Below are 922,746 nucleotides of genomic sequence, written 5' to 3' on the forward strand. Positions count from 1 at the left end.
GCCCAACGCCGCGGTGCTGAATGCGCCCCCGCGCTTCGAGCGACTCCCGATCCCCCTGCTCGGCGACATCCCCATCATCGGTCCGGTGCTCTTCAAGCAGACGATCATCGTCTACATCATGTACGTGGCCGTCGCGGCGGTCTACGTCGGGCTGTTCCACACCAAGTGGGGCCTGCGCCTCCGCGCGGTCGGGGAGCACCCGCAGGCCGCGGACACCGTCGGCATCAAGGTCAACAAGACCCGGTTCTGGAACGTGGCTCTCGCCGGCGCCATCGCCGGCCTCGGTGGAACGTTCTTCACCATCGGAACCGGAATCGCCTTCAACAAGGAGATGACGGCTGGTGCAGGCTACATCGCCCTCGCCGCCGTGATCTTCGGCCAGTGGGACCCGATCAAGGCCACGCTCGCCGCCCTTCTGTTCGGCTTCGCGTCGAACCTGCAGAACACCCTCAGCGTGATCGGATCGCCGGTGCCGAGCGAATTCATGCTCATGCTGCCCTACGTCGTCACGATCTTCGCCGTCGCCGGCCTCGTCGGCAAGGTGAGACCACCGGCGGCATCAGGAAAGCCATACGTGAAATCATGACCGAGCACACAGCATCCGTTCCCGAGATCGACTGGGCGGCGCTCCGCTCCGCAGCCGTCGAGGCCATGGGCAAGGCGTACGTCCCGTATTCGGAGTTCCCCGTCGGTGCGGCCGCCCTCGTCGACGACGGTCGCATCGTCTCCGGCTGCAACGTGGAGAACGCCTCGTACGGCGTCACCCTGTGCGCCGAGTGCACGCTCGTCTCCGGACTCTTCATGTCGGGCGGCGGGAGGCTCGTCGCGTTCACCTGCGTCGACGGCAACGGCGAGACCCTCATGCCGTGCGGCCGCTGCCGCCAGCTGCTCTACGAGCACTCCACCGAGGGAATGCTGCTCGAGACGGTCTCGGGCATCCGCACCATCGACGAGGTGCTGCCGGACGCCTTCGGCCCGCGCCAGCTCGCCGAGTACCGGGGCTGAACGCCCCCCCGACGGACCGGACGCCGACGACCGAGCTCTGCGAGCGTCGGGTCGGCGATGCGGGCCGAGCGAACCGAAAGTAGGACACCATGGCCGTTGAAGCCTTCGACGTCGTCGACCTCATCCACACCAAGCGCGATCGGGGATCGCTGACGAGCGCCCAGATCGACTGGCTGATCGATGCGTACACGCGCGGCTACGTCGCCGACGAGCAGATGTCGGCCATGACCATGGCCATCTTCCTCAACGGCATGAGCCGTACCGAGATCCGTGACATGACCATGGCGATGATCGCCAGCGGTGAGCGGATGAGCTTCGACGCCCTGCCGATGCCGACGACGGACAAGCACTCGACCGGAGGGGTCGGGGACAAGATCACCCTGCCGCTCATGCCCCTCGTCGCCGTGTTCGGAGTTGCCGTGCCCCAGCTGTCCGGCCGTGGCCTCGGGCACACCGGCGGCACGCTCGACAAGCTCGAGTCGATCCCGGGCTGGCGCGCCAACCTCAGCAACGAGGAGATGTTCGCCCAGCTGCGCGACCACGGCGGCGTCATCTCCGCCGCCGGAAGCGGCCTCGCCCCTGCCGACGGCAAGCTGTACGCCCTGCGCGACATCACCGGCACCGTCGAGGCCATCCCGCTCATCGCGTCGTCGATCATGTCGAAGAAGATCGCCGAGGGCACCGGTGCCCTGGTGCTCGACGTGAAGTTCGGATCCGGTGCGTTCCTCAAGGACATCGACCGGTCCCGGGAGCTCGCCCGCACGATGGTCGAGCTGGGGGAGGACGCCGGAGTGGCCACATCCGCCCTCCTGACGAACATGAACGTGCCGTTGGGCCTCGCCATCGGCAACGCCAACGAGGTGCGCGAGAGCGTCGAGGTGCTGGAGGGTGGAGGTCCGGCCGACATCGTCGAACTCACCGTCGCCCTGGCCAGGGAGATGCTCGCCCTCGTCGGCAAGACCGATGTCGACGTCGAGGCCGCCCTGCACGACGGCCGCGCCATGGACAAGTGGCGCGACGTCATCAGAGCGCAGGGCGGGGACCCGGATGCCGCCCTCCCCGTCGCGCGCGAGACGCACACCGTCGTCGCCGACCGGGACGGCGTACTCGTCGAGCAGCAGGCGCTGCCGTTCGGCATCGGCGCCTGGCGCCTGGGAGCCGGGCGAGCCCGCAAGCAGGATCCCGTGCAGCACGCTGCCGGAATCGACCTGCACGCGAAGCCCGGCGACGCCGTCACGGCCGGCCAGCCGTTGTTCACGCTGTCGGCCGACGAGCCGGAGCGCTTCGCCCGGGCCCTTGAGGCCGTCGAGGGCGCATGGCGCATCGGCGACGTCGGCGAGCCCGTGCAGGACGGCGGCCCCCTGATCGCGGAGCGCATCGAACGCTGACGGCCGCGCCCCGTCGCTCGCCGGCCTGGAAAGCGAGGACTTTCCGCTCCTCGGCGGCGTGAAGCGGCGGTGAAACGTGTCAGCGGCGCGATCCTCCTCGCTTTCCAGCGGGGGGATCGGGCCGACGCGCAACAAATCAGCGCCCCCGGCGGCCCGGCCGCACCGGTAGATTTGACGACGTGAACACGATTCCGACGGACTACCTCTTGCCTGGCGGTGGCACGAGCATCAACTCGCTGCCCAAGGTCTCCCTGCACGACCACCTCGACGGCGGCCTGCGCCCCCAGACGATCATCGAACTGGCCGATGCCATCGGCATCGACGTGCCGGAGACGGATGCGACCGCGCTGGCGAGCTGGTTCGCCGACCAGGCCGATTCCGGGTCGCTCGTGGAGTACCTCAAGACCTTCGACGTCACGACGGCGGTCATGCAGACCACCGAGGGCCTCGAGCGGGTCGCCCGCGAGTTCGTGCAGGACCTGGCTGCCGACGGCGTCATCTACGGGGAGATCCGCTGGGCCCCCGAGCAGCACCTCGCGCGGGGGCTGACCCTCGACCAGGCCGTCGAGGCCGTGCAGGCAGGCATCGAGGCCGGAATCGACGACGTGGCGTCGGGCACGGGCAACGGCATCCGCATCGGCCAGCTCGTCACCGCCATGCGCCACGCGAACCGCGGCCTCGAGATCGCCGAGCTGGCCGTGCGCCACCGCGACCGCGGCGTCGCCGGCTTCGACATCGCCGGCGCCGAGCTGGGGTTCCCGGCGCGCAACCACCTCAGCGCATTCGACTACCTCGCCAAGGAGTTCCTGCCCGTCACCGTGCACGCGGGCGAGGCCGACGGCATCGACAGCATCCGTGGCGCACTCTTCGACGGCCGGGCGCTGCGTCTCGGGCACGGCGTCCGCCTCGCCGAGGACATCTCGATCGAGCGCGAAGACGACGACAACACCTACGTGACGCTCGGTCCTGTCGCCCAGTGGGTGCGCGACCGTGAGATCGCCCTCGAGCTCTCGCCGTCCTCGAACCTGCAGACCGGTGCCATCGCCGCCTGGGGAGACGAACTGGTCGACCACCCCTTCGACCTGCTCTACCAGCTCGACTTCAGGGTGACCGTGAACACCGACAACCGCCTCATGAGCCGCACCACCATCAGCCGCGAACTCGCCCTGCTGGCGGATGCCTTCTCCTACGACCTCGACGACTTCGAGGTCTTCCAGCTCAACGCCGCCTCGGCCGCCTTCCTCCCGCTCGAGGACCGCGACGAGCTCATCGAGCAGATCAGCGCTGGATTCGACGCGGCCTGACCCGCTCGCCACAGCAGTCCCCGAACGACAGAGAGCCACCACCGTGCTGCCCCCACTTCCAGAGCGTGCCATCAGGCTCGGTGCGACCGCGACGGACTGGCGGGGCGCCGTACGGATCTGCGGCGCGGCCCTCCGCGACTCCGGTGCGACGACGGATGTCTACACCGAGCGCATGATCGGCGTCATCGAGGAGTTCGGTGCCTACGTGGTCATAGCGCCGGGGTTCGCCCTCGCCCACGCCCGACCCGGCAGCGACGTGAAGACCGACGGCCTGGCCGTCGTCACGCTCGCCGAACCTGTGCGGTTCGGTCACCCGCACAACGATCCGGTGAGTGTGATCATCGGACTGGCGGTCACGACGACCGATGAGCACGTCGGCGCCGTCGCGACTCTGGCGAACGTGTTCAACGACGGGGCGGTCATCCCCGCCCTGGCCGCCGCGAGCGATGACGAGACCGTCAGGGAACTGCTGGGGTACACACCATGAAGATCGTCGCCATCTGCGGAGCCGGAATCGGCACGTCGGCCATCCTCAAGCTCAACGCCGAACGCGCTCTGGAGCGACTCGGGGTCGAGGCCATAGTGTCTGCGACCGATGTCGCCAGCGTGGGGGTCGCGGCATCCGACGCCCAGGTGATCCTCACCTCGCCCGAGCTCGTGAAGCACATCGGACCGACCAACGCCGACATCGTCGTCATCGACAACTACTTCGACGTCGACGAGATCACGACCAAGCTCGAGATCGCCGTCGGCTAGCGGGCGGCCCTCCTCGCCGGTCGGGTGGACCCGCTCGCGGGCTGCCCGACGCGCCGGGGAACGGCCGCCTAGCCCACCAGTTCCCGCATGCCGGCGTCGAGCGCCGCGACCGAGGCCGCTGCAGCCGCCGTGCGCTCCGCGACGCTGCCCTCGTCGCTCGAGGAGTCGATGTAGACCTTGAGCTTCGGCTCGGTGCCACTCGGACGCACCATGATGCGCGAGCCGTCCGTCAACTGGATGCGCAGCACGTCGCTCGGCGGAAGGCCACCGAAGCCGTCGGCCAGGTCTTCGATGCGATCGACCCTGATGCCGCCGATCTGCGACGGCGGCAGGTCGCGCAGCCTCTGCATGGTGCTCGCGATGCGAGCCAGATCCGTCACGCGGATGGAGATCTGCGAGGACGCGAATGCGCCGAAGGTCTCGGTGAAGGCGGAGAGGTGGTCTGCGACAGTGCGGCCGTCGGCCTTCAACTCGCTGGCGAGGGAGAGGAACGCGACCGCGGCGGAGATGCCGTCCTTGTCGCGCACGTCGTCGGGATTGACGAGGTAGCCCAGCGCCTCCTCGAAGCCGAAGATGAGACCGGGTGCGCGCGAGATCCACTTGAATCCCGTGAGGGTGTTGGAGAAGTGCAGGCCGTAGTGGCGGGCGATGGCGGCGAGTCCGGGGGAGGAGACGATCGAGCAGGCGAGGGTTCCGTCGCCCGGTGCGCGGCTCGCCGCGTTTCGCTCCGCGGCCCACCAGCCGAGCAGCAGCCCGACCTCGTTGCCGGACAGGCGCCTGTAGCCGCCGTCGGCGGCGGCATCCGGGATTGCGATGGCGAGGCGGTCGGCGTCGGGGTCGTTGGCGATCACGAGCTCGGCCTGCCGGGCGCGGGCCTCCTCGGTCGCCAGGTCCATGGCGCCCGGCTCCTCGGGGTTCGGGAAGGCGACGGTCGGGAAGGCGGCGTCGGGCTCGATCTGGGAGTGCACGATGTGCGGTTCGTCGAATCCGGCGGCCGAGACCGCGCGGGCGAAGGTCTCCCACCCGACGCCGTGCATCGCCGTGTAGACGACGTTCACCTGGGCACGCGGGACAGGGGCGATGGCAGCGGTGGCCTCGACGTAGGCGTCGACGACGGATTCGTCGGCGGTCTCGAACCCGGCGCGCGGAAGCTCGAGCACGTTCGATCCCGCGGCCACCAGGAGGATCTCCTCGGCGATCTCGACGTCTGCCGGCGAGACGATCTGCGAGCCCTTGTCGCGTCCGCCGAGATAGACCTTGTAGCCGTTGTCGTTCGGAGGGTTGTGCGATGCCGTGACCATGACCCCGGCATCGGCATCCAGGTGCCGCACCGCGTAGGCCAGCACCGGGGTCGGCAGCAGGCGGGGCAGCAGGACGGCCTTCACGCCCGCGCCCGCCATGATCTCGGCGGTGTCGGTCGCGAACACGCGCGAGTTCTTGCGCCCGTCGTATCCGATGACGACGCTCGGCGCCTCTCCGATGGCAGCGTGGTTCAGGAGGAACCGGGCGAGTCCGGCGGCGGCCTGGGAGACCAGCACGCGGTTCATGCGGTTCGATCCCGCAGCGATCTCGCCACGGAGTCCGGCGGTGCCGAAGGCCAGCCGGACGTCGAACCTGGCGTGCAGCTCGGCGACGGCCTCCGTCGACCCGGCCTCGGCCTCGTCGATCAGGGTGCGCAGCTCTGCGCGGGTCTCGGTGTCCGGATCCTGGGCGAGCCAGGCGCGGGCCTGGTCGAGCACGTGCGCTGCCGCATCGGTCGTCATGGCGTCGGTCACAGTGCGTTCGCGATCCGGGCGAGCAGGGCGCTGATGACGGCCTCGGCGTTCTGACCGGCCTCGATGACCTCGGCATGGCTGAGCGGCGTCTTCTGGATGCCGGCAGCGAGGTTGGTGATGAGGCTCATGCCGAGGATCTCCATGCCGGCCTGGCGTGCGGCGATCGCCTCGAGGGCCGTCGACATGCCCACGATGTGGCCGCCGATCGTCTTGGCCATCTGCACCTCGGCCGGCGTCTCGTAGTGCGGGCCGCGGAACTGGCAGTACACCCCCTCGTCGAGCCCGGGGTCGATCGTGCGGGCGAGATCACGCAGGCGTCGGGAGTAGAGGTCGGTGAGGTCGATGAAGGTCGCACCCTCGAGCGGCGAGTCGGCCGTCAGGTTGATGTGATCGCTGATCAGCACCGGCGTTCCGGGGGTCCACGACTCGCGGATGCCGCCGGCTCCGTTGGTGAGGATCATCGTGGTGGCACCGGTGGCCGCCGCGGTGCGCACGCTGTGCACGACCCTGCGGACTCCGTGGCCCTCGTAGTAGTGGGTGCGCGCTCCGATGACGAGGGCGTGCTTGCCGTGGGGCAGGGCGATCGAGCGGAGCATCCCGCCGTGGCCCTCGAGGGCAGGCTTGCTGAAGCCGCTGATCTCGTGTGCCGGGATGACGGCCGTGGTCTCTCCGATGAGGTCGGCGGCCTTTCCCCATCCGCTGCCGAGGGTGAGGGCGATGTCGTGGCGGTCGACGCCCGTGCGCTCTGCGATCTGCTCGGCGGCCCGCGTGGCGATCTCGAAGGGGTCGGTTCCGGGCTCGTCGAGGGGATTCGTCGTCGAATTCGTCATCCGTCCACTCTAGAGGCGGCACCCGCGCGCGACCCAGTCGGCAGACGGCGAGCGCCGCCTCCCCGGACGATGCTGGCTGACGGCGGCATCCGCTGCTCATCTGCGCGGCGCACAGCGGATCTTGAGGTTCGCGTGCATCTGCGAGAATGGAAGGCATGGCCCACGAGTTCGAGACCACCCAGCGGATCGCAATCCTCGGTGGGGGGCCCGGCGGCTACGACGCGGCCCTCGCGGCCGCCCAGTTGGGAGCCGAGGTCACCCTCGTCGAGCGCATGGGGGTCGGCGGTTCGGCCGTGCTCACCGACGTGGTGCCGTCGAAGTCGCTCATCGCAACGGCCGAGGCGTCGAACGCCATCAAGGAGGCCGCCGATCTCGGCGTGCAGTTCTACGCCCGCGGCGAGTCGGGCAAGCCGCTGCGCCCCGAGGTGGCCATCAACCTCGCCGCCGTCAACAAGCGCCTGCTGAGGCTCGCCCGCCAGCAGTCCGAGGACATGGCGGCGAACCTCGAGAAGGCAGGCGTCCGCCTGGTGCAGGGCGAGGGGCGCCTCGACGGCGCCGGAGCCATCATCGTCTCGACCGCACTCGGCGACGAGGGGACCGACTTCGACCGCATCGAGGCCGACACCATCATCATCTCCGTGGGCGCGACCCCGCGCATTCTCGACTCGGCCGTTCCCGACGGCGAGCGGATCTTCACCTGGACGCAGCTCTACAACCTGAAGAGCGTTCCGGAGCATCTCATCGTCGTCGGCTCCGGCGTCACCGGCGCAGAGTTCGCTTCGGCTTACCGCGCTCTCGGCAGCGAGGTCACGCTCATCTCGAGCCGCGACCAGGTGCTGCCGGGAGAGGACGCCGACGCCGCCCGCGTGCTCGAGAACGCCTTCCGCCGCAACGGCATGACGGTGCTGTCGAAGTCGCGTGCCGACAAGGTCGAGCGCACGGCGACGGGCGTGAAGGCGACGCTGTCCGACGGTCGGATCGTCGAGGGCTCGCACGCGCTCATGGCCGTCGGCTCCATCCCCAACACAGCGGGCATCGGTCTCGAGGCCGCCGGCGTGCAGCTCACGGCGAGCGGCCACATCCGGGTGAACCGCGTGGCACGCACTTCGGTGCCGAACATCTACGCCGCCGGCGACTGCACCACCTTCACGCCGCTGGCATCGGTGGCGTCGATGCAGGGCCGTACGGCCGTGTTCCACGCCATGGGCGACATCGTGAACCCGCCCGAGGAGCGCAACATCACCTCGAACATCTTCACTCAGCCCGAGATCGCGACCGTCGGCTGGACCCAGAAGCAGATCGAAGAAGGCATCGCCCAGGGCGAGATCTACAAGCTGCCCCTCGCCACGAACCCCCGCGCCAAGATGATGGGCATCAAGGAGGGCTTCGTCAAGATCTTCGCCCGTACGGGTTCCGGCACCGTCATCGGCGGCGTGATCGTCGCACCGAAGGCCAGCGAGCTCATCCTCCCGGTGGCGCTCGCCGTCGTGCACAGGCTGACGGTCGACCAGGTGTCAGAGGCGTTCCCGGTGTACCCGTCGCTCTCGGGATCCATCTCGGATGCCGCACGGGCGATGCACATCGTCAACAGCTGAGCCCTCTCGCCGAGGCCCGGGCGCAGGCCACGGCCGGAGGGCCCGGTCAGTCGCGCCCGATCGAGCTGCGCCCACCTGATGCGCTTCGGGCGGTCGCTGCGCTCGGCCTTCAGCGGGCGAAGCGTCAGTCGGCGATGCTGAGCAGCAGGTGGCCCGAGGCGACGGTCGAACCCACGGCGGCGTTGATGTTCTCGATGCGGCCGTCCTTGTGGGCGGTCATCGGCTGCTCCATCTTCATGGCCTCGAGCACGACGATGAGGTCGCCCTTGACGACCTGATCGCCTTCAGCGACGGCCAGTTTCACAATCGTGGCCTGCATGGGCGCCTTCACGGCGTCGCCCGTCGAGGTGCTCACCGAGTGGTGCGTCGCACGGCGGCGCGGAGCCGGCCCGCCGGTCTTCTCGGCGGACGAGCCCGGCAGCAGGCGCACGGGCAGGCTCACCTCGATGCGGCGGCCGTCGACCTCGAGGGTGACGGTGTTGCGCTGCTCCGGTGCGGCCGGCGTCTCCGCCTCGCCGCTCCACGCCTCGATGGTGTTGTCGAAGTCTGTCTCGATCCAGCGCGTGTAGATGGAGAACGGCTCGCCGTTCTCCGGTGCGAAGGCCGGGTCGCGCACGATCGCACGGTGGAAGGGCAGCACGGTGGGCAGACCGGCGACCTCGAACTCGTCGAGTGCACGGCGAGCGCGCTCGAGCGCCTCCTCGCGGTCGGCGCCGGTCACGATGAGCTTGGCCAGCAGAGAGTCGAACGATCCGCTGATCACGTCGCCGGCCTGGATGCCGGTGTCGACTCGGATGCCGGGGCCGCTCGCGGGGCGGAACACGTGCACTGGGCCCGGCGCGGGCATGAAGCCGCGGCCGGCGTCCTCGCCGTTGATGCGGAACTCGAAGGAGTGACCGCGCGGTGTCGGGTCCTCGTAGTCGAGGATGCCGCCCTCGGCGATGCGGAACTGCTCGCGCACGAGGTCGATGCCCGTGACCTCCTCGGAGACGGGGTGCTCGACCTGCAGGCGGGTGTTCACCTCGAGGAAGGAGACGGTGCCGTCCTTGCCGATGAGGAACTCGCAGGTGCCGGCACCGAGGTAGCCGACCTCCTTGAGGATCGCCTTCGATGCGCGGTACAGCTCGGTGTTCTGCTCCTCGGTGAGGAACGGCGCCGGCGCCTCCTCGACGAGCTTCTGGTGGCGGCGCTGCAGGGAGCAGTCGCGGGTCGAGACGACGACGACGTTGCCCTCTGCGTCCGCGAGGCACTGGGTCTCGACGTGCCGGGGCTCGTCGAGGTACTTCTCCACGAAGCACTCGCCGCGCCCGAACGCCGTGATGGCCTCCCGAGTGGCCGAGTCGAACAGCTCGGGGATCTCCTCGCGGGTGCGGGCGACCTTGAGGCCGCGGCCGCCGCCGCCGTAGGCCGCCTTGATGGCGACGGGCAGTCCGTGCACGTCGACGAAGTCGAGCACCTCTGAGGCGTCGGAGACGGGGTTCAGCGTTCCGGGCGCGAGGGGGGCGCCCACCTTCTCGGCGACGTGGCGGGCCGAGACCTTGTCGCCGAGGCGCTCGATGGCCTCGGGTGACGGGCCGATCCAGATGAGGCCGGCGTCGATGACGGCGCGGGCGAAGTCTGCGTTCTCGGCGAGGAAGCCGTATCCGGGGTGCACGGCGTCGGCACCTGATCGCCGGGCGATCGAGAGCAGCTTGTCGATGACGAGGTAGGTGTCGGCGCTGGTGCTTCCGTCGAGGCCGTACGACTCATCCGCGAGGCGGGAGTGGAGGGCGTCGCGATCCTGGTCGGCGTAGACGGCGACGGACCTGATGCCGCTGTCGCGGGCCGCTCTGATAACGCGGACGGCGATTTCGCCCCGGTTGGCGATGAGGACCTTGGAGATACGCGACATGATTTCACCAGCCTATTGCCGCGCACCGCATCCCTTTTAGGTGCCTCCTCCAAAAATGCGGTCCGACCGCTTCGGAAAGGTACAAGGAACGGACGCGACGGTCAGTGACGTTCGCGATTCCAGAGGGACGGCCACGCGATGCCGAGTTCCCGTACGAGATCGCGCAGTGTCGAGAGCGACAGGCCGATGACGGTGCTCGGATCGCCGTCGACGGAGCGGATGAACGGACCGCCGAGGCTGTCGATGGTGAACGCTCCCGCCACCTTCAGCGGCTCGCCGCTGGCGACGTAGGCGTCGATCTCCGCCTCGTCGACCTCGGCGAAGGTGACACGAGCCGATGCGACGGCTCCGACGGCGGCATCCGCCCGCCCGCCCCGGTGATCGATCAGCCAGTGGCCGGAGAACAGCTCGCCGCTGCGGCCGCTCTGGCGGCGCCAGCGCTCCCTGGCGACCTCGGGGAGGTGCGGCTTGCCGTAGACGGCTCCGTCGAACAGGAAGGCGGAGTCGCCGCCGAGGATGATGCCGTCGATCGGCTCCCCGTCGATGCTGGCACCCACCACGGCTTCGGCCTTCGCTCTGGCGAGAAGCTCGACCATCTCGGCGGCGGGGAGCTGGGATCCCCGGTCGGCCTCGACTGAAGCGACCAGGGCCTCCTCGTCGACGTCGGGGGAGATGGTGACGGGCTCGATGCCCGCCGCCCGGAGGGTCGCGAGCCGGGCGGGGGAGGTCGAGGCGAGGTAGAGGCGCATGATGCTTTCGTGCAGAGTCGTGTGGAATGCTCGGACGATGGCCCAGAATCCGAACCGCACCCCGTCCGCCGAGCCCTCCGGACGCCGCGGCACTGCCGGGACCAGAACCCGATCGTCATCGGCGCCGAAGACCGGTGGCGGAGCGGGAACCACCGTCGAACTCGACGTCACCAACGTAGCCCACGGCGGGGTCTTCGTCGCCAGGCACGAGGGCCGAGTGGTCTTCGTCAGCGACACCCTGCCCGGCGAGCGCGTCCTGGCGCACGTCAGCGATGACGCGCACTCGAGCTTCTGGCGTGCGGAGACCGTCGCCGTGCTCACGCCGGCCCCGCAGCGTCGGGACCATGTCTGGGCCGAGTCCTCGGTCGACCGGGCACCGGGTGAGAGGGCCGGAGGCGCCGAGTTCGGACACATCGACCAGGACTTCCAGCGCGAGCTCAAGCGCCGCGTCATCACCGATTCCTTCGCACGGATGGCGAAGATCGACACCGACGTCGAGGTGGAGGCCATCCCGACGGCTCCGGATGCCGGCCCCGACGCCGCAGCCACGGGCACGGGCTGGCGAACGCGCGTGCGCCTGCAGGTCGCCCCTGACGGCCGAGTGGGCCCGTTCGCAGCTCGATCGCACCATGTCGTGCCCGTGACGTCGCTGCCCCTGGCGACCGGGGCGATCGAGGGGATCGCGCCGTTGTCGCAGCGTTTCCCGGGTGCGACCCACGTCGACCTCATAGCCCCGAGCGATGCCGTCGCCCGCATCGTCGTCTCCGAGGCCGATCGCCGCGGCAAGCCGAAGGCGCCGCCCCACGCCATCGTGCACGAGGTCGTCGGGGAGCGACGTTTCAGGCTCGAGGCCGGCGGATTCTGGCAGGTCCACGCCCGCGCCGCCGAGACGCTCAGCCTCGCCGTGCAGGAGACCATCGACGGCGACGAGTTCGACCCGCGGGCGGCCAACCTCGACCTCTACGGAGGCGTCGGACTGCTCGCCGCCGCGGTCGGCGATCGCTTCGGGTCCACCGTGCGCATCACGACCGTCGAGAGCGATGCGCGCGCCACGGACCACGCTGCCGAGAATCTCGCCGAGTGGTTGGGCGCCGCCGCCGTCACCGCGCGCGTCGATCGGTTCCTGCGGGAACTCGGCGAGGCCCCTGCCGCAGAGCGTCGCCGGCTCGAGGGCGCCACGGTCGTTCTCGATCCGCCGCGCTCCGGTGCCGGGCGTGAGGTCGTGGACTCGCTGGTCGCGCTGCGGCCGCGGCAACTGGTCTACGTCGCCTGCGATCCCGTCGCCCTGGCCCGGGATGCCGGCCTGCTGCGTGAGCGCGGCTACGAGCTCCAGACGCTGCGCGCCTTCGATCTGTTCCCGAACACGCACCACGTCGAAGCCGTGGCGCGCTTCATGCGCACCTCCTGACGGCCTGTCGACGCCGTAGTCTGGGACCACGCGGCTCGGGTGTCGCGTCAGCGGAGGGACAACGCACGTGACGGAGTCGAATGCGGGTGCGGCATCAGCCATCCAGGTGGCCATCGTCGATGATCACGAATCCGTGGTCCTCGGGCTGAAGGCGGCCTGCGAGGCGGCCGGCTACGACGTCATCTACACGACGGCGCGCGCCCAGGACCTCATCGACAACGTGCTCGGTCGGCCGTGCGACGTCGTCGTGCTCGACCTCTCCCTCGGCGACGGCTCGAGCGTGACCGACAACGTCAAGGCCGCGCAGGCGACGGGGGCCGCCGTTCTGGTCCACTCCATCGCCGACAGAGTCGCCAGCGTTCGCGAGGCGCTCGCTGCCGGTGCTGCCGGGGTCATCCCCAAATCGGCCCCGACGGCCATGGTGCTGGCGGCCATAGCCACTGTTGCGAGGGGAGAGGTGCTCAACAACCTCGAGTGGGCGTCAGCCATCGACGCCGACGCCGACTTCGGCAAGGCGCAGCTCGGGCGGCGCGAACGCGACGTCCTGCACCTCTACGCATCCGGCCTGCCGCTCAAGACCGTCGCCCTGCAGCTCGGCATCGCCCACTCAACGGCCAGGGAGTACCTCGACCGCGTCAGGGTGAAGTACGTCGAGGTCGGGCGCCCGGCGCCGACCAAGGTGGACCTGCTGCGCAGGGCGGTCGAGGACGGCATCCTGCCCGGCCTCGAACAGGACTCGGCTGGATGACGACGGCCCCATCGTCCCGCACGACCGAGCGGGGCGAGCGCCTGCGCAGTGCTCTGCCGACCACGTCCGAGCCCCGCGCGGCGCTGAGCGCCCGCCGCATCAACGTCGCCCTCGCCAGGGCCACGGCCTTCTTCGGCCTGGTCTTCGTGGTGCAGACGGTCCCGGTGATGCTGCAGCAGCTCCCGGAACTCATCGCACCATGGTCGTACATCGTCGGCGCCACGGTCTTCGGCGCCCTGATCGCTGTCGCGGTCTCGGCGTGGGTGAACCGCGCCCACCGTCTCGTCTTCGGATTCTTCGCCGTCGTCTACCTGCTGGCCGTGCTCGTCTGGCCGTTCACCGTGGGCGACCCGGCGGACTTCGCGGAGAACACTCCGTGGATCTGGTACCTGGTGACCGTGGCGACGACCAATGCCGCCATCGCCTTCAGGCTGCCCATCGCCGTCGTCTACACCGTGGTCACACCGCTCGCCTACGGGATCATCAGGGTCACCCCAGCCGGCGGCGACGTCGGATTCACGCGGGCGAGCCTCGACACCGTGTACGCCATCCTGCTCAGCTCAGCCGCCCTCATCATCTTCACCTCACTGAGGCAGGCCGCCGAGGCCGTCGACGACGCCCAGGCCGGAGCGCTGGCGAAGTACGCGCAGGCCGTGCGCCAGCACGCCACCGACGTCGAGCGGGTGCAGGTCGATGCCATCGTGCACGACAGCGTGCTCACCACCCTGCTCTCGGCTGCCGGTGCAGACAGGCCAGAACAGAAGGAGCTCGCGGCCCGGATGGCCCGCACGGCGCTCGAGCACCTCGAGGTCGCAGCGGATCCGCCGGTCGACGACGAACAGGACGTGCCCCTCGACAGGCTCGCCCGCCGCATCCGCTCGTCGGCGACGGCATTCTCGGCGCCCTTCGTCATCCGCGCTACCAGGGTCGTCTCCCGTGCTGTTCCCGTTCAGGCGGCAGAGGCGTTGTACTCGGCATCGGTGCAGGCGATGGTCAACAGCATGCAGCACGCGGGCGGTGCGGCCACGCTGGTGCGCCGACGCCTCACCGTGACGGGGACCACCGACGGATGCCGCATCGTGGTGAGCGACACCGGACAGGGCTTCGACGCCGCTGAGATCCCTCAGGAGCGCCTGGGCATCAGGGTCTCGATCATCGAACGGATGCTCAGTGTCGGGGGCAGCGCCCGGATCGAGTCGTCTCCCGGCGCCGGCACGACGATCACCCTGCAGTGGCCGGCGGACGGGGCGACGGATGCCCTCGTCACCGAGGACGACCCGGAGCGAGCATCGGTCGGCCGGAGCGGAGTCGACGCATGATCACCATTCCCCGGCTGCTCATCGTCGCCCTGGCGGCCGTGTTCTCGGCCTACCACGTCGTTCTGGCCATCACGTCGCTCGGCGTGCCGGACTCCCCGGTCGCCCCCATCATCGCCATCTGCCTGTACGCGCTCGCGACCCTGTTCAGCCTGTGGCCGTCACGCCCCGGCCGGATGCCGCTCTGGGTGGCCGCCTTCGATCTCGCGGCGAGCATCGCCATGCCGTTGCTCGTCTGCTCGACGCTCGATGCGACCGCCGACAACGGCTACGCCACCTGGTACGTGGCGGCGATCGGCACGCTCATGACGATCACGGCCGTGCGAGGACGGCTGGTGGTCGCCTGGGTCGGCGTCGGCTTCCTCGTGCTCCAGACTCTCGTCTGGGCAGGTCCGGCCGCCCTCGGGTTCATCGGGGTCATCGGCAGCGTGGTGTGGGTCGGCGTCGCCCACTTCGGTGCCCGTGCGCTGTCGAGGGCATCCCGCGAGGCGCGCTCCTACAGCCTCGCCGAACGGGAGGCCGCAGACTGGCAGGCCGCCCAGGACGCGCACCTGCACGAGCGGCAGGTGCGGCTCGCGACGACGGATCGGATGGCGGCTCCGATGCTGCGTCGCATCGTGGAGACCGACGGACGGCTCAGCGACGCCGAACGCCTCGAGTGCCGCCAGCTGGAGGCGGCTATCCGCGACGAGATCCGAGGACGCATGCTGCTCGATGACGGAGTGCGGACCGCCGTGCGCGACGCCAGGCAGCGGGGCGCCAGCGTGACGCTGCTCGACGAGGGCGGGATCGACGATCTCGACGACGACCATCGCACGCGCACCCTGGCCACACTCCGCGATGCCATCGTGGGGACGTCCGCCGATCGCATCATCGTGCGCACGGTCTCGGACGAGGAGGTCGCGGTGACCGTCGTCGGCCTGCGGGGAGGCGACCAGCGCACCGCCGCTCTCGGTGACGGCGGTGCCGGGGTCGCCGTCGATGACGACGACGACGAAGAGGTCGACCTCTGGCTCGAGATCCCGCGCTGAGCGGAGCGTAGGTCTGCGCCGGGTATGACGAAGGGGAGCGTGTCCGAGAACCTGCGCCGGGTATGACGAAGGGGAGCGTGTCCGCTGGTGACGGTGCGTCCCGCTCTCGCGGGAACTTGCCCCGRGTATGACGAAGGGGAGCGTGTCCGCTGGTGACGGTGCGTCCCGCTCTCGCGGGAACTTGCCCCGNCGGTGCGTCCCGCTCTCGCGGGAACTTGCCCCGRGTATGACGAAGGGGAGCGTGTCCGCTGGTGACGGTGCGTCCCGCTCTCGCGGGAACTTGCCCCGGGTATGACGAAGGGGAGCGTGTCTGAGACCCGCTCCCCTTCGTGTATCCGAGTCGCGGCGATAACCCGAATATCGCCCTGACTCGTCCCTGCCGCGGCCTGCTGAAACAGCTGGCCTGCGGTGGGAGGTGGCCCCTAGCGGGATCACCTTCGATATCTAGTGTGACGTACGCGCAACTCCGGGAACAGTCATCATTTCGGGGGACACGGATGAGGACACGCGGCGAAAGCGTCTTGCTGCACGCCGCACAACGGCACCAGCCCCCAGAACGGGTGATGGAGTGCAGGTGAAGATCCAGGGGTACATCGGCGGTCTGCCGGGGTGCTCAGCCGGCGAAGCCGCGCCACTGGCCGGCTCCCGGAGTGAGCGGCTGCCGCAGCGCACGCTGAGAGCGCTGCCACGCGCTCTGGCCGACAGGCCGGGCGGTTGCGGCGCCGTCGGCCTCCTCCGCGAGCATCGCCGACAGCACTGCCGTGACCGCCGCGGCCTCCTCGTCGGTCACTCCCTGCGTGAGAAAGGTGATGCCGGTGAGCTCCGGTGCGTCGTCCGGACGATCTGTTGCAGCATGCCTGCCCATCAGAGGGGGATGTTCCCGTGCTTCTTGGCCGGCAGGCTCGCGCGCTTGGTGCGGAGGGCGCGCAGCGCCTTCGTGATCGACACCCTGGTGGCCGCGGGCTCGATGATGCCGTCGAGCTCCCCGCGCTCTGCGGCGAGGAAGGGGCTGGCGACGTTGTAGGTGTACTCGTTGGCGAGCTTCGTGCGCACGGCGGCCACGTCCTCCCCGGCCTCCTCAGCACGCTTGATCTCACCGCGGTAGAGGATGTTGACAGCGCCCTGCCCGCCCATGACGGCGATCTCGGCCGTCGGCCAGGCGAGGTTGATGTCGGCGCCGAGCTGCTTCGAGCCCATGACGATGTAGGCGCCGCCGTAGGCCTTGCGCAGGATCACGGTGACCAGTGGCACTGTCGCCTCGGCGTAGGCGTAGAGGAGCTTCGCTCCACGACGGATGACGCCGGTCCACTCCTGGTCGGTTCCGGGCAGGTAGCCGGGAACGTCGACGAGGGTGACGATCGGGATCGAGAAGGCGTCGCAGAACCTCACGAACCGGCTGGCCTTCTCGCCGGCGTCGATGTTGAGGGTTCCGGCCATCGCGTTGGGCTGGTTGGCGATGATTCCGACGGATCGTCCTTCGACCCTGCCGAAGCCGATGACGATGTTGGGCGCGAACAGCGGCTGCACCTCGAGGAAGTCGCCGTTGTCGACGACGCCCTCGATCACGCTCTGCACGTCGTACGGCTGGTTGGGGGAGTCGGGGATGACGGTGTTGAGGCGCCTGTCGGCATCCGTGATCTCCAGCTCGGTCCCGGTGTCGTAGACCGGCAGCTCGGCGAGATTGTTGTCGGGGAGGAAGCCGAGCAGCGTGCGGGCGTAGTCGAGCGCGTCGGACTCGTCACTGGCCAGATAGTGCGCGACACCGGAGACCTTGTTGTGGGTCAGGGCGCCGCCGAGCTCCTCCATGCCGACGTCCTCGCCGGTGACGGTCTTGATGACATCGGGGCCCGTCACGAACATCTGGCTCGACTTGTCGACCATGATGACGAAGTCGGTCAGGGCGGGGGAGTAGACCGCGCCACCGGCCGCCGGTCCGCAGATGATCGAGATCTGCGGGATGACGCCGGATGCTCGCGTGTTGAGTCGGAAGATCTCGCCGTACTTGCCCAGGGCGACGACGCCCTCCTGGATGCGGGCTCCGCCCGAGTCGAGGATGCCGATGATGGGAACGCCGGTCTTGAGGGCGAGCTCCATCACCTTGATGATCTTCTCGCCGGCCACCTCGCCGAGGGAGCCGCCGAAGACAGTGAAGTCCTGGGAGTAGACGGCCACCTGGCGGCCGTGGATGGTGCCGACACCGGTGACGACGGAATCGCCGTACGGCTTCTTCGCGTCCATCCCGAAGGCGTGGGTGCGGTGGCGAACGTATTCGTCGAGCTCAACGAAGCTGCCGTCGTCGAGGAGTTCGGCGATGCGCTCGCGGGCCGTCATCTTGCCCTTGGCGTGCTGCTTGGCGATGGCGGCGTCGCCGCTGGCCGTCACGGCTTCGTGGAAGCGGTTCTTGAGGTCGGCGAGCTTGCCTGCCGTCGTGGTCATGTCGGGGGCCTGCGCAGCGCTGTTCTCGGTCACGCGGTTCAGCCTATCCGGGGCACCTCCCCGCCGCCCGTTGACGGATGCATACAAAGATCACCGCGAACCATCGTGATGAGCACCAACCGCTACTCTGAACCCGACGAAGGGATGCCGTCATGGAATTTCCGCGGAGCACGGCGCTCGCCGCCAGATTCGAGTACCTCGAGGAGGCCGGATCGACGAACGACGAGATGGTGCAGAGGGCCGTCGGCCCGGATGCCGCGGCCTGGCCGGACCTCTCGGTTCTCGTGACCGGCAGCCAGACCAGCGGCCGGGGGCGCCTCGGTCGCACCTGGTCTGCTCCGGCCGGGCGCTCGCTGGCCATCTCCCTCCTCGTTCGGCCGCGTCTCGCCGACGGTTCGGCCCTGCCGGCCGACAGCCTCGGTTGGCTGCCGCTGCTCACGGGCGCTGCGATGACACGAGCCGTGCGCGCTGCCGTGCGGGATCATGCCGACAAGCTCGCCGGGACTGCGGACGAGGACGGCGCGCCGGGTTCCATCGACGTGTCGCTCAAGTGGCCGAACGACGTGTTGATCGACGGATACAAGGTGAGCGGCATCCTCGCGGAACTGCTTCCGCCGGCGGTGGGCGAGGAGCCTGGGGGTGTCGTGATCGGCGCCGGCGTCAACCTGGCCCTCGACGAGCACGATCTGCCGACCATCACGTCGACGTCGATCCTGCTGGTCACCGGGGAGGCTCCCGACGCCGATGCTGTGCTCGCGCTCTACCTCGACGCCTTCATGGAGTTGTACCGCTCCTTCCTCGCCGCCGATGGTGATCCTGATGCCAGCGGACTGCACGCCGAGGTCACTGCACTGTGCGGCACGCTCGGACGCGAGGTGAGGGTGGAGCTTCCCGGCGGCGACGTGCTCATCGGGACCGCCGCGGCGATCGACGGCGACGGGCGCCTGGTGGTCGAGGATCGCGACTCGGGCGACAGCCGCGCCGTCTCCGCCGGTGATGTGACGCACCTGCGGTACTGAGACAGGGTGACGAGCGGGCCGTACGGCGGCCCCGCTCGGCGCATCAGAGGGCCGCGGATGCTCCCACGCTTCTTCCAGAATCCCGTCCCGTAGGATACCTATCGGCCTGAACGGGCCGGTCGATGTCCCTGCGTGGGAAGTAAGAGAGCACTACGTGACAACGGAAGACCTCACCGGATTCCAGACTCCGGGCCGTGGGCGCGGCATCCTGGACATCTTCCGGTGGCACTACCTGCTGCGCCTCCTGATCCGAAAAGGAACCTCGACTCGCTACCGCAACTCGGTGCTGGGCTGGACCTGGTCCTACGTCAAGCCTGCCGCCCAGTTCCTCGTCTACTACTTCGTGATGGGCGTGATCTTCCAATTCCATAAGGACATCCCGAATTTCCCCATCTATCTCTTCTCGGGAATTGTCGTGATCAACCTCTTCAACGAGGCCTTCGGAAACGCGACCCACGCCATCGTGGACAATCGCTCGCTCGTCAAGAAGATCTACCTGCCACGAGAACTGTTTCCCATCGCGTCCATTGCCGGCGCAGTGCTGCATTTCGTGCCGCAAGTACTCATCCTCTTCGCGGTGTGCCTTCTCGTCGGCTGGGCACCGAGCTTCGCGGCGGTGGGGGCGTTCCTGCTCGGAATCGTGTTGATCCTGGCACTGTCTCTCGGGCTCGGTTTGTTCTTCGGGGCCTTCAATGTGCGCTACCGCGATGCCCAGAACTTCGTCGAGATCATTCGGATGCTGTCGACATGGACAGCGCCAGTACTTTACGGCTGGGCGATGGTGCAATCAGCGCTGCCCGGCTGGGCTTTCAACATCTACATGCTCAACCCGATCAGTGTCGCCGTCGAATACTTCCACTTCGCGTTCTGGGATCAGACGGTTGCGCACGGCGCGGGTTTTCCCCCGCATATTTTCGAGTACACGATCGGAGCATCGGTGTTCGCCCTTGCGACGATCGTGGTCGGGCAGTTCACCTTCAAGCGCCTCGAGCGCAGCTTCGCGCAGGACCTGTAATGGAGAAGACCATGGACACGCGTCCGCGCATCATCGTCGAGGGCGTGCGCAAGGATTTCCTGTTGCGTCACACACACTCCCTGAAAGAGGCGTTCGTCGCTCGGATCCAGAAGAAGAATGCGGCCCCCACCACCTTCCAGGCCCTCGACGGGGTGAGCTTCGAGGTGGGCGAGGGGGAATCGGTCGCCGTGCTCGGCCTCAACGGCTCGGGCAAGTCGACCCTGCTCAAGCTCGTCTCGGGCGTTCTCGAGCCGGATGCGGGGACTGTTCTGACCCGCGGCCGCGTCGCCGGTCTCATCGAAGTGGGTGCCGGCTTCCACCCCGATCTCTCGGGTCGAGAGAACGTCTACCTCAATGCAGCCATCCTGGGCATGAACGCCGCCGAGACCGACGCGCGTTTCGACGAGATCGTGGCGTTCTCAGAGATCGGCGAATTCATCGATCAGAAGGTCAAGCACTATTCATCGGGAATGTTCGTGAGGCTGGCCTTTTCAGTGGCCATTCACGTGGAGCTCGACGTGCTCCTCGTGGACGAGGTCCTCGCCGTCGGCGACGCGCCGTTCCGTGAGAAGTGCACCAGAAAGATCAAGGAGCTCGCAGAGCAGGGCAAGACCATGCTCATCGTCAGCCATAGCATTGGAATGGTCAAGGATCTCTGCGACCGCGGTGTCGTCCTCCGTAAGGGCAAGAAGATCTTCGACGGCCCCGTCGAGGAAGCCATCAAGGTGCTCAAGGGCTGAGCTGATCCCGTCCGTGACCCGCGGCAGCACACGCCCGGGCAGCGCTTCGGTCTGGGGTAAGAATGACCTATGAGCATCGCAGGCGAACCGCCGACCGGCACGACGGGTCCCACCGTCCCGGCCGAGCGCATCGTCGCGCGCCTGCGCAGGCACTCGCGTGCGCTGTTCTGGCCGTCGCTGCTGCTCATCGTCGCGTGCGGCGTCGCGGGTTACGGCCTGCCGCGGCTGACCGAGCCCTGGGCGCACATCGCCGCATGGTGCGGGTTCGGGCTGGTCGTCGTGTTCGGCTGGGTGTTCCCGCTCCTGTGGTGGCTCGGCCAGCGGACGACGGTGACGACACGTCGGGTGATCGTGCGCACGGGGTTCTTCGTTCGCGTGCGCCAGGAGGTGCTGTACTCGCGCATCTACGACGTGAGCGTGCGCACGTCGTGGCTGCAGAGCGCCTTCCGTAGCGGCGACGTGCTGATCAACACCGGCGCCGACCGCCCGGTGGTTCTGCGTGACGTGCCGGGAGCTGCCCTCGTGCAGCGCTCACTGCACGACCTGACCGACGCGGCCCACGGCAGCGGTACCCGCATGAGGTGGCAGGAGGAGCCGTCAGCGCTCCCCGACCAGTCCGTCGTCTGGGGCGGCCGGTAGCAGGGCGACGGTGGTCGATGCCGTGCGGTGCGGTGCGAACACCCAGAGGCGGTAGGCGACGAACCTGAAGGCGGCGCCGAGGGCGAGGCCGATGACGTTCGATGAGATGTTGTCGGCCAGCACCGAGGTGAAGCCCAGCACATAGTGGGAGAGCCAGAGGCAGGCGAGGCCGATGACCATGCCGATGATGCTCACGACGAAGAACTCGATGCCCTCCCGGGCGGTGCTCGTCGAGCGCCTGTCCGAGAAGGTCCAGTAGCGATTGCCCATCCAGTTGACGAAGATGGCGAGCACGGTCGAGATGACCTTGGCGATCAGCGGACCCGTGTGCACCTCCTCCGGGGAGAGCACGGTCGCGCGCAACAGGTTGAACACGCCGACATCGACGAGGAACCCCACGGCCCCGACCGCGCCGAACCGGGCCAGCTGCGATGCGAGCACGCGCCAGCCGCCTGTCGTGGTCGTTGTCATGACGGCATCCAAGAGGAGAGGGGATGGGCGAAGATAGACGTGCGCAGGGAAGTCTAACCATCGCGCAGCAAGCCAATCTGAATGCCGGCTGCGGATGCGAGAGCCGTGAGCCGAGAGCCTGGAGAGACGTGACGATGATCGTTGGTGTGATCGGTGCGGGCCAGCTCGCCCGCATGATGATTCCCGCTGCAGTGGAGCTCGGCATCGAGTTGCGTGTGCTCGCCGAGGCCGACGGGATGTCGGCTGCACTCGCTGCGGTCGGCGTCGGAGACTACCGCGACCGAGAGGCCGTGCTGGCGTTCGCCGACACCGTCGACGTGCTCACCTTCGACCACGAGCACGTTCCGCAGGAGATCCTGCGCGAGCTCGTGCAGCGCGGAGTCGCCGTGCACCCCGGCCCCGACGCCCTGCTCTACGCGCAGGACAAGCTGCTCATGCGGGAGAAGCTGGCCGAGCTCGGCCTGCCCATTCCCGACTGGGCCCGCGTCGAGAACGCCGAGCAGCTGGCGGCGTTCCTGGCGGACCACGGCGGCCGGGCCGTCGTGAAGACACCCCGGGGCGGCTACGACGGCAAGGGCGTGAGGGTCGTGCGGGGCGCCGACGAGGCCGAGGACTGGTTCTCCGCGCTCGCCGACGGCGATGCGCTCCTGGTGGAGGAACTCGTCGACTTCAGCCGCGAACTCGCCCAGCAGGTCGCCCGCCGCCCCTCGGGCGAGATCGTCTCGTGGCCGCTGGTCGAGACCGTGCAGACGGATGGCGTCTGCACCGAGGTCATCGCGCCGGCTCCGCATTCGGCAGGACGTCTCGCCGACCTGGCCACGCAGATCGCCGTGACGGTCGCCGAGGGCATCGGAGTGACGGGTGCGCTCGCCGTCGAGCTGTTCCAGACCACGGACGGACGACTGCTCGTCAACGAGCTGGCTATGCGCCCGCACAACAGCGGCCACTGGTCGATGGACGGATCGACGACGGGTCAGTTCGAACAGCACCTGCGCGCGGTCCTGGACCTCCCGCTCGGGTCGACGGACACCCACGGCGAGTGGTCGGTCATGGTGAACATCCTCGGCGGTCCGGCCGAGGGCTCGCTCGCCGACAGGTACGCGAACGCCATGGAGCAGCATCCGTCGGTCAAGGTGCACAACTACGGCAAGGCGCCGCGCCCCGGCCGCAAGGTGGGCCACGTGACGGCGGTCGGCGCCGACCTCGACGACGCCACCTACCAGGCGCGGGCGGCCGCAGCGTACTTCGGCGACTGACAGGGGCGCGCCGTGACGGCTTCTCCCAGCCGCCCGATCTAGGATCGACGGGTGAGTGAAGCAAGCCCGATCGTCGGTATCGTCATGGGATCAGACTCGGACTGGTCTGTGATGAGCGACGCAGCACAGACCCTGCGCGAGTTCGGCGTGCCATTCGAGGTGCAGGTCGTCTCGGCGCACCGCACCCCGCGCAAGATGATCGACTACGGCACGGATGCCCGCGGCCGCGGCCTCAAGGTCATCATCGCCGGCGCGGGCGGAGCCGCGCACCTTCCCGGAATGCTCGCCTCGGTCACGGTGCTTCCCGTCGTCGGAGTCCCGGTGCCCCTCAGCAGGCTCGACGGACTGGACTCGCTGCTCTCGATCGTGCAGATGCCTGCCGGAGTTCCCGTCGCGACGGTGTCGATCGGCGGGGCGAAGAACGCCGCCCTCATCGCGGTGAAGATCCTCGCGACGGCCGACGACGCACTGGCGGACAAGCTGGCCGCCTACGCGGAGGACCTCGCCGCCCTCGTGGAGAAGAAGAACACGGACCTGCAGTCACAGCTATGAGCACCATGACCTCCGTGGCGAGCCCGATCCGCTACCCGAACACCACGTCATCCGAGGTGATGACCCGTCGTGCCTGGTGGCTCGTCGTGCTCAACTTCCTCATCCCCGGCACGCCGCAGGTGCTCGCAGGCAACCGCAGGCTCGGACGCTTCGGCCTGGTCAGCACGTTCGTGCTCTGGGCGATCCTCGCGATCCTCCTCGGCCTCTACCTCGGGGCGCGCACCACGCTGTACACGCTGTTCAGCACGTCGATCACGCTCTGGATCGCTGCCATCGTGCTCGTCTTCTACGCGGTCGTGTGGCTGATCCTCTCGATCGACACCCTCCGTCTCGTCCGCCTGGTGCGCACCGCCCCATCGGCGCGGGCCTGGATCGGCGGGCTGACGGCCCTGCTCATGATCTTCCTCAGCGGCGGCGCCGTCTACGGGGCGTACATCGCCACCTCCGCGAGCGGATTCCTGTCCACGGTGTTCCAGGCCGGTCCGAGCGTTCCGCCCGTCGACGGCAAGTACAACATCCTGCTCCTCGGTGGCGACGCCGGCCCCGACCGCGAGGGCATGCGCCCCGACAGCATCTCGGTGGTCAGCATCGACGCCACCACAGGACAGGCCGTCACGATCGGCCTGCCGCGCAACCTCATGTACGCGCCGTTCTCGCCGGGTCCGATGGCCGACAAGTACCCGAACGGCTACGGCTGGGACGACGAGTGCGACGTCGACGTCTGTCTCCTCAACTCGATCTACACCGAGGTGGAGCTGAAGAGCCCGGAGATGTATCCGGATGCCGAGAAGAACGGAAGCGAGCCCGGCATCGAGGGCATGCGCGACGCCGCAGAGGGCGTCACGGGCCTCACCATCCAGTACTACGTGCTCATCGACATGCAGGGCTTCTCCGACCTGATCGACGCCCTCGGCGGGGTCGACATCACCGTGGACCAGCGCATCCCGATCGGCGGGGACGAGGACCTGAACGGTGTCGAGGGCTGGATCGAACCCGGCGCGCAGCACCTCGACGGCTTCCATGCGCTCTGGTACGGACGCGCGAGGCACGGCACCAGCGACTACGACCGGATGGCCCGCCAGCGGGTGCTGCAGGACGCGATCCTCTCGCAGTTCAACCCGGCCAACGTTCTGACCAAGTTCCAGGCGGTGGCCAGCGCGGGTGCGCAGGTCGTCAAGACCGATGTGCCGCAGAGCATGCTGGGCTACTTCGTCGATCTCGCCTCGAAGACCAAGGCGCTGCCCGTCACGAACGTCGAGCTCGTCCCGGCCAACGGCATCGACCCGTCGGAGCCCGACTTCGACGCCATCCATGCGATGGTGAACGCCGCCGTGTACCCGCCGACGGCGACGCCGGCACCCGAGGGCTGACCTCTCCGGCAGCCGACGGAGTCCGTGCCTCGGCGATCGGGGCTCAGAGGTCGGCGTGCAACTGCCAGATGCGCTCGCCGGCATCCCCCCAGGTGAAGGCCTTCGCACGGTCGGACCCCACGATCCGAAGCACGCCGGCTCGGTCGTCGTCGCTCAGGATCGTCGTGACTGCGCTGCTCAGCCGCTCGGGATAGCTGTCGGCATCATCCCGTTGCACGGAGATGCCGGCCTCGCCGACGAGTTCGACCAGCGCCGGAGCGTCGGAGTGCACGACGGGCAGCCCGAAGCGCAGGGCGTCGATGATGGGGGCGCCGAAGCCGGCCTCGATGCCGGGGAAGACGAACACGGCGGCCCGGTCGAGCACCACCGCGCGATCCTCGGGTGCGAGCTCGCCGAGCAGGCGCACGCGGCCTGCTGCGACATCCGCTCGCAGCTCGTCGTGCTCTGCGCCGTCGGGAATGCTCGCGTCGGCTCCGTGCACGAGGAGCGGCAGCCCGGGGTCGCTCCGGCGGAGGCCGGTGATGAGGTCGGTGATGCCGTCTCCGGCATCGAGCGAGCCCTCGGCCAGGATGAAGCGCGTCGGGAGGTCCAGTGCGACGGCCCGCCGATCGGCATCCGGGGGCAGGGCCAGTCCGATGCTTCCCGCGCCGGCGATGACGCGGATGCGGTCGCCGAAGTCGGCGATCTCGGCCAGCTGGTCGGCCACGGCGTGGCTCGGCACCACGATGGCGTCGGCGAAGCGTCGCGCCCTCCGCAGGAAGGCCTTCCTCACGGCGACGGCGTCGCGACCGATGGTGGACGGGGAGGTCCACGCGAGGGTGTCGTGAACCGTCACCGAGATCTGGTCGCCGCGAGCCCGATCGTGCGAGCGGAGCGGCGCGCGCAGCCCAGGAGCGTGGACCAGTCCACGGCCGCTGGACGCGATCGCGCCGATGCTCCAGGCGACGGCGAGGCCGCGCGTCGAGAGCGAGGTGGGCTGCACCTCCGAGAGTCCGGCCAGTTCGGCGCGTACCTGGCTGACGAGGTCGTCGGAGCCGCCGGGAACGATGGCCTCGACGTCGCAGCCCTCCGGCGTCGTCGCGATGATGGCGCGCGCGATGGCCACGGAATATCCGTCGGGGACATCGGTCGGGCCGGCGATGAGGTGGTCGGCGATGACGCGCAGTGTCGTCATACGCCTGCCGCCTTCCCTGTCGTCGCGCGCTGAGGTACGTCGAGCCGCTGACCGGTCCGGTCGTCGTCCATGGTGTCCCCGATCGATTGTCCACCTCGATTCTCGCGGTTCCGAGCGCCGGATGCGAACGCAGTCGTCACGGCGGGCTGCTGCGGCGCCCGTGCCGACGGCATCCGCCTGCCCGCCCGCGGATGTCCGGCTCAGGAATTAACGGCAAGATAGGGGTCTATGTCTTCAGCCGCCCCAGCCCCAGGTTCGACGGACTCCATCCGGGTCGTCGCCGTCATCGTGGCGTACAACCGCAGCGAACTCCTGCGCGAGGCCATCGAGGCGCTGCTCGGCCAGGAACGCGCCGTGCAGGCGATCGTGGTCGTCGACAACGCGTCGACGGATGACACGGCAGCGGTCGTCGCTTCGTTCGGGGCATCGGTCGACCTGGTCTCCCTCGACCGCAACACGGGCGGAGCCGGTGGATTCGCCGTCGGAATGGCGCGGGCCCTGCGTCACCACAGCCCCGACTGGCTCTGGATCATGGACGACGACACCGTCCCCACCTCGACCGCCCTCGGCGCCCTTGTGGCGGCCGTCGACGGATCCGATGTCGTCGTCGCGGGCTCCCGCGTCGTGTGGACCGACGGCCAGGATCACCCCATGAACACGCCGCGCCGGAAGCCGTTCGTGTCGGCCGTCGAGAACGAGCAGGCGGCGGCCCGCGGCACCCTTCCTGTTCGCAGCACCTCGTTCGTGTCGATGTTCGCCCGCGCCGACGTGGTGCGGGAGGTCGGGCTGCCGATCGCCGACTACTTCATCTGGAACGACGACTTCGAGTATTCGACCCGGCTGCTGCGCGGCCGCCGCGGCGTCTTCGCACCCGGCAGCGTCGTCGTGCACAAGACGAAGATCCTCGGCTCGACCGACATCGACCCCGGACCCAGGTTCTACTACGAGGTGCGCAACAAGCTCTGGATGCTGCGGCACTCGCGGAGCCTGAGCAGGAGCGAGAAGCTCCTCTACGGTGCGTCGAGCATCCGACGCTGGATCCGCACAGCCGCGAAGTCGAGCGACCGCTCCGTTCTCCGTGACGGATTCCGCCGCGGCTGGCGAGACGGCTTCAGCACGCGGCCGCGCGCCAACGGGGACGCCCTCGCCGGTTTCGCCGAGGCGTCAGCCGACGTCGTCGCGGTCGAACGCACGTCGGCATGAGCGACGCGACCCCGGCGGACTTCTCGCTGCTGCTTCCCGTCTACAGGGCGGACGACCCCGCCCATTTCATCAAGGCGTTCACGAGCAGCGTCGCGGCGCAGACCAGGCGCCCGGCACAGGTCGTCGTGGTGCAGGACGGCCCTGTGCCTGCTGAGCTCACCGCGGCCATCGATCAGGTCGTGGCCGAGAGTCCCGTGCCCGTCGTGCACCAGGTGCTCCCCGAGAACGTCGGCCTGGCCACGGCCCTCACGAGTGGACTCTCCGTCTGCGCCCACGACATCGTCGCGCGCATCGACGCTGACGACATCTCGCTCGCCAGTCGCTTCGAACGGCAGCTTCCCCTCATCGAGAGTGGACTGGACCTCGTCGGAACGGGCATGTACGAGTTCCTCGACGACGTCGGGTCCATCGTCGGCCAGCGTGTTCCGCGCACGGGCCAGACGGAGATCGAGGCCTACGCGCGGTTCCACGATCCATTCAGCCACCCGACGGTCGTGTACCGACGGAGCGCCGTCGATGCGGCCGGCGGCTACCAGGCCATGGGGCTCATGGAGGACTACTGGCTGTTCGCCCGCATGATCGCATCCGGGGCCAAGGTCGGCAACGTCGCCGAGCCCCTGGTCATGTACCGCGTCGGCGCCGGCGCCTATGCCCGTCGCGGCGGGCGCGAGCAGTGGCGCAGCGAACGGGCCCTGCAGAAGGCCCTCCTCGGCATCGGATTCACGACCCGGGGCCAGTACCTGCGCAACATCGCGGTCCGCGGGGCCTACAGGTTCGTTCCCGAACCCGTGCGGCGCGTTGCGTATCGGCGCCTCATCGCTCGCGGACCCGGCATCGTCCGCACCGTCGAGCACTGATCTGCTCGTTCTCGCATTCGATCGGCGTTTCCTTCGGCCCGGTTCCTCCCACCGCCGAGCCTGCGGGATAGTGTGGAACGCGACGGGCAGCGGTCGGGCGCTGGCCGCGCACCGCGCTTGGAGTACCGCACCATGAAGTCTGCCGTCGCCATCCTCCTTGCCGTCGCTCTCGGGGTGAGCATGCCCGGCATCGTCGCCACGTCGGCCGTCGCGGCTCCCCAGGCGTCGTCGACCCCGGCTCCCACCGAGTCGCCTGACGGCGGATCCACGGAGGCCGCGGCACCAGTGGCGACGCCCGATCCGAGTGCGGAGCCGACTCTCGAGCCATCGCCGGAGCCGGAGCCGACCCTCAGCCCAGAACCGACGTCCGAGCCGAGCGCCGAGCCGACAACCGAGCCGACGCCCACCGAGCAGCCGAACTCCGAGCCGACCCCAACCACTGATCCGACGCCCAGCCCGACGCCCACGCCCACCGACGCGCCCATCACAGAGGCACCCGTCGCCCCTGAGAGCGACGCACCGGCTCCTCAGCTGTACAGCGAGGTGCAGACCCTCGCCGCCGGGAGCTTCAACCCCGCCGCCATCATCAGCGACTTCAACTTCTTCAACTCGTGGGCGATGACCGAGGACGAGATTCAGGCCTTCCTCGAGCGGCAGATCGACGCCCAGGGCGGCTGCCAGAACTCGAACTGCCTCGCCGCGTTCCGGATGAACACGCCCAACGCCTCATGGAGCTTCGGCACCTGCGCCCCCTACAGCGGCGCCAGCGGCGAGTCTGCAGCACGCATCATCTATCGCGTGCAGCGTCTCTGCGGGCTGAGCGCGAAGGTCATCCTGGTCACGCTCCAGAAGGAGCAGGGACTCATCACCTCCCAGTCTCCGAGCGATGGCGTCATGCGCAAGGCCATGGGCATGGGCTGCCCGGACACCTCGGTCTGCGACTCGCAGTTCTACGGATTCTTCAACCAGGTCTACGCCGCCGCGCGCCAGCTGCTCTGGTACACCAACCCCGGCAGCTCCATGTACCAAGGCGGCAGGTTCCGCGTCGGCCAGCCTCGGCCGATCCAGTTCAACCCGAATGCCGCCTGTGGCTCATCTTCGGTCACCATCCAGAATCTCGCCACTTCGGCGCTCTACTTCTATACGCCATACCAGCCCAACGCGAACAGCCTCGCGGCCGGTTGGGGTGCCTCGTGGGACGGCTGCGCCTCCTATGGCAACAGGAACTTCTCGCTCTACTACAACGCCTGGTTCGGGAACCCGAACTCGACCTCCCCGATTCCCACCACCCGTCTCGGCGGCAACGACAGGTACGAGACGGCGGTCGCCATTTCGCAGGACACCTACAAGTCGGCTGGAGTTCCCGTCGTCTACGTGGCGTCAGGTTCCGGATTCGCCGACGCTCTGTCGGCAGCACCAGCCGCGGCGACGCAGGGTGGCCCCCTCCTCCTCGTCGCCCAGACCGCGGTGCCATACTCGACGCTGGCAGAACTGAAGAGACTGAAGCCGAAGAACATCGTCATCGTGGGCGGCACCGGCGTAGTGACGGCACAAGTCGCCAAGGCCCTCTCGGCCATCGCCCCGGTCAAGCGCATCGCAGGAGCCGACCGCTTCGAGACGTCCCAACTGATCGCCGCGACGGTCTTCCCCGCAGCCACCTCGGCATTCCTCGCCACCGGCTGGGACTTCGCGGATGCCCTGTCGGCGGGCGCCGCCGCCGGAGCGTCGAAGACACCAGTGCTGTTGGTGGACGGAAAGGCGAGGACCGCCGACGAGCCGACGCTGCGCGTACTGCGAACGATCGGCGTGACGAAGATCACCCTTGCTGGCGGGACAGGAGCCATCAGCCATGGCATCGCCGTGAGCCTGAAGTCGGCGGGTGCAACAGTCGTGAGACGTGCGGGTCTCGACCGGTATGCGACGAGCGTCGCCATCAACACCGCCGCCTTCGGCTCCTCGGCGACAGCGTACGTGGCTGCCGGCATGGCGTTCCCCGATGCGCTCGCTGGTGCTGCGGCGGCTGCGAAGTCCGGCATGCCTCTCTATCTCAGCTACAGGGACTGCCTACCCAAGGCTGTACGGGAGAGCATCACGGCCAAGGGCGCGAAGAGACTGGTGGTACTGGGCGGCACCGGCGCCATGACTGACCGGGTCCGCTTGATGATGTATTGCTGAGACCACCACCTCGCTCCCGGCGTTACGCTATGCGCAGGCAACGCGTGTGTTCGCCGTCTACACTGTCCACGTGTCTGTGTTCCACTCTCCATCTCGTCTTGACCTGAACCCACGCTGATGGACATGTGGCTCGAGGCCGTGCCGGCCTTGCTCATTGCGCTCGCCTGGATGCTGGTTCCCGGTGCGGCGTTCCTGGGCGCTCTCGGCGTACGTGGACTCTTGCTCATCACCGCCGCGCCGGCCGCCAGTGTCGCGCTCATCGCCGTCGTCGCCGTCGCACTCTCGCGTCTCGGGATCGAATGGAGCCCACTGAGCGTCGTCGTCGTCGTGGTGCTGCTCGCCGCAGCCGCATGGCTCCTGCGCCGCTTCGTGTTCCGCCGGCCGATACAACCAGGAGTGCGGAAGTCGTGGGCGTCCATCGCCATCCCCTGGGCTCTTGCTGCCATGGCCGTCCTGGTGCAGCTGGTCATCGTGTGGGGTCGGCCCGATGCGATCTCCCAGACTTTCGACAACGGCTTCCACCTCAACGCCGTGCGATACATCCTCGACACCGGAAATGCATCATCGCTCTCGCTGACCGGTGTGATCTCGTCAGGCGGAGCCTATCCCGCCGCCTGGCACGACCTCGTCTCCCTCGTCGCGATGACCCCGGGTATCAGCATCCCGCTCGCCGCGAACATGATCAACGTCGTTGTCGCTGCCGTCGTCTGGCCAGGCGCATTGCTGCTGGTCGCCCGCGTGATATTCCCCGGCCGTCTCGCTGCCCTTATCGCCGCGGCGGTGCTCAGTGCCGTTCTGCCCTGGTTTCCGCTGCTCATGCTCACCTTCGGAGTTCTCTTCCCGTTCTTCCTCGCCACAGCACTGCTCCCCGTGGCGCTGGCCCTGGCGTTCTCGCTGTTCAGAGTCGGTTCCGACCTCGGGACATCGATCCCTCTGCGTGTCATCACAGCCGGATGCGCGCTTCTCGCCATCGGCTTGGCGCAGCCGGCAGTCGCCTTCTTCGCCGTGGCAGTCGCTCTGCCTGCGTTCGGCTTCTTCGTGGTCGCCGCGGCCAGGAGTGCCGCTTCACGCGGCCGGATGCTCGCCATCGTGACCGCTGCGGTGATCGCCGTCAGCGCCTTCGCTGCCGCCTGGATCATGGTCGGACGCATGGGCATGTACGCGCCGTGGGGGCCCAAGGTCGGGGACAGATTCGGCCTGGTGGAGACCTTCCTGCTGTTCCGCGACGGTCAACCGCCTTCCTTCGGTCTGGCGTTGTTCGTGATCGTCGGCCTCGTGCTCATGATCCTGACGCGAACCAGGCTCTGGCTGGTGGGCTCGTGGGTCATCTCGGCACTGCTGTTCTTCGTCGCCGAAGCCGTGGGGTCGCCCGAGATCCGTGTGCTCTTCATCGGCCTGTTCTACAAGGACCCGCCACGCCTGGCTGCGCTGTTCGGCGTAGTCTGCGTCGTTGTCGGCATCGTCGGCGCGGTGAAATTGTGGGACGTCGTCTCCGTGCGCTGGGACAGGCGCTTCCCGGGACGTCCCATCACCGGGACCGCCGGACGGATTCTCTCGGTCGCGCTTTTCGTCGTCGCCGCAGCAGCCGGCCAGATCCCGGCCCTCGACGCCGCGTCGAGCGCGGGACGGTATGCATGGGGAGCGGGGGAGTGGGCGCCGATCCTCTCGTCCGATGAACGCGTGCTGCTCGAGCGGCTCACCGGCACCACAGATCCCGACGCAGTCATCGCAGGGAACCCGTGGACGGGAACGAACCTCGCATACGCCATCGCGGATCGCCGCGTCCTGAATCCCCACTTCAACTTCTCCCAGGATCCCGACCACGTCCTCCTGAACTCGCGATTGAACGAGGTCGCCTCGGACCCTGAGGTGTGCGCGACGGCCGAACGCCTCGGGGTGGAGTATGCGCTGGACTTCGGCTCCTACTTCGGCGATGCGGCCAAGTTGCTGAGCTTCGATGCGACCGCCGCCTATCCGGGCCTGCTCGACCTCGACACGGCACCGGGCTTCGTCGAGATCGACCGCGTCGGTCCCGCGGCTCTGTACCGCGTGCCGGATTGCTCGTCCTGATCGGCCGGAGCGGATGCTCAGCGCTGCCGTCGATCGTCATGGCACGCCTTGACCCTCCGGTGCGGTTGCATCGTCTCGACCGAGGTGGCAGCCGGTGCTGGCCCTCTGTCAGGCTTGAGGTCGCTCGATCCCGGCGTCCTCGGCTGCGGCCCGGGCGAGTGCGACCTCACGCGCCAGTCTTGTGATGCGTCGATTGACGGCAACGTTGCGGCGATAGGTCGTCGCCACGAAGACGAGGAACGCCAGCACGAGGGCGTAGAGCAGCAGGTCGGCTCCGCGGCCGACGCCGATGAGGTTGGCGAGCCAGCTCAGCCACTGCGGGAAGATGATCGACACGATCGCGACGACGACGAAGCCGGCCATGAACAGGCGACGCAGCGCGAGGTGGCTGTCGCTTCCTCCGGGACGGGCGAGGAACAGCCCGACGACGACGACGCCGATGACGAGGAGGATCTGGATCCACATCAGCGCACCAGCAGATCGACGAGGATGTTGACGGAGTTCAGCACCGATTGCCCCTTGGCCTTCGAGTAGTCGGTGTAGAGCAGTTCCACGGGGTATTCCTTCCAGGGCAGCTTCGTGCGGCCGAGCTTCAGCACGATCTCGGTCGCATGCGCCATGCCGTCCTGCTCCAGCTCGATCATGCCGGCAGCATCCGTGCGGATGACGCGGAGTCCGTTGTGGGCGTCCGTCAACCGCAGGCCCGTCGTCAGGTTGGTGACCCAGACGGCGGTCTTGAGGATGACGTGCTTCAGCCAACCGGGATTGGTGCGATCGTCGAGGAACCTCGAGCCGAACACGATGGCGAGGTCATCGTCCTTGGCGAGGTCGAGCATCTCGACGGCGTCGCTCACCCGATGCTGGCCGTCGGCGTCGAAGGTGACCAGGTAGCGGGCATCCGGATGCGCCTCGACGTATTCGAATCCCGTCTGGAGGGCGGCACCCTGCCCCAGGTTCACGGGGTGGTGCACGACCCGCGCTCCCGCAGCCGCCGCCACGGCTGCCGACCCGTCGACACTGCCGTCGTCGATGCAGACGATGTGGTCGAAGTGCACCTGCAGGTCGACGATGACCTGCTGGATGACCGTGCGCTCGTTGTAGAGGGGAATGACGATCCAGGTGTCCGCAGCGTGTCGCCGGGGGTCGACGGCGGGGCTGGGGGCAGGTGCGTGCATCCGACCATTCTTGCAGAACGCGATAGGCTGAACGCGGCAGCGCATGCCAGTCCCAGATCCAGGAGGAACCGCACAGTGCCGACGAGCCCCGGCGTCCGAATCGTGGATTCGGCCGATGTCGCCGACGATGTGACCATCGGATCAGACAGTTCCATCTGGCATCTCGCCCAGGTGCGTGAGACAGCGGTGCTCGGTGAGAACTGCGTCATCGGACGCGGTGCCTACATCGGGACCGGCGTCGTACTGGGCGACAACTGCAAGGTGCAGAACTACGCACTGGTCTACGAGCCGGCCGTGCTCGGTCACGGCGTCTTCATCGGGCCGGCCGTGGTGCTGACGAACGACACCTACCCACGGGCGGTCAACCCAGACGGCACGCAGAAGAGCGCGCACGACTGGGAACCCGTCGGGGTCACGATCAGGGATGGCGCTTCCATCGGCGCCCGCGCGGTGTGCGTCGCACCGGTGACCATCGGCGCCTGGGCGACTGTCGCCGCCGGCGCCGTCGTCACGCGCGACGTGCCCGACTTCGCCCTCATGGCCGGTGTGCCAGCGCGCCGGTTGGGCTGGGTCGGCAGAGCAGGACAGCGACTCGTCGAAGACGGTTCGTACTGGGTGTGCCCGGCCACGGGAACCCGATACAGAGAGAACGAAGGGGCGCTCGAAGAGCTTGCCGAACATGACTGATACTTTCATCCCCGCAGCGAAGCCGATCATCGGCGACGACGAGCGAGCAGCCGTCGACCGCGTACTCCTCTCAGGAATGGTGGCCCAGGGCCCCGAGGTCGCTGAATTCGAGCGCGAGTTCGCGGCCGAGATGGTGGAGGGACGCGCGAGCGTCGCCGTCAACTCCGGCACCTCGGGACTGCACCTCGGCCTGCTGGCCTCCGGAGTCGGAGCGGGCGACGAGGTCATCGTTCCGTCGTTCACCTTCGCCGCCACGGGGAACTCCGTCGCGCTCACCGGAGCCACCCCGGTGTTCGCCGACATCGAGCCCGACTACTTCTCGCTCGATCCGCGCGCCGTCGAGGCCGCCATCACCCCGCGCACCAAGGGCATCATGCCCGTGCACCTCTACGGACACCCCGCCCTCATGGCTGACCTGCGCGCCGTCGCCGACCGCCACGGCATCGCCCTGTACGAGGATGCCGCCCAGGCCCACGGCGCGGAGATCGACGGCCACCGGGTGGGCACGTTCGGCACCTTCGCCATGTTCAGCCTCTACCCGACCAAGAACATGACCAGCGGCGAGGGTGGCATGGTCAGCTGCGCGGACGAGACCATCGTGCGCAACGTGAAACTGCTGCGCAACCAGGGCATGGAGAAGCAGTACGAGAACGAGGTCATCGGGTTCAACAACCGCATGACCGACATCCACGCAGCCATCGGCCGCGTGCAGCTGACCAAGGTGGGCGGCTGGACCGCGACCCGACGCGCCAACGCCGCGTTCCTCGATGAGAACCTCACCGGCGTCGTGATCCCTCCCGTCGCCCCCGGCGCCCGTCACGTCTACCACCAGTACACGGTTCGAGTCCCCGAGGACCGCGACGGCTTCGTCGCAGCGCTCCGCGAGGAGTACGCCATCGGCTCCGGCGTGTACTACCCGATCCCCAACCACCGCCTGCCGTCGCTGGCCGGATTCGCCCCGGCCCTCGAGCTGCCCGAGACCGAGCGCGCGGCATCCGAGGTCGTCTCGCTGCCCGTGCACCCCTCGCTCTCGCAGGGCGACCTCGAGCGCATCGTCAGTGCCGTCAATGCTCTCGCAGGAGCCGGCGCCTGATGGCCGACACGCTGCGCGCCGGCCTCTTGGGCGTCGGCGTCATGGGGCGCCACCACGCCCGCGTGCTGCGAGAAGTGGACGGGGTCGAACTCGTCGCCATCGCAGATCCCGGTGGCGACCCTCACGGGGTCGCCGGAGCACTCGAGGTGCTCCCCGACATTCAATCGCTCATCGCCGCGGGGCTCGACATCGCGGTCGTCGCGGTCCCCACGCAGTTCCACGAGGATGCTGCCCTTCAACTTGCCGCTGCAGGAGTTCACACCCTCGTCGAGAAACCCATCGCCCACAGCGTCGAAGCAGGCAACCGCATGGTGACCGCGTTCGCCGAGGCCGGGCTGGTCGGCGCGGTGGGCCATGTCGAGCGGTTCAACCCTGCCCTCCAGGAGCTTCGTTCCAGGTTGGCCGCAGGCGACCTCGGCGAGGTGTACCAGATCGTCACCCGTCGCCAGAGCGCCTTCCCCACGCGCATCGCCGATGTCGGTGTGGCGAAGGACCTTGCTTCCCATGACATCGACCTGACCTCGTGGGTGGCGCAGAGCACCTATGCCTCTCTGTACGCGCAGACCACCTTCAAGAGCGGTCGCAACCATGAGGACATGATCGCCGTGACCGGGCGTCTCGCGAACGGTGTGATCGTCTCTCACCTGGTGAACTGGCTCAGCCCCATGAAGGAGCGAGTCACCGTCGTGACCGGCGAGCGCGGCGCCTACGTCGCCGATACGTCGACCGGCGACCTCACCTTCTTCGCGAACGGCACGATCCCGCTCGAATGGGAGTCCGTGTCCTCGTTCCGCGGGGTCTCGGAAGGAGACGTGACACGGTTCTCCTTCGCCAAGCGCGAGCCACTGCGCGTGGAACACGAGGCCTTCCGTGACGCTGTACTCGGCCATTCGAACGACATCGTGACTCTCGAGCAGGGCCTGCGAACCCTCGAGGTCGTCGAAGGTGCGCTTGAGTCGGCACGCAGCGGGTTGCCCGTCGTCTTCTGAAATGCAAGTAACCCTCGTCAGCCGGATCTTCTCCCCAGAGGCGGCCGCTGCATCCTTCCGACTCCGGGCTCTCACTCAGGCGCTGGTGGCTGGGGGAGACCGGGTCGATGTCCTCACGAGCGCTGTCCCGCCGTTCCTCCGTTCGGATTCCGAACCGGAGGTACCGGGAGTGCGCGTCCGACGGGCTCCGGTGCTGCGCGACCGGCACGGCTATGTGCGGGGCTACCTGCAGTATCTGAGCTTCGACGTGCCGGCGTTCTTCCGCGTGTTGTTCGGGGCGCGCTGCGACGTCGTGGTCGTCGAGCCGCCGCCCACGACTGGGCTTCTCGTCCGCCTCGCGTGCGCAATTCGCCGTCTGCCGTACGTGTACTACGCGGCTGACATCTGGTCGGACGCGACGGCCGCCACGGATGCCCCCGGCGTCGTCGTACAGGGAGTTCGCTGGATCGAGGCCCGTGCGCTGCGCGGCGCGCGTCGAGTGATCGCGGTGAGCGACGGAGTGCGGGCCCGCGTGCTCATGTTAGCTCCGAATGCCGATGTCGTGGTTGTTCCGAACGGCATCGACACGGAGATCTTCACTCCAGACGGTGACGTCGACGTCGATGCGCCTTGGGGAATCTACGCAGGGACGACGAGCGAGTGGCAGGGCGCTGATATCTTCATTCGGGCCATGCCGGCAGTGCTGGCGGTTCACCCGAACGCCACGATCGCGTTCCTCGGGCAGGGCAGCGCGTGGGCGGCGCTGGAGGCGCTAGCGGCAGTCGTGGCGCCGGGAGCGGTGAAGTTCCGTGGATCCGTGCCGCCCGCCCAGGCTGCGCGGTGGCTTCGTTCGGCTCGAGCAGGGCTCGTGAGCCTCATGCCCGGACAAGGTTACGATTTCGCGCTGCCGACGAAGATCTTCGCATCGAGCGCGACGGGTACTCCTGTCGTCTTTGCAGGCCCCGGCCCTTCGCGACACGTCATCGCCTCGGGCCGTCTTGGGGTTGCCGTGGACTACGACGCAGAATCCGTGGCGAACGCGCTGATCGACGCCTTCGGACAGGCGGAGGACACCAGGGAACGAGGCCGACGCGCGCAGTGGGTGGCCAAGAACGCTTCGAGCGCTGCGCGCGCCAGCGAAGCGGCGGGTGTCGTGCGAAGCGCCGCCGCGTTGGGGAGAGAATGAACCCCGTCGCGAGGATGATTGCCTGGGTGCGACGCTCAGCCGGCGCGGTTGTGTTGTCCCTACCCGAGCCCGTTCGGGTCCGGCTCATTCCGCACACCCTCGGCTACAGCTCCGCCGACCTGCCGCCTGTCATCAGCCCGCCGCCAGGCGAAGTGAGGCTCCTCGTGGCTCCCGCCAACTACGCCGGCCAGGGCTACGAGTGGGCCCGCGCGGCCGAACGCCTGCCGGGGGTGGGTGCGGCCAATCTGGTCGTCGCACGGGGGACCGACTGGGGGTTTCGGGCCGACCATCGCGTGGTCGAGAACGTGGCAGTCGATTCGGCGTGGTGGTACAGACGCCATGCGACGTCGGTGCTGACTGGATTCACCCACGTACTCGTCGAGTCCGAGCGGCCTCTTCTTGGGGGATATTGTGCCGGCGACGTGCGCCGTGAGGCTGATGCGCTGAGGACGGCCGGCATCGCCGTCGGCTACGTCTCCCATGGAAGCGACCTCAGGCTTCCCAGCCGGCACGCGGACAGGGAACGGTGGTCTCCGTTCCGCGACCAGGACTGGCCCCTGCTGCCCGTCCTCGAAGAGACGGCTCGTGCGAACGCCGCATTCCTCGCCGAGCAGGACGCGACGGTGTTCGTGTCGACTCCGGAACTGGTTCTGGACTACCCGGGAGCAGTCTGGCTTCCAGTGGTGATCGACGGCGCCCGGTGGGCGAACCCGACCCCGGCCCTGCTGAGGGCCACCCCGGTCGTCGTGCACGCTCCGACCAATCCGATCATCAAGGGCACGGAACTGATTGAACCGACGACAACCCGGCTTTCCGATGAGGGCGTGATCGACTACCGACGGATCGAGGGCGTTGCCGCCAGCGACATGCCCACCATCGTCGCCACCAGCGACGTCGTCCTCGAGCAATTCAGGCTGGGCATCTATTCAGCGACGGCTATCGAGGCGATGGCGGGTGGGCGACTCGTGGTCGGCTATCTCAGTGAGCAGGTGCGGGAGCACGTGCGCCTGGTCACCGGCCTCGAGATCCCGATCGTGCAGGCTAGCGTCGACACCCTCGAGTCCGTCCTGCGGGATGTCGTCGCTCGTCCGGAGCAGTACCGGGCCCTCGCCGAGCAAGGCCCGCGTTTCGTGGCAGCTGTGCACGACGGCGCGTTGTCAGCCGCCGTGCTCGAGCCGTTCCTCCGCTCGGCCGACCGGCGCCGGAAGGCGCCGGGTAGTCTGGACGAGCACCGAACCGCTAGACGACGAGGCCGAACCGCATGAAGACCAGACTGCTCATCCTCTCGTTCTCCCCCATCGCGGCGGATGCTCGGGTGCTCAAGCAGGTCGAGGCTTTCCGCGACGAATACGAAGTCACCACGTGCGGGTACGGCGAGGCTCCGGACGGAGTGGCGCGCCACATCCGCATTCCCGATGACGTGCTCCACAACGTGCTCCACGACGGACGAGTCACGAGGAAGCGCTACAAGCGCGCCTACTGGTCGCTGTGGTCGGTGAACTGGGTCCGCCGCCACCTCAAGCCGGGCCGATGGGATGTCGTGCTCGCGAACGACGTCGAAGCAGTCCCGATCGCCCTGCGCCTGAAGCCAACGAAGGGCGTACACGCCGACCTTCACGAGTACTCGCCGCTGCTCCACGAGGACTGGGAGGGCTGGAAGCTCAAGATCACGCCATACGTCGAATGGCTGTGCAGTACCTATGTCAGTCGAGCATCATCGTGGAGCACGGTCAGTGCGGGCCTTGCGCGGGAGTACGAGCGCGTCTTCGGATTCCGTCCGGTCATCGTCACCAACGCAGCCCCCTACGTCGAGACGGAACCGCGAACGGTGGCCGATCCCGTCCGACTGGTGCATTCCGGCGCGGCGATGCACGACCGTCGCCTGGACGACCTGGTCTCCGGGGTGATGGCGTCCACTTCGGGAGCCACGCTCGACTTCTATCTCACTCCGAATCAACCGGCGTTCCTCGACCACCTGCGCGAGCGTGCCGCGGAGTCGGACGGGCGGGTCCGCGTGAACGATCCGGTGCCGTATGCGGAGCTTTCCGAGACGCTGCAGCGCTATGACGTTGGCGTGCACTTCCTTCCACCGACGAATTTCAACAACCGCTGGGCGTTGCCGAACAAGCTGTTCGACTACGTCCAGGCTCGCCTCGGCGTGATCATCGGACCGTCACCGGAGATGGCCGAATACGTCAATGAGTTCGGACTCGGTGTTGTCGCCGACGGCTTCGCGCCTGATGATCTCGCTGCCGTCCTGGATGGACTGACGACCGACGCCGTCGAGCAGTGGAAGATCAATGCGAACTCCAGTGCCCGCGAGCTCTCGGCCGAGTCGCAGGTAGCGATCTGGAAGAAGGCCATCGCGGCACTTGCCGCGGCCTGACCCGAGCGGAACTCGAGGCCCACGGCCCTTGAGGCGCTGATCGCCTTTGGGCTTCCCACATGTTGCGGATGGTAGTGTCATCACGCCATGAAGCTCCTGTGGAAAACGCTCCGAGACCTCCTGCCTCTTCTCCCAGCGGGAGCGAGGAATTTCTTCGCGCTCTACGTCGTGCTCACCAGCGCGATCACGTTGCTCGATGTCGGAGCCATGACCCTTCTCGCGCTGATCATCACGCCGATCGTGACGGGCTCCCCGATCACTCTGCCGATCATCGGGCAGTTCCCCGCTTCTGCGGCGCCGTGGCTCGTCCTGGCGGCCTGCGGCCTTATCATCCTGAAGAGCCTGCTGTCTGTAGGGCTGCACTGGGTGGCCACGCGCCGGTTCGCGCGCTATGAGCTCGAGATCGGGCAGCGAATGTTCCGCGCATACATCCACTCTTCGTGGGAGGAGCGCTCGAAGCGCAGCGTCGCAGAGGTCACCCGTATCGCCGACGGCGGCATCGCGAACACGATCATGGGCTTCATTCTGCCGCTCGCCCTCATTCCGGGCAGCCTGCTGACCTTCGTCCTGATCCTCGTGGTGCTGGTCGTCGCCCAGCCGCTCACAGCCATCATCGCTTTGCTCTACCTCGGCCTCGTCGCCTTCGTCGTCAACCATTTCGTCACGCGCCGCGCCCTGCTCGCCGGACGGGTCAATCGCAACGCCAGCTACAGGGTCGCCATCTTCATGACCGAGATGGTCGAGGCACTGAAGGAGATCACCCTCCGCAACCGTCTCGACCAGGTCTCCCGGGTGGTCACCTCTGAACGCATCCGCGCCGTGCGAGCGCGGGCCAACAGCTCCTTTCTGAGCGTCATCCCGAAGTACGCCTTCGAGGCCGCCCTCGTCGGCGGGTTCCTGCTCATCGGCGGTGCGTCCTTCCTCATCGCAGGGCCGGATCAGGCCATCATCTCCGTCGCGCTGTTCGCGGTGACGGGATTCCGGCTGATTCCCGCTATCAATGGCGTGCAGAGCGGCATCATCCAGGCATCTGCCACCATCCCGTCAGCGCAGGACGTCATCGATGACATCACCCGCTCGGAGAACGACGTCAACGCCACCGAGATCGGCCAGGATCGGGCCACGCTGCCGGCCTCGCCGAGGGTGCTGAGCCTGCACCAGGTGAAGTTCCGCTACCCGACGACGACTGGACTCGTGCTGCGCGGCGTCGACATCGACATCCCGTTCGGCAGTTCCCTCGGCATCGTGGGTCCGTCTGGTGCCGGAAAGTCCACCCTGATCGATATCCTCCTCGGCCTCAGTACGCCCACGGAGGGCCGCCTCACCATCGATGATCTTCCCCTCGGAGACGTGCTGAGAGCGTGGCGTGGGCGCGTTGGATATGTGCCCCAGCGAGTCGCTCTCTTCGACGGCAGCATCGCGCAGAACGTCGCGCTCACCTGGGACGACGACTTCGACCCTGAGCGGGTCGAGCGCGCTCTCGAGATGGCACAGCTCTCGGCGGTCGTCGACGCCCGGGAGACTGGTATGTACTCCAAGATCGGCGAGCGCGGAATCGCCCTGTCCGGAGGTCAGCAGCAGCGCCTGGGCATTGCGCGGGCGCTCTATGCCGATCCGCTGGTACTGGTGCTGGATGAGGCGACCAGTTCGCTCGACACCAAGACGGAGGACGACGTCACGAAGGCCATCCGCGGTCTGCAGGGCGAGCTCACTGTGATCTCGGTCGCGCACAGGTTGTCGACGGTGAAGGATTACGACCAGATCTGCTATCTCGAGGACGGCCGGGTGCTGGGTCTCGACACCTTCTATGGTCTCGCGACCACGCTCCCCGCCTTCGGTGAACAGGTCGCACTCGCCGGACTCGGACGGCCGACCGCCACGACCTCGTGAGTGCAGGAGAACCCTTCGTCGACGTCGTCATCGCGGTGCACGATCCGCGGCGTCGTATCGATCGTGCCGTCGGCTCGGTGCTCGCCGCATCCCCGTCGACGGCTGCGCGGGTCACTGTTGTCGCCCACGGCATCTCCGCCGGGGTCCTGGCAGACGCCCTCGCCCCGTTCGCAGGGGATACGCGGCTCCGCGTCGTCGAATACGCGGACGGGCTGCGCTCCCCGGCCGGCCCCTTCAATCACGGTCTTGGTATGGCGACGGGGACCTACGTGTCGATCATGGGATCGGACGACTTCCTCGAGCACGGCGCACTCGATGCATGGGCCGAACACGTGCGCTCGCACCGAACCGACTACCTGATAGCCCGACTGCGCGACCAGTCCGGAGCAGTATGGCGTGATCCGCTCACGCGGCCGTTCCGGAGTCGGCGACTCGATCCTGTGCGTGACCGGCTGAACTACCGCGCCGCGCCCCTCGGCCTGATACGAAGGTCATATCTGCAGAGCACCGGCGTCGCGCTGACGGCGGGGTTCGCCACTGGTGAGGACATCGAACTCGGCCTCGCATTGCTCAACGGGCGGGCTCGAATAGATTTCGGAAGCCACCTCCCCTGCTACGTGATAGGACACGACGCACCAGAACGGGTGACGCTGCTCGCGCGCTCCACCGCGGCAGAGTTCGAGGCACTGCTCCACTTGGCTGCGCAATCCTGGTCGGCGACGCTGCCCCCTCGCCGTCGTCGCGCGATCGCCATCAAACTCTGGCGCATGAACATCATTCCGGCGGTCCTCCTTCGCCAGCAGACCTCGGATTGGGCTACGGACGACCTCGACGCACTTCGCCGGGTGTCCGAATGGCTACTTCGACTGGACAGCAGTGCCGTGCGTTCCCTCTCACGGTCCGAGCGTCTGATCGTCGCTGCTGCGGCTGACCCCGACGCTGATGGCGTTGTGCAGGCCATCGCAGGGGTTCGGGCCGCAGGACCGGCTGATCGCCTGCGCACTGTCCGTCTCCTGGACTCCCTCGCGACAGACTCGTTGCTGCGGAGGGTCGTGCGCCTTCGACTGCCGCTCTGACATTCAGCGAGCCGGCCGCCGACGACGCCTTGACGGCGCCGTGAGAGGATGAGAGTGCTATGGGCATTGTGAACCGAGTCATGAGCTGGCCGCGGTCCGTCGTCGATCGCACGTTGCGCAATCGCACCCGTCTGCCTCGCTTCGCGAACCGCGTGATCGACTACATTGCCGACAATCCCGACAGCCCGCTCGGCCGGATCGCTGCGCGTTCCCTCGGCACATCCGACCCCGACGAACTGCCGGCTCCGGCGGTGCGGCCCGACGCTGCAGCCTCGGTGTACATCGGGCCGACGAACTATGCGGCGCAGGGATGGCTCTGGGCGAGAGCGATCGACGCCGATCCTCGCGATGTTCGAGCGCTCAACATGGCCGTCGACGTCCCCGGCGGGTTCTCGTTCGCCGCTGACATCGAGGTGCCCGTTCCCGTCTACAACAATTCGAGAGCGTGGCAGGAGGCAGAACTCGCCGCGGTCTCCACGTTCTCGCATGTCCTGTTCGAGGCAGAGCGGCCCCTGTTCGGGCGCCTGTATTCCCGTGATGTCGCCGCAGAGTCCCGTGTGCTGGCCGAGCGGGGACTCTCCACCGCCTTCATCTGCCACGGAGCCGACATCCGCCGTCCCAGCAGGCACCTGTCCCTCACGCCGTGGTCGCCTTTCGCGGATCACGACACCTACGTCGACAAGCTGGAACGGGATGCCGTGCGCAATCGGGCGCTGCTCGATGAACTGGGCCGTCCGACCTTCGTCTCCACGCCCGACCTGCTCGTCGACGTACCCTACGCCACCTGGTGTCCTGTCGTGATCGACCCGGCCCGCTGGAAGGGCGAGGTCGACGATGTGGAGCGGCGCCGTCCCGTCGTCGTCCATGTCCCGAGTAAATCGACTGTGAAGGGAACGCATCTCATCGAGCCATCCCTGCGCCGCCTGGACGCCTCTGGGGTGATCGAATACCTGACCATCACGGGTGTCCCATCGGCGCAGATGCCAGCGGTGTACGGTCGGGCGGACATCGTGCTCGACCAGTTCCGCCTGGGATCCTACGGTGTCGCTGCCTGTGAGGCCATGGCCGCTGGTCGCGTGGTCGTCGGACATGTCCTCGACTCGGTGCGCGACGTCGTGGTGCGCCAGACCGGGCGTGAGCTGCCGATCGTCGAGGCGACCCCCGACACGCTCGAGGATGTGCTCGTGGACCTCATCAACGACCCTGCTCGTCGGGCGGCTGTCGGGCGGGCAGGCTCCGAGTTCGTGCGCATCGTGCATGACGGCCGGCTGAGCGCGAGCGTGCTGCTCGACGGATGGGTGCTCGCCTGATGCGCCTGCCCAGCACGCTCGAGCTCTGGCGGGCAATGCCGTCTTGGATCCAGGATCCGCTCTCAGTCGCCATCGCGCGCTTCAAAGGCGAGAGGGTGCCCGGGCCCCCGAGCCCTGCCGACCGGCCGATCCGTCTGATGATCGCCCCAGCCAACTATGCCGGTCAGGGATATCGCTGGGCGCGGGCCGTCGAGGCGAACCCGCGAGTCGCGGCGATGAACATGGTCTACGACTCCATCAATCCGTTCGGCTATCCTGTCGACTACCCTGTTCCCGGCCGGATCGCAGGGCATTCAAGACGTTGGCAGAAGGCTCAACTCGCCACAATCATCCAACGCTTCACCCACATGCTCATCGAGGCGGAGATGCAACCCCTCGGCAGTCTCTTCGGCGGTGACGTGGTCGCTCAGGCCCGTGCTATCCGCGACGGTGGGGTTCGGATCGGCATGGTATGCCACGGTTCGGATATTCGCCTGCCCTCTCGCCACGCTGCAGCCGATCCGTGGTCGCCGTTCCACAATGACGAATGGGTGCCGGTCGCTGCTCTCGAGAAGGTAGTTCTGGGAAACCTGCGTGTACTCGGTGACCTCGGCGCGCCGACCTTCGTGTCGACTCCGGGCCTCCTGCTCGACGTCCCAGACGCGCATCTGCTTCCTGTGGTCATCGACCCCGAGGTCTGGGTGCAACCCACGCCGATCCTCGAACGCGTCCGACCTCGTGTGCTGCACGTCCCGTCGAACCCGCTGGTGAAGGGCACCGCCGAGATCACTCCGACTCTCACCCGCCTGCACGAGGAAGGGATCATCGAGTACGCCACCGTCTCGAACGTCACCCACGCTGAGATGCCCACCCTGTTCGGCGGAGCTGACGTAGTCCTGGACCAGTTCCGTCTCGGCGATTACGGGGTGGCGGCATGCGAGGTTATGGCTTCCGGACGCCTGGTCGTCTCGCACGTGAGCGAGCAGGCCCGAGCGGCGGTCGTGGCCGAGACCGGTATCGAGCTGCCCGTCGTGGAGGCGGACATCGGGTCTCTCGAGGGTGTACTCCGCGACGTCGTGGCGCGACGTGAGCACTATCGATCTGTCGCAGCTGCAGGGCCGAGCTTCGTTCGGCAGGTACACGACGGCCGGATGTCTCGCCGCGTCCTGGAGAACCGCCTGCTGTTCGCGTCAGGGGAGTCGGTACAACCCTAGCGCTTCGCCACACGCCAGCGACGGGGAACCTCGGCGAGCGCGAGCGCTGATGCCGCTGAGAATCGGATGGGGGCCTCGGCGTGCATCAGTCTGGTGAGTCGTCGCGGAATGAGGGAAGCGACGGCCAGGCGCTTCCTTCGACGGATTGCCAGCGTTCCCAGGGCACGCGCGGAAGAGGACGCATCGAGGATCGCATCGAGAAGGTCGCGATCGGCCCGGGAGAGCATCTCCTCGATTCCGTGCCCGGCTGCGAGCAGGACCTTGGCCACTCCTGCCAGTTCACGCCTGTCCGTCGGGGACCAGAGAGCCGGGTCGGGTCGGTTGGATACTGCGCCGAAGAGGTGGATGCGCAGGAATTTGGCGACGAGTGAGGACTGGGCGGGGGGAGACAGGTGGCCGAACCACGAACTTCCGACAGTCGAGGCCAGGAAGGAGAATTCGTCGCCGATCGATCGCGTCGTGCGAGTCACGCGATCGCTTGAGTCGTCATTGAGTCGATAAGCCGGGGCCGAGCGCGCCGAGGAGATGCGCCTGCCGGAGAACCATATGCGGGAGACGTACGGAAGGTCCTCGCCGGACTGCACGCCTTCGGCGAACCGAAGTCCACCGAAGGCCGCGCGCGACACCAAGCCGAGTGGAGCGCTGCGATAACTCAGGCGATCCTTCACGGGGTCGAGACGGCTTCGTCGGAACGGGCGCGTCGGCGGCGTCGGGACTGCAGATCCGTCGGCATGCCTTAGGCACGCGATCACGACATCGGCCCGATCGCTGTCCGCCACAGAAAGCCATGCATCGATCGCGCCGGGCTCGAGTTCGTCGTCGGAGCCGAGCACGGACGTGAACGGCGCCGTGGAGTGGTCGAGGCCGAGGTTGAACGGTCCTGCCGGGCTGGCGATGCCGTCGTGGAGTTCGAGGATCCGGAGACGGGTGTCGCCGATGTAATCCGACAACCGGGCGACGACGAGCGCTGCCTCCGTGTTGTGGACCACCACGCTGACCCGCACCGGCGCCGTCGTATGGAGGAGCACGGAGCCGACGGCGCGCTCCACGGGTCGGGCGGGACTGTGCACGGCGACCACGACATCCACGGACGGGGACGCCACGTCGTCATCCTCCGGTGGCAGCACATGTCAAAACTATCAGCCCCGCACCGGCCCGCATCTTCCACCATGTCGCGGTGTCGGCTGGGAACGAGACTGATGTTCGGCCGGCCGGAATAGACTCGGGCATCGTGAAGATTCTCAGCGTCGTGGGTGCCAGACCCCAGTTCGTCAAGCTCGCTCCCATCGCCCATGCTGCCGGGGCGGCGGGCGTGGAACACGTCATCGTGCACACCGGCCAGCACTATGATCCGATGCTCTCGGACGTCTTCTTCGACGAGCTCGGCATCCCCGCTCCCGCGGTACATCTCGGCATAGGCTCCGGATCGCACGGCGTGCAGACGGGTGCGATGCTCTCGGCGCTCGATGCAGTACTCGACGAGCATCGGCCTGATTGGGTGCTCGTATATGGCGACACGAACTCCACCATCGCCGCCACCCTATCGGCGGTGAAGATGCATGTCCCGGTGGCCCACCTCGAAGCCGGCCTGCGGTCGTTCAACAGGCGCATGCCCGAGGAGCACAATCGCGTGCTCACGGATCATGCAGCCGATCTGCTTCTCGCCCCGACGGCTGTCGCCGTCGCTCACCTCGATCGCGAGGGCCTGAGCGACCGCACAGTGCTGGTCGGAGACGTCATGACCGATGTGCTCCTCGCTGAGCGCGCCCGTCTGTGCGGTGCCCCATCGGCTCTCGCGATGGAACTCGGGCTCACGCCCGGCCGCTTCTCCGTCGCCACCATCCACCGCGCCGAGAACACCGACGACCCGGTGCGCCTGGCGCAGATCGCCGATGTCCTCTCCGCACTTGATCATCCTGTCATCCTGCTCGCACACCCCCGTCTGGTCGCGAGGGCGGCGGAGCACGGCATCTCCTTGACCCGTGGTTCGCTCCTGGCCCATCCTCCGCTCGCCTATTCCGAACTCATCGCTGCGGCGATCGCCAGTCGCGGAATCATCACGGACTCCGGTGGACTGCAGAAGGAGGCGTTCCTGCTGCGTGTTCCGTGCACGACGATTCGCACCGAGACCGAATGGGTCGAGACCGTCGAACTGGGGTGGAACGTGCTGGCGAACTCCGCCCAAGAGATCGCCGCCGCCGTTGGGCGCGAATTCCCGCCTGCCACCGACGCCGCACCGTACGGTGACGGTCACGCTGCGATCCGAGTCATCGGTGAATTGGTGTCGCGCTCAGCACGATGACCAGCGGCGCATCGAGGAGTTCAAGCCGATCTCAGCCCTCGGCGATGGCTGGATTCCGCCGCGCCCGTCGAGCCGTCACCAGGCCTTGTTGCCAGCGTCGAAGTATGCCCTCCACTGGCTTCTCGACCCAGAGGTGGAGCGCGGCAGCGGCGGCGACGGCGAGCAGGAGCAATACGGCGAACCATCCCAGGTTCGCCCATCGTGCCGGTTGCGGCCCGAGGAGGCTCAGCGCTGTGTAGATGATCGTGGCGTGGACCAGGTAGAACGCGAACGACCACTCGCCGAGGGCCACCATCGGGCGTGATGCGACCCAACCGGCTCTTCCGCGCAGGTTGGCACTCGCGGTGGTGACGATGAGCACCGCACAGAGGACGGTCACGAATTCGCTCGTATACGGCGACACCACGATATAGGCGGGCCGGAAGGTCTCGACTCCCTCCAGCCCGACGATGACGAGGAAGTAGGCGACTATGGCGATCGCGCCAACGACGGGATGCAGGCGCGGGCGCCAGCCCTGACGCATAGCCCATGCCAAGCACATACCGAGCACGAACTCATTGAGGCGCAGGACGGGCCACGGCAGCTGTGCGAGCCAGCTGGTCGGGTCGAGTTCGATGGCGACCCGCGTCGCAACGGCGAAGACGACGACTCCGCCGGCCGCCACGAGGGCACCTCGCTTGCCGAGACGCGATAGGAGCGGTGAGATGAACGGATGCAGCGCGTAGAAGAACGACTCGATCGTGAGGGTCCACGCTGCCGGATTTCCAGAGAACAGGATCACGGGGTCGCGTGACCAGCCCTGCAGGAGAAAGACCGAGAGCAGCAGTATCCCGAAGCTGAAAGGCTTCACCCACCACTGGGCGGGGTCAGGAGTTGAGCTGTAGAAGACCGGGACGGCGATCAGGAGGGTCACGAAGGCGAGAGGCCAGATCCGAGCGAAACGACGCCAGTAGAACGTGCTCTTCGCAGTGCCAGGACGCATCGACCAGGTGAGCACGAAACCCGAGAGCACGAAGAAGAACGTCACTCCGAAGAACCCGAACTGCAGGAAGCTTGATGCGATCGGGGGCAGAGGAGCGAAGACCAGCATGTGGTAGCCGAAGACGACGAAGGCCGCCCACCACCGCAATCCGGTGATGGCGTCGAGCCGCACGGCGTGCGCGGTACCGGTCTCAGGGGTCACGGTCGCCCAGTTTACGCGAGGCCGGCTGAGGAGGCGGCATCGAGGATGCCCTCCTGCTGGGACAGTAGACTCGAGCCCGTGCGTATCGCTGTCATCGCCCTCGGTAAGATAGGGCTTCCCCTCGCTGTCCAGTTCGCCGAAAGCGGCCATGAGGTCGTCGGCGTCGACGTGAATCCCGAGGTCGTCCGCCTCGTGAACCGAGCTGAGCAGCCGTTCCCGGGAGAGGCGCAGCTGCAGGAGAAGCTTTCAGTTCTGGTGCCGTCCGGTCGTCTGAGGGCGACCACAGACTACGCGGACGCTGTGCCCGACGCCGATGCCGTAGTGGTCGTCGTTCCTCTTTTCGTCGACAACGACAGTTGGGAGCCCGACTTCGGGTGGATGGATGGCGCCACGCGATCCGTCGGGGACCACCTCACCGCTGGGACACTGATCTCGTATGAGACGACCCTCCCAGTCGGCACCACACGGAATCGGTGGAAGCCCATGCTGGAGGAACATTCAGGACTGGTCGAGGGAGACGACTTCGACGTCGTCTTCTCCCCGGAACGGGTGCTCACCGGACGCGTCTTCGCAGACCTGCGGAAGTATCCGAAACTGGTGGGAGGACTGAGCGCCGCCGGTGCCGAGAAGGCGCGAGCCTTCTACGAAGCTGTGCTGCAGTTCGACGACCGAACTGATCTTGCGCGTGCCAACGGCGTCTGGGATCTCGGAAGCGCCGAGGCGGCCGAGATGGCCAAGCTTGCGGAGACCACCTACCGGGATGTGAACATCGGCCTCGCCAACCAGTTCGCCCTCTTCGCCGAGCAGGTGGGTGTCGACGTCTACCAGGTGATCGAAGCTTGCAACTCGCAGCCGTACAGTCACATCCATCGGCCCGGCATTGCGGTCGGCGGCCACTGCATCCCCGTGTATCCGCGCCTGTATCTAGCCACCGACCGCGAGGCGGACATCGTGCGTACCGCCCGACTGCTGAACGCCTCGATGCCGGCACGGACCGTCGCCAACGCGGCGGGGATCCTCGGAGATCTCACGGGGCTCCGAGCAGTCGTGCTCGGCGCCGCCTACCGTGGCGGCGTCAAGGAGACGGCGTTCTCCGGCGTCTTCGCGACGATCGAGGCACTGCGTGAGCACGGTGCATCCGTTCTCGTGCACGACCCCCTCTACACGGACGATGAACTCCGCGCCTTCGGCTGGGAGCCGTTCGCGATCGGCGATTCGGTCGACCTGGCCATCGTTCAGGCCGACCATGCCGACTACAAGGACCTGGCACCGGCGGACCTGCCCGGAGTGCGACTGCTCGTCGACGGCCGCAACACCACGGATGCCGCCCGTTGGGCCGGTACTCCGCGCCTGGTCATCGGTGGTGGCGGGGTCCACTAGCCGACATGCTCGTTGGAGCCCCGACGTAATCCGCTTGCCCTGCTCGCTCAGACCCGGACGCAGCCCCCGGCCGAAGCGCACGGGATCGCCTCGGACAGCAGGGACGCTTCGAGCGGTCGCTGCGCTCGGCTCTCTACGAGCGGGTCGGACCCCGATGCGAACCATCACTCCGGCGTCGAGAACTCCCCGGGCGGGAAGATCGTCGGCTTCTCGAGCGGGTCGGCTCCGTCGGCCAGGGGGCGTTTGAACGCCTTTCGCAGCGCCACCAGCTGCACCAGAAGCACGGCGACCTCCGAGAGCGCGAGGCCCCAGGCCAGCCCGACCACGCCGAAGGCGAAGGTGAGCGGGATCATGAGCACGGTGCCGATCACGGCGCCAACGATGGTGCTGCGCGCCAGCACGCGCGCCAGGTCCAGCGCGGTGAGACAGGCGAAGCCCGTCAGCTGCGACGCCAGCAGGGCAGCGAGGTTGACGCCCATGGCGGCAGCCAGCGCGTAGCCGATGGCGAGAGTCCCGCCCGAGAGCAGGTCGCCAATCCAGGGGCCGAGCAGGGCGTAGACCAGCCCGCCGACCAACCCGAGGGCCAACGCGATGAGGGTGACGCGCTTGGCACGTCGCACCAGCTGCGCAGGATCAGGGGAGGGCACGTAGCCCTGGGCGATCTGCACCACGGGCCGGGTCGAATACAGGGCCAGGCGCACGATGCGTTCCGCGAGGGCGTAGACGGCGGTCGCGCTCGGGATGAACAGCTGCACGATGACGATCGGCACGTTCACGTAGAGCGACGTCGTGGCGGCCATGGTGACCGGCGCCGCCTGGCCGCGCAGGTTCCTGGCGGCTCGGATGGGCGAGAGGGTGAAGCGCCAGCCACGATTGCGGCGCAGGATGTCGCCGGAGCCGAGGGCGGCGGCGAGCACGACGCCGGCCAGCTGCAGTCCGGCGAACCACGTCGCGTCGCCCGTCGCTATCAGCACCCCCGCTCCGACCACGGTGCCGATGATGCGGGGCATGGTGTCGATGACGAGGAAGCGGATCGGGCTCTTCTCGCCCACGTAGAACCATCCGGCGCCGAGCGCCACCAGGATGCCGCTGGAGACCGTGAAGGTCGCCAGCCACGGATCGCCCCGGGAGAACAGGATGGCGAGCGGGATCGACACGATGAGCATGGCCAGGCTGAGCCAGGAGCGCGACAGCACCGAGTCGAAGAAGTACTGCCCGCGCAGTGCCGGCTCGCGACTGGCGACATCCGTCGGACCGGTGACTCCCCAGCCGAAGACGGCGATGACGAAGGAGAATCCGGCCACGGCCTGCGAGACGGCGATCGTCGTCCAGGCCTCCTCGCCTGCAGCGATGATGACGGTCGGAATCACGGCGATGCTCACGATTCCGCTGATCGCGACGGAGAGCCCGTAGGCGCTCGTCGCCGTCAACAGTCTGCGGCGATTCACCGAACGTGCTCCCATCGTTCTCGATCCGGCGGCGAATCGACGTGAGCAAACCTACCCCGCCGCGCGTGGGCGATCCAATCGACCAGACGTCAGGAGAAGACGCCGAGTGAGGATGCCTCGTCGAGAGCGGCACGCCAGTCGCGCATCGGCGGCAGGCCGGCCAGAGCCCAGCCGTCGTGCCCGAGCACCGAGTACGCCGGTCGGGGCGCAGGACGCCGGAACGACGCGCTGTCGGTCGGGGTGATCCGCTCCGGATCGAGGCCAGCGTCCTCGAGGACGGCCCTGGCGAACCCGTACCAGCTCGTCGCTCCGCTGTTCGTGCCGTGGTAGATCCCGGCGGGGGCGTCGGAATCGAGAAGCTCCACGGTGCGACGCGCCAGGTCGCGGGTCCACGTCGGCTGACCGACCTGGTCGTCGACGACGCTCCAGGTCTCCCGCTGGGCGGCGATGGCGAGCATCGTGCGTGCGAAGTTGGCGCCGTTCACGCCGTAGAGCCAGGCCGTGCGGATGATGACGGTGCCTGCCGGATGCAGCTCGAGGGCCGATCGCTCGCCGGCCGCCTTCGTGCGACCGTAGGCCGACACCGGACGCAGCGGCTCGGACTCCGCGTAGGGCGATGTCGCCGTCCCGTCGAAGACGTAGTCCGTGGAGAACTGCACGAAGCGTGCCGAGAGCTCCGCCGCGACCCGGGCCAGGTTCGCGGCGCCGAGGGCGTTCACGGCGTGCGCGTCCTCCTCATGGGTCTCGGCGTCGTCGACCGCGGTGTAGGCGGAGGCGTTGATGATCACGTCGTGCCCGGCAGCGGCTCTCCGCACGGCGGCGAGGTCGGTGATGTCGAGGTCGGCGCGCGTGAGCGCCGTCGTGTCCCGACCATCGAGGGCGTCGACGAGGTCGTGGCCGAGCATGCCGGATGCCCCGGTCACGAGGTAGCGGGTCATCGGAGCTCCGCGCGCGCCTTCAGGGGTTCCCACCAGTCGCGGTTGTCGCGGTACCACTGCACGACATCGGCGAGGCCCTGCTCGAACGGCACCAGCGGCTCGTAGCCGAGCTCGGCGCGGATCTTGGAGATGTCGACCGAGTAGCGGAGGTCGTGGCCGAGACGGTCGGCGACGCGGTCGACGAAGGACCAGTCCTTGCCCGTCGCGTCGAGGAGCAGCTGGGTGAGCTCGGTGTTGCTGAGCTCGGTTCCTCCGCCGATGTTGTAGATCTCGCCGGCGCGGCCGTTCACGAGCACCATCGCGATGCCGCGGGTGTGATCGTCGACGTGCAGCCAGTCGCGGATGTTCTCGCCGGTGCCGTACAGCGGCACGTGCCTGTCGTCGATGAGGTTCGTGACGAAGAGCGGGATGACCTTCTCGGGGAAGTGGTACGGCCCGTAATTGTTCGAGCAGCGGGTGATCGACACGTCGAGGCCGTGCGTGCGGTGGTACGAGCGGGCGAGCAGGTCGCTCCCGGCCTTCGATGCCGAGTACGGGGAATTGGGTTCGAGAGCCCGCTGCTCATCCCACGACCCTTCCGCGATGGAGCCGTACACCTCGTCGGTGGAGACGTGCAGGAAGCGCGGGAGGCCGTGGCGCAGCGCGGCGTCGAGGAGTTGCTGCGTACCGAGCACGTTCGTCTCGACGAAGATGCTCGCGTCGCGCACTGAGCGATCGACGTGGCTCTCCGCTGCGAAGTGCACGACGGCGTCGAGGCCGGGGAAGAGCTCGTCGAGCAGTGCGCCATTCCGGATGTCGCCGTGCACGAAGCTGTAGCGCGGCGAGTCGGCCACCGGAGTGAGATTCGCCAGGTTGCCCGAGTAGGTGAGGGCATCGAGGACGACCACGTCGGCGCCCTCGAGACCCGGATACGCGTCCTGCAGTGTGCGCCGCACGAAGTTCGAGCCGATGAAACCGGCCCCACCGGTGACGAGGATCTTCATGCGCGGTCCATCCGTTCTGTTGTATACCTCGAGGATTCTACAGACGACAAGAGGCGGCTGAGGAGGCGACGCCTGTACCTGCGACCGCGCCACTCGTACCATGATGACGACACTCTGCATACGGTGACTGGCTGAGGAGGCTCACATGGGCGGTATCGAACCGGATGCACAGCGCGCGTGGATTGACGAGACGTCGTACTGGTCGCCCAAGTGGTTGGTGCCATCTGCTTGGCACGAGCACGCGCCGTTCGCGTTCTGGCTCATCAACGCAATTCGTCCCGCTCGCCTCGTTGAACTGGGAACGCACAACGGGTTCTCGTTCTTCGTATTCTGCGAGGCTCTCAAGCGTCTTGGGCTCAGCGCCGAAGTCAATGCACTGGACACTTGGGTGGGTGACGAGCACGCAGGTCGCTACAGCGAGAGCGTCTTCGAATCGGTGAGTCGCATCAGCGCCGACGACTATCCCGATCTTGCCATTCTCAAGCGTGGTTTTTTCGACGATTTCGTCGATCAGACTCCGGATCGGAGCATCGACCTTCTCCACATCGACGGTCGCCATCGACTCGAGGATGTGAGGCACGACTTCACCACGTGGTTGCCCAAGATGTCGAGCCGCGGTGTGGTGGTCTTCCACGACACCGCTGAGCACAAGGCCGACTTCGGGGTGTGGAAGTTCTGGGCGGAGGTGAGCGCCCTTTATCCTGCCTTCCAATTCGACCATGGGCACGGGCTCGGAGTTCTCGCAGTCGGGTCAGACGTGCCGGTCCCGCTGGGCGCATTCCTCTCCGCTGCACGCACCGATCGTGACGTGATCATCTCCACGTATCACGAACTAGGCGCACGGGTCGGCCGGTCTGCGGCGATGAAGCGACAGCTTGCGATCGCCCGGTCTGAACGGGACGGGCTCAACGTCGAGGCGGAAGACCTCCGTCGCGACGTCGAAGCTCTCAGTCGCGAGATCTCGGAATTGCGGTCGAGCACGAGCTGGAAGTTCACTGCACCGATGCGCGCGGTGTCAGGCTACCTGCGGCCGGGCCGGAAGTAGGAAAGGAATCGTCTGGCTAGACTTCGTGCGTGCAGATCCGTGAACTCAACGTGCCCGACAGCTACGAAGTGATCCCGAAGATCTTCGGTGACGATCGCGGCGTGTTCCTCGAGTGGTACAGGTTCGACAGGCTCGAGGAGAGGATCGGGCATCCACTCTCCCTCGCCCAGGCGAACACCTCGGTGTCGAAGCGAGGTGTTGTGCGCGGCATCCATTTCGCCGACATCCCGCCCAGCCAGGCGAAGTACGTGACCGCGACCCATGGGTCGGTGCTCGACTTCGTGATCGACATCAGGGTCGGATCGCCGACCTTCGGCGAGTGGGACTCCGTGCTGCTGGACGACGTCGACAGGAAGGCGATCTACATCTCCGAGGGACTCGGACACTGCTTCGTGGCGCTCACCGAGAACGCCACCGTCAGCTATCTCGTGACCGCGCCGTTCGCGGCGCAGCGCGAGCACGGCATCGACCCGCTCGACCGTGAGATCGCGCTCGACTTCGGTCTCGACGCCGACTCCCTGCTGCTGTCGCAGAAGGACACGGATGCGCCCAGCCTGGCCGAGGCTGCGGCATCCGGCCTGCTACCCAGTTGGGACGACGCGCGGAGCTTCTACGAGTCGCTTAACAGGGGAGTCTGAGCATGCGCGGCATCATCCTCGCCGGCGGTACCGGGTCTCGCCTCTGGCCGATCACCAAGGGCATCTCGAAACAGCTCATGCCCATCTTCGACAAGCCGATGATTTACTACCCGCTCTCGACGCTCATGATGGCCGGCATCAGGGAGATCCTCATCATCACGTCGCCGGAGCATGCCGATCAGTTTCAGGCCCTCCTCGGAGACGGCGCCGACCTCGGGCTGCGCCTCGAGTACGCTGTGCAGCCGTCACCGGATGGCCTGGCGCAGGCCTTCATCATTGGTGAGGAGTTCATCGGCGACGACTCCGTCGCCCTGGTGCTCGGTGACAACATCTTCCACGGAGCGGGACTGGGCACGGCGCTGCAGGCCAACGCCACCATCGACGGTGCGCTCATCTTCGCGTACCACGTGATGGATCCCGGTGCCTACGGCGTCGTGGAGTTTGACGACGAGATGCGTGCGGTCTCGATCGAGGAGAAGCCCGCCGCGCCGAAGAGCAACTATGCCGTTCCCGGTCTCTACTTCTACGACAACAGCGTTATCCAGATCGCGAAGTCGATCACGCCGAGCGCACGCGGAGAACTCGAGATCAGTGCCGTGAACGAGCGCTATCTCTCGGAGGGGAGGCTGAGCGTGCAGATGCTCGACCGCGGAACGGCCTGGCTCGACACCGGGACCTTCGCGTCGATGATGCAGGCCTCTGAGTACGTGCGCGTGATCGAGGAGCGACAGGGCTTCAAGATCGGCTGCATCGAGGAGATCTCCTGGCGCGCAGGCTGGATCGACGACGACAGGGTGCGCCGGCTCGCCGACGGCCTCGCCAAGAGCGGCTACGGCATGTACCTTAGTCGCCTGCTCGGCGACTGAGCGTCAGTCCTGGGCGAGCGGCTTCTGCGCGGCCTTGCTCGCGGGCGGCTTGCGCTTGGCCCGCGGCTTGACGACGGCGGCGGGAGCCGCATCGGCGGTGACGGTCGATGCCGCATCCGCCACGGCCTTCGCCCTGATCGCCTCGAGGTCGACGCCGAGTGTGTCGGCCCAGGTCTCGGCTGACACGATGGTGTCGAGGTTGGCGCGGTAGTCGGCGCTGAGGGCGGCCCACTCGCTGCGGATGCGGCGGTTGCGGCGCACGCTCGAGCTGAGCAGCGACCGGAACGTGGCGCGATCGCGCACGTGCCAGGTGACGCCCGACCCTTCGGCGTTGCTCATCAGGAAGCTGTCCAGCGACGGCATCTTCCACCACGGGGTGTTGTGGGGGAGGTGGGTCTGCGGATTCTGGACGGCCCGCGGGTCGACCTTGCGGAACCAGTGCCTCGTGCTGTTGCGGGCGACGACGCGCAGGAGCTTCGATCCAGTCGGGCGCGTGCCGTCGTTCATCGGGTTCGGGCCGAAGAACGCCGTCGGCGGGAACTCGGCGAATGCCGCCGGGTCCTTCTCCGCCACCGACTCCCGGAACTCTTTGGCCCGGCCGCGGATGGAGGGCAGACGGGTCTTGAGCTCGCCGTGCAGGGAACCGGGGCCGGCGAGAACGCTCTCGTACGCGAGCTGGCGCAGGGTGACCGCGTAGTAATCGAGCGTGAGCACGTACCTGATGTCGTTCGCCAGGTTGCTCATGACGAGCCTGCCGCCCTTCTTGTGCGGCGAGTGCAGGAGGGCAGCGACCAGGCGGTTGCGGGCGTGGAAGAACGCCTGCCAGTCGTGCGAGTCGTCCTTGTCCACCCACGACACATGCCACACCGAGGAGCCGGGCAGGCTCACCGTCCGATAGCCGTGGTCGGCCGCGCGCAGAGAGTACTCGGCGTCGTCCCACTTGATGAAGACGGGCAGGGACAGCCCGATCTCGCGGATGATCTTCATGGGGATGAGGCTCATCCACCAGCCGTTGTAGTCGACGTCGAAACGGCGGTGCATCCACGTCGTCTGGCGGAGGTTCGACGAGCTGAAGTCGTGGCGGTCGGGGGTGGCCGGGTTCCACATGAACGTCCAGCGGTCGACGACCTCGGCGAAGGCGTGAAGCTTGGTCTTGTCGTACATGTCGAACATGTGGCCGCCCACGATGGTGGGGGAGGAGCAGTAGCGCGCGAACTGCAGCGCTCGCCGGATGCCTTCGGGCTCGATGGCGACGTCGTCGTCGAGCAGCAGCAGGAAGTCGGAATCGCCCTTGGTCGACGCCTCGAGCATGCCGCGCGAGAATCCGCCGGAGCCGCCGACGTTGTCCTGTTCGATGAGTCTGAGTCGCCCGCCCAGGGCCTTCTCCGCCTCGCCGAAGCGGGCATGGTCGCGGATCTTGTCGCTGCCCTGGTCGATCACGAGAACCTCGTCGATGCCGAGCAGTGTGTCGGCGTCTCCACCGATCGTCTCGAGCAGCCCCACGCAGTACGCGGTGCGGTTGAGCGTCGTGATCGACACCGTGAGGTTGCCGCCCGTCGTGGGCGCCGGAGCGTTCTCGGGCGCCCGCCAGTCGGCCTGGGTGAGCGAGAACGGGGTGCCGTAGGAGACCAGGTCGAACCAGTACCAGCCGCCGTCGAGGAAGTTGTCGAGGGCCAGGTCGAAGCTCGAGGTCACGCCGTCACCGTCGACGTGGGCCGACGCGACTGTCTGCACGACTCCGCGCGCGTTCGACCTGTAGACCGAGACGTCGCCGACGCCCGTGGTCTCGACGGTGAGTCGGATGCCGGTCAGAGTGGTCCAGCGCTGCCAGTAGCTTGCCGGGAAGGCGTTGAAGTACGTGCCCAGGGAGACGCGCAGCCCGGCAGGCACCGTGATGCCGCGACGGCCGTCGATCATGGTGACGGCGTTGATGTGCGAGATGCGCAGCGGGGTCGTGAACGTCTCGGCCGGAACCGGTCCGCGGCGGTGCTTGACCGCTGCAGCCTCGGGCTGGCGCTCCTCGCGCACGTCGGTCCACTCGTCTGCGTCGATGTACAGCGGGATGACATCGGGGTCGGCGGTGGTCGGGAAGACGACCTTGTGGAGGACGACGGAGTCGGTCACTGATGGATCCTCTGGGGTTTCGAAGGAGGGCTGGAGCTCAGGCCCGGGTGGATGCGAAGTGCGGGACCAGCTTGTTCTGGAACATCGACAGCGCCGAACCGATGGCCATGTGCATGTCGAGGTACTGGTAGGTGCCGAGGCGTCCGCCGAAGAACACGGCATCCTCCCCGGACTGCAGCTCGCGGTAGGCCAGGAGCGCTTCGCGGTCGGCCGCTGTGTTGACGGGGTAGTACGGCTCGTCGTCGTGCGACGCGAAGCGCGAGTACTCCCGCATGATGACGGTCCTGTCCTTGGGGTACCAGTCGCGCTCGGGGTGGAAGTGGCGGAACTCGTGGATGCGCGTGTACGGCACGTCGGCGTCGGCGTAGTTCATGACGGGGGTGCCCTGGAAGTCGCCGGTCTCGACGACCTCCCGCTCGAAGTCGAGCGTGCGCCACGACAGCTCGCCGCCCTCGTAGTCGAAGTACCTGTCGATGGGGCCGGTGTAGACGATGGGAAGGCGACCCACGGTCGCCGCCTTGTTCCACTCCTGCGACTCGTCGAAGAAGTCGGTGTCCAGGCGCACCTCGATGTTGGGGTGGTCGGCCATCTTCTCGATCCACGCGGTGTAGCCGTCGACCGGCAGGCCCTCGTAGGTGTCGTTGAAGTAGCGGTTGTCGTAGGTGTACCGAACGGGGAGGCGGCTGATGACCTCCGCCGGCAGCTCGGTGGCCGGCGTCTGCCACTGCTTCGAGGTGTAGTCCCGGATGAAGGCCTCGTAGAGCGGACGCCCGATGAGCGAGATGCCCTTCTCCTCGAGGTTCGCGGCGTCGGCGGTGGAGAATTCCTTCGCCTGCTCGGCGATGAGCGCGCGCGCCTCGGCCGGCGAGTGGGCCGATCGGAAGAACTGGTTGATGGTGCCGAGGTTGATCGGCAGCGGGTAGACCTCGCCGTGGTACTCGGTGTAGACGCGGTGGCGGTAGTCGGTGAACTGGGTGAAGCGGTTGACGTAGTCCCACACCGACTTGTTCGAGGTGTGGAAGAGGTGAGCGCCGTACTGGTGCACCTCGATGCCGGTCTCCGGATCGGGTGCACTGTAGGCGTTCCCGCCGATGTGAGAGCGACGATCGATGACCATCACCTTGAGGCCGAGCTCTTCAGCGGCCCTCTCGGCCACGGTCAGTCCGAAGAATCCGGCACCGACGACGAGAAGATCGACCTGCATGGAGTTGGTTCCTTTGCTTGATTTCCGAGGGAGGGCGCGCGCGAACAGGCCGCGGAGCCGACGTTCAACCTTAGCCGATCCACCCTGAGCGCCCTCGGAGCGCGCGTCCCCGACATGGAACGCACTCGCGTGCGCGTGTGCGCACGGAACCCGCAGGGCGGGATGGGATACTCGAACAGCTTTGCAGCGCCGGGTCGGTTGTCTGCGCGACTGACCGAAGGACGGGGCGGATGAGCTGGTTGGAGGCGTTGCCGGCGTTCCTGGTGACGATCGCTGTTCTCGTGGTGCCCGGTGCAGCCATCACCGTCGCCTTCGGGGTGCGAGGGGTCACCGCGGTCGTGCTCACCCCGCTCGCCAGTGTGTCGGTGATCGGGCTGACGACGCTTCTCGGCACGGTTCTGCCGCTGCCGTGGAGTGCACTCCCGATCGTCATCATGACGATCCTGCTGTGCGCGATCATCGTGGGACTGCGGCTTCTGCTGCGTCGGCACTGGAGCATGGGGCCGGTCGTGCGCGACGGCCGCCGGTACGGCTGGGCCTTCACGGCCGCTGCCGTCGCTGCGTTCCTGCTCGTCGCCTGGCGGGTCATCGACGCCTTCGGCCAGCCAGGCAACATCTCGCAGACATTCGACAATATCTACCACCTGAACGCCGTGCGCTACATCCTCGACACCGGCGACGCCTCACCGCTGCACATCGCCAGCCTCACCTGGAACGTCGACCACATCTCGGCGTACTACCCCGACACCTGGCACGCCCTCGTGGCGACGGTCGCCCAGCTGAGCGGTGCGGCCATTCCCGTGGCCGTCAATGCCGCGAACATCGCCATCGCCGCTCTCATCTGGCCGCTCGGCTGCCTGCTGCTCAGCCGCGTCATCCTAGGCAACCGCCCGATCGCCGTGCTCGCGGCGGGGGTGCTGTCCGCCGCCTTCGGGGTCTTCCCGCTCCGGATGCTCGACTTCGGCGTGCTCTACCCGAACCTGCTCTCCATCTCCCTGCTGCCCGGAGTGCTGGCCATCGTCGCGGCGGGCTTCGGCCTCGGCATCCGACCGGCCCAGTCCCCGCTCGTGCGGTGGCTGCTCGTCGCCGCCGCCGTGCCCGGCCTCGCCCTCGCCCACCCGAGCACCCTCGTCGCTCTGCTCGGCTTCACTGTGCCCATCGCCGCCGTCGCAGGCGTGCGTCTCGTGGGGCGGATGCGGGCCGCGCACGCGAAGCCGCTCGACTACGTCGTTCGCGGGTTGATCGCCGCCGTCGTCTTCGCCGGTGCCGCCCTCCTCTTCGTCAAGGCGCGCCCGGCCTCCGAGCTCGCCTTCTGGCAGCCGTGGCAGAACACGCCCAAGGCGTTCTGGTCGGCCGTCAGTTCCAGCATGCAGAACATGCCGGTCGACTGGGTCATTGTCGTGTTCACCGTGCTCGGCATCGTCGGCGCCTTCGTCATGAAGCGCGGGCGGTGGGTCGTCTTCAGCTACGCGATCGCCGTGTTCCTCTACGTCGTGGTCTCGAGCTTCCCCGACAGCATGTTCCGCTACCTGTTCACGGGCACCTGGTACAGCGACTCGAACCGACTCGCCGCGCTCATCCCTGCCGTCGCGCTGCCCGTCGCGGCCATCGGAGTCGTCTGGCTGTATGACCTGATCGGCGCCCTGCTGGTGCGATTCGGGATGCGGAGCGCGCCAGCGCCTGCCGGTTCGACGGATGCAGCGGCCGTCGTGGACGACGCCGCCCACTCGGGGCCCGCCACTCGCCGGCCGACGACTCCCGTGCGCGCCGTGGTCGGCGCCGTGCTCCTCGTGGCGATCACCCTCGCCACCCAACTCGGTGCTCCCCTCGCCGCGGCATCGGCCTCGGCGCGCGGTGCCTACGCAGCCGGCGAGCAGGCGCCGGTGCTCTCGAACGACGAGATGGAACTGCTCTCGCGCCTCGACGACAAAGTTCCGGCCGGTGTCGTCGTGGCCGGCAGCCCGTGGACCGGAGCATCGCTCGTCTACGCCTACGCCGACCGGAGCGCTCTGCTGCCCGCCATCTTCGGCGACCGCAGCGTCGACACCGTGGCGATCATGGAGGGCCTGCGGAACGCCGACGCGGATCCGATGGTCTGCGATGCTCTCCGCGACACCAACACCTGGTACGTGCTCGACTTCGGGCCCCGTGAGGTGCACAACGGCGAGCACGTCTTCTCGGGCTTCGCCGACCTGGAGGACTCCGGTGCCGTGAAGCTGGTCGACGAGGAGGGCGACGCCCGCCTTTACGAGGTCACCGCGTGTCAGTGACGCCGGACCCCACTCCGGCCGTCGCCTCAGGCGGCGGACGGATGCGGCGGGCCCTGCTCTCCGGCGCGACGCCCATCCTCGCCGCGACAGTCGTGGCCGGAGCCAGCGGCTACCTGGTCACCACGCTGGTCGGAGCAACCCGCCCGCCGGCCCAGTACGCGGGCTTCGCCGTGTTCTGGTCGACGCTCTACCTCGTCATAGCCGCCCTGTCGGGCCTGCAGCAGGAGATCACCCGCGGCACGCACCGCCGGTCGGCCGACTCGGGTCGGGGGCCGCGTTTCCCGCTTGCCGCACGTTTCGCAGCATCCGTCGCCGCGATCACCGCCGTCGTCGTGCTGGCGGCGACACCGTTCATCACGGGCCTGATCCCCGGGCAGGGCGTCACCCCGGCGCTCGCCATCGCCCTCGGCACGGCCAGCTACGTGGTCGTGGCCGTGCTCGCCGGCACCCTCTACGGGCTGGCGCTGTGGCCGGCCATCGGCCTGATGATCGCCATCGACGGTGTGCTGCGTCTGGTGGGCGTCGTGATCGTCATCCTGGCCGGCGGCGGCATCTCCGAGCTCATGTGGGCGGTCGTGCTGCCGTTCCCCATCACGCCGCTGGTGCTCTGGTGGTTCCTGCGCCGCAGGGTCAGAGGCCGCTCGCAGCTCGATGTCGGTCCCCGGCGCCTCACCTGGAACATCGCGCGCACCCTGGCGGCTTCGGTCTCGACGGGCATCCTGATCAGCGGCTATCCGCTGCTCCTCAGTGCGACATCGGTCGGCGTGCCCGCCGCCAGGCTGGGCGCCCTCGTCTTCGGCATCTCGCTCGTGCGGGCTCCGCTGGTCATCGTCGTGCTGTCGCTGCAGAGCTTCCTCGTGGTGCGCTTCCGCGACAACGCCGCACACGCCTACAGGCTGTTCGTCAGGCTCGCGCTGCTCATCGCCGCCGTCGCAGCGGTGCTCGCCGTGATCGCCGCCTTCGTGGTGCCCGTGATCGTCGACGCCCTGTGGCCCGCGTACCACCTCGACGGCTGGACGGTCGCCGGTCTCGTCGCCACCAGCGGGGTGCTCGGCATCCTGTGCGTGAGCGGTCCCCTCACCCTCGCGCGAGGACGCCACGGCGCGTACACGGCCGGCTGGGTCGTGGCGGCTGTCGCGACCATCGGCCTGCTCCTGGTTCCGCTGGCGATCGAGGAGCGCATGGTGCTCTCCCTCGCCATCGGGCCGATCATCGGCGTCATCGTGCACACGATCGCCTCACGGCATCCGGGGCCGATCGATCCACGGGACGAGGTCGTCGGAAGTGCTGATGCCGCTGCTCAGTCGACGGGCGAAGCCGGCGGTGCCGGCGGAGCTGCCTGAGCCGCCTTCTCGAGTTCCTCGATGCGCAGCGTCAGCAGTGCCGTGCGCTGAGCGAGGATGCGCGACTGCGACTCGAGCGCGGTGAGCTCGGAGCTGTGCTGCAGGCAGACCAGGAACAGGATCGCCACGCTCACGAAGAAGATGAGGTTCGTGGGCACTGCGACGCCGACGACCTCCGCCGCCCAGGCCAGCACTCCAGGGAAGACGCCGACGACGAGAGCGAGCACGCCCGCGATGAGCCACCAGATGGCATGCCGCTCGCGAAGGCGTCGGCGTCGGAGCATCTCGATGACGACGCCCAGTGTGATGAGGGCGGCGAGGATGCCGAGGATGTAGCTCGCAAGACTCATCGGACGTCGATGCTCCCGGTGGTGAGGGCGATCGGGGGTCGCATCAGGGCGAAGACCAGGGCCATCATGGCCCGGCCGAGGTAGGTGGCAGCCTTCAGCGGGTTGTGCGAGGGGATGCCGGCGGCGCGTGGACGCATGGCCACGGGGACCTGTCGGATGACGCAGCCGGAGCGTGCGGCGATCACGAGCGACTCCACGGTGTCGCCCAGGTACTCCGAGGGGTAGTGCTCGGCGAACAGCACGACGGCGCGCGGTCCCGTCGCCCGGAAGCCCGATGTCGTGTCGGTGAGCCTGGTGCCGGCGACCCTGCTGAGGATGCCGGACAACAGCACCATCGCCCAGCGGCGGGGCCCGCTGGCGTCGTACTCGCCCTTGCCCGCGAAGCGCGCGCCGAGCACCAGGTCGGCGCCCTCGAGTTCCTGCAGGAGTTCGGGGATCTCGGACGGGTCGTGCTGTCCGTCGGCGTCGACCTGGATCACGGTCGAGAAGCCGTTCTCGATGGCGTAGTTGAATCCGAGGCGCATCGCCCCTCCGACACCGATGTTGAACGGAAGGCTGGCGACATGGGCTCCGGCCCGAGCGGCGACCGCGGCGGTGTCGTCAGTCGATCCGTCGTCGACGACGAGGCAGCTGATGCCGGGATTCGAGCGCAGGACCTCAGCGACGACCTCGCCGACCGCACCCTCCTCATTGAGGGCGGGAAGCACCACGAGGGTGCGGGCGATGCGCTCGCTGATGGGGCTGTCCGCCATTCACTTGCTCCGCAACGCGTCGATGTGCTCGAGGTACCACGCGTAGGTGCGCTCCAGGCCGTCGTCGAGCCCGGTCGGGGCGTCCCAGCCGAGGTCGTGCAGGCGGGAGACGTCGAGCAGCTTCCGGGGTGTGCCGTCGGGCTTCGACGTGTCCTGGGAGATGCTGCCCGTGTAGCCGACGGTGTCCGCGACGCGCTCGGCGATCTCGCGGATCGGGGCGTCGAGGCCGACGCCGACGTTGATGGTCTCGGGGGAGTCGTAGTTCTCCAGCAGGAACAGTGATGCCGCGGCGAGGTCCTCGACGTAGAGGAACTCGCGGCGCGGAGTTCCGCTTCCCCAGATCACCACGTCGTCGGCACCGGACTCCGCCGCCTCGTGGAAGCGACGCATGAGCGCGGGGAGCACGTGGGAGTGCTCGGGGTGGAAGTTGTCTCCGGGGCCGTAGAGGTTCGTGGGCATCGCAGAGATCCAACGGCGGCCGTACTGGCGGCGGGTGGCCTGCACCTGCATGATCCCGGCGATCTTGGCGATGGCGTACGCATCGTTCGTCGGCTCCAGGATGCCCGTGAGCAGCGAGGACTCCTTGATCGGCTGCTCGGCGAACTTGGGGTAGATGCACGAGGACCCGAGGAACAGCAGGCGGTCGACGTCGGCCTCGTTGGCCGCGTCCATGATGTTGACCTGGATCTGCAGGTTGTCGCTGAGGAACGAGGCGGGGTATGTGTTGTTCGCGAGGATGCCGCCGACCCTGGCCGCGGCGTCGATGACGACGTCGGGCTTCACGCTCGTCACGTAGTCGAACACGGCGTTGCGGTCGCGCAGGTCGACCTCGCTCGAGGTGGCGCCGACGAGGTCGGTGAAGCCCTCGTTCTCCAGGTGGCGCCAGATGGCGGAGCCGACCATTCCACGGTGCCCGGCGATGTAGACGCGCGAGGAACGGTCGAGGGCCTGGGGTGAATTCATAGTCGTTATACTCGCTTGATCGTGGTGTTCCGGATGCAACTCGTCATCCGCCACGAGAATTCCGCTCAGGCGCGATCATCTCGTCCCTGCATGCTAGCAATCCCTCGAAACGCGAAAGCACAACCACGATGCCCCACGCCGACGTCCTCGTCATCCTGCCCACGCTCGGCGACCGCATCGACATGCTCGCCGTCACGCTGAAGACCGTCGCCGAGCAGCGCCTCACGACGAAGCTCACCCTCGTCGTCGTTCTCCCCGCCGCCGCGCACACCGCCCGTGCCATGGCCATCGAGGCCGGAGCCGTCGTCGTGGACGATCCCAAGACCGGCATCTCCGATGCGATCAACTGCGGACTCGCCCAGCGGACCGACGAGCAGTACTACGCGTGGATCGGCGATGACGACCTCTTCCGTCCCGGTGGGCTCGCGAAGCTTCAGAGACTGCTCGAGGCGAACCCGAAGGCGGTGCTCGCGTACGGCGGGTGCGATTACATCGACCCGAACGGCGCCACCATCGCCACGAGCAATGCAGGCAGGCTCGCGCAGATCCTGCTGGCATGGGGCCCCGACCTCATCCCGCACCCCGGGACCATGATCAGGCTGGACGCCCTGCAGGGCATCGGCGGCTTCGACCCCCAGCTCAAGTACGCGATGGACCTGGACGCCTTCCTCACCCTCCGCAGCGCCGGCTCATTCACCTACACGCGCGAGACCGTGTCGGCCTTCCGGTGGCACCCCGATTCGCTCACGGTGGCCGGCCGGCTCAACTCGAGCCTCGAGGCCGAATCGGTCAAGCGTCGCCACCTCCCCAGGGCGATCCGGCCGATCAGCCCGCTGTGGCACCTGCCCTGGCGGTGGGCATCGGCCTACGCGGCCAAGCGGGTGAGCCATCAGGCCCGCAGGATCGCCGCGTCCGCGGCATCCGTCGGCGCGGAATAGCACCGCGCCGTACCGAACCCCCGCGAAATGCGCTGCGCTAGGCTGGCAGCGATTTCGTCTGACCGGGCGCCCGTGCGACACGACGCCCTCGACACCCCACGTGGAGTAACACCCTCATGACCGAAAGCCAGACCAAGCGCGCGCTCATCACCGGCATCACCGGACAGGACGGCAGCTACCTGGCAGAGCTGTTGCTCTCCAAGGGCTACGAAGTGCACGGCCTCATCCGTCGATCGTCGACCATCAACACCAGCCGCATCGATCACGTCTACCAGGACCCGCACGAGTCGGGTGCCCGCCTCTTCCTGCACTACGGCGACCTGACCGACGGCTCCCGTCTCGTCACCCTCCTCGACCAGATCAAGCCCGACGAGGTCTACAACCTCGCCGCCCAGTCGCACGTGCGCGTCAGCTTCGACGAGCCCGAGTACACCGGTGACACCACGGGCCTCGGCTCCACCCGTCTCCTCGAGGCCATCCGGATGACCGGGCTGCACTGCCGCTTCTACCAGGCGTCGAGCTCCGAGATGTTCGGCGCCACCCCGCCGCCGCAGAACGAGGACACCCCGTTCTGGCCGCGCTCGCCCTACGGCGTCGCCAAGGTCTACTCGTACTGGATCACGCGCAACTACCGCGAGGCGTACGGCATGTTCGCCGTCAACGGCATCCTGTTCAACCACGAGTCCCCGCGTCGCGGCGACACCTTCGTGACGCGCAAGATCACGCGTGCCGTCGCGCGCATCGCAGCCGGCACGCAGTCCGAGCTGTTCATGGGGAATCTCGACGCCGTGCGCGACTGGGGCTACGCACCCGAGTACGTCGAGGCGATGTGGCGGATGCTGCAGCACGACGAGCCCACCGACTACGTCGTGGCCACGGGCACGAACTACACGGTGCGCGACTTCCTGCAGCTCTCGTTCGAGCACGTGGGACTGGACTGGGAGAAGTACGTGCGCTTCGACGAGCGCTACCTGCGTCCGACCGAGGTCGACGCGCTCGTCGGCAGCGCCGCGAAGGCGGAGGAGCTCCTCGGCTGGGTGCCGAAGGTGCTCACCCCCGAGCTCGCCCGCATCATGGTCGACGCCGACATCGCCGCTCTCGATGCCGGCGGAACGCCGTGGATCGATCGAGTCACGTTCGCGTGAGCACCGAGCCCGGCGGCTCTCAGCACCCTCTTCGCGTCGCACTCTCGATGATGACCCTCGTGCCGGGCGGCATGGGGGGCAGCGAGACGTACGCGCGGGCCATCACCCGGCAGCTCGCGACCACCTCGGTGGTCGAGGCGACGGCCTACGTGCCTGAGTCCGCCAGCGGTTTCGCTGGAGCCCTGCCGGAGCGGGTCGTCCGTTCCCTGCCCTCCGGCTCGTCGACCACCGACCGCCTGCGCACCGTGGCGAGCGTCACCCGGCGCGCGCCGGAGCTGCGCAGGCTCATGGCCGATGCCGATGTCGTGCACTACCCGTTCACGGTCCCGGCGCCGAAACCGGCCAGGCGACAGGCGTCGGTGCAGTCACTGTTGGACGTGCAGCACCTCGAGCTCCCGCAGCTGTTCAGCCGGGCGGAGCTGCTCTACCGCCGCGTCTCCTACGAGGGATTCGCCCGCAAGGCCGACGCCGTGGTCACCATCAGCCACTTCGCCAAGGCGCGCATGGTGGAGCTCCTCGGGCTCGATGCCGACAGGATCCACGTCGCTCACCTCGGCGTCGACACCGCGCGCTTCACGCCCAACATCGGTGACCGCGAGAACTTCGTGCTCTACCCGGCCCGCGGTTGGGCGCACAAGAACCACGCCAGGCTCATCGAGGCCATGGCGATCGCGCGCACGACCAACCCGTCGCTGAGGCTCGTCCTGACCGGTGGCGGGCTCGACACCCTCGGCGACCTGCCCGACTGGGTCGATCGCCGCGGCCTGGTCTCCGAGGAGGAGCTGGCGACGCTGCTGCGCACCGCCGGCGTGCTCGCGTTCCCGAGCCTCTACGAGGGCTTCGGTCTTCCGCCTCTCGAGGCCATGGCATCCGGATGCCCCGTCGCAGCCTCGAACGCCGGTTCCATCCCCGAGGTGGTCGGCGACGCCGCCGTGCTGTTCGATCCGCTCTCGCCGGAGTCGATCGCCGACGGCATCCTGCAGGCTCTCGCCGACGGCCAGCGACTCTCCATCGCCGGGGTGGAGCATGCAGCGACCTTCACCTGGGAGAGCTGCCTCGAAGCGCACCTGCTCGCCTATGCCGCCGCTGCACGCACGGCCGAGGCTCGGCGATGACCGCGGCGAACGCTCGGGAGCGCGTGCTCGTGACCGGTGCGAACGGTCAGGACGGCACGTACCTCGTGCGCGCGCTGCTCGCCGACGGTCACGCCGTGCACGGCATGTGCCACTCCGAGGCCGGGGCAGCGCGTCTGGTCGCGGACTTCCCGGACGCCACTGCCCACGTCTGCGATCTCGGCGACGCCGTCGGCATCACCCGCATGATCGACGAGATCAGCCCCACGCACGTCTACAACCTCGCGGGCAACACCTCCGTCGCCCGCTCCTGGGAGTTCCCGGCCGAGACGGCCGACGTGCTGGGCACGGGTCCGATCCGCCTGCTCGAGGCCGCGTGGAAGCTGGGGGAGCGCACCGGCGAGGTCGTGCGCTTCGTGCAGGCGTCGAGCGCCGAGATCTTCGGCGATGCATCCGTGGTTCCTCAGGACGAGTCGACGCCACGCGTTCCGGTAACTCCGTACGGGGTGGCCAAGACCCTCGCCCACGAGATGGCCGGGGTCTACCGCGAGCGCGGCATGTTCGCCAGCACCGCGATCCTGTACAACCACGAGTCGCCGCTGCGGCCGCCGACGTTCGTGGCGCGCAAGATCTCGCGTGAGGTCGCACGCATCGCGACCGGGCAGTCCCAGCAGCTCACCCTGGGGAACATCGACGTCCGCCGCGACTGGGGCTACGCGCCCGATTACGTCGACGCCATGCTGCACATCGGCCGGGCCGGGCATCCGGGCGACTTCGTCGTCGCGACGGGGCAGGCGCACTCGGTGCGCGACTTCGTCGACGCGGCGTTCAGGCACGTCGGCATCGACGACTGGGACCGCTACGTGTCGATCGATCCGGCGTTCTACCGCCCGGCGGATCCGCAGGAGCTCGTGGGAGACTCGTCCAGACTTCGCGAGCTCGGCTGGACCCCCAGTGTCGACTTCGGACACCTCGTCACGCTGATGGTCGACCACGACCTCGAGCTTCTTCGCCGGACCGAGTGAGCATCCGCTCCTCCATCACCTGAAAGGCACCAACCATGCCTCTGCCCAGACTCGTCGCCTTCGATCTCGACGACACCCTCGCCCCGTCCAAGTCGCCGGTCGATCCGCGTATGGCGGACCTCCTCGTGCGCCTGCTCGCCGGCACCGAGGTGTGCATCATCTCGGGCGGCCAGATCGCCCAGTTCCGTGCCCAGGTGCTCGACAACCTGCCCATCGCGGAGGAGACCACCTTCTCCAGGCTCCACCTCATGCCGACCTGCGGAACGCAGTACTACCGTCGCCAGGACGGCGAGTGGGCTCAGATCTACGCCGAGAACCTGACGACCGATGAGCGCGACCGCGCCCTCGAGGTCGTCGAGCGCGTGGCGAAGAGCCTCGGCTATTGGGAGTCGGAGACCTGGGGTCCGATCCTCGAGGACCGCGGGTCGCAGATCACGTTCTCGGCCCTGGGCCAGGCTGCGCCGGTCGCCGCGAAGGTGGCGTGGGACCCGACCGGCGACAAGAAGAACGCACTGCGCGACGCCGCCCAGGCCGAACTGCCCGACCTCGAGGTGCGCGGCGGTGGCTCGACCTCCGTCGACATCACGCGTCGTGGCATCGACAAGGCCTTCGGGATGAAGCGTCTCGCCGAGATCACCGGTGTTCCGCTCGACGACATGCTCTTCGTCGGCGACCGACTCGACCCGACGGGCAACGACTACCCGGTCAAGGCTCTCGGCGTCGAGTGCGTGGCCGTGCACGGCTGGGAGGACACCGCCGACGTCATCGAGAAGCTCCTCGCCGACGCGTAGCAGTCCGCGGTCCGTCGCTCGCTCGCCAGCTGTGGCCGCATGGACCGCGCCCGCTCGCCAGTTGTGGCCGCCCGGCGCGCTTTCGCGCGACCACAGGTGGCGATCGGATGTACGGATTCGGCGTAGCGGTCGGCGGGGAGTGACCGCGGACACGACTCGATGAGCCGTCCCTACTTCGGCGACGGCTCCAGCGGCACCGGGTCGCGCTTCGGGAGCGCGTCGCGCCAGCTCATGCTGCGCGACGCCTTGACCGCGCAGATGATGAGCAGCATCCAGCCGCTCTCGAACAGGGTGGAACTCTCGGCGAGCGAGACCGCGGCGAGGGCGACGAGGATGAGCGCCGGCCAGACGTAGACGATGCTGCGCTTGTTCGAGGCGAGCAGCCAGGAGCGCACGAGGGCGAGTCCCACGAGGGCGACGAAGGCGAAGAATCCGACCAGGCCGAGCTGGAACCACACGTCGAGGTAGGCGTTGAGGCCGGTCGAGTTGTCGCGACCCGTGGCGAGGTTGATCCAGAGGAACGGCGGGTTGTCGGGCCAGGTGCCCACCCATCCCCATCCCTGCAGGCCGTCCTGGCTCTGGTAGCTCATCATCGACCGCCACAGCCTGTAGCGCACCTCGAACTCGCTGCCGGCGTTCAGGAGCTCGATCACCCGCAGACGGGCGATCCAGATGATCACGCCCAGTACGGCGAGGCCCGTGACCAGGCCGACCTGCCAGATCCAGCGTGACGCGGCGGGCACCCGGCGCAGGCCGAACAGTGCCAGGGTCGCAGCCACGACGACGGCGACGACGCCGATCGCCACCGGGGACCGCGACAACAGGAGGCTCGCAGCGGCGAGCAGCAGCGACCATCGACCGACGCGTCGGGGGATGGAGTTCGTCGCGGTTTCGATGGCGAAGGTGATGAGTGCGATGACGGCGATGAACCCGAGCTGGTTGCGGGTTCCGAACACGCCCTGGATCGGCCCGAGGGTGGCGATGTTGCCGTCGATCCTGAGGAACCTGATGGGCTGGTCGATGAGCACGCCCGAGAGCACCTCGAGGACGAGGGAGATCACGAGCAGGATACGCAACGCGTCGCCGACGGCTCGCACGATCTGGATGGTGTCACGGAGCACCGCGACGTAGAAGCCCAGGAACCCGAATCCCAGCAGGTAGACCAGTCGCATGCCCGTCGCGATCGTCGTGTCCGACCAGAACACCGACAGCACGGCCCAGCCGACGAAGACGACGACCGAGATGGGCAGGGTGCCATGCCACTCGAGATGGGTGCGGCGGTACCAGAGCGACACCAGCGCTGCGGCGATCAGCCCGGCGATGATGCTGAGCAGTCCGGGCCAGCCGATGAGGGAGCGGATGAGCTGGGTGCTGAATGCGGTCAGGAAGATGGCCGTCGTCACGGCCGACGCGAACACGGCCGACCCGAGGAATGCCTGCCCGCCCGCGGGGAGCAGCGACCGACGCTCAGCCACGGCTCACCGCATCCGTCCGACCGGGGCGAGCGCGGGGGCTGCATCCGATGCGTCGATCGCCGTGTACTGGGCCCGCTTCGTGATGATGCAGATGGCGACGACGAGCACCCACCCTCCCTCGTACAGGATGCGGCTCTCGGCGAGGCTCTGGGCGAGCAGTGCGGCCAGGATGAGCAGCGGCAGGAGCGACCGCGCCGTGTAGGGATCGGTGTCTGCGATGCCCGTGCGGGGACGATCGACGGCGGCGAACCAGCTACGCCAGAGCGTCGAGGCGATGAGGGCAGTGAAGATCACGAGCCCGATGATGCCGACCTGCAGCCAGACGTCCAGCCAGGCGTTGTGGGCCTGCAGATAGGTCACGCCCTTGCGCACGGCGAGACCGTCGAACGGCTCCACCCACGGCGCCCAGTAGCCCATCCAGCCCCACCCGGCCACGGGTCGCTGCTGGGCGAGCCCGATCACGGCGTTCCAGATGTCGAAGCGCCCCGTCAGGTCCTCGCTCTTCCCGAAGAGCTTCAGCAGCGCGCCATTCAGGGTGACGAGCAGCACGACGACGGTGACGACGGATGCTGCAGCCGTGATGTACACCGGCCGACGGCGTTCGGCGCCCCGTGACCGGGCCCAGAGCGCGAAGGCGAGGGCCGCGGCGACCACGACGAGGGCGAGGATCACCGTGGTCGAGCGCGTGAGGGCGAACACGAGCGCCGCGACGACCACCCAGAAGATCGCCCAGCCGCGACGGACGGTGCCTTCGACGAGCTGCACCACGAAGACCAGGAGGGCGAGCAGTGCGATGAACCCGAGGAGGTTGCGGTTGCCGACGATGCCCTCGATCGGTCCGCCGTCGAGGAGCAGCCCGCGAGACCAGTAGAAGGCCTTCGGGTATGGCGGCTCACCGTAGTCGACCCAGAACGGCAGCACAGGTCCGCGCACGACGATCGCCACCCAGGCCTCGAACACGAGCGACAGCGCGAGGATCCAGCGGAAGGCCGCTGCGAGCGCTCGAATGAGCTCGGCATAGCTGAGGCAGAGAGCCAGGAACACACCGGCCACGGCGGTGCCCAGCTGGATGCCGACTCCGATCAGCGATGCCGCCGGGTAGAACGACCACGCGATCGAGAGGGTGCAGAGACCGACGAAGGCGAGCAGGGCCTTGGGAACCCTGCGCCATTCGAGGCGGGGGCGCAGGACGGCGATGGCGATGGCCGCCCCGACGACGCACAGCCCGGCGATGATGCCGAAACCCCACCAGTCGAGCAGGTTCCGCCAGAACTGGCCGGCGAAGGCCGTGAACACCGTCAGAGTCGCGAGCAGGCGCACGAGAGTCCTGCTGCGGGTCGATGCCATGCGTCCAGATTAGTCGGCGCGCGTCTCCGCGGCCTGCAGGAGGGCAGGGGAAGCCGCGCGATGCAGGCACTGCAAAGCACCGCCCTATAGTTGTCAACTGAACGATCGTTGAGCGGGGGGTGACGAGTGGGCACGAGTCTGGGCCAACGCGGCATCCAGTTGACCATCGCCGAGATCGGTCGTCACACGACGGTGTCCGTGCTCATCGACGGGCATCGGGTCTGGTCGGCAAGAACGGCAGAGGCCAAGGAGTACGGCCGGCCCGGATCGCTCCTCCTCGCCTGGCCCGACGCTCTGCGGGTGAGACTGCACGGCACCAGCGACTTCTCCGTCATCGACACCGACACCGACGAGACCCTCGTGCGCCGCCGTCTGCGATTCGGAACCTCCGCCGCACCCATCCTCGTGGTCGACAGCTCGGGTCGTCGCCTCTCCGTGAACAAGTGGGGCCGCCTGTCGGCGAGCTTCGACGGCGACGTCGAAGGCGACATCCAGGAACGCGTGCTCGCCAGCACCCAGCGGGTCATCAGCGCCGTGGAGGATCTGGGCAGGCCGACCTTCATCGTCGGCGGCACCCTTCTCGGCGCCATCCGCTCGGGAACCTTCCTCCCCAACGACGACGACGTCGACCTCGCCTACCTGAGCGAGCACTCCCATCCCGCAGACCTGGTCCTCGAGAGCTACGCCATCGAACGCGACCTGCGCGACAGGGGCTTCGAGGTGCTGCGGCACAGCGGAGCGCACCTGCAGATCCTGTTCCGGCTGCCGAACGGCGAGACCGACCACTACGTCGACATCTTCACCGCGTTCTTCAAGGACGGCGAGTTCTTCGAGCCGATCCACATGCAGGCCGAGCTTCCCCGCGATGCGATCACGCCGCTGAGCACCGTGAGCTTCGCCGGGCTCGACCTTCCAGCCCCGGCCGACCCCGACGCGTGGCTCGCCGCCTGCTACGGGCCACAGTGGAGGACTCCGGATCCGTCGTTCCGGTTCCGAACGCCCCGCGCCACGCGCAGACGCTTCTACGGCTGGTTCGGCGAGCACAGCCTGTTCCGCAGCCTCTGGCTCGACCAGTACGCCGCTGCGGCTGCCGGGACCGTGCAGCCCGAGAGTGAACAGGCGCGCCGCTTCGCGGAGCAGCTCGCGCCCGGCTCCCTCGTCGTCGACGTCGGATGCGGCGACGGAGCCGACGCGCGATACTTCGCGTCGCTCGGCCACAGGGTGATCGCCTTCGACTTCGTGTGGCCGGCGATCGAGCGCGCCCGCGCCCTGGCGACGGATGCCGGAGTCGACGTCGACTTCAGGGTGTTGAACGTCGCCGACCGCCGCGACATCCTCGGACTCACCGTGGAGCTGGTCGCGGGGGGAGACTCCGTGAACTTCTTCCTCCGGCACTCGCTCGACGGCCTGGTCGACAGCGACAGGCTCACCATCCTCGAGCTGATGCGTCGCACGATGCATCCGGATTCCATCGGGTGGCTGACGACCTTCGGCGACTCGGCCGACGGCTTCAGCCCCGTCGACCCCATGAGCTGGCACATGCCATTGCGTGATCAGATGCGCTTGGCACTGGAGAACGATCTCCACCTCGAGTTACTGCACACCGAGGCGGCCGAGACGCCGTACGGTGAGCGCGTGGTGCTCGAGTCGATCCTGCGAAGAAGAGGTGCACGCACATCATGAAGGACAGAACCAAGAAGCGGATGATCCGCATGGGCTGGAAGATGTCACCGGAGACCATGGCAGCCATGGAGGAGGTCCACGCTTTCCGTGAGGAGGTCGCCGAACTGCGGAAGGCCGTGGCAGACCTCAAGCGCGAAGTCGATGAGTCGCGCCGGGACAGCCTGCGCATCGCGGAGTTGACCGACGTCGTCGTGCAGAAATTGGCGGAGTTTGAGACACGCACGGAGGGTGGCGGTGTCTCTGCTGGTTCTTAGTCCTTGCCTCGCACCACGTTGATGACCTGCCCTGTGAGATCTGTCGTCAACAGCTTCAACGTCACGTTCGCGACTGTCTCCGCCTCGAGCAGAGTTCCGGCAGGCTCCTCGCCGAATGCACGAGTGCGCATCGGCGTGCTGGTGCGCTGAGGATTCACGCAGTTGACCTTGACGCCGGCGTCGGCCCACTCGTCGGCGAGGGCCTGAGTGAGATTGACGATGCCTGCCTTCGTGGCGGAGTACAGGCTGTAGCCGGCGCGCCCGCGGGTGTATGAACTCGATGTGAAGTACACCAGTTGGCCCTGGGTCTCTTCGAGGTAGCTGTAGGCCTCCTGGGCGATCTTCGCCGGGGCTGCGAGATTGACATCGAGAGTACGACGCAGGTCGCGGCGCTTCGTCTCGTTGAGCGGTGCGATCGAGAGGATGCCGGCTGTCACGATGACGAAGTCAATCCGGCCCGTCGCTTCCGCAGCTGTGGCCAAGGCTGCCCGAACGGCCTTGCGCGAGGTGATGTCCGTTCCCGTGGTCGAGCGGCTGAACGCGAAGACGTCGGCTCCGAAGGACCGCGCACCGTCGACGATGCTGGCTCCGATGCCATAGCTGGCGCCCAGCACGACGACAGTCTTGCCGGTGAATTCGTCGGGAGCCGGCCCACCTGGGGACGAGAGGTCTTCGGTCTGGAGTTGGAAGATCTTGTCGGCGATATGGATGTCGAGTGGCTCGGTGACCTTCATGTTCTCCGGTGTCCCGTCGACGACGTAGATAGGCACCTCCGGCGTGTACTTGAACACCACTCCGCAGTCATCAGTCGCGGCGAAATCGGGGTCGTCTGCGGCGATCGCATAGGCGCGTCGGATGGCCGAGATGTGGAATGCCTGAGGTGTTTGGCCGCGGCGCAACGTAGAACGCACGGGGATGCCAGTGATGTGGCGGCTTTCGTCGACCTCGATGATGGTGTCGGCTGACGGGATCGCCGTGTCGACAGCTTGATATTCCTCCAGTGCAGAGACGCAATCGGCGATGATGCGATCGTCGATGAACGGCCGCACCGCATCGTGGAAGATCACGTTGATCTCCTCATCGGCGGGCAGCGCATCTAGGGCGAGTTTCGTGGTGTCGTTGCGGGTGTCCCCGCCTGGCAGCACCGCAGTCAGCTTGTCGTAACGCGGATCATCGCGGATGTAATCGAGTTCGCGAATCGAGGCGGCATTCATCATCACGATGACCTCGTCGATCAGTGGGTTGTCGTTGAGGGTCTCGAGCGTGTGCTCGACGATCGCCTTGCCCGCGATACGGATGAGCTGCTTCGGAATGCCGAGTCCGACACGTACACCGACGCCTCCGGCAAGGACAACAGCGACGTTTCTCGGTCGAACGGTTGACACGTTGCGACTCCTCTCGTGTCTTGGCATCATCGCGATGACGCGGGGGGCGCAGAGCCCGCGTCAGTCTATCCGGTGTGTCCGGCCCGGCTCTGACTGGCGCGCTGGACACAACTCACCACCTCGGCTCGAGGCCGCCCGCGCGCCGCGGGTGCAGCGCCCGGAGGGCGCTGCACCGGTCAACCGCCGGATGGAGTTCCTGCCGCCGTCATCAGGTTGCGTCGCCACGCGGTACGAACACCTCGTCGACGAGACGCCCGGCCGCGTGCCCATCGTCCTTCTCCATGAAGCGGCGACGAAACTCTGCCACGGCCGCGCTGTACTCCGCGGCAACGGAGTCCAGGTTCTGAACGGCGTCCAGGACCTCTGCCGTGGTTGTGAGCCAAGGCCCGGGTGCTGTGCCCTCGTACGGGATCATCGGCTCGCGACTATCGAAATACTGCTCTCGGTCAGGCGTGAAGAAGATCATCGGCTTTCCCGTGAGGGCGTAGTCGAAGCGCAGCGAGGAGTAGTCGAGGATCGCTGCATCTGAGGCGAGGATGAGCTCGGTGATCGAGGGGTGGTCGGTGACATCGATGATGCTCGCCCCCTTGACGTTGTATCCGACGCGAGAGTTCATCACATGACCGCGCACAAGGAAAGTGTGAGTGTCGCCGAGCTGGCGGGCCAGTCCGCGCACGTCCAGCGCCGTCATGGGACGAGCCCGGAACTCGTCGAGCGAGAGGTAGTCACGATATGTGGGACCGTAGAGTACGACGGTGTGATCGTCGGGGATGCCGAGGCGCCGTCGTGTCGCCAAGCCGATCTCGGAGGCTTCAGGCGCGAGCAGTGCATCGTTGCGCGGGTATCCGATCTCGAGCATGGTCCCGGACCACTCCTCCTTCTCGGGAAGGAACTCTCGGAGGAGGTCCGATGCATACGCCGACGGGCTCAGTAGGTAGTCCCATTCGAGTGCCCGCTCGTAGAACGAGGCGACACGGCTTTCGGGAAGCTTGCTCGCCGCCCAGTGTCGACGACCCGCCAGCTTGAACGGATAGCCGTGGAAGGTCTCGATCAGCACCTGGCCTTCGTTCTTCTTGAACCAATCGGGCTGATGAACGTTGACCATGACGTATTTGGACTCGGACATGGCACGGTAGAAGGCTCCGGACCCTTCGATGACTCGGCGCCCGCCCTCCGGAATGGGCACCGAGGTCGTCTTCGTCGCCCACAGCAACTGCAGGGCACTGCCGCGTCGGCGCAGCTCGTGATGCACGGCCTCAGCGGTGTCGTTGGCCACCTCGCCATAGAGGCAGCGGAACAGGACAGCCCGCTGGCCCGGGCGATCGTTGACCTCGAGCTCTGCGGCATCCTGCTTCAGGACGGCCTGGTTGTACGGACCGATCTCGTAGTTCGCGAGCGGTGGCTCCACGATGACGTTGAGGCGACCACTCGGAGATCGCTGTGCGCTCACTCTGGCGCGAGGGAACAGCGTGGTCGTCGGCATCTCGCGCGACAGCTCGCCGGAGACCAGAGGGAAGACGGTCGCCTTCGAGTCGAGCACGGCCACGTGGTAGTGGTCCGTCGGAATCGTCGTCGGATCGTTGCCCCAGAATGCCTGTTCGGTGCTGACAGTGGCCGACAGGAGCCCAGGCCCGATCGGAGCGAGCTCGGCATCGAATTGGAATTTCGACGACCGCAGCTGCACCTGCATCTTCGACTCGTCCATGCCGGTGGACCGGACGGTCAGCGTGATGGCATTCTCAGTCACGTCGACGCCCACGATCTCGGCGCATCGGACGCGCTCGACGAGGAGGGTGGCGGAGCCGGGTAGATAGATCCTGCCCTCCCGCCCGATATTGGCGCGATCCTCCAGGAGGGAACCGCCGACTCGGCGCTCCAGCACCAGATTCTGGGCCAGGTCCCTGGATGCCGCACGCAAGGGGACGGTGACGGGAGAAATGACCGGGATCCAAGATCCGTCTCCCGTCTCAACCTCCACGCGCCAGACGCGCTGGGTGTAGTTGCCACCCCAGGCGACAGGTCCTTCAGCGGGGACGACGATGGTGGCGGTGTACTCGCCGGGAGTTCCGGGGGCGCTCTTGAGCGGAGTCTTCCCGAGTGGAACTGCGAATCGGTCGTCCGTGCGGACGATGGCTATGGATTGAAGGTCCTGTCCGGTGATCGTGATCCCGATCCGGCGCCCGGAGTAGGTGTAGCCGTGAACCGATGCCCTCGGTTGAAAGGCGCGGACCGCGAGGTATCCGAGGCGGTCTTCGGTGAAGTCGATGAGAGCACCGTTCACGAGGCGCGCTTCGGATTCACCGCCACGGCGGTGGAAATGAAGTGCCCGCGTGCGGGAAAGTCTCGCGCAGGTCAGAGTGAGGATGATCTGATACTCATCGGGTTCCGCGGCGAGGACGGCCGCGTCGAACCGCAGCGCGAAGTGCGCCTTGCTGCCGTCCGTGTTGGCTGTGGAGAAGGCTGAGCTCTGCAGTGGATCGAATGCGAAGTCCACGGCGGCCGGATGACGCACACCTGTGTTTCGACCGACGATTTCGGCCGAGATGTCAACGCGATTCACCGCCGGGTCGACGTTGGAGATGGCGGCCCAGCCCTGGATTTCAACCTCGGTATCCGAGCTCCAGGAGACTTTCTGCGTCTCGGAGCGGAGCCGAGTCTCGAAGTCGCTGAGCTCGAAGACCTCGTCGGGCAGGTCCGCAAGGAGCGTGCGGCGCAGTGGCGCTTCGACGCGGACGCGTTCGCCGGCGACCTCAGTCGGGTATGCATCCTGTCGCCATCCTCCAGCCGCCAGAAAGGCCTCGAAGTCGGCGCGACGGTCGTTGCGGATGAGCTCGAAGGCGATCTTGTTCCTGGCGGGCACGTGCCGCCAGACCGATGGCCGGTCATCGGCGCGATCCAGAAGCCGCTTCAGGGACGCGGTGAACGTGTCCCACTGCTCGTCGTCCGCATCCGGCAACAGGACGAGGGGGTGGGAGTAGTCGTTGGTGAGGAGCTGTTGGAGTCGTACATCGCGTGCTTCGAGGAGCCCTTCGTGCTCGAGCGTGTCGAGGGAGGTGAGGGCGACCGCGATGTGGTCCTCGACGTTGCGCGTCGAAAGCACGGACTGCGAGATAGACGTTCCGTCCTCGCGCACGCGCCAGTTGACCGTGGGAGCCGTCAGCACATCGATGCCCTTGGCCAGCGCGTATGCCCGGGTCGACACCGGCTGGTCCTCATAGAGGATGCCCTCCGGGAAGGCCAGGTCGTTCTCGAGCCAGAATCGGCGGCGGTACACCTTGCTCCAAGCGACGGCGTTCGCCTGGATCTCGGGAAAGTCGATCAGCCTGGTTCCGAGTCGCTCGATCTCATGCGCGCGGTAGATCCACGGACCCGCCGCGTGCTCCTGGCCCCGTACCAGACGGCGGTAGGGAGAGACCGCCATGTCCGACCCTGACTCGCGAAGTGCCGCGATCACCGGTGTGAAGGCGTGTCGCGAAACCGTGTCGTCACTGTCGATGAACGCGATGAACTCGCCGTGGGCGTGGTCAGCGCCGGTGTTCCGCGCGGCGCCGAGCCCGCCGTTCTCTCGATGCACGATCCGGATGCGCGGGTCCAACCTCGCCATGCGTTTTGCTATGTCCACACTCCCATCGGTGCCGCCGTCATCGACCACGATCACCTCGATGTCCCGGTACGTCTGCTTGAGCAGGGAGTCGAGCGCTGCCCGGATGAACTGTTCCACGTTGTACACGGGAACGACGATCGAGAGGAGGCCCGGCTGAATGGCCTGCGGGCGCGCGATGATTCGTGTTCGGCGTACAGCACCGGTCGCCCAGGCTCGGGACTTGCGCGCTGCATCGCGCGCGGGAAGGAGGCTCGGACGACCGAGCACTTTCAGGGCGGCGTACTTGAGATTCACGACTTCCTCGGATTCGCTCGCTGCGCGAAGTGACGCGGAGCCGACAATAGGATATCCGGTGTACAACCGCGGCGAGGTCGTGGCGCAACTAAGCGAGAGCGACGTGACGTACACCTGCTCCTGTGTCTCTCAGGTTCATCGTCGTGCCGCACGTTTAGAGTTATGTCTCGCGCACCCGATCGGGTGGCATCGCCAGGCAAGGAACAGACATGACAACTGACGGCAAGCGAATTCTGGTGCGATCGGGCAAGGCCCCGCACGTCGTGGTCTCACCTGAAGCGTCGCTCGCGCGCAACGGCTGGGGTGTGTTCGGTGCCAACGTGGGCAACCTGCTCTTCACCAACTCGGTGTTCCGAGCGGTCAACGTCCGCGGTGCGACGACGGTGTCCGACTCGCTCCTGACCGAGCTGCCCGGGGGGCAGGCGGACGAATACATCGACCGCATCAACAACGAATTCGATCTCTTCGTCATTCCCTTGGCGAATGCCTTCAGGCCGCAGTATGAGGCATCCCTCAAGCGCCTCACCACTGTCATCCGACGCCTCAAGATCCCGGTCGTGGTCACCGGCGTGGGCGTACAGGCGCTTGAAGTCTCAGAAGGCGGTCTCTCTGCCGGGCAGCAGCTCGACACGTCGGCACGCGAGTTCATGACCGCGGTGCTCGAACGGTCGGCATCCGTCGGTGTCCGCGGTGAGCGCACTGCCGCCTACCTGTCGGCCCTTGGATTCGGACAGCGAAACGTCGAGATCATCGGATGTCCCTCTCTCTACGACCAGGCTGTGGCGGCTCCCATGGTCAAGCGAGTCGACGCCATCACCGAGACTTCGCCTCTCGCGATCAACATCACACCCAGTGCGCCAGGCATCGGCGGCGTCGTCCAGCACAACGTCGAGAAGTATCGCGACCTTGTCTACGTCCCGCAGGAACACCATGAACTGGGGATGCTCCTCTGGGGTGACAAGATCAAGCATTCCGATGCGCGTCTGCCGCTGCATGCCGATCATGAGCTCTATCGCGAGGACCGCATCAGGTTCTTCGTCGACCCAGCGTCCTGGTACGAGTTCATGCGGGGACGTGACTTCGCCTTCGGGACGCGAATCCACGGAACCATCGCTGCGCTCGCCGCAGGCACTCCAGGTGTGCTCATCTCGCATGACGAACGCACGCGCGAGCTCGCCGACTACCATCGCATCCCTTATCACCAGGCGGACGACTCAAGCGTCTTCGACGCGGCCGCACTGTACGAGGGCGCGGACTTCTCTGAGTTCAACGCTTTCCGGGCCGAGTCTTTCCAGCGCTACACAGAGTTCCTCGAGCACAACGACGTTGCGCACATCTTCACGCCGGGCAACGAGAATCCAGACTATGACGCACAGCTTGCAGCGACCGCCTACCCCGAAGGTGTCGGACCGATCGGTGCCGCGGGAACGGACGCAGTCGCCCAGCTGATCGACCGGGTTCGCTGGTTGAGGCAGGGCGCAGGTGCCGACAAGAAGCGCGGACACGGAGGATATGTACCGCCTTTCCGTCCGGCTCCCGGAAGGAACCCCGACCAGAAGATCATCGCCCTCCAGAAACGATTAGACGCAGCGATCGCCCGGATCGAGAAGCTGGAGGCAGAGCCGGAGGCCGAACCTCCCACAGTGCGGAACCGCATCTCTGCCGCCGCGAAGAAACTCAGATCAACCAAGTCCGATTAGGGAGACACGGTGAAAGTGCTGTCGCGGGTGTTGGTGTGAGGCGCGCGATGATGGCGCTGCGGTCGCTCCTCGGATCACTGAGCCGCAAGGCTGAGGTGAGGGAGGAGGCGGAGGCGCCGCGCCTCGGCGACATCGTCCACGAATGGGTTTCAGCTCTGAGTCAAGACGGCAGCGGGCGCGTTGTCGTCTTGAGCGGTCAAGACGATGACGAGCATGCCCGCCTGATCGCTGAGGCCCTTCCGAACGCCTCGGTCACGGCGATCGCATTCGGCGCTGCCGGTACTGGCGCGCATGCCGATGTGGGAGAGTACCCACGGGTCGATGCCGTGTATGCAGCAGACGCAGAATCTGCGTGGATTCGCGTGATTGCCGGAGTAGAGCCCGTTGTCATCCTTCACGGGGGCGGCATCGATCCCGAGCTGGAGATCGCGATATTCAAGGCTCTGTACCCGACTCTGCGGAACGGCGGAAGCTATCTCCTCGAGGGAACGATTCTCGACTCATCGCGACCTGCGACCAACTCGAGATCAGTCGGTGACTACCTCAAGAGGATCATCGCGATTCGGGAGCTGTCCGACGGGGCAGCTCGTCGAGCTATTCCCCTCGAGGATCGTGCACTCGGTGACGCCATCGAGGACGTGCGTGCTTTCGGGGACAATGTAGCGATAGTGAAGCGGTTCACCCATGCGATCAAGTTGAGCGAGGAGATTGCGGAGGAGGTGATACTCGGGAGGATCGGATCTGCGCGAGTTCGCACGATCAAGGAGATCCCACCTCAGTCGATCACGTCCCGGACCGTCGTCTCGAGCAATCGTCCTGCCTTGTCGCGCCGGTTTCCGTCGGTGTTGCACGTCCCGAAGCTCCTGCTTCGAGAATACGATCGCGTCGTGTGCGCGCCTCGCCAGGTGAGCATGGTCGACTGGCTAGTCCTCCCGACCTCGTTCCACCAACCCTGGTATCGCCCCCTCAGGACACGCGGCCTAGTCGACGCCGGTCCCCGCTTCACACGAATAAAGCCCGAGATGCGCAAGCCCCCACGGCTGGCCGGTGCGTTCTTCCATCTCGACAACGAATGGGCCGGACACTATGGCCACTTCATCACGCAGGACCTGTCGAAGCTGTGGGGTTGGCAGGACGCCCTCGCTTTGCACCCGGACTTGAAGATACTCATCAGCGCACACGACGGGGCACCGGACTTGCACGGGTTCCAGATCGAGATGTTGGCGGCGTTGGGGATCGACGCTGAACGGATCCATGTGATCACGGCCCCTGTTGTGGTCGATCATCTCATCACAGCCACTCAGGCGTTCCAGAATCCTCGGTTCATAAGCCCCACGATGTCCGATCTATGGCGTGATATGTCCGTCAGACTGGCGCGGGGCACCGAGTCCGACGTCGTACCCGATAGGGTGTTCGCCGCACGAGGAGGCGAGTTCAAGCGCGCCTGTCGCAATGCTCGAGACGTCGAGAAACTGTTCGAGGACCACGGCTTCACCATCATCTACCCCGAATCGATGTCCATCGCCGAGCAGGTTTCGACGTTCAGCAGGGCACACGTCATCGCCGGCTACACAGGATCGGCGCTTCTGAACCTGATCTTCTCGTCCACTCCTGGCGTTCGTATCCTGATCGGGTCGGAATCCTACACATCCGTCAATGAATACTTGATCTCGGCCCTCCAGGGTGACGAGTTCCATTACTTCTGGTGCGAGCCCGACATCCATCACCCAGACGGCGGCCGGTCGGGGAAGGCTTTCCACTCGGACTTCGAGTTCGATTTCGATCGCGATGGCCCTGCGCTTGTCTCACTCCTAGAGAGCATCTGAACGTTGGGTTCACGCGCTATCAGCAATTGGCGCAGGCTCGCGTGCCTCGGAACAGGATCAGGGCGCAGAGCCGAGTCTGCTCGGCACGAACAAGCGCGCTTACTGAACGTCGATTGACCGCACCAGTGCGTCACGCGTCACGCGGCAGCAGCCGTGACGCAGCGGATCCGGGTGCTCGCACTGAGGTGCGGGACTCGCTGACGGAGTACGGCTGGAGGGGGTGGCGCTGGCCGCCCGAACCGTCTGAAGCTTGGGGATCGATGCCGTAACGCTCGACTCCTCCGGCTTCGTCAGCTGAGGAGTGGAACAATGAGAAAGTCACTGGTCGTCGTTGTCGGTGCGATCCTGACCGCAGGGATCCTGGTCGCGGGAGTCGGGACCGGCGCTGCGATGGCCGAGACGCCTCCGCCGGACCAGCCCGCTGACGCTAAGGCCGAGGCGCCGGCACTCGGACCCGCCGTGCCATTGCCAGCGCAGCAGCGCGCCGTCTACACCCCCATCAACACCTGTCGGATCGTCAACACCACGGCAGGCCTCGGGAAGATGGCGAACAATCAGGTTCGCGCCTTCCGCGTTCGCGGTTCCGGGAGCATGACCGGACAGGGCGGAGGTGGTACCGGATGTGGCATTCCACTGGGGGCGTCATCCATCACAGCCGTCGTCACGACATTGGACTCGATAGCCGGAGGACGATTGATCGGCTACCCGACCGGGGCTCCCTCCGTCTTCCGATTCGCTTCCTACGTGAAGGGCGAGGGCACTGCGACCGCGACCCTCACACTGGCCGCTCGGGGGGTCGCGGCGCCGCTGTCGATCAAGAATATTGGTGGACCGACCCATCTCGTGATCGACGTGACCGGGTACTTCCTTCCGCAGATATCGGCGAAGGTCAGCGGCACCGGGGACCTGACCACTGCGTCCAGCCGAGTGCTCAGTGCGACTCAGTTCTCGACGGGGATCTTCCGGGTCACACTCGATGCTCCGGCTGACGGTTGCGTCGCCGTCGCCTCACCCGACGGATCAGGAGCCTTCACGGCGAGCGCGATCATCATCGGTTACACCGTGACCATCTACGGGTATTCCACGGTGTCCGGGGATCTGGTCAATATCCGGACGTCCCTCGCTGTGATCTGCTGACGTGTGCGGTCTCGTGGGCACCGAGTGTCCCCCTGAAAGTGATCGTCCCGACGTTGTTGGCGACGGAGCCAGGACCGGGTGACACCGGCCGGGACGCACGCCGGAACGACGATGGCCCCGCTCCATCCGGAACGGGGCCGTCGAACGCCGAGCCGCCGATCAGACGAACGCGGCCTTGCCCGTGATGGCGCGACCGACGATGAGGGTGTTCATCTCGCGGGTGCCCTCGTAGGAGTAGATGGCCTCTGCGTCGGCGAAGAAGCGGGCGACGTCGTAGTCGACGACGATGCCGTTGCCTCCGAGCGACTCCCGCGCCCACGCGACGGTCTCCCGCATCCGTGCCGTCGTGTAGGCCTTGGCGAGAGCTGAATGCTCGTCGCGCTGCTCGCCGCGGTCGAGCATCTCGGACACCCGGACGACCATGCCGATGGAGGCGGTGATGTTGCCGAGGCACTTCACCAGCAGGTCCTGGATGAGCTGGTGCGATCCGATGGTCTTGCCGAACTGCACGCGCTCGCCGGCGTACTTCACGGCCGCCTCGTAGGCGCCGCCGGCGGTTCCGACGGCTGCCCAGGCTACCTCGGCGCGGGTCAGGCGCAGCACCTTGGCCGTGTCCTTGAACGAGTTGGCGTTCGCCAGCCGCAGGCTCTCGGGAACCACGACGTTCTCGAGGGTGATGTCGGCGTTCTGCACCGAGCGGAGGCTGATCTTGTTCTCGATCTTGGTGGCCGTGTAGCCGGGGGTCGAGGTCGGCACGATGAATCCCTTCACCTGGCCGTCGGCCGTGTCCTTCGCCCAGACGACGGTGATGTCGGAGAAGGTCGCGTTTCCGATCCAGCGCTTGGAGCCGTTCAGGGTCCAGGTGTCGCCGTCGCGCGTTGCCGTTGTGCGCAGGCCCTGGGCGCTGTCGCTTCCGGAGAGCGGCTCGGTCAGGGCGAAGGCGCCGATGACCTCGCCGCTGGCGAGCTTCGGGATCCATTCGTCCTTCTGCTCCTGCGAGCCGCCGACCGAGATCGCACCCGTGGTGAGGCCGTTCTGCACGCCGACGAAGGTGGCGACGGATGCATCGATGCGGGCGAGTTCGAGGGCGACGAAGCCGCGGAACACCGCTGAGTTCTCGAACGGCTTCGTCTCGGCCCAGCCGAAGCGGAAGGTGTTCAGCTCGGCCAGCGGCTTCACGATCTGCATGGGGAACTCCGCACGGTTCCAGTAGTCGCCGACGATGGGCCTCACCTCGGTCTCGAGGTAGGAGCGGATGGCGCCGAGCGCCTCCTGCTCCTGCGGGCTCAGAAGGCTCTCGTAGCTGTAGAAGTCGCTGGCGAGGATGTCGAACGTCATGTCTGCTCCAGTGCATACGGCGACCCCCGCGGGACGGGGGTCTGGAATCCTCGGGCCACGATACGCCCGGCATCCGGGCGTCCAAACCCGTTGGTAGTTTTGAGGCAATCGCCATCGACAAGGACGCAGCATGTTTGTAGCCATCAGCAACACCCCGCGCGATTACGCCTGGGGCTCGACGTCGGCCATCGCCGGCCTGCTCGGGACTCCGGCATCGGGTGGGCCGGAGGCTGAGCTGTGGCTCGGCGCCCACTCCGGTTCGCCGAGTCGCATCGACGACCCGGCGCAGACCGGGGGAGCCGACGACCTGGCCGACTGGATCGAGACGGATGCCGCCACTGCCCTGGGTACCGAGAACGTTGCCAGGCACGGAGCCAGGCTGCCGTTCCTGCTGAAGGTGCTCGCCGCCGGAGGACCGCTGTCGCTGCAGGCGCATCCGTCGCCCGAGCAGGCGCAGGCCGGATTCGCGCGGGAGAATGCGGCGGGGATCCCGCTCGATTCCCCGGAGCGCAACTACAAGGACGCCTTCCACAAGCCAGAGCTCGTCGTGGCGGTGAGCCCGACGTTCGACGCCCTGTGCGGTTTCCGTCCGCTCGCAGAGGCACGCGACATCGTGAAGGAGCTCACCGTCCTCGGGTGGGCCGATGACCCAGACCCGACGGTCTTCGATCCGTTCTGGGAACGCCTCTCGGATGCCGATCCGCTGCGGAGCGCCGTGGAGTGGCTACTGCGTTCTGGGCGTGAGAGCGGCGCCGTCGACGCGCTCGTGCGCCGCGTGGTTCAGCTCGCCGGCTCCGCGCCCGAGACGAGCCGTTTCGCGGTGGAATACGCCACGGTGCGTTCCCTCGCCGAGAGCTATCCCGGCGACCCCGGCATCGTGCTCTCGCTCCTGCTCAACCGTGTGACGTTGCGGGCTGGCGAGGCGCTGTACCTGCCAGCAGGGAACATCCACGCCTACCTCTCCGGTCTCGGCATCGAGCTCATGGCGGCGTCGGACAACGTGCTGCGCGGAGGGCTCACTCCGAAGCACATCGATGTCGAAGAACTGCTCGACGTGCTCGATTTCACTCCCGTCGACGAGCCACAGCTCGCACCGGAGACGCCGTCGGCCGGAGTCCACGTCTTCAGGCCGGATGTGCCCGACTTCGTGCTCTACGACGTCGATGCGTCGGCCGGGACCTCGGCGTCGGTTCCCCTGTCGGGAGCGGCAATAGCGCTGTGCACCGAGGGAACCGTCGCGATCGACGGCGCCGGGTCATCCGTCACGATCGGGCGCGGTGACGCGGTGTACGTCACCCCCGACGAGGGAACGCTGACCGTGACCGGAGCCGGACGGGTCTACCTCGCGACAGTCGGGGCCTAGCCACCGCCCTCGAGAGACGCCAGGTCGAGCTTGGCCGCGAGCTGCTGGGACAGGGCTCGTGAGTACGTAGCGGTCAGGTGGTCCCGGTCGCGGTAGACGAGGTAGGAGCCGATGACAGCCGGACACTTCTGGGGCCCGCAGACGTAGTCGTTCATGTCGACCCAGCCGATGCCATCGACGGTGCGCTCACGCTCTTGGAGTTCGAGGTCGATGGCGTCGTCCCGGTCGACGGCGCAGGCGTCGGCGTCGTCGAGGTGCGCCGACAGGCAGATCGAGGGGGTGGCCGCCTGGTGCGGGGTGTCGGTGATCCACTCGATCGGCACGGCGGGGAGGGCGGCGACGGTCTTCTCGAGCGCGGTCTGCCACTGCTCGGCGTATCCGGCCGCCGAGACGTCCGCCGGCCGATAGTGCTCCGAGTAGCTGGCGAGGACGATGAGCGCCGGAGGATCGGCGTTCAGTCGCTCGATCACGTCGTGACGCCAGCGGTCGCATTGCGGATAGGGCTCGACGTTCTCGGGATCGACGAGCACCGACGGGCAGTCGCTCTTGGTGTCAGTCTCGAGCAGGACGGTCCCGGCCTCGGCCAGGGGCAGCAGCGCCGGGAACCACTGGGCGCCGTGCGAATCCCCGAACAGCACGACCCTCGGCGCAGCAGGATCGCTGCCGAAGGTGCAGGCGTCGGCATCGGTGCTCGGGATGTCCCGGTGGCAGCCGTCGTCGTAGATCGCCGGGTTGTCATCCGAGGTCAGGCGCAGCGCTGGGCTGATGTTCGAGGCGACGAATTCCGTGCCGACCGGGTGCATCCGTGGCGCGCTCACCGGGGCGGCTGTTCCGGAATCCAGGCGCTGTGCCGAGCTCGCCTGGGCAGCCGTGGCCGAGAACACCACGACGACGACGGATGCCGCTCCTGCGAGCAGCAGGCTGCGACGAGGCCTGGCCCTCGCCAGCGCCGGCGGGTTGCGGAACGGGGTCTCGACGAAGCGGTAGAGCAGAGCTCCGAGGGGAACGCTCGCCGCTCCGAGAGCCAGCAGCGCCCACGACGGCACGGGCGCCGAGGGCGGGGCCGCCTGCTGCGGGATGACGATGAGCGGCCAGTGCACGAGGTAGACCGAGTAGGAGATGAGGCCGAGCATCTGCAGCGGCTTCGCACTCAGAGCGCGACCGGGCGACCAGGATGTCGCGACGTCGCCGCCGGCGATCATGAGCACCGCGCCGAGCACCGGGAGCAGGGCGGCGTAGCCGGGGAACAGCGTGGTCTCGTCGAAGATCAGCGAGGCGCAGATGATGGCGGCAAGGCCGAGCCACGCGGCGACCCCGGCTGCGCGCGAGCGCACCCAAGCCGGATCCGTGCGCATCACCATGGCCAGCAGTCCGCCGGCGCCCAGCTCCCAGGCGCGCGTCGGCAGGGAGAAGAAGGCCCATGGCGGGTTCGCGACGGTGAGGATGAGACCACCGAGGAACGACGCCGCGACGATCACGGCGATCACGACGAAGAGGCCGCGGGTCGAGCGACGGCACAGGGTGAAGCCCACCCAGAGCAGTGCCGGCCAGATCAGGTAGAACTGCTCCTCGACCCCGAGCGACCAGTAGTGCTGGAAGACCGAGGGAGCGGTCTCGGCCAGGTAGTCCGTCCCCTGCACGGCGAACAGGATGTTCGGCACGTAGAGCGCTGTGGCGATGGCCCCCGTGAACACCTGACGCAGCATGAGCGGCGGCACCCAGAGGATCGACGCCAGAACCGTGAGCGCGACGACCACGAGCGATGCCGGCAGGATGCGCCGGGCCCGCCTGGCGTAGAAGTCGGCGAAACGGATGCCGCCGTCGCCGGTGAGCGAACCCAACAGATGCGTGGTGATGAGGAATCCCGAAATGACGAAGAACACGTCGACGCCCACGTAACCGCCGGGCAGCCATGGCACGCCGCAGTGGAACAGAACCACGATGCCCACAGCCAGGGCACGCATGCCCTGGATGTCAGTGCGCTGCCCCCGACCCGCCATGCCCCAACGCTAGGGAGTCGGTGTTTCCTCCCCGTGTCCGTCGCGTGAGCATCCGGTGTCACCTGTTCGGGGGTCGGGCTGCGTTTCTGGAAAGCGAGGACTTCAGACGCGTGGACGGCTCTCGAAGCGCACAGGGGCCTGTCCCGGGCAGAAAGTCCTCGCTTTCCAGACCCCGGCGGGGGCTCCTTCACGCCGAGCGGACGGTGGTCGGCTCTCCTCAGGCGGGCCTGTGGCCCCTGCCGCATCCGGATGCGGTCCAGCATCGCGGGATGACGATCCAGCGGCACGAATCCGTCTCGTCCGACTCGGCCGGCCCCGCTCTCCGCGCGAGGTCGGACACCGGAGCAGGTTCTCCTCGGGTACGGGGGAGCAGGAGCGCCTCGCGGCCGATGCCCGGGTGCGCCATCGCCGGCGCGGGGGCTCCGTCGGTGGCGGGATCGGTTCGGGAAGACGGTCTCTTCGTGCCGAGGCGGGAGCTCCGCAGGCGCGGCTTCACGGATGGCGCGATCGATGCCGCTCTCTCCGAGCACCGGATCTTCCGTGTGAGGCAGGGGTGGTTCAGCGTGCCTGACGCCCCCGCCGCTGCAGTGGAGGCCGTGCGGATCGGCGGTCGTCTCACCGGCGAGGCCGCGCTCGAGACCTACGGGATCTGGGTCGACCCGGCGCATCGCGTCGAGATCGTGGTGCGTCCCAACGCCAACGAACTGCGCCGCCCGGGAGATCGCAGAGCGCGCAGGGTGGCGGCCGACCGTGGGCGGTGGCGCGTCTTCTGGTCGGATGTCGCGCCGTCCGGCGAGACCTGGTGGGTCACGATCGAGCAGGCGCTCGGCCATCTCCTCGCCACCGCCGACAGGCTCACCGCCATCCGCTGCATCGATTCGGCGCTGAATCGCGCGAAGAACGGCTCTCCCGGCATCGACGAGGCCGGACTCGCCCGCGTCTTCGCCGCCGCGCCGCGCAGGGTGCAGGCGTGGCGTGATGACGTCGATGGGAGAGCGGAGTCCGGCGGCGAGACGCAGGCGCGCCTGCTCTGCCGGGACAACGGCCTCGAGTTCGAACCGCAGATCGAGGTGCCCGGCGTGGGCAGGCTCGACGGAAGGATCGGACCGCACTCGTACGTCGAGGTCGACGGCGAGCGGTGGCACGACACCGAGTCGTCGTTCCGCCGCGATCGTGAGCGCGACGTGGCCAGCACCATCCGCGGAGACCGGGTGCTCCGCCTCAGCTATCCACTGCTTCGAACCGACCCGGCGCGCTGCCTCGCCGCGATGGTCGCCCTCGTCGAGCGGGATCGCCGGGAGTCGGCAGGCTCGAAAGCGAGGAGAAAACGGCGCGGACCTGCGTAAGGGCGCCAGGTCGGGCGATCCCGGGCAGAAAGGCCTCGCTTTCCAGACCCCGGCGGGGCGGCCGAGCGGAGCGCGAGCGCCGCGAGCCGAGCGCGAGCCCGGCGAGCGGATGCCTCAGGCCAGCTGGCGGGCCCCGAAGGTACGGCGGTACGCGGTCGGCGTGGTCTGCAGCACCTTCATGAAGTGGTGCCGCATGACCGCAGCTCCACCGAACCCGCAGTCGCCGGCGATCTCCTCGAGGCTGAGGTCGCTCTCCTCGAGCAGCTGCTGCGCTCGCAGCAGGCGCTGACGGTTGAGCCACGCCGTCGGGGTCGTGCCGAGCTCGGCGCGGAACCGGCGGGCGAAGGTGCGGCTCGACATCAGCGACTTGCGGGCGAGCTGGTCGACGGTGAGGTCCTGGTCGAGGTTCTCCAGCATCCACTCGGTGACGAGCGCGAAGGAATCGCTGCGGCACTCGACGACTGGCGTCTGGATGAACTGCGACTGGCCGCCATCGCGCTGCGGTGGGACGACCATGCGACGGGCCACGACGTTGGCGGCCGACGCGCCGAGCTCCTTGCGCACGATGTGCAGGGCGGCATCGATGCCCGCGGCGGTTCCAGCACCCGTGACGACGCGGCGGTCCTCGACGAAGAGCACGTCGGGGTCGACATCCGTCAGCGGATACTCGGCGGAGAGCCTGTCGGTGTACATCCAGTGGGTCGTCGCCCGGCGTCCGTCGAGGATGCCGGCCTCACCCAGCAGGAACGCGCCGCTGCAGACGCTCATGACCCAGGCTCCGCGCGCTTCGGCCTCGCGGATGACCCTGACGATCTCGGGGTGGGCGCTGCCGTCCCCGAGGTAGGCGGGCACGGCGATCAGATCGGCATCGTCTGCGGCGCTCAGGTCCTCGTGCACGACGATGTCGAAGCCCATCTTCATCGGGATGGGGCCGGGCTCTGCAGCCACGATGTGGAAGTCGAAGATGGGTCCGCCGTGCTCGCGCCGATCGATGCCGAACACCTCGCAGATCACGCCGAACTCGAACGGCGCCATCCCGGGGATGGTGAGGCAGACGATCTTCTTGAGGGCCATGGCAGGTTCTCCGATTGGCAGGAATGTACCGAACAGTGTCCACTCTGCCACTCGTGGCGGTAACGCGCAAACCCTAGATTTACTGCCATGTCCATCATTCTTCTCATCGCACTGGTCGCCCTCGTGTTCTGGGGCGCGTTGGCCACCATCCTCGGTCTCGACAACGACGGCTACGGCCGGCCCGAGATCCGCGACCGCACCCGGCACGCCGGTCACGGCGAGCGCTGGGACGCCCGCTGGGAGTGACGTCCGTCGACGCGCCGTCGCCCGCGCGCCGATAGTCTGGAGATCCCGGTCGGATGCACCGGAGACATCAGACGAGGGAGGCGCCCATGGCGTGGTTGGTCACGGGTGGAGCTGGCTACATCGGATCGCACGTGGTACGGGCATTCACCGAGGCCGGCACCGACGTCGTCGTCATCGACGACCTGTCCAGCGGCCACCGCTCGTTCGTCGCGGATTCCGTGCCGTCCTATGAGGGAACCATCCTCGACGGCGAACTGCTCGCGCGCATCTTCGTCGAGAACGACATCACCGGAGTCGTGCACGTCGCTGGCTTCAAGTACGCCGGGGTGTCGGTGCAGCGCCCGCTGCACACCTACGAGCAGAACGTCACCGCGACGGCAGTGCTGCTGGGGGCCATGGCGGATGCCGGAGTCGGGCGCATCGTGTTCTCGTCGAGTGCGGCGGTCTACGGCACTCCGCACACCGATCTCGTCACAGAGGACACGCCGAAGGATCCGCAGTCGCCGTATGGCGAATCGAAGCTCATCGGGGAGTGGCTGCTGCGCGACCAGGAAGTGGCCACGGGACTGGCCCACACCTCCCTGCGCTACTTCAACGTCGTGGGTTCCGGTGCCAGCGACCTCTACGACTCCAGCCCGCACAACCTCTTCCCCATGGTCTTCGAGGCTCTCCTCGACGGGCGCACCCCGCGCATCAACGGCACCGACTACCCGACCCCGGACGGGACGTGCGTGCGCGACTACATCCACGTCGCGGATCTGGCGCAGGCTCACGTCGTCGCGGCCCAGCGGCTCGACGCCGGAGAGCCGATCGAGGCCGTCTACAACCTGGGCAGCGGCGACGGCGTCTCCGTCGGCGAGATCATGAGCACCATCGCCAGGGTGACGGGCATCGACTTCGAGCCGGAACGAGCGCCTCGGCGGCCGGGTGACCCCGCCCGCATCGTGGCATCGGGGGAGAAGGCGGCCCGCGACCTGGACTGGCGGATGCGCCACACGCTCGAGGAGATGGTGCAGAGCGCGTGGGACTCACGGAGGCGGGCCGCATCCGGAGTCTGAGCGATTTCGGAGGTTCAGTTCCGTCGTGGTGATAAGAGCCCCCGGCCATTCGCCACGACTCGCCGGGACGCACTCGACTGGTGCCCACGGCGCCCCGCCTCGAAATTGACCCCTCAACGGGGATAACCCCCTCTGGGGAGTTGTGGCGGCGTGCGCGTTGCCGAGTTTTCCGCGGCGCGTCGCAACTCTCGACGGTTCGTTGAGGGTTTACGATTTGCGACTTGACTCGGGCGAGTTACACCGGTGTAATTACTTCAGACACGCGGTTCGCAGGTCGGAAGAAATAAGGCGGGTGACGATATGGCAGCCAATGACTATCGTGCTGGGGTACCCGACGACTGGTTCGTCGATCCGATCACGCTGGGGGTTCCCGGTGTTCGGCAGAACGTCGACGACGACAACCCACTCGCGTGGCAGTCCGACTCGCTCTGCGCCCAGACCGACCCCGAGGCCTTCTTCCCGGAGAAGGGCGGATCGACGCGCGATGCGAAGAAGATCTGCACCTCCTGCGAGGTGCGCACCCAGTGCCTCGAGTACGCGCTGTCGAACGACGAGCGCTTCGGAATCTGGGGCGGCCTGTCGGAGCGCGAGCGTCGGAAGCTCCGCAAGCGCGCGGTCTGATCGACGCTGCCCGACTGCAGGGCGCCGATCTCTGGCACCCCAACGGGCGACACGATCCGGGGGAATCGGATATCGGCCACGCCCGGCGGCACGCGATGCGAGTCGGCGAGCGCAACTTAGGCTTTCCCCGATATGTCACCCAGAGTCACCGCCATCATCGTCGCCCGAAACGGCGCGGAGCACCTTCCGCGGACTCTCGAGGCTCTCTCCCTCCAGACCATGGCCCCCGACGCCGTCATCGCCGTCGACTGCGGGTCGACTGATGGAACCAACGCGCTGCTGGCGGAGTTCGGTCCGACGCACCTGATCACCGCGGATTCGGATCTCACCTTCGGTGGGGCCATCGCCACGGCCGTGCGAGTGACCACTCCGCCCACGGCGCCGAACGAACTGCTGTGGCTCATCGCGCAGGACACCGCGCCTGAGCCGACGGCCCTCGCCGAGCTCGTGGCCGCGCTCGAGACGGCGCCATCCGTCGCCATCGCCGGACCGAAGCTGCTCGACTGGGAGCGCGGAGAGTTCATCCGCTCGCTCGGGGAGTCCCTCACGACGCAGGGCGCGACGGTCGCCCTCGTCTCGGACGAGCTCGACCAGGGACAGCGCGACTCGCTGAGCGACGTGCTCGCGGTGGTGGCCGGCGGCATGCTCGTGCGCCACACGGTCTGGGACGCCCTGGGCGGGTTCGATCCCGGGCTGCCCGTCGTCGACGACGCGCTCGACTTCTGCGTGCGCGCCCGCCTGGCCGGACACCGGGTGTCCGTCGCTCCGGCCGCGCGCGTGGCGACAGCAGGAGACGGTGTCGCCGGAGCGAACACATCGCACAAGGGCCGCATCCGTCGACGTCGCGCTCGTCAGCAGCGCGCCGCGCAACTGCATCGCCGCCTCGTGTACGCACCGGCCGTGCTGGTGCCCGTCCACTGGCTGTCGCTCGTGCCGCTCGCGATCCTGCGCTCGATCGTCGCGTTGCTCGGCAAGCAGCCCGGCCGGATCGGCGGGGAGTTCGCCGCGGCTTTCACCGCGGCATTCACGGGAATCAAGACGGCGGCCGCCCGCCGCAGCATCGCACGCACCCGCAGCAATCCCTGGTCGGTCATCGCGTCGCTCCGCGTCACCCCGGCCGAGATGCGTCGCCGTCGTGCTCTCGCCCGCGAGGCGCGCATCGCACGCGCTCGCGGCGCCAGGCACGAGATCGGCTTCCTCACCTCCGGGGGAGCCTGGACCGTGCTCGCGGCGGTCGTCGTCGGCCTCATCGTCGCGGCACCCCTCGTGGGATCGGCAGCGGTCGGTGGCGGCGGACTGCTGCCGCTGAGCTCGACCCCTGCCGAGCTCTGGCAGAACATCGGCTACGGATGGCGCGATCTGGGTGCCGGATTCGTCGGCGCCGCCGACCCGTTCGCCGCCGTGCTCGCCGTTCTCGGCTCCCTCGCGTTCTGGTCGCCGTCGGCCGTGATCCTCGCGCTCTGGGTCGCTGCGGTGCCGTTGGCGGCCCTCGGAGCCTGGTTCGCCGCGACGCGTCTCACCGATCGCGGAGGCCTCAGGGCCATCGCCGCCGTGCTCTGGATGCTGGCGCCGACCTTCCTGACGGCCATAGGAGACGGTAGACCGGCCGCCGTGCTCACGCATCTCCTGTTGCCGTGGCTCGTGTTCGCGGGCTTCGCCGCGGCCAGGTCCTGGTCGGCATCCGCCACCACGGCGCTGATCTTCGCGGCGATCGTCGCCTGCGCGCCATCGCTGACGCCCGCGCTCCTCGTCATCTGGATCGTGCTGCTCATCATCAGCGGGCGCGGCTTCTTCCGCATCGTCGGCATTCCGATTCCGGCACTCGCCCTGATCGCCCCGCTGGTGCTCGACCAGGCCCTGCGGGCCAACTGGATCGCGCTGGTCGCCGATCCCGGAGTGCCCCTGGCCGGAACGCCGGCATCGGTCTGGCAACTCCTCCTCGGGTTCCCCGGTGGCGGATTCGGCGGCTGGGACCAGGCTCTGGCTCTGATCCCGATCGACGGCCTCCAGCCGCAGATCGTGGTTGCCGTGCTCCTCGCGCCGCTCGCGATCCTCGGGCTGCTCGCCCTGTTCCTGCCGGGCTTCCGGAGCGCAGCTTTCGCCCTCGGGGTGTCCCTCCTCGGCTTCGCGACGGCCCTCGCCGCCACGCTCATCGTGGTGGCCACCACGGGATCCCAGCTGGTTCCGGTGTGGGCGGGGACAGGCCTCAGCCTGTACTGGCTCGGCATCGTCGGCGCCGTCACCATCGGCCTCAACGCCATCCCGCGGTACTCACTGGTGCCCGCCATCGTCGCTGCTGTCTGCTTCGTGGCTGTCGCAGCCCCTCTCGCCCTCGCTGTTCCGCTCGGACAGTCCGCCGTCGATGCCACCACGAACCGCATCCTGCCGGCCTTCGTCTCGGCGGAATCCGCGGGCGATCCGCGCGCGGGAACCCTGGCTCTCGTACCCCAGCCCGACGGCGGCATCCTCGCCGACCTGCAGAGAGGGTCGGGAACGACGCTCGACGACCAGTCGGTGCTCGCGTCGACCGACCGAGACGTGAGTGCGTCGCAGGAGGAGATCGCCACGCTGGCCGGCAACCTGACGTCACGCAGTGCCTTCGACGCCGCGGCCGAGTTCGACGCCAACCGCATCCGCTTCGTCCTGCTCGAGCCCGCCGTTCGGATCGATGGCGCCGCGCCGACCGCCGCCGCCGTCCAGGTCACCCGTCGCGCCGCAGCAGCCCTCGACGGCAACTCCACCCTCGTTCCCGTCGGCCGCACCGACTACGGCATGCTCTGGCGGGTCGACACCGACGAGGATGATGCCGCGTCGGCCGCGATCCCCGCCGACGCCGGCGGGTGGATCGGCACGGCATCGTTGATCCTGGCCGCCGTCGTCTTCGGCGCGACGCTGCTGCTGTCCATCCCCACGGGGGTCGGCCGAGAGCTTCCGCCCGAGTCCGCGCGGCGGCGCGCGGCCAGGGAGCGCCGCGAGCGTCGAGCAGGCCGCTCGCCCCGTCGGGCTGCCGCTGGTGCGATCATCGCCGAGGAGGACCTGCCCGAGGACGGCGTGACCGAGGAGTCGACCGGCGATGCCGCTGCGGCTGCCGACGTCGCCGAGGCCGACGCCGACGCAGACGCCGCCCAGGGCGCGGCGGAGTCGCCGAGCGACGGTGAGGCGGCCACCCCGGGTGCCGACGCCGCTCAGCCGGATCCCGTGCCCGATCCCGAGGCTGAGGCTCGGTCGGATGCGGATGCGGATGCGGATGCGGATGCGGATGCGGATGCGGATGAAGCTCCAGCGCCGGATCAGGAACCGAGCCCGGCCACCGAGACCGAATCGACGAACGAGACCACGACGAACGAGACCACACTGACGAACCCGACCGAGGAGAAGCGCGATGTCGACTAAGCGCAGAATCGCCGTCGTCGGCGGGCGTTCGATCGCCGGGCTGGCCGGGGTCGCCATCGCAGTCGGAGCGGTCGCGGCCGCCGTCCTGGTGCCGTGGCCGAGCTACTCCGTCACTCCTGTTGCACAGCGGGTCGTCCCGGTGCCGACCGACGCCCAGCGCGTCTGCCCCGGCCCCATCCTGGCCCTCGCCGAGGACGCGACCCAGGCGACGGCGGCATCGTCGATCGGCAGCGCGAACGTCACCGCCGCCGCGGCATCCGGCGAGCCCGATCCCGAGGAGTCCAGCCTGGAGGCGCCGGACAACGATGCCGCAGACTCCGATGGCGGGCCGACGCTCGTGACGGTTCCGGCACCGGCGGACGCGACGGAGCCGCCGCTGGTCGCGGCGAGCCAGTCGCAGGTCGCGTCGACCGACACGCAGGCCGGCCTCGCCGTCGCAGCGTGCACCGAGGCGGTACCCGACGCCTGGCTCGTGGGCGGCTCCACCGAGATCGGACGCACCACTCTCGTCCTCCTGAACAATCCATCCAGCGTGCTGGCCACCGTCGACCTCGCCGTCTACGGCGAGTCCGGCCCGATCGACGCCCCCGGGTCGACAGGCATCCTCGTGCAGCCGAACTCGCAGCGCGTCGTCTCTCTCGCCGGCCTCGCACCGGATGTCGCGTCCCCTGTCGTGCATGTCACGTCGAGCGGTGGGGAAGTGGCTGCATCCCTGCAGCAGAGCACCGTGCGCGGTCTCGAGCCCGGCGGAGTCGACATCGTCGGCCCCACCGCCGACCCGGACACCACGGCGCTCATCGCGGGCCTGACGGTCTCATCGTCGACGGCGGCCGACCCGGGAGCCCAGCCGGGCGCCGAGGAGGGCTACTCGGACGAGCAGCCCGGCCTGCGCCTTCTCGTTCCCGGTGACACCGGAACGCAGGCGACGGTCAGCGTCGTTGGGGAGAAGGGAGCGGCGGGAACATCGTTCACCGTCGACCTCGAACCCGGCGTCACCGTCGAGGCACCCCTCACCGAACTCGGCCCGGGCGCCTACACCGTGCGAGTCGACACCGACCAGCCCGTCGTGGCGTCGGCCCGGTCGGCGGTCAGCGGGAACAGCGGCCGCGACTTCGGTTGGTTCACGGCATCGTCTCCGCTCACGGACGAGCCGACCCTCGTGGCGGCGGCCCGCGGTGCGACCCCGGTGCTGCACGTCTGGAACCCGGGCGAGGATGACGCGACTGTTGTGCTCACCTCGGCGCGCGGCACGACGCGGGAGCTCGACGTCCCTGCGGCGACGGCCCTGTCCTTCAAGATCGACGCCGGTGCCGGCTACGAGATCACCGACGCCGCCGGCATCATCGCGTCGATCGGCTACGAGACCTCGGTCCGACTCGCGTCGTTCGCCGTCAACCCGGTCGGAGGCCTCGCAGCGCCGGTGACCGTCTACACGCGCTGACGGTCGGCACGGCGCCGTCCGGCTGACGACCGGGCGGCCTCAGATGCCGCGGTAGCGATCGGGATCGAGATCCCAGGGATCCTTGCCGATGAGGTCGGCGACGGCCCGGAAGACACAGCTCTCGACCATCATGCGCTGATGGAGGTCGTCGTTGCGGTGCAGTTTCGCCATGCGCTGGATGGGAACCCTGTAGAGCACCACGCGGCGCTCCTCGAGGTTCACGTGCCACCGATCGACGTGGTCTCCGTGCAGAGCCTCGGCGGGAGCGGCCGCGATCTCGAACTTCACGTCGTCCAGTTCTGGCCAGATGCCGCGGAGGTACTCGGCCGTCGATGCGACGGTGGACTCGAAGAGGTCGATGCGGCCGCGGATCATCGGCAGGTACGGCCCCGTCACTGCGGACCGCAGACCCCGGCCATGACGGTCGAGGATTCCCCGTCGCGCCGAGGGCGCGGTGCGCGGCGTGCGTCGTGATCGGGGCATGTCGCCATCCTAGTTCGCGCGAGCGCGCGGGTAATCTGAGGGGGATATGAACAGATCCTGCTCGCGGGTGGCGTGCACTGCTGACGCGGTGGCAACGCTCACCTACGTGTACGCCGACTCGATGGCCGTCCTCGGCCCGCTCGCCATGAGTCACGAGCCTCACAGCTACGATCTCTGCGTGCGTCATGCCGAGCGGCTCTCCGCGCCCCAGGGCTGGCAGGTCATCAGGCACAAGGTGCTGGGAGAGGCCGGATTCGGCGCCTGAACGCCGGCGCCGACGCTCTCACCCCGCCCGCCACGATCATCTGCGGCATCCGAGCGCCGCGAATGACAGAATGGCTCTCATGACCTCCACTGCCACCGCACTTCCGTTCAAGGTCCGTGACCTCGGCCTCGCCGAAGCCGGCCGTCACCAGCTGCGTCTCGCCGAGAACGAGATGCCCGGACTCATGGCCCTCCGCGAGGAGTTCGGTCCGACGCAGCCGCTCGCCGGTGCCCGCATCGCAGGCTCGTTGCACATGACCGTGCAGACCGCAGTGCTGATCGAGACGCTCACAGCACTCGGGGCCCAGGTGCGCTGGGCGAGCTGCAACATCTTCTCGACGCAGGACGAGGCCGCCGCTGCGATCGCCGTCGGCCCGACCGGAACCCCCGAGGCCCCCGCCGGCGTTCCGGTCTTCGCCTGGAAGGGCGAGAGCCTCGAGGAGTACTGGTGGTGCACCGATCGCATCTTCGACTGGAGCGCGGAGGCCGCTGAGGCCGGTGCCGACTGGGTCGGACCGAACCTCATCCTCGACGACGGCGGCGACGCCACGATGCTCGTCCACAAGGGTCTCGAGTTCGAGAAGGCCGGGGCTGTTCCCGAGGCGACGGATGCCGACAACCACGAGTACCGCGTCGTGCTCGACACGCTGCGCACCTCGCTCGGCCTGTCGTCCGACAGGTTCACCCGCATCGCAGCCGAGCTGCAGGGCGTGACCGAGGAGACCACCACCGGAGTGCACCGCCTGTACGAGCTGCACTCGGCCGGGCAGCTGCTGTTCCCGGCGATCAACGTCAACGACTCGGTCACCAAGAGCAAGTTCGACAACAAGTACGGCATCCGCCACTCGCTGCCGGATGGCCTGAACCGCGCCACCGACGTGCTCATGGGCGGCAAGGTCGCTCTCGTCGCCGGCTACGGAGACGTCGGAAAGGGCGCAGCGGAGGCCCTGCGCGGCCAGGGCGCTCGCGTGATCGTGACCGAGGTCGACCCCATCTGCGCTCTGCAGGCTGCGATGGACGGCTACCAGGTCTCGCGTATCGAGTCCGTGGTCGGAGAAGTCGACATCTTCGTCTCCGGCACGGGCAACATGAACGTGATCACGCTCGAGCACATGCTCGCGATGAAGCATCTCGCGATCGTCTCGAACGTCGGACACTTCGACAACGAGATCGACATGGCCGGCCTCGAGTCGCTGGCCGGTGCGGAGAGGATCGAGATCAAGCCGCAGGTGCACGAGTGGCGCCTGCCCACGGGTCGCTCCATCCTGGTGCTCTCCGAGGGTCGCCTCATGAACCTCGGCAATGCGACGGGCCACCCGTCGTTCGTGATGAGCAACTCGTTCACGAACCAGGTTCTCGCTCAGATCGAGCTCTGGGTGCGCCCCGAGGCGTACCCCATCGGCGTCTACGTGCTGCCGAAGCACCTCGACGAGAAGGTCGCCCGTCTGCACCTCAACGCCCTCGGCGTCGAGCTCACCGAACTCACCCCGGAGCAGGCCGGCTACATCGGCGTGCCCGTCGACGGCCCGTACAAGGTCGATCACTACCGCTACTGATGCTCACTGCCCGCTGAGGGCCGGACGCAGTCCGCGATCGAAGCGTCGCTTCGGCCGCGACTTCGTCGGGCCTCGGCGGGCGAGCGCGGAGCGCCTCAGCGCTCGGGGAAGCCGTGCGGCAATCCGGCGAGCACCGGCTCCAGCGCAGCCAGACGCTCCTGCTCGAGGCGCAGGGCTGTTGCCTCCCGTTCACGGCGCAGGGTCGCGACTCCCCACAGGAAGGTCTCGGCGGCCACCTCGGGCAGCGGGGACACGTGGACCGACGCCTCACGAGCCAGTTGTTCCGCAGTGCGTGCTCGAGTGGCGGGCACCAGGGCATCGACCTGCGACAGGAACTGCGCGATCCGCCGTGACAGGGGATCGGGGAGACGCGCGACATCGGCCACCTGCGCCCACTGGGTCAGCATGGGCGGCATGCCCTGCCGCGGAGGCACATAGCGGGGAACGCGTTCGATCTGGCTGTGGGTCCCGGCGAGCAGATCTCCCAGGCGCTTCGACCGCTCGTTGAGCAGTCCGGTCATGGCGGCGATCGCGCCGAACGTGAGGTAGATCTCGATGACGCCCATCAGGGCGCGCACGAAGGAATGCCGGAGGGCGATGGCGCCTCCGTCGTCGCGCACCACGCGGGCACCGATGGCGAGCCGGCCGAGTGACCGGCCGCGCGTGGCGATCTCCACCACCATGGGGAGGACGAGCAGGAACAGCACCAGGCCGACGATGCCGAGGGCGCGCAGTGCAGCCTGGTCGAGTCCGGCTGAACCGTACTCCACCACCAGCCAGGCGACCCCGAGCAGGAGACCGACGTAGAGCAGGGCATCGATCGCGGTGCCGGCACCCCGCAGGATCACGCTCGCCGGTCGAACGTCCAGTGCGACGGCCTCGCCGGTGACGAGACCGGAATCGTCGGGTCCACTCGACGCGGTGCGCTGCACGACGGGGTCTGCCATGCCAGTATCTAATCAGATGGATCTCGACGCATATTCGACCGCCCACGGCGCGGAGTGGGACAGGCTCTCGGAACTGGCCAGAAGCCGGCGACTCTCCGGCGAGGAGGCCGACGAGCTCATCGCCGGCTATCAGGCGGGCGCCACCCAGCTCTCGGTCCTTCGCACGGCGGCGGGCTCCACGATCCCCGGGGACAGGCTCTCCGTGTCGTTGTCACGCGCGCGGCTGCGGTTCACCGGGGCGAGCGGCAATGCGGTCGCCATGCTGCCGCGGTTCTTCATCCTCCAGCTTCCGGCAGCTCTCTACAGGCTGCGCTGGATCACGCTCGGCGTCATCCTCGCCACAGTGCTCGTCTCGACCCTCTATGCCGTCTGGGCCCTGGGTGACCCGCAGGTCCTGGCATCCTTCGGAACCGATGCCCAGAGGCAGGCGCTGGCCGACGGCGATTTCGTCGACTACTACTCCGAGAACCCGGCCGCCTCCTTCGCCGGCATGGTGTGGACCAATAACGCCTGGGTCGCAGCCCAGTGCATCGCGCTCGGCATCACCGGCGTCTTCGTTCCCTACGCCCTGCTCGGGAACGCCCAGAACGTCGGCGTCTCGGCGGCCATCATGTTCTCCTACGACAAGGGAGACGTCTTCTTCGAGTACATCCTGCCCCACGGTCTCCTTGAGCTCACCTGCGTGTTCGTGGCCGGTGCTGCGGGCCTGCGCATCTTCTGGGCGTGGATCGCGCCCGGTGCACGCACGCGCGGTCAGGCGCTGGCCGAGGACGCCCGGGCGCTCTTCACCGTGGCCATCGGCCTGGTCGTCTGGCTCTTCATCTCGGGCATCATCGAGGGCTTCGTGACCCCTGCTCCGTGGCCATGGGCCGTGAAGATCTCGATCGGCGTCATCGCTGCCGCGGCCTTCTACGCCTACATGCTCATCGTCGGCGGTCGAGCGGCGCGGGCGGGCGAGACCGGCGACCTCGGCGAGTACGAGGCCGGTTCCCGCCGCATCATCGCCGCGTAGGAGCGACCGGGTACCCCAGCCCGCTGGTGCGGGCCCAGCGAGAGGGCGGCAATGGCGGAGAAGCCGCCACGACCGGGTCGTGGCGGCCTCTCCGGGAGTCGGTTGCTAGGCGCCGACGCCGACGAACTCCGCGGCCTCGTTCGGCGACTCGTCGCCGGTGGCGAGGTTGGACCGCAGAGCCGCGCCGAGGGCAGCATCCACGTTGGTCCAGTACTGGATCGCCCGCTCTCGGATCTCGGGGATCGTGACACCCCCGACAGCACCCGTGATGGTCTCGAGGAAGCGTGCCTTGGCCGCGTCGTCGAAGACCTCGCGGTAGAGCGTTCCGGCCTGGCCGAAATCGCTGTCCTCAGCGTGCAGCGTGGTGGCGCTCCGGACGAGTTCGCCGTCGGACTCCCAGCTGCCGCTCCCGGCGATCGCAGGGTCTGCGACGGGCCCTCCGAAGGAGTTGGGAGCGTAGACCGGAGCTGAGGCCGGCTTGAAACCGTGCCGGGCAGCGCCGTCCTGCGAGTAGTTGTGCACGGGCGACTTCGGCGCGTTGACCGGAATCTCGTTGTAGTTCGTTCCGACGCGGTAGCGCTGCGCGTCCGGGTAGGAGAAGACTCGCGCCATCAGCATCTTGTCGGGACTGATGTCGATGCCCGGGACCGTGTTGGCCGGCGAGAACGCCGCCTGCTCGATCTCTGCGAAGAAGTTCTCCGGGTTGCGGTTCAGCGTGTGCGTGCCGATCTTGACGAGCGGGTAGTCCGCGTGCGGCCAGACCTTGGTGAGGTCGAACGGATTGAACCTGTAGGTCTTGGCGTCCTCGTACGGCATGATCTGCACGTGCAGGTCCCACGACGGGTGGTCTCCGGCCTCGATGGCCTCGTACAGGTCTCGTCGGTAGTAGTCGGCGTCGGCACCGGCGATGCCCTCGGCCTGGGCGCCGCCCATCTCGACGTTGCCCTGATTCGAGGTGAAGTGGTACTTCACCCAGAAGCGCTCGCCGGCCGAGTTGATCCACTGATAGGTGTGAGATCCGAAGCCGGGCATCTCACGCCACGATCGGGGCAGGCCGCGATCTCCCATGAGGTAGGTGACCTGGTGGGCGGACTCCGGCGAGAGCGTCCAGAAGTCCCACTGCATGTCGGCGTCGCGGAGGCCCGAGCCGGGGAGTCGCTTCTGGGAGTGGATGAAGTCGGGGAACTTGATCCCGTCGCGGATGAAGAAGACGGGCGTGTTGTTCCCGACGATGTCGTAGTTGCCCTCTGACGTGTAGAACTTCACCGAGAAGCCGCGGACGTCGCGCCAGGTGTCTGGAGAGCCCTGCTCGCCGGCCACGGAGGAGAAGCGCGTGAGCGTCGGTGTCACCGCGCCCGGCTGGAAGACTGCCGCACGGGTGTACTCCGACACGTCGCCGGTCACGACGAACTCACCGTGAGCGCCACCGCCCTTGGCGTGGACGACGCGCTCCGGGATCCGCTCGCGCGCGAACTGGGCCAGCTTCTCGACGAGGTAGCGGTCGTGCAGTGCGGTGACACCGTCCGCCCCGGCGGTGAGGGAGTGGGCGTCGCTGGGTACCGCGGAACCGGTCTGGCTCGTCGTGTACTGGCTGTCAGTCATGGATCTCCTTTGTGTGTGCTTCGTGCATCTTCTGGCAGGGGGCGCAGAGGCCCCAGAAAGTGATCTCCGCTGTCGTCAGCGCGAAGCCGGCCGTGTCGGAGGGCGTGAGGCATGGGGCATGGCCGACGACGCATTCGACGTCGGCCACAGCACCGCAGGACGTGCAGACGATGTGATGGTGGTTGTCCCCGACCCTGCGCTCGTAGAGAGCAGCCGAATCGGCCGGCTCGATGCGCCGCAGCAGGCCTGCCGCGGAGAGGTCCGCGAGCATGTTGTGCACGGCCTGGATCGAGCTGCCGACGCCGGAATCGACGAGATGCCGGTGCAGCGTGGCGGCATCGCTGTGGGGAAAGCTGTCGACGGCGTCCAGGAGGGCGAGCCGACCGGCCGTCACCCGGAGCCCGGCCACCCGGATCTCTCTCTCGCGGCTGGACGACATCCGACGACACTACCAGTTATCGTGAATGACTCAATATAAGGACACGCGACCGCATGGATATCACGACAGGCGTCGGCGACTACAGCCGGCCTGCCGCCTTCAGCGCGATGTAGCGATCCGCCAGTGCCGGGGGCAGATCTGCCGGCGCTCCGGTGACGACCTCGCCCCCCAGGCGCCGGATGGCGGCCGAGACCCTGGCGACGTCGAGCAGCGCACGCTCGGCGGCCGCTGCCCTGTAGACGGCCTCGAGGTCGTCGCGGTCGGCGACGGCGGCCAGGGTGCCCGGGTCGGTGACGGATGCCACCACCACCGTGTGGCGCCGCGTGAGCTGCGGCAGCATGGCGAGCAGGGCTCCGGACGCTCCCGGGGCGTCGATCGAGGTGAGCAGGACGACGAGCGCGTGGCGATTGGTGACGCCTCGCACAAGCGCGGGCACCCCGGCCCAGTCGGCCTCGATGAGCTCGGGTTCGATGACGGCCATCGAGTCGACCATGCGCGAGAGCAGCTCGGCACCGGCAGCGCCCTGCACCCGGCCGCGCACTCGACGGTCCCAGGCGACGAAGTCGACCCTGTCGCCGGCATGCGATGCCAGGGCGCCGAGCAGCAGCGATGCCTCGAACGCCGTGTCGATGCGGGGTTCGTTCTCGATGCGCGCCGCTGCCGTCCGAGCCGAGTCGACGACGATCACGACACGGCGATCGCGTTCAGGTCGCCAGGTCCTCACCATCAGTCGCTGCGCCGCGGCATCCGACACCCCCTGACGCGCCGTGGCGCGCCAGTCGATCGAGCGCACGTCGTCGCCGCGCACGTACTCGCGCAGGCTGTCGAATTCCGTGCCCTGGCCGCGCAGCATCACGGCGGTGCGCCCGTCGAGTTCGCGCAGGCGAGCGAGCCGCGACGGCAGGTGCTTGCGCGCGGTGAACGGCGGAAGCACCCTGATGCGTCCCGGGGCGAGCAGGCTGGCCTGCCGGGCCGCGAGACCGAGGCGTCCGAAGCTGCGCACGGTCACAGTCTCGACCCGCCGCTCACCGCGCCGGAACGGCGTGAGGCGGATCGAGACCCGCCGCCGCTCCCCGGCCGGGATGTCGACCCTCGATCGGCTGACGGATGCGCCCGCCGACGGCTGCCAGGCGTCACGCACGACGCCCCGCAGGCGCCGGGCACCGGCGTTCGTCAGGTACAGCTCGGCGGTCACGCTCTCGCCGAGTCTCACGCGAGCCGGAAGTTCCCGGCCGACGCCGACGGCACGGGGAGAGGCCGCCGTGGCCAGATCGATGCCGGCGAGCACGACTGCCAGCAACACCCAGCCGAGGAGGACGAGCGCGGCGGAACCCGGGACCGCGCTGTCGACCAGGATGATCGGCAGCACCCCGAGGGCGAGCAATGCGACGAAGCGACCGGAGAGAGTCATGGATCAGATCGGAACCTGGACCTGCTGGACGATGGAGGCGAGGATCGCATCGACGGCGACCCCTTCGAGCTCCGCCTCCGGCCGCAGCTGGATGCGGTGGCGCCAGACCGGCACCACCATCGCCTGCACGTGGTCCGGCGTGATCGAGTCGTAGCCCGAGAGCCAGGCCCACGCCTTGGCCGACGCGAGCAGGGCTGTCGTTCCGCGCGGGCTCACGCCGAGCTTCACCGATGGGCTGCGCCTCGTCGCGCGCGCGAGGTCGACGACGTAGGCCAGCACGTCGGCGCTCACTCCGACCGAGGCGACGGCGTGCTGGGCGGCGGCGAGCTCCTCGGCCCCCAGCACCGGCGTGACTCCTGCTGCGGCGAGATCGCGGGGATCGAAGCCTGCCGAGTGCCGGCGCAACACCTCGACCTCCACGTCGCGGTCGGGCACCTCGAGCACGAGCTTCAGCAGGAAGCGGTCCAGCTGAGCCTCCGGCAGCGTGTACGTGCCCTCGTACTCGATGGGGTTCTGCGTCGCGGCGACGAGGAAGGGCTCCGGAACGGGGCGCGAGATGCCGTCGGCGCTCACCTGACGTTCCTCCATGGCCTCGAGCAGGGCGGACTGCGTCTTCGGAGGCGTGCGGTTGATCTCGTCGGCGAGGAGGATGTTCGTGAACACCGGACCCTCGCGGAACTCGAAGTCCCCGGCCTTCTGGTCGTAGACGAGCGACCCGGTGACGTCCCCTGGCATCAGGTCGGGCGTGAACTGGACTCTGCGGGTGTCGAGCGAGAGCGCGGTGCTGAGGCTCCGCACCATCAGGGTCTTCGCCACGCCGGGTACCCCCTCGAGCAGGACGTGGCCCCGGGCGAGAAGGGCGATGAGCATGCCGGTGACAGCGCCATCCTGACCGACGACGGCCTTGCCGACCTCTGTGCGCACGCGGGCGAGCGACTGGCGCAGGTCCGCGGGCTGGCGGGGGACGGGGGAGGACGGATCGGTCATGAACCCATTCTTTCTGTGGAGGGTGGGGCGGATGTCGGAGCGGCTGCGGCAGCGGCTGCCGCCCCGACCTCGGTGGCGGCGGTGACCGCCCGTTCGAGGTCGACGAGCCTGCCCGACAGGTCGACGAGGGAGCGGTCGGAATCCGGCCGGGTGTCGATGAGGAGGCCGCGCACGTCGGAAACCTGACGACCGGTGGCAGCGGCCGCGGCACCGACGACCTCATCGACGGACGCGGTGCGCGCCAGACCGAGCCTCGACGCGAGCCGCCCGATCGTACCGATGCGGAGCGCATCAGCCGCGCGCAGCCGGGACGAGGTGCGCGCGTACAGCCTGGCTCGACCCTCGCGGGTCTCGCCGGCGTGCACCGTCACCGGGAGGTTCTCGACGACGAGGGAGCCGAAGCGGCGGCCCTGCCAGACCGCCGCTGCCACCACGACCAGCCCGAGCAGGGCGACCACCGGCGTGACCCAGTCCGGCGAGAGCTCGCCGAGCGACGGAGCCGCGCCGCCGACGACATCGGCGAGGGTGGGCTGGTACCAGATCAGGGTGGGGTGCTGACCGAGCAGGGACAGGGCCAGCGCGGCATTGCCCTCCGCCGCGATGGTGTCGTTGCGCAGTTGCGAGCCGTCGGCCAGCAGCGAGAGGGTGCTGGCATCCGACTGCTGCTGCAGCAGGGCCCAGGAGTCGCCGCTGGCGAAGCATCCGGCCCAGTCGGTGCTGACGTCAGCGATGGCGAGCGATTTCTCGCCGAGGGTGGCCGTTCCTGCCCGCTCCGCCGCCGGCACGGAGCAGCGGGCATCGGCCGTGACGGCGTCGGGGACCCCGCCGGCACGGACTACTCCATCGGTGACCGCCTGCAGCGCGGCGAAGTCCGGATCGGCGACGACGGTGTCGGCGGCGAGGTCGACGATCTCGCTCAACTGGTCGACGGCCAGGTAACCGCCCGGGTCGGAGAAGAACAGGGTGGCGTCGGGGCCGGCGGCGTCTCGGGCGGCGTCGAGAGTGCCGACCGGGATGACATCGACTCCGGAGTCCCGCAGCACCTCGACGATGGCCTGGCTCCCGGCGAGGCCGGCGTTGTCGGCCGCGAGCGGGATTCCGGCGGAGCCGACGCCGCCCCGCAGGAGGGCCGTCACGATCACGAAGCCGACAGCGATGATGGCCAGAACGACCCAGAACACTCCGCGACGTGCCGCCTGGCGAACTGTCGGAGTGACGGATGCCGTGCCGTCAGCGGCATCCGGGATCGTCGTCCGCGGATCGGTGAGCGTCATCGCGGAGCCGCCGCACCGACGGGGTCCTGCACGGGCGCCGGACGCAGCGCCCGGATCTCGTCGTCGAGGTCGACGAGCAGGGCGTACTCGGCCGAGCTGCCGCCTTGGCCGAGATACCTGACCCCGTCGAAGACGCGGGCAGCACTATTCAGTCGGGCTTCGGCGCCGGGGAAGGCGCGAGCTGCTCGCCTGGCGAAGTCGTCCGCCGTCGTTCCCGGGTGCACCGACACTGCCGCGCGGTCGGATGCGGTGCGGGCGATGGCCCGGAAACGTTCGACGATGGCGGTCGCGAAATCGGAGTCGGCTGCTGCGGCGGCCGATGAACGACGGATGGCGTCGGCGGTGCGGGCGTCGTCGTCGCCGAACAGGACCCCGATGTCCCGCTGCGCACGGCGGTTCAGTCGGGGCAGCCCGTAGATGACGAGGGCGCTGACGAGCGCCGCGACCACCAGCACGACCAGGATGGCTGGCAGTACGGCTCCGACGCCGTCTCCGCCGCCGGAGAACAGGCTCAGGAACCAGTCCCGCACCGCTTGGGACAGCTGGTCGAACCAGGTCGGGCGTGCCGCCTGGTACTCCGGCTTGGCCAGCTCGTCGAGCAGCAGTCGTCTCGCCTCATCGGCGCTCGGGTCGACGGGCACCTCGATGGCCGGCTGCAGGCCGGGACTCATGCTGCAGCGGGGGAGAGCCGGTCGGTCGGGAGGTAGGGGTCGGCGAACTCGTCGCCCGACTCCCGGGCCTCGACTGCGCGCTGGAGGTCGAGGTCGAGGGCCTCGGTGCGGATGCGCCTGTCGATGTAGAGGAAGGCCACGGTTCCCGACTGGACGACCGACGCCACCGCCCCGATGATGATGGTCACGAAGAGCACCAGCCCGTTGCTGATGACGAGGAAGGCCATCTGGTCGCCCGATCCGTTCGGGTCGAGAAGGGTGGTGCCGAATCCGACCAGGAGCGAGAGCGGTGCGGTGACGACCTGCGCGATGGCGTTCACGATGACGGCGACCAGGAGGTTCACGCCGAACACCTTCCAGAACGCTCCCCGCACCAGCACCCATGACCGCTTGATCGCGGCGAAGAGACCGAGGCGCTCGAGCACGATGGCGCACGGCACGAGCAGGGTCTTGGTATAGATCCAGACCGAGAGCACGAGCAGCCCGAGGCCGCCGAGCACCGAGTACGCGATGCCGAGCCCCAGGAACGACTCGCCCTGCGCGAAGATCAGCACGGCGACGAGCACGATCAGGGCAAAGGCCACGATGAATCCGATGCCGAGCAGCAGCAGCCAGCCCACGAGCGGCAGCACGCGGGGAAGCACGCGCTTCCACAGGGCTCCGAGAGGGAGCTTCTCGCCGAGGGTGGCGCGGGCGGCCTCCAGGACGATGACCCCCTGCAGCAGCGCCGAGGCGAGCAGCGAGACGGCGAACAGCACGACGCCGACGAGGATGCCGAGACCGACGGAGCCGGCGACCACGGCCGACTGGTCCTCTGCGGAGGCGTTGTCGACCCTGGCGACGATCCAGAGGGTGAAGGGCACGATCGCCGCGATCGTGGCCACGCCGACGATTCCCTGGATGAGCAGGGCACTGCCGAAGGTGGCCTTGGGGTTGCGCTTCAGCATCTGGAACGGCGCGCCGAGGAGGGTGCCGAAACTGAGCGGACGCAGAGGGATGATGCCCGGCTTGGGCGGGGGAGTCCACCCCGGGGCTCCGACACCGGGCTGCTGCATTCCTGGCTGCTGCCAGTCGGGCTGACCCCAAGCCGGCTGCCCGTACGGGGCCTGGCCGTACGGTGCCTGTCCATAGGGGGCCTGGCCGTACGGTGCCTGTCCGTTGGGCGCCTGCGCGTACTCCCCGTACTGCGGCTGCGGAGGCTGCTGTTGCCCGTAGGCGGGCTGGCCGTAGGCCGGCTGCCCGGATACCGGTGCAGTCGGTCCGTCGGGCACAGCGGCATCCGGAGTCGCCGGAACCTCGTCCTGTCCTGAGTGCTTCTGGGCGCCGTCCGTCACCCGTCCATGCTCGCATACGAGGACTGTCGCGCCGTTGCGAGGCGCGACCCATGTCTCTCGACTACTCTGTGACTGAAGATCGCGCGGTCGGCGACGAGAAGGATCGGATCGACCTCAGTGGAAAACGGAACGATGAACGCACGCATTCTGGTCGTCGACGATGACACGGCCCTGGCAGAGATGATCGGCATCGTGCTGCGCGGCGAGGGCTTCGAGCCCTTCTTCTGTGCGGACGGGGCGCTCGCGCTCGAGGCGTTCCGGGCGTCGAAGCCCGATCTCGTGCTCCTCGACCTCATGCTGCCCGGTCTCGACGGCATCGAGGTCTGCACCCTCATCAGGGCGGAGTCCGGCACGCCCGTCATCATGCTCACGGCCAAGTCCGACACGGCCGACGTCGTCAAGGGTCTCGAGGCCGGAGCCGACGACTACATCGTCAAGCCCTTCAACCCGAAGGAGCTCATCGCCCGGGTGCGCACCCGGCTGCGGCCGACGCAGGCATCGGAGCCGACGCACCTGCAGATCGGCGACCTCACCGTGGATGCCGCCGGCCACGAGGTGCGACGCGGGGACCGCCGCATCAACCTCACCCCTCTCGAGTTCGACCTCCTGCTCGCCCTCGCATCGAAGCCGCACCAGGTGTTCACGCGCGAGATGCTGCTCGAGCAGGTCTGGGGCTACCACTACAAGGCCGACACCCGCCTCGTGAACGTGCACGTGCAGCGCCTGCGCGCGAAGGTCGAGGACGACCCGGACAACCCGCGCATCGTCACGACAGTGCGCGGCGTCGGGTACCGGGCCGGCAGCGTGGCCTGACCCGTCATGGCCGATGCTGCGGCCGAGCCGCGACTGCTCGGCATCGACTGGGCGAGCTGGCGCACGTGGCCGGCGCGTACGGCACGTCTGTGGCGCAGTTCGCTGCAGTTCCGCACCACTCTCATCACCCTGGGCCTCTCCGGTCTCGCCATCCTGCTGGCCGGCGTCTACCTCTCGGTGAGCGTAAGCAACAACCTGTTCCAGTCCCGGCTGGAACTGGTGCTCTCCGATTCGAGCCGTGCCACGGAGTCGGCCCAGCGCATCCTGGACGCCTCGGATGCGTCAGAGCGTGGAGCCGTGCAGGCCGTCCTCAGTACGGCGCAGGCATCGATCAGCGCCGCCTCGTCGAGCCGGCTCATCGCCATGTCGCGGGCCCCGGGCCAGCCGCCGTCGGCCGACGCCCCGCTCGACTTCACCACCAACGAACTGCGCGGCGACGTCATCTCCACCGACCTGCGCCGCCAGGTGCAGTCGGATCGCACCGGGCAGTACTGGCAGTCCGTGACACTGACGGATGCGGACGGGCAGGCCGAGCCGGGCATCGTGGTCGGTTCGCAACTGCTGCTGCCCTCGGCAGGCTGGTACGAGGTGTACATCGGGTACAACCTCGCCGACGTGCAGCAGACCCTGTCCTCGGTGCAGCAGACGGCCGCCGTCGCAGCTCTCGCCCTGCTGCTGCTCATCGCGGGGGTCACGTGGGTGGTGGTGCGCCTCGTCGTCGCGCCCATCATGGTGGCAGCCGAGACCAGTGAGCAGCTGGCAGCCGGCGACCTCGAGGTGCGCATCCCCGAGAAGGGGGAGGACGTGATCGCCACGCTGGCGCGATCGTTCAACGGCATGGCCGACAGCCTGCAACTGCAGATCAAGGAGCTCGCCGAGCTGTCCGAGGTGCAGCAGCGCTTCGTCTCCGACGTCTCCCACGAGCTGCGCACGCCTCTCACCACCATCAGGCTCGCGGGCGACGTGCTCTACGACCAGCGCGATTCCTTCACACCCGTGGCCGAGCGCACCGTCGAACTCCTGCACACCCAGGTCGAGAGGTTCGAGGTGCTTCTGGCCGACCTGCTCGAGATCAGCCGCTACGACGCGGGATCCGTCGACCTCTCACGGGAGCCGACGAACCTCGCGCATCTGGCGGCGGATGCGGTCTCGAGCATGCAGTCGCTCGCCGATCGGAACGGGTGCGAGCTGCAGCTGGTCGCACCCGGCGGACACGTCGACGTGCTCGTCGATCCGCGGCGCATCAGGCGCATCCTGCGCAACCTGCTGGGCAACGCCATCGAGCACGGCGAGCACCGCCCGATCGTCGTGTCGGTCGACTCCAACGCCACGGCCGTGGCCATCGGCGTGCGCGACTACGGCGTCGGGATGACAGCGGAAGCGGCCGCCCACGTCTTCGACAGGTTCTGGCGCGCCGATCCATCACGCCAGCGCACCATCGGCGGAACCGGCCTCGGCCTCGCCATCGCCCTCGAGGACGCCGTCGTGCACGGCGGTGTCATCGAGGTGTGGTCAGAGCCCGATGCCGGCAGCAACTTCCTCATCGTGCTCCCGCGCACGGCCGACTCGCCCCGCGGCGACAGCCCGCTCCCGCTCGTGCCGGACGACGCCGGGGCGACGGAACCCGTGCCGCCCGGCGATCGCGTCGATGGTCCGGCATCCGCCCAGCTGATCGGAGGTACCGATGCGTAGATCAAGACGGCCCGCGATCGCCGCTGCCCTGATCGCGGTCGCGCTGCTGACGGGCTGCGCCACCATCCCCGTGTCCGGACCCGTGCAGGAGGGATCGGCGGGCTCCGGCGTCGACGACGCCCTCGAACTCGACCTCATCGCCCGCGGCCCGACCAAGGGCGCGTCGAAGGAGGAGATCCTGAGGGGCTTCATCGACGCCGCGGCCACCCCGCAGGACCGCTATGCCGTGGCGCGCGAGTACCTGACCGGTGAATTCGACGACTCCTGGGACCCGGATGCCGGAACCACGATCGACGAGGGCGACGACAGGGAGTTCTCCGAACCGAGCGACCTGACCATGTCGGTGTCGGTGATGCCGCAGGCGGCCGTCGACCAGCACGGCGACTACACGGAGGACGTCCCGTCGGCGCCGATCGCGCTGCCGTACGAGTTCAAGCAGGTGCGCGGGGAATGGCGCATCAGCAAGGCTCCGCAGGGCACCCTGATCGACCGGACCACGTTCCCGCAGGTCTTCAACTCCTATCCGCTGTACTTCTGGGACCCGTCCTATGTCGACATGGTTCCCGACCTGCGCTGGTTCCCCCGCCGACTCTCCACCCCCACCCAGATCGTGCGCGAGCTGCTCGCTGGCCCGAGTGAGTGGCTCGTGGGCGCCGTGGTGTCTGCCTTCCCCGAGGGTGCCACGCTCACGGCCGACACCGTCACGGTGCTCGCGCGCGACGCCCAGGTGCCGCTCAACAGCGATGCGCTGCGCGCGGACCAGGCGACCCTGCAACGCATGCAGGCGCAGCTGAAGGAGAGCCTCTCGGGAGTCCCCACCATCTCCAGCGTGACCATCCTGAACAACGGGATCGCGCAGGACATCCCCAAGGTGGCGCCGTACGTGATCCCCCGCGTCGACTCCCGCGCGCTCATCCTCCGCGACGGCGTCTTCGGCTACCTCCCGGCATCCGACGACACCCTCGTTCCCATCGAGGGCCTCTCCGAGACCATCGCATCGATGTCGCCGACGGCGGTGACTGTCGGGGACAGCAGGTCGGCCGCGGTTCTCGCGGACGGCGTCGTGTACAGCGTGCGCAAGGGCGACGAGCCGGTGTTCCTGGATGATCGTCCCGACCTCATCGCCCCCTCCATCGACACGGCCGGCTATGTCTGGACCGTTCCCGGGGACGATCCCGGCGCCATCCGCGCCTACGGCCTCGACGGGACGATGAACGAGGTCGCCACGAGTTGGCCGGACTCCACGGGCATCGTCGCCCTGAGGCTCTCGCGCGACGGAACCCGTCTCGTCGCCGAGCTCGTGAGCGAGGGACGCAGCCGTTTCGTCGCGGCCGCCATCATCCGCGACAACGGCGCACGGAAGTCCGCACCGGTGAAGCTCGGCGACTGGATCCCGTTGCCGTCGGCCGAGGGGCTGCCGCTCGACGCCTCGTGGGTCGACGATCTCACCGTGGCATCCCTCGGGAAGGCGTCGGACGGGACACCGACGATCGTCACGCAGCAGATCGGCGGCCCGAGCTCGAGGATGGATGGCACCGACACCGCCGTCAAGGTGTCGGGTGGGAACACCGTGCGCGACCTGCGGCTCCTGCTGGCCGACGGCACCCTCGAGCAGCGGCAGGGCATCGGCTGGCAACCCCGCATCACCGGGGTGCAGGTTCTGGCGACCCAGCAGAGATCCTGAGCGGGCTCCTCCCGCCGGACGTCCGGCGGGAGCGGTCCTCCCGGGTTCAGCGTGGAGGGACACCTCGCGCGCTGATCCAGCGAGAGTGGCTCCATGACCTCCAGGCTGCCGCTTCGTGTCGTGACCGAGTCCCTGCGCGACGCTCTCGCCCTCGTGCTGCCCGTCGAGTGCTGCGGATGCGGCGAGCCGGGCCGAGTGCTCTGCGCTGCCTGCAGCGCCCTCCTCGTTCCCGACGTGCACAGGGCCGACCGTGACGGACTGATCGTGCACTGCGCCCTCGACTACGACGGCGTCGCGCGAAGAGTGATCGGAGCGTTCAAGGACGGCGGGCGGCCGACCCTCGCCGGAGCTCTCGGTTCCGCCCTGCGTGAGGCCGTGCTGGCCGCCGTCGTGGAGGCCGATCCCGACGTGACGTCGGCACGGGTGCACCAGGACGCCCGTGGCATCGAGATCGTCGCCGTGCCATCGTCGCGCGCTGCGTACCGTCGACGGGGCTTCAGCCCCATCGGCGTCACGCTCGCCTCGGCAGGGTTGCGGTCCGGTCGGCTGCTGCGCGTGGTGGGCGTGCACGCCGACCAGGCCGGTCTCGGTCGCGAGGCGCGCGGCGCCAATGTCGCGGGCGGGCTGGCCGCGCGCCGGGGCGCGTTCGGGAGACCGCATCCGCTGGCCGGACGGCGGTTCATCGTCGTCGACGACATCCTCACCACGGGGTCGACGATGCGGGAGGCCGTGCGCGCCGTCGAGGCCGCCGGCGGCACGGTGATCGGGTGCGCCGCCCTTGCCGAGACCCGTCTGCGCAGCCGTCGAGGGTAGTCCCCGTACCTGTGTGAAACAACTGGTGACATCTCCTTCAAGGCGGGATACCGTGGGCCTAAAGGCGTGAACGATTCGCCCTCGCACCAGCCGGGTGACACGCCGGACAACGGGGAGGTCGACATGGAGCTGAACATCGTCGGACGAAACGCGGGTATCACGGATCGATTCCGGGAATACGCCACGGAGAAGGCCGACAAGGTCGCCCACCTGGCAGACAGGGCCGTCGCGCTCGAGGTGAAGGTCTGCCGTCATCACGAGACGAACGGAACGAGTGGGAACGACCGCGTCGAATTGACGCTCATCGGCAAGGGACCCGTCGTTCGGGCCGAGGCCGACGGATCAGACAAGTACGCGGCATTCGACGTCGCCTACGGACGACTGCTCGAGCGAGTGCGCCGGGCGAAGGATCGTCGCAAGATCCACCGGGGCCAGCACCGCCCCACGTCGCTGCGCGAGGCGACAGACGGCGGCTTCGAGGCCATCCACATCGCGCCAGCCTCATCCGAGGTGCTCGAGCGCGTGCGCACGGGATCGATCCCCGTCGTCGACGGCGCCGAACCAGCCGGGGAACCCGAGAGCGAGTACGACTACAGCCCCGTGGTGATCCGCCGAAAGCTGTTCGCCTCGGTGCCGATGTCGATCGACGACGCCCTGTACAACATGGAGCTCGTCGGGCACGACTTCTACCTCTTCTTCGACACCGAGACCAACCGTCCGAGTGTCGTCTACCGCCGCAAGGGTTGGGACTACGGCGTGATCGGGCTCGACGAGAACGTCGAAGCGGCGAGCTGAGACGCAGCGCGCCTCGGCATCCGTTCGGGGGTCGTGGGTCAGGCGAATCTCAGTTCGCCTCCGTCTACCATTGGTAGGGTTGCCCGTTGGGTGATGACCCGCGCATCCGAGCGGATGCGAGGCGTGCGTGCACGCCGTACTGACTATCTGGAGTGCATTCGTGGCCTCAATCCTGGAAAAGGTCCTTCGCGTCGGCGAGGGGCGCACGCTCCGCCGCCTGGAGAACTACGCGAAGGCGATCAACGCCCTCGAGGACGACTTCAGGGCCCTCAGTGACGAGGAGCTCAAGCACGAGACGGTCGAGTTCCGTGAGCGCTACGGAAACGGCGAGTCGCTCGACGACCTGCTGCCCGAGGCCTTCGCCGCCGTGCGCGAGGCGGCGCGGCGCACGCTCGGCCTCCGGCACTTCGACGTTCAGCTCATGGGTGGCGCAGCCCTGCACCTCGGCAACATCGCCGAGATGAAGACCGGCGAGGGCAAGACGCTCGTCGCGACGACGGCCGCCTACCTCAACGCCATCACCAGCCGCGGCGTCCACGTGATCACCGTCAACGACTTCCTCGCCAGCTACCAGTCCGAGCTCATGGGCCGTGTCTTCCGTGCCCTCGGCATGACGACCGGATGCATCATCGCCGGGCAGACGCCCGAGGTGCGTCGCGAGATGTACGCGGCCGACATCACCTACGGCACGAACAACGAGTTCGGCTTCGACTACCTGCGCGACAACATGGCGTGGCAGGCCTCGGACATGGTGCAGCGCGGTCACTACTTCGCCATCGTCGACGAGGTCGACTCGATCCTCATCGACGAGGCCCGCACCCCGCTCATCATCTCGGGACCGGCATCCGGAGAGGCCAACCGCTGGTTCAACGAGTTCGCGTCGCTGGCCACCCGCCTCGTTCCCGGCGAGGACTACGAGGTCGACGAGAAGAAGCGCACAGTGGGTGTCCTCGAGCCCGGCATCGAGAAGGTCGAGGACTACCTCGGCATCGACAACCTCTACGAGTCGGCCAACACCCCGCTCATCTCGTTCCTGAACAACGCGATCAAGGCCAACGCGCTGTTCAAGCGCGACAAGGACTACGTGGTGATGAACGGCGAGGTGCTCATCGTCGACGAGCACACGGGCCGTATCCTCATGGGGCGTCGCTACAACGAGGGCATCCACCAGGCGATCGAGGCCAAGGAGAAGGTCGCGGTCAAGGCCGAGAACCAGACCCTCGCCACTGTCACCCTGCAGAACTACTTCCGCCTCTACTCCAAGCTCTCCGGCATGACCGGTACGGCCGAGACCGAGGCAGCCGAGTTCATGTCGACCTACAAGCTCGGAGTCGTGGCGATCCCCACGAACAAGCCGATGGTGCGCATCGACCAGTCCGACCTCGTCTACAAGAACGAGGAGATCAAGTTCGCGCAGGTCGTCGAGGACATCGTCGAGCGTCACAAGGCCGGCCAGCCCGTCCTCGTCGGTACGACCAGCGTCGAGAAGAGCGAGTACCTCTCGCGCCTGCTCGCCAAGAAGGGCGTGCGGCACGAGGTGCTGAACGCCAAGAACCACGCGCGGGAGGCTGCCATCGTCGCCCAGGCCGGGCGTCTCGGCTCCGTCACGGTCGCCACCAACATGGCCGGCCGTGGTACCGACGTGATGCTCGGCGGCAACGCCGAGTTCCTCGCCGTCTCCGAGATGAACGCCGCGGGTCTCAGCCCTGTCGACACTCCCGAGGAGTACGAGGAGAAGTGGGACGAGGTCTTCGCCCGCGTCAAGGCCACCGTCGACGAGGATGCCGCGAAGGTCGTCGAGGCAGGCGGACTCTACGTGCTCGGAACCGAGCGTCACGAGTCCCGCCGCATCGACAACCAGCTGCGCGGTCGCTCCGGGCGTCAGGGCGACCCCGGTGAGAGCCGCTTCTACCTGTCGCTCACCGACGACCTGATGCGTTTGTTCAACTCCGGTGCGGCCGAGGCACTCATGTCGCGGGGCGTTCCGGATGACGTCGCCATCGAGTCGAAGGTCGTCAGCCGCGCCATCCGCAGTGCGCAGTCGCAGGTCGAAGCCCGCAACGCCGAGATCCGCAAGAACGTGCTCAAGTACGACGACGTGCTGAACCGCCAGCGTGAGGCCATCTACTCCGACCGACGCCACATCCTCGAGGGCGACGACCTGCACGAGCGCACCCAGAAGTTCCTGGAGTCGGTCATCGATGAGGTCGTCGACCAGCACACCGGCGAGAGCACCGGAGACGACTGGGACTTCGACGCCTTCTGGGCCGAGCTGAAGACGCTCTACCCCGTCGGAGTGACCATCGACGAGGTCGTGGCCGAGGCCGGGGCGAAGGGGCGCATCAACCGCGACTTCGTTCGTCGCGAGATCCTCTCCGACGCCCGCATCGCCTACCAGAACCGCGAGGCCCAGCTCGGGTCCCCGGCCATGCGCGAGCTCGAGCGCCGCGTCGTGCTCTCGGTCATCGACCGTCGCTGGCGCGAGCACCTCTACGAGATGGACTACCTGAAGGACGGCATCGGCCTGCGCGCGATGGCGCAGCGCGACCCGCTGGTCGAGTACCAGCGCGAGGGCTTCGCGATGTTCCAGCAGATGATGGGCCAGATCCGCGAGGAGACCGTCGGCTTCCTGTTCAACCTGGACGTCGAGGTCAACCAGGGCCCCGGCGAGGTGTCGACCCCGCGCGTCGCGGCCAAGGGCCTCGGTGGCATGGAGGCTCCGGCGGAGAAGCTCAGCTACTCCGCTCCCAGCGATTCCGGCGGAGTCGAGGTGCGCAACCAGCGTGGTCAGATCCAGCAGGCTGCGACCGAGCGCGCACGCCGGCAGGTCGCAGCCTCGCAGCCGGCGCCTGCGGCCGACGAGCCGGCAGGACGTGGTGCTTTCGGGCAGAAGTCCGCCGCCCCGGATGCCGCACCGGGCAACCGCGCCGAGCGACGCGCCCAGGACAAGCGCAAGGGCTGAGCTCCCGCTCTTCTCGAGAACGAGTGCCGCCCCGCATCCGCTGCAGCGGATGCGGGGCGGCATTCGTGCGTCTACAGCACGTTGATGCTGCTGGCCCGCCAGCGGTTATCGAGGCCCTCGAGCCTGATGGCGACAGCTCGGGTGCGCGACCGGCTGTGCACCATGACGACGGCCTCGACGACGCCGTCGCGTGGTTCGGTCACGATGATGCTGCCGATCGAGATCGTCGGACGCTGCGCCTGCTGCTTCTTGACCGCACGGGCCCTCGAGGCGAGCACGACGCGCTTCAGGAGATGCCGGTAGACGTCGTCGGTGACCCACCGGCTGAGCTGGTCGAGCTCCCGAGCGCCCGCGAGCACCTCCATCACGCAGCGGGTGAGGTTCGAGAGGAGGGGCTGAGGGTCGGGCAACGACCTGCGCGGGGTCGGCTGAGCCCCGAAGAAGTCATCGTCGAGATAACGACCGAGTGCGGTCGCTCCGATGAGAGGCGCCGGTGACGAAGACGGCACTGCTGCGTTCTCGTCCGGCGTCGGGGGACGTGCTGGATCTGGGCTCATGGCGCCGCTTCCAGGATTCGGGACCGGGTGGGCTCACCCCCGTCCGGGGGTGCCTGGGGAGACTCAATCATGATGAAGCCTCAGTTGTCCAGTCTCACCTCGTCGCTGTGGACAACTCCCGTGCCGCCCCGGGGGACTGGCTAACGTTCCGCACATGCGCTTCGACGACCTGTTCGACGACCTCGAGGGCCAGCTCGAACAGGAGTTGCACGCCGAGGAGGCCGACCTGCGCATCGAGGAGGAGCGCCTGCGGCTCGGCAGGCTCGGACTGCGCGACAGGCTGATGGCGCTGGCCCGGGAGCGGCCGACGGGCGCGGTCACCGCGCTGCGGCTCGAACTCGTCGGGGGAACCGTCATCGTGGTGCGTCCGAGGACGTTCGGGAAGGACTGGCTGGCCGGCGATCTCATCGACGGCTCGCCGTGGCATCCGCAGGGCATAGTCCCGCTCGCCGCCATCGCCGCCCTGGTGCTCGACAGGGCGCAGGTCGACCCCAGCCTCGAACCGTCTGGCGCGACGCGGGATCGCCTGATCGATCGCATCGGCCTCCCGTTCGTCCTGCGCGATCTCGGGCGGCGTCGCAGCTCCGTCGAACTGGTCACGGCGACGGGCTCACTGCATGGAACCATCGACGGGGTGGGCCGCGACCACCTCGACCTCGCCGTGCACGAGGCGGGCACTCCGCGCCGCGATCGGGCCGTGCGTCAGTACAGGGTCGTCCCGTTCGCCCACGTGCGTCTCGTGCGCCTCGTCGGCTGAATCGCGCTCACTCGGCCTCGGGTTCCGGCTTCTGCCGCAGGATGCGCCCCTCGGAGAGCTCGGGGATGTCGGCGTAGGCCGATTCCTGCCACAGCGACATGCGCCGCGCCTCCTCGTACTGGCCTTCGATGAAGGCCTCGAGCACGACCCTCTCCACGCGCCAGGCGCTGCCGACCCTGATGGCGGGCAGCTCGCCGGTGCGCACGAGCTCCGCGGCCTCGGCGACCGTGATCGCGAGGATCTCGGCGGTGTCGGCGAGCGAGAGGAATCGCGCGACGTCGCCATCGGGAGGTACGGGGGGCATCTGACCATTATCGTCGCCGTCGTCCCGTCGACAGCCCGCGGGACGCCTTGTGGATAACTCCCGCCCGCGACTCGGGGGACTCGGCATGATCGGGGACGGGCTCCGACGTCGGAGATCCGGGGAGGGTGCTCATGGGGGTCGCAGCCACGCGGGCCGGCTCCCGCTCGTTCTGGATCGACCCTCGATTCATCGTCGGGCTCGTCCTGGTGCTGGGTTCCGTGATCGGCGTGTACGCCGTCATTGCAGCCGCCGACCGCACGACCGAGGTCTACGTGGCCCGCGATGCGCTCGTCGTCGGCCAGGCCGTCGACGCCGACGACCTCGTCATCACCAGCGTGCGCCTCGGGGACGGCGCCGACGTCTACCTGGCCGCGACCGCCCCACCGGCCGACGGTCTCGTCATGACCCGCTCGGTGCTCGCCGGCGAGATGATCCCGGCGTCCGCCGTGTCGACGACGACGCAGGCCGGGCTCACCAGCGTGGTGGTGACAGTGAGCGGGCGCCTGCCCGAGAGCGTTGCGACTGGCTCCGTCGTCGACCTCTGGGCGGCGCGGGCCTCGAAGGCTGACGGGTTCGATCCGCCGGTCGTCCTGGTTCCCGGCGCGACCGTGGCCGCGGTGCGCGAGGCCGACGGCTTCCTCGCCGACGGCGACGGCCGGGCCGTCGAACTGCTCGTGCCCCGCGATGACATCGCCCTCGTGCTCGAGGCCATCGCCGACGACGACGCCCTCTCCGTCGTGCCCGGGGACGGCTGAGCATGGCCGCGATCGTCCTGATGCTCGATCGGGCCGTCGAGGACGCCCTGCTCGCGGACGTGATCGAGCACGGCCACTCGGTCGTGGCCAGGGCGGCGTCAGCCCGGGAACTCCTGCCCATCCTCGACGGCCTGCAGTTCGACGTCCTCGTCGCGTCGGCGGCAGGCATCACCAGCGAGCTCCTCGCCGTCTGCGATCGCCGGGGAGTGCGGGTGATCGCCATCGCGGCGAACGACGGCGCACGCCGCCATGCCGCAGATGTCGGTCTCCTCGAGGTGCTCGACGCCGACGCCGGCTGGGACGACGTCGAGAACATGCTGGGTCACAGGGGGCCGCCGCCGGTCGGCCTGCCGGAACCGCTCGTCGACAGGGGCGTGTCGGGCGTGATCGCCGTCTGGGGACCCACCGGCGCCCCGGGTCGCACCACACTGGCCGTCAACGTGGCTGCCGAGATCGCGGCACGCGGGTACTCGGTGCTGCTCGCCGACATCGACCCGTACGGCGGTACGGTCGCGCCGATGCTCGGACTGCTCGACGAGGCCCCCGGGTTCGCCGCCGCCTGCCGTCTCGCGGGCGCCGACAGCCTCACCCGGGCGGAACTGGATCGCATCGCCCAGCGCTACGGCAACCGGGACAGCTCCTTCCGGGTACTGACCGGCATCAGTCGTGCCACGCGCTGGCCGGAACTCGGAGGAAGCCGCGTGACGGCGGTGCTCGACGCCTGCAGGCGCTGGGTGGACGTCGTGGTGATCGACACCGGGTTCAGCCTCGAGTCCGACGAGGAGATCTCGAGCGACCTGTTCGCCCCGCGGCGGAACGGCGCCACCATCGCCGCCCTGCGCGCGGCCGACCACGTCATCGCCGTCGGAGGTGCCGACCCGATCGCGCTTCCGAGGTTCCTGCGCGGCTACGCCGACCTGACCGAGGCCATCGAGCCGATCAGGGTCAGCGTCGTGATGAACAGGCTGCGCGCCAGCGCCTCGGGCGTGGGGGCTGCCGGCCACGTGCTCTCGACCCTGCGCCGCTTCGGGGGCATCGAGGGGGCCGATATCGTGCCAGACGACCGACGCGGCGTCGACGCGGCCGTGCTGGCCGGCGCCACGCTCAGGGAGGTGTCACGGCGGTCGCCTGCGAGGCTCGCCATCGAGCGGTTCGTCGAGGACCGGGTACTGCCGACGCCGGATGCGGCACCCCGACGCACCCGGTGGCGGACGCGCTCGGCATCCGCTGCAACATCCGCTGCTCCCTCGATCGCGGGATCCGGTCCGGCGTCCGGACGCTGAGTCATCCCCGCTACGCTGGGAATCGTGTCGACGCTCAGTGATCTCGTACTCGCGCAGGGGCGCGGCAGCCAGGCCGATGTGGATTGGCTGCACATGCTCGTGGCCGACGGTCAGCTGATCGCCGACCTCGCCTTCGCCGACCTGGTCGTCTGGGTGCCGACGGCGGCCGGCAGCTTCGTTGCGGTGGCGCATGCGCGCCCATCGAGCGCCGCGACCCTGTTCTACCGCGACTTCGTCGGGCAGGAGATCAGGCAGGAGTGGGTCGCCCAGGTCACCGAGGCCTTCGAGACTGCACGCATCGTCGACTCGTCGACCCCGGCCTGGTACGAGGAGACGCCGACGCGGGTGCGGGCGGTCCCCGTGATGCGTCGGCTCTCTCCGACCGGCTCGAGCATCACCGACGAGCCGATCGCCGTGCTCACCCGGCACACCAACCTCAGCGAGACGCGCACCCCGAGCCGTCAGGAGCTGACGTTCAACGAGTGCGCCAACGACCTGTCGGCGATGATCGCCTCGGGCGACTTCCCCGATCTGGGCGCTCCCACGGGTCCGCGCCGGGGTGCGCCCCGCGCCTCCGACGGCCTGATCTGCCTCGATGTCGACGGCACGACGACGTTCGCGAGCCCCAATGCGCTGTCGGCCTTCAACCGCATGGGCTTCGCCGACGAACTGGAGGGCGAGTCACTCGCCGAGGTCACCACGCGGGTGCTGAGCGGGTCCCTCGTCGCCGACGAGTCGCTTCCCCTCGTCGTCACCGGCCGAGCGCCGTGGCGGACGGACATCGAGGCCAGGGGAGTCACGGTCTCGCTGCGGGCCATCCCGATCCGCAACAGGGGAGAGCGCATCGGCGCCATCATCCTGAGCCGCGACGTGACGGAGCTTCGACACCAGGAGCGGGAGCTCATCACGAAGGATGCGACGATCCGCGAGATCCACCATCGGGTGAAGAACAACCTGCAGACCGTCGCGTCGCTGCTGCGCATCCAGGCGCGACGCACCCACTCCGACGAGGCCCGCGAGGCACTCACGCAGGCCATGCGCCGGGTGGCGGCCATCGCCGTGGTGCACGACACCCTCTCCGAGGGGCTCGCTCAGAGCGTCGACTTCGATGCCGTGTTCGATCGGGTGCTGCTGCTCATCGCCGAGGTCGCATCCGCCCACAACACGACGGTGCATCCGAAGTCATCAGGTAGCTTCGGCGTGCTGCCGAGCGAGTACGCCACGCCGTTGGCCCTGGCGCTGACGGAGCTCGTGACGAATGCCGTCGAGCACGGGCTGGCAGGACGCGAGGGCGATGTCGAGATCATCGCCTCCCGCACCGACGACACCCTGAGCGTCAAGGTGCGCGACACCGGATCGGGCCTTCCGGAGGGCAAGGTGGGCTCCGGTCTCGGCACGCAGATCGTGCGCACGCTCATCCAGGGCGAGCTGAGCGGAACGATCGACTGGCACACGGTCCTGGGGAGCGGTACCGAGGTCACCATCGACATCCCGCTGCGCTGGCTGACGAAGCCGTAGCACCGCAGTCGGACAGCAGAAACGCGCCCCCGTAAGACGAGGGCGCGTTCTGCTGTGCTGGTCTAGGAGGCGCGACGGGCGCGAGCGGCGCGGCGCTTGAGTGCGCGGCGCTCGTCTTCGCTGAGGCCACCCCAGACGCCGGAATCCTGACCGGTCTCCAGGGCGTACTGCAGGCAGATCTCGGTGACGTTGCAGCGCGAGCAGACGGTCTTGGCCTTCTCGATCTGGTCGACCGCAGGTCCGGTGTTGCCGACCGGGAAGAACAGTTCGGGGTCTGCGGTGAGGCAGGCGGCCTTGTCGCGCCAGTCCATGGGGGTGCTCCTTTGTATTGCGGGGGTGCATGGCCGTATGGCCTCAGAATGCAACGGGGGGTGAAGGTCAAGTTGCAGGAAGTAAACTCAGGAGTGAACAGCTCACGACCCTGTGAGCAAAACTTGACCTCAAATATGGTCGCATAGTAAAAGAATCGGATCAATAGTTTTGAATGGGATAACCCTGTGAATGCCCGTCCTGTTCGGGGGCCAGAAGCTGAGGATTCCCCCCAGATCCCGGTTCGGAATGGCGCGTTGATCGCGGTTCTGCGGGTGCTGCTGTTCGCTGAGGCGGCTCTCGTCATCGGTGTCGCCGTGTGGTTCCTCGTGGAACTGCTGACGGCGGAGCCGGCATCGTTCACGAGCGCCGTGGCCATCTTCGTCATCGTCGTCATCGCCGCGGTCTTCGTCACGGCGATCGCCATCGGTGCTCTCCGCAGCAGGCCGTGGATCCGCGGCGCTGCCGTCACCTGGCAGGTGCTCCAGATCGCCGTGGCCGTCGGATGCTTCCAGGGCCTCTACGCGCGACCGGATATCGGCTGGGCCCTGCTGCTGCCGTCGCTGGCCGTGATCGTGCTGCTGCTCGTCCCCGGGGTCCGGGTGGCGTTCACGCACGAGTCCGAGCGCCCCGCCTACTGATCACAGCGCGGCGTGCCCGGGAACGGATGGGCTACTTGACCGGCACCTCGATGACGGCATCGAGGACGCGCACGGTCAGCGGCTTCGTCGTCGTGGTCTTCAGCGGCGTCCAGAACACAGTGGTGTGCGGGACTAAGTCCATGGTGCACGGCTGGTCGGGCAGAGGAGCCACGCTGACCTCCACCTCGTTCCCCTCGTCCGCCGTCTTCAGCACCGAGATCTCGGTGCCGACGTACGGACAGGTGGAGCTGCCCCACAGGATCACGGCGAGTTCTCCACCGTCGTTCAGGTAGAAGGCCTGGGGAGCGCCGTCAGTGTCCTCCGGGATCTTCTCGGACGTGGTGATGTCGTCGGGGACGCCCGAGAAGTTCTCCACCGGGCTCCCGCTGGGCGTACACCCCGTCAGGAGGACGAGCAGGAGTGCGGCGCCGGCGGTGGCGATGGCGTGTCGTTTCATCTCAGGTGTCTCCCATGTCACGCAGGCGATCGAGCGTTCCGGTCGAGGCCGGCGCCTCACTGCGCCCGGCTGGTCCCCAGCGTAGCGAGAAGATCGGTCTCCACATCGGGAAATTCGTCGCGCCCCGCCGAGATCAGTCGATGCCGAGCTTGCGGCGCAGCATCGAGATGTGCCCGGTCGCCTTGACGTTGTAGAGGGCGTGGCTGATGACGCCGGCCTCGTCGATCACGAAGGTCGAGCGCAGCGTCCCCGTCACGATGCGACCGTAGGAGTTCTTCTCGCCCCACGTGCCGTAGGCGCGGTGCACGGCGAGGTCCTCGTCGGAGAGGAGGGGGAAGGGGATCGAGTCCTCCTCCTGGAACCGCTTCAGCTTCTCGACGGCGTCCTTGGAGATGCCGAGCACCTGATACCCGGCTCCGGCCAGCGATGCGAGATTGTCGCGGAAGTCGCACGCCTGCGTGGTGCATCCGGGAGTCATCGCCTCGGGGTAGAAGTACACGATGACCCGACGTCCCGCGTAGTCGGCGAGCGAGACGGGCGAGCCGTCCTGGTCGAGGAGGGTGAAGGCGGGGGCTGTGTCGCCGGTCTGCAGGCGGAACGGTTCGGTCATTCCTCCATCCTCGCGCACCGGAGCGACGGGCTAGAACGTCGGTCGCTCGGAGAACGTCGTCAGCAGCCGCTGGAGGGAGTCGAGGCGAGCGACGCCCTGTTCGCCCAGCTCTCCTGCGGCCACCGCCTCGTTGATGGCGCAGTCCGGAGCATCGGGGAGGTGCGTGCAGCCACGCGGACAGCGCTGCGCGATGGCATCGAGGTCGGTGAACGACTTGAGGATGTTCGCCGTGTCGACATGGCCGAGTCCGAACGAGCGCACTCCGGGGGTGTCGATGGCCCAGCCGCGGCCGGCCGGCACATCGATGCGCAGCGACACCGTCGACGACGAGGTGTGCCGACCGCGACCTGTGACGGTGTTGACGACGCCTGTCGCCCGGTTCGCGTCGGGGACCAGGGCGTTGACGAGAGTGGACTTTCCGACGCCGGAGTGGCCGACGAACACGGTCTCGTGGCCGATGAGGTCTGCCGTGATGAGGTCGAGCGGGATGTCGTCGCTGCGGCTCGTGAAGACCGTGAGGCCGAGGCCGGCGAAGTTCGCGAGGAACTCGGTCGGGTCGGCGAGGTCGGTCTTCGTGACGACGAGCATCGGGCGGATGCCGGCGTCGTACGCGGCGACGAGGTAGCGGTCGACGAGGCGCACTCGCGGCTCGGGATTGGCGGCCGCGACCACGATGAGCATCTGATCGGCGTTGGCGACGACGACGCGCTCGATGGCATCGGTGTCGTCGGCGCTGCGCCGCAGCAGCGTCGTGCGCGGCTGGATGCGCACGATGCGGGCGAGGGTGCCCTCGTCACCGGTCGAGTCCCCGACGATGTCCACGCGATCACCGTTGACGACGGGTTGCTTGCGGAGCTCCCGCGCACGGGCGGCCGTGACCACGTGCTCGGTCTCGAGGTTCTCGTCGACGAGTACGGTGTAGCGCCCGCGGTCGACTCCGAGCACCCGGGCTGTGATGGCCTGCGCGTAGGCGGGCCTGGTCTTCGTGCGCGGTCGGTTGGCCTTCGGATTCGGGCGCACGCGGATGTCGGCCTCGTCGAACTCCGGCTCGTCCTCGTCGTCGTCGGTCTCCCACCAACTCATGCCAGGGGATCCGTCCCGGGTTCGGGGAGGTCGACGCTGGTGTCCGAAGTGGCCATTGCCGCTGCATCCGTGCCGAGCATGGCGTGCCAGAGCTGGGGGAACTGGGGGAGCGTCTTCGCCGTCGTCGCGATGTCGTGGATCTCCACGCCGGGCACGGCGAGGCCGATGATGGCTCCCGTCGTCGCTATGCGGTGGTCGGCGTAGCTCTTCCAGACGCCGCCGTGAAGTGGTGCCGGCTCGATGCGCAGCCCGTCCTCCAGCTCGGTCACCCGTCCCCCCAAGCCGTTGATCTCGGCGGCGAGGGCGGCGAGTCTGTCGGTCTCGTGGTGACGGATGTGGCCGATGCCCGTGAACTCGCTCGGCCCGTCGGCGAGGGCTGCCAGGGCGACCAGGTTCGGAACCAGCTCGCCGCCGGTCGACAGGTCGAGGGTGACTCCGCGGATGCCGTCTCCTCCGGTGACGGTGACGCTGTCACCGGTGCGCTCGACCGTCGCTCCGAACAGGGGGAGCAGGTCGAGCAGGTCGTTGCCGACCTGCGTCGTCTCAGCGGGCCAGCCCGGGATGGTGATGCTGCCGCCCGTCACGAGGGCAGCGGCGAGGAAGGGCGCCGCATTGGAGAGGTCGGGCTCGATGGCGACATCGGCCCCCGCCACGGCACCCGGCGCGACGATCCAGTGGCCGAGCTCCGGTTGCTGCACGACGACGCCGCGCTGCGCGAGCGTGGCGATCGTCATCTCGATGTGCGGCTGGCTGGGAAGGCGTTCGCCGTCATGACGCAGATCGAGGCCGTCGTCGAATCGGGCGGCCGCCAGGAGCAGGCCCGAGACGAACTGACTGGTGAGCGTCGCATCGATCGTGATCGCGCCGCCGGCGACATGGCCGCTGCCGTGCACGGTGAACGGAAGCGCGGCGCGGGAGTCGTCGTTGATGTCGACGCCGAGCTCGCGGAGAGACGAGATGGTGGTGGCCATCGGCCGACGACGTGCACCCTCGTCACCGTCGAAGGTCGTCGGGCCGAGGGCCAGGCCGGCGACGGGCGGGAGGAAACGCATGACGGTTCCTGCGAGCCCGCAGTCGATGGTGGTGGAGCCGGTGAGCTCGTCAGCCGGCGTGATGACGAGGTCGGGGCCGAAGTCGCCGCCACCGGGCGTCTCCTCGACGCCGACGCCGAGGGAGCGGAGGGCCTCGATCATCAGGGCCGTGTCGCGGGAGTGCAGGGGCGCTCGCAGGCGGGAGGGGGACTCCGCCAGTGCCGACAGGACGAGTTCGCGGTTGGTCAGCGACTTCGACCCGGGAAGGGCGACCACGGAGTGCACGCCGGCGGTCGCCACGGGGGCGGCCCAGAGCACGTCGGGGTCGTCTGGGCTTTCATCGCCGTAGGGATTGAAGTCCGGTGCGGAATATCGCGAGATGAGCATCGGTTATCACGATAGTCGGTGAAGAAAAGACGGATGGAGGCATCAGTGAGTGTGACAGGCGTGCTCGAGCGCGATTCGGCAGTGGCCGTATCGGTCTCCCCGTCGACCCTCACCGAGCGTCAGCATCTAGGATGGCCGGTGATGAATCCGGAACCAGTCGAGGAATCCGAGCCCGCCCTCGGAACACTGTTCGAGCAGCAGGCCCTGCCGTTCATGGACCAGCTGTACGCAGCGGCCATGCGCATGACCAAGAACCCGGCCGACGCCGCGGATCTTGTCCAGGAGACCTTCGTGAAGGCGTTCGCAGCCTTCAAGCAGTTCGAACAGGGCACCAATCTGAAGGCATGGCTCTACAGGATCCTGACCAACACCTTCATCAACACCTACCGCAAGAAGCAGCGTGAGCCCTACCAGGGCACGATCGACGAGCTCGAGGACTGGCAGCTGGGCGGTGCCGTCTCGACGACGGCCATGTCGAGCCGGTCGGCCGAGGCCGAGGCGATCGACCATCTTCCGGACAGTGCGGTGAAGGATGCCCTCCAGGCCATTCCCGAGGACTTCAGGCTGGCGGTGTACCTCGCAGACGTCGAGGGCTTCGCGTACCAGGAGATCGCCGACATCATGAAAACCCCGATCGGCACAGTGATGAGCCGCCTGCACCGTGGCAGGCGAATGCTTCGCGAGTCGCTTGCCGAATACGCGGCGGAGCAGGGCATCGGCACGACGCCCCCCGCCCAGACCAGGAGCAGCAGATGACCGACTGTGGATGCGACAAGGCCAAGGCCGAACTCGAGGAGTACCTGCACAACGAGTTGTGCAGCGCTGACGCGCAGGACATCAGGGACCACCTGGCGAACTGCCCGGACTGCACGTCCGAGCACCACGTGGGCCGGGTGCTGACCGAGGCCGTCCAGCGCGCGTGCAAGGAGACGGCTCCCGAGGAACTGCGTGCGCAGGTGCTCGAGAGCCTGCGCTCGCTGCAGTCGACGCACTAGTCCTCTCCGTCCCGCCGTCGGACACCGACCACTGAGGGAAAACTCGTTTCGTCACAGAGAAGCTAACTCGGTTAGCATTGCCTCGTGAGTCCTTCGAAGAAAACCGCGTCAGCGTCGCCCTCCCGAGTTCCGGTGTGGTTGAGGGCGACCCTCCCCGCCGTGCTGATCCTGATCTGGTTCGGCCTGTTCGGGGCCGGTGGCGCATCGTTCGGCTCACTCAGCACCGTCGTGGAGAACGACCAGTCCCAGTTCCTCCCGGCCGACTCCGAGGCCACGCAGGTGCAGGAGCTCCAGGAGGGCTTCCGCGACGCCGACGTCATCCCGGCGATCGTCGTCTACCAGCGCGACGGCGGGTTGACGGATGCCGACGACTCGGCGATCGACGCCGACGCGGCGGCCTTCCAGGACATCGACGGCGTCATCGCCGACGGCGTCTCACCGGCCGTGGTCTCCGAGGACGGCGAGGCTGCCGAACTCTTCGTGCAGATCGATGCGAGCGCCGAGACCAAGGACGTCGTCGGAGAGATGCGCGACCGCATCGCCGACACCGCCGTCGACGGGCTCACGGCATCCGTCACCGGACCGGCCGGATTCACCACCGACCTGGCAGGAGCCTTCTCCGGCATCGACGGGATCCTGCTCGGCGTCGCCCTGCTGGCCGTCTTCATCATCCTGATCATCGTGTACCGCTCGCCGCTGCTTCCGGTGATCGTGCTCGGCACCAGCCTCTCCTCGCTCTGCGCGGCGGTGCTCGCTGTCGTCTCGCTGGCCAAGGCCGACATCCTGCTGCTGAACGGCCAGACGCAGGGCATCCTGTTCATCCTCGTGATCGGCGCGGCCACCGACTACTCGCTGCTCTACATCTCGCGCTACCGCGAGGCGCTGCACATGCACGAGCGCAAGTGGGATGCCACCATCGCAGCGCTCAAGGGCGCATGGGAGCCGATCCTGGCGTCGGGCGGCACCGTGATCGCCGGTCTGCTCATGCTGCTCTTCAGCGAGTTGAACTCCAACAAGATCCTCGGGCCCGTCGCCGCCATCGGAATCGTGTTCGCCGTGCTCGGATCGTTGACCCTCCTGCCGGCGTTGCTCCTCTGGGCCGGCCGCGTCGCCTTCTGGCCGGTTCGCCCGAAGGTGGCCGCCCACACGGCGGCCGATGACGAGATCGCGAAGAAGGGCGTCTGGCCGTGGGTCGCACGCCTCGTCGCCCGGCGCCCGCGTCTGATCTGGATCGTCTCGACCCTCATCCTGATCGTGCTCTCGCTCGGCGTGACCCAGTTGAAGGCCGACGGCGTTCCCACCAGTGAGTTCGTGCTCGGTGAGTCGCAGGCTCGCGACGGACAGGCCGTCCTCGGCGAGCACTTCCCGGGTGGATCGGGAACCCCGGCCGTGATCATCGCACCCGAGGACTCGCTCCAGGAGGTCGCCGACATCGCCCTCGGTACCGACGGAGTCTCCGACGTGACGGTGATCTCGGAGGACTCGCCGAGCGGGTCGCTCCCCGTGACAGCGGACGGCATCCAGCCCCTGGGCCCTCCGGGCACCCCCGCGGGAGAACCCACCGTCGTCGACGGGAACGTGCAGCTGAACGCCACGCTCGACTACGCCAGCGACTCGGACGATGCCGAGGCCGTCGTCGCCGACCTGCGCGACCAGCTCGCCGACGTCGGCACCGACGCGGATCCCGTGCTCGTCGGCGGCGCCACCGCTGTGGCGCTCGACACCAAGAACGCGGCCATCAACGACCGCAACCTCATCATCCCGCTCGTGCTCGGCGTCATCCTGCTGATCCTGATGCTGCTGCTTCGCTCCATCGTCGCTCCGCTGCTCCTCATCGGCACGGTCGTGCTCTCGTTCGGTGCGGCCCTCGGTGTCTCTGCGGTGGTGTTCAACACCGTGTTCGGCTTCGCCGGGGCCGATCCGACGGTTCCTCTGTTCGGCTTCGTCTTCCTGGTGGCCCTGGGCGTCGACTACAACATCTTCCTCATGACACGGGTGCGCGAGGAGTCGATGCTGCACGGCGCTCGCGAGGGTGTCCTGCGCGGCCTCGTCGTGACCGGCGGCGTGATCACCTCGGCCGGACTGGTGCTGGCCGCCACCTTCGCCGCACTCGGCGTCGTGCCCATCCTGTTCCTGGTGCAGTTGTCGTTCATCGTGGCGTTCGGCGTGCTGCTCGACACCTTCCTCGTGCGGTCGCTGCTGGTGCCGGCACTGTCCTACGACATCGGTCGGGCGGTGTGGTGGCCGTCGAAGCTCTCGCGCGCCGAGCAGCCGGACACAGTCGCGCGGCGATAGATTCGCTCCCATGAGCTCCCGCGTCGTCGCCATCGTCTTCCGCCTCCTGGTCGCCGCGCTGTCGCTGACGGCCGTGGGGGTGCAGTTCTTCGCGGTGACGATTCCCCAGGGTCACAGCATCCTGAACTTCTTCAGCTACTTCACCAACCTGTCGAACATCATCGTGAGCGTGGTGCTCATCGTGAGTGCCCTCAGGTTGGCTCGGGGAGTCCCGGCCAGCACAGCGGATGTCGCCGTGAGGGGAGCGTCCGTCGTCTACATCGTCTTCGTCGGCCTCGTGTTCAACACCCTGCTGCGCGACGTCGAACTCGGCGGCCTCTTCCCGTGGGTGAACGCTGTCGTGCACTTCATCGTGCCGATCGCCGCTCTCGTCGACTGGGTCGTGTGGCCGCCGCGGCGCCCACTGCCCTGGCGGGTCGTGTTCGCCTGGATGATCTTCCCGGCGGCCTACGTCGCCTACTCGCTGATCCGTGGTGCTGCGATGGGCTTCTACCCGTACCCATTCTTCAGCCCCGTGCTGCAGGACGGGTACGGGGGAGTGGCCGCCTACTGCGTCGGCATGCTGGTGGGGTTCCTGGTCCTGGCCGTGCTCATCCGCTGGCTGGGCAACGCCCTCGGTGCGCGGCGGGTGCGGCGGGAGGCATCCGTCGCCTGATCCTCGGAACGAGGCAGAGACAGAAGCGAGAAGCACGAGAAGAGGCCGGCCCCGAACGGGACCGGCCTCTTCTCATACCGGGCGCAGCGTGCCCGGCTACAGCGTGAGCGCCTGCTTGATGAGCTCGGCCTGCTCGACGGCGTGACGCTTCGCCGACCCGGCAGCAGGAGCCGCGGATGCGGGACGCGAGATGACGCCGACAGGCCGGGGACCCAGCTTGCTGGTCTCGAGGATGAAGTACGGCCAGGCACCCTGGTTCTCGGGCTCGTCCTGGATCCAGTACAGCTCGGCGTTCGGGTACTGCGCGGCGACGTCCTTGATCTCCGTGGCAGGCAGCGGGTAGTACTGCTCCAGGCGCACGAGCGCGATCTCGGGGTTCGGGTTCTTCTCGAGCTCGGAGCGCAGGTCGTAATAGACCTTGCCCGCCATGAAGAGAACGCGCTTGACTGCCGCCTTGTCGTCGATGCGGACGTCGTCGATCACAGGCTCGAACCGGCCACTGGTGAAGTCGGCGATCTCGCTGGTCGCACCGCGCAGGCGCAGCATCGCCTTCGGCGTGAACACCACGAGCGGACGACGCGGGCGCATGTAGGCCTGTCGACGCAGCAGGTGGAAGTACGACGCCGGAGTCGAGGGGCGCGCCACCGTCATGTTGTTCTCGGCGCAGAGCTGCAGGAAGCGCTCGATGCGCGCCGACGAATGGTCGGGTCCCTGTCCCTCGTAGCCGTGCGGGAGGAGGAGCACCACGCTCGAGCGCTGGCCCCACTTCTGCTCGGCGGAGGAGATGAACTCGTCGATGATGGTCTGGGCGCCGTTGGCGAAGTCGCCGAACTGCGCCTCCCACAGCACCAGGGCATCCGCCCGCTCGACGGAGTAGCCGTACTCGAAGCCCATGGCCGCGTACTCGCTGAGCAGCGTGTCGTAGATCCAGAACCTGGCCTGGTTCTCCGACAGGTTGGCCAGTGGCAGCCACTCCTGGCCGTTCGTGCGGTCGTGCAGCACGGCGTGGCGCTGCACGAAGGTCCCGCGGCGCGCGTCCTGCCCGGCGAAGCGGACGGGAGTTCCCTCGGTGAGCAGGGAGCCCAGCGCCAGCAGCTCTCCGAAGGCCCAGTCGACCCCGCCGTTGCGGCTCATGTCGAGGCGCTTCTGCAGGAGCTGCTGGAGCTTGTTGTGCACCGTGAAGCCCGATGGCTTGTTGTTGAAGGCGTCGCCGATGAGGTGGACGACCTGCTCGGACACGCCCGTGGTCTCGGGCTCGCCGGATGCGTCGCTCTGGTCGTCCTCGCTGATGGCGGTCAGCGGGGTGGTCTGGGCGGCGTGCGTCTCCTGGAAGGCGCGCTCGAGGCGGTCCTGGAAGTCCGCGTGAGCCTGCTCGTACTCCTCCTCGGTGATGTCACCGCGACCGACGAGGGCCTCGGTGTACAGCTTGCGGACGCTGCGCTTGGCCTCGATCAGATTGTACATCAGCGGCTGCGTCATCGAGGGGTCGTCACCCTCGTTGTGGCCGCGGCGACGGTAGGAGATCAGGTCGATGACCACGTCGCGGTGGAATTCCTGGCGGTAGGCGTAGGCGAGCTGGGCCACCCGCACGACGGCCTCAGGGTCGTCGCCGTTGACGTGGAAGATCGGCGCCTGGATGGTCTTGCCGACATCCGTCGAGTAGATCGACGTGCGGCCCTCGGTCGGCGGCGTGGTGAAGCCGACCTGGTTGTTGACGACGAGGTGGATGGTTCCGCCCGTGCGGTAGGCGCGGAGCTGCGACATCTGCATCGTCTCGACGACGACGCCCTGACCGGCCATGGCCGCATCGCCGTGGATGAGGATGGGCAGCGTCGAGAAGGTGCCGACGGGCTTGCGGTCCTGCTTGGCGCGCACGATGCCCTCGAGCACCCCGTCCACCGCCTCGAGGTGCGACGGGTTCGCGGCGAGGTAGACGCCGATCTCCTCGCCGTTGGCGCCGGTGAAGGTGCCCTCGGTGCCGAGGTGGTACTTGACGTCACCCGATCCGGAGCCGGCCATGTGGCCCTCGAACTCCTGGAAGATCTGCCCGTAGGTCTTGCCGGCGATGTTGGTGAGCACGTTCAGGCGGCCGCGGTGGGCCATGCCGATGGCGACCTGGTCGAGGCCGTCCTCGGCCGCGCCCTGCAGGATCTGGTCGAGGAGAGCGATCGTGGACTCGCCGCCCTCGAGGCTGAAGCGCTTCTGCCCGACGTACTTGGTCTGCAGGAAGGTCTCGAATGCCTCGGCCTCGTTGAGCTTGCCCAGGATGCGCATCTGCTCGTCGTGCGTCGGCTTCTCGTACTTGCGCTCCACCTGAGCCTGCACCCACGCGCGCTGCGCCGGGTCCTGGATGTGCATGTACTCGATACCCGTGGTGCGGCAGTACGAATCCCGGAGCACGCCGAGGATGTCGCGCAGCAGGGCGGAGCGCTTGTCTCCGAAGCCGCCGGTGACGAACTCGCGGTCGAGGTCCCAGAAGGTGAGGCCGTGGCTGGAGATGTCGAGGTCGGGGTGCGAACGCTGCACGTACTCGAGCGGGTCGATGTCGGCCATGAGGTGGCCGCGCACGCGGAAGGCGTTGATGAGCTCCTGCACGCGAGCGGTCTTGTCGATCGCGCTGGCGATGTCGACGCTGATGTCGGGCGCCCACTCGATGGGCGCGTACGGGATGCGCAGCGCCGCGAAGATGTCGCTGTAGAAGGTGCGCTTGCCGGTCAGCAGTTCGTGCACGATCTTCAGGAACTCACCGGACCCAGCGCCCTGGATGACGCGGTGGTCGTAGGTGCTGGTCAGGGTGATGGTCTTGCCGATGGCGAGGCCAGCGAGCGTCTTCTCGCTCGAGCCCTGGAACTCGGCAGGGTACTCGAGGGCGCCGGCGCCGATGATGCAGCCCTGGCCGCGCATGAGGCGGGGGACCGAGTGCACGGTTCCGATTCCGCCGGGGTTGGTCAGCGAGATCGATGCGCCCGAGAAGTCGTCGGCGGTGAGCTTGTTCGCACGCGCCCGGGACACGAGGTCCTCGTAGGCCGAGAGGTACTCGCCGAAGGTCATGGTGTCTGCGCGCTTGATGGCCGGAACCAGGAGGGCGCGTGAGCCGTCGGGCTTCGGGATGTCGATCGCGATGCCGAGGCCGACGTGTGCGGGCTTCACGATCGACGGCTTGCCGTCGACATCGGCGTAGTAGACGTTCTGGCTCGGGAAGTCCTTGAGCGCCTGGATCAGCGCCCAGCCGATGAGGTGGGTGAAGGAGATCTTGCCACCGCGCGAGCGCTTCAGGTGGTTGTTGATGACGATGCGGTTGTCGATCATCAGCTTGGCTGGAATGGTGCGCACACTGGTCGCCGTCGGGACGGTGAGGCTGGCGTCCATGTTGGTGGCCAGGCTCTTGGCCATGCCGCGGAGGGGGGAGACCACGTCTTCCGGGGCCTCGACGACGCCGTCCTTGATGACGGACTGAGGGCTCGTGATGGGCACGTCGGCCGGAACCGGAACGGGCTTCGGCGCAACGGAGGTGGTGCGAGCGGCCGGCTGCGAACCGATGATCGGGATGGGGGCCGTCAGCGGACGGGGCTCGGAGACTGCAGCGTCCTGGCCTGCGGGCGCTTCCGGCGCTGCCTGGGCTGCCGGCGCTGCCTGGGCGTCCTGAGCTGCCGGGGCGGCGGATGCTGCGGGCACGGGCTCCGCGGCTTCTCCCGTCGGGGGAGCCTGCTCACCGGTCGCGGCGGCTGGAGCTTCTGCTGACGCCCCGTCGGCGGCATCCGCCTTGGCCTGCATCTGGTGGTGGTAGGTCTCGAGAACCGGCCACCACGCCGGATCGACGGAGTTCTTGTCGACGACGTACTGCTCGTACATCTCGTCGACGAGCCACTCATTGGCTCCGAACTCGGCCGATGCCGTCTCGTCTGAACTTGCCCCGGTCAATTGGCTCGACACAGCCGATCGCCCACTCTCTCCGTTGATTCTCTGCAACTTGTCACCCGCCGTTCCAGACGACGAGTACGCACCGTGACAAGCCTAATCCCCTTTGTCGGCGGCTCGGTTCCCCCGAAAGAGGCATCTCGGGCTTCGAGGCTGCAGGAGACAGTGTCGAGGTCTACCGTGGGAGGCATGGAGTTCTATCGGACCGCGCCGACCCACGACCTCACCTACTCTGACGTCTTCCTCGTGCCCAGTCGTTCGGAGCTGAAGAGCCGGTTCGACGTCTCCCTGGCACCCGATGACGGCACCGCTGCGACCATCCCGGTGGTGTCGGCGAACATGAACTCCGTGACGGGCCCCCGCCTGGCCGCCACCCTCGCCCGACGCGGCGGACTCGGCGTTCTTCCCCAGGACATGAACCTGCAGGAACTGGACGCGGCCATCCGCTGGGTCAAGGACCAGCCGGTGGAGTTCGACACCCCTCTCGTCCTCAGCCCGGATGACACCGTGGCCGACGCGCTCCTCAGGGTGCCGGCAGTCCAGGGCCACGGGGTCGTCCTCAACGACCAGAGCGGCGCCTACCTCGGAGCCATCCCCGCCGCCCGTCTCGAGACTGCGCTGCCGGATGCCCGCCTCGGCGACCTGCTCCACGGCCGCATCACGGCCATCGACGCCGAGGACGTCGGTGGTGCCCGTGCCGCATTCGACCTCATGCTGGCCGCCGACGTCGAGTTCGTGCCCGTGCTCAGGCACGGCGCAGTCGTCGGCACGCTCAGCCGCAAGAGCGCCCTGCGCGGCACCATCTACTCGCCGACCCTCGACGCCGACGGACGTCTGCAGGTCGCCGTCGCGCTCGGCATCAACGGCGACATCGCCACCAAGGCGAAGGCCTTCGCGGCGGCAGGCGTCGATGTGCTCGTCATCGACACGGCGCACGGTCACCAGGCCGGCATGCTCGAGGCCATCCGCACGGTGAAGGCTCTCGGCCTCGGCCTGCCCATCGTCGCGGGCAACATCGTCACGGCCGACGCTGTGAAGGACCTCGTCGACGCGGGTGCCGACATCCTCAAGGTGGGAGTCGGTCCGGGCGCGATGTGCACCACGCGCATGATGACCGCCGTCGGTCGTCCCCAGTTCTCGGCCGTTCTCGAGACGGCTGAGGCCGCTCGCTCGCACGGCGCGCACGTGTGGGCCGACGGAGGGGTGCGCTACCCGCGCGACGTGGCGCTGGCGCTCGCCGCCGGAGCGTCATCCGTGATGATCGGATCGTGGTTCGCCGGCACCATCGAGGCGCCGGGTCAGCTCGCCGTGGACGGCGGCGGACGCCTGTACAAGGAGAGCTGGGGGATGGCGTCGACCAAGGCCGTGCGCGAACGGTTCGGTCGCCTCGACGCCTTCGACCTCGCCCGCAAGGAGCTCTTCGCCGAGGGCATCTCCTCGAGCAAGATCTACCTCGACCCGCTGCGGCCCTCCCTCGAAGACCTTCTCGACATGATCACCTCGGGGCTGCGCAGCTCGTTCACCTACGCCGGAGCCAGTTCGCTCGCCGAGTTCTCCGAGCGCGCCCTCGTCGGCATCCAGTCGGCCGCGGGCTACGAGGAGGGCAAGGCGCTGCCGGTCAGCTGGTAGCGGGCGGGCGCTTGGGCGGGGGCGAGCGGATGCCGCGCGGTCATTCCTCCGCGACGCTGTCGTTCTTTCAGGCGCGCCGGCGAGAATCGACGGCGCCGTCGGCAGCGGGCCTCCGCCTGGGCGACCTTCCACACAAGCCCGATATACTCGGCTGACAATGGATGACCCGCCCAGTAGCACCCCCGGCCATAGACCCTCGCCCGTGAACTGCGGAGGTGCTGCCCGTGTCTGAGTGGATCATGCTCGGCATCGGCCTCATCCTGACCGTCGGCACGGGCTTCTTCGTTGCCAGCGAGTTCGCGCTGGTCAACCTCGATCGGGCCGATCTCGAAGCCCGCCGCGAGCGCGGCGAGACCCGGCTCCAGATGACCATCTCGGCCCTGGCGCAGACGTCGACGCACCTCTCGAGCGCCCAGCTCGGCATCACCATCACGACGCTGCTCACTGGCTACATGTTCGAGCCCGCGATCAGCTCGCTGCTGGCTCCCACGCTCGAATCGTGGGGGATTCCGGATGCCGTCGCCACGGTCGCGTCGACCATCGTGGCCGTGACCCTGGCCACGCTGCTGTCGATGATCCTCGGCGAGCTCATCCCCAAGAACCTCGCCCTCGCGCTGCCCCTGAAGACGGCGAAGTTCGTCATCCCGTTCCAGACGATGTTCACCTGGGTGTTCAAGCCGGCGATCATCGTTCTGAACGGCAGCGCCAACGGCATCCTCCGCATGGTTGGAGTCGAGCCGAAGGAGGAGCTGTCCGGCGCGCGCACGGCCGAGGAGCTCTCGAGCCTGGTGCGCCGCTCGGCGAGCGCCGGCGTGCTGGAGCGCGACACGGCCAGCCTGCTCAACCGCACCCTGATGTTCGCCGACCACACCGCATCCGATGTCATGACGCCCCGACCGCGCCTGGTCAGCATCCAACGCTCGGAATCGGCGCATGCCGTGCTCGAGCTGGCATCCCAGACGGGTCACTCGCGGTTCCCGGTGATCGACGAGGACGTCGACGACGTCGTCGGCTTCGTGCACGTCAAGCAGGCCATGGCCGTGCCCCGCGCCCGCCGGGCCGACGTACCCGTGTCGGCGCTCCAATCCGAGGCGCTGCGCGTTCCCGAGACCATGCGCCTCGACGTGCTGCTCGCAGAGCTCCGCGGCCGCGGCTACCAGATGGCCGTCGTCGTCGACGAGTACGGCGGAACCGCCGGCGTCGCGACCCTCGAGGACCTGGTGGAGGAACTCATCGGCGAGGTCGCCGATGAGCACGACAGGTCACGCGCCGGCATCGTGCGCCGTGGCCGCGCCATCAGCTTCCCGGGCATGCTTCGCCCCGACGAGCTGCGCGAGAGCACCGACCTCATCGTTCCCGAGGACGGCACGTACGAGACCGTCGCCGGCTACGTGATGAGTGAGCTGGGTCGCCTTCCGGTCGTCGGCGACACCGTGCTCATCGAGAACGGCGAGCTGACGGTCGATCGTCTCGACGGGCGCCGCATCGACAGGTTGCGGTTCACCCCGGATGAGTCGGAAGTGATCCCGGTTGCGGATGTCGACGGTGTGAAGCCGGCGAAACCCGCCAAGCCCGCGGTGGTCGATGTCCCGGCGCGAGCCGCCGACAGGAAGGGGGCGCGCTCATGAGCGACTGGGCCGGAATCCTCTGGCTGGCCATCCTGCTGGTCGTCAACGCCTTCTTCGTCGGGTCCGAGTTCGCCGTCATCTCCGCGCGCCGCTCTCAGATCGAGCCCCTGGCGGAGAAGGGCAGCCGGCGCGCCAAGACGGCACTCTGGGCCATGGAGCACGCGACGCTCATGCTGGCGGCCTGCCAGCTCGGCATCACCGTGTGCTCGCTGGTGATCCTCAACGTCTCGGAGCCCGCCATCCACCACCTTCTGGAGGGCCCGCTGGGCCTCACCGGCTGGTCGGAGGAGGTCATCGGAACTGTCGCCTTCATCGTGGCGCTCGTCATCGTGACGTACCTGCACGTCGTGCTCGGCGAGATGGTTCCGAAGAACCTCTCGTTCACCGCCCCCGACAAGGCGGTGCTGCTCCTCGCCACGCCGCTGGTGTTCATCGCCCGGATCTTCCGTCACGTGATCGGCGCGCTCAACGCGATCGCGAACGGATCGCTGCGCCTGATCGGTGTCGAGCCCAAGTCGGAGGCGAACAGCACGTTCACCCTCGAGGAGGTGGCCACCATCGTGAGCCAGTCCAAGCGCGAGGGAGTGCTGAAGGACTCGAGCGGTGCACTGAACGCGGCTTTCGAGTTCACGACGAAGAAGGTGCGCGACGTCGCGGTTCCGCTGGAGGAGGTCGTGAGCCTTCCCGAGACCCTCACGCCGACCGAGCTCGAGCGCGCCGTCGCCAAGCACGGCTTCTCCCGCTACCTGGTGATCGACGAGGATGGGACGCCGGCGGGCTACCTGCACCTCAAGGACGTCATCGACCTCGACATCACGAGCGACGACCAGCCCGAGCGCCCGGTTCCGCCGAAGCGCATCCGCCAGCTGGCGTCGATGTACGAGGGGACCGACCTGGAGGACGCCCTGGCCTCGATGCGCCGCACCGGCGCCCACCTGGCCCAGGCCTTCGACGCCGACGGCCGCACGACGGGGGTGCTGTTCCTCGAGGACATCATCGAGGAGCTCGTCGGAGAGGTCCAGGACGCCACTCGGAGGAGCCGCTGAGTGGTGACGGGCGTACAATCGACGCGGGGCTCAACAGAAGGAATGCTCATGTTGAATGCGAAATCCGCTGCCGCCGTCCTCCCCGCAACAGACCTCGATCGCGCGCGGCAGTACTACGACGACAAGCTCGGCTGGAAGCCTGACGGCCAAGACGCCGGCGGACTCATGTACACCGTCGGCGGCACCTCCGTCTACGTGTACGAGACGACGTACGCCGGAACGGCCCAGAACACGGCCTTGATGGTGGAGGTGGACGATCTCGAGTCCGCCGTCGCGGAGCTGCGCGCGGCCGGCGTCGCCTTCTCGGACTACGACCTGCCCGGCCTCACGACCGTGGACGGAATCGCCGACCTCGACGGCGAGAAGGCGGCCTGGTTCACGGACAGCGAGGGCAACATCATCGCGCTCGGTCAGCGGACCGGCTGACTACCAGGTGCCGCCGCTCACGGCGGGCTTCGCGCGCAGGTACTGCGGCGGCCAGTAGTCCAGCTCGACACCCAGCTCCTCGGCGGCGCGCAGGGCGAAGTGCGGGTCGCGCATGAAGGCCCGGCCCAGCAGCACGGCATCCGCCTGCCCGGAAGCCACGATCGACTCGGCCTGTTCGGCGGTCGTGATCAGGCCGACGGCCGCGACGGGTACTCCGGCCGTCGTCTTGACGTATTCGGCGAACGGCACCTGGTATCCGGGACTCAACGGGATGCGCACCTTCGCGATGTTGCCGCCACTCGAGATGTCGAACAGGTCGGCTCCGGCCTCGTGCGCCCAGCCGGCCACCACGGCGGTCTGCTCCTCGTCCCAGCCGCCGTCGGCATAGTCGCTGGCCGAGAAGCGAACGAGCACCGGGTACTCCTCGCCGACGGCGTCCCGAACCGCTGCGACGATCTCGAGGAGCAGGCGGGCGCGGTTCTCGAGCGACCCCCCGTACTCGTCGGTGCGCAGGTTGCTGAGCGGCGAGAGGAACTGGTGCACGAGGTACCCGTGCGCCGCGTGGATCTCGACGAGGTCGAAGCCCGCCCGCTTCGAGCGAGCGGCGGCCTCGGCGAAGGCGTGCACGATGACGGCGATCTCGGGGCGATCCAGGCCCTCGGGTGCCGCGTACTCACCGAAGGCGACGTCGGAGGCCGACACCGTCTGCCAGCCTCCATCGGCCGGAGCCATGCTGCCGTGCTGGTCGTGACCCCATTCGGGCCAGACCGACGCCTTGCGCCCGGCGTGGGCGAGCTGGATGCCCGCCGCAGCGCCCTGGGTGTGGATGAACGCCACGATGCGCGCCCAGGCGGCTGCCTGCTGGCCGTTCCATATGCCGGTGTCCTCGTCGGAGATGCGGCCGTCGGGAACCACGGCCGACGCCTCGGCGATGACCAGGCCGGCTCCGCCCATGGCCATGGCCCCGAGATGCGCCAAGTGCCAGTCGTGGGGCACTCCGTCCTTCTTCGTGACCGAGTACTGGCAGAGCGGAGGCACCCAGAGACGGTTGCGGATCGTGAGCGAGCGCACGGTGATGGGCTGGAACAGTGCTGACAAGGGAACTCCGGAGGTCGTGGCGAGCTGTCGGACGGGATCGAGCAGGGGAACGGATGGGGTCAGGCCGCCAGCTCCTCCAGGAAGCTGCGCAGCTCACCGGCCGAGGTGAACACGTGGCCGGTGATGCCGAGAACCTCGGCGCCGGCGATGTTCTCGGCCTTGTTGTCGATGAACACCATCTCGGCCGGGGAGATTCCGAGCACGTCGAGGGTGTGACGGTAGATGGCGGCATCCGGCTTCACGAGCAGGATCTCGCCGCTCACGACGACCTGCTCGAAGAGGGGGCCGAAGGATCCGTTGCGGAAGTAGCTGGAGAAGTCGCGCCCGGCGTTGGAGAGCAGCGCCAGCCTGGTTCCGCCGGCCGCGAGGTCTTCGAGCACCGCCGCGGTTCCGGGGTTGACGCTCAGCCACCCGACGAAGTCGATCGCCCAGATGGAGTGCAGCTCGGCACGGGACCACGAGGCCCCGGTGGCTGCCGCGATGCCGGCCCAGTAGTCGGCGATGGACAGCGTTCCCTGGTCGAGGGCGTGGCGCCCGGCGTTGTATGCCGTCCAGAACGCTTCGGCCCGCTCCTCATCGATTCCGGCCACGGCGAGCAGGTCACGGCGGTTCTCGGGCGTGGGGGAGAAGGAGATCACCTCGCCGTAGTCGAAGACGACGACGCGGCCGGGCAGGTGGATGGGGTTCGAGGCTGTTCCATTCATCCTGTGCAACCTATCGTGAGAGCATGACCGGTTCCGCAGAACACCTCATCTGGACGGCTGACGACGCCCGCGAGTGGGTCGCGGTTCCGACAGCGGACGACGACAAGTACTCCCGCGGAGTGCTCGGCGTGATCACGGGATCGCACGACTACCCCGGTGCCGCCGTGCTCGGCGTGGAGGCGGCCGCGCGCACCGGGGTCGGCATGGTGCGCTACACGGGTCCGAAGGCCGTTGGCGCGGTGGTGCTGGCCCGGCGCCCGGAGATCGTGACACAGGCAGGACGCGTTCAGGCCTGGCTCATCGGCTCGGGGATGACCGCCGGCCGACGCACCTTCGTGCTCGGTGGGGAAATGCATCAGGCGCTGGTGCAGGGCCTGCCGACGGTGATCGACGCCGGTGCCCTCGACCTGACGCCCGACGCGACAGGACCCACCGTCATCACCCCGCACGCCGGCGAACTCGCCGCGATGCTCTCGCCCCGGAACACCGAGGGAACGCTCGAGCACATCCGTGCCGATGCCTCGACGTGGGCGGCCAGGGCGGCCGACGAGTTCGGCGTCACCGTTCTGCTCAAGGGATCGACCACCCACGTCGCTGCGCCGGGGTCGCCGACCTATGCCGTGACGGATGCGCCGGGCTGGCTCGCGACGGCGGGAACGGGTGACGTGCTGGCGGGCATCCTCGGCGCCCTGCTCGCCACGAACACCGAACGCATAGCCGAGGACCCGGCGCGAGCTCTGCCGGCCCTCGCCGCGACGGCGTCGTTCCTGCACTCGCGCTCGGCCGAGCTGGCCTCGGGCGGCGGCCCGATCACAGCTCTCGACGTCGCCGAGCACGTCCCGGCCGCCATCGCGCGGCTTCTGCGCGGCTGATCTCGCCTTTTCCACGGCTGCTCACGGGTCCCCCCGCGGATGCACCTAGGTGCACGTGGGTGCTGCTCACTACCGGAAGACTCGTCGAAGAGTCACAGCCGACCCATAGGGAACATGCATACGGTCGAATGGAACCGGGACCGACGGCGTGATCCCGAGCACGTCGCCCTTCGGGGCGAGCAGAAGGTGAGTACCCATGAACGCACGCATCGGAAGAACAGCGATCGCCCTCGCATCGGGAGCCGTCGTCATCGGCTCGCTCGCGGGCTGCGCCACCGACCAGTCGGCTGAGGCCGACACCGCGCCGTCCACCGACGACTCCCAGTCCTCGCAGACCACCGCGCCGTCGACGGATGCAGGTGCCGACGGGGCGTCGAGCACCTACACCGACGGCGACTACACGGCGACAGGGGAGTACTCCACTCCCGGCGGGCGCGAAGACGTTACCGTCACCGTCACCATCGCCGACGACATCGTCACGGCCGTCGACGTGACGGGATCCGCCACCAGCGGCAACTCGAAGCAGTACCAGAGTGCGTTCATCTCGGGCATCTCGACGGAGGTCGTCGGCAAGGACATCGACTCCCTCGACGTCTCGAAGGTCGCCGGCTCGTCTCTCACCAGCGGCGGCTTCAACGCCGCCATCGACACGATCCGCGACGATGCGAGCTGAGCCGGGAGCGGTGGCGTCCCTCAGCTTCGACGCGATCGGAACGGCCTGGCAGATCGACACCCCCGCACCGATCCCGGCCGCAACCGTGAGTCGGATGCAGGCGCTCATCGAGGACTTCGACCGAACCTGGTCGCGCTTCAGGTCCGACTCCCTCGTGGCCGAGGTGGCGACGACTGCCGGCGACTGGGTCTTCCCGGCGGAGGCCCCTGCCCTCGTCGGGCTCTACTCCGCCCTGCACACCGCGACGCAGGGCGCCATGTCGCCCCTCGTGGGCGGCTCCCTCACCCACCTCGGCTATGGGGCGGGCTATTCGCTCGTGCCGGGGAGCGGGAGCATCGCTAGCCCCGACTGGCAGGCGATGGACTGGGACGGCACACGACTGCGCACCGAGGAGCCGATCGAGCTCGACGTCGGTGCCGCGGGCAAGGGACTGCTCGTCGACCTGGTCGTCGAACTGCTGGAGCACGACGGCATCGAGCAGATCGTGGTCGACGCCAGCGGAGACCTGCGCCACGCCGGGGGAGACCCCGTGCGCGTCGCCCTCGAGCATCCGTACGACACGACCAAGGCGATCGGCATCGCGACACTCGCAGACGGCGCGCTCTGCGCCTCGGCGAGCAATCGCAGAGTCTGGGGATCGGGCCTGCACCATGTGCTCGACGCCCGCACCGGGATACCCGTCGACGAGGTCGTCGCCACCTGGGTGAGTGCCGACACGGCGATGCTCGCCGATGCGATCGCCACAGCGCTGTTCTTCAGCCCGGCCGAGGATCTGGCCGTCGTCGCCGAGTTCGAGCACGTGCGCATGTTCACCGATGGTCGAGCCGAGATGTCGGCGGGCTTCCCCGGGGAGCTGTTCCGATGAGGCGCCGGCTCGATTCATCGCTCGGTCGGGTGTCCGGCTATCGCCTCATGACCGTCGGCCTCAGCGCCATCGCCGTTGTGGCGTTCGTGCTCTCGGCCACGGGCCTGCTGTTCTACACGCCGACCCAGTTGGCGCTCAGTCTCGTCGTCGCCGTCGGCTCCGTCGCGGCAACGGGGTGGATCGCCGGCCGCATCGTGCACTCGCCCGCCCATCTCGAGTCGTCGGTGATCACCGGACTGCTGCTGTTCTTCCTGTTCTGGCCGACGGAGGATCCCGCCCAACTCGGCGTGCTCGCCCTCACCGGAACGCTGGCGACGGCGTCGAAGTACCTGCTCGCCGTGCGCGGGAGGCACATCTTCAATCCGGCCGCGATCGCAGCGGTCATCATCGCGTTCACGCAGCTCGGCTCGTCGGTGTGGTGGGTGGCGAACTCCTTCCTGCTTCCCGTCGTGCTGATCGCGGGCTTCCTGGTGCTCTGGCGAACCCGCCGCTTCGCCGTCGCCGGAGTCTTCGTTGCCGTCGCAGGCGCGCTCTGCACCGGACGCCTGATGCTGGAGGGAACGGATGCCGGCACGGCCGCGTGGACGGTGCTCGCGTCGTTCCCGATCGTGTTCCTGGCCGCGTTCATGCTGAGTGAGCCTCTGACCCTGCCGCCTCGGCGCTGGCAGCAGCTCATGGTGGCCGGCGTCGTCGGGGTGCTGTTCTCGATCCCGTTCGCCGTCGGCCCCTTCGCCATGACACCGGAACTCGCCCTCGTCATCGGCAATGCCATCGCGTTCGCGTTCGGCCAGCGCCGAGCCGTGAGGCTCCGGCTCGTCGAGACGCGGCATCCGACCCCGAGCATCGTGGAGTACGTCTTCGCGCCGCTCCGGCCCGTGGCATTCCGGGCCGGGCAGTCGCTCGAGCTCGCGGTTCCGCACCGCCGAGCCGATTCCCGCGGTACGCGCCGGGTCTTCAGCATCTCGTCACCGCCCGATGAGCCCGACCGCATCACGATCGCCATGCGCATGCCCGAGAAGCCGTCGACCTTCAAGCGTGCACTGGGGTCGCTCGAGCCCGGCTCCATCGTGCGAGCGACCTCCGTCGGTGGCGACTTCCTGCTGCCCGATGACGACTCGGAACCGGTGCTGCTCATCGCCGGCGGCATCGGCATCACGCCGTTCGCCAGTCAACTCGCCTCCGACAGCGTGGCCGGCCGTCGTCGCGACGTCGTGCTCGTGTACGCCGCAGGGTCGGGGGAGATCGCCTACCGGGAGGTCATCGCCGAGTCGGCGGCCGAGGTGGTCGTGCTGGGCGCAGGCGGGTCCGAGCTGCCGGACGGCTGGAGCGCGCACAGCGGTCGCGTCGATTCAGCCATGCTCGATCTCGCGGTGCCGGACTGGCGTACCCGGCGCACCTTCGTGTCGGGCTCGCCCGCCATGGTCGACAGTGTGCGATCGGCCCTCGCCCGCCGCGGCGGCCGCTCGGTGACGACGGACGCGTTCAGCGGCTACTAGAGAGCGGCGGATCCTACGCCGTGAAGCGCGCCAGGAACTCGCGGGTGCGCGGGTTCTCGGAGTGTTCGAACAGCTGTGCCGGCGGGCCGGCCTCCGCCACCACACCCTTGTCGAGGAACACGACCCTGTGGGCGACGTCGCGGGCGAAGGCCATCTCGTGCGTCGCCATCAGGATGGTGGTGCCCCCGCGCCCGAGCTCGCGCACGAGGTCGAGAACCTCGCCGACGAGCTCGGGGTCGAGGGCGCTCGTGATCTCGTCGAGCAGCAGGAGCTCGGGATCGGTCGCGATGGCGCGCACGATGGCCGCGCGTTGCTGCTGGCCGCCCGAGAGCCTGTCGGGGAAGTCCTTGGCCTTGTCAGCCAGCCCGATGGAGGCGAGCAGCTCGAGGCCACGTCGCTCGGCATCCGCCCGGGAGGTACCGTGCACCGCCCGGCTCGCCAACGTCACGTTGTCGAGAACGCTGAGGTGCGGGAACAGGTTGAAGTGCTGGAACACCACGCCGATGCGCGAACGGATGCGGTCGGCACGTGCCCGCGGGTCGCTGATGTCGTCGTCACCCAGGAAGATCTGCCCGTCGTCGATCTGCTCCAGCAGGTTGGCCGTGCGCAGCAGCGTGGACTTGCCCGAGCCGCTGGCGCCGATGAGCGCGACGATCTCGTGGCGATGCACGGTGAGGTCGATGCCGCGGAGCACCTCGGTGCCGTCGAAGGACTTCCGGATGCCGACGAGTCTGAGCACGGCAGCCGGATCAGGGGCGGGCACCGGGCCGGGCACGAGGCTGGAGCCGGGAACCGGGCCTGGGCTGGGCGCGGGAAGGGACTCGGGGGAGCTCATACGATGCTTCCCATCTGCTCGCGGCGCCGCACGCGGGCGGTGTACCAGTCGGTGAACCGGATCATGGGCAGCGCCAGCAGGAAGAACAGCAGTCCGGCCACGACGTAGGGCGTGAAGTTGAAGTAGGCCGCCGTCTCGATCTGGGCGGCGCGCACGGCGTCGACGGCTCCGAGCACGGAGATGAGCCCGACGTCCTTCTGCAGGGCGACGAAGTCGTTCATGAGCGCCGGCGTCACCTTGCGCACGGCCTGGGGGAGGATGACCCTCCGCATGCTCTGGCTGTAGCTGAGGCCGAGGGAGCGTGCGGCGAGACGCTGCGACGGATGCACTGCCTCGATACCGGCGCGGAACACCTCGGACACGTAGGCGGAGTAGACCGTCACCAGGGCGATCGTTCCCCAGAACTCGGCCGGCATCCTCGGGAAGACGCCGAGGCCCGGGATGCCGTAGCCGACCAGGTAGAGCACGATGATGAGCGGGATGCCGCGGAACAGGTCGGTGTAGCCGGCCGCGAGAGCTCGCAGCGGGAACCAGATCGGACCACGGAGGGTGCGCACCGTCGCGAGCACCAGGCTCACGATGCCCACGCCGATGACCGAGTAGACGAGCACGCGCACATTGAGCCAGAAGCCCTCGATGACCCTCGGGAACGAGGCCACGGCGACGTCCCAGTTGAGGAAGGTCTGCTGGACTCGGCTCCAGCCGGGAGTGTTGATCACGAAGATCCACACCGCGGCGGCGAAGACCACGGTGCTCACGATGGCGATCACAGTGGACCGCGTCGTCTGCTGACGACGGAATGCCCGGCGGTCGAGTTCGATCGAACTCGGCGGCCGGGCATCGATCCCGGTGGTGCTCATGCGCTACAGAGTACTGGGGAGTCCGTCTACTTCAGGACCGGCGCCGTGTCCTCGGAGCCGAGCCACTTGGTCGCCAGCTCATCGAGGGTGCCGTCCTCCCGAAGGGCGTCGACGGCCTCGGAAACGCTCGTCGTGAGCGGGCTGTCCTTGGCGAGCACCAGACCGAACTGATCGCCCGTTGTGCCCTCGGCCTGGGGGAGCTGGCCGATGATCTTGCCGCCGTCGAGCTCGGCTCCGGTGAGGTAGAAGGCCGTGGGCAGGTCGACGACGATCGCATCGACGGTGCCGTTCTGCAGTGCGAGCTTCGCGTCGTCGTTCGAGTTGAACACCTGCGCCTGCGAGTCGGGCGCGATCACGTTCTCCACGGCGGTGAGGCTCGTGGTTCCGGTCTGGGCGCCGATGGAGAACTTCTTCAGGTCGGCGATCGACGTGGCACCGGCGGCCGGCGACGATGCGATGGTGATGACGGTCTGGGTGGTCTCGTAGTACGGCGAGGAGAAGTCGACTGCCTGCTTGCGCTCGTCCGTGATGGAGAACTGCTGCAGGTTGAAGTCGAAGTCCTTCGGGCCGGGCGCGATTGCCTCGTCGAAGGTGGAGCGCACCCAGACGACGTCGGAATCCGCGAAGCCGAGCTGTCCGGCGACGGCGTAGGCGACTGCGGATTCGAAGCCCTCTCCCGACTCCGGCTTGTCGTCGATGACCCAGGGGTAGTACGCGGGCTCGGCGGTTCCGATGGTCAGCTTGCCGTCCGTGACGTAGCCGCTCTCCGACGTCGAATCCGAGGAGGCACCGGCACATCCGCTCAACGCGACGATGCCCGCAGCGACGACGGCGAGTGCGAGGGCACGGGTGCGGATGGTGCGTAGGGGCATGGCTGTCTCCTGGAGAAATCGAGGGGGAGTCTCAAGCTTGCCGCATCCGTGGAAGCGCGATGACGAATCGAGTCGTCCTGTGACACAAGTGATATCGAAGGCACCGGGTGCGTGGCGCAGGCGGCCGGATGCCGCGGGATAGCATGAGCGCCATGGCCGGCACCACAGCATCCGTTGCTCCGCCGGCTCCTCGGTGGACCGCGCGCAGAGTGCTCGGCAACCGTCTGGCGCTGTGGACCGCGTTCGTGCTCGTTCACGCGGAACTGCTCTGGATCGCCCTGACCGGACCCGGCCTGCCCCTCGGCGACGTCACGCTGGTCTACACCACCTGGATGAAGACCGCCGCCTCCAGCGGCTACGTCGTGGGACTCGACGGGCCGTTCGTGTATCCGATCCTGGCGATCCTGCCGATGGGGCTGGCCGCGATGTTCGGCTTCGACCTGTACGTGTACGCCTGGCTCGGGCTGGTCGTGCTGCTGAACGCCGGCGGCTTCGCGGTGCTGATCGGACTGCGTCGCGGCCCCGTGACCCGGTTCGTGCCAGCCTGGTGGTGGTTGGGGTTCCTGATCCTGCTCGGCCCGATCGCCGTCGGCCGCATCGACGCCGTCACGGTGCCCATCGCCCTCGTCGCGGTGTTGCTGGTCGCCGGGCGTCCGCGGCTCGCGTCGGTGCTGCTCGCCGTGGCCACCTGGATCAAGATCTGGCCGGCCGCCGTCATCGCGGCCCTGCTCATCGCCTCGCGGGAGAGGCTGCGCATCTTCCTGGCGGCCGCCGCGACGAGTGTGCTGATCGTCGTGGTCTGCCTCGTGCTCGGCAGCGGGTGGAACGTGTTCAGCTTCATCACCGAGCAGACGGGACGCGGGTTGCAGATCGAGTCGCCCGTGAGCACCATCTGGCTGTGGCAGGCGGCGGCGGGGAGTCCGACGTCGTGGGTCTACTACGACCACGACATCCTCACGTACCAGGTCACGGGCCAGGGAACCGAGTTCGCGAGCGCCGTGATGACGCCGCTGCTCCTCCTCGTGGTCGGCGTCATCGTGGCCATCGGCATCAGAGCCCAGCTGCAGCGCGCGCCGTTCGTCGCGCTCTTCCCGCCGTTGGCCCTGGCCCTCGTGACGGCGTTCATCGTGGTGAACAAGGTCGGCTCACCGCAGTTCATCTGCTGGCTGGCCGTGCCCGTCGTCGTCGGCCTCGTCTACAGGGGACGCCGTTTCGCAGTCCCGGCCGTCATGACTCTCGTTCTCGCCGGGCTCACGCAGCTCATCTACCCGTTCTTCTACGGCTGGCTTCTGGTCGCGAACCCGCTGGCGGTCTCGCTGCTCACCCTGCGCAACCTCCTGGAGGTCGCGCTGCTGGTGCTGGCCGTCGTCATGGTGTGGCGCAGCGGCTCGCACGCGGAGCCCGCGGCCGATGCCGATGCGGATGCGGATGCGGGGGAGGGCGATCCCGTCCTCGGCGCCGCATCCGGCGCAGCATCCGGGGCCGAGGTCTGGAAGAGTGGAAGCCGGTCGCCGGACGCGGCCGACTGAGGCTCGGGAGGCCATCATGCTCGTCGCATTCTCCGTCGCTCCATCGGGAACCGGCCGCTCCGACGGCTCGGTGCATGACGCCGTCGCCGCGGCCGTGCGCATAGTGCGGGAGTCCGGCCTGCCGAATCAGACCGACTCGATGTTCACGACCATCGAGGGCGACTGGGACGAGGTGTTCGCGGTGATCAAGGACGCGACGGATGCCGTCGCCGAATACGGGTCGCGGGTCTCGCTGGTGCTGAAGGCCGACATCCGCCCGGGGTACTCGGGCGAGCTCACCGCCAAGGTCGAGCGTCTCGAGGCCGCGATGGAGAACGACGGCTGACCCTCCCCGGCCGCCCGCCCCGCCCCGCCCGCCCTGCCCGCCCCCACTCGGCGAGTCGCCCGTCTTCGTCGCATCCGGCGACTCCCACCCGTCCGTTGGCGACGAATGTGGGCGACTAGCGAGGGTGCTCGGCCGAGTCGAATCGATTCGATTCCCACGCTAGGGTTGACGGGTGACCCTCGATGCTGCCGGGCCGACGACTCTGTCGCCGGCCCGTACCCGTTTGGCCCTGCTCGCTCTCGCACTGGGCGGCTTCGGCATCGGCTCGACCGAGTTCGTCGCCATGGGGCTGCTGCCGAATCTCGCGAGCGACCTGCTTCCGGGGCTGTACGGCTCCGACCCGGCGGCCGCGAACTCGCAGGCAGGGCTGCTCATCTCGGCCTACGCCCTCGGTGTCGTGGTGGGCGCTCCCACCATCGCCGCCGCCGCAGCACGCTGGCCGCGCAAGCAGCTCCTGCTCGCGCTGCTCACCGCGTTCACCCTCGGCACCATCGCCTCGGCCGTGCTGCCCTCGTTCCAGCTCGTGCTCCTCGCCCGCTTCGTGGCCGCGCTTCCCCATGGCGCCTACTTCGGCATCGCCTCGCTCGTCGCAGCCAGCCTCATGGGTCCGGGCAAGCGGGGGCAGGGCGTCGCCTTCGTGCTCAGTGGCCTCACCATCGCCAACGTCATCGGTGTTCCGAGCATCACCTGGATCGGACAGCTCTACGGATGGCGCACGGCCTACCTCGTCGTGGCCGGCATCTTCGCTCTCACCTTCGTGGCCGTCGCCCTCGCCGTTCCGTGGCAGGCGGGCGACCCGAAGGCCACGATGAAGAACGAGCTCAAGGCCTTCACGCGCCTGCAGGTGTGGTTCGCCCTCGCCATCGGGGCCATCGGCTTCGGCGGACTGTTCGCGGTCTACAGCTACGTCGCCCCGATGGCCACAGACGTCACCGGACTGCCGGCATCCGCCGTCCCCCTCGTGCTCGTCGTGTTCGGCATCGGCATGACCATCGGCAACATCGTGGGCGGGCGCCTCGCCGACCGAAGCGTTCGGCGCTCGATGTACCTGTTCTTCGCCATCCTCATCGTGGCGCTCGTGGTGATGGGCTTCACGGTGTCGAGCGTCGCCGGGCTGCTCGTCGGCGTCTTCTTCGTCGGCGGCACGTCGGCAGCGCTGTCGCCGATCATCCAGACCCGCCTCATGGATGTCGCACGCGACAGCCAGTCCATCGCAGCGGCCCTCAACCACTCGGCCCTGAACATCGGCAACGCGCTCGGAGCGCTTCTCGGCGGAATCGCCATCGGCGTCGGCCTCGGCTACGTCGCCCCCATCTGGATCGGCCTCGGCCTCAGCGTCGCCGGGCTGCTCCTGGCCGTCGCGACGTTCTCCATCGACCGGGCCCGTCGCACGCGCGGGGTCGAGGTGCCGTACGGCACGGCGTCTCTCAGCGCGATCCGCGAGCCCGCGTAGCAGTAGGCCCGCGTAGCCGTAGGCCCGCCTACCAGTAGCCCCGTGTGGCAGTAGCCCGGCGCAGCCTCGGCCCGCGTGGCTCGACGAGCGGCATCCGCTCGCCCGAGAACAGGCCGAAACGACGAGAGCAGGCCCAAGGGGCCTGCTCTCGGTGTATTCGTGCGTTCGGGCCTGTTCTCCGGTGAGGGAGCGACCCGTCGCGATCAGTCGGTCTGCAGCAGGATGCCGTCGTGGATGGCGCGCTTGCGGAGCGCCACCTTCGTGCCGACGTCGTAACCGGCCTGGCGGTACTTCTCGCGGATGCGCTTGAGGTAGCTCTTGGCCGTCTCCTCGGAGATGCCGAGCTGGTAGGCGACGGCCTTGACCGGCTCGCCGGCACCGTAGAGCGCCATGACGCGCCGTTCCTGGGCCGACAGGCGTGGGGCGTCGCCCGCGGAGACGGAGTTGATGGCGAGGTCGAGTTCCTCGGAGATATAGGACTCCCCGACGTAGGCTGCGCGGATGGCCTCGGCGATCATGTTCGCCTCCTCGCTCTTCACGAGGTAGCCCAGCGCGCCGGAGTCGAGCGCCTGCCGAACGACGGCGGGCTCGGAGTACGTGCTCATGAGCACCGTGCGCACGCCCGTGGTCTTCAGGGTCGCGAGCTTGAGCGAGATCGGGATGTTGTCCTTGAGGTCGAGGTCGAGCAGCACGACGTCGACGGGGAAGGCCGAGTGGGTGAGGAGCTCGGGCCACGTGGTCACGGCTGCGACCATGTCGATGTCGTCGGCAGCGTTGCGGATCCACTCGGTGAGCGCACCCAGCAGCATGCGGTGGTCGTCGACGAGTGCTACCCGGATCGGTCCTGTACTACCCACTGTGTCCTCCTCATGGTCCGCCTGCCTCGCGGCGAATCCGTCACTACCCTATGTGTCCGACGCGCCGTCGACTGTGCAGTCGATCTCGACACGCAGACTCCCGTCGCGAACGGAGTCTATGTGCGGGCCGACGATTCCCATGGCCTCCCACGCTGCGGCATCCACTCGCCGGCGCATCACGCCCGTCGTCTCGAGCACGATGGGGAAGCGCACTGTGCGGTAGGCGCCCATCCTCGGCGGATGCGTCGGCCCGAAGATCAGGTGGACCGTCGCGCCCCAGCGGTCGGTGTCGCTGACGAGCAGCCACAGCACGAGGAGCAGCGCGTCCCGCTGGGGCGGCGTGAGCACGCCGGCCAGGCTCGACGGGTCGTCGATCGTGACGGCCGGAGCCAGGAACTCGCTCTCGGAGACGGCGTGACGCAGCCAGGTCTCCTTGCGGCCCTCGATGAGATGCAGACGCAGTTCGGTCGCGAGCGAGGCCGCGCGCGTGGATGCGTCGAGCGGAAGGGGCAGGGGCAGCCGACCGCCGGCGACGTCGTCGAAGAGTTCCTCGGCGTCGTCGTCGAGGCGGGTGAGCTCCTCGGAGGCGAGCATGCCGACGGTGAGCTGGGGAGCCTGCACGGTGCTCTGCACCAAGACCAGGTCGAGTTCGAGCTGCACCATGCGGCGGTAGGAGTGGACGACGGCCACTCCGAGCAGCGCCGGTCCGACGCCGATGGCGATCATCATGAGCTCGGGGGCCAGGGTGAGCACGTCGGGGCGGTCCTCCGCCGCGGCGGCGAGCAGGAGCACGATGCCGATCGCGACGTCGGCGATGAGGATCTGCACGGTCTCGCGCAGCGTGACGATCGCCAGGAGCAGGGCGGGGACGGCGAGGGCGGCCGTGGGGATGACGGAGGCCGACTCCGACCCCCAGACGCCGTAGAGGTCGAGGCCGATGACGGCAGCACCGCCGACCAGGTCGGCAGCGAAGAGCCAGTGCGGCATCTGCCTCGACAGACCGTGAACGATGGCCGTCGTCGATGCGACGATGACCAGCAGGAGTCCCCAGGCGACGACGGAGTAGCTCGCATGCTCCATGCGAGAGAGCTGGGTGAGGAACAACCCGAGCAGGAACACCGTGATGAGCGCCGCCCCGAGGCTGGTGCCGACAGTGAGGTGACGCCCGCCCAGCGCGTGCTGGTTCGCTCTGGTCGTGCTGACCGTGCGTTCCGGACGCCGGAAGGCGCGGGTGCGGCGCGGGAGGTTCTCGCGTCCGACGACGACGCCGAGGGTGTTCTCTTCGACGCTGGACATCACTTCGGCACCTCCAGGACGACAGTCGTGCCCGATCCGGGCGACGAGAACAGTCGGGCGTTGCCGCCCACATCCTGCAGGCGGGCGACGACGGACTCGGCGAAGCCGAGACGCTCGGCCGCCACTTGGTCGAGCGCGAATCCGACACCGGCATCCGTCACCATGGCGCGCACCGTGGTCTCGTCGTCGGTGATGGTGACGTCGGCCTCGGTGACCTCCGCGTGCCTGCGCACGTTCTCGAGGCATTCGCCGAGAGCACCCAGGAAGGAGTCGAGCACGTTGCTCGGGAGCAGCACCTGGCCGTGGCCGTGCCAGTTGACCTCGAGGCCCATGCGGCTGAAGCGCTGCTTGACGGACTCGAGGGTCGTGCCCAATGCCGTCTCGGCGACGGGTTCGAGGGTGTAGACGCCGGAGGTGCGGGGCATCGGCTTGCCGCCCAGCCGGAGCTGCCTGAGCAGCCTGGCGTCGTCGGCGGCCTGCAGACGCAGGGCGTTCTCGCTGACGCCGACCCCGGAGTGGGCGAGCAGGGTGAGTGTTGCGAGCACGGTGTCGTGCAGCAGTCGGGCATCCTGGCGGCGTTGCGCCTCGCGTTCGCTGGCCTGCCGCTCGCTGCGGTGCGCGCGGCCGACGCTCGCGATGCGGTGCATGACGCGCGGCACGCTGAGGCCGAGCCACCAGCCGAGCAGCGTGGCACTCAGCCATCCGGCCACGACGAAGACCTCGACATAGGGAAGCGTGAGACCGAGCCCGACCGTCGACATCGCGGCGAGCCCGATCGTGAGGAGGAACGAGACGGCGAGCACGGCGACCCGGCGTCCGCTGACGGGCAGCACGATGGCGCCCGAGGAGATGACGCCTCCGCCGATGATGGCGACCGCGGTGAGTGAGGCTGCATTCGCTCCGAGGGTGCTCGAGTTCACGGCGTAGATGGCACCGAGCCCGGCGACGAGCACGAGCCAGAACCACCGCAGGCGCCCAGACACGCCCAGCAGGTAGTGCCCGACCGTGATGACGCCGAGGAGCGACAGCGCGATGCCGAGTGCGACGGTGTCCGCCGCGCCGGGGATGCACAGGGTGAGGATCGCGACCGCTGTGCAGATGAGCCCGCTGAGCCGGGCCGTCCTGCGGAGCAGTCGATCCCGTTCCTTCAGGATGCGCTGCATGACACCTGCCTGGCTGTGAGGGATGGGTGGAACATCCACACCCTATCGTCGGGCGGCAGTCGCATCCAGAAGGCGCAGGAGGTGTCGGCCGACGGCATCCTCCTCGATCAGGAAGCCGTCGTGGCCGAAGGGGGAGTCGATCACCACCGGACTCCGCCCGTCGAGGGTGTTCGGCACGGCACGGGCGATGAGCTCCTGACCGGCGAGGGGGAACAGCCTGTCGCTCGAGATGCCGAGCACCAGGGTGAGAGCGGTGATTCCGGAGAGGGCGGATGCCGCCCCTCCGCGGCCGCGGCCGACATCGTGCGAGTTCATGGCGTCGACGAGGGTGATGTAGCTGTTGGCGTCGAACCGGCGCACGAAGCGGTTGCCGTGGAAGTCGAGGTAGCTCTCGACCGCGAACCTGCCGCCGTCGCCCAGGGGGGAGATTCCGCTCTGCCAGCTACGGGCGAAGCGGTCGTTGAGCTCCGAGGAACTGCGGTAGTTGAGCATGGCGAGCCGGCGGGCGAGCGCCAGTCCGGTCGCCGGGCCCTCGTCGCCGTCGTAGTAGTCGCCGCCGCGGAAGTTCTGGTCCATGCGCACGGCTTCGAGCTGGAGCGAGTTGGCCGCGATCTGGTCCGCCGTGAGCGCCGGCGGAACGGCGAGCACGGCGAGGCGCTCCACCCGCTCCGGATGGGTGATCGCCCACTCGAGCGCGTGCATGCCGCCCATCGAGCCGCCGACGACGGCCCCCCACCGCTCGATGCCGAGGGCGTCGGCGAGGGCGGCCTGGGCCGCCACCTGATCGCGGATGGTCAGGTACGGGAAGCGCGATCCCCACTCCGTGCCGTCGGGTGCGAGGGAGGCCGGACCCGTCGACCCCTGGCAGCCGCCGAGGAGGTTCGGGGCGACGACGAACCAGCGATCGGTGTCTATGGCCCGTCCGGGACCGACGACGCCGTTCCACCAGCCGCTCGTGATGTGGCCGGCGGATGCCGACCCGAGGACGTGGCTGTCCCCGGTCAGCGCGTGCAGCACCAGCACGGCGTTGTCGCGGGTCGGCGACAACGTGCCCCAGGTCTCGTAGGCGAGCCGCGCGAACGGGAGCGTGCCGCCGCGCTCGAGCTCGAGCGTTCCGACCGGGAGGAATCGCCGATCCCCGGGGTTCGCGCCCTCGTGCCAGGCCCCGGTCACCGGCGGCTTCCCGGCGAGCGCGCGAGCCTGGGCCTCGGTGATGAGGCTCGCGGTCTCGAAGTCAGCCGGGGTCTGCCAGTCCATGCTCTCCAGTCTGCCCCGTGCCGATCGGGTGCCGGCGTTTGTTACGGGGTACTGAAAAGCGAGGAGTTTCTCGCCTGAACCGGCCGTCCCGGGCGTTCCGGGGCCGATTCGGCGAGGAACTCCTCGCTTTCCAGCCGCTAGGGCGTGCGGATGCGTCCTAGCGGTCGGCGGCGATCGAGGCCACGGTCACGCTGCGGGCTGCGGCGAGGCCGGTCTCGAGGTCGGCGATGAGGTCGGCCACGTTCTCGATGCCGACGGAGAGGCGCACCAGGCCGGGCGTGACGCCGGTGGTGAGCTGCTGCTCCGGCGTGAGCTGCGAGTGGGTTGTCGACGCGGGGTGGATGACGAGCGAGCGCACGTCGCCGATGTTGGCGAGGTGGCTGAACAGCTCGAGGTTGTCGACGAGCGCACGACCGGCATCGACGCCGCCCTTGAGCTCGAACGACAGCACGGCACCGACACCCTTGGGGGCGTACTTGTTCGCCGCCGCGTACCAGGGGCTCGACGGAAGTCCCGAGTAGTTGACCGACGCGATCTCCGGGTGGTTGTCGAGCCACTCCGCGATCTCCTGCGCGTTCTGCACGTGACGCTCGATGCGCAGCGACAGCGTCTCGATGCCCTGGATGAGCTGCCAGGCGCTCGCCGGGGCGATGGCCGAGCCGAGGTCGCGCAGCAGCTGCACGCGGGCCTTGATGATGTAGGCCAGGCCGTCGCCGACGGCGGCCGTGTAGCTGGCTCCGTGGTACGAGGGGTCCGGCTCGGTGAGCCCGGGGAACTTGTCGACGTTCTTCGACCACTCGAAGGTTCCGCCGTCGACGATCGCGCCGCCGATGACGGTGCCGTGGCCGCCGAGGAACTTGGTCGCGGAGTGCACGATGATGTCTGCGCCGTGCTCGAACGGGCGGATCAGGTACGGCGTCGCGATCGTGTTGTCGACGATGAGCGGGATGCCGGCCTCGTGGGCGATGCCCGAGACCAGGGAGATGTCGAGGATGTTGATCTTCGGGTTGCCGATGGTCTCGGCGAAGAACAGCTTCGTGTTCGGACGCACGGCCCGACGCCACTCCTCGGCGTCGTCCTGGTTCTCGACGAAGGTGGTCTCGATGCCGAGGCGGGCCAGCGTGTACTTGAACAGGTTGTAGGTGCCGCCGTAGATCGAGCTCGACGACACGATGTGGTCGCCGGCCTGCGCGATGTTGAGCACCGCGAAGGTCTCAGCGGCCTGCCCCGAGGCGACGAGGAGGGCTCCGGTGCCCCCTTCGAGCGCGGCGAGGCGCTCCTCGACGACGGCCTGCGTCGGGTTCTGGATGCGGGTGTAGATGTTTCCGAACTCGGCGAGGGCGAAGAGGTTCTTGGCGTGCTCGGCGTTGTTGAACACGTAGGACGTGGTCTGGTAGATCGGGGTGGCGCGTGCATTGGTGACGGGATCTGGCGCCGCTCCGGCGTGCACCTGCTGCGTCTCGAATGCCCAGCCGGCCTTGTCGTTGCTCATCGGGTCTCTCCTTCGAGGCCGGTGGTCCATCCACCGCTCGCAGCGAGCCTAGGAGCGCCACCCGCCACCGGCAATGACACCTGACACACGCGGTAACCGGATTCGAGGCATCCGTTCAGGAAGCGGGCGGCGGCCCGGGCGGCGCAGCCGGTGGAGGGAGGTGCAGGGTCTCCTTCGGTGCCGAGGCCGATGGGGCCTCGCGCCGGAACAGCCACGTGACCCTCGGCTCGACCAGCGGCCGGAACACCCGGCGCACGAACCGCTGCGAGAGCAGCAGGGCGATGGACAGGCAGAGCAGGATCATGCCGGGCAGCACCCACCACGGCTGGGGGCCGTCGAGCACGCCGGACTCCCGCAGCGGGAACAGCAGGAACGAGTGCAGCAGGTAGATGTACATGGTCGCTCCGCCGAGCGCCGTGAACCAGGTGGGCTTCCGCGGAAGCAGCATGAGGAACGCAATGGCCAGCACCATGGCGAAGAGCATGAGGCCGAGACGGATGCCGCCGGCCCACCACTCCGGATAGCCGATGGTCGGATACGGCTCGTCGTAGAGCAGGAAGCGGCGCACCTTCAGGTCGCGCAGGGGTTCGATGAAGACGGCGATCGACACGGCGAGGGCGAGGAACAGTGCGAGCGCTCCGGCCCGCCAGCGCCAGATGACCCGCGGCGGCAGTGCCAGCCAGCGGCCGGTGATCTGGCGCTGGCGCAGGGCCCAGCCGAAGACGAAGAACGGCAGCAGGCCGATGGTGCGCGACAGCGCGAGCGTCGCATCGATGGCGGCGAAGTAGCCGGCGAAGACCGAGATGGCCATCGTGATGATGAGCGGGTAGCGGAGCACCGCGAGGTAGGGGAGCAGCACCCGCCAGAGGGCGAGGGCGATGAGGAACCAGAGGGTCCAGCTGGCTGTCGCGTAGTCGAGCACGAACCTGCCGCCGAGCAGCCAGCGGATGGTCGTCCAGATGGTCTCGAAGATGATGTACGGAACGACGATGTCGGTCAGGAGCCGCTTGATCTGCCTGGTGCCCGGCGACGTCGCCTTGGCCATGTATCCGCTCACGGCCACGAACACCGGCACATGGAACGAGTAGATGAAGAGGTAGACCGCGTAGGCGGCATCCGAATCGGCGATCAGCGGCAGGATGCCGTGACCGACGACGACCAGCGCGATGGCGAGCCAGCGAGCGTTGTCCCACAGCGGAACGCGGTGCGGGGCACGCGGCTTCCGGTGCGGGGGAGCAGTCACGGTCATCCGTTCATTCTTGCAGCGCCGGATGCCGCGCAGTGGCCCTCGACAGTGCTGACAGACTATGAGCATGCAGATGAGGCGAGTGGTTGTCACCGGTGCGAGTTCAGGGATCGGAGCGGCGACCGTTCGCCGGTTCCGCGCCCATGGCTGGGAGGTCGTGGGCGTCGCCCGCCGAGCCGACCGCCTGGAGGCGCTCGCCGCCGAGACCGGTGCGTCCTACGTCGTCGCCGACCTCACGAAGCAGGCCGACGTCGACGCACTGCGCGACCACCTCGCGGCAACGGGCCCGGTGCACGCCCTCGTCAACAACGCGGGCGGGGCCAAGGGCCTCGACTCTGTCGAGAACGGCGACCCCGACGACTGGGCGTGGATGTTCGAGATCAACGTGCTCGGCGTGCAGCGCGTGACCAGTGCGGTGCTCCCGCTGCTGCGTTCGAGCATTGCTGCCGAGGGCGGAGCGGCGACCATCCTCACCGTGACGTCGATCGCGGGCCACGTCGCCTATGTCGGAGGCGGCGGCTACAACGCCGCCAAGTTCGCGGCCCACGCCATGACCGAGGTGCTGCGCCTCGAACTGAACGGCGAGCCCATCCGGGTGATCGAGGTGGCGCCGGGCATGGTCAAGACCGACGAGTTCGCCCTGGTGCGCTTCGACGGCGACCAGGAGCGAGCGGATGCCGTCTATGCCGGCGTCGAGAACCCGTTGAGCGCGGAGGACGTCGCCGAGACCATCGTCGACGCCGTCGAGCGGCCCGCCCACGTCGACCTCGACCTCATCGTCATCAAGCCCGTCGCCCAGTCGGCGCCGCACCTGGTGGCTCGGGGCCCGCTGAGCGTTCGCGAGGGCTGACGGGCATCGGCATCCCGCTGCGCGTCGGGGCCGGCTGCGGTCGGTAGTCTCGACTGCATGACCTTCGATGCGGGCGATGCCGGAACCGACCAGATCGAGCGCGAGGTGCTCACGTGGGATGCGTTCCACCTCGCATCACGCGGACTCGCCGAAGAGGTGCTGCGCAGCGGCTTCCAGCCCGAGGTCGTCATCGCGATCGCCCGGGGCGGGCTGCTGCTGGCCGGCTCCATCTCCTATGCGCTGGGCACCAAGAACTGCGGGTCGATCAACGTGGAGTTCTACACGGGAGTCGATGAGCGACTGCCCGAGCCGGTCCTGTCCGGCCCGATGCTGGATGCGCCCTCTCTCGCGGGCAAGCGCGTTCTGCTCGTCGACGATGTGTCCGACTCCGGGCACACCCTCGCCAAGGTGGTCGGGATCCTGCAGGAGACCGGATGCGAGCTCCGCACGGCAGCGCTGTACACGAAGCCCCGCACTGTGCTCGTGCCGGACTTCTCGTACAAGGCGACCGACCGCTGGATCACGTTCCCGTGGTCGGCCGAGCCGCCGGTCACCGTCTAGCTGCTGGCGACCGCTACTGCTCCCGCTCGCTGGGGCCTGGCGGAGTCGGCGCCCGAAGCGCGCATCCTCTCGCCGCTGATCGAGCTGCGGATCCCGACATCGAGTCCGCAGTTCCCGTGAGTGCCGCGGGCTTTACACCCGCAAGAACTTCGGTCTGGGTCCACGGCACCCACGTGAACAACGGAGTCGACGAGACCGGCGACGGTTGGTCCAGCGCCGTTAGGCTCGTGGCATGAGTGTTCATCTGGTCGGCGGCGGTTGGTCGCCTGATTCCGCGCCCGAGGTCTACGGGGCCTTCATCATCGAGGCGCTCGAGCGCGGACTCGGCAGTGGACGCGAGCACCCGCGCATCGCGATCATCGCCGTGCGCACCGGCGACGCCGAGGAGCACGCCGAGAAGCTCATCTCCGTGCTGTCGGCATGCGGCACCTTCGACGCCCACGTCACCGCCGTCGCCGAGGGTGCGCAGATTCCGGCGACCGCCCTGACCGACGTCGACGGCATCGTCATCGGCGGTGGGCTCACTCCCGCATACAACGACGCCGTCGCGCCGCTCGCCGGGGAGATCCGGCGCCAGGTCGCCGCGGGCGTTCCCTACCTCGGATTCTCCGCAGGCGCAGCCATCGCGGCCGAGCGGGCGCTGGTCGGCGGATGGCGCATCGGCGACGTCGCCGTCTGCCCGGAAGACGCATCCGAAGACCTCGACGAGGTGACGGTGCAGCAGGGCATCGGACTGCTCGACGTCTCCATCGACGTTCACGCCGCCCAGTGGGGCAGCGTCTCCAGGCTCATCGCCGCAGCAGAGGCCGGGCTCATCGACGGCGGACTCGCCATCGACGAGGACACCGTGCTCGTCGTGGGCGAGGGCGGACTGGTCGTGTCGGGCGCCGGCAGCGTCTGGCGTGCCATCCCGTCCGAGACCGGCGTGCTGGTGAGCACCCTCGGCGCCTGAGTACCGTCTCCGGGGGATTCGCATGACCGACGGCGCGCTGTCGCTTCCCGAGCTGGCCGAAGCCGGGCTCGTCGACGCGGGCTGGGCCGCGGCTCTCGCGCCCGTCGCCGACGACCTGGCCCACCTCGGCGGTTTCCTTCGCACGGAGACAGCGGAGGGGCGTGGCTACCTCCCGGCGGGCGAGAACGTGCTGCGGGCGTTCCGGGCGCCGCTCGCCGAGGTGAAGGTTCTGATCGTCGGCCAGGACCCGTACCCGACGCCCGGGCATCCGATCGGCCTGTCCTTCGCCGTCGATCCGCACGTGCGTCCGCTGCCTCGCAGCCTCTCGAACATCTACACCGAACTGCGGGACGACCTGGGCATCGCGACACCGCCCCACGGAGACCTGTCGGCGTGGAGCGACCGCGGCGTGCTTCTGCTCAACAGGGTGCTGACCGTGCGCCCGGGGGAGGCCGGATCGCATCGTGGGCGCGGCTGGGAGCGGGTGACCGACTGCGCCATCAGCGCCCTCGTCGCCCGACGGAGCCCATTGGTCGCCGTGCTCTGGGGGCGGGATGCCGCCAGCCTGGCTCCGCTCCTCGCCGAGACCCCGATCATCGAGTCGGCGCATCCGAGCCCCCTGTCGGCACGACGCGGGTTCTTCGGATCGAAGCCGTTCAGCCGGGCCGACTCCCTGCTCGTGGAACAGGGCGCAGACCCCGTGGACTGGACCCTGCCCGCAGCCGCGACGGACGGTGCGGAACCGGCTCTGTTCTGACCCGCCGGCGGTAGCCTGTCATCATGCTCGAAGAGGAATACCAGCCCCGGCGCACCCTCCCGCCGCACCTGCGCAAGCCGGCACCCGACGAGCCGCCGTTCGAGTACTCGATGCGCGACGCGAAGCCGGCCGACCTGCCCCACGTGCGCGAGATCTACAACTACTACGTGGCCAACAGCACGGTCACCTTCGACACCGAGGCCATGACCCTGCGTGCGTGGAAGGCGAAGTACGCCTACCTGGCGAAGCTCGGCATGCCGTTCATCGTCGCCGAGTCACCGCGCGGGGTCATCCTCGGCTACGCCCTCGTGGCGCCGTGGAAGCAGAAGCGCGCCTACAGGTTCACCGTCGAGAACTCGATCTACCTCGGACCGGCAGCCGCGGGCAAGGGACTCGGGCAGGCGCTGCTGGCCGAGCTCATCGAGAAGTCCAAGGCAGCGGGCCTCAAGGAGATCATCGCGGTCATCGCCGACCAGGGAGCAGGGGCCTCACTGCACCTCCACGAGAAGTTCGGCTTCAAGGAGATCGGCCGCATGGGCCGCGTCGGGTTCAAGTTCGACAGGTGGCTCGGAACCGTCATGCTGCAGAAGAGCCTCAAGTAGCGAGACAGGGACGGAGAGGTCGATGACCGACGCCACAGGCGATGCGACAGGCGACGCGACACGCAACGACACTGGCGAGGACACGGGCAAGCCGGCGCATCCCAGCCCTGACGCAGCGACGGATGCCGCCCCTACCCCCGCCGGTCGCGTGCTGCAGCTGCGCGTGGTGGTCGAGGCCGAGGACTTCGAGCAGGCGCTGGCCTTCTACCGCGATGCCCTCGGCATGCCGGAGCAGGAGGCCTACGAGGCCGACGGCGGAGCGCGCGTCGTCATCCTCGATGCCGGCCGCGCCACCCTCGAGATCGCCAACCCGGCCCAGAAGCGCATGATCGACGACGTCGAGGTGGGCCGTCAGGTCGCCCCGCACATCAGGCTGGCCTTCGAGGTCGCCGACGCCGCCACGGTGGCCGACGAGCTGGCCGAGGCCGGGGCATTCGTCGTCGCGCCGCCCGTCAGAACCCCGTGGGAATCCCTCAATGCACGCTTCGACGCGCCGGGAAGCCTGCACATCACCGTCTTCGAGGGGCCGTGACCATCACGCCCGCGACGTCGGCGCCGTCGCCCGCTTCGGCGATGTAGCGCGGCCCAGCGCCGTCAGGAGCGATCGCTTGGGAACGAGCCCCACGAGCGAGGCTCCGGCAGCGTTGCCGGCTCCGCTGACGATCGACGGCGGGGTCGACCGGGCGTCGAGCGCCCTGAAGGCCGTCTCGATGACCTGCGCGGCCGTCTGCGGGTTGCGGAAGAACAGGTCGCCGTTGCCGGCCACCTCCGTGAACTCGGTTGCCGTCGGGCCGGGGCAGAGCGCAGTGACCTTGAGCCCGGTGCCCTTCGCCTCGTACCAGAGCGCCTCGGTGAGGCTCAGCACGTAGGACTTGGACGCCGCGTAGACGGCCATGAACGGCACGGGCTGGAACGCCACGACACTCGCGATGTTCACGAGCGCGCCGTTGCCGGGCGAGGTGCGGCTGTGCGCGGTCAACGGTCCCCAGAACGCCCGGGAGAGCTGGGTCAGGGCGGAGACGTTCAGCTGCACTTCATCGTCGAGACGCGCACGGTCGATATCGCCGAATCGGCCGTAGCTGGCGAAACCGGCGTTGTTGACCAGGCTCCCGACGCGGATGCCGCGGGTCTCGATGTCGCGCACCAGCTCGTCGACGGCATCCGGAGCCGTCAGGTCGAGCGGGATGACGGTCGATTCGGTGCCGTAGCGTTCGGCGAGGTCGACGGCGAGGGCCTCCAGCCGCTCCTGTCGTCGCGCCACGAGGACCAGATCGGCGCCGCGTCGGGCGAACTCGTGCGCGAACTCCACCCCCAGACCGCTGCTGGCGCCGGTGATGACGGCTGTGGTTCCCATGGGGTCGAAGTGCTGGCGTGCCATGTGTCGAGCCTACGGTGGCCTCGGACGCCATCGCTCGTCGGCCCGGCGCCACGGTGCCCCCAAGGCGAGCAGCAGTAGGCTCGGCCGTGTGGGGGAACTGCATGAATACACGGCACTGCACCAATGGACGCTGCTGCAGTCCGGGGAGACGTCACCGACGGAACTGGCAGCGCACTACCTCGAGCGCATAGCGCGCATCGACGGGGAGATCGGCGCCTTCGTCACGGTGACTCCGGATGCCGCCCTCGAACGCGCTCGTGCCCTCGAGGCCTCCGACCGTCGCACGGCTCCCATCTGGGGTCTGCCCATCGGCGACAAGGACCTCTGGCAGCGAGCGGGAGTGCCGACGGGGTTCGGCTCCAGGCTGTTCGCCGACTACATCCCCGAGGAATCGGACGCAGTCGTGGAGGCCATGGATGCGGCGGGCGGCGTGAGCCTGGGCAAGACCGCCAGTCCCGAGTTCGGCCTCCCCGCCTACACCGAGAGCCTGGCCGCGGGTGCCACGCGCAACCCGTGGAACACCGCGCTCGGCGCGGGCGGGTCCAGCGGCGGCGCAGCGGCCGCGGTCGCGGCTGGACTCCTGCCATTCGCCCCTGGCTCCGACGGGGGTGGCTCCATCCGCATCCCCGCAGCGGCCTGCGGCCTCGTCGGACTCAAGCCGTCGCGCGGCCGGGTGCCGTCGCAGAGCGGCATCGACTCTCTCGGCGGACTGGTCGTCGCCGGTCCCATCGCCAGGACCGTGACGGATGCCGCCCTGCTGCTCGATGCGCTCGTGACGCCGGACGGTTCGCGACCGGCGCATCCGTTCGCCCTCCGTGCCCCGGAGCAGGACGGGCCGTTCCTCGCAGCGGCGATCAGGGGCGAGGGTCGTTTCCAGCTCGGCGTGATGACCACGTCGGCGTGGGACAGTGCCCACGACGTGCTGGTCGAGGCCGAGGCGCTCGCGGCCCTCGACCTGGCCGTCACGATGCTCGGCGACATGGGACACGGGATCGAGCAGACGGCGCTCGAGCCCGACGAGAGCTACGCACCCGCCTTCCGCACGCTCTGGCAGGCCGGAGCCGCCTCCATCCCCGCCGAGACCCCGGAGCAGCTCGCGCTGCTCGAGCCGTTGACCCGCTGGCTCGTCGGCCGAGGCCGGTCGCTCCAGGCCCGGGAACTGGCCGAGGCCCTCGGAGTGCTCACCGCGTACGAGAAGTCGCTCATCCGGCAGCTCTCCAGCTTCGACGCCGTGCTGACTCCCGCGCTCGCCATGACACCCCGACCCGTCGGCTGGTACGACGAGTCCGATGGTGATCGCAACTTCGTGCAGCAGGTGCTCTACACCCCGTTCACATCGATGATCAACGTGTCCGGCCTGCCGGCGATCGTGCTGCCCGTGCACCAGACCGAGAGCGGCCTGCCGATGGGCGTGCAGATCATCGGACGCCCCGGGGGAGAGGCGACGCTGCTGGCGATCGGCACCCAGCTCGAGCGGCGGCTGCGCTGGCAGGATCGGCACCCGCCGGTCTGGTGAACGGCGCCCGGTGAGGGCCCGGAGGACAGCGGCGCGCGACGCGCGCCTCGGGCGGTGACCGGGCTCGGCCCGCTTCAGGGTGCAATGCGGTCGCACAGTGCACCGCTCAGCGAGCGCCAGACGAGTGTGTAAGACTTAGGTAATGCTTACCTCACAGAGTCCGGTCGAGGCGGTCGTCGAACCGCGGCCCGCCTACCGTGCCTTCTCCGCCACAGTGAGCGGCATCCGGCGACTGAGCCCGCATTTCGTGAGGCTCACGCTCACCGGTGACGAGCTGGCCGACTTCGGCACGGCCGGTCTCGACCAGCGCGTGAAGATCGTGCTGCCGCTCGCCGACTCCGGCTTCGCGCACTTCCCCCGCACCGTCGACTGGTACCGCGACTGGCGCGAGCTGCCCGAGGAGCACCGCAACCCGTTCCGCACTTACACCGTCCGCGCCGTGCGGCCAGAGCTGCGCGAGCTCGACATCGACTTCGCCATGCACGGTGAGACGGGCCCGGCCTCGGCGTGGGCGGCGTCGGTCCAGCTCGGCGACGAGTCGCTCGTCGTCGGACCGGATGAGCGCAGCCCGGGTCGCACGATCGGCATCGACTGGCGCCCCGGCGACGTGCGCACGGTGCTGCTCGCCGGCGACGAGACAGCGGCCCCGGCCATCTGCGCCATCCTCGAGAGCCTCCCGGCCGACGCGCAGGGATGCGCCATCATCGAGATCCCGACCCCGGGCGACGCCCTCATCGTCGATGCCCCTGCCGGCGTCTCGGTGCGCTGGCACCCGCGTGGCGGCGGCATCCCCCAGGGCGGAGCCCTCATCCCCGCCGTCCGTGACTGGACTGTGCGCAAGGTGCAGGGCCACCCGGATGATGCCCCATCGCCGCTCGACGACATCGACGTCGACCGCGAGATGCTGTGGGACGTGCCGGAGGGTCACAGCCTCGACGGCGAGTTCTACGCCTGGATCGCGGGAGAGGCCTCTGTCATCAAGACGCTGCGTCGCTTCCTCGTGAGCGAGGCCGGTCTCGACCGCCGCTCCGTCGCCTTCATGGGCTACTGGCGCCTCGGTCGCGCCGAGCTCGACTGACGTGACGACGACAGACACCGCGGGAGCCGCTCCCGCCATCACTGGCGCGCGCCGACGTCGCGGCCTGCGCTGGATCGTGTTCGCGGCATCCGTCGTCGTGCTCATCGGTGTCGTGGTCGCCAGCCTCACCATCGGCGCCAGGGCGGTGTCGCTGACCGACGTGTGGAACGGGCTGGTCGCACCCGTCGCTGGCAACGTCGATCACCTCGTGATCCGGGAACTGCGGGTACCGCGCACGGTGATCGGCATCATGGCCGGAGCGGCGCTCGCCCTCGTCGGTGCCGTGATCCAGGGCGTCACGCGCAACCCGATCGCCGACCCCGGGCTGCTCGGCATCAATGCCGGCGCCTCGCTCGCCGTCGTCGTGGCCATCTCCGTACTCGGCATCTCCACCCCTGACGGCTTCATCTGGTTCGCCTTCGTCGGGGCTGCCCTGGCCGCAGTCATCGTGTTCGTCATCGGATCGAGCGGACGCGACGGCGCGACACCGGTGAAGCTCGCCCTCACGGGAGCCGCCGTGATGGCCACCGCGACTCCGCTCATCACCCTGCTGCTCATCTCCGACCTCGACACCCTCAACCAGTACAGGTTCTGGTCGGTCGGCTCGCTCGCGGGACGCGAGCTCGCCACGGCCGGCGCACTCTGGCCGTTCCTGGTGGTCGGGCTCGTGCTCGCCCTGCTGCTCGGGCGGCGACTCAACCTCCTCGCCCTGGGGGACGACGTGGCTCGCGGACTGGGGGAACGTCCGGCTGTCACGCACGTGCTCGCGGCGCTGGCCGTCATCGTGCTCGCCGGAACCGCGACGGCGCTCGCCGGCCCCATCGCGCTCGTCGGCCTCGTCGTGCCCCACGTGGCCAGGCGCATCACCGGGCCCGACTACCGCTGGATCCTCGCGTACTGCCTCACTCTCGGCCCGATCCTCCTGCTCGCGGCCGATGTGATCGGACGCGTGCTGGTGGCACCGGCGGAGCTCGAGGCGGGCATCGTCGTCGCCTTCATCGGCGCCCCCATGCTCATCGCGATCGTGCGCCGGGCGCGTCTGGCGGGAATGTGAGTGCCGCGACCGGCGTCGGGGCCGGAATCATCGAGCAGGGCATCACCCTGGTCGCGGGTGGGCGGATGCGCCGACGCCGACGCTCGGTGGTCGTCGGCATCGCGCTCGGCGTCGTGGTGCTGCTCGGGGTCATCACAGCCCTGTCCCTCGGGGCATCCGGACTCTCCCCGGCCGACATCATCACCACGCTGGTCGGACAGGGCACGCGCGTGCAGGAACTCATCGTGTTCAGGCTGCGCCTGCCCAGGGTGACGACGGCCCTCATCGCCGGTGTCTCCTTCGGGCTCGCCGGGGCGCTCTTCCAGACGACGTTGCGGAACACCCTGGCCAGCCCCGATATCCTCGGCGTCACCGGGGGAGCCAGCCTCGCAGCGGTCTTCACCCTGCTCGTGCTCGGGCAGTCGGGTGCGGCTCTGGGAATCGCGGCGTTCATCGGCGCCCTCGGCATCGCAGCCCTCATGTGGGCTCTGGCCTGGCGCGGCGGGCTCGTCGGCTACAGGTTCGTGCTCATCGGCGTCGGGCTGGCCGCCCTGGTGCAGGCCGCCCTCGGCTACCTGCTGACCCGCGCCGATGTGCGCGGTGCGTCGCAGGCCCTGGTCTGGATGATCGGCGGCATCGGCGACACCAGCTGGCCGGAGGTCGCCGCCGCAGCCGCGAGCCTGGTCGTGCTGCTCGTCCTCGTGCTCGTCCTGTCGCGACGGATGCCGATCCTGCAGCTCGACGACGACACCGCGCAGGCGCTCGGCGTCGACAGCACGCGTTCCCGGGCCGCTGCTATCGTGCTCGGCGTCGCGCTGGTCGCCGTCGGCACGGCCATCGCCGGTCCCGTCGCGTTCGTCGCGCTCGTCTCGGCGCCCATCGCCCGCTCGCTCGTGCGGAACGGGGGAGCAGGACTGGTGGCATCCGCCCTCGTCGGTGCCGCCGTCGTGGTGTTCGCCGACATCGTCGGCCAGCACCTCCTTCCCGGCGGCCTGCATGTTCCGGTCGGGATCATCACGGGGCTCATCGGAGCCCCCTATCTGCTCTGGCTGATCGCAGCCGGCAACCGGAAGGGATCCGACGGATGACGTCACCCCAGTCTCCCGACCCGCGTCTGCCCGAGCGGGCCGCACCGGCGTCCGAGCGGCGCAGGCACGTCCTCAGCGCCGATCAGGTCTCGCTCGGCTACGACGATCGCACTGTCGTCGACGGACTCAGTCTCGCCCTTCCCGACGGTGCCATCACCGTCATCGTCGGACCCAACGCCTGCGGCAAGTCCACCCTGCTGCGCGGGTTCGCCAGGCTCCTGCGTCCGAGCGCCGGCAGCTTCACGCTCGACGGCCGCGACCTCGGCAGCCTCTCGCCGCGCGAGGTCGCGAAGGTGGTGTCGGTTCTGCCGCAGCAGCCCATCGCTCCGGACGGCGTTCTGGTGTCCGACCTCGTCTCCAGAGGGCGCCATCCGCACCAGGGCTGGTTCCGATCCCGCTCCAGCGACGACGACCGCATCGTGGCCGAGTCCCTGGCCGCGACAGGCACGCTCGAACTGGCCGACCGCCGGGTGGAGGAGCTCTCGGGCGGTCAGCGCCAGCGGGTGTGGATCGCGATGGTGCTCGCGCAGCGCAGCGACATCGTGCTGCTCGACGAGCCCACCACCTTCCTCGACGCGACGCACCAGCTCGAGCTGCTCGACCTGCTGACCGATCTCAACCGTGATCGCGGGGCCACCGTCGTGATCGTGTTGCACGACCTGAACCTCGCCGCCCGCTATGCGGATCACCTCGTCGTGATGTCCTCAGGCAGCATCGTCGCGCAGGGCGCTCCCGCCGACGTCATCACGGCCGACATCGTGCGCACGGCGTTCGACCTGGACTGCGTCGTGACGACGGATCCCGTCGCCGGATCCCCGCTCGTCATCCCCATCGGGCGGCACCACCGCGCCGAGGAATTAGGGTAGGCTACCCTAAACACCCCCCACTTCTACCGGGAGACCTCCATGCCCTTCAGACCCCGCGTCCGTCACGTCGCCCTCGCTGCAGCCGCAGCGACCGCCCTCGTGCTCTCCGGCTGCTCCGCCTCCCCTTCGGACACCGATGAGACCACCGCGGCCTCGAGCGACGCCTTCCCCGTGAGCTTCGAGTCGAACTTCGGCACCGCCGAGATCGACGAGGCGCCCACCCGCGTCGCGACGTGGGGATGGGGGAGCACCGAGGCGGCGCTCGCCGTCGGCGTCGTTCCCGTCGCGATGGCCCAGCAGAGCTACGGCGCCAACGCCGACGGAGTTCTGCCCTGGGTCGCGAAGAAGCTCGAGGAACTGGGGGCCGAGACCCCGACCCTGCTCACCGATGACGGCGAGACGGTTCCGTACGAGGAGATCATCGAGGCTGAGCCCGACGTCATCCTCGCCCCGTACTCCGGCGTGACGCAGGAGCAGTACGACACCCTGAGCGACATCGCTCCCGTCGTCGCCTACACCGGCGATGCCTGGACCACCCCGTGGCGCGACGTCATCTCCACCGTCGGCGAAGCCCTGGGCAAGTCAACGAAGGCCGACGCCGTGCTCGCCGACCTCGACAAGACGCTGGCCGACCAGGCCGAGGCGCACCCCGAACTCGACGGCAAGACCATCGCGGCGGTCTGGGATGTCGGCGGAACCTTCTACGTGTACAAGTCGGCGGACCCCCGCGTCGAGTTCCTGTCCGCCCTGGGGCTGAAGAACGCTCCTGCGGTCGACGAGCTCGACAACGGGGAGGCCCCGTTCTTCTACACGCTGAGCTACGAGCAGCTCGACAAGCTCGACAGCGACATCATCCTGAGCTACTCCGACACCCAGGAGGAGGCGGATGCCTTCCTCACCTCGCCGACGACGAAGGCTCTCCCGGCCGTCGGCCGCGGTGCAGCCGCTCAGGTCGTCGGGACCGAGTTCATCGCCGCAGTCTCACCGCCCACGGCGCTCTCGCTCACCTGGGGTCTGGACGACCTCGTCGCCTCGCTGAGTGCGGCGGCCGCGAAGGCCTGATCGGCCGTTCTGCGCTGATCGCGTAGCCCGCGAGCGCAGCGAGTCGGCGTATCGAGATCACCCATGAGGGTGGTCTCGATACGTGTCCTCGCTTCGCTCGGTCATCACTCGACCAGCGGTGACTTCCGCTACCGCAGGTAGCCACCCTTCTCGAGCCCCGCCTCGATCTCGAAGCGGTTCTTCAGGGGGTCGCGACCTGCGAACAGGTAGAGCACGGGCATGAGGAATCCGTAGCGCTGCCACTGCCTCTTGTGCACGGCCTCGTGCTCGAGCACGGCGTCCGACACGTTCTGGCCGGTGAGATAGCAGCCGCCGACGCAGACGCCGCCCCGACGGTAGGCCCAGCCGGGAAGTCCGCGGAAGACCCAGAGTCCCTCCCGCTTCTCGACGCGCCCGGTGCTCCAGATGAAGCCCCATGTGAACCCCACCGTGGTGCCGTAGAGATAGCCGAGGCGGCTGAATCGGGAGTCGAAGAGGAAGCGCTTCATGGCCTCAGCCTAGGCGTGGCAGGCGGAGGACTTCAGTCCTCGGCGGTCGGTCTTCCGTAGGCCTCGAGCAGGCGCAGCCAGACCTCGCTCATGGTGGGGAAGGCCGGCACAGCGTGCCAGAGACGCTCCATCGGAACCTCGCCGACGATGGCGATGGTGGCGGCGTGCAGCATCTCGGCGACATCGGGGCCGAGCAGGGTCATGCCCACGAGCACCTCGCGGTCGAGATCGACGATGGCGCGCACCTGGCCCGTGTAGCCGTCGGCGTGCAGGCCGGAGCCCGACACGGTGCCGAGGTCGTAGTCGAGCACCTTCACGCGCAGGCCGGCCTTCTCGGCGGCATCCGCGGTGAGGCCGACCGATGCGACCTCCGGCTCCGAGAACACGACCGACGGAACGGCGCGGTGGTCAGCCGTCGCGGCGTGAACGCCCCACGTGCCGCCATCCTGCGCGAGTCCTCGGGCCCGGGCGACGATCACGTCGCCGGCTGCCCGGGCCTGGTACTTGCCCTGATGCGTGAGCAGCACGCGATGGTTGACGTCGCCGACGGCGTAGAGCCAGCCGCCGTCGAGCTGCGGGTTCCCCTGGGAGCGGACCCGCAGGGTCTCGTCGACGTCGAGCCAGCTGCCCGGCTTCAGTCCGATGGTCTCCAGGCCGAGGTCCTCGCTGCGCGGAGTGCGCCCGGTGGCGACCAGGAGCTCATCGGCCACCAGCTCCGTGCCGTCGTCGAGCGTGTACAGCACCTCTCCGGAATCCGCACGGGTCGCCGAGGCGATGGATCGTCCGAGGTGAACGGATGCCCCGGCGTCGCGGAGCGCCTGCACCACGGCTTCCCCGGCGAAGGGTTCGAGGCCGCCCAGGAGTCCGCTGCGAGCGATGAGAGTGACCTCGGTGCCGAACGACACGTACGCCGTGGCCATCTCGGCCGCGACCACGCCGCCGCCCAGGATCGCGAGGCGCTGCGGAACCGTCTGGACTCCCGTGGCCTCGCGGCTGGTCCATGGCTCGATCTCGGCGAATCCCGGGATGTCGGGGATCAGCGCCGCCGAGCCCGTGCTCACGACGACAGCGTGGCGGGCGAGAAGGGACGTTGTCGTCCCGTCGGGGCCGGTCACCGACACGGCCCGAGGCCCGGTGATGCGGCCGTGACCGCGCACGAGGTCGACGCCGACGCCCTGCAGCCACTCGACCTGTCCGCTGTCGTCCCAGTCGCTCACCCAGTAGTCGCGTCGCTTCAGCACTGCTGCCACGTCGATCGAGCCGTTCACAGCCTCGGCAGCTCCTCCCACGCGGCGGGCGGCGGCGATGGCCGCGCCGGGGCGCAGGATCGCCTTCGAGGGGATGCAGGCCCAGTACGAGCATTCGCCGCCGATGAGTTCGGCCTCCACGATCACGACCGAGAGTCCACCGGACGCGGCGCGATCGGCCACGTTCTCTCCGACAGGTCCGGCTCCGATGATGATGAGGTCGTACTCACGCGTCGTCATGTCGGCAGCCTAACCGGCGACCGGCGGGCGGGGGACCGGTTGACAGTGCTCTCAGCCGCGCGTGAGCGAACCGATGATGCGCAGGATCGCGGGAAGGTCCTCGGCCGCATCCGCCGGCGCCGCGGGAGCGAATCCCGCGATGGTCGCACCGACGACCGTCGCCTGCGATCGCACGGCGCCGATCAGGGCGGTGAGCGTCTCGACGGAGAGTCCGAACGGCACCGGATTGTCGAGACCGCTGATGGCGGCCGGGTCCAGGACGTCGAGGTCGATGTGCACGTAGACGCGGCTCGCATCGGTCGCAGCCAACGCAGCCACCAGCGCCTGGGGATCGAGGAGCTCGTCGACGGTGAGCGAACGGATGCCGTTTCCGGCGATGTACAGCTCCTCGCCCAGATCGACGTCGCGTACGCCGGCGAGCACGAGGCGATCGGTGCGCAGGCGTGATCCCTCCGGAGGAACGAGTTCGGCCGGACCCTCGCCGAGGATGGTGCGCAGCACCATGCCGCTGAAGCCTCCCGACGGGCTGGACTCCGGTGTGTTGAGGTCGGGGTGGGCGTCGAACCAGATGACGGCGAGGTCGTCAGCGGATGACGCCGCCCGCTCGACGGCCGCGAGAGACACCGCGCAGTCACCGCCGATCACGACAGTCGGTCCGTCGAGCTCGGCCAGGGTCTCGCGCAGGAGATCGCGCACGCGCAGCAGGGAGGAGAAGCGTGCGACACCGGTCTCGAGCGCCTCACCGGCGCCGACGGGAACGTCGACCGATCGCGTCGCGGACGAGGGCAGATCGCCGCGGATCGCATCCGCTCCGTCGATGAGTCTCATGGCGCGGGCTGAGACCGAGCCCTGCCACTGGGGAACCACTACGAACGTCGCCGGCACGATCCTCAGTATGCCCCCTCGGCACACGGAGCACAGTAGCTGTGCCGTCGAACCGACGCGCGAACCCACGCGCGAATCGCGTGCTCGCGACTCGTCACCTCCTCCGGCGCCTGCTCTCCCGTCGTCGGCGCGACAGCCCCGCCTCGCCGATCAGCGGCACGAACAGCACGGGGCCGAGGCTTCTGCGGCTCAGGACCCCATCGTCGCCGAGGGAGGCGACGATGAGCTCCTGCTCTCCGGAGGCCGACTCGATGGGCAGCACGATGCGCCCGTGCGGAGCGAGCTGGGCCACCCACGCGGGAGGAATGTCCGGCGCGGCCGCCGCGGCGATGATCGCGTCGAACGGGGCGTACTCCGGTGCGCCCAGGGTGCCGTCGCCGACGAGCACGGTGATGGCGGTGCGGCCCAGTGCGCGCAGGCGGCCGGCCGCGGCATCCGCCAGCTCGGGAATGCGTTCGATCGAGACGACGTCCTGCGCGAGTTCCGCCGCGACGGCAGCGGCGTAGCCACTGCCCGTGCCGACATCGAGAACCCGGGTCGTTGCTCCGAGCTCGGCCGCCTCGAGCATCCGCGCCACGATGTAGGGCTGCGAGATGGTCTGGTCGGAGCCGATGGGCAGCGGCCTGTCGTCGTGGGCGTGGCCCACCAGTTCCCGGGGCACGAACGCCTCACGGGGAACCGTGCGCATGGCGGCGAGCACGGCGGGGTCCCGGATGCCGCGGGCCTCGAGTTGCCGCGTCACCATGTCATCGGAGGAGATGTACCCGTCCACGGTGCCTCTCCCTCGATTCTGCACCGGATCGAGTGCTTCTGCACCGGATCGAGCCGGAGGACGCGAGGAGGCGGCCGTGGCGGCTCGGAACGAAAGAAACGCCCGATCCTGAACGGATCGGGCGTCTCGCGACTGTGCCCCCGGAGGGATTCGAACCCCCGACCTACGGTACCGGAAACCGGCGCTCTATCCCCTGAGCTACGGAGGCGCACTCGAACGAGAATACCCCATGGCCGACGGTGCCGACGCCGCAGACCGGGCTCCTCGGTCGGCCGCTACGGGAGGTGCGACATGGCGGGCGTGATGATGCCGACAGCGTCGCCGGGCTCGAAGAACGCCGTGGACCGCGCCACCAGCCAATAGCCGGCTTCGGTGAAGACCTGCACAGTGCCCGTGTCCTGCGACTGGGAGAAGAATCCGTCGACGGCCGGGGGAGTGCCGTAGGTGGGAACGGCGTTCATCGTGGCCGCAGCGTTCTGCTTCAGCGTGACGAGCTGGTCGGGGTCGGGCTGGGCCACGGCGACCTCGATCAGTTCGCCGCTGCTCTGGTTGGTCCAGCCGCAGGCGAGCCCGTTGTCAGCCGCCACATCCGCGACGACGGAATCGACGGTCGGGGTGTAGTCGGGTGCAGCCCCGACATTCGGGTTGAAGGCGTAGACGTCGTCGGTCGTGAGCAGTTCGTCGCACCCGATGGTGATCGGGGTGCCGGCGGCGACAGTATCGGTGGGAGTGCTCCCTGGGTCTGTCGTCGGCTCCGTGGAGCCACCCGTCGCGGAATCCGACGGGACCGACGCCGAGGGGTTCGGCGTTCCGGCGTCTGGAGTGCAGCCGGCCAGCAGACCGACCGCCAGGACGGCGGGAAGGAGAGCGACGATGGAGGCGCTGTGCAGACGGCTGGGCATGGGCAGAACCCTACCAACGCCGATCTGCACTGAAGCTGAGCGAACCGCGCCCGACGGTAAGATCGATGCTCGTGACTCCGCTCGAACTCTCCCAAGCCCTCTTCGACCAGGTGAACTCCCTGCTCGAACGACGACGCGAGGCCGGTTCCGACTCAGACGTGAGCGTCGAACTGTCGGATGTCACGCTCGAGCGCCCCAAGAACCGCGACCACGGCGACTGGGCGTCGAACATCGCCATGAAGCTCGCGAAGCGCCTCGGCATGAACCCCCGCGACTTCGCGGCGGAGCTCGCCACGAGCATCAGCCACGTCGACGGCATCGCCTCGGTCGAGGTCGCCGGTCCCGGCTTCATCAACATCCGTCTCGATGCCGCTGCCGCCGGTGCGCTCGCCAAGACCATCGTCGACGCCGGTGCGTCGTTCGGGCACAGCACGGCGCTGGCCGGCCCGGCGATCAACCTCGAGTTCGTCTCCGCCAACCCGACCGGACCGCTGCACATCGGCCACACCCGGTGGGCCGCCCTCGGCGACTCGATCGGCAGGGTGCTCCGTGCCGCGGGTGCCGATGTGTCCAACGAGTACTACATCAACGACGCCGGCAACCAGATGGACACCTTCGGCCTCTCCATCCTGGCCGCGGTGAAGGGCGAGCCGACGCCGGAGGGCGGCTACCCGGGCAGCTACATCGCCGACCTCGCCACCCGCGTTCTCGAGCGCGAGCCGAAGCTGCTCGAGCTCGACGACGCCGATGCCCTGCACGTGGCGCGTGAGATCGCCTACGAGCTGCAGCTCGGCGAGATCCGGGCGTCGCTCGAGCGCTTCAACGTGCACTTCGACGTGTTCACCAGCGAACGCCGCCTCCACGCCGTCGACGATGCCGGGATCAGCGCCATCGACACGGCCGTCGAGCGGCTGCGCGCGCAGGGCCACGTCTACGACGAGGACGACGCCGTCTGGGTGCGCACCACCGACTTCGGCGACGACAAGGATCGCGTCATCCGTCGCGGAAACGGCGTCTACACCTATTTCGCCGCCGATGCCGCGTACTACCTCGACAAGGGCGACCGCGGCTTCGCACACAAGATCTACCTCCTGGGCGCCGACCACCACGGCTACGTCCACCGCCTCAAGGCACTCGCCGGTGCCGCCGGCGACGACCCGGAGAAGGACGTCGAGGTGCTCATCGGGCAGCTCGTCAGCATCAACGGGGCGAAGCTCTCCAAGCGCGCCGGCAACATCATCGAGCTCGACGATCTCCAGGCCTGGTTGGGCACGGATGCGCTCCGCTACACGCTGGCGCGCTACCCGGCGGACTCGCCCCTGACCATCGACCCCGAGATCCTGCAGCGCCGCACGAACGACAACCCCGTCTTCTACGTGCAGTACGCCCACGCCCGCACCGCCGCCGTCGCCCGCAATGCCGCTGGCTCCGGAGTCGACCGCAGCGTGTTCGCCCCGGAACTGCTCGAGCACGAGACGGAGTCGGCCCTCCTCGGCGCCCTCCAGGAGTTCCCGCGCATCGTCGCCCAGTCGGCGGAGCTGCGGGAGCCGCACAGGGTCGCCCGCTACCTCGAGGAGGTCGCGGGGCTGTATCACCGCTGGTACGACAACTGCCGGGTCATCCCGTTGGGAGACGGCGCCGTCGAAGACGTGCACCGCACCAGGCTGTGGCTGAACGACGCCACGGGCATCGTGATCCGCAACGGTCTCGACCTGCTCGGCGTCTCGGCGCCCGATCGCATGTAACGTTCGACTCGACACGGGGGGACTCCATGACCGCAGCAGCAGAAGCACCGAAGACCCGCAGGCGGTGGCCCATCGTGCTCGCGATCGTCGCCGTGGTCGTGGTCGCCGCCCTCGTCGCGGCCTTCTTCATCGCCGACTCGATCGCGCGCAGCACGGGCGAGAGGCTCGTCGCCGAGAAGTTCGCCGAGAAGCTGAGTTCGGAGGAGGGCACGACGGTCTCTCCTGACGACATCGACGTGAGAATCGGCGGGGCCAGCGTCATCGCGCAGTACCTCGGCGGATCGTTCGAATCTGTGCACGTCGATGCCGACGGCATCGCCTTCGACGGCACCCCGCTCGACGTCGCGATCCAGGCCAACGGAGTGCCGACCGACATGAGCAAGCCCGTGAACACCGTCACCGGCAGCGTGTCCTTCGACCAGGCCGGGCTCGACAGCCTGCTGCAGAAGAACGGCACCGACGCCGACATCAAGCTGGGCGACGAGACCGTCACGTACACGGCGTCGCAGACCTTTCTCGGCGTCCCGTTGAGCTTCACCCTCACCGCCGAGCCGTCGACGACCACGGACTCCCTCGTCTTCACGCCGACCTCGGGCGAGCTCGCCGCCGGGTCGGCTGCGATCGACGTCTCCGGCCTGATCGACGCCGTGCTCGCCGACAACACCGTGTCGTTCTGCATCGCCGACCAGATCCCGGCCGGGGTCGATCTCAGCGGCGCCGATGTCGCCCCCGACTCCGTCACCGTGCGCTTCCAGGCGAGGGACCTGATCATCGCCGACCTCGCGCAGACCGGAAGCTGCTCCTAGCCGTCGCCGCGGAACCTCGGAGCTCTCAGCGCTTCTCGCAGGCGATGCCGTCTCCTTTGCCGGGCGTGCACACAACGATCCGGCCCGGAGCCACCGCGTAACGATTGGCGGCACCGACCGTCATGGATTCGTGGGCAGCGAAGCCGACTCGATAGACTCCTCGGGTACTGACGCCCTGTTCGATCGGGCGACTGCCGTCACGGCTTCAGGGACCAATCCGGGTTCGCTCGCCGCGCAGTGTCATCCGTCTGTCATCCCACTGCGAGGATCCTTCAGTGACCACCCGTCCCTCCGCCCCCGCGTGGCTCGACGTGCCCGCAGACGCCAACGCGTTGGCCGCCGGCGTCTGGCCGGACTCGGCGACGCGCGACGGAGCCGGGCGACTCGTCATCGCCGGTGTCGACGCCGCAGAGCTCGCCGCCCGCTATGGAACCCCGCTCTACGTGACCGACGAGGCGCAGGTGCGCGCCCGCGCCGCGCGCGTGGTCGAGGCCTTCGATTCCGCCTTCGCCGGCGTCGGCGCATCCGTCGCCGTGTACTACGCGGGCAAGGCCTTCCTCTCCACGGAGGTCGCCCGCTGGGTTGCGGAGGCCGGGCTCAACATCGACGTGTGCACAGGGGGAGAGCTCGCCGTCGCGCTCGCCGCCGGCATCGACCCCGCACGCCTCGGATTCCACGGCAACAACAAGTCGCTGGCCGAGATCGAGCGAGCCGTCGCCGTCGGCGTCGGTACCATCGTCATCGATTCGAGCATCGAGATCGACCGGGTCGCTGACGCAGCGGCCAGAGCCGGGCGCGTCCAGTCAGTGAGGCTCCGCGTCAACAGCGGAGTGCACGCCCACACCCACGAGTTCCTCGCCACAGCGCACGAGGACCAGAAGTTCGGTGTCCCGCTGAGCGATGCAGCCCGGTTCGTCGCCGACATCCGCAGTCACGACTCCCTCCGCTTCCTCGGGATGCACTGCCACATCGGTTCGCAGATCTTCGACGCCGGCGGATTCGCCGAATCGGCCTCGCGGCTGATCTCCGTGCACGCGGAGCTGCTCGAGGGCGGCGACGTTCCCGAGCTCAACCTGGGCGGCGGCTTCGGCATCGCCTACACGGCCGCCGACGAGCCGACGCCCATCGAGCAGATCGCCGCTGGCATGGCCGATGCGGTCGGTGCGGCGTGCGCGAGCCACGGCATCCCGGTTCCCCGCATCGCCATCGAACCGGGCCGCTACATCGTCGGCCCGGCAGGCATCACTCTCTACGAGGTCGGAACCGTCAAGCCGGTCCAGGTCGACGGTGGCGTGCGCACCTATGTCAGCGTCGACGGCGGCATGAGCGACAACGCCCGCCCGGCGCTGTACGGAGCCGACTACACGGCACGCATCGCGAGCCGGGTGACGGATGCCGCCCCCGCCCTCGTGCGTGTCGCCGGCAAGCACTGCGAATCCGGCGACATCGTCGTGGACGCCGACTACCTGCCCGGCGACGTGCGGCCGGGCGACCTGCTCGCCGTCGCGGCGACCGGCGCCTACTGCTGGTCGCTGGCCAGCAACTACAACCATCTCGGCCGTCCGCCCGTCGTCGCCGTGCGCGACGGAGCCGCGCGCATCATCGTGCGCGGCGAGACCGAGGCCGATCTCCTCTCGCGCGACGCCGGCATCACCGTGCCGGTGCCGGACGAGACGGACCCACTCGAGGGAGCCCGATGATCGCCTACCGTTCACTGCGCGTCGCCCTGCTCGGCGGAGGATCCGTCGGAGCTCAGGTCGCACGATCGCTGCTCGAGGACCGGGACGAGCTCGCGCACCGCGTGGGTGCCAGCCTCGACCTCGTCGGCATCGCCGTGCGCGACGTCGACGCCGTGCGCAGCGTCGACCTGCCGCGCGAGCTGTTCACCACGGATGCCGAGAGGCTGATCCTCGGAGCCGACGTCGTGATCGAGCTCATGGGCGGCATCGAGCCGGCTCGCACCTACATCCTGCAGGCACTGAACTCGGGGGCCGACGTGGTGACGGGCAACAAGGCCCTGCTGGCCACCCACGGCCCGGAGCTGTTCTCCGCGGCCGAGCAGGTCGGCGCCCAGCTCTACTACGAGGCTGCGGTCGGCGGGGCCATCCCGATCATCCGCCCGCTGCGCGAGAGCCTCGCCGGTGACAGGGTCAAGCGCATCCTCGGCATCGTGAACGGCACCACGAACTACATCCTCGACCGCATGGACACCCAGGGCGACAGCCTGGAGGACGCGCTCGCGACGGCTCAGGAGCTCGGCCTCGCCGAAGCCAACCCCAGCGCCGACGTCGACGGGTTCGACGCCGCGCAGAAGGCGGCCATCCTCGCGAGTCTCGCCTTCCACACCGAGGTGTCGGTCGACGACGTGCACCGGGAGGGCATCACCGCCGTGACGGCCGCGCAGATCGCCTCGGCGGCGCACTCGGGCCACGTCGTGAAGCTCCTCGCCATCTGCGAGCGCCTGACGGACCCCGAATCGGGTGTCGAGGGCGTCTCGGTGCGGGTCTATCCGGCCATGGTGCCCCGCAGCCACCCGCTCGCCGCCGTCCATGGAGCCAACAACGCCGTGTTCGTCGAGGCCGAGGCAGCAGGAGCCCTCATGTTCTACGGCGCCGGCGCCGGGGGAGTCGAGACCTCATCGGCCGTGCTCGGCGACCTCGTCTCCCTCGCCCGCCGCCACGTCATCGGTGGTCCAGGACTCACCGAGTCGAAGCACGCCGGACTTCCCGTGCTCGAGATCGGCAAGGCGACGACACGCTACGCCGTCACCCTCGACGTCATCGACGAACCCGGCGTCCTCGCCACCATCGCCGGCGTCTTCGCCGAACACGGCGTCTCGGTCGAGACCGTCGAGCAGTCCGTCGCCACGGCGGCTCCCGGCGGAGAGTCCACAGCCATCCTCGTCATCGGCACCCATCAAGCCCGGGAGGCCGCGCTCGCCGCGACCGTCGCGGACCTGGCTGCCAACCGCGTCGTCGCCCGCGTCGCATCCGTCCTCCGAGTTGAAGGAGCGTAACCACCATGAGCACCACCCCGCAGATCCGCGAGTCCCGTCAGTGGCGCGGAGTCATCCGCGAGTACGCCGACCGCCTGGACGTGACGGATGCCACCCCCATCGTCACGCTCGGTGAGGGCGGAACACCGCTCCTCCCGGCACCGGCGCTGTCTGCGCGCACCGGCGCCGACGTCTGGGTCAAGTTCGAGGGCATGAACCCCACGGGCTCCTTCAAGGACCGGGGCATGACGATGGCGGTCACCAAGGGCGTCGAGGCCGGAGCCAAGGCGATCATCTGCGCCTCGACGGGCAACACCTCCGCGTCAGCAGCCGCCTACGCCGCCCACGCCGGCATCACGGCGGCCGTGCTCGTGCCAGAGGGCAAGATCGCCATGGGCAAGCTCAGCCAGGCCATCGCCCACAACGGTCGCCTGCTGCAGGTGCGCGGAAACTTCGACGACTGCCTCGAGATCGCCCGCGAGCTCGCAGACAACTACCCCGTCCACCTCGTGAACTCCGTCAACAACGACCGCATCGAGGGTCAGAAGACCGCGGCGTTCGAGGTCGTCGAGGTGCTGCGCGAGGCTCCGGACTTCCACATCGTGCCCGTCGGCAACGCCGGAAACTACACGGCGTACCACCGCGGCTACAGCGAGGAGCTGCAGCGTGGCGTCACGACCAAGATGCCGCGCATGTTCGGCTTCCAGGCGGCAGGCAGCGCCCCGATCGTCGTCGGCCACGTCGTGAAGAACCCCGACACCATCGCCAGCGCCATCCGCATCGGCAACCCCGCGTCGTGGGAGCTCGCCATCGCGGCCCGGGAGAACAGCGACGGCTACTTCGGTGCCATCGACGACGCCCGCATCCTCGAGGCCCAGCGCATCCTCTCCGCCGAGGTGGGCATCTTCGTCGAGCCTGCATCGGCCATCAGCGTCGCCGGCCTGCTCGAGCAGGCCGAGGCCGGCGTCATCGGCCGCGGCGCCACAGTCGTGCTCACAGTCACCGGTCACGGCCTGAAGGACCCGCAGTGGGCTCTCCGCACGTCCGACGGCTCCGACATCCAGCCCGAGAGCGTCGCCGTCGACACCGCCGAGATCGCCGACGTGCTCGGCCTGGCGAAGGCATGACCGCCGCCGTGACGCTCGACGCCCTCGCGCCAGAACTCGTCGGTCGCCGGATCTCCGTGCAGGTGCCTGCGACCAGCGCGAACCTCGGCCCCGGTTTCGACACCCTCGGCCTCGCCCTGGCGCTCTACGACGAGCTCGTCGTCGAGGTGCTGGCAACCTCCGGCGTCGACATCCACGTCGAGGGCGTCGGAGCCGGTGAGGTGCCGACGGACGAGTCGCACCTCGTCGTGCGCTCCATCGCCCACGTCCTGGCGCACTACGGCTACGCTCTGCCCGGGCTCCGGCTCGAGGCTCGCAACCGCATCCCGCACGGACGGGGGCTCGGGTCGTCGGGCGCGGCCATCGTCTCGGGCGTGATGGCGGCCAAGGGCATCCTCGAGGGCGTCGTGGAGATCTCGGACAACGACGCGCTGGCGCTGGCGACCGAGCTCGAGGGGCACCCCGACAACGTGGCACCCGCCCTGTTCGGCGGCCTCACGATCGCGTGGACCACCCCGGAGGGCCCGCAGCACAAGAAGCTCATGGTGCACCGCGGCGTCTCTCCCGTTGTGTTCGTTCCCGAACACGTCATGTCCACGGCACTCGCACGCAGCCTGCAGCCGGACTCCGTCCCGCACGAGGACGCCGTCTTCAACGTCTCGCGATCCGCGCTGCTCGTCGCCGCGCTGATCCAGAGCCCCGAGCTGCTGCTCGCGGCAACGGAGGACAAGCTGCACCAGAACTACCGGGCCGCAGCGATGCCCGAGACCAACGCCCTCATCGTCGCCCTCCGGGCCGCAGGCTACCCGGCCGTGGTGTCGGGTGCCGGCCCATCGATCCTCGTGCTCGCGAGCGATCCCGGCCAGCGACTCGGTGCCGCCGACCTGGTGGCATCGGTGTCTGAGACGCCATGGCAGGCTCTCCACCTCGCGGTCGATTTCAAGGGTTCGATCAACGCGCCGGCCTGAGCATCGATCGATGACCCGCGTTCGCGTGTCAGGTGATCCCTCGGCACGGTGTTAGACTGAGCCAGTACCCGTCGCGGTTCCGCACAGCAAAGCGAACCGACTGGACCGGTGCAATTCCCCGCAATTCATTTGCTTCCATCGCGCCACCCGCCTGTCGCGTTTCCATGTCGAAATCGCGACACGCAGCTCGGTGACAAGCTCCCCCTGGACGGATACCCGCCAGGCGAAAGGACCAGAACTCCCGTGACTACTGGAAACGCCACCCAGACCGTGGCAACCCGCACCCAGCTGAACACGCTGCGCGTCGCCGAGCTGCAGGCTCTCGCGACCCAGCTCAGCATCCCCGGCGCCTCGAAGCTCCGCAAGGGCGAGCTCGTCGACGCCATCGTCGACGCCCAGCCCTCCGATGGCCAGAGCGCCCCCGCTGCCACCGAGACCGCAGCTCCGGCCGCGACCGAGGCACCGTCGACGACGACGGATGCCGCGCCGGCCGAGCAGTCGGCACCCGCGCCCACCATCGAGCCGGCCACAGCCCCTGAGGCGGAGCAGGCATCGGCCCCCGCCGCCGAGGAGGCTCCGGCCGCCGCGCTCACAGTGACCGGCGCGCCCGCCGTGACCCGGGGCCGCGGCTCGCGCCGCGCCAGCACCGCCACGACAGCAGCCGGCTCGCACGTGAACACCGCAGGCGGCACCGGCCTAGACAGCCTCGTTCCCGCGCTCGACGCCGTCGCCGCACGCAACAACAACGCCGAGAAGGCCCAGGACGGCGAGGCCCCCCGCGGCCAGCGCCGCAAGCAGGTCAAGGTCGCCCCCCAGGCCACCGAGACCGCCGAGACCAGCGAGGCTCCCGCCGCGCCGTCGAACGACGGAGCCGAGCAGGCCGACGAGAAGCCGCAGGGCGAGCGTCAGGGCCGCAGCCGCAACCGCAACCGCGGCGGCCGCGGCGAGAACGCCCAGAACGGCAACGCCCAGAACGGCAACCAGAACAACGGCCAGAACGGCAACGACCGCGGCAACCAGAACCAGAACCAGAACCAGCAGAAGCAGGGCAACCAGCCCGCAGAGCAAGGCCAGCAGAAGCTCGACGTCGACGAGCGTCAGGGCGGCAACGGTCAGCAGAACCAGCGCGACAGCCAGCGTCAGGCAGCAGAGGGCGAGGCCCGCTCCGGCCGCAGCCGCTACCGCGACCGCAAGCGTCGCGGCGGTGCTGCAGGAGACGAGTTCGAGCCGGAGCTGAACGACGACGACGTGCTCATCCCCGTCGCCGGCATCCTCGACGTGCTCGACAACTACGCCTTCGTGCGCACCAGCGGCTACCTGCCGGGCCCGAGCGACGTCTACGTCTCTCTCGGCCAGGTCAAGAAGTACAACCTGCGCAAGGGAGACGCCGTCGTCGGCGCCATCCGCCAGCCGCACGAGGGCGACGGCAACGGCCGCCAGAAGTACAACGCGATCGTCAAGGTCGACTCGATCAACGGCCAGTCCGTCGACGAGGCCGCTGCGCGTGTCGACTTCCAGAAGCTCACGCCGCTCTACCCGCAGGAGCGCCTGCGCCTCGAGACCGAGCCCACGAAGCTGACCCAGCGCATCATCGACCTGGTGTCGCCGATCGGCAAGGGCCAGCGCGGCCTCATCGTCGCGCCGCCCAAGGCGGGCAAGACGATCGTGCTGCAGCAGATCGCCAACGCCATCGCGATCAACAACCCCGAGGTCCACCTCATGGTCGTGCTCGTCGACGAGCGTCCAGAAGAGGTCACCGACATGCAGCGCACGGTGAAGGGCGAGGTCATCGCCTCCACCTTCGACCGCCCGGCGGAAGACCACACCACCGTCGCCGAGCTCGCCATCGAGCGTGCGAAGCGCCTCGTCGAGCTGGGCCACGACGTCGTCGTGCTGCTCGACTCGATCACCCGCCTCGGCCGCGCCTACAACCTGGCGGCTCCGGCTTCGGGCCGCATCCTCTCCGGCGGCGTCGACGCGTCGGCGCTCTACCCGCCGAAGCGCTTCTTCGGTGCCGCACGCAACATCGAGAACGGTGGATCGCTCACCATCCTCGCCACGGCCCTCATCGAGACCGGGTCCAAGATGGACGAGGTCATCTTCGAGGAGTTCAAGGGCACCGGCAACTCCGAGCTGCGCCTCTCGCGTCAGCTCGCCGACAAGCGCATCTTCCCGGCCGTCGACGTGAACGCCTCCGGCACCCGCCGCGAGGAGATGCTCATGAGCGCCGACGAGGTCAAGATCACCTGGAAGCTGCGTCGTGCCCTCGCCGGCCTCGACCAGCAGCAGGCCCTCGAGGCCGTTCTGGGTCGGCTCAAGGAGACCCAGTCGAACGTCGAGTTCCTCATGCAGGTCGGCAAGAACGGCACCAGCGGCCACACGGGCGAGCACTAGCGTCTGAAGGAGGTCCTGCGCATCGGAACGAGAGTGGCCGACGCGCAGGACCTTCGGCTTTTCCCCCGCCACTTCCACTCTCGCGCAGGTGAAACAACAGGAGTCTCGAGATGTTCGATTCGGTGAAGGTACTGCTCGACGAGCACGCGGATCTGCAGGAGCAGTTGGCCGACCCGGCGCTGCACGCCGATGCGGCCCGTGCCAAGAAGGTCAACCGTCGCTACGCCGAGCTCTCGAGGATCGCCGCGGCCAACACCGCGTGGATCCAGGCTGGCGAGGACCTCGCCGCAGCTCGTGAACTCGCCAAGGAGGACGAGGCGTTCGCCGAGGAGATCCCCGCCCTCGAGGAGGAGCTCGCCACGACCCAGGAGAAGCTGCGGCGACTCCTCATCCCGCGCGACCCCGACGACGGCCGTGACGTGATCATGGAGATCAAGGGCGGCGAGGGCGGAGCCGAAAGCGCGCTCTTCGCCGCCGACCTGCTGCGCATGTACATGCACTACGCCGAGTCCAAGGGCTGGAAGACCGAGCTCCTCGAACGCACCGAGAGCGACCTCGGCGGCTACAAGGACGTTCAGGTGGCGATCAAGTCCAACGCGACCGATCCGTCGCAGGGCGTCTGGGCGCACCTCAAGTACGAGGGCGGCGTGCACAGGGTGCAGCGCGTTCCGGCGACGGAGTCGCAGGGCCGCATTCACACCTCGACGACGGGCGTGCTCGTCTTCCCCGAGGTGGATGCTCCCGAGGAGGTCGACATCAACCAGAACGACCTGAAGATCGACGTCTACAGGTCGAGCGGACCCGGTGGCCAGTCCGTCAACACGACCGACTCCGCCGTGCGCATCACGCACCTCCCGACGGGCATCGTCGTGGCGATGCAGAACGAGAAGAGCCAGCTCCAGAACCGCGAGGCCGGCATGCGCGTGCTGCGCGCCCGCATCCTGGCGCGACGCCAGGAGGAGCAGGCCGAGCTCGACAGCGCCGCCCGCAAGACCCAGATCCGCACGATGGACCGCTCCGAGCGCATCCGCACCTACAACTTCCCTGAGAACCGCATCGCCGATCACCGCACCGGCTACAAGGCCTACAACCTCGACTCGGTCATGAACGGCGCGCTGGAACCCATCATCGAGTCGGCCATCCAGGCCGACGAGGAGGCCAGGCTCGCCGACATCGGCGACCAGGGCTGATCACGCCCCCGCTGATCGAGTAGCGCCGGACGAAGTCCGACGCCCCCGCTGATCGAGTAGCGCCGGACGAAGTCCGACGCGTATCGAGATCACCGCACCGCCGACCTCAGACGTCGTAGACAACGCCGCGAGCCGACTCCGTGGCGTCGGGATCGGCCTGCCTGATCCTGGCCGGAATCCCCGTCAGCAGCGAGTTCGGCGGGGCGTCCTTGGTCACGACGGCGTTCGCGCCGACAGTCGACCACGCTCCGAGGGTGATGTCGCCGAGCACCTGCGCCCCGGCTCCGACCGTCACGCCGTCTTCGAGCGTCGGATGCCGCTTCTCGTCGCGCCGGTGGTGACGGCTCTTCCCGCCGAGAGTCACGCCGTGGTACAGCATCACGTCGTCGCCGAGCACTGCAGTGGCGCCGATGACGACGCCCATGCCGTGGTCGATGAACAGCCGCCGGCCGATGGTCGCCGCCGGGTGGATCTCGACACCGGTGAGGAACCTGAAGAACTGCGAGAGCAGGCGAGCCGGCAGGCGGGCGCCGGCCAGCCAGAGCCTGTGGGTCAGTCTGTAGCCCCACACGGCGTGGAGTCCGGAGTACGCGAGGAACACCTCGACGCTGCTGCGCGCAGCCGGATCATGCGAGCGTGCCGTCGCGACATCCTCACGAAGCGCGGCGAAGAATCCCATGGCCCCAGCCTACGGCCGCCGCAGGATGTCCGATCGCCACCCGATCAGTCGACGAGACCCTCGAAGAGCACCGTCGACAGGTACCGCTCGCCGTAGCTGGCCACGATCACGACGATGGTCTTCCCGGCATTCTCGGGGCGCTTGGCCAGCTCGAGCGCCGCGTGCACCGTGGCTCCCGAGCTGATGCCGGCGAGGATGCCCTCCTCGACGGCGAGACGGCGGGCGACCTCGACCGACTGCGTGATGTTCACGTCGATGATCTCGTCGTAGACCTCGCGGTCGAGGATCTCGGGCACGAAGTTCGCCCCGATGCCCTGGATCTTGTGCGGGCCGGGTGCTCCTCCGTTGAGGATCGCCGATTCCTCGGGCTCGACGCCGACGACCCGCACTGAGGGCTTGCGTTCCTTCAGCACCTGACCGGTTCCGGTGATGGTGCCGCCGGTGCCGATGCCGGACACGAAGATGTCGACCTCGCCGTCGGTGTCGTCCCAGATCTCGACGGCGGTGGTGCGGCGGTGGATCTCGGGGTTCGCCTCGTTCTCGAACTGGCGGGCGAGCACCGCGCCCGGGGTCTCCGCCGCGATCTGCTCCGCCCGCTCCACGGCGCCGCGCATGCCATCGGAACCGGGGGTGAGCACGAGTTCGGCTCCGTAGGCGCGCAGGAGAGCCCGGCGCTCCTTGCTCATGGTCTCCGGCATGGTCAGGACGACCTTGTAGCCCCGAGCGGCTCCCACCATGGCCAATGCGATTCCGGTGTTGCCACTGGTGCCCTCGACGATCGTGCCGCCGGGCTGCAGGGCGCCGGATGCCTCGGCGGCGTCGACGATGGCGACACCCAGACGGTCCTTGACGCTGGCAGACGGGTTGTAGAACTCCAGCTTGGCCAGCACGGTTGCTCCGGCGCCCTCCGTGATGCGGTTGAGGCGCACGAGCGGCGTGCGCCCGACGACATCGGTGATGCTCGAGTAGATCTGCGACATGGAGGTGACCTTTCCCTGGCGGCACCGGCGCGCCGACGGCGCGGAAGGAACGAAGCGCGGCTTCGTTCAGACTACGACCGCCCGTCGCGCTCAGGCGAGTGCGTTACATTCCTTCACGTGAATATGACGAAAAGCGACGACGGCCTTCCGCTGGGCGCGCTGGTCGACGAGTCCGTCGCCGTGCTCGACGCCGCCGGTGTGGTCTCGCCCGAGATCGACGCGCAGTTGCTCATCGGGCACGTGCTCGGACTCAGCCGCGGTGCTCTGCAGGCCCGTCTCATCATGGGAGCCACCGTCGCGGCGACCGATGCCGCCGGCATCCGTTCCCTCGTCGCCCGACGGGCGTCGCGCGAGCCACTGCAGCACATCACGGGCCTGGCTCCGTTCCGAGCGCTCGAGCTGCATGTCGGACCCGGCGTGTTCATCCCGCGCCCCGAGACCGAGATGGTCGCTCAGCTGGCCATCGACGCGCTGCGTGCCGATGCCGCGCCGATGCCGATCGCCGTCGACCTCGGGACGGGCAGCGGCGCCATCGCCATCGCCATGGCGAGCGAGGTGCCGAACTCCCGGGTCTACGCCGTCGAACGCTCCGCCGAGGCACGCGTCTGGGCCGAGCGCAACATCCGCGACTTCGGCGGGGACAACACCACGCTGGTGGCCGCCGACCTGGCCGACGCGCTGCCAGAGCTCGACGGCACCGTGAGCGTCGTGGCGTCGAACCCGCCCTATGTGCCCGAGAGCCTGCGTCCGCTCGACCCGGAGGTCGCGGTGCACGATCCGGATGAGGCCCTGTACGGCGGCGATGACGGACTGTCGGTCATTCCCGCCCTGTCGCGCACCGGGCGCCGTCTGCTTCGGGCCGGGGGAGTGCTCGTCATCGAGCACGCCGAACACCAGTCGGCCGCCATCGCAGCGATCCTGCTGGCCGACGGCTGGCGCTCCATCGCCCACCATCGCGACCTGACCTTCCGAGACCGGGCGACGACGGCGTTGCGGTAGCGGCACGGCTGCCGCGGCATCCGTCCCATTGCTAGCCTCGTCACCATGCCTGCACCCACCGACTGGATAGAGCACCGCCGCGGGGACCGCGAGCTGCTCGGGTGGATGCTGCCAGACGGCGACGGCTTCGTGGCGATCGACCTGCTCGGTCGCGCGGTGACCGGCTCCGTCGACTGGCTCGCCGCCGAGGAGGCCATCGAGTCGACGGGCATCGGCTACCTCGCCGAGCCCTTCGAGCTGCTGCTCGACGACTCCGGCGCCGACGGCGCTCCGTCGGAGGGTTCCGGCCACTGGGTGCGGGTGCGCGTCGTCGAGGTCTCCACAGACAGGGTGCTGGTCAAGAAGGAGGACTGGGGCGACGTGACGGCCACCGCCGTGTACTACAGCGCTCCGTTCCCCGTCGCGGACAGGCTGCGACCCTTCGCTGGGGACGTGCATGTCCTCCCCGCGGCCTCGGACTCCACCGACCGCCCGACGATCGAGCGCTAGCCGCTGGTCAGGACGACGAGCCGCTGGGTGGCACGCGTCATCGCCACGTATCGGTCGACGGCTCCCTCGATCCCCGTGCCGAACGTGTCAGGGTCGACGAGCACCACCAGGTCGAACTCGAGGCCCTTCGCCAGTTCCGGTGTGAGCGAACGGATGCGGGGAGTCGAGGTGACAGCGGCCCCGCCCAGCGGGCTGCTGGTGATGACGCAGGCGGTTGCATCGCCGGGTCGCGCGAGCCAGTCTCCCAGGATCGCGTCGAGGTCGGCCACGGACCCGTGCAGCACCGGGACGCCCGTGCTGCGCACCGAGGTCGGCACGTTCGCATCGGGCAGGACCGCCCTGATGACGGGTTCGGCCTCCGCCATCACCTCCTCAGGGGTGCGGTAGTTGATGCTCAGCGAGGCGATGGCGACGTCGGCGATGCCGACGCGCTCCAGCCGCTCGCGCCACGACTCGGTGAACCCGTGCCTGGCCTGGGCGCGGTCGCCGACGATCGTGAAGCTGCGTGACGGGCAGCGCGCGAGCAGCATCTGCCATTCGGCATCCGTCAGCTCCTGCGCCTCGTCGACGACGACGTGCGCGAATGGGCCGGCGAGAAGGTCGGGATCGGTGCCCGGCACCGCCGATTCGTCGGCCATGCTGTTCTGCGCGTCCTGCTCGCGCAGCATCATCATGAGCTTGAGCTCGGAGTCATCGGCGGCGATCAGGTCATCGACGACCCTGTCGCGGTACTCGCGGTCCGCTGCGAGGGCGGCCTCACGCCGATGTCTGCGGCGCGACGCGTCCGGGTCTCCGATACGACGCCTGGCCGCGTCGAGGACAGGGAGATCCGACAGCGTCCACGCCCGCGGGTCTGCTCTGTGCAGTGCCGCGACCTCGGCTGCCGTGAGCCAGGGTGCACTCTCACGCAGATAGCCCGGGACGCTCCACAGGTCGGCGACGACTCCGGCCGGGTCGAGCAGCGGCCAGGCACTGCTGAACGCCTGGCGCAGCCCGGTGTTCTGCTCGAGAGCTCGGCGCACGAGGTGCGGCGCGACGTCGTCATCTTCGTGGTTGTCGATGAGGATGCCCAGCAGCTCCTCCCAGACGATGTCACGTGCGTCGTTGTGCGAGACTCCGCCCTCGGGCGCTGCGAAGGCATCCGCCCAGTCGCCGGGGGTGAGGATGACGTCCGCCCATGGGGTCTCGACCGTCACGGTGCGAGCCGGCGGCCGCTCGTAGTGACCGACTGCGGCCTCGACTGCCCGCAGCAGTCCGGCCGATGCCTTGAGGGCCGCCACGCGGGCATCGCCCTCTGGCACGGCGGCCGCACCCTCCGCGACCAGGCTGCGCAGCGTGCAGGTCTCGACGCCGTCCTCTCCGAGGCCGGGAAGCACGTCCGACACGTAATCGAGGTAGGGCAGGCTCGGACCGACGAACAGGACCCCGCCGTGGTGACGGGTCAACCGGGGATCCGAGTACAGCAGGTACGCGGAACGGTGCAGCGCGACGACGGTCTTGCCCGTGCCCGGGCCGCCGTCGACGACGAGGGCACCCCGTGAGCCGGCCCTGATGATGGCGTCCTGGTCGGCCTGGATGGTGCCGAGCACATCGCGCATGCGGCTGGATCGTTCTGCGCCCAGGCTGGCGATGAACGCCGACTGGTCGTCGAGCGCTGCACTCTGCACTCCTTCGGTGTCGGCCAGTCCCTCCGGCGTGAACACCTCGTCCCAGTAGTCGCTGATCGAGCCGCGCATCCAGCGGTACCGACGACGGCTGGACAATCCCATCGGGGCGGCGTGGGTGGCGGAGAAGAACGGTTCGGCCGCCGGCGAGCGCCAGTCGACGAGCAGTCGTCGGCCTGCGGCATCCGTGAGACCCATTCGGCCGATGTACACGGGCTCCGACTGCTCCGCGCCCACGATGCGACCGAGGCACAGGTCCAGCCCGAAACGTCGGAGCGTGCGCAGGCGTGCCGTGATGCGATGAATCTCGAGGTCGCGTTCCAGAGCGGCCTCTCCTCCACCGCCCGGCAGGAGTCGGGTCTCGTCGAGCCTGGCGGAGAGCTCGGTGATGGCCTGGTCGAGGGTCTCGGACATGGCGGCGAAGTGACGCTCGTCGTCGGCGATGAGCGCCGGATCGGCCTTGGCGGAGAGGTGGTCTGGGAGGTCGAAGACAGGGCGGGTGATCTCGATCAGGGCTGCTCCAGGTTCAGGGGACTCGGCTGGGATCGACCAGTATGCGCCGCCGAGGGGTCCTTGCGGCAAGGCCCCATGCCCCGTATATTCTGAAAGTGGAGAGCGATGGTGTCGCTCTCCTTTTCCATGCCCGGATGTCGCCGGCGCGGCGACGGCCGACGGATGACGCCGGCAGGCCGATCGGCCTGCTAGTCCCTGGCTGCGCGTTCCCGCGCCCTCTTGATTTCCTCGCGCTCGCGCTTCTTCGCCTCGCGCACCTTCGCCTCGGCCTCACGACGCGCCTTGGCGGCCTCGCGCACAGCCTTGTCGCGGGGGATCTCGAGGGAATCGAGAGCCGGAGGCGCCGCCACGACCTCGGCTGACGTGTTCCCCATGTGGTATTCGATGCCGTCGAGGATGCGCTCGAGGCCGAAGGTGAAGTCGTCGGCGACGCCGGGAACAGGCGCCCCCGTGTACCCGCCGTCGGCCACGATGCGGCTGAGATCGGGGAAGCGCTCGGGGGTCACGAGTGCCGAGAGGGCTGCCTGCATTCCGGCGGTCTCGGCGATGCCGGCCGCGGTGGCCTCGGTGAGGTCGGCCTCCAGGGCCGCCGTCGCGCGCACATAGCTGGTGAGCAGCAGGAGGCTGGACATCCTCTCGCCGTCATCGAGCGGGAGCGGACGGAGTTCTCTCAGGAGCCAGTCGGCTGCGAGCATGCTGTTCGGCGTCATCGGTGCGCCGCTCACCGGAACCCGCGCGATCCAGGGGTGATCGCGGTAGACCCCCCGAACGGCGAGCACCCAGCGTCGAACGCCGTCCCGCCACGGCACGACGTCATCCTCGGCCGGGATGGCCATCTCGGAGGCCGTGTCCTCCATGAGCACGAGCAGGTCGTCCTTGCTGGTCACGTAGCGGTACAGCGACATCGTCGTGAAGCCGAGCGTCGTGGCGACCCGACTCATGGAGACCGCGCCGAGGCCCTCGGCATCCGCGATCTCGATGGCGGTCTCGACGATCCGCTCGATCGACAGCTCGCGCTTGGGCCCCCGCTGCGGATTCTCCGCGACGCCCCACGTGAGCGCGATCCCACGGGGGAGCGCTTCTTCGACATCGGCCACGGTGCGCCGCCTTTCGACTGGAGGGTTGACACTCATCCTAGAACTGTGTATCACTTAAACAAACGTGTACTGCATACACACAAGAGTACGGCGTACACACGCAGTTTATTGGATACACGGAAAGGTTGTGAACATGAATGCACCAGCCATCGAGGTGCGAGGCCTGCGCAAGAGCTACGGCGACACCACGGTGCTCGACGGCGTCGACCTGAGCATCGAGGCGGGCAGTATCGTCGCCCTCCTCGGGCCCAACGGCGCGGGCAAGACCACCCTCATCAACGTCCTGGCCACCCTCACCGGACCAGACTCCGGCACCGTCATGGTCGCCGGTGCCGACCTGGCCACGGATCCGGAAGCCGTGCGGGAGGCCATCAGCCTGACCGGCCAGTACGCGGCCGTCGATCAGGTGCTGACCGGTGCGGAGAACCTGCGGATGCTCGCCAGGCTCTCCGGCTTCACCTCCGCAGGTGCGAGGCAGCGCGCGGGCGACCTGCTGGACCGCTTCGAGCTGACGGATGCCGCAGCCAGGCGCGTGGGCAGCTACTCGGGAGGCATGCGGCGACGGCTCGACCTCGCCCTCGGCCTCGTCGCCGATCCGCCGGTGGTGTTCCTCGACGAGCCGACGACCGGACTCGACACCCGGAGTCGACAGGAGTTGTGGCGGATGATCGCCGAACTCGCCGAGCGCGGCACCACCATCCTGCTCACGACCCAGTACCTCGAGGAGGCGGATGCCCTCGCCGACCGCATCCTCGTCCTCGACGGCGGCAGGATCGTGGCCGAGGGCACCCCGGCCGAGCTCAAGGCCAGGGTCGGGGGAGAGGTCGTCGAGCTGCACGATCTCGACGACACCCTGCTGATCGAGATCCCGACCGACGGCACCGTCGCCGGGCTCGAGGCCGCGATCGCCGGCATCGCCGCCGATCGGGAGACCGGGTCACTGCGCGTCGTCGTGCGGAAGCCCAGCATGGATGACGTCTTCCTGCAGCTGACCGGCCACCGAGTGGCGGATGCCGGAGAGCGGGACGACGCCCGGACCGAAGCTGCCGCCGACGACCGAGAGGGGATGCCGGCATGAGCACCGCGACCATCACGAGGACCGCCCAGCCGCAGCTTCCCACCCGGGCGGGCCGCCGACCGTCGGCATCCGTCACCACCACGACGATGATCGTGCGGAGCCTGCGTCACACCATGCGCAACATCGACGCCCTCATCATGGCGATCGTGCTGCCGACGATCCTGATGCTGCTGTTCACCTTCGTGTTCGGCAACGCCATCGAACCCGACGGAGACTACGTCGACTACGTGGTGCCCGGCATCATCCTGCTCTGCGCGGGTTTCGGGGCGTCATCGACGGCCGTCGACGTTGCGAACGACATGACCGACGGCATCATCGACAGGTTCCGCGCCATGCCGTTGCGCGCCATCAGCGTGCTCACGGGTCACGTCGTCGCGAGCCTGGCCCGCAACCTGCTCGCGACCGCCGTCGTGATCGGGGTCGCTCTCGCCCTCGGTTTCCGGCCGACGGCCGACCTGGTCGAGTGGATCGCCGCCATCGGGGTGATCGCCCTGTTCATCCTCGCCATCACCTGGCTGTACGCGGGGATCGGTCTCGCGGCCGGGAACGTGGAGGCGGCGAGCGGCTACGGGTTCGCCCTGCTCTTCCTGCCGTATCTGTCGAGCGCCTTCGTGCCGACGGACACCATGCCGGAATGGCTGCAGTGGATCGCCGAGAACCAGCCGATCACCCCGATCATCGAGACCATCCGCGGCCTGCTCATGGGCACGGAGCTCGGCACCGACCCGTGGTGGGCGATCGGATGGTGCGTCGTCATCATCGCGGCTTCCTATCTCTGGGGCACCTGGTTGTTCACCCGCCGAGCGCGCCGGCACTGAACGGCCCCCATCGACCCCAGCGGCCGTGATCCGATCATTCCGGGCCACGGCCGCGAGGGCGTTCGCGTGATGGCAGGATGCTTCGACCGATGGCGGACCCGCGCCTGTCCGGTGGCGCCGGGGAGCGTCGCGTCGGCACCCGTCAGCCTCACGTCCTAGAATCAGTGCCAAATGCCTGAACGCGTCTTCGACTGCTCGGTCGACTCAGAACTGCTCACCGGAATGCGCCTCGCCCGCGCGGCCATCGGTCGCGGCGGTCTCGTCGTCATCCCCACCGACACCGTCTACGGCATAGCGGCAGACGCCTTCGATCCGAAGGCGGTGCAGAAGCTGCTGGACGCCAAGGGGCGCGACCGCACCTCGCCTCCGCCCGTGCTGATCCCGGGCATCCCCACCCTCGACGCCCTCGCGGCCGACGTCCCCGAGGAGGTCCGTGCGCTCGTCGAGGCGTTCTGGCCCGGGGGACTCACCGTCATCCTCACGGCGCAGCCGTCGCTGAACTGGGATCTCGGCGAGACGAGGGGTACCGTAGCGCTCCGGATGCCGGCCAACACCATCGCGCTCGAACTGCTGAGCGAGACCGGTCCGTTGGCGGTGTCCTCCGCCAACCGCACCGGAGAGCCGTCGGCCCTCGACGCCGCGACGGCCTCAGCCGCCCTCGGAGACTCGATCGACGTCTACCTGGACGGCGGCCCTGCCGGCACCGCGTACGGCACGGAGGGCATCGCGACCGCGGCCTCCGGATCCACCATCGTCGATGCGACGGCACTCCAGCGGGGCGGGAAGCTCCACATCGTGCGCGAGGGCGTCATCTCACGGATGGCCGTGCAGTCCATCGTCGGCGACGCTCTCGCGGATGCATCCGCCGCTCCGGAGGCAGCCGACGCTGCCGCAGAGGCAGCACCTCCCGGCGACGAGCCGGTGGAGTAGACCGTGACTCTGTTCATCGTGTTGGCGCTCGTGGCGGCCATCGTCACGTTCGCCCTCTCGATCGTGGTCTACAGGCTGAGCCACAAGTACCGGCTGTATCCGAAGATCCGCGAGCGCGACGTGCACACCCGCCCGACGCCCAGGCTCGGCGGCGTGGCGATGTTCATCGGGATCGTCGCAGCGTTCGGGGCGGCCTGGCTGGTCTCGGCGCGGTTCCCGACCCTGCGGATAGTGTTCGCCAATCCCGAGCAGATCCTCGCGATCCTCGGGGCCGCGCTGCTCATCGTGCTCATCGGCGTGGCCGACGACATCTGGGACCTCGACTGGATGACCAAGCTCGCCGGTCAGTTCATCGCGGCGGGGCTGGTCGCCTGGAAGGGCGTGCAGATCTACTCGCTCCCCATCGGCGGCGGCATCACCGTCGGTTCGAGCTGGATGAGCGTCATCATCACGATCTTCGCCATCGTGCTCGTCATGAACGCCATCAACTTCATCGACGGGCTCGACGGACTGGTGGCCGGCGTCGCGCTGATCGCCAACGGCGTGTTCTTCCTGTACTCCTACCTCCTGGTGCAGCAGACGTCGCCGCTCAACTACTTCAACCTCGCATCGCTCATCGCGGTGCTGGTCGTGGGGGTCTGCGCCGGGTTCCTCCCGCTCAACTGGCATCCGGCGAAGCTCTTCATGGGCGATGCCGGTGCGCTCCTGGTCGGGCTCCTGATGGCGACATCTGCCGTCGCCGTCACCGGACAGATCGACCCGGCCCAGCTCGGTAGCGCCCAGCTGCTGCCCGCGTTCATCCCGATCATCCTGCCGTTCGCGGTGCTCATCATTCCGCTGCTGGACTTCGGGCTCGCCGTCATCCGCAGGCTCAGGGCCGGGAAGTCGCCGTTCAGCGCCGACCGCAAGCACCTCCATCACCGTCTGCTCGACATGGGGCACTCGCATCTGCACGCCGTGCTGATCTTCTACAGCTGGACCGCCGTCGCCTCGATCAGCTGCCTGCTCTACTTCGTGCTGCCGACGTTCTTCGGGCTCTCCACGCTCTGGGCGACGCTGTTCCTCGTCGGCGGCTTCTTCGCCTGCACCCTGTTCACCCTCGCCCCGCTCAGTCGCCGCAAGGCGATCGAGGCTGCCAGCCAGTCGGCTGAGGCCGACACCCCAGAGGCCGAGGAGCTGGCTCCCCAGGATCCGCTCGACGAAGCGGCCGAGACGAGCGATGCCGGCGACCCGGACGTCCTACCCGTCCGCAGCACCACGGCGTCGTCCTGACGTCCTGACCGCCCGATTCGGCACGGCTCCCCGCGGCTCCACCCGGGCCGGACGCCCAGGAACCCGCCGGTACACTGGACCGACCCCCGATTCCCCGAGGATGCCATGAGTGATTCAACGCCCGCGCCCGCTTTCGTCTCGCCGACGCCGAATTCGGTGCTTCGCCGAGCACTGGTCTGGGGGGTGGCCGTCGCGGCCACCGTGGCGGTCGTCGGAGCCATCATCTCCGGCCTGATCTTCGGTCCGATCGGAGTCTGGAGCGCGCTCCTCGGAGGCGGCCTGGCCCTGCTGCTCATGGGCATCACGATCATCACGATCCTGGTGGCCAACCGCTACGCCTCCGCTCCCGACCTCATCGGCCTCTACTTCGGCATCGTGATGGGCGGATGGATGGTGAAGTTCGTCACCTTCCTGGTCCTGGTGTACTCCCTGCGCACCCAACCCTGGCTGGAGCCGATCACCGTCGCCTTCTGCCTCATCGCAGGCGTCCTCGGCTCGCTCATCGTCGACGTTGTCGTGTTCGTGCGCGGGCGCATCTCCTACGTCGGCGAGGCCGAACTCCGCCGTTGACGGGCGTTCCCATCGGGCCGAACGGTTCGGGGGATCGCCGAAGTATTGCTAGAGTAGAGAACGGTTCCGCTTCTCTTCACTCCTTTCGCCTGCATGGCACCGGAGTCGTTCGGAATCACCCCCATCATTCGTCGTCGCGAGAGCCGAGCTCCACGCCCCGAAACAGGAGATAGCGCTGCTAGTTACCGCTGTGAACCTGCTGGTTCCGTCAGCCACCGACGATGGTGGATTCCACGGTCCGTCATTGGACGAGTTCTTCCCGCCCGGCTTCCTGTTCGTCGGAACGCCTTTCGAGATCAACCGGATCATCGCGATCCGCATTCTCGTCACCATCGTGATCCTGGTGCTGTTCTGGCTCTGGACGCGCAAGATGACGATCGTCCCGCGACGCGGCCAGAGCATCGCCGAGATGCTCCTCGGCTTCATCAGGGTCAACATCGCCGAGGACCTCCTCGGCAAGAAGGACGGAACGCGCTTCCTGCCGCTCCTGACTGCGATGTTCATCATGATCGTCGCCATGAACTTCACGGGCATCGTTCCCGGCCTGAACATGGCCGGAACCGCAGTGATCGGTCTTCCGCTCCTCCTGGCCCTCATCGCCTACGTCGCGTTCATCTACGCCGGCGTGAAGAAGCACCCCGCCGCATTCTTCAAGAACGCGCTCTTCCCGCCCGGAGTGCCGTGGCCGATCTACTTCGTGGTGACGCCGATCGAGTTCATCTCGACCTTCATCCTCCGACCGGTCACGCTGGCCCTTCGACTCCTGATGAACATGATCGCGGGCCACATGCTGCTCGTGCTCTGCTTCTCGGCGACCTCCTTCTTCCTGTTCACCGCAGGTGGATGGTTCAGCCTGTTCAGCGTCGGCACGTTCGCCTTCGGGTTCGCGTTCACGATCTTCGAACTCTTCGTCGGTGTGCTGCAGGCCTACGTCTTCACGCTTCTCACCGGCGTCTACATCCAGCTCGCTCTGGCTGAAGAGCACTAAAACCGAAGCCGACACCCGTCGACTTCTCCCACCACGGAAGGAACTCCACACATGGACCCCGTATCCATCCTCGCCGACATCAACGGCAGCATCGCCCCGATCGCCTTCGGTCTGGCTTCCATCGGATCCGCGATCGGCGTGGGCATCGTCGTCGGCAAGACGATCGAGTCCGTCGCGCGCCAGCCTGAGCTCCAGGGTCGCCTCAGCACCCTCATGTTCCTCGGCATCGCGTTCACCGAGGCACTCGCGTTCATCGCCATCGCCGTCGCGTTCATTCCGTTCCCGGCGTAATCCCTCTTAATCGAAACGGAGTCAGGAATGCACTCGCTGCTCCTGCGCGCTGCTGAAGAAGGCGAAACGGTCAACCCGTTCATCCCTGAGCTGTACGACATTGTGTGGTCGGCGGTCTGCTTCGCGATCATCCTTGTGTTCTTCTGGGTGAAGATCCTTCCCACGGTCAAGAAGCTGCTCGACGAGCGCGGCGAGGCCATCGAGGGGAACATCGCCAAGGCCGACGAGGCCCAGCGTCAGGCCGAGGCTGCTCTCGAGCAGTACACGGCCCAGCTGGCCGACGCACGTGCCGAGGCCGGCAAGATCCGCGAGTCCGCTCGTGAGGACGGCAAGAAGATCGTCGCAGAGGCGAAGGACTCGGCCTCGGTCGAGGCCGCGCGCATCACCGCGACGGCCCAGGCCCAGATCGAGGCCGAGCGCCAGGCCGCCGTCGTCTCGCTCCGCTCCGAGGTCGGCACCCTCGCGATCGACCTCGCCTCCGGCGTGATCGGCGAGAGCCTCGCCGACGACGCCAAGGCCAGCGCGGTCGTCGATCGCTTCCTCGCGGACCTCGAGTCCAGCGAGTCCGCCTCGGCAGGAAAGAAGTAGTCCCATGGGATCAGCGACCAGAGAGGCCCTCGTCTCGGCGAGGGCTGCCCTGACCGCTCAGGGCGGAACAGCCGACCTGGCGACGGGTGAGGCGCTCCTCGCGTCCGCCCGCGTCATCGGCTCATCACCGCAGCTGCTCACGGCTCTCTCCGACAACGGTGCTGAGCCCGAGGCGAAGAAGGCGCTCGTCTCGAGCATCTTCTCCCCGACAGTGACGCCGGCAGCCCTCGCCCTCCTGGGCGATGTCGCCGCTGCGCGCTGGTCGGATGCCGATGACGTGCTCGAGGGCATCGAAGACCTCGGTCTGCGCGTCGTCGCCGCCTCCGCCCCTGCTGGAACCGACGTCGACGCCGAGCTGTTCTCATTCGGTCGCACGGTCTCCGGCAACGCCGAACTCGAGCTGGCTCTCAGCTCGAAGCTCGGTTCCAACGAGGCCAAGGCGGCCCTGGTCGACACCCTGCTCGCGGGCAAGGCGTCGCAGCAGGCCGCCGTGATCCTCTCCCACCTCGTGCAGCAGCCGCGCGGCCGTCGCATCGGCGAACTCGTTCGCTACGCGGCATCCGTCGTCGCTGCCGAATCCGGCTACGCGGTGGCCACCGTCACCTCGGCGACGGTGCTCAGCGACGCACAGGTCGCCCGGCTCGCCGCCGGCCTGTCGGCCAAGTACGGCCGGGACCTGCGCATCAACCAGGTCGTCGACCCGAGTGTCATCGGAGGCCTGCGCGTGCAGGTCGGCGACGACATCATCGACGGCAGCGTCGCGAAGCGTCTCGACGACGTGCGACTCCAGCTTGCCGGCTAGCCCTCGGGCCCGCCGGAGGACAACAGAACAACGACGCTCTCCTTTCAGAACGTCGAACAGTCAAGAACCTGTACGCCTCGTGCAGAAAAGGGAAGATCATGGCAGAACTCACCATCAGCCCCGATGAGATCCGTGACGCGCTCAAGGACTTCGTCAAGGCATACGAGCCCGGCGCTGCTGCAGCGACCGAGGTCGGCCACGTGACGGATGCCGCCGACGGCATCGCACACGTCGAGGGCCTCCCGAGCGTCATGGCCAACGAGCTCATCCGCTTCGCGGACGGCACGCTGGGCCTCGCGCTCAACCTCGACGAAGACGAGATCGGCGTCGTCGTGCTCGGCGAGTTCTCCGGCATCGAGGAGGGCATGGAGGTCACCCGCACGGGCGAGGTCCTCTCGGCCCCCGTCGGCGACAACTTCCTGGGTCGCGTCGTCGATCCTCTCGGCAACCCCATCGACGGTCTCGGCGACATCGAGGCCGAGGGCCGTCGCGCGCTCGAGCTCCAGGCGCCCGGCGTCATGCAGCGCAAGAGCGTTCACGAGCCGCTGCAGACCGGAATCAAGGCGATCGACGCCATGATCCCCGTCGGGCGCGGCCAGCGTCAGCTGATCATCGGCGACCGCCAGACCGGCAAGACGGCCATCGCGATCGACACGATCATCAACCAGAAGGCCAACTGGGAGTCCGGCGACGTCAACAAGCAGGTGCGCTGCATCTACGTCGCGATCGGCCAGAAGGGCTCGACCATCGCCTCGGTGAAGGGCGCCCTCGAGGACGCCGGAGCGATGGAGTACACCACGATCGTGGCGGCTCCCGCATCCGACCCCGCAGGCTTCAAGTACCTCGCCCCGTACACGGGCTCGGCAATCGGCCAGCACTGGATGTACGGCGGCAAGCACGTCCTCATCATCTTCGACGACCTGTCGAAGCAGGCAGAGGCCTACCGCGCCGTGTCCCTCCTCCTCCGTCGTCCGCCGGGACGCGAGGCATACCCGGGTGACGTCTTCTACCTGCACTCGCGTCTGCTCGAGCGTTGCGCCAAGCTCTCCGACGAGCTGGGCGCCGGCTCGATGACCGGCCTGCCGATCATCGAGACCAAGGCCAACGACGTCTCGGCCTACATCCCGACCAACGTGATCTCGATCACCGACGGCCAGATCTTCCTGCAGTCCGACCTCTTCAACGCCAACCAGCGTCCCGCTGTCGACGTCGGAATCTCGGTCTCGCGAGTCGGTGGTGACGCCCAGGTCAAGTCCATCAAGAAGGTCTCCGGAACGCTCAAGCTCGAGCTCGCCCAGTACCGCTCGCTCGAGGCGTTCGCGATGTTCGCATCCGACCTCGACGCGACGAGCCGCCGCCAGCTCGCGCGAGGCGCCCGCCTCACCGAGCTGCTCAAGCAGCCGCAGTACTCGCCGTACCCCGTCGAGGACCAGGTCGTGTCGATCTGGGCCGGAACGAACGGCAAGCTCGACGAGGTTCCGGTCGAGGACATCCTGCGCTTCGAGCGCGAGCTGCTCGACTACCTCGGTCGCAACACCGAGGTGCTGTCCACGCTCCGCGAGACCAACGTGCTCTCGGACGACACCACTGCGGCTCTCGAGTCCGCGGTCGACGCCTTCAAGCTCGAGTTCCAGACCGGTGAGGGCAAGCCCCTCGCCTCGGTCGGCAGCGAGAAGTTCGAGGCCGTCGCCGAGGAAGACGTCAACCAGGAGAAGATCGTGAAGGCCAAGCGGTAACGCTGGCCCCCGATCCGACCGACTGACGAACCCTAGAAACCAGGAGAGACATGGGAGCGCAACTTCGGGTCTACCGGCAGAAGATCAAGTCTGCCCAGACGACCAAGAAGATCACCCGTGCGATGGAGCTGATCAGCGCATCACGCATCCAGAAGGCACAGGCGCGCGTCGCAGCATCGACGCCGTACTCGCGAGCGATCACGCGCGCGGTCTCCGCCGTGGCGACCCACTCGAACGTGGACCACGTGCTCACGACCGAGCCCGAGAAGATCGAGCGCGCAGCCGTCGTCATCTTCTCGAGCGACCGCGGCCTCGCCGGCGCGTTCAACTCGCAGGTGCTCCGCGAGGCCGAGCAGCTCTCCGAGCTGCTTCGCAGCCAGGGCAAGGAGGTCTCGTACTTCCTGATCGGCCGCAAGGCCGTCGGCTACTTCGCCTTCCGACGCCGCTCGTTCGAGCAGCAGTGGATCGGCGGGACGGACAGCCCCGAGGTCGAGGTGGCTCAGGAGATCGGCGAGGCGCTTCTCGAGGCGTTCCTGCGCGATGCCGAGGATGGTGGCGTCGACGAGATCCACGTCGTCTACAACCGCTTCGTGAGCATGATCAGCCAGGTCCCGCAGATCGTCCGGCTGCTCCCGCTCGAGGTCGTCGAGGGTGTCGAGGAGCCTGACGACGGTGTCGTCCTGCCCCTCTACGAGTTCGAGCCCGACGCTGCGACAGTGCTGGACTCCCTGCTCCCGGTGTACATCGAGAGCCGCATCTTCAACGCCATGCTGCAGTCCTCGGCCGCGAAGCACGCTGCGACGCAGAAGGCCATGAAGGCCGCGAGCGACAACGCCGATTCCCTCATCCGCGACTACACGCGTCTCGCCAACGAGGCCCGTCAGTCCGAGATCACCCAGCAGATCGCCGAAATCGTGGGTGGAGCCGACGCGCTCTCCTCGAAGTAACGCATCCCACACGACTCTTACGTACACGTACCCAGAAGGAAGAGAACAATGACTGACACCGCTACCGCGCCAGTCCAGGCAGAGGCCACGGGCGGCGCCATCGGGCGTATCGCCCGCGTCACCGGCCCTGTGGTCGACATCGAGTTCCCGCACGACTCGATCCCGTCGGTCTACAACGCTCTGCAGACCACCATCACGCTCGAGGGCGAGACCACGACGCTCACGCTCGAGGTCGCTCAGCACCTCGGCGACGACGTCGTGCGTGCCATCGCCCTGAAGCCCACCGACGGCCTCGTGCGCGGCCAGGAGGTCACCGACACCGGAGCGGCCATCTCGGTCCCCGTCGGCGACGTCACCAAGGGCAAGGTCTTCAACGTCATCGGCGAGGTGCTCAACGGCGAGCCCGGCGAGACCATCGAGATCACCGAGCGCTGGCCCATCCACCGCAAGCCCCCGCGCTTCGACCAGCTCGAGAGCAAGACGCAGCTGTTCGAGACCGGCATCAAGGTCATCGACCTCCTCACCCCGTACGTGCAGGGTGGAAAGATCGGCCTCTTCGGTGGAGCCGGCGTCGGCAAGACCGTCCTCATCCAGGAGATGATCCAGCGCGTCGCGCAGGACCACGGTGGTGTGTCCGTGTTCGCCGGTGTCGGTGAGCGCACCCGTGAGGGCAACGACCTCATCCACGAGATGGAGGAGGCTGGCGTCTTCGACAAGACGGCCCTTGTCTTCGGCCAGATGGACGAGCCGCCGGGAACGCGTCTGCGCGTCGCCCTCTCCGCGCTCACGATGGCGGAGTACTTCCGCGACGTGCAGAAGCAGGACGTGCTGCTCTTCATCGACAACATCTTCCGCTTCACGCAGGCAGGTTCCGAGGTCTCGACGCTTCTCGGCCGTATGCCGTCCGCCGTGGGCTACCAGCCCAACCTCGCCGACGAGATGGGTGTGCTCCAGGAGCGCATCACCTCGACCCGTGGACACTCGATCACCTCCCTGCAGGCGATCTACGTGCCGGCCGACGACTACACCGACCCGGCTCCGGCGACCACGTTCGCGCACCTCGACGCCACGACCGAGCTCTCTCGCGCCATCGCGTCGAAGGGTCTCTACCCGGCCGTCGACCCGCTGACCTCGACCTCGCGCATCCTCGACCCCCGCTACCTGGGCGAGGACCACTACCGCGTGGCCACCACGGTCAAGCAGATCCTGCAGAAGAACAAGGAGCTCCAGGAGATCATCGCCATCCTCGGTGTCGACGAACTCTCCGAGGAAGACAAGATCACGGTCTCGCGCGCCCGTCGCATCGAGCAGTTCCTCTCGCAGAACACCTACATGGCGAAGAAGTTCACCGGTGTCGAGGGTTCGACGGTTCCGCTCAAGGACACCATCGAGTCGTTCGATGCCATCGCCAAGGGCGAGTTCGACCACGTGGCCGAGCAGGCGTTCTTCAACGTCGGTTCGATCAGCGACGTCGAAGAGAAGTGGGCTCAGATCCAGAAGGACAACGGCTGACCATGGCTGTCCTCAACGTCAGTCTCGTCTCGGCGGACCAGGAAGTCTGGTCCGGCGAGGCGAGCATGGTGGTCGCGAAGACCGTCGAGGGCGAGATCGGCATCCTGCCCGGCCACGAGCCCCTGCTCGCGATCCTCGCCCACGGCGAGGTGCGCCTGACGCTGGCCGGAGGCGAGAAGCTCGTCGCCGACGCGTCCGACGGGTTCCTCTCGGTCGAGGGCAACGCCGTGCAGGTCGTCGCCCGACGCGCTGCGCTCGTCTAGGCCGCAGAACGTCGGAGATGTGACTGTGTCAGACCGCCAGTTCGGCGACCTCAGCGTGGCCCAGCTGGTCGTCATGGCCGGCCTTCCGGGCTCCGGGAAGTCGACCATCGCCGAGATCATCGGTGCGCGCATCGGCGCGACCGTCGTCTCCGTCGATCCGATCGAGTCCGCCATCCTGTCAGCGGGCATCGACGCCGATCAGCCGACCGGCCTGGCGGCCTACCTGGTCGCCGAGGCCATCGCCGAGTCCGTGCTCGTCGCGGGGCGCAGCGTGATCATCGACGCCGTCAACGCGGTCGAGCCGGCGCGGATGCAGTGGCGTGACCTCGCTGCCCGCACCGAGGCCGTGCTGCGCGTCATCGAGGTCGTGTGCTCCGACGAGGAACTGCACAGGGAACGCCTCGCCAAGAGGGTGCGCAACCTCCCGCATGTGGAAGAACTCACCTGGCGCGCCGTCGAGCAGAGTGTCGAGGGCTACGAGGCGTGGACCGGGCACAGCGCCGCCATGCCGCGGGTGACCGTCGACAGCGTGCAGTCGCTCGGCTCGAACGTCGACGCTGCCGTGGCGTTCATCACCGGCTGACTCGGGTGCTGATCCTCCTTCCGCCGTCGGAGACCAAGCGCGACGGAGGCGCCGGCGCGCGTCTGGACGTCGCGTCACTCGCGTTCCCCAGGCTCGCGCCGCAGCGGCGCTCCCTCATCCGCGCGCTGCGCTCACTCGCCAGAGACACCGAGGCGAGCGTCACGGCCCTCAAACTCGGTCGCACCCAGCTGGGGGAGGTGGCCCGCAACCGTGCCATCACGACCTCGGCCACGATGCCCGTCATCGATCGCTACACGGGGGTCGTCTTCGACGCGCTCGACGCCCGGAGCCTGACCGAGTCGGAGCGGGCCTTCGCCCATGCGCACCTCGTGGTGCACTCCGCGCTCCTCGGCCCCGTCGCCGCTCTCGACGGCGTTCCGGCCTACAGGATGTCGCATGACTCGCGCCTGCCGGAGCTCTCGCTCAAGAAGCACTGGGGCGATGCCATCGCGCGGCAGCTGAGGCCTGTCAGCGGTCTGATCCTCGACCTGAGGAGCGAGGGCTACGCCGCCCTCGGCCCGGCGCCCGAGCGCGCCGAGTCCGTGTACCTGCGGGTGCTTACCGAGGGGGATGACGGTCGGCGACGGGCCCTCAACCACTTCAACAAGCACGCCAAGGGCGCGTTCACCCGGGCCGTCCTCCAGGCGGGAATCGATTTCTCGAGCGTGGATGAACTGAGGGAGTGGGCCGCGAGCGCCGGCTGGACGCTCGATCGCCTCGACGGAAGACCCCGCGAGATCGCCCTCGTGGTCTAGTCGTCGGCCCGGAAGCATCCGGCGATGTGATCGTCGACCATGCCCGTCGACTGCATCAGCGCGTACATCGTCGTCGGTCCGACGAACCTGTAGCCCCGCTTGCGCAACTCCTTGCTCAGGGCCGTGGACTCCGCTGTGACGGCAGGCACGTCGCTCCATGAGCGCGGGCGCTGACATCCGGCGGCATCCGGAGCGAATCCCCACATCAGTTCCGAGAGGCTCTCGCCGAGCTCGAGGGTGGCACGGGCATTGCCGATGGTGGCCTCGATCTTGCCGCGGTGGCGGATGATGCCGGCATCCTGCAGCAGACGTTCGACATCGGGCTCGCCCATCGCGGCGACCTTCTCGGCGTCGAAGTCGAAGAACGCCGCCCGGAACGCCGGGCGCTTGCGGAGGATGGTGATCCACGAGAGCCCGGCCTGGAAGCCCTCGAGGCAGAGCTTCTCGAAGAGGCGTCGCTCGTCGTGGAGGGGCACTCCCCATTCCTCATCGTGGTAGCGGCGGTACTCGGCGTCGTTGGCGCCCCAGGAGCAGCGCGCCAGGCCGTCGTCGCCGACGACGACCGTCGGCGGAACGACGGGAACGGGTGAGGCGCCGAAGCTCACGAGGCCACCGGCGTCGACTCGGCGGCATCGACGAGGGGCGTTGGCTCGGTTCCGGGCAGCGGGGCCGGCGCCCCGGCGACCTCGGTGTGGCCGATGCTCTCGTGGTCGAGCAGCCACACCTTGGTCGGGATCCCCTCGCCGGCGCTGAAGCCCGTGATGCGGCCGGTGCTGGAGAGCACCCGATGGCAGCCCACGATGATGGGCACGGGGTTCGCCCCGACCGCGCCGCCGATGGCACGACCCGACCCCGGGCGCCCGATGGCGGCTCCGATCTCGCCGTAGGAGGTGAACTGGCCGAAGTCGAGCTGCTGGAGCTCCGCCCACACCGCCCGCTGGAACTCCGTTCCGGCCAGCCGCACGGGAAGATCGAACTTGGTGCGTTCCCCGGCGAAGTACTCGCCGAGCTGGCGGACGGCCTCGGAGAGCACGGCGGTGGACGCAGCCTCCTCGTGGTCGTGCGGCAGCCGACCGTCGCGTTCGATGGAGAGCGAGGTGATCTGCTCGCCGTCGCTCGTGATCTCGATGCGGCCGATCGGGCTCTCGACGCGCTCGATGTAGAGGGTGTCTGTGGTCATGAGACGAATCTACCTGCGGCACAGCGACCCCTCTCGCGGGAAACGGACACGGTGGGGATGGCGATCGAGCACGTCCTGCCTGGGGAGGAGCACGGTCCGTCGTCATCGGCCGCGGGGCCCTCGGCCGATGGTCGGATCGGGTCCGTAGGATCGGACCATGCCCTCATGGAACGAGATCGCCGACGGCCTGCTCGTCGCCCGCTACGAGCCGCTCGACATCTCCGTCACCGTCGTGCGCGGCACCGACGGTCTGCTGCTGGTCGACACCCGCTGCAACCCACGCGAGGCGGCCGAGATCGCGGCCGACGTCGCCGCGCTCGGCATCGGCGCTATCCGCTGGGTCGTCGACACCCACGCGCACTACGACCACAGTTTCGGGAACCAGGTGTTCGCGGGCACCGCGACGATCATCGGGCACCAGGGGATCCCCGCGCACTTCGCCGAGTTCGAGGCGCCGCGACTGGCTGCGTGGACGGCGGACCCCGCAGCTTCGCCCCAGTACGACTGGACCGGCGTCGAGCTCACACCGCCGCACGTCCTCGTCGCCGACGAGCACCTGCTCGATCTGGGCGGACGCCCGGTGCGCGTCATCGCCCTGGGACCCGGCCACACGGACACCGATGTCGTCGTGCACGTTCCGGATGCCTCCACCTGGATCGTCGGGGACGTCGTCGAGGAGTCCGGGCCGCCGATGTACGGGTCAGGGTCGTTCCCGCTGGGCTGGCCGCTTGTTATCGCCGATCTGGCCGAGCGCATGGGGGAGGGTGACCTCGTCGTTCCCGGCCACGGCGCCGTCGTCGACCGGGCCTTCGTGCACGATCAGGCGCACAGGCTGCAGACGGTGGCCGACGCCATCAGCGTCGGCTTCGCCCACCACGAGCCCGTGGAGTACGTCTCCGAGCGAGCTGCCGGTGCCTCGCGGATGCCGCTCGAGATGGTGGAGCCTGCGGTCATCCGCGGGTACACGCAGCTCGCCGCATCCTGACGCCGCACGACGTCGACTCCGGACACCCGGCGATGGGCGCGGCCTAGGCTGGATGCATGGCCTCCATCGAACACCGCACCCTCGGGCCATCCGGCCTCGTCGTCTCGACCGTCGGCCTCGGCTGCAACAACTTCGGGCGGACCGGGACGGCGAGTGAGGACCAGGCTGGAACCAGCGCCGTCATCGACGCCGCCATCGACGCAGGCGTGACGCTCTTCGACACCGCCGACATCTACGGCGCCGAACGCGGGCTCAGCGAGACCCTCATGGGGAATGCGCTCCGCGGAGGCAAGCGCGAGAAGATCGTGCTCGCCACGAAGTTCGGCATGGACATGGGCGGCCTGAACGGCCCGGATTGGAACGCCCGCGGTTCCCGCCGCTACATCCGGCTCGCCGTCGAGGCGAGCCTGCGCCGTCTGCAGACCGACTGGATCGACCTGTACCAGCTGCACCAGCCCGACCGGAACACGCCCATCGAGGAGACGCTCGCCGCACTCGACGACCTCGTGACGGCCGGGAAGGTCCGCTACATCGGATCATCGAACCTCAGCGGCTGGCAGATCGCGGAAGCGGAGTTAACGGCACGGCTCGGTTCGCATCCGCGTTTCATCTCGAGCCAGAACGAGTACAGCCTGCTCGAGAGGACGGCCGAGACCGAGGTGATCCCGGCCGTCGAGCACTTCGGGCTCGGCTTCCTGCCCTGGTTCCCGCTCTACAACGGTCTGCTGACGGGCAAGTTCACGCGCGCCGGCGGTCCGGAGGACAGCCGCATCATGCGCATCCGCAGGCACCTCGCCGATTCCGCGCCCTGGGGGACCATGGATCGATACCAGGAGTTCTGCACCGAGCGCGGCATCACGATGCTGGAGGCGACCTTCGGCTGGATGCTGGCGCAGCCGGCCCTCACGAGCGTGATCGCCGGCGCCACGCGGCCGGAGCAGATCATCCAGAACGCAGAGGCCGCCACGTCCTGGCAGCCGACGACCGATGATCTCGCGCAGATCTCGGCGCTGTTCGACCCGACGGCACTCGAGGCCTGAGCGGCGTCTCGGGCCCGGATCGGTGCGGTGCGGGGTGCCCAGCGCTCCCGGACCTCGGACGTGTGGTTGCATGGTGTCGTCGGATCAGCCGGCGTTCGAGATTCAGCCGGAGGATGCGTGCCCAGAAGGAACGACCAGCAGCAGGTCGAGGGATACACGGAGTGGAAGGGCTGGTCTGGAGGGTCGTTCGGTCGCGTCGGCCCAGCCGACATCGACTACTTCTCCCGCGAGATGCGGCGGCTGAGGCCGGCCACTCCGATCCGCGACGTGCTGGAGGTCGGCTTCGGGAACGGAGAGTTCCTGGGCTACTGCCGTTCGCGCGGCTGGAACGCCACCGGCGTCGAACTGCTCCCCGAACTGGTGGAGCATGCTCGCAGTGCCGGGTTCACCGCCCACCCCTCCGACGAGCTCGACACCCTCCCCGACGCGTCGTTCGACGTCGTGGCTGCCTTCGACGTGTTCGAGCACGTTCCGCCGGAGCACTCCATCTCCTTCCTCGCCGACCTGCGCCGCAAGGTGCGTCCCGGCGGCACGGTGATCCTGCGCTATCCGAACGCGGACAGCTGGCTCGGCAACCCGTTCCAGAACGGCGATCCGACGCATGTGAACGCCATCGGCGCGCTCAAGATGGAGTACTACGCTGGTGAGGTCGGATTCAGCATCCGCTCCTTCCATGCTCCGATCCGTCGCGGCTTCCACAGCTCGATGATCCACGGAGTGCACGCGATGACAGCCGGCGTCCTGGCGAGGGCGGCCGGAGCCGTCGCCAAGGCGATCTACTTCCCGGATCTGCGCGTGGTGCTCTCCAGTGGCAACGTGGTCTGCGTGCTCGATCCCGTCGAGAGCGCAGGGACCGCCGCGACCCCGGGTACCGTCGCTCCCTAGCCGGCGCTCCTTCCCACTCCCGGGAGCCGGCAGCGCTCTCCACAGCCCGCCGGCTGCCGAGTTCCCCCCACGCGCGTCCGACGATGCTGGGCGCATGCCAACAGTGATCAAGGCCGACGCCGGCCAGGACTTCCTCGCCCTCCTCCCACGGCTCACCGGCTACCAGCCCCACAACAGCGTCGTGCTGGTCGCGTTCCGGGGCAAGCGCACCTGCGGAGCCATCCGGTTCGACCTGCCCCAGCCTGCTCCGCTGGCGGTGCTGAGGCGATTCGCCACCTCGATGATCGGCATGCTGTGCAAGATCCCCGAGGTCGATGCCCTCGTCCCCGTCGCATACACGGACGAGAGCTTCGGTATGACGGATGCCGTTCCACAGGCCCTGTTCATGGACGTGCTGGTGCACAGGGCCGAGATCAGCGGATTCCATGTGCGGGACTCGCTCTGCGTCGCGGCGGACGGCTGGGCCTCGTACCTCGACCCTGACGTGCCCGCGGGCGGGCATCCGCTCGCCGCCATCACGGAGTCTCCGGTGAACCGCCTCGCGGATGCCGAGGGGATGGACGTGCACGCCGACGTGCGGGGCGACATCACGCTGCCGGCCGTCGACCTCGCCCGATCCGAGAGGGTCGGGATGCGATTGCGCCGCCTGCGTGACGACCCGGGCTCTGCTGCTCCGGTGGCTGCCGGCGCCTATGAGCTCGCCGATCTCGCCCTCCCCGAGTTCCTCGAGTACCTGCTCGCGCACACTCCGGACTCGCTGTCGCCCGAGATCATCGCAGCCGTGCTGTGGGTGCTCGAGCGCCCCGTGTTCCGCGACGTCGCGATCATCCAGTGGGCCTTCGGCCGCGTGGCCGGGCTTCAGGCGCTCGACGATCAGGTGCGCAGCGCCCTCGATGCCGCAGCGGAGGAGACGGCGACGGGCCTGTTGCTCTGGGGGGACGGACCGAGGCCCGACCCCGAGCGCGTCGATGCGGCGATCGCCCTGCTGCGCGTGCTCGCAGCGAGCGCTCCGCGGTCGGCGCGAGTGGCACCGCTCACCATGCTCGCCTGGCTGAGCTGGGCTCTCGGACAGAGTTCCCGGGCTTCCGTCTTCGTGGCCGCAGCCCTCGAGATCGATCGGGACTACGGCCTCGCGTCGCTCGTCGGCGCAATGATCGACGGTGGGCGCCTCCCCGAGTGGGCCTTCGAGGTTCCGATCGTGGACGAGTCGACTCTGCGCTACGCCACGCGGAGCAGGGTCACCTGACCGGCAGTCCGACCGCGGAACCCTAGGCTGTGCGGAGTCTTATCAGGAGGCCCCATGACTTCGCACCCCCAGTCGTCCATCGACGCAGGCTGGTTCGCCGATCCCTACGACCCGTCGGGCCTCGTGCTGCGCTGGTGGGACGGTACGCAGTGGACCGCGCAGACGCACCGCGCGGACGTCGTGCCGGGGGCGACGGCACCGCGGGAGGGTGCCCCCCTCTACACGATCTGGATCTGGGCGCTGGTGATCCTGCCCCTCCTGTCGTCGCTGACGATCTTCACGATCGACTTCCGCGCGTACCTCGAGGACGCCATGCGGGTGGGCACGATGGGGAGAGCTCGGGCTCGGCCACCATGATGATGACGTCACCGGCGTACCTGCTGATGTCGCTGCTCGGCTGGCTGTTCTACGGCGTCTCCGTGGTCTTCGCCTACCTCGATCATCGCTCGCTCGTCGCCGACGGACACCGGCGTCCGTTCCACTGGGCGTGGGCGTTCCTGTCCTCGCTGGTCTACGTGATCGGGCGATCGGTGCTCGTCAAGCGTGCCCTCGGTCGAGGAACCGCGCCGATGTGGGTGGCGATCGCGGTGACCGTCGTCACGTTCGTCGTCGTCTTCGGCTACGTGATCGCGATCGTCGTCGGCGTGATCCAGGACTCGTATACCAGCGCGTTCACCAGCACTCTGTAGGCCGACGACAGAGCGCAGACCCGTCGTGGCCGGCCGATCGGATGTCCTCAGTGGCCGGTCAGCGGGGCGATGAGCCTGGCCGCCAGTGACGGGCGTCTGGTCGTGCGCTGCTCGATGTCGGCGACCTCCATGCCCAGGAGTCCCAGGTTGGCGCCCACGAAGCGCAGAGGCTCCGGCTCCCACAGGGGGGAGCGATGGTTGACCCACGGCAGGGCGGTGAGGTCGGTCGATTCCTCCCGGATGAGGTCGCTCAGAGTGCGGCCGGCCAGATTCGTGGTGGACAGGCCGTCGCCGACATAGCCGCCGGCGAACGCGACGCCCGTGCGGGGGTTGAAGGCCGCGGTGGCGTGCCAATCCCTCGGAACGCCCAGCGGGCCGCCCCAGCGGTGGGTCACCCGGGCGTCGGCAGCCTGAGGGAACAGGTCGACCAGGGTGTCGTACAGATGGGTGAACACCCTGTCGACCCTGTCGTAGTCGGGGCTGATGCGGCTTCCCCAGTGGTAGCGGGCGCCGCGCCCGCCGAAGGCGAAACGGTTGTCGGCGGTTCGCTGGCCGTACACGAGCAGATGGCGGTAGTCGGTGAAGGTCTGCCCGTGTTCGATGCCGATCTCGTCCCAGACGGCATCCGGAAGCGGCTCCGTCGCGATCATGAGCGAATAGAGGGGGAGCACGCGGCGTCCGACGCGGGGAAGCCCGGCGCCGTAGCCCTCAACGGCGATGACCACGGTCGGAGCGATGACGGTCCCCTCGAACTGTTCGCCTGCGGCATCCGACGACGTGAATCTCACCCTGTGAGCCGCCCAGTCGTCGACCTCGGTGTTCTCGAAGATGTCGACGCCCAACTGCTCGACCACCGCGGCGAGGCCGCGCACGAGCTTGGCCGGCTGCACGCGGGCGCAGGACGGGTCGAAGGACGCACCGAACGCACCCGGCCCCCGTGACCCCGACGGCTGCGCGACAGCGGTGGCACCGAAACGGGCACGCACGGCCGCTGCGTCCCAGTGGACGAGGTCGTCGACTCCGAATCTGCGGGCCTCGGCGACCTCGGCACGCGCGGCCGAGTCCTGCACGGCGTCGCGAGCCAAGGCGACGGTGCCGCCTTTCACATAGTCGCAGTCGATGCCCTCTGCTGCGGCGACACGACCGACCTCGTCGACGGTGTCGACCATCGCCCGGCGCATGGCGACGGCGGCATCCCGCCCGTGGGCTCGCTCGAGCGATGCGGCGGATCGAGGGAACAGGGCTGAGCACCAGCCGCCGTTCCGACCGGAGGCGCCGAAGCCGGCGATGTGCTTCTCGAGCACCGCGATGCGCAGCGACGGGTCGCTCTTCGCGAGGTAGTAGGCCGTCCACAGCCCGGTGAGCCCACCGCCGACGACGCAGACGTCGTAGCGGGCATCCCGGCGGAGCCCGGGACGTGCCACCAAGGTGTCAGTCCCGGACTCCGCGAGGGAATCGAACCAGAAGCTCAGCTGCCTGTGGTCTGTCGGCATCGGGCTCAGAGCCGGGTCCAGGCCTCACTGAGGACGCCGCGCAGGATGCCGGTGATCTCGGCGAACTCCGCGGGTCCCGTGGTGAGCGGGGGAGCGAGCTGCACCACAGGGTCGCCGCGGTCGTCGGCCCGGCAGTACAGGCCGGCGTCGAACAGCGCCTTGGAGAGGAAGCCGCGCAGCAACCGCTCGGACTCGTCGTCGTCGAAGGTCTCCTTGGTCGCCTTGTCCTTGACGAGCTCGATGCCGAAGAAGTAGCCGTCGCCGCGCACATCGCCGACGATCGGCAGGTCGAGGAGCGTCTCGAGTTCGGCGCGGAACAACGGCGAGTTCTCGCGCACCCTCTCGTTCAGCCCCTCCTCCTCGAAGATGTCGAGGTTCGCCAGCGCCACGGCGGCCGAGACGGGGTGCCCGCCGAAGGTGTAGCCGTGGTAGAAGGCGGTGTCACCGTGACGGAAGGGCTCGTAGATGCGGTCGCTGATGATGGTCGCGCCGATCGGGGAGTACCCGCTCGTCATGCCCTTGGCGCAGGTGATCATGTCGGGCACGTAGCCGTACTCGTCGCAGGCGAACATGTGGCCGATCCGACCGAACGCGCAGATCACCTCGTCGCTGACCAGCAGCACCTCGTACTTGTCGCAGATCTCGCGCACCCGCTGGAAGTATCCGGGAGGAGGTGGGAAGCATCCGCCCGAGTTCTGCACAGGCTCGAGGAAGACCGCAGCGACGGTGTCTGGACCCTCGAACTGGATCATCTCCTCGATGCGGTTCGCCGCCCAGACCCCGAACTGCTCCTGCGGGTCGACGCCGGAGTCGACGGCGATGAAGCCGGCCTCCTCCGCCCTGTAGGAGTTGGTGTTCGGCACGCGGAATCCACCGGGAGTGAGCGGCTCGAACATCGCCTTCATGGCCGGGATGCCCGTGATGGCCAGTGCACCCTGCGGGGTGCCGTGGTAGGCGACCGCGCGGGAGATCACCTTGTGCTTGGTGGGCTTGCCCTGCAGCTTCCAGTAGTACTTCGCCAGCTTGAACGCCGTCTCGACGGCCTCGCCGCCGCCGGTGGAGAAGAAGACCCGGTTGAGATCGCCGGGCGCGTAGTCGGCGAGCCTGTCTGCGAGTTCGATGGCGGAAGGATGCGCGTACGACCAGATCGGGAAGAAGGCCAGTTCCTCGGCCTGCTTGGCGGCGACCTCGGCGAGCCGCCGGCGTCCGTGGCCGGCGTTGACGACGAAGAGGCCGGAGAGCCCGTCGATGTACTGCTTGCCCTTCGAGTCCCAGATGTGGTGGCCCTCGCCTCGCGTGATGATCGGCACGCCGGATTCCTCGAGGGTGGACTGCCTCGAGAAGTGCATCCAGAGGTGATCCTTGGCCTTCTGCTGAAGGTCGGCCTCGTCGTAGGAGGCCGGTGCTGTCGTTGTGGTGTTGAGTGTCATCGTGTTCCCCAGTTGTAGAGCTGCTTGTGGAGTTTGAGATAGACGAAGGTCTCGGTGCTGAGCACCCCTTCGAGACTGCGGATCCTCGAGTTCAGAAGTGCTATCAGCTCCTCGTCGTTCTCGCACACGACTTCGACCAGGATGTCGAAGCTCCCCGCGGTGAGAACGACGTAGTCGACCTCGGGGAGCGCGGCCAGTCTGTCGGCCAGGTCACGGGTGTCTCCGGAGGCGCGGACGCCCACCATCGCCTGTCGGTAGAACCCGAGTTGCATCGGATCCGTCACGGCCACGACCTGCATGACACCGGAATCGGTGAGCTTCTGCACCCGCTGGCGCACGGCGGCCTCGCTGAGGCCGACGGCCTTGCCGATCTCGGCGTAGGAGCGTCGTCCGTCGGTCTGCAGCTGCTCGATGATTGCCTTGGAGACGTCGTCGAGATGCATGGGCTTCGGCGGCGTCGCACGGGGCTGGGTGCTCATTGCTCGATTCTGGCAGTGTGGCAGGTCGACAGCAAGGGAATCCGTCGATATCGCCGAGAGTTGCTGCGGATTCCATGCTTCACGCCGATATGAATGATGACCCGCCCGCTAGCATGAGCTCATGAGTGTGCGCGCACAGGGGAGGGTCATCGTCGACCATCGGGCGGAGTGCTGAGGTGGGGACAGCCCATGTCGTGCACGATGCCAGGCAGCCGAACTGGATCTTTCTCATCGGAGAGCATTTCGTCGCCGCCGTTCCGGATGCAACCGCTCCGGCCGTGGTCGCCGCCATCGCCGAGAGGACCAGCCGCGCCGTCACCGTCGAGGAGCTCGTCTCGCTGATTCCGCTTCGAGGCGACGACGCCGTCGAGAGCTTCGCCCTGATGGTCGCCGGTGCCCCGACGGACGGCGACGGCGTTCCGGTCTCGGGGGTCGTGCGCGGTGACGTGGCCGTCGACGTGTACTCGGTCGGCGGATCGCGTCGCTTCAGCGATCGCGGCATCAGGCCGTGGCTGCTGGCCGACTTCAGGGCGGTGACCGCCGTCAGCATCGCGCAGGACGGCGGCTCGGTGACCGGGGTCGCCGAGCTCGGAACGGGAGAGCCCGTCGGGATCGGTCCGAGCCGGGCGAGCAGGCTGCACTGGCTGCCGGGGGAGTCGTCGGCCGTCGATGCCGTCGATGCCGACGACACCGTGCTCCGTCCACGCGGGCGCGCCGAGCACGACACCGTGCTGCGGCCCAGGCACCACGAGCTGGCATCGGATGCCGGAGGAGGGCTGCCGGAGACGGGCGACGTGCGGCAGATCGAGCCCGAGCAGCGCCCCGTGGTCGAGCAGCGCCCGGCGGCCGATCGACAGCCTGAGACGCAACCGACCGAGGAGCAGCATCCGGAGCCTCGGCCGCGGTTCGGCCTGAGGATCGGGCAGGGCGAAGAGCGCGAACTCGACGCCGTGTACCTCATCGGCCGGCGTCCTCGTCTCGGTCGAGTGCCCGCCGTCGGGGAGCATGTGCGCCTCGTCGACGTGCCGTCACCGAGCCGCGAGGTGTCCGCGACGCACGTGGAGATCCGTCGTGAGGGCGACGTCGTCGTGGTCACCGACCAGCGTTCGACGAACGGCACCTTCGTGGTTCCACCCCATGCCGACCGCATCCGTCTGCGCCCCGGCCAATCGATGGTCGTGGGCGCCGGAACGATGGTGCACATCGGTGACGATACAATCGTCACCATATCCGCGCTGAAGGATCCTCCAGAGCGCTCCACCGACCCCCGATGATGAGAAGGCCCAGGACGTGACGCAGATCGGTCAGGGCACGCCCGAGTTCACAGCGCAGATCCCCGGCGCCGTGGACGCTGCCGTGACGCTCTCGTGGGCCGCGATCACCGACACCGGCCACCGCCGGGAGGCGAACGAGGACAGTTACATGGCGCAGGCGCCGGTCTTCGCTGTCGCCGATGGCATGGGCGGCCACACCGCGGGTGATTTCGCCAGCGCCGCCGTCGTCACTCGCCTCGCCGAGCACGGCGGCCGCCCGACGGCCGACACCGCCGGCATCGAGCAGTCCCTGCGTCTGGCCGTCGACGACATGGGCCGCGGCGGCGGAGTCACGGATTCGGGCACGGGGACCACGGTGACGGGCGTCGCCCTCACCCAGACCACCGCCGGCCTGGCCTGGCTCGTGTTCAACATCGGCGATTCGCGCGTCTACCTGCTCTCGCACGGGGTCCTCGAGCAGCTCACCACCGATCACTCCATCGTGCAGGAGCTCGTCGACGCCGGCCACATCTCGCGCGAAGAGGCCGAGACCCACCCGCACTCCAACGTCATCACCCGCGCGGTCGGGTTCCACGAGGCCCCCATCCCCGACTACAGGCTCATCGCCGTCGAGGAGGGATCGCGCATCCTGGTCTGCTCCGACGGGCTCACCAAGGAGTTGACGCCATACGGCATGCGGCACTTCCTGATGTCGACGGAGACTCCGGCGGATGCCGCGAAGCAACTCGTCGACGCCGCGCTGGCCAACGGCGGCCGCGACAACGTGACGGTCATCGTTGTCGACGTCATCGGTGTGTCCGGGGCCGCCCCGAACCCTCACGACCACTGACGATGCGACAGGGTCTTGCGCCCCGTTCGAGGGGGTCTGCGGCGACGAGCGGGTGCCTACACTGGGGGGGAAGCGGGCGCACGCGCGGCGGGGGTGCTGCGTCCTGTGGCCGCCGACCTGAGCACGGGAGGAGGGGGCCACGATGACGCGTCGGCTTCCATCGACTCCTCCCACTCTGCCCGGGTTCTCCTACGTGCACGTGCTCGGCTCGGGGGGTTTCGCCGACGTCTTCCTCTACGAGCAGTCGATGCCGCGTCGCCAGGTCGCCGTCAAGGTGCTGCTGAGCGAGGTCGTGAACGACCAGGTGCGTCAGATGTTCCAGGCCGAGGCCAACCTGATGGCGCAACTGAGCTCGCATCCGTCGATCCTCACGGTCTACCAGGCCAGCGTCTCCAGCGACGGCCGCCCGTACCTCGTGATGGAATACTGCTCAGCCACCCTGACGACGCGCTACCGCGCCGACCCGCTCCCGGTTCCCGAGGTTCTCGCGATCGGCGTGAAGATCGCGAGCGCCGTCGAGACCGCGCATCGCGCCGGCGTGCTGCACCGGGACATCAAGCCGTCGAACATCCTGATGACCGCGTACGGGCATCCGGTGCTCTCGGACTTCGGCATCGCGGCAACCCTCGGAGAGGCCGAGACCACGGAGGCCGTCGGTCTCTCGATCCCGTGGTCGGCCCCGGAGGTCCTGCACGACGACGTGTCGGGGACGGTGGCATCAGAGGTGTGGTCGCTGGGCGCGACGCTGTACTCGCTCCTGGCCGGCCGGTCGCCGTTCGAGGTTCCCGGCACCGAGAACTCCGCTGCCGAACTCATGGGGCGCATCATGAAGGCCCGCTACGAACCGATCGGGCGCGCCGACATTCCGCACCGGCTCGAACTCACGTTGTCCCGGGCGATGTCGCGGCGTCCCGAGAACCGCCAGCGCAGCGTGCTCGAGTTCATCCGGGAACTCCAGGCCGTCGAAGCCGAGCTCGACCTGCCGCAGACGCCCATCGAGGTCGCCATGGACGACTGGGCCATCGCGACCGCCGTCGACATGGAGGAACGCACCCGCATCAGCGGTGCGAACGTGATCACCGCCGGAACCGGCCGGCGCGCTCGAAAGCAGTCGACGAGCCGCTCCATGACCGTGACGCCGACCTCGATCGGCCGCAGCGGCAGCACCAGTGGCGGCGACGCCCCGGGGAGGGCCGCCGCCGAGCGTCGCAGTCGGAGGCTGGTCTGGGCGATGCTCGCCATCTCCGTCGTCGTGCTCGGCCTCGCCGTCACGGCCACCGTCGCCATCGTGCGGTCGACGTCGTCGGACATCCCGACCGTCACCGACATCGCCGGTCAGGCGTCCGGCCGCTCCGTCGACTTCTCGTGGGAGGACCCCGGCCTGCGCACCGGCGACAGCTACCTCGTGACGGTCACCGGCGGCGGATCCAGTGCCCAGAGCGGGACGAGCTTCAGTGCGGATGCGGCGACGGGCGCCGAGCAGGTCTGCATCACCGTCTCCGTCAGCCGAGAGGGTCGCACGGGAGCGCCGAGTTCTGAGAAGTGCGTCGCCGTCGAGGAGGACGACTCGCCATGATGCGGGCCTGGCTGGCCGCGCACCGTTCCGGGGTGATAGCGGCGACCAGTGGGACCGTCGTGACGGCCCTCATCACGACTGTGGCCATCGTCTCCGGCGGCTACTCGGCACAGCGCATCGACCTGGGTGACGGGTCGGTCTGGGTCAGCAACTCCTCGGACGAGGTCGTCGGGCGGGCGAACACCCAGGTGTTCCAGCTCGATTCCGTCATCGGAGCCGCCAGCCCCGATATCGACATCGAGCAGTCGGGGAACACGGTTCTGGTGACCGATCGCCGCACAAGTTCCATCGACATCATCGACCCGGCGACGAGCACTGTCGCCGAGACCGTCCCGCTTCCGCCTGCTGAGGACTCCGAGGTGCGGATCGCGGCCGACGACATCGTCATCTCGGCGGACGGCGACGTGTGGACGATTCCCGTCGACGATCTCGACGACTTCGACGCCTCGGCGGATCCCGAGCTCACCCTCGGCCCCGGCACTGTGACGAGCGTCGACGATCTCGGCCGCATGACGGCATTCACCCCTGCCACCTCGACCCTCTCCGTCGTCGACACGCGCAGCGGCACCGTGGTGCAGACCCAGCGGCTGCCGGGTATCGCTGCCGATGCCGACGTCGCCGTGACGAGCGTCGGCGGCGCCTGGGCCGTGCTCGACCGCTCGGCCAGGTCTCTCACCCTGGCGACGGGGACGATCGCCCTGGAGCCGTACCTGGCCAGCGGAGCCGGAGCGCGCCTTCAGCAGTCGTCGAGCACGGGCACCGCCATCCTGCTGGCCCACCGCGGCGGGTTGCTGTCCATTCCGACGAGCAGTGGGAGTCCGGAAGTCATCCTCGACGACAGGGCCGGAGCGCCCAGCGTTCCCATCGTGGCCGGCGGATGCAGCTACGCGGCGTGGTCAGACGCCAGCGCCTGGCGCGACTGCGGCGCCGCGAGAGACCAGACCAGGCAGCTGAGCGGCGCGTCGGGGAACCTCACGCTGCGCTTCCGGGAGAACGCCGGTGTCGTCGTGCTCAACGACTCGGCGTCTGGCGACACGTGGGCGGTCCAAGACGACTACAGGCTGATCGACAACTGGGACGAGCTGATCGACCAGACTCCGAAGGAGCAGACCACCGAGCAGCCGGACCCGGACGAGGAGCCGGAGTTCGAGAAGACCCAGCAGGAGCCGGTGGCCGAGGACGACGAGTTCGGCGCGCGGCCCGGACGATCGACGACGCTGCCGGTGCTCGCGAACGACTACGACCCGAACGGCGATGTCCTGACGGCGAGCATTCTCACAGCTCCGCCCGAGGACACTGCTCGGGTCGACGTCGTCAGCAGCAGCCAGCAACTGCTCCTCACGCTTCCGGCGACGGCATCCGGAACCGTGACATTCGAGTACGCCGTGAGCGACGGACGTGGTGGGCGCGACGAGGCCACCGTCACTGTGACCGTGCGGGGCGACGAGGAGAACTCGCCGCCAGAGCAGCTTCACGACACCCGGGCCGCCGTGCCGGACAAGGGTCGCGTCTCGACCCAGGTCCTGACCGACTGGTTCGATCCGGACGGCGACGCCATCTTCCTCTCCGAGGCGATCGTCCCCTCACCGGACAGAGTCGCGTTCAAACCCGACGGCACCGTCATCTTCAGCGACTACGCCGGCGGCACCCGGGAGGTGCAGATCGGCTTGGCGGTCTCGGACGGGCGCGCGACGGGCTCCGGCACGCTGGCCGTCAAGGTCATGCCGGCGGGCACGGTGCCGATCATCGCCGATCCGTTCGTGGTCGCGGGCCACGTCGGAGAGAGCTTGACGGTGCTGCCGCTGCCGCACGTCCACGGCGGCACCGGAGCCGTGAGGCTCGCCAGTGTGCCGGCCAAACCCGGCGTCGAGATCGTGCCGGACTTCGACGCGGGCACCTTCCAGTTCACCTCGGACAAGGCCGGCACGTTCTACGTCGACTACGGAGTCACCGACGGGGTGAAGACGGCATCCGGCATGGTGCGCATCGACGTGGCGATCCGGCCGACGGACTCGCTCGTGCCCATCACGGTTCCGCACACCGCGTTCGTCAGGGCTCAGAGCGAGGCGACGATCGACGTTCTGGCCACCGACATCGACCCGAGCGGCGGTGTGCTCCTCCTCACCGGCGTGCTCGACCTCCCCAGTGAGACGGGCATGCGGGTGGAGATCCTCGAGCAGCGCCTCCTGCGGATCACGCTGACGCGTCCGCTCGAGAACGCGACGGCTTCGTTCGGCTACAGGGTGAGCAACGGCCTGGCCGAGGCGGACGGCCGCGTCACGGTCATCGAGGTTCCGCAGCCCGATCGCAGACAGGTGCCCATCGCGAACCCGGACACGGCATCGGTCAGGGTCGGCGACGCCATCGACATCCCGGTGCTGGCCAACGACGAGCAGCCGGACGGCGATCCGTTGACCCTGGACGCCGAGATCCAGAAGCGTCCCCGGGGGAGTGGCCTCGCCTTCGCCTCAGGACAGACCCTGCGCTATCTGGCTCCGGACACACCCGGCAACTACACGGTCGTCTACAGGGTGAACGCGCCCGACGGTCAGTTCGCGAACGGGGAGGTGACGATCTCGGTTCGCGAGGTCGACCTCGCGTCCAACCGTCCGCCGGTGCCGCGCGTGGTCACGGCCAGGGTGCTCGCCGGAGACACCGTGCGGGTCACCATCCCGCTCGTGGGCGTCGACCCGGACGGCGATTCCGTGCAGTTGCTCGGAGAGGACTCGAATCCGGAGAAGGGTGCCGTGACGGATGCCGGTGCCGACTGGCTGGAGTACTCATCGGGGGAGTACAGCACCGGCACCGACACGTTCACCTATTCCGTCATCGACGCTCTCGGCGCCAGGGCGACCGGAACAGTGCGCGTCGGCATCAGCGCCAGGCTGGACGGCTCCCGGAATCCGATCGCGGTGCCCGATGTCGTCATGGCGAGGCCGGGATCGACGGTCCTGGTGCGCGTCCTGGCCAACGACTCGGACCCCGACGGCGGCGCGCTCGCCGTGTCGGGAGTCGAAGCGAACTCGACGAATGCCGCGGCGACGGCCAGCATCGACGGCGAGGTGATCGAGGTCGGGGTGCCCGCCGAACCCGGAAACTACGGCTTCGTCTATTCGATCGAGAATCCCCGAGGCGGGACGAGCTCGACCTTCCTCACCGTGCAGGCGCGCACCGATGCCCCGCTGTCGCGACCGATCGCCCGGGACACCGTGCTCACGCTCTCCGACGTGCTCGACCACGAGACCATCGACGTCGACGTGCTCGCGAACGTGTTCTTCGCCGACGGGCCGGCAACCGACCTCACGCTGCGGGTGCTGCCCGGATTCGGCTCGTCGGCCGTGGTGACGAGGTCCGATCGGGTGCGGGTCGATGTCGGCACCAGAAGCCAGATCATCCCGTTCTCCGTCACGCACCCCGACGACCCGACGATCACCGCCTACGCGTTCATCTGGGTCCCGGGCTACGGCGACGCCCTGCCGCAGCTGAAGCGCACCGCGCCGCGCATCCAGGTCGACAGTGGCGCATCCGTCACCATCGACATCGAGGACTACGTCGTGGCCGTCGAGGGGCGCCGGGTGCGCTTGACGGACTCGGGGAGCGTGCGGGCCACCCACGCCGACGGCTCGGAGCTCGCCGTCGACGAGGACACCATCCGGTTCCGGAGCGCCGAGAAGTACTTCGGGCCTGCCTCGGTCTCCTTCGAGGTGACGGATGCCGTCGCCGGAGACGACGACAAGACCCGCGTCGCGACGATCGTCCTGCCGATCACCGTGCTGCCGCGCGAGAACCAGCCGCCGTCGTTCGCCGGGGGCACCATCGAGTTCGAGCCCGGACAGTCGAAGACCATCCGATTGACGGGCCTCACCAGCTACCCCTATCCCGACGACGTCGACCAGCTGCGGTATTCGGTGGAGGACCCGGCGCCCCTCGACTTCGCCGCCCCGACCATCGACGGCGACGAGCTGACGCTTCGGGCGGACAGGGATGCCGACACGGGCAGCCAGACCTCGGTCACGATCGCCGTGCGCGATGACGTGAATGAGGGAAGCTCCGGCCGCATCGTGCTGCGCGTCGTGCCATCGACCCGGCCCATCGCCGTCCCGGCGGCAGACACAGCCATCGCACCGCGGGGAACGACGACGACCGTCGACGTGCTGGCGAACGACGAGGCGACGAACCCCTTCCCCGACACCCCGCTTCGGGTGCTGAGGGTCACCGGCCTCGATTCGTCCTCGCTGCCCGAGGGCGTGTCCGTCGTGCCGAGCGATGACAACTCGAGTCTGCAGGTGAGCGTCGGAGCGCAGGCGGCGCCCGTCGACACCAACCTGCAGTATCAGATCGCCGATGCGACGGACGATCCGTCGCGCTACGCCTGGGGCACCATCCGCATCTCGGTGCAGGATCGGCCAGACCCCGTGACCGGCCTCTCCGTGACCAGCTTCGGCGACGGAGTGCTCACGACGACCTTCACCGCTGCAGCGTTCAACAACTCGGCCATCAGCGGCTACGGAGTGTCGCTCCTGAGCGCCGCGACCGGCGACGTCGTCTCGTCGACGGAGTGCGCCGCCACCACCTGCACTCTCCAGACCCCGGGCAACGGTGAGGCGAACGCCGTGTTCGTGCGCGTCACGGCGCAGAACGGCATCGGGTCCTCCGACGCAGCGCAGACCTCGACGGCCGTCTGGTCGGATGTCGTTCCGCCGGCACCGACGGGGCTGACCGCGGCTCCCCTCGACGGCGGGCTGCGCATCGGCTGGGATGCCGTCGGCGTTCCCGGAGGCGGAACGGCCGTCTCCAGCTACGTCGTCGCCGTCGGCGGCGTGGAACTGGGAGAGCTCGCCGCTGCGGACATCTGCTCGGCCGGGCGCTGCAGCATCGACCAGGGCGGTCTGGCCAACGGCACCACCGTCGCGTTCACCGTGAGCGCGAGGAACGGCGCCTATCCGGCGCTGTCGAGCTGGACCAGCGCGTCGGGCGCAGGGGTGCCGTTCGGTGCTCCGATGGCCGTGTCCATCGACGTCGCGTCGGATGCCGCCTCCGGCGCCGTGACAGTGAGCTGGGCGCCGTTCGCATCGAACGGGGACGCGATCCAGGGCTACTACGTGCAGCGACTGGACGACACGGCATCGGGCGCGGGCCTTCCGGCGGTACCGACCGGGGCAGCGGCCTGCTCGGTCACGTCGCCGGCGCCGGGCACGGTGTCTCCGCCGCGCGGCATCGTCGAGTCGCTGCCTGGGGATGCGGGCTCTGCACGCTTCGACGGCCTGACCGAGGACGACACGAGCTACAACTTCGTCGTGTGGGGCTACAACAGGGCCGGATGCACGCCGACCGGGGTGGCCGGCTCGGTGGTGCGGCCGGCGCCCGGGCCGATCACGTCGATCGACGCCTCGGTCGAGCCGGCGGACTACGCCCAGGATCTCGTCATCAGGGACGTCGGAGCCGGCTCCAGCACGAGCACCTTCCAGATCCGCCTGGTGGACGCGGCGGGCGATGCCATCACGGCCGCGCAGGACTTCTCCGGCCGGGGCGTGCCGCGCAGGCTGTTCGACCGGTCGTACGGCGAGACCCTCCGCTTCCAGGTGCGCGGGTGCTCGGCGTGGGGCAGCTGCGGCCCGTGGTCCGGCGTCGCCCCGGTCGATCCCCAGCCGTCGTTGACCTGGGAGCTTCCCGGCAGGGACTTCACTCCGCCGGACGCCGAGAACGACGGCACCGGAACCTGGTCGTGGACGAACGACCCGGCGAACGGCGACGGGCACCCGGCGAGCTATCGGTGTCGCGTCGATGCAGATGGCTCGGAGTGGTTCGCGGCCGATTCCCCGACCACGTGTCGGATCCCCGGCATGGACCCGTCGGCGGATCCGCCTGCCGCCGTAAGGTTGGAGATCACGATCGACGGCCTGACGAGGACGTACACCCAGTGACGACGGAGCGAGGACCTTCTGTGACGATGACCCCGGATGCCGCAGCCGCCTTCGCCGAGACCTTCGGTCGACTGGTGGCCGGCGTCGAGACGGTGCTGCTCGGCAAGAACCACGTCATCAGGTTGGCGTTCACGGCGCTGTTCAGCGAGGGCCACCTGCTGCTGGAGGACGTGCCCGGCACCGGCAAGACCTCGCTCGCGAGAGCTCTGGCGCAGAGCGTCGACGGCACGAGCTCACGGGTGCAGTTCACCCCGGACCTGCTTCCCGGTGACATCACAGGGGTCAGCGTCTACGACCAGCGGTCGGGAGACTTCCAGTTCCACCCCGGCCCCGTCTTCGCCAACGTCGTGCTGGCCGACGAGATCAACCGGGCCAGCCCGAAGACCCAGTCCGCGCTCCTCGAGGTGATGGAGGAGGGCCAGATCACCATCGACGGCATCACGCACGCCCTCGAGCTGCCGTTCATGGTGATCGCGACGCAGAATCCCGTCGAGCAGGCCGGGACGTATCGCCTGCCGGAGGCCCAGCTCGACCGCTTCATCATGCGAGCCTCGATCGGCTATCCGGATCACGCGTCGACGCTGCGCATCCTCGAGGGTGCCGACCACAGGGCACATGACGTCGTCGTACCGCCCGTCGTGTCGGGGACCACGATCGTCGAGATGGCCTCGGCCGTGCGCTCGGTGCACGTCGACCCGAGCATCAACGACTACATCTCCCGGATCGCGCAGGCCACGAGGCACGCGCAGGAGGTGCGTCTCGGCGTGAGCGTGCGCGGTGCGCTGGCTCTGCTCCGCACCGCGAAGACCTTCGCCGCGGCGAACGGCAGGCACTACGTGGTGCCCGACGACGTGAAGTCCCTCGCCGAATCCGTTCTCGCGCACCGACTGATCCTCGACCCGGAGGCAGAGTTCGACGGCGTGACCGCCTCGAACGTCATCTCCCAGCTGCTCATCGAGACTCCGCCGCCGAGCGACAGGCTCGCCGTGTGAGCCAGTCCGCTGAGGAGCGGGGAACCGCACGACGGGAGGGCGTGCTCGCCGACGCCATCACGACGATCGTCGCCGCGCTGGCCGCGACACGACGGGGTGTCTCGGTGTCCTGGCGTGCTGTCGCCTCCACCATGACGGTCTTCGGATGGAGCGTCGTGATCGCCGTGTTCGTCGGTTTCGTCGGTGGACACCTGCTGGGCTGGGCCGAGTTCATCGCACTGGCCTGGGCCGGGACGGTGCTGCTCGCGCTCTCGGCGTTCTACCTCGTCGGCCGCAATTCGTTCCGCATCGACCTGGCTCTGCCCGTGCACAGGGTCGTCGTCGGTGAGAAGGCGCCGGGAGAGGTCGTGGTGTCCAACCCGACCCGCAGGCACCTCGCCGGGGTGGGGGTCGAGGTGCCGATCGGCGACGGACTCGCCGAGTTCCACATTCCCGGGATCCCGCGCGGGTCCAACGCGAGCGAGATCTTCCTGGTGGCGGCCGAGCGGCGCGGAGTCATTCCCGTCGGGCCCGTGCGCACCATCCGGGGAGATCCGCTCGGCCTGTTCCGGCGGGAGCTCACCTGGGCCGAGCGCACCGAACTGTACGTGCATCCGCGCACCATCCCCATCCCGGCGATCTCGACGGGCTTCGTACGCGACCTCGAGGGCGCAGCCACACGCACGATCACCTCCAGCGACGTGTCGTTCCACGCCCTGCGCGAGTACACGGCGGGAGACGACAGGCGTCTCATCCACTGGCGCAGCTCGGCCAAGACCGGCGTGTACATGGTGCGGCAATTCGAGGAGACGCGGCGCAGCCACATCATGGTGGTGCTGGGCCTCGCCGAATCCGACTTCGCCGACGACGAGGAGTTCGAGCTGGCGGTGAGCGCAGCGGGTTCCCTCGGCGTCCACGCCATCAGGGATGCCCGTTCCGTCTCGGTCATCGCCAGCGGAGAGCGGGCAGTCGTCTCGGCGCGGTCGGACCCGGCCTCGTTCTCGCTGCGCACCACGAGCCGCATCCGTCTGCTGGACGACCTGACGCTCGTACAACGCTCCCCGGGGGCCACGGGCATCGTCGCGCTCACCCGCATGGCAGGCGAGCGCGCGGCCGACGCCTCGGTGGCATTCATCATCACCGGCTCGGCCACCACTGTCGCCCAACTGCGCCACGCCGCGGCCGGCCTGCCGCCGGGCGTCGAGGTCGTCGCGGTGATCTGCGAGCCCGGTGCGCTGCCCGTCATGCGCAGGGTCGCCGATCTCACCGTGCTGAGGATCGGCTACCTCGACGACCTGCAGCAGTCCCTCGCCAGGGCGGCGGTGCAGTGATGGCAGCATCCGCCGTACCGCGTCTGACCGTCAGGTTCGTCCTCATCAACGCGATCATGCTGCTCGCCGCCACCGGCGTCGCGATGGCGACGATGTGGACCGTGTACCAGAGCGCAGCCTTCCTCGTCGCTGTGACGGTCTCGGCCCTGGTCGGCTGCCTCATCGGTGTCAGCGGCGCCGTGCTGCGGTGGTCCTCGCTCGTCGTTCTGCTCGTCGCCGTCGCGGCATTCCTCGTCATCGGCGTGCCTCTGGGCGTTCCATCGCAGGCGTACTTCGGAGTGCTGCCGTCGTGGCAGGGGATGATCGACCTGCTCGCCGGAACGGCGCTCAGCTGGAAGCAGCTGCTCACGATCGTCACGCCGGTCGGCTCCTATCAAGCGCTGCTAGTTCCGGTCGTGCTGAGCGTGCTCGCCGCCACCACAGTCGGCATGTCCGTGGCCCTGCGCGCGCGACGCGGTGAGTTCGCCGTCCTGGCGCCTCTCGCCCTGTTCGTCCTGGCGATCGTGCTCGGCCCGACCACGGCCGTAGCCCCTGTGGAGACCGCCCTGCTCCTCGGAATCGTGCTGGTGTTCTGGGCGGCGTGGGTGCACCGCCGGCGTCGAGCGGAGGCCATCGCCCTGGTGGCGCAGCGCGGGTCCGGCCTTCGCGAGAGCGCCACGCGCCGCAGGCTTGCAGCGACGCGCACCGTCCTCAGCTCAGCGGTCATCGTCGCCGTCGCCGTGGCCGGAGGCACAGTCGCCGCCGTCGCCTACCCTGCCGCCGGCGCCCGTGAGGTGCCACGCCGCCACACCGAGCAGCCATTCGACCCGCGCGACTACCCGAGCCCGCTGGCAGGCTTTCGACGCTACCTCGAGGGGGATGCCGCCTCCACCACGATGCTGACGGTCTCCGGCCTCCCGACCGGTGGCCTCATCCGGATCGCCGCACACGACAGCTACGACGGGATCGTCTACTCCGTGGGCAGCGACACCGTGACCAGCGCCTCGGGATCGTTCACGCGCCTGCCGTTCAGGATCGACCAGAGCGCCGTGGAAGGCGACGACGTCTCCATCGACGTGACCGTCGGCGGCTACAGAGGCGTCTGGGTGCCCGGTGTCGGCAAGCTCGAGAGCATCAGGTTCACGTCCGATCGCGCGGGCAGCCTCACCGACTCGTTCTACTACAACGACAACGCGGCGACCGGAGCCGTCCTCGGCGGGCTCGAGGACGGCGACGAGTACCGGGCCGACGCCGTCGTGCCCCCTGCCCCGTCCGACATCACGAAGCTCCGGCCGGGCACGGCGGTGCTGCCGCCGTTCCCCGAGGACATCGACGGCATCTCGACGTTGCTCGCGGACTGGATCGACGAGACCGCCGACCCGGGAACGCAGCTCGCCCAGATGATCGAGGGCATGCGTCGCGACGGCTACGTGAGCCACGGGCTCGACGGCGAGCCGCCGAGCCGTTCCGGCCACTCGGCCGACAGGCTCACGCAGTTGGCCACCGAGCTGCCGATGCTGGGCGACGGCGAGCAGTACGCTGCCACTGCCGCCGTGATGGCCCGCATGATCGGGTTCCCCGCCCGGGCCGTGATCGGTTTCGCACCGAGCATCACCTCCACGACGGGGTCGGTCGCCGTCACGGGGGACGACGTCGCCGCGTGGATCGAGGTGCAGGACTCGACGGGTGCCTGGGTGAGTCTCGACCCGAACCCGGACCCGCGCGACGTTCCGCCCCAGAAGGAGGAGGAGCCGATCCCGGTCTCGCGTCCGCAGGTCGTGCTGCCGCCGCCACTCGAAGAGCCCCAGCTCTCGGAGCCGGCCCCGGATCCGCAGTCGGCCCCGACCGACGTCGAGCCCCCTGTCGACCCGACGCTCGCCCTCGTGCTGCTGATCGGTCGGATCGGAGCCTGGACCGCCCTGGCACTCGCCCTGCTGCTCAGTCCCTTCCTCGCGATCGTCGCGGCCAAGGTGCGTCGCAGGCGCTACAGGCGACGCACCGGCAGCACCGTCGATCGCATCGCAGGGGGCTGGCGCGAGTTCGCCGATCTCGCCGTCGACCACGGCTACCCGCTGTCTCCGGCGGCGACCCGTGCCGAGAACGCCGCCGTCGTCGGCGGCGGCAGGCCGTTGCTGCTCGCCCGCGACGTCGACAGGGCGGTCTTCGCGCCGGGAACGCCCCCATCCGCCGACGCCGATCACGTCTGGCGCGAGGTCGACGAACTGCGCGGTACTCTCGACGCGGGACGTTCACGATGGCAGCGGCTGCGTGCGCGCATCTCGCTCAGATCGTTCCGCTTGCCGGGTGAAGGACGGAGACAGGACCAGTGAACTGCCTGATCTGCGGCGCCGTGCTTCCGCCGGGCGCCATGTTCTGCGGCGACTGCGGCAGTTCGACATCGGCCACTCCGCGGAGCCGCACCCGGCCGGACCCCCGCCCCGGTGACACGACCATCATCGAGCCGCTGCGCCCGGCAGGCGAGGCGGCCGGCTCGTCCGACGCCTCCAGGGAGCCGGTCGCGTCTCCCGTGGTTCCGGCTCCGTCCGCCCTGCTGCCTGCTGCCCCCGAGGCGCCCGCTCCGCCGGCTCCGGCACCCGCTCCGGCCCCCCCGGCGCCCGCTCCGGCCGCCGCCCGCTCGGGGTTCGCTCCGGAAGCAGCTGCGGAGAGGGCATCCGCGACGCCGGGCACGGAGACGAGCGAAGCGCCGCCCGCCGATGCAGCGTCGTCGACCTTCGTGCTCGTCTTCAGCACGGGCGAGCAGTGGGCGGTCTCTGGCACCGGGCTCATCGGTCGACGGCCCCTGCCGCAGCCGACCGAGTACTACGACGAGATCATCGCCGTCGCCGATCGGGGCCTGTCGGTCTCGAAGACGCATCTCGAGTTCGGCCAGCACGATGGCGCGCTCTGGGTCTGCGACAGGTTCTCGGGCAACGGCACGATCATCCGCCGGCCGCGCGAGGCGCCGATGCGCTGCGATCCGGGCCGACGATACCTCGTGCCGCGGGGCACGCGCATCGACATCGGCGATCAGCACTTCACCATCTCGTAGCGTCCTCCCCGCCCGTCTCGGGAAATGGGTCCATGCACGGATGCCGCAGCGCGGGCTCCGTCGCCCGGTCGGAGTGATTCCATCTTGGGGTGACCGATCTGCGACACCAGTCCGATGCCCTGCGGCTGCCACCCCGCCCGTCCGAGCGGGAGCGGCCGCAGTTCCCCCTCCTGGCCAGCATCGCCCCCGTCGTGGTCGCCCTCGCGCTCTGGGGCATCACCCGCTCGCCGTTCGCCCTGCTGTTCGCCGTGCTCGGACCCGCCATCGCCCTCGCGAGCCTGGCGGATGCCGCTCGCTCGACCCGGCGCTCGTCGCGGAGGGCGTCGGCTGAGCACAGCGCCGCCATCGCCGTGCTCGGCGAGCAGATCACCCGGCGGCAGGGCGAGCTCCGGCGTGCAGCCTGGCGGCGGCATCCGAGTGCCACCGACGCCTTCTTCGCCGGGGACGACGATGCACGCCGCTGGCGTGCCGCCCACCCGGAATCAGTGGTGCTGGGCAGCGGAACCCTGCCGAGCCCGGACGCCATCGCGCAGGACGACGCCGACGTCCTTCCCGACGGTGCCGGTGGAGCGGAGGGACGGCCGGGTGCGCGCGGCTCGCGTGACCGCGCCCTGCGGGAGCGTGCGTCAGCCGTCGCGGCGTCGCAGTGCGTCGAGGGCATGCCCGTCGCGGTCGACGTCGCCCACGGCGTGGGCGTCGTCGGCGTGGAACCACTCGTGCGTGCCGTCCTCCGTGGGCTCGTGCTCCAGATCGCCGATGCCGTGCCGCCGACGGCCCTCGCTCTCGAGGTGCCGAAGACGACTGAGTGGAACTGGGCCACCGAGCTTCCGCACGCCGCATCCGTCGCCTCCGCCTCGTCGGTCGATCATGCCGGGCCGCGCGTCGTCGTCCTGGAGGCATCGCGGGAGGGACCAGGGCGGGGTGCTCCGCGGACGGTCGACGACGGACAGGGGAGGAGTGCCCGGCTCGTCGTGCTCGCGGGCGCTCCCACCGTCGCCCTCCTCCCACCGGGCTGCGCCGTCATCGTCGTCGTGCGCAGCGCCGTCGACGCCGAGATCGTCCGGTCGCCGACCGCATGCGGAGTGCACCTCGTGCCCGAGCTCGTGGGGGCCGAGCAGGCCGGCGCACACGCACGATTGCTCGCACTGACCGCTCGGCGATCGGCACCCGCGTCGCTCCCGGCCGCGGTGCCGTTCGCGATGCTCGAACGTCCGTCGGGCGGCGGCCAGGGGCTGGCCGCCGCCGTCGCCGTCGGAGCGGAGGGCCCGACTGTGCTCGATCTGGTCGCCGATGGCCCGCATGCCGTCGTCGGCGGAACCACGGGCAGCGGCAAGAGCGAACTCCTGGTCACCTGGATCGCGGCGATGGCGGCGGAGCGCAGCACCGAGGAATTCACCTTCCTCCTCGTCGACTTCAAGGGCGGGGCGACGGGAACCCTCCTCGCCGGGCTGCCGCACTGCGTCGGCATCGTGACCGATCTCGATGCCCCGCTCGCCCGACGGGTGCTCGAGAGCCTGCGAGCGGAGATCCGCAGGCGGGAGGCCATCCTCGCCGACGCGCGGGTGGCCGGCATCGAGCACCTGACGTCCGGTGATGCGCTGCCGCGACTGGTCATCGTCGTCGACGAACTCGCAGCGCTGCTCGGGGCGGAACCCGGGATGCACGCCCTCTTCGCCGACATCGCCGCCCGCGGGCGCTCCCTCGGCCTGCACCTCATCCTCTGCACCCAGCGACCCGCCGGTGTCGTGCGGGAGTCGCTGCTGGCGAACTGCGCGCTGCGCATCAGCCTGCGGGTCATCGACGGTGCCGACAGCAGCGCGGTGCTGGGAACGCCGGCGGCGGCCCTGCTTCCGGCCGCAGCACCGGGCCGGTGCATCATCGCGCGCCGCGGTCGCCTGGACGAGTCGCAGGTCGCGACGACGACCCCAGCCGACCTGGCCAGGATCACCGCCGATCGGTCGGGTGGGGCCGAGCCGCTCCGACCGTGGCTGCCCCCGCTCCCGGCGGTGCTCCAGTCCGACCATCCGGCACTCGCCGGCGCCGGAGACGCATCGCGGGGGATCGTCATCGGCCTTCTCGACCGGCCCGAGCTCCAGCTCCAGCCGCCGGCCAGGTGGTCGGGACAGGCGCTGCTGGTGCAGGGTGGGGCCGGGTCTGGACGCACGGCGGTGCTGACCACCATCGCAGCCCGGTGCCCAGGGGTGCACGTGGTGGCCGCCGATGTCGAGGGCACCTGGGATGCCCTCGAGCGAGCCGATCGCGGAGAGGTGCGGATGCTGTTGCTCGACGACTGGGACACCGTGTGCGGACGCTGGGCGCTCGAGTATCGACAGGCCGCCGTCGATCGCCTCACCGACCTCCTGCACGGCGGCGTCACTCGGATCGCCGTGACGGTGAGACGCTCCAGCATGCTCGGGTCCTCGGCGGGGCTGTTCGGCAGCACGATCGTGCTGCGCACCGACGATCGCACCGAGCATGTCCTGGCCGGAGCCCCCGTCGAGCTGTGGGATCCCTCGGCCCCGCCCGGTCGCGGGGCGTGGGACGGCATCCGGCTGCAGGTGCTGGCCCCGAACGCCCTCGATGCCCGGAGCACCGTGCCCGGTGCCCACTCCTTCTCGACGTCACCGACCGCGCCGGCTACCCCTCCGCCGCTCCTCGTCGGGTCCGGCCCGGTGCTGGCGGTGTCGTCTCGCCCCGACCAGCTCGCGCGGCGACTCGCTCGACTCGCGCCCGATCGGGAGATTCGGCAGCTCGACGCCGGCTCGCGCGCCGATCCCGCCGTGTCGGGCGCGGGTAGCGGGCCCATCCTGGTCGGACGAGTCGACGCCTGGCAGTCTCAGCCCGCCGTGTTCGCGGCCCTGGCCGCCCGGGCCACCCTCGTGTTCGACGGCTGCAGCCCGAGCGAGGTGAGGCAGCTCACGCGGGTGCGCGAGCTGCCCCCTCCCTTGCGCGCCGGGTCGGGCCGCGTCTGGGTGCAGACGCCGGAGGGCGGCATCCGTCGAGCCAGGATCGATGAGTGAGCCGCCGGCTCGGATGGATCCTCAGGCGTCAGGCCAGTGCGTCGGCAGGCGCGAGGGCCTCACGGCCGTTCGCCGCAGCGACACCGGCGTTGTAGACCTCGCCGGCGTGGATGTTGAGTCCGAGGGCCAGCGCGGGGTCGGCGTGGAGAGCCGCCTTCCAACCCGCATTGGCCACGGCACGCACGTACGGCAGCGTCGCATTGGTGAGCGCATAGGTCGAGGTGCGCGGAACGGCTCCCGGCATGTTGGCGACGCAGTAGAACAGCGAGCCGTGCACCGTGAACGTCGGATCGGCGTGGGTCGTCGGTCGCGAGTCGGCGAAGCACCCGCCCTGATCGATGGCGATGTCCACGAGCACGCTGCCCGGACGCATCCGGGACACCAGCTCATTGCTGACCAGCTTCGGGGCCTTCGCCCCGGGCAGCAGCACGGAACCGATGACGAGGTCGGATTCGACGACGGCCTTGTCGATCTCGAAGCTGTTCGACGCGATGGTGCGGATGCGGCCCCCGTAGAGGGCATCCAGCTCGCGCAGCCGGAACAGGTTGGTGTCGAGCACCGTGACCTCGGCACCCAGGCCCATCGCGATCTGCAGGGCGTTGGTGCCTGCGACTCCGCCGCCGAGGATGGTGACGCGAGCGGGCGCCGTGCCGGGAACGCCCGGGACCAGCAGCCCGGGTCCGCCGTTCGGCTTCAGCATCGCGTTGGCGCCGACGATGGGAGCCAGGCGACCGGCGACCTCGCTCATCGGCGCGAGCAGGGGAAGCTGGCGAGTCGGAAGCTGCACGGTCTCGTAGGCGATGGCGGTGACCCCGCTGGAGAGGAGCGCCTCCGTCAGCTCGGGTTCCGCGGCGAGGTGCAGGTAGGTGAACAGCACGAGTCCATCGCGGAAGTACTGGTACTCGCTCTCGATCGGTTCCTTCACCTTGAGCAGCAGTTCGGCTGTGGCCCAGGTGCTCGCCGCATCGGGCAGGAGCTGCGCTCCCGCTGCGGTGTACTCCTCGTCGGTGATCGACGATCCTGTGCCGGCACCGGCCTGGATGAACACCTCATGACCCTGTGCGACCAGGTCGTGCACACCGGCCGGTGTGATGGCGACCCTGAACTCGTTGTTCTTGATCTCTCGGGGGACTGCGACTCTCATACCGCTCCTTCGTTGACGGGACGCCCTTGTCCCGCCGATCAGCCTACCCAGCGACACGCGCGTCCAACTATCGGAAACATGCTTTTAACCTCGCTGCAGGTGCTGATTTCGTACGGAATCAGCGCACAATCCAACGATTTGATCACCAAACCGTGCTTCCACGCGCGCAGTGTGCGAATATCGACCCACCCGCGAAGAATGCGGGCCGCGCGACGAGTACCACCTGTTCTGTGCCACCCGTGAAGGAGTCCGCCTGTGAAGCCCCGTGAGCTGCCCGCAGATCCGATGATCCGATCCCTCATCGCCCAGGCGAAGAGCTCGCAACTGAACCGGCGAGCCCTGCTCTCCGGTGCCGGTGCCGGTGCCACGGCGCTGGCTCTCGCGGCGTGTTCGACCGGCGGATCGGCGAAGCCGACGGCAGCACCCGACGAGTCGGCCACCGACAAGACCCTCAACTGGGCGAACTGGGCGGCGTACATCGACGAGGACGACGCGGGCAACTACCCGACGCTCGACGCCTTCACGGCGGAGACCGGAATCAAGGTCAACTACGACGTCGCCGTCGACGACAACAACTCGTACTACGGCAAGGTGAAGGACCAGCTGGCCCTCGGCCAGGACATCGGCGCAGACACCGTGTGTCTCACCGACTGGATGGTCGCCCGCTGGATCCGCTTCGGCTACACGCAGAAGTTCGACCAGGCGAACATCCCGAACATGAAGAACCTGACGCCGTCGCTGCAGAACGTCGATTTCGACAAGGGCCGCGAGATGAGCCTGCCCTGGCAGGGCGGCTTCGCCGGCATCTGCTGGAACAAGGAGAAGGTGCCGGGCGGACTGGCCTCGGTGGCCGACCTCTGGGACCCCTCACTGAAGGGCCGTGTCGGTGTGCTCTCCGAGATGCGCGACACCATGGGCCTGATCATGCTCGAGCAGGGCGTCGACATCAGCGGAGACTGGGGCGACGACGAGTTCTCCGCCGCCATCGACGAGCTCAAGAAGCAGGTCTCGGACGGCCAGGTGCGCAACATCAAGGGCAACGCCTACCTCGAGGACCTCAAGAGCGAGGACACGCTGGCCGCCATCTGCTGGTCAGGGGACATCACGGTCATCAACGCCGAAGCCGGAGACAAGTGGGAGTTCGCCATCCCGACGGATGGCGGGACGCTCTGGAACGACAACTTCCTGATCCCCATCGGCTCACCGCGCAAGGCCAACGCCGAGAAGCTCATCAACTACTACTACGAGCCCGAGGTCGCCGCCGAGGTCGCCGCGTGGGTGAACTACATCACGCCCGTCGTCGGCGCGAAGGAGGCTGCAGCGGCCATCGACCCCGAGCTGGCCGACAACCAGCTCATCTTCCCCGACGACACGACACTGTCGAAGGCCTCCGTGTTCCGCACTCTCACCGGTGCCGAGGAGCAGAAGTACCAGGCCGAGTTCCAGGCCATCCTGCTGGGCGCCTGAGCATGGCGGCATCGCAGTTCGCCGACAGCGGCGCCGACCTCACGCTGGTCGGAATCCAGAAGCGGTTCCCGGGCTTCACGGCCATCGAGGACCTCAACCTCGAGATCCCAGCCGGGTCGTTCTTCGCCCTGCTCGGACCGAGCGGATGCGGCAAGACCACGACGCTCCGGCTCGTGGCGGGCCTCGAGGAACCGACGGCCGGCCGCATCCTCATCGGCGGCAAGGACGTCACATCGACCAAGCCGCACCAGCGACCGGTGAACACGGTGTTCCAGAGCTACGCGCTGTTCCCGCACATGACCATCCTGGAGAACGTCGCCTTCGGGTTGCGCCGTCGTAAGGTGTCCGACCCCGTCAGCCGCGCGCACGAGGCCCTCCGCCTCGTCGAGCTCGACCACCTCGCCGCCCGCAAGCCGCAGCAGCTCTCCGGCGGTCAGCAGCAGCGGGTGGCGCTCGCCCGCGCCATCGTCAACCGGCCGGCACTGCTCCTGCTCGACGAGCCCCTCGGCGCGCTCGACCTGAAGCTGCGCCGCCAGATGCAACTCGAGTTGAAGACCATCCAGGAGGAGGTCGGCCTGACCTTCCTGCACGTCACGCACGACCAGGAGGAGGCCATGACCATGGCCGACACCGTCGCCGTGATGAACAAGGGCCAGATCGAGCAGATGGGAGCTCCCGAGGCCCTCTACGAACTGCCGCACACAGCGTTCGTGGCCAACTTCCTCGGTCAGTCCAACCTCTTCACCGGCAACGTCGTCGAGTCCACCTCGAGCGTCGTCGCTGTGGATGTCGCCGGCATCCGCGTCGCCGTCCCCGTCGCTCGCGCCCAGCGTCACACCGGCGCCGTCACGGTGGGTGTGCGCCCCGAGAAGCTGTCCATCCACCGTGATGCCCCCGCAGCGGATTCCGGCACGAACATCCTCGGCCCCGGCCGGGTCATCGATGTGTCGTTCTCGGGGGTGAGCACGCAGTACCTCGTCGCCATCCCCGGTGCCGGAACGATCGTGGTCTTCTCGCAGAACCGCGAGTTCGGCCCGATCTCGCACGTCGGCGATGACGTCTGGATCAGCTGGAACGTCGAGCACTCCTTCGGGCTGGCCGATGTGCCCGACGAGGTGCAGCGCTTCGCCGGTGACACCGACACCAAGTCCATCGCGGCGCAGCGTCGCGAGGCGCTCATCGCCGAGCTCGAGGACTAGGGAGCGACCGTGGCCTTCGCCGCATTCTCCAGCACGTCCGTCGCCGCAGAGCCGGCGCCGCGCAAGAAGAGTCGCATCGCGCTGTTCCTGCTGCTCCCCGGCATCCTGTACCTGGTGCTGTTCTTCCTGACACCTCTCGTGTCGCTCGTGCTCACCTCACTGCAGGCGCCCCGGGAGTTCGGCGACATCGGCCAGTACGACTACGCCTTCAACTGGCAGAACTACGTGCAGGTGGTCGAGGCCTACTGGCCTCACATCCTGCGCTCGTTCGGCTACGCCCTCGCGGCCACGGTCTTCGCGCTGGCGTTCAGCTATCCGCTGGCCTACTTCATCGGCGTCAAGGCCAGGCGCTGGCCGCTGCTGCAGAGCCTGATGCTCGTGCTGGTCATCGCACCGTTCTTCATCAGCTTCCTGCTGCGCACGCTGGCCTGGAAGCAGCTCCTCTCCGATGAGTCCTTCGTGATCACCAGCCTGAAGGCCCTGTCGCTGATGGCTCCGGACGCCCATTTCACCGGCACGCCGGCCGCGGTCATCTTCGGTCTGACGTACAACTTCATCCCGTTCATGACGCTGCCGCTGTTCACGACCCTCGAGCGGCTCGACACCCGCTACCTCGAGGCGGGCAGCGACCTCTACGCCAGCCCGTTCCAGGTCTTCCGCAAGGTGACCATCCCGCTCTCGATGCCGGGCATCGTGGCGGGCACGCTGCTGACCTTCATCCCGGCGGCCGGCGACTACGTGAACGCCAGCCGTGACTTCCTCGGAGGGGCCGACACGCAGATGATCGGCAACGTCATCGAGGCCAACTTCCTGGTGCTGCAGAACTATCCGGCTGCTGCGGCACTCTCGATCATCCTGATGACCGTCATCCTCGTGATGGTCGGCGTCTACGTGAAGCGAAGCGGAACGGAGGAACTCCTGTGAGCGGTGAGGGACAGGCGGGCACCGTCGTCGCGGGCCTCTTCGAGACCGAGAACGCCGAGACGGCCTCGCGCGCGCCGTTGCCGCGGGCGCGGCGATTCTCGCCGAGCAGCTGGATCCTGCCCGTCTATGCGATCCTGGCGTTCATCTTCCTGCTGATCCCGATCGCGTACACGTTCATCTTCAGCTTCAACGACTCCCTCAAGTCGAACATCTCCTGGCGGGGCTTCACCTTCGACAAGTGGCTGAACGTCTGCGCCGTGCAGAACGGCGCGGTCTGCGAGGCCTTCGGAAACAGCATCGTGATCGGCGTCGTCGCCACGATCGTCGCGACGGTCCTCGGCACCATGATCGCCATCGCGATCGTGCGGTACAGGTTCCGCGCCCGGTCGGGGATCAGCCTGCTGCTGTTCCTCCCGATGGCGACCCCCGAGGTCGTGCTGGGTGCGGGTCTCGCTGCCCAGTTCCTCGCCTTCGGGGTCCCGAAGGACATGCTCACGATCATCCTGGCCCACACGATGTTCTGCATCAGCTTCGTCGTCGTGACGGTGAAGGCCCGCGTCGCGAGCCTGGATCCGGCGCTCGAGGAGGCCGGTCGCGACCTCTACGGCTCGCCGACCCAGGTGTTTCTGCGGGTCACGTTCCCGCTGCTGCTCCCCGGCATCATCGCGGCCGCCCTGCTCTCATTCGCGCTGAGCTTCGACGACTTCATCATCACGAACTTCAACTCGGGCTCCGTGATGACCTTCCCGAAGTACATCTACATCTCGGCGTCACGCGGCATCCCGGCGGAGGCGAACGTCATCGCGTCGGCCGTGTTCCTGTTCGCGATAGCGCTCGTGCTCGTCGCCCAGATCTCGCAGGCCGCCAAGCGGAGGAAGCTCGCGAAGCAGGAGTAGAGGCAAGAGCGATGGGTCGGCTAGACGGTCGCGCGGATGCGCCCGACCCGGCCGGCTCCGCCCGTCACCCAGAGGTCCAGCTCCTCGAGCACCGGTGCGACGGCGTCGGCGTCGAGCGCTCCCGCCTGCACCAGGAGCCGGAGTGCGACCGCGTGCACGACGCGGGTGTTCCCGTCGAGCACCTTGGCCGCGACAGTTGTCCCGTCTGGCGCCGTCATGACGATGCTGCCTTCGGCTCCGTACTTGGAGAAGACGCCGAGACGCTCGATCGTGATGGAGTCGCCGAGCCCGGGGCCGGCGATGACCCACGGATGCTCCCGCACGGCCTCCGTCAGTGCTCCGGCCTCGCGGTAGATGGCGAACGGCGACGACGGCGTCGACGTCGTGACGCGCTGGATGCCGCGGGCGAGTGCCGTGAGCGAGATCGCGTGCACGGGAGCACCGCATCCGTCGATCCCGGTGGCTGCCGGTCGTTCGCCCGTGAAGCGCTCGACGATGTCGAGGATGCGCTTCTGCAGCGGATGCTCCATGTCGAGGTAGCCCTCGAGCGGCCAGCCGTTCGCCGCGCACGCCGCGAGCATGGCGGCGTGCTTGCCCGAGCAGTTCATGTACAGCGGCGACTTCGCTCCGTTGGCGCGCACCACGGCGTCGCGTGCAGCGACGTCCTGCGGGTAGGCCTCAGGGCAGGCCAGAGCCGACTCGGGGACGCCGGCTCTGGCGAGCACGCCGCGCACGAGGTCGACGTGGCGAGCCGTGCCCGAATGGCTCGCCGTGGCGATGGCGGCGTCGGTTCCGCGCAGGGTGACCCCGCTCGACATGACGGCGACGGCCTGGAACGGCTTCAGTGCGGAGCGGGGGAACACCGGTGACGCGATGTCTCCGACAGTGCGAACGATGTCACCGGCGGGGGAGATCACGACGGCTGAACCGGCGTGACGGGACTCGATGAATCCGCTGCGCTCGACCACGGCCACCTCGACCGAGTCCTCGACCTGGAATGTCTCCGTCACGATCAGGACAGCCGGGCGAGAGCGGCGTCGAGCACGGACAGGCCGTCGGCGATGAGCTCGTCGGTGACGGCCAGGCTGGGCAGGAAGCGGAGCACGTTGCCGTAGGTGCCCGCGCTCAGGAACAGCACGCCCTGCTGCGCCGCGTAGCTGGTGATCTCGCTGACGGCGGCCGCGTTCGGCTCCTTCGTCGTCTCCCCGGTGCCGGGTTGCACGAGTTCGATCGCGATCATGGCTCCGTGGCCCCTGATCTCGCCGATGATGTCGTAGGTCGACGCCAGCTTCTGCAGGCCGGCGACGAGGGTCTTCTCGATGCGCTCGCCCTCGGCGAGCAGACCGTTGTTCTCGATGGCCTCGAACACCGCGACAGCGGCGGCGCAGGCGACGGGGTTGCCGCCGAACGTGCCGCCGAGTCCGCCGGGCTGCGCCGCGTCCATGATCTCGGCGCGGCCGGTGACCGCGGCGAGCGGCAGGCCGCCGGCGATGCCCTTGGCCGTGAGCACCAGGTCGGGCTCGAGGCCGAAGTGCTCGCTCGCGTAGTAGCGCCCGGTCCTGGCCATCCCCGACTGGATCTCGTCGGCGATGAGGACGACGCCGTTGGCCGTGCACCACTCCTGCAGCGCGGGCAGATAGCCGTCGGCCGGAACCATGAATCCGCCCTCGCCCTGGATGGGCTCGACGACCAGGCAGGCCAGGTCCGATGCTCCGACGACCTTCTCGAGCCAGGAGGTGGTGCGGGCAGCGGCCTCGGACCCGCTGAGGCCGTCGTGATAGGGGTAGGAGCTCGGCGCGTGGTAGACGTCACCGGCGAGCGGACCGAATCCGGTCGCATACGGCATGGCCTTGTAGTTCATCGCCATCGTCAGGTTGGTGCGGCCGTGGTACGCGTGATCGAGAACGGCGACGGCGCGGCGTCCGGTGTACTTGCGGGCGATCTTGACGCCGTTCTCGACGGCTTCAGCGCCCGAGTTGACGAGCACGCTCTTCTTGGCCCAGTCGCCGGGAGTGTGCTCGGCGAGCAGCTCGGCCACGCGCACGTACTCCTCGTAGGGCGTGATCGTGAAGAGGGTGTGGATGACGTCCTGCAGCTGACCGGCGGCGGCGGCGACCACGCTCGCCTCGGTGTGGCCGACCGTCGTCACGCCGATGCCGGCGCCGAAGTCGATGAACCTGTTGCCGTCGACGTCCACGAGGATGGCGCCGTTGGCCTTCTCGATGTAGACGGGGAGGGTGGAGGAGACTCCGGATGAGACCACGGCCAGGCGTCGGGCGTGCAGTTCCCGGGACTTCGGGCCGGGAACGGCGGTGACGATGCTGCGCTCCTGCGGAACGGCGGTGGCCGGGGTGTCGAGAGAGGTGAAAGTCATGGTGCGTCCAGCTTATCCTCGACGAGGAGACAGCCAGCAGGCACGTCGAACGGAGCTCACGCCATGGATTTCGATCACCACTACGCCGTCACCGTCGACTGGCAGGGCGACCGGGGGACCGGAACGAGCGGCTACAGGGAGTACGGGCGCGAGCACCTCGTGGCTGCATCCGGCAAGCCGCCGATCGACGGGTCGGCCGACCCGGCCTTCCGCGGCGACCCGGCCCGCTGGAACCCCGAGGAGATGCTGCTCGCCGCGCTGGCCCAGTGCCACATGCTGTCCTACCTGCACGTCGCCGTCGCTCACGGCGTCGTCGTGACGGGCTACTCGGATGCCGCCGTCGGCTCGATGCGCCAGACGCACGACGGAGGCGGTCACTTCACGAGCGTCACGCTGCGGCCTCGGGTGGAGGTGGCCGACCCCGCGATGATCGAGCTCGCGGCGAGCCTGCATCGCGAGGCCTCGGAGAAGTGCTTCATCGCGGCGTCGGTCAACTTCCCCGTGGGTCACGAACCCGAGACGCGCGGCCGCAGCTGAGCCGAGTGCCGTGCCCGGGTGGCCTCGTGCGCCGCGTCGGCCTGGTCGGCCAGGGCCGCTGCCTCGTCCTGCATGGCCCAGCGGTGGATGGCGGCCGCCCACCGACCGTCGCGCTCGAGAGGTTCCAGTTCGGCTGCATCGCGCAGCTGCTGGTGGCGCAGGCTCTCGTCGTCATTGCTGTGGTCGAGGATCCGCACGTCGCGGGTCGACCAGAGGATGAGGGGATTCATGGTGGTGAGCTCCGTTGCGTCCGTCGGTCCGCGAGGGACCGAGTTGAATAACCGGCTATAGCGAATTGATAGTTACGACGGTACCGTAACCAGTATTCGATGTACAGTGGTTAGATGACGGATGGCGGGAATGTGCTGACAGCTGACGGTTCCGGCTCGGTCGGGCTCGAGGACCTGGTGGTCGATTTCCTCAACACCCTCGATGTCGAGGACGCGACCGATGAGCTGGCCACCGAGGACGGTCTCCAGTCGTGGGCGGCGGGCCGGGGACTGCTCCCCGGCGAGCTCGCCGAGGTGCGCTCGCTGCGCGACGCACTCCGCGCCGTCGCGAGCGGTGAGGACGCTGAGCTCACCGGAGTGCCCGTGCGCATCGGCGTCTCCGCCCGTTCAGTGGCCCTTACGCCCGAGACTGTGACCCAGGCCGTGCTGGCCAACGCGGCGGTGCTGGGCATCCAGGGAAAGCTCGGTCGGGTGAAGCTCTGCTCGGCGCATGACTGCGCCTGGGCCTTCTACGACCGCTCGCGCAACGGATCGCGCACGTGGTGCGAGATGGGAGTGTGCGGGAACCGGGCGAAGGCGCGCACCTTCCGGGCGCGCGCCTCTCGCTGATGACCGCGAACGTCGTTCGGGCCTCACCGAGCGGAGCGTGCGCGTGACACTCAGCGGGCCTCGACATCCTCCACGTCGTCGAGCACCCAGCGCGGGGAAGCGCACGGCTGCCCGCCGACCAGGTTGGCGCAGGGGCCGAAGACAGTCGGATACGGCTCGGTGTCGGGAGCTCCGAACCACTTCGAGTACAGCAGCCAGAAGTTGAGGTTGCCGTGTGTGGAGCATCCGTCACCCTCGCCCTTCAGGTCGGCCAGTGCCGCCTTGTTGGGCTGGTACGGCGTGTAGTTGTAGAGGTTCGCCGTCGCCTGGTTGACGACCTTCACCACCGTCGACCCGCAGCCGGTGTCGGGGTTGAAGCCGACGGGGACCTCTCCGATCCTGAAGGCGCGATCGGGATGCTGCGTGTACTGCCGGAACTGCCAGGCGGCGTTGTACACCTGGTTGAAGAAGCCGAAGTACTTCTGGTCGCAGTCCGCGGTGTCCGGGCATCCGTAGCCCGTCGCCCTGAGGTAGCCCGAGGCGTTCGGCCTGGTGACCAGCGACTGCTCCTTCTGCAGGAGCACCAGCAGCACGCGCGGGCTGACACCGCAGGCTGCGGCGACCTTGGTGATGATGCGAGCTGCCGACTCGTCCTGGCCGGGAAGGTAGGCATCGCAGTGGCCGCGCTCGACGGCCGCCTGGAAGGTGGTGTCCTGGGTGAAGTCCAGAAGACACGGCGAGTCGTCGCGCGGCTTGCACGGGGCGGAGTCGAGGAAGTCCTGCACCTGCTCCTCGGTCATGGCAGCGCTGTTGAAGAAGTTGTAGTCGCTGATGATGAGGCCGGGATCGAAGTCGTCGCCGTCGGTCTGCTCCGCACCGACCGCGGCCGCGTAGAACGGATGCGACTGCGCCATCGCGAGAGTCGATGCACCCAGGCTCGCAGCCGGCCCCGCGGCGGCGTATCCGCCGGCCACGGCTCCGGGAGCGGGGGAGCCGGCGATGACGATGCCCGCCAGGACGACGGCGGCCACGACGGCGCCGATGCGGTGCAGGAGGGAGCGGGGCGGGCTGGTCACCGTTCGACCATAACGGCGTCGGCTGACGGAAGACTCAGCGACGCTCGCGGGGGAGCACGCGATCGACCAGCTTCGCGACGCCGTGCTGCGGCGACTCGTTGTAGGCGTTCGCCAGTTCCTGCCCGCTGAGGGAGTGGATGGCGGCCATGATCTCGTCCGTCGCGTGCCGTCTGGCCCGCCCGGAGTCCGGGTTTCCGTGCACGCTCAGGTCGAGCGGTTCGCCGAATGCCACGGTGAAGCGGTGCGGACGCGGGAACTTCGTGCCGACGGGCTGGATCTTGTCGGTGCCGAGGAGGCCGACGGGAACCACCGTCGCCCCCGTCGTGAGAGCGAGGAAGGCCACGCCGGTGCGGCCTTTGTAGAGTCTGCCGTCGAGGGAACGGGTTCCCTCCGGGTAGAGCGCGAAGGCCCCTCCGCTCTCGAGGATGCGCGTGCCGATCTCGAGTGACTCCTGGCCTGCGGCGCCGGCGCCGCGCTCGACGGGCACCACGCCGATCGAGGTGAACCACCGGCGCGTGATGGCGCCGCCGATGCCCGTGCCCTGGAAGTAGGTCGACTTGGCCATGAACTGCAGACGCCTCGGCGCGACGCTCGGAATGGCGATGCTGTCGATGAAGGAGAGGTGGTTGCTGGCGAAGATGACCGGTCCGGTGCGGGGGACGTTGGCGCGTCCGCTCACCCTCGGCCGGAAGTACAGCCAGACGATCGGCCACAGCAGGGCCTTGCAGAGTGCGTACACGAAGCCCGGCCGGTGAATCGGCTGCGGTGTCGTCGTGTCCTCGTCGGCCATCCGTTCACCGTAGTCGGAAATACATGCGCCGGTGAGCATGCGCCGGTGGCCGCGTAGAGTGACGCAGGTGAAGCGGATCATCATCCTCGGCTCGACGGGCTCCATCGGCACCCAGGCGCTCGACGTCATCGGCGCCCATCGCGACAGCTTCGAGGTGGTCGGGCTCGCCGCGGGCTCGAACCGTGCCGTCGTCGCCGAGCAGGCCGCCGCCTTCGGCGTCGAGCACACGGCGTTCGGCGAGATCGAGGCCGAGCAATTGGTGCGCACTGTCGATGCCGACGTCGTGATCAACGGCATCACCGGCTCCATCGGCCTGGGGCCGACCCTGGCGGCCCTCGAGACCGGGCGCACCCTGGCCCTCGCGAACAAGGAGTCGCTGATCGTCGGCGGCGCCCTGGTGAAGGCCATCGCGGCACCCGGCCAGATCGTGCCCGTCGACTCCGAGCATTCCGCCATCGCGCAGGCGCTCCTCGCCGGTGCTCCGAGCGAGGTGCGCCGCCTGGTTCTCACGGCATCCGGGGGACCGTTCCGCGGCCGCTCCCGGGCCGAGATGACGGATGCCTCGCCCCGCGACGCGCTCGCCCATCCGACCTGGGACATGGGCCTCGTCGTCACGACCAACTCCGCGACGCTCGTGAACAAGGGACTCGAGGTGATCGAGGCGCACCTGCTGTTCGACGTGCCGTACGACTCCATCGAGGTGACGGTGCACCCGCAGTCCGTCATCCACTCCATGGTCGAATTCGTCGACGGTTCGACGATCGCCCAGGCGTCGCCACCCGACATGCGCCTGCCCATCTCGCTGGGGCTGGACTGGCCGAACCGCGTCGCCGGAGTCGGCGTTCCGTTGGACTGGACCGCAGCGCACAGCTGGACCTTCGCCCCGCTCGACGAGGTCGCGTTCCCGGCGGTCGCCCTCGCGAAGAGGGTGGGGCGCGCCGGCGGAACCTACCCCGCGGTCTTCAACGCCGCCAACGAGCAGGCCGTGCACGCGTTCCACGCCGGCCGCATCGGCTTCCTCGACATCGTCGACACCGTTGAGCGCGTCATCGACGCCTACGCCCCGGAGTCGGGCAGCCTCACCCGCGAGTCGCTGGCGCAGGCCGAGCTCGACGCCCGCGCCGCCGCCGACGCGATCATCGCCGGCTGACGGTCCCGTCGCCGAGCCCCGGACAGCAGGAGGGTCAGCGTGCGGCGCGGAGGGACTCCACTGTCGTGGCGAGAGCCTCGGGCCACGGCGTGGCCGCCACGCGGAGCATCCGTTCCGTCTCCGTCGAATCGATGACGAACGGCGTTCGGAACTGGTAGCTCGACGCCACGATCTCCCGGATCTCGCCGTTGACCAGACCGAGTGCCTTCAGCATGGCCGTCGGATAGGGACGGATGCTGCCGGTCGAGCCCCAGCGCGAGTTCACGTCGGCGGCGATCGCCGTCCTGGTGCGCGGCTCACCGCTGGGCACGTGCCAGACGCGGCCCCACGCTCCGGTGTGATCGGCCGCCGCTATGAGTGTCGACACGATGTCGGGCAGGTAGCTCCAGCTGTGCAGGGCATCGGGGTCGCCGACGATGCGGGCTGTCTTCGACGCCAGCACCGGGCCGAGGAAGTCGCTCCCGAGGTGCGCGGTGCGGCCGGCACCCGGCCCGAAGTAGTCGCTCGCCCGCACCTCGACGCCCCGGATCCGCCCCTGCTCCGTTGCCTCCCGCACCCGGCGCCAGCCCTCCCGGCGCACCAGGCCCTTGGTCTCGGTCGTCGTCTCCGGCGAGCTCTCGGTCATCGGTCCTGTCGGCACGCCGTAGGAGTAGAGGTTGCCCATCACCACCAGCGCCGCTCCGGATGCCGCCGCCGCGGAGATGGCCGCATCGAAGATCGGCGGCCACTGCTCACTCCAGCGGTCGTAGGGCGGATTGGTCACCAGGAAGATCGTGTCGGCACCTGCGGCAGCTGCGCCCAGCGCGACCGCGTCGGACGCATCGGCTCTGGCCGATCCGGCCCCGGGCACCGGCCGACCGTCGCGCGTCGCCACGGTGACCTCGTCGCCTCGCGCCACAAGCTCTCGGGTGAGGAGGGAGCCGATCAGTCCGTGCCCGACGACGAGGTGACGCATCCGTCGACAGTAGCGAAGGTGTCCAGCCGGCCACCAGCCCCTTCCAAGCTTGGCGAGGCTACTCTGAGCGAGTGGAAACCGTGCTGCCCTTCATCCTCGGCGTCGTCATCGTGGCGCTGGGCCTCGCCGTCTCCATCGCGCTGCACGAGGTGGGGCACCTCGTTCCGGCGAAGCTCTTCGGGGTCAAGGTCACTCAGTACATGATCGGCTTCGGGCCGACCATCTTCTCCGCCCGTCGCGGCGAGACCGAGTACGGCGTCAAGGCGCTGCCGCTGGGCGGCTACATCTCCATGATCGGAATGTTCCCGCCGCACAAGGGCGAGAAGGTGCGGGAGGGCGGAACTGGCTTCTTCCAGACGCTGGTGCAGGAGGGCCGAACCGACTCCGGGCCTCTCACCGAGGCCTTCGACGACAGGATCGATGCCCGCGAGGCCGAGAAGGACGGCTACTTCGGCCGGATGGCCGCCGATGCCCGGGCCGCGAGCGCCGAGACCATCACCGAGGGCGACGAGCACCGCGCGTTCTATCTGCTCCCCGTGTGGAAGCGCATCATCATCATGTTCGGCGGCCCGTTCATGAACCTGGTGATCGCCGTCGTGCTGTTCTCCGTGCTGCTCATGGGCTTCGGCACCGCGCAGGCGTCGACGACGGTGGGCAGCGTGTCGACGTGCGTGCTCCCGGCCACCAGCGAACGGCAGACCTGCGAGGCGACGGACGATCCGTCTCCGGCCGCGGCTGCGGGTCTCCTGCCCGGGGATCGCCTCGTCTCCATCGACGGCGAGCCCGTGACCAGCTGGGACGCCTCCACCGCGATCATCCGCGGCTCGTCCGGCCAGGCGCTCAGCGTCGTCGTCGAACGGGACGGTTCCGAGAAGACCCTCACAGTGACTCCGCTGCCGGCCGAGCGCTACGTCTACGACGACGCAGGCAAGAACGTGCTCGATGCTGACGGCAAGCCGGAGACCGCGACCTACGGCTTCGTGGGGATCGGCCCGGCGAGCGAACTCGTTCCGCAGCCTGCGACGGCGGTGCTTCCGGCCGTCGGCGAGAACATCGCGGGTGTCGCGCACATCATCATCAACCTGCCCGAGCGCATGGTGGGTATCGCGCAGGCGGCCTTCGGCACGGGCGAGCGCGACCCGAACGGCCCGATCAGCGTCGTCGGCGTCGGTCGGGTGGCCGGCGAGATCGCCAGCATCGACACCATCCCGCTGCAGTCGAAGGCCGCGAGTCTCATCGGTCTCATCGCCTCGCTCAACGTCGCTCTGTTCGTGTTCAACCTCGTGCCGTTGCTTCCGCTCGACGGCGGCCATATCGCCGGTGCCCTCTGGGAGGCGATCCGTCGCGGCTTCGCGAAGCTGACGGGGCGCCGCGACCCGGGTCCTGTCGATATCGCCAAGCTGATGCCGCTCACCTTCGCCGTCGTCATCATCCTCGGCGGCATGAGCCTGCTGCTCGTCTACGCCGACATCGTCAAGCCCATCAACATCTTCGGCTGACCTCAGGGCAGACCCCGACTCCCTGCACTGGGGCGGTGTCGTCGACCGGCACCGGTACAGGGCGCCGCTAGGCTCGCCGGCATGGCCTGGAGCGATGATGCGGCGAAGTACCTGCTCGACCCCACGATCTGCCCGCGATGCGGTGCCGCGATCGTGGGAGTCGCCGTGTGCCCGAGCTGCGGGGCCGACCTCGGCAGTGCCGCCGCCCAGGACGCCTGGGCCTGGTCGCAGAAGGCGGCCTTCGCCATCGAGCGCCGTGCCGCATCCATCTCCGCGATCCCGGATGCCGTGACCAGGACAGCCGGCCCGCCTCAGGCGGCGCCGGTCCCCGTCGGCGGGGTCTCCTCAGCGCCGGCCGTGGCTTCCGGGGTGGCGATGTCCACCGCACCGGCGCCGGTCGCATCCGGTGTCGTCGCATCCGGTGTCGTCGCATCCGGAGGCGCCGGGCCCCGAACCCGATTCGACTCCCAGATCAGCCTGCAGTCGGTGCTCGCCGTCGCCGGTGCCGGTCTCGTCGCCGTCGCGGCGATCGTCTTCACCTTCCTCAACCCCGATCTGGGCTTCGGGGCGCGCACCGTCATCATCGCCGCCTGCACCGCGGCCTTCCTCGGCGGAGCCTGGCTGCTGGGCAGGCGGGGCCTCACCTTCTCCTCCGAGTCGATCGGCGGGCTCGGAATGGTCTTCGTCGCGCTCGACGTCTGGGCGTTCTCCGAGCTGGCACCCGCGAGCGTGAGCGGCTGGTGGTTCGCCGCCCTCGGACTGCTCGTGGCCTCCGGTGCCATGATCGCCGTGGCCGTGAGCACGAGACTGCGCACCTGGCTGTGGGCCGGCCTCGTGGGCACGGCTGTCGTTCCGGCCTTCCTCGGCTACGCGGGGGCGGGTCCGGATGCCGGTCTCGGAGACGTTTCCGGGTGGGCCGTCATCGGCCACCTGGGTGTCGGGTTCGCCGCGGTCATGCTGCAGCTGCTCGTCCGACGTCTGCGGGCGCGCTTCTCCAGTGCTCTCCAGACCGATCGGCTGACGCTTCAGGTGCTGCAGGTGCTCGTCGTGGCTGTCGTCGTGGTCCAGGCGCCGTGGGTCGCGTTCGTGAGCGGTGCTTCGGGAGCGGCCACCGCCGTCGGCATCGCCGCCGCCTACGCCGCCCTCGCCGCACTGGCCTTCCTCAGCGCTCGGTCGGGCCCCGCCCGATTCTGGAGCGCCCTGGCCGGTGTCCTGGGGGCCGGTGCCCTCGCCGTGCTGGTGCAGGCCCCCGATCTCGGCGACGGCCGCTGGTGGCCGGCCCTCGTTCCCGTCGCAGGGGGCGTCGTGCTCGTCGCCGTCAGCGTCGTTCCGACGGGGGCATCCGTCGTCCGTGCCGCACTGCGCGCCGGTGCGCTGGTGACCACGGTGCTGTTCGCCGTTCCGGCGGTCGCCATCGCCCTCGGTGGAGCGTTGGCGACGGTCATCGGCGACGGGGCTCTGGAGCCGTCCGAGTACTCCGTGCTCGGGGCAACCGTGTTCGGCGGCTACGCCACGGAGCAGCTCGCCGCGATGATCGGCCTCACCCTCGTCGGCTTCGCCATCTGGGGAGCTGCCCGCCTGTCCCCAGGCGAGCGGTGGCCCGTCCTGGCGGATCCGCTCGTCGCCGCACGCTGGATCGCTGCCGTCGGAGTCGTGACCTTCCCAGCCTGGTCGCAGCTGCAGCCGTGGGCGCGATCGGCCGAGGCGCTGGCCCTCGCCGCGCTCGCCGGAGCCGTTCTCTTGTTCGTGCCGCGGGTGCGCGACTCCAGGCTCGCGTTGCGGCTTCCGGGGATCGTCGGCGGCCACATCGTCCTCGTCCTCGCCGTCGTGCTGTCGTGGCCGGAGCAGAGGCTCGCCGTCGTGGCGGGTGCCATCGCCGTCGGGCTCACCGCCCTGCTCGCCCAGACGGTTCCGGTGCGGATCCGTCCAGGGCACATGGGCGTCGGGTTCGCCTACGCCCTGGTGGTGACCGGCCTGGCCCTCGACCTCACCGGCCTCGACACCGTGCCGGTGCTCTGCCTCACCACCACCGTCGGGGCCCTCGCCGCGCTCGCCGCGACCCTCACCGGATGGCTGCGTCCCGGCACCTGGTACGCGGTGCTGATCGTGACCAGTGTTCCGTTCCTCGTCGGCATCGCCGGGGTGCTGCAGGAGCGCAGCGCCTGGACCGCTCTGTCCACCGGAGTGACGGCCCTGCTCGCCTTCGCCCTCACCACCACCCGGCGCCCCGGCCTCACCGTCGTCGTCCGTGCCATCGCTGCGGCGGTCATCGTGCCGGCGCTCGCCGTGGTGGTCGTGTGCCTCTGCGCGGCGTTCCTCCCGACGAGCGGATCACCCGTCGCCCTGCCGATCATCGCGGTTCTCGTGGCCGCCGTGCTTCCGAGCACCGGTGTCATCCAGGCGGCACTCGAGCGGGCGGGATCAGCCCGGCGCGAGGCTCGCGCGGTGCGTCTGGCGATCGAGGGGTCGGCGCTGCTCACCGGTGCCCTCGCCGTGCTCATCGCTCTCGTGGGCGTCGCCGGACTCGAGACCGCCTTCGTGGTTCTGCTCGTGATCGGCATCGGCGCGGCGGCCACGGGCCTGTGGGTGCGTCGCTACGGCTGGTGGATCGCCGCCGCGGCCTGGACCGGTGCGCTGTGGTGCCGCTGGGCCATGGCCGGCGTCGACATCGTCGAACCCTATGTGCTTCCCCCGGCGCTGGTCGCCGCTCTCGTGGGCACGATCCTCGTGTCCAGAGGCAGGCGGGGTGTCCCGCTCGCCACGACGGGCCTGGCGAGCGCCGTCGTCCCGTCGCTCGCAGCCCTGGCGGTGTCGGGCTCGGGTGTCGACGCTGCTGTCCCATGGCGAGCGCTCGCCCTGTTCGCAGCGGCGGGCGTGCTTCTCGTCTTCCTCGCGATCATCACCCGCCCCGCCGGGGAGCCCGGCACACGTCTGGCCGCCCTCGGCAGGCCCGTGGCGGTCATCGCCATCGTCGCGTCAGGCGCCGGCGCCGTGCAGGGCATCCGCTACGGTCTCGAATCCGATGCACTTCCCGGCAGCACTGCGGCCGCACTGATGGTCACGGTTCTCGCGTACGCCATCGCGGCCTGCCTGCTCGCCACGGCTGCAGGGTGGCTCCTGGTGCGTGCGGGGGCCACGTCGCGCTGGGTCTTCGCCGCGGCACCCGTCTACCTCGTCGCGGGTCCCATCACCGCGGTGCGCGACGACGCGTTCTCGATCTGGACGCTGTGGACTCTCTCCGTGCTCCTGCTCGCACTCGTCGTGATCACGGCCGTGCGGTCACGGTCGAAAACGACGACCCTGCCGCCGATCTGGTTCCTCTGGGCCATCGCCTGGTGCACGGCCGTCGCCGGCTGGAGCGAACGCGAGATCCTGCGCGTGGAGGGATTCTCCATCCCGCTGGCGCTGGGCCTGCTGCTCGCCGGCATCGTGGGCATGAGCCAGCACGCCACGGATGCAGCCGCCCCGCCGAGCCCGCCGACGACGGGGCGCGCCCTGACCCGTCTGAATGCCTGGCCGACGGGCGTCAGCGGTTCGTGGCGCCTGCTCGGTCCGGGGCTGGTCGTCCTCTTCGTGCCCTCGATGCTCGCGACAGTCACCGATCCGACCACCTGGCGCGCCATCCTCGTGATAGCGCTCGCGCTGGTCGCCATCCTCGTCGGAGCACGCCGCAAGCTCGCGGCACCATTCGTCATCGGACTCGTGGTGCTTCCCGTCGAGAACGTGCTCGTCTTCGCCGTTCAGCTCGGACGCGACATCCAGTCGCTGCCGTGGTGGATCACCCTGGCCACGGCCGGCGCCGTGCTGCTCGTCATCGCCGTCGGATCCGAGCGTCGAGAGGGAACGGACAAAACAGTGGCGGCGCGGCTGCGCGACCTCACCTGAGCCCGGCGCCGGACCTCTCATGGCGAGAGGAGCGGGTCTCTCACCGTGACAGGAGCAGGGCGTCTCCCTGGCCGCCGCCACCGCACAGGGCGACCGCGGCACGTCCCGACCCGCGACGAGCCAGCTCGTGGGCGGCGTGCAGGGCCAGCCGGGCGCCCGACGCCCCGATCGGGTGTCCGAGGGCGATGGCTCCACCGTGCACGTTGACGACCTCGGCATCGATGCCGAGATCGCGCGTCGACTGCACGGCCACGGCCGCGAAAGCCTCGTTGATCTCGACGAGGTCGAGGTCCGACGCCTCCCAGCCCTGCCGTGTGAGAGCCGCCGCGATGGCGTTGGAGGGCTGCGAGTGCAGCGAGTTGTCCGGCCCGGCGACGTGCCCGGATGCCTCGATGACGGCCAGCCAGCTGAGGCCATGCGACTCGGCGTAGTCCCGGCTCGCCACGACCAGTGCGCTGGCGCCGTCGGAGAGCGGCGAGGAGTTGCCGGCGGTGATGGTGCCGCTCGAGGAGAACGCCGGACGCAGGCCGGCCAGGGTCTCGACGGTGGACGTGGGACGCACACCCTCGTCCGTCGTGACGAGAACGGGGTCGCCCTTCCGCTGCGGGACGCTGACGGCGACGATCTCGTCGGCGAACACCCCGGCTTCGATGGCGGCGCCCGCGCGCTGGTGGGAGGCCGCTGCGACGGCGTCCTGGTCGACACGGCTGATGGCGAGTGGGCCGTTGTGCTCCTCGGTCGACGCGCCCATCGACACCCTGTCGAAGGCATCCGTCAGTCCGTCGAATGCGGCGTGGTCGACCATCGTGACATCCCCGTATGCCCAGCCGCGGCGGGATCCCGGCAGCAGGTGCGGGGCGTTGGTCATGGACTCCTGGCCACCGGCGACGACGACGGACGCCTCGCCCAGCCGGATCAGCCTGGCGGCGTCGATGACCGCGGCGAGCCCGGAGAGGCACACCTTGTTGAGCGTCATGGCGGGCACCCTCCACGGGATGCCGGCGGCGACGGCGCTCTGCTTGGCCGGGTTCTGCCCGGCACCGGCCTGCAGCACCTGGCCCATCAGCACCTGGTCGATGTCGTTCACGTCGACGCCCGACTTCTCGATCGCGTCGCGGATGGCGATGGTTCCCAACTGCACCGCCGAGAGGGCGGAGAACTGCCCGTTGACCCGTCCCTGCGGGGTACGCGAACCGGACAGGATGACGACCTGGGTCGTGCTCATGAATCGCAACTCCTTCGTTGTGCGGCCGGTCTGCGGCCTCCTTCGACGATATCCCGGATGCGGGCTATCTGCGCCGCGCAGCGGGTGTCCAGCGAGCGCCGCGTAGGATTGCACCGTGCCCGCTGTGAATCTCGGAATGCCCAAAGTCCCCGAAGTCCTGGCCCCGCGACGCAAGTCCCGCCAGATCAAGGTGGGGAAGGTGCTCGTCGGCGGTGACGCCCAGGTGAGCGTGCAGTCGATGACTACGACGCCGACGCCGAACATCAACGCGACCCTGCAGCAGATCGCCGAGCTCACGGCGTCAGGGTGCGACATCGTGCGCGTCGCCGTGCCGAGCCGCGACGACGCCGAGGCACTGCCGATCATCGCCAAGAAGAGCCAGATCCCGGTGATCGCCGATATCCACTTCCAGCCGAACTACGTCTTCCAGGCCATCGATGCCGGCTGTGCCGCTGTTCGGGTGAACCCGGGCAACATCCGCAAGTTCGACGACCAGGTCGGCAAGATCGCCGCAGCGGCCAAGGCGGCAGGCGTCTCGATCCGCATCGGCGTCAATGCCGGCTCACTCGAGCCCAGCCTGCTGCAGAAGTACGGCAAGGCGACTCCGGAGGCGCTCGTGGAGAGTGCCGTCTGGGAGGCAAGCCTGTTCGAGGAGCACGACTTCCACGACTTCAAGATCTCGGTGAAGCACAACGACCCGATCATCATGGTGAAGGCGTACAGGTTGCTCGCCGAGCGCGGCGACTGGCCGCTCCACCTCGGCGTGACCGAGGCCGGACCTGCGTTCCAGGGAACGATCAAGAGCGCGACGGCGTTCGGCATCCTGCTCGGCGAGGGCATCGGCGACACCATCCGCGTCTCGCTCAGCGCGCCGCCGGTCGAGGAGGTCAAGGTCGGTCTGCAGATCCTGCAGTCGCTCAACCTGCGCGAGCGCAAGCTCGAGATCGTCTCCTGCCCGAGCTGCGGCCGCGCCCAGGTCGACGTCTACAAGCTGGCCAACGACGTGACCGACGGGCTCGAGGGGATGAGCGTTCCGCTCCGCGTCGCGGTCATGGGCTGCGTCGTGAACGGGCCGGGCGAAGCGCGCGAGGCAGACCTGGGAGTGGCATCCGGAAACGGCAAGGGCCAGATCTTCGTCAAGGGCGAGGTCATCAAGACCGTCCCCGAGTCCGAGATCGTGGCGACCCTCATCGCCGAGGCCAACCGCCTCGCCGCGGAGATGCCGGCCAGCGACACCTCGACGGGTGCACCCGTCGTGTCGGTGGGCTGACGCCCCCTCGGCTTCGCTGCGCGCCGTCTCGGCTGCCGAGCCCCGGCCGCTGAGCGGCTGCGGTGCTGCGTCGGGCTCAGGTCGTCGCCAGCTCGTTCCAGAAGGCCACCAGCTCGGCCGTCATGGCCTCGGGCTGTTCGAGCGGAACCAGGGTGCGGGCGCCCGTCACCGTCACCGACCGCACGAGAGACCCGGCGGCTGCAGCTGACCGTTCGGCATCGGCCGGGCTCCAGTCGCCCCGATCGTCCGAGGCGACGAAGAGGCTCGGCACTCCGATGCGCGGCATGAGGTGCGAGACGTCGACCCGATCGAGGATGAACGACCGCAGGGCGAAGCTCATGCTGCGCCGGCCGGGACGCAGCAGGCTCTCGATGACGAGAGTTCGACGAGCGGGATTCCCGGCTGACTTCTCGGTCAGCATCGCGTCGATCACGGCCGACCGTACCGGTCCGACGGGCCCGGCAACGCGCAGAAGCGGTGCGAGCAGTTCGATCCGGCTCCGCAATCGAGGTGAGATGGCCTCGACGGGAGAGCTGATGGCCACGAGAGAGCGCAGCACCCCGGGTTCGACCGCGAGCTCGTAGCCGACGTGACCGCCGAAGGCATTGCCCACCCAGTCGACAGGGCGATCGCCCAGCGCCTCGAGGACGTCGCGAGCGGCCCCCGCGGCCTCGGCGATGGTGCTGCGTCGGCGGAGCGGCTCGCTCACGCCGAGCCCGGGGGGATCGATCAGCACGAAGAGCCTGGTCGGGCAGGCACGGAGAAGAAGCGGCAGCATCCCGTCCCAGGTGTGACTGTCGACGAACATGGAGGACCACAGGACCGTCGGGTCTCCGTCGTCGGGTCCGACGAGACGGACCGAGAGTCGTCCGAGTCGAGTGGGGAAGGTCTGCAGGCGGTAATTCGGAGTTAGTGAGGTTGACATGAAAGTTGATGTTAGCCTGATTTACATGAAAGCGCGAGAGTCGGGCGGCGCCAGGGAGTACCGCATGGCCGCACGGGCGGAGTCGGCGGAGCAGACCGGGGAGCGCATCGTCGATGCCATGCTCGCCCGCCTCCGCGATACGCCCTACGAGCGCATCCGGCTCGACGACATAGCGGCGGATGCAGGCGTGAGCGTGCAGACTGTCATCCGACGCTTCGACGGCAAGGCGGGTCTCATGACCGCGGTGGTGGGGCGCGAGCTCGGACGGATCGTCGCCGCCCGCGACGCTGCAGAGCACGACTCGGTCGCGAGAACCGTGACGGCCCTCGTCGAGCACTACGAGGTGTACGCCGAACTGATCCTGAAGACCTATTCCGAGGCGCCGCTGGTTCCCGGTCTCGCGGAACTCGTCGCTCGAGGACGGGCGTACCACGTCGACTGGTGCCGACGCACCTTCGAGCGCCACCTGGACCCCAGCCTCGACGCCCAGACCCGCCGGCTGCGACTGGCCCAGATCGTGGCCGTCTGCGATGCGACGACCTGGCGCATCCTGCGCTTCGACGGCGGCCTCACCCCGGGCGAGACCGAACGAGCCCTCGGCGAACTCCTCGCGCCTCTCCTCGACTGACCGCGCCGGGCACAGCGTCCTGACCGCCGTGAGAACACTCTCACCGCCCAGGGGGTTGCCCCACCGGCTCGCACGGCTCAGGGTGGAAGGACTGCATTCGGAGGCGAGGAGGCCATCAGTGTTCAAGTCCGCTGCGGCCATCGCCATCGCTGCCGGTGGTGTCCTCGTCGTGAGCGGTCTGTCCGCCGGCCTCGTCGCGCTGCAGAATGCGTTCGAGGTGGGGGAGTCTCCCGCCCAGACGATCGGCGTCGACGCCGTGACGGGGGAGAAGCCCGCCGCCGAGCCCACTCCGAAGCCGGACCCCGAGCCGGAGGCTCCACCAGCGGTCGTGCCCGTCGTGGCCGATCCGGTTCCCGTTGCTGAATCCGCTCCCGATCGAGCCGGGCCAGCCCCCGACGGCCAGGGTCGCGTCGATTCCGCCCCGGGCGACGGTACCCGCGGCGTTGAGGACGCCACGACCTCCGCGACGGAACCTCCGGTGCAGCCATCGGTGCCGACGCCCGAGAGCGCTGTGCCGCAGGGCGAGACCACGATCCCGCAGGACGAGCCGACCGACCGAAGCCCGGCGTCGACGTCAGGCGCGGTCGCTGAGGATGCCGGCACCGAGGTCGACGGGAGTGGTGGAGGCGAGCGATTCGACGGCCTTGATCGGGACGGCGGCGATCGGGACGGCCGTGTCGGCGACGGCGACGGACTCGTTCGCGACGCCCATCGCGGCGAACGCGAGGACCGCGGAGACCGCGACCGTGACCGTGACCGTGACCGTGGGAACGATCGCGGCTGGTCCGGGCGCGACGGGCGCGACGGACGCGGCGACTGAGCCTCGCTCGGCGTTCCACCCGTCGCCCGGCGCGATCACGGGCGCCCGCCGAGAGGCGCGAAGCGATAGCCGAGTCCGCGCACGGTCTGGAAGTAGCCGACCCCGATCTTGTTGCGGAGATACCTCACATACACGTCGACGACGTTGGTGCCGGGGTCGTGGTCGTAGCCCCACACCGTGCGCAGCAGTTCGTCCCGGCTGAGCACCCTGTCCGGATTGCGCAGGAACTCCTCGGCGAGGGCGAACTCCCGCGCCGACAGCTCGATGGTCGCGCCGCCCACGGTGATGCGCCGACCGCGAACGTCGAGCTCGAGGTCACCGGCCACGAGGAGGGGGACATCCGTCGTCGGCATCGCGTCGCGCAGCCGGGCGCGGATGCGGGCGAGCAACTCGTCGAAGCGGAACGGCTTGGCCATGTAGTCGTTGGCGCCGCTCTCGAGGCCGGCAACGGTGTCGCGGCCGGAGTCGCGCGCCGTCAGGATGATCACCGGAACCCCGATGCCCTCTGCTCGGAGCATCCTGAGCACCTCGAATCCGTCCAGGCGGGGGAGCCCGATGTCGAGCAGCACCAGGTCGAAGCCGCCACCTCTCACCTCGGCCATGGCCGACACGCCGTCGGCGACGGTCTCGACCTCGTAGCCGGCAGCGCGCAGTCCCTTCTCGACGAACGAGGAGATGCGCTGCTCGTCTTCCGCCATCAGGATGCGGCTCATCGGCGGCGCCCCTTGCCGGACGAGGCTCCCGGCCCGATGATGGCGTCGAAGTCGACCCCAGTGTCGAGCGCGCCGAGTGGGTCGCCGTCGGGGGATGCGGCCTCTGGGGTCTGCACGGGTCCGGAGTCGGCCCCGGATTCGGCGGGGCCGACAGCGACCCCGGTGTCGCCGGCGCCGGGGTCGGGCCGAGGCACCTGCCCGTCGACGAGGGGCAGTCGGATCGCGAACCGGGACCCGGAGCCGAGAGTGCTCTCGAGCAGCACGGAACCGTCGTGGGCCTCGGCGATCGCCGCAACGATGGCGAGGCCGAGCCCTGAACCCTCGATGCCCCTGCCCTCCTGCACCCTGATGAAGCGATCGAAGATCCGCTCGCGCGCTTCGTCGGGAATGCCGACGCCCTCGTCGAGCACCCACAGTTCGACGGCCGGCCTGCCCGAGGCATCCGTCACCACCGATGACCCGATCTCGATCGGCGTGAATGTGGCGGAGTACTTCGCCGCATTGTCGGCCAGTTGCAGCCAGCCCTGGGTGAGGCGGGCTGCATCGACGGATGCCTCCACCTCGGCCACCTCGCCGAGCAGCCACGCGTGCGTGCCGCTCAGCATCGACGCCTTCTGATGCACCATCTCGGTGAGTTCGGCGATGTCGGTGGGGGCGGGGCGCACGAAGTCGGGGTTGCTGCTCTTCACGAGCAGCCCGATGTCGACGACCAGAGTGTCCATGCGATCGAGCTCGTCGATGGCGATGTCGCGGGTGGCTCGAACGTCGTCCGGCGCATCGGGGTCCATCAGTTCCAGGTGACCGCGGACGATGGTGAGCGGCGTCTTGAGCTCGTGGCTGACGTCGTCGAGCAGGCGGCGCTGGCCGAGGAAGCTGTTCTCGAGGCGGTCGAGCATGGTGTTCACGGTTCTGGTCAGGTCGGAGACGTCGTCTGTGCCCGACACCGGGATGCGCTCGGACAGGTCGGAGACCGAGATGCGTGCTGCGGTCTCGGTCACCGAGCGGATCGGTCGAAGCAGCCGGCCGGAGACGAACCAGCCCACGAGCGCGATCACCAAGAGGGCTCCGGATGCGACGACGGCGTAGGTGGTGAAGGCATCGCGCACCTCGGCGAGCTCGGCGCTCACGTTGTAGGCCGCCACGTAGAGGCCGGTCTGGGGATCGCCCTCGATCGAGACCGGAACGACGACGTAGCGCAGGGTCCCGGCGTCGGCGTCGATGGTTCCGACCACGGCCTGGTCGCTGCGGGAGTCGGAGAGCACGCGGGCGAGGAACGCGGGATCGTCGTCGAGCCGGAAGGGCAGGTCGGCCGCTGGCACCAGGGCTGCGGCGCCGTCGATGATGCCGAGAGTGCTCTCGTTGGTGTCGGGGATGACCCTGGCCATCGCCGTGGTCAGAAGGTCCCGCACGCTCGAGGGGAGTCCGCCTTCTGCATCGCCCGTCGTCGCCGCCAACCTGATGTCGTCGGCCGTCGCAGCGAGTCGGGAGTCGATCTGGGCGAGCACCCGTTCCCGCTGCACGAAGATCGTGACCACGCCGGCGACGGTCATCCCGAGGGCCGTGACGACGAGGATCGACACGACGATGCGCATGCGCACCGAGCGCGCGACATCACGCAGTCGGATCGACTCCACCCGCCAATTATCGCGACCTGCGTCGCCCCGCGCCGATGAGAGACCTCACATGATCATGCGAAGTTGACAAGAGATCATTCTTCGATATATCGTTAACCCATCGTTGAAGTTCAACGACGACTCTTCCAGAGCCATCACCTGTCCCGCTCGTCGGGAGGAAGGATGCAAGCGCTCATGAAACGCGAACATTTCGAACACATCAGCAAGACCGGCCGCCAGTTCCCCGAGGGCGCCCGGTTCCACCACGACGACCCCCGCGGCCGCGGCCGCGGCGGATTCGGCCCGGGCTTCGGCCCCGGCGGATTCGGACCATGGGGTGCAGCCTGGGGCGCACCCGGCGGAGGTCGGCGTCGCCCGAAGGGCGACATCAGGGCGGCGATCCTGTCGCTGCTCGGCGAGACCGAGTCACTGAACGGCTACGCCATCATGAAGGCGATCGGCGAGAAGACCGACGGCGGCTGGCGTGCCAGCCCCGGATCGGTCTACCCGACGCTGCAGCAGCTCGTCGACGAGGGACTCATCATCCCGAAGGGCGAGGGCCGCGGCACCGAGTTCGGCCTGACCGACGAGGGTCGCTCCTACGTCGCCGAGAACACCGAAGACCTCGAGAAGGCGTGGGCCTCGGTTCCGCGTCCCAGCGAATCGGCCACGGAGCTCTTCGAGAGCGTCGGCCGACTCATGGGGGTCGTCGGTCAGTTCCGGCACGGCGCGACGGATGCCCAGCGCACCGCCGCGGTCGAGAAGCTCGACGAGGCGCGTCGTGCCCTCTACCTGATCCTCGCCGACTGATTCGGTGAGATCCCGCCGCCACCTCTTCTGGGGTGGCGGCGATGCACGATCGAGACGGGAGCGGTTCAGGCCGCTCCCGTTCTCGTTGGTAGCGTCACGATCGTGAAGACTCTCATCGCCGGCGTCGTGGCCGTGCTCCTCTCCGCGGCACTCTCCGGCTGCACGACCTCGACGAGTGAGCCGATGCAGCCCGTCGTCTCGAATGCTCCCGCCCCGCGCCCGACGCCGGCCGTCGTCACGCCGGCCGTCGCTGTCCCCACCGCCCCCGCCGCGGCATTCGGGGGCGACTGCTCCGTCGTGGCCACGGAGGCCGAGATCTCCGATGCCACCGGCGGCCCGTCGGTGCTGCTGCTGCCATCCCCGGCGGATGCCGGCTATGCGGACTGGGCGATTCGCGGACTCGGCGGCATCCGGTGCACGTGGAGCAATGAAAGAAGCGATGGCGTCTGGGTGACCGTCGTCCCCGTCGCGACAGCCGGTCAGGACATCATCGACGACGTGAGCCTCGGCCAGCCATACTGCTACGGCGCCTGCTCCTTCAGCACCACGGTCGGCGACTGGTGGTACGCCGGGGTGGTCTCCACCCCAGACGACTCCGGTATCGACCCGATGGTCGCCATCGACGATCTGGTGGCCGCCTTCGGGGCCAGGGCTGCGGCCAACGACGCCGTCGCCCCGACCCGGATCGACGGCACCTGGGATGACGTGCCGGAGTGCGAGATCCTCGGCGAACGCGTCGACACGACGGCCCTGCTCGGCTCGGACCTCGAACCGACCCCGGGCAATGTGCCTGGCGAGGCCGGGCCGGGGTTCTACGGTTCCCTGAGAGCCGCGGACTACAGCGCCTGCTTCTGGGAGGGCGACGGGACGATGGCCGAGATCGGCCTGCTTCCCGGCGCCTGGTGGGCAGTGGACGAGCAGGCGGCCCTTCCGGGTGCCGTGGCCGTCGACGTTCCCGGCGCCGTCAGGGCCGTCCTCGTGCCGGGTGCGGATGACTTCGAGACCGACACCCTCTACGTCACCGACGGGGTCAACCTCGCCACGGCCAGCGGCGGGTACGGCACGGACCAGCTCGGCGCCCTCGCCGTCGCCGTGATGGCCGGCGTCGCAGACTGAGATCGGGCGGCATCCGTCACTGCGTAAACTGACCGGGTGCCTACACGTCTGACCAACTACTTCCTCCGCACCCTCCGCGAAGACCCCTCCGACGCCGAGGTGACGAGCCACCGCCTCCTCGTGCGGGCCGGCTACATCCGACGTCAGGCCCCCGGCGTGTTCGCCTGGCTGCCGATCGGCCTCAGGGTCAAAGAGAAGATCGAGCGCATCATCCGCGAGGAGATGACGAACGCCGGTGCCCATGAGGTGCACTTCCCGGCCCTGCTGCCGCGTGAGCCCTACGAGGCGACGGGCCGCTGGACCGAGTACGGCGACGGACTCTTCCGCCTCCAGGACCGCAAGGGTGCCGACTACCTGCTCGCGCCGACGCACGAGGAGGTCTTCACCCTGCTCGTGAAGGACCTCTACAGCTCGTACAAGGACCTGCCGCTGTCGATCTACCAGATCCAGGACAAGTACCGCGACGAGGCGCGACCCCGCGCGGGCCTCCTCCGCGGCCGCGAATTCACCATGAAGGACGCGTACTCCTTCGACTACACGGATGCCGGCCTCGACGCGAGCTACCAGGCCCAGCGCGACGCCTACGAGCGCATCTTCACGCGCCTCGGACTCGAGTACGTCATCGTGAAGGCCGACGCCGGAGCCATGGGCGGCTCGAAGAGCGAGGAATTCCTGCACCCGACCGTCGTCGGCGAGGACACCTTCGTGCGGTCGGCCGGCGGATACGCGGCCAACGTCGAGGCCTACGTCACCGAGGTGCCGGATGCCCTCCCCATCGACGGCCTGCCCGCTGCGGTCGTCCTCGACTCGCCGAACACGCCCACCATCGCGACCCTGGTCGATCTCGCCAACGCCGAGTACCCCCGTCCCGACGGTCGGGCGTGGACGGCGGCAGACACCCTCAAGAACGTCGTGCTGGCTCTCACGCACCTCGACGGCACCCGGGAACTGGTCGCCATCGGCCTGCCCGGCGACCGCGAGGTCGACATGAAGCGCGTCGAGGTGGCGTTCGCCCCGGCAGAGGCCGAGCCGGCGACCGAGGCCGACTTCGCCAAGAACCCCGCACTGGTCAAGGGCTACATCGGACCCTGGTCGCCGACGGGCGCCGTGCTCGGCGAGACGTCGGCATCGGGCATCCGGTTCCTGCTCGATCCCCGCGTCGTCGACGGCACGGAGTGGATCACCGGCGCGAACCTCGACCAGAAGCACGTCTTCGGCCTGGTGGCCGGTCGCGACTTCATCGCCGACGGCACCGTCGAGGCCGCGGAGGTGCGCCCCGGCGACCCGGCTCCGGACGGATCCGGCCCTGTCGAGCTCGCCCGTGGCATGGAGATCGGCCACGTCTTCCAGCTCGGCCGCAAGTACGCCGAGGTCCTAGGACTCAAGGTGCTCGATGAGAACGGCAAGCTCGTCACCGTCACGATGGGTTCCTACGGCATCGGCGTGACCCGCATTCTCGCGATCATCGCCGAGGGCAACAATGACGACAAGGGCCTGGTGTGGCCCGCTGCCGTCTCGCCCTTCGACGTGTACGTCCTGGCGACAGGCAAGGACCCCGCCGCGTACTCCGCGGCGGAGCAGGTCTGCGCCGCCATCGAGGCGACGGGACGCTCCGTGCTCTACGACGACCGCCCCAAGGTCTCTCCCGGTGTGAAGTTCGGCGACGCGGAGCTCATCGGCATCCCGAAGATCGTGATCGCCGGGCGCGGTGTCGCCGAAGGCGTCGTGGAGCTGTGGGATCGAGCGACGGGGGAGCGCACTCCCGTCGCCATCACCGAGGTCGCTGACGCGCTGGGCTGATCGCCGGTGACGGAGGGCCTCCGCATCGGGTAGCGTAGAAGATCGGCTCGACGCATCCACGTCGTGCGAAAAGTGAATACGAGATCTGAATAGAGGAGGCCGGAGATGGACATCGACCTCGGCGTACTGCGTCTGATGGAACGTGAGAAGGAGATCCCCTTCGACGAACTGGTCACCATCATCGAGCAGGCGATCCTCACGGCCTACCTGAAGCACGTGAACCCCAATGCGCACGGCCACATCGACCCGGCCGGCGCCCGCGTGGAGCTCAACCGCAAGAGCGGTCACGTCTCGATCTTCATCCCCGAGACCGACGACGAGGGCAACGTCATCGGCGAGGCGGAGGACACCCCCGACGACTTCGGTCGCATCGGCGCGTTCGCTGCCAAGCAGGTCATCAACCAGCGCCTGCGCGACATCGCCGACGATGCGATCCTGGGGGAGTTCCGTGGACGTGAGGGCGACATCGTCGCCGGCGTGATCCAGCAGGGGCCGAACCCGCGGATGATCCACGTCGACCTCGGAACCGTCGAGGCGATCCTGCCACCCGAGGAGCAGGTGCCGGGCGAGGACTACGCGCACGGCTCCCGCATCCGCGTCTACGTGACCAGCGTGTCGAAGGGTCTCAAGGGTCCTCAGATCACCGTGTCGCGAACCCACCCGGCTCTTGTACGCAAGCTGTTCGCACTCGAGGTGCCCGAGATCGCCAGCGGCGTCGTCGAGATCGTGTCGCTGGCCCGCGAGGCCGGACACCGCTCGAAGATCGCCGTGCGCGCCATGGAGCCAGGAGTGAACGCCAAGGGCGCCTGCATCGGCGAACTCGGTCAGCGTGTGCGCGCCGTCACGGCGGAGCTCAACAACGAGAAGATCGACATCGTCGACTACTCGGACGACCTCCCGACCTTCGTCGCCAGTGCCCTCTCCCCGGCGAAGGTGACCAGTGCCTACGTCGTCGACGCGTCGCTCAAGGCCGTGCGCGCTCTCGTGCCCGACTACCAGCTGTCGCTCGCGATCGGCAAGGAGGGTCAGAACGCACGCCTCGCTGCGAAGCTGACGGGCGCGAAGATCGACATCCAGCCCGACTCGATCCTCGAAGACGACTGACCCTCAGGATCGACCCTGCCGTAGCGGTACGGCAGACCCCCAGCCCATAGGTGTAAAGTGGAACCCGTTAGAACGTGCATCGGATGCCGTTCGCGCGCCCCGAGGTCCTCACTTCTGAGGATCGTCGCCGGGGAATCAGAACTCGTGGTCGATGAGACCGCCGTCCTGCCCGGCCGAGGTGCGTGGCTGCATCCGACGGACTCGTGCTTCCAACTCGCACTCCGCAAGCGGGCCTTCGGGCGTGCACTGCGGGTGAGCGGGAATCTGGATGCATCCCCTTTAGAGAACAGGCTGAACGGCACAGTGATCACTAATGAGTGACAACTAATGAGCGGCTCGAAATGAGACCCGTCCGTCTTTAATGGTCTGCCCCTGTTCGGGCGCAGGCCCAGAACAGGAGAATTGTGGCTGCAAATCCACGCGTCCACGAGATCGCAAGCGAACTCGGAGTGGACAGCAAGATCGCCCTTGACAAGCTCAAGGAAATGGGCGAATACGTCAAGGGACCGTCGTCGAGCATCGCACCGCCGGTCGCTCGTCGACTGAAGGCCGCCCTCGAGGCCGCCGGTGTCGCCAAGAACGACGCCCCAGCCCCGGCAGCACCCGCTGCCAAGGCCGCACCGAAGGCTCCGGCTCCGGCTGCACCGAAGGCTCCGACCCCGGCTGCCCCGGCTCCGGCACAGGCTGCGACCGACGCACCGGCTGGCCCGGTGCCCACGGCACCGAAGACCGTCGCCGAGCGTCAGGCCGAGGCCGAGCAGAAGGCCGCAGCCGAGAAGGCCGCCGCTGCAGCTGCTGCTGCCGCGAAGACCGAGGCTGCTGCTCCGGCCGCAGCCGAGGCCGCACCGGTCGACGCTGCCGCTGCCGCATCGTCGGCTCCGCGTCCCGGCGCCCCCAAGCCCCCGGCCGCACGACCGGGCAACAACCCGTTCGCGTCGAACCAGGGCATGGGTCAGCGACCCACCAACATCCCGCGTCCGGGCAACAACCCGTTCGCCAGCGCCCAGGGCATGGGTCAGCGACCCGCGCCCACTCCCGGCAACATCCCTCGCCCTGCCGCTCCCCGTCCCGGCGCGCCGCGCCCCGGCGGACCCGGCCAGGGCCCGCGTCCCGGCGGCTTCGGCCAGCGTCCCGGCTTCCAGCAGCGCCCAGGCGGCGCTGGTGCCGGTGCCGGCGCTCGTCCGGCCGGTGGCGGCTTCCAGCGTCCCGGTGGCGGCGGCGCCCCCGGGGCCGGTGGCGGCTTCGGCGGCCCGCGTCCCGCGGGTGGCGGCGGTCGTGGCCGTGGCCCCGGCGGTGGAACCGCTGGTGCGTTCGGTCGCGGTGGCGGAAAGAGCAAGGCTCGGAAGTCGAAGCGTACGAAGAGGGCCGAATTCGAGATGCGGGAAGCCCCGTCGCTCGGCGGCGTGAGCGTTCCCCGCGGAAACGGCACCACGCCGGTTCGTCTGCGTCGTGGAGCATCCATCTCGGACTTCGCCGACAAGATCGACGCCAACCCCGGTGCACTCGTCACCGTGCTGTTCCACCTCGGTGAGATGGCCACGGCGACCGAGTCGCTCGACGAGGCCACCTTCCAGGTGCTCGGCGAGGAGCTGGGCTTCAAGATCCAGATCGTCTCGCCCGAGGAAGAGGACCGCGAGCTGCTCGAGGGCTTCGACATCGACCTCGATGCCGAGCTCGACGGCGAGGGCGACGAGGACCTCGAGATCCGTCCGCCCGTCGTCACCGTCATGGGTCACGTCGACCACGGTAAGACGCGCCTCCTCGACGCCATCCGCAAGGCGAACGTCGTCGAGGGCGAGGCCGGTGGCATCACCCAGCACATCGGTGCCTACCAGGTCTGGACCGAGCACGAGGGCCACGAGCGCGCCATCACCTTCATCGACACACCGGGCCACGAGGCGTTCACCGCCATGCGTGCTCGTGGTGCGCAGGTCACCGACATCGCGATCCTCGTGGTCGCGGCCGATGACGGCATCATGCCGCAGACGATCGAGGCCCTGAACCACGCCCAGGCGGCCAACGTGCCGATCGTGGTCGCGGTCAACAAGATCGACAAGGCCGACGCCAACCCGCAGAAGGTGCGCCAGCAGCTCACCGAGTTCGGCCTGGTCGCCGAGGAGTACGGCGGAGAGGTCATCTTCGTCGACGTGTCGGCCCGCAACGACATCGGCATCCAGGACCTCCTGGACGCCGTGCTGCTCACAGCGGATGCCGGACTCGACCTGCGCGCGAACCCGAACAAGGACGCCCGCGGTGTGGCCATCGAGGCCAAGCTCGACAAGGGACGCGGCGCCGTCGCGACCGTGCTCATCCAGTCGGGTACGCTCCGCGTCGGTGACTCGATCGTCGCCGGTACCGCTTACGGTCGCGTTCGTGCGATGGCAGATGAGGACGGCAACGCCGTGCTCGAGGCCTTCCCGTCGCGTCCGGTGCAGGTTCAGGGCCTCTCGAGCGTTCCTCGCGCCGGTGACACCTTCCTGGTGACAGAGGAGGACCGCACCGCGCGTCAGATCGCCGAGAAGCGCGAAGCCGCCGAGCGCAACGCCCAGCTGGCCAAGGCCCGCAAGCGCATCTCGCTCGAGGACTTCACCCGTGCACTCGAAGAGGGCAAGGTCGAGTCGCTCAACCTCATCATCAAGGGTGACGTCTCCGGTGCCGTCGAGGCACTCGAGGAGTCGCTGCTCAAGATCGAGGTCGACGACAGCGTGCAGCTCCGCATCATCCACCGCGGTGTCGGTGCGATCACGGAGTCGGACGTCAACCTGGCCACGATCGACAACGCGATCATCGTGGGCTTCAACGTGCGTCCCGACACGAAGGCGCGCGAGCGCGCCGCTCGCGAGGGCGTCGACATCCGCTTCTACTCGGTCATCTACAACGCGATCGACGAAATCGAGAGCTCGCTCAAGGGCATGCTCAAGCCCGAGTACGAAGAGGTCCAGTCCGGTGTCGCCGAGATCCGCGAGGTGTTCCGCTCCTCGAAGTTCGGCAACATCGCCGGTGTCATCGTGCGATCGGGAACGATCACTCGAAACGCCAAGGCCCGCGTCATCCGCGATGGCGTGGTCGTGGGGGACAACCTCGCGATCGAGTCGCTGCGTCGCTTCAAGGACGACGTCACCGAGGTGCGCACGGACTTCGAGGCCGGTATCGGTCTCGGCAAGTTCAACGACATCCAGATCGGCGACGAGATCGAGACCATCGAGCTCAAGGAGAAGCCGCGGGTCTAGTCTCAGTGCGTGGCGGGTCGGACCCAGGTCCGGCCCCCACCCTGTGGCTTCCGTGGAGAGGAGTACGACATGGCTGATCCGGCACGCGCCAGGAAGATGGCCGACCGCATCCAGGTGATCATCGCCAAGCGCCTCGAGCGCGGCGTGCGTGATCCCCGCATGGGGTTCGTCACCATCACCGACGTCCAGGTGACGGGCGACCTCCAGCACGCGACGGTGTTCTACACGGTCTACGGCACGGATGAGGAACGCGCGGACACCGCTGCCGCCCTCGCCGCCGCGACGGGAATGCTGCGCAGTGAGGTCGGACGGAACATCACGGCACGGCTCACGCCGAGCCTGCAGTTCCAGCTCGACGCGATCCCCGAGAACGCGGCCCTCATCGAGGGTCTGCTCAAGGAGGCTCGCGAGCGCGACACTGCCACGACGGAGCAGGCGAGCACGGCGGAGTACGCCGGCGACGCCGATCCGTACGTGAAGCCCCGCGATCTCAGCGACGACGAGGACCTCGATGAGGATCTCGACAAGGCCGGTGCCGCAGTCGAGGCCGACGAGGCCCGCTAAGCAGTCCACGAACGACAAGAGCCGTCGACCCATCGGGTCGGCGGCTCTTCGTCGTAGGGGCTGACTGTTCAGGGCAGGACGTACCCGCTCGTCGTCGACACGGCGAGGCCGTCGGCCAGCAGCCCGGCGATGGCACGCGCGAGCTGGGCCTCATCGGTCCAGAGTGTGGCGATCTCGGCATCCGTCACAGCACCATGGGCGGCCCGCAGTTCGCGCATGATGAGACCGCGGACCTGCCGGTCGGAGCCGGCGAACTTCTTCTGCACGGGAGTGCGCGGACCGTCGTACTCCGGGTAGCCCGCCGCGCGCCAGGCGCACGCATCGACGATGGGACAGGCGTCGCAGCGGGGGGTTCGCGCCACGCAGACCAGGGCGCCGAGCTCCATCATCCCGGCGTTGAAGAGCCGTGCGTCCGCCTCGTCGGCCGGCAGCAGGGCCTCCATGTCGGCGAGGTCCCGCTTGGCTGGGGGAGCGGCATCCGCCCGCCCGTGGATGGCACGGGCGATGACGCGCCTGGTGTTGGTGTCGACGACGGGATGCCGCTCGCCATAGGCGAAGGCGGCGACGGCCCGGGCGGTGTAGTCGCCGATGCCGGACAGCGCCAGCAGGTCGTCGACGTCGGATGGCACGGTGCCGCCGTGCTGTTCGGTGATCTGCACTGCCGCCTGATGCAGCCAGAGCGCCCGCCGCGGGTAGCCCAGGGTGGCCCACGCCCTCACGGCCTCGCCGGAGGGGACTGCGGCGAGATCTGCCGGGGTCGGCCAGCGCTCGAGCCAGGCCTCGAGGTGCGGGATGACGCGGTTCACCGGTGTCTGCTGCAACATGAACTCGCTCACCAGGGTGCCCCAGGCCGTGAAGCCGGGTCGACGCCACGGCAGGTCGCGGCCGGTGCTGCGGAACCAGTCGGTGACGGCGGTCGCGAGGGGAGACATCGCTTTCAGCCTAGGTGAAGCCCCGGTCGGAACTAGGCTCGGGTCATGGAGCTCGTCACCACCCCCCGCGTCAGGTTTCTGCGTTCGCTCGCCGATGAGATCCTGCACAACTACGGGCGCGGGCGCACCGTCGTTGCGATCGACGGACCCGTGCGCAGTGGAAAGACCGAATTCGGCGACGACCTGGCCGCCGTCTTCACCGAGCGCGGGCATCCCGTGTTCCGGGCCAGCCTCGAGCACTTCCACCGATCACGGGAGGAACAGGCGGCATTCGGCCCCGAGACTGCAGAACGCTACTACGGCTACGGCTTCGACTACTCGCTGCTGCGCCGCGTGCTGCTCGAGCCGTTCCGTCTGGCGGGCAGCACGGGCTTCGTGACCCAGGCGTTCGACCCGACGCGCGACACCCGCATCATCCCGAAGTGGATCACGGGGCCACCGGATGCCACCCTCATCGTCGACGGGCGCTTCGCCAACCGCCCCGAACTGCGCTCCCTGTGGAACTGGAGCGCCTTCCTCGACGTCGAGCCGACCGACGAGGCGGACATCCTCTACGCCGTGAAGGAGCATCCGCGTCGCTTCGCGACCGCCGTGATCGACAACACCGAGAGGTCGAGGCCGCGCCGGCTGTTCCTGGACAGCTGCTGAGGCGGCCCCCCGCTGATCGAGTAGCGCCCGACGAAGTCGGACGCGTATCGAGATCACCGTCACACGACGATCCGCCGCAGCACCTCATCCCGCCCGATCGAGGCGCCGGATGCCTCGACCTCGTGCACCATCTTCACGATGGCGGCATTCACCGGCGCCGTCGTGCCTGCGGCATCAGCCTCGCGCACGATGGCGCCGTTGAGGAAGTCGATCTCCGTGCGCTGGCCGCGACGCAGGCTCTGCAGCGTCGAGCCGAGGTTCGGCACCGATCCCATGCGCACGCCCATCGAGCGCGGCAGGGCCTGCCCGAGCGACAGCGGCAGTCGGGAGAAGAACCGCAGGCTCCCGTCACTGAGACCCTGCAGCGACCCGAACCTGATGCCGCGTGCCATGCCCGTGCGCACGGCCTCGCGCATGCTCGCGGTGAGAACGCGTCGCAGCGCCCTGTCGGCGATGATCGCCTGCACGCTGAGACCCGTGATGGCGGGCAGCCCGTTCAGCATGTTGACGACGAGCTTCGTCCATTGCGACCCCACGAAGTCGTCGACCGCGACGACGGGAACGGCTTCGGAGAGCACGCCGGCCCACCGTGTGGACGCCTGATCGGCCGGCCCTGATCCGCGCCCGAGGTACGTGGCGGCCCGCGTGGTGACCCGCACGACGCCGGGCTCCGTGTAATTGGCCGCGATGATCGACAGCGCCCCGAAGCAGTCGGAATCGGGGAGCAGCTCGGCGGCGATGCCCACTCCGTCGAGACCGTTCTGCACGACGATCACCGGTGAGCCGTTCACGACGGCGGCGTTCGCCTCGATGGCGGCCTCGGCGTCCTGCGCCTTGGTGCAGACGAGCACGAGGTCGAACCTGCCGGAGAGCAGGGGTGCGGCATCCGGATGCCCGTGTCCATCGCCGAAACCACCCGAGAGCCTGATCCCCCCGGCCTGGACGGCGGCGAGGCCGGACCCGCGGGCTGTCACCTGGATCTGGTGGCCGGCCCGCTCGAGCAGCACCGCGAAGGTGCCTCCGAGCGCGCCGGCCCCGATGATCCCGATTCTCATGCCTTCGAGGTTACGGCCTCCCGGATGACCGGCTGGAACGCCTCATCGCTTCCTGACGACTCCACGCCGGATGCCGCCTGAGCACCGCGCCCCGCCGGGAGGAAGAGTGCCGCGACCACGGCGAGCAGCAGCACGGCGGCGCCGGTGAACACCGCCGGGATGGCCGCGTCGACGTAGCCCGTCGGGGTGAGTTCGCCGCCTGCCCCCACGAACACGGCGGTCAGCACGGCCACCCCGAGGGCGATGCCCACCTCGCGCAGGGTCGAGTTCGTTCCGGACGCCTTGGCCGTGTCGGCCTCGGGCATCGATGCCAGCACGGCTGTTGCGCTCGGGGCGAAGACGAGGCCCATTCCCACACCGGCCACGATGAACGGCGCCACGAGTGTGGCGTACGTCACGTCGGCCGACAGGGTGAGCCCGAGCCAGGTGAGGGCGATCGCCTCGAAGGAGAGGCCGGCCACGATCAGGGCGCGGGTGCCGATCCGGGCCGAGAACAGGCCGGCGAGGGGCGCGATCACCATGGGAGCGAGGGTCCACGGCATGGTCTTGACGGCCGCGGCCAGGGGCGAGTCCCCCTGAACGATCTGCAGGAACTGGATCAGGATGAAGATGCTGCCGAACATGCCGAAGCTGAAGGCGAAGCCCACGATGTTCGCCACCGAGAAGCTGCGGTCGCGGAAGAGCCGTAGCGGCAACAGGGGAGCTGTCGTCCGCGACTCCCAGTACAGGAAGGCGGCGAGCAGAGCCGTACCGAGGGCGAGGGCGGCGAGCACCTCGGCGCTGTCCCAGCCGGCGTCGTTGCCGCGCACGATGCCGAAGACGATGCCCAGCACCCCGAGGCCGGCGAGGAGCACGCCGACGACGTCGATGCGCAGGCGCGCGCCCAGGGTGTTCGGCAGGGCGAGCAGCGCGAGGGGGACCGCGACGATGCCGATCGGGATGTTCAGCCAGAAGATGGCCTCCCAGTTCCATCCCTCGATGACGGCGCCGCCGACAAGCGGGCCCGTGGCCACGCCCAGTCCGGCGACACCGCCCCAGATGCCGATGGCGGCGGGGCGCAGTCTGGCGGGAACCGAGCCGGCGAGCAGGGTGAGGGAGAGCGGCATGATCCCCGCGGCGCCGAAGCCCTGGACTGCGCGGGCGGCGATGAGCTGCCACGGCTCGGTGCTCAGGGCGGCCATCACGCTGGCGAGGGTGAAGATGACGATTCCGGCGACGAACACAGTGCGCCGGCCGATGCGATCACCGAGGGCGGCTGCCGCCAGGATGAACGTCGCGAAGGCGAGGGTGAACGCGTTCACGAACCACTGCAACTCCTCGATGGACGCATCGAGGTCGAGGCGGATGGCCGGCAGGGCGTTGGTGATGACGAGGTTGTCGAGGGTGGCCATGAACATGGGCAGACTGGCCGCGACGATGGCGAGCCAGGTCGGCACACGCCGGGCGGTTGCGGAGAGCGAAGACATCGGGAGTGTTCCTTCGAGCAGGGGATGGTCTCTCATGAGGTAATCGGATGATTACAAGATGGAACATTAGTTATCGCCTGATAACATGTCAAGCATGATCCGCTCAGCTCCGTCGTCAAGCGACGATCGCTCGCCGGCCGGCCGCATCCCGGCCGCCGAACGGCGGGAACTCATCCTGAACGCGGCGACGAACGTGTTCGGAGAGCTCGGCTACGCGGGCGCGACGACCGACCAGGTCGCCAGGGCCGCCGGCATCAGCCAGCCCTACGTCGTGCGCATGTTCGGCAGCAAGGAGAACCTCTTCGTCGAGGTGTTGGAGCGCACGAGCGACCGCATCCTCGAGGTGTTCCGCGCGGCGATGGCGGCTTCCGATGACCCGCGTCCCGTCGAAGCCCGGATCGGCGCAGCGTATGTGGACCTCATCGAGGACCGCGGCATCATGCTCTCCCTCATGCAGGGATTCATGCTCGGCTCCGATCCGCGTATCGGGCCCGTCGCTCGCGCGGGGTTCATGCGCATCTACAGTGCCCTGCGCGACGAGGGAGGCTTCGACCCCGTGCAGATCCGCGAGTTCCTGGCCAATGGGATGCTCATCAACACCCTCCTCGCCACGGGGCTCACCGAGAGCCTCGACGAGGACGCCGACGCGATCGAGCTCCTCGCCTGCACCTTCGGCGACAAGCTCGCCGTCGTGCGCGACGGGCTGGCGGGCACCTCCGCGCTGATACCCTCGAAGGCGTGACTTCCAGCGGCATCCTGCTCCTCGACAAGCCGCAGGGCTGGACCAGCCACGACGCCGTCGCCCGCACGCGGCGCCTCGCGGGCACGCGCAAAGTCGGGCATGCCGGCACCCTGGACCCGATGGCGACAGGACTGCTGATCCTCGGCATCGAGAGCTCGACCCGGCTGCTCACCTACATCGTCGGCGTCGACAAGGAGTACACCGCCACCATCAGGCTGGGATCGTCGACCACGACGGATGACGCCGAAGGCCAGGAGCTCGGTCAGGCCAGGGCTGAGGCCGTGAACGCCGTCACGGCCGACGACATCCGCCGGGTCATGGGCATCCTCACCGGCGACATCGAGCAGGTTCCGAGCGCCGTCAGCGCCATCAAGGTCGACGGCAAGCGCGCCTACGCCAGGGTGCGTGCCGGCGAGACCGTCGACCTGAAGGCGCGTCCGGTCACGGTCTCCGCGTTCGACCTGCTCTCCACGACACCCGTCGACGGCTATCTCGATCTCGAGGTGCGCGTCGAGTGCTCCTCCGGAACGTACATCCGCGCTCTCGCCCGTGACCTCGGCATGGGGCTCGGCATCGGCGGCCACCTCACCGCTCTCAGGCGCATTAGAGTCGGTCCGTTCCATGTTGAGGATGCCGGAGAGCTCGAGACCGTCGACGTCGCGTCGGCTCTCATCCCGCCCGCCGACGCGGCACGGCAGCTGTTCCCGGTGCTGGAGCTCACCGAGCAGCAGTCCATCGACCTGGGTCACGGCAAGCGCGTGACACCGGACGAGGGTGCCGCACCGGCATCCGGCACCCTCGCCGCCATCGCTCCCAACGGCCGGCTCGTCGGACTCGTCGAGTTCCGTGGTGCCTCGTACAAGAGCGTGGTCAACTTCCCGATGGATGCCTCCGCGCCGACGGATGCCGCCGCAACGGACCCTTCGTGATTGCCTGGTTCGCCGGCGTGCAGATCGCCGTCGCCGTGGTCGGTGCCCTGCTCGCCATCGTGCTCGGGCTCGTCGGGCGCAAGCCCAGCGACCTGACGATGGCCCCCCTCGCCATCGTCGAGCTGCTGCTCATCGTCCAGATCGCCGTCTCGATCGTGGCGCCGCTGGTCGGCAACGAGCCGAGCGGGAGCCTGCTCGAGTACTGGGTCTACCTCATCTCTGCGGCCCTGCTGCCGATCGCCGGCGGGTTCTGGGCCCTCATCGAACGCTCGCGGTGGAGCACTGTCGTCATCGGCGTCGTCTGCCTGGCGGTGGCCGTGATGGTCTACCGCATGACCCAGATCTGGTTCGTGCAGGGTCTGTAGTCTTCGCTTGCAATAATTGGAGGCGACATGCCAGACACGATCGCCCCGCGCAGCGCGGATGCCAGCACCCAGCCAACGCCTCGGATGAGCGGGGTCGGCCGCGTGCTCGTCGCCGTCTACGGCATCCTGGCGCTCGCCGCCACGGGACGAACGCTCGTGCAGATCATCGAGCGCTTCGATGAGGCCCCCGTCGCGTTCACTCTCTCGGGCCTGTCCGCGGTCGTCTACATCGTCGCGACGATCGCCCTGATCGCGCCCGGACGCGCCTGGTACCGCGTCGCGTGGATCACCATCACCTTCGAACTCGTCGGCGTCCTGGTCGTCGGGGCCATCACGCTCCTGGCTCCGGACCTGCTCGGCACCGGCACGGGGAACCCCTTCGGGCGCACCTCGACGGTGTGGACCCTGTTCGGCGCCGGATATCTCTTCATCCCGCTCGTCCTTCCCGTGCTCGGCCTCTGGTGGCTCGCCAGGCACCGCCCCGTCGCGCAGCCGGCGCAGGCGGAGCCGTCGACCGTCGGAGCCTCGGGAACCCAGCCCGGCCCCGGGCCATCGGGAGCCGCAGCGTGATCGTGTACGACGGCCTCGAAGCCGTCCCTGCCGACCGGCCGGCATCCGTCGTCACCATTGGCAAGTTCGACGGGGTGCACGCCGGTCACCGCGCCGTCATCGACCGCCTCCGCGCGACGGCCGACGCCGATGGGCTCGCCGCGGTCGTCGTCACCTTCGACCGCAACCCGCTCGCCCTGCTGAACCCCGAGAAGTGCCCGGCCTCCCTCGTCAGCACCGAGCAGAAGCTCGAACTGCTGGGGGAGACGGGTGTCGACGCGACGTTGCTGGTCGCCTTCGACGAGGCTTTCGCCGCCCAGAGCCCCGAGGAGTTCGTGCGCCGGGTGCTGGTCGATGGCCTCGGAGCCCGCCGTGTGCTCGTCGGCAGCGACTTCAGGTTCGGCGCCAAGGGTGCCGGCGACGTCGCTCTGCTTCGCGAACTGGGGGCGGCATCCGGATTCACGGTCGACGTCATCGACGACGTGCGGCCCGACGGCGAGCACCGCGTCTCGTCGACCTGGATCCGCAGCCTGTTGGACGAGGGCGATGTCGCGGCAGCGACGACTCTTCTCGGCCATGTGCCGTCCGTGCGCGGTGTCGTCGTGCACGGCGCAGCCCGCGGCCGTGAGCTCGGCTTCCCGACGGCCAATCTGTCGCCGGAATCTGAGGGCCTGATTCCGGCCGACGGCGTCTACGCCGGCCACCTGGTCGACGACGGGGTGCGCTATCCGGCCGCCATCTCGGTGGGAAACAACCCGACCTTCGAGGGAGTGCCGCACAAGCAGGTCGAGGCCTACGTGATCGACGAGGACATCGACCTCTACGACCACGTCGTGACGGTCGAGTTCGCGCACCGCATCAGGGGCATGTGGGCCTTCACCGGCATCGACGCCCTCATCGAGAAGATCCAGTCCGACGTCGACGCGGCCCGCGAGCTGCTGGCCTGACCTGCGCCACGGCCGACCCGACCGGCGTCGGAGTCAGTCCCCGGCGCCGGAGTCTCCGATGTCGCCGGAACGGCCTGAACCCGGTGCCCTGTCACTGCGCTCGTAGAGGAATAGCAGGATGGCCTCGGCCGTGTCGCTCATGGCCGGTCCGCGGCCGAAGCTCCACTCGGCGTCGGTCGCCGTGAGGGAACGGTCTCGGATCACGGCCTTGATCTCGGTAGGGCCGTTGAGGGCTCGTCGCAGGGCGACGGCTCCGGATGCCGCCGGGCGAATGCTCAGCACGGCTCCGAGCGGCTTGGAGATGTCGAGGCCGCCGACGACGGCGATCGCGAGCTCGCGGATGCTCGTGCGCCCCACGTCCGCTCGCTTGTCGGCGGCGATGGCGCGCAGAGCCGCGATGAGCTCGTCGGGGGGCAGGTCGGCGCCGCGGCGAGCGAAAGACTCAGAGACCCGACGCTGGCTGAAGCCGTTCTCGACGAGGGCCAGCGACGTGGCACGCACCAGCTCGCCGGTCGGAACGGCGAGCCGCCACGAGAGGTAGCCGGCGACGTCGCGCACGCTCCACCCCTGGTGCAGGCTCGGCGTGTCGAGCGCTGCCGGCGACTGCACCGCGAGGAGGTCGGAGACGGCTTCCAGAACAGCGGCGATGTCGGCGCCCCAGTGGCTCGAGACACCGGTCTCGTCCTGGGGTGGCCGGGCACTGAGCGGGAGGTACCGTGCGAAGTCCGCCATGTCGGCAAGCCTAGACTGGATCGGTGACGACGACCCAGCAGCGACCGCTCTGGGCCGGCCGCACCCTCGCCCTGCTCGGCATCTTCCTGGTGGCCCTCGACCTGCGCACGGCGGTGGCTGCGCTCTCGCCCATCGTCGACGAGATCAGCGCTGAACTGGCACTCACCCCCACCATCATCGGCGTGCTCGGGATGCTTCCCCCGGTGTGCTTCGCCGTCTTCGGCATCCTCTCGCCGGCATTCACCCGACGCTTCGGCCTCGAGCCCGTGCTCATCGCCGCGATCATCGCGATGGTCGTCGGCCACCTCGCCCGCGGCTTCGCGCCGAACGCGGTGCTCCTGCTCGTCGGCAGCGCGATCACCTTCGCCGGGCTCGGCGTCGGGAACGTGCTGCTGCCACCGCTGGTCAAGAAGTACTTCCCCGACAGGGTCGGACTGGTCACCTCCGTCTACGTGACGCTGCTCAGCTTCAGCACCTTCATCCCGGCGCTCGTCGCGGTGCCCGTCGCGGACTCGGCCGGCTGGCGGGTCTCGCTCGGAATGTGGGCGGTCTTCGCGTTCGCCGCCCTCATCCCCTGGGTGGCCCTCGTGATCAGGCACCGCGCGGCTTCTGCCGACCCGCAGCCCGAGCACGCCGAACCCGCTCTCATGGGTCGGGTCTGGCACTCGTCGATCGCGTGGGCGCTCGCCGTGGTCTTCGCCGTGTCGTCGCTGAACGCCTACGCGATGTTCGCCTGGCTGCCGAGTCTGCTGGCCGACACGGCAGGCACCACCCCGACCCAGGCCGGCGCCCTGCTCTCGCTGTTTGCGGCCATGGGACTGCCGGCCGGACTTCTCATCCCGTGGCTGGCATCGCGGATGCGGAACGTGGGCATCCTCGTCTACGCCGGTGTCGTGTTCTTCCTCGTCGGCTACCTCGGGCTGCTCCTCATCCCGGCCACGGCGACGTGGCTCTGGGTCGCCTTCGCCGGCGCCGGTCCGCTCCTGTTCCCGCTCGCTCTCGTCCTCATCAACCTGCGCACCAGGACTCACGCCGGATCGGTCGCCCTGAGCGGGTTCGTGCAGGGCATCGGCTACACGATCGGCGCCATCGGCCCGCTGGTGGTGGGCATCCTGCACGAGACCAGCGGTGGCTGGGCGGTGCCGTTGGTGTTCCTCATGGTGACGGCCGTCGCCGGCGCCTTCGCCGGCGTCGTCGTCGCACGCCCGCACCTCCTCGAGGACGCGCACGAGCGTCGCAACCCTTCTCGCCGGTAGAGCCAGCCCGGCTCCTCGAGCGCCACTGTGTCGTTTTCGCGCGCACACGCTGCTCATATGAGCAAACATGCCTACGAGTGTTGAAACGCGCACGCACCGTGCCTACGCTGGAGGAACGGCAACGCAGTGCAGGAGGTGGCCGATGATCGAGTCCGACGAACTGCTCAGCATCCGTGCGGCCGAGTTGTACTACGAAGAGGACAAGACCCAGGACGAGATCGGGTCGATCCTCCGCCTCACCCGCTGGAAGGTGGGTCGCCTCCTCGCGCAGGCGAAGGCCAACGGCTTCATCCGCATCGAGATCGTGCATCCGCGCGCCCGTCGTCTTCCCATCGAGCGTCGGCTCCGTGAGGAGCGCGGACTGAAGGACGCCATCGTGGTCTCGACGGCCGGCATCACCGGCGAGGAGGAGCTGCAGGCGCGCACCGCGCAGGCCGCCGCCGACTATCTCGCCTCCATCCGTCCCATCCCGCGCACCCTCGGCATCTCATGGGGCCGCACCCTGTACGAGGTGTCCGAGCACCTCAAGGACGGCTGGTCGACCGGCGTCAACGTCGTGCAGATCAACGGCGGCGTCAGCCTGAACCGCCGAGCGGGCACCGCCGCGACCACGGCGGTCACCATCGCCCAGAAGGCCGGCGGCCAAGCCACCCTGCTGCCGAGCCCGGCCATCCTCGAGCGCCTCGAGACCAAGCTCGCCATCGAGGGCGACCGCGCGGTCTCGGCCGTGCTCGAGATGGCGACGAGCGCCAACGCCTACCTCTACTCCGCCGGCACGGCCGACGAGCACTCCGTGCTGGTCGACAGCGGATACCTCACCGTCGACGACGTGCACGAGCTCGTGCGCAAGGGTGCCGTCGGAGACGTGGTCGGCCGCTACATCGACGCCGACGGCAACATCGTCGACCCCACCCTCGATGCACGCACCGTCGGCCTGTCGCACGACAGGCTCCGCGCATCCGACCGCAGCATCGCGGTGATCGCCGGAGGCGGCAAGCACGCCGTCGCCAACGCGGTGGTGCGCAGCGGCCTCTGCACCGTGCTCGTGACAGACGAGGCCACCGCCCTCAGCCTGCTCGACGAGTACTGATCCCACCGCACCCAGCTCACGCCGCACGCAGAGCACCGACGCAGAACGCACAGAAGCACAACGAGCAAGGAACACCATGACCGGAACTCAGATCGTCCAGAGGGAGCAGGCGCTCGCCGTGATCGGCGGCGAGGCCACCGACGCCAACCTGCGCCGCTTCCTGCACGGAATCCCGGGGGTCGACGCCGTCGGCCTCGAACAGCGCGCAGCCGGCCTCGGCACCCGCTCCATCAAGACGACGTCGAAGAAGTGGGCGCTCGACAAGATCATCGAGCTCATCGACCTCACCACCCTCGAGGGTGCCGACACCCGCGGCAAGGTGCGCTCGCTCGTCGCGAAGGCGCTCACTCCCGACCCCAGCGACCTGAGCACCCCGCGCGTCGCCGCGGTCTGCGTCTACGGCGACATGGTTCCCCACGCCGTCGAGGCCCTCGGTTCGGTGCACGGCGACCCGGATGCCGGCGGCATCTCGGTCGCCGCCGTCGCCACGGCGTTCCCCAGCGGACGGTCCTCCCGCTCGATCAAGCTCGAGGACACCGCCGACGCCGTTGCAGCCGGTGCGGACGAGATCGACATGGTCATCGACCGCGGCGCGTTCCTCATGGGCCACTACGGCGAGGTCCACGACGAGATCGTGGCCGTGAAGGAGGCCTGCCGCCGTGCGGACGGGAGCTACGCCCACCTCAAGGTCATCCTCGAGACGGGTGAGCTCAACACATACGACAACGTGCGCAGGGCATCCTGGCTCGCCATCCTGGCCGGCGGCGACTTCATCAAGACGTCCACAGGCAAGGTGGCCCCGGCCGCGACCCTTCCCGTGACGCTCTCGATGCTCGAGGTCGTGCGGGACTGGCACAAGCTCACCGGCCAGAAGATCGGTGTGAAGCCGGCCGGCGGCATCCGCACCTCCAAGGACGCGATCAAGTACCTCGTGACAGTGGCCGAGACCGTCGGGGAGGAGTGGCTGACGCCGCACCTGTTCCGCTTCGGTGCGTCGAGCCTGCTCAACGACGTGCTGCTGCAGCGCCAGAAGATGACGACAGGGCACTACTCGGGCCCCGACTACGTGACGATCGATTAAGGCAACCGACATGACATTCCTCGACTACGCCCCGGCGCCGGAATCCCGCGCCGTCCTCAACCTCCGCAGCGACTACGGCCTGTTCATCGACGGTGAGTGGCGTGCCGGAAACGGAACACCGTTCCAGACCATCTCGCCGGCGACGGAAGAGCACATCGCCACCATCGCGACAGCGTCGGAGGGCGATGTCGATACGGCCGTCGCCGCGGCGCGCCGTGCCCACTCCCGTGTGTGGTCCCGCATGTCGGGCAGCGATCGGGGCAAGTACCTGTTTCGCATCGCCCGCCTCGTTCAGGAACGTGCTCGCGAGCTCGCCGTCGCCGAGTCGCTCGACAACGGCAAGCCGATCAAGGAAAGCCGCGACGTCGACGTGCCCCTGGTGGCCGCCTGGTTCTTCTACTACGCCGGCTGGGCCGACAAGCTCGATCACGCCGGTCTCGGAGCCAACCCCGCGTCGCTCGGCGTCGCAGCGCAGGTCATCCCGTGGAACTTCCCGCTGCTCATGCTCGCGTGGAAGATCGCCCCGGCGCTGGCAGCGGGCAACACCGTCGTGTTGAAGCCGGCCGAGACCACGCCGCTCACGGCACTGCTGTTCGCGGAGATCGTGCAGCAGGCGGACCTGCCGCCAGGAGTCGTCAACATCATCACCGGGGCCGGAGACACCGGCGCCGCGCTGGTTGCTCATCCCGATGTCGACAAGGTCGCCTTCACGGGCTCCACCGCCGTCGGCCGTGCCATCGCCAAGCAGGTGGCCGGAACGTCCAAGAAGCTCACCCTCGAGCTCGGCGGCAAGGCTGCGAACATCGTGTTCGACGACGCCCCCATCGACCAGGCCGTCGAGGGCATCGTCAACGGCATCTTCTTCAACCAGGGCCACGTGTGCTGTGCCGGCAGTCGCCTGCTCGTGCAGGAGTCGATCCACGACGAGGTCGTCGACCGCCTCAAGGACCGCCTCTCCACCCTGCGCCTCGGGGATCCGCTCGACAAGAACACCGACATCGGTGCCATCAACTCGCGCGAGCAGCTGGACCGCATCCGCGAGCTCAGCGACATCGGCGTCGAAGAGGGCGCCGAGCGCTGGCAGGCGGACTGCGCCATCCCCGAGAACGGATTCTGGTACGCGCCGACGATCTTCACCAACGTCTCGACGAGCCACCGCATCGCCAGGGATGAGATCTTCGGACCGGTGCTCTCCGTGCTCACGTTCCGCACTCCGGCCGAGGCCATCGCCAAGGCCAACAACACGCCCTACGGCCTCTCAGCCGGAATCTGGAGCGACAAGGGCAGCCGCATCCTCGCCGTGGCAGACAAGCTGCGCGCCGGCGTGGTGTGGGCCAACACATTCAACCGGTTCGATCCGGCGTCGCCGTTCGGTGGTTACAAGGAGTCCGGCTACGGCCGCGAGGGCGGTCGCCACGGCCTCGCCGCCTACCTGAAGCCCGCGTCGTCCACCGCCGCCGTCGGCCGCGTATCGATAACCGCTGACCATGATGATCTCGATACGCGGGCGGCTTCGCCGCGCGCTACTCGATCGACGAAGACCAAGGGAGCCGCGAAATGACCCGCCTCGCCGTGCCGAAGACCTACAAGCTCTACATCGGCGGCAAGTTCCCCCGCAGCGAGTCCGGTCGTGTCTACGAGATCGTCGGCGCCAAGGGCGCCTTCCTCGCGAATGCGGCCCAGGCCTCGCGCAAGGACGCCCGCGACGCCGTCGTGGCCGCCCGAGCCGCCGTCGGCGGCTGGTCGGGGCAGACGGCATACAACCGCGGTCAGGTGCTCTACCGCATCGCCGAGCTCCTCGAGGGGCGCCGTGCCCAGTTCATCGCCGAGATCGTCGACGCCGAGGGTGTCACGACCGCGGCGGCGACCACCCAGGTCGACACCGCGATCGACCGCTGGGTCTGGTACGCGGGCTGGGCCGACAAGTACGCCCAGGTGGCGGGGAACGGCAATCCCGTCGCCGGTCCGTACTTCAACATCTCCGTTCCCGAGCCCACGGGCGTCGTGGCGATCATCGCGCCGCAGGACTCATCGCTGCTCGGCCTGGTCTCGGCCATCGCTCCGGCCCTCGTCGCCGGCAACACCGTGGTCGTCGTCGCCAGCGAGAAGCTGCCGCTCTCGGCCATCAGCCTGTCGGAGGTGCTCGCCACCAGCGACGTGCCCGGGGGAGTGGTGAACATCCTCACCGGTTCGCCTGCTGAGATCGCACCGTGGCTCGCCAGCCATGCCGACGTCAACGCCATAGACCTCGTCGGAGCCGGCGAGCTCGAGTGGATCGACCTGCAGATCTCGGCCGCGGACACGCTGAAGCGCGTGTTCCAGCCCGAGAACGGTCCCGACGCCGCCGCTCCGTCTCTGGAGCGCATCACGGCGTTCACCGAGACGAAGACCGTGTGGCACACGAAGGGTCTGATCTAGCACCGGCGCCGCCGCCGAAACGCGCCGCACCCCCGAACGGGGTTCATGTTCTCAGGATCTGCGCTTAAGCTCGAGACATGTCCAACGGAGGAACTGATGCCCGCGGTCGCCTCGAGAGCGACCCGTTCGACTATCGCGTCACGAGCGGCGGCCAGGTGCTGGTCGCCCGCGGAGGCCGCACGGTGCTCACGGTGAGCGGAGCATCGGCGGCGCGACTCGTCACGACGCTGGCGTCGGCAGACGAACGCTCGACGCAGCTGTTGCTGGCCAAGGCGACGGGCAACTACAAGCGCGGCAACGAGCGCCGGTGACGCCGGCAGGGCTGGCCGTCGTCACGGGCGCGACCGGCTACATCGGCGGTCGTCTCGTGCCGCGCCTGCTCGCCGCCGGCTTCAGGGTGCGTGTCGTCGTGCGCAACCCCGATCGGCTCTCCGACGTCCCGTGGTTCGAGCAGGTCGAGATCGTCACCGGCGACCTCACAGATGCCGCGACGGCGCGCGCTGCATCCGAGGGCGCCGACGTGCTCTACTACCTGGTCCACTCGATGGGTGGAGGGGGCGGCGACTTCGAGGCGCGGGAGCGTGCCATCGCCACGACCCTGGCCGATGCCGCCTTCGCGGCCGGAGTGGGGCGCATCGTGTACCTCGGCGGCCTGCACCCCGACGGCGTTCCCCTGTCGAAGCACCTGCGGTCACGGGTCGAGGTCGGGCGCATCCTCATCGGCTCTGGCGTGCCGTCGATCGTGCTGCAGGCCGGCGTCGTGATCGGTTCCGGCTCGACCTCCTTCGAGATGATCCGTCACCTCACCGAGGTGCTGCCGTACATGCCGGCGCCGAAATGGGTGCGCAACTTCATCCAGCCGATCGCCGTCCGCGATGTGCTGCACTACCTGGTCGAGGCGGCCTCGGTCGATGCGCGCGTCAACCGCACCTTCGACATCGGCGGACCCGACGTTCTGCGCTACGGCCAGATGATGAACGGATACGCTCTCGAGGCCGGCCTGCACCAGCGGCCGATCGCGGCGCTTCCCGTTCTCACGCCCTGGCTGGCCTCGCAGTGGGTCAATCTGGTCACGCCCATCCCGCGTTCGCTCGCCGTGCCCATCATCGAGTCATTGCAGGTGGACTGCGTCGTGCGCGAACACGACATCGACGCCGTCATCCCGCCTCCCGCCGAGGGTCTGACCGGCTACAGGCGTGCCGTTCGCCTTGCTCTGCAGCGAGAACGCGACGGCGATGTCGAGACCAGCTGGCGCGATTCGGCGGTGGAGGGTGCACCGAGTGATCCTCTGCCCAGCGACCCCGACTGGGCTGGCACCCTGGTCTACACGGATGTGCGCGAGAGGCGTACCGCCGCAGCGCCGCAGGACCTGTGGAAGGTCATCGAGGGGGTCGGTGGCAAGAACGGTTGGTACTCGTTCCCGCTCGCGTGGGCGGTGCGCGGCTGGATGGACTGGATCGTCGGGGGAGTGGGCCTGCGCCGCGGACGCCGCGATGCCGGCACCTTGAACACCGGCGACGCCCTCGACTTCTGGCGGGTGGAACGGATCGACCGTGGTCGCCTGCTGCGTCTGCGCGCCGAGATGCGTCTGCCGGGTCGGGCCTGGCTCGAGATGTCGGCAGAACCCACGGATGACGGCGGATCGATCTACCGCCAACGGGCGATCTACTTCCCGAAGGGCCTGACAGGGCGGCTCTACTGGTGGGCGGTCTGGCCATTCCACGGGGTCATCTTCGCCGGAATGACCAACCGCATCACGGAGGCGGCCCTCGGACCGAGATCGGAGCGGAGACCCGCATGAGTTCACATCACCCCGACGGCGGCGCGTCGCACCTGGGATCGGTCGAGTGCATCGACGAGGACTGGCGCATGATGTTCGTTCGCGACTACGGCCATCCCGTCGACGCGGTCTGGGCGATGCTCACGCAGCCCGCGCTCACCCGTCTCTGGTGGGCCGACTCGAAGATCGAGCCGAGAGTGGGCGGGCGATTCGATCTCCGCTGGCTCAACTCTCCCGAGGCCGGCGTGTGGTGGGAGGGAGCCGTGACGGTCTGGGAACCGGAGAGGGTCCTCGAGTTCACGAACTCCGAGCACGGACTCCTGCGGTGGGAGCTCGAGGCGACGGATGCCGGAACCCGACTGACGTTCATCGACCTGATCCGCCCCGCCGAGGAGCGATTCGTCGCCATGTCGCTCGCGGGCTGGCACCTGCACCTCGACCATCTCGCCGAGGCCCTCGACGGCATCGGGCAGGACTGGGACGCGTGGCAGGAGCGCTGGTTGCCCACCTGGCAGGACCGTCACGCGGAGTACATCGCTCTCGTCACGCGTTGATTCGAGACCCCCGAAGTGGGGCGCGGACTGCCTGAGCGGCGGGTAACGAAACGGTAACGGATGGGTTAGGGTCGATCCACCTGCACGGCGCAACGACGCGCTCGGCAGCCGGAAGGACCCGATCCGTTGACCGTGCACCCCCGCCGCGACCCGAACGCGCGTCGCGGAATCCGCTCTGCCGCCCACTGGTTCCGACTACTCTCCATCTCCGCCGTCCTGGGGCTCGCGCTGGTCGTCGCCGTCGTTCCCTCGGTGAGCGGCGTCTATGCCGCCGACGTCTTCGGCGGCCTGCGGGCGCCGGGACAGGCCGCCTTCATCGCCGGCCACAGGGGAGATCGCTCCGTCGCGCCCGAGAACACCATGCCGGCCTTCGAAGCCGCGTTCGCCAACCCGGCGCTGGCCTTCGTCGAGACCGATGTGCAGCTCACGAGCGACGGCGTGCCCGTCCTTTTCCACGACACGACGCTCGAGCGCGTGACCGGGAAGAAGGGCGGAGTCGGCGATCACACCCTCAAGGAACTGCGCAGGATGGATGCCGGATCGTTCTTCGCCCGCGAGTACGCCGGCACCCGCATCCCGACACTGGCGACCTTCCTCGACGGCCTCGCGAAGACGGAGAAGTCGGCGTTGATCGAACTGAAGGCGATCTGGAGCGCCGACGAGGTGCGTACGGTGATCGACCTGATCGACAGCCGGCCGTTGACCGGGCGCATCATGCTCGAGTCGTTCAGCCTCGAGACGCTGGCGAACATCCAGGTCGTCGCGCCCCAGTACCCTCGCCTGATGCTGGCTCGGGAACTTCCGGCCGATCCCGTGCCGATGGCCAGGAAGTTCGGGGTGTTGGCCATCGCAACGACGGCGAAGTCCGTCGCAGCACAGCCGGAAGCCGTGAGACGTATGCACGGCGCCGACCTCGGAGTGCTCTGCTACACGCTGAACTCCGACGACACCTGGGCGGAGGTCAGCGCCCTCGGCGTCGACGGAATCATCACCGACGTGCCGAGCGAGCTCGACGCCTGGTTCGCCTCGACCGCGCGCGGCACCTGATCGCGGCGACGCCCACCACGGGCCAGGTGATCAGGGCGCCGAGGAGGCTTCGACCGCAGCCGCGGCCGCGTCCGCCGGAGACTCCGTCGTCGCCGACCGGGCCTGCAGCTCGAAGATCGAGAGCAGCTCGCCGACGGCCGCCTCGCGCTGGTCTCCTCCGGCGTCGAACATGTCGGTGACGTGCGTGCGCAGATGGTTCTCGACGATGAGCTTGTTGAGCGACCCGAGGGACTTCTGGATCGAGAGCGACAGCGTGAGGATGTCGACGCAGTAGTCCTCGTTCTCGATCATCTTCTCGAGTCCGCGCAGCTGGCCCTCGAGGATGCGGGTTCGATGCAGGGCGCGCTTCTTGATGTCGTCGATCACCCGATCAGGGTACTTCCTGAATCGTTCGGCCCGGCCCCTCCGATCTTCGACGGGCACCCGACCGGCGACGCGCGGCATCCGCGATGCCCATGCCTGCGCGGATCGGCGTAGAATGGGCGCGCGTCGACGAACCCCGTCACCGTCTCGACCGCGTATCAGCGCGTTGCTTGAGTCCGGGTTCCTCACGCAGGCGTTCCGCAGCCGGCAGCCAACTCTCTCGAGCAGGCGGGCCCGACGGCGAGAACCTGACACCACGGAAGGACACATGCCCGATCAGCGAACGACGCGCACCCGAACGAGGTCGCGCGACGACGACGCCCCGATCATCCCGATCCTCGCCCGCAAGGTGCGCGAGGTCGAGGCGAAGGCGCAGGGCGGCAAGCTCGGACCGACGAACCGCACCAAGTACCAGGTGATCGCGCTGCTCATGCGCGAGGAGCGGGCCAGGGTCAAGGCCGACAAGGAACTCAACGAGACGGCCAGGGCCGAACTTCTGAAGCGGCTCGACGGCATCGCCCAGATCCTCGCGAAGACCGCGGCGCGCGACACCAGCCTGATCACGCTGCTGGAACCGGATGCCGGCGTCTCGACGGTCGCGCAGCGCTTCCGTCGTGACTGGCTGCTCGAGTCCGGCGCCGAGCTCAGCCCCGACGAGCTCATCATCACCCGAGAGGCCGAGGTCAAGCCGGTTCCCGCGGCCAACCAGGTCATCCCGCAGTCGGTGAAGGCCCGTCAGCTCGCCAATCCGTTCCTCGCACCCGACTTCTCGCGCCAGACCGCCCCAGCCGTTCCCGTGCGGCGCCTCGCCAACTGGGAACTCCTCGGGCCGCTGTTCAAGTCGTTCGAATACGGCTCCGGCGGCCAGGCAGCGACGATGTCACTGCCCGAGGCGCCGAAGATCGATCGCTTGTCGCCGCGCGGCATGGAGATCATGAAGCACCAGGCACGCTTCGTCGAGAGCGTGCGTCAGGGTCACCGCACCTTCCTGCTCGCCGATGAGCCCGGACTCGGCAAGACGGCGCAGAGCGTGCTCGCGGCATCCGTCGCCGACGCCTACCCGCTGCTCGCCGTCGTGCCCAACGTCGTGAAGATGAACTGGGCACGTGAGGTGGAGCGCTGGACGCCGCACCGCCGAGCCACCGTCATCCACGGAGACGGCCAGACCCTCGACGCCTTCGCAGACGTCGTCGTGGTCAACTACGACGTGCTCGACCGCCACATGGCGTGGCTCACAACCCTCGGCTTCAAGGGCATGGTCGTCGACGAGGCCCACTTCATCAAGAACCTGCAGTCGCAGCGCTCCAAGAACGTGCTGGCGCTCGCTCAGCACATCCGCCAGAAGGCGCCGGGCGGAGAGGCCCTCCTGCTCGCCCTGACGGGCACGCCCCTCATCAACGACGTCGACGACTTCCGTGCCATCTGGCAGTTCCTCGGGTGGATCGACGGCGACAAGCCGGCCCCCAAGCTCATGCAGAAGCTCGAGGAGACCGGGCTGACCCCTGCCGACTTCGGGTTCTACGCGGATGCCCGTGCCGCAGTGATCGACATGGGCATCGTGCGCCGTCGCAAGGTCGACGTCGCTGCCGACCTGCCCGCGAAGCGCATCGCCGATCTGCCGGTCGAACTCGACGACGACCTGGGTCGGAGCATCCGCCAGGCGGAACGCGAACTCGGCTACCGACTCCGCGACAGGTTCGATGCCCTGCTCCGCACGCGCGAGCTCACACGCGGCCAGCTCGACGACGACCAGTACGACTCCTTCGTACGGGCCGTCGCCACCGCTGAGCTCGAGGAGTCGAAGTCGGCCAAGAACGGCGAGAACGTCTTCACGATGGTGCGCAAGATCGGCCAGGCCAAGGCCGCCCTCGCGGCGGACTACGCGGCCCAGCTCGCGCGCTCCGTCGGCAAGGTGGTCTTCTTCGCGAAGCACATCGACGTCATGGACACAGCAGAGGACATCCTCGCTAAGGCGGACCTCAAGACCGTGTCCCTGCGGGGAGACCAGTCCGCGCTGGCCCGTCAGGCTGCGATCGACGCGTTCAACAACGACCCCGAGGTGGCTGTCGCCGTCTGCTCGCTCACGGCGGCCGGTGTCGGCGTCAACCTGCAGGCGGCGTCGAACGTCGTGCTCGCCGAGCTCAGCTGGACGGCAGCCGAGCAGACCCAGGCGATCGACCGCGTGCACCGCATCGGCCAGGACGAGCCCGTCACGGCGTGGCGCATCATCGCAGCGCACACGATCGACTCCAAGATCGCCGAGCTCATCGATGCCAAGCAGGGCCTCGCTGCTCGAGCGCTCGACGGGTCCGATCAGGAGATCGTGAGCGCGGATTCCGTGCAGCTCGACGCCCTGCAGCACCTGCTGCGCCAGGCGCTCGACGGCACCCTGTAGGTTTCGCGCTGCATACGACCGCACAGATAGACTCCGGAGCGATCATCCTCGCCCCGAAGAAGTGGCGTCCTGTCACTTTTGATTCAAGGAGCCTCAGAGAGCTATGAAGATCGGGATTCTGACGAGCGGGGGCGACTGCCCCGGCCTGAACGCCGTCATCCGTGGTGCCGTGCTGCGGGGAGTCATCTCGCACGAGGCCGAGTTCGTCGGCTTCCGTTGGGGCTGGCGTGGCGTCGTCCAGGGCGACATCGTCCCGCTTCCCCGCCAGGAGGTGCGTGGTCTCTCCCGCCAGGGAGGAACCATCCTCCACTCCTCGCGCACGAACCCCTTCGAGGGCGATGGCGGCGGCCCGGAGAACATCCAGCGCATGCTCGATGCCAACGGCATCGACGCCATCATCGCGATCGGCGGAGAGGGCACTCTCACCGCGGCCCGCCGCCTCGTCGACGAGGGCGGCATCAAGGTGGTCGGTGTGCCCAAGACCATCGACAACGACCTCGCGTCCACCGACTACTCCTTCGGCTTCGACACGGCTGTCGAGATCGCCACCGAGGCCATCGACCGCCTGCGCACCACCGCCGACTCGCACGGTCGCTGCATGATCGTCGAGGTGATGGGCCGGCACGTGGGCTGGATCGCCCTGCACTCGGGCATGGCGGGCGGCGCCCACGCCATCCTGGTGCCCGAGCAGCCGCAGTCCATCGAGCAGATCTGCGAGTGGGTCGAGAGCGTGCGCGATCGCGGACGCGCTCCCGTCATCGTCGTTGCCGAGGGTTTCCGCCTCAGCGATATGGACTCCCAGCACTCGCACAAGGGCCTCGACGCGTTCAACCGTCCGCGTCTGGGCGGCATCGCCGAGATCCTCGCGCCGATGATCGAGGAGCGCACGGGCATCGAGTCGCGGGCCACGGTGCTCGGCCACATCCAGCGCGGCGGCGCTCCCTCGGCCTACGATCGCGTCCTCGCGACTCGCCTCGGCATGGCGGCCGTTGATGCCGTCCACGACGAGGCCTGGGGCGAGATGGTGACGCTGCGCGGCACCGACATCGCACGGGTCTCGATCCGCGAGGCGACTGGTGCCCTCAACGTCGTCCCGCCGTCGCGGTACGACGAGGCCGCAGTGCTCTTCGGCTGATCCGGCCGATCGACTGATTCGACTCAGAGTGCCGCTTCCCCAGGTCTGCGTCTGCTACCTCCTGCGCACCGACGCCGACGGCGTCACGCGTGTTCTGCTCGGGCGCAAGAAGCTCGGACTCGGCGAGGGGAAGTACGTCGGTCCCGGCGGCAAGCTGGAACCGGGGGAGACCCCGGCCGAGGCCATCGCCCGGGAGGTCCTCGAGGAGGTCGGACTCGTCGTCGACCCTCGTTCGCTGGAGGAGCGGGGTCTGCTCAGCTATCACTTCCCGCACCGGAAGGCGTGGAGCCAGGAGTCGACGGTCTTCGTCTGTCGATCGTGGTCCGGGGAGCCGACCGAATCCGACGAGCTCGATCCGGAATGGTTCGCTCTCGATGCCGTTCCGCTCCATCTGATGTGGGACGACGCGCGCTTCTGGCTGCCGGCCGTGCTCGCAGGGGGATCCGTGCGCCGCAGCTTCACGTTCGGTTCTGACCTGTCCTCCGTCGTCGCCGAGAGCTGACGGTCCCTCAGGTTGACCTCGGCGCGCGAGGATGCGAGCATCGTCGTGGGTATCGCGCTCATGATTCGACAACAACCGCGAAGCGGTGAACCTCCGGTGAAGTCTTCATCGGGCCTCCCCCTGAAAGAAAGACGCCGGTGGATCTCACCCTGATCGTCGTGCTGGTCATCGTGCTGGCGCTGTTCTTCGATTTCACCAACGGATTCCACGACACCGCGAATGCGATGGCGACTCCGATCGCCACCGGTGCCATGAAGCCGAAGGTCGCCGTGACTCTCGCGGCGATCCTCAACCTGGTCGGTGCCTTCCTCTCGACGGCCGTTGCCCTCACCATCTCGGGCGGCATCATCAAAGAGGGATCCGACGGTGTGCTCATCACGCCGGAGCTGATCTTCGCGGGCCTCATCGGAGCCATCGTGTGGAACATGGCGACGTGGCTCTTCGGTCTGCCGTCGAGCTCGAGTCATGCCCTGTTCGGCGGTCTCATCGGAGCCGCGATCGTCGGAGCCTGGAGCCTCGACCCGGTGGACTGGATCGTGCTGCTCGACAAGGTGATCATCCCCGCGGTGCTGGCACCAGTGATCGCCGGACTGGTCGCGTACACCGCCACCAAGCTCGCCTACCTCATCACGCGCCGCTACGACTCCCGGCCCGACGGGCGAGACGGCTTCAGGTACGGCCAGATCTTCTCCAGTTCGCTGGTCGCTCTGGCCCACGGCACCAACGACGCCCAGAAGACCATGGGCATCATCACCCTCACGCTCATCGCCGCCGGCATCCAGACCGACACCGGCGTGATCGAGCCGTGGGTCATCATCTCGTGCGGCCTCGCCATCGCCCTCGGTACCTATATGGGCGGATGGCGCATCATCAAGACCCTCGGCACGGGCCTCACCGATGTGAAGCCGGCGCAGGGCTTCGCCGCCGAGACCAGCACGGCGACGACCATCCTCGCGTCGACGCACCTCGGCTTCGCGCTCTCGACCACCCAGGTGGCATCAGGATCCGTGATCGGCTCCGGACTGGGTCGCAGAGGCTCCACCGTGCGCTGGGCGACAGCCGGACGCATCGGCATCGGCTGGCTGCTGACGCTCCCGTCGGCGGCCGTCGTCGGCGGCATCGCCGCAGCCATCACCAAGCTCGGCACCATCGGCATCGTGATCGACACCGTCGTCGGCGTCATGGTCATCCTCGGGATCTTCTGGCAGTCGCGCCGGAACGCCGTCACCGCGAGCAACGTCACCAGCGAGGTCGCTGCGTCGGGTGAGGCCGTCAAGATCAAACGCAACCCCAAGCCGATCAAGAAGGTGTCCCTGTGATCGACTGGTCTGCATTCCTCCTCGTCGCCGTGGCCTCCCTGGTCGTGACGGCCATCGTCGTGAGCGCGTACTCGTTCGGTCTCCGCCTTCTCGCGGCATCAGGCCGTGCGCCGCTGGTCGAACCCGCATCCTTCACCGATGCGATCACCGTGATCACCCCGGAGGAGGCGAAGGCGGCGGCCAAGCGCCAGAAGAAGGCGGCGAAGAAGAACCCGCTGTCCGACGCCCAGAAGCGTCTGGCACTGTGGGCCGCCTATGGGTGCTTCTCGATCGCCGGTCTCGCGGTGCTGTACGGCATCTACCTGATCATCCCGTACTTCCACCACTGAGAACTGGTCAGGCGGTTCCGCGCACGCGGGAGACGGCCTTCATCACGTGGTAAATCACGATCGCGGCGATCGTCCCGAGCGCGATGCCGTTGAACGTGAACGCCCCGGCGTGCAGGGTGAAGTCGGCGATGCCGATGATCAGCGCGATGCCGGCGGTCATCTGGTTGATGGGCCTGGAGAAGTCGACCTTGTTGTCGACCCAGATCTTCACGCCGATGATGCCGATCAGGCCGTAGAGCGCCGTCGTCACACCGCCGAGGACTCCGGCCGGGATGGTGTTGATGAGAGCACCCATCTTGGGAGAGAGCCCGAGGAGCACGGCGAAGGTGCCCGCAACCCAGTAGGCCGCGGTGGAGTAGACGCGCGTCGCGGCCATCACGCCGATGTTCTCGCCGTAGGTCGTCGTACCCGAGCCGCCGCCGAAGCCGGCTAGCATCGTCGACAGTCCGTCGGCGAGCAGTGCGCGACCGGTCAGGGCGTTGACCTTCGGGTCTCCTGTCATCTGTGCAACGCCGCGGATGTGACCGACGTTCTCGGCGAGCAGGACGAGAACCACGGGAAGGAAGGCCGGAAGCACACCGAACGTCGCGGCGGCGTCGGTGAAGGGGTTCGCGGCCCAGCGGAAGTCGGGGAGTCCGATCCATGCAGCCTTCTCCAGCGCCGAGAAGTCCACCTGGCCGAAGGCGACGGCCGCGACGTAGCCGACCACCACGCCGATGAAGATCGACAGCCTGCCGAGCAGTCCACGGAACAGCACTGTGCAGAGCACAACGGCCGCGAGCGTGATGAGGGCCGTCCAGGGTGCCTCGGTGAAGTTCGCCTTGGCTGCTGGCGCGAGGTTGAAACCGATGAGGGCGACAATCGCGCCCGAGACGACCGGAGGCATCAGGATGTCGATCCAGCCCGAACCCGTGACGATCACGATTCCGCCGATGATCGCCAGCAGGGCGCCGACGACGACGATGCCGAACAGTGCGCTGCCGGTCCCGGCTGTCGCAGTGGCCGCGACGATGGGGGCGATGAACGCGAACGAGGATCCGAGGTAGCTCGGGAGTCGGTTCTTCGTGATCAGGAGGAACAGGATGGTGCCGATTCCCGAGAAGAACAGCGTGGTCGACGGAGGGAAGTCGGTGAGGATCGGCACGAGGAAGGTCGCTCCGAACATCGCCACGACATGCTGCATGCCGAGACCGATCGTGCGCGGCCAGCTCAGGCGTTCGCCGGGGAGCACGACATCCGTCGGTCCCATCGTCGTACCGTCACCGTGCAGGGTCCAGGGCAGGGCCATCTCGCTCCTTCGTCATCGTCGAGAGCCCCGAGAGGCCTGCTGCGATGCTACTGAAGATCGGAGCAACGGATGCGGCCCGGCGGCGGCCGGCACAGTACATCAAGGTGCTGGAATGCCTCTAGGATCGGTCTGTGAATTCGAGCACCCAGACGGCTGAGCCGCAGACTGACAAGGGCGGCCTCAAGGGCCGTCTCGACTCCTACTTCCAGATCTCGTCCCGCGGCTCCAGCTTCGGGGGCGAGGTGCGCGGTGGTGTCGTGACGTTCGTCACGATGGCCTACATCGTGATCCTGAATCCGATCATCCTGTCGGGCAAGCCCGATGTGCTCGGCAACACTCTCGACTTCGGCGAGGTTGGGGCCGTCACGGCGCTCACAGCCGGTGTGATGACGATCCTGTTCGGTGTCATCGCCCGACTGCCGTTCGCGTTCGCGGCGGGACTCGGCATCAACTCCTTCCTCGCCTTCAGCGTGGTCGGGCAGGTGACCTGGCCCGAGGCCATGGGCCTCGTCGTCATCAACGGCCTCGTGATCGTGCTGCTCGCGGCCACGGGGCTGCGTCGTCTCATCTTCAATGCCGTGCCCTACGAGCTGAAGATCGCCATCACCGTCGGTATCGGTCTGTTCATCGCCTTCATCGGTCTGGTGGATGCCGGCATCGTCACGTCCACGGGCAATGCGTCACCGCCCGTCGGGCTCGGCATCGACGGTTCCATCGCCACCTGGCCCGCGATCGTCTTCGTCGTGACCCTGCTGCTCACGGGTGTTCTCATGGCACGCAAGGTCAAGGGCGCCATCCTCATCGGTCTCGTCAGCGGGACCGTGCTGGCCGTCATCGTGGAGGCCATCGGTCACCTCGGCAGTGCCGTCACCAACCCGGGCATCGGATGGGGTCTGTCGGTTCCGGTCATCCCGGGCAACTGGTTCGCGCTTCCCAACCTCAGCCTGGTCGGTGCCGTGAGCTTCGACTTCGGCAAGGTCGGATTCTTGACGGTGCTGATGCTGGTCTTCACCCTCGTCTTCACCAACTTCTTCGACGCCATGGGGACCATGACCGGTCTCTCCAAGGAGGCTGGACTCGCTGACGACAAGGGCAACTTCCCGCGTCTGCGTTCCGCCCTCATCGTCGAGGGTGTCGGCGCCGTCGCCGGTGGCTTCACATCGAGTTCATCGAACACCGTGTTCATCGAGTCGGGCTCGGGTATCAGCGAGGGAGCGCGCACCGGATTCGCCAACATCGTGACGGGTCTGCTGTTCATCGCCGCGATGTTCTTCACTCCGATCGCAGCGATCGTTCCCCAGGAGGTCGCCGCCGCTGCCCTCGTCATCGTGGGTGCGTTGATGATGAGCCAGATCAGGGGCATCGACCTCAGCGACTTCTCGGTGCTGCTGCCGGTCTTCCTGACAGTCGTGATCATGCCGCTGACCTACTCGATCGCCAACGGAATCGGAGCGGGCTTCCTCGCCTGGGTCGTGGTGCGATCGTTCTCGGGCAAGGCCAAGCAGGTCAGTCCGCTGCTGTGGGTCGTGGCCATCGGCTTCCTGATCTACTTCGCACGGGGACCCATCGAGGCGCTCTTCGCCTAGCTGGTGTCTGGGCGCCGCGAGCGGCGCTCCTGTCGAGAAGCCCCTGCTCCTTTCGGGAGTGGGGGCTTCTCGCATCCCGGGCGTGCCCGCTCGCTGAGGCCCGGACGCAGTCCGCGGTCGAAGCGTGAGCAGAGCTCTACCCTGTGCCGGTGGCAGCCGGTTGGAGTTTGGTGGGGACGATGACGGGGTGGGTGATCTCGGCTCTGGTCTTCGGTTTCATCAGGCGGGGTGTTCGGGTGGGGTCGATGTGGGGTGGTGGGATCAGCCAGTACTGGTCGTGGGTGTCGCGGGTGATGTCCCAGCCTTCGTTGTGGACGCGGAGGTGGCCTCGGCGGCAGAGGAGGATTCCGTCGGCGACGTCGGTGTTGCCGTGGTCGCGTTTCCAGTGGCGGATGTGGTGGATCTCGGTCCAGGAGGGTGGTCGGTCGCAGTCGGGTTCTCGGCAGCCGCCGTCGCGGATCGTGATCGCGGTGCGTTGTGCTCGGGTGAAGAGGCGTTCGTCGCGGCCGAGGTTCAACGGTTGCCCGGTCGAGGAGAACAGTACGGGCAGATAGCCGGCACACAACCCGCGTTCGACGATGCCCAGCGAGACAGCGCCCGGGTGGCCTTCGAGGGCTCCGAACCCGGTGCCGGTGGACAGTGCCTGTTCGTTGACGACGACCCGCACCGACGGGGCCTCGGTGTCGAGCAGGCGCATCGGGTTCACCGATGCACCGGCTTTCACCACCTGGACGAGTCCCTCGGCGGCGTGACGTTCCCGGGCAGCCCTGTCGAGGAACGGAGTCCGGGCGGATGCTGTACCGAAGGGACGTTTCTTCGGGTCGGTGTGTCGGCGGGGGTGGGTGAGTTGATCGTGGACGGCTTGGAGGAGGGCACCGTTCTCGGGGTCGAGGGCGTACTCACCGCGGTACATGCCGTCGGGGGCGATCCACTGCCGCCAGTACTGCTTCTCCCGCAACACCGCCTCACGCACCGCCACCCCTGAGGTGTCGATCCGGTCCCGCGCCGCCCGGGCCGCAAGCCGGGCTTCGGCAACGTGCACCCGGTGAGTGCCGTCGGGGCCGAGGAGGTCGGTGAGCAAGCTCGCCAGTGCTGTGCTCAGCATGTCGGCGGTCACCTGGTCGGTGATCTCACCCAGACCGGCCTGGATCACGTCCGCCACCGCCACCGTCAGTCGCCCGGCGGAGACCAGCGCGGCCAGAGCCGCGTACCACGGGGCTTCGACCGGCGGTAAGGCGGCGGCGAGTTCGGGGTCGGTATCCCGGGCGACGGACAGGTCGGTGGCGGCATCGGTGACCGCGATCATCTCGCCCACCCGCGCCAACGAGCGGGCTTCGGCCTTGGTCGACCCTGTCATCGAGACGAGCAGCGTGTCGGCGTCGGCGAACCCCGACCGGCGAGCCAACGACCCCAGACCATGCTCGGGCGTGGAGCGGCGGGCGATCTCCGCAGCCGCCAACGCTGCCCATCGATCCAACTCCTGCCGAGGCCCCGCCAAGGCGCGCTGCGTCGACAGCAGGTCGTCATCGGCCAATGCCGCGAACGTGGCCGCACATACCCCTGAAGACGCTAGGGAGGCGGACATTCCGGTGAGCAACAGAGCCGGTGCGGGCATGACTCCATTGTCTCAAACCTGAGAAACTCTCGCAACTGTCTTCGAAACATTCTCACAACTCCGAGCCTGTGGAGAAGACCCGGCAAAACGTCTATCGAAACTATGTGCGATCAGTCCATCGTCACGATCACGGCCCCCCGCTTGCGCTGGGTGTCGACGCGTCGATGGGCGTCCGGGATGCGCTCGAGCGGATACGTGCTGTCGATGACGGCTCGGAGAGCGCCGCTCTCCACCAGTTCGGCGGTGACGGCGAGGTCTGCGGCCTTGGCCGCCGTCGGGCGCAGCCCCGTGAAGGCGATCGCGGCCCGAGGGTGTCGCGGTCGCAGGCGAGTGGTGAGCGATGTCGAGGCCATCTGCGCGAGTAGCGGCAGGGTCGGAACCGTGCGCAGGTACACGCCGCCGTCCGCCAGAACCGGGCGGGCGCGGCGATACGAACTCGCACCGACGGCATCGAAGACGACGTCGTAGAGGGGGCCATGGTGCCCACCCCCGGCAGCCGCCCACCAGTCCTCCCGTGTGTAGTCGATGACGTGCTCGGCGCCGAGCGAGGTCACCAGCTCCGCATTCGGGCCACTGCAGACCCCGGTGACGTGCGCGCCGAAATGCACTCCGAGTTGCACGGCCATGGATCCCACGCTGCCGGATGCGCCGATCACGAGCAGGCGCTGGCCTTCACCGAGCCGGCCGGTGTCGCGCAGGAACGCCAGCGCAGTGGCATCGACGAGGGCAGCGGCCTCGGCGTCGGTCACTCCTGCGGGTTGGTGTGCCAGAGCGGCGTCCGCGGGAAGCACGAGATGCGTCGCATGACCGCCCATCATCGAGCCCGTCACACCGAAGACCCGATCCCCGACGCGGAAGCGCCCGGCATCAGCAGCGCCCCCGACACCCTCGCCGACCGCAACGACCTCGCCGGCGACATCGGATCCGAGCACCGGGATCCGCGGGTGCCGCAGCCCGAAGTACAGTCGCGCGAAGGCCGGGGAACCCGCTCGGGCCGCGGCGTCGGCGGCGCCCACGGTGGCTGCCCGCACCCGGATGACGACCTCGCCGACTCCGGCGACAGGGGTGGCGGCATCCGTCACCTGAACCACGTCGGGACCGCCGTAGCGGGAATAGCATGCCTGCTTCATGATGCGTCTCCCGTGGGGTAGCTGAACACGTCGTCGAGCCTGACGCCGAGTGCCGCCGCGATCTGGAACGCCAACTCGAGCGTGGGGGAGTATCGCCCCTGTTCGATGGCGATCACCGTCTGGCGCGTGACCCCGATGCGCTCGGCGAGTTGTGCCTGAGTCATGTCTCCGGCCTCGGCTCGCAGGGCGCGGATGCGGTTGGAGACCCGGGTCGGCTTCACCATGACGGATCGATCCCGCGACGGTAGGCGACGAGTTTGATGATGGAGCCGACGACGGCCGCAAGTACGAAGCCCAGGTAGATGGCGTTCGCGATCCAGAACCAGGGCTGTTCGACGAGCGCCAACGCAAGGGCGACGACGGAGCCGCCGATCACGAACCACGAGGCGCATGCCTCGCCGAAGCGGTTGATCTGACGGTCGCGGGCATCGGTCGTGTAGTCGTCGCTCGGGCTCAGGATCTCGACCACGATGCGGCCGACGATGGCGGCGCCGATCGAGATGCCCAGGGAGATCAGGAGGGGAAGGACGTAGGCGACGTCGGCCAGGGGCGTGGCGCCAGCCTCACCGAGGATGATCCAGACATAGACGAGGTACGCACCGGTGGTCACCACGAGGTAGACCCAGACGCCCTTCTGCTCGTAGGACATGGCTGCTCCGATGCTCGGGTGATGTAAAGAATGCTTTACATGGAGAAGCTAGGCCCCGGCGGACCGCATGTCAAGAATTATTTACATCTTGCAGGGATGACGAACTGATGCGCCCGACAGTGCTCACCTGGCGTCTGGCGGACGGCGTCTGGCCTCGCTCAGCCCAGGAATCCGCGCAGGAGCGACTCGGACCCGGCGATGTGCTCCTCCATGGCCTGTGCTGCGGCATCCGGATGCCCGCGCAGGATCGCCTTCACGATGTCCTCGTGCTGCTCGTTGGAGTGCGCGATGTTCGCGGCGATGAGGGGGATCCGATCGAGCAGGTCGTTGGTGCGCATGCGCACGTCGGCGATCAGCGGCACGAGGCTGGGGGAGCCGACGAGTTCGGCGATGAGCAGGTGCAACCGGGAGTCGAGCCGGCGGTAGTCCTCGGCCGAACTCGCGCTGCAGTCCTCGAGTGCCTGCCAGAGCCGCTCGCGCTCGATTCCGCTGAGCTCGCCGGTGGCCGCCTGCCTCGCCGCGCCGACCTCGAGGATGCTCCGCAGCACGAGAGTGTCCTCGATCTCCGCCGGTGTCACGGGCGGCCGCTCGGCGAGAGCGGCCGGGCCCGTGACGGAACCCGCACGCATCACCGGAGCACCGCTGGGCAGTTCGTCGACGACGAAGGTCCCGCCGTAGCGACCGCGTCGCGACACGACATATCCGGCGTCAGCCAGGGCGCCGATCGCATCTCGCAGGGTGTCGCGGCTCACCGAGAGCATCGCGGCGAGTTCGCGTTCTGCCGGCAACCTGCCGCCCGGTCCGATGAGCCCGAGCCTGATCGTCTGCAACAGGCGCTGCACGGTCTCCTCGAAGGCGTTGACGACCTTGCCGGGGCGCAGCAGGAGGTCGGCGCTCAGGTCGCCGGCCGCATCCGTTCCCCCCGTGTCGGTCATCGTTCCAGCCTAGATCGCCTCTCAGAGCGGCGTGACGTATGCGGAGCTGATGCCGCCGTCGACGAGGAAGGTCGAGCCCGTGATGAAGGAGGAGTCGTCGCTGGCGAGGAAGGCGACGGCGGCGGCGAGTTCCTCAGGCTCGGCGAAGCGCCCGACCGGGATGTGCACGAGTCGGCGCTGGGCGCGCTCGGGGTCCTTGGCGAAGAGCTCCTGCAGCAGCGGAGTGTTCACGGGTCCGGGGCAGAGGGCGTTCACCCTGATTCCCTGGCGCGCGAACTGCACGCCCAGCTCGCGGCTCATGGCCAGGACGCCTCCCTTCGACGCCGTGTAGGAGATCTGCGAGGTGGCGGAGCCCAGCACCGCGACGAACGACGCCGTGTTGATGATCGATCCGCGCTGCTGCTTCACCATGTGGCGCAGCGCCGCGCGCGAGCACAGGTAGACGCTCTTGAGGTTCACGTCCTGCACCTTCTGCCACGCCGGCAGCTCTGTGGTCTCGATGGAGTCGTCGTCCGGTGGCGAGATGCCGGCGTTGTTGAACGCGATGTCGACCGAGCCATAGGTGGATGCCGCGGTGTCGAACAGGTTGTCGACCTGGGCCTCGTCGGTCACATCCGTCGGAACGAAGAGGCCGTCGACGGATGCCGCCATGTCGGCTCCGGGGGAACCCGGAAGGTCGCCGATGACGACTCGGGCGCCTTCGGCGGCGAAACGTCGCACCGTGGCGAGCCCGATGCCGCTCGCGCCTCCGGTGACGACGGCGACCTTTCCGGSGAGCCGCTGGGTGAGGTCGATGCGGGTGATGTCTGTCATGTTTTTTCTCCTTGTTCTTCCGGCCGCGGTGGTCTCGATACGCGTCGCGCTGCGCGCGGCGCTACTCGACCAGCGGGGCCGGATCGACGGCGATGAAGACGTTCTTGGTCTCGGTGAAGGCGAGCGGGGCGTCGGGCCCGAGCTCTCGCCCGAGGCCCGACTGCTTGAAGCCGCCGAACGGTGTCGTGTACCGCACAGACGAGTGCGAGTTGACGGACAGGTTGCCCGACTCCACTCCGCGCGACACCCGCAGGGCGCGGCTCAGGTCCCGGGTCCAGATGGACCCGGACAGGCCGTACTCGCTGTCGTTCGCCAGCGCGAGAGCGTCGGCCTCGTCGTCGAACGGCAGCACCGTCACCACCGGGCCGAAGATCTCCTCGCGCACGCGCCTGTCGTCGCGAGGCGGGGTGAGCACTGTGGGCGCGAACCAGAACCCGGGTCCGGCGGGCGCCGAGCCGCGGAACGCCACGTCGCGGTCATCGGGAACGTAGGCGCTCACGGAGTCGAAGTGCGGCCTGGAGACCAGCGGCCCCATCTCCGTGCCCTCCTGCAGCGGGTCGCCGACGACGACTCCCTGCACTGCGGGTTCGAGCAGCTCCATGAAGCGTTCGTACACGCTCCGCTGCACGAGGATGCGGCTGCGGGCGCAGCAGTCCTGTCCGGCGTTCTCGAAGACTCCGTACGGCGCCGTGGCGGCGGCCTTCTCGATGTCGGCGTCGGCGAAGACGATGTTCGCGCTCTTGCCGCCGAGTTCCAGCGTCACCCGCTTCACCTGATCGGCGCATCCGGCCATGATCTGCTTGCCCACGGCGGTCGACCCCGTGAAGACCACCTTGCGCACCGCGGGATGCGTCACGAAGCGCTGGCCGACGACCGAGCCCCGCCCGGGGAGCACCTGGAGGAGGCCGTCGGGCATCCCCGACGCCAGAGCGAGTTCTCCCAGACGGATGCTGGTCAGCGGAGTCCACTCCGCCGGTTTGAGCAGCACCGCGTTGCCCGAGGCCAGCGCGGGTGCGAAGCCCCAGGACGCGATGGTCATGGGAAAGTTCCACGGGGTGATCACGCCGACGACGCCCAGCGGTTCGTTGAAGGTCATGTCGATGCCGCCGGCCACGGGAATCTGTCGACCGAACAGGCGCTCGGGGGAGGCGGAGTAGTACTCGAGCACATCGCGGACGTGCCCTGCCTCCCATCTCGCCTGGGCGATCGGATGCCCGGAGTTGCGAACCTCGAGCTGCGCGAGATGCTCCCGATCACCGTCGACCGCCTCGGCGAAGCGTCGCATCGCCGCCGCCCGGTCGGCCGGCGCCCGCGATGCCCACTCGCGCTGAGCTGTCACGGCGCGAGCGACGGCGGCATCGACATCGTCGCTGCTCGAGTGCTCGATCGTCGTGATCACGCTCTCGTCGGACGGATTGATGAGCGTGGAGTTCATGCGTCCTCCCGGATGCCGGTGTCGATCCCTCTGACGTTCAGACGTGCAGCAGCCACGAGGCCGGCGAACAGTCGGCGGTCGTCGCTGTTCTCCTCCGGATGCCACTGCACGGCCACGCCGAACGGCACGGCCGGCAGCTCTACAGCCTCGATCACGCCGTCCTCGCTGCGCGCGGTGACGACGAGACCGTCGGCCACGACGTCGATGGCCTGGTGATGGTAGACGTGCGCCGGATGCCGTTCTCCGACGAGGTCGGCGACCCTGGACCCCGGCACCGTCAGCACGTCGATCGAACCGAACTCCGCGGGAGCCGGCTGGTACTTCTCGCTTCCGATCACGTCGGGCAGGTGCTGCACGAGGGTGCCGCCGAGACTGGCGTTGAGCATCTGGGCGCCCCGGCAGATGCCGAGGAAGGGCAGTTCGCTCTCGATCGCGGCGAGGAGGAGTGCGTCCTCCCAGGTGTCACGGTCGATGCGCGGCACGCCGGTGCGCTCGTGCGGCTGCTGCCCGTACCGGGACGGATCGACGTCGGCACCGCCGGCGATGATGAGACCGTCGAGCCCGTGCAGCACCGAGCGGGCGGTCGTCGGCGAGACGGGTTGCGGGGGAAGCAGCACGGCGATGCCGCCGGCATCCGTCACCGCATCGATGTAGACCTTGGGCAGGAAGGCAGCCCGAACGTCCCAGACTCCGGTCTGCGCCTGTTCGAGGTAGGTGGTGATGCCGATCACGGGGGTGGCGCCGATGGGCGGCTCAGAGTCGTTCGAAGCCACGGACCCGCTCCCAATCAGTGACGGCCGCGTCGTACGCCGCCAGCTCGACTCTGGCGTTGTTGAGGTAGTGCTCGACGACCTCGTCACCGAACGCGGCGCGCGCGATCTCGGACCCCTCGAACAGCTCGGCAGCCTCGCGCAGGGTGGTCGGCACCCGTTCGGCCCCGCCCGTGTAGGCGTTGCCGACAGCGGCATCCTCGAGTTCCAGCTCGTTCTCGATGCCGTGCAGGCCCGCCGCGATGAGCGCCGCCACGGCCAGGTACTGGTTGACGTCGCCGCCCGGCACCCGGTTCTCGACGCGCATTCCCAGGCCGTGCCCGACGACGCGCAGGGAGCAGGTGCGGTTGTCGAGTCCCCATGCCACGGCCGTCGGAGCGAAGCTGCCGTCGACGTAGCGCTTGTACGAGTTGATGTTGGGGGCGAAGAACAGAGTGAGCTCCCGCATGGCCGCGAGCTGTCCGGCGAGGAACTGGCGGAACATCGTCGACATGCCGTGCTCCGCCTCGTCGTCGGCGAAGACCGCGCCGCCAGCCTCATCGCGGAGCGAGATGTGGATGTGGCAGCTGTTGCCCTCGCGCTCGTTGAACTTCGCCATGAAGGTCAGGCTCTTGCCGTGGGCGTCGGCGATCTCCTTCGCGCCGTTCTTGTAGATGGAGTGGTTGTCGCAGGTGACGAGGGCGTGCGCGTAGCGGAAGGCGATCTCCTGCTGGCCGAGGTTGCACTCGCCCTTGACGCCCTCGCAGTACATGCCGGCGCCGTCCATCGAATTGCGGATGTCGCGCAGCAACGGCTCCATGCGGGTCGAGGCGAGCAGCGCGTAGTCGATGTTGTAGTCGCTGGCCGGTGTGAGGTCGCGATAGCCCTTCTTCCAGGCATCGCGGAAGCTGTCGTCGAACACGATGAACTCGAGCTCGGTGCCGACGAACGGCACGAGCCCGCGCTCGGCGAGGCGGCTCAGTTGCGCCTGCAGGATCTGCCGGGGGGACGCGACGACGGGGGAGCCGTCGAGCCACTGGAGGTCGGCGGTGACGATGACGGCTCCTGGCAGCCACGGCGCTCGGCGCAGGGTGGTGAAGTCGGGGATCATCGCCATGTCGCCGTAGCCGCGCTCCCAGCTCGACATGGAGTAGCCGGCGACGGTGTTCATCTCCACGTCGACGGCGAGCAGGTAGTTGCAGCACTCGGCGCCGTGCTCGGCGACGTCCTCCAGGAACAGCCGAGCCGAGACCCGCTTGCCGATGAGTCGGCCCTGCATGTCGGTGAAAGCCACGATCACGGTGTCGACGGCTCCGGATGCCACCTCGCCGGTGAGCTCCTCGATCGTCAGGTTTCCGGACCTCGGTGTCATGGACTTCTCCTTGCGGCCGAACGAATGGTGCGCTTTCCGACCATTACACCACAGAGGTCGTCAGGCGGCGAGGTGCGGCTACGGGGTATTTGAGAGCCTGCGCTGATTCTGAGCATCCGCCCTCTTGTCCAAAGGTATGTACAACGCGCCAATGGCGGCTCTATAGTCGGGGCCACCACTCCACCCCGTTGCTGCGCGCTCGGACTGCGCCGAGCAACCCGAATGCGAAGGATCCATCGATGGCCAAAGACACCCTGCGGGTCTCCGGCGTGACGTACGCCTCGGCAGACGAGGGGTATTTCGAGAAAAGACGCCTCAAGCGCTCCGCCGGGGTCTGGGGGCTGTGGGGCCTCGCCGTGGCCGCCGTCATCTCGGGCGACTTCTCCGGCTGGAACTTCGGCATCGACTTCGCCGGGTTCGGCGGCATGCTCATCGCCTTCGTGATCCTCGTCGTCATGTACTACGGGATGATCTTCTCGATCGGCGAGATGGCGGCGGCGATGCCGCACACCGGAGGCGCGTACTCGTTCGCGCGAGCGGCCATGGGCCCGTGGGGTGGGCTGGTCACCGGGCTCGCCGAGACCATCGAGTACGTCGCCACCACCGCGGTCATCGTGTTCTTCTCGGCGCAGTACGCCAACGGCATCACGACGGAGCTGCTCGACTTCGACCTCTCGGCCAACATGTGGATCTGGTGGGTGATCCTCTATGTGGCCTTCATCGCGCTGAACGCGGCAGGGGCCGCCATCTCCTTCAAGTTCGCCATCGTCGTCTCGATCATCTCGATCGCGATCCTCCTGGTGTTCTCGGCCATGGCGATCTTCTCGGGCGCGTTCAACTGGGACTCCCTCTGGAACATCGCTCCGGATGCCGGTCAGACCGAATTCCTGCCCCATGGCGCGCTCCCCATCCTGTTCGCTCTGCCGTTCGCCATGTGGTTCTTCCTCGGCATCGAGGAACTGCCGCTGGCCGCCGAGGAGTCGCACAACCCCGTGCGGGACATCCCGAAGGCCGGCTTCTGGGCCCGAGGCACCCTGATCGTCACCGGCCTCCTCGTGCTCTTCCTGAACACGGGTGTCATCGGTGCCGAGGCTACGGGAGTATCGCTCGAACCGTTGCTCGACGGATTCCGCGCGATCGTCGGTGACGGAGCCGCCGCCGTGCTCGCGTTGTTCGCTCTCATCGGACTGCTGGCATCGCTGCAGGGAATCATGTTCGCCTACGGGCGCAACATGTATTCGCTCTCGCGAGCCGGCTATTACCCGAAGTTCCTGTCATTGACGGGCAAGCGGGAGACCCCGGGTGTCGCGCTGGTGGTCGGCGCCGTCATCGGGTTCATCGCGCTCATCGTGCTCGACATCCTCAGCAAGGTCGATGCCGAGGGCGTGGGCGCAGTGGCGGGCGCGATCATCCTGAACATCGCCGTGTGGGGCGCCGTTCTCGCCTACCTCCTGCAGATGATCTCCTTCGTGATCCTCCGCAGGAAGTACCCGAACGCCAAGCGACCGTATGTGAGCCCGTGGGGCCTGCCCGGTGCCGTCATCGCCGGCATCATCGCGGCCCTCGTGTTCGTCGGCTTCATCGTCAACCCGACGTTCCAGCCTGCGATCATCGCGATCCTCGTCGTCTACGTGCTCATCCTGCTGGGCTTCGCTCTGTGGGGCCGCCACCGCCTCATCCTCTCTCCTGAAGAGGAGTACGCCGTCTCGGGCGGTCTGCACGGCGACCCGCAGGCCGAGGGCTATGGCGGCGACGTCGAGAAGGACCTGCTGGCCGCCGACGGCGTCGACGAGCCGCGCTAGTCGTATCAGACCGATTCGATGTGGGGTCCCTGCTCCGGCAGGGACCCCACTGTCGATCCGGGGGATAACCGGATGGAGCGGCATCAGGTTGCCTTCTAGCGTTGAGGTATCGCGCCGCATCCGGCTGCGAATCATCCGCATCTCGAAGGAGTTCCCACCCATGTCCACCACCGCCAGCCTCGCCCCAGAAGCACCGGCCGCCTACGGCGCATCCGCGGCCGAGCCGGCGCGCGGCCTCAGTATCTCGAGCCTCGTGATCGGCATCGTCTCGATCGCCGCCGGCTGGACGCTCATCGCCCCCGTGGCCGGGCTCGTGCTCGGAATCATGGCGCTGCGCCGTGAGCCGGCCGGTCGCACGCTCGCCATCTGGGGCATCGTGCTGAACGGGCTGATGCTCGCTGGTGTCGTGCTGTTCACCGCCATCACCGTGGTCTTCGGCCTGGCATTCCTCCCGTTCGCCTTCCTCGGCATGTGAGTCACGCAGGCTTACGAAGCTCAAGGAGCACCGTTGGCTGACGAGTTCAGCAGGCGCCGTGCAGGTCGACGACGGAATCCGTTCCGAATCGCCGATCTCGCGGCGTTTTCCTGCGTGAGCGCGGCTCAGCTCTGAAGACTCCTGCGCGCCCCGACGGGTAGGCTGGAACCGAGGCGACGATGCCTCGAGATCCACCGATCGGGCGCCCTCGGGTGCTCGGCACCAGCAGGCAACGGAGCCCTTTGTGACCAGCAGTGCGTCCACCATCCCGTCGAAGCGACCGAGTGAGGAGGCGATGATGGCGAAGTCGCCCACGCCGGCACCAGCACAACCTGCAACGCCGGGATTCCGCATCGAGAGCGATTCGCTCGGCACCGTCGAGGTGCCCGATGACGCGTACTGGGGCATCCACACGAAGCGTGCCCTCGACAACTTCCCGATCGCCAAGCGACCGATCTCGGTCTACCCCGACTTCGTGGTGGCCCTGGCCAGTGTGAAGCAGGCGGCTGCCCGTGCGAACCTCGAGGTCGGGGTCATCAGCGCCGAGAAGGCCCGCTGGATCGACGCGGCCTGCCAGCGCATCATCAACGGAGCGCGGCACGACCAGTTCGTCGTCGGCGTCATCCAGGGCGGCGCCGGGACGTCGACGAACATGAACGCCAACGAGGTCATCACGAACCTCGCGCTCGAGCTCGCCGGCTACGGAAAAGGACGCTACGACATCCTGCACCCCATCGACGACGTCAATCGCAGTCAGTCGACGAACGACACCTACCCGACGGCCCTGAAGATCGCACTCGCGTTCTCGCTCAAGCACCTGCTGGCCGAGCTCGCACTGCTGCGCGAGTCCTTCGCGGCGAAGGGCGAGGAGTTCGCCAGCGTGCTCAAGGTCGGACGAACCCAGCTGCAGGATGCCGTTCCCATGACGCTCGGCCAGGAGTTCCACGGCTACGCCACCACCCTCGGCGAGGACTACGACCGGCTCACCGAGACCACCTGGCTACTCGCCGAGGTGAACATCGGCGCCACGGCGATCGGCACGGGGATCACAGCCGATCCCGGCTACGCGGCTGCCGCCATCCGTCACCTGAACGAGATCACCGGATTGAAGCTCGAGGGTGCGCCAGACCTCATCGAGTCGACCAGCGACGCCGGCGCCTTCATGTCGTTCAGCGGCTCGCTCAAGCGCAGCGCCATCAAGCTCTCGAAGATCTGCAACGACCTCCGGCTGCTGTCGTCGGGCCCGCAGGCCGGTTTCGGCGAGATCAACCTGCCGGCCAAGCAGGCCGGGTCCTCCATCATGCCGGGCAAGGTCAATCCGGTCATTCCCGAAGCCGTGAGCCAGGTCGCCTACGCCATCGCCGGTGCGGATGTCACCGTCACGATGGCGGCGGAGGCCGGGCAGCTGCAGCTCAACGCCTTCGAGCCCGTCATCGCGCACTCGCTGTTGCAGAGCCTCGCCTGGATGACCCAGGCCTGCTGGACGCTGCGGGTGAACTGCATCGACGGCATCACGGCGAACACCGACCGTCTCGAGGCGATGGTGGCGTCGAGCGTCGGCGTCATCACGGCGCTCATCCCGATCATCGGCTACAGCGAGGCGGCGATCCTGGCCAAGCAGGCACTGTTGACGGGTCGGCCCGTAGCCGACCTGGTCGTCGAGGCCGGGCTCATGTCGCGCGAGGAAGTGCTCGCGCACCTCGCTCCGGAGCGTCTGCTGGGCCTCGAGCACGTCACCACGGCGGTGCAGGCGAACGAGCGCCGCGGCGAGCCCTCGGAGTAGCGGTCATCGGGGTGTGATCTCGATACGCCGGCTCCTCCGTCGCGGGCTACTCGATCAGCGGGATCTACCGCTGGTCGAGTAGTTACCGAGCGCAGCGAGGCCACGTATCGAGACCACATCAGGGCGATGCCGTCCCCGCTGGGGGCGCCTAAACCACCCGACAGAACGTCGTCAGCGACCCGATCCCGCCGATCGAGACCGTCACGGCGGACCCGTCGCGCATGAACACGGGAGGCTTCCGCGAATAACCGGCGCCGCCCGGGCTTCCGGTCGAGATGAGGGTTCCGGCCGGGAGGGTGGCCGACGTCGACAGGTAGCTGATGATCTCGGCGACGCTGCGCACCATCTCGCCGCTCGAGGCATCCTGCAGGATGCGGCCGTCGAGGTTGGTCGTGAGCCAGACATCCTGCGGATCGGTGATCTCGTCGGCCGTGACGACGACCGGGCCCGTTGGGGTGAAGCCGTCGAACGACTTGCACCGGCTCCACTGCGCCTCGCTGAACTGGATGTTGCGCGCTGTGATGTCGTTGACGACCGTGTAGCCCCACACGTGGTCGAGGGCGTCGCGCACGGAGACGTTCTTGGCTGGCCTGCCGATGATCACACCCAGTTCGGCTTCGTAGTCGACCTGGTCGCTGATCTCCTCGGGCCAGGTCGTCGTGTTCTCGTGTCCCGTCAGCGAATTGGGCCAGAGTGCGAACACGGTCATGGCGGTCTCGGACCGCAGCTTCAACTCGGAGGCGTGGGCGGCGTAATTGGCGCCAATGGCGAGGATGTGCGGCGGGCGCAGCACGGCTGAGGCGTGCCGAAGGGTGTTCACCGGCGTCATGCTGGTGCGGTTCGCCACGGCGTGGGACACGACTGCACGCACGTGGGCGAGGCCGGCTTCGCCGCGTTCGATGAGGTCCTGCAGGTCGATCGGAGCTTCGTCCATCACCTCGTCGAGGAACAATGCCCCGTCGTCGACGACAACGGCGAGCCGGTTGACCGACTCGCCCTCCACCCTGAAATGCGCGAACTTCACCTCTCTAGGCTATCCGGGCCGACGGGCGCTCGGGTCCGGTGCACAATCGGAGGGGCCCGATGTGCGCCGGATCGCACTCATCGGCACCCGACGCAGGCAGCAGGCAGCAGGCAGCCGACGGCCGGCTGCCGCATCCGTCAGCAGGCAGCCGCCCGCCAGAGGTGCATGCCGGCGTAGCTGCTCCACGGAGCCCAGACAGCACCCCGGGTCCGCAGCTCCTTCTCAGCCGCTGGCAACCCGAGCCGTGCTGCTCCCTGGCGCAACGCGAGGTCGCTCGTGAGCAGCACGTCGGGGCTTCCGAGCACGCGCATCGACAGGTATCCGGCAGACCACGGTCCGATGCCCGGAATCGCCGTGAGGGCGGCCGTCAGCTCGTCCCGGGTGTCCGAGACGTCGATGCCGAGCGATCCGTCGCTCAGCCGCTGTGCTACATCGAGGATGGTGGCGATGCGCCGTGTCGGCCCGCGCAGCACCTCGATGCCCCGCGCAGCGATCTGCTCGGCGGTCGGGAACAGGATCCAGGCGCCGTCGGGCGTGCGCTCGCCGAGCGCGGCGGCGAGATGCCCCAGGCTCGTTCTCGCCGACGCCACAGAGACCTGCTGGCCGATGATGGTGCGGAACAGGGTCTCCTGCGGATCGATGGTGCCCGGCACCCTGATGCCGGGCACTGCTGCGACGGAAGCGGCGAGGGCCGGGTCCGCGGCGAGCGCCGCATCGATGGCCTCGGCATCCGCATCGGCGTCGAGCAGGCGCCGAACCCGACCGACCAGTGGCATGAGGTCGGCGAGCGATGCCACCGTGGCGTCGCAGATGATGGCCGGCGCCGCTGCATCGGAGTCGACTCGCAACGCGATGGTGGCGATGCCGTGGGGGAGACGGATGGCGCGGGCGTAGGTCTCGCCGTCCCAGGTCTCGACGCCGGTGATCGCGCGCACGCCGAGGAACGTGAGCACGCCGGCTCCGTCGAACGGCGCGCGCGCCGGCAGCCTGAGGCTGACGGCCGTTGAGCCGGGCGCCGGCGTCGATGCTGAGGCGGATGCGGCTCCCGGCCGGGTCGGAAAGCGCCGTGCCCGAGCCCGCAGTTCGGTGGGTGTGAGCTCGTAGACCGCGGTGATCGTGTCATTGAACTGTCGGATGCTGCCGAACCCCGCGGCGAAGGCCACGTCGGCTATGGGGAGGTCGGTGCTGGTGAGCAGGATGCGAGCGGACTGGGCCCGATGGGCGCGGGCGAGCGCCAGGGGACCCGCGCCCAGCTCGGCCTGCAGCACGCGGGTGAGGTGGCGCGGCGTGTACCCGAGGTGAGCCGCGAGACCCGGAACGCCGTCGCGCTCGACGACGCCGTCTGCGATCAGGCGCATCGCCCTGGCGGCGAGATCCTCGCGGATGTTCCACTCCGGGGAGCCGGGCACGGCGTCGGGGAGACAGCGTTTGCAGGCGCGCAGGCCGGCCTCGTGCGCGGCCGCAGCGGTGAGGAAGAATGACACGTTCTTGCGCTGCGGCGTCATGGCCGGGCAGCTCGGTCGGCAGTAGATGCCCGTGGAGTGCACCCCGGTGATGAACTGGCCGTCGAACCGGGCGTCTCGCGAGCTCATCGCCCTGTAGCGCTGTTCGAACAGCGTGTCGACGGCAGCGGGTGGTGCGTTCATCCCTCCAGCGTCGCACGTTCGGGAGGCATCCGTCAGCGGATTTCGGACATGGGTGTCATCGCGGCCCGAGGCCCGCCCTGCCGCGGTCCGAGCCCTGCCGGCGGCGGTGCGCAGCGAACGATCGGCGAGGCGGCGTCAAGGGGCAGCGCCCTCCCGTGCCCGTCGCTAGCCTGAGAATCATGAGCGACGACGGATTCGTGAAGAAGGCAACAGCCTGGGCACTCGGCACGAAGCCGGTGCGCGCCATCCTGCTGTACCAGGAGCACCACGGACCGATGCTCGCAGACAGCGTCACGTACCGCGTGCTGTTCTCGGTCTTCGCCGGCGTCTTCCTCGGCTTCGCCATCGCCGGCCTCTGGCTCGCCGGCAATGACGGGGCCATGAACGCCCTCATCGCCGCCGTCAACAGCACGATTCCTGGCCTCATCGGCGAGGGCAACCTCATCGACCCGGCCGATCTGGTGCAACCGCTGACCTTCGGGATCGCCGGCATCCTGGCGCTGGTCGGCCTGGTGGGCACGGCCATCGGTGCGATCGGATCGCTGCAGACGGCTTTCCGCAACATCGCCGACCAGCCGAACGACCCGACCTTCTTCCTCTGGATCCTGCTGCGCAACCTCGTCCTCGCCATCGGCTTCGGCGCAGCCCTCCTGGCCGCCGCAGCCGTCACCTACTTCAGCACGGCCGCCCTCGAGACGGTGTTCTCCTGGGCGGGGGCATCCTGGCTCACGGATGCCGCGGCCCGAGCCATCAGCATCCTCGTCATCTTCGCGATCGACACGCTCGTGGTGGCCGTGATGTTCCGACTGCTCTCCGGCCTGCGCCCGGACGCCCGATCGCTCTGGAGCGGCGCCATCCTCGGCGGAGTCGGCCTCACCGTGCTGCAGGTGCTCTCCAGCCTGTTCGTCGGCGGCGCGGGCAGCAACCCGCTACTGGCCTCCTTCGGATCGATCATCGCCCTGCTGCTGTGGCTCAACTTCTCGAGCCAGGTCATCCTCATCGCCGGCGCCTACATCGTCACCGGCGTCGAGGAGAAGCAGAATCGCCTGCGGGTCCGATATGGAGCGGGCACCTTCGAGACCCGGCGCGTGCAGCGCGCCGAGAACGCGGTGGAGGCGGCCGCGAGCGAACTCGAGGTCGCCAGGGAGGCCGCACGCAAGGCCGCTGCGCCGAAGCCACCCAAGGGGAAGAAGAAGTCGAAGAAGGACGAGAAGGCACCGGCCTCGGTGTCGTGAGCCGCGGCATCCGTGCTCGTCGAGGTCCGTCGTCGAGGTCTGTCGTCCTAGGCTGATCGCATGGCCACGATCGACCTGCTGCGCGCAGCTCTGGGAGACCCGCAGGGTGAGCACACGGTGGTCACGGATGACGCTGTGCTCGCTGCGGCCCGTGCCGACAGGTCGGGATTCGTCGCCGCCGAGACGGCGCTCGCCGTCGTCTACGCGGCATCGATCGACGCCGTGCAGGCCACTCTGCGCTTCGCCAGCGAGCACTCCATTCCCGTGGTGCCGCGCGGCGCCGGAACGGGACTCGCCGGCGGAGCCATCGGCAGCGCCGGGGCGATCGTGCTCGATGTCTCGCGCATGAACCGCATCCTCGAGATCGATGCCGAGAACGAGCTCGCGGTCGTCGAGCCCGGTGTGATCAACGATGCCCTCAACGCCGCTGCCACCCCGCTCGGCCTCTGGTTCGCGCCGGACCCGGCCTCGAAGGCCATCTCATCGGTCGGCGGCAACATCGCCACGAATGCCGGCGGACTGCTCTGCGCCAAGTACGGCGTCACGCGCGAAGCCGTCCTCGGGCTCGCGGTGGTGCTCGCCGACGGGCGGCTCATCCGCACGGGCCATCGCACGGTCAAAGGCGTGACCGGGTACGACCTCACGGCGTTGTTCACCGGATCGGAGGGAACCCTCGGCGTCATCGTCGAGGCGACGGTGCGACTGCGTCCGCTGCCCGATGGCGCACCCGTCACGCTCGGGGTGTTCTTCCCCGACGTGGCGGCGGCCGCGGCGGCAGCGGCATCCGTCACAGCAGCCAGACTGCGCCCGGCCGTCATGGAGCTCATCGATCCCGTCGCCCTGGCGTTCATCAGGGCACACCTCGGGTCTGAGGCCTTCGTCGGCACGCCGCTCGACGGCTCGCCGCTCGATAGCGCGACGGGAGGAGCCGCTGATGCCCCGGCATTCCTGCTGGTGCAGTTCGACGGCCCGGCCGCCGCCGCGGAGGCCGAGGCGGCGCTTCCCGTGCTCGTGGCCGCTGGAGGAGCGGCCCAGCTCGCTGCCGATGCCGCGGCAGGGGAGCGACTCCTGGCCATCCGGCGCGCCTTCCACGCGTCTGTGGCAGCCGGCGGCGAGGTTCTCATCGAAGACGTCTCGGTGCCCAGATCCCGCATGGCCGAGATGTTCGTGACCATCGCCGAGATCGGCGACCGCCATGGACTCGCCATACCGACTGTCGCGCATGCTGGCGACGGCAACCTGCATCCGAACTTCATCTACGCGGGCGACTCGGTTCCGGATGCCGTCTGGCAGGCAGCCGACGAGCTGTTCCGGGCAGCGCTGGCGCTGGGCGGCACCCTCACCGGGGAACACGGCGTCGGCCTGTTGAAGCGGCGCTGGCTGGCAGACGAGCTGGGCGACGACTCCTACGGCCTGCAGCGCGAGCTCAAGCGCGTCTTCGACCCCCAGGGAATCCTCAACCCGGGCAAGGTCTTCGCCGAGTAGGAAGCGGCAGCCACGTCGACAGGGCGCCGCACACAAGAAAATCTCGTCGTCCGGTGGTGCGGCAGTGCCTGCGACTCGACCGGCCGACGAGATTGGCCTGGGTCCAGCATGCCGTGCCGCGGCGTTCGCCGCAAGGGAAACCGACGTGCAATCGACGAACGGATCGGGTTGGATGGGGACATGACCGATCTGAACAGCAAGCCAGAAGTCGACTTCCCGGAGGGCCCGGCGCCCGAGACGCTCGTCATCGAGGACATCGTCGTCGGAGACGGCGCAGAGGCTCAGGCCTCCTCGACCGTCGACGTGCACTACCTCGGAGTGGAGTACGAGACGGGCGATGAGTTCGACTCCTCGTGGAACCGGGGCGAGTCCATCAACTTCCCGCTCAACCGTCTCATCGCGGGCTGGCAGGAGGGCATCCCCGGCATGAAGGTCGGCGGACGCCGCAAGCTCGTCGTGCCGCCCCACCAGGCCTACGGCCCTGCAGGCGGAGGACACCAGCTCTCCGGCAAGACCCTCGTCTTCATCATCGACCTCAAGGGCGTCAGCTAGATCTCTACCCTCCCGCTGGTCGAGTAGCGACCGTACCCCCACCCGCTGGTCGAGTAGCGACCGAACCCCCACCCGCTGGTCGAGTAGCGACCGAACCCCCACCCGCTGGTCGAGGAGCGACCGAGCCCCCACCCGCTGGTCGAGTAGCGACCGAGCGCAGCGAGGACGCGTATCGAGACCATCGTCGGAGCAGCGTCTGTTCTCGGCGGGTCTCGATACGGCTGCTCGCTTCGCTCGCTGCCTACTAGACCAGCGGGTGCCGCTCGCTGCCTACTCGACCAGCGGGCGGGAAGGTGCCGGCGCCAGCTCCGGCGGCGCCTCGGCGATCGCGTCGACGATGGCCAGCACCCGCACGTCCGCGAGGATGCGGAAGTGCCCGAGGAACGGCATCCGGATGTTCCGGTGCGCGCCCGGAAGCAGACTCCCGTCCGGCACCACGGGGTCGACGGTGCTGAAGATCGATGTGATGCGCTCGTTGATGTCGAGGATGGTGGCGAAACGTCTGAGCAGGGCATCCGTCGGCGAGAACTCGCGCAGCTCGCGCCGGATCGCGTACCGCGCGTAGGCCGAACCCGCGAACGGCGTGTTGATGGCCACCAGGTGCGCGACGCGCACCGGCCCCCCGGTCGCCTGGGCCGCAGCGTCGTCGATGAGCACCTGCTTTCCGATCAGGCCGCCCTTGCTGTGCGCGACGATCACGACGTCGCGCAGATCGCGCTCCTCGAGCATGCGCGCCACCAGGGCCGCCGAGTCCGTGATCACGTCACGGTTGTGGCGCAGCTCGGGCACCACGTGCACGGGATGCCCGCTGGCCGAGAGTCGCTCGACGAGGGGCAGCATGAAGCGCCAGTCCTCGTAGATGCCGGGCAGGATCATCACCGGGCGCTTCGTTCCGGTGAGATAGGCGTCGGGCTTCGCCGCAGACCGCAGCACGTCGTACTGCCTGCGCGCCACGTAGGCGTAGTCGTGCACGAGGTCGGAGAGCAGCTTGAGCGGATTCATCAGGCCTCCGCCTGGCTCTCGAGCCGTGCGCCTCGGTCGGCGCCGGCCTCCCTGGTGTCATCGACGCCGCTCGCGATTCCGGCGAAGCGCACGATGATGGCCGCGGGGGTCGCGGCGTCGACGTACATGCCCACGTGCGCCCGGCCGGGAAGCGTGTGGTGAGAGCCGTTCGGCACCGCAGCGGCGATGCTGCGGTTCCATGCCTCGGAGCAGATGGGGTCGTGCTCGCCGCGCATCGCGAGCACCGGCATCCGCAGGTCGGCAGCTCGCTCGAGCATCGGGTAGGCCACCATGACCGGAGCCTGCTTGAGCATCCATCGTGGTCCGCACTTGAGGTAGTCCGAGGCCACGATCCAGTTGACGTCTGGACGCTCGCGCAGGCTGTCCTGCGCGAGCCGGAGCATCTGCTGCGGAAGCGACTTCTCGGAAGGGTTGGTGACCGAGCCGATGAGCACGACGTGGCCAACGGCAGCAGGGTGCTGCAGAGCGGCCTCGACGACGACCTGCGTTCCCATGGAGTGGCCGACGAGCACGGCATCCGTGATTCCGGATGCCTCCAGCCACCGGGCGACGAGTGAGCCGTAGCGTTCCATCGGCAGTGGGTCGCGCGGCTCCGGCGCGTCTCCCATGCCGGGGAGCTCCAGTACGAAGACCGGGCCACGGGTGAGCAGTGCCGCCGCCAGAGGGCCGAAGTAGCGTGACGCGACGCCGATGCCGGGCACGAGCACGAACGGGCGCCCCGTCGTGGTGACCGACTCCTTCACCACGAGCGTGATGCCGTCATCGGTGAAGGTCGTCGCGCGCGTCAGCGGCGGTTGCGCGCGCCGGATGCGCGAGCGCGGCGGCCTGGGCATGCGTCGGGTCCCCTCACTGGACGCCATCATCGCGGCATCCGCCCTCAGGCTAGACCCACGGGACGGGCGGCCGTCGAGGGTTGACTCGCCGACCCTGATGAGTCAGTGCGACGCTCGCGAGTCGGGTGCCGGATGCTGCTCGGCCGCTGCGTGCGAATCCGACACCGCCGGCCGTTCGGGCGCTGCTGCGGAGTTCGCGGTCCTCACCCTGTCGACGAGTTCGCGCCACGGCCCCTGCAGCTGCTGCTCGGCCAGCGTGGCCTCGCGCTCAGGGGGGTCGGTCGCCGGCGGTCGGGAGGCCGTGTCGGGAGCGACCGGAGCACCGGCCTGGCGCTCGTAGCGGATGATGTAGACGAAGCGATCGGGCTGCGGCGGCTGCGGCGGGACGTCGTCCCACGGGAGTTCTGCGAGCAGCACGAGCCAGTCGGCGGCATCGGGCTGCTCATCGATGAGCACGCTCCACGTTCGGCGGAGGCCGCCGAAGCCGCCGGATCGGGTGACGATCACGAGCATGCTGGCGATGCTACTCCGGTCATCCCTCGCTGAGGGCCGAGCGAAGCGACCGCCCGAAGCGACCCCATCCCGCTCGCTGAGGGCCGAGCGGAGCGACCGCCCGAAGCGACCCCATCCCGCTCGCTGAGGGCCGAGCGGAGCGACCGCCCGAAGGGTCTGCCCGAGGTATCGCAGGGGAGCGGCCTACTTGTCGGCCACCACGCCCACGGCGAGCCAGGCGGCGCGCACGGCGTCGGTCTCGGCTGCGTCGTCGCCATAGCGCCGAGCCGCTGCATCCGTCGTCACCTTCGCGAAGCGGGAGAAGTCGGCGCGGGCGGCGAGGTCGTCTCCGGTGAGGGCGTCGTACCAGATCTGGCCGGCCTTCTCCCAGGCCGCGCCGCCGATGGCCGTTGCGACGAGATAGAACGCGTGGTTGGGGATGCCCGAGTTGATGTGCACCCCGCCGCTGTCCGCCGTGGTGTTGTCGTAGTCGCGCATGTGCGACGGCTGCGGGTCTTTTCCGAGCACGTCATCGTCGTACGCCGTTCCCGGCGCCTTCAGTGAGCGCAGCGCGATGCCCTGCACCTCGTCGGTGAAGAGCCCCTCGCCGATGAGCCAGCTGGCCTGCTCCGCCGTCTGGCGCTTGGCGAACTGGGCGACGAGAGAGCCGAAGACGTCGCTGACCGATTCGTTGAGCGCTCCGGACTGGCCCTCGTAGACCAGGTTCGCCGTGAACTGGGTGACACCGTGGGTGAGCTCGTGCCCGATCACGTCGAGTGCGATCGTGAACCGCGTGAAGACCTCGCCGTCGCCGTCGCCGAACACCATCCGCTCGCCGTCCCAGAACGCGTTGTCGTACTGATCGCCGTAGTGCACCGTGGCGTCGAGGGGCAGGCCCTTGCCGTCGATCGAATCGCGCGCGAAGACATCCCAGAACAGTTCGTAGGTGGCGCCGAGGCCGTCGTAGGCCTCGTTCACGCTCACATCGGCTGTCGCCGGCTCGCCCTCGCGGCGCACGACCTCGCCCGGAAGGGTCTCCCGCCCCTGCGCGTCGGAGATCGTGCGCTGGGGCAGCCCAGGCGTCGCCGACCGCTGTCGAGCCGACCTGGGCTGCGGATTGCGGGTGAGGGGGTTCGGCTCGTCGAAGCGCACGCCGTCGCGCACGAGAGAGATCTTCGCGGCCTGCGATGCGTTCTGGAAGCGCGGGTCGTCGGTGGCGGCGATGGCCGCGAGCAGGTACGGCGGCACGATGGAGTGATGCCGCCGAGTGCCGGCGCCGTCGCGCTCGCCGGGGTCACCGGTGTGGATTCCGACGGCACAGCGGCCCTCGGCATCCGTCGTCGCATGCGAACGGATGCAGTCGTGTGTGTCGTTCCCCCGGATCATGCTGCGAGCCTAACCCGGCCCTCGGACAGGGGAGGGGCACGAGCGGATCGCCGCGTTTCGTAGACTCTCCCCATGCCGAGCATCGCCGCCAGCACCACGGACGCACCCGCTCTTCCGCGCCTGTCGTGGAAGCTGGTGCCGACGCTGTTCGTCTGCGCAGCCGCCGTGATGCTCTTCGGCGTGCAGATCATCTGGATCGGCTACGCGCTGCTCGCCGTGGGGCTGATCATCGCCGCCGTCGTCGATCGATCGCTGCTGCGCGACCTCGCCCTCATCGCCGCAGGGCTGGTCATCATCTCGACGATCTCGCTCGCCGCCGACATCAGCTACATCAACATGGTGCGCATGGGCACGGTGCTCGCCCTCGCCGTGGCCGTTCCCTACCTGGTCTCGCGCTACGTCTACCGTGAGCGGGCCATCAGGTTCCCGTGGCGCGGAGGGGGCCGGTGGACTCGGGCGCAGTGGTTCTACCTGATCCTCGTGCTGGTGCTCGGCTGGACCATTCTCCCGTTCTACTTCATCACGTCGGGGGTGTACACGAACTGGCCGACCGTGACGGAACCGGATGCGATCGCCAGGCTCCTCGTCGGAGTGAACGCGGTCGGCATCTGGGACGAGCTGTTCTTCATCTGCGTGGTGTTCACGCTCCTGCGCCGGCACTTCCCCAACTGGCAGGCGAACCTGCTGCAGGCCGTCATCTTCGTGTCGTTCCTGTGGGAGCTCGGCTACCAGAGCTGGGGTCCGCTGCTCACCTTCCCGTTCGCGCTGCTGCAGGGCTACACCTTCTCCCTGACCCGCTCCCTGGGCTACGTCATCACGGTGCACCTGCTCTTCGACCTCGTCGTCTTCCTGGTCATCGTGCACGCGCACAACCCGGGAGCGCTGCCGATCTTCCTGCTTTGACCTGACTGTCGTGCTGCCGCCGTCCTGCCGCCGCCGTTCTGCCGCCGGTGGCGTCCGCCGGCGCGTTCACAGGATCAGGACGCGGCTGAGCGCCGTGATGGGGTCTTCCTCGCCACCGTCCTGTAAACGGATGCCTGCACGGCGGCGGTACGGATGCGGCAGCCGGCGTCGCGAGGGCGGCCGCGGGTCGGGCGGCATCCGTTCGCCCCGCGTTCACCCCGCGTTCGCGGGCGCCCGCCAGTCTGATCCGGGCCGCGCGTGCGGCCACTTCCACGCGTGCGAAGGGCAGACACGAATGCGAACGACCTGGCGGGCTGCGACTGCGGCCCTGCTCACCTCCCTGGTGCTGGCGGCACCTCTCACGGCGGCGCTCGGTCAGGCCGATGCTGCCGCAGCGGCTCCGACCGCGACCGAGCTGCGCATCAACGAGGTGGAGTCCGACGGCGGAACCCCCGGCGACTGGATCGAGCTCGCGAACCCGAGCGCGGCATCTGTCGACGCCTCCGGCCTCGTGCTCAAGGACAACGACGACACCCACGCCTTCGTCATCCCGAGCGGTTCGACCATCGCGGCCGGCGGCTTCCTCGCGCTCGACGTCGACCCGTCGTTCGGTCTCGGCAAGGCCGACTCCGCACGCCTCTTCACGGCCGACGGCGTGCTCATCGACTCCTACACCTGGGCCGCCCACGCCGTCGGAACCACCTACGGACGATGCGCCGACGCGACGGGTGACTTCACCACGACGGCGTCGGTCACGAAGGGAGCCGCCAACGACTGCGGCGCCGGAACGCCGACGCCCACCCCGACGCCGACTCCGACGCCCACCCCGACGCCCACCCCGACGACTCCGCCGGCGGAGGCATCCGCCCTGCGCATCAACGAGATCGAATCGAACCCCGACGACTGGGTGGAGTTCATCAACACCTCGGATGCCGCGCTCGATGCCTCCGGCTACAGGTTCAAGGACGGCGACGACGCGCACGACTTCTTCGTAATCCCCGACGGATCGGTGATCGCGGCTCACGGGTTGCTCGTGGTCGACGCTCTTCCCTGGGGCCTGGGCGCCCCCGAGACCGCTCGCCTCTACGCTCCCGACGGCACCACGCTCGTCGACAGCCACTCCTGGACGAACCACGCCGCCGCCAGCCTCGGCCGCTGCCCCGACGGGAGCGGCGCCATCGTCGCCACCTCGTCCGTCACCAAGGGCGCCGTGAACGACTGCAGTGTCGCCGTGCGCATCAACGAGGTCGAATCGAGCGGAGTCGACGGCGACTGGATCGAGCTGCGCAACATCGGAGCTCCGGCGGACATCTCGGGCCTCGTGCTCACCGACAACGACCCGAGCCACGAGCTCGTCATTCCGGCGGGAACCCTGCTTCCTGCCAACGGCTACGTCTCCTTCGCGACGGAGCCCTCCTTCGGACTCGGCGGCGCAGACTCGGCGAGGCTGCTCTCCGCCGACCGCGGCACCGTCATCGACTCCTACAGCTGGACCACCCACGCCCCCACGAGCTACGGACGCTGCCCCGATGGCACCGGCGAGTTCATCACGACCGCTGACCCCACGCGCGATGTAGCCAACTCCTGTGTCGTGAGCGCGCCCGTCGACGCCTGGCCGGGCGGAGCATCCGTCACCACGGCGGATGTCGTAGGCGTGCTCGGCGGCAACATGAGCGGACTCGTGCACGAGCAGACCGGTTCCGCCGCCTCGGCCGGCACTCTCTGGGCCGCGAAGAACGGCCCCGGAGCGCTCTACAACCTCGCCTGGGACGGCAGCGTCTGGGCTCCGATCACGACCGACGGCTGGTCCGGCGGCAAGGCCCTGCACTACCCGGACGGTACCGGCGACGTCGATGCCGAAGGCGTCACGATCACGGGGGCCGGAGCATCCGGTGGCGTGTTCGTCGCCTCGGAGCGCAACAACGCGAGCAACGCCGTCAGCCGCCTCTCGGTTCTCAAGTACGACGTGTCCGGAAGCGCGACCTCTCTCACCGCGACGCACGAGTGGAACCTCACCGCCGACCTGCCCGCCGTCGGCGCCAATGCCGGCTTCGAGGCGGTGACGTGGGTTCCGGATGCGTGGCTCACGGCGCGCGGACTGCTCGATCAGAGCACCGGCGCACTGTACGACCCCGCGCGTTACCCCGACCACACGGGCGGCCTGTTCCTCGTCGGCGTCGAGACGGCCGGAGCGGTCTACGCCTACGCCCTCGACCAGACCACGGGAGCATTCACGCGAGTCGCATCGTTCGCGAGCGGCCTGACCAGCGTCATGGAGCTCGGCTTCGACGCCGAGAAGAGCGCGGTGTGGGCGGTCTGCGACGACACCTGCCAGGGGCGCAGCATCCTGCTCGACATCGCGCAGTCTGGCGTCGACGACGGCAGGTTCGTGGGCGTCGCAGCCTACGAGCGACCGGCGGGCATGCCGAACCTCAACAACGAGGGCTTCGTCGTGATGCCCCAGTCGCAGTGCGTGAACGGATCCAAGCCGGTCTACTACGCCGACGATGCGGCGACAGATGGCCACGCGCTGCGCGCTGGCACCATCGACTGCACGGTGCTGCCGGTCGACCCGACCGATCCGACGGATCCGACCGATCCGACTGATCCGACCGATCCCACGGGTCCGACCGATCCGACCGACCCAACGGACCCGACGGATCCCACGGATCCCACGGATCCCACGGATCCCACTGACCCGGTGACGCCGGGCGTCCCGACCCCGATCCCCGGTGACCAGCTCACCGAGGCGAACCGCGGATCGGTGTCCACGGCATCCGGAGCGCTCGCAGGACAGCGCTTCACGGTGTCGGTCGGCACGGAGCACGCGGGGGAGAAGGTCGACGTCTGGCTGTACTCGACGCCGCGGCACGTCGGGCGTATCCAGGTCGGCGTCGCGGGAACCGTGACCATCACGATCCCCGTCGACACCGTGGCCGGCGCGCATCGCATCGCCGTGACGGACGCGAACGGTGAGCTCATCGGCTGGACCGACATCACGATCACGGCGGCCGCTGTGGCCGACGGTTCAGGCGATCCGGATGCCGCGACTCCGAGCACGCTGGCCTCGACGGGATCCGACGCCGGGGGAGCAGCGATGCTCGCCGGCGCCCTGCTGTCGATCGGTGTCGCGCTGCTCGTCGTCCGACGGCGTCGGGCCGCCTTCCGCCCCCTGGTCGAGTAGCGACCGCCTTCCGCCCGCCGGTCGAGTAGCGGCCGAGCGCAGCGAGGACGCGTATCGAGACCACGTTCCGCTGGTCGAGTAGCGACTGAGCGCAGCGAGGACGCGTATCGAGACCACCATCACGAGCGACCCTGCTCCCGATGGCGGTGGTCTCGATACGCCGGCTCCTTCGTCGCGGGCTACTCGACCAGCGGCGGCTCGGCGACTCGAGCACCTGCGGCGCGGCCAACCAGACGAGCGACACCGCTCACTGTCGATACGCTGGGGAGACATTCTCGAAGGGACCCCCATGAAGGACTATGCGTTCGCCGGAGCCGAATCCATCAATCGAGCGATCGGGATCCTCGTGGCCCTCGACCAGGTGCAGGTGAACGCGATGGACGAGCTCGCGATCGACAGCGCCATCGACGAGTGCGAGCAGGAATACGAGAAGGCCGTCGCCGATCCGAGCTACGTTCCGAGCAAGGACTTCATCGTGCGTCTAGACAACTACCTTGCCCTCGGCGACCGTCGATAGCTGCTCGGCGGCCCTCGGCAGCGGCAGTGCCGTTCATCGCGATCGCCGCTGCACTCTCCTCACCGTGTCGGTCGAGCCGGCGGTGCTCTGGTAGACTCTTCAGGTTGCCGTCAGAACGGCCGCGGATAAAGAGAGCTCGGGCATTCGGCCACGGGCACCGCGCAATGAAGAGATAAGGGGATCAACCTATGGCACTGGATGCAGACGTCAAGAAGGCGATCATCGAAGAGTACGCAACCCACCCCGGTGACACCGGATCCCCCGAGGTCCAGATCGCTCTGATGACCAAGCGGATCAAGGATCTCACCGAGCACCTCAAGGAGCACAAGCACGACCACCACTCGCGTCGTGGACTGCTTCTCCTGGTGGGCCAGCGTCGCCGTCTGCTCGGATACCTCTCCGACGTGGACATCACGCGCTACCGCACGCTCATCGAGCGTCTCGGACTGCGCCGCTAGGCAACTCTTCGCTGACAACGCGAACTTCTTGCGAACGGGCCGTCACCTTCGGGTGGCGGCCCGTTCGTCATGTCCGGGGTGCGGATGCCGCCCCCTCGGTGCCCGGCGCCGAGTGTCTGCAGGCGTCCCTAAACTCGAGCCATGCGCTTCGGAATCGTCATTCTGCCCCAACACGACTGGCCGGAGGCCGTCCGCTACTGGCGCGGCGCCGAAGAGCTCGGCTTCGACCACGCCTGGACCTATGACCACCTGTCCTGGCGTGGACTCGCGGGCGAACGCTGGCACGCGACGGTCCCCACCCTCACCGCCGCGGCGATGGTCACCGAGCGCATCCGGCTCGGAACTTTCGTCGCCTCACCCAACTTCAGGCATCCGGTGCCCTTCGCCAAAGACATCGCCACTGTCGACCAGATCTCGGCCGGGCGCGTCATCCTCGGCCTCGGATCGGGCGGAACGGGCTTCGACGCCTTCGTGCTCGGCCAGGCCGGGCTGCTCCCGCGTGAGCGCTACGAGCGCTTCGCCGAGTTCACCGAGGCGCTCGACACCCTGCTGCGGTTCGAGCCGCTGACGCCCGCCGTCGCCGATGCCCCCATCGACGGCTCCATGCCGGCCGACGACGTCATCGACCCCGCCGTGGCCGAACCGGGAACGGCGGGCATCTCCTTCTCGGGCGGCTGGTACACGGCCGTCGACGCCCGCATGGTCGGCGGACCGGCGCAGGAGCCGCGGATGCCGTTCCTCGTCGCAGCCGATGGTCCGCGGGCGCTCAGGCTGGCGGCCAGGTTCGGCCAGGGCTGGGTGACCACCGGGGGAGACGCCGACACGATCGAGCTGTGGTGGGGGCGACTCCGCGAGCTCTCGGACCGGCTTGCCGTCGCGTGCGAGGAGGAAGGGCGAGACCCGGCATCCATCGACCGGTCGCTGCTGTTCGACTCGCAGACGAAGTTCGCGCTCGAGAGCGTCGACGCCTTCGAGGACGCCGTCGGGCGCGCGTCGGAGCTGGGCTTCACCGACTTCATGACGCACTGGCCACGGGAGAACGGGCTCTACGCCGGCTCCGAGGCTGTTCTCGAGGAGGTCGCCTCGCGGCTCGATCGCTGGCGCTGACCGGCCCGCGCGGGGCCCACCGTCATCCGCGATACCGTTGAGGGCGTGTCTGAACCCCGCAACAAGTCGCTGCTCCACTGGGAGCCGTTCGCCTACATCCTGCTGATCGTGCTCGTGGTGCTGGCCGGGTCGCTCGATCCCCAGGGGGCTCCGGTCGCGTTCTGGATCGCGGCCGTGTTCGCCGCGGCGGCGACGGTGTTCTTCCTGGTGGCGTTCGTGTCGTACGGGCGACGGTCGCGGCTGAATCCAGACCCCGCCGGCAACCTGCGCAGCCTCGCCGACATCACCATCGTGCCGGCGGAGCACGTCCCGTCAGAGACCAACCCGACCGTGACGGTGGCCGACGCGGGCAGGCACCAGTCGGCCATCGACATCGTGCGCTCGCGTGGCGGTGAGGCGGTGCGGGCAGTGCTGGTGCCGCGGGCCAGCCGCTGGTTGTCCCGGCGCTACCGCATCGGCGTTCAGCTGCTGGCTGCCGGCGAGATCCGCCATGCGGGCTTCCTGCCCGATGCCGCCGACGAGCGCTGGCGCGACCAGCTTGGTGCGCTCCGAGACGATGGCCGCTACGTCGAGGTTCCCGCCGTCATCCTCGGATCCCAGCAGCCGTTCAGCGTCGACCTCGACGTGAGCGGTCTCCCGGCGGCCCTCGGCGAGTAGGCGCTTCCCGGGGAACCACAAAGCGAGGAGATTCTCCGGCAAGCGGCGATCCGGTGTGCGAATCACGCCTCAGACGGAGAATCTCCTCGCTTTCCAGGTGGGGGCGAAGGAGCGGCCGGGCTCAGGCCTCGGGGTTCTGCGCCTCCTGCAGAGCCTTCTCCTCGGCGGCGATCTGCTCGTGCACCGCGGTCATGTCGAGGCCGCGCACCTGCTCGATGAGGTCGTCGAGCGTTGCCGGGGGCAGTGCGCCGGCCTGCGAGAAGACTCCGACGCCGTCCTTGAACGCCATCAGCGTGGGGATGGACTGGATGCCCATGCCGCCCGCGATCTCGCGCTCCGCCTCGGTGTCGACCTTGGCGAAGGTGATGTCGGTGTGCTTCTCGGATGCCGCCTCGAAGGTCGGTCCGAACTGGCGGCAGGGGCCGCACCACTCGGCCCAGTAGTCGATCAGCACGATGCCGCCATCGGTGATGGTCTTCTCGAAGGTGTCCATGGTCAGGTTGACGGTAGCCATGCCCTCAAGTTTACCGGCGGTTTCCGGCGCATCCAGGGGCCGGGAAGCGTCAGTCGAACAGCCGTCGGAACACGTTCGTGTCCGCCAGGTCGACCAGCTCGTCCGCGCGGCCCGACATGATCGTGCGGAGGGCGTAGAGGGTGAAGCCCTTGGCCTGCGCCGCGGTGATGGTCGGCGGGATCGACAGCTCCTGACGGGCCGTCACGACGTCGACGAGCGCTGGCCCGTCGTGCGCGAAGGCGGCGCGCAGAGCTGCTTCGAGGTCGTCCGGCTTCTCCACCCGCTGCCCGTGGATGCCGACGGCGTTCGCCACGTCGGCGAAGTTCGGGTTTTCGAGCCCGGTGCCGAAGTTCACGAAGCCCGCTGCCTTCATCTCCAGTTCGACGAAGTTCAGCGAGGAGTTGTTGAAGACGATGATCTTCACCGGAAGCTTGTTCTGTCGGAGCGTGAGCAGCTCTCCGAGCAGCATCGCCAGCCCGCCGTCGCCCGACAACGCGATCACCTGGCGCCCGCGATCGATCGACTGCACGCCGATCGCGTGCGGCAGCGCATTGGCCATGGTGCCGTGCGCGAACGACCCGATGAGCCGGCGCTTCCCGTTCATCTTCAGGTAGCGAGCCGCCCAGACGACGGGGGATCCGACATCCGGGATGAACACGGCGTCCTCGCTCGCCAGGTCGCTCACCAACCTGGCGACGTACTGCGGATGGATCGGCTCACGGTTCCGGTCGTTGGTCGCCAGGTCGTCGAGCCCCTTCCTGGTCTTCGCGTAGTGCGCCGTGGACGAGTCGAGGTGCTTCGAGCTGGTCTTCGCCTCGAGCAACGGGAGCAGGGCGTCGACGGTGTCTGCGACGGTTCCGACGAGGCCCACGTCGATGGGGGTGCGCCGTCCGAGCTGCTCTCCGCGGATGTCGACCTGCACGATCTTCGCCTTGCCCGGGTAGAACTGCGGATACGGGAAGTCGGTGCCGAGCATGAGCAGGGCGTCGCAGCTCTCCATCGCCCGGTAGCCAGAGGCGAATCCGAGCAGTCCTGTCATGCCCACGTCGTAGGGATTGTCGTACTCGATGAACTCCTTGCCGCGCATGGCGTGCACGACCGGAGCCCGCAGTCTCTCCGCGATGGCGAGGAGCTGCGGGTGGGCGCCTTCGACACCGGCGCCTCCGAGGATCGTCACCTTCCTGGCGGTGTTCAAGACCTCGGCGGCGGATGCGAGGGACTCCTCGGTGGGCAGCATCCGTCGGGGAATGGTGCGGATGGGCGCCGACGGGCGGCGTCCGGCATCCTGCTGCAGGAAGATCTCGCCGGGGACGACGACCACGGCGACGCCCCGCCGTTCGAGAGCCGTGCGCATGGCGATCTCGAGCACTCGGGGAAGCTGCTCCGGCACGCTCACGAGCTCCGTGTAGACGCTGCACTCGCGGAACAGGTCCTGCGGATGCGTCTCCTGGAAGTAGGTGCTGCCGATCTCGGATGCCGGTATCTGCGCCGCGATGGCCAGTACGGGAACGCGCGAGCGGTTGGCGTCGTACAGCCCGTTGATGAGGTGCAGGTTGCCCGGGCCGCAGCTGCCGGCGCAGACGGCCAGTTCGCCGGTGATCGCGGCCTCGGCCGCAGCGGCGAAGGCTGCCGCCTCCTCATGGCGAACATGCTGCCAGGCGACGGTGCCGGCACGCCGCAGTGCGTCGGTGAAGCCGTTGAGCGAGTCTCCCGGGAGCCCGTAGACCCGCTCGACTCCTGCATCCTGGATGATCTTCACCATGGTGTCGGCGATTGTCGGCATGAGACCCCTTTCGAAGGCGACGGTGCCTCAGACGCTACGCGTCGTCGCGTCGCGGGAACAGGGCCAACGCCTACGGGAATAGATTTCCCCGAGGTACGGTTTGATCCGATGTACATGCAAATGCATGGAAAAGAAGTCGAGAAGAAGGCCAGGAGGCCACGAAATGCAATTCGGAATCTTCACGGTGAGCGACGTCACCCAGGACCCCACCACGGGACGCACCCCGACCGAGGGCGAGCGCATCAAGGCGATCGTGGAGATCGCCAAGAAGACCGAAGAGGTCGGGATGGACGTCTTCGCGCTCGGCGAGCACCACAACCCGCCGTTCTTCTCCTCGTCGCCCACGACGACACTCGCCTACATCGCGGCGCAGACCGAGACCCTCCTGCTCTCCACGGCCACGACCCTCATCACGACGAACGACCCGGTGAAGATCGCCGAGGACTACGCGATGCTCCAGCACCTGGCCGACGGTCGCGTCGACCTCACCATGGGCCGCGGCAACACCGGACCCGTCTACCCCTGGTTCGGCAAGGACATCCGCGACGGCATCGACCTCGCCCTCGAGAACTACGCCCTGCTGCAGAAGCTGTGGCGCGAGGACTTCGTCGACTGGCAGGGCAAGTACCGCACCCCGCTGCAGGGCTTTCAGTCCACGCCGCGCCCCCTCGACGGCGTCGCGCCGTTCGTCTGGCACGGCAGCATCCGCTCGCCCGAGATCGCCGAGCAGGCCGCGTTCTACGGTGACGGCTTCTTCGCCAACAACATCTTCTGGCCGAAGGAGCACTACATGCGCCTCATCGCGCTGTACCGTCAGCGCTTCGAGCACTACGGCCACGGCAGCGCGGACCAGGCGATCGTGGGCCTCGGCGGACAGGTCTTCATGGCGAAGAACTCGCAGGACGCGGTCGACCAGTTCCGCCCCTACTTCGACAACGCCCCGGTGTACGGCCACGGACCGAGCCTCGAGGAGTTCACGGAGATGACGCCCCTCACCGTCGGCAGCCCCCAGCAGGTCATCGACCGCTACATGGCCATGCGCGAGTACTACGGCGACTACCAGCGCCAGCTGTTCCTCATGGACCACGCCGGCCTGCCGCTGAAGACCGTGCTCGAGCAGCTCGAGATCCTGGGCGGCGAAGTGGTGCCGGTGCTCCGCAAGGAGCTCGACGCCAAGCGCCCGGCCCACGTGCCGGACGGCCCCACCCACGCGAGCCTCGTCGCCAAGCGCAACGCCGAGCGCATCGCGGCCCGCGATGCCGATGCATCCGAGTCCACCCAGAGGTCCGGCGCGGCCTTCGGCCTCGTCAGCAAGGGAGCCTGATCATGATCACTCGCAAGCTCACAGTGCTCGCCGCCGGCCTCAGCCAGCCGTCGTCGACTCGTCTGCTCGCCGACCGGCTGACGGATGCCGTCGTCGCGCGACTGCGCGACGTGCACGGAGTCGACGTCGACCTGACGATCGTCGAGCTCCGTGATGTCGCGAAGGATGTGACGAACAACCTGATCACCGGCTTCCCGAGCCCCAAGCTCGAGAGCGTGATCGAGGACGTGACGCACGCCGATGGCCTCATCGTGGCGACGCCCATCTTCTCGGGCTCGTACAGCGGCATGTTCAAGTCGTTCATCGACGTGCTCGACCCGAAGTCCCTCGACGGGATGCCGGTGCTCCTCGGAGCCACCGGTGGCACCGCTCGGCACTCGCTGGCCATCGAGCACGCGTTGCGCCCGCTGTTCAGCTACCTGCACGCCGTCGCGGTTCCGACCGGCGTGTACGCCGCAGCCGAGGACTGGGGGAGCGCCACCGATTCGGTCGGAGCCCTCACCTCGCGCATCGAGCGTGCGGCCGGCGAGCTGGCTGCGCTGGTGGCCGTCTCCGACCGGTCGCAGCAGATCCGCGACCCGTTCGCTCTGGACTCCTCCTTCAGCGTGACCGGCGGCTTCAGCGCGGCCTGACCGGACGCAGGCCCACGCCATTTCGCGGGCAGTTGCGCCACCCGATGCGGCGCAATCACCCGGAAAATGGCGCACGGGCGGCAGACGACGAAAACGCCCCGGCTCTAGGAAGGGAGCCGGGGCGTTCTGCTGTTCGTGTCGAGGCGATCAGCCGCTCTTGCGGCGGAACTCCTGGCGGGTGTCGGCGTTGCCGTGCGTGTGGGTGACGGCCGAGTGGCCGTCGAGGTGAGCCTCGCCGCTGGCCTTCTTGGCCTGGCTGTTCTTCTTGTCGAGGGCCTCGCGGAACTTGCGCTTCGTCTCGTCCGAGGCGCTCGGGGCGCCCTGCGTGGTGGAGTCGTCTTCGGTACTCATGGGGCCAGTCTAGACAGGGCCGTCACCGACGCGACAGGCGCTGGCGGCGATGCGCAACGGTCGCCGGGGGAGTTCCCAGCCCGACTGCGACAGGATGAACGGATGCTGCATCGCCATCCCGTCCTCGGGATCCTGACCGTCGCCTACCTCGCCTTCGTCGGCTGGGTCACGCTCACGCCGCAGCCGTACGACGGACGCACCGCGAGCGTGCTCGAGCGCTTCCTCGACTTCTTCGCCCGCCACGACGCCACGGACTGGATCACCTTCGACAGGGTCGAGGCTGCCGCGAATGTCGTGATGTTCGTGCCCGTCGGCCTGTTCTTCGTGCTGCTGTTCGGTCGCAGGCTGTGGTTCGTGGCCATCATCGCCGGCGCACTGTTCTCCGTCGGCATCGAGTACTTCCAGTTGGAGTTCCTGCCGAGCCGGGTCGCCGACGTGCGCGACGTTCTCACCAACACCGCTGGAACGATTCTCGGCGTGCTGCTCGGCCTGGTGCTCAGCTGGCCCAAGGCGCGGCGCATCAGCCGGGACAGGCGGGCGGTCTCCGAGGCTCAGCGGACGCGCCGCCTGGCCTCGTGAGGGTTCGACAGGCCCCTCTGTTAGAGTTGATCCGGTAGCTCGAGGGTTGCCGCCCGTTCCGACTGCCATCTGGCACGAGTCATCCGTTGTACGGATGCGAGAACGGACAACTCAATATCGAGCACTGACGGAGCAGGCTGGCAGAAGCTGGTCCCCTGTGGTGGATTACCATCCCGCCTCACTCGAGGCGTGCGCATGGTGGACTTCTACTGGTGGCCAGCACGAGGATCTCACATGAGCCCCTTAGTTCTGCCTGTTCCCCTGCTCCGGAGTATGAGTCGTGCCCACACGGGGCTTGCGACGTAAAACAAAGGAGAAGACCTCTTGGAAGGTCCTGAAATCACGTTCGCCGAAACTGTCATCGACAATGGCAAGTACGGCACCCGCACCATCCGCTTCGAGACCGGCCGTCTCGCCCAGCAGGCCCAGGGGTCTGCAGCCGCTTACATCGACGACGAGACCATGCTGCTCTCGGCGACCAGCGTCTCCAAGCAGCCGAAGGACAACTTCGACTTCTTCCCGCTCACGATCGACGTCGAAGAGCGCATGTACGCCGCCGGCCGCATCCCGGGATCGTTCTTCCGTCGCGAGGGTCGTCCCTCGACCGAGGCGATCCTCACCTGCCGCCTGATCGACCGCCCGCTGCGTCCGTCGTTCGTCGACGGCCTCCGCAACGAGATCCAGGTCGTCGTGACCGTTCTCGCCATCGCGCCCGACGAGCTCTACGACGTGCTCGCCATCAACGCGGCCTCCATGTCGACCCAGATCGCCGGCCTGCCGTTCTCCGGCCCGATCGGTGGCGTTCGCGTCGCCCTCGTTCCCGGTGAGCACGGAGGCGGCCAGTGGGTCGCCTTCCCGAAGCACTCGCTTCTCGAGGAGGCCGTGTTCAGCATGGTCGTCGCCGGTCGGGTAATCACGGATGCCGCCGGCAACGACGACGTCGCGATCATGATGATCGAGGCCGAGGCCACCGACAACTCGTGGAACCTCATCCAGGGCGGCGCCATCAAGCCGAACGAAGAGGTCATCGCCGAGGGCATCGAGGCATCGAAGCCGTTCATCAAGCAGCTCGTCGCAGCTCAGGCATCCGTCGCCGCCCAGGCGTCGAAGCCCACCGCAGACTTCAAGCTGTTCCCGCCCTACGCGCAGGAGACCTACGACGCCGTCGCTGAGATCGCCTACGAGGAGCTCAAGGGGATCTACCAGATCGCCGACAAGACCACGCGCCAGAACGCCGACGACGAGCTCAAGGGCCGCGTCAAGGAGGCCATCGCCGCCAAGGTCGAGGCCGGAGAGCTCGATGCCTCCGCCAACAACCAGGTGAGCGCCGCCTACAAGTCGGTCACCAAGCTCGTCGTGCGCTCGCGCGTTCTCAACGAGGGTGTGCGCATCGACGGCCGTGGCCTGGCGGACATCCGCCCGCTCGACGCCGAGGTCGCCGTCATCCCGCGCGTTCACGGTTCGGCCATCTTCCAGCGCGGAGAGACCCAGATCATGGGCATCACCACGCTGAACATGCTGAAGCTCGAGCAGCAGATCGACTCGCTCGGCCCGGTCACCAAGAAGCGCTACATGCACAACTACAACTTCCCGCCCTACTCGACCGGTGAGACCGGCCGAGTCGGGTCGCCGAAGCGTCGCGAGATCGGGCACGGCGCACTCGCCGAGCGCGCCCTCGTGCCCGTGCTGCCGTCGCGCGAGGAGTTCCCCTACGCCATCCGCCAGGTGTCCGAGGCTCTCGGCTCCAACGGGTCGACGTCGATGGGCTCCGTCTGCGCCTCCACCCTCTCGCTGCTGAACGCCGGTGTGCCCCTCAAGGCTCCCGTCGCCGGCATCGCGATGGGCCTCATCTCCGACACCGTCGATGGCCAGACGCGCTACGCCGCCCTGACCGACATCCTCGGTGCTGAAGACGCTCTCGGCGACATGGACTTCAAGGTCGCCGGTACCAGCGAGTTCGTCACGGCCATCCAGCTCGACACCAAGCTCGACGGCATCCCGGCATCGGTTCTCGCCGCAGCCCTCAAGCAGGCGAAGGATGCCCGCACGACGATCCTCCAGGTTCTGAACGCGGCGATCGACGCTCCCGACGAGATGGCACCGACCGCGCCCCGCGTGATCAGCGTGCAGATCCCCGTCGACAAGATCGGCGAGCTGATCGGCCCGAAGGGCAAGACGATCAACGCCATCCAGGACGAGACCGGCGCCGACATCTCCATCGAGGAGGACGGCACCGTCTACATCGGCGCCGTCGACGGACCGTCGGCCGAGGCCGCTCGTGCCCAGGTCAACGCGATCGCGAACCCCACCAACCCCGAGGTCGGCGAGCAGTTCCTCGGAACCGTCGTCAAGATCGCGGCATTCGGTGCGTTCGTCTCGCTTCTCCCCGGCAAGGACGGCCTGCTGCACATCAGCGAGGTCCGCAAGCTCGCCGGTGGCAAGCGCGTCGAGAACGTCGAAGACGTGCTGGGCGTCGGCCAGAAGATCCTCGTGGAGATCACGAAGATCGACGACCGTGGAAAGCTCTCCCTCGCGCCCGTCGTGGCCGAGGACGCCGACACCGAGGGCAGCGCTGCGCACAGCGCCGGCCCGGTCGAGCCCGCTGAAGGCGCCGACATCGAGGTGTAGTCCCACCCGTCTCAACTGAGACGACGCGAATGCCCGCTTCCGTGATGGAAGCGGGCATTTTCGCGTTCTGGGGCGTCGGTTCTCAGCCGAGGGGCAGGAACGTCGACGACCGGATGAGGGCGTCGCGCTCGTCGAGCGCGGCCTGCGCCATGCGCTGGTCGTGCAGGGTGCGCAGCATCCGTTCCCGGTCGTTCAGGCGTGATGCGTGGCGGCGCCCCCAGACCTCGAGCGTGCGGCCGACCCTGACGGCGAGGCCGGCGAGCACACCGGGGAGGCTGACGTCGGTGTTCGTTCTCGATGCGGATGCGGTGGTCATGATTGCTTCTCCTGTCCCGGTGCCTGGGTGTCCTGGGTGTTATCGGTGTTCTGGGTGTTCTGGGTGTTCTGGGTCGAGCCACTGCCCTGTCGCCGGGGCGCGGTGCTGCCGTCGGGCCCCGTCGGTTCTCCCCGCACCAGCGGAAAGGCGTTCACGTGGATCTGCACGGGGCGCGAGCCGGGGGAGGGGTTCTGCTTGTAGGCGTCGATGTACTTCCACAGCACGGTGTCGAAATCGACGACGAGCTGGTGCAGCTGCTCGGGGGTGAGTCTGAGGTTGGTGGTGTCGCTCGCCGCGATGCTCAGCCACTCCTGACCGAAGACGCTCTCACCCTCGGCGAGGTACTCGTGGAAGTTCGCTTCACGGGAGCGCATCCATTCATCGGTGATGAGCTGGGTGGCGAGGCGTTCGGGGCTCGCGGGCGGAAACTCGCTCGGTTCTGGCGTGGCGATCGACCCGGGACGACGCTCCCACCAGCGCTCGCGGGCGGTCCCCAGGCTCTCGTCCTCGCGCACGAGCCCTGCCTTCTCGAGCTGCCGCAAGTGGTAGCTCATCACGCCGCTGGACTCGCCGATGCGCGTCGCCAGACCGCTGGAGGTGAGGGGACCGTAAGCCGACAGTTCGTCGAGGATGCGCACCCGAAGCGGATGCGCCAGTGCCCGCAGAGCGGTCGCATCGAGCACGGCGTCGCGCCCGGGGTGCTGGGTGCTGCTCGCCGCCGCGCTGCGCTGCTGGCCCTCGTTCTCTGGCTCGGTCATGATGCAAAGATACGCTTGCAAAGAACCATTTGCAAGCATCCGTTTGCATTGCGGCGATGACCTCACCGCACGGGTGGCGAGGAGGTGGTCGACGCTCGCCGAGAACGGAGTTCGCGCGGGTGTGCAGGCGGCGCACCCGCGCGATCTTCGTACTCGGCGTCGCCGACCCTCGTGAACGTCGGTTTCGAGGCCGGTGCCCTCACTCCACGGCGCGGTCCAGCAGAGGGCGCAGCCTGAACGGCACCAGTTCGCCCATCGACAGGCTGGTCTCGGTGCGTTCCACCCCGTCGATCGCGAGAATCTCGCCGTCGATCCGGAACAGGTGCTCCGCATCGGTGCACACCACCTGCACCAGGAGGTCGATCTGTCCGCTCAGTCCGTGGGCCTGGATGACCTCGGGTATCGCCGCGACGGCATCGACGATGGCGCCGAGGGACTTCTGCTGCACGTGCACCGCGATGAAGGCCGACAGCGGGTAGCCCAGGGCTGTCGCGTCGATGCGGCGTTCGAGCGACTGGAGCACGCCGGAGGTGCCCAGTCGCGCCAGGCGTGTCTGCACGGTGTTCCGCGAGAGTCCCAGCCTGTCGGCGAGCGCGACGGCAGTGGCCCTCGGGTCGTCGCTGAGGGCGCGGAGCAGGTGCACGTCGGTGGCGTCGATCGGTTGCATGATGCGCAACGATAGCAGCGGCATCCGGGTGCGGATAGTGCAACATGCTCAACGACGGTGCCGGTGATTGTGCCGGATGCTCACTGGGCTTATCTTTGAAGCACCACCCGCAGTGTCGCGGATGGTCGATCGGCAGAGCTCACGAGGCTCGCCGTTCGCGGTCGCGACAGAGAAGGTTGCGCAGACGATGACGATCCACCAGTCACTTCCGCCACTCACCGACGCGGGCCCCATGGCCTCCGATGCGATGGTGCAGCTCATCACCCCCACGGGCGCTCGGCGTCAGAACCCGGTCTTCGACCCGTGGGTCGCCTCCCTCACCCCGACCGAACTCCTCGGACTCTACGAGGACATGGTCGTCATCCGGAGAACGGATGCCGAGGCCACGGCCCTGCAGCGTCAGGGCGAACTCGGGCTCTGGCCGCCGGTGCTCGGCCAGGAGGCCGCGCAGATCGGCTCCGGCCGTGCGCTCCGCCACGATGACTTCGTCTTCTCGAGCTACCGCGAGCACGGTGTCGCCTACTGCCGGGGAGTGAAGCCTGCGCAGGTGACACCGGTCTGGCGCGGGGTGGCGGCCTCGGGCTGGAACCCGTACGACGTGAACATGGCCGCGCCCCAGGTGATCATCGGAGCGCAGACCCTGCACGCCGTCGGCTACGCCATGGGCATCCAGAACGACGGCGACGATGCAGCGGCCATCGCCTACTTCGGCGACGGCGCCACGAGCGAGGGCGACGTGAACGAGGCCCTGGTCTTCGCCGCCAGCTTCAGGGCACCCGTCATCTTCTTCTGCCAGAACAACCAGTGGGCGATCTCCGAGCCCGTCGGCCTCCAGGCCCAGCGCAGCATCGCCGACAGGGCGCCGGGGTTCGGCATCCCGAGCCTGCGCGTCGACGGGAACGACGTGCTCGCCGTGATGGCCGCGACCCGCGTGGCGCTCGACCGGGCGCGCACGGGTGGTGGCCCCACGTTCATCGAGGCTGTGACGTATCGCATGGGTCCGCACACGACGGCCGACGACCCCACGCGGTACCGCCCCCAGGGCGAGCTCGAGGAGTGGCGGGCGAAAGATCCGATCGCGCGCTTCGCGGCCTTCCTCACCGAGGTCGGCATCCTCGACGACGCCGGCGTGGCCGCCGTCGCCGAGAAGGCCGACGCCGTCGCCATGGAGCTGCGGTCGGCCTGCATAGCGCTCCGCGACCCCGCCGCTCTCACGGTGTTCGACAACGTCTACGCCGAGCCGAACACGACCATCGACAGGGAGCGCGACCAGTACACGCGCTACCTGGCCATGTTCGATGACGGCGAAGCGGATGCCGCCGGCGCGGTCGCGGCACCCCCGACCGCGTCGACATCCAGCACGGCATCCGCGCCGACATCCAGCACGGCATCCGCCACCGCATCCGAAGGGACGGACCGATGACCATGCTCGATGCGCCAGTGGACACCCAGACCCTCACCCTCGCGAACGCGATCAACGCAGGTCTCCGCCGCGCCCTGCACGACGATGACAGGGTGGTGCTGCTCGGCGAGGACATCGGCACGCTCGGCGGCGTCTACCGCGTGACCGACGGGCTGCAGCGCGAGTTCGGCGCCCGTCGCGTCGTCGACACCCCTCTCGCCGAGGCGGGCATCCTCGGCACCGCCGTCGGTCTCGCGTACAGGGGCTTCAGGCCCGTCTGCGAGATCCAGTTCGACGGCTTCATCTACCCGGCCTTCGACCAGATCGTGGCGCAGGTGGCCAAGCTCCATTACCGGACTCAGGGCGCCGTGCGCATGCCGATCACGATCCGCGTGCCGTTCGGCGGCGGGATCGGCGCCGCGGAGCACCACTCCGAGTCGCCCGAGGCCTACTTCACGCACACCTCAGGACTGCGCGTCGTCGCAGTGTCGAACCCGCAGGACGCGTACACGATGATCCGCCAGGCCATCGCCAGCGACGATCCGGTGCTCTACTTCGAGCCCAAGCGCCGCTACCACCAGAAGGCTCCGGTCGAGCTCGACGGCCCACTGTCGAGTGCCGAGCCGATGGGGTCGGCGCGTGTCGTCGTCCCCGGCGATGACGTCACCCTGCTCGCCTACGGACCGCTGGTGCAGACGGCGACGGATGCAGCACGGGCGGCATCCGCCGACGGCATCTCCCTCGAGGTCATCGACCTGCGCTCGCTGGCGCCCGTCGACTACGCGACCATCGAGGCGTCCGTGCGTCGCACCGGCCGCCTCGTGATCGCCCACGAGGCCGGATCGCAGGGCGGCATCGGCGGGGAGATCGCCGCGAGCGTCACCGAGCGCTGCTTCAGCTACCTCGAGCATGCACCTGTGCGGGTGACGGGCTTCGATGTGCCCTACCCGCCGTCGCGGCTCGAGGTGCACCACCTGCCCGGCCTCGATCGCATCCTCGACGGCGTCGATCGCGCCCTGGGCCGCAGCAACTCGTTGAGCGAGCTGGAGGCGGGCTGGTGAGCGTTCTCAAGGACTTCCGCCTGCCCGATCTGGGCGAGGGACTCACCGAGTCCGAGATCGTGAACTGGCACGTCGGCGTCGGTGACACGGTGACGCTCAACCAGGTGATCGCCGAGGTCGAGACCGCCAAGGCCATCGTCGAGTTGCCATCGCCATACGCGGGCATCGTCGCGCGGCTGTACGCCGAGCCGGGAGTCACCGTGAACGTCGGGGAGCCGATCGTCGCGTTCGAGGTGGAGGCGTCGGCCGGACTCGTCGGGTCGCGCGCGACGGATTCGGCTCCGGATGCCGCGTCTTCTGCTGCCGGATCCGCTTCTCGAGGCACTCCGGACGCACCGGCGCCGAACTTGGTGGGATACGGCGCCCGCGTCGAGAACGGCGTGCCGCAACGACGCGCCCGACGCACGGACGCCGGGCAGTCCGCCCCGCAGTCCGCCCCGCAGTCCGCACCGGCGACGTCGCCGGAGCCGCTGGCTTCGGAGCCGCCCGCTACCGCGACACCTCCTGCACTCCGGCCCGATCGTCCTCGCTCGACGCCGCCCGTCCGCAAGCTCGCCCACGATCTCGGCATCGATCTCGACCGGCTCACCGGCACCGGGGATCATGGACTCATCACCCGGGAGGATGTGGAGGCAGCCGCATCCGCGATGCCCTCAGGGGCCGGCGACGTCCCGGACCGGCCGGCCCCTGAGCCCTCGTCGGACCACGGTTCCGGTGCTGTGCGCGAGACCCGCACGCCCATCCGCAGCGTGCGCAAGCACACCGCGGCCGCGATGGTGCAGAGCGCGTTCACGGCACCGCACGTGACCGAGTTCCTCACGGTCGACGTCACGGCCACCATGGAATTGCTCGGTCGACTGAAGCAGGATCGGGCGCTCGCCGAACACCGCATCGGCATATTGGCGCTCGTGGCCAAGGCGCTGTGCATCGCCCTGCGACGCAACCCGTCGCTCAACACGCACTGGGACGACGTGGCCCAGGAGATCGTGGAGTACCACTACGTCAACCTGGGCATCGCAGCCGCGACTCCTCGCGGGCTAGTGGTGCCGAACATCCCGGATGCCGACGGTCTCACTCTGCCGGCGCTCGCCGATGCTCTCGCCACTCTGACGGCGACAGCCCGTGAGGGGCGCACGGAACCGGCCCGTCTCACCGGCGGCACGATCTCCATCACCAACATCGGTGTCTTCGGAATCGATGCTGGCACTCCGATCCTGAACCCGGGCGAGGCCGCCATCCTCGCGATGGGAGCGGTGCGCCGCGAACCGCGCGAGCACGAGGGCGGCATAGCGCTCCGCGACGTGATGACGCTGAGCCTGTCCTTCGATCACCGGCTCGTCGACGGCGAGCAGGGGTCGCGGTTCCTGGCCGACATCGGCACGATGCTGCGAGATCCGGCCCGGGTGCTCGCGATGGTGTGAGGCATCCGTCGCCCCGATCCAGGCTGTGGATGGCGCTGTCCAGCGCACGCCCCTGTGGTGGAGGATGGCGGCATGGCAACCCTCGATGAATCCGACACGGCCGCCGACCTCGACGGCACAGCCTTCACCCATGAGGACGACTCCCTGACGGCGTCGTTCTCCACCACCGACTTCGCGAGCGCCGTGCGACTTCTCGATGCCGTCGCCGTGGTGGCCGAGGAGCTCGATCACCATCCCGACGTTCTGGTCGGCTACGGGTCGATCGTCTTCGACCTCAGTTCCCACGACGCCGGGGGAGTGACCGCGCGCGACGTGAGGCTGGCCAAGCGCATCCAGGCTCTCGCCGAGGAGCAGGGAGCGACGCCAGCGGTGGAGTAGGAGGGCGCCCGCGTCGGCGCCGCGGTCTGGGCGCCGCCCGCCCGCCCGCTCCCTCGCCACGTGTGGCCGCCGATCACCCCTCCGCTCGCCAGTTGTGGCCGCCAGGCGCTCCTCGAAGCGGCCACGAGTGGCGACGCGGCGCGATCAGGGTGCGACCGCGGATGCGGCTGCCCGCACCTGCCTGATCGCCTCGTCGCTGTCGCCCTGCCAGGGCGCCCCGTGCCCGGGCAGCACCCATGTGGCGCCGAGTCCCTCGAGACGAGCCAGCGACTCGATCGCCTGAGCCGGCTCGTCGGTGAACGGAGCGGGCTGCGGTCCGCGGCTTCCCGTGAGCACGTGCCGCGTGGTGAGGGCGTCGCCGACGAAGAGCGCACCGACGGTGGGAACGTGAATGGCGACGCTTCCGGCGGAGTGTCCCGGGAGGCCGATGATGCGCGGTGCGCCGGGCAGGTCGAGAACGTCGCCATCGGTCATGGTCGCTACCTCGCTCAGGTAGGTGGTGCGCAGCCCGCCCTTGCGTGCGGCATAGGCGAAGAATCCCGCCACGGCGCCCGGCCGCATCCGTCCCCACTCCGGCTTGGTCTTGACCTCGCCGCGGGCACGCGCCGCGTCTGCCTCGTGCACGTAGATCGGGACACCCTGCTCCCGGCGCAGCCGTTCCGCGAAGCCTATGTGGTCGCTGTCGCCGTGGGTGAGCACGAGTCCGCGCACGTCGCCGATGCTCCGGCCCATCGTGGCGAGCTCCTTCTCCAGCTCGCGCCAGTGGCCGGGGAGACCGGCGTCGATGATGGTCACGCCGTCGTCGGTGTCGACGAGGTATGCGGCGACGATGTCGTTGCCGATGCGATGCAGCGATGGTGCGAGTTGCATGTCCTGAGAACCCTTCGGATGTGTGATGATCGTCCTGATGGCTATGCTACGTAGCCTTGATGGCTAAAGTCAATAGCTATCGATCCATTCACCGAAGGAGACCGGATGCCGACCCCCGACCGCACCTCGCTCGAGGCCATCATCGCCGCGGGCCGCGCGATCCTGCGGACCGACGGCCTGTCTGGACTCACCATGCAGGCCGTCGCCGAGCGCGTCGGTGTACGCGCGCCGTCGCTGTACAAGCGGGTGCGCGGACGCGACGACCTGCTGCGCCTCGTCGTCGAGGCCTCCCTCCACGATCTCGACGTGCGCGTCGACGCAGCGCTCGCTGCCAGTGGGGGAGCGGGCCAGGGCGACGCCCGCGCCGACCTGGTCGAGCTCGCCCGCACCATGCGCACCTTCGCCCGCGAGAACCCGGCGGAGTACCGGCTGATCTTCGCCGAGGTTCCGGATGCCGCCCACGCGAGTGCCCTCGATCGTTCGAGCGCGGCGGTCCTGATGGTCGCCGAGCGCCTGGTCGGCGCCGACGACGCCCTCCCGGCGGCCCGCACCATCACGGCGTGGGCGAACGGCTTCATCAGCATGGAACTCGCGGGGGCGTTCCGCCTCGGCGGAGACGTCGACCAGGCGTTCGAGTACGGAGCGCGCCGCATCGCCGCCGCCCTCGCCGACTGAGTCGGCGCCGGGTTCACCGGCCGCACGCCAGCTGTGGCCGCTGCGTTCCCTCCCGCGCGCCACCTGTGGCCGCTGCGTTCTCTTCCGCGCGCCACTTGTGGCCGCTGCATCCGTCGCCCAGTGGCCACAGGTGGCGAGCGGTGGGGGAGGATCGCGCGGCGCCGGAGCGCGGCGTCGGGCGCCGGACGTGCGGTGCGCGGGGCGCGCCGACTAGGCCTCGAGTGACGCGAGCGCCATCTGCTCCAGCGCAGCGCACACCACTGCATCCGCGGGCTGACGGGTTCCGGTCCTGGCGCTGTGCGGCGTGGAGTTCATCAGGCCGAACGCGGCGTGGGCGCGCACGCGCAGCTCGGCATCCGTGCGCGCCGGATGCAGCAGGCCGAGCACGCCCACCCAGAGCTCGACGTAGCGACGCTGCAGGCTGCGCACAGCGTGGCTGTCGGCTGCGGCGAGGCTGGCGATGTCGCGATCCTGCACGAGGATGACGTCGGCGTTGCCGAGCGCGAAGTCGACATGGAAGTGCACGAGCGCGGCCAGCGCGTCGGCCGCGGCGGGGGCTGCCTCCACCACGGTGCGGCCTCCCTCGAGCAGGCCGGTGCTCGCGTCGAGGAGGATGGCGGCGAGCACGGCCTGCTTGCCGGAGAAGTGCCTGTACACCGCGGGTCCGCTCACCCCGGCGGCCGCTCCGAGGTCGTCGATCGAGACGCCGGCGAATCCCCGCTCGGCGAACAGGGCCGCTGCGGCCGCCAGCAGCGTGCCGCGGCGGTCAGCCTTCGCGCGGGCCCGCTCGGTGGGAGCAGCAGCGGCGGTGGTGACGGCACCCGACGACACGGGGGCCGGGGACGCCGGTGACGCCGGTGAGACCGAGGAGGCCGCCGAGGCCGCCGAGACGGCCGAGTCCGTTGAGGCTGCGGGCCGAGGGGTGCTTGCCATTTCAGTTAACGCTCGCTAACGTTGAGTCCAGTTAGTGAACACTAACCGAAAGCACGCGGAGCCCACAAGGAACCGCGCCGTCGATGGAGACGAGACCACCGGATGCCGCCACCCACCAGCGCTCCCAGTACCCCGCCGGCCCCTGCCGCGCCTTCCGCAGCCGCGACCGCTGCCGCCACCGGCGCAGCCGCGAACGCCACCGCGCTGGACGCCCTCGTCGCCGAGCTGCACGCCCGCCTGGCCACGGCGGCCGAGGGCGGGAGTCAGGCCTCCCGCGACCGCCACACCGAACGCGGCAAGCTGCTGCCCCGCGACAGGGTCGACAGGCTCCTCGACGACGGCAGCCCCTTCCTCGAGATCGCGCCGCTCGCCGGTGACGGCCTCTACGACGACGCCACTCCGGCAGCCGGCCTCATCGCAGGCATCGGGCTCGTGCACGGACGCCATGTGCTGGTCATCGCCAACGACGCAACGGTCAAGGGCGGCACCTACTACCCGATGACGGTCAAGAAGCACCTGCGCGCGCAGGAGATCGCCTTCGAGAACCGCCTGCCGTGCATCTACCTCGTCGACTCCGGCGGTGCGTTCCTGCCCATGCAGGACGAGGTGTTCCCCGATCGCGACCACTTCGGCCGCATCTTCTTCAACCAGGCCCGCATGTCGGCTGCCGCCATCCCGCAGATCGCCGCGGTGCTCGGCTCGTGCACGGCCGGTGGTGCCTACGTTCCCGCCATGAGCGACGAGACCGTCATCGTGCGCGGGCAGGGCACGATCTTCCTGGGTGGCCCGCCGCTCGTGAAGGCCGCCATCGGCGAGATCGTCACTCCCGAGGAACTCGGCGGCGGTGAGCTGCACTCCCACACCTCGGGCGTCACCGATCACCTCGCGGAGAACGACGAGCACGCTCTCGCCATCGTGCGTGACATCGTTGCGACCCTGCCGCAGCCGGCGGCATCCGCCTGGCCGGTGCTCGAGCCGATGCCTCCGCTGACGGATGCCGCCGACCTCGCCACAGTGGTCCCCGTCGACGTGCAGCAGCCCTACGACGTGCACGAGGTGATCAACCGCATCATCGACGCCCCGACGGCGGACTCCGACTCCTCGACCGCCTTCCACGAGTTCAAGAAGGAGTACGGCGACACTCTCGTCACCGGCTTCGCGCGCATCCACGGGCACCCCGTCGGCATCATCGCGAACAACGGCGTGCTGTTCAGCGAGTCGGCCATGAAGGGCGCCCACTTCATCGAGCTGTGCGACCAGCGCGGCATCCCGCTGGTGTTCCTTCAGAACATCTCGGGATTCATGGTCGGCCGAGATGCCGAGGCGGGCGGCATCGCGAAGCACGGCGCCAAGATGGTCACCGCCGTCGCCACGACGCGCGTGCCGAAGCTCACCGTCGTGATCGGCGGCAGCTTCGGCGCCGGCAACTACTCCATGTGCGGTCGGGCGTACTCTCCGCGGTTCCTCTGGATGTGGCCGAACGCCCGCATCAGCGTGATGGGCGGCCCGCAGGCGGCCTCGGTGCTCGCCACGGTCAAGCGCGATCAGCTTGAGGCACGCGGACAGGACTGGTCGGCCGACGACGAGGCCGCGTTCACAGCCCCCATCCGCGATCAGTACGAGACGCAGGGCAGCCCCTACTACTCGACGGCCCGACTCTGGGACGACGGCATCATCGACCCGGCCGACACCCGCACTGTTCTCGGCCTCGCCCTCGACGTGTGCTCGCGCACGCCGCTTCCCGAGCCGCGCTTCGGCCTCTTCCGGATGTGACCGCCATGACGACCGACAATGCGACGCCTCCGGTGAACCAGAACCCAGCGACCCCGATGAGCCCGACCGACCCGGCGACTCCCGCGACTCCCGCGACTCCCGCGAGCCCGACCGACCCGGCGAACCGCAGCCCGCTCTTCAGCACCGTGCTCGTCGCCAACCGCGGCGAGATCGCCGTGCGCGTCATCCGCACGCTGCGACGACTCGGCATCAGGTCGGTCGCCGTCTTCAGCGACGCGGATGCCGACGCCCTCCACGTGCGGATGGCCGACACCGCCGTGCGACTCGGCCCGGCCGACGCGCGCGAGAGCTACCTCGACGCGGAGCGCGTCATCGCCGCTGCCCAGAGCGCCGGAGCGCAGGCCATCCATCCCGGCTACGGGTTCCTCAGCGAGAACGCGGCCTTCGCCGCCGCCTGCGAGGCAGCAGGCATCGTCTTCATCGGACCGGGCGAGCAGGCGCTCGAGGTCATGGGCGACAAGATCCGCGCGAAGCTCCACGTGGCGCTGTCGAACGTTCCCGTGGTTCCGGGAGTCTCAGATGCCGCCCTCGACGACGCCGCCCTCGCAGAGGCCGCGCTCGGCGTCGGGTTCCCGCTGCTCATCAAGCCGTCGGCCGGAGGTGGCGGCAAGGGCATGCAGCTGGTTCGCTCCGCCGCCGAGCTGCCGGAGGCCATCGCGGCCGCTCGCCGGGTCGCGGCATCCGCGTTCGGCGATGACACACTGCTGCTCGAGCGCTTCATCGACCAGCCCCGGCACATCGAGGTGCAGGTGCTCGCCGACGCCCACGGGGCAGTCGTGCACCTCGGTGAACGTGAGTGCTCGCTGCAGCGCCGCCACCAGAAGGTCATCGAGGAGGCGCCGTCGCCACTGCTCGACGCCGCCACCCGAGAGCGCATCGGACGCGCCGCGTGCGATGCCGCCCGCAGCGTCGACTATCGAGGGGCCGGGACCGTCGAATTCCTCGTCTCGGCCGCTCGTCCTGACGACTTCTTCTTCATCGAGATGAACACCCGTCTCCAGGTGGAGCATCCGGTGACCGAGCTCGTCACGGGCATCGACCTGGTCGAGCAGCAGCTCAGGGTCGCCGCGGGCGAGCCGCTCGCCTTCGAGCACGACGATGTGCACCTCACCGGCCACGCGATCGAGGCTCGTGTCTATGCCGAGAGCCCCGAGCGGGGCTTCCTGCCGTCGATCGGAACCGTGCTCGCCTACTCCGAGCCGGAGGGCCCCGGCGTGCGAGTCGACAGCGGCATCACGGCCGGATCCGAGGTGAGCCCGAACTACGACCCCATGCTCGCGAAGGTGATCGCCTTCGGGTCCGATCGAGTCGAGGCCCTCGCGAGGCTCGACGAAGCCCTGGCCGGCACCGTGGTGCTCGGCGTCGACACGAACATCGCGTTCCTCCGAGCATTGATCGCCGAGCCGGCTGTGCAGGCCGGTGACCTCGACACCGGACTCATCGATCGGATGCCGCCCCCACAGGTGCTCACCCCGTCGCCCGAGCTGCTCGCCGATGTGGCCGCAGCCGTCGTCGCCGACGAGGCCCAGCAGGCCGGCTCGGCTTCGCAGCTCTGGCGCTCCCGCTCGGGCTTCCGCCTCGGCACGCACCGCCCCCGCACTGTGACGTTCCTCCTGGACGACGCCGTCACCGAAGTCGAGGTCCCTCTGGAGACGGGTCTCGATACGCGTGCGACTCCGTCGCGCGCTACTCGACCAGCGGCGCTGACGATCGCCAGGCAGGGACCGCAGCTCTGGGTGCACGCGGATGGCGCGGCCCACGAGCTCACCCTGGTCGACCGCGCCGCCCGCCTCGCCCGCACCCTGGCCGCCATCGACCGCGTGGGCACGGAGCACAGCCCCGAGCTGCGCGCCCCGATGCCCGGAACCGTCGTCGCTGTCCATGTCGCCGACGGCGACGAGGTCGAGGCCGGCCAGGCCGTCGTGTCCATCGAGGCCATGAAGATGGAGCACCGCATCACCACCCCGATCAGCGGGCGGGTGAGCCTCACGACCAGCGAGGGCGCCCTCGTCCGTCGCGACGACATCGTCGCATCCGTCACCCCGATCGCCACGAGCGAGAAACGAGACATGCAATGAACTACGACCTCAGCGACGAGGAACAGGCTCTCTACGACACCGTCAGCGATTTCGCGGACACCGTGGTCGCCCCGGCGGCCTACGGCTACGACACCGAGCGCCGTCTGCCGATGGAGATCATCGCGCAGATGGGCGAGATGGGCCTGTTCGGTCTGCCGTTCCCGAAGAAGTACGGCGGGCAGGGCGGCGACTACGTGCAGCTCTGCCTCGCGGTCGAGGCTCTGGGGCGTGTCGACCAGTCCATCGGGGTGACCCTCGAGGCAGGCGTCGGCCTCGGCATCATGCCGATCTACCGCAACGGATCGCCTGCACAGCGGGAGGAGTGGCTGCCCGACCTCATCGCGGGCCGCGCGCTCGCCGGATTCGGTCTCACCGAGGCCAGAGCCGGGTCGGACGCCGGAGCGACCGAGACGCGCGCCGTTCTCGACGGTGACGACTGGGTGATCAACGGTTCGAAGCAGTTCATCACCAACTCGGGCACCCCCATCACGAGCCTCGTCACCATCACCGCTGTCACCGGTGAGCGGGTCGGACGCACCGGCGAGACGAAGCCCGAGCTCTCCAGCATCATCGTGCCGAGCGGCACGCCGGGCTTCGTCGTCGGAGAGCCGTACGACAAGGTCGGCTGGCACACGAGCGACACGCATCCACTCACCCTCACCGACGTTCGGGTGCCGAGCTCCAACCTGCTGGGTGACCGCGGTCGCGGCTATGCCAACTTCCTGCAGTCGCTCGACGAGGGGCGCATCGCGTTCGCCGCGCTCGCCACGGGCGCCGCCCAGGGCTGCCTCGAGGAGGCGCTGCGCTACGCGAAGGAGCGCGTCGTCTTCGGAACCAGCATCGGATCCAACCAGCACGTCGCCTTCAAGATCGCGAAGATGCAGGCGCGCGTGCACCAGGCGCGTCTCGCCTGGATCGATGCAGCACGCAAGATGGTCGCAGGCAAGCCGTTCAAGCTGGAGGCGTCCATCGCCAAGATGGTCGCCGGCGAGGCCGCGATGGACAACGCGCGCGATGCGACGCAGGTCTTCGGGGGCTACGGTTTCCTCAACGAGAACGCCGTGGCGCGGCACTACCGTGACTCCAAGATCCTCGAGATCGGCGAGGGCACCACCGAGGTGCAGCTCATGATCATCACGCGTGAGCTCGGCCTCGCCAGTTGACGGAAGGGCGACGGATGCCGAACACCCACGACATCGTGCAACGCGGGCTCTGGTTCGAAGAGTTCGACCTCGACGCACGCTACCTGCACCGACCGGGACGCACGGTCACGGAGGCCGACAACGTGCTGTTCACCACGCTCACGATGAACACGCAGGCGCTCCACCTCGACGCCGCCTTCGCTGCGCAGGAGGAGTTCGGGCAGCGGCTCGTGAACTCGATGTTCACGCTGTCGACGCTGGTCGGGGCATCCGTCGCCCAACTCACCCAGGGCACCCTGGTGGCCAACCTCGGATTCGGCGCGGTGGCCTTCCCCGCACCGGTGTTCATCGGTGACACGCTCTACGCCGAGACGACCGTCGCCTCCAAGCGGCTCTCGGCCTCCCGGCCGGGCCAGGGCATCGTGACTCTCGAACACGCGGCACGCAATCAGCACGACGTGGTCGTGGCGACGGCCTCGCGCAGCACGTTGGTCTGGTGCGACGGAGCACGGTCATGACGTTCCGCATGGGGCCCGCGCTGCTGTTCTGCCCGGCGAACCGCCCCGATCGCTACGAGAAGGCACTCGAGCGAGCGGATGCGGTCATCATCGACCTCGAGGACGCCGTCGCGCCCGACGACCGGGAAGACGCCCGCGAGGCGCTCGTCCAGACCCCTCTCGATCCCGACAGGGTGATCGTGCGGTTGAATCCGGTCGGAAGCCACGACTTCTCGGCCGATCTCTCGGCGCTCGAGGCCACGGCGTACCGCTTCGTGATGCTGCCCAAGGCTGAGCATCCGGATGCCGCAGCCGCTGTCGCCGGCTACAGCGTCGTCGCCCTGTGCGAGACCGCCGCCGGAGTTCTGGCGGCACCGGCCGTGGCGCGCGAGCCGAATGTCGTCGCGCTGATGTGGGGAGCGGAAGACCTGGTGGCTTCCCTCGGCGGCACATCGAGCCGTTTCGCCGACGGCCGCTACCGTGCCGTGGCCGACCACGCGCGCTCCAGCGTGCTGCTCGCGGCCGGCGCCGCAGGCATCGCCGCCATCGACACCGTGCACCTCGACATCGCCGACACCGACGGCCTCGTCGCCGAGGCGACGGATGCTGCAGCCAGCGGCTTCGCGGCCACGGCCTGCATCCACCCGAGCCAGGTCGGGATCATCCGTGCGGCGTACCGGCCGAGCGACGCCGAGATCGCGGAGGCCCGGGCCGTCATCGCCGTCGCCGCTCGGGAGCACGGGGTGTTCAGGCATGGGGACAGGATGGTCGACGGTCCGGTTCTGAGGCACGCGGAGGCCGTACTCCGTCGGGCCGGTCGAGACTGATTCGAGAGGGCGGGCAGGGCGACGGATTCCGGACTGTGAAGTCCGGTTATCCGCGGATCCGGGGCCTTCGGCGTTCACTCCCCGTTCACTCGCAAACGTTTCTATAACGGTTGTGGAATACCGGGCGATTCGGCGCATCAGTGTCGGCGGTCTGCCCTACTGTCAGAAGCCTTAGGGGAGGTGTTGAGAATGACTCAGGTGGTGCCGCGGGCCGTGGAACGTTCGGCCGAGGCTGCTCCTGAAATCGTCATCCCAGCACTCGAGCAGACCTCGTCGCCGTTCTCGGGTGCCATCGGCATCCAGCAGGTCTCCGCACCCGCGCGTCGGCACATCCCCGACACCGACCTCTGGGTCTTCCCGCTCGCCCTGGGCGCGCAGCGATTCGGCCGCACGGTCGATCCGCGCACGGCCGTCGACATGCTCGATCGCTACCGCGAAGGAGGCGGCAACCTCATCGACACTGTCGATGCCGTCGTCGCGCAGCGCAGCGAGCAGCTCATCGGTGCCTGGCTTCGTGCGCGGCACTGCCGTGACGACGTCGTTCTGGCCACGACCGTCGGCGGCGGAACCGATTTCCCGGGCCTGACCCCGGCCAACATCGTGGCCGGCGTCGATGCCTCCCTGCAGCGTCTCGGCGTCGATCGCCTCGATCTCCTGTTCATGCGCGAGTCCGAGGGTGTTCCGGTGCCGCTCGAGGAGAGCCTCGGCGCCATCGACGCCCTCGTGCAGGCCGGCAAGGTCCGCTACATCGCCGCATCCGGATTCTCGGCGGACAGGCTCATCGAGGCGCGTGTGCTCGCCGCCAACGGTCTTCCCCGCTTCCGGGCCGTGCAGTCGTCGTACAGCCTCGCCGAGCGCGTGCCGTTCGAGGGCTCGGTCTCGGTGTCCGCCAACGCGCAAGGCCTCGCCGTGTTCCCGTCCAGCCCGCTGAACCATGGTGTGCTCGCAGGCTCCACCCGCGGTGACGGCTCCATCCCGGCCAGCGTCGCGAGCAGGCTGGCGCTCCACCTCAACCGGAGAATGCGTCGCATCCGCGCGGTCATCGATCGCATCGCGACCGAGCACGGAGTGCCGTCGGCCACCATTGCCATCGCCTGGCTGCTGGCCCGGCGCGACGTGGTGGCGCCGGTCACCGGCGCCCGCTCCATCAGCGAGCTGCACTCGCTCATGGCCGCGCCACGCGTCACTCTCACGCGGTCCGACATGCTCGACCTCGACCGCGTCACCCTCTGACCCGATCGATCGCGTTCGCGCACCGGGTAGCCGGCGCGGGATCGACCGCGCATCACCACGACGTCGGCGCTGCTTCGGCTCTGTCTCGGCGCTGCGTCGGCGCTGCGCCGGCGCGCACACCGTGCAACCCGACCGGTGTCGGGGCGCTGGCCTAAGGTGGAGTGTGATGAACGGCGCAGTTGACCTCCCTCTCGGCATGCCCGAGCTCAGCTTCACCGCCTCCGGTGACTGCCTCGTCAGGCGATCGGTCCTCCCCAGCGGAGTGCGCATCCTCACAGAGCACGTGCCTGGCTCCCGCAGCGCCACCATCGGCTACTGGGTCGCCGTCGGCTCCCGCGACGAGCTTCCCGCGCTGGCCGCCATCAACGGTCGCAGCGCGCATCCGGGCACCTTCGGCTCCACGCACTTCCTCGAGCACCTGCTCTTCAAGGGAACCTCCACCCGCACGGCGCTCGACATCGCCGTCTCCTTCGACGCCGTCGGTGGCGAGCACAACGCCATGACCGCGAAGGAGTACACCTGCTACTACGCCAAGGTGCGCGACCGCGACCTGCCCATGGCCGCAGCCGTACTCACCGACATGCTCACCTCGTCGCTGCTCGACCCCGAGGAGTTCGAGAACGAGCGCGGAGTCATCCTCGAAGAGCTCTCGATGGCCGAGGACGACCCGTCTGACGTGGCCAACGAGCGGTTCTTCGAGGCCGTGCTGGGGGAGCACCCGCTGGGTCGCCCCATCGGCGGCAGCCCGGCCACCATCGAGGCGGCCACCCGCGAAGCCGTCTGGAACCACTACCGCGCGAACTACCGCCCGCAAGACCTCGTCGTGACAGCGGCCGGGGCCGTCGACCACGACGAGCTCGTGGCATCCGTCACCACAGCCCTCGAATCAGCCGGCTGGGACCTGACCGTTCCCGCCTCTCCCGTCGAGCGCCGCCCCGCGGAGGCCTCCACCATCGCCCGAGGCTCCGAGCTGGTCGTCGTCGACCGCCAGCTCGAGCAGGTCAACATGTTCCTCGGCGTTCCGGGACTCATCGCCACCGATGACCGCCGCATGACCATGAGCGTTCTCAACTCGATCTTCGGCGGCGGCATGTCGTCGCGCCTGTTCCAGGAGGTGCGGGAGAAGCGCGGGCTGGCCTACTCGGTGTACTCCTTCGCGGCCGCCTACTCCGATGCCGGTGTCTTCGGCATGTACGCCGGCTGCTCACCGGCGAAGGCGGCCCCCGTCGCCGAACTGATGCTCGACGAGTTGCAGCTGCTGGCGGACAAGGGCGTGACCGATGCCGAGATGGGTCGTGCGATCGGCCAGATCTCCGGTGCCTCGGCCCTGGCACTCGAAGACAGCGACACCCGCATGAGCCGACTCGGTCGCGCTGAGATCACCCAGGGCGAGTTCACCGACCTCGATGAGGGCCTGCGCCGCGTGGGGTTGGTGACGGCAGCCGACGTGCAAGAGCTGGCCGCCGACCTCGTCTCGCGCGAACTGTCGCTGTCAGCGGTCGGCGCCGTCGACCCCGATCTGTTCGCTCCCATCCTCGGAGCGCACGCCGGCTGAACCCGGCCCATCGGGCCTCCTCGCACTTCGCCACACCCGCACGTCGCAACACGAAAGGGACATCGGTGCCCCACTACCTCTATCTCGTCCGTCACGGAGAACAGCAGCACGCCGAGCACGGCCTGCCCGACGGTCCGCTCTCGGCCCGCGGCGTTCGTCAGGCGCAACTGCTCGCAGAACGCCTCGGGGGAGTGCCGTTCGATGCCGCCTGGCACTCGCCGCTGCAGCGCGCCGCCGAGACTGCGGCGATCATCGCGGATCGCATGCCGGCGATCACGCCGGAGGCGTCCGCCCTGCTGTTCGACTGCATCCCCTCCGGGCCATCGCCCGAGACCCCCGACGCCTTCGACGCCTTCTTCGGCTCCGTGACCCCTGAACAGATCGAGGCCGGTCGCGCCCAGATGGAGGATGCCGTCGCCGAGTTCCTGAAGCCGGCACGAGGCGAGCGCCACGATCTGCTGATCACGCACAACTTCATCATCGGCTGGTTCGTGCGGGAGGTGCTCGGCGCTCCCGACTGGCGCTGGATGAGCATCCCGCAGGCCAACTGCGGGCTCACCATCCTGCAGCAGAAGCCCGGCCGGCCGTGGACGCTGCTCTCGCACAACGATCTGGCGCACCTCCCGGTGGAGCTGCGCACGGGGCTGGCCGAGCCGCTGCCGGCGTAGGGCGCTCTCGAGGCTCGCTGGTCGAGCAGGCAGCGAGCGCAGCTGTTTCGCTGGTCGAGTAGGCAGCGAGCGCAGTTGTTTCGCTGGTCGAGTAGGCAGCGAGCGCAGCGAGCAGCCGTATCGAGACCACTCCTCGCCGTCCACCGCCTGGTCATCCCTGGTCTCGATACGCGACCTCGCTCCGCTCGGGCGCTACTCGACCAGCGGGTTCCGCTCGGGCGCTACTCGACCAGCGGGTTCCGCTCGGGCGCTACTCGACCAGCGGGTTCCGCTCGGGCGCTGATCGACCAGCGGGTTACAGTCGCTTCGCGTACCAGTTCGTCGCGTTGGGGTTGTCGTTGTACGGCTCGACGTCCGCGTACCCGGCTCGCCGGTACAGGCCGCCGGCAGCCTCGAGGCTCGCGTTCGTGTCGAGAACCACCTCGGTGGCACCGAACGCCCGTGCCCGGTCCTCCAGCTCGGCGAGCAGTGCGCGTCCGGCGCCGAGCCCGCGGGCGCTCGGCCGCAGGTACAGGTGCTTCACCTCGTAGCGCACGGCATCGCTGTCGCCCGGCTGCAGTCGACGGATGCCGCCGCACCCGACGATGCCTGCGTCACCGGCCCCGCTCGTCCCTGAGGCTCCGGCATCCGTCGAGGCTCCGGCATCCGTCGCCGTGTCATCCACGACCACGAGGAACACCCCCGCCGGGGGCACGAACTGCTCGGGAACCGGAAAGGTGGTGCGGTAGCCGCCGGCGCTCGGAAAAGTCGCCTCACGTTCGGTGAAGTACTCGGCGAGCAGCGCATGAGCCGTCGCATCCGTCACGGGAGCCTCGCGGAAGTGCACCATGTCTCCAGCGTATTCCGGCCCGGCAGCATGGCGATGCGCCGGATGCCCCTTGCGCTCGCGACGGCGCCGGGCACCAGTCGACTCCCGGACCCGTCGGCCCCGATTGCTAGGCTGATCGGGTGACAACACGCGTTGCCGTCATCGGCGCTTCAGGCAGGCTCGGCTCACTCGTCTCGAGGCTCGTGCGCGAGTCCGAGGACTTCGAGCTGGTGGCCGAATTGAACTCCCGCAGCTCCCTCGACGCCATGCTCGGAGCAGACGTGGCCGTCGACGTGAGCCACCCGGCCGTCAGCGGCGAGATCGTGGAGTACGCGGTCGAGAACGGCCTGCGCGTGCTCGTGGGAACCTCGGGGTGGAGTCAGGAGCGCATCGGCGCCATCACCTCGCGGGTGACAGCCCGCGAGGGCGCTGTCGTGTTCATCCCGAACTTCTCGGTCGGCTCTGTGCTCGGCACGCGCCTCGCGACGATCGCGGCGCGCTACTTCGACTCCATCGAGATCGTCGAGGCTCACCACGCGGGCAAGGTCGACTCGCCCTCCGGAACCGCTGTGCGCACGGCTGAGCTTATGACGCGTGCCCGTGCGGAACTCGGCCCCGTCGATGCACCGCACACCGACCAGCGTGCCCGCGGCCAGCAGGTCGCGAGCATCCCCGTGCACAGCCTCCGCATCGCAGGCCTGATCGCCAGCCAGCAGGTCGTTTTCGGTGGCCGCGGTGAGACGCTGACCATCCGCCACGACACGATCTCCGACGAGTCCTATGAGCAGGGCATCATGCTTGCACTGCGGGCCCTGCGTGGAGCGAGCGGCGTCACCGTCGGACTGGACGCCCTGCTCGGACTCGGCTCGATCGGGGGCGAGGTTCCGGCCGCGCCGGTCGACCCCAGCGACACCTCAGACCTCGTGCAGGACTGACGCGCGTGAAGTCCCGCATCGCCGCCTGGCTGATGGCCCTGCTCCTCGTCCTGTACTTCGTGCTCGTCGGCTGGCGCGCCGTGCAGTTCATGGGCACCGGTGAGCTCGTCGGCATCCTCATCGGCATCGCGCTCATCGTGCTGCCGATCGTCGGGGCCTGGGCGCTGTGGCGCGAGCTCGCGTTCGGATTCGGCAGCGAACGGCTGGTCAAGCGTCTCGACGCCGAAGACGAGTTGCCCGTCGAGGAGCTCGCTGTGAGCGCGACGGGACGCCCCGATCGTGCCGAGGCGGCCGCGGACTTCACGCGTTTCCAGAGCGCGGTGGAGCAGCATCCGGAGTCCTGGCGCGATTGGTTCCGCCTGGGACTCGCCTACGACGCCGCCCGCGACCGTCGCCGGGCGCGCGGCGCGATCGCTCACGCGATCAGGCTCGAGCGTGCCGAGTCTCGGGCCCATCCCGCTGGGGACGACGACCGCTGAGCATCCAGTCGATGGCCTGCTCCGCCGTCTCGTGCTGGAAGGTGAAGCCGCTGTCCAGCAGCTTCTGCGGCACGACCTGCTGATCGGCCAGCAACAGGTCCCTGGCATCCTGGAGCGCCAGCTCGATGAGCTTCTTCGGCGCGGGAACGAGGTACGGCCTGTGCAATGCATTCGTGAAGGCGCGCATGATCCGTTCAGCCGAGGCGGGAACCGGACCGACGAGATTGACGGGACCCGAGACGTCGGCCGTGAGGAGATGACGGATTGCGGCCACCTCATCGGGCAGGGTGATCCACGGCCAGTGCTGCTTTCCGCTTCCCATGGGTCCGGCGAGGCCGAGCCGGCTCTGCAGCTCGACGATCGAGAGCACACCGCCCTGACCGACGACCAGGCCCGTGCGGAGGGTCACGACGCGCACGCCGTCGGGTGCCCGCCGAGCGGCCTTCTCCCAGGCGTCGACGACGTCGGCCAGATAGCCGGTGCCGCGCTCCGATGACTCGGTGAGCACCTCGCCCGGTCGATCGCCGTAGATGCCGACGGCCGAGCCGCTGAGGAAGACGGCGGGCGGCTTCGATGCCGTGCGCATCGCATCCGTCAGGGTGTGGGTGGCGCGGATGCGGGAGGTGAAGATCTCGCGCTTCCACTTCGGCGTCCACGGCAGCCGCGCGAGCGACGCACCGGAGAGGTTGATGACGGCGTCGACGTCGTCCATGATCCCGCCGGGGATGACGCCCTTCTCGGGATGCCACTCCACCTCGTCGCTGCGCGTCGGGGCGCGGCGCACGAGCCGGAGCACCTCATGGCCGTGCGACGTGAGGGAATGACCGAGGTCGCTGCCGATGAACCCGGAAGCACCGGAGACGAGGATGCGCATGGCGTGACGCCTAGGCCAGGGTCGCCTCGATCGTGATGGGGATGCCGGCGAGGGCCTTGGAGATGGGGCAGTTCGCCTTGGCGAGCTGGGCGATCGACTCGAAGTCGGCGTCGGAGATGCCGGGAACGCTCGCGTTCACCAGGAGGTGACTGCCGGTGACTCCGGTGCCTGCCACGAAGGTGACAGCCGCCGTGGTCTGGATGGAGGTCGGCGGGTGCCCGGCGTTGGTGAGCTCGTTGCTGAACGCCATGGAGAAGCAGCTCGCGTGCGACGCGGCCAGCAGTTCCTCGGGGTTCGTCGTTCCGGACTCCCCGTCGGCGCGCGCCTTCCAGTTGATCGGGAAGGTCGCGACCTTCGACGAATCGAAGCTCACCGTCCCGTTCCCTGTGAACAGTTCGCCGTTCCAGACCGTTGTTGCCTCGCTCGTGAGCGCCATGGGTTCCTCCTCGAAGTGGACTCTTCCCACCCTAAGGAACTGCACGCCCGGTATCTACGCCCCGGCCTCCGATCTGCGGCTCCCGCACAGCCGGGCGACGACGCCCTACGCGGCGTCGGCTGGTCGCAGACGCTGGAGCAGCAGGTAGATCTGGCATCCGAGGCAGAAGCCGAATGCCGAGTTGAGGAAGGCGGCCACGAACGCGAGCGACGCGGCGATGACGACGGCGGGGGCGATGCCGAACAGGCCGAGGATCACGCCGATGCCGGTGACCACCAGTCCGACGCCCTGGGCGAAGGTGGGCGGACGCGGATCCTCCCGCTCTGTCGTCGGTGCGAGGCGGGGGAGGACGACCCGCCGGAACACGATGGCGAACGGATGCCGCCGGATGCCGGCGATCGTCGTCCACGCGAACGTCGCCGCCACGGCCGCGAGGAGCAGGAGGGCTGCGAGCTCGGCGCCGGCGAGACCGAGCACGACGTCGATGAAGAGCAGCACGGCGGTGATCGTCGCAACGAAGCGGGGGCCACGCGGGTCGATGCCGGCGGGCGGCTGCTCCGGTTCGGTCGGAGAGGCTTCTGCGGCGACGGCGGGCGCTGCGGCGGATGCTGCGGTGAATGCTGCGGCAGGCCTGGTCTGGTTCTCGGTCATGCTGGACTCCCGATGATCGTGGTGAGGCGTTCGGTGACGGCGCGCCGGTCGGGTGCGCCGCCCACGCGGGCGCGCACGGCGCCGCGTGCGTCGAGGATGAGGGTGGTCGGCGTCTGCAGCACGTTGTAGCGGCGGGCGATGTCGGGGCGATGGGTCAGATCCACGTCGAGGTGGCGCACTCCGTCGTGGTCGCCGGCGATGCCGCGCAGCACCACCCGGGTCTGCGGGCAGCGCGAGCAGTACTCGGTGGAGAACTGCAGCAGCGTGGCGCTCTCTCCGAAAGCCTCGTGACTGCCGACATCGGCGGGGGTGAGGATGACGGCTGCCCGCGACGAGGCTGGCGGCGGTGCCGTCGTCGTGGTGGTGCACGATGCGGCGTCCCCGGCTGTCGTGGCTATCGCATCCGTCACCGTCATGCGTCCGTCGCGCGAGCGCAGCCAGAACCCGATCGCCGTGGTGGCGCCGACGAGCGCGAGGGCTGCGGCGAGGGCGAGGATCCACGGCATGCGACCATCGTGGCTCAGGGGGGTCTAGAGCACGCGAGTATGACCTGCCGTGACGTCTGCGGCGGCATCCGTCGACGACGCGGTCGACAAGCCGCGATGGTGTCGGCAGCCCGCGATACGATCGACGCGATGAGCGCCACGATCCCCACCCCATACGAGGACCTGCTGCGCGATGTGCTCAAGCACGGCGTGCAGAAGACCGACCGCACCGGCACCGGAACGCGTAGCGTGTTCGGCCGGCAGATCCGCTTCGACCTGGCCGAGGGGTTCCCCCTCATCACGACGAAGCGCGTGCACTTCAAATCGATCGCCTACGAGCTGCTGTGGTTCCTCCGCGGCGAGAGCAACGTGGGCTGGCTTCGTGAGAACGGCGTCACCATCTGGGACGAGTGGGCGGATGCCGCCGGCGAGCTCGGTCCGGTCTACGGCGTGCAGTGGCGGTCGTGGCCGACGCCGTCCGGTGAGCAGATCGACCAGATCAGCGACGTGATCGACGCCATCCGCGCGACTCCCGACTCGCGGCGCCTCATCGTCTCGGCATGGAACCCGGCCGACATCCCGAACATGGCGCTCGCCCCCTGCCACGCGCTGTTCCAGTTCTACGTGGCCGACGGCAAGCTGTCGTGCCAGCTCTACCAGCGCAGCGCCGACATGTTCCTGGGTGTCCCGTTCAACATCGCTTCGTACGCGCTGCTCACGCTCATGGTCGCCGACCAGGTGGGCCTGGCGCCCGGCGAGTTCGTCTGGACCGGCGGTGACTGCCACATCTACGACAACCACGTCGCCCAGGTCACCGAGCAGTTGTCTCGTGAGCCGTACCCGTACCCGACCGTGCGCATCGACGCCCAGCGCGACAGCATCTTCGACTACGAGTTCGGTGACTTCGTCGTCGAGGGCTACGAGCACCACCCCGCCATCCGCGGGGCCGTCGCCGTATGACGGATGCTGCGGCTCGGGCTGCCGGTGCCGGTGCGGCATCCGTTCCCCTCGGTCTGATCTGGGCGCAGTCCTCCGACGGCACCATCGGGCGAGGCGGCGTCATGCCGTGGCACCTGCCCGAAGACCTCGCGCACTTCAAGGAAGTCACCCTCGGAGCGCCGGTGGTGATGGGCCGGAAGACCTGGGACTCGCTGCCGCCGCGCTTCCGACCCCTGGCTGAGCGCCGCAACATCGTCGTCACCCGCCAGCACGACTGGGCCGCGGATGGCGCCGAGGTCGCCCACTCCATCGAGGATGCGCTGGCCCTCGCCGCAGCGTCGGATCCGTCGGCGTCGGGGTCGGATCCGTCGTCGGCGCCGCTGCCGTCGCGCATCTGGATCATCGGCGGGGCGGAGCTCTTCGCGTCCGTGATCGATCGGGCCGACGTGCTCGAGGTCACCGAGATCGACGCGGCATTCGACGGTGACACGCAGGCACCGCTCATCGGCGACGCCTGGGCCGCCGCAGCAACCGACCCGGCCGCATCCGAGCCGCAGCGCTGGCACACCTCGCGCACCGGCCTGCAGTACCGCTTCATCACCTACGCCCGTCGCTAGGCGTGTACGAGTCAGCGGAGTTCGAGCGCCGGAGCGCTGCGACATCCGCGCAATCTCCAGTGACCCGAGTCTCCGCGGCCCGCCGACTCCGCTGACAGGTACGTGCCGCGAGCCTCGATTCCACAGTTCCTGAGCCGATCCGTCTGGGCAGCCGAAGTCGCTGCACAGTCGTCAGATGCAGATCGAACCGACCACGGTGCTCTCCGACGACTCGGCGGGTTCGCTCGGGCTCACGAGCTCGAACACGCGGGAGTGAGCAGGCGCTCGCTGAGTGCATCCCTCACCGTCGGAACCGTCATCCGGGTACGAGAGGGGTGGTACGCGCTCGCCGGTGCACCGCCCGAGCTGATTCTGGCGATCCGGCACGGTGGAGTGGTCGGCTGTCTGACCGCCGCCCGGGCGCACGGACTCTGGGTTCCGCCACACGAGGGGATCCACGTCTGGTTGCGCGACCGGGGTCACCGGCGGAGTCATGACGACTGCACGTGCGTCAGCCATTGGGACCTGCCGCCGGGCGACCACGCCAGGTCGGTGACCGTCGAGCATGCCCTCGCGGAGATCGCGGCGTGCGCGGGGGAGGAGGCGTTCTTCATCTGCCTCGAGTCGGCGATGCGCAATGGAAAGCTCACGAAGGCCGGCGCTCGCTGGCTCCGGCTGGTTCTTCCCGCAGCATCCGCAGCCCTGATGGACGAAGCGCGGGACGATGCCGACAGTGGTATCGAATCGATCGTGCGGTATCGGATGCTGGCTGTGGGCATCACGATGCGATCGCAGGTCGAGATCGCAGGGGTCGGGCGGGTCGACTTTCTCATCGGAGACCGACTCATTCTCGAGATCGACGGGCGTGACAATCACGACGGGGCGAGCGAACGCCACAAAGACCTGCTGCGCGACGCCCGTGCAGCCGTACTCGGATATGAGGCCCTGCGCTTCGACTATGCGATGGTGCTCTACGACTGGTCTCTCGTGGAAGCAGCCATTCGCGCGAAAGTCGACGCCGGCGAGCACCACGCCCGTACGAGTCAGCGGAGTTGAGGGCTGTTTTGCACTGAATCGGCGCCGATTCGCCCTGAATGGCCCGCGAACTCCGCTGACTCGCACGCCGGGAGCAGCACGCACGCTCGCGCCGCGACACACGAGACGGCGGCGCCGCCCGAACCGATACGCTGGAGGGCGTGTCGACGCAAAACCCCTTCGGTCAGGTCCTTGTCGCTCTCGTCACGCCTTTCACCGCCGACGGTGAGGTGGATTGGCCGGGAGTCGAGAAGCACATCGACGACGTCATCAACGCCGGGGCCGACGGCATCGTCGTCACCGGCACCACTGGTGAGACCAGCACGCTGACCGACCAGGAGAAGCTCAAGCTCGTCGAGGTCGGCAAGTCCGTCTCGGACGGCCGCGCGAAGATCATCACCGGCGGCGGATCGAACGAGACCGCCCACGCCATCCAGCTCGCCCAGCAGAGCGAGAAGGCCGGCGCCGACGGCAACATGATCGTCACGCCGTACTACAACAAGCCGACGCAGGCCGGTATCCTCACGCACTTCCGCATGGTCGCGGATGCCACCGACCTGCCTGTCATCCTCTACGACATCCCCGGTCGCACCGGCGTGCCCATCAAGTACGAGACGATCCTCCGCCTGGCGAAGCACCCGAACATCCTCGCCGTCAAAGACGCGAAGGGCGACTTCAGCGAGGTGAGCCGCGTGCTCAACCAGACCGACCTCATGTACTTCTCGGGCGACGACGCGAACATCCTCGCGCACCTCGCCATCGGCGCATCCGGACTCATCGGAGTCACGGCCAACGTCGCCGCGAAGCCGTACCGCACCATCGTCGACGCCGTGAACGCCGGCGATCTGCACACGGCGACGGATGCGCACCGCAAGCTCGAGCCGCTGGTGCGCGCCGTCATGACGCACGTGCCGGGAACCGTCGCGGCGAAGTACATCCTCCACGGCCTCGGCCGCATCGGGAGCCCGCGCGTGCGGCTTCCCCTCGTGGGTCCCGAGGAGTGGGAGGCGGCGCAGATCGAAGACGAGATCGATCTCGTGCGCCACATTCCGGGAGTCGATTTCTCGAACTTCCGCCCAGATCGCAATGCCGCAGCAGGCGGCGCACTGCCCCGAATCGCGGGCACAACACGCTAGCGCTGGAGCGAATCCAGCGCGTGAAGAAGGAATAACGGAGGGCTCATGCCCGGAGAAGTATACGAACCAGCCCCGCTCGAACCGGGAACTCTGCGGATCATCCCCATCGGTGGTCTCGGCGAGATCGGTCGCAACATGACCATGTTCGAGATCGACGGCAAGATCCTCATCGTCGACTGCGGCGTGCTGTTCCCCGAGGAGCACCAGCCCGGCGTCGACCTGATCCTGCCCGACTTCAGCCCGATCCGCGACCGACTGGATGACATCGTCGCCGTCGTGCTCACCCACGGCCACGAGGATCACATCGGCGCCGTGCCCTACCTTCTCAAGCTGCGCGCCGACATCCCGCTCATCGGTTCCGGCCTGACGCTCGCCCTCATCGAGGCGAAGCTCAAGGAGCACCGCATCAAGCCGTTCGTCCTCACCGTCAAGGAAGGCGACATGGAGGCGATGGGGCCGTTCGACCTCGAGTTCGTCGCCGTGAACCACTCGATTCCGGATGCCCTCGCCGTCGTCATCCACTCGTCCGCCGGTACGGTCATGGCCACCGGTGACTTCAAGATGGACCAGCTGCCGCTCGACGGACGCCTCACCGACCTGCGCGAGTTCGCCCGTCTCGGCAAGAGCGGCGTCGACCTGTTCCTCGTCGACTCGACCAACGCCGACGTTCCCGGGTTCACCACCCCCGAGCGCGCGATCGGTCCTGTTCTCGACCAGGTCATCTCGAAGGCGACGGGCAAGGTCATCGTCGCCAGCTTCTCGAGCCACGTGCACCGCGTGCAGCAGGTTCTGGATGCGGCCCACGCGAACGGCCGCCGGGTCGCCCTGCTCGGCCGCTCGATGGTGCGCAACATGACCATCGCCGCCGACCTCGGCTATCTCAAGGTGCCCGAGAACGTGCTCGTCGACTACAAGAAGGCCGGCAACGTTCCCGAGAACCAGATCGTCTACATGTCGACGGGGTCGCAGGGCGAGCCGATGGCCGTGCTCAGCCGCATGGTCAACCGGGATCACGCCGTCGAGGTCGGAGAGGGCGACACGGTCATCCTCGCGTCCAGCCTCATCCCCGGCAACGAGAACGCCGTGTACCGCATCATCGACGGCCTCACGAAGCTCGGCGCCAACGTCGTGCACAAGGGCAACGCCAAGGTGCACGTCTCCGGCCACGCGGCAGCGGGGGAGCTGCTCTACGTCTACAACATCCTGAAGCCCAAGAACGTGCTGCCCGTGCACGGCGAATGGCGCCACCTGTGGGCGAATGCCGCGCTCGCGCAGCAGACCGGCATCCCCGAGGCCAACACGTTCCTCGGCGAGGACGGAACCGTCTTCGACATGAAGGCCGGCGAGGTGAAGGTGGTCGGCCAGCTCGACCTCGGCTACGTCTACGTCGACGGCTCGACCGTCGGTGAGATCACGGATGCCGACCTCAAGGATCGCCGCATCCTCAGCGAGGAGGGCTTCATCTCGGTCATCGTCGTCGTCGACGCCGCGACGGGCAAGGTCATCACCGGCCCGGAGATCCACGCCCGCGGGTTCGCCGAGGACGAGACGGTCTTCGACTCCGTGAAGCCCAAGATCGTCGCGGCTCTCGCCGAGGCGTCGCAGCAGGGCGTGCGCGACCAGCGCGCGCTGCAGCAGGTCGTGCGGCGCGTCGTCGGCCGCTGGGTGAACGTCTCGTTCCGTCGTCGTCCGATGATCGTTCCGCTCGTCATCGAGGCGTAGGACGTCTGCCTTCCGCCGTGTGAAGGCACCACAAGAGGGCGACCCGCGAGATCTCGCGGGTCGCCCTCTTCGCGTCTTCAGACGGCGGCGGGCGCGCCTACAGACGGCGGCGACCGCGCCACCACACCGCGCCACCACACCGACGCCCGCGCCGACCCTGAAACGCACCCTGACTCCACCCTGACTTCCCGGTCAGAGGCCGGATGCCGCCCTAGTGTTGGGAGCGCTGTCGCCGCTCGGCGATGGCATCACGACGTACTGGGGGTCTTCGTGGGCGTCGCTCGCACCTGGGTCTTTCCGATCATCCGCATTCTCCTGGTGGCCGCCCTCGCGGTCGCTCTGGTGAAGATCGCGTTCTTCCCGGATCGGGCCGACGCGACCGATCCCGCCCAGCCGACGGGTTCCGTCACGCAGCCCGCCTACCCCGTCGCGACGGGGTCGATCACGAACACGGTGACCCTCGACGGATCGGTGATGGCGGATGCCGCCGTTCCCCTGCGGGCGACGGCAGCCGGCACCGTCGATGAGATCTTCATCTCGCAGGGATCACCGGTTTCCGAGGGCGACAAGGTCTACGACATCAAGGTCGAGACCGTGCAGGACCCGATCGAGACGACGGCGCCGGACGGCAGCATCCAGATCACGCAGCCCGAGCCGGCCGTGAGTTTCAGCCCGGTGTACGCGCCGGCCTCCGGCATCCTGAGCTCCCTGAGCGTTCTGCACGATCAGGCGGTGGCGGTCGGCGACGCCGGCGGCCAGGTCGCCCCGCCGAGCTTCTCGGTGACGGGGTCGCTGAGCCCGGAGCAGCAGTACCGCCTGGTGTCGAAGCCGACCGAGGCGACGGTCACGATCACCGGCGGCCCGGCACCGTTCACCTGCACCGGACTCACCATCACGACACCGCTGGCCGGCGAAGGCGCCGGCGACAGCGGCGTCGATGGCGGCGCGGATGCAGGCGGGGGCGCATCGGGCGGCCCCACGGTGCGCTGCGCCGTTCCCGGTGACGTGACGGTCTTCAGCGGCCTCTCCGCGAAGATCTCGATCGCGGCGGGCACGGCCGACGACGTCATCGTGATCCCGGCCACCGCCGTTAAGGGTTCGGCCGGTGCGGGCACGGTCTGGCTGATGGCCGACGACGGCACCACGGTGGAGCATCCGGTGACCCTGGGCATCACCGACGGCGTGACGGTCGAGGTGACCGACGGACTCGCCGAGGGCGATTCGATCCTCGAGTTCGTTCCTGGCGCGCCGCCGGCCGTCGAGATGGGGCCGGACGGCTGCACGACCTTCCCCGACGGTTCGATGGAGTGCGTCGGCTGATGCCGCTCCTGCACCTCGAGGACGTGACGCGCACCGTCCCGCTGCCCGATGCTCCGCCGCTCACGATCCTGTCGGGCGTCAACCTGACCATCGATGTCGGTGACCGCATCTCCATCGTCGGCCGCTCGGGATCGGGCAAGTCCACCCTCCTCAACCTGCTCGGCCTGCTCGACACTCCGACTAGCGGCAGCATGTTGTTCGAAGATCAGCCTGTCGAACGGATGCGGGCCCGTGCGCGCGACCGCGCCAGAGGGCGAGACATCGGGTTCATCTTCCAGCAGTTCAACCTCCTGCCCGGTCGCACGGCTCGCGAGAACGTCATGACCCCGCTTCTCTATGCGACGGGCCGACAGTTCTGGAAGCGGTCCAGCATCGCCGGCGAGATGCTGGAGCGCGTCGGACTCGGACACCGCATCGACACCATGCCGGTCAAGCTCTCGGGCGGCGAGCAGCAGCGTGTCGCCATCGCACGCGCGCTCGTGCGCGGCCCGCGCATCATCCTGGCGGACGAGCCGACAGGGGCCCTCGACATCGACACCGGCGCCAGCATCATGCAGATCCTCGACGAGGTCGCCACGGAGAGCGGTGCCGGGCTCGTCACGATCACCCACGACCCGGCCATCGCCGCGCGATCGCACAGGCACTTCACGCTCGACCGCGGCATCCTCACGGAGACGGATGCGCGCACTCCAGCCGAACTCGCGGTGGTGACAGCGTGAGCGGCTTCCTCGTCGGGCTGGTCGGCGCCGTGGCCGAGGCCTGGCAGGAACTGCGGATCCACCGCACCCGGGTGCTGCTCTCGCTCATCGGCGTGGCCGTCGCCGTCTGCGCGATCACGACCGTCGTCGGTCTCGGCGGCATCGCGGAGCAGGCGAATCGCGAGAACAGCGACCGGAACGGTGGTCGAGCGGCGACCTTGTCGCTCTCGGCATCCACGCCCGACGGATCAGCCGTCGACCCTGCCGTCATGCAGTCGGCCTGGTCGGACAGCCTCGAGCGCTACGGCATCAGCTACGCCTCGCGCGTCACCTGGGGCAGCGCCACGGTGCAGTTCGTCGACGGTGCGGTCCCGGTGCAGACCATCGCGATGGACCCGCCGTACGCGACGATGCACCGAGTGCAGCTCGACCAGGGCACCTGGTGGGACGACACCGACGCCGACCGGTATGCACCGTCGATCATCGTGAATGAGGCCTTCTGGCAGCGACTCGGCTCGCCGCCGCTGTCGTCGAACCCGACGGTTCCGCTGCTGGCCGAGAACAGCGTGACCGCCGTCGTCACCGGTGTGTACAGGTCCGGTACCTGGGACACCGAGCCCGCGATGTACATGCTCCAGGACGCCTACGACCGCTTCATCCCGACCGATCCCACGATGCCATCGCCTCCGCAGTACGAGCTCTGGGTGCCGACCGAGAACTCGGATGCGCTGAGGACCGCGCTGGAGTCCGACTTCACGAGCGTGCTCGGTGACGGCGCCCAGGTCTTCGTGAACCGCCAGGACTGGGGTGCTCAGCAGGACGGCGACCCCTTCCTCTCCCTCAAGCTGATGGTCGGCGGCGTCGCGCTGCTGGTGCTGCTCCTCGGGGCTCTCGGGCTCATCAACATCGCGCTCGTGACGGTGCGCTACCGCATCCGTGAGATCGGCATCCGTCGCTCGTTCGGCGCCACCAGCGGCCGCGTGTTCTTCTCCGTGATGATGGAGAGCATCGTCGGCACGGTGGTGGCGGGCATCGTCGGAGTGGGCATCGCCGTCGTCATCGTCACCTCGCCCTGGCTGGTCGAGCTCATCGGCCAGGGCATGGTGAGCGACGTTCCGCCCTTCCCGATCGAGGCGGCGGTCATCGGGCTGCTTGCAGCGACCGTGGTCGGCGCCCTCGCCGGACTGCTGCCGGCCGTCGTGGCCGTGCGGGTGAAGGTGATCGACGCCATTCGCTACTGACGGACCACGGATGCATTCGGGCCGCATTCTGGCCGCGTCCCGGCAGCGTCATGGCCGCATCCGTAATCCGTCCGTAATGCGCGCGCCGTACGATCTGAGGATGACGGCATTCGGCCTCCGCGCAGCGGTGGGAAGCGATTCGCGCTTTCTGACCGACATGGTCGTCGAGGCTGCCAACTGGAACCCGAGCGCGTCGAGGCAGCGTGTCAGCGTCCTGGCCGATCCCGAGTACACCCGCTACATCGCGGGGTGGCAGCGTCCGAGCGACGCCGGCGTCGTCGCCGAGGATGCCGACGGCATGCCCGTGGGCGCCTGCTGGTTCAGGCTGTTCCCGACGGATGCCCCGGGGCACGGCTTCGTCGCCGTCGGCGTTCCCGAACTCATCCTCGGAGTCAGCCCCATCTGGCGCGCGCAGGGTGCCGGCCGAGCGCTGCTCCGCGAGGTCGTGTCGGTCGCGCGTGCTGCGGGTCACGCCCGCCTCGCGCTCAGCGTCGAGCGCGGCAATCATGCGGCCGATCTCTACCGCAGCGAGGGCTTCGTCACGATGGCGACGCCCGGCGCCCGGGACACGATGGTGCGCAACCTGCGCTGAGCTCCGGCATCGATCTGGGCCCGTCCGCCACCAGCCGATCGCGAGACACCCGACCCGGCTTCCGCGGGAATGACCGGGGCCGGAAGTACCGTTGAGCCATGGCTACGAGCACCAAGGCGACTGGTCGCGCACGCGCGACTCCTTCGTCGCGCGGCGGCGCGGCGAAGCCACCGGCCAAGACACCCGCGAAGACTCCGACCAAGGCAACGCCACGCGCTGCCTCCAAGACGAGCGCCCAGACGCTGAAGTTCACGGAGGTCGAGGAGAAGCCGAACCTGCTCGTGCGCGCCTGGATGGGTCTCGCCCACGTCGCCGGGGGAGCAGCCCGCGCCCTCGGCCCGGAGCAGCTCGCCAAGGAGGAGCGCCGCGACGGCCTGCCCTTCTTCATCATCCTTCTGGCCATCGCCGGCGCGGTGTTCGAATGGTTCCTCATCAACGACCCCGTCGCGCAGACCCTCGACGCCTGGACCTTCGGCGGCCTCGTCGGTCGCGTGGCCTTCGCCCTGCCGATCATCATGCTGGTGTTCGCGGTGTGGCTGTTCCGGCATCCGTCGTCGGTGCACGACAACTCCCGCATCGGAATCGGCCTCGGCATCCTGCTGGTCTCCATCGCGGGCCTCTGCCACGTCTTCGGCGGTCAGCCGGCGCCGAGCGACGGCATGAACGTTCTCGCCCGCGCCGGCGGCATCCTCGGCTGGATGATCACCTGGCCGATGATGCTTGTCGCCCCGTGGCTCGCCGTCGTCGTGATGATCGTGCTCATCGCCCTCTCGCTGCTCATCATCACCAAGACGCCGCCGAATCGCATCCCGCAGCGCATGCGCGAGCTCTACGCCTGGCTGTTCGGAGCCCACCTCCCCGATGAGGATGAGCGCGACGAGGCACGCCTCGCAGCGAAGGCTGCCAAGAAGGAGCGCTCGCAGGCTGTCGAACTCGACGGCATCGACGGCCTCGGCCTCGATGGAGACGACGAAGCATCGACGCCCGACAACCTGCCCTGGTGGCGCCGCAACACCAGCGGCCGCGAAGAGGACCCGGCCTTCGAGGCCGCGGGTGTCGACGGTCTCACGGATGTGTTCGGAGGAGCCCCGGAGGGCGCATTCGATAGCGCGCTCGACGGCGTCGGTGACGGCGCCGACGCACCGCCTGCTCGAGGCGGCGTCACGGGTGACCACTACGGCACCGAGGTCATGGCCGACCTGCAGGCCGCTGAAGACGCCGTCAAGCGCTTCACCGGCGAGGTCGGGGGAGCGACCACCCTGCTCGCCGACGGTGCTGCGGTTCCAGATGCCGCCCCCGGCGTGCTGCCCGGCTTCTCCGCGGCCGGCGCCGTCTTCGACCAGGCCGGCGTCGCGCCGGTCGACGATCAGCCCACGGCTCCGTACCACCTGCCGGCGGCATCCACCCTCGCGGCCGGAGCACCGGCCAAGACGCGCTCCGCCGCCAACGACGAGGTCGTTCGGGCCATCACCGACGTGCTGCAGCAGTTCTCGGTCGACGCCCGCGTCACCGGCTTCTCGCGCGGCCCGACGGTCACGCAGTACGAGGTCGAGCTCGGCCCCGGGGTGAAGGTCGAGCGGGTCACCGCCCTCTCGAAGAACCTCTCCTACGCGGTCGCCTCGAACGAGGTGCGCATCCTCTCGCCCATCCCGGGCAAGAGCGCCATCGGCATCGAGATCCCCAACAGCGACCGCGAGATCGTCACCCTCGGCGACGTGCTGCGCTCCGGCGCGGCGGCCAAGAGCACGCACCCGATGACCATCGGCGTCGGCAAGGACGTCGGCGGCGGCTTCGTGCTCGCCAACCTCGCCAAGATGCCCCACCTGCTCGTCGCCGGTTCCACCGGCTCGGGCAAGTCGAGCTTCGTGAACTCGATGATCACCAGCCTGCTCATGCGGGCCACGCCGGCCGACGTGCGCATGGTGCTGATCGACCCGAAGCGTGTGGAGCTCGCGCCCTACGCCGGCGTTCCCCACCTCATCACGCCCATCATCACGAACCCGAAGAAGGCCGCAGAGGCGCTCTCCTGGGTCGTGAAGGAGATGGACATGCGCTACGACGACCTCGCGTCGTTCGGCTTCCGTCACATCGACGACTTCAACAAGGCCGTCATCAACGAGGAGATCATCCTCCCTGCCGGCAGCGAGCGCCAGCTGAAGCCCTACCCGTACCTCCTCGTCGTCGTCGACGAGCTCGCCGACCTCATGATGGTCGCCCCGCGCGACGTCGAGGACTCGATCGTGCGCATCACCCAGCTGGCCCGAGCATCCGGAATCCACCTCGTGCTCGCCACCCAGCGACCGAGCGTCGACGTGGTCACCGGTCTCATCAAGGCCAACGTTCCTAGCCGTCTGGCCTTCGCGGTCACGAGCGTCACCGACTCCCGCGTCATCCTCGACCAGCCCGGAGCCGACAAGCTCATCGGTCAGGGTGACGCCCTGTTCCTGCCCATGGGTGCCTCGAAGGCCCTGCGTGTGCAGGGGGCGTGGGTGAGCGAGAGCGAGATCGAACGCGTCGTCAAGCACGTGACGCGCCAGGCCCGACCCGAATACCGGCCGGATGTCGCCGTGTCGGCCGAGCGCAAGGCCATCGACTCCGACATCGGAGACGACCTCGAGCTGCTGCTCGCGGCTGCCGAGCTCGTGGTCTCGACCCAGTTCGGCTCCACCTCCATGCTGCAGCGCAAGCTCAGGGTCGGCTTCGCGAAGGCCGGTCGCCTGATGGACCTGCTCGAGTCACGCGAGATCGTCGGCCCCTCCGAGGGATCGAAGGCCCGCGACGTGCTCGTCACCGCCGAGCAGCTGCCCGGTGTGCTGGCCCGCCTGCGCGGCGAGGACGACGGATCGGCGCCGAGTGCGGCATCCGTCGCCCCGTCTGCTCCCCAGCAGACGACGGTGCAGCAGGGCATGCAAGCGGGCATGCAGCAGACCGCCGCGCCCGTCGACCCCTACGGTGACGACCCGGTCGCCCGCATGACCGAGGGCTATCCTGAGGAGGAGGGCGATTCCGACGAGGACGCCTGGAACCTGACCGGCAGGGACTGACATGGCTTCGCTCGACGCCGAGGTGCCTCGCGCCTCGAACTGGAACCTGCCCAATCTGATCACCGTCGTGCGCATCCTGCTCGCGCCGCTGTTCTTCTGGATGCTGTTGGTCGATAACGGCGCCGACGGGGCCCTTCGCTGGTGGGCGGCCGTCGTCTTCATCGTCGCCATCGCCACCGACGGCGTGGACGGTGCCATAGCCCGCCGTCAGGGCCTCGTGACCGACCTCGGCAAGATCCTCGATCCGATCGCCGACAAGCTCCTCACCGGCGGCGCTCTCGTGTGCCTGTCGATCCTGGGCGAGCTCTGGTGGTGGGTGACCATCATCATCCTCGTGCGCGAGGTCGGCATCACCGTCTGGCGCATGGTGGAGCTTTCGCACCGCAACGTCGTGCCGGCGTCCCGCGGCGGCAAGCTCAAGACGATCGCGCAGTCCATCGCAATCTCTCTCGCGCTCGTTCCGCTGTGGACCGTGCTCGGCGACTGGGTGTTCTGGGTGAACTGGGTGGCCATGGGCATCGCCTTCGCCCTCACGGTGTGGTCGGGCGTCGAGTACCTGGTCTCGGCGTGGAAGCTGAAGCGGGCACTGCCAGCTGCAGCATCGGGATCGTCGTCGGCGACGGATGCCTGAGGCTCACGTGCCCGACCCCGCGGCCCGCCTCATCGCCGAGCTGACGCGCCGCCAGCTCACCATCGCCGTCGCCGAGTCGCTGACTGGCGGCCTGCTCGCTGCCGAACTGATCCGCATCCCCGGGGCATCCGCCGTCGTCACAGGGGGAGTGGTGGCCTACAACACCGCCATCAAGCGCAGCGTGCTGGGCGTCGACGCCGGTCTGCTGCGTGAGCACGGCGCCGTGCATCCGCAGGTCGCCGAGCAGATGGCCGCAGGCGTACGCAGGGTGCTCGCCGTCGACGGACGCGATGCAGACGTGGGCATCGCCACGACGGGTGTCGCGGGGCCAGACCCTCAGGATGGCCGGCCCGTCGGCACTGTGTTCATCGCAGTCGCCATCGGTGAGCAGATTCAGGTGCGTGAGCTCGCCCTCGACGGCAGCCGCGCCGCCATCCGCGCAGCCGTCGTGACCGAGGCGATCGGCGCCGCGCTCGAGGTCGCGTCCGTCGAGGCGGAATAACCTGCGTTAACTCGCCGTTACATCGGGCGTATTCACAAGAAAACGCCGGAACAGCGCAGTACGCTGGATCTATGAGTACCTGTCGTACTCTGTATCAACTCACCCGCACCAGGGTGGACTGGCAGCACAGAAGGGGGTTCCAATGATTCTGGTTCGTCAGGAAATCGGCGATGTTCTCAGGGACTTCCGTCTGCAGAAGGGCCGCACGCTCCGTCAGGTCGCGAGCAAGGCCAGTGTCGCACTCGGCTACCTCAGCGAGGTCGAGCGCGGACAGAAGGAAGCATCCAGCGAGATCCTCGCATCGGTCGCCGATGCGCTCGACACACCGATCTCCGTCATCATGCGCGAAGTGGGCGACCGTCTGGCCGTCCTCGAGGGGATCAACCCGATTCCCGACACAGTGCCCGAGGACCTCGTCGTCGACTTCGACGCCGAGCTGCTCGTCCGCTGAGTCCCCATACACGTCTCCTCACGCCAGCCGGTCATCGACCGGCTGGCGTTTCTTTCCCCTGTTGGTCTCCCGTCGCCGCGGCTCGCGCCGAGCGGTCGGGTCTTTTCGGTCTGTGGAGTCATCTGTGAAGTCCAGCGAGTTCCGCCTCGCCGTGCAGGAGGAGTTCGGCGACGCCTACGGACGTTCCCTACTCCGCGACCTCGTTCTGCCCGACCTCGGCAACGTCACGGGCGATGAGGCCCTCGCCGCCGGCACCCGCCCGCGCGACGTCTGGTACGCCCTGTGCGCCGCGATGGACGTGCCCGAGAACCGTCGGCACGGCGCAGGCCTCCGCGAGCCGCGCCGCTAGTCCCTGTCGCCCTGCACCGCCTTCGCGGACCTGGGTGCGCCACACGACACGCCGTCGTCGTATCTCGAACGGATGTTCGGATCTTGCTAGGCTCCTCAACAGCAGCGAATCGAAGACGGACAGTGCACCGTCGTCAGGGTCATCCGAGCAATGTCGGAGGCCCGGCGTAGCGTTCCTTCCATCAGCGATGAACTGCTGACTGCCTTGTCAGTCGCGTGCCCGGTTCATGAGCGCCAGCTCTTGCCTCACGCGACACGACAGCCTAGAGGCGACGGAATATCGACAGAAGGAGACCATGATGCCCTCAGCTGCAGACCGCGAGAAGTCACTCGAGACAGCTCTCGCCCAGATCGACCGCCAGTTCGGCAAGGGGTCAGTCATGCGCCTCGGAAGCGATGAGCGCGCTCCCGTCGCTGTCATCCCGACGGGTTCCATCGCGCTCGACGTCGCGCTCGGCATCGGGGGACTCCCGCGAGGCCGCATCGTCGAGATCTACGGCCCCGAGTCGTCGGGTAAGACGACCCTCACGCTGCACGCCATCGCCAACGCCCAGCGCGCCGGTGGCATCGCGGCCTTCATCGATGCCGAGCACGCGCTCGACCCCGAGTACGCCAAGAAGCTCGGCGTCGACATCGATGCGCTCCTCGTCTCCCAGCCCGACACCGGTGAGCAGGCTCTCGAGATCGCCGACATGCTGGTGCGCTCCGGATCCATCGACCTCATCGTCATCGACTCCGTGGCGGCACTCGTGCCCCGCGCCGAGATCGAGGGCGAGATGGGCGACTCGCACGTCGGACTCCAGGCGCGACTCATGTCGCAGGCGCTCCGCAAGCTCACCGGTGGTCTCAGCCAGACGAACACCACGATGATCTTCATCAACCAGCTGCGCGAGAAGATCGGCGTGTTCTTCGGAAGCCCCGAGACCACAGCCGGCGGCAAGGCGCTCAAGTTCTACGCATCGGTGCGCCTCGACATCCGTCGCATCGAGACTCTGAAAGACGGAACCGAGGCCGTGGGAAACCGCACGCGCGTCAAGGTCGTCAAGAACAAGATGGCTCCGCCGTTCAAGCAGGCCGAGTTCGACATCCTCTACGGCGTCGGAATCTCCCGTGAGGGCTCGCTCATCGACTTCGGCGTCGACCACGCCATCGTCAAGAAGTCGGGCGCCTGGTACACCTACGACGGTGACCAGTTGGGGCAGGGCAAGGAGAACTCGCGCAACTTCCTGCTCAAGAACCCCGACATCGCCCTCGAGATCGAGAACAAGATCCTCGCGAAGCTGGGCGTCGGCATCGCCGGTGCTGCAGCGAAGGCTGCAACCGATGCGGCTCTCGCTGCGGAGGTTCCCGCCAATGTGGAGTCGATCACGGCGAAGCGCAAGGGCGCCTAGCTTCTAGAGCAGCACCGATACGAGACCGGGGAGAGACACATGCCGTCGAACAGCAGCACGAGCAACAGCACGGGCAGCACCAACGAGCGTCTCGCCCCGGTCTCGTATCTTCCCTGGGCCGGGTCGGAGACCGACACCGACGCCGCGGCAGAAGAACTCGTCTCCCAGCGTCGGGTTCCCGGCGTCGACCCCGAGCGCGACCTTCTCGAGGCCGAGAACGTGCTCACTCGGCGGCTGCGCGGGCGCTCGCTCTCCGTGGCCGAGGCTCGAGCGGTGCTCATCGAACTCGAACTCGACGGGGGAGCAGCAGAGGAGCTCATCGAGCGCTTCGAGCGCATCGGCTACCTCGATGACACCAGGCTCGCTGAGCAGATCGTGCACACCCACCACGAGCGCAAGGGTCTCGGGCGCTCCGCCGTCGAGGCCGAGATGCGACGCCGCAAGCTCGACCAGCACGCGATGAGCGCGGTTCTCGACGAGCTGTCGGTCGACGAGAGCGGCCCGGCAGCGGAGCTCGCCGCGGGCAGACTCAGCCGGATGAGTTCTCTCGACGACGAGACGGCCGAGCGTCGGTTGCTCTCCTTCCTGATGCGCAAGGGCTACTCCTCGAGCGTCTCCCGAGAGGCCGTCAAGACGGCATTCTCAGCGATCGGGCGACGCGCCCGCTGAACGTACACTGGTCTGCATGAGCAGTACCGTCGTCAGCAGTGAACCGACCCTGATCGCGCCATCCGTCGCGGCGTTCGACGGCGACGGTCGGGCACGCACCTTCGAGGTGCGCACCTTCGGCTGCCAGATGAACGTGCACGACTCCGAGCGCCTGAGCGGTTCCCTCGAGGCGGCCGGCTACGTGCGAGCGGTCGACAGCGAGCCCGACATCGTCGTGATCAACACCTGCGCCGTGCGCGAGAACGCCGACAACAAGCTCTACGGCAACCTGGGGCACCTCGCGTCCGTCAAGAAGCGGCACGACGGCATGCAGATCGCGGTCGGCGGCTGCCTCGCCCAGAAGGACAAGAGCACCATCCTCGAGAAGGCGCCCTGGGTCGACGTCGTCTTCGGAACCCACAACATGGGCGCCCTGCCGCGCCTGCTCGAACGTGCGAGGCACAACGACGAGGCCCAGCTCGAGATCCTCGACTCCCTCGAGACGTTCCCCTCGACGCTTCCCACGAAGCGCGACTCCAGCTACAGCGGGTGGGTGTCCATCTCGGTGGGCTGCAATAACACCTGCACGTTCTGCATCGTTCCGTCCCTGCGCGGTAAGGAGAAGGATCGCCGCCCGGGCGACGTGCTCGGCGAGATCCAGGCCATCGTCGACGACGGAGCCATCGAGGTCACGCTTCTCGGCCAGAACGTCAACTCCTACGGTGTCGAGTTCGGAGACCGGCTGGCGTTCGGCAAGCTGCTGCGCGCCGCCGGAGCCATCGACGGCCTCGAGCGCATCCGTTTCACCAGCCCGCATCCGGCCGCATTCACCGACGATGTCATCGATGCCATGGCCGAGACCGACGCCGTGATGCCCCAGCTGCACATGCCGTTGCAGTCGGGCTCCGACCGCATTCTCAAGGCCATGCGTCGCTCCTACCGGTCCGAGAAGTTCCTCGGCATCCTTGACCGCGTGCGTGCCAGGATGCCGGAGGCCGCCATCAGCACCGACATCATCGTCGGCTTCCCCGGGGAGACCGAAGAGGACTTCCTCGAGACGATGCGAGTCGTCGAACTGGCCAGGTTCGCGACGGCATTCACATTCCAGTACTCCATCCGTGCTGGAACCCCCGCGGCGACCATGGACGAGCAGGTTCCCAAGGCCGTGGTTCAGGAGCGCTACGAACGTCTCGTGGCTCTGCAGGAGCGCATCTCCTGGGAGGAGAACCAGAAGATCATCGGCCGCGAGGTGCACGTGCTCGTCGCCAACGGCGAGGGGCGCAAGGACGCCGCGACGCACCGCCTCAGCGGTCGCGCCGAAGACAGTCGACTCGTGCACTTCGAGGTGCCACCGGATGCCGTTGCTCCCCGCCCCGGCGACGTGGTCTCGGTCGTCGTCACGCAGGCCGCGCCGTTCCACCTCATCGCGGATGCCGTTCCGGGCGAACCGCTCCGCATCCGCCGCACCCGCGCCGGAGATGCCTGGGACCTGGCGCAGGCCGAGTCCTGCGGAGTGCCATCTGGCGCCGCCGCGGGCAGCGCGTCCGGCTCCACTCCAGGCACGGTCTCCCTCGGACTCCCGACCCTGCGGTCAGCCACGCGGGTCGATCTCGGGCTGACTGGCACCCGCGCCACGGCTTCCCACGCCACAGGTGACCACGCCCACTGAGGCGGCGGCGCTGCCACTCATCGCCGTGGTCGGCGCCACCGGCACCGGCAAGTCAGCCCTCGCCCTCGATATCGCCGAGCACCTCATCGCCGACGGGCTCTCGGTCGAGATCGTGAACGCAGACGCCTCGCAGCTCTACCGCGGCATGGACATCGGCACGGCGAAGCTCGCGCCCAGCGAGCGTCGCGGCATCCGTCACCACCTCTTCGATGTACTCGAGGTGACCGAAGAGGCGAGCGTCGCGCGCTATCAGACCGAGGCGCGCGCTGCCATAGCCGGAATCCGCGAACGTGGCGCAGTACCGATTCTCGTCGGCGGATCCGGCCTCTACGTCTCGTCGGTCGTCTACGACTTCCGCTTTCCCGGCACCGACACCGAACTCCGAACCCGACTGGAACAGGAGCTGAGCGAACGCGGTCCGGGCCTGCTCCACCAACGACTCAAGGCTCTCGACCCGAACGCCGCCGAACGCATCGGCTCGCAGAACGGACGCCGCCTCGTGCGCGCCCTCGAGATCATCGAGATCACGGGGGAACCGCACGCCGCCTCGCTTCCGGATGAACCCGTCGAATGGGCACCTCTGGCGATGATCGGCCTCGCCCTCGATCGAGCTGAGCTCGTGGAGCGGCTCGATTCGCGGGTCGAGCAGATGTGGGCCGACGGGATGCTCGGCGAGGTCGAGGCGCTCATTCCGGCCGGCATCGAGCGCGGCATCACTGCAAGCCGCGCCATCGGTTACGCACAGGCCCTCGCCCAACTGCGGGGCGAGATCGACGAGGCCGAGGCGATCGACCTGACGCAGGCACTCACCCGGCGCTACGCGCGCCGCCAGGTGAGCTGGTTCAAGCGCTACCCGAAGACGACCTGGCTGGAAGCGACGGATGAAGCCCGAGTGGCGTCGGCGATGCGAGTCGTGCTCGATCAACTCTGACCCACGGAACGTCGGCGACGCGACACGCCCATCGGACCGGGGTACACGCAAGAAATCCGCGCCGGTCGCAACATCGGCGCAAACGGTGGCCTCTCGACTGGGTCATGTGCCCCACTCTGGGGGTGCGTGTCCTCACTTCTGAGGACAATTTCCCAGCTTTCTAAGCATTACGGCGCATAGATTCGGTTGTGAGCCGCTCTCGCCTTCCCTGGGCTGACGAGTGCTCGATCATCCCGAACGAGAGCCTCTGATGTCCTCCGTGAAATCCCTTCCGCATGCCCGAAAGCGCCAGTGGGGCGCTGAGAAGCGCACACGACCGCTGCCGACGGTGCACCCGCGTCCGTCGAACCGCACCATCACGTGGAGCCGCGTCGCCATCGTGCTGACCGTCGTGTTCTGGGCCGTCTACGTGGTGACCACGGTCATCCGTCAGTTCATCGATGGTGGCCGTCAGGACTTCCGCTTCACGATGGAGGCCATCGGGTACCTGGTGGTCGTCACCTTCCTCACCTTCTCGGCCCTCATGTACCTGGTCGCGCGCGAGGGCGCACTGCAGCGGTTCAGCAAGCATGTTCGGGTGCCCCGCGCCGAACTCGATCGTCATTTCGCCGAGAACCGTTCCTCGATCACAGTCCTCGTTCCGTCGTACGCCGAGGAGCCGCACGTCGTCCGAGCCACGCTGCTCTCTGCGGCACTGCAGGAGTACCCGTCGATCAAGGTCGTGCTCCTCCTCGACGACCCGCCCTTCCCGAAGCAGCCGGCTGTGCTCTCGAGGCTCGAGGAGACCCGCGCCCTCGCCGACGACATCTCAGCGATGCTCGCGGAGCCGCGCGAACGCTTCGCGGCCGCCCTCGCCTCCTTCGAAGCGCAGATCGCCTCGGGTGTGCTGCCCGACGACCTCGCGGTCGCCCACGCCGACGCTCTTGCCGAGCACTACGCGTTCGCCGCGCAGTGGCTGACGGATGCCGGCGAGCGGGAGACCCTCGACGACCACGTCGACCTCTTCTTCGTGGAGCAGGTGCTGGGCGGACTCGCCGACGAACTCCTCCTCACCGGGCGGGCCATCGCCACGTCGGTCGAGGAGGACGCGGTGCTCTCCTCGGATCGCATCGGCCAGCTCTACCGTCGCCTGGCCTGGACGTTCGACGCCGATCTCGACGTGTTCGAGCGCAAGCGTTTCGCGTCGACGTCGCACGAGGCGAACAAGGCCATGAACCTGAACGCCTACATCGGGCTGATGGGCGGCCAGTTCACCCTCGCCGAGACGCCGAACGGCCCGGCACTGATCCCCGCGGCCGCCGGCGACCCGTTCGACGTGAGCTTCGCCGACAGTGACTTCCTGCTCACCCTCGACGCCGACTCGATCCTGCTCCGTGACTACTGCCTGCGCCTGGTGTACTTCCTGCAGCAACCCGACAACGCGCGCGTCGCCGTCACCCAGACGCCGTACTCGTCGTTCCGCGGTGCCGCCACCCGCATCGAGCGTCTTGCCGCCGCCACCACAGACATCCAGCACGTGCTGCACCAGGGGATGAGCCACTTCGGTGCCACCTTCTGGGTGGGCGCCAACGCCGTCATCCGCAAGGTCGCCATCGAGGACATCGCGGAGACCGAGTTCGTGGGCGGCTTCGAGGTCAAGCGCTACATCCAGGACCGCACGGTCATCGAGGACACCGAGTCGAGCGTCGACCTCGGAACCCACGGCTGGAGCCTCGTGAACTACCCCGAGCGTCTCAGCTACTCCGCCACCCCGCCCGACTTCGGATCGCTCGTGGTGCAGCGCCGCCGCTGGGCCAACGGCGGCCTCCTCATCCTGCCCAAGCTCTGGCGCCAGGTGCGCGCCCGCAAGCGCCGCGGCGAGCAGGTGCCGATGCTCGAGCTTCTGCTCCGCGTCAACTACATGGCGTCCATCGCGTGGGCGAGCTTCGGACTGGTCTTCCTGCTGGCGTATCCGTACGACGGCCGTCTGCTGAGCCCTGTCGTGCTGCTCGCGGCTCTGCCGTACTTCCTCGCCATGGCGAGCGACCTGCGCTACGCGGGCTACCGCCGCAGCGACGTGCTGCGCATCTACGGCTTCAACCTCATCATGCTGCCGGTGAATCTCGCCGGCGTGCTGAAGTCGATGCAGCAGGCGCTCACCGGCAAGAAGATCCCGTTCGTGCGCACTCCCAAGGTCAAGAACCGTACAGCGGCGCCGTTGCTCTACGTGGTGACGCCGTTCCTCATCGTGGCCTTCTCACTCCTCACGCTCTGGCGCGATGTCACCGCCGGCAACTGGGGCAACGCGGCGTTCGCCGGCATCAACGCCGTGCTCGCCAGCTGGGCGATCGTGGCCTACATCGGCATCGGCAACGCACTCGTCGACACCTGGCTCGGACTCATCAAGCCGCTGTACGTGCCGCGGGTCCAGCCGGTCGAGGCCACCACGACGGCGACGGATGCCGACGGGCTCGACTGGCGCTCCGTGCTCTACCACGGTCACGCAGACGAGGCGGTCCCGATGCTGGAGGCCGTGGGCACGCCGCACCGAAGGGCCGCATCCGTTCGCCCCGTGCCGGATGCAGCCCGCGAGGACGCAGCTCGCGGCGTCGATGGAACTCACGACGCTCACGACGCGCGCCACTCCCACGACGCACACGATCTCCGCGACGAGAGGAAGGCAGCCTGATGGCCACGAAGAACCGCGTGAGCGCATCCGCCCCGCAGGATGCAGTCCAGGCCGTCGAACTCTCGGACCGCCGCCTCTCCCCGCTGCGGGTGTCCATCGCCATCGTCGTGCTTCTCGCCGTGATCGCCGCCGGATTCCTCGGCGCGCGCTCGTGGGCCTCGACGCAGGCCGATCCGTCGCAGGCTCAGCCCTGGTTCGCCGGGTACGTCGACGTGACGGCAACGCCGACCTACGAGTTCGAGACCCAGGGCACCACCGACACCCCTGACGCCGTGCTCTCCTTCATCGTGTCCTCAACGACGGATGCCTGCACTCCCAGCTGGGGCACGGCCTATTCGATGGAGCAGGCCGGCGACACCCTCGACCTCGATCGCCGGATCGCCCGCCTGCAGCAGGGTGGCGGAACCATCGCCGTCTCGTTCGGCGGCCTGCTGAATGACGAGCTCGCAGTCACCTGCGTCGACGAGACGAAGCTTCAGGCTGCCTACGCCAGCGTTCTCGACCGCTACAAGGTCGGCACAATCGATCTCGACCTCGAGGGCGCCGGTCTCACCGACCGGGCAGCGGCCGAACGCCGCGCCACTGCCATCGCCGCGCTCCAGAAGCAGCGCCGCGCTGCCGGAGATCCCATCGCCGTCTGGCTCACGCTTCCCGTCGCGCCTTCGGGCCTGACCGAAGCCGGAACGGATGCCGTCACCGCGATGCTCGACGCCGGCGTCGACCTGGCCGGCGTCAACGCCATGACCATGGACTACGGCTCCAGCCTCGCCGACGGTGACAGCATGGCCGAGGCATCCGAGAAGGCGCTCACCGCGACCCAGCGCCAGTTGGGCGTGCTCTACAGTCGCGCCGACATCACCCTCGGTGACGCGACCCTCTGGTCGAAGGTAGGTGCGACGCCGATGATCGGCCAGAACGACGTGGCTGACGAGGTGTTCTCTCTCAAGGACGCCAGGCGATTGAACGCGTGGGCGACCGACAAGGGTCTCGGCCGCATGTCGATGTGGTCGGCCAACCGCGACAAGACCTGCGGATCGAACTACACCACCACCTCGATCGTCTCGGATGCCTGCAGTGGCGTCGAGCAGGGCGACACGTCGTTCGCCGACCTGCTCGCCACGGGCTTCCCCGGATCGCTCGCCGCCGGTGAGAACGCCGCCGCGACGACCAGCGAGCCCACCCAGGCCGCCGAGGTCGCGGATGACCCTGCCACCTCGCCCTACCCCGTCTGGTCGACCGACGCCTCCTACCTCAAGGGCACGAAGGTCGTCTGGCACCGCAATGTCTATACGGCCAAGTGGTGGACCAAGGCCGAGGTTCCCGACAATCCCGTGCTCAACGACTGGGAGTCGCCGTGGCAGCTCGTGGGGCCGGTGCTCGAGGGCGAGACGCCGATTCCACAGGCGACCCTGCCAGCAGGCACGTTCCCCGAGTGGGCGGGCACGGCCACCTACCAGAAGGGCGACCGGATCCTCTTCGAGGGTGTTCCCTACGAGGCGAAGTGGTGGACGCAGGCCGACAGCCCAGAGGCATCCGCAGCCGACCCCGACTCGTCGCCGTGGGAGCCCCTGACCCAGGCCGACATCACCGCCCTCGTGTCGGGAACGCCCGCCGGCTGAGTCGCTTCGGCGACCGGACGTTCAAGCAACCGCTCGCTGAGGACCGAGCGGAGCGACCGTCCGAAGCGCTGACGAGCCGCCCATAGACTTTCCCCATGGCGATCGATCTGCATTTCACCAAGGGACACGGCACCGGGAACGACTTCGTGCTCTTCGCAGATCCCGATGGTGAACTCGAGCTCACCCCGGAGCAGATCAGCGCCATCTGCGACAGGCACTTCGGTGTCGGCGCCGACGGAATCATCCGTGCCGTTCGCTCGCGGAGCCTCGCCGACGGTGCTGCCGCGCTCGCAGAAGACCCCGACGCCGAGTGGTTCATGGACTACTGGAACTCCGACGGCACCGTGTCGGAGATGTGCGGCAACGGCATCCGTGTCTACGCCCGATTCCTCATCGAGCAGGGCCTGCTCGAGTTCGCCGAGGGTGACTCCGTCGCCATCGGCACACGCGGGGGAGTGCGCGACCTGCAGCGCTCGGGAACCGGCTTCCAGGTCGACCTCGGTCGCTGGAGGCTCGACGGCACCGAGCCGCTGGTGCGTGCCCGCGAACTGTCCGTAGCCCGCCCCGGCCTCGGCATCAACGTGGGCAATCCGCACGTCGTCGTGGCCCTGGCCGACGAGGACGAACTCGCCGACATCGACCTGACCGTCATCCCGATCCTCGAACCCGAGGCGCCGGACGGCGCGAATGTGGAGTTCGTGATTCCGCACGAGCCGCTCGTGCACGACGGTGTCGGTCGCATCCGGATGCGCGTGCACGAGCGCGGCTCGGGGGAGACTCTCTCCTGTGGAACGGGCGCTGTCGCCGCGGCCCTCGCCGTGAGGCACTGGGCCGGAGCCGGTGCGCCGAACGAGTGGCGAGTCGACGTTCCCGGCGGGCGTGTCGGAGTGCGGATGTTCCCCGCCGAGGACGGCGAGCACGTCGCCCTCTCGGGACCGGCAGAGCTGGTCTTCGATGGAGTGCTGGGCCTCGGCTGACGGCGGCTAGGCGCCGAACTCCGAACTGACGAAGCGCCCACTGTCGACCGCGTCGCGCAGCAGCTCGAAGTCGGCGAACGACCTGTCGGCGTACTCATCCGCCCAGGCGACCACGGCCTTGTCGAACACGTCACCGGTTCCCAGGTAGCCCGAGATGCTCGCCGCCGCCGGGCTCTGCGAATGGGCCCGAGCGAGGAGGGATGCGCACGCGTCTGCATAGTCGACGAACTGGCCAGGGCTGAGGGCAGCGATGTCGAACGACACGTTGCGGTCCCGGAACTGCCGCACGTAGAAGCTGCGACCCTCCTCGCCCGCGAGGTATCCGAGGAACGGATCCGACACCGCCTGGAGGATGCGCTGGTTGGCGATCACCCTGAAGCCATGCTCCGTGGCGATCATCGCCGGGTCGATGCCGGGCGCGGGATCGATCGGTGCTTCACCGAACTCGTGCACCACCGATCTGGCGGCCTCCTTGAACTGCAGCACCAACGGTTCGCCGCGCGGTCCGGTGAGCACGGCGATGTAGCACCGCGTGCCCACGCTGCCGACTCCGACGACGCGGCGCACGGCATCCGTCACCGTGTACTGCGAGAGCAGGAGTGCGACGTCGGGAGCGACGGACGCGCGATAGGCGTCGAAGATCTCGGTGAGGCGCGCCTCGAGCTCGGGTTCGATGTGCATGAGCGTGGGGCGGTCCTCGACGATCTGCAACGACCCGTCGTCGGCCCGCGTCATGATCTTCTCGACCACGCGGGCCGAGGTGCGGTTGCGGGCGGCACGCACGGCCTTATCGATGATCTTCTGCGTCTCAGGGCCGAACCGCGACGTGCCGGCCTTCACCTCGGCGTGCAGGAAGTAGCGGTCGATGGCACCCAGTTCGAGCGCGGCACGAAGGGCGATGCGATAGGCGGCCGCTCCGGTCAACGCGGCACGCCGGATCTCGGACCTGGCGTATCCGTTCTCACGACCGGCGATGACGATGCTGGTGATCAGACGCTTCACGTCCCACTCCCAGGGGCCGGACGCCGCCTCGTCGAAGTCGTTCAGGTCGAAGACCAGCGTGCGTTGGGGTGAGGCGTAGATGCCGAAGTTGGAGATGTGCGCATCGCCGCACAGCACGACGTTCAGCCCCGTGTTCGGCTCGTGCGCGAGGTCGGCGACCTGGATGGCAGCAGTGCCGCGATAGAACGCGAACGGACTCTGCAGCATGCGGTGCACCCGCAGGGGGATGAGGTCGGGCAGCCGCGGGTGATGCTGGCGCTCGAGGATGTCGAGCGGATCGCGGTCGGGGTTCTCGGCCATCGACGCCTGCTCGCGCCGGGGGAGCACAGCACGCCGAGACCTGCCATCGGCGTACAACTCGTCATGCCTCGTGACCTCGTCGTGGTCGAAGCGCAGGCGTCCTGTGGTGTCGCTCATGGCACGTCCATTCCTGGTCGAGGATGAAGTCAGGTTAGCGCTCGGGCGTCGTCCTGCGCATCGACTCGCAGGGTGACGACGGCTCGGCTCGGCGACGGCCGCGCCGTGAGCTCGAATCCCGCCGCCAGGAACTGCGAGAGAGTGCCGTGGTAGAGCTCGGCGCTCGACTTCCGCTCACGGCCGGCATCGACGGGATAGCCCTCGATGACGCGCGCACCGAGTCGGACCGCCTGATCGATCGCGCCCTGGAGCAGTGCGCCGCCGATGCCCTGTCGGCGGTGCCCGACGCGCACCACGAAGCAGGTGACCGCCCAGACCGAGTCATCGTCTTCGGCTTCCGTGCTTCCCGTGACGACCTTCGCGGTGCGCAGGCGCTCGTAGACCGTGCGCGGCTCCACGGCGCACCAGCCGACGGGTTCGGCCGCGTCGCCGTCGTTCTCGCTCCGGCTCGCCTCGGCATCGGGCTCGAGATACGCGATGACGCCGGGCGGATGCGACTCTCCCCGCCGCGCCGTCTGGACCTGCTCCTCGAGCAGGTTGCGGCACTCGCCGGCACTGATCGTCTTCCACGCTGCGTTCGGCAACTTGAAGAACTGGCACCAGCACCCGGCCGGGTCGCGGCGCGTGCCGAACACGCGCTCCACGTCGGCCCAGGGGGCATCCGTCACTGGAACAATGCGCACCTTCGCTGCCATGCCTTCACCCTACGACCGAGCGCCGACGGTGTCTCGAGCACCCTTTTCGGCACGCTATGATTGACAGGTTGCCTCGGCCAGCCGGGGCATCGGGCTGTGGCGCAGCTTGGTAGCGCACTTGACTGGGGGTCAAGGGGTCGCAGGTTCAAATCCTGTCAGCCCGACCAAAGGGCCGTTCGATGAACCGGTCTAACAACTGCTGGAAAATGAAATCGCTCCTGAGCTATCTCAGGAGCGATTTCTGTTTTCGTGTACTTAGTCCGCGGATTGGATCGATCGAGAACTCTCGCGTCCCCTATTTGGTGGTCGAGACGGCGATGGCCTTCTGGGCGGGGAACAGCTGAGATTGCGGCAACTGTCGTCGGTATCGATCTCAGCCTCGCTGGGTTGGTTCAAGCTCAGCGCACCGGGAGGGCGGGCCGACGTCACTCCTCCTCCGGCATCGGCATCGTCGGTGTCGCCGGACGAATGAGGGCCGGCGGCAGGCAGACGCAAGGTGTCCTGCGTCGTTTGGCACTAGCCCGGCAAGCGGAACGCAAGTACCGTGCAGGGATAGCTCGGCATCACCCGAATGCAAAGGAGCGTTTCCATGACTGACGACACCCCTCCCGCCCCTCCTGGCGAAGCACCACCACTTACCAAGCAGGATCTCGAACGTCAGACGGCAGCGGAAGCCCTCCAGAAGGTCATCTCCGATCGGAAGAACGCCGACCAGAAGGCTGTCGACGATCACGAGACTGCCGTCATTGCGCAGGCCAAGGCGAAAGCTGATGCCGAGGCGGCGACGGCAACCGCCGTGCAGGCTGCTGAAACGACGCGCATCGCCCAGGACAAATCGAAACTCGACAACGACACGGTCAAGCTCTCGAATGAGCAAAAGGTCCGTGAAGGCAAGCAGGCCGACTACGACTCCCTAGCCGCCAAGGTTGCGGCAGCCGTTCCGAAGATCAGCGAAATACCGATGAACACCCTGACAGTGCCCGCGGGTACGGCCTTCCGGGAATCGGAGAACGTCGCACTGGTCTTGGACACAGCGGTCAAAGCATTGGTAGAAGATCTCAAGTCATCACCCTCATTCCCGGGCTCGGAGCCGATCACCATCGTGCTTACAAGTGACTCGATGCTCGCACAGTCGGCCGTCGCGTATTTCTCACTCCGCGCAGAGATCACCGCACTGACCGGTCAGGCGACGAGCCTGAATGAGGCGGCTCTCGCACTTCTCGACCCGACAGGGTCCACCCCCGAAACCACCGACTTCAGCGGACCCGGTGACGTGATCTCTGCGGGCGTTGCAGCGGCCGCAACAGCTGTCACCGAGATCGCCGCTCTTTTCGAGACCGACTCGACAGTCACAAACGTGATCAGTGAGCCCAGCGAATTCACCGTTCAGGCGAAGCTCATCCGTCACATCCGTGGCACGTTCCCGGGCGCGACGATCGTCCTCGACCGTGTTTCACCGATCAGTCAAGACTCCGAGCTCCTCGAACTACTCGAATCACTCCTCGCCGTCTACGGTTCACTCACCGACACATCAGTTCTCTTGAGCCAGAAGATCGTCGAGCTGAAGGGCGACGACAACGCCTCGCTGAGGGCCCCGTATCAGGCGATGAAGGGACGGGTCGATGCGGTGAAGTCGCGTGTAGAAGCTCTGATCGCGAAGATCACGACGGTGCCGTCAACTGGCGGGATGGCGCCGCTAACCGAGGCAATCATCCGATCAACGACCGCCGTGGCAGGAGCCGACACGTACGTCTTGATCGTTCCGACCGCGAAGGTCTACACAGACCAGGTTGTTGTGAAGAGGAGATTCGCGGCTCCCCGCCTTGCCGTGTCGACCCACATCGAACTTCCCTATGTGCTGCTCAAAGGCGGGCACGTCGTGTGGGCGTCAGCGCCGGCGGCCCGAACCGGCTTTACTGCCAAGTTCGCCGCACACGGAGTCGACACGGGTCCGTTCGAGGCGAAGACATTCCAGAAGCCCCCAGACCCGCCGGTCCTCCCTGAGGGCGAAGCGTCCCTTCCAACATTCCCCAGCGAAGATGTCGGCCGACATGCGGCGTCGGAATAGCCACGCCCGACAGTGAGGAAGTGTCACTGGGGGCCAATGGAAATCTTGACCTAAGAGGTCTTATCGGCGCGTGGAGAATTTCTGACTTCGCGGATGGGTCGTTGTACCACCCGGCGTCCGGCTCACTCGCTCGACCTTCTGGACGTGTCGCGCGGAGAAGTCGACGAAAGGCCGAGACACACCCACCTGGACTCCCTAGAAGGTCTGACTCGATGCGCTCTCACGAATAGGTTGACTCTGCGACGTCGAGCCGCGTAAGCAATGCGAAATGGAACGGAATACAACTGCATGTTCATAACCGAGGGCGTGGATCTCCCGGAGCAGATCATTGACGCTCACGCGAAGGGCCGGTTGGTGTTCTTCGTGGGGGCGGGTGCTTCGATGGACGATCCATCGAACTTACCGTCGTTCACAAAGCTGGCGCGCAATCTGGCCGACGAGGCGAAAGTCCCGTTCGATGAGGACATTGCGATCGACCTATTCCTGGGGTCAATGCCATCCAACTTCGACGTGCACGCTCACGCTCACAGGCTGACGTCACCCAATGACTCTGCGCCGAATCCGACCCACCGCGCGATAGTCCGTGTTGCCTCGTCGACCGGGTCTCCGCGGGTCGTGACGACCAATTTCGACGACCACTTGGCCTCGGCGGCGGCATTCGAATCCGTATCAATCGACGACAAATGGATCGGGCCCGCGCTGCCGATGGGTGACGAGTTCACTGGTGTGGTCCACCTTCATGGCTCAGTTCTCCGGAAGCCGAGCGAACTAGTTCTCACCGATCATGATTTCGGACGTGCATATCTGACCGACGCTTGGGCAACGCGTTTTCTCCAGCGGATGTTCGAGAAGTTCACAGTCCTCTTCGTCGGTTACAGCCTCGACGACCCGATCATGCGGTACCTATCGCTAGGGCTACCGTCGAAGACCCGCAGGTACGTGCTGACCCATAAGCCGGCCGACGACAAGTGGAATCACTTGGGGATTCTTCCGATTTCGTACCCAGGAACTGACGATGACCATTCAGCCTTGTTGGCAGCGCTCCAAGCCTGGGATTCGCGGGCACGCATGGGGCAGCTCGATCATCGAGCGCGGATGCGTGAAATCGTGGAGGGCGGGCCGTCGCTCACCCCGGTAGATCACGACTATGTCGTTCGCCGCCTGCGCACGGTGGAAGGTGCTCGCGACTTCGCGGAGTATGCAACAACTGTGCCATGGCTTCGGTGGGCTGAGGGCAGGTCGCGGTTCAAGGCCCTGTTCAACGGTCGAACCTCGAAAGACACAACGCCAGTCCTAGCGCAATGGTTTGGTCGTTTCGTGAGTGATCCCGACCTGCACGGCGCTGCCCTGCAAACTGCATGCCGGCTCGGGCAGCGGTTCGCCCCAGCCCTCGTGGATTCCGCCTCGTGGTCGGCCGAGCACCTGTCGAGAGCTGACGTCCAAGCAGGGCGCCGGTGGAAAACGCTTCTCGCTAGCTCCATCCACGGATACTCCGCACCGCCCGAACTGGGCTTCCTCCTGCCATACGATTCGACACGTCGAATCGAACATCACGCAGTTATCAGAGCTGCGCTTCAGCCCTACCTCGCTCTGACGAGCCGTTGGTACGCGCATGATGAAGACGGAACGACACCGCCCGATGCCGAGCTGACGTGGCACACGAAACAGGCACCGCTAAGCGCTCAGCTCGAGCGAGTGGTCCAAGAGACAGACGCCGGAGACCAGATACTCGGTGCATTGCTCGAAGATGCACTGAATAACGCGTATGCACTGCTTAGCGGCTACCACGGTGACCGGGGATTTGACCCGCTCGGCTTCCGGCGATCAGCAATAGAACCACACCAGCAGGATGCCCATCGAGGCCCGCAAGATGCGCTGATCGATGCGCTCCGAGACTTTGGCGCCAAGAGTTTGTCGGGAGACGGCGAACTGCCCGAACGGTGGTGGCGCAACGGAAGTTCACTCTTTCGTCGACTCGCACTTCATCTAATCGCGCTCGATCAGTCCAGAACACCGAATCAGAAGTTGCAGTGGCTTCTCGAACGAAACGTGCTCTATTCCGCAGATGAGAAACACGAGACGTTTCGGGTCCTCGCCGGCTCGTTGCAAGGTTCCAGCGCTGCGGTCCGCGCGGAACTACTGGCCGCATCGTTGGTCGGACCAACGTATGCGGAGGACGTTCCAGATCGCGACCGCCACCGCGCCTACTCGACCTACAATCTCATGGCGTGGATCTCGCGGTCCGCGCCCGACTGGGTCGAGGCCGCTGCCGCATTCGCGAGCATTCAAGCTGCCAACCCAACGTTCCTGGTTCGTGATCATCCCGATTTCGACCACTGGTCCTCCAGCGGAACCTGGGGCGGTCGCCTCCCGAAGGACCCCGACGACTTCGCACGGGAAGCTCAGACTGATCTGGCGGCAACGTTCGACGATCTGATCAACCGAGACTATTCAGAACGCAGCATCGACGAACCAACGTGGGATGAAGCCTTGTCGGTGATTGGACGCGTAGCCGAAACTCATCCTTCGCTCGGCGATCAAATCTGGCGGCTCATCGATGGTCGCAACGATCTTGGTGACCGTGCCGGAACCCTCAAGCGATCGATCATCGGCGGATGGGAGCGGGCAGACCTCGGAAACGACGCTTTGAAGATTACGACGCTAGTTCAGGCCGAGGTGCAAGCGACTGAGTCAGCGTTCTCGATCAGTGGGTTCCTCCTCGCCCAGATTCAGAAGCTCGTCGAGAGCGATGAGACGCAGGTTGTTTCCGCCTTACGCGAGCTTGCTCGCGCTCTGTGGATCACGCAAAACTCCCATTTCGAACACGGCCCCGACTCGCCGCCATCATCCCTAGCATTGAACTCCTGGCCAGGAAATGTCGCGTCATATTGGGCGACGGAGATCGATCGACGCTGGCGTCACAACCGCGACGACTGGGATGGGCTAAACGAGGGAGAGAGCTCCGCCCTCCTCGACCTTCTCGGTGGGCCACCCTCCACACAACACGCCACCCGTCCCGCACTCGCAAGAAACGTATTCTTCCTGTTCGCGGCCGATCCCGCGTTCGTCGAAGCGCACATATTGCCGCTATTTAGTGACGCAGCCTCCGCGTACGAAATGTGGGAGAGCTTTCTTTACCACCCCAGAGTCAACGACAAAATGCTTGGCGCCGGTCTCCTCGACGCCATGGTCCTCGAGTGGGGTCGACTCGACTCTATCGCTGAACACGGCCTACCAAATCAGTTCTTCGACCTCGTGGCGTCCGTCGTGACCTTCGCCGGGCTCACCTCGACCGACAGACAAAGACTTCTCGACGAATCAGTGCTGGCGGCGGACGGAGATCACGCGGCGAACTTTGCATCGGCGGTAGTCAACCTCCTCGACACTCCGGACGTGAACGGAGCCGAAGTATGGAACCTCTGGGTCCGAGATCACCTGAGCGCGCGATTGACCGGATTGCCGAGAACGGCGCGGACTGAAGAACTGGCGCGCTGGGCAGACACGATCCCGTTCCTCGGTGAACAAATCCCGGACGCCACCGACTTGCTGCACGGCAGTGGTATCGGGCTGGGCAAGGCCTACCACGCCCCGGAATTTCCCGACGGCACGTTGGAGCAATTCGGTACGGAGATAGTTGCACACTTGACGGAGCGGGTTCGAAACACACCTTCGTCGGGTGGGCATCTTTCGTACGAAGTGGCGGAACTGATCAGCGCAGTCCGTGCGACTCTCGATGATGCGGTCCAGCCACTTGTGGAGGCCGCTCGGGAGCAGGGTCTATTTCACAACGTGGACTAGGGGCCGAGGATGTCGAAGGGCGTGGCTCGCTCCAGATTGCACCACGGAGAACAGCCCCTCTCCGACGGCGCGCGTCGTCGGCCGTGTGGACCATCTAGGGGTTTAGAGGACACATTGGTTGGGCCCCGCACCTTTGCAGGAGGTCTCAGTGCAGCAGAAAGCTGCTGTCCACGTGGTACAGCTCAGCTGCAACGACTGGCTGGTACGTCCCGGCTTCTAGTCCTTGTGATGACATATCAGGGCGTTATCGGCTTCCAGGAGATCTGAGCGATCGTCCCCACGCCTCCAGCAGCCGTACGGCGGATAGATCTCGCGGTCAAGATTCCCGATCGAGCGCTGCTCGACTCATCTGAGGGCGGCAAATGTCGCACCTCTCGACTCCCCAACTGGGGGTTTCGGCGTCTCGTGCGCCACGCCACGCTGATCCCAGCCCATGACCGAGCTCCTCGGAAAACTGCGGCATTCATTGGGGGATGAATATGCGTCGACTGGGTTTGCTTCCGCTCTGCCTCGCAGTCTTGATCGTTGCGACAGGTGGGACGATCGCGACTACTTCGCCTGCAGTCGCGGAGTCGCAGCCGATCAGCTCACTCGACTTAGTTGGCGATGCCACGACATTCGCCGCCGGACAAGACGTGACACTAACGGCCACAGCCAACAATGCGGCCACTGCTTCAACTCCTATTGTGATTCGCGACCTCACCACGGCCGAAGACATCAAATCGTGTGATTCGGGCACGGTGTGTGTGACTCCGGTGTCCTTCTTTTCAGGAGGTCCACACGAATATCGGGCCGTGGCAGGAAGCGTCGAGTCGCAAAACGTCACCGCGGCCCGAGCGGCCTGGATCGTCGGGCTCGAGACATCCGCATCAACGGTCGCTGCCGGCGCGCCAGTCACTCTAACCGCCGAGGCAAATCAGAATGTTGGTCTGACCGACGGCACATACGTTATTTCCATCCTGGACACCACCACCGGATCGACTGTGCGTACATGCACTTCCGGCACTGTGTGCGCTGCAGCAGCGCCGTCCCTGTATTCCAGCAATGACAACTCCCACGAGTTCATCGCTGTGGTCAGCGCTCCGGGGTCCTTCAACAGTCTTGAGGACGTCGTTGACGCGCAAGCAGTATCGACCACTGTCACGATCGGACGGGCCGTCTGGGAAGGCACAGTGACCACGGACCTGACCAACGTGGAACTCGCCGGAACCGTGACGGGAACTGTCACTGTTGATCAGGATGTCGCCGACACGGAAGACCGATACTCCCTCTATCTCTTCGACGCCGTTTCAGGCGCGCAGCTCAGAAGATGCGACACCGGCAACACCTGTCAAGCCACCGTTACATGGCGATCAGCCGATTGGGCCCTCGTCTTCGTCGGTATGGTTGCCGAGCGCACCCCCGACCCAATCGTCCTGGGCGAGGCCCAAGGATTGTTGTACGGAGAGCAGGTCTTCGTGGGAACCCCTTCCTGGAGCGTCGACATGGCTGCCGACAAAGGGGAGATCGGCCCGAACGAGTCAGTCGGGCTAACGGCGACAACCAATCTCGATGTTGGGCTGACCGACGGCGCTCTTGCCGTGTACATCATTGAGGCAATATCGGAGCGAATCGTCGCTCGTTGCACCACCGGCACCACGTGCAGTGTGGATGACGAGTTCTACAAGCCGACCGACATGCTCTGGGCGGGACACAGCTACTGGGCTTGGGTTGCTGACAACAATCCTGACGCCGAGTTCTACCAAGATGTCCAACGCATTCGTGCTGGCTCGAACAGCGTCTCTGTGCAGCAACGTGCATGGGAGGGATCAGCCCAGCAGACAGGACACAGTTCCACGGGCGATCAATTCTTGGTGCGGCTAAACCAAAGTATGTCGGTGACGAACGGGAGAGTCCGGATCGTACTGGTCGATCAGGACAACGGCAGCACAGTAGACAGCTGCACGTCCGGATCGGTATGCATGCTCCAATCAGATGCAGCCTCGACCTATGGCTACTTCATCGGAATCGAGGGCTTGGACTACCAGTCACACGCTGAGCCTGGGTCGGAGTACAGCTGGGTAAGCATGGGAGGATGGGGCTTCGCGGGGACCCTTGGCCCCGCGTCCGGCCCGGTGCTTCCCGGTGAATCTGCAGGCGGCGGAAACCCAGCAGAGCAGGCATGCCAGTGTGAGCACGCAGACCCCGTGAATAGTGCGACCGGCGAATTCTACGAGACAACGGTAGACCTGAAACTTCAAGGTGTTGGACCGGGTGTGGAGGTCTCACGCACATATAGTTCCTCAGGAGCCTCCAGCGCCGGAGCGTTCGGCTTCGGGTGGGCTAGCACGCTCGAGCCCAGACTCGAGCCAACTCTCGGTGATTTGAGTGGGTCGGACCTACCGCAGCAGATCCAAGTCGTCCAGGAAAACGGGTCGACCACACTCTTTACAGGCGCCGGCCAGAGCAGCTATTCAACCCTGCCGCGAGTTCACGCGGAGTTGATATACGACGAGTCCAATGAGAAATGGATCTACACCAGAAATCACCGCGATCGATTCACCTTTGACGCTCACGGCACTCTCGTTGAGGAGAGCGATCGCAACGGAAATCGTCTGCTCTACTCTCACGACGTCGCCGGGAAGCTCACTTCGATCTCCACCCCAGACGGGCGCACCATCACCTTCGCATGGACGGCCGACCGCATAACAAACGCAACAGACTCCGCCGGACGTGAGGTCGCATACAGCTACGACGAAGCCGGCAACCTAGCCGCAGTCACTGACGTTGACGGAAAGCAAACGTCATATACCTACGATGGTGACCATCGCCTCGTGGCGACAACTCTCGCTGATGGAGGTGTCGTCACAAATGCCTTCGATGCAGAAGGCCGGATGCAATCGCAAACCGACCAGATCGGGAGGACCACCCAGTTCAGCTACGACGACAACACGAACGATCAATACCCGCGGTCGAACACAGTCGCGAATCCTGACGGCACAATCACAACTGACGTCTATGTGAATCAACGTATCGTCTCCCAGACCGTCGCCACGGGAACAGATCTCGAGGCGACCACGGCTTACGAGTACGACACCAACGGAAATCTCATCGCAGAGACATCGCCAAGCGGAGCGACCAACCAAGCTACCTATGACGACGACGGCAACAAGCTCACAGAAACAAACCCCCTCGGCAAGACCACAACGCGAACCTACAACGCAGATGGCGATCTCCTGACGATCACGGATCCCGTCCAGCGAGTCAGCACGTTCACCTACGACACCCGCGGAAACATCCTGACTCATGTGACCCCTGGTGGCAGCGCGACCGAGTTCGCACGCAACAACGATGGCACGATCGCTACCCGAACAGATCCACGCGAGATGGCAACGACGTACACGTACACAGCTGCCGGCCTCCCGGCCACCGTCACGGACCCAGAGGCGGGAATTAGCCAGTACGAATACAACAGTGCAGGCAACCTCTCAGCAACCACCGACCCGAACGGTCACACCAGTACTACTACGGTCACTGCCAGCGGTAATGAGCTCACAAGCACCGATGCGGACGGCAACACCACCACTTACAGCTACGACGCCGTCGGCAATCTCACCACCGTCACCCAAGCCGACGCATCGACATACAGCGGCACTTACGACCTAGCAGGCCAACTGACCTCACGCACCGACACGAGTGGCCGAACCACTAGTTTCACCTACACGCCTGCGGGCAAGCTAGCGACTGAGACGACAGGCGATGCCATCACCACCTACACGTACGACAACCGAGGCAGAAAAGCGACTGTCACTGATCCGACCGGCCGAACCACAGGTTACGAGTACGACCCTGACAATCACCCCACTGTCACACACCTGCCCTCAGGGGCCACAACCACGAACTCCTACACTCAGGCGGGGCAGCTGGCCGCGTTCGTCGACGGTCGGGATAACACCAGCCACAACACCTACGACGAAGTAGGACAACTGATCGCTACCGAAGACGGGCTCGGCCGCATCACGTCCATCCACTACACCGACGACGGCAAGGTGGATACCATCACACACCCCGACTCGAATACGACTGAGTATGAATATGACCCATCCGGGAACCTGACCTCATTCACCAACCCGGACGGCAAGCAAACCGTGTACACCTACTCCGACGCTGACCGACGGATCAGCGAGACTCTGCCTGGCGGGCTGACCACAACTTACGCATACGACGACGCCGGGCAAGTCCTGACGACCACCAGCCCGGACGGGACCACCAGCACCTTCTCATACACGAATACCGGTCTAGTCTCGAACATTTCCAGAAGCGAACCCGGATCAACCGACACCGCATTCGAGTACAACCAAGTCGGTCAGGTCACCCAGATGACGGACGCTACCGGGCTCACCGAATACGACTTCAACGACGCCGGGCAGCTCGAAACAGAGACAACCACGGCCGGTGAGATCACGAACGAGTACGACAGCTATGGAAACCGGATTGGAATCACCTACCCAAGCGGTCACCACGTCACATACGCCTACGACCTAGCCGACCGCATGACAGCTGCAACGGACTGGGCCGCACGCACCAGCACCTTCAGCTGGGATGCCAACGGCAACCTCGCAACCGTCGCCCATCCCAACGGCTTGACTCAGACCTACACCCGCGACGCGGCCGACAACATCACACAAATCGATGCCAGCAACACCTCGGGACCGCTCCTCACGCTCGACTACAGCTACGACGAAGCCGGACAGCTCACCAACAGCAGCCGGACTGACAGCGCCGGAAGCTCGACCGTCAACTTCACGTACGACTTGGTGGGTCAACTGCATGACACTGACACCGCTCTGAGCTATGACGCAACTTCTGCCGGTCTACTCACCACAGCTGGAATGGACGTTCTCGCCTACAACAGCGCTCAGCAGGTAACCGAGCGCAGCATTGGAACGACAACTCTTGACTACGGTTACGACGATGACGGACGCCGCGTCAGCGAAGAGGACCTCGGCGCTTCCGGGTTGGAGTCGGCGACCATGACCTACTCGGCGGAAGGAGCCATCGCCAGCTACACCAAGGGCGCCAGCACGGTCAATTACACCAACGACGGCATGGGCCAACGACGATCAAGAACCGATGCCAACGGAACAGAGAACTGGGTCTGGGACACCGCCAATGCGATTCAGCTCCTCCTGGACGACGGCCATGACGAGTTCATTTACGGCCCAGGCACCACCCCGGTCGCTGAAATCAATAAGACAACCGGTGCCATCGAGTACTTCACAACGGACAACGTCGGCTCACCGCGCTTGTTCGCCGACGAGACCGGCGCGCAGACGGCAACCCGCGATTATGACCCGTATGGAAACCTGAGCAACAGCACTGGGGCAACGGACAGTCACGTTGGCTACACAGGTGGATGGACCGACCCAGTCAGCGGATATGTTCACCTCCGCGCCCGCGACTACGACCCCAAGACGGGCCAATTCACGACCCTCGACCCTCTCCGTGAGCAGACCAACAGTGCCTATTCCTACGTTCGAAACAATCCTCTGCTCTTAACTGACCCGACTGGCCTGTGCGCACAGCTCGGATCATCAAACGGAAACTGGACGGACAAGCCCGGGAAGATCGCGTCGAAATGGGGAATTCCTGTAGACGAGATCGAGAACGCGATTGAGGACCTCAAGCAGGACGGTGGCAAGTTCGGTGGAAAGCGGCGAAATCCTGACGTCGAGATCAATACCGAAACCGGTGACGTTCGGATCAAGGGCGGCGGCGACGGCGAATCGATCGGAAACCTTGACGACTATCTCAATTCAACGGCTTCTAGCATGGAGCCACCGCAGTTCGATTGGAACGCTGCCGGGGTCACTGTCGGGACAGCAGTCGCCGTCGCTATAGCCGGCATCCTCTACGCGCTGAATCCCTTCAATGCGGCCACCGCTTAGAGCTAGGAACCTGAACCAGTGACATCTATCGCGTACGGTCTGTCGATCTACTTCCCCACCAGAGACGTGGTCGATCCTCAGTTTGAGATTGCAGGGACGAGAGTTGCCGAGCGACGCGATGGCAGCGTGGTCGTTACATTCAGCTCGGTCACGACCATCACGGCCCACAGCGAGCAAGCCCTGAGTGAGCAACTCAACGCTCACGATTCGGCAGCTCTGGATACGCTCACAAGAGTTGGAATCAGCGGGCAGTTGCTCGCGCGCATCGGAGCGATAGTGAATGTTCGACTCTCGCTCCGTCCCACGCTCCGGGAAATGTCAATCGAACTCCCGGTTTCATCGGTCCGAGGCTGGCGCCGTCTGGGCGCCGACCTCTACATAAATGCCTACGTCGGCGGCGCGGAGGTCGATCATCCTGGTCCTGACGAAGTGACTCTCTTCGAGAACGGGCTTGGCGCTCAAGGTGGATCGACAGTAGTTACAAAGAATTCGGAAGAACGCGTCGAGCACTTCGAGCATGCGGTTCGCCGCATCGCACGTTCCACGACCAAAGAATCGGCTCTCGGGATCGAATTACGACCAAGATCCGGGACGGCAGGGATCGTCATCTCGCACGAAATGCTCGCGCTGTTGGACGGTCGCCGAATTCTCCTTTGTTCTGCCTAATTCGCACTGGAACCACCCTCTCCGAGTGAGGTTCCAAACCGTAAACCCGCCGGAGCCATCCCCGCATTCGATACGCTGCCCATGATCCTTGAATTTGTGCATCCAGTCAGTGGGGGATCGTGGCTGGCCATATGAGGGCGTTATCGGCCTTGAACGTGACTTCGCCAGTCGGACGGGTAGCAGTACGAAGAGTCGCCCACGGCGAGGAATCATCTAATGGTTTCGCGGGGCAGGGCCATTGGCGCGAAAGTGCGAGCGTTAGCGACAGCGGGGAGGGGGAATGCATCGTAGGGCGGGCGCTTCGACGCCAACCATCGAAGCTTAGAGATACGATCTCCGCGTGACGTCGAAACCGGAATCCAGAAAGATGGGTCCTGCCTTGGCTGCAGGATTTGTCGGAACTGGAATCGAAGCGGTCATCGCCGCGAATGGTCTACCAACGCACGGAGTAATAGCCAGCGCTGGAGCTGTTCTGGGTACCCGCGCCCTCGAAGCGCTGGCAGCAGAGCGAAGTCGTCGCGTCTCGAAGGCACTACGCGTGGCGGAGGACATCAGTGGATTATCGCGGGAAGAGCTTGACGACCTGATTGCCGATGACCCGACTTCCGTCTCGCTCGTCCTGCAACTCTTGCAAGCTGCAGGTAACGCTGGAGACGAATCAGTCCTTAAGCTCATTGGCTACGTTGTAGGCGTCGGAATCAAGGATCCCGACGTAGTGGAACGACAATCGACGCTGTTGCTTGCCATCGACGGGCTGAATGCAGCACATATACGAATGCTCGGCGTTCTAGCGCGTGAGCACATTCCAGAGGGTCACAGCTATGAGGCCGACATCGTTGCCGATTGGCTCAAGGAGTCCTCCGATGTGGTGAGAATGCTTGGTACGGGACTCTTACTGCGAGGCCTCATTGAAAATCCATACGGCGGGTATGGGGGCGGCGAATACTACTCCCTCAGTCAGCTAGGCGTGGAGGTTGTCAATGCTGCAATGATCCTCGAAAAAGGCGAGGTCTAGGCAGCCCGCGAACTGTACGCGTCGACGCGAGGTTGCCGAGCCTCCGAGTTGGTATCGCCACTCGACTCATCCAGCGTCCCGATTTGAGTTCCCGGTCCCAGGACGTTCAACAAGGGTCGTTGTCCCGATGCGCACACGAGCTCCAATGAGGGTTGCAAACGAGAATCGGCCAGATCGTTTGCCACGGCCCTCGAGTACTGCTCGGATCCGGAATAGATGATGCGCAATGGCATGCCCGCACTCGATGCCTACGCTGGCCCACCTCACCAGGCCCCGGAGAATCGAACAGCGGTGACTGACCTCTGAGGTTCCCCGTCGAGTGAAATCAGCCGAGCCTTGCGCGACATGGCACGACCGCGGAGACCGAAGCGGGCGCGACTCGAGCACCGGCCCGGGTTGGGTCTCTGCGCTCGTCACAACCTCGGGCAAGCATCGCGAACCATGTGCTGTCCGAAGGAAGCCCGGGTTGTCCTCGCTCGGGCCGCGCAATAGGAGTCAGCTTGAGTCCGCTTCGCCTGTCACAACTGAAAGTCCACTTAACAGAAACTCGACATTAACTGAGCAATCGCTGGCGTGATCGCTGAAGTTGCGGTTATATGTGTAACCTTGGTGTTACTCAAGTAGCAGAGACAACCGCCTCCCATCTGAACGCTACGGAAGAGACGATAACCGTGACCACGTTAACGCTGTCAAACGATTCCATCATCATTGACGATCAGCTTCGAGATGAAGCGATTGAACTTGTTGATACTGCGGAAGACAACCACCTCGACCATCTCGAGGTGGTGATTGATGGCAGCCGTCATGAAGTGCCGGAGACGCTATCGCGCCTTCTTGTTCATGTGATTGAGCGCGCGGCGCGCGGCGGAACGCTTCACATTCGATCCATGCCCCAAGAACTCACGACGACGGTTGCAGCCGAGCTGTTGGGAGTCTCTCGGCCTACGTTCATGAAGTACATTCAGACCGGAGCAATCACTTCGCGCATCGTCGGCACGCACCATCGTGTGAAGGCCCAGGACGTCATTGCACTTCGCGAAGAGCGCAACTTGGCGCGTGTCGGAGCTTTGGCAGCGCTTCGCGAGGTCCTCGACGACTAACCTTGGCAGGTGATCCAGCAGCGGGTGTTCGTTGATGCCGACGTCTTGTACTCCGCGTGCCTTCGAAACTGGCTGTTTCAGCTCCGTGTCTCTACGGGCTCGATGTTTCTGCTGTACACAAGCGAAGATGTGCTCGCCGAATTGCTCTCGAAGCTGAGAGACAACAATCCCCGCTGGGATGGCGGGAAGATCTCGCGCATCCGGGCAACAATAACTGAAGTCTTCGACGAGATCGTCCAGGACTTCGACGGATCGATCGACTATCAAGGTGAGGATCCAGACGACTTTCACGTGCACGCAGCCACGGTCGCTGCGAAGGCTGACATTCTCGTGACCTGTGACAAGCTTCTGCTGAACCAGCCCAACGCAGACAAGCTGAGCTATGAGGCATTCCATCCAGACGACTTCTTTGTGCTCGTAAACGATTCGGCACCGCTAAACGTTCGGGCGGCCACAATGGACCAGCTCCGCTTCTACGTGGGAAAGTTCGGCGAAAAGAATAGTGGTCTAGTGGATGCGCTAATCGTCGCGAAGACCCCGCAGTTCGCGGACGTAGTTCGGACGCATCTCATCGATTTGTCTGGTGCTCTGTCGAGGATCGACCGCCGCAAGCTCCACAAGTATGAGCGCCTTGCGCTCGAGGTGGAGTCGCGGTAGGCGAATCAAGTGGCAGTCATTTCGTCGTCCGGAAGTAATCAGGTGTCGGGCGAGAGGCTGGAACTAATGAGTCGCACCCGCAATTTGATTGTCCGGCCTCACGACGGCTACGGATGGCACGCCAACCGACCACCAACAATCCAGGTGGCTGCGATCAGGAATGGCCCGTACACCCAGCCACGCATCCGCGCGATTCGAGCACTCCCCGCTAGAGTCTTCGCCGGCAGCTCTCGGCTAAGTCGTGGAGTCCTTCTTGGCGTCGTCGACCCGGGCCGTCGGCGCGACCCATGACCGGCCCGGTGGAGTCCACCCCAGCTCAACGATCGCACCCTTGAGGGCGTCCGCGTCGATCGTTTGCACTGGTACCGTTTCCGGGTGCTGCTGGATCCAACGCGATTCCGCGACTCGGCCGACCTGGAGGATCGTTTCGAGGGCGAACCCGTAGGCGAGAGCAAGCGGTTGGCCGCCCGGCATGAAGCCGAGTACAAGGAACCCGACGGCGAAGATATACCGCAGGTTTTCCCGGCCGGGCGAAGACAGCGGATTGACGGTTAACGCGAGCCGCAGCGATCCGTTGCCCGCCCATATCAGGTTGAGGACGACCTCCGGATGGTCCAGGAGCTGGGCGACCACCTTGAGGTCATCCAGGTTTTCCACGCTCTCGAGTACGTCGCGCTCCAACACGGCGAGCTGCGCAGCGTCGATGGTGAGTTGAAGCGCTTGCAGGACCGCCATCTGTTGACGCAGCCGAGACCCGCGGATGTGCACTTCTAGGACGTACACACCGTTCAGGTCGTGCCGCTCGAGGTCCCCCATCTCCTCCATGAAAGGCTGAACAGCGAGCGCAAGTCGTGCTGCATCCGCGGCGTACGCGAGCGAAGTCATGGCCGCACGCTACACCACGTCGAGACGCATGGATCCTATGGACGTTCCAGAGAAGAGTGGGTCCATTCGCTGTGGGTGCCCGCCAGGGTTTGGCTCTGGAGCGTGGCTGATGCCCACGCGCTCCGGCACGGACTGGTTCGAAGGAGCGGAACCAGCAAGGTCCAGTTGCACTGCCAGCTCCTCCGGCCGACTCGGGCCAGCCCCTTCCCGCCTTCCATTAAGGCGCACAGTCTTGATCCGCGACGGCTACCCGTAGGTTGTGGACAAGAGAGCCGGGTCGGCGGTAGAAGCAACTAGCCTCGCGGCATGGCCATCCCAGAACCCCCGGCAGGATTTGATACCGCAGTTCGCGCTGTCTTGTCGACGATCCCCTACTTTGGTGGTGCGATCGAGATTGTCTACACCGATGTGCGTGATCGTAGAGCGGAGAAGGCGGCGGAGTTGGTTGCAGTGGTTCAACAAGCCGTAGGGGAGCAAACGTTCCTGGAGCGGTTGAGCACCGACCCCCGCCTCGAGCGCGTCTTCGTCGACGCAGTCGAATCTGCGGTGCGGACAAGTATTCGCGCTAAGCGGCGTGTACTTGCGGGCGCTGTTGTGAATGCGGCTAGGGACTCCGGCCAGATCGATCAGAGCGAACTCATTCTCGATGCACTTGCAAGTCTTGAGGTTCAACACGTCCGCGCTCTTGCACGGTTGTCGGACGAGTGGGATGCGGTCGTTGCAGTCGCCGCGCGAGCTCCGAACAGTGACCGTCCATCAGGGTGGGGAACTAGCGCGGTCTGGAGAGCTCTACCCGAGCCGATTAGGGCGGCTCTTGTTCGAACAGGGACCGCTAAGCCGTCGCCAACCGCGTACGGTGCCACTATCGAGCCGCGTCGGAACGAAGGAATCACGGACTTCGGCCTTGACGTCGTGGCGCGACTGCGTGTTGAGGGATGGGACGCCGAGGCCGTTGCCAACGGCTGGAACATGAAAGTTGGGACATGAGGGTGAGCCGGAGACGAGCGACGGTTGACGGTTGATGCAGAGCCTTCCGGCCGACGCCGACGCGGAGCCGCCGCCGAAACTGGGCCAATCCGGACAAGTCGCGGCGTTCAAGCTGGATTCGCCAGACGAAGAAGAGTCATACTCGACGCTCCCTCCGTAGGCGCGCAATGCCAGAATCGTCGGCTCTGTGCTCTGCTTCAATATTCTGACGGCCGCACATTCTGTCGTCGAAGCAACGGGCGTAGATGACGACCTGTACCGTCGATCGCCAACTCGCACGCGGCTGCTTGTCCCGAGGACCTCGTCTCAGCCGGCTGACGCTGACAATCGTTGGGGACGCCGATCCTCCGCACATCCTCACAAACGGAGCTGTGATTCACTCCTGCGCTAGGCAACCGACGTCCTCAGAGGATAGTGAGCAAGTGTCACGGGATAGTGGGATTCCGGCTCCACGGAGTTCCCAGTGTTTTCGAGTGCTGTTCGAGTTTATGGATCGGCCCACCAAACGAAATCGCTCCTGAGTTTCTCAGGAGCGATTTCCCTTTGTGGGGCACATAACGGCAGCACTCCTTCGAGCGGAGGCGGCCGCGGCTTCTTCGACAGCTACATGTGAGTGCGGACGATCCGAGATGTGGAAGCACCTACAGGCTCAGCGGTGTGTACTCGGCCGCCCGCCGCAAGATGAGGTCGTCAATGCGGGCCCTCGTCTTGGCCGACATCTCTAGTGACTCCTCCGCGCTGCGCACGACCAGCGGCGAGTTCCGATGCAGCATGTACGCCGCTGAAGACAATTTCCGGCGAGCCCCCAACGTGTCGTTGATGATGTTCGCCCACAAGTCCGGGAACGCAGCGAAGGCGCGATCGCAGAGTTCGTCGATACGATCCTTCTCCGTGGCGTCGTCACCGCGGCGGTAGATCTCGTATCGGAGCACGTCGAGGCCACAGCTGATTCGCAAGTACCTCCCCAGCGCGCTCTGTTGAGTGATGACCTTCGGCTCGGCGGTGTCTTCGGGCCAGATCTCCAGCAGGTACGACTCGGTGACGGTCTCACTCTTCACGGCGGAGTCTATGTCCGAGATGGCGTATCGGACCCGGTAGGAGATCCCGTCCAAGAGCGGGAGCTCCCACACACCCAGGGACGGATCCCAGCCGGTGAGGGTTGCGTAGCCAGCGACGTTGAGGGAGGTTTCAGCCACATCCCGCCAGAACGGCCCGAGCGGTTCCGGGCGTAGCTCGTGGATTCGGACAGTAACGGGCAGCTCGCCCCACTGGCGTGCGGCGGTCAGAAGCAGTGCATCAGGGTCGAAGTAGTACGCGATCGACGTGTCGAAGCCGTCCAACTCGTTGTTGGCTGCCTCGCCTGTCCGGATGTAGAACTGCGAGAAGTCGGCTGAGACGATGAACGACAGTTCTACCGATTCAGCCATGCGCCTATCGTCTCAAGCCGGCGGACCCGTGAACCACCACCAGTGCTGGGGCCAATCCGATTCGGGTCAAGACAGCGACGGCACCTGAGGAAACGTGCCGGGGAGTGCCCGAGACCGGCGACTGCCCGACACCGAGGCGGACCGGATCGCGGGACCGCACCGGGAGCGGTCCGGACTCAGGGTCACATGCTGATGACGGTCTTTCCGTTGCGTCGCCCCGTGGGATTGAGGGCGGCGACGGCGTCGTCGATGGTGGCGACATCGCCGATATTCGTGCGAAGCCGACCGTCACGCACTCGCTGCACGATCTCGCTTAGTTGCGCAGGGATGGACTCCACGACGAAGTCGACCGCCAGGCCGTCCTTGGGGCGTGCTCCGGCGAGTCCGGCCACGGTGATCAGCGTTCCTCCGCTGCGGATCAGGGCCGCGGACTGTTCTTGGATGCTGCCGCCGATCACGTCGAAGACCAGGTCGACTGCGCCGATGTCTTCCAGAGCGTCGTTCTCGAGATCGAGGAACTCGTGGGAGCCGAAGTCGAGCGCCTTCTGCCGGTCGGAGGCACGTCCGGTGCCGATGACGTAGGCGCCGGCCTCCCGGGCGAGTTGCGTCACCATCGTGCCGACGGCGCCAGCCGCGCCGTGGGCGAGCACGGTCTGCCCTGCTTGCAGGTGACCGTGTTGGAAGAGACCCTGCCACGCCGTGAGTCCGGAGATCGGGAGACTGGCGCCAACGGTGAATTCGACATCGCCTGGGAGCGGCGCGAGGTTGCGTGATTCCACCGCGACGTACTCGGCAAGGGTGCCATCGCGATGCCAGTCCGAGATTCCGAGTACCCGTTGACCCACGGACAGACCGGTTGTGCCATACCCCAGGGCAGTGACGACGCCGGCCAGTTCGTGTCCGAGGATCGAGGGCGTTCGGTCACGGCCGGCACGATCGACCCAGGTCGATGGCCAACCAACCTCCGTCGGAACGTATCCGGAGGCGCGAACTTCGACGACGACGTCGTTGATCGCCGGCTGCGGATCGGGACGGTCCAGAAGCTCCATTCCGGCTGTTCCGAGAGCCTGATCTGTTACCGCTATCGCTTTCATGAGCTACCTCCATGCATCGGCTTCGTGTGAGACGGATGCCGTTCCGTTCAGCTGCCCACCGGCGTTAATTGCGGCGAACGATGGCGCAACATCCCCGAATAGCGCCATGATATGCACATGACAGGGCCCGTCAGGCCCGCGATCCGCACACCCGATCAGCGGATCCGGGTGTTCGTGAGCTCGACGCTTCGGGAACTCGAGGATGAGCGGCGCGCTGTGCGGAGCGCCATCGAGCGGCTTCGCCTCGCGCCGGTGATGTTCGAACTGGGGGCGCGGCCGCATCCGCCGCGGGCCCTGTACCGCGCGTATCTCGCGCAGTCCGACATCTTCGTCGGCATCTACGGCGACAGCTACGGCTGGGTCGCTCCCGACGAAGAGGTGTCGGGCCTGGAGGACGAGTACAACCTCGCTGCAGCGTCGATGCCGAAGCTGATCTACATCAGGGCGTCGACGCAGCGCGATGAGCGCCTCGAGCGTCTGATCGACCGCATCCGTTCCGATGACACCGCCGCGTACCTCCCGTTCGAGAATGCGATCGAGCTGGAAGATCAGGTGGCCGGTGACCTCGCGTCGCTGCTCGCAGAGAGATTCGACCAGTCCCGATTCGCCGATGACAGCGAATTCGCCACCGCCACGCCATCGGCCATCGAGAAGATCCCCGTTGCCTATACCGTCACCCTCGGTCGCGAGGGCGATATCGAACGCCTGCGCGAGCTGTTGCGTCAGGGTGAGAGCAGGGTCGTCAGCCTGATCGGACCGGGCGGCATCGGCAAGAGCAGGCTCGCGATCGAGACGGCGCGCGCGGCCGAAGACCTCTTCCCTGACGGCGTGTACTTCGCGCTCCTCGAGGGCGTCCATGAGCCCGGACTGCTCATACCCGCCATCGCATACACGCTCGGCATCCGCGACAACGGCGAAGCCGCCATCGAGGAGCGCATCGCCCACGCCCTTGCCGGACGGCGCGTGCTCATCGTCCTCGATAACTTCGAGCAGATCGTGGATGCGGCCCCCGTGCTGGTCGGTCTCTACGCGGCGGCGCCACAGGCGACGTTCCTGGTGACCAGCCGCATCGTGCTGCGGATCCGCGGCGAGCAGGTCTACGAGGTCGCCGCGCTGCCGACTCCCGAGGGCGACGGCGTTGCCACCCTCGACCGTGCTCTCCGCTCTCCGGCCTGCATGCTCTTCGTCGACCGAGCGACGGCCGTGAAGCCCGCCTTCGAGATCACGACGGAGAACGCGAAGGACATCGCCGACATCTGCCGACGCCTCGAGGGCCTGCCGCTCGCCATCGAACTCGCCGCGGCGAAGACCAGGATGTTGACCCCTCACGGCATAGCGCAGCGTCTCGAGCGAAGCCTGCCGTTGCTCACCGCGTCGGTTCGTGACATGCCCGAACGGCACAGCACCATGCGCGCGACCATCGAGTGGAGCGTGAGCCTGCTCCCCGACGCTCACAGGGCACTCCTCCTCGACCTCGGGGTGTTCGCCACCCGCTTCACCCTCGAGGCCGTGGAAGCGCTGGGCGACGGTCGCGCGTGGGACGGGACGGCGCTCGACAGCCTCGCGGCGCTCGTCGACGCGTCTCTCGTGAAGCAGACCGAGATCGATGGTCGGATGGCCTTCTCCCTGCTGGCGCTCGTGCGCGAGTACGCCGTGGAACAGTTGAAGATCACGGGTGATGCCACTCCCATGCGCGCGGCGCACGCCGACTACTACCGGGATCTCGTCGCTCGCACCGCGCCACACCTGCGGGGCAGCCAGCAGGCGGAGGCCGTCGCGCAGCTCGGCCTGGAGCTGCCCAACCTGCGCGCCGCCGTGCGGCACCTCATCTACACGGACCGTCTCGACGACGCCGGCGACTTCGCGTGGAACCTGCTTATCTACTGGTGGATCGCCGGATTCTTCGCCGAGGTTCGGGTCTGGATGCTCGAGCTCCTGGGCAAGGAGCTGCCGATCACCCAGCACACCAGGGCGGTCGCCTGGTTCCTGGCCCTGTGGGGCGAGATGTGGCACCGGCCATCCGACGGGGTGGTGGCCGGCCTCGCCGAATGCATGCGGTTGTTCAGCGAGAGCGGAGACGAGGATGCCGCGGCCATGGCCCTCGCCGCGCGGGCGACGGCACGGCTCCAGTTGCCGACGCCCGATGTGAGGAAGGCCGGACGGGAGCTGGCGGACGCCGCCGAGCGTCAGCGCGCGGTGGGGAACACCTGGGCTGAAGCGATCACGGAGGTGTCCAGGGGGCGCCTGGCGTGGTTGCTCGGTTCCCCCGAGGATGCGTTGACGCGATTCACCCGGGCCGCCGAGCTTGCCGAGTCGAGTGGGGACCTCTTCACCGCTTCGGTTGCCGGCAACCACCAAGCGCGGCTGCTGCTCGTGCGTGGCAACGTGGATGCCGCCGAAGACGCGTGCGTGCGCACCCTGATGGTCTCGATCCGCCTGCACCACGAGGAGGGCATCGCGTACGGGCTCGAAGGTCTCTGCGCCGTCGCGGCTGCGCGCGGAGACGGAGAGCGCGCGGGTGCGCTCTCAGCCGCTGCAGCGGTCATCCGTCACCGCATCGGTGTCTTCGACGCTGAAGCCTTCCGGGTGCACACCCCGCAACTGGATGCTGCCCGCGAAGCGGATCCCGACGCGGTCGCCGCAGGGGTGCGCCGCGGCGCCGACCTCACGGTCGGGGAAGCCGTTGCGCTCGCGCTTCCGCAGTCCGAGATGGCGGGCCTGCGCCGGTCGCTCGCGGAGTGGTGAGATTCCACAGGAACGAGTCCGAGTCAAGCCCCTCCCTCCCGCATTTCTCGCGGCCTTACCGTGGTGACCTGCTCGACGATGGCGTCGGCAGGGAGGGGGCGCGGACATGCTGAGCACTCAGCCGAGATATGGGGAGATCTCCGAGATGGAGACACTGACCGAGGACAACTTCTTTCCGGAGTTCGATGACGTCGACTACGAGGATGAGAACCCGATAGACGTCTAGCAGGTGTCCCGCTGCGGCGGTCACCGCATCATCTCCCTCTCGTCGTGGTCGCAGATGACAGAGGGATGTCCGGATCAGCTTCCGGACCGCGCGGCTCTTCGTTCCCCCGGGGAGCCGCGCCCCACATGCTCAGCGATGGAGCCCGAACCCCGCTGAGACGGTGGCTCCCGGGCCGAATACCGGGAGCCACCGTTGGCCCAGGTCAGGCAGTGTCGCCCGTGTCGCCCGCGGCCTGGTCGTCGTCCGGCAACGGCGTCGTGTCGCCGGCGATGCCGACGCCCTCACCGTCTCTGGTGACGCTGCCCGTCGAACTGTGCTTCGCGATCTCGTCGTCGTTCGGCTCGGTCACCGGAAGGTTCTTGCGATCGCCGTCCCGGCTGTCACCGGGGGAGATGTCGCCGGTCGAGATGTTCGTCATGTTCTGCTCCTTTCGCGGGTTCGGACTCCAAACTTCCATGCGCCCAACGGATGCCACAGGGCATTGACATCGATCTCGTCTCACCGGAGCAGGCCGATGCCCTCCCTGCGTCATTGCCGGTCGAACCGCTCGGCGTAGAGTCGGCGCGCCTCGTCAAGGGCCTCATCCGCTATCTCGTCGACAACAGCGACTACGACGTCGGACAGGTGCTGGAACATGGCGGTCACTCGGCGTCGACGGCGCTCTTCTCGTGCGGCGCCCCGACGGGTTTCGACTCAGAGGAGCCGCGCTGGCGAAGGTAGATCGACAGGGCGACCATGCTGCCGACGGCGAGGAACTCGGACTGCCAGTTCTGGAGAGTCCGGTTCCAGAAGTCCGCACCGACGATGTACTGCATCCAGTCGAGCGTCGGTTGTCCGTGTTCCACCTGCTCCTGGTTGAAGACGACCACACCAGCCACCGATTGCACCCACCACGACAGGACGAAGATGACTCCCATGGTGATCAGCAGCGAGTTGGAGTAGATCACCTGCCGCAATCCGCCGACCGCAGCCCATCGAGGTGAATCAGCGTGGGCGTGGGGGCCGACCAACTGCTCGTCATCGCTGCCGACACCTTCGTCGCCCGGCCTCTTGGACTCGGGGCTGCCCTTCTGCACGAGCCAGATCGTCGCGAGGATGAAGAGGAAGAACTGGAGGTACTCCGATTGCCAGTTCTCCGCCACGTCGACGACGAAGTCCGACGAGGTGATGAACTGTCCGTATGTGACGGTGGCGCTTCCATGGGAGAGCTGGTCCTCGTTGTACGCGGCGAGCCCGGCGAACGACTGGCCGACAAGCGCGAGGAGGAAGATCGCCGCGAAGAAGAGGCTGAGGGTGTGTTCCTTGACCTTGTGCATCATCATCGCCCCGAGAACGCGATGACGAACATGTAGGCCAGCCCGCCGGCGATCAACAGCAGCCAGCCGCTGAAGACGACTTTCATCTCACACGACCTCTCAAACCGATTGCGGCACGTCTGTGCGATTCGAGAGTAGATGCACAGAACCCCCGATCACAGGGGCTTGACGTGTCGACGCATCCGTCTCCCAGATGGCAGCTCAGACGGTCGCGATTGAATCGGCCGTCGGCGACGGCATCCGCCGTGACACCGTCCTGATGGCATCGCCGAAGGACTCGAACCATTGGCAGACGCCGGGCACCGGCGCCATCCACATGAGCTCATAGCCGTTCTCCACCCTCTCGAGGTAGGCGAGGAGGCAGCGAGCGTCATTTTCGGCGACTCCTCTGTCGCACAACCGCCAGGATTCCTCTGCGATGGCATCGACTCTGAGCCGTGGATTCCGTTCGATCATCTGCCACCACCCCCTTCACCATCCAGTGTGCGCCGGGCCGAAGAAGCTGGATTCGGACTTGACACCGCCCGGAATGAGTGGCAGAGCGGGCCGACGTGACCGCCGGAAGGAGGCGGCTGCGCGCGGGCGTGCTCCGGTGCGTCGAGCAGCCCGCGCGCAGACATCGGCGCTACAGGATCGGCTTGCCCCCGGTCACGGCGATGCGCGCACCCGAGACGTAGCTGGCCTCATCGGATGCGAGCATCACGTAGGCCGGGGCGAGTTCGGCCGGCTGCGCGGGACGCCCCAAGGGAACCTGCTGTCCGAAGCTCTCCACCTTCTCCTCGGGCATGGTGGCTGGAATGAGGGGAGTCCACACGGGTCCGGGAGCCACGCTGTTGGCTCTGATGCCCTTCTCGGCGAGCAGTTGCGCAAGCGACGCGGTCATGTTCGCTATGGCGGCCTTGGTGGCTGCATACGGGAGCAGTGTCGGCGAGGGCTGGTCCGAGTTGACGGAGGAGGACCCGATGATCGACGCCCCGGGCTGGAGGTGAGGCAGCGCAGCCTTGACCAGGTGGAAGTAGGCGCTCACGTTCGTCGCCCAGGTGTAGTCCCACTCCTCGTCGGTGACGTCTTCCAGTTTCTCGTGGTCCATCTGGAACGCGGCGTTGCTCACCAGGATGTCGAGGCCACCGAGCTCCCTCACCGTCGCGGCAACGAGCTGCCGGCACTGTGCGGGATCGGAGATGTCTCCCGGAAGCAGGAGTGCCTTGCGGCCGGCATCCTCCACGAAACGCTGCGCCTCGGCGGCATCCTCGTGCTCGTCGAGGTAGCTGATCGCGACGTCTGCACCTTCACGCGCGTAGGCGAGGGCGACGGCCTTTCCGATACCGCTGTCTCCGCCGGTGATCAATGCGACCTTGCCCTCGAGCCGGCCGGATCCGCGGTAGCTCGACTCCCCGTAATCAGGTTTCGGATCCATGGCTCGGTCTGTGCCGGGAACTGATTGTTGCTGGGACGGCTGGTTCATGAGTGGAAACCTCCAGAGTGAATTTCGATCCGTGGACGACTCGAGTCCATCGGGTCGTGCGCGATCGCACAGCGGGCTTGACATCACTTGCGGTAGGCGAATATCGGCGCTCGCCGCGAGGGCCGTGCCCGGGCCGTGGTTTCCGGATGTCAAGCCCCTCCTGTGAGCGTTTCGACGGCGCCTATCGTGGCGGCCACAAGGGTCACCAGAAGGGTCACGACGAAAGGAAACGACCATGACTACAGCACGCGACATCATGTCGCCCGACCCCCGCTGCATCGGTGAGAACGACACTCTTGTCGATGCCGCCCGGCTGATGTCGGAGCTCGACGTCGGCGCCCTGCCGATCTGCGGCGAAGACGAGCGGCTCAAGGGAATGCTCACCGATCGGGACATCATCGTGAAGTGCATCGCCCGTGGGGGCGACCCCGCGCAGGCCACCGCAGGGTCCCTCGCGGAAGGCAAGCCCGTTACCATCGGGGCCGACGACGACATCCGCGAGGCACTGACCACCATGCAGGACCACCAGGTGCGCCGGCTCCCCGTCATCGATGGACATGACCTCGTCGGGATCATCAGCCAGGCGGATATCGCGCTGGCTCTGTCGGCGACGGAGACTGGCGAGACGGTCGAGTCCATCTCCGAATTACACCGGCGGGCCCTGTCGATCTCGGTCGAGTGAGCGTACCCTGAAAGGGTCACATTTCTAACTCGTTCCCAGACCCTGAACGGAGATGATGAGGTGACGACATGGGGACTCTCACCTACGACGTAGTGAAACAGGTACATTTCGACGATCGGCTGCTCGCGCACCTGCAATTGGTCATAGCGACCAAGTTGCGCCGCGGCGAGTCGTTCAATTTCTCGTGGAAGACGGATGCGTCGGAGGGCAGCGGTCGTACGACGATCTGGCTGCATCCGGCCATTCCGCTCCTCTACGAGTTCCAGGGCAGCAGGCAGCCCGCCATCAATCGCCTGTGGCTCGACGACCTGATGACATCGGCCGACACCGTGACGGGACTCCAGGTGATCCCCGAACCGCGGGCAGACCGCGTGCGCCCGCGTCTGGAGGAGGCCGTCAGCGCCAGCGCCTTCTAGATCCTCGGGTCCAAACAATGCGGTACGGGGATGTGCATCGACCGATGTCAAGCCCGAGTCGTCCACGTCCCGGCTGTCTAGCGTGGAGGAGATGAAGACCTCGTTCCCACGTACGGCCGGCCTCGACCATTCCCTCTCCTTCCTCGCCGACGGGTACCTGTTCGGCTCGCGCCGCTTCGCACGAAACGGGACCGATGTATTCCGGGCGCGCATCATGGGCCGCCCGGTGCTGATCGCCTACGGTGCGGATGCCGCACGCATCTTCTACGAGGGCGACCGCTTCGGGAGGGAGCGGGCCATGCCTACCTCGGTCGTGCGCCTTCTCCAGGATGAGGGAAGTGTGCAGAGCCTGGCCGGAGCGGAGCACCGCCACCGCAAGTCGCTCTTCGTCCGGCTGCTCGCCGACGATGATGCCGTTTCTCGCGTTGGTGACCTGGCTGCCGAGGAGTGGGCGTCTGCCTCGTCGGCCTGGACCGGGCCGGTGCGTCTGCAGGACGAGCTCACGGTGATCCTCACGCGGGTGGCCCTGCGGTGGGTCGGACTGGATCCCACCAGTGTCGATCGGGACGTGCAGCAGCTCGCAGGAGAACTCTCCGCGATGATCGAGAACGCCGGTCGGTTCGGTCCGCCCAACTGGGCGGCACGAGCACGGAGGAACCACACCGAGCAGTGGGCGCGGACGGTGATCCGCAGGATGCGGAACGGTCGGCTCGCCGCTCCCGGCTCGATCCTGTCGCAGTTCGCCGACCACAGGGACGCAGACGGACAGCAGTTGTCGGTGGAGGTGGCCGCGGTAGAACTCATCAACGTCCTGCGCCCCGTCGTGGCCGTTGCGCGCTTCGTCGTCTTCGGTGTGCTCGCACTTCACCAGCATCCGGACTGGCGCCGCCGAGTGGCCGAGGATCCCCAGGACGCCGGGCACTTCGTCAACGAAGTCAGGCGCTACTACCCGTTCTTCCCGGTCGTCGGCGGCCGTGCCAGGCAGGACTTCGAGTGGCGAGGACGCACCGTCGAGACGGGCGACTGGATGATGCTCGACCTCTACGCCACGAATCACGACGAGCGCATCTGGGACGAACCGTCACGCTTCCGTCCGCAGCGGTTCGAATCCTGGAACGGCGACCAGAACACGCTGGTACCGCAGGGCGCCGGCGACGTCGACACCGGGCATCGCTGCCCCGGAGAGCGCGCCACAATCGCCATCATGAGCGCGCTCCTGATGGCAATCGCCGACGACTCGGCGTGGACTCTGCCTTCCCAAGACCTCCGCATCTCCCTCCGTCGCTTCCCGGCACTGCCCGAAAGCGGCCTGATCATCGACTTCGCGCGCGATCCGTCAGAGTCAAGCCCCTTGAGAAGCGCTTCTCCCCGTCGTTAGCTTCGGGATCACGAAGCCGGCGACGTGCAATGCGTGCATGCTCGCCCTCGGGTCGAGAGGAAGAACCATGAGATCTCTGCGGGTTGTGGCCGTCGGATGTGCCGCCTTGTTCGTATTGAGCGGATGCTCCGCGACGTCGGCGGGGCCGGGTGACACGTCCTTCACCGACAAGGCGACGGGCACCCTGAACGCGTGGGGCTTCGACAACGCCGACGACGTCGGCACGTCCCGGCTGGACTACGCGAAGGAGCAGCTCTCCGACGTCACGATCAAGGTCGACGCGACGGCATTCGATGCTCAGAAGTTCACGACCCGGTCGGCGAGCGGGAACGTTCCCGACGTGGTGCAGATGGACCGCAACTTCGTGGCGACCTATGCGGCACAGGGCTTGATCCTGCCGCTCGACGAGTGCTACTCGGTGCATGACGTCGACCCAGAACAGAGGTACTACGAGTCCGTGGTGGGAGATATCACCTGGGACGACCAGGTCTGGGCCGTGCCGCAGTTCTACCAGCCGCCGGCGATCATGCTGAACACCCGTGTCATGCAGGCCGCCGGCGTCGACCCGAGCGCCATCGACACGTCGAAGCCCGATGAACTCCTGGCGGCAGTCAAGAAGATGTACAAGGAGAGCGGCGGAGTGCCAACCCTGCTCGGCCTCGATCCCGTCGCTCCGAGTCAGGCCGGCCTGTGGCTCCTCGGCATGGGCGGAAACATCATCGGTGACGATGGCAAGCCGACCCTCGACAGCGAGGAGAACGCCCAGGCCGTCGACTTCCTCACCGAGCTGCTCGACGCCCAGGGCGGATACGCGAAGGTGAAGAGCTTCAGCGATTCCTTCGACACCTTCGGAGACCAGAACCAGTTCGTGGCCGACCAGGTCGCAGCTCAGGTCGACGCTCAGTGGTATGTCAACGTGCTGACGCCCTATGTCGGCAAGGTGCAGATCGGAGCCGTTCCGTTCAAGGACCCGGACGGCGAACCGTTCACCGTGGCGAGCGGCACCGCGTTCGTCATTCCGGCCGCCGCCAAGAACAAGGACGCCGCCTGCGCCTGGGCACTGGAGCTCACCTCGAGCGACGCCTGGGAGGCTGCCGGTGCCGCCCGCGCTCAGACCGTTGCCGACACTCCCGGAGCGATCAACACCGGACTGTTCACCGGCTCACCGGCGGCCGACGAGTCGATCCGGGAACAGTACGTGAAGCCGAGTGGCGACGCCGGGTTCGACCAGACCATCTCCACGTTCTACGACGTTGTCGGGAACGGTAAGTCATTCGGCGCCTCCCCGGCGGGCCAGGAGATCCAGTCCGAGCTGCAGAATGCCCTGACCAGCGCGTTCCTGGGTGACAAGAGTTCGAGCGAAGCTCTCAAAGACGCTCAGGATGCCGCCATGCGGGCGTACGACCGGGTGGTGAAGTAACCGTCCGATCACACGACGACGGTCGGCCAGCCGACCGTCGTCGTGCTGGGCGTCGTCACCCCTTCAGTCCCTGGGTGGCGACGCCGTCGATGAAGTAACGCTGTCCGAAAGCGAACAGAAGCAGCATGGGCAGTGTCACGATGAGAGCGGCCACCATCACGAACTGATAATCGCCGTGGCCGCCGTTGGTCGGTGAGAACACCGACATGGCGTGGGCGATCCCGAGCGGGACGGTGAATCCCTCGACGCTGCCGGCATTCAGGTAGATGAGTCCCTGCTGCAGGTTGTTCCAGCTCGCCTGGAACTCGAACAGGAACACGATGATGAAGGCGGGAATGGACAGGGGCATCGCGATACGGCGGAACAGACCGAAGTAGCTCGCGCCGTCGAGTCGGGCCGCCTCGAACAGGTCGCGCGGCAGTCCCATGAAGAACTGCCGCAGCAGGAAGATGTAGAACGCCGAGCCGAACAGGTTCGCCCCGAACAGCGGGATCCAGGTTCCCAGGACCCCCAGGTTCTTCCAGATGAGATATTGCGGGATCATCGTGACAGCTCCCGGCAGCATCATCGTGGCGAGCACCAGCCCGAAGAGGAGGTTGCGTCCGGGGAACCGGAAGTAAGCGAATCCGAAGGCGACGAGCGAGCTCGAGATGGCGACCAGCCCGGCAGCGAGCAGGGCGATGACGAGGCTGTTGCCGATCCAGGCCAGGAGAGGCAGCTGATCCCACACCTCGGTGTAGTTCTCCCACCGGATGGTGCGGGGGATCAGCAGATTGTCGAAGACCTGTTCACGCGGCTTGAGGCTGGCCGCCAGCAGCCAGGCGAACGGGTAGAGGAAGAGCAGTCCGAACCCGACGAGGGCGACGGTCAGGATCACCCTGCCGGCCGTCCACGGGGTGCGGTTGGCTCGGGGCTCGCGGGTGCGCCGCTCGGCGGCATCCGGAGCACCCTTCGCGGTCGAGGGGTCTGCCGCTCCCGCGGCCAGACCCGTCGCGGTCGTCACCGGCGTTGTCATGATCGGTCTCCCTGGTAGTACACGAAACGATTGCTGAACTTCACCTGCACCAGCGTGATCACCAGAATGATCACGAAGAGCAACCAGGCCATCGCCGCAGCGAAGCCGAAGTTGAACTGACGGAACGCCTGTTGGAAGAGGTACACGCCGTAGAACAGCGATGACTCCGGCGACGCATTCGTCTGGTCGCGCCAGAACAGCAGGTACGCCTGGTCGAAGACCTGCAGTGCCGCGATCGTCAGCACGATCACGTTGAAGAAGATCGCGCCGGAGATCATCGGAACCGTGATCGAGAAGAACTGGCGGATCTTGCCGGCTCCATCCAGGGCCGCCACCTCGTACAGTTCTCCCGGCACGTTCTTGAGCGCGGCGAGGAAGATCACCATCGTTCCGCTGACCCCCCACAGCGTCATCAGCACGATCGACGGCTTCACCCACGCAGGATCGACGAGCCACTGCGGCCCCTCGATCCCGAAGATCGCGAGCCCCCTGTTGATGGCGCCGGAGTTGCCGTTGAGGAGCAGCAGGAACACGGATGCCGTGGCGACGACCGGCGTCATCTTGGGCAGGTAGTAGACGGTTCGGAACACACCGGCCCCGCGGCCGACGCGGGCGAGGAGAACCGCGAGGAAGAGCGCGAACGAGATCTCGAGAGGAACCGCGAGGACGGCGTAGAAGAGGGTGTTGCTCAGCGCGATGCCGACCTTCGGATCCGCGAAGAGTTCCGCATAGTTCTCGAAACCGGCGGGAGTCGCGATGTTGGTGGCGAGGTTGTAGTCACTGAAGGAGATGACCAGGCTGTAGATCATCGCGCCGAGGGTGAAGACCAGGAACCCGACGATCCACGGGCTGATGAACATCAGCCCGGCCAGAGCTTCCCGTCGGGCTGCGGTGTTCCGCCGCCGAGGCGGCCGCTCTCCGGCTGTCGGGGGCGAGCCCGTCGCCGACGCCGGTGGATTCTGGACGTCGGTGGGTCCGGTTGTCAGGGTGATGGTCGCCTTGCGGTGGCCGTTCGCAATAGCCATGGTTCACGCCTCTCATCCGCTGCGGGCACGCCCTTTCTGCGCCCGCAGCATGAAGCCGACGCTAGAAGCGTCTCTGCCGAAGGTGAAGACGCTGGCGCTTCTCCGAGAAGTGGTGTAGCAGCGGCCAGTCACCGAGGGGTTGCCGTCACGGGCCGGATGTGGTCGGCTGGGTCCGAGCAAAGGGGCCCCCATGAGTGATCCGTCCTGGACGCAAGTCGTCAAGACCGTCGAACCGGAACAGCCCGAGCTGAAGCGGGTCCTCGGCCCCGGCCTGCTGCTGCTGTTCATCGTCGGCGACATCCTCGGCACCGGAATCTATGCCCTGACCGGGCAGGTCGCCGCTGAGGTCGGAGGAGCCGCCTGGCTGCCCTTCCTCCTCGCCTTCGGTGTCGCGACCGTGACGGCGTTCTCCTATCTGGAGCTCGTCACCAAGTATCCGCAGGCCGCGGGTGCGGCTCTGTACACGCACAAGGCCTTCGGCATCCACTTCTTCACGTTCATCGTGTGCTTCGTGGTGATGACCTCGGGGATCACGTCGGCGTCGACCGCATCACGCGCGTTCGCAGCCAACCTGCTCGTCGCCTTCGGCATCCCCGACCAGACGGTGACGACCATGCTGATCGCGTTGGCGTTCATCGTGCTCATCATGTTGGTGAACCTCCGTGGCGTCGCCGAGAGCGTGTGGCTCAACGTCTTCCTGACGCTGGTGGAGCTGTCGGGTCTGCTCCTCGTCATCCTCATCGGAATGTGGGCCATCGCCGGTGGCAACGCGGACTGGTCGCGGGTCGTCGCCTTCGAGACTCCGGAGGACAAGAGTGTTCTGCTCGCCGTCAGCACGGCGACGTCGCTGGCGTTCTTCGCGATGGTGGGATTCGAGGACTCGGTGAACATGGCCGAGGAGACCAAGGATCCGAGCCGCATCTTCCCGAAGATGATGCTGAGCGGCCTCGGGATCGCGGCGATCATCTACGTGCTGGTGTCGATCACCGTCGTCGCCCTCGTGCCCATCGGGCAGTTGGTCGGCAGTGAGACCCCGCTCGTCACCGCGGTCGAGACGGCGGCCCCCGGCTTCCCGATCAACGACCTGTTGCCGTTCATCTCGATGTTCGCCGTCGCGAACACGGCCCTCATCAACATGATGATGGCGAGCAGGCTGCTCTACGGCATGAGCCGGCAGAACGTGCTGCCGCCCTTCCTCGCGAAGGTGGCGCCGAAGCGCCGCACCCCGTGGGCGGCGATCCTGTTCACCACCGCACTGGCGGTCGGACTGATCGCCTACGTCTCCCTCGACGCCGAGGGCTCGACCGTCGCGCTGCTGGGCGGCACGACATCGCTCCTCCTTCTCACCGTGTTCGCCGTCGTCAACGTGGCCGTGATGGTGCTGCGGCGACAGCCGGTCGACCACAAGCACTTCCATACGCCGACGGTGCTGCCGGTCATCGGCGTGATCACCTGCCTCTACCTCGTACTCCCGTGGACCTCCGGCCGCCCGGCCGGACAGTATGGGATCGCACTCGTGCTCCTGGGCATAGGCATCGTGCTCTGGATCGTCGAGCGCGTGTACACGGCGTCGCGACGCAAGCGAGCCTGACCCGCCTCACGGGCCTCGCGAGCCTCACGATCCGGGCGTACAGGGTCGATCCCGTTCGAACGTGCCTCTGACCGGCGCATCCGAACGGGATCGCTCGGCCTCACTTGCCGTCGGTCGTCGGTTCCTCGGTCGGCGCCGGAACGTCGGTCGGGCCGAACAGCGTCCACGCGCCCGACTGGCACTCGTAGAACGTCACCGCATCGGTGTCGATGTAGATGTCGCCGTCCGTCGTGCACTTGTCGTCGGCCGGCACGCCGAGCCCCAGAGTGACCTGCGTTCCGGGTGCGCCTGCCTCGCCGGTCGCTCCGGTCTCGCCGGTTGCACCCGTCTCACCGGTTGCACCCGTTTCTCCGGTCGCTCCGGTCTCGCCGGTGGCACCGGTCTCGCCGGTGGCTCCCGTGGCACCGGTGGCTCCCGTGGCACCGGTGGCTCCCGTGGCCCCGGTCTGGCCCGTCAGGTTCTCCGCTGCGGAGGTACGGATGTTCCCGACCAGGGTCCACTTCCCGTCCCGGAACAGATACACATCCGACGTGGCGAGGTCGAGGTAGACGTCGCCCTCGTAGCCCTTGCCCGCTTCGGGCACCCCCGTGCCCGCACGAACGGCGGACCCGGCGGGGAGGATCTCCTCGATCGCGTCCTCGTAGGCGACCTCGTCGACGACGGGAGCCGTCGTGGCCGGCGCCGCGACCTCGGCCGTGTCCGACGATCGAGCCACCCAGGCGCCGAGGAACGATGCGAAGAAGCAGAGTACGACGACGGCTGCACCGATCCACAGGAGCGCCGCCCTGCTGATGCCTGCGGCAGCGGGTTGCGACTTCCCGCTCGTGCCGGTTCCCGCCGACTGATTCCGACTCGGGTCGGACGGGCCACTCGGTGTGTTCTGGACATCGCTCATGTGGTGCGCACTCCGCTCTGCGCGCTCCTCGCGACCCGATCGATACCGGTGCCGTGGCGCGTCGCGCTCATCGTAGCGGCGCAGACGCTTCGTCCGACAGAGCGATCGGGCGGGCGGGATCGTCGCGGACTACCCTGTGCGCATGACTGAAGAGACCATCTGATGCCCGACTACGTGCTCTGGGGTATCTCCATCATCATCCTCGGCGGATCGTTGGTCGTCACGGTCATGGCGCTCGTGAGGGTGTGGCGTCGCCACGACGACTGAGTTCTCGTGAGCCGCGACCAAGGCATGGGCGACGCGCTACCGAGCGGCGAGCACCCGCACCAGCACGGCCTTCGACACCGGCGTGTTGCTTCCCATCGCCGTGCTCGCCAATGGCACGAGCACGTTGGCCTCGGGGAAGTAGGCGGCCGCGCACCCGCGTGCCGTCGGATAGGCCACAGCGCGATACCCCCGGAGCGCGCGTTCCACATCGTCGTCCCACTCGGTGACGACGTCGACGCTCTGTCCGTCGACCAGACCGAGTTCGGCGAGGTCCAGTGGATTGATGAAGACCACCTCGCGCCCCTTCCTGATGCCGCGGTAGCGGTCGTTGAGGCTGTAGATCGTCGTGTTGTACTGGTCGTGCGAGCGCAGGGTCTGCAGCAGGAGGCATCCGTCGGGCCGCTGCACGTGCTCGAGGGTGTTCACGGTGAGCATCGCCCTGCCGGTGGACGTGGCGAACGTGCGGGAATCGCGCGGACCGTTGGGCAGCACGAAGCCGTCGCGAGTGCGGATGCGCTCGTTGTAGCGCTCGAAGCCCGGAACCACGCGGCTGATGTGCTCGCGGATCACGTCGTAGTCGTTCTCGAAGGAGGCCCAGTCGATGGGCACCGCGTCGCCCACCGTCGCCTGCGCGAGCCGGGCCACGATCGCCACCTCGCTGAGCAGTCCGGCGGCCACCGGCGGCACCTGCCCGTGGCTGCCGTGCACGGCGCAGACGGTGTCCTCCACCGAGACGAACTGCGGACCGGATGCCTGGACGTCGATCTCGGTGCGTCCGAGCGTCGGCAGGATGAGCGCCTCGGCCCCGATCACGGCGTGCGAGCGATTGAGCTTCGTGGAGACCTGCACCGTCATCTCGGTGCCGCGCATCGCCTCCTCGGCGAGAGACGTGTCGGAGATGGCGGCGACGAGGTTTCCGCCCATGCCCATCCAGAACTTGATCTCCCCGCGTTTCATGGCGGCGATCCCGTTCACCGAGTCGACTCCGTGGCGCCGAGGCGGCTCGAAGGAGAACTCGTCGCGGAGCGCATCGAGGAAGCGGTCCGGCATCTGCTCCCAGATGCCCATGGTGCGGTCGCCCTGCACGTTGCTGTGCCCGCGGATCGGCGACGCGCCGGCGCCCGGTCGGCCGATGTTTCCGCGCAGCAGCAGCAGGTTCACGATCTCCTTGATCGTCTCGACCGCCTTGCGGTGCTGGGTGATGCCCATGGCCCACGTGATGATCACACGCTCGGCCCGGATGTAGGCATCCGCCAGCTCGTCGATCTGCTGGAGCGAGAGCCCGGTGGCGAGAAGGACCTCATCGTCGTCGACCTCGGCCATGGCTGCCGCGAACGCATCGAAGCCGCTGCAGTGCTCGGCGAGGAACGCATGGTCGAGCACCGTTCCGGGAGCGGAGCGTTCGGCGGCGAGCACCCGCTTCGACACCGCCTGCAGGAGGGCCATGTCACCGCCGAGCCTGATCTGAAGGAACTGGTCGGCGATATCGGTTCCGCGACCCACGAGGCCGCGCGCCGTCTGCGGATTCTTGTAGCGGCGCAGGCCCGCCTCGGGCAGGGGATTCACGGCGACGATCCTGGTGCCGTTCCGCTTCGCATCCTCGAGTGCCGTGAGCATGCGCGGGTGGTTGGTGCCCGGATTCTGGCCGAGCACGATCACGAGATCGGCGTGTTCGAAGTCGTCGTACGTGATGGTGGACTTCCCGACGCCGAGAGTCTCGCCCATGGCCGTGCCCGTGGACTCGTGGCACATGTTCGAGCAGTCGGGGAGGTTGTTCGTCCCGTAGGCGCGCACGAACAGCTGGTACAGGAACGCTGCCTCGTTCGACGTGCGTCCCGAGGTGTAGAACGACGCCTGGTCGGGGGAGTCGAGGCTGGTGAGCTTGCTGGCGATGATCTCGAAGGCACGGTCCCAGGTGACAGGCTTGTAGTGGTCGGAGCCGTTCGGCTTGTAGACCGGCTCGGTGAGACGCCCCTGCATGCCGAGCCAGTACTCGCTCTTCTCCAGCAGATCGTCGATGGAGTGCTCAGCCCAGAAGGTGCTCGGCACCAGAACCGGCGTCGCCTCCCAGACGACGGCCTTCGCCCCGTTCTCACAGAACTCGGCGACCTTGCGGTGGTCCGGGTCCGGCCAGGCGCAGCTCATGCAGTCGAAGCCGCCCTTCTGGTTGAGCGTCGCCAGCAGCTTCATCGTGCGCGGGAGGCCCAACTGCTGCACAGCCGGCTCCATCGCGTGCAGGATGCCCGGCACACCCGCCGCCCAACTGCTCGGTGCGCCGACCTCGATGTCGGCATCGGTCACGTCATCGACCGGAGGCCGCCGGGTCACGCTGTTCCCGCCGCGCTCAGGAGTGCTGCGCTCGCCGCAGGACGGACGCCGCGGCCGGGGTCCGTCGCGTCGCCGGCGTCGTCATCTGGGCCGATACGATCCGCTCGGGAGTAGACCACCATGCTCTCGCCCCGAAGGAAGCCGACGATCGTGATGCCGAGCTCCGAGGCGAGGTCGACGGCGAGCGACGACGGCGCCGACACCGCGGCCAGAACCGGGATGCCGGCCATCGACGCCTTCTGGGTGAGCTCGAAGCTGGCACGACCCGACACCATGAGCACGATGCCGGTGAGCGGCAGCAGGTCCTCCTTCACGGCCCAGCCGATCACCTTGTCGACCGCGTTGTGCCGGCCGACGTCTTCGCGCAGCACCAGCATCCGTGCTGTCCGTCCGTCGAAGAGGGCGGCGGCGTGGAGTCCGCCGGTCTTCTCGAACACGGCCTGAGCGGCGCGGAGGCGGTCGGGCAGGCTCGCGAGCAGTTCCGGCGCGACCACGAGGTCGTCGTGAAGCACGGCGTGCTGCGACCTGGTGCGTACTGCGTCGATGCTGGCCTTGCCGCAGAGGCCGCACGAACTGGTCGTGTAGAACGCCCGCTCGAGACTCGGATTCGGCGCTGCGACGCCCGGCGCAAGGCTCACGTCGAGCACGTTGTAGGTGTTCAGGCCCTCGTCCGTTGCTCCCGCGCAGTAGCGCGCCGCCGCGAACTCGTCCCCGCGGGCGATCACGCCCTCCGACACCAGGAAGCCGGCAGCGAGGTCGAAATCGGCTCCCGGAGTGCGCATGGTGATGGCAAGGGCGGCGCCTCCGACGCGGATCTCCAGCGGTTCCTCGACGGCGAGCAGGTCATCTCGGACTGTGCGTGGCGACCCGAGTGTCACCCGGGTCACTCGCTTGCGGGAGGTGATGCGATTCATGATCCATGCCTACACCCGGGCCCGGCGACATCCGTGCGATTCGGTGCACATTCTCACCGGGTCGCCGGTCATCCGGCTGACGCGAGCACAGCGGGGCCCGGTCGGCGGGGGGACTGGTGGTGATGACGCTCGACCAGACAGGATGGCGTCATGGACACTCTCGCCGGCTGGCACCTGCTCATCATCCTGCCCATGATCGCCCTGGTGGTGGTCTGGGCGGTCGCGCTCGTGCAGATCGGCCGGTCGGGCCTCGACGCGACGGCCAAGGCGCTCTGGGCGCTCATCGTGATCGTCGCACCGTTCCTCGGCGTGATCGCGTGGTGGCTGATCGGCAAGCCGAGCGACAAGGCGCCGCGCTTCGATCCGCGCGGCTAGCGCGGTCCTCTCACGAACAGGCGTCGGAGCGACCGGAGGATCAGCACGAATCCGGCCAGCGCCACGCTGGCGCCGAGGAACGAGTACAGCCGCACGTTCGGGGTGATGAGGGGGCCGGCGTCAGTCACCACCAGCACGATTCCCAACGCGACCAAGGCGATGGCGATCAGCGCACCGACGCCCTCCGTCACGATCTCGCCCACCCAGCCGTGGTCCTGGGGGCTGCCCAGGGCGCGCGCGCTCTTCTCGATGTTGGTGGTCAGGGAGTCGAGGCGACGCGGGAGCTTGCGCACCATGGCGATCCCGATGGCCGCCTGCGCCTGGAGCGAGCCGAGTACCGCACGCGGAGGCAGGAGCCGAGCCAGGAAGTGCGGCACGCGATCGAGGGCGCGCTCGGCCATGTCGAACCGCGGGTCGAGGATGCGCAGGCAGCTCTGCAGGGTGATGATCGACCTGAAGGCGATGCCGAGCGGTACCGGCACGCCGAGGCGGTGTTCGCGAACGACGTCGAGCAGCTGGGAGAAGATCGAGCTGTTTCCGTCGCTGTGCTTCATGAGGGTGAGCACCCGGCCGATGTCTGCCTGCAGGGCCCGGATGTCTGCACTGTCAGGGGCGTCGACGAGGAGGAGCAGGGCATCGGTCGTCGCGATGTCGTCTTCCGAGGCGGCGGCGAGCAGCAGGGTGGCGAGCCCCTCGCGCATGCTGCGCTCCAGCACTCCGACGGCACCGAAGTCGATCATGCCGAGGCGTCCGTCGTCGCCGAGTATGAGGTTTCCCGGATGCAGGTCGGCGTGGAACACGCCCTGCACGATGATCTGCTCGAGCACGGCGTCGAGGAGACCGGCGGCGAGTTCTTCGCGCTGGGCCGGCGGCAACGACGCGAGATGACGCCGCGAAGCGTTCAGCGGCGTGCCGTCGATGCAATCCATCGTGAGGAGTCGGCGTGTACTCGCCTCGTCGTACACCCGAGGCACCACGAGCAGGTTGTTCCGCGACGCGGCGACGGCGCTTCCCACCTGCCGGGTGTTCCGGAACTCGATACGGTAGTCGAGTTCTTCGCTGAGCGAGCGGGCGAATCCCGTCGCCAGCGTCACCGCACCGAACTCTCGGCCCCAGCTCGTGCGCTCCTCCAGCCGGGTGGCGAGTCGCACGATGATGTCCACATCGGCGGCCACCTGAGCCGCGGCTCCAGGTCGCTGCACCTTGAGCACGACCGGAGTGCCATCGTGGAGTCTTCCCGCGTGCACCTGGGCGACGGATGCGGCGGCCAGGGGCGTCTCGGAGACCTCGGCGAAGACCGAGTCGATCGGGCCGCCGATCTCCGTCTCGATGACGTCGCGGATCGACTCCCAGGGCAGGGTCGACGCCGACGTCTGCAGGGTCGAGAGAGCTTCGATGTAGGACGCGGGGAGCAGATCCCGGCGCGTGGACAGCACTTGCCCGAGTTTCACGAAGGTGACGCCGGCCTCGTTGATCGCATTGACGAGCGCTTGCGGCGTCGACGTTCGCAGCGGCCGAACGGGAGTGCGCGCGGCCGATCTCCGGCGACCCTGGATCACCCAGCCGACCCCGTGACGGGAGAGGATCGACAGGATCGCGAGATAACGCTGGGTCCGTCGGCGCCGGTGCAAGAGGTCTCGGAATGAGGTGATCGGGTTCGGCAGGGCCTGGGTGGGGAACAGGGCCTCACTGACGACGAGGATCGCGACGCCGAAGGCGAAGACCCAGCCGAACGAGAGCGCGATGAACAGGGCGGCCACCAGCCAGGGCACCGCGAGATCGCCAGCGGCATCGACGACCCCGGCCTGAACTGCCGTGGATGCGGCGAACGGCCAGCTCGCTGCGTAGACCAACAGCCCGACGACGTAGGTGCGGGGCCAGCCGACGGGTGCGCTCATGAGGGACCGCGTCGCGAAGCCGACCCCGACGGCGTAGACCAATCCGACGATCGCGAAGAGCGCCCAGAACAGGAATGAATCGAACACTCTGCGCCCTCCCGCGCCCTCATGCGGCTATCGCCAGCGTAGCGGGACGGCCCCGTCCGCCGCAGGGAGAGAAACCGGTGGCGGATGCGGCCGATCGCCCAGAACCGCCAGAGCGGCACATCGCCGCCCGGCCGCATCCGTTCCGATCACGTGACGGAATGCGCATATGAACGGAACTAGGCTGGGGCGATGGCCCCGACGGCGTTCTAGTCGGGGACACGAGAGCTTTCACGACGCGAAAAGGGATGGAACCTCCTTGGACGGAAATGCGACGACGACGCACCGGAACGTAGCGCTGCTGTCGGTCGCGAGCACCATGGCGGAGCGGGTCACCACCTCTGAGGAGATCGACTCGCGGCTGGCTCCTGTGCTCAAGCGACTGAAGCTCCCGAGCGGCCTGCTGCAGCGTGTCGCCGGTGTGCGCGAACGCCGCAACTGGGAGGAGGGCGCCACCTTCGACGACGCCGCCATCTCGGCCGGCAAGCGCGCGATGGCCGAGGCCGGCATCCGTCCCGATCAGGTCGGTCTGCTCATCAACACCTCGGTGACGCGCCCTCACCTCGAGCCATCCGTCGCCGTGCGCATCCACCACGGCCTCGGTCTGCCGACGTCGGCCATCAACTTCGACATCACGAATGCCTGCCTCGGGTTCGTCAACGGCATGTCACTGGCGGCCGGACTCATCGACTCCGGTCAGATCGACTACGCGATCATCGTCGACGGAGAGGACGCCGACCAGATCCAGGTGAACACGATCGAGCGCCTCGGCCGGGACGGCATCAACCGCAAGCAGTTCATGAGCGAGTTCGCCAGCCTCACCCTCGGTTCCGGCGCCGCAGCGGCCGTCCTGGGTCGTGCAGACCAGCACCCCGAGGCGCACCGCATCCTCGGCGGGATCACGCGCGCCGCCACCCAGTTCAACCAACTGTGCGTGGGCAGTGTCGACGGCATGTTCACCGATGCCAAGGCCCTGCTCCGCGGAGGCATGGAGCTGGTGACCTCGGCGTGGAAGGACGCGTCGAAGAGCTGGGACTGGAAGAGCATGGACCGCTACATCATGCACCAGGTCTCCGACGTGCACACCGAAGCCATCGTGAAGGCGGTCAACCTCGACCGCACGCGGGTTCCGCTCACCTATCCGCTGCTCGGAAACGTCGGTCCGGCGTCGATCCCGATTACCCTCGCCGAGGAGGCAGCCACCCTCAAGCGCGGCGACCGCGTTCTGCTCATGGGCGTCGGGTCCGGACTCAACACCTCGATGATGGAACTGGCCTGGTGAGTCTGTCGGCTTCGCTGCCGCCCGCCGGGCTTCCCGGCCTCGACCCCTCCTGGTCGCGTCTCGTCGACGTGCCGGAGCGGGCGATCGGATCGGCTCCCGGCACGCCGGCAGCAGCATCCGGATCCCGCACCAATCGCTGGCACATCCTCGACAACGCCGCCCAGCTCGCCGAGCTCGGGGCGACCCCGGTCGGTACCATCCTGTGCGTGCACGGCAACCCCACCTGGTCGTACCTGTGGCGGAAGACCGTGGCTGCGGCGACGGAGGCCGCTGCGACGGGTCGCCCCGCCTGGCGCGTCATCGCCGTCGACCAGCTCGAGATGGGCTACTCGGAGCGCACGGGCGTCACCCGCACGCTGGCCCGTCGCGTGCAGGACCTGGCCGACCTCACAGACGCCCTCGCCGTCGACGGACCCGTCGTCACCTTCGGCCACGACTGGGGCGGGGTCATCTCGCTCGGATGGGCCGTCGACCACCCCGATCAGCTCGCCGGCGTCATGCTGCTGAACACGGCCGTGCACCAGCCGGAAGACGTGCCGATCCCCGCGGCTCTGCGTCTGGCGCTGGCCGTGCTGCGACCGGGAACCGTGACCACGACGGCGTTCCTCGACACGACGCTGGCCATCGCGCACCCCCGCCTGTCGTCCGACGTGCGCCGTGCCTATCGTTCGCCGTACCTCGAGGCCGCCCGCCGCGAGGGCATCGGCGGCTTCGTCGCCGACATCCCGGTCGACGCCTCGCACGAGAGCGCCGCCGAACTCGCCCGGATCTCCGGCGCCGTCGCCAGACTCGCAGTACCGGCGCTCATGATGTGGGGACCGCGCGACCCCGTGTTCAGCGATCGCTATCTCGACGACCTCCAGCGACGGATGCCGCACGCCGACGTTCACCGCTTCGAGAATGCCGGACACCTCATCGCCGAGGACGTGGAGTACGCCGGGCCGGCTCTCGACTGGCTGGGCGACAGAGTCGCATCGGCCGCCGCTGGCGACGCGTCGACTGCTTCCGCCGGCGTCGGCACCGTCGCCTCGACCGAGCTCGTCGGCGACCCCGCGGTCTCGGAGGCGGCAGCCGACGTCGTGCTGCCCATGTGGCACCACCTCGAGGCGCTCGCAGACAGCCGGGAGCCCGCTGTCGTCGACATGGTCGCCGGGCCCGGCGGGTCGCCGCGCACGGTGAGCTGGGCGCTGCTGTCGACGCGCGTGCACCAGATCGCCAGAGGACTCGTCGCCCTCGGCGTGAAGCCCGGTGACAGGGTCTCGCTGCTCGTGCCGCCGAGCGCCGATCTCACCGCTGTCGTCTACGCGTGTCTGCGCATCGGGGCGATCGTCGTCGTGGCCGATGCGGGCCTCGGCCTCCGAGGGCTGAGTCGTGCAGTGCGCGGCGCCCGGCCCGATCACATCATCAGCGAGGTGCCCGGTCTCATCGTCGCCCGCGCCTTCGGCTGGCCCGGGCAGCGCATCTCGGTGGCGACGCTGCCCACAGTGTCGGCCCACGCGCTGAACGTGACGGCCTCCCTCTCCGGTGTCATCCGGGCTGGCGAGGCCGCCCATGAGCTCGAGCTGCCGCATCCGCCAGCCGCATCCGCCGTCGCTGCGGTGCTGTTCACCTCGGGTTCCACCGGACCGGCCAAGGGCGTCGTGTACACCCACGGCCAGCTCACCGCGCTGCGCGATGCCCTGTCGGCCCAGTACGACGTCGGCGTCGGTACCGGCCTCGTCGCCGGATTCGCCCCGTTCGCCCTGCTGGGTCCGGCTCTCGGAGCCAGATCCGTCACGCCCGACATGGACGTGACGTCGCCGCGCACCCTCACGGCTCGTGCCGTGGCCGACGCTGCGGCAGAATCGGACGCCACCGTCGTGTTCCTGTCGCCGGCGGCGATCGCGAATGTCGTGGCCACGGCCGATCAGCTCTCCGCCGAGCAGCGCGCAGCTCTGGCACGCGTGCGCACCTTCCTCTCCGCAGGGGCACCGGTCTCCGAGTCGCTGCTGACGGCCGCGTCCGAGCTGATGCCGAACGCGGACCCGCACACGCCGTACGGCATGACCGAGGGCCTGCTCATGGCCGACATCTCGCTGGACGGCATCCGGTCATCGACGGCGTCGCTCGTCACCGACTCGGGGGCGGATGCGGCTCGAGGTGGCGTGCCCGTCGGTCGACCCACTGCAACGACGCGCGTGCGCATCGCGCCGATCGACTCCACGGGTGAGGTCGGCGGCGACCTCACCGACGACGCCGGCGTGACCGGGGAGATCGTGGTCTCGGCTCCGCACCTGAAGTCCCACTACGACAGGCTCTGGATCACGAATCGCACAGCCGACGCGCATTCGACACCGGGGGAGCGCTGGCACCACACGGGTGACGTCGGCCACCTCGATGACGAGGGTCGTCTCTGGGTGGAGGGACGGCTGCAGCACATCATCGTGACGGCCGACGGCGTCGTCACCCCTGTCGGCATCGAGCAGGCGGTCGAGCGTGTCGCCGGTGTGCGTCGAGCCGCCGCCGTGGGCGTCGGCCCGCGGGGGACTCAGCAGATCGTGGTCGTGGTCGAACTCTCGGAGAAGCAGCGTCGGTCGCGTCTCGCCGAGCCCGCACTGTCAGCGGCCGTGCGCAGGGCCGCGGCATCCGGTGGTCACGAGATCGCCGCCGTGCTCGTGGCGGCCACCCTGCCCACCGACATCAGGCACAACTCCAAGATCGATCGGGCCGCCCTCTCGCTCTGGGCCGACGGCATTCTGCGCGGCGGCCGGATGGTGTCGCCGTGAGGGTGCTCGCCACCGGCGCCAGCGGGTTCCTCGGGGGAGCCGTCGTGCGCGACCTCGCGGCAGCCGGTCACGAGGTGCGCACCTTCCAGCGACGTCCGTCAGGGCTCGCGGGCGAACCCGGAATCACCGACGTGCTCGGATCGGTGACGGATGCCGCAGCCGTGCTGGCGGCCCTCGACGGCATCGACGCCGTCGTGCATCTCGCGGCCAAGGTGTCTCTGGCCGGCGACCCCGCCGAGTTCGAGGCCGTGAACGTCGGCGGAACACGCACGCTCCTGGATGGCATGCGCAGGGCCGGAGTCGGCAGGCTCGTGTTCGTGTCGTCGCCGTCGGTTGCGCACTCCGGGTCTTCGATCATGGGTGACGGCGCGCTGCCGGCCGATCCGGCCACGGCCCGAGGAGACTACGCGCGCACCAAGGCCGAGGCCGAGCTGCTCGCCCTGGCCGCCGACTCCGCCGAGCTCCGCGTCGTCGCCGTGCGTCCGCACCTCGTGTGGGGGCCCGGCGACACCCAACTCGTGGGACGCATCGTCGAACGCGCCCGCGCCGGCCGTCTGCCGCTGCTCGGACATGGAGCCGCGCTCATCGACACCACATACGTCGACAATGCGGCATCCGCCATGACAGCGGCTCTCGCCCGCATCGACGACGTGCACGGGCGGTCGTACGTCGTCACCAATGGCGAACCCCGGCCCGTCGCCGAGATGCTCGGCGGCATCTGCGCGGCCGCCGGTGTTGCGGCGCCGCGGTGGAGCGTGCCGGCGTCGGTCGCCCGCACCGCCGGAGGTCTCGTAGAGGCCGCGTGGCGGGTGCGGCCCGGCATCGACGAGCCGCCGATGACGCGCTTCCTCGCCGAGCAGCTCTCGACGGCGCACTGGTTCGACCAGCGCGCCACGCGCGCGGACCTGCACTGGAGCCCGTCGGTCACCCTCGATGACGGACTGGCGCGCCTGGCGGCGCACTATGCCGCCACCGCGCGCTGACCGACCTCGCACCCGGAACAGGCCAGAACCGCACATTCGCCTGAGAACAGGCCAGACTGGCCTGTTCTCACGCGTCTGGCCTGTTCTCGCGACGTGGTGATCGCGTACCCGCTGATCGAGTAGTGCCCGACGGAGTCGGACACGTATCGAGATCCGCCGAGCCGTGCGCTCGATCTCGGCGTGGTCTCGATACGGCTGCTCGCTTCGCTCGCGGCCTACTCGACCAGCGGTGGATACGCTGGCGGCCTACTCGACCAGCGGTGGATACGCTGGCGGCCTACTCGACCAGCGGTGGATACGCTGGGGGCCTACTCGACCAGCGGTGGATACGCTGGCGGCCTACTCGACCAGCGGTGGATACGCTCGCGGCCTACTCGACCAGCGGTGGATACGCTGGCGGCCTACTCGACCAGCGGTGGATACGCTGGCGGCCTACTCGACCAGCGGGTCACCGCTCAGCTCGGCCGCGACTGCGGCGAGACCGTCTTCGCGGCGTCGCGCTCGGCCAGAGAACCGATCGCGTCGTCGATCGCCGAGAGCACCGAGGCGTCGAGCTTCACGCCGGCGGCCTTGACGTTGTCACTGACCTGTTCGGGTCGTGATGCGCCGATGATGGCCGAGGCCACATTCCGGTTCTGCAGCACCCAGGCCAGCGCGAGCTGCGCCATGGTGAGTCCCAGGCCGTCGGCGACGGGCTGCAACTTCTGCACGCCGGTGAGAACGTCGTCGTTCATGAAGCTCTTGATGGTGTCGGCGCCGCCCTTCTCATCCGTCGCCCGCGACCCGGCGGGCAGCTCGGCGCCCGGCTTGTACTTGCCGGTGAGAACGCCCTGAGCCACCGGCGACCAGACGATCTGCGAGATCCCGAGCTCCTCGGAGGCCGGAACCACCTTGTCCTCGATGACGCGCCACAGCATCGAGTACTGCGGCTGGTTCGAGATGATCCTGAAGCCGAGTTCCGACGCCAATGCCTGCCCGGCACGGAGCTGATCGGCATCCCATTCCGAGACGCCGATGTACAGAGCCTTGCCCGACCCCACCACGTCGGCGAAGGCCTGCATCGTCTCCTCGAGCGGGGTCTCGTGGTCGTAGCGGTGGGCTTGGTACAGGTCGACGTAGTCCGTCTTCAGGCGCGACAGCGACCCGTCGATCGACTCGAGGATGTGCTTGCGCGAGAGGCCGGAGTCGTTCGGGCCCTTCGGGCCGGTGGGCCAGTAGACCTTCGTGAAGATCTCCAGGGATGAGCGCCGCTCACCGGCGAGGGCGTCGCCGAGCACGGTCTCGGCCGCTGTGTTCGCGTAGGCGTCGGCCGTGTCGAATGTCGTGATGCCGGCATCCAGCGCGGCTCGCACGCATCGAGCCGCCGTGTCGTTCTCGACCTGGGAGCCGTGGGTGAGCCAGTTGCCGTAGGTGATCTCAGAGATCTTGAGTCCGCTGTTTCCGAGGTATCTGAATTCCATCTCTCCACACTACGACCGTGCAGCGCGCATCCGAGAGACGCCCAGTCCACGCACAGGCCCGGTCGTGAATGGCGTCGACCAGCGAAGGCGGATGCCGCAGAATCGTCTCGGGCGACAGCAAGGCGCAGAGCCCGGGGAGAGTGATCGTGAGCACCATCGTCGAAGCCGACGTCGTCGCTGCAGTGTCCGCCGTGGTGAGGGAGGACCAGGTGCTGACGGATGCCGCCTCGCTCGCCGCGTACAGCCATGACGACGCCGAGTGGGCGGCCTACGAGCGACCTCTCGCCGTTGTGCTCGCCGAGAGCACCGACGATGTCGCCGCCGTCGTGGCCTGGTGCGCGACGAACGGCGTCGCGGTCGTCGCCCGCGGCTCGGGAACCGGCCTGTCGGGTGGGGCCAACGCCGTCGCCGACTCCATCGTGCTGTCGCTGGAGCGCATGACCACCGTGCTGGAGATCGACACCGCTGAGCGCTACGTCATCGCGCAGGCAGGCGTCATCAACGACAGCCTGCGCGCATCCGTCGCCGCGCATGGCCTGTGGTATCCGCCGGACCCCGCCAGCTCGGCCATCTCCACCATCGGCGGCAATGCCGCCACGAACGCCGGCGGCATCTGCTGTGTGAAGTACGGAGTGACGCGCGACTACGTGCTGGGAATGACCGTCGTGCTGGCCGACGGGGCCGTCGTGCAGCTGGGACGCCGCACGGCGAAGGGTGTCGCCGGCTACGACCTGACTGCCCTCATGGTCGGCTCGGAGGGAACCCTCGGCATCATCACCGAGCTCACGCTCAAGCTGCTTCCGCTGGCCGGCCGCGAGGAGCGTGCCGTGGTCGGCTACTTCCCGTCGTTGCACGCGGCCGGCGTGGCCGTCGCCGGGATCGCATCCGCCGGCATCATCCCGGCGGCGCTCGAACTCATCGACAGCACCTGCCTGCGTGCCGTCGATGACTGGCAGCAGTGGGGACTGCCGTGCGACGTCGAGGCGTTGCTGCTCGCGAAGATCGACGACGCCGGGGCTTCGGGCGACGCCATCGCGGATCGAGTGGCCGACGCCATGACCACAGCCAACGGAGTGAGCGTGGAGCGGGCGAGTGAGCAGGACGACGTCGACCGTCTCTTCCTCGCCCGCAGGCTCGCGTACCCGGCCCTCGAGCGGCTCGGCCCGGTACTCACCGAGGACGTGTGCGTGCCCCGGATTGCAGTGCCGGCGATGCTCACGCGGATCCAGGCCATCGCTGCGGCGAGCGACGTCGTCATCGCGAACATCGCCCACGCCGGCGACGGCAACCTGCACCCGCTGATCATCGCGCCGGACGGCGACGATGCTGCCAAGGCGCGGGCCAAGGTGGCGTTCGACGGCATCATCGCCGAATGCCTGGCGCTCGGGGGCACTGTCACCGGTGAGCACGGGGTCGGCCTGTTGAAGTTGCCGGGCCTCGCCGATGAGCTGGGCGACCGGGTGATCGAGATGCACAGGGCGATCAAGCTCGCGCTCGACCCGCTGAACACCCTGAATCCGGGTAAGGCGTTTCCGGCGGCAGCGGCCACGCCTTGAGGCGCTTCGACCGCGGACTGCGTCCGGGCCTCAGCGAGCGGGAGCCAGACGAACCGCCCGTTGATTGAGGAGGCCGTGAGCGCAGCGAGCAGCCGTATCGAAACGCACCCGTTGGTTGAGTAGGCCGTGAGCGCAGCGAGCAGCCGTATCGAAACCAGGCCAAGCGCGCCACTCAATGGATCTCGATACGTGTCCGACTCCGTCGGGCACTACTCGATCAACGGGAGGGCGGGGGATCAGCGGGCGGATGCCGCCAGGAACTCCAGCAGCGCCGCATTGAACTTCGCGGGCTGCTCGATGTTCGCCGCGTGGCCGTCCTTCTCGATGATCACGGATGACGCCAACGGATTCAGCGCCGCTGCCGCCGGCGCATGGTCGCTCGGCCAGAACTCGCTCTCGCGTCCGGCGACGAACAGCACGGGCACGTCGACGGCGGCGACAGCGGCTCGCCAGTCCTGTCGGGCGTGATCGTCCAGCAGCGCCAGTTCGCCGGGCGTGAAGGAGATCGAGAGACCCGTGCGCCGCACGTCCATCGCTCGAACCAGCCGGCCGATGCGCACCACGCCCTTGGAGCGAGCGGTGGCACGCCCCGTGTCCGGCACTCCGGTGGCGAACATCGACTCGCTCGTCGAGGCGTCGTAGTCGTAGAAGCCGTATGGCCAGTCGTCGGTGTTGAGCATCTTCGGCGTCTGGTCGACGATGACGATGGCTCCGACGCGAGCCGTGCCGAACTGGGAGGTCATCGACCAGATGGCGTTGCCACCCATCGAGCCGCCGACGAGCACGGCATCGTGGAGGTCGAGGCCCTCGAGCAGGTCGTGGACGTCGGCGCCGTGGCGCTGCATGGTGTGGCCGGCATCCGGCGTCTCGGACTCGCCATGTCCGCGACGATCGAACGCGATGACCCTGTAGCCGGCACCGGCCAACGCCTTGCGCTGGTAGACCCAGCTCGTCGCCGCGGCTTTGAAGCCCGCTATCAGCACGACCGGCCGTCCGTCGGGGGAACCGGATTCCGTGAAGTGCAGCTTCACGTCGTCGGTGGTCGTGATCGTCGGCACCGGTGCCTGCTTTCTGAGTCGAACCTCGGTGGGCTGCTCGCCCGTCGCGCACGCCGTGCCGTAGAACGGATGCGTTTGCATTCACAGTGTCGTGCAGCCGGGCGGATCGATCAAATCCCGGATGTCGCTCTCACGCGCCTCCAGCCTCTCAGCCCTAAACTGCCGACGGACCGATCGACCCGGTCGCGACCAGGAGGACGGCACGGTGACCCTGTTCTCGGACGACCCTCGAGGGCCGTACACGGACGGGATCGACGACGATCCGGCCCGGGATCCGCGGCTCATCCGCAGCAGGCGCGTTTCGCCGGGTCGCCGCATCGTGACGTGGGTCGTGGTGGCCGGTGTCGCCGCAGCCGCAGCCTGGGCATTCGCGAACCCCGTCAGGCTCACCGACCAGATCGTGGTGTGGACCCATCAACCGCAGACGGCGGCAGTGCAGTTCGCGCAGCGCGCTGGCATGACGGACGAAGCGCGGTTCACCTTCTACGCCAGCGTTCCGGCGATCGAGGGTCGGGCCGAGTTCAACGCATCGTGCAACCAACTCCTCGACCAGGGAGTGACCCTCGGATGCTACGTGCCGCTCGGACGCGCCATCCACCTGTTCGAGATCACCGACGAGCGGCTCGACGGCCTGCAGGTCGTCACCGCCGCGCACGAGATGCTCCACGCCGCCTGGGCGCGGATGAGCTTCGGCGAGCAGACCGAGATCGCCTCGCTGCTGGAGGACGAGGCAGCTCGGCTCGGCGACGATCGCGCGTTTCTCGACAAGATGGCGCTGTACGCGGGCATCGATGACGCCGGACGCCTGAGCGAACTGCACTCCATCCTCGGAACGGAGTTCACCCAGCTCTCTCCCGCGCTCGAGGAGCACTACGGGCGGTACTTCGAGGACCGCGAAGCGTTGGTGGCACTGCACGTCACGAGCGAGGCGGTCTTCTCGGCTCTGCAGGCGCAGTCCGAAGCCCTCGTCGCCGAGCTCGACGCCCTGCGTGCCGGAATCGACGCCGACTCGCAGCGCTACAGCACGGAGTCGGATCGCCTGAGCGCCGACATCGACGACTTCAACGCCCGGTGGGACGAGCCGGATGCCGGTACCCAGGAGCAGTTCGACGCCGAGCGCGCCACGCTGCTGGATCGTCAGGCGGTCCTCGACGCCCTGTACGACTCCATCACGGCCCGCCGCTCCGAATTCGACGAGAAGGCGGCCGAGCTGGAGCAGATGAACGTGCAGGTCGAGGCTCTGAACTCGGCGATCGACTCGCGGATGCCGCCCGTCGGCGAGTGACGACGGGCGGCATCCGTCGACGGTAAGCCGTCAGGCCTCGGAGCCCACCCGAACGACCATCTTCCCGGTGTTCTCGCCCCGCATCAGCCCGAAGAAGGCGTCGACGGCGTTGTCGATTCCGTCGACGACGGTCTCGTCGAACACGATCTTCCCGTCGCGGAACCACCCCGTCATCTCCTCGGTGAAGGCGCGGTAGTGCTGGAAGTAGTTGCCGACGGTGAACCCCTGCAACGTGAGGCCCCTGGTGACGATGTTCGACATGTTCGACGGACCGGCCACCCGCTCGGTGGCGTTGTAGTCCTGGATGGCTCCGCAGAGTGCTGCACGACCGCCGTCGTTGAACGAACTCAGCGCAGCCTCGAGGTGGTCGCCGCCCACGTTGTCGAAGTACACGTCGATGCCGTCGGGGGCAGCGGCCTTGAGCTGCTTGCGCACCGGAGCGTCCTTGTAGTTGAACGCGGCGTCGTAGCCGTACTTCTCCGTGAGCAGCGCGACCTTCTCGGGCGTTCCGGCCGAGCCGATCACCCGTGAGGCGCCCTTCAACCGGGCGATCTGGCCTGCGGCGGTTCCGACGGCACCGGCCGCCCCGGAGATGAAGACGATCTCGCCCTCCTTCATCCTCGCGATCTCGAGCAGTCCGACGTAGGCGGTGAAACCGGTCAGGCCGAGCATCCCCAGGTAGGCCGAGAGCGGCACGCCAGGCAGTTCCGGCACGACACGGTATCCGGATGCCGCACCCTGACTGACATCGCGCCAGCCCTCCTGATGCAGCACGACGTCGCCGACGGCGTGGGCGTCGGAAGTGGACTCGACGACACGACCGATGGCGCCGCCGGTCATCGTCTCGCCCAGGGCGTAGGGCGGCGTGTAGCTGCGCACGTCGTTCATGCGGCCACGCATGTAGGGGTCGACCGAGATGAACTCGTTGGCGACACGCACCTCGCCCGGGGCCAGCTCCGGCAGCTCGATGGTGACGCTGCGGAAGTCGTCGTGGGTCGGCCAACCGACTGGTCGGGCGACGAGCTGGATCTGCGTGCTGGAGTTGGATGTCATGATCCCATCCTCCGCCAGCCCGGAGCGGCCAGCCACCTTCTGGGAATGTGTTCATGATCGCGCGCTCTCGCGCGTCGTACGGCATCCGTTCCCGCGATTGCACCGGATGCGACCGCCGGGCCGGCGGGAGCCGCGTAAGGTTGCCGCACGGGGCCGTCCAGGCTTCCCGATCAAAGGGCGTCACAGTGTCAGACAAGTCACCGAAGAAATCGTCCAGCAAGACCGCCGCGAGCAAGACCCTCAAGGAGAAGCGCGCCGACAAGAAAGCCAAGGTCGAAGGCCGTTCCGGGAGCGACGCCGTCAGCGGCGCCACCCACAAGAAGTAGGCGCACCGGTCCGGTCGCGCACACGGCCGGGCCACCCGACTTTCGGGCCGTCGCGCACGGCGCTGTCGACAGTGGCGTTCCTCCTAGGATTGCTCCATGCCCGAACTCCTCGCAGCCTGCGTCGTCCGTGAACTCCGCCCCGACCGCGGCAACGGAGTCACGGCCATCGACAAGGTGGCGGTCAGGTCGCGGGCCAAGATCGGCCCGTACGGACTGCGCTCCGACGTGCAGGTCGACCGCAAGCACCACGGCGGGTTCGACAAGGCCGTCTACGCGTACGCCCAGGAGGACGCCGACTTCTGGGCGGGCGAGCTGGGGCGCGAGCTTCCAGCCGGATGGTTCGGCGAGAACCTGCGGGTCTCCGGAATCGATGTCAACCAGGCGCGCATCGGCGAGCAGTGGCGCATCGGCACGGAGGAGGCATCCGTCGTACTCGAGGTCACCATGCCCCGTACCCCGTGCGGAACCTTCGCCCGCTGGGTGGGCGGGGAGCACGAGCGCGGCTGGGTCAAGCGCTTCGGCGCCGAGGGCAGACTGGGCGCCTACCTGCGGGTCGTGAAACGCGGGTCGGTGGCAGCCGGCGACCCGATCGAGGTCGTGCACACTCCGGAGACCGATCTCACGGTGCTGGGGATGTTCCGCACCTGAGACGCGGGCGAGGGCTTCAGCCCTGGTAGCCCGACCGCACCATGGCGACGATGGCCGCGATGAGTCCGACCCCGCCGACGAGGCCGATCAGTCCGACAACGGCCCAGAGGATCACTTCAGCCGACATCAGGCTCTCCATTTCGTGCGGTGAGACTCCATTCTCACCTGTCTCGGCCACCAGCACCAACCAGCACGGCGTCGCTGTCGCTATCGTTGACGAATGATCGCACGAGGAGCCGCGAGAGCCACCGGGGCCGGCGGGCCCACTCAGCCGGAACGGCACGCCTAGATGGATCCCGTGACGACCGTGGTCTGGGTCGTCGCCTTCGTGCTGGTCACGGTCATCGTGACCGGGTTCACCGGACGCATCGGCTGGTCGGCTCCCGTCGCACTCGTCGCGGTCGGGGCGGTCGTCTCGTTCATCCCCGCGGTGCCCAGGGTCGAGATCGAGCCGGAACTCGTGCTCTACGCGGTCATCCCGCCGTTGCTCTTCGCCGCCGCCATCCGCACGTCGTTCATCGACATCCGGGCTCGTGACGACAGCATCCTGGCGCTGTCCGTCGGCCTGGTGGCCTTCACGGTGGTCGTGGTGGGCTTCGCCACCTGGATGCTGGTTCCCGCCATCACGCTGGCCGCGGCATTCGCGTTCGGCGCCGTCGTGGCGCCGACGGATGCCGTCGCCGTGTCGGCTGTCGCCGGTCGACTGAAGCTCCCGCGACGACTGGTGACGATCCTCGAGGGCGAGAGCCTGCTGAACGACGCCACGGCCCTCGTCGCCCTCAATGCAGCGATCATGGCGATCGTCAGTGTCACCGTGCTGAACCCGCTCGCGATCGCAGGCAACTTCGCGCTCGCCGTCATCGGGGGAGTCGTCGTCGGGCTCGCGATCGGCTACGGGCTCTCGGAAGTGCGCAAGCGTCTTCGTGCCCCGGTGCTCGACACCAGCCTGTCGCTCATCACCCCCTACCTGGCGTTCATCATCGCGCAGGCGATCGGCGGCTCGGGAGTGCTCGCCGTGGTGGTTGCCGGAATCCTGCTCGGCTATCGCTCGCCCACGGTGCAGTCGGCCGAGGCCCGCATCGCGGAGAGACTCAACTGGAAGACGATCCAGTTCCTCTTGGAGAACGCGGTCTTCCTCTTCATCGGTCTCAACCTCGCCGGTATCGTCGAGGGAGCCTCGACCGCCGGCCCCGGCCTCTGGGAGACGATCGGCATCTGCATAGCCATCCTCCTGACGCTCATCGTGTCGCGCTTCGCCTGGGTCTTCATGCTCACATGGCTCTACCGTCACGGTCCGGGATTCCTGCGGGCGCGACAGTGGAGCTGGCGCAATGCGACCGCGGTGTCTTCGGCCGGCATCCGCGGCGTTGTCACCCTCATCGCCGTGTTCCTGCTCCCGCCGGAGACCCCGCAGCGCGAGTTCCTGCAGTTCCTCGCCTTCGTCGTCGTCGTCGGAACCCTGCTCGAGGGCCTGGCGCTGCCGACCATCCTGAGGCTGCTCAAGCTTCCGACGCCCGACTACAGCCAGGAGCATGCCGAACGGATGCTGCTCATGGCCGAGGCCGAGGATGCCGGCGTCGCCCGTCTCGAGGAGGAACGCACCGACGACGATGAACTCGAGGTGATCGACAGGCTGCGTGCGAATGCCGCCTTCCTGGCGGAGGCGCTGCAGAACCCGCCGACCACCGGGGCGGAACCGCGCCCGGTCGCGTACACGCGCCTGCGCCGAGTGATGATCGAAGCGCAGCGCGAGGCTGTGTTGAACGCGCGCCGCGAGGGCCGCTATCAGGAGGCGGCCGTGCTCTCCGTGCTCGCGGCGATCGACGCCGAGGAGACGGCCCTGCGCACCGCAGGGCCGAAGACGAAGCCGGCGGCGCTGCCGAGCGCTTCGGCGAAGAAGGCGAAGCGCACCGCGACGGCGAAGGCCGCTCGCCCCGCACGAGCGAAGCGCAGCAGGACGACCCCCGAGTAGGTTGGTGCCATGGCGAGCGAAGCGACGATGCTGCGAGTACCCGGCCCCCACGGCGACAGGGAGGTGCGCATCTCAAGTCCGAGCAGGGTGATCTTCCCGGAGCCCGGGCTCACCAAGCTCGATCTCGCCGAATATCTCGTGGCGGTCGGCGACGCCTTCGTGGCGGCGAACGGCGACAGGCCCGTCTCCTTGCAGCGATTCGGCGACGGCATCGAGGGTGAGCAGTTCTTCTCGAAGAATCCGCCGAAGGGCGCCCCGGACTACGTGCGCTCCGTTCCGGTCGTGTATCCGAGTGGCCGGTCGCATCCGCAGCTCGTCATCGACGAACCCGCCGTCGCCGTCTGGGCCGTGCAGATGAACACGATCGTGTTCCACCCGTGGGCATCGCGGGCCGGGAACTCCGACAATCCCGACGAGCTGCGCATCGACCTCGACCCTCAGCCCGGCACCGATGTCGGTGACGCCAAGGCTGCTGCGGTGGAACTGCGCTCGGTTCTCGCCGACGCCGGACTGACGGCTTTCATCAAGACCTCCGGCAACCGTGGCCTGCACGTCTTCGCTCCCATCGAGCCGACGCACGAGTTCCTCGACGTGCGGCACGCCGTGATCGCGGCCGCGCGGGAACTCGAGCGACGGATGCCTGACGCCGTGACGACGGCGTGGTGGAAGGAGGAGCGCGGAGAGCGCATCTTCGTCGACTTCAACCAGGCGAATCGCGACCGTACGATGGCCGGCGCGTACAGCCCCCGAGCCCTGGCGCACGCTCCGGTGTCGTGCCCGATCACCTGGGAGGAGCTCGCGGACGCCGATCCGCGCGACTTCACCGTGCTCACCGTCCCCGAGCGACTGCGCACGCTCGGCGACCCGTGGGCGACGCTCCACGACGAACCCGGCCGCATCGACACGCTGCTCGAGTGGTGGGACCGCGACCTGGAGAACGGCCTCGGCGAGCTGCCCTTCCCGCCGGACTTCCCGAAGATGCCCGGGGAACCCTCGCGCGTGCAGCCGAGCCGGGCGAAGAAGGCGGAGTGACTCTGTCGCTGGTCGAGTGGCGACCGAGCGCCCATCTCACGTTGGTCGAGTAGCGACCGGGCGCGCTTCTTCAGTTGGTCGAGCGCTGCCCGACCCCCTTTCCGTTGGTCGAGTAGCGACCGAGCGCTCATCTTCCGTTGGTCGAGTAGCGACCGAGCGCAGCGAGGACGCGTATCGAGACCACTCTCCGCGGGCGGATGGGTGATCTCGATACGTGTCCGACTTCGTCGGGCACTACTCGATCAGCGGGAGAGGGGGTCGGGCGCTTTCCGTTGGTCGGACAGCGACCATCCGTTGGTCGAGTAGCGACCGAGCGCGCATCTCCCGCTGGTCGAGTAGCGACCGAGCGCAGCGAGGACGCGTATCGAGACCATCCTTCGTGCGCGGATGGGTGATCTCGATACGTGTCCGACTTCGTCGGGCAATACTCGATCAACGGGAGAGGGGGTCGGGCACTCCCGCTGGTCGAGTAGCGACCGAGCGCAGAGAGGACGCGTATCGAGACCACTTCCCGCGGGCGCATGGGTGATCTCGATACGTGTCCGACTTCGTCGGGCACTACTCGATCAGCGGAGGGAGGCTACTCGATCAGCGGAGGGGTGCTACTCGATCAGCGGGCGGCGCCGCCTACTCCAGCACCTTGCTGAGGTCGTAGGCCGCCGGGATCTCGAGCTGTTCGAACGTGCACGAGCGCGCATCCCGGTCGGGGCGCCAGCGTGCGAACTGCACGGTGTGCCGGAAGCGCGAACCCTCCATCTGGTCGTAGCGCACCTCCATCACCTTCGTGGGTTCGAGACGGACGAAGGAGACGTCCTTGCTGCCCGAGAACCGACTGCGATCCGTCTCGCCCGTCACGGCGACCCCGTGCTCGTCGCGAACAACGAGGGGCGCGAGCTCGTCCACGAGCTCCAGTCGACGCGCATCAGAGAACGCCGAAGCCCCGCCGACGCTGCGCAGCTCGCCGCTGTCGTCGTAGAGCCCGAGGAGCAGCGACCCCACACCGGCGCCACTCTTGTGCACGCGGTACCCGATCACCACCACGTCCGCCGTGCGGTGGTGCTTGATCTTCAACATCACGCGCTTGCCGGGCGCGTAGGCGGCCGCCAGCGGCTTGGCAACGACCCCGTCGAGGCCGGCGCCCTCGAACTCGACAAGCCACGCGCGGGCGAGCGCGGCATCCGTCGTGGTCCTGGTGATGGACAGGGGAGCGTCGAATCCTCGGGCGAGGGATTCCAGCGCGGCTCTGCGTTCGGCGAACGGGCGCTCCAGAAGCGACTCATCACCGAGAGCCAGCAGGTCGAAGGCCACGAACATCGCGGGCGTCTCGACCGAGAGCTTCGCGACCCTGCTCGCCGCCGGATGGATGCGCTGGGACAACGCCTCCCAATCGAGGCGCTCGCCGCCGGCGCGGGATGCGGCGCGCACCATGATCTCGCCGTCGAGCACCGTGGGCTGCGTGAGCTGCGCGGCGAAGGCGTCGACCAGCTCGGGGAAGTAGCGCGTGAGCATCTTCGAGCCGCGGCTGCCGATCTCCACGGTCTCGCCGTCGAAGTAGATCACGGCCCTGAAGCCGTCCCACTTCGGCTCGTAGAGCAGGCCGCCGGCGACGCTGTCGGCATCGGGCACGCTGTCGAGCGCTTTCGCGAGCATGGGGGAGATGGGCGACGTCGCCGAAGGTTCCATGCGTCGATCCTGCCCGACCCGGCGGCTTTCTGCGACAGTTGACGGATGACGTCCACCCCGTTCACGATCGCCGTGCCCGACGACACGCTCGACGACCTGCGGATGCGGCTCCGCAACACCCGCTTCACCACGCCGAGTCGCTCCGAGTCCTGGGGTGCCGGCGTCGACCCCGCCTACCTCGCCTCTCTCGTCGCCGGGTGGGCCGAGTGGCTGGATTCCGACTGGCGGGCGGTGGAGGCCCTCCTGAACACCCTCGACCACCGGATCGTCGACGTCGACGGCACCGCCATCCACATCGTGCGCGCGACCTCCGGATCGGGCGACGGTGAACGGATGCCGCTGCTGCTGATGCACGGCTGGCCGAGCAGCTTCGTCGAGATGCTGGCGCTCATCGACGCTCTCCAGACGGCCGGCAGCCGATTCGAGATCGTCGTGCCGTCGATGCCGGGCTTCCTGTTCAGTGAGCTGCCTGACGGGCCGTTGACGCGAGAGGCGATGGCCGACGTCATGCACTCGGTCATGACAGATCACTTGGGGTTCGAGCGCTACGGGGTGTTCGGGGGAGACATCGGCGGCACTGTCGCGGCCTGGCTGGCAGCGAAGCATCCGGAGACCGTCTCCGGCCTGTACATGATCCACCCGCCGTTCCCGGCGGAGTTCGCGGCACCGCTCACCGACGATGAGCACGACTTCCTCGACGCGGAGACCGAGTTCGACGCGTCGGACGGCGGCTACTCCGCCATAATGATCACCCGCCCCGACACGATCGGAGCCGCCGTCGCCGACTCGCCGGCCGGACTCCTCGCCTGGATCATCGACAAGTACCGCGACTGGAGCGACTGCGGCGGCGACCTGGAGACCCGGTTCGACCGCGAGACGCTGTTCACCATCGGAACGCTGTACTGGGTCACGGAGTCGATCGGCACGTCGTTCAGACAGTACGTCGACTACGACGCGAACCGACCGCGCCCCACCATCGGCGTGCCGGCCGGCTTCACCGTGAGCGCCGAGGCGGGCATCCGTGAGATGCCCCGCAGCATCGCCGAGAGGTCGTGCACCGACATCCGCGTCTGGCATGAGCCGTCTGTCGGCGGCCACTTCATGCCCCACGAGGAACCGCAGCTTCTCGCGGGTCATCTCACAGCCTTCTTCGCCAAGATCGGACGATGACGACGGACGGGGCGGATGCGACGGATGCCCCGATGACCGGCGCCGCACGATTCGACGTCCGCGAGTTCGCCCGCACCGCCGTCGGGACGCACCGCGATCGTCTGGACGTCGAAGCCCTCGCCGCGCAGCCGCTGCCGCCGGACGCCCTGCGAGCCATGCGAGTGCTGCGGGATCTCGAGGCGGCCACCATGGATCGCCTGCGCAAAGTGCTCGTCACCGCGACGCACAAGGATGCGCGGGTGACGGCCTTCCTGGTGAGCTGGGCCTTCGAGAAGTTCTGGATCGCCGACGCCCTTACCGCCGTCATCGATGCACAGCCGGGATCGCAATCCGACGATTCCGGTGCGACGGGAGCCGCCGTTCCGCGCAGCCCTGGCGACCGGCGTGCCCGGCGCGGGCCGGTTCGGCGCTCGCTCTCGGGGTTCCTCGCCGGCGAGTCGATCGTGGCTGTGCACGTCACGACTGGGCTCGTCGACGACTGGATGCTCCGTGCGGCTTACGAGCGGGTGATCGAACGCAGCGAGAACCCCGAGATCGGGCGTGCGCTCGGCGATGTCCTCGACCTCAAGGCACGCCACTCGCGCTTCTTCGAGGAGGAGGCGATGCATCGCCTTCTCGACAGCCCGCGCGCGGTGCGGCTCACCCGCAGGGAGTTGCGCCGAGACGTGCTTCCCCTCGGAGCGGTCGCCATCGCGCGGGCCGACCGCGCATTCTTCAGGTGGTTCTCCTTCGGCGGCGAGATCGGTCCGGTCAGGGCCCAGCGAGTCGTCGCGTGCGTCTCCGATCTGCCCGGCATGGACGACGGCACGATCGAGGCCGTGCAGCAACGACTCGCGGCCTGACCGCGGCGTGCTTGGATGATCAGCGGGACGAGGGAGCACTGTGGCATTCGACATCGACACCTACACGGCGACGAGCGTGAGCGTGAACTGGGACGACCTCGACCTCGAGGTCTTCCGCGAGCATCCACTGCCGGAGGAGTCGCTCCGCACCCTGCGTTACATGGCCGATGTCGAGTACCACACGGTCTGCTACACCCGTGATCTGCTCACGACGCCCTCGCACCGCGAGGCCGACGTGAGTTCGTTCATGACCATGTGGAACCGCGAGGAGTTCTGGCACGGCGAGGCTCTCGCCGCCGTGCTCGCGATGCACGACATCACCATCGACTTCGACCAGCTCAAGGCCAATCGGCTGAAGCTCGGCTGGAAGGACCGCCTCGACCCCATCAAGCAGTCGGTGCTCGGTTCACTGGTCGGGGAGGACTTCGTCGCCGTGCACATGTCGTGGGGCGCTGCGAACGAGTGGTCGGCCATCACCGCGTACAACCGCATGGCCGAACTGGAGCGGAACCCTGTTCTCGCCGAACTGCTGCGGCGCATCGCGAAACAGGAGGCGCGGCACGTCGCCTTCTACACGTCGCAGGCCCGCGAACGGCTGGCGAGGAGTACCAAGGCGCAGAAGATCACGCGGTTCGCGTTGAGCAGGTTCTGGGCGCCCGTCGGATCCAGCATCATGGAGCGATCCGATGTGCAGCACGTCATGAACCACCTGATGAGTGGACCCGACGGGCGCAAGGCTGCCAGAAAGGTCGATGATTCGATCAGCGGGATGCCGGGACTCGCCGGACTCACGATCGTGCAGGACGCGCTCGACGAGTTGGGCGTCACGGCGTGAAGATCGGGCTCGGCTTTCGTCAGAGCGCGTCGACGTAGAGCCAGGCTCCCTGCTCCCGCACGAAGGCGCTGTTCTCGTGCTGGGCGTGCGCGACCCCGTCGTGCTTCGACCGCGCGGTGAACTCCACGGTGCCTGTCGTGTCGAACGGTCCGCCTGCCGTCGTCTCGGCGATCTCGAGCCGGAACCAGCGCACGGACGGATCGAGCTCGAGCTGCTCCGGCCGGGTCGACGGATGCCACGTTCTCAGGAGGTACGCCACATCGCCGGCCACGTAGGCCGAGTAGCGCGAGCGCATCAGCTGCACGGCGGTGGGGGCGAGGGCCGCTCCGCTGTGGAACCGGCCGCAGCAGGAGCCGTAGGTGTCCCCGCTCAGGCAGGGGCATCGGCTGTCGTCGCTCAGCGCGGGGAAGGCGGTTGCGGTCATCTGTCGATCCTGTCACTCTCTCGCTCGTCGAGTGGCGCCCGAGCGCAGCGAGGAGTCGCGCCGATTTCAGCGGATCTCGATACGCGTCGACTTCGTCGGCGCTACTCGATCTGCGGAGACGTGTCGGCGCTACTCGATCAGCGGGTGCCGACATCTCCTGCCGTTGGTCGAGTAGTGCCCGAGCGCAGCGAGGACACGTATCGAGACCACGTTCAGCGGGAACGGTGCTTGAGTTGCGCTGATCTCGGCGGATCTCGATACGCGTCGATTTCGTCGGCGCTACTCGATCTGCGGAGACGTTTCGGCGCTACTCGATCAGCGGAGACGTGTCGGCGCTACTCGATCAGCGGAGCGCGGGCTTGATGTCACGGACGATCGACTCGAGGATGCGCACGTTGAAGTCGACGCCCAACTGGTTGGGAACCGTGACGAGCACTGTGTCCGCGGCCTGTACCGCAGCATCCTGAGCCAGCTCCGCAGCGATCACGTCGGGCTCGCCGATGTAGCTGCGTCCGAATCGGGCGAGGCCGCCGTCGAGGTGGCCCACCTGGTCTTTCGCGTCGGCCTGAGCCCGCAGCCCGAAGTACCGTCGCGACTCGTCGTCGATGAGCGGCAGGATGCTGCGGCTCACAGAAACCCGCGGCTCGAAGTCGTGGCCGGCATCAGCCCACGCCTCGCGGAACATCGCGATCTGCTCGGCCTGCAACTGATCGAACGGCACTCCGGTGTCCTCGGTGAGCAGAGTCGAACTCATCAGGTTCATGCCCTGCTCGGCTGTCCACACGGCAGTCTTGCGCGTGCCCGCACCCCACCAGATGCGCTGCGGCAGCGACGGGGAGATCGGTTCGATGGCGAGCGGATGCGTCGATCCCGTCATCTGCGGGTTCGCGTGGGCCAGTCCGGCTCCCGCGATGGCGGCACGGAAGAGCTCGGTGTGATCACGGGCCATGTCGGCATCCGTCTGCCCGTCGGAAGGGACGTAGCCGAACGACTCGTAGCCCGCGAGCGCCGTCTCGGGTGACCCCCGGCTGATGCCGAGCTGCAGTCTCTCTCCGGCGATCAGGTCGGCGGCGGCCGCGGATTCGGCCATGTAGAGGGGGTTCTCGTAGCGCATGTCGATGACCCCGGTGCCGATCTCGATCCGCGAGGTGCGCGCGCCCACCGCTGCCAGAAGCGGGAACGGCGATGCGAGCTGGCGGGCGAAGTGGTGCACCCGGAAGTAGGCTCCGTCGACGCCGATCTCCTCGGCCGCCACGGCCAGGTCGATCGACTGCTGCAGCACGTCGGCTGCGGTGCGGGTGAGGGAGCCCGGCACTGCCTGATAGTGGCCGAACGAGAGGAATCCGATGCGCTTCACCATGACCACAGCGTAGGCGGGCACCGGACTATTCCGTCGGGCGCAGCTGGGAGGCCCGGTGTTATCGTGACGACCGTGACAGACACCGAGCTTCCGACCTCCTCCGCCACCTACACGTGGGTCGACCCGGCTGTCGGCCTCGCCCAGCTGCCCCAGCTCAGCGGACTGGAATACCTCACCGGCATTCTCGAGGGGCGGATCCCCGAGCCGCCGATCGCGGTGCTGATGAACATGGACATCGTCGAGGTCTCCGTGGGCGAGGTCGTCTTCGAGACGCGGCCGACCCAGGCGCACTACAACCCCCTCGGTACCATCCACGGCGGCCTGGCCTGCACAGTGCTCGACACTGTTCTCGGGTGCGCCGCGCACAGCACGCTTCCGGCCGGAACCGGATACACGTCCATCGACATCAGCGTGAGCTACGTGCGCCCGATCCAGCCGTCGGCCGGTCCGCTGCGCGCAACGGGACGGGTTCGCAAGAGCGGCACCCGGGTGATCTTCGCCGAGGCCGAACTCACCGACAGTGCCGGAAACCTGCTCGCGACGGCCACGAGCAGCCTGCTGGTGTTCGCCCAACGTCCGCCGGTCTGAGCGCGCGACGGGCGGAGCAGCTCGAAGGCGCTCAGCCCGCCAGCCGATCGAACACGGCGTCGAGTTCCGCGTCGACGACCTGCGCCTCCGGATGCGCGTCGTGCCACGCGATCATCTCGGCTGCTCCCTCCCAGAACGGCACCGTGGTCGCGAACTCCGGCACCAGCGCCTTCACCTTGGAGTTGTCGAACACCATGGAGTGGGCCTTGTCGCCGATGAGGCCGGGGCCGAGCTCGGGGTGCGCTGCTGCGATCGCGTCGGAAGCCACGTGCACGAGTACGGGCTCGACGCCGGCTGCCTCGCCGAGCCATCCGTAGATCTGGTTCCAGGTCGGTGCGTGGTCTCCGGTGATGTGGAAGGTGTCGCCGACGGCATACGGATTGCCGAGCAGCCCCGCGAAGCCGACCGCGAAGTCGCGGGTGTGGGTGATCGTCCAGAGGCTGGTGCCGTCTCCATGCACGACGACCGGTTTGCCGGCGCGCATCCGCGCGATGTCGGTCCATCCTCCCGACGTCGGCAGGAGCGTGCGGTCATAGGTGTGCGACGGCCGCACGATCGTCGCCGGAAATCCGCGCTCCCTGTAGGCACGCACGAGGAGGTCCTCGCAGGCGATCTTGTCGCGGGAGTACTGCCAGAACGGGTTGCGCAGCGGCGTCGACTCCGTCACCGGCAGTCGCGAAGGGGGCGTCTGGTAAGCGGAGGCGGAGCTGATGAACACGTACTGGCCCACCCGCCCTTCGAACAGATCGACGTCGGCCTGCACGTGCTCCGGGGTGAAGGCGAGAAACTCGGCGACGACGTCGAACTCGGCGTCGCCGACGGCGTCGCGCACGCTCGCGGGATCGCGGAGGTCGGCCGTCAGGCGGCGGACGGCATCCGGCAGCGGTCGCAGGCGCGACTCGCCCCGGTTCAGCACTGTCACGTCATGGCCGAGTTCGATGGCGCGGGAGACGGATGCAGCGCTGATGACGCCGGTGCCGCCGAGGAACAGGATGCTCTTGCTCATCATCCGATCATGGCACGGGAGAGCGAAGTGCCTCATGCGGGCAGTCGCACCTCGGCCGTAGGCTGGCGATCATGGATTTCGGACTCTTCATTCCCCAGGGCTGGCGCCACGACCTTCTCAACATCGACCCGGCCGATCAGTGGGAGACGATGAACTCCCTCGCCCAGCACGCCGACGCCGGCCCCTGGGACTCGCTCTGGGTGTACGACCACTTCCACACGGTTCCCGTGCCGTCCGAGGAGGCCACGCATGAGGCGTGGACTCTCATGGCGGCGTTCGCGGCGACGACGTCGCGCGTGAAGCTCGGCCAGATGTGCACGTGCATGAGCTACCGCAACCCCGCCTACCTCGCCAAGATCGCTGCGACAGTCGACATCATCTCGGGCGGCAGAACGCAGATGGGTATCGGCGGCGGATGGTACGAGCACGAGTGGCGCGCCTACGGCTACGGGTTCCCACCCGTGGCCGAGAGGCTGGCCCGGCTGCGCGAGGGCGTCGAGATCTTCCACCAGGCCTGGACGACCGGCAGCGCGACCCTCGACGGCAAGCACTACCAGGTCGACGGCGCCATCGTGCGGCCCCTCCCGTTGCAGCAGGGCGGCATCCCGATGTGGATCGCCGGCGGCGGCGAGAAGGTGACGCTGAAGATCGCGGCGCAGTACGCGAGCCACACCAACTTCACCGGAACCCTCGAGGAGTTCGACCACAAGAGCGAGGTGCTCCGCGGACACTGCGACGCGATCGGACGCGACTTCGCGTCGATCACCCGATCGTCGAACTTCAACACCATCGTCGCCGCCACGGAAGCTGAGGTCGGCGATCGCATCGACGCACTGCACGCCCGGGTGCTGCCCTACCTCGGCGAGACCAAGGCGGCCGAGTTCATCGCCGAGTATCGCGGCGGAACGCCGGCGGTCGGCACCCCGGAGCAGGTCGTCGAGCGCCTGCTCGAACGGCGCGAGCACGGTCTCGGGTACGCCATCCACTACTTCCCCGAAGCGGCCTACGACAGGTCGGGCATCGAGCTGTTCGAGCGCGAGGTCATGCCGGCGCTCGCCTGATGGCGTCATCCGCCGTCGCCTGTGCATCGGGAATAGGCGGATGCATCCGGCCGTTGCTGGTACATGCAAACGTATGAAGTAATCGAGTAGTCAGGAGCCCTCATGGCACAGCAGGTCGAGTTCGGAGTCGACACCTTCGGCGATGTCACGGTCGACGCGAACGGGGACAGGCTGTCGCAGGCCGAGGTGCTGCGGAACGTCGTGGCCCAGGGCGTACTGGCCGACCAGGTGGGGCTGGACTTCTTCGGTCTCGGCGAGCACCACCGCGACGACTTCGCCGTGTCGGCTCCCGAGGTCGTGCTCGCGGCGATCGCCGCGAAGACCGAGCGCATCCACCTCGGCTCGGCTGTCACCGTGCTCAGCTCCGACGACCCGGTGCGCGTGTTCCAGCGCTTCGCCACCCTCGACGGCATCTCCGACGGACGCGCCGAGGTGATTCTCGGGCGAGGGTCCTTCACCGAGTCGTTCCCGTTGTTCGGCTACCAGCTCAGCGAGTACGAGGACCTGTTCGAGGAGAAGCTGCAGCTCTTCGCCGAGCTGGTCAAGGAGAAGCCTGTCACCTGGGAGGGCCGCAAGCGCGCCGCCCTGGTGAACCAGGAGGTGTACCCGAAGACCGCGTCCGGCGCTCTCAAGGCGTGGATCGGCGTCGGCGGCTCTCCGGAGTCCGTTGTGCGGGCGGCGACATATGGTTACCCGCTCATGCTCGCCATCATCGGGGGCGCGCCAGCGCGCTTCCGTCCTTTCGTCGACCTCTACCACCGCGCGCTGGCGCAGCTCGGCACGCCGACTCTGCCCGTGGGCGTGCACTCGCCCGGACACATCGCCGATACCGATGCGCAGGCCCGCGAGGAGCTGTGGCCGCACCACCAGGCCATGATCACGCGCATCGGCCGGGAGCGCGGCTGGGGTCCGATCACCCGGGACACCTTCGAGAACGAAGCCGACGAGGGTGCGCTCAACGTCGGTTCGCCCGAGACCGTCGCCCGCAAGATCGCTGCGACGGTGCGCGATCTCGGCATCCAGCGCTTCGACCTCAAGTACTCCAACGGCACGCTCTCGCACGAGAAGCTCATGCGCAGCATCGAGCTCTACGGCACCGTCGTGGTTCCCCGGGTGCGTGAGCTCCTGGCCGCCGACGAGTAGACCGGCATTCGCCGGCGTCGCGAGCCATCGGCGCGCGGCGCCGGCGGTCACTCAGTGACCGCGGAGCTCCTCGAGGTCGCGGCGCTCGCGCTTCGTCGGACGGCCGGCACCGCGATCCCGCACGGGCACTGAAGCGACGGCCTCACGCGGTGGTGGCGGGGGAGTTTTGTCGATCATCGCTGCGGCGGCGACCTCGGCGCCGACGCGCTTCACGATGATGCGCTGCACCACCATGATGCGATCGAAGCCGTTCGCGCGCACGCGAATCTCGTCGCCGATCCGAACCGGCTGCGCGGCCTTCACCCTCTCGCCGTTCACCCGGACATGCCCCGCGCGGCATGCTGCCGTGGCGAGCGAGCGCGTCTTGAACTGACGCACCGCCCACAGCCACGCATCGACGCGCGCTGTCGTCATGGCATCCATCGCACCAGACTAACCGCGGATGATGCTCCACCAGATGAGCAGCATGGTCACGAGGAAACCGACGACGAAGTTGATGGCCAGGAAGTGTCGCCAGCCGCGGTTGGCTGCGGCGGAGTCGGCATCCGACACCGACCAGAACGGAACGGCCGAGAAGATGTACGGCAGCACCAGAACCGAGGCGAGCGGTCCTGGCCACTCCGTCGCCAGCATGAGCAGGCCGCCGAGAGCCCAGAACAGCACGGCGAGGCGCACCGTGCGAGCAGCCCCGAACCAGGTGGCGATCGATGCGATGCCGCCCTCCCGGTCCGGCACGACGTCCTGCACCGCGCCGAAGGCATGGCTCGCCATGCCCCAGAGGAAGAATGCCACGAGGATGGCGAGCAGTTGCGGGGTGAACGTCGCGCCGGCGACGGCCAGGGCATAGACGGCCGGACTCACGAAATGCGCGCTCGACGTGGCTGAATCGAGGAACGGGCGCTCCTTGAAACGCAGGCCGGGAACCGAGTAGGCGAGAACGGCGAACAGGCTGATCGCCAGCACCAGCCACGACCACGGTTCGTCTGTTCCCCCGAGCACGAGCATGGCGATCACGAAGACGGCGCTGGATCCGACGCCCCAGCCGATCACAGCTCGATGAACACGCGGGTCGAGCATGGCTCCCTCGACGCCGCCCTTGCGGGGATTGCGCAGGTCGGACTCGTAGTCGAAGACGTCGTTGATGCCGTACATGAGGAGGTTGTACGGGATCAGGAAGAACAGGGTTCCCACCACGAACAGCGCGTCGATGCGGCCTGTCGTGAGGAGGTAGGCCGCCGCGAACGGGTACGCCGTGTTGATCCAGCTCAGCGGCCGAGACGAGAGTACGACCTGTCGCAGCACACCGGCGCGCGGGGCGGCATCCGTGTGATCGGCGCTCATCTCTCGTCCTGTTCGTCGCGGCTCAGCAGTACCCAGATCGACGGTAACAGCAGGGCTCCCGCCAGCGGGTAGGCGAAGTCCTCGATGGGGGCCAGCCCGAGGTCGACACCACTGCGGCCGGCGTCGGAGTAGACCATGAGTCCGACGGCGATCATGATGTTGTCGAACACCGCCGTGAGCACGAACAGCACGACGACGGTCAGCGCGATCGGGGTGATGAGCCGGGGACGACGCCGGAGGGCGAACGCCGCGACGACGGCGACGACGGCCAGCACGATGAGGTTCAGGGTCAGGTAGGTCATGCGCGCCGCCTGGCCGCGAGCAGGAGCTGGAACAGGGCGACGAGGTTCATCGTCAGATAGCAGAGGAACGCGAGGAAGAAAGCCTCCTCGAGGGGGAGTTCCGGAGCGAGGAGTATGCCGGTCATGTACGAGGTCTCGCCACGGCTGAACAGGCCGAGGCTGATTCCCACCAGGTCCCAGATGAGGAAGAACACCAGGCCCGAGATGAGCACGACGGCGGCGCGCACCGGCGAACGCCAGAAGAACAGCCGGTACCGCCAGTCGAGCACCACCATCCCCGCCAGGCTCACCAGGAGCGCACCGAGGTAGGCGAAGGTCACCGGCTCTCCGCCGGCGCCGGCGCGGGTGTCGGCAAGGGCTCGCTGGACGGCGTGGCCGTGGTGTCGCCGTTCATGCGTTTGAAGGCGATCTCAGCGCTGATCAGGCACATCGGCAGGCCGATGCCGGGGATGGTGCTACCGCCGGCGTAGAAGAGCCCGTCGAGCTGGCGCGAGGAGTTGCGGCCGCGGAGGAAGGCGCTCTGCCGCAGCGTGTGCGCTGGTCCGAGGGCACCGCCCATCCACGAGTTGAGGTCGGCTGCGAAGTCGCCGGGACCGACGGTTCGCCGCACCACGATGCGCTCGGCGAGATCGGGGATCCCGGACCAGTCGGCGAGGCGGTCGATGGCGGCATCCGCCACCTGCTCGACCTGGAGGTCGCCGTCTCCGTCGATGCCACCGCGGCCGATGCTGACATCGGCCGGCACGGGGATGAGCAGGAACAGGTTGCTGTGCCCGGCCGGCGCCACGCCCGGGTCCGTCGCGCTGGGCATGCACACGTAGAACGACGCGGGGTCGGGAATGCCGGGCTTCGAGCCGAAGATGCGGTCGAAGTTCGCGCGCCAGTCCGAGGTGAAGAACAGGGTGTGATGGGCGAGCGGCGGCAGGTCGCCGCGCACACCGAGCATCACGAGCACCGCGCCGGGTCCCGACATGCGGCGGTTCCACCAGCGCTCGGGGTAGGTGCGAACGCTCTCGTCGACGAGCTCGGTCTCGGTGTGGTGCAGGTCGGCGGCCGAGACCACCTCGTCGGCGGACAGGGTGATGCTGTGCCCGCCGGCGTCGACGTAGGTCGCCCCCGAGACGGATGCTCCCACCGAGGTGACGGCATCGATGGAGGTCACCCGCGCTTCCGTGATGATCTGCACGCCCTGCTCGCGGGCGAGGCGGGCGATGACGTCGATCAGGTGGGAGAAGCCGCCCTGCGGGTAGAGCACGCCGTCGGCCAGGTCCATGTGGCTCATGAGGTGGTACATCGCCGGGGTGCGCTCGGGGGAGGAGCCGAGGAAGACCGCCGGGTAGCCGAGGATCTGCCGCAGCCTGTTGTCCTTGACGTAGCCTGCGACGAACTTGTCGAGGGGCTGGAGCAGCAGGCGGGCGAGGCGGCCTCCGCGCTTCAGCACCGCGGAGTCGAGGAACGGCCGGAAGGACTGGAAGCTCGTGTAGAGGAATCGCTCGACGGCGTCGTCGTATGTGGCTTTCGCCGACTCGAGGTAGCGCTCGAGCGCGCGACCCGCTCCAGGTTCGATCCGCTCGAAGGTGCGGATGTTCTCCTCGCGGGAGGCGCGGATGTCGATGGGCTCTGCGTGACCCTCGAAGTACACCCTGTACCCGGGATCGAGCAGAGTGAGGTCCAGCTCCTCGGCGGCCGAGGTGCCGAGGAGCTTGAAGAAGTGGTCGAAGACCTCGGGCATGAGGTACCACGACGGACCCGTGTCGAAGGTGAAGCCGTCCTTCTCCCATGATCCGGCGCGGCCGCCCAGCTCGCTCCGTGCCTCGAGCAGGGTCACCTCCCGACCGTCGCGGGCGAGCAGGGCCGCAGTGGCGAGGCCGGCGATGCCGCCGCCGATGACGATGGTGTGGGTCATGGCCTGCCTCCACCGGTCACAGCTGCCCTGACCGCGATCGTGAGTTTCTCGGCATCCGGAACCCGAACGCGCGAGGTGAGGAGCTGGCTCGCCGGGGTGCCGCGCAGCTTCGTCGAGAGCCTGGAGAACAGGCCGTGTGCGGCGGCGACGGCGCCGCGGGAGGATCGAGGCAGGCGCGCGATCGCGCGTGCCGCTATCGCGAGGTCCTCGTCGATGTCGTCGAGGATGACGTTCTTCTCCTCCTCCGTCATGCGAGCGGGGTCGATGGCGGGGAAGTAGTTGCGCCCGAGGCTGGACCAGTCGGCCGAGAGATCCCGCAGGAAGTTGACCTTCTGGAAGGCCGCTCCGAGATGCACGGCGCCATCCTCGAGCATGCGTCGCTCGTCATCACGGATGGGGTGACCGGCGAGGAAGGCGCGCAGGCACATCAGCCCGACCACCTCGGCCGAGCCGTGGATGTACACGGCCACCTCGTCGGCGTCGAAGGGGGAGTCGTCGAGATCCCGGCGCATCGAGGCGAAGAACGGCGCTGTCAGGTCGCGGCCGATCCCCGTGGCACGGGCGGTGACGGCGAAGGCGTGCACGACCAGGTTGGTGCTGAACCCCGTCGCGACGGCGCGGTCGGTCTCGGCTTCGAACTCGTCGAGGCGGGCCCGTTGCTCATCGACGCCGAGCCCGGCTGCGGCCGCCGCGCCATCGACGATCTCGTCGGCCACTCTGACGAGCGCGTAGATGTCGCGCACCTGGGAGCGCACGCCAGACCCGAGCAGGCGGGCCGCGGCACCGAAGGAGGTGGAGTAGCGGCCGATCACGACCGCGGAGCTCGATGATGCTGCGGAGGTGTAGAGCTCGAGGGGACCACGCTGTCTGCTCATCGGGTGCGGTTCACCGCCCTGTCGGCGAAGGTGCCGAGCAGCTCGCGCAGTTCATCGGGAAGCTCGGATGCCGCCAGCTCGCTCTTGGCGAGGGCCACGTGGTCGCGCGCCAGTTGTTCGGTGTGGGCGGCGGATCCGCATCCGGTCAGCGTGTCCCGAACGAAGGCGGCTTCAGCAGGATCGAGGTCGGCCTTGCCGATGAACGGCGCGATCGTCGGCCACTCGGGCGTGGTGCGGGCGTGCGCGAGAAGGGTGGTGATCTTGCCCTCGCGCAGGTCGGCGATGGTGCTCTTGCCCGTCTGTGACTCATCCCCGAACACACCGAGCATGTCGTCGGCGAGCTGGAACGCGATGCCGATGAGACGGCCGTACCGGCCGAGGCAGGCGATGTCGGCCGCCGATGCGCCGGCGAGCACGGCTCCGGCCTGCAGCGGTGCCTCGCAGGAGTAGACCGCCGTCTTCTGTTCGAGGGTCGCGAGCACGTCGGGGATGCCGAGCAGGTGCGGGGCGACGGTGTTCGTCACGTCGTTCAGCTCACCGGCGGCCGAGACGAAGACCGCCCTGTCGAGGATGTCGAGGACTCGACCGCGCGTTCCGGCATCGGTGTCGAGCTGGGCGACGATGCGGTGCGCCTGGCTGAGTGCCAGGTCTCCGGCGAGCAGCGCCGCGGCCTCGCCCCAGGTCCTGGCCTGGTCCTCATCGGCACCGAGGGCGGCTCCGCGTGCGGCGAAGGCGCCGAGCACATTGGTGGAACCGCGCCTGACCAGGTCCCGGTCGATCACGTCGTCGTGGATGATGAACGCCGTGTGCAGCAGTTCGAAGGCAATGGCCAGTTGCGTGGCCGCGTCCTGGTCGGTGCCGCCGAGGCCGTTGTGCGCGGCCAGGACGAGAGCGGGGCGGGCTCTCTTGCCGCCGGCGCTCGCCTGCTCGAGCTGGTCCCACAGTTCGACGTAGTGCGGTCCGTAGTCGCCAGCCCGCAGCCGTGACGCGGCGAAGTACCGGTCGAGTTCGCTGTCGACGCTGGACGTGGCGACGTCGATCATGAGAATCTCTCGAGCTGCTCGAGTTGCATGACCATCCACGGGCTGAACGCCCAGGGGGTCTCGCTCGCGGCCCGCGCGATCGCCGTGGGCTCGACCCAGACGAACTCGGCCACCTCGCGCGGGTCGGGGTCGGGAATGCCATCGGTACGCGCGACGTAGACGGGGCAGACCTCGTTCTCGACGGTTCCCCGAGAGTCCGTCGCCCTGTAGCGGAAGAGCGGGAGTGCGAGCGCGACATCGGAGATCTCGATACCGAGCTCGAAGTCGGCACGGCGGTGCACGGCGGACAACACGGGCTCCGCGGGGCGGGGGTGTCCGCAGAACGAGTTGGTCCAGACCCCCGGCCAGGTCTTCTTACTCAGTGCCCGACGGGTGATGAGCAGCTTGCCGTCCGAATTCAGCACGTAGCAGGAGAAGGCGAGGTGCAGTGCGGTGTCCGGGCCGTGGGCCGCGGCCTTGGACGCAGTCCCGATGGGGGTGCCGTCCATGTCGAGCAGAACGATCTCGTCGTCGACGTGCGCTTCGGTCTCCGTTAGTGTCACGATCGCCCCCAGTTTGTCTCTTCCACGAAATAGCTAACTGAGTTAGCGAAATCGACGTTACCATGTCTCACATGAGCACAGAAGCGGATTCTCGCGGGCTGCCGTCGTACTGGTACGACGCGCAGGCGGCCGGCGCGGGCGAGGCCATCGGCGTGCTCGAGGCGCTCCGTCGCTTCCGCAGCGCCGACCGGACGATGCGACTGCGCACTCAGGACGACATGGACATGAATGAGACGGATCTGGCGGCGCTCCGCTTCCTGATCGCCGAAGAGAAGCGCGGGCACGAGGTCGGGCCGACCGATCTGGCCCACCATCTCGGCATCTCCACCGCGGCGACCACGAAGCTGATCAAGCGGCTCGTCGCCTCCGGTCATCTCGAGCGTCGGCCGCACCCGCACGATCGGCGCGCGCAGATCCTGCATCCGACGCCGGGCGCCCACGAGGAGGTTCGTGCGACTCTCGCCGCCATGCACGCCCGGATGATGGGCGTCGCCGATGCGTTCGCGCCCGAGGAGCAACAGGTCGTGGTGCGCTTCCTCACCGCGATGGCCGACGCCGTCGGTCGCACGCGCGACGCCGAGCCGGCCGGAGCCGAGACTCCTGCGGATGCGCCCATCGAGACGGGCGAGACGCCGCCCGCGCCGTGAGCGTTCATGACACGTTTCGTAGCGTTCGGCTTCCGTGAGGCATGCTGGTGGGATGAGTGCCGCATCCGGAGACGCCTGGGTCGAGGGTCCTGACGGATCCCGGTTCTGGGGCCGGTTCGGTGCCGCCGGGCTGCTCGCCTGGGATCCCGAGCGCGGGGTGCTCATGCAGCACCGGGCCAGTTGGAGCCACTTCGGCGACACGTGGGGTCTTCCCGGGGGAGCGCGCCACGATGACGAGGACGCCGTGACCGGCGCCATCCGCGAGGCCGCCGAGGAGGCGGGCGTCAGGGGCAGCGACCTCGAGATCGTGACCACCTCGGTGCTCGACCTGGGCTTCTGGTCGTACACGACCGTCGTCGCGCGCGTGCTGCATCCGTTCGAGCCGGTCATCAGCGACCCAGAGTCCATCGCCTTGGCGTGGGTGCCCATCGACGAGGTCGCCGAACTCCCACTCCACCCTGGCTTCGCTGCGAGCTGGCCGGCACTGCGTGATCTCCTCGTCGTCTGAGGACGCTCAGGACGCCGGTGCGTGGGCGACGTCAGCGGTGCGACGGCGCGGGAACCACGGCACGATCGCCGATGTGCTCGCCTGGTAGTCCGCGTACTCCGGATGCCGTGCCTTCGAGAGCGACTCCGTGAACACCGTCGACCCGATGAACAGGGCGGTCAGCAGGAGCGGACCGAGGACGCTCCAGTGCAGCACGGTTCCGGTCGCGACCACGGCGAACAGGTAGAGCGCCCACCACTGCGCCTGCTCGAAGAAGAAGTTGGGGTGCCGCGAGTAGCGGAACAGCCCGGTCTGGAGGAAACGCACGGACGGGACGCGACCGCTCGCGATCTCGGCCTTCTTGCCCTGGTGGAAGTTCCACTGCTGCTGGTCGGCGACGGTCTCCCCGACGAGGAGCACCAGGAAGAGTGCGGCCACCAGGAGGTCGGCCAGGCCGAGGGGAGTGGGCACGGCCTGGTAGACGGTGAAGGCCGACAGGGTCATCCCCAGGATCAACACGTTCTGGTACCCCGCGATGAAGAGCAGGTTGAAGATCTGGAACGCCGGCTTCGGCATCCGTGCCCGAAGGGCCGCCCACCGATAGTCCTCGCCGCCACGGGCATAGCCGCCCTTCCTGGCGAAGTTGAACGTCAGCCGAGCACCCCAGAGCGTGACGAGAGTGGCCATCAGCACCAGCCGGGCGTCGCCGAGTCCCGATGCCGCAGCGAAGACCCACACGTACACGACGGGGGAGATCGACCAGATCCGGTCGACCCAGGAGTACTCACGGGTGAGCACGGAGAGGAGCCAGGTGCCGACGATGGTGCCGGCGCAGATCCAGAGACACACGACGAGAGGCTGCATGCTGCGCATGTTACGCCGTCGATAGACTCGATCCGTGGCAGAGCCGAGCGAGCCGACGAACCGGATCTGGACGGTTCCCAACGTGCTGAGCATGCTCCGGCTCGTGCTGGTGCCGTTCTTCCTGGGGTACCTGATCGTCGGCGACTACATCACGGCACTCGTGATCCTCGTGATCTCCAGCTTCACCGACTTCCTCGACGGCTTCGTCGCCCGCAGGTTCAACCAGATCAGCCGTCTCGGGCAACTCCTCGATCCGGCCGCCGATCGCCTGTACCTCTTCGCCTCGATCCTCGGTCTGGCCGCCGGCGGGCTGGTTCCGTGGTGGCTCGTCGCGGTGATCGTCGGTCGCGACGTCTTCCTCGCACTGCTCGGAATCCTGCTGGCCAACCACGGTTTCGGCCCCCTTCCGGTGCACCAGCTGGGCAAAGTGGCCACCTTCGCGCTGTTCCTCGGCCTGCCCGTTCTCATGCTCGGCGCGGCGTTCCCCGTCACCGCCGCCGTCGCCCTGCCGATCGGATGGGCGATCACGCTCTGGGGCGTCTTCCTCTATTGGTGGGCAGGAATCATCTACGCGATCGAAACCGGTCGTGTCATTCGCCTGCCGCTGGTTCAGAGCCCTCGCCGATCCGATACGCTGGAGGAATAGGGAGGTGCACTGTGGGAGAGTCCGATGACCGGAATGCCGGGGCACAGGCCGACGAGGTCGACCAGGTGAGCACGGACACCACACTGTCCTTCACTCAGGAGCAGGCGGCGTCACTGCTGGCGATCGACCCCGATCTGACCGCTGAGGAGGAAGAGGCGATCCAGGCGTTGCCGTCGGGTTCAGCACTCCTCGTGGTGCGTCGGGGGCCGAACGCCGGTGCGCGCTTCCTTCTCGACGCCGACGTGACGACCACGGGGCGGCATCCGGATGCCGACATCTTCCTCGACGACGTCACGGTGTCGCGCCATCACGCGCAGTTCCTGCGCCACGGCACGGCGTTCGAGGTGAAGGACCTCGGCTCCCTGAACGGCACCTACTTCGACGGAGTGCGCATCGAGACGGCCCTTCTGGCCGACGGCGCCGAGGTGCAGGTGGGCAAGTTCCGCCTCACGTTCTACTCCTCGAGGCCCGACCTCGCAGGAGCATGATGGCGGGCGCCAGCGCCCACGCGCGGGCATCCGCCACCCCATCACTCCTCAGCATCGGCCAGGTGCTCGCGCGCCTCACGCCTGAGCATCCCGAACTGACGCCCTCGAAACTGCGCTTCCTCGAGGAGCAGGGGCTGATCTCGCCCGCGCGCACGGAGTCCGGCTATCGCAAGTTCTGCGCTGCCGACGTCGAGCGCATCCAGCTCATCCTCGGCATGCAGCGCGACCACTACCTTCCGCTGAAGGTCATCCGGGGCTACCTCGAGCAGCTCGACGCCGGCCACGTGCCGACCCTGCCCGGAACCGCGGCGCCCGGACCGTCGATGCTCTCCTCGTCGCGCCGCTTCGATCGCGACGAGCTGCTGCGCGAGTCGGAGGCGTCCCCGCAGCTGTTGGCGGATGCCGTCTCGGCATCGCTGATCGTCCCGGCCGACGTGTACAGCGAGGAGACCGTGAGCGTGCTCCGCGCCCTCGCCGAACTGCGCAAGGCCGGAATCGAGCCTCGCCACCTGCGCGGCTTCCGAGCCGCCGCCGAACGCGAGTCCTCGCTGATCGAGACGGCGATGACGCCGATCGTGCGGCGCAACGACGCCTCCAGCAGGGCGAAGGGGGCCGAACTGGCTCTCGAGATCGCCTCCCAGCTGGAGGTCGTACGATCGACCCTGCTGCGCGCCGCCCTTCAGCGCGTGATCAATCCGTGACTTCCTCGACACGCGGTGCCGATGTCGTTGCCGCACGGCACTGACCTGAGTACCGTGAGTGAAGCGGCGCACGGTCAGTGCGCAATCTGTCGGAAGAGGCGAAATCCATGAGTGAACTCAGTCGGAGTGACGCAGATCGTTACGATCTGCAGCTGCTGTTCACCGACGGACTTCCCGAGATGGACGCCAACTCCGGCTACCGCGGCGCAGTGGCCGCACGAGCCGCCGGCATCAGCTACCGCCAGCTCGACTACTGGGCTCGCACCGAGCTCGTCGAGCCCACCGTGCGCGGTGCAGCAGGGTCGGGATCGCAGCGCCTCTACGGCTTCCGCGACATCCTCGTGCTCAAGCTCGTCAAGCGCCTCCTCGACACCGGCATTTCGCTCCAGCAGATCCGCGTGGCGGTCAACCAGCTGCGCGAGGCCGGCATCAACGACCTGGCCCAGACCACTCTCATGAGCGATGGGGCCAGCGTCTACCTGTGCACGTCGAACGACGAGGTCATCGACCTGGTCAGCCGCGGTCAGGGCGTCTTCGGCATCGCCGTCGGCAAGGTGCTGCGCGAGGTGGAGTCGACACTCGTCGAGATCGACTCGCACCCCGTCGACATGCAGGACGAGCTCGCCGCTCGTCGCCAGACCCGCAAGATCTCCTAGGGCGGGCGCTCTTCGCGCTCACCCGTTGATCGAGTAGCGCCCGACGGTGTCGGCCGCGTATCGAGATCGTCGGGCGTGGTTTCGATACGCGGGCTCGCTGCGCTCGCGCGCTACTCAACCAGCGTACGGGTGGGCTCGCTGCGCTCGCGCGCTACTCAACCAGCGTGCGGGCGGGCTCTCTTGAGTATTCCGGTTGATCGAGTAGCGCCCGACGAAGTCGGACGCGTATCGAGATCACCAGCGTGCGGCGCTCAGCCCGCGGACTGCTCCGAGCGGTCGATCGCCGGGCGCTCGACCGGCTGCGGAGCCGCGAGGTGCGCGTACTCGCCAATGCGTGCCGTGCGCAGCACCCTGTCGAGCAACTGGTCGAAGTAGCGAGCCATCTCCTGGGCGCTGTCGCCGGGCCACGCGTGCAGCGGCTGGCCTGCGCCCTGAGCCTGCTGCAGCGAGGTCCGCTCCGGCAGCTGCGGGGAGAGCACGAGGGGGCCGAACATGTCACGCAGTTCCTTGATGCGGTACTGGTGCTCGAGAGAGGCGACCCGGGTGCGGTTGACGATGATGCCGAGGGGCTGCAGTCGCGACGACATCCCGCGACGGATCTCCTCGATGGCGCGCAGGGCGCGGTCGGCAGCGGCTACAGAGAAGAGGCCGGGCTCCGTCACGACGGCGACTCGATCGCTGGCGGCCCAGGCTGTGCGCGTGAGTGCATTGAGCGTCGGAGCACAGTCGACGAGCACGAGCTCGTACTCCTTCTCGATGGTCTCGAGGGCGTCCTCGAGCTTCCAGATGTCGCGTTCGTGCGGGTGCGGACCATCGAAGTTGATGGCTGACGGGCTGCCGATCATCACGTCGAGCTTGGAACCGGGGCGCCCACGCGTCCACCCGCTCGGAGCGATCGCGGAACGCACGATCTTCTCCTTCGGGCTCGCGAGCACGTCGGCCACGTTGAGGTGACCGGCGACGCTGACGGCCATGCCGGTCGACACATCGGACTGAGGGTCTAGGTCGACGACAAGGGTCCGGATGCCGCGGGCGAACGCCGCTGAAGCGAGTCCGAGCGTCACCGTCGTCTTGCCGACGCCACCCTTGAGGGAGCTGACGGAGAGTACGTGCACAAGTAGATACGTTACCTTCACTAGTCTGGGAGAACCTAACCGTCAGACCCGTACCGCGTGCCTCACGAAAGGCCTGTATGTTCCAGAAGATCCTCGTTGCCAACCGCGGTGAAATCGCCATCCGCGCCTTCCGTGCCGCTTACGAGCTGGGCGCGAAGACGGTAGCAGTGTTCCCGTTCGAGGACCGCAACTCCCTGCACCGTCTGAAGGCCGACGAGGCGTACCAGATCGGCGAGCCCGGGCATCCGGTACGTGCCTACCTCGACGTCTCGGAGATCATCCGAGTCGCCCGCGAATCGGGTGCTGACGCCATCTACCCGGGATACGGCTTCCTCTCCGAGAACCCTGAGCTCGCCGAGGCCGCTGCAGCAGCGGGGATCACCTTCATCGGCCCGGGGAAGCACGTGCTCGAGATGGCGGGGAACAAGGTCACGGCGAAGGAGCACGCCATCGCCGCCGGTGTCCCCGTGCTCAAGTCGACGCCGCCGTCGAAGGACGTCGAGCTTCTGCTCTCGCAGGCCGAGGAGATCGGGTTCCCCATCTTCGCCAAGGCCGTCGCCGGCGGAGGCGGACGCGGAATGCGCCGGGTCGCGAGCCAGGACAGGCTCCGGGCCGCCCTCGAGGAGGCAATGCGCGAAGCCGACAGCGCGTTCGGTGACCCGACGATGTTCCTCGAGCAGGCTGTGCTCCGTCCCCGTCACATCGAGGTGCAGGTTCTCGCCGACGCGAACGGCGAGACCGTTCACCTCTTCGAACGCGACTGCTCGGTGCAGCGCCGCCACCAGAAGGTCATCGAGATCGCGCCGGCTCCGAACCTTCCGGAGGAGACGCGACAGGCGCTCTACCGCGATGCCATCGCCTTCGCGAAGTCCATCGGCTACGTCAACGCGGGCACCGTCGAGTTCCTGCTCGACACCGCGGGGGAGCGGGCCGGCCAGCATGTCTTCATCGAGATGAACCCGCGCATCCAGGTCGAGCACACCGTGACCGAGGAGGTGACGGATGTCGACCTCGTGCAGTCGCAGATCCGCATCGCCGCGGGGGAGAGCCTCGCCGACCTCGGTTTGCAGCAGGAGAACATCAAGCTCCGCGGAGCCGCACTGCAGTGCCGCATCACGACTGAGGACCCGACGGCGGGATTCCGTCCGGACACCGGCAAGATCACCACCTACCGTTCTCCCGGTGGTGCCGGCATCCGCCTCGACGGTGGAACCATCAACCCCGGTGCCAACATCAGCCCGCACTTCGACTCGATGCTCGCGAAGATGACAGCCAGGGGTCGCGACTTCCCCGCTGCGGTCGCTCGTGCCCGGCGTGCACTCGCCGAGTTCCGCATCCGAGGCGTCTCCACCAACATCTCTTTCCTGCAGGGAGTGCTCGAGGACCCGTCGTTCATCGCGGGCGACCTCAGCACGTCCTTCATCGAGGAGCGCCCGGAGTTGCTGCGCGGCCGGGTGTCGAAGGACCGCGGCACGAAGATCCTCAACTGGCTGGCCGACGTGACCGTCAACCAGCCGAACGGGCCGCGTCCGACAACCATCACGCCGACGGACAAGCTGCCGAAGATCGACCTGTCGCAGCCTGCGCCGGCCGGCTCGCGTCAGCGCCTGCTCGAACTCGGTCCGCAGGGCTTCGCCGCCGCGCTCCGCGCCCAGACGCCGTTGGCCGTCACCGACACGACGTTCCGTGACGCCCACCAGTCGCTGCTCGCGACGCGGGTGCGCACCCGCGATCTCACCGCGGTCGCGCCGTACGTCGCCAGGCTCACTCCGGAACTGCTCTCGGTCGAGGCATGGGGAGGCGCCACCTACGACGTCGCCCTGCGCTTCCTCGGGGAAGACCCATGGGAGCGCCTCGCCACTCTGCGCGAGTCGTTGCCGAACATCAACCTCCAGATGCTTCTGCGCGGTCGCAACACCGTCGGCTACACGCCGTACCCGACGAGCGTCACCGAGGCCTTCGTTGCGGAGGCCGCTGCCACCGGTGTCGACATCTTCCGCATCTTCGATGCGCTGAACGACGTCGATCAGATGCGCCCGGCCATCGAGGCCGTGCTGGCCCAGGGAAGCGCCGTCGCCGAGGTGGCCGTCTGCTACACCGGCGACCTGCTCGACCCTGCCGAAGACCTGTACACGCTCGACTACTACCTGCGTCTCGCCGACCAGATCGTCGAGTCGGGTGCTCACATCCTCGCGATCAAGGACATGGCCGGCCTCCTGAGGCCTGCGGCCGCCGCGAAGCTGGTCACGGCGTTCCGCGACCGCTTCGACCTGCCCGTGCACCTGCACACGCATGACACACCGGGCGGTCAGCTCGCGACGCTGCTGGCGGCATCCGCTGCCGGTGTCGATGCCGTCGACGTGGCATCGGCACCCATGGCCGGCACGACCAGCCAGCCGTCGGCCTCGTCGCTGGTCGCAGCGCTCGCCCACACCGAGAGGGACACCGGCCTGTCGCTGGCGAACGTATCGGACCTCGAGCCCTACTGGGAGGCCGTGCGTCAGGTCTACCGTCCGTTCGAGTCTGGACTGCCGGGACCGACGGGGCGCGTGTACCACCACGAGATCCCGGGTGGTCAGCTGTCGAACCTGCGCCAGCAGGCCATCGCACTCGGCCTGGCGAACGACTTCGAGCTCGTGGAGGACATGTACGCCGCGGCCAACAAGATCCTCGGGCGCGTTCCGAAGGTCACGCCGTCGTCCAAGGTGGTCGGCGACCTCGCCCTGCACCTCGCCGCAGTCAAAGCGGACCCGGCCGATTTCGAAGCGAACCCCCAGAAGTACGACGTCCCCGATTCCGTCGTGGGCTTCATGGCCGGCGAGCTGGGCGAGCTGCCCGGCGGATGGCCCGAGCCGTTCCGCACCAAGGTGCTCGAGGGCCGAACGGTGCGCATCGGGGTCACCGAGCTGACCGACGAGGAGCGGACCGCCCTCGCCGGTGACAGCAGCACGCGTCGCGCTGCACTGAACACGCTGCTGTTCCCCGCACCCACCCGCCAGTACGAGCAGATCCGCGAGCTCTTCGGCGACCTCTCCGTCGTCGACACCCCCGACTACCTCTACGGCATGCGCCAGGGCGCTGAGCACGTGGTCGAGATCGGAAAGGGCGTGCGGCTCTACGCCGGACTCGAGGCCATCGGCGAAGCCGACGACAAGGGCATGCGCACCGTCATGACCACGCTCAACGGCCAGTTGCGACCCGTCTTCGTCCGCGATCGGAGCATCGCCGTCGAGAGCAAGGCGGCCGAGAAGGCCGACGCCAGCCAGCCCGGCCAGGTCGCAGCGCCCTTCTCCGGCGTGGTGACCCTCCAGGTGGAGGTCGGCGCCGAGGTGACGGCCGGTCAGGCCGTCGCGTCCATCGAGGCGATGAAGATGGAGGCGGCCATCACGTCCCCCGTCGCGGGAGTCATCGAGCGGGTCGCCATCCCGCGGACGCAGCAGGTGGATGCCGGCGATCTCCTCGTCGTGGTCGTGCCGCGCTAGGCTCGAACGCTGTCCCCCGAAGAAAGAGGCACCAGTGCCCCCCAGTGACGACGGATTCGACCTGCGCGCACGCCGTGCCCGCGGCGCCGGAGACGAGTACAACAGCGAGCTCGCACCGCGGGCCGGAGACGACCTCGCCTCCGCGCTGCCCGAGAGCCTGAGCATCCAGGTCGACCTGCCTCCGGCACCCCGCCCCGAGGCGCCGGCCGACGAGATCGCCGTGGCCATCCCAGAGCGTGCGGTGAACCCCGGTGTCGTGGCCGAGAACTCCACCCACTCCGTGCCGATCATGGTGCAGCCCCCGGTGCGGGCATCGGGACATCACCGCTCGCAGCTCGAGCCGATCGACCGTGACGAGGACGCCGCGGCGGGCTACAGCGGCGAGGGTCCCGAGTCGCCCAACATGCTCACGGCCGACAGGCTCATCGAGCCCAACCGACGCACCCGCCCGGCGCCGGAGGGCGGCTGGAATCAGTTCCTCTACTCCGCGACCTTCCACACCGTGAATCGGGGCGACTCGCCCCGGGTGCTGGCACGCAAGGCGCTCGACGCGCGAATCCAGCGTCAGTTCTCCGGCGGAACGCGGTTCGTGCCCGTGCTCACCCGCAAGGGCGGCGTCGGCAAGACGACAGTCACGGCACTGCTCGGAATGGCGCTGGCCTCCGCTCGCGAAGACCGAACCATCGCCATCGATGCGAACCCCGACAGGGGGACGCTGTCCGAGCGCATCACCCGGCAGACCCGCTCGACCGTCCGCGACGTCGTGAACAAGGCCCCGTCGATCGGCGGATTCACCGACTTCTCCGCCCTGGTCTCCCGTGACGAGACCCGGCTCGACATCCTCGCGTCGGACACCGATCCCATGCTGAGCGAGGCATTCGACGCCGACGACTACAACGTCGTCGCCGACCTCTCCGCCCGTTTCTACTCGATGGTCCTCACCGACTGCGGAACGGGCATCGTCCACTCCGTGATGCGGGCCACCCTGCAGCGAGCCGATTCCATCGTCATCGTCTCGGGCGGCAGCGTCGACGAGGCCAGGCTGGCATCCGAGACCCTCACCTGGCTCGAGGCCAACGGCTACGGCGACCTGGTGCGCAACGCCATCGTCGCCCTCAACACGGCGACGCAGGGGACCAACCTGGTCAAGCTCGAGGAGATCGAGACGCATTTCCAGTCGCGGGTGCGCGAGATCGTGCGCATCCCGTACGACCCTGTCCTCGCCGCCGGCTCGGTCATCCACTGGAAGGACCTGAAGCCCCTCACACGTCATTCCGCCCGTGTCCTCGCCGCTCTCGTGGTCGAGGGCCTGCCCGTCGACCGTGGCCTCTGAGCCGCGGCCCCACTCCAGAAGAAGAGCATGACCGACCGCACCATCCGCCTGTTCGGCGATCCCGTCCTGAAGACGGTCTCGAGTGAGATCGTCACGATCGATGACGGCATCCGCTCGCTCGTGCAAGACCTCATCGACAGTGTGAAGCTCCCCGGCCGCGCCGGCGTGGCAGCCGCTCAGATCGGCGTGAACCTGCGCGCGTTCAGCTACAACGTGGACGGCGAGGTCGGCTACATCCTGAACCCCGTGCTCACCGAGCTGTCGGGGGAGCCGGAACTGGTCGACGAGGGCTGCCTCTCGGTTCCCGGCCTCTGGTATCCCACCCTGCGCTACCCGTTCGCGCGCGCCTCGGGCATCGACCTCGACGGCAAGCCCATCGAGCTGAGCGGATCCGGCCTCATGGCGCAGGCGCTGCAGCACGAGACAGACCACCTCGACGGTCTGCTCTACCTCGACAGGCTCGACAAGCCCAACCGGCGCTCCGCGATGAAGGAAGTGCGCGAGAGCACCTGGTTCTAGCCGGTGGCTGGCGGATGCCGCCGCGCCAGTGCGGCATCCGTCACTCGAAGACCGGAGTGAGGAATCGACGCTCGTACCGGCGGATGCACTGCGTGTCGCGGGCCAGCTGGAACGCCTCCAGGCATTCCGGGTCCGTCCTGGACGCCGTGCGGTAGGCCTCGTACTCGGCCAGCGACGGGAAGGTGAACAGCGCGAACGCCTCGTCGCTGTCGCCCTCGCTCGGCATGAAGTAGCCGTGGTGGTCGCCGCCGAGCTTCTCGACCAGGCGGATCCAGGCGCGTCCGTAGGCCGTGAACTCGTCGAGCTTGTCCGGGTCGATCTCGTAGCGCAGGTGAATGGTGATCATGACGGTCTCTCTCGGTTCAGGGGATGGTCAGACGGGCAGCGTGTAGCGCTGCTTGGCGCTCCGCGTTGCACCGGTGCGGTCGTAGAAGCGGATCGCGCCCTCGTTCCAGTCGGGCGTCTGCCACCGCAGCTCGCGGGCTCCGAGCGACGCGGCCAGTTCGCGGAGTGCGGTGAGCAGGAGTCCGCCGACTCCGGATCCCCGGGCCGCCTCGCGCAGGAACAGGCAGTCCATGTGCAGGAACTCCACCCCCTGCCAGGTCGAGGCCTCCAGACTGGCCGTCGCGTAGCCGACGATCCCGTCGTCGTCGGCTGCCACGATGGCGTGCAGTCTCGGTGCCGCGCCGAACAGCATCGGCGACAGCCTGGCGGCGAGATCAGGGGGCGGCGGCGCAGCGCGTTCGTAGTCGGCGTGCTCGTGGATGAGCTCGACAAGCTGTCGAAGATCTGCTGGCGAGGCCACGCGCACGGTCGGTGTCGAGGGCATGACGCCACTCTGCCTGTCCGAGACCGCGGTGCGGCATCCGTCGCCGGCGTGCCAGCGAGGGTGTCTGGATCTGGTGCCGACTTTGGCAGGATCCGGATGCCGCCGCAACGGCCGGGAACGACGAAGGCCCCGGACGGATCCGGGGCCTTCGTCGTGCGAGCGGAACTCTCAGCCCGCGAGGCTGATGCCCGTCGTCGCCGGCGCTCCGGCATACATCTCGTCGATCACATCGGCGAAGTCGGCGAGGATGACGTTGCGCTTGATGCTGAGCTTCGGAGTGAGGTGGCCGCTCTCCTCGGTGAGGTCCGTGGCCAGCACCTGGAACTTGCGGATCGATTCCGCCCGCGACACGTTCTCGTTCGCCACGTCGATGGCGCGCTGGATCTCGGCGATCACGACGGGGTTCACGGCGGCTTCTGTGACGGTCATGGCTGCGTCCTCGCCGGCGTTGTTCAGCCAGACGGGGAGCATCTCCGGGTCGAGCGTCACGAGCGCGGAGATGAACGGTCGGCGGTCGCCGACCACGATCACCTGTCCGACGAGCGGGTTCGCGCGGATCGGGTCCTCGAGAGCGGCGGGGGCGACGTTCTTGCCGCCGGCCGTGACGATGATCTCCTTCTTGCGGCCGGTGATGGTGAGGAAGCCGTCGGAGTCGAGAGCTCCGATGTCACCCGTGTGCAGCCAGCCGTCCTTGAGGGCGGCCTCGGTGGCCTCCGGGTTCTTCCAGTAGCCCTCGAACACGTTCACGCCCTTGACGAGGATCTCGCCGTCATCCTCGATGCGGATGGAGACGCCGGGGAGGGCGGGGCCGACTGTGCCGATCTTCGACTTCGCCGGACGGTTCACCGTCGCGGGGGCCGTGGTCTCAGTGAGGCCGTAGCCCTCGAGGATGGTGATGCCGAGCGAGTGGTAGAAGTGGCCGAGGCGGGCGCCGAGCGGAGCCGATCCGGAGACCGCGTACTTCACCCGACCGCCGAGGGCGGCGCGGAGCTTGGAGTAGACGAGCTTGTCGAAGACCGCGAACTTGATCTTGAGGCCGAGGGGGATGCGAGCGCCGTCCTCGAGGGCCTTGGAGTGGGCGATCGCGACATCGGCGGCCGAGCGGAAGATCTTGCCCTTGCCGCCGGTCTCGGCCTTCTGCTCCGAGACGTTGTAGACCTTCTCGAACACACGCGGGACAGCGAGCAGGAACGTCGGCTTGAAGCTCTCCATCGACGGCAGCAGGAAGCGCGTGTCCGGCTGGTGGCCGACGTTCACTCCGGCGTGCACCGACAGCACAGCGATGAGCCGGGCGAACACGTGCGCCGTGGTGATGAACAGCAGCGTCGAGGCGTCCTCGAGCACCTCACCGAGGCCGAGGCGGGCGTTGCGGCTGGTCTCGACGAAGTTGGCGTGCGTCAGTACGCAGCCACGGGGCTTGCCCGTCGAGCCCGAGGTGTAGATCAGGGTGGCGATGTCGGAACCGACGGCGAGGTTGCGACGACGCTCGATCTCGGCATCCGGAACATCCACGCCCTGGGCGACGAGCTTGTCGAGGTCTCCGAGGTCGATCTGCCAGACGTTCTGGATGAGCGGGAGCTCCGGGTGCACCTCGTCGAAGCGGGCGAAGTTGTCCGCCGTCTCGACGATCAGCGAGATGGCGCCCGAGTCGGAGAGGTTCCAGCGGATCTGGCTGGGCGAGCTCGTCTCGTAGACCGGAACCAGGACTCCGCCGGCGAACCACATGGCGAAGTCCACCAGGGTCCACTCGTAGCGGGTCTTGGACATCAGGCCGACCTTGTCGCCCGGCTGGATGCCGGCAGCGACGAAGCCCTTCGCCAGAGCGACGACCTGGGCGTGGAACTCCCGCGTGGTGATGGGGGACCAGCCGCCATCCTTCGTCGGGGTGGAGAAGAGCACGGCATCCGGAGCCTCGGCGAGCCGACCGATCAACAGGTCGGTCGTGTTGGCTTCTGGGTCTGCTGGGCTCAGGGCGGGCGCGTCGAACTGATTCACGGTATCTCCTTCGGCACCGGGTGGGACAGGTTCCTCACGGCCTCGGCGACGGTGCCGAATCGGGAGGGGACGTCTCCGGTAGAACTTGTTGCATACACTCTACGTGGTGCGTTGTGCGGCCTCCGTGCTGGCAGCGCCGCGACATCCACCCCCCTTCCGCCCGAAAGGTCACCAGCGTGCAGGCAATCGGAATCGACATCGGCGGCACCAAGGTCGCCGGAGCCCTCGTCGACGAGTTCGGAACCATCGTGCGGAGCGACCGGGTGCCGACTCCGACCGACACTGCCGCCCTCGAAGACGTCGTCGTCGAGATGATCCGCGCCCTCTCGGATGGTGAGAAGGTCGCCGCCGCCGGCGTGGCCGCTGCGGGATTCATCGATGCCGCCCAGTCGACCGTGTACTACGCGCCGAACATCAACTGGCGCAACGAGCCGCTTCGCGAGAAGCTCGAGGCGCGCGTCGAACTGCCCGTCTTCATCGAGAACGACGCCAACGCCGCAGGCTGGGCCGAGTTCCGCTACGGCGCCGGGCGCCTCTACTCCGACATGGTGACCCTCACCATCGGAACCGGGGTCGGGGGAGCGATCGTCGTCGGCGACAGGCTGCTGCGCGGCGGATTCGGAGCCGGGGCCGAGATCGGCCACATGCGTGTCGTTCCCGACGGGCTGCCCTGCGGATGCGGCGCCCGCGGCTGCATCGAGCAGTACGGTTCCGGCCGCGCCCTGCTGCGCTTCGCCAACGAGCTCGCCACGGCCGGTGGCATCGGCCAGACTCTGGCCGACCTGCGCGAGCGCAACAACGGCCTCACCGGTGAGCTGCTCAGCGAGCTCATCACGGCGGGCGACCCCGGTGCCCTCGCAGCGCTCCGCACGCTCGGCCACTGGCTGGGCCAGGCTGCAGCCAGCCTCTCCGCCGTGCTCGACCCGCAGGTGTTCGTGTTCGGAGGAGGAGTTGCGGCGGCAGGCGATGTGCTGCTCGACCCGATCCGCTCGGCCTACGTCGACCATCTCCCCGCTCGAGGCTTCCACCCCGAGCCCGACTTCCTCATCGCCGAACTGGTCAACGATGCCGGCGTCGTCGGTGCCGCCGACCTCGCCCGCATCAGCGCCACCGGCGTCTGAGACCGACACGGCCCCTTCCGCCGCGGCGGAACGCGGCCGCTAGGCTGATGGCTCGAGGAGTCGCATGTTCTATTGGGTGATGAAGCACATCGTGGTCGGTCCACTCGTGCTGGGCATCTTCCGACCCTGGGTGGTCGGCCTCGAGAAGGTTCCCGAGAACGGCGCGGTCATCATGGCCGGCAATCACCTCTCCTTCATCGACTCGATCTTCCTGCCGCTGATCATGAAGCGCCGCATGGTCTTCCTAGCCAAGAGCGAGTACTTCACGGGCACCGGCCTGAAGGGTTGGTTCACCCGCGCCTTCCTCACCGCTGCCGGGCAGCTGCCGATCGATCGATCAGGGGGCAAGGCCTCCGAGGCTTCGCTGAACACGGGTCTCGCCGTGCTCAGCGAGGGCACGATCCTCGGCATCTATCCCGAGGGCACGCGCAGTCCAGACGCGAGGCTCTACCGCGGCCGCACCGGTGTGGCCCGCATGGTGCTCGAGGCGGGCGTGCCGCTCGTCCCGGTGGTGATGGTCGACACCGAGAAGGTCATGCCGATCGGAACACGGGTTCCCCGCATCCGCCGCGTCGGAGTGATCTTCGGCGAACCGCTCGACTTCTCCAGGTTCGAGGGCCTCGAGGGCGACCGCTTCGTGTTGCGCAGTGTGACCGACGAGATCATGTACGAACTCGGCCGCCTCAGCGGTCAGGAATACGTCGACGTCTACGCCAGTTCCGTGAAGGAGAAGCGGGCCGGCCTTTCGCGCTAGGCTTGCCCGAACCGTGCCCAGGCACGGCTCCGCCATTTCACGATTAAGGAACCACCAGAGTGTCAGACCCCACCGAACCTGTTGTGCTCGCAGCCACGTCGGTCATCGAGGGTCTCGACTATTGGCGTGAGCTGCCCATCAAGCAGCAGCCATCGTGGCCTGACACGGATGCCGCGGCCGCCGCATCCGCCCAGATCGCGGCACTGCCGCCCCTCGTGTTCGCCGGAGAGGTCGACATCCTGCGCGAGCGCCTCGCGGCTGCCGCACGCGGAGAGGCGTTCCTGCTGCAGGGCGGCGACTGTGCGGAGACCTTCGCAGGAGCCACGGCCGACCAGATCCGCAACAGGGTCAAGACCGTGCTGCAAATGGCCGTCGTGCTCACCTACGGCGCCTCGATGCCCGTCGTCAAGATGGGCCGCATGGCCGGCCAGTTCGCCAAGCCGCGTTCGAGCGATAGCGAGACCCGCAACGGCGTCACCCTTCCTGCCTACCGCGGCGACATCGTGAACGGCTACGACTTCACGCCGGAGTCGCGCGCTGCCGACCCCGCGCGCCTCGTTCAGGGCTACCACACCGCCGCATCGACGCTGAACCTCATCCGCGCCTTCACGCAGGGTGGCTTCGCCGATCTGCGGCAGGTGCACAGCTGGAACAAGGGCTTCGCAGCCAACCCGGCGAACCAGCGCTACGAGGGCATGGCCGGCGAGATCGACCGCGCCGTGCGCTTCATGGAGGCCTGCGGTGCCGACTTCGAGGCGATGAAGCGCACCGAGTTCTACACCGGCCACGAGGGCCTGCTGATGGACTACGAGCGCCCGATGACCCGGATCGACTCCCGCACCGGTACCCCGTACAACACCTCGTCGCACTTCATCTGGATCGGAGAGCGCACCCGCGAGCTCGACGGCGCCCACGTCGACTTCCTGTCGCGCGTGCGCAACCCGATCGGTGTCAAACTCGGCCCGACGACGACCCCCGACGACATGCTCGCCCTGGTCGACAAGCTCGACCCGAACCGTGAACCCGGTCGCCTCACCTTCATCACCCGCATGGGAGCAGGGAAGATCCGCGAGGCACTTCCGCCGCTGCTCGAGGCGATCAAGGCCAGCGATGCGCAGCCGCTGTGGGTCACCGACCCGATGCACGGCAACGGGCTCACGACGCCGCTCGGCTACAAGACCCGTCGCTTCGACGACGTGGTCGACGAGGTCAAGGGCTTCTTCGAGGCGCACCGGGCCGTCGGGACTCACCCGGGAGGCATCCACGTCGAGCTCACCGGCGACGACGTCACCGAGTGCCTGGGCGGATCGGAGCACATCGACGAGGCCGATCTCGCGACGCGCTACGAGTCGCTGTGCGACCCGCGCCTCAACCACATGCAGTCGCTCGAGCTCGCCTTCCTCGTGGCCGAGGAGCTCTCGCACCGCTAACCGCGAAGGGGCGGATGCTTCCCGCTCGCCGAGGCCGGGACGAGTCCGCGGAGTCACAGCGCTCCCTTCTCGGGAACAGGCCGGATCCGCCGGTACGGGCCAGACGGGCCTGTACCGGCTGTATCCGCTCAATCCGGCCTGCTTGCGCTCAGGCGATCCGCGGCCGAAGCGCGCGGAGAGCACCGCTCAGCCGGAGAAGTTCGCGCTGACCGTGGTGCCAGCCGGTACCTGTTCGCCGGCGGCGGGATCCTGCGCGTTCACAGACAGCGCGTCTCGGAACAGCTCGGGAACATCCGTCTGGAAGGTGAATCCGGCGTCCTCGATGGCCTGGGCGGCCTCGTTGATGGTCATGCCCGAGACGTCGGGCACCTCGAACAGCTCGACGCCCTTCGACATCGTGAGCGTGATGGTGTCTCCGACGCGGATGGGGTCGGTATCGGAGGAGATGGCGACGACATCGCCTTCCGGCACGGTGTCGCTGTAGACGAGGTCGCCCTCCTTCGGCACCAGGTCGACGTCGAGGAGGGCCTGCTTGGCCTCCTCGCGGCCCATGCCCACGAGTGGCGGCAGGCCACCGGCCGAGACGACCAGGGTGACGGCGCCGGCGTCGGGGTAGGTGTCGGGAAGTTCGGCACCGTCACCGTCGAGGGCGGCGATCACGAGGCCCTTGTCGACCTCGCCGCTGAACTGCATGATCGACTCGCCCACCGTGAATCGGGCGAGAGCCGTTCTGGCGTCGGCCTCCGGCGAGCCCGCGACGGCAGGAACCTCGAGCATCTCGGCTCCGAGGGAGAGGTAGAGTACGACGGCTGAGCCCTTCGTCACCTGGCTGCCCGACTTCGGGTCGGTCCCCGACGCGAGGTCCTTGGCGACGGCGAGGTCGTAGCGGGTGCCCGGCTTCACGGTGAAGCCCTCGGCCACCAGCGCGGCGGTCGCGGCGTCCTGCGACTGACCGACGACATCCGGAACCGTGGCCAGGGAGCCGGGTCCGGCGCCGAAGTACCAGCCGGTGGCGCCGGCGAGGCCCGCGAGGATCAAGACCAGGGCGAACAGCCAGTAGCCCCTGCGGGCTCGTGCGACGGTCGCCGTGGCCAGCTCGGCGCTGGCGTCGGCTGCGACCGGTCCAGTGCGGTGACGGCCGGGAGCGTGCGTCGGCGTGATGATCTGGGTCTCGTCGTCGGCGGATGCCGCCAGCGGGGCGCTCGGCAGCACCATGGTGGGTGCGACGCCCTCTGCCGACGCCGCAGCGGGGTCCCGCACGAGCTTCTCGACGTCGCGCAGGCGCTCGAGCATGATGCGGGCGTCGCGGGGACGGTTCTCGGGGTCGCGTGCCGTCGCCCAGACGACGAGGTCGTCGAGGCCGCGCGGCGTCGTCGGGACGCGGGAGCTGGGCCTGGGCACCTGCTCGTTCGCGTGCTGGTAGGCGATCTGCATCGGCGCCTCGCCGACGAAGGGCTGCTCGCCCGTGAGCATCTCGTACATCATGATGCCGAGCGCGTAGATGTCGCTGCGGGCGTCGGCGACGCCGCGGGTGACGAGCTCGGGGGAGAGGTAGGCGATGGTGCCGAGAAGGGCCTGTCCCGTTGCCGTGTTGGCACTGGCCGCGCGGGCGAGCCCGAAGTCGCCGAGCTTGATGCGACCGTCATCGGCCAGCAGCACGTTCTCGGGCTTCATGTCCCGGTGCACGATGCCGGCCTTGTGGGCAGCGGCCAGCCCGGACAGCACGGCCGACATGATGTCGATGGTCTGCTCCGGCGTGAGGCGCCCGTAGTCCTTCAGCAGGTCGCGCAGTGTGATGCCCGGCAGGTACTCCATGACCATGTAGGCCATGTCGGAGTCCTGGCCCTGGTCGAAGACGTTGACCACGTTCGGATGCGCAAGCCGAGCCGCCGATCGGGCCTCCTGGACGAAGCGGCTCTTGAACGTGTTGTCGTCGGCCAGATGGCCGTGCATGATCTTGACCGCGACGCGGCGCTCGAGGCGCAGATCGGTCGCGAGGTAGACGGTCGCCATGCCGCCTCTGGCGATCCGCGAGCGCACCTGATAGCGGCCGTCTATGAGGCGGCCGAGCATCGGATCGGTGGGCGTGACGGTCACCTCGTGATTGTATGAAACGCCAGGCGATCTACCCCGTCAAAACACCGTGAAGGCGGGCATTGGTGGTCGATCGTGACCTCCTCGGGGGGAGCTCAGCCCAGGATCGCCAGCCATGCGCGTGCCGACGGCTCCCATTTGGCGTAGGCGTCGGGGTAGGCGGAGATCTGCACGGCCTGCGCTGCCTGGGTGACGGTCATCTTCTCCCAGCCGGGAACGTCGAGCAGACCACGCGTGCGTCCGGGATTCGGATTGGCCGCCCCGCCGAAGAACGCCTTGGTCGAGCGCAGCGGATCGCGCACCTGCGCCTTCGTGCCCCAGCCCGTGCTCGGACGCTGCTGGAACAGTCCGAGCGAGTCGCGGTCGCCGTGGTCGACGTTCTCGAGTCCGGACTCCTGCGCGGCGGCTGCGAGGGCCACGACGATGCCCTGGTCGCTCACGCCGAGCTCACGGCCGACGGCGACGATGGTGGCGGCGTTCGTGCGCATCGAGTCGGAGAGTTCGGCGATGCGTCCGGCCTTGACCGCCGAGCGTGCGGCCTCGGGCGACGGCGGCGACGGGATGGTGATCTTCTGGCCGGGGACGATGAAGCTCGACCAGTCCAGCTTGTTGGCATCGAGGATCGCCTGGATGCTCTGGCCGACGGATGCCGCGATATCGCTGATCGTGTCTCCGGCGACGACGGTGTGCACCTTGAGCGGTGCGCTCTGAGCGACCGGCGCGACTGCTGGAGCTGCCGGAGCCGGGGCGGCGGCGGTGGATGCCGAACCCGAAAGCCTGAGCTTCTGTCCGGGGAAGATCATGCTCGACCAGCCCAGCCCGTTGGCGTCGAGCACCTGCTGCGTGCTGAGACCCGCCGCCGAGGCGATGCCGCTCACGGTCTCGCCGGCCACGACTGTGTGGGTTCGCCCCGATGACGGCGTCGCGGACTTCTGGGGAACGGCCTTCTGGCCGCCCTGTGCGGCATCCCGCAGCACCAGTACCTGGCCGGGGAAGATCAGGCTCGACCAATCGAGGCCGTTGAGGCTGAGGATGGTGCGCGTCTTCAGGCCGAACCGTTCGGCCAACCCGCTGACGGTGTCGCCAGCGACCACGGTGTACTTCGTCGGCGGCTTCTTCGCGGTGTGCACGGCGACCGCCGCCGGTGTCGCCAGCGCACCCCGCTCCGCCGAGGGCTGAAGCACTCGTTTCGCCGGAGTCGCCGTGACCGGGGCGGTTCCGCCGAAGGTCATGGCGATCGCACTGGCGATGGCTACTGGGGCGAGAGACATTGATGATCCTCCGTCGGGTCACGGTGTCGACAAGGCTGACATGGAAGTGAGCATGAGTCAACTAGTGGGACTGGAGGTACCAATGTTACTGAAGTGATGAATCGAATGTCGATCCCGGGTGCGATGGCGACCCCGACTGTTGGATGCACGCGGGTCGACATGGCACTCTTGATCCGTGACCGATGACATCTCCGATCGCCCCTGGCTGACTGTTCCCGATCTCGTGGAGGTGCTCGGCATCGGGCAGAGCCGCGTACGGCGCCTCATCGAGGACCGCCACCTGCTGGCCGTGCGCCGGGACGGCGTTCTCCAGGTGCCGGCCGCCTTCCTCGAGGGGACTGAGCCCCTGCACGAACTGCGTGGCACGATCTTCGTGCTCTCGGATGCCGGCTTCAGCGACGAGGAGGCCGTCGCCTGGCTCCTCGAACGCGACGACAGTCTCGATGCCGCCCCGATCGAGGCTCTGCGGTCCGGTCGGAAGACCGAAGTGCGACGGGTCGCCCAGGCCCTCGCCTGATCCGTCCGGTTCCGACGCCGCGCCTCAGGAGGCGCGGCGGGTCACGGTCTCGGCGAGCAGAGCGAGCTCACGGCGTGAGCGGCGCGTGAGCGGCGCATCCGTCATCACGGTCGTCGCCCGCACCACCTGACGGGCGATGAGAGCCTCCATCTCGTCCACCGCGCCACTGGCCGTGATCGTGGACTGCAACAGCCTGATCTGGTCGGAGTCCAGGGCGGGGTCGCCGAGGAGCTCGTCGAGGATCCGGCGCTGACCGGCGGCGATCCGCTCCCTGGCCATGGCGATGAGCATCGTGCGCTTGCCCTCCCGGAGATCATCTCCGCTGGGCTTTCCGGTGACCTGTTCGTCGCCGAAGACCCCGAGCAGGTCGTCGCGCAGCTGGTAGGCGATGCCCAGTGGCAGGCCGAACGAGCGCAGCGCCGCCAGCTGCTCGTCGGATCCGCCGCCGAGCGCGGCTCCGATCACGAGCGGCGCGAGCACGCTGTACTTCGCCGACTTGTAGGTGATGACGGTCTCGGCTCGAGCGCGCATCTCATCCTCGGCGCGCGTGGGCCATGCCCGTTCCTCGAGGATGTCGAGGTACTGGCCGCCCGTGACCTCGGTGCGCATCCGATTGAACTCGAGACGCGTGCGCCGAGCAGCGGTGCGATCGGGGAGCAGATCGAGCGCCTCGTCCAGGAGTTCGTCGCTCCACCCCAGGAGCAGGTCGCCGTGAAGGATCGCGGCTGCCCGCCCGAACTCGGCGCCGTCGCCCGCCCAGCCGGCCTCGCGATGCAGCGCCTCGAAACTGCGGTGCGCTGCTGGAGCGCCGCGGCGCGTGTCCGAGTTGTCGATGATGTCGTCGTGCACGAGGGCGGCGGCGTGGAAGACCTCCAGCGCTGCGGCGACGGAGATCACAGCCGAGAGGTCCGGTGCGTCGTCCTCCGAGCCGAACGGATCGAATCCGTCGGGTTCGCCCGACACCGACTGCCACCCCCAGTAGGCGAACAGCGCCCGGAATCTCTTGCCACCGCTGAGAAAGCGCCGAGAGATCTCGACGAGTGGGGTGAGTTCCTCGCTGATCGAGGAGAGAATTGAGGAACGATCCGATACGAACTCATCGATGCGCGTCTGTACGAGATCGGCTAGCCGAGTGCTTTCTGCCACGCGTCTAGCCTAGCTTTCACTCGCGAGGCTACACTTTGAACGTATCTCGACTGATCCCGAGTGCGAAGGGAATGAGATGCCGCTTTCAGAGCAAGAGCAGAGACTCCTCGATGAGATGGAGCGCAGCCTCTATCACAACGACGCTGACTTCGTGGCGACCGTGGGCGCGCCCCGTGGTCGACCCAATTACAGAGCCATCGTGCTCGGCGTTCTGCTGGCCGTCGCCGGCCTCGCAGCGCTGATCGCCGGCGTGGCCATCAACCTCCTCATCCTGGGCATCGGCGGCTTCGTCCTGATGTTCGTGGGCGTCCTCGTCGCGATCACCCCGAGCAAGCGGGCTCCCGCTCCCGAGGAGCTCCCGGGCTCAGCGTCCAAGACGAAGAAGTCAGCATCCGCCGACCGCGGATTCATGGACAGGCTCAACGATCGTTGGGACCACCGCCAGGAGGGCCAGGACTAGGCTCCGGCCACCCCGCCTCCCCACTCTTCTCCACCCTTCAGGGCCGATCCTTCCGGATCGGCCCTTTTTTCATGCCCGAATGCTCCCCGGACGGCTTCCGGCGCTCCATTTCCCTCCACCGCGTTCTCCCTTGATTTGGCGCGCCTGAATGACCCCGATTCGGGGCAAAGTGAGCGAAACTAGAACAGATGTGGTGTGTAGTGGAGTAAAGTGGAGCAACACCGCAACCGTGGCCGGATGAGTGGGGGTGAAGACCGTGTTCCTGGGGACCTATGCGCCGAAGCTGGACGAGAAGGGACGCGTCATCCTTCCCGCCAAGTTCCGCGACGAGCTCTCCACCGGCGTCGTCGTCACCCGTGGCCAGGAGCACTGCATCTACGTCTTCTCCGCGCGGGAGTTCGAAGACCTGCACGACAAGATCCGTCAGGCCCCTGTCACGAGCAAGACGGCCAGGGACTATCTCCGCGTCTTCCTCTCCGGTGCGAGCGCCGAGACGCCCGACAAGCAGAACCGCGTCACCATCCCGGCGAACCTGCGGGCGTACGCGGGCCTCGAGCGCGACCTCACCGTCATCGGTGCAGGCAGTCGCGTCGAGATCTGGGACACCGAAGCCTGGGAGACCTACCTCACCGAGCAGGAAGCCACCTTCGCGAACACCACCGAGGAGGTGATCCCGGGACTCTTCTAGTTCCTGTTCCCCGACTCCCAGCCGGCACGCTGACACACTTCCCCGGTGTCAGACTCCGGATGGGGATCGGGGGACAGGAGCCCTCCCGGCACTCATGGAGATCAACCGCATCCACACCCCCGTCATGCTCGAGCGGTGCGTCGAACTGCTAGCTCCGGCGATCGGCTCACCCGGCGCCGTGCTCGTCGACGGCACTCTCGGCATGGCCGGCCACGCCGAGGCGTTCCTCCAGCGATTCCCGGAGCTGACGCTCGTCGGCCTGGACCGCGACCTCGACGCCCTCGGCATCGCCCGCGAGAGGCTGGCTCCCTTCGGCGACCGGGTGAAGCTCGTGCACACCGTCTACGACGGCTTCGTCGACGCACTCGACGGACTCGGCATCCCCGAGGTCGACGGCATCCTCTTCGACCTCGGCGTCTCGTCGCTGCAGCTCGATCGCGTCGAGCGCGGCTTCTCCTACTCCAAGGACGCGCCCCTCGACATGCGCATGGACGCGACCAGCGAGCTCACAGCCGAAGTCGTGCTGGCCACCTACTCCGAAGCGGACCTGCGGCGCATCTTCCACGAGTACGGCGAGGAGAAGCTCTCGGCCCGATACGCGAAGGCCATCGTCGCCGCGCGAGCGGATGCTCCGCTGGTGCGCTCGGCCGAGCTCGTGAAGATCATCACGGACGTGACCCCCGTCGCCGTGCAGAGGCAGGGGCACCCTGCCAAGCGCGTCTTCCAGGCCCTGCGCATCGAGGTGAACCAGGAGCTGGCCGTGCTCGAGCGGGCCATCCCGGCCGCGCTGTCGACCCTGCGCGTCGGTGGCCGGATCGCCGTGGAGTCGTACCAGTCCCTCGAGGACCGCATCGTCAAGCGCGCCCTGGCCGCAGCGTCGAGCTCGACGGCGCCTCCCGGCCTGCCGATCGAGCTGCCGGAGCACCGGGCCGAGTTCACGCTTCTGATCCGCGGAGCGGAACAGGCCAGCGCCGAGGAGAAGGCCATCAATCCCAGAGCCACGCCCGTGCGACTGCGCGCGGCAGAACGCGTCAGGAGCGCTGCATGAACGAGACGCTCGCGCGAGCGCCCCAGATGCCGGTGTGGGGATCGCTCGCCCAGTCGGCGCCCGTCGTCGAACCCCTGCCGGAACCGACCCCGAGCTGGCGTCCCTCGATCACCGTCGCTCCGACGCGTGATCAGCGTCGAGCCCGCCCGCGGCTGTTCTACGCGATCGTCGCTGTCAGCGGCGTCGCCGCCATCTTCATCGCGAAACTGCTGCTCAGCGTCGCCCTCTCGCAGGGCGCCTACGAGTCCGCGGCAGCCGAGTCGGAGCTGAAGCACCTGCAGCAGAACGCCCAGGCCGTCGGCGAAGACCTCGACAGGGTCAAGTCGCCGCAGTACCTCGCCGAGAACGCGGCAGCCCTCGGCATGGTGACCAATGCACATCCGGCCTACCTGCGTCTCTCCGACGGCGCCGTCCTCGGGCAGCCGCAGGCCGCCGACTCGGCGACCGGGGGAGCGGGCAATGCCGTTCCGAACTCCCTGCTGGCCGGCGTTCCCCTCGTGACGGACCCCGCGCCCGTCGCAGCCGAGCCTGTGGCCGAGCCCGCGAAGAAGACCGAGAAGTCGACGGATGCAGCAGCCACAGAGACCGCCGAAGCTGCGACTGCGGCTGGGGCGGGTGTCGGTCCGGCCGGCATCCCGACCCCTGTGACACACTGAGCCCGGCACCATCCGGGGGAGGGAACGAGACGTGAAATTCGGTCGATCCAGTAGGAGGCGCAGCCTCTTCGCGATGGTCGCCCTGCTCGCCCTGGTCTCGGTCTTCGTGGTGCGCCTCGTCGACATCCAGATCGTGCGCGCCGATGAGCTGAACGCCGCATCGCTGGCAGCGCGGTCGACCACCGAGGACATCCTGGGGGCCAGAGGATCCATCGTCGACGCCTCCGGAAAGGTGCTCGCCCAGTCGGTGATGCGCTACGACGTCGTCATCTCGCCGAAGAACGCCAAGCCGTTCGAACGCGAGGTCGACGGCACGGAATCCACGGTGTCGGTCGCGCAGGCTTCGGCCGAGCTCGGGCGGGCCCTCGGCATGTCGGGCGAGAGCGTTCAGGCGATCATCACAGACTCCCTGAAGGACGACCCCGAGAGCGACTACGCCTACGTGAAGAAGATGGTCGACCTCGCCACCTGGCAGGCGGTCGACGCCCTGGACATCCAGTGGGTCTACGGAGAGGGCCACCCGAGCCGCACCTATCCCGACGGCGCCGTCGCGGGCAACATCGTCGGCTTCGTCGGCGATGACGGCGAGGCCCTCGCCGGCGAGGAGGCCGCCGCAGACAAGTGCCTGGTCGGACGGAACGGCTCGACGAGCTACCAGACCGGTGTCGATGGCGTCGAGATCCCGGGCAGCACCACCGACTCCGTCGCAGCCAAGAACGGCGGAACACTCAAGCTCACGATCGACTCCGACCTGCAGTGGAACGTTCAGCAGTCGCTCGCGCAGCAGGCACAGGCCGTCGGCGCGGCCTGGGGAACCGCCGTCGTGCAGGAGGTCAAGACCGGAAAGCTGGTCGCCGTCGCCGACTACCCGTCCGTCGATCCGAACAACATCGATGCGACCGACGCCGAGGACCGCGGTTCGCGTGCCTTCACGGCCTCCTACGAGCCCGGCTCCACCTTCAAGGCGCTGACGGCCGCATCCGCGATAGACGCAGGCGTCGCCGATCCGCTCACGCAGGTCGTCGCTCCCTACAGGATCAACTTCCCGAACGGCGCCGACATCAACGACTCCGAGTACCACGGCGACGAGAACCTGACCCTCACGGGCGTTCTCATCGAATCGTCGAACACGGGAATGTCGCAGATCGGCGAGAAGCTCACCGACCAGCAGCGCTACGACTACTACAAGAAGTTCGGTCTCGGCACCGAGACCGAGGCCGACTTCCCCGCACAGGACCCCGGGAACCTGAACGGCACACCGGACAGCTGGGACCCCCAGACCAAGTACGCCACCATGTTCGGCCAGGGCCTCACGACGACCGCCGTGCAGATCGCGAGCGTCTACCAGACCATCGCGAACGGAGGCGTCAGGCTTCCCGTGCAGCTCGTCGAGGGCTGCACCCACGAGGACGGGACCGTCACCGGTGTCCCGTCGACGAAGGGCGAGCAGGTCGTCTCCCCGACGGCTGCGAAGCAGACCAGCGACATCCTCGAGATGGTGTACCAGCAGGGCTGGCTGGCCAGTGTCTGGAACATCCCGGGCTATCGCGTAGCCTCGAAGACCGGTACGGCGCAGATGCCCGACGGCAACGGCGGATACTCGCACGGCTACCTCGTGTCGGTGTCGGGCTTCGCCCCGGCCGACGATCCGCAGTACGTGGTTTCGGTAAGCTTGGCTGATCCTGTGAACATGAACACCTCGGGAGCTGCGGCGCCGATCTTCAAGCAGGTGATGAGCCAGGTGCTCAAGAAGTACCGGGTCGTCCCGACCGACACCGCAGCCACCCCATTGCCAGCCAACTGGTGACCCGAGCATCAATGAAATGAGAGTGAGCCACGTGACCGGATCGGCCCCCTCGGCGCTCCGGCCGTTGCACCCCGTTCCCCGTGCACTGTCGGGGCTCGTCGACGAGTTCGCCCTCGACGCCCGCGGTGACATCGACGGCATCGAACTGACCGGCGTCAGCCTGAGTTCGGCGACTGTTCAGCCGGGAGACCTCTATGTGGGAGTGCCGGGGCGCAACGCCCACGGTGCCAGGTTCTCGACCATTGCGCGCGAGGCGGGCGCCGTCGCCGTGCTCACCGACGAGGCCGGCGCCGCCGAGGCCGCGGCATCGGGCCTCCCCGTGCTCGTCACGCCGGACGCCAGGGCTGCCCTCGGCGCCGTGGCCGGCTGGATCCACCGCACCGAGGACAACCCGGCCACGCTCTTCGCCGTCACCGGAACCAACGGCAAGACCAGCGTCGTCTACCTGCTGTTCGCCGTGCTCACCCAGCTGGGCATCGAGGCCGGACTCACGTCGACGGCCGAGCGTCGTATCGGCAGCCTCGCCGTCACCAGCTCGCTCACCACCCCCGAGGCCACCGAGCTCCATGCCCTCCTCGCGCGGATGCGGGAGGCCGAGGTGCGCGCCGTCGGCATCGAGGTGTCGGCTCAGGCCCTGTCCCGGCACCGTGTGGACGGTCTCGTCTTCGATGTCGCGGGATTCACCAACCTCAGCCACGACCACCTCGACGACTACGCGGACTTCGAGGAGTACTTCTCCGCCAAGCTCGAGCTGTTCCAGCCCGATCGATCGCGCCGCGGAGTGGTCACTGTTGACACGGACTGGGGTCGACGCATCGCGGACTCCTCCCGCATTCCGGTCACCACGATCACCTCCGACCCCGACGTCGAGGCCGACTGGCGGGTCACGGTGACCCGTGAGACGTCCGAGAGCACCGAGTTCCGGCTCGAGGGTCCCGATGGGCGCAGCCTCACGACGAGCGTTCCGCTCCTCGGCTGGTACATGGCCGCCAACGCGGCCCTCGCCATCGCCATGCTGGTCGAGTCCGGATACGACCTCGACGCGATCGCCCACGCCCTGGAGCGCGACGGCGGAATCCTCGCGTACATCCCGGGGCGCGCCGAGCGCATCTCGGGGGAGCGCGGCCCTGTCGTCTACATCGACTACGGCCACAGCCCCGACGCCTTCCTCAACACCCTGGCGGCCATTCGCAAGACCACGGAGGGCAAGGTGGTCATGGTGTTCGGCGCCGACGGCGACCGCGACACGACGAAGCGGCACGACATGGGCGCCATCGCTGCCCGCGGAGCTGATGTCGTCGTCATCACGGACTTCCACCCGCGCTTCGAGGACCCGGCCGCCATCAGGGCGGCGCTGCTCGCCGGAGCACGGGATGCCGTCCCGGACGGGGAGTTCCTCGAGATCGCCGACCCGCGCTCCGCCTTCCGCGCGGCGCTCGCGCTGGCGGGAGACGGCGATGCCGTGCTCTACGCCGGTCCAGGCCACGAGGACTACCACGAGGTGGCCGGCGTCAAGGAACCATATTCGGCGCGTGATGACGCGCGACTCGCACTTCAGGAAGCTGGCTGGCTGTGATCGACATGACCCTCGCCGAGATCACTGCGGCGACAGGGGGAGAACTCCACCTCGACACGCAGACTGCATCCGGTGCCGAGACTGTCGTCTCGGGCGCATCCCACACCGATTCACGCGAGGTCGGTGCTGGCGACATCTTCTTCGCCAAGCGCGGCGAGGAGACCGACGGTCACCTGTTCGCCCCGGCCGCCGTCGAGAACGGCGCCGTGCTCCTGGTCGTCGAGCACGCCCTCGACCTGCCTGTGGCCCAGATCGTGGTCGCGGACACCGTCGATGCGCTCGGCGCCCTTGCAACCGAGGTGATCCGCCGCATCCGCGCCCTCGGAGAACTCAAGATCGTCGGCATCACGGGGTCGAACGGGAAGACGACGACCAAGAACCTGCTGCGGGCCATCCTCGAGCGGCAGGGTGCAACGATCGCCGCCCGCGCCTCGTTCAACAACGAGGTCGGCGCCCCCCTCACCATGCTCGAGGTCGCAGAGGACACCCGGTTCCTCGTCGCCGAGATGGGCGCGAGCGCCGTCGGCGAGATCACCCGCCTCGTGCGCATGGCCATGCCCGACGTCGGGGTCGTTCTCAAGGTGGGACTCGCCCACGCCGGCGGTTTCGGCGGCATCGAGGCGACGCAGCGTGCCAAGACCGAGATGGTGAGTGACCTTCCGGCCAGCGGTGTCGCCGTGCTGAACGCCGACGATCCCCGGGTCGCGGCGATGGCTGACGCCACGCAGGCCCGCGTGGTGTGGTTCGGACTCGGCCCGGCTGCGTCGGTTCGCGCCGACGACGTGTCGGTCAGCGCACGCGGCACCACCTTCACCCTGCACCTCGCCTCCGGCGCGTCGCGCTCGGTGCACTTCAGGGTGCTCGGGGAGCACCACGTCATGAACGCCCTGGCTGCCGCGGCGGTCGCCGAGGAGTGGGGCGTGGGCATCGACGACATCGTCGAGGGACTGGAGTCGGTCTCCATCGCGGAGCGCTGGCGCATGGAGGTGATGGGCGGTCGCGACGGAGTCACCGTCATCAACGACGCCTACAACGCCAGCCCCGACTCGATGTCGGCAGCCATCAAGACCCTCGCGCAGATCGCGGAGCCCGGGCAGCGCACCATCGCCGTCCTCGGCGAGATGAGCGAACTCGGCGAGTACTCCGGCGAGGAGCACGACCGCATCGGCCTGCTCGCCGTGCGCCTGAACGTCTCGCAGCTCGTCGTCGTCGGAGCCGCGGCCCGCCGCATGCACATCAGCACCATCAACGAGGGTTCCTGGGACGGGGAGTCCGCCTACGTCGAGACGGTGGATGAGGCCTTCGACCTGCTCGAGTCGAGCATCCGGCCCGGCGACCTGGTGCTGGTGAAATCGTCGAACTCGGCGGGTCTGCGCTTCCTGGGCGATCGACTGGGAGAATCGTTCTCGTGAAAGCTCTCCTGACCTCCGGCGTCCTCGCGCTCGCTTTCACGCTCTTCCTGACGCCGCTCTTCATCAAGCTGTTCCACAAGCTCGAGTGGGGCCAGTTCATCCGTGATGACGGCCCGAAGAGCCACCACTCCAAGCGTGGAACCGCCACGATGGGCGGCCTCGTCGTGATCGCCGGGGTGCTGTTCGGCTACTTCGGCGGCCTTCTGAGCGATGGCCAGAAGCCAACGGCATCCGGCCTCCTTGTGCTGTTCATGATGGTCGGACTCGGCATCGTCGGCTTCATCGACGACTTCCTGAAGACCCACAAGCAGCAGAGTCTCGGACTCGGCGGCTGGGCCAAGGTGGTCGGGCAGGTGATCGTGGCCGGAACCTTCGCCGTGCTCGCGCTGCAGTTCCCGAACAAGACCGGACTGACGCCGGCATCGACCAACATCTCGCTCATCCGCGACATCCAGTTCCTCGACTTCATGAAGCTCGGCACGATCGTCGGCATCGGCCTGTTCATCCTCTGGATCTGCGTGATCACCGTGGCGACGTCCAACGGCGTCAACGTGACAGACGGTCTCGACGGCCTCGCGACGGGTGCATCCATTGTGGCGATCGGCTCCTACGTCATCATCGGGTTCTGGCAGGCGCAGCAGCTGTGCAGCGCTGCGGGCATCGACCCCGACAACGTCTACAAGTGCTACGAGGTTCGTGATCCGTTCGACCTCGCCATCGTGGCTACGGCCATAGCCGGAGCCCTCGTCGGCTTCCTGTGGTGGAACACCTCGCCCGCGCAGATCTTCCTCGGCGACACGGGCTCGCTGGCACTCGGCGGCGCTCTCGCAGCCCTCGCCGTGCTCAGCCGCACCGAGCTGCTCGTCATCGTCATCGGAGGCCTGTTCGTCATCGAGGCCGGCTCGGTCATCGTGCAGCGCGCGTACTTCAAGGTCACCCACGGCAAGCGCATCTTCCTCATGAGCCCGATCCACCATCACTTCGAACTCAAGGGCTGGGCAGAGGTGACCGTCGTGGTGAGGTTCTGGATCGTCGCGGGACTGCTCGTGGCGGCCGGTGTCGGCTCGTTCTACCTCGAATGGCTCTCGCAGTGACGACGGATGCCGCAGGCCGACTCGACGCCCTCACCAGCTGGCACTCCGACTGGACGGGCCTGCGCGTCGGCGTCCTCGGGCTCGGCGCGACGGGCTTCGCCGTCGCCGACACCCTGGCCGAACTCGGATCCGATGTGCTCGTCGTCGCGGCGTCGGCCGACGAGCAGCGAGCCGGCCTCATCGACGTGATCGGCGCGCGTCTCGTCGTCGCCGACCTCTCGACGCCGCCGGCGGAACTCGTCGAGCACGCGCCCGATGTCATCATCGCCTCGCCGGGCTTCCACCCTGATCACCCCGTGCTGCTCTGGGCCGGCGAGAACCGCATCCCCGTGTGGGGAGACATCGAGCTGGCCTGGCGCCTGCGCGACAAGGTGGGCGAGCCGGCCGAGTGGATCCTGGTGACGGGAACGAACGGCAAGACCACCACGGTGCAGCTGACGGCGACGATGATCCACGCGGCAGGCAAGCGCGTCGCCCCATGCGGCAACATCGGCATCCCGGTGCTCGACGCCATCCGCGACCCGCAGGGCTGGGACGTGCTGGTGGTCGAGCTCTCGAGCTACCAGCTCCATCACCTCCGCCGCAGCGGCCCCGGCGCCCTCGTTCCGCACTCCGCGGTCTGTCTCAACATCGCCGACGACCACATCGACTGGCACGGCTCCTTCGACGCCTACCGTGACGCGAAATCGACCGTCTACGCCAACACCAAGGTCGCCTGCGTCTACAACAAGGCCGACGAGGCCACCCAGCGCATGGTCGAGGACGCCGAGGTGTCGGACGGTGCGCGCGCGATCGGCTTCGACCTCGGCATTCCGGGCCCCAGCGATTTCGGCGTCGTGGAGGGCATCCTGTGCGACAGGGCGTTCCTCGATGACAGGCGCAACAGCGCGATCGAGCTCACGACGGTGCCGGAACTCGTGGCCGCCGGTCTCGACGCACCGCACGTCGTCGCCAACATACTCGCCGCGAGCGCTCTCGCCCGGGCCTACGGAGTCGCTGCCGACGTGATCCACGACGCCCTCGCCGACTTCAGGCTGGATGCCCACCGCATCGCGACGGTCGCCGTGGCCCACGGCATCCGTTGGGTCGACGATTCCAAGGCGACGAACCCGCACGCCGCGGCGGCGTCGCTCACCGCGTACCCCTCTGTGGTGTGGATCGCGGGTGGACTGCTCAAGGGCGTCGACATCGACGATCTCGTGCGCAGCCATGTCTCGCGACTGCGTGGCGCGGTCGTCATCGGCGTCGATCGCAGCGAGCTGGTGGCGGCATTCGCACGACACGCCCCGGCCCTTCCAGTCGTGGAGGTCGTGGTCGATGACACTGGAGAGGTGATGCCCCGCGCAGTCAGACTGGCTGCCGAGGTGGCCGGAGCCGGAGACACCGTTCTCCTCGCACCGGCCGCGGCCTCGATGGATCAGTTCGCTGACTACGCGGAACGCGGGCATCTGTTCGCACAGGCAGTACGAGAGTTCTTGGGAGGTGAGGCGGATGACCAGTCCGCCTCGGACCGACCAGAAGCCTAGGCTCGCCCCTGTCGAGGCCGCGGTCTCCTCTGCCCGCATCTCGCTCGGCCGTGTCTTCCAGGCCGAGGGGTCGACGTACTTCCTGCTGCTCGGCACCACGCTCTTCCTCGTCGTGTTCGGCATCGTCATGGTTCTCTCCTCGTCGTCGGTCGGCTCGTACCTCGACAACGAGACTCCGTTCGGCGGAGCGTGGAAGCAGTTGCTGTTCGCCAGCCTCGGCATCCCGCTCATGCTCATAGCGAGCCGGATGCCGGCGATCTTCTGGCGGCGCGTGTCGTGGCCGGCGCTGCTGGTCGGCTGCGTGCTGCAGGTCATCGTCGTGGCCACGCCGCTCGGCATCGAGGTCGGCGGAAACACCAACTGGCTCGCTGTCGGCTCGTTCCAGTTCCAGCCGTCGGAGATCATCAAGGTGGCCCTCGTCATCTGGCTCGGCAACATCCTCTGGATGAAGCGCGACAGGCTCGACGACTGGAAGCAGACCCTCATCCCCGTCTTCCTCGTCGGAGGCGGTTCCACCGCCCTGGTCCTGCGCGGCGGCGACCTCGGCACCGTGATCGTGATGGGCTCGATCCTGTTCGGCGCCCTGTTCTTCGCCGGCGTCAAACTGCGCCACATCGCGATCCCGTTGGCCGTCGCGATCGTCGTCGCACTCTTCGTCGCCGTGTCGAGCGAGAACCGCATGAAGCGCATCGCCGCGTTCTTCAGCGAGTCCTGCGAGGGCAACGAACAGGGCTCGTGCTGGCAGACGAACAACGGCGACTACGCCCTCGCCAACGGCGGGATCTTCGGTGTCGGGCTCGGCAACTCCAAGGCGAAGTGGTCGTGGCTGCCCGCAGCGGACAACGACTTCATCTTCGCCGTCATCGGAGAGGAACTCGGCCTGATCGGCGCCATCGTCGTGCTCGCACTGTTCGTGCTCCTGGCCATCACCTTCCTCAGGATCATGCGCCAGGCGCCCGACCTGTTCTCCAGGGTCACCACGGGTTCCGTCATGGTCTGGATCATCGGCCAGGCCTGCATCAACATCGGCGTCGTGCTCGGTGTCATCCCCGTGCTCGGCGTTCCCCTTCCGCTCATCTCGGCCGGAGGAACGGCGCTGCTCACCACCCTCTTCGCCATCGGAATCGTGCTGTCCTTCGCTCGCGCCGGCTACAAGCCCCTCGTCGCTCCGGCCCGGCGGCCGGCGTGAAGCGCTATCTCCTCGCCGGCGGAGGCACCGCCGGCCACGTGAATCCGCTGCTGGCCGTCGCCGACACCATCACGGCAGCCGAGGATCCGAGTGAAGTGCTCGTGCTCGGCACGGCCGTCGGGCTAGAGGCGCGCCTCGTCCCGGCGCGGGGCTACGAACTCCTGACCATTCCGAAGGTGCCGTTCCCGCGGCGGCCGAACACCCAGGCCGTCACCTTCCCCCGACGCTTCCGCGCCACCATCGACGCCGTCGAGGCGATCATCCGCGAACGCTCGATCGACGTCGTGGTCGGCTTCGGCGGCTACGTCTCGACGCCGGCCTACCTCGCGGCGCGACGGGTCGGCATCGGCATCGCCATCCACGAGGCGAATGCGAAGCCCGGCCTCGCCAACCGCCTCGGTGCCCGCTACACGAAGCAGGTCGGTGTGGCGTTCGCCGGAACCCGCCTGCCGAACGCGCGCTTCGTCGGCATGCCGCTGCGGCCCGAGATCGAGCAGCTCGACCGTGAGGCGGCTCGGCCCGTCGCCGTCGCCTACTTCGGTCTGGACCCCGACCGTCCGACACTGCTCGTCACGGGCGGTTCGCTCGGCGCACGTCGCATCAACGGAACGATCCTCGAGTCAGCGGCATCCGTCGTCGAAGCGGGCTGGCAGGTGCTCCACATCACCGGGGACGCCGCCGAGATCACCGATCCCGGCATCGACGGCTACACGATCCTCCCGTACTGCGATCGCATGGACCTCGCCCTCGCCGCAGCCGACTTCGCCGTCTCGCGAGCGGGAGCCGCGACGGTGAGCGAGCTCTCGGCTCTGGGCATCCCCGCCGTCTACGTCCCCTATCCCGTCGGCAACGGCGAGCAGCGCTTCAACGCTGCGGGCGTCGTCGAGGCCGGGGGAGGCGTCCTCGTCGACGACGCCGCCTTCCTGCCCGCCTGGGTCACGAGCGAGCTCCTGCCCGTTCTCGAAGACGAGCCGGGCCGAGAGGCCATGGCGGATGCCGCAGCCTCCGTCGGCGTGCTCGACGGCTCGCGGCGGTTCGCGGCGCTGGTGGCCGAGGCGCTGCGGGGCGATCCGGGGAAATCCGGCGCGGACGCGTAACGTTGTCGGCAGCACCCCCGTTCCACAGACACGAGAAGAGCACCGCGCAGTGACGATCAAACCCGACCTCGGCATCACGATCCCCGACGAACTCGGAACCGTGCACTTCGTCGGGATCGGCGGCTCGGGCATGAGCGGCATCGCCCGACTCTTCCTCGGCGCTGGGCACACGGTCAGCGGCTCCGACGTGCGCGACTCCGCCAACGTGCAGGCGCTCCGCGACCTCGGCGCCACCGTGCACATCGGACACGACGCAGCCAACGTCGGCGACGCAGACACCCTGGTCGTCACCGGTGCGCTCTGGCAGGACAACCCCGAATACCAGCTCGCGCTCGAACGCGGGCTGCCGGTGCTCCACCGCTCCCAGGCCCTCGCCTGGCTCGTCTCGGGCCAGCGCCTCATCGCCGTCGCCGGTGCCCACGGCAAGACCACCTCGACCGGCATGATCGTGACCGGTCTGCTCGGGCTCGGAGAGGACCCGAGCTTCGTCAACGGCGGCGTCATCGACACACTGGGCGTGAGTTCGGCTCGCGGCGAAGGCGAACTCTTCGTCGTGGAGGCCGATGAGTCGGACGGCTCGTTCCTGCTCTACGACACCTCGATCGCCCTGATCACCAACGTCGACCCCGACCACCTCGATCACTACGGCTCACTCGAGGCGTTCCAGCAGGCGTTCGTCGACTTCGCCTCGGCAGCGAGCGAGACCGTCGTCATCTCCTCCGATGATCCAGGAGCCGTGCGTGTCGGCGCCGCCCTCACGGCCGCCAACGTCATCACGTTCGGTCAGGCCGCCGATGCCGACGTGCGCGTCTTCGACGTGACGACCGACGGGCCCGTCGCCTTCGCGCTGGCCTGGAAGGGCGAGGAGTACCGCGCCCAGCTGCGCATCCCGGGCGTGCACAACGCCATCAACGCCGCCGGCGCCTTCGCCGTGCTGGTGAGCGTCGGCCTGGACCCCGCTGCATCCCTCGCCGCGATCGCGGAGTTCGGCGGAACGGAACGCCGGTTCCAGCTGCATGGCACCGTGCGCGGTGTGAGCGTCTACGACGACTACGCCCACCACCCGACCGAGGTGGCCGCAGCGCTGTCAGCAGCCCGCACCGTCGTCGGCGACGGCAGGATCATCGCCGTGCACCAGCCCCACCTCTACAGTCGCACGCGCCTGTTCGCCCAGGAGTTCGCCGACGTGCTCGAACAGTACGCAGACGAGACCGTCGTGCTCGACGTCTACGGAGCCCGCGAGGACCCGGAGCCCGGCGTCACCGGCGCCCTCGTCAGCGAGCGCTTCGCCGACTCCTCGCACGTCGCGTTCGTCCCCGACTGGCAGGCCGCCGCCGACCACACGGCCGCCATGGCCCGCGAGGGCGATTTCGTGATCACGCTCGGATGCGGTGACGTCTACCGCATCGTCCCGCAACTGCTGGGCTCGCTCGAGGCCGAGCGCGAATGAGGCGGTCCGCCCGATGAAGCGGCCGCAGGGGTTCGAGCCGCCCCCGGCCGCGAAGCGACCCGCGCCGCCGAAGACCGACGCGCCGCAGCCGTCGACCACCCCGAGGATGTCGAGGACCTCGTCGTCCGCTGCAGCCGACACCGTGCTCCCACCGGTGCTCCTCTTCGACCGCGAGGCTGCCGAGGCGGCAGCGGCAGCGGAAGCCGCCGAAGCCGAGAGGCGCGCTGCCAGGAAGCGGCGGGGGTCGCGTGCGGCCGGCAGTGCATCCCAGGCTGCATCCGTCGACGATCCGGCTACGACGTCGTCCTCGCCTCCGGATCCCGAGTCGCACCGGCCGCAGGAGCCGACCCGCTCCGCGTGGGCGACCGCAGCGGGCATCCGCGCCGCCAAGCGCGACCGCAGGCGCTACGAGCGCGCAGAGGTGCGCCGCTTCACCGCCGCGTCGCGCCGGCGCCGACGCACCTGGCTCATCAGCGGGGGAGCCCTGCTCGCCATGGTGCTCGTCGTGGCGGGAACAGCCTTCTCGCCGATGATGGCGCTGCGGGTCGTCACGGTCGAGGGTGCGCAGAGGGTGGCGCCCACCCAGATCGTCACGGCGCTGAGCGACCAGCTCGGCACGCCCCTGCCGCTTCTCGATCTCGCAGCAGTGCGGGACAAGCTCTCCGACATGACCCTCATCCAGAGCTACTCGACCGAGAGTCACCCGCCGGACACGCTCGTCATCCGCATCGTGGAACGCGACCCGATCGGTGCTGCGCCCACGGACGCCGGTTTCGACCTGGTGGACTCAGCGGGCGTGGTGATCTCGTCCTCTCCCGATCGACCGGCGGGCTACCCCGTGCTCGACACGCCGACCCCGAAGGCGCTGGCAGCTGCAGGCGAGGTGGTTCGGGCGCTCCCGGCCGACCTGCGGGCCACCCTGGACAGCGTTCGGGCTGAGACCCGCGACGACGTCACGCTGCAGCTCGTCGGCGGCCCGGCCGTCGTCTGGGGGAGTGCCGACGACTCGGTCATCAAGGCTGCCGTGCTCGCCAGGCTGATGGCGGTGGCGCCGGGTGCGGCGAACTACGACGTCTCTTCGCCGTCGAGCCCCGTCTACAGCTGACGCCTGCCATCCGCCCGTTTCGGGATTCACGGCGCGACAGCGAGGCGACTTCGACTCATTTGTTCCGACACGCCCGCGCTTGTCTGACCCGCTTCGCCCGTGTCGACCTAACGTCAAATCAAGAAATGCATACCCAGCATAACTTTAAGCTTCCACTTGAGGTTTAGGGTTTTCAACCGGAGGCCGGACGTGTCAACAAACCAGAACTACCTCGCCGTCATCAAGGTCGTCGGAATCGGCGGCGGCGGTGTGAACGCCGTCAATCGAATGATCGAATTGGGCTTGCGCGGAGTCGAGTTCATCGCCATCAACACGGATGCCCAGGCACTGTTGATGAGCGACGCCGACGTCAAGCTCGACGTCGGACGCGACCTCACCCGCGGCCTCGGTGCCGGAGCCGACCCCGAGGTCGGCCGTCGTGCCGCCGAGGACCACGCCGAAGAGATCGAGGAGGCCCTCGCCGGGGCCGACATGGTCTTCGTCACCGCCGGAGAGGGCGGTGGAACCGGAACCGGCGGCGCACCCGTCGTCGCCCGCATCGCCAAGTCCATCGGAGCACTCACCATCGGTGTCGTCACGAAGCCGTTCGGCTTCGAGGGACGCCGCCGCCAGACCCAGGCCGAGCAGGGCGTCGCAAGCCTCAAGAACGAGGTCGACACCCTCATCGTCGTGCCCAACGACCGCCTGCTGGAGATCAGCGACCGCGGCATCAGCATGCTCGAGGCGTTCTCGACCGCCGACCAGGTGCTCCTCGCCGGTGTCCAGGGCATCACCGACCTCATCACCACCCCCGGCCTGATCAACCTCGACTTCGCCGACGTCAAGTCGGTCATGCAGGGCGCGGGTTCCGCCCTCATGGGCATCGGCTCCTCTCGGGGTGCCGACCGCGCCATCAAGGCGGCGGAGCTCGCCGTGGCCAGCCCGCTCCTCGAGGCGTCGATCGACGGCGCCCACGGTGTGCTGCTCTCCATCCAGGGTGGATCCAACCTCGGAATCTTCGAGATCAACGACGCAGCACGTCTGGTGCAGGAGGCCGTCCACCCCGAGGCCAACATCATCTTCGGTGCCGTCATCGACGACACCCTGGGCGATGAGGTGCGCGTGACGGTCATCGCGGCCGGCTTCGACGGCGGAGAGCCGCAGCCGATCGACGAGGCGGCACGCAAGGCGGGTCAGACCAAGGCCAGCCTGGGCGCCGCGGCCGCCGCCGTCGGCATCGCCGTGAGCCCGACCGCCGCCGACTCCCTCGACGGCGAGTTCGACATCGAGGAGCTCGTCGAGTCTCCCGTCTGGACCGCAGACTCCGGTGTCGTCGAGCAGGTCGTGGCAGACCCCGCCTTCGCCGACGACAGCGAGGACATCGACATCCCCGACTTCCTGAAATAGGAAGCGAGCGAGAAGACTCACGATGACGGATGCCACGCTCGCCGAACGCCTCGGCTCCCTGCGGCTCGCGGTCTCCGACGCCGCGGCGGAGGCCGGGCGATCCGTCGACGACATCACGACCATCGCCGTGACGAAGTTCCACCCGGCCGCACTCATCCGCGACCTGGTGGAACTCGGAGTGCACGACATCGCCGAGAACCGACACCAGGAGGCGAGGGAGAAGGCGGCCGAACTGTCGGGCCTGCCCATCCGCTGGCACTTCGTCGGACAGGTACAGGGCAAGAAGGCCAAGCAGGTGCGGGCCTACGCCGACGTCATCCACTCCGTCGACAGGTCGTCGCTCGTCGACGCCCTGTCGTCGGAGGAGTCGAGCATCGACTGCTTCGTGCAGGTGAACCTCACGGCGGATGAGTCCCGGGGCGGTGCGACTCCGGCCAGACTGCCCGGCCTCGTCGACGAGGTGCTCGCTGCGCCCGGTCTGCGCCTGCTCGGGCTCATGGCTGTCGCTCCCCTCGATGAGGACCCGCGACGCGCCTTCGCCCATGTGAGGGCGCTCTCCGAGCGCATCCAACGGCAGGCACCCCAGGCCACCGCGTTGTCGATGGGAATGTCCCAGGACTTCCGCGCCGCCATCCTTGAAGGGGCGACACACCTTCGAATCGGCACCATCATTACCGGGAATCGTCCTGACCCCCGGTTAATCTGAATCTGTAGTGATCACGCAACGGAGGTAGCGATGTCCAACCCGCTCAAGAAGACCATGGTCTATCTGGGTCTGGCCGATGAGGAGCTCGAATACGAGACTCCCGAGGCGGCACCTGCCGCGCCCGTCGCGGCGGCACCGGCGCCGGCACCCGCTCGCGGTGGCGCCCCGGTGACTCCTCTGCGCAAGTCCTCGACTCCGAAGGTGGTTGCACCCGTGGCATCCGAGATGAACGAGATCCTGACCGTGCACCCGCGCCAGTACCGCGACGCGCAGGTCATCGCCGAGAGCTTCCGCGAGGGCATCCCCGTGATCATCAACCTCTCGCAGATGTCCGACGGCGACGCCCGTCGCCTCATCGACTTCGCGAGCGGACTGTCCCAAGGCCTCTACGGCAAGATCGAGCGCGTGACGAACAAGGTCTTCCTGCTCTCACCGCAGCACGTCATGATCTCCGGTGAGAACGGTGCTGCGGAGTCCGACGTCGAAGCGTCGTTCTTCGCGCAGCCGTAACAGTACGTGGCGATCGTCTCGCTCCTCGCGAGCATCCTCTACTACCTGCTGCTGATCTACTTCTTCGTCATGTGGGCGCGCTTCGTGCTCGACCTGGTGAAGACCTTCAACCGCAGTTGGCGTCCGCGCGGTTTCGGCCTCGTGCTCGCCGAAGGCGTGTACACCGTGACGGAGCCGCCGATCCGCTTCTTCCGCCGCCTGCTGCCACCGCTCCGCGTCGGCGGCGTGGCGTTCGACTTCGGTTGGAGCCTGACGATGCTCATCGTCATCGTCCTCATGTGGGTCGTTCCGCTGTTCGCCTGAGCGATCGGGCGATCCCTCCACGTCGTCGGACGTCGGCGCGCCGTGCGAATCCCCAGCGGACTTTGCTAGCGTTAGTCGAACGTTTCCAAGACCAGTTCGATTCAAGTTCAAAGGGTGGCAGGCCATGGCGCTTACTCCGGAAGATGTTGTCAACAAGCGGTTCCAGCCGACGAAGTTCCGTGAGGGATACGACCAGGACGAGGTCGATGACTTCCTCGATGAGGTCGTCGTCGAGCTGCGCCGCCTGAACGGTGAGAACGAGGAGCTGCGCCAGCAGCTCGCCTCGGCCGGTTCGCGTGGCGACGAGGCCCCGGCCGCCGTCGCGCCCGTTCCCAGCTTCGCCGAGCCCGTGGCTGCCGTTCCGGCACCCGTCGCAGCCCCTGTGGCAGCGGCTCCTGTCGAGGACGAGCAGACCAGCACCACCAACCTCCTCCAGCTGGCTCGCCGCCTGCACGAGGAGCACGTGCGTGAGGGCATCGAGAAGCGCGACGCGCTCATCGCAGAGGGCCACGCCACCGCCGCACGTGTCGTCGCTGAGGCGGAGGCCAAGCAGCGTGCCCAGATCGGAGCGCTCGACGCCGAGCGTCAGGGCCTCGAGACCCGCATCGACGAGCTCCGCAACTTCGAGCGGGACTACCGCTCGAAGCTCAAGGGCTACATCGAGGGTCAGCTGCGCGAGCTCGACGCATCGGGCGGAGCATCGGCCGCACCCGCATCCGCTCCCGCCGGCCAGACCTTCGGTTCTCCGGTGAGTGCATCGGGCGACCAGCAGGCGCCGAGCTTCCAGGGCTTTGGCGCGTAGCGCCGGCACGAAGAAGAGGGTCAGCTCCACCACACTCGCACTTCTGGTCGGGGTCGCGCTCTGCGCGTTCGGCCTCGACCAGTTGAGCAAGTTCCTCGTCGTCAGCAACCTGACGGAGGGGGAGACGGTACCGGTTCTCGGTCCCGTGCTGCAGCTCCTGTTCGTGCGTAACTCCGGAGCAGCGTTCTCCCTCGCGAGCGGCATGACGTGGATCTTCACGATCATCGCCTCGCTCGTGATCGTGTTCATCATCTGGTTCGCCTCGCGCATCCGTTCGAAGGCGTGGGCCGTCGTGTTCGGCCTGCTTCTCGGCGGTGTGCTGGGCAACCTCACCGATCGCTTCCTCCGGGAACCCAGCTTCGGCATGGGGCACGTGATCGACTTCATCTCGACACCGTGGATCGTCCCGGCGATCTACAACGTGGCCGACATGGCCATCGTGTCGAGCATGGTCCTGTTCCTCATCCTCACCCTGCGCGGCATCGGCCTCGACGGGTCACGGCCGAGCAAGGATGCGGCGGACCCCGAAGCGGATGCCGCCGAGGCCGACGTGACCGCGACGGACTCCACCGCGAGTGCGACGTCCGCCGCCGAGGCGCCGACGACTCCCGTTGCCCCGCAGACGCCCACGTCGCCCGAGGGTCGCGACTGAGCATGGAGACGCGCTCCCTGCCCGTGCCCGACGGCCTGGACGGCACCCGTGTCGACGCCGCGATCGCCAAGCTCCTCGGCTTCTCCCGCACGTTCGCGGCCGAGGTCGCCGAGGCCGGCGGGGTGAGCGTCGACGGCCGCACCGTCGACAAGTCGGACCGGCTCCGGGGAGGCTCCTGGCTCGAGGTGAGCTGGGCGCCCAAGCAGGCTCTCGAGATCGTGCCGATTCCGGTGCCCGACCTCGGCATCGTCTACGACGACGATGACATCGTCGTGGTCGACAAGCCGGCTGGGGTCGCAGCGCATCCTTCGGTGGGGTGGGAGGGCCCGACCGTCGTCGGGGCTCTCGCCGCAGCCGGATTCCGCATCTCGACGTCTGGCGCTCCGGAGCGGGCCGGCGTCGTGCACCGCCTCGACGCCGGCACCAGTGGACTCATGGTGGTGGCCAAGAGCGAGAAGGCCTACACGGCACTGAAGCGTGCCTTCCACGACCGCGAGGTCGAGAAGATCTACCACGCGGTCGTGCAGGGCCATCCGGACCCCCTGCTCGGCACGATCGACGCGCCCATCGGGCGGCATCCGCGATCCGACTGGAAGTTCGCGGTGATCGCCGACGGCAAGCACTCCGTCACGCACTACGAGACCATCGAGGCGTTCCCGTACGCCTCCCTGCTCGAGATCCACCTGGAGACCGGCCGCACGCACCAGATCCGCGTGCACATGGCCGCCCAGCGGCATCCGTGCGTCGGCGATGCCATGTACGGCGCCGACCCGAAGCTGTCGGCCAAGCTCGGTCTCAGCAGGCAGTGGCTGCACGCGCGCCAGCTCAGCTTCGACCACCCGTCGAGTGGAGAATGGGTCACCTTCCAGTCGCCGTATGCCCCAGAACTGCAGCACGCCCTCGACGTTCTGCGCGGCGACTGACCGACACGCTGGCGACGCGCCGTGTCGCGCTCGAACTGGTCTTAAGCTGGACACTCACCACCCGCTCGTCCCCTCTCGTCAGGAGTGAATCTGCCCTCCAACGGTGACTCCTTCGTCCACCTGCACGTGCACAGCGAGTACTCGATGCTCGACGGCGCAGCACGCGTCAAGCCGCTCATCGAGGCCGCCGTCGAACAGGGCATGCCCGCCGTCGCCGTCACCGACCACGGCAACGTCTTCGGCGCCTTCGACTTCTGGCGCACGGCCACCGAGGCCGGCATCAAGCCGATCATCGGAACCGAGGCCTACGTCACGCCCGGCACGCACCGAAGCGATCGCACCAGGGTGCGCTGGGGCAACGGCGGCGAGGACGACGTGTCCGGAGCGGGCGCCTACACCCACATGACACTGCTGTCCGCCACGACCGAGGGCATGCACAACCTCTTCAGGCTCTCCAGCAAGGCGTCGATGGAGGGCTACTACTTCAAGCCGCGCATGGATCGCGAGATCCTCTCGGAGTACAGCAGCGGCCTCATCGCCACCACGGGGTGCGTGAGCGGCGAGGTGCAGACCCGCCTGCGGCTCGGGCAGTACGACGAGGCCGTCAAGGCCGCAGGCGACTTCCAGGACATGTTCGGCAAGGAGAACTACTTCGCCGAGATCATGGATCACGGCCTGCCGATCGAACGCCGCACCATGAACGACCTGCTCAGGCTCGCCAAGCAGCTCGACATGCCGCTCGTGGCCACCAACGACCTGCACTACACGCACGCCCACGACGCCACCAGCCACGCCGCCCTGCTGTGCGTGCAGTCGGGATCCACCCTCGACGACCCCAACCGCTTCAAGTTCGATGCCGACGAGTTCTACCTCAAGAGCGCCGACCAGATGCGGTCGTTGTTCCGCGACTACCCCGAGGCCTGCGACAACACGCTGCTCATCGCCGAGCGCTGCAATGTCGAGTTCGACACCAACGCGAACTACATGCCGCGCTTCCCGGTTCCCGAGGGCGAGACCGAGGACTCCTGGTTCACCAAGGAGGTCGACGCCGGACTGGCCGAGCGCTACCCGAACGGCATCCCCGACGACGTGCGCAGGCAGGCCGACTACGAGGTCGGCGTCATCCTGCAGATGGGCTTCCCCGGCTACTTCCTCGTCGTCGCCGACTTCATCAACTGGTCGAAGCGCAACGGCATCCGCGTCGGCCCAGGCCGTGGTTCGGGTGCAGGATCGATGGCCGCATACGCCATGAAGATCACCGACCTGGATCCGCTGCGTCACGGCCTCATCTTCGAGCGCTTCCTCAACCCCGACCGCGTGTCCATGCCCGACTTCGACGTCGACTTCGACGATCGTCGCCGCGGCGAGGTCATCAAGTACGTGACGGAGAAGTACGGCTCGGAGCGTGTCGCTCAGATCGTCACCTACGGAACGATCAAGGCCAAGCAGGCGCTCAAGGACTCCTCCCGTGTGCTCGGCTTCCCCTTCGGCATGGGCGACAAGCTCACGAAGGCGATGCCGCCGCCCGTCATGGGCAAGGACATCCCGCTCACCGGCATCTTCGACAAGGCGCATCCGCGCTACAAGGAGGCCAGCGACATCAGGGCCGTCGTGGAGACGGATGCCGATGCGCGCACGGTCTTCGACACGGCCCTCGGCATCGAGAACCTCAAGCGCCAGTGGGGCGTGCACGCCGCGGGCGTGATCATGTCGAGCGACCCGCTCATCGACATCATCCCGATCATGAAGCGCGAGCAGGACGGCCAGATCGTCACGCAGTTCGACTATCCGGCTGCGGAGTCGCTCGGGCTGATCAAGATGGACTTCCTGGGGCTGCGCAACCTCACGATCATCTCCGACGCCCTCGACAACATCGAGGCGAACCGCGGGCACAGGCTCGACCTCGAATCGCTCGAGCTCGACGACCAGCCCTCCTACGACCTGCTGGCCCGTGGCGACACCCTCGGTGTGTTCCAGCTCGACGGCGGCCCCATGCGCGGCCTCCTGCGACTGATGAAGCCGGACAACTTCGAGGACATCTCGGCCGTCCTGGCGCTCTACAGGCCGGGCCCGATGGGCGCGGACTCGCACACCAACTACGCACTGCGCAAGAACGGCCTCCAGCCGATCACGCCCATCCATCCCGAGCTGGCAGAGGCACTCGAAGACGTGCTCGGCGGCACCTACGGCCTCATCATCTACCAGGAGCAGGTGATGTCGATCGCCCAGAAGGTCGCCGGCTTCTCGCTGGGCCAGGCCGACATCCTGCGTCGCGCGATGGGCAAGAAGAAGAAGTCGGAGCTGGACAAGCAGTTCGAGGGCTTCTCGGCCGGAATGACGGCGAACGGATACTCCGCCGCCGCGATCAAGACCCTCTGGGACATCCTGCTGCCGTTCTCCGACTACGCCTTCAACAAGGCGCACTCGGCGGCCTACGGCGTGGTGTCGTACTGGACCGCGTATCTGAAGGCCCACTATCCGGCCGAGTACATGGCCGCGCTGCTCACCAGCGTCGGCGACTCGAAGGACAAGATGGCCATCTACCTGAACGAGTGCCGGCGCATGGGCATCAGGGTGCTCCCACCCGATGTGAACGAGTCGATCGGCTTCTTCGCCGCTGCCGGCGAGGACATCCGCTTCGGTCTCGGCGCGGTGCGCAACGTGGGTATGAACGTCGTCGACGGCATCCGTGCCGCCCGCGAGGAGAAGGGCCGCTTCGAGTCGTTCCACGACTACCTGCGCAAGGTGCCGATCCACGCCACCAACAAGCGCACCATCGAATCACTGATCAAGGCCGGCGCCTTCGACTCCCTCGGCAACACCCGCCGTTCGCTCGTCGAGATCCACGAGCAGGCGGTGGAGTCCGCCGTGAAGATCAAGCGCGACGAGGACAACGGCAACGTCGGATTCGACTTCGACAGCCTGTTCGAGGATGCCGGCGCCGCGCCGGTCTCCCACGTGCCGGATCGTCCGGAGTGGTCGAAGCGCGACAAGCTCGCCTTCGAGCGCGAGATGCTCGGCCTGTACGTGTCGGACCACCCACTGGCCGGTCTCGAGGTTCCGCTCGCGAAGCACGCCGATGTGGCGATCGCGGACCTCATGGCCAACGAGAACACCCAGGACGGCGAGACCGTCACCATCGCCGGCCTGGTCACGAGCGTGCAGCACCGCACGGCCAAGAACTCGGGCAATCAGTACGGCATGATCCAGGTCGAGGACTTCGGCGGTGAGATCACCGTGATGTTCATGGGCAAGGCCTACCAGGAGTTCGCCCCGGCGCTGGTCGGCGACTCCATCGTCGTGGTCAGGGGGCGCGTGAGCCTGCGGGACGACGGCATGAACCTGCACGCCTACAGCATCTTCAGCCCCGACCTCGGTCAGGGCGACATGGACGGCGCCCCCGTGGTCATCTCGGTGCCGGAGTCGCGAGCGACGACCGACATCATGCAGTCGCTGGGTGACGTGCTCATCAGGCACTCCGGAGAGACCGAGGTTCGACTGAAGCTCGTGAAGGGATCGACGGCCCGCGTGTTCGAGGTGCCGTATCCGGTGCGGGTGACGGCCGACCTCTACGGGGAGCTCAAGAGCCTGCTCGGCCCGAACTGTCTGGTGTAGCCGTCGCGAGCTCGATCGTGAACACGATCGGGCCGTCGCCCACCCGCTCCTGGCCGGTGAACCCCACGCGCGGATAGAACGCCAGACCTCCGGAGTTCCGGGGGTCGACGGCGAGGTGCAGCCCCGGGACCCCGGCCTCGCGCAGGGCGTCGAGCGCCTTCCCGATGAGCACCCGCCCGAGGCCCCGCCCCTGGAGCCGCGGATGCAGGTCGATGTGCAGGTGCGCCGGGTAGGGCAGGAGAACGTCGTCCGACATGCGCTCCGGCTCGTGGAAGAGTGCGACGAGGGAGTTGTCGGCATCCGTCGCCGCCGAGCCCAGCGGGTACTGGGTGCGCAGGGCGGGCCACCACTCGGCCTCCTCCCACGCCTCGAAGGCCCGGGTGTCCGGGGCCGCGAGCACGTATCCGCCGATGCCCTGCTCATCGGCGACGACGAATCCGAACTCCGGATGCCGCACGGCGTACGGGCCGGCGTAGACATGCCCGATCAGGTCGGGGTTCTCGTACACACCGCTTCCGTCCGCGCCGGCATCACCCGTCACCAGGCAGATGTCGTAGATGCCGGGCAGGTCGTGGGGGAGCGGATGGCGGATCTCGATCACGCGTCAACGTTAGCGGCGCGCTGCCGCGCGATGACGGAGGCTGAGCCCGACGCCGATCACCGCCACGGCCGCGATCACTCCAGCGGGGAGCAGGGTGGCTGCATCGGGCTGCACGATCGACTGGCCGCGCAATGCCTGCCAGGTCACGAGCGCCATCGCGGCACCGTAGACGGCGCCGCTCGTCCAGACCAGGCCCACTCGAACGCGCACGTCGGCGAGCACACTGATTCGACGCGCTGCGACCTCGATGAGCAGCAGCGCGAGGGGAAGCGCCTGCAGGGCGTGCATGCCGATGAAGTGCGGTATCCGCAGGTCGCCGTGCTCTGTGCTCCAGCCGAGCAGCAGCAGCCCGGCCCCGCCGTCGTCGGCTCCCACGGTGTGGGCGCCGATGATGCCCTGGTAGTTCTCGAGCTGTGCGGGCAGGGGCATCGTCATGAGGAAGCCCAGGCCCAGACCCACGAGGCAGAGCGCCGCTCCGAGCCTGATCGCCAGTGAGCGCGCCCGATCGGCCAGCGGTGTGAACCACAGCAGCACAGCCGCGACGAGGGTGGCGATCCAGAGCACGGCGATCGATGTGCCCATGACCGACCAGACGGCCCCGTCGAACGGGTCGGCCTGATTGAAATGGCTGCGGTGACCGCGCACGGTCTGCAGCACGATGAGCACGGTCTCGATCGCGAGAGTGCCGGCGATGACCGTGCCCGTCCACCAGGCGGTGCGCCGGAACCGGGTGAGCTGACCGATCAGCCACGCCCACGTCACGGCGTAGATCGCGATGGAGATGGCGAACTTCAGCGGCTTGGCCCACACAGGCGCACCGACGAGTTCGCGCTGGTCGACGAGCAGTCCGATCGTGGCCACGAGTCCGAGGGCGAGCATTCCGATGGCGAGCGCGATCAGTGGTCGATGCCAGCGAACCGGCGGCGGGAGCAGCAGCGGCGAGCGTGCCGCGGTGGTGGCCGTTCTGGTCGGAACCGTCGTGGACATGGTCGCCTCGTCTCTCGACCCGGTGGGTCTCGAGAGCACGCTAACGACGATCGACGGATGCCCGGCATCCGTTCGGCCCCCGGACAGTGCGGGGGCAAACCCCCGAACGGCGAGGGAGGCTCAGTCCGAGAGCACGTCACCTGGGGCGTGGTAGAACCGCTCGTGGTAGAGCAGCGGGGCGTCGATGGGACCGAGAGCGCCGGTCTCGATCTGAACGACGACGACGGCGCTGTTGTGCACGAGCACCCGCTCGATGATGCGCCCCTGCATCCAGGCCGTCACGTCGTCGAGCACGGGAAGGTCGTGCGGCCCCGGCGCCCAGTGGTGGCCCGAGAACCGCTCGGCCGCCGGCCCGGCCATGATCTGCGCGAGACCCCGGTTGCGGCGCCCGAGCATGTGGATGACGAGGCGGTCGGTCTCCGCGAGTGCCGGCCACGAGCTGGCGGAGCGTGCCATGTTGAAGGTCGCCAGCGGCGGAACGGCGGACAGGGAGGCGAGCGACGTGGCGGTGAAGCCGACGGGAGTTCCGGCGGAGTCGCGGGCCGTGATGACGGCGACGCCGGCGGCGTGACGGCGGAACGCCTGCTTGAACGAGAGCAGGTCCTCGGGCGTGGCAGCGTCTGAGAACGTGATGGAGCTGGAGGCGGGGGCTGACTCATTCATACGAATGTTTCAATCATCGTCCCGCCGGAGCTATTCCTGAAACGGCTCGTCATCCGGTGACGCGAAGGGACGCGTCGTCCGGCGCCGGCGACTCGTGCCGCACCCCCGGCCCGTAAACTCGAGGGTGTGATGCACACGATCGATCTCCGCGGCCGCACCCACACGTCTGCCGAACTGCTCGCGCTCGTGCCGCGGGCGGCCGTCGACGTCGCCGTCGCCAGCGAGGCGGCCTCGGCGCTCATCGATGAGGTGCGCTCAGGCGGGTCGGAGGCGCTGCTCGCCCAGGCCGACCGATTCGACGGAGGACGCCCGCCCGCCCTGCGCGTACCGGCATCCGAGATCGCCGAGGCCATCGCGAATCTCGACCCGGCGGTACGCCGAGCGCTCGAGGAGACGATCCGTCGCGTTCGTCTGGCGAGCTCCGCCCAGGTGCCGCAGAACACGGTCACTGAGATCGCGCCAGGAGCCAGAATCCGCCAGCGCTGGCAGCCCATCGCCCGGGTCGGCCTCTACGTGCCCGGCGGCAAGGCCGTCTATCCGTCGAGCGTGGTCATGAATGTCGTTCCGGCCCAGGTCGCGGGCGTCAGCTCGATCGCCCTCGTGTCACCGCCGCAGCGGGACCACGGCTCGCACGTGCACCCCGTGGTGCTCGCGGCCGCCGGGCTGCTGGGCATCGACGAGGTCTATGCCATGGGCGGAGCCGGAGCCATCGGCGCCCTCGCCTACGGGGTCGACGAGCTCGGCCTCGAGCCGGTGCAGCTCGTCACCGGACCGGGGAACGTGTACGTCGCCGCGGCGAAGCGACTGATCCGCGGCCAGGCCGGGATCGACTCCGAGGCCGGACCCACCGACATCCTCGTGATCGCGGATGCCGCAGCCGACGCCAGGCTCGTCGCCGCCGACCTGATCAGCCAGGCCGAGCACGACGAACTCGCCGCCGCCGTCCTGGTCACGGATTCGGCCGAGTTCGCCGATGCCGTCGTCGTCGAGGTCGAGCGCCAGGTCGCTCTCACGACCCACCGCGATCGCGTCACAGCCGCATTGACGGGGGAGCAGTCCGCCGTCGTGCTCGTCGACGACCTCCGGGCCGCGGCCGCCTTCAGCAACGCCTTCGGACCAGAGCACCTCGAGATCCAGACGACGGATGCGGAGGCCGTGCTGGCCGACATCCAGAACGCCGGCGCCATCTTCCTCGGCCCGAACTCCCCGGTGAGCCTCGGCGACTACGCAGCTGGCTCCAACCATGTGCTGCCGACCGGCGGCCAGGCACGCTTCGCGGCCGGACTGAATGCAGCGACGTTCCTGCGGTCGCAGCAGGTCGTCGAGTACAGCCGGAAGGGTCTCGCAGAGGTCGCTGAGACGATCGCCGCGTTGTCGGCGACCGAGGCGCTGCCCGCCCACGGCGACGCCGTCGTGGCGCGGTTCAGCTAGGTCGGACCACGTCGGCCGACGCCGGCGATGCGGCATCCGTGACCGGAGAAACCGCCGGTGCTACCGTGGAACCATGACCCCGCAGGAGCTCGAGAACCTCGCTCACCTGCGCCGTGCCCGTGACCTGATCGACCGCGACTACGCCCAGCCTCTCGACGTGCCGACGATGGCGGCGAAGGCCCTCATGTCACCCGCCCACTTCTCGCGCAGCTTCAGAGCCGCGTACGGCGAGACCCCGTACAGCCATCTGATGACACGCAGGATCGAGCGCGCCATGGCGTTGCTGCGAGCCGGCTCCAGCGTGACGGATGCCTGCATGGCCGTCGGATGTACATCCCTCGGGTCGTTCAGCTCGCGCTTCCTCGAGATCGTGGGCGAGACGCCGTCGGCCTACCGCAGCCGCGGCCACGACGCCGTCGAGGCGATGCCGGCGTGCATCGCGAAGGTGTACACGCGCCCGATGCGCAAGCCGGCTGCTGCTTCCGGGGAGGACGACGCAGAAGTCGCATCGAGCAGGATCGGAGAAGCCGCCGCATCCAGTGCGGCGTAGCGTCGGCCTCATGACCATCGCACTCCAGTTCACCAACATCACCGTCAACGACGTCGACGAGTCGCTGCCCTTCTACCGTGACGCCCTGGGCCTCGAGGTGCAGAACGACGTCGCCTCGGGCGACTACCGCTGGGTCACCCTCGGCAGCGCTGCCCAACCGGGTCTGGGCATCGTGCTGTCGGTGCCTCACGCCGGACGATCCAAGGCAGACGGCGACGCGATGCAGGAGCTCCTGACCAAGGGCGTGCTCCCGCTGCTCGTCTTCGCCTCCGACGACGTCGATGCCACCTTCGAGACGGTGCGAGCCTCGGGCGCCGAGGTGCTGCAGGAACCGATCGACCAGGGTTGGGGGGCGCGCGACTGCGCCTTCCGGGACCCGTCCGGCAACACCGTGCGCATCTCGCAGGCTCCTCCGGCCTGACGGCAACGCCGACTCGTCGGTCACCGCCGTCGTCCGGCGGAGCACGCGTGCGCGCCTCCTCAGCGGCATCCGGAACCGGCCCGCCCGTTCGCTAGGCTGGAGCCACGATGTTCTGCCCTTTCTGCCGTCACCCAGACTCACGAGTCATCGACTCCCGCACCAGCGATGACGGCCTCAGCATCCGTCGTCGCCGTCAGTGCCCGGAGTGCGGGCGCCGCTTCTCCACGACGGAGACCGCGAGCCTCTCGGTGATCAAGCGCAGCGGCGTCGTCGAGCCCTTCAGCCGCGAGAAGGTGGTCAGCGGCGTGCGCAAGGCGTGTCAGGGGCGCCCCGTGACGGATTCCGATCTCGCGGTGCTGGCGCAGAAGGTCGAGGAGACCATCCGCTCGACGGGCGCGTCGCAACTCGACGCGAACGACATCGGCCTCGCCATCCTCCCCCCGCTGCGCGAACTCGACGAGGTGGCGTACCTCCGATTCGCCAGTGTCTACCAGGCCTTCGAGTCGCTCGACGACTTCGAGACGGCCATCGAGCAGCTCCGCGACGAGCACGGCCGCCTTCCGGCCCGCCCGCAGGAGTAGGCGCCCGTGTACGCGTTCATCTTCCGTACCTTCTTCGCGCGCATGGACCCTGAGCGTGCCCACCATCTGGGCTTCGTGGTCATCCGGATGCTGGGCTGGCCGGTCATCGGGCCTCTCGTCGCCCGCTTCACGCGGTCACCGAGACCGCAGCCGGTGCGCGCGCTCGGTCTGACGTTCCCGACGCCGTTCGGCGTTGCCGCCGGGTTCGACAAGAATGCGCACGCCGTGATCGGCCTCGGCCGCCTCGGTTTCGGCCACATCGAGGTCGGCACCATCACCGCCCACGCGCAGCCGGGCAACGACAGGCCGCGCCTGTTCAGGCTCGTTCCCGATCGTGCCGTCATCAACCGCATGGGCTTCAACAACGCCGGCGCCGATGTCGCCCGAGCTCGACTCCTCGCCCTGCGCCGCAGGCGCAACCGGCCGGTCATCGGCGTGAACATCGGCAAGAGCCGCATCACCCCGGTCGAGGAGGCCACCGAGGACTACCTCGCCTCCACCCGGCTGCTCGCCCCGCTGGCCGACTACCTCGTGGTCAACGTGTCGTCCCCCAACACACCGGGGCTGCGCGGCCTGCAGGAGCTCGAGCTGCTGACGCCGCTGCTCACCGCGGTGAAGGCGGCGGCCGGAGCGACTCCGCTCCTGGTCAAGATCGCCCCGGATCTCGAGGACGACGCCATCGACCGCATCGCAGGTCTCGTCGTGGAGCTCGGTCTCGACGGCATCATCGCCACGAACACGACGATCTCCCGTGAGGGCCTGGCCACACCGGCATCGGTCGTCGAGGCTGCCGGCGCGGGCGGCCTCTCCGGAGCACCGCTCGCTGCCCGGTCGCTGGCTGTGCTCCGCCGCATCCGTGCTGTGGTACCCGACTCGCTGTGCGTCATCTCCGTCGGCGGCATCGACACGGCGGCGGATGTCGCCGACCGCCTCGCGGCAGGCGCCACCCTCGTGCAGGGCTACACCGCCTTCCTCTACCGCGGCCCCCTCTGGGCGCGGCAGATCAACCGCGGACTGGCCGAGCTGCCGCGGTAGCCGCGCACGGCGCTAGCCGCGCACGGCGCCGGCCGGCGGCCGCCCGCGCCTCCGTGGTGTACGAGTCAGCGGATTCGAGCGCTGCACAGGGTCGAATCGGCCGGTTCCAGGCCGCATCCGCCCTCGACTCCGCTGACTCGTACGGGGCCATAGCCACCCGCGTCGCCTCGACGTGCCTCAACACACTCGCGCCCACTTCATGAGAAAGCGGCCGCATCGCTTGACGCGGGAGCGGCTGCGGAGGACCGTGTTGTGCAGCTGCGGTGGCGAAGGAGCATGCAGCGGTGTTCTGACTCGTCTGGAGCGGCTGATCCAACGCCGGTCCTTCGAGTTACGCATGCGGCCGGTCCTGACAGATGTCGACCGGAGGAAACTCTCATGAGAATCAGAAGAACGCTGCTCTCGGGTGCCGCTGCCGCGGTGCTCGTCCTCACGTCGTTGCTCGCCCCGTCCGCGGCGAACGCGACGACTGACGCCGGGGGCGGGGGCGGGGGCGGGCACGGCGGCGGACCCACCGAGTCCGTACTCGTGTCCGGGCTGCAGGGCGCCAGCGGGAGCACCATCGGGCCGGACGGTGCGCTGTACGTCACCGAGGGTGCGATCGGCCAGGTGACCCGGATCGATCCGCGCACGGGCGCGACGTCCCCGCTGGTGACAGGGCTGCCGCCCGCGATCATCGGCATCGGCGGTGCCATCGACGTGGCCTTCATCGGCCGCACGGCCTACGTCCTCGTGACGATGGTGGGCGATGACGTGCCCGGTGCCACCACGAACGACACCGTCGGCATCTACAGGGTCGACGGGCCGAACAGCTTCACCGTGATCGCCGACATCGGTGCGTGGTCGATCGAGAATCCGCCCCCAGCCGACTTCGACATCTTCATCGCCCGGGGAGTGCAGTACGCGATGCAGCCGTCCCGTGGCGGCTTTCTCGTGACCGACGGGCACCACAACCGCGTGCTCACGGTGTCGCTGTCCGGGGCCATCAGTCAGCTCGTGCAGTTCGGCAACATCGTTCCGACCGGCCTGGACACCCGTGGCTCAGTCGTGTACCTGGCCGAGGCCGGGCCGGTTCCGCATGACGCCTCCACCGGAAAGGTCGTCTCGTTCGGCCGATGGAACCCCCGGCCCCGCGACGTCGCATCCGGATACAGCCTCCTCGTCGACGTGGAGTTCGGCCGCTGCGGACTCTACGCGCTCTCCCAGGGTGACGCGCCGGGTGAGGTTCCCGCGGGATCGCCCGCCCTGCCCGACAGTGGTGAACTGCTGAAGGTCGACCGCACAGGAACGTTCTCCGTCGTGGCAGACGGCCTCGACCTGCCGACCTCCGTCGACTTCAGGGGCGACACCGCCTACGTGGTCACGCTCGGCGGCGAGGTGGTGAAGATCACCGGCATCGCCAGTGCCGGGCAGCACCACCGTGGAGCCGGATGCGGACACGGCGGACACTGACCCGGCTCAGAACAGAGCGTGGATCCCGGTCGCCACAGCGTAGATCGTGACGCCGGCCAACGCTCCCACCACGGTGCCGTTGATGCGGATGAACTGCAGGTCCTTGCCGACCTGCAGTTCGATCTTCTCGGTCGTCTCGCGGGCATCCCAGCGCTCGACCGTCTCGCTGATCACGGCGGCGAGGTCGTGCCTGTAGTTGAGCACGACGTAGGTGGCGGCATCCGCGATCCAAGCGTCGACCTTGCCCGCGAGCACGCGATCCTTCGCGAGCCGCTGACCCACCTCCACGAGGGCGGCATCCGCCCCAACCCGCAACTCGCTCTGCGGGTCGGCGAGCGAATCGGCGAGGCTCACCTTCACGGAGCTCCACAGCTCGTCGGCGAACTCGCGCAGCCTGGGGGACTCGAGGAAGTCGGCCTTGATCCCCTCGACGCGCTCGATCATCTCGGGGTCGTGCTGCAGTCTGTCGGTGACGCCGGCGAGATACCGATCGATCGAGAGTCGCAACGGATGCTGCGGATCCTCGCGCACCGACTGCAGCAGCTTCAGCACCTCGCGGTGCGCGCGGTCGTCGACGATGCCGCTGACGAACCCCGGCACCCAGCGGGGGAGACGCTCCGAGACGACGTCTCCCAGAGCATCCGGGTGCGCCACCAGCCACGTCTCGGTGGCGTCGAGCACGGCGTCGACGGCAGCCCGCTGCTGATCGGCCGCCACGAGCTGCGACCCGACCCTGCCGAGGGACGGCGCCCACTCGGGTTCGAACAGGTGGCGACGGGCGAGCCGCTCGATCACGTCGCGCACGTCATCGTCGCTGAGCAGCCTCAGCATGCCCTGCGCCGCCACGGCGCCCTCGGCACCGACGCGGGCGGCGTTCCTCGGATCGGCGAGCCAGGTCCCCACCTTGTCGGCGACGCTGAAGGTGGCGAGCTTGCCGCGGACGACCTCCTCCGACAGGAAGTTCTCCTCCACGAACTCTCCGAGGCTCGCCCCGATCTCGTCCTTGCGGGTCGGGATGATCGCCGTGTGCGGGATCTTCAGGCCGAACGGATGCCGGAACAGGGCGGTCACGGCGAACCAGTCGGCGATGGCGCCCACCATCGCACCCTCGGCGGCGGCGCGCACGTACCCGAGCCACGGGTAGGCGTCCTGCAGGGAGAACGACACGGCGAAGACGACGGCGGCGAGCACGAGGAGTCCGGCCGCGATGCGCTTCATCTGGCGGAGCGCGACCAGCCTGTCGGCATCCGCCTCGCTCAGGATCCGCGGTGATGCCGCTGATGCCGGTGCAGCCGCTGCAGCCGGTGATGTCGGTCCGGCCGGCACCGCCGTGCGCGGATCTGCCTGCTGAGTCATCGAGCCCCCTTCCGCTGTGAGTGTCGCTCCCTCCACCGTATGCCTCGTGGAGCCCGCACCCGCCGGTGATCAGGCCTCAGTTGTCGGCTCCGATGGGCGGAAGGTGCTCGCTGCGGTGGATCTCGTACGTCACGGCGTTCCCGGGGGAGTCCGGGTCGTCGGTGATCGGCTTGTCCGACATGAAGAGTCGGATGGCATGGGCCAGTTCGCCCGGGTGGCTGAAGTTGATCGCGTGGGCGGCGCCCTCGATGACGACGAGGAGCAGATGGTTGTCGGTGCGCACTGCGATGTCGTGCACCCGCTGCGGACCCGGCATGAGGGGGTCGCGGGTGCCGATGACGACGAGAGTGGGGATCTTGAGGGCCAGCAGCCTGTCGAGCGTCGGGTACTGGGTGAGCGCTCGGAACATCCTGACGGTGCTCGGAACTCCGAACCGCAGGTAGTCGGGGGTGGCGACGCCGACCATCCGCGTCGGCTCCCGGCCGCCGTCGCGAGCGAGTTGACCTACCGCGCGCCTGAGGGGTTGATTGTGGATGCCGCCGGCGGGGGAGACCAGAACGGCCCGCTCGAGGCGTTCCGGATAGTGGTGGGCGAACTCCAGGATCACCGGGCATCCCATGGAGTTGCCCACCAGGCTCACCTTCTCGACGCCACGATCGTCGAGAAAGCGCGCGGCCGCGTGCGCCAGGTCGGGCACGTCGAGAGTCCTCGGTGCCTTCCCGCTGCGGCCGAATCCCGGCAGGTCGGGAACGAGGGTGTGGAACTCGTCACTGAGCAGTGCGGCCGTCGGCAGGAGATAACGGCCGGACAACCCGAAGCCGTGCAAGTGCATCATCACCGGGGCACCAGGGGGCGCCTCGGGCGATTCCCTGTAGAAGAGGTCAATGCCGTCTACGGTGGTCCAGCGTTCAGCGAGGCTCGACGCCGGTCGGCGCGGAGTGCGACGCGCGCGACGGCGCTCCTCAGCGGACTCTCCGGACTTCTTCGGTTCCTTCATCGGCAACCCCCTGTCCATCAGGTGATTCTCGGCATCATCCGTGTCGGCGACGCGCTTTCCCCCACGGTAGGCCCAGAAGCGGTCGCCGCGCATCCGCCACTCCTGTCGGCCGGTTCGAGGGGCGACGACCGCGGCATCCTGTCGACCGCGGTCATGATTCAGGCGCCGACGGGCTGATGGGCGTGTACGAGGCGAGTGAACGCCTGTAGCCGCGGTATCCCAACATCAGCCAGACGACGACGGAGAGCACGACCAGCACGGCACCGACGACGATCGCCAACCCGTATAGGCCGGTGAGCGCTGCGATCAGGCCGCCGACGAACATGCCGAGCACGGCCGAGTTCACGACGATGATGAAGACCATCGAACTCCCGGCGACCTGGGTGGAGCCGCGCGGCCGGAGGAACGAATAGGTGCGTTGCATCCCGACCTCGTCGTCATGGGCCGATGCGAAGAAGTACCGCTCCACCCCGGGGTCGATGTCCACGTACGCGGCACGCAGCCGGTTCATCGCGATGACGAACATCATGTCCTCGTCGGCGACGTTGATCACGCGGACCTGGGTCAGGATGCCGATCACGTACAACAGGCCCAGGATGCCCAGCGCCGACGGGGCGAACGGCCCGCTGTACTTCGTGGCCTGGCCGAGGAGGCTGACACTCACCAATGCAGCGGAGACGAGAGTGAGGAAGATCGCGATGCGTGTGAGCACCTCGGCCTGCGACGTGCTCCGCGACGCCAGGAGTCCCCAGTGCTCCGTGGCGAGGATCTGCGCGCGGACGCCGGGCGGAACCGGCGGCGGTTCCGCGGAGGTCGGCGATGCCGCATCCGTCATGGGTCACATTGTGCTCCCGTGATGCGTGTGCCCGCCAGAGGCCGTGCGCGGCCGGCGACTGCTCGGCGCGGTGCAGCCCCTGCAACGACGAAGGCCCGGCCACTCGCGGAGTGTCCGGGCCTCGTTGTGGAGGGGATGACGGGAATCGAACCCGCGTGATCAGTTTGGAAGACTGAGGCTCTACCATTGAGCTACATCCCCGTGGCCTTCGTGAAAAGGCAACTCGACCATCGTAATACAGACTGGCGCGTGCTCCGTGCACGTGGGGTGCGATGCCCGGCTGCGGATCGGACGGAACGCACGGATGCCGTGCAGTAGACTTTCCGAGGTTCCCCGCTATCGCGTGCCTTGGCGCGTGCCTCGCGATGGATCGAGAACGAGTTGAGCGGATGACTCGGGGCGTAGCTCAGCTTGGTAGAGCGCCCGGTTTGGGACCGGGAGGTCGCAGGTTCGAATCCTGTCGCCCCGACCACCGCATCGACACACCCCCTCATCTACAGGAGATCTTCCCCCATGCCGAACACCTCGGTTGAGAAGCTCAGCCCGACTCGCGCGAAGCTCACCATCTCGGTGACGCCCGAGGAGCTGAAGCCCAGCATCACCCACGCGTACAGCCACATCGCCGAGGAGATCAACATCCCCGGCTTCCGCAAGGGCAAGGTTCCGCCCCCCATCATCGACCAGCGCGTCGGCAAGCTCGCCGTTCTCGAGCACGCCGTCAACGAGGGCCTCGACGGCTTCTTCCGCGCCGCCGTCGCCGAGCACGACCTGCGCACCCTCGGCCGTCCGTCCGCCGACATCGTCGAGTGGCCCAGCGACAAGGACTTCTCGGGCGACCTGCTCGTGCACATCGAGGTCGATGTGCGTCCCGAGATCGACCTTCCCGACTACAACGGTATCGAGCTGACGGTCGACGCCGTCGAGGTCGGCGACGAGGAGATCCAGAAGGAGCTCGACACCCTGCGCAGCCGCTTCGGCACCCTGAGCACCGTCGACCGCCCCGCCACGAGCGGCGACTTCGTCACCATCGACCTGATCGCCACGATCGACGGCGCCGAGGTCGACACGGCCAGCGGCATCTCCTACGAGCTCGGCTCCGGCGACCTCATCGAGGGCATCGACGAGGCGCTCGAGTCACTGACCGCCGGCGAGGCGACGACCTTCGAGTCGAAGCTGCTCGGTGGCGACCACGAGGGCGAGACCGCTGAGATCGCCGTCACCGTCGTGGCCGTCAAGGAGCGCGAGCTCCCCGAGGCCGACGACGACTTCGCTCAGATCGCCAGCGAGTTCGACACCCTCGACGAGCTGAAGGCCAGCCTCGCCGAGCAGGCCGGCCGCTCCAAGACGTTCGAGCAGGGCGGCCAGGCCCGCGACCTCCTCATCGAGAAGCTCACCGAGCTGGTCGAGGTTCCGGTTCCCGCCGGTCTCATCGAGGACGAGGTGCACCGCCACCTCGAGAACGAGAACCGTCTCGAGGACGACGAGCACCGCGCCGAGGTCGCCATCTCCAGCGAGAAGACCTTCCGCACGCAGATCCTGCTCGACGCCATCGCCGAGGCCGAAGAGGTCAAGGTCAGCCAGGACGAGCTCTCGCAGTACCTCATCCAGGGCGCGGCCCAGTACGGCATGGACCCCAACGAGTTCGTCCAGGCACTGAGCAGCAACGGTCAGATTCCCGCCATGGTCGGAGAGGTCGCCCGCAACAAGGCCCTCGCCCTCGTGCTCGGCAAGGCCGTCGTCACGGACACCAACGGTGCAGCCGTCGACCTGTCCGACTTCGTCGTCACCGAGGAGGACGAGGACGAGGCCGAGGCCGATGTCGTCGCCGAGGCTGAAGAGGTCGTCGAGGACGCCGAGGCGGCCGACGCCATCATCGAGGCCGAGGAGAAGCCGAAGAAGAAGGCCCCCGCCAAGAAGAAGGCGGCTGCCAAGGCCGACGCCGAGTAGTCAGCAGTTCCATTTCGAGAGGGTCGATCGCTTCTTGCGATCGGCCCTTTCGCGTATCCGAGGGAGAACGGATGCAGCACGCCATGCACTCCGACGACTGGGACGCCCGCATCGACGCTGTCTGGGCAGCTGCCGACGAGCTCGGTGACGACGCCGTCATCCAGCGCATCGACGCGCTCGCGGCCGAACGCGGGGGTGACGACGCCCGCTCCGCGTTCGAGATGGCCGGCGCCCGCGACTCGGCCGGGCTCGAAGCCGATGCAGCCCTGCTGTACCGCCGGGCCATCGCCCTCGGCCTCGACGAGGTGCATCGTCCGCAGGCCGTCATCCAGCTCGCCAGCACCCTCCGGAATCTCGGAGAGGTGGAGGAGAGCATCCGGATGCTGGAGACCGAGCGCACCGAGCACCCGGAGTCCCCGCTCGACGATGCGGCCGCGGCGTTCCTCGCGCTCGCCCTCGCGACTGCCGGGAACGCGGAGAGGGCGGCATCCGTGGCTCTCAGCGCGCTCGCACCTCACCTTCAGCTCTATACGCGCTCGGTGCGCGCCTACGCGGCCGAGTTGGCACTCTGACCCCGACTCTGCTCACGGCGAACATGGCCCGGTTCCGATGATCGGCTCGGTTAGATTCGTCTTACGCGATAACTGAAGGAGCGACACAATGGCCGAACCGACACTGGGACCCAGTGTTTTTGACCGCCTGCTGAAGGACCGCATCATCTGGCTCGGTTCCGAGGTGCGCGACGAGAACGCCAACGAGATCGCGGCGAAGCTTCTGCTCCTCGCCGCCGAGGACTCGAAGCGGGACATCTACCTCTACATCAACTCTCCCGGCGGCTCGATCACGGCAGGCATGGCGATCTACGACACCATGCAGTTCGTTCCCAACGACATCGTCACCGTCGGTATCGGAATGGCGGCCTCGATGGGCCAGCTGCTCCTGACCGCAGGCACGAAGGGCAAGCGCTACATCACCCCGAACGCCCGCGTGCTCCTCCACCAGCCGCACGGTGGCTTCGGTGGAACTGCGAGCGACATCCAGACCCAGGCCCAGCTCATCCTCGACATGAAGCGCCGCCTCGCCGAGATCACGGCGGCTCAGACGGGTAAGACCGTCGAGCAGGTCAACGAAGACGGTGACCGCGACCGCTGGTTCAACGCGCAGCAGGCACTCGAGTACGGCTTCGTGGACCACATCCGCGAATCGGCGCTCGACGTGTTCGGCGGCGGCGGCACGGACGCCAAGTAGAGCACCGAAGAGAGACAAGGACTTAGACATGACCATCCCCAGCTTCGGTGGATCCGCAACGAGCTCGATGGGCGGCAGCGCACTGCACCAGCCGTCCTCGCGCTACATCCTTCCCACGTTCGAGGAGCGCACGGCCTACGGCTACAAGCGCCAGGACCCCTACGCCAAGCTCTTCGAGGACCGCGTGATCTTCCTCGGCGTGCAGGTCGACGACGCGTCGGCCGACGACATCATGGCGCAGCTGCTCGTGCTCGAGAGCATGGACCCCGACCGCGACATCATGATGTACATCAACTCGCCCGGTGGCTCGTTCACTGCCATGACGGCGATCTACGACACGATGCAGTACATCCGTCCGCAGATCCAGACCGTCGTGCTCGGCCAGGCGGCGTCGGCTGCAGCTGTGCTCGCCGCTGCAGGCACGCCCGGCAAGCGCCTCGCGCTTCCGAACGCCCGCATCCTCATCCACCAGCCGGCCGTCGGCCAGGCGGGTCAGGGGCAGGCGTCCGACATCGAGATCCAGGCGCAGGAGATCCTCCGCATGCGTGTCTGGCTCGAGGAGACGCTGGCCAAGCACTCGAACCGCAGCGTTGAGCAGGTCAACAAGGACATCGACCGCGACAAGATCCTGTCGGCGGAAGACGCCCGCGAGTACGGCCTGATCGACCAGGTGCTGAGCTCCCGCAAGGGCCTCGCCGCGATCGGCAAGTAGGACTGCTCCACCGTGAACGCGGCGGACGACTGGCTGCATGACAGCCGAGCCGTCCGCCGCGTTTCCGTGTACCCGGATGCCGACATCACGTGGGACTCGTGGCCGGCCTCCATCCCCGCCGTCGGCCAGTTCCTGCGAGAGGGAGGGCGTGAGTTCGCGTCCGGCCTCACCCTCCTCGTCGGTGAGAACGGCAGCGGCAAGTCGACTCTGATCGAGGGCATCGCGATGGCCTGCGGCCTGCCGCCTGAGGGCGGGAGCACCCAGGGACAGCATTCCACCCGGCAGAGCGAGTCGCCGCTCTCGGAATGGCTGCGCATCGAACGCAGCCCGAGCGCCCCACGATGGGGATTCTTCCTACGGGCCGAAACCATGCACGGCTACTACAGCTACCTCGAATCGCTGCCCAGCAGCACCGGGAGCGACCTGCACGAGATGAGCCACGGAGAATCGTTCAATCGCATTCTCGACGACAAGCTGAACCATCCCGATTACACCGCCGGCCTCGTCTGCCTCGACGAGCCAGAAGCCGCCCTCTCGTTCGGCTCGAGCCTGCGCTGGATATCCGGACTGGCCGAGGCGTTGCAGCGCGGCACCCAGGTGATCTGCGCCACGCACTCGCCGATCCTGGCCTCGTTCCCCGGAGCCACGGTCCTCGAGCTCGGGGAGTGGGGCATCCGGGAATCAGAGTGGGAGGACCTCGAACTGGTCGGTCACTGGCGCAGCTACCTCGACGATCCGCGACGGTACCTCCGGCACCTTCTCGAGTAGGCGGCGACCGGTGCGTCGGTCGGAGCCGCTTCGCGCAGGGCGAACGACGCGCGCCCCCGCAATGGCGGCACGCTTCCCGCAATTGTCCGTGGCACAGGTTAGGCTCGGTTCCAGTTGCACTGAAGGGGGCACTGATGGCTCGCATAGGCGAAAGCGCCGACCTGCTCAAGTGTTCTTTCTGCGGAAAGAGCCAGAAGCAGGTGCAGCAACTCATCGCGGGTCCGGGTGTCTACATCTGCGACGAATGCGTCGAGCTCTGCAACGAGATCATCGAGGAGCGTCTGGCCGAGGCCGGTGAAGAGGTCTCCGACGAGTTCGACCTTCCCAAGCCCCGCGAGATCTTCTCCTTCCTCGAGGAGTACGTCATCGGCCAGGAGGCGGCCAAGCGCGCCCTCGCCGTCGCCGTCTACAACCACTACAAGCGCGTTCGGGCCCGAACCACCATCGGCCCGGCCGATGCCATCGACGACATCGAGATCGCCAAGTCGAACATCCTCCTGATCGGCCCGACCGGCTGCGGCAAGACCTACCTGGCGCAGACGCTCGCGAAGCGGCTCAACGTGCCGTTCGCCGTGGCGGATGCGACAGCGCTCACCGAGGCCGGCTACGTCGGCGAAGACGTCGAGAACATCCTCCTCAAGCTGATCCAGGCCGCCGACTACGACGTCAAGCGCGCCGAGACCGGCATCATCTACATCGACGAGGTCGACAAGATCGCCCGCAAGGCCGAGAACCCGTCGATCACCCGCGATGTCTCCGGAGAGGGCGTGCAGCAGGCGCTGCTCAAGATCCTCGAGGGAACCGTCGCATCGGTCCCGCCGCAGGGCGGCCGCAAGCATCCGCACCAGGAGTTCATCCAGATCGACACGACGAACGTGCTGTTCATCGTGGCCGGTGCCTTCGCGGGTCTCGAGGAGATCATCTCCTCGCGTGCGGGAAAGAAGGGCATCGGCTTCGGCGCCCCCCTGCACATCAAGGGCAACGAGCAGAACCTGTTCAGCGAGGTGCTGCCCGAGGACCTGCACAAGTTCGGGCTCATCCCCGAGTTCATCGGGCGCCTCCCGGTCGTCACGACCGTCACGCCGCTCGACCAGGCAGCGCTCATGCAGATCCTCACCGAACCGCGCAACGCGCTCGTCAAGCAGTACCAGCGCATGTTCGAGATCGACGGAGTCGACCTCGAGTTCGAGACCGATGCCCTCGAGGCGATCGCCGACCTGGCCGTGCTGCGCCAGACCGGTGCGCGCGGTCTGCGCGCCATCATGGAGGAGGTGCTCGGACCCATCATGTTCGAGGTGCCATCCAGCGAAGACGTCGCCGGAGTCGTCGTCACGCGTGCCTCGGTGCTCGAGAACGCCGCTCCGACGATCGTGCCCGTCAAGGCGCGCCGCGAAGAGAAGTCCGCCTGACCGGCGTCGTGAACCCGGAACGCCTCGTGCTCGCGAGGAGAGACGGGGGAGGCCTGTTCCCGACGATCCTCGCCGGTGTCATCGCCGCCATCACCGGGTTCGCCAGTTCCTTCGCTCTGGTCATCGCCGGCCTCGGCGCGGTCGGAGCCACCGACGGGCAGGCATCATCGGGGCTGTTCGCCCTCTGCCTGGCCACGGGCATCACCTGCATCGTTCTGCCGCTGGCGATGCGCATCCCGATCTCCTTCGCCTGGTCGACACCCGGTGCCGCCCTGCTCATCGCCGCAGGCGCCGTCACAGGGGAGTTCGCGGCTGCGGTCGGCGCGTTCCTGGTGTGCGGAGTGCTCATCGTGCTGGCCGGACTCTGGCCCGCGCTGGGCAGGGCGATCACCAGCATCCCCAAGCCCATTGCCAGTGCGATGCTCGCGGGCATCCTGTTCCCCATCTGCCTCGCCCCGGTCACGGCATCCGTCACCGAGCCCGCCATCGCGATTCCCATGGTGCTCGTATGGCTGGTGCTGGCCAGGCTCGCGCCGCGCTGGGCAGTGCCGGCGGCCATGCTCGTGGCGGTGATCGGCATCGGCATCGCTGCAGGCCCCGACGTCTTCGCCAGCGCATCGGCTGCACCGCACCTGGAGTTCGTGCTGCCTGTCTTCGACCCACTCGTCATCGTCAGCCTGGGCCTGCCGCTGTTCATCGTGACCATGGCCGGGCAGAACGTTCCCGGGTTCGCCGTCATGTCGACGTTCGGGTACTCCCCGGCGCCGCGTCCGGTTCTGGTGAGCAGCGGACTCGGCACCGTCGGGGCTGCGGTGTTCGGCGGCCACGCCATCAACCTGGCAGCGATCACTGCGGCGCTGATGGCATCACCGGAGTCGAATCCGGACAGGTCGAAACGCTGGATCGCCACGTTCACCTCTGGCGTCGTCTATCTCGCGCTCGGGCTGTGCGCTGGTCTCGCGACAGCTGTCGTCGCGGCAGCGCCGCCGATCATCATCACCGCCGTAGCCGGCCTCGCACTGCTCGGCGCCCTCGTCACGGCCATCACCGGCGCACTGGACTCGCCCCAGCACCGCATCACCGGCGCCGCCACCTTCCTCGTCACAGCCTCGGGCATCTCGATCGTCGGGATCGGTTCGGCATTCTGGGGACTGGTCGTCGGAGGTGTGCTCATGGCCTGGCTGTCGCCATGGAAGCGGCATTCAGCTTCCGCCGTGTCGGTGCACGCCCGCCCCGAGGAGGAGATCGATGATGAGCCCGACCGCCCCTGAGTCGGGCGCCGACAGCTCGGCCGTCGTCAGCCGCTGGCGTCGCATCGCAGTGATCATCATCGTGGTGTCGTTCTCCATCACCGCCCTCGTCGGCATCGTCTCGCTGCTCGTCGGCAATCTCGGAGACCTGCAGTGGCGCATCCTCGGCACCACCTCGATCGTCGGCACCTTCAGCGTGCTCGCGCTCTGCCATCTGGCCGTCGTGGCTGGCGCCTACCGCTGGATCGCCGCCGCCGGCCTCGCTGTGAGCGGCGTCGCCCTGCTCATCGGCCTCGGCATGATCTGGGCTCCCGACGACTGGATGTTCCGGTCCACCCTGGGGTGGCAGAGTCTCGGCATCACGGCGGTGCTCGCCGTGAGCACCGCCCACGCCAACCTGCTCCTCATCCTGGGACGGCGTCGGCGGCCGGTGGTGCGCATCGGCCTCTGGGTCACGATCGGCCTCATCGCCCTGCTCGCGACCCTGCTCGTGCTGGAGATCGCCACCGAGTGGGGTATCAGCAGCGACGGCTTCACCAGGCTCATCGGCACCGTTGCGATCCTCGACGTCCTCGGCACAGTCGTGGTCCCGGTCCTCGCGATCTTCCTTCATGACGACGCGGTCTCGGCTGTGGCTCCGGATGCTCCGTCCGAGAGCGCAGTCGTCCAGGTCTCACCGGCCACGGCCGATCGCCTCGATGCCCTGCGTGCCGGTCGTGGCATCAGCCGCGAGCGTCTCGTCGAGGAACTCGTCGCCGCTGCTGACGAAGCGCGTCGCAGCATCACCTAGTCGAAGACCCGCACCAGGTTCCAGCGTGTGCGCCCGTCGTACTCGACATCGAACACGTGGGTCTCGCCGTCGTCGGTACTGGCCTGGAACCGCCACCCGCGGATCTGGAGCGGCGCCCGACCGTAGCCGAGCTCGTGGTGGGAGAGGGGCTGCCACCAATCGCACGGACCCACGAGCGCTGTCGGCACGTCGTTCACCCGGAACCGACGTGATCGCCAGACGATGCGCTGCGGCTCGCCGCTGTCGGTCGTCCACACGGCCACGGCCTCATCGATCTGGGTCATGCTGCCTCCACCGAACATTCGAAGATGTGTTCGACTATAGCATCGGCCCATGACAACGGCCCCGTCGCAGCGGAAGCGACGGGGCCGTGTGACGGCGTGTGTGATCTAGGCCAGGTCGTCGTCGGTCCGAGCGCCGAAGACGATCTCGTCCCAACTCGGCATCGAGGTCCGACCCTTCTTGCGCGAGGCTGATGGAACGCCTCCGGTCTGGTTCGCCCAGTCGCGGCGCGGCCCGGATGCAGCGGGTGACGTCGTCGGCGGTGCGAGTGTCGCGGGAATCGGAAGCTCCGGTTGTTCGCTCAGCGGCTCGGGGCGGGCGGAGGTGACGCCGGGAGTCTCGGCGGGCTCTCCGTCGAAGTTGGCGGTCTCGCGCTCCCCGCGACGCCGGCGCAGGGCCTCGAGCAGGTCCGCCGTCTCGCTCAACGACTTGGGCGGGTCGTCCGCGCGATTGATGGCGGCCTTGGTCACGGCGGCACTGGAGACGCCGGCGCGACCATAGGGGATCGGTTCAGCTGGAACGTCGACCTCAGCGTGCTCGATGAGCGGGTCGCGGAAGGTGAAGGCTCCGCTGTCGAAACGCGACTGATCGGCATCCGTCGTGTCGACGGCGCGCAGACGGGGAATCAGCGAACCTGTGAGTTCGCCCTGCTGCGAGAGGGTGACGGCCTCGCTGTTGAGGGGCGACAGGGCCAGCTTCTTCGGTTCGAACGCCCAACGGGCATCGTGGTCGATGGAGTCGGCGGTGAACTCGAGCTTGATGATCCAGCCGCCAGCCGGTTCCTTCCAGCTCGCCCAGCGCTCGTCGGATGCGCCGAGGGAGGCGAGGCGCTGCCTCATCACACCGCCGAAGCTCGAGTCGTCGTCGGCGGGGTCGGGTTCCTGGGTGGGGTGCACGGGGACGCTCAGGGCGCTCGTGAGCACGTGCTCGCGCTCAGCGAGCACCGGGCCCTCGAAGCGCTGGATGTACTCGAGCGAGGCGCCAGTGACCGCTGCGACGTCTTCAGCGCTCATGCCGGAGCGCACATAGGCCTGCACCTCACGCGGCGACGGTTTCTGGCTGCCGGCCGGTTCCGGGTTCGCTCGACGCAGGCGTGACTGCATCACCTCGTCGATCACGATCCGGAAGCGGTCGCCGTCGTCAGAGGCGACGACCAGTGCCCCGTTCTCGACTCCGATTACCTTCAATTCCTGCATCGGGATAGCCCTCTCGTGCTCGCAACTTCATGGCTAGGGTCGCACGTCGAGTCCCCAATTCACGGGAATAGCATCCGCGTGCCGGAAGTTGACTCGGATGACCTGAGAAGGCGCCGAATGGCCGTTTGCTATTCCCGCCCGATTGGGGCACACTATCGTCGCCGTTCTCATGAGGAACGGCGGTAAATGAATGGATGGGCATGGCAACGGATTACGACGCACCGCGAAAGACTGACGACGACTCCGAGTCGATCGAAGCACTCAAGGAGCGAGTACCCGACAAGATGTCCGGCGTCGTCGACGTCGAAGACGCCGACAACCCCGGCGGTTTCGAGCTGCCCGGTGCAGACCTCTCCGATCTTGACCTCGACGTGGTCGTGCTGCCTCCCCAGGCAGACGAATTCACCTGCGTGAACTGCTTCCTCGTGAAGCACCGCTCGCAGATCGACCACGACAGCAAGCTCGGCCCGGTGTGCCTGGAGTGCGCCGCCTAGGACACATCGTCGTTCGACTCGACTGGCCGTTGCGATCCATTGATCGCAGCGGCCAGTTCTCGTCCGTGGCGACTCGAGACGATCCAATAGGGCGCCGGATCCTCAGCGGCCGGAAGCAGTGGCACCTTCACCACGTCGTCGACGTAGCCGCGGATCATCAGCCAGGCTCTGGCGTCGAGGTTGGGTCCCCGCTCGCGCCAAGCGGCCTGCCCGCTGTAAGAGGTCGCCTCACCCACGAGGGAGAGCGGGATCGACGCCTTCGCCGCGTGCAGCACGCCGTCCTCGACCGCGACGACCGGCGCTGACAGCACCAGGCCGGCCACGCACCCGGCGTAGAGCACGACGGCCGTGATGATGCCGGCCGTCAGTGAGATCGGGGCCAGCACGAGGATCGATGCCGGGATGACGAGAGCTGTCGATATGAACAGCCACGGAGCAGGCCAGAGGCGTTCGCGGTAGAGGGGCATGGCTCTATTCGATCAGATAACTGCACTACCCTCGACACGTGGCAGATTCCGTCGAGGTCCTCATCACAGCGTCCATCCTCCCGAGCTACTCCCACCCGGGCGACGCTGGAGCCGACCTGCATTCATCAGAGGCACTCGTGCTCGAACCCGGCCAGCGGGCCACCGTCGGAACCGGAGTCGCGATCGCCCTGCCCGACGGCTACGCGGCCTTCGTCGTCCCGCGCAGTGGGCTGGCATCGAAGCACGGCATCACGATCGTCAATTCACCCGGAACGGTCGATGCCGGATACCGGGGCGAGATCAAGGTCGCGCTGCTCAACACCGACTCATCGATGCCGTACTCTGTCGCAGTCGGCGATCGCATCGCCCAATTGATCATCATGCCCGTCACCCGGGCCCGCTTCATCGAGGTCGAACGCCTCCCCGGAAGCGACCGGGGTGAGGGCGGATTCGGTTCCACGGGCACAGCCGCCCGCACGGCATCCGACTCGACCGCAGGAGTGAACGCGTGAGTGACATCGAGACCGTCGGCGACATCCCCGTCGACCAGCCCAAGTCAGCCCCCGAGGACCGCGCGGAGAACGGTCCGTTCGATGAGGCCGAGGCCAGCCCGGTTCGTCCCTACGTCGACCTCGGGGGAGTGAAGATCCTCCCGCGCGAGGGCCTGCACCTGCGCCTCGAGATCGAGGAGGAGTCCAAGCGCGTCGTGGCCATCGGTCTCGACTACGCCAACTCGACCTTGCAGGTGCAGCCGTTCGCCGCACCGCGATCGAGCGGCCTGTGGCACGAGATCCGCGACCAGATCAGCGACCAGATCGCCAAGCAGGGCGGTACCACGACCCTGCGCGAAGGTCCGTTCGGGCCCGAACTGCTGGCGCAGATCCCGGTCGCCAGCGCGACCGCGACACCTGGCACCACCCGTCTGGCGCGATTCATCGGCGTCGACGGACCCCGCTGGTTCCTCCGCGGAGTCATCGCAGGCGAAGGAGCGGTGAATGCCGATGCCGCGGCCGCCGTCGAGGACCTGTTCCGCAGCATCGTCGTCGTGCGCGGCACGACGCCCATGCCCCCGCGCGACCTGATCCCGCTGCGCATGCCGGCGAATCCCGCCGGAGACACCACGACCAGTGTCTGATCCCACGACCCCGGGGCCGGAGGACATGGCGTCCGGCGACTCCGGCGCCACCCGCAGTTCGCGGCGCGGCGCCGACCCCCAGTCGGATGGCGCCGAGCCCGAGATCGCGGCGACCTTCGCAGCGCAGCTCGCGGGAGCCGCCGAGAAGGCCGGGCTGGGCCAGATCGCCCGCGACGAGACGCTCTCCAGCCGCGACATCCTCGCAGCGCTGGGTGGCATCCGAGGGCTGGCCGAGGCGATCCTGCCCGGGCTCGTCTTCCTCATCGTCTACACCTTCGCGGCCGACCTCGTCCTGGCACTGGTGACATCCGTCGGCCTCGCGGCGGTGTTCACGGTCATCCGGCTGGCCACCCGCACGCCGGTGACCCAGGCCTTCGCCGGGCTCATCGCCGTCGCGGCGTCGGCGGCGCTGGCCTTGTGGACCGGCCGAGGCCAGGACAACTTCGTCCTCGGGCTCATCACCAACGCCGCCTACGTCATCGCACTGCTCACCTCTCTGCTGGTGAAGTGGCCCCTGCTCGGTCTCGCCGTCGGATTCCTCATGGGCGACGGTCTCGCCTGGCGGACCGACAAGCGCAAGTACCGCGCCATGGTGCTCATCACCATCTGCTGGCTGGCGCTCTTCGGCCTGCGCCTCGTCGTGCAGCTGCCTCTCTTCTTCGCCGGGAACGTCGAGGCACTGGGGGTCACGAAGCTGCTGATGGGAGTGCCGCTGTACGCGATCCTGCTCGTGGTGTCGTGGCTCATCGTGCGCACCGTCTACCCGAAGACGGACACGGCCGCCGCTCGCTGAGGCACGCGGCATCCGGTGCTAGAGTTATCTTGATATCAAGATAGATTTCACGGCCGGTGGAGCCAGCATCAGCACTGCCGCGGGGCGGACCGCTTAGGTTAGCCTTGCTGGATCAGAGCAGGACCCGGCCGCGAAGATGAAGTGTTGCCGGATTCACTCCGGGCGGACCACCTAAGGAGATGCGACGTGTCTGCAGTAAACAGTTTCGGGGCGAAGGACACCCTCCGGGTCGGTGAGACGGACTACGAGGTCTTCCGCATCGACACCGTCGACGGCTACGAGAAGCTCCCGTTCAGCCTCAAGGTGCTCTTGGAGAACCTGCTGCGCACCGAGGACGGTGCGAACATCACGGATGCGCACATCCGTGCCCTCGGCTCCTGGGTGCCCACGGCGGAGCCCGACACCGAGATCCAGTTCACGCCCGCGCGCGTCGTGATGCAGGACTTCACCGGCGTTCCGTGCATCGTCGACCTCGCCACCATGCGCGAGGCTGTCGAGGCCCTCGGCGGAGACCCCAAGAAGATCAACCCGCTCGCTCCGGCCGAGATGGTGATCGACCACTCGGTCATCGCCGACCTGTTCGGAACCGAGAACGCCCTCGAGCGCAACGTCGAGATCGAGTACGAGCGCAACGGGGAGCGCTACCAGTTCCTCCGCTGGGGCCAGACCGCCTTCGACGACTTCAAGGTCGTTCCGCCCGGAACCGGCATCGTGCACCAGGTGAACATCGAGCACCTCGCCAAGGTCATCTACGACCGCCCGGTCAACGGCGTGCTGCGCGCATACCCCGACACCTGCGTCGGCACCGACTCGCACACCACCATGGTCAACGGCCTCGGTGTGCTGGGCTGGGGCGTCGGCGGCATCGAGGCCGAGGCGGCCATGCTCGGCCAGCCCGTCTCCATGCTCATCCCCAAGGTCGTCGGCTTCAAGCTCTCCGGTGTCATCCCGACCGGTGTCACGGCGACGGATGTCGTGCTCACGATCACCGACATGCTCCGCAAGCACGGCGTGGTCGGCAAGTTCGTCGAGTTCTACGGCGAGGGCGTCGCCTCCGTGCCGCTCGCCAACCGCGCCACCATCGGCAACATGAGCCCCGAGTTCGGCTCGACCGCCGCCATGTTCCCGATCGACGACGTCACCCTCGACTACCTGCGCCTGACCGGCCGCAGCGAGCAGCAGGTCGCGCTCGTCGAGGCCTACGCAAAGCTGCAGACCCTCTGGCACGACGCCGAGAAGGAGCCCGTCTTCAGCGAGTACCTCGAGCTCGACCTATCCACGGTCGTTCCGTCGATCGCCGGACCGAAGCGCCCGCAGGACCGCATCATCCTGGCCGAGGCCAAGAGCCACTTCGAGAGCGACCTCACCGACTACGCCGAGGTCGACCACGACCTCGTCGACCTCGAGGGCTCCGAGTCGTTCCCGGCCTCCGACCCGCCCGGCAACACGCCGGAGGACGAGCACTCGACCCACGCTCACCACCACCACAGCCACGCTCCGAAGTCGATCTCGAAGCCGACAGCGGTCGAACTGCCCGATGGCCAGAAGTTCACGCTCGACCACGGCGCCGTCACCATCGCGGCGATCACGTCGTGCACGAACACCTCGAACCCGTCCGTCATGCTCGCAGCGGGGCTCCTCGCCCGCAACGCCGTGCGCAAGGGCCTCAAGGCCAAGCCGTGGGTCAAGACCACGCTGGCTCCGGGGTCGAAGGTCGTCACCGACTACTACGAGAAGGCCGGCCTCACCCAGGACCTCGAGGACCTCGGCTTCTACACGGTCGGCTACGGATGCACCACGTGCATCGGCAACTCCGGCCCCCTCATCGAGGAGGTCTCGGCCGCGATCAACGAGAACGACCTGGCCGTCACGGCCGTGCTCTCGGGAAACCGCAACTTCGAGGGGCGCATCAACCCCGACGTGAAGATGAACTACCTCGCGAGCCCGCCGCTCGTCATCGCGTACTCGCTCGCCGGTTCGATGAACTTCGACTTCGAGGTCGACGCGCTCGGTCAGGACGGCGACGGCAACGACGTCTTCCTCAAGGACATCTGGCCCGACGCCGCCGAGGTCCAGTCCACGATCGACACCTCGATCAACAAGGAGATGTTCACGCACCAGTACGCGAGCGTCTTCGAGGGTGACGACCGCTGGCGCAACCTGCCGACGCCGACAGGCGCCACCTTCGAGTGGGACGCGGAGTCGACGTACGTGCGGAAGCCCCCGTACTTCGACGGCATGACCATGGAGACCACGCCGGTCACCGACATCGTCGGCGCCCGTGTGCTCGCCAAGCTCGGCGACTCCGTCACGACCGACCACATCAGCCCCGCCGGAAACATCAAGGCGGACAGCCCGGCCGGCCACTACCTCGACGAGCACGGTGTCGAGCGCAAGGACTACAACTCTTACGGCTCGCGTCGCGGCAACCACGAGGTCATGATCCGCGGAACGTTCGCGAACATCCGCCTGAAGAACCAGCTGCTCGACGGTGTGGAGGGCGGCTACACCCGCGACTTCACCCAGCCCGACGCCCCGCAGTCCTTCATCTACGATGCCAGCCAGAACTACCAGGCCGCAGGCACTCCGCTCGTCATCTTCGGCGGCAAGGAGTACGGCTCCGGCTCGTCTCGCGACTGGGCGGCCAAGGGCACGAGCCTCCTCGGCGTCAAGGCCGTCATCACCGAGAGCTTCGAGCGCATCCACCGCTCCAACCTCATCGGCATGGGCGTCGTGCCGCTGCAGTTCCCGGCCGGCGAGAGCTGGGCATCGCTCGGCCTCGACGGCACCGAGATCGTCTCGATCTCGGGCATCGAGGAGCTGAACAACGGAACCACTCCGAAGACCGTGCACGTCACGGCCGCGCCGAGCGAGCACTCGCCGGCAGGCAAGGAGACGGTCGAGTTCGACGCTGTCGTGCGTATCGACACTCCGGGTGAAGCGGACTACTACCGCAACGGAGGCATCCTGCAGTACGTGCTGCGCTCACTCGTCGCGTAGTCGCTCCACGCGCAGAACTGCCCACCGTCGTCGGCCGAGCCTCAGCTCGGCGGACGGCGGTGGGCAGTTCGCGTTCTCGGGGGACCGCTTCGTCAGCTCAGCGCGACTGGCGCTTCTTGTATGGCAACGGCTCGCCCTTCACCTTCGGCGCTCGTCCGACGCCCTTGGACGCCTTGGCCTTGCCTCCGGTCTTCGGCGCCGGCGGAGCGTTGGCCGCATCGAACGCGGCGATCTCGTCGTTCGCCGTCGCCAGGAAGAGCTCGCCGGCATCCGTCAGCGTCATCGGTCCGTCGCCCCGGCGGATCAGCACGGCACCGGCGACGGCCTCGAGCTGATTGAGCGAACCGCTGAGGGTCGAGTGCGAGACGCCGAGAACGGATGCAGCACGCCCGAGGTCGAGCTCGGTCGCCAGGGCGACGTAGTGACGGAGCATGGTGATGTCCACTGAGGTGGCCTTTCGTCGGGTCGTGCGTCCCACGGCCTCCTCCAGCGTACGGTGCCGACGCCGACCGCAACCCCTGCGAGGCGACTCGGAGCCAATGGGGGACGACCGCGTAGACTCGATCGAAGCCACCGGGCACACTCGGAGGCGAGCGAAAGGCGGTTGCGATGACCCTTCTGGAGACGATCAGGGGCCCCAGAGACCTCGACGCCCTCACGAAGGAGCAGTTCGAGCAGCTCGCCACGGAGATCCGGGAGCACCTCGTGCTGAACGTCTCCAAGACGGGCGGCCACCTCGGCCCGAACCTCGGCGTCGTCGAACTCACCCTCGCCATCCACAGCGTCTTCGATTCGCCCCGCGATTCGATCGTCTTCGACACGGGCCATCAGTCCTACGTGCACAAGATGCTCACGGGGCGTCAGGATTTCTCGACGCTGCGGCAGACCGATGGCATGGCGGGGTACCCCCAACGCTCGGAGTCCGAGCACGACATCGTCGAGAGCTCCCACGCCTCCAGCTCCCTCTCGTGGGCCGACGGCATCTCCCGCGCGTTCTCGATGACCGGGCAGGATGACCGCAGCGTCGTCGCCGTCGTCGGCGACGGAGCGCTCACCGGTGGCATGACGTGGGAGGCGCTCAACAACATCAGCGACGACAACACGCGTCGCCTCATCATCGTGGTCAACGACAACGGGCGCTCCTACGCACCCACGATCGGCGGCATGGCCCGGTTCCTGAACACCGTGCGCACCCGACGCAGCTACCGCAGCCTCTACCTCTCCAGCCGCGAGGCCTTCGACAAGCTCGGGGCCCCCGGCCGTGCCGTGTATCGCGGCTTCCGCGGAGGCCTGCACGGCTTCCTCGCCCGGTTCACGAACAACGAGGCCCTCTACTCGAACCTCGACATCAAGTACATCGGTCCCGTGCACGGTCACGACATCGAGGCCATGCGCGAGGCTCTCGAGCAGGCGAAGCACTACGGTGCCCCCGTCATCGTGCACGCCATCACCGAGAAGGGTCGCGGCTACGGGCCGGCGCTGCGCGACGTCGCCGACCAGTTCCACGCCGTCGGCCAGATCGATCCCGAGACGGGGGAGTCCCTGGAGACCGCCGGAGCGGCGAGCTGGACCAGCGTCTTCGCCGACCGTCTGGTGGAACTCGCCGCCGAGAACGAGCGCATCGTCGGCATCACCGCCGCCATGCTCCGCCCGACCGGACTGCACAAGATGGCCGAGCGCTTCCCGGGCCGGGTCATCGACGTCGGCATCGCCGAGCAGCATGCGGCCACGTCGGCGGCCGGCCTCGCCTTCGGCGGGATGCACCCCGTCGTGGCCATCTACGCCACCTTCATCAATCGCGCCTTCGACCAGGTGCTCATGGACGTCGCCCTGCACAAGGCCGGCGTCACGTTCGTGCTCGATCGAGCCGGTGTCACCGGGCCGGACGGTCCCAGCCACCACGGCGTGTGGGATCTCGCGATCCTGCAGGTGGTCCCCGGAATCCGTCTCGCAGCGCCCCGCGATTCCGTGCGTCTCGAGGAGGAGCTGACCGAGGCCGTCGCCGTCGATGATGCACCGACAGTGCTGCGCTTCCCGAAGGGCAGCGTCGGCGCCAGCTTCGAGGCAATCCGCCGCACCGACGACGGCGTCGACGTGCTCTCCGAGGGTCCGGGGCGCGATGTGCTCATCGTCACAGTGGGCCCCATGGCGGGCGTCGGGCTCGAGGTCGCCGAGCGGCTCGCCGCCCAGGGCATCGACGCGACTGTCGTCGACCCCCGGTGGGTCGTCCCGGTGCCGCGCAGCGTCGTCGACATGTCGGCGCAGCACCGCCTCGTGGTGTGCATCGAGGACGGCATCCGCGTCGGCGGAATCGGCACCCGCATCCGCCAGGACCTGCGCGAGGCCGGAGTGGACACCGCGGTCACCGAGGTCGGGCTGCCCGATGAGTTCCTCGACCACGGGTCCCGGGCCGACATCCTCGAGCGCACGGGCATGACGCCCCAGCACATCGCCCACGACGTGGTGGGCATGGTGCTCGGCTCGAAGCTGCCGCACGCTCGCGCGATCGACACCGGATCGACAGCGATCACGGCGGGCTCCGGCGAACACTGAGCATCAGCCGGGTGCGTTTGACTTCGAGTGCGCTCGAAGTTCTATCGTGGCCCTATGGAGACACTCGAGCACACGTTCTCGATCTCGGAAGCCGCTGAACGCACCGGGCTCACCACCCACACGCTCCGCTACTACGAGCGAACCGGACTGATGCTGACCCCCGTCGATCGCGCATCGTCGACCCACCGCCGCTTCACCGAACAGGACATCACCTGGGTGTCCTTCCTCACGAAGCTGCGAGCGACCTCGATGCCCATCGCCCGCATCCGCGAGTACGTCGACCTCGTGCGCGAGGGCGACGATTCGACGGCGTCACGGCTCGAGCTCCTGCTGCGCCACCGCATCACGGTGGTGGCCCAGCTCGCGGAGATGCAACGGTCGCTGACCGCCATCGACGTGAAGATCGCCATCTACGAAGAGAAGGTCGCACACGCATGAAACACGCAACACTCGGAACCCTCGACGTCTCCCGCCTCGGCCTCGGCTGCATGGGCATGTCGGCGTTCTACTCTGGCGCCGGAACCGATGAGGCCGAATCGATCCGCACGATCCACCGCGCGATCGACCTCGGCATCACCTTCTTCGACACGGCGGAGATCTACGGCCCGTACGTCAACGAGGAGCTGCTCGGCAAGGCTCTGGCCGATCGGCGCGACCAGGTCGTCGTGGCCACCAAGTTCGGCACCATCCTGCACCGCGGCGACGGCTCGCGCGGGCTCGACGGCTCTGCCGAGAACGTGCGGCTGTCGGTCGAGGGCTCGCTGAAGCGTCTCGGCACCGACCGGATCGACCTCTACTACCAGCACCGCATGGACCCTGGCGTCCCGATCGAGGAGACCGTCGGCGCCCTCGCCGAGCTCGTCGCAGCCGGTAAGATCGCTCACTACGGCCTGTCGGAGGCGGCGCCCGAGACCATCCGTCGTGCTCACGCCGTTCACCCCGTCACCGCCGTTCAGACCGAGTACTCCCTCTGGTCGCGCGACCCGGAGGCGGAGATCCTCCCCGTGCTGCGCGAGCTCGGCATCGGTTTCGTCCCCTACTCGCCGCTCGGACGTGGATTCCTCACCGGAGCGTTGCGCTCGGTCGACCAGCTGGATGCATCCGACTTCCGTCGCAGCAACCCGCGCTTCGAGGGGGAGAACTTCGACGCGAACCTCCGCATCGTCGATGCGGTCGAGCAGGTCGCTGCCGAGGTCGAGGCCACACCGGCGCAGGTGGCTCTCGCCTGGCTGCTGGCGCAGGGCGGAGACATCGCCCCGATCCCCGGAACCAAGCGCGTCTCACGGGTCGAGGAGAATGCTGCTGCGGATGCCGTGGAGCTGAGCGAAGCGCAGTTGAGCACCCTGAGCGACCTTCCGGCGCCCGTGGGCGACCGCTATGCGGACATGACGCCGCTCAATCGGTAGCCGATCGATGCCATCTCTGTCGGCAGAACGGTGCTGCGGCGCGTAACGTAGAGAGAGGTGGTTTCGAGGCGTTCGTCTCGAGTGGGCGGGTGCCACGCACGCGAGAGGTTTCGACTTGGACGAGGAATGCATTCACGGATTCGGACGCGGCGACTGCGCGGCGTGTTATCCGGCGGCCCCGGTGGTCGTCGCACCCCCGGTTCGGAAGGCGAGGACCTCAGCGGCGAAGTCATCGCTGCGTGAGCCCGTCGGTGGCAGTGGCTCGGCTTCGGCGAAGTCCCTGCGGCGTCCGCCTGTCGACGTCGGCGACCGACGCATCTACCACGTGACCCACGTCGCGAACCTCGCCGGCATCGTCGCGCAGGACATGCTCGTGCCCGATGCCGGCGACTCCGCCGCCGAGACCGACGTGCAGGTGTTCTCGGCCGACGAGCGTGCAGCCCGCCGCAGCACGCCCGTCCCCGGGCGCGACACCGTCGTGGCGGATCATGTGACGTTCAGCCTGACGCCGAACTCCAGCGCATGGGAGAGCATCCGCGCCGGAATCGACGATCCGCGCATCGACGCGACCGCCGCAGCATCCGCAGCCTCGGAATTCGTGGTGCTCGTGAGCACCATCCGGGAGGCGTTGTCGGTGCAGGTGACGGACGAGGGCATCTCGTCGACCGGGATCGTCGTCACCGACGGCTACGCACCCGGGCCGCTCACCCGCTTCGCCACCACGTCAGACGACGTGCAGCGGATGCTCATCTCCCTCGGAGACGAGGAGGAGCCCGATGCGCTGCTGCGGGCGGAACTCCTCGCCCCCGGCGTCTTCCCCCTCGCCAGCATCACCCTCATCGGCGTTGCGAACGACAAGGTGCGCGACGAGGTGCGCGGCATCCTGCATGCAGCTGCTCACAAGCCCAAGGTCGCCGTCTATCCGCCCTGGTTCCAGGCGGCCGACGAGGTGCGCTACTGAGCCGACGGCAGGCAACGAGAAGAGGGGCGGATCAAGCGATCCGCCCCTCTCGTCGTCCGTGCGTGCGCGGCTAAGCGCCGACGCCGACGCCGACGATCCGCGGCTCGTGGAAGGTGGAGCCGAACGCCCGCTCGCTCGCCCCGACGCGGTCGAGGTAGGGCGTGAGTCCGCCCATCTGGAACGGGAACCCTGCACCGAGGATCATGCAGAGGTCGATGTCCTCGGCAGCTGCAACGACATGATCCTCGAGCATGCGATGCACCTCGTCGGCGAGGCCGTCCTGCAGGCGCACGAGGATCTCCTCGGCCTGCATCGGCTGGGTGCCGCCCGCCACGATCTTCAGGGCGCCCTTGTCGAAGCCCTTGACCTTGCCCTTCGAGTCCTTCTCGAGCAGCGTTCCGTACTCGGCCAGCTCGTGCAGGTTCTCGCTGCGGTAGAACCGGTCGGGGAAGGCGGCGTGGTGGGTGTCGAGCACGTGCGCTCCGACCTTCAGGCCCACGAGGTCGAGGAGGGCCGACGGCGCCATGGGGAGCCCGAGGGGAGCCATCGCCTCGTCGACGACGGAGAACGGTGTGCCGCGGTCGACCGCGTACATCGCCTCGCCGAGCAGCTTGGCGAGAACCCGGTTCACCACGAAGCCGGGGGTGTCGGCCGTGATGACGGCGTTCTTCCGCAGCTTCGCCGCCGTGACCATGGCGGTCGACAGCGTCGCCTCGTCGGTGTGCGGGGTCTTGACGACCTCGATGAGCGGCATGACGGCGACCGGCGTGAAGAAGTGGAAGCCCACGAGGCGCTCCGGGTGCTTCAACTTCGCGCCGATCTGCTCCACCGAGAGCGATGAGGTGTTCGTCGCCAGGACCGCCTCGGGGGAGACGTACTGCTCCACCTCGGCGAACACGTCCTGCTTGATACCGAGTTCCTCGAAGACGGCCTCGATGACCCAGTCGCAGTCGGCGAAGTCGGACTTGTCGGTGGTCCCGGTCACGAGGGCGCGCAGGCGGTTGGCCTCATCCGATCCGATGCGGCCCTTGTCGGCCAGCTTCCCGATCTCGTCGTGGATGTACCCGACGCCCTTGTCGACGCGAGCCTGGTCGAGGTCCGTGATCACAACGGGCACCTGCAGGCGGCGCAGGAACAGCAGAGCGAACTGGCTGGCCATGTAGCCCGCTCCGAGGACGCCCACCTTGGTGACCTTCTTGGCGAGTGCCTTGTCGGGCGCACCGGCCGGGCGCTTGGCCCGCTTCTGCACGAGGTTGAACGCGTAGATCGATGCCTGGAGCTGGTCGCCTGCGATGAGGTCGGCGAGGGCGTCGTCCTCGAGGGCGAAGCACTCCTCCTTGGATCCGTTCTTCGCCGCCTTCAGCAGGTCGAGTGCCGCGTACGGCGACTTCGGGATGGTGCCGAGACGGCTCGCGACGGTGTCGCGGGCGATCTTGATGGCGATGTCCCACTTGGCGATGCGCTCGAGCTTGCCCGGAGCATTCTTGCGGACGACCTTCTCGGTGCCGCTCAGAACGCCGTCGGCGAAGCGGATGGAGTCCTCGAGGAAGTTGACCGGCGAGAAGATGCGGTCCGCGATCCCGAGGTCGAAGGCATCCTGCGCCTTCAGGGTGCGGTTCTGCTTCAGCGGATTCTCGATGATGACCTTGAGCGCGTTCTCTATGCCGATGAGGTTCGGCAGCAGGTAGGTGCCGCCCCAGCCGGGGATGAGGCCGAGGAACACCTCGGGCAGGGCCAGCGCCGCCGCTGACGAGTCGATCGTGCGGTAGTCGGCGTTGAGCGGCAGCTCGACGCCACCTCCCAGCGCGAGGCCGTTGATGAACACGAACGACGGAACGCCGAGAGTGGCCTGCTTGCCGAGCACGTGGTGACCGAGCTGCGCCATCCGCTTGGCGATGTCCCGCGTCGGGATCTCGGCGATCTTCGACAGGTCGGCTCCCGCGGCGAGGATGAACGGCTTGCCGGTCGTCGCGACGGCGTGGATCTCGCCCTTCGCCGCCCGCTCGGCGAGTGCGTCGTAGGTGGCACCCAGTTCGAGCAGGGATGCGGGACCGAACGTGTTCGGGCGCGTGTGGTCGCGACCGTTGTCCAGGGTCACGAGGGCGAGTGTGCGTCCGGACGAGAGGGGGATGTCGCGCACGTAGGAGTGCGTGACGACCTCGTCATCGCTGAGGGATGCCAGCTCGGAGAAGTCGATCGTGGAGTAGTCGGTCATGTCGGCTCAGCGGCCCTTTCCGTACTTCTTGTGGTTGGGGTTCTCCCAGATGACGCTTCCGCCCTGTCCGAGGCCGACGCACATGGCGGTCAGGCCGTAGCGCACCTCGGGGTGCTGCTCGAACTGGCGGGCGAGCTGGATCATCAGGCGCACGCCGCTCGCGGCGAGCGGGTGGCCGATGGCGATGGCGCCGCCCCACTTGTTGACGCGCGGGTCCTCGTCGGCGATGCCGAAGTGGTCGAGGAAGGAGAGAACCTGGACGGCGAAGGCCTCGTTGAGCTCGAACAGGCCGATGTCCTCGATCGAGAGGCCGGCGTTCCTCAGCGCCCGTTCCGTCGACGGGATGGGTCCGATGCCCATGACCTCCGGCTCCACGCCGGCGAAGCCGAAGCTCACCATGCGCATCTTCGTCTGCAGGCCGAGCTCCTTGGCGGCGGTCGACGACGCGAGGATCGACGCGGTGGCGCCGTCCGTCAGCGGCGACGCGTTGCCCGCGGTGACCCGGCCGTGGGGGCGGAACGGCGTCTTCAACGACGCCAGGCCCTCCATAGTCGTGTTCGGCCGCATGCCCTCGTCCTCGGTGGCGAGGCCCCAGCCCGCATCGCTGCGGAGCGAGACCGGAATCAGGTCGGGCTGGATGTCGCCGGACGCATAGGCGGCGGCGACCTTCTGCTGGCTCAGCATGCCGAAGCGATCGGCGCGCTCCTTGGTGAGCGACGGGAAGCGGTCGTGCAGACGCTCCGCGGTGTTGCCCATGTTGAGTGCGTCTGCGGCGACGAGCTTCTCGGAGAGGAACCGCGGATTCGGGTCGACGCCTTCGCCCATCGGATGCCGGCCCATGTGCTCGACTCCACCGGCGATGACGACGTCGTACTGCCCGAAGGCGATGCCGGAACCGCTCGTCGTGACGGCGGTCATGGCACCGGCGCACATGCGCTCGATGGCGTAGCCGGGCACAGTGGTCGGCAGGCCGGCGAGCAGTGCGGCGGTACGGCCGAGGGTCAGCCCCTGATCACCCTGCTGGGTGGTGGCTGCGATGGCCACCTCGTCGATGCGGTCCTTCGGCAGGCTGGTGTTCCGTTCCAGCAGTCCGACGATGGCCTTCACCACCAGATCGTCTGCCCGGGTGTTCCAGTACATGCCCTTTTCGCCTGCTCTGCCGAACGGGGTGCGTACCCCGTCGACGAACACGACATCAGCTCTTTCGGCCACTTCGCCTCCACTATCGGATCAGTCTTCCTCGATCCTAGGCAGGGGGCCGATGGCCGTTGAATCGTTTGACAGAACCTACGAAAGGGCTTCCATGCTCTGGTCCGGCTCTTGGTCAGCATCGACAAAGGCTTGGGCGATCGCCTGTGAGGTTGCTTCAACCTGCCAGGGGCGTGCACCCAGTCTGGTGAGTTCTTCGGCGACGGATGCCGCGTCGATGACGGCGGGCGGGGTCCAGGCGGCACGACGCAGCAGGTCGGGAGTGAGCAGGTTCTCCATCGGGATGGACCGCTCCTCGGAGATCTGGGCGACCGCGGCGCGCGCACCCTTCAGCCGCGCGTCGGCCTCGGGGTTCCTGTCGCTCCAGGCACGCGGCGGGGGGAGCGTGTTGTCGCCGGCCTGCTTCATGACGGGAAGGTCCGTCGTGGTGAGGCCAGACTCGACGGCGTGCCACCAACGCTCGAGCTCCGAGCGGCTGGCGCGGCCGGTGAACTCGCGCAGGTCGGCGAGGGCGCGCTTGGTGGTGGGCATGGCGCGTGCGACCGCGACGAGGGAGGCATCCGGCACCAGACGGCCCGGAGCGATGTCGCGTTCCTGGGCGAGGGCGTCGCGAGCCAGCCAGAGTTCGCGGGCGACGGCCAGGCTGCGCTGGCCGCGAAGGGCGTGCACGCCCGACAGTCGGCGCCACGGATCGGCCCTGATGGCCTTGACCTCTCGATCGAGAGTGGCCTGGAACTCCTCGCCGGCGATGCCGCGCTTGTCGGCCTCGTCGAGCATGGCGGCGAGTGCGTCGCGCAGGTCGACGAGCAGCTCGACGTCGAGGGCGGCGTACTCGAGCCACGAGGCGGGGAGGGGGCGCGTCGACCAGTCGGCCGCCGAGTGCTCCTTGGCGAGGTGGATGCCGAGGAGCTCCTCGACGACAGTGCCCAGTCCGACGCGCGGCAGACCGAGCAGGCGCGCGGCGAGCTCGGTGTCGAAGATGACGGCCGGGTCGAGCCCGACCTCGCGGAGGCAGGCCAGATCCTGGCTGGCCGCGTGCAGGACCCACTCGACATCGGCGATCGCCTCGTCGAGCTCGGTCATCGGGCCGATCGCAGGAGGGTCGAAGAGGAAGACGCCGGAGCCGCGGCGGAACACCTGGATCAGGTAGGCCCGCTGCGAGTACCGGAAGCCGCTGGCGCGCTCGGCGTCGATGGCGATCGGGCCCGTTCCGGCTGAGATCGAATCGACGGCGGCGAGGTACTCCTCGCGTGTGTCGATGACGTGGCGGTCTGTCACTTGCCCGCCCGACGGGAGCGGATGGACGTGACGCCGTCAGCAGCGGGCGGAAGGCCGGCGAGCATGCACAGGAGTTCGCTCCAGCCCTCGACGTGAGCCGTGACGTCGTGTTCGAGCGGCGTCCAGGATGCGCGCAGTTCGATCTGCGCACCATCGCCTTGGCGGGCGAGTTCACCGAAGCCCGACGAGAGGATCTTCGTGGCCGTTCCGGATGCCGCCGTGTACTTCGCATTCCGGGTGTCGAGGGCATCGACGAGCCAGGACCAGGCGACCTCGGCGAGGAAGGGGTCGGTGCCGATGTCGGTCTCGAGCGGAGCCTGGGCGAAGCAGACGACGCGGAAGGATCCGCCCCACGACTCCGGCTCCTCAGGGTCGTAGAGCAGCACGAATCGACCGGTGCCGAGTTCGGAGTCGCCGCCGTGGCGAGTGGGGGAGACGTCTGCTGCGAGGGCGACGGCCCAGGGGGCGAGGCTCGACGGCGCCGCGATCTCGGAGATCACGAGCTCGGGGCGCGTTCGCGCCCGACGCACGGCGTCGAGGGCCGCGGCGAACTCCGGGGGAGTCGGCGCTGGTCGGGTTTCGGACACGTGTGCAGACTAGAGTCTTTTCGCATCGGCGTCCTTCAGGCACGCCGACTGCTCGTCGGCGATGAAGGGGGCCCCGCGGATGCCGCAGGATGACGTCGACGCGCCCCGGTTGGCGCGGCGTGTCGGAATCGTCGCGACGGGGATCGTGGCCGTCTCGTTCTGGATCGTGCTGCTCCTCGGAGCACTGGCCGTCGTGACCCGGTTCGTGCGCATCATCGTCGTGCCCCGCGCCAAGCGCACGGAACCCGTGCGGGTGCGCCGGGTGGACCTCGATCGCGGCGAGATCGAATTCGACGCCGACGACGATTCCCGCATGCCCGGGCGGTACAGCCTCTGGTTCGACGGCGACGACGGTCATGCCCGGGTCGGAGACATCACCGGCGGGGGAGCCGTCACCGTGACACGGGAGATCCTGGGGGTCGACTTCGGCGACCTGACCGGCGTGCGGCGGGGCAGGCTGGGCAGTTGGTTCTACCTCGCCCCAGCCGAGTTCGGGCATCCGTACTCCGACGTCACCATCGAGACCGAGCGCGGACCGGCTCCGGCCTGGCTCATCCCCGCCGAGGAGCCGAGCGACCGGTGGGTCGTGATGGTGCACGGATGGGGCGGCAGGCGGCCGGAGTGCCTGCGCGCTGTCGAGACGTTCCATCGCGCCGGCTACAGCTGTCTCGTCGTGTCGTACCGCAACGACGGGGAGGCGCCGGACAGCGCCGACGGCCGATACGGTCTCGGCGACACCGAGTGGCGGGACGTCGAGAGCGCGCTGCTCTTCGCGAAGGAGCATGGCGCGGTCGGCGTCGTGCTCGCCGGCTGGTCCATGGGCGGCGCCATCGCCCTGCAGACGGTGCTGCGTTCCGGGCATGCGGCATCCGTCACCGGCATCATGCTCGACTCGCCCGCCGTCGACTGGCACGACATCCTCGCGTTCCAGGGAACGCTCAACCGGTTGCCCGAGCCGATCACCCGCACCGTCGTGGGCACTCTCGGCAACGGATGGGGACGCACGATCAGCGGTCTCGCCGCTCCCATCGACTTCACCCGCCTCGACGTGCTCAGGCAGGCCGACCGGCTGCGGGTTCCCATCCGCATCCTGCACAGCCGCGACGACGGCTTCGTGCCGCACAACGGCTCGGCGCGCCTCGCCGCGCTCCGCCCCGACATCGTCAGCTACGACGAATGGGGAGTGGCTCGGCACGCTCGGCTCTGGAACTACGACTCCGCCCGCTGGGAGCGCAGCGTCGGAGAGTGGTTGAGTGCACTCGACGGCTGAACGCCGTCGCCGGCGACCGCGACTCAGGCCGCCGCGCGCTCCCGCAGCTGGCGCTTCGCCCGGCCGAGCAGCGCCGTCATTCCGCGGATGCGCAGCGGTGAGACGGCCTCGGTGAGCCCGATGGTCAGAGGGAAGTCGTCAGGGATGGCCAGAACCTGATCGACGGTGAGGGAATCGAGGCCCTGGGCGAGGATCGAGGCGAACCCGCGGGTCGTCGGTGCCTCACGAGGGGCTGTGGCGTAGAGGTGAACGAGGCCGTCCTCGACCTCCACGAAGATGAAGACCGGCGACTGGCATTCCTCGACCCTCTCAAACAGGTCGGGGTGGTCCCGATAGCGCTCGGGCAGCTCCGGCAGCTCGTTGGAGAACTCCAGCAGCATCTGCAGGCGGTCGGGGACTGCGAGCGCCAGGAAGTCGTCTCGGATCTCGGCGAGCTGGTCGGGAAGGAGGATCTCGTTCATCAGATCGATTCTCCCACTTCCCGACGCGGTGATCGCCTGTGCGTGGGCGGGCTGGCTCAGACGCGTGCTGCGGGCGCCTCGCCCGGCTCCGTGCCCTTGACGATCGGAACCCTGACGGCGGATCCCCACTCGGTCCACGATCCGTCGTAGTTGCGCACGTTCTCGAACCCGAGCAGGTGGGTGAGCACGAACCAGGTGTGACTCGAGCGCTCGCCGATACGGCAGTAGGCGATGACGTCGTCGCCAGCCGTCAGTCCGGCCTCGCCCAGGTAGATGTCGTCGAGCTCGGCGCGCGACTTGAAGGTGGCGTCGGGTGCCGCAGCGCGAGCCCACGGCACGGATGCCGCCGACGGGATGTGTCCGCCGCGGAGAGCGCCCTCCTCCGGGTAGGCGGGCATCGTGGTGCGGATTCCGCTGTACTCCTCGGGAGAGCGCACGTCGATGAGCGGATTGCCGAAGTGTGCAAGCACGTCGTCCTTGAAGGCGCGGACTGTCGCGTCGTCACGGGCGACCACGGGGTACTCGACCGGGGTGGGCGTCGCGGCATCCGTGGTCGTCTCGCGGCCCTCGGCGATCCAGAGGTCGCGGCCGCCGTCGAGCAGGCGCACATCCTCGTGGCCGAAGAGGGTGAAGACCCAGAGTGCGTAGGCGGCCCACCAGTTGTTCTTGTCGCCGTAGATGACGACGGTCGTGTCGCGGCCGATGCCCTTCGAGCCCAGCAGGGCGGCGAAGCGCTCGCCGTCGATGTAGTCCCGGGTGACGTCGTCGTTGAGGTCGGTGTGCCAGTCGATCTTCACGGCGCCGGGGATGTGACCGGTCTCGTACAGCAGGACGTCCTCGTCGGACTCCACGACGACGAGCCCCGGGCGGTCGAGGTTCTCGGCGAGCCAGGCCGTGGAGACGAGACGCTCCGGGTGGGCGTAGGCGCTGAACTTCGGCGCGGGATCGATGTTGACGGTCACGGGGAACCTCCTGGGTGAGCCCGGTCAGGCTGGGGGTGAGGGAAGCGGATTAGGCTGGTGGTCTGTCCGCTCTCAAACCTACGCGGCGTACGAAGGCGACTGCAGCCCGTTCCGCAACGAACAGAAACGAAACCTCGAACGCATGTCTCCGGCTCGTCCCGTCATCCATCTGACCGACCGGTCGCCGAGCATCACCGGGGCCGAGATCGCCTCGGAGCTCGTTCCGCCGCCCCAGTTCGAGCACGCATCGTTCGAGTCCTATCGTCCTGACCCGAACTACCCGTCGCAGCTCGAGGCCGTCGAGGCCCTGCACGAGTTCGCGGGGGTCTGGCGGGCGCAGCGCCCCGGTGGCTTCTTCTCCCGCAACCGGAAGCCGAAGGCCGCCCTGCCCGGCATCTACCTCGACGGCGGATTCGGCGTCGGAAAGACCCACCTGCTGGCCGCCCTCTGGCACCAGGCGCCCGGGCGCAAGTACTTCGGAACGTTCATCGAGTACACGGCTCTCGTTGGCGCGCTCGGCTACGCGCCGACCGTGAAGCTTCTCACCGGTACGCAGCTGATCTGCATCGACGAGTTCGAGCTCGATGATCCGGGCGACACCATGCTCATGACCCGCCTCCTCGGCGAGTTGATGGCAACGGGCACGCAGGTGGCAGCCACCTCCAACACGCCGCCGAACGCGCTCGGGGAGGGGCGCTTCGCCGCCTCCGACTTCCTCCGGGAGATCCAGGCCCTCTCGGCCCAGTTCCGCACCATCCGCATCGACGGACTGGACTACCGCCGACGCGACGTGGAGGGTTCGGCCGTCAGCGTCGACGACGATGCGCTCACCCGCATGGTCGCCGGCATGGGGGAGAAGGGGGAGCGTGTGTCGCTCGACACCTTCGACGACCTGATGGCGCACCTGGCGACAGTGCATCCGTCGAAGTACATCAAGGTGATCGACGCGCTCGATGTGATCGCCATCAGCGGCGTGCACGAGCTGCACGACCAGACGGACGCCCTGCGGCTCGTCGCGTTCATCGACCGGGTCTACGACGCGGAGATCCCGGTCATCGCGAGCGGGTTCCCGCTCAGCGAGGTCTTCGACGAGACCATGCTCGCCGGCGGATACCGCAAGAAGTACCTGCGCGCGATGTCGCGCCTCATCGCCCTGACGACGGGTGAACTCCCTCCCCACGACTGATTCGCAGGGCCTCCCAGCCGAGCACCAGCATTCGTCGGGAGATTCCGGGTCGCGCGAAACACGATGTTTACGAACGAGTCGTTCACGTAACAGACCCGAAACATCCGAACCTCCCCGACGAAACGTGCCGCGTCAAAACTGACGTCTACACCCGATGGAGCCGCAGGCGGCCGTCTGGTGTCCGGAGCACTGACCTCAAGGGAGACCATTCGTATGTTGTTGACTGCAGCAGCCGACTACGACGCGGCCACGGGCGTTAACTCGCTGTGGCTGCTCGTCGCAGCGGCACTCGTTCTTCTCATGACGCCCGGCGTCGCATTCTTCTACGGCGGGATGGTGAAAGCCAAGAGCGTCATCTCGATGATGATGATGAGCTTCGGCGCCATGGCCCTGGTCGGTGTGCTCTGGGTGCTCTACGGCTACGGGCTCGCGTTCGGCACGCCGCTCATCCCGGGCATCGTCGGCAACCCGTTCGACGGCTCGATCGGCCTCACCAGCCTCCTCGGCCTGGGCGAGGGCGGCGCGATGGACCCCGACCTGCCCGGTCTCGCGTTCGCCGGCTTCCAGGCCACCTTCGCCATCATCACCGTCGCGCTGATCTCGGGTGCGATCGCCGACCGCGCGAAGTTCGGTGCCTGGATCGTCTTCGCCGCCATCTGGGTCACGCTGGTCTACTTCCCCGTCGCGTTCATGGTGTTCAACCTGGCTGAGGGCTGGGCTCCGGTCTGGGGTGTCAACGACTTCGCCGGTGGAACCGCGGTGCACATCAACGCCGGTGCTGCCGCTCTCGCCCTCGCTCTGGTGCTCGGCAAGCGCGTCGGCTTCCAGAAGGGCATCCAGAAGCCGCACAACGTGCCGCTCACCCTGCTCGGTGCCGCTCTGCTCTGGTTCGGCTGGTTCGGCTTCAACGCCGGCTCCGAGGCCGCAGTCGACGGCGTCGCCGCCATCGCGTGGATCAACACCCTCGCCGCTCCCGCCGCCGCCATCCTGGGCTGGCTCGTCGTGGAGAAGATCAAGGACGGCAAGCCGACGGCCATCGGTGCTGCATCCGGTGCCGTCGCCGGTCTCGTCGCGATCACCCCTGCCTGCAACATCCTGACGCCGTTCTGGGCCATCGTGCTCGGCATCCTCGCCGGTGCCGTCTGCGCCATCGCGATCGACCTCAAGTTCAAGCTCGGCTTCGACGACTCGCTCGATGTGGTCGGCATCCACCTCGTCGGCGGTCTCATCGGAACGCTCTACATCGGTATTTTCGGTGCCGGCATCGGCCTCATCGACACCGGCTCGTTCGAGCAGCTCTGGAAGCAGTTCGCCGCGGCCGCCGTCGTGATGGTCTACTCCTTCGTCATGGCCTTCGCCATCGGCTGGATCATCCAGAAGACCATGGGCTTCCGGATCACCAACGAGGACGAGGTCGCCGGAGTCGACACGATCGTTCACGGCGAAGAGGGCTACGCACTCGAGACCGTGTAACACGGAACACCGCCACGGAACCTGGCGGTGCGGGGCGGTGGAGGAGACTCCACCGCCCCTTTTCGTGCGCTTGCTAGGGTGCGAGGATGGCGAAGACACGGGGATTCCCCGCATTCCTGGCAGGTGTGCAGCGGATGCTGCGCGGCGAACGACGTGCTGAGTCCTCGGTGCCCGCGTCGACATCCCGGACGCCGGCTGCATCCACGGCGACCGTCGAGGTCGACCCTCGCCGCGTGGGGGCAGTGCACCTGAGCTATTCGCCGACCACAGACGGAGCGCCCGATCCCGGTGAGATCGTGTGGACCTGGGTTCCGTACGAGGAGAACGACGGCAGGGGCAAGGACCGCCCCGTCGTCATCGTGGCCACAGAGCCTGGAGGGACCGTTCTGGCGGCCCAGCTGACCAGCAAGGACCACGCGGGCGAGAGGTCCTTCGTCTCGCTCGGAGCAGGCGGCTGGGACTCGGAGGGTCGAGCGAGCTGGGTGAACATCGATCGCATCTTCCGGGTGCACCCCGCAGGGATGCGCCGTGAGGCGGCTGCACTCGATCAGCGACGCTACGAGCTCGTCGAGGCTGCGCTGCGCTCCAGGTACGGCTGGTCGTAGGGGCGCCCAGAGCGGTTGGCCAGCGAAGCCTCGACCGTGCCCATCGCTCTACTGAGAATTCCAAGACAATTGCCTCGGATGACCGTCCTGAGTTCTGGCGCGAACAGCTGAGGCGAGACGCGCCCTTCGCCCCAACAAGGAACCCGTCGTCCGCGGGGACTGCGCGGCTGAGTGCCATGCACGTGCTACCTCGGTAGGGTCATCGCAGGGAGGCACATATATGAGGTTTCGGGTGGTCGAAGGCCGTGAACGGGTAGAGCCGTCATCAGTGGAAACTCTCGTCATACTTCGACGCGATGACTGGGATGACTTCGGTTTCAAGACGTTGTTTGAGGTCCAAGTGTTTCTGCCACGAGGCGATGCTATTGATCTCGGTTCTGTGAAGGTTATCCGTGCTGGTCAACAAGAGGGCAGGACGCACTTTGAAGCAAGCGAATTCACATCTCTTGATGAACAGTATTGCTCCCTCGGCCAGGACATTGAGTACTACGAGAAGCTCTCTACGCTGCCGAAACGCGAGAGAGCCACGTATCTAAGCGCGATGCGCGACGCGGCAACGAACGCTATGGTTGCGGCGCGTTTCGAGCTCGAGGACGGTTGGTCCACGTCCCTGCTTCGGTTTGGAGCGGCAGAGCATGCTCTCGCCACCGCTCCGCTGCTCTTCGGCGATAACGCTCGAACTCTCCGCCCTTCGACATTTTGGCATTTTAGTAGTGAGCTAGATCTGAATCTCCAGTTCACTTTTGACGACTCTGGTGTGTTGCCTGGTCGGTGCAAGGTCCTCATTGGATACAACGGCGTGGGAAAGACGAGGCTCCTCGCAGAGATCGCCAGGGATGTCAGCAAAGTGGGGCTAGGTAGGCAGGGCCGGAGGCATCGCGAGATGACCTTCGGATCCGTAGTCGCTGTCTCATACAGTGCCTTCGACCATTTCGAACTCCCGCGCAGTTTCCCAGGGATCGACAGCGACTTGTTCCAGCCGGACGAATCGTCGTCCACGACTCGATTCGGCTACACATACTGTGGCCTACGACGATTGCAGGACGGAAGGGCCAGTCAAGAGCTGAAGTCTCTCGACGAGCTCGATGCAGAGGTTATTGAGGCCTTCCAGTCTGCGTGCAAACGGGACCTGACCCCGCTCCGTGAGGCGTTGGTCGAGCTTGAGCAGGACCCCTCCTTTGGGCGCGCAGGGCTTCGGCTGTCGGCGTGGATATCCGACCGAGAACCTCCGCGAGAGGTTCTCGGTCGACTCAGTGCTGGCCAAAAGATTGTCATCAACATCATCGTCCAACTTGCGGCCCACCTCAGGATGCAGTCATTGGTGCTAGTCGACGAGCCCGAAACGCACCTCCATCCGCCAATGCTCGCGGCGCTGCTGCGCGCTATCCAACGACTTCTTGGCAACTTCGACTCGTTCGCAATTGTCGCGACTCATAGCCCCGTCGTGCTCCAAGAGGTGCCTGCCAAGGATGTACAAGTCCTCGAGCGATTTGGTGGAGTTGTGCGGGTTCTCAACCCTCGAATGGAGACTTTTGGTGCGGGCCTCGGCGAGTTGACGCAGGAGGTGTTTGGGCTCGACAACACAGTTTCTGACTACCGCGCGAGAATCCGAACTCTGGCGAGTGAGATGGACATCGATCAAATCGAGGCCATGTTTCCGATGGGGCTGAGCACCCAAGCTAGGGCACTGGCCGCCCGCGCACAAAGGCTTTCGGAATAAGCATGCGCAGCCTTCCGTTCCCTGAGCTTAACGAGCTCGACCTCTATGACCGCCTCGCAGCCAGACGTCGACAATCGACGAGAAGTTCTCTGGCCTCGATGAGGCCGACGGTGATGAATGCTTACGATTCATACGGTCTTGACGGCCTCTACCAACTTTCTAGTTTGGTGAATGAGGCGGCAGCCGGCGACATTCTGCGCTCAAACTATACGGTTTTGCGATCCGGTGCGCTGTCGCGCGATGGAGACCAGATCCTGGCGAGGAGCAGCGTCTGCTGCCTCTGTGGGATCCGGCCGTCGAGTGAGCTCGATCACTTCCTCCCGAAAGAGCATTTCCCCGAATTCGCCGCGCTATCGGTCAACTTGGTACCGGCATGCGGAATCTGCAATAAGCGAAAAGGTGAGGGCTGGAGGGCTAGCGAGGGCGTGCCAGCGTATCTTCATGCTTACCTCGATTCCTTGCCCACTACGAAGCGCTTCCTTCGCGCGAAGCTCAGCATTACCGACGACTCAATAGTAATTTCCTTTCGAATCAAGCGAACTAAAGGGATGCCGAGATCGACGGTTGACCTAGTTAGGTCGCAGTTTGAGTACTTCGAGCTTGGAACTGCGTACGCCGAGAATGCGACCGAACTGATCGCCGAGAAGTTGGGTTCGATAGAGGAGTATTACGCTGAGGATGGCGCAGCGTCCGTTCGGAAATACCTGGATCGTGATGCCCGAAGTGCTACTCGCCCGTATGGCATGAACCATTGGAAGCCTGCTGTGTTGCGTGCGGCTGCCAACTCCAGCGAGTTTTGCAACGGAGGCTTTCGTCTGCCGATGATTAACCTGTAAGGCGCCGTCGTAGCACCACAGCAACGCCGGGCGAAGTATTAGAAGTTGGTCAGGCTTTGGATGGATCAAGTCCAATCCGGGCGTCGGCCAAATGGAATCAGAACCGACCTGCTCGTGGAGTCGTGCTGGTACAAGAAGATCCGAGCCGGATCGCTCTGAAGTCCAGCGGTAATCAAGAGTGACCGGACTCTTGGGCGGCTGTATTCGAGCCGTCTGGCGCTGCGGGGGATACCCGCGACGCAGCGGCCTACCGCTTGCCCCAGCATTCATGGAGGATCAACACGATCATCAGTAAACGTCCTGAGCAAGAAGATTGGAGTGGGCGATACCGGACTCGAACCGATGACCTCTTCCGTGTGAAGGAAGCGCGCTACCAACTGCGCCAATCGCCCGTTGCTGCAGGGTTTCCCGTGCTGCGGTTACCGATACTAGCCGACGGATGGCGGCTGACGCACATCGACGCACGGCCTCCGGTGGCCCGCAGCATCCCGAGAAGGGATTCTCAGTTTGGACACGCCCGGAGCCCTCACGTTTTGTATGCGGGGACGGTTTCGGTTATTGTCGTTCTTGTTGCAGAAATGCAGCAGCGAGACTGCGAGAGCAGTTACGCGGATGTGGCGCAGTGGTAGCGCATCACCTTGCCAAGGTGAGGGTCGCGAGTTCGAATCTCGTCATCCGCTCGAAAAGGATCGGGCGCAAGTCCGGTTCATTTTCATGGAGTGAACCCGCACGGTGGATTGGCCGAGAGGCGAGGCAGCGGCCTGCAAAGCCGTATACACGGGTTCGAATCCCGTATCCACCTCAAGTTGAGATCGCAGATCCCAACCTTGGGCGATTGGCGCAGCGGTAGCGCGCTTCCCTGACACGGAAGAGGTCACTGGTTCGATCCCAGTATCGCCCACCATTTGAAATAGCCCCCTCACCGGGGCTTTTTTCATGTCCGCTGCGGTCGCACCGGCTGGCAGCCGCGGGTCGGCCGCACGTCAGTCGGCCAGTGTCACCTCGACGGTGACGGTCTCGCCAGCGCGCACGTACGTGACGTCGATCGTCTCACCGGCTGCCCTGGTCAGTTGCACCTTCGTCAGTACGTCGAAATTCGACGCCGCCTGAGAGTTGATCGCCGTGATGACGTCGCCCGGGCGGATGCCGGCGTCATCGGCTGGTCCTCCTGCGGTGATGCCCTGGACGAACAAGCCGCCCTCGACACCGAAGTGCGCGGCAGACGCCAGCGGGATCGGGATGAGCTCCGCGCCGATGTTCGGGTAGGTCACCTCACCATGCTCGATGAGCTGGTGGGCGAGCGGCATGGCCACGGCCTGGGGCACCGCGAAACCGATGCCGACGCTGCCGGTGCTGCTCTGGCCGCCGGCCCCGGGTACCGAGGAGATCGCCGTGTTCACGCCGACGAGTCGGCCCCGGCAGTCGACGAGCGCTCCGCCCGAGTTGCCCGGGTTGATCGAGGCGTCGGTCTGGATCGCTCCGACCAGCACCGCGTTCCTGTCGCCATCGGTCGGGACGGGAACGTTGCGCCCGAGTGCGCTCACGATGCCGGCCGTTACCGAGCTGTACAGCCCCAGCGGAGCGCCGATGGCGACGACGGGTTGCCCGACGGACAACGACCCCGAGCTGCCCTCCTCGATCACCGCGAGATCCTCGTCGGTGTCCACCTTCAGGACGGCGAGGTCGGTCTTGGGGTCACGCCCGACGATGCTTGCGGGCAACTGGTGTCCATCGCTGAACCTGACGGAGACCGCGCCCGAGGCGGCGGCCGACGAGATGACGTGATCGTTCGTGAGGATGTGGCCATCCTTCGTGATGACCTGCCCGCTGCCGTTGCCGGAGCCCACGGTGATCGTCACGACGGATGGCAGCACCCTGTCGGCCACGGATGCAGCATCGCAGGAACCCCTGTCGGCACTCACGGCCGCGGTGGTGAGCGCGCCGGCGGCGAATCCCACGGCGATCAGCAGCAGCGCCACCACGACGGCGGCGGTGACGACGAGCCAGCGCGGGAACCGGTGGTCTGCTTCCCCCGGTGCTTCGGCTGGATTCGCTTCATCCTGCGCTGGTTCAGCCATCGCTATTCGCTCTGGCCCGTCGCCACGGACTCCGGGATCTCCTGCGGTCGGTACTTCGGGAGTCGGCTGGCCGGAACGATGGCGATCACGCTGATGCCGGCCAGGATCAGCAGCCCGGTCTTGAGGGCGCTGAGGCGCGCTTCCTCGTTCAGGGCGATGGCGGCGTCGACCTGCGCTGAGGAGGCATCCGTCGCGGACAGCACCTCCTCGAGCCTCTCGTTGCTCACGAAGTTCGTGTTGTCCATGTCGACCTGCGACACCAGGGATGGGGGGAGGTCGACATTGCCGGCGAGGGCGCTGATGACGTTCGCGGTGAGGATGCCGACGAGGAGGGCTCCTGCAACGGCCGTTCCGACCGCTGAGGCGAGGTTCTGGGTGGTTCCGCGGACGGAACCCACGTCGCCGGCGAGCGTCTTCGGTGATGCCGTGACGAGCACGTTGAAGACGAGGGTGACGAGGGCGCCCTGGCCGATGCCGAAGACGACGAGGCCGAGGATGGTGGGGATCGTCTCCCAGTTGTTGGTCACGACGAAGGACAACCAGACCAGCGCGATGGTGGTGAGGCCGAAGGAGAACATGCCGATGGTCCTGGGCGCGAATCGCTTGTAGAACCGCACGACCAGCGTTGCGGTGATGAAGACGGTCAGGTTGAAGGGGAGCATCGCCAACGAGGTGTCGAACGGGGTGCGTCCCTGCACGATCTGGATGTAGAGCGGAACCGTGAAGTTCAATGCCGCCTCCATGAACACCACGATGAACATGGCGTAGACCGCGGCGCGCTCTCTCGAGGATCCGAACACGGACAGGCTCACGAGGGGAACCTTGCCTGCCTTGGTGCGGCGCCGGGTCCAGAGGAAGAACAGTTGCACCAGCACGACGCCGAGCACGATGAGGATGGGAGCGGGGGAGAGCCCGGCGATGTCGAACGGCGCTCCGGATGTCGCCTGCAGGAGGCCCCACGAGTTGAGGTTGTTCACTCCCAGGGTCAGCATCACGATGCCGGCGCCGATGAGGATCGCGGCGACGACGTCGATGGTGATGCCGGGATTCCCCTTGTCGGACCGGAGCCAGAAGCTCAGGATGAACACGGCGACCGCGAGGACGAGCACGACGACGAACACGTACCGCCAACCGACGAGCGTGGCGAGGGTGCCGCCGATGAGGAATGCGCTGACGCCGGCCAGCGCGCGAGCCGAGCCGAGGGAACCGATGGCCGTTGCCTGTTGGGCGCCCCGATAGTTCTCCGCGATGAGGGCTACGAGTGACGGCACGATGATGGCCGCGGATGCGCCGGCCAGAGCCTGGGCGAAGATGACCCAGCCGATGGACGGCGCGAGGATCATCGTGACGGCCGAGACCGCGAACAGCGCGACGACGATGCGGAAGACGATGATCCAGCCGATGCGTTGCCCGATCTTCGCCCCGACCATCACGAGAGCCGCGACGACGAGCCCGTAGGTGACGATGGCGGTGCTGACGTCGGTCGGTGGAACGCCGAAGTCGTCGACCATGCCGCCCAGCGAGACAGGGAGCGCTGACACGTTGTACGACATCAGGATCTGGGCGAGGAACAGGCCGATCATGGGGAGCCAGGAGGTGCGCACCTCCGGCTGGGCAGTGACGGATGTCATCGGGGCTCCTTCGTTCTGTGCGGTGTCGGCTCGCCGTGAGGTGTCGGCGTCGCCGCGACGTGGGAATCGAATGCGAACACGTTCACCCCGAGTACAGTGCTCGCCGCAGAAGGCACGGCTCCAGTGCCGGCCACCCGGCCGACCCCCGTCACGTCCAGATCCATTTGCACGCCCCCGTCCGGCATCCGCAGACACCCACAATCGGAAACCTAGCGGATCGAGGGCACGGAGCACACGCGGAGGAAATCGGGCGACATCGGCGGCGGTGGCGGCGCCGGCAGCGACGGTGCGCTGACATAGACTGACCACCGCGAGCCGCCGCTCGATCCGTTCCCGCACCGCCGCGGCGGAGTCGCGAAGTGGTCGGCCTCGATGCGAGGAGGCACGGATGGCGGGATTCGCATCATGGCTGTTCGGTCTTCGCGCGCAGCAGCCCCGCGAGTATCGCCGGCTCATGCGCATCCGTCGCCGCGTCTACACGACGGTCGCGACACTCGATGCGGAGATCGTCCGCTCACCGGAGCCGATCCCGTTCGAGCAGCTCGACCGCACAGCGTTCACGCCGCTGCGCCCCGGGTCGCACTGGGGCAAGGTCTTCGACTGCGCGTGGCTGCGCATCACCGGCGAGGCGCCGGCCGGTGCCGAGAACGCCGTCGTCCTGCTCGGCATCCGGGGCGAGGGTCTCGTGTACTCGCCCGGTGGCGAACTTCTCGACTCGGTGAGCACGGTCTTCCAGCAGGGCGATCTGCCGCAGAGCGGCGGGGGAAAGTACCGACCCGTGCGCAACGTCGATCTGACGACCGGGGCGGTCGAGCTCTACGCCGACGTCGCATACAACGGGTTCATCCTCTACGAGGTCGGACGCGCGGTCTATCACGGCGCCCGGTTGGCCACTGTCGACGACGAGGCCTACGGCCTGTTCTACGACTACCTCACACTGCTCGTCCTGGCCGGCGCGACCGACGACGCCGCCCTCGAGGCCGAGGTGCGCGCCGCTCTCGGCCTCGCCTACGCCCGATTCACCGGCGGCGACGTCTCCGGGGCGCGGGCGGCGCTCGCCGAGCAGCTGGAGCAGCAGTCGACGAGCGACTTCGTGTACAGCGCCGTCGGTCACGGCCACCTCGACATGGCCTGGCTCTGGCCGTTGCGCGAGACCCGCCGCAAGGCTGCCCGGACCTACGTGCGGGCGTTGAACAGCATCGACCGACGCGACGACTACATCTACGGCACCAGTCAGCCGCAGCAGATGGCGTGGACGAAGGAGCGGCATCCGCAGCTCTTCGAACGGATGCGGACTGCCGTCGCGGCCGGGCGCCTGGAACTGCAGGGTTCGTTCTGGGTGGAACCCGATACGAACCTGCCGTCGGGGGAGTCGTTGGTGCGCCAGGCGACAGTGGGCCGGCGTTTCCTGCAGGAGGAGTTCGGGTTGACCGACGAGCAGCTGCGCCTCTGCTGGCTTCCCGACACGTTCGGCTACAACGGCAACCTTCCGCAGATCCTCCGAGGGGCCGGCATGGACTGGTTCCAGACGATCAAGCTGGCCTGGAACAAGGTCAACGACTTCCCGCACCGCACGTTCCACTGGCAGGGCATCGACGGATCGAGAGTGCTCGTGCACATGCCGCCGGAGGGCGACTACAACAGTCGCGGAGCCGCCGACAATCTGCTCACCGGGCTCGCGAAATATCCCGAACGTGCCCTGAACACCGCGCTGCTCGTCTACGGTTCCGGCGACGGCGGCGGCGGCCCCAACGAGATCCACCACGAGGTGACCCGGCGGGAGCAGAGCCTCCGCGGTCTGCCGAAGGTGGAGTACTCGTCTGCAGGGGCGTTCTTCCGTGAGCTGGAGAAGCGCGACGTTCCGCACACCCACGCCGGAGAGCTCTACCTGGAGACGCACCAGGGCACCTATACGACGCAGGCGCAGATCAAGCGGCACAACCGACTCGTTGAGCGCAAGCTGCACGAGGCGGAGGCCCTGGCCGTGATCGTCGGCGACGACAGCCGGCCGGTGCTCGCGGAGCACTGGCGCGAGGTGCTGCTGAACCAGTTCCACGACATCATCCCGGGCTCGTCGATCGAGCGGGTGAACCGCGAGGCGATCGCCACGTACGAGCGCATCGAGACCGCCCTCGACGTCTATGCCGATGAGCTGGTCGCCCGGCTCCCGGTTCAGGGCGATGACCTCACCGCCCTGAACCTCACCGGTTTCCCGCGCGACGAGCATGTGAAGGTCGCCGGCTCCTGGCACCGGGCGGTGGTTCCGCCGTATGCGGCAGCCCCGCTCGCTCCCGCTGAGGAGGTCCCCGGACTGGGCTTCACCGCGGACACCCTGAGCAACGGCATCCTGACCCTTCGTTTCGACGAGACCGGAACGATCGTGTCGTGCCTCGATGCCACCGGTGCCGAGCACGCCGGCGACGGCCTCAATCGGTTGGTCGTTCACAAGGATCCGTACGTATGGCCGTTCAACGCCTGGGACATCGATGCCGACTACGTGAACAAGGCGCCGCGCGTGCTGAAGGTCACGAGGGTCGAGAGCTTCGTCGACGGCGCCACGGCCGTGCGACGACAGCTCTATCGCGGTCGCACCGTCACGGTGGAGCAGCGCGTGGTCCTCGAGGCCGGCAGCGACGTCGTGCGCTTCGAGACCATCGTCGAGTGGCAGGAGAGGCATCGGATGCTGCGAGCCGAGTTCCGGCCATCCCACTACGGCGAATCCGTGAAGTGCGAGATCCAGTTCGGTCACATCGAGCGAGCGACGACCGAGCGCGACTCCGTCGAGAAGGCCCAGTTCGAGGTCTGCGCGCACAAGTGGATCGCGACCGAGGACGCCCGAGGCGGCTTCGCCCTGCTCAACGACAGCAAGTACGGGCATCGGGCCAAGAACGGTCTGCTCAGCCTCAACCTGCTGCGCGCTCCCACCTACCCCGACAAGACCGCCGATCGCGGCAGACACCGATTCACCTACGCCTTCTGTCCGTTCGAGAACGGCGACCTGGAGAAGGTCGTGCGCGAGGGCTACAGGTTGAACAACCCGCTGCGCATCACCGAGGGCATCCGACTGGACAGCGTCGCGACCGTGGCAGACGCCGGAGTCGTCGTCGAGACCGTCAAGCGAGCGGACGAGGGCGATGGCGTCGTGCTGAGGCTCTACGAGAGCCTCGGTCGCGCCACCACGACGGCGCTGGCGGTGAACGTCCCGCACGGCCGCATCCGCAGCACGGATCTCCTCGAGCGACCCATGGCCGATGCCGACCCGGGGAGGCTGGAATTCCGTCCGTTCGAGATCAAGACCCTGCTGCTGGAGCCCCCGCGATGACAGTCACCGCAGACCAGACGGCCAGGCCACCGGCGATTCCACTGCGCGTTCAGAGTCTCGCCGTCGTCACGGCCGGCTTCGGCCAGAACATCGTGCTGACGACGGTGTCGACGTTCATCCTCGTCTACCTGCTGCAGTACGCCGGCATCAGCACGGCCGGCCTCGCCGTGGTCACCATCATCATCACAGTGTCGAAGATCATCGACGCGATCCTCGATCCCGTCATGGGCAGCATCATCGACATGACGAGCAGCCGGTGGGGCAAGCTGCGGCCGTACATCCTGTTCTCCGCCGCACCCGTCGCCCTGCTCTCGGGGTTGCTGTTCACCATTCCCGACGTCGCCGAGCCGCTGAAGCTGGTCTACTTCGGGATCTGCTACATGCTGTGGAGCCTGGCGTACACGGTCTGCGACGTGCCCTTCTGGGGACTCATCGGGTCGGCCTTCACCGATCCGACAGCGCGCACCCGGGTCATCGGCATGGTGCGGGCGTTCGGAGCCATCGCGCTCGGACTGGCCACGCTGGGCATGCCCTGGGTCGCCCGCCTGTTCAGCTTCGGACCGGACACCACGAGCGCCGGCTGGTCGCTCGCCGTGTTCAGCACCTCGATCCTCGGCATGGGGGTGTTCCTGCTCGCCTTCTTCTTCACCAGGGAACGCCAGACGACCGCCGCGGCCACCGGGCTCACCATGCGCCAACTGCTGTCGACCCTGGTGCACAACACACCGCTGCTCATGGTGCTGCTGGGCTCGGTACTGGGCTTCGGGCGTTTCATCGTGCAGGCCGGAGGCGCCGTGTTCGTGGTCATCGCCTACGGCGACGAGGGCACCTTCACCCTCGTCGGCGCAGCGATCATCCTCGGCATGGTGATCTCGTCGTTCACGACACCGCTGCTGCTGCGCGCCATGTCAGCTCGAACTCTCATCGTGACCAGCACCGTGATCGCAGCCTGCCTGTACACGGGCATGTACTTCGTCGGGTTCGCGAACATCGTCGCCATCCTGGTGTTCATCTTCCTCACCGGACTCACCCTCGGCATCTTCCTCGTGACCCAGGCGACCATGATCGCCGACTCGGTCGACGATGCCGAGCGTCGCCTGGGGGTGCGCAATGAGGGCATCTCCTTCGCCGGGCTGACGTTCGCCTCCAAGATCATGAACGCTCTCGCGGTTCTCGTCTTCGGGGTCTTCGTCGTTGCCGCCGGCTATGAGGCCGGCGTCGATGTCACGGCTTCGATGCAGAACACCGTCTTCGTCGCGATCACCCTGATTCCGGCCGCGAGCTGCCTCGTCTCGGTGATCCCGTTCCTGTTCTACAGGGTGGGAGCGCCTGCCGTCCTCGAGCGATGAGCTGTCACGGCGCCCGCATCAGGTAGTCGTCGAGCGACAGCACCACCGGGGCGTTCGTGGCCGAGCTGGACACGTAGGTACTCACTCCGGTCGACCCGGCCGCCTGCAGCGGTCCTGTCGCGTCAGTGATCGACCGGTGCCACACTGCGGGCTCCGGCGTGCCCGACTTCCAGATCCTCGCCTGAACCGTCGTGGGGGAGGTTCCGGTGACCTGCATCCGCACGAGCAGTTGGTCGCCGGCTGAATACGAGAGCCCGGGAACGAGGACCGCAGCCTGGATCGTGGCGCCCGCACCGACGGGGTTCTCGCGTGACAGGGCGAGAGTGACCTGACCGGTCGACTTGATGATGGCCTGCGCTTTGTACGAACCGGCGCCGGGGACCCTGCGACCCGTCGTCACGATGTAGATCCCACCGCCGGTCGGCGGCTTGTCCGCCGAGATCCGGTACTGGAGGTCGGTCGTCGTCGATGCGGGCGATGGGAGGTTGGCGTCGAGCGTGCCGCCGGCCTTGGCATGGCGGATGAAGCCGACGCCTGCCGCGACCTGGAATGCCGTCGACGTGCCGGTGGTCGACCAGGCACCGCCCGTGTCGGCCGTTCCGAAGCCGGTCGTGACGGTGCGGGAGAAGGCGTCGGAGGCGTAGACCGTCGGCCCCCCGGGCACGCTGACCGTGACGGGATGCGTGACGGTGCCGACGGCACCGTCGTCATCCGTCACGGTCAGGGCGACTGTGTACGTGCCGGAGACGGCGTAGCTGTGCGTCGCGATGGTCCCGGTGCCTGGCGTGCCGTCGCCGAAGTTCCAGGCGCTGCTCGCGATCGTTCCGTCGGAGTCCGACGATGCGGAGGCATCCGCCGTGCAGGTCAGATCGGTGCAGGCCGTCGTGAACGAGGCCACGGGCGGTTCGTTGGGAGTGGACGTGCCCTGACGGATCACGAACGCGTCGGTGTAGGTGCCGCCGGCGGTGGGCTGGAAACCGGCGCTCAGGCTGGTCGCGTCGGCAGTGACGAGCAGCGACCCCCAGCTGGGCGATGAGTTGAGGCCGGAGGATGCCGCGAAGTACTGCGCCTCGGAATCGGAGGCGGTGACGTTCCTCAACGGAGTGCCGCCGGTGCCAACAGTGGCGAACACGGTTCCGGCACCGCGGGCGAGGTCGTCGTCGGCGTCGACGACGCAGGCCGCGGTGAACGTCCCGGGCACGATGGCCGCGCATCCGGCACGCTGGGCCAACTGCTTGGTGCGCGAATACAGATGCTCGTGACCGCTGAGTACGAGGTCGACCCGCTTGCTGACCAGGAGGTTCGTGAGGTCAGCCGTGTCGCAGGAGTACTGCCCGACCGACAGGCACGGCTTGTGCGTGCTGACTACCACCCACGGGATGCCGGCCGCTCGAGCGCTGTCGATGGCCGCCGCTGTCCAGAGGTAGCGAGCCGTCCCGGCGGAGTACGACCACAGCCCGTCGGGGTAGGTCAGGCCGGCCGAGACCTGGATGAACCGCACGAGGGGATCCCGTTGCGGAACGTCGACGTAGTACTGGCGTCCATAGGTGCCGACGGCTCCGGGCAACTGGTTCGGCAGACAGGCCGAGAAGTTGTCGATGTTGCCGTTGAGGCCGTTGCTCTCGTGATTGCCCGCGACCAGCTCGAAGGGGAACCCAGCACCCGTCCTGGCGGTCACGTAGTCGCACCACACCTGTTCGGGATCGCTCGTGTAGGCGAGGTCGCCGAGCGCCAGGTGCAGATCGGGTCCGATGGTCTTGATCTGGTTCAGCACGGCGGATGTCTGGGTCGTCGAGTTGAAGTCGCCGGACGCGGTGAATGTCACCGCACCGGCTGTGGTCGGCGTGATCGCGGTCGGCTGCACTCCGCCGGCGACCAGCAGGCCCGCCGCCAGGGTGGCACCGACGAAACCCGCGGTGAACGATCTTGCTGCACTCATGCGATGCTCCTTGCACGTCGGGAAGAATTCGTGGCAAGGCGACTGCGCGCCGATCGACGGTGATCGGCATCTCGGGCGTCTTGCCTGCAGGATAGCCCTCCTCGCGGACCGGCGACAGGGTGAACCGGTCCGGAGGCGTCCGCCGACTCCGGCAGATGGTCGGTCGGCCCTGATGTTGAGTGGACGTTTCGGCTCGGTGAACATCGCATGCAGAACCCGTCTCCGCCCCTTGTCGCGAAGCGCGGTGGGCGCGCAGACTGGCGCAGGACCTGAAGATCCGAACCGGATTCGCATTGCGGGGGACCCCATGAAGTTCCGTTCACGACTGGTCGCTGCGGGGATCGCGACAGCCACGATGGTCGCAGTCTCGCTCGCCACGGCCGCACCGGCGCAGGCAGTGCCACCGACTGTGCCGGCGATCGAGCTGCCGGTCGGCGCAGGAGGGGACTCGAGCTACCTCAGCGAGTACGGCGCGCAGAGCCCCTCCTCGAAGGTGATCCCGATCGGGTCGGCCACATCGTCGTTGGAGATCAGCCCGCCCTTCGATCCCCTCTACGAACTCGCCTGCACACTCGCGGATGCCACGGGCGCCGTGGTCGCCGAGCGTTACTGGGGCGAGGACGAGGTGGGGCAGTCACCGCCGTTCGTGATGACCGTCCCGTCGGGATCGGTCTCTCTATCCGGCGGGCCGTACGTCGCCGAATGCTCCTCCCAGTCGGAGAGCACGTCTCGAGTGCGGTGGACGATGACAGCGGCTGCCGATGCACCGGCGACAGTCGTGTTGAGGCACGATCCGCAGACCTACGTCCGACTCACCGAGTACGAGCCGCTCGACGGTGGCTCGTATGCCACCGACACCCCGGTCGCCCTCGGCGAGCGGTTGCGCATCCGGGGAGCGGCCAACGCCTGGTTCCCTGCCGGCTCCCGCTACGAGGTCGTCACCGAGATCAGCACCGGAGGCGGGACTGCGGCTGGCCCCGCGGCAGATGTCGCCATCACGGCGGCGGGCGACGTGGTCGGCCTGACCATCCCGGTGGGCATCCCTGCAGAGCCCGGGGAGTCGATCGGCCTCTCGGTGCAGGTGACCTCCACCATCCCGGGAACGTCGACGACGCCGGAACAGGTGCTTCAGCGACGGTGGCAGACGCGGCTGGCCGTCGTCGAGAAGGCCACGACTCAGACCGCGCTGCGCCTCGACCGCACCCTGGCACTGTCCGGACGGACGACTGTCCGCGCACTCGTCTCCGTCTTCGCGCCGGACGGCCAGCCCATCACCGGCACCGTGACGGTCTTCGTCGATGGGAAGGCGAGCGGCGAGGTGCAGGTCACGGGGGCCGGGTCCGCTTCGGGCGTGGTGAGGCTTCCCGGGCTGAAACGGGGACTGCACAGTGTGGTCGCCGTGATGGGAGGCACGGACAGCTCGCGCGGCTCCACCAGTCCCAGCCGCTTGGTTCGTGTCCTCCTCTGACGTGCTGTCAGCGGGTGTTCGAACCGGGGTGAGTCGTCGGTTGCGGGCTGTACACGGTGACGGCGTCAGGAATGAGGCGCATCGACACGGTGTAGCGCCCGTCTGCCGCTGCAGCGGCATCCGTCGCCTCGCCGTCATGGGCATAGCCGAGTGCGGTGGGCTCGCCGTGCACCTCCACCTCGAGCTCCCGGGTCGTGTAGGCGGCGATGGAGCGGCGCGGCGACCACAGCGACAGCGCGTGCAGCACGCTGTCGGAGCGACGCCCGAGGATGAGGGCGGCCGCTCCACGGGTACGTGCCCTGGATCCGGCGCGGAGCACGCGCACGTCGAGAACTCCGTCGTCCACTCCACTGCGTCGAAGGGGTGCGGCGGAACCTGAGGGGTCGTAGCGGTCGATGCCGACGAAGAGCGACCAGGCGCGACCGCGCTCGCCGCGGGCCGAGAGCTCGACGGGTTCGGTCGAGCTCAGGATGCCGACGGCCGAGGCGAGGGTGGCGAGAGGCTTTCCGATCGCCTTCTGGATCTTCTCGCGCCGTTGCACGAACTCCGGGTAGAGGCCGATCGACATGGTGTTCAGAACGGTGACAGGCGCAGCGTCGGCCACCCGCAACTCCCCGACGTCGACGCGCAGCCCGGTGCCCGTGGCGAGCGCGTCGAGTGCCGCATCGGGAGTGAGCGCGCCGATCGCCTTGGCGAAGTGGTTGAAGGTGCCGCCGGGGATCACCAGCAACGGCAGCCCGGCCTCCCGAGCGACGTGGGCGACGCAGGCGACCGTCCCGTCGCCTCCTGAGATGCTGAGCACGCGGGGAGGGGCGTCCGACTCCAGCGTCGAGCGGAGAAGGGTGGCCACATCCTCTCCTTCTGAGAGCCTGTGCACCGCGGCGGCAGGCAGGCGCCGCCGGAGCAGACGGAGGATGTGTTCCCCCTCGCCCGGCTGTCCGGAGCCCGGATTGACGATCACGAACACGCCGGCGCCGTCGGTCGACGCCGGGAGGTCGTCGCGCACGGCATGCGACGCCCCCACGGGCCCCGGCCTGTTCCGGGGATGCGCCGGCACCAGGAGTGCGCCCGCGGAAGCGACCCCGAGTCCGATGCCGACGCCTCCGACGACATCCGACAGCCAGTGCGCCCCCGTGTGCAGGCGGGAGTACGCCACCGCTCCGGCGAGCGGTGCGACGACGGCTCCGGCGATGGGCGACTGGATGGCCACGCCGGCCGCGAAGGCTGCGGCGCTCGCCGAGTGGCCGGACGGGAATGAACCCGACGTGGGAGTGGTCCGCAGGCGTCGACCATGGGGGACGGCGTCGATGACCGGTCTGGCCCCGCCGAACAGCTGCTTGCCGACGAGGTTGGCCGTCGCGCTGGCGACCAGGAGAGACAGCACCCCGCGGACGGCTGCCCGCCGGTCGCCGAGCAGGGCGAGCACCCCGGCGATGGCGAACCACAGCACGCCGCGGTTCGCAGCGCTCGAGACGGCGACGTAGACGGTGTCGACCCCGCGCATCGTGTGGCGTGCGTTGATGCGCGCGGCCGTGGCCTGGTCGAGGCGCCGCACCCAGGGCGGTAGCACCCGGGCCCGGCGAAGCGCGTCGATCGGGTGTCGCAGGTTCCACCAGGCCATGACGGCAGCCTAGGCGAGCGGCGTCGGGAGCGTTTCGCGGCCCCTTCTATGATTGAGAGGTTCTACAACGTACAAAGGGAGTAAACGACAGTGGCTGACGGCTTCGAGCTTTTCACCGACCGGTCCGTTGTCGCGATGCGCGTCAACGGGGAGCTCAAGGACCTGGCGACGACGGTGACGGATGCCGACACCGTCGAGCCCGTCACGATCGACTCTCCCGACGGCCTCACGATCCTGCGCCACTCGGCCGCCCACGTGCTCGCCCAGGCCGTGCAGTCGATCAACCCGGAGGCCAGGCTCGGCATCGGCCCTCCCGTGACCGACGGGTTCTACTACGACTTCGACGTCGAGACCCCGTTCGCCCTCGAGGACCTCAAGCCCCTCGAGAAGGCCATGGACCGCATCATCCGTCAGGGCCAGCGCTTCGTGCGCCGCGTCGTGACCGAGGACGAGGCCCGCGCAGAACTCGCGAACGAGCCGTACAAGCTCGAGCTCATCGGGCTCAAAGGCCACCCGACCGAGGGAGCCGGCAGCCACGACGACGGAGAGTCGGTCGAGGTCGGCGGTGCCGAACTGACCATCTACGACAACGTCGACCCGCGCACGGGCGAGACGGTCTGGAAGGACCTGTGCCGCGGCCCGCACCTGCCGAACACGCGGATGATCGGCAACGGCTACGCCCTGTCGCGTGTGGCTGCCGCCTACTGGCGCGGCTCGGAGAAGAACAAGCAGCTGCAGCGCATCTACGGCACCGCGTGGCCGACGAAGGACGAGCTGCGCGCCTACCAGGCCCGCATGGAGGAGGCGCTCAAGCGCGACCACCGCAAGCTCGGCGCCGAGCTCGACCTGTTCAGCTTCCCCGACGAGATCGGCTCCGGCCTCGCCGTCTTCCATCCCCGCGGCGGCATCATCCGTCACGAGATCGAGAAGTACATGCAGGAGCGCCTGATCGCTGCGGACTACGAGCTCGTCAACTCGCCGCACATCACGAAGGGCTCGCTGTTCGAGACCAGCGGCCACTTGCAGTGGTACAAGGACGGCATGTTCCCGGCCATGCACCTCGACCAGGAGACGGATGCGGAGGGCCACGTCACCCGCCAGGGCCAGGACTACTACCTGAAGCCCATGAACTGCCCGTTCCACAACCTGATCTTCCGGGCGCGCGGACGCAGCTACCGCGAACTGCCGCTGCGCCTGGCCGAGTTCGGCACCGTGTACCGCTACGAGAAGAGCGGAACCCTCGCCGGGCTCACCCGTGTGCGAGGACTCACCCAGGACGACGCCCACGTCTACGTCACCCCGGAACAGGTGCGCGGCGAGGTCGCCAGCCAGCTCGAGTTCGTCTTGGAGACGCTGCGCGGCTACGGCCTCGACGACTTCTACCTCGAACTCTCCACGAAGGATCCCGAGAAGTTCGTCGGCGACGATGCGGCCTGGGAGGAGGCGACCGAGACGCTGCGTCAGGTCGCCATCGAGTCCGGCCTCGAGCTCGTTGACGATCCGGGCGGAGCGGCCTTCTACGGCCCGAAGATCTCCGTGCAGGCCCGCGACGCGATCGGCCGCACCTGGCAGCTCTCGACCGTGCAGCTGGACTTCAACCAGCCCGAGCGGTTCGAATTGGAGTACACGGCCAATGACGGCACCCGCCAGCAGCCGGTGATGATCCACCGCGCCCTGCTCGGGTCCATCGAACGCTTCTTCGCCATCCTGCTCGAGCACTATGCCGGCGCCTTCCCCGTCTGGCTCGCGCCAGTGCAGGTGGTCGGCATCCCGATCGCCGAGGACTACGTCGACTACCTGGGCGACGTGATCGGCCGGCTCAAGGCCGCCGGCGTGCGCGCCGAGCTCGACGCGTCCGACGACCGGATGCAGAAGAAGATCCGCAACCACACCAAGCTGAAGGTGCCGTTCCAGCTCATCGCGGGCGAGCAGGATCGAGCAGCGGGATCGGTGAGCTTCAGGTTCCGTGACGGCACCCAGGAGAACGGCGTGCCCGTCGACGAGGCGATCAGCCGCATCCGCGCCGCCATCGCGTCGCATGCGCAGGTGACCAGCGCCGGGCAGATCTGATGACCGACGGGCATGGCGGGTTCACCGGGCTGGAGAGCTCGGCGGACTTCGCGGCTGTTCCGGATGCGTTCCAGCGACTGTGGACGCCGCACCGGCTGGTCTACATCGAGGGCGGGCCGACTCCGCACGAGGAGAACTGCCCGTTCTGCGCTGCCCCGAAACTCGACGACGAGACAGCGCTCATCGTGGCGAGGGGCGAGCACGCCTACGTGCTGCTGAACCTCTTCCCCTACAACAGCGGTCACCTGCTGGTCTGCCCGTACCGGCACGTCGCGTTGTACGACGACGCGACCGCGGAGGAGGTCGCCGAGATCGCCGAACTGACGCAGATCGCCATGCGGGTCGTCCGTCGGGTCTCCAACTGCGACGGCTTCAACATCGGCATGAACCAGGGCAAGGTCGCCGGTGCCGGCGTCGCAGACCACCTGCATCAGCACATCGTTCCGCGCTGGGCGACCGACGCGAACTTCTTCCCGATCATCGCCGAGACGAAGGCCATCCCGCGTCTGCTGGGCGAGACCAGGCAGGCGATCGCGGACGCCTGGCCGACCTCGAAGGTCGAGTAGCCCGCGACGAAGGAGCCGGCGTATCGAGACCGCATCCGGCGGCGAGGATGGTCTTGATACGCATCCTCGCTGCGCTCGGGCGCTGCTCGACCAACCAAGGTCGTCGGTCTCAGCGCACCTGTCGTGTCGTGAACTGCATCCTCGGGTGCGCGTAGGCCTCCTGCGATTCGACGAGCTGCAGTTCGCGCTCACCGGACTCGTGGGTGCGAGCGAGCAGGTCGAAGACGCTCGACGCGGTTCGAGCCAGCGCATCGGCGGCGTCGCCGCTTCGGACGTAGTGCGCTGTGAAGAGGGCAGCCGTCACATCTCCGGAGCCGTTGGCCTTCAGCGGCAGCAACGGTGTCTGCACGATCCAGGCGCCGGTGTCGTCGACGGCCAGCATCTCGATGGTTCCCGCCTCGCGATCGGGGCGCTCGACACTCGTCACGAGAACCGTTCTCGGTCCCATCGCCCGAGCCAGGTCCACCGAGGCGAGCGTCGACTCCAGGCTGTCGGGCTCGGTACCCGTGAGGTATCCCAGCTCGAACTGGTTGGGCGTGATGATGTCGGCGACCGGGACGACCCACTCCCGAAGGAGCACGGGGATCTCGGGTGCCACGAAGCATCCGGACTTCGCGTTGCCCATCACCGGGTCGCAGGAGTAGATCGCATCCGGATTCGCCGCCTTGACGCGGGCGACGGCGTCGATAATGACGTCGCCGATGCCGGCGCCGCCCTGATAGCCGGAGAGCACGACGTCGATCGCGGGGAAGACGCTGCGTTCCTCGATGCCGGTGATGACGTCGGCGACGTCGGCCGGGCTGATGAGCGGACCGCGCCAGGCTCCGTAGCCGGTGTGGTTGGAGAAGGTGACCGTGTAGACGGGGAGCACCTCCACCCCGATGCGCTGGAGCGGGAACACGGCGGCCGAGTTCCCGACGTGGCCGTAGGCGACAGCGGACTGAATCGAGAGGATCTTCACCCTCCGATTCTCCCACCGAGTCGTCGGGAGACGGTCGCGGTCTCGGCGACCCTCCCGGGACGAATACACTTGGCGTTCATGACCGATAGCACTTCCTCCCAGCAGTTCGGTTCGAGCCGCGTCAAGCGCGGACTCGCCGAGATGCTGAAGGGCGGCGTCATCATGGACGTCGTCACCCCCGAGCAGGCCCGTATCGCCGAGGATGCCGGCGCCGTCGCCGTCATGGCTCTCGAGCGCGTTCCCGCCGACATCCGTTCGCAGGGTGGTGTCGCCCGCATGAGCGATCCCGACCTGATCGAGGCGATCATCGCCGAGGTCTCCATCCCCGTCATGGCCAAGGCCCGTATCGGCCACTTCGTCGAGGCGCAGGTTCTCCAGGCGCTCGACGTCGACTACATCGACGAGTCCGAGGTGCTGAGCCCCGCCGACTACGTCAACCACATCGACAAGTGGGGCTTCAACGTTCCGTTCGTCTGCGGTGCGACCAACCTGGGCGAGGCTCTCCGTCGTATCAACGAGGGTGCAGCCATGATCCGCTCCAAGGGCGAGGCCGGCACCGGCGACGTCTCCGAGGCGACCAAGCACATCCGCAAGATCAAGAGCGAGATCGCAGCTCTGTCGTCGATGTCGAAGGACGAGCTCTACGTCGCGGCCAAGGAGCTCCAGGCTCCGTACGACCTCGTCGTCGAGATCGCCGAGACCGGAAAGCTCCCCGTCGTGCTGTTCACCGCCGGCGGCGTCGCGACTCCGGCCGACGCGGCCATGATGATGCAGCTCGGCGCCGACGGCGTCTTCGTCGGATCCGGCATCTTCAAGTCGGGCAACCCGGCCCAGCGGGCGGCTGCCGTGGTCAAGGCCACCACCTTCTACGACGACCCCGCGGTCATCGCCGACGTCTCCCGCGGCCTCGGCGAGGCCATGGTCGGCATCAACGTCTCCGACCTCGCCGCTCCGCACCGCCTCGCCGAGCGCGGGTGGTAGCACCTCGCATCGGCGTGCTCGCCCTGCAGGGCGACTTCCGTGAGCACGCCCAGGTCATGCGCACCCTCGGGGCCGACGTCACTCTCGTGCGTCGCCCCGAGGAGCTCGCCGCCGTCGACGGCCTGGTCATCCCCGGTGGGGAGTCCAGTGTGATGGACAAGCTCGCACGCACCTTCGGGCTCGCGGAGCCCTTGCGCGACGCCGTCGGCGGTGGACTCCCCGTCTACGGCACCTGCGCCGGGCTCATCATGCTGGCGGACACCGTGCTCGACGGCATCCGGGGTCAGGAGAGCATCGGCGGACTCGACGTGTCGGTGCGCCGGAATGCCTTCGGATCGCAGACGCACTCCTTCGAGACCGACCTCGACGTGCCCGTGCTCGGCGGCGAGCCGATGCACGCCGTCTTCATCCGCGCGCCCATCGTGGAGTCCGTCGGAGAGTCCGCCACCCCTCTCGCCACCCTGGCCGACGGGCGATGCGTCGCCGTCGAGCAGGGCAATCTGCTCGGGACCTCGTTCCACCCCGAGGTGACGGGCGACTACCGCATCCACGAGTACTTCCTCGGCAAGGTGCGCGCCGCCGCCTGATCGAGCGCGCTGTCGGCGGAGTGGGGGAGGATGAGCCCATGGTCGAGAAGAGGTACGTGGCGCTGCTCCGCGGCGTCAATGTCAACGGGGTGAAGATCCTGTCCGTCGACCTCGCCGAGCTGTTCTCCGCCCTCGGCTTCGGCTCCGTGAAGACGGTGCTCGCCAGCGGCAACGTGCGATTCGACGCGACGGATGTCGCCGATCCGGCAGTGCTGAAGGCGACGATCGAGAAGGCACTGCGCGAGCGCTTCGGCTACGACGCCTGGATCGTGCTGGTGGGCCTCGACGATCTCCAGTCCATCGTCGACGCCTTCCCGTTCGACGCCGAGCGCAGCGGGTGGCATCCGTACGTGCTGTTCGGCTCCGACGACGCCGTGCTCGCCGAACTCCTCGGCCTCGGCGCCGCTCTCGATCCGTCCGACGATGTGATCGCGGCGGGGGAGCACGTCATCTACTGGCACAACCGCCGTGATGTCGGCGTGGACAGCCCGTTCTCGAAGATCGCAGGCAAGGCCAGGTATCGCTCGACCACCACGAACCGCAACCTGCGCACCCTGCTGAAGCTGCTCGCCTGATCTGCTCGCCTGATCCGCTCGCGTTCCGCTCGAGCGTTCGCCTCGACGGGCGGCGCTCCACGGGACCCGGCCCCTGTCGGCACGGCTGCATGGCGGGCCGACCGGCGATGGGTAGAATCGAAGGCATGTCAGGGCATTCCAAGTGGGCAACGACCAAGCACAAGAAGGCGATCATCGACTCGCGTCGCGCCAAGTCGTTCGCCAAGTTGATCAAGAACATCGAGGTCGCCGCCAAGATGGGCGGTGCCGATCTGGCGGGTAACCCCACCCTCGTCGACGCCATCCAGAAGGCGAAGAAGACGTCGGTCCCGATCGACAACATCAACCGCGCGGTCAAGCGCGGCGCAGGCCTCACCGGTGAGGCCGTCGACTACACGACGATCATGTACGAGGGCTACGGTCCGAACGGCGTCGCGATGCTCATCGAGTGCCTCACGGACAACAAGAACCGCGCCGCGGCCGACGTGCGCACGGCCGTCAGCCGCAACGGCGGCACGATGGGCGACCCGGGCAGCGTCGCGTACAACTTCCACCGCAAGGGCCTCATCGTCGTCTCGCACGCCGACGGCCTGACCGAGGACGATGTCCTGATGGCGGTGCTCGAGGCCGGCGCCGAAGAGGTCACCGACGAGGGCGAGACCTTCGAGATCCTCACCGACCCGTCGCAGCTCGTCGCGACCCGTACCGCCCTCCAGGAGGCCGGGATCGACTACGACTCCGCCGACGTGGCCTTCGTGCCGAGCCTCAAGATCGAGGTCGACGCCGAGACTGCCCGCAAGGTGTTCCGTCTCATCGACGCCCTCGAGGACTCGGACGACGTGCAGAACATCTACACGAACCTCGACCTGAGCGCCGAGGCGCAGGCCGAACTCGAAGCAGACGAGTAGCCCGCCGTGCGGGTGCTCGGCGTCGACCCCGGCCTGACCCGGTGCGGCGTCGGCGTCATCGACGTGGCGCCGGACCGGACGGCGAAGCTCGTCGACGTCGTGGTCATCCGCTCGTCGCCCGAGCTGCCGATCGAACAGCGGCTGGCCCATGTCGCTGCCGGGCTCGAGGCGATCCTCGACGAGCACCGGCCCCAAACCGTCGCGCTGGAGCGGGTCTTCGCCCGCAGCGACGTGTCGACGATCATGGGCACCGCCCAGATCTCGGGCGTCGCGATGTACCTGGCGGCCAAACGAGCCCTGCCGGTCTCGCTGCACACGCCGAGTGAGGTGAAGGCGGCGATCACGGGCTACGGCCGCGCCGACAAGGCGCAGGTGGGAGCGATGGTCGCCCGGATCCTCGGCCTCGAGTCCGTTCCGAAGCCCGCGGATGCCGCCGACGCCCTGGCGCTCGCGCTCTGCCATGCCTGGCGTTCCGGAACGCCGGGAGCGCCGGCGGGCGGAGGGGCGCTCACCCCCGCGCAGGAAGCGTGGCGCGCCGCGGAGCGCAGCGCCTCGGCGTCGGCGGGCGCCCGTAGGCTGAGTCGGTGATCTCCTCCCTTCGCGGCACAGTCCTCTCGGCCCTGGGCGGCACAGTCGTCCTCGAGGTCGGCGGCGTCGGCTTCTCGGTCCTCACCACGCCGGCTGCTGCCCTGTCCGTGCGCATCGGCGACGAGGCGCGTCTGCTCACGACGCTGGTGGTGCGCGAGGACTCGCTCACCCTGTTCGGGTTCCCGACGGCCGAGGAGCTCAGTGTCTTCGAGGTGCTCATGGGTGTGACCGGCGTCGGCCCGAAGTCAGCCCTCGGCGTGCTCGCCGCCCTCTCGCCCGATCAGATCGCCCGTGCCGTGGCCACGGAGGATGACGCGGCCTTCCGCAAGGTCAGCGGAATCGGGCCCAAGACCGCGAAGCTCATCGTGCTCTCCCTCACGGGCAAGCTCCTCGTGGCTCCCGGGGCGGCTCCGGCCCCCGCATCCGTCCCGGCGTCGAGCACGGGCGAGAGCGTCGTCGCCGCCCTCGTCGGCCTCGGTTGGTCGGAGCGCGTCGCGGCGACGGCCGTCGAGGAGATCATGGGTGAGACTCCCGACATCAGCGTTCCCGTCGCCCTGCGCCAGGCGCTGTCGCGTCTCGGTCCGGCCACCCAGAGCGGGAGCCGGGCATGACCGATCTCGATCTCACGAACCCCGAGCTCGAGAGCGAGTCCGAACTCGCCTTCGAGGGTGCGCTGCGACCACGATCCCTCGGCGAGTTCGTCGGACAGACCAAGGTGCGCGGCCAGCTGCAGCTCCTCCTCACCGCCGCGACCATGCAGCAGCGCACGCCTGACCACATCCTTCTCGCCGGCCCGCCCGGGCTCGGCAAGACGACCCTCGCCATGATCGTCGCCCACGAGGCCGGGAGGCCGCTGCGCATGTCGAGCGGCCCGGCCATCCAGCATGCCGGAGACCTGGCTGCCGTGTTGAGTTCGCTCGTTCCGGGGGAGGTGCTCTTCATCGACGAGATCCACCGCATGGCACGTTCGGCGGAGGAGATGCTCTACCTCGCCATGGAGGACTTCCGCATCGACATCATGGTGGGCAAGGGTGCAGGGGCGACATCCGTTCCCCTCGATCTCGCGCCGTTCACCCTCGTCGGTGCAACCACACGATCGGGGCTGTTGCCGAATCCGCTGCGCGACCGCTTCGGCTTCACGGCGCACCTGGAGTTCTACGCGGACTCCGAACTGGAGCAGGTGCTGGAACGCGCCGCCAGGCTGCTCGAACTCCGCATCGACCGTGATGCCATCGCCGAGATCGCGGGCCGGTGCCGCGGCACGCCGCGTATCGCCAACCGGCTGCTGCGCCGCGTACGCGACTACACGCTCGTGCACGGGCGTCCGACCGACGGCTCGGAGATGGCGCGAGCCGATGTCGCCTCGGTTCGGGCCGCCCTCGATCTCTACGAGGTCGACTCGCTCGGCCTCGACCGCCTCGACCGGCAGGTCATGACGACGATGCTCGAGCGCTTCGGCGGGGGACCTGTCGGGCTCAACACCCTCGCCGTGTCTGTGGGAGAAGAGGCCGAGACCATCGAGGCCGTCGTCGAGCCGTTCCTGGTGCGCATAGGTCTCATCACCCGCACACCCCGAGGCCGCATGGCGACCCCGGAGGGATGGCGTCACTTCGGGCTCAGGCAGCCGGGAGTGGGCCTCACGCTCGATGACCTATAATTCCACTTGGCCCATGTTGTATCCCGCGCCAGACGGGCGTGGTTGAGGGGCCCATTCCGGAAGGCTTTCCCCGTTGGATCCGATCACACTCATCATGCTCGCCGTGCTGGCGCTGCTCATCTTCTTCATGTTCCGCAACAGCCGCAAGCGCTCGAAGGACCAGGCCAACCTGCAGTCCACGATCGTTCCCGGTGCCAAGGTCATGACCAACTTCGGCGTCTTCGGCACCATCCTCTCCATCGATGAGGAGGAGAACGAGGTGCTCCTGGAGACCACTCCCGGCACCGTCCTGACCGTTCACCGCCAGACCGTTGCGCGCGTCGTCACGCCTGCCGCCGGCACGGAGTCGACGGCCGTCGACGCCCCGCACGACGAGCTCTCCACCGAGCCCGAGTTCGGTGAGCGCATCGACGAATCGGCCAACAGCGACACCACGGTCGTCGGAGACATCGACGTCGACGGGCAAGACCCCAAGAAGTCGAACGACTGACACCCTCCCTCCCCTTCGCACCCGCGCCGATGGCGGCGCGAGCGCGCGCGTAGAAAGCTGAGTTCCCTCGGTGGCAAAGTCGACACCCGTCAAGAAGGCGTGGCGTTCCCTCTCGTGGCTCGGAGCGATCGTCATCGCCCTCGTCGCGATCAACACCGCGGCCGTTCTGTGGGGCGGAGGGTCATGGACCCCCAAGCTCGCGCTCGACCTCGAGGGCGGAACGCAGATCATCCTCGCGCCCAAGCTCGAGACGGGTCAGACTGTCACCGATGAGCAGCTCACCCAGGCCGTCTCGATCATCCGCCAGCGCGTCGACGCCTCAGGTGTCAGCGAGGCCGAGATCAGCACGCAGGGTGGAAGCAACATCGTCGTCGCCATTCCGGGTGAGCTCGATGAGGAGACCAAGAACCGCATCCAGTCGTCGGCGAAGCTCGAGCTGCGTCCGGTGCTTCTCGCCGGCGCCCCGTCGGACTCCTCGGTCGGCGGTGACGCCAGTGCGTCGCCGACGCCGTCACCGACGGAATCCTTGCGGGCCACCCCCACGGTGAGCCCGACGAACGGTTCCGACACGAACTGGATCACCCCGGCGCTCCAGGCCGAGTACGACGCGTTCGACTGCTCCTCGGATGAGGCGGCCACGACGAACGCGGCACCGGCCGACGTTCCCCTCGTCACCTGCGACACCACCGGGACCGTCAAGTACCTGCTCGGCCCCGTCGAGGTCGACGGTGCGGACATCAAGGACGCCACCAACGGCCAGGAGACCAACCAGCAGGGCGCGTCCACCGGCCGCTGGGTCGTCAACCTCACGTTCAACGAGCAGGGCACCAAGGACTTCGGCGAGGTCAGCCAGCGCCTCTACGGCCTGACCGCCACACCGCCGCTCAACCAGTTCGCCTTCGTGATCGACGGCCAGGTCCTCTCGGCTCCGAGCATGAACGGCGTCATCACCGATGGCAAGCCGTCGATCTCGGGCAGCTTCGACCAGGAGTCCTCGAAGGCACTCGCCGATCAGCTGAAGTTCGGCGCGCTGCCGATCAGCTTCACCGTGCAGTCGTCCGAGACCATCACGGCGACCCTCGGCTCCTCTCAGCTGCTGAGCGGCCTCATCGCCGGCCTCATCGGCCTGCTGCTGGTCTTCGGATACTCGCTGTTCCAGTACCGCCTGCTCGGCACCGTCACGATCGTCTCGCTGCTCGTCGCCGGTGTCATCACCTACCTGACGCTCTGCATCCTGTCGTGGTACCAGGGCTACCGCCTCTCGCTCGCCGGCGTCGCCGGTGTGATCGTCGCGATCGGCTTCACGGCCGACTCGTTCATCGTGTACTTCGAGCGCGTACGCGACGAGTTGCGTGACGGCCGCGTGCTGGGCTCCGCCGTCGAAGCGGGCTGGAAGAGGGCACTGCGCACCATCTACGCATCGAAGGCGACCAACTTGCTCGCGGCGATCGTGCTCTTCGTCATCGCCGTCGGCAGCGTCAAGGGCTTCGCCGTGACGCTGGGTATCACGACGGTCATCGACGTCATCATCGTGGTGCTGTTCACCCACCCCATGCTGCAGCTGCTCGCGCAGACCCGGTTCTTCTCGAGCGGACATCCGCTGTCCGGCCTCGACCCGACGGCCCTCGGGGCCGTCTACCGCGGTCGCGCCGAGTTCCGCACCAGCACGCAGCTGACCGCGGCCAAGGCGGCCAGCAGCTCGCGTGAGGCTGCCAAGCGCCAGACCATCGCAGAGCGCAAGGCCGCAGAGGCCGCGGCGCTCGACGCGTCCGGCGGATCCACGACCGCCAAGTCGCCCGTAACCACCCCGTCGGGCTCCGGCGATATCTCGAAGAACGGGAAGGAGTCCTGATGGCCAGCCGTCTGACAACGTTCGGCAACGACCTCTACACGGGCAAGCGCTCCTTCGACTTCGTCGCGAAGCGCAAGCTCTGGTTCATCATCGTCGGCGCCCTGGTGCTGATCTCGATCCTCATCCCGGTCCTGCGCGGAGGCTTCAACCTCGGCATCGAGTTCCGCGGCGGTTCCCAGTTCCAGATCACCGGTGTCAGCGACGCCGAGACCCAGCCGGCGACGGATGCCGTCGCATCCGTCGTTCCCGATGCCGTGGCTCACGTCACGATCGTGGGCGGCGGCAGCGGCGTGCGCGTGCAGACCGACCAGCTCACGACTGCCGAGACGAAGGACGTCGCTACGGCCCTCGAGGACGCCTACGACGTCACGGAGGCCGACGTCTCGTCGTCGTTCATCGGACCCGTCTGGGGAGCCGACATCACGCGGCAGACCATCCAGGGCCTGATCGTCTTCCTGCTGCTCGCAGCCGTGGGCATGGCGCTCTACTTCCGAACGTGGAAGATGTCGCTCGCCGCCATCATCGCGCTGCTCGCCGACCTCGTCATCACGTCGGGCATCTATGCGGCGTCCGGATTCGAGGTCACGCCGGCGGCGATCATCGGCCTGCTCACGATCCTCGCGTACTCGCTCTACGACACCGTCGTGGTCTTCGACAAGATCCGCGAGAACACGCAGGAGGACGTGGTCGAGACCAAACGCACGTTCGCCGAGTCCGTGAACCTCGCGGTGAACCAGACCCTCGTGCGCTCGATCAACACCAGCGTCATCGCCGCCCTTCCTGTCGCGTCGATCCTCTTCATCGGAGCCTTCGCGCTCGGTGCGGACACCCTGCGCGACATCTCGCTCGCGCTGCTGATAGGTATCCTGGTCGGCACCTGGTCGACGGTCTTCCTCGCCGCCCCGCTCTACTCGCTGCTGCGCGAGGGCGAGAAGAGCGTGTCGAAGCACGACGCCAAGGTGCGGTCCATCCGCGAGCGGGCAGCGGCCGATGCCGCCCCCGCCGAGGAGCTCACGGTTTGACGCTTCCCGCGAACACCGGGGCCCTGGTCACATCAGGGTCCCGGCATCGCGGATAATTGAACATCGGACAGGAGACGACGCCATGACGGATACGAACACGTCATCCACGGCGTCGCTGCGCCGTCTTGTGCCGCGCATCTTCTCGAAGGCCCAGCCCGTCGGGGCCGTGGACACTCTCATGCGCACCGTTCGGATGCATCATCCGAAGGCCGACCTCTCGATCATCGAGCGCGCCTACACCGTCGCCGAGAAGGCCCACACGGGCCAGAAGCGCCGCAGCGGCGAGCCGTACATCACGCACCCCGTCGCCGTCGCGCAGATCCTCGCCGACCTCGGCATCGGCGCCAAGACCGTGGCGGCTGCCCTGCTGCACGACACCGTCGAGGACACCGAGTACACCCTCGACCAGGTGCGGGCGGACTTCGGCGACGAGATCGCGATGCTCGTCGACGGCGTCACCAAGCTCGACAAGGTCAAGTACGGCGACTCCACCCAGGCCGAGACCGTCCGCAAGATGATCGTGGCGATGTCGAAGGACATCCGCGTGCTCATCATCAAGCTGGCCGACCGGCTGCACAACGCCCGCACCTGGGGATTCGTGCCGGCCGAGTCCGCGACCCGCAAGGCGACCGAGACCCTCGAGATCTATGCGCCGCTCGCCCACAGGCTCGGAATCCAGGCGATCAAGTGGGAGCTGGAGGACCTGTCCTTCGCCGTGCTGTACCCGAAGATCTACGCCGAGATCGAGTCGCTCGTGCGCCAGCGCACGCCCGAGCGTGAGCAGTTCGTGCAGAACGTCATCGACGCCGTGAACGGCGACCTCAAGGCTGGCAAGATCCGCGGCAACGTCGTCGGGCGTCCGAAGCAGTACTACTCGATCTACCAGAAGATGGTGGTCCGAGGCCGCGAATTCGACGAGATTTACGACCTCGTGGGCATCAGGGTGCTGGTGAACTCGGTGCGCGACTGCTACGCCGTGCTCGGGTCCATCCACGCCCGGTGGACGCCGCTGCCCGGACGCTTCAAGGACTACATCGCCACCCCGAAGTTCAACCTGTACCAGTCGCTGCACACGACGGTGCTCGGGCCGGCCGGCCGGCCGGTGGAGATCCAGATCCGCACGCACGAGATGCACCAGCGTGCCGAGTTCGGTGTCGCCGCCCACTGGAAGTACAAGGAACAGGTCAACGGCAAGTCGAACGGGCCCGGCCCGCAGAGCGAGAACGACATGGCGTGGCTCGCGCACATCTCGGACTGGCAGGCCGAGACGAGCGACCCCGGCGAGTTCCTCGATTCGCTGCGCTACGAGATCGGTGCGAAGGAGGTCTACGTCTTCACGCCGAAGGGCCGGGTGATCGGCCTGCCCGCGGATGCGACCCCTGTCGACTTCGCCTACGCCGTGCACACCGAGGTCGGCCACCGCACCATGGGGGCGAAGGTCAACGGCCGGCTCGTTCCCCTCGAGTCCACGCTGTCCAGCGGCGACGTCGTCGAGGTCTTCACCTCGAAGAATCCCGACTCCGGGCCCAGCCAGGACTGGCTGAACTTCGTCAAGAGCGCGCGGGCACGCAACAAGATCCGTCAGTGGTTCACCAAGGAGCGCCGCGACGAGGCCATCGAGCAGGGCCGCGATGCCATCGCCAGGGCGATGCGCAAGCAGAACCTCCCCCTGCAGAAGCTGATGAGCCAGGACTCCTTCGCCGAGGTGGCCGCCCAGCTCAAGTACGTGGACGTGTCTGCTCTCTACGCTGCCGTCGGCGAGGGACACGTCTCGACCCAGTCTGTGCTCGAGAAGGTCGTCGCGAGCGTGCAGGCCGACACCGAGGTGGAGACCAACGACTTCTCGCTGCCCGCGAAGGGTCGCACGCAGATGCTGCGCGACAGCGACTCCGGCGTGCTGGTGCGCGGCGCACCCGACATCCTGGTCAAGCTGGCCCGGTGCTGCACACCGGTGCCCGGCGACCCCATCGTGGGCTTCATCACCCGCGGCCAGGGAGTGTCGGTGCACCAGGCCGACTGCCACAACGTCGCCGGCCTCATGAAGGAGCCGGAGCGCATGATCGAGGTGGAGTGGGCTCCGACCTCGAAGAGCCTGTTCCTCGTCCAGATCCAGATCGAGGCGCTCGACCGCGCCGGTCTGCTCTCCGACGTCACCCGAGTGCTCTCGGAGCACCACGTGAACATCCTCTCGGCGAACGTCTCGACCTCACGCGACAGACTGGCGCTCAGCCGCTTCGTCTTCGAGATGGGCGACACGACGCATCTCGACAGGGTGTTGAACGCCGTGCGCCGCATCGAGGGCGTCTACGACGTCTACCGCGTCAGCGACGGCTGACGCTGCACTCTCCAGCCGGGAGCGGGCACGTCGCATGTGCGATCGTGCCCCGGAGCCGACGACGCGGGCGAGAACGTCCTGAAGGGGCGTGCGCGTGCACTCGGCCAGCGCGCCGAGGTGGCCGATCGCTGCCTCGTCGTCGAGCGCTCCGTCGCGCGCGATGTCGAGCATGGTCCGCGCCGGCGAGGTGACGAGAGCCGAGCCGACGACCGCGATCTCGCCGACATCGATGACGACCTCTCGCAGCGCGAAACGCGTCGTCGTCTGGCGATGGCGGTAACGGATGTCGATGCAGAACTGCAGCCGAGGCGGGGGAGTCGCCACGGCACCCCAGACCCACGCGGCCGTGAGCCCGTCGGCGATGAAGCGGGCAGGAGCCTGTCGGGCGATCACCTCGGCGCGCACCGAGCGCAGCTCGGGCAGATCGACCGGCGCGAAGCATCCGCCGATGGGGTAGAGCTCGCCGGTCAGCCTGGCGGCGTGGAGTTCGGCGAGGGGGAGGTCGGCAGGAGAGAGAACGTCGGGAAGTCGCGGCATCCGACCAGCATGGAGGCCCGGGTGGGACGCAGACGGCCCCGACGCGATTCTGTGCGCCGGGGCCGTCGGAGTGCGGGCTGTGGACTACTGGCCGATGGCCTTGAGCCAGGCCTTGCGGGTCTCCAGCGCCTCGGTGGCCTCGGCGATGGCCTTCGCGTCCTTCGAGGCCGTCGCCTTCTCGAGGTCGGCCTCCAGCTTGGCGATGGCGTCGTTCAGTTGTCCGGCGAGGCCCTCGGTGCGGGCCTTGGTCTCGGGGTTGTTGCGCTTCCAGTGGTCGTCGTCGAGCTTGCGCACGGCGGCCTCCACCTTGCGCAGGCGCTCCTCGACCACCTTGACCTGGTCGCGCGGCACCTTGCCGATCTCGTCCCAGCGGCGCTGGATGGAGGTGAGGGCGGTGCGTGCCTTCGTGCGGTCGGTCTCGGTGAGGATCGGCTCCGCCTCCTCCAACAGTGCGAGCTTCAGCGTGAGATTGCCCGAGTACTCCTCGTTCTCCTGGGCGTCGACCTCGGCCTTGGCGCCGTAGAGCACGTCGCCGGCTGCCTTGAAGCGCGCCCACAGGGCGTCGTCCTGCTTCTTCCCGGCCCGACCGGCGGTCTTCCAGTCCTCGAGGAGGTTGCGGTAGGTCGGGATGCCGTCGGCACCCTTGGGCGCGAGCGCCTCGGCCTGCTCGATGAGAGCCTGCTTGCGGCTGCGCACGTCGCGGTGAGCCGAGTCGAGGTCGGCGAAGAAGGCCTTGCGGTGCTGCTCGATGATGGTGCGAGCCGCCCGGAACCGCTTCCAGAGCTCGTTCGCGGTGCCCTTCGGGATGCGCGGACCCTCCTGCTGGTGGGTCTGCCAACGGGCGAAGAGGGCGTCGAGCTCGGCCGTGGCCTGCTTCCACTGCGTCTTGGCAGGGTCGGCCGCTGCGAGGGCTTCAGCGGCCTCGACGATGGCGGTGCGCTCGACGACGGCGGCTTCGGACGCAGCCTTCTCCTCGGCGCTCTGGGCCTCGGTCAGCTCGGAGACCGTACCTCCGAGGGCGTCGAGACGGCGCGTGAGCGAGGCCAGGTCGCCGACGGCGTTGGCCGTCGAGATGGTCGAGCTCAGAGAGGCGACGGCCTTCGAGATGTCGACGGCCGGGCCGCCGCGCTTGGCGCGCTGCTCGAGCAGGGTGACCTGTCCGGCGAGGTCGGTGTACTTGCGCTCGAAGTAGCCGAGGGCCTCTTCAGGTGTTCCGTCGGGGAACTGACCCACTTCGCGTTCGCCGTCGGCTTCGCGCACGAAGACCGTGCCCGTCTCGTCGACGCGACCCCAGGGGTGCTCTTTCTCAGTTACCACGAGTTCCACCTTGTTCATGATGCGCAGGCGACGGGCTGGTCCCGCGGATGCCGCGCGTTCGATCGGCCGAAAGACATTCGGCCACAGCGGCATAAGCCTATTCCACGCCCCGGGCCACGGGTATCGGATGCGGCGGGTTCACCGCCCTCGCTCGCTACTGGACGGACAGATCGGACATCGTCACGGGAACCGCCGGCTTGCCGTCGCCGCCACCGCCCTCGACGCCCTTCGAGGTGATCTGGGAGATCAGCTCGTCGAGTCCTCCGGTGACGGTGCCGATGACCGAGTAACCGCCTGCGGCATCCGCCGGGATCGTGGTGTCGCCGTAGACGATGAAGAACTGGCTGCCCATGCTGTAGGCGTTGCCGCCCTGGCGCGCCATGGCGATGGTTCCGGCCGGGTACACGCCATCGGCCGGTGCGTTCTCGATCGGTCCGTAGCTGTAGCCCGGGCCTCCTGCACCGGTGCCCTCCGGGTCACCGCACTGCAGGACCTCGAAGCCATCGCCCGTGGTCAGCCGGTGGCAGGTCACGCCGTCGTAGAAGCCGTTCTGGATCAGGCTGACCGTCGATGCGACGGCCTGCGGTGCCGCTGCGCCGTCGAGGGTGAAGTCGAGGGCGACGTCGTTGAGCTTCATCGAGCCGGTCCAACTGCGGTCCTCTGCGACCGACACCGGCGGCACATCGCCGGAGTTCTCGCCCGCCGCTGCGGTCGCGGTCGGGGTGGGGGTGGCGCTGGCCGACGGCTCGGGAGATGGCGTGCCTGGACCGCCGTTGAAGTAGGCGAGCTGGGCGCCGATGGCGATGACCGCGACGGCGACGACGACGATGCTCGCGATGATGTTGTCGCGGCGTCGCCGGCTGACCTTGTGCTGGTGAACCTTCTGCCGGGCCTGGTAGGCACGAAGGCGCTGACGGGCCTCGCGGGTCTCACGGTCCGGACGGTTGTTCGATGCCACGGTGCTCCTCGAGATAGGCGAACTCCGCTGAACTCTACGGGAGCCGCCCATCAGTCGAAAAACCGACGTGCCGACCAGTGTCATCAGGGCCGATTACGCTGAGGGGATGACGGATGCCGGCCTCGGGTTGCGCGGCGGCGCGACGCCGCTCGCTGTGCGCATGCGACCCCGGAGCATCGAGGAGGTGGCCGGACAACGTCACCTGCTCACACCCGGTTCGCCGCTCGTCGCACTCGCGAGTGACAAGACGGGGGAGCGCGGCAGCGTCTCGATCATCCTCTGGGGTCCTCCGGGAACGGGCAAGACGACCCTGGCCCAAGCCATCGCGCACAGCTCCGGCCGGCGGTTCGTCGAGCTGTCAGCGGTCTCCGCCGGCGTGCGCGACGTGCGCCAGGTCATGGACGAGGCGATGTCGACTCGCGACCTCTACGGCATCGCCACGGTGCTGTTCCTCGATGAGATCCACAGGTTCACCAAGGCCCAGCAGGACGCCCTCCTTCCCGGCGTCGAGAACGGCTGGGTCATCCTCGTGGCCGCGACGACCGAGAATCCGTCGTTCTCGGTCATCTCTCCTCTGCTGTCCCGCTCGCTCCTGCTCACCCTCGAGACGCTGAGCGATGAGGACCTCGGCGTGCTCGTCGACCGCGCCGTGTCTGACCCGCGCGGTCTCGACGGCAGGTTCACCCTCGACGACGAGGCGCGCTCGTCCATCATCAGGCTGGCATCCGGGGACGCCCGGCGGGCGCTGACGGCCCTCGAGGCGGCGTCGGTCTCGGCCGGATCCGCTCCGTCGGGCCCGTCCGGTGCGGCGAAGAAGACGGCGAGGAAGCCCGTGATCACGGCTGAGCTGGTGGCGCTGGCCGTCGACAGGGCGCTGCTGCGGTACGACCGGAACGGCGACGAGCACTACGACGTGATCAGCGCATTCATCAAGTCGGTGCGCGGGTCCGACGTCGACGCCGCCCTGCACTACCTCGCCCGCATGATCGAGGCCGGGGAGGATCCGCGGTTCATCGCGCGCCGCATCATCGTGTCGGCGTCGGAGGACATCGGAATGGCCGATCCGCAGGCGCTGGTCGTGGCGATCGCCGCCGCGGACGCGGTGCAGTACATCGGCATGCCCGAGGGTCGTATCCCGCTCGCGCAGGCGGTCGTGCACCTGGCGACGGCGCCGAAGTCGAACGCGGCGTACAACGGCATCAACGCCGCCATCGCCGATGTGAAGGCGGGAAAGATCGGTCGGGTGCCGAAGCCGCTCCGCGATGCCCACTACGCCGGAGCCAAGCGGCTGGGCCACGGCAAGGGCTACAAGTATCCTCACGATGACGCCATCGGGGTCGTCGAGCAGCAGTACCTGCCGAACGAGCTGAAGGGCACGCGCTACTACGTGCCGACGGAGCACGGGAACGAGCGCGAGGTCGGCGCGCGACTGGCCAAGCTGCTGCGGATCATCCGAGGCAAGTAGAAGCGATCACGACCTCCGTCCGACGCTCAGCGTCATGCAGTCGCTGTGCTAAGCTTTCGGAGGCCAAAGGCCCGGATTTCCAAGCGCGGCTGCGAGGAACCCGGAGCCCGAGGGAACACGACCTGTAGCCGGTCTTCTCCCGCAGCCGATCCCTCTGACTTCACCGAGCACTCCCGTGCGTTCGGTAACGACTGTTTGAGATCTTCTTCATCGAAAGGAAACCGTGTCTACCAAGTCACGTACCCGTAGCAAGACGCGCCTGTCGCGTGCGCTCGGAATCGCACTCACCCCCAAGGCTGCCAAGTACCTCGAGAAGCGTCCCTACGCTCCGGGCGAGCACGGCCGCACCAAGCGCAAGGCCGACTCGGACTACGCGGTCCGTCTGCGCGAGAAGCAGCGTCTTCGCGCCCAGTACAACATCCGCGAGGCACAGCTCAAGATCGCCTTCCAGGAGGCCCGCAAGGCCCAGGGCCTGACCGGTGAGAACCTGGTCGAGCTCCTCGAGATGCGTCTGGACGCCCTCGTGCTCCGTGCCGGCTTCGCCCGCACCAGCGCTCAGGCCCGTCAGATGGTCGTGCACCGTCACATCCTCGTCGACGGCAAGATCGTGGACCGCCCCTCCTTCCGCGTGAAGCCGGGTCAGCTCATCCACGTCAAGGCCCGCTCCGAAGGCACCGAGCCCTTCCAGGTCGCAGCAGCCGGCGGTCACGTCGACGTGCTCCCGAAGGTGCCCGCGTACCTCGAGGTCGAGCTCGACAAGCTGCAGGCCACGCTGGTCCGCCGCCCGAAGCGCGCCGAGGTCCCCGTGACCTGTGAAGTGCAGCTCGTCGTGGAGTACTACGCAGCTCGCTGATCATCAGTACGCTGGAGGGCGGATCATCTTCGGATGGTCCGCCCTTCGTCGTTCAGGCTCTGGACGCATGCCGGTTCGGGAATGGAGAGCACCGTGTCAGCTGGAGACATCGTCGGACTGGTGGCGACAGGACTGTTCGCCGTCCTGGTCGTTCTCATCGGCATCCTCCTCATCAAGTTCGGCGGCGTGCTCGACGCCATCCGCGACGCCATCGTCGACGCGAACTCCAGCCTCACCCCGCTGGTCGGCGAGGTCACCGAGACCGTCCGCTCGACGAACACGCAGCTGGTCAGGGTCGACACCATCACGAAGGACGTCGCCGATGTGACGGGCAACGTCTCGGCACTCGTCGCCCTGTTCGCCGCGACTGTCGGCGGACCCCTGATCAAGCTCGCCGGTTTCTCGGCGGCCGTCGTGGCCGCCTTCCGCTTCGCCCGCGGGGCCGAGCGCTCCACGGGGAAGCGCTGACGAAGTACTGTTGACAAGCACCACGAGAGCACGAGGAGCGGTTCGAATATGAAGAATGTGTTGTGGCTGATCGTAGGCATCGCGGCCGGATTCGCCGTCGCCCACCAGGTCAACAAGACCCAGGAGGGGAAGCAGTTCTTCTCGACCATCGACGCCAGGGCCCGCGAGTTCGGCGAGGCCGTGAGCGAGGGCTACCGCCGTCGTGAGGCCGAGCTGCGCGAAGCCATCGACGCCGACTGATCTCGCGCGCAGCATCCGGTCGGCTTCGACCACTGTCCATCTGATCGCGCCCGCGGGCGCTCCCACCGAGTACGGAACCCATGCAGACTGCAGACATCCGCCGGCGCTGGCTCGAGTTCTTCGCTGAGCGCGGCCACACCGTCGTGCCATCAGCGTCGCTCGTCAGCGACGACCCCACCCTCATGTTCACGGTCGCGGGCATGGTGCCCTTCGTTCCGTACCTCACCGGGGTCGTGCCTTCGCCGTATCCGCGGGCCACCAGCGTGCAGAAGTGCATCCGCACGAGCGACATCGAGGAGGTCGGCCGCACGCCGCGTCACGGCACCTTCTTCCAGATGAACGGCAACTTCTCGTTCGGCGACTACTTCAAGGAAGGCGCCATCACGTACGCGTGGGAGCTGCTGACCTCCTCCGAGGCCGATGGCGGGTACGGCTTCGATCCGAAGGACCTGTGGGTCACCGTCTACAAGGACGACGACGAGGCCATCTCGATCTGGAAGCGGGTCGCCGGCCTGCCCGACGAGCGCATCCAGCGTCTGGACAAGGACACCAACTACTGGTCGACCGGTGTGCCCGGACCGGCTGGACCCTGCTCGGAGATCTTCTTCGATCGCGGCCCCGCCTACGGCATCGACGGCGGACCGGCGACGGACGACGACAGGTACGTAGAGATCTGGAACCTCGTCTTCATGCAGTACCTCATCGACGACGTGCGCTCGAAGTACGATTTCCGCATCGTCGGCGAGCTGCCGAAGAAGAACATCGACACCGGTATGGGCCTGGAGCGCGTCGCCTTCATCAAGCAGGGCGTCGACAACATGTACGAGATCGACCAGGTGCGCCCGGTTCTCGATCGCGCAGCGGCGCTCTCGGGTCGTCGCTACGGCGCCGACCACGAGGACGACGTGCGGATGCGGGTCATCGCCGACCACGTGCGCTCGTCGCTCATGCTCATGAGCGACGGCGTCGCTCCGTCGAACGAGGGCCGGGGCTACATCCTGCGCCGCCTCATGCGCCGCACGGTGCGGGCGATGCGCCTGCTCGGAGTCGACACAGCGACATTCGGCGAGCTGTTCCCGGCGTCGCGCGACGCCATGAAGGCCGCCTATCCCGAGGTCGAGACCGACTTCTCGCGCATCGCCCAGCTCGCGAACGCCGAGGAGGAGACCTTCCTCCGCACGCTCACCGCCGGAACCAGCATCCTCGACCTGGCTGTTGCGAAGACGAAGACCGAGAAGGCAGCAGCCCTTCCCGGCGACACGGCGTTCCTGCTGCACGACACCTACGGCTTCCCCATCGAGCTCACCCTCGAGATGGCCGACGAGGCCGGACTCTCCGTCGACCGCACGGCCTTCGACGAGCTCATGCTCGCGCAGCGCACCAGGGCGAAGGCCGATGCGCGCTCGAAGAAGTCAGTGCTCGCCGACCTCACCGTCTACAGCCCGTTCCGCGCGCTGGGTGAGACCGTGTTCACCGGCTACACCGAACTGCAGACGCAGTCGCGCGTGCTCGGCATCATCGTCGACGGCGAATCGGTGACGAAGGCGACGGAGGGGCAGACCGCAGAGGTCATCCTCGCCGAGACGTCGCTCTACGCCGAATCCGGCGGGCAGGCGGCGGATGCCGGACTCATCGTCGGCGCAGGCTTCGAACTCGAGGTGCTCGACGTGCAGAAGCCCGTGAAGGGCCTCATCAGCCACACGGTGCGCGTCAGCGTCGGAGAGGTGGGGGTCGACGCCGTCGCCACGAGCGTCGTCGACGACGACTACCGCCGCGGCGCCCGCCAGGCTCACTCTGGAACCCACATCATCCATGCGGCGCTGCGTCAGGTGCTCGGCCCCACGGCGCATCAGTCGGGCTCGTTCAACAAGGCCGGCTACCTGCGCCTCGACTTCGGCTGGAACAAGGCGCTGTCTGCTGAAACCCGCAGCGAGATCGAGGAGATCTCGAACAACGCGATCCGCGACAACCTCGAGGTGACCACCCGCGAGATGAGCGTCGACGAGGCCAAGGCCCTCGGTGCGATGGCCCTGTTCGGCGAGAAGTACGGCGACACCGTGCGCATGGTCGACATCGGCGGGCCGTGGTCGCGCGAGCTCTGCGCCGGCACCCACGTCTCGACGAGTTCCGAGATCGGCATGATCAACCTCGTGAGCGAGTCGAGCGTCGGGTCGACGAACCGTCGCGTCGAATCCCTCGTCGGTCTCGAGGCCTTCAAGGACCTGGCGGCCGAGCGGGCCATCGTCTCGGAGCTCACCACCAACCTGAAGACTCCGCGCGAGAAGATCCCCGAGCGCATCGCCGAGCTGCTCGCCAACCTCAAGGCCGCTGAGAAGAAGATCGCGGCATTCGAGGCGCGCGCCCTCAGCGACAGGGTTCCGGCCCTGGTGCAGAACGCCACCACCATCGGCGACGTGACCCTGGTCGCAGAGCACGTCGGGAATCTCGCCTCGAGCGACGACCTGCGTGCGCTCGTGACAGCGGCTCGCGAGCGGCTGGGCAGCGCGGCATCCGTCGTCGCCCTGACCGCCGTGGTGAACGAGAAGCCTGCGGTCATCGTGGCGACGAACCCCGCAGCCCGGGACGCCGGCCTCGGAGCCGGCGCCATCGTGCGCGCCATGGCGGGTGCTCTCGGCGGTCGCGGAGGCGGCAAGGACGACCTCGCCCAGGGCGGCGGAACCGACGTCTCGGCCGTTCCGGCTGCGCTCGACGCCGCCCGCGACGCCGTCCGGGCCATCAGGTAGCGTCGGTGCGCACAGGAGTCCGGCTCGGCGTCGATGTGGGGAAGGTGCGCATCGGCGTCGCCCGCTCCGACCTGCACGGCATGCTGGCGACCCCCGTCGAGACTGTCCAACGCGACACGGTGGGCGGGGGAGCCGACATCGCCCGGCTCGTGGCGCTCCGCGAGGAGCTCGACGCCTTCGAGGTGATCGTGGGGCTGCCTCTGGCGATGTCCGGCGGCCACACGGCATCGACCGCCGACGCTCTCGGCTTCGCCCGAGCCCTGCAGGCAGCTGTCGACGTGCCCGTGCGCATGGTCGACGAGAGGCTCAGCACGGTCTCGGCGCAGTCGGCCCTGCGATCGTCGGGTCGCGGCTCACGGACCCAGCGTCCGGTGATCGACCAGGTCGCCGCCGTTATCATTGTGCAACATGCGCTCGACAGCGAGCGCGGCACCGGTCAGCCTCCCGGCACCGTCGTCACCTCCGTCGAAGGATCCTGAAGACTTGTCGAATGACACCCCCGTCTCCCCGGACGGAGATCGTGGCCCGCGCGATGACGCGCGGGACCCAGCGGCCCCCAGCGACGGCGGCCTGAACTGGGAAGACCTCCTCGCCGGACGCACACCGGCAGGCGGCAACCCCGTCGCGCCGGATCCCGTGGCGCAGGACCCGGCCGTGCAGCCCCTGCCCCAGCCTCGATCACGGCGGGAGGCCAGGGAGGCGGCGGAATCCGCTGCTGCACCGGAGTCGCCGCAGACTCCGCCCGTGCAGACCACGGGACCCGTCGCCCTGCAGCCAGCCGGCACCTCGCGATCGCAGCGACGCTCGCAACGCACCGACGTCTATCCGGAGCGGGAGAAGAGCGGCCGCGGCCGTGGTGCCGCCATCGGCTGCCTCGTGATCGTGCTCGTGCTCGTCGGAGCCGCTGTGGGCGGCTGGTTCGCCCTGCAGGGTCCCATCCAGGCCTTCATCGCATCGACCCAACCGCCGGCCGACTACTCGGGCGATGGAACCGGCGAGGTCAACTTCGTCATCAAGGACGGCGACATCGGGTCCGACATCGCCCAGAACCTGCACTCGGAGGGGATCACGGCGTCGTTCGGCTCCTTCTACGATCTCCTGCTCAAGCAGAGTCCGGCGCCGGTCTTCCAGCCCGGTGCCTACGCGATGCACGAGAAGATGAGCGCCGCGTCCGCCCTCTCGGCGCTGGAGGATCCGGCCAACAGGCTCGAGAACACCGTCGTCGTCCCCGAGGGAACCGCAGCCGTCGACATCTACTCGCTGATCAGCGAGGGCACCGATCTTCCTCTCGAGGACGTCGAGGCGGCGGCCAAAGACGTCGCGTCATTCGGCCTGCCGGCCGAGGCGAAGACGCTTGAGGGCTTCCTCTTCCCGGCCACCTACACCTTCGATCCCGGCGTGACCGCGCCCGAGGTGCTGACGACCATGGTCGACCGCTCGTTCCAGGCTCTGGATGAGGCCGGGGTGGCACCAGACAAGCGCTGGGACACCATCCGCCTCGCCTCGCTGGTGCAGAAGGAGGCCGGCCTGCGCGACGACTACTACAAGGTCTCCAGGGTCTTCCTCAACAGGCTCGATCAGGACTGGAAGCTGCAGTCGGACGCCACCGTCGCCTACGGCACGGGCAACACCCACGTGGTCACGACCACTGACGCCGAGCGCGCGGACGAGGGCAACCTCTACAACACCTACGTCCACGACGGGCTGCCGGTCGGACCCATCTCGAACCCGGGCGATCTCGCCATCGATGCTGCGCTGCATCCGGCCGATGGACCCTGGATGTTCTTCGTGACCTGGAACCTCGACACCGGGGAGACCATCTTCTCGGAGACGGCGGAGCAGCACGATACCGCCGTCGCGAAGTGGCTGGCGTGGATGGACGAGCACCCGGAGTACGGTGGCTGACGCGGCGGCGCCGGTCGGCGACAGGCTCGCCGTGCTCGGTTCGCCGATCGCCCACTCGAAGTCGCCGGCACTGCATGCCGCCGCGTACGCGGCTCTCGGCCTGGACTGGACGTACGAGCGCCACGAGGTCGACGAGCGCGGCTTCGACGAGTTGCTCGACGCTCGGGTGCTGAGGCGATTCGGTGGCCCGTCGGAGGGTGAGGCCGCGCCGTGGCGGGGCTTCTCCCTCACGATGCCGCTCAAGACGCGGGCCTTCGCCCGGGCCGACGAGCTCGACCTCGTCGCCGAGCAGACCGGTGCAGTCAACACGCTGGTGTTCGGCGCCGATGGACGAACCACCGGGTTCAACACCGATGTCGCAGGTCTGGTGGCGGCGATCGTCGAGGCCGGCGTGCAGTCTGCTCGGCACGTCGTCATCCTCGGAGCCGGAGCCACCGCGGCATCCGCCATCGTCGCCGCAGCCGATCTGGGCGCTGAGCACGTCCACCTCGCCGTCCGGAATCCGGAACGCGGGCACGAACTCGACGGACTCAGCGCCTCCCTCGGCCTCACCCACTCCGTGAGCACCTTCGGCGAGCTCGAGGGAGTCGGAGGCGAGCTCGTCATCTCGACGTTGCCGGGTGGAACGGTTCTCGACTCCGGGTTGCCGCTGGCCCTTCAGCGCGACGCCCTGCTGTTCGACGTGGCATACGACCCCTGGCCGAGCGCACTGGCGATGAGCTGGCTGAAGCGCGGCGGGCGAGTGGCCTCCGGGCTCGGGATGCTGCTCCACCAGGCACTCGTGCAGGTGCGCATCTTCGTGTCGGGCGACCCGCTCATCCCGCTGCAGGACGAGGAAGCCGTGCTCGCCGCCATGCGGGCAGCGATCTCCTGACCCGGCGTCTCGGGGGCGACGTCACACGGTCTGGCGCCGAGTCGCCCTGTGGAAGGATGGATCCATGCTTCGTTGGTTGACTGCGGGTGAGTCTCACGGCCCCGAACTCATCGCCATGCTGGAAGGTCTTCCCGCGGGTGTTCCCGTCTCGCTCGACACCGTGCGGGCCGACCTCGCGCGCCGCAAGCTCGGCTACGGTCGCGGCGCCCGCATGAAGTTCGAACAGGACGAGCTGACGATCTCGGGCGGCATCCGTCACGGGCTCTCTCTCGGCAGCCCCATCGCGCTGCGCATCGGCAACACGGAGTGGCCGAAGTGGTCCGAGGTGATGAGCCCCGAGCCGATCGACGCCGCTTCTCTCGGTCGCGGCCGTGGGGCCCCGCTCACCCGTCCGCGGCCGGGGCACGCCGACCTCGTCGGCATGCAGAAATACGGCTTCGACGAGGCCCGCCCCGTGCTCGAGCGCGCCAGCGCCAGGGAGACGGCGGCCCGGGTCGCCCTCGGAGCCGTCGCCCGCTCCTTCCTCGCCGAACTCGGCATCACCCTCGTCGCGCACACGATCGCGATCGGCCCCGTGCGGGTTCCCGAGGGCACGGCCCTGCCGCATCCGACGGACGTCGATGCTCTGGATGCCGACCCTCTGCGCTGCTTCGACGCCACCACCAGCGCGCTCATGGTCGCCGAGGTGGACGCCGCCCACAAGGACGGCGACACCCTCGGCGGTGTCGTCGAGGTGCTCGCCTACGGTGTTCCGCCCGGTCTGGGCTCCTACGTGCACTGGGACCGCCGTCTCGACTCCCAGCTCGCCGCCGCGCTCATGGGCATCCAGGCCATCAAGGGCGTCGAGGTGGGCGACGGATTCCTGACCACCACCCGTCGAGGCTCTGAGGCCCACGACGAACTCGTCATGAGCGACGGCGCCATCGACCGCGAGAGCGACAGGGCCGGCGGAACCGAGGGCGGCATGTCGACGGGAACGGTGCTGCGCGTGCGAGCCGGCATGAAGCCGATCGCCACCGTGCCGCATGCCCTCCGCACGGTCGACGTGGCGTCGGGCGAGGCCGCTGCCGCGCACCACCAGCGCTCGGACGTGTGCGCGGTTCCGGCCGCCGGCGTCGTCGCCGAGGCGATGGTAGCGCTCGTGCTGGCCAACTCCGTGCTGGAGAAGTTCGGCGGCGACTCGCTGCCCGAGACCAGGCGCAACCTCGAGTCCTACCTCGCCGCGATGCCGGCGAACCTGACGACCTCGCGGCGATGACGCTCGCGTCGCGCCTGCCCGTCGTCTTCATCGGACCCATGGGCTCCGGCAAGTCGAGGATCGGGCGCAAGGTGGCCGCAGCCCTCGGCGTGCCGTTCATCGACACCGACAGTGTCGTCGTCGCCGGCCACGGTGCCATCAGCGACATCTTCGCTCGCGATGGCGAACCCCGCTTCCGCGAGCTGGAGCGCCAGGCCGTCGCGGACTCGCTCGGGGAGTCCGCCGTCATCTCGCTCGGCGGGGGAGCGGTGCTCGACCCCGGCACGCAGGAGGACCTCCGCGGCGCGACCGTGGTGCTGCTCACTGTGACGAGCGCGGCCGTGGCCAAGCGCATCCAGGGCGGGAAGCGCCCCCTCGTCGCCGACGACGGCATCGTCGCGTGGGAGCGCATCCTCGAGGAGCGCCGTCCGATCTACGAGGATCTGGCCGACGTGACCTTCGACACCTCGACGGGCTCGCTCACCGAGCTCGCCGACGACATCGTGACCTGGCTGAAAGAGGGATAAGTGACCGACACCGTCATCTCAGTGACCGGAGCAGACCCCTACGACATCGTCGTGGGAACAGGGGTGCTCTCAGGGCTCGCCGACCGTCTGGGCCAGAACGTGCGCAAGGTGCTCATCGTGCACGCCCCCACGCTGGGCGCGAAGGCCAACGAGCTGCGCGAGAGCCTGCACGACCGCTTCGAGGTGCTGCTCGCCGAGGTGCCGGACGCCGAGACGGCGAAGCGGGTGGAGGTCGCGGCATTCTGCTGGCAGGTCATGGGCCAGTCCGACTTCACCAGGTCGGATGCCGTCATCGGGTTCGGCGGCGGCGCCGTCACCGATCTGGCAGGCTTCGTGGCCGCCACCTGGCTGCGGGGAGTGAAGCTCATCCAGGTGCCCACCTCCGTCGCAGGAATGGTCGACGCTGCCATCGGCGGCAAGACGGGCATCAACACGGCAGAGGGCAAGAACCTCGTGGGCGCCTTCTATGCGCCGGCTGCGGTGTTCTGCGACCTCGACACCCTCGACACCCTGCCGAAGAACGAGATCCTCGCCGGGTTCGCCGAGATCGTGAAGGCCGGCTTCATCGACTCGCCCGAGATCCTCGACATCATCGAGGCCGATGTCGACGCGGTCACCGATCCGTCGACCCCGCAGTTCCGCCGCGTCGTCGAACTCGCCATCGCCATGAAGGCCCGCGTCGTGAGCGAGGACTTCACCGAGCAGGGACTTCGCGAGATCCTCAACTACGGGCACACCCTCGGCCACGCCATCGAGCACGCCGAGCGCTACCAGTGGCGCCACGGCGCCGCCGTCTCGATCGGCATGGTGTTCGCCGCGGAGCTCGGTCGCCTCACGGGCTCGCTGTCCGATGCCGTCGTCGACAGGCACCGCAGCATCCTGGACTCCCTGAGCCTGCCCATCAGCTACCCCGTCGGCCGCTGGAGCACCCTGCTCGCGACCATGCAGCGCGACAAGAAGGCGCGAGCCGGAATGCTGCGCTTCATCGTGCTCGACGACCTCGCCAGGCCGAGCGTGCTCACCGCCCCCGAGACCTCCCTGCTCTTCGCGGCCTACCAGGAGATCGGCAGCTAGGCTCAGACCTCATGACCGCCATCCTCGTGCTCAACGGCCCCAACCTCGGTCGACTCGGTTCCCGGGAGCCCGAGGTCTACGGCTCGGCCGACCTCGACGACCTGCGCAGCGCACTCACGGATCAGGTGACGGATGCCGCAGGCGATGCGACGCTCGACCTGCGTCAGACCGATGACGAGGCCGAGCTGGTGCGCTGGCTGCACGACGCGGTCGACGCAGGCTCTCCGGTGGTGCTGAATCCGGCGGCGTTCACCCACTACAGCTACGCCCTGCGCGACGCGGCAGCACTCGTCACGAGCGCCGGGCTTCCGCTCATCGAGGTGCACATCACCAATCCGCACACGCGGGAGGTCTTCCGGCACACCAGCGTGATCAGCGGCGTCGCATCGGGCGTCATCGCGGGGTTCGGCTTCGACTCGTACAGGCTGGCCGTCGACCAGATTCTCCGATCGCGGGCCTGAGAGTCTAAACTTCTCTGATGGCCCCGCGCGTTACGCGCCTTCGGCCGCGCAACTTCCCCAACTGAAACGGATCACCTTCGCATGGCATCTACCGCTGACATCAAGAACGGCGTCGTCCTCTCGATCGACGGGCAGCTCTGGAGCGTGATCGAGTTCCAGCACGTGAAGCCAGGCAAGGGCGGTGCGTTCGTGCGCACCAAGCTGAAGAACGTCGTCACCGGCAAGGTCGTCGACCGCACCTACAACGCCGGTGCGAAGATCGAGATCGAGAACGTCGACCGCCGCGACTTCACCTACCTGTACGCGGACGGCGACGGCTTCGTCTTCATGGACACCGCCGACTACGACCAGATCACCGTCACCGACACCGTCGTCGGCGATGCGAAGAACTTCATGCTCGAGAACCAGGCCGTTACGGTCGCGCTGAACAACGGCAACCCGCTCTACGTCGAGCTCCCGGCATCCGTCGTCCTCGAGATCACCTACACGGAGCCCGGCCTGCAGGGCGACCGCTCGACCGGTGGCACGAAGCCCGCGACAGTCGAGACCGGCTACGAGATCCAGGTGCCGCTGTTCCTCGAGACCGGCACCAAGGTCAAGGTCGACACCCGCACGGGCGACTACCTCGGTCGCGTCAACGACTAGTGAGCGCGCGCACCAAGGCGCGCAAGCGCGCTCTCGACATCCTGTACTCGGCGGACATGCGCCAGATCAGCGTTCCCCAGGCCCTCGCGGTCGAGGCGGAGCGCGCGGCCAGTGAGCCCGCGCGCGAGGCGAGCTGGCTCTACGCGCGTGAGATCGTCGACGGCGTCGTCGACAACCAGGCCGAGATCGATGAGCTCATCGAGACCTACGCCCAGGGCTGGACCCTGAAGCGGATGCCGGCCATCGACCGCGCGCTCATCCGCATCGGCATCTGGGAGATCGTCTTCAACGACGAGGTTCCCGACGGCGTCGCGATCTCCGAGGCGGTCGAGGCCGCAACGGTGCTCTCCACGGACGACTCCGCCGGCTTCGTGAACGGCCTGCTGGCGAAGATCTCCCAGGTCAAGTCGTAGAGCGTCCGCCCGACGTCGCCTGACGCGCCTGTACCGGCGCCAGAACAGGCCGAAGCCGTGGGAACAGGCCAGACGGCCCTGTTCTCACGGCTTCTCGTCGTTCCGGCCTGTTCTGGAGCGCGTCGCCAGCAGCTCGAGAGTGTGGGCGACCACCTCGGCCGGCCCGTCATGGCCGGCGAGGCTCGCCGCGATGCGTCGAGCGTTCTCCCGGTACGACCCGGTCGTCGCGACGCGCCGCCAGCCCTCGAGCACCGTGCGTGCAGACGGCGTCCCCGTACGGAGATTCACCCCGGCCCCCGCCCAGGCCACGCGAGCCGCGATCTCCGGCTTGTCGAGGTCGCCACCGGCGATCACGAGGGGGATGCCGTGGGCGAGGCCGGCCAGAACGCCACCCCATCCGCCATTCGTGATCATCACGTCGACGTGGGGGAGCAACCGGTCGTAGGGGAGGAACCCGGCCACCCGCGCGTTGGGCGGGACCGGGAACGGCAGCTCGGGCGCATCCTCCAGTCCGGTCGTCACGACCACCGTCACATCCTGTCGCCCGAGGGCGCTCATGGCGGGTTCGATGAGGTCGTGCGGATCGACATTCAGGGTCCCCTGCGTCACGTGCACCACGGATGCAGCAGGCTCGATGACATCCGACCACCACGCAGGCAGCGTCCCGGCCGCCCGTGGCGGGGTCGCGAGCGCTCCGACGAAGACCACCTGCTCCGGCAGGTCGTCGCGCGGATACTCGAGCTCCGGCACTCCGCTGGCGCAGACCAGCTCGGGCGAGTACCAGGCGTCGTCGAAACCGCGCTCGGCCTCGGGCAGGCCGCAGAGCTCCCGCTGCCGGCGGTAGGCCGAGCGCATGCCGCCGGTAGCGAGAGGCAGCAGGCGGCGGAGGGCGGCATCCCGCAGTCGACCGGCCGGTCCACGCGCCGGCGGGATGCCCAGCGACGGAGGCGGCAGTTCCCGACTGGGGATGGCGAGCGGCACTATGGCAACGGTCGCCCACGCCGATGCCGTGCGCTCCGAGGTCAGCCCGGCGCCGAGGCTGAGGTTGTCTGCGACGATCACGTCCCAGTGACGGTCGTGCCAGGCAGCGACGAGATCGTCGCTCTGGGCCGCCGCCGTGCGAATGAAGATGTGCTCCACGTTCGCGAGCAGTTGGCGCGCGCCCTTGCGGCCGCGCAGCTCGGGGAACGTCCTGGCGAGATCGTGCTCATCGAAGTCGGGGGCGGCACTCCAGGGAACGATGTCGGCTCCGAGCCGGGCGAAGACCGGGGCATGGGCGGAGCCCGTGTAGACGCGCACGGTGTGGCCGTCGGCGAGGAATGCGGACACGACGGCGGCGAGAGGAGCGACATGCCCGACGAAGGGCATCACGGCGATCATCACATCGGCCATGGCCCATGCAAGCACAGAGGGCGTCGCCGGCGTAAGGCTCCGGCGGGCGGAGGTGCAGCCGGCGTTCGCTATGCTGGACAGGTTGGCAACCTTTAAAGCCGTCCTGTGAGACGGAGAAGGGAGTCGGTCTGATGGCGCGCACAGTGCTGAATCACTCTGACATTTCGCGGGCGCTCACCCGCATCTCGCACGAGATCCTCGAATCCAATCGTGGAGCGCAGGATCTCGTCATCCTCGGCATTCCCACGCGTGGCACTGTTCTGGCCGCCCGCATCGCCGAGATCATCCAGCGCATCGAACCGGATGCCCCGACGCAGCTCGCCGGGTCACTCGACGTCACGATGTACCGCGACGACCTCTCCCGCACACGGACGCGCACCCCGTCGCCGACGGACGTGCCCATGAGCATCGACGGCAGGACCGTGGTGCTCGTCGACGACGTGCTGTTCTCCGGGCGCACCATCCGCGCCGCATTCGACGCGCTCAACGATCTGGGCCGGGCCAGGGCGGTTCGGCTGGCCGTTCTCGTCGACCGCGGCCACCGCGACTTCCCGATCCGGGCGGACTTCGTCGGCAAGAACCTGCCGAGCGCCACGTCCGAACGCATCAATGTGCACCTGGGCGAGATCGACGGCGCCGAGTTCGTCTCGATCGAGGGAGGCGAGGAATGAGGCACCTGCTCTCCACCCGAGACCTCAGCCGCGACGAGGCCGTCGAGCTGCTCGACATCGCCGAGGACATGGCCGACGTGCAGCTGCGCGAGGTCAAGAAGCTCCCGACGCTGCGCGGCCGCACCGTGGTCAACCTGTTCTTCGAGGACTCGACCCGCACCAAGGTGTCCTTCGAGGCCGCGGCCAAGCGCCTGAGCGCCGACGTCATCTCCTTCAGCGCGAAGGGCTCGAGCGTCTCCAAGGGCGAGAGCCTGAAGGACACGGCGCAGACCCTGGCCGCGATCGGCGCCGATGCCGTCGTCATCAGGCACGGCTCATCAGGTGCGCCCCTGGTGCTCGCGCAGAGCGGCTGGATCGACGCCGGTGTGCTGAACGCCGGCGATGGAACGCACGAGCACCCGACGCAGGCGCTGCTCGACGCGTTCACCCTGCGCCGCCGCATCCACGGTGCCGCATCACGCGGCCGCGGCCTCGACGGAGTCAGGGTGACCATCGTGGGCGACATCCTGCACTCCCGGGTCGCGCGGTCCAACGTCTGGCTGCTCTCGACCCTCGGCGCCGAGGTGACGCTGATCGCGCCGCCGACCCTGCTGCCCGTCGACCTCGGCAACTGGCCTGTCACCGTCGGGTACGACCTCGACGACGCGATCGACGCCCGGCCGGACGCCATCATGATGCTGCGTATCCAGCTCGAACGCATGCAGGCGGCGTTCTTCCCCAACAGCCGGGAGTATTCCCGGGCGTGGGGCCTCGACGACGAGCGATTCGCCCGGCTCGGGACGGCTAGCATTGTGATGCACCCTGGCCCGATGAATCGCGGCCTCGAGATCTCCTCCCGAGCAGCAGACTCCCCGCAGTCGAGCGTGCTCGAGCAGGTTGCGAATGGAGTTTCGGTGAGAATGGCCGCCCTGTATCTACTGCTCTCAGGCGAGAAGGGGGAGTAGGCGACATGGCCGAGTCCTATCTCATCCGTGGTGCGTCGCTGGCCGACGGCACCAGGTCCGACATCCTCCTCGACGGGGGCATCATCGCCGAGGTCGGCACGGGCATCAGCGCGGCGGGAGCGAGTGTCATCGACGCCGACGGGCTCATCGCCCTCCCCGGCCTCGTCGACCTGCACACGCACCTCCGCGAGCCCGGCTACGAGCAGAGCGAGACCATCCTCACCGGTACCCGTGCAGCGGCCGCCGGCGGCTTCACCGCCGTCTTCGCGATGGCCAACACGGCGCCCGTCGCCGACACTGCTGGCGTCGTCGAGCAGGAGCTCGCCCTCGGAGAGGCCGCCGGCTACGCGAGGGTGCAGCCCATCGGTGCCGTGACGACGGGCCTGCAGGGGGAGCGCCTGGCGGAGCTCGGTGCCATGGCCCGGTCACGGGCCGCGGTGAAGGTCTTCTCCGACGACGGCTTCTGCGTCTCGGATGCCCTCCTCATGCGTCGCGCCCTCGAGTACGTGAAGGCGTTCGACGGCGTCATAGCGCAGCACGCCCAGGAGCCCAGGCTCACGCAGGGCGCCCAGATGAACGAGGGCGCGCTCTCCGGCGAACTCGGACTGGCCGGCTGGCCCGCCGTCGCCGAGGAGGCGATCATCGCCCGTGATGTGCTGCTCGCCGAGCACGTCGGATCGCGCCTGCACATCTGCCACGTCTCGACGGCGGGCTCTGTCGACGTCATCCGGTGGGCCAAGGCCCGCGGCATCCAGGTCACCGCGGAGGTCACCCCGCACCACCTGCTGCTGACCGAGGACCTGATCGCCGGGCGGGGCGACGGCGGCCTGCAGGGTGCCGGCTACGGCGACGGAGGCCAACAGGGTGCCGGCTACGACGCGCGATTCAAGGTGAACCCGCCCCTGCGTCGCCGGGAAGACGTCGAGGCCGTGCGTGCTGCACTGGCCGACGGCACCATCGACATCGTCGCCACCGATCACGCGCCGCATCCGTCGGAGTCGAAAGAATGCGAGTGGGATGCCGCAGCCAACGGCATGGTCGGCCTCGAGTCGGCGCTCTCGGTCGTGCACGCCTCCGTCGTCGAGAACGGCATGCTCGACTGGGCCGACGTCGCCCGGGTGCTCTCGCAGACCCCGGCGCAGATCGGACGCATCCGCGGTCAGGGTGAGTCGATCGCGGTCGGTGCCGCACCCGAGATCGTGCTCTACGACCCGAGCGCCAGCCGCTCGTGGAGCACGGCGGATCTCGCCGGTCGCAGTGTGAACTCCCCGTACCTCGGCCGCACGCTGCCCGGCCGGGTCGTCGCGACCTTCCACAACGGCTACGCCACGGTTCTCGACGGTGCGGTGCTGGAGACCGACAGGATCGCAGCGGCCGCACGGGAGGCGCGCGCATGAGCCAGTACACGGTTCCGGCCATCATCGTGATCGCCATCACCGCCCTGATCCTGCTCGCCATGTGGCTGGGGTGGCGCGGACGCGGGCGGCGTGACGTCAGGGTCGGCGCCTACCCGTTGCCCGAAGCCGTGGCCGCCCCGATCGTCGGGGCCGACGGCTTCTACGTCGCCACCACTCAGCACGAGAAGCCGCTGGAGCGACTCAACATCCGCAGCCTCGGCTTCAGGGCGAAGGCTCGCGTGACCGTCGGCGCCGACGGTGTCGCGCTCGAGATCCCGGGCGAGGAGACGGCCTGGATTCCGCGGGATGCGATCCGCGGCGCCGGGCCGGCCACCTTCGCCATCGATCGGGTGGTCGAGCGCGACGGCCTGGTGTGCGTCACCTGGGCCCTGGCCGGCACCGGCGATCTCGCCGACAGCTACCTCCGCATCTCCGATTCCTCTGACCGCGAGCGCGTCCTCGACGCTCTCGCCCACATCCTCAGCTCCGCCCCCGCGGATGCCACCGAAGAAAGCGAGGCCTGATCATGGCTGCATCCATTCCGAGCCCGGCCGTCCTCGTCCTCGAGGACGGATCGCGCTACCGCGGCCGCGCTTACGGCGCCGAGGGCCGCACCGTCGGCGAGGCCGTCTTCTCCACCGGCATGACCGGGTACCAGGAGACCCTGACCGACCCGAGCTACGCCGGGCAGATCGTGCTCCAGACGGCTCCGCACATCGGCAACACCGGCATGAACGACGAGGACATGGAGTCCTCCAAGATCTGGGTGGCCGGCTACATCGTGCGCGACCCCTCCCGCGTCGTGTCGAACTTCCGCTCGGAGCGCAGCCTCGACGACGACCTGGTCGCCTCGGGCGTCGTCGGCATCAGCGGCATCGACACCCGTGCCGTCACCAGGCACCTGCGGTCGGCCGGTGCCATGCGCGCCGGTATCTTCTCGGGGGCGGATGCCGCCCTCAGCGACGGCGAACAGCTCGACCTGGTGCGCGGCGGCGTCGAGATGGCCGGCCAGAACCTGTCGGGTGCCGTGTCGACACAGGAACGCTACGACGTGCCTGCCACGGGGGAGCGCATCGGATCCGTTGCCGTGCTCGACCTCGGGGTCAAGACGTCGACGCTGAACTTCCTCGCCGAGCGCGGCTTCGACGTGATCGTGCTGCCGCAGACCGTGACGGCCGAGGAGATCCTGGCGCTCGATCCCAGCGCCCTGTTCTTCTCCAACGGACCCGGCGACCCCGGGGCATCCGACCACCACGTCGAACTACTGCGCACGGTGCTGCGTGCCGACGTGCCGTACTTCGGAATCTGCTTCGGAAACCAACTGCTCGGGCGGGCGCTCGGCTTCGGCACGTACAAGCTGCCCTTCGGGCACCGCGGCATCAACCAGCCCGTCATCGACGTGTCGACGGGCCGCGTCGAGATCACGGCCCACAACCACGGCTTCGCCGTCGACGCGCCGCTGCACGAGGTCAGCGACTCGGCCGAGGGCTTCGGCCGTGTCGAGGTCAGCCACTACGACCTCAACGACAACGTGGTCGAGGGGCTCAACTGCCTCGACATCCCCGCGTTCAGCGTGCAGTACCACCCCGAGTCCGCTGCCGGCCCGCACGACGCCAACTACCTGTTCGACAGGTTCCGCGACATGGTGCTCGCGAGGGGCTCGGCGAGCGAGACATCCGAGACATCTGAAACATCCGAGACATCCGAATCGACCGACGGAGACCAGAACTGATGCCCAAGCGTGAAGACATCACCAGCGTCCTCGTCATCGGCTCCGGCCCGATCGTCATCGGCCAGGCCTGCGAGTTCGACTACTCGGGAACCCAGGCGTGCCGGGTGCTGCGCGAGGAGGGCGTGCGCGTCATCCTCGTGAACTCCAACCCGGCCACCATCATGACCGACCCCGACTTCGCAGACGCCACCTACGTCGAGCCGATCACCTGGGAGGTCATCGAGACCATCATCGCCAAGGAGAAGCCCGACGCGATCCTGCCGACCCTGGGCGGCCAGACCGCGCTGAACGCGGCGATCCAGCTGCACGAGAACGGCATCCTCGAGAAGTACGACGTCGAACTGATCGGCGCCAGCTTCGAGGCGATCAACAAGGGCGAGGACCGCCAGATCTTCAAGGAGCTCGTGATCGAGGCCGGAGCGGATGTCGCCCGCAGCCACATCGCGACGACCATCGACGAGGCCAAGGAGTTCGCGCTCGACCTCGGTTACCCGCTCGTCGTGCGGCCCTCGTTCACCATGGGCGGCCTCGGGTCCGGTTTCGCCTACACCGAGGAGGACCTGGTGCGCATCGCGGGTCAGGGCATCCACGACTCGCCGACGCACGAGGTGCTCCTCGAGGAGTCGATCCTCGGCTGGAAGGAGTACGAGCTAGAGCTGATGCGCGACACGGCCGATAACACCGTCGTCGTCTGCTCGATCGAGAACGTCGACCCCGTCGGCGTGCACACCGGCGACTCGATCACCGTCGCGCCGGCGCTCACGCTCACCGACCGCGAGTACCAGAAGCTCCGCGACATCGGCATCGACATCATCCGCGCCGTCGGCGTCGACACCGGCGGCTGCAACATCCAGTTCGCCATCGACCCGGCCGACGGTCGCATCATCGTCATCGAGATGAACCCGCGCGTCTCGCGCTCGTCCGCGCTGGCGTCGAAGGCGACGGGGTTCCCGATCGCCAAGATCGCGGCGAAGCTCGCCATCGGCTACAGGCTCGACGAGATCCCGAACGACATCACCCGTGTCACCCCGGCCAGCTTCGAGCCCACTCTCGACTACGTGGTCGTCAAGGTGCCCCGGTTCGCGTTCGAGAAGTTCCCGGCGGCCGACCCCACCCTGACGACCACCATGAAGAGCGTCGGCGAGGCGATGGCCATCGGCCGCAACTACGCCTCAGCCCTGCAGAAGGCGCTGCGTTCGCTCGAGAAGAAGGGCTCGTCGTTCCACTGGGGCGAGGAGAGCCGCTCGCTCGAGGAGCTTCTCGAGATCTCGAAGACGCCGACCGATGGCCGCATCGTGACGGTGCAGCAGGCGCTCCGCGCCGGAGCATCCGTCGAGCAGGTCTTCGACGCCACCAAGATCGACCCGTGGTTCATCGACCAGATCGTGCTCATCAACGAGGTGGCCGACGCCATCGCCGCGGCCGACACCCTCGACTTCGACACCCTGCGCTACGCGAAGGACCACGGCTTCTCCGACGTGCAGATCGGCGAACTGCGCGGGTTCGGCGAGGACGGCGTGCGCGAGGTGCGCCACACCCTCGGCGTGCGCCCGGTCTTCAAGACCGTCGACACCTGCGCCGGCGAGTTCCCGGCCCTCACGCCGTACCACTACTCGAGCTACGACGAGGAGACCGAGGTCGTGCCCAGCGACCGCCGCAAGGTCGTCATCCTCGGTTCCGGCCCGAACCGCATCGGCCAGGGAGTCGAGTTCGACTACTCCTGCGTGCACGCGTCGTTCGCCCTGTCGGCGGCCGGCTTCGAGACCATCATGATCAACTGCAACCCGGAGACGGTGTCGACGGACTACGACACCAGCGACAGGCTGTACTTCGAGCCCCTCACCCTCGAGGACGTGCTCGAGGTCATCCACGCCGAGTCGCAGTCCGGCGAACTCGTCGGCGTCGTCGTGCAGCTCGGCGGTCAGACGGCCCTCGGACTCGCGAAGGGTCTGAAGGATGCCGGCGTGCCCATCCTGGGCACCACCCCCGAGGCGATCGACCTGGCCGAGGAGCGCGGCGAGTTCTCGCGCATCCTCGACGAGGCCGACCTGCTCGCCCCCCGCAACGGCACGGCGTTCGACGTGCAGGGCGCCGTCACCGTGGCCGAGGAGATCGGCTACCCGGTGCTGGTGCGCCCGAGCTATGTGCTCGGCGGACGCGGTATGGAGATCGTCTACGACAGCGCCTCCCTCGCCGACTACTTCGATCGCATCGAGGGCCAGGGAATCGTCGGCCCGTCGCATCCGCTCCTCGTCGACCGCTTCCTCGATGACGCCATCGAGATCGACGTCGACGCGCTCTACGACGGAGAGCAGCTCTACATCGGCGGCGTCATGGAGCACATCGAGGAGGCCGGCATCCACTCCGGCGACTCGAGCTGCACCCTGCCGCCCGTGACGCTCGGCCGCGGCGTGATCGACCGCGTGCGCGATGCGACGGAGGCCATCGCGAAGGGCATCGGCGTGCGCGGCCTGCTCAACGTGCAGTTCGCCATCGGTGCTGGAGTGCTCTACGTGCTCGAGGCGAACCCTCGGGCGTCGCGCACTGTGCCGTTCGTGGCGAAGGCCCTCGGCATCCCGCTGGCCAAGGCCGCGTCGCTCATCATGGTCGGCCGCACCATCGAGGAGCTCAAGGCCGACGGCATGCTGCCCGAGGTCGACGGCTCCCGCGTCCCGTTCGACTCGCCCGTCGCCGTGAAGGAGGCGGTGCTCCCGTTCCGCCGCTTCCGCACCAAGGACGGCCAGATCGTCGACTCGGTGCTCGGCCCCGAGATGCGCTCCACCGGAGAGGTCATGGGCATCGACCGCGACTTCCCCCGCGCCTTCGCCAAGAGCCAGCTCGCCGCGTACGGCGGGATGCCGCTCGACGGCACCGTCTTCGTATCGGTGTCCGACCGCGACAAGCGTTCCATCATCCTCCCGGTGCTGCGACTGCAGGAGCTCGGCTACAGGATCATCGCGACCGAGGGGACCGCCGAGGTGCTGCGCCGCAACGGCATCGCCGCCGGTGTGGTCGGCAAGTTCAGCGAGAAGCCGACGGGGGAGGCCGACTCCATCGTCGAGCTCATCCACCGCTCCGAGGTGCAGGTCGTCATCAACACTCCGAGCGGTCGCTCCGCCCGTGCTGACGGCTACGAGATCCGGGCGGCGGCCGTGGCGGGCGACATCCCGTTGTTCACGACCATCGCCGAGCTCTCGGCGGCTGTCGGTTCGCTCGAGGCGGTCCGCGGCGGCTTCGAGGTCACCTCGCTGCAGGAGTACGCGCTCCAGCGGGCGGCGGCCATCGCATGAGCGTGACCCCCTTCGGAGACAGGCTCGGTGAGGCATTCGACCGCTTCGGTCACCTGTGCGTCGGGATCGACCCCCATGCATGGCTGCTGGACAGGTGGGGCCTCGAGGACAACGCGACCGGAGCCCGCGAGTTCGGGCTCCGGGTGATCGGAGCAGCCCACGGGCGTGCCGGCATCCTGAAGCCCCAGGTCTCGTTCTTCGAACGCCACGGCTCCGCGGGGTACGCGGCGCTCGAACGGGTGCTGGCCGAAGCCCGTTCAGCGGGCATCCTCACCATCGCCGATGCCAAGCGCGGCGACATCGGTTCGACGATGGAGGCGTACGCCGAGGCCTGGCTGCGGCCCGGTTCTCCGCTCGAGGCGGATGCCGTCACGGTGAGCCCGTACCTCGGTGTCGGTTCCCTGGCCTCGAGCCTCGACTACGCGGCGGCCCGCGGCAAGGGCGTGTTCGTACTCGCCGCGACGTCCAACCCCGAGGCGGCCCGCGTGCAGGATGCACGGGTCACCACGACAGGCACCACCGTCGCCGACGATGTCGTCGTCGGCATCACCGGCTGGAACGCGCAGCAGGGCGGCTCGAGGTTCGGCTCGGCCGGCGTCGTCATCGGGGCGACGCTCGCCCTGGCCGACCTCGGCATCGACATCGGCGCGGAGCAGCCCACGGCGACCCTGCCCGTGCTCGCTCCGGGATTCGGACACCAGGGAGCGGACCCACGCGACACGCGGAGGATCTTCGGTAATCTCACTCCGGGTGTCATCGTGTCGGAGTCACGCACCATACTGGAGGCGGGACCCGAGGGCATCGCGGACGCGATCGCCCGTCGCTCCGAGGAAGTGGAGTCGCATCGTGGCTGAATACGGCACGCCGCCCGAGGTCGATCGTGTAGCCGCGTCCCGCGCCGCCGTCGCCGCTCGACGGGCGCGCGCCGCGGTCAAGGCCGCCATCTCGGCGGGGGAGCGCAACCCCCTCGACGTGCTGCGCGTCGCCGGGGAGGACCCGACGAGCGTCGAGGGCGGCATCCGGGTGACCGAGTACCTGACGAGCATCCCCTCCATCGGCGTGACCAAGATGCACCGCTTCATGGACGAACTCGGCATCTCGCCGGCCAAGCGCCTCGGCGGCCTCGGCCGTCACCAGCGCAGGCGGCTGCGGGGCTTCCTCACCGACAGGCTGGCCGCCCAGACCGGGCGCCACAACCGACTGGTCGTGCTGGCCGGGCCGACCGCCGTCGGCAAGGGCACCGTCGCCGGCCACATCCGCACGCACTACCCCGACGTGCTGCTCTCGGTCTCGGCGACGACCCGCGCTCCCCGCCCCGGCGAGGTCGAGGGCGTCAGCTACTACTTCGTCGACGATGCCGAGTTCGACCGTCTCATCGAAGCAGGCGAGCTCCTCGAGTGGGCCACCGTGCACAACGCGCATCGCTACGGCACGCCCCGCGGACCCGTCGAGGCGGCCCTCGCCTCAGGTCGCAGCGTGCTGCTCGAGATCGACATCCAGGGCGCGCGCAAGGTGCGTCGGGCCATGCCGGAGGCATCGCTCGTGTTCCTGCTGCCGCCGTCGTGGGAGGAACTGGTCCGCCGTCTCATCGGGCGGGCGACCGAAGACGGCCCCGAGCAGCAGCGCCGACTGGAGACCGCGAAGGTCGAACTGGCTGCCATCGACGAGTTCGATTTCGAGGTCGTGAACACCGACGTGAGCACCGCCGCTCAAGAGGTCGTAGACTTGATGCAGACTCGCAAGCCGAAGCGCTGACCCGCTCGCCGCCTGCCCATCTTTTTTCCGCGTTCCCCCGACGCCTTCGGAACGGAACGCACGATCGCACTGAGGAGTGTTCTCACATGGCTGACAAGCTGACCGGAATCATCGACCCGCCCATCGACGAGCTGCTGTCGAAGGTGGACTCCAAGTACGCCCTCGTGATCTTCGCCTCCAAGCGCGCGCGCCAGATCAACGACTACTACGCCGACCTGCACGACGGCAGCCTGTTCGACAACGTCGGCCCGCTCGTCGACTCCTCCATCGAGGACAAGCCGCTCTCCGTCGCCATGCGCGAGATCAACGAGGACAAGCTCCAGCTCAGCCCGATCGTCGAGTAGCTCCCAGCTCACAGCTCGGCACTCGACACCGTGGCGCTCAACGTCGTCGTCGGCATCACCGGCGGCATCGCGGCCTACAAGGCCGTCAACGTCGTGCGCTCCCTGGTGCTCGCCGGTCACGACGTGCATGTCGTCGCCACTGAGGCGGCCCTGCGATTCGTCGGTCGGCCGACCCTCGAGGCCATCTCGCGCAACCCCGTGCACTCGGAGCTGTACGAGGGGGTCGCCGAGGTGCGCCACGTGGCGATCGGCCAGGCAGCCGATCTCATCGTGATCGCCCCGGCGACGGCGAACACCATCGCCAAGCTCGCCGCGGGCATCGCCGACGACCTGCTCGGCAACTCCGTGCTCGCGAGCACGGCGCCTCTGGTCATAGCGCCGGCCATGCACACCGAGATGTGGCAGAACCCTGCCACCGTCGCGAACATCGCGACCCTGCGCAGCCGCGGCGTCACCGTCGTCGGTCCCGCCGTAGGCCAGCTCACCGGCAAGGACTCCGGCCCCGGCAGGCTCGAAGAGCCCGAGACCATCGTGGCCGCAGCCCTGGCGGTGCAGGCCGAGCACGCCGCCAGGCTCGCGGCATCCTGTGACCTCTCCGGTCATCGGATCGTGGTCACGGCCGGCGGAACCCGTGAACCCCTCGACCCGGTGCGCTTCCTCGGCAACCGGTCGAGCGGCCGCCAGGGCGTCGCCATCGCCGCAGCAGCCCGCGCGCGCGGAGCGGACGTCACCCTCATCGCCGCGCACCTGGAGGTGGCTCCGCCCGAGGGCGTCAGGCTCGTCGAGGCATCCACAGCCCGCGACCTGCAGGCGGCGGTGACGGATGCAGCAGAGCAGGCCGACATCCTCGTGATGGCAGCGGCCGTGGCCGACTATCGTCCGGCCGTCGTCGTCGACTCGAAGATCAAGAAGGAGACGCAAGGCGACACGCTCGAGCTCTCCCTCGTCAAGAACCCCGACATCCTGGCGGAACTCGGCGCCGCCCGGCGAGCCGGAGGATTCCCGGGACTGCGCCTGATCGGCTTCGCCGCCGAGACCGAACCCGACGCGGCAGCGCTGCTCGAACTCGGGCGCGCGAAGATCGCGCGCAAGGGCGCCGACCTCCTGGTCGTGAACCGTGTGGGCTGGACCGAGGGCTTCGCCACGGACGGCAACTCCGTCGTTGTGCTGAACCGGGCCGGCGATATAGTGAGCGAGGCCGCCGGCAGCAAGATGTCGGTGGCCGACCGTATTCTCGACGCCATCGTCGCACTCGACTGAGCAGCGGCGTCGGCATCGAATCCCGATGCGGTCGCCGATCCATGACGCTCGTCACACTAGAAACGGGGCACCATGAGCGATCTCCGCCTGTTCACATCCGAATCCGTCACCGAAGGACACCCAGACAAGATCTGCGACCAGGTCTCGGACTCCATCCTCGACGCGCTCCTCACCGTCGACCCGCACGCGCGCGTCGCCGTCGAGACGCTCGTCACCACAGGACTCGTCCACGTCGCCGGCGAGGTGACGACATCGGGATACGTGGAGATCCCCGCGATCGTGCGCGACCGCATCACGTCCATCGGCTACACGTCATCCGACGTCTGGTTCGACGGTCGTTCCTGCGGTGTCTCGATCTCGATCGGTGCGCAGTCGCCCGACATCGCCCAGGGTGTCGACGACGCCTTCGAGTCCCGTGAGCAGTCCAGCGGAGACGCCCTCGACCAGCAGGGCGCCGGCGACCAGGGCATCATGTTCGGCTACGCCACCACGGAGACACCGCAGCTCATGCCGATCCCCATCTGGATCGCGCACAGGCTGTCGGAGCGCCTCGCGGCGGTGCGCAAGGAAGGCCTCGTCGACTACCTGCGCCCCGACGGCAAGACCCAGGTCACCGTCGGCTACGAGGGTGCCGTTCCGCGCACCATCGACACCGTGGTGCTCTCGACCCAGCACTCCCCGAAGGTGTCGACCGATGACCTCCGCCGCGAGGTCGAGGAGCTCGTGATCCGCCCGGTGCTCGACTCCGTCGAGCTGACCAGCAACGACCTCAAGGTGCTCATCAACCCGACCGGCCGCTTCGAGATCGGCGGCCCGCAAGGCGATGCCGGTCTCACCGGCCGCAAGATCATCATCGACACCTACGGCGGTGCCAGCAGGCACGGCGGTGGAGCGTTCAGTGGCAAGGACCCGTCGAAGGTCGACCGTTCAGCCGCCTACGCCATGCGCTGGGTCGCCAAGAACGCCGTCGCGGCGGGGCTCGCCGACAGGGTCGAGGTGCAGGTGGCCTACGCCATCGGCAAGGCGGCTCCCGTCGGGCTCTACGTCGAGACCTTCGGCACCGGGCATCTGCCCGATGACGTGATCAGCGCGGCCATCCGCGAGGTGTTCGATCTGCGCCCGGCCGCCATCATCCGCGACCTCGACCTGCTGCGACCGATCTACGCGCAGACGGCGACCTACGGTCACTTCGGCCGCGAGCTGCCCGACTTCACCTGGGAGCGACTCGACCGCGTCGACGATCTCCGCAGCGCAGCCGGACTGTAGAGCCGGTGCCGGGACTCATCGCCCGGGTGCTCATCGATTCCCCGCTTCCGCAACTCGATCACCCATTCGACTACAGCGTTCCCGACGAGCTCGTCGACGACGTCGCCGTCGGAGTACGGGTCAAGGTGCCGTTCCGTTCGGCGACCCGTCTGACGAGCGGGTACGTCATCGGCCTCGCCGATGCCGACGACGCCGAATTCGGAGGCAGGCTCAGCGCGCTGGACTCCGTGCTGTCATCGGCTCCGGTGCTCGACCCGGCCGTGTGGAGGCTGGCCCGCCGTGTCGCCGACCGGTCGGGGGGCACGGCGAGCGACGTCGTCAGGCTCGCCGTGCCGCCGCGGCAGGTGCGCGTGGAGAAGAAGTGGCTGGCACGGCAGGCGGAGGCGACCCCGGCGACGGTGGATGCCGCCCCGGCGGTGGACGCAGTCGCCATCACCGGCTATCCCGTCGCCCTCGCCAACGCCGTCTCGGTCGGCGAGCGCATCGCCCTCCGCGCCATTCCGCGCCTCGTGGAGCTGCCAGGCGGGATCTGGGTCGGACACTGGGCGATCACCCTCGCCGAACTCGCCGTCACCATGCTCGCTTCGGGGCGCAGCAGCATCCTCGCCGTTCCCGACTACCGCGATCAGGCCCAGCTCGAGGCGGCGCTGGCCGCGGCGATGCCGGCTGAGGCCGTCGTTCGACTCGACGCCCGGCAGCCCGACGCCGAGCGCTACGCCGCCTTCCTCCGCTGCCTCGAGCCCGAGCCGGTGGTCGTCGTCGGCAATCGCGCCTCGATCTACGCTCCTGCCGCAGCCCTCGGGCTCATCGTGGTCTGGGACGACGGCGATCCGCTCTACGCCGAGCAGCTGGCTCCCTACGTGCACACCCGCGATGCGGCTCTGGTGCGGCAGGAGCAGGCCGGATGCGCCCTCGTGCTGGCGGGCAACGTGCGCAGCGTCGAGGCGCAGCGGCTCATCGAGATCGGCTGGATGCGCGCCGTCGAGCCCGAGCGCGCCCCGCGACCCCGAGTCATCCCGACCGGCAGGCAGTCCCACGAGGATCCCGTCGCGCAGGCGGCTCGCATCCCGTCGACGGCGTGGCGCGAGGCGCGCACGGCACTCGAGACCGGCCCGGTGCTGGTGCAGGTGGCCAGCCCCGGGTACTCCCCGTGGATCGCCTGCGCCACCTGCCGCGAGCCCGCCCGCTGCACCCGCTGCCGTGGCCCGCTCGGCGTGGCCGCACCCGGTGCCATCCCCGCGTGCAGGCTGTGCGGCGCCGTCGCGGCCGACTGGAGCTGCTCGAACTGCCAGGGTCGCACCTTCCGCAGCATCGGCGCCGGCTCCGGACGCACTGCAGACGAGCTCGGCCGCGCCTTCCCTGGTGCGCTCGTCGTGCTCTCCGACGGCGAACACGAGGTGCTCACCGTCAGCGGGAAGTCGGCGCTCGTCATCGCCACCCGGGGCGCCGAGCCGGTCGCTGCAGGCGGCTACCACGCCGTTCTGCTTCTCGACGGAGAACGGATGCTGGCCCGCGAGTCCCTCCGGGTCGGCGAGGACTGCCTGCGCTGGTGGTCGAACGCGGCCGCCCTCGCTGCACCGGGCGCCCCCGTGCTCCTCGCCGGAGCCACCGGTCCCGTCTCCGACGCCCTCACGGCATGGCGCCAGGACTCCTTCGCCGCAACGGAGCTCGCCGACAGGCGGGCCCTCCGCTTCCCACCCGCCGTGCGTGCCGCATCCGTCACCGGATCCGCGGCCGGAGTCGCCGAGGCCCTCGAGGCCATCGAGGCCGTCGAGGCTGCTGAGGTGCTGGGGCCGGTCCCGGTCGCCGACGGCCAGGTGCGGGCGATCGTGCGTTTCGACTACGCGGCGGGAACCGCGGTGGCCGGGGAGTTGCGCGCCGTCGTCGTGCGCATCGCCACCCGCACACGGTCCGGACGGGACAAGCGCCGGGTCGCGCCTACACTCAGAATCAGATTCGACGACCCGGAGATCCTGTAACGCCATGAAAATCCTCTTCGCCGGGACCCCGGAGGTCGCGGTGCCGTCCCTGCGTGCTCTGCATGCGGCCGGCCACACCATCGCGGCGGTCGTGACCCGCGCCGACGCGCCTGTCGGGCGCAAGCGCGTGCTCACGGAGTCTCCCGTCGCCGCAGTCACGGGTGAACTCGGTCTGCCGGTCGTGAAGGCCAACCGCCTCGACGAGGCCGTCACCGAGCAGCTGCTCGCGCTCGGGGCCGAGCTCGGCGTCGTCGTCGCCTACGGCGGCCTCGTGCGCGAGCCGCTGCTCTCGACCCCTCGCCTCGGCTGGGTCAACCTGCACTTCTCGCTGCTGCCGCGCTGGCGAGGAGCCGCGCCGGTGCAGCGCGCCATCGCCGCCGGCGACACCGTGACCGGCGCCGACGTGTTCCAGCTCGTGCCGGCGCTCGATGCCGGAGACCTGTTCGGCCGCATCGAGCGTCCGATCGCCGCCGACGACACTGCCGGAACGATGCTGGCGGCTCTGAGCGTCGACGGCGCCGAGCTCCTGGTCGATGTGGTGGCCGGGCTCGAGGCGGGCACCGCCGTCGCCGTGCCGCAGACGGGCGAGGTCACACTCGCCCCTAAACTCACGATCGACGACGCTCGCATCGACTGGGCGCTGCCGCTCGCTCGCATCGACAGCAGCATCCGCGGCATGACCCCGGAGCCCGGCGCCTTCACCGAGATCGATGGAGCGCGCTTCAAGGTGCTCGAGGCGCGCCCGGCTCCGGATGCCGCCCCTCTCCCGCCCGGCGCCATCCGCAGCGTCGACGGCCGCGTGCTCGCAGGAACCGCTGACGCGCCGCTCGAACTCCGCCGCGTTCAGCCGGCGGGCAAGACTCCCATGGCGGCCGCCGACTGGTGGCGCGGGGCCGGAACAGACGAGGTGATCGCAGGATGAGCTCCCGCATCCAACCAGCACGACGCGTCGCGTACGACGTCATCTCGGCCGTCAGCACGAGCGACGCCTATGCCAACCTGCTGCTTCCCGTGCGCATCGATCGTGCGAAGCTCTCCACCGGCGATGCCGCCCTGGCCACAGAACTCACCTACGGAACGCTGCGCATGCGGGGCTTCTACGACAGGGTCATCTCGTTGACGGCAGGTCGCCCGGTCGAGAAGATCGACGGCCCCGTTCTCGACGCCCTGCGCCTCGGCGCCCACCAGCTGCTGTCGATGCGCACCGCCGACCACGCCGCTGTCAACGAGTCGGTCGAGCTCGCCCGCGAGTACGGCTCGCGGTCCGCCTCGGGCTTCGCGAACGGCGTGCTGCGCACGATCTCGCGTTCCACCCTCGAGGAGTGGCGCGACGCCGTCGTCGGCGAGGAGTCCGACCCCGACGAGAAACTCGCCCTGCTGTACTCGCACCCCGCCTGGATCGTGCGAGCGCTCCGCCAGGGACTCGACGCCGAAGGTCGTGCCGATGAACTCGAGGCACTCCTCGCCGCGGACAACGCGGCACCCCGGGTGAACCTCGTCGCACTGCCGCACCTGGTCGAACCCGAGATCGCGGCTGCGCTGGGGGAGGCGAACCGCTACTCGCCGGTCGGCCACGACCTCGGCGGCGGTGATCCGACGACCATCACGAAGCGTTCGCACGGGACTGTGCGCGTGCAGGACGAGGGCTCGCAGCTCGCGGCACTGGCGCTCAGCCGTGTTCGTCCGATCGAGGAGGGCGAGCGCTGGCTCGACCTCTGCGCCGGCCCGGGCGGCAAGGCGGCGCTCCTGGCAGCTGAGGCGAAGGCCGGCGGAGCCGAACTGCTCGCCAACGAGTTGGTTCCGGCCCGCGCCGAGCTCGTCCGGTCGGCGCTGTCGGCCGTCTCCAGCGATATCGAGGTGGCCGAGTTCGATGGCACCGAGGTGGGGGAGATGCATCCGGCTGCGTTCGATCGCATCATGCTCGACGCCCCGTGCACCGGGCTCGGCGCCCTGCGTCGGCGTCCAGAGGCCCGCTGGCGCAAGTCGCCCCGCGACGTGGCCGAACTGAGTGCACTGCAGGCGCGCCTGTTCGACGCTGCCGTCGTCGCCCTGAAGCCCGGCGGGGTGCTCGCCTATGTGACCTGTTCGCCGCACACCGGCGAGACGCTGGGCGCCGTCCGCGCCGCCGCCTCCCGCTGGGCGGAGCAGATCGAGCCCCTCGACACCCGTGCCGTTCTCGCCGACGTCGTCGAGCATCCGCTCGATCTCGCCGGTGAGCCGCACACTGTGCAGCTCTGGCCGCATCGCCACGGCACCGACGCCATGTTCATCGCCCTGTTCCAGCGCCGCTGAGCGGCCCGGTACATCCCCGGCTCGTCGAGGCCCGGACCGAGTCCGCGGCCGAAGTGCAGTCAGAGCCAGCGCGTTTCGGGCGCGGACTCCGTCCGGCCCTCTACGACTGGATGCCCGGTAGATTGGATCCCATGCCCGCCAGGATCAATCCGAGCATCCTCTCCGCCGACTTCGCCAATCTCGAGGGCGAACTCGGCCGCATCCGCGCCGCAGACGCCGTTCATGTCGACATCATGGACAACCACTTCGTGCCGAACCTGACCTTCGGCCTGCAGATGGCCACGCGCCTGCAGGAGGTGTCCCCGCTGCCGCTCGACGTCCATCTCATGATCGACGACCCCGACCGCTGGGCCCCCGGCTATGCGGAGGCCGGTGCCTTCTCGGTGACCTTCCACGCCGAGGCCGCCCGCGAGCCCGTCGCTCTCGCACGCTCCCTGCGAAAGCTCGGCGCCCGTGCCGGCCTCGCGCTGAAGCCGGGCACGCCCGTCGAGCCCTACCTCGAGATGCTCGACGAGTTCGACCAGATCCTCGTGATGACGGTGGAACCCGGTTTCGGCGGCCAGAGCTTCATGCCGTCCACGATGCCCAAGCTCTCTCGACTCGCGGATGCCGTCCGTCGCTCCGGTGCCGACGTCTGGCTGCAGGTCGACGGCGGCATCACGGCGGAGACGATCCGCATCGCGGCCGACGCCGGCGCTGACACCTTCGTGGCCGGCTCCGCGGTGTTCAACGCCGACGTGCCGGACGACGCGATCGTCGAGCTGCGGGCGGCCGCGGCGTCACACGTGCACGGTCACTAGTACCGTTGATGCTGTGAAGACATTCGACGAACTGTTCGCCGAACTCTCCGAGAAGGCGCAGACACGCCCCGAGGGTTCCGGCACCGTGCGCGAGCTCGACGCCGGCGTGCACGCGATCGGCAAGAAGATCGTCGAGGAGGCTGCCGAGGTCTGGATGGCGGCCGAGTACCAGTCGGACGAGGAGACCGCAGAGGAGATCTCGCAGCTCCTCTACCACCTCCAGGTTCTCCTGGTCGCGAAGGGTCTGACCCCGGCCGACGTGTACCGACATCTGTGAACGCGCGTTCGCCCGTTGTCCACCCACGTTTCGCCTGACCCATCGGAAGACCCCATCACCATGCTGAGAATCGCAGTGCCCAACAAGGGCTCACTGTCCGAGACCGCCGCCGACATGCTCTCGGAGGCCGGATACGCCGGTCGTCGCGACGCCAAGGAGCTGCACATCGTCGACGAGCGCAACGGCGTCGAGTTCTTCTACCTGCGCCCGCGCGACATCGCCACCTACGTCGGCTCCGGCGCGCTCGACGTCGGCATCACGGGACGCGACCTGCTCATCGACTCCGGCTCGGAAGCGACCGAGACGGCGGAGCTCGAGTTCGCCCGCTCCACCTTCCGCTTCGCCGGTCCGGCGGAGAGGTTCACCGATCTCGCCGACCTCGAAGGGGTTCGCGTCGCCACGAGCTACCCGATCCTCGTCGGGGAGTTCCTCGAGCGCCACGGGATCGCGGCCACCCTGGTGACCCTCGATGGCGCCGTCGAGTCTGCCGTCCGTCTCGGCGTGGCCGATGCCATCGCCGACGTCGTCGAGACCGGCACGACGCTTCGCAAGGCCGGCCTCTCGGTCTTCGGACCCGTCATCCTCGAGTCGACGGCCGTGCTCATCAGCTCACCCGACGAGAAGCCGGGCACGGCCACGCTCCTGCGCAGGCTCCAGGGAGTGCTCGTCGCACGGCGCTACGTGCTCATGGACTACGACGTGCCTGCCCGCCTGCTGGTGCAGGCCACGGCTCTCGCCCCCGGTTTCGAGTCGCCGACGGTCTCGCCCCTGCACGACCCCGACTGGGTCGCCGTGCGCGTGATGATTCCCCGCGACGACACCAACAACGTCATGGATGCGCTCTACGAGCTCGGCGCCCGCGCCATCCTGGTCACGACCATCCACGCCGCGCGGCTCTAGGGAGGCTGGCATGTCACTCTCCGTGCGCGTGATCCCGTGCCTCGACGTGGCAGACGGCCGCGTGGTGAAGGGCGTCAACTTCCTCAACCTGCGCGACGCCGGCGACCCGGTCGAACTCGCCCGCACCTACTACGAACAGGGCGCGGACGAGATCACCTTCCTCGACGTCACGGCCACGGTCGACGACCGCTCGACCACCTACGACATCGTCGAGCGCACGGCCGAGCAGGTCTTCATCCCGCTCACCGTCGGCGGCGGCGTGCGCAGCGCCGACGACGTGGCGCGTCTCCTGGCGTGCGGCGCCGACAAGATCGGCGTGAACAGTGCGGCCATCCGTCGTCCGGAGCTCATCGGCGAGATCGCCGATCGCTTCGGAGCCCAGGTCCTCGTGCTGTCGCTCGACGTGAAGCGCAGTCCGTCCACGCCGTCGGGCTTCGTCGTGACGACTCACGGCGGTCGCACCGAGACGACCCTCGACGCCCTCGATTGGGCCAGGCGGGCCATCGAGCTGGGCGCCGGTGAGCTGCTGGTCAACTCCATCGATGCCGACGGAACCAAGGCCGGGTTCGATCTGGAGCTGGTGCGCGCCATGCGCGCGGTCAGCAGTGTTCCGGTCATCGCATCGGGCGGGGCCGGCGCCATCGAGCACTTCGCCCCGGCCATCGGGGCAGGGGCGGATGCCGTGCTCGCCGCGAGCGTCTTCCACGACGGGCTGCTCACCATCGGCCAGGTCAAGCAGGAACTCGCACGAGAGGGAGCGGTGGTCCGCGCATGAACACCACGGAGCAGGGCGAGACTCCGGCCGGAACCGACGTCGACGCCGTGCTGGCGCGGGCGACGTTCGGCAGCGACGGGTTGCTGCCCGCCGTCATCCAGGAGTGGGACACCCGCGAGGTGCTCATGCTCGGATGGATGGATTCCGAGGCGCTGCGCCGCACTCTCACCGAGGGCCGCGTCACCTTCTGGTCACGGTCACGCCAGGAGTACTGGCGCAAGGGCGACACGTCCGGCCACGCCCAGTACGTGCGCGGTGCAGCGCTCGACTGCGATGCCGACACGCTGCTCGTGCAGGTCGAGCAGATCGGTGCCGCCTGCCACACGGGCGAGCACAGCTGCTTCGACGTGGATCCGCTCCGGCCCGTGACGGCATCGGCACCCTCGAGCCCGACCGAGAACCCGGAGGAATCATGACGTCCGCCACCGGAACGACCACCCGTGAGACGTTCGACGCCCTCACGCCGGATCACCGCGTCATCCCCGTCATCCGCGAGCTGTTCGCCGACGCGGAATCGCCTGTCGCCATCTATCGCAAGCTCACCGGCGGACGCCCGGGCAGCTTCCTGCTCGAGTCAGCGGAGCAGGGCGGCATCTGGTCGCGCTACTCGTTCGTCGGCGTCAACTCCTTCGGCGTTCTCACCCAGCACGAGGACTCGGTGCGGTGGATCGGAGCGACCGAGACCGCGGACCGCATCCTCGGCGACATCGGCGGCCTCGCCCCGCTCGAGGTGCTCGGACAGGTCTACACCCGCTGGCAGACCGCCCCAGTCGACGGCCACCCTCCGCTCACCGGTGGACTCGTCGGCTTCATCGGCTGGGAGGCCGTGCGCCAGCTCGAGCACCTGCCGAACCGCCCGCCGGCCGACTACGAGGTTCCGGGGCAGGCATTCGCCTTCGTCGCCGACCTCGTCGTACTCGACCACAGGTTCGGCACGGTGTCGCTCATCGCGAGCGTGTTGAACGACGGCGAGGCGACGACGGATGCTGCCTGGGCCGACGCCCAGGCCAGGCTCGACGCCCTGCAGGCCGCCCTCGCGGCGCCGTCGGAACCCGCCCTGGCCATCGTCGACCTGACGACGCCGGCCGATCCGACCCATCGCGTGCCCCGGGCGGACTACGAGAACGCCGTCGAGAAGTCCAAGCACTACGTGCGCGAGGGCGACGTCTTCCAGGTCGTCGTCTCCCAGCGGTTCGATCATCCGGCCGAGGCGCACCCGCTCGACGTCTATCGGGTGCTCCGCAGCCTGAATCCCAGCCCGTACATGTACCTGCTGAGCCTCGAGGACGCGACGGGAGAGCCGTACTGGATCGTCGGGTCGTCTCCCGAGTCGCTCGTCAAGGTGCAGGACGGCCGCACGTTCACGCATCCGATCGCAGGTTCCCGCCCGCGCGGCGCGAACCCCGAGGAGGACGCCGACCTCGAGAAGGAGCTGCTCGCCGACGCCAAGGAGCGCGCCGAGCACCTCATGCTGGTCGACCTGGCGCGCAACGACCTCTCGCGGGTCTGCACGGCGGGAACGGTGGAGGTCACCGAGTTCATGCGCGTCGAGCGCTTCAGCCACATCATGCACATCGTGTCCTCGGTCGAGGGCGACCTCGCTCCGGGGCGGACTGCCATCGACGCCTTCAGGGCCACGTTCCCCGCCGGCACCCTCTCCGGTGCTCCGAAGCCGCGCGCCCTCGAGATCATCGATGAGCTCGAACCGGCTCAGCGCGGCGTCTACGGCGGTGTGGTCGGGTACTTCGGCTTCGGGGGAGACGCCGACCTGGCCATCGCCATCCGCACCGCCGTCATCGCCGGCGGAGTCGCTCATGTGCAGGCAGGAGCGGGCCTGGTGGCTGACTCCGACCCGGCGACGGAGTACGAGGAGTCGCGCACCAAGGCAGCGGCGCCCCTCCGTGCCGTCGCCATCGCCAACGCCATGACGCGGGTGGCGCAGTGATGAGGACCGCGTAGTGCAGAAGCCGAAGTACAAGGTCATCCTCGTCGTCGTGATCGGGGCGGCACTGGCCCTGCTCGCCGCGACACAGCAGTGGTTCACCCTCGCGGTGACGTCGGGAGCCGGCGGGTCGACCGAGCTCGCCGTGAGCGGAGCCGTCGCGGCTCCGGCGCTCAGCGCTCTCGCCTTCGCGGCGCTCGCCCTGGCCGCGGCCCTCGCCATCGCCGGACCCTTCATCCGCATCGTGCTCGGCGTGCTCGGAGTACTGCTCGGTGCCAGCGTGATCCTCTCGACCACGCTCGCGCTCGGCGACCCCATCGCGGCCGGAGCGTCGGTCGTCACGGCGGCGACGGGGGTCTCGGGATCCGAGTCCGTGCACGAGCTGGTCGGCTCCGTCGCAGGCAGTGCGTGGCCGGTGCTGGCGCTCGTCGCCGGCATCGTCATCGCCCTCGGCGCGATCGGCGTCCTCGTCACGACCCGTCGCTGGCCGGCATCCGCCCGCAAGTACCAGGCCGTTCGCCTCGAGAGCACCGAGGTGAGCGCGAAGGACCGCGCGGTCGACGAATGGGACGAGCTGTCCCGTGGCGACGACCCGACCGCCGAGCCCGACGCCGGCTCGGCCAACCGATAGACTTCTCCAGCACCCCAACTCGCACGAGGAGAACCATGAGTACAGAGACCGCCGAGCTCGGACACGGACATTCGCCGGCCGCCTGGACCGCTGTCATCATCATGCTGGTCGCTTTCACGATCGGCACCGTCGCCTTCTTCTTCGAGCTCGTCTGGCTGGTCTGGGCCTCGGCCGTGCTCCTCGTCATCGGTGCTCTCGTCGGATGGGCTCTGGCACGCGCCGGGTACGGCGTCGGTGGCTCGAAGACCACGGTGAGAGAACACTGAACCTCCTGACCGCCCTCACGAGCGGATCGATCGAGGACTCGGAGACGCGCCGCAGCGAGCGACCGCTCGCCGACGTCGAGCGGGTGGCCATCGCACGGCCGGCAGCCCTCGATGCTCTGTCCGCACTCGCTCCCGCGGATGCCGTGCGCATCATCGCGGAGGTCAAGCGCGCCAGCCCGTCGCGGGGTTCGCTCGCCGCCATCGCAGACCCAGCGGCCCTCGCGCTCTCCTACGAGCGCGGCGGTGCCTCGGCGATCAGCGTGCTGACCGAGGAGCGTCGTTTCGGCGGGTCCCTCGCCGACCTCGAGGCCGTGCGCGCGGCCGTGGGCATCCCCGTGCTGCGCAAGGACTTCATCGGCACGGCGTACCAGGTGTTCGAGGCCCGCGCCGCCGGCGCCGACCTCGTGCTGCTCATCGTGGCCGCACTCGAGCAGCCGGTCCTGGCCGAGCTGCACGCCCTCATCGGCGAACTCGGAATGACGGCTCTGGTCGAGACTCACAGCGGCGAGGAGCTCTCGCGGGCCATCGACATCGGTGCCGGGCTCATCGGCGTCAACGCCCGCGACCTCTCCACCTTCGAGCTCGACCGCGATCTCTTCGGCCGGCTCGCCGCATCCATCCCCGACGGCGTCATCCGCGTCGCCGAATCCGCCGTCAAGACGGTCGACGACGTCGCGCACTACCGCGCGGCCGGCGCCGACGTCGTCCTCGTCGGCGAAGCCCTCGTCACCCATGGCGACCCGGAATCCACGCTCCACGACTTCCTGCAGGTGTGAAAACGATGTCCCTCCGTACTGAAGAAGGCCCCTATTTCGGCGATTTCGGCGGACGATTCGTCCCAGAGTCGCTCATCGCCGCCCTCGACGAGCTGTCGGAGGCGTACGAGCTCGCGAAGCTCGACCCCGAGTTCACCGCCGAGCTGACGGACCTGCTCGTGAACTACGTCGGCCGACCGTCGCTCATCACCGAGGTTCCGCGCTTCGCGCAGCACGCCGGCGGTGCCCGCATCATCCTCAAGCGCGAGGACCTGAATCACACGGGCTCGCACAAGATCAACAACGTGCTCGGGCAGGCCCTTCTCACCCGGCGCATCGGCAAGACCCGCGTCATCGCCGAGACCGGCGCCGGCCAGCACGGCGTGGCGACGGCGACGGCAGCCGCCCTGTTCGGGCTCGACTGCGTCGTCTACATGGGCGAGGTCGACACGGAGCGGCAGGCGCTCAACGTGGCCCGCATGCGCCTGCTCGGCGCCGAGGTCATCCCGGTGACTGCCGGATCGCGCACGCTGAAGGACGCGATCAATGAGGCCATGCGCGACTGGGTCACGAATGTGGATCACACCAACTACATCTTCGGCACCGTGGCCGGACCGCATCCGTTCCCCGCGATGGTGCGCGACTTCCAGAAGATCATCGGCGAGGAGGCGCGCGCCCAGGTTCTGGAGCGCACCGGAGCGCTGCCCACGGCGGTCGCAGCCTGTGTCGGAGGCGGCTCGAACGCCATCGGCATCTTCCACGCCTTCCTCGATGACACCGACGTCGCCCTCTACGGCTTCGAGGCCGGGGGAGAGGGCGTCGACGGCCCGCGCCATGCGGCGACGATCACCAAGGGCAAGCCCGGCGTGCTGCACGGCGCGCGCAGCTTCATGCTCCAGGACGAGGACGGCCAGACCGTCGAGTCGCACTCCATCTCCGCTGGGCTCGACTACCCGGGCGTCGGGCCCGAGCACTCGTGGCTCTCGGACATCGGCCGGGCGCAGTACCGTCCGGTGACGGATGCCGACGCCATGAGCGCCCTGCGCCTCCTCAGCCGCACCGAGGGGATCATCCCCGCCATCGAGTCCTCCCATGCCCTCGCCGGCGCCATCGAGCTCGGCAAGGAGCTCGGACCCGACGCCGTCATCCTCATCAATCTCTCCGGTCGCGGGGACAAGGACATGGAGACGGCCGGGCGCTACTTCGACCTCATCGACGCCGGAGCGGAGCAGTCATGACCACGAGCACTGTCGCCACCGCCATCCGCACGCGGGTCGATGCTGGCAGCGGCGCCCTGATCGGCTACCTGCCCGTCGGCTTCCCCAGCCTCGGTGCCTCGGTCGACGCGGCCGTCGCCCTGGTCGAGAACGGCGTCGACGTGCTCGAGCTGGGTCTGCCGTACTCCGACCCCGTCATGGACGGCCCCGTCATCCAGGCGGCCACCCAGCGGGCGCTGGCCGACGGCTTCCGCCTGCGCGACGGTTTCACGGCGGTCACGGCGATCACCGAGCAGGTGTCGGCGCCCGTGCTCATCATGACGTACTGGAATCCCGTGGTTCAGTACGGCGTCGACAGGTTCGCCGACGACCTGGCCGCGGCCGGGGGAGCCGGGCTCATCACTCCCGACCTCATTCCCGACGAGGCCGGCCCGTGGTTGACCGCCTCCGAGCGCGCCGGGCTCGATCGCGTCTTCCTCGCCGCCCCGTCGTCGACGGATGCCCGGCTCCGTCAGGCCGTCGAGGCCAGCCGCGGCTTCGTCTACGCCGTCTCCACCATGGGGATCACCGGAGCTCGTTCCGACGTCGATGCCGCTGCCCGAACGCTCGTCGGCCGCCTGCGCGACGCCGGAGCCACCAGCACCTGTGTGGGCATCGGCATCTCGACCGCCGCCCAGGTGCGCGAGGTGCTCGAGTACGCCGACGGCGCCATCGTCGGATCCGCCCTGGTCAAGGCCCTCGCCGAGGGCGGCATCGACGCCGTCGGCGCCCTCGCGGCCGAGCTGTCGAGCGGCACGAGAATCCCGGCATAGCCCCCTGCGGTAAAGTGACCGAGCGACGCGGCCCGTGACCGGCCAGCGCTCGAGCGAACACAACGAAAGGTACGTCCCCGGTGACTGCACCCCTGAGCATCCCCAGCCCCTCCTGGGATGGTTTCGAGATCCCGCTGGGGTTCGTCACCCTGAACATCCACGCGTACGCGCTGTGCATCCTCGCCGGGATCATCGTCGCCACCATCTGGACCAGCCGCCGTCTCACGAAGCGCGGAGCCGAGCCCGGAATCGTTCTGGACATCGCCCTCTGGGCAGTGCCGCTCGGCATCGTCGGCGCCCGGCTGTACCACGTGTTCACGCACCCGAGCGACTACTTCTACGAGGGCGCCAACATCTGGAACCCGTTCCAGCCCGGCTCGATCTGGGCCATCTGGGAGGGCGGCGGAGCGATCTTCGGCGCTCTCATCGGAGGAGCCGTCGGTGTGCTGATAGCCTGCCGCATCACCGGTGTGCGCTTCTTCTCCTTCGCCGATGCGCTCGCCCCGGGCCTCCTCGCCGCCCAGGCTCTCGGACGGCTCGGCAACTGGTTCAACCACGAGCTGTTCGGCCAGCCCACGACGCTGCCGTGGGGCCTCGAGATCGAGTCGGACAACCCGGCCTGGCCGGCCGGCCTGCCCGACGGCACCCTGTTCCAGCCGACCTTCCTCTACGAGATGCTCTGGAACATCCTCGGCATCATCGTGCTGGTCGCCTTCCTCGAGCGCCGATTCAACATGCGCTGGGGCAAGGCATTCGGCTTCTACCTCGTCTGGTACGGCCTCGGCCGCTGGCCGCTCGAGACCATCCGCCTCGATCCGAGCGAGATCTTCCTCGGCGTCCGCGTGAACGTGTGGGCGGCGTGGGGCGCGATCCTGCTGGGCATCATCATCATCTCCGTGCAGAACCGCAGGCATGTCGGCGCCGAGCTCTCGCCCTACACCCCGGGCCGCGAGTGGAACCCGCCACTGGACAGCGACGAGTACGTCGACGACGCTGAGGTAGACTCGGGGGCAACCGATGAGATCGAGCCTGGCGATGATGCCTCTGTGATCGAATCGAGCGATGCCGGTGCCACAAGCACGACCGGCTCGCGCGCTTAGGTCCGGGCAACCCCGCAGTCCTCTTCGCGACAGAGTCCCCACAGGGGACGTACGCGACTTGTTTCCTTTCGGGCCGACGTCGTCCCGCCTCCGATAACTTCCTGAGGGCGGTCCCCATGGCAGTAACACCCGTGTTCTCACGTTTCAGTGCGGTTCCGGCGCGGCAGGGTCTCTACGACCCCGCCGCCGAGAAGGACGCCTGCGGTCTGGCGATGGTCGCCACGCTCCGCGGCACGGCCGGTCACGACATCATCGAGACCGCTCTGAACGCACTGCGCAACCTCGAGCACCGCGGCGCCGTCGGCTCCGATGCCGGAACCGGTGACGGTGCCGGCATCATCACGCAGATCCCGGATGCTTTCCTCCGAGCGGTCTCCGGCTTCGCCCTTCCCGAGGTCGGACGGTACGCCGTCGGCAACGCCTTCCTCCCGACCGACCCCACCGCGCGCAGCAACGTCAAGCGCCGCCTCGCGCAGTTCGCGCAGGAGGAAGGCCTCGTCGTGCTCGGCTGGCGCGAGATCCCCGTGCGTCCCGACGAGGTCGGATCGCTCGCGCGAGCGGCGATGCCCGCCATCCAGCAGCTCTTCCTCGCGAGCGCGCTGACCGATGACGACGGTGAGAGCCTCAGCGGACTCGCCCTCGAGCGTCAGGCCTACAGGCTGCGCAAGCGCGTCGAGCGCGACCTCGAGGTCTACTTCGCCTCGCTGTCGAGCCGCACGCTCGTCTACAAGGGCATGGTCACGACGCTCCAGCTCGAGCCGTTCTACCCCGATCTCTCCGACGAGCGCTTCGCCTCGAAGCTCGCCCTCGTGCACTCGCGGTACTCGACGAACACCTTCCCCTCGTGGCCCCTGGCCCAGCCGTTCCGCATGATCGCGCACAACGGCGAGATCAACACCATCCAGGGCAACCGCAACTGGATGCGGGCGCGTCAGTCGCAGCTGGAGTCCGAGGTTCTGGGCCCCATCCAGCCATTGCTTCCCATCGTGACCCCCGGAGGCAGCGACTCGGCCTCGTTCGACGAGGTCGTCGAGTTGCTGCAGCTCACCGGGCGCTCGCTTCCGCACGCCGTCATGATGATGGTCCCCGAGGCCTGGGAGAAGCAGACCGAGATCGATCCGGAGCGTCGCGCGTTCTACGAGTACCACTCCATGCTCATGGAGCCGTGGGACGGCCCTGCCGCCATCGTCTTCACCGACGGCTCTCTGGTCGGCGCCACCCTCGACCGCAACGGTCTGCGTCCCGGCCGCTTCCTGGTGACGGATGACGGTCTCGTCGTGCTCGCCAGCGAGATCGGCGTCATCGACGTCGACCCGTCGAAGGTCGTGCGCAAGGGGCGTCTGCGGCCCGGCCGCATGTTCCTCGTCGACACCGAGGCCGGCCGCCTCATCGAGGACGACGAGATCAAGGCGGAGCTCGCCGCCTCCGAGCCGTGGGGCGACTGGCTCGCCGACGAGCGCATCAAGCTCTCCGACCTGCCGGAGCGCGAGCACATCGTGCACCCGCCGGCATCGGTCGTGCGTCGCCAGCGCACCTTCGGCTACACCGAGGAGGAGGTGCGCATCCTCCTGTCGCCGATGGCGAAGAACGGCGCAGAGCCCCTCGGCGCAATGGGATCGGACACCCCGATCGCCGTGCTCTCCGACCGACCGCGCCTCATCTTCGACTACTTCACGCAGCAGTTCGCCCAGGTGACGAACCCGCCGCTCGACAGCATCCGTGAAGAGGTCGTCACCTCGCTCGGAACGTCCGTCGGCCCCGAGCGCAACCTGCTGACAGCCGGACCCGAGCACGCCCACCAGGTCGTGCTCACCTTCCCGGTCATCGACAACGACGAGCTCGCCAAGATCCAGCACATCGACCCGGACCCCGGCTCCCGCACCGCGACGACCATCCGGGGCCTCTACCGGGTGGATGCCGGACCCGAGGCGCTGCGCGACCGCCTGGCCGCGATGTGCGACGAGGTCGACGAGGCCATCGCCGCCGGCGCGGAGTACATCGTGCTGAGCGACCGCGACTCCACCAAGGAACTCGCCCCCATTCCGTCGCTCCTCATGACGGCGGCCGTGCACCACCACCTCATCCGCGCGCAGAACCGCATGAAGGTCGGCCTTCTGGTCGAGGCCGGCGATGTGCGCGAGGTGCACCACGTGGCGCTGCTCATCGGCTACGGGGCTTCCGCGGTCAACCCCTACCTCGCCATGGAGACCAGCGAGAATCTCGTGCGCTCCGGCGTGCTGCAGGGAGTCACCCCTGAGAAGGCCGTCGCCAACGTCATCAAGGCGCTCGGCAAGGGCGTGCTCAAGATCATGTCGAAGATGGGCATCTCCACGATGGCGTCCTACGCCGGCGCCCAGGCCTTCGAGGCGATCGGGCTCTCCGAGGACTTCATCGCCGAGTACTTCACCGGAACCACCTCGAAGCTCGGCGGCATCGGCATCGATGTGATCGCCGCTGAGAACCTGGCGCGCCACACGGCCGCCTATCCGGAGGACGCCGCCGCCACTGCGCACGAGCGCCTGGCGACCGGCGGCGAGTACCAGTGGCGCCGCGACGGCGCGCCGCACCTGTTCAACCCCGAGACGGTGTTCAGGCTGCAGCACTCGACGCGCACGCGCCGTTACGACATCTTCCGCGAGTACACCAAGCTCGTCGACGACCAGGCCGAGCAGCTCATGACCCTGCGCGGCATGTTCAGATTCAACGGTGCTCAGCGCACTCCCGTTCCGATCGACGAGGTCGAGTCGGTGGCCTCGATCGTGAAGCGCTTCTCGACCGGGGCGATGAGCTACGGCTCGATCTCCAAGGAGGCGCACGAGACCCTCGCCATCGCGATGAACCGCCTCGGCGGAAAGTCGAACACCGGAGAGGGTGGCGAGGACCTCGACCGTCTGCTCGATCCGGAGCGACGCAGCGCCATCAAGCAGGTCGCCTCGGGTCGCTTCGGCGTCACGAGCATGTACCTGACCCACGCCACCGACCTGCAGATCAAGCTCGCCCAGGGCGCGAAGCCCGGCGAAGGCGGGCAGTTGCCGTCGACCAAGGTCTACCCCTGGATCGCGCGCACCCGCCACGGCACCGCCGGTGTCGGCCTCATCTCGCCGCCGCCGCATCACGACATCTACTCGATCGAGGACCTCAAGCAGCTCATCTTCGACCTCAAGCGGTCGAACCCGAGCGCTCGCGTGCACACGAAGCTCGTGAGCCAGTCCGGCATCGGAGCTGTCGCGGCCGGCGTCGCCAAGGCGCTCTCCGACGTCATCCTGGTCTCGGGCCACGACGGCGGAACCGGTGCCAGTCCCGTCAACTCGCTGAAGCACGCCGGGACCCCGTGGGAGCTCGGTCTCGCCGAGACCCAGCAGACGCTCATGCTGAACGGCATGCGCGACCGCGTCGTGGTGCAGGTCGACGGGCAGCTGAAGACGGGCCGCGACGTGCTGATCGGCGCCATGCTCGGTGCAGAGGAGTTCGGATTCGCGACGGCCCCGCTCATCGTCGAGGGCTGCATCATGATGCGCGTCTGCCACCTCGACACCTGCCCGGTAGGCGTCGCGACGCAGAACCCCGTCCTGCGCGAGCGCTTCAGCGGCAAGGCGGAGTACGTGGTGAACTTCTTCGAGTTCATCGCCCAGGAGGTGCGCGAGTACCTCGCCGAGCTCGGTCTCCGCAGCCTCGACGAGGCGATCGGCCGCCGAGACCTGCTGAACGTCGACAACGCCGTTCAGCACTGGAAGGCATCCGGTCTCGACCTCGCGCCCATCCTCATCGGACCCGACTTCTCCGATTCCGAGCCGCGCAAGAACGCCCGCGGTCAGGAGCACGAGCTCGACAAGCACTTCGACAACGAGCTCATCAGGCTGAGTGCCGACGCGCTCGACCACGGATCGCCCGTCGACATCGCCCTGCCCATCCGAAACACCGAGCGTGCCGTCGGCACGATGCTCGGTCACGAGGTGACGGTGCGCCACGGCGAGAACGGCCTGCCGTCCGGCACCATCTCGGTGACCCTCACCGGCTCGGCCGGCCAGTCCTTCGGAGCCTTCCTGCCCAGCGGAATATCGCTGCGGCTCGTCGGCGACTCCAACGACTACGTCGGCAAGGGCCTCTCCGGCGGCCAGATCGTCGTGCGCACCCCCGAGGGCTCGACGTTCGAGGCCGAGCACAATGTCATCGCAGGCAACGTGATCGGCTACGGAGCCACCCAGGGTGCCATGTTCATCGGCGGCATGGTCGGCGAGCGGTTCCTGGTGCGCAACTCCGGAGCGACAGCAGTCGTCGAGGGTGTGGGCGACCACGCGCTCGAGTACATGACCGGCGGTCTCGCCCTCATCCTCGGTGAGACCGGGCGCAACCTGGGGGCCGGGATGTCGGGCGGAACGGCCTACGTCTTCGACCTGGTGCCGGAGCGCGTCAACACCGAGTCCCTCACGTCGGGTGAACTCGACCTGCTTCCGCTCGGCAGTGCCGATCGGGAGATCGTGCTCGACCTCCTGCGCAGGCACGCGGCCGAGACCGGATCCGTGCTCGCAGAGCGCCTCCTCTCCGACGAGGATGCGACTCTCGCCCTCTTCACCAAGGTGCTTCCGCGCGACTACGCCGCGGTGCTCGAAACTCGCAACACGGCCGTCGCCGAGGGGCTCGACCCCGATGGCGACGTCGTCTGGACCCGAATCCTGGAGGTCACCGGTGGCTGAGGAAACGGATCGTCCGGACAATGCTGTGCTCATTCACGACTCGGAGGTGACCCGTGGCTGACCCCAAGGGATTCCTGAAGACTACGGAACGCGAGCTGCCCGCCCGCCGTCCGGTTCCGGTGCGGCTCATGGACTGGAAAGAGGTGTACGAGCAGGGTGACGCCACTCAGCTGCGTCGCCAGGCCGGCCGCTGCATGGACTGCGGGGTTCCGTTCTGCCACCAGGGCTGCCCACTCGGAAACCTCATCCCCGAGTGGAACGACCTCACCTGGCGCGGGGAGGGCCACGCGGCCATCGAGCGCCTGCACGCCACGAACAACTTCCCGGAGTTCACGGGTCGTCTCTGCCCGGCTCCCTGCGAGTCGGCGTGCGTGCTCGGCATCAACCAGCCCGCCGTCACCATCAAGCAGGTCGAGGTGTCGATCATCGACCAGGCGTTCTCGAGCGGATGGGTGCAGCCGCACCCGCCAGGACGCCTGACCGGCAAGACCGTCGCTGTCGTCGGATCCGGCCCCGCCGGCCTCGCTGCCGCCCAGCAGCTGACCCGCGCCGGCCACACCGTGGCCGTCTTCGAGCGCGACGACCGCATCGGCGGCCTGCTGCGCTACGGCATCCCCGACTTCAAGATGGAGAAGCGTCACATCGACCAGCGTCTCCAACAGATGACGGCAGAGGGCACCCGCTTCCGAGCCGGCGTCAACATCGGCGTCGACATCACCTGGGACGAGCTCCGCCGGCGCTACGACGCCGTGATCGTGGCGACGGGCGCCATGATCCCGCGCGAGCTGCCGATCCCCGGGCGCGACCTGTCCGGCATCCACTTCGCCATGGAGTACCTCACGCAGTCCAACCACGTGGGTGCCGGCGACAAGGTCGCCGACCAGATCACCGCGGAGGACAAGCACGTCATCGTCATCGGCGGCGGCGACACCGGAGCCGACTGCATCGGGACCGCGCACCGCCAGGGTGCGGCATCCGTCACCAACCTCGCGATCGGCCAGCAGCCGTCAGCAGGTCGCCCGGAGCACCAGCCCTGGCCCATGGATCCCACCATCTTCGAGGTCTCGAGCGCTCACGAGGAGGGCGGAAACCGCCAGTTCCTCGCCTCGACGGTCGAGTTCCTCTCGAACGAGGCCGGAGAGGTGCGCGCGCTGCGCGTCGCCGAGACCGAGTACCTCGACGGCCGCCGCGTTCCCAAGGCCGGCACGGAGCGGGAGATCCCGGCAGACCTCGTCCTCCTGGCGATGGGCTTCACCGGTCCGGAGCAGCAGGACCTCGGATCGCAGCTCGACGTCGCCTTCGACGGCCGCGGAAACGTGGAGCGCGACGGCGACTACGCAACGGGTCACGCCGGCGTCTTCGTGGCCGGTGACGCCGGCCGCGGGCAGTCGCTCATCGTCTGGGCCATCGCCGAGGGCCGGGCTGCGGCTGCGGCCGTCGACCGGTACCTTGAAGGAACGACGGAACTGCCGTCGCCCGTGCGCCCGACAGACCGCGGCTTCACCATCTAAGTCTTTTCACGAGGCCCCACAAGGGCTGCACAACAATCGGAGTAGAAACGCACATGAGACGCGCGAAAATCGTCGCAACACTCGGCCCGGCAGTGTCGAGCTATGAGAACATCCGGGCGATCATCGACGCCGGCGTTGACGTCTGCCGGATGAACCTGAGCCACGGCAGCTATGACGTGCACGAGGGCATCTACCAGAACGTCCGCAAGGCGGCCAACGACTCGGGCAAGGCCATCGCCGTGCTCGTCGACCTGCAGGGCCCGAAGATCCGCCTCGGCAAGTTCGAGGACGGACCCTACGAGCTCGCCGAGGGCGACATCTTCAAGATCACCACCGAGGACATCATCGGCAACAAGGAGATCTGCGGCACCACCTTCAAGGGCCTGCCGCAGGATGTCGCCCCCGGCGACTTCCTCCTGATCGACGACGGCAAGGTGCGCGTCGAGGTCGTCGAGACCGACGGCACCGTCGTCACCACCAAGGTGATCGTGGCCGGACCCGTCTCCAACAACAAGGGCATCAACCTGCCCGGCGTCGCCGTCAACGTTCCGGCGCTGTCGGAGAAGGACGAGGCCGACCTGCGCTGGGGCCTCAACCTCGGCGCCGACATCATCGCGCTGTCGTTCGTGCGCGACGCCCACGACATCGTGCGCGTGCACGAGATCATGGACGAGGAGGGACGCCGCGTTCCCGTCGTCGCCAAGATCGAGAAGCCGCAGGCCGTCGATCACCTCGAGGAGATCGTCGAGGCGTTCGACTCGATCATGGTCGCCCGTGGCGACCTCGGCGTCGAGCTGCCGCTCGAGGCCGTCCCGATCGTGCAGAAGCGCGCCGTCGAGATCGCTCGCCGCCTCGCCAAGCCCGTCATCGTCGCGACGCAGATGCTCGAGTCGATGATCCACAGCCCGGTGCCCACCCGCGCCGAGACCTCCGACGTCGCCAACGCCGTGCTCGACGGTGCGGACGCCGTCATGCTCAGCGGTGAGACCAGCGTGGGCGAGTACCCGGTGATCACGGTGCAGACCATGGCCCGCATCGTCGAGTCGACGGAGCAGCACGGTCTCGAGCGCATCCAGCCGCTCGGCACCAAGCCGCGCACGCAGGCCGGTGCCATCACCCTCGCCGCCGTCGACGTCGCCAACTTCGTCGAGGCGAAGTACCTCTGCGTGTTCACGGAGTCCGGCGAGTCCGTGCGCCGGATGTCGCGTCTGCGTTCGCAGATCCCCATCCTCGCGTTCACGCCGGATCCGGCCATCCGTCGCCGCATGGCCCTCAACTGGGGCGTCGAGTCCTTCGTGGTCGACCGCGTGACCCACACCGACCAGATGGTCGGCCAGGTGGACGAGCTCCTGGCCAAGACCGGCAAGGCGCAGATCGGCGAGAAGGTCGTCATCATCTCCGGATCCCCTCCCGGAATTCCCGGAACCACCAATGACGTGCGCGTGCACATCGTCGGTGAGGTTCTGTAGGGGACATCCCTCGAACGAGAGGCCGGTGCGGATCTTCCGCACCGGCCTCTCGTCCGTCCAATGGGTACACTCGGCGACGTGCCGAGTGCGAACTGGAGAGTCTGAATACCGTGCACACCACCGCCACCGGCCGCCGCGCCAGCCTCGACCTGCTGCGGGTGATCAGCATCTGCGGCGTCGTGGCGATCCACACTTTCGCCGACATCGTGACGAACCCCGATGCGCGCGGCAGCATCGACTGGTGGATCGCTCTCGCTCTGAACACGGGCTTCATCTGGGCCGTTCCGGTGTTCGTGATGCTCTCGGGAGCGCTGAACCTCGACGAGCGCGCCTTCCGAGCCGGCGTTCCCGCCTACTACCGCCGCCGGCTCACCCGTCTCGTGCCCGCCCTGGTGTTCTGGACGCTGGTGTACTTCGTCGCCATCCGCGTGTTCGCGCTGCATCAGAGCTTCACCCCGCGCGACGTCATCGCCATCCTCTTCGACGCGAAGGTCTACCCGCAGCTCTACTTCCTCTGGTTGATCATCGGGCTGGTGCTGTTCGCCCCGGTGCTCGCCGCGTTCCTCCGGGAGGGAGGCAACAGCCGCGCGCTCATCCTCGCCGGATCGATTCTGGGCTTCACGCTGCTCGTGTTCGCCGCCGCCGGAGTGATGTCCTACCTCGGCATGCCGCGGACCATCTACCTCGGCGCTCTGAACATGTGGCTTCCGTACGTCGGCTACTTCGTGGCCGGGCTGGCGCTCCTCCGGGCTCGCTTCTCACGTGCCTGGCTCATCGTGGCCGGTGCAGCAGCAGCGCTGGCCATCGTCGGCACGGTGCTCCAGGTCGCCCACAGCAGCGCGGCTCCGCTGTTCCGTGCCGTCGTCGCACCGGGATACCTCGGCGCCGGCGTGGCTGTCGCGGCCATCGGCGTCTTCATCGTCGGGGTGCACGGAGTCGACAGGATCGCCTTCGGGCCGAGGTTCGCGAGAGGTGTCGCCGTGCTCGCGGATGCCGCCTTCGGCGTCTTCCTGGTGCACATGATCGTGCTCCTCGTGCTCGACCGCACCTTCCCGCTGTTCAGCGATGCCACCTCCATCGTGGGCTCGATCGTCGCCTATCTCGTCATCGTGGTGGTGTCCTTCGCGATCTCGCTCGGTGCGCAACGGGTCCCGGTGCTGCGCCTGGTGTTCTGAGGGCGTTCCGACTCCGGTCTCCTGGCGACCCGCCGCCGTCCGGCACGGGTTCCTAGGATGGAGGTACGCGACGCGACGGAGGGTGGACCGATGACCGTGACAGCAGCATCCGACCAGAGCTGGAAGAGTCGACCGGACTCCCCGCTCACCGATGAGACGATCGCCGAGATCGACGCCTGGTGGCGCGCGGCCAACTACCTGTCGGTGGGACAGATCTACCTGCTGGCCAATCCGCTGCTGCGCGAACCGCTCACGTCGGAGCACATCAAGCCGCGGCTCCTCGGGCACTGGGGCACGACGCCCGGACTCAACTTCATCTACGCCCACCTCAATCGCGTGATCCGCGAGCGCGACCTCGACACGATCTACATCGCCGGGCCCGGCCATGGCGGCCCGGGAATGGTGGCCAACGCCTACCTCGACGGCACCTACAGCGAGATCTACAACGACATCGATCGGTCGGACGAGGGTGTGCGCAAGCTGTTCCGCCAGTTCTCGTTCCCCGGCGGCATCCCGAGCCATGCGGCCCCGGAGACGCCGGGATCGATCCACGAGGGCGGCGAGCTCGGATACGCGCTCTCCCACGCCTACGGGGCCGCCTTCGACAACCCGGACCTGCTGGTCGCGGCCGTCGTGGGCGACGGTGAGGCCGAGACCGGTCCTCTGGCCACGGCATGGCACTCGAACAAGTTCCTCGACCCGGCCACCGACGGCGTCGTCCTGCCGATCCTGCACCTGAACGGCTACAAGATCGCGAACCCGACCGTGCTGGCGCGCATCCCCGAGGAGGAACTGTTCGAGCTGATGCGCGGGTACGGCTACACGCCCTACCTCGTCTCCGGTGGCTTCGACGGGGAGGACCCCATCGCCGTGCACGAACGGATGGCGTGGATCCTCGACGAGATCCTCGACCGCATCGCCGAGATCAAGCGCGGTGCAGCCGACGGCACGCTCGAGGGACGACCGGCGTGGCCCATGCTCATCCTCCGCACCCCGAAGGGCTGGACCTGCCCGCCCACCATCGACGGGCATCCGGCAGAGGACAACTGGAGGTCGCATCAGGTTCCGCTGGCCGACGCACGAGACACCCCCGAGCACACACGACTGCTCGAGGACTGGCTGCGGTCCTACAGGCCGGAGGAGCTGTTCGATGCGACCGGCGCCGTCGAGCCCGGGGTCGTGGCCCTGGCACCCGACGGGGATCGCCGGATGAGCGCGAACCCGCACTCCAACGGCGGGCTGCTCCGCCAGGCGCTGCGCCTCCCCGACTTCCGCGACTACGCGGTCGACGTGCCGGAGCCGGGTGCGACGATCGGCGAGGCGACACGGGTGCTCGGCACCTGGCTGCGCGACGTCATCCGGAGGAACCCGACGAACTTCCGCATCTTCGGACCCGACGAGACGGCGTCGAACCGGCTCAATGACGTCTACGACGCCACGGACAAGCAGTGGAACGCCGAGCGCTGGCCGATCGACGACGACAACCACCTCGCACCGTCGGGTCGGGTCATGGAGATGCTCAGCGAGCATCAGTGCCAGGGATGGCTCGAGGGCTACCTGCTCACGGGCCGCCACGGCATCGTGAACTCCTACGAGGCCTTCATCCACATCGTCGACTCCATGTTCAACCAGCATGCCAAGTGGTTGAAGGGGTCGCGGGCGCTTCCCTGGCGCCGCCCGGTGTCTTCCCTCAACTACCTGCTGAGCTCGCACGTCTGGAGACAGGACCACAACGGGGCATCGCACCAGGACCCGGGCTTCATCGACCACGTCGTCAACAAGAAGGCCGATGTGGTGCGGGTCTACCTGCCGTTCGACGCCAACACGCTGCTCTCGACGTACGACCATTGCCTGCGCTCGGTCGACTACGTGAACGTCGTCGTGGCAGGGAAGCAGCCGAGCCCCAACTGGCTGGCGATGCCCGACGCGATCGAGCACTGCACGCGCGGCCTCGGGCTGTTCGAGTGGGCGGGTACCGAGGTGGCGGGCCAGGAGCCCGACGTTGTGCTCGCCTGTGCGGGCGACGTGCCGACGGTCGAGGTCCTCGCGGCAGCCCAGATCCTGCGCGAGCGGGTTCCGACGCTGCGCGTGCGCGTAGTGAACGTCGTCGACCTGATGAGGCTGCAGAGCGCGGGGGAGCATCCGCACGGCCTCTCCGACAGCGAATACGACGCCGTGTTCACGGCGGACAAGCCGGTCATCTTCGCGTACCACGGCTACCCGTGGCTCATCCACAGGCTCACCTACCGCCGCACCGGGCACGGGAACCTGCACGTGCGGGGCTTCAAGGACGAGGGCACGACCACGACGCCGTTCGACATGGTGATGCTGAACGACATCGACCGATTCCATCTCGTCACCGACGTGCTCGACCGGGTGCCAGGGCTCGCCGCGCGGGAGGGGATGCTACGCCAGGAGATGCAGGACGCCCGGATCAGGGCGCGGGCGTACACCCGTGAGCACGGCGAGGACATTCCCGAGGTCGCCGAGTGGTCGTGGTCGGGGTCGACGCCGGCGGGTCCGATGTCGACAGGCGGCGACAACGACTGAGTCAGTCGCGCGGGTCGTTGGCCCGGGGAGCCCGGGGAGCACTGTCGTAGCGGATGCTGCGCCCCTCAGCCACGTCGCCCTCGGCGCGGGCGGCGCGTTTCTCGGCCAGAGCCGTGGTGCGTGGCGGCATCCGGAGCGTCTCCTCGGCGGCGACGCCCGACTGCAACTGCCTGCCGCGTTCGACCTCCGAGTCGAACTCGGCGCCGAACAACAGCGCCAGGTTCACGATCCAGAGCCAGACCAGGAAGATGAGGGCGCCGGCGAGCGATCCGTAGACGCGGCCGTAGTTCGAGAAGCTCAGCACCCAGATGAAGAAGAGCGCTGAGGCGACGACCATGGTCGTGAGCGCCAGCAGTGCTCCCATGCTGAGCCAGCGGAAGCGGCGCTGGTGCACGTTGGGGGTCGAGTAGTACAGCAGACCGATGACGACGATCGCGAGCACGACGAGCACCGGCCACTTGACGATGTCCCAGACGCCCAGCCAGGGCTCGCCGATACCCAGCGCCTCGCCGACGGCATCGGCGACGGATCCCGACAGGACCAGGATCGCACCCATGATGCCGAGCAGCAGGGTGAACACGAGACTGATGAACAGCTGCTGCGGCTTCAGCACGGTGAACCCGCGGCCCTCGTCGACTTCGTAGATGCGGTTCATGGCGCGGCTGAAGGCGCCGACGTAACGTGAGACCGTCCAGATCGTCAGGACGACGCCGAACAGGAACGCGAACCAGCCGGAGGAGTTCGCGAGCTGGCCGAGCGCGTCCTCGATCTCGCCCAGGTCGGTGTCGGGGAAGGCCTCCTTCAGGATGCCGAGCACCGAGGTGATCGAGCTGTCGCCGTCGCCGAAGACCACGAACCCGGCGACCACGGCGATGAGGGCCGGGAAGATCGAGAGCACGCCGTAGTAGGTGAGCGATGCGGCAGCGTCCGGCAGGTCGTCGAAGCCGAACTCGCGGACGGTGCGCTTGAGGATGTACTGCCACGTCTCCCGGCGGAGGTCCTGGGGGCCGGACGGCTCGGCGTCTTCGTCGGCCGACCCGGCCGGAGGCTGTGTCGTCACGCGATCCAGCCTCTCGTGATGGACTGCACCGCCGAACCGTCGAGGTCGCGCAGGGTGGCACTCACGAAGCGCTGGGCGGCGGCAGAGGTCTGCACCCGGATCGGAGGACGCTCAGCGCCGATCACGTCGACGATGACGGCCGCGACCTCTGCCGCGGTCTGTGCGGCCGCCGGATCGAACGCCTCCCGGGTGCGACGCAGGTAGGCGTCGAGGGCCGGTGCATAGGGGGTGCCAGCCACCCGCTCGACGGCGGCACCGATCCCGGCGTTGCCGGCGAATTCGGTGGTCACCGCACCGGGTTCCACGATGCTCACCGAGACGCCGACGGATGCCGCGACCGGCGCGAGGCTCTCGAGGAAGCCCTCCACGGCGAACTTCGCGGCGCAGTAGGCCTCGTTGAACGGCTGTCCGACGATGCCGCCGACGCTCGTGACTGTGACAACGCGGCCGCCGACGGCGCGCAGGTGGGGGAGTGCGGCCTTCGTCATCGCCACGACCCCGAAGTAGTTGACGTCCATGGCCGCCCGGTACTCGTCGACTGAGTCCTGCTCGATCGTGCCGACGTGTCCGGCACCGGCATTGTTCACCAGCACGTCGATGCGACCGTGTTCGGCCACCACGGCGTCGACGACGGCTCCGACGGCTGCGGCATCGGTCACATCGAGAGCGCGGATGTCGACCTGGACGCCGGCGTCGCGCGCTGCATCCTGCAATCGGCCGGCCCTCGTGACGTCGCGCATCGTCGCGACGACCCTCGCGCCCGCCGCCGCCGCTGCGACAGCCGTGGCCAGACCGATCCCGGACGACGTTCCGGTGATCAGGACGATCGATTCGTTCATGGGTGCCCCGATTCCGCGCGTGATGCGCATCAGCCATTCCACCACGGATGCCGCACCCCTACTGTTGGCATCACACCGAACACGGGGAGAACCGATGGATCTGGGACTGACCGGCCGCACGGCCGTCGTGACCGGCGCGAGCAAGGGCATCGGCCTCGCCGTGGTCCGGGCGTTCGTCGCCGAAGGAGTTCACGTGATCGCCGGTGCGCGGTCATCCTCGTCAGCACTCGATGAGCTGGTCGCGGCAGGAACGGTCGAGGTCGTGGCCCTCGATCTCTCCGATCCCGACGGTCCCGGGCGCCTCATCGCCTCCACCGACACGCGGATCGACATCCTCGTGAACAACGTGGGGCTGGCGACGGCGCGCACGAACGGCTTTCTCTCCGTCACCGACGAGCAGTGGGTGACCTCGCTGAACCTCAATCTCCTCGCCGCCGTGCGGGCCTGCCGTGCCGTGCTTCCCGGCATGATCGGGGCTGGCGGAGGGGCGATCGTCAACGTCGCCTCGGTGAACGCCTACCTCCCCGATCCTGCCGTGATCGACTACTCGGTCGCGAAGGCCGGGCTGGCGAACTTCGCGAAGTCCCTGTCGAAGGAGGTCGGCCCCGCCGGTGTCCGCGTGAACAGCGTGAACCCCGGTCCCGTCGAGACGGCGTTGTGGCTCGGCGACGGGGGGATAGCGAGCACCGTCAGCGGTGCGACAGGGCTGAGCCGCGAGGAGGTGCAGAGCGGAGCGGTGGCGGAAGCGGCCACCCGGCGCTTCACCACGCCAGAGGAGGTCGCCGACCTCGTCGTCTTCCTGGCCAGCGATCGGGCAGCCAACATCACGGGTGCGGGCTTCGCGATCGACGGCGGACTGGTGCAGTCGCTCTGAGCCTCTCGACGGCCGGTCGGCCGTCGACGGAGAGCCGCTCCGATGACGGTGGGTCCGCCTACCGTGGAGGTATGAGCGAACGCACACCGGGACGATGGAAGAGGGTCGGTCTGACGACCCTGCGCATAGCCGTCCTGGCCGTCGTCGCAGCCGGTGGGCTGGTGCTCGAGGCCCGACAGGACGCCGGGGGCGACTTCCTCGACGGCTTCAGCTGGCAGTGGTTCTTCACGGTCTCCGGATGGGCGCTGATCCTGCTGGGAATCGTGGCGCAGGTCGTCTGGGGATGGCGGGTCGACCTCATCGAGGCCCGCAACACCACCGACGTCGCCCAGATCCGGGTGACGATGAAGGACGCACTGAAGCCGGTGCTCGCGAAGGTGTCAGAGATGCCAGACCTCGACGCCGACGGCCGGGCCGCGCAGTTGGCCGTCGTGGCATCCGATGCCTCATGGGCACTGGCGACACTGCTGCTCAGGCATGTCGATCGCGCGCGGGTCGGCGTCTACGGGATGTCCGGTGACGGCACTGCCCTGCGCATCGTGGGATACGGCGGACGCGGCGAGAAGCCCGGAGAATTCCTGGCGGGCCGTCCCGGCGCCGACCTGGCACTGCGCCGGGTCAAAGACGGTTCGCCGCTGATCGTGCACGACCGACGCGAGGATCCGCCGCCCGGCTGGGACCGCGAGAGCGCCGAGTGGCGCTCCTTCGTGTCGGTGCCGATCATCAGCAACGACGGCTTCGCCTACGGCATGTTGAACGTCGATTCCCCCAGCGAGGAGATGTTCCAGGACACCGAGCAGCAGATCGTGTCGGTGGTTGCCGAGATACTCGCCATAGCATTCGCTCTCGCCTTCCCGAAGAGCGAACGACGGACTCCAGCCAGGGGTCGAGAGGTAGGAGCACGAACATGAGCACAGTGTCCATGGCTGGCCCGCCGAGTGCCATCGGTCGCGTGCGGGTGAGCAATCACACACGCATCGAGACCCCAGACCTGAGTGATCGTTCTGCGGTCGAGGCGATCTTCGCGGATGCCGCACGCATCGTGCGGGCGGAACGCGCGCGTCGCAGGCCCTGGAGCCGCGAGGCCCGCTGAGAAGGGGCGCGGCCATGTGCCGAAACGGCTCGGCTTCTGGGCCAACCTTCTGTGTTCAGCTGTTCTGATCGTGCCGGTGGTGGGACTCGAACCCACACGTCTCTCGACAAAGCATTTTGAGTGCTCCGCGTCTGCCATTCCGCCACACCGGCGCACGAGCCTGCATCAGGATACCGTAGGCTTTCCGACGTGACTGACGCAGATACCTCCACTGTTCCCCCTCGGCGCGTCGTCGTCGCAGAGGATGAGTCCCTCATCCGTCTCGACATCGTCGAGATCCTCCGCGACAACGGCTTCGACGTCGTCGGAGAGGCCGGAGATGGCGAGACTGCGGTGGCTCTCGCGACCGAGTTGCGCCCCGATCTCGTCATCATGGACGTCAAGATGCCGAAGATGACGGGCATCCAGGCTGCCGAGCAGTTGTCCAAGAATCACATCGCTCCGGTCGTGCTGCTCACCGCTTTCAGCCAGAAGGAACTCGTCGAGCAGGCCAGCGAGGCGGGCGCCCTCGCCTACGTCGTCAAGCCGTTCACTCCGAACGACCTGCTGCCGGCCATCGAGATCGCACTCGCCCGCTACGCGCAGATCATCGCCCTGGAGGCCGAGGTCGGCGACCTCGTCGAGCGCTTCGAGACCCGCAAGCTCGTCGACAGGGCCAAGGGCCTGCTCAACGAGAAGATGGGCCTGTCGGAGCCCGAGGCGTTCCGCTGGATCCAGAAGGCGTCGATGGACCGCCGTCTCACCATGCACGATGTCGCCCAGGCGATCATCGAGCAGCTGGCTCCCAAGAAGGCGTAGCAGTCCCACCGCTCGCTGAGGCCCGGCTCCCGCTGATCGAGTAGTGCCCGACGCAGTCGGACACGTATCGAGATCACGCATCGGCGGATCTCGGTACACCTGCCTGCTCCGCTGGCGGCAGACGGGCGTGCCGCTCAGCGAGCGGGAAGCTCCTTGATCAGGTTCGTGATCCTGATGGTCGAGCAGCGCCGGCCCTGGTCGTCCGAGATGGCGATCTCGTGCGTCGTCAGCGTGCGCCCCAGGTGGATCGGCGTGCAGACGCCCGTGACCCACCCGCTCGTCGCGGAGCGGGTGTGCGTGGCGTTGATCTCGATGCCGACGGCGAGCTTGCCCTCGCCCGCGAAGAGGTTCGCGGCCATCGATCCGAGGGACTCGCCCAGCACGACGTAGGCGCCGCCGTGCAGGAGCATCGCCGGCTGGGTGTTGCCCTCGACCGGCATCCGTGCCACCGACCGCTCGACCCGGAACTCGGTGAACTCGATCCCCATCTTCTCGGCCAGGGCTCCCATGCCTCGGGTCTGAACCCAGTCGATCCTGTCGGGGGTCTCGTCGCTCATCGTCGCCTGTCGGTCGGGGCATCCGCCGTGCCGGAGCGTGTCGGATGCGGCTTGTAGTCTGGGGTCGTGTCAGACGCCGAAAAGCCTACCCTCCTCGTCATCGACGGCCACTCGCTCGCGTTCCGGGCCTTCTACGCCCTCCCCGTCGACAGTTTCCGCACCCGCGACGGACAACACACGAACGCCATTCACGGCTTCCTGTCGATGCTCCTGCTTCTCCTCCAGAACGAGAAGCCGACCCACATCGCCGTGGCATTCGACATCTCTCGGCACTCGTTCCGCACCCGCGAGTACGCGGAGTACAAGGGCACCCGCGGTGAGACGCCGCCCGAGTTCATCGGCCAGATCCCCCTCCTGCAGGACGCCCTCGCCGCGATGAACATCGTCACGGTCGAGAAGGAGGACTACGAGGCCGACGACATCCTCGCCACCTTCGCGAAGCAGGGTGTCGAACAGGGCTTCCACGTGCTGCTGGTCTCGGGCGACCGCGACACGATCCAGCTCGTGAACGAGAACGTCACTCTGCTCTACCCGAACTCGCAGGGCGTCTCCCAGCTGAAGCGCTACGACCCCGCTGCGGTCGAGGAGCGCTACGGCATCCGGCCCGAGCAGTACCCCGAGGTCGCCGCCCTCGTCGGCGAGACCAGCGACAACCTGCCCGGCATCCCGAAGGTCGGGGAGAAGACCGCCGTCAAGTGGCTGGGGCTGTACGGCTCGCTGCAGGGAATCCTCGACAACGCCGACGACATCAAGGGAGTCGTCGGCCAGAACCTCCGCGACAACCGTGAGAACGCGGTACGCAACCGTCGCCTGAACCGCCTCATCGACGACGTGGAGTTGCCGGTCGGCCCGAGCGACCTGACGCGCCAGAAGATGAACGAGGAGGCCGTGCGCGAGATCTTCGGCCGCCTGGAGTTCCGCACCCTGCTCGATCGGGTCTACAAGCTCGAGGGCAGCGGAACCACGAGCGGCGCCGAGGGTGCCGCCGAGATCGCCGCGGCGGCACCGGGCGTCCCGCCGACGCCGACTCCGCGTCTCCTCCTCGACGAGGAACTGCAGGACTGGCTCGAGAAGGCGACCGCCGCGAACCCCGACGGCCTCGGCCTGACCGTCGAGACGCTCGACGGCAAGGTCATCGGTTTCGGCGTCGCGAGTTCCACCGAGGTGCTCGATGTGCCGTGGCAGGCCGGGCGGGCCGACTACCTCGCGTTCGAGACCTGGCTCGCCAGCGACGCCCCCAAGATCCTCACCGACGCCAAGCCGCAGCTCAAGGCGCTGAAGCGCAGCGACCTGGCCTTCGGAGGCCTGCGCACCGACAACCTGGTGGCCGGTTGGCTGCTGCGTCCGAGCCTGCAGGAGAAGAACCTCGCCCAGCTCGTGCAGCGCTACCTGCACGAGGTCATGCCCGAACCTGACGCGAACCAGCTGGTGCCCGACGACTCTGTGGTCGCCGGACCGCCCATCCAGGCCTGGTACAGCCTGCGGGTGGCCCCCGTCCTCCTCGGCGAGCTCTCGGAGGGCTCGCGCAGCGTGCTCACCGACATCGAGATCCCCGTGCTCCTCGCGCTCGTCGACATGGAGCTCCGCGGTGTCACGGTCAGCCACGAGCAGCTCGCCGCCCTCTCCAGCGAGCTCGCCGAGAAGGCAGCCGGCCTCGCCGCGTCCGCCTACGCCGAGATCGGCCGCGAGGTGAACCTCGGTTCGCCCAAGCAGCTCCAAGACGTGCTGTTCGACCAGCTGGGCATGCCGAAGACCAGGGCGAACAAGACGGGGTACTCGACGGATGCCGGGGCCCTCGCCGACCTGCAGGAGTCGAACCCGCACCCCTTCCTCGACCTGCTGCTCCAGCATCGCGACGCGACGAAGCTGCGCCAGATCGTCGAGACGCTCGACAAGGCCATCGACGCGACAGGCCGCATCCACACGACCTACGTCCAGGTCGGCTCGGCCACTGGACGCATCTCCTCCAACGACCCGAACCTGCAGAACATCCCGGTGCGCACCGAGGAGGGGCGCCGCATCCGTGCCGCCGTCCAGGCCGGCCCGGGCTACGAGACCCTGCTCACGGCCGACTACTCGCAGATCGAGATGCGCATCATGGCGCACCTCTCGGGCGACCCCGGCCTCATCGAGGCCTTCAACTCCGGCGAGGACCTGCACAGGTTCGTCGGGGCTCGCATCTTCGGGGTCGAGCCTGAAGACGTCACCGCGCTGCAGCGCACGAAGGTCAAGGCCATGTCGTACGGCCTGGCCTACGGCCTCAGCGCCTTCGGCCTGTCGAAGCAGCTCCGCATCGACACAGCGCAGGCCAAGCAGCTCATGGGCGACTACTTCGAGCGCTTCGGCGCCGTGCGCGCCTACCTCCGCCAGGTCGTCGAGCAGGCCAAGGTCGACGGATACACCGAGACGATCTTCGGTCGCCGTCGGCCCTTCCCCGAGCTGGCCAGCCCGAACCGCGTGCTGCGCGAAGGCGCGGAGCGTGCGGCGCTCAACTCGCCGATCCAGGGCTCGGCCGCCGACATCATCAAGATCGCGATGATCGGCATCGAGAAAGACGTGACCGAAGCCGAACTGGGTTCGCGGATGCTGCTGCAGGTGCACGATGAGCTGATCTTCGAGGTCGTCGAGGGCGAGTGGGACCGGCTCGAGCAGATCGTGCGCGGTCGGATGGCCGGCGCGGCTGAGCTGCTGGTTCCGCTCGAGGTGCAGGTCGGCCGCGGAAACGACTGGGATTCCGCCGCCCACTGACCTCGCGCCGCGCCGCACTGACGGGTGCGTGCGGCGGGATGCCCCCAGCCCATAGGCTCGAAGAATGACGGCTGACTCCGCGCGCACCCCCACTGCCATCGACCGCATCGCCGAGGACTGGGTCGACACCCTCGTGGTGCTCGAGCCGACTCTCGGCACCTACATCGGGCGTACGGAGGTCAACGACAGGTTCGCCGACCTGTCGCCGGCGGGCCGCGACGAGGTCGTCGACGCCGGTCGGGAGGTGCTCTCCGCTCTGGAGTCCGCTTCTCCGGTGGACGATGTCGACAGCGTCACCCAGGCCGACCTCTCGAGTGAGCTGCGGCTCGCCATCGAGAGCCACGACGCCCGCCTGCACCTGCGGGACCTCAACGTGATCGCCAGCCCCGTGCAGGACCTCCGCGACGCCTTCGACCTCATGCCCACGGACACGGTCGAGGACTGGGAGACGATCGACAAGCGCCTCGCTGCCCTTCCGGCGGCCCTCGACGGCTACATCGAGACCCTGCGGGAGGGCATCCGCGAGGGCGTCACCCCGGCGAAGCGCCAGGTGCGCGAGGTGCTGACGCAGGCCCGCAAGCTCGCGGCGAACGACGGCTTCTTCTCCAGCTTCGTCGCCGACGCGGAACTGGCCGATGGCGACCTTCCGGCCTCGCTGGCGAAGCAGCTCTCCGCCTGCGCCGGGGCCTCGGCCACCGCCTACGGCGAACTCGCCGAGTTCCTCGCCACCGAGCTCGAGCCCGCCGCCACGGAGCGCGACGCCGTCGGCCGCGACATCTACGCCCTTCAGTCGCGCCACTTCCTCGGCGCCACCATCGACCTCGACGAGACCTACGAGTGGGGCATCGACGAGCTCGCCCGCATGGTGGCCGAGCAGGAGTCGATCGCCCGCGAGATCAAGCCCGGAGCCTCGGTGCAGGAGGCGATCGAGTTCCTCGACGGCGACCCCAGCCGCAAGCTGCACGGAACAGACGCCCTGCAGCGCTGGATGCAGGAGACCAGCGACCGCGCCGTCGCAGAGCTCGGCGCCACCCACTTCGACATCCCCGAGGAGATCCGCACCCTCGAGTGCATGATCGCCCCCACCCAGGAGGGCGGCATCTACTACACCGGGCCCACCGACGACTTCTCCCGCCCCGGCCGCATGTGGTGGTCGGTTCCCGTCGGAGTCACCGAGTTCGACACCTGGCGTGAACTCACCACCGTCTACCACGAGGGCGTTCCCGGGCACCACCTGCAGATCGGGCAGGCCGTCTACAACCGGGCCAAGCTCAACACCTGGCGCCGTCAGCTGGCCGGCACGTCCGGCCATGCCGAGGGATGGGCGCTCTACGCCGAGCGGCTCATGGAACAGCTCGGCTATCTCGACGACCCGGCTGATCGACTCGGCATGCTCGATGGCCAGCGGATGCGCGCGGCCCGCGTCGTGCTCGACATCGGCGTGCACCTCGAGAAGCAGCGCCCCGACGGCAACGGCCCGTGGACCGCCGAGTACGCCCTCGAGTTCATGCGCGCGAACGTGAACATGAGCGACGAGTTCATCAGGTTCGAGGTGAACCGCTACCTCGGCTGGCCGGGACAGGCGCCGTCCTACAAGGTCGGCCAGCGCATCTGGGAGCAGCTGCGCGACGACGCGGCCGCGCGCGAAGGCTCGTCGTTCTCGATCAAGGAGTTCCACCGCCGGGCCCTCGACCTGGGCGGCGTCGGCCTCGACACGCTCCGCTCCAGCCTGCTCGGCTGAGAGTGACGCCTCCTCCTTCTCCCTACGAACGCGCGCTGGGCGCTTCGGTCGCGGAGCTGCATCCGCGTCTCCGCGCCTACTTCTCAGCCGTCCCGACCGGATCGATCGGCCGGGGCAGCGGCGTGTTCGATGTCGTGGGCACGCCGAGGCTGTGGACCTGGCCGGTGCTCGCCGTGCTCGGTCGTGCGGGGGTGGTGTTCCCGACCTGGGAACGCGACGTGTCGTTCACCGTCGAGAATCGCGCGACCGTCGACGGCGCCGTCATCGCCCGACGGGCCTTCGACCTGTGCGGCGGTGAGCGCATCATGGTCGACAGGGTGTCGATGACCCCGATCGGGCTCGTCGACGAGCTCGGCACCGGCGGCAGCGGGGGAGTCGTGCGGGCCGCGTTCCGGGCTGAGGTCGTCGACGGTGCCCTCGTTCTCCACTCGATCAGGGTGGGCATCAGGCTCGGTCGGCTGCGCGTCGAGCTGCCGCGATCGTGTGCGCCTCGCGTCACACTGATCGAGCGGTTCGACGACGCCGACGAGAGGCAGCACGTCTCGGTGACGATCGATCTGCCCGTCATCGGGAGGCTCTATGAGTACTCCGGATCGTTCGAGTACGCCGTCCACAGTGAAACCGAGGGGGAGAAATGACGCGAAGAGTCGTCATCGCCGGTGCGTCCGGCTTCATCGGACAGGTCCTGGTGGCCCGGTACGAAGCCGCCGGGTGGACCGTGAGCACGATCGGGCGCTCCGGAGCGGACGCGCAGTGGGGCGACTCCGCGCGCATCACCGCCCTGCTCGACGGCTCCGAGCTGCTCATCAATCTGGCTGGGAAGAGCGTCAACTGCCGATACACGGATGCGAACCGGGCCGAGATCCTCCGCTCACGGGTCGAGACCACGGCGGAACTGCGCCGATCCGTCGCCGCGGCGGCGTCGCCTCCGGCACTCTGGGTGAACTCGTCGACGGCGACCATCTACAGGCACGCCGAGGACCGACCGATGACGGAGAGCACAGGCGACCTCGGCACCGGATTCTCCGTCGCCGTCGCGAGCGCCTGGGAGACCGAGCTCTTCACCGACGAGCTGCCGGCCACCCGACGGGTGGCACTGCGTCTCGCGATCGTGCTCGGCGACGGAAGTGTCATGCCGCCGCTGGTGAGGCTCGCGAGGTTCGGCCTCGGAGGCCCGCAGGTCGACGGCCGCTGGTTCGCCACACGCGCGCGCCGAAGGAACGGAACGCAGCACGAGTTCCGGGCACAACGCGGTTCTCAGAAGTCCAGCTGGATCCACATCGACGACGTGGCCGGCATCATCGACTTCCTGGTGGACCACCCGGAGATCGGGGGAGTCGTGAACGCAGCCTCCCCGCATCCGTCGGACAATCGCACCGTCATGGCGACGCTGAGGCGTGTGCTCGGCGTGCGCGTCGCCCTGCCCGCCTACCGCTGGATGCTCGAGCTCGGCTCGGCCGTGATCCGCACCGAGACCGAGCTCGTGCTGAAGAGCCGCTGGGTGGTGCCGGAGCGCCTGGTCGCGGCCGGCTACCCCTTCATCTGGCCCGATCTGGAGCCGGCGCTCCGTGACATCCTGGAGCCGCGAGTGGCCGCAGAGGGTGGTTTGCGATCGGCCCCTCGAAACAGGTAGTCTGGAACGTCACATTTGTGACATCTATCCGCACGCCTCTCGCGGAAAACTCTTCTGAAGCAACATCCCTGCGAGCGGCCTGATCCTGTCCGTACTGGAGCAACTACTACATGACAACCGCAACGACCGAGAAGGCAACGAAGCAAGTCGCCATCAACGACATCGGCTCAGCCGAAGACTTCCTTGCAGCGGTCGAGAAGACACTGAAGTTCTTCAATGATGGAGACCTCATCGAGGGCACCGTCGTGAAGATCGACCGCGACGAGGTCCTCCTCGACGTCGGCTACAAGACCGAGGGCGTCATCCCCTCGCGTGAGCTTTCCATCAAGCACGATGTCGACCCCTCCGAGGTCGTCAACGTCGGCGACACCGTCGAGGCCCTCGTTCTCCAGAAGGAGGACAAGGAAGGCCGGCTCATCCTGTCGAAGAAGCGTGCTCAGTACGAGCGTGCATGGGGCGACGTCGAGAAGATCAAGGAGGCCGACGGTGTTGTCACCGGTTCGGTCATCGAGGTCGTCAAGGGTGGACTCATCGTCGACATCGGACTCCGCGGATTCCTCCCGGCATCGCTCATCGAGCTTCGCCGCGTGCGCGACCTCACGCCGTACCTCGGCCAGGAGATCGAGGCCAAGATCCTCGAGCTCGACAAGAACCGCAACAACGTGGTCCTGTCGCGCCGCGCCCTGCTCGAGCAGACGCAGTCCGAGAGCCGCACCACCTTCCTGAACAACCTCCACAAGGGACAGGTCCGCAAGGGCGTCGTCTCGTCGATCGTCAACTTCGGTGCGTTCGTCGACCTCGGCGGCGTCGACGGTCTCGTGCACGTCTCGGAGCTCAGCTGGAAGCACATCGAGCACGCCAGCGAGGTCGTCGAGGTCGGTCAGGAAGTCACCGTCGAGATCCTCGAGGTCGACCTCGAGCGCGAGCGCGTGTCGCTGTCGCTCAAGGCCACCCAGGAGGACCCGTGGCAGGTGTTCGCCCGTACCCACGCGATCGGTCAGGTTGCTCCGGGTAAGGTCACCAAGCTCGTTCCGTTCGGTGCGTTCGTGCGCGTCGCAGACGGCATCGAGGGCCTCGTGCACATCTCCGAGCTCTCCGGCAAGCACGTCGAGCTCGCCGAGCAGGTCGTGTCGGTCGGCGAAGAGGTCTTCGTCAAGGTCATCGACATCGACCTCGAGCGTCGCCGCATCTCGCTCAGCCTCAAGCAGGCCAACGAGGGTGTCGACCCCGAGGGCACCGAGTTCGACCCGGCGCTCTACGGAATGCTCACCGAGTACGACGACGAGGGCAACTACAAGTACCCCGAGGGCTTCGACCCGGAGACCAACGACTGGCGCGAGGGCTTCGAGACCCAGCGCGAGAAGTGGGAGCAGGAGTACGCAGCTGCCCAGGCTCGCTGGGAGGCTCACAAGAAGCAGGTCGCAACGGCCAACGACGAGATCGCCGCGGCTCCTGCCGCTGCAGGTTCCTCGTTCACGAGCGAGTCGGCTTCCGCCGGAACGCTCGCTGACGACGAGTCGCTCGCCGCGCTTCGCGAGAAGCTCTCCAGCAACAACTGAGTCCGTCTGACGGAGTGAACGGCCGGGTCCATCTGGACCCGGCCGTTTTCGTCTGTCCGGTGCCGACGACTGCACTCCCGATGTGGCCACCTTTGGGGTGACGGATGCCCGCCTGCAGGCATTCGCCCCGTGTTAGCGTGACTCGTCCCATCCTCCCGACCGAGGCGAGCCCGCTTCGGAACGCCCACCGAAGGACCTCGTGTGAAGCGCTGGATCCTCATCACCGCAGCCCTCGTGGTCGGCGTGATCGCGGCTGTCGTCGCGCTTCCGGGCGTCGTGGGCACCAGTTATGCGGCGTGGAACGCGACGGCACCCGTGACGACCGGGATCTCGGCCGGAACGTGGGCAGCGACCCCGGTCGCCGGTCCGGTCACCGCGGGCTCCGGCCCGACGAAGATCATCGCGCTGAACTGGCAGTTGTCGAGCCCTGTGCAGTTCTGCACCTCCGGACTCAAGGTGGGCACGACATCGAGCACCCCCGTTCCCTGGGTGCTCAGCATCGACACCAAGCAGGCGCCGTTCAACGGCGCCGCCCCCACCCAGGTCGAGCCGACCGCGACACTGAGCGGACCGAACGCGAACGGAATCCTCACGATCACGGGGGCGAACTCGATCTCGGGTGCTCAGACGCAGGACGTCACCATCTGCCTGTACACCGGAGGCATGCCTCCAGCGGTCGCCACCGCCGGCCCGTCGACGTACACGGTGGGAGCCTTCGGCATCACGAGCTACAACGGCTTCGACTACGCGTGCATCAGTGGAACCGTGACGGGCTACTCGGAGTTCTACGTCGGCTGGACCGCGACGCTCGACTGGGACGCCCTTCTCGCGGCGAAGTACGGCCGTGGTTCGACGGAGTACAAGGCCCTCATCGTGAAGCCGCTGGGGTCATGGGCTGCCACCTCGCCGCGCGGTGGCGGGACCATGGCGGTGACCCGCAGCGGCAACGTGTACACGGGCACGGGGAACGACGGCTGGACCAGTTCCGGAATCAAGTCGGGTGAGACGCAGGTCGTGACGGCCTGCACCTAGGCTGTCCGGCATGGTTCGCGATTCACGTCACGCAGCGTCGTTCGGCGAGAACGCCGGGGGCTACGACGCGCATCGTCCCTCGTATCCGCTCGAGACCGTGCGCTGGCTCGTCGGTCACGAGGCGCGCGCGACGGGCGCCCACAGCGGTGGACTCGACATCCTGGACCTGGGCGCAGGCACGGGCAAGCTCACCGAGCGGCTCGTCGAGTTCTCGGCATCCGTCACCGCCGTCGACCCGTCGTCGGAGATGCTCGAGATCCTGAGCGAGCGGATGCCGCAGGTGCGCACCCTCGTCGGCTCGGCCGAGGCGATCCCTGTGCCCGACGCCTCCGTCGACCTGGTGACGGTCGCCCAGGCGTGGCACTGGGTCGACCCCGAGGCCGCGTCGCAGGAGGTGCTGCGCGTGCTCCGGCCCGGCGGCCGACTGGCCCTCATCTGGAACACCCGTGACGATGCGATCCCCTGGGTGGACGCCCTGTCTGCCGCCATGCACCGCGGACTGCACGAGGCGACCGCGTACCACCCGACTCTCGGAGCCGGGCTCGAGCTGGCCGCCAAGAGGGAGGAGCGCTGGACGTCTCGCACCACGCGCCAGGGGCTCCTCGACCTCGCGACCACGCGCAGCTACTACCTCACGGCGTCCCAGGCCGAGCGCTCGGCCATGCTCGAGCGCATCGAGCGCGTGCTCGACTCCCACCCCGAGACGCGGGCGCCCGAGATCCTGCTGCCGTACGTCACCGAGGCCTGGATCGCAGAACCGTGGGTGGCCGAGTGCTGATCCCCGGCGCCGAGCCGGGCCGACGAGTAGGATCACGACTGTGTATCTCATCGGTCTGACGGGCGGAATCGCCTCGGGGAAATCCACCATCGCGCGGCGCCTCGTGGAGCACGGTGCCGTGCACATCGACGCCGACCAACTGGCACGCAAGGTCGTCGAGCGCGGAACAGAGGGACTCGCCGAGGTGCGTGAGGCCTTCGGTGACGCGGTGCTCGCACCAGACGGCAGCCTCGATCGAGCTGCTCTCGGGGCACTCGTGTTCTCGGATGCCGCAGCTCTCGAGCGGTTGAACGGCATCATCCACCCACGGGTGCGCGCCCTCTCGGCGAAGTTGTTCGCCGCAGCGGAGGCCGCGAAGCCCAACGCCGTCGTGGTCTACGACGTGCCGTTGCTCGTCGAGGCGGAGGTCGATCATCCCTTCGACCTCATCGTCGTGGCCCACGCCACGAAGAAGACCAGGGCCCAGCGCCTCGTCGACCTCCGCGGCTTCTCCGAGGAGCACGCGCAGGCTCGCATCGACGCCCAGGCGTCTGACACCCAGCGACTGGCGATCGCCGACGTCGTGATCGACACCGACGGCACCATGGGCCACACCGTCAGCCAGACGGATGCTCTCTGGGCTCGCGTGCGCGAAGAGCTGGCCGCTCGGGGCTAGTCCGCTCCCGCTTCGGCCGGCGTTGTCCGCCGTGAGCGGAGCCCGCCCCGTCGAAGTGTCGGTGGGCGAACCTAGACTTGAAACCATGCAACCGACACGTTCCGTGCGCCCTTTCGAGGTCATCAGCGAGTACACGCCGAGTGGTGATCAGCCCACGGCGATCGCCGAACTTGCGGGCCGCATCAACGCGGGCGAGACCGACGTGGTGCTGCTCGGTGCCACCGGAACGGGCAAGTCGGCCACCACGGCCTGGCTCATCGAACAGGTGCAGCGCCCGACCCTGGTCCTCGCCCACAACAAGACCCTGGCGGCGCAGCTCGCGAACGAGTTCCGCGAGCTGATGCCTAACAACGCCGTCGAATACTTCGTCTCGTACTACGACTACTACCAGCCCGAGGCCTACGTCCCGCAGACCGACACCTTCATCGAGAAGGACTCCTCGGTCAATGCCGAGGTCGAGCGCCTGCGTCACTCCACCACCAACTCGCTGCTGAGCCGCCGCGACGTCATCGTGGTCTCGACGGTCTCCTGCATCTACGGCCTCGGAACGCCCGACGAGTACATGAACGCCATGATGGCGCTGCAGGTCGGGCAGCGGGTCGACCGGGACTGGCTCATCCGCAAGTTCGTGTCGATGCAGTACCAGCGCAACGATGTCGACTTCTCGCGCGGCAACTTCCGGGTGCGCGGCGACACCATCGAGATCATCCCGATGTACGAGGAGCTGGCGATCCGCATCGAGATGTTCGGTGACGAGATCGAGGCGCTCTACAGCCTGCATCCGCTCACCGGCGACATCGTGCGCAAGCTCGATGCCGTCGCCGTGTTCCCCGGCTCGCACTACGTGGCGTCGACCGACGTCATGCAGCGGGCCATCGGCACGATCCAGACCGAACTGCACGAGCGGCTCATCGAGCTCGAGCGGGAGGGCAAGCTGCTCGAAGCTCAGCGCCTGCGCATGCGCACGTCGTTCGACCTCGAGATGATGGAGCAGATCGGCTTCTGCTCCGGCATCGAGAACTACTCACGGCACATCGACGCCCGCGCGCCGGGCGAGGCTCCGCACTGCCTGCTCGACTACTTCCCCGACGACTTCCTGGTCGTCATCGACGAGTCCCACGTGACGGTGCCCCAGATCGGAGCCATGTACGAGGGCGACTCCTCCCGCAAGCGCACTCTCGTCGAGCACGGCTTCCGGCTGCCGAGCGCCCTCGACAACAGGCCGCTCAAGTGGAACGAGTTCAAGGAGCGCGTCGGCCAGACGGTGTACCTCTCGGCAACGCCCGGCCGCTACGAGATGGGCATCGCCGACGGTATCGTCGAGCAGATCATCCGTCCGACGGGTCTCGTCGATCCGCAGATCGTGGTGAAGCCCTCGAAGGGCCAGATCGACGACCTGCTCGAGGAGATCAGGCTGCGAGCGGCCAAGGACGAGCGCATCCTGGTCACGACGCTGACCAAGAAGATGGCCGAGGAGCTCACCGACTTCCTCACCGAAGCCGGCGTGCGGGTGCGGTACCTGCACTCGGATGTCGACACCCTGCGCCGCGTCGAACTCCTCACCGAGCTCCGGGCCGGCGTCTACGACGTGCTCGTAGGCATCAACCTGCTGCGTGAGGGTCTCGACCTCCCCGAGGTCTCCCTCGTGGCGATCCTGGATGCCGACAAGGAGGGCTTCCTCCGGTCGTCGACCTCCCTCATCCAGACGATCGGTCGTGCCGCCCGCAACGTCTCCGGCGAAGTGCACATGTACGCCGACGTGATGACCGACTCCATGACGAAGGCCATCGAGGAGACGACGCGTCGACGCGAACGACAGGTCGAGTACAACACCCTCAACGGCATCGACCCCACGCCGCTCCGCAAGCGCATCGCCGACATCACCGATGTGCTGCAGCGCGAGGAGGCCGACACCGCGGAGCTCCTGCGTGGACGCGACGCCCGCAAGAAGGCGCCGACGCCCAACCTCAGGCGTGAGGGGATCGCCGCCGCCGGCGCCAACCAGCTCGAGGACCTCATCGCCGACCTCAATTCGCAGATGCTCGAGGCTGCCGGGGAGCTCAAGTTCGAGCTCGCCGGGCGCCTGCGCGACGAGCTCTCCGATCTGAAGCGGGAGTTGCGGCAGATGGAGAAGGCCGGCCACATCTAGGCTCGCGTGGCGCGTAGTCGCGGTGGGCATCGTTGGTTGATTCCGTGGGTCGCGGTGGGGCCGGCTCCACCGAAGTCCCGCCCAAGGATGCCCGCCGAACCCCGGACTTCGGCGAAGCCGGCCCCACCGCTTGCTTCGCTCGCGAGTCGCTGAAGCGGACTTCGGCGGAGCCGGCCCCCACCGATTGCTCCGCTCGCGAGTGGGGACCGTAGTCCAGGCGATCAGGCTTGGAGCCTCGCGCGCAGCTGCTTCGCATCGACGTCGAGGCGGGCGAGGAGCATCGTCGCCGGATCCGAGTCCGGACGGTCGAGCAACGCGAGCACGAGGTGACGGAGTTCCATCCGACGGGCGCGCTCGACCACCGCGTACTCGAGCGTGCGCTTCATGACGACTTTCGCTCCCGCCGTGAAGCGCGGTCGCGGAGCGCCGACGGCGGGGGAGAGCGGCCCGTAGGCTGCGACGTCGACTCCGACCAGCGCCAGAGCTTCGCGGTCCGCCTGGTCGGCCGCCGCTTCAGCGTCGGCCGCCTCCACCCCGACGGCATCGACGATCGTGGCATCGCCGAGCGCCGCCATGAGCAGGTGCTCGGTGCCGAGACGCCGATCGCCGCGACGGCCCGCGATCTCGATCGAGCGCACGACGGCGTTCCTGGCCTCCACTGCGAACCGTTCAAACATGACGTTCCTCCTTCGCGTACTTCGCGTGCACCGACTGGCGGGTGATGCCGAGCGCGTCCCCGATCTGCTCCCACGACCACCCGGCAGCACGTGCCGCTGCCACATGGGTCGCCTCGACGCGCGACGCAAGCCGATGCAGCGCCTGCACCGCCAGCAGCCCGACCGCCGGGTCCATCTCCTCGTTCTTCGCTTCGGTTCCCATTCCGTCAGTCTGAACTGACAACGCATGGTTGTCAACTCAGACTGACAAAGGTCTTCTGCCGCACGCCAAGCGCGCCTTGGAGCAGGTGCCGTTCGCTGTGGGCACGTGCCACTCGGGGAAGAGTGTCAGTGGGGCCTCGTAGACTTTCAGGGTGTCTGTGTCAAAGGTCGAAAACCACTCCCAACTGAGCGTTCGCGGTGCCCGCGTGCACAATCTCCAGAACGTCGACCTCGACATTCCGCGTGATTCCCTCGTCGTCTTCACCGGGCTCTCGGGATCGGGCAAGTCATCCCTCGCGTTCGACACGATCTTCGCCGAGGGCCAGCGTCGCTACGTCGAATCGCTGTCGGCCTATGCCCGCCAGTTCCTCGGCCAGGTCGACCGTCCCGATGTCGACTTCATCGAGGGCCTCAGCCCCGCAGTCTCGATCGACCAGAAGTCGACGAACCGCAACCCGCGCTCGACCGTCGGCACGATCACCGAGATCTACGACTACATGCGCCTGCTCTGGGCACGCATCGGCGTGGCCCACTGTCCCATCTGCGGCGAGACGATCCAGCGCCAGACCGTGCAGCAGATCGCCGACCAGCTCATGGAGCTGGATGCCGGCATCCGCTACCAGGTCGTGAGCCCCGTCGTCTCGCAGAAGAAGGGCGAGTTCGTCGACCTGTTCAAGGAGCTGGCGGCATCCGGATACTCCCGTGCGATCGTCGACGGCGAGACCATCCAGCTAAGTGAGCCTCCGGTGCTGAAGAAGCAGGTCAAGCACGACATCTCGGTCGTCATCGACCGCCTCGTCGCCGGCCCCGAGATCCTCGGGCGACTCACCGACTCGCTCGAGACCGCACTGCGCCTCACCGACGGCCTCGTCAGCATCAACTATGTCGACGCGACGGGTCCCGACGCCTGGCAGAACTTCTCCGAGAAGCTGTCGTGCCCCAACAACCACCCGATCCAGCTCACCGAGATCGAGCCGCGCACGTTCTCGTTCAACGCTCCGTTCGGAGCCTGCCCCGAGTGCTCCGGCCTCGGCACCCGCATGTCGGTCGATGAGGACCTGCTGCTCGGAGACCATGAGCTCAGCATCGCCGAGGGCGTCATCCTGCCGTGGACCTCGCAGGGCAAGAGTCTCTACAACTACTACGAGAAGCTGCTCGAGGGTCTGTCCCGCGACCTGAAGTTCTCGCTCAAGACCCCGTGGAGCGAGCTGCCGGCGAATGCCCGCAACGCCGTGCTGCGCGGCGAGAACTTCGAGGTGCGCGTCAAGTGGCGCAACCGCTACGGCCGGGAGATGAGCTACACCTCGGGCTTCGAGGGTGTCGTGCCCTACATCGAACGCCAGTACCTGCAGGCCGAGACCGACGTGCAGCGTGCGCGTTGGTCGGAGTACCTGCGCGAGGTGCCGTGCCCGGTCTGCGACGGCAAGCGGCTGAAGCCCGAGGTGCTCTCGGTGCTCATCCACGGGTCGAGCATCGCGGATGTCGCCGAGCTCAGCCTCACCGACGCCCGCGGCTTCATGGACCAGATGGTGCTCACCGACCGCGAGCAGACCATCGCTGCGCAGGTGCTCCGCGAGATCAAGGTGCGCCTCGACTTCCTCATCAGGGTCGGCCTCACCTACCTCAACCTCTCCCGCGCCGCAGCCACCCTCTCCGGCGGTGAGGCGCAGCGCATCCGTCTGGCCACCCAGATCGGTTCCGGGCTCACCGGTGTGCTCTACGTGCTCGACGAGCCCAGCATCGGCCTGCACCAGCGGGACAACCGCCGACTCATCGAGACGCTCCTCGCGCTCCGCGACCTCGGAAACACCCTCATCGTCGTCGAGCACGACGAGGACACCATCCGCACGGCGGACTGGATCGTCGACATCGGCCCCGGCGCTGGTGTGAACGGCGGCAAGGTGGTGCACTCGGGGTCGTACGACGACCTGCTCGCGAACCACCGCTCGCTCACGGGTGACTACCTGTCCCGGCGCAAGGAGATCATCACGCCGCACACCCGGCGAAAGATCGACAAGGACCGCATGATCAGCGTGGTGGGCGCCGAGGTGAACAACCTGCGCAAGGTCACGGTCGACTTCCCGCTCGGCACCTTCACTGCCGTCACCGGCGTGAGCGGTTCCGGCAAGTCGTCGCTGGTCAACGATGTGCTCTATCGCGTGCTGGCGAACAAGCTCAACGGAGCCCGAAAGCTTCCTGGCAAGCACACCCGCGTGACCGGACTCGACCACCTCGACAAGGTGGTCCATGTCGACCAGGCACCGATCGGCCGTACTCCGCGATCGAACCCCGCCACCTACACCGGAGTGTTCGACCGCATCCGCAACCTGTTCGCCGAGACGAATGAGGCCAAGGCCCGCGGATACCTTCCCGGGCGGTTCAGCTTCAACGTCAAGGGCGGACGCTGCGAGGCGTGCTCCGGCGACGGAACCATCAAGATCGAGATGAACTTCCTGCCCGACGTCTACGTCGCGTGCGAGGTCTGCGGCGGCTCGCGCTACAACCGCGAGACCCTGCAGGTGCACTACAAGGGCAAGAACATCTCCGAGGTGCTCGAGATGCCGATCAGCGAGGCTGCCGAGTTCTTCGAGCCGATCAGCGCGATCCACCGGTACCTCAAGACCCTCGTCGACGTCGGCCTGGGTTACGTCACGCTGGGCCAGAGTGCCACGACGCTCTCGGGCGGTGAGGCGCAGCGGGTGAAGCTGGCGACGGAGCTCCAGCGCCGCTCCAACGGTCGCAGCGTCTACGTTCTCGACGAGCCGACCACCGGCCTGCACTTCGAGGACGTGCGGAAGCTGCTCATCGTCCTCAACGGGCTCGTCGACAAGGGCAACACCGTGATCGTCATCGAGCACAACCTCGACGTCATCAAGTCGAGCGACTGGGTCATCGACATCGGTCCGGAGGGTGGATCCGGCGGAGGCCAGATCATCGCGACGGGCACGCCTGAGGCCGTCTCGCGCAGCAAGAAGAGCCACACCGGCCAGTTCCTGCGCGAGGTCCTCGAAGCTGATGCGGAGAACCACGGCGTCATCGCCCGAGTCGCGGGCTGAGGCCCATGGCGAACGTCCTGTCCTACCGACCGAAGGCGGGGGAGATCCCCACCCAGCCCGGGGTCTACCGGTTCCGCGACGCCACGGGCCGGGTGCTCTACGTCGGCAAGGCGAAGAACCTCCGCGCTCGGCTCAGCAACTACTTCGCGCCCCTGCACACCCTGCACGAGCGCACCCGGCGCATGGTGACCACCGCTGCCGGTGTCGAGTGGACCGTCGTCGGAAACGAGGTGGAGGCGCTCCAGCTCGAGTTCACCTGGATCAAGGAGTTCGACCCTCCGTTCAACGTCATGTTCAAGGACGACAAGTCCTACCCCTACATGGCGGTGACCCTCGGGGATGAGGCCCCGCGGGTGCTGGTGACCCGCAACACCAAGATCCGCGGAGCACGCTACTTCGGGCCGTATCCGAAGAAGTGGGCCGTCGACGAGGTCATCGAGCTGATGATCAAGGCGTTCCCGATCCGCACCTGCAAGGACTCGGACTACAAGCGCGCCATGCAGTCCGGCAAGCCGTGCTTCGCCGGCCAGATCGGGCGCTGCTTCGGCCCGTGCTCCGGCAAGGTCACCGTCGAGGAGCATCGCGAGGCCGTCAAGCGATTCGTGTCCTTCATGGCCAACCAGGATCGCCGCATGGTCGCCGAGCTCACGCAGGAGATGAAGGCGGCATCCGAAGAGCAGAACTACGAACTCGCCGCCCGCCGTCGAGATCAGGTGGTGGCCCTCGAGGCCGTGCTCGAGAAGAGCGCCGTGGTGCTCCGCGACTCCGTCGACATCGACCTCTTCGGCATCGTGCACGACGAGTTGGCGGCGGCGGTCCAGCTCTTCGTGGTGCGTGGCGGCCGCATCCGCGGTGTCCGGGGCTGGGTCGTCGACAAGGAACTCGACATGTCGATGGCCGAACTGGTCGACTCGATCGTGCCGCAGGTCTACGCCGAGGGTCTCACGCCACCGCGGGAGATCGTGGTGCCCGAGCTGCCAGAGGATGCGCCGGCGCTCGAGAGCTGGCTCGAGGCGCGCAGTCCAACGAAAGTGCGACTGCGTGCTGCCCAGCGCGGAGACAAGGCCGCCCTGCTGGAGACCGCGAACCAGAACGCCGGCCACGCGCTCATGCTCTACAAGACGCGTCGCAGCGCCGACTTCACCTCCCGATCGAAGGCCTTGGAGGACATCCAGGAGGCATTGGGCATGTCCGAGGCGCCACTCCGTATGGAGTGCTACGACGTGTCCCACCTGAGCGGAACCAACGTCGTCGCCTCGATGGTCGTCTTCGAGGACGGCCTGCCGCGCAAGGACGAGTACCGGCGGTTCAACATCCCCGAGACCACAGACGACACCGACTCCATCCACAGGGTGCTGACGCGTCGGCTCGCCTACCTCACCGATCCCGAGTCCGAGCCCGATCCGATCGAGGTCCTGACCTCCGACGGTGTGGTCGAACCGGCGAAACGTCGGAAGTTCAGCTACAGCCCGAACCTGCTCATCGTCGACGGCGGCCAGCCGCAGGTCGCTGCTGCCGAGCGGGCACTGCGGGAGTCTGGGGTCACCGGCATCCAGCTCTGCGGCATCGCCAAGCGTCTCGAGGAGATCTGGCTGCCGGACTCCGACTTCCCCGTGATCCTGCCGCGCAACAGCGAGGCGCTCTTCCTGTTCCAGCGCATCCGTGATGAGGCACACCGTTTCGCCATCACGCACCAGCGCACGAGACGCAAGCGCGACATCGCCTCGGTGCTCGGCGAGGTGCCCGGCCTCGGGCCATCGCGCGTACGCGAACTGCTGCGGCACTTCGGCTCCGTCGCACGCCTCAAACTCGCGACAGCCGAGGAGATCGCCGAGGTGCCCGGCATCGGTGCGACCCTTGCGGGGGCCATTCGAGCCCATCTCGACGCCTGAGCGGCCGCGGGTCGGTAGGCTGTAACCTCACACCCCCTAGAACGAAGGCGCATTCGAAGCCATGACGGACGTCGAGCAGAAGGAAGTCCTCATCATCACGGGGATGTCCGGTGCCGGCCGATCCACAGCCGCCGACGCGCTGGAGGATCTCGGCTGGTACGTGGTCGACAACCTTCCCCCGCAGATGCTGCGGCCCCTGGTCGAGCTCGTCGAGCGCGCATCATCGGGGCTCCCGAAGATCGCGGCCGTCGTCGACATCCGCGGCCGTGACTTCTTCGACGAGATCAGCGAGATGATCAGCGTGCTGCGCGGCGGCACCGAGCTGAGGGTCGTCTTCCTCGACGCGACGGATGCCGCCCTCGTGCGGCGCTTCGAGTCGGTGCGCCGACCGCACCCGTTGCAGGCCGACGGCACCCTGCTCGACGGCATCGGCGAGGAACGTGCGCGCCTCGGAGCGATCCGCGAGGCCAGCGACATCGTCATCGACACCTCCGAGCTGAACATCCACCAGCTCGCCATGACCGTGACCGACCTCTTCGCCGAGGAAGGCGCAGCCGAGGTGCGGGTCACCATCGTGAGCTTCGGATTCAAGTACGGGGTGCCGGCGGATGCCGACCACGTCGCAGATGCACGCTTCCTGCCGAACCCGTTCTGGGTGCCGGAACTGCGGGCGCAGACCGGTCTCGACGCCCCCGTCAAGGAGTTCGTGCTCGGCCAGCCGGGAGCACGCGAGTTCATCCAGCGGTATGCCGCAGCCCTGGAGCCGGTACTCGCCGGCTACAGCCGCGAGAACAAGCGCCACGCGACCATCGCCATCGGGTGCACGGGCGGCAAGCACCGCTCCGTCGCCCTCGCCAGAGAGCTCGCCCACGAGCTGGAGCAGATCCCCGGGATCGGCGTGAGCGTGAAGAACCGCGACCTCGGTCGCGAGTAGCTTCACCTCGAACCCGACGTACGACGACAGAACGCAACAGAATGGAACATCGATTGGCTCTCACAGCCGACGTCAAAGAGGAACTCGCACGCACCGAGATCAACCGCACCACGGTGCGTGCCGCGGAACTCGCCACGGTCCTGCGTTTCTCCGGCGGCCTGCACCTCATCTCGAGCCGCATCGCCGTGGAGTCGGAGCTCGACTCCGCGCTTATCGCGCGCCGGGTTCGCAAGGACCTCGCCGAGCTGTACGGCGTGCGCAGTGACGTCTCCGTCGTCGCAGCAACAGGCCTCCGCCGCACCAGCCACTACCTCGTGCGCGTGCTCGACGGCGGTGAGACGCTCGCCAGGCAGACTGGCCTGCTCGACGCTCGGCGCCGACCCATCCGCGGCCTGCCGAACCGCCTGACCACAGGCTCCCGCGAGGAGATCTCGGCCGTCTGGCGTGGCGCGTTCCTCGCCAGCGGAAGTCTGACCGATCCCGGCCGCTCAGCCGCCCTCGAGGTCACCTGCCCCGGCAACGAGGCCGCCATGGCCCTCGTCGGTGCCGCCGGCCGGCTCGGGATCCCGGCCAAGGCCCGCGAGGTGCGCGGCGTCCACCGTGTCGTCATCCGCGATGGCGAGGCGATCAGCTCGATGCTCGTCGCCATGGGGGCCACAGACACCGTCCGCAACTGGGAGGAGCTGCGTCAGCGCCGCGAGGTGAGGGCGACGGCCAACCGCCTCGTCAACTTCGACGATGCGAATCTGCGTCGTTCAGCCCAGGCGGCGGTCGCAGCCTGCTCGCGTGTCGAGCGCGCGCTCGAGATCCTCGGTGACGACGTGCCGGACCACCTGCAGTACGCGGGCGACCTGCGCCTGCGGTTCCGCGACGCGAGTCTCGACGAGCTCGGTCACCACGCCGAGCCGCCGATGACGAAGGATGCCGTCGCCGGCCGCATCCGTCGCCTGCTGGCGATGGCGGACAAGAAGGCCGTCGACCTGGGGATCCCGGACACCGAGGCGAACCTGCCCGCAGACCTCGACGACTGACGCCGACCCGGCAGACGTCGGCGTGTGTCAACCCCGGGAAGCATTCCGGGGCCGTTCTCGTTGCCGTCACTAGACTGGAAAAGTCGCCCTCACGGGCACCTCGATCGCCACGCGCGACGCGCGTGGCTCCACTAGGAGGATGAACAACGCACATGGCTGACTACACGCTGCCGGAACTCGCCTACGACTACTCGGCCCTCGAGCCGAGCATCAGCGGCACCATCATGGAGCTGCATCACTCGAAGCACCACCAGACCTACGTGACCGGCGCGAACACCGCCCTGCAGCAGCTCGCCGAAGCCCGCGACAGCGGAAACCTCGCGAACGTGAACAAGCTCGAGAAGGACCTCGCGTTCAACCTCGGCGGTCACGTGAACCACTCGATCTTCTGGACCAACCTCTCGCCGGACGGCGGCGACAAGCCCACGGGCGAGCTGGCTGCAGCGATCGACGACAACTTCGGCTCCTTCGACAAGTTCCAGGCACACTTCACTGCCACGGCGCTCGGCGTCCAGGGCTCCGGGTGGTCGGTTCTGGCCTGGGACTCGATCGGCCAGCGGCTCATCATCGTGCAGTTCTTCGACCAGCAGTCCAACTTCCCGGCCGGCACGATTCCGCTCCTGATGCTCGACGTCTGGGAGCACGCGTACTACCTCGACTACAAGAACGTGCGGGCCGACTACGTCAAGGCGTTCTGGAACATCGCCAACTGGGCGAACGTGGAGCAGCGCTTCGTAACGGCGCGAGAGAAGACCTCGGGCCTGCTGCTACTGTCATAGCGGATGGGTCGTCCTGGCGGCCCAGGACACCGTCGTCCGGTTCTGTTCACCATCAAATACGCGCATCTCGCGCCATCTGCAACAGGAGTCATTCGTGTCCGTAAAAATCGGAATCAACGGATTCGGCCGTATCGGCCGTAACTACTTCCGCGCCGCCCTCGCCAAGGGAAGCAACCTCGAGCTCGTGGCGGTGAACGACCTCACCGACAACAAGACGCTGGCACACCTGCTCAAGTACGACTCGATCACGGGTCGCCTCGACGCCACCGTCGAGTACGACGACGAGAACATCATCGTCAACGGCAAGTCCATCCGCGTCTTCGAGGAGCGCGACCCCGCGAACCTTCCCTGGGGCGAGCTGGGCGTCGACATCGTCATCGAGTCGACCGGCCGCTTCACCAAGTCGGACGACGCGCGCAAGCACATCACCGCCGGCGCCAAGAAGGTCCTCGTGTCGGCTCCCGCCACGGGCTCCGACGTCGCGACGATCGTGCTCGGCGTGAACGAGGCGACCTACGACGCCTCGGTCCACGACATCATCTCGAACGCCTCCTGCACGACGAACTGCCTCGCGCCGCTCGCCAAGGTGTTCAACGACGAGTTCGGCATCGAACGCGGTCTCATGACCACGGTTCACGCCTACACCGCCGACCAGAACCTGCAGGACGGCCCGCACAGCGACCTGCGTCGTGCCCGTGCCGCCGCCCTCAACATCATCCCCACGTCGACCGGTGCGGCGAAGGCCCTCGGCCTCGTCCTGCCCGAGCTCGTCGGCAAGCTCGACGGCTACGCGCTGCGCGTTCCGGTTCCGACCGGTTCGATCACCGACCTCACGGTCACCGCCTCACGTCCCGTCACGGTCGAAGAGGTCAACGCCGCATACAAGGCAGCCGCAGAGGGCCCCCTCAAGGGCATCCTCAAGTACACCGAGGACGAGATCGTCTCCAGCGACATCGCCGGCGACCCGCACTCGTCGATCTTCGACGCCGGACTCACCAAGGTGATCGGCGACCAGGTCAAGGTCGCCTCCTGGTACGACAACGAGTGGGGATACTCCAACCGTCTCGTCGACCTCGCCGAGTACGTCGCCGAGCAGCTGTAAGGGCTGGCGTGTCGCTTCGCACCATCTCGGAACTCGGGCCGCTCGCCGGCACGCGTGTCATCGTCCGCTGCGATCTGAACGTCCCCCTGAAGGACGGGAAGATCACGGATGACGGCCGCGTGCGGGCGTCGGTGCCGACCCTGACCGCCCTGCTCGAGCAGGGCGCGAAGGTCGTCGTCATCTCCCACCTCGGTCGTCCCGATGGTGCCCCCGACGCGCAGTACAGCCTGGCGCCGGTCGCCGAGCGGCTCTCGGAGCTGCTCGGCCGGCCGGTCGCCTTCGCGACCGACACCGTGGGGGAGTCTGCGGCATCCGTCGTCGACGCCCTCGAGGACGGCGACATCGCCGTGCTCGAGAACCTCCGCTTCAATGCCGGTGAGACGGCGAAGGACTCCGCGGACCGCGTCGTCTTCGCCCAGAAGCTCGCGGCATTCGGCTCCGTCTTCGTCTCGGACGGCTTCGGTGTCGTCCACCGCAAGCAGGCGAGCGTCTTCGAACTCGCCGAATTGCTGCCGAGTGCCGCCGGAACTCTGATCGAGGCGGAACTGACCGTTCTCGAGAAGCTCACCCGCACCCCAGAGAAGCCGTACGCGGTCGTCCTCGGAGGCTCGAAGGTCTCCGACAAGCTCGGCGTGATCGGTCATCTCCTTCCGCGCGTGGACTCTCTGCTCATCGGTGGCGGCATGCTCTTCACCTTCCTCGCGGCCCAGGGCCACAAGGTGGGTGCGAGCCTGCTCGAGGCCGACCAGATCGACACGGTCAAGGGCTACCTGACCGAGGCCGAGCGTCTCGGCGTGCAGATCGTCCTGCCGACGGATGTCGTGGTCGCGTCGAAGTTCGGCGCAGACGCGGAGCACGTCGTGACGGCGGCCGACGCCATCGAGGAGACCCCGTTCGGTGCCTCCGGCCTGGGCCTCGACATCGGCCCGGACACCGCGGCTCGCTTCGCGGAGGTCATCCGCGGATCGAAGACGGTGTTCTGGAACGGCCCCATGGGCGTGTTCGAGCTCGAGCCGTTCGCGGCAGGGACGCGCACCGTCGCCGAGGCCCTCACCCAGGTCGACGGCCTCAGCGTCGTCGGTGGTGGCGACTCCGCCGCCGCCATCCGCTCCCTCGGGTTCGCGGATGACGACTTCGGACATGTGTCAACGGGAGGCGGCGCCAGCCTCGAGTTCCTCGAGGGCAAGCACCTCCCCGGCTTGGAGGTACTCGGATGGCACTGAATCGCACCCCGCTGATCGCGGGCAACTGGAAGCTCAACCTCGATCACCTGCAGGCGATCGCGTTCGTGCAGAAGCTCGCGTGGAGCCTCGACGACGCGAAGCACGACTTCGCCGGCGTCGAGGTGGCGGTCTTCCCGCCGTTCACCGACCTGCGCAGCGTGCAGACCCTCGTGGCCAGTGACAAGCTCCCCATCGCCTTCGGCGCCCAAGACCTGTCCGCCCACGACTCCGGCGCCTACACGGGCGAGATCTCCGGAGCCTTCCTCGCGAAGCTCGAGTGCAGCTACGTCATCATCGGCCACTCCGAACGACGCACACTGCACAACGAGACCGACGAGGTCGTCGCAGCGAAGGTCCAGGCCGCGCTCCGGCACAGCCTGGTTCCCATCATCTGCGTCGGCGAGACGGCCGAAGACCTCGAGACGCACGGTCCGAGTGCCGTGCCGGTCGCCCAGTTGCGTGCCGCCCTCGCCGGCGTCACCAGCGCAGCCGATATCGTCGTGGCGTACGAGCCGGTCTGGGCCATCGGCTCCGGCCAGGCCGCGACGCCCGACCAGGCCGAGCAGGTGGCAGCGGCACTGCGTGCAGTGCTCGTCGAGCTCCTCGGCGACGACGTCGCAGCCAAGACCCGCATCCTCTACGGCGGATCGGTGAAGGCGGCCAACATCGCCGGCTTCATGCGCGAGCCGAACGTCGACGGTGCCCTCGTCGGAGGCGCGAGCCTCGACCTCGACGAGTTCGCCAGCATCGCGCGCTTCAAGCAGCACGTCGGCCTGTAACGATCCAACGCGGCGGGTGGTCCGGGTTCCCGGGCTGCCCGCCGCGTGCCGTTATACTGGCCAGAGTTCTTCCGGCGCTTCGTCGCGCCGATCTTCGAAAGGTTTTCCGTGGACATCCTCCAGGTCGTACTCCAGGTCATCCTGGGCCTGACGAGCCTCCTGCTCACCCTGCTCATCCTGTTGCACAAGGGACGCGGCGGCGGCCTCTCCGACATGTTCGGCGGCGGCGTGACCTCCAACCTCGGAGCATCGGGTGTCGCGGAGCGCAACCTCAACCGCATCACGGTCATCCTGGGCCTGGTCTGGATCGCGTCGATCGTCGTCCTCGGCCTCATCACCAAGTTCGAAACCGGCGCCTGAGCGCCGACCACCCCATCTCACGGATCTAAGGACACACAATGGCATCAGGTGGTAGCGCGATCCGCGGCTCCCGCGTCGGCGCGGGCCCCATGGGCGAACAGGACCGCGGGTTCCACGCCGAGCGGGTGGCCGTCTCCTACTGGGACGCCCTCGGGAACGAGACGGTGCGGCACTTCGCCGCGAACCTGCCGGCTGAGGAGATCCCCGAGACGATCGACTCCCCGTCCTCCGGCCTTCCCGCCGGCCGCGACAAGGAGAACCCTCCTCTCGTCGCCAAGATGGAGCCGTACAAGACCCACCTCGCGTACGTGAAGGAACGCCGCACCGAGGAAGAGGCCGAGCAGCTGCTCGACGAGGCGCTGCAGCAGCTGCGCGTCCGTCGCGGAACGGCCGCAGCCGAGTAATTCCAGCACAGATCACCAAGAAGGGCCGCATCCGAACGGATGCGGCCCTTCTTTGTGCGGGTGGTGCGACGACTCAGTAGCTGGGCGCGATGAGGTTCTCGGGAACCTCGGATGCCGCATCCGCGTCGACGAAGAACACCGTGCGCTTCCGACCCTTGATGCCCGCGACGGGCACCTCGTCTCGGGCGGCCCCGGCAAGAGCGAGCCCCAGGGCCGACGCCTTGTCAGCCCCCGAGAGCACCATCCAGACCCGCTCCGAGGAGTTGAGGGTCGGCCGGGTGAGGCTCAGGCGTTCCGGCGGCGGCTTGGGGGAGTTGCGCACTGAGATGACCGAGCGGTCCTCGATGCTGATGCCGGACCTGTGCGGGAACAGCGATGCGATGTGGCCGTCGGGTCCGACGCCGAGGAAGGTGATGTCGAACCGCGGTGCACCCTCGCCCTCGCCGTGGGCCTCGAGCTCGGCCGCGTACTGCAGGGCGGCATCGTCGAGGCTGATGCCCGAGTCGGTGGAGGGGAACGGGTGAACGTTCTCGGCCGGGACGCTGATGTGGTCGAGCAGGGCCTCGCGAGCCTGCTGGTCGTTTCGCTCGGCATCGCCGGCGGGAAGCCAGCGCTCGTCACCCCACCAGAAGCTCACCCGCGACCAGTCGATGGTGTCGCGCGCCGGGCTGGCGTTGATGGCGGCGAGCACGGCCGTGCCGACCCGACCGCCCGTGAGCACCACGTTCGCCGTGGCCTGGTCATCGAGGATGTCGACGGTCTTCGTGATGAAGCGCGCGGCTACGGATGCCGCGAGCGACTCCGTGTCGGCGTGCACCAGGACTCGGCGTTCATTGGTCATGCGAGAGGGCCCTCCGTGATCGCGCTCGGGGCGCCCAGGGTGGCCAGTCCACCCGTGATGACCTCACCATACAGTTCATCGGGATCGAGCCTGCGCAGCTCGTCAGCGAGGCAGTCGCGCAGGTTGCGACGCGCGAGCGCCACGTCGTGCGTCGGCTGGCCGGGCTGGGTGAGTGTCGCGATGCCGCCCTGCGTGCGCACGAGGTCGATCGACGCGTCGCCGCGGAACATCCGCACGCCGTGGATGCCCTGGGAGCTCTCGGGGCCGGTGAGCTCGTAGTCCGTTGGCACGCCCAGGGCGAGGTGCAGCCAGGCGGCCAGGAGCGTCGTCGACGGGGAGTCGGCCGAGCCGGACACCTGCACACCGGTGACGTTCTCATACGGGGGCTGGTCGAGCACTGCTGCCAGCTGCGCCCGCCACAGCGTCACCCGAGTCCAAGCGAAGTCGGTGTCGCCGGGCGTGTAGTTCTTGGCGCACGCCTCGAGCGCGAGCTGCGGATCGGCGTGGCGACGGGTCGCATCCGTGATCCTGCGCAGCGCGATCAGGCCGAGCGGCGACCGTCCGGGAATCTCGGGTGCACGGCCGGGCCACCAGACGACGACGGGGGCATCGGGCAGGAGCAGGCCCATGATGAGACTCTGCTCGTCCTTCGCGGTGTCGCCGGTCGGACGGAGGATCACGACCTCGCTGGCACCGGCGTCGCCGCCGACACGGATCTCGGCGTCGAGCCCGGGAGCTGCGTCGGGCGAAGCCTCCGGATCCGTCGAGATGACGATGACCCGCATGGGGTGCTCGCGTGACGCATCGTTGGCCGCCTCGATGGCCTCCTCGGTCATCGCCTCGTCCGAGGCGATCACGAGCGTGAGCACGCGACCGAGGGCGACGGCTCCACCCTCCTCGCGGATCTTCACGAGAGCCTTCGAGATGCCGCTCGTCGTGGTGTCGGGCAGGTCGACGATCATGGACGCCTCCAGGTGCGGCCGTCGCGGGCCAGTAGTTCATCGGCTTCGTCTGGACCCCAGCTGCCTGGGCTGTACTGCTCAGGCTGGCCCTGGCTCTCCCAGAACTTCTCGATCGGATCGAGGATCTTCCAGGACAGTTCGACCTCCTCCTGGCGCGGGAAGAGGGGCGGATCGCCGAGGAGCACGTCGAGGATGAGACGCTCGTACGCTTCGGGGCTGGCCTCGGTGAAGGCGTGCCCGTAGCCGAAGTCCATCGTGACGTCGCGCACCTGCATGCCGGCGCCGGGAACCTTCGAGCCGAAGCGGATCGTCACGCCCTCATCGGGCTGCACCCTGATGACGAGGGCGTTCTGGCCGAGCTGGGAGGTCTGGCTGTCGGCGAAGAGCTGCTGCGGTGCGCGCTTGAACACGACGGCGATCTCGGTGACCCGACGGCCGAGGCGCTTGCCTGCTCGTAGATAGAAGGGGACACCGGACCAGCGCCTGGTGCCGATCTCGAGCTTGAGTGCTGCGTAGGTCTCGGTGGTGGAATCAGGCTTCATGCCGTCCTCCTCCAGGAAGCCGAGCACCTTCTCGCCGCCCTGCCATCCTCCGGAGTACTGTCCGCGCGCGGTCGACTTGGACAGGTCCGCCGGCAGCCGGACCGCCGAGAGCACCTTCTCCTTCTCGGCACGCAGCGCCGACGCCTCGAAGGAGACGGGCTCCTCCATGGCGGTCAGTGCCAGCAGCTGCAGCAGGTGGTTCTGGATGACGTCCCTGGCAGCGCCGATGCCGTCGTAGTAGCCGGCACGGCCGCCGACGCCGATGTCCTCGGCCATCGTGATCTGCACGTGGTCTACGAAGTTGGCGTTCCAGATGGGCTCGTAGAGCTGGTTGGCGAAGCGCAGAGCGAGGATGTTCTGCACCGTCTCCTTGCCGAGGTAGTGATCGATGCGGAACACCGCGTCGGCCGGGAACACCGACGCCACCATCTCGTTGAGCTCACGTGCTGAGGCGAGGTCGTGTCCGAACGGCTTCTCGATGACGACGCGGCGCCATTCGCCATCGGCAGGCTCCGCGAGCCCGGAGCGGCGCAGCTGCTCCGTTACCTGGGGGAACGCCTTCGGCGGGATCGAGAGGTAGAACGCGTGATTGCCCATCGTTCCGCGCTCGGTGTCGAGCTCGTCGAGAGTCTCCTTGAGAGTCTCGAACGCTGCATCGTCGTCGAAGGTCCCGGAGACGAACCGGATGCCCTGGGCCAGCTGCGTCCAGACCTCCTCGCGGAACTCCGTGCGCGCGTACTTCTTCACGGACTCGTGCACGATCTCCATGAAGTCCTGGTCCTCCCAATCGCGCCGGGCGAAGCCGACGAGACCGAAGCCGGGAGGAAGCAGGCCGCGGTTGGCGAGGTCGTACACGGCCGGCATCAGCTTCTTGCGCGACAGGTCACCCGTCACACCGAAGATGATCAGGGCGCTCGGACCCGCGATACGGTTCAGGCGGTAGTCGTTGGGCGAGCGCAGGGGATTGTGCTCGGCCGACACGTCAGCGGAATTCATACTGCTCCTTCGCGACTAGCGGATCGCGTCGAACAGCGCTGCGGTGTCCGCGGCGGCGTTCGTCAGGTTCAGGCGCAGCACGGGCCGGCCGTGGTCGGCCAGCACGCTGGCGTCGCCGATGGCCTGGGCCTGGATGAGCTCGCCGAACGTGAACGGGATGCCGGGGATCTCGAGATCCACGACGGGGTTCTGCGTGATCTGCAGGAACACGCCGACGGCCGGGCCGCCCTTGTGGAACTGGCCGGTCGAGTGCAGGAAGCGCGGTCCCCATCCGAAGGTCACCGGACGGCCGGAGCGCTCAGCCAGGATCGCGCGGAGCTCGGTGAGCTGCGGCAGGGCCAGACGGTCGACATATGCCTGGATGGCGATGTAGCCGTCGTCGCCGACCTCCTCGAGCAGCACCTCGATGGCGGACACCAGGTCGCTCGATGCGCCGATGACGTCGGGCGTGCCGCGCACCTCGATGCCGCCGGTCACGAACGCGGCGGGCTCCGGAGCCGGACGCGAGTCCAGCAGCGCACGGGTGGCGATCTTGGCCGACTCGACGTCGGGCTGGTCGAACGGGTTGATCCCGAGCAGGCGGCCCGCGACGGCCGTCGCGTACTCCCAGACCAGGAACTGCGCGCCCAAGGTTCCGCTCACGCGGATCTCGTCGGCGCCGTCGACGAACACGTCGTCACCGGCGTCGTCCACCAGGCGCACCAACTGCAGGTCGGCGAGTTCGTCCTTCAGCTCGGGGGCGTCCTTCTCGAGCACGACGGGCAGGATGCCCTTCCCGAGCTTGCCCGTCGATTCGGCGATGAGCTGCTCGGCCCAGTCGCCGAAGCCGACGATGTGGGTGCCATCCGTGATGATGCCGAGCTTGTCGCGCAGGGGAGAGGTGCCGGCGATGGCTGCGCCGAGGATGAGACCCGGGTTCGACTCGTCGTCGATCGCGAGGCTCAAGGAGATGGTCTCGGCCTCGTCGAGGAGCTCGCCGATGTCGACACCGGACAGGCCGCTCGGCACCAGGCCGAACGCCGTGAGCGCCGAGTAGCGCCCGCCGACGTTCGGATCCGCGTTGAAGACGCGGTAGCCGGTCTCGCGAGCGTTCTTGTCGAGCGGGGAACCGGGGTCGGTCACCACGATGATGCGCGTGAGCGGGTCGATGCCCGCTGCCGTGAACGCCTGCTCGAAGGCGCGGCGCTGGCTGTCGGTCTCCGTCGTCGATCCCGACTTCGACGACACCACGAGGGCCGTCTCGGCCAGGCGGTCGCCCAGGGCGCTGAGCACCTGGCCGGGTTCGGTCGAATCGAGCACCGTGAGGTCGACGCGAGCCGTGTTGGTGATGACCTCGGGGGCCAAGGACGACCCGCCCATGCCGGCGAGGGCGATGTGGCGCACGCCAGCGGCGTGGAGCTCATCGCGCAGGGCGTTGATCTCCTCGACGAGCGGACGTGAGACGGCGACCGACTCGGTCCAGCCGAGGCGCTTAGCGGCCTCGGACTCCGCATCCGGTCCCCAGAGAGCGGCGTCGAAGCCGGTGATGCCGGAGGCGACGAGATCCTTCACGAGGGTGGGCACGTGCGTGCGCACGGCGTCGGCTGCGGCTCCGCTCACCGAGATGCGGAAGCTCATTTCGCTGCCTCGAGCGCGGTCTTGACGGTTTCGAGCAGCTCGCCCCACGAGACGATGAACTTTTCGACGCCCTCCTTCTCGAGCAGGGCGGTCACCTCGTCGTAGGAGACGCCGAGGGCTTCGAGCTGGTCGAGGACATCGCGTGCCGCATCGTACGAGCCGCTCACGGTGTCACCCTCGATGACGCCGTGGTCGAACGTGGCCTCCATCGTCTTCTCGGGCATCGTGTTGACGACACCCTGAGCAACGAGGTTCGTCACGTAGAGGGTGTCGGGCAGCGACGGGTCCTTGACGCCGGTCGAGGCCCAGAGCGGACGCTGCACGTTCGCGCCCGCCCGGAGGAGGGCCTGAGCGCGGTCGGTGGCGAACTCGTCCTTGAAGACCTCGTACGCCAGCTGCGCGTTCGCGACGCCGGCCTTGCTCTTCAGCGCGAGGGCCTCGTCGGTGCCGATGGCGGTGAGCCGCTTGTCGATCTCGGTGTCGACGCGCGACACGAAGAAGGAGGCGACCGACTCGATCGTCGAGAGGTCGATGCCGGCTGCCTGGGCCTTCTCGAGACCGGCGATGTAGGCGGCGATGACAGCCTGGTGACGCTCGAGGCTGAAGATCAGCGTGACGTTGACGCTGATCCCGGACCCGATGACCTCGGTGATGGCCTCGAGGCCCTCGACCGTCGCCGGGATCTTGATCATCGCGTTGGGCCGGTCGACCTTGGCCCAGAGCTGCTTCGCCTGCTCGATGGTCTTGGCGGCGTCGTGCGCGAAGCCGGGCTCGACCTCGATCGACACCCGGCCGTCGACGCCGTCGGTGGCGTCGTAGACGGGCCGGAAGATGTCCGAGGCGTTGGCCACGTCATCCGTCGTGATCTCGAAGACGGCTTCGTCGACCGTCGCGCCTCGAGCGGCCAGCTCGGCGACCTGCGCCTCGTAGGCGTGGCCGTTGGCGAGAGCGCCGGCGAAGATCGTCGGGTTGGTGGTGACGCCCACGACGTTCTTCTCGTCGATGAGCTTCTTGAGGCCGCCCGACGTGATGCGCTCACGCGAGAGGTCGTCGAGCCAGATGCTGACGCCGGCTGCTGAGAGCTCGGCGAGGGGTGTGGTTCCGGTCATGTGTTCAGATCTCCTTCATGCTGCGCATCACGCGGATGCGAGCGACTCCTTGGCTGCGGCGACGACGGCTTCAGCCGTGATGCCGAATTCGCGGAACAGCGTCTTCCAGTCGGCCGAGGCACCGAAGTGCTCGATCGAGATGCTGCGGCCGCGGTCTCCCACGTACTTGTCCCAGCTCATCGAGATTCCAGCCTCGACCGAGACACGGGCCGTGACGGATGCCGGGAGCACCGACTCGCGGTACTCGGCCGACTGCTCCTCGAACCACTCGATGCTGGGCGCCGACACGACTCGGGCGTTGATGCCGTCGGCCCTGAGCGCCTCGCGTGCCTGGACGGCGAGCTGCACCTCGGAGCCGGTGGCGATGAGGATCACGTCGGGGGTGCCGTTCGGGGCCTCGGCCAGCACGTATGCGCCCTTGGCCGTGTTCTTCGCCGAGGCGAAGACGTCTCCGGATGCCTCGCCGTCGCCGCGCTCGAACACCGCGATGTTCTGGCGGGTCAGCGCGATGCCGGCAGGGCCCTGGCGACGCTTGAGGATCTCGAGCCAGGCGTAGGACACCTCGTTGGCGTCGCCGGGGCGCACCACGTCGAGCCCCGGGATGGCGCGGAGCGTCGAGAGCTGCTCGACCGGCTGATGGGTCGGGCCGTCCTCGCCGAGGGCGACCGAGTCGTGCGTCCACACGTAGATGGCCGGAGCCTTCATGAGCGCGGCGAGGCGGACGGCCGGTCGCATGTAGTCGCTGAAGATGAGGAAGGTGCCGCCGAAGGGGCGGGTGTTCCCGTGCAGCACGATGCCGTTCAGGATGGCGCCCATGGCGTGCTCGCGGATGCCGAAGTGCAGCACGCGGCCGTACTCGTTGCCCGTCCACTCGTGGGTGGAGTGCTCGCTCGGCACGAACGACGCCGCGCTGGTGATCGTGGTGAGGTTGGACTCGGCCAGGTCGGCGGATCCGCCCCAGAGCTCGGGAACGACACCCGCGATCGCGTTGATGACCTTGCCCGATGCTGCACGGGTCGAGACCTCGACACCGGGCTCGAACACGGGCAGGACGTCCTCGACGCCGTCGGGCAGCTCGCCCGTCAGTACGCGATCGAGGAGCTTCTTGCGCTCGGGGTTCGCCTCGGCCCAGGCATCGAAGGACACCTGCCACTCCGCGTGCTCGGCTGCACCGCGCTCGAGAGCGAGACGGGTGTGCTCGATGACCTCGGGGGCGACGTCGAAGTTCTTCTCGGGGTCGAAGCCGAGGACCTCCTTGACGGCGGCCAGTTCCTCGGCGCCCAGGGCGGATCCGTGGATCTTGCCGCTGTTCTGCTTCTTCGGGCTCGGCCATCCGATGATGGTCTTCAGGATGATGAGCGACGGCTTGTCGGTCTCGGCCTTGGCGGCCTCGATCGCGCGGTGCAGCTCCGCGACGTCCTCGACGTACTCGCCGGTCTTCTTCCAGTCGACGGTCTGCACGTGCCAGTGATAGGCCTCGTAGCGGGCTGCGACGTCCTCGGTGAAGGCGATGTTGGTGTCGTCCTCGATGGAGATCTGGTTGCTGTCGTAGATCACGACGAGGCTGCCGAGCTCCTGGTGGCCGGCGAGCGATGACGCCTCGCTGGTGATGCCCTCCTGGAGGTCGCCGTCTCCGGCGATGACGAAGATGTTGTGGTCGAACGGGCTGGTTCCCGCAGCGGCATCCGGGTCGAAGAGACCGCGCTCGAAGCGCTGGGCGTAGGCGAAGCCGACGGCGGAGGAGAGTCCCTGACCGAGCGGACCCGTCGTGATCTCGACACCGTCGGTGTGGCCGTACTCGGGGTGGCCGGGGGTGAGCGAGCCCCAGGTGCGGAGCGCCTTGAGGTCGTCGAGCTCGAGGCCGTAGCCGCCGAAGTAGAGCTGCACGTACTGTGTCAGCGAGCTGTGGCCGGCCGAGAGGATGAACCGGTCGCGACCGATCCACTCGTTGTCGGACGGATCACGGCGCATGACCTTCTGGAAGAGCAGGTAGGCCGCGGGAGCGAGGCTCATGGCCGTCCCGGGGTGGCCGTTGCCCACCTTCTCGACCGCGTCCGCTGCGAGGATTCGCGCGGTGTCGACGGCCTTGTCGTCGATGGGTTCCCATTGCAGAGCTGGCACTGGTAACTGACCCTTCTCAATGCGTCAGGAGCCACCGCAGTTGCAGGGCTCCGTTGTTTTCGGAGCGCGCCGTCGTCATCCTTGGCACACAGCATGAAGCGCGAGGAGCGAGTCGTTCGAAGAGGATCGGCTCACGCCGAGCGCACAGGCTGATAGGCGAGCATTCCCAGTATAGAGACAGCCTCTTTGTCTATTACGGACGAAGGGGCAGGGCGCCGTTACAGTCCGGTTGCATGATCCCCACAGTCGCGCACCCTCGGTGTGAGCTGGGCGTGGGGCTGCCCGCTGTGCCGATGGCCTAGACTTGGAGGCAGCATTCCCGGGCCGACTATTCCCGGATTATGGGGAGTAATGAACGTCGCACTTGAGACACGATCCGCCGCGTCCTCCATCGGAGTCCGACGCAAGCTGAACGCGTACATCTCGTTGACGAAGCCGCGGGTCGTCGAGCTGCTCCTCGTCGTGACCGCACCGACGATGATCCTGGCCCAGGGCGGCATCCCGTCACTGTGGCTGGTTCTGGCGACCTTGATCGGCGGCGCCATGAGTGCCGGATCTGCCGGGGCGTTCAACTGCTACATCGACCGCGACATCGACCGCCTGATGAAGCGCACGAAGAACCGCCCCCTCGTGACGGGCGACCTGTCCGACCGCGAGGCGCTCGTCTTCGCCTGGGGCCTCGGCATCGCCTCCATCGTCTGGCTGTGGGTCTTCACCAACGGGCTCGCCGCAGCACTCTCGCTCGGCGCGATCCTGCTCTACGTGGTCTTCTACAGCCTCATCCTGAAGCGCCGTACATCGCAGAACATCGTGTGGGGCGGTGTCGCCGGCTGCATGCCCGTGCTCATCGGCTGGGCCGCGGTGACGGGGAGCCTGACGTGGACCCCGTTCATCCTGTTCGCGATCATCTTCCTCTGGACGCCGCCGCACTACTGGCCGCTGTCGATGAAGTACCGCGAGGACTACAAGGCTGCTGGAGTGCCGATGCTCGCCGTGGTGCGCGGTCGCGCCCAGGTCGGCCTGCAGGTCATCCTGTACGCGTGGGCCACTGTCGCCTGCTCCCTGCTGCTCATCCCCGTGGCCGGCATGGGGCTCGTCTACTCCGCCGTGGCGCTCGTCGTCGGAGGCTGGTTCCTGTACGAGTCGCACCGCCTCTACGACCTGGCCATCCGCCACGTCGACGTGTCGCCGATGCGGGTCTTCCACGGGTCGATCGCGTATCTGTCGCTGCTGTTCCTCGCCATCGGCATCGACCCGCTGCTGCCCTTCTGACCTGACGCGCCAGTTCGCGGGGGTGTGCGCCACATCAGGGGGCGCAGACGCCCACGAGATGGCGTGGCGAGGTCAGTCGATGACGGCAGCGGCGAGCAGGAGCGACAGCGGGTTCGCCTCGTCGACGTTGCTCACCCCGAATCGCGTGCGCGCCCATCCGGGGTCCAGCCTGTCGAAGCCGCCCCAGCCCTCGTGGTCGAACAGCAGCATCGCGACCTCGACATCCGTCGGTGCCATGATGCCTCGGCGAACGGATGCCGCAGCCTCGTCCTCCACCCCGTTGAGAGCGTCGACCAGGCCCTCGCTGATCGGTCCCCGGAAGTCATCCCCGTCTCCGAGCCCGCTGATGATGGGTTCGCTCAGCTCGAGGCCGTCCATCACGCTCCGGGCATAGGGGATGCGCACGGACAGCAGGCCATCGTCGAGGGAGCCGACCGTGACGGCGAGCGCCTCGGAGACCCGTGGGTCGCCGACCTCGAACCTCGACTCGATCGTCGCCGACGCACGCGTCTCGGGGTCGAGGCCCACCGCGATCCAGGTGTCGCTCGTGATGGCGATGGCGTCGGCGTTCAGGTGCTTTGTGATGTGGTGCAGCACACCGAGGGCACGTTCATCGGGAACGACCGCGAAGGATGCGTACGGTCGCGAGTCGAGGTACAGGTCGGCGTACAGGGGCATGAACCCGTTCTCGAACGGCGTGTCGGCGAGCCTGCGGCAGGCCGCGCGAGCCTGGTGCCTCGCCATCGCCTCGATGTCGAGCCTGTCGTCCGGGGGCATTGCGCCGGCTGCCATGACGGAATTCTACGAGCGGAGGAGCCGGGAGTCACGGCTGCCGCGCCGAGGACGCGTCCCGTCGCAGTCAGCGGTCGTCAGGCGGGCTGTGCATCCTGCGGATTCGCGGATGCGGCGGCCACGGCAGAGGCGATGATCTCGTCGAAGCCGTGCTTCGGGGCCCATCCGGTCTCGGCACGCAGCCTGGTCGCATCGGCGATCACCCGGGCGGGGTCGCCGGGGCGGGCCTCGGCGATGACCGGAGTGAAGGTTGTACCTGTCGCCGCGGCGATGGCGGCGATGACCTCGAGCACGGAGGAGCCTTCCCCACGGCCCACGTTGAACACGTCGTGTGCCCGCTCATCGCGGCCCAGGTAGTCGAGGGCGTCGATGTGGGCGGCAGCGATGTCGAGCACGTGCACGTAGTCGCGCACTCCCGATCCGTCCTCCGTGTCGAAGCCCGTGCCGAACACCGTCGGGGCATCGCCCGCCGCGATCCTGTCGAGGACGATCGTGATGAGGTTCAGCACCTGGGGATCGCCGAGGTCCCTCCATCCGGCTCCGGCGACATTGAAGTAGCGCAGGCTCACTGTGCGCATTCCGAACGCCCTCGCGGCGTCTCGGAGCAGCCATTCGCCCGCCAGCTTCGTCTGCCCGTAGGGGTTGATGGGGGAGACCGGTGCGTCCTCCGTGACGAGGTCGTCGCCTGTCATCCCGTACACGGCCGCCGACGACGAGAACACGAAGCGTTCGACTCCGCACTGCTCGGCGGCGGCGAGGACGTTGGCGAGGCCGCCGACGTTCTGCTGGAAGTACCAGACCGGAGAGCCGACCGATTCGCCGACCTGCTTCTTGGCTGCGAAGTGGATGACTGCGTCGACGGAGTGCTCGGTCATGGCGGCCGAGATCGCGTCGACGGCGTCGGATGCCGCGACGTCGAGCGCGACGAGCGGTGCGCCCGACACCCGCTCCGCCGCGCCGGTGGAGAGGTCGTCGACCACGACGACCGGAACGTGCGCCTCCTGGAGGAGTCGCACGACGTGGGCGCCGATGTACCCGGCGCCCCCGGTGACCATGACCGTCATCGGGACGGAGCCGCGTTGGGTAGCAGCGAGCCGGGCATCAGGCGCTCACGCGGGCATCGCGGTGCTCGGGCGCCGACAGCGTCGCGGCCGATGGCCGGCGCAGGGAGAGCACGACGTTGGTCATGGCCGCGGCGAGACATCCGGCCAGCACCATGTGAAGACCGACGAGGAACGGGGGAAGCCCGGTGCGCGCCTGGATGAGGCCCACCACGATCTGCACGGCTTCGACGCCGAGCAGCAGGAGAACCGGCCCGCCTCCCGGGATCTTCGCGACCAGAACGGCGATGAGCAGAACCACGGTGAGGGCGAGGGTCGCGTAGGCCGGCCAGGAGTGCACGTGCTGCAGCACCTGCGGGTCGAGGCCGTTGCGCGGGGCGTCAGCGTCTCCGGCGTGCGGCCCGGAGCCGGTGGTGATGATGCCGACCACGATCGTGACGGCCACGACGGCGCTCGCCACGTGTGCGAGGGTGGCGTACCAGCGCGGAGTCGCGAGCACCCGGGCACCGGGGGCCGAGTAGACCCTGTTCACGAGCGCCGTCGCGAGGCACACCAGCGCGATGGAGACCACGAAGTGCAGGCCGACGACGTAGGGGTTGAGGCCGGTCAGCACGCTGAGGCCGCCGATGACTCCCTGGGCCGGGATGCCGAGGCCGATGAGGAGCGAGAGGAGGAACAGGTCGCGGCGCTCCGCCCGCATCCGGATGACGAGGAGGAACATCGCGATCGCGATGAAGACGAGCACGAAGGTCATCAGGCGGTTGCCGAACTCGATGACGCCGTGGATGCCCATCTCGGGCGTGTTCACGAGTGAGTCGGCTGTGCACGCCGGCCAGGTCGGGCATCCGAGGCCGGACGCCGTCAGCCGGACCAGCCCTCCGGTGCCGATGAGCACGATCTGGGCGATCAGGGACAGCCAGGCGAAGACTCGGACGCGACGATCGATCCGGGTGGGCAGCCAGCTGATGAAACGCGACACGTCGGGGTGGTCCTGTCCTTGTACGGCAGACTCTCGGGCTGCGCCGCTGCAACGTCACCGCGGGTGCCTGTAGAATCAATTGGTTGGAGAACCGCGTGTCACCGGTGTCAATCAGTCGGTACACGCTCATTCGGTTCCTCCGACAATTCTAGGTACGCACAGAAGCTGCCCCGCACAAATCAGACCTCGTGACCGTTCGTATCCACATACGCGGAAGGGGGATGAGCCGGATTGATAGCCGGTCGTCATGGGTAGGAAAGAGGGAGACATGTCGGACGTTCTCATCGACCGCCCCGAACTGGAAGGACTCGGAACCTACGAGTTCGGCTGGTCGGATTCCGACGCTGCAGGCGCATCCGCCCGGCGTGGGATCTCGCCGGAGGTGGTTCGCGACATCTCGGCCCTGAAGCAGGAGCCGGAGTGGATGCTCCAGCGCAGGCTCAAGGCCCTGCAGCTGTTCGAGCGCAAGCCGATGCCCACCTGGGGAGCCGACCTGTCGGAGATCGACTTCGACAACATCAAGTACTTCGTGCGGTCGACCGAGAAGCAGGCCCAGACCTGGGAAGACCTTCCCGATGACATCAAGAGCACCTACGAGAAGCTCGGAATCCCCGAGGCTGAGCGCCAGCGCCTCGTCTCCGGTGTCGCAGCCCAGTACGAGTCCGAGGTCGTCTACCACCAGATCAACGAGGAGCTCGAGGCGCAGGGTGTCATCTTCATGGACACCGACACCGCGCTCAGAGAGCACCCCGAGTTCTTCGACGAGTACTTCGGCACCGTCATCCCGTCGGGCGACAACAAGTTCGCCGCCTTGAACACCGCCGTGTGGTCGGGCGGATCCTTCGTGTACGTGCCGCCGGGAGTGCACGTTGAGATCCCTCTCCAGGCCTACTTCCGCATCAACACCGAGAACATGGGCCAGTTCGAGCGCACGCTGATCATCGCCGACGAGGGCAGCTACGTGCACTACATCGAGGGCTGCACGGCTCCCATCTACAAGAGCGACTCGCTGCACTCGGCCGTGGTCGAGATCATCGTGAAGAAGAACGCCCGCGTTCGCTACACGACGATCCAGAACTGGTCGAACAACGTCTACAACCTCGTCACCAAGCGCGCCACAGCAGGCGAGGGCGCGACGATGGAGTGGATCGACGGCAACATCGGTTCCAAGGTGACGATGAAGTACCCATCCATCTACCTCATGGGCGAGCACGCCAAGGGCGAGACCCTGTCCGTGGCCTTCGCGGGCCCCGGCCAGCACCAGGACGCCGGCGCGAAGATGATCCACATGGCTCCGCACACGCAGAGCTCGATCGTCTCGAAGTCGATCGCCCGCGGCGGCGGACGCGCGGGCTACCGCGGCGAGGTCCGGGTGGACGCCAACGCGCACCACTCCGCCAACACTGTGCGCTGCGACGCTCTGCTCGTCGACACCATCTCCCGCTCCGACACCTACCCGGCCATCGACATCCGTGTCGACGACGTGCAGCTCGGCCACGAGGCCACCGTCTCGCGGGTCTCCGAGGAGCAGCTGTTCTACCTCATGAGCCGCGGCATGCCGGAAGACGAGGCCATGGCCATGATCGTGCGCGGCTTCATCGAGCCGATCGCCCGTGAACTTCCCATGGAGTACGCACTCGAACTCAACAAGCTCATCGAGATGGGCATGGAGGGGTCGGTCGGATGACCGTCCTCCTGACGTCGAGCGTCGAATCGATGCCCATCTCCTCCCGTCGAAAGGACTCCTAGTCCAGATGGCTGCCTCTGCAACCACCGTTCCCAGCGTGCCGACTTTCGAGCAGCACGGTCTCAAGAAGCACAGCGACGGCGATTGGGCCAACAAGGCTCCGGTCCAGACCCGTTCTGCGCGCCCCAAGTCCACCCGGGTCGACGACTTCGCCGCCGTCACCGGCCGTGAGGTCGAGTGGCGCTACTCGCCGGTCGCGAAGCTCACCGACCTCACCGCCGGTGACCTCGACGGCTCGCCGTACGAGTACACGTCGACCGCAATCGACGGCGTGACTGCGGCCTGGGTGTCGCGTGACGACGCCCGCATCGGCTCCGCCGGCATGCCGGAGGAGCGCGCCTCCGCGAACGCCTGGACCAGCTTCGAGCAGGCCCTGGTAATCTCGGTCACCGGTGAGGAGGCGAAGACCTTCACGCTTGACCGCGGTGCCCTCGGCTCCGGCCCGCGCGCCGCGCACACGGTGATCGAGGCCGCTCCGTTCAGCCGCGCGCTCATCGTGCTGCAGAACACCGGAGACGCGCGCCTCGCCGAGAACGTCGAGATCGTGGTCGGGGAGGGCGCCCAGCTCTCCGTCGTGACCGTGCAGGAGTGGGCGGATGACGCCATCCACCTCGCCACGCACTTCTCCCGCGTCGGCCGCGACGCCAAGCTCAAGCACATCGTCGTCTCGCTCGGCGGATCGATCGTGAGGGTCAACCCCACGACGCTCCTGGCCGAGCAGGGTGCCGACGTCGAGGCCTTCGGGCTGTACTTCTCGGATGCCGGACAGCACCTCGAGCAGCAGGTCTACGTCAACCACGACGCACCCAACACGCGCTCGCGCGTCACCTACAAGGGTGCGCTGCAGGGCCAGGGCGCGCGATCCGTCTGGATCGGCGACGTGCTCATCGGCAACAAGGCCACAGGAACCGACAGCTACGAGCAGAACCGCAACCTCGTGCTCACCGACGGCACCCGTGCCGACTCGGTGCCGAACCTCGAGATCGAGACCGGCGACATCGCCGGCGCCGGCCACGCGAGTGCGACCGGGCGTTTCGACGACGAGCAGCTGTTCTACCTCATGAGCCGCGGCATCACCGAGGATGAGGCCCGTCGCCTCGTCGTGCGTGGCTTCCTCACCGAGATCGTGCAGCAGATCGGCGACGCCGAACTCGAGACCCGTCTGCAGGAATCCCTCGAGACCGAGCTGGTCGGAACGGTGCTGGCATCGTGAGCGCACAGCGCATCTGCGCCGTCGACGAACTCGAGGCTAACCAGGCCGTGAAGGTCGACATCGACGGCGTGGCCATGGCCGTCGTGAAGGACGACTCCGGCGCCGTGTTCGCCATCGGCGACACCTGCACCCACGGCGACATCTCGCTGTCGGAGGGGTTCGTGGAGGACGACACTCTCGAGTGCTGGGCCCACGGCTCGAAGTTCTCACTCCGCACGGGCAAGCCGCTCAGCCTCCCGGCCTACGACCCGGTGCCCGTGTACCAGGTCGAGATCCGCGACGGCGACATCTACATCGACCCCACCATCACCGTCGCGGTCTGAACCGCGTCAGCACTTCTGGCGCCGCGTGCGCCGACGAAACGAAAGAGACGAAGAAGAACCATGTCAGTTCTTGAGATCAAGGACCTCCGCGTCAGCGTCGAGACCGATCAGGGCACCAAGCACATCCTCAACGGTGTCGACCTCACCATCAACGAGGGCGAGATCCACGCCGTCATGGGCCCCAACGGCTCGGGCAAGTCGACCCTCGCGTACACGATCGCCGGGCACCCCAAGTACCACGTCGAGGGCGGCTCGGTGCTGTTCGACGGCGCAGAGGTGCTCGACATGACGGTCGACGAGCGCGCTCGCGCCGGGCTGTTCCTCGCGATGCAGTACCCGGTGGAGATTCCCGGTGTGACCAACACCAACTTCCTCCGCACCGCCAAGACCGCGATCGACGGCGAGGCGCCGGCCATCCGCACCTGGGTCAAGGACGTCCGCGAGGCCATGGGCAACCTGCGCATGGACAGCTCCTTCGCGGAGCGCAACGTCAACGAGGGCTTTTCCGGTGGAGAGAAGAAGCGCAACGAGATCCTCCAGCTCGAACTCCTGAAGCCCAAGTTCGCCGTTCTCGACGAGACCGACTCCGGCCTCGACGTCGACGCACTGAAGATCGTCTCGGAGGGCGTCAACCGGGCCAAGGCCAACACCGGTCTCGGCATCCTGCTGATCACGCACTACACCCGGATCCTCCGCTACATCGAGCCCGACTTCGTGCACGTGTTCGTCAACGGCCGCGTCGCAGAACAGGGTGGCCGAGAGCTCGCCGACCGTCTCGAGGACGAGGGCTATGACCGCTTCCTCACCGGCGTGACGGCGTAGGCTGATCCCATGGTCACGACACTCGAACCGGCACTCTTCGACCAGGTCGAAGAGGCGCTGAAGGAGGTCATGGATCCCGAGCTCGGCATCAACGTCGTCGACCTCGGCCTGATCTACGACCTCGGCTGGGACGACGAGAACAACGCCCTGGTCATCCACATGACACTGACGAGCGCCGGATGCCCCCTCACCGACGTGCTCGAGGAGCAGACCGCGCAGTCACTCGACGGCATCGTCGAGGCCTTCCGCATCAACTGGGTCTGGATGCCGCCGTGGGGTCCGGAGCGGATCACCGACGACGGACGCGACATGATGCGCGCCCTGGGCTTCGCGATCTAGAGTCCGCGTTCACGCGCAACGGCCCGTCCTCCTCCAGGAGGGCGGGCCGTTGCGCGTACTGTGCGCCCGGCGCCCGAGCGCTCGGTAGGCTCGGCGTATGAGCACGGATCCGCAGGAGAAGGAGATCGCCCCGCGCGATCAGTACACCCACGGCCACCACGAGAGCGTGCTGCGCTCGCACACGTGGCGCACGGTCGAGAACTCGGCCGCCTACCTGGCGCCCCATCTCGTTCCGGGCCTCGCCGTGCTCGACCTCGGCTGCGGCCCCGGCACGATCACCGTCGACATCGCCCGTCGCGTCAGCCCGGGCCGGGTGATCGGCGTCGACGTGGCCCCCGACATCGTCGCGCAGGCGCGCGGTCTCGGCATCGACAACGGACTGGACAACGCCGACTTCCTCGTCGCCGACGCCTATGCGCTGCCCTTCGACGACGACTCCTTCGATGTCGTGCACGCCCACCAGACCCTCCAGCACCTGGTGCGGCCCGTCGACGCGCTGCGCGAGGCACTCCGCGTGCTGAAGCCCGGGGGACTGCTCGCCGTCCGTGACGTGGACTACGGCGGTGTCACCTGGTATCCCGCCCTGCCCGGTCTCTCGGAGTGGTTGAGCGTGTACCACGACGTGGCCCGCTACAACGGGGGAGAGCCCGACGCCGCTCGCATGCTCAAGGCGTGGGTGCGCGCCGCCGGATTCACGGACCTCGCGTGCACGGCATCGGTGTGGTGCTTCGCCTCGGATGCCGAACGCGAGTGGTGGGGTGAATCGTGGGCCGTGCGCGCCACCGAGTCCGCGTTCGCCGCGCACGCCATCGAGGCCGGCATGGCCGACCTCGATGAACTGCACGCCATCAGCTCAGCGTGGCGCGAGTGGAAGGTCGACCCCGATGGCTGGATGCAGATGCCGCATGGAGAGGTGCTCGCCCGCAAGCCGGAGTGAGCGGCTGCTACCAGTCGTCCTCGTCATCGACCGCCTGGGCGGGCAGCACGATCTGTGCCGAGTCGTCCTCGGCGACGTAGCGGATGATCGTGCCGTCGTCGAGTTCGATCACCGGCTTCCCCTCGAGCCAGGTGAGGGTCCAGCGCCACTCGGCTCCGGCATCCGGGGTGATCTCCTCGTCCGTCTCGACGGCGTCGAGGGCGAATCCGACGACCTCGGGCAGGTTGGCCGGGCGGTCGGTGCCGCGGAACGGCCACCGGGTGCCGAGTTGCATGCTCAGACCTCGGTCTCGTAGGTGACCCAGGACGTCCGGGTTCCCGCGTTGTCGTAGAGCCGCTGAGCCGTCTCGTTGTCTGCGGCGGTGATCCACGTCACGGCACCGGCTCTGCGCTCGCGTGCGATGCGCTTCGCCTCCTCGATGAGGGCGCCACCGACGCCGTGGGAGCGGGCGTCCTCGGCGACGAAGAGGTCGTCGAGGAACATGGCGCGATCGGCCTCGAGAGTGCGCGGATACTCGCGCACGTGGGCGAACCCGACCAGCTTCCCGTCGTCTTCGGCCACGTAGCCCGAGAGCTCGTGCGCCTTGTCAGTGAGCCACGACCAGACGATGAGGGCCTTGGTGTCCGTGACCTCGGAACCGTAGAAGGCGCTGTAGCCCTCCCACAGACCGAGCCAGTCGAAGAAGTCGCGATCCACGATGGGGCGAACCTGAACAGTCATTCGTATGCTCCTAACTTTCCGGCACTGTCTCGAGGACGATGTCGGTGACGGCGAGATCATCGGCTTCAACGAAGTCGAGCACCGCAATGCGTCCAACTGCGGCGAGGTCCGAGGCCGCCTGCCGAAGCAGTGCGACCTGTTCTCCTGTTCCCGCAATTACAGCAGAAATCACTGGTGTGCGCTGCGAAACCTTCGCATCGGTCTTGGCCCGGCGGATGGCCGTGAGTGCACGGCTGGCGAGGTCGAGCACGGCCGTCACGCCGTCCTCGGCTCCGGGGATCTCCACCTCGTTCGGCCAGGCGGCGACGTGGACCGAGCCGTCGTTCGACCAGGACCACGCCTCCTCGGTGGCGAACGGAACGAACGGGGCGAACAGCCGCAGGAACACCGAGAGCGCCGTGTGGAGGGCAGCGACGGCCGACTCCTTCTCGGCATCCGCCCCACCGTAGGCGCGTTCCTTGACCAGCTCGAGGTAGTCGTCGCAGAAGGTCCAGAAGAACGCCTCGGTCACTTCGAGCGCGCGAGCGTGGTCGTAGTTGTCGAGGGCGATCGTCGCCTGGTGCACGACCTCCGAGAGGGAGGCGAGCATGCTCAGGTCGACGGCGTTGGTGACGGACGAGCCGCCGGCGGTTCCGGCGCCGTGGATGAACTTGGCCGCGTTCAGCAGCTTGATCGCGAGCCGGCGGCCGATCTTGATCTGCGTGGGGTTCTGCGGATCGAAGGCGGCGTCGGTGCCGAGTCGCGATGATGCGGCCCAGTAGCGCACCGCGTCGGAGCCGTGGGTCTCCAGGATGTCGGCCGGGGTGACCACGTTGCCCTTGGACTTCGACATCTTCTTGCGGTCGGGGTCGACGATGAAGCCCGAGAGCGTGGTGTTGTCCCACGGGCGCTGCCCGTGCTCGAGCTCGGCCCGGAGCATCGTGGAGAACAGCCAGGTGCGGATGATGTCCTGGCCCTGCGGCCGCAGGGAGAACGGGAACACGAGGTCGAACAGCTCGGGGTCGCGCTCCCAGCCACCGGCGAGCTGAGGGGTGAGGGACGAGGTCGCCCAGGTGTCCATCACGTCGTGCTCGCCGACGAAGCCGCCGGCCTGGCCGCGCTGCGTCTCGTCGTAGCCGGGTGCTGCATCCGACGACGGGTCGACCGGAAGCAGATCCCGGGTGGCGACGATCGGCTGGTCGAAGACGGGGTTGCCGTCGGCGTCGAGCGGGTACCAGACGGGGATGGGGACGCCGAAGAAGCGCTGGCGGGAGATGAGCCAGTCGCCGGTGAGGCCGCCGACCCAGTTCTCGTAGCGCACGCGCATGAAGTCGGGGTGCCAGGCGAGCTCTCGGCCGCTCTCGAGCAGCTTGGCTCGGAGTGCCTCGTCGCGGGCGCCGTTCGAGATGTACCACTGGCGGGTCGAGACGACCTCGAGCGGCTTGTCGCCCTTCTCGAAGAACTTGACGGGGTGGGTGATCTTCTTGGGCTCTCCGATGAGCTCACCCGAGGCGCGCAGGAGGTCGACCATGGCCTGCTTGGCCGAGAACACGGTCTTCCCGGCGAGCTCCGCGTACGCGGCGAGGCCGGCCTCGCTGGTGATGGCCTCGGGGGCCTCGGCGATGATGCGACCGTCGAAGCCCATGATCGCGCGGTTCGGGAGGTCGAGTTCGCGCCACCAGACGACGTCGGTGACGTCGCCGAAGGTGCAGATCATGGCGATGCCGGACCCCTTGTCCTTCTGGGCGAGGTGGTGGGCGAGCACGGGGACCTCGACGCCGAAGACGGGGGTCGTGACGGTCGTGCCGAAGAACGGCTTGTACCGCTCGTCGTCGGGGTGGGCGACCAGGGCGACGCACGCGGGCAGCAGCTCGGGCCGGGTGGTCTCGATCTCGATCGTGCCGCCGTCCGGCTTGTGGAAGGCGACCCGGTGGTACGCGGCCGGCTGCTCGCGGTCCTCGAGCTCGGCCTGGGCGACTGCGGTGCGGAAGGTGACATCCCACAGAGTCGGCGCCATCGCCTGGTACGCCTCGCCGCGCTCGACGTTGCGGATGAAGGCGAGCTGGGAGGTGAACAGCGCCTCCTCGCCGATGGTGCGGTAGGTCTGGGTCCAGTCGACGGACAGACCGAGATCGCGCCAGAGCTTCTCGAACTGCACCTCGTCCTCGTGGGTGAGCTGCTCGCACAGCTCGATGAAGTTGCGGCGGCTCACGGGCTTCTGGTCGGCGGCCTTGGTGCTCTTGCCGTCGCCACCCTCGAAGGGCGGCGTGAAGTCGCTCTCGTAGGGGAGGGAGGGGTCGCAGCGCACGCCGTAGTAGTTCTGCACCCGGCGCTCGGTCGGCAGCCCGTTGTCGTCCCAGCCCATCGGGTAGAACACGCTGCGTCCTCGCATGCGCTGGAAGCGGGCGATGACGTCAGTGTGGGTGTAGGAGAACACGTGGCCGATGTGCAGGGAGCCCGAGGCCGTCGGCGGCGGGGTGTCGATCGAGAAGATGCTCTCGCGCGTGGCGCGGTTCCGGTCGAAGCGATGGGTACCGTCGGCTTCCCACGCTGCTCCCCACTTGGACTCGAGCCCCTCGAGGGCCGGCTTGTCGGGAATGGCAGCGGACATGATGATGCTCCGATCGGTATGGACGGCACCGTGTCAGTGGTGAAGTGCCTGATTAGTCTCGATCGAGCTTACCGGCACCTGATGCCTCAGCCCAGCGAGCGCAGGCGGGGTGCGTCGTGGATCAGCGACCGGGTGTACTCGTGCTGAGGGTCGGTGAACACGGTCTCGGTCGCGCCGTGCTCCACGATGCGGCCGGAGCGCATGACGGCGACGGAGTCGCTCATGTGCCGGACGACGCCGAGATCGTGCGAGATGAACAGCAGCGACAGTCCGCGGTCCCGCTGCAGCTCGTCGAGGAGATCGAGCACCCGGGCCTGCACCGTCGTGTCCAGGGCCGACACCGGCTCGTCGCACACGAGGATCTCCGGCGCCTCGGCGAGGGCACGCGCGATCGAGACACGTTGGCGCTGTCCGCCCGACAGGGTGAGCGGATGCCTCGGGGCGACATTTGGGGCCAGACGCACCTGATCGAGGAGGTCGATGACGCTCGAGCGCGAGGAGGCCGGACCGAGGGCATCGCGCAGGATGCGCTCCACGCTCCAGCGCGGATCGAATGACCCGAGGGCGTCCTGGTAGATCGCTCCGATCCGCGGCCGCAGCGGACGACGTTCACGCTCGGTGAGGCTGGACCAGGCCGAGCCGTCGAGGAGCACCTCGCCAGTGTCCGGTGCCGCGATGGCGAGCATCATCCGGGCCACCGTCGTCTTGCCCGATCCGGATTCACCGACCAGCCCGAGGGTGCGTCCCCGATGCAGGCCGATTGACACGTCGTCGACAGCGAGGGTGCTGCTGCCCCGGGTGGAGAACGATTTGCTCACCGAGCGGCCCTCGAGCACGAACTCCCGGTGCACCGCCGGCTCCGCCTCCGGGCGAGGGGGAACGAGGGGCCGATCGACGAGCGTGAGCGGGACACCCCGCGGCACCTCGGTCGGGACGGCGGCGACGAGGGCTCTGGTGGTCGGATGCCGGGGACTGGTGATGACCTGGGTCGTCGATCCCTCCTCGACCACCACGCCGTCGTCGAGAACGATGATCCTGTCGGCGAGGGCCGAGACGACCGCCAGATCGTGACTGATCAGCAGGATTCCCGTGCCGCGGTCGCGGGCTTCGGCGAGCAGCGCCAGCACCCGGGCCTGCACGCCGACATCGAGGGCCGTCGTCGGTTCGTCTGCGATGAGCAGCGGCGGATCGAGCGCGATCGCCGAGGCGATGAGGGCTCGCTGGCGCATTCCGCCGGACAGCTCACCGGACCGGCGGTCGATCGCGGTCGCAGGGTCGGGCATGCCGACGAGCTCCAGGAGTTCCAGCACCCGAGCACGGGCTGCCGCCGGTGGCATCCGCCGGTGCAGGCGCAGCGTGTCGCCGATCTCGCGGCCGATCGTGCGCAGAGGGTCGAGGGAGACCAGCGCATCCTGCAGGACGAGCCCGACCCCGACGCCCCGCATCCGGCGCCACTCGCGCTCACCCGCGCCGAGCATCCCCGCTCCGCCCACCTCGAGCCGGTCGGCGTGCACGCTCGCATCGGAACCGGCCAGTCCGAGCAGGGTCCTGGCCGTGACCGACTTCCCGGAGCCCGACTCGCCCACGATCGCGACGCACTGTCCGGCCTCGATGCGCAGGTCGAGGTCGTGCACGACGGGCCGGGACGCTGCGCCGGTGCCGAAGGACACCCGGAGAGAGCGGACGTCGAGCACGGGACCGGCCGGAGTGGTGCCGGTCATCGGGCGCCTCCTCTCCGGCTGGTGATGGCGCGTCCGAGCACGGTGGTGGCGATCGTGGTGAGCACGATCATGAGCCCGGGGAACACCGTCATCCACCAGGCAGTCGTGATGTACGTGCGTCCCGCCGACAGCATGGCCCCCCACTCCGCTGCCGGAGGCTGCGCACCGAGGCCGAGGTAGCTGAGGGCCGACGCCCAGACGATGGCCTGCCCGACCCCTAGCGTGGCGAGCACGGCGATGGGGGCAAGGGCGTTGGGCAGGATGTGCCGACGGATGATGCCGGCAGAGCTGTGGCCGAGCACCCTGGCGGCCTCGACGAAGCCCGACGAACGGATGCCCCGAAGCTCGCCCTGGATGATCCTGGCGTAGCCCGGTGCGGTCGACAGCCCGACGGCGATCGTGGCCGTCACGGGGCCCGGACCGTAGAGGACGATGACGAGCAGGGCGAGGAGCAGGCCGGGAAAGGCGAACAGCACCTCGTTCACGCGTCCGACCGCGAAGTCCAGTGCACGCCCGCCGAGGCCGCCGATGGCGCCGAGCACGAGCCCGAGGGAGAGCCCGATGGCCGTGGCTGTGATGCCGATGAGGAGGGACGTCGCCGTGCCCCAGATCACCCGACTGTAGATGTCGCGCCCTGATTCGTCGGTGCCGAACCAGTGTTGGGTCGATGGCGGCTGGAAGGCGTCGCGCGGGGCGATGGCGTCGGGGCCGTAGGGGGCGATCAGTCCGGGCCACACCACGGCGACGACCAGGAACGCGACGAACAGGCCGGCCAACACGGTTCCGACCCGGGGGAGCGGTCGGGTCGCCGCCTCGACGGTGACGGTGCTGCGCACCTCGAGGTCGCTCACGATCGCACCTCCCGTCGCAGCCGCGGATCCGCGATCCGGGAGAGAGCATCCGTCGCGAAGGTCATCACGACGTAGACGAGGGCGACCAGGAGCACGACGCCGAGCACCACGGGGACGTCGCGCAGTTCGACAGCGCGCAGCAGCGTGCGGCCGAGGCCGGGACGGGCGAAGATCGTCTCGACCACGACGGCCCCCGAGATGAGGTAGCCGACGGCCCACCCCGACAGGTTGATGCCCGGCAGTGCTGCATGGCGGAGCGCATGGCGCAGACGGATGCCGGTCGATGACTCGCCCCTGGCTCGCGCCGACAGGGCGAACGGCTGCTCGAGCGCGATGAGCAGATGCTCTCTCATGAGTTGGGCGAGGAAACCGGCGAGCGGAACGGCCAGTGTGACGACCGGCAGCACCAGGCCGGTCGGCGTTCCGGTCGAGACCGCCGGCAGCCACCCGAGCGCCGTGCTGAAGACGGCGATGAGCACCGTGGCGAGCCAGAACTGCGGCAGGGATGCCGCCGTGAGCTCGACTCCCTGGGCCACGGCGCGGCTGGCCCGGCCCGGCCCGGTCGACCAGAGAGCGAGGCCGATCGCGAACAGCCAGGCGACCAGGAGAGCCAGGAGCGCCAGGACCACCGTTCCCAGCAGCTGGCTTCCGATCAGCTCCGCGACCGGCATCCGGAGGGCGTAGGACTCCCCGAGATCCCCTGTGGCGAGCCGTCCGAGCATCGCGAAGTACTGCACGATGAGCGGCTGGTCGAGCCCGTAGTCCTGGCGCACCCTGTCGAGTGCCTCCTGCGACGCCTGGGAGCCCGGCCCGCCGAGAATGGCCTGGGCCGGATCTCCGGGAACGAGATGGATCGCGAAGAACGTCAGGGTCGCGACCGCCCACAGCACGAAGAGCGCGCCGGCGAGGCGCCCCAGCGTGCGGCGGACGGACATTCCCATCGACTACTCGGAGAGCCAGGCGTCGGCGAAGGTCGGTGTCGACACCGTCGGCATCGCCCGGGCACCCTTCACGCTCGTGCTCAGGAGGAAGTGATTCTGCTGGTCGTAGAGCGGCAGGGCGTAGAAGCCACCGAGGATGATCTTCTGCGCCTGCTCATAGAGCGATGCCCGCTCGTCGGGGTCGCTCGTGCTCGCGGCGGAGCGCAGGAGCTCGTCGAGCTCGGGGTCGTTCAGCTGGGCGAGGTTGGCGAAGTAGCCGCTCGGCGCCGGGGTGATGCCGGCCGAGTCGTAGAGCGTGCGCAGGACGTCGGGCCCGATCTTCGTGTACGGCGCACTCACGAGCTCATAGGAGTCGGAGAAGAGCGCCCCGTACCAGCCCGAGATGTCGAGCGGCGAGATGACGACCTCGAAGCCGGCCTCCTTGGCCGTGGCCTGGATCTGCTCGAACAGCGACTGCTCGGCCGGAATGGACTGGTTCGTGGAGACCGGGAAGCGCAGGGTCAGGCGCTCGCCGTCCTTCGTGCGATAGCCCTCGGCGTCTCGGGTGGTCCAGCCGGCCTCGTCGAGCAGGGTGTTCGCGGCGTCGAGGTCGGTGGTGAAGAGCTTCTCGTCGGAGTAGCCGAGGGGCTCGACGCTCGACAGAACCGAGTAGGACCGCTTCGCCGTTCCGAAGAAGAGCGAGTCGATGCCGTCGTTCACGTCGGCGGCGCGGATGAATGCCTCACGCACGCGCACGTCGTCGAACGGCGGCCGGGAGGAGTTGAGCTCGATGCGGTTGGATGCGCCGGGCCTCGGGGCGTCGATCTCCACCAGGGAGCCGTTCTTCGTCGCCTGGGCGATGGTGTCGGGCTGAGCATTGTCGATCACGTCGACCTCACCCGACTGCAGGGCCGCATAGCGCGAAGCCGAGTCGGGGATGAAGCGCCACTCGATGCCCTCGAGGTAGGGCGCGCCGGTGTGGGCGGCGTCAGCGGGGGCGGAGTCGTAGTCGTCGTTGCGCACCAGGGTGAGGTGGTCCTGCTGCACCCACTCCTCGACCACGAACGGGCCGGTTCCGATGGGGGCGAGGCAGTTCTCGTCCATGCCCCGCGCGATGCCAGCCGGCGACTCGATGGCCACCCAGGGCTGGGCGAGCGACTCGAGCAGCGCGCTGTCCGGGGCACTGAGGTGGAAGCGGGCGGTGCTGTCGTCGACGACCTCGACCGAATCGACCTTGCCGAGGGCGAGGTATCCCGTCGATGACTGCGTGTCCGGGTCCTTCAGGTGCTCGACATTGACCTTGACCGCTTCGGCGTTCAGCGGGGTGCCATCGGTGAACGTGACGTCGTCGCGCAGCGTGAAGTCCCAGGTGAGCCCGTCGTCGGATGCCGTCCACTCCGTCGCGAGCCACGGGATGATGGTGCCGTCCTCGTCGAGCGAGACCAGCGACTCGAGGAACTGGCCGGCCACGAGAGCTTGCGGGTAGTTGCCGCCGACGTGAGGATCGAGGCAGTCCGGCTCGGCATCGCCGCTCGCATACACGAGGGTGCCGCCCGGCGTCGGGGTGGAGGCGGCCTCAGGGGCAGCCGAGGTGCATCCGGCGAGCAGGAGCGTGGCTCCACCGGCGGCGGCCAACAGGGAGAGAAGACGCCGGTTCGTCCGAACCGGGGCTGAAGCGCTGGGCATCGAGATCCTTGCACGTGGGGGAAGGGTGAAGCCCTCCGGCTCGCAGGCGGGAGGGCATGATTCATCCTGACAGCACTCCGAGCGACATCCGGCTTCATTGAGCTATTTGGACTAACTCAATACACTCAACTCGTGCTCCTTCGTGTCGATCCGTCCAGCCCGCGGCCCCTGTTCGAGCAGCTCGCGTCGGGAATCCGCGGCTCCATCGTCGATGGCCGGCTCGTCGACGGCGAGCGCCTGCCGTCTGCTCGTGCGCTCGCCGAACAGCTCGACATCAATGTGCAGACCGTGCTGCACGGCTACCGAGTGCTGCGCGACGAGGGTCTCGTCGAGTTGCACCGGGGCAGGGGAGCCGTCGTCACGGTGCGCGTCGGCGGGCACATGGCGCTGGCCGGCCTCATCCACGATCTGGTCGCCGAAGCCCGGGAGCACAGGGTGGCGCCTGCGGCACTGCACGCGCTCATCGACGAGGCGTATCGCTGAGTCGCCGTACGAGGCGGTCGAGCACGGTGTTCGCGTAGACTGGGTGCAACGACATCGATCCGGCCATCACCGGGGAGTCTTCGGAAGAACGGCGTGAGCCCAGTAGAGCCGAACGGGTCTGGCCCGTCACAGCCAATGAACAAGCGGTGCAGTGGATCCGGGCAGGTTCCGGAGAATCTGCACAAGCGGGGTGGTACCGCGGTGGAGCTCGACGGGCTCGCCGTCCTCGTGGAGAAGTCACTCTCGCATCCAGGAGCCACGCGTTGTACCCCAAGGGTCAGGATCCCCAGCACGCATCCGACGGCGTCGTGCCGTCGCCGAACTTCCCCTCCATCGAGCGGGAGGTGCTCGAGTTCTGGAAGAACGACGGGACCTTCCAGGCCTCCATCGACAATCGCGACGGCGCCGAGGAGTGGGTGTTCTACGACGGCCCTCCGTTCGCCAACGGCCTCCCGCACTACGGACACCTGCTGACCGGCTACGCGAAGGACGTCTTCCCGCGGTTCCAGACCATGCGCGGCAAGCAGGTGCATCGACGCTTCGGCTGGGACACGCACGGTCTTCCCGCGGAGCTCGAGGCTGAGCGGCAGCTGGGCATCACCGACAAGAGCCAGATCGAGGAGATGGGCATCGCCGCGTTCAATCGCGCTGCCCAGGACTCCGTGCTGCGCTACACGAAGGAGTGGCAGGGCTATGTCACCCGCCAGGCCCGGTGGGTGGACTTCGAGAACGACTACAAGACCCTCGACGTGACCTTCATGGAGAGCGTCATCTGGGCGTTCAAGCGCCTGCACGACAAGGGCCTCGCCTATGAGGGCTACCGCGTGCTGCCCTACTGCTGGCGCGACCAGACTCCGCTGTCGAACCACGAGCTGCGCATGGACGACGACGTCTACAAGGATCGCCAGGACCAGACCGTCACGGTGACCTTCCCGCTGACCGGCGCCAAGGCGGAGTCGCTCGGACTCACTGCCGTGCGTGCTCTCGCGTGGACGACGACTCCGTGGACGCTGCCGACCAACGCGGCGCTCGCCGTGGGCCCGGCCATCACCTACGCGGTGGTTCCCGCCGGACCGAATGGAACACCGGATGCCACAGTGCTCCGTGAGCGTTCCGGTGGCAATGACGGCACCGAGGTGCTCGGCGCCGAGTACCTCATCGCCATCGATCTCGTCGGCAACTACGCCAAGGACCTCGGCTACGAGTCGGCCGCCGACGCGCTGGCAGCGGTCTCCCGCACCGTGCTCGGGAGCGAGCTCGAGGGCGTGACGTACGACCGGCTGTTCGACTACTACGCAGACGTCGACGCGTGGGGCATGCAGAACGGCTGGCGCATCCTCGTCGCCGACTACGTCACCACAGACGACGGAACCGGCATCGTGCACCTCGCGCCGGCCTACGGCGAGGAGGACCAGAAGGTCTCGGAGGCCAACGGCATCCCCGTCATCATCTCGCTCGACGACGGCGGCAAGTTCCTCTCCGACGTGACGGATGTCGCCGGCCAGCTCTGGAGCGACGCCAACAAGCCGCTCACGCAGCTGCTCAAGGCGGAAGGTCGGCTGCTCCGACAGGCGAGCTACGTGCACTCGTACCCGCACTGCTGGCGCTGCCGGAACCCGCTCATCTACAAGGCCGTCTCGAGCTGGTTCGTGCGCGTCACCGACTTCCGCGACCGCATGGTCGACCTGAACCAGGACATCACCTGGGTGCCCGAGAACGTCAAGGACGGCCAGTTCGGCAAGTGGATCGGCAATGCCAGGGACTGGTCGATCAGCCGCAACCGCTACTTCGGCTCGCCGATCCCCGTGTGGAAGAGCGATGACCCCGAGTACCCGCGCACCGATGTGTACGGTTCGCTCGAGGAGCTCGAGCGGGACTTCGGAACGCAGCCGCGGAACGCCGCGGGCGAGCCGGACCTGCACCGTCCGTACATCGACGAGCTGACTCGCCCGAACCCCGACGACCCCACCGGCAGGTCGACGATGCGCCGCATCCCCGACGTGCTGGACGTGTGGTTCGACTCCGGCTCGATGCCGTTCGCGCAGGTGCACTACCCGTTCGAGAACCAGGAGTGGTTCGACAGCCACAACCCGGCGGACTTCATCGTGGAGTACATCGGCCAGACGCGTGGCTGGTTCTACATGCTGCACGTGCTCTCGACCGCTCTGTTCGATCGCCCGGCGTTCACCAACGTCGTCAGCCATGGCATCGTGCTCGGCAGTGACGGCCAGAAGATGAGCAAGTCGCTGCGCAACTACCCCGACGTCTCCGAGGTCTTCGACCGTGACGGCTCCGACGCCATGCGCTGGTTCCTCATGTCGAGTTCGGTGCTGCGCGGCGGAAACCTCGTCGTCACCGAGGAGGGCATCCGCGAGGGTGTGCGCCAGGTGATGCTCCCGCTGTGGAGCACCTGGTACTTCTTCTCGCTGTACGCGAACGCTTCACGGGCCTCCGGCTCGCTCAGTGGAACCGCGTCCTCGGAGGGCGGCTACGAGGCGCAGCGTCGCACGGACTCGACCGACGTGCTCGACAGATACCTCCTCGCGAAGCTCCGCAACCTCGTGAGTGCCGTCACCGTCGACTTCGAGCAGCTCGACTCGACTCTCGCGGCAGCCAAGCTCCGCGACTTCGCCGACGTGCTCACCAACTGGTACGTGCGTCGGTCGCGTGACAGGTTCTGGGCCGGAGTCGGGGAGGACGGCTCGGGTGCCGAGGCGTTCGACACCCTCTTCACGGTGCTCGAGACGTACACCCGACTCACCGCTCCATTGCTGCCGCTCGTCTCGGAGCGCATCTGGCAGGGCCTCACCGGCGGTCGCAGCGTGCACCTGGCCGACTGGCCCGATGCGTCGGAGTTCCCGGCAGACGAGGCCCTCGTCGCCGTGATGGACCAGGTGCGCGCCATCAGCTCCACCGCGCTGTCGCTGCGCAAGCAGTCCGGTCTCCGCGTGCGCCTGCCCCTGGCGAAGCTCACCGTGGTGTCGGCATCCGCCACAGCCCTGGCACCGTTCGAGGCCATCCTGCGCGACGAGCTGAACGTGAAGTCCGTCGACGTGGTCGAGCTCGCCGAATCGAGCGCCGCCGACTACGGAGTCTCGAGCCGTCTCACCGTCAACGCGCGCGCCGCGGGTCCCCGCCTCGGCAAGGAAGTGCAGAAGGCCATCCAAGGTGCCCGCACCGGCGATTGGTCTGAGACCGACGGCATCGTCACGGCCGGCGGCATCGTGCTCGTCGAAGGCGAGTACGAGCTCGTGCTCGAGGCGACGTCCGAGGCCGGTTCCGGCGTGGCGCTCGCCCTGCTTCCCGGCGGCGGCTTCGTGCTGCTCGACACCGTGATCACCCACGAGCTCGAGGCCGAGGGCCTGGCTCGCGACGTGATCCGAGCCGTGCAGGACGCCCGCAAGGCAGCAGGTCTCGAGGTCAGCGACCGCATCCGGTTGCGTCTCACCCTCAATGAGACCGCTGCGACAGCTGCACGGGTGCACGCCGAGCTCATCGGATCAGAGACCCTGGCCGTCGATCTCGACATCGCCGCCTTCGGCGGCGCCGAGCTGCCAGCCGAGGCTCTCTCGGTGGGTCGCGACTCCACCCTCACCATCGCTCTGGAGAAGGCATGAACGACGAAGACATCTGGCGCCAGCCCGCCGACGCCGTCTATGAGGGTCTGCTCGCCCGCATCGGCGAGTCGAATCCCCAGCCCCGACTGACGGCCACCCGTCGCGCCGTCGAACTGCTGGGCGACCCCCAGCGCGCCTACCCGGTGATCCACATCACCGGCACGAACGGCAAGACCAGCACCAGTCGCATCATCGACAGCATCCTGCGGGCCTACGGATTGAAGACCGGCCTTCTCACCAGCCCGCACCTCACCCGGTTCACCGAGCGGATCCTCATCGACGGCGAGCCGATCACCGATGAGGCGCTGGTGCGCAACTGGGAGGACATCGAGCCGTACATCGCGATGACCGACGCCGAACTCGAGGCAGCGGGTGAGGCTCCGCTCAGCTTCTTCGAGGTGCTGACCGTGCTCGCGTTCGCCTGCTTCGCGGACGCGCCCGTCGACGTCGTGGTGCTCGAGGTCGGCATGGGCGGCGAGTGGGACTCCACGAACGTCGCCGATGGACAGGTCGCCGTGTTCACGCCGATCGCGCTCGACCACGTCGGCCGTCTCGGCGACACCGTCGCCGCCATCGCCCGCACGAAGTCGGGCATCATCAAGCCGGCTGCGAGCGTCGTCTCCGCGGCGCAAGCGCCTGAGGCCCTGGCCGAACTCGAGCGTGCCGTCGAACTCACCGAGTCGACGTTCGCCGTCGAGGGGACGCAGTTCGCCATCACCGAGAACCGGGTCGCCGTCGGCGGCCAGCTGATCAGCGTCCGCGGGGCGGCGGGCAGCTACGACGAGATGTTCCTGCCGCTCTACGGAGCGCACCAGGCGCAGAACGCAGCCGTGGCCATCGCCGCCGTCGAGGCGTTCATCGGCGGGGGAGCGCAGCCCCTCACGACGGCACTCGTCGAAGAGGGCCTCGCCACGGCGACCTCGCCCGGCCGCCTGCAGCTCGTCGGCATCGAGCCGAGCGTGATCGTCGACGGAGCCCACAACCCGCACGGTGCTGCTGCGCTCGTCTCCTCGCTCGAGTCGTTCTTCGACTTCGACGAGGTCGTGGCCGTGGTCGGCATCCTCTCCGACAAGGACGCCCGCGGGATCGTCGATGCCCTGAGCCCCGCTGTGCACCACTTCAACGTGACGGCGTCTGGGTCGGAGCGGGCCATCCCGGCCTCCGACCTCGCCGCCGACATGGCAGCCTGGGCCGGGCAGGAGAAGGTCTTCCCGTTCGACTCCGTCGCCGACGCCCTCGACGAGGCGCGCCAGTGGGCCGGCGCCGCGCCGCGCCGCGCCGTGATCGTCACGGGATCGATCACCCTCGTCGCCGAGGCCATGGAGTACGCGGCCGATCGAGACTGGATGGGTTCGTGACTGACGCGACGCCGGGGCTTCCCGACCCTGAGGACGCTCCGGATGCTGCGCCGCCGCGGCGCTCCGCAGCACCGCGCTCGATCAAGCGCAGCCTGGCGTCGATCGTGCTCGGCTTCGAGCTCATCGTCGTGTTCCTCGCCGCGCTCGTGAACTACGGACTCCCGACGGCCGGCCTGGTGAGCATCGGGCCCGTCGCCGCGCTCGTGAGCGGCGGCGTCGTCTGCCTGCTCATCATCATCACGCTCGGCCTGCTGCGGTATCCGTTCGCCTATGTCCTCGGATGGATCGTGCAGGCACTCATCCTTCTCGCAGGCTTCCTCAACCCCGGCATGTTCTTCGTAGGAGCCATCTTCGCCGCCATGTGGACCTACGCCATGATCAGCGGCGGACGTATCGACCGAAACAACAAGGAGTACGCATGACCACGATCGAAGAGACCCTCGTCCTCGTCAAGCCCGACGGCGTCGCCCGCGGCCTGACCGGGGAGATCCTGCGTCGCATCGAGGCTAAGGGCTACTCGCTCGTCGACCTCCGCCTCGTCGAGGCCGACCGCGACCTTCTCGCGCAGCACTACGCCGAGCACGAGGGCAAGCCGTTCTACGAGCCGCTTCTCGAGTTCATGGAGTCGGGGCCGAGCGTCGCGATCCGCGTCGCGGGCAACCGGGTCATCGAGGGATTCCGATCGCTCGCCGGGACGACCGACCCCACGACGGCTGCTCCGGGCACGATCCGCGGCGACCTGGGCCGCGACTGGGGCCTCAAGGTGCAGCAGAACCTCGTTCACGGCTCCGACTCGCCCGAGTCGGCTGCCCGTGAGCTCGCGCTCTGGTTCGCCTGAGTTCTCTCCGTTGATCGAGTAGCGCCCGACCGCGCTCCGCTGATCGAGTAGCGCCCGAGCGCGCTCCGCTGATCGAGTAGCGACCGAGCGCAGCGAGGACGCGTATCGAGATCACGTTCAGCCCCGGCGCTGACTCGGGTTGCGCGCGGAGGTGGTCTCGATACGGCGGCTCGCTTCGCTCGCGGCCTACTCAACCGGCGGGGGTGTGGTCTCGCGGATCGGCACGCTCCGCTGATCGAGTAGCGACCGAGCGCTTTCCGCTGATCGAGTAGCGACCGAGCGCAGCGAGGACGCGTATCGAGATCACGTTCAGTCCCGGCGCCGACTCGGGTTTGGCGCAGGGGTGGTCTCGATACGGCGGCTCGCTTCGCTCGCGGCCTACTTGACCGGCGGGGGTGTGGTCTCGCGGATCGGCACGCCCCGCTGATCGAGTAGCGACCGAGCGCGCTCCGCTGATCGAGTAGCGACCGAGCGCAGCGAGGACGCGTATCGAGATCATGTTCAGCCCCGGCGCCGACTCGGGTTGCGCGCAGGTGTGGTCTCGATACGGCGGCTCGCTTCGCTCGCGGCCTACTCGACCGGCGGGAGGTGATCGCGGCCTACTCGACCGGCGGGCGGTGCGGTCAGAACAGGTAGCCGAGCACGTCGAGGCGCAGTTGCGCGATGACCGCCACGATCAGGTAGCAGACCAAGGTGATCAGCGGAATCCAGCCGAACGCGGCTGACGCGAATCGCTGGAAGGGCTCGTTCGTGGGGATGCGACCCGTGCGCAGGTTGTCGAACGTCACGACCCAGAAGAGCGGGATGACGACCGCCCAGGTGAGCATGCACCACGGGCAGAGCGTCGCGAGGATGTGGATGCTCTGGTACATCAACCAGATCACGAACGCCAGGGCGCCGACGACTCCGACGTTCAGGCCGATCCAGAACCAGGCGGCGAACCGCGCTCGAGCCAGGATCGCCACGCCGATGGTGATCACAACGGGCCAGCAGATGAGGCCGATCACGGGGTTCGGGAAGCCCAGCACGGCGCCCTGCGACGAGGCGAGGTTCACCGAGCACTGCACGATGAGGCTGAAGTCGCAGGAGGCCCCGGTGCCCGGGAACTCGAGGGCGTGGAACTTCTCCAGAGTGAGTTCGAACGCGGCCAACAGGCCGAACGCACCAAGCACCGCCAACACGATTCCGACCGCATAGGCGGGCCTGGACACGGTGCCGGCTGGAGTGGTCTCGCTCATGATTGGCGATTATGGCATGGCTGATCACCGCCGATCTGTGAAGCCGTGCGATAATCGGATGTGTCGACTGAGCCGCGCTCAGCCCGACGCCAGAGAAGGCTTGATGGGTGCAGTGCACCCGAACATTCGGTCCCAGACCGAGAGAAGTGGCAGCCAGAGCCAGTGTGCCGGCTGCAGACGACAGAGGATTAGCGAGATTCCGCACCGGCGGAGACTCGCGTGAGAGAGTACCCGGAACGCGGATGGCGCGGCCAGTCGCACCGGTCGAGGAGTGCCCCAGCAATGGTGGAGAACAACGAGAACACTGACCCGACGAAGAATGTCGGGGAGACCGGTGGACGCAAGCGCACGCGCATCTTCGGGGCTCGCAAGAGCCAGAAGAAGGCCGAGCAGGCTCCCGTCGAGGGCAAGGCCGAGGTGACGGATGCCGCCCCAACCGCGGCCCCCGTCGCCGAGACGCCTGCCGCGCCGGAGCCGACGGCCGAGACGGCAGGTCGACCCGCCGATCAGCCGACGGCAGAGGCGCCGGTCGCCGAGGAGACGGCGCCGGTCGCCGATGCTGCACCGGAAGACGAGGTGCAGGAAGAGGCCGGCGTCGAGGCCCAGCCGGAGCCTGCGGCATCCGTCGCCCCGACGCTCTTCCCCGCAGCGCTGACGACGACGTCGCTCATCTTCCACGCCCCCGAGATCGCCGCTCTGCCGCCGCGACCGAACCGCGGCGGACGCCCCGACCGTTCCGACCGCGACGATCGCGACCAGGACGACGACTTCGAGGAGTCGGAGTCGACAGTGCGTCGCCGCGCCCGTCGCCGCAGTGGCGACGAGAGCCGCGGCGGGTCGGACGACCCCACGAACACCGTGGTGAAGGTGCGCACCCCGCGCCAGCCCGAACTCATCACCGAGCCGCAGCGCATCAAGGGCTCGACCCGCCTCGAGGCCAAGAAGCAGCGCCGCCGCGACGGCCGTGACGCCGGCCGCCGCCGCGCCGTCATCACCGAAGCCGAATTCCTCGCCCGCCGCGAGTCCGTCGACCGCACCATGGTCGTGCGCTCCAAGAGCGCCCGCATCCAGATCGGCGTGCTCGAGGACGGCGTGCTGGTCGAGCACTACGTCGCCCGCAACCAGGACGCATCCCTGATCGGCAACGTCTACCTCGGCCGCGTGCAGAACGTGCTGCCGAGCATGGAAGCCGCCTTCGTCGACATCGGACGTGGCCGCAACGCCGTGCTGTACTCCGGCGAGGTCGACTGGGAGGCAGCCGCCGCTGAGAACCCCGGTGGCAACCAGCCCCGACGCATCGAGCTCGCGCTCAAGCCCGGCGACAAGGTGCTCGTGCAGGTCACGAAGGACCCGGTCGGCCACAAGGGTGCCCGACTGACCAGCCAGATCTCGCTGCCCGGCCGCTACCTCGTCTACGTGCCGAACGGTTCGATGAACGGCATCAGCCGCAAGCTTCCCGACACCGAGCGCGCACGTCTGAAGAAGATCCTCAAGGAGGTCCTCCCCGACAACCAGGGCGTCATCGTGCGCACTGCTGCCGAGGGTGCGACCGAGGAGCAGCTCACGCTCGACGTCAACCGACTCATCGAGCAGTGGGCGTCGATCTCCAAGCAGCTCGAGACCGTGCAGGCTCCCGCTCTGCTGCACTCCGAGCCCGACCTGCTCATCAAGATCGTGCGCGACGTCTTCAACGAGGACTTCCAGAAGATGGTCATCGCCGGCGACGAGGCCCAGGAGACCATCGAGGCCTACCTGCGCGCCGTCGCGCCCGACCTGGTCGAGCGCGTCGAGACCTACACCGGTGAGAAGGACGCCTTCGACGAGTTCCGCATCTCGGAGCAGATCGAGAAGGCCCTCGACCGCAAGGTCTGGCTGCCGTCCGGCGGATCGCTCGTGATCGACCGCACCGAGGCCATGACCGTCGTCGACGTCAACACCGGCAAGTTCGTCGGCTCGGGCGGAAACCTCGAGGAGACCGTCACCAAGAACAACCTCGAGGCAGCCGAGGAGATCGTGCGCCAGCTGCGCCTGCGCGACATCGGCGGCATCATCGTCGTCGACTTCATCGACATGGTGCTCGAGTCGAACCGCGACCTCGTGCTGCGCCGTCTCGTCGAGTGCCTGAGCCGCGACCGCACCAAGCACCAGGTGGCCGAGGTCACCTCGCTCGGTCTGGTGCAGATGACCCGCAAGAAGCTGGGACTCGGCCTGCTCGAGTCGTTCAGCGAAAACTGCGAGGTCTGCGCCGGCCGCGGCATCATCGTGCACCACGACCCCGTCGTGCGGCACCGCCAGCAGCAGCAGACGCCGCAGCCCGCGATCGCGGGTTCCGGCAACCGTCGTCGCGGGGGCGGCCAGTCCGCGCCCAGCTCCCAGTCGGCTGCCCCGACGGATGCGGCCAAGACCGGCAACGGCACGCACGGCATCACCGAGGACGCCAAGCACGCCCTCGCCATGATCGCCGCCTCCACCCTGCACCCGCACGAGAAGGAGGCTGCAGCAGCGGCCGTCGTCTCGGAGCCCGTCGAGTCGTCGGAGAAGCCGGCTGCCGAAGCGGCGTCGACCGACGCGGGCGACCGCAAGTCCTCGCGTCGCGGCCGTCGCGGACGCCACGGCAAGGGTGAGCAGTCCACCGGCGAGCAGTCGGCCGCCGAGCAGAGGAACCCGGAGCGGACGAACCCGGAGCGGACGAACACCGCGCAGTCGGACTCCGAGCCGACTGAGGCAGCACGGTCCGACGTCGAGGCGACGCCGCGGGAGTCCTCCGACGCGCCCCGGTCCGATCGGTCCGATCGTGCGGCTCGCTCCACGGATGCGGGCGTCGAGGCCGACCGGCCTGCCGCCCAGTCATCCGCCGCTGGCGTGACGGCGACCGTCCTGGCGGCATCCGAAGCTGGGAATCGTCCGGCAGAAAAGCGACAGGGCTCACGTCGAGCGCGTCAGGAGAAGCCGGTCACAGCCGAAGCTCCGGTGGCGATCCTCGACATCCCCGTCGTGGCCAAGGTCGTTCGGGAACCCAAGCGCGCCAACCCCGTCGAGACCGAGCACCTGCTCGATTCCGTGCTCGACTCGCTGCCTCAGCCGAAGCAGGCGGGTCAGGGACGAGCGCGCAGTCGGCGAGTCTCCACGGCAGGCCTCTCGACCACCCCGGTCGAGCCCATCGTCACCACCGGCGCGGGCGAGTAGACCCCTACAAGCCCCGCCGTTCGCGGGCAGTCACCCGGAGTCCGCTCGCGCGGAGCCGGGTGACCAGCTCGCGATTCGACACGAAGACCGCCCCGGCGGCCACGAGAGCCTCATGGCGCTCGAGTGGCACGTCGTAGTGGTCCCGGTCGAAGCCACGCCTGGGGATGCCGTTCGCGGCAGCGAAGGCGTGGAGCTCATCGAGTGAGGTGTCGCTCACGAGATGGGCCCAGATCGTGTCGTGGGCCGGCCACATCGGCTGGTCGATGAGCACGGTCATGTACGTGATCATAAGGCGGACCGCCGGGCGACGCGCCGGGTGGCTCTGTTTGACCGAGGTAGATCCTTCGGCTAAACTCGACCGTTGGTGTGTGTTGGATTCTTAGTCCCACCGTCACCACGGTTTTCTGGTTGGCCAGGTCGGCTCGGATCGGTCAACCCAGCGGAATTTTCCCGTGAAACGAATCGGGGCTTCTCGGAGCCCCCCAGAGAATAGGTACGTAAAGTGGTTTACGCAGTTGTGCGCGCCGGTGGCCGCCAGGAAAAGGTCGAGGTCGGGACCATCGTCACGATGGACCGCATCAAGGCTGACAAGAACGGCAACGTCGAGCTCGCTCCGGTGCTGCTTGTCGATGGCGACTCGATCACCTCGGACGCCAAGTCGCTCGAGAAGGTGACCGTCACGGCCGAGGTCCTCAACGACCTCCGCGGTCCGAAGATCGTCATCCAGAAGTTCAAGAACAAGACCGGATACAAGAAGCGTCAGGGCCACCGTCAGGAGCTCACGCGCGTCAAGATCACCGGCATCAAGTAAGCCCTGAGGAGACTGACAGATGGCACACAAAAAGGGCGCAAGCTCCACCCGCAACGGTCGTGACTCGAACGCACAGCGCCTCGGCGTGAAGCGCTTCGGCGGCCAGGTCGTCGGCGCAGGCGAGATCATCGTCCGCCAGCGCGGCACCCACTTCCACCCCGGCGCCAACGTCGGCCGTGGCGGAGACGACACTCTGTTCGCTCTCTCGGCCGGTTCGGTCGAGTTCGGCAACAAGGGCGGCCGCAAGGTCGTCAACATCGTGGCGGCCGCCGAGTAGGCACCGCACGATTCGATGGACGCGAGGGCGGGCTTCGGCTCGCCCTTCCGTCTTTCCAGCGCTCGTCCGGTCGGACGCCGCGCACCCGATGTTCAGGAGAACCCAGCATGACCACCTTCGTCGACAACGTCACGCTCCACCTGCGTGCCGGTCATGGGGGCAACGGATGCGTCTCCGTCCGTCGTGAGAAGTTCAAGCCGCTCGCCGGTCCCGATGGCGGCAACGGCGGCCACGGTGGCGACATCATCCTCGTCGCCGACCCGCAGACGACAACCCTGCTCGGATATCACCGTGCGCCCCACAGGTCCAGCGCCAATGGCGGCCCGGGCATGGGCGACCACCGCGCCGGCGCCAACGGGGGAGACCTCGAGCTGCCCGTGCCGCTCGGCACAGTCGTCAAGGACCGCGAGGGCAACGAACTCGCCGACATGAGCGAGCCGGGCATGCGCTTCATCGCCGCCCCGGGCGGCCAGGGCGGGCTCGGCAACGCCGCACTCGCCACCACGAAGCGCAAGGCCCCGGGGTTCGCGCTCCTCGGCATCCCCGGCTACGAGGGTGATGTCGTCCTCGAGCTGAAGACCGTCGCCGACGTCGCTCTCGTCGGGTACCCGTCGGCTGGCAAGTCCAGCCTGGTCGCCGCCCTCTCGGCAGCGCGCCCGAAGATCGCCGACTACCCGTTCACGACTCTGCACCCCAACCTCGGCGTCGTGCAGGCCGGAGACGTGCGGTACACGATCGCCGACGTTCCCGGCCTCATCGAGGGCGCCAGCGAGGGCAAGGGTCTCGGGCTCGAGTTCCTGCGCCACGTGGAGCGCTGCACGGCTCTGCTGCACGTCCTGGACTGCGCGACCCTCGACCCGGGCCGTGACCCGATCAGCGACCTCGACATCATCCTCACCGAGCTCGCCGCCTACCCGGTACCCGAAGGCCAGAAGCCGCTCCTCGAACGCCCCCAGCTCATCGCGCTGAACAAGATCGATGTGCCGGAGGGCCGAGAGCTGGCCGACTTCGTCACCGCCGACCTCGAGGAGCGCGGCTACAGGGTCTTCGAGATCTCCACGGTGAGCCACGAGGGCCTGCGCCAGCTGAGCTTCGCCCTGGCGGAACTCGTCGAGCAGGGTCGCGCCGAGATCGCGGCCGAACCGGCACGCGAGCGCATCGTGCTGCGGCCGAGCGCTGTCAACGAGCAGGACTACACCGTCAAGGTGGAGGGCGGCTCCTACGGCGACATCTACCGCATCCTGGGCGTGAAGCCGGAGCGCTGGGTCGCCCAGACCGACTTCGCCAATGACGAGGCTGTGGGATTCCTCGCCGACCGCCTCGCCAAGCTGGGGGTCGAAGAACGCCTGTTCAAGGCGGGCGCCATCGCCGGTTCCACCGTCGTCATCGGCAAGGGAGAGGGCATCATCTTCGACTGGGAGCCCACTCTCACGTCGACGGCCGAGCTCATCACGGCTCCCCGTGGAACCGACTCCCGTCTCGACGGAGATCGTCGCCGCACCAGCGACGAGCGCCGGAGCACCTACTTCGAGCGGATGGACGCCAAGGCCGAGGCCCGTGCCGAACTCGAGCGCGAGCGCGAGGCCGGTCTCTGGAAGGACAGCGACCACACCGACGGAACCGCGATGGAGACCGAGGAACGGTGAGGATCACCGAGCGGGCGGACGTCCAGCGCGCGCGGCGCGTGATCGTGAAGGTCGGCTCGTCGTCGATCAGCGGCGACAACGCTGGACAGATCCCGCCGCTCGTCGACGCCCTCGCGGCGGCCCACGGGCGCGGGGTGGAGATCGTCCTGGTCTCCTCCGGCGCCATCGCCACCGGCATGCCCTACCTCCGGCTCCAGGAACGACCGACCGACCTCGCCACACAGCAGGCGGCGGCATCCGTCGGTCAGAACCTGCTCATCTTCCGCTACCAGGACAGCCTCGACCGCTACGACATCGTCGCCGGCCAGGTGCTGCTCACGGCAGGCGACCTCGAGGATGCGACGCACCGGTCGAACGCCCAGCGTGCCATGGCGAGGCTCCTCGACCTGCGCATCCTGCCGATCGTGAACGAGAACGACACCGTCGCCACCCACGAGATCCGCTTCGGCGACAACGATCGCCTCGCAGCCCTGGTGGCGCAGTTGCTCGACGCCGATCTCCTCGTGCTGCTCAGTGACGTCGATTCGCTGTACACGAAGCCGCCGCAGGAGCCCGGAGCCGAGCGCATCGCCACCGTCGCCTACGGCGATGAGCTCGACGGCGTCGTCTTCGGGTCGACGACGGTGAACAGCGTGGGCACCGGGGGAGCCTCGACCAAGGCCTCCGCGGCCAGGCTCGCCGCAGAATCCGGAACCGCCGTGCTCGTCACGTCGACCGCCCTGGTTCACGAGGCACTCACCGGGGCCGACGTCGGCACCTGGTTCTCGCCCGCGGCGTAACGTTTCGGCGGCTGCCCTAGGCTTGATCCATGCCTGAAACGGATGCCGCCCTCCCCGGATTCGAGGCGCGCCTCGACGACGCACGCACGGCGTCGTTCGCCCTCGCCGTCGCGACGACGGCGCAACGGAACGACGCACTGCACGCCGTCGCAGCCCACCTCCGCGGGGCCGCTCACGATGTCATCGCCGCCAACGCGCGCGACCTCGACGCCGGACGCGAGAACGGGCTCTCCGATGGGCTGCTCGACAGGCTCGCCCTGGACGGCAGGCGCGTCGAAGCGTTGGCCGCAGCCGTGGAGCAGATCGCCTCGCTCACCGATCCGGTCGGAGAGGTCGTGCGCGGCAGCACCCTGCCCAACGGTGTTCGCATCTCCCAGGTCCGCGTGCCGTTCGGCGTCGTCGGGGTCATCTACGAGGCGCGACCGAACGTGACCGTCGACATCGCGGCTCTGGCGCTCAAGAGCGGCAACGCCGTGGTGCTTCGTGGCGGATCGGCCGCAGAGAACAGCAACCGGGCGCTCGTCGGCCTCATCCAGGACTCCCTCGAGTCCGTCGGCCTGCCGCGCACGGCCGTGCAGACCGTCGACGACTTCGGTCGTGCCGGCGCCACGGCGCTCATGCAGGCCCGCGGATACGTCGATGTGCTCATCCCTCGCGGCAGCGCGGACCTCATCAACACCGTCGTCGCCGAGTCGAAGGTGCCCGTCATCGAGACCGGTGCCGGCGTCGTGCACATCTTCCTCGACGAGAGCGCGACGCAGGACTGGGCGGTGGAGATCGTGCACAACGCCAAGACCCAGCGCCCCAGCGTCTGCAACACCGTCGAGACGGTGCTCGTGCACGCCGACGCCGCCGAACGCCTGCTGCCGTCGGTGCTCGGCCGCCTGACGGCATCCGGTGTCACAGTGCATGCCGACGAGCGGACGCGAGCCATCTGGCCAGACGCCACTCCGGCGACGGCCGAGGACTGGGGCACCGAGTACATGAGCCTCGACGTCACCGTCGGCGTCGTCGACTCGCTCGACGATGCCATCAGCCACATCCGCCGGTACTCCACGAAGCACACGGAGTCGATCATCACCAACGACCTCGGCAACGCCGAGCGCTTCCTCAACGAGGTCGACTCGGCCGCGGTCATGGTCAACGCGTCGACGCGATTCACCGACGGCGGAGAGTTCGGATTCGGCGCCGAAGTCGGCATCTCGACGCAGAAACTGCACGCTCGCGGGCCGATGGGACTGACCGAGCTGACGAGCACGAAGTGGATCGTGCGTGGCGATGGACAGGTGCGCAGCTAGCCGTACTAAGCTCTCGGACGGGGCGAAAAAGGCCGATTCGTCCGCAAAAGGAGAAACACATGACGTTCCTGACCACAATCCTGACCGAGACCGAAGCCGCGTCGACCGGCTTCCCGACGATCATCTTCGGCGTCATCGCGCTCGTGATCTTCGCCGCCCTCGGCTTCGTGGTGTGGAGCTTCCGCGACGTGGCCAACCGTCACGCGGTGAAGGCCGATGCATACGCTGCGGCGCATGGTGGCGGCCACGATACTCACGGCGGCGGACACTGACCGGAATCGGCTGAAGCCGACTCATGGACGAGTCTTCGCGTCGGCGCCGAGTGGGCGTCATGGGTGGAACGTTCGACCCGATCCACCACGGTCACCTGGTGGCGGCCAGCGAGGTGGCGCAGTCCTTCGACCTCGATGAGGTCGTCTTCGTCCCGACGGGCCAGCCGTGGCAGAAGTCCGCGGTGTCGACGGGGGAGCACCGCTACCTGATGACGGTGATCGCAACAGCGTCCAACCCCCGCTTCACGGTGAGCCGGGTCGACATCGATCGCACGGGCCCGACCTACACGATCGACACCCTGCGCGACATCCGGGCGGCCCGCCCGGACGTCGAGTTGTTCTTCATCACGGGGGCAGACGCCATCGCGCAGATCCTCACCTGGAAGAACGTGCACGAGCTCTGGGAGCTCGCCCATTTCGTCGCTGTGAGTCGCCCGGGACACGACCTGAGCATTTCTGGATTGCCACAGGCGGACGTAAGCTTGTTGGAGGTTCCCGCACTTGCGATCTCATCGACCGCCTGCAGGGAACGGGTCAACCGGGGCTACCCGGTCTGGTATCTGGTACCCGATGGCGTGGTCCAGTACATCTCGAAGCACCATCTGTATCGGAGTGCGGCATGACGACGTGGCAGGATCAACCGCCACTGACGCGCAGACAGGCGCGTGAAGCGGAGCGTTCGCAGGAGAGCGCAGCTTCGCCGAGCCCTCTGACCCGCCGCGCCGTCACCACGGAACCGACCGCCGGTGGAGACGCCCCGCAGCTGGTCACTCCCTACTCGGGCCCCGGCGAGACCGATGGCAACGCCAACGAGGCCGACAGTGCCGACGCCGAGAAGAGCGCGTACGACGCCGTCCTCTCCGCTCGTCCCGCAGCGCCCAACTACTCCGGCTCGTCATTCGCTGCAGGAAGCCTGACCACAGCGCCCCCAGCACCGCCGCAGGCTCCTGCCGACGCCGCGCCGAGCGAGACGCCGTCCTTCACCACCGCGACATCTGCCGCGACGCCCGAGTTCCGTCAGCGTTCCTACGCCCCCGGCGGCTCGGCCGGCCTGCAGGCCGGAACGTCCACCCCGGTCTCAGGCACCGAATCGGTCGACGCCGAGACGGATGCCGCCGGCGAGGCCGAGGGCGTGCCGCTGCGCACCCTCACTCGACGTGAACTGCGCGCGATGCTCGCCGAGCAGGAGGCGGCATCCGCGGCGGAGTCGGCGACCGAGGTCGTCGTGTCGACGCCGACCGCCCAGCCCGACGCCGAGCCGACGGCATCCGACACCGGACGACGCGTCACCTGGGCGCCTCCGCTGCCCGAGTCCGAAGCGGAGAATCGCCCGGTCTGGGAGACGGCGCAGACCGGCCTCTCGCTCCCGCCCACGGTCGCGGTACCGGTCATTCCCCCGGCGGCGCAGGTACGCCAGGCGGAAGCCCCTGTTGCCCCAGTCGCTCCGGCGCCTGTCACCACTCCTCCCGTCGCCTCACCGTTCGATTTCGGGCACACCGACGACGTTCTTCCTCCGAAGCCGATCGGACACTGGTCGATCGACGCCGACCACGAGGACGACCGCGACGTCACCGGTGCCCAGCCGTCGTTCGACCAGTTGCTGTCCCGAGGCATTGCCGCGGGCGGTGTGTCGGCCGGGGGAGTTCCCACGACGACGAGCGCCCTGATCCTGCCGTCCATCCCGCAGAGCGGCGACGGCGCCGTCGCCCTCACCACCGGCGAGGTGCTGGTCACGGGCTCGTTCGACCTGCCCCGGAGCCTCGGTTCGACAGGTGCTCACCCCGATCGCATCGACTCGTCGGAGATCGATCGTCTCTTCGAACTCGAGGATGCCGCCCCGGCGACGGGCGCCCAGCCCATCCGTGCCTCACGCGCCGTGAGCGGACACACCTCGACACGCGACGTCATCCAGCCTCCGCAGAAGCAGAGCCGCTGGACCGTCCCCTTCATCCTCTCCATCTCTGCGGGCGTCCTCGCCGTGGGCGTCGTGGCCCTCATCATCGCCGGACTCGTGTCCGGCATCTTCTGATGCGCCGACAGCGCATCTCTTCTCATCAAGGAATCTCCTCATGCCTGCCACCGAACGCGCCATCGAACTCCTGAACATCGCCGCCCGTGCGGCCGACTCGAAGTCGGGTGAGGACCTCGTCGGTCTCGACACCTCCGGCCCGCTGCCCTTCGTCGACGCATTCCTCATCGTCACCGGAAATTCCGAGCGCAACGTCGTCGCCATCGCCGGTGCCGTCGAGGACGAGCTCCTCGCCGCCGGTGTGAAGAGCATCCGCCGCGAGGGTCGATCGGACGGACGCTGGATCCTGCTGGACTTCGGCGACATCGTCGTGCATGTCTTCCACCAGGAGGATCGCCAGTACTACGCGCTCGAGCGCCTCTGGAAGGACTGCCCCGTGGTGCCCCTCGAGCTGCCCGTCCACGACACGCGCGACTGAGTCGGCTCGATTTCACACCGCCTCGCGAGTGTAGTAATCTAATCAAGTTGCTTCCGGAGGAATCCGGAAGAGAACGGGTCTGTGGCGCAGCTGGTAGCGCACCTGCATGGCATGCAGGGGGTCAGGGGTTCGAGTCCCCTCAGATCCACCGAAGCCCCTGATGAACATCACGTTCTCAGGGGTCTTTTCTGTCAGTGCCGGATTCCGAGTCCGTGCAGCGGACGCTACCTGCCGGTATGAGGCACGCCACTGGACCTGCGCCAGGCTCGGCCGGCGAGGGTCAGGCTCGCGGTGCGCCCCACGGTCACCGCGATCAGCAGGATGCAGGACAGCACCAGCAGCCACCCGATATAGGTGAAGGCCATGCCGAGCACGCCGAATCGCATGGCGGAGTCTGCGAGAATCGGCGGAAGGAACAGACGGCCGACAACTCCGGCTGCGGCGAAGCCGACTCCGGCGAGAAGGGACCCCGGCAGGAGGTCTCGCAGGCTGACGAGTCGATCGATCACGATCCACGACGTCACCCACCACAGGGTGCTCCAGATGGCCGCCTCGGTGATGAACTCGAGGAGCGGAATCACGCCGTCTCCTCGCAATATGGTTCGAGCGGCGACCACGAGGCCGATTCCGACGACCACGATGACGATGCCCGCGACCCACCGCCACCCGAACCTGATCCCGGCGGGCGGGGTGTGCCAGATCGTGTGCAGGGTGCGCTCGAGGGCTCGCGAGAACGAGGTCGCCGCGATGACGAGGAGCACCACCCCGATCACTCCCGTCGCCCGCAACTCCTGAGCTCCACCGGGCAGTGACTTCTGAAGGATCTCCGCCGTGACGCTGTTGAGACCGAGATGTTCGGCGAAGATCGGCCCGCTCTCCGGGCTGAGGCTCGCCCGCACGGCGCCGGCGACGATGAGGATCGGCAGGATCGCGGTGAACGCGTGGGCAGCGAGGGTCATCCCCCGATCGACGAATTGCATGCGGCCGAGATCGCGAGCGACGCGCATGGCGAATCGCCCCGATGCTGACCTGGCGCCGCGCCGCGCCACCCGTTCGACAGTCCAGCGAGCCATAGTAGGCACCCTACGACGTGTGCGCTTGGTCCGGGCAGACGAGGTCGAGAGCTCGCGAACCGTGGGGTTCTCCGGAAATCTTCTCCGGCTGCCCGGCGCGCGCTTCGTGGCATGGCCGAGGAGGCTCAGAGGACACTCGAGCGAGTCATCCCGAGAGCCTGTCGACGGCGCGACGGGAGCGGCACTCGTGCATCATGACGGCGGCCGCTGCGCTGCCTCGGAGGAGACGAAGAGATGAGCATCACCGAACAGTCCGAATCCAAGCCGACGGTCGTGCTGGTGCACGGCGCCTTCGCTGAGTCGTCGAGTTGGAGCGGGGTGATCACGAGGCTGCTGGATGACGGTTTCCCCGCCATCGCCGTGGCGAATCCGCTTCGCGGTGTCAGCTTCGACTCGGACTACCTGCGCGCCACGCTCGCCGACATCAGTGGCGACATCGTGCTCGTGGGTCATTCCTACGGCGGCACCGTGATCAGCGGCGGCGGGACCGGCAACCAGCAGGTGAAGGCCCTCGTGTACATCGGAGCCTTCGCGCCCGACGCTGGTGAGACGCCGGGGGATCTCGCCGGGAAGCTCCCCGGATCCACGCTGGCGGAGACTCTCACACAGGTCCCGTTGGCAGACGGAGGGGTGGACCTGTACATCAAGCAGGACGACTATCGCGCGCAGTTCGCCGCGGATTCGTCGGCGGAGGTGGCGTCGGTGATGGCGGTGACGCAACGCCCGATCCTGGAGTCCGCGTTCGGAGAGGCGTCCGGCGAGCCCGCCTGGAAGTCGATTCCATCCTGGTTCCTCTTCGGCGAGCTCGACAAGAACATCCCTGCCGCCGTGCACCATTTCATGGCCGAACGTGCCGGTGCCCGGAAGACCATCGAGCTCGCCGGGGGATCGCACACTGTCGGCATCCCGGAAGCCGCCCAGGTGTTCGACCTCATCCGCGAGGCCGCGGAAGCGACCGCCCGCGATTGAACGCGTTCCGGCCGGCCACAACGAACGCGACCAGGTCGGAGACGTCACCCCCGAGTCAGCGAGCAAAGGAAATCGCCATGAACGAGTCACAGTCTTCTCCCGATCGTCCCGACGTGGATGCCGACGAACTGAGGGGGAGGCTCAAGCGCACCGAGATCCAGCACAGCTCGTCCTCCATTCCCGGACGCGACATCGTCCAGGTGCTCACCGAGATCCCGGTCGACGTCTCATCGGGCTGGCATCACCACCCCGGCGAGGAGGTGGGCTACATCGTCGCCGGCAAGGTGCGGATGGAACGCGAAGACGGAGCCACGCAGATTCTCAGCGCAGGCGACGGGTTCCTCATCCCTCCGGGAGTCCCGCACAATGCGACGGACCTCGGCCCGGACACGGGGCGGATGCTGTCGACCTACATCGTGGAGACGGGCAAGCCCATCGCCACCCTGGAGCAGTGATCCCGCCGGATGCGCGGCATCAAGAACATCCGGCGGCTGTAGGGACGCACCATCCGTGCACCCCGCTTCGCGTCACTTCAGCGAGTGCCAGAGGAGGGTCGAGGCGAGGGTCCGGTATGGCGACCACTCCGCACCCCGCTGACGGACCTGCTCGATCAGGGGCACGTCGGGCAGGCCATAGGCGCGTTGCACTGCCATGCGGATGCCGAGGTCTCCCGCCGGCAGGACGTCGACGCGCCGCAACTGGTGGATGAGGAACATCTCCGCACTCCAGGGCCCGATGCCTTTCACGCCGGTGAGGGCCGCGGTGACGTCGCCATCGCTCACGGCATCGAGGTCGTCGATCGCGATGTCACCCGTCGCCACAGCGGTTGCGAGGTTGCGCAGGTAGGCCGCTTTGGAGTGGGACATCCCGAGCGCCCGCATCGCGTCGACGTCGAGGGCGAGCACCCCGGCTGGGGTCGGCGCTCCGCCGAGTACGACGACGAGCCGGTCGTAGATGACCAGAGCCACCGTGATCGAGATCTGCTGGGCCACGATGTGCAGTGCCATTCCCGCGAAGTTGTCGCCTGCTGTGCGACCTCCGTCGGGGAAGGCGAACGGGTCGGGAGTGCCGACCCTGGTGATCAATCCGCCCAGAATCGGGTCGCGGCCTCCCAGGACGGCATACCCCTCTGCGACTCGGTCCGTGGCTTCAGTGCTCATGGGTCACCTCCGATGTGGGAGCGCTGCGCTCGTCCTGTGATGGCGTGTCGGATGCTGTGCGCTCGACAGCCGCATCGGCCGCCGCCAGTCGAGCCACGTCGTCTCCGGTTCCTCGAGCGCGGCTGCGCCACTCCGCAACGGATCTCACCGCGATCGAGAGGATGAGGATCGAGACGATGCCGAGCGCGATGACGACGACGACCTGCCAGCCCGCGAAGCGGGACAGGCCGGAGAGGATGATGATCTGGCTGGCGATGGCGGCAGTCGAGAAGGTGAACGACCAGAAGCCGAGCGAGAAGGTCAACCGACGGTAGGTCGGCAGCAGGGCGAGCTGGATGAGCACCATGAAGACCGTCGATCCGAACAGGACCACGGTGAGCACATCGATCACCCGCCCGTTCAGCGCGAGCCAGGCCATGCCGCCGACGGCAGGCGGAGCCGCGAGGATCGCCAGTGTCGGCATCAGGGGATCCGGCAGGGGATCGACCACGGCGAGGCGGGCGAGCACGATCGTGAAGACCACCACCCAGAACAGCGCCCCCATCCCGAATGCGGCCATCGCCAGGTCGGTGTTTCCGATCACCGCGGCGGCTTCCGCCCCGATGAACCCGGCGGCCACGGTGGGAAGGAGGAATCCGCCGTGGATGGACCGGGCCGGGACCGGCCTCCGGATCCACTGGGCGATCAGCCACGCGCCGAACAGCGCCGATCCCGCGGCTCCCGCGTACACGAGGATCGTGCCGACTGTCGGCAGGGTCGGAACCAGGTGCGCTCCGAACAGCATGATGGTGATGGGAACGATGGCCGCAACCGGTCCTTGGGCCGGCTCGCGAAGCTGAACGAGTACCGTCTCGGCAGCGCGGTGCCCGCGGACAGCGTGTGCGATGAGCAGCCAGATCAGCGCGCATCCGGCCAGAATCCAGAACGGTTCAGCGCTCCAGCGCGGCCATCCGAACGCCGCTGCGGCAGAGGACCAGCAGCCGGCGAGACCCACGAGCCCGAATGGAATGGCCAGCGTGTTCAGGGGTATCCGAGGAGGGATGCGCTGGCCGGCAACGGAGGTCATCGCATCACCACGCTAGGCGGATGCGGATGTCGATGCGGGGATGCTCCGCAGGAGATCGAGGAGCTCCTGCGCCACCTGCTCCGGCTGATCCTCGACCAGGAAGTGTCCGGCGTCGAGGCCCCGGGCGCGGAGGTCGGTTGTCCAGGGTCGCCAGACGGCAGCGACATCGCCGTAGAACCTGGGCAGCGCACCCGACGCGCTCCAGAGCACGAGCATGGGACAGCCGATCCGACGCCCGTGGGCCGAGTCGACATCGTCGTGTTCGCGGTCGATGCCTGCGCCGGCCCGGTAGTCCTCGCAGATCCCGTGCACGACTGTCGGATCGTCGAGTATCGCCCGATACTGCGCCATGTGTTCCGAGGGGTACCGGCCTTCCGCGCGACCGAGCCCCAGCATCCGGACGTGGTGCTCGAAGAAGGCGTCAGGGCGCGCGTTGATGAGATCCTCGGGGAGGGGCGCCGGCTGCGCCAGGAAGGCCCAATGCCAGTACGTCAACGCCATCTGCGCGTCTGCACGTGACCAGACCTCACCGGTCGGGACCACGTCGAACGCCCCGCCGGCCGAGATCACCTCAGGATGGTCCAGCGCCATCCGGTAGGCGATGCGGCCGCCGCGGTCGTGCCCGGCCACGGCGAACGAGGGGAAGCCGAGATCTCCCATCACCTCGACCAGGTCATCGCCGATGGCCCGCTTCGAGTAGGTGCTGTGATCGGTGACCGTCTCAGGACGGAAGGACCGCCCGTAGCCGGGGAGGTCGACCACGACGACGGTGTGGTCGTCGGTCAGATGGTCGACGACCGCGTGCCACATCACGTGCGTCTGCGGATACCCGTGCAGAAGCAGGAGCGGAGGACCGTCCCCACCCGTCAGGGTGTTGATGCTGCCGCGCGGAACATCGACGAGACGGTTCGTGAACTTCTCGAACATGGCTGCTGGTCCACCCGCGCCGGTCAGGACGGATCGGCGAGGAATCGCAGGAGCTCGCGGTTCACCTCGGCTGTGTGCGTGACGGGATTGATGTGCGGTCCGCCGTCGATCTCGACGTAGCGCGCCGCAGGCAGGGCTTCGTGGGCCCGTCGTCCCTGGCCGTCGATCGACAGGATGCGGTCCGCTGTCCCGTGCACGATGAGCGCGGGAACATCGAACTTCTCCAGGTCGGCGGAGAAGTCCTCCAGCCAGGTCTGCGGGCACGCCCAGGTCGCGTAGGGAGACGCATCCGCGCCGGCAGACCACATCGCTCGAACCGTGTCCTCGCTGACGAGGGTGCCCTGGTAGTCATCGAGATTGAGGAAATTGCCCATCATCCCGGTGAGCCAGGCGAATCGGTCGTCGAGGATGGCCTGCTGCACGCCGGCGACACCGGAGGCGTCCACGCCCTTCGGGTTCTCCGGGGTGAGGGCGAAGGTCGGAGTGAGGCTCTCGATCATCACGGCGCTGGTCAGTCGCTCCGTGCCGAACTTCCCGATGTACCGTACCACCTCGCCGGTGCCCAGTGAGAAGCCGACGATGGTGGCGTCGCGGAGGTCCAGGGTTCGCATCACGACGTCCAGATCGGCACTCAGCGTGTCGAAGTCGTAGCCAGTGATGGGCGCGCTCGATCGCCCGAAGCCGCGGCGGTCGTAGGCGATCACCCTGTAGCCCGCGTCGAGCAGCGGATGGAGTTGCGGTTCCCACGAGCGGGCGTCGAACGGCCAGCCCGCGAGGAGCACGACCGGCCGGCCGGTGCCCTGATCCTCGTAGTACAACTCGATCGGGGCGGAGTTCTCCTCGCCGACGGTGACGGTGCTCACAATGATCTCCTGGGGCAGTGGATGGGTGACACAGTCAGCCTGTGCCGGTCTCGCAGGCACCACATCACGGCAAACCCGAGAAGATTTCCGGCAAACCCTACAGTCCGGGCGGTCGGCTGGTTGGACGATGGGAGCATGGCCGTGACAGTTCTGATCGTCGATGACGATGCACGGTTCCGCGACTTGGCGAGGAGAATGCTCACTATCTGGGGATATCGACCCGAAAGTGAGGCAGGCAGTGTGATCGAGGCATTGCAGCGAGTGGCGGAATCACCTTCCGACGTCGCGCTCGTCGACATCGGCCTTCCCGATGGCACGGGGCTGGAGCTGAGTGCGATCCTCACCGGTGCGCCCTGGTGGATGCGCGTCGTGCTCGTCTCCTCAGACAGCGACGCGACGACGACCCGGAACGCCACCGCGGCCGGAGCGCTCGCGTTCATCCCCAAGACCGAGCTGTCGAGCACGGCGCTCGACGCTGTTCTCGGTGACGGGGCGAGATCGTGACTGAGCACCGGCGGGGTGAACCCGTGCGGGTGTGCGTCGGTGAGGATGATCTCCTGTTCAGGCAGGGCGTGGTCAGGGTCCTCACCGACGGGGGACTGGTCGTCGTCGCCGAGGCAGACAACGCCGTCGACTTCCTCACGGAGACACTCGTCCACAGACCGGACGTGGCCGTTGTCGACATCCGGATGCCCCCGCACCGTGATGACGACGGACTGCGCGCAGCGATCGAGCTGCGCGAGCGCATCCCGGACATGGGGGTGGTGCTGCTCACGCAGTACTGCGATCCCGAGTTCGCCGTCGAACTGATCGGAGACCGGCCGGAAGGTGTCGGTTACCTCTTGAAGGAACGCGTCGGGGACATCGACGAGTTCGTCTCAGCCGTGACCCGGGTGGCGCGGGGCGGCAGCGCGCTGGATTCCGAGGTGATCGCACGCATGCTGCGCCCACGGCCGATTCCCGAGGAGCTCGCGCCGCTGACCCCCCGGGAACGGGCCGTTCTGGCTGCGATGGCCGAGGGGCTGTCCAATCAGGGGATCGCACACGCGCTCCTGATCAGCAGTGCTGCGGTCGAGAAGCATGTCACCGCCGTCTTCCGCAAGCTGTCCATCACCTCCGACGGGGCCGAACACCGTCGCGTTCGGGCAGTGCTCCGGTACCTGACCGCTCAACGAACCTGAAGCGACGCATGTCCGACAGCACTGATCACGCATCGCGTCTCCGGGTCGAACTGCGTCCGGCGATCTTCGGGACCGACGTCGAACGCGAGGAGATCAAGCGCCTCGTCGAGAAGGAGCGAGCGCTCCGCGATGTGGCCGACCTGATAGCCCACGCCGGTGCCGACGTCGACATCATCGCCATCATCGTTCGCGAGGCATCACGGCAGGTGCACGGCCTGCCTGTGACCCTCACCCGGTTCGTCGGACAGAGGGAGCTGCTGGTGCTGGCGTCTCCGGACGGACCGGCGACAGCCGGCATGCGCATAGTGTTCGAGACCGACACCCTGCCCGACCGGGTCCTCCGCACCGGGGTTCCGTTCCGGGTCGACGACTATCGGAGCCAGCCCGACGCCGAAATGGCGAAGCGGTTCGGCAATGTCGCCGGTGTCGCAGTCCCCATCGTCGTGGAAGGTCGGGTGTGGGGGATGTTCTTCATCAACTCGGCAGTCGGGCCGCTGCCGCCGGAGACGGAGAGCCGCATCTCCGCCTTCGCCCAACTCGTGACGGCTTCGTTCGACAGCATCGAAGCCCGCAACCAGCTGCGCGGAGTGGCCGAGCACGACGAGACGATGCGCTCCATCCAGCAGGATGCCGCGGCGTCGCTCGCCGAGCTCGCGGCGCGGATGGTCACCTACGCGGCGAGTCTGGACGGAGTCGAGCACGCAACCCTGACGCTCGTCGGAGGCGTGAGGGTCGCCGCGGGGAATCCCGTCGTCTCCATCGGCAATTCGCCCGTCCGGCCGACGGAGACAGTGACCTTCCCCGTGACCGCGCAGCACGACTCGGTCGGGGCCCTCGAGATCGAGACGACCCTTCCCGTGTTGCCCGGGCAGACCGATCGCTATCTGACCGATCTGAGCGAAGTCACCGGGCGGATCGTGCTGTCGGTCACGAACCGGCAGCAGCTGAGCGAACTCATCGGCGAGCAGGCGTCGCTGCGACGCATCGCCGAGGTCGCGGCTCGGGGAGTGCCGCGAGCGGGCCCGATGGACGACATCCTCGCCGCGATCTGCAGGGCTGCATCCGATCAGCTCGGCGGGCAGGAGATCACGCTGCTCCAGTTCGAGGATGCCGACACGATCGTGGCGGTCGCGACCCACGGTGGCCCGGTCCCGCCGGGTGTCCGGGTGAGCCACCCCCGAGGATCCCTCTCCGATCTCGTCGCCCGCACGAAGTCCGCCGTGCGGGTCGACGATTTCGATGCGTTGCCGAGCGCGGAGATCGTGCGCCGGTACGGCATCCGTGCCGGTGTCGGGGTTCCGATCCTCATCGAGGATCGCCTGTGGGGCGCATTCGTGTCCACGTCGCCGACCGGGCCGCTGCCCCCGGACACCGAGCGCAGACTCGAGGGATTCGCCCAGCTCACCTGGTCGGCCATAGCGAACACGGAGGCCCGGGAGAGCCTGCGCCGTCTCGTCGATGAGCAGGCAGCACTGCGTCATGTCGCGGAGCTCGTCGCGCGGGAATCGCCCCTGCCGACGGTCTTCGATGCTGTGGTGGATGAAGCGGCTCGGGTGGTGGGTGCCTCGTCGGCTGCCATCGTGCAGGCAGCCGGCGGTGGCGACGATCGCGTGGTCGCCGAGATCACCCCGCTCCCGAAGGAAGGGGCCCATCGTGCCGAGTTGCCCATCCTGGTCAACGGTGAGCGGTGGGGGACTCTCGCCGTGACGTCGGATGCGCACAGCCGCGTCGATGGCCGGGACCGTCTCAAGCCGTTCGCCGACCTCCTGGCGGCGGCTGTGGCCAACGCCGATCATCGGGACGGCCTCACGCTGTCCCGTGCCCGCGTGATCGCCGCGGCGGACGAGGCTCGCAGACGCCTCCAACGTGACGTTCACGATGGTGCCCAACAACGTCTCGTTCACACGATTCTGATGCTCAAGCTGGCCCGTGACTCCGCGCGCGCCGGACAGGACATCACGGAACTGCTCGCCGACGCACTCTCGAATGCGGAAGACGCCAACCGTCAACTCCGCGACGTCGTGCGCGGCATCCTCCCCGCAGCACTCACGCGCAACGGCCTCGCCGCAGGCATCGAATCGCTCGTCGCCGACGTGCCGACGCCCGTGCACCTCGAACTCGATGTTCCTCGGCTGCCTGCAGCCATCGAGACGACGGGCTACTTCGTCGTCGCTGAAGCGATCACGAATGCCGTCAAGCATGCGGGGGCCACGAGCGTTGGTGTGCGCTGCACGCTGTCGGAGGATGCCGAGATGTTGATCCTCGCGATCGAAGACGACGGGGTAGGCGGCGCAGATCCGTCGAACGGGACGGGCCTGACCGGATTGAAGGACCGCATCGAGGCGAGCAACGGGACGATCGGCATCGAGAGTCGACCGGGTCGGGGAACCCGCATCGTCGCCCGCATCCCACTCGGGCCGACTGGAGCGAGGCAGTCGCCCACGGCACCGAGATCAGCGGACGACTCCAGGCGTGAGGAACAGGGGAGCAGTCGATGAGCAGACAGTACGGATGCATCGCATTCACCGACGATGTGCGGGGCGTTCAGGCCGACTACGGCAGTTCCGGGTTCTACGACAGGATGAGCCGCCGGGCGGACGGCTCGGAACAGCTCGACCCGCTCGGTCCGCAGGAGAAGGCCTTCCTGACCGAGCGTGACGGCTTCTATCTCTCCACTGTCGGCGAGACCGGATGGCCGTACGTGCAGTTCCGCGGAGGGCCGCCCGGCTTCCTGCAGGTGAGAGACGACAACACGATCGCCTGGGCCGATTTCAGGGGCAACCTGCAACACGTCTCGACGGGCAATCTCGTCGGTGACCGACGCGTCGCGATGATCGCAGTGGACTACCCGAGACGCCGACGGCTCAAGCTCTTCGGCATGGCGCGGGTGATCCGGGTGGAAGACGACCCCGCTCTCGTCTCCGCCGTCGCGGTTCCCGGCTACGACGCCGTCGTGGAGGCGGCCATCGTGGTGACGGTGACCGCCTTCGACTGGAACTGCCCGCAGCACATTCCCCGACGTTTCACGCTCGACGAGGTGGAGCAGCGGGTCGCCCCGTTGCGAGCTCGGATCAGGGAGCTCGAAGACCGTCTCGCCGCGGTGGGCGGATGACCGGAGTTTCCGTACGCCGCGGCCCTCCTCCGGCCGTCAGCGCCGGAAGCCCTCGGCCTGCTTGTCGTCCTCCGCTGCCACGCGCACCCCGTAGCTGTAGGCGAGCTTTCCGCCAAGCCATCCCGACACTCCTACCGCGGCCAGGCCGACGACGGTGAGCACCAGGCCGACGACATTCGTCTCATCGTGGTCGGATGCCGCTCGCACCCAGTAGTTGACCGCGAACAGCACGACGGCGCCGAGATTCAGTGCCATGTGGATGAGGGCGGTCCGCTTGGCGCGAGTGCCGGCGGGAATGACGAGGTAATCCAGGAAGCCCAGCACCGCAGCGAGCAGCGCTCCGATGACACCGATGGCGATGAGCACCTGTGCTCCGAGGACGAACGGTGCGGGATCCTCTGCCCCGAGGCCGATCAGGTCGAAGACGAGGCTCGCGATCCAGGTGCCGATCGGGATGGTGACGAGGATCGGATGGAACGGATGACCATAGGGGCCGGCCAGGGGAGTGCGTGGTCGTTTGGCCTGGTTCATCGGAGTGGTGGTGTGCACGGGTTCTCCCTTCGGGGGTGTGGTGGGGTGTCAGCGGCCGCCTCGACGGCGGCACGCGTGGTCGCGACTGGTGCGACTGGCGGCACCGTCAGCGGGACCGCCCTGCGATCCCGCGGACCATGCGGCGAGCCGTCACGGTGGTCGCGATGGCCGCGAGCAACCACGGTCCCGCGACGATGATCGGATCGAGCCACTGATGTGTGCGGTCGGCGCGGCGAGTGCCGAAGCGGGAGGAGAACCCGTGCCGACGCAACTCGCTCAGCACGCCGGTCTCGGTGATCGGGTTGTCCGGCCGCACGCTCGCGAAGGAGCGCAGGTGGCTCTCGACCGCATCGACACGGTCTCCCAGGATGAGCAGGAGCCAGTGAGCGGCACGGCCTTCGCTGTATCGCGCGTAGCTGATGCGGCGGATCATCCCGGATGCCCCCTTCAACGGTTGGGCGGTTCCGAAGACGGGCGGGAGCTGCGTATGCTCGATCGATCGTTCCCGGGGAGACGTCTCAGGCTGCCGAGGTGGGAAGTCCCCGTGCGCGCCGGTGCCTTCAGGTTGCCTCTGCTCCCTGGGGAAGGCCGGGCGGTTCATCGGGTCGAGGTCGACTCCCCAGCCCGGGATCGCGCGGCGGAGTTCGTCGACGTCGACGTGGTGCTCGTGAGGTGCGGATGTGTACGGCATGTCGTGCTCCTTACGCTGCGTTCGGCGTGATGACGGGCTTGATGCAGCCATCGAGTTTCGCTGAGAACATGTGATACCCCTCGGCGATGTCTTCGAGAGGGATGCGGTGGGTGATGACGTCGCTCGGCTTGAGGTAGCCGTTCTGGATGTGCTCGAACAATCGCGGCCACTGCCGCTTGACCGGGCACTGGTTGGTGCGCACCGTCAGCCCCTTGTTCATCGCGTCGCCGAACTTGACCGCACTGAACATGGGCCCGTATGCGCCCATGACCGAGACTGTGCCGCCCTTCCTGACCGAGTCGATCGCCCAGTTGAGTGCGATCGGTGATCCGCCCTGAAGCTTGAGCTTCGCCGCCGTGACGTGCTGGAGGAAGTTGCCGTCGGCCTCGGCGCCCACGGCATCGATGACGGCATCCGTGCCCAGTCCGTCCGTGGTGTGCTTCAGTTCGACGATGACATCATCGACCTGGGCGAAGTTGACGGTCTCGGCATGGGCGAAGCTCTGCGCCTTCTCGAGACGGTAGTCGAGGTGATCGACCACGATGACGCGCCCGGCGCCCATGAGCCAGGCCGATTTCGCGGCGAAGAGTCCGACCGGTCCGGCGCCGAACACCGCGACGGTGTCGCCCTGGGCGATGTCCGCGAGTTGTGCGCCGAAGTAGCCCGTTGCGAGCGCATCGGTGCACAGCAGCGCGTCCTCGTCATCCATCCAGTCCGGAATGAGACCCGGCCCGACATCGGCGAACGGCACACGCACGTACTCCGATTGCCCGCCGTCGTAGCCGCCGCAGGTGTGCGAGTATCCGTAGATCCCACCGACCGCGGTGGCATTCGGGTTGACGTTGTGGCAGTTCGAGAAGAGTCCCCGCTGGCAGAAGTAGCACGTCCCGCAGTAGATGTTGAATGGCACCATGACCCGGTCGCCCGGCTTCAGACGCTCGACCGACGAGCCCACCTCGGTGACTGTCCCGATGAACTCGTGCCCGAACGTGTGGCCGACCCGCGTATCGGGCATCATGCCGTGATACAGGTGCAGGTCGGAACCGCAGATCGCTGCCAGCTCCACCCTGACGATCGCATCGTTCGGATGCTCGATCCGCGGAATCTCCTTCTCCTCGACGCGGACCTTGTACGGCCCGCGGTACACCATCGCCCGCATGGCGATCCTCCTTCACATCGGTTCCGGTTCCACCCGGAGTCCTGCTTCTCCACTCGTCTGGCGCGGTTCCATCACGGGTGCGCCTCCTCGGACACCGGGATCGGTTCTCCGGCGTCCTCGGCTCTCATGCGGTCCCTGGCGCCACCGTCGACCCGCGCCGTACCGGCCATCGGCTCGTAGATAGCGCCCGTGGTGGGAGGAACCGCGCTTCCCTTCTTCGACTCCCTGTCGACGAGGTTCGCCGACAGGCGTTCCGTCGTATCGGGAAACAGAGCGTGGGACCGGGTGGACGCCTGCGCCTTCCACCCCACCCGCTGCTCCTCCTGCGGATCCGTGCACGCAGCGACGATCGCCTCCACCACGATCTCGGGGTCGTCCAGTGCGGCCATCCGCGGGGTTCGCCCGCTGTAGTTGGCTGCATGAGACCACAACGGCGTGTCGACGGCCCAGGGCATGATCGTTCCCACCCTGATGGTGTCTCCGTATCCGGCCAGCCTCAGTTCCTCGTTCAGGGACCGGCTCAGGCTCAGAACGCCCGCCTTGGTCGCCGCATAGCTCGACTGGAACGCGAGCGGAACCTCGCTTTCGACCGAGCCCACGTTCACCAGCACGCCGTCGCCCTGAGCCGTGAAGCGACGAAGCGCCGCGTGAGCGCCGTGGATCAACCCCGTGAGGTTGACCTCGACGATCCTGGCGTGGTCCTGGATCGGGATGTCCCAGAACTGGCCGATCGCCACGATGCCGGCGTTGTTCACCCACACGTCGATCCGTCCGAACCGCTCGACCGCCGCAGCCGCAGCCGCTTCGACTGCGACCGGGTCGCTGACGTCGGCCCCTACGGCGAGGGCTTGCCCGCCCTGACCCTCGATCTCTCGCTGCAGGTCGAGCAGAGCCTCGAAGCGACGTGCGACGAGCACCACACTCGCTCCGAGCCCGGCCAATCGAAGCGCTGCCCCGCGACCGAACCCGCTCGACGCTCCGATCAGGACGACTGTCTTCCCACGCACCTCCGGGTCCCCGCTCATCTCCTGAGTCCCTCCGTAGCGGCTGACGGCAGTGACGTCATCGGCTCATTCCTTGTGCAGGGCGTCCTGCACGCGGCCGGCCGCCTTCTCCACGATGTTCGGCAGCTCAGTGGTGCCGTACAGCCGCGAGTCCGGGTGAGTGGGCGGGGGCATCGGCACCGAGCTGGTCGGCCCGTCGTGGTAGCTGAACTCGCCCTTGCCGTCTGGAGTCGGTCCGCTCGCCCAGGTGCCGTCGGCAGCTGTCGCGCCGTCGCTGAAGTTCAGGTACTGGTACGCCACGTCCCGGTCCTCCTTGCCGAGCGGGAAGTTGCTGGGCACGGGGAGGTCCTCTGCCCCTTCTGCACGAAGCTCGGCGGCAGCGGCCATCCACTGGTTCTGATGCATCGTGTCGCGGGCGAGCAGGAACGAGAGCAGGTCACGCACCCCGTGATCGTCGGTCATGTGGTACAGCCGAGCGACCTGCACACGACCCTGCATCTCGGCATTCGCGTTCGCCGTGAAGTCGGCGAGCAGGTTGCCGCTGCCGGTCAGGTAACTGCCACTCCACGGGTTGCCGTTGCTGTCCACGGCACGGGCACCGGCCCCGGCGACGATGGCGTGCTGCACGTCCATGCCGCCGACCACCGCTGCCACCGTCGGGTCATCCTGCACGGCGTCCTTCGTGACACCCAGAGGCGCCTTCTCCAGCAACTGAGCGATCATGATGGCCAGCATCTCGACGTGGCCCATCTCCTCTGCGCCGATGCCGAAGACGAGGTCCCGGTACTTGCCGGGGATGTGCATGTTCCAGGCTTGGAACTGGTACTGGAGCGCCACCGTGATCTCGCCGTACTGCCCCCCGAGCACCTCCTGCAGCTTGCGGGCGTAGACGGCATCCGGTGCGTCGGGCGTCGCCTTGTGCTGCAACTCTTGACGGTGGAAGAACATGGACAACCTCCTCGTTCGCCGCCGGATCAGGTCAGCCACCGTGGCTTGTCGACGGGACGATTCCAGTCAAAGCCCGAGATTCGAAGGGACCTATGGGCTTACACGATCCGTTGTCGAGTGCTATACGCGAGGCCGACTCCCGGCCCGCTCTCGGCGGACCGCTCGCTGCTCGCCGGTTGTGGCCGTTCGGGCGCGCCTCGAGCGGCCACAACCGGCGAGCGGGATCGGGATCGGTGACCACGATGGCCCCGCGCCCGCTGGGCGCACTGCCGTCAGATGGCGTCGAAGTCGAAATTCTCGACGTCGGTCATCTCGTCGTCCCACTCCGGCACGCTGGTCTGCAACAGCCGCGTGCGCCTCTCGAGATCGGCGACGACCGTGGGATCATCCGGTTCCGCCGTGTTGTCGGCGACAGGCGTCGAGAAGAGTTGGCTTGCGGGACCGATCAGGAAGTGGGCGTAGCCCACACCGCCACCACTGACCAGGACGGGAATCGACACGACGTCGGACGTCGAGCTCTCTGCGAGTGCTCTGGCGTACCTCAGCACGGCCTTGCAGGTGCGGTCGGCGGTCAGCACGTATCCGCTCGAGTAGAAGAGTCGTCTCATCCGGCCACTGTGGGTCGCATTCGACGGATCTGCACAGGGGCTTGTTTTCTCCATGGAGGTGCGCGCACACTTCGGCGGAACGGAAGAAAGGAAGTGAGGGCGGGATGGGCAGATTCACCTACGACTCGACCCTGAAGGTGGAATTCGAGGACCGGGCCCTAGCCCACCTGCAGCTGGTCGTTGGAGCGAAGATGCGCCGAGGCGAGTCGTTCCATTTCTCGTGGCGAGACGACACCTCGGTGGGCGACGGACGCACGATCGTCTGGATCCACCCCGGGGCCAACGTCGTCTACAAATTCTTCGGCAGCCGCCCCCCGGCGATCAACCGCGCCTGGGTGGAGGCTCTGATGACGACCGCCAACTCGTCAGCGGGCCTGCACATGGTGCCCGAGCCGCCCGAAGACACCTCCAAGTCTGGATTGGACCAATGAAGCGCGTCGACATCATCTATGAGGGCATCTGGTATTCGGTCTCGGGCCGAGACTATGACGACGTCAAGCAGGAGGTCATCGCCGGGATAGCCAATGGCGAGACCTGGATGCGGGTCAATCACGGGGAGGGCGCCCCGACGCCGGCCGACATCCTCCTCGCGCCGGGAATCGGCATCACCCTGCTCCCCGTGGCGGGCGACGACGCCTAGTGAAGGGAGGCGACGGCTGATTCCCGGCGCCTACCACCGCAGGCCATTCAGACCGTTCGCGTGCGATTCGAGCGGTCGCGACCCACGAACAGGCCGAGCAGGATCATTCCCAAGGCGAGGACGAGGTGGAGCCAGTTGTCAGCGCTGTTCAGCGGAACGAAGTTGGCGCTGCTGTCGCTGTCGCCGGTGAACAGGCCGTACAGCCAGAGCACCGCGTAGATGACGCCACCCCAGATGAGGTACGCCCGCGATGCGCGGGAGTTCCCCGCGACGGCGATTCCGACCACTCCGAAGAGCAGGTGGACGACGTTGTGGAGGATCGACACCTGGAACACGCCGAGCAGAAGCGCCTCGGACTCGTGGCCCGCGAACTCCATGGATTCGGCATTGGTCGTCAGCCCGGGAATGAAACCGGCGATTCCCACCAGGAGGAATACGATCCCCACGATCAGCGCGGTCTTCTCGATCGCGGTCTTGGCGTAGCCGGTCCTTCGAACGTCTGCTGTTGTGCTCATCTTCATCACTTCTCTCGGGTTCACGGGCTCAGGCACCGGAGCCACCGCCCACGTGGCAGCAACGGTAGTCAGGGGTCCTCGGGGGTCGAAGGGGCTTGACAACCCGACCCCGAATGGGCTCAGCCCTCTACACACCGACCCGACCGAAATCAAGCCCATGAGCCGGTGATCACCTGCGCGCGAGGATGCAGGTGTGTCAACTGAAACCCGTCGTCCTCTACCCGGGGCACCGTCGTCCGGTCGGAAGGCGCGCGCGGAGCGCTCCGCACAGAACGCCTGGTCCGGCATCCTCTTCGGAGTCGGCCTCGTCGCGTTCATCGACGAGACCGTGTTCCACCAGATACTTCACTGGCACCACTTCTACGACCTCGGCACCCCCGATCTCGGCCTGATCTCGGACGGCCTCTTCCACGCCGTGAGCTGGTTCGCGACGATCGGCGGCCTGTTCCTTCTTGCGGATCTGCGTCGGCGGGGAGCTCTTCACTGGGGACGATGGTGGGGCGGAGTCCTCCTCGGCGCCGGCGCTTTCCAGCTCTACGACGGCACCGTGCAGCACAAGCTGTTGGGCATCCATCAGATCCGCTACGTGGAGGACACGCTGCCGTACGACCTGACCTGGAACGTCATCGCGGTTGCCATGGTGGTCGTGGGAATCGTCATGCTCGCCCGCACTCGGACGTCGGCAGTGCCCACACGCGGTGATCGTGTGGGTAGCGGCAGCTGAGGCTCGCGTGCACGAGCACGGCTCACCATTCGAGTTCGCCGTCCTGCTCATGGCGGGATGCGCCGTACTCGCCTATGTCTCCGGGGTTGTTGCATCGCGTCGTCGCGGTCGGGCGTGGCCTCTGTACCGGGTCGTGTTCTGGACGACCGGTATCGCCTCTGCGACAGCTTCGGTCATCGGCCCCCTCGCCGCGGCCGCGCACGAGAGTTTCGTCGCCCACATGTGGGCCCACCTCCTCGTGGGGATGCTCGCACCCCTTCTCCTCGTGTCAGCGGCTCCGACCACCCTGGCGCTGAGAACGCTCGACGTCACGCCCGCCCGACGTCTTTCCCGGCTCCTGCGCAGCACGCCAACACGCATAGTTGCGCACCCGGTCTCGGCCGCGGTGTTGAGCGTCGGCGGACTCTGGTTCATCTACCTGACACCGGTGGTCACCTGGTCGCGGAGCAATGTGCTGATCCATCTGGTCATGCACGCCCATCTTCTCGCCGCCGGGTACCTGTTCACGGCTGCGCTCGTCGGTCTGGATCCGCGACCGCATCCGCCGAGGAGGTCGACGATGCTCGTCGTCATGGTGTTCGCCTTCGCGTCGCACGGGATTCTCGCCAAGTACCTCTACGGTCATCCGCCGATCGGCATCGCAGCATCGGACGCGGAGGACGGCGCCCAGGTCATGTACTACGTCGGCGCCTGGATCGAAGCGGCGGTCATCATCGTCTTCTTCGCGCACTGGTACCGGGAGGTCGGTCGACGGCTGGTGATCCAGCCGTCAAGCCCCTGACATCCGGCCGGGGGCATCCGTACGTTTCTCGTATGAGCGTGAAACTCAACGACACAGGCCTCTCCCACGCGCGTTCCCTGGTGCGCGACGGCACGGCGACTCACGATGAACGCGACGACTGGAGCGAGCACGCGCCCAGCGCCGCCGATGAGAACGACTTCATCGAGAAGCACGGCTGGAGCGAATACGCGAAGTGGCACCTCGGCGTGGACACGAGCCAGAACGCTGAGACGAAGAAGCGCTACAGCTTTCCGTACGGTGACTTCCGCAAGGTCCATCGGTGCGCGGTGATCTCGCTCGAGTCCCGGGCAGCTCAGTACGACCATGACGACATCGCGACGGCGGCGAAGAACCTGCTCGGGCTCATCGACGGATGAGGCCTGGTCGACTCGACGGATGAGGCCTGGTAGACCTCGACGGTTGAGGCCTAGTCGACCTCGATGACCTCGAAGTCCTGCAGCACTCTCGCCGGACTCATCGGACACCGGTATCCGACGAGGAGAGGTGCGCCGGGTCGGGACTTGGCCACCTTCAGCGCCGGCGGAGTCTGCTCGATCCGTTGCACGGCGACACCGTGCTCTGCGCAGATCTTCACGGCAACCTCCTCGGTTCATGGGGAAGGGGCGGTGGCCCCCGCCACAGCGGGGACCACCTGTGACACCGAATCGTTCGAAGGATCGGTGTGGCTATTCGACGGCGTCTACGCGGGTCTCGTCGTCGTCGTAGTCGACGTCGTCCAGATCAGGCGTGTTCAGTTCGTCCCCGGATGGCGCCTCCTGAGAGGCGATGAAGTCATCCGCGGGGGTGCCAACCGCAGCCTGATCGGGATCGTTCATCTGTGCGTCCGTCATGCGATCTCCCCTCCCTGTCGACATCCTCGCCGAGCAGACCATCACGGTAGGGCTCCTGTGCGAGTGCAGGGGAGGGGCTTGACTTCCGCGCCGCCGCCGCGCTGTCGCCAGCCGCCGCACCGCTGCCGCCGCTCGTCAATCCTCTGCGCGTCGCCAGTCGTCGGCGGTCAGGTGAGAGCCGGCCTGCGGGCCCATCTGGAGCATTCCGCCGTCGACGACGAGCGATGCTCCGGTCACGTACGACGAGGCCGGCGAGGCCAGGAACGCGATGACCGACGCGACTTCCTCTGCGCCTCCCGGGCGTCCGAGCGGAATGCCGGGGCGCCGAATGTCAGTCGGGTCCTCGTCCTCGTTCCCCGTCATCGCGGTGGCGATCTCGCCCGGGGCGACGCTGTTCGCGGTGATCCCGTACTCGCCCAACTCGAGGGCGAGCGTCTTGATGAGTCCTCCGAGACCGTGCTTCGCCGCGTCGTACGCCGACGACCCGACCCGCGGTTGATGCTCGTGCACGCTGGTGACGGCGATGATCCTGCCCCCGGCGCCGGCGTCGACCATACGCCGCGCTGCTCGCTGGATGCAGACGAACGGGCCGCTGAGGTCTGCGGTGATCGTCGCATTCCAGGTGTCCCATGACGTCTCGAAGAAGGCCGGTCCGCCGTTGATGCCGGCGTTGTTCACGAAGACATCGATTCCCCCGAGTCGCTCGCACAGTTCGTCGATGACATCGCCGCAGGATGGTGCCTGCGTCGTGTCGAGACGGGCGATGACGGCGCGTCGGCCCGCGGCCTCGACCAGGCGTGCCGTCTCGCGAGCCCCGTCCTCGTCGGAATGCCACGTGATGCCGATGTCCATGCCGTTTCGGGCCAGCGCAACGGCGGTGGCGCGCCCGATTCCGGAATCGGATCCCGTGACGATCGCAGTGGATGGTTCGAAGGTCGTGTGCATCTGAGGAATCACCTGTCTGTGGGTCACTGGAAGTCCACGCTAGAACCGTGACCGGCGTCGCGCGCGGGGTTGACAGTTCGGTGCCCGGTGTCACCAGCCGCCGAGATAGGCCTCCAGGTCGACCTCCTCCTTCAGAAGCTCGATTCCCTCCGTGGTCAGGTTCACCGTCGGCAGTTGCGAGTCGTCACCCCACCGCATCCGCCGTCGCAGATGCCTTGTCGAGACGACGCGAAGCACAACGGTGCGAGACAGGTCTCTCACCACCACCTCTGCGCAGTTCTCGTTCTCCAGGGCAGCCATCGCGGGCCGCAGTGAGCCCCGGAGCACCCGGACGGGCTGCTCGACGATGATGCGGATGCGCACCCTGTCCCAGAGCCCGGCTCCGAGCTCGACGCCGTCGGGCAGGGGAGCCGCTGAGGGGAGCTCCGCGAGCAGGGAGTCGATGCTCACGAAACGCTGGGCATCCGTGCATCCTCCCAACCCAGTGGTGACGATGGCGATGTCCGGCCGAGCAGTCGGTGCGCCGACGGGCCGCGAACCCGGCACGGGGATCAATTCCGCGAGAGTCAGGGTCTCGGCGTTCTTCTTCATCAGGTCGGAGTCATGCCGGCCGGCGTGGTCGGGGCCGTCGTGCCACGCGACGGCGGAGGGCACGTGTGCCAGCAGAGCTCCGTGCAGCCAGGCGCGGTAGGCCCACTCCCAGTCCTCCCCGCCGTAGCTCGTGAAGCTCTCGTCGAAGCCGCCTGTCTCATCGAAGAAGCGCCGGCTGCAGCCGATGACCGCCCCGATGACGTGACGATAGCTGCGGAAGTCAGCCGTCAGCAGGTTGCCGGATGCCGCATAGCCCTCCCTCAGCCAGACCGGCTCTGTCAGTTCATTCTTCGGGCCGACGGACTCAACGTCGTCGTCGGTGGAAGCATCTGCGAAGTCGGCATGACGTCTGCGACCCACGACGACCGCGTCCCACGCGAGGCTGGGGAGCCGGGTGATCTCCCGCAGGTAGTCGGGTTCGGGCGCAGTGTCGGCATCGAGGAACACGAGCAGGTCGTTCGTGGCGGATGCCGCGCCGAGATTGCGAGCAGCAGCGAGCCGAAACCCCTCATCGGCCTGCCGGAGGAGGCGCACGCCGAAGGGCACGTGCGGCTGGCTCGCGGACCCGTCGTCGACCACGATGACCTCGACCAGATCGGCCGGGTACCTCTGCCGTGCGACAGCCCGGAGCGTGCGGGCGAGCTGTGTCGGCTGCTCGTAGTGGGCGACGATCACGGAGACGGATGCCGGTGAGGCTGCGTGCTGACCGTCCAGCAGGTCCCATCGATTGCCCGGGACCGCGCCGAGACGTGTGCCAGGTGCGATCATCGTGCCGCCAGACCGGCCCACCACGACCCGTAGGCCGACGCGACGTCATCCATCGTCGGCCCCAGGGCGGTGCCGACGGGCAACCGGGTCGAGCCCGGCTGTCGCCAGGCATCCATGAGGTGCGTGCTCAGGCGCGCCGGGTCGTACAGTGCCATGGTGCCGGGTCGGAGGGCAGCCATCTCGGCCGCGTATCGCGACATCGGCACAAGAGGACGCCGCCCCTGCTCGATCCAATCGAGCATCGATCGTGAAGCCGAGAGGTGTTGGTGCGCCGCGACCGGAATGCCGTCCGCGACAGTCGCGCTTCGATACGAGGGCCCATCGAGGTAGCCGGTGGCTTCGAAGTGCACCCCGAGCGCGTCGGCCCGGGCACGCAGCGCGTCGACATCCGCCTCGTGTCCGAGCGACGGCCCGCCGATCGCGACGACGACGCCGGGTCCGGGATTCTCGCCTGCCACCTGGAGTCGATCGCGTGCGTCGGCAACAGCGTCGATCACCTCCCCATGGCCCTTGCCGGGGTAGATGTAGCCGGCGATCAGAGCCGTCAGAGGTCGCTGCGCTCCGAGGCCGGACGTTGCCGGCGGATCAGCGCGCTGGGGCGTCGCCATCCGGGCACCGAGCGGGATGACGGCAACGCGATCGAACGACGGATCCACATGCTCGGCGAGCAATCGGGCCTCGTGCTCGCTGTTCACGGCGACAGCCTGTGCTGCTCCGACGAACCGCGCGTAGGCGGACGCCCGTCGGGAGTACCCAGCGCCATCGGACTCCTGGGGAAGGTCGTGCAGGGTGATGCTCAGACTCGTGGCCGAGGCGAGCCGTTCGAGATTGTCGGCGGCCTCCTCGGGCGTCGAGCCGAAGAGCCGGTCCGTGACATGCAGGTGGACTCGAGCGGCAGGGGGCAGGAATGCTGCGCTCTCGACGGTGCGTGAGGCGTGCACCGCGCCCGCCAGACCCTGTGCCTGCGCCGCGGCTGCCAGCTCGTGCGCGTACTGCACGACGCCGTGTTCCTGGGGGCCGATGATCAGAAGGTCGGGGTGATCGGCGGCGCGCATCTGGCACATGCTTGCTCATCCGGACGACTCCGTCAAGGGTGGGCCCCGGACACCGTCTCCGGCGTACGGTGAGGCCTGACGCCGCTCCACGGCGCAGGATCGGAGTGAGCCCGTATGCAGCAGACTGTCCGGTTGTCGGCGATCCGCGCCGATGGCGACCTCGTCCTCGGTGACCCGCACGTCACCGTCGTGGCGGTTCCGGCCGGGCACCCGTACGTACGATCCGTGACCTCGTCGCTCGATGTGAGGGTCCTTCCCGATTCCACTTCGGCATCCACTCCCTCCCAGTGGTGGCCGCCCGCGGCCCTCGACCCAGACTGGATCCGGGCGCACGCGAAGGACGCCGACCTGATGCACATCCATTTCGGCACGGAATCGTTCACACCGGAGCACCTGACGGACTGCCTCAGTGCGGCTCGAGAGGTCGGCTGGCCGGTGGTCTTCACCGTTCACGACATCGAGCATCCGCAGCTCGACCACCAGGACGGCTATCTCGAGCAGCTCGACGTGCTCATCCCCGGATCGGACGCCGTGCTGACGTTGACGCACGGCGCGGCCGAGGAGATCCGCCGACGGTGGGGACGATCGGCGCTGATCGTGCGTCATCCGTCCGTCCTCCCACCCGACGAGGATCTGCCCGCCGTCGCGGAGTCCACGGAGCTGCGGATCGGTATGCACCTGAAGGACCTCCGCCCGAACATCGACGCGGTTGCGATGGTGCGTGCGCTGGCCGTGGCCCTGGAGATCATCGCGACCTCGGGACTCGAGGTCGTCGCCGAGGTGCGGATGCATCGCGAGGTCAGGGATGAAGAGTCGCGCGAGGCTGTTCGCGAGATCGCGGGCCAGTGCGATCGGATGCTGCTCATCGAGCATGGGCGTCTCGACGATCGTGAGCTCGAGAGCTGCCTGGCCGGCCTCGACGCCTACGTGCTCCCGTACGGGCACGGCACCCACTCGGGTTGGCTCGAGCTGTGCTGGGATCTCGCGTTGCCGGTGGTGACGCCGCAACGCGGCTTCTACGCTGAGCAGCACCGTGAGGACAGCCACGCCTCCTTCTCGCCGGATCCGACGGGTGAATCGCTCGCGGAGGCGCTCGTCGCCGTTCTCGACGCCCCGGACGCGACCCGACCCGGATCCGAAGAACGGCGGGCGCTCTTCGAGGCTCGTCGCGCCCACCGACTGCGTGCTGACGCGACGGGAGCCGCCATTCATGCGGCACTGTATCGGCAACTCGTCGGCGAGCGCAGATCATGACGGCAACGGCACCGCTGCGCATAGTCGTCATCGCCCCGCTCCGCTTTCCCATCCGGCGCCCGCATGCAGGGGGCCTCGAGTCAGCCGTCTGGAACGAGGTCAGTCAGCTTCGACGTCGCGGGCACAGTGTCACCCTCATCGCGCCCGAGGGTTCTGACTTCCTCGGACCGGAGGATGCGTTCAGCATCCCGCCGCTGGCGTGGCCCGATCGCGCTCGTCCGACCGACGACACCTACCCCGACAGCTACTACTGTCGAACGATCCCGGCTCTGGGGCGGGCACTCGACAAGGTTTCCGCACAGAGTGGGAGCTACGACCTGATCTCCAACCACTGCCTCCATGGCCTGCCCCTGTCGCGAGCTGGCGAACTCGGGGTGCCCATGGTCACGACCCTGCACACTCCCGTCGACCGGCACCTCGTCGAATCGCACGCGCGGGCGACGGGTCGCCGGAGCGAGTTCATGGCGGTGAGCGAGCACACTCGAGTGCAGTGGGCAGCTGCCGGAGTCGACTCGCACGTTCTGCCGAACGCGGTGGATCCCGATACCTGGCGGCTCGGCCGCGGTGGAGGGGATCTGGTGTGGTTCGGTCGCATCGTTCCAGAGAAGGCTCCTCATCTGGCGATCGAGGTCGCGAAGCGACTGGGGCGCACGCTGGTCATAGCCGGGCGTATCGGCGATGACGACTACGCTGATCGGCACGTGGTCCCGGCGCTCGGCGACAGCATTCGCTACGCGGGTCAGCTCTCGCCGGTCCAGCTCGCCAGGCTCGTCGGCCGCAGCGCGTGCTCGATCTCGACACCCGCTTGGGAAGAGCCGTTCGGGCTCGTCGCACCTGAAGCGCTGATGTGCGGAACTCCGGTCGTCAGTTTCGCTGTCGGCGGGGTCACTGAGATCGCGGCTGCGAGCGTCGGTATGGAGACGGCGCCCCGCAACGACATCTCGGAGCTGGCCGACAGGGCAGCCGGGTTGATCGACCGTACGGACAGGGATCCGGAATTCCGCCGCGCCATCCGTGGCGCTGCCCAGTCGCGATACTCGCTGCCGGTGCGAACAGCAGCGCTCGAGGAGCGTTTCCGTACTGTTCTCGCCGGGCCCGCAGAAGCAGAGGAGGTGGCAGCATGACTCGTCAACGGGTCGCCTGGTACGTGCACCACCATGGCCGCGGTCATCTCATGCGCATGCTGTCCATCGTGCCCCATCTCGACTACGACGTCCTGGTCTTCAGCTCCCTTCCGCGCCCCGATGAGCTCCCGGACCACTGCGACTGGATCCGGCTGCCGATGGACGACGCAGTGGAACCGAGCGGCTCCCCGGCGGACAACGATCCGGAGGCAGGAGGGCTCCTGCACTGGGCGCCTCTTCTCCATACGGGTCATCGCCGACGATTGACGCTGATGGCAGAGGCCGTCGATCAGCAGCCGGTTCTAGCCTTCGTCGTCGACGTGTCCGTCGAGGTGGCCCTGTTCGCCCGGCTGCTCGGCATTCCGCCGGTACTCATCACTCAGCCGGGAATCCGAGATGATCCGCCGCACCTCCTCGCATTTCGGGCGGCAGCCGCCGTGATCGCGCCGTGGTCCGACGAGGTCCTCCGTCCGCGCCACCTCGCAGCGCTGGACACCGTGTCCTATGTCGGCGGGATCAGTCGTTTCGACGGGCGTGCCAACAGTGGTCCCGAGCGTTCAGGAGTACTCGTCCTCGCCGGATCGGGGGGAAGCGCCGTCGATGCCGCCGCGGTGCGGGCGGCAGCAGCATCGACGAGCGCCCACCCGTGGACGAGTCTCGGCCTCTCCGGACAGGACGACGACGATTCCTGGATGGACGATCCGTGGGAGGCGATCACGGGCGCGGCGGTCGTCGTCGCCTGGGCCGGCCAGAATTCGGTCGCCGACCTCGCTGCGGCGGGTTCGCGCGCCATCGTCATTCCTCAGTCACGGCCATTCGAGGAGCAGGCGGGTACCGCTCGGGCTCTGGCCCGCACAGGGCTCGCGGTCGTGGAGTGGAATTGGCCGGAGCCCGGACAGTGGGATGGCCTGGTGGATCGCGCTCTGGCGCTTCAACCCGACTGGTCGCTGTGGCGCACGGCGGGTGCGGCCGGACGTGCTGCGGCTGTCATCGCGGCCGTGGTCGAGGGGCGGCAGCGGTGATGACAGGGACCCGCCCCACCAGGGCCGTCATCACGTTGTGCTCGACCCCCAGGGTCGATCACCTCCGCCGGCAGCTCGCCGCACTCGAGGAACGCAGCGACGTGCTCACAGTTCTCGTCTGGCTCGGCGACGACGAGCCGCCGTCGTTGGCCGTCGACGAGCTCGTCATGGTTCCGCCGGGCACCGATGGACTGCGTCTGGCCGCAGCGCGGAACGCCGGCGCAGACCGGGCGGTGCTGCGCGGTGCCGATCTGCTGATCTTCCTCGACGCCGACTGCGTCCCCGGTCTCGAACTCGTCGGCAGGTACGCCGCCGCGGCGATGGCGCGTCCGGATGCGGTGCTCTGCGGGCCGGTCACCTATCTCGCCGAGGGCATCGAGGTGTCCGACGTGGCCTCCCTTGGCGCGTTCACCCGCCCGCATCCTGCTCGCCCCGCACCGCCGGATGGCGAGTTGCTTGTGGCAGTACCGGGCGAGTACGAGTTGTTCTGGTCGCTCTCGTTCGCGCTGACGGCTGAGCTCTGGGCGTCATCTCCCCGGTTCGACGAGCGGTACGAGGGCTACGGCGGCGAAGACACCGACTTCGCCTTCGCGTTGAGGTCGTCGGGCATTCCCCTGGTCTGGATCGGGGGAGCCCACGCCTATCACCAGTACCATCCGACGTCCTCGCCTCCCTGGCGCCACCTCGACGACATCATCCGCAACGGTGGCGTCTTCGCCGAGCGGTGGAAGTCCTGGCCGATGGCGGGCTGGCTGAAGGAGTTCGCGGCGGCTGGCGCCATCGAGCGAGTCGGCTCCGGATGGCAGCGCACGAGCCGCGACTGATCCGTCGGCGTCGTGAGCCTTCGCACTCGCCCTCCTAGCGGGTCGCGGGGACGGCGCCGAGGATCGAGTCGGCTGCGGCGGCCAGGTCTGCCGCGACGGGATCTGGTGCGAACCTGTCGACGCCGAGCGCACCCCGTCGAGCGAGGTTCTCGGCCAGAGCTGGTTGCGTCATCATCCGGGCGATCGCAGCGGCCAGGGCCGTCGGGTCCGCCGGAGGAACCATCAGGCAGTCATCGCCGTCGGTGCAGAAGTCGTCGAACCCGCTGCCCGTCGTGCACACCAGCGGTGTGCCGATGGCCTTCGCCTCCAGCGCCACGTTCCCGAATCCCTCCCACCGCGACGGGCAGATCGTCACAGCGGCCTCTCGGATGCCGCGATAGAGCTCGTCGCCGTCGACGTGCCCCAGCCAGGTGATCCGTGAGCGGGCGGCGTCCGGCACGAGGGCGAGCAGCTCCTGCCTGTCCGGTTCGAAGCGGCTGTCGCCACTGGCGCCTGCGAGCACGAGTCGGGCCTCCGGCATCCGCTGCCACAGATCGCCGAACGCACTGAGGGCGTCCGTCACTCCCTTGCGCCGTTCGAGCCGGCCGAGGAAGAGGATCGTGGGAGCCGTGCCCTTCGGCCAGGCCGTCGGCAGCGGCGCCAGCCTCGACGCCGCCGCGGCATGATGCACGTCGACGCAGTTGCGCACCACGCGCACGGGCGGCAGCGACGGGAACGCGGCCTCGGTCCACGACGCCATCGCGTGGGAGATGGCGATGAGTCCGGCGGAGCGCCGAATCTGACGATCCTCCAGGCGGTTCTGCACGAATGCCGTGATGCGCGTGTCCCGAGGGAGGTCGCGCGAGTCGAACCCGGCGATCTCCGTGGCCAGCCGCAGGCTCGTCGCCAGGTTGGTCAGCAGCGGCGCCCCTCGAGGGAGCATGGCCCCGAGCCCACTCCACTCGGGTGCGAACACCCGGTCGTACGGAGTTCTACGGTACTGGCGCCTGACCAGGAGCGGTCGATGTACCAGGGTGAGATTCCGTGACCGGTGGCCGATGACGTGGAAACCCGCCAGGTTCACACCGGCCAGATCGGCGTCGGGCAGGGCGCTCGAATCAGAGAAGACCAGGAGGTCGATGCGGATCCCGGACCGTGCCAGTGCCGGGAGCAGAGCGGCGTAGTGACGCCCGATCCCTCCCGTGTAGCGGGTGAGGCCCGCGTACTCGGTCACTGCGACGAGCCAGCGCTCTCCTCGCCGCGGGGGCGCCTGCTCACTCACCGGTACCGTCGCGGCACGTGCCATGGCCGGCCGAAGTCGGCATTGAACGTCTCGGGGTCGAACGGGCTGTCGCCGCCTGCCGGGTAGCTCGTCAGCTCTCCGAACACGATCCGGTCGCCGGTCACGTACAGATCGACTCTGACGAAGTCGGTGTCGGCACCCAGTCGCTCGGCGATGTCGATGAGTTCCCCCAACCGCGCCGGGCGGCGATGGGGAGGATCGGCCCACGGCGGGCCTCCGCTGAGTGCCAGGTGCGTCCAGTCCCGGTCGTAGAAGTCCTGGGTGCGACGGGAGAACCGGCCGGAGTCGACCTGGATGAACCAGCACCGGCCATGGAAGACGAAGAGCTTGACGTCGTCGGGGATGGCCCCATCGGGCCCAGTGAGCAGTTCCTCGACGATGAGCCGCGGTCGCACCTGACCGTACGCCCATTCACGATTCGGTCCCTGCCCGTAGACCTGCGAGAGCCAGTGTTCTCCGATCCGCACGAGATGCTCTCGGTCGGCAGCCGGCCGCGGCACATGAGAGTAGACCCAGCTGTACTCTGCGACCGGCAGCCGCGCGTCGCTCGGCGCCTGCGCCGACACGACGACGACGGCACCACTGCCGTGCGTGGGCTTGATGACGAAGGCAGGTGGCAGCGTCACGGCCGCGAGGTCCTTCGGATCGTCGAGGATCGCGTGGGCGCGCGGGAGGTAGGCCGCGCCGACGATCGATGCGACATGATCGCGCACCGCGGCCTTGTCGGCGAAGGTGACGAGCAGCGGCCGGCGATCGCGCAGCATCTTGTAGCGCACCTTGTCGGTGAAGGTTCGGGGAGACCTGGTGCCGAGCAGGCGAGACAATCGCACCAGCCGGCTCCGTTCCCGGAGCGGGATCTCGTCAGGCCTCACGCCGTGCTCGTCGCATCGTCCACGGTGGCACTGTACCGACCAGACCCGAACGCGATTGCGTGGGCCCCCTGCGGAAATTGTTGCCGGCGCCCGGAATTCAGTCGTCTGCTCGATCCAGGAAGTCGAAGTCCTGCACCGAAGCGAGCCCCGGGAGCTCGTCGGACCACTGCGGCCGGGAGGGCTGCAGACGCGCGGTCAGGCGTTCCAGTTCGGCGATGACCTCGTCCTCGACGATGCTCTCAGCAGCGTTGTCGACTGTCGTGGCGAAGAGCTGGCTCGATGGCCCGATCAGCATGTGAGCGTGAGCCTGGCTTCCCGTATCGGTGATGACGGGAATCTCCACGATGTCTGATTCTCCGGTCTGGGCCAGCGCCCGCGCATAGCGAAGCAGCGCCTTGCAGGTGAGATCGTCGACCATGACCGTTCCGCCGGCGTAGTGCACACGTCGCATGCGACTCCCTCTTCCACTCCTCAATGACGTCCATGTCCCTGCCGACGATAGATCCTCGCCAGCCACGAGGTTGAGGGCTTGACATGAGCACGTCTCCCGATAGAACGGCCGAGCCCTCGGCGAGAGCTCCTGTCGATTCACGAGACGCCATAACGTCGCCGTGACTGCGATGTCAAGGGTCAGTCGATATTCGGCGCTCGAATCGAGAATGTGAGCATGGACAGTTCATCGGGGAACACGACACAACCTCTTTCCACAGACGAACGCGAGTCGATAGCCGGATGCCTGCGCACCGTCGACTACCCGGCGCATCGAGACGACATCCTGCGGGCGGCCACGTCTGACGGACTGAGCGCGAACGCCGTGGAGGCACTCCGGGCGCTTCCGGACGGCACGGACCAGAGCACCTTCTACGTGCTGCGGATGCTCGACCATGTCGAGGCCTCGCTCACCTGAGCGGATCGTGCCTGCACGGCGATGGCCCTCGGCTCGACGAGGGCCATCACTGCGACCACACGGGCGGCCTCCTCAATCGATGCCGGTGACGATGTTCTCGTCCTCATAGTCGACGTCGTCCTCGTAGTCCATGTCGTCCGCAAGGTCGAAGGCAGGCGCGTCCTGCAGGTCGTCGATCGGAGGCTCCTCCACGTAGGCGAAGTCTCCTCCAGCGATGTCGGTCTCGAACTCATCGGAGTCCGGCATCCGCTCGTCCATCATGTTCGTTCTCCCTTCTGCCGGCGGCGATGCCGACACCTGAACGCTAGGTCGATGCCGGCGCTGGCGCGGAGGGGCTTGACATCACCCGGACCAGGACTCGAATGATTCTGATTCCGCGCCGAGACGCCTCGGCGTAACCTTGACGTGTCGTTCGACACGCGTTCCCAGACCCCGAACGGAGATGAAAATGACGGTGACGACATGGGCACCCTGACATACGACGTGGTGAAGCAGATCCACTTCGATGATCGGCTGCTCGCGCACCTGCAGCTGGTCATCGCGACGAAGCTGCGCCGGGGTGAATCCTTCAACTTCTCGTGGAAGACCGATCCGTCGGAAGGCAGCGGTCGTACGACCATCTGGCTGCATCCGGCCATCCCACTGCTGTACGAGTTCCAGGGCAGCCGACAGCCATCCATCAACAGGGTCTGGCTGGATGAACTGATGGCCTCCGCCGACTCGGTCACGGGGCTCCAGGTGATTCCGGAACCGCGGGAAGACCGCCCCCGTCGTCAGGACGATGAACCGCTGCGGGCTAGTTCGCTTCAGTAGTGGACTCGGCCGACTCAGCCGACCGGCTGACCGCGGCTGAGCATGGGAGCGGGAACGGGTGCTTCATCCTGAGGGCGGCTGGCCGTCTCGTCATGGTGCAGGTCTGCAGCGGCTTCGGCACCACCGAGCCGCGCCAGAAGCAGGCGCAGGGCGATGAACGTCGTCGTCGCCACGACGTCCTCCGGGTCACCGCCGACCTGGATCTCGATCGCACTGGATCGGGCGCAGGTGGCGAGGCCGACGTAGACGGTGCCCGCCGGCTTCCCCTCGGCGGGACCCGGGCCTCCGACCCCGGTGACGGCGATGGCGTGGTGGACTCGCAGCAGCGCGGCTGCTCCCGCCGCCATCTCAGCAGCGGTCCTGGCCGTCACCACGGGCCCCGGCTGCACCTTGAGCACTCTGAACTTGACGTCGTCGGCATAGGCGATGATGCCGCCCGCGAACCAGTCGGCAGCGCCGGGTGCGGCACCGAGGTACTGCGCTATCGAGCCCGATGTCAGCGATTCCGCACACCCGATGCGGATCCCGAGACGTGTCGCACGTTCGGCGATCAACGCTGCGACGTCAGTGCATCGTGTGGAATTCATGGTTCCTCCAGTGCCTGCAGGAACACTGCGATGGATTCATGCGGCCCCATCACGGTACGACGGCCACCGAGCGCAGGGCGAGGGGCTTGACTGCACCATGCACAAGTGGTTCTACGGTTGTCAAGCCGCTTCGGTCGACGGCTTTCGGTGCCTACCCTTAATTCCATGAAGCACCTCACATTTGCAGAGAAGTCCCTGCTCATCGGTGATGATGCCGCCGATGCCCTCCTCGAGTACCTGCGGGTCCTGTCCACGGCCGGCGAAGCGGACACCGTGGAGCTGGCGGCGGTGGGGGCCGACGGCGACGACGTCGTCGTCAGCATGGTTCTGAGCTCCGGTGCGCCGATGATCGTCGAGACCACACGGAGCTCGGTGCCGGAACCCGACAACACCGCCGCGGTGAAGCGCATGCGCGACCTGACGCGCCGAAGGGTGTCTCCTGCCACCGTGCAGCCCGATGAGGAGGCGACTTCATGGGGTCCCGAAGACTACGAGCTCGCCTGATTCGCGAGTGATGATGACGACGACGGACCTGTCCTCCGCTCCGGAGCTCGAGCGCAAGTACGACGTGTCCGACGAGACCCAGGAACCGGGGTTCGAGGGATTCCAGTCGGAACGCCTCGAGACGCTGTCGCTCCGGGCGTCCTACTTCGACACGGGGGAGCGCGCGCTGCTGCGACACCGGATCACCCTGCGACGTCGTGCCGGCGGACACGACGACGGGTGGCACATCAAGACTCCGCTCAGGAGCGGCCGGCTGGAGACGCGTGCAGCGCTGAGCAATCATCCGCCCGCATCCCTGCTCGACCGGGTGCGCGCCATCATCCGGGATGCCGAGCTCGTGCAGATCGCCACCGTCTCCACCGAGAGATCCGAGATCCGCCTGTTCCTCGACGGAACGGCTGTTGCGGAGTTCTCGGATGACAGGGTCACCGCCTCCGATGCGGCGTCCGGCACCCTCACGATGTGGCGCGAGTGGGAGGTCGAACTGCTGCCCGACGCGGCTGCCCGTGCTGACGCCGAAGACCTCCTCGATCGCATCGAGGCCTCCGTCATCTCAGCGGGAGCGGTGAACTCGTCGTCACGGTCGAAGCTGGCCCGCGTCGTAGGCGAGGCAGCAGCCGTGGCCGCGACGAAGCCGCGGACCGCGCTCGAAGTCGCCGTCGGGATCGTGCATGAGCTGACCGCCGCCCTGATCGATGCCGACATGGCGCTTCGCGCGGGGGATCGGTCAGCGGTCCACGAGATGAGGAAGACCCTCCGGCGCCTGCGGGCGGTCCTGGCCACCACGCGACCGGTTCTCGCGTCGGCCGTGACGGACGACATCCGGGAGCGACTCTCCGACCTGGCACATGTGCTCGCTCCCGTCCGCGAGGCTCAGGTTCGTCGCGAGCAGGCGGCCCGTCTTCTCGCCGACGAGCGCCGCGCCGACTTCCCGGCGCAGGTGCGCGAGCGTCTCGAGGCCGACGCGAACGGACGGGCAGCGGACGGAGAGGACGCGATCAACGCGCGTCTCGACTCGACGGCTTACTTCCGGCTGCTCGACGACCTCGAGCTGCTCGCCTCTCGGCCTCCCATCGCACGCGACTTCGCGAGAAAGCCGCGAGCACGCTTCGAGAAGTCGGCCCGCAAGCAGCTGCTGAGGGTGTCGAGGCGACTGGCCGCTCTCGATCCAGACGACCTGGCCAGCATGCATCGAGCGCGCAAGGCTGCTCGTCGGTTCCGCTACGCGGTCGAGGCGCTCTCATCACCTCCGGCATCGGTCCTGAGCAAACGGTGGCGCGCCGTCGGCAAGGCGGCGAAGGCGATCCAGGATGCGGCTGGAGAACACCGCGATACCCTCCTGCTCGTCGACGACCTCACCCGCATGGCGCGCGACGCCGCGACCGCGGGCGAGAACTCCGCTTTCTACGGCATGCTTGCTGAAGCGCAGAGCCGCCGCGCGGAGTCCCTGGTCGACGACGTGATGAGAGCCGCTGAGAGTTTCCGTTCGGCCGCGGCGTCGCTTTAGAACCATCTCCCGGGCGGGCTGTCCAGGCGGGGCGCTCAGAAGCGAAGTCGGCGCTCCACCACGTCGGCGGAGACCTCGGCGATCGGGCGCCGTTCCGACCGAGCGCGGTCGCGCAGCAGCGCGAACGCCTGATCCATGTCGACGGAGCGCGAGTACGCGATCACGCCTTTGGCCTGCTCGATCACCACGCGGCTGTCGAGCGCACGCTGCAGCTGTTGCCTGGCGACATCCCGCTCCCGGATGGCGCGCTCTTGGAGGATCCCGATGGTCGCGACGTCGGCCAGGGCCTGGGCGATGTCGGCATCGGCGGCCTCGACGGTCGTCGGCTCGTTCCAGAACAGGTTCAGCGAGCCGATGGTCGTCTCCCGGAGGCGCAGGGGGACAGCCAGGAGAGCGGAGAAGCCCTGTGACATCGCGCTCTCCGCGAACTCCGGCCAGTGAGCGGCCTGAACGGCGACATCTGCAACGTGCACTCTGCTTCCGGTGTCGGCGCTCTCCATGCACGGGCCACTGCCGACGTTCAATTGCATGAGCTCGACGAGCCTGCTCCCCTCGCTGGTCGATGCCACGACCTCGAGCGTTCCTCCGGAGTCGGTCAGCAGGATTCCCGCCGCCGAGGCCTCGAGGAGTGTGGAGCACCGGTCGACGAGGGTATGGAGCAGCTCGAAGATGTCGAAGTCGTCCACCAGAGTGTCTGCGAGAGCAACGAAGGTCTCCAGCAGTTCGGCTTCGCGGGAGTGAGCAGCCATTTTTCGATCCTAGATCTCGTCTGCGCCGGACGACAGGTCGAGCCGTCGGTCGACGATGTCGTCAGCGACCTCGCGAACGCTCCGACCATCGGCATACGCCCGCGCCCGGAGCACGAGCAATGCGTCGGTGGCTGAGATCCCGAGCTGGGCGATGACCATTCCGGTCGCCTGGTGCACCAGCCGGCGGGAGTGCGTGCCGGGTTCGGTGTCGTAGGTGGCCCCGGGCTGAGCGGCGTCGAGTGCGCGCAGGAGCACCTGTCGTGCTGCGGCTGTCGAGAGGGCGACAGCATCCTTCGCCTCCGACTCGGTCAGGGTTCCGGGTTCCTCCGTGTAGAGGTCCACCGCACCGATGTCGAGGGAGCCGATGTACAGGGGGAGCGCGAAGAGGGCGCCGATCCGCTCGTCTCCGATCGCATCGGCGAGGACAGGCCAGCGGTGGTCCACCCGTCGGATATCGGACGTGAACACGGGAGTCCGGGTGCTCAGGGCGTCCCAGCACGGCCCGAGACCCAGATCGATCTGCAGCTCGTCGAGCCGTGCCGCCAGACGATCGCTGGCGCAGATGGTCTCCTTGCCGAACGGGTCCGCGAGGACCGCGATCGACGCTCCACGGACGGGGAGGGCGTTCAGGAACGGGCGGCACAGGTCGGTCATCGTCGCGGATGCAGCCGACAACTCATCCAGTGCCCGATCGAAAGCATCGGTCGACGACATGGCTGGCCTCGGTATCTCGGAGGTGATCATCACGGTGAAAGGTCCGTTCGGTCTCAGACTACAAGCGACGGTATCCGCAGGTCGCTGCACGTCGGGGGCTTCGTCGCCCAGGACGGCGTGCCCGAACTGACTCAGTCCTCCCCGTTGCGGTCGGCCAGAGAGTCGCCCGCAACGTCATTGGTCACGTGGGGCTGGTCATCCGTGATCATCTGCGTCTCGACACCGCCGGGATCGGCACCGGAACCACCGGGACCCGCGTCCACGGTGCCCGGCGCGGTCGCATCGTCCGCAGCCGGCTCAGCCATCCGCCGTCCCAGGGCCAGTGCCTCTTCCGGCTCGTGCCCCGCGAGAAGAGGCTGCTCGCTGTGCGCGCCGGTGTCGGGCTGCGCACCATCTGTCGTCGTTGAATCGGTCATGCCCCCAGTGAACTCGGGGCCTTCGGCGGTCGGCAGGGGCTTGACAGCCCGTCGGGCCGCGCCCTCGGTCGTCTTCGACGGATGGCGAAGGCTTTGTCAGGTCACTCGTGTTCCGGCAGGAGCGGCGTCGACCAGCCCGGATCCCGGCCGAGGTGCGTTGCCCTGGCGACGGATGCCGCTCCGAAGCGATCGCGCACGGCGTCGAGCACGGTGTCGAGTCGTGCACCGTCGTTCCAGTCGATCGGCAGCTCTGGTTGGAGGGTGTCGGCCCGGGCCAGTTGCCCCAGCGAGACGCCGATGAGCGTGATTCCCCGCGCCGCGATCTCGGCTTGCGCCCCGGTGAACAACTCCCGCGCGACGTCCAGGATCACCGCCGTGCGGTCGGTTGGAGAGCCGACTGTGCGCGATCGGGTCGCCTTCGAGAAGTCCCCGTAGCGAAGTCGTAGGACGACGGTGCGGCACACGCGATCGCCATCGCGCAGTCGACGGCCGAGCCGGTCGACGATCTGCGTGAGGATGAGATCGAGCTCGTCGACCGATCGGGGTCGGCTCCCGAGCGCCCGCTGCGAACCGATGGACGAGCGGCGACGCGTGCTGTCGACGGGACGAGGGTCGCGCAACCGGGCCAAGGCGTGCAGATGCGCCCCGGTCGCCTTTCCGAGCAACCTCTCTGCGGTCGCGGCTTCGAGTTCGGCCAGCTGCCCGACCGTGGAGATGCCCAATCTGTGCAGCTTCTCGGCCGTGACGGCACCGACCCCCCAGAGACGTTCGACCGGCAAGGGGAGCAAGAACGCCTGCTCCTCCTCCGGTTCGATGACGAGCAGCCCGTCGGGCTTGCTGACGGCGCTCGCGACCTTCGCGAGATACTTCGTCCGCGCGACTCCCACGGAGATGGCGAGTCCGGCTTCCGCGCGCACGCGCTCTCGCAACCGCACCGCCACCTGCTCGGGCGATCCCGCGATGCGTCGGAGGCCTCCGACCTCCAGGAAGGCTTCGTCGATGGAGAGGCCCTCGACGAGCGGCGTCGTGTCCCGGAAGATGGCGAAAACGGCTCTACTGGCTGCGGAATAGGCGTCCATGCGCGGTGGCACGACGATGGCGTCGGGGCACAACTCGCGCGCTTGCCGTCCACCCATTGCGGTGCGCACGCCGCGCGCCTTCGCTTCGTAGCTGGCCGCGAGCACGACGCCGCCGCCGACGATCACGGGCCGCCCGCGAAGAGCGGGCGTGTCGCGCTGCTCGACCGAGGCGTAGAACGCGTCGAGATCGGCGTGCAGCACTGTCGCCTCGCCTCGCATGCGATCTCCCGTAATCCTCCGTCGGGATGATCGTGGCATGAACGACCGACACCGGAAGCTGGCCCCGACCTGCCTGCCGTACCGTTCTTGATGCCCTGCCGAGAGGGCTCAGGCGGGCACAGCTTCGTGCGCGTCGGCAGTCAGAAAGCGCACGACTGCCTCGATGCCGCCGGATTCGACGGGCAGGAGTTCGATGGTCGCGCCGCTCGCGCGAGCGAGCTGCGCGACGATCGCGAGGCCGAGTCCGGTTCCCTGATCGTCATTGCGCCCGCGCCAGAACCTGTCGAATGCCCGCGCGCGTTGTTCGTCGGTCAGGCCGGGACCATCGTCGCTGACATGGAGTTCCGTGCGCTCCGGTGACGCCATGACGGCCACGGTCACCGTCGTCCCGGGACCGCCGGCTCTCAGCGCGTTGTCGATGAGGTTGTCGATGATCTGCTCAGCGGCTGTAGCGACAGCGACGACAGGTGCCGTGTCGGGGGAGTCGAGGACGACCCGGCTGTCGCTCTCCTGCGCCAGGGCCGCCCAGGACGCGACGCGCTCTGCCGCTGCGTTCGACAGGTCGACGCGCGAACGCTGGGTGACCGCATCCGCCCGACTCAGCACCAGCAGGCCCTCGATCAGGGAGTCGAGGCGGTCCACCTCCGCTTCAGCAGCCTCGATGCGTTCGACGGCCGCGGACGGATCGCTGACGGCGAGCTCGCGTGCCCGTTCGAGGCGGAGCCGGAGGGCCGTCAGAGGCGAGCGCAACTGATGCGAGGCATCTCCGGCGAAGGCCTGCTGTTGGTCGATGAGGCCGTCGATGCGCTCAGCCATGCTGTTGAAGGACGCCCCCAGGCTGCGGAGCTCCGATGCCCCCGAGGTCTCGTCAGCTCGAGCGGTTCTGTCCCCGGCGGCGAATCGTTCAGTGGCGGACCGCAGGATGCGCAGACGCCGTGTGATCGACCCCGAGAGCAGGAGGCCGATCAGGGCGGCCAGGAGTGCCGTGGTCAACCCGACGGCGACGAGGGCGCGCACCTTGGAATTCACCGCTGCCGAGATGGCACGATCGTCATACGTGACTCGCACTGCTCCCACGGTCCCGGTTCCCGACAGCACGGGCACGGCGGCATACAGCAGCTCCCCGCCGAGGGTCTCCGAGAATCGCTCACCGGATGCCGGGGTGCCGGAGAGCGCGGATGCGAATTCGGCGCGCGAAGCGTAGGAGACGCCGACGTCCGCATCCCCTTCGTCGCTGGTCGCGACAGCGATTCCGTTCCGGTCGACGATCACCAGACGGGCGCCACTCGTCGTGGAGTACTGCTCCGCCATGGATCTGACGGCGTCGAGATCCTGGTCGCCGGACCCGGTCAGCGCTGCCTGGCTGCGGCCTGCAAGGAGGAAGGCGTCACGCTCGAGTGACGTTGTGAGTCGCTGCTCCTCGGCCTCTCTCAGATAGCTGGCGAGCGGGATGTCCTGGATGACGAGCGCCAGCAGTACGACGGCCACCAACGCCGCCATGATCCGCCACCTCACCCGCGCACCTCGAACCTGAAGCCGACACCTCGCACCGACTCGATCCATCGGGGGTCGCCGAGCTTCCGTCTCACTGCGGCGATGTGGGCGTCGAGGGTCTTGGTCGCCCCGTACCACTCGGTGTGCCACACGTCTCGGAGGATGTCGGAACGTCGACGGACGGCACCCGGGTCGGATGCCAGGTACCGGAGCAGTTCGAATTCAGTGGGGGTCAGGTGGAGCTCCGAGCCGGCGAGGCTGACCCGCTGAGCTCGGGTGTCGATGACCAGGGGCCCGAGATCGGGCCCGTCCGGCTCGGTCTTGCCTGTCACTGCGGTGCGGCGCACGATCGCTCGGATGCGCGCCAGCAATTCCCGGAGTCCGAAGGGCTTCACCAGGTAGTCGTCGGCCCCCAGCTCCAGGGCGAGCACGCGGTCGAGCTCCTCGCTTCGCGCGCTCACGATGACGATCGGCACAGACGAGGTCTCGCGGATGCGGCGGCAGACATCCGTTCCATCCATATCGGGAAGCCCGAGGTCGAGCACGATGAGGTCGGGCGACGTGGCACCCGAGGTCGCGTCAAGGCACGCGGCTCCCGTCGAGACGTGTTCGACGTCGTAGTTCGCACTGCCGAGGGCGTCGATCATGCCGTCGGCGATCGACGGGTCGTCTTCGACGATCAGGATGCGCATGGCTACATTCTGGGGCAGCACCACGTTCCTTCGGAGCATCTTCACCAATCCTTGGATGTTCGTCGGGCCCGCCTTCACCGACCGGGTCCTAGCGTCGAAGCCATGAAGAAGACACTGATGATCGCATCCGTCGCCGGGGCAGTACTCGCCATCGGCGGAGTGGGCGTGGCAGTCAACGCCGCAACCCTCTCCTCCGTTCCGGAGGGCACCTCCTTCCCGGTCCCCTCCGTCGGCTCCGAGGACTCGCGCGGGTCCGACGACCCCACCGCGACCCCGCGACCGACGCCGACGATGTTTCCGACGCCTGCAGGCACGCTGACTCCCGATACCGCCCCGAGCATCGAGCCCGGTGACGACGGCCTCCCGCGGTACTCGGGCCTGGATGAACGGCCGGGACACGACGACCCAGCGGCCACGGGATCCGGCGATGCTCCCGTCGTCGATGATCACGGTTCCGGAGGGAACGGCGCCGATGACACCGCGGCCGACGACCATGGCTCCGGCGGCAACGGATCCGATGACACTGGCGCCGACGACAACGGTGGCGGAAGCGAGGACGGATCCGGCGACGACGGATCCGGTCACGACGCCGCCGATGACGGCGACTCCGGATCCGACGACTCCGGCGCCGATGACGGCGGATCGGGGGGACACGGGTCCGATGACACCGATGACGACGACAACGGCGGGTCCGACGACGACGCCGGTCAGCACGGCGGTCACGGTCGCGACGATTGACCGCAGCGCTGGCGCATAGGATTGACGGTGAAGGGGAGTAGTTCCCGGTTCCGGTCTCCATGGAGACCCGGAGGTGCGTCGACATACCGGTGGGAGATTCCACCCGGCGTACCGCTCGGCCTGACTGGTCGGGTGAGCGAGACCTTCGGCACACACCATGCCGAAGTCTCTGGATTTCGGTGCTCACCGAAAGGTCCGCCACCGCCCATGGCCCTCTGGTCCGTCTTCCTCATCGCGCTCGGAGTATCGGCCGACGCATTCGCCGTCGCCCTCGGGAAGGGCTTGCACATGCGCAAGCTCGACCACCGGCATGCGGTCATCATCGCGCTCACCTTCGGCCTGTTCCAAGGGGTCATGCCGGTCGTCGGCTGGATCCTCGGCACTCAGCTCGAGCAGTTCATCACGGAGATCGACCACTGGATCGCCTTCGGGCTCCTCGCCATCATCGGCGGCAAGATGCTCTTCGACGCCTTCTCGAAGACTGATGATGATGAGGAGGACGACGACAGGCTTCGCGTGCGTCAACTCCTCCTGCTCGCCGTCGCCACCAGCATCGATGCCCTCGCCGTCGGCATCTCGTTCGCGTTCCTCTCGGTCTCCATCGTCGAGGCGGCCATCGTCATCGGAGTGACGACGGCAGTGCTGAGCTTCGTGGGGGTACTCGTCGGCCACCGCGCTGGCCTCAGGTTCCGCGGCCCCGCCGAGATCGTCGGCGGCGTGATCCTCATCCTGATCGGCACGAAGATCCTGTTCGACCACCTCGGCGTCTTCGGCTGATTCGGCCTCGGATATCGGCATCCGTCCGCGAGCAATCGGCCATGTCCCGAACCGTGCTCAGGCGGTGTCCGACTCGACGGGGGATCCGGAGGGCGAGTTGCGCTTCTGCCACGGCCACCGGCCTGAGATCTCGAGTTCGAGTGACCAGCTCAGGAAGGTGCGGATCAGCACGATGAGGGCGAGCACCGACACCGATTCGATGGTGGGTTCGACAGCGACGGTCTTGATGATGTCTGCAGCGACCAGCAGTTCGAGGCCGAGCAGGATGGCACGCCCGAGCACGCGACGGAACCGGGTGTAGACGGGACTCACATGCTTGAGGCCGCGGATGCCGGCGTCGATGATGGCGTAGGCCACTCCGATGACGATGGCGATGACGCCGAGGATGTCGACGATCTCGCCGACGGTCTGGATCGCCGCGCTCGATTCCATGGGGCCTCCTTCGCCGAGGGGTGGCGGAATCATCGTGTCGCGCGCAGGAGAAGGCTGCATCATCCGAATCGGATGATCCGCGGACCCCAACGTGCACCGGGGTTCGCATCCCGAGGGGATCATTCCCCGAGGGTGATGCGCGGCGTGCGCAGACCGCCCTAGCTTTGCGGCATGAAAAGGTTCCCGCGCGCGACGGTCATCCTCGTGGGTCTGGCCGCCGCGACCATAACGGCCATAGGGATCAGTGGAATCCGGGGCATTCTCGCCCCCACGCTGCTGACCCTGATCCTCACCATCTGCGCAGCCCCCGTGCGTGCCAAGCTCATCGACCGAGGAGTTCCCCGCGGGCTGGCGACGGGTTCCGTCATCGTCGTCGTCTTCGGTGTTCTCGCGGCATTCGGTTACGCCATCGTCGTCGCGGTCGGGCAGTTCGCTGCGATGCTGCCGAGCTACTCCGAGGAGTTCGCCGCGATCGGAGCCGCCATCTCGGGCTGGCTCACCTCTCTGGGATTCGGGCAGTCGCAGGTCGACTCCATCGTGCACAGCCTCGATCCGCAGAACGTTCTCGCTTCGATCACCACGGCCATCGGCGGCCTGGCGAACTTCACCGCCGCCCTGGTGATCGTGCTCACCATGATGATCCTCATGGCGGCCGACGCGGTCTACTCCCGGGTGATCCTCGGTCAACTGCGTGAGACGAGCCCCGACCTGGTGTCGGCCCTCGGTCAGTACGCGGCGAACGTGAGGCGGTACATGGTGGTGACCACTGGGCTCGGAATCGCCCAGGGCGCACTCGATGCCCTGGCGCTGGCGCTGCTCGGCGTTCCGGCTGCCCTGCTCTGGGGGCTTCTGGCATTCCTCTGCAGCTTCATCCCGAACGTCGGATACTTCCTGGCCCTGATCCCGCCCCTCGTGTTCGGTTTCCTCGAGGGAGGCTGGGGAACGGCGTTGGCGGTTCTCGTGGTCTACGCGATCATCAACGCCGTGGTTCAGTCGATCATCCAGCCCCGCGTCGTCGGCCATGCGGTCTCGCTGAGTCAGACGGTCACCTTCTTCTCGGTTCTGTTCTGGGCCGTCATCATCGGCCCGATCGGTGCGATCCTCGCCATCCCGCTGACGCTGTTCGCGAAGACGGTGCTCATCGACGCGGACCCCGACGCGCGCCGATGGCAACCCGCTCTCGGACCGACGGCTGCCACGCGGGAGCTGATGGATGACGAGATCCGATCGGACAGCGAGCATCGTCGTGCACGTCATGCAGCTCCGGCGACTGCGCCTCCCGTCGACCAGTCGTCCCGGACCGACCTGGCTTCAGACGGTGATCCACCAGGTGAGAGGGCCGCGGGTGGTGAATCATCCTGATCGGATGACGTCATCGCACGGGATCGAGAGGATGCTGAACCCATCAACCGGCGCTGGGAGCATGTCGCACCCGCCAGGCCCGGCGAGAGTGAAGGAGTGACGCGATATGCCTGCTGAGGATCTGAACGAACTCGGCCCTGTCGATTTCTACGTGATCGAGTTTCCGGCCGGTCAGGCGAACTTCACGGGCGAGATGGCCGAAGAGCTGGTCAAGCTGGTGGACGCCGGCGTCATCAGGGTGATCGATGCGATCATCCTGACGAAGGATGCCGACGGTGAGATCGACGCCATGGAGCTCTCGGACGTGCCCGATCTCGGCGCGCTGGTCGACATCGAGGGGCAGCTGGCAGAGCTTCTCGCCGCCGACGATGTCGTGAACCTCGCCGCCGCAATGGAACCGGGCAGCGTCGCCGGAGTGCTCGTGTACGAGAATCTCTGGGCCGCGCCTTTCGCCTCCGCGGCGCGCCGCGCCGGAGGGCAGCTGATCGCCAACGGGCGCATCCCCATCCAGGCCATCATCGCCTCGCTCGAGGCCGATGGAGTACTCGAGACAGAAGGAGTTTGACATGCCGCTCAGACCAGCCAGAATCGGGCGCGTCGGCGTCGTGCGCGCGCCTGTGGCCAAAGCCGCCGTCGTCGCTGCGGCCGTCAGCCCAGGGCCATCGCCGATCGCCAAGGCGGCCGTGGTCGGCGCTGTCGTGACGCCCGGCCGTCGTCGCCGCATCTGAGCCGCGGCGTCGGACGAGGCGGCGAGAGGATCGGGAACGCCCATGATCGCCGAAACGTTCGACATCCTCGTCAGAGGAGATGTGGGGCCGCTGATCACCGACGAGCTGGCCGGGTTCGAGGTCGTGGAGAGCGGCTCCGGCTCGACCCTGCTGCGAGGAGTCGTTCCCGATCAGGCTCGCCTCGTGGGCCTGCTCGACCTCCTGCGTTCGTTCAACATCGAGATCGAGGCGGTCAGGCACGTCAGCGAGTCGTCACCCTGACCTGATCGACCCGCGCTGGAAGCGGGTCGAGAAGGCCCAGTTCCCGTGCCTGCTCGATTGCAGCGCTCCGCCCGGTCACTCCGAGCTTCCGGTAGATGTGAGCCATGTGCGTCTTGAGCGTGTTGACAGTCACGAAGCACAGCTCGGCGATCTCGGCATTCGTCGTTCGATCGGGGAGATAGCGCAGAACCTCGAGTTCTCGTTCCGTGAGGGGATCGACGAGCTTCGCGTTGGTATCGCCTGAGGTGAGCTGCCGTGCCCGGGTCATGATCGCCAGCGCCAGTCCACCGCGTTCCGGCGCGAGCTCGCCGATGAGCCGGAGGACGGTCGACCCACCATCGACGGTGAACGGCAGCACCAGGCCCTCCGGCTCCGCCTTGTCGAGGGCCTCTGTGATGAAACCGAGGGCGTCGTCGTGGAAGTCACCGGCTTCAGCGGTCCATGCACGGAGAAGCAGGAGCTGGATCTCGCCCCGCAGTCCGTCGCCCGCGATGACGTCATCAACCTGCTCGAGGAGTGCCGCGGCGACCTCGGTCTCGCCGACGCTGAGGTGGGCTGCGACCGTCTCGAAGCCGATCGCCGGCAGGGTCGGTATCTGGTCCCGAACCAAGCGCAGCGCCTCGGTGGCGCGACCGGTTCGCCGAAGTCCATTCAGGTGGAGGGCCTCGAGTCGATCGCGCAGGGCAGGGGCCGGACTCGACGGCGGCTCGGTATGCGACCTGTCCGCGGTGTCGAGCGCCTTCTCGTGGCGTCCGTCTCCCGCGGCCAGTTGACCTCGCTGGTACCGCGACAACCACGCCAGCTGCGTTCGATGGTTCGCCTCGGCACGGAGGATGCCGGCTCGCAGATGGGTTGCCGATGCGTCCTCCAGTCCTCGGTCGACGGCCACCATCGCCAGCGCCAGGTGAGCATCAGCGCTGATCGGGTGGAGAACGAGCCTCGTCACGGCGGCCACCTCCAATGACTCCAGCGCGAGTCGCTCCGCTTCCGATGCCCTCCCGCACCACGCATCGAGGAGGGCGAGGGAGCCCAGGATGCCGACCCGGAAGGGCGCGTATCCGACGCCATCCGTGTCTCTGGCCATGTTCAGCCACGCCTCTGCCTGCCGCACGTCGCCGTTCAGAAAGTGGGCGCGCCCCACCGAAGCCGTCGCCACGGTCGACAGGAGAGCGCGCGAGCTCAACCCCATGACCTGGGGCGTCGGGGCGTCGGGATGCTCCGCGAGCAGGGCAAGTGCCCGCATTCCCGTGCGGATGCAGTCGTCAGGGCGGGCGGTCCACTGCACCGTCGCCGACATCCACGCGTAGGCGACGGCCTTCTCTCCGACCGATGCGTTCGGATCCTCGGCCACTCGTCCCAGGATGTCCACGGTGCGTGCGGCCGCTCCCTGCATCCCGAGCAGGATTCCCAGCTCGAGCGACACGTCGAGGCGCCGGGCGCGGGCGGCCTCCGGCACCGTCGTGATCCAGCGGATCACCGTGTTCATCTCACCGCGCTCGAAGATGTCGCTGCCGCGCGTCATGATCGCCTCGAGCGCGTCATCCCAGTCCCGCGCGCGGAGCAGGTATTCGACGGCGGGGTCGAGCTCGCCGCGATCAAGGTGATATTCCGCGGCCCGACGGAGGAGGACGGGTTCCTCCTCGGCGCGCTCGGCCCGGAGCCGGTATCGCAGGAGGTCCCGGAACAGGTGGTGGAACCGAAACTCCTCCTGGCGATTGTCGATGGGGACGAAGAACATGGACTCGTGCCGCAGTTGCTCGAACAATCGCTGAGCGTCGTCGCGGCCGAGCACATGATTCACGAGGCCGGCCGTCATCGTGTCCAGTGGTGACATCCTGAGCAGGAGCGCGCGTCCGTTCGATGGAAGCGCATCCAGGACCTCTTCGGTCAGGTACTCGGCCACCAGGCGATCGCTGCCGCCGAATTCGGCGACGAACTCGTCTGGGCGCTCGTGGAACTTGAGCGTGATACCCGCGAGTTGAAGGCCGGCCGCCCAGCCCTCGGTGCGGCTGACCAGCACATCGAGCACGGCAGCTGATGGTGCGTTCCTGGTGATGTTGGTGAGAAGCTGCGCCGATTCCTCTCTCGTCATCGCCAGGGCGTCCTGACGGATCTCGAGGAGCCGATTCCTCAGGCGCAGCCTGCTCCAGGGGATCGCCGGATCGACGCGGGTCGACATGATGACGTGCACGTTCTTCGGAAGTGAGACGAAGAACCGTCCGAGGTCGGCCAGAAGGGTCGAGTTCGACAGGTGGTGGAGGTCGTCGAGGATGACGACGGTCTCGGGAAAGGACTCGAGTTCCGCCGACAGCGCTGTCAGCATCGGTCCACCCAGGCCTCCAGCGGTGAGTCCAGCGAACCGGGACAACTGCGCCATTCCGGGCTGCACCGTCGACATGGCCGTGGACAGCCGCTTCGCGAAGCGCACGGGATCGTCATCGAGCGGGTCGACGTCGATGCGCACGAAGGCGAGTTCGGGATGGGCGGAAGCCCATTGATCGAGGAGGACCGTCTTTCCGGCGCCGGGCGGTGCCACGAGCAGGGTCAGCGGAACACCGAGCGCCGCATCGAGACGGCGCTTCAAGGCAGGCCGGTCGACCAGCGAGTCGGGTGGGAACTCTTCGATCACGTGCGCCTCCCGTGGCACTCCTGAGCGCTTGGGCTCAGTATGGCACCGGTGGGCGATCGGCGCGACGGATGCCGGTGCTCGGCGGGTAACACCGAGTCACGTCCTCTCTCCGCCTATGCGGTCATGCGTGAACGTGCAGTGCGCATCGAAACGGTGAGGCTGCTATTGCCGAGCCATTGCGACGCGCAGCCGTTCGTCGGGGTCGATGAAGTGGTCGTTGTCCTCAACGCCGACGTCGATCTGCACCCAGTGGATCTTCCCGGTGAAGCGACTGGTCGCGGCCGTGTAGTCGGGGGAGACCGTGGTGCCGGACTCGTAGCCGACATCCGTCGTCTCGTCGGCCGAGAAGATCAACGCCTGGGTGGCGCCGACCCGACCCGTCCCGACGCTGGTGCCGTCATGGAACAGGGTGACATCGCCGCCCTTGGCCAGGCCGCCGCCGTCGTAGGCGAACTCCATCCGCACCTGGTGGGTTCCGGGCGCGACAGGCTCGGTGGCCTCGGTCGCGAACTCCTGGATGCCGAGCACGTTGTAGACGAACTTCATACGTCCTTCCTTCGCATACAGGCTCCACCCACCGAACCTGCCACCCTGGGCGATGATCACTCCCTCGAGACCTGATGCCGGAACCTCGACCTCGGCTGTGACCGAGAAGGATTTGTTCTTGATGCTCACCACGCTGCTCTCGGACAGTCGTCCCATTCCGGCGAACAGCAGTTGACTGTTGCCGCGGACGAGCGTCGGCCTTCCCGCCAGTTCCGGATTGAGCCGTTCGGCCGTACGGTCGTCGATCGGCAGCACGTTGTACTTCGTCGCCTCGATCAGCCAGAGCCGTTGCAGACGATGGAGGCGTTCCGGGTCGTCGGCAGCGAGATCTCTGGCCTGGCTGTAGTCCACGTTCCCGTCGTACAACTCCCAGACGTCGTCGTCGAACGCCGGCAACGTCCCTCCGACCATCACCCAGGGAGTGCGGTGCTTGGTGACAGCGCTCCAGCCCTTGAAGTAGACCCCACGATTGCCGAACATCTCGAAGTACTGCAGCTCGTGCCGCTCCGGCGTCTCGGGCGAGTTGAACGAGTAGAGCATGCTCGTTCCCTCCATCGGCGACTGGAGCACGCCGTTGACGCTGGTCGGCTCGGGGAGGCCCGCTGCCTCCAGGATCGTCGGGGCGACGTCGATCACGTGGGTGAACTGGGAGCGCAGCCCACCCTTCTCCTCGATGCCGTTCGGCCAGTGCACGATGGTGCCGTTCCTGGTACCGCCCCAGTGCGATGCCACCTGCTTCGTCCACTGGAACGGCGTGTCCATCGCCCAGGCCCAGCCCACCGCGTAGTGGTTGTAGGAGGCGGGCCCGCCGAGTTCGTCGATCTTGGACATCATGAACTCGGGCGTCTCGAGCGCAGCCATCCCGTTGAAGTTGGCCATCTCGTTGAATGCGCCGTTGACGGTGCCCTCGGCCGAAGCGCCGTTGTCGCCGATGATGTAGTAGATGATCGTGTCGTCGAGGATCCCGAGGTCCTCGATGGCATCGATCACGCGTCCGACGTGATGATCGGTGTGCTCGAGGAATCCGGCGTACACCTCCATCTGGCGCTCCAGAACCGGCTTCAGCTCCGCCGGCATGTCGTCCCATGCCGGGATCTCGGCGTGCCGAGGGGTGAGTTCGGCGTCGGCTGGGATCACACCCAGCTCCTTCTGGCGAGCGAAGGTCTGTTCGCGCTGCGCATCCCATCCGCCCGCGAACTTCCCCTTGTATCTGTCTGCCCACTCGGCCGGTACGTGGTGCGGCGCATGCGTGGCACCGGGGGCGAGGTACACGAAGAACGGCTTGTCCGGCATGAGCGCCTTCTGGGTGCGGATCCAGCTGGTCGCCCGGTCGGCGAGATCCTCGGTGAGGTGGTACCCCTCCTCGAAGGTGGCCGGCGGTTCGACCGGAGTCGTGCCGTCGTACAGGGCGGGCTCCCACTGGTTGTTCTCGCCGCCGATGAAGCCGTAGAAGGTCTCGAATCCGCCACCGGCAGATGGCCACGCGTCGAACGGTCCCATGGGCGAGGACTGCCACACGGGAACCTCATGGCACTTGCCGAACTGCGCCGTCGAATAGCCGTTGAGCTTCAAGGTCATCGCCAGGGGTGCCTTGGTGTTCGGCCGGAGCGAACTGTTTCCCGGAGCGGATGTGGCCGTCTCTGTGATGCTCCCCATCCCGACCGAGTGGTGATTGCGGCCGGTCAGCATCGCCTGCCGGGTCGGCGCGCACAGGGCCGTCGTGTGGAATCGGTTGTACTTCAGCCCGCCGGCAGCCAGTCTCTCCGCATTCGGCGTCGAGCACGGACCACCGAATGCACTCGATGCCCCGAAACCCACGTCGTCCAGCAGGATCACCAGCACATTCGGCGCGCCCTGCGGCGGCAGCAGCGGCTCGATGGGCGGATAGGCGGTGTCGGGATCCTTCGCATCGTAGGTCGTGAGCCCCGGCGCCGGTCGGTCGGGGATCGGCAACATCGAGCGGCTGTGGCGATCGGGGGTCATGGCCTCGTCCTTCCTAGGCGCTGGCGAGCGCGTTGGCCTTCAACTTCTCGTACTCGGCTGGCGTGATCGCGCCGGAGTCGAGCAGCTTCTTCCCTGCCTCGATCTCGGAAGCCGCTGAGGACGGTGAGCCGGCCACGGATCGGATGTACTCGGTGGATGCGGCCGACGCCTGCTGGGCGCGCGCCGCGCTCCGCTGCGCCATCGCCTGTCCGCGTGCGATCAGATAGATCAGGGCGGCGAGGAACGGCGCGATGATGAGGAACACCACCCAGAGCGCCTTGGCCCAGCCGTTGAGTTCCTTGTCCTGGAAGAGGTCGACGAAGACCCTGATGAAGATCACGATGCATGCGACCGCGATGTAGAACCAGAAGAACCAGACGAAGAAGTCCCAGATGTTCATGACATGTCCTCTCGCAGCGGGAAGTCCAACACTTCCGCGTCGGCTCGAAGCTATGACCGGCGCCGGGTGGCGCACATCACCCGATCCGGATGATGTGGAGTTGGCCACGCGGGCCGCGCTTCCGCAGAGACTCATCCCATCCGGGTGATGCCCCGATTCTTCGCTCCTCGATACCTTCGACGTCGAAGCAGGCCGACGCGCCTGTTCCCCGATCAGCCGCTCCGGCTCATCGGCGGTGAACCTCGAGGACGGCGGGTGGATCATGAGCGAAAGCAGAGCAGTGACTGGTTGGGTGGGGTGGATCGGCTTCGCCGGAATCATCCTCATCCTCAACGGGATCTTCAGCGCGGTCCAGGGGATCGTTGCACTCGTCGGTCCGAATTCGTACTACGTCGTGACAGGCGAAGGGCTCTTCCTGTTCGACGTGACCGGTTGGGGGTGGTGGAACATCCTCGTCGGCCTGCTGCTGATCTTCACCGGCATCGCGCTCTTCGTCGGAGCGACCTGGGCACGCGTCGTCGCGATCATCGTCGCGTCGTTGAGCGCGATCGGGCAGCTCCTCCTCGTGCCGGCGCAGCCGTGGTGGTCTCTTCTGGTCATCGCACTCAACATCCTCGTGATCTACGCCATCAGCGCGCACGGTCGTGAAGTTCGCATGGACTGAGTCACCGAGGGCAGCGCCACCGCTGGCTCAGCCGCGCAGGGCGAGGAGCGCGCTGAGCCATCGACCGTGGGTGTCCCAGGGGTCGACGCCTCCGCGCAGGGTCGCGATGTGCGTCAGCAGCTCGTCGTGTACCTGGAACCACTCGCCTCGATTCATCTGGTGTGCAGCGAATTGGAGGTGGCGTTGCCGTTCGAGACGGCGATCGCCTCTCTCGAACGCCAGCACCTCGTCATGGGGCAGGCTCGCGATGCGGCGGCGCGGGTTGGCCGACGTGCCGATCTTGATCAGGTCGCCGAAGCGGATGTAGTAGACGACATCGAGACGCGGGGGAGCGAGTTCGCCGTCGGGCATCTCGCCATGCCGCCATTCGCACACGGCGCAGATCCAGCCCGATGGGAAGTGCACTCCGAGTGGGGAGCCGCAGGCAGGACATGGGCTGGGCAGGAGATCGGTGAGCCCGTTCTCACCGTTGGCGACCTCGGCAGCCGCCAGGAGGTGCTGGTCGCAGAGATTGAGATCGGCATCCGTTGGCGCTGTGCCGGAACACCTCGAACCGTCGCGGAAGACGATTCCGCAGTGCAGGTTGGGGTGGTCCATGCCGCCAACGCTAGACGCCGGTGCCGACATCCACCCGTTCGCTCCCTCCGGACGGAGATCAGCGGATGCGGGTCGCCAGAGGATCGACGCGGCGGCGTCTCGGCCGTCTGAGCATTCCGATCAGGCCGTACAACAGGCCGGGAACTCCCACGGCGAGGAGCGTCGCACCGATGGCGGGGGTGACCCAATCAGGAAGGGACGGGATGAGCTGCGAGGCGACGGAAGCCGCGGTCAACAGCAGCGCGCCGGTGATGGAGAAGATCAATCCGAGCACGGCGGCGGCCGCCAGGGCGGCACGATCCGGCACCGATTCGGGTTCGGTGGTCATGCGGCCACGCTATAGCTGAGGTGCTCTCAGCTCTCGACCCCAGAACGGGGCGTTGACTCCGGCTCAGGCGTCGGCTCCGACCGGGAGCTCGATCGGTGTGCGGCCCACGAAGCGGATGTCGGAGTCTGTCACGACGAACTCGGTGATCGAGCCGTTGCCCGCCGAGCCGGGGAACGTCTCGGGTGACGTGGTGTGGCGGGTGAGACCGTTGATCACGCCGCCGTGGCTGGTGATGATGACGGTCCCCGTCGACTCGGCGGCGATGCGGCGGAGGGCTGCCATCGATCGCTCCAGGACCGCCGGTCGGGGCTCGGCGCCCGGAACGACGCCATCCGTGTAGAGGTGGCGGACCTCCTGCCAGACTGCGCCCTCGGCCTCGCCGTACTGCATCTCGATGAAGTCGCGATCGGTCTCCACGTCGGGCCCGTCGATGGCAGCAGCGATGATGGCCGCGGTCTCGGCGGCACGATCCAGCGGGCTGGCGATGATCCGGGACGGTTCCGCATCGCGCAGAAGATCGGCCGCTGCCCGGGCCTGAGCGCGTCCCAGTTCGTTGAGAGGGACATCGGTGTGGCCCTGCACCCGCCCCGCCCGGTTCCAGTCGGTCTCGCCATGGCGCACGAGCAGGAATCGGGTGGTCGAAGAGGTCATGCATCGAGCCTATCCGGAGCAGAATGTGTGCATGGCGAGCCTCCTCGATGTGACGCGGGCCGCCGTCGCGCCGCTGACCCGCACCAGAGCATTCAGGCGCACGGCACCGACGCTGCTGCCACCGCTCGAGCGAGCCACCGCCTGGCTGAGCCGCGGTCGCGTGCAACTGAGCGGATTGCTCGTGCCTTCCCTGGTGCTGCACACGACGGGGGCGAAGTCGGGCCTGCCGCGTGACGTTCCGCTCATGTACTGCCCTGACGGCGAGATCTGCATCGTGGCCGGCAGCAACTTCGCCCGAGAACGGCATCCGGCCTGGACGGCCAATCTGATCGCGCATCCCGATGCCGCAGTCAGCATCGCCGGTCGACGGATGCCGGTGCAAGCCGAACTCATCGGGGACGACGAGCGCGATGCGGTGTGGGCCCGCATCGAGCGGCAGTGGCCCGGGTACCGCGCCTACGAGCGCGGCTCCGGTCGGACCGTTCGATTGTTCCGGCTGCACCCGGTTGCGACGGATGCAGCGGTGCCCGGTCCGGCATCCTGAGCAACCGCTGCCTGCGGGAGGTCCTGCTCGCGCCGCGCCGTCCCGCCTGCGGTGACCTGCGCACCTGCGACGTAGCCTCGAACGGAGGTGCGAGCCCTTCGTCGGGTGTGCGGAGCGCCGACGCGGCCAGCGGGAGGGATAACGATGCGTCTGAGAACGCGCGCTGTCGCCGCCGTGATGGCTGCCACCCTGGCCGTGTCCGCCCTGATGGCGACGGGGGTCGTCTCGCGAGCCTCGGCGGAGGACTACCCGAGTTGGGACGAGGTGGAGGCAGCGCGATCGAGCGCCGCGGCGACGAGCGCCGAGGTCGATCGCATCTCCGACTTCATAACCGCCCTCACGGCGGAGTCGGCTCGCCTCGGCAGGATCACCATCGAGAAGGCCGCCGCATACACCGTGGCGAAGGCGGAGCTCGATGCCGCGACCCGACGGGCCGACGTCCTGGTGGCACAACGTGACACAGCCGTCGCCGAGGCAGCGGACGCGCATGACCGCTACGGCGCCATCGTGTCGCAGCTCGTCGTGTCAGGCGGCACCGAGAGCCTCACCGTTCAGCTGCTTCTGGACCACTCCTCAGACACCGACCTGCTGTACCGGCTCGGCGCGATGACCAAGCTGACCCAACAGGCCGCCGGCCTGGAGGACCGTGCAGAGAGCCGCAGCAACGAGGCCGATGCGCTCAGTGCCCAGGCGGCAGTGGCCGAGAAGGAGCGTGACAGGCTCGCTTCGGCAGCGCAGGCTGCGCTCGAGGACGCGCAGGCCGCCGAGCAGGAGGCCGGCGCTCGCCTGTCCGCCCAGAAGGAGGCGAGTGTCACGTTGCAGGCGCAACTCGCCTCCCTGACAGCGCAGGCCGCCGACGTCGAGAAGCGGTACGAGGAAGGCGAGGCGGCGCGCAGGGCCGCTGAAGCCGCTGCTGCCGCCGCTGCTGCTGAGGCGGCTGCAGCAGCAGCGGCCGCGGCTGAGGCGGCGGGTGACGGCGGGGGCGGTGGTGCCGCGACCCCGATCTACACGGGCGACGTCGACTCGGACCCCGGTGCGGCACAGGCGTACGCGGCCGGCGCCATCGGCTCCTATGGATGGGGCGGGGACCAGTTCGGCTGCCTCCAGCGACTCTGGAACAAGGAGTCGGGTTGGCGTGCCGACGCCTACAACGCGTCGAGCGGTGCCTATGGGATTCCGCAGTCGCTCCCGGGGGAGAAGATGGCCTCGGCCGGCGTCGACTGGCGCACCAACGCCGCCACCCAGATCAACTGGGGGTTGTCGTACATCGCCCAGCGGTACGGCTCACCCTGCTCGGCGTGGGCGCACTCCGTCGCGACCGACTGGTACTAGACCGCGGGATCCGACGGACGGACGGCGGGCGTACGCAGCCGGTCAACGGCCTCGGCCCCGCGGAGTTCGACCATGCGTGCGACGATGCGGTCGGCCACGTCGGCGGTCAGTGATGCGCACACGATGCTGTTCGGGCCGATCGCCTCCAGGCCCGCGGCCCGCACCCGGATGACCTCCCAGCCCACCTCGGCGAGGGCGTCGTCCTTCTCGCGGTCCGACGCCTCCTTCAACCCCAGGTGCGCGCGCCGGGAGCGCCCGGGGTCGTCGTACTCCACGGCGATGCGCAGCGCAGGCACGAGGATGTCGGGCCACACCTCCTGCTTGCCGTAGAACATGCGGTTGACGCGCACGGTGTTCACACCCCGGGGAACGCGGATGCGCTCTTCGAGCAGCGCCCGCAGCCGCTGTTCGGTCAGGGAGGTGCGCGTGCGCAGCCCCGCGTTCATCGACGCGACTCCGCCGTCGCGCGCCACAGTCGGAGCCTCGGCATTGCGGATGCACTTCGGGCAGCTCGGGCCGGTGAGCACGTCCATCACGCTCGCCTCGTAGCGATCGTGACCTCGGGCGCACACCCACTGGAATTCGGCGCCGATCCTGGTCTCTCGAGCGACGGATGCCCGCGCGGGAGGGGCCGCTCGCGACACGAGTTCACCGCGCGTGCGGTGCGTCTCGTGCAACAGCATGCACAGCGGGCAGGAGCGTCGGAGGGTGATGGCAGCCGGGTCCGTCGGTTCCGCACCGTGTCCGCAGGCGAAGCTCACAAGGGTCATGCGGGCAGGGTAACCCGGGCCGCCGACATGCCAGCAGGCGTTCTTGACCTCCCCCTGTACGGGGCACACAATGGCAAGGCGACCCGAGCGCATCCGACGAGAAAGGTCACCATGTCAGACACCCAGCAGGCCACACCAGGGACCGGTGCGCCGATCGCTGCGACGACGTCGGTCGGCAGCCGATCCCTCGATGAGACCACAGTGCTTCCCTCTCTCGGATCCGAGGCTGAAGCAGGGTCGGCGCCGACCGAGGTGGTCGCGGTGCCTGCAGCGTCCGTCGGCGAGTCGACGAAGCCCGCGAAGAAGACCTTCTCGTGGTTCCAGGACCAGCCGATGCGACTCACTCTCGTCGTCATCATCGGAGTCGTCGCGCTGTTCTTCGCGTTCGGCCTGCTCATCATCTTCAGTCCCAGTTCGGCTGCGGTCTCCGCTCTCGCGGTGATCGCCACTCCCGTCGCCTCGATGGTGGCGGCCTACTACGGCATCACGCTGAGCATGCAGCAGGTGCGTGACGAACGTCTCGAGCGGGCCGCCGCCGTGAAACGGGCTGAGGATGCCGAGAGCGCTGCGCAGGAGGCCGACGTCTGGGCCGCGCAGATGGAGTCCGGCCTGCGCGTCGCCAAAGTGAAGCTCGACGCGGCCGGTGTGCGCACCGATGACGTGGCGAAGGCGGCCGGCGTCGAGCCGGACTTCTTCTGATCGTCCGGTTCAACCGCGCCTGATCCGCGCGAGACTGCGGCGCTGCGGCCACTCGCGCAGCGGGCGAGGCAGCCAGGGCCAGACGGCGCCGGTGACGGCGAGAGCTCGCCGGAAGCGCCGTTCGGCCCCCGCTGACCACCGGACGCCGTAGGCAGCTCGCACAGTCGCCGGGAGGAGCCCGGCGGTCACGAGCCTGGCCAGGGGCATGGCGAGCCCGAGGGGGGTCGGCAGGGAGCGCGCGAACATCAACTCGCGCGACAGGGCCAGCACCTCGGAGTCGACGGACAGGCGCGGCAGCATCCCGGCCCAGTACTCGGTGAAGGCGGCACGGTCGTCAGGCCACCGACCCTGGGGCAGCTGCAGCCTGGTGCCGAGCTCCGCGTAGGCCGTGTACAGGGCGTCGGCCTCGTCGGTCCGCAGCGGCCCGAACAGCTCCTCATGCACGACGACGGCCGTGTCGTAGAGGGTTGCGGCCACCCAGAGCTGGAGTTCCGGGTCGTACGCGCTGTACGCGGGTGCGCCGCCTCGGGCATCGCCGCGCACGGGGGAGTGCGCTCGGTTCACCAGGCGCACGGCCCGGGCCTTGTCCTCCTCTGTGCCGTAGACGATCGCGTAGGCGTAGGCGAGCGTGGCCCACAGTCGGTCCAGGGGCGCCCGGCGAAGTCGGAGTGCTCCACGACGCCGCGTCCGACGGGCGGGTAGGCGAGCTGCAGGAGGATGGCCCGCGCTCCGCCCGCGATGAGCACTCCGTCGCCGGCGAAACGAGGCAGGTCGGTGGCATCCGCTGGCATCCTCCAACGCTACGCGGTCAGGTTCCTCGGATGCCTCCCGTTTAGACTTCCCCGGTGGTCGGGAAGCTGGTGCGGACGACGGCGCTCGCTCTCGCGGTCGCCGTCTGTCTCGTCGGCTGCGCAGCCTCCGAGACGCCGAGCCCCGCTCCGTCGCAGACGATGACGGCGGACGTGCCTCGCAGGGTCGCGCCCGATCCCGTCACGGTCGAAGCGCGTCGGCGTCTCGCCGCCATGACCCTCGAACAACGCATCTCGAGCATGCTCATGCTGCACTTCCCGGGTACGGATGCCGCGGCCATCGCCGCGGAGTCGCTGCAGTACGAGCCCGGCGGAATCATCCTCATGGGCGACAACACCGCAGCGGGCACGGCCGGCGTGCGAGCGATCACCGCGGCCGTCGACGCGGCCGCCGATGCGGATGCGGCGCTCCCGTTGCTCGTCGCCGTCGACCAGGAGGGCGGAGAGGTCAGCCGCATCGTCGAGGATCCGTCGCCCGGTGCCGACGTGCTGCGCGGCCAGGCGGCATCCGTCACCGAGAACGCCTTCGCGGCGCGCGCCGACGTGTTGGCTGCCGCCGGGATCTCGGTGAACTTCGGCATCATCGCCGACGAGACGAGCGACCCGAACTCGTTCCTGGCCGGTCGTGTGCTCGGCACGGATCCGGCCGCCGCCGCCGAGCACGTCACAGCAGCGGTGGCGGGGGAGCACGGCAGAGTCCTCAGCACGCTCAAGCACTTTCCGGGACACGGCGCCGCGCCCGGCGACTCGCACAGCTCGATTCCGACGACGGGGAAGTCGCTGGCGGAGTGGCGCACCACCGACGCCGTTCCGTTTCGAGCGGGCATCGACGCCGGCGCCGAGTTGGTGATGTTCGGCCACCTCGAGTACTCAGCGGTCGATCCGGCACCAGCATCCCTCTCGGCGGTGTGGCACCGCATCCTGCGGGACGAGCTCGGTTTCGACGGCATCGCGATCAGCGACGACATGGGCATGCTCGATCACTCGGGCGTCCCCGCGCTGGTGAACCGGAGTGAGAACGCGATCGCGGCCATCGCCGCAGGTTCCACCATGGTGCTCTACGTTCCGTCGCCGGATGCCTCGGGAGCGGCCGGTGCCTTCGACCCCGATGCGCTCGTCGCCGACGTGGCCGCTGCGGTGCGCGCCGGCCGCATTCCGGCTGAGACCGTCGACCGGGCTGCGATGAAGCTACTCCGGGCGCGGATCGGCCTCAGCGGATCCTGAGGTGCGGGCGTCGCCCGCTTCCGTTCTGTCCGCGATGCCGGTCGGCTCGGCTGCATCGGCAGGCGCGCGTCCGCTCAGCAGGCGGGAGAGCGGGGTGTCGAGGGCGTAGGCGAGAAAGGCCCAGGAACCGATGAACGGCGCCGCCACCACGACGACGGCTCCGAGGATGACGGCACTCAGGGAATCGCGACGACTTCGGGCGGCCTCGACGGGGCTGAGGCCCTCGATGAGCCCGCTGCCGGGCGCCGAGGCGCGCATCCAGAGCAGGTAGCCGAACAGCACCACCCAGAAGAAGTTCACCGGCAGCAGGGTCTGTCCGAGCGCGAGATCACCGAACCTGCTGTCCAGGCTCGTCGTGAACGGGATGAGCACGACCCCGAAGAGGCGCAGGGTGTTGAGCACCAGCATCACGCCGTCGACCTGCACGATGTACTCGAACTGGCGTACGTGGATGGTCCACAGGAGGCAGAGCAGGAAGAAGCTGATCGCGAAGCTGACGATGGCCGGCCCCATGCCGACGAGGCCGCGCCAGAGTTCCGCATCCGTCGTGGCACCCGAGAGGTCGTTGACGGTGAGGTCGAGAACGAGGAGGGTCGCCGCGATGGCGAACACGCCGTCGGTGAAGGCCTCCAGCCGGCGGGTGGAGACCGTGGCGGTGCGTGGTCGTGCGCGTCTGCGGATCACTCGGCACCCACGATCTCCTCGTGCACACGGCGGAGATCCTCCATGAGCGATCCGATGAGCACCCAGTGTTCGGCGTGCGGCGTGAGGATGCGCAGCGGTGCCGTGAGAAGGGGCACTCCCCGGGTCTGCGCGTCCGGTTCGACGGGGGTGCTGTTCTCGGCGCGCACCAGGAGACGCAGGTCGTGAGCCGCCCGCTCCAGTTCGTCGACGATCGGCTCGACCGTCGGCTCGTCGGGCAGGCCGGCGTCGTAGTGGTCGTGCACGGCCCGCGTCATGTTGAGCGATCGCGTGACCAGTGGTCCCATGCGGGCGAAGAGGGCGTCATCGGCGTCGAGAGCGACCCTGTAGCGCTGCTGACGCGGGTTGAAGGCGAGTGATTCGTCGGCATCCTTCAGCGCATCGGCGGCCTTGGCCTGCATGGGCCGCAGCAATCTCGCCGTCAGCAGCATCTCCTGGAGCTGGGCGTCGGTCTTCGAGGTGCGGAGGGCGTCGGCCAGGCGCTCGAAGGTCGCCGCGATCTCGATGCCGAGGGCGGTGACGGCCGCATGCGCCGGTGCGAGCAGCACCGGCGGCACGACGAGGATGTTCACGATCAGGCCCATGGCGGCGCCGATCAGCGTCTCGATGATGCGGGCGACAGCGTAGTCGGGTGTCGCGGCGCCGATGGTGAGCACGAGCATGACGCTGATCGGGATCTGGTTGGCCGACCCCGGTGTGAGCCGAAGCGCCCACCCGACGAAGATGGCCACGACGATGGCTGCCAGCACCACCAGGCTGTCCTGTCCGAAGAGCAGACCGATGCCGAAGGCTATGACGACGCCGGCGATCACTCCGAAGCTGCGCTCGAGTGCACGCCCGACGGACTGGTTCACGCTGGGCTGCACGACCAGCAACGCCGCGATGGCGGCGAACACGGGCAGGGTGCCGGGAATGAGCAGCTCGGCCACGATCCAGGCGAGCACGGTGGCGATCGCCGACTTCGTCACCTGCAGCAGGGGAATGCGCGCGCTCGACCGCAGGCGGGCGGTGAAACGTGCTGGGCCGGTCACTCTGTCAGGCTACTGCGCCGCCACGTGCGGCCGATCGAGGAATGCCGCATAGTCGGCGGAGCCGCGGGCGATGGCCTTCGCTCGCCTGGCTGTGACGGATGCCGCGTCGAACGGTCGGGTCTCGACGCCGACGCCGCGCCGCGTCGCCGAACGCCGCCAGGTGCCGATCACGCGGCCCGCCGCGACGATAGTGGGCTGGAACACGCCGTTGGCACCGGGCACCACGGCGTCCTCGTTCTCGGGGTCGATGAAGGCGCGCCGGTCGGTGTAGCCCAGGTAGTACTCGTCGAAGCCCGGGAGCAGGTGAACTGATGCCGCGAACGCGCGCTTCTCGGCATCCGTCGCCGGGGAGAGATCGGCGTCGGATGCGGCCCACAGGCCGGCGTCGTCGTCGTACTGCACGATGCGGCCATCGGCGCGCGCGATCTCGAGTGCGAGGCGGGAGTCGGTGAGGGTGAGCTTGCTCCAGCCGGCGAAGTCGCGAACGGTGGCCGGGCCATGCCCGCGCAGGTAACGCGTCACGAACTCGGCCAGGGCCTGCTCGCGGTCGAGTGACCTCGGTCGCCGGATCCAGTGCTCACTCGGCACCAGTCGCTGGACGCCGTCCCGCACCGGACCCCAGCACCAGAAGCCCGTCTGGGCGAGATGGGCGATGAGGTGGTAGCCGCGCTGTCCGGTCGGGTCGATGTCGTTCTCGACGAGCAGAGCCATGAACTCCTCTCGCGAGAGGTCGTCGGCGGTGTCGAGTGCCTCTGCGGAGATGGAGCGCACTCGATCGAGCATGGCGTCGTCGATTCCGAGCTGCACCCGTCGCGTCGCCGCCTGCGCCAGCATGCGCGGTCCGGTGAGCGAGAGCATCCAGCCGAGATCGACGGCAGGCACGGCGAACAGGGTGCCGCGCATGGTCCAGGCCCGCACCAGCTCTCCGCTGTCGAATGCAGCCAGTACCGCCGCATCCGTCGCACCGGAACGGATGCCGATGCCCCAGCGCGCCCCGGCGAAGTCCTGCGCCTGCACGGCGAGCAACCGCTCGAGCACTCCTACCGGGGTGTCGGTGCCGCCGATGCCGTGCGCGGTGAGGCGCAGCCTGAGCAGTTCGCGTTGCTGTGAATCCGCCGCCATAGTGACCTCAGTATCGCGCAGGGCACCGACAGCGGAACAGCGGGCGGGGCTGCAGCGTTTAGACTGGGTGGCTGCGCCTCTCGCGCGACTTCCCCACATTCTCCGACCGAAGGGTTCCCCCGTGCTCGCCGTACACGACCTCGAGATCCGCGTGGGGGCGCGCGTGCTGATGCAGGACGTGAACTTCCGGGTCTCCGACGGAGACAAGATCGGTCTGGTGGGTCGCAATGGAGCGGGCAAGACGACACTGACGAAGACGCTCGCCGGGGAGACCCTCCCCACCGGCGGACGCATCGACCGCAGTGGGGAGATCGGCTACCTGCCCCAGGACCCGCGCTCGGGTGATCCCGAGGAGCTCGCTCGCACCCGCATCCTGAACGCTCGCGGCCTCGGCTCGCTCGTCCAGGGGATGCACGAGGCCACCATCGCGATGGCCAGCGAGGACACCGCTGTCAGCGAGGCCGGCATGAAGAAGTACGGTTCGCTCACCGACCGCTTCCAGGCCCTCGGAGGCTACGCGGCCGAGGCCGAGGCCGCGTCCATCGCGTCGAACCTCAACCTGCCCGATCGCATCCTCGACCAGCCGTTGAAGACGCTCTCCGGTGGTCAGCGTCGTCGCATCGAGCTGGCCCGCATCCTGTTCTCGGATGCCGGGACGATGATTCTCGACGAGCCGACGAACCACCTCGACGCCGACTCCATCGTCTGGCTGCGCGACTTCCTCAAGAACTACAAGGGCGGCTTCATCGTGATCACCCACGATGTCGAACTCGTGGGGGAGACCGTCAACCGCGTCTTCTACCTCGATGCCAACCGCACAGTCATCGACATCTACAACATGGGCTGGAAGCACTACCAGCGCCAGCGTGCCGCCGACGAGGAGCGCCGCAAGAAGGAGCGCTCCAACGCGGAGAAGAAGGCAGGCGTCCTGCAGATGCAGGCGGCGAAGTTCGGTGCGAAGGCGTCGAAGGCCGCAGCGGCGCACCAGATGGTCGCCCGGGCCGAGAAACTGCTCTCGGGCCTCGAGGAGGTGCGGGCCGTCGATCGGGTGGCGAAGCTGCGCTTCCCGACCCCTGCGCCCTGCGGACGCACTCCGTTGCAGGCTTCGGATCTGTCGAAGAGCTACGGTTCGCTCGAGATCTTCACCGCGGTCGACCTCGCGATCGATCGCGGTTCCAAGGTCGTCATCATCGGCCTGAACGGTGCGGGCAAGACGACGCTCCTGCGCATCCTCGGCGGCGTGGACCAGCCCGACACGGGTCAGGTCGAGCCGGGTCACGGGCTGCGTGTCGGCTACTTCGCCCAGGAGCACGAGACCATCGACGTGAAGAGCACCGTGCTGCAGAACATGGTGTCATCGTCGCCGAGCCTGACCGAGACCGAGGCCCGCAAGGTGCTCGGCTCGTTCCTGTTCACCGGCGACGACTCGCACAAGCTCGCCGGTGTGCTCTCCGGTGGCGAGAAGACCCGCCTCGCTCTCGCGATGATCGTCGTCTCCGGCGCCAACGTGCTGCTTCTGGACGAGCCGACGAACAACCTCGACCCCGCGAGCCGTGCCGAGATCCTCGACGCGCTCGCACACTTCGAGGGTGCCGTCGTCCTGGTCTCCCACGACCCAGGAGCCGTCGAGGCGCTCAACCCCGAGCGCGTGCTGATCCTGCCGGATGGCGTCGAAGACCACTGGAACGCCGAGTACGCCGACCTGATCGCGCTGGCGTAGGGCGCTTCGGGCGCAGACTCCGTCCGGCCCTCAGCGACCGGTCAGCCACCCGCTCGCTGAGGCCCGCGCGCAGCGCGCGGTCGAAGCGCGCTCAGCGGCCGGAGACGTGCTCGGCGTCGAGGATCTCGTCCTCGACGGCCGCATCGGTCTTCGCCTTCCTGGCACGACGTCGTTCGCGCTCGAGGGCGCGCTCGCGCTCGTCGGGGTCGTCGGCGTTCAGCATCCGGTACTCGTTGCGAACAGCCCAGCCGAAGCCGATGAAGCCGAGCAGCGCGAAGACGAACCACTGGAATGCGTACGAGAGGTGCGGGCCTTCATCGAGGGCCGGCTTCTCAGCCGCCGATGGACGGCTCGCCGCTGCCGGCACCTCGGAGTCGAGGAGGCCATAGGCCCCGGTGTAGGTCGGCTCCCCAACGAGCTCGCCCATGTCGGCGAGTTCGATCGTGGCGACTTCGTTGCCGGATGCACTCCGGCCGGCCAGGCGCGGCTCGCCCGCCTTCAGCCGCGCGACCACGGTCACCTCACCCGACGGTGGCTCGGGAATCACGTCGGGAGCATCCTGTCGTGACCCCGTCGGGAGCCAGCCGCGGTCGACGATGAACACCGTGCCGTCGGCGAGCTGCAGGGGAGTGAGCACCTCGAAGCCGGGGCTGCCGTCGCGGGGACGATTGCGGGCGAGGCGCTGGTCGTCCGTCAGGTACACCCCCGTCATCTCCACGGGCAGGTACTTCTGGGAGATGTCGAACGAGTCCAGCTCGGGCAGGGCATCACCGAGCGGAACGGGCTCGGCGCTCCAGTTGCTCTCGACCCGGTCGATCTCGGCCAGGGCCTCGGCGCGGCGCGCTATCTGCCAGAACCCGAGCGACACGCAGACGAGCGCGAAGACGACGACCAGGGCGAGGTAGCCGATCCATCGTCTGCTGAAGGCGAATGACCAGCCGTTCACGCGTCGGCTCCGATCTCGAGAGCGCTGACGGTCAGCGGGAAGTCGCGGGCAGCGAGGAACTCGCGCAGGTACTCGACGTGCTCGTCGCACGCCAGCCAGGTCTTGCCGCGGTCGCCCGTGTGGATGCGGGGGTTCCGCCAGTCGATACGCCAGGCGGCGGTCTCGTCGCAGCCCGCGCGGGAGCATGCGTGCACCTCGGGTGCACCGCCCGATCCGATCACGCGTCGTCCCCGGGTCGTCGGCTGTCGTCGTCCGAGCTGCGGTCGCTGAGCACGATCGAACCCGGCCGCAGCGGAGTGCGTGAACCCGAGGTGGTCTTCACGTTCGCCACGACGACGGCGATGTAGGGCAGGATGATCGCTCCGGCTGCGAAGACCCAGAGCCATGCCCCTCGGGCGAACAGCATCGCGAGCACGCACAGCACACGGATCGACATCATGATCGAGTACTTGATGACTCGAGCGCGTCGTTCCGCATCCGGGGAGGCCGGAAGGCTGGTGATCGAGGAGGGCTGTTTCATTCCTGGCCGAACCGCGGTGACCCGAGTGTCGCCGCTGCTTCCAGCCTACGCGGGGTCAGGGGTGCTTTCGTCCTAGGCTGGGGGAGTTGTCAGCGAGAGAAGGAACCATTCCATGAGCACTCCCCGTACAGTCCTCGTCACCGGCGGAAACCGCGGTATCGGCTTCGCCATCGCCGAGGAGTTCGTGCGTCAGGGCCACCGCGTCGCCGTGACCGCCCGCTCGGGTTCCGGGCCTGAGGGCTCGCTCACCGTGCAGGCTGATGTGACCGACTCCGCATCCGTCGACGCGGCCTTCACCGCCATCGAAGCAGAGCTCGGCCCGGTGGAGGTCGTCGTGGCCAACGCCGGCATCACCCGCGACACCCTCCTCATGCGCATGAGCGACGAGGACTTCGAGACCGTCATCGACACCAACCTCACGGGCTCCTTCCGAGTGGTCAAGCGGGCGTCGAAGGGCATGCTCAAGGCTCGCTACGGCCGTATCGTGCTCATCTCGAGCGTCGTCGGTCTCTACGGCGGTCCCGGTCAGGCGAACTATTCGGCCTCGAAGGCGGGCCTCGTCGGCTTCGCCCGGTCGATCACGCGGGAGCTCGGTGGCCGGGGCATCACCGCCAACGTCGTCGCTCCCGGGTTCATCGAGACCGACATGACAGCTGAACTGCCCGAGGCGACGCAGGCCGACTACAAGAAGTCGATTCCGGCCGGGCGCTTCGCCACTCCGAACGAGGTCGCCAAGGTCGTCGCCTGGATCGCCGGCGACGACGCGGGATACATCTCGGGGGCGGTCATCCCCGTCGACGGCGGCCTCGGGATGGGCCACTAGCGGGCCCCGCTCGCTGAGGCCGGCGCGCAGCGCGCGGTCGAAGCGTGTTCGCAGCGCTGCTTCGGCCGCGGACTCCGTCCGGGCCTCAGCGAGCGCTGGTCGTTAGCCCCGCAGTCCGAGCAGCGGGAGCACCTGCGACAGGTCCGGAACGTCCACGGCCACGCTGGCGCGCGATCGCACCAGCGGCTTCGCGTTGAAGGCGACCGAGAGGCCTGCGACGCCCATCATCTCGAGGTCGTTCGCACCATCCCCGATGGCGATGGTGCGGTGACGCGGAACGTCGTGGGCCGACGCCCACTCCTGTAGTGCAGCCGCTTTCGCGCCGGCGTCGACGATCGGGCCGGCCACTCGACCCGTCAGGTGGCCGCCATCGACCTCCAGCCGGTTCGCCCGCCACTCGTCGAGTCCGAATGACGCCCCGATGGGGTCGAGCAGTTCGTGGAACCCGCCGGACACCACGCCGACGACTCCTCCTGCGGCATGGACGCCGGCGATGAGGTCGTGAACCCCGTCGGTCGGACGGATGCGGGCACCCACGTCGTGGAAGACGCTCTCGGGAAGCCCGGCCAGCGTCGCGACGCGTTCGCGTAGGCTCGCAGCGAAGTCGAGTTCGCCGCGCATGGCGCGCTCCGTGACGTCGGCCACGAGGGTGCGCGAACCTGCAGCGTCGGCGAGGAGCTCGATCACCTCGTCCCGAATGAGGGTGGAGTCCGCATCGAGCACGACGAGGAAGCGCGCGTCGCCGACGCGCGGTGCGGCATCCGTCATTCCGCGGTGACCCGCGTTCCCTTGCCGACGACGGTGATGCCGGAATCGGTAACGGCGAAGCCCCGAGCGGCGTCCTTCTCGTGATCGACACCGATTTGGGCACCGGCCTCGACGACGACGTCCTTGTCGAGCACGGCGCGGATGACCTGGGCATCGGTCTCGATGCGGGCGCGCTCGAAGATGATCGAGTCGACGACCTTGGCGCCTGAGCCGATGGTCGACCACGGGCCGAGCACGCTGCGCTCGATGTGCGCACCCGAGATCACCGATCCGAGCGACACGATCGAGTCGATCATGGTGCCGAGGGACCCACGGGCGTCGCGCACGAACTTCGCGGGGGGAGCGTTCAGCTGCTGCGTGAATATGGGCCAGGCCTCGTTGTAGAGGTTGAACACCGGCAGCGCCGAGATGAGGTCCTGGTGGGCTTCGAAGAACGAGTCGATCGTTCCCACGTCGCGCCAGTAGTACCTGTCGCGGTCCGTCGATCCGGGAACGTCGTTGCGCATGAGGTCGTAGACGCCGGCTGTGCCGCGGGCCACGAAATCGGGGATGATGTCCCCGCCCATGTCGTGGCTGGAGTTGGTGCGTTCTCCGTCGCGCAGAACCGCGTCGACCAGCGCGTCGGTATTGAAGACGTAGTTGCCCATGGAAGCCAGCACCTCGTGCGGGGCATCCGCGAGCCCGATGGGATCGCTCGGCTTCTCGCGGAACGCGGCCACCCTCGTGGCGTCGTCCTCGTCGACCTCGATCACGCCGAACTGGTTCGCGAGCTCGATGGGCTGACGGATGGCCGCGACGGTCGCCTCGGCACCGGAGTCGATGTGCGCCTGCACCATCTGGGAGAAGTCCATGCGGTATACGTGGTCGGCACCGACGACGACGATGATGTCGGGCTTCTCGTCGTGGATGAGGTTGAGGCTCTGCAGGATGGCGTCGGCCGATCCGCTGAACCACCGCTTGCCGAGGCGCTGCTGGGCGGGCACCGAGGCGATGTAGGAGTTGAGCATGCCCGACAGGCGCCAGGTCTGCGAGACGTGGCGGTCGAGGCTGTGCGATTTGTACTGGGTGAGCACGACGATCTGCGTGAGCCCGGAGTTGATGAGATTCGACAGGGCGAAGTCAACGAGGCGGTAGTGCCCTCCGAAGGGAACAGCGGGCTTGGCCCGGTCCTCCGTGAGGGGCATGAGCCGCTTGCCTTCTCCGCCGGCCAGCACGATGCCGAAGATCTTCGATGACTTCATGGCTCAACAGTAGTGTGGCGCGGCGGGTCCCGGCATGCCCTTGCCGATGCGCGCCGACATCTGTATCAAGACCGACGGATGCCCTAGCGTTGCCTCATGCGCGTCGACCTGCTCACCCGTGAATATCCGCCCGAAGTCTATGGAGGAGCGGGGGTGCACGTCGCCGAGCTGGTGAAGGCGCTCCGCCGCGACACCGACGTGCTGGTTCGGTGCTTCGGTGCACCGCGCGATGAGGCCGGCGCCTTCGCGTACGGCACGCCGGTCGAGCTGAGCTCTGCGAATCCGGCGATCGCCACCCTCGGCACCGACCTGGCGATGGCACAGGATGCCGCGGGCGCCGACCTCGTGCACTCGCACACCTGGTACGCCAATGCAGCCGGGCACATCGCCAAGCTCCTCCACGGCATCCCGCACGTGGTCACGGCGCACAGCCTCGAGCCGCTGCGCCCCTGGAAGGCCGAGCAGCTCGGCGGCGGCTACGCGGTGTCGAGTTGGGTCGAGCGCACGGCGTTCGAGGCCGCGGATGCCGTCATCGCCGTGAGCGGCGGCATGCGGCGCGACATCCTTCGGTCCTACCCGGCGATCGATCCCGACCGGGTTCACGTCGTCTACAACGGCATCGACCTCGAGCGCTGGAAGCCCGTGCACGATGAGGCGACCGTCCGTGCGCTGGGCATCGATCCCGACCGGCCATCAGTGGTGTTCGTCGGCCGCATCACCCGTCAGAAAGGGCTGCCGTACCTGCTCCGCGCTGCGCGGATGCTTCCCCCCGAGGTGCAGCTGGTGCTGTGCGCCGGTGCCCCGGACACGCAGGCGATCATGGACGAGGTCAGCGGCCTCGTGCGCGAACTGCAGAAGGAGCGCACGGGGGTCGTGTGGATCGACCGACTGCTGCCGCAGCCCGAGCTCTCGGCCGTGCTCACCGCTGGCACCGCGTTCGTCTGCCCGTCGGTCTACGAGCCACTCGGCATCGTGAACCTCGAGGCCATGGCCTGCGGGCTCCCCGTGGTCGGAACAGCCACGGGCGGCATCCCCGAGGTCGTCGATGACGGCGTCACCGGACGCCTCGTTCCCATCGAACAGCTCCAGGACGGCACCGGGACTCCCATCGATCCCGAGCGCTTCGTGGCCGATCTCGCCGAGGCGCTCATCGCGGTCGTCAGCGACCCCGAGGCAGCGGCGCGGATGGGCGCGGCGGGGCGGGATCGGGCCGAGCGCGAGTTCGGCTGGGATCGCATCGCGGCGAGCACGCGAGAGATCTACGCCAGCCTCGTGAGCTGACCTGTACGCCCTCCGCTGACGGATAGCATGGGCTGTATGCCGAACGTTGTGCAGCTGTCAGACGTCTCCGTCATCCGTGACGGAAAGCCCATCCTCGATTCGGTGACGTGGTCCATCGATGACGATCAGCGCTGGGTCATCCTCGGCCCGAACGGAGCGGGGAAGACCACCCTCCTGCAGATCATCGCCGCCATGCTGCACCCGACGAGCGGCACGGCCGAGATCCTCGAGGAGCGCCTGGGCGCCGTCGACGTCTTCGAGTTGCGCCCCATGATCGGTTTCGCCTCCACGGCGATGGCCCGCAAGCTGCCGCGGAACGAGACCGTGCTGAACGTGGTCATGACGGCGGCGTACTCGGTCACCGGCCGCTGGAACGAGGAGTACGAGGAGATCGACTCCCGCCGCGCCCAGCGCGTTCTGGCCGAGTGGAAGCTCGACCACCTGGCCGACCGCACGTTCGGAACCCTGAGCGACGGCGAGCAGAAGCGCGTGCAGATCGCTCGTTCCGTGATGACGGATCCCGAACTCCTCCTGCTCGACGAGCCGGCGGCGAGCCTCGACCTCGGGGCCCGCGAGGAACTGCTGCAACTCCTCGGCGGGTACGCTCGCGAGGCGACGTCACCGGCCTTCGTGATGGTGACCCACCACGTCGAGGAGATCCCGGTGGGGTTCACGCACGTCATGCTCATCGCCGACGGCAGGGTGACGGCATCCGGACCCCTGAGCGAGGCGCTCACCTCGGAGAACCTCACCGAGACGTTCGGCCTCCCGATCGAGGTCACCGAGACCGACGGCCGGTACGCGGCACGCGCCGTCTGACACTCGTCGCGCGGAAACGGCCAGCAGGACGATCTCTGCTAGACTCGGTAGCTGGCCCTCGTGGCCTGAGCTTTTCGCCGTGCGCGGCGTTACCCGTGGCCTCCACGATCTCAACACAATTCCGTTCCATTCGAAACACAAGGACTCTTCAATGAAGACTGACATTCACCCCAAGTACGAAGCGGTCGTCTTCCGCGACCTCGCGTCGGGCAAGTCGTTCCTCACCCGTTCGACCGTCGGCAGCGCCAAGACCGTCGAGTGGGAAGACGGAAACACGTACCCCGTCATCGACGTCGAGATCTCCTCGGAGTCGCACCCGTTCTACACGGGCAAGCAGCGCATCATGGACTCGGCCGGTCGCGTCGAGAAGTTCAACCAGCGCTTCAAGAACTTCGGCAAGTAAGCGCCGGCTCCAGCCCGGACAGGAAGGCCCTCGCCATCGGCGGGGGCCTTCTCCCGTTTCCGGATGCCGCAGCGGAGCGCACCTCGCACCGGGCGAATCCATCGTCGGTGCGCTGAGTCAGGGCTCCAGGCCCGGCGGCACGTAGAGAGTGCCGTCTGAGGCGTTGGCGAACTCGGTGCGGAGGCGGTCGCGGGCCTCGTGCTCGACCAGCACCGGCACGAAGTCGCGGATGGGATTGCCGTCGAGGTTGTGATGCTCCTCCTCGACGACCTGCTCCACGACACCGGGGTCGACCTCGGGGAAGCGGTCCTCGAGGCGCTCGACGACCTTCTCGACAGCTGCGTTCTCTTCGTCGGCATTCATTGCAGCAGTCAACGCCCCGCACCTGCGCGCGTGCAAGCGAACATCCGGTGAACGGATGCGGGTTGACCCATGTGTCGGCCGCGCACTCGGCGTGGCCTCAGGCAGCGGGGACTTTCAGCGCACCGGCCAGGAACCAGAGGTGCTGAACTCGGGATCCTTCGTGCGGCGCATGTAGCTCTGGAAGCTCTCGGCCTGGGCCTGGCACCAGTCGACCTGCCGTTCGTGCAGTTCCTCCGCCGTGATGGTCAGTGCATGCGGGTAGCGCCGGGCGATGGCCTGCGCGACGTGTCCGGCAGCGATGGCGTCTGCACCGGCATCGTGGGCGTTGTCGAGAACGACTCCGTAGTGTTCCGCGGCGGCCGTGAGGGTGCGCTTGCCCTTGCGGTAGGTGTCGACCGCCTTGTCGATGACGAGGGGATCGATGACGGGACTGGGGGAGACGAGGCCGGGGATGCCGTAGCGCCGAGCCTCACGGTCGAGCACCGAGAGGTCGTAGGCGGCGTTGTATGCGACGAGGGGAATGCCGACGGCGAGCTGGCTCCGGATCGCCATGACGATCTCGGCGACGGCCTCGGAGGCGACCCGACCGTAAATACGCGCGTGCTCCGTCGTGATGCCGTGGATCTCGGCGGCGCCGTCGGGGATGATGACGCCGGGGTCGACGAGCCAGTCCGTGCGCTCCACCACGACACCGTCGGCATCGAGCACGGCGAGGGTTGCCGTGACGATGCGCGTCGTCTCCACGTCGATGCCGGTGGTCTCGAGGTCGAAGACGGCCAGCGTCGAGGCCCAGGTCGCGGTGCTTGTCGTGGTCACAGGGTCAGAGTATGCAGGGCCGCCGACATCGCCCGTGAGCCACTCCGCGAAGGTCTCGGTTCCCCCGGCGAGTTCCGGCGCCAGGTTGAGGCCCGTACGGAAGAAGCGGAGGATCGCCCCCACCGACGGCAGGGGGATGATCGGGCCGCGTCCTCCGTTGGCCGAACGCCGGAGCGACGCGATGACACCCGAGGAGAGCACCTCGGGTCCGGCGACGACGTGCAGACGTTCCCGGCCCGATGGGACGAGTGCCTCGTCGACCAGTTTCGCCGCGACGTCGCGCACCGCGACGGGCTGGAAGGTCGTGCCCAGGAGCTCGGTCGTCCATCCGAAGGGTGCCAGTCCGAAGAGCTGGTCGACGAGGTCGTGGAACTGGCTCGCCCGCACGATCGAGACATCGAGGCTGGAGTCGCGGTAGGCGTGCTCCTGTGCCGTTTTCGCGGCGTAGTAGCTCGAGACTCCGCGGTCGACGGCGATGATCGACAGCAGCACGAGACGACGCACGCGAGCGAGTCTGGCCGCGGCTGCGACAACGCGCGGCCCCTTCCGCAGGGTTGCCTGCGCTCGGCCCGACACTCCGTCTGTCGCGTCGATGATCGCGTCGGCGCCACTCAGGGCGGCGATCAGTCCGACGCCAGAGGCGATGTCGGCTCTGGCGTATTCCGCGCCGGGAATGGAGGCATCCGATGCCACAGTCCCGCGGCTGACGGCGCGCACCCGCACTCCCCGTGCGAGTGCCTCCAGAACGACCGCCCGCCCGGCTCGACCCGTTCCGCCGAGCACGACGACCAGGGGAACGTGCGGCTCGGAATCCATGAGCCGAGTCTAGGTCGGCACGCACAGCGCGCATCCAGCCCGCCGCCGGACCGCGCCCTAAACTGGAGGCGATGTCAGTCTCCTCGCCCTACGCCGCGCAACTCGAGCGCATTCCCGTCGTCGAACATGCCCTGACCGTGCTCGGAACGGAGACCAGGTACTGGGAGTACGGCGACTCGTCTGCCGCGGAGACGATCGTGCTCGTGCACGGCTTCCGCGGCGACCACCACGGTCTCGAACCGGTCGTCGCGCAGCTTCCGGGCGGACACATCATCTCGCCCGATCTGCCGGGATTCGGTGCGTCAGCGCCCCTCGCCAGCGCTCACGACATCGATGGCTACGCGGCCTGGCTCACGGCCTTCATCGCCGAACTGCGCCTGACCGGTCGAGTGGTGCTGCTCGGCCACTCCTTCGGGTCCATCATCTCCTCTGCTGCTCTGGCGGCAGGACTCGTCGTCGACGACGTGATCCTCGTGAACCCGATCGCGGCTCCCGCGCTGCGTGGACCACGCGGCGTGATGACGCGGCTCGCGGTGCTCTACTACCAGGCGTCCGCCGCCCTGCCCGATCGGGCTGGCTTCGCCCTGCTCCGCAACCGCGCCATCGTTCGCATCATGAGCGTGACCATGGTGAAGACCCATGACGCCGACCTCCGTCGCTTCGTGCACGACCAGCACGACAGGTACTTCTCGGCGTTCAGCGATCGTGATGTCGTGCTCGAGGCGTTCCGCGCCTCGGTGAGCCACGACGTCAGCGAATACGCCGCGGCCATCCCCACGCGCACCCTGCTGATCGCCGCGGACAAGGACGACATCACGTCGGTCTCCGCCCAGCACGCCGTGCAGAAGCTGTTCCCGGATGCCACCCTCCATGTCATCCCCGACGTCGGTCACCTGATCCACTACGAGACGCCGGCCGAGGCGGCAGCCCAGATCACGGCGTTCCTCGCCGAGCCGGCGGCGCCAACGAGCCCGACGGCCCCCGCCACTCCGGCGGCATCGTGAGGATCGTCTTCGACGCCCGCTACACGCGCATCGACCACCATGACGGCATCAGCCGCTACACCGCCAACCTGGTCGCCGAGCTCGCGAAACTGCATCCGGTCACCATGCTCATCAGCGATCATCGTCAGCTCGCCATGCTGCCCGATCTGCCCTGGCAGATCGTGTCGGCGCCCACGAGTGCCCTCGAGCCGCTGGTGGCTCGCGCCGTGAACAAGCTGCGACCCGACATCGTGTTCACCCCCATGCAGACCATGGGATCGTGGGGCCGGCGCTACGCCCTCCTCCTCACGGTCCACGACCTGATCTACTACCGGAACCGCACCCCTCCCCGGGATCTCGCCGCTCCCATCAGGCTCCTGTGGCGTCTCTACCACCTCGCCTGGTGGCCGCAACGGATGCTGCTGAACCGGGCGGACGGAGTCGTGACGGTCTCGAACACCACCGCCGCGCTCATCGCGGAGCACGACCTCACCCGCAAGCCCGTGACCGTGGTGTCGAACGCAGCGGCACCGCTTCCAGCGACTGCTGACGACGCGGACGGAGCCGTGCCGCAGCGCGAGGCGCCCGACGTGCGCCGCCTCGTCTACATGGGCTCCTACATGCCGTACAAGAACGTCGACACACTCGTACGCGCCGCCGCGATGCTCCCCGGCACTGAGCTGCACCTGATGAGCCGTGTGACCGACGCTGAGCGCACCAGGCTCCAGAGGCTGGCGCCGTCTGCAGTGCTGGTGTTCCATGACGGAGCCTCGGATGCGGAATACGCCGAGACGCTGCGCTCCGCGACCGCTCTCGTGACGGCTTCGCGCGACGAGGGTTTCGGCATTCCTCTGGTCGAGGCCATGAGCGTCGGAACTCCCATCGTCGTCAGCGACATTCCGATCTTCCGCGAGATCGGCGGAGACGCGGCCCTCTACTTCGATGTCGACGACGCTCAGGCACTCGCGGCCGCCGTCACACGTCTCGACGACTTGGAGGAGTGGCAGCGACGCTCGGCGCTGGGTCTCGAGCGCGCGGCGACGTTCACGTGGGCGGCATCCGCCCGCACCCTGCTCGGTGTGCTCGAGGAGACGGTGGCGCGTCGGCGCCGACGCTGACCCGGCTGCAGCGGGCTCAGGCGGCGAGCTGCTCGGCGATCGAGCGGAGCACCTCGGTGGTGCCGGCATCGATCTTCACGGCGGCGCGGCCGTCGCCCTTCGTTACGCCGCGGTTGACCACGATGATCGGCGTGCGCTGACGACGTGCCTGCTCGACGAGACGAATGCCCGAGTTCACCACCAGCGATGAGCCCGCGACCATCAGCACATCGGATGCCGTGAGCATGGCCTGCGCCTCCCGGAACCGCTCGCGCGGCACGAACTCGCCGAAGAACACCACGTCGGGCTTGAGCATCCCGCCGCACACAGTGCACTCCGGCACGATGAACGCGTCGATCTCGGTGACGTCGGCGTCGCCGTCGGGTGCGAGCCGCGCCGCCTCGTCCTCGGTGAGCCAGGGGTTGGCATCGGTCAGGCGCTGGGCGATGTCCGAGCGGGCGAAGAACTGCCCGCAGTGCAGGCACACGACGCTGTCCATCGAGCCGTGCAGCGGTACGACCCGCGTGGAGCCGGCGCGCGTGTGCAGGCCGTCGACGTTCTGCGTGACGATGCCGCTGACGACACCGGATGCCTCGAGTTCGGCGAGCACACGATGCCCGGCGTTGGGCCCGGCCTGGGCGAAACGACGCCAGCCGAGGTGGCTTCCCGCCCAGTAGCGGCGGCGGTAGCGGTCATCGGCGAGGTACTGCTGGAACGTCATCGGGTTGCGCACGGGGGCACCGGCGCCGCGGTAGTCGGGGATTCCGGAGTCGGTCGAGACGCCGGCGCCGGTCAGCACCAGGGTCGATCGTCCGCGCATGAGGTCGACGGCTGCGCTCACTCCGGTGCGCTGCTCGTCGCTCAGTTCCAGAACCGTGTCGGTCATGCCACTCCTTGCGCCTGATGTAACGAGTCTAGGCACTGCAGTTTTCCGGATTGTTTCTCAGGCTGCGACGATGGGCTGAAACAACGAGGGGAACCCGTGCACGTCATCCGCATCACCGACCTCGAGGCCGACGGCCTCTCCGACTACGCGCGTCTCACCGACGTCGCCCTGCGGCGCGTCACCGAGCCGGAGGGTGGGCTCTACATCGCGGAGTCGACGAAGGTCATCACGCGGGCGCTGGCGGCCGGGCATGTACCTCGGTCGGTGCTGCTGCAGGAGAAGTGGCTGGCCGACGTAGAACCGCTTCTGGCCGACTTCCCCGACGTTCCCGTGTTCGTCGGCGATGCGAAGCTGCTCGAGCAGCTCACGGGCTATCACCTGCACCGCGGTGCCTTGGCGGCGATGCACCGGCCGGAGAATCCGTCGGTCGCCGAGCTGCTGAAGGATGCCCGCCGCGTCGTCATCCTCGAGGACATCGTCGACCACACCAACGTCGGCGCCATCTTCCGCTCCTCCGCGGGCCTCGGCATCGACGCCGTTCTGGTGACCCCGCGCTGCGCCGACCCGCTGTATCGACGCAGCGTGCGCGTCAGCATGGGCACCGTGCTGCAGGTGCCGTGGGCTCGTCTTCCGGAGTGGGAGGAAGCCGCGGCACTGCTGCACGAGGCGGGCTTCGAGATCGCCGCCCTCGCCCTGGCCGACGACGCCGTGAGCCTGCCGGACTACGCGGCCGACCCTCCGGACCGGATCGCCCTCGTGTTCGGCAGCGAGGGAGACGGACTCAGTCGAACGGCCCTCGCCGCGGCGGACACCGTCGTCACCATCCCCATGCTGCACGGCGTCGATTCCCTCAACGTGGCCTCGGCCAGCGCCGTCGTCGCGTACGCCCTGCGCGTCGACCGGGAGCACAGCCCGCCCGACCTAGACTGATCCGATGCCCCTCTCCCGACGCCAGGTCTATCGACGTCGCAGAATCCTCGTGTTCAGCGCTCTCGCTCTCGTTCTCGCTGCTGTCATCTACGGCACCACCACCCTCACCGCTGCCGTTCCGGCGACAGCGGCATCCGTCACCCAGCCGACGGTGGCCACCCAGCCGGCCGCCCAGCTCACCTGGCCCGACTTCGGCAGCGGCGCCGTCGGTGCCGTCGGTTTCGACGGGCTTCTGGGTTCTCACGGGGACCCTGACGCCGCGGTGCCGATCGCGAGCATCACCAAGGTGATCACCGCCCTCGTCGTGCTCGAGGCGAAGCCGATCGCGGCGGGCGAGGAAGGTCCGTCGATCACCTACACGGATGCCGATGTCGACATCTACTACGACCAGGTGGCCGAGAACGCGTCGGTCGCTCCGGTCTCATCCGGCCTGCAGCTCAGCGAGAAGCAGTCGCTGACGGTCATGCTGCTGCCGTCTGCCGGCAACTACAGCGAGTCGCTGGCGATCTGGGCGTATGGATCCGTGGACGCCTACCTGGACGCCGCCAACGCGTGGGTCGACGATCACGGCCTGGCCAACACGACAGTCGCAGACACCAGCGGCTTGAGCGACGACAGCTCGAGCAGTCCGACCGATCTCGTCGCCCTCGCGAAGATCGCAGTGGCCGATCCGACTCTCATGTCGATCGTGTCGCAGGAGTCGGCCGACATCCCCGGCGTCGGAGTCGTGAAGAACACCAACAACATGCTCGGCACTCACGGGGTCGATGGAATGAAGACCGGAACCAACGACAACTCCGGTGCCACGCTGCTGTTCTCGGCGAAGTACACCGTCGGCTCCCAGACGGTCACCGTGGTCGGCGCGATGCTCGGTGGCGCCTCGATGGGCGACCATGACGTGCTCGACGCCGCTGTCGGCACTGTGCTCGACGGTGTCGCAGCCGGATTCCATGAGGTGCAGTTGACGACGGAGGGGGCGCCGGCCGCAACCTACAAATCGCTGTGGGGAGACACCGCGACGGCCGTGAGTGCCAAGACGGCGTCGGTCCTGACGTGGTCCGACACCGCTGTGAGCGGCGTCGCGAAGGCCGAGGCCGTGCAGGCCGCCGATGACGGCGACACCGTGGGCTCGCTCACCTTCACCGTCGGCACCCAGACCGTCGAGGTTCCGCTGGTTCTCATGGGCTCCATCGACGGACCGGACGCAGGCTGGCGCCTGAGCCATCCGGGGGAGCTGTAGGCACGTCTCCGTTGGTCGAGTAGGCCGCGAGCGCAGCGAGCAGCCGCCGTTGGTCGAGTAGGCCGCGAGCGCAGCGAGCAGCTTCCGTTGGTCGAGTAGGCCGCGAGCGCTCTCTCGCTGGTCGAGTAGGCCGCGAGCGCAGCGAGCAGCCGTATCGAGACCATGATCGATGGGCCGGGGCTCCTGACGTGATCTCGATACGCGTCCTCGCTGCGCTCGGTCGCTACTCGATCAGCGGGTGGGGTGGCCGCTCCGCTCGGTCGCTCCTCGATCAGCGCGCGGGTGCGCCGCTCCTCGATCAGCGGGTGGATTCCCCACTCTCCAGCACCTCGTAGGGAACGGCATCCGGCCGCTTCGGAAGCACGTGATCGCCCGACGACTGGTGACGGATGCGGCGCAGCACCCACGGCACCAGGTACTCCCTGGCCCACTGGATGTCCTCGCCCCGCGCCTGACGCCAGGTGGCCGTCGGAAGCGGCTCGGGCTTCATCGGCTCGAGCGAGTTCTCGACGTTGAGCGAGGAGAGCACGAGCCGGGCGACCTCGTGGTGTCCGAGAGGGTTCAGGTGCAGGCGGTCGGGCGCCCACATGCGGGTGTCCTGGATGGGCGTGAAGCCCCACTGGTCTGCCACGACGCAGTCGTAGCGAGTGGCGATGGTGCGGATGTTCTCGTTGTAGATGGCGACCTTGCCCCTGATGCCCCGGAACACGGGCGAGAAGCCGACATCCGTCGCCGTGAAGATGACGACAGTGGCGCGATCGCTCGTAAGGCGTTCGATGATCTGCTCGAACTTCGCCGACACGAGGTCGGGGTCCGAACCCGGCCGGATGACGTCGTTGCCGCCGGCCGAGATGGTGATGAGGTCTGGATGCAGGGCCAGAGCCGGTTCGACCTGCTCGTCGAGGATCTGCTGGATGAGCTTGCCGCGCACCGCCAGGTTTCCGTAGGCGAAGTCCTCGGAGCCCTGGGCGAGTACCTCGGCGACGCGATCGGCCCAGCCGCGATGGCCGCCGGGTCGACTCGGCTCCGGATCCCCGATGCCCTCGGTGAAGGAGTCGCCCAATGCCACGTAGCGCGACCAGGGGTGCAGGGGACCGGAACTTGTTTCACTCGTCATAGCTCCTCCATTCTGCACACGTGGCGGTGGTCGCGCACGCCTCGTCCGGACTCAGCAGCGGGCGACATGCCCGCCCCTGGTGTCGGGCTCGGTCGTACTGCCACGCGCAGCAGGGCTCGGACCGTGACACGCCCGAGGACGTCCCGGCCCTCGCCCGGGATGACGCCGTGCGCACCCGAGTGTCGGCGGACTCGGGTAGATTTGGGCCAGTGAGTACAGCGCTGCCGGAAGGCCCCATCCCGGGAACCGCAGCAGCAGAACACCTCTCTCCGGCGTTCCCCGATCGTGCAGCCTGGGGAACCGCGACCAAGCTGCGCGCCTGGCAGGCCGAGGCCCTCGATGCCTACTTCGAGAAGCAGCCACGCGACTTCCTCGCCGCCGCAACGCCGGGCGCGGGCAAGACGACGTTCGCCCTCCGTCTCGCGGCGGAGCTGCGCGGTCGCGGCGTCATCGACCGCATCACCGTCGTGGCTCCCACCGAGCACCTCAAGAAGCAGTGGGCCGATGCAGCGGCGAGGGCCGGGATCCGTCTCGACCCCTATTTCCGCAACGCGCACGGCAGCTACGGACGGCACTTCCACGGCGTCGCCGTGACGTACGCCCAGGTGGCCGCACGTGCCGCGCTGCACCGCGAACTCACCCAGTCGGGCCGCACCCTGGTCATCCTCGACGAGGTGCACCACGGCGGCGATGCGCTCAGCTGGGGCGACGCCATCCGGGAGGCATTCGAGCCGGCCACCCGCCGGCTGTCCCTCACGGGCACGCCGTTCCGCTCAGACACCGCGCCCATCCCGTTCGTGGACTACGCACCTGACGAGCACGGCATCCGCACCTCCCAGACCGACTACAACTACGGCTACGGCCGCGCACTCGCCGACGGCGTCGTTCGCCCCGTCATGTTCATGGTCTACGCCGGATCGATGAAGTGGCGCACCAGGGCCGGTGACGAGATGGAGGCCAGGCTCGGCGAGGGAAACACCAAGGACATCACCTCGCAGGCCTGGCGCACAGCGCTCGAGCCCAAGGGCGAGTGGATTCCCGCGGTGCTGCGGGCTGCCGATCGACGGCTCACCGAGGTTCGCCATACGATTCCGGATGCCGGCGGCCTGGTCATCGCGACCGACCAGACCATGGCGCGAGCCTATGCCGCGATCCTGCAGGACATCACCGGCCAGCCGCCGACCGTCGTGCTCTCCGACGAGAAGGAGGCCAGCGACAGGATCGAGCAGTTCGCCGGAAACACCAGTCGTTGGCTCGTCGCCGTGCGCATGGTCTCGGAAGGGGTCGACGTTCCGCGCCTCGCCGTCGGCGTCTACGCGACCAGCTCGTCGACTCCGCTGTTCTTCGCGCAGGCCATCGGCCGCTTCGTGCGGGCTCGCCGCCGTGGTGAGACGGCATCCGTGTTCCTGCCGAACGTGCCCATCCTCATGGCATTGGCCGCCGCGCTCGAACTCGAGCGCGACCACGCCCTCGACCGTCGACGCGACGACGAGGCCGAGGGGGACATGTTCAACCCCGAGGACGCCATGGTCGCCGCGGCGAACCGTGAGGAGCGCGCCTCGGAGGCCCTCACCGACGAGTTCAGCTTCGAGGCTCTGGCGGCCAGCGCCGATTTCGACAGGGTGCTCTTCGATGGCCATGAGTACGGCACCCTCGCCGAGCCCGGCAGTCTCGAGGAGCTCGACTTCATCGGCATCCCGGGTCTGCTCGAGCCCGAGCAGGTCTCCGATCTGCTCCGCACTCGCCAGGCTCGCCAGGCCCGTCGTGCGACGGACCGACGCCGCAGCGCGCCGGAGGATGCCGAGCCGGAGGACGTTCCGCTGTATCGCACCATCAAGGAGCAGCGCACCCTGCTCTCGAGCCTGGTCGGCATGTGGTCGAAGCTGTCGGGCGAACCGCACGCGATGATCCACACCGAGTTGCGCCGGCTCTGCGGCGGGCCTGCCGTTCCGCAGGCCAGCGTCACGCAGCTGCAGGCCCGTATCGAAGTGCTGCGCAAGAGGCTCGGTCGCTCGCACTGAGCGCGCCCGCTCCGGGTGTGCGGGGCGCCCCGCTCACACTCGATCGCGGGGGACTACCGCCTATGTCAGACGGCCGGCGCCAGTACGACCGGTGCGGAGGAACGCTGGAGGACGCCTTGCGTGATGCCACGGACGGTCAGCCAGGCCAACGGCGCGGCAGCCAGCAGGAGGGTCTCGGCGACGATGCTCATCGACATGGCGAGCTGGAACTGTTCGAGGTCCTGGGCATTCAGGGTCAATCGGCTCGACTGCGTGGACACGGTGTTGCTGAGCACCCATAGCAGCCACCAGACGATCTGCCACGAGGGCCGAGTACGCCCCACCGCTCGCCAGAGGTCTGCGATGTTCTGGTACGGGAACCAGAGGTTGACGACGGGGACGATCCAGGACCCGACGTGCCAGCCGGGCGAGCGCCGCGTGAGGCCGATGAACTGCTTGGCCACCCGATACTGCCAGATCATCCAGAGCACGCCGGTGGCCAGAAGACTGAGACTCGACAGGATGCCGAAAACGGAGCTGAGCTGGTCATAGCTGTCGATCATCCGGATGGCGGAGTCGTCACCACCGAGATAGCGCGAGGCGGCGTTGATTCCGAATGTCTCGATTCCTATGGTGACGACGGACGTCACGGCGGAGATGACGAGCAGCACCTGCGTCGCGATCGCCAGCCTCGCGATGGCGACGGCGCTCGTCGGCGCGGGCGACGGCTCGTTCTGAGGCTGGATCCACCGGACGCCGTCCCACCACCACATCGCCGGCGATCCGTCTGGGGCAGGGTGCCAGCCGAGAGGCAGAGGCGGTGGCGTGGGAGTGTGGGTCATCGGCGTGCTTTCTCGGAGGGATCGTCTTCGACACATCAATCCGGACAGGTCTGTCCGCGGATCGGCTGCAACTCTAGCGATCGGCTCGAAGTGCCAACGCGGGCGACACCCCCATGGTTCAGCCCCCTTTCGAGGGCGGCTCAGCCAGGCCGGCCTCGTCCCTTCGGAGATCCCGATGCGTGTCAGACGTCAGCCGCGGGTACGCCGCCACCACGGGCGTCTCGGTTGCCTGCGCTCCTGGTCGAGCTGCGAGCTCGCATCGGCTGCCTGACGCTCCCGGGCTTCGCGGCGCGCCCTCCAGGTGTGCACCTCGTGGTCGACGTCTCGCGTCGGCGTCACCACCGGCGGTCCGCCGAGGAGCTGCCGCCGCGCCTCGATCACACGCCGGTTGAATCCTTCGACGGCGTCGCGCACATCTGATTCCCGGTGCAGGCGGTCCAGCGTGTCCTCGAGTTGGGCATGTTCGACGCGCAGTGTCAGCGCCGGCGGGCCCAGCCCGGTGAGTTGCTCGCGCTCGATCTTTCGACGAATCCACCAGTCCGGGTCGTGCTGGCCATCCAGCCCCTCGAGAGGTTTTCCAGCGCCGGGAAGGTTGTCGAACTCGCCGCGCCGAATGGCCTGCTGGATCGAGTTCTCGACGTAGGCGGAGCGCTCAGCCCGGGTCGAGGGTACGGCTGGTTCAGACGCCGACTCGGCCGCATCAGGGTCTTCGCCTCTGGCTATCGCCTCCTCACGGGCGATCTGATCGATCCTGTACTGCCATGCGGCGCGCTGCGGGTCCTCGCTCATCCTCGACCTCCCTCGCGGCGTCGGACTTCCATCCCTTCCACGATACGACGACGCGAGCGCGTGATCGTCTGCCGGACGGCCTCCCCAGGCTGCCGGCCGATGCGCGACCAGGTTTCAAAGTCGCATCGGCGGACCGTCGACCCCCAGATTTCGACGGAAATCGCGTAGGTTTTGGCTAAGCCTGCGCGCGCTCGCACAGCACAGGCATCACCGCAGTGCATTTTGGGGGAGTTCGTGGCAGGTTCGATGTCCGCAAATGGAGGTGGCGCCAGCCATAGGCCGAGCCCGCTCGGAGCTCTTGGGGGCTTTCTGGGCTTCGTCGCTGTAAGTGCCGGGGCCGCGGTCCTCGTGACGGCCGCCGTGACCCCCGCCCTGGCGGTGAGCGGCATGGCCGCCACCAGCGGCATCAACATGTTCGAGAACCTGCCGAGCTATCTCGAGATCGACGAGCTCGCGCAGAAGACCGATGTGTTCGCTACAAAGAGCGACGGAACCACGCAGCTTCTCGCGTCGTTCTTCGACCAGGACCGCGAGGAGGTCACCTGGGAGAACATCTCGCAGTACGCGAAGGATGCCGCCGTCGCCGGTGAGGACCCGCGCTTCTTCGAGCACGGCGGGATCGACGTGCAGGGCACGGCCCGCGCGATGCTGACCACGTATGTACTCAAGGGCGACACGCAGGGTGGATCGAGCATCACCCAGCAGTACGTGAAGAACGTTCTGGTGCAGAAGGCCGAGCTCGAGGCGAAGACGGAGGAGGAGAAGGATGCGGCTTATGCGGAGGCGACCGACCCGACTCCCGACCGCAAGCTCAAGGAGATGCGGCTCGCGATCGGCCTGGAGAAGAAGTACTCCAAGGACGACATCCTCAAGGGCTACCTGAATATCGCCGGCTTCGGTGGCCGGGTGTACGGCATCCAAGCCGCGTCGCAGTACTACTTCGGCGGCGTGAGCGCCAAGGACCTGAAGCTGGAGCAGGCGGCCGCGCTGCTCGCGATCGTGAACAACCCGGAGAAGTTCCGCCTCGACCGGCCCGACAGTGAGACGAACGGTGCGGCCACGAAGGTCAAGGGCAAGGTCGTGCCGTACGCCGCGACCAAGGAGCGTCGCGACTACATCCTCGACAGCATGCTCAAGTACAAGAAGATCACGAAGGAGGAGCACGACGCGGCGATCAAGACGGAGATTGCTCCTGTGATCACCCCGCCCAGTACCGGGTGTGCCACCGCCGCGGATGCGGCGTTCTTCTGCGACTACGTCTACTGGACGGTGTTGAACAACCCGGCCTTCGGCGAGACGCAGGCCGAGCGCAAGAAGCTGCTCAGCCGGGGTGGCTTGGACATCTACACCACCCTCGATCTCGACCTGCAGTACGCGGCAGCCGACGCCATGTTCCGGTTCGTGCCGCAGTCCGACCCGAACATCGATGTGGGAGCCACCGCCGTCTCGGTGCAGCCGGGTACCGGACGGGTGCTGGCGATGTCGCAGAACAAGTCGTTCTCGAACGACTCCGACGTGCTCGCCTTGGGCAACAACTACACGGCGGTCAACTACAACACCGACCTGGACTATGGCGGATCCAGCGGCTTCCAGCCCGGATCGACGTACAAGATCTTCACCCTGGCGGAGTGGATCAAGGAGGGGCATTCCCTCAATGAGGTGGTCGATGCCCGCCGTCGTTCCGACTGGGGAACCTTCAACGACAGCTGCAACGGCCCACAGTCGTACCCCGGCTTCTCGCCGGTGAACGATGAGGGTGGCAACGGCGGCGTATGGACGGCACTCAAGAACACCTACGATTCCGAAAACACAGGCTTCATCGCCATGGCGAAGAAGCTCGATCTCTGTGCCATCGGGGCGACGGCCCAGACGTTCGGCGTTCACCGCGCGGACGGCACCGAACTTCTGCACAGTGCAGCGACCGTGCTCGGCACGAATGAGATCGCACCGTTGACCATGGCTGGGGCCTTCGCCGGTGTCGCCGCCAGTGGAACCGTCTGCAAGCCGATCGTCATCGACAAGATCGTCAAGCAGGACGGCACAGCGCTGACCCCGCCATCCGCTGAGTGTGCTCAGACTGTGGACCCGAAGGTCACCGCCGCCATGGCCTACGCCATGCAGCGTGTGTTGACACAGGGAACAGGAGTCTCCTCCAACGGTCGTACCGACCCGCGGGTTCCGATGATCGGTAAGACCGGAACCACCGACAATGCCGAGGCCACCTGGATGAGCGGCGCCAGCACGAAGGTCGCAACGACCGTCGGTGTCTTCAACGCCACCGGCCACGTGAACCTGCGCGACACGTACTTCAACGGCACGCAGGCGGCGGTCATCCGTCACCAGATCTGGCCCGCGATCATGTCAGTGGCCAACGCCAAGTACGGGGGAGACGGATTCCCGGATGCCGACCCCTCGTCATTGAGGACGTTCTCGGCCACAGTGCCCGACGTGCGCGGCAAATCGATCGGAGACGCCCAGGACCTCATCGAGAATGCCGGATTCGGCTTCGCCGATGGCGGCGCGCAGGACTCGGAGCTGCCGGCAGGTCAGGTCACAGGCACGAACCCATCTGGCAACGCCCCGCGCGGATCGGTGATCACGGCTTACACGTCGAATGGGTCGATGGTGCTGATGCCGAACGTCGTCGGCCTCTCCGAGGGCGACGCGAAGGGCCAGCTTCAAGGCACTTTCTCCGTGAAGACCACCACCGTGGCCGTCACCGACCCCGGAAAGGTCGGCCTCGTCCAATCCACCAACCCCGGTGCCGGAACGCCCGTCAGGCCTGGGTCACAGGTCACCATCGGCATCGGAAGGCTCAGCTAGGCGGACTCGATAGCCGCCACGAAGCCGCGACCCGCCTCAGTTCTTGCGGAGTCGTCCCTGGCCCGCTCATACCCGGGCACCCCAACCTTTTCGTCGAGCTCATCGTCTAGGTGAGTAGGAGGACCTTATCGGAGGGGGAGGCCATGGCCGGAAGGTCGGGGTGGGAGCAGGTTCTGATCGACCTGGTGGCGGAACGCGGGGTGAGGCTCACCCGGTACGCCTACCTGCTGTCGGGGAGTCGCGATGACGCGGCCGACCTGGTGCAGGATGCGCTGGTGCGCACTTTCGAACGGCTGCGGAAGGGGTTCACCCTGGACAGCGCCGAAGCGTACGTGCGCCGCTCCATCCTCAACGCTTACCTCGACGACGGGCGACGCTCTTCGCGATGGCGGGCGACCGCGCACCTCCACGTCACCCCGGAAGGCCGGGAATCCCCTTCGCAGCTCACGGACACCCGTCTCGACCTGCGCGCAGAGCTCGCCAAGCTCACCCCTCGGGAGCGGGCCTGCATCGTATTGCGCTACTACGACGACTTGACGATCGACGATGTGGCCGGCGCTCTCGGGATCGCCTCGGGAACCGTCAAGCGGTATGTGAGCGACGCCCTCGCGAAGATGGCGGTCGCCCTCATTGACGACGACGTCGCCCGTCAGACGTCGCATGCACTGAAAGGACTCGACCATGCGGAGTGAAGACGACCTGCGCCGTCAGTTGCTTGATGACGCCACCCGATCCACGTACACGGATGCCGCCCACACCATCGACGTGAGTCAGGTGATCCGGCGCACCCGGGGCCGCCGCCGGACACGGATGCTGCTTGCCAGCAGCGGCACCGCTCTCGCCCTCGCCGGTATCGCGGTGACTGCCGCATTCGGGGTGCCGGCGCTCACCGAGCAGTCCACGACGCCCCCGCCATTCGCGGAGACCACGACGCCGACACCCGAGCCGTCGCCGACGCCGACTCCGACGCCGACGAGCACACCGAGTGTGGCCGCCGTCGAGATCCCCAGCGACTGCTCGGGCATCTACACGACGGACTGGACGTCAGACTTCAACGGACTCGTGCTGAATCCGGAACGCCCAGGTGACGATTCCCAGAAGTACGCCGCTCTGGATGACGTCTTCGGCCCGACACTCGAGGCGAACAGCAAGCTCGGATGCCTGTGGGCGAGCGCCGACCCAGGCGCCGACGAAGTCGGACTCCGAACCGAGGTCGCCTCGCTCACTCCCGAACTGCAAGACAGCTTGATCGAACACGCCAAGGCGAGTGGATACACCTGCACGAACGAGTTAGGGGGAACCCGTTGCAACATTCAGAGCGAAGCTGAAGTCGCCCCCGACGAGGCGAGATCAGGGACAACGCACTTCTTCCGGGACGGCATCTGGGTCTCCACCTGGTGGCTGCGCATCAACCCGCCCGGCTACACCGAGGACATCGAGAAGGCGCTCTTCGGCGCCGCCACCGAGCCGCCTGCATCCGCGGTCGAGATCCCGACCGACTGCTCCGGCATCTACACGAAGGACTGGACGCCGGAGATGGGCGGGCTCGCATTGAACCCTGCCTGGCTCGACGGCCTGGAGGACCGCGGTCCCGCGGACGAGCCGATAGCGTACCTGCTCTACGAGAACATGAGACTCAGCTGCTCGTGGACGAACCCGGACGGACCCAGAGACTCCAGGTTGCGCGACGACCTGGCGGGAGTCGGGACTGTCATCGCAGCTCTGACTCCGGAACAGACTGACACCGCCCTCGCGCTGCTGAATCAGTCCGGTCCCTCCTGCGTCGACGAAATTGGGGGCGTGCGATGCGACAGCGAAGTTGAAGACTGTGCCGTCCTCGCCGATGACGGCGGGTGCGCCGCCGACCAGGACTACATGCATGGGGAGTCTCACATCATCCGTGACGGCATCTGGATCGCCAGCACGTGGTCGGTCGTCCACCCTGACGGGTACACCGACGACATCGAAGCCGCGATCTTCGGTGCATCCGAGCCTCCGGAAGCTACCGAAGAGTAGAAGAGTTCCGACCCCACGCAGGTCGTAGTTCGAGCAGAGATTCCGCAATCAGACCACTCGCCGATAGCGGATGTGCGTTGCCAGCGGTGAGTGGAGCACCTCGACGGGTTCGAAACCGAAGGATTCGGCGCCGTCGAAGATGCGCTCGCCCGACCCGAGCAGCACGGGAGCAATGTCGAGCGTGAGCTCGTCGATCACTCCGGCGGCGAGCGCCTGCCGCACCGTGGCCGCTCCACCGGCGATGTCGATGCCGCCATCGCCGGCAGCCTCCAGGGCACGCGCGTAGGCAGCGTCGAACCCGTCGGTGACGAAGTGGAACGTCGTGCCGCCCTCCATCTCGATCGGCTCGTGAGCGTAATGGGTGAGCACGAAGACCGGCGCGTGATAAGGCGGCTCCTCGCCCCACCATCCGCGCCAGTCCTCGTCCCAGTCACCGCGGATCGGCCCGTACATGTTGCGGCCCATCACGTAGGCGCCGCGGGGGCGCATCAGCCATTCGGCGGCGATCGCGTCGGCATCGTTGGCCCGCTCGTCGCCGATGTGCCAGCGGTGCAGCTCTATACCGCGCGCGCCGAGTCCCTGATCGAGGCTCTGGTTCTCACCGGCGACGAAACCGTCGAGTGAGATCGACATATGACAGGTGGTGAGTGGCATCCGTGGCCCTTCGAATCGTGCGTGCACTGCCTGCGACGACAGGTGTCGCCGAGTGGTTCGCGTCAGTTGATGATCTCGCCCCGCTGGTCCGACCGAAGCACGGCCAGCCGGTCTCGCCACGCCTGAAGCTCCTCTGGAGTGAGGCGGGTCCACTCTGTCACCTCGCCGAGAACCTTGAGCGGGGAATTGCTGCGATACGACCGAGTGGGGTTGCCCGGAAACTTCTTGTCCGTGACGTTCGGGTCGTTCTCGAACTCGCCGGTCGGTTCCACCAGGTAGACCCGCGGGGCACCGTCGCCGGCCGCGAGCTCCGCAGCCAGCCCGGCACCGTTCTGCAGAGCGGTGAAGTAGATGTGGTTCATCACGACCTCAGGACGATAGTTCGACCTGTATCCCGCCGTGAGCAGGTCTCCCTCGTGGAGGTCGGCCTTCGTGCCGTGGAAGAACGGGCCGGCGTCGAGTGCTGCGTTCACGGCGCCAGCCTAGGCGACCGGCATCCGTCATCTCCAGAGCTCACGGGACGGGCAGGATGTTCTGATTCAGGTGGAACACGTTGCTCGGGTCCCATGCGGCTTTGAGTGTTCCGAGGCGGGCGAGCTTGGCCGGAGGATAGGCCGCACGGATGCCGGCGGCGCCCTCGTCAGTGAGCACATTGACGTAGACGCCACTGGCGAAGGGAGCCAGGCGGGCGGCCGAGAGTCTGGCTCGCTCGATGCGATCGCCATCCTCGCCGGGGTCGGTCCAGCGGGTCCCGGCGACGTACTCGAACAGCGTGTCCCGTTGGCTGAATGCCGTCTCGTTGTCGGGTACGTCGCCGATCGCCCCGCCATAGGCCTGCAGGCTCGCGCCGACCTCCGGGTCGTGCTCGAGAAGCGCATCGAACGCGGCATCAGGCAGCTCACGGAAGTAGTGGCCCTTCCAGTAGCGCCGCTGGGCGTGGCCCCTGATCGTGTCGTCGCGCCTCTGAAGGTCGACGTAGGAGAGCTCGTCGATCCGCTCCGCGATCGGGTGGCCGAGGTCGGCGAGTTCGCGGGCGTAGGCGTTGCCCTGGTCCGCGTCGCCGACCCAGACGAAACCGACGGTCACGATGTCGCCCATCAGCGTCGCAGAGAAGGTGGCCTGGCGCGGCGCTCCGGCGCTGAGATCCCGCCACCGGGCGAGAACCTCTGCAGCATTCTCGCGCGCGAAGTCGAGTTCGACGCTCAGCGCTCTGGTTCCGACCTCGTGCAACTCGAACTCGAAGGAGGTGACGATGCCGAAGTTACCACCGCCTCCACGCAGTCCCCAGAAGAGGTCGGGGTTCTCGTCCGACGATGCCGTGACGGTCTCGCCGTCGGCAGTGACCACTTCGAACGAACGCACGTTGTCGCACGAGAGCCCGTACTGTCGAGCCAGCCATCCCATTCCACCGCCCAGCGTCAGACCGCCGACGCCGGTGTGCGAGACGTTGCCCGCCGTGGTGGCGAGGCCGTGCGCCTGGCTGGCACGGTCGAGTGCACCGAGAAGAGCCCCGCCCTGCACCCGGGCCCGGCGACACGCCGGATCCACCCGTACGCCACCGAGGGGAGTGAGATCGATCATCAGACCGCCCTCGGGCACTCCCAGCCCCAGCACGCTGTGGCCGCCGCAGCGGATGCCGATCTCGAGGTCGTGCTCGCGGGCGGCACGAACGGCCGTCTGCACGTCGGCGACGCTCGCGCACCTCACGATCACCTGCGGCCGGTGATCGACCATCGCGTTCCACACCGTTCGCACGTTGTCGTAGTCGGGGTCGGTGGGGAACACCACCTGCCCTTCGACGGAGGTGTCGGAGAGACTGGACGCGGCCATCAGCTCGGCATCCCGTCGGCGTGTGTGCTGAGGTCACGGCCGATGCGGCCAATCGCACGATCTCCCATTGCTCTTCCCATCACTCGTGTGTGGAACGCCGGTCGAGCTGACCGACCTGCCATTCGTGAACGTCGCGCACCCATTCCCAGCCGGGCTTCGCGGCCGTGCCGATGCGGGCATCGTCGGGCGCCTGGCGGTCGCGGAGTGCCAGCACGTAGCTCCGATCCTGTTCGATCCGCGCCCGCAGCTGGTCGGCGTCACCGACCGAGCCGTGACCGGGAACGACGACATCGACATCACCGGCCACGCGTTCGAACGACTCCAGTGCCCTGAGGTAGTCGGAGATCGGGTCATCGGCCGCCAGATCGAGCATCGGGACGAGAACGTCGGAGAGCATGTCGCCCGCGACGAGGACACCGCGATTCTCGATGAGGAGAGCCGCGTGACCCTCCGAATGGGCCCGGTGCTCGATGACGCGCGCGGCCGGGCCGTTCCATGGGACGAGTGCGGTGCCGGCGGGTACAGCCGTGACGAGCCCGAGCAGGTCCATGGGGATGTCGTCGGCGAACTCGGGCGGCAGGCCGTCGGCCACCTCGGCCTCCCACCCCGGGGTTCGCAGCAGGCGGCGGAGGGATGCCGCGCAGGCGGCAGTGCCGTAGCGGGGTGCGTCGCCGAACGAGGGGTGCCAGAGGACGTGATCCCAGTGCGGGTGCGTCGCGAAGCCGGCGATGACGCGCCGGCCGCGCTCTCGGAGATCCCCACCCAGGACGGCCAACTCGGACCGTGTGATCCCGGGGTCGACGAGCAGGACGCCGTCAGCACCCTCGACGACGACGGCGTTGCTCTGGATGCACGCGCTCTCGTGCACGGCCACGTCTTCGGCGATCGGCTTCAGCATCAGGCGACCGCACCGTCGTAGCGGACCGCGTACCGGTGCAGGGTGACGCCGGAGTCGAACGAGAGCTGCTCGAGGAGTTCGAGTTCGACGGGTACGTCGTAGTCGTCGAAGAGCGGCCTGCCGAAGCCGAGGATCGTGGGATGCGTGGCGAGCAGCAGCTCGTCGAGCAGCCTTGCCCGAAGGAGCTGGGTCGCGAGGTCGGCGCCGCCGACTCCGATCGTGCCGTCGGTCTCCGCGCGCACGGCGGCGAGCTGCTCGATCGCGTCGTCGCCGCCGATGACCCTGGTGTTGTGGTTCGCGTCGTTGCGGGTGCGGGAGACCAGCACCTTGGGCTTCGTCGTCCAGATCTCGCCGTACTCGCGGAGGAAGTCGGGGAGCGACTCATCGGCGTGCGCCAGCGGCCAGAACTCCTCCATCGTCTCGTAGTAGATGCGCCCATGAATGATCATGGCGAGCTGTTCGGTTCGGGCGTTGAGCTCTCGATGGAGGGCCTCGCCGATGCGCAGCCACTCGCCAGCGCCGTTGTCACCAGGTACCTGCTCGATCCGCAGGTCGAGGGACACGTTCATGCCGTAGATGAAGCGGCCCATCCGATCCTCCAATAGTGATTGCGATTTGCAACCACTATAGTGATGGGCACATCACTGTCAAGGAGGAATCGTGGAACCACGATCCGGCTGCCCGATCAACGCCGCCGTCGAAGTACTCGGCGATCGGTGGACACTGATCGTGCTGCGTGACGTCATCTTCGGCGACCGCCGCTACTTCCGTGCCCTGCTCACCGGGTCGATCGAGGGCATCGCCTCGAACATCCTCGCCGACCGCCTCAAACGACTCATCGACGCCGGGATCCTCACGCGGGGCACCGCGGCCCGTGGCCAGCGCGCCCGCTTCAGCCTGACCGAGGCCGGCATCCAGACCCTGCCGATCATCTACGCACTGGGCAACTGGGGTCTCGACTGGCGCTCGGGGGATGATCGGCTCCGGGCCCGCCAGCAGTTGATGCGCGATGAGGGACCGGCCTTCGTCGAGGCGCTCATGGATGAGCTGCGGGTTCGCCACCTCGACGCACCTCCGCCCGAGACGGAAGGTCCGGGCCCGCTCGAGCGTCTGAACGCCGCCTTCGCCCAGGCATCCGGCTCCTGAACGACCGGCGAATCGTGGTCGGCAACAGGTTCCGGGATACGAGGGCGGGCCTCCTGGTTACAGCTCTGTTTCGGTCTGCTCAGGAGGCCGGGTATCGACGTCGCAGATGATTCCACCCCGCTTAGGGTTGGTGCAGCATCTTCACCACGCGAAAGGCTGCTCGACATGGATTCGAAGAAAACCGACCTCGATCGCATCGACCGCGGCCTGTTGCGAGCCCTGTCCGTGAACGCCAGGGCCTCCGGATCCATGCTCGCCTCCGAGGTCGGAGTGGCCGAATCGACGGTGTCGCTCCGGCTGCGTCGTCTGCAGGCCCTCGGACACATCCGCGGCTACCACGCCAACATCGACCTGGCCACCCTCGGGGCGTCACTGCAGGCGCTCATCGCGGTTCGGCTGGCCAAGCATGCACGCGATGAGATCGACTCGTTCCGCGCCGCAGCACCCCATCTGCCCGGAGTCATCAGCCTGTACCACATGGCCGGAGCCGACGACTATCTCCTGCACGTCGCCGCCCACGATGCCAACGAGCTCCGCGACTTCGTGCTGACGCACCTCACCGGTCACCCGGCCGTCGCCCACACCGAGACGAACCTCATCTTCGAGCACGCCGATGGCGACGGCTGGCAGGAACTGCTCAAGTGACAGCGCCTGACCGCTCGGGTGCCGCGACGCCCGAGCGCAGCAAGAAGGAGCTCCGACGCTGGCGGCAGTACCTCGCCAACGAGCGGGCGGAAGCCGCCGTCTACCGTGAGCTCGCCCAGCGCCGCACCGGCGAGGAGCGAGCCATCCTCCTCGCCCTGGCGGATGCGGAAGGCCGTCACGAGGCCCACTGGGCCGACCTTCTCGGAACGGATGCGGGAAAGCCGGTCGCCGCCGACGGTCGCACGCGCTTCCTGGCCGTGCTCGCACGACGCTTCGGCTCGGTGTTCGTGCTCGCGCTGGCCCAGCGCGCCGAGGCCCGCTCGCCGTACGACTCCGACCCTCATGCCACGGCCGCCATGGCTGCCGATGAGCGCATTCATGGCGAGGTCGTGCGCGGTCTCGCCGCCCGCGGGCGCAAGCGGCTCTCCGGCACCTTCCGAGCAGCGGTCTTCGGCGCCAACGACGGGCTGGTCAGCAACCTCGCCCTGGTGCTGGGCATCGCGGCCACAGGCGTCTCGACGGGATTCGTGCTGTTCAGCGGCATCGCCGGACTCCTCGCCGGCGCGCTCTCGATGGGAGCGGGGGAGTACGTCTCAGTGAGGTCGCAGCGCGAACTGCTCGAGGCGTCGACTCCGGACCCCGAGGCCCAGGGAGTGCTGCCCGACCTCGACGTCGATGCCAACGAACTCGCGCTGGTCTACCGTGCCCGCGGCATGACCGAGGAGCGGGCCATCGTGCACGCCACCCAGGTGCTCGCGGCGATGCACGCTCAGGAGACGGCGCCGGCCACCGGACCCTTGGGCACCCTCGACGACTACGAGTCCGTCGGCACGGGGCTGGCGGCTGCAGCGTCGAGCTTCTGCTTCTTCGCCTCCGGCGCGCTCATCCCGATCCTGCCGTTCATGTTCGGCATGGAGGGGCTGCCGGCGATCATCGTCTCCTCGGTACTGGTGGGCATCGCACTGCTTCTCACCGGCGCCGTCGTCGGCCTGCTGTCCGGGGCGCCGCCACTCAAACGCGCACTCCGCCAGCTGGCGATCGGTTTCGGAGCGGCCGCCGTCACCTACGTGCTCGGCCTCGCATTCGGCGGCGCCGTCGCCTGATTCAGACGGCCGACGTCGGCTCCGTCACGAAGTCGATGAGCTGCTCGACCCGTCCGAGCAACGCGGGCTCCAGGTCGGCGAACGTGCGCACCTGCCCCAGGATCCGCTGCCAGGCGCGAGCGATGTCGGCCTGCTCCGCGTGCGGCCATCCGAGTGCCTGGCAGATTCCGTGCTTCCACTCGATGGAACGCGGAATCTGCGGCCAGGCCTCGAGCCCGACTCTCGCCGGCTTCACGGCGGCCCAGATGTCGATGTACGGATGCCCCACCACGAGCACGTTCCGTCCGTGCGGTCCGCGCTGAACGGCCTCGGCGATGCGGCTCTCCTTGGAGCCCGGGACCAGGTGATCGACGAGCACGCCGATACGGCGGTCGGGGGTGGGGGAGAAGTCGCGCACGATCGCGTCGAGGTCGTCCACACCCTCGAGGTACTCCACCACGACGCCTTCGACGCGCAGGTCGGCTCCCCAGACCTTCTCGACAAGCTCGGCATCGTGCCGGCCCTCGACGAAGATGCGGCTCGGGAGTGCCACGCGCGCCGGGGTGTTCGCGACGGCGAACGATCCGGATGCCGTGCGCATCCGGCCGGCCGGCTGTTTCGCCTTCGGGGCCACGAGAACGACGGGAGCACCATCGAGCAGGAAGCCGGGGCCGAGGGGGAAGAGCCGGTGCTTGCCGAAGCGGTCCTCGAGGGTGACGATGCCCTTCTCGAGCCCGATGATGGCGCCGCAGAACCCCGTCGCCACCTCCTCGATCACGAGGTCGCGAACGGCCTCCTGCTGGGGAATCACCTTGCGCCCTGCTGATCGCCAGTCGCCGGCGAGCACGTCCTGGCTGTATCGATCTGAACTCACCGTTCGACGCTAACGGAAGTCGCGCGAGCGGCCGTGCACCGCGACGGCGAGTGGCTCGAACTTGTCGGCGACCAGGTTGATCACACCCTCATCGCTGCGCTCCAGGATGCCGCGGATGATCATGGCCGGAGCCTCGCGGGCGATGCGCCGATACCGGGTCCAGACGCCGACTCCGGCGATGACGTTGAGGGTGCCGGTCTCGTCCTCGATGTTCATGAAGGTGATGCCGCCGGCCGTCGCCGGGCGCTGGCGGTGGGTGACGACGCCGCCCACCTCGATGCGCCGGCCCGACTCGGCGGTGCGCAGGGTGTCGATGGCACGAGCGCCCCGCGCAGAGAGCGCATCGCGCACGTGCCTGATGGGATGGTCGTCGGGGGAGATTCCCGTCGACCACAGGTCGTAGACCACCTGCTCGACCTCGCTCAGCATCGGCAGCAGCGGGGGCTGCAGCACCACGACAGAGCCCTCGAGGAAGCTCGCGCGATCCTGGGCGGCGTCCCCGGCGCTCCACAGCGCCTCGCGGCGTTCGAGTCCCAGCCCGCTGAACGCCCCGGCGGCGGCCAGGGCCTCGAGCTGTTCGGTGTTCAGGCCGATGCGCCGCGACAGGTCGGCCATGCTCCGATACGCACCGTAGGTCTCGCGTTCTGTGACGATGCGCTCGGCCAGGGCCAGGCCGATGCCGCCGACCTCGGCGAGCCCGAGGCGCACGGCGAAGGCGCCGTCGCGACGGTGCGCCTCCGATTCGTCAGGCCCGCTCCGGTCGAACTTTCCGACGGGTGGCTGGGCGGCGGCGATGCAGGAGTCGCGGCCGGTGGGGCCGGCATCCGTTCCCGGAGTGAGCGGCTCCAGCACGGCATTCGCCCCCGAGAGCAGGATGTCGGGGCGACGCACCTCGACGCCGTGCCTCCTGGCATCGGCCGTGAGGGTCTGCGGCGAGTAGAAACCCATGGGCTGGGCGCGCAGCAGGGCGGCGAGGAACGCAGCCGGGTAGTGCAGCTTGAACCAGGAGCTGGCGTAGACGAGCAGCCCGAAGCTGATGGAGTGGCTCTCGGCGAACCCGAAGTTCGCGAAGGCCTCGATCTTCGCGTAGATGACATCGGCCGTCTCCTCGTCGATGCCGTTCTCGGCCATGCCCTGGTAGAGCGTTGCCTTCAACGTCGAGATCTTCTCGATGCCGCGCTTCGAACCCATGGCACGCCGGAGCCTGTCGGCGTCCTCAGCCGTGCATCCGCCAACGGCCATCGCCATCTGCATGAGCTGCTCCTGGAACAGGGGAACACCGAGGGTGCGTTCGAGAACGGGCTCGAGCTTCGGATGCAGGTAGGTCACCTTCTCCTCTCCGGTGCGGCGCCGGATGTACGGATGCACGGCGCCGCCCTGCACCGGACCGGGACGGATGAGCGCGATCTCCACGACGAGGTCGTAGAAGCAGCGCGGCAGCAGCCGGGGGAGCGTTCCCATCTGGGCGCGGCTCTCGACCTGGAACACGCCGATGGAGTCGGCGCGGCAGAGCATGTCGTAGACGGCCGGCTCCTCCTTGGGGATGGTCGCCAGCGTCCACTCCTCGCCGATCACGTCGCGGGCGATGTCGAAGGTGTACTGCAGCGCGGCGAGCATGCCGAGGCCGAGCAGGTCGAACTTGACGAGTCCCATCCAGGCGCAGTCGTCCTTGTCCCACTGCAGCACCGTGCGGTTCTCCTTGCGGGCGTGTTCGATGGGGCACACCTCGCCGACGGGCCGATCCGTGAGCACCATGCCGCCCGAATGGATGCCGAGGTGCCGCGGGAAGGTGAGCACCTGACCGGCCAGCTCGATCACGGAGTCGGGGATGTCATGGTCGCCGCTGGTGATCTCGGCACCCCAGCGCTCCACCTGCTTCGACCAGGCGTCCTGCTGGCCGCCGCTGAAGCCCAGGGCCTTCGCCATGTCGCGAACGGCTGCCTTGGGGCGGTAGCTGATCACGTTGGCGACCTGGGCCGCGTTCAGCCTGCCGTACTTGCGGTACACGTACTGGATGACCTCCTCGCGCCGGTCGGAGTCGAAGTCGACGTCGATGTCGGGCTCCTCCTCGCGCAGGCTCGAGAGGAACCTCTCGAACGGCAGTCCGTAGAAGATCGAGTCGACGGCCGTGATGTCGAGGGTGAAGCACACGGCGGAGTTCGCGGCCGACCCGCGCCCCTGGCAGAGGATGCCGAGCCTGCGTGCCTCCTGCACGATGTCGTGCACGATGAGGAAGTAGCCGGGGAAGTCCTTCAGCTCGATCACGTCGAGCTCCTTCTCGAGGCGCTCGCGCACGCTCGGCGGGATGCCCGGGTACTTCTCGGCGGCGCCGCGCCAGACCAGCTCGCGCAGCCAGCTCATGGGGGTGTGGCCTTCGGGAACCTCCTGCTTCGGCAGCCGCGGCCGGGCGCTCCGCAGGGTGAAGGCCAGCTCGTCGGCGTACTGCACCGTGCGCTCGACGGCGCCGGGGAAGCGAGCGAAGCGCACGGCCATCTCGGCGCCGCTGCGGAGGTGCGCGCCGTCGGCCGCGGGCAGCCAGCCGTCCATCTCGTCGAGGCTGCGCCGGGCCCGCACCGCCGCGAGGGCACTCGCCAGCCTGTGCTCCGACGGTGTCGCATAGTGCACGGCATTCGTGGCGACGACGGGCAGGCCTGCGGATGCCGCCAGCCGAGCGAGCTCGTCATTGATCGAGCTGTCTTCAGGGTGGCCGTGGTCGAACACCTCCACAGCGACGTTGTCGTGGCCGAACAGGTCGACCAGCCTGGCCAGCTCGGCGGCTGCCGCCTCGGGACCGCTCGTGGCCAGGGCCTGGCGCACCAGGCCCTTGCGGCATCCTGTGAGCACCAGCCAGTGGCCGTCGGCCTGCCCGGCCAGCTGCTCGAGGTCGTAGCTCGGTCTGCCCTTCTCGGCGCCGGCGAGCTGGGCCGTCGTGATGGCCCCGGCGAGGCGGTGGTAGCCCTCCTCGCGGCGGGCCAGCACCAGCAGGTGGCTGCCTTCAGGATCGGCGATGCCGTTCTGCGGCATGGTGAGGTCGAGGGAGAGCTCGGCTCCGAAGATCGTCTTGACCTCGGGGTGGCTCTCGGCGGTCTCGGCCAGGCGCACCACTCCGTAGAGGCCGTCGTGGTCGGTGATGCCGATGCCGACGAGCCCCAGTCGCTTGGCCTCCTCGAGCAGCTGCTCGGGTGGGCTCGCGCCGTCGAGGAAGCTGAAGGTGGAGTGCACGTGCAGCTCGGCGTACGGCACGATCGGCTCGGTACTGGCCGGCTCGAGCGGACGCGGCCGGTACGGCTGCCGTTTGTGCGACCACGCCGGACTGTCGCCCCCGTCGCCGGCAGGCGTGCCGGGCCGACGGCTGGAGGAGAGGGTGCGTTCGAGTTCCGACCACGGGATCGGGGGATTGTTGAAGCCCATCAGTCGTACCGAGCCTCTGCCTGCCAGCTGCCGCCGTCGAGCATCACGAGCCAGGCGTCGCCGGCGTCGTCGACGAGCTGCATCCGATGCACGCGACGGCTGGCCGCGGCATCCCACCACCGCTCGACGACAGGCCAGGGACCCGCCCACGCCACGACTCGTTTCAGCTCACCCGGACGACGCTGCTCACCCGGGCCGGCCGTGGCCGAGAACGCGTGGGGGACGCCGGTGAGCATGCCGCGCTCGTCGACGTCGACGGCCTCGCCCGCCTCGGTCAGCACCCTCACCGGATGCTGCTCGCGGAACACCGTCGACGGCGCGAGTTCCGGCAGGCTGCCCGGCCAGGGCCGTTCGGCCGACCGCACGCGGTCGTCTGGTGCGCGGTCGCCCCACGGCACCAGGATCTGGCGTTCTGACAGCAGCCTGCCGCCCCCGATGACAGCCGTCACGACCCCCTCGTGGCCGAGCATGCTCTGCACCCTGGTGAGACCGTGGTGCACGCGCTCGTCCGGGCCGGAGCCCCAGAGCCCCTCCTCGTGATTGTCCGTGCCGTCGACCCGCTCCGGGCGCACCCGCACGCTCGCGATGGCCGAGTTCAAGCCGCTGTCGACGGACCCGCCGCCCTGCAACTGCCAGCGCACCCTGTCGACGACGTCGGAGGCGCTGAACCAGCGCGGGTGCAACCAGCTGCGCTCCGACAACTCGCCGGACTCCGCGCGCACCTCGATGCGCACGCCCGTGCAGACCAGCTTCGCCTGGGTGAGGGTGTCGATGAAGGTGTCGATGGCGGCACGCACGCCGAAGGTGACCTGGTCGATGCGATCGAGGGCCGGTTCGAACTCGATGACGGCGTCGAAGTCGCGCGGCGGTGTGCGGGCGACCACCACGCGGCCGTCGTAGCCTCCGGCGATGGCGTGGGCGTGGGCGCCGACGGCCCCGAAGCGGCGCTGCACGTCGACGGCCGGCAGTGCGGCGAAGTCGCCGAGCCTGTGCACGCCGAGCCGGCGCAGGAGCACGGCGAGCCTGTCGTCGACGAGGATGCCGACGGGGAAGTCGGCCAGGAAGGCCGCCGAGCCGCCGGCGTCGACGAGCCGTATCCGCTCCGGGCCGCTGTGGCGTGCGGCCTGTTCCGCAGCGAACGGGCCGTCGGCCACGCCCACCCTGGCGTCGGCGAGTCCGGCAGCGGCGAGCGTGGCGAGCAGGGCTGCGCCGGTGCGCTCCTCTCCGCCGTAGTAGCGCGCCGGGCCGCGAGCCCTGATGGCGGCGGTGCCCGGGCGGATGAGCTGCACGCCCGGTGTCGCCTGCTCGAGGCGGGCGAGCACGGGCTCGAACGCCCTGGCGTCGTGCAGCGGATCGTAGGGCAGCACGGTGAGCCCTGTGCAGCGTGCCTGGGCCTCGCGCACCTTGAGTCCGCGCATCACACCGTCGCTGCGGGCGGCGGCCGAGCTGGCGTAGACCAGTCCGTGCTCGATGAGGGCGACGGGAGCATCGGCGGCGATCCCACCGGCGCGCATGGCAGCGGTCACGGGCCAGTCGGGCAGCCACACCACGATGGTGCGACCGAGGGCGGAGGATGCGGTTCCGGATGCCGCAGCACCGGAACGTTCCGACACCGTTGCCGAGGTCATCAGGCCGTCACCGCCTGCAGCAGCGGAGAGCCGTCGCGGCGCAGCTGAGCGGCATCCGGCGACTCGACGGTGCCGAACTGCTGGTGACCATCGGGCAGCCAGAGCCGCACGCTGCGCGGCCTGTCGTAGCCGAGGCGCCCGATGGCCGTGACAGTGGCCTCCCGGGCAGCGAGGTGTCCGTGCCCATCGCCCAGGCCCGTCCACGAGCTGCTGCTGATGCTCAGGCGCGCCTCGGCCTGCGGCCACGGCCCGAGGACGACGAGGGCGGCGCCCCGCTGCCGCAGTCTGGCCCCGAGGCGAGCCACGTCGGTGTCGCTCGCCCGCGCCGGTGGGCGCAGGACGACGACGGTGAGCACGTCGACGAGCGCCGCCGTCGCCGTGAGCCAGTGCTCCCCGGGGTCGGGAACGAGCACCAGTCGTTCGAGGTCGATCCCGAACCGGGATGCCGCCTCCGCCCCGAAGTCGGGAACCCCCACGACACCGCACCAGGCCCCGCTCGCCGACGGGCCGGCCAGCAGCGCCATCGCCAGGGTCAGCGAGCCGTCGACCGAGTACGCCGATCCCTGACGCAATGCTCCGCTCGGCAGCACTGCTGCCATGGCCGCTGAGGTGGGCAGGGCCGGGCTCTCGAGCTTGGTCGCCTGCATGCCCCGGATGCGCGCCTGGAGTTCCTGGACGCGCGAGAGTGCATCCTCCGCCCCTTCGATGTCAGGGGCGGGGGCGACACTGGGGGAGTACGGAGCAGCGGCCACGAGCACCTCTCTAGTTTCGAACACATCTTCGAACTAGTCAATCTCGGCCCACCGACATCCACTCCCCGAGACCGCCAGCAGGGGAAGGCCCCGATGCCTCGAGTGGCGACCGCAGCGTAGGGTCGCCGCATCACGACACCGCACCATCGTGTCGTCAGGCCTCAGGCCGCACTCCACCCGAAAACACCCTGCCGCGAACCCTCGCGCACCGCGCCGTCATCGACGAGGCACCCCGGGCTCGCCCACTTCGCGAAGGACCCGTCATGACCAATCTGCTGAGATCGACCGCCAACCCTGCCGGCGGCCACGGAGGAGGCGTGCGCGGCGACAACATGACCCGCCGCTCCTCCCTCTTCGAAGGCCGCTTCGGCCGCATGTTCCGCGAGCTTCCACCCGTTGCCTGGCCCGCGACGGCGCTCCGTCGCCTCGGTGAGGCCATGACGGCCGAGCCCGAACGTGATCCGCTCGACCCGACCAAGCCGTTCGCGGCGCCGGAGACCGACGACATCGTGCAGGACCCCGAGGAGAACCCGGGCCTGCCGTCCGGCTACACCTACTTCGGTCAGTTCGTCGATCACGACATCACCTTCGATCCGGCATCCGTGATGCAGAAGATCAACGATCCCGACGCCCTCGTCGACTTCCGCACCCCGCGTCTCGACCTCGACTCGATGTACGGGCGCGGGCCGGACGACCAGCCCTACCTGTTCGACGGCAAGAAGTTCCGCCTCGGACGCGTGCTGACCGAGCTCGGGGTGCCGAGCCCCCGCCGCGACCTGCCGCGCTACATCGACGTCCAGGACCCGGACGCCGCCCATCGGGCGCTCATAGGCGACAAGCGCAACGACGAGAACGTCATCGTCGCCCAGCTGCATGCGTCGATGATGCAGTTCCACAACAAGCTCGTCGACGAGTACCCCGGAGCGAGCTTCGCCGACGTGCAGCAGCAGGTGCGCTGGCACTACCAGTGGCTCGTGGTCAACGACTACCTGGTGCGCATCTGCGGCTCCGAGCTCATCGATGCCATCCTCCCGGGTCGAGGGCAGGCACTGCCGACCCAGGACCAGAAGCCGAAACTCGGCTTCTACCGCTTCCGCAAGGCGCCCTACATGCCCATCGAGTTCTCGGCCGCCGCCTACAGGTTTGGTCACTCGATGATCCGCCCGATCTACAGGCTCAACATCCACCTCGACGGGGGAGACGACGTGAGGGCGGCGACGGATGACGAACGCCGCCGTGGGCTCGACGGTCGCTTCTTCATCTTCGCCGGCGTGCAGCGCCGAGGGCTCAACGGGTTCGACACCTTCCCGTCGCCTTGGGCGATCGACTGGAGCCTGTACTTCGACCGCACCGGGCAGCTCCCCGTCGGCGGCAAGAAGCGGGTGCAGCCCTCCTACAAGTTCGACACCTCTCTGGTGAATCCGCTGGGATTCCTTCCGGAGTTCTCCAGAGCCGGCGTCGACGAACCGCCTCTCACCATCGATCACCTGCAGGCCGCTCCTGCGCGTCCGACGCGCGACCCGGCCAACCTCGCCGTGCGCAACCTGCTGCGCGGCATGGCACTGGAGCTGCCGAGCGGTCAGGCCATCGCCGACGCCATGGGCATCGCGCGCATCCCCGATGAGCGTCTGTGGGTCGGCAAGGCCGCCGAAGGCGAGGAGCGGAAGCCGATCACCGAGGTGCACGAGAGCTTCGCGAACAACGCGCCGCTCTGGTACTACGTCCTCGCCGAGTCTCAGGAGATCTGGACGGCCGCCGGCGATGCCTCGGCGACCATGCACCTCGGACCCGTCGGCGGACGCATCGTCGCCGAGACCCTGATCGGCATGATCGCTGCCGATGGCGCCTCCTACCTCACTCAGAGCCCCAACTGGCAGCCGGAGGTGCATGGGCGCAGGCTCGCCACCGTCGGCGACCTGCTCGCATTCGCCGACGAGGGCTAGTCGCGCTCCACCACCAGAGGGGCACCGTGCTGTTCGCAGCCGGTGCCCCTATCCTGTGCCCATGGCCAGCCGACCCATCGAGGACTACGCGCTCCTCAGCAACTGCCGCACAGCAGCCCTCGTGAGTTCGGAGGGGAGCATCGACTGGCTCTGCCTGCCGCGCTACGACTCGCCGTCCACCTTCGGAGCTCTCCTCGGAACCGAGGACAACGGAGCGTGGTCGCTGCGGCCGACGGATGCCGCCGCCACCGTCACCCGCGCCTACGACGGCGACACCTTCATCCTCGTGACCACCTGGACGACCTCGACGGGCGAGGTGGAGGTCATCGACCTGATCGCGCGCGGTACCGGCCGCATCGATGTACTGCGCGAGGTGCGCGGCATCTCGGGCTCGGTCGAGATGGGAATGGAGTTGCGCATCCGGTTCGGGTACTCGACGGCTCTTCCCTGGGTGCGTCGGGTCGACGGCGATGCCGGGCAGGCACTCCTCGCGATCGCCGGCCCCGACGCCGTCATCGTGCGAGGGCGGCCTCGGCTGGAGGCTGTCGACACCGCCCATCGAGCGACCTTCGTCGTCGCGGCGGGGGAGCAGGTGCCGATCTCCTTGACCTGGTACCCGTCGCACCGCAACACCCCCGAGCGACTCGACCATGCCGCTGCTGTCGCCGACACGCGTGCCTGGTGGGTGGACTGGGCGAGCCGCTGGGAGCACCGTGGCCCCTACCGTGACGCCGTGGAGCGCTCGCTGCTCGTGCTGAGAGCCCTCACGCACGAGGGAACAGGCGGCATCGTCGCGGCCGTGACGACCTCGCTGCCCGAGCAGCCGGGAGGGCCGCGCAACTGGGACTATCGCTACGTCTGGCTGCGGGACGCCTCCCTCACCCTGCAGGCCCTCAGCGATCACGGTTACCACGAGGAGCTCGCCCATTGGCGGGCCTGGCTGCTGCGCGCCATCGCCGGTGATCCTGGCGACGTGCAGATCATGTACGGGCTCGCCGGGGAGAGATTCCTCCCCGAGCGCGAGCTCGACAGTTTTCCCGGCCACGCCGGGTCGCTCCCCGTGCGGGTGGGGAACGGCGCCGTCGACCAGTACCAGGCCGACGTCATCGGCGAGGTCATGATCGCCCTGCACGTCGCGCGACTGGCCGGACACGGCGACCTCGAGAACGCCTGGCCGCTGCAACGGGCACTGCTGGGCTTCCTCGAGCAGAACTGGCAACGACCCGACCAGGGCATCTGGGAGATCCGGGACGAACCTCGCTTCTTCACCCACTCCCGGGTCATGCTCTGGGCCGCGTTCGATCGCGGTGTCGCCGCCGTCGAGCAGTTCGGTGCCGAGGGCCCCGTCGACGTCTGGCGGTCTCTCCGCGACACCCTGCGCGCCGAGATCGACGAGAAGGGAGTCGACCCCGACCGCGGATGTTTCGTGCAGCACTACGGATCCACCGAGGTCGATGCGTCGCTGCTGCTCCTCCCGCAGGTGGGCTTCTGCGCTGCAGACGACCCGCGGATGCTGGCCACCGTCGCCGCAGTGGAATCCGACCTGCTCCATCACGGTCTCGTGCAGCGCTACCGCACCGAGACCGGCGTCGACGGCCTGCCGCCGGGGGAGAACCCGTTCCTGGCCTGTTCGTTCTGGCTCGCGCACCAGTACGCCGAGTCGGGTCGTCTCGGCGACGCCCTCGCACTCATGGACCGGCTCGTGGGGCTGAGCAACGACGTCGGCCTGTTCGCCGAGGAGGTCGACCCGCTCACCGGGCACCACTGGGGCAACACGCCTCAGGCTCTCTCCCACCTCGCCCTCGTGCGGGCCGCGGATGCGATCGGGCGAGCTGAAGAGCGACTGTAGTCGCGGCCCTGAGTGCGGCCCGTCGCCGTCACGAGGCCGCTCCGGAGGACATCGTGCTGTCGGGAGGCCTCCCAACCAATCGGGAGGCCTCCCGACAGCACTGATTCCTCCCCACCGCACGGATGCCGGCCCGAGCGCGGGTCGCGCGGAACGTGTCGCCGCCCGCGGGTAGCCTGAGGCCATGTGCGGTCGCTTCGTCATCTCCGACACCCAGCCCGATCTCGTGGCCCTGTTCGACATCGAGATCGTCGGCGAGAACCTGCCGGGTCCCAACTGGAACATCCGCCCGACCGACCAGATCCCGATCGTGCTCGAGTCGACCAAGGGCGGCCCGGCCGTGCGCCGGCTCGAGTCCGCCCGCTGGTCGCTGGTGCCGTCGTTCGCGAAAGAGCTGACCTCGCCGTACCCGACGTTCAATGCCCGTTCGGAAGACGTTGCCGAGAAGCCGAGCTTCGCGGCATCCGTCGCCACGAGGCGAGCGCTCATCCCCACCGACGGCTATTACGAGTGGCACACCGTCGGAGAAGCCAAGACGCCGTACTTCGTGCATCCGCCCGAGGGGGAGCGCATGGCATTCGCGGGACTGTATTCATGGTGGCGCGACCCGTCGAAGGCGGAGTCCGATCCGTCGCGGTGGGTGCTGTCTGCCACCATCCTCACGATGGACGCCGTCGCGCCGCTGGATGCCCTGCATCCGCGCACGCCGGTCGCGCTTCCCGACTGGATGTGGGACACCTGGCTCGACCCCGACGAGGAGGCCGACCAGGAGTTCGTCGACGCGGCTGTCGAGGCCGCACGACCCACCGCGGCGACGCTCGAGTTCCACGAGGTCGCTCCGGTGCGGGAGAACGGCCCGAGTCTGATCGAGCCGGCCATGATCCCCGTCGGCTCGCTGTGAGTCGCCGGTCCTGACCCGCTCAGGGCGGCGCGGCGAACCTGCAGCCGCAGAGATCGCCGACGAGAGACGGCCGCGGAAACGACGAAGGCCCCGGTCATCGACCGGGGCCTTCACTGTCTCAACACAGTGTGCGCGAAGGGGGACTTGAACCCCCACGCCCTATACGGGCACTAGCACCTCAAGCTAGCGCGTCTACCAATTCCGCCATCCGCGCGTGTTGTTTGCGAGCCATGGTTTCCCCGGCCCGAGGTAAGACATTAGCACGTTTCGAGAGGGTGGTTTTACACGCGCCGGGCACCTGATGGCCACGACGAATGGGCACGGTAACGTGACCGGCATGCCTGAAACATCCTCCGCACAGCGCTCGGACGACGACACGCCCGAGGAGCTCGAGAGCACGGCGGCCATCGCGCGCGACCTCATCCGCTTCGACACCACGAACTACGGAGAGGGCCGATCCAACGGGGAGGCGGAGGCCGCGGCTTACGTCGCAGCCCACCTCGAGCGCCTGGGCCTGAATCCCGTCACCTTCGAATCCGCCCCCGGTCGCGCCAGCGTGATCGCGCGCGTCGACGGACGGGATCGCACGAAGCCTGCGCTGGTGCTGCACGGCCATCTCGACGTCGTGCCAGCCGACCCTGAGAACTGGAGCGTCGACCCCTTCGGCGGCGTCATCAAGGACGGCATGCTGTGGGGCCGCGGCGCCGTCGACATGAAGGACATGGACGCCATGATCCTGGGAGCCCTCGACGACATCCTGTCGGCAGGGCGGATGCCGGAGCGCGACACCATCGTCGCCTTCTTCGCCGATGAGGAGAACGGCGGCGTCTACGGAGCGCACTGGCTCGTCGACAATCATCCCGAGCTGTTCGACGGCGCCGGTGAGGCCATCAGCGAGGTCGGCGGATATTCGACCATGGTCGGTGACCAGCGCGCCTACCTGCTGCAGACCGGTGAGAAGGCGCTGATGTGGATCAAGCTCATCGCCCGCGGCCCGGCGGCGCACGGCTCGCGGCTGGTGGCGCAGAACGCCGTCACGCGGCTCGCCGAGGCCGTCGCCGCCATCGGACGCAGGGAGTGGCCCATCCGCCTCACCGACACGACCGAGCAGCTGCTCGCCGAAGTCGCCCGCATCCTCGAGGTCGAACCGACCGACCTCGGCCCTGACGGTCTGGCACTGGCCACGGGATCGGCGTCCGGCTTCATCCAGGCGACTCTCCGCACGACCTCGAACCCGACCATGCTCGCCGCCGGCTACAAGCACAACGTCATTCCCGACAGGGCAGAGGCCGCGATCGACATCCGCACCCTTCCCGGTGACGAGGACGAGGTGCTCGCGACGATCCGCGAGATCATCGGAGACGACATCGAGATCGTGGTCACGCACCGCGACGTCGGGCTGGAGAATCCGTTCAGCGGAGCACTCGTCGAGAAGGTGGCCGCCCTGATCGCGGAGCACGATCCGGAGGCCGTCGTGCTGCCGTACCTGCTCTCCGGCGGCACCGACAACAAGGCGCTGTCGAAGCTCGGCATCCGCGGCTACGGATTCGCTCCGCTTCGGCTTCCGGCCGAGCTCGACTTCCCGGCCATGTTCCACGGCGTCGACGAGCGCGTGCCGCTCGACGCATTAGTCTTCGGTAGAGCGGTTCTCCGCGACCTTCTGTTGAGCTACTGAACCAGAGAGCAGCCCATTGGATCTCATCAACGCGATCATCCTCGGCCTCGTCCAGGGATTGACGGAATTCCTCCCGATCTCCTCGAGTGCACACCTGCTGATCGTCGGCCAGTTCCTCGGAACCGGCGCTGACCCCGGAGCCCGGTTCACGGCCATCACGCAGATCGGCACCGAGCTCGCCGTCATCATCTTCTTCTGGCGCGACATCGTGCGCATCATCGCGCAGTGGGCGAAGTCACTGGTCGGCAAGGCCCCCCGCAACGACCCCGACGCCCGCATGGGCTGGCTGATCATCATCGGATCGATCCCCATCGTCGTTCTCGGCCTGCTGTTCCAGGACCAGATCGAGACGGTGCTGCGCAACCTCTGGATCACGGCGATCATGCTCATCGTCTTCGGCATCCTCCTCGGGATCGCGGATGCCGTCGGAGCCAAGCGCCGGCGCCTCAAGGACCTGACCTACCCGCACGGAATCCTGTACGGGTTCGCACAGGCGCTGGCCCTCATCCCCGGAGTCTCGCGCTCCGGCGGCACCATCACGATGGGGCTCTTCCTCGGCTACGAACGCAAGGCGGCTGCTCGCTACGCCTTCCTGCTGGCGATCCCGGCCGTTCTCGGCAGTGGCTTCTACCAGGTGTACAAGTCGGTCGCCGACCCCTGCCTCGAAGCCGCGACGAACTGCACGCCCGAGGTCTTCGGGCCGTTCGAGACCCTCGCAGCAACCGTCGTCGCCTTCGCCGTGGGCCTGGTCGTGATCGCCTTCTTCATGAGCTACATCTCACGTCGCAGCTTCCTGCCGTTCGTGATCTACCGCCTGGTGCTCGGCGTCGCCCTGATGATCATGCTCGCGACGGGCGTGCTGGTTCCGTAGGGCTCTGCTGCTCGCTCGCCCCGCTAGCAGTGGGCCGAGCGAAGCGACCGCCTACTCGCTCGCAGAGGGCCGAGCGCAGCGATCGCCCGAAGCGCGCTACGGCCGCGGACTCCGTCCGGGCCTCAGCGGGCGGATCGACTCAGTGCCGCCGCGGGTCGTCGTTGCGCCCGTCGGGACGGTCGCCGCGCTTGCGCAGGTACTTCTCGAACTCCTGCGCGATGGCCTCGCCGCTCGCCTCGGGGGAGTCGACGGTGTCGCGCGCCTGCTCGAGCTGCACGATGTAGGCGGCCATGTCCTCGTCATCGGCGGCGAGGGCGTCGATGCCGGCCTCCCACGCCGCAGCCTCGCTCACCAGGTCGCCGCGGGGGATGCTCACGTCGATGACCTCCTCGAGCCTGTCGATGAGGGCGAGCATGGCCTTCGGCGACGGCGCGTTGTGCACGTAGTGGGGCACCGACGCCCAGATCGTCAGGGTCGGGATGTCGACCTTCTCGGCGGCATCCGCCAGCACGCTCAGGATTCCGACGGGGCCCTCGTACGTCGAGCGCTCCAGATGCAGGGCGGCGCGCATGTCGGCGTTGTCGCTGGCCGACATGAGCGAGATCGGGCGGGTGTGCGGAACGTCGGCGAGCATGGCGCCGAGGAACACGATGCCCCCGATGTCGGCGGCGAGCGCCGCATCGATCACTTCGGCCGCGAAGCTCTTCCAACTGCGCGACGGCTCGGTGCCGAGCAACAGGTAGATGTTCCCCGTGTTCGCGCCACTCACCTGCAGGTCGGCATCCTCCGCCAACGATGCCACCTCGGCCTCGGGCCTGGCCGGACCGTACAGGTCGGCACTCGGCCAGGTGAGAGTGCGCTGGCCGTCCTCATCCGTCGCGACCATCGGGCGGTTGAACTGATAGTCGAAGTAGAGCTCGGGGTCGACGGTGAAGAGCTCGACCAGCTCGAGCTCCTCCTTGAGGGAGCGCACTGCTCCGGATGCCGCTTCGCCGGCGTCGTTCCAGCCTTCGAAGGCGACGACCAGGATGCGACCGTTCAGGATGCCGTTGCGTTCTGCCACCGGGGGCGACCTCGATTCCGTCCTGGGCCCGTTCGGCCCTGACCTCAAGGATAGGACGCGCAAAGTAGACTTGACCGTTGTGACCACAGACACTCCGGCAGCCGTCCTCTGGGATATGGACGGCACTCTCGTCGATACCGAACCGTACTGGATGCGTGCCGAGACCGAGCTCATCGAATCGTTCGGCGGTGTCTGGACCCACGAGGACGCCCTCGGCGTCGTGGGCCTCGGGCTCTGGGAGTCGGCGAGCATCTTCCAGGCCGCCGGCGCCGATCTCGACGCCGACGCCATCGTCGACTACCTCACGAACAGCGTGCAGCAGCAGCTGGAGACCGAGGGGGTGCCCTGGCGTCCCGGCGCCCGCGAGCTGCTCGCAGCCCTCCGGGAGAACGGGGTGAAGACGGCGCTCGTCACGATGTCGGTGAAGCGGATGGCCGAGCAGGTCGCCTCCCTCATCGGCTTCCCGGCCTTCGACGTCGTCGTCACCGGCGACACCGTCGAGAACCCCAAGCCGTTCCCCGACGCCTACCTCACCGCTGCCGAGCAGCTCGGGGTCGCCGCATCCGACTGCCTGGCGATCGAGGATTCGGTGCCGGGTCTCGCCTCGGCCCGCGCTGCCGGATGCACCACCGTCGGCGTTCCGCACATGGTGCCGCTGGCCGCATCGGCCGCCGACGTGCTCTGGCCGACGCTGGAGGGACGCACCATCGCCGATCTCTTCGCCGTTCACGAACGCAGCGTCGACGAGCACCTCCTCGACGGCAGTGCCCACCCCGGTGTCCATCGCGACGCCGCACCAGCGGAAGGCATCGCCCGATGACCGCAGAAGACCACCGTCCGGCCAACAGCGGACCGTTCCGGGTCGGCGACCGCGTGCAGCTCACGGGGCCCAAGGGCAAGATGAACACCATCACGCTCGAGTCCGGCAAGGACTTCCACTCGCACCGGGGCATCCTGCCGCACGACGACATCATCGGACTCCCCGACGCCTCCGTCGTCACCAACAATGCCGGCGTCGAGCACCTGGCGCTCCGCCCTCTTCTGGCCGACTTCGTCATGTCGATGCCCCGAGGCGCCGCGATCATCTACCCCAAGGATGCGGCGCAGATCCTCGCCCTGGCCGACATCTTCCCCGGCGCAACAGTGGTCGAGGCCGGTGTCGGCTCCGGCGCCCTCTCACTGTGGCTGCTGCGCGCCATCGGCCCTGCAGGCCGGCTCGCCTCCTTCGAACGCCGCGAGGAGTTCGCCGACGTCGCCCGGGGCAACGCCGTGACGTTCCTCGGCTATGAGCCCGAGAACTGGTCGATCACCCTGGGCGATCTCGCCGAGGAGCTTCCGCGACAGGTCGAGGCCGACGGCGCCGACCGCGTCGTGCTCGACATGCTCGCCCCCTGGGAGTGCCTCCCCGCCGTGTCGGAGGCGCTCAAGCCCGGCGGAGTCCTGCTCTGCTACGTGGCGACCGTCACCCAGCTCTCCCGTGTGGCCGAGGCCATCCGTGCCACCGGCGAGTACACCAACCCGCAGTCGAGCGAGACGATGGTGCGGGGATGGCATGTCGAGGGGCTGGCCGTCCGTCCCGATCACCGCATGATCGGCCACACGGGATTCCTCCTCACGGCACGACGACTCGCGCCGGACACTGTGCTGCCCGAGCTCAAGCGCCGCCCGTCGAAGACCGATTTCAGCGACGAGGACGTCGAGCTCTGGACTCCGGGCGCCCTCGGCGAGCGCACGGTCAGCCCCAAGAGCATGCGCAAGCGTGTTCGGGCGGCCGGAGCCGGTGCAGAGGCATCGAAGGCTCGCGACCTCGAGGCCGACTAGGATCACTGTTCGGGCGGGATCGCACCCGGTGTCCGCATCCGTTCCCGCATTCCCCGCAAACTTCAGAACCCAGCATCGAAACGAGGACCCGTGCGCAAGCTTCCCGCGCTCATCACGGCCGCCGGCCTGATCGCGGTCGCACTGACCGCCTGCTCATCCACCCCGGCGGCTGCCGACTGCACCGGCGGCGCCCCGTCGGGAGACGCGTCGAAGCTCGTCACCGCCACGGGTGAATTCGGATCGGCCCCCACGGTCGACTTCCCGACTCCGCTGAAGGCCAAGGGCACGCAGTCCAGCGTCATCACGGCGGGCACCGGAGCCGGCATCATCGCCGGTCAGAAGGTGACCATCGAGATGTCCGTGTACAACGGCACCGACGGCAAGCTGATCGAGAAGACGAAGTACGGTGCGGACGACACCACGCCGCTCTCCTTGGTCGTCGCGAAGGACCAGGTGCAGGAGGGTCTGCGCAAGGGCCTGCTGTGCGCCACCGAGGATTCGCGCGTCGCGGTCGTCGTGCCCCCGAAGGACGCGTTCGGTGAAGCGGGCAACCCGAGCATCAACGTCGGCCCGAAGGACAACCTGGTGTTCGTCATCGACGTCGACAAGACCTACCTGACCCGGGCGAACGGCGCCGAGCAGGTGCCTCAGAACGGTTTCCCGTCCGTCGTCCTCGCCGAGAACGGCGCCCCCGGCATCACGATCGGATCCGACGCGCCCCCGAAGGACCTCAAGGTCGCCGTGCTCAAGAAGGGCACCGGTGACGCCATCGCCAAGGGCGACAGCGTCACGGTGCACTACACCGGAGTCATCTGGGACGACACGAAGCCCAGCACGGTGTTCGACTCCAGCTGGGAGCGCGGCGCCCCCGCGACCTTCACCGCGGCATCCGGAGTCGACGGCGGCGTGATCGAGGGCTTCGCCGATGCCCTCGTCGGCCAGACCGTGGGCTCGCAGTTCATCGCGGTCATCCCGCCGGACAAGGGCTACGGCGACGCGGCCCAGGACGCGATCCCCGCGAACTCCACGCTCGTGTTCGTGGTCGACGTGCTCGGCATCGGCTAGCAGGCGACGGAAGACGACGACGGGGCCGGATGCAGCAGCATCCGGCCCCGTCTCGCTGTCGGGTCGCAGCCGGAACAGTAAGATCGCAGACGTGCCTGCCAGTCCTCCCACCTCCGTCGAAGAGCGGCTCTTCAGTCTCACCCTCGCCCTCATGGCGAGCGAGAACGGCCTGACGAAGGCCGACATCCTCTCGACGGTGCAGGGCTACAGCCGCGACTACAGGGCCGGGGGAGACAACAGCGCCCTCGAGCGCAAGTTCGAGCGCGACAAGGACGCCGTGCGCGAGCTCGGCATCCCCTTGGAGACCATCGACTCGCCGGACAGGCCCGGCGACAACACGGCGCTGCGCTACCTCATCCCGAAGCGCCTCTACGACCTCCCGAGCGACATCGAGTTCTCGCCGCAGGAGATCGGGCTGCTCGCGCTGGCTGCTGCGGTCTGGCGGGAGGGATCCCTCTCGGACGACTCGAGACGCGCTCTGCTCAAGCTGAGCTCCCGGGGGATCGAGGCCAGCGAGCCGCTCGTCGGCTATGCGCCTCGCATCCGGGTGCGCGAGGCGGCGTTCGCGCCGCTGCAGGCCGCACAGACGGCGAAGATGGTCGTCTCGTTCCCCTACCTCAAGCCGGGGGAGTCGGCGCCTCGACGCCGCACGGTCCTCCCGCTCGCGCTGGTCCAGCACGAGGGTCGCTGGCACCTCTACGCCCAGGACCTCGACGCTGGTGCCACCCGAACCTTCCTCCTGTCGCGCATCGTCGCAACCGTCGTGCAGCGGCCGGACGTCGCGGCTCCCGAGATCGACACGACCGGCGCCGTCGAGCGGTCCCAGGCCGAACTCGCAGAAGTGTCGATGCGCAACCGCGCGGTGATCGAGATCAGGCCGGAGACCGATGCGGCCATGCGTCTCGGGAGGCGTGCCGCATCGATCGAGGACGACGGAGCGCGTGTGGTGCTGCACTTCACGGACCTCGACATCCTGGCCGACGAACTCGCGGGATACGGTCCTGAGGTCCTCGTGCTCGAGCCTCCCGCGCTCCGATCCGCCGTGCACCGGCGCCTGCTCCAGGTCGCAGCCCAGCACGGCCCGGCCGGCGCGCAGTACGAAGGAGGAACCGACCGTGGCTGAACGACGACGCACCCTCCTCGGCGCCGACCGCACCCTCTTCATGCTGTCCGTCGTTCCCTACCTGCTGGATCGCGGCGCCGTCTCCGTCGAGGAGGTCGCCGAGCACTTCGACGTCACGCCCGACCTGGTCCGGCGCACGATCGCCCTGCTGCCGATGACGGGAATCCCCGGCGAGTCCAAGGCCTACCTCGACAACGACCTGTTCGAGATCGACTACGACGCTCTCGAAGAGGGCACCGTCATCCTCACCCGCAACATCGTCATCGACGAGGCTCCCCGCTTCTCGGCGCGCGAGGCCGCCGCACTCATCGCCGGACTCAAGTACCTCTCCGCGCTGCCCGAGAATGCCGACAGCGATGCGATCGGCGTGCTCCTGGCGAAGCTCGCCCGAGGCTCGTCCGCGATCCCTGCCGAGATGGGCGTCGAGGCGGGGATTCCGGATGCCACCCGTGCCCTGCTGCGTTCCGCCGCGTCGGCGGGCAGCAGGGTCGCCTTCGTCTACCGGTCGTCGCGTGGAGAGGCCGAGCGGCGCGTCGTCGACCCGCTGCGCCTCGAGTCGATCGACCGCGACTGGTACCTGCGCGCGTGGGACCACGCGCGAGAGGCCCTGCGCACCTTCAGGCTGGACCGCATGGACGCCGTCGAGGTGCTCGATGAACCGGCCACCCGCACGATCGACGACTTCTCGCTCTCCGACGAGATCTTCCAGGGCTCCCCAGACGACCTCGAGGTCGTGATCGAGGTGCCGGTCGACGCCCTGCCGCTGTTGACCGACTTCAGGCCTGAGGGCCAGGAGCCGGGCTCGGCGCCCGGGCTGGTGCGCACGACCCTCCGAGTCGCGCACCATCACGGGCTGAAGCGCATCGTCGCCGGCTACGCGGGCATCATCACCGTCGTCTCACCCCCAGAGGCTCGTCGCGTCGTCGCCGAATGGGCGGCGGCAGGCGCCGAGCAGTACGCCGACTCCGACAGCGTCGAGCGTTAGGCCGACGGATGCCGGGCTGGTCGTGGTTCCTCATCGGGGGCGTGCTCCTCGTCGCGCTGGTGCTGGTAGTCGTGCTGCTCGGACGCCGAGCGTGGCGCAAGGGACGCTCCGCGTTCGACGCCTACGGGGAGCTCACGCTCACGACAGCCGAGCTCGAACGGGCCCTCGACCAGCTCGAGGATGCGTCAGCGCAGGTGCAGGCGCGCGAGTATGCGGTCTTCGGTGATCGAGACGAGCGCTCCTTCGCCTGGGGCATGCGCAGGGCCGAGCGGGCGCACCGCCGCCAGGCGCGCCGGGATGCCCGCGTCGCTCGGGGTAGACTACTCACACATTCCACGCAGAATTGGACCAGCTGACATGCTTCAGAACCTCACCGGATGGCACTTCCTGATCATCCTCGTGATCATCCTTCTGCTCTTCGGCGCTCCCAAGCTCCCGGCTCTCGCCCGCAGCCTCGGCCAGTCGATGAAGATCCTCAAGACCGAGGTCGCCTCCGACAAGAAGCCCGAGGAGTCGACCACGGTCCTCAACGCCGACGGAAGCACGACGGTCACCAACCCCGACGGCACCACCACGACGACGACTGTCCGGTCGGCGGATGCCGGCGGCGCCGGCTCGACCGATCCAGCCGCCAAGAACTAGCGTGGCCGCTCGCGCATCCAAGCGCAGCAACAGCGAAGGTCGGATGTCCCTGGGCCAGCACCTGCTGGAGTTGCGCAAGAGACTCTTCCTGGCAGCCGGCGGCATCGCGGTCGGCGCCGTCATCGGCTGGATCCTGTCGGACCTGGTCTGGAACGCCCTGCGTGTGCCGGTGCTGCAGATCGTGAAGGCGCAGCACCGCAACGCCGTCATCAACTACCCCGACATCACCTCGGCGTTCGACCTGAAGCTGCAGATCGCCTTCTACATCGGCCTGGTCATCTCGAGCCCGGTGTGGCTGTACCAGATCTTCGCCTTCTTCATGCCGGCGTTGAGCCGCACCGAGAAGCAGTACACCTTCGGCTTCTTCTTCAGCGCTGTTCCGCTGTTCCTGGCCGGGTGCGCCGCCGGATGGTTCGTGCTCCCGCATGTCGTCGAGCTCATGACGAGCTTCGCGCCGCCGGACGACGCGGCCTTCATCAACGCCAAGGACTACTTCCAGTTCGTCCTGAAGCTGGTGCTCGCCATCGGCATAGCATTCGTCCTCCCGGTCTTCCTCGTGCTGCTGAACTTCGCCGGCGTGATCAGCGCGAAGTCGATCATCGGCTCGTGGCGCTGGGCGATCCTGGTGATCGTGCTGTTCACGGCCATCGCCACTCCCGCCGCCGACGTCGTGTCGATGTTCCTGCTCGCCGTGCCGATGGTCGTGCTGTACTTCGCGGCCTGGGGCGTGGCCTGGCTGCACGACCGTCGCGCCGAACGGCGCGCTCGGGCGTTCGAGGCCGAACTCGCCCTCTGAGAGGCGGGCACGACTTAGGCTGAAGGAGTGAGCACACCCTCCCCGGCCGAGCGGTACGCAGCGTTCAAGGCCAGCACGACGCATCCGCAGCTCGAAGCGTTCCGTGCAGGCCTCAGCTTCGATCTCGATGACTTCCAACGCGCGAGCTGCGCCAGTCTCGAGGATGGCGGCAGCGTGCTGGTGGCAGCCCCCACGGGAGCCGGAAAGACCGTCGTCGCCGAGTTCGCCGTCTTCCTGGCCATGCAGCAGCAGCGGGCGAAGGTGTTCTACACCACCCCGATGAAGGCGCTGTCGAACCAGAAGTTCAACGAGTTCGTCGACGAGTACGGCGCCTCAGAAGTGGGCCTTCTCACGGGCGACACCAACATCAACTCGAGTGCACGCATCGTGGTCATGACGACCGAAGTGCTGCGCAACATGCTCTACGCCGACTCCGACCTGCTCACCGACCTCGCCTTCGTCGTGATGGACGAGGTGCATTTCCTGGGCGACCGCTTCCGCGGCGCCGTCTGGGAGGAGGTCATCATCCACCTCCCGCAGCGCGTGCGCATGGTGTCGCTGAGCGCGACGGTCTCCAACGCCGAGGAGTTCGGCGACTGGCTGCAGGCCGTGCGCGGCGACACCGCGGTGATCGTCTCCGAGGATCGGCCCGTTCCTCTCGAGCAGCATGTACTCGTGCGCACGAAGCTCGTCGACCTGTTCGACTCCTCCGGAGTCATCGCCACCACCCGGGTCAACCCTGAGCTGGTCCAGCTGGCGGCATCCGGTGGCCGGTCCATCCAGAATCGGTCGACGGCCGGGCGACGCGGGCGCGACCGCGGCGGTTACCACCGTCCGCCGCCCCACGAGGGCCGCATGCCGCGGGAAGACCTCGTGGCGCTCCTCGACGGCAAGCACCTGCTTCCGGCGATCTTCTTCATCTTCAGTCGCGTCGGCTGCGACCAGGCTGTGCGTCAAGTCCTCCGCAGCGGGATCAGGCTGACGGATGCCGCAGAGCGCAGCGAGATCCGCCGCATCGCGGAGGAGCGCAGCCGCACCATGGTCGACGAGGATCTGGCCGTGCTCGGCTACTGGGAATGGCTCGAGGGCCTCGAGCGTGGGGTGGCGGCGCACCATGCCGGAATGCTCCCCGCCTTCAAGGAGGTCGTCGAGGAGCTCTTCCAGAAGAAGCTCGTCAAGGTGGTCTTCGCGACCGAGACTCTCGCGCTCGGCATCAACATGCCCGCCCGCACCGTCGTGATGGAGAAGCTGGAGAAGTTCAACGGCGAGGCCCGGGTTCCGGTGACGCCGGGGGAGTACACCCAGCTCACCGGTCGAGCCGGCCGCCGCGGCATCGACGTCGAGGGGCACTCGGTCATCCAGTGGCAGCAGGGCCTCGATCCTCAGGCCGTGGCCTCGCTGGCCTCCAGACGCAGCTACCCGCTCAACTCGAGCTTCCGGCCGACCTACAACATGGCGGTCAACCTCATCGAGCAGTTCGGCCGGGAACGAGCCCGCGACATCCTCGAATCGTCGTTCGCGCAGTTCCAGGCCGACCGCGCCGTCGTCGACCTCGCTCGCACGGTGCGCCAGCAGCAGGAGTCGCTGGCGGGCTACGAGGAGGCCATGACCTGCCACCTCGGCGACTTCCGCGAGTACGCGTCGATCCGGCACCAGCTGAGCGACCTCGAGAAGCAGGGCGCGCGTGCCGACAGCCAGCCGCAGGCAGCGCGTCAGAAGCGGCAGCGCGAGCTGACGAAACTGCGCAACCGCCTGAAGTCCCACCCGTGCCACGCCTGCAAGGACCGAGAGGCGCACAGCCGCTGGGCCGAGCGCTGGTACCGCCTGAAGCGCGAGAACGACACGCTCCAGCAGCAGATCCGTGCGCGCACGGGCGCCGTCGCCCGCATCTTCGATCGGGTAACCGACGTGCTGCTGCGTCTCGACTACCTCGAACGCGACGAGCACGGACGCCTGGGGGCGACATCCGCTGGCCGGATGCTGCGCCGCATCTACGGCGACCGGGACCTGCTCGCCGCCGAAGCCCTGCGCCGCGGCCTCTGGGACTCGCTCGATCCGGCCGGCCTGGCCGCCATGGCATGCGCCCTCGTGTTCGAGCCCCGTCGCGAGGAGGGCGAGACCGTGGAGCGCTACCTTCCGCGTGGGGCCTTCCCGGCTGCGCTCGAGGCGACGCAGCTTCTGTGGAGCGACCTCGACGACCTCGAACGCGACAGCAAGCTGCAGGGGTCGAGCCCCATCGCCACGGGCTTGTCGCTGGCGATGTACCGATGGGCGCGTGGTGGCCGCCTCAGTGACGTGCTGCTGGAGGCAGACATGGCCGCCGGCGACTTCGTGCGCTGGACCAAGCAGACGATCGATCTGCTCGACCAGCTCTCCGTCGTGGCCGACAACCCCGTCGCCCGCAACGCCCGTGCCGCGATCGACGGCGTGCGCCGCGGCATCGTGGCGTACTCCACTGTCGCCTGAGCGCTTCCTCTGCGCCGGCGGCGACCTGAACGAATCGCCCGGTTCGCTCGCTTAGGCTGAACGGGTGCATCTCGGCGTCCCCACTCAGCGTGCGACGCCGCTCGTTCCCTTCTGGGGCGCGATCCTCCTCGGCGCCGGGTCCGGCTACCTTCTCGATGCCGCGTTCCCCGACCGCGGCTGGTGGCCGCTGGCACCCGTCGCGGTGCTGCTCCTGTTGGTCGCGCTGCGCGGCCGCAGCTTCGGAACCGGTCTGCTCGTCGGGCTGATCAGCGGTTCCGTGTTCTGGCTCGTGCAGATCATCTGGCTGACGCGCTACCTCGGCCCGGTGCCGTGGCTGGCTCTCGGCATCCTGCAGGCCATCTTCTTCGCCATCGGCTGCGCCCTGATCGCCGTCGTGCTCGGATGGGGACCCGCGGTCTGGCCGACCCGGCTCGGTCGGCTCGGCATGCTGCCGGTCGTCGTGGCGGGCCTCTGGACCGCGCGCGAGGGCTTCACGGCGGTCGCCCCGTACGGCGGCTTCGCCTGGGGTCGCCTGGCGCTTTCGCAATCCCAGAGCCCGTTCACCGACCTGGCTGCGTGGCTCGGAGTCGCCGGCCTGAGCTTCGTGATCGCGTGGGTGGCGGCCTTCGCGTTCTTCCTGATCCTCGAGACGGATGCCCCAGCCCTCCGCCGCATTGGTGCGATCGTGGCCGCCATCGCCGTGCTGATCGTGCTGCCGGCCTGGCCCGTCATCGTGTCGGGCACCACCACCGTCGCCGCTGTGCAGGGCAATGCCGACGCCGGATTGTTCGCCAATCGACCGGCCGGCGAGATCCTCATGGACCACGTGGCGGCCAGCCTCCCGGTGGAGGGCCAGGACGTCGACATGGTCGTCTGGCCGGAGAACGCATCAGACGTCGATCCCACCCGGTCGTTCCAGGCGTCGAGAATGCTCGACCAGGTCGCCACCGCCCTCGACGCCCCGCTCGTCGCGGGCACCGTCACCGAGCGCGACGGCCTGTACTACAACACCTCGTTCCTCTGGGAACCCGGCCAGGGCGTCGTCGACTACTACGACAAGGGGCATCCGGTCCCGTTTGCCGAGTACATGCCCGACAGGGCGTTCTGGAGGCCGTTCGCTCCCGAGCTCATCGACCTGGTCGGCCGCGACTACCAGATGGGCAGGACGGATGGCGTGTTCGACATCGACGGTGTCATCGCCGGCATCTCGATCTGCTTCGATATCGCCGATGACCAGCTGGTCGCGAACCTCATGGGTCAGGGCGCCCAGATCATCTTGGCGCAGACCAACAACGCCGACTTCGGAACGGCCGAGCAGCCGACCGACGAGAGCGCCCAGCAGCTCGCCATCGCCCGCATCCGCGCCGTCGAGACCGGACGCACCGTCGTGAACATCTCGACCGTGGGGGAGAGCGCCATCGTGGCACCCAATGGGTCGACGATCGACTCGCTGCCGGCTTTCACCGCTGGTGCGATGGTGCAGGAGGTACCCCTCAGCGACACCACCACGCCGGCGATGGTCGTCGGGCGAGGTCTCGAGTGGTTGGCTGCCGGCGTGGGGCTCGCGGGTTTCGTGCTGGCGTGCGCGGCTGCGGTGCGGGGTCGCCGCATCCGCCGCTCGGCGTCCGGCCGTTAAACCAGAAACGCGACCACCTCGGCTCGAGGTGATCGCGTTCGACGGTGCTGGCGGGCGCTTATGCGCCGATCTTCTGCTGTCCCCGACGGGCACGCAGGATGTTCAGCCGCTCCTCGAGGAGCTCTTCGAGCTCCGGGATGGTGCGACGCTCGAGCAGCATGTCCCAGTGCGTACGGGCGACCTTCTCGTCGGAGCGGTCGATGACGACGGGCTTCGAATCGACGATGAGGATGGCCTCGAGGCCGCACTGCTTGCATTCCCAGCTCTGCGGGGCCTCGGCGTCGGCCGAGAACGTCATCACGGACTCGTGACCGCAGTGCTCGCACCGGTACGTGTGATTGACACGCTGTGCGAAAGCAACGCCCTCTTCACTCTGAAGGCTCTGTGCACCCAAGCGCATTCCACGCAAACTACGATCAGCCATGGTGATCTCCTCTCACTGCCTCATCAGTTATAACGGGCCAAGCTGGGCGTAACCTTCCCGTGACCTCCGGTTCGCACAGCGCACTCCCAGACAAGGGGGTGGATCGACGGATTCACAGCTGGCGGTCAGGCGCCGGACTCGCCGTCCCGTCGCAGCACGTGAGCCGCGATGTCGGCTCGGTCCGTGACGATGCCGTCGACCCCGAGTGCGAAGAGCCTGCGCATGGCAGCCGGATCGTTCACAGTCCACACGTGGACCTCGAGCCCGGCGTCGTGCACGGCAGCGATGACGCGGGGAGTGACCAACTGGATGCCACCGCTCCTCTCGGGGATCTGCAGCGCCACCAACCCGGCCAGGCTCCTGACGACGTTGCGGCGCAGTCCGGTGCGGGCGCCGAGTATGGCGCGGACCACGATGGACGCGGATGCCGACGACACGACGCCCGGCAGCAGGGCGACGGCCGCAGCCCGGCGCCGCTCGGAGAAGGAGGTGATCAGCACGCGTCCGACGGCGTCGGCTGCCAGGACGGTGGACGCGACACTCGCGATGGAGCCGGCATCCTTCACATCGATGTTGAAGCGGGCGGTGGGGAACGTCGTCAGGGCGTCTTCGAGGGTGCAGAACGACTGGCCGTGACCGAGGTCGATGTCGAGCAACTGCTCGGCCGAGAGCTCGTTGATGCGCTGTCGGCGACCGACGAGTCGTGCGAGATCGGGATCGTGGCTGATGATGGCGACACCGTCACGACTGGTGTGCACGTCGGTCTCGAGGTGGGTCGCCCCGACCTCGAAAGCGCGCTGGAACGCGAGGAGGGTGTTCTCGGGCGCTGAGACGGCGAGGCCCCGGTGCGCGAGCACGCGGGGCCAGGCCGTGTCGAGGTAGGAACCCGGTGTCTGCACGGGACGGATCAGGAGGCGACGGGCGGACCGGACGGGGGAGTGGTGTCGCCCTTGCCGGGGACGAACGCCGAGCTGAAGCCCTTGAGCGCCTCCGTGAACTCGCTCGGGATGATCCAGAGCTTGCTCGCCTCGCCCTGCGCGATCTGCGGCAGGGTCTGCAGGTACTGGTAGGCCAGCAGCTTGGGATCGGGGTCGCCCTCGTGGATCGCCGTGAAGACCGTGCGGATGGCCTCGGCCTCACCCTGAGCGCGCAGCACCGCCGCCTTCGCATCACCCTCCGCTCGGAGGATCTCCGCCTGACGGGCGCCTTCGGCCGTGAGGATCGCCGACTGCTTCGTACCCTCGGCGGTGAGGATGAGCGCACGTCGGTCTCGCTCGGCGCGCATCTGCTTCTCCATCGAGTCCTGGATGGAGTGGGGCGGATCGATCGCCTTGAGCTCGACGCGGTTGACTCGGATGCCCCACTTGCCGGTGGCCTCGTCGAGCACGATGCGCAGCTGTCCGTTGATGTTGTCGCGACTCGTCAGTGCCTCCTCGAGGTTGAGTCCGCCGACCACGTTGCGCAGGGTCGTCGTGGTGAGCTGCTCGACGGCACCGAGGTAGTTGGCGATCTCGTACGTCGCGGCACGGGCATCCGTCACCTGGAAGTAGACGACGGTGTCGATGGAGACGACGAGGTTGTCCTCGGTGATGACGGGCTGAGGTGGGAACGAGACGACCTGCTCGCGCAGGTCGACGAGGCGGCGCACCTTGTCGACGAACGGGACCAGGAGATTCAGGCCCGGCATGAATGTCTTGTGGTAGCGGCCCAGCCGTTCGACCACGCCGGCGTAGGCCTGCGGAATGATGCGGATGGAACGGAAGATCACCACCAGCACGAAGATGATGATGACGATGATGATGACGGCCAGCACGATCTGGCCTGTCAGGGTGTCTGTCATTCCTGCGTCCTTTCAACCGGGACGACGACGGCGGTCGCGCCGTCGATCGCGGTGACGATGACCTGCTCACCGGCGGCGACGACGCGCTGCTCGGTGACGGGGGAGAGTCGGATGGTCCAGGTCTCGCCGTTGGCGAGCTTGGCCTGGCCGGGACCGGCGCCGACTCCGATCGAGGCGACGATGGTGGCACCCATGCCGATCAGGGCATCCACGTTGCTGCGAGCGGGGTCGCCGCCCTTCTTGAGGGCGCGGAGAAGTGGCGGCCTGATGAAGGCGAGAAGAGCGACAGACAGCACGGCCGCAACGAGGATCTGGCCCCACCACGGAACTCCGATGAGGCTGGCGGCGAGCCCGCCGACGCTGCCGAGGGCGATCATGAGGAACGTGAGCTCGAGTGTCAGCGTCTCGATCGTTCCGAAGATCAGGATGAGCGCCAGCCACACGATCCACGCGTAAGCGAAGACTCCCTCGTCCATGTGCGCCCCCTTTGCGTCGTCATTCGACGCTATCAGTCCGGGCTGGGCGATTCCCGTTGATTGGTAGTCTCATCCGGGGATGCTCCAGCTTCATCGCCGCATCCGCTCGCACAGCATCGACCGCAAGGAGTCTCCAGTGACCAACCCCATCGCCCCAGGATCACTCACCGGCAAGACAGCCGTCGTGACGGGCTCGTCGCGCGGCATCGGCGCCGACACGGTGCGACTCTTCGCTGCGGCCGGTGCCGACGTCGTCATCAACTTCCGCAACAAGGAGGCGCGTGCCGTCAAGCTCGCCGACGAGATCCGCGCGGCCGGCGGCCGGGCGATCACGGTGGGAGCGGACCTGACCGATCGTTCCTCCGTCGACAGCCTCATGGACCAGGTTGCTGCCGAATTCGGCTCCATCGACATCCTGGTGCTCAATGCGTCGGGCGGCATGGAGTCCGGCATGGCCGCCGACTACGCGATGACCCTCAACCGCGATGCGCAGGTCGGGGTGCTCGACGCAGCACTCCCGCACCTGAAGCCCGGCAGCCGTGTCGTCTTCGTCACGAGCCACCAGGCGCACTTCATCCGCACGACGGAGACGATGCCGGAGTACGTGCCCGTCGCCCTCAGCAAGCGTGCGGGCGAGGACGCACTGCGAGCCCGCATTCCCGAGCTGACGGCGGCCGGGATCGACTTCGTGGTCGTCTCCGGCGACATGATCGAGGGCACCATCACTGCGACGCTGCTCGAGCGGGCCAACCCGGGTGCCATCTCGTCGCGCAAGGAGTCGGCCGGCAAGCTGTACAACGTGGGGGAGTTCGCCGCCGAGGTGGCTGCCGCCGCTGTCGAGCCGATTCCCGCCGACAACACCCGCTACGTCGGCGACACCAGCGACTTCGCTCCCGAGGCCTGACGCAGCGGAGACGCGTCTCCCAGGATGACGAAGGCCCCCGTCCGTCGGACGGGGGCCTTCGTCATACGCGGACGTGCTACGCGGTCGTGGCGTTCCGCCCGAAGGTGAAGGCCTGCACCAGCTGGACGAGACCGGCGATGACGAGGAAGATGCCGCCGATGACGAGCAAGACGGCGACGGATGCGGCCGGGAGGAACAGCACGACGATTCCGGCGATGATGCTGATGACGCCGAAGACGATGCCCGGCCACCGCGAGCCGTCAGACGCAGACTCGACGAGGGCGGCGACACCCTCGATGATCCAGGCGATACCGATGATGATGCCGAGCAGGGCGACAGTCGACTCGAGGTTGCGCAGCGCGAAGATGCCGGCGATCACAAGGAGCAGGCCGAGCAGGATGCTGAGCACTCGCGACCCGCCCGAGATCCCCTTCGAGAAGATGCCCTTGGCCAGGCGCACGATTCCGATGATGAGGAAGTAGAGGCCGAAGAGCACGGCCAGCAGACCGGCCGTCTTGTCTGGCCACACGAGGACCACGATTCCCAGCACGAGCGCGACGACGGCGCTCACGCCGAGAGCGACCCTGATCCCGTTGACTTCGGACTTGCTGAGGCGGTTGGGGTCGATCTGGAAACCCAATGCGGTGATATCGGACATGACACTCCTTCAGGGAAATCTGTTGCTCCGATTGTGGCGCACATTCGGGAGATTCACAGGAATGAGACGGTCGGTGTCGCGATCCCGCGTGGTCCGGCTCGCGGGCGTCGAGCCGAACCACGCCGGGCGCGCCTCAGCCGATCGTGCCGCCCCCGAAGTCGTCGAACACGGCGCGGGTCGCGGCGAGCGACCAGATGCCGATGTGCCCGCCCTTCGCGGAGAAGAACCCCCGGTCGGTCGATCCCAGTTTCGTGGTTCCGACGACCTCGCCGTCGCGCAGCACCACGACCGAGCCGTCTGCCTGCGCCCGAGCCGTGAGCACCGAGCCGTCGGAGAAGGTCGCCGGGATGGCCGGGTAGCTGCTCCCGACGAGGAAGCCGCGCTCGGTCGTCACCCTCACCACCTTCGACTTCGCGTCGTAGGCCACGACGATGCCCGTCGTCACCGTGCGGCCGGGCTGCGCCTTGAGTACGAGGCCCTGGGCGCGGTTGCCGGCGTCCACCTTCTTCAGGGTGACCGAGGCCTCCTGGCTCGAGCCGAACGGCTCCTTCCAGATCAGGGGTCCACCGAGCTGCAGATCGAGAGAACGGCTCGTGATCCTGTAGAGCAGCGTGCTCGTGGCGCCGCTCCAGTTCGCCCCGACTCTGCCGTTGGCGCGATCGAAGTCGTCGAGAACGACCGCGGGGGGCGTCGGTGTGATGCCGAGCACGGACGCGAGCAGCTCGACGGCGCGCACGGAGTCCCCGGCGATGAGGGCGTGTTCGGCATCCGCCGTCAGAGCAGCAGACCCGTCCACCGCTGTGCCGTCGACGACCGCTGCCTGCGCCAGATCACGCACGACCGAGGTCAGGATGTCCGCGGTTCGGAGCGAGCTCGTCTCGGTTCCCGGAACGAGGGTGACGGCATCCGCCACCAGGTCGATCGCGCCCTGGGCGTCGTCGACCGTGCCGTCGGGCGCCCAGATCGGTGCGGACACGATGCCGTCCACAACCGTCTTCAGAGGTCCAGCCTCGAGGGATTCCGCGAGGCCGGTCAGCCTGTCGCGGGGAGCATCCGTGCGGACACCCCACCCGTAGGCGAACAGCGGTTCGTAGTCGGCGTCGCCGACGTTGATCGGAACCTGCTCGGCGGTCGCCGGCCAGCTGACGGGCAGACGGCCGGTGAACGGCTGCGTACCGAAGAGCACGTCGGCGACGCCGGCACCCTCGGAGCCCGGCAGGAACGATGCGACCAGGCCGTCGATCTCGGCCAGCTTGTCCGCGACCAGCTGGGTGCGCCCCGCGACGACCAGCACGACGCAGTCCATGGCGGCGCAGACTCTGTCTATCGCCGTTCGGTCGGCCGCAGAGAGGGAGAGGCTCTTGCCGTTGTTGCCGACATCGCCCTGCCCTTCGGCGTACGGCGCTTCGCCCACCACGACGATGCCGGTGTCGGCACCCTCCATCGGGGCCGAGGCGTCCTTACTGTATGTCGCGTCGGCGTCGACCTGACGGATTCCCTCGAGGATGCTGGTCCCGGTGGTGATGTCGCCGGACCCGCCCTGCCAGGAGATCGTCCAGCCGCCCATCTGGTGACCGAGGTCATCGGCGTTCGACCCGGCGACGTAGAGCGAGTCCGACGCCTGCAGCGGCAGCACGCCGTCGTTCTTCAGCAGCACCTGGCTCTCGGCCACCGCCGTGCGGGCGATGGTGCGGTGCTCCTCGGCGCCGAAGGCGTCCTGTTCGCTGCGGTCGGTCATGGCGTTCTCGAACAGTCCGAGGGCGAATTTCTGCTGGAGGATGCGCGTGACGGCATCGTCGACCCGGCTCTGTGCGATCGTGCCGGCCGTGACGCCGTCGATGACGCTGGTGATGAAGGCGCCGAAGTTGTAGGGAGCCATCGCCATGTCGAGTCCGGAGTTCACGGAACGCGCCACCTTGTCGGCGTAGGTGCCGCCGGGAAGCTTGTCGATGCCCTCCCAGTCGCTGATGAGGAATCCGTCGAATCCGAGATCGCCCTTCAGCACCTCGGTGTTGAGCAGGGTGTTCTCGTGCATGCGCACGTCGCCCTGGCCGATGTCGACTCCGGAGTAGGACGGCATGATGCTGCCCACCCCGGCATCGATGGCCGGGATGTAGGGATCGACGTGCATCGCCTCGAAGTCCGCGAGGGAATCGGCGACAGTCAGGCCCTGGTCGATCGGATAGCCCGTTCCTGCCTTCGACGCGTCGTACTGGGTGCCGCCGTCGCCCGCCCAGTGCTTCGCCGTCGCCAGCACCTTGTTTGGTCCGCTGAGGTCGGTCGGGTCGTCCCCCTGGAGGCCGACGATGTTGGCTTCCGCGAAGGAGCGCACGAGTGCCGCATCCTCGCCGAACGACTCGTAGCTGCGTCCCCAGCGTTCGTCGCGTGTCACGCAGAGGCACGGCGCGAAGGCCCAGTTCACGCCGGTCGTCTTCGTCTCGCTCGCCGTGGCCGCGGCGATCTGCTGCACGAGGCTCGGATCGCGGGTGGCTCCGAGCCCGGTGTTGTGAGGGAAGATCGTGGCGTCCTGCACATTGCTGTGACCGTGCACGGCGTCTGCCCCGTAGACCAGCGGAATCTGCAGTGGCGTCGAGAGCGCCTGACGCTGGTAGTCGTCGATCATGTCGGCCCACGCCTCGGGGGTGTTCGACTGCGGCGTCGAGCCTCCGCCGGACAGCACGGAGCCGAGCCCGAGGTCGGCGATCTGCTGTGGCGAGTTCAGCCCGAGGCGCTCGGCCTGGGCCATCTGGCCGACCTTCTCGGCCTGGCTCATCCGTCCGAGCAGGTCGGCGACCCGCTCGTCCACCGGCAGCGACTCGTCGAGATAGGGGAGACCGTGGGCGTTGATGACCACGCGAGGGGCGGCATCCGGCAGCCCGGCATCACTCGATTCGAGGGTGATCGGGATGCTGCGGGCTTCATCGGCCTCGTCTGTGGCGATGGTCTGCACGGCGATGCTCTGGACCGCGCCGGACTCGCTGCCCGCGGGGAAGCTGAGTTCTCCGCTGAACGGCACGTAGTCGGTGTCGGCCTCGGCAGATCCGTCTCCGCTGGCGTATCGGACTGTCACCGGCGCGGCGAGCGGCTCACCGGATGTCGTGGTGACGGTGATGCCGACGTCTGCGGGCTCTCCCGGGTCGACGAGGTAGACGTCCTGGGTGGCCGAGATGCCGACTGTGGCGGCGGGCACGGGTGTTCCGTACAGCTGCACGTCGTCGATGGCCCATGGGGTGCTCGTCGGCTTGCCCGGTGTGAAGGTGGGAGCGAAGCCCCATGCGCTGGTCAGGTCGAGGGTGCCGTTCTGGGTCTCGGCGCTTCCGGGTTGGTAGCCACCGAGAGCGAAGCTGGAGAATGGCAGTTCCACCAACTTCCAGCGACTGGTCGAGCTGCCCCAGTTGTCCTTGAACGTGGTGGCCCACAGCTCCGAGTGCTCTCCGTCGGGGCCGCCGTCCTTGATCTCGACCTTGATGTCGTCTCCCGCGGTGGGGGAGGCCGGGTTGCTCGGCTGGGAGGCGTACCACCAGAACCTGATGCCCTCGAACGAGCTCCAGTCCTGCGATGCGGCGAGGTTGTCGCTGAAGCCCCCGTAGCCACCGGACGGGATGAGGTAATCGCCGGCGAGCACCCGGTTGTCCGGCACGTCACCGCGTTCGCGGGCTTCGACGCCGAGTGTCGCGAGGCCCTCCTCCGAGCCCCAGGTGAAGAAGCCGACGGGATCGGCCGAGGTGCTGATGGGCACCTCGCCCTGGAAGTCCTCCAGGGTGAAGACGCGCTCGAAGACCGCGAAGTCGTCGAATGCCCACTCGCCAGCGCCGAGACCGGTCAGGGTGACGGCGAAGCCTGTCGAAGCCGATGGATCGAATCGAGCAGGGTCGTCAGGGCTGCCCTTCACTCGAAGCTCCGAGAACAGCACGCTGATCTCACGCCAGCCGGCGGTGTCGTCCACCACGCTGCGGTCGAACAGCTTCCCGCCGCTCTTCAGCTCGTAGGAGAGGGTGCCACCGGAGCCGGTCCCGCCGAACCAGAAGCTGAAGCCGTCGGATGCCGACCAGTCCGTGGCGGCAGTGTCATTGGAGAAGCCGAACCAGTCTGCGGCCGTCGGTTCGCCACCGACAGTGGCCGTCATTACGTCGTTGTCCGACCCCGAACCCGGCACGGCAGAATCAGGAGCCGTTGCCAGGACGGGCTTCACGGCGTCAGTGCTGGCCCACGTGAACACGCCACCCGGCACGCCGTCCTCGAAGTCGTGGATGAGAGTGCTCGCCCCGTCGTTCGGCAGTTCTCCCGTCGGCGTCAGTGTGACCCTCGCCGTCGACCGGATGCCGAGCCCGATGCCGTCGCTCGGCTCGGAGAGAGCGAGGTCGAACGTTCCGACCGGTGCGAGGGCGCCTCGCGAGATCGTCGGAACCGACACTGTGGCGGTCGTCTCACCGGCGGGGAAGGTCACCACCTGGTCGACCGCGGTGAAATCGGTTCCCGCCATGGCGGTGCCGTCGGTGCTCACCACCCGCACGCTCTGGTCTGTGGCGGCAGGATTGCTGAGCCCCACGGTGGCGACGGCATCGGTTCCGGCCCCCACGCGCACCGTCGGGGAGAGGAAGCCGACGGTCGGCACCGCGAGGGTGCCGTTCACAGCGAAGGTGAAGACGGAGTATCCGTAGTAATGGGGTCCCGCGGGATCCCAGGTGAATGCCACGCGCTCGAGCATGGAGAGTCGAACGTAGCGGGCCTCGACGGGCGCGTCGAAGACGATCGCCTCGGTGCCTCCGGCACTGGTGGGCTGCGTCGCGGCGACGCTCCAGCTGGACTCGTCATCGGGTGCCGAGGTCGCTGTCAGCACCTCATAGGAGGCGGCGTACGCTGCCTCCCACGCGATCGACACCCCGGTGACGCTCGCGACGGCGCCGAGGTCCGAGGTGAGGGAAGCCGTGAACTCGGAACTGTCATCCGGCCCGTTGCCGCTGGCCCAGCGGGTGGTCGCGTCGCCGTCGATGGTGTTCTCGGGCGGGAAGTTCCCGTCGGCGTCGTCCTGGGAGGCCGATGCGGTGATCGTGCCGAATCGGGCGAGGTCGGGTTCGGCCGCTTGGGCAGGAACCGCGGCCACCAGCCCGGAGAGGATGAGGGCGAGGCCTGCGGCCCCTCCGACGAGAGAACGCACAGAACGGACCGGCACGGTTACTCCTTCGTAACGTGATCGCTCGCCCCCGCAGGCGGGGACGAGACTCACTGCGCGGGTCCCGAAAACACCCCGCCGAGTCCGATCCTAGGGGGAGTGGTGTCACCCGGTCGAGGGGTACACGGGTATCGTTTCTGCGGACCTCGGGGTACAGATCCGACGCAGGTCGCGAGCGTGCGCGGGCGATGGCTCACGCTGTTGCGGGGGAGCGGGAAACGGATGCCGGATCGTGTCGCATCCATCATCTCGCGGGGTACAGCTCGCATCCCGCTGGGGGAGCGTCGCTCGTCACCGGTAATCTGATCGGCGACGTCGCCCCACCTGACAGATGGAGACACCATGAGCACTGACGCCCAGTCGACGGATCGGCATCCGGCCGACGGCCACGACAGGATCCGGGTGCAGGGTGCCCGCGTGAACAACCTGAAGGATGTCAGCGTCGACATCCCGAAGCGTCGGCTGACCGTGTTCACCGGGGTGTCCGGCTCCGGCAAGAGCTCCCTGGTGTTCGGAACGATCGCTGCGGAGTCGCAGCGGATGATCAACGAGACCTACAGCACCTTCGTGCAGGGCTTCATGCCGACCATGGCGCGCCCCGACGTCGACGTGCTCGAAGGCCTCACCACGGCGATCCTCGTCGACCAGGAGCGGCTCGGCGCGAACCCGCGCTCGACCGTCGGCACTGTCACCGACGCCAACGCGATGCTCCGCATCCTGTTCAGTCGCCTCGGCCAGCCGCACATCGGGTCGCCTCAGGCGTTCTCCTTCAACATCGCCTCGGTCCAGGGATCGCGGTCGGTCACGATCGACAAGGGGTCGGGAGCGGCCATCAGCGACGACTTCTCCTTCACCGGTGGCATGTGTCCTCGGTGCGAGGGCATGGGCTCGGTGACCGACATCGATCTCGCCGAGCTGTACGACGACTCCAAGTCGCTCGACGAGGGGGCTCTCACGATCCCCGGATACACCGTCGACGGCTGGATGGTGCGCATCTTCAGTGAATCCGGCTTCCTCGACCCCGCGAAGCCGATCCGCGACTACACCGAGACCGAGCTGAACGACTTCCTCTACAAGGAGCCGACCAAGGTCAAGTTCCAGAACATCAACATGACCTACGAGGGCCTGGTCTCGAAGATCCAGAAATCGTTCCTGTCCAAGGACAAGGAGGCCATGCAGCCGCACATCAGGGCGTTCGTCGACAGGGCGGTCACCTTCACGGCCTGTCCGGACTGCGAGGGGACGCGCCTCAGCGCTGCGGCACGCTCGTCGAAGATCGCCGGCATCAGCATCGCCGACGCCTGTGCGATGCAGATCAGCGACCTCGCCGTCTGGGTGGGCGGGCTCGACGAGCCCTCGGTGACGCCTCTCCTCGCGAACCTGAGCCAGACCCTCGACTCCTTCGTGGAGATCGGACTCGGCTACCTCTCCCTGGATCGATCGTCGGGAACGCTCTCGGGCGGGGAGTCGCAGCGGGTGAAGCTGATCCGTCACCTCGGCTCGGCGCTCACCGATGTCACCTACGTCTTCGACGAACCGACCATCGGGCTGCATCCGCACGACATCCAGCGCATGAACGACTTGCTGTTGCGCCTCCGAGACAAGGGCAACACCGTGCTCGTCGTCGAGCACAAGCCCGAGATGATCGCCATCGCCGATCATGCCGTCGACCTCGGCCCGCGGGCCGGGACGGCCGGTGGAACGATCACCTTCGAGGGAACGATCGCGGAACTGCGCGCCAGCGACACCCTCACCGGTCGGCACCTCGATGACAGGGTGGCCGTGAAGGCGACGGTACGCGAGCCCAGCGGTGCCCTCGAGATTCGCGGAGCCACCGCCCACAACCTGCAGAACGTCGACGTCGACATCCCGCTCGGGGTGCTCGTCGTCGTGACCGGTGTTGCGGGGTCGGGGAAGAGTTCGCTGATCCACGGGTCGATTCCCGCGGGTGCCGGGGTCGTCTCCATCGATCAGACCGCCATTCGAGGCTCCCGTCGCAGCAATCCGGCGACGTACACCGGGCTGCTCGAGCCGATCCGCAAGGCATTCGCGAAGGCCAACGGCGTGAAGCCCGCCCTCTTCAGCGCCAATTCGGAGGGAGCCTGCCCGAACTGCAACGGCGCCGGCGTCATCTACACCGATCTCGGCATCATGGCGGGGGTGTCCACCCCATGCGAGGTCTGCGGCGGCAAGAGGTTCGACGCGTCGGTTCTCGAGTACCACCTGGGCGGCCGCGACATCAGCGAGGTGCTGGCGATGTCGGTGAGCGAGGCCGAGGAGTTCTTCAGCACGGGGGAGGCGCGCACCCCGGCTGCGCACGCCGTCCTGGCGCGGCTCGTCGACGTCGGGCTGGGCTACCTGCGGCTCGGCCAGCCGCTCCCGACCCTGTCCGGAGGTGAGCGCCAACGTCTCAAGCTCGCCACCCACATGGCCGAGAAGGGCGACGTATACGTGCTCGACGAGCCGACCAGCGGACTGCACCTCGCCGACGTGGAACACCTGCTCGGCCTGCTCGACCGCCTGGTCGATTCCGGCAAGTCGGTCATCGTGGTGGAGCACCATCAGGCGGTGATGGCCCACGCCGACTGGATCATCGACCTGGGCCCGGGTGCCGGTCACGACGGCGGTCGGGTCGTCTTCGAGGGATCACCTGCCGCCCTGGTCGATGCGGCCTCGACGCTGACGGGGGAGCACCTCGCACGCTACGTCGGCGCCTGAGGGACGATGGTCCGAGCCGAGCAGAATCGGAGAAGCGCCAGGACCGGTCAACCGATACGATTGCTCTCAGGAAACGTTCAGGAAAGGAAGACCATGGCTGAGGCATCCACGTCTGCAGGCAAGAACACCAAGTCCGGATTCACCGCCGAGGAACGAGCGGCGATGCGGGAGCGAGCGAAGGAGCTCAAGGCATCCGCGAACCGGGAGGAAGCGATCAAGGCCGTCCTGGCGGCCATCGCGGAGATGCCTGATGAGGAACGTGCTGTCGCCGAGCGTCTTCACGCCGTCGTGACCGAGGCTGCTCCCGAACTCGATCCACGGCTCTGGTACGGTCAGCCGGCGTACGCGAAGGGCGGCGCGATCGTCTGCTTCTTCCAGAACCCGTCGAAGTTCAAGACGCGGTACACGACGCTCGGGTTCAACGACTCGGCGAACCTGGACGACGGCACGATGTGGCCGACGTCCTTCGCCATCACCTCGCTGACGGCGGAGTCGGAGAAGGCGATCACCGCCCTCGTGAAGAAGGCCGTGGGCTGAATCGTCGGGATTCTCCGGATGGTCAGGATCCTCCTCCATACCTGATGTCATGTGTCCGATAATGCACATTATGACAAGTAATCTGTCACGCGGGTGATTTCAACTGCTGGCGTGCCCTGCCCCGACCGCGTTCCTGCCGACGAGCATCTCTCGGCGGCAAGGCGCACACTGGGAGCATGCATCCCTCGCACGAGACCAGCGCCGACGAGACCAGCGCCTCCGAGCTCGAGCTCGAGGAACGCATCACGACGATGCTCGACGCACGCGCGCCGTCTGCCACGATCTGTCCGTCGGATGTCGCCCGCGCCGTGACTTCCGAGGAATCCGAGTGGCGTGCCCTCATGAATCCCGTCAGGCGCGCAGCCCGACGCCTGGTCGCCGCGGGCGAGGTCGAGATCACTCAGGGCGGGCTTGTCGTCGATCCGTCCACGGCGACGGGACCGATTCGGATCAGGCGGCGTCGTCGGGACTGATGGCCGGGCAAGGTGACGGCGGGCCCCCGCTCCTGACACACTGAGCCGACGGGCTGCCGTCAGCCGCGACCCGCCGCGACGAAAGGAAGCGCCCATGCTCGGCCGCAATTTCACGCAGGATGAACTCGACCACGCACGCTCGGAGATCGTCGACCAGCTCGCGGCGTACGAGGTGCTGGCCGCGACGGTGACCGATCCCGCCGGGCTCGCGGCTCTCGACGTCTTCTCCCCCAGCTTCTTCAACGCCATGCTGCTCGCGCTGGACCGACCGTTCGTCCACCGTCTCCATCTGGTGACGGGCACGGACGGCAACGCCCTCAACGAGGTCGAGGTGCTCGTCGATTCGCTCATCAACCACGGCGGCATCCTGCAGCCGAGCACGGAGCTCGCTCTCGACCCGGCGACGAGCGTGACGGGCATAGCCTTCGGCGAGCGGATCAGGCTGACTGTCGACCAGTTCGAGCGCCTGGCGGCAGCCTTCTTCGTCGAGATCGAGAAGAAGTTCATCATCGAGGCGGCCGCTTTCGACTGAAGCGAGCGCAGTCGGCGGTCAGCCGATGACGAGAGCCACGATGGCGGTCACGCCCGAGACCGCAGCGATCACCAGTGCAGCGCTGATCAGGACGAGATGCACGGTGTAGAACTTCGTGCGCCGTCCGTCGGCGTCACGCGCCCTCGGGTCGGCGGCGATCCTCCGCAGGAAGGTCGGCCAGACCACGACGTTGAAGACGGCATTCACCAGGAGAAGCACAGCGAGCAGAGTGTCCATCCGGGCCAGCCTACTGGCGCCGATCTCCGGCGGCCGACGGTCATAGGCTGGGTGGATGAGCATCGAGAACGCGTCCAGTCGGCCCGTCACCATCGTCACCGGCGGCGGGCGGGGCATCGGCCGGGCGATCTCGGAACGCCTCGTGGCCGATGGTCACGACATCGCGATCACGTACCGGGAACGGGGCGCGGATGCCGAGGCGGTGGCCGAGGCCCTGCGTGCCACCGGAGCCCGCGTGCTCGTGCTCCCCTGCGACCTGGGCGACGCCGTTCAGGCCGCATCAGTCGTTCCCGCAGTGCTCGAGCACTTCGGATCCTTCACCGGGCTCGTGAACAATGCCGGGATCACCGGGCGCATCGGCGGATTCCTCGAACTCGACACCGAGGAGTCCCGCGGCGTCTTCGCCGTCAACGACCTGGCCCCGCTGATCATGTCGCAGCAGGCCATCGCCCACATGGCCGTGAACCGAGGTGGCGCGGGCGGAGCCATCGTGAACATCTCGTCGGGGGCCGCAACGACGGGAGCACCCGACACCTACATCCCCTATGCGATGAGCAAGGCGGCCCTCGACGCCATGACCCTCGGCCTCGCCAAGGAGTTCGGGCCGTACGGCGTGCGCGTGAACACGGTCTCCCCCGGCACCACTCACACTGAGATCCACGCCAGCGCGGGTCGGCCGAACGCGCCGGCGGAACGTGCTCCCCGCATCCCCATGCGTCGGGCCGGCCAGCCGGATGAGATCGCCGGTGCCGTCGCATTCCTTCTCGGACCGGACGCGTCCTACATCTCCGGCGCCAACATTCGCGTCGCTGGCGGCAACTGAACGCGGCGATCGGGCCGGATCGGACCGCCTGCCGGGTCAGTGTCGGCGCGCGACCTTCTCCCGCCGCTCCGCGGATGCTGGCATGCCGAACTCGTCCAGCGGCTCGTTGTCGGGTTTGAGGGGCAGCCTCTCCCCCGTCGGGCACTCGACGACGGTGTTGAGCGTCGATCGTTCGATCTCGTGCTCCTCCATGACATGGCCGCAGATCGGACAGGCCGACTGGGGCGCCGGTCTCTCGGTGTCGTCGTATGCGACCGGTGCGCTCTCCCCGAAGGCCGGCGACAGCTTGCTGTCGACCCACTCGAAGAAATGCGCGTAGGCGTTCTCCTTGCGTCGAGCGTCTTCCTTGACCATGGCGAACATGGTACCCCCGTCCGAGGGGTCTCAGACAGTGTCGATTTCGGCGGTTCTCAGAGCTCTCCGAACCCCGACGCCACGAGATCGGCCACCCCGTCGACGGCCGAGCGCCCATCAGCGGTATCCGCTGCCGCGATCGACACCGTCGCGCCCTGGGTGAGCCCCAGCGACATGATTCCGAGCAGGCTGCGCGCATTGGTGCCATTGACCGTGACTGGGGTATCGAAGCTCGCGGCGAGCTTGACGAGCTCGGCTGCCGGCCTTGCATGCAGGCCGTCCTTGTTCACAAGCTCGAGCGTGCGCGTGTAATCGCCACCGGAGGAATCCGCTGGATCCGATGCATCGGAGCGGTCGGATGCCGGTGCGGAGAGCGCTTCGCCATTCGCTGTCGACGCCGCCGCGAGCACCGCCTCGAGGTCTCCCCCGGTCTGCGCAGTCACTGCCGCGGCCACGGCACCCTCGACCACGGGCGCATCCGCGATCCGAACCCGGCCTCGCACGTCGTCATCGAGGAAGTCGAGCGCGGTCTCAGCGGTGAGGATCGCCGAACCGAGGTCGCACAGGATCACAGCGCCGGCTCCGGCATCGGCCCGCTCGATCGCGGTCGAGATGAGGTCGAAGCTCGTGCCGATGCGGCCGTCGTCGGTTCCGCCAGCCGCCATGATGACGACCTCCGGCGCCATCTGGGCAGCCAATTCGACGACGCCCTCCGCGATCTTGACGCTGTGCGACACGATCACCAGGCCGACGAGCGGATCGCCCTCCCCCACGTCACGCCGCCTGTGCGGCGTCGGCGGCGGCGCGCAGGATGTACGCGGTCGACTGGGCACCGGGATCGCGGTGTCCGATGGCCCGGTCGCCGAGGTAGCTCGCGCGCCCCTTGCGCGCCACCAGGGGTTCCGTCGCCGCAGCTCCTTCGGCTGCGGCGTCGGCCGCCGCGGCGAGGATCTCGACCTCCGATGCCCCGGATGCCTGAGCCTGTTCGGCCGCATCCACAGCGGGCGTCCAGGCGTCGATCATGGTCTTGTCTCCGATCTCCGCCTTGCCACGCAGCACGATGCCGTCGCGTGCGGCCGTCAGCAACGCGACGATGGCGGCGCCATCCAGCTCGGAGGCGGAACCGACAGCAACCGCGGCCTTGAGATAGGCCGTTCCGAACAGAGGTCCAGCCGCTCCCCCGACCGTCGAGATCAGTGTCGTCGCCACGAGCTTGAGCGCGTCGCCCGGCGTGGCATCATCATCGAGGTCGGCGAGCTTCGGAACCACGGCCTGGAAGCCGCGATCCATGTTCTCGCCGTGGTCGCCATCGCCGATCGCGCGGTCGAGCGTGATGAGCTCGACCCGCTTGTCGGCGATCACGGCACCGGAACGACGGATCCAGTCGAGTGTCCAGCTGAGGCCCAGCGCCATTGCGTGTCTCCTATCGACCCCAGCGAAGCGCAGCTGTCTCCACAGGGGCATCCCACAGTTCGGTCAATTCATCGTCGAGCTTCAGCACCGTCAGCGAGAAGCCCTGCATCTCGAGCGCGGTGGTGTAGTTGCCCACCAGTGATCGTGTCACCTCGATGCCCTGTGCTGCCAGAACCTCGGCAGCGTGGCGGTAGACGATGAAGAGCTCGACGAGCGGTGTTCCGCCCATCCCGTTGACGAGAAGCAGCACCTTGTCTCCGGATGCGAACGGGATGTCCTCGACGATCGGCCCGAGGATCCGCTCGACGATGGCATCCGCCGGTTCGAGCTTGATCCGCTCTCGACCGGGTTCGCCGTGGATGCCGATGCCGATCTCGATCTCGTCGTCGGCGAGTTCGAAGCTGGGCTCCCCCGCGTGCGGGACGATGCAGGGGGTGAGGGCGACGCCCATGGAGCGCACCTGGGCGTTGACCTTCTCGGCGATCGCCGTCACGGCGTCGAGGTCGTCTCCTCGCTGCGCTGCAGCACCGGCGATCTTCTCGACCAGCACGGTTCCGGCGACGCCGCGCCGCCCCGCAGTGTAAAGGGAGTCCTTGACGGCGACGTCGTCGTTGGTCACGACCGCGCGCACCTCGATGCCCTCAGCGGCGGCGAGGTCGGCTGCGGTCTCGAAGTTGAGCACGTCGCCGGTGTAGTTCTTGACGATGTGCAGTACTCCGGCACCGCTGTCGACTGCCTTTGTCGCTGCGAGGATCGGGTCGGGAGTGGGCGAGGTGAAGACGGCGCCCGGCACGGCTCCATCGAGCATCCCGAAGCCGACGAATCCGGCATGCAGCGGTTCGTGCCCGCTTCCGCCACCACTGATGATGGCGACCTTGCCGGCAACAGGAGCGTCCGCCCGAACCACGTAGTTGGGGTCGTACTCCGCACGCACCAGGTCGCTGTGCGCTGCGGCGAATCCGGCGAGCGATTCGTTGACGACGTTCTTCGGATCGTTGATGAGCTTCTTCACGAAATTCCTTCCGAGAGGGCGCCTGCCTACTGCACGTTTGTGCGCATCGACACTGACGCACGGGTGTCCCCTTGCTCAACTTAGCCCGGTGGTGGCCGCAGGGGTAAGGGGCTGGTGAACAAATGCGCGCGCGTCGTTCCCCCGGACGGGGTACGGCAATAGGGTGATGTCGAGCGCGCAAAGATGCGCGCCAGACGAAGGAAGGTCACAAGTGGACAATCTCGGTGTCGTATTTCTCTCGGAGGTCGTCGGAACGGCGATGCTGGTGCTCCTCGGTTGCGGCGTTGTCGCGAACGTAGCCCTCATCAAGAACAAGGGCTTCAACGGCGGCTTCCTCATGGTCAACATCGGATGGGGCTTCGCGGTCTTCTCCGGCGTGATCGTCGCGTACAACTCCGGTGCGCACCTGAACCCCGCGGTCACGCTCGGGCTCGTCGCCAACGGCGCGACGGAGTTCGGATCAGGGGTGCCCGTCAATCCGGTCTCCGTCATCACGTACATCGCGGCCGAGTTCCTCGGCGCGATCATCGGTGCCTTCTTCGTGTGGCTGGCCTACAAGCAGCACTTCGACGAGGAGCCCGACCCCGGAAACAAGCTCGGCGTCTTCTCCACCGGCCCTGCGATCCGCAGCTACGGCTGGAACCTCGTCACCGAGATCATCGGTACGTTCGTCCTCGTCTTCGTCGTGATCGCCTTCGGCGGCGGCAGGCAGGGTGAAGGCGGCCTCGCGGCCCTCGGAGCGCTTCCCGTGGCGATCCTCGTGATCGCGATCGGTGCCTCGCTCGGTGGTCCGACGGGCTACGCCATCAACCCAGCCCGTGACCTCGGCCCGCGCATCGTGCACTTCCTGCTCCCGATCAAGGGCAAGGGCGCCAGCGACTGGTCGTACTCCTGGGTTCCCGTCGTGGGACCCGTCATCGGCGGACTCCTCGCCGGATGGGCTGCGCTGTTCCTGCTCCCCATCCTCACCTGACGTGCCGCGCGGTGGTCGGCCCCCGTGGGGCCGGCCCCTGTGCGCCTGCCATTCCCACGTCAATCCAGCACCATCCAGAATGAAAGAGGTACACCATGGCTGACTACGTCATCGCCATCGACCAGGGAACCACGAGTTCCCGAGCCATCGTCTTCGACAAGTCGGGATCCATCGTCTCGACCGGACAGCTCGAGCATGAGCAGATCTTCCCGAAGGCCGGCTGGGTCGAGCACGACCCGAAGGAGATCTGGAACAACGTTCGCGAGGTGATCGGCCAGGCACTGAGCAAGGCGAACCTGACCCGCCACGACATCGCCTCCATCGGCATCACGAACCAGCGCGAGACCGCGGTCGTCTGGGACAAGAACACCGGCGAGCCCGTCTACAACGCCATCGTCTGGCAGGACACCCGCACGCAGTCGATCGTCGATCGCCTCGCCAAGGACGGCGGCGTCGAGCGGTTCAAGCAGAAGGTCGGCCTCCCGCTCGCGACCTACTTCTCGGGAACCAAGATCGTCTGGATCCTCGAGAACGTCGACGGAGCGCGCGAGAAGGCTGAAGCCGGCGACCTGCTCTTCGGCACGACCGACTGCTGGGTGCTCTGGAACCTGACCGGCGGAACCGACGGGGGTGTTCACGCCACCGACGTCACGAACGCCAGCCGCACGCTGTTCATGGACCTGGAGACGCTCGCCTGGGACGACGACATCCTCGCCGCGTTCGACGTTCCGAAGTCGATGCTCCCGAAGATCCTCCCGTCCTCCGGAGTGTTCGGCGAGGCCGACTCGCACAGCCTGCTGCGCGAGACCCCCATCGCCGGAATCCTCGGCGACCAGCAGGCGGCCACCTTCGGACAGGCCGCCTTCGACACCGGCGAATCGAAGAACACCTACGGAACAGGAAACTTCCTGATCTTCAACACCGGCGAGGAGATCGTCCACTCCAAGAACGGCCTGCTCACCACGCTCGGGTACCAGATCGGCGACAACAAGCCGCACTACGCCCTCGAGGGCTCGATCGCCGTGACCGGTTCGCTCGTGCAGTGGCTGCGCGACAACCTCGGGATCATCTCGAGCGCCCCCGAGATCGAGGACCTCGCGAAGACGGTCGACGACAACGGCGGTGCGTACTTCGTTCCGGCGTTCTCGGGCCTGTTCGCCCCGTACTGGCGTTCGGATGCGCGCGGAGCCCTCGTCGGCCTCACGCGTTACGTGAACAAGGGCCACATCGCGCGCGCTGCTCTGGAGGCCACGGCCTTCCAGACGCGTGAGGTGCTCGAGGCCGTCAACGCCGACGCCGGGGTCGACCTGGTGGAACTCAAGGTCGACGGCGGCATGATCGCCAACAACACGCTGATGCAGTTCCAGGCCGACATCCTGGGCGTGCCCGTCGTGCGTCCCGTCGTCGCCGAGACGACGGCGCTGGGTGCCGCGTACGCCGCCGGTCTGGCTGTCGGCTTCTGGAGCGACCTCGACGACCTGCGCAAGAACTGGCAGGAGGACAGCCGTTGGGAGCCGAAGATGGATGACGCCGAGCGCGACCGTCAGATCCGTCTCTGGAAGAAGGCCGTCACGAAGACCTTCGACTGGGTCGACGAGGACGTCGAGCAGGGCTGACCTTCAGCTCAGAGGACATCGAGGCGTTCCGTCATCAGTGACGGGACGCCTCGATCCATTCCTCCAGCTTCGCGGATGCCGCCCCGCTGTCGATGGACTCCGCGGCGACGGCCATCTTCGACGCGAAGCGCTCCAGAATGCTGGTCTGGACGAGGGCCGCGTTGTTCGCGAGGTCGTAGGCGACCAGGCCTGCAGCGGCGTTCAGCAGGACGATGTCGCGAACCGGACCCGTCTCCCCCGCGAACAGCGACCGCACGACCGAGGCGTTGTGGGCCGCGTCCCCGCCGATCAGGTCGGCCATCCTGGCCCTGGGCAGGCCGAGGTCGCGCGGATCGATGTCGTGCTCGGTCACGAGGCCGCGCGACACCTCCCACACGTGGCTGTGTCCCGTGGTGGTGAGCTCGTCGAGTCCGTCATCGCCGCGGAACACCAGGGCCGTCGCCCCGCGCGTCTGGTAGACGCCGACGAACAGGGGCACGCGCTCGAGGCTGGCGACGCCGACGGCATTCGCCTCGGCACGGGCGGGGTTGCAGAGCGGACCGAGGTAGTTGAAGACCGTCGGGATGCCGAGGCTCGACCGCACGGGGCCAGCGTGCCGGAAGCCGGGGTGGAAGGCCGAGGCGAACGCGAAGGTGATGCCGGTCTCGGCCAGGATCGCGGCCACCCTCTCGGCCGGAAGCGTCAGGTCGAGGCCGAGCGCAGCCAGCACGTCCGATGATCCGGAGGCACTGCTGGCCGCCTTGTTCCCGTGCTTAACGACGGGAACGCCGGATGCCGCCGCGATGATGGCCGACATGGTCGACACGTTGACCGTGCCGACACGGTCTCCCCCGGTTCCGACGATGTCGAGTGCCATCGACGGCACCGGCAGCGGCACGGCGTTGTCGAGGATCGCATCGCGGAATCCGACGATCTCGTCGACGGTCTCCCCCTTGGCCGACAGGGCGACGAGGAAGCCGGCGATCTGAGCATCCGTCGCCTCTCCGGTCATGATCTCCTGCATGCACCAAGAGGCATCGGAGACGCTGAGGTCCTCACCGCGCAGGAGGGAGGCGAGAACGTTCGGCCACGTCTGGGATTCGAGCATGGAATCCACCCTATGGCTCCCAGCCTTTCACCGCGGATTCTCAGGTCTTCCCCGGTCTTCTTAGGCTGTCCTAACCTCCAGTTCGGCGCGACTGACCCCTCCGAATGGGCAAAACCCCCTCCGGATTCGGCCATAATGGAAAGCGTGACGAGCACAGTACTAACTCCGCGGGCAACCACGCCAGCCATCAATCGGCCGAACTCAGTAGCGGTCGGCACGATCGTCTGGCTCGGCAGTGAAGTCATGTTCTTCGCCGGCCTGTTCGCGATCTACTTCACCCTGCGGTCGACCAGCCCAGATCTCTGGGCGGCACAGACCGAGAAGCTGAACGTCCCGTTCGCGACGATCAACACGATCATCCTGGTCATCTCCAGTTTCTGGTGCCAGTTCGGCGTGTTCGCGGCCGAGCGGATGCAGCCCAGGCGCACCGGCTGGAAGCCCACCCAGTGGGGCATGGTCGAGTGGTTCTTCCTCACCTATGCCTTCGGCGCCATCTTCGTCGCCGGCCAGGTCTGGGAGTACGCGACGCTCGTCAGCGAGCAGGTCACCCTCGCGTCCGACGCCTACGGCTCGGCCTTCTACCTGACGACGGGCTTCCACGCCCTGCACGTCACCGGTGGACTCATCGCCTTCCTTCTCGTCATCGGCCGCGTCTTCGCGGTCAAGAACTTCGGACACAAGGAGGCCACCAGCGCCATCGTCGTGTCCTACTACTGGCACTTCGTCGACGTCGTCTGGATCGGGCTCTTCCTGGTCATCTACGTTCTCAAATAGGAATCAGGAGCGAACACCGTCCCCATGCGAGAGAACAAGAAATCCGCAGGCGCCAGCCGCCGCAAGACCGGTCGGCGGCATCCGCTCGCCACGGTGGCCCTGATCGCCATCGGCCTCGGTGTCACCGGCGGCGCCTACGCCGCAGTGAACACCAGCACGGCATCCGCTGAGACCCAGATCGCAGCCCAGTCGACGATCGAGGAGGGCGAGAAGCTCTTCCAGGCCAACTGCGCCACCTGTCACGGCATGGGCGCTGCCGGAACCAACAGCGGTCCCAGCCTGATCGGCGTCGGAGCCGCGGCCGTGGACTTCCAGGTCGGCACCGGCCGCATGCCCATGCAGATGAACGGCCCGCAGGCCGAGGAGAAGCCTCCGCAGTTCACCGACGAGCAGGTCAAGGCGCTGGCGAACTACGTGGCCTCGCTCGGCCCCGGCCCGGCGATCCCCGACGATCACCTCACCAACGGTGGCGGCGACCCCGCCAACGGTGCAGAGCTCTTCCGCATCAACTGCGCGATGTGCCACAACGTCGCAGGTGCCGGTGGAGCACTCACCGAGGGCAAGTTCGCCCCGGCCCTCGACACCGTCACCGGTGTCCACATCTACGAGGCCATGGTGACCGGTCCGCAGAACATGCCTGTCTTCAACGACCTGAACATCTCGCCCGAAGACAAGCGCGACATCATCACCTACCTCCAGTACGTGCAGGACAACCGCTCACCCGGCGGTTTCGAACTCGGTTCACTCGGCCCCGTCGCCGAGGGACTCTTCATCTGGATCTTCGGTCTCGGCGCCATCGTCGCGTTGACCGTGTGGATCACGGCGAAGTCGAACTGACCGCGACAAGCACGGCAATGACCCAGCGCGAAAAGGAGAACCATGGCACAGGACGATAACGACGGTAAGGATCTCACCGTCGCCGATTCGTCGGTCGCCGACCATCACGACGAGGCGCACCCCGGCACAGCCGTGGTCTCGCGTGACGCCTTCACCGACCCCGGACTGGTCCCGCACCGCAAGCGCGTGACCGACCTGGATCCGAAGAAGGAGAAGCAAGCCGAGCGCACGGTCTACACGCTCTTCTACCTCTCGATCGTCGGCAGCATCTGGGCCATCGCGGCCTACATGCTCTTCCCGATCGAGTCGAACAACGTCGGGGACGTGCGTCTCAACACGCTGTTCATCGGTGTCGGCCTCACTCTCGCCCTGCTCGCGATCGGCTTCGGTGCCGTTCACTGGGGCAAGGCGCTCATGGTCGACGACGAGGGTGTCGACATCCGTCACCTCACCCGGGGAAGTGACGAGACGCGTGCCGCGGCCGTCGAGATCTTCGACGTGGCGAACAAGGAGTCCGGATTCGGGCGTCGCACGCTCATCCGCAACTCCCTCATCGGGGCGCTCATCGTGTTCCCGCTGCCCGCCGTCGTTCTGTTCCGCGGTCTCGCACCGCAGGACGAGAACCCCGTCGAGCTCCTCTCCCACACGATGTGGAAGAAGGGCACGCGACTCGCACTCGACCCGAGCGGCGTCGCCATCAAGGCGACCGACGTCACCCTGGGCAGCGCGTTCCACGTGATCCCCGAAGACCTGAACGACCTCGAGCACGGCAAGCTGGAGGAGAAGGCCAAGGCGGCCGTCCTCCTCATGCGTCTCCGTCCCGAGGACCTCAACGAGCTCCCCGAGCGGGCTGACTGGTCGTACGACGGCATCGTCGCGTACTCCAAGATCTGCACGCACGTCGGCTGTCCCGTTGCCCTGTACGAGCAGCAGACGCACCATCTCCTCTGCCCGTGCCACCAGTCGCAGTTCGATGTGTCGAACCACTGCGAGGTCATCTTCGGGCCGGCCAAGCGACCGCTCCCCCAGCTGCCCATCGCCGTGGACTCCGAGGGTTACCTCATCGCGCAGAGCGACTTCCTTGAACCAGTCGGACCTAGCTTCTGGGAGCGTTCGTGAGTACCGCCACTACACCTGAGGCACCCCCGACGACGTCTACCGCCGTCGAGAAGAAAGGCGGCTTCACGGCCGCCGCCGCCAACTACATCGACGAGCGCACCAGCGTCTCGACGATGGTCAAGGAGCTCGGCCGGAAGATCTTCCCCGATCACTGGTCGTTCCTCCTCGGCGAGGTCGCTCTCTACAGCTTCGTCGTCATCCTCATCTCGGGCTCGTTCCTGACCTTCTTCTTCCAGGCTGCGATGACCCCGGTCATCTACGACGGCTCGTACGTGCCCCTCAAGGGCATCGAGATGTCCACGGCGATGGCGTCGACACTCGACATCTCGTTCGACATCCGCGGCGGCCTGCTGATGCGTCAGGTGCACCACTGGGCTGCGTTGCTGTTCGTGGCCTCGATCGGCCTGCACATGATGCGCATCTTCTTCACCGGTGCGTTCCGGAAGCCGCGCGAGCTCAACTGGGTCATCGGCTTCGTGCTGTTCATCCTCGCCATGGCCGAAGGCTTCACCGGCTACTCGCTCCCCGACGACCTGCTGTCGGGCAACGGCCTGCGCATCATCGATGGAATGGTCAAGGGAATTCCGGTCGTCGGAACCTGGATCTCGTTCCTGCTGTTCGGCGGCGAGTTCCCCGGCGAGGTGATCGTGGGACGCCTGTACACCCTGCACATCCTGCTGCTGCCGGCCATCGTGGTGGCGCTGATCGCGTTGCACCTGCTGTTCCTGGTTGTGCACAAGCACACCCAGTACCCCGGCCCGGGTCGCACGAACATGAACGCCGTCGGTCAGCCCGTGCTCCCGGTGTACGCCGCGAAGGCCGGTGGATTCTTCTTCATCGTCTTCGGCATCATCATGCTGATCGCGTCGTTCTTCACGATCAACCCGATCTGGAACTACGGTCCATACGACCCCTCCCCGGTGTCGGCGGGAACCCAGCCGGACTGGTACATCGGGTTCGCCGACGGTGCCCTCCGCCTGATTCCGCCGGGACTTGAGTTCGTCTGGCTCGACCGCACCTGGTCGTTCAACATCCTGATCCCGCTGGCTGCGCTCGGACTGTTCATCGTGCTCGCCATGATCTACCCCTTCATCGAGGCGTGGGTCACGGGCGACAAGCGTGAGCACCACATCCTGGACCGTCCGCGCAACGTCCCCACCCGCACCGCCATCGGCGCCGCCGGAGTGACGTTCTACGCCGGCCTCTGGGCGGCTGCGAGCTCGGACATCGTCGCGACGCACTTCAAGCTCACGATGGAGGGTGTCATCCACACCCTGCAGTTCGTGGTCATCGTGGGGCCCTTCATCGCCTACTTCGTCACGAAGCGCGTGTGCCTGGCCCTCCAGAAGAAGGACCGCGAGCTCGTGCTGCACGGCTACGAGACGGGTCGTATCGTGAAGCTGCCCGGTGGTGAGTTCATCGAGGTGCACGAGCCGCTCACCGACTACGAGCGCTGGCGCCTGGTCAGCTACGCCGACTACGCACCGCTCATGATCCGCCCGAACGCTCAGGGTCGCATCACGGTGGGCCAGCGGCTGCGTGCCGGCTTCTCGCGCTGGTTCTTCGAGGACCGCATCTCGCCGGTCACGAGGACGGAGCTCGAGGCGGCCCATGGCCACCACGATGCCCACCACGAGCTCGACGAGAAGACCGCCCACTAGAGGCGTTCCATCCGAATCGCTGGGAGGCGCCGATGACATCATCGTCATCGGCGCTTCTCTGTTCTCTGAACGCTTCACGGACGACGACACCGGGTGATCGGTCATGACCATGGCGACTCTGGCGCAGTGGCTGCGCTGTCCGCACTGCGGTGCGCCGCTGACGGATGCCGCACCGCTGACGTTGCGCTGCGAGAACGCCCATTCCTTCGACGTCAACAAGCGCGGGTACGTGAACCTCGTCGCCGCCAACGACCGCATGACCGGCGATGACGCCGCCATGCTCGACGACCGCGACGCCTTCCTCGCGGCAGGGCACTACGACTCCATCCGCGACGCCGTGGCCGCCGCCGTGCCGAAGGACGCCGAGCGCATCGTCGACGCCGGTTGCGGCACGGGCTTCTACCTCGCCGGCGTGCTCGCGGCGTCGGCGGAGCGCAGTGTCAGCGCTCTGGGACTCGACCTCTCCCCCGAGGCCGTGCGGCGTACGGTGCGCACCACCGGCAGCGACGGGGTCGTCGCCGACACGTGGCGACCTCTCCCTCTGCGCGACGGATGCGCCGACGTCATTCTCACGGTCTTCGCCCCGCGCAACCTGCCCGAGTTCCAGCGGGTCCTCCGCACGAACGGGCGGCTCATCGTCGTGGTGCCGTCAGGGAACCACCTGCGAGAGTTGCGCGCGGATGGCCGAGCCCTCGACGTGCCGGCTGACAAGGCTGAACGCCTGCAGGAGGAGGCCTCAGCCCTCTTCGACTCCATCGGGGTCGAGACGGTGGCGTACGCGATGGATCTCGACGGGGGCGCCGTCGAGCATCTCCTGGGCATGGGACCTGCGGCGCACCACCGGGCGCCGGCCTCTGACGGACGCTCCGAACGAGTCACGGCATCCGTCGACATCGTGAGCCTGAGAAGGCGATAGAGGCCGCGTCACGCAGACGGGCAGTTCTCCTGCGTGCGGCGCCGCGACTCCCCCGCACGCGCGGACAGAACGACGAAGCGCCCGGCACGAGAACGTGCCGGGCGCTTCCATGTGGTGGATCAGCGGGCGAAGAGTCCGCGGTAGTACTCGTAGACCCAGCCGACGAGGCTGATGAGAACCAGCCCGACGGCGCAGTAGGTCAGCCAGAATCCGACGGCCAGGCCGAGGAAGCTGATCGCGACCGACGCGCCGAGCAGCAGCGGCCACCAGCTCCACGGGCTGAAGAAGCCCAGTTCAGCGTCGCCGTCGTCGATGTTGGCGTCGAGGCGGTCCTCGGGAAGCTCCCCGCCCTGAGCGCTGTGGACGCGGCCGACGTAGAACGCGATGAACGCGGCGAGAACGGCGCACAGGAGCATGCCGATCGTGCCCACGGCTTCGATCCGCTGGTCGGCGCCGGAGTCCAGCCACGTCCAGAAGCCGTACACGGCCGCTGAGACGAGGAAGAAGGCGGCGAGAACCCAGAGGAGGACGGCGTTGACTCTCATCTACTTGACCTCGTCCTTCGTGGCGTCATACGTGGGAGCTTCCGGCGCATCCTTGGCCGGCCCGATTCCGATTGGGAGCCCGGCCTCGGGGTGGTTGAGGTCGAAGGCAGGACGCTCGGAGCGGATGCGCGGGATCGACGTGAAGTTGTGTCGCGGCGGCGGGCACGACGTCGCCCACTCGAGCGATCCTCCGTAGCCCCAGGGGTCGTTGACCGTCACGCGCGGAGCACGACGCGCAGTGATGTAGACGTTCAGGAAGAACGGCACCATCGAGAGCGCGAGGATGGCGGAGCCGACCGAGGACAGCTGGTTCATCCAGGTGAAACCGTCATCGGGCAGGTACGTGGCGTAGCGACGCGGCATGCCGACGACTCCGAGCCAGTGCTGGACGAGGAAGGTCGTGTGGAAGCCGATGAAGAGGATCCAGAAGTGGATCTTGCCGAGGCGCTCGTTGAGCATCTTTCCGGTCCACTTCGGCCACCAGAAGTAGAATCCGGCGAACATGGCGAACACGACGGTTCCGAACACGACGTAGTGGAAGTGAGCCACCACGAAGTAGGTGTCCGACACGTGGAAGTCGAGCGGAGGGCTGGAGAGGATGACTCCGGTCAGCCCGCCGAAGACGAAGGTGATGAGGAAGCCCAGGGTCCAGAGCATCGGCGTCTCGAATGTCACCGAACCGCGCCACATGGTGCCGATCCAGTTGAAGATCTTCACGCCCGTCGGCACCGCGATCAGCATCGTCATGAGGGCGAACCACGGCAGCAGCACGGAACCCGTGACGTACATGTGGTGGGCCCAGACCGTGACGGAGAGGGCCGCGATCGCGATCGTCGCGTAGATCAGCGTCTTGTAGCCGAAGATCGGCTTGCGGCTGAACACCGGCAGGATCTCGGACACGATGCCGAAGAACGGCAGGGCGATGATGTAGACCTCGGGGTGGCCGAAGAACCAGAACAGGTGCTGCCACAGCATGACTCCGCCGTTGGCGGGGTCGTAGATGTGGGCGCCGAACACGCGGTCTGCACCGGCGGCGAGGATGGCGGCCGCGAGAACGGGGAACGCCATGAGCACCAGCAGCGACGTCACCAGGGTGTTCCAGGTGAAGATCGGCATGCGGAACATCGTCATTCCGGGAGCGCGCATCGTGATGATCGTCGTGATGAAGTTCACGCCACCGAGGATGGTGCCGAAACCGCTCATGCCGAGCCCGAACATCCAGAGGTTGCCGCCGAGACCCGGACTGAACGTCGTGGTCGAGAGCGGCTGATACGCGGTCCATCCGAAGGACGCAGCACCCTGCGGGGTGAGGAATCCGCCGATCGCGATGAGGCTGCCGAACAGGAACAGCCAGAAGGCGAAGGCGTTCAGACGCGGGAACGCCACGTCGGGAGCTCCGATCTGGAGCGGCATGATCACGTTGGCGAAGCCCGCGAAGAGCGGCGTCGCGAACATGAGCAGCATGATCGTGCCGTGCATCGTGAAGAGCTGGTTGTACTGCTCTTTGGTCTGCAGGATCTCCAGGCCGGGCTCGAAGAGCTGGGCACGGATGATGAGCGCCATGACTCCTGCGACGCAGAAGAAGACGAACGAGGAGATCAGGTACATGTACCCGATGATCTTGTGGTCGGTGGAGGTGATCCACCGCACGAAGATGTTGCCCTTCTTCTCGACCTTCGGAGTTCCGAAGGTCCGAGCAGGAGCCGGTGCGGTCGTGGTGCTCAAGGCTACTCGCCCCTCTCGTCTGAGTCGGTTCTGGGCTCCTTGTTGCCCGGCAGGTTCTGGTTGCGGTCGTAGTCGGAGCCGAGCTGGCCCTCGAAGCCGGCGTCGCGCAGGTCTTGGATGTGGGCCTCATACTCGGCCTCGGAGACGACCTTCACGTTGAAGAGCATCGCCGAGTGGTACTCGCCGCAGAGCTCGGCGCACTTCCCCTTGTACGTGCCCTCGCGCTCGGGCGTGACGTACATGTAGTTCGTCTTCCCGGGGTACATGTCCTTCTTGTACAGGAAGTCGATGACCCAGAAGGAGTGGATGACGTCGCGGGCGTTGAGGGCGATCTCGACCTTCTTGCCGACGGGCAGGTACAGCGTCGGGAGTTCGGACTCCACGAGAGCGCCGCTGCCATCCTTCGAGCTGTCCTCGTACTGACCCTGGATGCCGGGCGAGTAGACGTCCTCATCCACGTAGTTGAAGTCCCACGCCCACTGCTTCGCCACGACGTTGATCTTCACATCGGGTTCTGCGTACGGCGACTCGATGGCCGTCTGGTCGCGAGCGGTGAAGGCGAAGAAGCCCAGCACCAGGATGAGCGGCACGATCGTGTAGAAGATCTCGATCGGCATGTTGTAGCGCAGCTGTACCGGGAGGCCGGTCTGGCCCTTGCGGCGGCGGTAGACGATGACGGCCCAGATCGTGAGGCCCCAGGTGATGACACCGACGACCAGCAGGACGATCCAGGAGGTGACCCAGAGGCCGGAGACCATCGAGGTGTTGTTCGTGACGGGGCTCTCGCCCTCCTCGAAACCGGGGAGGAAACCGTTCAGTTGCGCCTGGGTGCACCCGGCAAGAACTACGGCTAGCGTCGCTGCGATCGGAATGGCAGCCCATCGGAGACGGCGATTGTTGCGCACCGGTGACCTTTCGGGGGACTCGTGGACACTTCACAGAGAAGTGTGATTGATCATGTCCAGCCTACTCCGCGCTCCCGGCCCCGGTGTGCACCGGGGCAGGCCAGTCTGCACTGATTCCGCAGTTTTTCCGCGTCTTTCCGCCCTTAAAGCACTCGGGAGATCGTCCGCACGGACGATCTCCCGAGGCTGAAGGCGACAGTTCTCAGTGGAAGGAGTCTCCACAGGCGCAGCTGCCCTGCGCGTTGGGGTTGTCGATCGTGAAGCCCTGCTTCTGGATGGTGTCCTCGAAGTCGATCGAGGCCCCGTCGAGGTAGGGAACGCTCATCTTGTCGACGATGACCTCGACGCCGTCGAAGTCCACGGTCGCATCTCCGTCGAGCATCCGCTCGTCGAAGTAGAGCTGGTAGATGAGCCCCGAGCATCCGCCGGGCTGCACCGCGACTCGGAGGCGCAGGTCGTCCCGGCCCTCCTGGTTCAGCAGGCTCTTCACCTTCGTGGCCGCGGCGTCGCTCAGGCCGACCCCGTGGGCCGCCGTGCTCGTCGTGATCGTGTCAGTCATGATGCTCCTTCGCGCGCGGGGCGCCTCAAGTTGTGAAGATCAGTTCCATAGTACTGCGGGATGCCGGGGAAACCCTGATGTGCTCCCCCGCGATCGGTCGTCCCGCTCAGTGACGACCGCGGGCATTGAGCCGGTCGAGCAGCAACGCCTCGCTCAGCACCGAGCGCTTGTACACGCCGAGGTGGAGGGACTCGTTCGGGCTGTGCGCCCTCGAGTCGGGATCCTCGACGCCGGTCACGAGGATCTGGGCGTCGGGGAAGACGTGAACGAGATCGGCGATGAACGGGATGGAACCACCGATGCCCATGTCGACGGCCTCGCGGCCCCAGGCATCCGCCATGGCGGCCTTGGCCTCGGTGACGGCCCAGCCACTGGTGTCGACGAGGAACGGATCTCCGAGCTCCACCTTGTCGATGGCGACCTCGGCCCCGAAGGGAGTGTTGCGCTCGATGTGCTCGGTGAGCACCGCCAGGGCGTCCGTCGCGGTCTGTCCCGGCGCGATGCGTGCGCTGACCCGGACTGCCACCGACGGCAGTAGCGTGTTGGACGCGTTGCCGACGCTGGGTGCATCGATACCGGTCACGGTGATCGCCGGCTGCGTCCAGATGCGACTCAGGAAGCTGCCGTGACCGATGGGCGAGACGGGGTCGAGCAGGCCGCTCTCTGCACGCAGCTGCGATTCCGGATACTCCGGCGTGTCCGCATCGCGTCCGATGAGGCCGGAGACGGCGACGGAGCCGTCTTCAGCGTGGAAGGTGGCGAGGAGACGCACCATCGCGAGCATCGCATCCGGGACCGCTCCCCCGAACATCCCGGAGTGCACCGCATGCGAGAGCGTGCGGATGGTCAGCCGGAAGGCCACGTTGCCCCGCAGGCCGACCGTGAGCGCCGGCGTCTCGAGATCCCAGTTGCCAGAGTCGGCGACCACGATGACGTCGGCGGACAGAGCCTCGCGGTTCTGCTCGAGGAAGTGCGCGAAGGAGAGCGATCCGGCCTCCTCCTCCCCCTCGATGAAGATGGCGAGTCCGAGGTCGAAGTCCGTGCCGTGGGCCTCGACGAGGGCGCGGATCGAGGCGACGTGCGCCATGACGCCGGCCTTGTCGTCGGCGGCGCCACGACCGTAGAGGCGGTCCCCTCGCACTGTGGGTTCGTACGGAGCGCTCTCCCACTCCGCGGAGTCGCCCGGAGGCTGCACATCGTGGTGGGCGTAGAGCAGGATCGTCGGAGCGCCGTTGCGCGCGGGACGCGCAGCGAGAACGGCCGGGTTGCCCAGCGTCTCACCGTCGGCGACGGGCGCCTGGATGATCCGCACCTCGTCGAAGACGCCCAGTCCGCGGAACAGCTCCGCGACAGCCTCGGCACTCGTGTGCACGTGGGCCTGGTCGAAGGCCGGCCACGACACGGAGGGGATGCGCACGAGGTCGCAGAGGTCGGCGATGGTGCTGGGGAAGTCCGTCTCGATGGCCTCGCGCACCGCATCGTGGCCCGTCGTCGTCGATTCGCTGTCAGCTGGGAGTCGCTCATCCGTCATGTCGTCGATTTTAGTGGTCGACGGCTGCCCCGACTCCCTGTCCGTCGGCACGCCGCTCCCCCAGCTTCACCGGGTACTCTGGACTCCTACCGATTCCAAGGACTTGATGTGGCCAAGCAAACCGCGCCTCAGGGCGCCGAACCCGTGACCGAGACCGTCGACGAGACGGCCGCCCGGCTGGCCTCCTCCGCGACGAAGCAGGGCAAGGGTGCCCCTACTCCCACGCGCAAGGAGCAGGAGGCGGCACGCAAGCGCCCGCTCGTCTCCGACAACCGCAAGGAGGCCTCCCGCCAAGCCAAGATCAAGGCAGCCGAGGCGCGCGAGAAGCAGCGAGCGGGCATGGCGGCCGGCGACGACCGCTACCTCCCCATGCGCGACCGCGGACCGCAGAAGCGCTACGCCCGTGACTACGTCGACGCCCGATTCAACATCGGTGAGTTCATGCTCCCGGTGATGGCCCTCGTCATCGTGCTCACCTTCATCCCGAGCTACGAGATCCAGATGTACGGCATCTTCGCGCTCTGGGGGTTCTTCCTCATCGCCGTGGTCGACTCGATCATTCTCGGCTTCAGCCTCACCAAGCGGCTCGCGGCCAAGTTCGGCGCCGAAAAGGTCGAGAAGGTGCGCTGGTACTCCGCCATGCGTGCCCTGCAGATGCGCTTCATGCGCCTGCCCAAGGCACAGGTCGCTCGTGGGGCGTACCCGAGCTGACAACTCCGACGATCAGAAGGCCGCATCCGAGCAGCTCGGATGCGGCCTTCGTCGTTCCAGCGGCAGTGAGCGGCAATGAGGTCGTGTCGCGTGTCAGCTCGCGGCGGCAGCGTAGGCGCCGACCCTGAGGCACGGCACGCGGGACTCCTCGTCGGTGAGTGATCCGTGCTGGCCGATCATCGACCGGGGCGCCAGGTTCGCCTCGCGGGAGTCGTAGTAGGCGATCAGCTTGCGCGCGGCCACGATCACGTCGCCGATGCGTGGGAGAACCTCGGCCGCGACCTCGCCGAACAGGCCGGCCGCCACGGCCTCAGCGCGGGTGTAGACCCAGGCGCGATCGCCCTCCGACTCCCGCCAGGCTGCTGCGAGGTCGTCGGCCGCCGTCTCAGCGGCATCCGGCTCCAGGTAGAGATAGAGGCAGCGCGGATCTCCCCCGATGTGCCGCACTCCGTGGATGAGCTGGGGAGCCGTGTCGAAGAGCACGTGCCTGGCGGCCGGAACATCGACGACGCCGTGATCGGCAGTGACGATGAGGCCGGCGGATGCCGGAAGAGACGCGGCGAAGCGGGAGACCTCGGCATCGAGTGCCTCGAGCTCGCCGATCCACTTGTCCGAGAGCCAGCCGCGTGCGTGCGCCGCCATGTCGAGTTCCGGCACGTAGACGTAGACGAGTGCCCGCCCGTTCTCCGCGACCACGCGGAGGGCAGCGTCGAAGCGGGCCGCAATCGAGCCGGCGGACACGTACTCGGCCCCGCGCAGCAGCGCATGGCTGAGTCCGGAATCGGCGAAGCGCGACGGGCCGACCGCGAAGGCCGGGATGCCGGACTCCGCCGCAGATTCGAACTGGGTCGGGAGTCGCTGCCAATCTTCAGGGCGCATGTCGTCGTCCCAGCCGCTCAGCTGGTTGACGACGCGGTCGTGGGCCGCGTCGAGAACCCTGTACCCGACGAGACCGTGGGAGCCCGACGGCGCTCCGGTGCAGAGGGAGCCGAGGCCGACGGCGGTCGTGGCCGGGAAGACCCCGGGCAATGACGCCTTCTTCGTGAGCCGCGAGGCGAGAAAGCGCGCATGGCCCGCCGAGGCCCGCAGGTTGGCTGTGCCGAGTCCGTCGACGAGCAGCACGATCGCATGATCGACGGCAGGGAGTCCGAGCGGATTGGCGGCACCGGTGATGCTGGCGCGGCAACTTGCCAGAACGTCGGCCAGCCGCGGGGCTCCGGATTCGCGTGAAGGTACCATGGGCATCGCGCTCAGTCTCGCACAGCACGGCCCAGCCGTCGTGCGGCGACGATGCCCCAGAACGAGCCCCACCAGACGAGAAACCACGGATGACCCCGCGCCAGAACTCCACACCCGAGACCCAGTCGGTCGAACGCATCGAAGACGTCGACGTCGCCACCGAGATGCAGGGCTCCTTCCTCGAATACGCGTACTCGGTCATCTACTCCCGGGCTCTCCCCGACGCCCGGGACGGTCTCAAGCCGGTGCAGCGCCGAATCCTGTACCAGATGAGCGAGATGGGTCTGCGCCCAGACCGGGGCCACGTGAAGTCGGCCCGTGTCGTCGGCGAGGTCATGGGCAAGCTGCATCCGCACGGCGATACCGCCATCTACGACGCCCTCGTGCGCATGGCGCAGGCGTTCACCCTGCGCGTGCCCCTCATCGACGGCCACGGCAACTTCGGTTCTCTCGACGACGGGCCGGCCGCGGCCCGTTACACCGAGGCGCGGCTGGCGGCCACGGCCCTGGCGATGACGGAGGGCCTCGACGAGGACGTCGTCGACTTCGTTCCCAACTACGACAACCAGCTGACGCAGCCCGACGTGCTGCCGGCCGCCTACCCGAACCTTCTGGTGAACGGCGCGAGCGGCATCGCCGTGGGCATGGCCACCAACATGGCGCCGCACAACCTCATCGAGGTGGTCGCGGCCGCCCGGCACCTTCTGGCGCACCCCGATGCCTCCCTCGACGACCTCATGGAGTTCGTCCCCGGCCCCGACCTGCCGTCCGGCGGCACCATCGCGGGCCTCTCCGGCGTGCGCGACGCGTACGCGACCGGCCGGGGCAGCTTCAAGACCAGGGCGAAGGTACGGGTGGAATCGATCACGGCGCGCAAGACCGGCCTGATCATCACCGAGCTGCCCTACCTCGTCGGTCCCGAGAAGGTCATCGAGAAGATCAAGGACGGCGTCAACGCCAAGAAGATCAGCGGCATCTCGGATGTCACCGACCTGACCGACCGCACGAACGGCCTGCGTCTCGTCATCGGGATCAAAACCGGATTCAGCCCCGATGCCGTACTCGAGCAGTTGTACCGCCTGACGCCCCTCGAGGACTCCTTCAACATCAACGCCGTCGCCCTCGTCGACGGCGGCCCGCGCACTCTCGGACTGCGTGAGCTTCTCGTCGTGTACGTCGAGCACCGCGTGCTGGTCGTCACCCGCCGTTCCCGGTACAGGCTCGACCGTCGTCGCGAGCGGCTGCACCTGGTCGAGGGCCTCCTCGTCGCCATCCTCGACATCGACGAGGTCATCCAGGTCATCCGCACCAGCGATGAGACCGAACAGGCGCGCACGCGCCTCATGGACGTGTTCGACCTCACTCACGTGCAGGCCGAGTACATCCTCGAGCTGCGCCTGCGGCGCCTCACCAAGTTCTCCCGCATCGAACTCGAGGCCGAGCGCGACAAGCTCAAGGCCGAGATCGCCGAGCTCGAGACCCTGCTCGCCAGCGACGCGCGCATCCGCTCCCTCGTCTCCGATGAACTCGCCGAGATCGCCGACAGGTTCGGCACCCCGCGCCGCACCCTCCTCACCGAGGCGAAGCCGAGCATCGCCGGGGCAGCGGCCAAGCGTGCTGCCGCCATCCTCGAGGTGGCGGACGCCCCCTGCCGCGTGTACCTGAGCGCCACCGGGCGCATCGCCCGCGTCGACCTGGTCGCGCGCGATGAGGACGCGCCGGCCGCTCCGGCGCGCCAACGTCGCCGCAGCAAGCACGACGCCCTGCTCTCGACGCTCGACACCACGAGCCGCACCGAGATCGGTGCCGTCACCAACCGCGGCCGCCTCGTGCGCTTCTCCCCTGTCGACCTCCCCGTGCTTCCCGAGACCTCGGTGCAGCTCGGCGCCGGCGTCAAGGTCGGCGACTACCTGGCGCTCAGCGATCGGGGCGAGAAGGTGCTCGCGATCGTCTCGCTCACCAGCGATCGGTCGATCGCCCTCGGGACCCGTCACGGCATCGTCAAGCGCGTCGCCACAGGCCCCTACCCCAGTCGACCCGACTTCGAGGTCATCGCCCTGAAGAAGGGCGACGAGGTGGTCGGTGCGGTCCAGGGCGGCGAGACCGACGAGCTCGTCTTCGTGGCGACGGATGCGCAGCTGCTGCGCTTCCCGGCCGCATCCGTGCGCCCCCAGGGGTGCCCGGCCGGCGGAATGGCCGGGATCAACCTCGGTGCCGACGCCACGGTCATCCACTTCACGTCGATTCCCGCCGACCAGCGCGACGATGTCGTGGTGGCCACGGTGGCGACCGGCAGCGAGACGCTGCTGGGCACAAACCCCGGAACCGCGAAGGTGAGCGCCTTCGACGAGTTCCCGGCGAAGGGTCGCGCCACCGGAGGCGTGCGCGCCCAGCGCTTCCTCAAGGGGGAGGGCGCGCTCGCGCTAGCGTGGGTCGGTCGCGATCCGCTCGCCGTCGGCTCGGACGGCTCGGCGCGCACGCTGCCGGAAGCCGGTGCCAAGCGGGATGCATCCGGAACCCCCCTCGACGCGGTCATCGGAGCTATCGGCACCACGATCGCCTGACCTCGCCGAGCTGAGCGCGTCAGCCGTCGGCCCTCTCGGCGACAGTCCTGATGCCGTCGAGCATGTCCCGCCAGTTCTCCGCCGAGTGCTCGGCTGCCTCGGCGGTCGGGTTGTTGTCCTGGTCGAGCTCGATGCGGGTGCCACCGTCGACGGCGAGCAACTCGAAACGAAGCGTGTGGTAGTTCTCGGGTACGTCGGGCTGGCCGGTCATGGGACTGAAGTGGGTCACGACGAGCCGCCAGGGTTCCTCGACCTCGAGCACGCGGCCGTGGTCCTCGAAGGACTTCCCCTCCCACTCGCCGAGCCAGCGGATCTCGGCTCCGAGCGCCCAGTCGCTCACGATGCGAGCACCGGCGAGGATCTCCGGATGCGGGTCGGAACCGGTGAGCACGTCCCAGACGACCTGTGGCGGCGCGGCGATGAAGGCGTCAGCGTGCGCGGTGAAGTCGGCCATGGCTCCGACGGTACGCCGAGCACGTCGCCGCCGCTAGACGGGCCGGGGCCGTCCCACGCCGTATCGCGGGGGTCCGCGCCAGTACAGGTGGCGCAGAGCCCCGGGAAATGGCGCGCCGGGCGCCTCGCCGGGCGCCTAGGCGTCGATGCTCTCGCGGGAGAGCCTGTCCGAGCTGTCGACGATGAACTCCTTGCGTGGCGCGACGTCGGTGCCCATGAGCAGCTCGAAGACGCGGCCGGCGTTCTCGGCGTCGGAGACGTTCACCCGGCGCAGGGTGCGGTGCTTGCGATCCATGGTGGTCGTCGCGAGCTGATCGGCGTCCATCTCGCCGAGGCCCTTGTAGCGCTGGATCGGGTCCTGGTACTTCTTGCCTTGCTTGCCGAGCGCCGCGAGCACCTTCTGCAGCTCGGCCTCCGAGTAGGTGTACAGCGTGTCGTTCGGCTTCGAGCCGGGGTTCATCACCACGACGCGGTGCAGCGGCGGCACGGCGGCGAAGACTCGGCCGTTCTCGATCATCGGACGCATGTACCTGAAGAACAGGGTGAGCAGCAGCGTGCGGATGTGGGCTCCGTCGACGTCGGCATCGCTCATGATGATCACCTTGCCGTAGCGGGCGGTCTCGAGATCGAAGCTCCGACCCGAGCCGGCCCCGATCACCTGGATGATCGAGGCGCACTCTGCATTGCCGAGCATGTCGGCGACGCTCGCCTTCTGCACGTTCAGGATCTTGCCCCGGATGGGGAGCAACGCCTGGTGCTCGCTGTCGCGTGCCAGCTTGGCCGTGCCGAGAGCGGAGTCGCCCTCCACGATGAACAGCTCGCTCTGGGCGACGTCGTTCGACCGGCAGTCGACCAGCTTCGCAGGCAGCGACGAGCTCTCCAGCGCATTCTTGCGGCGCTGGGTCTCCTTGTGGGCTCGGGCGGAGATGCGCGACTTCATCTCGGCGACGACCTTGTCGAGCAGCAGGGCCGACTGCGCCTTGTCGTCACGCTTGGTCGAGGCGTAGCGCTCCGCCATGGCCTTCGCGACGACGTTCGCGACGATGGCGCGCACGGCCGGCGTGCCGAGCACCTCCTTGGTCTGGCCCTCGAACTGCGGCTCGGGGAGGCGCACGGTCAGCACGGCGGTGAGGCCGGCGAAGATGTCGTCCTTCTCGAGCTTGTCCGTTCCTGCCTTGAGCCGCCGAGCGTTCGCCTCGACCTGTTGGCGCAGGAACTTCAGCATTCCGGCGTCGAAGCCGGCCTGGTGCGAGCCGCCCTTGGGGGTCGAGATGATGTTCACGAAGCTGCGCATGACGGTGTCGTAGCCGGTCCCCCAGCGCAGCGCGATGTCCACGGTGCACTCGCGCTGCAGCTCGGTCGGAATCATCGCGCCGGTGTCGCTGAGCACGGGAACGGTCTCGGTGAAGCTGCCGGTTCCGGTCAGGCGCCAGGTGTCGGTGAGAGGAGCATCGGGGGCGAGGTGCTCCACGAACTCCGAGATGCCGCCGTCGAACTTGAACTCGTCGGTGTGGGGCTCGAAGCCGCGTTCGTCGGTGACACGGATGCCGAGGCCGGGAACGAGGAACGCCGTCTGCCTGGCGCGGCCGAGCAGTTCCTCGGTCTGGAAGTCGGCTCCCTTGGTGAAGATCTGACGATCGGCCCAGTAGCGGATGCGGGTTCCGGTCACGCCCTTCTTCACCTTGCCCACGACGCGCAGCTCGCTGGTCTTCTCGAACGGGGTGAACGGGGCATCCGGACTCTTGGTGTCTCCGGTGTCGGCGAACAGCCCGGGCTCGCCCCGGTGGAACGACATCGCGTAGGTCTTGCCGTCGCGATCGACCTCGACATCGAGTCGTTCCGACAGGGCGTTGACGACGGATGCGCCGACGCCGTGCAGTCCCCCGGACGCCGCGTACGAGCCTGAGCCGAACTTGCCGCCGGCGTGGAGCTTGGTGAAGACCACCTCGACGCCGGAGAGTCCGGTCTTCGGTTCGATGTCCACGGGGATGCCTCGGGCGCGGTCGCGCACCTCGACGCTGGAGTCAGGGTGCAGCGTCACGTCGATCTCGGTGCCGTGGCCGCCGAGTGCCTCGTCCACGGAGTTGTCGATGATCTCCCACAGGCAGTGCATCAGGCCGCGGGAATCCGTCGATCCGATGTACATGCCCGGGCGCTTGCGCACGGCTTCGAGTCCCTCGAGGACGGACAGGTGCCGGGCGGAATAGTCACTGCTCACGTCAGTCAACCCTAGGCGAGCACGGGCCATCCCCCGGACCTGACACCCGGCCGTGAGAAATGTCACAATCCGTACGCGCAGAGCGAAATGCTGCGGCATCACGGCTGATTCGCCCGAACCGCGTGTTTACATTGAGTCACGGATCTTCAGGTCGATACGAAAAGGAGGGTCAGTCAATGTCACAGATCGTTACCCCGAACGGTGCCGTCGATGAACTCGAGACGGCTCACCAGCTGACCGCTCTCGACCGCTGCGATGCGTGCGGCGCTCAGGCCTACATCCGCGTGGTCGTCACCAGTGGTGAGTTGCTGTTCTGCGCTCACCACGGTCGCAAGCACCAGGAGAAGCTGGCCTCCATCGCCCACAGCTGGCACGACGAGTCCTCGCGACTCCTCGAGAACTGACCCCACCGCTTCGTCATCACGAAGAAGAGCCGCCCGATGCATCGCATCAGGGCGGCTCTTCTCGTTGTGCGGATGGCCTCGAGCGGTCAGTCGGCCTCGAGGCCGAGGCCGGTCAGGATCTGATTGCGCGCCGCGACCGCATAGTCGTCGACGGATGCCGCCCGCTCGCCCCGGCGATAGGTCAGGCCGCGCCGCTCGAACATCGACGTGAGCAGGTGGTCGGCCAGGGCGGGGTTCTTGGCCAGCACCGGCCCATGCAGGTGGGTGCCGATGACGTCGCCCATCACGACGCCCTCCTGCGAGGAATCGCGGCCGTTGCCGCTTCCGCGCAGCACCCGACCGAGCGGAGAGCCCTCGGCACCGACGTAGTCGCGGGCGTGATTCTCGAAGCCGACGATGCGCCCGAAGCGACTGGTGAGCACGACGTCTCCGCTCACGCGCTCCTGGCGGGGAACGCCGCGTCCGGCGAGGATCCCCAGGCCCTCCACGACGCCGCCGATCGTGCGCTCGACGCCCCAGCTGATGAGTTCCCAGCCTGTTCCGACCGCGAGGATGGGAACGCCTGAGGTCGACCAGACCCTCAGCTGCTCCTGGATCTGGAGCAGGAGGTCGCGCGCCGGCACGAGGTCTGCGTCGGAGCCGGAGCCGATGACGACGGCGTCGACGGTCTCCGGCAGATCGGTTGCGGTCTCGACCGGCACGATGGTGGCGATCGCGCCGGCCCACTCTGCTCGTCTGGCCAGCACCCGGGCGTTCTCGGCGTCCCCGTTGGTGTTCAGGAGGCTGGGTGCGATGACGGCGATGGTGAACGTCTCACTCATGACGACTCCCCCTCCGAGGTCAGGCCGAGGTGAGCGCGGGTGCGACGCATCGAGTCGGCCGAGAAGACGATCGTCTTGACGCCTGTCGCGGGCATCGGGAGGGCGAGGAAGTCGTCGACGGCCCGGCCGAGGTCGGTCTCCACCCTGGCGATCTCGACATCGTCGTAGCTCAGCTGGAGGGCGAGTTCCCACGCCTTCGAGCCGCTGACGATGTCGACGTGGGCGACCCGGGAGGTGTCGACGGGCCAGAAGTACGACGGATCGCGTACGTCGGAGCCGATGGCGAACAGCACCGGTGCCCCTGGCTCGAGAGTGTCGATGTTCAATTGGTAGCTGGCCGGATTCTGCACCAGCACGAACTCGACCTGCTGGCCCCGCACCTCGACGACCTCGCCGCGGCCGAACACCGGAGGGATGGAGCCGACTGCGGCCACCGCGACGTCGACGTCGAAGTCCGGCCCGAGCACGGCGCGAGCCGTGCTCAGTGCCGCCGCCGCATCGGTCGCATAGTGGACACCGCGCGCTGGCAGCCCGACGGTGTGCTCGTCGCCGTCGATCAGCATCGCTGCCGTGCGGCCGGAGACCGCGCCCACGACGATTCCCGACGGGTCGATGAGCCGCTCGGCTGCCAGGCGCGCATGACCGAGGCCATGCGGAGCTGCGTCGAGCACGGCGGACGAGACGCCGAAGCGCTCGACCGAGACGCCGGCGGGAACACTCGAGGCGAGTTGCACCAGGTAGTCGTCGTCGGCATTGACCACGACGGCATCCGTCGCCCTCGCGGCGATCGTCGTCAGCATCGTCGCCACCATCTCGGAGTCGTGGAAGCGGTCGATCTGGTCGACCATCACGTTGGTCAGGGCGACGACGCGCGGCGAGAGCTCGCCCGCGATGAGGGCGCCGTGGCCCTCGTCCATCTCGAGCACGGCGATGTCGTCATGGATGCGACCCTGCAGGTCGGCCGCCTCGAGCAGAGCAGAGGTGAGACCTTGCGAGATGTTGGCCGTCGACGGATTGGTGAACACCGAGCGTCCGTGAGCGCGCAGCACGGCCACGAGCATCTTCGTCGTAGTCGACTTGCCGCTCGAGCCGGACACGATCACGAGGCCATCGCGGAACGAGTTGAGAGTCGTGGCGAGGTAGCCGGGGGCGACCTTGTTCACCACGAGTCCCGGCACGGCAGAACCGCCGCCCGGCTTCCTCAGCCGCGCGAGCGTCCTGACCGTGCGACCGATGACGATCGCCGGCACATAGCGCACCAGTGGAGGCTTACTCGAGGTAGTCGCGCAGCGACTGCGACCGCGACGGGTGGCGGAGCTTCGCCATCGTCTTCGACTCGATCTGACGGATGCGCTCGCGCGTCACCCCGAAGGTGTCACCGATCTGGTCGAGCGTCTTGGGCATGCCGTCCCCGAGGCCGAAGCGCATGCGGATCACGCCGGCCTCGCGCTCGGAGAGCGAGTCGAGCAGGCTCTCGAGCTGCTTCTGGAGCATGGTGAAGCCGACGGCGTCGGCGGGCACGACTGCCTCGGTGTCCTCGATGAGGTCACCGAACTCGCTGTCGCCGTCCTCGCCGAGCGGAGTGTGCAGCGAGATCGGCTCGCGACCGTACTTCTGCACCTCGATGACCTTCTCGGGGGTCATGTCGAGCTCGCGGCTGAGCTCTTCCGGCGTGGGCTCGCGGCCCAGGTCCTGGAGCATCTGGCGCTGCACGCGGGCCAGCTTGTTGATGACCTCGACCATGTGCACGGGAATGCGGATGGTACGGGCCTGGTCGGCCATGGCGCGGGTGATGGCCTGACGAATCCACCAGGTGGCGTAGGTCGAGAACTTGAAGCCCTTGGTGTAGTCGAACTTCTCGACGGCACGGATGAGGCCCAGGTTGCCTTCCTGGATCAGGTCGAGGAACTGCATCCCGCGGCCGGTGTAGCGCTTGGCGAGGGAGACCACGAGGCGGAGGTTCGCTCCGAGCAGGTGGCTCTTGGCGCGGGCGCCGTCCTTCGCGACCCACTGCAGCTCACGGCCGAGAGACGACTTCTTCTCGACCTCGCTGAGGTGGGACAGCTTCTCCTCGGCGAACAGGCCGGCCTCGATGCGCATCGCGAGCTCGACCTCTTCGGCCGCGTTCAGGAGCGCGACCTTTCCGATCTGCTTCAGGTAGTCCTTGACAGGGTCGGCGGTGGCGCCGGTGATGGCTGAGGAGTAGACGGGAACATCGTCCTCGTCATCGACGAGGGAGAGGCGGAGGGCTCCGGTGGGAAGCGGCTCGACAGTGGCGACGGGCTTGGTCTCGTCGTCCTCGAAGTCGTCGGCATCCTCCTTGACCGCGGCGGTGTCGACGGTCTCGATGGCGGCGGTCTCGAGTACGACCTCCTCGCCCTCCTCGGGCTCGTCGGACGTGGCCTTGGCCTTGCTGCGCGTCGTGGCGCGCTTGGCGGGGGCAGCGGCGGTGCCTGCTGTCTTCTTGGCCGGCGCCTTCTTCGGCGCCGCCGTGGTGGTCTTGGCTGCCGCAGCGGTGGTCTTCTTCGCTGCAGCTGTGGTCTTCGGGGCGACGGTTTCCGTCTCCTCGGTCGCAGCGGTGGCCGCGGCGGACTTCGTGGTTGGCATTCGTACACCTCTCACAGGGAGGGACGCCGGTGACGACTTCCCCCGAGTGGCCGCATCCGGATGCCGGGAGCATCCGATCGTGGCCGAAAATGGACATTACTAGGACCCATGTCAAGTCCGAAGTGCTCCCCCGGAGCTCGCCGCGTGCGGATCGAACTGGGGGTGCCCGGAGATGAACGGGTCCTATTGACAATTATTGCACGGTTTATTAGGAGCACTCGCCTAATGGCGTTCCCCACGGTGCTTCCATGCCGCTACCAATGAAACCCAGATGGGCCCAACCTCTATTCCCTCGTCGGCGAGCACGCGCTGGCGAGTTCGGCGGCGTGCCTCGAGGAGGAATCCCACGCCGATGCCGACGACGACGTACTGGATGGCGAAGGCCCAGCGGAACGACGTCAGGGAGTAGAGATCGCTCGCCTCGCCGCCGGCGGTGCGCACGGCATCCTGGAGGTCCAGGATGATGCCGATGAGGAAGATCATGACGAAGCTCGCGAGGAACCCACCGACGTTGACGACGCCGTTCGCCGCTCCGAGGCTCCGCATCGGATTGAAGGTGCGCGCGAAGTCGAAGCCGATGAGCGACCCGGGGCCGCCCACGCCGATGACGACGAGCACGACCATCACCACGCCGATGGGCGGCTGCCCGGGCCACAGGAGGAGGATCGTCCACGCCACCGCCATCGCGGCGACGATGCCGAGCACGATGTTGGACCGGCGCAGCGGATATCGGGCCGTCAGGATGCCGAGGAACGGACCTGTCGCGATTCCGGCGCCCACGAGCAGCAGGAGGAGCTCTGCGGCGGTCTGCTGGTCGTAGCCGAGCCCGAACACCAGGAACGGGAAGCCCCAGAACAGGCTGAACACGGTCCCGGGCGACTGGGTCACGAAGTGCGACCAGAACCCCAGCTGCGTGCCCGGCCGGCGGAAGGACTCGACGAGCTGGCGGACCGCCACCCTGATGTCCGTGGCCCGGTGCTCGTCGCCCGTGCCCGCCGGGCGGTCCTTGAGGGCGATGAATCCGAGCACCAGGCCGAGCGCCGAGACCGAGGCCGCGGAGACGAAGGCCGGAGACCAGCCGAAGTTGCGCAGGAGCCATGCGAACGGAAGGGCGGACAGCACCTGTCCGAGCTGGCCGATGTTGCCCACCCACTGGGAGAGCTGCGGAACGATCCGTCCGCTGAACCAGGAGCTCACCAGCCGGATGAGCGAGACGAAGACCGTCGCGTCTCCCGCGCCCACGAGGATGCGTCCGATGACAGCGACGCTCAGGGAGGGTGCGAAGGCGACAACCAGCTGACCGACGACCATCACCGCTGTTCCCAGCAGCATCAGCGTGCGCGGCCCGAAGCGGTCGATGAGCACGCCCACGGGGATCTGCATGGCCGCGTAGACGGCGATCTGGACGACGGCCAGTGTGGACAGCGCTGCGGCCGTGACGTCGAACCTGTCGGCCGCTGCCACACCGGCGACGCCCAGAGAGGTGCGCTGCAGCACGGCGGAGAGGTACAGGAACGCTCCGACACCGAAGACGAACCACGATCGGCGGGAGTTCACTGCATCGACCCTACGCCTCCAGATCGCAGGAGCGAAGGCGGGAGGAGGCTCAGAGGCCCGTCGGCGGATCCTCGCGGTCGCGCCTGAAGGCCAGGAACTTCTCGAGTTCGGCAGCGATGTCGTCGGCGCTCGGCACCTCGCCGTCGGAGTCGGTGAGCGGCGAGTGGAGTGTGGTGCCCTCCATGTAGCTGTCGTGGCGCTCCTCGAGGTTGGACACCAGCTTCGACAACTCTCCGTTCTCGCCCATCTGCTCGCCGAGTCGGCCGACGAAGTCACGGCCCTGCTCCCGCAGGCTGTCCGTCGGGAAGATGTGGCCCGTCGCCGCGCTCACGGACTCCAGAGCCGTGATCGCGGCCAGTGGATACTCGGTGTCGGACAGGTAGTGCGGAATCAACAGCACGAAGCCGACGACCGAATCGCCGCGTTCCTGCAGGCGGTACTCGACGAGGTGCAGTGCCGTCGCCGGAACCTGGGTGCGGGGTCGCCAGATCGACATCGCCTCGATGAGGTCGGTGCGGTTGCCGCTCACGGTCACGCGGATCGGACGGGTGTGCGGCACGGGCATCGGGATGGAGTGCACCCACGTCGTCGTGCTCACCGCGAACCTGTCAACGATGTCGAGCACGGCCGCGGCGAAGCGCTCCCACTGGAAGTCCGGCTCGAATCCCGTGAGCAGCAGGAAGGGCTGCCCGAGTTCGTCCCGGGCGAGCGAGAGCGTGAGCCGCGACGGCTCGTACGCAGTGAGGTGGTCCTCGTCGAAGGTGACGATGGGGCGTCGCGCCCTGTAGTCGAGAAGGATGTCGGCGTCGAACTCGGCGATCGTCACCGTCTCGAGCGAATCGAGGATGTGCGCGGTGAACTGCGACACGGCGCTGCCTGCATCCGCGAACCCGGTGAGACCGGCCACCAGGTGCAGGCCGTCGGGGACGTCCGATGCGTCGGGAGTCAGCTCGTACAGGCCACGGGGATCACGCATCCTCCAATGCTACGGCGACCCTCGTCACCCACTCCCGCCAGCGGTGCCGAGAGGACGACGCCGAGAGCGAACACCGACACTGCGTACGATCGGAGCATGACTTCAGCAACCCTCTCCTTCTCCTCAGCACCCGTCACCGAGGCAGCCGTCGACGTCGTCGTCATCGGCGCCCGGTCGGTCGACGGCTCCGTGGAGCTCGTCGCGGACCCCGCATACGCCGGCATCGCGGAGCATCTCGACGCGCTCGGAGTGACCGGGGCTGCAGACCAACTCGTGCGCACAGTCGACACAGTGGGTACCGCGCGGACGATCGCCATCATCGGTCTGGGACGGGGCACGGATGCGGCCGCCCTCCGCGCCGCCGCCGGTTCCGCTGCACGCCAGCTCACCGGGATCGACACCCTCGCCTTCGCCATCCCGACCGATGGCTCCGCCGATGCCGCCGCCATCGCCGAGGGAGCCGTGCTCGGCGCCTACGCGTACACGGCATACAGGCACGCCTCGCTCGAGAAGACGAAGACCCCCGCATCGAGCATCGTCGTGCACACCACGGTCGCGCCGGCTGAGGAAGAGCAGGCACGGATCGGCGCTGTCGCCGATGGCGTCAATCTGGTGCGCGACCTCGTGAACGCACCCCCGTCGGACCTCTACCCCGAGAGCTTCGTCGACCGTGCCGGAGAGGCGATCGGAGAGCTGCCCATCGACGTCACCGTCTGGGATGAGGCCCAGCTGGCAGACGACGGCTTCGGCGGCATCCTCGGTGTGGGCAAGGGATCCGCGCGCCCTCCGCGCCTGCTCAAGCTCGCCTACTCCCCCGCCGCGGCGACCGCGCACCTCGCCATCGTCGGAAAGGGCATCACCTTCGACACCGGCGGACTCTCGCTGAAGCCGCCGGTGCCGATGATCGGCATGAAGAGCGACATGGCCGGTGCCGCGAACGTGCTCGCCGTCATCGTGGCCGCAGCACGGACCGGACTGCCCGTGAGACTGACCGGCTGGCTGTGCCTCGCCGAGAACATGCCGTCAGGCAATGCAGTTCGGCCGAACGACGTGCTGAGCATCAGAGGCGGGACCACCGTCGAGGTCGTGAACACCGACGCCGAGGGGCGCCTGGTGATGGCTGACGGGCTGGTCGCGGCATCCGAGGAGTTCCCGGATGCGATCGTCGACGTCGCGACCCTCACCGGCGCCCAGGTCGTCGCGCTCGGCCATCGCTACTCGGCGGTCATGGGCGAGGACGAGCTCGTCGCGCGCGTGATCTCGTCCTCCGCCTCGGTCGGGGAGCCGTTCTGGGCGATGCCGATCCCCGAGGAACTGCGCGCGCGTCTGGACTCGGGAGTCGCAGACATCAAGAACGCCACGCCCGGGGATCCGGCTGCGGGGATGATGCTCGCCGCCGCGTTCCTCAAGGACTTCATCGGGAAGACCGCCGATGGCGATGCCATGATCCCGTGGGCGCACCTCGACATCGCGGGAGCGGCTCTCAACGAGGGCAAGCCGTTCGGCTTCACCGGGCCCGGTGCCACCGGTGTCTCGGTGCGCACGCTGCTCGCGCTGGCCGAGTCCTTCACGAGCAAGTAGTACGCTCTTAGAGGCGAGTTTCCGCGCTCGCCCACGATCGTCTCCCCCTGATCCCAACCGGATGCTGGGCAGCCGATCTTGCACGTCCTTACACAGGTCTCGAAATCAAGGGAGTAGCTGGGTGTCGGAGCAGTCGTTTGACATTGTCGTTCTGGGTGGAGGAAGCGGTGGCTACGCCACTGCGCTGCGAGCTGTCCAGCTCGGCTTCACCGTCGCCATGATCGAGAAGGACAAGGTCGGCGGCACGTGTCTGCACCGCGGCTGCATCCCGACCAAGGCGCTGCTGCACTCGGCCGAGGTGGCCGACTACTCCCGCGAGTCCGCGAAGTACGGCGTGAAGACCACGTTCGACGGCATCGACATGACCGCCGTCACGGCCTACCGCCAGGGCATCGTCGACAGCAAGTACAAGGGTCTGCAGGGCCTCGTCAAGGCCCGCGGCATCACGACGATCGCCGGCGAGGGCAAGCTCACCTCCCCCACGACGGTTCAGGTGGGCGATGACACGATCACCGGCAAGCACATCGTGCTCGCCACGGGCTCGTACTCGCGTTCCCTCCCCGGACTCGAGATCGGTGGCCGCGTGATCACGAGCGAGCAGGCCCTGCAGCTCGATTTCGTGCCGAAGAAGGTCGCCATCCTCGGTGGCGGCGTCATCGGCGTCGAGTTCGCCAGCGTCTGGAAGAGCTACGGCGCCGAGGTGAGCATCATCGAGGCTCTCCCGCACCTCGTCCCCAATGAGGACGAGTCGGTCTCGAAGCAGTTCGAGCGGGCCTACCGCAAGCGCGGCATCGAGTTCTCGCTCGGCGTGCGATTCCAGAGCGTGACCCAGAACGACCAGGGCGTCGTCGTCACCCTCGAGGACGGCAAGACGATCGAGGCCGAGCTGCTTCTCGTCGCCGTGGGTCGCGGTCCTGTCACCAGCGGGCTCGGCTACGACGAGGTCGGCATCACCATGGACCGCGGCTTCGTCATCACGAACGAGCGACTCGCCACGAACATCCCCGGTGTGTACGCCGTCGGCGACATCGTGCCCGGCCTGCAGCTCGCGCACCGCAGCTTCCAGCAGGGCATCTTCGTCGCCGAGGAGATCGCCGGCCTCAACCCGATCGTCGTCGAGGACCTCAACATCCCCAAGGTCACGTACAGCGACCCCGAGGTCGCCTCGATCGGCTACTCGGAGGCCAAGGCGAAGGACAAGTTCGGCGCCGATCAGGTCACGAGCTACGACTACAGCCTCGGCGGCAACGGCAAGAGCCACATCATCGGCACGACCGGTTCCGTCAAGGTCGTGCGTGTCAACGACGGCCCGATCGTCGGAATGCACATGATCGGCGCCCGTGTGGGAGAACTCATCGGAGAAGCCCAGCTCGCCGTCAACTGGGAGGCATACCCCGAGGACATCGCTCCTCTGGTGCACGCTCACCCCACTCAGAACGAGGCGCTGGGCGAGGCCTTCCTCATGCTGGCCGGAAAGCCGCTGCACGCCATCTGATCCGCGGGCGACACGCCTGAGCGCCGTCGCCCCAAGAACGCACGACCACTCGCGGCCCCGGCCGACCAGAACGCAATAAGCTACCAAGCAAAGAAAAGCTTGTGAAGGAGACAATCGCATGAGCGAATCCGTCAGCCTCCCGGCACTCGGAGAGAGTGTCACCGAGGGAACGGTCACCCGCTGGCTCAAGAACGTGGGCGACCGCGTCGAGGTCGACGAGCCGCTGCTCGAAGTCTCGACCGACAAGGTCGACACCGAGATCCCCTCGCCGATCGCCGGAGTGATCGAGTCGATCCTGGTGCAGGAGGACGAGACCGTCGAGGTCGGGACCGCGCTCGTGACCATCGGTGACGGATCGGGTGGCGGAGACGCTCCGGCAGAGGAGCCTGCAGCCGCAGCTCCTGCAGCCGAGGCCGCTCCGGCTGAGGCTGCTCCCGCAGCCGAGGCTCCTGCCGCTCCGGCCGAGGTTCCTTCCACCGAGGCTCCGGTCGAGGCCGAGGCTCCTGCCCCGGCAGCCGAGGCTCCTGCAGCACCGGCACCTGCACCGGCCGCCCCGGCTCCCGCAGCCGAGGCGCCCGCCGCTCCGGCACCGGCCGCTCCGGCACCGGCTGCTCCGGCTCCCGCTCCGGCCGCCGCACCTGCTGCTCCCACTCCGGCCGCCGCACCTGCTGCTGCTCCCGCACCTGCTGCTGCACCCGCACCTGCTGCCGCTCCCGCATCCTCCGGGTCCCACTCGGGTGGCGGCTATGTCACCCCGATCGTTCGCAAGCTCGCGAACGAGCAGGGTGTCGACCTGGCCACGATCACCGGTACCGGTGTCGGCGGACGCATCCGCAAGCAGGATGTCCTGTCGGCTGCATCCGGAAGCGCAGCCGCTCCTTCGGCTCCGGCCCTCGAGGTCTCGCCTCTGCGCGGAACCACCGTGCCGATGACGCGCCTGCGCAAGGTCGTCGCCGAGCGCGCCGTCGCCTCGATGCAGCAGACCGCCCAGCTCACCACCGTTGTCAAGGTCGACGTCACGCGCGTCGCCCAGCTGCGCGACAAGGTCAAGGGCGAGTTCCAGCAGAAGACCGGCCAGAAGCTCTCCTTCCTGCCGTTCTTCGCCCTCGCGGCCGTCGAGGCGCTGCAGGCGTTCCCGATCATCAACTCGACGGTCGACGGTGACTCCATCGTCTACCCCGGCCACGAGAACCTGGCCATCGCCGTCGATACCGAGCGCGGTCTGCTCACTCCTGTCATCAAGGACGCAGCCGCTCTCGACCTGGCCGGCTTCGCCGCGCAGATCGCCGACCTCGCCGGCCGCACTCGCGACAACAAGCTGAAGCCCGACGAGCTCGCCGGCGGCACCTTCACGCTGACCAACACCGGTTCGCGTGGCGCGCTGTTCGACACGCCCGTCGTGTTCCTTCCGCAGTCGGCCATCCTCGGCACGGGCATCGTCGTCAAGGAGCCGACCGTCGTCAGCCAGGACGGTGTCGACGCCATCGCCATCCGGTCGATCGTCTACCTCGCCCTCTCGTACGATCACCGCATCGTCGACGGTGCGGATGCCGCTCGCTACCTCACCGCGGTCAAGACGCGCCTCGAGGCAGGCGACTTCGAGGGCGACCTCGGCATCTAGGGTTCACCCCTCGAACACCTCGCGCAATCGCCACCCGGCCTCGCCCTTCATCAGAAGGAGCGAGGCCGGTGGTGTCTCCGCGGTCGGGCCGGCCACGAGGACGATGGCGGCGTCGCCCGTGCGTCCGACGAGGGTGATCGCATCGGACGGCTGAAGGGTCGAAGGCTGCCCGCCCTCGGACAGGGCGTGGCGGTCGGCCTCGGCGAGGGGCGATGACGCCTGATCCACGGAGCCGAGACACCCCGCATCCCGCTGCTCCAGACAGATCTCCCGCAGCATCAGGAGAGCTCTGGCGGCAGCGACCGGATCGTCGGCCGTGACCGCTGGTTGCTGGCTGCCGGGGTCGGGAGGTGCGGTGGTGGACGCACCGGCACCTTGCTGCGGCGACGCCTCCGGTGAATGCGGTGCTGGCGGGGCTGCGGCGGACGACGGTGGCGGAGGTGTTCCCTGCGCAGCCGGCGGCACCAGGCTGAGTGCGGTGCCGGCGCCCACGACTATCAGCGCACCGGCGAGAACAGCCGGACGTCGGTGTCGCCTGAGGAACCCCTGTGTCGAGCCGGCCACTCTCCTCGGCGCCAGGAGCAGCCTCGCACGCTGGATCGTGCGGGTGATCCCGAAACGGGTCGGCCCGACCTCGTCCTCCTCGTCATCAGGCAGCGCGGGGCGCCGGCCGCTCGACGGCGCCAGCCGTGCCGGGACGACGGCTCCGAGCGACGCGCCGTCGACCGTCGAGAGGACGACGGGTCGCGCGGGCGCCCAGTCGAAGACGCGAGCCTCCAGTTCGGGGAGACGATCCGTCATCGGATGGTCCTTCTCGTGCATCCTCAGCCATCCGAGGAAGCCCGGGTCGTCGTGGCGGGCCAACACGAGCACGTCGGCGATGAAGTCGCCGAGATGAGAGAACTCCGCGCGCAGGGCGTCGGCCACTCTCACGCCCTCGGCCGCCGGGCTCGCCGCCGAGAACGAGGTGATCACGGGTCGACCGCCCCCATTGAACCGGATCGACGACGGCACCAGCTCCCCCAGCGCCCACCCGGCCGTCCTGGCTGCAGCCGCAGTGGCGATGACGGCGCCCAGGACCGTCACGAGCTCACCGGCCTGAGGGCGTCGTTCGGCCGTGAGCCATGCGGACAGTGTGGGGCCGTCGAGCTTGTCGAGAACGAGACAGATCGACCCATCGCGGAGCGTCGCGACGTCGTGGAGTCGTGGCACGCATGCCGCCTGGACCGAGCCGAGGATCGCGATGTCGACCGCACTCGAGCCGGCATTGACCGCCGGGAACAACTTGAGGGCCACGGTGCTCCCCGCTGTCCCCGAGCCAGCCGCCTCTCCGACATGTCCGAGGTGCACCTCGGCGCGGCGTCCGGCACCGAGACGCCTCAGCACTCGATAGCCGGCGAGGCGCGTGGAGTCGTCTCGAGTCATGCGTCCACCTTCTTCGGGCATGCTGCGAGCCGGCGGCGCATCGGGCGCTTCGGTGGATGCGGCTTCGCAATCGACTGCCGGGAAGGAGTCCCGCCCGGCGGTCACGACAGGTTCGCCCACGGCGTTTCCCATCCGTCACGAAGGGGCTCGTCGACTCGGTATCCTTGAGCCATGGCACGCAAGTCGGACACGTCGTCCACTCCGAAGGAACCCGGTCGCTTCAAGCAGATGTGGCAGGTCTTCCAGATGACCCGTCGCTACGACTCGAACGCGGTCTGGATCATGCTCCTCGGGTTCCTGGCTCCCGTCGTCGTCGGCCTGGGCTTCGCCCTCTGGCTCGGCGAGGGCAACGGCTTCACCATCGCCCTCTGGATCATCGCCGGTGTCCTCGGCGGTCTGCTGATCGCCCTCGTGGTGCTCGGTCGTCGTGCCGAGAAGGCCGCCTACTCGCAGATCGAGGGGCAGCCCGGAGCGGTCGGTGCCGTGCTGCGCAGCTCGCTCCGCCGCGGCTGGGTGGGCAGCGAGATGCCCATCTCGGTGAACGGAAAGACCCACGACGCCGTCTACCGCGCCGTCGGACGCGGCGGTGTCGTCCTCATCAGCGAGGGTCCCATCAGCCGCACCCAGCGCATGCTCGACGACGAGAAGCGCAAGGTCAGCAAGGTCGTTCCGAACGTGCCGATCTCGACGCTCTCCGTCGGACCGGATGCGAACGCCGTGCCCCTGCACAAGCTGTCCCGGTCGCTCGTCAAGATCAAGCCGAAGCTGACCAAGGCCGAGGTCCTCGCGGTGAACAACCGCCTGACGTCGATGGCGAAGACCGGCCTGCCGATTCCCAAGGGCATCGACCCGAACAAGGTCCGCGCGCAGCGTCGCGCCTGATCAGACGCGCAGGAGGATCGTTCCGGCGATCTTGTCGTGGAACCCGCGCTGGTCGGAATCCCAGACGAGCGCCGGGAGCACGATCGTGAGCAGGACCGATCGCACGATCGGGCGCCAGATCCCGACCCAACCGCCGGCGATGGCGACGACCCGCATCCCGAGCAGGCGGTGCCCGATGCTGCCCCCGATGGTCGGGATGAAGATGACCTGCAGCACGAGGAAGACCACCGGGGTCAGCCAGGTGTACGTGAACGAGTTGTAGCTCGCGAAGAGCAGCGTGATCAGCATGGCACTGCCCCAATCGATGCACAGGGCGATGATGCGGCGGCCGGCGCGTGCGACGGAGCCGGACCCATCTCTCGGCACGCCGAGGCGCTCACCGGGATAGCTGCTGGGGGCCAGGTCGCCGAAGGTCCGAGGATTTGACGCGGGGGTGCTCACTCCACGAGTCTAATGAGACGGCACGGCCGTAACATGCCTGAAACAATCGCGACACTGCAGGGAAACGGCCTCCCAATACCCTCATGAACAGTTGCGCTGTGCAGCCATCGGTTCCAGTCCTAGGAGAAGTCCTACATGTTCACAGACTCGTCTGAAGTCCTCGCATTCATCAAGGAGACGGACGTCAAGTTCCTCGACATCCGTTTCACCGACCTTCCGGGTGTGCAGCAGCACTTCAACATCCCGGCGTCGACTGTGGATGAGGAGTTCTTCACCGTCGGCCAGTTGTTCGACGGATCGTCCATTCGCGGCTTCGCGAACATCCACGAGTCGGACATGCAGCTCATCCCCGACGTGACGACCGCGTACATCGACCAGTTCCGCATCGAGCGCACGCTGATCATGGTGTTCGACATCTACAACCCGCGCAACGGCGAGATCTACTCGAAGGACCCGCGTCAGGTCGCCAAGAAGGCTGAGAAGTACCTCGCCTCGACCGGCATCGCCGACACCGCATTCTTCGCCCCCGAGGCCGAGTTCTACATCTTCGACGACGTGCGCTACGAGGTGAACCAGTACTCCAGCTTCTACTCCGTCGACTCCGAAGAGGGTGCCTGGAACTCGGGCCGCAAGGAGGAGGGCGGAAACCTCGCCAACAAGACGCCGTACAAGGGCGGATACTTCCCGGTCTCCCCCGTCGACAAGACCGCCGACCTGCGCGACGACATCTCGCTGAAGCTCATCGAGGCCGGCCTCATCCTCGAGCGCTCGCACCACGAGGTGGGCACCGGTGGTCAGCAGGAGATCAACTACCGCTTCGACACCATGGTGCACGCGGCGGACGACATCCTGAAGTTCAAGTACATCGTCAAGAACACCGCCGAGCAGTGGGGCAAGACGGCCACCTTCATGCCGAAGCCGCTCTTCGGCGACAACGGCTCGGGCATGCACACCCACCAGTCGCTGTGGAACGACGGCAAGCCGCTGTTCTACGACGAGGCGGGCTACGGCGGGCTCTCCGACCTGGCGCGTTGGTACATCGGCGGCCTGCTCAAGCACGCCCCCGCCGTTCTCGCGTTCACGAACCCGACGGTGAACTCCTACCACCGCCTGGTCCCCGGCTTCGAGGCGCCCGTCAACCTGGTCTACTCGGCCGGAAACCGCTCGGCCTCCATCCGCATCCCCATCACGGGAACGAACCCGAAGGCCAAGCGCATCGAGTTCCGTGCACCGGATGCCTCCGGCAACCCGTACCTCGCCTTCGCCGCCCAGCTCATGGCCGGACTCGACGGCATCAAGAACCGCATCGAGCCGCACGAGCCGGTCGACAAGGACCTCTACGAGCTGCCGCCGGAGGAAGCCAAGAACATTCCGCAGGTTCCGGCTTCGCTCGGCGCGGCGCTGGATGCCCTCGAGGCGGACCACGAGTTCCTGCTCGCGGGCGGCGTCTTCACGCCCGAGCTCATCGAGACCTGGATCGACTACAAGCGCGAGAAGGAGATCAAGCCCCTCGCGCAGCGTCCGCACCCGTTCGAGTTCGAGCTCTACTACGGCGTGTAGTCAGCACTCGTCGACGACACCGGGCCGCATCCCTTCGGGGGTGCGGCCCGTTCTCGTTCTCGTTGTCGGCTCGGCCGGCTCGGCCGGCTCGCCGACGGAAGCACGGCGTTTCGCCGGCAGGATCCGTCAGCCCGTGGTGGGAGGCGCCGTCTCGGCGAAGCCGTAGAAGAGGCGCTCGAACACCATGCGGGCACGCCGGGTGGCAGCCAGGTAGTCCTGCTCCAACTGGGCTGACGAGCCGGGTGGGTACGACAGGATTCTCGCGACGCCGTCGAGCTGGATGCGGTCGCTGGGCAGCACGTCGGCCGTCTTGTTGAGCCACAGGGTCATGGCGGACCTGGCACGGGACGCGAAGATCCAGGCCGCGCGCAGCGTCTCGGCGTCCGTCTCACCGATGAGGCCGGCCTCGGTGGCACGCGTCAACGCCTCGAGCGTCGACGGTGTGCGCAGCTCGGGGATGGCGTGGGCGTGCTGCAACTGGAGCAGTTGCACGAGCCACTCGACGTCGCTGAGGGAGCCGCGTCCGAGCTTGAGGTGTCGCGTGGGATCCGCGCCCTGCGGAAGGCGCTCGTTCTCCACTCGCGCCTTGATGCGCCTGACCTCGCGGATGTCGAGTTCGCTGAGTTCCGATGGATAGCGCACGGGAGCCGCCATCTCCTCGAAGTCACGACGCAGCGACTGGTCGCCGGCGATGGCGCGGGCGCGCAGCAGGGCCTGGGCCTCCCAGGTGAGCGACCAGCGGGCGTAGTAGGCGCGGTACGACTCGAGCGAGCGGGTGATCGGGCCGTTCTTGCCCTCGGGACGGAGGTCGACGTCGAGGTCGAGCGGAAGGATCGCCTCCTCGGTGAGGCGCTTCACCTCGGCCACGAGGTGCTGCGCGCGCCGCTGCGCCGCCTCTGGCTCCGCTGTCGTTGCCCGGTGCACATAGAGGACGTCGGCGTCGGATCCGAATCCGAGTTCTCGACCCCCGAAACGCCCCATCGCGATGATCGCGAATTCGATCCCGTCGTCTGCGGTGCCGCGGGCCGCGGCGAGCACACCGTCGATGTGATTGGCGGTGATGTCGGCCAGCGCCCAGCCGAGCTCCTCGACGGTGCAGGCGTCGAGGATGGAGGCGAACGCCACGCGCAGCACCTCGCGGCGTCGCATCGACCTGAGCACTCCGGCTGCGGTGTCGGCCGAATCGTGCCGGGCGAGGACTGCGGCCGTCTCCTCCCTCAACGACGCGAGACTGCGCGGGCGGAGCTCCTCGAGATCCTCCAGCCAGGCGACGGACTCGGGAATGCGGTCGAGGAGCTCGCCGACGAAGCGCGAGCTGGACAGCACTCTGGTGAGGCGCTGCGCCGCCCCCGAGGAGTCTCGCAGCATGCGCAGGTACCAGTAGGTGGAGCCCAGACTGTCGCTCAGGCGCCGGAACGCGAGCAGACCGTAGTCGGGGTCTGCCCCTTCGGAGAACCACTGCAGCATGACCGGCACGAGGTGTCGCTGGATGGTGGAACGTCGCGAGACCCCGGCTGTGAGCGCAGCGATGTGGGCGAGCGCGCCGTGGGGGTCGCGGAAGCCGATCGCCGCGAGACGGGCTTCGGCCTGAGCGCTCGTGAGCGCTCGGCCCTCAGCGGGCATCGCCGCAACAGCCGACAGCAGCGGTCGGTAGAAGAGGCGCTCGTGCAGACCACGGACGCGATGCTTGAGATCGGCCCACAGGGCGGTGAGCGCCTCGGCGCTGTTCGCCAGACCCGTGGCCCTGGCGATCGCGCGCCTCTCGTCGGGGTCACGCGGCATGAGGTGCGTGCGGGTGAGCTGCCGCAATTGGATGCGGTGCTCCATGAGGCGCAGCATCCTGTAGTCGCGGGCGAACTCGGCACTCTCGACGCGACCGATGTAGCCGTTCTCGGCGAGGGCCTCGAGTGCGGGAAGCGTTCCGGCGGCCCGCACCGACGGATCGTCCTGACCGTGCACGAGCTGCAGCAGTTGCACCGTGAACTCGATGTCGCGGAGGCCTCCGGGCCCGAGCTTGAGCTGCAGGTCGACCTCGTCGTCGGGGATGTTGTCGGTGACCCTCTGCCGCATGGCCTGGACCGAGGCGACGAAGCCCTCGCGGGACGCACTGGTCCAGACCTTGGGAGCTATCCCCGCGAGGTAGCGCTCGCCCAGGCCCTGGTCGCCGGCCAGGGGCCGGGCCTTCAGCAATGCCTGGAACTCCCAGTTCTTCGCCCAACGCTCGTAATAGGCCAGATGCGATTCGAGCGAGCGGACGAGGGCTCCGTCCTTGCCCTCAGGGCGCAGGTTCGGATCGACCTCCCACAGGCCCGGCTCGCTGCCCAGGCCGTCGATCCCGCGAATGGTGAGCATCGCTAGCCTGGTCGCGATGTCGACGGCCCTGCCCGTCTCGAGCTCGGATGTCTCCTCAGCGGCAGCAACGAAGATCACGTCGACGTCGCTCAGGTAGTTGAGCTCGGACGCCCCTGCCTTCCCCATCCCCATGACGGTGATGAGGGTGTTCTCGACCTCCGCGGCTGGGAAGGTACCCGGGGCGGCCGGGCCGTCGTCGGGACGGGAGACGGCGACACGCGCGACGGCCAGCGAGGCGTCGAGAGCCGCTGCCGCGAGGTCGGAGAGAGTGGACGCCACCGCGTCGAGGCCGGCGACAGGATCGGCCTGCTCGAGGTCGAAGGATGCGATGCGCGCGAGCCAACTGCGGTACCGGACGCGCAGTCGAGTCCAGGCGTCATCGTCGCCCGCCGGGTCGGCGACGGCGCCGGTGGTCGCGACCCTCACCAGGTCTTCCCGCAGTTCGGCGGCGCTCGGCAGGCTCGTGAGTCTGTCAGCGAAGGCGACGAGCTCATCCGGCTGACGCAGGAAGAACTCGCGGAAGCCCGTCGAGGCTCCGAGCAGCCCGACCAGGCGTCTGGCGGCATCCGGATTCTGCAGGACACCGCGCACGGCATCCGGAGCCTGGCGCGTGAGAGCCAGACCGCCGCCGAGGGCAGCGTCCGGTGCTGCCGCGCTGGCGAAGACCGGCAGCAGCTCCCGCGCGTCCACGCCTGTGGCTCGGCCGAGCTCCGCGAGATCCTCTGCCGCAGAACTCAGGTCGGAGAAGCCGACGCGGGCGAGCTCAGTGAGGGTGAAGCGCTGTTCCGGCATCCGTCAGCGGTCAGAGGATCTCGAGATTGGTGCGCAGTTCGTAGGGCGTGACCTGCGTGCGGTAGGCGGCCCACTCCTCGCGTTTGTTGCGCAGGACGTAGTTGAACACCTGCTCACCGAGAGTCTCGGCGACCAGCTCGGAGTCCTCCATGATCGACACCGCGTGGTCGAGGCTGGCCGGCAGGGCGTTGTAACCGAGCGCACGGCGCTCGGTGTCCGAGAGCCCCCACACGTTGTCCTCGGCCTCAGGAGGAAGCTCGTAGCCCTCCTCGATGCCCTTGAGTCCGGCGGCGAGGATGAGCGAGTACGCCAGGTACGGGTTCGCGGCCGAGTCGATCGCGCGGTACTCCACCCGGGCGCTCTGGCCCTTGTTGGGCTTGTAGAGGGGAACCCTGATGAGTGCCGACCGGTTGTTGTGACCCCAGCATACGAAGCTCGGAGCCTCTCCCCCACCCCAGAGGCGCTTGTACGAGTTGACGAACTGGTTGGTCACGGCTGTGATCTCGGGGGCGTGACGAAGAAGTCCGGCGATGAAGTGACGACCGGTCTTCGAGAGCTGGTACTGCGCGCCGGCCTCGTAGAAGGCGTTGGCATCGCCTTCGAACAGGGACATGTGCGTGTGCATCCCCGAGCCGGGCTTGTCGGAGAACGGCTTCGGCATGAAAGTCGCGTAGACGCCCTGCTCGATCGCCACCTCCTTGATGACAGTGCGGAAGGTCATCACGTTGTCTGCCGTGGTGAGCGCGTCCGCGTAGCGCAGGTCGATCTCGTTCTGGCCGGGGCCGGCCTCGTGGTGGCTGAACTCCACCGAGATGCCCAGGTCTTCGAGCATGCGCACCGACCGGCGGCGGAAGTCGTGGGCCGTTCCCCCGGGAACGTTGTCGAAGTAGCCTGCGCTGTCGACGGGCTCCGGCCCGTTCTCGCCGTACTTGGACGACTTCAGCAGGTAGAACTCGATCTCGGGGTGGGTGTAGAAGGTGAAGCCACGGTCGGCGGCCTTCGCGAGGGTGCGCTTGAGCACGTTGCGCGGGTCGGCGACTGCGGGAAGACCGTCGGGCGTGGTGATGTCGCAGAACATGCGCGCCGTGGGGTCGACGTCTCCGCGCCACGGCAGGATCTGGAACGTCGTCGGGTCGGGATGCGCCAGCAGATCCGACTCGAAGGTGCGAGTGAGGCCCTCGATCGCCGAGCCGTCGAATCCGAGACCCTCTGCGAACGCGCCCTCCACCTCAGCGGGAGCGATGGCGACCGACTTGAGGGTGCCGACCACGTCGGTGAACCACAAGCGGATGAACTTGACTCCTCGCTCCTCGATGGTGCGAAGAACGAAGTCGCGCTGCTTATCCATCCGTGCCCTTTCCTAGACGTCATCAGACTATCGAGCAACGGTGCGACTTGACGTCGTTAGACTCGATGACATGCCAGAGCAGCCCTCCGAGGAGACCAATCCCTACGGCGGCGGAGCGACCTCGGGTCCTCGGCGCGTCCGTACGAGGCACTTCCAGAACGCCAAGGCGAACGGCATCCCGATCACGGGATTGACCAGCTACGACCAGCTCACTGCTCGCATCTTCGATCAGGCCGGAATCGACTTCCTGCTCGTCGGCGACAGTGCGGGCAACAACGTGTTCGGCTACGACACCACGCTTCCCGTGACCGTCGACGAACTGATTCCGTTGACCCGTGCCGTGGCCCATGCGGCCAGCCGCGCCCTGGTCGTGGCCGACATGCCCTTCGGCTCCTACGAGACCGGTCCCGATGAGGCCCTGCACACTGCAGTGCGCTTCATGAAGGAGACGGGAGCCCACGCCGTCAAGCTCGAGGGCGGCGTGCGCAGCTACAAGCAGATCCGACGCATCGTCGGCGCCGGGATCCCCGTGATGGCCCACATCGGCTTCACCCCGCAGAGTGAGCACGGGCTGGGCGGACACATCATCCAGGGGCGAGGCAGCGGTGCCAAGCAGCTCCTCGAGGATGCTCACGCCGTCGAGGACGCCGGCGCCTTCGCCGTCGTTCTCGAGATGGTGCCGTCCGGAATCGCCGCGAAGGTCACCGAGCAGTTGACGATCCCGACCATCGGCGTCGGCGCCGGGCCCGACGTCGACGGCCAGCTCCTGGTCTGGACCGACTTCGCCGGAATGAGCGACGGCCGTGTGCCGAAGTTCGTCCGGCAGTACGCGGATGTGAGGTCGGTGCTCTTCGACGCCGTCACGCAGTACCGGGCCGACGTCGAATCCGGCGTGTACCCGGCGCCGGAGCACAGCTACGAGTGAGGCCATCCCGTTGGTCGAATAGCCCGCGAGCGAAGCGAGCAGGCGTATCGGGGCCAGCGGCAGCGGTGATCTCGATACGCGTCCGACTTCGTCGGTCGCTACTCGATCGGCGGTAGGGGTCCGACTTCGTCTACCGGGTCGCCCTAGCGGTTCTCGGCCGCGTCGTCTTCCGCCCACTTGGCGCTGTTCTCGCGCAGCTTCTCGAGGGCGTGCTCGGCCTCCGCGTGGGTGTCGAACGGACCGACTCGATCGGCCGATGCCGACTCGAAACCGTGCTCGACCGCGCCGGTCTTCATGTTGTACCAGTACTTGTGTTCGAGGTCTGAGGCCATAGTGCGATTCTACGACCGGGCGGCCCGATAGTCTGCTGTCATGGCAGCGCAGCACGCGATCGGGATCGACATCGGCGGCACCGGCATCAAGGGAGCAGTGGTCGACCTCTCGACCGGCGAACTCGTGACGGACCGCATCAAGCTCTCCACTCCCAAGGGAGGAGAGCCGGACGACATCGTCGCGACGGCATCCGAACTCCTCGCCAAGCTCGAGAAGCACGCGGACGGGCTGGCCGTCGGAGTGTGCTTCCCGGCGGTCGTCAAGAACGGGCGCACCATGTCGGCGGCGAACGTGTCGAAGAAGTGGATCGGACTCGAAGCCGAGAAGCTGTTCGAGAAGGAACTCGGCCGAGACATCCACTTCGTGAACGATGCGGATGCGGCGGGCTACGCCGAGGCACGCTTCGGCGCCGCCAAGGACGTCCCTGGTGTGGTGCTGCTCACGACACTGGGCACGGGAATCGGCAGCGCCCTCATCAACGACGGCGTGCTCGTCCCGAACACCGAGCTCGGACACCTCGAACTGAACGGCCACGACGCCGAGAGCAAGGCCGCCTACTCCGCCATGGAGCGCGAGGAGCTCGACTGGAAGCACTGGGCGAAGCGCCTGCAGAAGTACTACAGCCACCTCGAGATGCTCTTCACCCCCGACCTGTTCGTGGTCGGCGGCGGAGTCTCGAAGAACTACGAGGAGTTCTTCCCCTTCCTCGAGCTGAACACGAAGATCGTGCCTGCAGTGCACCGCAACAACGCGGGCATCCTGGGCGCTGCGGCCCTCGCGGTCGCTCTCGGTGTCGGAGCGGCAGCCACGACGAAGTGAGGAATGCGTGAGCGTTCGCTCGCTCACCGTGAGGAAGCCGTGAGGACCGGCATCCTGGCGCTCTGAGAAGAGTTCGATGAGAGTCGTGGCCATCGAGCCACTGCGCACGGCAACCCGTGGGCAACGAATTCATCGGAAGAGATCCTCGTGCTCGACATCGTCTTCATCGGGGGGATCGTCGCGCTCGTCGCCCTCGTGACCCTCATCGCTCGTGGGGTGGAACGGCTGTGATCGTCGTCGACATCCTGGCCGGGGGCCTTGCCCTGGCCGCCGTCGCCTACCTCGTGGTGGCCCTGCTTCGCCCGGAGCGCTTCTAGATGCCGCCGCTCCTGTCCCTCATCCTGCAGCTCGGCACCCTCGCCCTGCTCCTCGGCCTCTCCTATCGCCCTCTCGGCGACTACATGGCGTTCGTCTTCACATCGAAGAAGGACCTCGCCGTCGAACGCGGCCTGTACAGGCTCATCGGCGTCAAGAGCGACTCGGACCAGTCCTGGCCCAGCTACTTCCGCAGTGTCATCGCGTTCTCCGCCATCGGGATCGTGCTGGTGTACGCGGCGCAACGATTCCAGGAGTACCTTCCCTTCGCCCTCGGCCTGCCCGCTGTACCCGAGAACCTCTCGTTCAACACGGCCGTCTCCTTCGTCACGAACACGAACTGGCAGTCGTACTCGCCTGAGCTCACCCTCGGCTACACAGTGCAGGCGCTCGGCCTCGCGGTGCAGAACTTCGTCTCCGCAGCCGTCGGCATCGCCGTCGCAATCGCCCTGGTTCGCGGCTTCGCTCGTCGCTCGAGCCCGACCATCGGCAACTTCTGGGTCGATCTGTTCCGCGGAACCATCCGCATCCTGCTCCCCCTGGCTGCCGTCTTCGCCGTGGTGCTCATCATCGGCGGTGTCATCCAGAACTTCTCCGCCTCCGTGGATGCCTCGACGCTGACAGGCGGTTCGCAGTCCATACCCGGCGGCCCTGCAGCCTCACAGGAGGCCATCAAGCTGCTGGGAACGAACGGCGGAGGGTTCTTCAATGCCAACTCGGCCCACCCGTACGAGAACCCGACGGCGTGGACGAACCTGGTCGAGATCTTCCTGATGCTGCTCATCCCGTTCGCGCTCCCCCGCACCTTCGGAAGGATGGTCGGTGACAACCGTCAGGGCTATGCGATCCTCGCGACGATGGTGGCGTTCTTCATCGTCTCGGTCGGAGCCATGACCGCCTTCGAGCTGGCAGGGTCGGGTTCGGCGACGAGTCTGGCCGGAGCTTCCCTGGAGGGCAAGGAACAGCGTTTCGGCATCGTCGGATCGACGATCTTCGGGACGACGAGCACACTGACCTCCACCGGTGCCGTCAACTCGATGCACGACTCCTACACCCCTCTCGGCGGTGGGATGGCGATGATCAACATGATGCTCGGCGAGGTCGCGCCGGGTGGCGTCGGTGCCGGCCTCTACGGCATCCTCATCATCGCGATCATCGCCGTCTTCATCGCAGGGCTCATGGTCGGGCGCACGCCCGAGTACCTCGGCAAGAAGATCGGGACCCGCGAGGTGAAACTCGCGAGCCTGTACATCCTCGTGACCCCGACCCTGGTGCTCGTCGGCACCGCACTGAGCTTCGCCATCCCCGTGGTGCGCGACGATGTGGAGGGAACCTCGATCTGGAATCCCGGGCTGCACGGCCTCTCCGAGGTGCTCTACGCCTTCACCTCTGCCGCGAACAACAACGGCTCGGCGTTCGCCGGGCTGACGGCGAACACTCCTTGGTTCACCACGGCACTCGCCGTGGCGATGTTCCTCGGGCGCTTCCTGCCGATCCTGTTCGTGCTCGCGCTCGCAGGATCCCTCGCCGCCCAGGACAGGGTCCCCGTCACCTCGGGCACGCTCCCCACCCACAGACCGCTCTTCATCGGTCTCCTCTTCGGCACCGTGCTCATCGTGTCGGCACTCACCTACTTCCCCGTACTCGCGCTGGGTCCCCTGGCTGAAGGGCTGAACTGATCCATGTCCACCATCACTGATCCGACAGCGTCCCCGGCGACGTCTCCGCATCCGTCGCCAGCACCGACGTGTGCAGGAGCATTCTCACCGAGGCAACTGGTCACGGCCCTGCCCGGCGCCCTCCGCAAGCTCGACCCTCGATCGATGTGGCACAACCCCGTCATGTTCATCGTCGAGGTCGGTGCAGCTTTGACCACCGTCCTCGCCATCGTCGAACCCTTCATGCCCGAGTCCCGGCAATCCGGCGGCAGCGAGATGGCGCCGTCGTTCACCGTCGCGATCGCCATCTGGCTCTGGTTGACGGTGATCTTCGCCAACCTGGCCGAGTCCGTCGCCGAGGGCCGCGGCAAGGCGCAGGCGCAGAGCCTGCGTGCGACCAGGACCACGACCATCGCGCAGAGGGTCGTCGCCTACGACGCCCTGGCGGATGCCGGGGCCGAACGCGCGATCATCGAGGAAGCCGCATCCGCCGACCTGCATCTGGGCGACACCGTGGTGGTCGTCGCCGGCGAGCTGATCCCGGGCGACGGCGACATCGTCTGGGGCATCGCCTCGGTCGATGAGTCTGCGATCACGGGAGAGTCCGCCCCGGTGGTTCGCGAGTCCGGCGGAGACCGCAGCGCCGTGACCGGCGGAACGCGCGTGCTCTCCGACCGCATCGTGGTGCGCATCACCTCGAAGCCCGGCGAGACCTTCGTCGACCGCATGATCCGCCTGGTCGAGGGTGCCTCGAGGCAGAAGACGCCGAACGAGATCGCCCTGAACATCCTCCTGTCGACGCTCTCGATCGTCTTTCTCGTCGTCGTGCTGACCATCGGGCCGATCGCCGGGTATTCGGATGCCGCCCCCAGCGTTCCGGTGCTCGTCGCCCTGTTGGTCTGCCTCATCCCCACCACCATCGGCGCCCTGCTCTCGGCGATCGGGATCGCCGGCATGGACAGGCTCGTCCAGCACAATGTGCTGGCGATGTCGGGCAGCGCCGTGGAGGCCGCCGGCGACGTCACCACCCTTCTGCTCGACAAGACCGGGACCATCACCTACGGCAACAGGCAGGCGTCCGAGTTCGTGCCCCTCACCGGTGTCGGGCTCTCGGAGCTCGCCTCGGCAGCACGCGCATCGTCTCTCAGCGACCCGACGCCCGAGGGCAGGTCGGTCGTCGATCTCGCCGATGGGCAGGGCCACGCCTCGGATGCCGTCGCTTCCGGCGAGGTCGTGCCTTTCACCGCCCAGACCCGCATGAGCGGCGTCGACTACGCCGACGGGTCGATGGTGCGGAAGGGTGCGGCGGCCATGGCGCTCGACTGGGTGCGCAGCTCTGGACCGGTGCCGGCCGAGACGATCGACGAACTCGACCGGATCGTGACCCTGGTGTCCGAGGCGGGCGGCACGCCGCTCGTCGTCGCCACCCGCAGCGTCTCGGGCTCGGGGCGCGTGTTGGGTGTGATCCACCTGAAGGACGTCGTGAAGACCGGACTGGTCGAGCGATTCGCGGACCTGCGTCGGATGGGCATCCGCACCATCATGATCACGGGCGACAACCCGCTGACGGCCCGCGCCATCGCGGCGGAGGCAGGAGTCGACGACTACCTGGCCGAGGCGACGCCCGAGGACAAGATCGCGCTCATCCGCCGCGAGCAGGAGGGCGGCAACCTGGTCGCCATGACCGGTGACGGCACGAACGATGCGCCGGCGCTGGCTCAGGCCGACGTCGGGGTCGCCATGAACACCGGCACCTCCGCCGCGAAGGAGGCGGGCAACATGGTCGACCTCGACTCCGATCCCACCAAGCTCATCGACATCGTGCGCATCGGAAAGCAGTTGCTCATCACCCGGGGATCGCTCACCACCTTCTCGATCGCGAACGACGTGGCGAAGTACTTCGCCATCATCCCGGCGATGTTCGCCGGTGCCTTCCCGGGGCTGGCGGTGCTCAACATCATGCAACTGCACTCCGCAGGCTCCGCCATCCTCTCGGCCGTGATCTTCAACGCGCTCATCATCGTGATCCTCATCCCCCTCGCCCTGCGTGGCGTGCGATACCGAGCGGCATCCGCCTCGGGAATCCTCGGTCGCAATCTTCTGATCTACGGTCTCGGCGGCGTCATCGCCCCGTTCATCGGCATCAAGCTCATCGACATCGTCGTGAGCCTCCTCCCCGGCTTCTGATCTGCAAAGGAACTCACACATCATGTCTCCCCTCCGCGGGACCTCCCGCCAGTACTGGGTCGCTGTTCGCGCGATGCTCGTGCTCACACTCCTCCTCGGAGTTCTCTACCCGCTCGCCATCACCGCCGTCGGTCAGTTCGCGGCGCCGGCCCAGGCGAACGGCTCGCTCGTGCGGGTCGACGGCAAGGTCATCGGCTCGAGCCTGATCGGCCAGGGCTTCACGGATGCCGACGGCGATGCCCTGCCCGAATGGTTCCAGTCCCGGCCGTCGGCGGCAGGCGACGGCTGGGATGCCGCGGCCTCGAGCGGCAGCAACCTCGGACCGAACAGCGACGACCTCGCCACCGCCATCGGCGACCGGCAGGCCGCGATCTCGAAGGCCGACGGCGTGCCTGTCGATGCGATCCCCGCGGATGCCGTCACGGCATCCGGATCCGGGCTCGATCCGCACATCAGTCCTGATTTCGCCCGCCTGCAGGTGCAGCGCGTCGCCGAAGCCCGGGGACTGTCCGTCGCCGAGGTCTCAGAGCTGGTCGAGTCTAGAATTCAGGGACGCGACCTCGGCTATCTCGGCGAACCGACGGTGAACGTGCTCCAGTTGAACATCGCCCTGGCAGAGATGGATTCGGGTAACCAGTGACTCGCGGTCGGTTGAGGGTCCTCCTCGGTGCTGCTCCGGGCGTCGGCAAGACGTACGCGATGCTCGAGGAGGGTCATCGCCTCGTCGCAGCAGGCAAGGACGTGCTGGTCGCCGTCGTCGAGACCCACGGACGCGAGGCGACTGCCGCAGTTCTGGACGGACTCGAGGTGCAACCACGCGCCGCCGTCGAACACAGGGGCGTCAGCCTCGACGAGATGGACCTCGATGCCGTGCTGGTCCGCCGGCCCGAGTACGCCCTGGTCGACGAACTCGCTCATACCAACGCGCCGGGCTCCCGCAACGAGAAGCGCTGGCAGGATGTGCACGAGCTGCTCGACGCCGGCATCAACGTCTACTCCACGGTGAACATCCAGCACATCGCATCGCTCAACGATGTCGTGCAGCAGATCACGGGCGTCGTGCAGCGCGAGACGATTCCGGATGCCGTTCTGCGAGGTGCCGACCAGATCGAGGTCGTCGACCTCGCCCCCCAGGCGCTCAGGGACCGGCTCTCTGATGGCAAGGTCTATCCGGCCACCCGCATCGACGCCGCGCTGTCCAACTACTTCAGGCTCGGCAACCTGACAGCGCTGCGGGAACTCGCACTGCTATGGCTGGCCGACGAGGTCGACAGCTCTCTGAAGCGGTATCGGGCTGAGCAGGGCATCGACGCCAAATGGGAGGCACGCGAACGCGTGGTGGTCGCCTTGACCGGCGGCCCGGAGGGAGAGACCCTCCTCCGACGCGGCGCCCGCATCGCGGCCCGGGCGGCCGGCGGCGCCCTGCTGGCCGTGCACGTGATGAGCCAGGACGGACTGCGCGAGGCGAATCCAGGCTCACTGGCCAAGCAACGAGCGCTGGTCGAGCAGCTCGGCGGTTCCTACCACCAGGTCGTCGGTGACGACGTTCCGCGCACACTGGTCGATTTCGCCCGGGCGTCGGATGCCACTCAGCTGGTGATCGGCGTCAGCCGGCGCAGTCGTCTCGCGGCACTGCTGAGCGGGCAGGGCATCGGCCAGACCGTCATCCGCGAGTCGGGCGACATCGACGTGCACATCGTGTCGCACGCGCAGGCCGGCGGACGGTTCGCGCTTCCCCGGCTCACGGGCGGTCTCACCCGCCGGCGCCGTGTATGGGGGTTCGCGGTGGCGCTGGTGTTCGGACCTCTCCTGACTCTGTTGCTCTCCGCGAACCATTCGGATGCGTCGATGGCCAGCGATGTCCTGAGCTATCAGCTGCTCGTCGTCGTGGTCGCGCTGATCGGAGGATTCTGGCCCGCGATGTTCGCCGCCGTGCTCTCCGGTCTCAGCCTGGACTTCTTCCTCGTGGCACCGCTGCATCACATCACCATCAGCGATCCCCTGCACCTGCTCGCCCTCGCGCTCTTCATGGTGGTCGCAGCGCTCGTGAGCTATGTGGTCGACCAGTCCGCCAAGCTGAGTCTGCTCTCACGACGCCGCGCGAGCGAGGCCGAGCTTCTGGCGACGGTCGCGGGCAGCGTTCTGCGCGGCGACGATGCCCTGCAGGCCCTCGTCTCCCGCACGCGGGAAGCGTTCGGCCTCACTGCGGTGAGGCTGCTCGACGGTGACGCGGTGCTGTACGCGGACGGTGAGCCCGCGCGGCAGGCGCCTGCCACCGCAGCGAGCACGGCCGCCGACGGGGTGCTGCCCACGGTGCTGCCGGTCACCGACACGGTGGCGCTCGAGCTCGTCGGCCGCGACCTCGATGCAGCCGACCGCAGGCTCCTCGGGGTGATCATCGCCCAGATCGCCGCCGGCCTCGAGCACTCCCGCCTCGCCGCAACCGCCGAGGAGATCGGCCCGCTGGCCGCGGCCGACAGGGTGCGCACGGCGCTGCTCGCCGCAGTCGGCCACGATCTGCGTCGCCCGCTTGCATCGGCGACGGCCGCAGTGACGAGTCTGCGTTCTGCCGGCATCCGTCTCGACGACCATGATCGCGCTGCACTGCTCGACACCGCCGAGGTCTCCCTCCAGGCGCTCGCCGCGCTGGTCACGAACCTGCTCGACGTGAGTCGAGTGCAGGCCGGAGTGCTGGGCGTGACCCTCGCGGACGTCGACGTCGACGATGTGATCCCGCTCGTCCTCGACGAGCTGCAGCTGCCTCCGGGAGCAGTCGAGCTCGAGCTCGCCGACGACGTGCCCACCATGCGAGCGGATGCGGCACTCCTCCAACGCGCGATCGTCAACATCCTCGCCAATGCGCTGCGCTTCGCCCCGGAAGGCACCGTTCCCGTCATCACGGCCAGCACCTTCGGCGGCCGCGTGCAGGTGCGCGTGATCGACCACGGACCGGGCATCCCCCAGGACCGCCGTGACGACGCCTTCGTGGCCTTCCAACGGCTCGGCGACACCGACAATCTCTCGGGGATAGGGCTGGGACTCGCGATCGCCAAGGGTTTCGTCGAGGGCATGGGCGGGACCCTCGAGGCCGAGACCACCCCCGGCGGCGGGCTGACCATGGTGATCAGCCTGGCGGCATCCGGCAGCACAACTCTCGCCCACTCCGACCGGCACGCCCCTCCCTCGACGAAAGAAGCCTGAGTGAAGATCCTGCTTGCCGACGACGACCCCCAGATCCTGCGGGCGCTGGGCATCACGCTGACGGCGCACGGTTACGAGGTGGTGGTCGCGCACGACGGACGCCAGGCGATCAGCGAGGCCGCTGCACAGCATCCGGACCTCATCGTGCTCGATCTCGGCATGCCGCATCTCACGGGCATCGACGTGATCGCTGCTGTGCGCGGGTGGAGCGCAGTGCCGATCCTCGTCGTCTCGGGTCGCGCGGACTCCGCTGACAAGGTCGACGCCCTCGACGCCGGGGCTGACGACTACGTGACGAAGCCCTTCGCGATCGACGAACTGCTCGCCCGCATCCGCGCGCTCACACGTCGCACTCCGGCGCAGAGCGACGAGCCCGTCGTGCGGTTCGGCGACATCACGGTGGACCTCGCGGCGCACCAGGTTCTGCGGTCTACGGATGGAGCTGCTGAGCCCGCCATCGTTCGGCTCACTCCGACGGAGTGGAAGATGCTCGAAGTGCTCGTGCGCAGCCCGCGCCGGCTCGTCACGCGCACCTCTCTGCTCACGGAGGTGTGGGGGCCGCAGTACACGAACGACACCGGGTACCTGCGCCTCTACGTGTCGCAGCTGCGCAAGAAGCTCGAGCCCGACCCGGCGCATCCGCGCTACCTGCTGACGGAGTCGGGCATGGGCTATCGCTTCGTGCCGGACGACCAGCCGCTCGCCGAGTAGTGCCCCACCCGCTGATCGAGTAGTGCCCGACCACCGCATCCGCCGCTCGCCGAGTAGTGCCCGACCACCGCACCCCGCTGATCGAGTAGTGCCCGACCCGCGCACCCGCTGATCGAGTAGTGCCCGACGAAGTCGGACACGTATCGAGATCACCTTGTGAGCGCGGGTACGAGGCCACGTGGTCTCGATACGCGTCCTCGCTGCGCTCGGTCGCTACTCGACCAGCGGAGGGTAGGTGGACCTGCTGCGAACGAGCGAAGCGAGAGAGTGAGTGGGCCGGCTAGTACGCCGGGTTCTGTTCACCGGGCGCTTGCGCGACTCCGGCTGGACGACCATCTCTCTCGGGACTACGTTGCCGCAGCCCTCCAGCGGCCTACCCGGGAACGGGACGAGCAGCCCCATCGTTCCCTGTCTGACCTTGCTCCGGGCGAGGTTTACCGAGCCGACCGCGTCACCACGGCCGCTGGTGGGCTCTTACCCCACCGTTTCACCCTTACCCCGGGCCGAAGCCCGTGGCGGTCTGTTCTCTGTGGCACTGTCTCGCGGGTCACCCCGGGTGGGTGTTACCCACCGCCCTGCTCTGCGGAGCCCGGACGTTCCTCGGCATCCGCACTGCGGATGACGCGGTCGTCTTGCCGACCCACTCGAGGAGCAATCCTACAGCGCGGCGACTAGATGCCCGATTCCTCGGTGCGTACCAGGATGCGGCCGCAGTCCGGGCAGAACAGCACCTCGTCGCTGGGCGCGGTGCGGATCGTCTCGAGGTCGGAGCCCGTGAGCGACATGTTGCATCCGAGGCAGGTGCGTGCCTGCATGAGGGCGGCACCCACGCCACCGTTCAGCGCGCGACGCTTCTCGTACAGCTCGCGGAGGTCCTCGGGCACCGAACCGGACACGGCTTCACGGTCGCGAGCCAACTCGGCCCGCGTTCCCTCGTGTGCCGCCCTGCTGCGGTCGCGCTCCTGGGTGGTCACGCTCGCCTCGTCGGCGAGCACGGCGCGCTCGCGCTCGATCTCCGCGACGACGGCCTCCTTGTCCTCGACGCGCTCCATGACGTTCAGCTCGATCTCCTCGAGATCGCCCTGACGCTTTCGCAGAGCGAGAAGCTCCGACTCGAGGGCCTGGATGTCCTTCACCGATGCCGTGTGCTGAACGCGGTCGTTGTCGCGCGCGATGCGGGCCTCCACCACGGCGACGTCGGACTCCAGGCGGGTCAGTTCGAGCTTCGCGTCGTCGAGGTCTCCGACAGCGCCGATGAGGCGACGCCGCACGTCCTCGGACTTCGCCGCGAGGGCGGCCAGTGCCTTGTCCTCGGGCAGGTTCGCCAGCAGATGGGTCAACTGCTGCACGCGGGTGTCGATGGCCTGCAGTCGCAGAAGTTCCTTCTGCTCCGTGGGGGTGGCCTTCACGTGGTTCTCCTCTGGTGATGCATTACTGGACGATGACGAAGTCCCAGGGATCGGTGCGCAGGTCGCTCACCGTCACCTCGAGCTCCGGAAGTGCAGAGCGGAGCTGGTCCGCGGCCGCGTCGAGCCAGAGCCATTCGCTGGCCCAATGCGAGACGTCGATGAGCGCGGGTCCACGTCCGGCGAGCACGGCCTGCTCTCGAGCCTCCGAGGCGGGGTGATGGCGCAGGTCGGCCGTGATGTAGACGTCGGCTCCGGTGACCTCCGGGTGCCCGAGCAGGGAGTCGCCCGCGCCGCCGCACAGCGCGATCGTCTGCACCCGCGCGTCGATCTCGCCGGACACCCGGATGCCGGATGCCGTCGGCGGCAGGACGTCGGCGAGGGTGCGCGCCAGACGTCCGAGTGTCGTCGGCTCCGCAAGGTGACCGACGCGGCCGAGTCCGGTATCGGGGGCGGCACCGGGAACGATGGGGAGCGCGTCGATGAGGCCGAGAGCATCCGCCAGCACCGCGCTGGTGCCTCGCTCGACGATGTCGGCGTTCGTGTGCGCCGCGAGCAGGGCGCAGTCCGCTCGGATCAGACGGCTCAGGAGCGAGCCCTTGTAGCGGTCCTCGGCGATGCTCGTCACCCCGCGCAGCAGCAGCGGGTGGTGCACGAGCAGCAGGTCGCTCTCGGTGGCGATGGCCTCGTCGATCGTGACGCCGACGGCGTCGACGGCGAGGAGCATCCGTTCGACCGGTGCCGACGGATCACCTGTGACGAGCCCCGGGGCGTCCCAGGCCTCGGCGTTCTCGACAGGCCAGAGTTCCTGCACCACCTGGAGTACGTCGGAGAGGGAAGTCGGCACGCATCAACCTTATCGTCGGGCACTCAGAGTCTCGGCGCGTCCAGAGCCGTCGGACGGCGCCCGGGCAGCACGAGAAGCAGAATGCCGAGTGCGACGAGCGCGAGGCCGAGCCAGCCCATCAGGTCGAAGCGTTCACCGACGATCACGACGGCCAGCACCGTGGCCACCGCTGGCTCGATGAGGGTGATGACGGTCGCCGAACTGCTGCGCACCCAGCGCAGGCCGGCACCGAACAGCAGGTACGCCACGAACATCGGGCCGAGTGCGAGATACCCCGTGATCGCGATGCTCGACCCGCTCTGCACCAGCGGTCCGCCCGTCACCAGCAGCACGGGTGCGAGCAACACGGCGCCGACACCGAAGAGCGCCCCCATCACCGACCGCGAGGAGTGACCCGCCCCGATGGCCCGTTCGCTCGCGAAGGTGTACAGCGCGTAGCTGAGCGCCGCGATGATGCCGAGCACGACTCCCCAGACGGATGCTGCGGCATCCGTCCCCGCCGATCCTCCCGTCGCCAGCAGCACGACACCCACGACGGCCACAGTGGTGGCGACAGCCCACCGCAGCGTCACTCGTCGACGGTCGACGAGGAACTCGAGAACGGCCGCGAACACGGGCGCCGCGCCGAGGGACACGACTGTGCCCACAGCGACGCCAGCCAGGTGCATCGACGAGTAGAACGCCAGCGGGTACACGAACACTCCGAGCGCACCGAGCAGCAGCCAGCCGATGCTCCTGCGGTCGCGGAGAGCAGCGAGGGCGCCACCGGCCGAGACCGCGAACAACAGAACGCCGCCGATGGCCATCGTCGCCGCGCCTGTCGCGAGCGGGCTCACGTCGTCGGGCAGGAAGTGCGCCGCCGTGCCTGTCGTCCCCCAGAGCAGGGCGGCGATGACGATGGGGAGAACGCCGCGCAGGCCTGAAGAGTGCTCCGCAGGAGCCGATACGTTCGTCACGATGCCCGCAGGCTATCGGACCGGAGAAGATGGGTGGGCCCTACCGGGCTCGAACCGATGACATCCACGGTGTAAACGTGGCGCTCTACCAACTGAGCTAAAGGCCCTCGACGCGCGAGGTTCGAAACGATTCTACCGGAGCGCGCCTAGACTCGCGGCCATGGAGCGCCATCCGAGTCGAACCGCACGATCCGAACACCGCTGGCCGGCGGTGGCGGCGCTGGTGTTCGCTCTCCTCATCTACGCGCTCATCCCGAACGACCTGCTGCAGGTGCAGCGATTCGTCGTGGTCGGAATCGGCATCGTGCTGCTCATCCCGCTGATTGTCATCAACCCCCATCGTCTCGACAATGAGACGTCGTGGTCCCGTACGGTCTCCGTCACCCTGGCCTGTGTCGTCGTGCTGTCGAACCAGGTCACGCTCGTGTTCCTCATCTTCCTCCTCGTCGGAGGATCGGACGAGGGTCCGAAGCTCCTCCAGTCGGCCCTGCAGGTCTGGGTGACCAACGTGATCGGGTTCGCGCTCCTGTACTGGGAGATCGACCGCGGCGGCCCGGTCATGCGAACCATGGCGAAGCGCACCGACCTGCCCGTCGCCGACTTCCGCTTCCCGCAGGACGAGGACCACGACGCCGTCGACGAGGTCGCCCGACGATCGTCCCGCGCCATCGACTGGACGCCGGCCTTCGTCGACTACCTGTACTTCTCGATGTCGAACTCCATGGCGTTCAGCCCGACGGACACCATGCCGTTGTCACCGAGAGCGAAGATGCTCATGGGCCTGGAGGCGTTCGGCGGCTTCGTCATCCTCGCCCTCGTGATCGCCCGTGCGGTGAGCCTGATCGGCTGAGCGAATCCGACTGGCGGATGCCGCTCAGCGCGTGAGCGCTGTCAACGCCTGCCGATAGGCGGCCAGGGGCCGGGGCTCCCCCGGCTCGCTCTCGAAGCGAGCCCGCACGATCCCCTCGGCGTCGATGAGGAAGGTCGCCCGCCCGGCGTAGCCGCGTTCCGGGAGGAACACTCCGTACGACGACGCGACGGCTCCGTGCGGCCAGAAGTCGGCGAGCAGATCGAAGCCGAATCCCTCAGCCTCGGCCCACGCCCGAAGGGTGTGCTTCGAGTCCACCGAGATACCGAGGAGTTCGACTCCCTCGGCGGCGAAGATGGACAGGTTGTCGCGGAGTTCGCACAGCTCCCCCGAGCAGGTGCGCGAGAACGCCAGGGGGAAGAACACGAGGGCGACGGCCTTCCGCCCCCTCAGCGCCTCGAGGGAGACATCCGCCCCGTACTGGTTGACGAGCGAGAATCCCGGGGCGATATCGCCGACCTGCACACTCACGAGCGACCTCCCTACCGTCGGCCCGGGGACGCCGAGCAAGAGCCCGGCACATGGCCCGGGCGGACGATCGCAACGATAGCCGGTGGTTCGGATGCGCCACGGAGGAGAAATAGAATCAATAGGATGGCGAGTTGTGCGGACGCAATCCGACCGCGCGTTCAACGACACGTCCCAGCGGCATGATCTGCCCCCAAATGAGAGGTCGAGTGTGACTGTCAACGACCAGGATCCGTATTCCGTGACGAATCTGGATTCAGACCCTGAGGAAACCGCCGAGTGGACAGAGTCCCTCGACGCCCTCGTCGCCGCTGAGGGCCACGGCCGTGCTCGGGAGATCATCCTCAGCCTGCTGCGCCGCTCGAAGGAACTGCACCTCGGCGTTCCGATGGTGCCGACGACGGACTACCTCAACACCATCGCTCCCGAGAACGAACCTGCCTTCCCCGGCGACGAGGAGGTCGAGCGCCGCTACCGCGCCTGGATGCGCTGGAACGCCGCCGTGCTGGTGCACCGCGCACAGCGCCCCGGCATCGGCGTCGGCGGCCACATCTCGACCTACGCCGGAGCGGCATCGCTCTACGAGGTCGGCTTCAACCACTTCTTCCGCGGCCAGGACCACCCCGGCGGCGGAGACCAGATCTTCGTGCAGGGCCATGCCTCCCCCGGCATCTACGGCCGTGCCTTCCTCGAGGGTCGCCTCTCGGCCAACCAGCTCGACGGATTCCGCCAGGAGAAGTCGCAGGCTCCGCACGGCCTGTCCTCGTACCCGCACCCGCGTCTCATGCCCGAGTTCTGGCAGTTCCCGACAGTGTCGATGGGTCTCGGCCCGATCAACGCGATCTACCAGGCCCAGGCGAACAAGTACCTGACCAATCGCGGAATCAAGGACGCCAGCGACCAGCAGGTCTGGGCATTCCTCGGCGATGGCGAGATGGACGAGGTCGAGAGCCGCGGTGCACTCCAGCTCGCAGCCAACGACGGCCTCGACAACCTCAACTTCGTCATCAACTGCAACCTGCAGCGTCTCGACGGACCCGTGCGCGGCAACGGCAAGATCATCCAGGAGCTCGAGAGCTTCTTCCGCGGTGCCGGCTGGAACGTCATCAAGGTCGTCTGGGGCCGGGAGTGGGACGACCTGCTCGCCCGCGACAGCGAGGGCGCGCTCCGCACGCTCATGAACGTCACCCCCGACGGCGACTACCAGACCTACAAGACCGAGAACGGCGCCTACGTGCGCGAGAACTTCTTCGGTCGCGACCCGCGCGCTCTCGAGCTCGTCAAGGACCTCACGGACGACCAGATCTGGGGCCTCAAGCGCGGCGGCCACGACTACAAGAAGATCTACGCCGCCTTCAAGGCCGCCAGCGAGCACAAGGGCCAGCCGACGGTCATCCTCGCCAAGACGATCAAGGGCTACGGCCTCGGGCCGTCCTTCGAGGGCCGCAACGCGACCCACCAGATGAAGAAGATGACGCTGGAGAACCTCAAGGACTTCCGCGATGCGATGCACATCCCCATCACGGATGCGCAGCTCGAGGAGAACCCCTACCTGCCGCCGTACTACCACCCGGGCGAGCAGGACGAGGCGATCCAGTACCTGCACGAGCGTCGTCGCGCGCTCGGCGGCTACGTGCCCGAGCGTCGCACGAAGCACACCGCGATCTCGCTGCCGGACGACTCCGCCTACGCCATCGCGAAGAAGGGTTCCGGCACGCAGGAGATCGCCACGACGATGGCCTTCGTCCGCCTGCTCAAGGACCTCATCCGCTCGAAGGACTTCGGTCACCGCATCGTGCCGATCATCCCGGACGAGGCCCGCACCTTCGGCATGGACGCGTTCTTCCCGAACGCGAAGATCTACAACCCCAACGGCCAGCACTACACCTCGGTCGACCGCGAGCTGCTCCTGGCCTACAAGGAGAGCCCGCAGGGACAGATCCTCCACGTCGGCATCAACGAGGCCGGCGCCCTCGCCGCCTTCACGAACATCGGCACCTCGTACGCGACGCAGGGCGAGCCCCTCATCCCCGTGTACGTCTTCTACTCGATGTTCGGGTTCCAGCGCACCGGCGACGCCATCTGGGCCGCGGGCGACCAGATGGCACGTGGTTTCATGATCGGTGCGACGGCCGGTCGCACGACGCTCACCGGTGAGGGGCTCCAGCACGCCGACGGCCACTCGCTGGTGCTGAGCGCCACGAACCCGGCCGTCGTGGCGTACGACGCCGCGTACGGCTACGAGATCGGGCACATCGTGCGCTCCGGCCTCGAGCGCATGTACGGCGGAGAGCACTCCGACCCGAACGTCATGTACTACCTGACGGTCTACAACGAGCCGTACGTCCAGCCGGCAGAACCCGAGAACCTCGACGTCGAAGGCGTCGTGCGCGGCATCTACAAGCTGGCCGATGGAACCGTCGCCGGTCCGAAGACGCAGCTGCTCGCATCCGGTGTCTCCGTGCCCTGGGCACTCGAGGCGCAGAAGCTGCTCGCCGAGGACTGGGGCGTCTCCGCCGACGTCTGGAGCGTCACGAGCTGGTCGGAGCTGCGCCGTGACGGCCTCGCCGCCGAGTCGCACAACTTCCTGAACCCGGATGCCGCCCCGCAGTCGCCGTACGTCTGGCAGAAGCTGGCCGGAGCGCAGGGCCCGTTCGTCGCCGTGACGGACTTCTCGCACGCCGTTCCCGACCAGATCCGCCAGTTCGTGCCCGGGCAGTACGCCACTCTCGGCGCGGACGACTTCGGCTTCTCCGACACGCGCGCTGCTGCCAGGCGCTTCTTCAAGATCGACGGCCCGTCGGTCGTGGTGCGCGCCCTCGAGCTCCTCGCCTCGCGCGGTGAGGTCGACCGGAGCCTCCCGGCCCAGGCCATCGAGAAGTACAAGCTGCACGACGTGAACGCTGGAACCACCGGCAACGCCGGGGGCGAGAGCTAACCGTCCCAGTGCCCACGACGCCGCGCACCAAGAAGGAGACGCTCGCCTGGCTCCGCACGATCTCAGGCGAGCTCTCCACCGCGACCATCAAGCGCCTCGAGGACACGCTGCCCTGGTACGGCGACATGCCGCCCGGGCGGCGGTCCGCGGTGGGGCTGGTGGCACAGGCCGGCATCACGTCGTTCATCTCCTGGTACGACGACCCGAAGTCCATCCCGTGGATCGCGGCCGATGTGTTCGGGGCGGCTCCTCGTGAGCTGCTCCGCTCGGTGAGTCTGCAACAGACGCTGCAGCTGATCAGGGTGGTCGTCGAGGTCGTCGAACACCGGGTCAAGGACGGCGGCGTCGATCTCCGCGAGGCGATCCTGCTGTACTCGCGTGAGATCGCCTTCGCCGCTGCCGACGTCTACGCCCGTGCAGCCGAGGCGCGCGGCCTGTGGGACGCCAGGCTAGAGGCGCTCGTCGTCGACTCGATCCTCTCGGGCGAGTACGACGATGAACTGCCGAGCCGCATCGCCGCGCTCGGCTGGCACGGTCATGGTGCCGTCGCCGTGCTGGTCGGTACAACGCCCCGGATGCTCGACGTCGACGTGCTGCGCCGCGCAGCTCGTCACATGGCGGCCGACGTGCTCATCGGAGTGCAGGGTGGTCGCCTGGTCCTCGTCATCGGCCGGGCACGCCCCGAGTCCCGCGACGGGGAGGACGCGGAACCGGCGGCGTCACTCGGCTTCATGGACATCGCGAAGGCACTGGAACCGCACTTCGGCGACGGGCACCTGGTGCTCGGTCACGAGGTGCCGAACCTGGTCGACGCCTCCAAGAGCGCGAAGGCCGCTCTCGCAGGGTTCGCCGTCGCCCGGGCCTGGCGCAATGCCCCGCGTCCGGTCCAGGCCGACGACCTGCTTCCGGAGCGCGCGCTGGCCGGGGATCCCCTGGCGAGGGCCACGCTCATCCACCGCATCTACCGCCCGCTCAGCTCCCACTCGACAGAGCTGCTCAACACCCTATGGAGCTACCTCGACAACGGTCGATCGCTCGAGGCGACGGCGCGGGAGCTCTTCGTGCATCCCAACACCGTGCGGTACCGCCTGAAGCGTGTGTCCGAGGTCATCGGCTGGGACGCCACGGGCTCCCGGGAGGCGCTCATCCTGCAGGCAGCGCTCGTGCTCGGAGCCATCAGCGATCCCGATCGGCGCGGCTGATCCGGCGTTCGCCCTGTGCGCCACGAACAAACGATCGGCGGATTCCTTGGTGAAGCTCGACATCACACAACGCCCAGTGGTTGGCAGACTGGACAGGTGATCGTCGTCGTCTGCCCTGGACAGGGCTCGCAAACACCCGGTTTCCTCGCACCCTGGCTCGAGGTGCCCGAGAACGCCGCACTCATCGCGGAGTACTCCGAGGCCGCCGGGCTCGACCTGGCCGTTCACGGCACATCCTCGGACGCCGACACGATCCGTGACACCGCCGTCGCGCAGCCGCTCATCGTCGCGGCCGGTCTGGTCGCATTCAACTCGCTCGTCGCGACGGCCGGACGCGAGCGCATCGGTGGCATCGCCGGTCACTCGGTCGGCGAGATCACCGCCGCGGCCGCCGCCGGCATCCTGAGCACCGCGGACGCCATGCAGTTCGTGAGCGAGCGTGCCGTGGCGATGGCGCAGGCCGCCGCGGCGACGCCCACCTCGATGAGTGCCGTGCTGGGCGGGGACGCCACCGACGTGGTGTCGAAGGCCGAGTCGCTCGGACTCCAGGCCGCCAACTACAACGGCGGCGGCCAGATCGTCGTCGCCGGCGCCGCCGACGCTCTCGCCCGGCTGGCCGATGAGCCACCCGCCGGCGCGCGAGTGATCCCGCTGCAGGTCGCCGGAGCCTTCCACACCCGCTACATGGAGTCGGCTCGGACCTGGCTCGCCGGTGCCGTCGACGGCTATGCCACCTCCGACCCCACTCTTCCCATCTGGACGAACAACGACGGCTCACGGGTCGATTCGGGCGCCCGGTACCTCGACCTGCTCGTGACCCAGGTCGCCTCGCCCGTACGCTGGGACCTCACGATGCAGTCGCTCGCCGACGCCGGAGTGACCGGCATCATCGAGCTCGCGCCGGCCGGCGCCCTCATCGGCCTCGCCCGACGCGGATTGAAGGGCATCCCCAGCGTCGGCATCAAGACCCCAGACGACCTCGACGCCGCCGTCGCGCTCATCGAGCAGAACGCCTGACACGAGAGAGACCATGACAGTCCCCACCCTCACGCAGGCCACAGGCCCGGCTTTCACCCGCATCTACTCCGTCGGCGCCGCGCGCGGCGATCTCATCGTTCCGAACGACGACCTCGTGGGGCCGATCGACTCCTCCGACGAGTGGATCCAGCAGCGCACGGGCATCGTCACACGCACCCGCGCGTCGGCCGGAGTGTCCGCGACTGATCTCGCCACGACGGCGGCACGCGAGGCGATCGAGAAGTCGGGTGTCGAGGCGTCCAAGATCGACCTGGTGCTCATCGCCACGATCAGCAACGTGCAGCAGACGCCGTCCATGGCGGCAGTCGTCGCCGACAACGTCGGGGCCAATCCGGCCGCGGCCTACGACCTGAACGCCGCCTGCGCCGGCTACACGTACGCGATCGCGCAGGCCGACGCCCTCATCCGCGCAGGCGCCGGCCACTACGCACTCGTCATCGGCGCCGAGAAGCTCTCAGACGTCGTCGACCCCACCGACCGCTCGATCTCGTTCCTCCTGGGCGACGGCGCCGGCGCCGTGGTGATCGGCCCGAGCGATGCTCCCGGCATCTCTGCGACGGTCTGGGGATCCGACGGGTCGAAGGCGGATGCCGTCGGCATGAACGGAACCCTGACCGACTTCCGCGACGGCAAGGCCGAGTGGCCGACGCTCCGCCAGGAGGGCCAGACCGTGTTCCGCTGGGCCGTCTGGGAGATGGCCAAGGTCGCGAAGGAGGCCATCGATGCCGCCGGCATCACCGTGGACGACCTGTCGGCCTTCATCCCGCACCAGGCGAACATGCGCATCGTGAACGAGTTCGCGAAGCAACTGAAGCTGCCGGAATCCGTCGTCATCGCCCGCGACATCGAGTCGACCGGCAACACCTCCGCCGCCTCGATCCCGCTGGCCACGCACCGCCTGCTGCAGGGACACCCCGAACTGAGCGGCACTCTCGCCCTGCAGATCGGGTTCGGCGCCGGCCTCGTGTTCGGCGCCCAGGTCGTCGTCCTTCCCTGACCACATCCCCGTCACCCCTAAACTGAGTGACGGTCAAACGAAACCCCCCAAGGAGATAACAATGGCATTGTCCACCGAAGAAGTTCTCGCCGGCCTGGCCGAACTCATCAACGACGAGACCGGCATCGCAACCGACACGGTTGAGCTGGACAAGTCGTTCACCGACGACCTGGACATCGACTCCATCTCGATGATGACGATCGTCGTCAACGCTGAAGAGAAGTTCGACGTGAAGATCCCCGACGAAGAGGTCAAGAACCTCAAGACCGTCGGCGACGCCGTCTCCTTCATCGTGAAGGCCCAGGACTAGTCGCGTTCGTCGCGGACGGGTCGGACCACCTCTGGTGAGTCCGGCCCGCCACCCCGGCCCGCGTGCGCATTCCCGCGCCGCGAGCTGCTGAGAAGATCTCCCGGAGAGTTCAATCGTTATGACCAAGAAGATCGTCGTCACCGGTATCGGTGCAACGTCCCCCCTCGGCGGAAACGCGACCGACAGCTGGTCGAACCTGCTCGCCGGGATGTCCGGAGCCAGCGCGCTGCTGCAGCCGTGGGTCGAGGAGCTCGCGCTGCCCGTCACCTTCGCAGCCCAGGCCTCCGTCAAGACCGCAGACGTGCTCGAGCGACACGAGACCAAGCGTCTCGACCCGTCGAGCCAGTTCGCTCTCATCGCGGGACGCGAGGCGTGGGCCGACGCTGGCTCCCCCGAGGTCGAGCCCGAGCGTCTCATGGTCGACTGGTCGACGGGCATCGGCGGCGTCTGGACCCTCCTCGACGCGTGGGACACCCTGCGCGAGCGTGGTCCTCGTCGTGTGCTCCCGATGACGGTTCCCATGCTCATGCCGAACGGACCCGGAGCTGCCATCGGGATGGACCTGCACGCTCGTGCCGGCATCCACACCGTCGTCTCGGCCTGCGCCTCCAGCACCGAGGCCCTCGTCAACGCCTACAACCACCTGCAGGCCGGACTCGCCGACGTCGTCATCGCCGGCGGCTCCGAGGCAGCCATCCACCCGCTCCCCATCGCGGCCTTCGCCTCGATGCAGGCGCTCTCCAAGCGGAACGATGACCCATCGACCGCTTCGCGCCCCTACGACGTCACCCGTGACGGCTTCGTTCTCGGCGAAGGCGCGGCAGCCCTCGTCGTCGAGACCGAGGAGCACGCCAAGGCCCGCGGTGCTCGCATCTACGCCGAACTCGTCGGCGGATCCGTCACCAGCGACGCGTACCACATCACCGCACCCGACCCCGAGGGATCCGCAGCGGCCCGTGCCATGCTGTCATCGATCTCCGGAGCGGATGCCTCGATCGGCGACGTCTCGCACATCAACGCCCACGCCACCAGCACTCCCGTCGGTGACATCGCCGAGTACAACGCACTGCGTCGTGTCTTCGGTGACGCCCTCGACGGCATTCCGGTCTCGGCGACCAAGGCATCAACCGGACACCTTCTCGGTGGAGCGGGCGCCATCGAGGCCATCTTCACGGTGAAGGCGCTGGCCGAGCGTGTCGCCCCGCCGACCATCAACCTCACGGAGCAGGATCCCGAGATCCCGCTCGACGTCGTCACGGCGCCGCGCGACCTCGGAACCGGCGACCTGCTGGCGATCAGCAACTCCTTCGGCTTCGGCGGTCACAACGCCGTCGTCGCATTCCGCTCCGTCTAGCAGAGCGGCCGCCGTCGGTCGTGGAGCACCCTCCCGTTCTCCACGACCGTCGGTGGCGCGCCGCGACGGTGTGTGCACCGGCATGATCAGGTGACAAGCGCTGCCGTTCGGGTCTAGGTTCGAGAACGTCAACGACGTCGCTCGAGAGGAGCCGGCCGTGAGCGCTCCTGAGACCAGCGACAGCACGGCGACCTTCAACGGCCGACTGGCTCTCCTCCTGGCGATGGCGATGTTCGTCCTCGTCGTCGACACGTCGATCATGAACGTGTCGATCTCGGCCGTCGTGCGCGACATCGACACCACGGTCAGCGGGCTGCAGTCGGCCATCGCTCTCGAGGCTCTCGTGTCAGCCGCCTTCATCCTCATCGGCAGCAAGGTCGGCGATCTCATCGGTCGCAAGAAGGCCTACGTGATCGGCCTGCTCTGCTATGCGGCGGGAGCCGTGGCGATGGTGCTGGCCCAGTCGCTGCTGCCCATCATCATCTTCTGGGCCGTCATCGGAGGACTCGGCGCCTCACTGCTGCTCCCCTCGATGCAGTCCCTCATCCACGGCAACTTCGAGGGCGCCGCCCAGGCCCGCGTCTACGCTACGGTCGGCGCGTCTGCTGCCATCGCGGCGGCCGTGGGGCCGCTGATCGGCGGGTTCATCACGACGTTCCTGTCGTGGCGGGTCGCCTTCGCCCTCGAGGCTGTCGTCATCGTCGTCGTGCTCAGCGGGCTCAAGCTCGTGCGGGACGTGCCGTACACGGGGTCCAGGCAGGTCGACGCCCTCGGATCGCTGCTGTCGGTCGTGGGCATGGGAGGCATCGTCATCGGCATCCTGGTCTGGCAGGAGGGCGGAGAGGCAGTCGCCCTGCTCATCGCCGTCGGCGTGCTCGGCCTCGGCTCACTCGCCTACTGGCTCGTACGCCGCAAGCGTCGTGGCAAGCCGACCCTGATCGATCCCGACCTGTTCCGCTCAAAGCTCTTCAGGCTCGGCGTCAGCGGTCAGTTGATGCAGCAGATCGCGCTCGGCGGAACGATGATCGTGCTGCCGATCTACCTCCAGATGGTGCTCGGCTACAACGCGCTCCAGGCCGGTCTGTCGATCGCACCGCTGTCCCTGACCATGTTCGGCGTTGCGATGCTCGCGGGCAAGCGCGTCGGTCGGCGACGCCCGGCCACCCTGATCCTGTGGGGGTTCATCCTGCTGACGGCGGGCCTGCTGCTGCTCATCCCCGTCGTTCCCCGGGCCGATTCCGGATGGTGGCTGCTCGTCCCGTTGATCATCGCCGGATGCGGACTCGGGCTGCTCGTCTCCCAGCTGAACAACTACACCCTGTCGCCCATCTCCGACGAGCGCGTCAGCGAGGCTGCAGGGGTCAATTCCGCGGCCGGATCGTTCGGACTCTCCTTCGGCCTGGCGTTCGCCGGTGCGATCATGCTGGCGTCGCTCTCTCTCATCTTCACGTCCATGGCGATGGCGAGCGACGTGCTCCCCGCCGACGAGAAGCAACAGGTCTCCCAGGTCCTCGAGGACGACGCCGAGATCATGTCGAACACCGCCCTCGAGGAACTCCTCGTCGGACAGCCGGAGCCGATCCAGGACGAGATCATCCGGATCAACACCGACGCACGCCCGATCGCGCTCCAGATCGCACTGCTGATCCCGATCCTCGCTGGATGCATCGGCCTGGTCAACGGATTCCGGATGCGGCGACTGCCCGACCCGAAGGCCAGCGGCGCAGGCGAAGGCGTGCTCCTCGGCTGAAGCCGCCGATGCCTCGGTCGCGCTCGAACGGGGTGTCGTCGAACTCTGATGACAGAACCGACGGAAGCGGGCCTCAGACGTACAGAAGCCCCGCGCTGTATTCAGCGCGGGGCTTCTGAGTCCGTGGAGCGTCGAGCGCTCAGCCCACCTTGTGCAGCCAGATGACGGCCGCGTCGTCCGACGCGTGCCTGAACACGTCGAGCTCGTCATCCCAAGCCTGCCCGAGCACCACGCGCAGTTCGTTGTGGAGATCGATCGCGTTCAGTCCCGCGTTCTCCATCGCTGCCCGGATGCGATCCTCGGAGATCACCATGTTCCCCGCACTGTCCGTCTGTGCGAAGAACACGCCGAGGTCTGGGGTGTGCATCCATCGACCACCGTCGGTGCCGGGGCCGGGGTCCTCGGTCACCTCGTAGCGCAGGTGCTCCCAGCCGTGCAGGGCCGAGGCGATGGAGGCGCCGGTTCCGGCGTCGCCCTCCCAGTAGAACTCGGCACGCTGCGCGCCCTTGAGCACGGGCTGATCGACCCAGGAGAAGTTGACCGCGCGCCCCAAGGCACGACCAGTCGCCCATTCGACGTGCGGGCACAAAGCTCGCGGCGACGAGTGGACATAGACAACGCCCCGCGCAGTCGGTGCCTGCCGGGCAGCTGGTGACGCCATGGTGCTCTCCATTCGTGTGAGGTACGTCTTCCCCAACGACCTCGAACGTGCGAATACCACGGCGACTGTGTGAACTTGTGCGGCCAGAGGCCGATACAGCAGATTATGCCTCACTTTCCCGACGGATCACAACAGTGTCATTCGGCCAGTCGGATGCCGGTCGTCATTGCCCGCCGAAGGTATGCTCGGTATGGATTTATCAGAGGCGTGGAGGTGCCGGTGTCGGTCAGGAACGGACTGCTTGCGGTGCTCTCCCTGGGCCCGGCCTATGGCGCCCAGCTGCACGCCGAACTCGGCGACAGGCTCGGTCATCGCCGCACCGTGAACATCGGCCAGGTGTACGCCACCCTCGACCGCCTCGGAGTGCAGGGCCTGGTGCGCGCCGCCGGCGTGACGGATGACGGCCTGCCGCTGTACCGCATCACCGACGACGGCCTGCGTCAGGTCGAGTCCGACCTTTCCACGGCTCCCGAGGGATCTCCGGACTGGAGCGAGATGCTCGATTCCGTGCTCATGGCCACGTCGCTGCCCGGCTCTGACCCGCGTCGGCTGGTGGCTTCCTACCGAGAGCGATGGCACGCGGCATCCGCACCGTCCTCGACAGCGCCGACGGCTCAGAGCGCACTCTCGAGCCGCGCTGAAGCGGCGCTGTCGGCAGCGGCCATCGACTGGCTCGATGGTGTTGAGGCGGAGCTGGACGGTCGGGGCGGTCTCGATGGCGAACTCACGCGGGGCTACAGCACCACCCGTCCACGGCGCGGACGGCCGAGCGCCTGAGCACGGCCGGAACCGGCTGAGCGGAACGACGACGTCACTTCGCCTCGGCGTAGTCGTCGACGATGGCTGCGCCCAGCGGGAAGTCGACGGGGAACGTTCCGAAGAGCAGTCGACCGGCCGCCTCGGCGGCGAGGAGCACCTGCTCCGCGACGGCATCGGCCAGGCTCGCCGGGGTGTGCACCACGATCTCGTCGTGCAGGAAGAAGACCTGGTGGGGTCTTCCCGCGAAGACGGTGCCCGAGAGCGGTCCGGAGGCACCGGCCGCCGCCGAGACCGGATCGGCCTCGGCGGACAGCTCGAGCAGGGTGGTGCGCAACTCGGCCATCCAGCACAGGGCCCACTCGGCGGCCGTCGACTGCACCACGAAGTTGCGGGTGAACCGCCCCCACTCGCGTGCGCTGCTGCGCGCCCGCTTCTCATCGGCTTCCGAAGCATCGGGCGCACTCGCCCGCGACTGCACGTCGAACCAGGCTGCAGGGGGCAGGGGTGAGGACCGTCCGAGCCACGAGGTCACGCTCTCCCCGCGTTCACCCGCGCGGGCGGCCTCCTCCACCAGCGCGATCGCCCGCGGGTAGGCGCGTGCCAGCCGGGGCAGCAGCCTGCCGCTCTCCCCCGTCGTCGCTCCGTACATGGCGCCGAGCATGGCCACCTTGGCGTGCGCCCTGGTGTCGACGACACCTGTCGCCTGGATGCCCGCGTAGAGGTCGACCCCACGTCCGGCTGCGGCCATGGCCGTGTCGGCCGACAGGGCTGCGAGGATGCGCGGCTCCAGCTGCGCGGCATCCGCGACCACGAGCTTCCACCCGGGATCTGCCCGCACTGCCGAGCGCACCTGCTTGGGAAGTTGCAGCGCTCCGCCGCCGTTCGTCGCCCAGCGGCCGGTGGCGGCCCCTCCTGGCACGTAGTCGGGACGGAATCGGCCGTCGACGATCCAGGCCTCCATCCAGGTCCAGCCGTTCGCTGAGAGGAGCCTCGCCAGCTTCTTGTACTCGAGCAGGGGCTCGATCACCGGATGCTTGATCTCGCGCAGTTCCCACTGGCTCGTCGACGCGGCGTTGATGCCGCTGCGACGGAGGGCCCGCAGGAGCTCCTGCGGCGAATCCGGATTGAGCTGATCGTCATCGACGGCCGCCCGGATGGCGAGCACGAGTTCGTGCATGCGTGCCGGTCGTGCTCCAGCCGGCGGCCGAGGTCCGAGCGCTTCGGTGAGCACCTCGTCGTGCCGCTCGATGCTCCACGGGAGGCCCGCCTCGCGCATCTCGGCGGCGATCAGTGCGCCGGCCGACTCGGCGGCCAGCAGCAGACGCAGCCGTCCTGGTGCCGCGGAGCCCGCCACTGCCACGAGCTGACGTCGCCACTCGGCCACGGACTCGTCTGCACCCTCCGTCGGAGTGTCGGCGTCGGTCTGGGGTGCGTCGAGCTCAACGTCGAACAGCGCCGTGTGCGTGGCTGCCGGGCGTTCGAGGGCGGGAGCCGCGTCCCAGGCACTCCGTGGCGCGTTCGCGAGAGCGCTGCCTCTCGTGAGGGTCGAGAGGCGGAGGATGGCGTGGGCGAGCCTCAGGTCGTGGCACCGGGCCACGCGCACGCCGTGCCTCAGGAGCCGCGGGTACCAGCGCGCGGTGTCGTCCCAGACCCAGCGCACGGCAGGGGCGGCCGCCGATTCCCCCTGGACGAATCGGGCGAGGCTCGCGTCGTCGGCGTGCTGCATCCGATCACCCACGGCGGTTCCCTCGACGTCGAAGGCCTGCGTCGATGAAGCACCCGAGGGGAGGCGGCCGACGACGAAGTGCACTCTCCCATTCTCGCGGCTGCCGCAGACATCGACGACCGCGCCGGACCCGAGCTCAGGAGGCCGGAACCGCCGCCTGCACCGCCCCGCGCCAGATCGAGTGGCTCTCGTCGGTCGGGGTCAGCTCCCCCACGTCGAGCATGCGCCCGCGGAGCTTGGTGCGCACGTGCCGGATCGCCGCGCGCACGCCGTCGGTCTCGGGCGGGAGCACGATCGTCTCGATGTCGTCCGAATCGGCATCCTGCAGCACTGCGCGCCAGCGCTGGTCGAAATCGTGGAACAGCTCGATCGTCACCGGCTGTCTGGCCTCATCGCTCATTCCGCGATCCTGTCACGAAGACGCCCACCGGCGCGAGGGGCTGTTTCCCCCTCTGGAGACCGGCTGAGCGCGGCCGGGGGCGCGGATCGGTCGAGCGTCGCAGGGTTCATTCAGAGTTGCAGGATGCAGACTGGAGGAATGGCTCCCGACGCGACACTCACGTGGAGCCCTCGGCACCCCACGGACGTGCGTCTCACCGTGGCTCGGCTGGGCCGTGGGGCTTCGGATCCCACGCACGGGTTCGCTCCGGACGGCGCCCTGTGGCGTACGACGTTGACCGAGGACGGACCGGCGAGCATGCGCATCAGTCGCGACGGCGACGGCGCCCTGACCTGTCAAGCCTGGGGTCAGGGGGCGGATGCCGCAGTGGCCGGAGCTCCGGCCCTGCTCGGCGCCGACGACGATCCGAGCGACTTCCAGCCGGGTCATCCCGTACTCGCCGACGCGCACCGACGCCACGCTGGGCTGCGCATCCCGAAGACGGGGCGCGTCTTCGAGGCCGTCGTACCCGCGATCCTGGAGCAGAAGGTGCTCACCCTGCAGGCGACGGCCTCGTGGCGGCATCTGGTCCGCCGCTACGGCAGCATCGCTCCAGGACCCACTCCGCGTCCCATGCTGGTGGTGCCGTCGGCGAGGACGTGGGCGCTGATCCCGTCGTGGGACTGGCACAAGGCCGGCGTCGACCCGCAACGCTCGCGCACCGTCGCGACCGCGGCGCGAGTCGCAGATCGACTCGAGGAGTGCTCGCAGCTCACCCCTGCCGCCGCTGAGGCCCGCTTGCGCGCCGTGCCCGGCGTCGGTGTCTGGACTGCCGCCGAGGTCGCCCAGCGGGCCCTCGGCGACGCCGATGCCCTCTCCGTCGGCGACTATCACCTCTCGAACTACGTCGGGCATGCCCTGTACGGGCGGGACAGATTCAGCGACGATGAGATGGTGGCCGCTCTCGAGGGGTGGCGGCCGCATCGCTACAGGCTCGTGCGACTGCTGCAGGCGCACGGCGTGCCAGGACCCGTGCGTCGCGGTCCCCGCATGGAGTTCGTCGATCACCGTTCACGCTGAGGAGGCATCCGATGGCCCGTTTGATCTGGTCGGGCATCCAATCGCTCGACGGCTACATCGCCGATTCCTCGGGCGGCTTCGACTGGGCCGCCCCTGACGACGAGGTGCACTCCTTCGTCAACGACCGGGAGCGCGGCATCGGCACCTACCTCTACGGTCGGCGCCTCTACGAGGTGATGAAGGTCTGGCAGGACATCGATGAGGCCTTTCCCGATGTCTCCCCGTCGATGCTCGAGTACGCCCGACTCTGGCGAGAGGCCGACAAGGTCGTCTACTCGACCACCCTGGCGAGTACGGCGTCGCCGAGGACGCGGCTCGAGGGACGGTTCGATCCCGACGACGTGCGACGTCTGCTCGCAGAGGCAGATGCCGACGTGAGTATCGGCGGCGCTGAGCTGGCGAGTCAGGCCGTGCGCGCAGGGCTCGTCGACGTGTACCAGCTGTACGTGAACCCTGTCATCGTCGGAGGCGGCACGAGCTATCTTCCACCCGAGACGCGCATCGACCTCGACCTCACGGACGAGCACCGCTTCTCGAACGGCGTCGTCTTCCTCGAATACCGCCCTCGCCGGTAGCGATGGACGGGGCACGCCCCAGCTCCCGCCCACAGCGCGCATCGCACGCCGTCAGCGAATCGGCGGGGTCAGCGCCTCTTCTTCGGGAGCGGCTCGATGGCGCCGGTGATCTGCACCCGGTCGCCCACAGGAGGAGCGACATCCGTCGCCGCGGCCCCCAGAGCCTTGTAGCCCTCGTCGTGAGACCAACGCGCGCCGTCCCACCACCAGATCGCAGTGTCGACTTCGTACCAGCCGGCGGCAATAGGAGGCATCCCCCGAGACTATGAGGACGGCCGGAATGCGGGAAGTCCGCGTCCGGGTGGCACTGGTTCGGGGAGCGGCTCTGGCGGGGTCGGGTCCCCTCGTGACAGGATTCGACAGGACGACGAGGAGCAGTACATGGACGCATACGCCGGCATCGACCCCTCAGTGCCGCCGGGCTCGAACGGCTGCGAGGCGTGCGAAGCCGACGGCGGTTGGTGGCTGCACCTGCGACGGTGCACGACGTGCGGCACGATCGGATGCTGCGACAGCTCGCCAGCGCAGCATGCCACGGCGCACTTCCGAGAGACCGGGCATCCGATCGTTCGCAGCTTCGAGCCCGGCGAGACCTGGTTCTGGAACTACGAGAGCGACGAGTACACGGATGGGCCCGAGCTGGTCGCGCCGGAGGCACGCCCGACCGGACAGGGCTCACCTGCGCCGAGGGATCGCGTGCCGGCGGACTGGCGCGACCTTCTCCACTAGCCGAGAAGGCCCGCAGCCGGGCTGCGGAGTAGGGCGGACGGGACTTGAACCCGTGACCGAACGATTATGAGTCGCTTGCTCTAACCAGCTGAGCTACCGCCCCGCGCGACTACTCGGAGGTGGTCGCGTTGGTGATGTCGGTCACGGGGTCCGTGACCGGCTCACCACGATACAGGCTCTCGAAAGTGGAGAGAGTGCGCTGGATGTCGTGCGGCACGATGAGCTGCAGCGACTCCTTCTTCATGGCCTGATAGACCTCTGGGGATACCGTCAGAACCTCGGTGAGCTTCGCCGCGAGGTCGTCGGGGTTGCTGGGCTCGAAGAGGTGCCCGTTCACGCCATCGTGCACGAGATGGGGAAGTGCCATGGCGTTGGCGGCGACGACAGGCAGTGCGGATGCCATGGCCTCCATGGTGGCGATGCTCTGCAGCTCGGCGATCGACGGCATGGCGAAGACCGACGCCCGCGAATACGCGTCCCGCAGCTGCTCGTCGTTGACGTAGCCGCGGAAGGTCACGCGGTCGGCGATGCCCAGCTCACGTGAGAGATGCTGCAGAGCCTTGAACTGGTCGCCGCCTCCGACGATCTCCAGCTTGGCGTCGAGCTCGGCCGGCAGCAGGGTCATGGCCTTCAGCAGTACGTCGATCTGCTTCTCGCCAGTGACACGGCCCACGAACAGGATGCGGTTCTCGGTGCGGGGCTCCCACGACGGCGAGTAGCGGTCGGCGTCGATCCCGCAGGAGATCGCGTGAACGCCCCGGAGACCGGTCGAGCGCTCGAGGAACTCCGCAGCACGCTTGGTCGGCGTCGTCACGGCCTCTGCGCGGCCGAAAGACCGACGAGCGGCCTTCCACGCGAGACCGATCGCCCACTCCTGCCATGCCTTCGGGATCAGCGTGAACTCGAGCATGTTCTCGGGCATGAAGTGGTTCGTACCGATGATGCGGATGCCCCGCTTCTCGGCCTGGATCGACATCCCCCGACCGACGATGATGTGCGACTGGAAGTGCACGACGTCCGGCTTGATCTCATCGATGATGCGGGCGCTGTTCTGGTTGATGCGCCACGGCATCACGAATCGCAGCCAATCGTGCGGATACCAGCGCAGGCTGAAGAGTCGATGGGCGGTGATCTTCTGCCCCTCGTACTCCTCGGTCCAGGTGCCGTGCTTGCTGCTCGCCGCCGGCGCCATGACGTGCACGTCGTGGCCTCGGGCAGCGAGGCCGGAGGCGAGGCGTTCGGCGAACTTGGCAGCACCGTTCACATCGGGAGAGAAGGTGTCGGCTCCGATGAGGACGGTGAGGGGTTTCCTGGCGCTCTCAGCGCTGTCCGCGTGCGCGGAAGCAGTCGAACCGGGCGTGTCAGTCAAGTGGGATGTCCCTACGTATCTCGGCCGAGGTGGTGGATCGGCGGGATGTGGACGCCGGGCGCTGTGGCGCCGCCGGCGTGATGCTGCCTATTCTAAGCGGTTCCATCGGATGGCGCCGCTGGAGTCGGTGCCTCGTCGAGGGGCAGGTTGGTCTGTGGATGATGCTTCGACAGCAGGAACACGCCCCAGATCGCGATGGCCCCGACGAGAGCGAAGGCCCACAGCGCCCACGCCGGTGCCTGCGATGCCTCGTCGAGAACGACGATGCCGATGGTGACGGCGACGAGGGGGTCGATGACGGTGAGACCGGCGATCACGAGGTCGGGTGGGCCCGACGCGTAGGCGTTCTGCACGAAGTAGGCGCCGAGTGCTGCTGCGCCGATGAGGCCGAGGAGGCACAGCACGGTCAGCCAGGTGAAGTTCTCGGCCTGCAGTCGGCTGATGACCACCTTGGCGAGGGTGGCGACGAAACCGTAGAGGACACCGGCGCCGATGATGTAGAACAGCGCCTTGAAGCGCTTGCGCAGGAAGGCGAACGTCACGGCGAACAGCGCCAGCACCACGGCGAGGATCGTGAGGATGGTGATGAGATCGGCATCCGAGACCGGCTTGTCGACGGCGGTGAAGGCGGCGATCGTGACGAACAGTCCCACGCCGGCCACGCAGAGGCAGATGGCGAAGATGGACAGCCTGTTGAGGCGCACGTGGGAGACGCGCGCATTGACGATCGCCGTGATCACGAGGGCGACGGCACCGAGCGGCTGCACCACGATGAGGGGCGCCAGGGAGAGGCTGAACAACTGGAGCACGATCGCCGCCCCCAGCATGCTCGTCCCGAGCACCCATGACGGACGACCGAGGAGGGCCAGCAGCTGACGCATGCTGAGGCCGCCGCCCGCGTCGCCGAGGGTCTGCTCGACCTTGCCGACCCCGCGATACTGCAGCTGCGCACCGATGGACAGGAAGACTGCACCGATCAGAGCGAGCACGATTCCGAACACCTGGGCCGGGTTCTGCGTGAACACCTCGGTCACGTCTTCAAATCCTCCGCCGTTCAACACGTGTCGACCCTAACCCGAGCACCGCCGATATCCTCGGAGAATGGCCGTACACCCCATCAGGATCACCGGAGACGACGCTCTCCACTCCCCCGCAGCCCCGGTCACGGAGTTCGACGACGAGCTGCGCGGGCTCGTCGCGGACATGTTCGAGACGATGGACGCGGCTCCCGGCGTCGGCCTCGCCGCACCTCAGATCGGCGTGCCGCTGCGCATCTTCACCTACACGTGGGTGGAGGACTCGGGAGAGCAGGTCCGCGGTGTCGCGATCAACCCGACCCTGTGGATCACCCCGGTGCCGGCCGGAATCGCCGATGAGGAGACCGAGTCGGAAGGCTGCCTCTCGTTCCCGGGCGAGCGATTCGGACTGCGCCGCGCCGATCGCGCGATCCTGCAGGCCGTCGACGTCGATGGGGAACCGTACGAGATCCGCGCCGAAGGTTGGCTCGCCCGCATCTTCCAGCACGAGTTCGATCATCTCGAAGGTGTGCTCTACACCGATCGCCTGGACTGGCACGATCAGAAGATCGTCGCCAAACTCACCCGCAAGCGAGGCTGGGGCGTTCCGGGCAATGCCTGGATGCCCGGGGTCGACAACCTCGACGCCTAGGCCGTCCCTGTGACGGCGCGGATGCCTGCGGCGACGAGTGCCGCGACGACCACCACGATGATGAACGGCACCCTGAGCGCGTAGAGGGCCGCCGCGACGATGACGGCCGGGACCCGGGCATCGATCACGATCTCCTGTCCGTCGGCGAAGGTCTGCACGGCGATCAGGGCGGCCAGCAGGGCGACCGTGAGGAGGTCGGCGATGCGCGACGGCGTCGGCGCCTCGAGCAGACGCTGAGGGATCAGGTAGCCCGCGAACTTGAACGCGAGAGTGGCGATCGAGGCCAGGATGACGACCTGCCAGAGAGTCATGATCGCGCCTCCCGGCCGAACCAGTTGAAGGCGCCGACGACGACGGCGACGGATGCAGCGACGAGGACGGGCAGCCCCGGCATGAGCACCGGCGTCAGCACCGTGGCCACGACGGCGGCACCGACGGCCACCGCGGCGGCCTGCACCCGCTTCAGACGCGGCCACAGGAGGCCGAGGAAGGCCGCTGCTGCCGCGGCATCCAGTCCCCACCCGCGCGGATCGCCCAGCGCATCGCCGATGAGGGCGCCGGCCAAGGTGGTGAGGTTCCATCCCACGAAGACCACGAGCGCCGTCACCCAGAAGCCGACACGGCGGAGGTGCCCCGTCGGCTGCGCGAGCGATACGGCGGTGGATTCGTCGATGGTGCCCCAGGCGGCGGCGAGACGCTGCCACCACGGGCCGATGCCGACGATGGGCGCCATCCGCATGCCGTAGATCGCATTGCGGGAGCCGAGCAGGCCGGCCGTCGCGATGGCGCTCGGCCCGGCGGCCGTCCCGGCGCTGGCGATGATGCCGACCAGCGCGTACTGCGATCCACCCGTGAACATCACGAGGCTGAGGAAGCAGGTCTGCCAGATCGAGAGGCCCGCGGCGACCGAGAGGGCGCCGAAGGATACTCCGTACGCGGCGGTGGCGAGTCCGACGAAGAGCCCGGACCTGATGGCGAGACGCTCGGCGGGTGAGCGCCGGCCGTCGCCCGCCGTGACGTCGTCTGCGGGTTCGCGACCGGTGCTCTCGTCACCGCCGGGCTCGTCAGCTGCCGCCCGGGAGCCCTCATCGGTCATCGCGCGAGTTCGACCCCGTGAACGCCGTTGTGGAAGCGGAGGGCGGGGAAGACCGCTGAGACGCTGAAGCCGACTCCAGGGACGGAATTGGCGCTGAACACGCCGCCGAACAACTCGGCACGCTGGCGCATCTGCGAGATCCCGGCACCCGAGATGGTCTCGGTCAGGGCACGCAGGTCATCGTCGATCGAGGTGGTGTCCGTCCTGGCCTCGTCGCCCTCTCGGCGGAGGGCGGCACGGATGCCGTCGTCGTCGATGGTGACCTGGAGGCCTTCCTCGGTCCAGACGAAGGACACGCGCGCCTCTGTGCCGACACCGCCGTGCTTGAGCGAGTTGGCCAGGGCTGCATGCAGGATGCGGTAGACCGCGAGTTCGGCGCCTGGCTTGAGCTCGTAGCGCTCACCGGACTCCTCGAAGCTGATCACGAGTCCGGCATCGCGCATGACGCGGAACAGGTTCTGCGCGGACTGGAGCCCCGGCTGAGGCGAGCTCAGCGACTCGCCCTCGCGGGCCACCGTCAGCACGCGGCGCATGTCGCCCAACGCCGTGCGACCGGCGTCGACGACGCCGGTCACTGCGCGAACGGCCGACGACGGGTCGCTCTCGGCGGTGTACTTGGCCCCTTCCGCCTGGGAGACGAGACGGCCGACGGCGTGCACGGCGACATCCTGCAGGTCGCGCACGATGCCGAGCCGACCGGTCTGCTCGGCGAGGGAGAGTTCGAGGCCGATCCTGGTGCGCTCGGCACTCGTCCAGTCGCGGTCGACGCGGCGCAGACGGGCACGTGCGCTCAGCCAGAGCACGAGCAGCACCACCGCCAGCACCGCCAGCACGGCACATACGACCATGAGTGCACTGGTGGCTGCGGGGCTGTTCAGCCAGTCCATCGTTCTCCTCTCCCGCCGGGTGCGGGTCGAAGAGACTCTACCGGAGAGGGCGAGCGGCGACTCCTCGGCCTGTGAGGCGGACTGTCGCCCGCCGAGGCCCGAGCGGGACCGAAGCGCCCGACTGTGGCGCGCTCGGTGTGCACGGGCCCCGACGCTCGGGTTCAGCCGGTGGTGCGTGATGCGCGCAGCACCTCGAGGCGAGCGCGGTACTCGACCTCGTCGATGTCGCCTCTGGCGAAACGGTCGGCGAGCGTCTGCTCGGCGGCGACGGCGTTCCACGCACCGGCTCCCGGTCCGTTGGCGTAGCCGGGGCCGTAGCCGTAGCGCGCCCACCGCCGACGACCGAGAGTCACGAACAGGGCGATGATGCTGATCCAGAACAGCGGGACGAACAGGAACAGCCAGCCCCACCCGCCGGCCCAGGGGCCGACATGGGCTGAGACGGAGGCGAGGGCGATGGACGAGGACACCATGATGATTCCGATCGGTCACGGGCATCGGACGATGCCACTCCTCGAGACTCCCAAGCCGACTGCCATGAGGAATCCGCTCAGGGGCGTCACTTCCCGTACTCCCCCGGGATGCAGCATCCGTCGCCGTCCGACAACGGGAGTCGCGCGGGCCAGCCTGCTAGGACCACCCCGGTCGCACGAGGCCGGACTCGTAGGCGCTCACCACGAGCTGCACGCGATCGCGCGCGCCGAGCTTCGTCATGATGCGCGAGACGTGGGTCTTGGCCGTCAGCGGGCTGAGGAACAGCCTGCCGGCGATCTCATCGTTGCTGAGGCCGTGCGCGACGAGTTCGAGCACCTCGAGTTCGCGAGCGGTGAGTGCATCGAAGATCCCGGTGACCGGAGCGTCTTTCAGTCCAGACGCCATGCGGGCGAGCAGCCGTCTCGTGACCCCAGGCGAGAGCAGAGCGTCGCCCTCCGCGACGACATGCACGGCACGGATGAGCTCCGCGGGCTCCGTGTCCTTCACGAGGAAGCCGCTGGCGCCGGCCCGGATCGCCTCGGCGACGTACTCGTCGAGCTCGAAGGTCGTCACGATGACGATGTGGGTGGCATCCAGACCGGGATGAGCCGTGATCTCGCGCGTCGCCTGCAGCCCATCCCCCTCCGGCATCCGGATGTCCATGAGCACGACGTCGGGACGGGATGCGATGATTCCGGCGACGGCCGCAGAGCCCGTCGCGGCCTCGCCGACGACCTCGATGTCGGGCTCGGCCTCGAGCAGAGCCCTGAAGCCCGCCCGCACCAGGTGCTGGTCGTCGGCGATGAAGACCGTGATCACGGCTGCGCCTCCTCGTGCCTCGGGATGCGCACCTCGACGCGGAGCCCGCCGCCATCGATCCAGCCGACGTCCAGGCTGCCGCCGACGAGAGCCGCACGCTCGCGCATCCCGAGGAAGCCGCGCCCCTCCTGCACCGGCTCCGTTCCGTGGGCGCGCCCCGAGTCGGTGATGGTCACGATGTCGACGTCATCGACTGTGGCGAGCCGGACCACGGCGGTGTCGGCCTCCGAGTGACGGGTGACGTTCGTGAGAGCCTCCTGCACGATGCGGTAGATCGTGCGGTCGGTGGCGGGCGGCGGGTCCCCTGCGAGCTCGCCCTGCAGCGTCACCGTGACGCCGAGCACCGCCAGTGACGAGGCGAGCGCCGGCAGCCGCGCAAGCCCGGGTTCCGGCACCAGGGGCGCGCTGTCGTCGCCCGACCTCAGGAAGCCGAGCACTCCCCGCACCTCGTCGAGGGCCGTACGACTGGTCTCCTTGATGTTCGCGAGGGCCTCGGCCGCCCGTTCTGGTCGGCTCTCCATGAGGTGCAGGCCCATGCCGGCCTGCACGTTGATGGAGGACAGCGAGTGCGCCAGCACGTCATGGAGTTCTCGCGCTATCCGCAGCCGTTCGAGTTCGGCCTCGCTCTGCCTGGCGCGCAGCTGCTGCTCGCGGTAGTCGCGGAAGCGCTCGATCCGACTGCGAGCGGCCTCCCCCGCACCGACGAGGATGCTGAGCACCAACAGCACGATCAATGAGCGCACGAGGGCCGGCCACTCGCCGGAGACCGTGCCGTACCCGAGAGCCACGATGGCGCCAACGCCGATGGTCCCCCAGACCCACGCGCGAGCACCACGGGCCGTGGCCTGCACGACGGCGAAGGCGACGGGAACCGCCGCGAACGGCGGACCGAACGGAACGAGCACCAGAGCCGGAGCTATCGCCGCCGCGACGAGGACGACCGTCGGGCCGGGGTATCGGGGCACGAGGAGGAGCAGGTAGGAGGCAGCGAAGGCGACGACGGATGCGGCGATCCGCGCACTCCCGGCGTCGGAGGCGATCAGCCAGATGAGCAGTGGCAGCTGGACGAGCTGCGAGGAGACGACGGCGAACCACCGCACTCGGCGGAGCGGTCGCGGATCGTCATCCATCCACCGACCCCAGGGGCCTCTCGGCTCGCCTGCCCGAACTGCACCGGGAGCGCCGGGATGAGTCCAGCGCTCGGAGGTCGGCATGCATCGATCGTAGCGACGGTGCCGACGGCTGGCGTCCCTCCTCGGGAGTCGAGCGCACTGCTCTCCCGGGAGTAGGCGGGTGCTCCTGCGCGCACGGGCCATCCGACCGGATCCGGAGCGCCCCGGTCGTTAAACGAAAAAGGACCGGAGGGGTGGAGCCCTTCCGGTCCTTCGCTCCCCGACTTGGACTCGAACCAAGAACCTACCGGTTAACAGCCGATTGCTCTGCCAATTGAGCTATCGAGGATCAGCACTTTCGCGCCTCATCTACTTTAGCAAAAGTTCGCCCACAACAAAATCGAGGACAGCTCCTGCGAAGCCGCCGCGCGACAGCGTGGGTGCCTCACGTCGATCAGTAGCCGGCGCTCGGATCGACGACTCCGACGAACTCTCCCCCGCCGAGCAGCGCCTCGACATTGCGTCGGATCCGCTCGGCCAGAAGCGGCGCCGTCATCTCGGGAGTATCGGCCATGTGCGGGGTGATGATCACGTTCTGAGCGCTCCAGAGCTCATGCCCGTCCGGCAACGGCTCAGGGTCGGTGACGTCGACGGCAGCACCGGCGATGGTGCCCTGGTTCAGCGCCGTGACCAGCGCATCGGTGTCGACGAGGCCGCCGCGGGCGATGTTGACGAGATACGCCGAGTCCTTCATGAGCGCGAACTCGGGCGCGCCGAACAGGTGGCGGGTTCCGCCGGTGAGGGCGGCGGCGACGACGACCAGGTCGGCGCGCGGCAGCACCCGGTGGAGGTCGTCGGCTCCCACGGTCTCGGCTGCCCCGGGAACGGCATCCGCTCGCCGCCTGACGATGGTGATGCGGGGCGCGAACGGCTCGAGCAGTCGGATCAGTTCGATGGCGATGCCGCCGGCGCCGACGATGACGACCTCGCGGCCGTAGAGGGAGACGCCACGGGGCACCGAATCCCACGATGTGGCCCGGATGCGGCGCGGAAGGAAGCGCATGAGGGCCAGCGAGAGTGCCAGGGCGTGCTCGGCGACAGGCTGCGCGTATGCTCCCTTCGCGCTCGTCCAGAGGAGGTTCTGCCGGGAGTGCTCCCTGATGCTGTCGGAGAACGCGTCAACGCCCGCGAACGGCAACTGCACCCACTCGACCTGCGGATTCGCGTCGAGCACATCGCCGAGCTCCGCGGCCCTGGCGTAGGACAACCAGACGATGCCGCGGGTCTCGGGGCCGAGCGGAGCGATCGTGCCGCCGGCATCCGTCACAGCAGCCTCGAACACGGCACTGCTGCGCGGGAGGAGCGCGATGCTCCCGGGGCTGGGGCGATGCCGGCGGATGCCGTCGTCGGCGTCGGGTGCGAGCACCGCGCGGTGCATCGGTGGGTTCGTCGTCATGCCATCAGTCCTGTTCGCCGGCGTGGGAAGGCCCGACCAGTTCGGAGGCCAGTCGTTCGACATAGGGATGGAGCGGATTGGCGAGCACGTCGTCGATCGGGCCGTAGCCCACCAGGACGCCGTTCTTGAGCACGGCGATGCGGTCGGCGATGCGCCGGAGCACGGCGAGGTCGTGGCTGATGACGAGCGCGGAGAAGGCGCTGTGCACCTGCAGCTCGCGGATCAGGTCGATGATCGAGTGCCGCACGAGGGCGTCGATGGCCGCGGTCGGTTCATCGGCGATGAGCAGTGCCGGGTCGAGCACGAGGGCGCGGGCGATGGCGAGCCGCTGCCGCTGGCCGGCGCTCAGTTCGTACGGGTAGCGCGGGATGACGCTGAGTGGAAGCCGAACGGCGTCGACCATCGTGACGACGCGTGCCTCGAGGGCCTTGCGGTTGTAGTGCTTGTCGCGCAGCAGGATCGGCTCCGCGACGATCTCGGCGACGGTGAAGTCGGGCGGCAGGTTCTCCGATGCATCCTGAGCCAGGTAGCCGACCTCGAACATCAGTCGATCGGCGTCGCGGCGCCGGAGCTTGCGCAGCGATTCACCGAAGACCTCGGCGTCTCCCCCGGTGATCACCGGGTGCACGTCACCGCGCGGGGCCTCCAGGAACTGCCCGGCCAGCACCCTGGCGATCGTGCTCTTCCCGGAACCGCTCTCTCCGAGCAGGCCGAGCACCTCACCGGGCAGCACGCGCAGGTCAAGCCCTCGCACCGCCACGAAGGCGGGCGAGGGCCCGTGCGCCGGATATTCGATCGTCAGATCACTCGTGATGATCGGATAGCCGTGCTGTGCGTTGCCCACCATGCTTCTACTCTGCCTCCCGCAGGGCGTGCAGCGCATCCCTTCGGAGAGCTTGCTCAGCGGGGTCGGGCACGGGGAGGGAGGCGAGGAGACGCTGGGTGTACGGATGCTGAGGCGCACCGAGCACCTCGGCGCCGGTGCCCTCCTCCACGAGCTTGCCCTTGTACAGCACCGCGATGCGGTCGGCGAGCAGGTCGACGACCGCCAGGTCGTGGCTGATGAAGAGCGCCGCGAAGCCGAACTCGCGCTGCAGCTCCGCGAACAGCTCGAGCACACGGGCCTGCACCGACACGTCCAGCGCACTGGTGGGCTCATCGGCGATCAGCAGCGTGGGTTCGAGGGCGAGGGCACGCGCGAGGCTCGCTCGCTGGCGCTGGCCGCCCGAGAGCTCGTGCGGGTACCTGTCGCCGTAGCTGCGCGGCAGTTGCACGGCCTCGAGCAGGTCGTCGACCCGGGCGCGCGCCGAGCCGGCGCTGGATGCCCGCCCGTGGATGACCAGCGGCTCCGCGACGCATTCCGCGATGGTGAGAAGCGGATTGAAGCTCGATGCCGGGTCTTGGAAGACGAAGCCGATGTTGCTGCGGGTCTTCTTGAAGTCGCGCTCCCGCACGCCGTTCATCTCGTGATCGAGCACGGAGAGCGATCCTCCGGTCACCCGCGTGAGTCCGCCGATGGCGCGACCGATCGTGGTCTTGCCCGAACCGCTCTCTCCTACGAGGCCGAGGACCTCTCCAGCACGGATGTCGAAGCTCACGCCGTCGACGGCCACGAATCCGGCACGTCCGAAACGCCCCGGGTACTCGATGCGGAGGTCCTGTGCCACCACGACGGGCGCATTGCTCGACCAGTCGGTGGAGCGGGCGCTCGCGCGGTCGGCCGCCGTCAGCGTGCCCTGCCCGACATGCGGAACCGACGCCAGCAGGCGCTGGGTGTACGGATCCTTCGGCGCGGAGAACAGGGTGGCGACATCAGCCTCCTCGACGACCTCGCCCTGGTACATCACCGCGACGCGGTCGGCGAGGTCTGCCACGACGCCCATGTTGTGGGTGATGAGCACGATGGCCGCGCCGAACTCGTCTCGGCAGCGGCGCAGCAGGTCGAGGATCTCGGCCTGCACGGTGACGTCGAGGGCCGTGGTCGGCTCGTCGGCGACGATGAGACCGGCATCGAGCACCAGCGCCATAGCGATGACGACGCGCTGCTTCTGTCCGCCCGAGAACTGGTGCGGGTAGTAGTCGACGCGCTTCTCGGGCTCGGGGATGCCGACCCTGCGCAGGATGTCGATGGCCTGCTCGCGGCCGGCCTTCTTTCCGACCTTGCCGTGCGCACGGAGGCCCTCGATGATCTGCCATCCAACGGTGAAGACGGGGTTCAGCGCCGTCGACGGCTCCTGGAACACCATGGCGACGTCGGTTCCGCGCACCCGGCGCAGGTCCTTCTTCGACAGCGTGACGACATCCGTCGACGACGATCCGTCCTTGCTGCTGAGGATCACGGCACCGCTCACCGTCGCGGTCTCGGGCAGCAGGCCGAGGATGGTCTTCGCGGTGACGGTCTTTCCCGACCCGCTCTCGCCGACGATGGCGAGAACCTCACCAGGACCGACGGACAGGCTGACGTCGTCGACGGCCTTCACGGCGCCGGCGTCTGTTGCGAAGGAGATGCCCAGCTTCTCGATGGAGACGACGTTCGTCATGGTCGGACCTCGATTCCGTGCTCGTCGAATGATTCCCCGTCTTCCAGGCCGGCGAGTCCGCCCGGGCCTGCCGTGAGGGTGCCGCCAGGCACCACGGACGTCTCGGCGACGGTTCCGGATGCCTTCGCCACGGCGCGGCGGCCGCGCAGGCGCGGGTCGGCCAGGTCGTTGAGGCTCTCGCCGACCAGGGTGATGCCGAGCACCGTGAGGACGATGGCGAGGCCCGGGAAGAGGGCCGTCCACCAGATTCCGCTCGTGACGTCGGAGATGGCCTTGTTGAGGTCGTAGCCCCATTCGGCTGCGGCCGTCGGCTCGATGCCGAAGCCGATGAAGCCGAGACCGGCCAGGGTGAGCACGGCCTCGGACGAGTTGAGCGTGATGAGCAACGGCAGAGACCGGGTGGCGTTGCGCAGCACATGGCGGAACATGACCCGCGCGTTGCTGGCGCCGAGCACGCGAGCGGACTCAACGTAGGCCTCGGCCTTGATGCGGACGGTCTCGGCGCGGATCACCCGGAAGTACTGCGGGATGTAGACCACGGTGATCGACAGGGCAGCCGCGAGGATCCCGCCCCAGAGGCTGGACCGGCCGCCCGAGATGACGATGGAGAGCACGATGGCGAGGAGCAGCGATGGGAATGCGTAGATCGCATCGCACACCACGACGAGCAGGCGGTCGGGCCAGCCGCCGAAGTAGCCGGAGACCAGGCCGAGGAAGACGCCGATGAAGATGGAGAACACCACCGCGAGCACGATAACCAGGATCGCGGTCTGCGCTCCCCAGATCACGCGGGAGAAGACGTCGTATCCGCCCACCGTCGTGCCGAGCAGATGCTCGGCCGACGGTGCCTGCTGAGCGCCGAATGCAACGCCGTCGGCACGCAACTGGTTGTACTTGTACGGCGCGAGGAGCGGGGCGAAGATCGCCGTCAGCACGAAGACGCCCATGAGGATGAGGCCTGTGACGAGCATGCCGCGCTGCAGGCCGACGCTCTGGCGCAGCTGGTGCACGACGGGGAGGCGCTGCCAGAAGCCGGGCTTGTGCGGCACTGGTGCCGCGGTCGGGGTGATGGTCGTCATGATCAGTACCTCACTCGCGGGTCGACGACGGCGGCTATGACATCGACGATGAAGTTGGTCAGCGCCACGATCACCGCCAGCAGAACGACGATGCCCTGCACAGCCACGTAGTCGCGGGCCTTGATGAACTCGATGAGCATGAACCCGAGGCCCTTCCACTCGAACGTCGTCTCGGTGAGCACTGCTCCACCGAGCAGGAGGGCGATCTGCAGACCGATGACGGTGATGATCGGAATGAGAGCGGGGCGGTAGGCGTGCAGCCGCACGAGCCGGAACTCGCTGACACCGCGGGAGCGCGCCGCGTCGACGTAGTCGGTCGAGAGCGTGCCGATCACGTTGGTGCGCACCAGGCGGAGGAACACGCCCGCGGTGAGCAGACCGAGGGCGATGGCCGGGAGCACGGCGTGCGCCAGCACGTCGGCCAGAACCTCGGGGTTTCCGGTCTGGATCGCGTCGATCGTGTAGAAGCCCGTCTTGCTGGACAGGAACTCCATCTCGAGCTCGGCCGAGGTGGAGGCACGACCGGCGATGGGGAGCCAGCCGAGCCAGACCGAGAAGACGAGCTTGAGGAGCAGGCCCGAGAAGAACACCGGAGTCGCGTAGAACAGGATCGCCATGATGCGGAAGACGGCATCCGGGTACTTGTCGCGGAAGTATGCGGCGACCATGCCGAGCGGGATGCCGAGGACGAAGGCGACGAGGAGGCTGTAGAACGCCAGCTCGAACGTGGCTGGGCCGTAGGTGAAGAGCACCTCGGTCACAGGCCGGTTCGTCGAGATGGTCGTGCCGAAGTTGCCGGTGAAGACCTGGCCGAGGTACTCGAGGTACTGCACGAACAGGGGGCGGTCGTAGCCGGCGGCGTGGATACGCTCGGCCAGCTGCTCCGGTCCGAGGCGGCCGCCGAGGGCGGCGGTGATGGGGTCGCCCGTCGTGCGCATGAGCACGAAGACCAGGGTGACCAGGATGAAGATGGTCGGGATGATCAACAGGAACCGCACGAGCAGATAACTGCCGAGGCTTCCTCCTGCCGAGCGTCTGCGAGCAGTCGGCGTCGTCGGCGCCTCGGGCGTCAATGCCACTGTGGTCATGCGTACCTCACGTTTTGTTGCAGAAGAGTGGGGACGACCCGCTTGCGCGGGCCGCCCCCGGTTTTTCACGCTGGAGAAACTCTAGTCGTGGAGCTCTCAGCCCTTGGAGAGGGCGCCGTAGCGGAACTTGAACGACGCGTCGAGCGTGTCCTCGGTTCCTTCGACGTCGGTGCCGGTGACGGCGACCTGAGCACCCTGGAGCAGCGGGACGGTCGAGAGCTGGGCCGCGACCTTGTCCTGGATCTCCTCGATGACCTTCGTGCGCTCGGCCGGGTCGGTGGTCGTGGCCTGCTTGAGGATCAGGTCGTTGACCTCCTTGTCGTCGTAGTGGTTCCCGAGGAAGTTCTCCGTGAGGAAGAACGGCGTCAGGTAGTTGTCGGCGTCCGAGTAGTCGGGGAACCAGCCGAGCTGGTACTCCGGGTACACGTCGGTCGTGCGGTCCTTCGAGTACTGCACCCACTCGGTGGTCTGCAGGTTGACGGTGAACAGTCCACTCGACTCCAGCTGGTCCTTGACGAGTGCGTACTCGTCACCAGACGACGGGCCGTAGTGGTCGTTCGAGTACTGCAGGTTGAGCACGACGGGCTCGGTGATGCCGGCAGCCGCGAGGGTCGCCTTCGCCTTGTCCGCGTCGGGTCCGCCCTCTCCGTCGCCGTAGAGGCCCTTGAGGGACTCGGTGGCACCGGTCAGGCCGGCCGGAACGTAGGAGTACAGGGGCGTGTAGGTGCCCTTGTAGACCTGGTCGGCGATCTCGTCGCGGTCGACGAGGTCGGCGACGGCCTGGCGCACCGCGAGGGCCTTGGCAGCGTCGGCCTCAGGGGTCGTGGCGCCGAACGGCTGGGTGTCGAAGTTGAAGACGATGTAGCGGATCTCTCCACCGGGGCCGTCGACGACCTTCACCTTGTCGTTGCCGCGGAGGCTGTCGATGTCGGTGGCCGAGAGGCTGCGGAATGCGACGTCGATCTCGCCCTCCTGCACGGCGAGCTTCAGGTTCGAGGCGTCGGCGTAGTACTTGACGTTCACCGTGCCGGTCTTCGCCGGCTCGAGGACACCCTTGTAGTCGGGGTTGGCCTTGTACTGGATGAGGTTGTTGAAGTCGTAGCTCGAGATCGAATACTGACCCGCGAACGCCTTGCCGGCGACGATGTCGTCGTCCGAGGTGAGTGCGTCGGCGGCGAAGACGTCCTCGTCGACGATCGGGCCCGCCGGGCTCGAGAGGATCTGCGGGAAGACCTGGTCGTTGGCCGACTTGAGGTGGAACACGACCGTGGTGTCGTCGACGGCGTCGGTTGACTCGAGGTTGTAGAGCAGCGACGACGGGCCGTTCTCATCGGCGATCTTCAGCTGGCGGTCGAACGTGAACTTCACGTCGGATGCAGTGAGCTCGTTGCCGTTGGCGAACGTCAGGCCGGGCTTCAGCTTGACGGTGTACTCGGTCGGGGCCGTGAACTCGGCCGACTCGGCGATGTCCGGCTCGACGTCTGGGCTGCCGTACGGCGTGTTCATCAGGAAGGGGAACACCTGGTTCATGACGGCGAATGAGCCGTTGTCGTACGAGCCTGCCGGGTCGAGGACCGTGATCTTGTCAGTCGTGCCGATGGTGAGCGTTCCACTGGAGCCGGAGTCCTTGTCGGACCCGCCGCCTGCGGCACAGCCGGAGAGCGCGAGCGCAGCAGCGGTGAATCCCGCGGCGACGATGATGGCGCGCTTGCCGGTCTTGGATGCGGATGTCATATCCGTCTACCTCTTCCTGTCGATGTGTGAAGCGCGATCCGCACAGGGCTGTGCCCCGGATGAATCACGCATACCCCTAGAACTAACACAGGTGTGTTTCCCGCATGTGTTCGGAGGCACCTTCTGCGCCCAAAGGTTACAGAGCTGCAATCATGTTGCGTCGACGCATCACGAGGCGACGGATGATGCGCGCAGAGGTCACTCCTCGCGCAGGGCCCGTCGTTCCGCCTCGAGTTGCACCAGGCCGCGTTGGAGGGCCGTGTAGGTCTCGCGATCGGTCGCGTCGGTGCGTTGCAGGCGGCCGAGGAGCTCGCTCTTGCGGCGCAGCAGGTCGCGGTCGATGAGCGAGAGCGCCACCCCTCGCGCGTACCCGGCCAGCTCGCGCTCACTGCGCTC

At 68.0% G+C, this 922,746-nt stretch carries 846 protein-coding genes, 14 tRNA genes and 1 other RNA gene (2 of these 861 cut by a window edge); 538 read left to right on the forward strand and 323 right to left on the reverse strand.

Features of this window, described 5'->3' with window-relative positions:
• From ASC59_RS00260 to ASC59_RS00285, 6 genes are all read left to right on the forward strand, one after another.
• Positions 1-586, forward strand: partial view of an ABC transporter permease gene (locus ASC59_RS00260; RefSeq protein WP_055817291.1) — the end only. 713 nt of this gene lie to the left of the window's left edge; 586 of the gene's 1,299 nt are visible here — the last part of the coding sequence; its start codon lies beyond the left edge, outside the window; its stop codon occupies positions 584-586.
• A complete protein-coding gene (locus tag ASC59_RS00265) occupies positions 583-1,005 on the forward strand; it encodes a cytidine deaminase (RefSeq protein WP_055817294.1) in 423 nt (140 codons plus the stop codon). Before ASC59_RS00260 ends, ASC59_RS00265 begins: the two co-directional genes overlap by 4 nt.
• A gap of 89 nt (positions 1,006-1,094) precedes the next feature.
• Entirely contained in the window at positions 1,095-2,393 is a 1,299-nt protein-coding gene (locus ASC59_RS00270) for a thymidine phosphorylase (RefSeq protein WP_055817297.1), read from the forward strand.
• 188 nt (positions 2,394-2,581) lie between these two features.
• Positions 2,582-3,697 carry an adenosine deaminase gene (locus ASC59_RS00275; RefSeq protein WP_055822537.1) on the forward strand — a complete coding sequence of 372 codons (1,116 nt, stop codon included), beginning with the start codon at positions 2,582-2,584 and terminating at the stop codon, positions 3,695-3,697.
• A 43-nt stretch (positions 3,698-3,740) separates the two neighbouring features.
• On the forward strand, positions 3,741-4,184 hold the full coding sequence (locus ASC59_RS00280) for a PTS sugar transporter subunit IIA (RefSeq protein WP_055817300.1): 444 nt from the start codon (positions 3,741-3,743) through the stop codon (positions 4,182-4,184).
• Positions 4,181-4,453, forward strand: coding sequence for a PTS sugar transporter subunit IIB (locus ASC59_RS00285; protein ID WP_055817302.1), 273 nt, complete (start codon positions 4,181-4,183; stop codon positions 4,451-4,453). The genes ASC59_RS00280 and ASC59_RS00285 overlap by 4 nt, the downstream gene beginning before the upstream one ends.
• Positions 4,454-4,521: 68 nt before the next feature.
• Here ASC59_RS00285 and ASC59_RS00290 read toward each other — a convergent pair whose 3' ends face one another.
• Together ASC59_RS00290 and ASC59_RS00295 are read right to left on the reverse strand one after the other, a co-directional pair.
• A complete protein-coding gene (locus tag ASC59_RS00290) occupies positions 4,522-6,216 on the reverse strand; it encodes a phospho-sugar mutase (RefSeq protein WP_055822540.1) in 1,695 nt (564 codons plus the stop codon).
• Between the two features lie 8 nt (positions 6,217-6,224).
• Complete coding sequence (locus ASC59_RS00295; RefSeq protein WP_055817305.1) at positions 6,225-7,058, reverse strand: purine-nucleoside phosphorylase; 834 nt, start codon at positions 7,056-7,058, stop codon at positions 6,225-6,227.
• Positions 7,059-7,213: 155 nt separating this feature from the next.
• On the opposite strand from ASC59_RS00295, the gene ASC59_RS00300 reads away from it, so the two are divergent.
• Complete coding sequence (locus ASC59_RS00300; protein WP_055817308.1) at positions 7,214-8,653, forward strand: NAD(P)H-quinone dehydrogenase; 1,440 nt, start codon at positions 7,214-7,216, stop codon at positions 8,651-8,653.
• A 124-nt stretch (positions 8,654-8,777) separates the two neighbouring features.
• Here ASC59_RS00300 and ASC59_RS00305 read toward each other — a convergent pair whose 3' ends face one another.
• Positions 8,778-10,544, reverse strand: a complete 1,767-nt coding sequence (locus ASC59_RS00305) for an acetyl/propionyl/methylcrotonyl-CoA carboxylase subunit alpha (RefSeq protein ID WP_055817310.1) — start codon at positions 10,542-10,544, stop codon at positions 8,778-8,780.
• 101 nt (positions 10,545-10,645) lie between these two features.
• Positions 10,646-11,293, reverse strand: coding sequence for a Maf family protein (locus ASC59_RS00310; RefSeq protein ID WP_055817313.1), 648 nt, complete (start codon positions 11,291-11,293; stop codon positions 10,646-10,648).
• 37 nt (positions 11,294-11,330) lie between these two features.
• On the opposite strand from ASC59_RS00310, the gene ASC59_RS00315 reads away from it, so the two are divergent.
• From ASC59_RS00315 to ASC59_RS00330, 4 genes are all read left to right on the forward strand, one after another.
• Complete coding sequence (locus ASC59_RS00315) at positions 11,331-12,701, forward strand: class I SAM-dependent RNA methyltransferase (protein ID WP_157487878.1); 1,371 nt, start codon at positions 11,331-11,333, stop codon at positions 12,699-12,701.
• Positions 12,702-12,768: 67 nt separating this feature from the next.
• A complete protein-coding gene (locus ASC59_RS00320; protein ID WP_055817316.1) occupies positions 12,769-13,449 on the forward strand; it encodes a response regulator transcription factor in 681 nt (226 codons plus the stop codon).
• On the forward strand, positions 13,446-14,768 hold the full coding sequence (locus ASC59_RS00325) for a sensor histidine kinase (RefSeq protein WP_055817318.1): 1,323 nt from the start codon (positions 13,446-13,448) through the stop codon (positions 14,766-14,768). Before ASC59_RS00320 ends, ASC59_RS00325 begins: the two co-directional genes overlap by 4 nt.
• The gene (locus tag ASC59_RS00330; protein WP_055817321.1) at positions 14,765-15,796 is read left to right on the forward strand and encodes a hypothetical protein; all 1,032 of its coding nucleotides are present in this window, start codon (positions 14,765-14,767) and stop codon (positions 15,794-15,796) included. The genes ASC59_RS00325 and ASC59_RS00330 overlap by 4 nt, the downstream gene beginning before the upstream one ends.
• Positions 15,797-16,409: 613 nt before the next feature.
• Here ASC59_RS00330 and ASC59_RS00335 read toward each other — a convergent pair.
• The gene (locus ASC59_RS00335) at positions 16,410-16,661 is read right to left on the reverse strand and encodes an acyl-CoA carboxylase subunit epsilon (RefSeq protein WP_157487879.1); all 252 of its coding nucleotides are present in this window, start codon (positions 16,659-16,661) and stop codon (positions 16,410-16,412) included.
• Entirely contained in the window at positions 16,661-18,232 is a 1,572-nt protein-coding gene (locus ASC59_RS00340) for an acyl-CoA carboxylase subunit beta (RefSeq protein WP_055822543.1), read from the reverse strand. The genes ASC59_RS00335 and ASC59_RS00340 overlap by 1 nt, the downstream gene beginning before the upstream one ends.
• A gap of 152 nt (positions 18,233-18,384) precedes the next feature.
• Between ASC59_RS00340 and ASC59_RS00345 the strand changes: the two genes are divergently transcribed.
• The 4 genes from ASC59_RS00345 to ASC59_RS00360 all read left to right on the forward strand — a co-directional run bounded on the left by ASC59_RS00345 (position 18,385) and on the right by ASC59_RS00360 (position 21,645).
• On the forward strand, positions 18,385-19,251 hold the full coding sequence (locus tag ASC59_RS00345; protein WP_055817325.1) for a biotin--[acetyl-CoA-carboxylase] ligase: 867 nt from the start codon (positions 18,385-18,387) through the stop codon (positions 19,249-19,251).
• 154 nt (positions 19,252-19,405) lie between these two features.
• Positions 19,406-20,266 carry an ABC transporter permease gene (locus tag ASC59_RS00350; protein WP_055817327.1) on the forward strand — a complete coding sequence of 287 codons (861 nt, stop codon included), beginning with the start codon at positions 19,406-19,408 and terminating at the stop codon, positions 20,264-20,266.
• Between the two features lie 11 nt (positions 20,267-20,277).
• Positions 20,278-21,006: an ABC transporter ATP-binding protein gene (locus ASC59_RS00355; protein WP_055822550.1), complete on the forward strand. Its 729-nt coding sequence runs from the start codon at positions 20,278-20,280 to the stop codon at positions 21,004-21,006.
• 69 nt (positions 21,007-21,075) lie between these two features.
• Positions 21,076-21,645 carry a PH domain-containing protein gene (locus ASC59_RS00360; RefSeq protein ID WP_082513308.1) on the forward strand — a complete coding sequence of 190 codons (570 nt, stop codon included), beginning with the start codon at positions 21,076-21,078 and terminating at the stop codon, positions 21,643-21,645.
• Here ASC59_RS00360 and ASC59_RS00365 read toward each other — a convergent pair.
• A complete protein-coding gene (locus ASC59_RS00365; protein WP_055817329.1) occupies positions 21,604-22,116 on the reverse strand; it encodes a GtrA family protein in 513 nt (170 codons plus the stop codon). The genes ASC59_RS00360 and ASC59_RS00365 overlap by 42 nt on opposite strands.
• Positions 22,117-22,244: 128 nt before the next feature.
• Between ASC59_RS00365 and ASC59_RS00370 the strand changes: the two genes are divergently transcribed.
• The 3 genes from ASC59_RS00370 to ASC59_RS00380 all read left to right on the forward strand — a co-directional run bounded on the left by ASC59_RS00370 (position 22,245) and on the right by ASC59_RS00380 (position 25,294).
• Positions 22,245-23,372: a 5-(carboxyamino)imidazole ribonucleotide synthase gene (locus ASC59_RS00370; protein WP_055817331.1), complete on the forward strand. Its 1,128-nt coding sequence runs from the start codon at positions 22,245-22,247 to the stop codon at positions 23,370-23,372.
• A gap of 84 nt (positions 23,373-23,456) precedes the next feature.
• A complete protein-coding gene (purE, locus tag ASC59_RS00375; RefSeq protein WP_157488023.1) occupies positions 23,457-23,924 on the forward strand; it encodes a 5-(carboxyamino)imidazole ribonucleotide mutase in 468 nt (155 codons plus the stop codon).
• Positions 23,921-25,294: an LCP family protein gene (locus tag ASC59_RS00380; protein WP_327063429.1), complete on the forward strand. Its 1,374-nt coding sequence runs from the start codon at positions 23,921-23,923 to the stop codon at positions 25,292-25,294. The genes purE and ASC59_RS00380 overlap by 4 nt, the downstream gene beginning before the upstream one ends.
• Before the next feature lie 43 nt (positions 25,295-25,337).
• Here ASC59_RS00380 and ASC59_RS00385 read toward each other — a convergent pair whose 3' ends face one another.
• Positions 25,338-26,468, reverse strand: coding sequence for a glycosyltransferase (locus tag ASC59_RS00385; RefSeq protein WP_055817335.1), 1,131 nt, complete (start codon positions 26,466-26,468; stop codon positions 25,338-25,340).
• Positions 26,469-26,696: 228 nt separating this feature from the next.
• Between ASC59_RS00385 and ASC59_RS00390 the strand changes: the two genes are divergently transcribed.
• From ASC59_RS00390 to ASC59_RS00405, 4 genes are all read left to right on the forward strand, one after another.
• Positions 26,697-27,671 (forward strand): glycosyltransferase family 2 protein, encoded by a 975-nt coding sequence (locus ASC59_RS00390; RefSeq protein WP_055817337.1) that lies wholly within the window; start codon positions 26,697-26,699, stop codon positions 27,669-27,671.
• Positions 27,668-28,528: a glycosyltransferase gene (locus ASC59_RS00395; RefSeq protein WP_055817339.1), complete on the forward strand. Its 861-nt coding sequence runs from the start codon at positions 27,668-27,670 to the stop codon at positions 28,526-28,528. Before ASC59_RS00390 ends, ASC59_RS00395 begins: the two co-directional genes overlap by 4 nt.
• A gap of 132 nt (positions 28,529-28,660) precedes the next feature.
• A complete protein-coding gene (locus ASC59_RS00400; protein WP_055817341.1) occupies positions 28,661-30,703 on the forward strand; it encodes a cell wall-binding repeat-containing protein in 2,043 nt (680 codons plus the stop codon).
• A 117-nt stretch (positions 30,704-30,820) separates the two neighbouring features.
• Complete coding sequence (locus ASC59_RS00405) at positions 30,821-32,773, forward strand: DUF6541 family protein (RefSeq protein ID WP_055817343.1); 1,953 nt, start codon at positions 30,821-30,823, stop codon at positions 32,771-32,773.
• Between the two features lie 108 nt (positions 32,774-32,881).
• Here the strand turns inward: ASC59_RS00405 and ASC59_RS00410 are convergent, their stop codons facing one another.
• The gene (locus ASC59_RS00410) at positions 32,882-33,238 is read right to left on the reverse strand and encodes a DUF2304 domain-containing protein (protein ID WP_055817345.1); all 357 of its coding nucleotides are present in this window, start codon (positions 33,236-33,238) and stop codon (positions 32,882-32,884) included.
• Positions 33,238-33,948, reverse strand: a complete 711-nt coding sequence (locus ASC59_RS00415; RefSeq protein WP_055817347.1) for a glycosyltransferase family 2 protein — start codon at positions 33,946-33,948, stop codon at positions 33,238-33,240. Before ASC59_RS00415 ends, ASC59_RS00410 begins: the two co-directional genes overlap by 1 nt.
• A gap of 75 nt (positions 33,949-34,023) precedes the next feature.
• On the opposite strand from ASC59_RS00415, the gene ASC59_RS00420 reads away from it, so the two are divergent.
• The 10 genes from ASC59_RS00420 to ASC59_RS00465 all read left to right on the forward strand — a co-directional run bounded on the left by ASC59_RS00420 (position 34,024) and on the right by ASC59_RS00465 (position 45,737).
• On the forward strand, positions 34,024-34,635 hold the full coding sequence (locus ASC59_RS00420; protein WP_055817349.1) for an acyltransferase: 612 nt from the start codon (positions 34,024-34,026) through the stop codon (positions 34,633-34,635).
• Entirely contained in the window at positions 34,628-35,728 is a 1,101-nt protein-coding gene (locus tag ASC59_RS00425) for a DegT/DnrJ/EryC1/StrS family aminotransferase (protein WP_055817352.1), read from the forward strand. Before ASC59_RS00420 ends, ASC59_RS00425 begins: the two co-directional genes overlap by 8 nt.
• Positions 35,728-36,717, forward strand: a complete 990-nt coding sequence (locus ASC59_RS00430; protein ID WP_055817354.1) for a Gfo/Idh/MocA family protein — start codon at positions 35,728-35,730, stop codon at positions 36,715-36,717. The genes ASC59_RS00425 and ASC59_RS00430 overlap by 1 nt, the downstream gene beginning before the upstream one ends.
• A 1-nt stretch (position 36,718) precedes the next feature.
• Positions 36,719-37,882: a glycosyltransferase family 4 protein gene (locus ASC59_RS00435; RefSeq protein WP_055817356.1), complete on the forward strand. Its 1,164-nt coding sequence runs from the start codon at positions 36,719-36,721 to the stop codon at positions 37,880-37,882.
• A gap of 164 nt (positions 37,883-38,046) precedes the next feature.
• Positions 38,047-39,147 (forward strand): hypothetical protein, encoded by a 1,101-nt coding sequence (locus tag ASC59_RS00440; protein ID WP_157487881.1) that lies wholly within the window; start codon positions 38,047-38,049, stop codon positions 39,145-39,147.
• Entirely contained in the window at positions 39,144-40,268 is a 1,125-nt protein-coding gene (locus ASC59_RS00445) for a hypothetical protein (RefSeq protein WP_055817362.1), read from the forward strand. Before ASC59_RS00440 ends, ASC59_RS00445 begins: the two co-directional genes overlap by 4 nt.
• A gap of 87 nt (positions 40,269-40,355) precedes the next feature.
• Complete coding sequence (locus tag ASC59_RS00450; protein WP_055817364.1) at positions 40,356-42,158, forward strand: ABC transporter ATP-binding protein; 1,803 nt, start codon at positions 40,356-40,358, stop codon at positions 42,156-42,158.
• Positions 42,155-43,234 (forward strand): glycosyltransferase, encoded by a 1,080-nt coding sequence (locus ASC59_RS00455; RefSeq protein ID WP_055817366.1) that lies wholly within the window; start codon positions 42,155-42,157, stop codon positions 43,232-43,234. Before ASC59_RS00450 ends, ASC59_RS00455 begins: the two co-directional genes overlap by 4 nt.
• A gap of 59 nt (positions 43,235-43,293) precedes the next feature.
• Positions 43,294-44,544 (forward strand): glycosyltransferase, encoded by a 1,251-nt coding sequence (locus ASC59_RS00460; protein WP_056010098.1) that lies wholly within the window; start codon positions 43,294-43,296, stop codon positions 44,542-44,544.
• Positions 44,545-44,681: 137 nt separating this feature from the next.
• Positions 44,682-45,737: a hypothetical protein gene (locus tag ASC59_RS00465; protein WP_157487882.1), complete on the forward strand. Its 1,056-nt coding sequence runs from the start codon at positions 44,682-44,684 to the stop codon at positions 45,735-45,737.
• On the opposite strand, the gene ASC59_RS00470 is transcribed toward ASC59_RS00465, so the two are convergent.
• A complete protein-coding gene (locus ASC59_RS00470; RefSeq protein WP_055817373.1) occupies positions 45,734-46,840 on the reverse strand; it encodes a glycosyltransferase family A protein in 1,107 nt (368 codons plus the stop codon). The genes ASC59_RS00465 and ASC59_RS00470 overlap by 4 nt on opposite strands.
• Before the next feature lie 128 nt (positions 46,841-46,968).
• On the opposite strand from ASC59_RS00470, the gene wecB reads away from it, so the two are divergent.
• Positions 46,969-48,039 (forward strand): non-hydrolyzing UDP-N-acetylglucosamine 2-epimerase, encoded by a 1,071-nt coding sequence (wecB, locus tag ASC59_RS00475; protein WP_055817375.1) that lies wholly within the window; start codon positions 46,969-46,971, stop codon positions 48,037-48,039.
• A 31-nt stretch (positions 48,040-48,070) separates the two neighbouring features.
• Here wecB and ASC59_RS00480 read toward each other — a convergent pair whose 3' ends face one another.
• Positions 48,071-49,222 carry an acyltransferase family protein gene (locus ASC59_RS00480; RefSeq protein ID WP_235492533.1) on the reverse strand — a complete coding sequence of 384 codons (1,152 nt, stop codon included), beginning with the start codon at positions 49,220-49,222 and terminating at the stop codon, positions 48,071-48,073.
• Positions 49,223-49,300: 78 nt separating this feature from the next.
• Here ASC59_RS00480 and ASC59_RS00485 point away from each other — a divergent pair, with 78 nt between their 5' ends.
• Positions 49,301-50,602 carry a nucleotide sugar dehydrogenase gene (locus ASC59_RS00485; RefSeq protein ID WP_055817377.1) on the forward strand — a complete coding sequence of 434 codons (1,302 nt, stop codon included), beginning with the start codon at positions 49,301-49,303 and terminating at the stop codon, positions 50,600-50,602.
• Positions 50,603-50,766: 164 nt separating this feature from the next.
• Here the strand turns inward: ASC59_RS00485 and ASC59_RS00490 are convergent, their stop codons facing one another.
• The 3 genes from ASC59_RS00490 to rfbB form a co-directional block, all read right to left on the reverse strand.
• A complete protein-coding gene (locus ASC59_RS00490) occupies positions 50,767-52,050 on the reverse strand; it encodes a lipopolysaccharide biosynthesis protein (RefSeq protein WP_162243159.1) in 1,284 nt (427 codons plus the stop codon).
• 89 nt (positions 52,051-52,139) lie between these two features.
• Positions 52,140-52,988, reverse strand: a complete 849-nt coding sequence (rfbD, locus tag ASC59_RS00495) for a dTDP-4-dehydrorhamnose reductase (RefSeq protein WP_055817382.1) — start codon at positions 52,986-52,988, stop codon at positions 52,140-52,142.
• Entirely contained in the window at positions 52,985-53,971 is a 987-nt protein-coding gene (rfbB, locus tag ASC59_RS00500) for a dTDP-glucose 4,6-dehydratase (RefSeq protein WP_055817384.1), read from the reverse strand. The genes rfbD and rfbB overlap by 4 nt, the downstream gene beginning before the upstream one ends.
• Before the next feature lie 145 nt (positions 53,972-54,116).
• Between rfbB and ASC59_RS00505 the strand changes: the two genes are divergently transcribed.
• From ASC59_RS00505 to rfbA, 3 genes are read left to right on the forward strand one after another with little or no spacing between them, the layout of a single operon-like run.
• On the forward strand, positions 54,117-55,016 hold the full coding sequence (locus tag ASC59_RS00505; RefSeq protein ID WP_055817386.1) for a class I SAM-dependent methyltransferase: 900 nt from the start codon (positions 54,117-54,119) through the stop codon (positions 55,014-55,016).
• Positions 55,017-55,045: 29 nt separating this feature from the next.
• Entirely contained in the window at positions 55,046-55,654 is a 609-nt protein-coding gene (locus ASC59_RS00510; protein ID WP_055817388.1) for a dTDP-4-dehydrorhamnose 3,5-epimerase family protein, read from the forward strand.
• Positions 55,655-55,656: 2 nt separating this feature from the next.
• A complete protein-coding gene (gene rfbA, locus ASC59_RS00515) occupies positions 55,657-56,520 on the forward strand; it encodes a glucose-1-phosphate thymidylyltransferase RfbA (protein ID WP_055817390.1) in 864 nt (287 codons plus the stop codon).
• Positions 56,521-56,523: 3 nt separating this feature from the next.
• Here rfbA and ASC59_RS00520 read toward each other — a convergent pair whose 3' ends face one another.
• Positions 56,524-58,644 carry a glycosyltransferase gene (locus tag ASC59_RS00520; protein WP_082513309.1) on the reverse strand — a complete coding sequence of 707 codons (2,121 nt, stop codon included), beginning with the start codon at positions 58,642-58,644 and terminating at the stop codon, positions 56,524-56,526.
• A 37-nt stretch (positions 58,645-58,681) separates the two neighbouring features.
• Complete coding sequence (gene glf / locus ASC59_RS00525) at positions 58,682-59,848, reverse strand: UDP-galactopyranose mutase (RefSeq protein WP_055817392.1); 1,167 nt, start codon at positions 59,846-59,848, stop codon at positions 58,682-58,684.
• A gap of 230 nt (positions 59,849-60,078) precedes the next feature.
• Between glf and ASC59_RS00530 the strand changes: the two genes are divergently transcribed.
• Positions 60,079-62,118: a DUF6541 family protein gene (locus tag ASC59_RS00530; protein WP_055817394.1), complete on the forward strand. Its 2,040-nt coding sequence runs from the start codon at positions 60,079-60,081 to the stop codon at positions 62,116-62,118.
• Positions 62,109-63,461, forward strand: coding sequence for a hypothetical protein (locus tag ASC59_RS00535; protein ID WP_157487883.1), 1,353 nt, complete (start codon positions 62,109-62,111; stop codon positions 63,459-63,461). The genes ASC59_RS00530 and ASC59_RS00535 overlap by 10 nt, the downstream gene beginning before the upstream one ends.
• Here the strand turns inward: ASC59_RS00535 and ASC59_RS00540 are convergent.
• The 3 genes from ASC59_RS00540 to ASC59_RS00550 are packed head-to-tail and all read right to left on the reverse strand — an operon-like array spanning position 63,419 to position 65,526.
• A complete protein-coding gene (locus ASC59_RS00540) occupies positions 63,419-63,811 on the reverse strand; it encodes a DUF2304 domain-containing protein (RefSeq protein ID WP_055817397.1) in 393 nt (130 codons plus the stop codon). The genes ASC59_RS00535 and ASC59_RS00540 overlap by 43 nt on opposite strands.
• Positions 63,808-64,563, reverse strand: coding sequence for a glycosyltransferase family 2 protein (locus tag ASC59_RS00545; RefSeq protein ID WP_055817399.1), 756 nt, complete (start codon positions 64,561-64,563; stop codon positions 63,808-63,810). The genes ASC59_RS00540 and ASC59_RS00545 overlap by 4 nt, the downstream gene beginning before the upstream one ends.
• Positions 64,564-65,526 carry a GDP-L-fucose synthase family protein gene (locus tag ASC59_RS00550; RefSeq protein ID WP_055817401.1) on the reverse strand — a complete coding sequence of 321 codons (963 nt, stop codon included), beginning with the start codon at positions 65,524-65,526 and terminating at the stop codon, positions 64,564-64,566.
• 128 nt (positions 65,527-65,654) lie between these two features.
• On the opposite strand from ASC59_RS00550, the gene ASC59_RS00555 reads away from it, so the two are divergent.
• The 5 genes from ASC59_RS00555 to ASC59_RS00575 all read left to right on the forward strand — a co-directional run bounded on the left by ASC59_RS00555 (position 65,655) and on the right by ASC59_RS00575 (position 70,498).
• Positions 65,655-66,464, forward strand: coding sequence for a glycosyltransferase (locus ASC59_RS00555; RefSeq protein WP_055817407.1), 810 nt, complete (start codon positions 65,655-65,657; stop codon positions 66,462-66,464).
• Positions 66,465-66,580: 116 nt separating this feature from the next.
• A complete protein-coding gene (gene gmd, locus ASC59_RS00560) occupies positions 66,581-67,609 on the forward strand; it encodes a GDP-mannose 4,6-dehydratase (protein ID WP_055817409.1) in 1,029 nt (342 codons plus the stop codon).
• On the forward strand, positions 67,606-68,724 hold the full coding sequence (locus tag ASC59_RS00565; RefSeq protein ID WP_055817411.1) for a glycosyltransferase family 4 protein: 1,119 nt from the start codon (positions 67,606-67,608) through the stop codon (positions 68,722-68,724). Before gmd ends, ASC59_RS00565 begins: the two co-directional genes overlap by 4 nt.
• Positions 68,721-69,707: a GDP-mannose 4,6-dehydratase gene (locus ASC59_RS00570; protein ID WP_055817413.1), complete on the forward strand. Its 987-nt coding sequence runs from the start codon at positions 68,721-68,723 to the stop codon at positions 69,705-69,707. Before ASC59_RS00565 ends, ASC59_RS00570 begins: the two co-directional genes overlap by 4 nt.
• A gap of 35 nt (positions 69,708-69,742) precedes the next feature.
• Complete coding sequence (locus ASC59_RS00575; RefSeq protein ID WP_055817416.1) at positions 69,743-70,498, forward strand: HAD-IIB family hydrolase; 756 nt, start codon at positions 69,743-69,745, stop codon at positions 70,496-70,498.
• 170 nt (positions 70,499-70,668) lie between these two features.
• On the opposite strand, the gene ASC59_RS00580 is transcribed toward ASC59_RS00575, so the two are convergent.
• Together ASC59_RS00580 and ASC59_RS00585 are read right to left on the reverse strand one after the other, a co-directional pair.
• A complete protein-coding gene (locus tag ASC59_RS00580; protein WP_055817418.1) occupies positions 70,669-71,973 on the reverse strand; it encodes a hypothetical protein in 1,305 nt (434 codons plus the stop codon).
• A 3-nt stretch (positions 71,974-71,976) separates the two neighbouring features.
• Positions 71,977-73,320: an O-antigen ligase family protein gene (locus ASC59_RS00585; RefSeq protein ID WP_055817420.1), complete on the reverse strand. Its 1,344-nt coding sequence runs from the start codon at positions 73,318-73,320 to the stop codon at positions 71,977-71,979.
• A 126-nt stretch (positions 73,321-73,446) separates the two neighbouring features.
• Here ASC59_RS00585 and ASC59_RS00590 point away from each other — a divergent pair, with 126 nt between their 5' ends.
• Complete coding sequence (locus tag ASC59_RS00590) at positions 73,447-75,003, forward strand: LicD family protein (RefSeq protein ID WP_055817423.1); 1,557 nt, start codon at positions 73,447-73,449, stop codon at positions 75,001-75,003.
• On the forward strand, positions 75,000-75,257 hold the full coding sequence (locus tag ASC59_RS00595; protein ID WP_055817425.1) for a DUF6752 domain-containing protein: 258 nt from the start codon (positions 75,000-75,002) through the stop codon (positions 75,255-75,257). Before ASC59_RS00590 ends, ASC59_RS00595 begins: the two co-directional genes overlap by 4 nt.
• Here ASC59_RS00595 and ASC59_RS00600 read toward each other — a convergent pair.
• Both ASC59_RS00600 and ASC59_RS00605 read right to left on the reverse strand, forming a co-directional pair.
• On the reverse strand, positions 75,254-76,642 hold the full coding sequence (locus ASC59_RS00600; RefSeq protein ID WP_235492534.1) for a bifunctional cytidylyltransferase/SDR family oxidoreductase: 1,389 nt from the start codon (positions 76,640-76,642) through the stop codon (positions 75,254-75,256). The genes ASC59_RS00595 and ASC59_RS00600 overlap by 4 nt on opposite strands.
• Positions 76,643-76,850: 208 nt before the next feature.
• Positions 76,851-80,540, reverse strand: a complete 3,690-nt coding sequence (locus ASC59_RS00605) for a bifunctional glycosyltransferase/CDP-glycerol:glycerophosphate glycerophosphotransferase (protein ID WP_055817429.1) — start codon at positions 80,538-80,540, stop codon at positions 76,851-76,853.
• Between the two features lie 320 nt (positions 80,541-80,860).
• Between ASC59_RS00605 and ASC59_RS00610 the strand changes: the two genes are divergently transcribed.
• The 3 genes from ASC59_RS00610 (at position 80,861) to ASC59_RS00620 (ending at position 85,203) form a co-directional block, all read left to right on the forward strand.
• Positions 80,861-82,240, forward strand: coding sequence for a polysaccharide pyruvyl transferase family protein (locus tag ASC59_RS00610; protein ID WP_162243160.1), 1,380 nt, complete (start codon positions 80,861-80,863; stop codon positions 82,238-82,240).
• 47 nt (positions 82,241-82,287) lie between these two features.
• Positions 82,288-84,066 carry a glycosyltransferase family 61 protein gene (locus tag ASC59_RS00615; protein ID WP_157487884.1) on the forward strand — a complete coding sequence of 593 codons (1,779 nt, stop codon included), beginning with the start codon at positions 82,288-82,290 and terminating at the stop codon, positions 84,064-84,066.
• Positions 84,067-84,375: 309 nt separating this feature from the next.
• Complete coding sequence (locus ASC59_RS00620; RefSeq protein WP_055817434.1) at positions 84,376-85,203, forward strand: hypothetical protein; 828 nt, start codon at positions 84,376-84,378, stop codon at positions 85,201-85,203.
• Between the two features lie 159 nt (positions 85,204-85,362).
• Here the strand turns inward: ASC59_RS00620 and ASC59_RS00625 are convergent, their stop codons facing one another.
• Positions 85,363-86,541 (reverse strand): acyl-CoA dehydrogenase family protein, encoded by a 1,179-nt coding sequence (locus tag ASC59_RS00625; RefSeq protein ID WP_055817437.1) that lies wholly within the window; start codon positions 86,539-86,541, stop codon positions 85,363-85,365.
• A gap of 130 nt (positions 86,542-86,671) precedes the next feature.
• Here ASC59_RS00625 and manA point away from each other — a divergent pair, with 130 nt between their 5' ends.
• Entirely contained in the window at positions 86,672-87,904 is a 1,233-nt protein-coding gene (manA, locus tag ASC59_RS00630) for a mannose-6-phosphate isomerase, class I (protein WP_055817439.1), read from the forward strand.
• On the opposite strand, the gene ASC59_RS00635 is transcribed toward manA, so the two are convergent.
• Positions 87,901-89,904, reverse strand: coding sequence for an acyltransferase family protein (locus tag ASC59_RS00635; RefSeq protein ID WP_055817441.1), 2,004 nt, complete (start codon positions 89,902-89,904; stop codon positions 87,901-87,903). The genes manA and ASC59_RS00635 overlap by 4 nt on opposite strands.
• Before the next feature lie 563 nt (positions 89,905-90,467).
• Between ASC59_RS00635 and ASC59_RS00640 the strand changes: the two genes are divergently transcribed.
• A complete protein-coding gene (locus tag ASC59_RS00640; RefSeq protein ID WP_157487885.1) occupies positions 90,468-91,250 on the forward strand; it encodes a hypothetical protein in 783 nt (260 codons plus the stop codon).
• 114 nt (positions 91,251-91,364) lie between these two features.
• Here ASC59_RS00640 and ASC59_RS00645 read toward each other — a convergent pair whose 3' ends face one another.
• Positions 91,365-92,324, reverse strand: a complete 960-nt coding sequence (locus tag ASC59_RS00645) for a GlxA family transcriptional regulator (protein WP_055817445.1) — start codon at positions 92,322-92,324, stop codon at positions 91,365-91,367.
• An 87-nt stretch (positions 92,325-92,411) separates the two neighbouring features.
• Here ASC59_RS00645 and ASC59_RS17085 point away from each other — a divergent pair, with 87 nt between their 5' ends.
• The 5 genes from ASC59_RS17085 (at position 92,412) to ASC59_RS00665 (ending at position 99,083) form a co-directional block, all read left to right on the forward strand.
• The gene (locus tag ASC59_RS17085) at positions 92,412-92,570 is read left to right on the forward strand and encodes a hypothetical protein (RefSeq protein WP_157487886.1); all 159 of its coding nucleotides are present in this window, start codon (positions 92,412-92,414) and stop codon (positions 92,568-92,570) included.
• Between the two features lie 86 nt (positions 92,571-92,656).
• Positions 92,657-93,628: a UDP-glucose 4-epimerase GalE gene (galE, locus tag ASC59_RS00650; RefSeq protein WP_055817447.1), complete on the forward strand. Its 972-nt coding sequence runs from the start codon at positions 92,657-92,659 to the stop codon at positions 93,626-93,628.
• A gap of 300 nt (positions 93,629-93,928) precedes the next feature.
• Positions 93,929-94,249, forward strand: a complete 321-nt coding sequence (locus tag ASC59_RS00655; protein WP_082510074.1) for a WhiB family transcriptional regulator — start codon at positions 93,929-93,931, stop codon at positions 94,247-94,249.
• Positions 94,250-94,381: 132 nt separating this feature from the next.
• Entirely contained in the window at positions 94,382-97,642 is a 3,261-nt protein-coding gene (locus ASC59_RS00660) for a glycosyltransferase family 2 protein (protein ID WP_055817449.1), read from the forward strand.
• The gene (locus ASC59_RS00665) at positions 97,632-99,083 is read left to right on the forward strand and encodes a DUF5719 family protein (RefSeq protein ID WP_055817451.1); all 1,452 of its coding nucleotides are present in this window, start codon (positions 97,632-97,634) and stop codon (positions 99,081-99,083) included. The genes ASC59_RS00660 and ASC59_RS00665 overlap by 11 nt, the downstream gene beginning before the upstream one ends.
• Before the next feature lie 39 nt (positions 99,084-99,122).
• On the opposite strand, the gene ASC59_RS00670 is transcribed toward ASC59_RS00665, so the two are convergent.
• Positions 99,123-99,566: a metallopeptidase family protein gene (locus ASC59_RS00670; RefSeq protein WP_055817453.1), complete on the reverse strand. Its 444-nt coding sequence runs from the start codon at positions 99,564-99,566 to the stop codon at positions 99,123-99,125.
• Between the two features lie 46 nt (positions 99,567-99,612).
• Here ASC59_RS00670 and ASC59_RS00675 point away from each other — a divergent pair, with 46 nt between their 5' ends.
• On the forward strand, positions 99,613-99,831 hold the full coding sequence (locus tag ASC59_RS00675; protein ID WP_055817455.1) for a DUF3499 family protein: 219 nt from the start codon (positions 99,613-99,615) through the stop codon (positions 99,829-99,831).
• Between the two features lie 79 nt (positions 99,832-99,910).
• Positions 99,911-101,386 (forward strand): adenosylhomocysteinase, encoded by a 1,476-nt coding sequence (gene ahcY, locus ASC59_RS00680; RefSeq protein WP_055822564.1) that lies wholly within the window; start codon positions 99,911-99,913, stop codon positions 101,384-101,386.
• 95 nt (positions 101,387-101,481) lie between these two features.
• Here the strand turns inward: ahcY and ASC59_RS00685 are convergent, their stop codons facing one another.
• Complete coding sequence (locus tag ASC59_RS00685) at positions 101,482-102,333, reverse strand: RDD family protein (protein WP_055817457.1); 852 nt, start codon at positions 102,331-102,333, stop codon at positions 101,482-101,484.
• A gap of 16 nt (positions 102,334-102,349) precedes the next feature.
• Here ASC59_RS00685 and ASC59_RS00690 point away from each other — a divergent pair, with 16 nt between their 5' ends.
• Positions 102,350-103,345 (forward strand): stage II sporulation protein M, encoded by a 996-nt coding sequence (locus tag ASC59_RS00690; RefSeq protein WP_055817459.1) that lies wholly within the window; start codon positions 102,350-102,352, stop codon positions 103,343-103,345.
• Positions 103,346-103,450: 105 nt separating this feature from the next.
• Here ASC59_RS00690 and ASC59_RS00695 read toward each other — a convergent pair whose 3' ends face one another.
• The 7 genes from ASC59_RS00695 to ASC59_RS00725 all read right to left on the reverse strand — a co-directional run bounded on the left by ASC59_RS00695 (position 103,451) and on the right by ASC59_RS00725 (position 111,063).
• On the reverse strand, positions 103,451-104,947 hold the full coding sequence (locus ASC59_RS00695; RefSeq protein ID WP_055817461.1) for a catalase: 1,497 nt from the start codon (positions 104,945-104,947) through the stop codon (positions 103,451-103,453).
• Complete coding sequence (locus tag ASC59_RS00700) at positions 104,940-105,386, reverse strand: Fur family transcriptional regulator (protein ID WP_055817463.1); 447 nt, start codon at positions 105,384-105,386, stop codon at positions 104,940-104,942. The genes ASC59_RS00695 and ASC59_RS00700 overlap by 8 nt, the downstream gene beginning before the upstream one ends.
• A 79-nt stretch (positions 105,387-105,465) precedes the next feature.
• Entirely contained in the window at positions 105,466-106,797 is a 1,332-nt protein-coding gene (locus ASC59_RS00705) for a DUF58 domain-containing protein (RefSeq protein ID WP_055817465.1), read from the reverse strand.
• Positions 106,798-106,800: 3 nt separating this feature from the next.
• Complete coding sequence (locus ASC59_RS00710) at positions 106,801-107,784, reverse strand: AAA family ATPase (protein WP_055817467.1); 984 nt, start codon at positions 107,782-107,784, stop codon at positions 106,801-106,803.
• Complete coding sequence (locus tag ASC59_RS00715) at positions 107,781-109,058, reverse strand: DUF4350 domain-containing protein (protein WP_055817469.1); 1,278 nt, start codon at positions 109,056-109,058, stop codon at positions 107,781-107,783. The genes ASC59_RS00710 and ASC59_RS00715 overlap by 4 nt, the downstream gene beginning before the upstream one ends.
• A complete protein-coding gene (locus ASC59_RS00720; protein ID WP_055817471.1) occupies positions 109,055-109,729 on the reverse strand; it encodes a DUF4129 domain-containing protein in 675 nt (224 codons plus the stop codon). Before ASC59_RS00720 ends, ASC59_RS00715 begins: the two co-directional genes overlap by 4 nt.
• Positions 109,726-111,063 carry a hypothetical protein gene (locus ASC59_RS00725; protein WP_055817473.1) on the reverse strand — a complete coding sequence of 446 codons (1,338 nt, stop codon included), beginning with the start codon at positions 111,061-111,063 and terminating at the stop codon, positions 109,726-109,728. Before ASC59_RS00725 ends, ASC59_RS00720 begins: the two co-directional genes overlap by 4 nt.
• Before the next feature lie 132 nt (positions 111,064-111,195).
• Here ASC59_RS00725 and mtrA point away from each other — a divergent pair, with 132 nt between their 5' ends.
• The 6 genes from mtrA (at position 111,196) to secA (ending at position 119,822) form a co-directional block, all read left to right on the forward strand.
• Positions 111,196-111,876, forward strand: a complete 681-nt coding sequence (mtrA, locus tag ASC59_RS00730; protein ID WP_055817475.1) for an MtrAB system response regulator MtrA — start codon at positions 111,196-111,198, stop codon at positions 111,874-111,876.
• A 6-nt stretch (positions 111,877-111,882) separates the two neighbouring features.
• The gene (gene mtrB / locus ASC59_RS00735) at positions 111,883-113,568 is read left to right on the forward strand and encodes an MtrAB system histidine kinase MtrB (protein WP_055817477.1); all 1,686 of its coding nucleotides are present in this window, start codon (positions 111,883-111,885) and stop codon (positions 113,566-113,568) included.
• Entirely contained in the window at positions 113,561-115,252 is a 1,692-nt protein-coding gene (locus ASC59_RS00740) for an LpqB family beta-propeller domain-containing protein (RefSeq protein WP_055817479.1), read from the forward strand. The genes mtrB and ASC59_RS00740 overlap by 8 nt, the downstream gene beginning before the upstream one ends.
• 93 nt (positions 115,253-115,345) lie before the next feature.
• Complete coding sequence (locus ASC59_RS00745; protein ID WP_055817481.1) at positions 115,346-116,065, forward strand: ComF family protein; 720 nt, start codon at positions 115,346-115,348, stop codon at positions 116,063-116,065.
• A 123-nt stretch (positions 116,066-116,188) separates the two neighbouring features.
• Positions 116,189-116,860, forward strand: a complete 672-nt coding sequence (gene hpf / locus ASC59_RS00750; protein ID WP_055822567.1) for a ribosome hibernation-promoting factor, HPF/YfiA family — start codon at positions 116,189-116,191, stop codon at positions 116,858-116,860.
• A gap of 160 nt (positions 116,861-117,020) precedes the next feature.
• Positions 117,021-119,822: a preprotein translocase subunit SecA gene (gene secA / locus ASC59_RS00755; protein WP_055817483.1), complete on the forward strand. Its 2,802-nt coding sequence runs from the start codon at positions 117,021-117,023 to the stop codon at positions 119,820-119,822.
• A 71-nt stretch (positions 119,823-119,893) separates the two neighbouring features.
• Here the strand turns inward: secA and ASC59_RS00760 are convergent, their stop codons facing one another.
• Positions 119,894-120,379, reverse strand: a complete 486-nt coding sequence (locus ASC59_RS00760) for an Rv3235 family protein (RefSeq protein WP_157487888.1) — start codon at positions 120,377-120,379, stop codon at positions 119,894-119,896.
• 154 nt (positions 120,380-120,533) lie between these two features.
• Between ASC59_RS00760 and ASC59_RS00765 the strand changes: the two genes are divergently transcribed.
• Positions 120,534-121,136, forward strand: a complete 603-nt coding sequence (locus ASC59_RS00765; RefSeq protein WP_055817485.1) for a hypothetical protein — start codon at positions 120,534-120,536, stop codon at positions 121,134-121,136.
• A gap of 7 nt (positions 121,137-121,143) precedes the next feature.
• Here the strand turns inward: ASC59_RS00765 and ASC59_RS00770 are convergent, their stop codons facing one another.
• Complete coding sequence (locus ASC59_RS00770) at positions 121,144-121,440, reverse strand: helix-turn-helix domain-containing protein (protein ID WP_055817486.1); 297 nt, start codon at positions 121,438-121,440, stop codon at positions 121,144-121,146.
• A 131-nt stretch (positions 121,441-121,571) separates the two neighbouring features.
• On the opposite strand from ASC59_RS00770, the gene ASC59_RS00775 reads away from it, so the two are divergent.
• From ASC59_RS00775 to ASC59_RS00785, 3 genes are read left to right on the forward strand one after another with little or no spacing between them, the layout of a single operon-like run.
• Positions 121,572-122,195: a hypothetical protein gene (locus ASC59_RS00775; protein ID WP_055817488.1), complete on the forward strand. Its 624-nt coding sequence runs from the start codon at positions 121,572-121,574 to the stop codon at positions 122,193-122,195.
• A gap of 2 nt (positions 122,196-122,197) precedes the next feature.
• Positions 122,198-123,478, forward strand: a complete 1,281-nt coding sequence (locus ASC59_RS00780; protein ID WP_082513311.1) for an AAA family ATPase — start codon at positions 122,198-122,200, stop codon at positions 123,476-123,478.
• Between the two features lie 24 nt (positions 123,479-123,502).
• Positions 123,503-124,996 (forward strand): sensor histidine kinase, encoded by a 1,494-nt coding sequence (locus ASC59_RS00785; RefSeq protein ID WP_055817492.1) that lies wholly within the window; start codon positions 123,503-123,505, stop codon positions 124,994-124,996.
• A 62-nt stretch (positions 124,997-125,058) separates the two neighbouring features.
• Here the strand turns inward: ASC59_RS00785 and ASC59_RS00790 are convergent, their stop codons facing one another.
• Complete coding sequence (locus ASC59_RS00790) at positions 125,059-125,307, reverse strand: WhiB family transcriptional regulator (protein ID WP_055817493.1); 249 nt, start codon at positions 125,305-125,307, stop codon at positions 125,059-125,061.
• Between the two features lie 255 nt (positions 125,308-125,562).
• Here ASC59_RS00790 and ASC59_RS00795 point away from each other — a divergent pair, with 255 nt between their 5' ends.
• The gene (locus ASC59_RS00795; RefSeq protein ID WP_235492537.1) at positions 125,563-125,946 is read left to right on the forward strand and encodes a hypothetical protein; all 384 of its coding nucleotides are present in this window, start codon (positions 125,563-125,565) and stop codon (positions 125,944-125,946) included.
• Between the two features lie 31 nt (positions 125,947-125,977).
• Here ASC59_RS00795 and ASC59_RS00800 read toward each other — a convergent pair whose 3' ends face one another.
• The 4 genes from ASC59_RS00800 to aroA all read right to left on the reverse strand — a co-directional run bounded on the left by ASC59_RS00800 (position 125,978) and on the right by aroA (position 129,514).
• Positions 125,978-126,403, reverse strand: coding sequence for a hypothetical protein (locus ASC59_RS00800; RefSeq protein ID WP_055817495.1), 426 nt, complete (start codon positions 126,401-126,403; stop codon positions 125,978-125,980).
• Between the two features lie 133 nt (positions 126,404-126,536).
• On the reverse strand, positions 126,537-127,013 hold the full coding sequence (gene bcp, locus ASC59_RS00805) for a thioredoxin-dependent thiol peroxidase (RefSeq protein ID WP_055817497.1): 477 nt from the start codon (positions 127,011-127,013) through the stop codon (positions 126,537-126,539).
• Between the two features lie 30 nt (positions 127,014-127,043).
• Positions 127,044-128,096 carry a ribosome small subunit-dependent GTPase A gene (rsgA, locus tag ASC59_RS00810; RefSeq protein ID WP_055817499.1) on the reverse strand — a complete coding sequence of 351 codons (1,053 nt, stop codon included), beginning with the start codon at positions 128,094-128,096 and terminating at the stop codon, positions 127,044-127,046.
• On the reverse strand, positions 128,093-129,514 hold the full coding sequence (gene aroA / locus ASC59_RS00815; protein WP_055817501.1) for a 3-phosphoshikimate 1-carboxyvinyltransferase: 1,422 nt from the start codon (positions 129,512-129,514) through the stop codon (positions 128,093-128,095). Before aroA ends, rsgA begins: the two co-directional genes overlap by 4 nt.
• Before the next feature lie 141 nt (positions 129,515-129,655).
• On the opposite strand from aroA, the gene ASC59_RS00820 reads away from it, so the two are divergent.
• From ASC59_RS00820 to ASC59_RS00835, 4 genes are all read left to right on the forward strand, one after another.
• Positions 129,656-130,270 carry a sigma-70 family RNA polymerase sigma factor gene (locus tag ASC59_RS00820; protein WP_157487889.1) on the forward strand — a complete coding sequence of 205 codons (615 nt, stop codon included), beginning with the start codon at positions 129,656-129,658 and terminating at the stop codon, positions 130,268-130,270.
• Complete coding sequence (locus ASC59_RS00825; RefSeq protein WP_055817503.1) at positions 130,267-130,509, forward strand: zf-HC2 domain-containing protein; 243 nt, start codon at positions 130,267-130,269, stop codon at positions 130,507-130,509. The genes ASC59_RS00820 and ASC59_RS00825 overlap by 4 nt, the downstream gene beginning before the upstream one ends.
• 159 nt (positions 130,510-130,668) lie before the next feature.
• Entirely contained in the window at positions 130,669-132,804 is a 2,136-nt protein-coding gene (locus tag ASC59_RS00830; RefSeq protein WP_082513564.1) for an MMPL family transporter, read from the forward strand.
• Between the two features lie 10 nt (positions 132,805-132,814).
• Complete coding sequence (locus tag ASC59_RS00835; protein WP_055817507.1) at positions 132,815-133,459, forward strand: Pr6Pr family membrane protein; 645 nt, start codon at positions 132,815-132,817, stop codon at positions 133,457-133,459.
• Between the two features lie 96 nt (positions 133,460-133,555).
• On the opposite strand, the gene ASC59_RS00840 is transcribed toward ASC59_RS00835, so the two are convergent.
• A complete protein-coding gene (locus tag ASC59_RS00840) occupies positions 133,556-137,392 on the reverse strand; it encodes a multifunctional oxoglutarate decarboxylase/oxoglutarate dehydrogenase thiamine pyrophosphate-binding subunit/dihydrolipoyllysine-residue succinyltransferase subunit (protein WP_082513313.1) in 3,837 nt (1,278 codons plus the stop codon).
• A 174-nt stretch (positions 137,393-137,566) separates the two neighbouring features.
• On the opposite strand from ASC59_RS00840, the gene ASC59_RS00845 reads away from it, so the two are divergent.
• From ASC59_RS00845 to ASC59_RS00860, 4 genes are all read left to right on the forward strand, one after another.
• Entirely contained in the window at positions 137,567-139,006 is a 1,440-nt protein-coding gene (locus tag ASC59_RS00845) for a GuaB1 family IMP dehydrogenase-related protein (protein ID WP_055817510.1), read from the forward strand.
• 239 nt (positions 139,007-139,245) lie between these two features.
• Complete coding sequence (locus ASC59_RS00850; RefSeq protein WP_082513565.1) at positions 139,246-140,634, forward strand: hemolysin family protein; 1,389 nt, start codon at positions 139,246-139,248, stop codon at positions 140,632-140,634.
• Positions 140,631-141,680, forward strand: a complete 1,050-nt coding sequence (locus ASC59_RS00855) for a hemolysin family protein (RefSeq protein ID WP_055817512.1) — start codon at positions 140,631-140,633, stop codon at positions 141,678-141,680. Before ASC59_RS00850 ends, ASC59_RS00855 begins: the two co-directional genes overlap by 4 nt.
• Before the next feature lie 48 nt (positions 141,681-141,728).
• Positions 141,729-142,106, forward strand: coding sequence for a VOC family protein (locus tag ASC59_RS00860; RefSeq protein WP_055817514.1), 378 nt, complete (start codon positions 141,729-141,731; stop codon positions 142,104-142,106).
• On the opposite strand, the gene ASC59_RS00865 is transcribed toward ASC59_RS00860, so the two are convergent.
• Both ASC59_RS00865 and ASC59_RS00870 read right to left on the reverse strand, forming a co-directional pair.
• On the reverse strand, positions 142,107-143,204 hold the full coding sequence (locus ASC59_RS00865; protein WP_055817517.1) for an NADH:flavin oxidoreductase/NADH oxidase: 1,098 nt from the start codon (positions 143,202-143,204) through the stop codon (positions 142,107-142,109).
• Positions 143,205-143,263: 59 nt separating this feature from the next.
• Positions 143,264-143,908 carry an HAD family hydrolase gene (locus ASC59_RS00870; RefSeq protein ID WP_055817519.1) on the reverse strand — a complete coding sequence of 215 codons (645 nt, stop codon included), beginning with the start codon at positions 143,906-143,908 and terminating at the stop codon, positions 143,264-143,266.
• 23 nt (positions 143,909-143,931) lie between these two features.
• Between ASC59_RS00870 and ASC59_RS00875 the strand changes: the two genes are divergently transcribed.
• The 4 genes from ASC59_RS00875 to ASC59_RS00890 all read left to right on the forward strand — a co-directional run bounded on the left by ASC59_RS00875 (position 143,932) and on the right by ASC59_RS00890 (position 147,814).
• Positions 143,932-144,780 carry an ADP-dependent NAD(P)H-hydrate dehydratase gene (locus tag ASC59_RS00875; RefSeq protein ID WP_055817521.1) on the forward strand — a complete coding sequence of 283 codons (849 nt, stop codon included), beginning with the start codon at positions 143,932-143,934 and terminating at the stop codon, positions 144,778-144,780.
• Positions 144,781-144,976: 196 nt separating this feature from the next.
• The gene (locus ASC59_RS00880) at positions 144,977-145,453 is read left to right on the forward strand and encodes a hypothetical protein (protein ID WP_082513314.1); all 477 of its coding nucleotides are present in this window, start codon (positions 144,977-144,979) and stop codon (positions 145,451-145,453) included.
• Positions 145,443-146,318, forward strand: coding sequence for an FAD:protein FMN transferase (locus ASC59_RS00885; protein ID WP_055817523.1), 876 nt, complete (start codon positions 145,443-145,445; stop codon positions 146,316-146,318). The genes ASC59_RS00880 and ASC59_RS00885 overlap by 11 nt, the downstream gene beginning before the upstream one ends.
• A gap of 29 nt (positions 146,319-146,347) precedes the next feature.
• The gene (locus ASC59_RS00890; RefSeq protein ID WP_162243161.1) at positions 146,348-147,814 is read left to right on the forward strand and encodes a ferredoxin--NADP reductase; all 1,467 of its coding nucleotides are present in this window, start codon (positions 146,348-146,350) and stop codon (positions 147,812-147,814) included.
• A 13-nt stretch (positions 147,815-147,827) separates the two neighbouring features.
• On the opposite strand, the gene ASC59_RS00895 is transcribed toward ASC59_RS00890, so the two are convergent.
• Genes ASC59_RS00895 through ASC59_RS00905 form a run of 3 tightly spaced genes read right to left on the reverse strand, consistent with a single transcriptional unit; the run spans position 147,828 to position 150,381 of the window.
• Positions 147,828-148,649 carry an amino acid ABC transporter ATP-binding protein gene (locus ASC59_RS00895; protein WP_082513315.1) on the reverse strand — a complete coding sequence of 274 codons (822 nt, stop codon included), beginning with the start codon at positions 148,647-148,649 and terminating at the stop codon, positions 147,828-147,830.
• On the reverse strand, positions 148,646-149,509 hold the full coding sequence (locus ASC59_RS00900) for an amino acid ABC transporter permease (protein WP_055817527.1): 864 nt from the start codon (positions 149,507-149,509) through the stop codon (positions 148,646-148,648). Before ASC59_RS00900 ends, ASC59_RS00895 begins: the two co-directional genes overlap by 4 nt.
• Before the next feature lie 26 nt (positions 149,510-149,535).
• Positions 149,536-150,381 (reverse strand): ABC transporter substrate-binding protein, encoded by an 846-nt coding sequence (locus ASC59_RS00905; protein WP_055817529.1) that lies wholly within the window; start codon positions 150,379-150,381, stop codon positions 149,536-149,538.
• 152 nt (positions 150,382-150,533) lie between these two features.
• Between ASC59_RS00905 and ASC59_RS00910 the strand changes: the two genes are divergently transcribed.
• From ASC59_RS00910 to ASC59_RS00920, 3 genes are all read left to right on the forward strand, one after another.
• Positions 150,534-151,910: a glycosyltransferase 87 family protein gene (locus tag ASC59_RS00910; protein ID WP_082513316.1), complete on the forward strand. Its 1,377-nt coding sequence runs from the start codon at positions 150,534-150,536 to the stop codon at positions 151,908-151,910.
• A 16-nt stretch (positions 151,911-151,926) separates the two neighbouring features.
• Positions 151,927-152,235 (forward strand): thiamine-binding protein, encoded by a 309-nt coding sequence (locus tag ASC59_RS00915; RefSeq protein ID WP_055822587.1) that lies wholly within the window; start codon positions 151,927-151,929, stop codon positions 152,233-152,235.
• Between the two features lie 172 nt (positions 152,236-152,407).
• Positions 152,408-153,688, forward strand: coding sequence for an MFS transporter (locus ASC59_RS00920; protein ID WP_055817531.1), 1,281 nt, complete (start codon positions 152,408-152,410; stop codon positions 153,686-153,688).
• 203 nt (positions 153,689-153,891) lie between these two features.
• Here ASC59_RS00920 and ASC59_RS00925 read toward each other — a convergent pair whose 3' ends face one another.
• The 6 genes from ASC59_RS00925 to ASC59_RS00950 all read right to left on the reverse strand — a co-directional run bounded on the left by ASC59_RS00925 (position 153,892) and on the right by ASC59_RS00950 (position 161,002).
• Positions 153,892-154,545: a response regulator transcription factor gene (locus ASC59_RS00925; RefSeq protein WP_268765471.1), complete on the reverse strand. Its 654-nt coding sequence runs from the start codon at positions 154,543-154,545 to the stop codon at positions 153,892-153,894.
• Positions 154,546-154,593: 48 nt separating this feature from the next.
• On the reverse strand, positions 154,594-155,841 hold the full coding sequence (locus tag ASC59_RS00930) for a hypothetical protein (protein ID WP_055817535.1): 1,248 nt from the start codon (positions 155,839-155,841) through the stop codon (positions 154,594-154,596).
• Entirely contained in the window at positions 155,841-157,004 is a 1,164-nt protein-coding gene (locus tag ASC59_RS00935) for a sensor histidine kinase (RefSeq protein WP_055817536.1), read from the reverse strand. Before ASC59_RS00935 ends, ASC59_RS00930 begins: the two co-directional genes overlap by 1 nt.
• A gap of 42 nt (positions 157,005-157,046) precedes the next feature.
• Positions 157,047-158,261 carry a homoserine O-acetyltransferase MetX gene (gene metX / locus ASC59_RS00940; protein ID WP_055817538.1) on the reverse strand — a complete coding sequence of 405 codons (1,215 nt, stop codon included), beginning with the start codon at positions 158,259-158,261 and terminating at the stop codon, positions 157,047-157,049.
• A 157-nt stretch (positions 158,262-158,418) separates the two neighbouring features.
• The gene (locus ASC59_RS00945; RefSeq protein WP_055817540.1) at positions 158,419-159,753 is read right to left on the reverse strand and encodes a bifunctional o-acetylhomoserine/o-acetylserine sulfhydrylase; all 1,335 of its coding nucleotides are present in this window, start codon (positions 159,751-159,753) and stop codon (positions 158,419-158,421) included.
• A 115-nt stretch (positions 159,754-159,868) separates the two neighbouring features.
• Positions 159,869-161,002, reverse strand: coding sequence for an acyltransferase family protein (locus ASC59_RS00950; RefSeq protein ID WP_055817542.1), 1,134 nt, complete (start codon positions 161,000-161,002; stop codon positions 159,869-159,871).
• Between the two features lie 64 nt (positions 161,003-161,066).
• Here ASC59_RS00950 and ASC59_RS00955 point away from each other — a divergent pair, with 64 nt between their 5' ends.
• The 6 genes from ASC59_RS00955 to ASC59_RS00980 all read left to right on the forward strand — a co-directional run bounded on the left by ASC59_RS00955 (position 161,067) and on the right by ASC59_RS00980 (position 165,253).
• Positions 161,067-161,849, forward strand: coding sequence for an SDR family NAD(P)-dependent oxidoreductase (locus ASC59_RS00955; protein ID WP_200942273.1), 783 nt, complete (start codon positions 161,067-161,069; stop codon positions 161,847-161,849).
• Positions 161,850-161,906: 57 nt separating this feature from the next.
• The gene (locus ASC59_RS00960; protein ID WP_055817546.1) at positions 161,907-162,410 is read left to right on the forward strand and encodes a phosphoribosyltransferase; all 504 of its coding nucleotides are present in this window, start codon (positions 161,907-161,909) and stop codon (positions 162,408-162,410) included.
• Positions 162,411-162,642: 232 nt separating this feature from the next.
• Positions 162,643-163,362 (forward strand): Type 1 glutamine amidotransferase-like domain-containing protein, encoded by a 720-nt coding sequence (locus ASC59_RS00965; RefSeq protein ID WP_055817548.1) that lies wholly within the window; start codon positions 162,643-162,645, stop codon positions 163,360-163,362.
• Positions 163,363-163,384: 22 nt separating this feature from the next.
• Positions 163,385-164,119 carry a uracil-DNA glycosylase gene (locus ASC59_RS00970; RefSeq protein WP_055817549.1) on the forward strand — a complete coding sequence of 245 codons (735 nt, stop codon included), beginning with the start codon at positions 163,385-163,387 and terminating at the stop codon, positions 164,117-164,119.
• Between the two features lie 23 nt (positions 164,120-164,142).
• Positions 164,143-164,721, forward strand: a complete 579-nt coding sequence (locus tag ASC59_RS00975) for a GNAT family N-acetyltransferase (protein ID WP_055817551.1) — start codon at positions 164,143-164,145, stop codon at positions 164,719-164,721.
• Positions 164,722-164,743: 22 nt separating this feature from the next.
• On the forward strand, positions 164,744-165,253 hold the full coding sequence (locus ASC59_RS00980; protein WP_082513318.1) for a VOC family protein: 510 nt from the start codon (positions 164,744-164,746) through the stop codon (positions 165,251-165,253).
• A gap of 3 nt (positions 165,254-165,256) precedes the next feature.
• On the opposite strand, the gene ASC59_RS00985 is transcribed toward ASC59_RS00980, so the two are convergent.
• Complete coding sequence (locus ASC59_RS00985) at positions 165,257-166,099, reverse strand: SDR family NAD(P)-dependent oxidoreductase (RefSeq protein ID WP_200942279.1); 843 nt, start codon at positions 166,097-166,099, stop codon at positions 165,257-165,259.
• Positions 166,100-166,187: 88 nt separating this feature from the next.
• Here ASC59_RS00985 and ASC59_RS00990 point away from each other — a divergent pair, with 88 nt between their 5' ends.
• The 6 genes from ASC59_RS00990 (at position 166,188) to ASC59_RS01015 (ending at position 172,742) form a co-directional block, all read left to right on the forward strand.
• The gene (locus ASC59_RS00990) at positions 166,188-167,615 is read left to right on the forward strand and encodes an amidase (protein ID WP_055817553.1); all 1,428 of its coding nucleotides are present in this window, start codon (positions 166,188-166,190) and stop codon (positions 167,613-167,615) included.
• 142 nt (positions 167,616-167,757) lie between these two features.
• On the forward strand, positions 167,758-168,693 hold the full coding sequence (locus ASC59_RS00995) for a siderophore-interacting protein (protein WP_055817555.1): 936 nt from the start codon (positions 167,758-167,760) through the stop codon (positions 168,691-168,693).
• A gap of 1 nt (position 168,694) precedes the next feature.
• Entirely contained in the window at positions 168,695-169,747 is a 1,053-nt protein-coding gene (locus tag ASC59_RS01000; protein ID WP_055817557.1) for a FecCD family ABC transporter permease, read from the forward strand.
• On the forward strand, positions 169,744-170,814 hold the full coding sequence (locus ASC59_RS01005) for a FecCD family ABC transporter permease (RefSeq protein ID WP_235492538.1): 1,071 nt from the start codon (positions 169,744-169,746) through the stop codon (positions 170,812-170,814). Before ASC59_RS01000 ends, ASC59_RS01005 begins: the two co-directional genes overlap by 4 nt.
• Positions 170,811-171,680: an ABC transporter ATP-binding protein gene (locus ASC59_RS01010; protein WP_082513319.1), complete on the forward strand. Its 870-nt coding sequence runs from the start codon at positions 170,811-170,813 to the stop codon at positions 171,678-171,680. Before ASC59_RS01005 ends, ASC59_RS01010 begins: the two co-directional genes overlap by 4 nt.
• Before the next feature lie 39 nt (positions 171,681-171,719).
• Positions 171,720-172,742, forward strand: a complete 1,023-nt coding sequence (locus ASC59_RS01015) for an iron-siderophore ABC transporter substrate-binding protein (RefSeq protein ID WP_055817559.1) — start codon at positions 171,720-171,722, stop codon at positions 172,740-172,742.
• A 128-nt stretch (positions 172,743-172,870) separates the two neighbouring features.
• Here the strand turns inward: ASC59_RS01015 and ASC59_RS01020 are convergent, their stop codons facing one another.
• From ASC59_RS01020 to ASC59_RS01045, 6 genes are all read right to left on the reverse strand, one after another.
• Entirely contained in the window at positions 172,871-173,230 is a 360-nt protein-coding gene (locus ASC59_RS01020) for a hypothetical protein (RefSeq protein WP_055817561.1), read from the reverse strand.
• A 32-nt stretch (positions 173,231-173,262) separates the two neighbouring features.
• Positions 173,263-174,717 (reverse strand): dihydrolipoyl dehydrogenase family protein, encoded by a 1,455-nt coding sequence (locus ASC59_RS01025; protein WP_055817563.1) that lies wholly within the window; start codon positions 174,715-174,717, stop codon positions 173,263-173,265.
• A gap of 51 nt (positions 174,718-174,768) precedes the next feature.
• On the reverse strand, positions 174,769-175,602 hold the full coding sequence (locus ASC59_RS01030; RefSeq protein ID WP_235492539.1) for an arginase family protein: 834 nt from the start codon (positions 175,600-175,602) through the stop codon (positions 174,769-174,771).
• A 94-nt stretch (positions 175,603-175,696) separates the two neighbouring features.
• Positions 175,697-176,374, reverse strand: coding sequence for a protein-L-isoaspartate(D-aspartate) O-methyltransferase (locus ASC59_RS01035; RefSeq protein WP_235492540.1), 678 nt, complete (start codon positions 176,372-176,374; stop codon positions 175,697-175,699).
• Positions 176,375-176,509: 135 nt separating this feature from the next.
• Positions 176,510-176,582, reverse strand: a tRNA-Arg gene (locus ASC59_RS01040).
• Between the two features lie 67 nt (positions 176,583-176,649).
• Positions 176,650-177,276, reverse strand: coding sequence for an iron ABC transporter ATP-binding protein (locus ASC59_RS01045; protein WP_157487891.1), 627 nt, complete (start codon positions 177,274-177,276; stop codon positions 176,650-176,652).
• 71 nt (positions 177,277-177,347) lie between these two features.
• Between ASC59_RS01045 and ASC59_RS01050 the strand changes: the two genes are divergently transcribed.
• The 8 genes from ASC59_RS01050 to prfA all read left to right on the forward strand — a co-directional run bounded on the left by ASC59_RS01050 (position 177,348) and on the right by prfA (position 188,480).
• Positions 177,348-179,021, forward strand: a complete 1,674-nt coding sequence (locus ASC59_RS01050; protein ID WP_055822607.1) for an arginine--tRNA ligase — start codon at positions 177,348-177,350, stop codon at positions 179,019-179,021.
• A 26-nt stretch (positions 179,022-179,047) separates the two neighbouring features.
• Positions 179,048-179,827, forward strand: coding sequence for an LmeA family phospholipid-binding protein (locus tag ASC59_RS01055; protein ID WP_055817567.1), 780 nt, complete (start codon positions 179,048-179,050; stop codon positions 179,825-179,827).
• Between the two features lie 275 nt (positions 179,828-180,102).
• The gene (gene lysA, locus ASC59_RS01060; protein WP_055817568.1) at positions 180,103-181,527 is read left to right on the forward strand and encodes a diaminopimelate decarboxylase; all 1,425 of its coding nucleotides are present in this window, start codon (positions 180,103-180,105) and stop codon (positions 181,525-181,527) included.
• Positions 181,524-182,843 carry a homoserine dehydrogenase gene (locus tag ASC59_RS01065; protein WP_055817571.1) on the forward strand — a complete coding sequence of 440 codons (1,320 nt, stop codon included), beginning with the start codon at positions 181,524-181,526 and terminating at the stop codon, positions 182,841-182,843. Before lysA ends, ASC59_RS01065 begins: the two co-directional genes overlap by 4 nt.
• Positions 182,844-182,848: 5 nt before the next feature.
• Positions 182,849-183,949: a threonine synthase gene (thrC, locus tag ASC59_RS01070; RefSeq protein WP_055817573.1), complete on the forward strand. Its 1,101-nt coding sequence runs from the start codon at positions 182,849-182,851 to the stop codon at positions 183,947-183,949.
• Complete coding sequence (thrB, locus tag ASC59_RS01075; protein ID WP_055817575.1) at positions 183,946-184,896, forward strand: homoserine kinase; 951 nt, start codon at positions 183,946-183,948, stop codon at positions 184,894-184,896. Before thrC ends, thrB begins: the two co-directional genes overlap by 4 nt.
• A gap of 243 nt (positions 184,897-185,139) precedes the next feature.
• A complete protein-coding gene (gene rho / locus ASC59_RS01080; protein ID WP_055817576.1) occupies positions 185,140-187,290 on the forward strand; it encodes a transcription termination factor Rho in 2,151 nt (716 codons plus the stop codon).
• A 110-nt stretch (positions 187,291-187,400) separates the two neighbouring features.
• Positions 187,401-188,480, forward strand: a complete 1,080-nt coding sequence (gene prfA, locus ASC59_RS01085; protein ID WP_055817578.1) for a peptide chain release factor 1 — start codon at positions 187,401-187,403, stop codon at positions 188,478-188,480.
• Between the two features lie 106 nt (positions 188,481-188,586).
• On the opposite strand, the gene epsC is transcribed toward prfA, so the two are convergent.
• Positions 188,587-189,159, reverse strand: coding sequence for a serine O-acetyltransferase EpsC (gene epsC / locus ASC59_RS01090; RefSeq protein ID WP_055817580.1), 573 nt, complete (start codon positions 189,157-189,159; stop codon positions 188,587-188,589).
• A gap of 44 nt (positions 189,160-189,203) precedes the next feature.
• Positions 189,204-190,139: a cysteine synthase A gene (cysK, locus tag ASC59_RS01095; RefSeq protein WP_055817582.1), complete on the reverse strand. Its 936-nt coding sequence runs from the start codon at positions 190,137-190,139 to the stop codon at positions 189,204-189,206.
• Positions 190,140-190,262: 123 nt separating this feature from the next.
• Between cysK and prmC the strand changes: the two genes are divergently transcribed.
• Positions 190,263-191,138, forward strand: a complete 876-nt coding sequence (gene prmC / locus ASC59_RS01100) for a peptide chain release factor N(5)-glutamine methyltransferase (protein WP_055817585.1) — start codon at positions 190,263-190,265, stop codon at positions 191,136-191,138.
• 45 nt (positions 191,139-191,183) lie between these two features.
• Positions 191,184-191,627, forward strand: coding sequence for a hypothetical protein (locus ASC59_RS01105; protein WP_055817587.1), 444 nt, complete (start codon positions 191,184-191,186; stop codon positions 191,625-191,627).
• On the opposite strand, the gene helR is transcribed toward ASC59_RS01105, so the two are convergent.
• Positions 191,624-193,795 carry an RNA polymerase recycling motor ATPase HelR gene (helR, locus tag ASC59_RS01110; protein ID WP_442915091.1) on the reverse strand — a complete coding sequence of 724 codons (2,172 nt, stop codon included), beginning with the start codon at positions 193,793-193,795 and terminating at the stop codon, positions 191,624-191,626. The two genes, ASC59_RS01105 and helR, sit on opposite strands and share 4 nt — an antisense overlap.
• Positions 193,796-193,992: 197 nt before the next feature.
• Positions 193,993-194,901 carry a TetR/AcrR family transcriptional regulator gene (locus ASC59_RS01115; RefSeq protein WP_235492541.1) on the reverse strand — a complete coding sequence of 303 codons (909 nt, stop codon included), beginning with the start codon at positions 194,899-194,901 and terminating at the stop codon, positions 193,993-193,995.
• A 133-nt stretch (positions 194,902-195,034) separates the two neighbouring features.
• Here ASC59_RS01115 and ASC59_RS01120 point away from each other — a divergent pair, with 133 nt between their 5' ends.
• The 15 genes from ASC59_RS01120 (at position 195,035) to ASC59_RS01190 (ending at position 208,034) form a co-directional block, all read left to right on the forward strand.
• Entirely contained in the window at positions 195,035-195,979 is a 945-nt protein-coding gene (locus ASC59_RS01120) for an ABC transporter ATP-binding protein (RefSeq protein ID WP_082513566.1), read from the forward strand.
• Positions 195,976-196,797, forward strand: coding sequence for an ABC transporter permease (locus ASC59_RS01125; RefSeq protein WP_055817591.1), 822 nt, complete (start codon positions 195,976-195,978; stop codon positions 196,795-196,797). The genes ASC59_RS01120 and ASC59_RS01125 overlap by 4 nt, the downstream gene beginning before the upstream one ends.
• A 171-nt stretch (positions 196,798-196,968) precedes the next feature.
• Positions 196,969-197,727 (forward strand): L-threonylcarbamoyladenylate synthase, encoded by a 759-nt coding sequence (locus ASC59_RS01130; RefSeq protein WP_055817593.1) that lies wholly within the window; start codon positions 196,969-196,971, stop codon positions 197,725-197,727.
• Between the two features lie 3 nt (positions 197,728-197,730).
• Positions 197,731-198,999 (forward strand): MraY family glycosyltransferase, encoded by a 1,269-nt coding sequence (locus ASC59_RS01135; RefSeq protein WP_055817595.1) that lies wholly within the window; start codon positions 197,731-197,733, stop codon positions 198,997-198,999.
• Positions 199,000-199,104: 105 nt separating this feature from the next.
• Complete coding sequence (locus ASC59_RS01140; RefSeq protein WP_157487892.1) at positions 199,105-199,569, forward strand: hypothetical protein; 465 nt, start codon at positions 199,105-199,107, stop codon at positions 199,567-199,569.
• A 190-nt stretch (positions 199,570-199,759) separates the two neighbouring features.
• Entirely contained in the window at positions 199,760-200,557 is a 798-nt protein-coding gene (gene atpB / locus ASC59_RS01145; protein WP_055817599.1) for a F0F1 ATP synthase subunit A, read from the forward strand.
• Positions 200,558-200,608: 51 nt separating this feature from the next.
• Positions 200,609-200,848: a F0F1 ATP synthase subunit C gene (atpE, locus tag ASC59_RS01150; RefSeq protein ID WP_055817601.1), complete on the forward strand. Its 240-nt coding sequence runs from the start codon at positions 200,609-200,611 to the stop codon at positions 200,846-200,848.
• Positions 200,849-200,875: 27 nt separating this feature from the next.
• Positions 200,876-201,436: a F0F1 ATP synthase subunit B gene (locus tag ASC59_RS01155; protein WP_055817603.1), complete on the forward strand. Its 561-nt coding sequence runs from the start codon at positions 200,876-200,878 to the stop codon at positions 201,434-201,436.
• Positions 201,437-201,440: 4 nt separating this feature from the next.
• A complete protein-coding gene (locus ASC59_RS01160) occupies positions 201,441-202,238 on the forward strand; it encodes a F0F1 ATP synthase subunit delta (RefSeq protein WP_055817605.1) in 798 nt (265 codons plus the stop codon).
• 98 nt (positions 202,239-202,336) lie between these two features.
• Positions 202,337-203,974, forward strand: a complete 1,638-nt coding sequence (gene atpA, locus ASC59_RS01165; RefSeq protein WP_055817607.1) for a F0F1 ATP synthase subunit alpha — start codon at positions 202,337-202,339, stop codon at positions 203,972-203,974.
• A 50-nt stretch (positions 203,975-204,024) separates the two neighbouring features.
• On the forward strand, positions 204,025-204,921 hold the full coding sequence (locus ASC59_RS01170; protein ID WP_055817608.1) for a F0F1 ATP synthase subunit gamma: 897 nt from the start codon (positions 204,025-204,027) through the stop codon (positions 204,919-204,921).
• A 48-nt stretch (positions 204,922-204,969) separates the two neighbouring features.
• On the forward strand, positions 204,970-206,433 hold the full coding sequence (gene atpD, locus ASC59_RS01175) for a F0F1 ATP synthase subunit beta (protein ID WP_055817610.1): 1,464 nt from the start codon (positions 204,970-204,972) through the stop codon (positions 206,431-206,433).
• A 2-nt stretch (positions 206,434-206,435) separates the two neighbouring features.
• A complete protein-coding gene (locus ASC59_RS01180) occupies positions 206,436-206,696 on the forward strand; it encodes a F0F1 ATP synthase subunit epsilon (protein WP_055817612.1) in 261 nt (86 codons plus the stop codon).
• A gap of 19 nt (positions 206,697-206,715) precedes the next feature.
• The gene (locus ASC59_RS01185; protein ID WP_235492542.1) at positions 206,716-207,279 is read left to right on the forward strand and encodes an AAA family ATPase; all 564 of its coding nucleotides are present in this window, start codon (positions 206,716-206,718) and stop codon (positions 207,277-207,279) included.
• A 5-nt stretch (positions 207,280-207,284) separates the two neighbouring features.
• Positions 207,285-208,034 carry a YaaA family protein gene (locus ASC59_RS01190; protein WP_055817614.1) on the forward strand — a complete coding sequence of 250 codons (750 nt, stop codon included), beginning with the start codon at positions 207,285-207,287 and terminating at the stop codon, positions 208,032-208,034.
• Here ASC59_RS01190 and ASC59_RS01195 read toward each other — a convergent pair.
• Positions 208,031-208,639 (reverse strand): DNA-3-methyladenine glycosylase I, encoded by a 609-nt coding sequence (locus ASC59_RS01195; RefSeq protein ID WP_055817616.1) that lies wholly within the window; start codon positions 208,637-208,639, stop codon positions 208,031-208,033. The two genes, ASC59_RS01190 and ASC59_RS01195, sit on opposite strands and share 4 nt — an antisense overlap.
• Positions 208,636-209,214, reverse strand: a complete 579-nt coding sequence (locus tag ASC59_RS01200) for a methylated-DNA--[protein]-cysteine S-methyltransferase (protein ID WP_082513321.1) — start codon at positions 209,212-209,214, stop codon at positions 208,636-208,638. The genes ASC59_RS01195 and ASC59_RS01200 overlap by 4 nt, the downstream gene beginning before the upstream one ends.
• A gap of 157 nt (positions 209,215-209,371) precedes the next feature.
• Here ASC59_RS01200 and ASC59_RS01205 point away from each other — a divergent pair, with 157 nt between their 5' ends.
• The 6 genes from ASC59_RS01205 (at position 209,372) to ASC59_RS01230 (ending at position 214,059) form a co-directional block, all read left to right on the forward strand.
• Positions 209,372-210,199 (forward strand): MBL fold metallo-hydrolase, encoded by an 828-nt coding sequence (locus tag ASC59_RS01205; protein WP_055817618.1) that lies wholly within the window; start codon positions 209,372-209,374, stop codon positions 210,197-210,199.
• Positions 210,200-210,255: 56 nt separating this feature from the next.
• Positions 210,256-211,239: an aldo/keto reductase gene (locus ASC59_RS01210; RefSeq protein WP_055817620.1), complete on the forward strand. Its 984-nt coding sequence runs from the start codon at positions 210,256-210,258 to the stop codon at positions 211,237-211,239.
• 117 nt (positions 211,240-211,356) lie between these two features.
• Positions 211,357-212,124, forward strand: a complete 768-nt coding sequence (locus tag ASC59_RS01215) for a class I SAM-dependent methyltransferase (RefSeq protein WP_055817621.1) — start codon at positions 211,357-211,359, stop codon at positions 212,122-212,124.
• 94 nt (positions 212,125-212,218) lie between these two features.
• Positions 212,219-213,370, forward strand: coding sequence for a DUF4192 family protein (locus ASC59_RS01220; protein ID WP_082513322.1), 1,152 nt, complete (start codon positions 212,219-212,221; stop codon positions 213,368-213,370).
• Between the two features lie 54 nt (positions 213,371-213,424).
• Positions 213,425-213,727 carry a DUF2510 domain-containing protein gene (locus ASC59_RS01225; RefSeq protein WP_055817625.1) on the forward strand — a complete coding sequence of 101 codons (303 nt, stop codon included), beginning with the start codon at positions 213,425-213,427 and terminating at the stop codon, positions 213,725-213,727.
• Positions 213,724-214,059, forward strand: coding sequence for a hypothetical protein (locus ASC59_RS01230; RefSeq protein WP_157487893.1), 336 nt, complete (start codon positions 213,724-213,726; stop codon positions 214,057-214,059). The genes ASC59_RS01225 and ASC59_RS01230 overlap by 4 nt, the downstream gene beginning before the upstream one ends.
• 47 nt (positions 214,060-214,106) lie before the next feature.
• Here ASC59_RS01230 and ASC59_RS01235 read toward each other — a convergent pair whose 3' ends face one another.
• Genes ASC59_RS01235 through ASC59_RS01245 form a run of 3 tightly spaced genes read right to left on the reverse strand, consistent with a single transcriptional unit; the run spans position 214,107 to position 217,461 of the window.
• Positions 214,107-215,552, reverse strand: coding sequence for an NAD(P)/FAD-dependent oxidoreductase (locus ASC59_RS01235; protein ID WP_055817629.1), 1,446 nt, complete (start codon positions 215,550-215,552; stop codon positions 214,107-214,109).
• Between the two features lie 5 nt (positions 215,553-215,557).
• Positions 215,558-216,982 (reverse strand): aspartate aminotransferase family protein, encoded by a 1,425-nt coding sequence (locus tag ASC59_RS01240; protein WP_055817631.1) that lies wholly within the window; start codon positions 216,980-216,982, stop codon positions 215,558-215,560.
• Positions 216,979-217,461, reverse strand: a complete 483-nt coding sequence (locus ASC59_RS01245; RefSeq protein WP_055817633.1) for an Lrp/AsnC family transcriptional regulator — start codon at positions 217,459-217,461, stop codon at positions 216,979-216,981. The genes ASC59_RS01240 and ASC59_RS01245 overlap by 4 nt, the downstream gene beginning before the upstream one ends.
• Positions 217,462-217,637: 176 nt before the next feature.
• Between ASC59_RS01245 and ASC59_RS01250 the strand changes: the two genes are divergently transcribed.
• The 9 genes from ASC59_RS01250 to ASC59_RS01290 all read left to right on the forward strand — a co-directional run bounded on the left by ASC59_RS01250 (position 217,638) and on the right by ASC59_RS01290 (position 235,414).
• A complete protein-coding gene (locus ASC59_RS01250) occupies positions 217,638-218,735 on the forward strand; it encodes an FHA domain-containing protein (RefSeq protein WP_055817635.1) in 1,098 nt (365 codons plus the stop codon).
• A gap of 16 nt (positions 218,736-218,751) precedes the next feature.
• A complete protein-coding gene (locus ASC59_RS01255) occupies positions 218,752-219,564 on the forward strand; it encodes a PP2C family protein-serine/threonine phosphatase (protein ID WP_082513323.1) in 813 nt (270 codons plus the stop codon).
• Between the two features lie 142 nt (positions 219,565-219,706).
• On the forward strand, positions 219,707-221,140 hold the full coding sequence (locus tag ASC59_RS01260; protein WP_055817636.1) for a serine/threonine-protein kinase: 1,434 nt from the start codon (positions 219,707-219,709) through the stop codon (positions 221,138-221,140).
• A complete protein-coding gene (locus ASC59_RS01265) occupies positions 221,137-227,064 on the forward strand; it encodes an Ig-like domain-containing protein (RefSeq protein WP_055817638.1) in 5,928 nt (1,975 codons plus the stop codon). Before ASC59_RS01260 ends, ASC59_RS01265 begins: the two co-directional genes overlap by 4 nt.
• Before the next feature lie 20 nt (positions 227,065-227,084).
• On the forward strand, positions 227,085-228,056 hold the full coding sequence (locus tag ASC59_RS01270) for an AAA family ATPase (protein ID WP_055817640.1): 972 nt from the start codon (positions 227,085-227,087) through the stop codon (positions 228,054-228,056).
• Positions 228,053-229,366: a DUF58 domain-containing protein gene (locus ASC59_RS01275; RefSeq protein ID WP_157487894.1), complete on the forward strand. Its 1,314-nt coding sequence runs from the start codon at positions 228,053-228,055 to the stop codon at positions 229,364-229,366. The genes ASC59_RS01270 and ASC59_RS01275 overlap by 4 nt, the downstream gene beginning before the upstream one ends.
• Positions 229,366-231,675: a transglutaminaseTgpA domain-containing protein gene (locus tag ASC59_RS01280; protein ID WP_157487895.1), complete on the forward strand. Its 2,310-nt coding sequence runs from the start codon at positions 229,366-229,368 to the stop codon at positions 231,673-231,675. Before ASC59_RS01275 ends, ASC59_RS01280 begins: the two co-directional genes overlap by 1 nt.
• Complete coding sequence (locus tag ASC59_RS16890) at positions 231,672-232,394, forward strand: hypothetical protein (protein ID WP_082513324.1); 723 nt, start codon at positions 231,672-231,674, stop codon at positions 232,392-232,394. The genes ASC59_RS01280 and ASC59_RS16890 overlap by 4 nt, the downstream gene beginning before the upstream one ends.
• A gap of 89 nt (positions 232,395-232,483) precedes the next feature.
• Positions 232,484-235,414: an FtsK/SpoIIIE domain-containing protein gene (locus tag ASC59_RS01290; RefSeq protein ID WP_055817644.1), complete on the forward strand. Its 2,931-nt coding sequence runs from the start codon at positions 232,484-232,486 to the stop codon at positions 235,412-235,414.
• A gap of 28 nt (positions 235,415-235,442) precedes the next feature.
• Here the strand turns inward: ASC59_RS01290 and ald are convergent, their stop codons facing one another.
• Complete coding sequence (gene ald / locus ASC59_RS01295; protein ID WP_055817646.1) at positions 235,443-236,558, reverse strand: alanine dehydrogenase; 1,116 nt, start codon at positions 236,556-236,558, stop codon at positions 235,443-235,445.
• A gap of 255 nt (positions 236,559-236,813) precedes the next feature.
• On the opposite strand from ald, the gene ASC59_RS01300 reads away from it, so the two are divergent.
• The 4 genes from ASC59_RS01300 (at position 236,814) to ASC59_RS01315 (ending at position 241,044) form a co-directional block, all read left to right on the forward strand.
• Entirely contained in the window at positions 236,814-238,025 is a 1,212-nt protein-coding gene (locus tag ASC59_RS01300) for an ABC transporter substrate-binding protein (RefSeq protein ID WP_055817647.1), read from the forward strand.
• A 2-nt stretch (positions 238,026-238,027) separates the two neighbouring features.
• Positions 238,028-239,224: an ABC transporter ATP-binding protein gene (locus ASC59_RS01305; protein WP_055817649.1), complete on the forward strand. Its 1,197-nt coding sequence runs from the start codon at positions 238,028-238,030 to the stop codon at positions 239,222-239,224.
• A gap of 9 nt (positions 239,225-239,233) precedes the next feature.
• On the forward strand, positions 239,234-240,148 hold the full coding sequence (locus tag ASC59_RS01310; RefSeq protein WP_055817652.1) for an ABC transporter permease: 915 nt from the start codon (positions 239,234-239,236) through the stop codon (positions 240,146-240,148).
• A 77-nt stretch (positions 240,149-240,225) separates the two neighbouring features.
• Positions 240,226-241,044: an ABC transporter permease gene (locus ASC59_RS01315; protein ID WP_055822622.1), complete on the forward strand. Its 819-nt coding sequence runs from the start codon at positions 240,226-240,228 to the stop codon at positions 241,042-241,044.
• A gap of 20 nt (positions 241,045-241,064) precedes the next feature.
• Here ASC59_RS01315 and ASC59_RS01320 read toward each other — a convergent pair whose 3' ends face one another.
• Together ASC59_RS01320 and gabT are read right to left on the reverse strand one after the other, a co-directional pair.
• Positions 241,065-242,054, reverse strand: coding sequence for an asparaginase (locus ASC59_RS01320; RefSeq protein WP_055817654.1), 990 nt, complete (start codon positions 242,052-242,054; stop codon positions 241,065-241,067).
• A 2-nt stretch (positions 242,055-242,056) separates the two neighbouring features.
• On the reverse strand, positions 242,057-243,418 hold the full coding sequence (gabT, locus tag ASC59_RS01325; protein ID WP_055817656.1) for a 4-aminobutyrate--2-oxoglutarate transaminase: 1,362 nt from the start codon (positions 243,416-243,418) through the stop codon (positions 242,057-242,059).
• Between the two features lie 63 nt (positions 243,419-243,481).
• Here gabT and ASC59_RS01330 point away from each other — a divergent pair, with 63 nt between their 5' ends.
• Positions 243,482-243,955 (forward strand): OsmC family protein, encoded by a 474-nt coding sequence (locus ASC59_RS01330; RefSeq protein ID WP_055817658.1) that lies wholly within the window; start codon positions 243,482-243,484, stop codon positions 243,953-243,955.
• On the opposite strand, the gene ASC59_RS01335 is transcribed toward ASC59_RS01330, so the two are convergent.
• Positions 243,925-244,185 (reverse strand): hypothetical protein, encoded by a 261-nt coding sequence (locus ASC59_RS01335; RefSeq protein ID WP_055817660.1) that lies wholly within the window; start codon positions 244,183-244,185, stop codon positions 243,925-243,927. The two genes, ASC59_RS01330 and ASC59_RS01335, sit on opposite strands and share 31 nt — an antisense overlap.
• A 114-nt stretch (positions 244,186-244,299) precedes the next feature.
• Here ASC59_RS01335 and ASC59_RS01340 point away from each other — a divergent pair, with 114 nt between their 5' ends.
• Positions 244,300-244,794: a CGNR zinc finger domain-containing protein gene (locus ASC59_RS01340; RefSeq protein ID WP_055817662.1), complete on the forward strand. Its 495-nt coding sequence runs from the start codon at positions 244,300-244,302 to the stop codon at positions 244,792-244,794.
• 50 nt (positions 244,795-244,844) lie between these two features.
• Here the strand turns inward: ASC59_RS01340 and ASC59_RS01345 are convergent, their stop codons facing one another.
• Together ASC59_RS01345 and ASC59_RS01350 are read right to left on the reverse strand one after the other, a co-directional pair.
• Positions 244,845-245,849 carry a hypothetical protein gene (locus tag ASC59_RS01345; RefSeq protein WP_055817663.1) on the reverse strand — a complete coding sequence of 335 codons (1,005 nt, stop codon included), beginning with the start codon at positions 245,847-245,849 and terminating at the stop codon, positions 244,845-244,847.
• A 34-nt stretch (positions 245,850-245,883) separates the two neighbouring features.
• Positions 245,884-246,639 carry a lysophospholipid acyltransferase family protein gene (locus ASC59_RS01350; protein ID WP_055817665.1) on the reverse strand — a complete coding sequence of 252 codons (756 nt, stop codon included), beginning with the start codon at positions 246,637-246,639 and terminating at the stop codon, positions 245,884-245,886.
• Between the two features lie 67 nt (positions 246,640-246,706).
• Here ASC59_RS01350 and ASC59_RS01355 point away from each other — a divergent pair, with 67 nt between their 5' ends.
• Entirely contained in the window at positions 246,707-247,789 is a 1,083-nt protein-coding gene (locus ASC59_RS01355; RefSeq protein ID WP_055822625.1) for a 1-deoxy-D-xylulose-5-phosphate reductoisomerase, read from the forward strand.
• A gap of 34 nt (positions 247,790-247,823) precedes the next feature.
• Here the strand turns inward: ASC59_RS01355 and ASC59_RS01360 are convergent, their stop codons facing one another.
• Positions 247,824-248,744 (reverse strand): NAD-dependent epimerase/dehydratase family protein, encoded by a 921-nt coding sequence (locus ASC59_RS01360; protein ID WP_055817667.1) that lies wholly within the window; start codon positions 248,742-248,744, stop codon positions 247,824-247,826.
• A 71-nt stretch (positions 248,745-248,815) separates the two neighbouring features.
• Between ASC59_RS01360 and ASC59_RS01365 the strand changes: the two genes are divergently transcribed.
• Positions 248,816-250,243 carry a M50 family metallopeptidase gene (locus ASC59_RS01365; RefSeq protein WP_200942281.1) on the forward strand — a complete coding sequence of 476 codons (1,428 nt, stop codon included), beginning with the start codon at positions 248,816-248,818 and terminating at the stop codon, positions 250,241-250,243.
• An 81-nt stretch (positions 250,244-250,324) separates the two neighbouring features.
• The gene (locus ASC59_RS01370) at positions 250,325-254,128 is read left to right on the forward strand and encodes an SCO7613 C-terminal domain-containing membrane protein (protein WP_055817670.1); all 3,804 of its coding nucleotides are present in this window, start codon (positions 250,325-250,327) and stop codon (positions 254,126-254,128) included.
• 40 nt (positions 254,129-254,168) lie between these two features.
• Here ASC59_RS01370 and ASC59_RS01375 read toward each other — a convergent pair whose 3' ends face one another.
• Positions 254,169-255,353 carry an acetyl-CoA C-acetyltransferase gene (locus ASC59_RS01375; RefSeq protein ID WP_055817672.1) on the reverse strand — a complete coding sequence of 395 codons (1,185 nt, stop codon included), beginning with the start codon at positions 255,351-255,353 and terminating at the stop codon, positions 254,169-254,171.
• Positions 255,354-255,468: 115 nt separating this feature from the next.
• On the opposite strand from ASC59_RS01375, the gene ispG reads away from it, so the two are divergent.
• On the forward strand, positions 255,469-256,623 hold the full coding sequence (gene ispG / locus ASC59_RS01380) for a flavodoxin-dependent (E)-4-hydroxy-3-methylbut-2-enyl-diphosphate synthase (protein ID WP_200942283.1): 1,155 nt from the start codon (positions 255,469-255,471) through the stop codon (positions 256,621-256,623).
• Positions 256,624-256,699: 76 nt separating this feature from the next.
• Here the strand turns inward: ispG and ASC59_RS01385 are convergent, their stop codons facing one another.
• A complete protein-coding gene (locus ASC59_RS01385) occupies positions 256,700-257,548 on the reverse strand; it encodes an alpha/beta fold hydrolase (protein ID WP_055817676.1) in 849 nt (282 codons plus the stop codon).
• Positions 257,549-257,573: 25 nt separating this feature from the next.
• On the opposite strand from ASC59_RS01385, the gene ASC59_RS01390 reads away from it, so the two are divergent.
• Both ASC59_RS01390 and ASC59_RS01395 read left to right on the forward strand, forming a co-directional pair.
• Complete coding sequence (locus ASC59_RS01390) at positions 257,574-258,176, forward strand: TetR/AcrR family transcriptional regulator (protein WP_162243162.1); 603 nt, start codon at positions 257,574-257,576, stop codon at positions 258,174-258,176.
• Positions 258,177-258,294: 118 nt separating this feature from the next.
• Positions 258,295-258,996, forward strand: a complete 702-nt coding sequence (locus ASC59_RS01395; RefSeq protein ID WP_055817680.1) for a hypothetical protein — start codon at positions 258,295-258,297, stop codon at positions 258,994-258,996.
• A gap of 35 nt (positions 258,997-259,031) precedes the next feature.
• On the opposite strand, the gene ASC59_RS01400 is transcribed toward ASC59_RS01395, so the two are convergent.
• Both ASC59_RS01400 and ASC59_RS01405 read right to left on the reverse strand, forming a co-directional pair.
• On the reverse strand, positions 259,032-259,709 hold the full coding sequence (locus tag ASC59_RS01400) for a response regulator transcription factor (RefSeq protein ID WP_055817681.1): 678 nt from the start codon (positions 259,707-259,709) through the stop codon (positions 259,032-259,034).
• Positions 259,706-261,343, reverse strand: coding sequence for a sensor histidine kinase (locus tag ASC59_RS01405; protein WP_055817684.1), 1,638 nt, complete (start codon positions 261,341-261,343; stop codon positions 259,706-259,708). Before ASC59_RS01405 ends, ASC59_RS01400 begins: the two co-directional genes overlap by 4 nt.
• A gap of 174 nt (positions 261,344-261,517) precedes the next feature.
• Here ASC59_RS01405 and ASC59_RS01410 point away from each other — a divergent pair, with 174 nt between their 5' ends.
• From ASC59_RS01410 to rbfA, 7 genes are all read left to right on the forward strand, one after another.
• The gene (locus ASC59_RS01410; protein ID WP_055817686.1) at positions 261,518-262,132 is read left to right on the forward strand and encodes a PadR family transcriptional regulator; all 615 of its coding nucleotides are present in this window, start codon (positions 261,518-261,520) and stop codon (positions 262,130-262,132) included.
• A gap of 102 nt (positions 262,133-262,234) precedes the next feature.
• Positions 262,235-263,248, forward strand: a complete 1,014-nt coding sequence (locus ASC59_RS01415) for a hypothetical protein (protein WP_055817687.1) — start codon at positions 262,235-262,237, stop codon at positions 263,246-263,248.
• Between the two features lie 36 nt (positions 263,249-263,284).
• Complete coding sequence (locus tag ASC59_RS01420; RefSeq protein WP_200942285.1) at positions 263,285-265,048, forward strand: proline--tRNA ligase; 1,764 nt, start codon at positions 263,285-263,287, stop codon at positions 265,046-265,048.
• A 105-nt stretch (positions 265,049-265,153) separates the two neighbouring features.
• Positions 265,154-266,152 (forward strand): transcription termination factor NusA, encoded by a 999-nt coding sequence (nusA, locus tag ASC59_RS01425; RefSeq protein WP_055817689.1) that lies wholly within the window; start codon positions 265,154-265,156, stop codon positions 266,150-266,152.
• Positions 266,153-266,209: 57 nt separating this feature from the next.
• The gene (locus ASC59_RS16895; protein WP_082513326.1) at positions 266,210-266,473 is read left to right on the forward strand and encodes a YlxR family protein; all 264 of its coding nucleotides are present in this window, start codon (positions 266,210-266,212) and stop codon (positions 266,471-266,473) included.
• A gap of 83 nt (positions 266,474-266,556) precedes the next feature.
• The gene (infB, locus tag ASC59_RS01430) at positions 266,557-269,382 is read left to right on the forward strand and encodes a translation initiation factor IF-2 (RefSeq protein ID WP_055817691.1); all 2,826 of its coding nucleotides are present in this window, start codon (positions 266,557-266,559) and stop codon (positions 269,380-269,382) included.
• Positions 269,383-269,451: 69 nt separating this feature from the next.
• A complete protein-coding gene (gene rbfA, locus ASC59_RS01435) occupies positions 269,452-269,946 on the forward strand; it encodes a 30S ribosome-binding factor RbfA (RefSeq protein ID WP_055817694.1) in 495 nt (164 codons plus the stop codon).
• A 68-nt stretch (positions 269,947-270,014) separates the two neighbouring features.
• On the opposite strand, the gene ASC59_RS01440 is transcribed toward rbfA, so the two are convergent.
• Positions 270,015-270,878: an A/G-specific adenine glycosylase gene (locus ASC59_RS01440; RefSeq protein ID WP_055817696.1), complete on the reverse strand. Its 864-nt coding sequence runs from the start codon at positions 270,876-270,878 to the stop codon at positions 270,015-270,017.
• A gap of 45 nt (positions 270,879-270,923) precedes the next feature.
• Here ASC59_RS01440 and ASC59_RS01445 point away from each other — a divergent pair, with 45 nt between their 5' ends.
• On the forward strand, positions 270,924-271,526 hold the full coding sequence (locus tag ASC59_RS01445) for a hypothetical protein (RefSeq protein WP_055817698.1): 603 nt from the start codon (positions 270,924-270,926) through the stop codon (positions 271,524-271,526).
• Between the two features lie 59 nt (positions 271,527-271,585).
• On the opposite strand, the gene ASC59_RS01450 is transcribed toward ASC59_RS01445, so the two are convergent.
• Positions 271,586-272,581 carry a ketopantoate reductase family protein gene (locus ASC59_RS01450; protein ID WP_055817700.1) on the reverse strand — a complete coding sequence of 332 codons (996 nt, stop codon included), beginning with the start codon at positions 272,579-272,581 and terminating at the stop codon, positions 271,586-271,588.
• Positions 272,578-274,047, reverse strand: coding sequence for an MFS transporter (locus ASC59_RS01455; RefSeq protein ID WP_055817702.1), 1,470 nt, complete (start codon positions 274,045-274,047; stop codon positions 272,578-272,580). The genes ASC59_RS01450 and ASC59_RS01455 overlap by 4 nt, the downstream gene beginning before the upstream one ends.
• Positions 274,048-274,141: 94 nt before the next feature.
• On the opposite strand from ASC59_RS01455, the gene ASC59_RS01460 reads away from it, so the two are divergent.
• Genes ASC59_RS01460 through ASC59_RS01480 form a run of 5 tightly spaced genes read left to right on the forward strand, consistent with a single transcriptional unit; the run spans position 274,142 to position 277,579 of the window.
• Entirely contained in the window at positions 274,142-274,789 is a 648-nt protein-coding gene (locus ASC59_RS01460; RefSeq protein WP_055817704.1) for a TetR/AcrR family transcriptional regulator, read from the forward strand.
• On the forward strand, positions 274,786-275,718 hold the full coding sequence (gene truB, locus ASC59_RS01465; RefSeq protein ID WP_055817705.1) for a tRNA pseudouridine(55) synthase TruB: 933 nt from the start codon (positions 274,786-274,788) through the stop codon (positions 275,716-275,718). The genes ASC59_RS01460 and truB overlap by 4 nt, the downstream gene beginning before the upstream one ends.
• Positions 275,715-276,083, forward strand: a complete 369-nt coding sequence (locus ASC59_RS01470) for a hypothetical protein (protein WP_055817707.1) — start codon at positions 275,715-275,717, stop codon at positions 276,081-276,083. The genes truB and ASC59_RS01470 overlap by 4 nt, the downstream gene beginning before the upstream one ends.
• 27 nt (positions 276,084-276,110) lie before the next feature.
• A complete protein-coding gene (locus tag ASC59_RS01475; protein ID WP_055817709.1) occupies positions 276,111-276,653 on the forward strand; it encodes a hypothetical protein in 543 nt (180 codons plus the stop codon).
• On the forward strand, positions 276,650-277,579 hold the full coding sequence (locus tag ASC59_RS01480; protein ID WP_055817712.1) for a bifunctional riboflavin kinase/FAD synthetase: 930 nt from the start codon (positions 276,650-276,652) through the stop codon (positions 277,577-277,579). Before ASC59_RS01475 ends, ASC59_RS01480 begins: the two co-directional genes overlap by 4 nt.
• Before the next feature lie 33 nt (positions 277,580-277,612).
• On the opposite strand, the gene ASC59_RS01485 is transcribed toward ASC59_RS01480, so the two are convergent.
• Positions 277,613-278,311: a maleylpyruvate isomerase N-terminal domain-containing protein gene (locus ASC59_RS01485; RefSeq protein ID WP_055817714.1), complete on the reverse strand. Its 699-nt coding sequence runs from the start codon at positions 278,309-278,311 to the stop codon at positions 277,613-277,615.
• Positions 278,312-278,334: 23 nt separating this feature from the next.
• Here ASC59_RS01485 and ASC59_RS01490 point away from each other — a divergent pair, with 23 nt between their 5' ends.
• The 9 genes from ASC59_RS01490 to ASC59_RS01530 all read left to right on the forward strand — a co-directional run bounded on the left by ASC59_RS01490 (position 278,335) and on the right by ASC59_RS01530 (position 287,537).
• Positions 278,335-279,567 (forward strand): MFS transporter, encoded by a 1,233-nt coding sequence (locus ASC59_RS01490; protein WP_055817716.1) that lies wholly within the window; start codon positions 278,335-278,337, stop codon positions 279,565-279,567.
• Positions 279,568-279,709: 142 nt separating this feature from the next.
• Positions 279,710-280,657 carry a sugar-binding transcriptional regulator gene (locus ASC59_RS01495; protein WP_055817718.1) on the forward strand — a complete coding sequence of 316 codons (948 nt, stop codon included), beginning with the start codon at positions 279,710-279,712 and terminating at the stop codon, positions 280,655-280,657.
• A gap of 76 nt (positions 280,658-280,733) precedes the next feature.
• Positions 280,734-281,738 carry a deoxyribose-phosphate aldolase gene (gene deoC / locus ASC59_RS01500; RefSeq protein ID WP_055817719.1) on the forward strand — a complete coding sequence of 335 codons (1,005 nt, stop codon included), beginning with the start codon at positions 280,734-280,736 and terminating at the stop codon, positions 281,736-281,738.
• 10 nt (positions 281,739-281,748) lie between these two features.
• A complete protein-coding gene (locus ASC59_RS01505) occupies positions 281,749-283,299 on the forward strand; it encodes an aldehyde dehydrogenase family protein (protein WP_082513327.1) in 1,551 nt (516 codons plus the stop codon).
• A complete protein-coding gene (locus tag ASC59_RS01510; protein WP_055817721.1) occupies positions 283,296-284,156 on the forward strand; it encodes an aldehyde dehydrogenase family protein in 861 nt (286 codons plus the stop codon). Before ASC59_RS01505 ends, ASC59_RS01510 begins: the two co-directional genes overlap by 4 nt.
• A gap of 77 nt (positions 284,157-284,233) precedes the next feature.
• A complete protein-coding gene (locus ASC59_RS01515) occupies positions 284,234-284,467 on the forward strand; it encodes a hypothetical protein (RefSeq protein ID WP_055817723.1) in 234 nt (77 codons plus the stop codon).
• Positions 284,464-285,957: an SDR family oxidoreductase gene (locus ASC59_RS01520; RefSeq protein ID WP_055817725.1), complete on the forward strand. Its 1,494-nt coding sequence runs from the start codon at positions 284,464-284,466 to the stop codon at positions 285,955-285,957. The genes ASC59_RS01515 and ASC59_RS01520 overlap by 4 nt, the downstream gene beginning before the upstream one ends.
• Positions 285,954-286,490, forward strand: a complete 537-nt coding sequence (locus tag ASC59_RS01525) for an SRPBCC family protein (RefSeq protein WP_055817727.1) — start codon at positions 285,954-285,956, stop codon at positions 286,488-286,490. The genes ASC59_RS01520 and ASC59_RS01525 overlap by 4 nt, the downstream gene beginning before the upstream one ends.
• Positions 286,491-286,622: 132 nt before the next feature.
• A complete protein-coding gene (locus tag ASC59_RS01530; RefSeq protein WP_235492679.1) occupies positions 286,623-287,537 on the forward strand; it encodes a glycerophosphodiester phosphodiesterase in 915 nt (304 codons plus the stop codon).
• A 30-nt stretch (positions 287,538-287,567) separates the two neighbouring features.
• Here ASC59_RS01530 and ASC59_RS01535 read toward each other — a convergent pair whose 3' ends face one another.
• A complete protein-coding gene (locus ASC59_RS01535) occupies positions 287,568-287,903 on the reverse strand; it encodes a metal-sensitive transcriptional regulator (protein WP_082513328.1) in 336 nt (111 codons plus the stop codon).
• Between the two features lie 265 nt (positions 287,904-288,168).
• Here ASC59_RS01535 and ASC59_RS01540 point away from each other — a divergent pair, with 265 nt between their 5' ends.
• The 5 genes from ASC59_RS01540 to ASC59_RS01560 all read left to right on the forward strand — a co-directional run bounded on the left by ASC59_RS01540 (position 288,169) and on the right by ASC59_RS01560 (position 293,580).
• Positions 288,169-290,295, forward strand: a complete 2,127-nt coding sequence (locus tag ASC59_RS01540) for a DEAD/DEAH box helicase (RefSeq protein WP_055817732.1) — start codon at positions 288,169-288,171, stop codon at positions 290,293-290,295.
• A gap of 103 nt (positions 290,296-290,398) precedes the next feature.
• On the forward strand, positions 290,399-291,430 hold the full coding sequence (locus tag ASC59_RS01545) for a 6-phosphofructokinase (RefSeq protein ID WP_055817734.1): 1,032 nt from the start codon (positions 290,399-290,401) through the stop codon (positions 291,428-291,430).
• A 28-nt stretch (positions 291,431-291,458) separates the two neighbouring features.
• The gene (locus ASC59_RS01550; RefSeq protein ID WP_055817736.1) at positions 291,459-291,932 is read left to right on the forward strand and encodes an 8-oxo-dGTP diphosphatase; all 474 of its coding nucleotides are present in this window, start codon (positions 291,459-291,461) and stop codon (positions 291,930-291,932) included.
• A 137-nt stretch (positions 291,933-292,069) separates the two neighbouring features.
• Positions 292,070-293,251 carry an inorganic phosphate transporter gene (locus tag ASC59_RS01555; RefSeq protein ID WP_055817738.1) on the forward strand — a complete coding sequence of 394 codons (1,182 nt, stop codon included), beginning with the start codon at positions 292,070-292,072 and terminating at the stop codon, positions 293,249-293,251.
• A complete protein-coding gene (locus tag ASC59_RS01560) occupies positions 293,248-293,580 on the forward strand; it encodes a hypothetical protein (RefSeq protein ID WP_055817740.1) in 333 nt (110 codons plus the stop codon). The genes ASC59_RS01555 and ASC59_RS01560 overlap by 4 nt, the downstream gene beginning before the upstream one ends.
• 7 nt (positions 293,581-293,587) lie before the next feature.
• Here the strand turns inward: ASC59_RS01560 and ASC59_RS01565 are convergent, their stop codons facing one another.
• Entirely contained in the window at positions 293,588-294,868 is a 1,281-nt protein-coding gene (locus tag ASC59_RS01565) for a uracil-xanthine permease family protein (protein WP_055817742.1), read from the reverse strand.
• 131 nt (positions 294,869-294,999) lie between these two features.
• Here ASC59_RS01565 and ASC59_RS01570 point away from each other — a divergent pair, with 131 nt between their 5' ends.
• On the forward strand, positions 295,000-296,454 hold the full coding sequence (locus tag ASC59_RS01570) for an NCS2 family permease (protein WP_055817743.1): 1,455 nt from the start codon (positions 295,000-295,002) through the stop codon (positions 296,452-296,454).
• 136 nt (positions 296,455-296,590) lie between these two features.
• Here ASC59_RS01570 and ASC59_RS01575 read toward each other — a convergent pair whose 3' ends face one another.
• The 9 genes from ASC59_RS01575 to ASC59_RS17550 all read right to left on the reverse strand — a co-directional run bounded on the left by ASC59_RS01575 (position 296,591) and on the right by ASC59_RS17550 (position 305,152).
• Positions 296,591-298,069, reverse strand: coding sequence for an HNH endonuclease signature motif containing protein (locus ASC59_RS01575; protein WP_082513329.1), 1,479 nt, complete (start codon positions 298,067-298,069; stop codon positions 296,591-296,593).
• A 110-nt stretch (positions 298,070-298,179) separates the two neighbouring features.
• Positions 298,180-299,199, reverse strand: coding sequence for an NAD(P)-dependent alcohol dehydrogenase (locus ASC59_RS01580; RefSeq protein ID WP_055817747.1), 1,020 nt, complete (start codon positions 299,197-299,199; stop codon positions 298,180-298,182).
• Positions 299,196-299,423 carry a helix-turn-helix transcriptional regulator gene (locus ASC59_RS01585; RefSeq protein WP_055817750.1) on the reverse strand — a complete coding sequence of 76 codons (228 nt, stop codon included), beginning with the start codon at positions 299,421-299,423 and terminating at the stop codon, positions 299,196-299,198. The genes ASC59_RS01580 and ASC59_RS01585 overlap by 4 nt, the downstream gene beginning before the upstream one ends.
• On the reverse strand, positions 299,417-299,848 hold the full coding sequence (locus ASC59_RS01590) for a hypothetical protein (RefSeq protein WP_055817752.1): 432 nt from the start codon (positions 299,846-299,848) through the stop codon (positions 299,417-299,419). Before ASC59_RS01590 ends, ASC59_RS01585 begins: the two co-directional genes overlap by 7 nt.
• 158 nt (positions 299,849-300,006) lie before the next feature.
• Positions 300,007-300,783, reverse strand: a complete 777-nt coding sequence (locus tag ASC59_RS01595; protein ID WP_055817754.1) for a FadR/GntR family transcriptional regulator — start codon at positions 300,781-300,783, stop codon at positions 300,007-300,009.
• Between the two features lie 21 nt (positions 300,784-300,804).
• Positions 300,805-301,596 carry a 3-oxoacyl-ACP reductase gene (locus tag ASC59_RS01600; protein WP_055817756.1) on the reverse strand — a complete coding sequence of 264 codons (792 nt, stop codon included), beginning with the start codon at positions 301,594-301,596 and terminating at the stop codon, positions 300,805-300,807.
• A 61-nt stretch (positions 301,597-301,657) separates the two neighbouring features.
• Entirely contained in the window at positions 301,658-303,031 is a 1,374-nt protein-coding gene (locus ASC59_RS01605) for an aldehyde dehydrogenase family protein (RefSeq protein WP_055817758.1), read from the reverse strand.
• On the reverse strand, positions 303,028-303,804 hold the full coding sequence (locus ASC59_RS01610; RefSeq protein ID WP_235492543.1) for a gamma-glutamyl-gamma-aminobutyrate hydrolase family protein: 777 nt from the start codon (positions 303,802-303,804) through the stop codon (positions 303,028-303,030). Before ASC59_RS01610 ends, ASC59_RS01605 begins: the two co-directional genes overlap by 4 nt.
• On the reverse strand, positions 303,785-305,152 hold the full coding sequence (locus ASC59_RS17550) for a glutamine synthetase family protein (RefSeq protein WP_055817760.1): 1,368 nt from the start codon (positions 305,150-305,152) through the stop codon (positions 303,785-303,787). Before ASC59_RS17550 ends, ASC59_RS01610 begins: the two co-directional genes overlap by 20 nt.
• A gap of 239 nt (positions 305,153-305,391) precedes the next feature.
• Here ASC59_RS17550 and ASC59_RS01620 point away from each other — a divergent pair, with 239 nt between their 5' ends.
• The 3 genes from ASC59_RS01620 to ASC59_RS01630 all read left to right on the forward strand — a co-directional run bounded on the left by ASC59_RS01620 (position 305,392) and on the right by ASC59_RS01630 (position 309,212).
• Complete coding sequence (locus tag ASC59_RS01620) at positions 305,392-306,954, forward strand: amino acid permease (protein ID WP_055817762.1); 1,563 nt, start codon at positions 305,392-305,394, stop codon at positions 306,952-306,954.
• Between the two features lie 160 nt (positions 306,955-307,114).
• Positions 307,115-307,429: a hypothetical protein gene (locus tag ASC59_RS01625; RefSeq protein WP_055817763.1), complete on the forward strand. Its 315-nt coding sequence runs from the start codon at positions 307,115-307,117 to the stop codon at positions 307,427-307,429.
• 295 nt (positions 307,430-307,724) lie between these two features.
• Positions 307,725-309,212: an aspartate ammonia-lyase gene (locus ASC59_RS01630; RefSeq protein ID WP_055817765.1), complete on the forward strand. Its 1,488-nt coding sequence runs from the start codon at positions 307,725-307,727 to the stop codon at positions 309,210-309,212.
• Between the two features lie 148 nt (positions 309,213-309,360).
• Here the strand turns inward: ASC59_RS01630 and ASC59_RS01635 are convergent, their stop codons facing one another.
• Both ASC59_RS01635 and ASC59_RS01640 read right to left on the reverse strand, forming a co-directional pair.
• Positions 309,361-310,236, reverse strand: a complete 876-nt coding sequence (locus ASC59_RS01635; RefSeq protein ID WP_055817767.1) for a fumarylacetoacetate hydrolase family protein — start codon at positions 310,234-310,236, stop codon at positions 309,361-309,363.
• Between the two features lie 137 nt (positions 310,237-310,373).
• Positions 310,374-311,882 (reverse strand): AlkA N-terminal domain-containing protein, encoded by a 1,509-nt coding sequence (locus ASC59_RS01640; protein ID WP_055817770.1) that lies wholly within the window; start codon positions 311,880-311,882, stop codon positions 310,374-310,376.
• 179 nt (positions 311,883-312,061) lie between these two features.
• Between ASC59_RS01640 and ASC59_RS01645 the strand changes: the two genes are divergently transcribed.
• The 3 genes from ASC59_RS01645 to ASC59_RS01655 all read left to right on the forward strand — a co-directional run bounded on the left by ASC59_RS01645 (position 312,062) and on the right by ASC59_RS01655 (position 315,154).
• Complete coding sequence (locus ASC59_RS01645) at positions 312,062-313,117, forward strand: YihY/virulence factor BrkB family protein (protein ID WP_055817772.1); 1,056 nt, start codon at positions 312,062-312,064, stop codon at positions 313,115-313,117.
• Positions 313,118-313,177: 60 nt separating this feature from the next.
• Positions 313,178-314,602: an FAD-binding oxidoreductase gene (locus ASC59_RS01650; protein WP_055817774.1), complete on the forward strand. Its 1,425-nt coding sequence runs from the start codon at positions 313,178-313,180 to the stop codon at positions 314,600-314,602.
• A gap of 180 nt (positions 314,603-314,782) precedes the next feature.
• On the forward strand, positions 314,783-315,154 hold the full coding sequence (locus ASC59_RS01655) for an FKBP-type peptidyl-prolyl cis-trans isomerase (RefSeq protein WP_055817776.1): 372 nt from the start codon (positions 314,783-314,785) through the stop codon (positions 315,152-315,154).
• Positions 315,155-315,424: 270 nt separating this feature from the next.
• Here ASC59_RS01655 and ASC59_RS01665 read toward each other — a convergent pair whose 3' ends face one another.
• The 4 genes from ASC59_RS01665 to ASC59_RS01680 all read right to left on the reverse strand — a co-directional run bounded on the left by ASC59_RS01665 (position 315,425) and on the right by ASC59_RS01680 (position 318,888).
• Positions 315,425-316,156 (reverse strand): esterase/lipase family protein, encoded by a 732-nt coding sequence (locus ASC59_RS01665; protein WP_055817780.1) that lies wholly within the window; start codon positions 316,154-316,156, stop codon positions 315,425-315,427.
• Complete coding sequence (locus tag ASC59_RS01670; protein ID WP_055817783.1) at positions 316,156-317,010, reverse strand: alpha/beta fold hydrolase; 855 nt, start codon at positions 317,008-317,010, stop codon at positions 316,156-316,158. The genes ASC59_RS01665 and ASC59_RS01670 overlap by 1 nt, the downstream gene beginning before the upstream one ends.
• A gap of 102 nt (positions 317,011-317,112) precedes the next feature.
• On the reverse strand, positions 317,113-317,523 hold the full coding sequence (locus ASC59_RS01675; RefSeq protein WP_055817785.1) for a protealysin inhibitor emfourin: 411 nt from the start codon (positions 317,521-317,523) through the stop codon (positions 317,113-317,115).
• Between the two features lie 183 nt (positions 317,524-317,706).
• Positions 317,707-318,888, reverse strand: a complete 1,182-nt coding sequence (locus ASC59_RS01680; RefSeq protein ID WP_082513332.1) for a M4 family metallopeptidase — start codon at positions 318,886-318,888, stop codon at positions 317,707-317,709.
• A 72-nt stretch (positions 318,889-318,960) separates the two neighbouring features.
• On the opposite strand from ASC59_RS01680, the gene ASC59_RS01685 reads away from it, so the two are divergent.
• The 6 genes from ASC59_RS01685 (at position 318,961) to ASC59_RS01710 (ending at position 325,714) form a co-directional block, all read left to right on the forward strand.
• The gene (locus ASC59_RS01685; RefSeq protein ID WP_055817787.1) at positions 318,961-319,791 is read left to right on the forward strand and encodes a CPBP family intramembrane glutamic endopeptidase; all 831 of its coding nucleotides are present in this window, start codon (positions 318,961-318,963) and stop codon (positions 319,789-319,791) included.
• 295 nt (positions 319,792-320,086) lie between these two features.
• Positions 320,087-322,975 (forward strand): lamin tail domain-containing protein, encoded by a 2,889-nt coding sequence (locus ASC59_RS17430; protein ID WP_200942287.1) that lies wholly within the window; start codon positions 320,087-320,089, stop codon positions 322,973-322,975.
• A 289-nt stretch (positions 322,976-323,264) separates the two neighbouring features.
• Entirely contained in the window at positions 323,265-323,492 is a 228-nt protein-coding gene (locus tag ASC59_RS01695) for a hypothetical protein (RefSeq protein WP_055817789.1), read from the forward strand.
• Positions 323,493-323,680: 188 nt separating this feature from the next.
• Positions 323,681-323,950 carry a 30S ribosomal protein S15 gene (rpsO, locus tag ASC59_RS01700; RefSeq protein ID WP_055817791.1) on the forward strand — a complete coding sequence of 90 codons (270 nt, stop codon included), beginning with the start codon at positions 323,681-323,683 and terminating at the stop codon, positions 323,948-323,950.
• A 141-nt stretch (positions 323,951-324,091) separates the two neighbouring features.
• Complete coding sequence (locus ASC59_RS01705) at positions 324,092-325,057, forward strand: LLM class flavin-dependent oxidoreductase (protein WP_055817793.1); 966 nt, start codon at positions 324,092-324,094, stop codon at positions 325,055-325,057.
• Positions 325,058-325,102: 45 nt separating this feature from the next.
• Entirely contained in the window at positions 325,103-325,714 is a 612-nt protein-coding gene (locus ASC59_RS01710; protein ID WP_055817795.1) for a hypothetical protein, read from the forward strand.
• Positions 325,715-325,835: 121 nt separating this feature from the next.
• On the opposite strand, the gene trxA is transcribed toward ASC59_RS01710, so the two are convergent.
• Positions 325,836-326,228: a thioredoxin gene (gene trxA, locus ASC59_RS01715; RefSeq protein WP_055817797.1), complete on the reverse strand. Its 393-nt coding sequence runs from the start codon at positions 326,226-326,228 to the stop codon at positions 325,836-325,838.
• Positions 326,229-326,277: 49 nt separating this feature from the next.
• The gene (poxB, locus tag ASC59_RS01720) at positions 326,278-328,011 is read right to left on the reverse strand and encodes a ubiquinone-dependent pyruvate dehydrogenase (RefSeq protein ID WP_055817798.1); all 1,734 of its coding nucleotides are present in this window, start codon (positions 328,009-328,011) and stop codon (positions 326,278-326,280) included.
• Between the two features lie 163 nt (positions 328,012-328,174).
• On the opposite strand from poxB, the gene ASC59_RS01725 reads away from it, so the two are divergent.
• On the forward strand, positions 328,175-329,335 hold the full coding sequence (locus tag ASC59_RS01725; RefSeq protein WP_055817800.1) for an LLM class flavin-dependent oxidoreductase: 1,161 nt from the start codon (positions 328,175-328,177) through the stop codon (positions 329,333-329,335).
• Between the two features lie 2 nt (positions 329,336-329,337).
• Entirely contained in the window at positions 329,338-329,967 is a 630-nt protein-coding gene (locus tag ASC59_RS01730) for an FMN reductase (protein WP_055817802.1), read from the forward strand.
• 147 nt (positions 329,968-330,114) lie between these two features.
• On the opposite strand, the gene ASC59_RS01735 is transcribed toward ASC59_RS01730, so the two are convergent.
• On the reverse strand, positions 330,115-330,318 hold the full coding sequence (locus ASC59_RS01735) for a DUF5302 domain-containing protein (RefSeq protein WP_055817804.1): 204 nt from the start codon (positions 330,316-330,318) through the stop codon (positions 330,115-330,117).
• Positions 330,319-330,420: 102 nt separating this feature from the next.
• Here ASC59_RS01735 and ASC59_RS01740 point away from each other — a divergent pair, with 102 nt between their 5' ends.
• Together ASC59_RS01740 and ASC59_RS01745 are read left to right on the forward strand one after the other, a co-directional pair.
• Entirely contained in the window at positions 330,421-330,897 is a 477-nt protein-coding gene (locus tag ASC59_RS01740; protein ID WP_055817807.1) for a VanZ family protein, read from the forward strand.
• Positions 330,898-331,221: 324 nt separating this feature from the next.
• Positions 331,222-333,525: a polyribonucleotide nucleotidyltransferase gene (locus ASC59_RS01745; RefSeq protein WP_055817810.1), complete on the forward strand. Its 2,304-nt coding sequence runs from the start codon at positions 331,222-331,224 to the stop codon at positions 333,523-333,525.
• Positions 333,526-333,607: 82 nt separating this feature from the next.
• Here the strand turns inward: ASC59_RS01745 and ASC59_RS01750 are convergent, their stop codons facing one another.
• From ASC59_RS01750 to ASC59_RS01760, 3 genes are all read right to left on the reverse strand, one after another.
• A complete protein-coding gene (locus tag ASC59_RS01750) occupies positions 333,608-333,841 on the reverse strand; it encodes a hypothetical protein (RefSeq protein WP_055817812.1) in 234 nt (77 codons plus the stop codon).
• Positions 333,838-334,599 carry a winged helix-turn-helix domain-containing protein gene (locus tag ASC59_RS01755; RefSeq protein ID WP_055817814.1) on the reverse strand — a complete coding sequence of 254 codons (762 nt, stop codon included), beginning with the start codon at positions 334,597-334,599 and terminating at the stop codon, positions 333,838-333,840. The genes ASC59_RS01750 and ASC59_RS01755 overlap by 4 nt, the downstream gene beginning before the upstream one ends.
• Before the next feature lie 199 nt (positions 334,600-334,798).
• Entirely contained in the window at positions 334,799-335,266 is a 468-nt protein-coding gene (locus ASC59_RS01760; protein WP_055822637.1) for an Lrp/AsnC family transcriptional regulator, read from the reverse strand.
• A gap of 187 nt (positions 335,267-335,453) precedes the next feature.
• Between ASC59_RS01760 and pdhA the strand changes: the two genes are divergently transcribed.
• From pdhA to ASC59_RS01780, 4 genes are all read left to right on the forward strand, one after another.
• Positions 335,454-336,689 carry a pyruvate dehydrogenase (acetyl-transferring) E1 component subunit alpha gene (gene pdhA / locus ASC59_RS01765; protein ID WP_082513572.1) on the forward strand — a complete coding sequence of 412 codons (1,236 nt, stop codon included), beginning with the start codon at positions 335,454-335,456 and terminating at the stop codon, positions 336,687-336,689.
• Positions 336,690-336,691: 2 nt separating this feature from the next.
• Complete coding sequence (locus ASC59_RS01770; RefSeq protein WP_055817816.1) at positions 336,692-337,729, forward strand: alpha-ketoacid dehydrogenase subunit beta; 1,038 nt, start codon at positions 336,692-336,694, stop codon at positions 337,727-337,729.
• Positions 337,723-339,150 (forward strand): dihydrolipoamide acetyltransferase family protein, encoded by a 1,428-nt coding sequence (locus ASC59_RS01775; protein ID WP_055817818.1) that lies wholly within the window; start codon positions 337,723-337,725, stop codon positions 339,148-339,150. The genes ASC59_RS01770 and ASC59_RS01775 overlap by 7 nt, the downstream gene beginning before the upstream one ends.
• 72 nt (positions 339,151-339,222) lie before the next feature.
• Entirely contained in the window at positions 339,223-339,528 is a 306-nt protein-coding gene (locus ASC59_RS01780; RefSeq protein ID WP_055817820.1) for a 4a-hydroxytetrahydrobiopterin dehydratase, read from the forward strand.
• A gap of 144 nt (positions 339,529-339,672) precedes the next feature.
• On the opposite strand, the gene ASC59_RS01785 is transcribed toward ASC59_RS01780, so the two are convergent.
• Positions 339,673-340,398: an MBL fold metallo-hydrolase gene (locus tag ASC59_RS01785; RefSeq protein WP_055817822.1), complete on the reverse strand. Its 726-nt coding sequence runs from the start codon at positions 340,396-340,398 to the stop codon at positions 339,673-339,675.
• Positions 340,399-340,503: 105 nt separating this feature from the next.
• On the opposite strand from ASC59_RS01785, the gene ASC59_RS01790 reads away from it, so the two are divergent.
• Positions 340,504-341,073, forward strand: a complete 570-nt coding sequence (locus ASC59_RS01790; RefSeq protein ID WP_055817824.1) for a TetR/AcrR family transcriptional regulator — start codon at positions 340,504-340,506, stop codon at positions 341,071-341,073.
• A 210-nt stretch (positions 341,074-341,283) separates the two neighbouring features.
• Here the strand turns inward: ASC59_RS01790 and ASC59_RS01795 are convergent, their stop codons facing one another.
• A complete protein-coding gene (locus ASC59_RS01795) occupies positions 341,284-342,006 on the reverse strand; it encodes a TetR/AcrR family transcriptional regulator (protein WP_082513334.1) in 723 nt (240 codons plus the stop codon).
• Positions 342,007-342,108: 102 nt separating this feature from the next.
• Here ASC59_RS01795 and ASC59_RS01800 point away from each other — a divergent pair, with 102 nt between their 5' ends.
• From ASC59_RS01800 to ASC59_RS01835, 8 genes are all read left to right on the forward strand, one after another.
• Positions 342,109-343,779, forward strand: coding sequence for a carboxyl transferase domain-containing protein (locus ASC59_RS01800; protein ID WP_055817826.1), 1,671 nt, complete (start codon positions 342,109-342,111; stop codon positions 343,777-343,779).
• Positions 343,780-343,784: 5 nt separating this feature from the next.
• Entirely contained in the window at positions 343,785-345,878 is a 2,094-nt protein-coding gene (locus ASC59_RS01805; RefSeq protein ID WP_235492544.1) for an acetyl/propionyl/methylcrotonyl-CoA carboxylase subunit alpha, read from the forward strand.
• Positions 345,875-347,041, forward strand: a complete 1,167-nt coding sequence (locus tag ASC59_RS01810) for an acyl-CoA dehydrogenase family protein (RefSeq protein WP_055817828.1) — start codon at positions 345,875-345,877, stop codon at positions 347,039-347,041. The genes ASC59_RS01805 and ASC59_RS01810 overlap by 4 nt, the downstream gene beginning before the upstream one ends.
• Before the next feature lie 14 nt (positions 347,042-347,055).
• A complete protein-coding gene (locus tag ASC59_RS01815; RefSeq protein ID WP_055817830.1) occupies positions 347,056-347,538 on the forward strand; it encodes a MaoC family dehydratase in 483 nt (160 codons plus the stop codon).
• Complete coding sequence (locus tag ASC59_RS01820; protein ID WP_055817832.1) at positions 347,535-348,344, forward strand: HpcH/HpaI aldolase/citrate lyase family protein; 810 nt, start codon at positions 347,535-347,537, stop codon at positions 348,342-348,344. The genes ASC59_RS01815 and ASC59_RS01820 overlap by 4 nt, the downstream gene beginning before the upstream one ends.
• A gap of 189 nt (positions 348,345-348,533) precedes the next feature.
• Positions 348,534-349,577: an aldo/keto reductase gene (locus tag ASC59_RS01825; protein WP_055817834.1), complete on the forward strand. Its 1,044-nt coding sequence runs from the start codon at positions 348,534-348,536 to the stop codon at positions 349,575-349,577.
• Between the two features lie 166 nt (positions 349,578-349,743).
• The gene (locus ASC59_RS01830; RefSeq protein WP_055817836.1) at positions 349,744-351,132 is read left to right on the forward strand and encodes a M16 family metallopeptidase; all 1,389 of its coding nucleotides are present in this window, start codon (positions 349,744-349,746) and stop codon (positions 351,130-351,132) included.
• Positions 351,133-351,197: 65 nt separating this feature from the next.
• Positions 351,198-351,800: a histidine phosphatase family protein gene (locus tag ASC59_RS01835; protein ID WP_055817837.1), complete on the forward strand. Its 603-nt coding sequence runs from the start codon at positions 351,198-351,200 to the stop codon at positions 351,798-351,800.
• Between the two features lie 295 nt (positions 351,801-352,095).
• Here the strand turns inward: ASC59_RS01835 and ASC59_RS01840 are convergent, their stop codons facing one another.
• Positions 352,096-352,629, reverse strand: coding sequence for a GNAT family N-acetyltransferase (locus ASC59_RS01840; protein ID WP_055817839.1), 534 nt, complete (start codon positions 352,627-352,629; stop codon positions 352,096-352,098).
• Between the two features lie 119 nt (positions 352,630-352,748).
• Between ASC59_RS01840 and dapB the strand changes: the two genes are divergently transcribed.
• Both dapB and ASC59_RS01850 read left to right on the forward strand, forming a co-directional pair.
• A complete protein-coding gene (dapB, locus tag ASC59_RS01845) occupies positions 352,749-353,543 on the forward strand; it encodes a 4-hydroxy-tetrahydrodipicolinate reductase (protein WP_055817841.1) in 795 nt (264 codons plus the stop codon).
• A 5-nt stretch (positions 353,544-353,548) separates the two neighbouring features.
• Complete coding sequence (locus ASC59_RS01850; RefSeq protein WP_055817844.1) at positions 353,549-354,022, forward strand: hypothetical protein; 474 nt, start codon at positions 353,549-353,551, stop codon at positions 354,020-354,022.
• On the opposite strand, the gene ASC59_RS01855 is transcribed toward ASC59_RS01850, so the two are convergent.
• The 4 genes from ASC59_RS01855 to ASC59_RS01870 all read right to left on the reverse strand — a co-directional run bounded on the left by ASC59_RS01855 (position 353,967) and on the right by ASC59_RS01870 (position 356,489).
• Positions 353,967-354,896, reverse strand: a complete 930-nt coding sequence (locus ASC59_RS01855) for a TIGR01777 family oxidoreductase (protein ID WP_055817846.1) — start codon at positions 354,894-354,896, stop codon at positions 353,967-353,969. The two genes, ASC59_RS01850 and ASC59_RS01855, sit on opposite strands and share 56 nt — an antisense overlap.
• Before the next feature lie 10 nt (positions 354,897-354,906).
• The gene (locus tag ASC59_RS01860; RefSeq protein ID WP_055817848.1) at positions 354,907-355,332 is read right to left on the reverse strand and encodes an OsmC family peroxiredoxin; all 426 of its coding nucleotides are present in this window, start codon (positions 355,330-355,332) and stop codon (positions 354,907-354,909) included.
• A gap of 105 nt (positions 355,333-355,437) precedes the next feature.
• Positions 355,438-355,983 (reverse strand): DUF4395 domain-containing protein, encoded by a 546-nt coding sequence (locus tag ASC59_RS01865; RefSeq protein WP_082513335.1) that lies wholly within the window; start codon positions 355,981-355,983, stop codon positions 355,438-355,440.
• Entirely contained in the window at positions 355,980-356,489 is a 510-nt protein-coding gene (locus ASC59_RS01870) for a TlpA family protein disulfide reductase (protein ID WP_055817851.1), read from the reverse strand. Before ASC59_RS01870 ends, ASC59_RS01865 begins: the two co-directional genes overlap by 4 nt.
• Positions 356,490-356,618: 129 nt before the next feature.
• Between ASC59_RS01870 and ASC59_RS01875 the strand changes: the two genes are divergently transcribed.
• From ASC59_RS01875 to dapF, 21 genes are all read left to right on the forward strand, one after another.
• A complete protein-coding gene (locus ASC59_RS01875; protein ID WP_055822648.1) occupies positions 356,619-357,428 on the forward strand; it encodes a thymidylate synthase in 810 nt (269 codons plus the stop codon).
• Positions 357,425-358,024: a dihydrofolate reductase gene (locus ASC59_RS01880; protein WP_055817853.1), complete on the forward strand. Its 600-nt coding sequence runs from the start codon at positions 357,425-357,427 to the stop codon at positions 358,022-358,024. Before ASC59_RS01875 ends, ASC59_RS01880 begins: the two co-directional genes overlap by 4 nt.
• Positions 358,025-358,276: 252 nt before the next feature.
• Positions 358,277-359,059: an endonuclease domain-containing protein gene (locus ASC59_RS01885; RefSeq protein WP_055817855.1), complete on the forward strand. Its 783-nt coding sequence runs from the start codon at positions 358,277-358,279 to the stop codon at positions 359,057-359,059.
• Positions 359,060-359,199: 140 nt separating this feature from the next.
• Positions 359,200-360,174, forward strand: a complete 975-nt coding sequence (gene dapA / locus ASC59_RS01890; protein WP_055817857.1) for a 4-hydroxy-tetrahydrodipicolinate synthase — start codon at positions 359,200-359,202, stop codon at positions 360,172-360,174.
• Positions 360,175-360,219: 45 nt separating this feature from the next.
• Positions 360,220-361,896: a ribonuclease J gene (locus ASC59_RS01895; protein WP_055817859.1), complete on the forward strand. Its 1,677-nt coding sequence runs from the start codon at positions 360,220-360,222 to the stop codon at positions 361,894-361,896.
• 270 nt (positions 361,897-362,166) lie between these two features.
• Positions 362,167-363,216 carry an efflux RND transporter periplasmic adaptor subunit gene (locus tag ASC59_RS01900; protein ID WP_055817861.1) on the forward strand — a complete coding sequence of 350 codons (1,050 nt, stop codon included), beginning with the start codon at positions 362,167-362,169 and terminating at the stop codon, positions 363,214-363,216.
• Positions 363,216-363,935 carry an ABC transporter ATP-binding protein gene (locus ASC59_RS01905; protein WP_055817863.1) on the forward strand — a complete coding sequence of 240 codons (720 nt, stop codon included), beginning with the start codon at positions 363,216-363,218 and terminating at the stop codon, positions 363,933-363,935. Before ASC59_RS01900 ends, ASC59_RS01905 begins: the two co-directional genes overlap by 1 nt.
• Entirely contained in the window at positions 363,932-365,155 is a 1,224-nt protein-coding gene (locus tag ASC59_RS01910; RefSeq protein WP_055817865.1) for an ABC transporter permease, read from the forward strand. Before ASC59_RS01905 ends, ASC59_RS01910 begins: the two co-directional genes overlap by 4 nt.
• A 100-nt stretch (positions 365,156-365,255) precedes the next feature.
• The gene (locus ASC59_RS01915) at positions 365,256-365,747 is read left to right on the forward strand and encodes a GNAT family N-acetyltransferase (protein WP_055817867.1); all 492 of its coding nucleotides are present in this window, start codon (positions 365,256-365,258) and stop codon (positions 365,745-365,747) included.
• Between the two features lie 98 nt (positions 365,748-365,845).
• Positions 365,846-368,791, forward strand: a complete 2,946-nt coding sequence (locus tag ASC59_RS01920) for an FtsK/SpoIIIE family DNA translocase (protein ID WP_055817870.1) — start codon at positions 365,846-365,848, stop codon at positions 368,789-368,791.
• A 1-nt stretch (position 368,792) separates the two neighbouring features.
• Positions 368,793-369,422 carry a CDP-diacylglycerol--glycerol-3-phosphate 3-phosphatidyltransferase gene (gene pgsA / locus ASC59_RS01925; protein WP_055817872.1) on the forward strand — a complete coding sequence of 210 codons (630 nt, stop codon included), beginning with the start codon at positions 368,793-368,795 and terminating at the stop codon, positions 369,420-369,422.
• The gene (locus ASC59_RS01930; RefSeq protein ID WP_055817874.1) at positions 369,415-369,924 is read left to right on the forward strand and encodes a CinA family protein; all 510 of its coding nucleotides are present in this window, start codon (positions 369,415-369,417) and stop codon (positions 369,922-369,924) included. Before pgsA ends, ASC59_RS01930 begins: the two co-directional genes overlap by 8 nt.
• Before the next feature lie 142 nt (positions 369,925-370,066).
• Positions 370,067-370,375 (forward strand): helix-turn-helix domain-containing protein, encoded by a 309-nt coding sequence (locus ASC59_RS01935; RefSeq protein ID WP_055817878.1) that lies wholly within the window; start codon positions 370,067-370,069, stop codon positions 370,373-370,375.
• A 124-nt stretch (positions 370,376-370,499) separates the two neighbouring features.
• Positions 370,500-370,724 carry a DUF3046 domain-containing protein gene (locus tag ASC59_RS01940; RefSeq protein ID WP_055817880.1) on the forward strand — a complete coding sequence of 75 codons (225 nt, stop codon included), beginning with the start codon at positions 370,500-370,502 and terminating at the stop codon, positions 370,722-370,724.
• 298 nt (positions 370,725-371,022) lie between these two features.
• Positions 371,023-372,114 carry a recombinase RecA gene (gene recA / locus ASC59_RS01945; RefSeq protein ID WP_055822649.1) on the forward strand — a complete coding sequence of 364 codons (1,092 nt, stop codon included), beginning with the start codon at positions 371,023-371,025 and terminating at the stop codon, positions 372,112-372,114.
• A gap of 39 nt (positions 372,115-372,153) precedes the next feature.
• Positions 372,154-372,783, forward strand: a complete 630-nt coding sequence (locus ASC59_RS01950; RefSeq protein ID WP_055817881.1) for a regulatory protein RecX — start codon at positions 372,154-372,156, stop codon at positions 372,781-372,783.
• Between the two features lie 16 nt (positions 372,784-372,799).
• A complete protein-coding gene (miaB, locus tag ASC59_RS01955) occupies positions 372,800-374,431 on the forward strand; it encodes a tRNA (N6-isopentenyl adenosine(37)-C2)-methylthiotransferase MiaB (RefSeq protein WP_082513336.1) in 1,632 nt (543 codons plus the stop codon).
• Positions 374,415-375,362 carry a tRNA (adenosine(37)-N6)-dimethylallyltransferase MiaA gene (gene miaA / locus ASC59_RS01960; RefSeq protein WP_235492545.1) on the forward strand — a complete coding sequence of 316 codons (948 nt, stop codon included), beginning with the start codon at positions 374,415-374,417 and terminating at the stop codon, positions 375,360-375,362. Before miaB ends, miaA begins: the two co-directional genes overlap by 17 nt.
• A 250-nt stretch (positions 375,363-375,612) precedes the next feature.
• Positions 375,613-378,030 carry a glycosyltransferase family 2 protein gene (locus ASC59_RS01965; protein ID WP_082513337.1) on the forward strand — a complete coding sequence of 806 codons (2,418 nt, stop codon included), beginning with the start codon at positions 375,613-375,615 and terminating at the stop codon, positions 378,028-378,030.
• Positions 378,030-379,649 carry a chitinase gene (locus ASC59_RS01970; RefSeq protein WP_055817883.1) on the forward strand — a complete coding sequence of 540 codons (1,620 nt, stop codon included), beginning with the start codon at positions 378,030-378,032 and terminating at the stop codon, positions 379,647-379,649. Before ASC59_RS01965 ends, ASC59_RS01970 begins: the two co-directional genes overlap by 1 nt.
• A gap of 95 nt (positions 379,650-379,744) precedes the next feature.
• Positions 379,745-380,626 (forward strand): diaminopimelate epimerase, encoded by an 882-nt coding sequence (dapF, locus tag ASC59_RS01975; protein WP_055817885.1) that lies wholly within the window; start codon positions 379,745-379,747, stop codon positions 380,624-380,626.
• Between the two features lie 6 nt (positions 380,627-380,632).
• On the opposite strand, the gene ASC59_RS01980 is transcribed toward dapF, so the two are convergent.
• Both ASC59_RS01980 and ASC59_RS01985 read right to left on the reverse strand, forming a co-directional pair.
• On the reverse strand, positions 380,633-382,045 hold the full coding sequence (locus ASC59_RS01980; protein ID WP_055817887.1) for a DUF2252 domain-containing protein: 1,413 nt from the start codon (positions 382,043-382,045) through the stop codon (positions 380,633-380,635).
• Between the two features lie 29 nt (positions 382,046-382,074).
• A complete protein-coding gene (locus ASC59_RS01985; protein WP_055817889.1) occupies positions 382,075-382,740 on the reverse strand; it encodes a GNAT family N-acetyltransferase in 666 nt (221 codons plus the stop codon).
• A 90-nt stretch (positions 382,741-382,830) separates the two neighbouring features.
• On the opposite strand from ASC59_RS01985, the gene ASC59_RS01990 reads away from it, so the two are divergent.
• The 8 genes from ASC59_RS01990 (at position 382,831) to ASC59_RS02025 (ending at position 397,971) form a co-directional block, all read left to right on the forward strand.
• A tRNA-Pro gene (locus tag ASC59_RS01990) sits at positions 382,831-382,907 on the forward strand.
• A 422-nt stretch (positions 382,908-383,329) separates the two neighbouring features.
• The gene (locus ASC59_RS01995) at positions 383,330-384,808 is read left to right on the forward strand and encodes a hypothetical protein (protein ID WP_055817891.1); all 1,479 of its coding nucleotides are present in this window, start codon (positions 383,330-383,332) and stop codon (positions 384,806-384,808) included.
• A gap of 288 nt (positions 384,809-385,096) precedes the next feature.
• Positions 385,097-388,606: an SIR2 family protein gene (locus ASC59_RS02000; protein ID WP_055817893.1), complete on the forward strand. Its 3,510-nt coding sequence runs from the start codon at positions 385,097-385,099 to the stop codon at positions 388,604-388,606.
• 794 nt (positions 388,607-389,400) lie between these two features.
• On the forward strand, positions 389,401-394,533 hold the full coding sequence (locus ASC59_RS02005; RefSeq protein WP_162243163.1) for an RHS repeat-associated core domain-containing protein: 5,133 nt from the start codon (positions 389,401-389,403) through the stop codon (positions 394,531-394,533).
• A gap of 18 nt (positions 394,534-394,551) precedes the next feature.
• Entirely contained in the window at positions 394,552-395,199 is a 648-nt protein-coding gene (locus ASC59_RS17100) for a hypothetical protein (RefSeq protein ID WP_157487897.1), read from the forward strand.
• A gap of 340 nt (positions 395,200-395,539) precedes the next feature.
• Positions 395,540-396,214 carry a hypothetical protein gene (locus ASC59_RS02015; RefSeq protein ID WP_157487898.1) on the forward strand — a complete coding sequence of 225 codons (675 nt, stop codon included), beginning with the start codon at positions 395,540-395,542 and terminating at the stop codon, positions 396,212-396,214.
• Positions 396,215-396,885: 671 nt separating this feature from the next.
• On the forward strand, positions 396,886-397,314 hold the full coding sequence (locus tag ASC59_RS16910) for a helix-turn-helix domain-containing protein (RefSeq protein WP_162243164.1): 429 nt from the start codon (positions 396,886-396,888) through the stop codon (positions 397,312-397,314).
• A 9-nt stretch (positions 397,315-397,323) separates the two neighbouring features.
• The gene (locus ASC59_RS02025; protein WP_055817905.1) at positions 397,324-397,971 is read left to right on the forward strand and encodes a PIN domain-containing protein; all 648 of its coding nucleotides are present in this window, start codon (positions 397,324-397,326) and stop codon (positions 397,969-397,971) included.
• A 234-nt stretch (positions 397,972-398,205) separates the two neighbouring features.
• Here the strand turns inward: ASC59_RS02025 and ASC59_RS02030 are convergent, their stop codons facing one another.
• Positions 398,206-398,856, reverse strand: a complete 651-nt coding sequence (locus ASC59_RS02030) for a hypothetical protein (RefSeq protein ID WP_055817907.1) — start codon at positions 398,854-398,856, stop codon at positions 398,206-398,208.
• A 306-nt stretch (positions 398,857-399,162) separates the two neighbouring features.
• On the opposite strand from ASC59_RS02030, the gene ASC59_RS17105 reads away from it, so the two are divergent.
• Positions 399,163-399,843 (forward strand): hypothetical protein, encoded by a 681-nt coding sequence (locus ASC59_RS17105; protein WP_157487899.1) that lies wholly within the window; start codon positions 399,163-399,165, stop codon positions 399,841-399,843.
• A gap of 641 nt (positions 399,844-400,484) precedes the next feature.
• Here the strand turns inward: ASC59_RS17105 and ASC59_RS02035 are convergent.
• The gene (locus ASC59_RS02035) at positions 400,485-401,270 is read right to left on the reverse strand and encodes a hypothetical protein (RefSeq protein WP_055817910.1); all 786 of its coding nucleotides are present in this window, start codon (positions 401,268-401,270) and stop codon (positions 400,485-400,487) included.
• A gap of 182 nt (positions 401,271-401,452) precedes the next feature.
• Positions 401,453-402,319, reverse strand: a complete 867-nt coding sequence (locus ASC59_RS02040) for an NADP-dependent oxidoreductase (RefSeq protein ID WP_235492547.1) — start codon at positions 402,317-402,319, stop codon at positions 401,453-401,455.
• Positions 402,320-402,481: 162 nt separating this feature from the next.
• On the opposite strand from ASC59_RS02040, the gene ASC59_RS02045 reads away from it, so the two are divergent.
• Complete coding sequence (locus ASC59_RS02045) at positions 402,482-405,109, forward strand: ATP-binding protein (RefSeq protein ID WP_162243165.1); 2,628 nt, start codon at positions 402,482-402,484, stop codon at positions 405,107-405,109.
• A gap of 428 nt (positions 405,110-405,537) precedes the next feature.
• Here ASC59_RS02045 and ASC59_RS02050 read toward each other — a convergent pair whose 3' ends face one another.
• Complete coding sequence (locus ASC59_RS02050) at positions 405,538-405,753, reverse strand: hypothetical protein (RefSeq protein WP_055817917.1); 216 nt, start codon at positions 405,751-405,753, stop codon at positions 405,538-405,540.
• Between the two features lie 223 nt (positions 405,754-405,976).
• Complete coding sequence (locus tag ASC59_RS02055) at positions 405,977-406,654, reverse strand: DUF6766 family protein (protein ID WP_055817919.1); 678 nt, start codon at positions 406,652-406,654, stop codon at positions 405,977-405,979.
• A gap of 190 nt (positions 406,655-406,844) precedes the next feature.
• Between ASC59_RS02055 and ASC59_RS17680 the strand changes: the two genes are divergently transcribed.
• On the forward strand, positions 406,845-406,979 hold the full coding sequence (locus ASC59_RS17680; protein ID WP_268765472.1) for a hypothetical protein: 135 nt from the start codon (positions 406,845-406,847) through the stop codon (positions 406,977-406,979).
• 297 nt (positions 406,980-407,276) lie between these two features.
• Here ASC59_RS17680 and ASC59_RS02065 read toward each other — a convergent pair whose 3' ends face one another.
• Positions 407,277-408,068 carry an SDR family oxidoreductase gene (locus ASC59_RS02065; protein WP_235492548.1) on the reverse strand — a complete coding sequence of 264 codons (792 nt, stop codon included), beginning with the start codon at positions 408,066-408,068 and terminating at the stop codon, positions 407,277-407,279.
• Between the two features lie 283 nt (positions 408,069-408,351).
• Between ASC59_RS02065 and ASC59_RS02070 the strand changes: the two genes are divergently transcribed.
• From ASC59_RS02070 to ASC59_RS02085, 4 genes are all read left to right on the forward strand, one after another.
• Complete coding sequence (locus ASC59_RS02070) at positions 408,352-408,798, forward strand: CBS domain-containing protein (protein WP_055817925.1); 447 nt, start codon at positions 408,352-408,354, stop codon at positions 408,796-408,798.
• A gap of 68 nt (positions 408,799-408,866) precedes the next feature.
• Positions 408,867-409,214: a DUF7882 family protein gene (locus tag ASC59_RS02075; RefSeq protein ID WP_055817926.1), complete on the forward strand. Its 348-nt coding sequence runs from the start codon at positions 408,867-408,869 to the stop codon at positions 409,212-409,214.
• 91 nt (positions 409,215-409,305) lie between these two features.
• On the forward strand, positions 409,306-410,592 hold the full coding sequence (locus ASC59_RS02080) for a cytochrome P450 (RefSeq protein WP_055817928.1): 1,287 nt from the start codon (positions 409,306-409,308) through the stop codon (positions 410,590-410,592).
• Positions 410,593-410,659: 67 nt separating this feature from the next.
• A complete protein-coding gene (locus ASC59_RS02085) occupies positions 410,660-412,012 on the forward strand; it encodes an ABC transporter substrate-binding protein (protein ID WP_055817930.1) in 1,353 nt (450 codons plus the stop codon).
• A gap of 55 nt (positions 412,013-412,067) precedes the next feature.
• On the opposite strand, the gene ASC59_RS02090 is transcribed toward ASC59_RS02085, so the two are convergent.
• Together ASC59_RS02090 and ASC59_RS02095 are read right to left on the reverse strand one after the other, a co-directional pair.
• Positions 412,068-413,027 carry a carbohydrate ABC transporter permease gene (locus ASC59_RS02090; protein WP_082513341.1) on the reverse strand — a complete coding sequence of 320 codons (960 nt, stop codon included), beginning with the start codon at positions 413,025-413,027 and terminating at the stop codon, positions 412,068-412,070.
• Positions 413,024-413,887, reverse strand: a complete 864-nt coding sequence (locus tag ASC59_RS02095; protein WP_235492682.1) for a carbohydrate ABC transporter permease — start codon at positions 413,885-413,887, stop codon at positions 413,024-413,026. The genes ASC59_RS02090 and ASC59_RS02095 overlap by 4 nt, the downstream gene beginning before the upstream one ends.
• Positions 413,888-414,242: 355 nt before the next feature.
• On the opposite strand from ASC59_RS02095, the gene ASC59_RS02100 reads away from it, so the two are divergent.
• Positions 414,243-415,643 carry an APC family permease gene (locus ASC59_RS02100; RefSeq protein WP_055817932.1) on the forward strand — a complete coding sequence of 467 codons (1,401 nt, stop codon included), beginning with the start codon at positions 414,243-414,245 and terminating at the stop codon, positions 415,641-415,643.
• A gap of 100 nt (positions 415,644-415,743) precedes the next feature.
• Here the strand turns inward: ASC59_RS02100 and ASC59_RS17435 are convergent, their stop codons facing one another.
• The 3 genes from ASC59_RS17435 to fdhD form a co-directional block, all read right to left on the reverse strand.
• Positions 415,744-416,538, reverse strand: a complete 795-nt coding sequence (locus ASC59_RS17435; RefSeq protein ID WP_157487900.1) for a hypothetical protein — start codon at positions 416,536-416,538, stop codon at positions 415,744-415,746.
• Positions 416,539-416,841: 303 nt separating this feature from the next.
• Positions 416,842-419,133 carry an FdhF/YdeP family oxidoreductase gene (locus ASC59_RS02110; RefSeq protein WP_055817934.1) on the reverse strand — a complete coding sequence of 764 codons (2,292 nt, stop codon included), beginning with the start codon at positions 419,131-419,133 and terminating at the stop codon, positions 416,842-416,844.
• Positions 419,130-420,047: a formate dehydrogenase accessory sulfurtransferase FdhD gene (fdhD, locus tag ASC59_RS02115; protein ID WP_055817936.1), complete on the reverse strand. Its 918-nt coding sequence runs from the start codon at positions 420,045-420,047 to the stop codon at positions 419,130-419,132. Before fdhD ends, ASC59_RS02110 begins: the two co-directional genes overlap by 4 nt.
• A gap of 150 nt (positions 420,048-420,197) precedes the next feature.
• Here fdhD and ASC59_RS02120 point away from each other — a divergent pair, with 150 nt between their 5' ends.
• Entirely contained in the window at positions 420,198-420,422 is a 225-nt protein-coding gene (locus ASC59_RS02120; RefSeq protein ID WP_055817938.1) for a PLDc N-terminal domain-containing protein, read from the forward strand.
• Here the strand turns inward: ASC59_RS02120 and ASC59_RS02125 are convergent.
• Positions 420,419-422,407: an ABC1 kinase family protein gene (locus tag ASC59_RS02125; protein WP_055817941.1), complete on the reverse strand. Its 1,989-nt coding sequence runs from the start codon at positions 422,405-422,407 to the stop codon at positions 420,419-420,421. The genes ASC59_RS02120 and ASC59_RS02125 overlap by 4 nt on opposite strands.
• Before the next feature lie 256 nt (positions 422,408-422,663).
• Here ASC59_RS02125 and ASC59_RS02130 point away from each other — a divergent pair, with 256 nt between their 5' ends.
• From ASC59_RS02130 to ASC59_RS02140, 3 genes are read left to right on the forward strand one after another with little or no spacing between them, the layout of a single operon-like run.
• A complete protein-coding gene (locus tag ASC59_RS02130) occupies positions 422,664-423,686 on the forward strand; it encodes a 3-oxoacyl-ACP synthase III (RefSeq protein WP_055817943.1) in 1,023 nt (340 codons plus the stop codon).
• Positions 423,683-426,451 carry an alpha/beta fold hydrolase gene (locus tag ASC59_RS02135; protein ID WP_157487901.1) on the forward strand — a complete coding sequence of 923 codons (2,769 nt, stop codon included), beginning with the start codon at positions 423,683-423,685 and terminating at the stop codon, positions 426,449-426,451. The genes ASC59_RS02130 and ASC59_RS02135 overlap by 4 nt, the downstream gene beginning before the upstream one ends.
• Positions 426,448-427,434, forward strand: coding sequence for an NAD-dependent epimerase/dehydratase family protein (locus ASC59_RS02140; RefSeq protein ID WP_055817945.1), 987 nt, complete (start codon positions 426,448-426,450; stop codon positions 427,432-427,434). The genes ASC59_RS02135 and ASC59_RS02140 overlap by 4 nt, the downstream gene beginning before the upstream one ends.
• Positions 427,435-427,889: 455 nt before the next feature.
• On the opposite strand, the gene ASC59_RS02145 is transcribed toward ASC59_RS02140, so the two are convergent.
• Positions 427,890-428,894, reverse strand: coding sequence for an aldo/keto reductase family protein (locus tag ASC59_RS02145; RefSeq protein ID WP_055817946.1), 1,005 nt, complete (start codon positions 428,892-428,894; stop codon positions 427,890-427,892).
• Between the two features lie 146 nt (positions 428,895-429,040).
• Here ASC59_RS02145 and ASC59_RS02150 point away from each other — a divergent pair, with 146 nt between their 5' ends.
• A complete protein-coding gene (locus tag ASC59_RS02150; protein WP_055822662.1) occupies positions 429,041-430,450 on the forward strand; it encodes an FAD-binding oxidoreductase in 1,410 nt (469 codons plus the stop codon).
• Between the two features lie 236 nt (positions 430,451-430,686).
• On the opposite strand, the gene ASC59_RS02155 is transcribed toward ASC59_RS02150, so the two are convergent.
• Positions 430,687-431,508: an alpha/beta fold hydrolase gene (locus ASC59_RS02155; protein WP_055822664.1), complete on the reverse strand. Its 822-nt coding sequence runs from the start codon at positions 431,506-431,508 to the stop codon at positions 430,687-430,689.
• Between the two features lie 205 nt (positions 431,509-431,713).
• Between ASC59_RS02155 and ASC59_RS02160 the strand changes: the two genes are divergently transcribed.
• Positions 431,714-432,793, forward strand: a complete 1,080-nt coding sequence (locus tag ASC59_RS02160) for a hypothetical protein (protein ID WP_055817948.1) — start codon at positions 431,714-431,716, stop codon at positions 432,791-432,793.
• Positions 432,794-432,823: 30 nt separating this feature from the next.
• Here ASC59_RS02160 and ASC59_RS02165 read toward each other — a convergent pair whose 3' ends face one another.
• Positions 432,824-433,846 carry an NADP-dependent oxidoreductase gene (locus ASC59_RS02165; protein WP_055817950.1) on the reverse strand — a complete coding sequence of 341 codons (1,023 nt, stop codon included), beginning with the start codon at positions 433,844-433,846 and terminating at the stop codon, positions 432,824-432,826.
• 185 nt (positions 433,847-434,031) lie between these two features.
• Between ASC59_RS02165 and ASC59_RS17440 the strand changes: the two genes are divergently transcribed.
• The 4 genes from ASC59_RS17440 (at position 434,032) to ligD (ending at position 437,824) form a co-directional block, all read left to right on the forward strand.
• Positions 434,032-434,172: a hypothetical protein gene (locus ASC59_RS17440; RefSeq protein WP_167756826.1), complete on the forward strand. Its 141-nt coding sequence runs from the start codon at positions 434,032-434,034 to the stop codon at positions 434,170-434,172.
• Positions 434,173-434,268: 96 nt separating this feature from the next.
• Positions 434,269-434,820 (forward strand): MOSC domain-containing protein, encoded by a 552-nt coding sequence (locus ASC59_RS02170; RefSeq protein WP_055817952.1) that lies wholly within the window; start codon positions 434,269-434,271, stop codon positions 434,818-434,820.
• Positions 434,821-435,109: 289 nt separating this feature from the next.
• Complete coding sequence (locus ASC59_RS02175; protein ID WP_082513345.1) at positions 435,110-436,792, forward strand: Na+/H+ antiporter; 1,683 nt, start codon at positions 435,110-435,112, stop codon at positions 436,790-436,792.
• Between the two features lie 9 nt (positions 436,793-436,801).
• Entirely contained in the window at positions 436,802-437,824 is a 1,023-nt protein-coding gene (gene ligD / locus ASC59_RS02180; protein ID WP_055817954.1) for a non-homologous end-joining DNA ligase, read from the forward strand.
• A gap of 627 nt (positions 437,825-438,451) precedes the next feature.
• Here the strand turns inward: ligD and ASC59_RS02185 are convergent.
• Positions 438,452-439,507: an ATP-dependent DNA ligase gene (locus tag ASC59_RS02185; protein ID WP_055817955.1), complete on the reverse strand. Its 1,056-nt coding sequence runs from the start codon at positions 439,505-439,507 to the stop codon at positions 438,452-438,454.
• A gap of 45 nt (positions 439,508-439,552) precedes the next feature.
• On the opposite strand from ASC59_RS02185, the gene ASC59_RS02190 reads away from it, so the two are divergent.
• The 3 genes from ASC59_RS02190 to ASC59_RS02200 are packed head-to-tail and all read left to right on the forward strand — an operon-like array spanning position 439,553 to position 442,354.
• The gene (locus ASC59_RS02190; protein ID WP_055817957.1) at positions 439,553-440,677 is read left to right on the forward strand and encodes an epoxide hydrolase family protein; all 1,125 of its coding nucleotides are present in this window, start codon (positions 439,553-439,555) and stop codon (positions 440,675-440,677) included.
• A complete protein-coding gene (locus ASC59_RS02195) occupies positions 440,674-441,519 on the forward strand; it encodes a hypothetical protein (protein ID WP_055817959.1) in 846 nt (281 codons plus the stop codon). Before ASC59_RS02190 ends, ASC59_RS02195 begins: the two co-directional genes overlap by 4 nt.
• Positions 441,520-441,559: 40 nt before the next feature.
• On the forward strand, positions 441,560-442,354 hold the full coding sequence (locus tag ASC59_RS02200) for a ferritin-like domain-containing protein (RefSeq protein WP_055817961.1): 795 nt from the start codon (positions 441,560-441,562) through the stop codon (positions 442,352-442,354).
• 19 nt (positions 442,355-442,373) lie between these two features.
• Here ASC59_RS02200 and ASC59_RS02205 read toward each other — a convergent pair whose 3' ends face one another.
• Together ASC59_RS02205 and ASC59_RS02210 are read right to left on the reverse strand one after the other, a co-directional pair.
• Entirely contained in the window at positions 442,374-442,778 is a 405-nt protein-coding gene (locus tag ASC59_RS02205; RefSeq protein ID WP_055817963.1) for a YchJ family protein, read from the reverse strand.
• Between the two features lie 343 nt (positions 442,779-443,121).
• Positions 443,122-444,138: an LLM class flavin-dependent oxidoreductase gene (locus ASC59_RS02210; protein WP_055822668.1), complete on the reverse strand. Its 1,017-nt coding sequence runs from the start codon at positions 444,136-444,138 to the stop codon at positions 443,122-443,124.
• Between the two features lie 72 nt (positions 444,139-444,210).
• On the opposite strand from ASC59_RS02210, the gene ASC59_RS02215 reads away from it, so the two are divergent.
• Positions 444,211-444,726 carry a PaaI family thioesterase gene (locus tag ASC59_RS02215; protein ID WP_200942298.1) on the forward strand — a complete coding sequence of 172 codons (516 nt, stop codon included), beginning with the start codon at positions 444,211-444,213 and terminating at the stop codon, positions 444,724-444,726.
• Between the two features lie 31 nt (positions 444,727-444,757).
• Here ASC59_RS02215 and ASC59_RS02220 read toward each other — a convergent pair whose 3' ends face one another.
• On the reverse strand, positions 444,758-445,735 hold the full coding sequence (locus ASC59_RS02220) for an SDR family oxidoreductase (RefSeq protein WP_055817967.1): 978 nt from the start codon (positions 445,733-445,735) through the stop codon (positions 444,758-444,760).
• Positions 445,736-445,803: 68 nt separating this feature from the next.
• Between ASC59_RS02220 and ASC59_RS02225 the strand changes: the two genes are divergently transcribed.
• Together ASC59_RS02225 and ASC59_RS02230 are read left to right on the forward strand one after the other, a co-directional pair.
• Positions 445,804-446,793, forward strand: a complete 990-nt coding sequence (locus tag ASC59_RS02225; protein ID WP_055817970.1) for an LLM class F420-dependent oxidoreductase — start codon at positions 445,804-445,806, stop codon at positions 446,791-446,793.
• A gap of 102 nt (positions 446,794-446,895) precedes the next feature.
• The gene (locus tag ASC59_RS02230; RefSeq protein WP_055817972.1) at positions 446,896-447,936 is read left to right on the forward strand and encodes an LLM class flavin-dependent oxidoreductase; all 1,041 of its coding nucleotides are present in this window, start codon (positions 446,896-446,898) and stop codon (positions 447,934-447,936) included.
• Positions 447,937-447,987: 51 nt separating this feature from the next.
• On the opposite strand, the gene ASC59_RS02235 is transcribed toward ASC59_RS02230, so the two are convergent.
• From ASC59_RS02235 to idi, 8 genes are read right to left on the reverse strand one after another with little or no spacing between them, the layout of a single operon-like run.
• Positions 447,988-448,350, reverse strand: a complete 363-nt coding sequence (locus tag ASC59_RS02235) for an RNA-binding S4 domain-containing protein (RefSeq protein ID WP_200942372.1) — start codon at positions 448,348-448,350, stop codon at positions 447,988-447,990.
• Positions 448,351-448,368: 18 nt separating this feature from the next.
• Complete coding sequence (locus tag ASC59_RS02240; RefSeq protein WP_055817976.1) at positions 448,369-449,277, reverse strand: prenyltransferase; 909 nt, start codon at positions 449,275-449,277, stop codon at positions 448,369-448,371.
• Positions 449,274-449,579 carry a lycopene cyclase domain-containing protein gene (locus ASC59_RS02245; RefSeq protein ID WP_055817978.1) on the reverse strand — a complete coding sequence of 102 codons (306 nt, stop codon included), beginning with the start codon at positions 449,577-449,579 and terminating at the stop codon, positions 449,274-449,276. The genes ASC59_RS02240 and ASC59_RS02245 overlap by 4 nt, the downstream gene beginning before the upstream one ends.
• Entirely contained in the window at positions 449,576-449,899 is a 324-nt protein-coding gene (locus ASC59_RS02250) for a lycopene cyclase domain-containing protein (protein ID WP_055817980.1), read from the reverse strand. Before ASC59_RS02250 ends, ASC59_RS02245 begins: the two co-directional genes overlap by 4 nt.
• Entirely contained in the window at positions 449,896-451,485 is a 1,590-nt protein-coding gene (crtI, locus tag ASC59_RS02255; RefSeq protein ID WP_055817982.1) for a phytoene desaturase family protein, read from the reverse strand. The genes ASC59_RS02250 and crtI overlap by 4 nt, the downstream gene beginning before the upstream one ends.
• Positions 451,482-452,360 (reverse strand): phytoene/squalene synthase family protein, encoded by an 879-nt coding sequence (locus ASC59_RS02260; RefSeq protein ID WP_055817984.1) that lies wholly within the window; start codon positions 452,358-452,360, stop codon positions 451,482-451,484. Before ASC59_RS02260 ends, crtI begins: the two co-directional genes overlap by 4 nt.
• Positions 452,357-453,403, reverse strand: a complete 1,047-nt coding sequence (locus ASC59_RS02265) for a polyprenyl synthetase family protein (RefSeq protein ID WP_055817985.1) — start codon at positions 453,401-453,403, stop codon at positions 452,357-452,359. Before ASC59_RS02265 ends, ASC59_RS02260 begins: the two co-directional genes overlap by 4 nt.
• Positions 453,400-453,945, reverse strand: a complete 546-nt coding sequence (gene idi, locus ASC59_RS02270) for an isopentenyl-diphosphate Delta-isomerase (protein WP_268765473.1) — start codon at positions 453,943-453,945, stop codon at positions 453,400-453,402. The genes ASC59_RS02265 and idi overlap by 4 nt, the downstream gene beginning before the upstream one ends.
• A 71-nt stretch (positions 453,946-454,016) precedes the next feature.
• Here idi and ASC59_RS02275 point away from each other — a divergent pair, with 71 nt between their 5' ends.
• Together ASC59_RS02275 and ASC59_RS02280 are read left to right on the forward strand one after the other, a co-directional pair.
• A complete protein-coding gene (locus ASC59_RS02275) occupies positions 454,017-454,592 on the forward strand; it encodes a MarR family winged helix-turn-helix transcriptional regulator (RefSeq protein WP_082513346.1) in 576 nt (191 codons plus the stop codon).
• A gap of 52 nt (positions 454,593-454,644) precedes the next feature.
• Entirely contained in the window at positions 454,645-455,100 is a 456-nt protein-coding gene (locus ASC59_RS02280) for an NUDIX hydrolase (protein ID WP_055817987.1), read from the forward strand.
• A gap of 6 nt (positions 455,101-455,106) precedes the next feature.
• On the opposite strand, the gene ASC59_RS02285 is transcribed toward ASC59_RS02280, so the two are convergent.
• A complete protein-coding gene (locus ASC59_RS02285) occupies positions 455,107-455,943 on the reverse strand; it encodes a DUF1295 domain-containing protein (RefSeq protein ID WP_055822674.1) in 837 nt (278 codons plus the stop codon).
• A gap of 34 nt (positions 455,944-455,977) precedes the next feature.
• On the opposite strand from ASC59_RS02285, the gene ASC59_RS02290 reads away from it, so the two are divergent.
• From ASC59_RS02290 to ASC59_RS02305, 4 genes are all read left to right on the forward strand, one after another.
• Positions 455,978-456,589 carry a CDP-alcohol phosphatidyltransferase family protein gene (locus ASC59_RS02290; protein ID WP_235492550.1) on the forward strand — a complete coding sequence of 204 codons (612 nt, stop codon included), beginning with the start codon at positions 455,978-455,980 and terminating at the stop codon, positions 456,587-456,589.
• An 11-nt stretch (positions 456,590-456,600) separates the two neighbouring features.
• Positions 456,601-457,077 (forward strand): FHA domain-containing protein, encoded by a 477-nt coding sequence (locus tag ASC59_RS02295; RefSeq protein ID WP_420813414.1) that lies wholly within the window; start codon positions 456,601-456,603, stop codon positions 457,075-457,077.
• Entirely contained in the window at positions 457,077-457,778 is a 702-nt protein-coding gene (gene ftsR, locus ASC59_RS02300; RefSeq protein WP_055817989.1) for a transcriptional regulator FtsR, read from the forward strand. Before ASC59_RS02295 ends, ftsR begins: the two co-directional genes overlap by 1 nt.
• A gap of 107 nt (positions 457,779-457,885) precedes the next feature.
• The gene (locus ASC59_RS02305; protein WP_055817991.1) at positions 457,886-458,434 is read left to right on the forward strand and encodes a MerR family transcriptional regulator; all 549 of its coding nucleotides are present in this window, start codon (positions 457,886-457,888) and stop codon (positions 458,432-458,434) included.
• Between the two features lie 251 nt (positions 458,435-458,685).
• Here ASC59_RS02305 and ASC59_RS02310 read toward each other — a convergent pair whose 3' ends face one another.
• The gene (locus tag ASC59_RS02310) at positions 458,686-459,549 is read right to left on the reverse strand and encodes a ParA family protein (protein ID WP_055817993.1); all 864 of its coding nucleotides are present in this window, start codon (positions 459,547-459,549) and stop codon (positions 458,686-458,688) included.
• A 77-nt stretch (positions 459,550-459,626) separates the two neighbouring features.
• Here ASC59_RS02310 and ASC59_RS02315 point away from each other — a divergent pair, with 77 nt between their 5' ends.
• From ASC59_RS02315 to def (ASC59_RS02325), 3 genes are read left to right on the forward strand one after another with little or no spacing between them, the layout of a single operon-like run.
• Positions 459,627-463,031 carry a pyruvate carboxylase gene (locus ASC59_RS02315; RefSeq protein ID WP_055817995.1) on the forward strand — a complete coding sequence of 1,135 codons (3,405 nt, stop codon included), beginning with the start codon at positions 459,627-459,629 and terminating at the stop codon, positions 463,029-463,031.
• 34 nt (positions 463,032-463,065) lie between these two features.
• Positions 463,066-464,364 (forward strand): nucleotide-binding protein, encoded by a 1,299-nt coding sequence (locus ASC59_RS02320; protein ID WP_442915071.1) that lies wholly within the window; start codon positions 463,066-463,068, stop codon positions 464,362-464,364.
• A gap of 27 nt (positions 464,365-464,391) precedes the next feature.
• The gene (gene def / locus ASC59_RS02325) at positions 464,392-464,883 is read left to right on the forward strand and encodes a peptide deformylase (protein ID WP_055817997.1); all 492 of its coding nucleotides are present in this window, start codon (positions 464,392-464,394) and stop codon (positions 464,881-464,883) included.
• A gap of 40 nt (positions 464,884-464,923) precedes the next feature.
• Here the strand turns inward: def (ASC59_RS02325) and ASC59_RS02330 are convergent, their stop codons facing one another.
• From ASC59_RS02330 to ASC59_RS02340, 3 genes are all read right to left on the reverse strand, one after another.
• A complete protein-coding gene (locus ASC59_RS02330) occupies positions 464,924-465,229 on the reverse strand; it encodes an NIPSNAP family protein (protein WP_055817999.1) in 306 nt (101 codons plus the stop codon).
• Positions 465,230-465,256: 27 nt separating this feature from the next.
• A complete protein-coding gene (locus ASC59_RS02335; protein WP_055818001.1) occupies positions 465,257-465,712 on the reverse strand; it encodes a GNAT family N-acetyltransferase in 456 nt (151 codons plus the stop codon).
• A gap of 168 nt (positions 465,713-465,880) precedes the next feature.
• Positions 465,881-467,707 (reverse strand): AMP-dependent synthetase/ligase, encoded by a 1,827-nt coding sequence (locus ASC59_RS02340; RefSeq protein WP_055818003.1) that lies wholly within the window; start codon positions 467,705-467,707, stop codon positions 465,881-465,883.
• A gap of 176 nt (positions 467,708-467,883) precedes the next feature.
• On the opposite strand from ASC59_RS02340, the gene ASC59_RS02345 reads away from it, so the two are divergent.
• The 3 genes from ASC59_RS02345 (at position 467,884) to ASC59_RS02355 (ending at position 471,012) form a co-directional block, all read left to right on the forward strand.
• Positions 467,884-468,828 (forward strand): ROK family glucokinase, encoded by a 945-nt coding sequence (locus ASC59_RS02345; RefSeq protein WP_055818005.1) that lies wholly within the window; start codon positions 467,884-467,886, stop codon positions 468,826-468,828.
• Between the two features lie 64 nt (positions 468,829-468,892).
• Positions 468,893-469,582, forward strand: coding sequence for a lysophospholipid acyltransferase family protein (locus ASC59_RS02350; protein ID WP_055818007.1), 690 nt, complete (start codon positions 468,893-468,895; stop codon positions 469,580-469,582).
• A gap of 59 nt (positions 469,583-469,641) precedes the next feature.
• Positions 469,642-471,012, forward strand: coding sequence for a class II 3-deoxy-7-phosphoheptulonate synthase (locus ASC59_RS02355; RefSeq protein WP_055818009.1), 1,371 nt, complete (start codon positions 469,642-469,644; stop codon positions 471,010-471,012).
• A 186-nt stretch (positions 471,013-471,198) separates the two neighbouring features.
• Here the strand turns inward: ASC59_RS02355 and pknB are convergent, their stop codons facing one another.
• Entirely contained in the window at positions 471,199-473,109 is a 1,911-nt protein-coding gene (gene pknB / locus ASC59_RS02360; protein ID WP_055818011.1) for a Stk1 family PASTA domain-containing Ser/Thr kinase, read from the reverse strand.
• Positions 473,110-473,201: 92 nt separating this feature from the next.
• Positions 473,202-474,377, reverse strand: a complete 1,176-nt coding sequence (locus tag ASC59_RS02365) for a muramidase family protein (protein ID WP_055818013.1) — start codon at positions 474,375-474,377, stop codon at positions 473,202-473,204.
• Between the two features lie 175 nt (positions 474,378-474,552).
• On the opposite strand from ASC59_RS02365, the gene ASC59_RS02370 reads away from it, so the two are divergent.
• Complete coding sequence (locus tag ASC59_RS02370; RefSeq protein WP_055818015.1) at positions 474,553-474,894, forward strand: Rv2175c family DNA-binding protein; 342 nt, start codon at positions 474,553-474,555, stop codon at positions 474,892-474,894.
• A 24-nt stretch (positions 474,895-474,918) separates the two neighbouring features.
• Here ASC59_RS02370 and ASC59_RS02375 read toward each other — a convergent pair whose 3' ends face one another.
• Complete coding sequence (locus ASC59_RS02375; protein WP_055818017.1) at positions 474,919-476,040, reverse strand: polyprenyl synthetase family protein; 1,122 nt, start codon at positions 476,038-476,040, stop codon at positions 474,919-474,921.
• A 76-nt stretch (positions 476,041-476,116) separates the two neighbouring features.
• Between ASC59_RS02375 and ASC59_RS02380 the strand changes: the two genes are divergently transcribed.
• The 21 genes from ASC59_RS02380 (at position 476,117) to dnaE (ending at position 500,045) form a co-directional block, all read left to right on the forward strand.
• Positions 476,117-476,500, forward strand: coding sequence for a DUF3040 domain-containing protein (locus ASC59_RS02380; RefSeq protein ID WP_055818020.1), 384 nt, complete (start codon positions 476,117-476,119; stop codon positions 476,498-476,500).
• A gap of 256 nt (positions 476,501-476,756) precedes the next feature.
• Positions 476,757-477,188, forward strand: coding sequence for a division/cell wall cluster transcriptional repressor MraZ (mraZ, locus tag ASC59_RS02385; RefSeq protein ID WP_055822685.1), 432 nt, complete (start codon positions 476,757-476,759; stop codon positions 477,186-477,188).
• A 94-nt stretch (positions 477,189-477,282) separates the two neighbouring features.
• Positions 477,283-478,236 carry a 16S rRNA (cytosine(1402)-N(4))-methyltransferase RsmH gene (gene rsmH, locus ASC59_RS02390; protein WP_055818021.1) on the forward strand — a complete coding sequence of 318 codons (954 nt, stop codon included), beginning with the start codon at positions 477,283-477,285 and terminating at the stop codon, positions 478,234-478,236.
• Entirely contained in the window at positions 478,233-478,892 is a 660-nt protein-coding gene (locus tag ASC59_RS02395) for a hypothetical protein (RefSeq protein WP_055818023.1), read from the forward strand. The genes rsmH and ASC59_RS02395 overlap by 4 nt, the downstream gene beginning before the upstream one ends.
• 73 nt (positions 478,893-478,965) lie before the next feature.
• On the forward strand, positions 478,966-480,699 hold the full coding sequence (locus ASC59_RS02400) for a peptidoglycan D,D-transpeptidase FtsI family protein (RefSeq protein ID WP_055818024.1): 1,734 nt from the start codon (positions 478,966-478,968) through the stop codon (positions 480,697-480,699).
• 16 nt (positions 480,700-480,715) lie between these two features.
• Positions 480,716-482,275 carry a Mur ligase family protein gene (locus ASC59_RS02405; RefSeq protein ID WP_200942300.1) on the forward strand — a complete coding sequence of 520 codons (1,560 nt, stop codon included), beginning with the start codon at positions 480,716-480,718 and terminating at the stop codon, positions 482,273-482,275.
• A complete protein-coding gene (locus ASC59_RS02410) occupies positions 482,272-483,687 on the forward strand; it encodes a UDP-N-acetylmuramoyl-tripeptide--D-alanyl-D-alanine ligase (protein ID WP_055818027.1) in 1,416 nt (471 codons plus the stop codon). Before ASC59_RS02405 ends, ASC59_RS02410 begins: the two co-directional genes overlap by 4 nt.
• The gene (gene mraY, locus ASC59_RS02415; protein ID WP_055818029.1) at positions 483,684-484,781 is read left to right on the forward strand and encodes a phospho-N-acetylmuramoyl-pentapeptide-transferase; all 1,098 of its coding nucleotides are present in this window, start codon (positions 483,684-483,686) and stop codon (positions 484,779-484,781) included. Before ASC59_RS02410 ends, mraY begins: the two co-directional genes overlap by 4 nt.
• A complete protein-coding gene (murD, locus tag ASC59_RS02420) occupies positions 484,766-486,307 on the forward strand; it encodes a UDP-N-acetylmuramoyl-L-alanine--D-glutamate ligase (protein WP_055818031.1) in 1,542 nt (513 codons plus the stop codon). Before mraY ends, murD begins: the two co-directional genes overlap by 16 nt.
• The gene (gene ftsW, locus ASC59_RS02425) at positions 486,273-487,496 is read left to right on the forward strand and encodes a putative lipid II flippase FtsW (RefSeq protein WP_082513348.1); all 1,224 of its coding nucleotides are present in this window, start codon (positions 486,273-486,275) and stop codon (positions 487,494-487,496) included. The genes murD and ftsW overlap by 35 nt, the downstream gene beginning before the upstream one ends.
• On the forward strand, positions 487,493-488,593 hold the full coding sequence (locus ASC59_RS02430; RefSeq protein ID WP_055818032.1) for a UDP-N-acetylglucosamine--N-acetylmuramyl-(pentapeptide) pyrophosphoryl-undecaprenol N-acetylglucosamine transferase: 1,101 nt from the start codon (positions 487,493-487,495) through the stop codon (positions 488,591-488,593). The genes ftsW and ASC59_RS02430 overlap by 4 nt, the downstream gene beginning before the upstream one ends.
• 49 nt (positions 488,594-488,642) lie before the next feature.
• Complete coding sequence (gene murC, locus ASC59_RS02435) at positions 488,643-490,043, forward strand: UDP-N-acetylmuramate--L-alanine ligase (protein ID WP_055818034.1); 1,401 nt, start codon at positions 488,643-488,645, stop codon at positions 490,041-490,043.
• 106 nt (positions 490,044-490,149) lie between these two features.
• A complete protein-coding gene (locus ASC59_RS02440; RefSeq protein WP_082513579.1) occupies positions 490,150-491,148 on the forward strand; it encodes an FtsQ-type POTRA domain-containing protein in 999 nt (332 codons plus the stop codon).
• A 189-nt stretch (positions 491,149-491,337) separates the two neighbouring features.
• Positions 491,338-492,534: a cell division protein FtsZ gene (gene ftsZ, locus ASC59_RS02445; protein ID WP_055818037.1), complete on the forward strand. Its 1,197-nt coding sequence runs from the start codon at positions 491,338-491,340 to the stop codon at positions 492,532-492,534.
• Between the two features lie 22 nt (positions 492,535-492,556).
• On the forward strand, positions 492,557-493,240 hold the full coding sequence (locus tag ASC59_RS02450; protein WP_055818039.1) for a YggS family pyridoxal phosphate-dependent enzyme: 684 nt from the start codon (positions 492,557-492,559) through the stop codon (positions 493,238-493,240).
• A gap of 30 nt (positions 493,241-493,270) precedes the next feature.
• Entirely contained in the window at positions 493,271-493,750 is a 480-nt protein-coding gene (locus tag ASC59_RS02455) for a cell division protein SepF (RefSeq protein ID WP_055818041.1), read from the forward strand.
• Positions 493,751-493,756: 6 nt separating this feature from the next.
• Positions 493,757-494,053 carry a YggT family protein gene (locus ASC59_RS02460; protein ID WP_055818043.1) on the forward strand — a complete coding sequence of 99 codons (297 nt, stop codon included), beginning with the start codon at positions 493,757-493,759 and terminating at the stop codon, positions 494,051-494,053.
• Positions 494,054-494,177: 124 nt separating this feature from the next.
• Positions 494,178-494,855 (forward strand): DivIVA domain-containing protein, encoded by a 678-nt coding sequence (locus ASC59_RS02465; RefSeq protein WP_055818045.1) that lies wholly within the window; start codon positions 494,178-494,180, stop codon positions 494,853-494,855.
• Positions 494,845-495,507, forward strand: coding sequence for a signal peptidase II (lspA, locus tag ASC59_RS02470; RefSeq protein WP_055818047.1), 663 nt, complete (start codon positions 494,845-494,847; stop codon positions 495,505-495,507). Before ASC59_RS02465 ends, lspA begins: the two co-directional genes overlap by 11 nt.
• Positions 495,508-495,509: 2 nt before the next feature.
• Positions 495,510-496,430, forward strand: a complete 921-nt coding sequence (locus ASC59_RS02475; RefSeq protein ID WP_055818048.1) for an RluA family pseudouridine synthase — start codon at positions 495,510-495,512, stop codon at positions 496,428-496,430.
• Positions 496,431-496,574: 144 nt separating this feature from the next.
• A complete protein-coding gene (gene dnaE, locus ASC59_RS02480; RefSeq protein ID WP_055822697.1) occupies positions 496,575-500,045 on the forward strand; it encodes a DNA polymerase III subunit alpha in 3,471 nt (1,156 codons plus the stop codon).
• On the opposite strand, the gene ASC59_RS02485 is transcribed toward dnaE, so the two are convergent.
• From ASC59_RS02485 to ASC59_RS02495, 3 genes are all read right to left on the reverse strand, one after another.
• Entirely contained in the window at positions 500,011-500,646 is a 636-nt protein-coding gene (locus tag ASC59_RS02485) for a GNAT family N-acetyltransferase (RefSeq protein WP_055818051.1), read from the reverse strand. The two genes, dnaE and ASC59_RS02485, sit on opposite strands and share 35 nt — an antisense overlap.
• 9 nt (positions 500,647-500,655) lie before the next feature.
• Positions 500,656-501,633: a hypothetical protein gene (locus ASC59_RS02490; protein ID WP_200942304.1), complete on the reverse strand. Its 978-nt coding sequence runs from the start codon at positions 501,631-501,633 to the stop codon at positions 500,656-500,658.
• Between the two features lie 120 nt (positions 501,634-501,753).
• The gene (locus tag ASC59_RS02495; RefSeq protein ID WP_055818053.1) at positions 501,754-502,296 is read right to left on the reverse strand and encodes a flavin reductase family protein; all 543 of its coding nucleotides are present in this window, start codon (positions 502,294-502,296) and stop codon (positions 501,754-501,756) included.
• 129 nt (positions 502,297-502,425) lie between these two features.
• Here ASC59_RS02495 and hisD point away from each other — a divergent pair, with 129 nt between their 5' ends.
• The 6 genes from hisD (at position 502,426) to ASC59_RS02525 (ending at position 507,766) form a co-directional block, all read left to right on the forward strand.
• Complete coding sequence (gene hisD, locus ASC59_RS02500) at positions 502,426-503,727, forward strand: histidinol dehydrogenase (RefSeq protein WP_055818055.1); 1,302 nt, start codon at positions 502,426-502,428, stop codon at positions 503,725-503,727.
• 73 nt (positions 503,728-503,800) lie between these two features.
• The gene (locus ASC59_RS02505) at positions 503,801-504,277 is read left to right on the forward strand and encodes a helix-turn-helix transcriptional regulator (RefSeq protein ID WP_055818057.1); all 477 of its coding nucleotides are present in this window, start codon (positions 503,801-503,803) and stop codon (positions 504,275-504,277) included.
• A 10-nt stretch (positions 504,278-504,287) separates the two neighbouring features.
• Positions 504,288-504,698, forward strand: coding sequence for a VOC family protein (locus ASC59_RS02510; protein ID WP_055822702.1), 411 nt, complete (start codon positions 504,288-504,290; stop codon positions 504,696-504,698).
• Between the two features lie 107 nt (positions 504,699-504,805).
• On the forward strand, positions 504,806-505,279 hold the full coding sequence (gene nrdR / locus ASC59_RS02515) for a transcriptional regulator NrdR (protein ID WP_055818058.1): 474 nt from the start codon (positions 504,806-504,808) through the stop codon (positions 505,277-505,279).
• A gap of 6 nt (positions 505,280-505,285) precedes the next feature.
• Positions 505,286-506,314 (forward strand): quinone-dependent dihydroorotate dehydrogenase, encoded by a 1,029-nt coding sequence (locus tag ASC59_RS02520; protein WP_055818060.1) that lies wholly within the window; start codon positions 505,286-505,288, stop codon positions 506,312-506,314.
• Between the two features lie 378 nt (positions 506,315-506,692).
• Complete coding sequence (locus tag ASC59_RS02525) at positions 506,693-507,766, forward strand: ScyD/ScyE family protein (RefSeq protein WP_055818062.1); 1,074 nt, start codon at positions 506,693-506,695, stop codon at positions 507,764-507,766.
• A 6-nt stretch (positions 507,767-507,772) separates the two neighbouring features.
• Here the strand turns inward: ASC59_RS02525 and ASC59_RS02530 are convergent, their stop codons facing one another.
• From ASC59_RS02530 to ASC59_RS02545, 4 genes are all read right to left on the reverse strand, one after another.
• Complete coding sequence (locus tag ASC59_RS02530) at positions 507,773-509,122, reverse strand: DUF445 domain-containing protein (RefSeq protein WP_055818063.1); 1,350 nt, start codon at positions 509,120-509,122, stop codon at positions 507,773-507,775.
• A gap of 76 nt (positions 509,123-509,198) precedes the next feature.
• Positions 509,199-510,119 carry an alpha/beta fold hydrolase gene (locus ASC59_RS02535; RefSeq protein ID WP_055822705.1) on the reverse strand — a complete coding sequence of 307 codons (921 nt, stop codon included), beginning with the start codon at positions 510,117-510,119 and terminating at the stop codon, positions 509,199-509,201.
• Between the two features lie 151 nt (positions 510,120-510,270).
• A complete protein-coding gene (locus ASC59_RS02540; protein WP_055818065.1) occupies positions 510,271-510,954 on the reverse strand; it encodes a hypothetical protein in 684 nt (227 codons plus the stop codon).
• 127 nt (positions 510,955-511,081) lie between these two features.
• Positions 511,082-511,155 (reverse strand) — tRNA-Gly (locus ASC59_RS02545).
• A 194-nt stretch (positions 511,156-511,349) separates the two neighbouring features.
• Here ASC59_RS02545 and ASC59_RS02550 point away from each other — a divergent pair.
• From ASC59_RS02550 to ASC59_RS02590, 9 genes are all read left to right on the forward strand, one after another.
• Positions 511,350-511,426, forward strand: a tRNA-Pro gene (locus tag ASC59_RS02550).
• A gap of 41 nt (positions 511,427-511,467) precedes the next feature.
• Positions 511,468-512,901 (forward strand): trigger factor, encoded by a 1,434-nt coding sequence (gene tig / locus ASC59_RS02555; protein ID WP_055818067.1) that lies wholly within the window; start codon positions 511,468-511,470, stop codon positions 512,899-512,901.
• A 71-nt stretch (positions 512,902-512,972) separates the two neighbouring features.
• A complete protein-coding gene (locus ASC59_RS02560; protein WP_235492553.1) occupies positions 512,973-513,473 on the forward strand; it encodes a tetratricopeptide repeat protein in 501 nt (166 codons plus the stop codon).
• A gap of 88 nt (positions 513,474-513,561) precedes the next feature.
• Positions 513,562-514,149 (forward strand): ATP-dependent Clp protease proteolytic subunit, encoded by a 588-nt coding sequence (locus ASC59_RS02565; protein WP_055818069.1) that lies wholly within the window; start codon positions 513,562-513,564, stop codon positions 514,147-514,149.
• 28 nt (positions 514,150-514,177) lie between these two features.
• Entirely contained in the window at positions 514,178-514,861 is a 684-nt protein-coding gene (locus tag ASC59_RS02570) for an ATP-dependent Clp protease proteolytic subunit (RefSeq protein ID WP_055818071.1), read from the forward strand.
• 12 nt (positions 514,862-514,873) lie between these two features.
• On the forward strand, positions 514,874-515,629 hold the full coding sequence (locus tag ASC59_RS02575; protein WP_055818073.1) for an AAA family ATPase: 756 nt from the start codon (positions 514,874-514,876) through the stop codon (positions 515,627-515,629).
• A 134-nt stretch (positions 515,630-515,763) separates the two neighbouring features.
• A complete protein-coding gene (gene clpX / locus ASC59_RS02580) occupies positions 515,764-517,038 on the forward strand; it encodes an ATP-dependent Clp protease ATP-binding subunit ClpX (protein WP_055818075.1) in 1,275 nt (424 codons plus the stop codon).
• A 26-nt stretch (positions 517,039-517,064) separates the two neighbouring features.
• Entirely contained in the window at positions 517,065-518,309 is a 1,245-nt protein-coding gene (locus ASC59_RS02585) for a benzoate/H(+) symporter BenE family transporter (protein WP_235492554.1), read from the forward strand.
• Positions 518,287-519,078: a hypothetical protein gene (locus ASC59_RS02590; RefSeq protein ID WP_157487903.1), complete on the forward strand. Its 792-nt coding sequence runs from the start codon at positions 518,287-518,289 to the stop codon at positions 519,076-519,078. The genes ASC59_RS02585 and ASC59_RS02590 overlap by 23 nt, the downstream gene beginning before the upstream one ends.
• Here ASC59_RS02590 and ASC59_RS02595 read toward each other — a convergent pair.
• The gene (locus ASC59_RS02595; protein ID WP_055822717.1) at positions 519,075-519,362 is read right to left on the reverse strand and encodes a hypothetical protein; all 288 of its coding nucleotides are present in this window, start codon (positions 519,360-519,362) and stop codon (positions 519,075-519,077) included. The genes ASC59_RS02590 and ASC59_RS02595 overlap by 4 nt on opposite strands.
• Positions 519,363-519,467: 105 nt before the next feature.
• The gene (gene sepH / locus ASC59_RS02600; RefSeq protein ID WP_055818079.1) at positions 519,468-520,556 is read right to left on the reverse strand and encodes a septation protein SepH; all 1,089 of its coding nucleotides are present in this window, start codon (positions 520,554-520,556) and stop codon (positions 519,468-519,470) included.
• Positions 520,557-520,756: 200 nt separating this feature from the next.
• Here sepH and ASC59_RS02605 point away from each other — a divergent pair, with 200 nt between their 5' ends.
• On the forward strand, positions 520,757-521,050 hold the full coding sequence (locus ASC59_RS02605; RefSeq protein WP_055822720.1) for a DUF4193 domain-containing protein: 294 nt from the start codon (positions 520,757-520,759) through the stop codon (positions 521,048-521,050).
• Here the strand turns inward: ASC59_RS02605 and ASC59_RS02610 are convergent.
• Positions 521,047-521,517 carry a DUF3093 domain-containing protein gene (locus ASC59_RS02610; RefSeq protein WP_055818081.1) on the reverse strand — a complete coding sequence of 157 codons (471 nt, stop codon included), beginning with the start codon at positions 521,515-521,517 and terminating at the stop codon, positions 521,047-521,049. The two genes, ASC59_RS02605 and ASC59_RS02610, sit on opposite strands and share 4 nt — an antisense overlap.
• Positions 521,518-521,555: 38 nt before the next feature.
• On the opposite strand from ASC59_RS02610, the gene dut reads away from it, so the two are divergent.
• From dut to acnA, 4 genes are all read left to right on the forward strand, one after another.
• A complete protein-coding gene (dut, locus tag ASC59_RS02615) occupies positions 521,556-522,029 on the forward strand; it encodes a dUTP diphosphatase (protein WP_055818083.1) in 474 nt (157 codons plus the stop codon).
• Positions 522,026-522,652, forward strand: coding sequence for a DUF3710 domain-containing protein (locus ASC59_RS02620; RefSeq protein WP_055818085.1), 627 nt, complete (start codon positions 522,026-522,028; stop codon positions 522,650-522,652). Before dut ends, ASC59_RS02620 begins: the two co-directional genes overlap by 4 nt.
• Positions 522,645-523,445, forward strand: coding sequence for a DUF3159 domain-containing protein (locus tag ASC59_RS02625; RefSeq protein WP_082513350.1), 801 nt, complete (start codon positions 522,645-522,647; stop codon positions 523,443-523,445). The genes ASC59_RS02620 and ASC59_RS02625 overlap by 8 nt, the downstream gene beginning before the upstream one ends.
• 186 nt (positions 523,446-523,631) lie before the next feature.
• Positions 523,632-526,445 carry an aconitate hydratase AcnA gene (gene acnA / locus ASC59_RS02630; protein ID WP_055818090.1) on the forward strand — a complete coding sequence of 938 codons (2,814 nt, stop codon included), beginning with the start codon at positions 523,632-523,634 and terminating at the stop codon, positions 526,443-526,445.
• Between the two features lie 97 nt (positions 526,446-526,542).
• Here the strand turns inward: acnA and ASC59_RS02635 are convergent, their stop codons facing one another.
• The gene (locus ASC59_RS02635) at positions 526,543-526,890 is read right to left on the reverse strand and encodes a LysR family transcriptional regulator (protein ID WP_055818092.1); all 348 of its coding nucleotides are present in this window, start codon (positions 526,888-526,890) and stop codon (positions 526,543-526,545) included.
• Positions 526,891-527,054: 164 nt separating this feature from the next.
• Between ASC59_RS02635 and dxs the strand changes: the two genes are divergently transcribed.
• The 4 genes from dxs (at position 527,055) to ASC59_RS02655 (ending at position 531,365) form a co-directional block, all read left to right on the forward strand.
• Entirely contained in the window at positions 527,055-528,998 is a 1,944-nt protein-coding gene (dxs, locus tag ASC59_RS02640; RefSeq protein WP_055818094.1) for a 1-deoxy-D-xylulose-5-phosphate synthase, read from the forward strand.
• Between the two features lie 54 nt (positions 528,999-529,052).
• Positions 529,053-529,436 (forward strand): MerR family transcriptional regulator, encoded by a 384-nt coding sequence (locus ASC59_RS02645; RefSeq protein ID WP_055818095.1) that lies wholly within the window; start codon positions 529,053-529,055, stop codon positions 529,434-529,436.
• Positions 529,433-530,404, forward strand: a complete 972-nt coding sequence (locus tag ASC59_RS02650; protein WP_055818098.1) for an aldo/keto reductase — start codon at positions 529,433-529,435, stop codon at positions 530,402-530,404. The genes ASC59_RS02645 and ASC59_RS02650 overlap by 4 nt, the downstream gene beginning before the upstream one ends.
• Positions 530,405-530,585: 181 nt before the next feature.
• Entirely contained in the window at positions 530,586-531,365 is a 780-nt protein-coding gene (locus tag ASC59_RS02655; protein ID WP_055818100.1) for a DarT ssDNA thymidine ADP-ribosyltransferase family protein, read from the forward strand.
• A 70-nt stretch (positions 531,366-531,435) separates the two neighbouring features.
• Here ASC59_RS02655 and ASC59_RS02660 read toward each other — a convergent pair whose 3' ends face one another.
• From ASC59_RS02660 to ASC59_RS02675, 4 genes are all read right to left on the reverse strand, one after another.
• Positions 531,436-533,580, reverse strand: coding sequence for a 3-hydroxyacyl-CoA dehydrogenase NAD-binding domain-containing protein (locus ASC59_RS02660; protein ID WP_055818102.1), 2,145 nt, complete (start codon positions 533,578-533,580; stop codon positions 531,436-531,438).
• A gap of 6 nt (positions 533,581-533,586) precedes the next feature.
• Positions 533,587-534,792, reverse strand: coding sequence for a thiolase family protein (locus tag ASC59_RS02665; protein ID WP_055818104.1), 1,206 nt, complete (start codon positions 534,790-534,792; stop codon positions 533,587-533,589).
• Positions 534,793-534,867: 75 nt separating this feature from the next.
• Complete coding sequence (locus tag ASC59_RS02670; protein WP_055818106.1) at positions 534,868-536,067, reverse strand: ribonuclease D; 1,200 nt, start codon at positions 536,065-536,067, stop codon at positions 534,868-534,870.
• On the reverse strand, positions 536,064-536,654 hold the full coding sequence (locus ASC59_RS02675; RefSeq protein ID WP_055818108.1) for a DUF3000 domain-containing protein: 591 nt from the start codon (positions 536,652-536,654) through the stop codon (positions 536,064-536,066). Before ASC59_RS02675 ends, ASC59_RS02670 begins: the two co-directional genes overlap by 4 nt.
• A gap of 79 nt (positions 536,655-536,733) precedes the next feature.
• On the opposite strand from ASC59_RS02675, the gene ASC59_RS02680 reads away from it, so the two are divergent.
• On the forward strand, positions 536,734-537,924 hold the full coding sequence (locus ASC59_RS02680) for an alpha/beta fold hydrolase (RefSeq protein WP_055818110.1): 1,191 nt from the start codon (positions 536,734-536,736) through the stop codon (positions 537,922-537,924).
• A 23-nt stretch (positions 537,925-537,947) separates the two neighbouring features.
• Here ASC59_RS02680 and ASC59_RS02685 read toward each other — a convergent pair whose 3' ends face one another.
• Entirely contained in the window at positions 537,948-538,385 is a 438-nt protein-coding gene (locus tag ASC59_RS02685) for a SufE family protein (protein WP_055818112.1), read from the reverse strand.
• A gap of 56 nt (positions 538,386-538,441) precedes the next feature.
• Positions 538,442-539,347 (reverse strand): sulfurtransferase, encoded by a 906-nt coding sequence (locus ASC59_RS02690; protein ID WP_055818113.1) that lies wholly within the window; start codon positions 539,345-539,347, stop codon positions 538,442-538,444.
• Positions 539,348-539,489: 142 nt separating this feature from the next.
• On the opposite strand from ASC59_RS02690, the gene zapE reads away from it, so the two are divergent.
• From zapE to ASC59_RS17115, 5 genes are all read left to right on the forward strand, one after another.
• A complete protein-coding gene (gene zapE, locus ASC59_RS02695) occupies positions 539,490-540,533 on the forward strand; it encodes a cell division protein ZapE (protein ID WP_055818115.1) in 1,044 nt (347 codons plus the stop codon).
• Positions 540,534-540,746: 213 nt separating this feature from the next.
• Positions 540,747-542,006 carry an ammonium transporter gene (locus ASC59_RS02700; protein ID WP_055818117.1) on the forward strand — a complete coding sequence of 420 codons (1,260 nt, stop codon included), beginning with the start codon at positions 540,747-540,749 and terminating at the stop codon, positions 542,004-542,006.
• 86 nt (positions 542,007-542,092) lie between these two features.
• Positions 542,093-542,611 (forward strand): type II toxin-antitoxin system PemK/MazF family toxin, encoded by a 519-nt coding sequence (locus tag ASC59_RS02705; protein ID WP_157487905.1) that lies wholly within the window; start codon positions 542,093-542,095, stop codon positions 542,609-542,611.
• Positions 542,612-542,879: 268 nt separating this feature from the next.
• Entirely contained in the window at positions 542,880-544,331 is a 1,452-nt protein-coding gene (locus ASC59_RS02710; RefSeq protein WP_055818121.1) for an AAA family ATPase, read from the forward strand.
• A gap of 110 nt (positions 544,332-544,441) precedes the next feature.
• Complete coding sequence (locus ASC59_RS17115; RefSeq protein ID WP_162243166.1) at positions 544,442-545,167, forward strand: HNH endonuclease; 726 nt, start codon at positions 544,442-544,444, stop codon at positions 545,165-545,167.
• A gap of 319 nt (positions 545,168-545,486) precedes the next feature.
• On the opposite strand, the gene ASC59_RS02720 is transcribed toward ASC59_RS17115, so the two are convergent.
• Positions 545,487-545,559, reverse strand: a tRNA-Val gene (locus tag ASC59_RS02720).
• Positions 545,560-545,775: 216 nt separating this feature from the next.
• Between ASC59_RS02720 and ASC59_RS02725 the strand changes: the two genes are divergently transcribed.
• The 3 genes from ASC59_RS02725 to ASC59_RS02735 all read left to right on the forward strand — a co-directional run bounded on the left by ASC59_RS02725 (position 545,776) and on the right by ASC59_RS02735 (position 546,071).
• Positions 545,776-545,847 (forward strand) — tRNA-Gly (locus tag ASC59_RS02725).
• Between the two features lie 51 nt (positions 545,848-545,898).
• A tRNA-Cys gene (locus ASC59_RS02730) sits at positions 545,899-545,969 on the forward strand.
• Positions 545,970-545,996: 27 nt separating this feature from the next.
• A tRNA-Val gene (locus tag ASC59_RS02735) sits at positions 545,997-546,071 on the forward strand.
• 79 nt (positions 546,072-546,150) lie between these two features.
• Here ASC59_RS02735 and ASC59_RS02740 read toward each other — a convergent pair.
• Positions 546,151-547,245 carry a S1C family serine protease gene (locus tag ASC59_RS02740; protein ID WP_082513354.1) on the reverse strand — a complete coding sequence of 365 codons (1,095 nt, stop codon included), beginning with the start codon at positions 547,243-547,245 and terminating at the stop codon, positions 546,151-546,153.
• 2 nt (positions 547,246-547,247) lie between these two features.
• Positions 547,248-548,876, reverse strand: a complete 1,629-nt coding sequence (locus tag ASC59_RS02745) for an MFS transporter (protein ID WP_055818125.1) — start codon at positions 548,874-548,876, stop codon at positions 547,248-547,250.
• A gap of 388 nt (positions 548,877-549,264) precedes the next feature.
• On the opposite strand from ASC59_RS02745, the gene ASC59_RS02750 reads away from it, so the two are divergent.
• Positions 549,265-552,198: an alpha-mannosidase gene (locus ASC59_RS02750; RefSeq protein WP_055818127.1), complete on the forward strand. Its 2,934-nt coding sequence runs from the start codon at positions 549,265-549,267 to the stop codon at positions 552,196-552,198.
• Positions 552,195-553,547, forward strand: a complete 1,353-nt coding sequence (locus ASC59_RS02755; protein WP_055818129.1) for an MFS transporter — start codon at positions 552,195-552,197, stop codon at positions 553,545-553,547. Before ASC59_RS02750 ends, ASC59_RS02755 begins: the two co-directional genes overlap by 4 nt.
• 4 nt (positions 553,548-553,551) lie before the next feature.
• On the opposite strand, the gene ASC59_RS17740 is transcribed toward ASC59_RS02755, so the two are convergent.
• A complete protein-coding gene (locus ASC59_RS17740; RefSeq protein ID WP_055818131.1) occupies positions 553,552-555,486 on the reverse strand; it encodes a PKD domain-containing protein in 1,935 nt (644 codons plus the stop codon).
• Positions 555,487-555,793: 307 nt separating this feature from the next.
• On the opposite strand from ASC59_RS17740, the gene ASC59_RS02765 reads away from it, so the two are divergent.
• Positions 555,794-556,954: an Ig-like domain-containing protein gene (locus ASC59_RS02765; protein ID WP_055818133.1), complete on the forward strand. Its 1,161-nt coding sequence runs from the start codon at positions 555,794-555,796 to the stop codon at positions 556,952-556,954.
• A 7-nt stretch (positions 556,955-556,961) separates the two neighbouring features.
• Here ASC59_RS02765 and ASC59_RS02770 read toward each other — a convergent pair whose 3' ends face one another.
• Positions 556,962-558,575 (reverse strand): bifunctional phosphatase PAP2/diacylglycerol kinase family protein, encoded by a 1,614-nt coding sequence (locus ASC59_RS02770; protein ID WP_055818135.1) that lies wholly within the window; start codon positions 558,573-558,575, stop codon positions 556,962-556,964.
• A gap of 135 nt (positions 558,576-558,710) precedes the next feature.
• Here ASC59_RS02770 and thrS point away from each other — a divergent pair, with 135 nt between their 5' ends.
• Together thrS and ASC59_RS02780 are read left to right on the forward strand one after the other, a co-directional pair.
• Positions 558,711-560,645, forward strand: a complete 1,935-nt coding sequence (thrS, locus tag ASC59_RS02775; RefSeq protein ID WP_235492685.1) for a threonine--tRNA ligase — start codon at positions 558,711-558,713, stop codon at positions 560,643-560,645.
• Entirely contained in the window at positions 560,645-561,211 is a 567-nt protein-coding gene (locus ASC59_RS02780) for an HIT family protein (protein ID WP_055818139.1), read from the forward strand. The genes thrS and ASC59_RS02780 overlap by 1 nt, the downstream gene beginning before the upstream one ends.
• Positions 561,212-561,320: 109 nt before the next feature.
• Here the strand turns inward: ASC59_RS02780 and pdxY are convergent, their stop codons facing one another.
• Entirely contained in the window at positions 561,321-562,172 is an 852-nt protein-coding gene (gene pdxY, locus ASC59_RS02785; protein ID WP_055818141.1) for a pyridoxal kinase PdxY, read from the reverse strand.
• Between the two features lie 78 nt (positions 562,173-562,250).
• Here pdxY and pdxS point away from each other — a divergent pair, with 78 nt between their 5' ends.
• From pdxS to ASC59_RS02840, 11 genes are all read left to right on the forward strand, one after another.
• Positions 562,251-563,153, forward strand: coding sequence for a pyridoxal 5'-phosphate synthase lyase subunit PdxS (gene pdxS, locus ASC59_RS02790; RefSeq protein ID WP_055822726.1), 903 nt, complete (start codon positions 562,251-562,253; stop codon positions 563,151-563,153).
• Positions 563,154-563,209: 56 nt separating this feature from the next.
• Positions 563,210-563,740: a pyridoxal 5'-phosphate synthase glutaminase subunit PdxT gene (gene pdxT / locus ASC59_RS02795; protein ID WP_235492686.1), complete on the forward strand. Its 531-nt coding sequence runs from the start codon at positions 563,210-563,212 to the stop codon at positions 563,738-563,740.
• Between the two features lie 38 nt (positions 563,741-563,778).
• Positions 563,779-564,315, forward strand: coding sequence for a DUF1697 domain-containing protein (locus ASC59_RS02800; RefSeq protein WP_055818145.1), 537 nt, complete (start codon positions 563,779-563,781; stop codon positions 564,313-564,315).
• Between the two features lie 125 nt (positions 564,316-564,440).
• Positions 564,441-565,202 carry a YebC/PmpR family DNA-binding transcriptional regulator gene (locus tag ASC59_RS02805; protein ID WP_055818147.1) on the forward strand — a complete coding sequence of 254 codons (762 nt, stop codon included), beginning with the start codon at positions 564,441-564,443 and terminating at the stop codon, positions 565,200-565,202.
• A 6-nt stretch (positions 565,203-565,208) separates the two neighbouring features.
• A complete protein-coding gene (ruvC, locus tag ASC59_RS02810; protein WP_055818149.1) occupies positions 565,209-565,790 on the forward strand; it encodes a crossover junction endodeoxyribonuclease RuvC in 582 nt (193 codons plus the stop codon).
• Positions 565,787-566,401, forward strand: a complete 615-nt coding sequence (ruvA, locus tag ASC59_RS02815) for a Holliday junction branch migration protein RuvA (RefSeq protein WP_055818150.1) — start codon at positions 565,787-565,789, stop codon at positions 566,399-566,401. The genes ruvC and ruvA overlap by 4 nt, the downstream gene beginning before the upstream one ends.
• A complete protein-coding gene (gene ruvB, locus ASC59_RS02820) occupies positions 566,398-567,447 on the forward strand; it encodes a Holliday junction branch migration DNA helicase RuvB (RefSeq protein ID WP_055818152.1) in 1,050 nt (349 codons plus the stop codon). Before ruvA ends, ruvB begins: the two co-directional genes overlap by 4 nt.
• A gap of 73 nt (positions 567,448-567,520) precedes the next feature.
• Entirely contained in the window at positions 567,521-567,937 is a 417-nt protein-coding gene (gene yajC, locus ASC59_RS02825) for a preprotein translocase subunit YajC (RefSeq protein ID WP_235492555.1), read from the forward strand.
• Between the two features lie 70 nt (positions 567,938-568,007).
• Positions 568,008-569,789, forward strand: a complete 1,782-nt coding sequence (gene secD, locus ASC59_RS02830) for a protein translocase subunit SecD (protein WP_055818154.1) — start codon at positions 568,008-568,010, stop codon at positions 569,787-569,789.
• Positions 569,789-570,811 carry a protein translocase subunit SecF gene (gene secF, locus ASC59_RS02835; RefSeq protein ID WP_055818156.1) on the forward strand — a complete coding sequence of 341 codons (1,023 nt, stop codon included), beginning with the start codon at positions 569,789-569,791 and terminating at the stop codon, positions 570,809-570,811. Before secD ends, secF begins: the two co-directional genes overlap by 1 nt.
• A gap of 82 nt (positions 570,812-570,893) precedes the next feature.
• Positions 570,894-573,146, forward strand: coding sequence for a RelA/SpoT family protein (locus tag ASC59_RS02840; RefSeq protein WP_055818157.1), 2,253 nt, complete (start codon positions 570,894-570,896; stop codon positions 573,144-573,146).
• A 621-nt stretch (positions 573,147-573,767) separates the two neighbouring features.
• Here ASC59_RS02840 and ASC59_RS02845 read toward each other — a convergent pair.
• Entirely contained in the window at positions 573,768-575,000 is a 1,233-nt protein-coding gene (locus ASC59_RS02845; protein WP_442915072.1) for a DUF349 domain-containing protein, read from the reverse strand.
• Between the two features lie 154 nt (positions 575,001-575,154).
• Positions 575,155-575,958: a peptidylprolyl isomerase gene (locus ASC59_RS02850; protein WP_055818159.1), complete on the reverse strand. Its 804-nt coding sequence runs from the start codon at positions 575,956-575,958 to the stop codon at positions 575,155-575,157.
• Between the two features lie 106 nt (positions 575,959-576,064).
• Between ASC59_RS02850 and ASC59_RS02855 the strand changes: the two genes are divergently transcribed.
• From ASC59_RS02855 to nusB, 14 genes are all read left to right on the forward strand, one after another.
• On the forward strand, positions 576,065-577,423 hold the full coding sequence (locus ASC59_RS02855; RefSeq protein ID WP_082513356.1) for a replication-associated recombination protein A: 1,359 nt from the start codon (positions 576,065-576,067) through the stop codon (positions 577,421-577,423).
• Between the two features lie 223 nt (positions 577,424-577,646).
• Positions 577,647-578,276 (forward strand): 30S ribosomal protein S4, encoded by a 630-nt coding sequence (gene rpsD / locus ASC59_RS02860; protein WP_055818161.1) that lies wholly within the window; start codon positions 577,647-577,649, stop codon positions 578,274-578,276.
• A 93-nt stretch (positions 578,277-578,369) separates the two neighbouring features.
• Positions 578,370-578,744 (forward strand): DUF948 domain-containing protein, encoded by a 375-nt coding sequence (locus tag ASC59_RS02865; protein WP_055822735.1) that lies wholly within the window; start codon positions 578,370-578,372, stop codon positions 578,742-578,744.
• Between the two features lie 48 nt (positions 578,745-578,792).
• Positions 578,793-578,984 carry a hypothetical protein gene (locus ASC59_RS02870; RefSeq protein ID WP_055818163.1) on the forward strand — a complete coding sequence of 64 codons (192 nt, stop codon included), beginning with the start codon at positions 578,793-578,795 and terminating at the stop codon, positions 578,982-578,984.
• Positions 578,985-579,064: 80 nt separating this feature from the next.
• On the forward strand, positions 579,065-581,728 hold the full coding sequence (gene alaS, locus ASC59_RS02875) for an alanine--tRNA ligase (protein ID WP_055818165.1): 2,664 nt from the start codon (positions 579,065-579,067) through the stop codon (positions 581,726-581,728).
• A gap of 5 nt (positions 581,729-581,733) precedes the next feature.
• On the forward strand, positions 581,734-582,207 hold the full coding sequence (gene ruvX / locus ASC59_RS02880) for a Holliday junction resolvase RuvX (protein WP_055818167.1): 474 nt from the start codon (positions 581,734-581,736) through the stop codon (positions 582,205-582,207).
• A 4-nt stretch (positions 582,208-582,211) separates the two neighbouring features.
• Positions 582,212-583,633: an endolytic transglycosylase MltG gene (gene mltG, locus ASC59_RS02885; RefSeq protein WP_235492556.1), complete on the forward strand. Its 1,422-nt coding sequence runs from the start codon at positions 582,212-582,214 to the stop codon at positions 583,631-583,633.
• Positions 583,626-584,507, forward strand: coding sequence for a shikimate dehydrogenase family protein (locus ASC59_RS02890; RefSeq protein ID WP_055818169.1), 882 nt, complete (start codon positions 583,626-583,628; stop codon positions 584,505-584,507). Before mltG ends, ASC59_RS02890 begins: the two co-directional genes overlap by 8 nt.
• Before the next feature lie 64 nt (positions 584,508-584,571).
• Complete coding sequence (aroC, locus tag ASC59_RS02895) at positions 584,572-585,765, forward strand: chorismate synthase (RefSeq protein WP_055818171.1); 1,194 nt, start codon at positions 584,572-584,574, stop codon at positions 585,763-585,765.
• Entirely contained in the window at positions 585,762-586,271 is a 510-nt protein-coding gene (locus ASC59_RS02900; RefSeq protein ID WP_055818173.1) for a shikimate kinase, read from the forward strand. The genes aroC and ASC59_RS02900 overlap by 4 nt, the downstream gene beginning before the upstream one ends.
• The gene (gene aroB, locus ASC59_RS02905) at positions 586,272-587,345 is read left to right on the forward strand and encodes a 3-dehydroquinate synthase (protein WP_055818175.1); all 1,074 of its coding nucleotides are present in this window, start codon (positions 586,272-586,274) and stop codon (positions 587,343-587,345) included.
• 11 nt (positions 587,346-587,356) lie between these two features.
• On the forward strand, positions 587,357-587,806 hold the full coding sequence (locus ASC59_RS02910) for a type II 3-dehydroquinate dehydratase (protein ID WP_055818177.1): 450 nt from the start codon (positions 587,357-587,359) through the stop codon (positions 587,804-587,806).
• An 81-nt stretch (positions 587,807-587,887) separates the two neighbouring features.
• On the forward strand, positions 587,888-588,451 hold the full coding sequence (gene efp, locus ASC59_RS02915; RefSeq protein WP_055818178.1) for an elongation factor P: 564 nt from the start codon (positions 587,888-587,890) through the stop codon (positions 588,449-588,451).
• Positions 588,451-588,864, forward strand: a complete 414-nt coding sequence (nusB, locus tag ASC59_RS02920) for a transcription antitermination factor NusB (RefSeq protein ID WP_055818180.1) — start codon at positions 588,451-588,453, stop codon at positions 588,862-588,864. The genes efp and nusB overlap by 1 nt, the downstream gene beginning before the upstream one ends.
• 84 nt (positions 588,865-588,948) lie before the next feature.
• Here the strand turns inward: nusB and ASC59_RS02925 are convergent, their stop codons facing one another.
• A complete protein-coding gene (locus ASC59_RS02925; RefSeq protein WP_157487908.1) occupies positions 588,949-590,256 on the reverse strand; it encodes a glycosyltransferase in 1,308 nt (435 codons plus the stop codon).
• Between the two features lie 128 nt (positions 590,257-590,384).
• Between ASC59_RS02925 and pyrR the strand changes: the two genes are divergently transcribed.
• From pyrR to ASC59_RS03080, 31 genes are all read left to right on the forward strand, one after another.
• Entirely contained in the window at positions 590,385-590,927 is a 543-nt protein-coding gene (gene pyrR, locus ASC59_RS02930; RefSeq protein ID WP_055818184.1) for a bifunctional pyr operon transcriptional regulator/uracil phosphoribosyltransferase PyrR, read from the forward strand.
• The gene (locus tag ASC59_RS02935; RefSeq protein ID WP_055818186.1) at positions 590,924-591,871 is read left to right on the forward strand and encodes an aspartate carbamoyltransferase catalytic subunit; all 948 of its coding nucleotides are present in this window, start codon (positions 590,924-590,926) and stop codon (positions 591,869-591,871) included. The genes pyrR and ASC59_RS02935 overlap by 4 nt, the downstream gene beginning before the upstream one ends.
• 5 nt (positions 591,872-591,876) lie before the next feature.
• Positions 591,877-593,268: a dihydroorotase gene (locus tag ASC59_RS02940; protein WP_055818188.1), complete on the forward strand. Its 1,392-nt coding sequence runs from the start codon at positions 591,877-591,879 to the stop codon at positions 593,266-593,268.
• Positions 593,265-593,792, forward strand: coding sequence for a PH-like domain-containing protein (locus tag ASC59_RS02945; RefSeq protein ID WP_055818190.1), 528 nt, complete (start codon positions 593,265-593,267; stop codon positions 593,790-593,792). The genes ASC59_RS02940 and ASC59_RS02945 overlap by 4 nt, the downstream gene beginning before the upstream one ends.
• Before the next feature lie 2 nt (positions 593,793-593,794).
• Positions 593,795-595,000: a glutamine-hydrolyzing carbamoyl-phosphate synthase small subunit gene (gene carA / locus ASC59_RS02950; RefSeq protein WP_055818192.1), complete on the forward strand. Its 1,206-nt coding sequence runs from the start codon at positions 593,795-593,797 to the stop codon at positions 594,998-595,000.
• Positions 595,000-598,290 carry a carbamoyl-phosphate synthase large subunit gene (carB, locus tag ASC59_RS02955; protein ID WP_055818194.1) on the forward strand — a complete coding sequence of 1,097 codons (3,291 nt, stop codon included), beginning with the start codon at positions 595,000-595,002 and terminating at the stop codon, positions 598,288-598,290. Before carA ends, carB begins: the two co-directional genes overlap by 1 nt.
• Positions 598,287-599,144, forward strand: a complete 858-nt coding sequence (pyrF, locus tag ASC59_RS02960) for an orotidine-5'-phosphate decarboxylase (protein ID WP_055818196.1) — start codon at positions 598,287-598,289, stop codon at positions 599,142-599,144. The genes carB and pyrF overlap by 4 nt, the downstream gene beginning before the upstream one ends.
• The gene (gmk, locus tag ASC59_RS02965) at positions 599,137-600,045 is read left to right on the forward strand and encodes a guanylate kinase (protein WP_055818198.1); all 909 of its coding nucleotides are present in this window, start codon (positions 599,137-599,139) and stop codon (positions 600,043-600,045) included. Before pyrF ends, gmk begins: the two co-directional genes overlap by 8 nt.
• Before the next feature lie 86 nt (positions 600,046-600,131).
• Positions 600,132-600,389: a DNA-directed RNA polymerase subunit omega gene (gene rpoZ, locus ASC59_RS02970; protein ID WP_055818200.1), complete on the forward strand. Its 258-nt coding sequence runs from the start codon at positions 600,132-600,134 to the stop codon at positions 600,387-600,389.
• 30 nt (positions 600,390-600,419) lie between these two features.
• Positions 600,420-601,649 (forward strand): bifunctional phosphopantothenoylcysteine decarboxylase/phosphopantothenate--cysteine ligase CoaBC, encoded by a 1,230-nt coding sequence (coaBC, locus tag ASC59_RS02975; RefSeq protein WP_055818202.1) that lies wholly within the window; start codon positions 600,420-600,422, stop codon positions 601,647-601,649.
• 72 nt (positions 601,650-601,721) lie between these two features.
• Positions 601,722-602,915, forward strand: coding sequence for a methionine adenosyltransferase (gene metK, locus ASC59_RS02980; RefSeq protein WP_055818204.1), 1,194 nt, complete (start codon positions 601,722-601,724; stop codon positions 602,913-602,915).
• Positions 602,916-602,920: 5 nt separating this feature from the next.
• Positions 602,921-604,894: a hypothetical protein gene (locus tag ASC59_RS02985; RefSeq protein ID WP_055818206.1), complete on the forward strand. Its 1,974-nt coding sequence runs from the start codon at positions 602,921-602,923 to the stop codon at positions 604,892-604,894.
• Positions 604,895-604,898: 4 nt separating this feature from the next.
• Complete coding sequence (gene fmt / locus ASC59_RS02990; RefSeq protein ID WP_055818208.1) at positions 604,899-605,816, forward strand: methionyl-tRNA formyltransferase; 918 nt, start codon at positions 604,899-604,901, stop codon at positions 605,814-605,816.
• Positions 605,813-607,186, forward strand: coding sequence for an RsmB/NOP family class I SAM-dependent RNA methyltransferase (locus tag ASC59_RS02995; protein ID WP_055818209.1), 1,374 nt, complete (start codon positions 605,813-605,815; stop codon positions 607,184-607,186). Before fmt ends, ASC59_RS02995 begins: the two co-directional genes overlap by 4 nt.
• Positions 607,187-607,317: 131 nt before the next feature.
• Entirely contained in the window at positions 607,318-607,986 is a 669-nt protein-coding gene (rpe, locus tag ASC59_RS03000; protein WP_055818211.1) for a ribulose-phosphate 3-epimerase, read from the forward strand.
• 13 nt (positions 607,987-607,999) lie between these two features.
• Entirely contained in the window at positions 608,000-608,263 is a 264-nt protein-coding gene (locus ASC59_RS03005) for a phosphoribosyl-ATP diphosphatase (RefSeq protein WP_055818213.1), read from the forward strand.
• 60 nt (positions 608,264-608,323) lie between these two features.
• A complete protein-coding gene (gene hisG / locus ASC59_RS03010) occupies positions 608,324-609,163 on the forward strand; it encodes an ATP phosphoribosyltransferase (RefSeq protein WP_055818215.1) in 840 nt (279 codons plus the stop codon).
• Positions 609,164-609,173: 10 nt separating this feature from the next.
• The gene (gene hisF / locus ASC59_RS03015) at positions 609,174-609,938 is read left to right on the forward strand and encodes an imidazole glycerol phosphate synthase subunit HisF (protein WP_055818217.1); all 765 of its coding nucleotides are present in this window, start codon (positions 609,174-609,176) and stop codon (positions 609,936-609,938) included.
• The gene (gene hisI / locus ASC59_RS03020; protein WP_055818219.1) at positions 609,935-610,354 is read left to right on the forward strand and encodes a phosphoribosyl-AMP cyclohydrolase; all 420 of its coding nucleotides are present in this window, start codon (positions 609,935-609,937) and stop codon (positions 610,352-610,354) included. Before hisF ends, hisI begins: the two co-directional genes overlap by 4 nt.
• The gene (locus ASC59_RS03025; protein ID WP_200942309.1) at positions 610,351-611,883 is read left to right on the forward strand and encodes an anthranilate synthase component I; all 1,533 of its coding nucleotides are present in this window, start codon (positions 610,351-610,353) and stop codon (positions 611,881-611,883) included. Before hisI ends, ASC59_RS03025 begins: the two co-directional genes overlap by 4 nt.
• Positions 611,884-611,896: 13 nt before the next feature.
• Positions 611,897-612,511 (forward strand): Trp biosynthesis-associated membrane protein, encoded by a 615-nt coding sequence (locus ASC59_RS03030; RefSeq protein ID WP_055818221.1) that lies wholly within the window; start codon positions 611,897-611,899, stop codon positions 612,509-612,511.
• A gap of 35 nt (positions 612,512-612,546) precedes the next feature.
• On the forward strand, positions 612,547-612,777 hold the full coding sequence (locus ASC59_RS03035) for a DUF6704 family protein (protein ID WP_055818223.1): 231 nt from the start codon (positions 612,547-612,549) through the stop codon (positions 612,775-612,777).
• Positions 612,714-613,553: an indole-3-glycerol phosphate synthase TrpC gene (gene trpC, locus ASC59_RS03040; RefSeq protein WP_082513358.1), complete on the forward strand. Its 840-nt coding sequence runs from the start codon at positions 612,714-612,716 to the stop codon at positions 613,551-613,553. Before ASC59_RS03035 ends, trpC begins: the two co-directional genes overlap by 64 nt.
• A 5-nt stretch (positions 613,554-613,558) precedes the next feature.
• Positions 613,559-614,770 (forward strand): tryptophan synthase subunit beta, encoded by a 1,212-nt coding sequence (gene trpB / locus ASC59_RS03045; RefSeq protein ID WP_055818225.1) that lies wholly within the window; start codon positions 613,559-613,561, stop codon positions 614,768-614,770.
• Positions 614,767-615,561 carry a tryptophan synthase subunit alpha gene (gene trpA, locus ASC59_RS03050; protein WP_055818227.1) on the forward strand — a complete coding sequence of 265 codons (795 nt, stop codon included), beginning with the start codon at positions 614,767-614,769 and terminating at the stop codon, positions 615,559-615,561. The genes trpB and trpA overlap by 4 nt, the downstream gene beginning before the upstream one ends.
• Before the next feature lie 80 nt (positions 615,562-615,641).
• Positions 615,642-616,661, forward strand: a complete 1,020-nt coding sequence (lgt, locus tag ASC59_RS03055) for a prolipoprotein diacylglyceryl transferase (RefSeq protein ID WP_055818229.1) — start codon at positions 615,642-615,644, stop codon at positions 616,659-616,661.
• Positions 616,662-616,777: 116 nt separating this feature from the next.
• A complete protein-coding gene (gene gltB, locus ASC59_RS03060) occupies positions 616,778-621,355 on the forward strand; it encodes a glutamate synthase large subunit (RefSeq protein ID WP_055818231.1) in 4,578 nt (1,525 codons plus the stop codon).
• A 53-nt stretch (positions 621,356-621,408) separates the two neighbouring features.
• Positions 621,409-622,866: a glutamate synthase subunit beta gene (locus tag ASC59_RS03065; RefSeq protein ID WP_055818233.1), complete on the forward strand. Its 1,458-nt coding sequence runs from the start codon at positions 621,409-621,411 to the stop codon at positions 622,864-622,866.
• Positions 622,867-622,919: 53 nt separating this feature from the next.
• Entirely contained in the window at positions 622,920-624,335 is a 1,416-nt protein-coding gene (pyk, locus tag ASC59_RS03070) for a pyruvate kinase (RefSeq protein ID WP_055818235.1), read from the forward strand.
• Positions 624,336-624,445: 110 nt separating this feature from the next.
• Positions 624,446-625,510 (forward strand): acyltransferase, encoded by a 1,065-nt coding sequence (locus ASC59_RS03075; protein ID WP_055818237.1) that lies wholly within the window; start codon positions 624,446-624,448, stop codon positions 625,508-625,510.
• A gap of 90 nt (positions 625,511-625,600) precedes the next feature.
• Positions 625,601-628,060, forward strand: a complete 2,460-nt coding sequence (locus tag ASC59_RS03080) for a phosphoketolase family protein (protein ID WP_055818239.1) — start codon at positions 625,601-625,603, stop codon at positions 628,058-628,060.
• A gap of 1 nt (position 628,061) precedes the next feature.
• Here the strand turns inward: ASC59_RS03080 and ASC59_RS03085 are convergent, their stop codons facing one another.
• Both ASC59_RS03085 and ASC59_RS03090 read right to left on the reverse strand, forming a co-directional pair.
• Positions 628,062-629,120: a YihY/virulence factor BrkB family protein gene (locus tag ASC59_RS03085; RefSeq protein ID WP_235492557.1), complete on the reverse strand. Its 1,059-nt coding sequence runs from the start codon at positions 629,118-629,120 to the stop codon at positions 628,062-628,064.
• Complete coding sequence (locus ASC59_RS03090) at positions 629,117-629,989, reverse strand: SDR family NAD(P)-dependent oxidoreductase (protein WP_235492558.1); 873 nt, start codon at positions 629,987-629,989, stop codon at positions 629,117-629,119. The genes ASC59_RS03085 and ASC59_RS03090 overlap by 4 nt, the downstream gene beginning before the upstream one ends.
• Before the next feature lie 64 nt (positions 629,990-630,053).
• Here ASC59_RS03090 and ASC59_RS03095 point away from each other — a divergent pair, with 64 nt between their 5' ends.
• The 3 genes from ASC59_RS03095 to ASC59_RS03105 all read left to right on the forward strand — a co-directional run bounded on the left by ASC59_RS03095 (position 630,054) and on the right by ASC59_RS03105 (position 631,926).
• Positions 630,054-630,833: an SDR family NAD(P)-dependent oxidoreductase gene (locus tag ASC59_RS03095; protein ID WP_055818243.1), complete on the forward strand. Its 780-nt coding sequence runs from the start codon at positions 630,054-630,056 to the stop codon at positions 630,831-630,833.
• Positions 630,834-630,904: 71 nt separating this feature from the next.
• Positions 630,905-631,744 carry a GAF domain-containing protein gene (locus tag ASC59_RS03100; protein WP_055818245.1) on the forward strand — a complete coding sequence of 280 codons (840 nt, stop codon included), beginning with the start codon at positions 630,905-630,907 and terminating at the stop codon, positions 631,742-631,744.
• The gene (locus ASC59_RS03105; RefSeq protein ID WP_055818247.1) at positions 631,741-631,926 is read left to right on the forward strand and encodes a hypothetical protein; all 186 of its coding nucleotides are present in this window, start codon (positions 631,741-631,743) and stop codon (positions 631,924-631,926) included. Before ASC59_RS03100 ends, ASC59_RS03105 begins: the two co-directional genes overlap by 4 nt.
• 71 nt (positions 631,927-631,997) lie before the next feature.
• Here ASC59_RS03105 and ASC59_RS03110 read toward each other — a convergent pair.
• Positions 631,998-632,078 (reverse strand) — tRNA-Leu (locus tag ASC59_RS03110).
• A 37-nt stretch (positions 632,079-632,115) separates the two neighbouring features.
• Between ASC59_RS03110 and ASC59_RS03115 the strand changes: the two genes are divergently transcribed.
• Complete coding sequence (locus tag ASC59_RS03115; protein ID WP_055818249.1) at positions 632,116-632,724, forward strand: ANTAR domain-containing response regulator; 609 nt, start codon at positions 632,116-632,118, stop codon at positions 632,722-632,724.
• A gap of 134 nt (positions 632,725-632,858) precedes the next feature.
• On the opposite strand, the gene ASC59_RS03120 is transcribed toward ASC59_RS03115, so the two are convergent.
• Complete coding sequence (locus ASC59_RS03120) at positions 632,859-633,281, reverse strand: hotdog fold thioesterase (RefSeq protein ID WP_055818251.1); 423 nt, start codon at positions 633,279-633,281, stop codon at positions 632,859-632,861.
• Between the two features lie 66 nt (positions 633,282-633,347).
• Here ASC59_RS03120 and polA point away from each other — a divergent pair, with 66 nt between their 5' ends.
• The 9 genes from polA (at position 633,348) to uvrB (ending at position 645,576) form a co-directional block, all read left to right on the forward strand.
• On the forward strand, positions 633,348-636,029 hold the full coding sequence (gene polA / locus ASC59_RS03125; RefSeq protein ID WP_055818253.1) for a DNA polymerase I: 2,682 nt from the start codon (positions 633,348-633,350) through the stop codon (positions 636,027-636,029).
• A 64-nt stretch (positions 636,030-636,093) separates the two neighbouring features.
• Positions 636,094-637,770, forward strand: a complete 1,677-nt coding sequence (locus tag ASC59_RS03130; RefSeq protein WP_055818255.1) for a DUF885 domain-containing protein — start codon at positions 636,094-636,096, stop codon at positions 637,768-637,770.
• Positions 637,771-637,772: 2 nt separating this feature from the next.
• Positions 637,773-638,408 (forward strand): DUF4166 domain-containing protein, encoded by a 636-nt coding sequence (locus ASC59_RS03135; RefSeq protein WP_055818257.1) that lies wholly within the window; start codon positions 637,773-637,775, stop codon positions 638,406-638,408.
• The gene (locus tag ASC59_RS03140; protein WP_055818259.1) at positions 638,405-639,403 is read left to right on the forward strand and encodes an epimerase; all 999 of its coding nucleotides are present in this window, start codon (positions 638,405-638,407) and stop codon (positions 639,401-639,403) included. Before ASC59_RS03135 ends, ASC59_RS03140 begins: the two co-directional genes overlap by 4 nt.
• Positions 639,404-639,513: 110 nt before the next feature.
• The gene (rpsA, locus tag ASC59_RS03145) at positions 639,514-640,962 is read left to right on the forward strand and encodes a 30S ribosomal protein S1 (RefSeq protein WP_055818263.1); all 1,449 of its coding nucleotides are present in this window, start codon (positions 639,514-639,516) and stop codon (positions 640,960-640,962) included.
• 201 nt (positions 640,963-641,163) lie between these two features.
• A complete protein-coding gene (locus tag ASC59_RS03150) occupies positions 641,164-641,994 on the forward strand; it encodes a hypothetical protein (protein WP_055818265.1) in 831 nt (276 codons plus the stop codon).
• A gap of 10 nt (positions 641,995-642,004) precedes the next feature.
• Positions 642,005-642,772: a class I SAM-dependent methyltransferase gene (locus ASC59_RS03155; RefSeq protein WP_055818267.1), complete on the forward strand. Its 768-nt coding sequence runs from the start codon at positions 642,005-642,007 to the stop codon at positions 642,770-642,772.
• A gap of 40 nt (positions 642,773-642,812) precedes the next feature.
• Positions 642,813-643,427: a dephospho-CoA kinase gene (coaE, locus tag ASC59_RS03160; RefSeq protein WP_055818269.1), complete on the forward strand. Its 615-nt coding sequence runs from the start codon at positions 642,813-642,815 to the stop codon at positions 643,425-643,427.
• An 85-nt stretch (positions 643,428-643,512) separates the two neighbouring features.
• Positions 643,513-645,576 carry an excinuclease ABC subunit UvrB gene (uvrB, locus tag ASC59_RS03165; protein WP_055818271.1) on the forward strand — a complete coding sequence of 688 codons (2,064 nt, stop codon included), beginning with the start codon at positions 643,513-643,515 and terminating at the stop codon, positions 645,574-645,576.
• A gap of 221 nt (positions 645,577-645,797) precedes the next feature.
• Here uvrB and ASC59_RS03170 read toward each other — a convergent pair whose 3' ends face one another.
• Positions 645,798-646,253 (reverse strand): Clp protease N-terminal domain-containing protein, encoded by a 456-nt coding sequence (locus tag ASC59_RS03170; protein WP_055818273.1) that lies wholly within the window; start codon positions 646,251-646,253, stop codon positions 645,798-645,800.
• Entirely contained in the window at positions 646,246-646,455 is a 210-nt protein-coding gene (locus ASC59_RS03175; RefSeq protein WP_055818275.1) for a hypothetical protein, read from the reverse strand. Before ASC59_RS03175 ends, ASC59_RS03170 begins: the two co-directional genes overlap by 8 nt.
• A 151-nt stretch (positions 646,456-646,606) precedes the next feature.
• Between ASC59_RS03175 and uvrA the strand changes: the two genes are divergently transcribed.
• From uvrA to ASC59_RS03225, 10 genes are all read left to right on the forward strand, one after another.
• Positions 646,607-649,510 (forward strand): excinuclease ABC subunit UvrA, encoded by a 2,904-nt coding sequence (uvrA, locus tag ASC59_RS03180; RefSeq protein ID WP_055818277.1) that lies wholly within the window; start codon positions 646,607-646,609, stop codon positions 649,508-649,510.
• Between the two features lie 5 nt (positions 649,511-649,515).
• Positions 649,516-651,402, forward strand: coding sequence for an excinuclease ABC subunit UvrC (uvrC, locus tag ASC59_RS03185; RefSeq protein WP_055818278.1), 1,887 nt, complete (start codon positions 649,516-649,518; stop codon positions 651,400-651,402).
• A 61-nt stretch (positions 651,403-651,463) separates the two neighbouring features.
• Positions 651,464-652,336 carry an RNase adapter RapZ gene (rapZ, locus tag ASC59_RS03190; protein ID WP_055818280.1) on the forward strand — a complete coding sequence of 291 codons (873 nt, stop codon included), beginning with the start codon at positions 651,464-651,466 and terminating at the stop codon, positions 652,334-652,336.
• Positions 652,337-652,389: 53 nt separating this feature from the next.
• Positions 652,390-653,367: a DNA-binding protein WhiA gene (whiA, locus tag ASC59_RS03195; protein WP_055818282.1), complete on the forward strand. Its 978-nt coding sequence runs from the start codon at positions 652,390-652,392 to the stop codon at positions 653,365-653,367.
• A 152-nt stretch (positions 653,368-653,519) separates the two neighbouring features.
• Positions 653,520-654,146 (forward strand): superoxide dismutase, encoded by a 627-nt coding sequence (locus ASC59_RS03200; protein WP_055818284.1) that lies wholly within the window; start codon positions 653,520-653,522, stop codon positions 654,144-654,146.
• Positions 654,147-654,240: 94 nt separating this feature from the next.
• On the forward strand, positions 654,241-655,248 hold the full coding sequence (gap, locus tag ASC59_RS03205) for a type I glyceraldehyde-3-phosphate dehydrogenase (protein ID WP_055818286.1): 1,008 nt from the start codon (positions 654,241-654,243) through the stop codon (positions 655,246-655,248).
• Between the two features lie 8 nt (positions 655,249-655,256).
• On the forward strand, positions 655,257-656,471 hold the full coding sequence (locus ASC59_RS03210; RefSeq protein WP_055818288.1) for a phosphoglycerate kinase: 1,215 nt from the start codon (positions 655,257-655,259) through the stop codon (positions 656,469-656,471).
• Positions 656,462-657,250, forward strand: coding sequence for a triose-phosphate isomerase (gene tpiA, locus ASC59_RS03215; RefSeq protein ID WP_055818290.1), 789 nt, complete (start codon positions 656,462-656,464; stop codon positions 657,248-657,250). Before ASC59_RS03210 ends, tpiA begins: the two co-directional genes overlap by 10 nt.
• A 108-nt stretch (positions 657,251-657,358) precedes the next feature.
• A complete protein-coding gene (secG, locus tag ASC59_RS03220; protein ID WP_055818292.1) occupies positions 657,359-657,610 on the forward strand; it encodes a preprotein translocase subunit SecG in 252 nt (83 codons plus the stop codon).
• 38 nt (positions 657,611-657,648) lie between these two features.
• A complete protein-coding gene (locus tag ASC59_RS03225) occupies positions 657,649-658,014 on the forward strand; it encodes an RNA polymerase-binding protein RbpA (RefSeq protein WP_055818294.1) in 366 nt (121 codons plus the stop codon).
• A gap of 73 nt (positions 658,015-658,087) precedes the next feature.
• Here the strand turns inward: ASC59_RS03225 and pgl are convergent, their stop codons facing one another.
• From pgl to tkt, 6 genes are read right to left on the reverse strand one after another with little or no spacing between them, the layout of a single operon-like run.
• The gene (gene pgl, locus ASC59_RS03230; RefSeq protein ID WP_055818295.1) at positions 658,088-658,855 is read right to left on the reverse strand and encodes a 6-phosphogluconolactonase; all 768 of its coding nucleotides are present in this window, start codon (positions 658,853-658,855) and stop codon (positions 658,088-658,090) included.
• Positions 658,852-659,817: a glucose-6-phosphate dehydrogenase assembly protein OpcA gene (locus ASC59_RS03235; protein ID WP_055818297.1), complete on the reverse strand. Its 966-nt coding sequence runs from the start codon at positions 659,815-659,817 to the stop codon at positions 658,852-658,854. Before ASC59_RS03235 ends, pgl begins: the two co-directional genes overlap by 4 nt.
• Positions 659,814-661,355 carry a glucose-6-phosphate dehydrogenase gene (gene zwf, locus ASC59_RS03240; RefSeq protein ID WP_055818299.1) on the reverse strand — a complete coding sequence of 514 codons (1,542 nt, stop codon included), beginning with the start codon at positions 661,353-661,355 and terminating at the stop codon, positions 659,814-659,816. The genes ASC59_RS03235 and zwf overlap by 4 nt, the downstream gene beginning before the upstream one ends.
• Positions 661,356-661,370: 15 nt before the next feature.
• Positions 661,371-662,972 (reverse strand): glucose-6-phosphate isomerase, encoded by a 1,602-nt coding sequence (locus ASC59_RS03245; protein ID WP_055818301.1) that lies wholly within the window; start codon positions 662,970-662,972, stop codon positions 661,371-661,373.
• Positions 662,969-664,081, reverse strand: coding sequence for a transaldolase (tal, locus tag ASC59_RS03250; protein WP_055818303.1), 1,113 nt, complete (start codon positions 664,079-664,081; stop codon positions 662,969-662,971). Before tal ends, ASC59_RS03245 begins: the two co-directional genes overlap by 4 nt.
• Before the next feature lie 27 nt (positions 664,082-664,108).
• Complete coding sequence (gene tkt / locus ASC59_RS03255; RefSeq protein WP_055818306.1) at positions 664,109-666,202, reverse strand: transketolase; 2,094 nt, start codon at positions 666,200-666,202, stop codon at positions 664,109-664,111.
• Positions 666,203-666,553: 351 nt separating this feature from the next.
• On the opposite strand from tkt, the gene ASC59_RS03260 reads away from it, so the two are divergent.
• Complete coding sequence (locus ASC59_RS03260; RefSeq protein ID WP_055818308.1) at positions 666,554-667,474, forward strand: heme o synthase; 921 nt, start codon at positions 666,554-666,556, stop codon at positions 667,472-667,474.
• A 72-nt stretch (positions 667,475-667,546) separates the two neighbouring features.
• Here ASC59_RS03260 and ASC59_RS03265 read toward each other — a convergent pair whose 3' ends face one another.
• The 3 genes from ASC59_RS03265 to ASC59_RS03275 all read right to left on the reverse strand — a co-directional run bounded on the left by ASC59_RS03265 (position 667,547) and on the right by ASC59_RS03275 (position 670,306).
• Complete coding sequence (locus ASC59_RS03265; RefSeq protein WP_055818311.1) at positions 667,547-668,266, reverse strand: hypothetical protein; 720 nt, start codon at positions 668,264-668,266, stop codon at positions 667,547-667,549.
• A 77-nt stretch (positions 668,267-668,343) separates the two neighbouring features.
• Positions 668,344-669,330 carry a UDP-glucose 4-epimerase GalE gene (gene galE, locus ASC59_RS03270; RefSeq protein ID WP_055818313.1) on the reverse strand — a complete coding sequence of 329 codons (987 nt, stop codon included), beginning with the start codon at positions 669,328-669,330 and terminating at the stop codon, positions 668,344-668,346.
• Positions 669,331-669,367: 37 nt separating this feature from the next.
• Positions 669,368-670,306 carry a COX15/CtaA family protein gene (locus ASC59_RS03275; protein WP_055818315.1) on the reverse strand — a complete coding sequence of 313 codons (939 nt, stop codon included), beginning with the start codon at positions 670,304-670,306 and terminating at the stop codon, positions 669,368-669,370.
• 268 nt (positions 670,307-670,574) lie between these two features.
• Here ASC59_RS03275 and sufB point away from each other — a divergent pair, with 268 nt between their 5' ends.
• The 6 genes from sufB (at position 670,575) to ASC59_RS03305 (ending at position 675,687) form a co-directional block, all read left to right on the forward strand.
• A complete protein-coding gene (gene sufB, locus ASC59_RS03280; protein WP_055818317.1) occupies positions 670,575-671,993 on the forward strand; it encodes a Fe-S cluster assembly protein SufB in 1,419 nt (472 codons plus the stop codon).
• A 67-nt stretch (positions 671,994-672,060) separates the two neighbouring features.
• Positions 672,061-673,266: a Fe-S cluster assembly protein SufD gene (gene sufD / locus ASC59_RS03285; RefSeq protein WP_055818319.1), complete on the forward strand. Its 1,206-nt coding sequence runs from the start codon at positions 672,061-672,063 to the stop codon at positions 673,264-673,266.
• Positions 673,263-673,589, forward strand: coding sequence for a non-heme iron oxygenase ferredoxin subunit (locus ASC59_RS03290; protein WP_055818321.1), 327 nt, complete (start codon positions 673,263-673,265; stop codon positions 673,587-673,589). Before sufD ends, ASC59_RS03290 begins: the two co-directional genes overlap by 4 nt.
• Positions 673,590-673,649: 60 nt before the next feature.
• Positions 673,650-674,411 carry a Fe-S cluster assembly ATPase SufC gene (gene sufC, locus ASC59_RS03295; protein WP_055818322.1) on the forward strand — a complete coding sequence of 254 codons (762 nt, stop codon included), beginning with the start codon at positions 673,650-673,652 and terminating at the stop codon, positions 674,409-674,411.
• A 9-nt stretch (positions 674,412-674,420) separates the two neighbouring features.
• Positions 674,421-674,750: a metal-sulfur cluster assembly factor gene (locus ASC59_RS03300; RefSeq protein WP_055818324.1), complete on the forward strand. Its 330-nt coding sequence runs from the start codon at positions 674,421-674,423 to the stop codon at positions 674,748-674,750.
• A 97-nt stretch (positions 674,751-674,847) separates the two neighbouring features.
• Positions 674,848-675,687: a methyltransferase domain-containing protein gene (locus tag ASC59_RS03305; protein ID WP_055818327.1), complete on the forward strand. Its 840-nt coding sequence runs from the start codon at positions 674,848-674,850 to the stop codon at positions 675,685-675,687.
• 7 nt (positions 675,688-675,694) lie between these two features.
• Here ASC59_RS03305 and ASC59_RS03310 read toward each other — a convergent pair whose 3' ends face one another.
• The 7 genes from ASC59_RS03310 to ASC59_RS03340 all read right to left on the reverse strand — a co-directional run bounded on the left by ASC59_RS03310 (position 675,695) and on the right by ASC59_RS03340 (position 684,175).
• On the reverse strand, positions 675,695-675,961 hold the full coding sequence (locus ASC59_RS03310; protein WP_055818329.1) for a hypothetical protein: 267 nt from the start codon (positions 675,959-675,961) through the stop codon (positions 675,695-675,697).
• A gap of 2 nt (positions 675,962-675,963) precedes the next feature.
• Positions 675,964-676,407 (reverse strand): GNAT family N-acetyltransferase, encoded by a 444-nt coding sequence (locus ASC59_RS03315; protein WP_200942311.1) that lies wholly within the window; start codon positions 676,405-676,407, stop codon positions 675,964-675,966.
• Between the two features lie 10 nt (positions 676,408-676,417).
• A complete protein-coding gene (valS, locus tag ASC59_RS03320; RefSeq protein ID WP_055818333.1) occupies positions 676,418-678,997 on the reverse strand; it encodes a valine--tRNA ligase in 2,580 nt (859 codons plus the stop codon).
• Positions 678,998-679,083: 86 nt separating this feature from the next.
• The gene (locus ASC59_RS03325) at positions 679,084-680,718 is read right to left on the reverse strand and encodes an ATP-binding cassette domain-containing protein (RefSeq protein WP_055818335.1); all 1,635 of its coding nucleotides are present in this window, start codon (positions 680,716-680,718) and stop codon (positions 679,084-679,086) included.
• On the reverse strand, positions 680,715-681,569 hold the full coding sequence (locus tag ASC59_RS03330; protein WP_055818337.1) for an ABC transporter permease: 855 nt from the start codon (positions 681,567-681,569) through the stop codon (positions 680,715-680,717). Before ASC59_RS03330 ends, ASC59_RS03325 begins: the two co-directional genes overlap by 4 nt.
• Positions 681,566-682,504, reverse strand: a complete 939-nt coding sequence (locus ASC59_RS03335; RefSeq protein WP_082513361.1) for an ABC transporter permease — start codon at positions 682,502-682,504, stop codon at positions 681,566-681,568. Before ASC59_RS03335 ends, ASC59_RS03330 begins: the two co-directional genes overlap by 4 nt.
• Before the next feature lie 9 nt (positions 682,505-682,513).
• Positions 682,514-684,175 carry an ABC transporter substrate-binding protein gene (locus ASC59_RS03340; protein WP_055818341.1) on the reverse strand — a complete coding sequence of 554 codons (1,662 nt, stop codon included), beginning with the start codon at positions 684,173-684,175 and terminating at the stop codon, positions 682,514-682,516.
• A gap of 132 nt (positions 684,176-684,307) precedes the next feature.
• Between ASC59_RS03340 and ASC59_RS03345 the strand changes: the two genes are divergently transcribed.
• The 5 genes from ASC59_RS03345 (at position 684,308) to ndk (ending at position 690,471) form a co-directional block, all read left to right on the forward strand.
• Positions 684,308-684,658 carry a GntR family transcriptional regulator gene (locus ASC59_RS03345; RefSeq protein WP_055818343.1) on the forward strand — a complete coding sequence of 117 codons (351 nt, stop codon included), beginning with the start codon at positions 684,308-684,310 and terminating at the stop codon, positions 684,656-684,658.
• A 263-nt stretch (positions 684,659-684,921) separates the two neighbouring features.
• Complete coding sequence (ileS, locus tag ASC59_RS03350) at positions 684,922-688,275, forward strand: isoleucine--tRNA ligase (protein ID WP_055818345.1); 3,354 nt, start codon at positions 684,922-684,924, stop codon at positions 688,273-688,275.
• Positions 688,272-689,633 (forward strand): bifunctional folylpolyglutamate synthase/dihydrofolate synthase, encoded by a 1,362-nt coding sequence (locus tag ASC59_RS03355; protein ID WP_055818346.1) that lies wholly within the window; start codon positions 688,272-688,274, stop codon positions 689,631-689,633. The genes ileS and ASC59_RS03355 overlap by 4 nt, the downstream gene beginning before the upstream one ends.
• The gene (locus ASC59_RS03360; RefSeq protein ID WP_055818348.1) at positions 689,630-690,055 is read left to right on the forward strand and encodes a DUF4233 domain-containing protein; all 426 of its coding nucleotides are present in this window, start codon (positions 689,630-689,632) and stop codon (positions 690,053-690,055) included. The genes ASC59_RS03355 and ASC59_RS03360 overlap by 4 nt, the downstream gene beginning before the upstream one ends.
• Entirely contained in the window at positions 690,052-690,471 is a 420-nt protein-coding gene (gene ndk / locus ASC59_RS03365) for a nucleoside-diphosphate kinase (RefSeq protein ID WP_055818350.1), read from the forward strand. Before ASC59_RS03360 ends, ndk begins: the two co-directional genes overlap by 4 nt.
• A gap of 623 nt (positions 690,472-691,094) precedes the next feature.
• Here ndk and ASC59_RS03370 read toward each other — a convergent pair.
• The gene (locus tag ASC59_RS03370; RefSeq protein ID WP_055818352.1) at positions 691,095-691,709 is read right to left on the reverse strand and encodes a vitamin K epoxide reductase family protein; all 615 of its coding nucleotides are present in this window, start codon (positions 691,707-691,709) and stop codon (positions 691,095-691,097) included.
• A 282-nt stretch (positions 691,710-691,991) separates the two neighbouring features.
• On the opposite strand from ASC59_RS03370, the gene ASC59_RS03375 reads away from it, so the two are divergent.
• The gene (locus ASC59_RS03375; protein ID WP_082513362.1) at positions 691,992-694,895 is read left to right on the forward strand and encodes a ribonuclease E/G; all 2,904 of its coding nucleotides are present in this window, start codon (positions 691,992-691,994) and stop codon (positions 694,893-694,895) included.
• 4 nt (positions 694,896-694,899) lie between these two features.
• Here ASC59_RS03375 and ASC59_RS03380 read toward each other — a convergent pair whose 3' ends face one another.
• Positions 694,900-695,172, reverse strand: a complete 273-nt coding sequence (locus ASC59_RS03380) for a DUF4031 domain-containing protein (RefSeq protein ID WP_055822755.1) — start codon at positions 695,170-695,172, stop codon at positions 694,900-694,902.
• A 225-nt stretch (positions 695,173-695,397) separates the two neighbouring features.
• Between ASC59_RS03380 and rplU the strand changes: the two genes are divergently transcribed.
• The 10 genes from rplU to ASC59_RS03430 all read left to right on the forward strand — a co-directional run bounded on the left by rplU (position 695,398) and on the right by ASC59_RS03430 (position 702,573).
• Positions 695,398-695,706, forward strand: a complete 309-nt coding sequence (gene rplU, locus ASC59_RS03385; protein ID WP_056163075.1) for a 50S ribosomal protein L21 — start codon at positions 695,398-695,400, stop codon at positions 695,704-695,706.
• Between the two features lie 19 nt (positions 695,707-695,725).
• Positions 695,726-695,983: a 50S ribosomal protein L27 gene (gene rpmA / locus ASC59_RS03390; protein WP_055818357.1), complete on the forward strand. Its 258-nt coding sequence runs from the start codon at positions 695,726-695,728 to the stop codon at positions 695,981-695,983.
• A gap of 107 nt (positions 695,984-696,090) precedes the next feature.
• Positions 696,091-697,629 (forward strand): GTPase ObgE, encoded by a 1,539-nt coding sequence (gene obgE, locus ASC59_RS03395; protein WP_055818359.1) that lies wholly within the window; start codon positions 696,091-696,093, stop codon positions 697,627-697,629.
• Positions 697,626-698,408, forward strand: a complete 783-nt coding sequence (gene proB, locus ASC59_RS03400; protein WP_055818361.1) for a glutamate 5-kinase — start codon at positions 697,626-697,628, stop codon at positions 698,406-698,408. The genes obgE and proB overlap by 4 nt, the downstream gene beginning before the upstream one ends.
• 29 nt (positions 698,409-698,437) lie before the next feature.
• Entirely contained in the window at positions 698,438-699,706 is a 1,269-nt protein-coding gene (locus ASC59_RS03405; RefSeq protein WP_055818364.1) for a glutamate-5-semialdehyde dehydrogenase, read from the forward strand.
• Between the two features lie 59 nt (positions 699,707-699,765).
• Entirely contained in the window at positions 699,766-699,978 is a 213-nt protein-coding gene (locus tag ASC59_RS03410) for a hypothetical protein (RefSeq protein WP_055818366.1), read from the forward strand.
• Positions 699,979-700,001: 23 nt separating this feature from the next.
• Positions 700,002-700,601 carry a nicotinate-nucleotide adenylyltransferase gene (nadD, locus tag ASC59_RS03415; RefSeq protein WP_055818368.1) on the forward strand — a complete coding sequence of 200 codons (600 nt, stop codon included), beginning with the start codon at positions 700,002-700,004 and terminating at the stop codon, positions 700,599-700,601.
• Positions 700,598-702,007 (forward strand): hypothetical protein, encoded by a 1,410-nt coding sequence (locus ASC59_RS17120; protein ID WP_055818370.1) that lies wholly within the window; start codon positions 700,598-700,600, stop codon positions 702,005-702,007. Before nadD ends, ASC59_RS17120 begins: the two co-directional genes overlap by 4 nt.
• A gap of 40 nt (positions 702,008-702,047) precedes the next feature.
• The gene (gene rsfS / locus ASC59_RS03425) at positions 702,048-702,425 is read left to right on the forward strand and encodes a ribosome silencing factor (protein ID WP_055818372.1); all 378 of its coding nucleotides are present in this window, start codon (positions 702,048-702,050) and stop codon (positions 702,423-702,425) included.
• 75 nt (positions 702,426-702,500) lie between these two features.
• Positions 702,501-702,573, forward strand: a tRNA-Ala gene (locus ASC59_RS03430).
• Between the two features lie 76 nt (positions 702,574-702,649).
• Here ASC59_RS03430 and ASC59_RS03435 read toward each other — a convergent pair.
• Positions 702,650-703,498 (reverse strand): YhjD/YihY/BrkB family envelope integrity protein, encoded by an 849-nt coding sequence (locus ASC59_RS03435; protein ID WP_082513365.1) that lies wholly within the window; start codon positions 703,496-703,498, stop codon positions 702,650-702,652.
• Between the two features lie 234 nt (positions 703,499-703,732).
• Between ASC59_RS03435 and ASC59_RS03440 the strand changes: the two genes are divergently transcribed.
• Together ASC59_RS03440 and ASC59_RS03445 are read left to right on the forward strand one after the other, a co-directional pair.
• Positions 703,733-704,467, forward strand: coding sequence for an alpha/beta fold hydrolase (locus tag ASC59_RS03440; protein ID WP_055818377.1), 735 nt, complete (start codon positions 703,733-703,735; stop codon positions 704,465-704,467).
• Positions 704,468-704,544: 77 nt separating this feature from the next.
• Positions 704,545-704,922 carry a cupin domain-containing protein gene (locus ASC59_RS03445; RefSeq protein ID WP_055818379.1) on the forward strand — a complete coding sequence of 126 codons (378 nt, stop codon included), beginning with the start codon at positions 704,545-704,547 and terminating at the stop codon, positions 704,920-704,922.
• 72 nt (positions 704,923-704,994) lie between these two features.
• Here ASC59_RS03445 and ASC59_RS03450 read toward each other — a convergent pair whose 3' ends face one another.
• The 4 genes from ASC59_RS03450 to ASC59_RS03465 are packed head-to-tail and all read right to left on the reverse strand — an operon-like array spanning position 704,995 to position 708,483.
• Entirely contained in the window at positions 704,995-705,627 is a 633-nt protein-coding gene (locus ASC59_RS03450) for a DNA-3-methyladenine glycosylase family protein (RefSeq protein ID WP_055818380.1), read from the reverse strand.
• Positions 705,617-706,693, reverse strand: coding sequence for a hypothetical protein (locus tag ASC59_RS03455; RefSeq protein WP_055818382.1), 1,077 nt, complete (start codon positions 706,691-706,693; stop codon positions 705,617-705,619). The genes ASC59_RS03450 and ASC59_RS03455 overlap by 11 nt, the downstream gene beginning before the upstream one ends.
• A gap of 12 nt (positions 706,694-706,705) precedes the next feature.
• A complete protein-coding gene (locus ASC59_RS03460) occupies positions 706,706-707,620 on the reverse strand; it encodes an alpha/beta fold hydrolase (RefSeq protein ID WP_055818384.1) in 915 nt (304 codons plus the stop codon).
• Between the two features lie 23 nt (positions 707,621-707,643).
• Positions 707,644-708,483 carry an alpha/beta fold hydrolase gene (locus ASC59_RS03465; protein WP_055818386.1) on the reverse strand — a complete coding sequence of 280 codons (840 nt, stop codon included), beginning with the start codon at positions 708,481-708,483 and terminating at the stop codon, positions 707,644-707,646.
• Positions 708,484-708,618: 135 nt separating this feature from the next.
• Here ASC59_RS03465 and ASC59_RS03470 point away from each other — a divergent pair, with 135 nt between their 5' ends.
• From ASC59_RS03470 to ASC59_RS03485, 4 genes are read left to right on the forward strand one after another with little or no spacing between them, the layout of a single operon-like run.
• On the forward strand, positions 708,619-708,987 hold the full coding sequence (locus ASC59_RS03470; protein WP_055818388.1) for a response regulator: 369 nt from the start codon (positions 708,619-708,621) through the stop codon (positions 708,985-708,987).
• A complete protein-coding gene (locus ASC59_RS03475; protein ID WP_082513367.1) occupies positions 708,984-709,664 on the forward strand; it encodes a response regulator transcription factor in 681 nt (226 codons plus the stop codon). The genes ASC59_RS03470 and ASC59_RS03475 overlap by 4 nt, the downstream gene beginning before the upstream one ends.
• A gap of 8 nt (positions 709,665-709,672) precedes the next feature.
• Positions 709,673-712,162: a GAF domain-containing sensor histidine kinase gene (locus ASC59_RS03480; RefSeq protein ID WP_055818391.1), complete on the forward strand. Its 2,490-nt coding sequence runs from the start codon at positions 709,673-709,675 to the stop codon at positions 712,160-712,162.
• Positions 712,159-712,776: a pyridoxamine 5'-phosphate oxidase family protein gene (locus tag ASC59_RS03485; protein WP_055818394.1), complete on the forward strand. Its 618-nt coding sequence runs from the start codon at positions 712,159-712,161 to the stop codon at positions 712,774-712,776. Before ASC59_RS03480 ends, ASC59_RS03485 begins: the two co-directional genes overlap by 4 nt.
• A 36-nt stretch (positions 712,777-712,812) precedes the next feature.
• Here the strand turns inward: ASC59_RS03485 and ASC59_RS03490 are convergent, their stop codons facing one another.
• The 6 genes from ASC59_RS03490 to ASC59_RS03515 form a co-directional block, all read right to left on the reverse strand.
• On the reverse strand, positions 712,813-713,325 hold the full coding sequence (locus ASC59_RS03490; RefSeq protein ID WP_235492559.1) for a DUF2231 domain-containing protein: 513 nt from the start codon (positions 713,323-713,325) through the stop codon (positions 712,813-712,815).
• An 88-nt stretch (positions 713,326-713,413) separates the two neighbouring features.
• Positions 713,414-713,998: a hypothetical protein gene (locus ASC59_RS03495; protein ID WP_055818396.1), complete on the reverse strand. Its 585-nt coding sequence runs from the start codon at positions 713,996-713,998 to the stop codon at positions 713,414-713,416.
• 10 nt (positions 713,999-714,008) lie between these two features.
• Positions 714,009-715,157, reverse strand: coding sequence for a zinc-dependent alcohol dehydrogenase (locus tag ASC59_RS03500; protein ID WP_055818398.1), 1,149 nt, complete (start codon positions 715,155-715,157; stop codon positions 714,009-714,011).
• A 71-nt stretch (positions 715,158-715,228) separates the two neighbouring features.
• Positions 715,229-716,182, reverse strand: coding sequence for an SDR family NAD(P)-dependent oxidoreductase (locus tag ASC59_RS03505; protein ID WP_055818400.1), 954 nt, complete (start codon positions 716,180-716,182; stop codon positions 715,229-715,231).
• A 45-nt stretch (positions 716,183-716,227) separates the two neighbouring features.
• Positions 716,228-717,109 carry a manganese catalase family protein gene (locus ASC59_RS03510; protein WP_055818402.1) on the reverse strand — a complete coding sequence of 294 codons (882 nt, stop codon included), beginning with the start codon at positions 717,107-717,109 and terminating at the stop codon, positions 716,228-716,230.
• Between the two features lie 272 nt (positions 717,110-717,381).
• On the reverse strand, positions 717,382-717,717 hold the full coding sequence (locus ASC59_RS03515; protein ID WP_055818403.1) for a hypothetical protein: 336 nt from the start codon (positions 717,715-717,717) through the stop codon (positions 717,382-717,384).
• Positions 717,718-717,821: 104 nt separating this feature from the next.
• On the opposite strand from ASC59_RS03515, the gene ASC59_RS03520 reads away from it, so the two are divergent.
• Together ASC59_RS03520 and ASC59_RS03525 are read left to right on the forward strand one after the other, a co-directional pair.
• Positions 717,822-718,148, forward strand: a complete 327-nt coding sequence (locus ASC59_RS03520) for a DUF7882 family protein (protein ID WP_055818405.1) — start codon at positions 717,822-717,824, stop codon at positions 718,146-718,148.
• On the forward strand, positions 718,145-718,357 hold the full coding sequence (locus ASC59_RS03525) for a hypothetical protein (protein ID WP_055818406.1): 213 nt from the start codon (positions 718,145-718,147) through the stop codon (positions 718,355-718,357). The genes ASC59_RS03520 and ASC59_RS03525 overlap by 4 nt, the downstream gene beginning before the upstream one ends.
• Before the next feature lie 47 nt (positions 718,358-718,404).
• On the opposite strand, the gene ASC59_RS03530 is transcribed toward ASC59_RS03525, so the two are convergent.
• Positions 718,405-718,872, reverse strand: a complete 468-nt coding sequence (locus ASC59_RS03530; RefSeq protein ID WP_055822759.1) for a DUF4383 domain-containing protein — start codon at positions 718,870-718,872, stop codon at positions 718,405-718,407.
• Between the two features lie 193 nt (positions 718,873-719,065).
• Here ASC59_RS03530 and ASC59_RS03535 point away from each other — a divergent pair, with 193 nt between their 5' ends.
• From ASC59_RS03535 to ASC59_RS03545, 3 genes are read left to right on the forward strand one after another with little or no spacing between them, the layout of a single operon-like run.
• Positions 719,066-719,596 carry a DUF2243 domain-containing protein gene (locus tag ASC59_RS03535; RefSeq protein ID WP_055818408.1) on the forward strand — a complete coding sequence of 177 codons (531 nt, stop codon included), beginning with the start codon at positions 719,066-719,068 and terminating at the stop codon, positions 719,594-719,596.
• Positions 719,597-719,603: 7 nt separating this feature from the next.
• The gene (locus tag ASC59_RS03540) at positions 719,604-720,377 is read left to right on the forward strand and encodes a cytochrome c oxidase assembly protein (RefSeq protein WP_157487910.1); all 774 of its coding nucleotides are present in this window, start codon (positions 719,604-719,606) and stop codon (positions 720,375-720,377) included.
• 32 nt (positions 720,378-720,409) lie between these two features.
• Positions 720,410-720,754, forward strand: a complete 345-nt coding sequence (locus tag ASC59_RS03545; RefSeq protein WP_055818410.1) for a hypothetical protein — start codon at positions 720,410-720,412, stop codon at positions 720,752-720,754.
• Between the two features lie 50 nt (positions 720,755-720,804).
• On the opposite strand, the gene ASC59_RS17125 is transcribed toward ASC59_RS03545, so the two are convergent.
• The 5 genes from ASC59_RS17125 to ASC59_RS03560 all read right to left on the reverse strand — a co-directional run bounded on the left by ASC59_RS17125 (position 720,805) and on the right by ASC59_RS03560 (position 724,587).
• Positions 720,805-720,972 (reverse strand): hypothetical protein, encoded by a 168-nt coding sequence (locus ASC59_RS17125; RefSeq protein WP_157487911.1) that lies wholly within the window; start codon positions 720,970-720,972, stop codon positions 720,805-720,807.
• A gap of 91 nt (positions 720,973-721,063) precedes the next feature.
• Positions 721,064-721,228 (reverse strand): hypothetical protein, encoded by a 165-nt coding sequence (locus tag ASC59_RS17130; protein ID WP_157487912.1) that lies wholly within the window; start codon positions 721,226-721,228, stop codon positions 721,064-721,066.
• Between the two features lie 135 nt (positions 721,229-721,363).
• Positions 721,364-722,173, reverse strand: a complete 810-nt coding sequence (locus tag ASC59_RS03550) for an SDR family oxidoreductase (RefSeq protein WP_055818412.1) — start codon at positions 722,171-722,173, stop codon at positions 721,364-721,366.
• A gap of 90 nt (positions 722,174-722,263) precedes the next feature.
• Positions 722,264-723,532, reverse strand: a complete 1,269-nt coding sequence (locus tag ASC59_RS03555; RefSeq protein ID WP_055822765.1) for a glycosyltransferase family 2 protein — start codon at positions 723,530-723,532, stop codon at positions 722,264-722,266.
• Entirely contained in the window at positions 723,529-724,587 is a 1,059-nt protein-coding gene (locus ASC59_RS03560) for a hypothetical protein (RefSeq protein ID WP_055822768.1), read from the reverse strand. Before ASC59_RS03560 ends, ASC59_RS03555 begins: the two co-directional genes overlap by 4 nt.
• A 114-nt stretch (positions 724,588-724,701) precedes the next feature.
• Here ASC59_RS03560 and ASC59_RS03565 point away from each other — a divergent pair, with 114 nt between their 5' ends.
• The 4 genes from ASC59_RS03565 to ASC59_RS03580 are packed head-to-tail and all read left to right on the forward strand — an operon-like array spanning position 724,702 to position 728,811.
• Positions 724,702-725,841 (forward strand): hypothetical protein, encoded by a 1,140-nt coding sequence (locus ASC59_RS03565; RefSeq protein WP_235492560.1) that lies wholly within the window; start codon positions 724,702-724,704, stop codon positions 725,839-725,841.
• Positions 725,838-726,965 carry a glycosyltransferase gene (locus ASC59_RS03570; protein WP_055818414.1) on the forward strand — a complete coding sequence of 376 codons (1,128 nt, stop codon included), beginning with the start codon at positions 725,838-725,840 and terminating at the stop codon, positions 726,963-726,965. The genes ASC59_RS03565 and ASC59_RS03570 overlap by 4 nt, the downstream gene beginning before the upstream one ends.
• Positions 726,962-727,987 (forward strand): hypothetical protein, encoded by a 1,026-nt coding sequence (locus ASC59_RS03575; protein ID WP_055818416.1) that lies wholly within the window; start codon positions 726,962-726,964, stop codon positions 727,985-727,987. Before ASC59_RS03570 ends, ASC59_RS03575 begins: the two co-directional genes overlap by 4 nt.
• Positions 727,987-728,811: a glycosyltransferase family 2 protein gene (locus tag ASC59_RS03580; protein ID WP_055818418.1), complete on the forward strand. Its 825-nt coding sequence runs from the start codon at positions 727,987-727,989 to the stop codon at positions 728,809-728,811. Before ASC59_RS03575 ends, ASC59_RS03580 begins: the two co-directional genes overlap by 1 nt.
• Before the next feature lie 34 nt (positions 728,812-728,845).
• On the opposite strand, the gene ASC59_RS03585 is transcribed toward ASC59_RS03580, so the two are convergent.
• The 3 genes from ASC59_RS03585 to ASC59_RS03595 form a co-directional block, all read right to left on the reverse strand.
• Positions 728,846-730,024, reverse strand: a complete 1,179-nt coding sequence (locus ASC59_RS03585; RefSeq protein ID WP_162243167.1) for a glycosyltransferase family 4 protein — start codon at positions 730,022-730,024, stop codon at positions 728,846-728,848.
• 44 nt (positions 730,025-730,068) lie between these two features.
• Complete coding sequence (locus tag ASC59_RS03590; RefSeq protein ID WP_235492561.1) at positions 730,069-730,965, reverse strand: ATP-grasp fold amidoligase family protein; 897 nt, start codon at positions 730,963-730,965, stop codon at positions 730,069-730,071.
• 97 nt (positions 730,966-731,062) lie between these two features.
• Complete coding sequence (locus ASC59_RS03595; protein WP_055818422.1) at positions 731,063-731,416, reverse strand: hypothetical protein; 354 nt, start codon at positions 731,414-731,416, stop codon at positions 731,063-731,065.
• A gap of 216 nt (positions 731,417-731,632) precedes the next feature.
• On the opposite strand from ASC59_RS03595, the gene ASC59_RS03600 reads away from it, so the two are divergent.
• A complete protein-coding gene (locus tag ASC59_RS03600) occupies positions 731,633-731,872 on the forward strand; it encodes a DUF2795 domain-containing protein (protein ID WP_055818424.1) in 240 nt (79 codons plus the stop codon).
• 72 nt (positions 731,873-731,944) lie between these two features.
• On the opposite strand, the gene ASC59_RS03605 is transcribed toward ASC59_RS03600, so the two are convergent.
• On the reverse strand, positions 731,945-732,133 hold the full coding sequence (locus tag ASC59_RS03605; RefSeq protein WP_157487913.1) for a hypothetical protein: 189 nt from the start codon (positions 732,131-732,133) through the stop codon (positions 731,945-731,947).
• A gap of 201 nt (positions 732,134-732,334) precedes the next feature.
• Between ASC59_RS03605 and ASC59_RS03610 the strand changes: the two genes are divergently transcribed.
• Entirely contained in the window at positions 732,335-732,685 is a 351-nt protein-coding gene (locus ASC59_RS03610) for a DUF7882 family protein (protein WP_055822777.1), read from the forward strand.
• Positions 732,686-732,699: 14 nt separating this feature from the next.
• Here ASC59_RS03610 and ASC59_RS03615 read toward each other — a convergent pair whose 3' ends face one another.
• Positions 732,700-733,272, reverse strand: coding sequence for a CinA family protein (locus tag ASC59_RS03615; RefSeq protein ID WP_082513369.1), 573 nt, complete (start codon positions 733,270-733,272; stop codon positions 732,700-732,702).
• Between the two features lie 165 nt (positions 733,273-733,437).
• On the opposite strand from ASC59_RS03615, the gene ASC59_RS03620 reads away from it, so the two are divergent.
• Together ASC59_RS03620 and ASC59_RS03625 are read left to right on the forward strand one after the other, a co-directional pair.
• The gene (locus tag ASC59_RS03620; RefSeq protein WP_055818429.1) at positions 733,438-733,776 is read left to right on the forward strand and encodes a hypothetical protein; all 339 of its coding nucleotides are present in this window, start codon (positions 733,438-733,440) and stop codon (positions 733,774-733,776) included.
• Between the two features lie 10 nt (positions 733,777-733,786).
• Positions 733,787-735,283 carry a CYTH and CHAD domain-containing protein gene (locus ASC59_RS03625; RefSeq protein WP_055818431.1) on the forward strand — a complete coding sequence of 499 codons (1,497 nt, stop codon included), beginning with the start codon at positions 733,787-733,789 and terminating at the stop codon, positions 735,281-735,283.
• A gap of 35 nt (positions 735,284-735,318) precedes the next feature.
• On the opposite strand, the gene ASC59_RS03630 is transcribed toward ASC59_RS03625, so the two are convergent.
• The 6 genes from ASC59_RS03630 to ASC59_RS03655 form a co-directional block, all read right to left on the reverse strand.
• Positions 735,319-736,032, reverse strand: coding sequence for a GAF and ANTAR domain-containing protein (locus ASC59_RS03630; RefSeq protein WP_055818433.1), 714 nt, complete (start codon positions 736,030-736,032; stop codon positions 735,319-735,321).
• A gap of 9 nt (positions 736,033-736,041) precedes the next feature.
• A complete protein-coding gene (locus ASC59_RS03635) occupies positions 736,042-736,746 on the reverse strand; it encodes a GAF and ANTAR domain-containing protein (RefSeq protein WP_082513371.1) in 705 nt (234 codons plus the stop codon).
• Between the two features lie 131 nt (positions 736,747-736,877).
• A complete protein-coding gene (locus tag ASC59_RS03640) occupies positions 736,878-737,162 on the reverse strand; it encodes a hypothetical protein (RefSeq protein ID WP_055818435.1) in 285 nt (94 codons plus the stop codon).
• A gap of 101 nt (positions 737,163-737,263) precedes the next feature.
• Positions 737,264-738,460 carry a DNA polymerase IV gene (gene dinB / locus ASC59_RS03645; RefSeq protein ID WP_055818437.1) on the reverse strand — a complete coding sequence of 399 codons (1,197 nt, stop codon included), beginning with the start codon at positions 738,458-738,460 and terminating at the stop codon, positions 737,264-737,266.
• Between the two features lie 108 nt (positions 738,461-738,568).
• Positions 738,569-739,960, reverse strand: coding sequence for a HAMP domain-containing sensor histidine kinase (locus ASC59_RS03650; RefSeq protein WP_055818439.1), 1,392 nt, complete (start codon positions 739,958-739,960; stop codon positions 738,569-738,571).
• A gap of 11 nt (positions 739,961-739,971) precedes the next feature.
• A complete protein-coding gene (locus ASC59_RS03655) occupies positions 739,972-740,646 on the reverse strand; it encodes a response regulator transcription factor (RefSeq protein WP_055818441.1) in 675 nt (224 codons plus the stop codon).
• Positions 740,647-740,748: 102 nt separating this feature from the next.
• Between ASC59_RS03655 and ASC59_RS03660 the strand changes: the two genes are divergently transcribed.
• Positions 740,749-741,384 (forward strand): hypothetical protein, encoded by a 636-nt coding sequence (locus ASC59_RS03660; protein ID WP_055818443.1) that lies wholly within the window; start codon positions 740,749-740,751, stop codon positions 741,382-741,384.
• A gap of 207 nt (positions 741,385-741,591) precedes the next feature.
• Complete coding sequence (locus ASC59_RS03665; RefSeq protein ID WP_055818445.1) at positions 741,592-742,161, forward strand: manganese efflux pump MntP; 570 nt, start codon at positions 741,592-741,594, stop codon at positions 742,159-742,161.
• Positions 742,162-742,218: 57 nt separating this feature from the next.
• On the opposite strand, the gene ASC59_RS03670 is transcribed toward ASC59_RS03665, so the two are convergent.
• On the reverse strand, positions 742,219-742,593 hold the full coding sequence (locus tag ASC59_RS03670) for a DUF1622 domain-containing protein (RefSeq protein WP_055818446.1): 375 nt from the start codon (positions 742,591-742,593) through the stop codon (positions 742,219-742,221).
• A gap of 171 nt (positions 742,594-742,764) precedes the next feature.
• Between ASC59_RS03670 and ASC59_RS03675 the strand changes: the two genes are divergently transcribed.
• The 4 genes from ASC59_RS03675 (at position 742,765) to ASC59_RS03685 (ending at position 744,944) form a co-directional block, all read left to right on the forward strand.
• The gene (locus tag ASC59_RS03675; RefSeq protein ID WP_082513372.1) at positions 742,765-743,955 is read left to right on the forward strand and encodes an AI-2E family transporter; all 1,191 of its coding nucleotides are present in this window, start codon (positions 742,765-742,767) and stop codon (positions 743,953-743,955) included.
• A gap of 106 nt (positions 743,956-744,061) precedes the next feature.
• Positions 744,062-744,520: a DUF6325 family protein gene (locus ASC59_RS03680; protein WP_055818450.1), complete on the forward strand. Its 459-nt coding sequence runs from the start codon at positions 744,062-744,064 to the stop codon at positions 744,518-744,520.
• Between the two features lies 1 nt (position 744,521).
• On the forward strand, positions 744,522-744,683 hold the full coding sequence (locus ASC59_RS17445) for a hypothetical protein (protein WP_200942313.1): 162 nt from the start codon (positions 744,522-744,524) through the stop codon (positions 744,681-744,683).
• Between the two features lie 42 nt (positions 744,684-744,725).
• Positions 744,726-744,944, forward strand: a complete 219-nt coding sequence (locus ASC59_RS03685) for a hypothetical protein (RefSeq protein ID WP_055818452.1) — start codon at positions 744,726-744,728, stop codon at positions 744,942-744,944.
• Here the strand turns inward: ASC59_RS03685 and ASC59_RS03690 are convergent.
• The 3 genes from ASC59_RS03690 to ASC59_RS03700 all read right to left on the reverse strand — a co-directional run bounded on the left by ASC59_RS03690 (position 744,925) and on the right by ASC59_RS03700 (position 750,502).
• On the reverse strand, positions 744,925-747,573 hold the full coding sequence (locus ASC59_RS03690) for a LuxR C-terminal-related transcriptional regulator (protein WP_055818454.1): 2,649 nt from the start codon (positions 747,571-747,573) through the stop codon (positions 744,925-744,927). The two genes, ASC59_RS03685 and ASC59_RS03690, sit on opposite strands and share 20 nt — an antisense overlap.
• A gap of 162 nt (positions 747,574-747,735) precedes the next feature.
• Positions 747,736-750,102 (reverse strand): arylsulfatase, encoded by a 2,367-nt coding sequence (locus tag ASC59_RS03695; RefSeq protein ID WP_055818456.1) that lies wholly within the window; start codon positions 750,100-750,102, stop codon positions 747,736-747,738.
• A gap of 13 nt (positions 750,103-750,115) precedes the next feature.
• Positions 750,116-750,502 carry an SHOCT domain-containing protein gene (locus tag ASC59_RS03700; protein ID WP_055818457.1) on the reverse strand — a complete coding sequence of 129 codons (387 nt, stop codon included), beginning with the start codon at positions 750,500-750,502 and terminating at the stop codon, positions 750,116-750,118.
• A 262-nt stretch (positions 750,503-750,764) separates the two neighbouring features.
• Between ASC59_RS03700 and ASC59_RS03705 the strand changes: the two genes are divergently transcribed.
• Positions 750,765-751,166, forward strand: coding sequence for a DUF7144 family membrane protein (locus ASC59_RS03705; protein WP_055822783.1), 402 nt, complete (start codon positions 750,765-750,767; stop codon positions 751,164-751,166).
• A 27-nt stretch (positions 751,167-751,193) separates the two neighbouring features.
• Here ASC59_RS03705 and ASC59_RS03710 read toward each other — a convergent pair whose 3' ends face one another.
• The 3 genes from ASC59_RS03710 to ASC59_RS03720 form a co-directional block, all read right to left on the reverse strand.
• The gene (locus ASC59_RS03710; RefSeq protein ID WP_082513373.1) at positions 751,194-751,763 is read right to left on the reverse strand and encodes a GIY-YIG nuclease family protein; all 570 of its coding nucleotides are present in this window, start codon (positions 751,761-751,763) and stop codon (positions 751,194-751,196) included.
• Positions 751,764-751,821: 58 nt separating this feature from the next.
• Complete coding sequence (locus ASC59_RS03715; RefSeq protein ID WP_055818459.1) at positions 751,822-752,091, reverse strand: hypothetical protein; 270 nt, start codon at positions 752,089-752,091, stop codon at positions 751,822-751,824.
• Between the two features lie 63 nt (positions 752,092-752,154).
• A complete protein-coding gene (locus ASC59_RS03720) occupies positions 752,155-752,742 on the reverse strand; it encodes a histidine phosphatase family protein (RefSeq protein WP_055818461.1) in 588 nt (195 codons plus the stop codon).
• 31 nt (positions 752,743-752,773) lie between these two features.
• Between ASC59_RS03720 and ASC59_RS03725 the strand changes: the two genes are divergently transcribed.
• Together ASC59_RS03725 and ASC59_RS03730 are read left to right on the forward strand one after the other, a co-directional pair.
• A complete protein-coding gene (locus tag ASC59_RS03725) occupies positions 752,774-753,286 on the forward strand; it encodes a nitroreductase family deazaflavin-dependent oxidoreductase (RefSeq protein WP_055822787.1) in 513 nt (170 codons plus the stop codon).
• A 144-nt stretch (positions 753,287-753,430) separates the two neighbouring features.
• Positions 753,431-754,618: a coiled-coil domain-containing protein gene (locus ASC59_RS03730; protein WP_235492562.1), complete on the forward strand. Its 1,188-nt coding sequence runs from the start codon at positions 753,431-753,433 to the stop codon at positions 754,616-754,618.
• Here ASC59_RS03730 and ASC59_RS03735 read toward each other — a convergent pair.
• A complete protein-coding gene (locus ASC59_RS03735) occupies positions 754,615-755,388 on the reverse strand; it encodes a hypothetical protein (RefSeq protein WP_157487914.1) in 774 nt (257 codons plus the stop codon). The two genes, ASC59_RS03730 and ASC59_RS03735, sit on opposite strands and share 4 nt — an antisense overlap.
• 111 nt (positions 755,389-755,499) lie before the next feature.
• Between ASC59_RS03735 and ASC59_RS03740 the strand changes: the two genes are divergently transcribed.
• Complete coding sequence (locus ASC59_RS03740; protein ID WP_055818468.1) at positions 755,500-756,087, forward strand: hypothetical protein; 588 nt, start codon at positions 755,500-755,502, stop codon at positions 756,085-756,087.
• 9 nt (positions 756,088-756,096) lie between these two features.
• On the opposite strand, the gene ASC59_RS03745 is transcribed toward ASC59_RS03740, so the two are convergent.
• Together ASC59_RS03745 and ASC59_RS17745 are read right to left on the reverse strand one after the other, a co-directional pair.
• Positions 756,097-756,735: an oxygenase MpaB family protein gene (locus ASC59_RS03745; protein ID WP_327063411.1), complete on the reverse strand. Its 639-nt coding sequence runs from the start codon at positions 756,733-756,735 to the stop codon at positions 756,097-756,099.
• A complete protein-coding gene (locus ASC59_RS17745; RefSeq protein WP_327063412.1) occupies positions 756,648-756,878 on the reverse strand; it encodes an oxygenase MpaB family protein in 231 nt (76 codons plus the stop codon). Before ASC59_RS17745 ends, ASC59_RS03745 begins: the two co-directional genes overlap by 88 nt.
• A gap of 54 nt (positions 756,879-756,932) precedes the next feature.
• Between ASC59_RS17745 and ASC59_RS03750 the strand changes: the two genes are divergently transcribed.
• Positions 756,933-758,120 (forward strand): glycoside hydrolase family 3 N-terminal domain-containing protein, encoded by a 1,188-nt coding sequence (locus ASC59_RS03750; protein ID WP_055818470.1) that lies wholly within the window; start codon positions 756,933-756,935, stop codon positions 758,118-758,120.
• On the opposite strand, the gene ASC59_RS03755 is transcribed toward ASC59_RS03750, so the two are convergent.
• The 3 genes from ASC59_RS03755 to ASC59_RS03765 are packed head-to-tail and all read right to left on the reverse strand — an operon-like array spanning position 758,085 to position 760,975.
• Positions 758,085-758,804, reverse strand: coding sequence for a TMEM175 family protein (locus ASC59_RS03755; protein WP_082513374.1), 720 nt, complete (start codon positions 758,802-758,804; stop codon positions 758,085-758,087). The genes ASC59_RS03750 and ASC59_RS03755 overlap by 36 nt on opposite strands.
• Complete coding sequence (locus ASC59_RS03760; RefSeq protein WP_055818472.1) at positions 758,801-759,853, reverse strand: FUSC family protein; 1,053 nt, start codon at positions 759,851-759,853, stop codon at positions 758,801-758,803. The genes ASC59_RS03755 and ASC59_RS03760 overlap by 4 nt, the downstream gene beginning before the upstream one ends.
• 9 nt (positions 759,854-759,862) lie before the next feature.
• The gene (locus ASC59_RS03765; RefSeq protein ID WP_055818474.1) at positions 759,863-760,975 is read right to left on the reverse strand and encodes a winged helix DNA-binding domain-containing protein; all 1,113 of its coding nucleotides are present in this window, start codon (positions 760,973-760,975) and stop codon (positions 759,863-759,865) included.
• Positions 760,976-761,096: 121 nt separating this feature from the next.
• Between ASC59_RS03765 and ASC59_RS03770 the strand changes: the two genes are divergently transcribed.
• Positions 761,097-762,695: an ABC-F family ATP-binding cassette domain-containing protein gene (locus tag ASC59_RS03770; protein WP_055818476.1), complete on the forward strand. Its 1,599-nt coding sequence runs from the start codon at positions 761,097-761,099 to the stop codon at positions 762,693-762,695.
• Between the two features lie 91 nt (positions 762,696-762,786).
• Here ASC59_RS03770 and ASC59_RS03775 read toward each other — a convergent pair whose 3' ends face one another.
• From ASC59_RS03775 to ASC59_RS03785, 3 genes are read right to left on the reverse strand one after another with little or no spacing between them, the layout of a single operon-like run.
• Entirely contained in the window at positions 762,787-763,641 is an 855-nt protein-coding gene (locus ASC59_RS03775; protein ID WP_055818477.1) for an SURF1 family cytochrome oxidase biogenesis protein, read from the reverse strand.
• Complete coding sequence (locus ASC59_RS03780; RefSeq protein ID WP_055818479.1) at positions 763,638-763,862, reverse strand: hypothetical protein; 225 nt, start codon at positions 763,860-763,862, stop codon at positions 763,638-763,640. The genes ASC59_RS03775 and ASC59_RS03780 overlap by 4 nt, the downstream gene beginning before the upstream one ends.
• Positions 763,859-764,161, reverse strand: a complete 303-nt coding sequence (locus ASC59_RS03785) for a DUF3099 domain-containing protein (RefSeq protein WP_055818481.1) — start codon at positions 764,159-764,161, stop codon at positions 763,859-763,861. Before ASC59_RS03785 ends, ASC59_RS03780 begins: the two co-directional genes overlap by 4 nt.
• 112 nt (positions 764,162-764,273) lie before the next feature.
• Here ASC59_RS03785 and ASC59_RS03790 point away from each other — a divergent pair, with 112 nt between their 5' ends.
• A complete protein-coding gene (locus tag ASC59_RS03790; RefSeq protein WP_055818485.1) occupies positions 764,274-764,984 on the forward strand; it encodes a beta-ketoacyl-ACP reductase in 711 nt (236 codons plus the stop codon).
• Between the two features lie 102 nt (positions 764,985-765,086).
• Here the strand turns inward: ASC59_RS03790 and serB are convergent, their stop codons facing one another.
• Positions 765,087-765,752 carry a phosphoserine phosphatase SerB gene (serB, locus tag ASC59_RS03795; protein ID WP_055818487.1) on the reverse strand — a complete coding sequence of 222 codons (666 nt, stop codon included), beginning with the start codon at positions 765,750-765,752 and terminating at the stop codon, positions 765,087-765,089.
• Complete coding sequence (gene glgC, locus ASC59_RS03800; protein ID WP_055818489.1) at positions 765,749-766,993, reverse strand: glucose-1-phosphate adenylyltransferase; 1,245 nt, start codon at positions 766,991-766,993, stop codon at positions 765,749-765,751. Before glgC ends, serB begins: the two co-directional genes overlap by 4 nt.
• Before the next feature lie 96 nt (positions 766,994-767,089).
• Here glgC and glgA point away from each other — a divergent pair, with 96 nt between their 5' ends.
• The 3 genes from glgA (at position 767,090) to ASC59_RS03815 (ending at position 769,496) form a co-directional block, all read left to right on the forward strand.
• Entirely contained in the window at positions 767,090-768,274 is a 1,185-nt protein-coding gene (glgA, locus tag ASC59_RS03805; RefSeq protein WP_055818491.1) for a glycogen synthase, read from the forward strand.
• Between the two features lie 36 nt (positions 768,275-768,310).
• Positions 768,311-769,093 carry an ABC transporter ATP-binding protein gene (locus ASC59_RS03810; protein WP_055818493.1) on the forward strand — a complete coding sequence of 261 codons (783 nt, stop codon included), beginning with the start codon at positions 768,311-768,313 and terminating at the stop codon, positions 769,091-769,093.
• Between the two features lie 151 nt (positions 769,094-769,244).
• Positions 769,245-769,496, forward strand: coding sequence for a type B 50S ribosomal protein L31 (locus ASC59_RS03815; protein WP_055818496.1), 252 nt, complete (start codon positions 769,245-769,247; stop codon positions 769,494-769,496).
• Between the two features lie 117 nt (positions 769,497-769,613).
• Here ASC59_RS03815 and ASC59_RS03820 read toward each other — a convergent pair whose 3' ends face one another.
• Both ASC59_RS03820 and ASC59_RS17750 read right to left on the reverse strand, forming a co-directional pair.
• Positions 769,614-769,859: a three-helix bundle dimerization domain-containing protein gene (locus ASC59_RS03820; RefSeq protein WP_055818498.1), complete on the reverse strand. Its 246-nt coding sequence runs from the start codon at positions 769,857-769,859 to the stop codon at positions 769,614-769,616.
• A gap of 114 nt (positions 769,860-769,973) precedes the next feature.
• Positions 769,974-771,491 (reverse strand): exonuclease domain-containing protein, encoded by a 1,518-nt coding sequence (locus ASC59_RS17750; RefSeq protein ID WP_082513376.1) that lies wholly within the window; start codon positions 771,489-771,491, stop codon positions 769,974-769,976.
• A gap of 71 nt (positions 771,492-771,562) precedes the next feature.
• On the opposite strand from ASC59_RS17750, the gene ASC59_RS03830 reads away from it, so the two are divergent.
• The gene (locus tag ASC59_RS03830) at positions 771,563-772,495 is read left to right on the forward strand and encodes an alpha/beta fold hydrolase (protein WP_055818500.1); all 933 of its coding nucleotides are present in this window, start codon (positions 771,563-771,565) and stop codon (positions 772,493-772,495) included.
• Positions 772,492-773,592, forward strand: coding sequence for a glycosyltransferase family 4 protein (locus ASC59_RS03835; protein WP_055818501.1), 1,101 nt, complete (start codon positions 772,492-772,494; stop codon positions 773,590-773,592). Before ASC59_RS03830 ends, ASC59_RS03835 begins: the two co-directional genes overlap by 4 nt.
• A gap of 16 nt (positions 773,593-773,608) precedes the next feature.
• On the opposite strand, the gene ASC59_RS03840 is transcribed toward ASC59_RS03835, so the two are convergent.
• Positions 773,609-774,457, reverse strand: a complete 849-nt coding sequence (locus ASC59_RS03840) for an NAD-dependent protein deacetylase (RefSeq protein WP_055818503.1) — start codon at positions 774,455-774,457, stop codon at positions 773,609-773,611.
• Positions 774,458-774,553: 96 nt separating this feature from the next.
• Between ASC59_RS03840 and ASC59_RS03845 the strand changes: the two genes are divergently transcribed.
• Together ASC59_RS03845 and ASC59_RS03850 are read left to right on the forward strand one after the other, a co-directional pair.
• Positions 774,554-775,387 carry a TrmH family RNA methyltransferase gene (locus ASC59_RS03845; protein WP_055818505.1) on the forward strand — a complete coding sequence of 278 codons (834 nt, stop codon included), beginning with the start codon at positions 774,554-774,556 and terminating at the stop codon, positions 775,385-775,387.
• 4 nt (positions 775,388-775,391) lie between these two features.
• The gene (locus ASC59_RS03850; protein ID WP_055818508.1) at positions 775,392-776,627 is read left to right on the forward strand and encodes a D-alanyl-D-alanine carboxypeptidase family protein; all 1,236 of its coding nucleotides are present in this window, start codon (positions 775,392-775,394) and stop codon (positions 776,625-776,627) included.
• A gap of 298 nt (positions 776,628-776,925) precedes the next feature.
• Here the strand turns inward: ASC59_RS03850 and ASC59_RS03855 are convergent, their stop codons facing one another.
• A complete protein-coding gene (locus ASC59_RS03855; RefSeq protein WP_055818510.1) occupies positions 776,926-777,744 on the reverse strand; it encodes an SGNH/GDSL hydrolase family protein in 819 nt (272 codons plus the stop codon).
• A gap of 209 nt (positions 777,745-777,953) precedes the next feature.
• Here ASC59_RS03855 and ASC59_RS03860 point away from each other — a divergent pair, with 209 nt between their 5' ends.
• Positions 777,954-779,765 carry a DEAD/DEAH box helicase gene (locus tag ASC59_RS03860; RefSeq protein WP_055818512.1) on the forward strand — a complete coding sequence of 604 codons (1,812 nt, stop codon included), beginning with the start codon at positions 777,954-777,956 and terminating at the stop codon, positions 779,763-779,765.
• A 65-nt stretch (positions 779,766-779,830) separates the two neighbouring features.
• Here ASC59_RS03860 and ASC59_RS03865 read toward each other — a convergent pair whose 3' ends face one another.
• Both ASC59_RS03865 and ASC59_RS03870 read right to left on the reverse strand, forming a co-directional pair.
• Complete coding sequence (locus ASC59_RS03865) at positions 779,831-780,586, reverse strand: DUF4328 domain-containing protein (protein WP_162243168.1); 756 nt, start codon at positions 780,584-780,586, stop codon at positions 779,831-779,833.
• Between the two features lie 189 nt (positions 780,587-780,775).
• Positions 780,776-781,375 carry a J-domain-containing protein gene (locus ASC59_RS03870; protein ID WP_055818516.1) on the reverse strand — a complete coding sequence of 200 codons (600 nt, stop codon included), beginning with the start codon at positions 781,373-781,375 and terminating at the stop codon, positions 780,776-780,778.
• Between the two features lie 360 nt (positions 781,376-781,735).
• Here ASC59_RS03870 and ASC59_RS03875 point away from each other — a divergent pair, with 360 nt between their 5' ends.
• The 3 genes from ASC59_RS03875 (at position 781,736) to ASC59_RS03885 (ending at position 786,214) form a co-directional block, all read left to right on the forward strand.
• A complete protein-coding gene (locus ASC59_RS03875; protein WP_235492566.1) occupies positions 781,736-784,198 on the forward strand; it encodes a transglycosylase domain-containing protein in 2,463 nt (820 codons plus the stop codon).
• A gap of 143 nt (positions 784,199-784,341) precedes the next feature.
• On the forward strand, positions 784,342-784,890 hold the full coding sequence (locus ASC59_RS03880; RefSeq protein ID WP_055822793.1) for a sigma-70 family RNA polymerase sigma factor: 549 nt from the start codon (positions 784,342-784,344) through the stop codon (positions 784,888-784,890).
• Positions 784,880-786,214 carry a hypothetical protein gene (locus ASC59_RS03885; RefSeq protein WP_055818520.1) on the forward strand — a complete coding sequence of 445 codons (1,335 nt, stop codon included), beginning with the start codon at positions 784,880-784,882 and terminating at the stop codon, positions 786,212-786,214. Before ASC59_RS03880 ends, ASC59_RS03885 begins: the two co-directional genes overlap by 11 nt.
• Positions 786,215-786,262: 48 nt before the next feature.
• Here ASC59_RS03885 and ASC59_RS03890 read toward each other — a convergent pair whose 3' ends face one another.
• The 5 genes from ASC59_RS03890 to ASC59_RS03910 form a co-directional block, all read right to left on the reverse strand.
• Positions 786,263-786,847, reverse strand: coding sequence for a dihydrofolate reductase family protein (locus tag ASC59_RS03890; protein ID WP_442915073.1), 585 nt, complete (start codon positions 786,845-786,847; stop codon positions 786,263-786,265).
• An 83-nt stretch (positions 786,848-786,930) separates the two neighbouring features.
• Entirely contained in the window at positions 786,931-787,341 is a 411-nt protein-coding gene (arr, locus tag ASC59_RS03895; protein WP_055818524.1) for an NAD(+)--rifampin ADP-ribosyltransferase, read from the reverse strand.
• Between the two features lie 40 nt (positions 787,342-787,381).
• The gene (locus tag ASC59_RS03900) at positions 787,382-788,698 is read right to left on the reverse strand and encodes an FAD-binding oxidoreductase (protein ID WP_055818526.1); all 1,317 of its coding nucleotides are present in this window, start codon (positions 788,696-788,698) and stop codon (positions 787,382-787,384) included.
• Between the two features lie 79 nt (positions 788,699-788,777).
• Positions 788,778-789,596 (reverse strand): MBL fold metallo-hydrolase, encoded by an 819-nt coding sequence (locus tag ASC59_RS03905; RefSeq protein WP_055818528.1) that lies wholly within the window; start codon positions 789,594-789,596, stop codon positions 788,778-788,780.
• Entirely contained in the window at positions 789,596-790,186 is a 591-nt protein-coding gene (locus ASC59_RS03910; protein WP_055818530.1) for a dihydrofolate reductase family protein, read from the reverse strand. Before ASC59_RS03910 ends, ASC59_RS03905 begins: the two co-directional genes overlap by 1 nt.
• A gap of 70 nt (positions 790,187-790,256) precedes the next feature.
• Between ASC59_RS03910 and ASC59_RS03915 the strand changes: the two genes are divergently transcribed.
• From ASC59_RS03915 to ASC59_RS03925, 3 genes are all read left to right on the forward strand, one after another.
• Positions 790,257-790,742, forward strand: a complete 486-nt coding sequence (locus ASC59_RS03915) for a winged helix-turn-helix transcriptional regulator (protein ID WP_055818532.1) — start codon at positions 790,257-790,259, stop codon at positions 790,740-790,742.
• 165 nt (positions 790,743-790,907) lie between these two features.
• Positions 790,908-791,387, forward strand: a complete 480-nt coding sequence (locus tag ASC59_RS03920; protein WP_055818534.1) for an Lrp/AsnC family transcriptional regulator — start codon at positions 790,908-790,910, stop codon at positions 791,385-791,387.
• Positions 791,384-792,490 carry a VIT1/CCC1 transporter family protein gene (locus ASC59_RS03925; RefSeq protein WP_055818536.1) on the forward strand — a complete coding sequence of 369 codons (1,107 nt, stop codon included), beginning with the start codon at positions 791,384-791,386 and terminating at the stop codon, positions 792,488-792,490. The genes ASC59_RS03920 and ASC59_RS03925 overlap by 4 nt, the downstream gene beginning before the upstream one ends.
• A 1-nt stretch (position 792,491) precedes the next feature.
• On the opposite strand, the gene ASC59_RS03930 is transcribed toward ASC59_RS03925, so the two are convergent.
• From ASC59_RS03930 to ASC59_RS03945, 4 genes are read right to left on the reverse strand one after another with little or no spacing between them, the layout of a single operon-like run.
• On the reverse strand, positions 792,492-793,343 hold the full coding sequence (locus ASC59_RS03930; RefSeq protein WP_055818538.1) for a DUF3097 domain-containing protein: 852 nt from the start codon (positions 793,341-793,343) through the stop codon (positions 792,492-792,494).
• Between the two features lie 9 nt (positions 793,344-793,352).
• Positions 793,353-796,754: an error-prone DNA polymerase gene (locus ASC59_RS03935; protein ID WP_055818540.1), complete on the reverse strand. Its 3,402-nt coding sequence runs from the start codon at positions 796,752-796,754 to the stop codon at positions 793,353-793,355.
• On the reverse strand, positions 796,754-798,382 hold the full coding sequence (locus tag ASC59_RS03940; RefSeq protein ID WP_082513381.1) for a DNA polymerase Y family protein: 1,629 nt from the start codon (positions 798,380-798,382) through the stop codon (positions 796,754-796,756). Before ASC59_RS03940 ends, ASC59_RS03935 begins: the two co-directional genes overlap by 1 nt.
• Positions 798,382-799,134 carry a hypothetical protein gene (locus tag ASC59_RS03945; RefSeq protein ID WP_200942315.1) on the reverse strand — a complete coding sequence of 251 codons (753 nt, stop codon included), beginning with the start codon at positions 799,132-799,134 and terminating at the stop codon, positions 798,382-798,384. The genes ASC59_RS03940 and ASC59_RS03945 overlap by 1 nt, the downstream gene beginning before the upstream one ends.
• Before the next feature lie 263 nt (positions 799,135-799,397).
• On the opposite strand from ASC59_RS03945, the gene ASC59_RS03950 reads away from it, so the two are divergent.
• The 3 genes from ASC59_RS03950 to ASC59_RS03960 all read left to right on the forward strand — a co-directional run bounded on the left by ASC59_RS03950 (position 799,398) and on the right by ASC59_RS03960 (position 803,824).
• Positions 799,398-801,077: a peroxidase family protein gene (locus tag ASC59_RS03950; RefSeq protein ID WP_055818542.1), complete on the forward strand. Its 1,680-nt coding sequence runs from the start codon at positions 799,398-799,400 to the stop codon at positions 801,075-801,077.
• Positions 801,078-801,138: 61 nt separating this feature from the next.
• Positions 801,139-802,926: a glycoside hydrolase family 15 protein gene (locus ASC59_RS03955; RefSeq protein WP_055818544.1), complete on the forward strand. Its 1,788-nt coding sequence runs from the start codon at positions 801,139-801,141 to the stop codon at positions 802,924-802,926.
• A 181-nt stretch (positions 802,927-803,107) separates the two neighbouring features.
• Positions 803,108-803,824: an SOS response-associated peptidase gene (locus ASC59_RS03960; protein ID WP_055818546.1), complete on the forward strand. Its 717-nt coding sequence runs from the start codon at positions 803,108-803,110 to the stop codon at positions 803,822-803,824.
• Between the two features lie 129 nt (positions 803,825-803,953).
• On the opposite strand, the gene ASC59_RS03965 is transcribed toward ASC59_RS03960, so the two are convergent.
• Positions 803,954-804,038: transfer RNA gene (locus ASC59_RS03965), tRNA-Leu, on the reverse strand.
• Between the two features lie 123 nt (positions 804,039-804,161).
• Here ASC59_RS03965 and ASC59_RS03970 point away from each other — a divergent pair.
• Positions 804,162-805,499, forward strand: coding sequence for a M20/M25/M40 family metallo-hydrolase (locus ASC59_RS03970; RefSeq protein ID WP_055822802.1), 1,338 nt, complete (start codon positions 804,162-804,164; stop codon positions 805,497-805,499).
• Positions 805,500-805,515: 16 nt separating this feature from the next.
• Positions 805,516-806,370, forward strand: a complete 855-nt coding sequence (locus ASC59_RS03975; protein ID WP_055818548.1) for an undecaprenyl-diphosphate phosphatase — start codon at positions 805,516-805,518, stop codon at positions 806,368-806,370.
• Positions 806,371-806,509: 139 nt separating this feature from the next.
• On the opposite strand, the gene ASC59_RS03980 is transcribed toward ASC59_RS03975, so the two are convergent.
• The gene (locus ASC59_RS03980) at positions 806,510-807,433 is read right to left on the reverse strand and encodes a proteasome assembly chaperone family protein (RefSeq protein ID WP_055818550.1); all 924 of its coding nucleotides are present in this window, start codon (positions 807,431-807,433) and stop codon (positions 806,510-806,512) included.
• 79 nt (positions 807,434-807,512) lie between these two features.
• On the opposite strand from ASC59_RS03980, the gene ASC59_RS03985 reads away from it, so the two are divergent.
• From ASC59_RS03985 to lnt, 10 genes are all read left to right on the forward strand, one after another.
• A complete protein-coding gene (locus ASC59_RS03985) occupies positions 807,513-808,253 on the forward strand; it encodes an HAD family hydrolase (RefSeq protein WP_082513383.1) in 741 nt (246 codons plus the stop codon).
• Positions 808,250-809,254, forward strand: a complete 1,005-nt coding sequence (locus ASC59_RS03990) for a tRNA (adenine-N1)-methyltransferase (protein WP_055818552.1) — start codon at positions 808,250-808,252, stop codon at positions 809,252-809,254. The genes ASC59_RS03985 and ASC59_RS03990 overlap by 4 nt, the downstream gene beginning before the upstream one ends.
• 90 nt (positions 809,255-809,344) lie before the next feature.
• Positions 809,345-810,319: an FKBP-type peptidyl-prolyl cis-trans isomerase gene (locus ASC59_RS03995; protein ID WP_055818554.1), complete on the forward strand. Its 975-nt coding sequence runs from the start codon at positions 809,345-809,347 to the stop codon at positions 810,317-810,319.
• Positions 810,320-810,410: 91 nt separating this feature from the next.
• On the forward strand, positions 810,411-811,442 hold the full coding sequence (locus ASC59_RS04000; RefSeq protein WP_235492567.1) for a helix-turn-helix transcriptional regulator: 1,032 nt from the start codon (positions 810,411-810,413) through the stop codon (positions 811,440-811,442).
• Complete coding sequence (locus tag ASC59_RS04005; RefSeq protein WP_055818557.1) at positions 811,435-812,427, forward strand: helix-turn-helix transcriptional regulator; 993 nt, start codon at positions 811,435-811,437, stop codon at positions 812,425-812,427. The genes ASC59_RS04000 and ASC59_RS04005 overlap by 8 nt, the downstream gene beginning before the upstream one ends.
• 8 nt (positions 812,428-812,435) lie before the next feature.
• Positions 812,436-812,783, forward strand: a complete 348-nt coding sequence (locus ASC59_RS04010; RefSeq protein ID WP_055818559.1) for a hypothetical protein — start codon at positions 812,436-812,438, stop codon at positions 812,781-812,783.
• 1 nt (position 812,784) lies between these two features.
• Positions 812,785-813,069, forward strand: a complete 285-nt coding sequence (gene tatA / locus ASC59_RS04015) for a twin-arginine translocase TatA/TatE family subunit (RefSeq protein WP_055818561.1) — start codon at positions 812,785-812,787, stop codon at positions 813,067-813,069.
• A 43-nt stretch (positions 813,070-813,112) separates the two neighbouring features.
• Entirely contained in the window at positions 813,113-813,865 is a 753-nt protein-coding gene (gene tatC / locus ASC59_RS04020) for a twin-arginine translocase subunit TatC (protein ID WP_055818564.1), read from the forward strand.
• A 27-nt stretch (positions 813,866-813,892) separates the two neighbouring features.
• Entirely contained in the window at positions 813,893-816,331 is a 2,439-nt protein-coding gene (locus ASC59_RS04025; protein ID WP_055818566.1) for a DEAD/DEAH box helicase, read from the forward strand.
• A 64-nt stretch (positions 816,332-816,395) separates the two neighbouring features.
• Complete coding sequence (lnt, locus tag ASC59_RS04030) at positions 816,396-817,967, forward strand: apolipoprotein N-acyltransferase (protein WP_055818568.1); 1,572 nt, start codon at positions 816,396-816,398, stop codon at positions 817,965-817,967.
• 58 nt (positions 817,968-818,025) lie between these two features.
• Here lnt and ASC59_RS04035 read toward each other — a convergent pair whose 3' ends face one another.
• The 4 genes from ASC59_RS04035 to ASC59_RS04050 form a co-directional block, all read right to left on the reverse strand.
• Positions 818,026-818,391: an RNA polymerase-binding protein RbpA gene (locus tag ASC59_RS04035; protein WP_055818572.1), complete on the reverse strand. Its 366-nt coding sequence runs from the start codon at positions 818,389-818,391 to the stop codon at positions 818,026-818,028.
• Between the two features lie 125 nt (positions 818,392-818,516).
• Positions 818,517-819,290 carry a glycerophosphodiester phosphodiesterase gene (locus ASC59_RS04040; RefSeq protein ID WP_055818574.1) on the reverse strand — a complete coding sequence of 258 codons (774 nt, stop codon included), beginning with the start codon at positions 819,288-819,290 and terminating at the stop codon, positions 818,517-818,519.
• An 8-nt stretch (positions 819,291-819,298) separates the two neighbouring features.
• The gene (locus ASC59_RS04045; protein WP_055818576.1) at positions 819,299-820,231 is read right to left on the reverse strand and encodes an SPFH domain-containing protein; all 933 of its coding nucleotides are present in this window, start codon (positions 820,229-820,231) and stop codon (positions 819,299-819,301) included.
• The gene (locus ASC59_RS04050) at positions 820,228-820,707 is read right to left on the reverse strand and encodes an NfeD family protein (protein WP_055818578.1); all 480 of its coding nucleotides are present in this window, start codon (positions 820,705-820,707) and stop codon (positions 820,228-820,230) included. Before ASC59_RS04050 ends, ASC59_RS04045 begins: the two co-directional genes overlap by 4 nt.
• Before the next feature lie 136 nt (positions 820,708-820,843).
• On the opposite strand from ASC59_RS04050, the gene ASC59_RS04055 reads away from it, so the two are divergent.
• Positions 820,844-821,611, forward strand: coding sequence for an SDR family oxidoreductase (locus tag ASC59_RS04055; RefSeq protein WP_055822808.1), 768 nt, complete (start codon positions 820,844-820,846; stop codon positions 821,609-821,611).
• Between the two features lie 76 nt (positions 821,612-821,687).
• On the opposite strand, the gene ASC59_RS04060 is transcribed toward ASC59_RS04055, so the two are convergent.
• Positions 821,688-822,269, reverse strand: a complete 582-nt coding sequence (locus ASC59_RS04060; RefSeq protein WP_055818580.1) for an HdeD family acid-resistance protein — start codon at positions 822,267-822,269, stop codon at positions 821,688-821,690.
• Between the two features lie 133 nt (positions 822,270-822,402).
• Entirely contained in the window at positions 822,403-827,442 is a 5,040-nt protein-coding gene (locus tag ASC59_RS04065; RefSeq protein WP_162243169.1) for a glycoside hydrolase family 3 N-terminal domain-containing protein, read from the reverse strand.
• A 342-nt stretch (positions 827,443-827,784) separates the two neighbouring features.
• Here ASC59_RS04065 and ASC59_RS04070 point away from each other — a divergent pair, with 342 nt between their 5' ends.
• The 4 genes from ASC59_RS04070 to ASC59_RS04085 all read left to right on the forward strand — a co-directional run bounded on the left by ASC59_RS04070 (position 827,785) and on the right by ASC59_RS04085 (position 831,702).
• Entirely contained in the window at positions 827,785-830,160 is a 2,376-nt protein-coding gene (locus tag ASC59_RS04070) for an ATP-binding cassette domain-containing protein (protein WP_055818584.1), read from the forward strand.
• Between the two features lie 93 nt (positions 830,161-830,253).
• Positions 830,254-830,697: an iron chaperone gene (locus tag ASC59_RS04075; protein ID WP_055818587.1), complete on the forward strand. Its 444-nt coding sequence runs from the start codon at positions 830,254-830,256 to the stop codon at positions 830,695-830,697.
• A 176-nt stretch (positions 830,698-830,873) separates the two neighbouring features.
• On the forward strand, positions 830,874-831,170 hold the full coding sequence (locus tag ASC59_RS04080) for a DUF3253 domain-containing protein (RefSeq protein WP_055818589.1): 297 nt from the start codon (positions 830,874-830,876) through the stop codon (positions 831,168-831,170).
• Between the two features lie 94 nt (positions 831,171-831,264).
• The gene (locus ASC59_RS04085) at positions 831,265-831,702 is read left to right on the forward strand and encodes a hypothetical protein (protein ID WP_055818591.1); all 438 of its coding nucleotides are present in this window, start codon (positions 831,265-831,267) and stop codon (positions 831,700-831,702) included.
• 18 nt (positions 831,703-831,720) lie between these two features.
• Here ASC59_RS04085 and ASC59_RS04090 read toward each other — a convergent pair whose 3' ends face one another.
• On the reverse strand, positions 831,721-831,939 hold the full coding sequence (locus tag ASC59_RS04090; protein ID WP_055818593.1) for an SCO4848 family membrane protein: 219 nt from the start codon (positions 831,937-831,939) through the stop codon (positions 831,721-831,723).
• A gap of 55 nt (positions 831,940-831,994) precedes the next feature.
• Here ASC59_RS04090 and ASC59_RS04095 point away from each other — a divergent pair, with 55 nt between their 5' ends.
• On the forward strand, positions 831,995-832,762 hold the full coding sequence (locus ASC59_RS04095) for an SDR family NAD(P)-dependent oxidoreductase (RefSeq protein ID WP_055818595.1): 768 nt from the start codon (positions 831,995-831,997) through the stop codon (positions 832,760-832,762).
• A 36-nt stretch (positions 832,763-832,798) separates the two neighbouring features.
• On the opposite strand, the gene ASC59_RS04100 is transcribed toward ASC59_RS04095, so the two are convergent.
• Genes ASC59_RS04100 through dhaK form a run of 4 tightly spaced genes read right to left on the reverse strand, consistent with a single transcriptional unit; the run spans position 832,799 to position 835,541 of the window.
• On the reverse strand, positions 832,799-833,116 hold the full coding sequence (locus ASC59_RS04100; RefSeq protein WP_157487915.1) for a hypothetical protein: 318 nt from the start codon (positions 833,114-833,116) through the stop codon (positions 832,799-832,801).
• A 56-nt stretch (positions 833,117-833,172) separates the two neighbouring features.
• Complete coding sequence (gene dhaM, locus ASC59_RS04105) at positions 833,173-833,889, reverse strand: dihydroxyacetone kinase phosphoryl donor subunit DhaM (RefSeq protein ID WP_055818599.1); 717 nt, start codon at positions 833,887-833,889, stop codon at positions 833,173-833,175.
• Between the two features lies 1 nt (position 833,890).
• Positions 833,891-834,529 (reverse strand): dihydroxyacetone kinase subunit DhaL, encoded by a 639-nt coding sequence (gene dhaL / locus ASC59_RS17575; RefSeq protein ID WP_055818600.1) that lies wholly within the window; start codon positions 834,527-834,529, stop codon positions 833,891-833,893.
• A gap of 10 nt (positions 834,530-834,539) precedes the next feature.
• On the reverse strand, positions 834,540-835,541 hold the full coding sequence (gene dhaK, locus ASC59_RS04115; RefSeq protein WP_055818602.1) for a dihydroxyacetone kinase subunit DhaK: 1,002 nt from the start codon (positions 835,539-835,541) through the stop codon (positions 834,540-834,542).
• Between the two features lie 259 nt (positions 835,542-835,800).
• Between dhaK and ASC59_RS04120 the strand changes: the two genes are divergently transcribed.
• Together ASC59_RS04120 and glpK are read left to right on the forward strand one after the other, a co-directional pair.
• Complete coding sequence (locus ASC59_RS04120) at positions 835,801-836,514, forward strand: MIP/aquaporin family protein (protein WP_055822810.1); 714 nt, start codon at positions 835,801-835,803, stop codon at positions 836,512-836,514.
• Positions 836,515-836,609: 95 nt separating this feature from the next.
• Positions 836,610-838,130 (forward strand): glycerol kinase GlpK, encoded by a 1,521-nt coding sequence (gene glpK / locus ASC59_RS04125; protein ID WP_055818604.1) that lies wholly within the window; start codon positions 836,610-836,612, stop codon positions 838,128-838,130.
• 34 nt (positions 838,131-838,164) lie between these two features.
• Here glpK and trpD read toward each other — a convergent pair whose 3' ends face one another.
• Positions 838,165-839,217 (reverse strand): anthranilate phosphoribosyltransferase, encoded by a 1,053-nt coding sequence (trpD, locus tag ASC59_RS04130; protein ID WP_055818605.1) that lies wholly within the window; start codon positions 839,215-839,217, stop codon positions 838,165-838,167.
• Positions 839,218-839,352: 135 nt separating this feature from the next.
• Here trpD and ctaE point away from each other — a divergent pair, with 135 nt between their 5' ends.
• The 5 genes from ctaE (at position 839,353) to ASC59_RS04155 (ending at position 844,524) form a co-directional block, all read left to right on the forward strand.
• A complete protein-coding gene (gene ctaE / locus ASC59_RS04135; protein ID WP_055818607.1) occupies positions 839,353-839,991 on the forward strand; it encodes an aa3-type cytochrome oxidase subunit III in 639 nt (212 codons plus the stop codon).
• Between the two features lie 24 nt (positions 839,992-840,015).
• Positions 840,016-840,828: a cytochrome bc1 complex diheme cytochrome c subunit gene (qcrC, locus tag ASC59_RS04140; RefSeq protein WP_055818609.1), complete on the forward strand. Its 813-nt coding sequence runs from the start codon at positions 840,016-840,018 to the stop codon at positions 840,826-840,828.
• 42 nt (positions 840,829-840,870) lie between these two features.
• Entirely contained in the window at positions 840,871-841,947 is a 1,077-nt protein-coding gene (qcrA, locus tag ASC59_RS04145) for a cytochrome bc1 complex Rieske iron-sulfur subunit (protein ID WP_055818611.1), read from the forward strand.
• Positions 841,944-843,608 (forward strand): cytochrome bc1 complex cytochrome b subunit, encoded by a 1,665-nt coding sequence (qcrB, locus tag ASC59_RS04150; RefSeq protein ID WP_055818613.1) that lies wholly within the window; start codon positions 841,944-841,946, stop codon positions 843,606-843,608. Before qcrA ends, qcrB begins: the two co-directional genes overlap by 4 nt.
• A 103-nt stretch (positions 843,609-843,711) precedes the next feature.
• Positions 843,712-844,524 carry a putative RNA methyltransferase gene (locus tag ASC59_RS04155; protein WP_055818615.1) on the forward strand — a complete coding sequence of 271 codons (813 nt, stop codon included), beginning with the start codon at positions 843,712-843,714 and terminating at the stop codon, positions 844,522-844,524.
• Between the two features lie 119 nt (positions 844,525-844,643).
• Here ASC59_RS04155 and ASC59_RS04160 read toward each other — a convergent pair whose 3' ends face one another.
• From ASC59_RS04160 to ASC59_RS04180, 5 genes are all read right to left on the reverse strand, one after another.
• Positions 844,644-845,069 carry a cytochrome c oxidase subunit 4 gene (locus ASC59_RS04160; RefSeq protein ID WP_055818617.1) on the reverse strand — a complete coding sequence of 142 codons (426 nt, stop codon included), beginning with the start codon at positions 845,067-845,069 and terminating at the stop codon, positions 844,644-844,646.
• Positions 845,070-846,794, reverse strand: coding sequence for an aa3-type cytochrome oxidase subunit I (gene ctaD, locus ASC59_RS04165; RefSeq protein ID WP_055818618.1), 1,725 nt, complete (start codon positions 846,792-846,794; stop codon positions 845,070-845,072).
• A 2-nt stretch (positions 846,795-846,796) separates the two neighbouring features.
• Positions 846,797-847,699 carry an aa3-type cytochrome oxidase subunit II gene (gene ctaC / locus ASC59_RS04170; protein WP_055818621.1) on the reverse strand — a complete coding sequence of 301 codons (903 nt, stop codon included), beginning with the start codon at positions 847,697-847,699 and terminating at the stop codon, positions 846,797-846,799.
• Positions 847,700-847,901: 202 nt separating this feature from the next.
• Positions 847,902-848,258 carry an iron-sulfur cluster insertion protein ErpA gene (erpA, locus tag ASC59_RS04175; protein ID WP_055818623.1) on the reverse strand — a complete coding sequence of 119 codons (357 nt, stop codon included), beginning with the start codon at positions 848,256-848,258 and terminating at the stop codon, positions 847,902-847,904.
• Positions 848,259-848,364: 106 nt separating this feature from the next.
• A complete protein-coding gene (locus ASC59_RS04180; RefSeq protein WP_055818625.1) occupies positions 848,365-849,789 on the reverse strand; it encodes a dipeptidase in 1,425 nt (474 codons plus the stop codon).
• A 108-nt stretch (positions 849,790-849,897) separates the two neighbouring features.
• On the opposite strand from ASC59_RS04180, the gene ASC59_RS04185 reads away from it, so the two are divergent.
• Entirely contained in the window at positions 849,898-850,500 is a 603-nt protein-coding gene (locus tag ASC59_RS04185; RefSeq protein ID WP_055818627.1) for a DUF3043 domain-containing protein, read from the forward strand.
• 93 nt (positions 850,501-850,593) lie between these two features.
• Here ASC59_RS04185 and ASC59_RS04190 read toward each other — a convergent pair whose 3' ends face one another.
• Positions 850,594-851,745, reverse strand: coding sequence for an alkaline phosphatase family protein (locus tag ASC59_RS04190; RefSeq protein WP_235492569.1), 1,152 nt, complete (start codon positions 851,743-851,745; stop codon positions 850,594-850,596).
• Between the two features lie 83 nt (positions 851,746-851,828).
• Here ASC59_RS04190 and ASC59_RS04195 point away from each other — a divergent pair, with 83 nt between their 5' ends.
• The gene (locus ASC59_RS04195; RefSeq protein WP_055818630.1) at positions 851,829-854,303 is read left to right on the forward strand and encodes a DNA gyrase/topoisomerase IV subunit A; all 2,475 of its coding nucleotides are present in this window, start codon (positions 851,829-851,831) and stop codon (positions 854,301-854,303) included.
• Between the two features lie 19 nt (positions 854,304-854,322).
• Here ASC59_RS04195 and ASC59_RS04200 read toward each other — a convergent pair whose 3' ends face one another.
• Together ASC59_RS04200 and ASC59_RS04205 are read right to left on the reverse strand one after the other, a co-directional pair.
• Positions 854,323-854,757: an SRPBCC family protein gene (locus ASC59_RS04200; protein WP_055818633.1), complete on the reverse strand. Its 435-nt coding sequence runs from the start codon at positions 854,755-854,757 to the stop codon at positions 854,323-854,325.
• Between the two features lie 135 nt (positions 854,758-854,892).
• Complete coding sequence (locus ASC59_RS04205) at positions 854,893-856,974, reverse strand: DNA gyrase/topoisomerase IV subunit B (RefSeq protein ID WP_235492570.1); 2,082 nt, start codon at positions 856,972-856,974, stop codon at positions 854,893-854,895.
• 176 nt (positions 856,975-857,150) lie between these two features.
• Here ASC59_RS04205 and ASC59_RS04210 point away from each other — a divergent pair, with 176 nt between their 5' ends.
• Complete coding sequence (locus ASC59_RS04210) at positions 857,151-857,378, forward strand: DUF7455 domain-containing protein (RefSeq protein ID WP_055818636.1); 228 nt, start codon at positions 857,151-857,153, stop codon at positions 857,376-857,378.
• Between the two features lie 86 nt (positions 857,379-857,464).
• Here the strand turns inward: ASC59_RS04210 and ASC59_RS04215 are convergent, their stop codons facing one another.
• The 5 genes from ASC59_RS04215 to ASC59_RS04235 all read right to left on the reverse strand — a co-directional run bounded on the left by ASC59_RS04215 (position 857,465) and on the right by ASC59_RS04235 (position 863,339).
• Positions 857,465-858,199: a type 1 glutamine amidotransferase gene (locus ASC59_RS04215; RefSeq protein WP_055818639.1), complete on the reverse strand. Its 735-nt coding sequence runs from the start codon at positions 858,197-858,199 to the stop codon at positions 857,465-857,467.
• On the reverse strand, positions 858,196-859,458 hold the full coding sequence (locus ASC59_RS04220; protein WP_055818640.1) for a Mur ligase family protein: 1,263 nt from the start codon (positions 859,456-859,458) through the stop codon (positions 858,196-858,198). Before ASC59_RS04220 ends, ASC59_RS04215 begins: the two co-directional genes overlap by 4 nt.
• Positions 859,459-859,468: 10 nt before the next feature.
• Complete coding sequence (locus tag ASC59_RS04225) at positions 859,469-860,806, reverse strand: RNA polymerase sigma factor (RefSeq protein ID WP_055818642.1); 1,338 nt, start codon at positions 860,804-860,806, stop codon at positions 859,469-859,471.
• 222 nt (positions 860,807-861,028) lie between these two features.
• On the reverse strand, positions 861,029-862,363 hold the full coding sequence (locus tag ASC59_RS04230) for an MFS transporter (RefSeq protein WP_055818644.1): 1,335 nt from the start codon (positions 862,361-862,363) through the stop codon (positions 861,029-861,031).
• Between the two features lie 49 nt (positions 862,364-862,412).
• Positions 862,413-863,339 carry a proteasome assembly chaperone family protein gene (locus tag ASC59_RS04235; RefSeq protein ID WP_055818646.1) on the reverse strand — a complete coding sequence of 309 codons (927 nt, stop codon included), beginning with the start codon at positions 863,337-863,339 and terminating at the stop codon, positions 862,413-862,415.
• A gap of 96 nt (positions 863,340-863,435) precedes the next feature.
• On the opposite strand from ASC59_RS04235, the gene ASC59_RS04240 reads away from it, so the two are divergent.
• From ASC59_RS04240 to ASC59_RS04250, 3 genes are all read left to right on the forward strand, one after another.
• The gene (locus tag ASC59_RS04240; protein ID WP_055818647.1) at positions 863,436-864,920 is read left to right on the forward strand and encodes a leucyl aminopeptidase; all 1,485 of its coding nucleotides are present in this window, start codon (positions 863,436-863,438) and stop codon (positions 864,918-864,920) included.
• A gap of 121 nt (positions 864,921-865,041) precedes the next feature.
• Positions 865,042-866,415 carry a dihydrolipoyl dehydrogenase gene (gene lpdA / locus ASC59_RS04245; protein ID WP_055818649.1) on the forward strand — a complete coding sequence of 458 codons (1,374 nt, stop codon included), beginning with the start codon at positions 865,042-865,044 and terminating at the stop codon, positions 866,413-866,415.
• Positions 866,416-866,533: 118 nt separating this feature from the next.
• On the forward strand, positions 866,534-868,036 hold the full coding sequence (locus tag ASC59_RS04250; protein ID WP_055818651.1) for a 2-oxo acid dehydrogenase subunit E2: 1,503 nt from the start codon (positions 866,534-866,536) through the stop codon (positions 868,034-868,036).
• Positions 868,037-868,039: 3 nt separating this feature from the next.
• On the opposite strand, the gene ASC59_RS04255 is transcribed toward ASC59_RS04250, so the two are convergent.
• Positions 868,040-869,461 (reverse strand): hypothetical protein, encoded by a 1,422-nt coding sequence (locus ASC59_RS04255; protein WP_157487916.1) that lies wholly within the window; start codon positions 869,459-869,461, stop codon positions 868,040-868,042.
• Between the two features lie 171 nt (positions 869,462-869,632).
• Here ASC59_RS04255 and ASC59_RS04260 point away from each other — a divergent pair, with 171 nt between their 5' ends.
• Positions 869,633-870,343: a DUF4191 domain-containing protein gene (locus tag ASC59_RS04260; RefSeq protein ID WP_055818655.1), complete on the forward strand. Its 711-nt coding sequence runs from the start codon at positions 869,633-869,635 to the stop codon at positions 870,341-870,343.
• Here the strand turns inward: ASC59_RS04260 and ASC59_RS04265 are convergent, their stop codons facing one another.
• Positions 870,344-870,784 carry an RDD family protein gene (locus ASC59_RS04265; RefSeq protein ID WP_055818657.1) on the reverse strand — a complete coding sequence of 147 codons (441 nt, stop codon included), beginning with the start codon at positions 870,782-870,784 and terminating at the stop codon, positions 870,344-870,346.
• Positions 870,785-870,919: 135 nt separating this feature from the next.
• On the opposite strand from ASC59_RS04265, the gene glnA reads away from it, so the two are divergent.
• On the forward strand, positions 870,920-872,344 hold the full coding sequence (gene glnA / locus ASC59_RS04270; protein WP_055818659.1) for a type I glutamate--ammonia ligase: 1,425 nt from the start codon (positions 870,920-870,922) through the stop codon (positions 872,342-872,344).
• Positions 872,345-872,470: 126 nt separating this feature from the next.
• On the opposite strand, the gene ASC59_RS04275 is transcribed toward glnA, so the two are convergent.
• Together ASC59_RS04275 and ASC59_RS04280 are read right to left on the reverse strand one after the other, a co-directional pair.
• Positions 872,471-875,488 (reverse strand): bifunctional [glutamine synthetase] adenylyltransferase/[glutamine synthetase]-adenylyl-L-tyrosine phosphorylase, encoded by a 3,018-nt coding sequence (locus ASC59_RS04275; RefSeq protein WP_055818660.1) that lies wholly within the window; start codon positions 875,486-875,488, stop codon positions 872,471-872,473.
• A gap of 10 nt (positions 875,489-875,498) precedes the next feature.
• Complete coding sequence (locus ASC59_RS04280) at positions 875,499-876,836, reverse strand: glutamine synthetase family protein (protein WP_055818662.1); 1,338 nt, start codon at positions 876,834-876,836, stop codon at positions 875,499-875,501.
• Between the two features lie 70 nt (positions 876,837-876,906).
• On the opposite strand from ASC59_RS04280, the gene panB reads away from it, so the two are divergent.
• On the forward strand, positions 876,907-877,761 hold the full coding sequence (panB, locus tag ASC59_RS04285; protein ID WP_055818664.1) for a 3-methyl-2-oxobutanoate hydroxymethyltransferase: 855 nt from the start codon (positions 876,907-876,909) through the stop codon (positions 877,759-877,761).
• Between the two features lie 143 nt (positions 877,762-877,904).
• Here the strand turns inward: panB and ASC59_RS04290 are convergent, their stop codons facing one another.
• Positions 877,905-878,093 (reverse strand): hypothetical protein, encoded by a 189-nt coding sequence (locus ASC59_RS04290; protein ID WP_055818666.1) that lies wholly within the window; start codon positions 878,091-878,093, stop codon positions 877,905-877,907.
• 40 nt (positions 878,094-878,133) lie between these two features.
• On the opposite strand from ASC59_RS04290, the gene ppgK reads away from it, so the two are divergent.
• From ppgK to ASC59_RS04325, 7 genes are all read left to right on the forward strand, one after another.
• A complete protein-coding gene (gene ppgK, locus ASC59_RS04295; protein ID WP_055818668.1) occupies positions 878,134-878,913 on the forward strand; it encodes a polyphosphate--glucose phosphotransferase in 780 nt (259 codons plus the stop codon).
• A gap of 227 nt (positions 878,914-879,140) precedes the next feature.
• Positions 879,141-879,230: a potassium-transporting ATPase subunit F gene (locus ASC59_RS17135; protein WP_055818670.1), complete on the forward strand. Its 90-nt coding sequence runs from the start codon at positions 879,141-879,143 to the stop codon at positions 879,228-879,230.
• The gene (gene kdpA, locus ASC59_RS04305) at positions 879,231-880,907 is read left to right on the forward strand and encodes a potassium-transporting ATPase subunit KdpA (protein ID WP_055818673.1); all 1,677 of its coding nucleotides are present in this window, start codon (positions 879,231-879,233) and stop codon (positions 880,905-880,907) included.
• A 3-nt stretch (positions 880,908-880,910) separates the two neighbouring features.
• Complete coding sequence (gene kdpB, locus ASC59_RS04310) at positions 880,911-883,073, forward strand: potassium-transporting ATPase subunit KdpB (RefSeq protein ID WP_055818675.1); 2,163 nt, start codon at positions 880,911-880,913, stop codon at positions 883,071-883,073.
• Positions 883,074-883,095: 22 nt separating this feature from the next.
• Positions 883,096-883,713: a potassium-transporting ATPase subunit KdpC gene (gene kdpC / locus ASC59_RS04315; protein ID WP_055818676.1), complete on the forward strand. Its 618-nt coding sequence runs from the start codon at positions 883,096-883,098 to the stop codon at positions 883,711-883,713.
• Complete coding sequence (locus ASC59_RS04320; RefSeq protein ID WP_055818679.1) at positions 883,710-886,274, forward strand: ATP-binding protein; 2,565 nt, start codon at positions 883,710-883,712, stop codon at positions 886,272-886,274. The genes kdpC and ASC59_RS04320 overlap by 4 nt, the downstream gene beginning before the upstream one ends.
• Positions 886,275-886,985, forward strand: coding sequence for a response regulator (locus ASC59_RS04325; RefSeq protein ID WP_055818682.1), 711 nt, complete (start codon positions 886,275-886,277; stop codon positions 886,983-886,985).
• A 268-nt stretch (positions 886,986-887,253) separates the two neighbouring features.
• Here ASC59_RS04325 and rnpB read toward each other — a convergent pair.
• The 5 genes from rnpB to ASC59_RS04345 form a co-directional block, all read right to left on the reverse strand.
• An RNA gene (gene rnpB, locus ASC59_RS11825) (RNase P RNA component class A) lies at positions 887,254-887,628 on the reverse strand.
• Between the two features lie 28 nt (positions 887,629-887,656).
• On the reverse strand, positions 887,657-888,394 hold the full coding sequence (locus ASC59_RS04330) for a zinc ribbon domain-containing protein (protein WP_055818686.1): 738 nt from the start codon (positions 888,392-888,394) through the stop codon (positions 887,657-887,659).
• Positions 888,395-888,416: 22 nt separating this feature from the next.
• On the reverse strand, positions 888,417-889,238 hold the full coding sequence (locus ASC59_RS04335) for a Nif3-like dinuclear metal center hexameric protein (RefSeq protein ID WP_055818687.1): 822 nt from the start codon (positions 889,236-889,238) through the stop codon (positions 888,417-888,419).
• A 23-nt stretch (positions 889,239-889,261) separates the two neighbouring features.
• Positions 889,262-890,194: a DMT family transporter gene (locus ASC59_RS04340; RefSeq protein WP_200942319.1), complete on the reverse strand. Its 933-nt coding sequence runs from the start codon at positions 890,192-890,194 to the stop codon at positions 889,262-889,264.
• 34 nt (positions 890,195-890,228) lie between these two features.
• A tRNA-Val gene (locus tag ASC59_RS04345) sits at positions 890,229-890,301 on the reverse strand.
• A 53-nt stretch (positions 890,302-890,354) separates the two neighbouring features.
• Between ASC59_RS04345 and ASC59_RS04350 the strand changes: the two genes are divergently transcribed.
• The gene (locus ASC59_RS04350; RefSeq protein WP_055818693.1) at positions 890,355-891,044 is read left to right on the forward strand and encodes a hypothetical protein; all 690 of its coding nucleotides are present in this window, start codon (positions 890,355-890,357) and stop codon (positions 891,042-891,044) included.
• Between the two features lie 24 nt (positions 891,045-891,068).
• Here ASC59_RS04350 and ASC59_RS04355 read toward each other — a convergent pair whose 3' ends face one another.
• Entirely contained in the window at positions 891,069-891,533 is a 465-nt protein-coding gene (locus ASC59_RS04355) for a peroxiredoxin (RefSeq protein ID WP_055818695.1), read from the reverse strand.
• A gap of 208 nt (positions 891,534-891,741) precedes the next feature.
• On the opposite strand from ASC59_RS04355, the gene aceE reads away from it, so the two are divergent.
• The 7 genes from aceE to ASC59_RS04390 all read left to right on the forward strand — a co-directional run bounded on the left by aceE (position 891,742) and on the right by ASC59_RS04390 (position 901,119).
• Entirely contained in the window at positions 891,742-894,468 is a 2,727-nt protein-coding gene (gene aceE / locus ASC59_RS04360; protein WP_055818698.1) for a pyruvate dehydrogenase (acetyl-transferring), homodimeric type, read from the forward strand.
• 8 nt (positions 894,469-894,476) lie between these two features.
• Entirely contained in the window at positions 894,477-895,670 is a 1,194-nt protein-coding gene (locus ASC59_RS04365) for a PucR family transcriptional regulator (protein WP_055818701.1), read from the forward strand.
• Between the two features lie 96 nt (positions 895,671-895,766).
• Positions 895,767-896,687 (forward strand): ACP S-malonyltransferase, encoded by a 921-nt coding sequence (locus ASC59_RS04370; RefSeq protein ID WP_055818705.1) that lies wholly within the window; start codon positions 895,767-895,769, stop codon positions 896,685-896,687.
• A gap of 13 nt (positions 896,688-896,700) precedes the next feature.
• Positions 896,701-897,705, forward strand: a complete 1,005-nt coding sequence (locus ASC59_RS04375; protein ID WP_055818708.1) for a beta-ketoacyl-ACP synthase III — start codon at positions 896,701-896,703, stop codon at positions 897,703-897,705.
• A 61-nt stretch (positions 897,706-897,766) separates the two neighbouring features.
• A complete protein-coding gene (locus ASC59_RS04380) occupies positions 897,767-898,015 on the forward strand; it encodes an acyl carrier protein (RefSeq protein WP_055818711.1) in 249 nt (82 codons plus the stop codon).
• Positions 898,016-898,133: 118 nt separating this feature from the next.
• Complete coding sequence (locus tag ASC59_RS04385) at positions 898,134-899,369, forward strand: beta-ketoacyl-[acyl-carrier-protein] synthase family protein (RefSeq protein WP_055818713.1); 1,236 nt, start codon at positions 898,134-898,136, stop codon at positions 899,367-899,369.
• Between the two features lie 223 nt (positions 899,370-899,592).
• Complete coding sequence (locus ASC59_RS04390; RefSeq protein ID WP_082513591.1) at positions 899,593-901,119, forward strand: MFS transporter; 1,527 nt, start codon at positions 899,593-899,595, stop codon at positions 901,117-901,119.
• A 139-nt stretch (positions 901,120-901,258) separates the two neighbouring features.
• On the opposite strand, the gene ASC59_RS04395 is transcribed toward ASC59_RS04390, so the two are convergent.
• Entirely contained in the window at positions 901,259-901,780 is a 522-nt protein-coding gene (locus ASC59_RS04395; protein ID WP_055822813.1) for a DUF3145 domain-containing protein, read from the reverse strand.
• Between the two features lie 219 nt (positions 901,781-901,999).
• Here ASC59_RS04395 and ASC59_RS04400 point away from each other — a divergent pair, with 219 nt between their 5' ends.
• Positions 902,000-902,557, forward strand: coding sequence for a PadR family transcriptional regulator (locus ASC59_RS04400; protein WP_055822815.1), 558 nt, complete (start codon positions 902,000-902,002; stop codon positions 902,555-902,557).
• 34 nt (positions 902,558-902,591) lie between these two features.
• Here ASC59_RS04400 and ASC59_RS04405 read toward each other — a convergent pair whose 3' ends face one another.
• On the reverse strand, positions 902,592-904,349 hold the full coding sequence (locus ASC59_RS04405; RefSeq protein ID WP_055818719.1) for a bifunctional 3'-5' exonuclease/DNA polymerase: 1,758 nt from the start codon (positions 904,347-904,349) through the stop codon (positions 902,592-902,594).
• 52 nt (positions 904,350-904,401) lie between these two features.
• Positions 904,402-904,665 (reverse strand): hypothetical protein, encoded by a 264-nt coding sequence (locus ASC59_RS04410; protein ID WP_055818724.1) that lies wholly within the window; start codon positions 904,663-904,665, stop codon positions 904,402-904,404.
• A 138-nt stretch (positions 904,666-904,803) separates the two neighbouring features.
• Between ASC59_RS04410 and ASC59_RS04415 the strand changes: the two genes are divergently transcribed.
• A complete protein-coding gene (locus tag ASC59_RS04415; protein WP_200942321.1) occupies positions 904,804-905,724 on the forward strand; it encodes a DNA-3-methyladenine glycosylase family protein in 921 nt (306 codons plus the stop codon).
• 11 nt (positions 905,725-905,735) lie between these two features.
• The gene (locus ASC59_RS04420; RefSeq protein WP_055818728.1) at positions 905,736-906,299 is read left to right on the forward strand and encodes a dihydrofolate reductase family protein; all 564 of its coding nucleotides are present in this window, start codon (positions 905,736-905,738) and stop codon (positions 906,297-906,299) included.
• A gap of 68 nt (positions 906,300-906,367) precedes the next feature.
• Here ASC59_RS04420 and ASC59_RS17140 read toward each other — a convergent pair whose 3' ends face one another.
• Positions 906,368-906,553 (reverse strand): hypothetical protein, encoded by a 186-nt coding sequence (locus tag ASC59_RS17140; protein ID WP_157487917.1) that lies wholly within the window; start codon positions 906,551-906,553, stop codon positions 906,368-906,370.
• Positions 906,554-906,680: 127 nt separating this feature from the next.
• On the opposite strand from ASC59_RS17140, the gene ASC59_RS04425 reads away from it, so the two are divergent.
• Entirely contained in the window at positions 906,681-907,028 is a 348-nt protein-coding gene (locus ASC59_RS04425; RefSeq protein ID WP_055818731.1) for a UBP-type zinc finger domain-containing protein, read from the forward strand.
• A 29-nt stretch (positions 907,029-907,057) separates the two neighbouring features.
• On the opposite strand, the gene ASC59_RS04430 is transcribed toward ASC59_RS04425, so the two are convergent.
• The 3 genes from ASC59_RS04430 to ASC59_RS04440 form a co-directional block, all read right to left on the reverse strand.
• Positions 907,058-907,131: transfer RNA gene (locus tag ASC59_RS04430), tRNA-Ile, on the reverse strand.
• A gap of 6 nt (positions 907,132-907,137) precedes the next feature.
• Positions 907,138-908,397: a glycosyltransferase gene (locus ASC59_RS04435; RefSeq protein WP_055818734.1), complete on the reverse strand. Its 1,260-nt coding sequence runs from the start codon at positions 908,395-908,397 to the stop codon at positions 907,138-907,140.
• A 92-nt stretch (positions 908,398-908,489) separates the two neighbouring features.
• The gene (locus ASC59_RS04440) at positions 908,490-909,431 is read right to left on the reverse strand and encodes a DMT family transporter (protein ID WP_055818737.1); all 942 of its coding nucleotides are present in this window, start codon (positions 909,429-909,431) and stop codon (positions 908,490-908,492) included.
• Positions 909,432-909,498: 67 nt separating this feature from the next.
• Between ASC59_RS04440 and def (ASC59_RS04445) the strand changes: the two genes are divergently transcribed.
• Positions 909,499-910,065, forward strand: coding sequence for a peptide deformylase (def, locus tag ASC59_RS04445; protein WP_055818740.1), 567 nt, complete (start codon positions 909,499-909,501; stop codon positions 910,063-910,065).
• On the opposite strand, the gene ASC59_RS04450 is transcribed toward def (ASC59_RS04445), so the two are convergent.
• The 14 genes from ASC59_RS04450 to dnaG form a co-directional block, all read right to left on the reverse strand.
• The gene (locus tag ASC59_RS04450; protein ID WP_055818743.1) at positions 910,062-910,376 is read right to left on the reverse strand and encodes an AzlD domain-containing protein; all 315 of its coding nucleotides are present in this window, start codon (positions 910,374-910,376) and stop codon (positions 910,062-910,064) included. The genes def (ASC59_RS04445) and ASC59_RS04450 overlap by 4 nt on opposite strands.
• Entirely contained in the window at positions 910,373-911,161 is a 789-nt protein-coding gene (locus ASC59_RS04455; RefSeq protein WP_082513388.1) for an AzlC family ABC transporter permease, read from the reverse strand. Before ASC59_RS04455 ends, ASC59_RS04450 begins: the two co-directional genes overlap by 4 nt.
• Positions 911,158-912,048, reverse strand: a complete 891-nt coding sequence (locus ASC59_RS04460) for a sensor histidine kinase (RefSeq protein ID WP_055818746.1) — start codon at positions 912,046-912,048, stop codon at positions 911,158-911,160. The genes ASC59_RS04455 and ASC59_RS04460 overlap by 4 nt, the downstream gene beginning before the upstream one ends.
• A 161-nt stretch (positions 912,049-912,209) precedes the next feature.
• Positions 912,210-912,521 carry an SHOCT domain-containing protein gene (locus ASC59_RS04465; protein ID WP_235492571.1) on the reverse strand — a complete coding sequence of 104 codons (312 nt, stop codon included), beginning with the start codon at positions 912,519-912,521 and terminating at the stop codon, positions 912,210-912,212.
• 157 nt (positions 912,522-912,678) lie between these two features.
• Positions 912,679-913,341 carry a response regulator transcription factor gene (locus ASC59_RS04470; RefSeq protein ID WP_055818751.1) on the reverse strand — a complete coding sequence of 221 codons (663 nt, stop codon included), beginning with the start codon at positions 913,339-913,341 and terminating at the stop codon, positions 912,679-912,681.
• Complete coding sequence (locus ASC59_RS04475; RefSeq protein WP_055818753.1) at positions 913,338-914,471, reverse strand: sensor histidine kinase; 1,134 nt, start codon at positions 914,469-914,471, stop codon at positions 913,338-913,340. Before ASC59_RS04475 ends, ASC59_RS04470 begins: the two co-directional genes overlap by 4 nt.
• A 258-nt stretch (positions 914,472-914,729) precedes the next feature.
• Positions 914,730-914,802 (reverse strand) — tRNA-Asn (locus tag ASC59_RS04480).
• A gap of 105 nt (positions 914,803-914,907) precedes the next feature.
• A complete protein-coding gene (locus tag ASC59_RS04485) occupies positions 914,908-915,909 on the reverse strand; it encodes a D-isomer specific 2-hydroxyacid dehydrogenase family protein (RefSeq protein ID WP_157487918.1) in 1,002 nt (333 codons plus the stop codon).
• A 4-nt stretch (positions 915,910-915,913) separates the two neighbouring features.
• Positions 915,914-916,756 carry an ABC transporter ATP-binding protein gene (locus ASC59_RS04490; protein ID WP_055818759.1) on the reverse strand — a complete coding sequence of 281 codons (843 nt, stop codon included), beginning with the start codon at positions 916,754-916,756 and terminating at the stop codon, positions 915,914-915,916.
• A 4-nt stretch (positions 916,757-916,760) separates the two neighbouring features.
• Positions 916,761-918,449: an ABC transporter ATP-binding protein gene (locus ASC59_RS04495; protein WP_055818762.1), complete on the reverse strand. Its 1,689-nt coding sequence runs from the start codon at positions 918,447-918,449 to the stop codon at positions 916,761-916,763.
• Entirely contained in the window at positions 918,446-919,528 is a 1,083-nt protein-coding gene (locus ASC59_RS04500) for an ABC transporter permease (RefSeq protein WP_055818765.1), read from the reverse strand. Before ASC59_RS04500 ends, ASC59_RS04495 begins: the two co-directional genes overlap by 4 nt.
• A gap of 2 nt (positions 919,529-919,530) precedes the next feature.
• Positions 919,531-920,616, reverse strand: a complete 1,086-nt coding sequence (locus ASC59_RS04505) for an ABC transporter permease (RefSeq protein WP_055818768.1) — start codon at positions 920,614-920,616, stop codon at positions 919,531-919,533.
• Between the two features lie 96 nt (positions 920,617-920,712).
• Positions 920,713-922,350 (reverse strand): ABC transporter substrate-binding protein, encoded by a 1,638-nt coding sequence (locus ASC59_RS04510; RefSeq protein WP_055818771.1) that lies wholly within the window; start codon positions 922,348-922,350, stop codon positions 920,713-920,715.
• A gap of 198 nt (positions 922,351-922,548) precedes the next feature.
• Positions 922,549-922,746, reverse strand: partial view of a DNA primase gene (dnaG, locus tag ASC59_RS04515; protein ID WP_055818774.1) — the 3' end only. It continues 1,680 nt past the right edge of the window; 198 of the gene's 1,878 nt are visible here — the last part of the coding sequence; its start codon lies off the right edge, out of view; it ends in the stop codon at positions 922,549-922,551.

This window comes from Leifsonia sp. Root1293 (assembly GCF_001425325.1).
GTDB lineage: Bacteria > Actinomycetota > Actinomycetes > Actinomycetales > Microbacteriaceae > Orlajensenia.

Coding starts and splice junctions, on each gene's coding strand:
- ASC59_RS00265 (WP_055817294.1), top strand. CDS start 583: ATGACCGAGCACACAGCATCCGTTCCCGAGATCGACTGGGCGGCGCTC.
- ASC59_RS00270 (WP_055817297.1), top strand. CDS start 1,095: ATGGCCGTTGAAGCCTTCGACGTCGTCGACCTCATCCACACCAAGCGC.
- ASC59_RS00285 (WP_055817302.1), top strand. CDS start 4,181: ATGAAGATCGTCGCCATCTGCGGAGCCGGAATCGGCACGTCGGCCATC.
- ASC59_RS00290 (WP_055822540.1), bottom strand. CDS start 6,216: ATGACGACCGATGCGGCAGCGCACGTGCTCGACCAGGCCCGCGCCTGG.
- ASC59_RS00295 (WP_055817305.1), bottom strand. CDS start 7,058: ATGACGAATTCGACGACGAATCCCCTCGACGAGCCCGGAACCGACCCC.
- ASC59_RS00300 (WP_055817308.1), top strand. CDS start 7,214: ATGGCCCACGAGTTCGAGACCACCCAGCGGATCGCAATCCTCGGTGGG.
- ASC59_RS00305 (WP_055817310.1), bottom strand. CDS start 10,544: ATGTCGCGTATCTCCAAGGTCCTCATCGCCAACCGGGGCGAAATCGCC.
- ASC59_RS00310 (WP_055817313.1), bottom strand. CDS start 11,293: ATGCGCCTCTACCTCGCCTCGACCTCCCCCGCCCGGCTCGCGACCCTC.
- ASC59_RS00315 (WP_157487878.1), top strand. CDS start 11,331: ATGGCCCAGAATCCGAACCGCACCCCGTCCGCCGAGCCCTCCGGACGC.
- ASC59_RS00325 (WP_055817318.1), top strand. CDS start 13,446: ATGACGACGGCCCCATCGTCCCGCACGACCGAGCGGGGCGAGCGCCTG.
- ASC59_RS00330 (WP_055817321.1), top strand. CDS start 14,765: ATGATCACCATTCCCCGGCTGCTCATCGTCGCCCTGGCGGCCGTGTTC.
- ASC59_RS00335 (WP_157487879.1), bottom strand. CDS start 16,661: ATGGGCAGGCATGCTGCAACAGATCGTCCGGACGACGCACCGGAGCTC.
- ASC59_RS00340 (WP_055822543.1), bottom strand. CDS start 18,232: ATGACCACGACGGCAGGCAAGCTCGCCGACCTCAAGAACCGCTTCCAC.
- ASC59_RS00345 (WP_055817325.1), top strand. CDS start 18,385: ATGGAATTTCCGCGGAGCACGGCGCTCGCCGCCAGATTCGAGTACCTC.
- ASC59_RS00355 (WP_055822550.1), top strand. CDS start 20,278: ATGGACACGCGTCCGCGCATCATCGTCGAGGGCGTGCGCAAGGATTTC.
- ASC59_RS00360 (WP_082513308.1), top strand. CDS start 21,076: ATGAGCATCGCAGGCGAACCGCCGACCGGCACGACGGGTCCCACCGTC.
- ASC59_RS00365 (WP_055817329.1), bottom strand. CDS start 22,116: ATGACAACGACCACGACAGGCGGCTGGCGCGTGCTCGCATCGCAGCTG.
- purE (WP_157488023.1), top strand. CDS start 23,457: ATGGGATCAGACTCGGACTGGTCTGTGATGAGCGACGCAGCACAGACC.
- ASC59_RS00380 (WP_327063429.1), top strand. CDS start 23,921: ATGAGCACCATGACCTCCGTGGCGAGCCCGATCCGCTACCCGAACACC.
- ASC59_RS00385 (WP_055817335.1), bottom strand. CDS start 26,468: ATGACGACACTGCGCGTCATCGCCGACCACCTCATCGCCGGCCCGACC.
- ASC59_RS00390 (WP_055817337.1), top strand. CDS start 26,697: ATGTCTTCAGCCGCCCCAGCCCCAGGTTCGACGGACTCCATCCGGGTC.
- ASC59_RS00395 (WP_055817339.1), top strand. CDS start 27,668: ATGAGCGACGCGACCCCGGCGGACTTCTCGCTGCTGCTTCCCGTCTAC.
- ASC59_RS00400 (WP_055817341.1), top strand. CDS start 28,661: ATGAAGTCTGCCGTCGCCATCCTCCTTGCCGTCGCTCTCGGGGTGAGC.
- ASC59_RS00405 (WP_055817343.1), top strand. CDS start 30,821: ATGGACATGTGGCTCGAGGCCGTGCCGGCCTTGCTCATTGCGCTCGCC.
- ASC59_RS00410 (WP_055817345.1), bottom strand. CDS start 33,238: ATGTGGATCCAGATCCTCCTCGTCATCGGCGTCGTCGTCGTCGGGCTG.
- ASC59_RS00415 (WP_055817347.1), bottom strand. CDS start 33,948: ATGCACGCACCTGCCCCCAGCCCCGCCGTCGACCCCCGGCGACACGCT.
- ASC59_RS00425 (WP_055817352.1), top strand. CDS start 34,628: ATGACTGATACTTTCATCCCCGCAGCGAAGCCGATCATCGGCGACGAC.
- ASC59_RS00430 (WP_055817354.1), top strand. CDS start 35,728: ATGGCCGACACGCTGCGCGCCGGCCTCTTGGGCGTCGGCGTCATGGGG.
- ASC59_RS00435 (WP_055817356.1), top strand. CDS start 36,719: ATGCAAGTAACCCTCGTCAGCCGGATCTTCTCCCCAGAGGCGGCCGCT.
- ASC59_RS00445 (WP_055817362.1), top strand. CDS start 39,144: ATGAAGACCAGACTGCTCATCCTCTCGTTCTCCCCCATCGCGGCGGAT.
- ASC59_RS00450 (WP_055817364.1), top strand. CDS start 40,356: ATGAAGCTCCTGTGGAAAACGCTCCGAGACCTCCTGCCTCTTCTCCCA.
- ASC59_RS00460 (WP_056010098.1), top strand. CDS start 43,294: ATGGGCATTGTGAACCGAGTCATGAGCTGGCCGCGGTCCGTCGTCGAT.
- ASC59_RS00465 (WP_157487882.1), top strand. CDS start 44,682: ATGATCGCCCCAGCCAACTATGCCGGTCAGGGATATCGCTGGGCGCGG.
- rfbD (WP_055817382.1), bottom strand. CDS start 52,988: ATGACCCGCTACCTCGTGACCGGGGCATCCGGCATGCTCGGCCACGAC.
- rfbB (WP_055817384.1), bottom strand. CDS start 53,971: ATGAAGATCCTCGTCACCGGTGGGGCCGGTTTCATCGGCTCGAACTTC.
- ASC59_RS00505 (WP_055817386.1), top strand. CDS start 54,117: ATGGGCGGTATCGAACCGGATGCACAGCGCGCGTGGATTGACGAGACG.
- rfbA (WP_055817390.1), top strand. CDS start 55,657: ATGCGCGGCATCATCCTCGCCGGCGGTACCGGGTCTCGCCTCTGGCCG.
- glf (WP_055817392.1), bottom strand. CDS start 59,848: ATGCAGGTCGATCTTCTCGTCGTCGGTGCCGGATTCTTCGGACTGACC.
- ASC59_RS00530 (WP_055817394.1), top strand. CDS start 60,079: ATGAGCTGGTTGGAGGCGTTGCCGGCGTTCCTGGTGACGATCGCTGTT.
- ASC59_RS00540 (WP_055817397.1), bottom strand. CDS start 63,811: ATGAGTCTTGCGAGCTACATCCTCGGCATCCTCGCCGCCCTCATCACA.
- ASC59_RS00545 (WP_055817399.1), bottom strand. CDS start 64,563: ATGGCGGACAGCCCCATCAGCGAGCGCATCGCCCGCACCCTCGTGGTG.
- ASC59_RS00550 (WP_055817401.1), bottom strand. CDS start 65,526: ATGAATTCACCCCAGGCCCTCGACCGTTCCTCGCGCGTCTACATCGCC.
- ASC59_RS00555 (WP_055817407.1), top strand. CDS start 65,655: ATGCCCCACGCCGACGTCCTCGTCATCCTGCCCACGCTCGGCGACCGC.
- gmd (WP_055817409.1), top strand. CDS start 66,581: ATGACCGAAAGCCAGACCAAGCGCGCGCTCATCACCGGCATCACCGGA.
- ASC59_RS00570 (WP_055817413.1), top strand. CDS start 68,721: ATGACCGCGGCGAACGCTCGGGAGCGCGTGCTCGTGACCGGTGCGAAC.
- ASC59_RS00575 (WP_055817416.1), top strand. CDS start 69,743: ATGCCTCTGCCCAGACTCGTCGCCTTCGATCTCGACGACACCCTCGCC.
- ASC59_RS00585 (WP_055817420.1), bottom strand. CDS start 73,320: ATGGCATCGACCCGCAGCAGGACTCTCGTGCGCCTGCTCGCGACTCTG.
- ASC59_RS00595 (WP_055817425.1), top strand. CDS start 75,000: ATGAAGGACAGAACCAAGAAGCGGATGATCCGCATGGGCTGGAAGATG.
- ASC59_RS00615 (WP_157487884.1), top strand. CDS start 82,288: ATGATGGCGCTGCGGTCGCTCCTCGGATCACTGAGCCGCAAGGCTGAG.
- ASC59_RS00620 (WP_055817434.1), top strand. CDS start 84,376: ATGAGAAAGTCACTGGTCGTCGTTGTCGGTGCGATCCTGACCGCAGGG.
- ASC59_RS00625 (WP_055817437.1), bottom strand. CDS start 86,541: ATGACGTTCGACATCCTCGCCAGCGACTTCTACAGCTACGAGAGCCTT.
- manA (WP_055817439.1), top strand. CDS start 86,672: ATGTTTGTAGCCATCAGCAACACCCCGCGCGATTACGCCTGGGGCTCG.
- ASC59_RS00635 (WP_055817441.1), bottom strand. CDS start 89,904: ATGGCGGGTCGGGGGCAGCGCACTGACATCCAGGGCATGCGTGCCCTG.
- ASC59_RS00645 (WP_055817445.1), bottom strand. CDS start 92,324: ATGGCCCTCAAGAAGATCGTCTGCCTCACCATCCCCGGGATGGCGCCG.
- ASC59_RS17085 (WP_157487886.1), top strand. CDS start 92,412: ATGTCCATCATTCTTCTCATCGCACTGGTCGCCCTCGTGTTCTGGGGC.
- galE (WP_055817447.1), top strand. CDS start 92,657: ATGGCGTGGTTGGTCACGGGTGGAGCTGGCTACATCGGATCGCACGTG.
- ASC59_RS00655 (WP_082510074.1), top strand. CDS start 93,929: ATGGCAGCCAATGACTATCGTGCTGGGGTACCCGACGACTGGTTCGTC.
- ASC59_RS00660 (WP_055817449.1), top strand. CDS start 94,382: ATGTCACCCAGAGTCACCGCCATCATCGTCGCCCGAAACGGCGCGGAG.
- ASC59_RS00665 (WP_055817451.1), top strand. CDS start 97,632: ATGTCGACTAAGCGCAGAATCGCCGTCGTCGGCGGGCGTTCGATCGCC.
- ASC59_RS00670 (WP_055817453.1), bottom strand. CDS start 99,566: ATGCCCCGATCACGACGCACGCCGCGCACCGCGCCCTCGGCGCGACGG.
- ASC59_RS00675 (WP_055817455.1), top strand. CDS start 99,613: ATGAACAGATCCTGCTCGCGGGTGGCGTGCACTGCTGACGCGGTGGCA.
- ahcY (WP_055822564.1), top strand. CDS start 99,911: ATGACCTCCACTGCCACCGCACTTCCGTTCAAGGTCCGTGACCTCGGC.
- ASC59_RS00685 (WP_055817457.1), bottom strand. CDS start 102,333: ATGGCAGACCCCGTCGTGCAGCGCACCGCGTCGAGTGGACCCGACGAT.
- ASC59_RS00690 (WP_055817459.1), top strand. CDS start 102,350: ATGGATCTCGACGCATATTCGACCGCCCACGGCGCGGAGTGGGACAGG.
- ASC59_RS00695 (WP_055817461.1), bottom strand. CDS start 104,947: ATGACTGACAGCCAGTACACGACGAGCCAGACCGGTTCCGCGGTACCC.
- ASC59_RS00700 (WP_055817463.1), bottom strand. CDS start 105,386: ATGTCGTCCAGCCGCGAGAGAGAGATCCGGGTGGCCGGGCTCCGGGTG.
- ASC59_RS00705 (WP_055817465.1), bottom strand. CDS start 106,797: ATGACTCTCTCCGGTCGCTTCGTCGCATTGCTCGCCCTCGGGGTGCTG.
- ASC59_RS00710 (WP_055817467.1), bottom strand. CDS start 107,784: ATGACCGATCCGTCCTCCCCCGTCCCCCGCCAGCCCGCGGACCTGCGC.
- ASC59_RS00715 (WP_055817469.1), bottom strand. CDS start 109,058: ATGACGCTCACCGATCCGCGGACGACGATCCCGGATGCCGCTGACGGC.
- ASC59_RS00720 (WP_055817471.1), bottom strand. CDS start 109,729: ATGAGTCCCGGCCTGCAGCCGGCCATCGAGGTGCCCGTCGACCCGAGC.
- mtrA (WP_055817475.1), top strand. CDS start 111,196: ATGAACGCACGCATTCTGGTCGTCGACGATGACACGGCCCTGGCAGAG.
- mtrB (WP_055817477.1), top strand. CDS start 111,883: ATGGCCGATGCTGCGGCCGAGCCGCGACTGCTCGGCATCGACTGGGCG.
- ASC59_RS00740 (WP_055817479.1), top strand. CDS start 113,561: ATGCGTAGATCAAGACGGCCCGCGATCGCCGCTGCCCTGATCGCGGTC.
- ASC59_RS00745 (WP_055817481.1), top strand. CDS start 115,346: ATGACCTCCAGGCTGCCGCTTCGTGTCGTGACCGAGTCCCTGCGCGAC.
- hpf (WP_055822567.1), top strand. CDS start 116,189: ATGGAGCTGAACATCGTCGGACGAAACGCGGGTATCACGGATCGATTC.
- ASC59_RS00760 (WP_157487888.1), bottom strand. CDS start 120,379: ATGAGCCCAGATCCAGCACGTCCCCCGACGCCGGACGAGAACGCAGCA.
- ASC59_RS00765 (WP_055817485.1), top strand. CDS start 120,534: ATGCGCTTCGACGACCTGTTCGACGACCTCGAGGGCCAGCTCGAACAG.
- ASC59_RS00770 (WP_055817486.1), bottom strand. CDS start 121,440: ATGCCCCCCGTACCTCCCGATGGCGACGTCGCGCGATTCCTCTCGCTC.
- ASC59_RS00775 (WP_055817488.1), top strand. CDS start 121,572: ATGGGGGTCGCAGCCACGCGGGCCGGCTCCCGCTCGTTCTGGATCGAC.
- ASC59_RS00780 (WP_082513311.1), top strand. CDS start 122,198: ATGGCCGCGATCGTCCTGATGCTCGATCGGGCCGTCGAGGACGCCCTG.
- ASC59_RS00790 (WP_055817493.1), bottom strand. CDS start 125,307: ATGGACTGGCGCGACAAGGCCGCCTGCCTCACCGCAGACCCCGAACTG.
- ASC59_RS00800 (WP_055817495.1), bottom strand. CDS start 126,403: ATGAAACGACACGCCATCGCCACCGCCGGCGCCGCACTCCTGCTCGTC.
- bcp (WP_055817497.1), bottom strand. CDS start 127,013: ATGACCGAACCGTTCCGCCTGCAGACCGGCGACACAGCCCCCGCCTTC.
- rsgA (WP_055817499.1), bottom strand. CDS start 128,096: ATGAGTTGGTGGGAGACCGACGACGACGAGGACGAGCCGGAGTTCGAC.
- aroA (WP_055817501.1), bottom strand. CDS start 129,514: ATGCTCATCTCGCGATATTCCGCACCGGACTTCAATCCCTACGGCGAT.
- ASC59_RS00820 (WP_157487889.1), top strand. CDS start 129,656: ATGAATCCGGAACCAGTCGAGGAATCCGAGCCCGCCCTCGGAACACTG.
- ASC59_RS00825 (WP_055817503.1), top strand. CDS start 130,267: ATGACCGACTGTGGATGCGACAAGGCCAAGGCCGAACTCGAGGAGTAC.
- ASC59_RS00835 (WP_055817507.1), top strand. CDS start 132,815: ATGAGCTCCCGCGTCGTCGCCATCGTCTTCCGCCTCCTGGTCGCCGCG.
- ASC59_RS00845 (WP_055817510.1), top strand. CDS start 137,567: ATGGAGTTCTATCGGACCGCGCCGACCCACGACCTCACCTACTCTGAC.
- ASC59_RS00850 (WP_082513565.1), top strand. CDS start 139,246: ATGCTCGGCATCGGCCTCATCCTGACCGTCGGCACGGGCTTCTTCGTT.
- ASC59_RS00855 (WP_055817512.1), top strand. CDS start 140,631: ATGAGCGACTGGGCCGGAATCCTCTGGCTGGCCATCCTGCTGGTCGTC.
- ASC59_RS00860 (WP_055817514.1), top strand. CDS start 141,729: ATGTTGAATGCGAAATCCGCTGCCGCCGTCCTCCCCGCAACAGACCTC.
- ASC59_RS00870 (WP_055817519.1), bottom strand. CDS start 143,908: ATGAATGGAACAGCCTCGAACCCCATCCACCTGCCCGGCCGCGTCGTC.
- ASC59_RS00875 (WP_055817521.1), top strand. CDS start 143,932: ATGACCGGTTCCGCAGAACACCTCATCTGGACGGCTGACGACGCCCGC.
- ASC59_RS00880 (WP_082513314.1), top strand. CDS start 144,977: ATGAACGCACGCATCGGAAGAACAGCGATCGCCCTCGCATCGGGAGCC.
- ASC59_RS00885 (WP_055817523.1), top strand. CDS start 145,443: ATGCGAGCTGAGCCGGGAGCGGTGGCGTCCCTCAGCTTCGACGCGATC.
- ASC59_RS00895 (WP_082513315.1), bottom strand. CDS start 148,649: ATGAGCTCCCCCGAGTCCCTTCCCGCGCCCAGCCCAGGCCCGGTTCCC.
- ASC59_RS00900 (WP_055817527.1), bottom strand. CDS start 149,509: ATGAGCACCACCGGGATCGATGCCCGGCCGCCGAGTTCGATCGAACTC.
- ASC59_RS00905 (WP_055817529.1), bottom strand. CDS start 150,381: ATGCCCCTACGCACCATCCGCACCCGTGCCCTCGCACTCGCCGTCGTC.
- ASC59_RS00910 (WP_082513316.1), top strand. CDS start 150,534: ATGGCCGGCACCACAGCATCCGTTGCTCCGCCGGCTCCTCGGTGGACC.
- ASC59_RS00915 (WP_055822587.1), top strand. CDS start 151,927: ATGCTCGTCGCATTCTCCGTCGCTCCATCGGGAACCGGCCGCTCCGAC.
- ASC59_RS00930 (WP_055817535.1), bottom strand. CDS start 155,841: ATGTCCAGCGTCGAAGAGAACACCCTCGGCGTCGTCGTCGGACGCGAG.
- ASC59_RS00935 (WP_055817536.1), bottom strand. CDS start 157,004: ATGCAGCGCATCCTGAAGGAACGGGATCGACTGCTCCGCAGGACGGCC.
- metX (WP_055817538.1), bottom strand. CDS start 158,261: ATGGACTGGCAGACCCCGGCTGACTTCGAGACCGCGAGCCTCATCACC.
- ASC59_RS00945 (WP_055817540.1), bottom strand. CDS start 159,753: ATGAGCAACGACAAGGCCGGCTGGGCATTCGAGACGCAGCAGGTGCAC.
- ASC59_RS00950 (WP_055817542.1), bottom strand. CDS start 161,002: ATGACCGTGACTGCTCCCCCGCACCGGAAGCCGCGTGCCCCGCACCGC.
- ASC59_RS00955 (WP_200942273.1), top strand. CDS start 161,067: ATGCAGATGAGGCGAGTGGTTGTCACCGGTGCGAGTTCAGGGATCGGA.
- ASC59_RS00960 (WP_055817546.1), top strand. CDS start 161,907: ATGACCTTCGATGCGGGCGATGCCGGAACCGACCAGATCGAGCGCGAG.
- ASC59_RS00965 (WP_055817548.1), top strand. CDS start 162,643: ATGAGTGTTCATCTGGTCGGCGGCGGTTGGTCGCCTGATTCCGCGCCC.
- ASC59_RS00970 (WP_055817549.1), top strand. CDS start 163,385: ATGACCGACGGCGCGCTGTCGCTTCCCGAGCTGGCCGAAGCCGGGCTC.
- ASC59_RS00975 (WP_055817551.1), top strand. CDS start 164,143: ATGCTCGAAGAGGAATACCAGCCCCGGCGCACCCTCCCGCCGCACCTG.
- ASC59_RS00980 (WP_082513318.1), top strand. CDS start 164,744: ATGACCGACGCCACAGGCGATGCGACAGGCGACGCGACACGCAACGAC.
- ASC59_RS00985 (WP_200942279.1), bottom strand. CDS start 166,099: ATGGCACGCCAGCACTTCGACCCCATGGGAACCACAGCCGTCATCACC.
- ASC59_RS00995 (WP_055817555.1), top strand. CDS start 167,758: ATGCTTACCTCACAGAGTCCGGTCGAGGCGGTCGTCGAACCGCGGCCC.
- ASC59_RS01010 (WP_082513319.1), top strand. CDS start 170,811: ATGACGTCACCCCAGTCTCCCGACCCGCGTCTGCCCGAGCGGGCCGCA.
- ASC59_RS01015 (WP_055817559.1), top strand. CDS start 171,720: ATGCCCTTCAGACCCCGCGTCCGTCACGTCGCCCTCGCTGCAGCCGCA.
- ASC59_RS01020 (WP_055817561.1), bottom strand. CDS start 173,230: ATGAAGCGCTTCCTCTTCGACTCCCGATTCAGCCGCCTCGGCTATCTC.
- ASC59_RS01025 (WP_055817563.1), bottom strand. CDS start 174,717: ATGACGACGCGTGAGTACGACCTCATCATCATCGGAGCCGGACCTGTC.
- ASC59_RS01045 (WP_157487891.1), bottom strand. CDS start 177,276: ATGCCCAGCCGTCTGCACAGCGCCTCCATCGTCGCTCTCCTTCCCGCC.
- ASC59_RS01055 (WP_055817567.1), top strand. CDS start 179,048: ATGACCGCAGCAGCAGAAGCACCGAAGACCCGCAGGCGGTGGCCCATC.
- ASC59_RS01065 (WP_055817571.1), top strand. CDS start 181,524: ATGATCGCCTACCGTTCACTGCGCGTCGCCCTGCTCGGCGGAGGATCC.
- thrC (WP_055817573.1), top strand. CDS start 182,849: ATGAGCACCACCCCGCAGATCCGCGAGTCCCGTCAGTGGCGCGGAGTC.
- thrB (WP_055817575.1), top strand. CDS start 183,946: ATGACCGCCGCCGTGACGCTCGACGCCCTCGCGCCAGAACTCGTCGGT.
- prfA (WP_055817578.1), top strand. CDS start 187,401: ATGTTCGATTCGGTGAAGGTACTGCTCGACGAGCACGCGGATCTGCAG.
- epsC (WP_055817580.1), bottom strand. CDS start 189,159: ATGGGATTCTTCGCCGCGCTTCGTGAGGATGTCGCGACGGCACGCTCG.
- cysK (WP_055817582.1), bottom strand. CDS start 190,139: ATGTCGCAGATCTACTCGAGCATCACCGATGTCGTCGGGCGCACGCCG.
- prmC (WP_055817585.1), top strand. CDS start 190,263: ATGACGAAAAGCGACGACGGCCTTCCGCTGGGCGCGCTGGTCGACGAG.
- ASC59_RS01105 (WP_055817587.1), top strand. CDS start 191,184: ATGCCTGCACCCACCGACTGGATAGAGCACCGCCGCGGGGACCGCGAG.
- ASC59_RS01120 (WP_082513566.1), top strand. CDS start 195,035: ATGAATGCACCAGCCATCGAGGTGCGAGGCCTGCGCAAGAGCTACGGC.
- ASC59_RS01125 (WP_055817591.1), top strand. CDS start 195,976: ATGAGCACCGCGACCATCACGAGGACCGCCCAGCCGCAGCTTCCCACC.
- ASC59_RS01130 (WP_055817593.1), top strand. CDS start 196,969: ATGCCTGAACGCGTCTTCGACTGCTCGGTCGACTCAGAACTGCTCACC.
- ASC59_RS01140 (WP_157487892.1), top strand. CDS start 199,105: ATGAGTGATTCAACGCCCGCGCCCGCTTTCGTCTCGCCGACGCCGAAT.
- atpE (WP_055817601.1), top strand. CDS start 200,609: ATGGACCCCGTATCCATCCTCGCCGACATCAACGGCAGCATCGCCCCG.
- ASC59_RS01155 (WP_055817603.1), top strand. CDS start 200,876: ATGCACTCGCTGCTCCTGCGCGCTGCTGAAGAAGGCGAAACGGTCAAC.
- ASC59_RS01160 (WP_055817605.1), top strand. CDS start 201,441: ATGGGATCAGCGACCAGAGAGGCCCTCGTCTCGGCGAGGGCTGCCCTG.
- atpA (WP_055817607.1), top strand. CDS start 202,337: ATGGCAGAACTCACCATCAGCCCCGATGAGATCCGTGACGCGCTCAAG.
- ASC59_RS01170 (WP_055817608.1), top strand. CDS start 204,025: ATGGGAGCGCAACTTCGGGTCTACCGGCAGAAGATCAAGTCTGCCCAG.
- atpD (WP_055817610.1), top strand. CDS start 204,970: ATGACTGACACCGCTACCGCGCCAGTCCAGGCAGAGGCCACGGGCGGC.
- ASC59_RS01180 (WP_055817612.1), top strand. CDS start 206,436: ATGGCTGTCCTCAACGTCAGTCTCGTCTCGGCGGACCAGGAAGTCTGG.
- ASC59_RS01200 (WP_082513321.1), bottom strand. CDS start 209,214: ATGACCACAGACACCCTCTACATCGAGCGCGTCGAGAGCCCGATCGGC.
- ASC59_RS01205 (WP_055817618.1), top strand. CDS start 209,372: ATGCCCTCATGGAACGAGATCGCCGACGGCCTGCTCGTCGCCCGCTAC.
- ASC59_RS01210 (WP_055817620.1), top strand. CDS start 210,256: ATGGCCTCCATCGAACACCGCACCCTCGGGCCATCCGGCCTCGTCGTC.
- ASC59_RS01220 (WP_082513322.1), top strand. CDS start 212,219: ATGCCAACAGTGATCAAGGCCGACGCCGGCCAGGACTTCCTCGCCCTC.
- ASC59_RS01225 (WP_055817625.1), top strand. CDS start 213,425: ATGACTTCGCACCCCCAGTCGTCCATCGACGCAGGCTGGTTCGCCGAT.
- ASC59_RS01230 (WP_157487893.1), top strand. CDS start 213,724: ATGATGATGACGTCACCGGCGTACCTGCTGATGTCGCTGCTCGGCTGG.
- ASC59_RS01235 (WP_055817629.1), bottom strand. CDS start 215,552: ATGCCGACAGACCACAGGCAGCTGAGCTTCTGGTTCGATTCCCTCGCG.
- ASC59_RS01240 (WP_055817631.1), bottom strand. CDS start 216,982: ATGACACTCAACACCACAACGACAGCACCGGCCTCCTACGACGAGGCC.
- ASC59_RS01245 (WP_055817633.1), bottom strand. CDS start 217,461: ATGAGCACCCAGCCCCGTGCGACGCCGCCGAAGCCCATGCATCTCGAC.
- ASC59_RS01260 (WP_055817636.1), top strand. CDS start 219,707: ATGACGCGTCGGCTTCCATCGACTCCTCCCACTCTGCCCGGGTTCTCC.
- ASC59_RS01265 (WP_055817638.1), top strand. CDS start 221,137: ATGATGCGGGCCTGGCTGGCCGCGCACCGTTCCGGGGTGATAGCGGCG.
- ASC59_RS01280 (WP_157487895.1), top strand. CDS start 229,366: ATGGCAGCATCCGCCGTACCGCGTCTGACCGTCAGGTTCGTCCTCATC.
- ald (WP_055817646.1), bottom strand. CDS start 236,558: ATGAGAGTCGCAGTCCCCCGAGAGATCAAGAACAACGAGTTCAGGGTC.
- ASC59_RS01305 (WP_055817649.1), top strand. CDS start 238,028: ATGGCGGCATCGCAGTTCGCCGACAGCGGCGCCGACCTCACGCTGGTC.
- gabT (WP_055817656.1), bottom strand. CDS start 243,418: ATGACTTTCACCTCTCTCGACACCCCGGCCACCGCCGTTCCGCAGGAG.
- ASC59_RS01330 (WP_055817658.1), top strand. CDS start 243,482: ATGGATTTCGATCACCACTACGCCGTCACCGTCGACTGGCAGGGCGAC.
- ASC59_RS01335 (WP_055817660.1), bottom strand. CDS start 244,185: ATGAATCCCCTCATCCTCTGGTCGACCCGCGACGTGCGGATCCTCGAC.
- ASC59_RS01340 (WP_055817662.1), top strand. CDS start 244,300: ATGACGGATGGCGGGAATGTGCTGACAGCTGACGGTTCCGGCTCGGTC.
- ASC59_RS01350 (WP_055817665.1), bottom strand. CDS start 246,639: ATGGCCGACGAGGACACGACGACACCGCAGCCGATTCACCGGCCGGGC.
- ASC59_RS01360 (WP_055817667.1), bottom strand. CDS start 248,744: ATGCGTCACCTCGTCGTCGGGCACGGACTGATCGGCTCCCTCCTCACC.
- ASC59_RS01370 (WP_055817670.1), top strand. CDS start 250,325: ATGGCCTGGAGCGATGATGCGGCGAAGTACCTGCTCGACCCCACGATC.
- ASC59_RS01375 (WP_055817672.1), bottom strand. CDS start 255,353: ATGAGCACGACCCAGGTCGTCATCCTGTCCGGTTCGCGTACCCCGCAG.
- ASC59_RS01385 (WP_055817676.1), bottom strand. CDS start 257,548: ATGTCAACCTCACTAACTCCGAATTACCGCCTGCAGACCTTCCCCACT.
- ASC59_RS01390 (WP_162243162.1), top strand. CDS start 257,574: ATGAAAGCGCGAGAGTCGGGCGGCGCCAGGGAGTACCGCATGGCCGCA.
- ASC59_RS01400 (WP_055817681.1), bottom strand. CDS start 259,709: ATGAGCCGCATCCTGATGGCGGAAGACGAGCAGCGCATCTCCTCGTTC.
- ASC59_RS01410 (WP_055817686.1), top strand. CDS start 261,518: ATGAAACGCGAACATTTCGAACACATCAGCAAGACCGGCCGCCAGTTC.
- nusA (WP_055817689.1), top strand. CDS start 265,154: ATGGACATCGACCTCGGCGTACTGCGTCTGATGGAACGTGAGAAGGAG.
- rbfA (WP_055817694.1), top strand. CDS start 269,452: ATGGCTGATCCGGCACGCGCCAGGAAGATGGCCGACCGCATCCAGGTG.
- ASC59_RS01440 (WP_055817696.1), bottom strand. CDS start 270,878: ATGTCTCCCCTCGCGACCGCCGTCACCGACTGGTTCCGCAGCACCGGC.
- ASC59_RS01445 (WP_055817698.1), top strand. CDS start 270,924: ATGGAGCTCGTCACCACCCCCCGCGTCAGGTTTCTGCGTTCGCTCGCC.
- ASC59_RS01450 (WP_055817700.1), bottom strand. CDS start 272,581: ATGAGAATCGGGATCATCGGGGCCGGCGCGCTCGGAGGCACCTTCGCG.
- ASC59_RS01455 (WP_055817702.1), bottom strand. CDS start 274,047: ATGTCTTCGCTCTCCGCAACCGCCCGGCGTGTGCCGACCTGGCTCGCC.
- ASC59_RS01460 (WP_055817704.1), top strand. CDS start 274,142: ATGATCCGCTCAGCTCCGTCGTCAAGCGACGATCGCTCGCCGGCCGGC.
- ASC59_RS01475 (WP_055817709.1), top strand. CDS start 276,111: ATGCCAGACACGATCGCCCCGCGCAGCGCGGATGCCAGCACCCAGCCA.
- ASC59_RS01485 (WP_055817714.1), bottom strand. CDS start 278,311: ATGGCGGACTTCGCACGGTACCTCCCGCTCAGTGCCCGGCCACCCCAG.
- ASC59_RS01495 (WP_055817718.1), top strand. CDS start 279,710: ATGATCGAGTCCGACGAACTGCTCAGCATCCGTGCGGCCGAGTTGTAC.
- deoC (WP_055817719.1), top strand. CDS start 280,734: ATGACCGGAACTCAGATCGTCCAGAGGGAGCAGGCGCTCGCCGTGATC.
- ASC59_RS01505 (WP_082513327.1), top strand. CDS start 281,749: ATGACATTCCTCGACTACGCCCCGGCGCCGGAATCCCGCGCCGTCCTC.
- ASC59_RS01510 (WP_055817721.1), top strand. CDS start 283,296: ATGACCCGCCTCGCCGTGCCGAAGACCTACAAGCTCTACATCGGCGGC.
- ASC59_RS01515 (WP_055817723.1), top strand. CDS start 284,234: ATGTCCAACGGAGGAACTGATGCCCGCGGTCGCCTCGAGAGCGACCCG.
- ASC59_RS01525 (WP_055817727.1), top strand. CDS start 285,954: ATGAGTTCACATCACCCCGACGGCGGCGCGTCGCACCTGGGATCGGTC.
- ASC59_RS01540 (WP_055817732.1), top strand. CDS start 288,169: ATGCCCGATCAGCGAACGACGCGCACCCGAACGAGGTCGCGCGACGAC.
- ASC59_RS01545 (WP_055817734.1), top strand. CDS start 290,399: ATGAAGATCGGGATTCTGACGAGCGGGGGCGACTGCCCCGGCCTGAAC.
- ASC59_RS01565 (WP_055817742.1), bottom strand. CDS start 294,868: ATGGCCCTGCCCTGGACCCTGCACGGTGACGGTACGACGATGGGACCG.
- ASC59_RS01575 (WP_082513329.1), bottom strand. CDS start 298,069: ATGCCCGCACCGGCTCTGTTGCTCACCGGAATGTCCGCCTCCCTAGCG.
- ASC59_RS01580 (WP_055817747.1), bottom strand. CDS start 299,199: ATGAAGCAGGCATGCTATTCCCGCTACGGCGGTCCCGACGTGGTTCAG.
- ASC59_RS01585 (WP_055817750.1), bottom strand. CDS start 299,423: ATGGTGAAGCCGACCCGGGTCTCCAACCGCATCCGCGCCCTGCGAGCC.
- ASC59_RS01590 (WP_055817752.1), bottom strand. CDS start 299,848: ATGTCCTACGAGCAGAAGGGCGTCTGGGTCTACCTCGTGGTGACCACC.
- ASC59_RS01595 (WP_055817754.1), bottom strand. CDS start 300,783: ATGACCGACACGGGGGGAACGGATGCGGCCGGCGACCTGAGCGCCGAC.
- ASC59_RS01605 (WP_055817758.1), bottom strand. CDS start 303,031: ATGAACTCCACGCTCATCAATCCGTCCGACGAGAGCGTGATCACGACG.
- ASC59_RS17550 (WP_055817760.1), bottom strand. CDS start 305,152: ATGACACCGAGGTCCGGAAACCTGACGATCGAGGAGCTCACCGGCGAG.
- ASC59_RS01620 (WP_055817762.1), top strand. CDS start 305,392: ATGGCCAAAGACACCCTGCGGGTCTCCGGCGTGACGTACGCCTCGGCA.
- ASC59_RS01625 (WP_055817763.1), top strand. CDS start 307,115: ATGTCCACCACCGCCAGCCTCGCCCCAGAAGCACCGGCCGCCTACGGC.
- ASC59_RS01630 (WP_055817765.1), top strand. CDS start 307,725: ATGATGGCGAAGTCGCCCACGCCGGCACCAGCACAACCTGCAACGCCG.
- ASC59_RS01640 (WP_055817770.1), bottom strand. CDS start 311,882: ATGAACGCACCACCCGCTGCCGTCGACACGCTGTTCGAACAGCGCTAC.
- ASC59_RS01645 (WP_055817772.1), top strand. CDS start 312,062: ATGAGCGACGACGGATTCGTGAAGAAGGCAACAGCCTGGGCACTCGGC.
- ASC59_RS01650 (WP_055817774.1), top strand. CDS start 313,178: ATGGCCACGATCGACCTGCTGCGCGCAGCTCTGGGAGACCCGCAGGGT.
- ASC59_RS01655 (WP_055817776.1), top strand. CDS start 314,783: ATGACCGATCTGAACAGCAAGCCAGAAGTCGACTTCCCGGAGGGCCCG.
- ASC59_RS01665 (WP_055817780.1), bottom strand. CDS start 316,156: ATGAATCCGCTCAAGCTGCTCTCCGACCTCGTGCACGACTACGCCTAC.
- ASC59_RS01670 (WP_055817783.1), bottom strand. CDS start 317,010: ATGCCCAGGCCGCCGCGCTCGCGCATCCGGCGCGCGCAACCGCCGCTG.
- ASC59_RS01675 (WP_055817785.1), bottom strand. CDS start 317,523: ATGCTCGTGATCGTCACCCGATCCGGCGGCTTCGGCGGCCTCCGCCGA.
- ASC59_RS01680 (WP_082513332.1), bottom strand. CDS start 318,888: ATGATCCGGGGGAACGACACACACGACTGCATCCGTTCGCATGCGACG.
- ASC59_RS01685 (WP_055817787.1), top strand. CDS start 318,961: ATGCCGAGCATCGCCGCCAGCACCACGGACGCACCCGCTCTTCCGCGC.
- ASC59_RS17430 (WP_200942287.1), top strand. CDS start 320,087: ATGCGAACGACCTGGCGGGCTGCGACTGCGGCCCTGCTCACCTCCCTG.
- ASC59_RS01695 (WP_055817789.1), top strand. CDS start 323,265: ATGAAGGACTATGCGTTCGCCGGAGCCGAATCCATCAATCGAGCGATC.
- rpsO (WP_055817791.1), top strand. CDS start 323,681: ATGGCACTGGATGCAGACGTCAAGAAGGCGATCATCGAAGAGTACGCA.
- ASC59_RS01705 (WP_055817793.1), top strand. CDS start 324,092: ATGCGCTTCGGAATCGTCATTCTGCCCCAACACGACTGGCCGGAGGCC.
- trxA (WP_055817797.1), bottom strand. CDS start 326,228: ATGGCTACCGTCAACCTGACCATGGACACCTTCGAGAAGACCATCACC.
- poxB (WP_055817798.1), bottom strand. CDS start 328,011: ATGCCGACAATCGCCGACACCATGGTGAAGATCATCCAGGATGCAGGA.
- ASC59_RS01725 (WP_055817800.1), top strand. CDS start 328,175: ATGCAATTCGGAATCTTCACGGTGAGCGACGTCACCCAGGACCCCACC.
- ASC59_RS01730 (WP_055817802.1), top strand. CDS start 329,338: ATGATCACTCGCAAGCTCACAGTGCTCGCCGCCGGCCTCAGCCAGCCG.
- ASC59_RS01735 (WP_055817804.1), bottom strand. CDS start 330,318: ATGAGTACCGAAGACGACTCCACCACGCAGGGCGCCCCGAGCGCCTCG.
- ASC59_RS01740 (WP_055817807.1), top strand. CDS start 330,421: ATGCTGCATCGCCATCCCGTCCTCGGGATCCTGACCGTCGCCTACCTC.
- ASC59_RS01750 (WP_055817812.1), bottom strand. CDS start 333,841: ATGACCACCGCATCCGCATCGAGAACGAACACCGACGTCAGCCTCCCC.
- ASC59_RS01755 (WP_055817814.1), bottom strand. CDS start 334,599: ATGACCGAGCCAGAGAACGAGGGCCAGCAGCGCAGCGCGGCGGCGAGC.
- ASC59_RS01760 (WP_055822637.1), bottom strand. CDS start 335,266: ATGCAACCGATCGACGCCACCGACGTGCACCTGCTCCGCGCCCTCAGC.
- pdhA (WP_082513572.1), top strand. CDS start 335,454: ATGACGATCCACCAGTCACTTCCGCCACTCACCGACGCGGGCCCCATG.
- ASC59_RS01770 (WP_055817816.1), top strand. CDS start 336,692: ATGCTCGATGCGCCAGTGGACACCCAGACCCTCACCCTCGCGAACGCG.
- ASC59_RS01780 (WP_055817820.1), top strand. CDS start 339,223: ATGGCAACCCTCGATGAATCCGACACGGCCGCCGACCTCGACGGCACA.
- ASC59_RS01785 (WP_055817822.1), bottom strand. CDS start 340,398: ATGCAACTCGCACCATCGCTGCATCGCATCGGCAACGACATCGTCGCC.
- ASC59_RS01790 (WP_055817824.1), top strand. CDS start 340,504: ATGCCGACCCCCGACCGCACCTCGCTCGAGGCCATCATCGCCGCGGGC.
- ASC59_RS01795 (WP_082513334.1), bottom strand. CDS start 342,006: ATGGCAAGCACCCCTCGGCCCGCAGCCTCAACGGACTCGGCCGTCTCG.
- ASC59_RS01800 (WP_055817826.1), top strand. CDS start 342,109: ATGCCGCCACCCACCAGCGCTCCCAGTACCCCGCCGGCCCCTGCCGCG.
- ASC59_RS01805 (WP_235492544.1), top strand. CDS start 343,785: ATGACGACCGACAATGCGACGCCTCCGGTGAACCAGAACCCAGCGACC.
- ASC59_RS01810 (WP_055817828.1), top strand. CDS start 345,875: ATGAACTACGACCTCAGCGACGAGGAACAGGCTCTCTACGACACCGTC.
- ASC59_RS01815 (WP_055817830.1), top strand. CDS start 347,056: ATGCCGAACACCCACGACATCGTGCAACGCGGGCTCTGGTTCGAAGAG.
- ASC59_RS01820 (WP_055817832.1), top strand. CDS start 347,535: ATGACGTTCCGCATGGGGCCCGCGCTGCTGTTCTGCCCGGCGAACCGC.
- ASC59_RS01825 (WP_055817834.1), top strand. CDS start 348,534: ATGACTCAGGTGGTGCCGCGGGCCGTGGAACGTTCGGCCGAGGCTGCT.
- ASC59_RS01830 (WP_055817836.1), top strand. CDS start 349,744: ATGAACGGCGCAGTTGACCTCCCTCTCGGCATGCCCGAGCTCAGCTTC.
- ASC59_RS01840 (WP_055817839.1), bottom strand. CDS start 352,629: ATGGTGCACTTCCGCGAGGCTCCCGTGACGGATGCGACGGCTCATGCG.
- ASC59_RS01855 (WP_055817846.1), bottom strand. CDS start 354,896: ATGCGCATCCTCGTCTCCGGTGCTTCCGGGTTCATCGGCAGCGACCTC.
- ASC59_RS01860 (WP_055817848.1), bottom strand. CDS start 355,332: ATGGCGCTCACGAGCGAGGCAACAACGGTCTGGAACGGCGAACTGTTC.
- ASC59_RS01865 (WP_082513335.1), bottom strand. CDS start 355,983: ATGACCGAGAACCAGACCAGGCCTGCCGCAGCATTCACCGCAGCATCC.
- ASC59_RS01870 (WP_055817851.1), bottom strand. CDS start 356,489: ATGCCGTGGATCCTCGCCCTCGCCGCAGCCCTCGCGCTCGTCGGCGCC.
- ASC59_RS01875 (WP_055822648.1), top strand. CDS start 356,619: ATGAGCGCCACGATCCCCACCCCATACGAGGACCTGCTGCGCGATGTG.
- ASC59_RS01880 (WP_055817853.1), top strand. CDS start 357,425: ATGACGGATGCTGCGGCTCGGGCTGCCGGTGCCGGTGCGGCATCCGTT.
- ASC59_RS01895 (WP_055817859.1), top strand. CDS start 360,220: ATGCCCGGAGAAGTATACGAACCAGCCCCGCTCGAACCGGGAACTCTG.
- ASC59_RS01905 (WP_055817863.1), top strand. CDS start 363,216: ATGCCGCTCCTGCACCTCGAGGACGTGACGCGCACCGTCCCGCTGCCC.
- ASC59_RS01915 (WP_055817867.1), top strand. CDS start 365,256: ATGACGGCATTCGGCCTCCGCGCAGCGGTGGGAAGCGATTCGCGCTTT.
- ASC59_RS01920 (WP_055817870.1), top strand. CDS start 365,846: ATGGCTACGAGCACCAAGGCGACTGGTCGCGCACGCGCGACTCCTTCG.
- pgsA (WP_055817872.1), top strand. CDS start 368,793: ATGGCTTCGCTCGACGCCGAGGTGCCTCGCGCCTCGAACTGGAACCTG.
- ASC59_RS01930 (WP_055817874.1), top strand. CDS start 369,415: ATGCCTGAGGCTCACGTGCCCGACCCCGCGGCCCGCCTCATCGCCGAG.
- ASC59_RS01935 (WP_055817878.1), top strand. CDS start 370,067: ATGATTCTGGTTCGTCAGGAAATCGGCGATGTTCTCAGGGACTTCCGT.
- recA (WP_055822649.1), top strand. CDS start 371,023: ATGCCCTCAGCTGCAGACCGCGAGAAGTCACTCGAGACAGCTCTCGCC.
- ASC59_RS01950 (WP_055817881.1), top strand. CDS start 372,154: ATGCCGTCGAACAGCAGCACGAGCAACAGCACGGGCAGCACCAACGAG.
- miaB (WP_082513336.1), top strand. CDS start 372,800: ATGAGCAGTACCGTCGTCAGCAGTGAACCGACCCTGATCGCGCCATCC.
- ASC59_RS01965 (WP_082513337.1), top strand. CDS start 375,613: ATGTCCTCCGTGAAATCCCTTCCGCATGCCCGAAAGCGCCAGTGGGGC.
- ASC59_RS01970 (WP_055817883.1), top strand. CDS start 378,030: ATGGCCACGAAGAACCGCGTGAGCGCATCCGCCCCGCAGGATGCAGTC.
- dapF (WP_055817885.1), top strand. CDS start 379,745: ATGGCGATCGATCTGCATTTCACCAAGGGACACGGCACCGGGAACGAC.
- ASC59_RS01980 (WP_055817887.1), bottom strand. CDS start 382,045: ATGAGCGACACCACAGGACGCCTGCGCTTCGACCACGACGAGGTCACG.
- ASC59_RS01985 (WP_055817889.1), bottom strand. CDS start 382,740: ATGGCAGCGAAGGTGCGCATTGTTCCAGTGACGGATGCCCCCTGGGCC.
- ASC59_RS01995 (WP_055817891.1), top strand. CDS start 383,330: ATGACTGACGACACCCCTCCCGCCCCTCCTGGCGAAGCACCACCACTT.
- ASC59_RS02000 (WP_055817893.1), top strand. CDS start 385,097: ATGTTCATAACCGAGGGCGTGGATCTCCCGGAGCAGATCATTGACGCT.
- ASC59_RS02030 (WP_055817907.1), bottom strand. CDS start 398,856: ATGACTTCGCTCGCGTACGCCGCGGATGCAGCACGACTTGCGCTCGCT.
- ASC59_RS17105 (WP_157487899.1), top strand. CDS start 399,163: ATGGCCATCCCAGAACCCCCGGCAGGATTTGATACCGCAGTTCGCGCT.
- ASC59_RS02035 (WP_055817910.1), bottom strand. CDS start 401,270: ATGGCTGAATCGGTAGAACTGTCGTTCATCGTCTCAGCCGACTTCTCG.
- ASC59_RS02040 (WP_235492547.1), bottom strand. CDS start 402,319: ATGGAGCTTCTGGACCGTCCCGATCCGCAGCCGGCGATCAACGACGTC.
- ASC59_RS02045 (WP_162243165.1), top strand. CDS start 402,482: ATGACAGGGCCCGTCAGGCCCGCGATCCGCACACCCGATCAGCGGATC.
- ASC59_RS02050 (WP_055817917.1), bottom strand. CDS start 405,753: ATGACGAACATCTCGACCGGCGACATCTCCCCCGGTGACAGCCGGGAC.
- ASC59_RS02055 (WP_055817919.1), bottom strand. CDS start 406,654: ATGATGCACAAGGTCAAGGAACACACCCTCAGCCTCTTCTTCGCGGCG.
- ASC59_RS17680 (WP_268765472.1), top strand. CDS start 406,845: ATGGCAGCTCAGACGGTCGCGATTGAATCGGCCGTCGGCGACGGCATC.
- ASC59_RS02065 (WP_235492548.1), bottom strand. CDS start 408,068: ATGGATCCGAAACCTGATTACGGGGAGTCGAGCTACCGCGGATCCGGC.
- ASC59_RS02070 (WP_055817925.1), top strand. CDS start 408,352: ATGACTACAGCACGCGACATCATGTCGCCCGACCCCCGCTGCATCGGT.
- ASC59_RS02075 (WP_055817926.1), top strand. CDS start 408,867: ATGGGGACTCTCACCTACGACGTAGTGAAACAGGTACATTTCGACGAT.
- ASC59_RS02080 (WP_055817928.1), top strand. CDS start 409,306: ATGAAGACCTCGTTCCCACGTACGGCCGGCCTCGACCATTCCCTCTCC.
- ASC59_RS02085 (WP_055817930.1), top strand. CDS start 410,660: ATGAGATCTCTGCGGGTTGTGGCCGTCGGATGTGCCGCCTTGTTCGTA.
- ASC59_RS02090 (WP_082513341.1), bottom strand. CDS start 413,027: ATGACAACGCCGGTGACGACCGCGACGGGTCTGGCCGCGGGAGCGGCA.
- ASC59_RS02095 (WP_235492682.1), bottom strand. CDS start 413,887: ATGTTCATCAGCCCGTGGATCGTCGGGTTCCTGGTCTTCACCCTCGGC.
- ASC59_RS02100 (WP_055817932.1), top strand. CDS start 414,243: ATGAGTGATCCGTCCTGGACGCAAGTCGTCAAGACCGTCGAACCGGAA.
- ASC59_RS17435 (WP_157487900.1), bottom strand. CDS start 416,538: ATGAGCGATGTCCAGAACACACCGAGTGGCCCGTCCGACCCGAGTCGG.
- fdhD (WP_055817936.1), bottom strand. CDS start 420,047: ATGAATCGCATCACCTCCCGCAAGCGAGTGACCCGGGTGACACTCGGG.
- ASC59_RS02120 (WP_055817938.1), top strand. CDS start 420,198: ATGGACACTCTCGCCGGCTGGCACCTGCTCATCATCCTGCCCATGATC.
- ASC59_RS02145 (WP_055817946.1), bottom strand. CDS start 428,894: ATGGAATTCAGATACCTCGGAAACAGCGGACTCAAGATCTCTGAGATC.
- ASC59_RS02165 (WP_055817950.1), bottom strand. CDS start 433,846: ATGACATCCAACTCCAGCACGCAGATCCAGCTCGTCGCCCGACCAGTC.
- ASC59_RS02170 (WP_055817952.1), top strand. CDS start 434,269: ATGCCCGAACTCCTCGCAGCCTGCGTCGTCCGTGAACTCCGCCCCGAC.
- ASC59_RS02175 (WP_082513345.1), top strand. CDS start 435,110: ATGGATCCCGTGACGACCGTGGTCTGGGTCGTCGCCTTCGTGCTGGTC.
- ligD (WP_055817954.1), top strand. CDS start 436,802: ATGGCGAGCGAAGCGACGATGCTGCGAGTACCCGGCCCCCACGGCGAC.
- ASC59_RS02185 (WP_055817955.1), bottom strand. CDS start 439,507: ATGGAACCTTCGGCGACGTCGCCCATCTCCCCCATGCTCGCGAAAGCG.
- ASC59_RS02190 (WP_055817957.1), top strand. CDS start 439,553: ATGACGTCCACCCCGTTCACGATCGCCGTGCCCGACGACACGCTCGAC.
- ASC59_RS02195 (WP_055817959.1), top strand. CDS start 440,674: ATGACGACGGACGGGGCGGATGCGACGGATGCCCCGATGACCGGCGCC.
- ASC59_RS02205 (WP_055817963.1), bottom strand. CDS start 442,778: ATGACCGCAACCGCCTTCCCCGCGCTGAGCGACGACAGCCGATGCCCC.
- ASC59_RS02210 (WP_055822668.1), bottom strand. CDS start 444,138: ATGGTGAAGCGCATCGGATTCCTCTCGTTCGGCCACTATCAGGCAGTG.
- ASC59_RS02220 (WP_055817967.1), bottom strand. CDS start 445,735: ATGATGAGCAAGAGCATCCTGTTCCTCGGCGGCACCGGCGTCATCAGC.
- ASC59_RS02225 (WP_055817970.1), top strand. CDS start 445,804: ATGGATTTCGGACTCTTCATTCCCCAGGGCTGGCGCCACGACCTTCTC.
- ASC59_RS02230 (WP_055817972.1), top strand. CDS start 446,896: ATGGCACAGCAGGTCGAGTTCGGAGTCGACACCTTCGGCGATGTCACG.
- ASC59_RS02235 (WP_200942372.1), bottom strand. CDS start 448,350: ATGACGACAGCGCGCGTCGATGCGTGGCTGTGGGCGGTGCGTCAGTTC.
- ASC59_RS02240 (WP_055817976.1), bottom strand. CDS start 449,277: ATGAGCGCCGATCACACGGATGCCGCCCCGCGCGCCGGTGTGCTGCGA.
- ASC59_RS02245 (WP_055817978.1), bottom strand. CDS start 449,579: ATGACCTACCTGACCCTGAACCTCATCGTGCTGGCCGTCGTCGCCGTC.
- crtI (WP_055817982.1), bottom strand. CDS start 451,485: ATGACCCACACCATCGTCATCGGCGGCGGCATCGCCGGCCTCGCCACT.
- ASC59_RS02260 (WP_055817984.1), bottom strand. CDS start 452,360: ATGAGCAGACAGCGTGGTCCCCTCGAGCTCTACACCTCCGCAGCATCA.
- ASC59_RS02265 (WP_055817985.1), bottom strand. CDS start 453,403: ATGATCGACGTCGCCACGTCCAGCGTCGACAGCGAACTCGACCGGTAC.
- ASC59_RS02275 (WP_082513346.1), top strand. CDS start 454,017: ATGAGCACAGAAGCGGATTCTCGCGGGCTGCCGTCGTACTGGTACGAC.
- ASC59_RS02280 (WP_055817987.1), top strand. CDS start 454,645: ATGAGTGCCGCATCCGGAGACGCCTGGGTCGAGGGTCCTGACGGATCC.
- ASC59_RS02285 (WP_055822674.1), bottom strand. CDS start 455,943: ATGCAGCCTCTCGTCGTGTGTCTCTGGATCTGCGCCGGCACCATCGTC.
- ftsR (WP_055817989.1), top strand. CDS start 457,077: ATGGCGGGCGCCAGCGCCCACGCGCGGGCATCCGCCACCCCATCACTC.
- ASC59_RS02305 (WP_055817991.1), top strand. CDS start 457,886: ATGAGTGAACTCAGTCGGAGTGACGCAGATCGTTACGATCTGCAGCTG.
- ASC59_RS02315 (WP_055817995.1), top strand. CDS start 459,627: ATGTTCCAGAAGATCCTCGTTGCCAACCGCGGTGAAATCGCCATCCGC.
- def (WP_055817997.1), top strand. CDS start 464,392: ATGACCGACCGCACCATCCGCCTGTTCGGCGATCCCGTCCTGAAGACG.
- ASC59_RS02330 (WP_055817999.1), bottom strand. CDS start 465,229: ATGATCACCATTCACCTGCGCTACGAGATCGACCCGGACAAGCTCGAC.
- ASC59_RS02335 (WP_055818001.1), bottom strand. CDS start 465,712: ATGCCCTCGACACCGACCGTGCGCGTGGCCTCGCCAGCAGATCTTCGA.
- ASC59_RS02350 (WP_055818007.1), top strand. CDS start 468,893: ATGTTCTATTGGGTGATGAAGCACATCGTGGTCGGTCCACTCGTGCTG.
- ASC59_RS02365 (WP_055818013.1), bottom strand. CDS start 474,377: ATGTCTCTCGCCCCAGTAGCCATCGCCAGTGCGATCGCCATGACCTTC.
- ASC59_RS02380 (WP_055818020.1), top strand. CDS start 476,117: ATGCCGCTTTCAGAGCAAGAGCAGAGACTCCTCGATGAGATGGAGCGC.
- rsmH (WP_055818021.1), top strand. CDS start 477,283: ATGGAGATCAACCGCATCCACACCCCCGTCATGCTCGAGCGGTGCGTC.
- ASC59_RS02395 (WP_055818023.1), top strand. CDS start 478,233: ATGAACGAGACGCTCGCGCGAGCGCCCCAGATGCCGGTGTGGGGATCG.
- ASC59_RS02400 (WP_055818024.1), top strand. CDS start 478,966: ATGGTCGCCCTGCTCGCCCTGGTCTCGGTCTTCGTGGTGCGCCTCGTC.
- ASC59_RS02405 (WP_200942300.1), top strand. CDS start 480,716: ATGAGAGTGAGCCACGTGACCGGATCGGCCCCCTCGGCGCTCCGGCCG.
- murD (WP_055818031.1), top strand. CDS start 484,766: ATGGCTCTCGCAGTGACGACGGATGCCGCAGGCCGACTCGACGCCCTC.
- ftsW (WP_082513348.1), top strand. CDS start 486,273: ATGACCAGTCCGCCTCGGACCGACCAGAAGCCTAGGCTCGCCCCTGTC.
- ASC59_RS02440 (WP_082513579.1), top strand. CDS start 490,150: ATGTCGAGGACCTCGTCGTCCGCTGCAGCCGACACCGTGCTCCCACCG.
- ASC59_RS02450 (WP_055818039.1), top strand. CDS start 492,557: ATGACGGATGCCACGCTCGCCGAACGCCTCGGCTCCCTGCGGCTCGCG.
- ASC59_RS02455 (WP_055818041.1), top strand. CDS start 493,271: ATGTCCAACCCGCTCAAGAAGACCATGGTCTATCTGGGTCTGGCCGAT.
- ASC59_RS02465 (WP_055818045.1), top strand. CDS start 494,178: ATGGCGCTTACTCCGGAAGATGTTGTCAACAAGCGGTTCCAGCCGACG.
- ASC59_RS02475 (WP_055818048.1), top strand. CDS start 495,510: ATGGAGACGCGCTCCCTGCCCGTGCCCGACGGCCTGGACGGCACCCGT.
- dnaE (WP_055822697.1), top strand. CDS start 496,575: ATGCTCGACGGCGCAGCACGCGTCAAGCCGCTCATCGAGGCCGCCGTC.
- ASC59_RS02490 (WP_200942304.1), bottom strand. CDS start 501,633: ATGTCCACGACGGTTCCGACCAGAACGGCCACCACCGCGGCACGCTCG.
- ASC59_RS02495 (WP_055818053.1), bottom strand. CDS start 502,296: ATGAATGAGTCAGCCCCCGCCTCCAGCTCCATCACGTTCTCAGACGCT.
- hisD (WP_055818055.1), top strand. CDS start 502,426: ATGCACACGATCGATCTCCGCGGCCGCACCCACACGTCTGCCGAACTG.
- ASC59_RS02505 (WP_055818057.1), top strand. CDS start 503,801: ATGACCCCGCAGGAGCTCGAGAACCTCGCTCACCTGCGCCGTGCCCGT.
- ASC59_RS02510 (WP_055822702.1), top strand. CDS start 504,288: ATGACCATCGCACTCCAGTTCACCAACATCACCGTCAACGACGTCGAC.
- nrdR (WP_055818058.1), top strand. CDS start 504,806: ATGTTCTGCCCTTTCTGCCGTCACCCAGACTCACGAGTCATCGACTCC.
- ASC59_RS02525 (WP_055818062.1), top strand. CDS start 506,693: ATGAGAATCAGAAGAACGCTGCTCTCGGGTGCCGCTGCCGCGGTGCTC.
- ASC59_RS02530 (WP_055818063.1), bottom strand. CDS start 509,122: ATGACTCAGCAGGCAGATCCGCGCACGGCGGTGCCGGCCGGACCGACA.
- ASC59_RS02535 (WP_055822705.1), bottom strand. CDS start 510,119: ATGAAGGAACCGAAGAAGTCCGGAGAGTCCGCTGAGGAGCGCCGTCGC.
- ASC59_RS02540 (WP_055818065.1), bottom strand. CDS start 510,954: ATGACGGATGCGGCATCGCCGACCTCCGCGGAACCGCCGCCGGTTCCG.
- tig (WP_055818067.1), top strand. CDS start 511,468: ATGCCGAACACCTCGGTTGAGAAGCTCAGCCCGACTCGCGCGAAGCTC.
- ASC59_RS02560 (WP_235492553.1), top strand. CDS start 512,973: ATGCAGCACGCCATGCACTCCGACGACTGGGACGCCCGCATCGACGCT.
- ASC59_RS02565 (WP_055818069.1), top strand. CDS start 513,562: ATGGCCGAACCGACACTGGGACCCAGTGTTTTTGACCGCCTGCTGAAG.
- ASC59_RS02570 (WP_055818071.1), top strand. CDS start 514,178: ATGACCATCCCCAGCTTCGGTGGATCCGCAACGAGCTCGATGGGCGGC.
- clpX (WP_055818075.1), top strand. CDS start 515,764: ATGGCTCGCATAGGCGAAAGCGCCGACCTGCTCAAGTGTTCTTTCTGC.
- ASC59_RS02590 (WP_157487903.1), top strand. CDS start 518,287: ATGATGAGCCCGACCGCCCCTGAGTCGGGCGCCGACAGCTCGGCCGTC.
- ASC59_RS02595 (WP_055822717.1), bottom strand. CDS start 519,362: ATGACCCAGATCGATGAGGCCGTGGCCGTGTGGACGACCGACAGCGGC.
- sepH (WP_055818079.1), bottom strand. CDS start 520,556: ATGCAGGAATTGAAGGTAATCGGAGTCGAGAACGGGGCACTGGTCGTC.
- ASC59_RS02605 (WP_055822720.1), top strand. CDS start 520,757: ATGGCAACGGATTACGACGCACCGCGAAAGACTGACGACGACTCCGAG.
- ASC59_RS02610 (WP_055818081.1), bottom strand. CDS start 521,517: ATGCCCCTCTACCGCGAACGCCTCTGGCCTGCTCCGTGGCTGTTCATA.
- dxs (WP_055818094.1), top strand. CDS start 527,055: ATGACCCTTCTGGAGACGATCAGGGGCCCCAGAGACCTCGACGCCCTC.
- ASC59_RS02645 (WP_055818095.1), top strand. CDS start 529,053: ATGGAGACACTCGAGCACACGTTCTCGATCTCGGAAGCCGCTGAACGC.
- ASC59_RS02650 (WP_055818098.1), top strand. CDS start 529,433: ATGAAACACGCAACACTCGGAACCCTCGACGTCTCCCGCCTCGGCCTC.
- ASC59_RS02660 (WP_055818102.1), bottom strand. CDS start 533,580: ATGACCGACTACTCCACGATCGACTTCTCCGAGCTGGCATCCCTCAGC.
- ASC59_RS02680 (WP_055818110.1), top strand. CDS start 536,734: ATGCCGCAGGATGACGTCGACGCGCCCCGGTTGGCGCGGCGTGTCGGA.
- ASC59_RS02685 (WP_055818112.1), bottom strand. CDS start 538,385: ATGAACGAGATCCTCCTTCCCGACCAGCTCGCCGAGATCCGAGACGAC.
- zapE (WP_055818115.1), top strand. CDS start 539,490: ATGTCTCCGGCTCGTCCCGTCATCCATCTGACCGACCGGTCGCCGAGC.
- ASC59_RS02700 (WP_055818117.1), top strand. CDS start 540,747: ATGTTGTTGACTGCAGCAGCCGACTACGACGCGGCCACGGGCGTTAAC.
- ASC59_RS02705 (WP_157487905.1), top strand. CDS start 542,093: ATGGCGAAGACACGGGGATTCCCCGCATTCCTGGCAGGTGTGCAGCGG.
- ASC59_RS02740 (WP_082513354.1), bottom strand. CDS start 547,245: ATGGCTGAACCAGCGCAGGATGAAGCGAATCCAGCCGAAGCACCGGGG.
- ASC59_RS02745 (WP_055818125.1), bottom strand. CDS start 548,876: ATGACATCCGTCACTGCCCAGCCGGAGGTGCGCACCTCCTGGCTCCCC.
- ASC59_RS02750 (WP_055818127.1), top strand. CDS start 549,265: ATGGCGGGATTCGCATCATGGCTGTTCGGTCTTCGCGCGCAGCAGCCC.
- ASC59_RS02755 (WP_055818129.1), top strand. CDS start 552,195: ATGACAGTCACCGCAGACCAGACGGCCAGGCCACCGGCGATTCCACTG.
- ASC59_RS17740 (WP_055818131.1), bottom strand. CDS start 555,486: ATGAGTGCAGCAAGATCGTTCACCGCGGGTTTCGTCGGTGCCACCCTG.
- ASC59_RS02765 (WP_055818133.1), top strand. CDS start 555,794: ATGAAGTTCCGTTCACGACTGGTCGCTGCGGGGATCGCGACAGCCACG.
- ASC59_RS02770 (WP_055818135.1), bottom strand. CDS start 558,575: ATGGCCTGGTGGAACCTGCGACACCCGATCGACGCGCTTCGCCGGGCC.
- thrS (WP_235492685.1), top strand. CDS start 558,711: ATGCGCGTCAACGGGGAGCTCAAGGACCTGGCGACGACGGTGACGGAT.
- ASC59_RS02780 (WP_055818139.1), top strand. CDS start 560,645: ATGACCGACGGGCATGGCGGGTTCACCGGGCTGGAGAGCTCGGCGGAC.
- pdxS (WP_055822726.1), top strand. CDS start 562,251: ATGACCGATAGCACTTCCTCCCAGCAGTTCGGTTCGAGCCGCGTCAAG.
- pdxT (WP_235492686.1), top strand. CDS start 563,210: ATGCGCACCCTCGGGGCCGACGTCACTCTCGTGCGTCGCCCCGAGGAG.
- ASC59_RS02800 (WP_055818145.1), top strand. CDS start 563,779: ATGGTCGAGAAGAGGTACGTGGCGCTGCTCCGCGGCGTCAATGTCAAC.
- ASC59_RS02805 (WP_055818147.1), top strand. CDS start 564,441: ATGTCAGGGCATTCCAAGTGGGCAACGACCAAGCACAAGAAGGCGATC.
- ruvB (WP_055818152.1), top strand. CDS start 566,398: ATGACCGATCTCGATCTCACGAACCCCGAGCTCGAGAGCGAGTCCGAA.
- secF (WP_055818156.1), top strand. CDS start 569,789: ATGGCCAGCCGTCTGACAACGTTCGGCAACGACCTCTACACGGGCAAG.
- ASC59_RS02840 (WP_055818157.1), top strand. CDS start 570,894: ATGACGGATACGAACACGTCATCCACGGCGTCGCTGCGCCGTCTTGTG.
- ASC59_RS02855 (WP_082513356.1), top strand. CDS start 576,065: ATGACGGATGCCGGCCTCGGGTTGCGCGGCGGCGCGACGCCGCTCGCT.
- ASC59_RS02870 (WP_055818163.1), top strand. CDS start 578,793: ATGAAGAATGTGTTGTGGCTGATCGTAGGCATCGCGGCCGGATTCGCC.
- alaS (WP_055818165.1), top strand. CDS start 579,065: ATGCAGACTGCAGACATCCGCCGGCGCTGGCTCGAGTTCTTCGCTGAG.
- aroC (WP_055818171.1), top strand. CDS start 584,572: ATGCTTCGTTGGTTGACTGCGGGTGAGTCTCACGGCCCCGAACTCATC.
- ASC59_RS02900 (WP_055818173.1), top strand. CDS start 585,762: ATGACGCTCGCGTCGCGCCTGCCCGTCGTCTTCATCGGACCCATGGGC.
- ASC59_RS02910 (WP_055818177.1), top strand. CDS start 587,357: ATGACCGCCATCCTCGTGCTCAACGGCCCCAACCTCGGTCGACTCGGT.
- efp (WP_055818178.1), top strand. CDS start 587,888: ATGGCATCTACCGCTGACATCAAGAACGGCGTCGTCCTCTCGATCGAC.
- ASC59_RS02925 (WP_157487908.1), bottom strand. CDS start 590,256: ATGGCCGATGTGATGATCGCCGTGATGCCCTTCGTCGGGCATGTCGCT.
- ASC59_RS02935 (WP_055818186.1), top strand. CDS start 590,924: ATGAGGCACCTGCTCTCCACCCGAGACCTCAGCCGCGACGAGGCCGTC.
- ASC59_RS02940 (WP_055818188.1), top strand. CDS start 591,877: ATGGCCGAGTCCTATCTCATCCGTGGTGCGTCGCTGGCCGACGGCACC.
- ASC59_RS02945 (WP_055818190.1), top strand. CDS start 593,265: ATGAGCCAGTACACGGTTCCGGCCATCATCGTGATCGCCATCACCGCC.
- carA (WP_055818192.1), top strand. CDS start 593,795: ATGGCTGCATCCATTCCGAGCCCGGCCGTCCTCGTCCTCGAGGACGGA.
- carB (WP_055818194.1), top strand. CDS start 595,000: ATGCCCAAGCGTGAAGACATCACCAGCGTCCTCGTCATCGGCTCCGGC.
- pyrF (WP_055818196.1), top strand. CDS start 598,287: ATGAGCGTGACCCCCTTCGGAGACAGGCTCGGTGAGGCATTCGACCGC.
- rpoZ (WP_055818200.1), top strand. CDS start 600,132: ATGGCTGACAAGCTGACCGGAATCATCGACCCGCCCATCGACGAGCTG.
- metK (WP_055818204.1), top strand. CDS start 601,722: ATGAGCGATCTCCGCCTGTTCACATCCGAATCCGTCACCGAAGGACAC.
- fmt (WP_055818208.1), top strand. CDS start 604,899: ATGAAAATCCTCTTCGCCGGGACCCCGGAGGTCGCGGTGCCGTCCCTG.
- ASC59_RS02995 (WP_055818209.1), top strand. CDS start 605,813: ATGAGCTCCCGCATCCAACCAGCACGACGCGTCGCGTACGACGTCATC.
- rpe (WP_055818211.1), top strand. CDS start 607,318: ATGCCCGCCAGGATCAATCCGAGCATCCTCTCCGCCGACTTCGCCAAT.
- hisG (WP_055818215.1), top strand. CDS start 608,324: ATGCTGAGAATCGCAGTGCCCAACAAGGGCTCACTGTCCGAGACCGCC.
- hisF (WP_055818217.1), top strand. CDS start 609,174: ATGTCACTCTCCGTGCGCGTGATCCCGTGCCTCGACGTGGCAGACGGC.
- hisI (WP_055818219.1), top strand. CDS start 609,935: ATGAACACCACGGAGCAGGGCGAGACTCCGGCCGGAACCGACGTCGAC.
- ASC59_RS03025 (WP_200942309.1), top strand. CDS start 610,351: ATGACGTCCGCCACCGGAACGACCACCCGTGAGACGTTCGACGCCCTC.
- ASC59_RS03035 (WP_055818223.1), top strand. CDS start 612,547: ATGAGTACAGAGACCGCCGAGCTCGGACACGGACATTCGCCGGCCGCC.
- trpC (WP_082513358.1), top strand. CDS start 612,714: ATGGGCTCTGGCACGCGCCGGGTACGGCGTCGGTGGCTCGAAGACCAC.
- trpB (WP_055818225.1), top strand. CDS start 613,559: ATGTCCCTCCGTACTGAAGAAGGCCCCTATTTCGGCGATTTCGGCGGA.
- trpA (WP_055818227.1), top strand. CDS start 614,767: ATGACCACGAGCACTGTCGCCACCGCCATCCGCACGCGGGTCGATGCT.
- gltB (WP_055818231.1), top strand. CDS start 616,778: ATGGCAGTAACACCCGTGTTCTCACGTTTCAGTGCGGTTCCGGCGCGG.
- pyk (WP_055818235.1), top strand. CDS start 622,920: ATGAGACGCGCGAAAATCGTCGCAACACTCGGCCCGGCAGTGTCGAGC.
- ASC59_RS03080 (WP_055818239.1), top strand. CDS start 625,601: ATGACCGTGACAGCAGCATCCGACCAGAGCTGGAAGAGTCGACCGGAC.
- ASC59_RS03090 (WP_235492558.1), bottom strand. CDS start 629,989: ATGCGCATCACGCGCGGAATCGGGGCACCCATGAACGAATCGATCGTC.
- ASC59_RS03095 (WP_055818243.1), top strand. CDS start 630,054: ATGGATCTGGGACTGACCGGCCGCACGGCCGTCGTGACCGGCGCGAGC.
- ASC59_RS03100 (WP_055818245.1), top strand. CDS start 630,905: ATGAGCGAACGCACACCGGGACGATGGAAGAGGGTCGGTCTGACGACC.
- ASC59_RS03105 (WP_055818247.1), top strand. CDS start 631,741: ATGAGCACAGTGTCCATGGCTGGCCCGCCGAGTGCCATCGGTCGCGTG.
- ASC59_RS03120 (WP_055818251.1), bottom strand. CDS start 633,281: ATGAGCGACGAGACCCCCGACAGGATCGACTGGGTTCAGACCCGAGGC.
- ASC59_RS03130 (WP_055818255.1), top strand. CDS start 636,094: ATGACGGCTGACTCCGCGCGCACCCCCACTGCCATCGACCGCATCGCC.
- ASC59_RS03140 (WP_055818259.1), top strand. CDS start 638,405: ATGACGCGAAGAGTCGTCATCGCCGGTGCGTCCGGCTTCATCGGACAG.
- rpsA (WP_055818263.1), top strand. CDS start 639,514: ATGACAACCGCAACGACCGAGAAGGCAACGAAGCAAGTCGCCATCAAC.
- ASC59_RS03155 (WP_055818267.1), top strand. CDS start 642,005: ATGGTTCGCGATTCACGTCACGCAGCGTCGTTCGGCGAGAACGCCGGG.
- uvrB (WP_055818271.1), top strand. CDS start 643,513: ATGCAACCGACACGTTCCGTGCGCCCTTTCGAGGTCATCAGCGAGTAC.
- ASC59_RS03170 (WP_055818273.1), bottom strand. CDS start 646,253: ATGTTTGAACGGTTCGCAGTGGAGGCCAGGAACGCCGTCGTGCGCTCG.
- ASC59_RS03175 (WP_055818275.1), bottom strand. CDS start 646,455: ATGGGAACCGAAGCGAAGAACGAGGAGATGGACCCGGCGGTCGGGCTG.
- uvrC (WP_055818278.1), top strand. CDS start 649,516: ATGGCGAACGTCCTGTCCTACCGACCGAAGGCGGGGGAGATCCCCACC.
- rapZ (WP_055818280.1), top strand. CDS start 651,464: ATGACGGACGTCGAGCAGAAGGAAGTCCTCATCATCACGGGGATGTCC.
- ASC59_RS03200 (WP_055818284.1), top strand. CDS start 653,520: ATGGCTGACTACACGCTGCCGGAACTCGCCTACGACTACTCGGCCCTC.
- tpiA (WP_055818290.1), top strand. CDS start 656,462: ATGGCACTGAATCGCACCCCGCTGATCGCGGGCAACTGGAAGCTCAAC.
- ASC59_RS03225 (WP_055818294.1), top strand. CDS start 657,649: ATGGCATCAGGTGGTAGCGCGATCCGCGGCTCCCGCGTCGGCGCGGGC.
- pgl (WP_055818295.1), bottom strand. CDS start 658,855: ATGACCAATGAACGCCGAGTCCTGGTGCACGCCGACACGGAGTCGCTC.
- ASC59_RS03235 (WP_055818297.1), bottom strand. CDS start 659,817: ATGATCGTCGACCTGCCCGACACCACGACGAGCGGCATCTCGAAGGCT.
- zwf (WP_055818299.1), bottom strand. CDS start 661,355: ATGAATTCCGCTGACGTGTCGGCCGAGCACAATCCCCTGCGCTCGCCC.
- ASC59_RS03245 (WP_055818301.1), bottom strand. CDS start 662,972: ATGAGCTTCCGCATCTCGGTGAGCGGAGCCGCAGCCGACGCCGTGCGC.
- tal (WP_055818303.1), bottom strand. CDS start 664,081: ATGACCGGAACCACACCCCTCGCCGAGCTCTCAGCAGCCGGCGTCAGC.
- ASC59_RS03260 (WP_055818308.1), top strand. CDS start 666,554: ATGAACGTCGCACTTGAGACACGATCCGCCGCGTCCTCCATCGGAGTC.
- ASC59_RS03265 (WP_055818311.1), bottom strand. CDS start 668,266: ATGGCAGCCGGCGCAATGCCCCCGGACGACAGGCTCGACATCGAGGCG.
- galE (WP_055818313.1), bottom strand. CDS start 669,330: ATGACGGTCATGGTCACCGGGGGCGCCGGGTACATCGGCGCCCACGTC.
- sufB (WP_055818317.1), top strand. CDS start 670,575: ATGTCGGACGTTCTCATCGACCGCCCCGAACTGGAAGGACTCGGAACC.
- sufD (WP_055818319.1), top strand. CDS start 672,061: ATGGCTGCCTCTGCAACCACCGTTCCCAGCGTGCCGACTTTCGAGCAG.
- sufC (WP_055818322.1), top strand. CDS start 673,650: ATGTCAGTTCTTGAGATCAAGGACCTCCGCGTCAGCGTCGAGACCGAT.
- ASC59_RS03300 (WP_055818324.1), top strand. CDS start 674,421: ATGGTCACGACACTCGAACCGGCACTCTTCGACCAGGTCGAAGAGGCG.
- ASC59_RS03305 (WP_055818327.1), top strand. CDS start 674,848: ATGAGCACGGATCCGCAGGAGAAGGAGATCGCCCCGCGCGATCAGTAC.
- ASC59_RS03310 (WP_055818329.1), bottom strand. CDS start 675,961: ATGCAACTCGGCACCCGGTGGCCGTTCCGCGGCACCGACCGCCCGGCC.
- ASC59_RS03315 (WP_200942311.1), bottom strand. CDS start 676,407: ATGACTGTTCAGGTTCGCCCCATCGTGGATCGCGACTTCTTCGACTGG.
- valS (WP_055818333.1), bottom strand. CDS start 678,997: ATGTCCGCTGCCATTCCCGACAAGCCGGCCCTCGAGGGGCTCGAGTCC.
- ASC59_RS03325 (WP_055818335.1), bottom strand. CDS start 680,718: ATGACCGGCACCACTCCGGCCGGTCCCGTGCTCGACGTCCGCTCTCTC.
- ASC59_RS03335 (WP_082513361.1), bottom strand. CDS start 682,504: ATGTCCGTCCGCCGCACGCTGGGGCGCCTCGCCGGCGCGCTCTTCGTG.
- ASC59_RS03340 (WP_055818341.1), bottom strand. CDS start 684,175: ATGCCCAGCGCTTCAGCCCCGGTTCGGACGAACCGGCGTCTTCTCTCC.
- ASC59_RS03355 (WP_055818346.1), top strand. CDS start 688,272: ATGAACGACGAAGACATCTGGCGCCAGCCCGCCGACGCCGTCTATGAG.
- ndk (WP_055818350.1), top strand. CDS start 690,052: ATGACCACGATCGAAGAGACCCTCGTCCTCGTCAAGCCCGACGGCGTC.
- ASC59_RS03370 (WP_055818352.1), bottom strand. CDS start 691,709: ATGAGCGAGACCACTCCAGCCGGCACCGTGTCCAGGCCCGCCTATGCG.
- ASC59_RS03375 (WP_082513362.1), top strand. CDS start 691,992: ATGGTGGAGAACAACGAGAACACTGACCCGACGAAGAATGTCGGGGAG.
- ASC59_RS03380 (WP_055822755.1), bottom strand. CDS start 695,172: ATGACCGTGCTCATCGACCAGCCGATGTGGCCGGCCCACGACACGATC.
- rpmA (WP_055818357.1), top strand. CDS start 695,726: ATGGCACACAAAAAGGGCGCAAGCTCCACCCGCAACGGTCGTGACTCG.
- obgE (WP_055818359.1), top strand. CDS start 696,091: ATGACCACCTTCGTCGACAACGTCACGCTCCACCTGCGTGCCGGTCAT.
- ASC59_RS03405 (WP_055818364.1), top strand. CDS start 698,438: ATGCCTGAAACGGATGCCGCCCTCCCCGGATTCGAGGCGCGCCTCGAC.
- ASC59_RS03410 (WP_055818366.1), top strand. CDS start 699,766: ATGACGTTCCTGACCACAATCCTGACCGAGACCGAAGCCGCGTCGACC.
- nadD (WP_055818368.1), top strand. CDS start 700,002: ATGGACGAGTCTTCGCGTCGGCGCCGAGTGGGCGTCATGGGTGGAACG.
- ASC59_RS17120 (WP_055818370.1), top strand. CDS start 700,598: ATGACGACGTGGCAGGATCAACCGCCACTGACGCGCAGACAGGCGCGT.
- rsfS (WP_055818372.1), top strand. CDS start 702,048: ATGCCTGCCACCGAACGCGCCATCGAACTCCTGAACATCGCCGCCCGT.
- ASC59_RS03435 (WP_082513365.1), bottom strand. CDS start 703,498: ATGGCTCGCTGGACTGTCGAACGGGTGGCGCGGCGCGGCGCCAGGTCA.
- ASC59_RS03440 (WP_055818377.1), top strand. CDS start 703,733: ATGAGCATCACCGAACAGTCCGAATCCAAGCCGACGGTCGTGCTGGTG.
- ASC59_RS03445 (WP_055818379.1), top strand. CDS start 704,545: ATGAACGAGTCACAGTCTTCTCCCGATCGTCCCGACGTGGATGCCGAC.
- ASC59_RS03450 (WP_055818380.1), bottom strand. CDS start 705,627: ATGAGCACTGAAGCCACGGACCGAGTCGCAGAGGGGTATGCCGTCCTG.
- ASC59_RS03455 (WP_055818382.1), bottom strand. CDS start 706,693: ATGACCTCCGTTGCCGGCCAGCGCATCCCTCCTCGGATACCCCTGAAC.
- ASC59_RS03460 (WP_055818384.1), bottom strand. CDS start 707,620: ATGTTCGAGAAGTTCACGAACCGTCTCGTCGATGTTCCGCGCGGCAGC.
- ASC59_RS03470 (WP_055818388.1), top strand. CDS start 708,619: ATGGCCGTGACAGTTCTGATCGTCGATGACGATGCACGGTTCCGCGAC.
- ASC59_RS03480 (WP_055818391.1), top strand. CDS start 709,673: ATGTCCGACAGCACTGATCACGCATCGCGTCTCCGGGTCGAACTGCGT.
- ASC59_RS03485 (WP_055818394.1), top strand. CDS start 712,159: ATGAGCAGACAGTACGGATGCATCGCATTCACCGACGATGTGCGGGGC.
- ASC59_RS03495 (WP_055818396.1), bottom strand. CDS start 713,998: ATGCCGTACACATCCGCACCTCACGAGCACCACGTCGACGTCGACGAA.
- ASC59_RS03500 (WP_055818398.1), bottom strand. CDS start 715,157: ATGCGGGCGATGGTGTACCGCGGGCCGTACAAGGTCCGCGTCGAGGAG.
- ASC59_RS03505 (WP_055818400.1), bottom strand. CDS start 716,182: ATGAGCGGGGACCCGGAGGTGCGTGGGAAGACAGTCGTCCTGATCGGA.
- ASC59_RS03510 (WP_055818402.1), bottom strand. CDS start 717,109: ATGTTCTTCCACCGTCAAGAGTTGCAGCACAAGGCGACGCCCGACGCA.
- ASC59_RS03515 (WP_055818403.1), bottom strand. CDS start 717,717: ATGAGACGACTCTTCTACTCGAGCGGATACGTGCTGACCGCCGACCGC.
- ASC59_RS03520 (WP_055818405.1), top strand. CDS start 717,822: ATGGGCAGATTCACCTACGACTCGACCCTGAAGGTGGAATTCGAGGAC.
- ASC59_RS03525 (WP_055818406.1), top strand. CDS start 718,145: ATGAAGCGCGTCGACATCATCTATGAGGGCATCTGGTATTCGGTCTCG.
- ASC59_RS03530 (WP_055822759.1), bottom strand. CDS start 718,872: ATGAGCACAACAGCAGACGTTCGAAGGACCGGCTACGCCAAGACCGCG.
- ASC59_RS03545 (WP_055818410.1), top strand. CDS start 720,410: ATGAGCGTGAAACTCAACGACACAGGCCTCTCCCACGCGCGTTCCCTG.
- ASC59_RS17130 (WP_157487912.1), bottom strand. CDS start 721,228: ATGACGGACGCACAGATGAACGATCCCGATCAGGCTGCGGTTGGCACC.
- ASC59_RS03550 (WP_055818412.1), bottom strand. CDS start 722,173: ATGCACACGACCTTCGAACCATCCACTGCGATCGTCACGGGATCCGAT.
- ASC59_RS03555 (WP_055822765.1), bottom strand. CDS start 723,532: ATGATCGCACCTGGCACACGTCTCGGCGCGGTCCCGGGCAATCGATGG.
- ASC59_RS03560 (WP_055822768.1), bottom strand. CDS start 724,587: ATGCGCGCCGCCGATCACCCCGACCTTCTGATCATCGGCCCCCAGGAA.
- ASC59_RS03565 (WP_235492560.1), top strand. CDS start 724,702: ATGCAGCAGACTGTCCGGTTGTCGGCGATCCGCGCCGATGGCGACCTC.
- ASC59_RS03570 (WP_055818414.1), top strand. CDS start 725,838: ATGACGGCAACGGCACCGCTGCGCATAGTCGTCATCGCCCCGCTCCGC.
- ASC59_RS03575 (WP_055818416.1), top strand. CDS start 726,962: ATGACTCGTCAACGGGTCGCCTGGTACGTGCACCACCATGGCCGCGGT.
- ASC59_RS03580 (WP_055818418.1), top strand. CDS start 727,987: ATGACAGGGACCCGCCCCACCAGGGCCGTCATCACGTTGTGCTCGACC.
- ASC59_RS03595 (WP_055818422.1), bottom strand. CDS start 731,416: ATGCGACGTGTGCACTACGCCGGCGGAACGGTCATGGTCGACGATCTC.
- ASC59_RS03600 (WP_055818424.1), top strand. CDS start 731,633: ATGGACAGTTCATCGGGGAACACGACACAACCTCTTTCCACAGACGAA.
- ASC59_RS03605 (WP_157487913.1), bottom strand. CDS start 732,133: ATGATGGACGAGCGGATGCCGGACTCCGATGAGTTCGAGACCGACATC.
- ASC59_RS03610 (WP_055822777.1), top strand. CDS start 732,335: ATGGGCACCCTGACATACGACGTGGTGAAGCAGATCCACTTCGATGAT.
- ASC59_RS03615 (WP_082513369.1), bottom strand. CDS start 733,272: ATGAATTCCACACGATGCACTGACGTCGCAGCGTTGATCGCCGAACGT.
- ASC59_RS03620 (WP_055818429.1), top strand. CDS start 733,438: ATGAAGCACCTCACATTTGCAGAGAAGTCCCTGCTCATCGGTGATGAT.
- ASC59_RS03625 (WP_055818431.1), top strand. CDS start 733,787: ATGATGACGACGACGGACCTGTCCTCCGCTCCGGAGCTCGAGCGCAAG.
- ASC59_RS03630 (WP_055818433.1), bottom strand. CDS start 736,032: ATGGCTGCTCACTCCCGCGAAGCCGAACTGCTGGAGACCTTCGTTGCT.
- ASC59_RS03635 (WP_082513371.1), bottom strand. CDS start 736,746: ATGTCGTCGACCGATGCTTTCGATCGGGCACTGGATGAGTTGTCGGCT.
- ASC59_RS03640 (WP_055818435.1), bottom strand. CDS start 737,162: ATGACCGATTCAACGACGACAGATGGTGCGCAGCCCGACACCGGCGCG.
- dinB (WP_055818437.1), bottom strand. CDS start 738,460: ATGCGAGGCGAGGCGACAGTGCTGCACGCCGATCTCGACGCGTTCTAC.
- ASC59_RS03650 (WP_055818439.1), bottom strand. CDS start 739,960: ATGGCGGCGTTGGTGGCCGTCGTACTGCTGGCGCTCGTCATCCAGGAC.
- ASC59_RS03655 (WP_055818441.1), bottom strand. CDS start 740,646: ATGCGCATCCTGATCGTCGAAGACGACCCGTCGATCGCCGACGGCATG.
- ASC59_RS03660 (WP_055818443.1), top strand. CDS start 740,749: ATGAAGAAGACACTGATGATCGCATCCGTCGCCGGGGCAGTACTCGCC.
- ASC59_RS03665 (WP_055818445.1), top strand. CDS start 741,592: ATGGCCCTCTGGTCCGTCTTCCTCATCGCGCTCGGAGTATCGGCCGAC.
- ASC59_RS03670 (WP_055818446.1), bottom strand. CDS start 742,593: ATGGAATCGAGCGCGGCGATCCAGACCGTCGGCGAGATCGTCGACATC.
- ASC59_RS03675 (WP_082513372.1), top strand. CDS start 742,765: ATGAAAAGGTTCCCGCGCGCGACGGTCATCCTCGTGGGTCTGGCCGCC.
- ASC59_RS03680 (WP_055818450.1), top strand. CDS start 744,062: ATGCCTGCTGAGGATCTGAACGAACTCGGCCCTGTCGATTTCTACGTG.
- ASC59_RS17445 (WP_200942313.1), top strand. CDS start 744,522: ATGCCGCTCAGACCAGCCAGAATCGGGCGCGTCGGCGTCGTGCGCGCG.
- ASC59_RS03685 (WP_055818452.1), top strand. CDS start 744,726: ATGATCGCCGAAACGTTCGACATCCTCGTCAGAGGAGATGTGGGGCCG.
- ASC59_RS03695 (WP_055818456.1), bottom strand. CDS start 750,102: ATGACCCCCGATCGCCACAGCCGCTCGATGTTGCCGATCCCCGACCGA.
- ASC59_RS03700 (WP_055818457.1), bottom strand. CDS start 750,502: ATGAACATCTGGGACTTCTTCGTCTGGTTCTTCTGGTTCTACATCGCG.
- ASC59_RS03705 (WP_055822783.1), top strand. CDS start 750,765: ATGAGCGAAAGCAGAGCAGTGACTGGTTGGGTGGGGTGGATCGGCTTC.
- ASC59_RS03710 (WP_082513373.1), bottom strand. CDS start 751,763: ATGGACCACCCCAACCTGCACTGCGGAATCGTCTTCCGCGACGGTTCG.
- ASC59_RS03715 (WP_055818459.1), bottom strand. CDS start 752,091: ATGACCACCGAACCCGAATCGGTGCCGGATCGTGCCGCCCTGGCGGCC.
- ASC59_RS03720 (WP_055818461.1), bottom strand. CDS start 752,742: ATGACCTCTTCGACCACCCGATTCCTGCTCGTGCGCCATGGCGAGACC.
- ASC59_RS03725 (WP_055822787.1), top strand. CDS start 752,774: ATGGCGAGCCTCCTCGATGTGACGCGGGCCGCCGTCGCGCCGCTGACC.
- ASC59_RS03730 (WP_235492562.1), top strand. CDS start 753,431: ATGCGTCTGAGAACGCGCGCTGTCGCCGCCGTGATGGCTGCCACCCTG.
- ASC59_RS03735 (WP_157487914.1), bottom strand. CDS start 755,388: ATGACCCTTGTGAGCTTCGCCTGCGGACACGGTGCGGAACCGACGGAC.
- ASC59_RS03740 (WP_055818468.1), top strand. CDS start 755,500: ATGTCAGACACCCAGCAGGCCACACCAGGGACCGGTGCGCCGATCGCT.
- ASC59_RS17745 (WP_327063412.1), bottom strand. CDS start 756,878: ATGCCAGCGGATGCCACCGACCTGCCTCGTTTCGCCGGCGACGGAGTG.
- ASC59_RS03765 (WP_055818474.1), bottom strand. CDS start 760,975: ATGGCGGCGGATTCACAGCAACGCGAACTGCTCAGGCTGCGCCTCACC.
- ASC59_RS03785 (WP_055818481.1), bottom strand. CDS start 764,161: ATGAAACAGCCCTCCTCGATCACCAGCCTTCCGGCCTCCCCGGATGCG.
- ASC59_RS03790 (WP_055818485.1), top strand. CDS start 764,274: ATGAGCACTCCCCGTACAGTCCTCGTCACCGGCGGAAACCGCGGTATC.
- serB (WP_055818487.1), bottom strand. CDS start 765,752: ATGACGGATGCCGCACCGCGCGTCGGCGACGCGCGCTTCCTCGTCGTG.
- glgC (WP_055818489.1), bottom strand. CDS start 766,993: ATGAAGTCATCGAAGATCTTCGGCATCGTGCTGGCCGGCGGAGAAGGC.
- glgA (WP_055818491.1), top strand. CDS start 767,090: ATGCGCGTCGACCTGCTCACCCGTGAATATCCGCCCGAAGTCTATGGA.
- ASC59_RS03810 (WP_055818493.1), top strand. CDS start 768,311: ATGCCGAACGTTGTGCAGCTGTCAGACGTCTCCGTCATCCGTGACGGA.
- ASC59_RS03815 (WP_055818496.1), top strand. CDS start 769,245: ATGAAGACTGACATTCACCCCAAGTACGAAGCGGTCGTCTTCCGCGAC.
- ASC59_RS03820 (WP_055818498.1), bottom strand. CDS start 769,859: ATGAATGCCGACGAAGAGAACGCAGCTGTCGAGAAGGTCGTCGAGCGC.
- ASC59_RS17750 (WP_082513376.1), bottom strand. CDS start 771,491: ATGGATTCCGAGCCGCACGTTCCCCTGGTCGTCGTGCTCGGCGGAACG.
- ASC59_RS03830 (WP_055818500.1), top strand. CDS start 771,563: ATGTCAGTCTCCTCGCCCTACGCCGCGCAACTCGAGCGCATTCCCGTC.
- ASC59_RS03840 (WP_055818503.1), bottom strand. CDS start 774,457: ATGACCGACACGGTTCTGGAACTGAGCGACGAGCAGCGCACCGGAGTG.
- ASC59_RS03850 (WP_055818508.1), top strand. CDS start 775,392: ATGCCCCTCTCCCGACGCCAGGTCTATCGACGTCGCAGAATCCTCGTG.
- ASC59_RS03855 (WP_055818510.1), bottom strand. CDS start 777,744: ATGACGAGTGAAACAAGTTCCGGTCCCCTGCACCCCTGGTCGCGCTAC.
- ASC59_RS03865 (WP_162243168.1), bottom strand. CDS start 780,586: ATGACCCACACTCCCACGCCACCGCCTCTGCCTCTCGGCTGGCACCCT.
- ASC59_RS03870 (WP_055818516.1), bottom strand. CDS start 781,375: ATGAGCGAGGACCCGCAGCGCGCCGCATGGCAGTACAGGATCGATCAG.
- ASC59_RS03880 (WP_055822793.1), top strand. CDS start 784,342: ATGGCCGGAAGGTCGGGGTGGGAGCAGGTTCTGATCGACCTGGTGGCG.
- ASC59_RS03885 (WP_055818520.1), top strand. CDS start 784,880: ATGCGGAGTGAAGACGACCTGCGCCGTCAGTTGCTTGATGACGCCACC.
- ASC59_RS03890 (WP_442915073.1), bottom strand. CDS start 786,847: ATGTCGATCTCACTCGACGGTTTCGTCGCCGGTGAGAACCAGAGCCTC.
- ASC59_RS03900 (WP_055818526.1), bottom strand. CDS start 788,698: ATGGCCGCGTCCAGTCTCTCCGACACCTCCGTCGAAGGGCAGGTGGTG.
- ASC59_RS03905 (WP_055818528.1), bottom strand. CDS start 789,596: ATGCTGAAGCCGATCGCCGAAGACGTGGCCGTGCACGAGAGCGCGTGC.
- ASC59_RS03910 (WP_055818530.1), bottom strand. CDS start 790,186: ATGGGCCGCTTCATCTACGGCATGAACGTGTCCCTCGACCTGCGGATC.
- ASC59_RS03920 (WP_055818534.1), top strand. CDS start 790,908: ATGGATTCGAAGAAAACCGACCTCGATCGCATCGACCGCGGCCTGTTG.
- ASC59_RS03935 (WP_055818540.1), bottom strand. CDS start 796,754: ATGGGCTTCAACAATCCCCCGATCCCGTGGTCGGAACTCGAACGCACC.
- ASC59_RS03940 (WP_082513381.1), bottom strand. CDS start 798,382: ATGACCTCGGCAACGGTGTCGGAACGTTCCGGTGCTGCGGCATCCGGA.
- ASC59_RS03950 (WP_055818542.1), top strand. CDS start 799,398: ATGACCAATCTGCTGAGATCGACCGCCAACCCTGCCGGCGGCCACGGA.
- ASC59_RS03955 (WP_055818544.1), top strand. CDS start 801,139: ATGGCCAGCCGACCCATCGAGGACTACGCGCTCCTCAGCAACTGCCGC.
- ASC59_RS03960 (WP_055818546.1), top strand. CDS start 803,108: ATGTGCGGTCGCTTCGTCATCTCCGACACCCAGCCCGATCTCGTGGCC.
- ASC59_RS03970 (WP_055822802.1), top strand. CDS start 804,162: ATGCCTGAAACATCCTCCGCACAGCGCTCGGACGACGACACGCCCGAG.
- ASC59_RS03990 (WP_055818552.1), top strand. CDS start 808,250: ATGACCGCAGAAGACCACCGTCCGGCCAACAGCGGACCGTTCCGGGTC.
- ASC59_RS04010 (WP_055818559.1), top strand. CDS start 812,436: ATGCCGGGCTGGTCGTGGTTCCTCATCGGGGGCGTGCTCCTCGTCGCG.
- tatA (WP_055818561.1), top strand. CDS start 812,785: ATGCTTCAGAACCTCACCGGATGGCACTTCCTGATCATCCTCGTGATC.
- tatC (WP_055818564.1), top strand. CDS start 813,113: ATGTCCCTGGGCCAGCACCTGCTGGAGTTGCGCAAGAGACTCTTCCTG.
- ASC59_RS04035 (WP_055818572.1), bottom strand. CDS start 818,391: ATGGCTGATCGTAGTTTGCGTGGAATGCGCTTGGGTGCACAGAGCCTT.
- ASC59_RS04045 (WP_055818576.1), bottom strand. CDS start 820,231: ATGACAGACACCCTGACAGGCCAGATCGTGCTGGCCGTCATCATCATC.
- ASC59_RS04050 (WP_055818578.1), bottom strand. CDS start 820,707: ATGGACGAGGGAGTCTTCGCTTACGCGTGGATCGTGTGGCTGGCGCTC.
- ASC59_RS04060 (WP_055818580.1), bottom strand. CDS start 822,269: ATGTCCGATATCACCGCATTGGGTTTCCAGATCGACCCCAACCGCCTC.
- ASC59_RS04070 (WP_055818584.1), top strand. CDS start 827,785: ATGAGCACTGACGCCCAGTCGACGGATCGGCATCCGGCCGACGGCCAC.
- ASC59_RS04075 (WP_055818587.1), top strand. CDS start 830,254: ATGGCTGAGGCATCCACGTCTGCAGGCAAGAACACCAAGTCCGGATTC.
- ASC59_RS04080 (WP_055818589.1), top strand. CDS start 830,874: ATGCATCCCTCGCACGAGACCAGCGCCGACGAGACCAGCGCCTCCGAG.
- ASC59_RS04085 (WP_055818591.1), top strand. CDS start 831,265: ATGCTCGGCCGCAATTTCACGCAGGATGAACTCGACCACGCACGCTCG.
- ASC59_RS04090 (WP_055818593.1), bottom strand. CDS start 831,939: ATGGACACTCTGCTCGCTGTGCTTCTCCTGGTGAATGCCGTCTTCAAC.
- ASC59_RS04095 (WP_055818595.1), top strand. CDS start 831,995: ATGAGCATCGAGAACGCGTCCAGTCGGCCCGTCACCATCGTCACCGGC.
- ASC59_RS04100 (WP_157487915.1), bottom strand. CDS start 833,116: ATGGTCAAGGAAGACGCTCGACGCAAGGAGAACGCCTACGCGCATTTC.
- dhaL (WP_055818600.1), bottom strand. CDS start 834,529: ATGGCGCTGGGCCTCAGCTGGACACTCGACTGGATCCGTCGTTCCGGT.
- ASC59_RS04120 (WP_055822810.1), top strand. CDS start 835,801: ATGCTGGTGCTCCTCGGTTGCGGCGTTGTCGCGAACGTAGCCCTCATC.
- glpK (WP_055818604.1), top strand. CDS start 836,610: ATGGCTGACTACGTCATCGCCATCGACCAGGGAACCACGAGTTCCCGA.
- trpD (WP_055818605.1), bottom strand. CDS start 839,217: ATGCTCGAATCCCAGACGTGGCCGAACGTTCTCGCCTCCCTCCTGCGC.
- ctaE (WP_055818607.1), top strand. CDS start 839,353: ATGGAAAGCGTGACGAGCACAGTACTAACTCCGCGGGCAACCACGCCA.
- qcrC (WP_055818609.1), top strand. CDS start 840,016: ATGCGAGAGAACAAGAAATCCGCAGGCGCCAGCCGCCGCAAGACCGGT.
- qcrA (WP_055818611.1), top strand. CDS start 840,871: ATGGCACAGGACGATAACGACGGTAAGGATCTCACCGTCGCCGATTCG.
- ASC59_RS04155 (WP_055818615.1), top strand. CDS start 843,712: ATGACCATGGCGACTCTGGCGCAGTGGCTGCGCTGTCCGCACTGCGGT.
- ASC59_RS04160 (WP_055818617.1), bottom strand. CDS start 845,069: ATGAGAGTCAACGCCGTCCTCCTCTGGGTTCTCGCCGCCTTCTTCCTC.
- erpA (WP_055818623.1), bottom strand. CDS start 848,258: ATGACTGACACGATCACGACGAGCACGGCGGCCCACGGGGTCGGCCTG.
- ASC59_RS04180 (WP_055818625.1), bottom strand. CDS start 849,789: ATGACGGATGAGCGACTCCCAGCTGACAGCGAATCGACGACGACGGGC.
- ASC59_RS04190 (WP_235492569.1), bottom strand. CDS start 851,745: ATGCCCATGGTACCTTCACGCGAATCCGGAGCCCCGCGGCTGGCCGAC.
- ASC59_RS04195 (WP_055818630.1), top strand. CDS start 851,829: ATGACCCCGCGCCAGAACTCCACACCCGAGACCCAGTCGGTCGAACGC.
- ASC59_RS04200 (WP_055818633.1), bottom strand. CDS start 854,757: ATGGCCGACTTCACCGCGCACGCTGACGCCTTCATCGCCGCGCCGCCA.
- ASC59_RS04210 (WP_055818636.1), top strand. CDS start 857,151: ATGTCACAGATCGTTACCCCGAACGGTGCCGTCGATGAACTCGAGACG.
- ASC59_RS04215 (WP_055818639.1), bottom strand. CDS start 858,199: ATGAGTGAGACGTTCACCATCGCCGTCATCGCACCCAGCCTCCTGAAC.
- ASC59_RS04225 (WP_055818642.1), bottom strand. CDS start 860,806: ATGCCAACCACGAAGTCCGCCGCGGCCACCGCTGCGACCGAGGAGACG.
- ASC59_RS04235 (WP_055818646.1), bottom strand. CDS start 863,339: ATGCGTGATCCCCGTGGCCTGTACGAGCTGACTCCCGACGCATCGGAC.
- ASC59_RS04240 (WP_055818647.1), top strand. CDS start 863,436: ATGACTTCAGCAACCCTCTCCTTCTCCTCAGCACCCGTCACCGAGGCA.
- ASC59_RS04250 (WP_055818651.1), top strand. CDS start 866,534: ATGAGCGAATCCGTCAGCCTCCCGGCACTCGGAGAGAGTGTCACCGAG.
- ASC59_RS04255 (WP_157487916.1), bottom strand. CDS start 869,461: ATGACTCGAGACGACTCCACGCGCCTCGCCGGCTATCGAGTGCTGAGG.
- ASC59_RS04260 (WP_055818655.1), top strand. CDS start 869,633: ATGGCACGCAAGTCGGACACGTCGTCCACTCCGAAGGAACCCGGTCGC.
- glnA (WP_055818659.1), top strand. CDS start 870,920: ATGTTCACAGACTCGTCTGAAGTCCTCGCATTCATCAAGGAGACGGAC.
- ASC59_RS04275 (WP_055818660.1), bottom strand. CDS start 875,488: ATGCCGGAACAGCGCTTCACCCTCACTGAGCTCGCCCGCGTCGGCTTC.
- ASC59_RS04280 (WP_055818662.1), bottom strand. CDS start 876,836: ATGGATAAGCAGCGCGACTTCGTTCTTCGCACCATCGAGGAGCGAGGA.
- panB (WP_055818664.1), top strand. CDS start 876,907: ATGCCAGAGCAGCCCTCCGAGGAGACCAATCCCTACGGCGGCGGAGCG.
- ASC59_RS04290 (WP_055818666.1), bottom strand. CDS start 878,093: ATGGCCTCAGACCTCGAACACAAGTACTGGTACAACATGAAGACCGGC.
- ppgK (WP_055818668.1), top strand. CDS start 878,134: ATGGCAGCGCAGCACGCGATCGGGATCGACATCGGCGGCACCGGCATC.
- kdpA (WP_055818673.1), top strand. CDS start 879,231: ATGCCGCCGCTCCTGTCCCTCATCCTGCAGCTCGGCACCCTCGCCCTG.
- kdpB (WP_055818675.1), top strand. CDS start 880,911: ATGTCCACCATCACTGATCCGACAGCGTCCCCGGCGACGTCTCCGCAT.
- kdpC (WP_055818676.1), top strand. CDS start 883,096: ATGTCTCCCCTCCGCGGGACCTCCCGCCAGTACTGGGTCGCTGTTCGC.
- ASC59_RS04350 (WP_055818693.1), top strand. CDS start 890,355: ATGGAGCGCCATCCGAGTCGAACCGCACGATCCGAACACCGCTGGCCG.
- ASC59_RS04375 (WP_055818708.1), top strand. CDS start 896,701: ATGACAGTCCCCACCCTCACGCAGGCCACAGGCCCGGCTTTCACCCGC.
- ASC59_RS04380 (WP_055818711.1), top strand. CDS start 897,767: ATGGCATTGTCCACCGAAGAAGTTCTCGCCGGCCTGGCCGAACTCATC.
- ASC59_RS04385 (WP_055818713.1), top strand. CDS start 898,134: ATGACCAAGAAGATCGTCGTCACCGGTATCGGTGCAACGTCCCCCCTC.
- ASC59_RS04390 (WP_082513591.1), top strand. CDS start 899,593: ATGGCGATGTTCGTCCTCGTCGTCGACACGTCGATCATGAACGTGTCG.
- ASC59_RS04395 (WP_055822813.1), bottom strand. CDS start 901,780: ATGGCGTCACCAGCTGCCCGGCAGGCACCGACTGCGCGGGGCGTTGTC.
- ASC59_RS04410 (WP_055818724.1), bottom strand. CDS start 904,665: ATGAGCGATGAGGCCAGACAGCCGGTGACGATCGAGCTGTTCCACGAT.
- ASC59_RS04415 (WP_200942321.1), top strand. CDS start 904,804: ATGGCTCCCGACGCGACACTCACGTGGAGCCCTCGGCACCCCACGGAC.
- ASC59_RS04420 (WP_055818728.1), top strand. CDS start 905,736: ATGGCCCGTTTGATCTGGTCGGGCATCCAATCGCTCGACGGCTACATC.
- ASC59_RS17140 (WP_157487917.1), bottom strand. CDS start 906,553: ATGCCTCCTATTGCCGCCGGCTGGTACGAAGTCGACACTGCGATCTGG.
- ASC59_RS04425 (WP_055818731.1), top strand. CDS start 906,681: ATGGACGCATACGCCGGCATCGACCCCTCAGTGCCGCCGGGCTCGAAC.
- def (WP_055818740.1), top strand. CDS start 909,499: ATGGCCGTACACCCCATCAGGATCACCGGAGACGACGCTCTCCACTCC.
- ASC59_RS04450 (WP_055818743.1), bottom strand. CDS start 910,376: ATGACTCTCTGGCAGGTCGTCATCCTGGCCTCGATCGCCACTCTCGCG.
- ASC59_RS04455 (WP_082513388.1), bottom strand. CDS start 911,161: ATGACCGATGAGGGCTCCCGGGCGGCAGCTGACGAGCCCGGCGGTGAC.
- ASC59_RS04460 (WP_055818746.1), bottom strand. CDS start 912,048: ATGGACTGGCTGAACAGCCCCGCAGCCACCAGTGCACTCATGGTCGTA.
- ASC59_RS04465 (WP_235492571.1), bottom strand. CDS start 912,521: ATGGTGTCCTCGTCCATCGCCCTCGCCTCCGTCTCAGCCCATGTCGGC.
- ASC59_RS04475 (WP_055818753.1), bottom strand. CDS start 914,471: ATGGATGACGATCCGCGACCGCTCCGCCGAGTGCGGTGGTTCGCCGTC.
- ASC59_RS04485 (WP_157487918.1), bottom strand. CDS start 915,909: ATGACGACGAACCCACCGATGCACCGCGCGGTGCTCGCACCCGACGCC.
- ASC59_RS04490 (WP_055818759.1), bottom strand. CDS start 916,756: ATGGTGGGCAACGCACAGCACGGCTATCCGATCATCACGAGTGATCTG.
- ASC59_RS04495 (WP_055818762.1), bottom strand. CDS start 918,449: ATGACGAACGTCGTCTCCATCGAGAAGCTGGGCATCTCCTTCGCAACA.
- ASC59_RS04500 (WP_055818765.1), bottom strand. CDS start 919,528: ATGACGACCATCACCCCGACCGCGGCACCAGTGCCGCACAAGCCCGGC.
- ASC59_RS04505 (WP_055818768.1), bottom strand. CDS start 920,616: ATGACCACAGTGGCATTGACGCCCGAGGCGCCGACGACGCCGACTGCT.
- ASC59_RS04510 (WP_055818771.1), bottom strand. CDS start 922,350: ATGACATCCGCATCCAAGACCGGCAAGCGCGCCATCATCGTCGCCGCG.